Raw genomic sequence first — 922,746 nt, forward strand, 5'->3', positions numbered from 1 at the left:
TCTGCCGTGAATCTGCCAGGACCACCTGGTAAGCCTAAATACTTCCTGGTGACCGATAGCGGACGAGTACCGTGAGGGAATGGTGAAAAGTACCCCGGGAGGGGAGTGAAATAGTACCTGAAACCGTTCGCCTACAATCCGTCGGAGCCTTGCGGGGTGACGGCGTGCCTTTTGAAGAATGAGCCTGCGAGTTAGTGGCATGTGGCGAGGTTAACCCGTGTGGGGGAGCCGTAGCGAAAGCGAGTCTGAAGAGGGCGTTTGAGTCGCATGTTCTAGACCCGAAGCGGAGTGATCTAGCCATGGGCAGGCTGAAGCGCGGGTAAGACCGCGTGGAGGGCCGAACCCACCAACGTTGAAAAGTTGGGGGATGATCTGTGGTTAGGGGTGAAAGGCCAATCAAACTCCGTGATAGCTGGTTCTCCCCGAAATGCATTTAGGTGCAGCGTCGTGTGTTTCTTGCCGGAGGTAGAGCACTGGATGGTCTAGGGGGCCTACAAGCTTACCGAAATCAGCCAAACTCCGAATGCCGGTAAGTGAGAGCGCGGCAGTGAGACTGCGGGGGATAAGCTTCGTAGTCGAGAGGGAAACAGCCCAGATCACCAGCTAAGGCCCCTAAGCGTGTGCTAAGTGGAAAAGGATGTGGGGTCGCATAGACAACCAGGAGGTTGGCTTAGAAGCAGCCACCCTTTAAAGAGTGCGTAATAGCTCACTGGTCAAGTGGTTCCGCGCCGACAATGTAGCGGGGCTCAAGCACACCGCCGAAGCTGTGGCATTCACATTTTAACTTCGCGTGCCCTTGATGGTGCGTGCAGGTGTGTGGATGGGTAGGGGAGCGTCGTGCCGGGGGTGAAGCAGCGGGGTGACCTAGTTGTGGACGCGGCACGAGTGAGAATGCAGGCATGAGTAGCGAAAGAAGGGTGAGAAACCCTTCCGCCGGATGACCAAGGGTTCCAGGGCCAGGCTAATCCGCCCTGGGTGAGTCGGGACCTAAGGCGAGGCCGAGAGGCGTAGTCGATGGACAACGGGTTGATATTCCCGTACCCGCGAAGGAGCGCCCGTGATGAACCTCGTTGTGCTAACCACCCGAGCTGGCTGATGTCTTCGGACGGATGTTGGGGAGCGTGGGAACCTGGCGGGTAGTAGTCAAGCGATGGGGTGACGCAGGAAGGTAGCTGATCCCGGCCGGTGGTTGTGCCGGGGTAAGCGTGTAGGCCGTGCCGTAGGCAAATCCGCGGTACACAGGGCTGAGACGTGATGCCGAGCCGATTCAGGTGAAGTCAGTGATCCTATGCTGCCGAGAAAAGCCTCTAGCGAGTTTCGAGCGGCCCGTACCCCAAACCGACACAGGTGGTCAGGTAGAGAATACCGAGGCGATCGGGCGAACTGTGGTTAAGGAACTCGGCAAATTGCCCCCGTAACTTAGGGAGAAGGGGGGCCGGAGACGTGAAGCCCCGTGCGGGTGGAGCGTTGTATGGCCGCAGAGAGCAGGGGGAAGCGACTGTTTACTAAAAACACAGGTCCATGCGAAGAAGTAATTCGATGTATATGGACTGACGCCTGCCCGGTGCTGGAACGTTAAGGGGACCTGTTAGCTCTTCGGGGCGAAGCGGAGAACTTAAGCGCCAGTAAACGGCGGTGGTAACTATAACCATCCTAAGGTAGCGAAATTCCTTGTCGGGTAAGTTCCGACCTGCACGAATGGCGTAACGACTTCCCCACTGTCTCAACCACAGGCCCGGCGAAATTGCAGTACGAGTAAAGATGCTCGTTACGCGCGGCAGGACGGAAAGACCCCGGGACCTTTACTATAGCTTGACATTGGTATCTGAATGGACTTGTGTAGGATAGGTGGGAGCCGGTGAAACCTGTACGCCAGTATGGGTGGAGGCAATCTTGAAATACCACTCTGGTTGATTTGGGTATCTAACTTCGGACCGTTATCCGGTTCAGGGACAGTGTCTGGTGGGTAGTTTAACTGGGGCGGTTGCCTCCTAAAGGGTAACGGAGGCGCCCAAAGGTTCCCTCAGCCTGGTTGGCAATCAGGTGTTGAGTGCAAGTGCACAAGGGAGCTTGACTGTGAGACTGACAGGTCGAGCAGGGACGAAAGTCGGGACTAGTGATCCGGCACTTGCGTGTGGAAGCGGTGTCGCTCAACGGATAAAAGGTACCCCGGGGATAACAGGCTGATCTTCCCCAAGAGTCCATATCGACGGGATGGTTTGGCACCTCGATGTCGGCTCGTCGCATCCTGGGGCTGTAGCAGGTCCCAAGGGTTGGGCTGTTCGCCCATTAAAGCGGTACGCGAGCTGGGTTTAGAACGTCGTGAGACAGTTCGGTCCCTATCCGCCGTGCGCGTAGGATACTTGAGAAGGGCTGTCCCTAGTACGAGAGGACCGGGACGGACGAACCTCTGGTGTGCCAGTTGTCCCGCCAGGGGCACGGCTGGTTAGCTACGTTCGGAAGGGATAACCGCTGAAAGCATCTAAGCGGGAAGCCTGCTTCAAGATGAGGTATCCCACCCCACTTTGTGGGGGTAAGGCCCCCAGCTAGACGACTGGGTTGATAGGCCGGAAATGTAAGCTCGGTAACGGGTTGAGTTGACCGGTACTAATAGGCCGAGGACTTGATAACAAGGCTGCTACGCGTCCACTGTGTAACTCTGAACAAACATCGAACAACCCCCCGGTGTGAGCCTGGGTGTGTGTGTTGTTTGATATGTTCATAGTGTTACGGCGGTCATGGCGGAGGGGAAACGCCCGGCAACATTCCGAACCCGGAAGCTAAGCCCTCCAGCGCCGATGGTACTGCACTCGGGAGGGTGTGGGAGAGTAGGACACCGCCGGACAACCTTTCAGTTGAGGCCAACCCCATCGGGGTTGGCCTCAACTGCATTCCACACCGTTTCTTCCCGGAACCCGGTCCCCGTCACCACCCAGAACACACCCCCCCCGGGGGGTGTTCGCCCGACCCCACGGCCCACCAGAGGCCTCCGAAGGTCGGGGCTGGTGGGCGGGAGAAGCGGTGATCCCGGCACGGAACACCCCTACATCCCCGAAGTCGGGGTAATCGACGGCGTCGCGGCAACCGCCACCTTCCCCGGCGACATCGAAGCGACCCGGTCCCGCCCGTGTCGGGGGAGGGCAGCCCGCTTCGACGGACACGAGTCGCTCGGGTGGCGACGTTGCGGTGATGCTCTGCCGGGAAGGCGCAACGTCGCCGACATGGCACGGTCAGCCCCGCACTGGGGACCGGCGGCGGTCAGTCCCGGGTCTGAATGCCTTCGCGGAGCTGGCGGAAGAGGCCGGCCGAGTCGTCGACGGAACGGTTGGCGAACATGCCCATCGCCACGCTGCCGTGGTCGGCCCATCCGCAGATCGCGAAGTCGCCGCCGTCGCCGCTGGTCCGGCCACACTTCATCACGCCGCCGTACTTCCCGGCAGGCACCGTACGCACGTCGGTCACCCGGCCGGTCTCGTCGGCCATCAACCGGAACAGGCTGTCCAGGTCACGTTCCGGCTGCCAGAGCAACGTGGTCCCACCGAAGAACAGCACCGTCCGCTTCTCGTCGGCGGGGTCGCGGTAGACCGTACCGATGCTGCGGTCCAGGTCGATGTCGGCGGCGAATCCGGCGCGCAGGTAGTCGGCGGTGCTGCGGGCCCGGTCGGAGTCGTCGCGGTTGAGACCGGCGAGGTGGCCGGGCGGGTCCAGCCGGACGTCCTTCTGCTGGGCGATGCGCCAGCCTGCGGTACCGAGCGCGGCGGCGCCGACCAGGCCGACCACGAGCGCGACGGTCAGGGCGATCCGTCGGCGTCGGGACACCGGGCCCCGCCCCTGCGGGCTCCGCTCCGGGTCGTGGGTGCTCAACCGGATCGGCTCGTCGGTCAGCTCGACCGGTTCGGGACCCTCGATGAGCTGACGCTCGGTGAGATGTGCGTCGGACATGTTCGCCACCGTACGCGAATGACCGGTGGCGCACGTCGGGTCCGCCGAAGCGCTCCGTAGACTTTCACAGGTGACCGAGAGACTGGATGCCCGACGCCCCGACGCCCCGACCCTTGCCGGCCAGTACCAGCCCGGCGAGGTAGAGCAGCGACGGTACGAGCAGTGGGTAGCCGCCGGCCACTTCCGGGCGTCGGCGCAGAGTGACAAGCCCCCGTTCACCATCGTGATCCCCCCGCCGAACGTGACCGGCGTGCTGCACATGGGCCATGCCCTGGACCACACCGTCCAGGACTCGCTGGTGCGCCGCAAGCGGATGCAGGGGTACGAGGCGCTCTGGCTGCCCGGCACGGACCACGCCGGCATCGCCACCCAGAACGTCGTGGAGCGGCAACTCGCGGGTGAGGGGCTGTCCCGGCACGACCTCGGTCGGGACAAGTTCGTCGAGCGGGTCTGGCAGTGGAAGGCCGAGTCCGGCGGGGCGATCCTCGGCCAGATGCGCCGGCTCGGCGACTCGGTCGACTGGGACCGGGAACGCTTCACCATGGACGAGGGCCTGTCCCGGGCCGTGCAGACCATGTTCAAGAAGCTCTACGACGAGGGTCTGATCTACCGGGCCAACCGGATCATCAACTGGTGCCCGCGCTGCCTGACCGCCCTGTCGGACATCGAGGTGGAGCACACCGACGACGAGGGTGAGCTGGTCTCGATCCGGTACAGCGACGACGTGGTGGTCGCCACCACCCGGGCCGAGACCATGCTCGGGGACACCGCCGTGGCCGTGCACCCCGACGACGAGCGTTACCGGCACCTGGTCGGCACCGAGGTCGAGGTGCCGTTGACCGGTCGGCGGATCCCGATCGTCGCCGACGAGCACGTCGACCCGGCGTTCGGCACCGGCATGGTCAAGGTCACCCCGGCACACGACCCCAACGACTTCGAGATCGGCCAGCGGCACGACCTGCCCGCCCTGACGATCATGGACGAGCGGGGCGTCATCACCGCCCCCGGCCCGTTCGAGGGCCTGGACCGGTACGAGGCCCGCCCGGCGATCGTGGCGGCGCTGCGTGAGCAGGGTCGGATCGTGGCCGAGAAGCGGCCCTACGTGCATGCGGTGGGGCACTGCTCGCGGTGTCGTACCACGGTCGAGCCCCGGCTGTCGTTGCAGTGGTTCGTCAACACCACCCCGCTGGCGAAGGCGGCCGGCGACGCGGTGCGCGACGGCCGGGTGAAGATCGAGCCGGCCGAGCTGGCCAAGCGCTACTTCGCCTGGGTCGACAACATGCACGACTGGTGCATCTCCCGGCAGCTGTGGTGGGGGCACCGCATCCCGGTCTGGTACGGCCCGGCGGGCGAGATCGTCTGCGTCGGCCCGGACGAGACGCCCCCCACCGGCGAGGGCTGGGTCCAGGACGAGGACGTCCTGGACACCTGGTTCTCCAGCGGCCTGTGGCCGTTTTCCACCCTCGGCTGGCCGGAGCGCACCCCGGACCTGGCCAAGTTCTACCCGACCAGCGTGCTGGTCACCGGCTACGACATCCTCTTCTTCTGGGTCGCCCGGATGATGATGTTCGGCCTGTACGCGATGGACGGCCGGCAGCCGTTCGACACGGTCGCCCTGCACGGCATGGTCCGCGACCAGTACGGCAAGAAGATGTCGAAGTCGTTCGGCAACGTGGTCGACCCGCTGGACTGGGTCGACCGGTACGGGGCCGACGCGACCCGGTTCACCCTGGCCCGGGGCGCGAACCCGGGCGGGGACGTGCCGGTCAGCGAGGAGTGGTGCCAGGGCTCCCGCAACTTCTGCAACAAGCTGTGGAACGCCACCCGGTTCGCGCTGCTCAACGGCGCGCACACCGGGGGCCCGCTGCCGGCCGCCGACCAGCTCTCGACCGTCGACAGGTGGATCCTGTCCCGGCTGGCGCACGTCACCGCCGAGGTGGACGAGCAGTTCGAGGCGTACGAGTTCGCGAAGGTGTGCGACCTGCTCTACCACTTCGCCTGGGACGACGTCTGCGACTGGTACGTGGAGCTGGCCAAGCCGGTGCTCGCCGCCGGTGGGCCGGCCGCCGACGCCACCCGCCGGGTGCTCGGGCACGTGCTGGACCAACTGCTACGGCTGCTGCACCCGGTGATCCCGTTCGTCACCGAGGAGCTGTGGACGGCGCTGACCGGGGGCGAGACGGTGATGACGGCGGCCTGGCCGGTCGCCGACCGTACGCTGGTGGACGACGCCGCGGAGCGCGAGGTCGGCACCGTCCAGCGGGTGGTGACCGAGATCCGGCGGTTCCGCTCCGACCAGGGGCTGCGGCCGACCCAGCGGGTGGCCGCCCGCCTCGACGGGCTGGCCGGGGTCCAGATCGCGGCGCACGAGCCGTTGATCCGTTCGCTGGCCCGGCTGGACGCCCCGGCCGACGACTTCCAGGCCAGTGCCACCCTCGCCATGCCCGGCGAGGTCAGCGTCGCGCTGGACACCCGGGGGTCGATCGACGTGGCCGCCGAGCGGGCCCGGCTCACCAAGGACCGGGCGGCCGCCGAGAAGGAGGTCGCGCAGGCCCGCGCGAAGCTCGACAACCCGGCGTTCGTCGGGAAGGCGCCCGAGCCGGTGGTCGCCAAGATCCGTGACCGGCTGGCGGTCGCCGAGGCCGATCTGGTCCGCATCGACGCCGCTCTGGAGGCGCTTCCGTCGTGACCGACCGTACCGATAAGCCCGACCGGACCGGCGTGGGGCGCGATGAGTTCGCCGCCGTCGACGCGGAGTTGACGGCGCGCGGGTTCACCCGCATGCACTTCTCGCTGGACCGCATCGAGTCGCTGCTCGACCTGCTGGGGAGCCCGCAGCGGGCGTACCCGTCGATCCACCTGACCGGGACGAACGGCAAGACGTCCACGGCCCGGATGATCGATTCGCTGTTGCGGGCCTTCGGCCTGCACACCGGCCGCTACACCAGCCCGCACCTGGAGACCGTCCGGGAGCGGATCAGCCTGGACGGGGAGCCGGTCGACGAGGCCCGCTTCGTCGCTACGTACCGCGAGGTGAAGCCGCTGGCCGACCTGGTCGACCAGCGGTCCGCCGAGCCGCTCACCTACTTCGACCTGACCACCGCGCTGGCGTTCGCCACGTTCGCCGACGCGCCTGTCGACGTGGCCGTGGTGGAGGTGGGCCTGGGCGGTGCCGAGGACGCCACCAACGTGCTCCAGGCCGGGGTGGCCGTGCTCACCCCGATCGGGCTGGACCACACCGAGTGGCTCGGCGACACCCTGGAGGACATCGCCCTGCACAAGGCCGGCATCATCCACTCCGGCGCGACGGTCATCGCCGCCGCGCAGGAGGAGGAGGCGGCCCGGCCGATCCTGGAACGGTGCGCCGAGGTCGGTGCCACGGTCGCCCGGGAGGGCGCGGAGTTCGGGGTGCTGCGCCGGGCGGTCGCCGTCGGCGGCCAGGTGCTGACCCTCCAGGGGCTCGGCGGGGTGTACGACGAGGTGTTCCTCCCGCTGCACGGCGCGCACCAGGCGCAGAACGCGGCGGTGGCGCTGGCCGCCGTCGAGGCGTTCCTCGGGGCCGGGGCGAAGCGGCAGCTCGACGTCGAGGCCGTCCGGGAGGGTTTCGCCGCGACCAGCTCCCCGGGCCGGCTGGAGAAGGTGCGCAACGCCCCGACGGTGCTGCTGGACGGGGCGCACAACCCGCACGGGATGGCCGCCACGGTCACCGCGCTCCAGGAGGAGTTCGCGTTCAGCAAGCTGGTCGGGGTGCTCGCCGTACTCGGCGACAAGGACGCCGCCGGGCTGCTGGAGCTGCTGGAACCGGTGCTCGACTCGCTCGTCGTCACCCGTAACTCCTCGCCCCGGGCGATGCCCGCCGACGAGTTGGCCGAACTGGCCCGGGAGGTCTTCGGACCGGACCGGGTGCAGGTGGCCGCCGCGATGCCGGACGCCATCGAGGCGGCCGTCGCCGAGGCCGAGTACGACGTGCCCGGTGAGTTGGCCGGGGTGGGGGTGCTGGTCACCGGCTCGGTGGTGACGGTGGCCGACGCCCGACGGCTGCTGAAGCGATGACCGGCCCGACCCCGGACCGGCCGGACGCAGACCACCGCCCTGCCGACCACCCGGAGCCGGCTGCGGGCAGTGGCCCGGCCGGGCGGCGTTCGGGGCTGCGCAATCCCGAGGCGGCCGTCCGGGGGCTCGGGGCCGGGACGCTCGGCCTGGAGGCGCTGGTGCTGCTGCTGGCGATCCAGCCGATCCGGCTGGTCGGTGGGCACTTCGGCGGGGCGGCGATCGCGGCCATCGTGGCGCTGGCCGTGGCGGCGGTGCTGCTGGCCGGCCTGATGCGCCGCCCGTGGGCCTGGTCGGCGGGCACCGTGTTGCAGGGGTTGCTGCTGCTCGCCGGCCTGCTGCACTGGTCGCTGTTCGGACTCGGGGTGATCTTCGCCCTGGTCTGGGCGTACGCGTTGCACGTGCGGCGGGTCATCCTCGGCTGAGCCGGGTCACGCCTCGGCGCGTTCCCGCCACTGGGTCAGCGCGATGCCGTGCCCGTCCGGGTCCCGGAAGGCGGCGGCCCACACCTCCAGTCTGGTGCCCCGGTTGACCACCCGGGGTGCGTAGGTGAACCGGACGCCGGTGTCCTTGAGCCGCCGGTACGCCGCCTCGATGTCGTCGACCTCCAGGTTGACGTGGACCAACCGCCGGCTGATCGGGGCGGCCCCGGTCACCTCGCGCAGCACCAGCCGGGTCTGCCCGGAGGCGAGCACCGCGTTGCCGACGCCCCGGTCGAACTCCTCGAAGCCGAGGTCCCGGTAGAAGTCCAGCGAGCGGGACAGGTCGGTGACCAGCAGGGTCAGCCCGACGCCGCTGATCGGGCCGGCCGCATCGTCGCCCCCGGCGGTCGCGGCGCCCGGGTCGTACCCGAAGATCGCCTCGTCCAGGTCGGGGTCGAGCCGGCCGTCACCGGTGGTGGGCGCGTCAAGCGGGACGTCGACCGGGTCGAGGATCGGCGCGTCGAACCGCTCCTCGGCGGGCGACCGGGGGGCCGGCGCGGCCGTGGATGCAGCGGCGGCCGGGCCGGCGGCACCGGTGTGGGCGGTGCCGGCGGGGCTGGTGGCGGCGGTGGACGCGGCGGCGGCCGAAGCGGGGGCGGCCGAAGCGGGGGCGGTGGCGCGGCGGGGGAGTTGGCCGGTCGCCGGCTGCTCGACCAGGGTGCCTTCCAGCACCACCGGGCCGCCCGGCCGCTGGTGCATCACCACCGGCTCCCGCTCGTCGGTCAGCACCTCCACGTCGTCGCGCAGCGGCTCGGCCCGGACCGGGTCCGGGTGCGGCGGCTCCGCGCGCAGCGGGTCGGGCCGGGTCGGGTCGGCGGGCGGCGGGTCACGCAGGTCGTCCCGGAACTCGTCGTGGAAGTCGTCGTCGGCCGTGCGGCCCGCCCACGGCGGGGCCTCCTGCTGGATCAGCATGTCGTCGAGCGGCTCGGCGTCGGCGTACTCCGGGGGCAGGTCGGTCACGCCCGCGGCGGCCTCGGTGTGGGTCGGTACCTCGTCCCACAGGACGCGGACGTGCCGCTGGTCGTCCAGGGCCACCCGGATCGGCAGGGTCTGCCCCAGCGACGGCCACTTCGCCACCGGCACCCGGGGCTCGATGATCTTCTTGGACCGGGGCGGCAGGCCCGGCGCGTCGATCACCAACTGGAGCTCGCACCGGCCGAAGGAGTACTGGGTGGGGGGTTCGGAAGCGCTGTGCACGTGCCCGACGCCGACCACCCAGGTGCGTCCGCCGCCGCGTACGGTGCCCAGGGCGACGGCGAGCACGACCAGGGCCACGCCCAGCGCGACGATGGCCCAGCTGGTCATGCCCAGCCCGAACAGGACGACGAAGACCGCCACGGTGCCGAGCACCGCGGCGATCAGCTTGCGTACCGGCGCGATGGTGCGGTTCCCGCCATTCGCCACAGTGGACCTCCCAGGGGTCAGAGCCAGGCTAGGCCGCGCGGCGACCGAGGGAAAGAGCAGCCGCCGCGCCGGTGCCGGTACCGGGTCGCTAGGCTGACCGTACCCAGCCGAACCGCCTTGTGCGCACAGGAGGAACCCAGCGTGTCCAGCAGCAGCCCGGATGAGCGCACCCTCGTACTGATCAAGCCCGACGCGGTGCGCCGTGGCCTGGTCGGCGAGATCATCTCCCGCTTCGAGCGCAAGGGCCTGCGGATCGACGCGTTGGAGATCCGGACGCTGGACGGCGGGTTCGCCGACCAGCACTACGCCGAGCACGTGGACAAGCCGTTCTACCCGCCGCTGAAGACGTTCATGACCAGCGGGCCGCTGGTGTCGCTGGTGCTCTCCGGTGACCAGGTGATCGAGGTGGTCCGGGCGATGATCGGCAGCACCGACGGGCGTAAGGCCGCCGCCGGCACGATCCGGGGTGACCTGTCGCTGTCCAACCGGGAGAACCTGGTGCACGCCTCGGACTCCACCGACAGCGCCAAGCGCGAGATCGCGCTCTGGTTCCCGGCCCTGGGCTGACCCGGGTCACCCCGGCCGCCCAGGGACGCGTCAGGGGACCGGCCGGTCGCGGAACGGGCGACCCCGGCCGAGCGCGTCGGCGTACCCCCAGCGGCCCCTGATGTCGAGCAGCTCGATCTGGCCCAGCTCCTCCGGGACGGCGGCGTCGACGGCGAGGTGGTCCTCGTACGGTTCCAGCCCGAGCAGCGCGCGCAGCAGCATCAGGGGCGCTCCGGCCGACGGCGCGTACGGGCTGTCGGTGAACCCGTGCGGGACGGGGACGTGGGTGGTGGCCCGGTCGTAGCCGGTGAGGTACGCCGGCAGCCGGCCCTGGAAGTGCCGGGCGGCGTCGAGCAGCCCGGTGGCGACCCGGGCGGCCTGCGCCCGGAACCCGGCCCGGCGCAGCCCCCAGGCGATCAGCGAGTTCTCCCAGGGCCAGACGGCGCCGGTGTGGTGGCCCAGCGGGTTGTAGTCGGCCGCCGTGCTGGCCAGGGTGCGGATGCCCCAGCCGGAGTACATCGCCGGGGACATCAGGTGCGCCACCAGCTGCTCGGCGCGGTGCGGGGCGACGATGCCGGTGCACAGCAGCTGCCCCATGTTGGACGTGAGGGAGTCCAGCGGGACGCCGTCGAGCTGCACGGCCACCGCGTAGTGGCCCCGGTCGGGCAGCCAGAAGTCCCGGTCGAACCGTTCCCGCAGCCGGGCGGCGTCGCGTTCGAGCCGGTCGGCCCAGCCGGGGTCGTCCCAGAACCGGCGGGCCATCCGGGCGGCCCGGCGGCGGGCCTCGAAGGCGTACCCCTGGATCTCGCAGATGGCCAGCGGGTAGGTGGGCGGGTGGCCGTCGGCGAAGCAGATCGCGTCGGCGGAGTTGCGCCAGCTCTCGTTCTGCGGCCCGGTGCGGGTCGGGCGTCGGGTGGACCAGACGTAGCCGGTGCCGTCCCGGTCCGCGTCGTGGTCGAGCCAGCCGATGGCGGCCCGGACCTCGAACTCGAACCGGCGTACCAGTTCCGCGTCGCCGGTCCAGCGTTCGTACTCGTCGAGCAGGATGACGAAGGCGGCGGTGGTGTCGGCGGCGCTGAAGCTGGCCGACTCCGGGGTGTCGTTGAACGCGCCGGAGTCGCCGTACCGGCTCTCCTGGAGGATCTTGCCGGGTTGCTCGCCGCGGAACGGGTCGTGCCGGACGCCCTGGCTCAGCGCCAGGATGCGCAGCGTGTTGACCGCCCGTTCGGGCATGAACGGCAGCGCCTGGAAGCTGCTGACCAGGCTCTCCCGGCCGAGCAGCGCCATCGACCAGGGCAGCCCGGTGGCGGGCAGCGCGGTCGGGAAGTTCAGCCCGGGGTAGTGCAGCGCGGCCAGGTCCCGCACGCCGTACTCGTACGCCCGCTGGAGCGCCTTGTGGTCGGCGCGCAGCCGGGGCACCCCGGCGGTGCGTTCGGTGATGTCCCGGCCCCGCTGGTGCTGGCTGCGCCCCACCGAACTGGTGAGCCGTTCCCGCAGGTCACGGCGGTGCAGGTCGCGCAGGAGGGCGAGCACCCGCAGCCGGGTGGACCAGGTGCCGTGGGGGTCGACGGTGAACGTCCAGGTCAGACCGTGCTCGTCGATCCTGGCCGGCGTGCTGGAGGTGATCACGGTCTCCCGGTGCAGGCCGGCCCGCTTGTAGTGCAGCCGTAGCGCGTCGTCGGCGATGGTGACGGTCACCGGCCGGGCCCGGCGGAAGCCGTCGCGGACCTCCAGCACCTCGGCGAAGTCCGCACCCACGTCGAGCCGGACGACGTAGCGCACCGGTTCCGGCGCGTAGTTGAACAGGGTGATCTCCTCCTCGTACTCCGGACCGACCCAGCGGTGCCGCAGCACGGAGGTGGTGGCGTTGACGTAGTGGGTGGGTTCGCCGGGGACCAGCCCGAACTTCGCCTCGTAGGTGGCGACGTCGTCGACGGAGAGCACCGAGAGGGACTCGGTGTCGATGGTCAGCGCCCAGGTGGACAGGAACCGGGTGTCGAAGGAGAAGAGCCCGAGCGGGGAGGTCGGCGTGGCCCGCACGTCCCCGTTCTTCCCGCTGATCATGAACATGTTGCCGGCGAAGACGCTGGTGACCTCGTGCAGCCCGATGACACCGGAGGCGGTGTGGGGGACCAGTTCGGCGGCGGGTTCGGTGCCCACGCTGTCGGCGGCGACCGGGAGCAGCCGCCGGAAGGTGAACAGCAGCGCCAGGTCGCCGGCGACCGAGGCGTCGCCGCGCAGCAGCATCGACACCATGTTGTCCCGGCCGGCAAGCAGCCGGACGAACGCCTCGGGTCGGACCTCGACCGTGCAGTCGGGGTGTTCGCCGGTGCGCGCGACCCGGATCTGTGCGCCGTCGAGCCGGACGAACCAGGTGGCGGTCTCGCCGCCCTCGGCGACGATGTCGAAGCGGAGCAGTCCGCTGGGGGCGACGGGCAACCGGCCCCGGCCGTCGGCGGCCAGGGCGGCGAAGAACTCGTCGATCCGCCCGTCCACGGCCCGCTCCCGTCCCACCGCTGCGCCACCCGAAAAGGTCCAGGTGTGCCAAAAGGAACAATACGCCGTGCCCTGTCCGACCGGGCGCGCTTAAGTGGAAGGACGCCACTACCTGCGAAAACACCGGGGAGGGTTCGACGATGGACGGGCAGACTGCCGCCGGGATGCGGTACTGGACGTACGGGCACGGCAGGCGGAGCACCTTCCTGCTGGTGCACGGCTGGTGCTGCGACCACGACTTCATGGCACCCCTGGCCCGGCACCTGGCCACCCGCCAGGACCGGGTGATCGCCGTCGACATGCCGGGCCACGGGGCCAGCCCGCCCCCGGCCGACGGCTACGCGGTCACCGCGATGGCCGGTCACCTGCGGGCCTTCGCCGACGCACTCGACCTGCGCCGGGTCTTCGTGATCGGGCACAGCCTGGGCGGGGTCTGGTCGCTTCAGGCCGCCGCCGGGGACCGGGACCGGTTCACCGCGCTGGGGCTGCTCGACTCCGCGGTGGCCGGGGCACCCGGTTCCGCCGCCGCGATCGCCCAGGTGGCGGCGTCGCTGCGGGAGGACACCTCGGGCGCGGTGCGGGAGTCGATCGTCCGGGCGTACTTCCCGCCGTACTCCGACCCGCGCCTGGTGGAGCGGGTGGTGGCGGCCACCGCCCGCCCGTCGACCGAGGTGGCGTACGCGCCGATCGCCGGGCTGGCCGACTGGATCGCCGCCGAGCAGGACGTGGCCGCCCTGCGCCGCTGGGACCGCCCGCTGCTCTTCGTGGGCAGCAACGCCCCGTTCGCCGACTACGCCCGGCTGGCCGAACTCGCCCCGCAGGCGTTCATCGGGCAGACCGTGGGTTCCGGGCACTTCGTGCAGCTCCAGGTGCCGGCGCAGGTCGACGCGATGGTCGACCGCTACCTGGAGGTCACCGACTGAGCCGGGCCGCCACTCACAGGGTGTCCAGCGTGGCGCGGCGACGGGACTCCGCCTCGAAGACCGTCAGCAGCCCGGCCGCCAGCACGGCGTAGCCGACCCCGACGGCCAGTTCGAGGCCGATCGCCGGCAGGACGTCGCCCAGCGGGGCGCCGCCGGCCAGTCGCCGGGCCGCGTCGGCGGCGTGGGTGATCGGCAGCACCGCGCCCACCGCGCGGATGCCCGCCGGCAGGCTGTCGGCCGGCACGTTCACCCCGGTGAACAACAGCAGCAGCGCCACCGCCACGTTCGAGATCAGGAAGACGTCCCGGAAGCGCAACCCCAGCGCTCCCAGGGTCAGCCCGAAGAAACCGCAGGCCAGCGAGGCCGAGGCCAGCGCCAGCAGCAGGCCGGGCAGGGCGGTGGCCGGGATCCGCAGGCCGAGCAGGAGCGCGGCCACGGTGAGCGTGCTCGCCGCGATCAGCAGGCCGTTGCCGGCGTACGGCAGCACCCGGCCGAGGAAGATGGCGGTGCGGCTGCGCGGGGAGAGCAGCACGTGCCCCAGGGTGCCGAAACGCCGCTCGTTGGCCACCGCCATGGTGCCGCCGTAGACGCAGGCCAGCGCGGCGGTGAGCACCGCGTTGCCGACGATGTAGAACCGGTCGTCGGCGACCCCGAACTCCCGCCCCAGGTAGGCGAAGAAGAAGAGCTGGAACAGCGGGCCCACCAGCAGGGTGCCCACGAAGATCGACGGGGTGGTCCAGTTGAACAGGGCCCGGTAGGCGATGACCCCGCCCACCCCGACCAGCCGCAGCAGCGCGCCCACCGGTGCCTCCTCAGGCCAGGGCCAGGGTCGCGGTGACCCGGGCCCGGTGCTCGACGTACGTCATCAGGGCCCAGCCGGCGGCCAGGCAGGCCAGGCTGATCGCCAGGCAGACGGCCAGCGCCGGCCAGACCGGCCCGCCGGACGCGGCCTCGTGCACCGCGCGGGCACCCCAGGTGGTCGGCAGCACCGCGGCGACCGGACCGGTCCAGCCGGGCAGCGCGGTGACCGGCACGAGCATCCCGGAGACCAGCCAGATCGGGTACTCCAGCATGTTGGCCAGCGCGTTGGCGTGCCGCAGCAGCACGAAGCCGGACGCCAGCAGCAGCCCGAACATGCCCAGCCCGGCGATGCAGCCGGCGACGGCCACCGGGAAGGCCACCGGGTGGGCGAAGTCGAGCGGGATGCCGTACAGCAGCCGGCCCCAGGCCAGCGTGGCGAGCATCGCGTAGGTGCCGGTGATGCCGGTGGCCAGGGTGACCGGCAGCAGCACCAGCGCGGGCGACCGGGGCGCCAACATGATCATCTCCAGGGTGCCCTGCCAGCGCTGGTTCTGGATCGCCCCGCCGGAGCCGAACAGCACCGTCGACCAGACCCCCATCAGGCCCGCGCCGACCGCCGCCTCCAGCAGCCGGTCCGGCTCACCGCCGGCCCGGAACAGGTAGACCGCCAGGGTCGCCTGCACCACCGGGACGAACAACGCGATGGCGATCTCGAACGGGGACCGGCTGAGCTGCTTGACGTGCAGCAGCGCGCCGACCGCGATCATCCGCAGGGTGCTCACGCCGGCACCGGCCCGGCCACCGGCGTCGGCTCCGCCGCCCGGTTGACGATCGCCACGTACGCGTCCTCCAGGGTGGGCTGCCGGGCGGTCACCCGGCCCAGCCGTACCCCGCCCAGCTCCCGCAGCACGTCGGCCTGCACGTCCACCCCCGCGTCGGACTGCACCCCGAGGACCTGCGCCGCCCCGTGCACCGCCAGGCTCACCTCGCGGACGCCAGGCCGGGCCCGGATGGCGGCCAGCTGCCCGTCGGTCACCCCGTACGCCTCCACCTCCAGCACCCGCCGGCCGTCGGCGTGGTGACGCAGCTCGGCGGGGGTGCCCAGGGCCTGGATCCGGCCGCCCGCGATCACCGCGATCCGACCGCACAACTCGTCGGCCTCGGCCATGTAGTGCGTGGTCAGTAGCACGGTGGTGCCGGTGGCGGCGAGGTCGGCGACGGTCTGCCGCAGCTCCCGGGCGGCCACCGGGTCGACCCCGATCGACGGCTCGTCGAGGAACAGCACCCGGGGCCGGTGCAGCAGCCCCCGGGCGATGTGCAGCCGCTGGCGCATCCCCCGCGAGTAGCCCTCGACCCGGTCGTCCTCCCGGCCGGTCAACCGGACCAGCTCGAACAGTTCGGCGATCCGGCGCTTCTGCTCCCGGCCCGGCACGCCGTACAGCTCGGCGAAGTAGCGCAGGTTGTCCCTTGCGGAGAGCCGGTCGTAGAGGCCCCGGTCGCCGCCGAAGACGTACCCGATGCGTCGGCGCACCTCCCGGGTCTGCCGGACCACGTCGAAGCCGCAGATCCTCGCCGCGCCCGCCGTCGGGACCAGCAGGGTGTTGAGCAGCTTGATGGTGGTGGTCTTGCCGGCGCCGTTCGGGCCGAGCAGGCCGAACAGCTCACCGTGGCCCACCGCGAGGTCGACCCCGGCGACGGCGTGCACCTCCCGGCGCTGCGGTCGTAGCCAGCCGGTCCGGCTGCGGTAGCTGCGGTGCAGCCCCACCGCCTCGATCGCGTGCTCACCCATGGCCGCGAATCTATGGGTCGGCCCGGCCGCCCGCACCCCCGTTACTCGGCGGCGGTGACCCGGACAGGTCGAGTATCCTTGCCGGTACAGGCGACGACCCGGCCATCACCGGTGAGCCTCCGGAAGAAAGGGCCCGCAGGGCCCGACTAGAACCGGACGGGGCGGCCCGTCACAGCCGGCCAACGAGCGGGCGGTCGATCCTGACCGTCAAGCGGGGTGGTACCGCGGGCCCGGCCCGGGGCGTCGACCACGGCGCACCGGCGCAGGCTCGTCCTCGCAGACCACGAGACCAGTGAGCTGCCAGAGGAGACCGACCCCCGATGGGCTATCCGCTGCACGACCCGACCGCCGCCGGCGTCCCGGCGAGCCCGGACCTGCCCGACGTCGAGCGCCGCGTCCTGGAGCACTGGCGCACCGACCAGACCTTCGAGGCGTCCGTGACGGCCCGCCCGGCCGGCGACGACGGCAAGAACGAGTACGTCTTCTACGACGGCCCGCCGTTCGCCAACGGCCTGCCGCACTACGGCCACCTGTTCACCGGGTACGTCAAGGACGTGGTGCCGCGCTACCAGACCATGCGCGGCCGGCACGTCGAGCGGCGCTTCGGCTGGGACTGTCACGGCCTGCCCGCCGAGGTGGTGGCCGAGAAGCAGCTCGGCATCACCAGCAAGGCGGAGATCCTCGACCTGGGGGTGGCCCGGTTCAACGAGGCGTGCCGGTCCTCGGTGCTGGAGTTCACCCAGGACTGGGAGCGGTACGTCACCCGGCAGGCCCGCTGGGTCGACTTCGCCAACGACTACAAGACCCTCGACCTGGACTACATGGAAAGCGTCATGTGGGCCTTCAGGACCCTGCACGACAAGGGCCTGGTCTACGAGGGCTTCCGGGTGCTGGCGTACTGCTGGCGGTGCGAGACGCCGCTGTCGAACACCGAGACCCGGATGGACGACGTCTACCGCGACCGGCACGACCCGACGCTTACCGTGTGGTTCGAGCTGACCCCGGACGAGCGGGCCCCGGAGCTGGTCCGGGGGCCGGTCAGGCTGGGCGTCTGGACCACCACCCCGTGGACCCTGCCGTCCAACCTCGCGCTCGCCGTCGGCCCGGACATCAGGTACGCGGTGCTGGAGCGCGACGGCCAGCGGTACGTGGTCGGGGAGTCCCGGCTCGGGGCGTACGCCAAGGAGTTGGAGGGGTACGAGCAGGTCGGCTGGGTGACCGGAAAGGCCCTGGTCGGACGCCGTTACACCCCGCTCTACGACTTCCTCGTCGAGCAGGCCGGCCCGAACGCCTACCAGGTGCTCGGCGCGGAGTTCGTCACCACCGAGGACGGCACCGGGATCGTGCACCTCGCCCCGGCGTTCGGCGAGGACGACCAGAACGTCTGCAACGCCGCCGGCATCCCCACCGTCGTCACCGTCGACGACCACACCCGGTTCACCGCGCTGGTCCCGCCATACCAGGGCGAGCAGGTCTTCGACGTCAACAAGCCGGTGATCCGGGAGCTCAAGGAGCGGGGGGTGGTGCTGCGGCAGGACACCTACACCCACTCGTACCCGCACTGCTGGCGCTGCGACACCCCGCTGGTCTACAAGGCGGTGTCGTCGTGGTTCGTCGCGGTGACGCAGTTCCGGGACCGGATGGTCGAGCTGAACCAGCAGATCAACTGGACGCCGGGTCACATCAAGGACGGCTCGTTCGGCAAGTGGCTGGCCAACGCCCGCGACTGGTCGATCAGCCGCAACCGGTTCTGGGGCTCGCCGATCCCGGTGTGGAAGTCCGACGACCCGACCTACCCCCGGGTCGACGTCTACGGTTCGCTGGCCGACATCGAGCGGGACTTCGGCGTACGCCTGACCGACCTGCACCGGCCGGCGGTGGACGACCTGACCCGCCCCAACCCGGACGACCCGACGGGCCGCTCGACGATGCGCCGGGTTCCGGAGGTGCTGGACTGCTGGTTCGAGTCCGGGTCGATGCCGTTCGCCCAGGTGCACTACCCGTTCGAGAACGCGGACTGGTTCGAGCACCACTACCCGGGTGACTTCATCGTCGAGTACATCGGGCAGACCCGGGGCTGGTTCTACACCATGCACGTGCTGGCCACCGCGCTGTTCGACAGGCCGGCGTTCCGCAACTGCCTCAGCCACGGCATCCTGCTCGGCTCCGACGGGCGCAAGATGTCCAAGAGCCTGCGCAACTACCCGGACGTCTACCACGTCTTCGACGCGTACGGCTCGGACGCGATGCGCTGGATGCTGATGTCCTCGCCGGTGCTGCGCGGCGGCGACATGGCGGTCACCGAACCGGCGATCCGCGACGCCGTCCGGCAGGTGCTGCTGCCGCTGTGGAACGTCTGGTACTTCTTCTCGCTCTACGCCAACGCCGACGGGCACACCGCCCGGCGGCGGGTGGACAGCACGCACCTGCTCGACCGGTACGTGCTGGCCAAGACCCGGGAACTGGTGGAGACCGTCGGCGCGCAGATGGACGCGTACGACATCTCCGGGGCGTGCGGCACCGTCCGGTCCTACCTGGACGCGCTGACCAACTGGTACGTGCGTCGCTCCCGGGACCGGTTCTGGTCGGGTGACGCCGACGCGTTCGACACGCTGTGGACCGTGCTGGAGACGCTCTGCCGGGTGGTGGCGCCGCTGGCCCCACTGACCGCCGAGGAGATCTGGCGTGGGCTGACCGGTGGGCGGTCGGTGCACCTGACCGACTGGCCGTCGGCGCAGGACCTGCCCGCCGACCACGACCTGGTCGCGGCGATGGACGCCACCCGGGACGTCTGCTCGGCGGCGCTGTCGCTGCGCAAGGCCAAGGGGCTGCGGGTCCGGCTGCCGCTGCCGAAGCTGACCGTGGCCTCCCCGGTCGCCGACCAGCTCCGGCCGTTCGCCGACCTGGTCGCCGACGAGGTCAACGTCAAGGAGGTGGCGTTCTCGGCGGAGGTCGCCAGCTACTGCCAGCAGGTGCTGACGGTGGTGCCCCGGGCGCTCGGCCCCCGGGTCGGCAAGCAGGTGCAGCAGGTGATCAGGGCGGTCAAGGCGGGGGAGTGGGAGCTGCGCGACGGCGCCCCCGTCGCCGCCGGGGTCACCCTCGCCGAGGGCGAGTACGAGCTGCGGCTGGTCGCCGCCGACGCCGAGCACTCCGCACCGCTACCCGGTGGTGAGGGCGTGGTGGTGCTCGACACCGAGGTGACCCCGGAACTGGCCGCCGAAGGGCTGGCCCGGGACGTGGTCCGGGTGGTGCAGCAGGCCCGCCGGGACGCCGACCTGGACATCTCCGACCGGATCGTGGTGTCGGTGGCGGCCTCCGAGCAGGTCCGGGCGGCGGTGTCGGCGTACACCGGGTTCGTGGCCCGGGAGGTGCTCGCCGACACGGTGGACTTCGCCGACGGCCTCGACGGCTTCACCGGTGAGGTCGGCGACGGCGAACGGGTGACGGTCACCGTCCGCAAGGTGTGAGGTCGTAGCGGGGTCCCGGCCCGTCGGGTCGGGACCCCGCGACCACCCGCGCCATCCAGCAGGCGGACGCACGTGCACCCGTTGGGTCGTACGGGCGTCCGTCCGCTACCGTGACACCGCCTGTTTCACCGTACGACCGCCGGAGGACCCGTGCCGCTGCTCTACACCATCGGCAAGCTCACCGTGGGACCCGCGATGCGGCTGGCGTTCCGTCCGGTCGTGGAGGGGCTGGAGCACATTCCGGCGAGCGGCGGCGCGATCTTCGCGGGCAACCACCTCTCCGTCGCCGACGAGCTGCTGCTCGGCACCGTCGTTCCCCGGCACCTCGCCTTCTGGGCCAAGTCGGAGTACTTCACCGGCACCGGCCCGAAGGGTGCGCTGTCCAAGTTCGTGCTCACCGGCCTGGGTGCCATCCCGGTCGAGCGGGCCGGTGGCCGGGCCGCACTGTCCGCGTTCGACGCGGCCATCCCCGCGCTGCGCGGCGGTGACCTGGTCGCCGTCTATCCCGAGGGGACCCGGTCGCCCGACGGCCGGCTCTACCGGGGACGGACCGGCACCGCCCGGCTGGCGGTGGCGGCCGGGGTGCCGGTGATCCCGGTCGGGGTGCTCGGCACCGACAAGGTCCAGCCGATCGGCACCCGCATTCCCCGCCCCGGCAAGGCGAAGATCATCATCCGGTTCGGCAAGCCGCTGGACTTCACCGGCCGCTCCGACGACCGCACCTCGCTGCGGGAGATGACCGACGAGCTGATGGCCGAGATCCAGAAGCTCACCGGCCAGGAGTACGTCCCCCGGTACGCCCCCCGCCGCGCCGAACCCACCTCGGGCGGTACGCCCACCGCCGGCAGCGCACCGGCCTGACCGCCGCGCCCGCGCCGACCGGCGCGGGCGCGCGTGACCGGCACCGCCCGACCCGCCCGGCCGCTCGGGCACCGGCGGCGTGACCGTGGGACAGGCCCGGCCGCCCCCCCGCGGTTGGGCCGGGCGGCGGCCGGCTCAGCCCTGCTTCGGAGTGACGATCTGGGCGCGCATGGTGGCGAGCAGTCGGGCGCTGTCGTCCACCGAGAGCCGGGTGAACACACCCGTGGTGCTGCTGCCGTGGTCCACCGAGGTGCAGACCACCACGTCGGTGCCGTCGGACGAGCCGGTGGCGCAGCGTTCGTACCGGCCCCGGACGCCGCTGTCGACGGGTTGGGGGGTACCCAGCTTGAAGGTGTCGGTCAGCCGCACCATCGCGTCGTCCGCGTCGGACTCCGGCCGGAGCCGGAAGCCGGTGTCCCCGAAGACGGTCACCCGTTTGCCGTCGGAGGTGCTGTATACCCCGGCGTAGACGTCCTCGGCGAGCAGGTTCGCCTTGCGTACCTCGGTCTTGAGCCTGTCGACCTCCCTGCCGGAGTCCGACCGCAGGGTCAGGTCGGCCACCTGGGTGGGCAGGGCGGCGTCGGCCGGGTACTGCTGCCAGGCCGGCCTGCCGAACCAGGCGGGGCAGCCGCAGCAGCAGGCCAGGCTGAGCAGCAGCACCCAGGGCCAGCGTCGCCGCTTGCGGCGGACGTACCCCTTGGGCGGCCGGTTCGGCGGTGGCTGTGGCGGCGGGGCGGGCGGCTGCGGGCGGACCCGCCGCTGCTTCGGCGGGCGGGGCGACGCGGGCGGTGGCGGCGGCGGTGACACCGGACGGGCCGGTGGTGGCGACACCGGGCGGGCCGGCGGCAGGGGCGCCGGCCGCGCGGCGGGCACCGGCGTGACCGGGTACGGCCGGGTCGGCGAGGGCGTGACCGGACCGGCCGGTGCCGGCGACGGGTACGACGCCGCCGGGTTGTGCCGGCCGGGCGGCGTCGGCGTGTGCTGGTGCGGCGGGGTGGGGGTGTGCTGGTCGGGTGGGACCGCCGCGGTGGCGGGTGGCTGGTCGACGGCTGCCGGGTAGGGGCGGGTCGGCGGTGGCGCGTACGGCAGCGGCGCCGGCTCCGGATGGTGCACGTCCCAGCCACCCGTGTCGACACCCGCCCACGGGTCGACCGGGGTGCGGTGTTCGGGCAGCTCCGGCGGGGGTGGCGGGGGTGGCGGAAGCGGCACGAACTGGACCGACTCACCCCACGCGGGGCGACGCGGTGGCGGTGGGGGCACGGCGGCGGAACCGCTCCACCGGGGTACCGCCGGCTCCTCCAGCGTCGGGTCGGGACGCTGCCCGCCCGGGTGCTGCTCCACCCGGGTGGCGTCCGGCCGCTGCGGTGCGCCTGGCGGGGGGATCCGGCCCGGAACGGCGGCCGACCCCCGGGCCGGGGTGACCGGGCCGGGTGCGACCCCCCGCGCCGGCCCCGCCGACTCCACCGGGTCGGCGGGCGCGGCCGGCGGCACGGGCGCGGCCGGGCTGACCTGCCCCGCTGTGCTGGCCGGCTCCGGTGGGCTGGCCGGCTCCGGCAGACCGGATCGAGCGGTAGGGCCGGTGAGTGCTGGCGGGTCGCCCTGCGTCGCCGGGTCGTCCTGCGCGGTGGGGTCGTCGTCGGTGACCGGGTCGTCCTGCGCGGTCGGGTCGTCCTGCGGGACCGGGTCGTGCCGGTCGGGCGGGGCCTCCGATGCGGTCGGGGTGCGCTCCCCGGCCTGCTCGGCCGGGTCGATCTGCTGAGCCGAGGCGGTGGCGTCAGCAGCCGGACCGGCGGGGTCGGCCGGCGGAACCGGAGCGGGCTCGGTGGCCGGCGTCGCCGGGTCGACGGGGCCGCTGGGCGGCGGTACGGGGAGGCCGGCCGGACCGGTGTCGACCACCGGATCCTGCTGCCGACCCGGGACGGGGTCGTCCCCGTCGGCCGGCCGGTCTGCTCCCGGCTGCGGCTCCGGCATCGCGGCAATCTCCTCTCGCACCGGTTGCGAGGTTAGTACCGGGCCGCCACCTCGACCAATCGGCCGCCCCCCGGCCCCCGCCGACCGGGAAGCCTCGCACAGCCGACGCGGGGCCCGCCGGTGCGGTCCCCACCGCCCGGCCGACCGGCGACGGTGGGCAGGGGTGACGGGAGCGGGCAGGCCGGCGGTGCGGCGAGCCGTCCGCCGGTGGACGCGTACCCTTGGGCTCCATGAGCGCTCCGTCCACGACCCCGCGCCCCGCCGCGGCCCCGACCGACGACGCTGCCGTCGCGCCGCCGCACCACGACGCCACGTTGTCGGTGTGGCCCCGGCTGGAGGCGTTGCTGCCCCAGGTGACCAAGCCCATCCAGTACGTCGGTGGCGAGCTGGGCGCGGTGGTCAAGGACTGGGACGCGGCGACCGTACGGTGGGCGCTGATGTACCCCGACGCGTACGAGGTGGGCCTGCCCAACCAGGGCGTGCAGATCCTCTACGAGGTGCTCAACGAGCTGCCCGACGTGCTGGCCGAGCGGACGTACGCGGTCTGGCCGGACCTGGAGCGGCTGATGCGCGAGCACGGCGTGCCGCAGTTCACCGTCGACGCGCACCGCTCGGTGCGCCGGTTCGACGTGTTCGGGGTCTCCTTCTCCACCGAGCTGGGCTACACCAACCTGCTCACCGCGATCGACCTGGCCGGCATCCCGATGCTGGCGGCCGACCGCACCGACGCCGACCCGGTGATCGTGGCCGGTGGGCACGCCGCGTTCAACCCGGAGCCGATCGCCGACTTCATCGACGCCGCGGTGCTCGGCGACGGTGAGGAGGCGGTCCTGGAGATCACCACGATCGTCCGGGAGTGGAAGGCGGAGGGCTCCCCGGGCGGCCGGGACGAACTGCTGCTGCGGCTGGCCCGCACCGAGAGCGTCTACGTGCCGCGCTTCTACGACGTGGACTACCTGCCCGACGGCCGGATCCAGCGGGTCGTGCCGAACCGCCCGGACGTGCCGTTCCGGGTGCACAAGCGCACGACGATGGACCTGGACGCCTGGCCGTACCCGAAGAAGCCGCTGGTGCCGCTGGCCGAGACGGTGCACGAGCGGTACGCGGTGGAGATCTTCCGGGGCTGCACCCGGGGCTGCCGGTTCTGCCAGGCCGGCATGATCACCCGCCCGGTGCGGGAGCGGTCGATCACCACGGTGGGGCAGATGGTGCAGCAGGGGCTGGAGTTCTCCGGCTTCCACGAGGTGGGGCTGCTGTCGCTGTCGTCGGCCGACCACTCCGAGATCGGCGACATGTGCTCCGGCCTGGCCGAGCAGTACGCCGGCACCAACGTGTCGCTGTCGCTGCCGTCGACCCGGGTGGACGCGTTCAACATCGACCTGGCGCAGGAGTTGTCCCGCAACGGCCGGCGCACCGGGCTGACCTTCGCCCCGGAGGGCGGGTCGGAGCGGATCCGCAAGGTCATCAACAAGATGGTGTCGAAGGACGACCTGATCCGTACGGTGGTCACCGCGTACACCAACGGCTGGCGGCAGGTGAAGCTGTACTTCATGTGCGGCCTGCCCACCGAGACCGACGCCGACGTCCTGGAGATCGCCGACATGGCGCACGAGGTGATCCGGGCCGGGCGGGCGGCCACCGGCTCCAAGGACATCCGCTGCACCGTCTCGATCGGCGGGTTCGTGCCGAAGCCGCACACCCCGTTCCAGTGGGCGTCGATGGAGCGGCCCGAGGTCATCGACGGCCGGCTCAAGCTGCTCAAGCAGGCCATCAACAGCGACCGCTCGCTGGGCCGGGCGATCGGTTTCCGCTACCACGACGGGGAGCCGTCGCTGATCGAGGGCCTGCTGTCCCGGGGTGACCGTCGGGTGGGCGCGGTGATCCACGAGGTGTGGCGCAACGGTGGCCGGTTCGACGGCTGGAGCGAGCACTTCTCGTACCAGCGCTGGGTGGACGCCGCCGCGGCGGTGCTGCCGGGCTTCGGTGTCGACCTGGACTGGTACACCACCCGCGAGCGCGACGAGCTGGAGGTGCTCCCCTGGGACCACCTCGACTCGGGCCTGGACAAGGACTGGCTCTGGCAGGACTGGCAGGACGCGCTGGGCGAGTACGAGCAGGACGACTGCCGGTGGACGCCGTGCTTCGACTGCGGTGTCTGCCCGTCGATGGACACCGAGATCCAGATCGGCCCGACCGGCCGTAAGCTCCTGCCGCTCACCCCGGTGACCGCGTTGAAGGTGCCCACCGGCGCCCAGCAGTGACCGTCGACGGGACGGGCCCGGCGCGCCACGGCGGGCCGGCCGTCCCGTTGCGGCGGGTGTGCGGCTATCGTCACCGGCAGCCCGCGCCACGGGTCCGGTGACCAGACCGAGGAGTACGACGATCAGCAGGAAACCACAGCCGGAGGGCGGGCAGGCGCCGGTCGTCCAGCGTGTCCGCATCCGGTACGCCAAGCGCGGGCCGTTGCGGTTCACCTCCCACCGGGACTTCGCCCGCGCCTTCGAGCGCGCCCTGCGCCGGGCCGCCGTGCCGGTGGCCTTCTCCCAGGGCTTCACCCCGCACCCGAAGATCTCCTACGCCAGCGCCGCCCCCACCGGCGTGGCCAGCGAGGCGGAGTACCTGGAGGTCGGCCTCCAGGCGGAGGTGGACCCGGAGCAGCTACGGGTGGCCCTCGACGCGGCGCTCTCGCCCGGCCTCGACGTGCTGGACGTGGTGGTCGCGACCGGGGGCAGCCTGGCGGAGCGGATCGAGGCGTCGTACTGGCGCATCGAGCTGCCCGGGGTCGGGCACGCGGTGGCGCAGCGGGCGGTTGCCGCCTTCGTGGCCGCCGACGAGGTGCAGGTCGAGCGGATGACCAAGCAGGGCCGACGGACGTTCGACGCGCGGAACGCAGTGGAGCGTATCGATGTGCTGCCCCCGGTGCAGACGCCTTCCGGGGCAGCGGAGCCGTCATGTGCGATACTCGAACTGGTCGTACGGCAGGTCACCCCGTCCGTACGACCCGATGACGTCCTTTCCGGCCTCCGCGTGGTGGCCGCCCTGGAGCCGCCGGTCTCCCCGAGGGTGATCCGGCTGGCGCAGGGCGTGTTGACCGCGCAGGGCGCGATCGTGGATCCGTTGGACGCGGACCGCGACGGGGCAGCCATCGGAGAACGCTGACCGTCGGTCGGCGTTCTGGCAGGCAGACTTCGGCGGTCGCGCACGTCGCGCGCCCGGCGGAAACACTTTTGCGGCGATCCTGCGTGGCAGCGCTCACCCGCGCCCGGGGCCGCCAGAACTGGAGAACGTCCATGCTCGAGAACGAGCCCGAGGGCGGCGAACGGACCGGTTCCCAGCCGGCCGGCGACACCGCCGACAGCACCATCGACGCCGGCGCGGGAGCCGCCGCGACACCACCGGAGGGCGCTGCGGCGTCCACGGAGGGTGTGGCGGCACCGACCAGGCGGCGGGCCACCAGGCGGCGGGCCGCGCCGCTGAGCCAGCCGGAGCTGACCGGGGGAGCGCCCGCCGAGGCGTCCGGCACCGCCCCGTCGGCCACCGACGAGTCACAGCAGGCCGAGGTGATCGTCCCGGTCGCCGGTGAGCTGGACTCCGCGCCGAAGACCACCCGCCGCCGGCGCAAGGCCACCCCGGCCAAGGCCGCCGAGGAACCGGTGGTCGTCGCCGGGGTCGAGGAGGGCAGCGCGGAACTCGTCCCGCCGGTGAAGGTGACCCGCACCCGGCGCAAGAAGGCCGTCGCCCCGGCGGCGACCGAGCCGCCCGCCGAGGCCCCGGCGGCGACCGAGCCGGCCGCCGAGGCCCCGACGCTGCCGCCGGCCGCTGAGGTGGGGTCCGGCCAGGCGTCGGTGGGTGCGGTTTCCGCAGCCCAGGGCGATGCCGCCGAGGAGGAGCCCGCCGTGGAGGCGGCTGCCCCGGCCGAGCCGACCGTCGCCGAGGAACCTGCGGCCGACCAGGCCGTCGTCGCGGAGCCCGTGGCGCAGGCGCCCGGGACCGACCTGCCGGCCCCCGGGTCGACCTCGCCGGCCGCCGGCAACCGGACCGGGGAGGTGTCGCCCGGCGTCGCCGTGCCGGCCGGCGACGAGCCGGCGGAGCCGGCCGAGCCGCAGCCGCGTACCCGTCGGCGGCGGGCCGCGATCGCCGCGCCGACGGTCCTGTTCATGGCCCCACAGCCGGAGGAGCCACCCACCTTCCGGGTGGTCGAGCCCGGCCCGGTCGCCGAGGAGCCCGTCGAGGAACCGGTCGAGACCGGGCGGCGGCGTCGCCGTGGCCGCCGTGAGGCCGAACCGGTCGAGGTCGTCGAGGTCGTCGAGGAGGAGCCGACCGCCGAGGTCGGGGACACCGGCGAGGACGAGAGCGACGAGGAGGACGACGACGAGTCGGCCGCCGCGCGCCGTCGTCGCCGCCGGGGTCGCCGGGGCCGGGGCCGGGGCAAGGGCGGCGCGGACGAGGCCGACGAGGACGAGACCGAGGAACCGGCTCAGGCCGAGGCCGAGGGTGAGGGCGACGACGCCGAGGACGAGGGCGACGGGGACGGGCTGACCCGTCGTCGTCGACGGCGTCGGCGTCGGGGTGCCGGTGACGTCGAGGGCGGCGCCGACGACGGCGTGCCCACGGTGGTCAAGATCCGGGAGCCCCGCAAGGCCGTCGACGAGGTGCAGGGCGTCTCCGGTTCGACCCGGTTGGAGGCCAAGCGCCAGCGCCGCCGGGACGGCCGGGAGCAGCGCCGGACCCGCCCGCCGATCCTGAGCGAGTCGGAGTTCCTGGCCCGCCGGGAGGCGGTCGACCGGGTGATGGCGGTGCGCCAGCGGGGCGACCGTACCCAGATCGCGGTCCTGGAGGACGGCGTGCTGGTCGAGCACTACGTCACCCGTAACTCGTCGGGCACCATGGCCGGCAACGTCTACCTGGGCAAGGTGCAGAACGTCCTGCCCAGCATGGAGGCGGCCTTCGTCGACGTCGGGCGGGGACGCAACGCCGTCCTGTACGCCGGTGAGGTCAACTGGGACAGCACCGGCCTGGAGGGGCGCTCCCGCTCGATCGAGCAGGCGCTGCGCTCTGGCGACTCGGTGCTGGTCCAGGTCACCAAGGACCCGATCGGTCACAAGGGTGCCCGGCTGACCAGCCATGTCGCGCTCTCCGGCCGGCACCTGGTCTACGTGCCCAACGGCAACGCCTCCGGGATCAGCCGCAAGCTGCCCGACACCGAGCGCAAGCGGCTGCGGGACGTGCTCAAGAAGCTGGTCCCCGACGGTGCGGGCGTGATCGTGCGGACCGCCGCCGAGGGGGCCAGCGAGGACGAACTGGCCCGGGACGTCAAGCGCCTCCAGGCCCAGTGGGAGGACATCCAGGCCAAGGCGACCGCAGGCGGCGCCCCGGTGCTGCTCTACGAGGAGCCCGACCTGGTGATCCGGGTGGTCCGGGACCTGTTCAACGAGGACTTCCGCGAGCTGGTCATCGAGGGCGAGCAGTCGTACGGCATGGTCGAGTCGTACCTGTCGCACGTCTCACCGGACCTGGTCGACCGGGTGCGCCGGTACGTCGGCACCGCTGACGTGTTCGCCGAGTACCGCATCGACGAGCAGATCATCAAGGGGTTGGACCGGAAGGTCTTCCTGCCCTCGGGCGGCTCGCTGGTGATCGACCGCACCGAGGCGATGACCGTCATCGACGTCAACACCGGCAAGTACACCGGCTCCGGGGGCAACCTGGAGGAGACGGTCACCCGCAACAACCTGGAGGCGGCCGAGGAGATCGTCCGTCAGCTGCGGCTGCGCGACATCGGCGGCATCGTGGTGATCGACTTCATCGACATGGTGCTGGAGTCCAACCGGGAGCTGGTGCTGCGCCGGCTCACCGAGTGCCTGGGCCGGGACCGCACCAAGCACCAGGTGACCGAGATCACCTCGCTCGGCCTGGTGCAGATGACCCGTAAGCGGATCGGGGCCGGTCTGCTGGAGGCGTTCAGCGAGCCCTGCGAGTGCTGCAAGGGCCGGGGCCTGGTGATCCACACCGAGCCGGTGCCGGAGAAGCCGCGTACCGGTGGCGGCGCGGGGGAACGGGTCAAGGCCGTCGCCTCGGCGGTGACCACCCCGGCGGCCGAGGCGCCGGCCACCGCCACCCCCTCCGCGCGGCGGCGCGCCCGCAAGGCGGCGACGGTGGAGCGGGCCGTGGTGGAGACCACCGAGACCCCGGAGGTCGAGGTCGCCGCCCCGGCGGCCGACAACGGCTACCACGACACCATGGGCTACGACCTGTCCCGGTACGAGACGCAGACCCCGGCGGCCCCGGCCGCGGCCGACGCCCAGACCGGCGAGTCGGCCCGGCTCGCCGGGGCGGACGACCCGGACGCGCTCGGTGACTCCGACGGCGACGACGACGGGGAGGCCGGCACGGGCCGGCGGCGCTCCCGCCGGGGCGGCACCCGTCGCCGTACCCGGCCCTGACCGGTTGAGCCGTACCCGGCCGTGACCCGTTGAGCCGTACCCGACGGCAGTGGACCCCTTCCCCGGCGTACCGCCGGTGGGAGGGGTCCTGCCGTGCCGTGGGTGCGGCGATACCATCGGTCACCCCCGGCTAGGAGAAGACCATGCGCCGCCTGCCCGCCGCCCTCGTGGTGACCGTCGTCCTGCTGGCCGGCGTCGGCTGTTCCGGTGACCGGGCCGACGCGCCCACTGCCTCCGGCCGGCCGTCCGGTGCCGCCACCCCCGCCTCCGTGGTCCCGTCGGCCGCGGTGAGCGGCTCCCCGGCCGGCGGCAACGGGCCGCAGGTCTGTGCCGACGCCGAGGCGGCGTCGACCAGGGCGGTACGCACCTACGTCGAGGAACTGGGCAAGATGATCGCGGCGGTCGGCGCGAACGACAGCGCGGCGGCGGACACCGCCCGCAAGCGGGCGGAGACGGCGCTGACCACCTGGCGGACGGCGCTGCGGCAGCAGTCCGGCCGGGCCACCGATCCGCAGTTGAAGACCCTGCTCACCGATCTGGCCACCGAGATCGGCCGGCTCGGCACCGACGTCGACTCGATCGACGAGACCGAGCTGGACCGGCTCCAGCAGCGGCTGGACCAGCTCTGCGCCCGCTGACCGCGCGCCCGGCCGGCGGGGGGTCGGTTTGGGCGGCGGGCGGGTGATGGCGTACTCTTTCCTGCGGCGCACTTTGGTGTGCCGAGTTCCCGCGTGCCCGCGCTGCCGGTGTCACAGCTACCCGGCGAGTTGCCATGGGAACGACCGCCAGCAGCCTCAACGACAGGGAGTCCGCCTCCGATGTACGCGATCGTCAAGACCGGCGGCAAGCAGTACAAGGTCGCCGAGGGCGACGTGATCGAGGTCGAGAAGCTCACCGGTGCCCCCGGTGACGCGGTGAAGCTCACCGCGGTGCTCCTCGTCGACGGTGACGACCTGGTGACCGACGCGGCGAAGCTTGCCAAGGTCGCGGTGTCCGGCGAGATCGCCGCGCACACCAAGGGCCCGAAGATCCGGATCCACAAGTTCAAGAACAAGACCGGCTACCACAAGCGCCAGGGTCACCGCCAGCCGCTGACCCAGGTCAAGGTGACCGGCATCTCCAGCGGGAAGTAGGTCGTCGGACAATGGCTCACAAAAAGGGTGCGTCCAGCTCGCGTAACGGTCGTGACTCCGCGGCCCAGCGGCTCGGCGTGAAGCGCTTCGGTGGTCAGGTGGTCAGCGCGGGTGAGATCCTCATCCGTCAGCGTGGCACCAAGTTCCACCCCGGTGACCTGGTCGGCCGCGGTGGCGACGACACGCTCTTCGCGCTGGCCGCCGGCTCGGTCCTGTTCGGCACCAAGCGGGGTCGCAAGACCGTCAGCATCGTGCCGCAGTAACACGCAGGCGAAGCGGGCCGCGGACCTGGGGGTCCCGGCCCGCTTCGCCGTTTCAGGTGGGGGATGCTCCCACCGCCGGGTGCCCGCCGCCGTCGCGGCGGGGGCCCGGGGGGTGCTTTTCAGGTGCGGGGGCCGACCCCGCTGGAAGGATTGGCGTCGTGACGACGTTCGTTGACCGGGTCGTCCTGCACATGCAGGCCGGCGACGGCGGGCACGGCTGTGTCTCCATCCACCGGGAGAAGTTCAAGCCCTTCGGTGGCCCGGACGGGGGTAACGGCGGGCACGGCGGCAGCGTGTCGCTGGTGGTCGACCCGCAGGTCACCACCCTGCTCGACTTCCACTTCCGCCCGCACCTCAAGGCCGAGAACGGCAAGGGCGGCGCCGGCTCGAACCGGGACGGCGCCAACGGCCGGGACCTGCTCATCAAGGTGCCCAACGGCACTGTCGTGCAGGCCCTCGACGGCACCGTGCTGGCCGACCTGGTCGGCGCGGGCACCACCTTCGAGGCGGCCCGGGGCGGGCGCGGTGGCCGGGGCAACGCCTCGCTGGCCAACGCGCGGCGCAAGGCCCCCGGCTTCGCCGAGCTGGGCGAGCCCGGCGACCGGCTCGACGTGGTGCTGGAACTCAAGAGCGTCGCCGACGTCGGCCTGGTGGGCTTCCCGTCGGCGGGCAAGTCGTCGCTGATCTCGGTGATCTCCGCCGCCAAGCCGAAGATCGCCGACTACCCGTTCACCACCCTGGTGCCCAACCTGGGCGTGGTCCGGGTGGACAACCACACCTTCACCGTCGCCGACGTGCCGGGGCTGATCCCCGGGGCGGCCACCGGCAAGGGGCTGGGCCTGGAGTTCCTGCGCCACGTCGAGCGGTGCGCCGTGCTCGTGCACGTGGTCGACACGGCGACCCTGGAACCGGGGCGTGACCCGCTGGCCGACATCGACACCATCGAGGCGGAGCTGGCCGAGTACGGCGGGCTGGCCGACCGGCCCCGACTCGTGGCGCTCAACAAGGTGGACGTGCCGGACGGGCAGGACCTCGCCGACATCGTCCGCCCCGACCTGCAGGCGCGCGGGTTCCGGGTGTTCGACGTCTCCGCGGCGACCCGGGAGGGGCTCAAGGAGCTCACGTACGCGATGGCGGAGCTGGTGGACCAGGCCCGCCGTGCCGCCCCGCCGGCCGAGCCGACCCGGATCGTGATCCGGCCGAAGGCCGTCGACGACGCCGGGTTCACCATCGAGGCGCAGGCCGACGGCTCGTTCACCGTGCGGGGCGTCCGACCGGAACGCTGGGTCCGGCAGACGAACTTCGACAACGACGAGGCGGTCGGATTCCTCGCCGACCGGCTGGCCCGGCTGGGTGTGGAGGAGAAGCTGGCCAAGGCCGGCGCCAACCCCGGTGACCTGGTCCGCATCGGTGAGCGGGAGTTCGACTGGCAGCCGACCCTGTACGCGGGTGTCGACTTCATCCCCGGCAACCGGGGCACCGACGTCCGGCTGGAGGAGAAGTCGACGCGTCCCGCGGCGGCGGAGCGGTTGGCCGCCCGCAAGGCGCGTCGGCAGCGCCCGGAGGACGAACTGGACCCGGCCCCGGAGCCGGCGGACGACGACGGGGACGACGAGGAATAGCCCGGTACCGGTCGGGTCCGGGTCGTTTCCTGGAAACCTTCGTGAAACGGACCCGTCCTACGGTTGGCCGATGCTGATCGAGTCCCGTCCCGCCACCGACCCGGAGGTCGACGCGCTGGTCGCCGCCCAGCAGCGGGAGCTGCGCGAGGCCGACGGCGGGCTGGACGGGCAGGCCACCGTGGTGCACGACGACGTCCGCTACCTGGTGGTGGTCGACGGCGGCCGGGTGGTCGCCTGCGGTGGCCTGCAGTCCCTGGACGCGGACACCGGCGAGCTGAAGCGGATGTACGTCCGGCCGGCGTACCGGGGGCGGGGGATCGCCCGGCAGTTGCTCTGCGCGCTGGAGGAGCTGGCGTTCCAGCAGGGCCACTCGGTGCTCTGCCTGGAGACGGGCAGTTACCTGCCGGCCGCGATCGGCCTCTACACCTCCTGCGGCTACCAGCCGATCCCGGTCTACGGCGAGTACGTCCACAACCCGTACAGCGTGTGTTTCGCCAAGCGGCTGCCGGTGGCTGCCTGACCGGGCCGCGGGTCAGCCCCGGTCTACGGGGACGTCCAGCCGGCCGCCGGTGCCGGCGTCGTTGGACAGCAGCAGGCCGACGGCGAGCATGCCGAGGCCGAGTCCCAGGTGCAGCCAGCTGTCCGCGCCGTTGACCGGGACGACGTTGGCCGCGGCGTCCCGGGAGACGGCGAAGCCGTACAGCCAGAGCGCCAGGTAGACCGCCCCGCCGACGGTGAGGTAGAGCCGGGCGCCACCGAGCCGGCGGGCCAGCACCAGGCCGACCAGCCCGAAGACCAGGTGCAGCAGGTTGTGCAGGACGGGCACCTGGAACACCCCGAGCAGCTTCGCCCCGGAGTGGTGCCCGGCGAAGGCCAGCTCGTCGTAGCCGGTGGTGACGCCGGGAACGAAGCCGAGGACGCCGAGCAGCAGGAAGACGACCGCGACGGCGGCAGCGACCGTCTGGACCCGGGGCTTCGGGGCGGCCGGGGCGGGCCGTCGTACGGCGTGGGCCATCGCTGTCACCTCCACGGAAACCAACTGCGCGGCACAGTCGGACGACCCTCACATTCTGGGCCGGCCGGCGACCCCCGGCGGGGAAAACGCGAATTGTGCGGTGATCCCGGCCGCCAGGTGCCCGACCGACCGGATCCGCGCCAGCCCACAACCGGCCGCGACGAGCGTCGGGGTCGTGGATCGTCCGGTCAGCGGCCCCGGGCGGCCGGGTCGGCCCGGACCCACCGGGTCAGCTCGCCCGGCTGGACCGGGGCCATCCGGCGTCGTAGCGTCCGCACCGAGTGGGCCGGGCGGCGTATCCGCCGGCCGGCGTGGCGCACCCCACCACGGCCCACCCGACGGGCCACCGCGAGCCACCCGCAGAGGCCGCGTTCGAGCAGCCAGAGCGGCGCGGCCAGGGCGCTGCCCGGAGGGAACACCGCCGTTCCGCCGGCCCGCCGCCGGCCGATCTCCGCCAGCGCCACCACACCGGCCGCCCCGCCGGCCAGCAGCCCCGGCCGGCGGGTCACCGACCCGGCCACCACCGCCGGCAGCACCGCCAGCGCCACCAGCGACCGCACCGGTCGGGCCAGGTCGTCGTACGCCTGACGGACCCGCTGGCCCCGGAAGTGCGCCGCGGTCGGCGGCAACCGACGCACGTACAGCCAGGCGGGGCTGGCCTCGGTGCCGCCGTACGCGCGCACCGTGCGGACCAGTTCCAGGTTGCCGAAGAGCACGTCCGGGTCGTAGCCGCCCATCGCCCGGAAGGTGCTGCGCCGCACCGCCAGGGTGCCCGGCCGGTCGACGCCGAACGCCCGGTTGAGCAGGGTCCGTCCGGTGTCCCACCAGGCGTGCCAGGGCAGCGGGTCGAAGTAGTTCTGCGGGCGGACCAGGTCGACGGTGTCCAGCAGCCGGTGCACCACCCGCAGCTCCGCCTCGGCGTACCGGACGTCGTCGTCGGCGATCACCACGTGCTCGTGCCGGGCCGCCGCCACCCCGGTCAACACCCCGCATGCCCTGCCGTTGAGCCCCTGCACCGCCGGATCGGGGGGCAGGTGCCGCAGCAGGCCGTGCCATCGGGCGGCGTGCCGGGCGAACACCGGCGACGGTGAGCCGTCGACCACTGTCACGTCGACCAGCCGGCACAGGGTACGCAGGTAGCCGGTCAGCTCGTCCAGGCCGTCGTCGTCGGTGCGGTGCAGCGGCAGGACGTACTCGACGGGGAGCCGGGGTGGGCGTGGCGGGCCGCCCGACGCGACGGCCGGGCGGGACCCGACCGGGGCCGGACGGGCCGACCCGGCGGGGGCGCTCACCCGCGAGCCCCGTGCCGCCGGGCGGCCAGCCTGCTGCGGACGTCGGCGAGCACCAGGCCGCTGGGCGGCAGGGTCGGTACCTTGGACAGGTCCAGGGCCAGGTCCTGCGGCGGGAGCCGGTAGTCCATCGCCCCGGTCAGCAGGCCGACCGCCTGCTTCATCAGCTCGATGGTGATCCACTCCCCGGCGCAGCGGTGGCCGCCCAGGTGGCTGCCCCCGCCCTGCGGCACGAAACCGTACGGGTCGTCCCGCCAGCCGGCGAACCGCTCCGGGCGGAACCGCTCCGGCTCGGACCAGATCCCGGGGTGGTGGTTGGTGCCGTACAGGTCGAGCAGCACCCGTCGGTCGGCCGGAAAATGGTGCCCCCGCCATTCGAAGGGGTGCCGCACCCGGGCGAAGGCGACCGGGAAGAACGGGTAGTAGCGGCGGACCTCCTGGACGAACCACTCGGTGGGCTCGTCGCCGGCGCGCACCCGGTCCAGCCAGTCCGGGTGGTCGTGCAGGGCCAGGGCGGCGAACAGGACGTACCGGTCGACGGCGACGGTGGGACGCAGCACGTTGAGCAGTTCCACGGCGGCGACCCGGCGGGGGAGCAGCCGCCCCTCGGCGTCGCGGTGCTCGGCGATCACCGCGAGCGCGCTGCCCTCGGGCGCGGCCACGGTGCCGACCCGTACCCGTTCCACCAGGTCGGCGATCCAGCGTTCGGCCCGTAGGCGGCCGATCAACCCGCGCCAGTGCCGGGGGCCGAGCGCGGCCGGTCCGTCGATCATGGCCTGCATCTGGGCGTTGCGCCGGCCGACCTCGCTCTCCGGCAGCGGTACGCCCGCCCAGGCGCAGACCGCCCGCAGCAGCATCGGCCCCACCTCGTGGCGGAGCACCACGCGACCGCCGTCACCCCAGGCCGCCAGCCGGATCCGCCACTCGTCGGCGAAGAGCCGGCCGATCCGCTCGACCGCCGAGGGCGTCATGATCGACATGAACATGGCCTTGCGGTCGGCGTGGGCCGGACCGTCCAACCCCTGCACCCCACCCTGCCCGGTCAGCGTCCGCTGGCCCCGCTTGGGTGCCGCACCGGCGCGCCGGAACCGCTCCGGGTCGTAGAACAGTTCCGCCGCGGCCCGCCCACGCAGGAAGATCGTCGGCTCCAGGAGAAGCCGGGCGGTGAAGATGTCCGTGTCGTAGCGCTCACACCTGTTGCTGATGAACCGGTAGCCCTCCCGAAAGAACGCCAGCGTGCTCTCCGGGCTGCGGTCGGCCGGTGTGGTGGCCATCGGGCTCTCCTGACGCGGTGACGGTGGGGCGGACCCGGCTGGTCGGCCGCGGGTCGTCTACCCGGGTTCGGGGCCCTGAATCCCGTCGTGCCGCCGGACGGTGACCGGGTGCCCGCTGGCCCCTCCCGGGCCGCCGTGAACCTGGTTGGCTCGACACCGGCCACCACGGGCGGCCGTGGGGCGTCGACGACGGGGAGGACCGGATGCGGGAGAACACGCCGCCGTACTGGCGTCAGCGACAGGCGGTAGACATGCTCGGCCGGGCCGGCGGGGAGCACCCACCGGGTCGGCCGCTGCTCGCCAGGCCGCGCCGGCCGTCCCGGCGGTTCACCGTGCACCTCGGGTTCACCGCCGACGGGCCGGAGCATGCCCGGGAGTTGGCGGTGGCGTACGCGGAGGCGCTGAGCCTGCTACGCCCGGAGCTGGTGCTGGCCTCGGCCGCGCTGTCCCCGGCCGATGCCTGGCGGGACGCGGAACGGCTGTTCTGTTCCGCCGTCGGCCCGGACGGCGACCGCTGCGCCGACGTCGCCGGCCACCCCGGATTCCACCACGCCCCAGGCCCGGGCGGGCTGGGCTGGGGCGAGGGGGACGGGTGAGCCGTCGTCCGGGCACCGCCGCGCCGGCCCGCGTCGGCGCGGGGCGACGGTCGCCGGACGGGCCGGTGCCCCCGGGCGCGGGGCGGGTCGCCGCGTACCGCCCGGGGGCCGCCGTCCGGCAGTCAGTCCAGGTCGAACTCGCCGTCCTGGGCACCGGCGACGAACGCGTCCCACTCGGCCTGGGTGAACACCAGCACCGGGCCGTCCGGCTCGGCCGAGTTGCGCATCCCGATCAGGTCGTCCACGAAGGCCACCTCGACCGCGCTGTCGGAGGTGTCGCCCTCGGCTCGCTGCCAGACCGCCCGGGACAGGTCGAAGTCGCCCTTGGGGTGCTGACCCATTGTTGATCCTCCATTGCCGCGCGTACCGGGGAGCCCGGCCGGCTCCCCGTCGGGCAGGATAAGCGGATGCCGAGCCTGACCCGTGTAGAGGCGACCGCGCGTCGCGCACTGATCGATGTCGAGTCCTATCAGGTGGACCTCGATCTCACCGGTGGCGACGAGCGGTTCCGCTCGACGACCATCATCCGGTTCCGTGCCGCCACCCCCGATGCCGAGACGTTCGTCGAGGTCAAGCCCGCTGTGCTTGAGGCGGTCCGGCTCAACGACCGGGAGCTGGACCCGGCGGCCCTCGCCGACGGCCGGTTCCCGCTCACCGGGCTGGCGGCGGAGAACACCCTCACGGTCACCGCCGAGATGGCCTACACCAACACCGGCGAGGGGATGCACCGCTTCGTCGACCCGGCCGACGGCGCGACGTACCTCTACGCGATGTCCTTCCTGGACGAGGCGCCACGCATCTTCGCCGCCTTCGACCAGCCTGACCTCAAGGCCCCGGTGACCCTCACGGTGACCGCTCCGCCGCAGTGGACGGTCGCGGCCAACGGCCCGCTCGCCGCCAACCCGGCTCCGGGACGCTGGGAGTTCGCCCCCACCGCACCCCTGGCCAGCTACTTCGTCACGCTGATCGCCGGCCCCTGGCACGTCCGGCGCGACCGCCACGGTGACATCCCGCTGGGCGTCTACTGCCGGCAGTCGTTGGCCGCGCACCTCGACGCCGACCTCGACGAGATCCTCACCGTCACCAAGCAGTGCCTGGACCGGTTCCACCAGCTCTTCGCCGAGCCGTACCCGTTCGTCAAGTACGACCAGGCGTTCGTGCCGGAGTTCAACGCCGGGGCGATGGAGAACCCGGGCCTGGTCACCATCCGCGACGACGACGTGTTCCGCTCGGCGGTCACCGACAGCGAGCGGGAGCAGCGGGCCACCACCATCGCCCACGAGATGGCCCACATGTGGTTCGGTGACCTGGTCACCATGCGCTGGTGGGACGACCTGTGGCTCAACGAGTCCTTCGCCGAGTACCTGGGCACCCGGGTCACCGCCGAGGTGACCCGGTTCGACCGGGCCTGGACGACCTTCGCGATCCGCCGCAAGGCCTGGGGGTACGCCGCAGACCAGCGCCCGTCCACCCATCCGGTCGCCCCGCAGGAGGTCGCCGACGCCGCCCAGGCCCTGCTCAACTTCGACGGCATCTCGTACGCCAAGGGCGCCAGCGTGCTCCGCCAGCTCGTCGCCTGGCTCGGCGACGACGCCTTCCTGGCCGGGCTCAACCAGCACTTCGCCGCCCACCGGTTCGGCAACGCCACCCTGGCCGACCTGCTGGCCAGCCTCAGCGCCGCCAGCGGGCGGGACCTCACCGACTGGGCCGACCGCTGGCTGCGGCAACCGCAGGTCAACACGCTGCGGACGGAGACCTCGGTGGACGCCGACGGCCGGTGGTCCGCGGTGGCGGTGGTGCAGACCGCGCCGCCGGAGCACCCGGTGCTGCGCCCGCACCGCATCGCGGTCGGCCGGTACGCCGCCGACGGCACGGTGGACCGGGTCGAGGTCGATCTCGATCCGGCCGCCGACGGCGGGCGCACCGCGCTTCCCGCGCTGACCGGGCGGGCCGCCGGGCTGCTCCTGCCCAACGACGGTGACCTCACCTTCGCCAAGATCCGGCTCGATCCGGCGTCGGTGGACGCGGTCGGCACGGTGCTGCCCACGCTCACCGACCCGCTGGCCCGCGCCCTGCTCTGGGAGGAGACGCTGGACGCCGCCACCGACGGCGAACGACCGGTGTCGGCGGTGGTGGCGCTGCTGACGGCGGCCCTGCCCAACGAGACCGAGGTGGCCGTCGCGGAGAGCGTGCTCGCCCGCAGCCGCAACCTGGTCGACCGCTACCTCGACCCGCTCGCCCGGGACGCCGCGCTGCTGCGGACGGCCGACGCCTGCGCCACGCTGCTCGCCACCGCCCCGGCCGGCGGGTCGCTGCAACTGGCCGCCGTGCGGGGGCTGCTCTCCGCCACCGCCGACGCCGACCTGCTCGCCGGGTGGCTGGTCGGCCGGGGCGTGCCCGACGGGCTGGCCGTCGACGCCGAGCTGCGCTGGGCACTGCTGCACCGGCTGGTGGTGCTGGGCGCGGCCGGCGAGACCGAGATCGCGGCCGAGGCGGCGACCGACCGCAGCGCCACCGGCGCGGAACGGGCGGCCCGGTGCCGGGCGGCCCTGCCGGAGGTGGCCGCGAAGGAGGCCGCCTGGGAGATCGTCACCCGCGACACCACCCGCTCCAACCGGCTCGTCGAGGCGGCGGCCGAGGGGTTCTGGCAGCCGGACCAGGCCGAGCTGACCGGCACGTACGTCGACCGGTACTTCACCGAGATGCCGGCCGCGGCGCGGCGGCGTACCCCGTGGGTGGCCGAACGGGTCGCCCGGCTGGCCTTCCCCCGCTACGCCGTGGCGCAGCCCACGCTGGATTCGGCCGCGGCCCTGCTCAGCCGGGACGACCTGACCCCCGGGTTGCGCCGCAGCGTCGTCGACGCCGCCGACGACCTGCGCCGGGCCCTGGTCGCCCGCACGGCGGTCGCGGCGGCCGCCGCCTGACGATCGGTCCGCGCCGGGCCCCGGCGGGCCCGGCGCGCGGCGGCCTACGATCATGGGGTGGAGGACGACATCCGACGGATCGGCATCATGGGTGGCACCTTCGACCCGATCCATCACGGTCACCTGGTGGCGGCCAGCGAGGTGGCCGACCGGTTCGGCCTGGACGAGGTGGTCTTCGTGCCGACGGGGCAGCCGTGGCAGAAGGCGGACACCCCGGTCAGCCCGGCCGAGGACCGCTACCTGATGACGGTGATCGCCACCGCCTCCAACCCCCGGTTCCAGGTCAGCCGGGTCGACATCGACCGCGGTGGCCCCACCTACACCGTCGACACGCTGCGGGACCTGCACCACGAGTACGGCCCGAAGGCGCAACTGCACTTCATCACCGGTGCCGACGCGCTGGAGCGGATCCTGTCCTGGAAGGAGCTGGACGAGATCTTCGCGCTGGCCCACTTCATCGGGGTGACCCGGCCCGGCTTCGAGCTGACCGACAAGCACCTGCCGGCCGACACCGTCAGCCTGGTGCAGGTGCCCGCGATGGCGATCTCCTCGACCGACTGCCGGGAGCGGGTCGGCCGGGGGGAACCGGTCTGGTACCTGGTGCCCGACGGTGTGGTGCAGTACATCGCGAAACGGCGGCTCTACCAGCGGTGATTACGCCCGGTTACTCCCACTTCGTCCCGGTAAGCGGCCAGAACTGACAAGTCGTCTCCGCGCCGGGTGTGAGACGCTTGACGGGTCGCACTGTTGATCGAAGGAGAACGGTGACAGTTTCCGAACGCGCTCACGAGCTGGCGATGGCCGCCGCCCAGGCCGCGGCCGACAAGAAGGCGCAGGACATCGTCATCATCGACGTGGGCGACCAGCTCGCCATCACCGACGCGTTCCTGGTGGCCTCGGCGCCCAACGAGCGTCAGGTGATGGCCATCGTCGACGCCGTCGAGGAGCGTCTGCTGGAGCTGCCCGAGAAGGCCAAGCCGGTTCGCCGCGAGGGTGAGCGGGGTGGCCGCTGGGTGCTGCTCGACTACGTCGACATCGTGGTCCACGTCCAGCACACCGAGGAACGCGAGTTCTACGCCCTCGACCGGCTCTGGAAGGACTGCCCCCAGCTCCCGTTCGTCGACCGCGACCTGGTCGAGGCCGACGCCGCGGGTGCCGCCGCCGAATGACCCGCCTGATCATCTGGCGGCACGGCAACACCGACTGGAACGCCGCCGGTCGGGTGCAGGGGCAGATCGACGTACCCCTCAACGACCTCGGCCGGCAGCAGGCCGCCGCCGCCGCCCCGCTGCTCGCGGCGCTGCGCCCGGCCGTCGTCGTCGCCTCCGACCTGTGCCGCGCCGCCGACACCGCCGCCGCGCTCACCCGGCTCACCGGCCAGCCGGTACGCCCTGACGCCCGGCTGCGGGAACGGCACTTCGGCCAGTGGCAGGGTATCGCCCTCACCGACGCCGCCGCCCGGTTCCCCACCGAGCACGCCCGGTGGCGGGCCGGCGACCCGGACCCGGGAGCGGGCATCGAACCTCTCGACGACCTCGGCAAGCGGGTCGGCGAGGCGTTGCTCGCCGCCGTCGAACTGGCCGACGGGGGCACCGTCGTGGTCGCCACCCACGGTGGCGCGGCCCGGCAGGGCGTCGGTCAGCTCCTCGGCTGGGACCACACCGTGCTGCGCAGCATCGGCTCGCTGGCCAACTGCCACTGGACCGAACTACGCCACAACGACCTGCGGGGCTGGCACCTGCGCGCGCACAACGTCGGCCCGATCACCCCGCCGACACCGGCCGAGCCGGTCTGAACCGACCGGTCCGCACCGCCCCGGGCCGACCGGTCCGGGCGGGCGGTCCCGGTATCGGCTAGCGTGCCGGGCATGTCCGTCGCGGTCGTCACCGACTCCACCGCCTACCTTCCACCCGGGCCGGTGCGGGCGCACCGGTTGACCGTGGTGCCGCTGACCGTCGTGCTCAACGGCGCGGAAGGGTTGGAGGGGGTGGAGACCCTCCCCGCCGACGCCACCCGGGCCCTCGGTGGCCGGCGGGTCTCGGTGAGCACGTCCCGGCCGTCCCCGGAGCAGTTCGTCGCCACGTACCGGCGGCTGCTGGCCGACGGCGCGGACGGCGTGCTGTCGGTGCACCTGTCGGCCGACCTGTCCGGCACGGTCGACGCGGCCCGGCTCGCCGCCGCCGAGGTCGGCGACCGCGTCGAGGTGGTCGACAGCCGGTCCACCGGCATGGGGCTGGGCTTCCCGGCGCTGGCCGCCGCCACCGCCGCCGGGGCGGGCGTCGACCTACCCGGGGTACGCGCGGCGGCGCTGGCCGCCGTCGACCGGACCACCATCTTCTTCTACGTCGACACGCTGGAGTTCCTGCGCCGGGGCGGCCGGATCAACGCGGCGGAGGCGCTGCTCGGCACCGCCCTGTCGGTCAAGCCGATCATGCACATGCCGGACGGCGCGATCGTGGTACGCGACAAGGTGCGAACCGCCAGCCGGGGGGTGGCCCGCCTGATCGACCTGGCGGTCGAGGCCGCCGCCGACGCCGAGGTGGACCTCGGGGTGCACCACCTCGCCGCCCCGCACCGGGCCGAGCACCTCGTCGAGGCGCTCACCGCCCGCCTCGGTGACCGCCTGCACGACACGTACGTCTCCGAGGTCGGCGCGGTGGTCGCCGCCCACGCCGGGCCGGGCCTGGCCGGCGTCGTGATCCACCGCCGGCAGGCCTGAACCGGTCGGCCGCAGTGCCCGCCGGTCGGGCTCGGCATAGCAGATCCGGCCATGATCAGGCGGTTGTCCACAGCCACCGTCGTCGTCCACAACCGGCCTCCGCCGGACTGAACGGGTGCCGTCCACCGGCCTAACCTCGCGCCGTGTCGGAGGACGAGGAAAGCAGGGTGCGGGGCCGGCTGTACCGGCTGACCGCCGGGGTGTCGGCGGTGGCACGGACGGCGGACCCGCCGCAGCCGCCAGCCCGCCCGTACGGGCCGGTGCCGTTGCGCGTACCACCTGCGGCGGGTGGGGCGTCATCGCCGGGGGCGGGCACGGCCGGGACGTCGGCCCGCCGCCGTCCCCGGCCGGCCGTCGACGCCGGAGCCCGCGACGCCGGCTCCCTCGACCTCGGCGACTACCTCGACGGTGCTCCACCCGGTCCCGGGCCGCATGACGACGGCCCTTCCGACGCCGCTCCACGTCGACCTGACGATGGCTATCCCGACGCCGGTCCACGTCGCCACGACGACGGTCCTCCCGACGCCGGTGCACGTCGTCGTGCGGGGGACGATCCGGCCGTGTTCCGCCCCGGGGACCCGGACCACCGGCATCCCGCCGACGGTGACGACCCGGCCCCGCCCGCCCGGTTGCCCGGCCCCGGTGTCTTCGATCCCGGCCGGCGTGGGGTCCGGGCGCTGGCGGTCGTGGCGGTGGCCGTGGTGCTCGGCGCGGGATTCTGGGCCTGGCGGTCCCGCCCGCAGCCGGAACCGGTGCGCCCGGCGACGACCCTGGCCGAGCCGGAGTCCCCGGGCGGGCCCACGTCCGGGGACTCCGGCCCGGCCGTCGCGCCGACCGGCGAACTGGTGGTGGCGGTGGCCGGGCGGGTCCGCCGCCCCGGTCTGGTCCGGGTGCCGGCCGGGGCACGGGTCGCCGACGCGGTCGAGGCGGCCGGCGGGGCCCTGCCCGGCACCGACGTGGCACTGCTCAACCCGGCCCGGAAGGTGGCCGACGGGGAGCTGATCCTGGTCGGTGTCACCGCCCCACCCGGCGCGGCGGGCTCCGGTGCGGCCCCGGCCGGGCCGGCGGCGGCACCCGGCGGGGCGACGCCGGGTGGCCGGGTCAACCTCAACACCGCCACGGTGGCCCAGCTCGACGCGTTGCCCGGGGTCGGCCCGGTGCTCGCCCAACGCATCCTCACCCACCGCGACCAGCACGGCGGCTTCCGCAGCGTGGGCGACCTGCGCCAGGTCGACGGCATCGGCGACGCCCGGTACGAACAGCTCAAGGACCTGGTGACGGTGTGACCGCCGACCGGGCACCCGACCTACGGCTGGCCGGGCTGGCGGTGGCGGCCTGGTTGGCGGCGCTGGCCTGCCTGCATCTCACCACCCGCACGGCGGTCCTGCTCGCCGCGACCGCCGCCGTTCTCGCCGCCCTGCTCACCGCGCACCTGCTCGCGGTACTGGGCACCCCGGCCGCCCCGGTCCGCCGGTACGGTTGGATCGCCGTCGCGTTGCTGCTCGGCGTGGTCTGCGGCGGCACCGCCACCGCGGCCCGGCTGCACGTGCGGGACGCCGCACCGCTGCGCCCGCTGGTCGACGACCGGGCCCGGGTCACCGTCGACCTGGTGCTCCGCGACGATCCCCGGCCGGTACGCGGGGCCCCCGGCCGCCCGGCGACCCTGCTCGTCACCGCGCAGTCGAGCAGCCTCACCGACCCGCAGGGCCACCGCCTGCGGGTTCCGGTACGGCTGCTCGTGCTCGCCACCGACCCGGCCTGGCGGGGTCTGCTGCCCGGGCAGCGGCTGACCGTCGAGGGCAGGCTCGCCGCGCCCCGGGGCGGTGACCTGACCGCCGCCGTGCTGACCGTGTCCGGTCCACCGGTCCGGGACGGGCCGCCGCCGTGGTTCCAGCGCGCCGCCGGCACCCTGCGGGCCGGCCTGCACCGGGCCTGCGCGTCGCTCCCGCCCGAGCAGGGTGGCCTGCTGCCCGGCCTGGTCGTCGGGGACACCAGCCGGTTGCCGGCCACGGTGGAGGAGGACTTCCGGGCGACCGGGATGACCCACCTCAACGCGGTGTCCGGGTCCAACGTGGCGATCGTGGTCGGCGCGGTGCTGCTGGTGGCACGGTGGGCCCGCGCGGGCCCCCGGCTGGCGACGGTCCTCTGCGGGCTCGCCCTGATCGGCTTCGTCGTCCTGGTGCGTCCCTCGCCCAGCGTGGTACGGGCGGCCACCATGGGGGCGATCGGGCTGGCCGCGTTGGCGGTCGGGCGGCCCCGGGCCACACTGCCGGCGTTGGCCGCGGCGGTGACCGTGCTGGTGCTGGTCGATCCGGAGCTGGCCGGGGACGCCGGCTTCGCGCTGTCGGTCCTGGCGACCGGTGGCCTGCTGCTGCTCGCCCCGGGCTGGCGCGACGGGCTGCGGCGTCGGGGCGTACCGGCGGGGTTGGCGGAGGCGCTCGCCGTCCCGGCGGCGGCCCAGCTCGCCTGCGGGCCGGTGGTGGCCGGCATCTCCGGCACGGTGAGCCTGGTGGCGGTGCCGGCCAACCTGCTCGTGGTGCCGGCGATCGCCCCGGCCACGGTGCTGGGGGTGACGGCGGCGGTCGTCTCGCCGGTGTGGCCGGCCGGGGCGGAGTTCGCCGCCTGGCTGGCGAGCTGGCCGGCCTGGTGGCTGGTCACCGTGGCCCGGGTGGGGGCCCGGCTGCCCGCCGGCACCCTGCCCTGGCCGGGTGGGCTGCCGGGCGCGTTGCTGCTGGCCGGGCTGACCCTGGGGCTGCTGCTGGCCGTCCGCCGGCCGCTGGTGCGTCGACTGGTGGCGGTCGGCGCGGCGGCGGTGGTGCTGGGCACCCTGCCGGTCCGGCTGCTGGCGAGCGGGTGGCCGCCGGACGGTTGGGTGGTGGTGGCGTGCGCGGTCGGGCAGGGGGACGCCGTCGTGCTGCCGGTGGCGGACGGCCGGGCGGTGGTGGTGGACGCCGGTCCGGAACCGTCGGCGGTGGACGGCTGCCTGCGGCGGCTCGGGGTACGCGAGGTCTCCCTGCTGGTGGTGAGTCACTTCCACGCCGACCATGTCGGAGGCGTGGCCGGGCTGACCCGGGGGCGGCGGGTGGCCATGGTGCTCATCCCGACCCTGGCCGAGCCGGTGACGGGGCGGGAACTCGTGACGGCCGCCGTCGGGCCGGCGCGCCAGGTGGTGCCGGCGGCCGGTTGGTCGTACCGGGCGGGAGGGGTGGAGGTGGTCGCACTCGGGCCGCCCTACCCGCTGCGGGGCACCCGGTCCGACCCGAACAACAACTCGCTGGTGCTCCGGGCCACGGTGGCCGGCGTACGCGTCGTGCTGCCCGGGGACGCGGAGACCGAGGAGCAGCGGGCACTGCTGGACCGGGTGCCACCGCACGCGTTGCGGGCCGAGGTGCTCAAGGTGGCCCACCACGGCAGCGCGTACCAGGACCCGGCCTTCCTCGACGCGGTCCGGCCGGCGGTGGCGCTGGTGCCGGTGGGGGCCGACAACGACTACGGGCATCCGAGCCCGGTGATCCTCGACCGGCTCGCCCGCTCCGGTGTGCGGGTGCTGCGGACCGACACCGACGGGGACGTGGCGGTGGTGGTGCGTTCGGGCCGGCTCGCGGTGGTCAACCGGGGCCTGCCGCCGGGCCGCCGATGATCCGCCGGACCGGTGGGCCGGGTGGACAGGCGTCCCAGCGATCTGCCGGCCCGGCGTGCGAGGGGAACAGGAGTGAGAGAAATTCCGGACTGGATGGGATATTGCGTGCACTAGCCGGCAATCGAGGTAAATGTCTATATTTGCGCTGAATGCGGGGTGGGCCGTCGCAGCCGTCGATGAGCAGGCGCGATCCTCCGTCGAGCCGTGCCAAGATGAGCGACGTGACCGGCGTCGACCTTGCTCCTATTCTGCTCGTCCTCGGCGACGAGGAGCTGCTCGCCACGCGCGCGGTGAGCGAAGCCGTGGCGAAAGCCCGCAGCGTCGACCCGCAGGTCGACGTCCGGGAGTACCAGGCCGGGGCGTTGGCCGTCGGTGAGATCGCCGAGATGCTCAGCCCCTCGTTGTTCGGTGGGCGACGGGTGCTGGTGCTCCGCTCCGCTCAGGACGCCCGCAAGGACCTGGTCACCGCGCTGCTCGACTACGCCCGCAATCCCGACCCGGACGTCCAGCTGGTGGCCCTGCACCTGGGTGGCGGCAAGGGCAAGGCGTTCGCCGACGGGCTGCGGGCCGCCGGCGCGACGGTCGTCCCGGCCGCGAAGCTCAAGGGACACCGCGAGCGGGTCGCGTTCGTCCGCGACGAGATCCGTCGGGGCGGTGGCAGGTGCACCGACGACGCGGCCGAGGCGCTGATCGCCGCCGTCGGCACCGACCTGCGGGAGCTGGCCGCCGCCTGCTCCCAGCTGATCGCCGACACCGACGGGCGGATCGGCGCGGACACGGTGGCCCGCTACTACCGGGGTCGGGTCGAGGTGAGCGGCTTCACCGTCGCCGACGCCACCATGATCGGCGACGTGCCGGCCGCCCTGGAGGCGTTGCGCTGGGCCCTGCACGTCGGGGTCGATCCGGTCCCGATCGCCGACGCCCTCGCCGACGGGGTCCGCACGGTGGCCCGGGTCGCCGCCGCCGGCCGGGGCGACCCCTACCAGCTGGCGAGCACCCTCGGCATGCCGGCCTGGAAGATCAAGAATGCCCAGCAGCGGGCCCGGGGCTGGACCCCGGAGGGCCTGGTCGAGGCGATGCGGGCGGCGGCCGAGTGCAACGCGGCGGTCAAGGGCGGCGCCGATGACCGGGGGTACGCCCTGGAGAAGGCGGTCTTCTCGGTCGCCGCCGCCCGGCGGGGCAACGCCCGGTGACCGGCCCCTCCCGCCCGGTGGTAGGGCACGGTGGGCGGGTGACCGGCCCTCCCCGCCCGCTGGCGGGGCGCGGCGGACCGGGATGGTCGGTCGTACCGGCGGACGACCGCCGCTACCGGCCGCTCTATGCCCGGCTCCTCGGCCTGCGCATCATCAACCCCGGTGGGGTGCTCTGTTTCCTCTTCTTCGAGGGGGCGGTGGCGTTCGCGGTGCTCCTCGCCCTGGCCGAGTTGGTGAGCTGGTGGGCGGTGGCGGTGCTGCCGGTGGCGGTGGCGATCATGGTCAAACTCAATGACGAGGTCGCCGGGCGGGTGGTCCACTCGGCGGCACTGGTGCCGGAGCAGGAACGCGACCGGTTCCGGCGGGAACTCGAACCAGTCGTCGGTCGGGCCCCGGTGCAGTACCCGCTGCCCGGCACGGTGGTCGTCGATGCGCCCGCACCGGGGGAGCCGACCGGGCGGCCGCCGCGCTCCCGGCGCCATCCCGGCTAGCCCGACCACGAATCATCGTGCGACCAGGGGAAAGGCCGTCGTCGCCGCACCCCGCCGCCCGGGCTGTGCAGCGCACCCCGCCCGGGACACCGGGACGCACCCCCGCCCGGGCTACGCGGTGCTCCGCCGGTGGAGACACACGGCCGAGAGCCCCGGGGTGGTGCCCCGGGGCTCTCGGTCAGGTGTGGGTTACTCGGTCAGGCCGAGAACGAGTCGACGCGCTTCGCGATGGCCGACTTCCGGTTGGCCGCCTGGTTGGCGTGGATGACGCCCTTGCTGGCGGCCTTGTCGAGCTTACGGGCGGCGTCACGCATCAGGGTGGTGGCCTTCTCGGTGTCACCAGCCTCCGCAGCCTCGTGGAACTTCCGGATGGCGGTCTTCAGCGACGACTTGACCGACTTGTTACGCAGCCGGCGCTTCTCGTTCTGCCGGTTGCGCTTGATCTGGGACTTGATGTTCGCCACGCGACAGCCTCGTCTTGATAGCTCGGTTTGGTCTGCAATCCGCGTGCGACGAGCATGCGTCATCGCCACGCGAAAAGCCAGGCTACCAGGTCGGCCGGGACGAGCCAAAACGCCCCGCCCCGAGCACACCGGGCCGGCCCGCCGCGGGTGGACGACCTGGCCGGGCCGGTCGGTGTCAGTACCAGCCCTGCCGGGCGGCGAGCCAGCGGAGCGCCTGCTCCCCGCTGAACCGCCGGTGCGCCCCGAGCAGCGCGGACGTGCCCGAGGGGTTCTCCCCGGCCGTCCCGGCGTCCGGCTCGGCCGCCCCCACGTCCGACGCGGGGGCGGCCGTCGCCGGTGGGCCGGTGGCGGTGAGGTAGTAGCCGGCGAGCGCGGCCAGGGTCACGTCCAAGGCGTCGGGCGGGGCGTCGACCGCTGCCGGGTGCGCGGCGAAGACCTCGTCCAGCCCGGCCCCGTCGGCGTACCCGGTGATCAACAGGCCGGCCAGATCGAACCAGGCGGGGCCGTGGCACAGCCAGTTCCAGTCGCAGAACCAGGCCCGGCCGGCGGGGTCCAGCAGCACGTTGTCCACCCGCAGGTCGCCGTGGGCCAGGCCGGGCGCCGCCGCCGCGTACCCGGGCAGGCGGGACTCCAGGGCGACGAGTTCGGGCAGCCGGTCGCGGGCCGGCGGGATCAGCGCGGGCACCGGCTCCCGCCCGGCGGCCACCTCCTCCCACCACAGGATGTCGGAGCGGGCCAGGTCGGCCAGCCGGGGCAGGCCGAGCGCGGTCAGGCCGGCGGGTGGGTCGGCCAGCGCGGCGGCGACCCCGGTGTACCCGGTGAGCACGGCGTCCAGCTCGGCCGGGTCCCAGGGCAGGCGGGGGGTCCGCCCGTCGACGGCGTCCAGGCCGACCGCGTACCAGCCGGCCGCGTCGAGCGCCCAGTGTGGGCGGGGCACCGGCAGGCCGGCCGGCAACCGGGCGAGGACGGCCAGCTCCCGGGCGTACCAGTCGGCGAGGTGACGCTGGCGGGCCAGGTCGGCGGCCTTGACGAAGACCCGCGCGCCGGTGGCCGTGGTGAGCACGGCGGCGAAGCCGCCGGTGAAGCCCGCGGTCGCGGTCCGGGCCGCGACCACCGGTGCGCCGAGCCGGCCGCTGACCGCCTCGCGCAGGCCGTCGGGCAGGTCCCGCCAGTCGGGTCGTACGGCGGTCTCGTGGTACGGCGGGGGCGTCGCGGACACCCCACCATCGTGCCCGGCACGGTGACCGGCCGCGCGCCGGGTGGGGCCGGGGGCCGGCGCGGGTCTGGGAGACTCCCAGACCATGAGGACCGACGACTTCTGGCAGTTGATCGACCAGGCCCGCACCGGGGCCGGGGGAGAGGCCGACGCGGTCGCCGCGCGGGCGGTCGCGCTGCTCGCCGGGCGCACCCCGGAGGACATCGTCGGGTACGCGCACCACCAGCAGCGGGTGCTGGCCGCCTCGTACCGGGTCGACCTGTGGGGTGCGGCGTACCTGATCAACGGAGGTGCCTCCGACGACGGGTTCGAGTATTTCCGGGGCTGGCTGATGACCCAGGGCCGGGCGGTCTTCGCCGCCGCGGTGGCCGACCCGGACTCGCTGGCGGGGCTGCCCCGGGTGCGCTCGGCGGCGCTCAGCGGCGAGGAGTTCGAGTGCGAGGACATGCTGGCGGTGCCGTGGGACGCGTACCGCAGGGCGACCGCGGCTGAGCTGCCGGCGCAGCGGGACCCGGTGCGGATGCCGGACCTGAACGACTTCTGGGACTTCGACGACGAGGCGGAGGCCCGCCGCCGGCTGCCGAAGCTCGCTGCCCTCTTCGTCGAGCCGCCCGAGGAGTGAGCCCGGGGGTGGGCGACCGGTGGGCCGCCCGCCGGGTACCCCAGGAGTGATCGGACCGGGTTCGGAGCGACGTGGGAGCATAGAGGGGGCCGGCGGCGTGTCGGCCCGCTCACGTCAGCCGACCAGAACGGACCGCTGTGCCACCGACGCTCGATCCCGGCGCGAACGCTCCTGGTGCCACCGACCCGGCGCGCATCCGGAACTTCTGCATCATCGCCCACATCGACCACGGGAAGTCGACTCTGGCCGACCGGATGTTGCAGCTCACCGGCGTGGTCGATCCCCGGCAGATGCGCGCGCAGTACCTCGACCGGATGGACATCGAACGCGAGCGCGGCATCACCATCAAGAGTCAGGCCGTCCGGATGCCGTGGACCATCCGCGAGGGTGAGCGGGCCGGTGAGCAGGCCGTCCTGAACATGATCGACACCCCGGGCCACGTGGACTTCACCTACGAGGTGTCCCGGTCGCTGGCTGCCTGCGAGGGGGCGCTGCTACTGGTCGACGCCGCCCAGGGCATCGAGGCGCAGACGCTGGCGAACCTCTACCTGGCGCTGGAGAACGATCTCAAGATCATTCCGGTGCTCAACAAGATCGATCTGCCGGCCGCCCAGCCCGAGAAGTACGCCGAGGAGCTGGCCCATCTGATCGGCGGCGACCCGGCCGACTGCATCCGGGTCTCCGGCAAGACCGGCGACGGGGTACCTTACCTGCTCGACGAGATCGTCAGGCAGTTCGTCCCGCCGGTCGGCGACGCCGACGCGCCCGCCCGCGCGATGATCTTCGACTCGGTGTACGACGTCTACCGGGGCGTGGTCACCTACGTCCGGGTCATCGACGGCCGGATCAGCGCCCGGGACCGGATCAAGATGATGTCCACCGCCGCCGTGCACGAGCTGCTGGAGATCGGCGTCATCTCACCCGAGATGGTCAAGGCCGACGCGCTCGGCGTCGGCGAGGTGGGCTACCTGATCACCGGGGTGAAGGACGTCCGCCAGTCCCGGGTCGGTGACACCGTCACCATCAACGCCCGGCCGGCCACCGAGGCGCTCGGCGGCTACAAGGACCCGAAGCCGATGGTCTACTCCGGCCTCTACCCGATCGACGGCTCGGACTACCCCAACCTGCGCGAGGCGCTGGACAAGCTCAAGCTCAACGACGCCGCGCTCGACTACGAGCCGGAGACGTCGGGCGCGCTCGGCTTCGGCTTCCGCTGCGGCTTCCTCGGCCTGCTGCACCTGGAGATCATCCGGGAGCGGCTGGAGCGGGAGTACAACCTCGACCTGATCTCCACCGCGCCGAACGTGGTCTACCGGGCCATCACCGACGACGGCCAGGAGATCGTGGTGACCAACCCGAGCGAGTACCCCACCGGCAAGATCGCCGAGGTGTACGAGCCGGTGGTGCGGGCGACCGTGCTCACCCCGAACGACTACGTGGGCGCGGTGATGGAGCTGTGCCAGGGGCGGCGGGGCAGCCTGCTCGGCATGGACTACCTCTCCGCCGACCGGGTGGAACTGCGCTACACCCTCCCCCTCGCCGAGATCATCTTCGACTTCTTCGACCAGCTCAAGAGCCGTACCAAGGGGTACGCCTCGCTGGACTACGAGCCCTCCGGCGAGCAGGCGTCCGACCTGGTCAAGGTGGACATCCTGCTACACGGCGAGCCGGTGGACGCGTTCAGCGCGATCGTGCACAAGGACAAGGCGTACAACTACGGCACGACGATCGCGGCGAAGCTGCGCAACCTGATCCCGCGCCAGCAGTTCGAGGTGCCGATCCAGGCGGCCATCGGCAGCCGGGTGATCGCCCGGGAGACCATCCGCGCCATCCGCAAGGACGTCCTCGCGAAGTGCTACGGCGGTGACATCAGCCGCAAGCGCAAGCTGCTGGAGAAGCAGAAGGAGGGCAAGAAGCGGATGAAGATGGTGGGCCGGGTCGAGGTCCCCCAGGAGGCCTTCATCGCCGCGCTCTCCTCGGACTCCGCCGACGCCAAGCCGGCCGGCAAGAAGTAGCCGTCCGCAGCGGGCGTGGAGGGCCGGCCCGGTCGGGCCGGCCGCGCTCCGTACGGCACGGCCGGTCCCGGTACCCCACGACGGCCGGCGGCCCCGGTGTTCCGACCGGGCCGCCGGCCGTCGGCATGCGCGCCCCCGGTGCCGTACGGAAGATTTTCTTCCGCTCCCCGTGTCGCTGCGGACGGCCGCCGCGAGTGTCCTGAGCTGCGCGGACATCGACGGCCGGCGAATCGACGCAACGGCATCGGATCGATGTGCGGCGACCTGTGTGGTGGTGAGTCGGTTTGGTTTTCCGGCGGGTCGGGAACCTAGCTGTCACGACAGGAACCACACATACCGTGTGACTCAATCTTCAGGAGGAGGGCGACCGTGGAGTTCACCGTCTGGGGCATCATCACCGCGCTCGTTGTTGGTCTCATCGTCGGCGCTCTGGGCCGTCTGGTCGTGCCGGGCCGCCAGAACATGCCGATCTGGCTGCACATGCTGATCGGCGTGGGCGCCGCGCTGCTGGGCACCGTGCTGGCCCGCGCGATGGGCATCGCCACGCAGACCGCCGGCATCGACTGGACGGAGCTGCTGGTGCAGGTCGTCCTCGCCGCCATCGCCGTGGCCCTGGTGGCCGGTGTGGGTCGCCGCCGCAGCGTCACCCACCGGTAAGTCAAGCGGCACCGCCGAGCGGGCGCCCGACCCCCCACGGGGTCGGGCGCCCGCTCGCGTGTGCGGGTCGGAGCCGTCACCGGTGGCGGGCGTTCTAGACCTGATCGTTACCGGAGTCGGTTTGGAGATTCTCCACTTCGGGAATCTACCGATCACCACAGCAACAAACACTCACCAACGACATATCTACTGAAGGAGGACGGCCGTGGAGTTCACCGTCTGGGGCATCATCACCGCGCTCGTCGTCGGTCTCATCGTCGGCGCTCTGGGTCGCCTGGTCGTGCCGGGCCGCCAGAACATGCCGATCTGGCTGCACATGCTGATCGGTGTCGGCGCGGCCCTGCTGGGCACCGTGCTGGCCCGGGCGATGGGCATCGCCACGCAGACCGCCGGCATCGACTGGGCCGAGCTGCTGGTGCAGGTCGTCCTCGCCGCCATCGCCGTGGCCCTGGTGGCCGGCGTGGGCCGGCGTCGGGGTGTCACCCACCGGTGACCCCACCCGCCGGTCGGTGACCGACCGGCACGGACAACCTCAGCGGATGCCCGCCCCCGGTTCGGGGGCGGGCATCCGCTCGTCCGGATGGCGACCGTCGATCCCGTCGGGTCGTCGCGGGGCCTGCCTGAGGGGTCCCCGCCTGCGATACGGTCGCCTCGCCGAACGCCCCGCCGTGCGCCGCCGCACCGTCGACGGTCCGCCCGCGCGGGGCGGCACGCACCCCCTGTCGTAAAGGAAATTTTCCTACTAGGGTGCGGCTGAGAAGGTTAGTGCCGGACGGCGCGAGGGAGATGTGGCGTGAACAGGTGGAAGCGGCTGGCCCCGGTCACCGCCGTCGTGGCCTCGGCTGCGATGGTGCTCGCCGGTTGCGGCGGTTCCGGCGACGACGAAGCTGCCGACGACAGCAAGCTGACGGTCTGGATGATGGGCGAGGGGAGCGACGCCCAGACGGCGTTCCTCGACGGCGTCGAGACCGAGTTCCGGCAGCGGCACCCCGACACTGACGTGGTGGTCCAGTACATACCCTGGCTGGAGGCGCCGAAGAAGTTCCAGGCGGCGCTCGCCGGCGGCGAGGGTCCGGACGTCACCGAGCTGGGCAACACCGAGACCCAGGGCTGGGCGGCCCAGGAGGCGCTCGCCGACATCTCCGGCCGCTTCGGCGGCTGGGCCGACGGCAAGGACGTCCTGCCCGACCTGGTGCGCAACGCCCAACTCGACGGCAAGCAGTACGGCGTCCCCTGGTACGCCGGGGTCCGCGCCGTCTACTACCGCACCGACTGGTTCGCCGAGGCCGGCGTGCAGCCGCCGAAGACCTGGGACGAGCTGGTCTCGGTCGCCAAGGCGGTGCAGGCCAGGAAGCCCGGCAGCTACGGCATCGCCCTGCCGGGCAACTCCGAGCTGCCGTTCTACTCCTTCCTCTGGGGTGCCGGCGGCGAGATCGCCACCGACCAGGGCGGCACCTGGAAGTCCGGTTACACCAGCCCGCAGGCCCAGCGGGCGGTGAAGTTCTGGACCGACCTGGTGACCGTGCACAAGGTCGCCCCGCCCGCCGCCGCCGGCTGGAACGAGATCGACGCCCGTACCCAGTTCGCCACGGGTAAGGCGGCGATGGCCTTCGCCGGCAGTTGGCAGGCCGGCGCGATCAAGAAGGACAACCCCGACATCGAGAAGGTCTGGGGGACCTTCCCGATCCCCGGCCCGGACGGCGGCCCGGCCCCCGCCTTCGCCGGTGGCTCGGACATCGCCCTCTGGCAGGACAGCAAGCGGCAGGACCTGGCCTGGGACTACCTGACCGTGCTCCTGAGCAAGAAGAACGCGAAGACCTTCGCCGGCAGCCTCGGCTTCTTCCCGGTCTACTCCGACCTGGTGCAGGGTGGCGACTACGCCGACGACAAGCTGATGGCGGCGTTCGCCAGCACCATGCAGCGCACCCGGGTCACCCCGCTGACCCCGAAGTGGGTGGAGGTCAGCCGGACCAAGACGGTCACCCAGGCGATGAACAGCTCGGTCATCAAGGGCCAGAAGTCGGTGCAGCAGGCCACCGCCGACGCCGCCGCCGAGATGGAAAGCATCCTCAACGCCAAGTGAGCACCCTGACCGAGCACACCCCGACGGCCGCCGCCCGGGAGACCCCCACCCGGCGGCGGCCCCGGGTGGACCGCCTGCCGTACCTGCTCCTGCTGCCCTGCCTGGTCGTGATCGGGGTGCTGCTGCTCTGGCCGCTGGGCCAGGTGGTGGCGATGTCGTTCTTCCGGCTCAACAGCGTCCGGCAGCTGCGCGGGGACCGGGAGTGGCCGTTCGTCGGGCTGGCCAACTACACCCAGATCCTCGGCGACTCGTTCTTCCGTACGGTGCTGCGCAACACCGTGCTCTTCGCGGCGGCGAACGTGCTGCTGACGATGGTGCTGGGCACCCTGGTCGGGTTGCTGCTGCACCGGCTCGGCCGGAAGATGGCCACCTTCGTGGCCAGTTGCGTGATGCTGGCCTGGGCCACCCCGGCGCTGACCGGCACGATCGTCTGGAAGTGGATCTTCGATGACACCTCCGGGCTGGTCACCTGGGCGTTCAACGCCCTGCCGGACGGACTGTCGCAGGCGCTCTTCGGCCGCACCGACTGGTCGGGTTACGGCTGGTTCAACTCGCCGCTGCTGTTCTTCGCGATCCTGACCCTGGTGGTGGTCTGGCACTCGTTCCCGTTCATCGCGGTCAGCGTGCTCGCCGGGCTCAAGAGCGTGCCGAGCGAGCTGCACGAGGCGGCCCGGGTCGACGGGGCCGGCCCGTGGACGGTGTTCTGGAAGATCACCTTCCCGCTGCTGCGGCCGGTCTTCGGGATCCTGGTGGTGCTCTCCACCATCTGGGACTTCAAGGTCTTCACCCAGCAGTTCGTGCTGGCCGGCGGCACCCAGGACCGACCGACGTTCATGCTGTCGATCTACTCGTACGCCGAGGCGTTCTCCCCGCCGCCCAAGTACGGCGTGGGCTCGGCCATCGCGGTCATCCTCACGCTGATCCTGCTGGTGGTGACCGGCCTGTACGTCCGGATGGTGCTCAGGCAGGAGGACGCGTCGTGAAGAAGGTCGCCCTCAACGGCGCGGGCCTGCTGGTGGCGCTCTTCGCCGCCTTCCCGGTCTACTGGATGATCGCCACCTCGCTGAAGCCGAACCGGGAGATCTTCTCGGCCACGCCCCGGCCGGTCCCGGCCCACCCCACCCTGGAGCACTACCGGGAGATCCTCACCGGCAACCTGATCCCGGGCGTGACCTTCGGCGACTTCCTGCTCAACAGCGTGCTCGTGGCCGTCAGCACGGTCGTGCTCAGCGGACTGGTGGCGCTGCTGGCCGCGACGGCGGTGGCCCGGTTCCGGTTCCGGCTGCGGACCACCTTCCTGATCATGCTGCTGGTGGTGCAGATGATCCCGCTGGAGGCGCTGGTCATCCCGCTGTTCCTGATGATCCAGCGGCTCGGCCTATACAACACCCTGCCCAGCCTCATCCTCACCTACCTGGGCTTCTCGCTGCCGTTCGCGGTGTGGATGCTGCGCGGCTTCGTCGCGGCCGTGCCCAGGGAACTGGAGGAGGCCGCCGCCATCGACGGCGCCAGCCGCGCCCAGACCTTCCGCAGGGTGCTCTTTCCGCTGGTCGCGCCCGGCCTGGTGGCCACCAGCATCTTCTCCTTCATCACCGCCTGGAACGAGCTGATCTTCGCGTTGACCTTCGTCAACGACCAGAGCCGCTACACCCTGCCGGTGGCGATGACCTTCTTCTTCGGCCGCGACGACACCGCCTGGGGGTCGGTGATGGCCGCCTCCACGCTGTTCACCCTGCCCGTGATCGTCTTCTTCCTGCTGGTGCAGCGCCGGATGGTCTCCGGTCTGGTGGCGGGCGCCGTCAAGGGCTGAGCCGGGACGGCGACCACCCGTGCCCGGCCGTACCCTGGGGCCATGACGGGCAGGGTGGCGGCGGTGAACCTCGGCGTGGTGACGCAGGCGCAGTGGGCGGGTGACGCGAGCGGGCGCAGCGGCATCGACAAGCGGCCGGTCGACGGCCCGGTGCTGCTGCGCACCGACGGGGTGGCCGGCGACTTCATCGGCGAGCGGCCCCAACACGGCGGCCCCGACCAGGCGGTCTACGCCTACGCGCAGGAGGACGCCGGCTGGTGGTCGGCCGAACTGGGCCGCGACATCAGCCCCGGCGGGTTCGGCGAGAACCTGACCACCTGGGCGGTGGACGTGACCGGCGCGGTGATCGGCGAACGCTGGGCGGTCGGCTCGGCGCTGCTCCAGGTCACCAAGCCGCGCACCCCGTGCACGACCTTCGCCGGCTTCTGGGGGGTGCCCGACCTGATCAAACGGTTCACCGTCCGGGCCGCCCCCGGGGCCTACCTGCGGGTGCTGCGCGACGGCGAGGTGAGCGCGGGCGACCCGGTGGAGGTGGTGGACCGGCCGGCGCACGGCGTCACCATCGGCGAGGTGTTCCGGGCCACCAGCCTGGAGCCGGAGCTGCTGCCCCGGCTGCTCGACGTCCCCGAGCTGCCCGCCTCGACCAGGGAGAAGGTGCTCCGCCGGTTGAACGTCGCCGGCTGACCGGCCTCTCCGGCCGGCCGGGCGGACTGCCCGCCGGCCGTCAGGCGGGGTCGGCGAAGACCTCGGCCAGCACCCGGGGCCCGGTCGCCCGACCGTCGGCGACCTTCGCCCACCGGCCGTTGTCGGCATTCCACTCCAGCCCGTCGAAGCGCACCCGCTTCACCCCGTGGTCGGGGGCGTGCGAGACCAGCCAGTGCGCGTACCGCCAGCCGTCCCGGGCGTCCGAGGCGGGCACCGTCACGTCGGTCAGCTCGGCCACCGCACCGGCGTCGGGCAACCCCCAGTCGAGGGTCAGGCCGCGGGTCAGCTCGGCCGCCGCGGCCTGCCCGCGCATCACCGGGGTACGCCCCACCGTGCAGGCCACCGCGCCGGTCGCCTCGCCGAGCAGGGCCCGCGCCAGCACCTGGGACTCGTCGGCCCACTTCTGGTACGCCTTCGGGTACGCCGACCGCTGCACCGCCTGGGCCGCGTCGGTGACCTCCATCCGCTCCCAGCCGCGTACCTTCTTCAGCGCCTTGTAGAACCGGTTCGCCGCGTACCGCTGGTCGCGGATCTGCTCCGGGGTGCCCCAACCCTGGCTGGGGCGCTGCTGGAACAGGCCGAGCGAGTCGCGGTCGCCGTGGGCGAGGTTGCGCAGCCCCGACTCCTGGTACGCGGTGGCCAGGGCGACCACCACGGCCTGCTCGGGCATCTGCCGCTGCATGCCGATCGCGGCGATGGTGGCCGCGTTGGCCATCTGGTCGGCGTCGAGCTTCACGGTGCCGTCGGCCTGCACGGTGCAGCTACGGCCGGCGACGGGAAGCCGGAACTCCCCGTCGAGTTGACGGACTCCCCAGCCCCCGACGATGGCGAACAACGCCACCACGACCCCGGCTGCCACGAATGTCCGCGTCCGCACCCGCACCTCCCGTTTCAATGTTCGCCAAGCGTACGTCGCCAACCGGCGGCCCCGGGTCGGTCGACCGGTTCACGTTCCCGCAGTAAATAGGAGCAAACCAGGTCAATCCCGGGGCACCCAGGCCGCGTCCCGCTTCTCCCGGAAGGCGGCCACGCCCTCGCGGCCCTCGGCCGAGAGGAAGTAGCCGGTGGACCGGGTGGACAGGTCGGCGATCTCCGCGCGCAGGTCCGTGGCGGCCGGGCGGCGCAGCAGCTCCTTCGTCCCGGCCAGCGCCCCCGGTGCCCCCCGGACCAGCGACGCGCAGTACCGGGCCACCGCCGCGTCCAGCTCGCCGGCCGGCACGGCGGCGGTCACCAGCCCCACCTCGGCGGCCCGGAGGCCGTCGAAGGTGTCGCCGGTCAGGTACAGCTCGGCGGCGGCCCGGGGGTGCAGCCGGGGCAGCACGGTCGCCGAGATCACCGCCGGGATCACCCCGATCCGTACCTCGGTGAAGGCGAACGTCGCCTCGGACGCGCAGACCGCCAGGTCGGCCGCCGCGATCAGGCCCAACCCGCCGGCCCGCGCCGGCCCGGCCACCCGCGCCAGCACCGGCTTCGGGCACTCCCGTACCGCCACCAGCACGTCGCCGAGCATCCCGGCCGGCACCGACCCGCTGGCGTACGCCGCCGCCGTCTCCTTCAGGTCGGCCCCGGAGCAGAACACCGGGCCGGTGTGGTCCAGCACGACCACCCGGACCGCGTCGTCGGCGACCGCTGCGGCGATCCCGGCCAGCAGCTCGGTCATCAGCGGGGTGGACAGCGCGTTGCGGTTGTGCGGGCTGTCCAGGGTGAGGGTGGTCACCCCACGGGCCGTGGCGACCCGCACGAGTCGGTCGGGAGAGGTCATGCCGGGCACACTAGTGGCCATGCCCGGCCTCCTTCCAGATGGTGAGACCGTTCCCGTCGACGGTGCGCTGCCCGGCACCGCCCTGCGCGGGGTCGGCTCGCGCGGGTTCGGCGTCTACCTGCACGTGCCGTTCTGCGCCAGCCGCTGCGGCTACTGCGACTTCAACACCTACACCGCCGCCGAGCTGGGCGGGGGCGTCGGCCGGGAGTCGTACGCCGACACCGTGCTGGCCGAGTTGACGCTCGCCGCCCGGGTGCTCGGCGACGCGCCACCGCCCCGGGTCGACACGGTCTTCGTCGGCGGCGGCACCCCGACCCTGCTGCCCGCCGACGACCTGGCCCGGCTGCTCGACGGCATCGACCGCACCTGGGGGCTGGCCGCCGACGCCGAGGTGACCACCGAGGCCAACCCCGAGTCGGTGACCCCCGCGTCGCTGAAGACCCTGCGCGCCGCCGGCTACACCCGGATCTCGCTGGGCATGCAGTCCGCCGCGCCCGGGGTGCTGGCGGTCCTCGACCGCACCCACCGCCCGGGACGCGCCGTCGAGGCCGCCCGGGAGGCCCGCGACGCCGGGTTCGACCACGTCAACCTCGACCTGATCTACGGCACCCCGGGGGAGCGCCCCGAGGACTTCGCCGCGTCGTTGGACCAGGTGGTCGCCGCCGGGGTCGACCACGTCAGCGCGTACGCCCTGATCGTGGAGGACGGCACCCGGCTGGCCGCGCGGATGCGGCGCGGCGAGCTGCCGTACCCCTCCGACGACGTGGCGGCGGACCGCTACCTGGCCGCCGAGGCCGCCCTCGACGCGGCCGGTTTCTCCTGGTACGAGGTCTCCAACTGGGCCCGCGGCGGGGCGGCCCGGTGCCGGCACAACCTGCTCTACTGGACCGGCGGCGACTGGTGGGGCCTCGGCCCGGGGGCGCACAGCCACGTCGGCGGGGTGCGCTGGTGGAACGTCAAGCACCCCACGACGTACGCGCAGCGGCTCGCCGCCGGGCACTCACCCGGCCTGGCCCGGGAGATCCTCACCCCGGCCGAGGCGCACACGGAGGACGTGATGCTGCGCCTGCGGCTCGCCTCCGGGCTGCCGCTGGACATGCTGGACGACGCGGGCCGGGCCGCCGCCGCCCGCGCGCTCGCCGACGGGCTGCTGGACCCGGTGGCCTATCCGCAGGGACGGGCGGTGCTCACCCTGCGGGGCCGGCTGCTGGCCGACGCGGTGGTCCGCGACCTGCTGCCCTGAGCGCGGTTCCGCCGGCCCGTCGCGCAGCGGGGTGCGCCGGGGCCGGCGGTGGTGCCCGACCGGCCGGGGGAGCGGCCGGTCGGGGCTCACTTGATGAAGCTGGTGGACATCGGGTAGCGGTAGGCCTGACCCTCGTTGGCCTTCATGCCGGCGATGATCCCGAACAGGATCTGGATCACCACGACCGCGATGCTGGGCAGGAAGAGCAGGCACCAGCTCACGAAGAGCAGCACGAACGCGATGATCGACCAGAGGATCTGGAAGTTCAGCGCGGCCAGGGCCTGCGCCCGGACAGCCGGCGACTGCTGTCCGCGCACCAGGTAGGCGATCAGCGGGGCGACGAAGCCGAGCGGGCCGAAGCTGATCAGCGCGCCGGCGGCCCCGCCGAAGTGCGCGACCAGCGCCCAGGTCTTGTCCTCGCTGTTGGCGTAGCCGCCGCTCGGCGCGCCGTAGGCGCCGCCGGTCGGATATCCGCCACCGGGCGGAGGGTAGCCACCCGGCGGGGGGTAACCGCCTGCGGGCGGCTGGTCACCGGTGGGCGGCGGATACCCGCCGGGCGGGGGATACCCGCCTGCGCCCGGCGCGCCGGACAGTGGTGCGGTGGGCGGATCGTATGGCGAGCCCTGGGGCGCGGTCGGGTCCGGCGGGTAACCGTCGCCCGCGCCGGGAGGGCGAGGTGGTTCAGTCATGCCCGCCACGGTAGGGGCTGCCGGCAAGGGTGCACCAGAGCGACACTGGTGAGGTTGGCCTCGACCCTGCGTCAGCGCCCCCGCCGTCATGGTCCGTCTCGATCATATCGGCGGCGGTACTGCCGACGTAGACTGGCACTCGCTACAGTCGAGTGCCAGAGCGCTCGCCCGGGTGCGGCGGCGCCCGCAACGACGTGCGTCAGGAGGTGGGAGATGGGTCTCGACGACCGTAAACTCGCCGTGCTGCGGGCGATCGTCGAGGACTACGTCGCCACGCAGGAGCCCGTCGGCAGCAAGACGCTCGTCGAGCGGCACCAGCTCGGGGTCTCCCCGGCGACCGTCCGCAACGACATGGCGGTGCTGGAGGAGGAGGGCTACATCCGGCAGCCGCACACCAGCGCCGGCCGGGTCCCCACCGACCGGGGCTACCGCCTCTTCGTCGACCGGCTCTCCCGGGTCAAGCCGCTCAGCCCGGCCGAACGCCGGGCCATCGAGCGCTTCCTGGTCGGCGCGGTCGACCTCGACGACGTGGTGCACCGCACCGTACGCCTGCTGGCGCAGCTCACCCGGCAGGTCGCCGTGGTGCAGTACCCGTCGCTGGCCCGCTCGTCGGTACGCCACCTGGAACTGGTGCCGATCTCCACCACCCGGCTGATGCTGGTCATGATCGCCGACACCGGGCGGGTCGAGCAGCGGCTGGTCGAGCTGGCCGCGCCGGTCCCCGCCGACGACGTCCTCGACCTGCGCCGGCTGGTCAACGAGAAACTGGTCGGGAGTCGGTTGTCCGACACTCCGCCGCTGGTGCAGGCGCTGGTCGACGAGAGCGCGCCGCACCTGCGCGGTGCGATGACCACCCTGTCCACCGTGCTGTTGGAAACCCTGGTGGAGCGCACCGAGGAGCGGCTCGCGCTGGCCGGCACCGCCAACCTCACCCGGGGTGGCCTGCTCGACTTCCAGGGCTCGCTGCGACCCATCCTGGAGGCGCTCGAAGAGGAGGTCGTGCTGCTCAAGCTGATCGGCGAGGCGGAGCCGAGCACCACCCGGGTGCTGATCGGCGACGAGAACGAGGTCGACAATCTCCGCGCCGCCTCGGTGGTCAGCACCGGGTACGGCCCGGGCAGCACCATCGTCGGCGGACTGGGCGTGCTCGGCCCGACCCGGATGGACTACCCCGGCACCATCGCCACGGTGCGGGCCGTGGCACGCTACGTGGGCGAGCTGCTGGCCCAGAACTGACCAGTCAGGGCCGGCGGCCGGCTCCGGCCGCCGACCGGCGCAAACGCGAGACGAACATGAGGACACGGAACGCAGTGGCCAGGGACTACTACGGCATTCTCGGCGTGAGCCGGGAAGCCTCCGACGACGAGATCAAGCGCGCCTACCGCAAGCTGGCGCGGCAGTTCCACCCGGACGTCAATCCGGACCCGGAGGCACAGGAGAAGTTCAAGGACATCAACGCCGCGTACGAGGTCCTCTCGGACGACCGGAAGCGGCAGATCGTCGACCTGGGCGGCGACCCGCTCGCCCCGGGCGGCGGGGGCGCCGGTGGCCCGGGTGGCCCCGGCGGGGCCGGTCCGTTCGTCGGCTTCCAGGACATCATGGACGCCTTCTTCGGCGGCGCGGCCGGTGGCACCCGTGGCCCGCGGCCGCGGACCCGGCCCGGGGCCGACGCGATCCTGCGGCTGGAACTAGACCTGCACGAGACCGCCTTCGGCGTCGAGGCCCCGATCACGGTCGACACCGCCGTGCTCTGCACCACCTGCTCCGGGGCGGGCACCGCGGCTGGCACCCACCTGGCGACCTGCGAGGCGTGCGGCGGCCGGGGCGAGGTGCAGTCGGTGCAGCGCACCTTCCTCGGCCAGGTCGTCTCGGCCCGGCCGTGCACCGTCTGCCAGGGCTACGGCACCACCATCCCGCACCCCTGCCCGACCTGCGCCGGCGACGGCCGGGTGCGGACCCGCCGCTCGCTGACCGTCAAGATCCCGGCGGGGGTCGAGGACGGCATGCGTATCCGGCTCGCCCAGCAGGGCGAGGTCGGCCCGGGTGGCGGCACCGCCGGTGACCTCTACGTCGAGATCCACGAGCGGCCGCACGACGTCTACTCCCGCAAGGGCGACGACCTGCACTGCCGGGTCACCGTGCCGATGACCGCCGCCGCGCTGGGCACCCGGCTCACCATCAAGACGCTGGACAGCGACGAGAACGTCGACGTCAAGGCCGGCACCCAGCCGGGCAGCACGCTGCGGTTGCGTGCCCGGGGCGTACCGCACCTGCGCGGCACCGGTCGGGGCGACCTCTACGTCCACCTCGACGTGCGTACCCCCACCAAGCTCGACGCCGACCAGGAGAAGATGCTGCGGGACTTCGCCAAGACCCGGGGTGAGGAGGTCGCCGAGCTGAGCAAGCAGGGCGGCTTCTTCTCCCGGATGCGCGACGCCTTCAACGGCCACGCCTGACCGGTCGGGCCGCCCCGACCGGTCTCGTGCCGGGTCGGTCTCGTGCCGGGTCGGTCTTGTGCCGGTCGGGCCGGCGTCCCGGGTGGCTCCCCGGCCGGCCCGGCCGGTTAGCCTGATCGGCGTGTCCGCGCCGCTGTTCCTGGTCGAGTCGCTGCCCCCTGCCGACCATTTCACCCTGGACGGTCCCGAGGGGCACCACGCCGCCACCGTGCAACGGCTGCGCGTCGGCGAGGAACTGCTGCTCGCCGACGGGCGGGGCGGCACCGCCACCGCCGTGGTCACCGCCGTCGGCCGGGGTGCCCTCGACCTCACCGTCACCTCCCGGGGGTACGTCGACGCGGACGTCCCCCGGCTGGTCGTGGTACAGGGCATCGCCAAGGGTGACCGGGGTGAGCTGGCCGTACAGGCGATGACCGAGGTCGGGGTGGACGAGATCGTGCCCTGGGCGGCGTCCCGCTCGGTGGCGCAGTGGCGCGGTGACCGGGGCGTACGGGCCCGGGAGAAGTGGGTGGCGACGGCGCGGGAGGCGGCCAAACAGGCCCGCCGGGCGTGGCTGCCGGTGGTGGCCGGCGCGCCGGACGAGTCCACCACCTCGGTGGCCCGCCGGATCGCCGGGGCGGGCACGGCGTTCGTCCTGCACGAGGAGGCCGACGACCGGCTCACCACTGTCGACCTGCCGACCACCGGCGAGATCGTCCTGGTTGTCGGGCCCGAGGGCGGGATCGCCCCGACCGAGCTGACCACCTTCACCGACGCGGGCGCCCGCGCGGTACGCCTGGGCCCCTCGGTCCTACGCACCTCCACCGCCGGCCCGGCCGCCCTGGCCGTCCTCGCCACCCGCCTCTCCCGCTGGTAACCCACCCCACCCCGATCTGCCCGCTCCCGGCCCACCCCGCCCCCTGCCCCGCCCCGCCCCTGCCCCGCCCCCGCCCCGGTGATCAAGAGCTTTGCGTCATCCCCAGCCCGATCCCCGCCCCAAACTTCTTGGTCACCGCTCCTCCGGTGCCCCTCCCCGCGGTGCCCCCGGTGATCAAGAAGTTTGCGTCGTCTCCCAGCCCCATTCCCGCCCCAAACCTCTTGATCACCGCCCCTCAATGCCGTCGCTTACCAAGTCCCCCGGCGGCGTGGCCGGTGATCAAGAGGTTGGCGTCATCGTCGGGGCTGGAATTGACGTAAAGCTCTTGATCACCGGGGGCAGTCGGGGGAGAAGGCGAGGGGCAGGGCGGGAGAGAGCGGGGAGGGGCGGGCGGGGGAGTGGGGGAGGGGTGGTCCTTAGAGTGGGGGGATGGGAGCCGACTGTCTGTTCTGCCGCATCGTCGCCGGGGAGATTCCGGCCACCATCGTCAAGGAGACCGCTACCACCCTGGCCTTCCGTGACATCGGTCCGAAGGCGCCGGTGCACGTGCTGATCATCCCCAAGGAGCACTACGCCGACGTGGCGACGCTCGGCCAGGGTGACCCCGCGCTGGCCGGCGAGGTGCTGGCCACGGCGGCGGCGGTGGCCGAGGACGAGGGGCTGACCGGTGACGGCTTCCGGCTGATGTTCAACACCGGTCCGTACGGTGGCCAGGAGGTCTTCCACGTGCACGCCCACCTGCTCGGCGGCGCACCCCTGGGCCCGATGCTGGCGCGGGACCTGGCGTGACGTCGACGGTCGATCCGCAACCCGAGCCGGCCGGCGACAGGGCATCCGCCAGGCGTCGGCTGGAACGGATGGTCCGCGCGACCCAGGCACAGGCACGGGTGCCCGCCCTGGCGGTGGCGCTGCACCGGGCCGACAGTCCGCTCTGGAGTTTCCAGGTCGGTGGCACCGGCAACGACACCGTCCTCGGCCCGGCGAGCCGGTTCCGGATCGGCTCGGTCACCAAGACCTTCACCGCCGTGCTGGTGTTGCAGTGCCGCGACGACGGGCTGCTCGACCTGGACGACCCGTTGGGCCGGCACCTCGACCTGCCCGCACACGGCGACCTGACCGTACGCCGGCTGCTGTCGCACACCGCCGGGCTGCAACGCGAGCCGTACGGCGACGTGTGGGACACGCTGCGCGCGCCGCAGGTGGACGAACTCGTGGCCGACCTGGTCCGGGCCGAGCGGGTGCTGCCCAACGGCCGCCGTTACCACTACTCCAACCTGGGCATGGCGCTGCTCGGCCGGCTGGTCGGCGGGTTGCGCGGCGGCACCTGGGCCGAGGTGCTCGCCGACCGGGTGCTCACCCCGCTGGCGCTGGCGGACACCTCGGTCGACCCGGGGCCGCAGGCGGTGACCGGGTTCCTGGTCGACGCGTACTCCGACGAGGTGCATCCGGAGCCGCCGACCGACTTCGGGGCGGTCGGGCCGGCCGGACAGCTGTGGAGCACCGCGACGGACATGGCCCGGTGGGCGGCGTTCCTGGCCGATCCGGCCGCGCTGGACCCGACCGGTGCGGTGCTCGCCGCGACGACGCTGGACGAGATGCGCTGGCCGGTGACCACCACCGACGAGACGGTCTGGAAGGCCGGCTTCGGGCTCGGTCTGATCCTGGTCCCGTTCGCGGACCGGGTGGTGCACGTGGGGCACGACGGCGCGATGCCGGGGTTCCTGGCCGGGGTCTACGGCCGGCGCGGCGGGGACGGCACGGCGGGCGCGATGGGCTGCGCGGTGCTCGCCTCCAGCGGTACCGCCGCCGAGGTGCTGGAGCTGCCGCACCGGCTGCTCGCCGCCTCGGCCGGGAACGACCCGGCGGAGGTCGTGCCGTGGCGGCCGGGCCCGGGGGCGCCCGGCCCGCTGCGCGGGGTGCTGGGCCGCTGGTGGGGCGAGGGGTTCGAGTACGTCTTCTCCTGGCACGACGGGGCGTTGCGGGCCCGGGGCGCGGACGATCCGGCGGGGCGGCCCCCGGCGGTGTTCGCGCCGACGTCGCAGTCGCCGGACGTGTTCCGGACGGTCTCCGGGCGGGAGGCCGGGGAGTTGCTGCGGCTCACCCGCGACGGCGACGGGACGGTGGTCGCGATGCACTGGGCCACCTACCGCTTCACCCGCCGCCAGGAGACCTTCGACCGGTACGACTTCCGGGCCTGACCGGGCGGGCCCCGGCCCGAGACCGGCCGCCGACCCGGGTCCGGCAGGTGGGTACGACCGCCCGGTCCCGTCGGCCGGGCGAAAGTGACGCGGTGCCGCCGGGACCGAGCGGATACGATGGGGGTATCGTCCGCACGCCGCGCCAGCAGGGCACGGCGCGAGATGGAAGCAGGTGGCGCAGGGCCCCACGGCCCGATCTATGACCGGCACCCCACCTCCCGGCCCGCCCCGGGTGCAGACCAGGATCACGGTTCCCGATGCCAAGATCATGGTAAACCTGCTCGGCGCGGGCGACGAGATCCTGCGACTCGTCGAACGTTCGGTCACCAGCGACGTGCACGTTCGCGGCAACGAGATCACCATCACCGGCGCGCCCGCGGACAACGCTCTCGCCGAGCGCCTCTTCAGCGAGCTGCTCGAACTGATCGAGAAAGGCGAGACCCTGACCACTGACGCTGTCCGGCGTACCGTCGGCATGCTCGAACAGGGCGGCACCGAGCGACCCGCCGAGGTGCTCACCCTCAACATCCTCTCCCGGCGCGGGCGCACCATCCGTCCCAAGACGCTGGGCCAGAAGACGTACGTCGACTCGATCGACGCGAACACGATCGTGTTCGGCATCGGCCCGGCCGGCACCGGCAAGACCTACCTGGCGATGGCGAAGGCCGTCCAGGCGCTCCAGGCCAAGCAGGTCAACCGGATCATCCTGACCCGTCCGGCGGTCGAGGCGGGCGAGCGGCTGGGCTTCCTGCCGGGCACCCTGAACGAGAAGATCGACCCGTACCTGCGCCCGCTCTACGACGCGCTGCACGACATGCTCGACCCGGAGTCCATCCCGAAGCTGATGGCCGCCGGCACCATCGAGGTGGCGCCGCTGGCGTACATGCGGGGTAGGACGTTGAATGACGCGTTCATCATCCTGGACGAGGCGCAGAACACCACGCCCGAGCAGATGAAGATGTTCCTCACCCGACTGGGCTTCGGTTCCAAGATCGTGGTGACCGGTGACGTCACCCAGGTGGACCTTCCCGGCGGGACGGCCAGCGGGCTGCGGGTGGTCCGGGAGATCCTGGGCCATGTCGAGGACGTGCACTTCGCGCAGCTCTCCAGCGCGGATGTGGTCCGGCACCGGCTGGTCGGTGAGATCGTCGACGCGTACGCCCGCTGGGACGAGCGGGAGAACCAGCAGGCGCAGGGCGTGCACGCCGTGCCGGGGCGGACCGCCCAGGGCGGCCGGGCCGGCCGACGCCGCTAACCGACGGGCCGGCCGGCGCCCCAACCAACCAGAGGAAGACAGTTGTCCATCGAGATCGCCAACGAGTCCGGTGCCGAGGTAGACACCGACGCGGTGCTCGCCGTGGCCCGGCACGCCCTCGACGAGATGGGGGTCAACCCGCTCGCCGAGCTGTCCGTGCTGCTTGTCGACATCGGCTACATGACCGAGCTGAACCATCGCTGGATGGGCGGCGACGGCCCCACCGACGTGCTCGCCTTCCCCATGGACGAGGGCAGCGTCGACCACGGCCCGGGGGAGAGCGCCCCGGCCGGCGGTGAACCGGCCCTGCTCGGCGACATCGTGCTCTGCCCGGAGGTGGCGGCCAAGCAGGCGGCCACCGCCGGGCACAGCGCCGCCGACGAGCTGCACCTGCTCACCGTGCACGGGGTGCTGCACCTGCTCGGCTACGACCACGCCGAGCCGGAGGAGGAGCGGGAGATGTTCGCCCTCCAGGCCCGGCTGCTGGCCAGCTGGCGGTCGACCCGGTCCCGGTGATGGACATAGTCGCGGCCGGTCCGACCGCCGGCCTTCCCGATCTTCAGCTGATCTTCTTCGCGGCCGGGCTGGTGGTGCTCGCCGGCCTGATCGCGATGACCGAGGCCGCGTTGGCTGCGGTATCCCCGGCCCGTGCCGCGGAGCTGGCCCGCGACGGGGCGCGCGGCGCGCGTACCCTCCAGGCCGTCGCCGGTGACGTGGTCCGCCACCTCAACCTGCTGCTGCTGCTGCGGCTGCTCGCCGAGCTGACCGCCACCACCCTGGTCGCCCTGGTGGCGGTGGACAGCTTCGGCGCGGGCTGGCGGGCGGCACTGGTGACGGCCGGGGCGATGACCGTGGTCAGTTTCGTGGTGGTGGGGGTGGCCCCGCGCACCCTGGGCCGGCAGCACGCGTACGCGGTGGGCCGGGCGGTGGCGCCGCTGGTGCGGTGGCTGGGCCGGGCGCTGAACCCGCTGGCCTCGCTGCTGATCCTGATCGGCAACGCGGTCACCCCGGGACGCGGTTTCCGGGAGGGGCCGTTCGCCACCCAGGTCGAGCTGCGGGAGCTGGTCGACCTGGCCGAGCAGCGGGGGGTGGTGGAGCACGGCGAACGCCAGATGATCCACTCGGTCTTCGCGCTCGGCGACACCATCGCCCGGGAGGTGATGGTGCCGCGCACCGAGATGGTGTGGATCGAGGAGGGCAAGACCCTCTCCCAGGCGCTGGCGCTGTTCCTGCGCTCCGGGTTCTCCCGCATCCCGGTGATCGGCGAGAGCGTCGACGACGTGCTCGGCGTGCTCTACCTCAAGGACCTCATCCGGCGTACCCGGGGCGGCGACCTGCGGGCCCACCAGACGCCGGTGGCCGAGCTGATGCGGCCGGCGACGTTCGTGCCGGAGTCCAAGCCGGTAGACGACCTGCTGTCGGAGATGCAGGCCGCCCGCAACCACCTGGTCATCGTCGTCGACGAGTACGGCGGCACCGGCGGCCTGGTCACCATCGAGGACATCCTGGAGGAGATCGTCGGCGAGATCACCGACGAGTACGATGTCGAGCGCCCGCCGGTGGAGCACCTGGCCGACGGCGCGGTGCGGGTCACCGCCCGGCTGCCGGTGGAGAACCTGGGCGAGCTGTTCGACACCGAACTGCCCACCGACGAGGTGGAGACGGTCGGTGGCCTGTTGGCGCAGGCCTTGGGGCGGGTGCCGATCCCGGGTGCCGACGCCGAGGTGGCCGGCCTCAAACTGGTCGCCGAGGGCACCACCGGCCGACGTAACCGGATAGACAGCGTGCTGGTCAGCCGGGTGCCGTCGGACGGACCCGATTCCCCTGACAGTCAGCACAGCACCGAGGAGAGGCAACCCGCCGATGCCTGAGACACCCGTCGAGCCGGCCGCCCGGCCCACCCCGTCCGATCCGGCCGAGTTGAGTGCCGAGGACGGCAAGCTGGTCGTGCTGGCCCGTGGTGCCCGTGCCCGGGTGTCCGCCGTGGAGGGCGCGGCGGTCCGCGACCAGGACGGCCGGACGTACGCGGCGGCGAGTGTCACGCTGCCCTCGTTGACGGTCACGGCGTTGCAGCTCGCGGTCGCGTCGGCGGCGGCGGCCGGGGCGAGCCGGCTGGAGGCGGCGGTGGTGGTGACCGAGGCGTCGACGTTGGACGGGGCGGGTCACGCCGCGGTACGGGACCTGTCCGCCGACGCGCCGATCCACGTGGCCGCGCCGGACGGGACGGTCCTCGGCACGGTGATCGAGTGACCGGCGTGGAGCAGCGGCCGTACCGTGCGGGTTTCGGGTGTTTCGTCGGGCGGCCGAACGCCGGCAAGTCGACCCTGACCAACGCGATCGTCGGCACCAAGATCGCGATCACCTCCAACAAGCCGCAGACCACCAGGCACGTCATCCGGGCCGTGCTGCACCGGCCGGATTCGCAGCTGGTGCTGGTGGACACGCCGGGCCTGCACCGGCCGCGGACCCTGCTCGGCGAGCGCCTCAACGACCTGGTGCGCACCACCTGGACGGAGGTCGACGTGATCGGCCTCTGCATTCCGGCCGACGAGCCGGTGGGCCGGGGTGACCGGTTCATCAGCGGCGAGCTGAGCGAGTTGAAGGCCACCGTCATCGCCGTGGTCACCAAGACCGACCTGGTCGACAAGCGGCGGCTGGCCGAGCAGTTGCTCGCGGTCAGCGAGCTGGGTGACTTCGCCGCCGTGGTGCCGGTCAGCGCGGTCTCCGGACACCAGGTGGACATCCTGGTCGACGTTATGACAGGTCACCTGCCGCCGTCGCCGCAGCTCTACCCGGACGACATGCTCACCGACGAGCCGGAGCAGGTGCTGGTCGCCGAGCTGATCCGGGAGGCGGCGCTGGAGGGGGTCCGCGACGAGTTGCCGCACTCGATCGCCGTGGTGGTGGAGGAGATGATCCCCGAGGGTCAGCTCATGAAGATCTACGCCGACGTCTACGTCGAGCGGCCCAGCCAGAAGGCGATCGTGCTCGGCCACCGGGCCAGCCGGCTCAAGGAGGTCGGCACCACCGCCCGTAGGCAGATCGAGGAACTGCTCGGCACCCGGGTCTACCTGGATCTGCACGTCCGGGTCGCCAAGGAGTGGCAGCGCGATCCGAAGCAGTTGCGCAAGCTGGGTTTCTGATCCCGTACGCCGGGTGGAATTCGGACACTGATATGGGAAGTTTCACGTCAGGCACCGATTAGCAGCGGTTTCACAGGTCGGGTGCGCAGGGTAGGGGACGTCCATCCCGCCCCCCACATAGATGCAGCCTGATGCGTAACCGATATCTGGATCTGCTCCGGTTCCTGGCCGTCGTCCGGGTCGTGGTCTACCACGTCACCGGGCTGGCCTCGCTGACGCTGGTCTTCCCGGCCATGTCGGTCATGTTCGCCCTGGCCGGGTCGCTGATGGCGGCGTCACTGGACCGGTCCGGCGTGCCCGCCGTCGGGCGTCGACTGCGTCGGCTGCTGCCCTCGCTGTGGGTGGTGGCGGTGGTCTTCGTCCCGGCGATGCTGCTCAACGGGCTGGCGTTCACCCCCCGGGTGGTGCTCTGGCTGTTCCCCGTCACCGACCCACCGGCCAACTACTGGGGTGCGCTCGCGCTCAGCCCGATCTGGTACCTGCGGGACTACCTGTGGTTCGTGCTCGCCTCCCCGGTGGCGCTGTGGCTGTTCCGTCGGGCCCCGCTGCCCACCCTGGCCGCCCCCTACCTGCTGTTGATCGCGGTCGAGGCGGGCCTGCTGACCACCACCTCGGCGGTGCTGCGCGACTTCGGCCTGTACTTCGGCGCCTGGCTGCTCGGCTTCGCCCACCACGACGGGCTGCTGCGCCGGCTGGCCGGCCGGGTGCTGGTGCCCATGGCGTTGCTGCTGGCCGGGGCCGGCGCCGGCTGGATCCTCGCCCACCCCGGGCCACGCGGCTACGACCTCAACGACATCCCGCTGGGCAACGCCCTGTGGTCGGCGGCGTTCATCCTGGTCGTCATCGGCCGGGCCCCGACCACGGCCGCCTGGGTGGACCGCAACCGGATCGTCGGCCGGCTGGTGACGATCGTGAACCGGCGCGCGTTGACCATCTACCTGTGGCACATGCCCTTCGTGGTGGCGCTCACCCCGCTGGTCGGGCTGGTCGGCTGGTCGACCCGCGACCCGTGGGGGCTGGCGATCCGGGTGGTGCTGGTCTTCCTCCTGGTCGGCGTGGTGACCCTGCTGGTCGGCTGGGTCGAGGACGTGGCGGCCCGCCGCCGCCCCGAGCTGGTCCCCGGCCGGCGGCCGGCCCGACCGGTGCCGGCGACGCCCGTCGTCCCGGCCCCCCGGGCGGCCGGGGCCGACACCGCCGGGACCAGGGCCCGGTGAGGTACGCCGGGACGCCTCACCGCTGCACGACCGTCACGTTCCCGCTGCCGGCCTCGAGGTCGAGCACCAGCGACGCCGTCGGATCGTTGGTCACCCCGATCTCGGCCTCCCCCGAGTCGACGTTCGACTTCACCCGGTAGCGACCCGCCGGCACCGTCAGCTCGACGTCCCCGCTGCCGGCGTGGGCCCGCGCCGAGGCCGCGGTGCTCAGCAGGAGCGTGATGTTGCCGGAGTCGGTCTCGGCGAAGACGTCGCCACCGAGCCGGGTGCCGGTGACGTCACCGGAGGACGCCCGCAGGTCGACCGGTCCGGTGACGTTGAGCACCTCGATGTTGCCCGAGCGGGTCTCGGCCCGCACCGGGCCGCTGGCGTCGGCGATCCGCAGGTTGCCCGAGCCCAGGGAGAAGTCGACCGAGCCGATCTTGGCCAGCTCGACGTCGCCGGAGCCGGTCTCGCCCTGCACCCGCACTCCGGGCGGGGCGGTCACCTCGTACGACACCGAGCAGCGGGGGCCGCAGCCGGTGTCCAGCACCAGTTCGTCGCCGGTGATCTGGTACGTGGTGTCGGGCTGGTCACCCTGGTAGCGGAGCACCCGCTTGACGCGTACCCCGGTGGCCGGGCCGGTGGCCCGCACCACGACGTCCCCGGAACCGGGCCGGACGGTGATCCGGGCGATCTTCGCCGCCTCGGTGGTGTCGAAGTCCAGCCGCCGGAACGCGAGTGTGTCGCACCCGGTGGCGAGGATGAGGGCGGCGGTCGCGCCGAGGGCGACCGCGCTGCGGGGAAGTGCCATGACCAGCAACCTACGACCGCCGCACCCCGGCGCACATCCGGGGCGCAGCGCCCACCCACCCCGATCCGACCCTGATTTCCCACCCCGAGAGAGAATGACCCGATGGCCGGGTACCGCCGACAGCTCTACCGCGACGACGCGGTGGTGCTGCGTGTGCAGAAGCTGGGCGAGTCCGACCGGATCATCACGCTGCTGACCCGCCGGCACGGCCGGCTGCGCGCGGTGGCCCGGGGGGTACGCCGCACCACCAGCAAGTTCGGTGCCCGGCTGGAACCGTTCGGGCACGTCGACCTCCAGCTCGCCGGGGACCCGAAGGGCAACACCGGCAGTTCGCTGCACAGCGTCAGCCAGGTCGAGGGCATCGACCTGTACGGCCGGCGCTTCCTCGGGGACTACCCCCGGTACACGGCGGCGAGCGCGATCGCGGAGACGGCCGAACGTCTCACCCCCGTCGAGCGGGAACCGTCGCTGCGGCTCTTCCAGCTCACCCTCGGCGCGCTCAAGGCGCTGTCCCTGGGCGAGCATGCCACCACGCTGGTGCTCGACGCCTACCTGCTGCGCGGGATGAGCCTCGCCGGGTGGGCGCCGGCCCTGACCGCCTGCGCGGTCTGCGGCACCCCGGGGCGGCACCGGGCGTTCTCCGTACCGGCGGGCGGGGCGGTCTGCCCGGACTGCCGGCCGCCCGGCGCGGCCCACCCCGCGCCGGCCACCATCGACCTGATGACCGCCCTCACCAGCGGCGACTGGCAGGTCGCCGACGCCACCGCCACCGGGGTACGCCGGGAGTGCAGCGGCCTGGTCGCGGCGCACCTGCAGTGGCACCTGGAACGCGCGCTACGCTCGCTGCCGCTGGTCGACCGGGGTGGCCCGCCGACCGGTGTGCCGGACACCGGCCCGGTGGGCGGCGGGCCGGCCGGGGACGCCGGTGGTGCGCCGGGTGGTCGGGTGCTGCCGCCCCGGGTGGGTGTGGAGGGTGTGGACAGGGAGATGACCGAGTGATCCGATCGTTGAGGTCCGGCCGGCGGGAGCCGGTGCCGCCGACCCCGCACCCGTCGGGGGCCCGTCCACCGGCGCTGCCCGCCGAGGCGCTGCCGAAGCACGTCGCGGTGGTGATGGACGGCAACGGCCGCTGGGCCAAGGAGCGCGGCCTGCCCCGCACCAAGGGTCACGAGCAGGGCGAGTTCAGCCTCTTCGACACCGTCGAGGGGGCGATCGAGCTGGGCGTGCCCTACCTGTCGGCGTACGCCTTCTCCACCGAGAACTGGCGGCGTTCACCGGACGAGGTCCGTTTCCTGATGGGCTTCAACCGGGACGTCATCCGCCGCCGCCGCGACCAGCTCGTCGACCTGGGCGTACGGGTGGTGTGGTCGGGGCGGGCGGGCCGGCTGTGGAAGAGCGTCATCGCCGAGTTGCAGACCGCCGAGGAGATGTCCCGGGGCAACTCGACGCTGACCCTGCAGTTCTGCGTCAACTACGGCGGCCAGGCCGAGATCGCCGACGCCGCCGCCGCGATCGCCCGGGAGGTGGCCGCCGGTCGGCTCGACCCGGACAGGATCACCGAGAAGACCGTGGCGAAGTACCTCTACCACCCGGAGGTCCCCGAGGTCGATCTCTTCCTGCGCCCCTCCGGCGAGGAACGGATCTCCAACTTCATGCTCTGGCAGTCGGCGTACGCGGAGCTGGTGTTCCTGGACACCCTCTGGCCGGACTTCGACCGCCGCCACCTGTGGTACGCGTGCGAGCTGTACGCCCAGCGGGACCGCCGGTTCGGCGGCGCGCTGCCCAACCCGGTCGCCCCGCCGCGCTGACCGGCCACGGTTGGTGATCTCACCGTCGGGGTATCCCCTGGTGAGCAGCCAATCGCGGAGGGGTGAGCACTCATGATTCAGAAGCGGATCGCACAGTGGGCGGTCATGGCGGTCGCCGTGCCGCTGGCCGCGGCGGGCGCCCGCCGGCTGAGCCACACCCTGGAGGCCCGTCGCGGCCCCAGCAGGGTGAGCCGGATGCTGACCCGGGGCGCCGACGTGCTGCGCCCGCAGAAGGCCCGCCGTCGCCGGTTCTGGTGACGGCCGGCCGTCCGGACGGCACCGACCGGCCGCCCGCAGGTGCGCCGGTCGGGCCGGCGTCCCGCTGACCGTCCCGGCAACCGGCCCGGCGGAAGCTCCGGCCCCGCCGGCCACCGGTCAGCCGGACCGCCGTGGACCGGTATCCGGGCCCATGTCGTGAGAACGCCCCGCCGAACCGGTTCGTCGTGTCCTCACGGCCCCGGGCGGACACGCCGCCCCGGGGCCGGTGCGGTGCGGACACCGCACCGGCGTCGGGCGGGTGCGGTCAGCCGGCCACTTCGGAGCGGTCGGCGGTCGCCCACAGGGTGTGGAACGCGCCCTCCCGGTCGATCCGGTGGTAGGTGTGCGCGCCGAAGTTGTCCCGCAGGCCCTGGATCAGGGCCGCCGGCAGCCGCTCCGCGCGCAGCGCGTCGAAGTAGGCGAGCGACGAGGAGAAGGCCGGGGTGGGCACGCCGGCCCGCGCCGCGTCCGCCACCACCCGACGCCAACTCGGCACGCCGTCGCTCACCGCGTCGGCGAAGTACGGGGCGACCAGCAGCGTCGGCAGCTCCGGCTGCGAGTCGTAGGCCTCGCGGATGCGGTCGAGGAAGCGCGCCCGGATGATGCAGCCACCCCGCCAGATGGTGGCGGTGCCGCCCAGGTCGATGTCCCAGTGGTACTCGCGGCTGCCGGCCCGGATCTGGTCGAAGCCCTGCGCGTACGCGACGATCTTGCTGGCCAGCAGTGCCCGACGGACGTCCTCGACGAACGCGTCCCGGTCCTCGACCTGCCACTTCTCGCCCGCGTCGCCGAAGGTGCGGCGGGCCGCCTCGCGCTGGCCGGCGTGCCCGGACAGCGACCGGGCGAAGGTCGCCTCGGCGATGCCGGTGATCGGGATGCCCAGGTCGAGGGCGATCTGCACCGTCCAGCGGCCGGTGCCCTTCTGCTCGGCCTGGTCGAGCACCACGTCGACGAACGCCTTGCCGGTGGCGGCGTCGGTGTGCGCCAGCACGTCGGCGGTGATCTCGATGAGGAACGACTCCAACTCGCCGGTGTTCCACTCCCGGAAGATCTCCGCGATCTCCGCCGGGGTCGCCCCCAGCCCGGCCCGCAGCAGGTCGTACGCCTCGGCGATGAGCTGCATGTCGGCGTACTCGATGCCGTTGTGGACCATCTTGACGAAGTGGCCGGCGCCGTCGGGGCCGACGTGCTGGCAGCACGCGACGCCGTCCACCTGCGCGGCGATCTTCTCGAACATCGGCCCGAGCTTCTGGTAGGACTCCGCCGAGCCGCCCGGCATGATGCTCGGCCCGAGCAGCGCGCCCTCCTCGCCACCGGAGACGCCGGTGCCGACGAAGTGCAGCCCGTGCTCGCGCAGCGTCTCCTCCCGGCGGCGGGTGTCGGCGAAGTGGGCGTTGCCGGCGTCGACGACGATGTCGCCCTCCTCCAGCAGCGGCACCAGCTCGTCGATGACGGCGTCGGTGGGGGCACCCGCCTTGACCATGACGATCACCGCGCGGGGCCGCTCCAGCGAGCCGACGAAGTCGGCCAGCGACTCCGACGGCACGAAGGTGCCCTCGTCGCCGTGCTCGGCGACCAGGCTGCGGGTGCGCTCCGGGGAACGGTTGTGCACCGCCACGGTGAACCCGTTGCGGGCCAGGTTCCGGGCCAGGTTGCGACCCATCACCGCCAGCCCGGTCACGCCGATCTGCGCCGTCGCCTGTTGCGTCATGTCGTACCCGCCACCTCTCACGTCACCTGTGTGCTGCGACCGTATCGCGCGCCCGCGAGGGCCGGCTGGTCGCCGTCCACCCAGTGTCACAGGGTGGTCTCGTGTGCCCGACGGGGGCCGCCGCCGTCGGCCGTGACCGTCGTCGGGGAAAAGCGGGTGCGTCGGGTGCGGGGGTCGGCTAGCGTGACGGCATGCGCATCTGACGCCCTTCTCTCCAGAGCCGACCCGCCGCCGAGGCCGCGGGTCCGCGTGCTCGGGCGTCCGCGTCTCCCACTTCTCCCCGCAGGGGATGACCCGTGGCCGGCCGTCCGGAGCAGATCCCGTCCGTCGACCGCCCGCCCTCCGCCCGTGTGGCAGGGCGGCCCTCCGCACCTCGTCAGGAGGCAGCGTATGCCCGCCAAGCGCAGTCCGAAGAAGTCCCGTCGTTCCGTACCGTCCCCGGTGGAGGTGGACGCGTCGGCGCTCGCGGCACTGACCGTGACGCCCGCGCGCCCGGTTCCCCTCGCCGTCGCGTCGTCCCACCCGGACGCCGCCGCCCGGCCGACGCCGCCCCCACCGCCGTCGCGGTCGGGCCGGTCGGTCCGGGCCGGCTCCACCACCGCCCAGGGCCAGAACCGCCGGTACGCCTTCCGCCGCAGCTGACCCGCCTCGGTCGGGGCCCGTCCGGGCCGGCGGCCCGTTACCCAGTGAGCCGAAACAGCGGTGTCCGAGCGTTCGGATACCGCTGTTTCGGCTCCATTGCATCGGCGGCCTGCCGTTCGGCGGGCCGTGCGGGCGGATCAGCCGATCAGGGGGCGGAAGGTGCCCAGGGCGACGCTGACCGCGAGGGCGCCGCCGGCCAGGACGGCTGCTCCGGCGACGAGCAGCCAGTCGGCCGGGCGGAACACCTGGCGGCGGGCCACCGTACGCGGGGTGCCGGCGTCGAAGCCGCGGGCGTCCATCGCGACCGCCAGCCGGGTGCCGCGCCGGATCGCCCCCACCAGCAGGGCGAACGCCGTGGCGGCGAAGAGCCGCAGCCGGGCCGCCGGGTTACGGCCGGCGTCCACCCCCCGGGCCCGGCGCGCCATGGTCAACATCTGCCACTCCTGACCGAGCAGTGGCACCAGCCGGAACGCGGCCAGTGCGCCGATGGCGAAGCGGGCCGGGGCCTTCGCGTTCTGCACCAGCGCGTCGGCCAGGTCGGTCGGGTCGGTGGTGGCGAAGACGATCACCCCGGGCAGGGCGACCGCGAGCATCCGCAACACCAGTCCCAGTGCGGTGACCAGGACTCCCGAGGTGACCAGCAGCGGTCCGGCCGCCCAGAGCACCCGGCCGGAACGGTCGGCGGCGAACAGCACCAGGGTGACCAGGATGCCGACGGCACCGGCGAGCAGCGGCCACGCCCGCCGGGCCAGTACCCGGTAGCGGATGCCGAACAGTGGCAGCAGCGCCAGTTCGATGGCGATCGCCACCGCCGGCGCGACCGGGTCGAGGCTGGCCACCAGCAGGAACGAGAAGACCAGCCCGGCCGCGAGCTTCGCCACCGGGTTACGCCGGGCCAGCGGCGCACCGGGCGTCGCGACGGGTTCCAGCCCGATCATGCCCACCCCCACGCGAGGGCGTCCGGGGCGGTGTGGGGGAGCGGGGCGGGGGCGGTCACGGCTGCTCCCGGGCGGCGCGCAGGGTGACCGTCCGGTCGGCGAGCGCGGCGACGAAGTCCCCGTCGTGGGTGACGGTGACCACGCCGTGTCCGGCGTCGCGCAGGTCGGCGAAGAGGTCGACCAGCTCACCCCAGGTGCGGCGGTCCTGGCCGAAGGTGGGTTCGTCGCAGATCAGCAGCCGGGGCGCGGTGGCCAGGGCGGTCGCGACGCTGAGCCGCCGGGCCTCCCCACCCGAGAGGGTGTACGGGTTGGCCCCGGCGAGGCGGGTCAGCCGCAGCCGCTCCAGCAGAGCGTCCACGGTGGCCCGGACGGCCGGTTCGGGGCGACCCGTGCGGCGCGGACCGAGGGCCAGTTCGTCGTGGACGGTGCGGGTGACGAACTGGTGCTCCGGGTCCTGGAAGACCGAACCGATCCGGCCGGCCAGGGCGGGTGCCCGCCACCGGTGCGGGGGCGTACGGGTGTCCCCGTCGGCCAGTGCGGCGGTGGCGGTCAGCCGGCCGGCCCCGGGGCGGAGCAGCCCGCCGAGCAGCAGCGCGAGGGTGGACTTGCCGGCCCCGTTCGGGCCGACGACGGCGAGCGCCTCGCCGGCGCGTACGGCCAGGTCGGTGGGGGCCAGCCGGGGCGGCAGGCCGAGCCGGTCGGCGGTGAGCAACGACCCGCCGGGCGGTCCGGCGGCCGGCCGGGTCACGGTGGGGTGGCCGGGCACCCACACCCCCTCGGCGGCGAGCGCGGCACCGTGCGCGGCGAAGACCGTCTCCGGTGTCCCGTCGGCCCGCACCCCGCCGCCGGGGGTGAGCACCACCACCCGGTCGACCAGGGGCAGGGCGTCGGCGACCCGGTGTTCGACCAGGACCAGGGTGGTGTCGGGGTCCAACGCGCCGGCCACCGCCGTGCGGACCAGGTCCGCGCCGGCCGGGTCGAGGTTGGCCGTCGGCTCGTCGAGCAGCAGCAGCCCCGGCCGCAGCGCCAGCACGCCGGCCAGGGCGAGCCGCTGCTGCTCGCCGCCGGACAGCGCCGCGGTGGGCCGGTCCCGGTGGTACGGGAAACCGACCCGACGCAGCGCCTCGTCCACCCGGGGCCAGATCTCGTCGCCGGGTACCCCCCGGTTCTCCAGGCCGAACGCGACGTCGTCGCCGCAGCGGGCCATCACGAGCTGGGACTGCGGGTCCTGGAAGACGGTGCCGACCCGCTCGCGGGCCTTGGCCGGGTCGAGGCCGTCGATCTCGACGGTGCCCTCCTGCTCGCCGGAGTCCGCCGGCAGCAGCCCGGCCAGCGCGGCGAGCAGGGTGCTCTTGCCGGCCCCGGACGGCCCCAGCAGCAGCACCCGTTCCCCGTGGTCGATGCGCAGGTCGACCCCGCGTACCGCCCAGGCCCGCCGCCCGGCGTGCCGCCAGCCGAAGCCGCCCAGCCTCACCCCGGCCACGCCGCCGACCCTTCCGCGCCCGCCACGGCAGCCTCAGACGAGCGTGCGGTCGCGGGCGGCGGGGAACCGGTCGAGCACCCCGGTCTCGGCGAGCGCCCGGGTCAGGTACCAGCCGCCGACGCCGGCGACGACGGCGGCGCTGAGCACGGTCAGCGCCGCGTACGGCAGACGGTAGCTGACCAGTGCGTACTCGGAGTTCCAGACGAAGAAGTCGAACAGGGCGGCGCTCAGCCCGGTCAGCGCCCCGGCGAGCACCGCCACCGGCAGCCGGTACGCCCGGTAGCGGAACGCGGCGAAGGCCAGTTCCGCGCCGAGACCCTGGATCAGGCCCTGGACGATGGTGATGCCGCCCCACTCCGCACCGAGCAGCGCGGAGACGGTGGCGGCGACGGCCTCGCAGAACAGGGCCGCCCCCGGCTTGCGGATCACCAGGCCGCCGAGCACGGCCGGGACGAGCCACACCCCGTACATCACGGCCTGGCTGGCCGGTGCGGCGGCGAAGACCGGATCGGCGGCCTTCCAGACCAGGCCCCAGGCCCAGAAGATGACCCCGAAGGCCACGGCGATCACGGCGGCGACCACGATGTCGATCGTGCGCCACCGGTTGGTGGTGGTGTGCTGCATGTCGGTGCTCCCAGTCCAGCGATCGAACCAGGAGAAGACGCACGCCGCGCCCGGCGGTAGCCGGACGGCGGCGCGGCTGGAGGTCGACCGAACTCCCTGCGCTGGCATTACCCAGATCAGGTTCGAGGGTCTGCGGGCGGTGCCCGCACTCTCAGCGCTGTGCGCTCCCCTGTCGGATGTGAAGTTGTCTCGGCAGACGCTAGCACCGACCTGCGGCAACGGCCCAGCAGGTCATGGTTCCCGGCATTGCACGCCCGGGAGGGGGTCCGGGTCACTGGGTAGTCTGACGATCATGCGGGTAGCGGCGCGGGGACTGACGTTCGACGTACGGGCCGGTGGCCCCGAGGGCGGCGACGTGGTGCTGCTGCTGCACGGCTTCCCCCAGCACGGTGGGGAGTGGGACGCGGTGACGCCCGCCCTGCACGCCGCCGGGCTGCGCACGTACGCACCCGACCAGCGGGGTTACTCGCCCGGGGCCCGTCCCGCCGAGGTGGCTGCCTACCGGCTGCCGGAGCTGGTCGCCGACGCGGTGGCGGTGCTGGACGCGTTGGGCGTCGACACCGCGCACGTGGTGGGGCACGACTGGGGCGCGGTCGTCGCCTGGGCGCTGGCCGCGGGGCATCCGCAGCGGGTGCGTACCCTCACCGCGGTCTCGGTGCCGCACCCGGCCGCCTTCGGGTACGCGCTGGCCACCGACCGCCGGCAGCGGGCGCGCTCGGCGTACATGGCGTTGTTCCGCCGGGCGGGCCTGGCGGAGCGGGTGCTGCTGGCCGGGCGGGGGGTGGTGCTGCGCCGGCTGCTGTCCGGCGTCGGCGACCCGGCCCGGGTGGCCGGGTACGCCGGGCCGCTGCGGACGCCCGGCGCGTTGACCGGGGCTCTGAACTGGTACCGGGCGATGTCGGGGCGGGACATGAAGGCGGTCGGTCCGGTGGGTGTGCCGACCAGCTACGTGTGGAGTGACCGGGACGTGGCGATCGGGCGGGCCGCCGCGCAGGCGTGCGTCCGGCACGTGTCGGGGGACTACCGGTTCGTGGTGCTCTCCGGGGTGACCCACTGGATTCCCGACGAGGCGCCGGGCCCGTTGGCCGAGGTGATCCTGGCCCGCGTGCACGGCTCGGCCTGAGGATCCGCCCACGCGGGCCGATCGGGGTTCGTGAATCGGTTTCGGGCGATCGCGGATCGGGCACAGGCGTTGCTGCCGACGGGGGGTGCCCCCCGTCGGTCGTACCGTCTGAACCGGAGGTAGCGCGTGTCGAAGGAATCCGAGAAGCAGCGATGGCAACGCAACTTCGCCGATCTGCTCCAGGAACTGCGGGTCGCCCAGACCGGCGTGCAGATCCTCTTCGCCTTCCTGCTGACCCTGCCGTTCAGTAACGGGTTCACCCGGACCAGCGAGTTCCAGCGGGACGTCTACATCCTCGCCCTGCTGTCCGCCGCCGCGGCCACCGCGATGATCATCTCGCCGGTCGCCTTCCACCGGGCGCTGTTCCGCCAGGGCCGCAAGCCGGAACTGGTCCGCTTCGCGCACCGGATGGCCTCCGGCGGGCTGGCCTTCATGCTGGTCGCGATGGTGAGCGCGGTCCTGCTGATCGCCGACTTCGTGCTCGACACCGGCATCGCCGTGGTGCTCACCGTGATCACCGGCCTGTGGTTCCTGACCTTCTGGGTGATCCTGCCGTTCGCCCGGCGCAACTGGGGCGAGGACGACATCGACGACGACGATGACGACCCGGTGGTGCTCAACGGCGACTGATCCCGCCGCGGGTGGTGGTGGATGCGGTGGGCCGGGGGCCCGTCCTGGCCGACGGCGGCCGGGGCGGGCCCCCGGCCCGTCCACCGGCCGGTGGGTCAGCGGGCGATGGCCCAGGCCAGCACGGCCGCCAGGATGAGCCCGTTGAGCAGCGCCAGCACCAGGTACGCCTGCGGCGGGATCCTGCGGCCGCGCCGGACGAAGCTGACCAGCACAGCGGCGTACGCCAGCAGCAGCACGGCGATCACGATCAGGAAGTAGAGCACCGCACCACCCTAGACGAGCCGGTGGTGGTGCCCGACGACCGAGCTCGACCGGCCACGGCCGGGTGCGGCGTCGCCCGGTGCGCCGGTCCGACCGGGCGGAGGTGGGAGAGCGTATTGATATCGAGTAACATCGATTTCTGCCTCCTCCCGTCCCGGGTGCGGCCATCGTCGCGGGGCTCGGGCGGCCGTCCAGATGGGGGCGGGCGACGCCGGCCCGGCACCGGCGACTAGGAGCACACCATGAGAGCAGCGCGACGACGGATCGCCGGACTCGGCGCGATCACCCTGGCGGTCCTCGCGGGCGGCGTGGCGGTCGCGGCGGGCAACGCCACCGCGGCGGCCACCGGCTGCCGGGTCGACTACAAGGTCACCAGCGAGTGGCAGGGCGGCTTCGGCGCGGACGTCACCATCACCAACCTCGGTGACCCGGTCACCGGCTGGACGCTCACCTGGGCGTTCGCCAGCGGGCAGCGGGTCAGCCAGGCGTGGAACGCCACCGTCACCCAGACCGGGACGGCGGTCAGCGCGAAGGACGTCGGCTACAACGCCGCCATCGGGACCGGGGCCGGCGTCAGCTTCGGCTTCAACGGCGCGTGGACCACCGCGAACCCGGTGCCCACCGGGTTCGCGCTCAACGGGGTCTCCTGCACCGGCGCGACCCCGACCGTCACCCCCTGCCCGCCGCCGCCCACCCCGACCCCGACGCCCACCCTCACCCCCACGCCGCCCCCGACCCGGACGCCGACCCCCACCCCGACGCCCTCGACGCAGCCGCCGGTCACCGTGTGGCTGGCGGGGGACTCCACGGTCGCCAACCCGTCGTCCAGCGGGGCCTGCCCGGTGGGCTGGGGCAACCAGTTCGGCCAGTACCTCAACGCCAACGCCACCGTGGTCAACAGCGCGGTCGGCGGACGCAGCATCCAGACCTGGCTGTACGACCCGAACGTCACCACCACGATGAACGCGGCCGGCGAGTGCGTCATCAACCCGCAGACCTACTCGACCCGCTGGCAGGCGATGCTGAACGCCAACGGCGGGATGAAGGCCGGCGACTACCTGTTCATCCAGTTCGGCATCAACGACGGCAGCGCCACCTGCAACCGGCACGTCGGCTCGGCCCGCTACAAGGAACTGCTCGGCGTGATGGCCCGCGCGGCCCAGCAGCGTGGCGCGTACCCGGTCTTCCTCACCCCGGCCGCCGCGATCACCTGCTCGGGCGGCACCGCCGTGGGCAACCGGGGCTTCCTCACCGAGACCTTCGACGCGGGGCGGGCCAACAACGTCCCCGTCATCGACCTGCACAAGCTGAGCTACACGCTCTACAACACGCTCAAGCTCTGCCCGAACAACGGCGACTACAACTCGGGCGCGGTGGGCGCGTTCTTCTGCGCCGACCACACCCACTTCGAGACGGCCGGGGCCCGGCAGATCGCCGGTGTGGTGGCCACCGCCCTGCGTAACCAGCAGCTCGGCCTCGCGGCCTACCTGCGCTGACGGTGTGCGGTCGGGCGGCCCCGGTCCGGGGCCGCCCGACCGCGGTCAGGACAGCGTGCAGGCGGTGCCGTTGAGGGTGAAGCCGGCGGGCCGGTTGTTCGCACCGGTGACGTCGGCCAGGAAGCCGAAGCTGGTCGTCGCGCCGGGGGCGATCGTGCCGTTCCAGCCGGCGTTGGTCGCCCGGACGGTGCCGCCGCTCTGCGTGTAGCCCGCGTTCCAGGCCTGGCTGATCCGCTGGCCGTCGGCGAAGCTCCACTGCAGCGTCCAGCCGTCGACGGGGGCGGTGCCGGTGTTGCGGATCGTCACCTCACCCTGGAAGCCACCCTGCCACTGCCCGGTGACCGCGTACCCGACGGCGCACCCGGTCGCGCCGGCCGGCGGCGTGGTCACCGGCGGCGCGGTGGTGGCCGGCGGCGTGGTCGGGGGTGCGGTGGTCGGGGGTGCGGTGGTGGGCGGTGCCGTGGTGGGGGTGGGCGTCGGCGTGGTGGACAGCTTCGCCGCGACGACCGGGGCGAGCCGGGCCGCGATCGCCCGGTGCCCGGCGTCGTTCGGGTGCACCGAGTCGCTCAACCCGTCGGCCGGCAGCCAGCCGGTGGTGTCCACGTAGAACACGTTGCGGTCGCCGCCGCCGGTGACCGTGCTGACGGCGGCGGCGGTCTCCGCGGCGTACCGGCCGCTGAAGGTGCGCAGCGCGAAGATCGCCGCGCGCGGGTACCTACCCCGCACGGTACGGATGAACGTGGCGTACTGGTTCTGGAAGTCCGCGCCACCCACCCCGTGACTGCGGTCGTTGGTGCCCAGGTTGATCACCACGGCGTCGGCCTGGTAGCGGCTGAAGTCCCAGGCCGGACTGTTCGCCGCGTACCCGGTGCGGAGGAACTGGCTGGCGACGCTGACGCAGCCGTCGGCGGTGGCGACCAGGCAGCCTCCGCCGTAGCCGAGCTGGGTGTGTTCGGTGCCGAGCTGCTCGCCGGTCAGCCAGCCGTACGCGGTCAGCGCCGTGCGGGACGAGGTGGTGCCGAGGGTGATGGAGTCGCCGACGAACTCGATCAGCCGGGGCCGCACCACCGCCGGCAGGGTCCGCGCGCCCGGGTCGAGGGTGAGCCCCTGGAACACCGCGTCCCCGGTGTACGAGCCGGCGACCACCCGGTACGACACCACCAGCGTGTGGTTGCCGGCGCGCAGCGGGGTCGGGGTGAGGTCGACCGTGCCGCTGACGTTGGTCAGGTAGCGGAAGTCGGCCCCGTCGATGCTGTAGTAGAGGTCGATGGTCCGGCGTTGCCGCAGCTTGACCGTGGTGCCGGTGAACCCGGTCTTCAGATAGGCGCCCGCCCAGTTCGGCACGTACGCGCTGCTGTTGCTGCGGTCCCAGCGGCCGACGAAGGCGATGTTCGCGTCGGTGGGGGAGCCGTCACCGGTGGCGGCTCGGGCCGGGGGCAGGCCGACGAGCGTGGCGGCCAGCACCGCCACCACCCCGGCTGCCCCGGCCGCGATGATCGACCTGATACGGGACACGGGCATGGGACGCCCCCTCTCCAGGCCGTGCGTGCCGACGGCCACCAGGCGTAAGACATTCACCATCATCTAAGCCTGCGGGCCGGGGGGACACAACAGGGGACGGTGCCTAGCGGCCACCGCGCAGGCCGAGTCGGCGCAGCTCCAGGGCGGCGAGCGCGTCGACGGTGGCGTCGTCGCCGCGCCGCCACGCCTGCGCCACGTCCGGGTCGATCCGGGTCAGCCGGCGCAGCGGCTGACTGGTCAGCGCGCGCAGCGCCAGCAGGTCCCGGCCGGCCGGCCCGGCAGCGAGGGCCTTCGCCGACGCGGCCCGGCGCATCCACCGCAGCCGCAGCGGCAGCCAACCGAACAGCACCAGCCCGAGCGGGAAGACCAGCACCGCGATGCTCAACGCCAACGCGAGCTGACCCACCAGGTCCTGCTGGTCGCGGCCGGCCTCGGCCACCGCACGGGCGGCGTCGGCGGCCTTGGTGAACGGGCCGGTCAGCTCGTCGCCGACCAGCGGCACCCGGCCCACCTTGCCGCCGGCCTCGGCCAGGTTGTCGGCGAGGCCGCCGCCGGCCCCCTCCAGCTTCCGCCCCGGTACGGCGAGCTTCTCCACCAGGTCGTACAGCCACATCGCGAAGCGGATCGCCGCGTAGACCCAGGCGACGACGAGGAGATCGGTGAGGAACTGACGGAGGGCGACCGGAAAACGGTCAGCGTAGATCTTCACGGCCGACAGCGTGCCACGACGCGGGCCGCCCGGCACCCCCCGCGCGCCCGGTCGCCTGCTCGCCGGGGGACGACGGCCCCTCCCCGGCATGGCTGACCGCGTCGGCGACGATGTGTGCGACGTGCTCGTCGACCAGGGCGTAGGCGATCTCCCGGCCGCGCCGGGAACCCCGCACCACCCCCGCGCCGCGCAGCACCCGCAGGTGCTGGGAGACCAGCGGCTGGGGTGCGCCGAGCTGCTCGACCAGCTCGTGCACGCACCGCTCACCCTGGGCCAGCTCGCTCACGATCGCCAGCCGGATCGGCGCGGACAGCGCCCGGAGCAGCTCGCCCGCGCCCTCGAAGGCGTCGTAGCCGTGGGTGCCGGTCACCCCGTAACGGTAACCAACACCGGTGACGGTACGCCGGTCGGCGTCACCGGAGCACCACCTCGTGCGGCTCCGGCGCGCTGACCACGGCGGGGGTGACCCGGCGCCGCAGCACCCGCCGGGCTGCCGCGGCAAGCGCCACCACGAGGAACGACGCGATCGCCAGCAGCACCACCGAGGCACCGGGGGCGGTGTCGGCGGTGGCCGCCACCCACACCCCCGCCCCGGCGGCGAACAGGCCGAGCGCCATGGCCGCCGTCATGGTGCTGCGGAAGCCCCGGGTCACCTGCTGCGCGGTGGCCACCGGCACCACCATCAGCGCGCTGATCAGCAGGACGCCGACGGCCCGCATGGCGATGGTGACGGTGACCGCGGTGGCGACCGCCAGCAGCATGTTCAACGCCCGCACGGGCAGCCCGGCGACCCGGGCGTACTCCTCGTCGTGGCAGACCGCGAACAGCGCCGGGCGCAGCGCCAGCATGAGCACCGCGATGCTCGCGCCGAGCACCGCGATGGTGGCCAGGTCGGCGGGGGAGGTGGTGGTGAGCGAGCCGAACAGGTAGGCGTTGAGGTTGGCGCTGCTGGCGTCGGAGAGGCCGACCAGCATCACCCCACCGGCGATGCCGCCGTAGAACAGCAGCGCCAGCGCCAGGTCGCCGGAGGTCCGGCCCCGGGCCCGGACCAGCTCGATGGTGACCGCGCCGAGGATCGCGGCGACCACCGCCACCAGCACCGGGGACCGGTTGAGCAGCAGGCCCGCCCCGACGCCGGTGAGCGCGACGTGGCCGATGCCGTCACCGATCAGGGCCAGCCGCCGCTGCACCAGGTAGATGCCGAGGGCGGGGGCGGCCAGCCCGATCACCAGGGCGCCGACCAGCGCCCGCTGCATGAAGTCGTACTGGAAGAGGTCCATCGTTCAGCTGCTCCACAGCCCGGCGGGCTCCTCGGGACCGTGCGGGTGCACGTGGTCGTGGTCGGGCTCGGCGTGGTGGCCGGCCGGTTCGGGCACCGGGCCGTCGTGGCAGACGCCGCCCTGGTGCACCACCACCGCCCGGCTGATCAGCGGGCGCAGCGGACCCAGCTCGTGGGCGACCAGCAGCACGGTGCCCCCGGTGCCGAGGAAGTCGTGCAGCGCACCGGCGAACGCCTCCTGGCTGGCCGCGTCGACCCCGGCGGTCGGCTCGTCGAGCACCAGCAGCTCCGGCCCGCCGGCCAGGGCGCGGGCGATCAGGGTGCGCTGCTGCTGGCCGCCGGAGAGGGTGGCCACCGGGTCGCCGGCCCGGTCGGCGAGGCCCACCGCGCGCAGCGCCGCGTCCACCGCGGCCCGGTCGGCCCGGCCCGGCGGGCGCAGCACGCCCCGGCGGGCCAGCCGTCCCGAGGCCACCACCTCACGGACGGTGGCGGGTACGCCGCTGCCGGCCCCGAGCCGCTGCGGGACGTACCCGATCCGGTGCCACTGCCGGAACCGGCGCTGCGGGACGCCGAACAGCTCGACCGTGCCGGTGCCCAGTGGGACCAGCCCGAGCACCGCCCGGATCAGGGTGGACTTGCCGGAGCCGTTGGCCCCGAGCACGGCCACCACCTCGCCGGCGGTGACGGTCAGCGAGACGTCCCGCAGCACCGGGCGGCCGTCGTAGCCGGCGGTGGCGTGCGCGACCTGGATGACGGGAGCGGTCACGAGCACCCCAGGGCGGTACGGATCGTGGTCAGGTTGGTGCGCATCACCGAAAGGTAGTCCCCACCCCCGTCAGCGGAGAGCCCTTCGATCGGGTCGAGCACCGCGGTCTTCGCGCCGACCTCGGCGGCGATGGTCTCGGCGACCTTCGGGCTGACCAGCGTCTCGAAGAAGATCGTGGTGGCGCGGTGCTCGCGGGCCTCGCGGGCGACCTCGGCCAGCCGCTGCGGGGCGGGCTCGGTGTCCGGGGTGAGCCCGGTGAGGCCGATCTGCTCCAGTTGGTAGCGCTCGGCGAGGTAGCCGAAGGCGGCGTGGCTGACCACGATCTCCCGGCGCTGGCAGGTCTTCAGGCCGGCGGCGTACTCGGTGTCGAGTTTCTCCAGCTCGCCGCGCAGCGTCCGGGCCCGGGTCGTGTAGTCGGCGGCCCGGTCCGGGTCGACGGTGCCGAGCCGCTCGGCCAGCCTGTCGGCGACGGTGGCCAGCCGGGTCGGGTCGAGCCAGAGGTGCGGGTCCTTGCCGCCGCTCTCCTCCTCGTGACCGTCCTCACCCTCGTGCTCGTGTCCGCCGGCTGTCGCGTCGCGCAGCGGTGCGACGGTCGTCACGTCGAGGGCCCGGTCAGCGGCGTTCTGCGCGACGGCCTCGTCCACCGCCGGCTGGAAGCCCTTGAGGTAGAAGACCAGCTCGGCCTCGCTGACCTGGCCGACCTGGCGCGGGTTGAGTTCCAGGTCGTGCGGCTCCGCGCCCGGCTTGGCGAGGTTGGTGACGGTGACGGCGTCCCCGCCGACGCGCTCGGCGACGAACTGGAGGGGGTAGAAGGCGGCGACCACGTCCACCCGGTCCGGGTCGGCCCCGGCGCCCCCGGTCGAGCAGGCGGTGAGACCGGTCAGGGCGAGCAGGGCGGTGGCGGCGGTCAGGGCGCGCAAGCGGGTGCGGGTGGTCATGTCGGCAACTGTCCGTGAAAACGAGAATGATTGTCAAAAACGCATGGGTGCATGTCAGAAGAGTTTGACCAGGGCCACCGCCACCAGCAGCGTCAGCATCACCAGCCGGATCAGCCGGGTCTGCGGCGCCTGCACCGGCCAGGTGACCGTCAGCAGCCAGCCCAGCCCGGCGGCCAGCGCCAGCAGGAGCAGCCCACCGACCGGGCCGGGTGCGAAGAGCGCCACCAGCACCAGCGCCAGGGTGGCGAGGAACACCGACGTCGGGTTCGCCCGGGCCAGCAGGGGACGCTGCGTAGGCTGCATCCCACAGACTCTACGAGGAGGAACCCGGTGCTGGTCACCAACCGGTTCGTGGTCGCCGTCGAGGCGGCGGACGACTTCACCGCCCGGGCGCACGCCGCGCTGGCCGCGCTCGCCGCCCGCCCCGGCTACCGGCGCGGTGAGCTGCTGCGCGCTCTCGACGACCCCCGGCACTGGTGCCTGCTCACCGAGTGGGAGTCGGTCGGGACGTACCGGCGGGCGCTGGGGGGGTTCGACGTCAAGATCACCGCCGTGCCGCTGCTCGCCGAGTCGGTCGACGAACCCTCGGCGTACGAGACGCTGGCCGGCGCGGCCCCCGACGGCGAGGTGGTCGTGGTCGACAGCGACCGGGCCGCGAGTCCGCACCGCTGAACCTGATCCGGCTGCGTGTCCGCAGCAGCGGGTCCGATCGGGCCGCGCGTCCGCCCCGCTGAGCCGAACCGGGCCGCGTGTCCGCAGCGTCGGGCCCGGGGGCACTACCCTGCTCCTATGACCGCTCCCGGCCCGGCAGCCCCACCGCCGTACCCCGCGACACCCGGCCCGGACGGCGCACCGCCGCCCACCGCCCCGGGTGGCCCGGGAACCCCCACCCCGCCGGGCGCGCCCACCCCGCCGTCGGACCCGGGGGTCCCCCCGCCGCCCCCGGGGCCCGGGGTCGCCCCGCCGTTCGCCGCCCCGCCCACCGAGGGCAGCCGCAAGCGACTCTGGCTGGGCCTCGGCGTCGGCGCGCTGGCCCTGCTGATCTGCTGCGGCGGCGGTGGCGCGGCAGCCGTCGGGCTGGTGGTCAGCAACGTGCAGGCCATCGAGGAACAGGGCCAGGCGGTCACCGAGGACTACTACCGCGCCCTGGTCGCCAAGGAGTACGGCAAGGCCTACGACACACTCTGCGAGGACGCACGGCGGCGGGAGTCGCGGGGCGAGTTCACCCGCCGGGTCGCCGAGGAGCCGGCGGTCGCCAGCTACCGGGTGGGTGACGTCGACCCGCAGACCCTGACCGTGCCGGTCGACGTGACCTTCAGCGGCGGCGGGCGCGACACCCAGCAGGTCACCCTCGCCGCCGACCAGCAGAGCGGCGGCATGGAGGTCTGCGGGGTGAGCTGAGCCGTCCCCGGTATTCTGCTGGGCCCGGGGCGCTGCTGGTCGTACCGTTGTCCCGGGCCGTCCGGTCCCACCCGTCTTCATGGCCACGCCGACCGCCAGCCGGCGTAGGAGGAAACATGCCAGCCGACCGTATCGACGCCGTCGTCAGCCTCGCCAAGCGCCGAGGCTTCGTCTTCCCCTCCAGCGAGATCTACGGAGGCACCCGGTCGGCGTGGGACTACGGTCCGCTCGGCGTGGAGTTGAAGGAGAACGTCCGCCGGCAGTGGTGGAAGGCGATGGTCCAGCAGCGCGACGACGTCGTCGGCCTCGACTCGGCGGTCATCCTCGCCCGCAAGGTCTGGGAGGCCAGCGGCCACCTCGCCGAGTTCGTCGATCCGCTGACCGAGTGCCAGTCCTGCCACAAGCGGTTCCGCGCCGACCATCTGGAGGAGGCGTACGCCGAGAAGCACGGCAAGCCGCTGACCTCGTTGCAGGAGCTGAACTGCCCCAACTGCGGCAACAAGGGCACCTTCACCGAGCCGAAGATGTTCAACGGCCTGATGAAGACCTACCTCGGCCCGGTGGAGAGCGACGAGGGCCTGCACTACCTGCGCCCGGAGACCGCCCAGGGCATCTTCGTCAACTACAACAACGTGGCGACCGCCGCCCGCAAGAAGCCGCCGTTCGGCATCGCGCAGACCGGCAAGTCGTTCCGCAACGAGATCACCCCGGGCAACTTCATCTTCCGCACCCGCGAGTTCGAGCAGATGGAGATGGAGTTCTTCGTCGAGCCCGGCTCCGACGAGCAGTGGCACGAGTACTGGCTCCAGGAGCGCTGGAACTGGTACCTCGACCTCGGCCTGTCCGAGGAGAACCTGCGCTTCTACGAGCACCCCAAGGAGAAGCTCTCCCACTACTCGAAGCGCACCGTCGACATCGAGTACCGGTTCCGGTTCGGCGGCACCGAGTTCGCCGAGCTGGAGGGCGTGGCCAACCGCACCGACTTCGACCTGTCGACGCACAGCAAGCACTCCGGCGTGGACCTGTCGTACTTCGACCAGACCCGCAACGAGCGCTGGGTGCCGTACGTCATCGAGCCGGCCGCCGGTCTCACCCGCGCGGTGCTGGCGTTCCTGCTGGAGGCGTACGACGAGGACGAGGCCCCGAACACCAAGGGCGGCGTCGACAAGCGCACCGTGATGCGGTTCGACCCCCGGCTGGCCCCGGTCAAGGTGGCGGTGCTGCCGCTGTCGCGCAACGAGGCGCTCTCGCCGAAGGCCAAGGGGCTTGCGGCCCAGCTCCGCAAGCGCTGGGTGGTCGAGTTCGACGACTCGCAGGCGATCGGCCGCCGCTACCGCCGGCAGGACGAGATCGGCACCCCGTTCTGCGTCACCGTCGACTTCGACACCCTCGACGACGACGCGGTGACCGTGCGGAACCGGGACACCATGGCCCAGGAGCGGGTCGCCCTGGACCAGGTCGAGCGCTACCTGATCGAGCGCCTGCCCGGCTGCTGACCGGCGGGCACCGCCGGACCGGCCCCGCTCCCGACCGGGGGCGGGGCCGGTCCGTTCTCCGGTACGGGTGCAGAGCGCTGCCGTCCGGTCCTTGAGCCGGAGGGTGGGTCGTGCCAGCATTCCCCGTGCTGAATGTCGACACGGGGGTGGGAATGACGCACGAGCCGCAACCCGACCATGATCATGTTCCGGAGCGCCGCCGCCTGCTGCGCCGGGCCGCCGCGGTCGCCGCGACCACGGCCGGCGCGGGTGTCGCCGCCACCGTCGGCCTGCCCGGCACCGCCCGCGCCGCCCCGGGCGACCACCTCACCATGGGTACGACCAACGACGCCGGGCCGGCGACCACCACGCTCAGCCTCGGCTACGCCGGGCTCACCCTGAGGAACACCGCGGGTGCGCCGCTGCGACTGGTGCCCGGCGAGCAGGTCTACCCGCAGGTGCTGGACGCGCCGACCGGCACCATCGCGGTTGACCCGCTCGGCGACGTGTTCGTACAGGTCGGCTGGCCCGGCGACGAGGTCAACAGTTGGCTGTGGACGAGCGAGTGGGCGACCACCTCGGTCCCGGTGCGGCCGACCCGGGTGCTGGACAGCCGGGACCCGGACCTGCGCCGCACCATCGTCGCGGGCGCCTCGACGCTCGACCCGACGGGCCGGCTCACCCCCGGTAACCCCATCGTGTTGAGCCTGGACCACCTGGTCCGCGACGGCTACGCCCTCAAGGGCAACGTGACAGTGGTCGGTATGACCGGTCCGGGCTTCCTGACGGCCTGGGGCAGCGGCGCCCGGCCGACCGTGTCGACGGTGAACTGGTCGGCCGGCGGTCAGATCCTGTCGAATTTCCTCTTCGCCGAGCTGGGCACCCTCGGCGGATACCGCAGCGTGCTGACGGTGCAGGTCTCCGCGCCGACCCACGTGATCGTCGATCTGACCAGCCTGCTGGTCGGCCACCCGAGCCAGGTCGTCACGGTCGGCGGCGGTGCTGACCCCGGGCGCGCCGCCGACCCGGCCGAGCCCCCGGTGGACCCGGCCCCGGCGGCGGCCGCCCCCGGTGAGCCGGTCGTCCTCGGTCAGCGGAACAGTCCCGGCGTCACCACCGTGACCAGCGCCGCCCCGGACGGGGCCGCCACCCTGGCGCTGCGGAACCCGAGCGGGGCGACACTGGAGCTGACCCACAGCGACCTGCACATGGCGAGCGATCTCGCCGTGGGCACCCTCGGTGTCGACGCGGTCGCGCTGACCGTAGGCAACGGCACCTCCGTGGGACCGGTCTCGGACATGGCGTTCAGCACGTCGAACGCGACCATGCTGGTGCCTGTCGCACCGACCCGGCTCCTCGACACCCGCAGCGCCGCCGGCCGGGCCCGGCTGCTCGAGGGTGCCGGCCGGATCGACGCCCGGGGTCGGGTGCTGGCCGAGACACTGCTGATCGTGCACCTGCGTGACATCGTCGAGTACGGCGACGGGATGTTGGGCAACATCACCGTGGCCGACACCACCCAGGGCGGCTTCGCCACGGTGTGGGGCACCGGCAGCCTGCCCACCGCCTCCACCATCAACTGGTGGACCGCCGGCCAACTGCTCTCCAACGGCGTGATCACGCAGCTCGGCGGTTACGAGACGGTCAGCGGCGACCACTACCCGGACGTGGTCGGCATCTACCTGCAGAAAAGCGCGGCGGCGGTGATCCTGGACGCGACCGGCCTGCTGGTGCGCCACCCGGATTCCGCAGTCGTCGACACCCCGACGTCGAGCCGTACCGCCGCCGGCTCCGCCGGCCGTCGGGCCCGGGCGCGGGCGATCAGGCGGGCCGCCGAGCGCGGCGACCGGGCGGTGCGGGCCGATGCGTGACCACGGAACCGGGAAGAGGGACATGAACACCGACGAGACCCCGTCCACCACCCGCCGTACGGTCATCCGGGCCGGGGTGGCCGTCGGCGTCGGTGTCGGCGCGACGGCGCTGGCCGGCACGCCGGCCGACGCCGCGCCCGGTGCACCGGTGATCGGCGGCCAGCTCAACGACGCGGGCGGGGCCGAGACGGTGCTGGTCGGTGGCTCGTCGGCGAACCCGACGCTGGCGCTGGCCGGTACCGACCCGATGCTGCGGCTGTTCCCGACGCCGGACGACGCCATCCCGGCGGAGCTGCCGACCGGTTCGCTCGCCGTCACCCCCACCGCCGAGCTGGTGGTCGGCGGTCGGGACGGTCGTCGGGCGTACGTCAACACGTCGCGCTGGGCCAACCGCATCGTCGCCGTCCCGCCGGTGCGGCTGCTGGACACCCGGGCGCTGGCCAGCTACTCCGCCAACGTCCTCGCCGGTGCCGACGGGGTGGTGTCGGGCCGGCTGCAGGCGGGCCGGACGCTGTACCTGACCGTGGGTGTCGTGCCGGCGTCCCGCTACGGGCCGGTCGGTGCCTACCTCAACATCACGGTGGCGAACACGGTCTCCGGCGGAGTGCTCACCGCCTTTGCGGCCGGGGCCGCCAGGCCGGACACCTCCTCGGTGAACTGGTGGGGGCCGAACCAGATCCTGTCCAACCTGGTGGAGGTGCCGTTGGGTTCCTACGAGCGCGACGCGGCCGATCCCGACACCGCCGCGTTCGCCCTGCACGTACGCGCGGCCGCCACGGTGGTGGTGGACGTCTCGGCCCTGATCCTGACCCGTCGTTAGGGTCAGGGCCACCGGCCGTGGGCGGTTCGCCGCCGGCATGGGATTCTTGGGTACGTGACCAGTCCCGCCCCCGTCCTGCGCCCGCTCACCATCGGCCCCCACCAGGTGTGGCCGCCGGTGGTGCTCGCGCCGATGGCCGGCATCACCAACGTCGGCTTCCGGCAGCTCTGCCGGGAGCAGGGTGGCGGCATCTACGTCTGCGAGATGATCACCACGGTCGCGCTGGTGCAGCGGAACCCGAAGACCCTGCGCATGATCGCCTTCGGTGCCGACGAGCGGCCGCGCAGCCTCCAGCTCTACGGCACCGACCCGGAGACCACCGCCCAGGCGGTGCGGATCGTGGTGGAACGGGACCTGGCCGACCACATCGACCTGAACTTCGGCTGCCCGGTGCCCAAGGTGACCCGGCGGGGCGGCGGGTCGGCCCTGCCCTGGCGGCGGCGGCTGTTCGCCCGGCTGGTGCGGGCCGCGGTGGACGCCGCGTCACCGGCCGGGGTGCCGGTCACCGTCAAGATGCGCAAGGGCATCGACGACGACCACCTGACGTACGTCGAGGCGGGGCTGGCCGCCCAGGACGCCGGGGTGGCCGCGGTGGCCCTGCACGGGCGTACGGCCGCGCAGCGGTACTCCGGCACCGCCGACTGGGACGCCATCGCCACCCTCAAGCAGGCGCTCGACGTGCCGGTGCTCGGCAACGGCGACATCTGGGAGGCCGACGACGCGCTGCGGATGGTGGCCCACACCGGGGTGGACGGGGTGGTGGTCGGTCGTGGCTGCCTGGGGCGGCCGTGGCTCTTCGCCGACCTGCAGGCCGCGTTCGAGGGCCGGCCGGAGCGTCGGCTGCCGACCCTCGGCGAGGTGGCGGTGACCATGCGGCGGCACGCCGAACTGCTGGTGGACCAGTTCACCGCCGGCTCGCGTACCCCGGCCCGGGGCGAGCGGGACGGCTGCACCGACTTCCGCAAGCACGTCGCCTGGTATCTGAAGGGCTTCCCGGTCGGCAGCGGACTGCGCCGGGAACTCGCCATGATCGAGAGCCTGGCCCAGCTCGACGACCTGCTCGGCAAGCTCGACGCGGGCGAACCGTTCCCGGTGGCCGCCCTCGGTCAGCCGCGCGGCCGGACGAACTCGCCCGGCAAGGTCTTCCTGCCGGAGGGCTGGCTGGACAGCCGGGACGACGACACCGTCCCCGAGGGTGCCGAGCTGGACGACTCGGGCGGCTGAGGCGCCGACCGCCCCGGCCGGCGGTGCAGACGGCGACAGGGCCGACCCCCTCGGGGGTCGGCCCTGCGCGTGACCGGTGGGACGGGTCAGGAGGCGTAGCCGCGGCTGGCGATCCAGTGGGCCAGCTCACCGACGTCCATCCGGTAGGAGGCGGTGTCCGGGTCGGCGGAGTCCGCGATCGTGACGACCCGCCCGCCGTCGCGGTAGCCGACGACGCTGATGTAGTGCCCACCCTCGAAGGAGTGGGTGTTGCCGTCGGTGTCGGTGGCGGTGCCGGCGATGTTGGCGACCACGGCGCGGCCGTCGTCCACCGCCCGGACGATGTCCGCGCGCAGCTTGTCGATCCGCTTGCCGTCGACCTTGCCGGCCGGGATCTCGGTGCTGCGGTACGCGTCCTTGCGGCCGGTCTCCTTGTTCAGGACCGGGGTGATGTCGTTGATGCTGTCGGTGCCGTCCTCGGTGGTGCCCATCTCCCGCGCCATGGCGTCCACGTCGATGTTCTTGCCCTGCACGCTCAGCGCGTTGCGGGCGGCGGCCGGGCCGCAGTAGTAGAAGTTGGGCTGCGCGGCGTAGTCGACCTTCAGTTCGCGCTCGCCGGCCGGCTTGCGGTCGGTCTGCACGACGGCGGCGGGCCGGCTGGTCTCGGCGGCCTGTGCGGCCAGCGCGGGGCCGGCGATGCCACCGGCGGTGACGGCCAGGCCGGCGGCGGTCAGCACGGTCCTACGCAGGATGTCGGTACGCATGATGGGGTGCTCCTCTGCATCGCGGGGGTGCCACGGCGCGTCCCGCAGGGGGTGCGGTGACGCGGTGGTGCCGTATCGGCAGGTGAAGAGGAAGTCGTGACCCCGGCCGGGTGACGTGCGTTCCGGCAATTCCGCCCTGCTGGGCGGGGCCGGGCCGGCGACTGGCCGGGGCGATCGCGGATACCAGGTGTAACGACCCCGGCGGGCCGACGATTCCGCCCGGCGGGTGGCCCCCGTCACCCGCCGCCGGGCCGATCCGTCAGCGCCTCGTCGCCACCGACGACACCCGTCGGCAAACCCACCGTCCGGTCACTGAAAGTCATAATCCGCCCACCGACCCACACACCCCTCCGCACGCTTTGCTCTGCTGCCCTCCCCGCGACAGTCACCCTTTGTGCCTGGCGCGTATGTAGCAGCAGAGCAAAGCGTGCGAGAGAGGTATGTGGTGGTTGCTGGCGGGGGATGAAAATGCGCAGCTCAGGGTGGGTTGGTGGTGGAGGAGGTGCCGGGGCCTGCCGATCATCGCCGGAGACGGTCACTCTGCGTGATGCGGGTGGCTCTCCCGGGGCAGATGTGACTGACTGTGATCGGAGAGGTGATGGGCGGAGGTCCGCCGGGTCGGGGCGCCCGCTGTGCGGGGAGGCCGGGAGGTCGAACGGCGGGTCCGGGGCGACGGTGGTCACCGCACGTCGGGTGTGGTGGCGGTGTCTCGGGCCGGTGAGGGCTGCCCGGGGGCGGGATTCCGGTGCGTTTCCGCGGCGTCGGGAAGGTGCCGCCCGGCCGGTGCGGCGGGCCAGGGGATCTCCGGGGACGGGTGGAAGGCGATGCCGGCAGCGTGCCAGCGCGGGCCGTGGCCGGCCAGCCGTTTCCGCAGGCCGGCCCAGCTCCGGGCGGCCGGCGTGGACCAGGCCACCTCGGCGAGGGCGGGCAGGCGCGGGAAGACCATGAACTCGATCTCGGCCAGCGAGGTCACCGACTCCGTCCAGAGCGGGGCCTCCACGCCCAGCACCGACTCGGCGGGGACGCCGGTCAGGTGGGTCGCCGGATCCCAGTGGTACGCCCGGTGCACGTCGATCAGGCCGGCCCAGTCGTGCCCGATGGGGGTGTCCGGGGCGTACTTCATGTCCAGGTAGGCGTGGTTGCCGGGGGAGAGGATCACCCGGGCGCCCCGGCGTACCGCCTCGGCCACCGTGGGGTCGTCGCCGTCGGTGCCCCACCACTGGAGCACCCGGCCGTCGACGTGCCCGGCGGGGGCGATCTGGTGCCATCCGACCACGGTGCGGCCCAGCCCGGCGACGATCCGCTGGGTCCGCTCCACGAAACCGGTGTACGCCGACCCCTTGACCTTGTACGCCTCGTCCCCGCCGATGTGCAGCCACGGCCCGGGGGTCAGCGCGGCCACCTCGCCGAGCACGTCGGCGACGAAGTCGTACGTGCGCTCGTCGGTGGGGTCGACGTAGCTGAAGCCGACCTCGGTGCCGGTGTACGGCGGCGGCGCGACCTTGTCCGGGGCCAGCCCGGGGTACGCGACCAGGGCCGCGTTGGTGTGGCCGGGCAGGTCGACCTCGGGGACGACGGTGACGTGCCGCCGGGCGGCGTAGGCGACGATGCGCCGGTAGTCGGCGGCGGTGTACCAGCCGCCGGGGCCGCCGCCGACCGCGGTGCGCCCGCCGACGGTCGCCAGCCGGGGCCAGGAGTCGACGGCGATCCGCCAGCCCTGGTCGTCGGTGAGGTGCAGATGCAGGTGGTTGAGCTTGTACCGGGCCAGGTGGTCGATCACCCGGCAGACGTCCTCGACGCCGAAGAAGTGCCGGGCCACGTCGAGCATCATCCCCCGGTAGGGGAAGCGGGGCCGGTCGACGATCGTGCCGCCCGGCACCACCCAGTGCTGCGCCACCGGGGTCCGGCTCTCCACGGCCACCGGCAGCAGTTGCCGCAGCGTCTGCACGCCGTGGAACAGGCCGGTGGCGGTGCCGGCGGTGATCCTTACCGCGTCGGGGTCGACGTCGAGCCGGTAGCCCTCGGCGTCGTCGGACACCGTCGCCGCCGGGCCGCGTGGTGCGGCGGTGGAGAGGGTGAGCTGGAGCGGGCCCGGGGTGGGCGGCAGGTCGGCGACCGGGAGCGGGTAGCCGGTGGCGGGGCGGAGCAGTTCGGCGAGGTGGTTGGCGACCTCCCTGGCGGCCGGGTCGGCGCTGACCCGTACCGCCGCGTCGGCGGCCAGGACGAAGTCGGCGGCCGGTCGCGGCCGGACCGACGCGGGCGCCGGCACCACGTCACCCAGGCCGACGGCCGGCCGGGTGAGCCGTCGCCCGGCGGCCTGCGCGGCGCTGCGCGCCAGCGTGCCCGCGGTCGGCGTGACCGAGGGCGGCGTGACCGTGGGCGGGGCGGCCGGGGCCGGGTCGGTCGGGGTCGGACCGGCGTCGGGGCGCGACTGCTGCCCGGGGACGGGGGCGACGCCGGTACGTGGGGTGCGCGACACGGGGCGGCTCCGAGGGGTGTATTCGCGAGGGATATGGCAAAGGTCAGGTTTGGCGTGACGGGTGACGTCAAGGGTACGAGGAGGAACCGAAATTGCGTGATCGTGCTCGTGGAAGCGTTCCCAGAAACCGGCGTGAACGCGGATAGTCGTGACGGCTGTGCCTATTGTCACCGAACGGTCCCAGGCTGCCCGATGTTCGCTTAACCTTCGCCCACCGAACGCTGACCAGGCCGGATAGCCGGTGGTCGGCCCCGGGGTAAGTCAGAACTGAACCTTCGTTAAGTGTCAATTCCGGCGCGCGTGGGAGGCTTCTGGTGACAACGCACGAGACGGACAAGTACGTCTACGACTTCGCCGAGGGCAACAAGGATCTCAAGGACCTGCTCGGTGGAAAGGGTGCCAATCTCGCCGAGATGACCAATCTCGGCCTGCCGGTGCCCCCGGGCTTCACCATCACCACCGGGGCGTGCCGGGCGTACCTGGCGACCGGACGGGAGCCGGACGGGCTGGCCGGTCAGATCGAGGCCCACCTGGAGGCGCTGGAACGCGCGATGGGCCGACGCCTCGGCGATCCGCAGGACCCGCTGCTGGTCTCGGTACGCTCCGGCGCCCGGTTCTCGATGCCCGGCATGATGGAGACCGTCCTGAATGTCGGCCTCAACGACCGCAGCGTCGTCGGACTCGCCCGCCAGGCGGGCGGCAGCGCGGACCCGACCGCCCCCGGCGGCAACGACAGGTTCGCCTGGGACTCCTACCGCCGGCTGATCCAGATGTTCGGCAAGACCGTCTGCGAGGTGCCGGGCGAGGAGTTCGAACACGCCCTCGACGAGGCCAAACGTGCCAAGGGCACCCACGACGACCTCGACCTCGACGCCGACGACCTGCGCGGGCTGGTGGAGACGTACAAGAAGATCTTCGCCAAGCACACCGGGCGGGAGTTCCCGCAGGAGCCGCGCGAACAGCTCGACCTGGCCATCCGGGCGGTCTTCGAGTCGTGGAACGCCGAGCGGGCGATCCTCTACCGCCGCCAGGAGCGCATCCCCGCCGACCTGGGCACCGCCGTCAACGTGGTGGCGATGGTCTTCGGCAACCTCGGCCCCGACTCGGGCACCGGGGTCGCCTTCACCCGCGACCCGGGCAGCGGCGCGCAGGGCATCTACGGCGACTACCTGGCCAACGCCCAGGGCGAGGACGTCGTCGCCGGCATCCGCAACACCGTGCCGTTGCAGGACCTGGAACGGCTCGACAAGACCTCCTACGACCAGCTGCTCGACATCATGGCCCGGCTGGAGGGGCACTACCAGGACCTCTGCGACATCGAGTTCACCATCGAGCGGGGCAAGCTCTGGATGCTCCAGACCCGGGTGGGCAAACGCACCGCCGCCGCCGCGTTCGTCATCGCCGGTCAGCTCGTCGACGAGGGCCTGATCGACCTCGACGAGGCGCTGCACCGGGTCAACGGCGCGCAGCTCGCCCAGCTCATGTTCCCCCGCTTCCAGCTCGACCACGAGTTCGAGGCGGTCGCCCGGGGCATCGGGGCGTCCCCGGGGGCCGCCTCCGGCGCGGTGGTCTTCACCTCCGCCCGCGCGGTCGAGCTGGCCGCCGAGGGGAAGTCGGTGATCCTGGTCCGCCGGGAGACCAATCCCGACGACCTCAACGGCATGATCGCCGCCCAGGGCATCCTCACCTCGCGCGGTGGCAAGACCAGCCACGCCGCCGTGGTGGCCCGGGGAATGGGCAAGACCTGCGTCTCCGGTGCCGACGCGATCGAGGTCGACGTGCCGGCCAAGCGCTTCACCGTCGGCGGGCACACCGTCTCCGAGGGTGACGTCGTCTCCATCGACGGCACCACCGGCAAGGTCTACCTGGGTGAGGTGCCGGTCACGCCGTCGGAGGTGGTGCAGTACTTCGAGGGCACCCTGGACCCGGAACGGACCGACGACGCGCTGGTCCGGGCCGTACACCGGATCATGACGCACGCCGACGCGCGGCGGCGGCTGGCCGTGCGGACGAACGCCGACACCGGGGCGGACGCGGCCCGCGCCCGGCGCTTCGGCGCCGAGGGCATCGGCCTGTGCCGCACCGAGCACATGTTCCTCGGCGACCGGCGGGAGCTGGTCGAACGCCTGATCCTCGCCGCCACCGACGCCGAGCGCACCGACGCGCTCGCCGCTCTGCTGCCCCTGCAGCGCCAGGACTTCGTGGAGATCTTCCGCGAGATGGCCGGCCTGCCCGTCACCGTCCGGCTGATCGACCCGCCGCTGCACGAGTTCCTGCCCCCGCTGGAGCAGCTCGCGGTCAACGTCGCCGTCGCCCAGGAGCGCGGCGAGGACGTCGCCAAGGAGGAGGCGCTGCTCGCCGCCGTCCGCCGGATGCACGAGGAGAACCCGATGCTCGGCCTGCGCGGCGTACGCCTCGGCCTGGTCATCCCCGGCCTGTTCGCGATGCAGGTCCGGGCGATCGCCGAGGCCGCCGTCGCGGTCACCCGCGACGGCGGCACGGCCTGCCCGGAGATCATGGTCCCGCTGGTCGGCGCGGTCCAGGAGTTGGAGACGGTACGTGCCGAAGCCGAGAAGATCATCGCCGAGGTGGTCGGGGACAGCGGGGTCGAGGTGCTGATCGGCACCATGATCGAGGTTCCCCGGGCGGCGCTGACCGCCGGCCAGATCGCCGAGGCGGCGCAGTTCTTCTCCTTCGGCACCAACGACCTCACCCAGATGGGCTGGGGCTTCTCCCGCGACGACGTCGAGGGCGCGTTCTTCTGGCGCTACCTGGAACTGGGCATCTTCGGCATCTCCCCGTTCGAGTCGATCGACCGCGACGGGGTCGGCCGGCTGATCCGGATCGCCGCCGAGGAGGGCCGGGCCGCCCGCCCCGGGCTGAAACTCGGCGTCTGCGGCGAACACGGCGGTGACCCCGACTCGGTGCACTTCTTCCACGAGGTCGGGCTGGACTACGTCTCCTGCTCGCCGTTCCGGGTGCCGGTCGCCCGGCTGGAGGCCGGCCGGGCCGCCATCGAGACCACCGGCTCCGACAGCCGCTGACCGCCCGCGACGCCCACCGGCCCGCCGCCGGTGGGCGTCGCGCGGCGTAACCTGGGCTCCCGCGACCATGGGTACGACGTGAAGGGGAGGCCGGATGGTGGAACCGCCCGCCGGACCACCCACCGTCGACGGTGACCCGGCCGACGCGCAACGGTGGGTCGAGGAGACGCCCAAGGACACCGGCCACGGCCGGTCCCCGTACGAGCGGGACCGGGCCCGGGTGCTGCACTCGGCGGCGTTCCGCCGGCTCGCCGCGAAGACCCAGGTGCACGTCGCCGGCACCGACGACTTCCTGCGTACCCGGCTGACCCACTCGCTTGAGGTCGCCCAGATCGCCCGGGAGATGGGGGCCAGGCTGGGCTGCGACCCGGATCTGGTGGACACCGCCGGGCTGGCCCACGACCTCGGACACCCGCCGTTCGGGCACAACGGCGAGGACACCCTCGACGGACTCGCCGCGTCCTGCGGCGGCTTCGAGGGCAACGCGCAGACCCTGCGGGTGCTCACCCGGCTGGAGGCGAAGGTGCTCGCCCCGGACGGCAGCCCGGCCGGGCTCAACCTCACCCGGGCCGCGCTCGACGCGGTGAGCAAGTACCCCTGGCCCCGCCGACCCGGCCTGCGCAAGTTCGGCGTGTACGGCGACGACCGCCCGGTCTTCGACTGGCTGCGCGCCGGCAGCCCGCAGGGGGAGCGGCGCTGCCTGGAGGCGCAGGTGATGGACTGGGCCGACGACGTGGCCTACTCGGTGCACGACGTCGAGGACGGCATCCACGGCGGCTACGTCTCGCTGCGCCCACTCCTGCACGACCCGGACGAACGCGCCGCACTCTGCGTCGACGTGGCCGCCGTCTACTCCGGGGAGTCCCCGGACGACCTCGGCGGGGTGCTCGTCGAGTTGCTCGCCGACCCGGTGCTCACCCCGCTGGCCGGGTACGACGGCAGCCACCGGGCGCAGGTCGCCCTGAAGGCCACCACCAGCGTGCTCACCGGCCGGTTCGTGGCGACCGTGGTCGGGGCGACCCGGGACCGCTTCGGCCCCGGCCCACACCGCCGCTACGCCGCCGACCTGGTCGTGCCGCGCCGGATCAGGGCGCAGTGTGCCCTGCTCAAGGGCATCGCCTGGCGGTACGTGATGTGCCGTCCGGACGCCCGCACCCGTTACGACCGGCAGCGGGAGGTGCTCACCGAACTGGTCACCGTGCTCGCCGACCGAGCCCCGGACGCCCTCGACCCGGTCTTCGCCCCGCTGTGGCGGCAGGCCGGAGACGACCCCGCCCGGCTGCGCGTGATCATCGACCAGGTCGCCTCCCTCACCGACCCCGCCGCCCTGACCTGGCACACCCACCTCACCTGAAGCCAGGCCCCACCCCCCTCCGCCCCCGTCCCTCGCTCCCGCCCCGTCCCTGGCTCCCGCCCCGTCCCTGGCTCCCGCCCCGTCCCTGGCTCCCGCCCCGTCCCTCGCTCCGGTGATCAAGAGGTTTGCGTCAGTTGATCAAGAGGTTTGCGTCAAAGTTGATCTCTGGATTGACGCGAACCTCTTGATCGCCGGGGAGGGTGACGCAAACCTCTTGATCACCGCGGAGCGGAGGGGCGGGAGTGGGAGCGGGGGTGGGGGAGGGAGGGGGTTGGGGAGTTAGGGTAGCCTTAGTTTTATGGCGGAGCGCTCCAAGATGGTTACTGCGGCGCGGGTGGTGCGGACCGGACGGCCCACCCCGCACCTCGTCCGGCTCGTCCTCGGTGGGGAGGAGCTGACCGGCCTGCCGGTGGGGGAGTTCACCGACCACTACGTCAAGCTGGTCTTCCCGCCCGACGGGGTGGACCTGCCGAGGCCGCTGGACCTGACGGCGATCAAGCGGGAGCTGCCCCGGGAGCAGTGGCCCCGGCTGCGCGCGTACACCGTGCGGGCCTGGGACGCGGCGGCCGGCGAGCTGACCATCGACGTGGTGCACCACGGCGACGAGGGGTTGGCCGGCCCGTGGGCGGCCCGGCTGCGGCCCGGCGACGAGGTGCTGTTCACCGGCCCCGGCGGGGCGTACGCGCCGGACCCGACGGCGGACTGGCACCTGCTGGTGGGCGACGAGAGCGCCCTGCCGGCGATCGGTGCCGCGCTGGAGCGGCTGCCCGAGGGCGCCCCGGCGGTCGTCCTGGTCGAGATCGCCGACCCGGCCGACGAGCAGGTGTTGCCCAGCCCCGGCGCGGTGGCGTTGACCTGGCTGCACCGGGGCGACCGGCCGGTCGGCGCGGCGCTGGTCGAGGCGGTGCGGGCGCTGGAGTTCCCACCCGGCCGGGTGCACGCCTTCGTGCACGGCGAGGCCACCTTCGTCAAGGAGTTGCGGCGGCTGCTGCGGGTCGAGCGGTCGGTGCCCCGGGAGGCGCTGTCGATCTCCGGCTACTGGCGGCAGGGCATGGACGACGAGGGTTGGCGCTCCACCAAGCCGGACTGGAACCGGCAGGTCGAGGCCGAGGAGGCCGCCGCCGTCGGCTGAGCGGGGTGACCCGGATCCGTCGTCGCCGCGTGCGGCACGTAACGACGACACCCGGGGCGTGCGGCTAACGACCTCGGCCCTCCACGGGACGTGGAAATGGACGGAAACCGCCTGCTGCCGGGGTCGCCGGCCGGGACGATGTGACCATGGCTGAGCGGGCGGGGGACATCGGTTCGCGGGCGGGTGGCAGGCCCGACCCGGTGGTGCTCGCCCTGGGCGTCGGCGGGATGCTGGCGGTCGTGCTCTGGGGGGTGTCCGCGCGCGGTTCGCTGGCCAGCTTCGGCGAGTCCGGGCTGGCCTGGGTGATCGGCACCTTCGGCTGGTTCTTCGTCGTCGCGGCGGACGCCTTCCTGGTGCTCGCGGTGGTCGTCGCCGCTTCCCGGTACGGACGGATCCGGCTGGGCGCCGACGACGAGCAGCCGGAATTCAGCACGCTGGCCTGGGTCGCCATGATGTTCAGCGCGGGGATGGGCATCGGTCTGGTCTTCTTCGCGGTGGCCGAACCCATCCAGCACTACGCCACGCCGCCGCCGGCCACCGGCTTCGGGGCACAGACCCCGGCCGCCGGGGCGGCGGCCATGCAGTACACGCTCTTCCACTGGACGCTGCACCCGTGGGGCATCTACGCCGTCACCGCGCTGGCGCTGGCGTACTCGACCTTCCGGCGGGGGCGGGACAACCGGATCTCGGCCGCGTTCCGCCCGCTGCTCGGCGCGCGGGCCGACGGGGCGGCCGGTCGGGCCGTCGACCTGCTCGCCGTCTTCGCCACGGTCTTCGGTTCGGCCACCAGCCTCGGGCTCGGCGCGCTCCAGGTGGCCGCCGGTCTGGACCTGGTGGCCGGCGTACCGGACACCCGGGCGGTGGAGCTGACCGTGATCGGCGCGCTCACCCTTGCCTTCGTCGTCTCGGCCTTCTCCGGCCTGCACCGGGGGGTCAAGTGGCTGTCCACCACCAACGTCCTGCTGGCCGTCCTGCTGATGGTCTTCGTGTTCGTGGTGGGGCCGACGATCTACACGCTGGAGGTGCTGCCCGCGTCGGTCGGTGACTACCTCAGCAGCCTGGTGTTCATGTCCACCCGTACCGGGGCGTTCTCCGACCCGGCGTGGCTCGGGTCCTGGACGATCTTCTACTGGGCCTGGTGGATCTCCTGGGCACCGTTCGTCGGCACCTTCATCGCGCGCATCTCGCGCGGGCGGACCGTACGTCAGTTCCTGGTCGGGGTCCTGCTGGTGCCCAGCGGGGCCAGCGCGATCTGGTTCGCGATCATGGGCGGCAGCGCCCTGCGTACCCAGGCCAGCGGCACCCGCGACCTGGTGGCGGACGTCGGGGCGGGCAGTGAGCAGGCGCTGTTCGGGCTGCTGGACGCGCTCCCGCTGGGGACGGTCACCAGCGTGCTGGCCATGGTGCTCATCGCGCTCTACTTCGTGACCAGCGCCGACTCGGCGTCGCTGGTGCTGGGGTCGCTCAGCTCGGGCGGCGCGCTGCGCCCGCACCGCGTACTCGTGGTGCTCTGGGGGGTGCTGATCGGGGCGGTCGCCGCCGCGTTGCTGCTCGCCGGGGGCCTGGCCGCCCTGCAACAGGCGACCATCATGGTGGCGCTGCCGTTCGTGGTGGTGATGCTCGGACTCGCCGTGGCGCTGCTGCGCGACATGGCCCGGGACCCGGAGGTCGACCCGCACCCGGACCGGGGCCGCCGGTCCGGCCTGGCCGCCGCCGTGCGGGCCGCCCGGTCGTACGACGAGGAGGACGCACCACCGGTCACCCGCTGGCTGCACCGTCCTTCCCGCTGAGCCGGGCGTTCGCCACCCCCCGTCCCCCGCCCGACGGATCGTCGGCCCGGCAGGGCAGGATGGAGGGCCGAGGGGGGTGGCACCGCATGGCTGGGCGGATCAGGGACGAGGACATCGCGTTGGTCCGCGAGCGCACCTCCATCGCCGAGGTGATCTCGGACACGGTGACCCTCAAGTCGGCCGGCGGCGGCAACCTCAAGGGCCTGTGCCCGTTCCACGACGAGAAGAGCCCGTCGTTCAACGTCTCGCCGGCCCGCAACGTCTTCTACTGCTTCGGGTGCGGCGTCGGCGGCGACGCGATCAAGTTCCTGATGGACGCCGAGCATCTCACCTTCGTCGAGTCCGTCGAGCGGCTCGCCGACCGCGCCGGCATCCAGCTCCGTTACGTCGAGAACGACCAGTCCACCCCCCGGGCCCGCCCGCAGCAGGGGCAGAAGCAGCGGCTGGTGGCCGCGCACGCCGCCGCCATGGAGTTCTACCAGGCGCAGCTCACCACGGCCGGCGCGCGTCCGGCCCGGGAGTTCCTGGCCCGGCGCGGTTTCGACCGGGCTGCCGCCCAGCGGTACGGCTGCGGCTTCGCCCCGGACGCCTGGGACCTGCTCACCAAGCACCTGCGCCAGCAGGGGTTCAGCCACGACGAGCTGGTCACCGGCGGGTTGTCCCGGCCGTCGCGCTCGGGCACCCTGATCGACCGGTTCCGCCGCCGGCTGATGTGGCCGATCCGGGACATCGCCGGTGACGTGATCGGCTTCGGCGCCCGCAAGCTCTTCGACGAGGACGACGGCCCGAAGTACCTGAACACCCCCGAGACGCCGATCTACAAGAAGTCGCACGTCCTCTACGGCATCGACCTGGCCAAACGGGAGATCGCCAAGCAGGGCCGGGTGGTCGTGGTCGAGGGCTACACCGACGTGATGGCCTGCCACCTGGCCGGGGTGCCGACCGCCGTGGCGACCTGCGGCACGGCCTTCGGCGCCGACCACATCGGCGTGCTGCGCAGGCTGCTGCTCGACACCGACGCGGTGGCCGGTGAGGTGATCTTCACGTTCGACGGGGACGCCGCCGGGCAGAAGGCCGCACTGCGCGCCTTCGAGGACGACCAGCGCTTCGTCGGGCGTACCTTCATCGCGGTCAGCCCGGACAACATGGACCCGTGCGACCTGCGGTTGGCAAAGGGCGACCTGGCGATCCGCGACCTGGTGGCCCGCCGCGAGCCGCTCGTCGACTTCGCCCTGCGGCACGTCATCAACCGCTACGACCTGGACACGGTCGACGGCCGGGTGGAGGCGATGCGCCGGGCCGCGCCCCTGGTTGCCAAGATCAAGGACCTGGAGAAGCGCCCCGAGTACGTCCGCAAGCTCGCCGGTGACCTCGGCATGGAGATCGAGCCGGTGCAGCGGGCGGTGCTGGCCGCCGCCCACGCTCCCGGCGAGCGGGAGGCCGCCGCCCCGCCCCGGGGTCGGACCCGTCCGGCCGTGCCCGCCGTGGACAGTCCGGAGTCGATGGTCGAGCGGGAGGCGTTGAAGCTCGCCCTCCAGGAGCCGGTCCTCGCCGGCCCGATGTTCGACGCCGTCGAGGCCGCCGAGTACCGGCACCCGGTGCACGTCGCGGTGCGTACCGCGATCGCGGCGGCCGGCGGGGTGGCCGTCGCGACCGGCGGCGCGGTGTGGATCGAGGCGGTCCGGGACGCCTGCGCCGACCTGGCGGCCCAGGCGCTGGTCGGCGAGCTGGCCGTGGAACCGCTGCGGCTCGACGGCGAGCCCGACCCGAGGTACGTCTCGATCACCATGGCGCGGTTGCAGTGGGGCTCGGTGACCGCCCGGATCAGGGACCTCAAGTCCAAGATCCAGCGGATCAACCCGGTCACCCAGAAGGACGAGTACTTCGCCCTGTTCGGGGAACTGCTCTCGCTGGAACAGCACGCGCGGGCCCTGCGCGAACAGGCCGCGGGAGGACTCTGATGGGACTGTTCGGCCGCAAGCGCAAGCCGCCGTCCGCCGTCCGCCCGCCCCTGGCCGCCGGTGAACGCGTCCTGGCCTGGGCCGCCCCCGGCAACGGCGCGCCGCCCGCTGAGGGCGTGTCTGCCGCTGACGTGGGGTCCGTCGCTGACGGCACGTCGGTCGTCGCCGGGGCGTCGGCTGTCGGCGGGGCGTCGGCCGGTGGCGATGCTGCCGGTGGCGGGGTGCTGGTGGCCACCAACCTCGGGCTCTGGCTGCCGGGCCGCAGGGAGCGGTTGGGCTGGCACGACATCCTCAAAGCCGTCTGGTCCGGGCGGGAACTGACGGTCACCCCGGCCGCGACGGCTGCCGAGCGGGACGGCTACCTGGTGGTCGCCGACGGTCCCGCCGAGACCTACCTGCTGCTCGATCCGGGTGACCTGCCGCACCAGGTGCGGGCCCGGGTGACCCGCTCGGTGGCGTACACCCAGCAGCACCCGGTGCCCGGCGGCTCGGGGCGGATCGCGGCCCGGCGGGTGGCCGGGGCGGACGGTCTGACCTGGACGGTCCGCTACGACCCCGGCACCCCGGTCGACGCCGACGAGGTACGTGCCGAGACCGACCAGCTCGTCGCCGCCGCCCGCGCGGCGACGGCCCCCGCCGACCTCTGAGGATCGTCGGGCGGGGGGATCGATCGCAACATCGGCGATACAGCGGTATCGCCGCGACCTAATGCCGCTGCATCGACCCAACTGAGTCGATCATGACCTGACGCGGCGGGATCGTGGAAGCTCCCCGCGAACCGTGCGTCGCCGGTCGGCGGGCGAGCTGTGCCGGGATGGTCGGGTCAGCGGGACCGTGCCCAGGTGACGATGCGGTCGGTGAGGCCGGGTGGCGCGACGCCGTCGTGCAGGCTGGCGAGGTCGTCCATGGCTTCACCCAACAGCAGGCCCAGGTAGACCAGCAGGGCGGTGCGATCCTCGCGGTACTCGCCGAGCAGCGCCAGCCGGGCCGGCGAGCACGGCCAGGCCGCCCCGCACACCCGGCAACGCCAGGAGGGGCGGGCGGCCACGTGGGGGCGGTACCGGGGCATCAGCGCCGCCCCGGCCGCACCGGGCGGACGCTCCCACCCGGCCCGGCCCCGACCCGGTCGGAGTACACGCCGCCCGACCTGCCCCGGCCGGGATCACCGTAGGCCGGGCGGCCGCGCCCCGGCCCGTCGTGGCCCGGCTCGGGCCGATCCGGTCGACCGGAACGGGGGCCGGGGTGCCCCGAGAATCCGCAGCGCGATCCGAGAACCTGACGCATGGTCGAGCCTCCGTCGATGGTGGAGGGGAGCGTCCGCCGACGACACGGACGGACGCTCCCGGCCTGGTTCCGCCCACCGTCCGATCCCGGGAGCGGTCCCGCTGGGTGACAGTCTGTTGATGACCCGGCTACGGTGGGAGGTCCGCCGTGCCGACGACGCAGGCGTGGACCGGTCGAGCCCGAGCGGTACGACAATGTACGGAGGCTGTCTGGTGGAACGCTCGTCGATGCTGGACCACTTCGCGGAGGAACTTCGGCTCACCCGGGCCGCCCACGGCATGTCCCAGGCGGCGCTGGCCGAGGCGCTGAGCTATTCGGGTGCCCTGGTCGCCAAGGTGGAGACCTGCGAACGCCGGCCGAGCCTGGACTTCGCCCGCCGCTGCGACACGGTGTTCACCACCGACGGCCGCTTCGAACGAATCCAACGCCGGATCAGCCGGGAAACCGTGGTGCCGTGGTTTCGTGACTGGGCCGGCATCGAGCAGGAAGCGACGGCGCTGCGGACGTTCGAACCGCTCTGTGTGCCGGGCCTGTTGCAGACCGAGGCTTATGCCCATGCACTGCTGTCCGGTGGCGGATTGTTCGCACCTGACGAGATCGAACAGCAGGTGACGACCCGCCTCGATCGCCAAACGATACTCATCCGGGACCGGCCGCCACTGCTCACCGCCGTCATCGATGAGTGCGTGCTGCGCCGCCAGATCGGTGGGCCGGAGGTGATGCGCGAGCAATTGCTGCACCTGGTGAAGGTTGGCTCGACATTGCCGCGAGTCCGGATACAGGTGGTGCCAATGACCGTCGGGGCATACGTCGGGCTCGGTGGACCTTTCGTGCTTGCCTCTTCACCGCACTCGGAGGACCTTGTCTACCTCGCCGGACAGCGCCACGGGCAGGTTATCGACCGAGCCGACTACGTGCGGCAGATGGTCGAGGTGTGGGAATCGATCCGTGGTGAGGCACTATCGCAACAGCAATCCCTCGAACTGATGGCGGAAGTGGCGGAGACATGGACCTGAGCGACGCCCGGTGGCGCAAGAGCACCCGTAGCGGCCCCGATGGAGGCAATTGCGTCGAGGTGGCCGACAACCTGTCCGGCGTGGTGGCCGTGCGTGATTCCAAGGACCCGGAGGGGCCGGTGCTCGCCTTTGGCCCCGACACGTGGCGGGAGTTCGTGGCGGGACTCGTGAGACACCATTGCAGCAGCAGTGGCTTGAGCTGATGGCGGAAGTGGCGGAGACATGGACCTGAGCGACGTCCGGTGGCGCAAGAGCACCCGTAGTAACGGTCAGGGAGGAAACTGCGTCGAGGTGGCGGAGAACCTTTCCGGCGTGGTGATGGTGCGGGATTCCAAGGACCCGGGCGGGCCGGTGCTGGCCTTTGACCCGTATGCCTGGCGGGCATTCGTCGCCGCAACGGCAAGAAAGGCTTAACGGGCCTGCGGGGACCGGCGGCCCGATCCCGGGGCGTTGCCCGCACGCCCGGCGGCGGGGGAGTGCCCGTCGTCACCTCTGCCGCTGCCCGGTGGTTAGGCGGCGGCTGCTGCGGGGCATGTCGGAGGGCGACATCCGCAGATCCCCGAGGAGGGGCGATGGCCTCCGACGAGACCCACGCCGACCGCGACGACGCGGCCACCGTGACCGCAGCCCGGCACGACCGGGGCCGGTCGGGTGACCGGCGGTCCGGTGACCGCCCGTCGGGTGAGCCCGGGTCCGGTGACCGGCTGCGGGGCGGCCGGCGGGAGGCCGACGCGCGTACCCGGCCGGTGGGTCCCGGCGACGGCCCGGACAGCCCCACCGACCTGCACCGGGCGGACTGGAGGGCGGCGCTCAAGCGCACCGGGCGGGAGTTCCAGGAGGACAGCCTGACCGACTGGGCCGCCGCGCTGACCTACTACGGGGTGCTGTCGATCTTCCCCGGGATGCTGGTGCTGATCTCGATTCTCGGTCTGCTCGGGGAGCGCGCCACCAGCGGGGTCCGGGACACGGTCGGGCAGGTGGTGCCGGAGGAGAACATCCGCACCATCATCGAGACCGCGATCGACCAGGCCGGCCAGTCGGGTGGGCTGGCCAGCGTCGCCGCGGTCATCGGTCTGGTCGCCGCGTTCTGGTCGGCCTCCGGCTACGTGGGCGCGTTCATGCGCGCCTCGAACAGCATCTACGACGTGCCGGAGGGGCGGCCGGTGTGGAAGACGCTGCCCATCCGGCTCGGGGTGACCGCCCTGGTGGGGGTGCTGCTGCTCGCCGCCGCGGTGATCGTGGTCTTCACCGGCGGCTTGGCCGAGCAGGCCGGCAACGCGATCGGGCTCGGCTCGACGGCGTTGACGGTGTGGAACATCGCCAAGTGGCCGGTGCTGCTGGTGCTGGTCAGCCTGATGTTCGCCATCCTCTACTGGGCGTCGCCGAACGCCCGGCACGGCGGGTTCCGCTGGGTCAGCCCGGGTGGCGTGCTGGCGGTGCTGCTCTGGCTGCTGGTCTCGGGCCTGTTCGCCCTGTACGTCAGCAACTTCGGGTCCTACAACAAGACCTACGGGGCGCTGGCCGGCGTGATCATCTTCCTGGTCTGGCTCTGGCTGAGCAACATCGCGATCCTGCTCGGTGCCGAGTTCGACGCCGAGTTGGAGCGGGGCCGGGCCATCTCCGCCGGCCACGACCCGGACGAGGAGCCGTACGTCGAGTTGCGCGACGACCGCAAGCTGCGCAAGAAGCGCAACGCCGCCCCCGGCCGCTGACCCGCGTCACCCCGGGCCGCCCTCGGACCAACGACCCCGTCCCGCCGCGTCGACCGCGGTGGGGCGGGGTCTTGTCATGTCCGGGGTGATCGGGTAGTGCTTCGCCCGCGCGTTCCGGGCCTGCCCGGCGGCGCTCACCGGGTCCCGGTAGCAGGTCGTTGCGGAGATTTCTCGGTCTGTCAACCTTTTCTTGATCCACTAGTAGCTTTTGTTCGTTCGGACAAAAGTTGCCGGAGGAACGACCGAAGCTATGGACACGTGCCACGGAAGTCTCCTACTGTGTCGACCACAACACAACGGCGTGACGTCAATGTGAACCCTGAGGCGGAGGTGAGTCCCGTGCGGACGGCAGATCCCCTGCACGTGCAGCTGTTACGGCTGCTCCGTGACGAGGGGCCAGCGTCCCGGGCCGAGCTGGGCGACCGGTTGCAGATGCCCCGGCCCCGGCTCCTCGCCGAGTTGGAACGGCTGGTCGGGCTGGGCCTGGTGGCCGAGGCCGGGCTGGCCGCCTCCCGGGGTGGCCGCCGGTCCACCCTGGTGGAGCTGAACCCGGACCTGCGGTTCGCCGGCATCGACATGGGCGCCAGTTCGATCGACGTCGAGGTGGTCAACGGGCGGCTCGAACCGGTCGCCGCGTACGCCGAGCCGGCCGACATCCGCTCCGGCCCGAAGGCCATCCTGCACCGGGTCAACGACCTGCTGCACAAGGCCCGGGTGGACGGGGCGTACGAGCGGCTCAACGGCGTCGGGATCGGCGTGCCCGGCCCGGTCAGCTTCCGCGACGGAGTGCCGGTCTCGCCGCCGATCATGCCGGGCTGGGACCGCTACCCGGTACGCGAGCTGATCAGCCGCGAGCACGGCTGCCCGGCCGTGGTCGACAACGACGTGAACATCATGGCGATCGGCGAGCGGCACGGCGGGGTGGCCCACTCGGTCGACGACTTCCTCTTCGTCAAGATCGGCACCGGAATAGGGTGTGGGATCTACCTCAGCGGCGAGGTCTACCGGGGCACCGACGGCTGCGCCGGCGACATCGGCCACATCCAGGCCGAGGCCGGCGGCCCCGCCTGCACCTGCGGAAACGCCGGTTGCCTGGAGGCCGTGTTCAGCGGGGCGGCGCTGGCCCGGGAAGCCTCCATCGCGGCGCGCACCGGCACCTCCCCGGCGCTGGCCGAGCGGCTCGCCGCCCGGGGTGCGGTCTCCGCCCGCGACGTCGCCGAGGCGGCGGTCGAGGGCGACGTCACCTGCATCCAGCTCATCCGCGACGGGGGCCGCCGGGTCGGGCAGGTGCTGGCCGGGCTGGTCAGCTTCACCAACCCGTCGATGATCGTCATCGGTGGCGGGCTGGCCCACCTCGGGCACATCCTGCTCGCCGAGATCCGCAGCGTGGTCTACCGCCGTTCGCTGCCGCTGGCCACCGGCAACCTGCCGGTCGTCCTGTCCGAGCTGGGACCGCGCGCCGGAGTGGCCGGCGCGGCCGTCCTCGCCAGCGACGTCGCCTTCGGGGAGGCATCATGAGCAAGCAACCGACCTCCCCCACCGGGGACAAGGCCGCCGCCGGGGACAAGGCCCCGCTGGTCGAGGCGCCCGCCGACACCGTCGCCGGTGAGGTGGTGCTCCGGCTGACCGACGTGGTCAAGACGTTCCCCGGCGTCCGCGCCCTCGACGGGGTGCAGCTGGAGGTGCGGGCCGGCGAGGTGCACTGCCTGCTCGGGCAGAACGGCGCCGGCAAGTCCACCCTGATCAAGGTGCTCGCCGGGGTGCACCGGCCCGACTCCGGCCAGGTGGAATGGCGCGGCGAACCGGCACACTTCGCCAACCCGCAGGCCGCCATGCGCGCCGGCATCGCCACCATCTACCAGGAACTCGACCTGGTCGAGGACCTGTCGGTCGCCGAGAACGCCTTCCTCGGGCACGAGCCGAAGGTCGCCGGGTTCGTCAGGCGTGGGCTGATGGCCCGGCGTACCCGGGAGATCCTCACCCGGCTCGGCCACGGCGAGATCCCACCCGGCCGGATGGTGCGCGCGCTGCCGGCCGCCGGCAAGCAGGTGGTCAGCATGGCCCGGGCGCTGTCCCACGAGGCCCGGCTGATCATCATGGACGAGCCGAGCGCGGTGCTGGCGCACGACGAGGTGGACAACCTGTTCCGGATCATCCGGGAACTCACCGCCCAGGGCATCGCGGTCATCTACATCTCGCACCGGATGGAGGAGATCCGCGAGATCGGCGACCGGGTCACCGTACTCAAGGACGGCCGGACCACCGCGGCGAACCTGCCGGCCCGCGACACCCCCACCCGCGACCTGGTCGCCCGGATGACCGGCCGGACCATCGAGTACGTCTTCCCGGACCGCCCGACCGCGCCGGCCACCGGCGAGGAACTGTTGCGGGTCGACGGGCTGAGCCGCACCGGCGAGTTCGCCGACGTCTCGCTCAGCGTCCGCCCCGGCGAGATCGTCGGCATCGCCGGGCTGGTCGGCTCCGGCCGCTCGGAACTGCTGGAGACGATCTACGGCGCCCGGCGCGCCGAGTCCGGCACCATCCGGATGGGCGGCCGGACCCTGCGTCCGGGCAGCGTCGGCGCGGCGGTCCGGGCCGGCATGGGCATGGCCCCCGAGGAACGCAAGAGCCAGGCGTTGCTGCTCGGCGAGCCGATCCACCGCAACGTCACCCTGGCGACCTTCACCCGGTACGCCCGCCTCGGCTTCACCAACGCCGGGCGGGAGCGGGCCGAGGCGGAACGGATCGCCGACGACCTCCAGCTCCGGCCCAACGACGTGCGCCGGGCGGTACGCACCCTCTCCGGCGGCAACCAGCAGAAGGTGGTGGTCGGGCGCTGGCTGCTCGGCGACACGCGGTTGCTGCTGCTCGACGAGCCGACCCGGGGGGTGGACGTGGGGGCCCGTGCCGAGCTGTACCGGGTGATCCGCGGCCTGGCCGCCCAGGGGGTCGGCGTGCTGCTGGTCTCCAGCGAGGTGCCCGAGGTGCTCGGCCTGGCCGATCGGGTGCTGGTGATGCGGGAGGGCCGGATGGTGCGCGAGGCGCCCGCCGGCGAACTGGACGAGAACACCGTGCTCGACCTCGTCATGGCGGGGTCTCTGATGGAAGGCGCGCCGGCATGAGCGAGCGCAGTGGACATAACGAGGTGACGGCATGAGTGAGTCGACCGGGACCGCGACGCCGGACCGCCCGGCGGACCTGCCGGCGCAGTCTCCGCCGGTGGACCCGGCGGTGACGGCGTCGCTCAAGGAGAAGCCGAGGACGGGCGGGTTGTCCTTCTGGAGCGGCGACGGGGGCGAGGGCGCGAAGCGTAACCTCGGCCTGATCGGCGTACTGGTGGTGCTGGTCGTGATCGGCGCCGCGACCCGCTGGGATCTCTACTCCAACCCGGACTGGGTGTGGGGCAACACGCTGACCATCCTCAAGCTCGCCTCGGTGGTCGGGGTGGTCACCGTCGGGATGACCTTCGTGATCATCGGCGGCGGCATCGACCTGTCGGTCGGCGCGATCGTCGCCCTCGCCGGGGTGTGGGCGACCACGGTCGCCACCCAGAGCTACGGCGCGGGCGGCATGATCTTCACGGCGGTCGTGGTCGGTGTCGCGGTCGGCCTGGTCAACGGGATTCTCATCTCGTACGGGCGGCTGGTGGCGTTCATCGCCACGCTGGCCATGATGGTCGCCGCCCGGGGTCTGGCCGCCCAGATCTCCGGCAAGCAGACCCAGGTGTCGAACAACTCCTTCATCAACGGCATCGCCAGCACCGACCTGCTCGGCATCCCGCTGCTGGTCTACATCCTCGCCGCCGTGGTCGCCGCCGGGTGGGTGCTGCTCAACCGCACCACCTTCGGCCGGCGTACGGTCGCCGTCGGCGGCAACCCGGAGGCGGCCCGGCTCGCCGGGATCAACGTCCGGCGGCACACCCTGCTGCTCTACGCGCTGTCCGGGCTGTGCTGCGGCATCGCCGCGATCATGCTGACCGCGCAGGCCAACTCCGCCCAGGCGGCCATGGCCAACCTCTACGAGCTGGACGCGATCGCCGCGGCCATCATCGGCGGCACGCTGCTCAGCGGTGGCCGGGGCACCATCGTCGGGTCCCTGCTCGGGGTGCTGATCTTCTCCACCATCACCAACCTCTTCGCCATCAACGGCCTGTCCACCGAGGCCCAGAACATGGTCAAGGGCGGCATCATCGTCGGCGCCGTCCTGATCCAGCAGGTGCAGTTCCGCAGCATCACCCAGTTCCTCAGCCGCAACAAGCTGACCACCCCCGCCTGACCCGGACGCGTCGCCCCACCGGGCGCGTCCCGACCCTCCGCACCATCGCATTCCGGCGGCCACCGACGGTGGCCGGGATCAGCACAACCTTTTTCACCCCCACCATCCGTCATTTCCTGGAGGTCGTCATGACCCAGCCCCGTGACCTGTCCCGTCGCCGGTTGCTCTTCGGCGGCGCGGCGGTCGGCGCCGGTGTGCTCCTCGCCGGTTGCACCAGCAACGAGTCCACACCGACCGCGGCGCAGACCAAGGCGGCCGACAACGCCGACGGCGGCAACGCCGCCCCCGGCAAGAAGGTCACCATCGGCTTCTCCGCCCCCGCCGCCGACCACGGCTGGATCGCCGCCATCACCAACAACGCCAAGGCGCAGGCCGGCGCGTACTCGGACGTGGACTTCAAGACCGTCGAGGCCGGCGCGGACGCGGCGGCCCAGCGGGCGGCGCTGTCCACCCTGGTCGCGCAGAAGCCGGACGTCATCGTGGTGCTGCCGCACGACGGCAAGGAGCTCAACGCCTTCGGCCTGGAGTCGATGAAGGCCGGCATCCCGGTGGTGAACCTGGACCGGGCCTTCCCCGACGCGCTGGCCTACCGGCTGCAGATCATGGGCGACAACTACGGCATGGGCGTGGCCGCCGCGAACTTCATCGTGGAGCAGCTCAAGGCCAAGGGCGTCAGCAACCCGATCATCGGTGAGATCCCCGGCATCGACTCGCTGGAGCTGACCCAGCAGCGGTCCAAGGGCTTCGCCGACACCCTGGCCACGGCCGGGTTCAAGGTGGCCAACCGGCGGCCGGCGGAGTTCACCGCCGACTCCGGCCAGCAGGCGGCCACCGGCCTGTTCCAGGCCCTGCCGAAGATCGACGCGGTCTGGAACCACGACGACGACCAGGGCATCGGTGTCCTGGCCGCGGTCAACCAGGCCAACCGCAAGGAGTTCTTCATGGTCGGTGGCGCCGGCTCGAAGAAGGCCATGGAGGACATCCAGGCCGACAACACGGTGCTCAAGGCGACCGTGACCTACAGCCCGTCGATGGCCTCCTCGGCCATCTCCCTGGCCCGCCTCATCGCCCAGGGCAAGGGCATGTCCGACCTGGTGGAACTCCAGGTGCCCAAGGAGATCGTGCTCGCCTCGGAGACGATCACCAAGGAGAACGCGAGCAACTACCTCAAGCTCGGGTTCTGATACACGGGGGGAGACCCACCTTGTCCACTCACGACAGCGAACTCCGGATCGGCATGATCGGGTACTCGTTCATGGGCGCCGCGCACTCACAGGCGTGGCGCACCGTGAACCGGGTGTACGACCTGCCCGCCCGGGTTCGGATGGCGAAGATCTGCGGCCGGGACGCCGCGAAGGTCGCCGAGGCAGCCGACCGGCTGGGCTGGGACGCGCACACCACCGACTGGCGTGCCCTGGTCACCTCGGACGACATCGACGTGGTCGACATCTGCACACCAGGTGACAGCCACGCCGAGATCGCCCTCGCCGCGCTCGCCGCCGGCAAGCACGTGATCTGCGAGAAACCGCTGGCCAACACGGTGGACGAGGCGCGGGCGATGACCGCCGCCGCGGCCACCGCGGCAGCCGCCGGGGTCCGGTCCATGTGCGGGTTCAACTACCGCCGGGTACCCGCCGTCGCCCTGATGCGACAGCTCGTCGCCGAAGGGCGGCTGGGGACGATCCGGCACGTCCGCGCGACGTACCTGCAGGACTGGATCGTCGATCCGCAGTTCCCCCTGGTCTGGAGGCTGGAGAAGGACAAGGCGGGCTCCGGTGCCCTCGGCGACATCGGCGCGCACATCATCGACCTGACCCAGTACGTGACCGGGCAACGGATCACCGGGGTCAGCGCCGTGACCGAGACGTTCGTCAAGGAGCGTCCGCTGCCGGGCGCGTCCAGCGGCCTGGCCGCCGAGGTCGACGGCACCGCGACGGCGACCGGCACGGTCACCGTCGACGACGCGGCGATCTTCCTGGCCCGGCTGGACGACGGGGCGCTGGCCACGTACGAGGCGACCCGGTTCGCCACCGGCCGCAAGAACGCCCTGCGGGTGGAGATCAACGGTTCGCTCGGTTCGGTGGTGTTCGACCTGGAACGCCTCAACGAACTGGAGTTCTACGACGCCACCCGGCCGACGGCCGAGCAGGGGTTCGCCCGCATCCTGGTCACCGAGGCCGAGCACCCGTACATGGCGGCCTGGTGGCCGCCGGGTCACATCATCGGCTACGAGCACTCCTTCACGCACGAGATGCGCGACTTCGTCGAGGCGGTCGCCACCGGCGTCGACCCGACCCCGTCGTTCGCCGACGCGTTGCAGGTCCAGCTCGTGCTGGACGCGGTGACCCGGTCGGCGGAATCCGGTTCCCAGTGGACCGACGTCGAGCCGGCCCTGGCCGCGCTCGCCGTCTGACCAGCCACCTCCGCCGCCGACCGGCGAGGGACCGGCCGCGGTTGCGCCCCGCGGCCGGGCCGGGGTCGGTGTCGGAGGGCGTGCGCCGGGCCGTCGGCCCGGGGCGCGCGCACGTCGGCCGTCCGGTGCGGCCGGACCGGGATTCCCCGGTCGCACCGGAGGGCCACCTGTTAGAACATAGATGAGCGTGATTCGATTACCGGATCACCAACCACAGTCGTCCGGCCGGAGGCGCGCCGCCGCCGTCGGCCGGATGCGGGGAGGCAGGGCCGAGACGCCGAACCGGCCCTGCCTGCCAGCCCCGTCCGCACGCCGTACGGGAACCGGATGTGGTGACGATGCCGCCGACGTCGTCGCCGCGCCCGGTGCCATCCCGCACGACGGGCGGGCGGGGCAACCCCGCGCCCCGCCGTACCACTCGACCGACGCGACGTTTCCACCCGACGGAAGGAGCACCATGAGAACGGGTGTCTGGCTGGTGGGAGCGCGCGGTTCCGTCGCGACCACCGCCATCGTCGGGGGCCTCGCCCTGCGGGCCGGTCTCACCGGCCCCACCGGCTGCGTCACCGAACTTCCCGACCTGCGCGGGCCCGCCCTGCCCCCCTTCGCCGACCTGGTCTTCGGCGGTCACGACGTGGCCACCACCCCGCTGACCAAGCGGGCCGAGGCGCTCGCCGCCGCCGGGGTGCTGCCCGGCCGGCTGGCCACCGCGCTCGCCGCCGACCTGGCCGCCGTCGAGGACGACCTGCGGCCCGCACCCACCGGCGGCAGCCAGGCCGACCGGGCCGCCGCCGTCGCCGCCGAGCTGACCGCGTTCCGCGACCGGCACCGGCTGGACCGGGTGGTGGTGGTCAACGTCTCCGCCACCGAACCCGCCCCCGCCACGCACCCCGGCCACGCCGACCCGGACGCCCTGCGGGACGCCCTCGCCGGCCCCGACGAGGTACTGCCGCCCAGCTCGCTCTACGCGTACGCGGCCGTCGAGGCGGGCTGCCCGTACGTCGACTTCACCCCGTCCACCGGGCTGCGCCTGCCGGCGCTCGCGGCGCTGGCCGCCCAGCGCGGCCTGCCGTACGCCGGGCACGACGGCAAGACCGGGGAGACCCTGGTCAAGTCGGTGCTCGCCCCGATGTTCGCGATGCGGAACCTCGCGGTGCGCTCCTGGTCCGGGGTCAACCTGCTCGGCGGCGGCGACGGGGCGACCCTGGCCGAGCCGGGCGCCAACGCCGCCAAGGTGGACAGCAAGCAGCGGGTCCTCGGCGAGACCCTCGGCTACGTGCCGCAGGGTGGCACCCGGATCGACTACGTCGAGGACCTCGGCGACTTCAAGACCGCCTGGGATCTGATCACCTTCGCCGGTTTCCTCGGCACCGGGATGCGGATGGAGTTCACCTGGCACGGCTGCGACTCCGCGCTGGCCGCCCCGCTGGTGCTCGACCTGGCCCGGCTCACCGCCGCCGCGCACGCCGCCGGCCGGGTCGGCCCCCTGCCCGAGCTGGCGTTCTTCTTCAAGGACCCGATCGACTCGCCCACCCACTCGCTGAGCGAGCAGTGGCAGCGGCTCGTCGACTTCACCCGGGAGCTGCACGCCGGCGGTGCCGGGTGACCAGCCTGGCCGACCTGGCCGAGCTGGTCCGGGCGCCGGCCGCGCTGTCCGTACCGGGGGACCTGGTGGCCGGGGCGGCGGCGGCCGGGGTGCTCGGCCCGCGTACCGCCGGGCTGGCCGGCGCGTCGGTGCTGCTCTACTGGGCCGGGATGGCCGCCAACGACTGGGCCGACCGGGAGCTGGACGCCGAGGAACGCCCGGAACGGCCCATCCCGAGCGGCCGGATCACCCCGGCCGCCGCCGCCGGGGTCGCCGCCGGGCTCACCGCCGCCGGCCTGGGCCTGGCCGCCGCCGTGGGTGGTCGCCGGGCCGCCGCCGTCGCGCTCCCGCTCGCCGCCACCATCTGGGGGTACGACCTCGCGGCGAAGCACACCGCCGCCGGTCCCGCCGTGATGGCCGCCTGCCGGGGGCTGGACGTGCTGCTCGGCGCGTCACCCGGGCGGCCGGTGCGGGCGTTGCCGGCGGCGCTCACCGTCGCCGCGCACACCTGGACGGTCACCGCCCTGTCCCGGCGCGAGGTCACCGGCACCGACGCGGCGCTGCCCCGGCGTACCCTCGCCGGCACCGCCCTGATCGCGCTGGCCGCCACCACCCTGCCCCGGCGCACCGCCGCGTCCCCGCGCCCCGGGGCGACCGCACCGTCCCCGCGTCCCCTGGCCGCCGCACCGTCCCCGCGTCCCCTGGCCGGGATGGTCGCCGCCGCGCTGCCGGTCGGTCTGGCCGGCTGGTACGTCGCCCGGTACGGCGGCGCGCAGGCCCGGGTCGCCGCCGAGCCCACCGCCGGCCGGGTCCGGGCCGCCGTCGGAGCCGGCATCACCGGACTGCCCTCGTTGCAGGGTGCGCTCACCGCGCGGGCCGGCGCCGGGCTGGTCGGCGCGCTGGTCGCGCTCGCCGCGCCGCTGGGCGGCCGGTTGGCCCGGAAGCTCTCCCCGACATGACCACCCCACCGCCCACCACCCCCGCCGACCCGCCCGCCGTGGACCGGCTGCGGTTCGGCTACGGCACCAACGGGTTCGCCAACCACCGGCTCGACGACGCCCTGACGGTGCTGGCCGACCTCGGCTACGAGGGGGTCGCGCTGACCCTCGACCACGACCACCTCGACCCGTACGCGCCGGGGCTGGCCCGTCGGGTCGACGCGGTGGCGCACCGGCTGGCCGCGCTGGGCCTCGGCGTGGTGGTCGAGACCGGCGCCCGCTACCTGCTCGACCCGTGGCGCAAGCACGCCCCGACGCTGCTGCACGACGACCCGGCCGGCCGGATCGACTTCCTGCAACGGGCGGTGCGGGTCGGCGCGGACCTCGGCGCGGAGGCGGTCTCGTTCTGGGCCGGGGTCCGGCCCGGTCACGTCCCCGAGCAGGTGGCCCGGGACCGGCTGGTCGCCGGCTGCGCCACGGTGGTGGCCGCCGCCGACCGGGCCGGGGTGACCCTGGGCTTCGAACCGGAGCCGGGGATGCTGGTCGAGGACATCGCCGGCTGGCGGTGGCTGCACCGGGCCCTCGGCGGGCCGGCGTGCTTCGGCATCACCCTCGACATCGGACACTGCCGCTGCCTGGAGTCGGCGACCGTGCCGGACTGCGTCCGCCAGGTGGCCGACCACCTGGTCAACGTGCAGATCGACGACATGCGCCGGGGCGTGCACGAACACCTGGAGTTCGGCACCGGCGAGATCGACTTCCCGCCGGTGCTGCGGGCCCTGGCCGACGGCGGCTACCGGGGGCTCGTCGCCGTGGAGCTGCCCCGGCATTCGCACGCCGCGCCCACCGTGGCCGCCCGGTCGCTGGACTTCCTGCGTACCGCCGCCCGGCAGGCCGGTCTCGCGGTGGGCGTGCCACCCGTGCCCGCCGGCACCGCCGGGGCGGACTGACCACCGCCGACCGTACGCACCTGGGGAGGGGAGACGGATGACACCGGATCGACTGCGGGCCGCGCTGGAGGGCGCACCCGATCCCGACTGGCTGGACACCGCGCTGCGGCACGTCGCGGCCGAGCCCGACACGGTCGCGCGGTACTTCCCGGCCGCCGCCCGCCGGTGCGGCCGGCACGAGCTGCCCGGCGCACCCGGCTGGAGCGCCGACGAGGCGGCCCGCGCGCTGCTGCTGGCCGCCCTGCCCGCCGACCGGGCCGCCGGGCAGGTCGAGCAGGTCTACCGGTACGGCGACGCCGCCGAGAAGCGGGCCGTGCTCAAGGCCCTGCCGCTGCTGCCGGTCGGCGACGCCGGGGTGCCGCTGCTGCACGACGCGATCCGCACCAACGACACCCGGCTGGTCGCCGCCGCACTCGGCCCGTACGCCCGGCACCTGGCCGCCGACGCCTGGCGGCAGGCGGTGCTCAAGTGCGTCTTCATCGGGGTGCCGCTGGCCGTCGTCGCCGACCTGGACGACCGCGCCGACGGGGAACTGGCCACCATGCTCGCCGCGCTCGCCGCGGAACGGCACGCCGCCGGTCGGCAGCTCCCCGCCGACGCCACCGCACTGCTCGACCGGCTCACCATCAGGGAGGCGTGAATGCGCATCTTCGACCCCCACATCCACATGACGTCGCGGACCACCGACGACTACGAGCGGATGGCCGCCGCCGGGGTCCGCGCCGTGGTCGAGCCGGCCTTCTGGCTGGGGCAGCCGCGCACCAGCGCCGCCTCCTTCGCCGACTACTTCGACTCGCTGATCGGCTGGGAACCGTTCCGGGCCGGCCAGTTCGGCGTCCGGCACCACGCCACCGTGGCGCTGAACCCGAAGGAGGCCAACGACCCCCGCTGCCGGCCGGTGCTCGACCTGCTGCCCCGCTACCTGGAGAAGGACGCCGTGGTCGCGGTCGGCGAGATCGGCTACGACGACATGACCCCGGCCGAGGACGAGGCGTTCGCCACCCAGCTCGCGCTGGCCGTCGACCACGACCTGCCGGCCCTGGTGCACACCCCGCACCGGGACAAGGCGCGCGGTGTCGAACGCAGCCTGGCGGTGGTCGCCGAGAGCGGCATCGCGCCGGGCCGGGTGGCGCTGGACCACCTCAACGAGGTGACCGTGAAGCTGGCCCGGGACAGCGGCTGCTGGCTGGGTTTCTCCATCTACCCCGACACCAAGATGTCGCCGCCGCGGATGGTGGAGCTGCTGCGGACGTACGGCACCGAGCGGATGCTGGTCAACTCGGCCGCCGACTGGGGCCGCTCCGACCCGCTGCTCACCCGGGCCACCGGGGAGGCGATGCTGGCCGCCGGGTTCACCGACGACGACGTCGACCGGGTGCTCTGGCGCAACCCGGTGGAGTTCTACGGGCAGTCCGGCCGGCTCGACCTGACCGACCTGGACACCCCGACCAGCGGCACCTTCGAGGGCAACTCCATCCTGCGTGGCGGCGACTGATGCGGCTACGGCACACCGACGGCAGCACCGTCCACCTCGGCTACTGCACCAACGTGCACCCGGCCGAGGACGCCGCCGGCATCCTCGCCCAACTCGACACGTACGCCCTGCCGGTGCGGGAGGCGCTCGGCGTCGACCTGCTCGGCCTGGGGTTGTGGTTGGCCGCCCCGGTCGCCGCCGAGCTGGCCGCCGACCCGGCCGCCCGCCGCCGGCTGCGCGCCGAGCTGACCCACCGGGGCCTGGAGGTGGTCACCCTCAACGGCTTCCCGTACGCGGCCTTCCAGGCACCGGTCGTCAAGGGCGCGGTGTACCACCCGGACTGGACCACCGGGCAGCGGCTGCGCTACACCCTCGACCTGGCCCGGGTGCTGGCCGACCTGCTCCCCGACGACGCGGCCCGGGGCTCCATCTCCACCCTGCCGCTGGCCTGGCGGCAACCCTGGGACGCGACCCACGCCGGGGCCGCCCGCCGCCGGCTCGACGCGCTCGCCGCCGGCCTGGCCGAGGTGGAACGCGACACCGGCCGGGTGGTGCGGGTGGCCTTCGAACCCGAACCGGGCTGCGTGGTGGAGAGCAGCGGGCAGGCCGCCACGCTCCTGGCCGACCTGGATCCGGAGCGGCTCGGGATCTGTCTCGACCTGGCCCACCTCGCCTGCGCCTGGGAGGAACCGGTCGCGGCGCTGGGCCGGCTGCGCGCCGCCGGCCTGCCGGTGGTCAAGGTGCAGGTCTCCGCCGCGCTGGAGTCGACCGACCCGGTCGCCGACGCCGAGGCGCTCGGCCGCTGGGTGGAGCCGAGGTTCCTGCACCAGACCCGGTCGGCCGGCTGCGCCCACGCCGCCGACCCGGCCGACCCGGCGTACGCGGCCGACGACCTGGACGCGGCGCTGGCCGCGCGGCTGCCCGGGGCCTGGCGGGTGCACTACCACGTGCCGCTGCACGCCCCGCCCGAACCGCCGCTGACCTCCACCGTGCCGGTGCTGCGCGCCGCGTTGGCCGCGCTGCTCGCCGGCCCCACCGCCGGCTGCGACCACCTGGACGTCGAGACGTACACGTGGGGGGTGCTGCCGGCGGCGCGGCGACCGCGCACCGACGCGGAGCTGGCTGCGGGCATCGCCGCCGAACTGGCCTTCGCCCGCGACGAACTGGTCACCCTCGGCCTCACCCCGGCCGGGCGAGCCGTCCCGACGACCCTGGGAGTACGACGATGAGCGAGCGTCACCGACCCGGCACGACGAGGTGCCACCGCCGCGCCGGACGCAGCGGGGTGTCGGCATGAGCCGCCGGCTGGTGGTGCTGGACGTGGTCGGCCTGACCCCCCGGCTGCTGGCCCACATGCCCCGGCTGCGCGCCGTCGCCGAGCAGGGGTTCTCGGCCGGGCTGGGCACCGTGCTGCCGGCGGTCACCTGCTCGGCGCAGGCCACCCTGCTGACCGGTGAGCAGCCGTCCGGGCACGGCATCGTCGGCAACGGCTGGTACTTCCGCGACCTGGGTGAGGTGCTGCTGTGGCGGCAGCACCACGCGCTGGTCGGCGGGGAGAAGGTGTGGCAGGCGGCCCGCCGGGTCGAGCCCGGCTACACGGTGGCCAACGTCTGCTGGTGGTACGCGATGGGCGCGGACGTCGACTGGACCGTCACGCCCCGACCCATCTACTACGCCGACGGGCGCAAGGAACCGGACTGCTGGACCGACCCGCCGGAGCTGCACGACACGCTCACCGACGCGCTGGGCACCTTCCCGCTGTTCACCTACTGGGGGCCGGGGGCCGGGCTGCCGTCGTCCCGGTGGATCTGCCGGGCGGCCGAGCGCATCCTCGCCGACCATGCCCCCGACCTGACCCTGGTCTACGTCCCGCACCTGGACTACGACCTGCAACGCTTCGGCCCGTCCTCGCCCCGGGCCGCCGCCGCGGCGGCGGAGCTGGACGCGGTGCTCGCCCCGCTGCTGGACGCCGCGCGGGCCGCCGACGCGACGGTGGTGGCGCTGTCCGAGTACGGCATCACCGACGTCTCCCGCCCGGTGGACGTCAACCGGCTGCTGCGCGCCGAGGGGCTGCTGCGGGTCTACACCCAGGACGGCATGGAGTACCTGGACCCGTGGACGTCGCGGGCGTTCGCCGTGGCCGACCACCAGGTCGCCCACGTCTACGTGAAGGACCCGGCGGACGTGGCGGCGGTGGCGAAGCTCTGCGCCGGGCTGTCCGGGGTGGCCGAGGTGCTCGACGCCGAGGGCAAGGCGGCGGCCGGGCTGGACCACGAGCGGGCCGGTGAGCTGGTGCTGGTGGCCGAGCCGGACTCCTGGTTCACCTACTACTACTGGCTCGACGACGCCCGCGCCCCGGACTTCGCCCGCAACGTGGAGATCCACCGCAAGCCCGGGTACGACCCGGCGGAGCTGTTCTTCGACCCGGCCGCGCCGGGTGCGGCGAAGCGGCGGGCGGGGGTGGCGCTGGCCCGCAAGAAGCTCGGCATGCGTTACCTGATGAGCGTGGTGGGTCTGGACGCGGGGGCGCGGGCGGTGCGCGGTTCGCACGGCCGGTTGCCGGCCGACCCGGCGGACGGGCCGGTGCTGCTCTGCTCCGACCCGTCGCCGGCCCGGGACACCTTCGCCGCGACCGAGGTCAAGGCGTTGCTGCTGGAGCTGGCCGGGCTGGGTGCCGGTGCCGACGGGGCGGCCTCGGCCCCGACCGGCCCGCCGGGCGCGGAGGAGCGGCGGTGACGCTCACCGCCGCCCCGACCGATGCCAGTGAGCTGCGTACCCGTTTCGATGCCGAGCTGGTGGCGTTCCTCGACCGGCAGGGCCCGGACTGGCCGGACGGTGCCCCGCGCGGCATCTTCTCCGCCCTGCACCGGTTCGTGCTGGCCGGCGGGAAGCGGCTGCGGCCGCTGTTCTGCTACTGGGGTTGGCGGGGGGCCGGGGGAGTGGACGACCGCCCGATCGTGGTGGCGGCGGCGGCGTTGGAGCTGTTCCACGCGTTCGCGCTGATCCACGACGACATCCTCGACGGCAGCGACCACCGCCGGGGCGCGCCGTCGGTGCACCGGGTGTTCGCCGAGCTGCACACCCGCTCGGCGTGGCGGGGCGACCCGGAGACGTACGGCCGCAACACCGCGCTGCTCTGCGGGGACCTCTGCGCGGCCTGGTCGGACCAGATGTTCCACGAGTGCGGGATGACCTCCGCGCAGATCTGGCAGGGGTACCGGGTCTTCGCCCGGATGCGCACCGAGGTGATCGCGGGGGAGTACCTGGATCTGGTGTCCGGGGTCGGGGACGGCTCGGTGGCCAGCGCGCTGACGGTGATCCGGATGAAGGCGGCCCGGTACACGGTGACCCGGCCGTTGCAGATCGGTGCGGCGTTGGCCGGGGCCCCGGCGGAGCTGATCGCCGCGCTCGTCGACTTCGGCGATCCGTTGGGTGACGCGTTCCAGCTCCGCGACGACGTGCTGGGGGTCTTCGGTGACCCGGCGGTGACCGGGAAGTCGATCCTGGACGACCTGCGGGAGGGCAAGCCGACGGTGATGATGGCGATGGCCCGCGACGCCGCCGACCGGGCCCAGGCCGCCCGGCTGCGGGACCTGTTCGGCAATCCCGAGCTGGATGCGGCGGGCGCCGCCGAGCTGCGGACGATCATCGAGGCGACGGGGGCGCGGGAGAAGATCGAGCGGTTGATCCGGGTCCGGGCCGACGCCGCCCGGGTGGCGCTCGCCCAGGTGCCGCTGGCGGAGCCGGCCCGTAGTGCGCTGGCCGACCTGGCCGACCAGGCCGTGCACCGGCAGCACTGAGCCGTCGCCGCCCCGGCCGGCTGCGGCGGCCGCGGCGCGTGGTCCGGGGTGATGTGTCGCCCGGGAGTAATCCGGTATTTCATCAGATGAATGTTGCCCGCCTCCCGGCGGGCCGTTCCGGTGTCGCCCGCCGCCGTGGGGCGCGGAGCCGGGGAGGGTGGCCGGGGCGCGGGCTTCATCTGATGAAAACCCACAACGGTGGGCAGAGGGTATGGACATTGATATAGGTCACCATTAATGTTTGTGGCATCACGGGCATGTTTCGTCAAGGTGAACCGGCGGCGCGGTAACCCCTCGGCGAGCGACCTTCCGCCGGGTGCTTCGCGCCCCGGCCGAGGGTTCTGACCGGTCGACCGGGACGTCCCCGGCCGTCCGGCCTGTCCTGCCACACCCCACCACCCCACCACCCCGGCATCCGGCGCGGCGGCACGCGTCCCGCCCTGGCCGTGATCCGTCAGGAAGGGACAGCCCTCCAATGTCCACAAAGGACTCAAACGGCCACCGTCGCCGACGGTGGCTACCCTCCGCCGCCGCGCTGCTGCTGGCCGTCACCGCCGGCGCGGTCGCCGCCACCACCGGCCCGACCGCCCCGGCCGCGGCCCACACCATCAACGCCAGCGACTTCCAGCAGGTCGAGCTGGCCCGGGGCGTCAACGAGATGGGCGAGCCCATGTCGTTGGCCGTGCTGCCGGACCGGTCCGTGCTGCACACCGCCCGCAACGGCACGGTGCGACGCACCGACGCCGCCGGCACCACCCGGACCATCGGCACGATCCCCGTCTACACCCACGACGAGGACGGGATGCAGAGCCTCGGGGTCGACCCGAACTTCGCCACCAACCGGTTCATCTACCTCTACTACGCACCGCCGCTGTCCACCCCCGGTGGCGACGCGCCCGCCACCGGCAGCAACTGGTCGGCCTGGCAGGGCGTGAACCGGCTGTCCCGGTTCACCCTGAACGCCGACTTCACCATCAACATGTCCAGCAAGGTCGACATCCTCGACATCGGCACCGACCGGGGCATCTGCTGCCACGTCGGCAGCGACATGGACTTCGACGCCGCCGGCAACCTCTACCTGTCCACCGGCGACGACAGCAACCCGTTCGACTCCGCCGGCTACTCGCCGCTGGACGAGCGCACCAACCGCAACCCGGCGTACGACTCCCAGCGCAGCGCCGGCAACACCAACGACCTGCGGGGCAAGCTCCTGCGGATCAAGGTGAACGCCGACGGGACGTACTCGATCCCGAGCGGGAACCTGTTCCCCCCGGGCACCGCGAAGACCCGCCCCGAGATCTACGCGATGGGTTTCCGCAACCCGTTCCGGATCAGCGTCGACAAGGCCACCGGCGTCGTCTACGTCGGCGACTACGGGCCGGACGCCGGCAGCACCAACGCCAACCGGGGCCCCTCCGGCCAGGTCGAGTTCAACCGGGTCACCGGCCCCGGCAACTACGGCTGGCCGTACTGCACCGGCACCAACACCACGTCCGAGACGTACAACGAGTGGAACTTCGCCACCAACTCGACAGGCCCGAAGTTCAACTGCACCGGCGGGCCGACCAACAACTCGTTCCGCAACACCGGTCTGACCACCCTCCCGCCGGCCAAGCCCTCCTGGATCAAGTACGGCGGCGACTCCGGCAGCCCGCCCGCGTTCGGTGGCGGCTCCGAGTCGCCGGCCGCCGGCCCGGTCTACCGGTACGACCCGAACAACCCCTCGGCGACGAAGTTCCCGCAGAGCTTCGACGGGCTGTTCTTCGCCACCGAGTTCGGCCGGGGCTGGGTCAAGCCGATCCACGTCAACGCCGACGGGTCGCCCGGCACCATCGACAGCTTCCCCTGGGTGGGCAAGCAGGTGATGGACTCCGCGTTCGGCCCCGACGGGGCGTACTACCTGCTCGACTACGGCACCGGCTACTACAACGGTGACGCCAACTCCGCCCTGTACCGCTTCGACTACGTCGGCGTCGGCAACCGGGCGCCGGCCGCCCGGGCGAGTGCCGACCGGACCTCCGGACCCGCGCCGTTGACCGTGAACTTCTCCTCGGCCGGCTCCGCCGACCCCGAGGGCGGCGCGCTGACCTACTCGTGGGCGTTCGGCGACGGCACCACCTCCACGGCGGCCAACCCGACGAAGACGTACACCACGGACGGCTCGTACACCGCGACGCTCACCGTGCGGGACCCGCAGGGGGCGACCGGCACGAACAGCGTGACGGTCAACGTCGGCAACACCGCCCCGACGGTCACCATCACCGGCCCGGTCGACGGCTCGCTGTTCGCCTTCGGTGACACGGTGCCGTTCAGCATCACCGTCACCGACCCCGAGGACGGCACGGTCGACTGCACCAAGGTCAGGATGACCTACGTGCTCGGCCACGACCAGCACGGCCACCAGATCTCCTCGGTCAACGGCTGCTCCGGCACGATCACCATCCCGGTCGACGGCGAGCACGACGACGCGGCGAACATCTTCGCCATCTTCGACGCCGAGTACACCGACGCCGGTGGGCTCACCACGCACACCCAGCACACCCTCCAGCCCCGGCACCGGCAGGCCGAGCACTTCAAGACCTCGTCCGGCGTCGCCACCTTCGACAAGACCCCCGCCGAGGGCGGCAAGACCGTCGGCAACATCGAGAACGGGGACTGGATCGGGTTCTCCCCGTACCAGCTCGGCACCGTCACCTCGTTCACCGCCCGGGTCTCCTCGGCCGGTGCCGGCGGCACCCTCCAGATCCGCGCCGGCTCGGCCACCGGCACCGTGCTCGGGCAGGCCACCGTGCCGGTCACCGGCGGCTGGGACACCTTCACCACGGTCACCGGCACGGTGTCCGGCGCGCCCACCGGCACCACCACGCTCTACCTGACCTTCGCCGGTGGCAGCGGGCTGCTCTACGACCTGGACGCGTTCACCCTGAACACCGGCACCGTCCCACCGCCGACCAACGGCACCGGGCCGATCAAGGGCCTGGGCGGCAAGTGCCTGGACGTGCGTAACGCGGCCACCGCCGACGGCACCCAGGTGCAGATCTACACCTGCAACGGTGGGGCGGGGCAGACCTGGACGGTCACCCCGAACGGCCCGATCAAGGCGCTGGGCAAGTGCCTGGACGTCAACGGCGGCGGCACCGCCAACGGCACCAAGATCCAGCTCTGGACCTGCACCGGTGGCAGCCCGCAGGTCTGGTCGGCGCAGACCGACGGGACGCTGCGCAACCCCGCCTCGGGCAAGTGCCTTGACGTCTCCGGCAACAACTCGGCCGACGGCACCGTGGTCCTCCTGTGGACCTGTAGCTCGTCCGCGGCCAACCAGAAGTGGACCCTGCCCTGACCTGACGGGCGCGGGACCGGCGACGTCCGGTCCCGCGCCCCCGGCGTACTGGAGCACGACATGAGACTTCTCCGACCGATTCTCGGCGCGGCCACCGCCGTCCTCGCCGCCCTCGCCTGCACCGCCCCGGCCACCTCGGCGTCCGCCGCCGACGCCGCCTACGACGTACTGGTCTTCTCCAAGACCGCCGGATTCCGGCACGACTCCATCGCGGTCGGCACCCAGGCCATCCGCGACCTGGGGGCGGCGAACAACTTCACCGTCACCGCCACCGAGGACGGCGGCCAGTTCACCACCGCCAACCTCGCCCGGTTCGAGGCGGTGGTCTTCCTCAACACCACGGGTGACGTGCTCAACGCCAGCCAGCAGAGCGCCTTCGAGTCCTACATCGCCGCCGGTGGCGGGTACGTCGGCGTGCACTCCGCCGCCGACACCGAGTACGACTGGCCGTTCTACGGCAACCTGGTCGGGGCGTGGTTCGCCTCCCACCCGGCCATCCAGCAGGCCACCGTACGGGTGGAGGACCGCGCGCACGCGGCCACCGCCCACCTCGGCCCGACCTGGCAGCGCACCGACGAGTGGTACAACTACCGCACCAACGCCCGCTCCACCGCGCACGTGCTGGCCAACCTCGACGAGTCGTCGTACTCGGGGGGTGGGATGGGGGCCGACCACCCGCACGTGTGGTGCAAGACGTACAACGGCGGCCGGTCGTTCTACACCGGCGGCGGGCACAACCAGTCGGCGTACTCCGAGCCCGCCTTCCGGGCCCACCTGCTCGGCGGCATCCGGTACGCGGCCGGCCGGACGAAGGCCGACTGCCGGCCGGAGACCGGCTACACCGCGCTCTACAACGGCTCCACCAACGGCTGGTCGCAGGCCGGTCCGGGGAGCTTCACCAACTCCAACGCCACCCTCAGCTCGGTCGGCGGGCTGGGGATGCTCTGGTACAGCGCGAAGCAGTTCACCAACTACTCGCTGAAGCTGGACTGGAAGGTCGACGGGGACGACAACTCCGGCGTCCTGATCGGCTTCCCGCCGTCGAGCGACCCGAACTCGGCGATGGACAACGGCTACGAGGTGCAGATCGACGCCACCGACACCGTCGACCGGACCACCGGCTCGGTCTACTCCTTCCAGGCCGCCGACCAGGCCGCCCGGGACGCGGCGCTGAACCCGCCGGGGGAGTGGAACACCTACGAGCTGCTGGTCGAGGGGGAACGGTTGCAGGTCTTCCTCAACGGGACGAAGATCAACGACTTCACCAACACCAACCCGGTCCGTTCGCTCGCCGGCCACATCGGCATCCAGAACCACGGCACCGGTGACGACGCCTCGTTCCGCAACATCCGGATCAAGGAGCTGGGTGGCACTCCGCCGCCGACCAACGGCACCGGCCCGATCAGGGGTCTGGCCGGCAAGTGCCTGGACGTGCGCAACGGCGCCACCGCCGACGGCACCCAGATCCAGATCTTCACCTGCAACGGCAGCGCCCGCCAGACCTGGACGGTCACCCCGAACGGTCCGATCAAGGCGCTGGGCAAGTGCCTGGACGTCTCGGGTGGCGGCACCGCCAACGGCACCAAGATCCAGCTCTGGACCTGCACCGGTGGCAGCCCGCAGGTCTGGTCGGCGCAGACCGACGGCACCCTGCGCAACCCCGCGTCGGGCAAGTGCCTGGACGTCTCCGGCAACAACTCGGCCGACGGCACCGTGGTCCTGCTCTGGACGTGCAGCTCCTCGGCCCCCAACCAGAAGTGGACCCTCCCCCAGTAACCCACCTCCCGCCCCGGCCGCCGGCCGGCCGGGCTGAGCATCGGTGATCAAGAGGTTTGCGTCACGACCGGGCGACCTGCGTGACGCAAACCTCTTGATCGTTGTGGACGGGCGGGCGGGCTGACGGGGAGTGGGCGGGCGGGGCAGTGGCGGGCGGGTGGGGGAGAGGGGTTTCGTGGGGGGTGGGGTGGGCCTAGAGTGGTGGGCGGCGACCCGTGGGTGGCCGGTGACCCGACGGGAGGCGCAACCCGTTGGGCCCAGGTGCGTGTGCACCCACCGGTGACCCGGCACGGCCGTCGACGTACCGGCCCGGCCCGGTCACCCTCGCCCCGGTCAGCTCAGGAATCCCCACCACAACAGGGGAGACAGACGATGGCGCGACCGATCACGCTCTTCACCGGCCAGTGGGCCGACCTGCCGTTCGACGAGGTCTGTCGACTCGCCTCCGAATGGGGCTACGACGGGCTGGAGATCGCCTGCTGGGGCGACCACTTCGAGGTCGACAAGGCGCTCGCCGACGACTCGTACGTCGAGCGCAAGAAGGAGACGCTGGCCAAGCACAACCTGAAGGTCTTCACGATCTCCAACCACCTGGTGGGCCAGGCCGTCTGCGACCACCCGATCGACGAGCGGCACCGGGACATCCTGCCCGCCCGGATCTGGGGCGACGGCGAAGCCGAGGGGGTACGCCGACGGGCCGCCGAGGAGATCAAGGACACCGCCCGTGCGGCGGCGAAGCTCGGCGTGGACACGGTGGTCGGCTTCACCGGGTCGTCGATCTGGCACACGCTGGCGATGTTCCCGCCGGTCCCGCCGGCGATGATCGAGCGCGGCTACCAGGACTTCGCCGACCGGTGGAACCCGATCCTCGACGTCTTCGACGAGGTGGGGGTGCGGTTCGCCCACGAGGTGCACCCCAGTGAGATCGCGTACGACTACTACACCACCAAGCGGACGCTGGAGGCGATCGACCACCGGCCCGCGTTCGGGCTCAACTGGGACCCGTCGCACTTCGTGTGGCAGGAGCTGGACCCGGTGAACTTCATCTTCGACTTCGCCGACCGGATCTACCACGTCGACTGCAAGGACGCGAAGGTGCGCACCGGGGACGGTCGGCGTGGCCGGCTCGCCTCCCACCTGCCCTGGGCCGACCTGCGGCGCGGCTGGGACTTCGTCTCCACCGGCCACGGTGACGTGCCCTGGGAGGACTGCTTCCGGGCGTTGAACGCCATCGGGTACACCGGCCCGATCTCGGTGGAGTGGGAGGACGCCGGAATGGACCGGCTGGTCGGCGCGCCGGAGGCGCTGGAGTTCGTCCGCCGGCTGGCGTTCGACGCCCCGACGGCGGCGTTCGACGCGGCGTTCAGCAGCGGCAAGGACTGAGACACCCGTCGGGCCGGTCGCCACGTGGCGACCGGCCCGACGACGTACGGACGATCAGAGGGTGCTGCCGTTGGTGCCGGTGCCCGGCGCCTTGGGCTTCGGGGTGGTGGTGGTCGAGCTGGTCGGGCTGACGCCCGCCTTGGCGCCGACGGTGGCCGGGGTGCCGGCGAAGGCGTCGTCGGCCGGGGTCAACTCCGGCTTGCCGGTGTTGCCGGTGTGCAGCTTCTCGCCGAGCCTGGACTGGCCGAGCTTGTCCTTGCCCTCGCTGTACAGGCGGGTGGCCTGGGCCTGGGCGACCCCGGCGGCCTCCTGGACGGTCGGGTGGTCGAGCACCTTGCGGCCCCGCACGACCAGCTCCTCGTACTTCTCCCGGCCGGCACGGGCGCCCAGGACGAAGCCCGCAGCCAGCCCGCCAAGAAACATGATCTTTCCGCGCATGGCGGCTCCTTCCGTACCTGACGCTCCCGTCGCTCCCGCCGGTGGTGCCCGGTCGGGACCGACCATCGTCGCGCCCCACAGTTTTCTCGGTCGACAGCTAACTACCCATCCTGCTCCGCAGTCATACCTGGTTGTGCCGGGATGACGAATTGTCCGCATTGTCAGCGTAGATCGTTCCGGGTGGTGGCGCGGTGGTCGAATGCGGTAACCCCCTGGACCGAACCCCCCCGAAGTCCTGTACTCTTGTGCCGTCGCCGAGCGCCGGAGAGATCCGGTACGACGCGGCGAAGCAGTCCCCCGTAGCTCAATTGGCAGAGCAGCCGGCTGTTAACCGGCAGGTTTTTGGTTCGAGTCCAAACGGGGGAGCCCAGTATTCCACGTCCGCCCGTCGGCCCCCGCCGACGGGCTTTTCCGTATCCCGGCCCCGCTGTCGATGCCCCGCGCCGCCGTGAAGAGGGCCCGATGGGTGGTTTCCGCCCCGGACGACGTACCCGGGCGGCAGGATGGCGGATGTCGACCTGGACTCCCGCCGCGTCGACCGCCGCGTCGACTAAAGGGGTGGACCGGGATGGCCGGTGGACGGGGCCGGGGCACGGCCACGCTGATCGCCGTGGCTGTCGTCCTGGCCTGGCTGGTCGTCGGCGGCGTCGCCGGCCCGTACGCCGGCAAGTTGAGCGACGTCGCCACCAACGACAACGCCGCCTTCCTGCCCGCCGACGCCGAGGCGACCCGGGCCCAGGACCTCGCCGCCGGCTTCGTCGCCCGACCGACCACCCCCGCCCTGGTGGTGTACGCGCGCAGCACCGGCATCACCGGTGCCGACAAGCAACGGGCGGTCGCCGACAGCACCCGGTTCGCCCGGGTCGCCGGGGTGGTCGGGCCGCTGCCCCCACCGGTCCCCAGCCAGGACGGGCAGGCCCTGCAGGTGGTGGTGCCGATCGACGACGCCGAGGGCGAACAGATCGGCCGGGTGGTCGACGAGCTACGGAGCATCGCCGGGGGCGACCGGGACGGGCTCACCGTGGACGTCGCCGGCCCGGCCGGCCTGCTCGCCGACCTGATCGAGGTCTTCTCGGCCATCGACGGGCCCCTGCTGCTGGTCACCCTGGTCGTGGTGCTGATCATCCTGCTGGTCGTCTACCGCAGCCCGGTGCTGTGGATCTTCCCGCTGCTGGCGGCGGGGATGTCGTACGCGCTGGCGTCGGTCTTCGTCCACCAACTCGCGAAGCACGACGTGATCAAGCTGAACGGGCAGGCGCAGGGCATCCTCACCGTGCTCGTCTTCGGCGCCGGCACCGACTACGCGCTGCTGCTGATCGCCCGCTACCGGGAGGAACTGCACCGGCACGAGCGACCCTGGGACGCGATGCGTACCGCCTGGCGGGGTGCCGCCCCGGCCATCGCCGCCTCCGGGGCCACCGTCATCGTGAGCCTGCTCTGCCTGCTGCTGTCCAGTCTCAACTCCAACCGGGCGCTCGGCCCGGTGGCCGCCATCGGCATCGCCGCCACCCTGCTGGTGATGCTGACGTTCCTGCCCGCGCTGCTGGTGCTCGGCGGCCGGTGGGCGTTCTGGCCGCGTACCCCCGGGGTGGACCGGGCCGACCCGCAGGCCGAACACGGGGTGTGGGCCCGCATCGCCCGCTTCGTCGCCCGCCGGGCCCGGGTGGTGTGGCTGACCACCGCCGTGGTGCTGGCGCTGCTCACCCTCGGCCTCACCCAGCTCGGGGCCACCACCCTCGGCCAGTCCGAACTGTTCGCCGACCGCACCGACTCCGTCGCCGGGCAGGAGGTGATCGCCCGGCACTACCCGGGCGGCACCGGCAGCCCGGCGACCATCTTCACCCGGCAGCAGGCCGCCGGGCAGGTCGCCCAGGTCGCGCAGGGCGTGCCCGGGGTGGCCGCCGTACGCCCGGTGACCCGGCGGGACCAGAGCGGCCCGCCCGACCCGGACGCCCCACCCCTGGTGGTCGACGGACGGGTGGAGCTGGAGGCGACCCTGACCGACCCGCCGGACAGCGACGCCGCCGCCCGGACCATCCGCAACCTGCGCGAGGCGGTGCACCGGGTGCCGGCCGCCGACGCCGTGGTCGGCGGGTTCACCGCCATCGACGTGGACACCTCCGACGCGTCCACCCGGGACCGCAACGTCATCATCCCCGTCGTCCTCGTGGTGATCACGGTGATCCTGGCGCTGCTGCTGCGCTCGCTGCTCGCGCCGGTGCTGCTGATCGCGACGGTGGTGCTGTCCTTCCTGGCCACCCTCGGGCTCTGCGCGTTGATCTTCACGTACCTGCTGGACTTCCCCGGCGTGGACGCGTCGTTCCCGCTGTTCGCCTTCGTCTTCCTGGTCGCGCTGGGCATCGACTACAACATCTTCCTGATGAGCCGGGTCCGCGAGGAGTCCGCCCGCCGGGGCACCCGGGCCGGGGTGCTGGCCGGGCTCACCGTCACCGGCGGGGTGATCACCTCGGCCGGTATCGTGCTCGCCGCCACCTTCTCGGCGCTGGCCGTGCTCCCGTTGGTGGTGCTTGTCGAGTTGGGTGTGGCGGTCGCCGTCGGGGTACTGCTGGACACCATCGTGGTCCGCTCGCTGCTGGTGCCCGCCCTGTCGTACGACATCGGGCCCACGGTGTGGTGGCCGAGCCGACTGTCCCGGTCGGCGCGCGACGACGCGGAGGTGGCACATGGTCGCTGAGACGGACGTGGTTATCGTCGGCGGTGGACTCGCCGGGCTGGCGGTCGCCCGCCGGCTGCACCGGGCCGGGGTGCCCTGGCGGCTGCTGGAGGCCGGCGACCGGATCGGCGGCCGGGTCGCCACCGACACCGTCGACGGCTACCTGCTCGACCGGGGCTTCCAGGTGCTCAACACCGCCTACCCGAGGCTCGGCACCCTGCTCGACCTGGGCACCCTCGACCTGGGCTGGTTCACCTCCGGGGTGCTGGTCCGCCGCGGCGACCGGCTCGACCGGCTGGTCCATCCGGTACGCGAACCCGGCGGCACACCCGCCACCGTGCTCGCCGGCGTCGGCTCGCTGGCCGACCGGCTACGCTTCGCCGCCCTCGCCACCGGCTGCGCCACCCTCCCGGCACACCGGTTGCTGACCGCACCGGAGACCACCAGCGAGACCGCCCTGCGCCGGGCCGGGCTGTCCGACACCATCATCGAGGAGCTGATCCGGCCGTTCCTGTCCGGCGTGCTCATCGACCGGGAGCTGGAGACCTCCAGCCACGTGCTGGCGATGATCCTGCGGTCCTTCGTCCGGGGCCGGATCGGCCTGCCCGCCCGGGGGATGGCCGCACTGCCGCAGGCCGTCGCCGCCCCGCTGCCCGCCGACCTGATCACCTGCGACACCCCGGTCACCTCGGTCGCCCCCGGCCGGGTCCGCACCCCGGCCGGTGAGATCGCCTGCCGCGCCGTCGTGGTCGCCGCCGACCCGACGGCGGCGACCACGCTGCTGCCCGCCCTGCCCCGGGTACGCACCCACAGCTACACCACCTACTACCACAGCGCCCCCGAGCCGCCGCTCGACGAACCGATCCTGCTCGTCGACGGCGACCGGCGGGAACTCGTCGCCAACACGGTGGTGGTCAGCCGGGCCGCACCGTCGTACGCCCCGCCCGGCCGGCACCTCGTGGCGACCTCCGTGGTCGGCCCCACCGCACCGCCCGAGCCGACGATCCGCGCCGAACTGGACCGGCTCTACGGATGCTCCACAGCGGACTGGGACCACCTGACGACGGTGTCGGTCCCCGAGGCGCTGCCGGCCGCGCCACCCCCGCAGGGGCGGCTGCGCAAGCCGGTGGCGCTCGGCGGAGGGATCTTCGTGGCCGGCGACCACCGGGACAGTCCATCCATCCAGGGGGCGCTGGCCAGCGGCTGGCGTACGGCCGGCGCGGTGCTCGCGCAACTGCGCGCGGCGGGCTGATTCGGGTGCCACCGCAGCCGCTGCTGACTGTTATCCTCGCGTAGCCCATCGTGCCGAGCGGTGCCGACGGGTGGCGCCGCTGCGGCGGTGGCCGGTGGTTCGTCGGGCGGGTTACGATCCGGCGCGGTACGGGGGCGGTAGCTCAGCCGGTTAGAGCAGGGGACTCATAATCCCTCGGTCGCGGGTTCGAACCCCGCCCGCCCCACCAGCGCAAACACTGCTCAGTCGATCTTTCCGTGGTGCTGCTCGCGGCGACAGTGAATCTGCGGCCCGTCCCCGTGGGGACAAGGTTCGAAGGCGGTTCGCGGCCCGGATGGGCTGGCGGCGCAACCCAGGGACGCTCCTCACCGTCGATCAGCCGCCGTCATCAATCCCTCTATGCCGATCCGTCGATCCCGTGAGAACCTGAATCATCGTGTGATCACACGACTACCTACGGCTATCCATGCTGGAGGCGCGCGTGGCGCAGATGTCACTCTTCGGTCCCGGCGAGGCTGGACCCGACCCGAAGCCGGTCGACGACCGCACCGTTCGGCTACAGCTGCTCATCACTGTGAAGGCGGCACCGAACCCGTCAGAGAAGTACGGAGAGACCGTCTGCGTGGCGGGGCTGCGAACGGACGTGTTGCAGCCGACGTGGATTCGCCTCTACCCGATCAACTTCCGGTATCTGGACAGCGACGAGGCGTTCAGGAAGTACGACATCATCTCCGTCGACGCCAAGCCGGCACGGCAGGATCAGCGGCGCGAAAGTTGGAAGCCGATCATGGAGCGGATATCCAGGGAGCGCCATCTCGACGGCTGGCGGTCTCGACAGCCGTTGCTTGATCCGGCTGTCGAGGATTCGATGTGTCGTCTCAACCGTGCTGCTCAGGAGCGCGCTGACGCGCAATCGCTGGCCCTCGTGCGCCCCAGGGAAGTTCGCGGACTCAGGGTCACGCCGCACCCCGGTTGGGACGAGGACGAGCAACGCAAGATCGAGGCGTACGCGAGTCAGCCGGACCTGTTCAGCGGCCGGAGCAGATCCCCGCTACAGGCACCCCGCTTCAAGGCGGCGTACCACTACCGCTGCTACGAGCCCGGGTGCAAGGGGCACAGGCAGCACGTCATCGACTGGGAGTTGGTAGCGCTACAACGCCGGCTCTCCGGCTACTCGGACGCCGCGCTGCAGGAAGCTCTGGAGGCCAAGTTTCTGGGAGAGATGTGCGCGCCGAACCGTGCCGTCGCCTTCTACGTCGGCAACCAGGCCAAGCGCGCACACGTCTTCAGCGTGCTGGGCGTGTACTGGCCGAAACGATAGGCATCCGGTCTTCGAGTGCGCGCATCACGACCTGGCGGTGACACCGGCTCTCATCCGCCTCGAAACAGAGCAGCGCCACCAGCTCACGTTGTGCCGTCTCGGCGAGCGCGTCGAGCGCCGCCAGCGACTCGGCGTGGTGTAGCCGAGAGGCGTACACCGCCCGTGCGGCTCGCAACTCTTCGGGGTTGCCACCGAACCCGGGGCGGTTCTCCTTCGGGTTGCCAAGCTCCCGGCGATGCTCGTAAACGATGCCCTGTGCCGCGAGCGCCTGGCTGAGGGCCGACTTGCTGAATCCACGCTTGCGGGAGATCGGCGTCATCCGGACATCGACCAGGCGCGTGACGCCCATGTCGGCGAGGCCGGTCACGAACTCATCGATGGAGTGGCCCTCGTAACCGACACCCAGGATGCCGATCCGGTGACTCACGGTTGAGGTGACGCTCATCGGGACACCCTTTCACGACTCGTCCGCCAAGACCATCCGGACGACCGAGAAGTGTGCCGCCCTGACCACGATCGCTGCCGTCACGCTGCTTCCCCTCGACCCGGCAGCCGGGGCGAAGTGCACGCCGGGGCCGACGACTCGGCGACCACCACGGCGACCGCATCGGCTGTCGGCCCCGGCCGGTGGCATCATCTCGTTGCGGTTCTCGATGCCCGACAACGGCAGGTGCGGCTGTACGTCGACGGGGTGTCGCCGGGCGGTAGGCTGCACCCCGCCTGGCAGCCCGGACAGGCGACGGTTCGCTGCTGGTCGGCCGCTCCCCAACCCCCGGGCTGAGGAGCGGTCGGCTGCCAACCCACCGGGGCGGATCCCCGGCCGGCGGGCGCAGGGCCGTAGAAGGACAGTCAGTCCTGGCCGCCGCGGTACTCGTACAGGCCGTCGATCATCCTGCGCTTGAGCGCCGGCACCCGGTCGACCACGCGCAGGTAGCCGCGCATGCCGGCCAGCGCGACGCGACCCAGCACCGGCTTGTGGACCAGGGCGTCGGCGGTCATCTGCTCCCGGGAGTCCCGGACGGCCTGGAAGCCGTACTCGATCATCCTGGTCTCGTAGTCGTGGACGGCCTCGACCAGCCCTTTGCGCCCGTCGCGGACGAGGGTCAGTTCGTCGGTCAGTAGCTGTGCGTCGCGTAGCGCGGTGTTGGCGCCGACGCCGCGGCCCGGCGTCATGGTGTGGATGGCGTCGCCGAGCAGGGTGACGTTCGTGCTGGGCCAGGCCGGGATCGGCACCGAGGTACGGATGGTGATGGCGAACGCGGTGCTCGGGTCGCCGAGGGTGAACAGCTCACGAAGCCGGGGACTCCACGTCGGGGTCGTCCGCAGGACCAGGCGGATGAGGTCGTCGCCGCCGTACGTCATGATGTCGGCCGGGAACTTGTCGGCCGCCGCCGCGATGCCCCAGTTGAGGTAGTCGCGGGTGTTGTCGAACAGCAGTCCGGGCCAGCGCGCCAGCAGTTCGTCGTCGTTCCTCGGCCGGCCCTGCCGGTCCCAGGGGAACTCCATCCAGTGCAGGATGCAGGATTTGCCGCCGGGTGCGAGGACCATGCCGATGCCGGGGAAGAACCGCGTCGGCAGCAGCGCCGTGGTCCGGGGTGTCATCGGCACCTTGGCGGTGATCGCGATGATGCCGGTGTCCTCGGTGCGGGCGTGCGGGAGGTACTGCCGGCGTACCGCCGAGTTGACGCCGTCCGCCGCCACCAGCAGGTCGCCGGTGGCGGTGGTCCCGTCGGCGAAGTGGGCGGTGACGCGACCGTCGGTCCGGTGCTCGTAGCGGACGAAGGTCCTGTCGAAGTGGATGACGTCCTGCATGCCGGTGAAGAGCACCTGGCGCAGGGTCATCCGGCTCACCGACCGCTCGCTGTCGACGTCGTCGGTGGCCGGGCGCAGGGGCAGCGCGAGCGTCGGCCGGAGCTGCTCGTCGAAGAACACGAAGTGTTCCGGCGCGCGGGCGCAGGTCGCCATGAACGTGCGGTAGAGCTGGTCGGGCAGGCACGCCTTGAGTGCCCGGCTGCCGTGCGGGTCGATGCCGACCCGGTAGCCGTGCAGGCCGTCGCTGCGGGTGCGGTCCCGCTCGTAGACGGCGACGTTGATGCCGGCTTGCCGTAGGCCGTGTGCCAGGCACATCCCGCCGGTCCCGGCACCGATCACGAGTACGTCCATGTCCCCACTCCTCTAGAAACTCTGATTACTAGATTTTCTAGATACTGTACGACGGTTGGCTAGAATTTCCCACCATGGGTCTGGCGGAGCAGCTCGGTGAGGCGATGCAGGCGTACCAGCGTGCGGTCGACGCACTCGACCAGCGCGCCGCCGACCTGCTCGGCCTGAACCGCACGGACATGCGCTGCCTCGAACTGCTGTACGCGCCGGAACCGCCGAGCCCCGGCGAGCTGGCAGCCGCGGCCGGGATGACGACCGGGGGCGTCACCACCGCGATCGACCGGCTGGAACGCGCCGGGTACGCGACCCGGGAACGCGACACCGCCGACCGCCGCCGGGTGACCGTCCGCCCCACCGAGGCGGCCAACCGGAAGATCGCCGCGATCTACGGGCCGATCGTGACCGACGGGCAGGCATTCCTGCGGCGGTACGACGACGAGACGCTGGCGCACATCCTCGAATTCATCACGCACGCCACGCGGAGCTGTCACGAGCACGCCGAGCGGCTGGGCCGGTAGCCGGCCTCGCCGGGGCGCGCGGCGTCGCGGACGGGGGCTCTGCGGGGGCGACAGCAAAGGCAGGGGGTCCGAGCCTCCCTGCCACTTCTAACGTATATCGCACCCCGGGCCTTGCCGCAAGACCCCGGTGCCGGTGCAGAATCTCCAGTCGACGCCAGAACCTGGCGAAATCCGAGCTTCGCGAAGCATGCGCTGGTTTCGACGCATCAGGCGACGCGAGCAGTCGAACGGGGAATCCATGATCGACGTGACCATCGTGGGCGGTGGGCCGACCGGCCTGATGCTGGCCACCGAGCTACGGCTGCACGACGTGCGGGTGGTGGTGCTGGAGCGCGACGCCGAGCCGACCAGCGTGGTGCGCTCGCTCGGCATGCACGTGCGCAGCATCGAACTGCTGGACCAGCGGGGCCTGCTGGAGCGGTTCCTCGCGCACGGTAGACAGTTCCGGATCGGCGGCTACTTCGCCGGGATCGCCAAGGACTGGCCGTCGGGGATGGACACCGCGCACGACTACATCCTCGGCATCCCGCAGCCGGTCACCGAGCGGCTGCTGGCCGAGCACGCCACCGCGGTCGGCGTCGAGATCCGGCGGGGTACGGAACTGGTCGGGCTGAGCCAGGACGAGGACGCGGTGACCGCCGAGCTGGCCGACGGCACCCGCCTGCGTACCCGCTATCTCGTCGGCTGCGACGGCGGCCGCAGCACGGTGCGCAAGCTGCTGGGTGTCGGGTTCCCCGGTGAGCCCACCAGGAACGAGACGCTGCTGGGCGTGATGGAGCTGACCGCGCCGACCGACGAGGTCGTCGCGGTGATGACCCGGGTACGTCGGACGCAGCTACGGTTCGGGGTCGGCCCGGTCGGGGACGGCGAGGGGTTGTACCGCGTCGTCGTACCGGCCGCCGGGGTGAGTGAGGACCGGGCGGTCCCACCGACCATCGAGGACTTCCGGCAGCAGCTGCGGGCGACCGCCGGCACGGACTTCGGGGTGCACTCGCCCCGCTGGCTGTCCCGCTTCGGCGACGCCACCCGGCTGGCCGAGCGGTACCGGGTGGGCCGGGTGCTGCTGGCCGGCGACGCGGCGCACGTACACCCGCCGCTGGGTGGACAGGGGCTCAACCTCGGTCTCCAGGACGCGTTCAACCTGGGCTGGAAGCTGGCCGCGCAGGTCGCCGGGTGGGCGCCGGCGGACCTGCTGGACACCTACCAGGTGGAGCGCCGGCCGGTGGCGGCGGACGTGCTGGACAACACCCGCGCGCAGACGGAGCTGATGTCGCTGGAAGCGGGTCCGCAGGCGGTGCGTCGGTTGCTGACCGAGCTGATGGACTTCGAGCAGGTGAACCGGTACCTGATCGAGAAGATCACCGCGGTCTCGGTCCGCTACGACCTCGGTGCCGACCACGACCTGGTCGGCCGGCGGCTGCGGGACGTGGAGCTGAAGCGGGGACGCCTCTACGGGCTGATGCACCGGGGCCGGGGGCTGCTGCTGGACCAGACCGGGGAACTGTCGGTGGCGGGCTGGACCGACCGGGTCGACCGCGTCGTCGACGTCAGCGGGGAACTGGAGGTGCCCGCGCTGCTGCTGCGGCCCGACGGGCACGTGGCCTGGGTCGGTGACGACCAGCGGGAGCTGCGCGACCGGCTGTCCCGGTGGTTCGGTGTCGCCACCGCGGCCCGGGAACCGTCCGGATTCAGCCGGTAGGGCCGGCGTCGGGGTGCGTCGTGCCGGGCCGGGTCGTGCCGTCGCCGCCCTGCTGGGCGGCCCGCAGGGCGGCGTGCATCTCCCAGGGCGCCTGGGGCAGCGCGCGGCCGGTTTCGAGCAGTGACTTCAGGTTGGCCATGACCGCGGGCCAGCCGGCGGAGACCGCGTCGAAGTCCTCGTCGGACGGCAGGTTCACGTGCGTGACGGTCAGCCGGACGATGTCCCGGTGCGGTTCGATGAGGAAGGTGACCGTGGAGGCGTCCGGACCGGCCTCGGCGTCGACGTCGCCGAAGGTCATGACCAGTCGGGTCGGCGGGGTCGCTTCGAGGACCGTGCCGCCGCCGTCGGCGATGCCCGAGCCGTCGGTGCGCCGGTGTTCCCACCGGGAGCCGGGTCGCCAGTCGGAGACGTTGTGGTGACCCCAGTAGGTGCCGGTCAGGTCGGCGTCGGTCAACGCCTCCCAGACCCGTTCCGGGGTGGCGTGGATGTAGGTCACGTACACGAAGGTGGGTCTGGTGACGGTCATCTGCGGCTCCTCTGCCTGTCGGCGGATCGCGTCGAGCACCCGTAGCCGGGGTTCCTCGAACGCGGCGATCCAACGCCGGGGCAACTCGTGGATGGGGACCGGGTTGAGGTAGTGCCACCTCTCCCGGCCGCGTCGGACGGCGGTGACCAGGTTGGCCTCCTGCAGCACGCCGAGGTGTTGCGTCACCGACTGCCGGGTGATGGCCAGTTGGGCACAGAGTTGGCCCAGGGTCTGACCGTCCTGGCGGCGGAGGCTGTCGAGCAACCGGCGACGTGTCGGGTCGGCGAGCGCCTTGAACACCTTGTCCATGTCACCGGCCATGACCAGCATTATGCAGTCATCTGACTGCCTAATGTCAAGCGTTGCGCCGCCGACGGCGAGGGAGCCGGACGTGGAAAGCTCCCCCGCCCGTCACCGGGCGGGGGAGCGGACCATCCGCCTACGGGCCACGCGGCCCGTAGGCGGATGGCGGTCGCACCCGGAGGTGGACCGGGTCGGTCAGGCGACCGTGCAGGCCGCGCCGTTGAGGGTGAACGAGGAGGGCTTGGCGGTGTTGCCGGTGTGGTTGGCCTGGAAGCCGATGTCGATCGAGCCGCCGGCCGGGATGGTGCCGTTGTAGCTGGCGTTACGGGCCGTCACCTGCCCCGACGAGGGGGAGTAGGTGGCGTTCCAGCCGGAGGTGATGCTCTGCCCGCCGGGCAGCGTGAACACCAGGGACCAGCCGGTCACGGCGCTGGAGCCGGTGTTGGTGATGGTGAGGTTCTCGGTCAGGCCGCTGTTCCAGGCGTTGACGCTGGCGGTGACCCGGCAGGCCCCGGAGCTGGGCGGCGGGGTGGTGGTGGGCGGCGGGGTGGTCGGCGGGGGCGTGGTCGGCGGGGGAGTGGTGGGCGGCGGGGTGGTCGGCGGGGGCGTGGTCGGCGGCGGGGTGGTGGGCGGCGGCGTGGTCGGGGTCGGGTTGGTCAGGCCGAAGAACTGGAGGGCGACGGCCGCCATCCCGCCGGAGGGCAGGCTGTGCCCCGCCCCCTGGACGCTGTACGCCTCGACGAGCACGTTGCCGCTGGCGTCGGCGTAGCGGCGGCGGTTCCAGTTGGCCTGGGGGGTGTCGGTGGAGGTGGGCGTCTGGCTGAGCCCGAACACGTTCGTCCACTGCTCGATGGTCTCCTGGAGCAGCGAGTATGGCACCAGGGTGTCGGCGGTGCCGTGCCACAGCTGCACCTTCGGCCGGGGGCCGGTGTACCCGGGGTACGCCTGCTGACGGACCGCGTCGCCCCACTGCTGCGGGGTGCGGTTCATGTTCCCGCCGGTGCACTGGCTGGCGCCGGGCGGGTAATCGGCCGCGTTGGCGAAGCAGTTGTAGGGCACCCCCATGAAGGCGGCCCCGGCGGCGAACACGTCGGGGTAGACCGCCAGCATGTGGTTGGTCATCATGCCGCCGGACGAGCTGCCGGTGGCGAACACCCGGCGGGGGTCGCCGCCGTACTGCCGCTGGGTGTAGTTGATCATCGAGACGATCGACACGGGGTCGCTACCGCCGCCCCGGCGCTTCGCGGCGTCCGACCAGGTGTCGAAGCAGTTGCCGAAGCCGGCCTGCTGGGTCGCCGACGGGTAGATCACGATGTAGCCGTACCGGTCGGCGAGCGAGGCGAACTCGCTGCTGGAGTAGAAGCCGGGGCCGGTGCCGCCGCAGCCGTGCATGGCCACCACGATCGCCGGGTTGGTCGGGCGGGTGTTCGGCACGTAGATGTGCATCCGCATCCGACCGGGGTTGTCGCCGAAGTTGGTCACCTCGACCAGCGACGCGGCGTACGCCGGCTGGAGCGTCGGGACCACCAGGGCGGCTGCCGCCACGGTGGCGACCAGCGGCGCCGCCAGGGCGAGCAGCAGTCTCCGTCTGATTCTCATGGGCGTGACTCCCTCACAGGTTGAGATCGGCCGCGCGACCGTGCGGCACGGGTACGCCCGGATGCCCGTGCCGTCCGCGCTGACCCACTACGTCCGGCATGCCCTGCCCCGGCCCTAGGGCATTGCATGGCACTTAGTGTTCTCCTAGGTCTCACAAGTGTCAATCGAATGCCCTCGATACACTTGACGGTCACCGGTTCCGCGCCCGGGTCCACCCCGGACCGCGTTCGGTAGGCGGGCACCGGTGCGCCGTCTACAGTCGGTGCCACCGCCGCCCAGCCGAGCCCGGAGCGTCCCCAGTGCCACACCCGTTCGACATCGAGGAGATCTTCCCCGACGACGGGGACCACCCGGTGCGGCTGCCGCGTCGGCAGGCCGGCAACTCGCCCCAGGGCGTCGCGGTGACCCTGCTGGCCGACTACACGCTGCGTACCCGGGCGTGGCTGCCGTCCGCCGCCATCGTCGCGCTGCTCGCCGAGTCCGACGTCAGCCTCGCCGGCGCGCGGACCGTGATCAGCCGGCTGGCCCGTCGGGGCGTCCTGGAGGGCAGCCGGCAGGGCCGGCGCAGCTCGTACCGGCTCAGCCGGTCCGCCGCCGTCAGCCTCTCCGTCGGCGGCAGTTGGGTGATGGCCGCGACCACCACCACCCAACCGTGGGACGAGTGCTGGACCCTCGTCGCGTTCTCCCTGCCCCAGGAGCGCAGCGCGCAACGACGTGCCCTGCGCGGCCAGCTCCGGTGGCTGGGCTACGCGCCCCTGTACGACGGACTGTGGATCTCGCCGCACGAACTGACCCCGAAGGCGCGTGCCCAGCTCACCCAGCTCCACCTCGGCGCGGTCACCGTGTTCCGGGGCCGCCGGGTCGACCTCGACGCGGTCGCCGGCCGTGACCCGCTCGACGCCTGGGACGTCGCGGCGGTCGCCGAACAGTACGAGAGCTTCCTGCGGCGCTGGCGACCCCTGCTGCCACGGATCGCCGCCGGCCGGGTCGACGGCGCCGAGGCGGTCCGGGCCCGCACGGAGGTGATGGACACCTTCCGGCGGTTCCCCACCCTCGATCCGCAGCTACCGCTGCGGCTGCTGCCCGCCGGCTGGCTGCGCGGCCCCGCCCGGGAGACCTTCGCCGCCGTGTACGACGGGCTCGCCGACACCGCCGAGCGGCACGTCCGGGCCGTCGTCGCCCGGTTCGCCGACGGTACGCAGGCCGACGTGCGGGCGCACACCACCGCCGACCTGCTGGCCGGGGTTTGTGCCACCGGAACCCGGCACGCCACCCCACCCGGCCTGGCGCAGCCGTCCCCCGCGCACTGACCCGTCAATCAGGCCGACTCAGAGCTTCAACCCCTCGACGGTGCCCAGGTCGTACCAGGTGAGGGAGAAGGGGCTGTCGCCGGACGGCACGACCGGGAAGACGCCCCAGCTCTCCAGGACCGCACCGGGCCGCAGGGTGAAATCCGTGCCGGGCCGCTGCGACGCGCAGTACGTGTCGACCGGGAAGACCTGCCGCCCGTCGTCAAGCGTCAGATGCGACGACCGGAGATCCGCCGTCCGGTCCGGGCAGCTGAGCACCCAGCCGCCGGGGGACCGGGTCGTGTAGCGCAGCTGCACCCGCACCGTACCCGCCGTCACCTCCAGACCCGTGACGGTCGCCGTGTTCTGCCCGTCGTCGTAGAGGAGGCGATCCATCCGCCGTGGGCCGGCCTCCGGCGGGGCCGAAGCGGCCGTGCCGGGCGCGGCGGTCGACGGGGCGGGACTGCCGGACGGCGATTGCGTTGCCCCGGAGGTGGTTGCCCCGGCCGGTGCCGCCGCGTCCGGACCCGGCCCGGTCGGCTCCGGCTTGTTGAGCGTGATCCAGACCACGGCGGCGGCACCCATCGCCACGATGAGGACGACGCCGACGACCAACCCGACCAGATGCTTGCGCAACATCGATGATCCTTACTGCCGGTGAACAGGCTCCTTCCACGCTAGATTCCGGTGGCAAGATCCGCAGGCTGGCGGGGTCGTCGAGCTCACCGACGGCGGGCCCGGTCCAGCACCTCCTCGGCGGTCAGCGGACTACGCGGATGGTGGCTGAGCGACAGCGGGGTGCGGATCTTCACCGGTGCGGCACCCTCGGCGGCGAGATAGAACTCGCCGGTGCCGAGCCGGGCGACGTCGACGATGTCGCCCCCCTTCGCCTTCGCCATCTCCCGGGCGGCCTCGATCTGGATCGGGCTGTTCAGCCGGCCATAGAGCTGGGTCGCCGCGTTGCCCGGGATCCGGTTGTGCAACCCCTTGGGCGCCTGGGTGGCGAAGACCAGGCCCAGGCCGTACTTGCGGGCCTGCGCCGCCAGCGCCAGCGTGCTCTGGGTGCACGGTGTCATCGCGCCGGACGGGGCGAACGTCTGTGCCTCGTCCATCACCAGCAGTCCGAGCAGCGGACGGTCGTTCGCCGGGTGTTTCCTGATCCAGGCGAACAGCGCCATCTGCAACTGGTTGACGAAGCCCTGCCGGGCCTCGTCGGACTGCAGCCCGACGAGGCTGACGACGGAGATCCGGGCCCGCGCGCCGGGGGCGGGGGTGAGCAGCAGCCCCGGGTCCACCGGGCTGCCCTCCCCGCCGAAGAGCGGGTCGTTGACCATCGCCGCGGCCAGCGACTGCGCGATCCCCACGCCGATCTTGTCGGCCCCGTCGATGTCCAGCAGCCCGTCCGGCAGGTCGGCCAGGGTGTCGATCAGGCCCTGCACCCGGCTGCCGCCCCGCCGGCCGTAGTGCTCGACGGCCTTGCGCAGCACGGCGAGACCCAGGTGGACCTTGTTGGTGCGACCGGTCAGCTGGGCGCGGGGCGCGAGCGACGCGACAGCCGCCTCCACGGCCTCGTGGAACTCGTCGGGATCGTCGCGCACACCGCGGAAGTCCGGCAGCGGCTGGAAGCTCAGCGGGCGACCCGACGACCGGCGTGGCGTCCACACCAGCACGTCGGTCCCGGCGAGGTAGTCCCGGGCCTTCCCGGCGTCCCCGGCGCGCCACTGCGGCGGCGGCTCCGGCCACCCGTCACCGAGCCGGGCCAGGTCGTTGTTGGGGTCGAGGACGATGGCGGAGACCCCGGCGAGGGCGCACTCCTCCAGGACACGGCGGATCAGCACGGTCTTGCCGGACCCCGAGCCGGCGAAGATGGTGGTGTGCTTGCGCAGGGCTTCGAGCGGGAGGGACACGGGTTCGTCGGTGCGGTGGTCGTACCCCACGGTCAGCCGCGGAACGGAGCCCACCGCGTCGACTGGCTGCGGGTCGACCCGTCCGGTGCGCTGCGGCCGTTCCGTCGGATCCGGCCCGCGTTCGCCGGGAGTGACGGGGAGCCAGTCGGCGACGGAGGCGAGGGCCTGCTGCAATACGGAGAGGTCCCGTGTCGGTTGGCGGGTGGTCAACCAGCCCTGGATGTCGGCGGGGGACTCCGCGAGCATGACCCGCAGCGCCCCGAGGATGCGGAGATCCTCGTGGTCCAGCGGCAGGATCGTCCCGCCGGCCTGAGTGAAGGCCGTGACCGCCTGCCGGGTCTTGGCCCCGCTCGACCAGGCCCCGTTGCGGAGCAGGAAGAGCTTGCGGCGGGCCACCCGGGCGTCGAGCCCCGCCACCGTGCACGCCTTACGGAGCCGGGCCAGCGCGGCGATGGCGTGGTGCTCCTCGCTGACCGCCCGGAAACACCAGTGGACCTGGTCCTCGGTGGCCTCGTCGAGGGTGAGCCGGAGCCGGGCGTGCAGCGGCGGCTGGGCGCTCGGGGGCGGGTCCACGCTGAAGGCTGCACCGCCCTCGCCGCGTTCCATGACCCACGCGGTGAGACCCGCCGCCAGCAGGGCGGGGACCAGACTGTCCTCACCGTCGCGGGTCAGCGGGCCGGACACGTCGGCCTCTTTCCTGAGCTGGGCGAACCTCGTGTCGAACGGTTCCAGGTCGGTGACCGCAGCGGGGTCCGGGTCGCGCGGCCGCGGCTGCGTCGGATCACCGAGCCGGGTCAGCTCCCGCACCTCGCCGCTGGTGACGCAGCCCCGGACGTGCCGGTCGATGTCGATCAGCAGTTCCCGGGGCGTCATCTGCTCGGCCTGCGCGAAGGCTTCGGGCCGCACCGGCCACGACGGATACGGGGGTACGAACCCGCGTTCGGCGAACCGGACGGCGAACCGCCGCTCGACGATCTGCCGGGCCAGGGCGGCGTCGTGGATGGTGGTGAGCCGGGGTGCCACCCGGAACCGGTCGCTCACCGTGTCCACCGTCCGGCTCCGGATGATCGTCCACGAGTTCGGCAGGCAGGCGACCAGGGTGAGGGTGCGGCGGGTGAGCTGGCGCAGCGACATCAGGCCGTCGGCTATCCGGGCGTGCACCGCGGCCTGCTCCGGGTCGTCCTGCGTGCCGGGTCGGGCGTGCAGGACGTCCCCGGCGGCCACGGACTGCGCGATGAGGGTGTCGATCTGGTCGACGGCGATCACGGACGGCCCGGTCAGGGCCAGCAGCCAGGAGATCTCCTGGACGATGCGCTGCGCGTCGCGCGGTGCCCGCCGCATGCCCCAGGCGCCGCGCTCGCCCGGCTCCCCCTCCTCGCCGGAGGTGAAGTAGTTCTCCGCGACGTCCCGGTGGGCGACGTCCTCCGAGGCGCTCAGCGCGAGCGCCCGCGCCGTCTCCCCGCAGACGCGGGCCACGTGCGGCGCGTGCCCGGCGAGCCCTTCGACGAACGCGTCCAGGGCCGCCCGGGTCAGTTCGGTGTCGCCCATCACCGCGCGGCGGGCCGAGCGGGGTGCCCCGACCAGCGAGGAGAGCCGGCGCAGCAGCAGCCGGAGCTGGCTTTCGCTGCCGGGCACCGGCCGGGACAGCCCGTCGAGCATGGCGGCGAGCACGCTGTCCCAGAAGCCGCGCGCGTCGAGCAGCCCGACCAGGAAGAAGTAGCCGTCCTGTTGCTGCACCTGTTGCCGGACCCAGCCCAGCAGGTGGGTCTTGCCCGAGCCGCGCTGCCCCTGCAGCACCAACCCGATCGGGCTGCTGTCGGCGCTGTTCCTGGCATCGGCCACCCCGTCGAGGACGTCGCGGACCACGGCGGTGTGCAGACCCTCCACGTGGAACGGCGAGGGCCGCCAGACGTCGTCGGGCACCGGCGCCCAGTCGAGCCTGAGTGCCGCCAGGGCGGCGTGCTCCGCCCCGGTCATCCCACCCCGATCGCCAGCAGGTGCTTGTCCTGGCCGCCGAGCCGCAGGGCCGCCGCCACGTCGGCCGGGGTGAGTGCCTTCTGGTTGGATTCCGGGACGATGTCCACGTCCGGCTCGCGCTCCAGCTCCCGCAGCGCCTCGTCGAGGTCGGCGGGGTCGACGTCGGCGAAGAAGGGCCGCAACCGGGTCAGGCTGACCCAGGCCCCCGGCTCGGCGGTCAACGCCGCGTACGCGTACCGGACGCGCACCCCGAGGGCACGCCGCAGGTCCGGTCGGGGCGTACCGGCGCGTACGTCGGTGAGCGCGAACATCTCGCCGAAGGTGCGGTAGTCGCTGCGGGCCATGACCCGGTCCCGCAGGTTCACCTGCAACGCCGTCAGCGCCCCGCCGAGGATCCGGCCCTGCGCCGACTGGAAGTTCAGGTCCTCCTGCACCCGCACCCAGCCCCGGTCGGCGAGCTGGTGCAGGAAGGTGTTGCCCTCGCGGCGGCTGTCCAGGTAGCCGAGGCGGTTGAGCTTGTCCCGGTACGACTTGCGGATGTCGACGCCGTAGCGCTTGCGCAACTCGGTGTTGGGCACCTCCCGGGCCTCGGCCATCAACACGACCAGGATCGCGCTCTCGGAGGGGGTGAGGTCATCGCCGGGCATGGAACGTTCCTTCCGCCATGTCGCGCCGCCGGGCCCGGATGACGGTGCCGATCTGGTGCACCACCGCGCCGACGTCGTGGTTGATTCGGGCATTGGTGAAGCGCAGGACGGCGTAACCGTCCATTTGCAGCCGCACGTCGCGCTGCCGGTCCGCCTCGAACCGGTCCGGCCGGCAGTGTTCCGGGCCGTCGATCTCGACGACACACCGTTCCGTGGGCCAGAGCAGGTCGAGGCAGACCGGGGGCGCGAGGGGATGCGACTGGTGGTAGCGGTTCCAGACCCGGCCCGCCGCCCAACCCTCGGCGGCCAGGGCGGCCTCCAGGGCCGCCTCGGTGCTGCTGCCGGGATGGGGACGCCCCAGCACCGTCGGTACCGTCGCCGGGGCCGGCGGGGGCGGCGTGACCGCCGCCGGGGTGAGCGCGACACTGACCACCCGGTCCTCGTGCCGTAACGGCGTCCCGGTCAGCCACACGGCGACCCGGCCGTGGTGACACAGCCACTCCGCGCCCGCCACGACGGCCCGTTCCCCGGCCGGGTCGAGTCCGGCCGGCACCTCGACCAGCAGGCTCACCCGGGGCCGGTCGAAGCCGTCCGCCACCACCCGGGTCAACCCCGGACAGCGGATCTCCGCAGGGAACGGGTCGGTCGGTGGACGCCGCCCGGTCACCGCCACGCCGGCGAGGTACACCAGGAACGGCGCGAAGTGCGCGGAGTCCCGCGCCCGCCGGCCGGCGGCGGCCCGGACGGCGGCCAGGCCGAACGGGTCGGCGCGGGGGACGTCCGCGGCCCCGGGGAGCCAGCCGGGCAGCAGCGCCACCGCCACCCGTTCGAGGTCGTCCAGGACGGCACGGACGAAGGAACCGGGGGTACGGGTAGGGCCGGGGCGCAGCACGACGGCGACCGGGCCGACCGTCTCCCCGGTGGTGGCCGCCGCGACCGTGTCGGTGGGTACGCCGACGAGCTGTACGACACGACCCGTCGGCAGCCCCGCGAGCTGCTGGACGAGACTCATGGCGGGTCACCGGCATGGACCGCGACCGCCGTTTCCCGGGGCAGGTCGGATCGGGCGGAACTCAGCGGTCTTCATCCTCCCGTGCGGCCATCGGACGAACCCGAACACCCTACGAAGCTGTTCGCCGCGAGCGCCAGCGCCGTACCCGGTCAGTCGTGCTTCGGACAGCCGGACGTACGGGCTACCGGGACCTGCCGGGTTTTCCGTCGGCGAGGGACTGCGCCCGGCGGCTCAGCGACTCGACGTGGGTGGTCAGCTCCCGTACCGCCGGCTCGTCGGCGTCGTCCAGGGTCGACAGCCGGTCGAGCAGGGCGGCGTGGTCGGCGGTCAACTGCCGGTAGCGTCGGACGAAGCTGCTGTCGTCGCCGTCGGGCCGGCTGCTCAGCAGGGCGTACTTCGGGTCGAGGTCGATGATCTGCTGGGCCAGGCCGGCGGTGGCGGCGCTGAGTACGCTGCGGCTGTCGGTGCGCTCGTCGCGGCGGACCCGCCGGGCCGCCGCCAGCCGCCCGGCCCGCCGGCCGCCGAGGTAGAGCAGCGACGCTCCGGCGATGACCCCGGTCACCGCCGCGGCGGCGAGCAGGAACCGGGGCAGCGACGGGCTGATCGTCCGCGCGCCGTCGGGCACGGTGCCGGCCTTGACCAGCCGGTCGTAGTTGACGGCGACGACCTTCACGGCCTCCAGCGGACGGTCGACGAACGTGTCGATGCCCCGACCGATGATCATTTCTGCGGCGGCGGCCTTGCCCAGGTTCTTCTTCTCGTAGCCGGGCACCAGGGCGCAGCCGTAGGTGTCGTAGTCGTCGCCGTCGCGGCTGAGCACCAGCACGACGGTCCCGTCGGCGGCCCGGTGCACCCGTTTGCAGGTGTCCCGCAGGTCGGCCCCGGGGGAGCGCAGGATCACCACCAGCCGGCGGTTGCCGATGATCCGTTCCGCCTCGGCCCGGTCCACGTCGAGCCCGGGGTCGGCGTAGAACGACGTGGTGCGCACGTGCCTGGCGATCGGGCCGTCCAGCGCCCCGCCGCTCCACACCGCCCAGCCGGCCAGCACCAGGCAGCCCAGCACGGCCAGGCCGAACGGGGTGCCGAGCAGGCCGGCGACGCGTCCGGGCCCCGGACGGGCGGTGGCGGTCCGCGGGGATCGGGAACGTGTCATGACAGCCTGCCCCGCAGGTAGTTGTCCGGTCGGTAACTGGCGATGCCGACCTGGCGCGCGGTGTCGTCCAGTTCGGCCGCCGCCTCGTCGAGCAGGGTGCGGACGTGCCGGGCGGGCAGCTTCTCCTCCCACGCCGACCGGGCGGCCTGGAGTTTGACGATGCCCCGGGTCAGCGCCGGGTTGCTGCGGGCGTCGGTCAGCAGGGACACCTCGACGGCCAGCGCGGTCAACCCGGCCAGCCGGGTCGGCGCGGTGTCCCGCCGGCTGCCCAACCCGCGGTCGGGTCGGCGCAGCGACCGGGCCGACAGCACCATGAACGCCGCCACGCAGCCCGCGAAGAGCCACGGCAGCGCCGGCAGCGCCACCCGTAGCGGGTCGGCCGGCCGGTACGGCAGGGGCCGCTCGAACAGGCCCGCGTAGCGGATGTCGGTGACCCGGTTGAGGTAGACGCCCAGCACATTGCGCTGCGGGTAGTCGGTGCGGCTGAGCAGGTTGGCGAACTGGCCGTAGAAGCTCGCCCCGGCCAGCTCCGCGAAGTCCGCCGCGCCGGGTCCGTGGTATTCGATCCAGAGCCCGTACATCACCACGATCGGCTGGTCGGGGAAGCGGGCACTCAGGGCGGGGCCGTACCGGGGCAGGGGTTCGCCGTAGCGCTGCACGGGCAGCGCTACGTACCAGGCACCGTCGGGGAAGGCGTTGCGGGCGGCGGTCTCGGGTACGTCGGTGAGGGTCGCGCCGGGCGCGATGTGCCGGCCGGTCGCCCGCAGGTCGGTCAGGACGGTGCCCAGCTCCGGCCCGCTCGGCTCGCGCCAGCGCAACTCGTCCCGGTCGGCCGGGGTGGTCTCCTTGCGCAGTGTGGTGATCAGGGCGATCAGCAGGTCGGTCACGTCCCCGGTGGCGAACTGCGCCCGCCAGGCGGGCAGCCGGTCGGAGCTGGCCTGGTAGAAGCCGCCGCTGACCTCGGTGCCGATCACCCGGATCGTGGCGTTCTCCACGTCCCGGACCCGCTCCCGTTCGTCTTTGTCCAGGCCGGGCGGGGCGACCAGGATCCGGGTGTCGCCGGCCACCTCCCGCACCCGCTGCTCGTTCCAGTACGCCACCGAGCCCGGCAGGCGGACCACCGGCGCGGCGGCCACCAGCGCGGTCATCTCGTCCACCGACGGCACGGTGGCCCGGTCGGAGGTGCCGGCGCTGTCCGTGTCGACCCCGGCCGTCGACGCCGGTGACCGGCCGTAGCTGACGTCGATGCCCTGCTGCCGCTGGGCGAGCAGGAAGACCACCAGGACGAGCACGGCGATCCCGAGCAGCGTCCAGCGCACCGGCTCGGCCAGGCGGCGGTACCTGTCGGCGGTCACCGGTGCTCCCGCCACAGCCGGTCGGCCTGCCGGGCGTGCTCGGCCGCCGCCCGCGCCGCGTCGACCCCGCCGCGCCGGCCCGCGAGCGACTCGGCGCGGGTCAGCAGCCGTTCCGCCTCGGGCACCCGGTCGCCGGTGGCGTCCCGGCTGACGGCCGCGCTGTCGATCGCCGCCCGTGCGGCCGACCAGGCGGTCCGTCGCTGCTCGGCGTGGGCCCGTCGGTGGGGCAGCAGGCTGGTCGCCACGCCTGCGGTCACCAGCAGCGCCGCGCCGGCCAGCCAGAACAGGGAGGGGTCTGCCATGGGCTCCAACCGTTCGCCGGGGTCCGGGGGACGGCCCCCGGGGGTGGTCCGACCGAGTCTCGCCGATCGGGTCAACCCGCGCCACACGGGGCCTGACCAGGGCGGTTGTCGCTGCGAAGGGTGGTGTGACGGTGATCGTGAGTACGGGTGCTCATCCGGTGGCCGGCCCCGCCGACGATGATCGGGGCGTGCAGATGACGCGTACCCGTACCCTCCTCGGTGGTGTGTTCCTCGCGGCCGCGACGATCGGCACCTGGGCGGTCTGGCTGGGGTGGGAGAGCGGCTGGTCGACGGACCCCCGCACCGGCGCGACCACCGGCCCGTACGCGGTGTGGCAGGTGGCCGGCGCGGTGCTCACCCTGGTCGTGGTCGCCGCCGTCGCCGGCTGGCTGCTGAGCCCGGTGCTCGTGGCGCCGGTGATGACGGTGGCGTTCACGGCCGCCTGGTCGGGGCACGCGGCGGCGACCGACGACTCCGGGCTGTGGGCGGTGGGGGCGGTGCTGGTGCTCCTCGGCACCGGCCTCGGCAGCACCCTGGTCAGCCTCGGCACCCACCTGCTCCGCCGACGCCGCACCCGGTGACCGCACCGCCGGCCCGGCTGGCGGATTGCCGACAGGACGCCCGGGGCTGGCAGGGGGCACTGTTGATGCAGGTGGATGGGGGTGTGGCCGGGGAGGCGCGGCGCACCCGCCCGGCCGGCCGGCGGTGACCGTGCCCGGTCGCCACCGCCCGGTCCGGACAACGACGTCACCATCTCCGGCCGGCGGGCGTCGCGCCCGTCGACCGGGACAGCAAGGAAGGAGGGGCCGGGATGGCCGCTCCCACCGTGACCGCCAGCCTCGACGCCTCGACCTACTCCCCGGGTGAGCCGATGACGCTCACCGTCGGCTACGCCGACCCGGACACCCGCCCGGTGACCGTCACCATCGTGCTGACCGACCCGGACGGCAACAGCAGCGCCCCGGTGCGGGTCACCGCGGTCATCGACCCGCTCGGCGTCGAGGTCGCCGACGACTCCGGCCGGGCCTGGACGGTGGTCTCGGACACCGGGACGACCGCCGTGTACCGGGCGGTGGCCTGATGCCCCGGGTCACCGTGACCGTTCGTGACCAGGGCGGACGCACCGCCAGCGCGGCGGCCGACTACGCCCTCGCGCCCCCGGTGTGGGGTGGCTACTACCTGGCCGGCAACGCCGACCCGACGGCGGACCTGGTGGGCGGGAACTTCCGTTCGCTGACCCAGTACCGCAGCCTCGCCGACGCCTACGTCTTCCCCGGCTACGGCATGTCCTGGCTGCCTGATCTCGCTCGGGCCGGGGTCGCGCCGAACATGGTGCTGGAGTTGAAGCACTACGGCGCCGGCAGCCCCGGCGCGCAGACGTTCACCGTCGACGGGGTGACCTGGACCGTTCCCGCGCCGGCGATGACCATCCAGCAGCGTCCGGGCACCACCTGGCCCCGGGCGTACGGGTACGGGCAGGTGCTCGCCGGTCAGTGCGACGGGCTGCTCGCCCGCGCCCTGTCGCAGTACCGGACGTTGGGGTTCCCGGTGAACCTGCAACTCGCCTCGGAGTTGGACACCGACCACGAGTTCGGCACCACCGAGTCGGGGGTGTCGTTCACCTGGGCCGAGTCGGACGCCCGCGCGGTGCAGGCGCTGACCTACGTGGTGAACTGGTTGCGGGCCCGGGGTCTGCCCGCCGGCACCACCTTCTCGGTCGGCTCGGGCGGCTTCGACCGGGCCGCCTTCCGGCGTACCCATCCGGAGGCGTTGATGTCCCGGGTGGATTTCCTCCAGTGGAACGTCTACGCGACCGACCCGGCCCACACCGCGCTGGGCCGGTTCCGCCGGACGAGGGACTGGGCGGTGGCCGACCTCGGGCCGGTGGCGCTCTCCCGACCGGTGATCATCGCCGAGTGGGGGGTGCAGGTGTCCGCCTTCCCCGACCAGGCGGCCTGGATCGCCACCGTGCCAGCGGCCCTGGCCCGGCTCAACGCGGAGCGGGGGCCCCGGATCGTGCGGGCGAACTACTTCAACTCCGGCTGGGGCACCCTGACCCCGAAGCAGGCGGGCCTGGCCGCCCTGCGCGCCGCGTACGCGACCAGGCCGTTCGGCTGACTGCCGGCCGGCGGGGCCGCCGGGTCAGCGTCGGCGGGTCCTGCGCGGGTGCCCGCCCGGCTCCCTATGCTCGGGGCATGGAACTGCGGATCTTCACCGAGCCCCAGCAGGGCGCCACCTACGACCAACTGCTCACGGTGGCCCGCGCCGCCGAGGACGCCGGCTACGGTGCGTTCTTCCGCTCCGACCACTACGTGGCGATGGGGTCGTCCACCGGCGAACCCGGCCCCACCGACGCGTGGACCACCCTGGCCGGGCTGGCCCGGGACACCACCCGGATCCGGCTCGGCACGCTGGTCACGGCGGCCACCTTCCGGCTGCCCGGTCCGCTGGCGATCACCGTCGCCCAGGTCGACCAGATGAGCGGCGGCCGGGTCGAGCTGGGCATCGGGGCCGGCTGGTTCGCCGAGGAGCACACCGCCTACGGCATCCCGTTCCCGTCGGTGGGGGAGCGCTTCGACCGGCTGGAGGAGCAGCTCGCCGTCATCACCGGCCTGTGGGAGACCCCGGCCGGCGGGCGCTTCGACCACGCCGGGAAGTTCTACCCGGTCAGCAACTCCCCGGCGCTGCCCAAGCCGGTGCAGCAGCCCCGCCCGCCGATCCTGCTCGGCGGCAAGGGCCCCAAACGCACCCCGCGACTGGCCGCCCGCTACGCCGACGAGTTCAACCTGCCCTTCGTCTCGGTCGAGGAGACGGTCGCCCAGTTCGGCCGGGTCCGCGAAGCCTGTGCCGAGGCGGGCCGCGACCCGGGCACCCTGCGCTGGTCCAACGCGCTGGTGCTCTGCTGCGGTCGGGACGACGCCGAGGTGGCCCGCCGGGCCGCCGTCATCGGTCGGGAGCCGGCCGAGCTGCGGCGCAACGGCGTCGCCGGCACCCCCGCCGAGGTGGTCGACACGATCGGCCGGTACGCCGAGGCCGGCAGCGAGCGGATCTACCTCCAGGTGCTCGACCTGGCCGACCTGGACCAGCTGGAACTGGTCGCCGCCGAGGTGATGCCCCAGCTGTGAGGCCGGCGGCCACCTACCGGGCGGCCGGGCGGTCAGCGGTGCCGGACGCCCGGCTCGCGCAGCACCGTGTCCAACCGGCCGTCCCGGTCGCTGTCCAGGTAGGTGATGTCCGGTACGCCGTCGCCGTCCAGGTCGAACTGGACCACGTCGGCGATCCCGTCCCCGTCCAGGTCGGTCACCACCTGCGTCGAACCGTCCAGGTGGTGGGTGACGATCGAGTGCGCCCCGCCCGGCGTCACGTGGGGCGTCGGCGCGGTCGTCGGTCCCGTCCGGTCCGGGTACGCCGACGGCGGGGCGCTCGCCGGCTCCAGGCCGACCCCGGTCGGGTCGATCTCCTCCTCGGACGGGTAGACGTCGCCGTGCAGGATCGGGTCGCGGTAGCTGCTCATCGCGCCATGGTTCCCCGTGGACGCCGCCGACAACCGTGCCGGATGATGCACCGGACCGCGCTCATCGACGGGGAGACGACGTGGAGCTGCACCGGGAACGGGGCCGGCAGGTGCTGCCGGCGGTGTGCGTACTGGCCGGGACGGTGCTGCTGGCCACCGGCGGCGGGCCGCTGCGGACGGCCACCGCGCTCGGCGGCGTCGCGCTGGGCGGGGTGGGGCTGGCCAACACCCTGCGACCGTTCCGGTTCGTCATCGACGCCGACGGGCTGACCGTCCGCCGACGGGGGCTGCGGCGTCGGCTGCGCTGGGCCGAGCTGGCCCTGGTCGTGCTGGACCGTCCGGCACCCGGCGGCGGCGGGGTGCGGCTGCTCGGCGTACCCGTCGAGGGTGTCGGGTTGCCGCCCGACGCCCGGGTCGACGGCCGGCCGGCGACCGAACTGCTCGACCTGGGCCAGGTGCGGGAGAACCCCGACGAGATCGCGACGGCCCTGGCCCGGTACGCCGGCCACCGGTTCCGCGACGACCGGGGAGCGGCGGTCCGTTCCGCCACCGACTTCGCCGTCGCACTGCGCGGGTACAGTTCCGACGTGGTCGACACACTGGTGGGACACGCCCGCGCGGCACTGGACTCGGACGACCCGGCGCGCCGCCGGGCGGCCCGCGACGAGCTGGCCGCCGCCAGGGCGCAGGGCCTGCCGGTCGGCCTGCGCGGCTACGACGTACGGCAGGTCGACGCGGCGTTGGACGACCTGTACGCGGCGCTGACCGAGGGCGGCGACGCGTGAGCGGGGCACCCTGGCACAACTGGGCCGGCAACGTGCACTACGCCGCCCGTGCCTTCCACCGGCCGACCACCCTCGACGAGCTGCGCCGGCTGGTCGCCGGCAGCGACCGGGTGCGGGCGGTCGGCAGCGGCCACTCGTTCAACCGGATCGGCGACACCACCGGCGACCTGGTCTCGCTGGCCGGGTTGCCGCCCACCGTCGAGGTCGACCGGGAGCGCGGCACCGTCACCGTCGCCGCCGGGCTGCGCTACGGGGACGTGGCGACCCGGCTGCACGAGCAGGGGCTGGCCCTGGCCAACCTCGCCTCGCTGCCGCACATCTCGGTGGCCGGCGCGGTAGCCACCGGCACCCACGGTTCCGGCGACGGCAACCGCAACCTGGCCGCCGCCGTGGCCGGTCTGGAACTGGTCACCGCCGACGGGGACGTGCTCACCGTGGACCGGTCCGCCGGTGACCGGTTCGCCGGCATGGTGGTGTCGCTCGGCGCGCTGGGCGTGGTCACCCGGGTCACCCTGAACGTGCTGCCCACCTTCACCGTCCGCCAGTACGTCCGCGAGGGCCTGCCCGTCGGCGCGCTGGACGCGGCGCTCGCCTCGGCGTACAGCGTCAGCGGGTTCACCACCTGGCGCTCGACGGACATCGACCAGGTCTGGCGCAAGCAGCTCGCCGACGCCCCGCCGCCGGAGCCGGACTGGCTCGGCACCACCCCGGCCGACCGGCCGGCGCACCCGGTGCCCGGGATGGACCCGGTGAGCTGCACCCCGCAGTTCGGCGAGCCCGGCCCGTGGCACGAGCGGCTGCCGCACTTCCGGCTCGGCTTCCTGCCGAGCAGCGGCGACGAACTCCAGTCCGAGTACCACCTGCCCCGGTCGGCCGGGGCCGGGGCGCTCGCCGCGCTGGCCGGGATGCGGGAGCGGATCGCGCCCGTGTTGCAGATCTGCGAGCTGCGTACCGTCGCCGCCGACGAGCTGTGGCTCAGCCCCAACCAGGGGCGCGACACGCTGGCCGTGCACTTCACCTGGGTCGACGACGCGGCGGCGGTGCAGCCGGTGCTGGCCGAGATCGAGTCCCGGCTCGCCCCGTTCGACCCCCGGCCGCACTGGGGGAAGGTCTTCACCCTCGCCCCGGCCGTCGTCGCCGCGACCTTCCCCCGGTACGCCGACTTCGCCGCCCTGCTCACCGAGCTGGACCCGGACGGGGTGTTCCGCACCGACCTGCTCGACCACTACTTCCCCCGCGCCTGACCACCCGACCGCAGCGGGCACCGGAAGTCGGGTCCGGCCGCTTCCGGCTGCCTGGCGTCGATCACGCAAGCGGAAGGAGATCAGGTGCTGGACCGGCTGAACGAGGCGCTGGCGTACGTGGAACGGCACCTCGACGCACCGATCGAGGTGGCCGACCTGGCGCGGATCACCCTCACTTCGGAGTACCACTTCCGGCGGATGTTCTCGGCGCTGGCCGGGATGCCGCTGTCGGAGTACGTCCGCAGGCGGCGGCTCACCGTCGCGGCGGCCGAGGTGCTGGCGGGCGAGCGGACGCTGCTCGACGTCGCGGTCCGCCACGGGTACGGCTCGACCGAGGCGTTCACCCGGGCGTTCCGGGCGATGCACGGCATCGGGCCGGGTGAGGCACGGCGCACGGGGGCCGTGCTGCACTCCCAGCAGCGGTTGTCCTTCCGGCTCGTGGTCGAAGGAAGCGGCAGCATGCGGTACCGGGTGGTGGAGAAACCGGCGTTCCGGCTGGTGGGCCGGCGGGCCCGGGTGCCACTGGTGCACGAGGGGATGAACCCCGCGATCGTGGCCTTCCTCAGGGGTATCCCGGCGGAGACGACGGCCCGGATCGCGGCGTTGTCCGACCAGGAGCCGGCGGGCATCGTCAACGTCAGCGACCTGCCCGGCGAGGACCGGTCCGAGGGCGTCGAGCTGGACTACTGGTACGGGGCGGTGACCGGCGCGGACGTGCCGGACGACCTGGAGGCGCTCGACGTGCCGGCGGGGACCTGGGCGGTCTTCGCGGCCTCCGGGGAGTTCCCGGCGGCCGTGCAGCACCTGTGGCGGGACGTGTTCACCCAGTGGTTCCCGTCGAACCCCTACCGCAGCCGGCCGGGCCCGGAGATCTCCCGGGTCCGTATCGCGGCAGGTGGCAGCCACGCCGACGCCGAACTGTGGATCCCGGTGGAGCGGGCCGGCACCGCCTGATCGACTCCTCGGCGGCGATGTTGCGGCATCAACGTGCCGTGGATGCCGCAACATCGCCGCAATTGCGGCACACGCGGCGCGCGGCCCCGCCGCCGGTCACCCGGCGGGGTGGGGGCGCAGGGTGCTGCGTTGGACGGCGCGGCTGATGTCGCTGGGGGAGACGATGCCGACGAGCTGGTCGCCCGTCACCACCAGGGCGCGGCCGTCGGAGCACTCGCCGAGCCGGGGGAGCAGATCGTTGAGCTGTTCCTCCGGCCGGGCCAGCACGAGGTCGTCGGCCCGGCAGGCGACCTCGGCCAGGGTGGTGGCGGCCCGCCGGTCGGGCGGGACGCCGCGTACCCGGTCCAGGGTGACCAGGCCGACGGGCCGGCCGTCCTCGGTCAACGGCAGCGCCGTGTGCCGGTAGGCGAACAGGTAGTGGTCGACGAAGTCGGCGACGGTCATCTCCGCCGACGCGGTCTGCGGCTGCGGGGTCATCACCTCACCGACCCGCACGCCGGTCAGCGCGCTGCCCAGCCGGGCCTGGCGCTCCTCCGTCCCGGCCGCGCCGATCAGGAACCAGCCGATCAACGCCAGCCAGAGCCCACCTACCCCGTACCCGGCCAGGAACTGCCAGATGCCCAGGCCGATCAGCAGCACGCCGAGCACCCAGCCGGCGCGGGCGGCCACCACCGAAGCCCGGGCCCTGTCGCCGGTGGCCTTCCACACGGCGGCGCGCAGCAGCCGGCCCCCGTCGAGCGGGGCGGCCGGCAGGACGTTGAACACCGCCAGCAGCACGTTGATCCCGGCCAGCCAGGACACCGAGCCGAGCAGCAGCCCCTCCTGCCCGGCCAGCGCCAGCAGCACCGCGATCGCCCCGAAGAACACCCCGAGGACCAGGCTGACCAGCGGGCCGACCCCGGAGATGCGCAGCTCCGCGCCCGGGTCGGCGGGCTCGCCACGCAGCTCGGCCACGCCGCCGAACAGCCACAGCGTGATCCCCTCCACCTGGAGGCCGTTGCGTTTCGCCACCACCGCGTGCGACACCTCGTGGGCCAACAGGCCGACGAAGAAGACCACCGCCGCCGCCAGCCCGGCCAGCAGGTACGCCCAGCCGGGCCGGTCGGGGTACGAGCGGGGGAACTGGTTGGCCGACAGCAACCACGCGATCAGCACGAAGATGACCAGGACGCTCCAGTTGACCCCGACGGGTACCCCCGCGATCCGGCCAAGCCGGAAACTCGCCCTCATGCCCCGCTCATACCCGGCGCCGCCGCGCCCATGCCGGGCCGTCGCGACGGGTCCCGGCGTCCGGGCCCGGTCAGGGTCAGGGGCGTCCGTCTGGTTGACCGGTCGGGAATACTGGACGGGGTGACGCTGATCGATGAGGGTGACGACCCGTACCGCTGGTTGGAGGAGCTGGACGCGGAGCCGGCCGCCGCCTGGGTCCGCGAGCGCAACGCGGCGACCGTCGCGGCGCTGACCGGCGACGACGCGTTCGTCGCGATGCAGGCCGAGATCCGGCAGGTGCTCGACGCCGACGACCGCATCCCGTACCCGGGCTGGCGCGGCGACGGGTACTACTACGACTACTGGCGGGACGCGGCGCACCCCCGGGGGCTGTGGCGGCGTACCACGCTGGCGGAGTACCGGCGGCCCGAGCCGGCCTGGGACGTGCTGCTCGACCTGGACGCGCTGGCCGCCGCCGAGGAGGAGAACTGGGTCTGGGACGGGGTGACGGTGCTGCGGCCCGGCCACCGCCGCTGCCTGGTCAGCCTGTCCCGGGGTGGCAAGGACGCGGTGGTGGTCCGCGAGTACGACCTCGACACCCGCGCCTTCGTGCCCGACGGGTTCACCCTCGCCGAGGCCAAGAGCGACGTCACCTGGATCGACGCCGACCGGATCTACGTCGGCACCGACCTCGGCCCCGGGTCGCTGACCGTTTCCGGCTATCCGAGGGTGATCCGCCGGTGGCGGCGGGGCACCCCGTTGAACGAGGCCGAGATCGTCTACGAGGGGCAGGCCGAGGACGTCTCCGCGTACGCCTCGCACGACCCGACACCCGGGTACGAACGGGACTTCGTCGGCCGTAGCCTGGACTTCTACCGCACCCGCAGTTTCCTGCTGACCCCCGACGGCGACAAGGTCCCGGTCCCGGTGCCCGAGGACGCCCAGTGGGACGTGCACCGGCAGTGGCTGGTGATCCGGTTGCGTACCCCGTGGGAGGTCGCCGGGGTCACCCATCCGGCGGGGGCGCTGCTGGCGACCAGGTTCGACGACTTCCTCGCCGGGGGCCGCGACCTCACCGTGCTGTTCGAGCCCGACGGGCGGACCGCGCTGAGCTACCACGTCTGGACCCGTAACCACCTGATCCTGGCCACCCTGGTCGACGTACGGCGGCGGTTGTCGGTGCTGACCCCCGACGGCGCGTCGGGCTGGCGGCGGACGCCGCTGGCCGGGGTGTCGGCCGACGACGACACCTGGATCGTGGACACCGACCCGGACCTCGGCGACGACTACCTGATCGCCTCCACCGGCTACCTGCGGCCGGCGACGCTGCGGCTGGGCCGTGTCGGCGGGCCGGTCGAGACCCTCAAGCGGGAGCCGGCGTTCTTCGACGCCACCGGGCTGACCGTGCGCCAGTTCTTCGCCACCTCCGCCGACGGCACCCGGGTGCCGTACTCGGTGGTCGGCGACCCGGCGGCGTCCGCCCGGCCCACCCTGCTCACCGGGTACGGCGGGTTCGAGATCTCGCTGACGCCGCACTACGACGGGGTGCTCGGCCGGGGCTGGCTGGCCCGGGGCGGCACCTACGTGGTGGCGAACATCCGGGGCGGCGGAGAGTACGGGCCGCGCTGGCACCGGGCGGCGCTGCGCGAGAACCGCCCCCGGGCGTACGAGGACTTCGCCGCCGTCGCCGCCGACCTGGTGACCCGGGGGATCACCACCCCGGGACAGCTCGGCATCGAGGGCGGCAGCAACGGGGGGCTGCTGATGGGGGCCATGCTGACCCGCTACCCGACGCTGGTCGGCGCGGTGGTGGCGAACGTGCCGCTGCTGGACATGCGCCGCTACCACCTGCTGCTCGCCGGGGCCTCCTGGACGGCCGAGTACGGCGACCCGGACGACCCGGCCGACTGGGCGTTCCTGCGGGGGTACTCGCCGTACCACAACGTGCGGCCCGGGGTGACGTACCCGCCGGTCCTGCTCGTCACCTCGACCCGCGACGACCGGGTGCACCCGGGGCACGCCCGGAAGATGGCCGCCCTGCTGGGCGCGCACGGCCAGGACGTGTCGTACTACGAGAACGTCGAGGGCGGGCACGGCGCGGCGAGCAACAACGAGCAGCGGGCGTTCCTGTCGGCGTTGACGTTACGTTTTCTGTGGCGGCGCCTGGGCGATCGGTGACGGTACGCCGGTCGGGGCGCATCCCGGCGTATCCCGGGAATGGTGGTTCCTGACATCGGCGGAAACGAGAATTCCACAGTGGATGTGAATATGTCGCCGAGGGAACTCGCTTTTTGTCAGTGAGGTGACTCGGCGCTGAATGTCCTTGAAGTCGGCGTACACGAATGACTACTATCTGTAGTTGTCGACTTCGGGGAGGGACCATGAAACTGCGCTTTCTCACCACATCCAGCAACTCCGGCTCGTGCCCGAGCCTGTACGAGACCGACAATGGCGACATCGTGGTGCAGGGCTACCGGTTGACCGACCCGGAGGCGCTCGCCCAGTTGCGCGACGTACTGCCCGACGAGACGTTCGTCGTGGTGCCCCGCCGACTGATGTCCTGGTTCGAGCAGAAGGACTGACATGGGGTCGCTCGTCACCGACCCCGCCGCTTTCCAACGCCTCTTCGCCGACTTCCACCACGCCGCCTTCAAGTTGGAGGTCCGCCGGTCGTACGGCGTGCCCGCCGAGGACGAGCCGTTCCAGGTCTTTCTCGCCGGGGGTGACCCGGGCGTCGACTGGCTGCGGCCGTGGCTCGACCTGATGCGGGCCGAGACGGCGAAGGGCAAGCGGGTGGAGCGGGTCCGGGTCGTCGACGAGCCACCGAGCGACTACCTGCGGTTCGAGATGTCGGTGACGCCCCACAACCTCGCGGCGGGCGAGGACATCCGCTACCTCGACCGCCGCCGGGCGACCGAGCTGACCCTGCCGCGGTACGACTTCTGGTTGTTCGACTCGCAACTCGTCGCGTTCCTGCACTTCACCGACGACGACCGGTTCGTGGGCTTCAGCACCACCGAGGACCCGGCGGAGGTGTTGAAGCACTGCCAGTGCCGTGACCGGGCCTGGACGAGGGCCACCCCGTTCCCGACGCCGCCCGGCACCGTCGCGGCAGCGGCCTGATCGGCACCGCGATGTCGCCGGGTCGGCACGGACTGTCGGACGTCAATGCGTCAGGCATCCTTCCGGCCCGCCGACAGGTGGGCGGCCGGTGTCATGGGTGACGACCGGCGCCGGGTGGAAAACGATTTCTCCGGCCGCAGCGGGGCGGTGGTCCAGGCCGGGCTCATTCAGGGCGACGTGAACCTGCGCACGATCACGGAAACGCCACTGCCGTCACCGCGGCAGTTGCCTCCCGCGACCAAGGGGTTCATCGACCGCGAGGTGCACATTCAGCAACTCGACTCGCTGCTCGACGAGGTCGAACTGATCACCGACAAGGCGCAACTGCCCGTCGTCACCATCTCCACCATCTCGGGCAGCGCCGGAGTGGGGAAGACGGCGCTGGCCGTGCACTGGGCGCACCGGGTGCGGCAACGCTTTCCCGACGGGGACCTCTACATCAACCTGCGTGGATACGATGCCGTTCCGCCACTGACCCCCCACGAGGCCCTCGACGGCTTCCTCCGGGCGATGGACGTGCCCGCCGACAAGGTGCCCCGGGACCTGCACGACCGCACCGCGCTCTACCGGTCGTTGACCACCGGCCGGCGGATGCTGATCCTGCTCGACAATGCCGCCACCGCCGAGCAGGTGCGGCCGCTGCTCCCCGCCGCACCGAGTTGCATGGTGATCATCACGAGTCGCAGCCGGCTCTCCGGGCTGACCGTGCGCGACGGTGCCATCCGGGCGGTGTTGGACGTGTTGTCGCGCCACGATGCGACCCGGCTGCTCAGGGTCACCATCGGTGCTGAGCGGGTCGACGGGCAACCCGAGGCGGTGGCCCGGCTGATCGCGCTCTGCTCGCACCTGCCACTCGCCCTGCGGATCGTCGCCGACCGCGCCCGGCTCGACGAGGAACGGCCGCTCGCGGAGCTGGTGGAGGAGCTGGCCGCCGAGGAGAGCCGCCTCGACGCCCTGGCCGTCGAGGACGACGACCTGTCGGCCGTACGGACGGTCTTCTCCTGGTCGTACCAGGCATTGGGGGCCGAGACGGCGCGGGTGTTCCGGCTGGTCGGCCTGCACCCCGGAGCCGACATCGCGGTCGACGCGGCGGCCCGGCTCACCGGGATCGCCCCCTCGGTCGCGCGCCGCCACCTCGATTCGCTTGTCGGACTGCACCTGCTCACCCGCAGCGGACCGCACCGGTTCCGCCTGCACGATCTGCTGAGGCTGTACGCGATGGAACGAGCGACCCTCGACGAGAGCCCGGGGGCCGTCCACGCCGCCCGGGAGCGACTGCTGCGGTGGTACCTGCACCACGCCTACGCGGCCTACCGGGCGATCCTTCCGCAGGGCCGGCCCCTGCCCGACGTCGACGTCCCACCCGACACGACGCTCGACGACGCCCTGAAGTGGTGCGAGCACGAACGGCTCAACCTGCTCGACGTGGTCCGCGCCGCGCCCGGGTGGGGCCACCACCGGCTCGGCTGGCAGATCGCGCTCGCCAGCATGGCCTTCTTCGAGCGCCGGTCCTACTGGCAGGCGTGGATCGACAGCCACCTCGCGGGCCTGGACTGCGCCCGTCACCTGGGTGACCGCCGTGCCGAAGGGTGGCTGCTGCTCAGCCTCGGCGACGCCTGGTGGGACCGGGGGGACCTCGCCGAGGCCGGGCGCTGCTACGCCGGCTCACTGGACGCGGCACGGGAGGTCGCCGACGCGTGGACCACCGGGTACGCCCTGCGCGGGTGCGGCCTCGTTGACGAGGACCGGGGTGACTTCGCCGAGGCGACCCGCTACGCCCGGGAGGCGCTGCGGACCTTCCGGCAGCTGGGCGAGGAACGCGGCATCGGCCTGGCCCTGATGAGCCTCGGCAACGCGCTACGCGGCGCGGGCCGCTACGCCGAGGCCCTCGTCTCGTATGACGACGCGACGACGGTGTTCGAGCGGCTGCGGAACCGGTGGAGTCAGGGGCTCGTCGCTCTCCACCGGGGGCAGACGCTGCTGCACGCCGGTGAGCCTGCCCCGGCCCTGGCGGCGGTGACCTCGGCCGCCGCGCTGTTCCGCGAACTCGGCGACCGTCGGCACGCGGCCCTGGCCCGCTCGTACGAGGGCGACGCCCACCTCCGGCTCGACCAGCCGCACGCCGCCCGCGAAGCCCTGGCCGACGCGCTGCTGACGCTGCTGGAACTCGACGATCCTCTCGCGGCGGACGTACGACGACGCCTGGCCGCCCTCGACCACCACGACGCCGCGCCGCAGCAGCAGGGGGAACAGGATGGATGACCCGATTCTCACGGCGGTCGCCGTGGCACTGTCGACCCGCGCCGTCGAGGGCCTCAGCGGCGCGGCGCGGGAAGCCCTCGCGTCGGTGATGCGTCTCGTCCGCCGGAAGGCGGCAGAGCACCGCGCGCTGCGGGCCGCGCTCGCCGCCGAGCCCGCGTCCGGCGGGGGCGACGACCGGGCCGTCGCGGTGCGAAGGGCACTGGCCGACGCCGCCGTCCATGATCCGGACTTCGACCAGGAGCTACGCCGCCGCTGGGCGAGCTTCCACCAGACGACCGTACGGGCGGACGCGGTGACCAACACGGTGTCGGGTCAGGTCACCGGCCCGGTGGTACAGGCGCGCGACATCTCCGGCGGGGTGCACGTGGGGTTGCCCACACAGCAGCACCGCCGGCGGTGACGGCGCGTCGTGACGTGATGGCCGATCGTCAGTATGCAGCGGCTATGCTGAGAGTATGACTCGCCGTATCACGATCAGTTTGCCCGACGACGTGGCCGCCTACGTCGAACGCACCCAGGGCAACACGTCCGGTTTCATCGCGGGAGTCCTCCGTCGGAAGATGCGGGCGGACGGCCTCCGGGCCCGCTGGGCGCAGCTCGGTTACGTCGTCACCGATGACGACGTCGAGTCCACGAGGAGTCGTCTGGCAGCTCTTACCCCGATCAGTGACGAGCAGCATGCCCGGAATCTCGATTGGCTTCGCCAGTTCGACGAGGACGGCAGCGCCGCCGCGTGAACGGCCTGGTCCTCGACACCTCTGCGCTGCTCGCTTACGCCTCGGGAACCAGTGTCGAGCCGGGTGCCATGATCACTCTCGCCGAGGAGGACCCGGAGCAGCAGCTGTGGGTGCCCGCGCTCTGCCTAGGTCAGGCGCAGCTCGAACTGGCGGGTACCGCCTCCGCCGCCCTGCTCGACCTGCTGCTCACCGAGGACCGTGACATTCAGGTGGCCGTCTACGACGCCGCCACGAGCCGGCGGGTGGCGCGGCTGGCGGCGCGCACACAGGTGTCGTTGGATGCCGCGCACGCCGTCACCACCGCTGTGCTCTACCGCTGCTATCTGGTCACCCGGGATCCGAAGGCCCTGACGCCGGCGCTGCCCCCGGGAATGGAGATCCTCGACATCAGCGAGACCTGGGACTGAGGTTCCCGGAAAAGTGCTCGCTGCGCCGGCCCGACCACGACAGCGAACGGGTGCCGGTGGTGACGGTGCGTGCCGGCCTGCCCGGCGGGTAGGCCGACACGGTCGAACGATCAGTCAGGCTTGCCTGCGCAGGCGCAGCCGGGCTGCCCGGTCTTTGTCAGCCCCGGGGCGGCTGCTGCTTGAGGCTCGCCAGGAAACGCGTCCATGCCCGGGGTGCGAAGGCGAGGGTGGGCCCGGACGGGTCCTTGCTGTCGCGCAGCCCGACGACGCCGGGAAGGTTGTCGGCGACCTCGACGCAGTCGCCGCCGTTGTTGCTGCGGGTGGACTTGCGCCAGATGGCACCGGTCAGGTCAGGCACGGATGTACTCCTCTGCGATCTGCTGGATCAGCAACTTGGACTGGGATTCGTTCAGCGCCCGGTCTGTCATGTCGGCCCAGATGCTGTTGTAGGCAGAGATCTCGTGTGGCTTGTCGAGATAGATGGCCCCGGTTGCAGCCTCAAGGTAGGTCACCGGTGGCTCCACCTCCTTGCCGCGTTCGTCGAGGGGAAAGTCCATGATCGAGAATGCGCCGGTCATCGCCCCGGCATGCAGTCCCGCAGAAAATTCCAGCACATGAACGGTAACGTTCGGTAGCTCCGTAGCCTTCAGGATCTGGTGTAGCTGCTCAACCATGATCGTGGGGCCGCCGACCGGACGCCGCAAAACTGCCTCGTTCATGATTACGCTGAGTTGCGGTGCGGCGAAGCGGGTGAGCAGCCCTTGTCGTTCCACTCGTAGTTGGATGGCGCGCTGCTGCTCGTCGTGGTCCTCGGCGTCGATCGAGCCTCCAGGCATCCGGAAAACCTGTTCCGCGTAGGCACGCGTCTGGAGCAGGCCGGGTACCAGCTCGGGCTGGTACTTGCGGATTCTGGATGCGGCGGCCTCCAGGCCGATGTAGAGCTGGAACCAGCGGGGTAGGCCGGAGCCGACGTAGTCGTGCCACCAGTTCTTGTTCTCCCGGGTGGCCGCCGTCATGGCCAGGAGTAACTCGCTGTCCTCGGTGGAGGCCCCGTAGAGGCCGAGCATCTGCTGCACGTCGGCCTGCCGGTAGCGGACGTGCTCGGCACCGTTCTCGATCCGGTGCAGGGTGGCCCGTGCCCGGTCCAACTGCTCGGCGGCCTGCTCCGCCCCGACCACGACGGCGAGTGCTCCCGGCGGCGCGCGTGGCGGTGAGGGTACGCCGCTGAGCCGGGGCGGCCCCGGCTCAGCGGCGGGACGGGCCGCCCGCCGTCGCCGGCGCCTGTGCCATCCGTAACGCCCAGTCCAGGGCGTAGTCGGCGACCGCCTCCCAGCCCGGCTCACCCACCGTGAAGTGTGAGCGGTCGGGGAACTCGTGGTACGCGGTGACCGCGCGGGACTTCTGGTAGAGCCCGGCGTTCGCCTTGACCAGCGACGGCGGGGCCACGTGGTCCTGGCCACCGGCGATCAGCAGCAGCGGCGGCCGGTCGTCGCGGCCGGTGTCGACGGCCGCGGCGGAGTGCGGGTCGAGGTTGGCGAACGCCCCCTCGAACAGTACGTGCCCGGCGGCGGGGACGGCGTAGCGTCGCCAGGCCCGGTCGGAGTCGTCCGGCTGGAGGGTGTTGCCGAAGGCGTACCGGAACTCGTCCGGGCTGATCTGCACCCCCCGGTGCCGGTTGACCGGGCTGCGCAGCACCGGGTACGACGCCCGCAGCGTGCTGATCGGCAGCCGGAGCACCCCCTTGACCGGCGCGGACGCGACCGCCACGACGGCCGCGCCGAGCCCCCGGTCGGCCAGCACCTGCGCGACCAGCCCGCCGAACGAGTGGCCGATCACGATCGGTGCGCCGGGCAGCTCGCGGATCACCGCCGCGTAGTGGTCGATGATCTGCCGCAGGGTGGTGCCGGCGATCGTCCCCGGGTCGGCGCGCAGCGCGGTCACCTCCCGGTCGAAGCCCGGCCAGGCGGGGGCGAGCACCCGGAACCCGCGTGCGGCGTACCGCTCGGCCCAGCCCTCCCAACTGCGTGGTGTCATCCACAGCCCGTGCACGAGCACCACCGTGTCGACCTGCCCGTTCGACGCGTTCCGCATGCGGTCCTCCCCGACCTCACCCACCCGACCCCGGCCGCATACCCACCATCGACCCCCCGATGCCCCGCCCCACCCACGGCCAGCCGAGAACCACCGTCACCCCTGTGGAGGTGCGTGGTGGTCAAGAGGTTTACGTCAGGATCCGGCCCGGCGGACGACGCAAATCTCTTGATCACCGGGCACAGCGGGTGCGGTGGCGCGGCGGCACAGCGGGTGCGGCGGGTGCGGCGGGGCGGGGTGGCCGGCTCAGGACGTGGTCAGGGCGTCGACGACGACGAGTTCGGTGCCGGGGCGCACCTCGTCGAGGAGGGTCCGCTGGGCGGTGCGGGTCAGCCGGATGCAGCCGTTGGTGACGTCCTCGCCGAGGGTGTCGTCGTCCTGCCAGCTGTGCAGGCCGATGTGCGCGCCCCGCAGCCCGGTGGGCACCGCCTCCGGGTCGTCGGGGACGGCGCCGAGGGCGAAGACGTCCACCCCGCCGTAGACCGGTTCGGGCGGCGGCGTGGTGCCGAGGATGAAGGTGCGGCCGAGGGGGGTCTCCTGGCCGGGCTGGCCGAGGCTGACCGACCAGGTGTGCACCGGTCGGCCGTGCCGGTACCAGGTGAGCTGGTGGGTGCGCCGCTGCACCACGATCTGGTCGCGCAGGACGACCGGACTCCAGCCCCCCTCGGGTAGCCAGGCCAGTCGACGGTTCGCCGAGGGCAGCAGGACCGCCGTCCAGCCGGTGCGCCGCTGCACCACCGGCATGGTCAGCTCCACCCCGCTGATGGTGGGGGCGAGCAGGGCGCGGGGGCGTCCGCCCGGTGCGTCGTACGCGGCGATGTTCCGGGTCGGGGTGACGCCCTCGGTCAACGGGGTGACGTCGAGCGGGTGCGGATCGGCCGGGAAACCGGCGGGGGCCGGGTCGTAGTCGATCACGGGCAGGCCGGGCGGGGCCGGCGCGGCGGGCGGCACGGTCTCGTCCTCGTGCGGGACGGCCACGGGCGGTGGTGGAGCCGCCGCCCGCCGGGTCGGGGCGGGTGCGTCCGAGCGCAGCGCCACCCCGACGAGCAGGGCCAGCACCAGCAGGGCCGCTACGCCGACGACGGCGACGAGCGGCCCCCGGCCCCACCGTTCGATCATCCGGTCAAAAGCCACGAAACCACTCTAAGGGGCAGGTAGCTCCACCCGGCGCGAATCGTCCCGACGGGCCCCCGATCCCCGGCCGCCCACGCGCCGGGACGCCGTACGCCGAGCCTTACACGCGTCCCGGACCGGGGTGGTTCGACGATCCGCCGAGAATTTTCGGCGGCGGCACTGATCCGTACGCGCCGGAGGTCCGTACTGGAGGTGGGAGCAGGGTCGGCCGGTGGTGGCGCCGCCGTTAGACGATCGAGGAGCAGATGGCCCGGGCACAGCAGAACGAGAAGGCGGCGACGGTCCGGACCTCCACCAGCAGCCGTGGTGTCCGGACAGTGTCGAAGGGCACGATGGCGCTGATGGTGGCGTCCGCGCTGGGGTTGCTCTGGGCCGGCGTCGAGATGACCGGCAACGGCGCGGCGATGTACGCGTACGGCTTCTTCTTCACCGAGTTCTTCGCCGGGGTGGTCGCCCTGGTGTCGCTCAGCCTCACCGTGATGATGGGCCTGCTCGCCACCGACCGGCTGGTCCTCATGATCCGGCACCGGGTGCTCCTGCAGTCCGCGCACCGGGCCACCGGCATCCTCGGCGTCGTCGGCCTGGTCTTCCACGTCATCACCAAGATCGCCATCGGTCGGGCCGGGCCCACCGACGCCGTGGTGCCGTTCATCGGTGGCAGCGGACTCTACGTCGGGCTCGGCACGGTGGCCGCCTTCCTCATGGTGAGCGTGCTGTGGACCGGCATCGTCCGGGTCCGCTTCGCCGGGGTCGGGCCCAAGTGGTTCTGGCGCAGCCTGCACTCCCTGGCGTACCTGTCCTGGCCGTTCGCCCTGTTCCACGGCCTCAACGCCGGTCGGGCCGCCAAGTCCTGGGTGGTGCTCAGCTACCTGGCCTGCGTCCTGCTGGTGGTGGTGGCGCTGATGGTGCGGCTGTCGGTCTACCTCGGCAAGCGCAGCCGCGAACAGCAGCAGGCCGCCGCGCTGAACAAGGCCATGACGGGCAAGGGCGTCGACGAGGGCAAGGGCCGGACGCTGCTCACCGGGCTCGGCCGCAGGAAGGAGGAGGAGAAGGAGAGCCGGAGCAGTTGGGCCGAGGCCGCCCTCGCCCCGTCCTGGAACGCGCCGACCGGCAGCGCCCGGCGTCGCGACCCCGAGCGGTTCACCGTCCCGGTCGTCCCCGAACCGGGCACCCTGCGCGAACCCGTCCGGGGTGGCCGGGGCCGTACCACCCAGGAGACCGCGCCGGCCCCCCGCCGCGAGCGCGACCTGGAACCGGCCGCGCGCCGCCGGACCGTCGAACGGGACGACCGCGACGAGCGGCCCCGCCGCCGCGACGAGGACGTCGCCCCGGTGTCCGGCGGTCGCCGGTCCCGTTACGAGGAGGACGTCGCCCCCGTCTCCGGTGGTCGCCGGTCCCGCTACGAGGAGGACGTGGCCCCCGTCTCCGGTGGCCGCCGGTCCCGCTACGACGAGGACGTCGCGCCGGTCTCCGGCAGCCGCCGTCGCGACCGCGACGAGGACGTCGCCCCCGTCTCCGGTGGTCGGCGTACCCGCTACGAGGAGGACGTGGCCCCGGTGTCGGGCGGTCGCCGCTCGCGGTACGAGGAGGACGCGGCCCCCGTCTCCGGCGGTCGGCGGTCCCGCTACGAGGAGGACATCGCCCCCGTCTCCACCGGTCGCCGGGCCCGGCGCGACGACGACGTGGCCGCCCGCTACTCGGCCCCGCCCCGGCGGCGCAGCGAGGAGCCGGAGGAGCCGTGGGACAGCCCGCGCCGCTGGGAGGACACCGGCCGGCCCGTCTCGGCCGAGCCGATCTCCGCCGCCCCGCGCAGCGGTTCCGGCCGGCACAGCGTCGAGGCGGACGTCCCGGAGGAGCCGGACTACTGGCGTCCGCCGGCCCGCTACGTCGCCGACGACATCCCCGTCGACGACACCCCGACCCTGGTCGACCTGGCCTCCCGGCGGGCCCGCAAGGCCACCGGCGACAGCCGCAGCCGGCGCAAGGGCAAGGCCAACGCGGACGCCGTCGACGGGGCGTACTGGGCCGGGCTGCGCGGTGAGGCCAAGTGATGCGCACGAAGGTCCCGCCGGTCGCCTGCATCGGCGAGCCCCGGCTCACCGCCGGCTTCGCCGAGTTCGGCCGGCTCGACCTGATGGCCCACGAGATGGAGCACGGGCCGATCGGCCCGATGGAACCGGCCAACCTGCTCCGGCTGGCCGAGGCCATCCAGCTCAAGGGCAAGGGCGGGGCGGGCTTCCCGTTCTACCGCAAGTTCAAGGCGGTACTGGAGTCCTGCGAACGGCAGGACCTGCCCGCCGTGGTGGTGGTCAACGCCACCGAGGGGGAGCCGGCGAGCTGGAAGGACAAGGTACTGCTCACCCGGGCCCCGCACCTCATCCTCGACGGCGCCGCCCTGGCCGCGTACGCGCTGGACGCCGAGGAGATCGTGCTCTGTGTCGCCGACGACCTGATCGGCCGGGACTCGCTCACCGACGCCCTCGCCGAACGCCGGATGCCGGTACCCACCACCATCGTCACCGTGCCGCACCGGTTCATCTCCGGCGAGGGCGGCGCGCTGGTCAACGGGATCAACGGACTGCCGCACATCCCGCCGGGCACCAAGAAACGGTCCAGCGACTCGGGCGTCCGCAACCTGCCCACCCTGCTGTCCAACGCCGAGACGTACGCCCAGGTGGCGATCGCCGCCCGGCTCGGCCCGTACGAGTACGCCGCGCTCGGCACCGACGACGAGCCCGGCACCGTGCTGCTCACCGTGACCGGCCAGGCCAAGCGCGCCGCCGTGGTGGAGTGCGCCGCCGGCACCCCGCTGCGGGACATCCTCGACCTGTGCGAGGTGCCGGAGGGGCCGGGCATCCTGATGGGCGGCTACCACGGCCGCTGGATCACCTGGGAGGCGGCGCAGCGGGCCGAGATCACCCGCAAGAGCCTCACCAGCGTCGGCGGCACCCTGGGCGCCGGCATCATCATCCCGCTCGGCCGGGACACCTGCCCGCTCGGCGAGGCCGCCCAGGTGGTCCGCTACCTCGCCGGGGAGTCCGCCGGCCAGTGCGGGCCGTGCAAGCGTGGCCTGCCCGACCTGGCCCGCGCCGTCGACCTGGCGGTCTCCGGCAGCGCGCCGGTGGAGGTGGTCCGGGCCGCGGCCGGTGACGTGAAGGGCCGGGGCGCGTGCAGCCACCCCGACGGCACCTCCCGCTTCGCCCTCTCCGCGATGGAGGTGTTCGCCGACGACCTGCGGCAGCACACCACCGGTGAGGGGTGCGGCAAGCGGGTAAAGGGCGTGATGGGGCTGCCCGGAGCGCCCGACGCCAACCCCCGCAAGCTCACCCTGGACTGGTCCCGCTGTGACGGGCACGGGCTGTGCGCCCACGTCGTACCGGACTTCATCCGGCTCGACGGCAACGGTTACCCCGCCTTCCCGTCCACCCCTGTGCCGACCTGGCTGAAGGAAGGTGCGATGAAGGCGGTCAAGGTCTGTCCCGAACTCGCGCTGCGGCTGGTCGAGGCCGAGTAGCACCACCGAGAGGAGCACCGGATGCGGTCGTCGTCGTCACCCAGCAACGGGCCGGAGGGTCGACCGGCCGCCCGGCTCGCCCTCGCCGCCACCCTGGCCGGCACCCTGCTGGCCGCCTCGGCCTGCGCCGTCGGGCCGACGGCGGCGCAGCCGGCCGCCGAGGTCGCCGTCCCGGTCGCCGTGCCGTCGTCCGCAGCGCCGTCGTCCGCCGCGCCCACCCCGACCGGGGCACCGGCCGTGGTGCCCGACGCGCTGCGTTTCACCGCCAGGACCCTCGACGGTACGGCGTTCTCCGCCGCCGCCCTGGCCGGCCGCCCGGTGGTGCTGTGGTTCTGGGCACCGTGGTGCGCCACCTGCGCCAGCCAGGCGTGGACGGTCGCCGAGATCGCCCCGAAGTACCGGGACACGGTGCCGATCGTCGGGGTCGCCGGCCTCGGCGAGCAGAAGGCGATGCGCAGCTTCGTCACCGAGTTCGAACTCGGCGGCACCACCCAGATCGACGACCGGGCCGGCGCGCTGTGGCGGCGCTTCGAGATCGTCGAACAGAGCACCTTCCTGATCATCGACCGGGAGGGGAAGGTCGTCCACCAGGGCTTCCTCGACGGCGAGGACCTCACCCGCCGGGTCGCCGCGCTGGCCGGCTGATGACCGGCCCGCTGCTGCTCGCGCTGACCGCCGGGATGCTCGGCGCGGTCAACCCGTGCGGTTTCGCGATGCTGCCGGCGTACCTGTCCCTGCTGGTCGCCGGGCCGGCGGACGGTCGCGGAACGGTCGGCCGGGCACTCACCGCGGCGGCCGGCCTGACCTTCGGGTACGTCGTGGTGTTCGGGGCCTTCGGGATGGCCGTCGCGCCGCTGGCCGACTGGCTGCGCCCCCGGCTGCCCTGGCTGACCGTGACCCTCGGGCTGGGCCTGCTGGCGCTGGGCTGCTGGCTGCTCGCCGGCCGCCGGCTGCCCACCCCGCGCCCGTCGGCCCGCGCCCCCCGGCTGACCCGTTCGCTGCCGTCCATGGCGCTGTTCGGCATGGCGTACGCCCTGGCGTCGCTGAGCTGCTCCATCGCCCCGTTCCTGGCGATCGTGGTGACCAGCCTCCAGGCCGGGTCGACCCTGCGCGGGCTGGCCCTGTTCGTCGCGTACGCGATCGGGATGGGCCTGGTGGTGACGGTGGCGGCGCTCGGCGTGGCGCTCCTGCGCGGCCGGGTGGTCCGTGGGCTGCGCGGCGTCGGCGCGTGGGTGCCCCGGCTCAGCGGTGTGGTGCTGCTCGTCGCCGGCAGCTACGTCGCCTGGTACGGCTGGTACGAGGTCCGCCTCGCCCAGGGTCGGCACGACGCCTTCGGTGACCCGGTGGTGGTCGGCGCGGCCCGGATGCAACGGATGCTGGTGACGGCGCTGGACACGGCCGGCCCGGCGGTGCTCGCCGGGCTGCTGGTCGTGCTGCTCGCGGTGGCGGCCCTGCGGCACCGTGGCCGAACCCGCACCGCAGACGCCGAACGGACGTGAGGACGGTGGGCGGCGGGTGCCCGCAGGACCCCGCCGCCTACCGGACGCCTCAGCGCAGCGGGGTGAGCCGGTCGGTGCCGAGCCGGTCGCGGAGCACCTCGGGCACCAGCACCGAACCGTCGGGCTGCTGGAACTGCTCCAGGATGGCCGGGAAGAGCCGGCTGGTGGCCAGCGCCGAACCGTTGAGCGTGTGCACGAACCGGGTCTGCTTGCCGCCCGGCTCGCGGTAGCGGATGGCGGCCCGACGGGCCTGGTAGTCACCGGCCCAGGAGACCGACGACACCTCCTTGTACTTGCCGGTGCTCGGCATCCACACCTCGATGTCGAGGGTCTTCCTCATCGAGGCGCTGGCGTCACCGGCGGACAACAGGCTGCGCTGGTAGTGCAGGCCCAGCTTCTCGACCAGGCTCTCCGCGTGGGCGAGCATCTCCTCCAGCGCCGCGTCGGCCTGCTCGGGCAACGTGAACTGGAAGATCTCCACCTTGTTGAACTGGTGCCCGCGTACGGTGCCGCGCTCGTCGGAGTGTGAACCGGCCGCCTCCCGCCGGTAGCAGGGGGTGTACGCGAACGCCTTGAGCGGCAGCTTGGAGGTCTCCAGGATCTCGTCCTGGTAGGCGCCGAGGATAGCCGTCTCCGAGGTGGGCAGCAGGAACTGCCCGCGCGGGGCGGACTCCCGGTCCAGGTGGTAGACGTCGTCGTAGAACTTGGGGAACTGCCCGGCGGCGAAACCGGCGGTGTCGAGCAGCAGGTGCGGCGGGAGCAGGAACTCGTAGCCGGCCCGCACGTGCTCGTCGATGAACCAGTTGATCAGCGCCCACTCCAGCCGGGCGCCCAGGCCGGTGTACATCCAGAAGCCCGAACCGCCGAGCTTGACGCCCCGCTCGTGGTCGACCAGGCCGAGTGCCCGGCTCAGCTCCACGTGGTCGCGGATCTTCTCGATGACCGGTGGCGCACCGAAGGTCTTCACCACCCGGTTGGCCTCCTTGCCGCCGGGCACCACGTCGTCGGCGGGTAGGTTGGGCAGCTCGCTCATCGTGCCGCGCAGCCGGGACTGCACCTCGTCGAGCTGGGACTCCAGCTCGGCGAGCTGCTTGCGCTCGACCTCCGGCGCGACGGACTCCGGCGTGGTGCCGGCCCGCTTCGCCTGCGCGTACGCCCGGGCCTCGGCCTTGCGGCGCTGCCGCTCGGCGTCGATCTCCGTGATCAGGGCGCGGCGTTCCTGGTCGAGTCGCTGGATGTCGTCCAGGACCCGGTTGACCTCGGCGGGATCCAGTCGCTTCGCGAGCGCGGTCGCCACCGCCTCGCGATCCTTCCGGATCAACTCCATGTCGAGCATGCTGCTGCGTACGCTCCGTCCAGGCGGTCAGGGTGGGACCCTCCGATGCTACCGTCGCGCCCGCCGTCCCCCGGCCCCGGTGCTGACGCCCGCCGCCCTGGGCCCCTCGGGCGGAGGTCCCGCACCGGTGCCACCCGCACCCGCCGCTGGCGACGGACACGCGCCTGCCTTGGCCATCCGGCCCTCTGCCTCGTGCCCGGTCCGGCCTGACGGCAGGCGACTCGACCGATCACCGAAGGTCACGGTGCTGGGTTGATCTCATAATTCACTCTCGGTGATCACTGTCGGTGCCGCTTTCGTGCCCGCCGCAGTCTGCTGACCCAAGCATCGCCGTTGATCAGGGATTTCTGTCTGAGGTGCCGGGACCCTCCACTACCCCCACTCGCACGCTTTGCTCTGCTGCTCCCGAAGCGACGGTTACCTGACGTGGTCGTCGCGTCCATGGCAGCAGAGCAAAGCGTGCGGAGGTGGCAGGGCAGGCCGCGGAGGTTGTCACCTTGCGTAATCGCTCGTCGGGTGGTGGCGTCCACCGGCGGCCCTGGCCAGCACTGGTCAGCCCCGGCCGGTGGGTGCGCGTGCGGGGCCGCAGGGCGGTGGCGCGAGGCGCGGGGTGCCCGCCCGGCGCGGGGGCGTCAGAGCCGGATCGGCATCAGGATCGAGAAGGTGTCCTCGTCGTCGGGGCGGCGCACGGCCAGCGGGGCGATCGGGCCGTCGAGTTCCAGCACCAGCTGCGGGCCACCGGCGGCGTCCAGCGCGTCGAGCAGGAAGTCCCCGTTCACCCCGACCAGCAGGTCGCCCGCGTCCGGCCCGGCCAGTTCGGCGGCGTCGACCAGGCGCAGCCCGTCGCGGTCGTCCACCCCCAGCACCGTCACCGGCAGCGCCACCCCCTCGTGCTCCCGGGTCACCGTGGGGGTGGCCGACCGTAGCGCGCTGCGCAGGCTCGCCACGTCGACCGGGACCCGCCGGGCCGACGTGTCCGCCGGCCGGTGCAGCAGCCGCCGGTAGTCGGTGAACTCGTACGGCAGCACCGCCGAGCGGGCCTCGACCCCGGCGACGGCGACCGTGACCTCCCCGTCGGCGACGGTCAGCCGCACCTGTTCGCCGGTGCCCAGCAGCGCCCGGAACTCGTCAACGGCCGCCGCCGGCAGCAGCGCCCGCACCGGCGGGCCGTCCACCCGGCCGTCGGCCCGGGCCAGCGCCATCCGGTACCGGTCGGTCGCCACCAGCCGGACACCGTCGGACTCCACGTCCAGCAGCACACCACCGAGCACCGGCAGGTCGGGGTCGGTGCCGACGGCGAACCGGACGGCGTCGACGGCGGCGGCCAGGGCGGCGGGGGACAGGGTGATTCGGGTGGTCATCCAAGACTCCTCGGGATCGATCAGGGCACGGACCCGGGAGAGTTCGCGGCGGGCGTCGGCGAGACCGTCCTCCAACCGGCGCAGGTGCGCGTCGAGCAGCAGCCCGACCCGCGCCGGATCGTCGCGCAGCCGCAACGCGGCGGTGATCCCGGCCAGCGGCATGCCGACCCGGCGCAGGCCGGCCACCAGCCGGGCCGGTGTCACCTGCCCGGCGGTGTACCAGCGGTACCCGTTCAGCGGGTCGACGAGCGTCGGGGTCAGCACCCCGCACCGGTCGTAGAACCGCAGCGCGCTGACCGTCAGGCCACTGGCCCGGGCCAGCTCGCCGATGCTCAGCAGCTCGCTCTCCACGCCCATGATGCTGTCGTCTCAACCAGGTCGAGGGTCAAGCCCGCACCGGCCGCCGCCGGCTACGGAAGCACCCGGAACGTGATCCCCGCCCGCACCAGCCGCTCCAGCAGCGCGTCCCCCATCGCCGCCACCGGGGTGAGCTGCCCGGACGTGGCGGGCAGCTCGTCGTACGCCAGGCAGAGGGCCGACTCGGCGAGCATCTTGGCGGTCTCGTCGTAGCCGGGATCGCCGCCGGCCACCTCGGTGCGGACGGTCCGGCCGCCGCCCTCACCGACGAACCGCACCCGGAACCACGACCGGGCCCGCTGCTCCGCGCTCGGCCCCTGCCCGGAGGCGACCCGGCCGAGCAGCCAGCGCCGGGTCGGCGGCAGCTTCACCAGCCCGACCAGTCCCACCATCCCCACCCCGGCCAGCAGGACCGTCGGCAGCCGCTTGACGGCGGCGAAGTGCCGGTAGCGGAAGTCCGGTCCGTACTCCGGACGGGCGGCGGCGGACCGGCGCACCACCTGCGGGTCGATGGTGGGCAGCGGCACCGCCCACATGCCGACCGCCGCCGACCGGCCCAGCTTCCCGGCCACCGCCCGGACCCGGCGTCCGTCCGGCCGGGGCTCGACCGCCCGCCGGGCCCGCGCCGCCCGCTGCGCCTGCGCGGTACGCGAGAACGCGGTGAGCGCCGAATGGTACGTCCCGGCGGAGAACCTGCCCCCGGCCCGGACGAACCCGTCGACGCTGACCGGCCCCTCCACCGCCAACTGCCGGACGGTGTACCAGACACCCAGGTCGTGCGGCACCGAGTCGAAACCGCAGGCGTGCACCAGCCGGGCCCCCGTGCGCACCGCCTCGGCGTGGTGCCGCACGTACATCAGGTCCACGAACTCCGGCTCGCCGGTGATGTCGAGATAGTCGGTGCCGGCGGCGGCACACGCGGCGACCAGCGGCTCCCCGTGGTGCACGTACGGCCCGACGGTGGTGGCGAGCACCCGGGTGCCCGCCACCACCGCACGCAGCGACCCGGCGTCGGTGACGTCGGCGGTCAGCAGCGGCAGGGTGGCCAGGGCCGGGTCGATGGTGGCGAGCCGGTCCCGTACGGCCGACAGCTTCGCCGGGTTGCGGCCGGCCAGCGCCCAGCGCAGCCCCGCCGGGGCGTGCCGGGCCAGGTACTCGGCGGTCAGCCCGCCGGTGAAGCCGGTCGCGCCGAACAGGACGAGGTCGTACGGGCGGTCGGGGCGCATCCGCCGAGTGTGCCACCCGGGCCCGACCCGCACACCGGCTGGGCGGGCCACCGGGCGGCTCAGCCGTGCGGGGTGAACACCACCCGGACGCAGCCGTCGGCGCGGTCCCGGAACAGTGCGTACCCGGTCGGGGCCTGGTCGAGGTCGAACCGGTGCGTCGCCAGGTGCTCGGTACGCAGCTCGTCGCGGGCCATCCGGTCCAGCAACATCGGAATCCACCGTTGGCCGTGCTGCCGGGCGCCGCGCAGGGTGAGCCCCTTGTGCATCACCGCGCCCAGCGGGAAGGAGTCCACGAAACCGGTGAAGGTGCCCGAGACGAAGACCGTGCCGCCCTTACGGCAGGCGTGCACCGCCTCCCGTAGCGCCAACGGGTCCTCGACCGGGCCGCCCCGGCCGGTGAACCGGTCGGCCAGCGACGGCGGACGGCCACCGCCGTCGGCCGCCCCGACCGCCTCCACGCACACGTCGGGACCCCGGCCCCCACTGCGTTCCCGCAGCTCGGCGGGGACGTCGGTGTGCTCGTAGTGCAGCGTCTCGGCACCGGTGTGGCGTTCGGCCATCCGCAGCCGCTCCGGGTGCCGGTCGATCACGATCACCCGGTCCGCGCCGAGTACCGTCGCCGCCTGCGCGGTGAGCTGACCCACCGCACCCGCCCCCCACACCGCGACCACGTCACCGGGGCGGACCGCACCCAGCTCGGCGCCCATCCACCCGGCGGGGGCGGCGTCCGAGGCGAACACCGCCCGGTCGTCGCTGACCGGGTCGGGCACGGTGAACGCCCCCACGTCGGCGTACGGCACCCGGACGTACTCGGCGTGGCTACCGGCGAACCCACCCGCGGTACGGGGATGGCCGTAGCAGCCGCCGGTGGGCTGCCCCCAGGCCGCCTCGGTGACCGTCGCGCCGGCCGCGCCGTTGTCGCAGCAGGAGTACAGCCCCTGCCGGCAGTACCAGCAGTTCCCGCACGCCACGGCGGCGCAGACCACCACCCGGTCGCCGACGCGGTGCCGGCGTACCGCCGGGCCGACCTCGGCCACCTCGCCCAGGAACTCGTGCCCGAGCACGTCACCGACGGCCAGGCCCGGCACCCGACCGGCGAGCAACGGCAGGTCGGTTCCGCAGGTGGCGCTGCGCCGTACCCGCACGATCATGTCGTGGGCGTTGCGCAGCTCCGGGTCGGGCACCTGGCGTACCACGAGCCGGTCGACGCCCTCCCAGCACAGCGCCCTCATCCGGGCACCACCGGCCGGTCGGGTGCGGGCCGCTCGCCGGCCGGCCGGTCGGCGCGCAGTACCTCACCGGTCTCGACGACCTGCCGCACCGCGCGCAACACCTGCCGCAGGTAGCCGTCGGGGTCGTCGCCGACCAGGTGGGCGGCCATCCCGGGCAGGGCGGCGAGCCCACCGAGCGGCCGGACGGCCAGTTCGGTGCCGCGTCCGCCGGGGGCCGGCCGCAGATCCAGCTCCACCGCACCGGCCAGCGGTCGCAGCGGCTCGGGCCACCGCCCGTCGGGCAGCAGTTCCGCCGCCGGGACGCCGACCGTCACCACCTGCCAACGCCCCGACCCGACCGCCGTCCGCCGGGGTACGCGTCCCGACCGCCCACGTCCGGTCCGGGTCAGCCGTCCCATCCGTACCACCCGCCTCTCCTGCCGGGGACCTGCCAGGGGCTCTCCGGCGCGCCCATCGTCGGCGCGTCCCGGGTGAACCGGGCTCGTCCCGAAGGGGTGAACCGGGCCGCGCCGGGTAACCGCCGCCGACCGGGGGAGGAACGCGCCGAGTGGGGGTGGGGTGCCAAATGCCGCAGCAGCCCGTACGGACGGTCGATCCGACACCCCACCCCGGCGACGCCGCGACCACCCCGGCGTCCGTCGAGCCGCCGCTGCTGGCCTCCCGGCTCACCCCGCCCGCCCCGCCCGAGCCGATGCTGCTGCGGCCCCGGCTGCTGGCCCGCCTCGACGACGGGGTCGCCGGCATCCTCACCGTGGTCCGCGCGCCCGCCGGCTGGGGCAAGACGACACTGCTCGCCGCCGGGGCGCAGGCCGCGACGTCGACCGGGAACCCGGTGGCCTGGATGCAGGTCGAGGCGGGCGACAGCGGACCGCGCCTGTGGGCGTACCTCACCCGGGCCCTGCACGGTGCGCTCCGGACCGAACCGGACGAGCCGCCACCCGCCCCCGCCGGTCGGTGGCGGCCCGCCGGGCTGGAGGCGCTGGCCGCCGCACTGGCCGCCCGGGAACATCCCGTCCGGCTGGTCCTCGACGACCTGCACCGGGTGACCGATGCGGAGGTACTCACCGGGCTGGAGTTCCTGCTCCGGCACGCCGACGGACGGTTGCGCCTCGTCGCCGCCGGTCGGACCGGCCTGCCACCGGCCCTGCACCGGCTGCGGTTGGCCGGGGAGCCGACCGAGATCGGCCCCGACGACCTGGCCTTCACCACCGACGAGGTGGCCGACCTGCTGGTGGCGCACGGGGTGCCGCTACCGGCGGCGGTGGTCGACCGGCTCCGGGAACGCACCGGCGGCTGGCCGGCGGGCCTGCGCTTCGCCGCGCTGGCCGCCCGGGGCCAGGCCGACCCGCAGCGCTGGCTACGACGGTTCGGCGGCGACCACCCGGACGTCGCCGCCTACCTGCGCGCCGAACTGCTCACCCCGTTGCCGGAGCCGGCCCGGGAGGTGCTGCGCCGTTGCGCCGTCGGCGAGGCGGTCCGCGCCGACCTGGCCGACGCGTTGACCGGACGTCCCGACGCCGGTCAGGTCCTGGCCGGCCTGGCCCGCGACGGTGGGTTCCTGCACCGCGACGACAGCGACCCACCCTGGTACCGGCCGCACCCCATGCTGGCCGACCTGCTGCGCGAGGAACTCGCCGGCCTCGACGGGCGGGAACGCGACGAACTGCACCGGCGGGCCGCCGACTGGTACGCCGACCACGACCGGCCGGCCGACGCGCTGCACCACGCCCTGACCGCCGGGCAGTGGGACCGCGCCACCGAACTGCTGCTGGCCCACTGGCCGGAACTGGTCCCGTACGAGCGCGAGCCGCCGCACCTGCCGCCGCCCCCGCCGCCGGCCGGGGCGGTACGCCGCGACCCGGAGCTGGCGCTGGCCGCGGGCACCGAGCGGGCGTACGCCGGGGACGTGGCGGCGGCGACGGCCCGGCTGCGGGACGCCGTACAGGCCGCCCACACGCTGCCGGTGCCGCACCGGGACCGGTTCCGGCGGCTCGCCGCGGCGTTGGAACTCACCCTGGCCCGGTTGTCCGGCGACCCCGCGACGGTACGCACGGCCGCCGCCCGCCTGCTCGCCACCGCTTCGGCGGTGCCTGCGGATTCGGCGCTGCCGGCCGGTGCCGACCTGGCAGCCGGCGATGGTGCGGTGACCGGCGATGATCCCCGGACGGGGAGGGACGACGCGGACGTCCGGGCGGTGGCCGGCACCGCGCTCGGCCTGGCCGAGCTGGCCGAGGGGGGACTGGGACGGGCCGGAGCGTGGTTCCGGGCCGCGCTGGCGGCGGCCCGGCGGGCCGGCCGCCCCCGGACCGAGCTGGTCGGCGCGAGCCGGGCAGCCCTGCTGCTCGCCCTCGCCGGTGAGCTGACGCCGGCCGAGGAGACCGCGCGGGCGGCCCTGGCCATGCCCTCCTGCCAGGGGTGGTCGGGGCGGGTCGACTGCGGCTACGCACACCTGGCGCTGGCGCTGGTGGCGGTGCACCGGGACCAGCCCGCCGAGGCGACCGCCGAGCTGGCGGCGGCCGGCGCGGTCACCGGTACGGCCGTGGCCGGGGCGGTGGCGGCGCTGTGCCGGGCCGCCCTGCTCCGGGACGCGGGTGAGCCGGCGGCGGCGATGGCGGCGGTGCTGAGCGCCCGCGACGAGCTGACCGCCGGCAGGTCGACGTCCCCCGACGACCCGGTACCGCCTGGCTTTGCGGATGCGCCCGATGGTGCGGATACGCCCGGTGGTGCGGACATGGACGATGGTGCCGGTGGTGCCGGAGCGGCCGGTGGTGCGGATACGCCCGGTGGTGCGGGGGCGGCCGGTGGTGCGGGGGCGGCCGGTGGTGCCGGGGAGTTGGCTGACCGGTTGCTGGCCCTGGAGGCCGACCTGCGCGGCGAGCAGGGTGACGTGGACACGGCCCGGCGGCTGCTCGGTGAGCGGGCCCTCGGGCCGGAGCCGGTGCCGGTGCTGGCGTTGGCGTTGGCCCGGGTGGAGTTGCGGGCCGGTGACCTGCGGGCCGCCCGGCACGCCCTGCCCGACTGGGACGCCCCGGGCGCGGCCGACTGGCCGTTGCCGGTACGGCTCGCCGCCGGGGTCCTGGACGCGCTGCTGACCCGACGGGCCGGTGACGAGCGTCGGGCCGGGCGGCTGCTGGAACGGGTGCTGGACCTGGCCGGGCGGCACGGCCACCGACGGGTGTTCACCCGGGCCGAACCGGAGGTCCGGGAACTGCTCGCGGCCCACCTGGACTCCGGTACGGCGTACTGGCCGCAGGTCAGCGACCTGGTGCGGGACGCCACGCCGCCGCCCGGCCAGGGTGCGTGCGGCACCCGGGGCGGGCCGGCCGGTCCCCGGCAGGGCGACCCGGAGCGCCCCCTGGACGAGCCGCTCACCGAGCGGGAGTTGACCATCCTGCGGTACCTGCAGAGCATCCTGTCGAACGTGGAGATCGCCAGCGAACTGTCCCTGTCGGTCAACACCGTCAAGACCCACGTCCGCAACATCTACCGCAAGCTCGACGCCACCCGCCGCCGCGAAGCCGTCCGCCGAGCCCGCGACCTCCACCTCCTCTGACACCCCCTGCCTCACCCACCCCACCCCACCCCACCCCACCCCACCCCACCCCGCTCTGCCCCACCCCGCTCTGCCCCACCCCACCCCACCCCACCCCGCTCTGCCCCACCCCGCTCTGCCCCACCCCGCTCTGCCCCACCCCGCTCTGCCCCGCTGCGGTGATCAAGAAGTTTGCGTCGAAGTCGATCTTCAAATTGACTCAAACCTCTTGATCAACTGACGCAAACCTCTTGATCACCGGGGCAGCGCCGGGCAGCACCGGGTGGGCAGCAGCGCAGGGCGGGGTGAGGTGGGGCCGCGCGGCCGGGCGGCCAGGGTCAGGTGGTGGCGGCGTCCACGGTGGCGAGGAGGGTGGCCAGGTCGAGTGGGCCGTCGTGGCGGTCATCGCCGACGAAGAGCGTCGGTGTGCCGTTGACGCCGCTGCGGATACCGCCGGTGAAGTCGTGCCGTACCCGGTCGGCGTGCACGTGCCGGTCGACCTCGGCGTCGATCTCGTCCGGCGGGATCCCCACCTGCGCCATGCCGAGCGACAGGTGCACCGGGTCCAGTTGGTCCTGGTGTTCGTAGAGCCAGTCGTGCATCTCCCAGAACCGGTCCCGGTGGGCGGCCGCCTCGGCCACCTCGGCGGCCCGTTCGGCGTACGGGTGCAGGTTGGTGATCGGAAAGTGCCGGTAGACCAGCCGGACGGTGTCCCGCCGCTGCCGCAGCACCTCGGTCAGGTTCGGGTACGCCGCCCCGCAGTACGGGCACTGGAAGTCGCCGTACTGCACGAGGGTGACCGGGGCGTCGAGCGGCCCACGGACATGGTCGGTATCGGTCACCGGCACCCGGAGCCGGGCGGTGACCTGCAACGGGCTGCTCATCGGGTCATCACCTGCCGTTCGGTGCCGAGCTGCTCCAACGCGTCGAGGATGCCGTCGGCGCCCGGGTTGACCTCGGCGGGGGACAGGTAGCTCCAGGCCACCGTCCCGGCCGGGTCGAGCACCACCAGGGCCCGGCCGGCCTGGCCCTGCGGCGTGTACGCCCCGTAGCCCCGGGCCACCTCGCCCTTGGGTTCGAAGTCGGACAGCAGCGGGAACCGGACGCCCCTGGCCTCGGCAAAGGCGCGGTGCGACCAGAGGCTGTCCACCGAGATGCCCAGCACCGTCGCGTCGTACCGCTCGAACTCCGGCATCGCGGCCTGGTAGAGCGCCATCTGGTCACCGCAGACCGGGGACCAGTCGGCGGGGTAGAAGGCGAGCACCACCGGCCGGCCGCGGAACTGCGCGGGTCCGGTCCGTCGCCCGTCCGGGGTGGCCGGCAGGGTGAATTCGGGGGCCGGTGTCCCGGGTCGGATCAGCCCGTCGGATCCAGTCATGCCGCCCACCGTCCCACCGGGTCGGGTGAGGGCGGCTCACCCGACCCGGGTGGTCCTGCCCCACCCACGCCACCACGTCCTGCCCCACCCCCGCCACCACGTCCTGCCCGCCGCGTCGTCAGATCGGATTCGGACCGTAGGAAGGGGAGGCGGTGGCGAAATTCGGGCGCTCGCGGTGTCGACAACCGGATCGGACTCGGGCAGTCTGACGGACGGCGAAGGACGGGGTGGAGAGATGGACGTCGATCAGGTGCGGATCTTCGGTCGCCGGCTGGCGGGCGTGTCGTGGCGGATTGCCCGGCACGAGTGGACCCTGGCGGCGCTCGCCGCGCTGCTGCTGGCCGTGGTGCTGACCTGGCCGACCCTGCGCGATCCGGCGAGCACCATCCCGCAGGACACCGGCGACCCGACGTTGCAGGCGTGGCAGGTGGCCTGGGGCGGGCACGCCCTGCTCACCAACCCGTTGCAGGTCTGGCACTCCAACACGTTCTATCCCGAGCCGTACACCTACGCCTACTCCGACACCCTGCTCGGGTACGCCCCGTTCGGCATGATCGGGGACGGTCCGGTGGCCGCCGTGATCCGCTACAACCTGCTCTACCTGCTGACCCACGCCCTCGCCCTGTTCGGGGCGTACGCGTTGGCCCGGCAGGTGGGGGCCGGGCGGGCCGGGTCGGCGGTGGCCGGGGTGGCCTTCGCGTACGCCCCGTGGAAGCTCGCCCAGGCAGGGCACCTGCACGTGCTCAGCATCGGCGGGATCGCCCTCGCGCTGGCCATGCTGGCCCGGGGGCACGGCTGGTCGCTGCGGCACGGCCACCGCCCCGACCGGGTCCGTCCGGGGTGGGTGGTCGCCGGGTGGGCGGTCGCCGCCTGGCAGGTCACCCTCGGCTTCGGCATCGGCCTGCCCTTCGCGTACGTGCTGGGTCTGCTCTGCCTCGGTGCGGTGGTCACGTACGGCGTGGTGTGGCTGCGGCGGCGGACCCGGCCGGTGGTGCCGCGCCGCCTGCTCCTGGCCGACCTGGCCGGCGGGATCGGGTTCGCCGGGGTGACCCTGGCGATGGCCGCGCCGTACTTCGAGGTGGTGGCCCGTAACCCGTCCGGCCGGCGGACGGTGGCCCAGATCGAGATGTTCTCCCCGCCGTGGCGGGGGTTCGTCACCGCGCCGCCGGAGTCCTGGCTGTGGGGGGAGCGGCACGAGGCCGCCCGCGCCACGCTCGGCTTCCCGGGCGAGATGACCCTGCTGCCCGGGGTGGTGCTGCTGTCGCTGGCGGTGGCGGGGCTGTTCTTCTCCGCGTGGCGGCTGCGGCACCGGCTGATGCTGGCCGGCGCGGCGCTGGTCAGCGTGGCGCTCGCGGCGGGCACCACGTTCGGTGGCGACGGCGACCCCGGCTACGTGACGCTGGTCGAGCACGCCCCGGGCTGGGACGGGGTGCGTACCCCGGGCCGGCTGGTGCTGTGGACGACCCTGCTGCTCGGCCTGCTCGCCGCCGGGGCGTTGACGGTGCGCGGGCCGGCGCCGGAGACCGCCCCCGGCGCGGATCCGGAGCGGGGGACCGACCCCGGCACGGAGCCGGCCGGGGATCAGTCGCCGGGGTCGGACGCGGAGCAGGGGACAGTGCCGGTGGGGGAGCAGCGACCGGGGCCGGCCGGGGACCAGCCGCCGGGGCCGGACACGGAACCCGGGTCGGAGCCGGCCGTGCCGGTGCTGCGACCGGCGGGAGCGCCCGTGCTGGTGGAGGCGTCCGCACCGGCGGAGGTGGCCGGACCACGGCCGGCGCTGCGGTCGGCGGCGTGGTCCGGGTCGGCGGCCGAGCAGGCGGCCCCCCGGGAGTCGGCCCCGGAGCGGCCCGCCCGGCAGTGGCGGCTGGCCCGGTTGGCGCTGCTGGTGCCGCTGCTGCTGGTGCTGCTGGAGGGGGTCAACCGCACCCCGCACGTGCCCGCGCCGGAGCAGCCGGCCGTGCTGCGCGGGCTGACCGGCCCGGCGCTGGTGCTACCCAGCGACGGCATCCGGGAACTGCACGTGATGCTCTGGTCGACCGACGGGTTCCCCAAGGTGGTCAACGGGCTCGCCTCGTTCACCCCGCAGTCCCAGGAGCGGATCAGGGCGGCGAGCATGACCTTCCCGGACGCCACCTCGGTGGCGTACCTGCGGCAGGTCGGGGTGCGCACGGTGGTGCTGCTGCCCGGCTGGGCGGCCGGCACGCCGTGGGCGGACGTGGCCGTCCGACCGGTGGACGGGTTGGGCATCAGTCGCGAGGTCGTCGGCGAGGACGTCATCTACCGGCTCTGATGGCCGAGTTAGTTGGGAGCGCTTCCTAATTCGGCGGCGTACCGGTTACTGTTGGGTTCTTCTTCGGCAGCGGGAGCCAAGCGTGCCGGCGGGGAGCCAGGGCAGCTCTTCGCACCCGTCGACGTCCCCACGGGCACGTCGCACCCTGACCCTGGCATCCCGAGAGGAACCGCAGATGCGGAGAAGTCTCGTCGGCGCGGTCACCACCGTGCTGGCCGCCGCGACGGCTGTCGTGGCCGTACAGTTCACCGTCGCACCGTCCACACCGGCCGCCGCGGCGGCGGCCGAGGCGTACAGCTGGAAGAACGTCCGGATCGACGGCGGTGGCTTCGTCCCCGGCATCATCTTCAACCAGACCGAGAAGAACCTGATCTACGCGCGCACCGACATCGGTGGCGCGTACCGCTGGGAGCAGGCCAGCCAGTCCTGGACGCCGCTGCTCGACTGGGTCGGCGCGGACAAGTGGGGCTACAACGGCGTGGTCAGCCTGGCCACCGACCCGGTGCAGACCAACCGGGTGTACGCGGCAGTCGGCATGTACACCAACGACTGGGACCCGAACAACGGCGCGATCCTGCGCTCGTCGGACAAGGGCGCCACCTGGCAGGCCACCGCGCTGCCGTTCAAGAACGGCGGCAACATGCCCGGCCGGGGCATGGGGGAGCGGCTCGCCGTCGACCCCAACAAGAACAGCATCCTCTACTACGGCGCCGAGGGCGGCAACGGCCTGTGGCGCAGCACCGACTACGGGGTCACCTGGGCCAAGGTGGCGAACTTCCCCAACGTCGGCAACTACCGGGCCGACCCCAACGACACCACCGGCTACCAGAGCCAGAACCAGGGTCTGACCTGGGTCACCTTCGACAAGAGCACCGGTACGGCGGGCACCGCCACGCAGACCATCTACGTCGGCGTGGCGGACAAGGCCAACCCGGTGTACCGCTCGACGAACGGTGGCACGAGCTGGGAGCGGATCGCCGGTCAGCCCACCGGTTACCTGGCCCACAAGGGCGTGGTGGACCCGGTCGGCGGCTTCCTCTACATCGCCACCAGCGACACCGGCGGCCCGTACGACGGCGGCAAGGGTGACGTGTGGAAGTTCAACCGGGCCACCGGCGCGTGGACGCAGATCAGCCCCATCCCGTCGTCCAGCACCGACGCCTACTTCGGCTACTCGGGGCTGACCATCGACCGGCAGAAGCCGAACACCCTGATGGTCGCCACCCAGATCTCCTGGTGGCCGGACGCGATCTTCTTCCGCAGCACCGACGGTGGCGCGACCTGGAGCCGGATCTGGGAGTTCGGCAGCTACCCGGAGCGCACCAAGAAGTTCACGATGGACATCAGCTCGGTGCCGTGGCTGACCTTCGGGGCCAACCCGGCCCCGCCGGAGGAGACCCCGAAGCTGGGCTGGATGAACGAGTCGGTGGAGATCGACCCGTTCGACTCGAACCGCTTCATGTACGGCACCGGCGCGACCATCTACGGCAGCACCGACCTCACCAAGTGGGACACCGGCGGCAAGCTCACCATCAAGCCGATGGTCAAGGGCCTGGAGGAGACCGCCGTGCAGGACCTGATCAGCCCGCCCACCGGGGCGCCGCTGATCAGCGGGCTCGGTGACATCGGCGGGTTCCGGCACACCGACCTCGACGCGGTGCCGCCGATGCTGTTCACACAGCCGGTCTTCACCACCACCACGAGCCTCGACTACGCCGAGGCGAACCCGGCGACGATGGTCCGGGCGGGCAACTTCACCGACGCCGACCGCCCCAACGACAGCCACGTCGCGTTCTCCACCGACGGCGGGGCGAACTGGTTCCAGGGCAGCGAGCCGGGCGGGATCAACAACGGCGGCACGGTCGCCGCCGCCGCCGACGGCAGCCAGTTCGTCTGGGCCCCGGGCGACGCCGGGCAGCAGGTGATCCGTTCGGTCGGCTTCGGCAACTCGTGGACCGCCGCCACCGGCATCCCGGCCAACGCCGTGGTCGAGTCCGACCGGGTCAACAAGAACAAGTTCTACGGCTTCAGCGCCGGCAGGTTCTACGTCAGCACCAACGGTGGGGCCAGCTTCACCGCGTCCGCCGCCACCGGCCTGCCGACCACCGGGAACGTCAAGTTCAAGGCGGTCCCGGGCAAGGAGGGCGACATCTGGTTGGCCGGTGAGGGCGGGCTGTGGCGCTCCACCGACTCCGGGGCCAGCTTCACCAAGCTGGCCGGGGTGTCGTCGGCGGTGAACGTCGGCTTCGGCAAGGCCGCCCCCGGGCAGACGTACCCGGCGGTGTTCACCTTCGGCACCGTCGACGGCAAGCACGGTGTCTACCGCTCCGACAACACCGGCGCGGCCTGGGTGCGGATCAACGACGACCAGCATCAGTACGGCAACGCGGGCGAGGCGCTGACCGGCGACCCCCGGGTCTACGGCCGGGTCTACCTGGGCACCAACGGCCGGGGCATCCTGGTCGCCGACCGGCTCGGCGGCACCCCCACCCCGACGCCGACCACCCCCGGCCCGACCACGCCGCCGCCGACGACGCCGCCCCCCACCACGCCTCCGCCGACCACCCCGCCTCCCACGACGCCCCCGCCCACCACGCCCCCGCCGACGACTCCGCCGCCCACCGGCGGGTGCGCGGCGACGTACAAGGTGACCGGATCGTGGCCCGGTGGCTTCCAGGGTGAGGTGACGGTCCGCAACGCCGGCACCAGCGCGATCGCCGGCTGGACGGTGAGCTGGACGTTCGGCAACGGTCAGACGGTCAACTCGCTCTGGGGCGGCACCTTCACCCAGACCGGGGCGAACGTCTCGGTGCGCGACGCCGGGTGGAACGGTGCGCTCGGCGCTGGCGCGAGCACCAGCATCGGCTTCACGGCCAACGTCACCGGCACCAACGCCGTCCCGGCGGTGACCTGCGCCAGCCGCTGACACCTATCAACTATCCGACACTGGCCGGCTCCCCCGATCCTGTCGGGGGAGCCGGCGCGTGTCCGGTCCGGGATCTGCCCGGTCCAGGGGTGGTCGACTCGGTCGGGGAATCGACTCAGTGCGGCGAAGTTGTGGCATCAACCCGGGTCTTTGCCGCAACATCGCCCCAATGGGGGTGGATCGAAGACGACGTGGGCCCCGGTCGACGCTGAGGAGCGTCGACCGGGGCCTGTGTGTGTCGTGGAACGTTTGCGTGCCGTGGAGCGGTCAGTCGTCCAGTCCGACGGGGGAGTTCGGCCGGTCCACGTCGACGAACTCGATGTCGTCGACGGCCCGGTCACCCCGGCTGCCGGCGGCCCGCGCGGCGGTGCCGGCGGCCCAGCCGATCGCCGCGCCGACCAGCGCCGCGCCGATCAGCAGGGTCCAGGGCAGGGCCGGACGCCGGCCGGCGAGCGCGTCGAAGGCGAGCGTCGCCCGACGGCGGGCCTCGTCGGCGGTCGAGCCGACCAGGTCACCGGCGTCGGCCAGCCCGGAGTCCCGGACGGACCGGGCGGCGTCCCGGACGCTGTCACCGGCGGAGTCCACCGCCGAGAGCAGATGGTGCCAGGCCTGGTCGGCGATCCGCTCGGGCTTGCTGCGGCGCTCCAGAAGGTTGCTGCCGATCATCGTCTTACCTCCTCGAATGCCGAAGTCTGCGGCCACTTCGGATGTCGTCTGCGTGCCGCGGGACGGTTCTCGCGCCGACCGGACACCCGGTCGGTGTCCGAGCAGTGCCCCGCCCGGCCGGGTCGCAAACCCGCTGCGTGCGGGTGACCGTCACCGCTCAGCGCACCGAGACCACCGAGGTGGCGCGGGCGAAATCGTCCCCGTCGTCGTCATCGTCGTCGTCCCCGCCGCCGAAGCCGCAGGCCAGGACGAGAGCGAGCAGCGCGCCGACCCCGGCCAGGCCGAGTAGTTTCCTGAGCATCGATCCGTCTCCTCGATCGTGGTGACCCATCTCTCGCCCACGGTAGGCACCCGGCACAAGCTGCACCGGGGGAGTCGGCGGGACGCGTCGGGGAGCCGGCGGGGCTCGCCCGGCGCACCGCGTCCGGGTGTCGGTGGACCGGGACCGCTACTCTGGGACGGTTGGAACGGCCGAGCTGGGCCGTTCGTCGGAAGAGAACAGGACCAGCAACGGTGCGGAGAGGGACGGTCCGGTCCGTCCGGATCCGCGAATTGCTCATCCCGAGGGGTGGCGACCGAGGCCATCGGAGGAATACTCTCGGTCGCGGCCCGCGTACTGATGAGGCGCCCGGGGACGGGCGAGTGGAGGTGCTCGCGTGAGCCTGTCGATCGTGAAGTCGGTCCTGCCGGCCGGTGTCATCGAGATCGCCCCCCGTGGTGAGATCGACGTCGACACCGCCTACGAGGTACGTGAGGCGATCGCCGAGGTGCTGGCCAAGGGCCGGCCCGCGCGGATCGAGCTGAACATGCGACTCGTCACCTTCATCGACTCCGTCGGGATCAGCGCCATGGTCGCCGGCTTCCAGACCGCCGAGGTCAGCGGCGTCAAGCTGATCGTCACCGAGCCGAGCCGGTTCGTGCACCGGCAGCTCTGGGTCACCGGCCTGCTCGGGCTCTTCGGCGCCCCGGAGCCGTACTTCGCCGGTGCCGCCACCCCCGAGGTCCTGCCCGGCGCCTGACCGGGCCACCGGTCGGCGTCAGGGCCACTGACCAGGGACGTTGCCAGTCCGTCTCCGGTACGGCACGATCGTGCGACCGACGATGGTCAGGAGGCCCGGTGGTCCGGCGGGAGAGCTTCAGCTACACGGTGCAGGCGCGCTGCTCACCGGCGGAGGCGATGGAGCTGCTGAGCGACCTGTCCCGGCAGGAGGAGCTGCATCCCCTGATCGTCCGGGTGCGCCGGCTGGCCGCCCGGCCGGGCGCCCTGGCCAGCTACGCGATCACCGACCGGCTGGAGCTGGGGCCGCTGCGGTTCCCCGTCACCTACCAGGCCGACGTGCTGCTCGCCGGCGACGACGAGATCGTGACGGTGGCCCGCCAGCAGCCCGGCACCACCGTACGCAACCACACCCGGCTGCGGATGGAGGGTGACCTGCTGCGGATCGACGTGGAGATCACCCTCGCCGCACCGGCGCCGTTGTTCGGCTACGCCTTCCGGCAGGCCCGCGCGGCCCACCTGGGGCTGGCCAGCCGCCTCGGTGCCGTTCTGGACTCCCGGGCCGGCGACCCGCCTCCGGTGGGCTGACCACCGCCGGCACCCCGGGCTGCCCGACCCGGTCGCGGCGCGGCGGCACCTGACCTGACCTGCCGTTGCGGCCGGCCGTGGTCCGGTGGCCCGCCCGGGCCGGACGGGCCACCGGGTCGGCTCAGATCATCGACAGGTGCACGTGGTTGGTGTGGTCGCTGGACGGGTCCCCGTTGCCCCCGCTGTACGCCTTCCACCCGCTGCTCGGCAGCCAGATCCGCTTGAACCAGATCACGTACAGCACACCGAGCCGGTCGGCGTTGCGGATGAAGTACGCGGCGAGGTTGTTGCCGTACGTCCGGTCGCCACCACTGGCCACCCCGCCGAAGCCGTTCCGCTGGGCGGCGAAGTCGCACGCCCGGCCCTTGGGGTGCTCGCCGGAGCCGCTGGGCCGGTAGCAGGAGACGTACCTGGTGAAACCGGCCGCCTTGGCCTGGTTCAGGGCGTTGAGCGTACGCGGGGTGATACAGCCGTTGGCCGGCGTCGGGTCGTTGACGCTGCACGACTCGGACGGCCAGGAGCCGTCGGAGTTGCGGGGCGCCCCCTTGGCGTTGCTGGTGGACGTGCCGTCCGAGCTGCCGGAGTCACGGGAGGTGGGGGCCGGCTTGTCGGCGGCGGCCACCGCCAACGCCCGTTCGGCCTGCTCCTTGCGCTTGCCCATGGTGGCGACCTGCTTGCGCTGTTCGGTGATCTCCCGGCTGACCGCGGCCCGGGTCCGGACGGCCTGGTCCCGGGTCTCGATCATCGTGCGCAGTTCCTGGTCCTCCCGGGTGGCGACCGTCTCCAGCGCGGCCGCGCGGTCCAGGAAACCGCTCGGGGTGTTGCTGTTGAGCAGGGCGGACATCGGCCCGAGCCGGCCGGTGCGGTAGGCCGCGCCGGCGATTTCGCCGACCTTGGCGGTCTGCGTGACCAGTTGCCCCTCGATGGTCTTGAGCTGCCCGTCGAGTTCCTGCTGGCGCTTGGTGGAGCGTTCCAGGGCGGCCTTGGCCTCCAGCCAGCCCTTGCTGGCCGCGTCGAGCTGGTCGCGCAGCGCCGGGGTGCCGCCCTCGTCGTCGTCGCCGGGGGCGGCGAGCCGGGTGGCGGGCGCGGCGGCGGCCGGGGTGAACGGCGCGGCCGACACGCCCAGGGCCAGCGCCGTGACGACTGCGGCCAGTAGCCGCGTGGTGGTGCGTACGTGCATGCGGATGTCCTTCCGTCAGCCGCCGACCGGGTTAGCTGACGGGTTCGGGACGGAAGATCCCTACCGCTTGCGCGGATGCACCCCAGGAACGTGGTTCCCCGGTTCGCCCGGGCGGGCGATTAGGCGGCGGCCTCTGCCTGGCGGAGACCGGGGCCGAGCCTACCGGTACGCGTGTGACGCCTGCCTACCTCGTGACTGAGGGTACGAGAGTGAATACCCTTAAAAGGGTCAAACAACGCAAATTTTCGCGATCTCTGTGCGTGCGTACCCGGCGGGGCTGACCTTCCGGCCCGGGGTGGGGTCACCAGTGGGCGGGGCCGCACGCGCCGGGGGTCGCTCCCGGCTCGACCTGGAGGGTGGCGTGCTCGATGTGGAAGTCCTCCCGCAGGGCACCCCGGGCGGCCGCCAGCACCGTGCCGACCTCGGCGTCACCGGCCAGGGTGAGGTGGGCCGAGGCGACGTCCATGCCGGAGGTGAGCGTCCAGACGTGCAGGTCGTGCACCTCGGCGACCCCGGGCACGGCGGTCAGCCGGTCGTGTACGGCGGTCACCGGCAGGTGCTCCGGGGCGGCCTGCACCAGGATGCGCACCGCCGCCCGGCCGAGCCGCCAGGTGCGGGGCAGGATGAACACGCCGATCGCCACGGCGACCAGCGGGTCGGCCCACCACCAGCCGGTGCCGGCGATCAGCAGCGCCGCCACGATCACCCCGACCGAGCCGAGCAGGTCGCCGAGCACCTCCAGGTACGCCCCGCGCAGGTTGATGCTCTCCCTGGCGCCCTCCCGCAGCAGGCCGAACGCGACGATGTTGGCGAGCAGGCCGAGCACCGCCACCACCAGCATCGGGCCGGCCAGCACCTCGGGTGGCTCGCCGAGCCGGCGGACCGCCTCGATCAGCACGTAGACCGCGACCCCGCTGAGCAGGACGGCGTTGGCCAGAGCGGCGAGCACCTCCAGCCGGTAGAGGCCGAAGGTGCGCTGCGGGTCCCGTGCGGCCCGCCGGGTGGCGGTGATGGCGGCCAGCGCCATCCCGATGCCGAGCACGTCGGTGAACATGTGCCCCGCGTCGGAGAGCAGGGCCAGCGAGCCGGTGCCGAAGGCGGCCGCCGCCTCGACCACCATGAGCACGGCGAGCAACCCGAAGGCCGCCCAGAGCCGGCCCCGGTGCCGGTGTGCGGCATTGCTCACCGTCGCGCTGTGGTCATGACCTGCGCCCACGTCCACACCCTCCGTCCCCGCTGCGGACCGGCTCCAATCTATGCTCACATCGCTATGTATGCAAGTGACGGTCGGACGTCCGGCCAGGTGGGCCCGGTGCCGGTCGGTCAGCCGGTCGGCTCGACGGTGGTCAGGCGCTGGGTCGCCCTGGACAACGCCACGTAGAGCGTCCGCACCCCGGAGCCCGGATCGGCCCGGATCTCGCCGGGGCAGACCAGCACCACCCCGTCGTACTCCATGCCCTTGGCCTGGAGGCTGGTCACCACCTGCAGGCGCGCCCCGCCCCGGTCGCCCAACCAGCCGGCGACCTCGTCCCGGCGGGGCACCGGGGTGATCACGCCGACCGTCCCCGCCACCTCGGCCAGCAGCGCGTCCACCGCGTCGGCCGTCGCCCGGGCCAACTCCGCCGCCGGCACGTGCAGCGCCACCGGGTCCACCCCGGTGGAGCGCACCGCACTCGGCAACTCCAGGTCCGGATAGAGCCGGCGGATCTCCGCCGCCGCCACCGCGAAGATCTCCGCCGAGTTGCGGTAGTTGGTGGACAGCGTGAACCGGTGCCGACGCCGCCGGCCCAGCGCCTGGTCCCGGGCCCGGTCCAGCTCCGCCTGGTCACCCGTCCAGGCGGTCTGCGCCGGATCACCCACCACCGTCCAGGAGGCGAGCCGGCCGCGCCGGCCGATCATCCGCCACTGCATCGGCGAGACGTCCTGCGACTCGTCGACCACCACGTGCGCGTAGTCCCGGTAGTCCTCGGGCCGCTCCCGGGCCGCAGCCCGCGCGGCACGCTGCCGCTCCCCGAAGGTGCTCAGCTCCCGGACGCCGCCGGCGAGCTGGAACGGGTCCCGGCGGGCCTTCCTCGGACGGACCGGCTGACCCAGCAGCGCGTCCAACTCGTCGAGCAGGGCGATGTCGGCCACCGTCAGCCCTTCGGTGTCCAGCGACCGGTACGCCTGCACCAGCAACCCGACCTCCGCCCGGGACAGGACGCCGGCCGCGTACCGGTGCAGCCGCTCCGGGCGGGCCAGCCAGCCCAGCACGTGCCGGGGATGCAGCCGGGGCCACCACGCCTTGCAGAACTCCCGGAACTCCGGCCGCTCGATGATCTCGTCCTCGAAGGCGGGCTGCTCGGGCAGGCCGGCGACCGCCAGCCGGCGGGCCTGCGCGTACAACGCGGCGAGCACCCCGTCGAAGCCGACCCGGCGGACCTCGTTGCGGCGGGCGCCCCGGTGCAGCGCCCGGTCCCGGATGCCGTCCAGCTCGCGCCCCTCCAGGCGCAGCAGCGTCCCCCGGTAGAGCAGCCGCAGCTCACGCGGGCCGTCCGGCACCGCGTCCCGGGCCGCCCGCTCCAGCACCCGACGCATCCGCAGCGAACCCTTCACCGCCGCCACCTCGGGCCCGTCCGTGCGGGTCGCCGACAGGCCGGGGAACAGTGAACCCAGCGAGTGCAGGGTGGCGGTCTCCTCACCCAGCGACGGCAGCACCGAGGCGATGTACTCCACGAAGACCGCCGACGGGCCGACCACCAGGATGCCGCCGCCGGCGTACCGGCGGCGGTCGGCATAGAGCAGGTACGCCGCCCGGTGCAGGGCCACCGCCGTCTTCCCGGTGCCCGGCCCGCCGGAGACGATCGTGACCCCCGAACCGGGGGACCGGATCGCGTCGTCCTGCTCCCGCTGGATGGTGGCGATGATGTCCCGCATCCCCCGGCCGGTCGCCCGGGACAGGGTCGCCAGCAGCGCGCCGTCTCCCACCACCGGCATGTCCGGCGGGGCGGCCTCCGGGTCGAGCAGGTCGTCCTCGATCCGGGTGACCTTCTCGTCCGACGAACTGATCGTGCGCCGCCGCACCACCCCCAGCGGCTCCGCCGGGGTGGCCCGGTAGAAGGCGGCGGCGGCCGGGGCCCGCCAGTCGACCACCAGCGTCTCGGCGTCCTCGCCCCGCACGCCGAGCCGGCCGACGTGCAGCACCTGCCGGTCGCGCAGGTCCAGCCGGCCGAAGACCAGCCCCTCGTGCTCGGCGTCGAGCAGGTGCCGGCGCTGGGCGGCGTGGAAGACCATCGCGTCGCGCTCCACCAGCGCGCCGAAGTTGCCGACCCCGGCCAGCCGGTAGCCGTCCCGCTCGGCACGGGCGGCCGACCGGCGCAGTTCGGCGAGCCGGGCGTACACCCGGTCGAGATGCCGTTGCTCGGCGGCGATCTCCTGCTCCAGGGTGGTCTGGTCGGTCAACGTACCGGCTCCTGTGCGACGGCGACGCCGGGCGCGGGTGCACGCCAGGCGGAATGAGGGTACGGGCAGCCGCCCACCCCCCGGCGGGCCGATACCCGTAGCGCGACCTCCACCACCGCCGCGAGGGGCGTCGGCGGGTCGGCTCAGCGTGGCGTCCGCCCGGCGGACGCCGGGTCGCCCGGGACGCCGACTGGTGCCCGGCCGGCCCGGGCCCCGGTGGGACGACGGGGTCCCGGTGCCGTGGCCCGGGCGGCGGACAGCACCCGGTCGAGCACCCCGGCGACGGCGGCGTTCACCTCGTCCGGGCGCTCCATCATCAGCATGTGCCCGGCACCGGGGCAGACGGTCAGCTCGGTGGCCGGCAGGGCCGCCGCGATCGACTCCGCGCACGGCGGCGGGGTCAGCCGGTCCCGGTCCCCGACCAGCGCCGCCGCCGGCAGGTGCGCCAACGCGGCGAGCGTCGCCAGCCGGTGCTGGGCGCCGATCGAGGCGCGGAAACCACCGATCGAGCGCAGCGACGCGCGGGCCACCGCCGAGGTGACCAGCCGGATGTCGGCACCGGAGCAGCGGTCGCCGAAGAGCATCCACCTGATGCTCGGGGCCAGGGCGCGCAGCAACGGACGGGGTGGCCGCCAGGAACCGCACCGGGCCAGCACCCCGGCCCCGGTGGTCTCGGCGAGCCGGATCAGCCGGGCGATCCGCGGCGACAGGCCGTACACCGTGTGGGTGTGCCCCTCGGCGGTGGTGGAGACGAAGACCAGCCCGGCCGTACGGGCGGCGAAGTGGGACGGATGCCGGTGCGCGTACTCCATCACGGTCATTCCGCCCATCGAGTGCCCGACCAGCAGCACCGGCCCGGCCGGGGCGACCTCGTCCAGCACCGCCGCGAGGTCGTCGCCGAGCTGGGCCAGGGTCGCCGTGCGCAGCGCCATGCAACTGGACCGGCCGTGCCCCCGGGCGTCGTAGGTGACCACCCGGACCCGGTCGCCGAAGCGGCTGCCCAGGTCGGCGAGCTGCCGGTGCCAGGCCCGGCCGTCGAGCGTCCAGCCGTGCAGCAGGACCACGGTCACCTCGGCCCCGACCGGGCCGGTCACCTCGACGTGCAGGCGTACCCCGTCGGGCAGCCGCAACTCCCGTTGATCCGGCATCGCCACCTCCCAGGCACCCGGGACACATTCACCGGCGTAACCCGGCGGTAACACCGGCTACCCGACATCAGACCACGCCAACCGTGTCGGTGAGAAGATTCCCGACCCGCCCGCACGAGGTCGGTCCGGCGGTCAGTCTGGAGCCATGCCGAGATCACCCACCGCGGCCGCCCGGCCCCCCGAGCGGCCGTCCGTCGCCGCCGGGCCGCCCCGGGCCGCGCGCACCCCCCGGGCGGCGTTGGCCGAGCTGCTCACCGGCAACCGGCGCTTCGTCAGCGGCCGGCCGGTGCACGGGCACGACGTGACCGCCGCCGCGGCCGTGGCCTCCGGCGACCAGCAGCCGTACGCGGTGCTGCTCGGCTGCATCGACTCACGGGTGCCACTGGAGGCGATCTTCGACCAGACCTTCGGGTCGATCTGCGTGATCCGGACCGGGGGACACGTGCTCGACCGGGCCGTGCGGGGCTCGATCGAGTACGTGGTGGCGCAGCTCGGGGTGACCCTGGTGATGGTGCTGGGGCACGAACGGTGCGGCGCGGTCGCCGCGACGGTGGACAGCGTGCGGACGGGCCGGCGTCCGGACGGTGACCTGGGCTACCTGGTCGAGCGGATCACTCCGGCGGTGACCGAGGCGGGGCCGCACGACCCGGCCGTGCACCTGCTGGCCGTACGCCGGCACGTGCGCCGTACGGTGCGGGCGCTACGCGCCGACGACATGCTGGCCGGTCCGGTCGCGGCGGGTGGGGTGGACGTCGTCGGCGCCCTGTACGACCTGGACACCGGCGAGGTCACCCTGCTCGACGACGGGACCTGACCCGGCGGGCGCAGACGCGGAACAGCCCGCCGGGGTGACCCCGGCGGGCTGTTCCGGTCGTGCTGGGGGGAGGGCTCAGCCCTCGAAGACGCCGGCCTCGACGAGACGCTTCTCGGTCTTGTCCCACCCGTGGTCGGGGTGGGTGGCGGCGAGGTTGCTGATCTCGGCGCGGATCTTGGCGGCGTGACCGGCGGTGGCCAGCGTCCGGATCTCCTCGACGAAGGCGTCCGAGTCGGTACGCAGGTGCGCGGTCTTGCCGTTGGTCAGGTTCCGCACGTAGGCGTGCTTGCCGCCGTTGAGCGGGATGAGGTACTTGAACTCGCCCAGCACGCTGAGGGCGCCACCCTGGCCAGCCTGGCCGGCCCGGACTGACGCGCGCGCGGTCTTCGAGGTGTTGCTCGCCACGGAGATGCTCCTTGCAAGACGTACGGGAGGACGGGGACCGTCCGGGGGCTGTAGCGGGTGACGCCCGGTGGTCGTCTGACGCTCGGTGGTCATCTGACGGCCGGGTGGGTCGTCGGCCCGCGAAGTGGTGCGACGGCACAGAACCGCCCAGAGAAATATACACGACCACGGTGCCTGGCAGCTCACCGTGCCCGTCGGAGTGCACAACCCCGGTCACCGGTCCGGGTATTTCCCGGCGGCGAATTTTCCGATTCCCTGGCGCACCATCCGTCACAGCAGTCATCATGTGTGGCAACAGCCACTCGGGTGTCGAGGTCGTAGGGGAAGACGCACCTCGCCCTCCGGGAGGTCACCGTGCCAACGCGTGGCGTCGTATACGTCCACTCGACCCCGCTCGCCGTGTGCTCGCACGTCGAGTGGGCGATCGCGCGCGTCCTTGCCGCGCCGGTCAACCTGCACTGGACGGCTCAGCCCGTCGATCCCGGCGCCCGCCGGGCCGAGTGCGGATGGACCGGTCGGCCGGGGACGGGTGCCGAGCTGGCTGCTGCCCTGAGGCAGTGGCCCATGATCCGTTTCGAGGTGACCGAGGAACCCAGCACCGGCGCGGACGGCGAACGTTTCATGCACGTGCCCGGCCGGGGCCTGTTCCGGGCCGCGGTGGGCGCGGCCGGCGACATCCAGCTCGGCGAGGACCGGCTGCGCAGCATCATGGCGTCGGTACGCCCCGAGGCCCTGGCACACGCCCTGGACAAGGCGATGGGCACCGCCTGGGACGCCGAGCTGGAGCCCTACCGCTACGCCGGGGACGGTGCGCCGGTGACCCTGCTGACCCGGGTCGGCTGACCGTCACCCGCCCGCTGTCCCGTTCCCATGCGGTCGCCCGACGCCACCGGTCCGTCTCCCCGGACGCCGGTCGGCGCGCTTCTCCGCGTGCCGGCACCTGTCGGCCTGGCTCCGCACGCCCCCGTGCCCGCCGGTCTCACCTCCCGGCACCCGTGCCGATGACAACCGGCTGACCGCGCCAACGACGATCTTCATGCCGGCTGCGCCGCCCGCAGCGATGTCGCCGCGGAGAGCACTATGCCTGTGGGTCATAAATATGACCCACAGGCATAGTGCTCTTCAGGAGGTCGTCCCCGCATCGAGCGGCCCAGTGACCGTGTCCGGTCTGGGAGGGACGTCCGCCGACCGAGCGGCCGGTCCGGGTGAATCCGCTCACCCGGACCGGCCGCGTTCCGCCCGGGACCCGCCGGGTAGCCGGACACCCGGTCGGGGACGGGCACGCCGCACCCGCTGCCTGACCTGGCCGGGTTGCCGCTGATCTCCGGCGCGGGTTGGATGGGCCGGGTGCCGATCTCCCCGCGACGTGCCGGCGTCGCCGTCACCGCCCTGACCGCGCTGCTCGCCTCCGGATGTGCGGGGGAGGGACAGGCTCCCGCGCCGGTCCGCCCCGAAGCCACCCCGACGGCCACCGCGACCGTCGCCGCGTCCGCCGCCGCCGACGACCCGGCCGGCCGGGCCGCCGCGCTGGCCGGCACGCTCGGCGACGAGGACCTGGTGGGCCAGGTGCTGATGCCGTACGCCTACGGCAGTTCGGCGACGACGGTGACCCCCGGTTCGGCCGCCGGCAACCAGGCCCTCGCCGGGGTCGACACCCCCGCCGAGATGATCGCGAAGTACCGGCTCGGCGGGCTGATCCTGGTCGGGTTCAGCGCCGACGACCCCACCTCGGGCAACCAGTCCACCACCAACGTCGACAGCCCGGCCCAGGTGAAGAAGCTGACCGCCGGGCTGCGCGAGGCCGCCGGGAAGCTGGCCGCCGGTCCGGCGCCGTTCCTGGTCGGCACCGACCAGGAGTACGGCGTGGTCACCCGGATCACCGACGGGGTGACCACGCTGCCCAGCGCGCTGGCCGCCGGTGCGGCCGACGACCCGGCCCGGACCGAGGCCGCCTGGAAGGCCGCCGGCACCGAGCTGGCCGCGATGGGGGTGAACCTGGACTTCGCCCCGGTCGCCGACGTCCTGGCCACCCGCAGCACGGTGATCGGCTCGCGGTCCTTCGGCGCGGACCCGAAACGGGCCGCCGCGCAGGTCGCGGGCGCGGTCCAGGGGTTGCAGAGCGCCGGGGTGGCGGCCAGCGTCAAGCACTTTCCCGGGCACGGGCTCAGCGCCGCCGACTCGCACCGGGAGGTCCCGGTGGTCGGCCAGCCCCGGGCCGAGCTGGACGCCACCGCCTTCCCGCCGTTCCGGGCCGGCATCGACGCCGGGGCGATGGCGGTGATGTCGGCCCACCTCGACGTCACCGCCGTGGACCCGGGCACCCCGGCCACCTTCTCCCGCAAGCTGCTCACCGACGTGCTGCGGGGCGAACTGGGCTTCCAGGGGGTGGTGATCACCGACGGGATGAACATGCCGCCGGCCAAGCGCTACCCGCCGGGCGAGGCGGCGGTGAAGGCCCTGCTCGCCGGCAACGACCTGATCCTGATGACCCCGAACGTCGGTCAGGCGTACGACGGGCTGCTGGCCGCGCTGCGCGACGGCTCGCTGCCCCGGGACCGGCTGGTGGCGGCGGTCACCCGGGTGTTGACCATGAAGTTCCGGCTCGCCGACCGGCCGACGCCGGCGATGTCCACGCTCGACAGCGCCCCGCACCGGGCCGCCGCCACCGCGCTGGCCGCCGCGGCGGTCACCCAGCTACGCGGCAAGTGCGGCGTGGCGGTGTCCGGCCCGGTCACCGTCACCACCTCCGACGGGCGGGAGAAGACCCGGGCGGCGCTGGCCGCGGCGTTGACCGACGCGGGCGTGCGGGTGGTTCCCAAGGGCGGCACCCGGGTGCACCTGGTCGGTTACGGCGACAGCCCGAAGGATCTCGCCGCCGACGCGGCGGTCACCGTGGCGATGGACACCCCGTACGTGCTGGAGAAGGCGACCTCGCCGACCCTGCTGGCGACCTATTCGTCCAGCCGGGCCTCGATGACGGCGCTCGCCGGGGTGCTGGCCGGCAAGGCCCGCCCGACCGGCCGTTCCCCGGTGCCGCTGACCGGGCTGCCCGCCACGAGCTGCCCGGGCTGACCCCGGACACCGACGTGGCCGGCCACCGACGGAAGTCGACGACCGGCCACGGATACCGCGGTGGTGGTTCAGTTCAGCGGGACCTGCTGGGCCACTGCCGCGCCACCGGACTCGAAGGCGGCCAGCAGCGACGTCGGGGTGCCCCCGCTGACCGGGACCGTCACGGTGACCCGGTCACCGGCGGCCAGTCGTACGGTGTGCTCGCCCCGGGCCGTGTCGCCGTCCCAGGCGTACAGGTAGGCGGTGCCGGCCCGGTCGGCACGCAGGGTGACCTGCACGCCGTCGGTGACCCGCTGGGCCGAGGTCAGCCGCAGCGCCGAGTTCTTCAGCCTCGGCACGGCGGCCGGGGCCACCCCGTCGACGGCCGACTGGGCGATGGTCTGCGGGCTGTGCACGCTGCGCGCCGAGGTGTCCGGGAACACCGGCGCGCTGGGCTGCCGGGCCGCCGGCTGGTAGCCGGGCAGGGTGGCCAGACCGTAGCGGTACGGGTCGGCCCGGACGCCGGTGAAGGTGGACCAGCCCAGCCGGGACTGCGAGCTGAGGTCCTGGGTGTCCGAGTCGTAGACCAGCACGTTGAAGCCCATCCGGGCCGGGTCCACCGCGTCGGGCAGCACCGCGAACGGGATCATCGTCTCGATGGTGTACCCGGTGTACGGGGAGCTGACCTTGCTGACCACGGTCATCCCGGGTGCGGTGGTCGCCCCCGGGCCCTGCCGGTTGTCGGCGTCGCGCTGCCAGCAGGGCGGGTCGCCGTTGGCCGGGTCGTCGGTGGTCGGGAAGATGCCGGCCTTGAACACGGTGGAGGTGTCCGTCGAGTTCCCCTTCGGGTCGACGATGATCTCCACGCTGTCGGTGCGGCGCTGCCGCTTGCAGTCCTGCGGCACCACCTTTTTGCCCAGCACGTCGTCGGTGACCTGGACGATCACCTTCAGCCCGTCGGCGGTCCAGGCGATCCGACCGGTCGCCGAGGCGTCCTGCGGGGTCGTGGCCTGGCCCTCCCAGATGCGGGAGAAGTCCAGCTCCGGGCCGGGGTACTCGCCGGGCGAGGCGACCCCGTCGACGGTGCCGTCACCGGCGCGCGGGACCTCGGTGGTGGGCACGATCTCCAGCGCGCCGGTCTCCACGGTGCTGCCGGCGGCGCTGGTGGTGGTGATGGTGATGCCGTAGTCCCCGTCGGTGCCGCCCTCGTTGGCGGTCGGCAGGGTGGCGTCGGTGTTGGTGACGGTGAAGGTGACCGCGCCGGTCGCGCCGGGGGCCAGCGCGGGATAGCTCTTGGTGACCGCGTCGGCGGTGAAGCCGGCCGGCAGGCCGAGGGTGACGGTGCCGTCGCGGCTGACCCGGCCGTGGTTGCGCAGGTCGATCCGGACCGACCGCTGCTTGCCGGAGCCGATGGTGAGCACCGGCTTGATGAGGGTGTCCAGCTGCGGGTATCCGCCCTCACCGGCCCAGGTGCGGAACGTGCCCACCTCGGGCAGCGGCTCCAGGGTGCCGCGTACGTCGGCGACCACCCGGACGGCCCGGTCGGTGCGCCCGACGCCCTGGCGGGTGGTCAGGGTGGCCCCGATGAGCTGCTGCTGGTTGGTGGCGGCGTCGGCCGGAACGGTGACGGTGAACTTCCGGGTCCGCTCCTTGCCCGACGGCACGTCGTTGGCGAGTACGCCGGAGCCCTTGGCCTTCCAGCCCGCCGGCAGCCGCAGGTCGATCCGGGGCTTGACCAGGGCGCGGTTGTGCGGGGCGCGCAGGTGCGCGGTGACCTCGACGGTCGCGCCGGGGGCCAGGTCGAACCGGTCGGTGGTGAGGTACAGCTCGGTGCCCTTGGGCAGGCCACCGGTCACCGGCGGCAGCACCGAGCCGCGCAGGATCGCCTCCGGGGAGGTGTCCGCCGGGTCGTACGGGACGCGGCTGTCGATCAGCGTGTAGAAGTCGCACCGGATCTTCGTCGGGTCGGTGGGGGCGGCGGCGGTGCCGGCCCAGCCCTGGGTGACGTACTCCCGACGTGCGTCGACCTCGATCTCGGCCCAGGTCTTCCCGCTGGCGCTGGGAGTGCCCTCCCAGACGCCGAAGACCTGGTCGGTCGGGACGGTCGGGGTGAAGCTGGTGGCGCACTGCGGGCCGGCGGCGGAGCTGCCGGTGCCGCCGCTGCGCAGGAACTTCGCGGCCCGGAACGGGGCGAGGCCCTCGTTGCTGAGCTGCTCGGGGAAGGCGTTCGGGTCGGCGGCGGCGGCGAACGCCTCGGCGGCGAACCGGGCGGCCTGCTGGTGGTTGCCGTGGTTGCCCGGGGTCGGCGACGGGTTCATCGTCATGATGATCTCGGGTCGGGTGGTCCGGATGACCCGGACGATCTGGCCCAGGGTGTCGTCGTGGCCCCAGATCTGCTCCGACAGCGGGGCGGACGCGGTGTACCAGAAGTCGACCCGGTCGAGGTTGTAGAGGTTCTCCACGCCGGCCTTGCCGATCGCGGTGCGTTCCTCGCGTTCCCGGATGATGCCCAGCGGCGGCCCCTCCTCCAGACCGACGGCGTTGCCGCCGCCCTCACCCCGGGTGATGGTGACGACGCCGGCCTTGGCGCCGTACTTCTCCTTCCACTGGCCGAGGGTGGCGAGGCTGCCGGCCTCGTCGTCGGGGTGGGCGCTGACGAAGAGCACGTCGAGGTCGACGGCCTTGGCGGGGCGCACGTCGGCCGGGGCGGCGACGGCGGTGGCGGGCGCCCCGGCCACGGCCAGGGCGAGTGCGGTGGGTAGCAGGAAACCCTTGATGCGCATGCGGATCCTTCCGGGACCACGGTGTCCGGGCAGCGACCGTCCTCGTCGGACGCGGGGCGTCCGACGAGCGGTCGTCGGTGGACGGTGAGGCGGCGGGAACGGGAACGGTGGGCGTCGTCGGACGCGGTGCACCGGGTACGGCAGCGGTACGGGTTCCGTACACACTGGAAGGCCTTCGCCCGGTGACGCTAGGGACCAGCGCAGTGACACGTCAATGCTTTGGAAGGTATTTCTTTCTTTGCAGAAGAAATAAAGAGGGCGATGTCCGGGATGTCCTGCGCCGCGCCGGAACGGTGCCCCGAACCCGCCCATCGCTTACCATTGCGGACGTTTTTGCTGCTCCGGTGGTTCATGGCAGGCCGGCCGAGACGGACTCGTTACTTGACTCTTTAATTCGTTCGCCGTAGGAAGGAAATGTGACAGACGTGGTGACGCCACCAACGAGCCCGGTGAGCCGGGAGCGGTCGAAGGAGATCAAGCGGCTTTCCGTGATCTCCACCGCCCGCCAGGTCCGGGTGCTCTCCCGGGCCGAGCTGACCGAGCTCACCGGCCTGAGCCCTGCCACGCTCACCCCGCTGGTGCGGGACCTGATCGCCGAGGGATACCTGATCGAACGCGGTCCGGGCACCTCCCGCGCCGGTCGGCCCCGGGCGATGCTGGAGTTCAACCCCCGCGCCGAACTGGTCGCCGCCGTCTCGCTGGAGCCGTCCCGGATCAGTTGCGAGATCGCCGACAGCGACGGCGCGGTGGTCGCCCACCGCACGGTCCGGCTGACCGGCGACATCGTCGACACCATCTGCCGGTCGGTGCCCGAACTGGCCGGCGACGGGCTGCCGGCGCTGCGCGGGGTGGCCATCGCCGCGCCCGGCGTCATCTCCGGCGGCGCGGTCCGGCTCGCCCCCTCGGTCGGCCTGATCGAGGGCCGTCCGATAGGGGAGTCGGTCCAGCGGACGCTCGGCGTACCCGTGGTGGTGGACAACGACGTCAACCTGATGGCGGCCGGCGAACACGCCGCCGGTGCCGGCACCGACGTCGCCGACCTGCTGCTGCTGCACGTCGCCGACGGCATCGGCGCGGGCCTGGTGCTCGACGGCCAGGTCCGGCGGGGGGCCCGGGGCGCGGCCGGCGAGGTCGGTTTCCTGCCGCTGGACCCGGCGGGCCGGGGACACGACGGGATCGGCCCGTTCGAGGCCCGCTGGTCGGAGAACGCGATCGCCGAACGGGTGGTCGCGCTGGCCCCCGGCCGCCGCCCCGACTCGCCGGTACGCGCGTTGGTCGAGCTGGCCGCCGACGACCCGCGCGCCGCCGGCTACCTCGACGAACTGCTGAACGCCTGGTCCCGGCTGATCGTCTCCTGCGTCTGCGTGATCGACCCGGGGCGGGTGCTGCTCAGCGGTGCCGCCGCCGACCTCGACGACGCCGCCGTCGGCCGGCTCCAGGACCTGGTCGCCGCCGCCGCACCGAGCACCACCGAGGTACGCCGGGCCGTGCTCGGCGACCGGGCGGTGCTGCACGGTGCGGTCAGTTACGCCCTCTCGGCCGCCGCCGCCGGGCTGCCCACCCTGTTACCGGCCCCCTGACCTGCCCTGCCTCAGTTCTTCCCAACCCCTCGGAGGTACCCCATGAGACGTCGACTTCTGCTCGCCGGAGCGCTCGCCACCGTCCTCGCCGCCGGCACCGCCTGCGGCGGCGGCTCGGACGACAGCGCCGCCGGTGAGACGGAGAAGCTGACGATCTACACCGCCCGCGACAAGAAGGTCTCCACCTTCGTCGTGGACAAGTTCACCGCCAAGTACCCCGAGTACAAGGGCAAGGTGGAGATCCTCAACCTGGGCGCCCAGGAGATCCTGGAGCGGGTCCGGGCCGAGAAGGCCAACCCGCAGGCCGACGTCTGGTGGGGCGGCACCCAGCAGGGGCTGGCCGCCGGTGCCGGTGAGGACCTGCTCGCCGCCTGGCAGCCCGCGTTCGCCGGCAAGATGGACGCCAAGTACAAGGACGCCGAGGGCCGCTGGTTCGGGGAGATCCTGCTGCCCGAGGTCATCATGTACAACAACAAGGCGCTCACCCCGGAGCAGGCCCCGAAGGACTGGGACGACCTGCTGAAGCCGGAGTGGAAGGACAAGATCGTCATCCGCGACGTGGCCGCCTCGGGCACCATGCGGTCGATCTACGCCGCGATGATCATGCGGCAGTCGCCGGACGGCAGCAACCCGCAGCCCGGCTACGACTGGCTCAAGAAGCTCGACGCCAACACCGGCGCGTACGCGGCCAACCCGGCCGACCTCTACCTCAAGCTCTCCCGCCAGCAGGGCACCCTGAGCGCCTGGAACCTGCAGGACATCCTGCTCCAGGCCAACCAGTCGAACATGCCGTTCGGCTACGTGATGCCGGCCTCCGGCGCCCCGGTGCTGGTCGACGGGCTGGCTGCGGTCAAGGGCGGCAACAGCGCCGGCGCGCAGAAGTTCATCGAGTTCCTCTTCGACGACACGCTCCGCGCCGACCTGGCCAAGGACTACTACCAGATCCCGGCCGTGGAGATCGCCCAGCAGCCGGAGTGGCTGGCCCAGCTCAACCTCAAGCCGCTCGACGTCAACTGGGACGTCATCGGCAAGAACGAGACCGAGTGGATCAACCACTGGAACAGCCAGATCAAGAACAAGGGCTGACCCGTACGGGTGCCGGGGGTCGTCCCGCCCCCGGCACCGCCCGTCCCGCCACCCCGCCCGGCCAGGTCCGGTACCGCATGAAGGAGAAGACATCATGATCGATGTCACGCTGGAGTCGGTGAGCAAGCGCTTCGCGCGTGCCGGCGACACCGCTGCCGTCGACGACGTCGACATCAGCATCGCCGCCGGGGAGTTCTTCACCCTGCTCGGGCCGAGCGGCTGCGGCAAGACCACCACCCTGCGGATGGTGGCCGGGTTCTACTTCCCCACCTCGGGGAAGATCCGGTTCGGCACGGAGGACGTCACCCACCGGCCACCGAACAAGCGCGACACCGGCATGGTGTTCCAGAACTACGCCCTCTTCCCGCACATGTCCGTCGCGCAGAACGTCGCGTACGGGCTGAAGATCCGCAAGGTGGGGCGGGCCGAGTCCGCCCGGCGGATCACCGAGGCGCTCGGTCAGGTCCACCTCGCCGGCTACGGCGACCGCCGGATCGACCAGCTCTCCGGCGGCCAGCAGCAGCGGGTGGCGCTGGCCCGCGCGCTGGTCATCCGGCCGCGTACCCTGCTGCTCGACGAGCCGCTGTCCAACCTCGACGCCAAGCTGCGCGAGGAGACCCGGGTGGAGATCCGGCGCATCCAGCAGGAGGCCGGCACCACCGCCATCTACGTCACCCACGACCAGTCCGAGGCGATGGCGATGTCCGACCGGATCGCCGTGATGGAGTCCGGCCGGGTCCGCCAGATCGGCGCCCCGCAGGAGATCTACCACCGGCCGGCGACCGCCTTCGTGGCCCGGTTCATCGGCCGCAGCAACGTGCTCAGCCTGCCGGTGGTCACCGCCGCGGCCGAGACGGTCACCGTGGGCCTGCCCGACGGCAGCGAGACCGCCGTCGCCGCCCCCGCCGACCACGGCCTGCGTGCCGGGGACACCGCCCTGGTCTCGGTACGCCCCGAGCACCTCGGGCTCACCTCGACGACCGAGACCGGCGCGCTGCCCGGCCGGGTGACCGAGGTGGAGTTCACCGGGATGGCCACCAACCTCGTGGTCGAGGTGGCCGGCGAGTCGGTGCAGGTCGCCGCGATCGACGTCCCGGACGGCGTCACCGTCGGCGACCAGGTCGGCCTGCGGCTCAACCGGAACCGCATGTGGGTGGTGCGCCCATGAGTACCATTCCTGCCACGCCGAGCCCGGCCACCGTGCCGCCGGTGACCCAGGACCCCACCCCGCCGCCGGCCGCCCGGCCCCGGCGCGGCCTCAACGCCAACTCGCCGTGGTTCCCGTACCTGCTGGTGTTCCCGCTGGTGCTGATCCTCTTCGGCTACGTGGTGCAGCCGATGTTCGCCACCTTCGCCGAGAGCGTCGGGGTGGACGGGGTGGCCAACTACACCGAGTTCGTCACCGGCACCGGGGTCGCCCGGTCGGCGCTGCTCACCTCGCTGGGGATCTCGGCGGCCAGCGTGCTGCTCTGCGGGATCGTCGGGGTGGCGATGGCCTTCCTGCTCAAGCGGTTCTCGTTTCCCGGCCGGCGGCTGATCGAGGCGATCATCCTGGTGCCGGCGGCGCTGCCGCCGCTGATCGGGGCGATCTCGTTCCAGCTGCTCTACAGCGAGACCGGCATCCTGCCGCGCGGTCTGCAACAGCTCTTCGGCACCGAGAACCCGGTGCTGCCGTTCACCGGCATCGCCGGGGTGCTGGTGGTGCACACCTTCACCATGTACCCGTTCTTCTACCTCGCCGCCTCGGCCGCCCTGGTGGGGATGGACCCGTCGGTGGAGGAGGCGGCCTACAACCTGGGCGCGGGCCGGGTCCGGGTGTGGCGCACCGTGCTGCTGCCGATGCTCACCCCGGCGTTGGTCTCGGCGTCGCTGCTGGTCTTCATGACGTCACTGGCGTCGTACACCGCGCCGTTGCTGTTCGGGGTGGACCGCACGATGACCATGCAGATCTACATCAACCGCACCAACGGCGACCTGCCGATGGCCTCGACCTACGCGTCGGTGCTGGCGGTGGCGTCGGTGCTGTTCCTGCTCGGGATGCGCTGGTACGAGGGACGGCGCAGCTACCGTTCCCAGTCCAAGGGCGTCGCCTCGCACCGTCGGGAGATCACCAACCCGTTCGGCAAGTGGCTGGCGTTGCTGGCCTCGGTACTGGCCACCATGGTGCTGCTCGCCCCGGTGGCGACGATCGCCCTGGTCGCCTTCTCCCGGGACGGCTCGTGGACCACCGAGGTGATCCCGTCGGAGTACACCACCGAGAACTTCGTGACGATCTTCTCGGACCCGGGGGCGTACCGGCCGATCCTCAACTCGTTGCAGATGAGCCTGCTCGCCACGGTCGGCTGTGTGGTGGTCGGGGTGCTGATCGCGTACGCGGTGCGCCGGCTCGACTTCCGGGGCCGGGGGCTGCTCGACGTGGCGGTCATGCTGGCCTGGGCGCTGCCCGGCACGGTGGTGGCGATCAACCTGATCTCGGCGTTCAGCACGGGCAACGCGTTCAGCTTCGGGCAGGTGCTGATCGGCACCTTCTGGATCATGCCGCTGGCGTACTTCGTGCGGTTCCTGCCGCTGGTGTTCCGGTCGAGTTCGGCGACGCTGGCCCAGATCGACCCGTCGCTGGAGGAGGCCGCCCGCAACCTCGGCGCGCCCTGGTGGCGGGCGTTCGGCACGGTCACCCTGCGGCTGATGCTGCCCGGTGTGCTGGCCGGCGCACTGCTCGCGTTCGTCAACGGGGTGGGTGAGTTCGTCGCCTCGGTGCTGATCTACACCTCGGAGACGGCACCCATCTCGGTCGAGATCAACAACCGGATGTACTCGTTCGAGGTCGGCACCGCCGCCGCGTACGGCATGCTCCAGGTGGTGTTGATCTTCGTGGTGATGGTGTTCTCCGGCCGCCTGCAGAACGGCGGCCGGGCCACCCGGGAGGCGGCGAAGTGGACGGCGTGACCTGGCCGGCCGGGGGCGGGCTGCTGCCCGCCACCCGGATTCCCGGCGGTGAGCTGGCCGCCGTCGCGGCGGCGGCCGACTACGCGGTGCTGCCCGTCGGCGCCGTCGAGTGGCACGGCCCGCACCTCCCGCTCGGCACCGACCTGATCCTCGCCGAGGGCTTCGCCGCCGAGGCCGGCGGCATTGCCGGCCCGGTCGCCGAGGCCGGCGGCGCAGGTGGCCCGGCCGCCGAGGCCGGCGGGGCTGCCGGCCCGGCCGCCGAGGCCGGCGGCGCTGCCGGGCCGCGCGGGGTGCTCTTCCCGGCGGTGCCGTACGCGGCCTGCCCGGGGCAGACCCGGCCCTGGCCGGGGACGGTGTCGATCCGGCCGGAGATCGCCGTCGGCTACCTCGCCGACGTGATCGAGGGGATCGTCGCCGCCGGTTTCCCCCGGCTGCTGATCGTCAACGGCCACGACGCCAACATGTCCACCGTGCGGGCCGCGATGGAGTGGGTCTCCGGCCGGCGTACCGCCAGCCTGCTGCTGGTCAACTGGTTCCAGCTGGTCACCCCGGCGGAGACCACCGACTTGTACGGGCCGCTGACCGCCCGGGGGCACGGGGGCGCGTACGAGACCTCCGGGGTGCTCGGGTTCGATCCCGGCGCGGTCCGGCTCGACGCCGTGACCGACCTGCCGCCGAAGCCGAAGCTGCCGGTGGGCCACCCGTACGTGCTGGTCGAGTCCCGGCCCGACCCCTGGCAGGGCTGGTCGGGGCACATCTCGCTGGCCTCCGAGGCGGCCGGCCGGCAGGTGCGGGCCACGGCCGGTGCGCGGCTGCGGGAGATCGTCGCCGCCTGGGTGGCCGCCCCACCGCCCGCCCCACCCACCGCCGACCCGCTGCCGACGCCCGACGGCCCGGCCCCGACGCCCGACGGCCCGACGGCCGGACCGGCCCCGACGGGGGCGGACGGGGCGACCGGGGGAGACCGATGAGCGTGGACCGGGGACTCGACATCGTCGACTTCCACCTGCACTTCCGGATCGGCACCGACGAGACGGTCCACGCCTGCGAGGACGCCGCCGGGATGCACCCCGGCGGGGAGCACGAGCGGGCCGTCCGGGCCGCCGGCTCCGCCCCGTACGCGAAGGCGTGGCGGCAGGCGTGGAGCTTCCCCGACCCGGAGCCGCCCGCGCCGCGCTGGCAGGACGAGGCCGACCGGTGGGCCGACGAGCTGCGGGCGGTGCGGGTACGCCGGGCGGTCTTCGTCACCGGCGGCGGCAACGACACCGTCGCCGACGTGGTCGACCGGCACCCGGACCTGCTGCTCGGCTTCGCCCACCACGACCCGTACGCGCCGGGGGCCGCCGCCGAGCTGGAGCGGGCGGTGACCGGACGGGGCCTGCGCGGGCTGAAGCTGTTCGCCCCGCTGCTGCGCGGCCCGCTGGACCACGCCGACCTGGACCCGCTCTGGTCCACCGCCCAGCGCCTCGGGGTGCCGGTGCTGATCCACATCGGCCACTACGGCAGCGCCGGTGGCCTGTCCTTCGGCCGGTACGGCGGCCCCGACGAACTGGCCCGGATGGCCCGCCGGTTCCCCGAACTGAACGTGGTGGTGCCGCACTTCGGCGTCCAGCACGTGCAGGACCTCCTCTTCGCCGCCTGGGGCTGCCCCAACATCCACGTCGACACGTCCGGCTCCAACCAGTGGGTGCGCTGGATGCCGTACAGGCTGACGCTGGAGGACCTGTTCCGCCGCTGCTACGAGACGATCGGCCCGCAGCGCATCGTGTACGGCAGCGACTCGTCGTGGTTCCCGCGCGGCTACGTCACCCGCTACCTCGACGACCAGCTGCGGGTCTGCCGCGAGCTGGGGATGCCCGACGACCACCTCCGCGCGATCTTCGCCGGTAACGCCGAACGGCTGCTGGGCCTGACCGACCGACCAGCCGAGAACCCGGGACCCGGCCCCCACGCCGCGTCCCGGCCCGGAAGGAAGTAAGGAACCGCCATGAGCGAGCTGACCACCTACCAGCGGCACCACCTGGCCCCGACCTACGAGCACCACGTCGGCCACCTGTACCCGGCGATGGTGCGCGCCAGCCAGGCACACGTGGTGATGCTGACCGAGCAGGGCCTCATCCCGGCTGAGCGGGGGGCCCGGCTGCTGCGCGGGCTGGCCACGCTGCGCGCCGACGGCAGCCCCGCCCCGGCGTTCGACGGCAGCTTCGAGGACACCTACTACCTGCTGGAGAAGACCCTCGCGCAGGCGTGCGGCCTGCCCGCGTCCGAACTGGACGTGCAGATGGCGCGCAGCCGCAACGACCTGGACGCCGGGGTGTTCCGGATGCTCCTGCGCGACCAGCTGCTCGACGTGCTGGACCGGGTGCTGAGCACCGGCGTGACCGCGCTGGACGCCGCCGACCGGTACGCCGACGTGGTGATCACCGGTTACACCCACCGCCGGCCGGCCCAGCCCACCACCATCGGGCACGCGCTGGCCGGTTACGCCGAGGCGCTGGCCGGTGAGGCCGCCGCGTACGCCGACGTGATCGACCAGCTCAACGTCTCGCCGCTGGGCTCCTGCGCATTCGCCGGCACCGACCTGGACATCGCCCCGGCCCGGGTGGCCGAGCTGCTCGGCTTCGACGGCCTGGTGACCAACTCCTACGAGGCGGTCGCCGGGGCCGACCACCTGGTCCGGGTGGGCACCCTCAACGCTCAGGCCCTGGCCACCGGCGCCCGGCTGGCCCGCACCCTGATGGACTGGCTGACCTGGCAGTGGGTGGCCACCCCCGGCGACTTCACCCAGGGCAGCAGCATCATGCCGCAGAAGCGCAACCCGGTGGTGCTGGAGCACCTGGTGTCGATGGCCGGCGCGAGCGCCGCCGACGCCGCGTCGGTGCTCAACAACGTCGGGGCGGCCTGGTGGGAGGACTCCAACAACGCCACCACCGACGTCCAGGTCCGGCTCTGGGACAGCAACGACCGGGCGCAACGGTTCTTCGCCCTGGTCGGCGGCTTCCTCGCCGAGCTGGAGCCGCTGCACCCGCCGACCCGGGAGGAGATCGTCGCGTCCGGGGCGACCACCACCGCGGCGGCCGACGCGTTGACCCGGCACGGGGTGCCGTTCCGGGCCGCCCACTCGGTCGTCGGCCGGCTGGTCAGCGCCGGCGCGCCGGACAGCTGGACCGCCGAGGGGGTCCGGACCGCCGCCGCCGGGTTGGCCGACGGGCTCACCGACGAGGCGGTGGCCGATCTGATCGCCGCCGCCGTCGACCCCGAGCTGGTGCTCGACCGGGCGCAGGTGGACGGGCCGGGTGCCGCCGCCGTCCGCACCCAGGTCGGCATCCTGCGGGGCGCGTTCGGCGGCGTCGCCGACCGGCTCGCCGCGACCCGGGACCGGCTGGCCCGCGCCGACGAGGCGCTGGACACGGTCGCCGCCGAGGTGGCCGGCCGGTGAGCGCGCCGATCCGACGACCGGGTTCCGGTCCGGCCCGGCTGCCCGGCGGGGCACCGTCGCGACCGCGGTCGACGGTGGTGACCGGGCGGTGGACCAGGTGAGCATGCGACTGGCCGGCCGGGCCGCCGCCGGCACCCGCACCGACGAACTGCTTCTGGGCATCGACTTCGGCGGAACGAAGATGGCCGTCGGGGTGGCCGACGGCACCGGCCGGTTGCTGGCCCACCGGCGGATCGCCACGCACGCCGAGCGGGGGGCCCCGCAGGCGCTGGACCGGGCGCTGGAGCTGGCGGCCGCGCTGGTCGCCGAGGTCGGCGGGCCGCTGGTGGCGGCCGGGGTGGCCTCGCCCGGGGTGGTCCGCCCCGACGGCATCGACCTGGCCCCGAACGTGCCCGGCTGGGAACGGTTGCGGCTGGCCGACGCCGTCTCCGAGGCCCTCGGGGTGACCCGGGTGGCGGTGGACAACGACCTGAACGCCGCCGCCCTGGCGGAGCTGCGGCTCGGTGCGCTGCGCGACGCCGACCCCGGCCTGGTGGTGGGGATCGGCACCGGCGTGGCGGCGGCGGTCACCGTCGGCGGCCGGGTCCTCGCCGGGCACCGGGGCGCGGCCGGCGAGATCGGGTACGCGGTGGCCGGCGGCCCGTGGCCCGGCACCATGCTGGAACTGGACTTCTCCGGCCGGGCGCTGGACCGGTTGGCTGACGAGCTGGGGGTGGCCGGGCACGCGGCCGGGCTGTCCGCCGCCGCCGAGCTGCCCGGTGCGGCCCGCGACGCGCTCACCGCCCGGGTCGACGAGCTGGCCCGGCACCTGGTCACCTGCTGCCTGCTGCTCGATCCGCAGCGGGTGGTGCTGGTGGGCGGGGTGGCCGGCAGCGCGCTGATCCGGGGACTGCTGGTCGACCGGCTGGCCGAGGTGCTCCCGCACCGTCCCGACGTGGTGCTGTCCCGGTTCGCCGACGACGCGGCGCTGCTGGGCGCGGTCACCCTCGCCCGGGAAGCGGTGCCGGCACCCCGCTGACCTGACGATCCGTGCGTCCGGGCCGTGAGGGGCGGACCGGTCGGACCGGGTGCCCGGCCCGCGAAGGGGGCGGGCCGGACACCCGGTGCGTCACTCCGGCAGGTTGGCGCTCGACTTCGCCAGTTGGTACGCCGGCAGCATCGCCTCGAACTCCTCGGTGTCCAGCCCGTCCAGGGTGATCATCAATTTGCCGTACAGGGTGGACACCAGGATCGCCCGGTTACGCTCGCCGTCCTCGGTCCAGGTGGCCTCGAAGGCGTCCAGCGGGCCGGCCTTGGTCCGCCGGTACTGCTGCTCCTTCGCGCCGTCGCCGAACGCGGCGAGATACTTGTCCACCGTGTCCTGCGGGTTCAGCGGCGTGGCCCCGGTGATCTGCCAGACCCGCAGGAAACCGATGTGCCCGGCGGGCTTCGCGTCGATCTCGCACAGCGGCACGGCCGGGCCGAGGGTGAAATCGGCCCCACCCTTCACCGCCTTGGCCTTCCACTTCGCCGGCACCGAGAAGGTCATCGACAGCGTGCAGGCGCTGCCCTTCGGGCCGACCGTGGTGGCGGCGGCGGCCGGGGCGACGTCGTCGTACCACGGTGGGCCGGCGGCGACCGGCGAGGCGGTGGGGCTGGTCGACGGCGCGGGCGTCGTCGCCCGCTCCGTGGTGTCACCGGCGCAGCCGGCGGTGAGGGTGAGGGTGAGCGCGGCCAGTGCGGTCGTACGTCGGATCATCGGTCCGTTTCCCCGTTGGAGTTCCCGCCGTCGGTTGCGGCGGCCGACGGATGCTAGCCGACGGGTGGCCGGCCCTGCTGACCGTTTGCGGCGACCAAGCCCATGATCTCTGCGGTTCCGCCCGCTGCTCGCAGTCCGACCATGCTGGACGCCGACGGCCCGGCACCCCGAGGGGGCCGGGCCGTCAGGCTGCTGGTGCCGTCAGGGGCGGGTGAAGACCAGGGCGACGTTGTGACCGCCGAAGCCGAACGAGTTGTTCAGCGCGGCGGGCACGTCCAGGTGGCGGACCTTGTTCGCGGCCACGTCCATGTCGAGACCGTCGTCCGGGTCGTCCAGGTTGATCGTCGGCGGGATGACGCCGTCGCGGATGGTCAGGATGGTGGCGATCGACTCCAACGCGCCGGCCGCGCCGAGCAGGTGCCCGGTCATCGACTTGGTGGCGGTCAGCACCGGGTGGTCGCCGAGCGCCCGGTGCAGCGCCTTGATCTCGGCGAGGTCACCCACCGGGGTCGAGGTGGCGTGCGCGTTGACGTGCACGATGTCGGCCTTGGCCACGTCGGCGTCGGCGATCGCCTTGGCGATGGCCCGGATCGCACCGGCCCCCTCGGGGTGCGGCTGCACGATGTCGTACCCGTCGGAGGTGATGCCGGCGCCGGCGAGCCGGGCGTAGACGTGCGCACCCCGGGCGGCGGCGTGGTCGGCCCGCTCCAGCACCAGGATGCCGGCGCCCTCGCCGAGGACGAAGCCGTCGCGGCCCTTGTCCCACGGGCGGGAGGCCTGCTCCGGCTCGTCGTTGCGGGTCGACATGGCCCGCATGGAGCTGAACCCGGCGATCGGCAGCGGGTGGATGACCGCCTCGGTGCCGCCGGCCACCACCACGTCGGCCCGCCCGGACCGGATCATGTCCAGGCCGAGTGCGATCGCCTCCGCGCCGGTGGCACAGGCGCTCGCCACCGAGTGCACCCCGGCCTGCGCGCCCAGCTCCAGCCCCACCCAGGCGGCGGGACCGTTGGGCATCAGCATCGGGATGGTGTGCGGGGAGACCCGGCGCGGGCCGGACGCCTCCAGGATGTCGTCCTGCGCGAGCAGGGTCAGGGCGCCGCCGATGCCGGAGCCGACGCTGGCACCCAGCCGCTCCGGGTCCAGCCCGGAGTCGGCGAGCCCCGAGTCCGCCCAGGCCTGCTGGGCCGCGATCAGCGCGATCGCCTCGGAACGGTCCAGCCGGCGTAGCTTGACCCGGTCCAGCACCTCGCTCGGTTCGACCGCGAGCTGGGCGGCGATCCGGACCGGGAGCTGGCCGGCCCACTCCTGGGTGAGCGGACCCACCCCGGAGTGGCCGGCGAGCATGGCGTCCCAGGTCGACGCGACGTCCCCGCCCAGCGGGGTGGTCGCGCCGAGCCCGGTGACGACGACGTCGACGTGACTCATCTCAGGACTGCGCCTCGATGAAGCTGACAGCGTCCCCGACGGTCTTCAGGTTCTGCACCTCGTTGTCCGGGATCTTGACGCCGAACTTCTCCTCGGCGGCGACCACGACCTCCACCATGGAGAGCGAGTCGACGTCGAGGTCGTCGGTGAAGGACTTCCCCTCGGCCACGTCGTCCGGGTTCACCCCGGCAACCTCTTCGAGGATCTCGGCGAGGCCGGAGGTGATCTCGTCACGGGTCATTACGGTGGGTTCCTCTCATCGGGGTTGGTTCTCCGCCGGATGGCGGCGCGCCGCGGTCGCCGACCGCGTCGGGTCTTCAGGGACAGCGGACGACCTGACCGGCGTAGGTCAGCCCGCCGCCGAAGCCGAACAGCAGCACCGGCGCGCCCGAGGGCACCTCCCGGCGCTCGACCAGCTTGGACAGGGCCAGCGGCACGCTCGCCGCCGAGGTGTTGCCGGATTCGACGATGTCCTTGGCGATGATCGCCTGCGGGATGTTCAGCCGCTTGGCGATGCCGTCGATGATCCGCGAGTTGGCCTGGTGCGGCACGAACGCGGCCAGCTCGGACGGGTCGACACCGGCCTTCTCGCACGCCTGCAGCGCCAGCGGGGCCAGCGCGGTGGTGGCCCAGCGGAACACCGACTGCCCCTCCTGCGCGATGTACGGCCGCCAGCCCTCGATGCGTACCGCGTCGCTCTTGTCCGGCGCGGAGCCCCACACCACCGGGCCGATCCCGGTCGGCTCGTCGCCGGTGGTGGCGGTGACCACCGCCGCGCCCGCGCCGTCGGCGAAGATGATGCAGGTCGAACGGTCGGTCCAGTCGGTGAAGTCGGAGAGCTTTTCGGCGCCGATGACCAGCGCGTTGCGGGACGCGCCGGCCCGGATGGCATGGTCGACGGTGCCCAGCGCGTACGCGAAGCCGGAGCAGGCGGTGTTCAGGTCGAACGCGCCCGGGGCGGTGATGCCCAGCTTGGCGGCGACCCGGCAGGCCACGTTCGGGCTGCGGTCGATCGAGGTGCAGGTGGCCACGACGACCAGGTCGATGTCGGCGGCGGTGAGGCCGGAGTTGGCCAGCGCCTTGTCGGCGGCGGCGGTGGCCATGTCGGCGACCGACTCGCCGTCGGCGATGCGCCGGCTGGCGATGCCGACCCGGTCCCTGATCCACTCGTCGTTGGTGTCGACGAACTGGGCGATGTCGTTGTTGGTCACCACCCGGGAGGGTTGGTAGTGCCCGAGGGCGACGATCCGACTGCCGCTCATGCCTGGCCTCCGATGCGGGCGATGGGTCGGCCCGGCGCGACCGGGTCGGCGGGGTGGGCGAGCCACTCGGTGAGCGGGCCGCTGTCGTGGGCGGTGACCTCGACCGTCCCCTGTCGGGTGGTCACCTCGCCGAGCACCTGGCCGGCGCTCAGTTCGGCGCCCTCGACGAGGCCCTCGGCGGGGGCGAAGGTGCCGACGGCGGGGGCGACGACCACCCGGGCGCGGGGGGTCGGGCGGTGACCGGGCGGGCCGCTGTGCCGGGCGATGAGGTCGCGGGCGGCGGGCAGGTCGGTGGGGGTGTTCAGGGTGACGATCTCCGGCACGCCGGTGGCCTTGAGTTCCCGCTTGACCAGCCCGGCGAGGGTGCCGGCCGGGGGGAGTTCGAGCACGCCGGTGACCCCCAGCTCGACGAGCGTCCGCATGCACAGGTCCCAGCGCACCGGGGCGGTGACCTGCCGGACCAGCCGGTGCACCAGCTCCCGGCCGTGTGCCACCGCGGCGCCGTCGAGGTCGGAGAGCAGGATCCGGGCCGGGGCGGCCGGGGTGATCCCGGCGGCGACGGCGGCCAGCGCCTGCTCGGCGGGGCCCATGTACGGGGTGTGGAACGCCCCGGCGACCTGGAGCCGGACGATCCGCGCCCTGGCCGGCGGCGCGGCGGCCAGGGCGTCCAGGGCGTCGAGCGTGCCGGCGGCGACCACCTGACCGCCGCCGTTGCGGTTGGCCGGGTGCAGTCCGTTGGCCTCCAGCGCGGCGAGCACCTCGTCCGGGTCGCCGCCGAGCACGGCGGCCATCCCGGTGGGGGTGAGGGCGCAGGCGGCGGCCATCTCCCGGCCGCGTAGCCCGGCGAAGGTGATCGCGGTCTCGGCGGAGAACACCCCGGCCAGCGCGGCGGCGGCCAGCTCGCCGACGCTGTGCCCGGCGACCAGGTTCACGTCGTGCAGGGGGAGCTGCTCGGCCGCGATCAGGGCCGAGGCCACCAGCAGGGGCTGGGTGCGGGCCGTGTCCCTGATCTCGTCGGCGTCGGCCTCGGTGCCGAGCCGGACCAGGTCGACCCCGGCGGGCACGGACCACCAGCGCAGCCGTGACTCGACGCCGGGCAGGGCGAGCCAGGGTGTCAGGAAGCCGGGCTTCTGGGAACCCTGGCCTGGAGAGAGGACGGCGAGCACGCCTATGACTCTTCCCGATACCCCGGGGTAAGCGCTGTGCGGGCTGACACCAAACCGCACTAGAACTCTTGGAGGGTTCCTACAAACATCGGCGATGATCGTCGCCTAGCGGCCCTGCTCACCGGTCACCCGGTGTCATTTCTGGCTCGGACCGGGCGCACCCGCCGGGACGATCGGGTCCAGCCGGCCGACCGTCAGCGCGACCTGGAGCGCGAACGCGTCACGGGGGGTCAGTGGGGAGAAACCGGTCACCTCGGCGATCCGACGCAGTCGGTAACGCACCGTGTTGGGGTGGACGAACAGGGCGCGGGCGGCACTCTCCAGCGTCCCGCCGGCGGCGAAGAAGGCGTCCAACGTCTCCAGCAGCTCCCCGCCCGCGCGGACCAGGGCGGCGTACACGTCGTGGCGCAGCCGGCGGCGGGCCTCGGCGTCACCGGCGAGGGCCCGCTCGGGCAGCAGGTCGGCCGCCGGCACCGGCCGGGGCGCGGTCGGCCAGGCCGGCGCCGCCCGGTAGCCGGCCAGCGCCGCCCGCGCCGAGTCCGTCGCCTCGTCCAGACTGGGTACGGCGGGACCGACCACCACCGGACCGTCGCCGAACCCGGGGAGCAGCTTCTCGGTGGCGGCCATCGGGTCGGCCGCGCCGCCGAGCACGATGACCAGCCGGTCGCCGTGCACGCCCCCGATCACCTCCACCCCGATCCGGCGGGCGTACCGGTAGACGGTGTGCAACACGGCGGACACCTCGCCGCCGGGGGAGCGGCCCACCGCCACCGCCACCGGTGGGGCGTCCGCCCAGCCCAGCGCGGCGGCCCGGCTGGCCAGCACGTCGGGGGAGTCCCCGCGTAGCAGGGCGTCGACCAGCAGCGCCTGCAACCGGGCGTCCCAGGAACCCCGGGACTCGGCGGCGCGGGCGTACACCCGGGCGGCGGCGAAGGCGATCTCGCGGGAGAACCGCAGCACCGCCTCGCGGAGTTGCTGCTCCTCACCGGGTGCGGCCAGGTGCGACACCTGCTCCTCGACCACGTCGATGGTCACCTTGATCAGCGCCACCGTCTGCTGGAGGCTGATCGACCGGGCCAGGGCCAGCGGCGCGGTGGCGAAGACCTCGTCGGACACCTCCTGGGTGCTGTCGGTGGTGCCACCGCCCGAACCCAGCCACTCGACCAGCGACCGGGCCCCGGCCTGCGCCACCAGCATCACCCAGGAGCGCTGCTCGGCCGGCAGCTCACGGAACCAGGGCAGGCTCTCGTCCATCCGGACCACGCTGGCCGTGGCCAGCGCTCCCGCCGCCCGTTCGATCCGGCGCAGGGTGGCCGTCAGTTCCCTCCCGTCCGGTTCGCTCACCGCTCCAGCGTGACATGCCCTGAGCAGGGGCTCGACGCCGGCACCCGACGGCCCGCCAGGGGCAGGCCGTCGGGTGCCGGGGGCAGGTCGGCGGGTGTGCCGGTCAGTTGGTGACGGTGACGTGCACCACCCAGCGCACCTGGGGGGACGGGCAGGGGGTCGGCGCGTGCCGGCAGAGGTTGTCGGTGATGGTGGAGACGTCGACCCGGCCGGGTGCGGTCGCCACGTACCGGGCGACGAGCGGCTGGCCGCTCGGGTAGCCGCCGGTCACCTCGGCCGGCACCACGACCCCGGCGGGGGAGAGCGTCGGGGGCACGTAGTTGCTGGCCAGGCTTACCACGAGCGTGTCACCCACGCGCAGCGTGAGGTCACGCTGGTTGTCGGGCGCGGAGACGACGACGGTCTGCCCGCCGTCGGTCGGCGGCAGCTCGATGACCGCGACCTGCACCCTCCACAGCACGGTCGGCAGGGCGCACGGCGGGGTGGCGTGCTGGCAGGCGTGGTCGGTACGGGTGGTCAGCTCGGCGGTGCCCGGGGCCACGGCCCGCAGCGTCGCCACGAGCGGTTGCCCGGTCGGGTAGCCGCCGCTTGTCGACACGGGGGTCAGCGCGTTGCCGGTGGTGGTGACCGGCAGGTAGTCGGCCGCCAGGGTCACGCCCAGCGTCTGTCCGACGTACAGGGTCACGGTGCGCTGGTTGTCGGCCTCGCGGACGGTGACGTCGGCCCCGGTCGGCGGGCTGGCGGTGGTCGGCGGGGCGGCGTCGTTGGTGCAGCTCGGCGTGGGTGCGGTGGTGGGGCCGGCGAGCTGGACGCCGAAGGTGGTCGACCCGCCCGGCGTCAGCACCCCGTTGTACGGCGCGTTGGTCGCGGTCACGGTGCCACCCGCCGCGCCGACCGAGGCGTTCCAGGACGACACGATCCGTTGGCCGTCGGTGAGCGGCCAGGTGACCGTCCACCGGGTGGCGGTCGCCGACGCGGTGTTTGCGACGGTGAAGGTGACGATCTGGCCGCCGCTCGCGCCGCTGCCCCAGCGGGAGTCGACCCGGACCGTGGCGGTGCACCCACCGGCCGGGGTGGCGGTGGCGGGTGCGCCACCGGCGACCGTGGTCATGCCGAGGGCGGCGACGGTGGTGGCGGCGAGGATGCCGCCGGCCGTCAGGACGGACCGCCTGGACGCGATCATGACGATTCCTCCGATCCCCGTCGGAGCTCCGGTCGGGGGCGGCGTCGGGCCGGCCGCCGGCCTGAAAGCCCATGGTTCCGCCTGCACCCTACGACCGCGCAGCAGTCGCGGTCAATATAGACATAAATCTATTTCACGGTGGTGGCGTGGGCAGCGCCAACTCCTGTGCCAGGATCGCCGCCTGCACCCGGCTGCGCAGCGCCAACTTCGCCAGCACCCGGCTCACGTGGGTCTTCGCGGTGCTCTCCGCCACCGCCAGCCGGTCGGCGATCTCCCGGTTGGACAGGCCCACCCCCAGGCAGGCCAGCACGTCACGCTCCCGGGGGGTCAGCGCGGCCACGGCGGCGCGGTCCGCCGCGTCGACGCCCGGCGCGGTCGCCGCGAACGCCGCGATCAGCCGCCGGGTCAACGTCGGGGCGATCACCCCCTCGCCCCGGGCCACCGTCCGCACCGCCGCCACCAGACCGGCCGCGTCGGTGTCCTTGAGCAGGAAACCGGCCGCCCCGGCACGCAGCGCGCCGAACACGTACTCGTCGAGGTCGAAGGTGGTCAGCACCAGCACGTCGGCGGTGCCGGCGGCGACGATCTCCCGGGTCGCCGACACCCCGTCCAGCCGGGGCATCCGGATGTCCAGCACCGCCACGTCGGGCCGCAGCTCCCGGCACAGCCGTACCGCCGTCTCCCCGTCGGCAGCCTCGCCCACCACCTCGATCTCCGGCGCACCGGCCAGGATCAGCACCAGACCGGCCCGGACCGCCGCCTGGTCGTCGGCCAGCACGACCCGGACCGGGGCGGTCACGTCCGCTCCCCGGTCGGCAGCGTCGCCCGCACCCGCCAGCAGCCGTCCCCGGGGCCGGCGGTGAACCCGCCGTCGAGCAGGGCCACCCGCTCCCGCATCCCGATCAGGCCCGCACCCCCGGCCGGCAGCGCCGCGCCGTCGGCCGGACCGCCGGAGCGGACCGGATTCTCCACCGTCACCGCCACCTCCGTCGGCAGGTACGCCACGGTCAGCTCCGCCGTGCCCGTGCCGTGGCGCAACGCGTTGGTCAACGACTCCTGCACGATCCGGTACGCCGCCAGGTCGACCCCCACCGGCAGCTCCCGGGGCGACCCCCGGACCGTCGTGCGGACCCGCAGGCCGGCGCCGGCCATCCGGGCCAGCAGCCGGTCCAGCTCGTCCAGCCGGACCCGGGTGGCCTCCTGCACCGGATCCACGGACGGCTCCCGCAGCAGCCCGACGAGCTGCCGCATCTCGGCCATGCCCTGCACGCTGCTCTCCCGGATCACCCGAAGTGCCGCGTCGACGCGGGGCCGGTCCAGCGCGGGGGCGGCGAGCAGGGCGGTGGCGTGCAGGGCCACCGCGCTGAGCTGGTTGGCCACCACGTCGTGCAGCTCCCGGGCCATCCGGGCCCGCTCGGCCAGCACCGCCTGCCGCCGGTCCAGCTCGACCAGCCGGGCGGTCTGCTCGGCGCGGGCCCGTTCGGTCGCCGCCTGGTCCCGGTACTGCCGCACGCTGATCCCGGTGACCACCGGCAGCACCCCGAGCAGCGCGAACGGCATCCCTACGGCGGCGCCCCGCCAGCCCCAGCAGAGCAGGCCCACCACCGTGCCACCGACGCTGAGCCCGACCGTGACCCGCAGCAGCCAGCGCCACCACCGGGGCGGGCCGTACACGCAGGTGTCGTACAACACCTGGGTGTAGCTCACCGTGCTGCCCACCGACACGCCGAGCGCGGCGTCGGCGAGCACCGCCACCGTGCCCACCGCCAGGCCGGTGCGGGTGGCCACCCGGCGCAGCCCGACCGCCACGCTCACCGCCAGCAGCGGCACCAGGAAGGACACCCGCGGCACGTCCGGCGCCCAGTCGAACTGGGGTTGCAGGCCGACGCCGTAGGCCGCCAGGCCGCCGACCAGGGACACTCCGGCCAGGACCAGGTCACGTCCCGGCCGGCCGGAGCCGACCCAGCCCGGCATCCGCATGGTCCCGATCCCACCACACCCCGGGCCGGTGCCCCTCCCACCTGCGGAGGAGGCCGCCCGGTCGGCCGTCCGCCGAAGGGGGTACGCGACGCCGCGGCTCCGCCGAAGGAGGGACCCGGAACTCGTCCCCGCCGGTGAGGTGACCCCCGGCCCACCCCGGCACGCTGGACCGGAACGGGGAGGTGGACATGCTGCTGGCGGTCATCGTCGGATGCGAGATCGGATTCTGGGTGCTGCTCGTGGCCGGGCTGGTCGCCCGGTACCCGCTGCGCCGGCCCCGGCTGGGGGCGGCGCTGCTGGTCTGCGTACCCCTGGTCGACCTGGTGCTGCTGGGCGCGGCGGCGATGGACCTGCGCCGGGGCGCCACCGCGGACGCCACCCACGGGCTGGCCGCCGTCTACCTCGGGTTCTCGGTGGCGTTCGGGCACTCCATGATCCGCTGGGCCGACCAGCGCTTCGCGCACCGTTTCGCGGGCGGCCCGCCGCCGGTGAAACCACCCCGGTACGGCTGGGCGCGGGCCCGCCACGAGTGGCGGGAGTGGGGTAAGGCACTGCTCGGCTGGGCGGTCGCCTGCGCCCTGCTGGCCGCCGCGATCGTCGTGGTCGGTGACGCCGAGCGCACCCGGGAGTTGGCGAACTGGATCCGCAACCTCACCGTCGGACTGCTGATCTGGCTGGTCGCGTTCCCGGTCTGGGAGACGATCTTCCCGCGTCGACCGAGGTCCTGACCCCGGGGGTACGCGCTGCACGGCGCGTCGGTGCCGGCCAGTACGGTGGCACTGCCGCGCCGGGGTGTCGTCCCGGCGGGGGACGCGAGTGTGAGGAGACCGGGATGGCGCACGGGGAGGCCGACCACGGCTGCGCCCAGGGCGAGCCCTGCCGGCCGGGCCACCACGACCAGCCCGGGGCGGCCCGACCGCACCGCCGGCTGGCGACGGAGCAGGTCTGTCGGGCGGCCGAACGGGCCGACGACGAGCTGGCGCTGCCCCGCCAACGCGGCGTCGAGGCAGTCGACGGCGCGGCCTCCCGACCGGCGGCGGTGGAACCCGGCCCGACCGGCCAGCCGGACCCGCCGACCCGGGCCTGCCGCAGCGACCTGGCCGGCTGGGCGGGCGCCCACCGGCACGGCCCGGTCCGCCCCGGACGGCGTCGGCAGCGTGTCCAACGCCCGCCACACCGGTGGTGCTGATCACCTGACGGCCCGCCGGCCGTTAGCGTGGGTCGGGTGCAGGCGATCGCGATCGACGGGTGGGGTACGGCCGACCGGCTGACCCTGCGGGAACTGCCCGACCCCCCGGTGGGGCCGGACACGGTGCTGGTGCGGGTCCGCGCCGCCGGGGTGAACCCGGTCGACGCGAAGATCCGCGAAGGGCTGCTGGCCGACGCGATCCCCGCGCACTTCCCCCTGGTGCCCGGTTGGGACGCGGCCGGGGTGGTGGTGGCGGCCGGACCGGCGGTGACCGGCTTCGCCGTCGGTGACGAGGTGATCGGGTACGTCCGCCGCGACCACCTCCAGTACGGCAGCTACGCCGAACTCGTCCCCGCCCCGCAACGCTGCCTGGCGATCCGGCCGTCCCGGGCGTCCTGGGTCGAGGCGGCCGGCCTGCCGCTGGCCGGGTTGACCGCCTACCAGGCGTTGCGGCGGGCCGGCACCGGCGCGGGCGACACCGTGCTGGTGCACGGGGCGTCGGGCGGGGTGGGGCACCTGGCGGTGCAGGTGGCGCGGGCGCTGGGGGCGACCCGGGTGATCGGTACGGCGGGACCGGCCAACCACGACTTCGTCCGGTCGTTGGGTGCCGAACCGGTCGCCCACGGCGACGGCCTGGCCGACCGGCTCCGTGTGCTCGCGCCCGACGGGGTGGACGTGGTGCTCGACCTGTTCGGCGGGGCGGCGCTGGACGTCTCGGCGGCGCTGCTGTCCCGGCCGTCCCGGTTGGTCTCCGTCGCCGATCCGGAGCACGTCACCCGGCTCGGCGGCAGCTACCTGTTCGTGCAGCCGTCCACGGCGGACCTGGGGCTGCTGGCCGCGCTGGTCGACGCGGGCCGGCTCACCGTCCACATCGAGCGGGTGCTCCCGCTGGCCCAGGCCGCGGACGCGCACCGGCTGGTCGAGGCCGGGCACGTCCGGGGCAAGGTGGTGCTGGCGGTGTGGTCGGCGGCGGGTACGGCGGCCGACCGGGCACCGGTCTGACCGGGTGCCGGTCGGCCCGGCACCGGGGCGCGGTGCCCCGGGCCGGACCGGCGGGGCGGAGGCCGGTGCCGGTGGCCGGCCAGTGGTCAGCGGGTGCGGCGGCGGACCAGCAGGGCGATGCCCGCCAGGCCGAGCGTGATCACCAACATCACGCCCACGTTGAGCAGCAGCAACCGCTGGAGTTCGGCGAGCGCGTCGTCGATGTCCCGACCCGGGTTGAGGGCGTCGTCGGCGAGGGCCCGCTCCTCGCCGCCACCCACGCCGCCGCTGACCGTGTCGAGTTGCCGCTCCAGCGGCACCCCGGCGGCGCGCAGCGTCTCGGACATGGTGAGCCGGCCGAGGAACCAGCCAGCCGTGGTCTTGCGCGCGTCGGGCTGCTTGGCCGGCCGGAAGGCCCGGGGGCCGCCCTTGGCCAACGGGTAGAGGTCGAACGTCTGCGTGGGGGCGTCCCCGGCGAGGACCACGATGGTGTACTTCGGACCGAGGTCGGCGGCCTTGGGGCCCTTGGCCTGACCGGTGCGGCCGAACCAACTGACCTGGTCGATGACCGCGACCACGAGGGTCGGGGCGGTGTCGCTGCGCAGGCGCAGCGGTTCGGTCAGTCCCACCCCGGTGATGTCCACCCCGGCGGGTGGCGTCTTCGGTGCGGCCCGGTGCGCCCCGGCCGCCTGCGCCGCCGGCCCGGTGCCGAGCACCACCGCCGCCGCCACGCCCACCGCGACCGCTGCCAGCAGCCGCCTCACCCTGTCGACCATCGCCGCCTCCTCGCCCCGTTCGATGGATGGCTGTGCTGCGGGTCACGCGCGGGTCGGTCGGTATCGGTGCGTGACCGGGCAGCGCCGGCCCCACCGCACAGACTTCCTGGAACATCGCTCGGATGCAGCTCTGGGAACAATATGTGGAACTATCTGCGATCCTGGAACGACCAATTTCTCAGCCGCGTGATCAGCGGGCGGATCGTACCTTTGCGGAGGGCTTCATGGGGGGCAGGGTCCCACGGCTGGTGCGGGCGGTGCCAGTGCTGGTCGGCGTGGCGCTCGGCGTGGCGTTGTTGCCGGCCTCGCCGGCGCTGGCACACAACTCGCTGACCGGGAGCAATCCGGCCGACGGGGCCAAGGTCGCCACCGCGCCGGCCGCGGTCGAGCTGCGTTTCCTTTCCAAACTCGATCCGGGCAGGACGAAGATCACAGTTACCGGGCCGGACAACATCCCGGCCGCCGGTGGCGAGCCGACCTTCTCCGGCAGCCGGGTCAGGGTGCCGTTCGCTCCGGGCGCGGCCGGTCTCTACATCGTCGACTATCAATTGCCGTCCAGTGACGGCCACCCCGTCAAGGGGGAGGTGCGGTTCACCCTCACCACCGGCACCGCCGCCGCGCCCCCGTCGGTCACCCCGTCGGCCAGCCCCACCCCGTCGCCCACGCCGACAAGCGCGGCACCCGAATCCCCGTCGACCACCCCGGTCGCCGCCGCCGGCACCGACGACGCCGGCCGGGGCTGGCTCTGGGCGGTGGCCGGTGGCCTGGTGCTGCTCGCCGCGCTCGCCGCCGGCCTGTTCCTGCGCCGCCGCTCCACCCGGACCTGACCGGACACCGACGCGGGGCCCGCCGGTGACCGGCGGGCCCCGCGTCGATGACGTGGTCGCTAGACCAGGCGGAGTCGGGCGGCGCGCAGCCGGGTCAGGGTGCGCTCCCGACCGAGCACCTCCAACGACTCGAACAGCGGCAGGCCGACCGTGCGGCCGGTGACCGCCACCCGGACCGGGGCCTGCGCCTTGCCCAGCTTGAGGCCCCGCTCCGCGCCGACCGCCTCCAGTGTCGACTTCAGCGACTCCGCGTCCCAGGACTCCAGCGCCGTGTAGCCGGCGACGGCCGCGTCGAGCAGGTCGGCGGCCCCCTCCTTCATCGCCTTGGCCCAGGCCGCCTCGTCGATCGACGGCTCGGCGAGGAAGAGGAAGTCGACGTTGGGCACGATCTCGCTGAGCACCGCGATCCGGGTCTGCGCCAGCGGCGCCACCGCGGCGAACGCGTCGGCGTCGAACTCCTCCGGCAGCCACGGCGGCGGTGCGATGGTGCCGGTGCCGGTCAGCCACGGCTGGCAGGCGGCCACGAACTCGTCGACCGGCAGCGCCCGGATGTACTCGCCGTTGAATGCGCGCAGCTTCTTCTCGTCGAAGAAGGCGGGGGAGGGGTTGACCTCGGTCAACCGGAACTCCTCCTCGATCACCGACCAGGGCACGATCTCCCGGTCGCCCGACGGCGCCCAGCCGAGCAGCATCAGGTAGTTGCGCATCGCGGCGGCGAGGTAACCCTCGTCCCGGTACGCCTCCAGGGCCACCTTGTCGCGGCGCTTGGAGAGCTTCTGCCGCTTCTCGTTGACCACCACCGGCACGTGCGCCCAGACCGGCGGCTTGACCCCCAGGGCGTCCCAGAGGAGCTGCTGCTTCGGGGTGTTCGGCAGGTGCTCCTCGGCCCTGATCACGTGGGTGATCCCCATCGTCATGTCGTCCACGACGTTGGCGAGCAGGAACACCGGGGAGCCGTCGCCGCGGGCGATGACGAAGTCCTCGATCAGCTTGTTCTCGAAGGTCGGCTCGCCCCGGATCAGGTCGACCACCACGGTCGCGCCCTCGTCGGGGGTGCGGAAGCGCAGCGCCCGCCCCTCGCCCGCTGGCAGGCCCCGGTCCCGGCAGAAGCCGTCGTAGCCCTGGTACTGCGAGCCGGTACGGGCCTGCACCGCCTCCCGGGTGCAGTCGCAGTAGTAGGCCCGGCCGGCGTCGTGCAGCCGCCCGGCGGCGGCCCGGTGCTCACCGGCGTACGCCGACTGGAAGTAGGGGCCCTCGTAGGTGTCGCGGGCGATACCGATCCAGTCCAGCGCGGACAGGATGCCCTCGGTCCACTCGGGCTTGTTACGGGCGGCGTCGGTGTCCTCGACGCGCAGCACGAACACCCCACCCTGCTGCTTGGCGAAGATCCAGTTCTGCAGCGCCGAGCGGGCACCGCCGACGTGGAACATACCGGTCGGGGAGGGGGCGAAGCGCACACGTACCGTCACGCCGTCCAGCCTACGGCCGGCCGCGACCGGGTTTCGCCAGGGGGCCGGGACGCCGCCGCCGGGCGTTGTCGACCCTTGAACGGCGACGGCGACGGCGGCGGCGGCGGCGACGGCGGCGGCGGCGGCGACCCGGACCGGACCGGACCGGCCGGGTCGCCGCCGGGGGTCAGCGCACTCCCCGGATCTTGAGGACCAGGGCGCTGCCGAGCAGGGTCACCACGGCGGTCACCGCGTACAGCGTGGGGTAGCCGCCCAGGTGGACCACGATCGGGGCGGACAGCGCCGGGCCGAGCACCTGGGGTGCCGAGTTCGCGATGTTGATCACGCCGAGGTCCTTGGCCCGGTCGGTGGCGCGCGGCAGCACCTCGGTGATCAGCGCCGCGTCGACCGACAGGTAGACGCCGTAGCCGGCACCGAGCAGCACGGCCGCGACCAGCGCCATCGGCCAGGTCGGCGCGACCGCCAGCAGCAGCGCGGCCACCGCCATCACCACCCCGGAGACGATCACGTAGACCTTGCGCCGGCCGGACCGGTCGGACAGCATCCCGGCGACCACGGCGGTGAGCATCATGCCGAGGGTGTAGAGCAGGATCAGCACCAGCAGGCCGCCCTCGGGGTCGGGGTAGCGCACCCCGTCGGTGAGGAAGTACAGCAGGTAGAGAGTGCCCAGGGCGTTGCCGATCTGCACCAGGAACCGGGTGATCCAGGCCCAGGCGAAGTCCGGGTGCCGACGTGGGTCGATCCACATCGAGGCGACCAGCGCGCGCAGCCGCAGCGGCGGGCGGTGCTGCCGGGGCAGCGGGTCGTCGGGGGTGAGGAACGCGAACGGCAGCGACAGCAGCAGCACCGCCAACGCCATCGCGGTGTAGCCGGGCACGGTGCCGCTGACCAGGGCGGTGACCAGCACCGCGCCGAGCACCAGGCCCAGCGCCTGCGGGATGCCCACCCAGCCGGAGACGCCACCGCGCTGGGCGACCGGCACCCGGTCGGGGATGCCGGCGGTGAGGCTGGCCAGCATCGCGTTGAAGCAGACCTGGGCGGCGACCCAGCCCAGCGCGACCCCGGCGATGGTCTGCTGCCGGGCCAGCAGCACCAGCGCGAGCGCGCCGAGCACCGCCCCACCGGCGGTCCAGACGTGCCGACGGCCGAACTCCCGTCCGCCGACGCGCAGGCAGGTACGGTCCGACAGCGCCCCGGCGAGCGGGTTGGCCAGCACCGCCGCGAGCGCGCCCAGCCCGGTGACGACGGCCAGCATCGCCTCCTTGTCGGCCGGGGCGATCCGCTCCACCTGCTGGGGCAGCAGCACCTGGATCGGGGTGAAGAAGGCCATCCACACGCCGAGGTTGGCCGCGAAGATCAACGCGATCCAGCTGCGCCGGACCGGGACGACCGGGTCGGCGAGCGCCGCCGGCAGCGAGGCCGGCGTCGGGTCGACGGTGGTCACCCCCGGCCGACCTGGGACCGGTACCAGGCGTACGAGGACTTGGGCGTGCGGGTGCCGGTGGCGAAGTCGACGTGCACCAGGCCGAAGCGCTTGGTGAAGCCCTCGGCCCACTCCCAGTTGTCCAGCAGCGACCAGACGAAGTACCCGGTCACGTCGACGCCCTCGTCGATGGCGGCCCGCAGGGCGCGCAGGTGCCCGTCGAGGTAGGCGATCCGGTCCGGGTCGGGCACCAGGCCGTCGGCGTCCGGGACGTCGTCGTAGGCGCAGCCGCCCTCGGTGATCTGGATCGGCGGCAGCGCGTCGCCGTACCTGTCGCGCAGGCCGACGAGCAGGGTACGCAGCCCGTCCGGGACCACCGGCCAGTCGAACGCGGTCAGCGGGTAGCCCTCCAGCGGGACCAGCTCGAACGGCAGCGGGGAGCCCTCCTCGGGGGCGCGTACCCCGGTCGGGTTGTAGTAGTTGACGCCGAGCACGTCCAGCGGCGCGGCGATCACCGTGAGGTCGCCGTCGCGGACCACGCCCGGGTCGAAACCGTCGGGGTAGCCCCGGCCCAGCAGCGGGTCGGTGAACAGGTGGTTGTGCAGGGCGTCGTACGCCGCCGCGGCGGCATGGTCGGCGTCGGTGTCACCGTGGCGGACGACGGGCGAGTAGTTGTTGGCGATGGCCACCGGGGAGCTGCTGCGGGCGCGCAGCGCGGCGACCGCGAGCCCGTGCCCGAGCAGTTGGTGGTGGGCGGCGGGGAAGGAGTCGAAGAGCAGCGTCTGGCCGGGGGCGTGTTCCCCGGTGCCGTGGCCGAGGCTCAGGTGGATGAACGGCTCGTTGAGGGTGATCCAGAGCTTCACCCGGTCGCCGAGTCGTTCGGCGGTCACGTCGGCGTACTCGGCGAAGTGGGCGGCGGTGTCCCGGTTCAGCCAGCCGCCGGCGTCCTGCAGCGGCTGCGGCAGGTCCCAGTGGTACAGGGTGGCGACCGGGTCGATGCCGGCGGCCAGCAGGTCGTCGACGAGCCGGTCGTAGAAGTCCAGGCCGGCGGCGTTGACCGGGCCGGTGCCGCCGGGGCGCACCCGGGGCCAGGCGATCGAGAACCGGTACGCCGACACCCCGAGCCCGGCCAGCAGGGCGACGTCCTCCCGGTGCCGGTGGTAGTGGTCGCAGGCCACGTCGCCGGTGCTGCCGTCGATGATCCGGCCGGGGGTGTGCGCGAAGGTGTCCCAGATGGACGGTCCCCGGCCGTCGGCGGTGGCGCCCCCCTCGATCTGGTACGCCGAGGTGGACACCCCCCAACGGAAACCGGCGGGGAAACCGGGGATCGGTGCGGTCGTCATCCACCCTCCCAGAACGCGAAACGTGTTCGCACTCTAGGGCGCGGAGTCCGTGAGCGCCATAGGTGCGGGGCAATGCGGGCGCAAGGGTTATCGGCGTGTCTTTTTCCAAACACGTCCCAGTAAGTCCGATTTAGCGCATAGAGTGCGGAATATCGCGGATGTCCTCAGTGGGGGAAGAACAGAATGATCCTCGTCGAACGCAGTGCGCACGTGACGGCGCCGGTGGAAGCGGTCTGGGAAGTCGTACAGCGGGCCGAACAGTTGCCCGCCTGGTTGGCCGGGGTCCGGGCCGCCGAGGTCCTCTCGGGGGAGGGCTTCGGCCGACGACAACTCGTCCAGGCCGGGCGCGGCTCGGCGCACGAGGCCGAGGTGATCGCCTACCAGGAACCCACCCTGATCGGCTGGCGGGAACGCGCCCGGGGCGCCGGGGCCCGCGCCGAGGCGCGCACCGAGATCTACGTGCAGCTCACCGCCGACGAGGAGGAGGGCGGCACCATCGTCCGGCTGATCGTGGTCCGCTGGCCGGCCGGCCCGGTCAAGGGCGCACTGCTGCGTCTCGGTCTGCGCCGGGTCGGTGCCGACCTGGAGGAGTCGCTGGCCCGGCTCACCGACCTGGCCGCCGTCGGCTGACCCGACCCGGCGACGCGAAAGGGCCCGGCGCACCGCGCCGGGCCCTGCGTCGTACCTCGGGGACTAGCTGTCCCCGCCGGTCTCGCCGACCGGGGCGGCGTTGACGTCGTCGATCGCGTACTTCTTGGCGGCCTCGGCCGGGACGCCGGCCGGCACCGTGCCGCGCATGGCGAGCTGCCGCAGCGTCGCCACCGCCACCGACTCGGCGTCGACGTGGAAGTGCCGCCGCAGCGCGTGCCGGGTGTCCGACATGCCGAAGCCGTCGGTGCCGAGCGAGGTGTAGTCGCCGGGTACCCAGCGGGCGATCAGGTCCGGTACCGCGCGCATCCAGTCGCTGACCGCGACCTTCGGCCCGTCGGCGTCGGCCAGCTTCTGCGCGATGTACGGCACCCGCTGCTCCGCGCCCGGGTTGAGCAGGTTGTGCTCCTCGCAGAGCACCGCGTCGCGGCGCAGCTCCGTCCAGGAGGTCACCGACCAGACGTCGGCGGCCACCCCCCAGTCCTGGGCGAGGAGCTGCTGCGCCTTGAGCGCCCACTGCATGCCGGTGCCGGAGGCCAGGATGTTCGCCTTCGGGCCGTCGACCTTGGGGGCCGGCGCGTAGCGGTAGATGCCCTTGAGCAGCCCGTCGACGTCCACGTCGGCCGGCTCCACCGGCTGGTGGATCGGCTCGTTGTAGATGGTGAGGTAGTAGAAGATGTTCTCCTGCTCCTCGCCGTACATCCGGTGCAGGCCGTTCTCCACGATGTGCGCCAGCTCGAAGGCGAACGCCGCGTCGTAGGCGACCACCGCCGGGTTGGTGGCGGCCAGCAGCAGCGAGTGGCCGTCCTCGTGCTGGAGGCCCTCACCGTTGAGCGTGGTCCGCCCGGCGGTCGCGCCGAGGACGAAGCCCCGGGCCATCTGGTCGGCCGCCGCCCAGAAGCCGTCACCGGTGCGCTGGAACCCGAACATCGAGTAGAAGATGTACATCGGGATCATCGGTTCGTCGTGGGTCGCGTACGACGTGCCGGCGGCGGTGAACGAGGCGACCGAACCGGCCTCGTTGATCCCCTCGTGCAGGATCTGCCCGGTCGTCGACTCCTTGTAGGACAGGAACAGGTCCCGGTCGACCGAGGTGTACCGCTGGCCGTGCGGCGAGTAGATCTTCGCGGTCGGGAAGATCGAGTCGAGGCCGAAGGTGCGCGCCTCGTCCGGGATGATCGGCACCCAGCGCTTGCCGAACTCCTTGTCCTTCATGATGTCCTTGAGCAGGCGGACGAAGGCCATCGTGGTGGCCACCTTCTGCTTGCCCGAGCCGCGCTTGACGTCGGCGAACCGCTCCGGCCCCGGGATCGCCAGCTTCTTGTGGCTGGTCCGCCGGGACGGCAGGTAACCGCCGAGCTGCTCGCGCCGCTCCCGCAGGTACGCCAGCTCGTCGGAGGACCCACCCGGGGTGTAGTACGGCGGCAGGTAGGGGTTGTCCTCCAGCGCCTTGTCCGGGATGTCCAGGTAGAGGCGGTCGCGGAACAGCTTGAGGTCGTCGAGCGTCAGCTTCTTCATCTGGTGCGTGGCGTTGCGGCCCTCGAAGTGCGAGCCCAGCGTCCAGCCCTTGATGGTCTTGGCCAGGATGACGGTCGGCTGCCCGGTGTGCTCGGTGGCCGCCTTGTAGGCCGCGTAGAGCTTGCGGTAGTCGTGCCCGCCCCGCTTGAGGTTCCAGATCTCGTCGTCCGACAGGTGCTCGACCATCTTGCGGGTCCGCTGGTCACGGCCGAAGAAGTGCTCCCGCACGTACGCCCCGGACTCCGCCTTGTAGGTCTGGTAGTCGCCGTCGGGGGTGGTGTTCATCAGGTTGACCAGCGCGCCGTCGGTGTCCGCGGCGAGCAGCGGGTCCCACTCCCGGCCCCAGACCACCTTGATCACGTTCCAGCCGGCGCCCCGGAAGAACGCCTCCAGCTCCTGCATCACCTTGCCGTTGCCCCGGACCGGACCGTCCAGCCGCTGGAGGTTGCAGTTGATCACGAAGGTGAGGTTGTCCAGCTCCTCGCGGGCGGCCACGCCGATCGCGCCGAGCGACTCGACCTCGTCCATCTCACCGTCGCCGAGGAACGCCCAGACGTGCTGCTGGGAGGTGTCCTTGATGCCCCGGTGGTGCAGGTAGCGGTTGAACCGGGCCTGGTAGATCGCGTTCAGCGGACCCAGACCCATCGAGACCGTGGGGAACTCCCAGAAGTCCGGCATCAGCCGCGGGTGCGGGTACGACGGCAGTCCGCCACCCGGGTGCGACAGCTCCTGCCGGAACCCGTCGAGCTGGTCCTCGCTGAGCCGGCCCTCCAGGAACGCCCGCGCGTACATGCCGGGGGAGGCGTGGCCCTGGTAGAAGATGTGGTCGCCGCCACCCGGGTGGTTCTTGCCCCGGAAGAAGTGGTTGAAGCCCACCTCGTAGAGGGAGGCGGAGCTGGCGAAGGTCGAGATGTGCCCGCCGACGCCGATCTCCGGCCGCTGCGCCCGGTGCACGAGCATCGCCGCGTTCCACCGGACGTACGCCCGGATCCGCCGCTCGATGTGCTCGTCGCCAGGGAACCAGGGTTCCTGCTCCGGGGCGATGGTGTTGATGTAGTCGGTGGTGGTCAGGGACGGAACCCCGACCTGCCGCTCGCGGGCCCGCTCCAGCAGGCTCAGCATGACGTACCGGGCGCGCTTGGTTCCGCGCTCGTCGATGACACCGTCGAGCGACTCGACCCATTCGCCGGTCTCTTCAGGGTCGATGTCCGGAAGCTGGCTCGGCAGACCAGCGGTGATCACCGGGCGCTTGCGTTCCGTAGCCACAGGCGTTCCCTCGGTTGTGTGTGGGATAGGTCTCTAGCGCCATCCTGCCCTCTGGTGGCACCCGTCGTCACCTCTTGCTCCCCCAGACGCGACGCTGAACACAGGTACCCGTCGGTAACTTTGCGTGGGCGCCCGCCCCGGCCGCCCGCCGGCCCGCCCCGGACGCGGCACCGCCCGGCGGCCCCGGCACCCCGAACCGGCCCTCCCACCCGGCCGGCGGTGGTGGCGCGACGGATGCGGCAGAATGCGCCGTATGCGCAGCGAGGTGATCACCGTCCGGACCGGTTCCCGTCCCACCGTCGCCGACATCACGGCCGAGGCGGAACGGTTCGTCGCCGGGCAGGGTGACGGCCTGCTGCACGTCTTCGTCCCGCACGCCACCGCCGGGGTGGCGGTCATCGAGACCGGCGCCGGCTCCGACGACGACCTGCTGCGGGCCCTCGACGACCTGCTGCCCACCGACGACCGTTGGCGGCACCGGCACGGCTCACCAGGCCACGGCCGCGACCACGTGCTGCCCGCCCTCGTCCCCCCGTACGCGACGCTGCCGGTGCTCGGCGGCCGGCTCCAGCTCGGCACCTGGCAGTCGGTCTGCCTGGTCGACCCCAACGGCGACAACCCGTCGCGACAGGTCCGCTTCTCCTTCCTCCCCGGCTGACCCGGGGCCGGACGCCCCGACCCGACCGCTCAGCGCAACCCGGTCTCCGTCTCGACCGTGTACCGGTCCCGGTCCACCGGCCGGGCGCGGCTGGTGGTCGGCGGCCGGTCGTACGTCTGGTGCAGGCCGGGCACCCGGTCCTCGACCACGAACGACGCCCGGGGGTACGCCGGTGCGCCCGCCCGGCTCACGTACGGCAGCACCATGAAGTCCGCGCTGAGCTGAGCCGGGGTGATCGTGGTCCGGACGAAACCGCGCAGGTCGTTCTGGAACCGCAGGTGCGGGTTGGTGCGCAGCCAGGGGTGCGAGCCGCTGGCCGAGTCGAAGCCGTCCCCGCCCGAGGTGACCGAGGAACAGACCAGCTCGGTGCCGACCGTCCGCGCCGCCGGGTCGAGGTAGTCCAGCTTCAGGTCGGCCGCCCAGTGCGCGTGCACGTCGCCGGTGAGCACCACCGGGTTGCGGACCCCGGCGGCCACCCAGCCCCGGGTGATCCGGTCCCGGGAGGCCAGGTAGCCGTCCCAGGCGTCCATGCTGGTCAGCCGGGTCGGCCCGGGGTCACGGTCGCGGGCGGCGAAGAACACCTGCTGGGCGAGCAGGTCCCAGCGGGTGTCGGAGCGGCGGAACCCGTCCAGCAGCCACTGCTCCTGCGCCGTCCCGGTGATGGTGCGGCCCGGGTCGGCCGCCGCCGGGCAGTCCCGGTAGCCGTCCCCGCACGCCTGGTCGTCGCGGAACTGCCGGGTGTCGAGCAGGTGGAAGGTGGCCAGCCGACCCCAGCGCAACCGCCGGTACAGCGCGATGTCCGGACCGTGCGGCACCGACGCCCGCCGCAACGGCATGTTCTCGTGGTACGCCTGGAAGGCGGCGGCCCGCCGGGCCAGGAAGTCCGGGTCCGGCTCCTCCGGCACCGCGCCGGCCCAGTTGTTCTCCACCTCGTGGTCGTCGAACACCACCGCCCAGGGGGCCACCGCGTGCGCCGCCTGCAGGTCCGGGTCGGTCTTGTACTGGGCGTGCCGCTGCCGGTAGTTGGCAAGCGTCCGGGTCTCCGGCCCCTCGTGCCCGCGCGGCCGGTCCGGGCCGTACTCCCGGGCGTACTCGTACTGGTAGTCGCCGAGGTGCAGGATCAGCTCCGGCGCGCTCTCGGCCAGCCGCCGGTACGCGGTGAAGTACCCCTGCTCGTAGTGGGAGCAGGAGACGAAACCCATCGCCAACGCGGCGGGCAGGGACGCCGGGTCGGGCGCGGTCCGGGTGCGCGCGGTGGGGGAGAGGTGTCCCTCGGCCCGGAACCGGTAGAAGTACTCCCGTCCCGGCAGCAGCCCGGTCAGCTCGACGTGCACGCTGTGCGCCGACTCGGGCCGGGCGGTCTGCGTACCCCGCTGGACGACGTGCCGGAACAGTTCGTCGGCGGCCACCTCCCACTGCACCTCGACCGTCCGGCCGGGCATCCCGCCCAGGCCGTCCCCGGCCAGCGGCTGCGGCGCCAGCCGGGTCCACAGCACCACCCCCTGATGGTCGGGGTCGCCGGAGGCCACCCCGAGGGTGAACGGCCAGACCAGCGGCCGGTGCCGGGCGGGGGTCGCCGGGCGGGCGGGACGGCCGTCGGCGGCGTCGGCGGGCGTGGACCGGCCGGCGGTCGCGCCCGCCGCGCCGAGCGCCGCGCCGGAGAGCAGGACGGTACGTCGGGACAGTGCCATGGGAGCCTCCGCGGGGTCCGGTGCGTTCCTGACCCCGGCAGCGTCGCGACCCACGGTGGCCGTCAGGTGACGCCCGGAGACCGCCGCCGCCTCCGGCAGCCGAACAGCACCCGGCGAACGGGTGCCCGGCAGCCGCCGCCGCGGGAACGGGGCGGGTCGGTGTCCTGCGGGGACCGTCCGCGGTGGGGTGTGGCGCACCGTCGTACCCCGGTCGGGTCGTGTCTGAGTGGGCGACCGTGGCCTCCGTCGGTAATGCTGATCGCGTGACCACCCCGCAAGATCTCGACGACCGGTTCCGGGAGACCCTGGGCGCGTTGCCCGAGCCCGAGCGGCGGCGTGACCCCGGGCTACCCGTCCGGCCCGGTGCCGCGCTGACCGGGCGGCAGCTGCTCGCCCTGTTCGACGCGCAGGTGACCAGCCGCCAGCTCGACCTGGCCGCGCGCTGGCTGCGTAGCTTCGACGAGGGCTTCTACACGATCGGCTCGGCCGGGCACGAGGCCAACGCGGCGGTGGCCGCCGCACTGCGCCCCACCGACCCGGCCCTGCTGCACTACCGCTCCGGCGCCTTCTACTGCCTGCGCGCCGCCCAGGCGGCCGGCGACCTCCCCGGCGGCGACGTCGGGGCCGGCGGGGAAATCACGGCGGCGACCGGATACCCGGACGCCGACGGGGACGACCACCGGCCGGTCGACGGCCCCGACGGCATCCGTGCACCGGATGACGCCCCCGACGCCGGGCACCCGGCGGTCGAGGACGTCCCCGTGCCCGCCGGAGCGCGCCACACCGGCCCGCCCACCGCAGGGCCGCACGCCGGCTCCCCGGCCGGTGCCCCGGACGCCGCGACCGCGCCGACCGGAACCCCGGGAACCGGCGGCCTGCCGGACGGAACCGTGGAGGCCGGGTCGGACGTCGGTGCCGGGTGGGGCGGGGAGACCGGCCCCGGCTCGCCGGCCCACGATGCGCACCCCGCGTCGGTGCGCCCGGCGGACGCGGTCGACGGCGTCGCCGTGCCACCGCCCCCGGCCGGACCGGTCGCCTACCGGGTGGGTTCCGACGGCACCGCCGAGCCGGTGCCCCGTCACCAGCCCACCGCCCCCGCCGGCACCTTCCCCGGTCCGGCCGTCACGTCGGCCGACTCCGCCGTCGCCGGTGAGCACGGCCCGGCGGGAGATCCGGCCGACGCCGACCTGGACGGGTGGCAGGAGGCGTACGCGGAGGCGGCCCGGGACGTGCTGCGGGGCATCGTCGCCTCGACCCGGGACCCCATCGCCGGGGGCCGGCACAAGGTTTTCGGCCGCGCCGACCTGGCCGTGGTGCCGACCACCTCCACCATCGCCTCGCACCTGCCCCGGGCGGTCGGGTTGGGGCTGGCCGTGGAGCGGCTGCGCCGGATGGACACCGCCGGCCGGCGCGACGACCCGGACGGGCCACCGCGCTCGCCGTGGCCCCGGGACGCCATCGTGGTCTGCTCGTTCGGCGACGCCTCGGTCAACCACGCCAGCGCCACCGCCGCGTTCAACACCGCCGGCTGGTACGACCACACCGGCCTGCGGATCCCGGTGCTCTTCGTCTGCGAGGACAACGGCCTGGGGATCAGCGTCCGCTCGCCTGCGGGTTGGGTGGAGCGCACCCTGCGGGCCCGGCCGGGGGTGCGGTACTTCACCGCCGACGGCACCGATCCGGTGGCCGTGCACGCGGTGACCGCCGAGGCCGCCGGCTGGGTGCGCCGGCACCGCCGCCCGGCGGTGCTGCACCTGCGTACCGTGCGGTTGCTCGGTCACGCCGGCGCCGACGCCGAGCAGGCGTACCGCAGTACCGCCGAGATCGCCGCCGACGAGGCACGCGACCCGGTGCTGGCCACCGCCCGGCTGCTCGTCGAGGCCGGGGTGGCCACCGGGGAGGAGTTGCTGGCCCGCTATGACGAGCGGGGCTGGCAGGTGCGGCGGACCGCCGAGGAGGTGCTCGACGAGCCGAAGCTGGCCGCCGTGGCCGAGGTGGTGGCCCCGCTGTCGCCCCGCCGGCCGGCGCGGGTCGCCGCCGCCGTGGCGCAGGCCGCCCAGCGGGCCGCCGGCCCGGATGCGGCCGGCCGGGCGGAGGCGTTCGGCGGCAAGCCGCCGGAGCTGGCCGGCCCGCTGACCCTCGCGCAGAGCATCAACGCGGCGCTCGCCGACGGGATGCTCAGCCACCCGCAGTTGGCCGTGTTCGGCGAGGACGTCGCCGCCAAGGGCGGCGTGTACGGGGTGACCAAGGGGCTGCGGGAGCGGTTCGGGGCGGCCCGGGTCTTCGACACCCTGCTGGACGAGACGTCGGTGCTGGGGCTGGGGCTGGGCGCGGGGCTGGCCGGGATGCTGCCGGTGCCGGAGATCCAGTACCTGGCGTACCTGCACAACGCCGAGGACCAGTTGCGGGGGGAGGCGGCCACCCTGCAGTTCTTCTCGCAGGGGGCGTTCCGCAACCCGATGGTGGTGCGGGTGCCGGGGCTGGCGTACCAGGAGGGGTTCGGGGGGCACTTCCACAACGACAACTCGGTGGCCGTACTGCGGGACGTGCCCGGTCTGGTGGTCGCGGTGCCGGCGCGGCCGGACGACGCCGGCCCGCTGCTGCGGACCTGCCTGGCCGCCGCGGTGGTGGACGGCACGGTCTCGGTCTTCCTGGAGCCGATCGCGCTTTACCACACCCGGGACCTGTACGAACCTGGTGACGGCGAGTGGTTGGGTGCCTACGCCGAGCCGTCCGCCTGGGCCGCCGGCCACGCGCCGATCGGTCGGGCCCGGGTGTACGGCGTCGGCTCCGCCGAGGACGTCACCATCGTCACGTTCGGTAACGGGGTGCGGATGTCGCTGCGGGCGGCGTCGACCCTGGCCGACGAGGGGATCGGCTGCCGGGTGGTGGACCTGCGGTGGCTGGCCCCGCTGCCGGTGGCGGACCTGATCCGGGAGGCGTCGGCGACCGGGCGGGTGCTGGTGGTCGACGAGACGCGGCGCTCCGGCGGGGTGGGCGAGGGGATTCTCGCGGCGCTGGTCGACGCCGGATACGTGGGGGCGGCGCGGCGGGTGGCGGCAGTTGACTCGTTTGTACCATTAGGTCCGGCTGCCCGTCAGGTCCTGGTCTCCGAGGATGCCATTACCCAGGGTGCCCGTACGCTGCTGGCACGGTAAATTCCGTTCCACCCGGTGCGCCACTTGCGCGACGGACCACAACTGTGTGGACTCTGCCTGACGGCGTCACCGCGACGCCGACGGGCAGGGACGAGATGAGGAGGCACGCGACAGTGAGCGCGACCGCTGGTCAGGCCGCCGACGGGGTACGTCTCCTGGCGGACCGGTTCGGGATCGAACCGGGCATGGTCGTCATGGAGATGGGGTACGACGAGGACGTCGACCAGGATCTCCGGGACGCCCTGACCGACCGCTGTGGAGAACTGGTCGACGAGGACACCGACGAGGTGGTCGACGCGGTGCTCGTCTGGTACCGCGACGGTGACGGCGACCTCTTCGAGCTCCTCGTCGACGCCCTCGGTCCGCTGGCCGACGCCGGAGTCGTGTGGCTGTTGACCCCGAAGGCCGGCCGGGACGGGCACGTCGAGCCGAGCGAGGTCGCCGAGTCGGCGCAGACCGCCGGGCTCCAGCAGACCTCGACCCTCAACGCCGGCAAGGACTGGAGCGGCGCCCGGCTGGTGCTGCGCCGCGGGTCCAAGGGCCGTAAGTAGGCCGTACCCAACTGAGCAATCCCGCACCCGGGGCGTCGCCCCCGGGTGTGGCAGGCTGGACCCACCTCAGACTCGACCCAAGGAGTTCGCATGCCGATCGAGGTTGGTGCCGAGGCACCCGACTTCCTGCTGAAGGACCAGAACAACCAGGAGGTACGGCTCTCGGACTACCGGGGCAACCGCACCGTGCTGCTGGTCTTCTACCCGCTCGCCTTCACCGGCATCTGCCAGGGTGAGCTGTGCGAGGTGCGGGACAACCTCAACGACTACGTCAACGACGACGTGCAGGTGCTCACCGTCAGCGTCGACTCGGTCTACGCCCACAAGATCTGGGCCGAGAAGGAGGGCTACCAGTTCCCGCTGCTGTCCGACTTCTGGCCGCACGGGGCGGTCGCCCAGGCGTACGGCGTCTTCAACGACCTGGCCGGCATCGCCAACCGGGGCACCTTCGTCATCGACAAGGCCGGCATCGTCCGGTTCGCCGAGATGAACATGCCGGGTGAGGCGCGCGACCAGCAGGGCTGGCGCAAGGCCCTGGCCGACACGGTCGCCGCCTGACCGGTCACCGGGCACACCGTTGCGACGGGCCGGCGGCCGGCAGGTAAGCTTGCCAGCCACCGGCCCGCTCGCACGGGCGTTCCGGGCGCGTAGCTCAGTGGGAGAGCACTCGCCTTACAAGCGAGGGGTCGCAGGTTCGAAACCTGCCGCGCCCACACTCCGACCAGCAACGACAACGGCCGTCGATCATCGGCGGCCGGATCGTTGAGCCGATGGGACGCCGCCGGCAGGTCTGCCGGAGGCGTCGCCGTGGCGGCTCCCGGCGGCCCGTGGTCCGGTCCCCGGGGAGCATCCCGACGCCGGTCGGAGGTGACATCGTGAGCTACGCGGACGTCAACGGGCTGCGGCTCTGGTACGAGGAACACGGCGACGGGCCGCCGCTGGTGCTGCTGCACGGCGGCTACGGCGCGACGGAGATGTTCGCCCCGATCCTGCCGGTGCTGGCCCGCCGCCGCCGGGTGATCGCAGTCGACCTCCAGGGCCACGGTCGCACCGCCGACGTGGCTCGTCCACTGCGCTACGAGTCGATGGCCGACGACGTCGCCGCGTTGCTGCGGCACCTCGACCTGCCCGGGGCGCAGCTGCTGGGGTACTCCCTCGGCGGCGGGGTGGCGCTGCGGACCGCCATCCAGCATCCGGACCTGGTACGCCGGCTGGTGCTGGTCTCCACCCCGTTCCGACGGCAGGGTTGGTATCCCGAGGTGCTGGCCGCCATGTCCAGCCAGGACGAGCGGGCCGGCGAGCGGATGCGCGGCACGCCCCCGCACCAGCTCTACACGCGGATCGCCCCCCGACCGCAGGACTGGCCGCTGCTGTGGGCCAAGACCGGTGACCTGCTCCGCCGCGAGTACGACTGGACGCCGCAGGTGGCGGCGTTGGCCGTACCGACCCTGCTGGTCTTCGCCGACGCGGACGCGATCCCGGTCGCCCACATGGCCGAGTTCTACGGGCTGCTCGGCGGCGGCCACCGGGACCCGGGCGGCGACGGCACCGCCCGTCCGACCTCCCGCCTCGCGGTCCTGCCCGGCCTCACCCATCAGGACGTCCCCACCACCCCCCTGTTACCCCAGCTGGCCCTCCCCTTCCTCACCCACCAACTCCACTGACCCTGCCCCGCCTCCCGCCCGCCCCGCCCCGCCGCCCCGCGTGATCAAGAGGTTCGCGTCACGGAATCCGCTGCCGGTGACGCGAACCTCTTGGTCAACCAGCGGTTCGCGGGTGGGTGAGGCGGTGGCGCAGCCAGGGCAGCAGAGCGTCGGCCTGGGCCTGCTGGAAGGCGCGGACGGTGGGAATGTTGGGCGGTGGCGGGCGGCGCGCGCTGTCGGTGAAGAAGCCGGCCAGCCCGGCGTAGAAGCCGGTCAGGGCGGCCGGGTCGGCCCCGGCGGTGAGGGGCAGCCGGCGCAGCAGCGCCTCGGTGTCGTGCCCCCCGTGCAGCCGTACGTTGACCAGCAGCAGCGCCGTGTCCAGCCAGGCGGGACCCCGGCAGGCCCACGGCCAGTCCACCACGGTGACCGTGCCGTCCGGACCGATCAGCAGATTGTCGGCCCGCACGTCCAGGTGGCACAGGGTGTCCCCGGTCAGCCCGGCCAGCCCCCGGTCGGCCGCCGCGCACAGCTCGTCCAGGTGCCCGGCGACCCACGGGTCGAGCCGGGGCGGCGGGTCGGCGGCGATCCGCCGCCAGCCGCCGAAATCGTGGGCCAACCGTTGGGCCGCGGTCGGCGTGCCCGGCACCGGGTTCGGCGTGAGCGTCCCGGCCAGGGCTTCCAACGTACGCAGCGTCGCGTCGAGTTCGGCGTCCCGCCATGGGGTGGACGGGTGCCGTCCGTCGACATCGGTCAGCACGAGCGCCACCCATTCGCCGTCGTCGTGGCAGCCGAGCAGCCGGGGCGTCGGCGCCGACGGGGGCAGGGCTGCGGTGTGCCGGGCCTCGGCGCGGTGCATCCGGGGAGTGTCCGGGTTCTGCGCCGGGCTGACCGCCTTGACGAACGCCCGTCGACCACCGGCGGTCCGCACCCGGTCGGCGGTGCCCGGGGAATACCCGCCGGGCTGGGAGACCGCCTCGACCACCCGGTCCGAGATGATCCGCTCCACCGCCCGCCGGACATGCCCCGGCAGTTCGTCCCACCCGATCCTGCCCGTGCCCGCGCGCACACCCGCCATCCCCCCACCCTGGCGAGCCCCCCGAACCCCAGGCAACCCGATTACCCCACCCACCCCAGACCACCCCGCCCCCAGCGCACCCCCCAGCCCCGCCCCGACCCAGCCCAGCCCCGCCCCGGTGATCAAGAGGTTGGCGTCAGCAAGACCCCGGCGGGGTGACGCGAACCTCTTGATCACCGGGGACAGCGGTGGGGCAGGGGCATGGGTGGGGTGGGAGGGGGAATGCGCGCCGGGACGGTCCTGGGGAGGAGTGACGGATGAGGGGTCCCACCGGATTGACCATCGGTGTGCTCGGCTCGTACGGCGGTCGCAACCTGGGGGACGAGGCGATCCTCACCGGTCTGCTGGCCGACCTGCGGGAGCAGGAGCCGAACGCGCGGATCATCGTGTTCTCCCGTAACCCGGCGCACACCGCGCTGGCCCATCCCGACGTCGAGGCGGTGCCCTGGGAAGGCGTCAGCCGGGTCGACTCGGCCGAGGTGCTCGGCCAGCTCGACCTGCTCATCCTCGGCGGCGGCGGCATCCTGTACGACAAGGAGGCCCGCCGCTACCTGCGGGTCGTCCGGGTCGCCCAGGAGCGCGGTCTGCCCCTGCTGACGTACGCGGTGGGGGTCGGCCCGCTCAACGACGGGGTGGACACCGGCATGGTCCGGGAGACGCTTGCCGGAGCGACCGAGGTGACCGTCCGTGACCAGGAGTCCCGGATGGTGCTGGAGGAGGCCGGGCTGCTCAACCCGATCACCGTCACCGCCGATCCGGCGTTCCTGCTGGAGCCGGAGGACTTCCCGGCGCGGCTGCTACGCGAGGAGGGGGTGCCCGCCGGCAAGCGCCTGGTCGGGCTGAGTGTCCGGGAGCCGGGGCGGGCGGCCGAACGGCTCGACGTCGACGGGTACCACCGGTTGCTCGCCCAGATCGGCGACTTCCTGGTGCAGCGGATCGACGCGCACGTGCTGTTCGTGCCGATGGAACGCGACGACATCCGGCACTCGCACGGGGTGCTGTCCCACATGATCGCCGCCGATCGGGGGCGCATCCTGCACGGCGACTACTCGCCCCGGCAGGTGCTCGGCCTGATGAAGCACTTCGACCTGGCGGTCGGCATGCGGCTGCACTTCCTGATCTTCGCGGCGATGGTCGGCACCCCGTTCCTGCCCCTGCCGTACGCGGGGAAGGTCTTCGACCTGGCCCAGCGGCTCGGAGTGCCGGCGCTGCGTGGCGTGGAACGCGAGGTGGAGGGCCCGCTGCTGGCGGAGGTCGACCGGCTCTGGGACGAACGGGATTCCCGCCGCGAGGCCACCGCCCGCCGGGTCGCCGAGGTGTGCGACCAGGCCCGGGGCACCTCCCAGGTAACCCGTGCGGTGCTGGACGGCCTGCGCTCGCGCACCCTGGCCCGGATGGCCGCCTGACCGGCGGCCTGACTCGGAGCCGGTGACTGCCGGGGCCGCCACACCACCGGCCCGAGGCCGGGGCTGCCACGGGCACCACCGGCCCCGGCCCGAAGGCGGGGGCCGGGCCGTCGCCACGACACCCGCCGGACCGGCCCGACCGCCACGGCACCGGCGGCCGGCATGCCGGGAGCCGGTACGACCGGAAGCGGTCGTACCGGCCGGGTCAGACGGCCGGGCCGCGCCAGCGGTAGCGCCACTGGTCGCCAGCGGACTCCAGCTCGTAGATCTGGGCATCGACCAGGCCCTGCGGGCCGAGGTGGTGGTGGGTCAGCGGGGGACGATCGTTGCTGTCCAGCTCGACGTCGACCGCCTCGCCGTCAGCCGGGCCGTCCGCCAGGGGAATCCGTACCGTCGCAGCCATGCGCCCATCCTGCCAAGCCAGCCGCCGGAGCGCAGGGTTTGCCGGCGACGTCGACGTCCACGGGCGACCCTGACTGCGTGCGCAAGGCACGAGGGCCCGACCGACGTCGAGTTCTGGTCGGGGGCCGGACCCTCGACCGACGGCGACACCGGCAGGGTCTGAGCGGCAGGGGCCGGCCCCGCCGCCTATCCTGACCCCCGGGCGTCGACGAGGGGGAACGAGTGCTGGTCGTCCACGGGGTGTGGCTGGTCGGGGCCGGTCTGGCGGTGTGGGCGGAGGATTCGACCCGGCCGACGCAGGTGCCGCGCCGCCCCGGTCGGGCTCCCCGCGAACGCCCCCACCCCTTCGCCGCCGACCCGGACATCCTGGCGGCGTTGCTCGGTGACCGCCCGGCCGGCACCGTGCCGCTCACCCTCCCCACCCGGGCGGGCGCGCCGCTGCACTCGCCGGAGCTGGTCCCGGCCACCGTCGCGGAACCGGCCCGTGGCCCGGTCACCCTCGCGGCCTGGCGCACCCCCGTCCTCCGGTACGCCCCGGACGACGCGTTCGAACTGCTGCGTACCCTCGACGGGCTCGACGCCGTGGTGGGGGCCGGCCTGCGGCACCTCGCCGAGCTGGCGGGTTTCGCGGTCGACCTGGTGGCCCGGGGCCGGCTGCTGCCCGGCGTGGCCGACCACCCGCCCGGGGGCGGGCCGGGGGACCGGAGGACGGAAGGGGGCGGGCCGGGGGCCCGGCGGGCAGGCGGCCGGTCGACGGGGAATGCGGCCGGGTGGGCGGTGTGGCGGCCCCTGCTCACCGGTGCGGACGCCGCCTGGGCCCGGTCGCTGGCCCTCGCCCTGCCCCCGACGGTCCGGGCCGCCGTCGACCCCGCGCCGTCCCCTGCCCGCCCGCGTCCCGGTGCCAGCCGGACGGCCCGTGAGCGGACCGGCACCGAGGGGGCGGCCGCGTCGGCGCGGCGCGGGGGAGACGCACCGCCCGCCGGTGCCACCGGCGTCAACGGGGTCGGCGGGCTGGTCGCGGACGTGCTGGACGTGCTCACCGATGCCGCCGCCCGCCGGGCGCTGACCGACGCCGACCTGCTCCGGGGCGGTCGCCGCGACGGGGTGACCGCCGGGTGGCTGGCGGCGTTGACCGGCCCGCAGCGGCGGTTCACCGCCGAACCGGATGCGCTGGCCATCCTCCGTGCCGAGCTGGACGCCTGGCAGCGCGACGCCGTCGGCGGCCCGGTCCGGGCGAGTTTCCGGCTGGTGGAGCCGGCCGACGACGAGATCGTCGACGCCCTGACCGTGGTGCCGGCCGACCCGTCGACCGTGATCGGGCAGGGGGGCCGGTGGCGCGTCGAGTTCGGTCTCCAGGCCGCCGACGAGCCGGGCCTGCACGTCGCCGCCGGTGACGTCTGGCGGCACCCGGAGCGGCTACCGGCGCTCGCCGGCCGCTGCGGCGACCCGCAGGAGACCCTGCTGGCCGAGCTGGGCCGGGCCGGGCGGCTCTGGCCGGAGCTGGACGGCGCGTTACGCACTCCCGCACCGGAGCAGTTGGAGCTGGACGTCGAGGGGGCGCACCGGTTCCTGCGCGAGGGCGCGCCGGTGCTGCACGCCGCCGGGTTCGGGGTGCTGCTGCCGTCCTGGTGGCGGCGTCCGGCGGCGCGGCTCGGCGCCCGGTTGCAGGCCCGCAGCCGGACCGCCCCGGGCACGGTCGCCGCGACCGGGGCGCTCGGGCTGGACGCGCTCGTCGACTACCGCTGGGAGGTGGCGCTCGGCGACGAGACGGTCGACGCCGACGAGTTGGCCGCCCTGGCCGCTTTGAAGACCCCGCTGGTGCGGCTGCGCGGCCGGTGGGTGGAGCTGGACCCGAAACGGTTGGCCGCCGGCCTGCGGCTGCTGCGCGACTCCGGCGAGCTGACCGTCGCCGACCTGCTGCGGATGGGGTTGGCCGGGGCGGAGACGCCGGACGCCCTGCCGGTGCTTGCGGTGAGCGCCGACGGCCCGCTCGGTGACCTGCTCGCCGGGCAGGCCGAACGGCGGCTCGTCCCGCTGGACCCGCCGCCGGCCTTCAAGGGCACCCTGCGGCCCTACCAGCGACGCGGCCTGGCCTGGCTGGTGTTCCTCCAGTCGCTCGGGCTCGGCGGGGTGCTCGCCGACGACATGGGGTTGGGCAAGACCGTGCAGTTGCTGGCCCTGCTCGCCGGGGACCCGCCGGACGCCGGGCCGACCCTGCTGGTCTGTCCGATGTCGCTGGTCGGCAACTGGCAGCGGGAGGCGGCCCGGTTCACCCCCGGGCTGCGGGTGCACGTGCACCACGGCGCGGACCGGGCCCGGGACGACACGTTCGACCAGGTCGTGCACGCGGCCGACCTGGTGCTCACCACGTACGCGGTGGCCGCGCGGGACGCGGTCGCGCTGGCGTCGGTCGGCTGGCACCGGGTGGTGGTCGACGAGGCCCAGGCGATCAAGAACGCGGCCACCCGGCAGGCCGAGGCGGTCCGGGCGCTGCCCGCCCGGCACCGGATCGCCGTCACCGGTACGCCTGTGGAGAACCGGCTGGCTGACCTCTGGTCGATCATGCAGTTCGCCAACCCCGGCCTGCTCGGCCCGGCCAGCAGCTTCCGGCAGTCGTACGCGGTGCCGATCGAGCGGCACGGCGACACCGAGGCGGCGGCCCGGCTGCGCCGGGTCACCGGCCCGTTCGTGCTGCGGCGGCTCAAGACCGACTCCTCGATCATCAGCGACCTGCCCGAGAAGCTGGAGATGGAGGTGGTCTGCAACCTCACCGCCGAGCAGGCGTCGCTCTACCGGGCGATCGTCGACGAGATGCTGGCGAGGATCGAGTCGAGCGACGGGATGGAACGCCGTGGCTTGGTGCTGGCCACGATGACCCGGCTCAAGCAGGTCTGCAACCACCCCGCCCAACTGCTGCACGACTCCTCGCCGCTGGCCGGCCGCTCCGGCAAGCTGCAACGACTGGAGGAGATCCTCGACGAGGTGCTCGCGGCCGGCGAGAAGGCCCTGCTGTTCACCCAGTACGCCGAGTTCGGCGCGCTGCTGCGCGGGCACCTGTCGGCGCGCTTCGGCCGGGAGGTGCTCTACCTGCACGGCGGCGTCGGCAAGGCCGACCGGGACGACCTGGTCACCCGGTTCCAGTCCCCGGACGGCCCGGCCCTGTTCGTGCTCTCCCTCAAGGCCGGCGGCACCGGGCTGACCCTGACCGCCGCCAACCACGTGGTGCACGTCGACAGATGGTGGAACCCGGCGGTGGAGGACCAGGCCACCGACCGGGCGTTCCGGATCGGCCAGCGGCGGCGGGTGCAGGTCCGCAAGTTCGTCTGCGCCGGCACCGTCGAGGAGAAGGTGGCCGCCATGATCGCCGACAAGCGCGGGCTGGCCGCGTCCGTGGTGGGCAGCGGCGAGCAGTGGATCACCGAGCTGTCCACCGGGCAACTGCGGGAGCTGTTCTCCCTGGAAGCAGGGGCGGTGGTCGAGTGAGCCCCCGGGACGCCGGGGCGGAGGGCCCGTTCGCCGGGTTCGGGCCGCCGCGCCGGGTCGACGGCGGGCTGAAGGCGCGCAGTACCCGGGGCGCGATCGGGGTCTCCTGGTGGTCCCGGCGCTTCCTGGAGGTGCTGGAGTCGTTCGCGTTGGGCACCCGGCTCACCCGGGGCCGGGCGTACGCGCGCCGTGGTCAGGTGCTCCGGCTCGACGTGTCACCCGGGCGGGTCGAGGCGAGCGTGCAGGGGTCCCGGCCCCGGCCCTACCCGGTGACCATCACCCTGCCGCCGTTTCCGGACGCGCTCTGGGGCCGGGTCGAACGGGAGCTGGCCGGGCAGGCGTTCTTCAGCGCCCGGCTGCTCGCCGGTGACCTGCCGGCCGAGCTGGAGGAACTGTTCGCCGCCGCGGGCGCGCCGCTGTTCCCCCGGTCGGTGGGGGAGCTGACCCAGCGCTGCGGCTGCCCCGACGTCGCGGTGCCGTGCAAGCACCTCGCGGCGACGTTCTACCTGCTCGCCGAGGCGTTCGACGCCGACCCGTTCCAGTTGCTGCACTGGCGGGGCCGCAGCCGCGACGCGTTACTGGGCCGGCTGCGCACCCTCCGCGCCGACGCTGTCGGGTCGGCCCACGACGACCGAACGCCGGCCGGCGGACCCTCCGCCGTCGGGCCGGTCACCGGGCCACCCTCCGCCGCCGGTCAGGTCGCCGGGCCGTCCGACCCGCCACCGGCCCACGTACCGTCGGTCGTGGACGGTGTGCGGGCCGCCGCAGGGGCGGCCCGGGTGCTCGCCGACCTGCCCGACGTGCCGCTCACCGGGGCGGTGGACCGGTTCTGGGTGTCGCCGGTACCGCTGCCGGACCGGCCGACCGTCCTGGCCACCGGCCCGGAGCTGCTGCTGCGGCAGCTCGGCTCACCCGCGGCGGTAATCGGCGGCCCCGGCCTGCTGGAACGCCTACGTCGGGCCTACCGGGCGTTCGACCCGGGCTGACCCGGCGCGCGGGTCATGATCGACACCAGTGGGGCGATGTCGGGGTGTCCCGTCGCTGCGGTGCCGCACCATCGCGCCCCTGGTGTCGATCATGGCCGTGCGGTCAGCGCCAGCGGTGCCGGAAGTGCCACATCAGGCCGGTGTTGGCCGCCAGGACGACGACGCACGCCGCGCCCGCCGTCCGTCCGGCCAGGACGGTCATCGCGGGCAGCGACGCCCACAGGATGACGGTCAGCAGCATCAGCCAGCGCCCGCGTCGGGCCCGGATCCGATGGTCGAGTCGCGCGAAGAACTTCGGGTCGCTCTCCCGGAGCTGCCGGGTGATCTGTTCGAACCTGCGCTGATCCTCTTTGCTGAGCATGGCGGTGCCTTCCCCTCAGGCTTCAGCGGTTCGGCGGCTTACCCGCTGCGGCGGCCGGTCACGCCCTGCTCCTGCTGCTACTTTCGGCCCCGGGCGCCGCCTGCGGGGCGGGGCCGGGAGCAACCGGGGACGGGCCGCCCGGAACCGGGCCGGGCGGGCGCGGAGCACCTCAGCACCGGCTTACCGGGGGCTTAAGTTTCGCTGTGCCGGTGAACGCCCCGCGCCGGGACACGTACCGCCAAAACGTCACGGCCGGGGCGCGGCCGGACACGTCCTCCCTGCTGGGGACGGTGCGGCCCGGCCGGGGCGGAACCACCCGTCCGGTGACGTCGCACAGCGGCACCTTAAGTGCCCCCGCCGACGGCCGTGACCTGCCTTGTCGGCAGCTCAGCCCTTGGCTACCTTCCCGTGGCAACTCCTCCGGCAGCCGCCGCCGCACCCTCCGCCCCGCCCCCGGTCGCAGCGGTACGGCGCATCGAAAGAAAACGGGACCGGTACATGGCCGACCAGAACGTGCCACCGCATCGACCGCACACCCCGGCGTACGAGGTCCCGGCCGTGCCGTACGGGCCGCCGCCGGTGTCCCGGGGTCCACAGTGGGTGGGGCCCGAGGGACTGGGTCGGCAGGCGTTACACCAGCCGGCCGGCACCGGACTGCCCCACCTGGACGACGACGGCGACGACCGTGACCGGGTCGGCCGACGGCGCGCCCTGGTCGCGCTGGGCGGCACCGCCGCGGTGGTGGCCGGCGGCGCGGCGCTGGCGATGAGCCCCCAGGTGCGCGGCCTGTTCGGCGACGACGCGGCCGGGGACGCCACCGGCGCGACCACCACCGACGGCACGCCGGCCCGGCCCAGCGGTCAGCAGCCCAGCACGGTACGCACCTACACCGAGCAGAACGAGAGCTACATGGGCTCCCGGGCCGGTGCGGCGCTGAAGAAGAACTCGCCCAGCGGCGGGCGTACCTTCTCCGGCCCGGCCGACGCGGCGGCGCATACCCCGGTGACGGTCAAGACGGTGCTGGCCAAGGACCCCGTCCGGCACCTGGCCAGCCGGGCCACCTTCGGCGCCACCCCGAAGGTGCTCGCCGACATCAGGCGGATGGGTATCGACGCCTGGGTACGCCAGCAGCTCGACCCGGAGAAGATCGCACCGAGCGCCGCCGAGCTGAAGCTCGCCGAGCTGCCCAGCCTCGCCCTCACCTCCCAGCAGGTACGCGACCAGCGGGAGCAGCTCAACGAGCGGGGCGCACAGCCGGAGAAGGAGATGGTCGACGCCACGCTGGCCCGGCAGATCTGGTCGCAGCGGCAGCTCTACGAGGTGATGGTCGACTTCTGGAACGACTTCCTGCACGTCGCGGCGGACTTCGACGGCGGTGAGGCGTACCGGAACTCGTTCGACCGGGACGTGGTCCGCAAGCACGCCATGGGCAGCTACCCGGACATGCTGGTGGCGGCGAACAAGCACCCGGCGCTGCTGCTCTACCTCAACCAGAACGACTCCCGGGCCGACGCGGTCAACGAGAACCTGGCCCGGGAGAACCTGGAGCTGTACTCGGTCGGGGTCGACGGCGGCTACACCGAGAAGGACGTCCGGCAGGCCGCCCTGCTCCAGACCGGCCGGGGCGTCGACGACGGGAGGTACGTCTTCCGCCACGACCGGCACTACCGGGGCAAGGTGAAGATCCTCGGCTTCAGCCACCCCAACGACTCGACCGACCCGAAGAAGGCCGACCAGGTCATCGACGCGTACCTCACCTACCTCGCGCTGCACCCGTCGACCGCCAGGTACGTGGCCCGCAGCCTGGCCACCCGGTTCGTCTCGGACACCCCGCCGAAGTCCCTGGTGGACCGGCTCACCCAGATCTACATCGTCAACAAGGGCTCGGTGAAGCCGCTGCTGATGTCGCTGTTCAGCTCCTCGGAGTTCTGGGCGGCGGTCGGGCAGAAGGTGCGCCGGCCGATGGAGTACCTGGTCGCCACCTACCGGACGCTGGGCGTCGGGCCGCAGGCCGGGCCGGGTTTCCGGCAGGGCGACAGCAAACGCACCGCGTTCGCCCAGGGGCTGCGCCAGATCCACGACAAGCTGCGCGAGTTGGGCCAGTACCCGATGGGCCAGCCCACCCCCGACGGCTACCCCGACGTCTACGTCGCCTGGATGTCGGCCGGGACGATGGTCAACGGCTGGAACGAGGCCGCCGACCTGATCGCCGGCAACCGCAGCCAGTTCACCTACACCCGGCCGGAGAAGCTGGTGGCCGAGCCGCCGACCACCGCCGGGGCATACGTGGACGCGTTGGCCAAGCGGCTGGTGCACCAGAAGCTGTCGACGCGGGAGCGGAACCTGATCCTCGGCGTGGCCGGGGTGTCCGCCACCGCCCGGGTCGACGCCACGTTCAACGGGGCGATCGCCGCCGTCGCGCGGGCGATCCTCGCCTCCCCCCAGCACCACCTGCGGTGAGGCAGACGATGGAGAAGCCGGTGACGCACCCGATGGAGAAGACCGTGCCCGCGTTCCCCCTGCACCCCGAGTGCCCCGACCTGCGCCGGCTCGCCGACGACCCGGCGCAGGCACTGCTGCGCGCCGAAGCCGACATGGTCGCCGCCGAGAACGCCGCCGAGGCCGACCGGTACCGCCGGCTGGAGAACCTGGAGGAGGCCCAGCAGGACGGGCGCGGGGTGACCCGGCGGACGTTCGTCGCCGGTGCCGCCGCCACCGCCACCGCCCTGGCCACCGCCCAGTTCGTCACCACCTCGGCGTCGTTCGCGGCGACGAAGACCGGCACCCTGATCCACGTCTTCCTCTACGGCGGGCTGGACGGGCTGAGCCTGGTCGCCCCCGCCGACGACCCGGTGCTCGCCAAGGCCCGCCCCGACCTGCTGCTCGACGGCGACTCGCTGGCCCTGGGCCGGGGCTTCAAGCTGACCAGCGCGTTCGCCCCGCTGGAGAAGTGGCTGAAGGCGGGCCAGCTCGGTTTCGTCCCGGCAGTCTCCGACGAGCGGCTGTCCCGCAGCCACTTCCAGGCCGCCGACGCCTGCAACCTCGGTGGCCTGCCCAGCGAGACCGGCGGCCGGGGCTGGCTGGACAGCCTCGTCGACGCCCTCGGCAAGGGCACCGCGTTCCGCAGCGTCGGCATCGGCAGCACCCTGCCCCGCTCGCTGGTCGGCACCAACGGCGCGTTGTCGCTCAACAGCGTCGGCTCGCTGCGGCTCAACGGCGACGACCGCTACCGGGCGGCCACCGAGAAGGCGATCCGGGGCCTGTTCACCGGCATCAACCACCCGGTCGAGGAGGCGGTGATCGAGGGGATGGGCGCGCTGTCCACCGCCCAGCAGCTCGCCGCCAAGCCGTACCAGCCGGCGCTGGGCGTGACGTACGAGGGCGTCGGGTACGCCTTCGGGCAGCTCGCCCAGCTGATCAAGGGTGGGGCGAACGTCCGGGTCGCCACGGTCGGGATGGGTGGCTACGACACCCACGAGAACCAGGGCACCCGCTCCGGCGGCCAGCTCCACCGCCGGCTCGGTGAGCTGGCGAAGGCGATGGCGGCCTTCTTCACCGACCTCGGCGAGCGGGCCGCCGACGTCACCATCATGGTGTCCAGTGAGTTCGGCCGCCGGGTCGCCTCCAACGGCGGCGGCACCGACCACGGCCACGGCGGGGTGGTCACCATCCTGTCCGGCCGTAAGCTCGCCGGCTCGCTGCTGGGCCGCTGGGACGGCCTGAGTGACCTGGACTCGGGCGACGTACCCGAGTACAACAACATGTTCGACGTGTACGGCGCGGTGGCGCAGGGCCGGTTCGGGCTGACCACCGCCCAGGTCGACAAGATCTTCCCGCGCCGGAAGTACACCCCGATGAAGCTCTACGCGTGACCTATCAGGACCTGCCCGCCGCCGGCCGCCGTACCCGGGGAACGTCCGGGTACGGCGGCCGGCCGGCTGCGTCCGTACCCCCGCCGCCGGCCCGGCCCCGGCGCGGGTCCGCCGGCCGGCGGGTGCTGTCCGCGCTGTTCTGGGCCGGACTGGTGGCCGCGGTGCTGCCGTGGTGGCTCGACACCCCGGCCGGTTCGCTGACCGGCACCGCCGACGTGCTCACCGCCGCCGGCCGGGTCACCGGCCTGGTCGCCGGCTACCTGCTGCTGGTGCAGGTGCTGATGATGAGCCGCCTCGGCGTGCTGGAACGCGGGGTCGGCGGCGAGCGGCTGTCCCGGGTGCACCGGGACCTCGGCGCGACCCTGCTGGTGGCGGTGCTGGCGCACCTGTCGCTGCTGGTGGTCGGCTACGCGCGCACCGGGGGCAACCGGGTCACCGCCCAGGTGGGGATGCTGCTGCGCGACTTCGACGACATGGTGTCCGCGTTCGCCGCGGCCGGCATCCTGGTGCTCGTCGGCGGCACCGGCATCCGGGCGGTCCGCCGGGCGATGCCCTACGAACTCTGGTACCACCTGCACCTGACCAGCTACCTGGCACTGCTGCTCGGCTTCGGCCACCAGTTCAGCAACGGCGCGCAGCTCTTCCCGTCCGGCCCGGTCCGCACCGGCTGGACCGCCGGCTACCTGCTGGTCGCCGCCGCCCTGGTGTGGGGTCGGCTGGTCGCGCCGGTGCTGCTCAACCGGCGGCACCGGCTGCGGGTGGCCGACGTGGTGGCGGAGAGCCCGGACACCGTGTCGATCTACCTCACCGGCCGCCGGCTGCACCAGCTCGACCCGCTCGGCGGACAGTACCTGCGCTGGCGGTTCCTGGCCCGGGGCTGCTGGTGGCAGTCGCACCCGTTCTCGCTCTCCGCCGCCGCGAACGGCCGCTGGCTGCGGCTGACCGTGAAGGTGGTCGGCGGGCACACCCGGGACCTGCGTGACCTCGACCCGGGCACCCGGGTCTGGGTGGAGGGACCGTCCGGCACGTTCACCGCCGCGCACCGCACCCGGGAGCGTGCCCTGCTGATCGCCGGTGGCAGTGGCATCGGTCCGCTGCGGGCGATGCTGGAGGAACTGCCCGCCGGCGCGGCCCTGATCTACCGGGCCCGCACCCCGGCCGACGTGCTGTTGCAGCACGAGCTGGACTGGCTGGCCCAGGCCCGGCAGACCTCCGTCTGGTACGTCATCGGCTCCCGCGACGACGCCGGCCCCCGCCAGGTGATGAGCCCGGACGGGCTGCGCCGGCTGGTGCCCGACCTGACCCGCCGCGACGTCTACCTGTGCGGCCCGCAGGGGCTGGTCGACTCCTCGGTGCGGGTGCTCCGGCAGGCCGGCGTGCCCCGCCGGCAGATCCACCTCGCCCCGTTCGAGCTGTAGGAGGGCACCTGACATGCGTCGCGCGTTGCTCGCGATCACCGGGCTGGCCGCCGGCACCACCGCCCTGGTGGTGCTCAAGGGCGCACCGCAGGACCGCCAGGTCGCCCGGGAACTGCCGGCCGGCGTACCAGTCGGCACGCCGGACCGTACCGAACCCGCCACCCCCGGCGCGACGCCGCAGCGGACCACCGCGACGCCCCGGCCGACCGGACGCCCCGACCCCACCGCCGGCCGCACCCCGGCCGCCCGGCGGAGCACCCCCGGCGGGGACACCGGCACCCGCCGCACCCCGGCAGCCGGCCGGACCACGGCGCCGAAGTCCACCACCCGCACGGTCACCGGCCCGGTGGTCTCCACCGAGTTCGGCAACGTGCAGGTGCGGATCACCGTGTCCGGAACGCGGATCGTCGACGCGGTGGCCGTGGAACTGCCCCAGGGCGGCCAGTCCGACCTGCGCAGCGACCGGGTCGACGCCGCCTACAGCGGCACCGCCGGCGACGTGGTGCGCCAGCAGGGCGCGAACCTGGACACGGTCTCCCAGGCGACCGCCACCAGCGACGGCTACCGGCGGTCGTTGCAGGCCGCCCTAGACCAGGCACGCTAGGTGGACGCGGCGTCGACCCGGCCCGGCCTGCGCCGGGTCGAACAGGTCATGGGTACGGCGATCAGCCTGGACCTCGCCACCGACCTGCCCGCCGCCACCCTGCGGGAGTTGGCCGACGACACGTTCCGCTGGCTGCGCGAGGTCGACGCCCGGTTCACCACCTACCGCGAGGACAGCGAGGTGCGCCGCCTCGACCGGGGGGACCTGCCGCCGGCCGGTGCATCGGCGGACCTGCGCGCCGTGCTGGCCCGCTGCGCCGACCTGTGGGCCGACACCGACGGCTTCTTCGACGCGTACGCCACCGGCCGGCTGGACCCGTCCGGCTACGTGAAGGGCTGGGCCGCCCAGGTCGCCTCGGACCGGCTGGTGGCCGCCGGGGCGGTCGACCACTGCCTCAACGCCGGCGGCGACGTCCGGGTACGCGGGCACTCGTCGTCGGGGCGGCCGTGGCGGATCGGTGTGCGGCACCCGTGGGACGCGGACGCCACCTGCCTGGTGCTCACCGGCACGGACCTGGCCGTGGCCACCTCGGGCGTCTACGAACGGGGGCACCACGTGCTCGATCCGCGTCGGGGCGTACCGGCCCGGGGGTTGCGTTCGGTCACCGTGGTCGGCCCGGACCTGGGTGTCGCCGACGCGTACGCCACGGCGGCGGTGGCGATGGGCGTGGCCGGCGTCGGCTGGCTGGACCGGCTCCCCGGTCACCTGCACGCGGTGGTCACCGACGACGGTCGGCTGCTGCGTTCGGTCGCCCTGCCGCTGGCCGGCTGAGGCGTCGACATGGCGGGGTCACCTGCCGGTGGGGGTGTTCACCGGGCCGTGCGGTGGGTGCCGGCCGGGCGGGAGCCGGTCGGCCGGGGGCGACCGGGGCGGGAGCCGGCCGGTCGGGTGTCCGACCAGCGGCGGGGCCGCCGCCGGTACGGCGGTTCGGTGCCGCCGGTGTGCCGCATCTCGTCCCTGGCCATGTCGTACCCCCGCTCCGGTGGCGCGTGCGCGCCGTCGTGGTGTGCAACGAGTCCGGCGTCGGCGGGGACGCTGGCGGGAACCCGACCCGGCCGCGTCCCGCCCCGCCGCTGCCGGCCGCTCGGTGACCGACTGTCCGGTGACCGGCCGGTCAGTGGCCGCGGCGGGGCAGCGGAAGCTGGCCGGGCAGCAGTTCCGGGGTCAGCGTCACCCCGTCGGCCCGCAACGTCTCGATCAGGGTGTTCTGCAGCAGGTACGAGTCGGGCAGCCGCCAGCGGGCCTGCTCCGGGGCGACCGCCCAGCGCACCGGGCCCTCGGGCAGCCGGGTGGGGGGTGCCGGGATCCACGAGCCGGTGCCGTGCCGCACGACGTGGAAGCAGTGTTCCAGCTCGGGGCGCAGCGGGTCGCCGGGGCGGACCAGGAACATCCAGCGTCCGGTCGGGGTCACCACCACCGGGCCCCGGACACCCGGACCGGCGGGGTGCCCGGGTACGGCGTCGAGCAGTCGCCGGCCCAGGTGCGCCGACACCTCCAGCACGTCGAAGGCGCGGCCGGTGGGCAGCAGCACCCCGTGCGGGCGGCTGCGCCACCAGGTGGCGACCCGGGCCGGGTCGGTGCTCGCCCCCCGCTCCCAGTTCTCCAGCGCGGGATGGCAGCCGACGGTGGGACAACCGGCCCGGCCGCAGACGAACCGGCTGCGCGCCAGGCAGGCGCCGGGGGTCACCTCCCAGCCGTGCACCGCGTACCGCACGGCGATCCGGCGCAGCCGGACCCGTTCGATCGGGGCCAGCTGGGCGACCCGTGGCCCGACGTTCCCCCACATGTCCCGTGCTCTCCTCTGGCCTCGACCGGTCACCGCCACCCCTCACGTCGAGCGCCGTCACTGTCGTGATCCGGGATCGTTGACCTGACGAACGGCTCGTGCAACTTGCACGAAGGTATGAGAACTGGCTGTACGTGTGACGTACACGCTGTGCGACCAGCGGCGACCTGGGCGGACGGATCGAAGGCGCCCGGTGCGGGTCGGCCGGAGCCCGGCCGGCCGACCCGGCAGGGGGAGGAACAGGAGAAGATGGACGAGCTTCCGATCGGGCGACGGGTGGCCTACTGGCGCGGGCGACGGAAGATGTCCCAGCAGGTCTTCGCCGACCGACTCGGCAAGTCCAAGAGCTGGGTCGACAAGGTCGAGCGCGGGGTCCGTCGGCTGGACAAGTTCTCCGTGCTGTACGAGATCGCCGTGATCCTGCGGATCGACGTGCAACTGCTGCTCGGCAAGGACCCGGAACGGCGTACCGACGCGTTGAGCTGCATCGACCAGTTCGAGGTGCAGGAGATCCGGGCCGCCCTGGAGCAGTACTCGTCGATGACCGCGTACTTCGACGGGGTGTCGTACCCGCCGCCCCTGGCCGACCTGCGCAAGGCCGTCAGCCACGCCTGGCTCACCTACCAGTACGGCCGCTACGCGATGCTCACCCGGGCGCTGCCGAAACTGCTGCGCGACGCCCAGGCCGCCGACGCCGGCTACGGCGGCGAGCCGGGCCGGGAGGCCGCCCACCTGCTCGGGCAGGTCTACCAGATCGCCTCCTCGGTGCTGCGCAAGCTGGGCGAGTGCGAGCTGGCCTGGCTGGCCGCCGACCGGTCGATGGCGGTCGCCCAGCGCGCCGACGACCAGCTCCTGGCCGGTGTCGCCACGGCCCGGGTCTGCAACGCGCTGGTGGCGATGGGTCGGGCCCGACCCGCCCTGGAGCTGAACCTCAGCATCGCCAACCAGCTCGCCCCCGGCGGCCTGAACGACAGCGCACCGGACCGGCTCTCCGTCTACGGCATGCTGCTGTTGCAGGGCGCGATGGCCGCCGCCCGGTTCGGCGACTCCGACGCCGTCGAGGACCTGCTGTACGGGGCGGGCGAGGCGGCGCTGATGCTCGGCAGCGACCAGAACCACTACTGGACCTCGTTCGGCCCGACCAACCTGGAGCTGCACCGGGCCGCCGCCGCCGTGGAGCTGGGCGACGGCGGGCGGGCGGTGGAGATCCACCAGCGCATCCCCGAGCCGAGCTTCAACGGGCTGCTGCCCGAGCGGCGGGCCCACCACCTGCTCGACCTGGCCCGGGGCTACAGCCAGCTCGGTGACGTCGCGATGGCGGGGGAGATGCTGCTGCGCGGGGACCGGCTGGCCCCGTCCGAGATCCGCTGCCGACCCATCGCCCACGAAGTGATGACCGACGTGCTGCGTCGCACACGGGGTGCGTTGCCCGCGCCGATTGCGGAGTTGGCTGAGCAGATGGGAGTCGGAGTATGAACACGGCGGCGGCCGGATGAGCGGCAGCCCCCACCAGAGCAGTGAGCACCGCGGAGTGCTCTACGTCATCGCCTGCGGCTCGCCGCTGGCCCGTCACCTCGATCGACTCGTCGGCCTGGCCCAGGACGACGGCTGGGAGGTCTGCGTCGTCACCACGCCCGACGGGGCGAAGTTCGTCGACCGGGCCGCGCTGGCCCGGCAGACCGGGCACCCGGTGCGTACCCACTACAAGAACCCGGGCGACCCGGACCTGCTGCCCCCCGCCGACGCGATGCTGGTCTGCCCGGCCACCGTCAACACGGTCAACAAGTGGGCGGCCGGGATCACCGACACCCTGGCGCTGGGCCTGCTCGTCGAGGGGCAGGGCCGGGGAGTGCCGGTGGTGGTGGTGCCGTTCACCAACGTGGCGATGGCCGCGCACCCGGCCTTCCAGACCGGCCTGCGGCGGCTGGCCGAGTGGGGTGCCACGGTGCTGTTCGGTGACGACGTCTACCCGCTGCACCCACCCGGTACGGGGGAACGGCACCTGCACGCCTTCCCCTGGGAGGCGGCGGTCGCGGCCCTGCCGGGTCGCTCCCGGGCCACCTCGGCCGCCTGACCCCGTCGACGGGCGTGGGCGTGGCCGCCACCGTGCGCCGGTAAGCTGACCGGCCGTGAGCACAACCGCGTCCCCGCCGTCCGTCGCCGATGTGGTTGCCGAGCTGGATCGGTGTTACCCGCCCGCCTGGGCCGAGGAGTGGGACCGGGTCGGTCTGGTGCTCGGTGAGCCCACCGACCCGGTCCGCCGCGTCTACGGCACGGTCGACGTCGTCCCCGAGACGGTCGCCGAGGCGCTCGCCGCCGGTGCCGACCTGATCGTCGCGCACCACCCGCTGCTGCTGCGCGGCGTCTCCTCGGTCGCCCCGACCACCTGGAAGGGGCGGATCGTGCACGACCTGATCCGCGCCGGGGTGGCCCTGTACGTGGCGCACACCAACGCCGACATCGCCGCGCCGGGCGTCTCCGACGCGCTGGCCGCCCGGTTCGGGTTGACCGGCCTGCGCCCGCTGCAACCCTCCGCGCCGGGGTCGGCGGCGGCCGGCGGTGGCCGGGGCATCGGCCGGGTCGGTGAGCTGCCCGCCCCGTTGACGCTCGCCGAGTTGACCGAGCGTGCCGCCGCCGTCCTGCCCGCCACCGTCTGGGGGGTTCGCGCCGGGGGCGATCCCGCGCGTATCGTGCGTACCCTCGCGGTCAGCGGCGGCTCCGGCGACGGCTTCCTGGCCGCGGCGGCCGCCGCCGGTGCGGACGCGTTCCTCACCTCCGACCTGCGGCACCATCCCGCCGGTGAGCACCTCGCCGCCGGTGGGCCCGCCCTGCTGGACGCCGCACACTGGGCGACCGAACGACCCTGGCTGGACGACGTGGCCGCCCACCTGCGGGCCGGCTTCGGCGTCGAGACCGTGGTGTCCGACCTGGACACCGACCCGTGGACCGTGCACGCCGCCGCACCCGCGATGGACGACAAGGAGCCCCGACCGTGAAGGCTGAACCCCAGGTCCAGCGCCGCCTGCTCGACCTCCAGGCGATCGACACCACCCTCGCCCAGCTCGCCCACCGCCGCCGGTCGCTGCCCGAGCGGGCCGAGCTGGAGGGCCTGGCCCGGGAGCTGTCCGCCCTGGAGGACGAGCGGGTCCGCGCCCAGGTCGCCGTGGACGACCTGGACCGGGACATCGCCCGGCTGGAGAAGGACATCGACCAGGTCCGGGCCCGCAAGAGCAAGGACGAGGCCCGGCTGGCCAGCGGCAGCGGGCCGGCCCGGGAGCTGGAGGCGCTCCAGCACGAGCTGGTCTCGCTCAACCGCCGCCAGGGTGACCTGGAGGACGCCGAGCTGGAACTGATGGAGCAGCGGGAGACGGCACAGGCCACCCTCGACGGGATCGAGGCCCGCATCGCCGAGGCCCGGGACCGGCGGGCCGCCGTCGAGCAGCGCCGCGACGAGAGCCTGGCCGCGATCGCCAAGGAGGAGGAGTTCAAGCAGGGGGCGCGCAAGCCGCTCGCCGCCGACCTCCCCGCCGACCTGGTCACCCTCTACGACAAGATCCGCGAGGACACCGGTCTCGGCGCGGCGCTGCTCACCGCGGGCCGCTGCGGCGGCTGCCGGTTGGAGCTGTCCGGCGCGGACCTGGCCCGGATCCGCCGCTCGGACCCGGACGAGGTGGTCCGCTGCGAGGACTGCCGCCGGATCATGGTGCGTACCAACGAGTCGGGGCTGTAGCCCGGTGGCGGTGCGCGCGGTCGTCATCGAGGCCGACGGCGGGTCCCGGGGCAACCCGGGGCCGGCCGGTTACGGTGCAGTGGTCCGGGACCCGGTCACCGGCGAGGTGCTGGCCGAACGGGCCGAGTCGATCGGGACGGCCACCAACAACGTCGCCGAGTACCGGGGGCTGATCGCCGGGCTGGAGGCCGCCGCCGAGCTGGGCGCGGCCGAGGTCGACGCCCGGATGGACTCGAAGCTGGTGGTCGAGCAGATGTGCGGCCGGTGGCAGATCAAGCACCCCGGGCTGCGTCCACTCGCCGCGCAGGCCGCCGCGCTGGTCGACCGCTTCGAGTCGGTCCGGTTCAGTTGGATCCCCCGGGAACGCAACCGGCACGCCGACGCCCTGGCGAACGCCGCGATGGACACCGCCGCCGGCAGGCCCGGCCGGGCGCAGGACCGCGAGGTGGCCGCCCGTGCCGCCACCCCGTCCACCGGCACCGACCCGGCGACCACCAAGGCGTCCTGGGAGCCGAGGCCGAGCTTCACCGCCACCCGGCTGATCCTGGTCCGGCACGGGGAGACCGAGTGGACCGTGCAGCACCGCTACGCCGGCCGCGCCGACGTGCCGCTGTCCGAGTCCGGTCAGGCCCAGGCACGGGCCACCGCCACCCGGGTGGCGGCGCTGGCCCCGTCCGTCGCGGCCGTGCTCAGCTCCCCGCTGTCCCGGTGTACGGCCACCGCCGGGGCGATCGCCGCCGCGCTCGGTGGTCTGCCGGTACGCCCGCAGGACGACTGGATCGAGTGCGACTTCGGCGACTGGGACGGGCACACCTTCGCCGAGGTCCGCGACCGGTGGCCCGGCGAACTGGACGCCTGGCTCGCCTCGACCCGGGTCGCCCCGCCGGGCGGTGAGTCGTTCACCGAGGTCGGGCAGCGGGTCGATCGGGCGATGGTGGCGCTGCGGGAGGCGTACCCCGGGGAGACCGTCGTGGTCGTCTCGCACGTCTCGCCGATCAAGCTGGCCCTGCGCGACGCCCTCGCGGCCGGCGACGCCTTCCTGCACCGGCTCTACCTGGACGCGGCCGGCATCTCGGTGCTCGACATGTGGCCCGACGGGGGCGTCGCGGTCCGTTCCGTCAACGACACCGCCCACCTACCGGTCCGCTGATTGCGGATCGTCCCCCGAACCGGCCCGGGAATCCCGGGCCGGTTCGTCGTCGGTCGATGCGTCGTGCCGTTCGGCGCAGCCGGGCCGCCGTTGGGCGCATCGTCGTGCGCCGATTGATCGTGACCGGCTGCACCGGGTCGTAGCGTCCGGCCGTTACTGGCCGGAACGACTACCGGAGGTAGGTCTGATGACCGCTGCCGAACCGGAGACGCCGCGCACGGCGTCGTCCAGGGCGAAGGACCGCAGCCCCTGGAACTGGTTGCTCTTCGTACCGATCGTGGTGCCGCTGATCCCGGCGCTGTTCAACGCGGACTCGCCCCGGATCTTCGGCTTCCCGCGCTTCTACTGGCTGCAACTGGTCTGGATCCTGCTGGGGGTGGCCACCACCACGCTGGTCTACCAGATGACCAAGAAGCGGGGAAACCACTGATGTGGCGTGATCATCTTACCGAGATCATCGTATTCTCGGCCCTCTTCCTGCTGGTCAGCGCGATGGGTTTCGTGGCGGCCCGGTGGCGGGCGCCGAAGGACATGGCGCACCTCGACGAGTGGGGGCTCGGCGGGCGTAGCTTCGGCGGCTGGATCACCTGGTTCCTGGTCGGCGGTGACCTCTACACGGCGTACACGTTCGTGGCGGTGCCGGCGCTGATGTTCGGGGCGGGCGCGGCCGGGTTCTTCGCCGTGCCGTACACGATCGTCATCTACCCGCTGGTGTTCCTGGTGCTCTGCCGGCTCTGGTCGGTGTCGCACCGGCACGGGTTCGTCACCCCGGCCGACTTCGTCCGCCGCCGGTTCGACTCGCCGGTGCTGGCCCTGCTGATCGCGATCACCGGCATCGTCGCGACCATGCCGTACATCGCGTTGCAGCTGGTGGGCATCGAGGCGGTGCTCAAGACGATGGGGGTCACCGGGGACAGCGCGCTGGCGCGGCACCTGCCGATCATCATCGCCTTCGCGATCCTGGCCGCCTACACCTACCAGTCCGGGTTGCGCGCCCCGGCGCTGATCGCGTTCGTCAAGGACAGCCTGATCTACATCGTGATCCTGGTGGCGGTGCTCTACCTGCCGTACAAGCTGGGGGGTTGGGGTTCGATCTTCGACGCGGCGGACGCGAAGTTCGCCGCCTCGCCGAACCCGAACGACGGCATCCTGCTCAACGCCAACAACCAGCTCCAGTACGTCACCCTGGCGTTCGGGTCGGCGCTGGCGCTGTTCCTCTACCCGCACAGCATCACCGGCGTGCTGGCCAGCCGGAACCGGGACGTGATCAAGCGGAACATGTCGGCGCTGCCGGCGTACAGCCTGCTGCTCGGCCTGATCGCGCTGCTCGGCTTCATGGCCATCGCGGCCGGGGTGAAGCCGCTGCCCGGGGCCAAGGAGGGCACCGTCGACAGCAACACGGTGGTGCCGGTCCTGTTCGACCAGCAGTTCCCGGACTGGTTCGCCGGGGTGGCGTACGCGGCGATCGGCATCGGCGCGCTGGTGCCGGCGGCCATCATGTCGATCGCGGCGGCGAACCTGTTCACCCGCAACATCTACAAGGAGTACCTGAAGCGGGACGCCAGCCCGGCGCAGGAGGCGAACGTCTCGAAGATCACCTCGCTGGTGGTCAAGGTCGGCGCGGTGGCCTGCATCGTCTTCCTCGACCCGCAGTTCTCCATCGACCTCCAGCTCATCGGCGGCGTGATCATCCTCCAGACGCTGCCGGCGGTGGCGCTGGGCCTCTACACCCGCTGGTTCCACCGGGGCGCGCTGATCGCCGGCTGGGCGGCCGGCATGGGGCTGGGCATGTGGATGCTCTACCAGATCCCCAACCCCGCAGCGAAGAAGGCGCACTTCGGTGGCTCGGCGTTCCCGCTGTCCGACTTCGGCTTCGACACCAAGAAGACGATCTACGTGGGCATCGTCGCCGTGCTGGTCAACCTGGTGGTGGCGGCGCTGGTGACGCTGGTGCTGCGGGCGGCGAAGGTGGCCGAGGGCGTGGACGGCACCACCCCCGACGACTACTTCGCCGACGAGGGCGACCCCCGCGTCACCCCCGGCCCCGACCGCGACGCCGACTCGGCCCGCGAACCGGTCGCCTGACTCTCCCGCCCCCGCCCCCGCCCCCGCCCCCGCCCCTCCCGCTCCGCTCTCCCGCCGTGCTCTCCCGCCCGCCCCGCTCCGGTGATCAAGAGCTTCGCGTCAACATTCCGCTGGAAACTGACGCGAACCTCTTGATCACGCGACCGACCCGGCCGTCAGGCCACCCGTCGGCCCGGTGGGTATCGGTGATCAAGAGGTTTGCGTCAACCATCGGTCTGGAGGTGACGTAAACCTCTTGATCACCGGAGCGGGCGGGAGGGTGCCGGGGCGGAGGGGAGGGGAACGGGCGGGAGGGGAACGGGCGGACGGGAGGGGTCAGCGGCGGCGGGTGCGGGTGTCTAGGGCCTGGTTGAGCCGGCCCAGCAGGGTGGCCAGGGTGTCCCGGTCGGTGGGGGACCAGTCGGCGAGGATGTCGCCGTAGAGCCGGGTCCGTGCGGTCCGGACGGCGGCCATCCGGTGCAGGCCGGCGGGGGTGGGGGAGATCACCGTGCCCCGGCCGTCGGTCGGGTCGGGGGCGCGGGCGATCAGGCCGTCTCGTTGCAGCGCCGACACCTGCCGGGTGACCGTGGAGCCGTCCAGGTTGAGCCGGGCGGCCAGCGCCGAGACGTTCTGCGGGCCGGTGGCGTCCAGGTGACGCAGGATCACGTACGCCGCCCGGTCGAGGACCCGGTGCTCGGCGCTGCCGGTGGCCCGGCGGGTGGCCTCGCCCAGCCGCATCAACAGGGCGACCTCGGTTTCGATCCGGCCGAGGGTGGCCTCGTCCGACTCCGTTCGCTTCGCCTGGTCGTCACTCATAGCTGTATGATACAAAAGAATTACCTGTACGATACAGCTATATGCGGCTTCGGCCCGACAGGAGGCGGAGTGGACCGGCGAACCGAGCCCCACCGCAGTGCCATCTACGCCACCACGCTGGTGGCCTTCCTCGCCATCGCCGGCATCGCCGTGGTGGACCCCATCCTGCCCGCCATCGGCACCGCCATCGGCGTCACCGCCTGGCAGGTCGAACTGCTCTTCACCGCGTACATCGCGGTGATGGCCGTCGGGATGATCCCGGCGACCCTGGCCAGCGGACGCTTCGGCTTCAAGCCGGTGCTCGTCACCGGCGTCTCCGTGGTCGGGCTGGCCGCCATCGCCGCCTCGTTCAGCAACGACATCGTGCAACTGTCGGTGCTGCGCGGCGTGTGGGGGCTGGGCAACGCGATGTTCTTCGCCACCGCCATGGTGGTCCTGGTCAACCTCGCCAACGACCGGGAATGGGTGGTCGGCCTCTTCGAGACCGCACTCGGCCTCGGCTTCGCCGTCGGCCCGCTGATCGGTGGCCTGCTCGGCGAGATCAGCTGGCGACTGCCGTTCTTCGTCTGCGGCGTGTTCATGGTGTTCGCCCTGCTGGTCGCCGCCCGCAAACTCCGCGAGCCGACCCACCGGCAGCCGCCCGTACGGCTGGGGCAGATCTTCGCCACCTACCGCCGGCCGGCGTTCCTCACCCTCTGCGTGGTCACCGCCGCCTACAACTTCGTCTTCTTCGTGGTGCTCGGCTACACGCCGCTCTTCCTCGGCCTCGACGTCATCCCCCTCGGCCTCGCGTTCACCGGCTGGGGCCTCGGCCTGGCCGCCGGCATCCTGCTCATCGGCCACCGGCTCGCCCACCGCATCGGCGCGGTGCAGACCGTCGGGGTGGCGCTGCTCGGCCTGCTGGCCTGCATGGTCCTCTTCGCCACCTCGGCCGGCACCGTCGAGTCGCTGGTGGTGCTCGTCGTAGCCGGCCTGTGCATGGGAATGGCCAACGCCAACCTCACCGACCTGGCCCTCGGCCTCGGCTCCGCCGACCGGCGGGTCGCCACGGGCGCGTTCAACCTGGTCCGCTGGGGTGCCGCCGCACCCGCCCCGATCCTCGCCGGCAAACTTGCCGAACACAGTCTCGCGCTGCCGTTCTGGGTCGGCGCCGGGGTACTCGCCGTCGGCCTGCTGGTCTACCTGACCTGCGCGCACCTGATGGCCGTTGGCTACGGCGAACGGCTGCTCTGGTCCCGCTGGAACCGGGCCGCCCGGCAGGCCGAGCACGAACCCGTCGGGGAGGCGTACTGAGCGGCCCCGGGGCTGCTCAGCCCAACGCCCGCCAGAGCAGGTAGAGGCCGATCGCCGTACCGAAGCAGACGATCAGCGTCCGGAGCACCACCGGCGGCAGGCGGCGGGTCACCCGCGCCCCCACGTACCCGCCGAGCATCGTGGCCGGCGCGACCACCGCGACCGCCGCCCAGTTGACCGGCCCGAACAGGGCGAACACCACAAGCGTGGTCAGCCCCACCACGGCCGAGAGCAGGTTCTTCACCGCCGACACCCGGGCCAGCGTCGCGTCCAGCACCAGGGCCAGGCCGGCCACCAGCATCACCCCGAGCGCAGCGCCGAAGTAGCCGCCGTACACCGTGCCGACCGCGACCATCGCCTGCACCGTGAGGGCACGGCGGCGTGGGCCCAGGTCGGCCGGATGCCCGACCAGCCGGCGCAGCGGCCCCTGGAACGCCAGCACCGCCGTCGCCCCGAGCACCAGGAACGGCACCACCAGGTCGAACGCCCGCGCCGGGGTGGCCAGCAGGAGCAGGCAGCCGACCCCCGTGCCGAGCACCGCCGTCGGCAGCAACGGCCACAGCGTACGGCGGGGCGGCAGGTCCATCCGGCTGCCCACCACACTCGCCGCATAACCCGGGAAGACCGACACCGAGTTGCTGACGTTCGCCGCCACGGGCGGGATGCCCACCGCGATCATCGCCGGAAAAGTGATCAACGAACCACCGCCGGCCGCCGCGTTCACCGTGCCCGCGGCGAGACCGGCGATGATCAGCAGTACGGCATCGGAGATCCCCATGGGGCCCAGAGGCTAGTACGCCCTGATCAGAGCCCCTCCACCGCGTTGGCCGCGTACCATTTCCGGGTGTGTCGCGGCCCGGCCCGGGGTGAGATCGGTGCGGGAGGCCGCGCCGTTAGGATGGAGACGCGACGGACGAGTCGACCGGGCGGTCGCGTCGGCGGGCTGCGGCCCGCCGCCGAGGAACGTCCGGACTCCACAGGGCAGGGTGGTTGCTAACGGCAACCCGGGGCGACCCGCGGGACAGTGCCACAGAAAACAGACCGCCGACCCCACCCGGGGACGGTAAGGGTGAAACGGTGGGGTAAGAGCCCACCAGCACCCCGGGTGACCGGGGTGGCTCGGTAAACCCCACCCGGAGCAAGGCCAAGCAAGGGCCGTCACCGCAAGCTGACGACCCGGCGCAGACGCTCGAGGGCTGCCCGCCCGATGTCTGCGGGTAGGCCGCAGGAGCCTGTCGGCGACGGCAGGCCGAGATGGATGGCCGCCGCCGGTGCGGATCCCGCGAGGGGTACGCGCCGCGCACAGAATCCGGCGTACAGGTCGACTCGTCCGTCGCCCACCAGCTCAGAGACCTGATCAAGGCTCTGAGCTGGTTCTATGTTCGGGCGTCGATGGCCGTTGTTGGTCATCGTTAGGTGGCATTCGACGGCCCGGTGACGGCCCAGACGGCCCAGAGACGGCCCAGGATTCCTTGACTTTCGGATCAGTTGGACCCGTCCGCGGTAGCTTGCCGGGGCTCGGTGGCGGCCTGGTCCTCGTCGACGGCGGACTCCCTGCGGGATGGGGCCGGGTACGTCCTGGCGGTCGAGCTGCTGGCGTGACCCGGCTACCCGGTGGCAAGCCAGTCCCGGGGTTGGACTGGTGCGGCAGCCGGAAGCCCCGACCACGCGACCAGGCCGACCCGCCGGCTTCCGTACCGCCGTGCGGCGGCACAGTCAGCGCAGGTAGGCCCGTTCATCGATGCTCTGGTGTGGTTCGGTCAGGAAGACATCGACGGGTACGGGGCCGTGGGCGATGTTCAGCGTGTCGAGGCGGTAGAGCCAATCTCCGGTGCAGTGGTGGGTGAAGCGGTAGTTGATCTGCCAGCGCAGCCATTGGCCTCGGGGGAGGCGGACGGCTGGCGGGCGGCGGTGTCGGCGGGGCATGCCCCAAGCCGTCGGGATCAGCTCAACGCGGACCTGGTCCTCGGTGTGGCTGAGTTGGACGGCGTCGCAGGAAGGTGTGCCGTGGTGCAGGGAGATGACTGGTTGGAAGCCGTCGTGCTCGTGCATCGTGACCTCGTGGGTGAGGGGTGCATGGTGCTGCGGCAGCGTGAACGCCGTGGGTAGGGCGTTGCGGCGGGCGGCGTGGTGGCCTCCGCGTGACTGCTTGGTCCAGGAGACGCGGACCCACTGAGCGACGATGTCCACCCGGTGGATGGTTCAGGCTTCCTGGTCACCCGGCAATCCGATACCGAGCCTCCTGGGGCGGTGTCCCGGCGGCTGTCGGCGGCTCACCGCCCCGGTGCCGTAGGCGGCCGGGGCGGCTTGCCGCCGGCCGGGCTTGCCGCCCCGCACCGCGCGGAGCGCGGTGCCTTGATCTACTACAGAACGATTCAGCAACCACCGCATCTAGACGCGGGCATCTTGACGTGGGGCCTTGACAGCATCTGCAATCTTGAACAAGGCCGATCATGCGTAGGAGCCGTTGCGTGTTGTGGATACTGAGTGGACTTTACCTGAGTCTCGTTGCTCCATATATTGCGATTCGATTGTCGTTCTACTTCATGATGAAACTTCGGGTGTCGGTGCCTGCAAAGGTATCTCCTCGACTTCCGTTTCTCACGTCAAAACCTTACTACCTAAACCCCTTTCGTCCTGCGGTCCGAAGCTGTGCCACGTATCTTTTGGCGAAGATCAACTCGCGGCGCAAGGGGTGTCGGCCAGTAGAGTATTGCAAGAAGGCTCTTATCCGAAAGCTGAGCTTCTGGCGAGAATCCAGCTCGGGCCCTTCTGCGGCTGCGGTCTGGCTCAACCTCAGCCGTTTCCTACGGCTCGGTTCAATCGGCGCATTCTTTGCAGCCGCTGCCCTTGGTGTTCCATATGCAATTGGTTTTGGCTTCCTGCGCCTGGCTGCTGGAGCGGATCAGCAGGGCTATGTTCGGGACATGGCGGTTAGTCTAATTGCGGCAACGGCAATTGTGGCAGCGATATTTGGGTTCTCGCTCGCTATTTCTGGTGCCAGCAAGATCGCCACATCCCCGTACTCACGTGAGCTAAGAAGAATTTCTAAGTCTAGCGGAAGGATTAGCAGTGAGTCGTTTTTGGAGTCTTCAATATCAATCTACTCATATTCTTTGCTCGGCTCGTCTCCGATATATTTTACTTATATATTTTTTACATCGCTTGTGAGTATTATTTCTACTAACGGCGAGAGTCTGAAAAAGACCAACGATGATCTGTTCGGCGGCTCTCCTCTGTTGGCTTCTGGGTGTATCGTTGGGGCCGGTGTTGTTGCCTACTTCCTCGTTATTTTGGCGAAGGTCCGAGACGTGAAGCGTCAGATGGAGCCGACGCGGGCCTTGATGGCGTTGCTTGATGAGACCTCTCGGAGGGGTGAGGGTAGGGGGCCGTACGGCAAGTACTCGCCAATACCTGATCCGCTGGGAGACTCGCGCTATGGCCTGGCCGCGCTTGCCCAGCAAATGCACTCCTCCGCAGTTGCGGTTGCCCCAGAATTGCGTCAGATGTCAGCGCCGCATCCGCTGTCGCGCGTGTTGGACGGGCTTGGGACCGCTATTCGTCGGATTCTGGTTAAGCCTGATCCGCCTGATTCCGCTCGTGTAAAGGAGATGCGCGGGGTCTTGGAACTTGTAGCCATTTGCCTCGCTGAACCGAGAGATCCAGGACTTTTGAGCGCGGCGGGTATGGCGGTAGGTGAGCTTGCTCGAGAATCAGCTGAGGAAGACCCGCCTGCCCCAAGCAGGAAGAGTTGGTCGATAACTCGACTTGTGGCCGTTCTGGACTTGGTTGATGGGCCTACTAAAGCAGTGAATGCGGTTGCTGCAATGGGCGCTGTGGCTTTGGCCTTCTATGCCGCCGTCAATGGTGGGGACTTTTCAGGCTTGACGAAATTACTTTTCAAGTAGCGTACCGCCTGGCCTCTGCGGCACTCTTTGCCTTGTTTGCTGGCGATCCACCATCCTGGGAGCGATGGCCGGCTTGCTCGCCAAGTTCAAGCGGACTTTGGCGAACTGTCGTTCGGATTTCCCGGTCGGGTTACAGCCGCGGTGCAGTCTCGGTCTGACGCAATGGAGAGAGCTGTAATGCGGGCCTAGGTGGCGGCGCGCGTGCGGTCTGTCAAGGGCCTGATGGGGGTGGGGATGTGGACGAGCTGCAATCGAACTCTCCTTGACTCGCCCGAAGTAGCCGATAGGTTCTGACGACCTTCTCGACGGCTCCATTCGCTCGGGTGACGCGTTCTTGTTCGATGAGCATCGTCCCCACCTCAACATCAAAAAGGGAGGCGAGTTCCGGATCGGCGGCGACTTGGCGAAGCCTCGCTTTTGGCTCAGATTGCTTATTCGGCCCAGCTTCGTTCCTGAGGAGCCTTGCGTAGGTGCCTCGGCCGTGTTCGGTGGTCACGAAGCCTGCCTCGCGTAGTGCGGCTATGGCCTGACGAATCGTACCGCGGGCTACCCGGAATTCGGCGGTAAGCGTGCTCTCAGCGGGCAAGAGGGTTCCCGGCGGAATGACGCCCCTCTCAATGCGCTCTTTCAACTCGTCGGCGATGGTGCGGTAGCGGGGTTGTCCGTAGTGCGGGGTGGGCACCTGTTCACCGTACCTGGCACTTGTTGTACCAAGTGCCAAGCAAGCGACGTGTTTCGACGTCTAGACAACTCGTCCACTTGTAGATACGTTTCCTGGTGTGCGGCCGGGGTGACGGCTCGTGTCAGGGGTGGTCGCGGTGTCGGCCCTGGCCGCACCTATGCGCGGCGTCCTGAGGGACCGGTTGCGGTAGCCGCGTAGACAAGTTGGCTCGGCGATACCCGACCCGTCCGGCGTCGGACGGTGCGCCGTGCCTTCATCCGGGCCGGCGGTCGGCCACAACCAAGCTCGTGGTCGGCCGCCGGTTCCTCGTCTACCTGTGGAGGTGCGATGTCCGGCTCTCATCGTCGACGCGGCTGGTTGTCGTCCTGGTGGCCCCGCCGACGTACACCGGTCCCGACCACCAGCAGCAACATGCCGTCGGCGTCGTCCGGCGGATCGGCCGGCCCTGCGCCCTGGTGGTCGGTCGACGTCACGCGGGAACTTCCCACGCTGCGGTATGCGCCGTTGATGACGGTGGCTCAGGCGCACCGGGGGCGCGGCGGGCGGTGGACACGATGACCCGCCCGAGCAAGCCGGCCCCGGTCACGAGTCACCCGGACTGGTGCACGCCGGAGCGATGCGGCTACCTGGTGCCGCCGGTAATGGCGCACATGGCCCGTCGTCATCGCGGCCACATGCTCCGGGTCGGTGAGAAGCGGGCGAGTGGGCTCGTCGTCACGTACCTGATCAGTGCGGAGACCCCGGGCGCTCCGCTGGTGTGCGTGCACGCGTCGTGCCGGGCGGGGAACGCCTGGGCGGAGTTGTCGCTGCCGGAGGCGGCCGAACTGGTGGAGCAGTTGCGCGGGTTGCTGGCACAGGCCGGCGGGCAGCGGGCCGACGATGAGTGACGGCTTTCCGATGATGAACCGGCGATTCCCGGCGTCGCCTCGGCCGGTGGTGTGTCCGCCGTGGTGCCGGGGTTGTGGGCCGAACGATCCGATGCACCGGGGGTACCTGGCCACGATTGGGCGGGAGGGGACCGGGTGGGTGAGTCTGCAACTGCTCATCGACCGGTTCACCCGCCGCGACCCGGCGATCAAGCTCGACGCGACCCACTACGGCACCACGCAAACCGTGCTCCTGACCTTGTCCCACGTCGACCGGCTCATCGAGGAACTGACCCACGCCCGCCAGGCGATGCAGGCACAGGCCGGGCGACACGGGCGGACGGAAGAAGCACGGTGAATACCAACGGCCGGCGGGGCGCTGTTGCGCGTGGTCCTGGTGGGCGTCGTGGGCAGGCTCCGCGAGCAGGGGCGGTGGTGGTGCCGGCGGTGCCGGAGCGGCCGGCTGGGGGGACCACCTGGCAGACGTTGGAACGTCTAGGGGGTACGGTGACCGGTGTGCATGGCCGGGACTGGCGCCCTCGCTACCTGCAACTCGCGGAAGAGTTGCGGGTAAAGATCATGAGCGGGGAGCTTGCCCCCGGCACGCTGATGCCCAGCGAAACCGAGCTGGCCGAGTCGTCCGGGCTGTCCCGCACGAGCGTCCGCAACGCCATCCGCCAGCTCCGCGAATGGGGCCTGGTCCGCGCGGAGCAGGGGCGCGGCACCTACGTACGGGCACCCCGCCAACGGGTACGCCGCCGCAACACCGAGCGGTACCAGTGGGAGAAGGACCGGGTCCTGCTCGACGAGGACGAACGGTTGAAGACCGGCGCGACCGAACACGACACCGGCCTGACCGTCGATGACCTCAAGTTCCACGCCGAGTACACCCCCGTGGACGCCGATGACGAGATGGCGGCGGCCCTCCAGGTCGAGCCGGGTACGCCGCTGTTGCGCCGGGTCTACTGGACATCCTCGCGGCACGAGAACGCGCCGCTGACCGTGTCGTACTCCTACCTGCCCTACGACCTGGTCGCCGCGAACCCGGACCTGCTCGACGCCAGTAAGGAACCCTGGCCCGGCGGCACGCAGCACCAGCTGTACACCCTCGGCATCGAGTTGGACCGCATCGACGACGAGATCCGCGCCCGGCCCCCGTCGCCGGATGAGGCCGAGCTGTTGGACATCGACCCGGGCGTCTCCGTGCTCACCGTGCGCAAGACCTCCGTCGACACCACCGGCCGGGTCGTCGAAGTGGCCGACGTGGTGATGCCGGGGGACCGGACCGAGTTGGTCTACTCCCACAAACTCCAGCGGTGGAAAACTTGACGCAGCTCGTCTCGGTCATCACCCCGGTCCACGCGCCCAGCATCGAGTACCTGGCTGGCGCGTACGCGTCGCTGGCCAAGCAGGAGATGCCGCCGGGGTGGGACTGGCAATGGCTCGTCCAGGAAGACGGACAGACCGGAGCCTTGGCCGACGTACTGCCCGACGACCCACGGATCAGCCTCGGCACCGGCCGACCTGGCGGGCCTGGTGTCGCCCGAACCCTTGCGCTGTCCCGCGTTGACGGTGACCTCATCAAGGTTCTCGATGCTGACGACCAGTTGACCCCGGGTGCACTCGGGCGGGACATCGCCGCGTTCGACGCGCATCCGCAGATCGGGTGGACCACCTCGCGGGTGCTCGACCTGCTGCCCGACGGGTCGACCGCCGGGTGGAACAAAGATCCGGCGGGCGGTGTCATCGACCGGGGCGCGGTTCTGGCTTTCTGGCAGGCCAACGACTACCGCGCATCCGTCCACCCGGCGACCCTGTGCCTACGGCGGGATCTCGTTTTTGCCCTCGGCGGCTGGATGGCCCTCCCCGCCTCCGAAGACACCGGCCTCCTCCTGGCCGCCAACGCCGTCACCGCCGGCTACTTCACCCGGGAGTACGGCCTGCTGTACCGGAAGTGGCCCGGCCAGGTGACCAGCCAAGCCGCACACCGTGAACCCGCCGAGTACCAGGCACGGATGAGAATCATTGAGGCCAGAGCGCACGCCCTGACCTCGATGATCCCGAACGGCTTCGGCGGCGACTCTGCGGCGTAGCCTCGTCTCCGGCATCTCGTGTCTGCGCTACCAATCCTTCATCTCCGTTTCGTAGATATGCCGCCGAACACCAGGCAGTCATGCAAGAGGCCACGCGTGTCTCTTCGAGGGCGACGTAGATCATTCGCGAAACGATGGATGAGGAATCGAGTGGGTTGCGTAGTTCAGTTGAACACCATTGGGAATTACAGCCCAGGGCAAAGGCCAGCGCCGCGAATGCGCTCGACGTAGGAATGCCCGTAGCTTGGCTGGTTCGAGATTAGCTGCTCGCAAGCTAGAGAGCCGGGGGTGAAGAAGGTGCGCAGGGTATTGCCCCAAGCGATGAAGCTCTCATCATCCTTCGGTGCATTAAGCGTCGGGTATTGGTCAATCGGATAGCCGGATAGAATGTAGTCGTAAAAATCGATGAAATAGTTCGCTAGCTGGTAGGCTTTGTGAGCTTCCATCGACTCGGGATCGCTCGCAATCATCGCCCGCAGCTTGACTGCTTCTGGATCGTTGGCTGGCGCTTTGATTTGCCGCCACAGTAGCGGGTTGTCCAAGATGAGTTGATTGGCGTCTAACGTACTGCCAAACACTTCCTGCCGCGCGGATTGGTCCAGGTCTTGCCTAAGAGCTTCGGTCTGCTGGGTCATTTGATTTGTCTGCAGTACAAGCAAGAATACGCCCACGACGGCCGCTATGAGGCTGGCAGCCTCAAGCGCAGGCTTGATGCGCGTGATTGACGTTAGCATCCGTTCCAAAATCGGTTTGACGTGTACATCAACTTCATTCGCCATGATTGCAGCTTAGAAGCGCGCGGCAATTTCTGGTTCATGCTGCCAGTTATCCGACTGTTGGCTGTTTTGCTCATGGCTTGCCGCACGGTCGACATTCCATCCCCCTGGCCGGACTCGGGCTTGGCGTCTATCTCTGGCAAGTTGTTGACTTGTCTGCCAAGTGGCGTCTACCTCGGAGTCTCCACTTGGCAGACATGCCAACAACTTGGAGGTTGAGCGATGGCTCTGCGTGGCGGTACGAGGTTCGCCGTGCGTTGTGAGGACGTGTTCCCGGCGGGGTGCGCCCTGGTCCCCGAGTCCCTGGGTGAGGTCGAGGACTACGACGAGAAGACCGGGCGGCGTAGCCCGGCGAAGGACAAGCTGACCGGTCAGCGGGTGTGGCAGGTGCGGGTGATGGACCTGGACCCGGAGCTTGGCAAGCGTTCCCGGGAGACGACGGTCAAGATCTCCGCTGACTACCAGCCGGTGCCGCCGACGGGTGCGCCGTTCGAGGCGGTGGAGTTCGAGGGCATGACGGTCACGCCGTACGTGACCAACAACAACCGGATGGCGTACTCGCTGCGGGCGACCGGGATGCGTGCTCCGGCGGGTGTGGCGAAGAAGGCGGCGGCGTAGCCGCTGAAGGTTGGGGGCGGGGCTGTCTGGTCTTGGCGGACGGCAGCCCCGCCCCCTTGGTGTCTCTTTCCCCTGCTCTGTCGAGAGAGGTAGTGACGTGTCCAAGCGTAGGCGTTCGGCTGCCCCGGCTTCGCCTCGGTGCGAGGTGTGTCAGTCCCGGTTCGACCCGGCCACCGATGCCGACGGTCGGTGTGCCGGGTGTGTGGGTCAGCTCGTTCTTCCGTTTCCTCCGGTCCGGGATGCGTCGGGCCGGTTCGTGTCGCTGCGCGGTGGTGGGCGATGATGCGCCGGCCTCGTGGCGGGGTGGTGATGGTGACCGCCGGGGATCTGATGGTGGTCCGGCCGAAGCGGTTCGTTCTGCCGATGTGGCTGGTCGTGCTCGGCCTGGTGCTGCGCTGGGCTGCCCGGTTCTGCTGGTGGTGCCTGCGTCACCCGGTCACGGTGGGCCTGGCCGTGGCCGCCGTCGTCCTCTACGCCGACCACGGCTGGCCGGGCCTGGTCGTGCCGCTGGTGCTGGCGTCGGCGGCGTCGGCCTTGTGGCGCTGGCGTGATGAATCGTCCTGGTGGCGATGGTGTGCGGGGCCGTTGCTTGGCCGGTTCCGTCAGGTCGTCGTCTACCGGCGGGCCTGGCCCGAGGCGATGACCCTGTGCGGCCTGGCCGCGACGTATGACCACCTGCCGGTCTTGCCGCAGTTGTTGCGGGTGCGCTCGGATCAGGCCCTGGACGTGCTGACCGTGCGGATGGTCCGGGGGCAGACCCCGGCCGACTTCCAACAGGTCACCGCGAACCTTGCGTACGCCTTCGGCCGGCGGCACGCCCGGGTCTACTCCGAGCGGCCCGACACCCCGCCGACCCGTACCGGCTACTGGGCTCTGCCGCTCGGCTGGGTGGACCGGCTGCGGTTCCGGGACCGGCCCACGCTGGTCTACCTGGTCCTCGTCCGTACCGATGCGCTGCGGCCGGTGGTGCCGCCGTTCGACACCCCGGCCGTCCCCGACTTCACCGCGTTGCCGTTGGCGCGGCGGGAGGACCTGGGGACCTGGTCGCTGCACCTGCTCGCCACCCATGTGCTGATCGGTGGGGCCACCCGCTCCGGGAAGGGCTCGGTGCTGTGGTCGCTGGTCCGCGCGCTGGCCGGTGGCATCACGTCGGGCCTGGTGCGGCTGTGGGTGATCGACCCCAAGGGCGGGATGGAATTCGCCATGGGCCGGCCGCTGTTCGCCCGGTTCGCCTGCAAGTCGTTCGAGGCCATGGCCGATCTCCTCGACGAGGCCGTGACCGTGATGCGGGAGCGTCAGACCCGGCTCGCCGGCACCGTGCGGGTGCACACGCCTACTGAGGCTGACCCCCTGGTCGTGGTCGTCATCGACGAGATGGCCGCACTGACGGCGTACCTGCAAGACGTCGACCTGCGTAAGCGCATCGCGGGCTCGCTGGGGTTGCTGCTGTCGCAGGGTGCCGGGGTCGGCGTGCTGGTGGTGGCGGCGTTGCAGGACCCGCGCAAGGAGGTGTTGCCGTTCCGGGACCTGTTCCCGACCCGCATCGCCCTCGGCCTGACCGAAGCCGCTCAGGTTGATCTCGTGTTGGGTGACGGTGCCCGCAACCGGGGCGCTTTCGCGGATCAGATGCCCCGATGGGCCAAGGGCGTGGGGTACGTGATTCTGGACGGCACCCCGGAACCGATGCGGGTCCGGTTCTCCTACGTCAGCGACGACGACATCCGCGACCTGGCCCACCGGTACCCGGCTCCGGCCGACGCGGCGGACATCCTCGCCCAGGTCGGCCGCGAGTCCACCCCGGAACCGGTCCGGCCGGCGCTGTCCCGGCCCCGACGCGGGCCACTGCTCCCGGATGCGCTGCGCACCATCCTCGACGCCGACCAGGGCGAACCCCGATGACCGGCCCGACCGGCGGCCGGCGCTTCTACCGGCTGCGGACCCCCGAACCGGTCACCGCCGTGTCCGTCCGGGTCGACCCCGAGCGGCCCGACGCGTACCCGGTCTATCTGGCGGTCGGTTCCGGCCGGCGGCGGATGTCCCTGACCCCCGACGAGGCGTGGGCGCTGTGGCGCTGCCTCTCCGAAGCCGTCGCCACCCTCGGCACCCCACCCGACTACATCCGCACCGACATCCGACCGGCCCGGAGGTAACCGCCATGACCACCCTCACCCGCGTCATCAACCGGCTCCGGCGTCCACTGCGCATCCGGCTCGTCGGCCCCGCCGACCAGACCGCCGCCGCCCTGCACGGCCTCGCGCACATGGTCAACCGCCGCCCCGACATGGCCGATCGCCGCATCCGCATCGACCTCACCATCCGCGAGAAGCCGATGCAGGAGTGGCGATGACCGCACGCACCGAAACCGCCGTACGCCTGGTGATCCTGCTCGCCATCGGCACCATGGCCGGCGCTGCCGCCTTCACCCACGTCCACGACCTGTCCGTTGCCCACGGCCAACCCGACTGGATCGGCTGGGCCAACGCCGTAGCGGTCGAACTTATGGCGATCTACCTCGGCCTGGAACTGCGCGCCCGACGTCGCGCCGGTCGACCCATCGGCCTGGTCGGCTCGCTCCTGGTCGCGTTCGCCCTGCTGTCCCTCGCCGCCCAGGTGGCGGAGGCTGAACCGTCGGTGTGGGGCTGGACTGTGGCGGCCGTGCCGTCCCTGGCGTTCCTCGCCCTGGTCAAGGTCGTCCTGTCCAACGCCCCCGCTGTGCCGCCGGCTCCCGTACCAGACCAACGCCCGGGTGATTGGTACGGCGTGCCCGAGCAGACCACCACCGAACCCGAGCGTCCGGCTGACCCCGTGCCGCCGGCTGTCCCGGCTCCGGCTGCCATCCCTGCCCCGGCGGCCGTGCTGCCTCCGCGTGTCGTCCCCTCGAACCGGCCGCACGTCGTCGGGATCATCCGATGACCGCCCCCACCCTGCCGGGCCTCGAACCCGCCGCCCCGACCCCGGCTGCGCCTCCTCGGCCGGGGTCGCGGGCGGCCCGCATGGCGCTACCCCGCTCGGTTGACGTGCTCAAGGAGATCGCCGCCGAGTACGGCGTCTGCGTGCGTCCCCTCGCGATGCGCCGCACCGACCTCGACACCGGTCTGACCGAGGTCATCGACCTGCCCTGTGGGGCCACCCGGGAAGACAAGTGCGCCTCGTGCGCGAAGAAGAACCGCCGGCTTCGGCAGGCCCAGATCCGGGAGGGCTGGCACCGCGACGACGAGCCTTTGCCGCCGCCGGAACCGGCGACCGAGGAACAGAAGGCGCTGATCCTGCTGCGGGGGCATCTGGAGTTCTCCCGTGACGAGGCATCGCGGGCGTGCCAGTGGGACCAGGTCGAAGACCTCGACGAGGCTATCCGCGAGGTAGAAGAGGCGATTGCGGCCGAAGGGCTCCGGGGTCGGGTCGCCCCGCCGCACGCGACCGGTGACGACGACCAGGGCGACGACGACACCGGCCCGCGTCGCAAGCGATCGACCCGGCGTCGGCAGGATGCCCCGGAGCTGCCACGCCGGAAGGTCGAGCGGCGCACGGTCGGCAGGACGTACACCGCTGCGGACGGCACCACCTACCGGCCGTCGATGTGGCTGACCCTCACCCTCGACTCCTACGGCCCGGTCCGCCCCGACGGCACCCCGGTCAACCCCGACCGGTACGACTACCGTCGCGCGGCCTGGGACGCCGTGCACTTCCCCCGCCTGCTGGACCGGTTCTGGCAGAACCTGCGCCGGTGTGAGGGCTGGAACGTCCAGTACGCCGGCTGCGTCGAGCCGCAACGCCGACTCGCCCCACACGCCCACTTCGCCATCCGGGGCACCATCCCCCGCGACACCCTGCGCACCGTCGCCGCCGCGACCTATCACCAGGTGTGGTGGCCAACGGTCGACGTCCAGCGGTACACCGCCGACCGACCCCCGGTATGGGAGGAGCAGGCGGCGGCGTGGGTCGACCCGGACACCAAGGAGCCGTTGACCACCTGGACGGAAGCCCTCGACGCCATCGACGACGACCCGGAAGCGGAACCGGTGCACGTCGTGCGCTTCGGCAGCCAGGTCGACGCGCGGGGCGTCATGCCCGGCACCACCGACGCCGAACGGACCATCCGGTACGTCACGAAGTACATCACCAAACACACCGGCGACGTCCACAAGGCCACCACCGACCGGCAACGCAAACACCTCGACCGGCTCTGGCGGGAACTGCGCGTCACGCCCTGCACCGACCGGTGCGCCAACTGGCTGCTCTACGGCGTCCAACCCAAGAAGGCGAACGCCAAGCTCAAGCCGGGCCGCTGCAAGGGCAAGGTCCACCAACGGGACACCCTCGGCATCGGCGGCCGGCGCATCCTCATCTCGCGGGACTGGTCCGGCAAGACGCTGAGCGATCACAAGCACGATGTCCGGGCCTGGGTGCGGTCGCTGCTCGGTGTCACGGTCGGCCTGGATGGGGTCGACGACCAGGGCGCCACCGTCGAACCGGTCCGGCACGCCTGGGAACTCGCCCGACCCGATGACCCCGACGTGCCGGCCATGGCTCATCGGCTGCTGCGGTCGATCAGCGAACGTGCCCGCTGGCGCTCCGAACTGCTCGCCGCCAAGGACCGGGCCGCGCAGCTCCCCGACGACGGATCAGCAACGGGAACGGGCGACACAACGGGGGAGGGGCTGTGACGGTGGTGAACGATGGGCTCTGGACGGTGCGGGAGGTGTCGGCCTACCTCCGGGTACCGCAGGAAACGCTGTACCGCTGGCGCAAGGTCAAGTACGGTCCGCCGGCGGCCCGGGTCGGCCGACACCTGCGGTACGAACCGGAATCGGTCCGGGCCTGGGTACGCGCACAGGCGGCGGCCTGATGGGGCACGTGGAGGATCGCTGGTACAAGGTGATCCGGCACCCCGGCGGCCGGAAGGAGCGGATCAAGTCGAATCTGTTCGGCAAGGGGATGCGCTACCGAGTGCGGTACATCGGCCCGGACGGGCGGGAACGTAGCCTGTCCTTCCCGGACCGGGCCAAGCGCGACGCTGACGCCTTCCTCGTCTCCACCGAGACGGACAAACTCCGGGGCTCCTACGTCGACCCGTCCGCCGGTCGGATCACCTTCGCTGAGTACGCGGAGAACTGGTTGCGGACCCGTGCCTTCGACGAGTCGACCCGGGAGAGCACCGAGTTCCGGGTACGCAAGCACCTGGTGCCCTTCTTCGGCTCTCGGCAACTGGCCACGATCAAGCCGGGTCATATCCGGGAGTGGGACGCCGGGATGGTCGGCAAGCTGGCCCCGGCGACCCGGGCTGTGGTCTTCGCCCACCTGCGGACCATCCTCGGCGCGGCGGTCGACGACGAGCGGATCGCCAAGAATCCTTGCTCGGCGGCCTCGGTCAAACCGCCTCGACCGGTGCAACGTCGCGTCGTTCCCTGGCGGGCCGACGAGGTTTCGGCAATCCGCGGTGGCCTCGCTGAGCGGTACCGCCCGATGGTCGACCTGGGGGCCGGCTGCGGGATGCGGCAGGGCGAGATCTTCGGCCTGGGCGTTGATGACGTCGACCTCGCCTCGGGCTGGGTGCACATCGTCCGGCAGGTCAAGGTGGTCCGCTCCCGGCTGGTCTTCGGCCTGCCCAAGAACGACCGGGACCGCCGCGTGCCGCTGCCCGACTCGGTGGCCCAGTCACTCAAGGCCCATGCCAAGAAGTACGACCCACTTTCGATCACTCTGCCGTGGGAGGACCCGTTCAGTGATGAGCGGGTGACGGTGCCGCTGATCTTCACCACCACCCGCCGGGGTGCGATCAAGCGGGCAACCTTCGACGGCAAGAGTTGGCGTCCAGCGGTGGCGGCGGCCGGCATCGTCCCGACCCGGGCGACCGGGATGCATGCGCTGCGGCACTTCTACGCCTCGGCGCTGCTCGACGCGGGGGAGAGCATCAAGGCTCTCGCCTCGTACCTCGGGCACTCCGACCCCGGTTTCACCCTCCGGGTCTACACCCACCTGATGCCGGCCAGCGAGGAACGCACCCGCAATGCGATCGACGATCTGTTCGGGCACCCTGCTGGGGCTCTGGGGCCGCGCCCGTGACACGGCCACGCCCTAGAGGCCAAACTCGGGTGGCGTAGCTGCTTGGTCCGGTGTCGTTCTCACAACAGGTGGCCCCGCCTACTCAGGGCGTCGAAGACCGACCGGCCACCGAGAAGGAGAAGGTTGATGCCCAATCTGCCCGACGGGTGGGTCCAGGTGTGGTTCCTCATGCCGCCCGGCAGCAATGCGACGAGCCTGGGGATGGGTGCAGAACGGGTGGCACCGGATCGGGTGCGGTTGCCGTGGGCAGCCTGGGGCGCGTTCGACGCTGCGAAGCATGACGTTTTCCGTGTGGAGCGCGACGGCGACGGCCAGTGGTGGGTGAAAGAAAAGATCGCGGCCTCGGGCTACTGCGCGATCCGCGTCTGGGCACCTGACGACGATCATCCTGAACACTTCCAGGATGCTGTGCTGGCTGACTTCGCCCGGCTGAACGTGAGCGGGGTGGGCATGTTCGGACTCGTCGTCCTCGATGTTCCACCGACTGCTGATCTACCGTCGGTGCGGCGGCTTCTACGCGACGGTGAGCACGCTGGCCGCTGGACCGTCGACGACCTGTGCGTCACGGCAGCGTGGCGGGCTGCCGTTCCGTAATCACATGTTCGTCTCGGGCCGGCTCCGTATCAGTGACCAGGAGGCCCAATGTCACCAATGGCGTAGGGCCTCGTCGGGCTGGCCTACGACTCCCTGACGGCCTGGCGACGGCCTACAACGGCTGTCGCCGGGCTCCGCCCCTGGTCAGCGGGTCTATCGTGATCTTAATCCGGCGTACAGGTCGACTCGTCCGTCGCCCACCAGCTCAGCGCCTCGATCCAGGCGCTGAGCCACCTGCTTCGCGAGTTGTCGTGATGGGGTGCGACGACACGACCCGCACTCCTTCCTTCAGGACGTACAACTCCCGGCGGGCCACCGCATTGCCCTCCTCGTCCAGTCGATAGCCGTCAAGCCACGTCCAGCCGTGGTAGGCGCAAGGTTCTGTGTGGATCTTGATAAGGCGGACGAAGACCGGCCGGACGAACTGGGGGCCTGCTGTGCGGGTCAGATGCAGCACGTCACCGGGCTTCACGTCGGTGCTCCCTGTCCCGCCAGGCGCGTAGCGTCCTGCCTGCCGTGGCCAGTCGCGGGCACCCTTTGTCGGAGCACTTGGTGCAGGTGGAGCGGTGGTGGAAGTCGACGACGTAACCGGCCGTCAGTACGGAGAACGGAGGCTCGGCCGGCCTCTGTGGCATGGGCACGGCTCACCTCCGACTGGAGCGCATGACGATCCTGGCCCAACGCCGGACTCCGGCGTTGGCCATCGTCCGCAGTTCTGCGGCCGGGGCGGTGGACCGGTCGGTCCGTCGCCGCGCATCCGGACCACTCGGGGTGGCGGCGGGCTCGACCGTGACGACGTCCACCGGTCGGTGGGGGCGCTGGAACCATTTGACTCTAGTCATTAGTAAAGAGTAAAGGACTAGAGCGAGTATGAACTAGCTCTCCGTCAAGTTGATACGTGCCTAGTCGACGGATGCCTAGCGTCAGCGTCATGGGGAAGAAGCTGCGGTTGGTGGGTTCGGGGGAGATCCGGACCATGCTCGGCGGCGTCTCCCGGCAGCGCGTCTACCAGATCACCAACCGCAGGGACTTCCCCGAGCCGGTGGCCAGCCTCCAGATGGGCAACGTCTGGCTCGCCGAAGACGTCGAGGCGTGGATCGCCACCCGGCGCGGGGACCTGGACTGACTGTGAGCCGGCCTCCGCAGGGTCGCCGTCGCCTGCCGGGTTGACTCCACCCGCTGCCGACAGGCCGGCCGTAGCGTCCGTGTCAGTCGTGGTCGCGGCAGCCGACCCGGTCGCCGATCTCCTTCGGGATCCCGTACGGGCTGCACTCCAGCGCGCTGCCCTCACCGATCTTCTTCCACCCGCTCGTCGAGTGCTCGAACAGCAGCACCCCGTCCCCCTGCTGCGACGGGTCGACGGCGAGCACCCCGGCGGTCGCCCACTGCCGGGCGCACCTGATGCGGTCGGGGTCGATCCGGTGCGTCTTCCTGTCCAGCCCCGACACCTGCTGGAGGATCGCGGCACCGACCGGGCAGGCAGCCGGGGTGGCGGACGCCGCGCCGCGCGTCGGCGACGGGTTGCCGGCGGAGGACGGCGCGGCCGTGCCACCGGGCGGGGGCGACGCGGCGTCCGAACCGGTCACCGGGCCGGGGGAGCCGGCCGCCGGACCGGCCGGCGCGGGGTCGCAGGCGGCCAGTGCCGCCAGCAGTGCCAGGGGTACGAGGGCGCGCAGGGCGGTCAGGGGCATCGTTCCTCCAGATCGGACGTGGCCGGGACTCTGTGGAGTACACCCCTGGGCGGTGGGGCAGGTTTTCCACTGTCGGGCATCCGATCGGGGATGAGGTGGTGCAACGGCAGGAGTGTCCGGGCGTCGACGACGCCCGGACCACCCGTCTGTTCAGCTCAGGCGGTGCAGACGCGACCCCCGTCGGCGGCCAGGCTGGCCAGGGAGCACACCTTCAGCAGCGGATAGTGCGGCCCCATCACGGTGGCGGCAGTCTCCGCCGTGCTGTCCACCGGAACGTTCTGGGTGGCGTGCGGGAATCCGGCCACCGGCAGCAGGTTCCGCAGCAGCACCATGTGCGGCGCCACCGGGTACGAGACGGAGAACGGCAGGAAGGTCGCGTCGGGCACCGCCTCGATGGCCGTCCGCTGCTGCTCCCGGCCGAGCACGTACGTGTAGTAGCCGCGCCGGTCGAGGCGGGTGTCGTCGTCGTAGCGGCAGCCGAGACTGGGCGGCGCGTCGGTGAACCGGTTGATCACGACCGGCTTGACCTGGCCGCCCAGGTTGGTGCACATCGAGAAGTAGCGCAGGTCGGCGTGCCGGCGCGGCCAGATACCCGGATGGTTGCCGGTGACCGCCCGTGGCGCCCGGCCCCGGATCACCAGCACCTGGTCCGCCGCGGGCGGGGTGACCCAGGTACCGAGGTAGGCGTTGTCCGGGTTGGGGGCGAGGTTCTCCACCTCCGACGTCCGGGTGAAGAGCTTCTGCCCGGTCTCCTCCGGATGCCCAGGCCCGCCCGGATGCCCAGGCCCACCGGGCCCACCGGGTCCGCCTGGCCCACCGGGCCCGCCGGGTCCGCCCGGTCCACCGGGTCCGCCCGGTCCACCGGGATGACCGGGGCCGCCGGGGCCAGGGCCGCCGGGATGGCCGGGCCCGCCCTGTCCGCCGGGATGTCCCGGCCCGTCACCGGGACCGCCTGCGCCGGCCAGCCCTGCCTCCCGGGCGTTCGGATTTGCCGGGGTGGTGGGGGTGGGGGTGGGGGTGCCGCCGCCTCCCGGGGGGCAGGGCGGCAGGGTCTGCGATACCCCGTCGAGGGTGAGGGTCATGGTGGGCAGGACGACGGTCGCGTCGCCGCCGGCCGGCAGGTAGACCCGGAAGATGACCGACGCCTTCGCGCCGGGCAGGGCGTCCTCCCGGGCCAGCGGCATCCGGTTGGTCTGGCCGATGGTCACGTCGTGGGTGATGGTGAGGGTGAACCGACCACCCGGCGCGGCACGGGTCTGCCACGGATTCCTGCTGCCCGGGTCCGGCGTGATGAGGTAATCGGGCATGCTGGAACTGACGCCATTGCGGGTGAAGTAGGTGGGCTTGTCGTCGTACACGTTGAATGATGCGTACCTGGCGTCGGGAAAGACCCCGGACAGGGTGATTTCCAGACCCGGCGTGACCGGATAGATGGTGGACCAGTAGGTGGCGGCGGTGTCCGGCCAGTAGGCGTTCAGGCTCGTCGCCCCGTACTTCGACGACCAGGCGCAGGTGGGCATGGTGATGCCGGAGCCGGCGGCACGCTCCGCCTCGGCGGGGGCGGCTACCAGGGGGGCGGTCAGCGCGAGCAGCCCTGACAGCAACAGAAAATGCCGACGCGTGGCCCGCGTCGCAGGTGCGGATACGGAGAGTGGCATGCGTCGACTTGATCAGAAACTTGTGTCGCCGTAGTTACTTTCGCGGTCAATTATCGTTGCTGGGTCGCGCGTTTTCGGCCTATCTGTGATTACTATTTCCCGGCAGTGGAGATTATTTCGGAAAAGCCAGTTCCAGGGGGTCTGGTCGGCTGGTGCGGTGGAGTGTGGACAGAGGTCGGGATTCACCCGTTACAGCCTGCCGGGCGGAGGCGCGGCGTGCCCGGCCGCGCCCCCGCCGTACGGGATCAGGCCTCCGTCGGGACCGGGGTCAGCAGCGCCGCGATCCGGCCGGCCACCCCCGGGGCGTGCAGGTGCAGCCGGGCGACGTTGACGGTGTCCGTGCCGATCACGGCGAGCAGGGCCTGCTCGCTGACCGCGTAGACGCTCAGGTAGCCGCCCTGGTTGCGTACCGTCGACTGCTGGAAATCGCCCTGGCCGAGCCGCATGCCGACCTGCCGGCCGAGGCCGAAGGTGGTCGCGGCGAGCGCGGCCAGGTCGTTCGGGTCCACCGCGTTCTGCAGGTTGTGCGTGATCAGCAGGCCGTCGACGCCCCCCAGCACGCAGCCGTGCACCCCGGGGATCTCGTGCCGCAACTCCGCCAGCTCACGACTGATCGCCGGGTACGGCAACGAGCGGTCCCCGGCCAGCGACGGCGGGAGCGTCCGGGCGGCGGGCGGGGCGGCGGCGCGTGCGGCGCGGGCCGAGCGGCGGGGCAGGGCGGTCTCGGTCTTGTCTGCGGTCACAGTTCCAGGCTCTCCTCGATGGTGCGCAGCTGGTGCCGGGCCATCGCCAGGTTGGCCCGGCTCTTGCTCACCATCAGGTAGAGGAAGAGGCCCTTGCCGGTGCGGCCGGTCAGCGGGCGGATCAGGTGGTACTGGCTGCCGAGCGTGATCAGGATGTCCTCGATCTCGTCGTCGATCTTGAGCATCTCCAGGGTGCGCATCTTGGCGCGGACGACGTCGGTGTTGCCGGCGGCGGCGACGGTCAGGTCGATCTCGCCGGTGCCGCCGGCCACGCCGAGGGTCATGCCGCTGCTGTAGTCGACGAGCGCGACCCCGATCGCTCCGTCGATACTCATCGCGTTCTTCAGGGCGACGTCCAGGCTAGCCACGGTGGTGTTCTCCCGGTTCGGCAGGGCGGCGCCGTCGACATCGTCGTCGTCCCGCCCAGGTGGCGGGAGGTGGCAGCGCCGCAAGAGGTCTGACGAGGCTCGCACACACCCCGGGTCGGGCGCACCCGGGGCCGTCGCATCGGGACTGTCCGGCCGACCCGGGCCGACCGGCGGTCCCGTCGAGGGGACCGGGTGAGGGATGGTCCGTATCGGGGGTGACCTGATATCAAGTACCTGGTCCGGATGGTAGGGCCGGAAGTCCCGACCCGGTCTGGCAGCGCGTGCCACGGCCCGGCGGCTGTCCCGGCCGTGGACATCGCGGACGACGGCTCAGCCGGACCAGGCGACGGTCCGGGCCGTCCGGTCGAAGTGCCGGCCCAACTCCGCGTCCAGACGCTCCATCCGACTGTCGTCCAGCGTCACCGTCGGCTCCTGCGGGCTGCGGGCGGTGAGCATCCGGTGGCGCAATCCGGCCGGCGGGTGCGAGGCGAACAGCGACGCCTCGTCGCGGACCGACAGTTGACGGAGCAGCGGCATGTGCCCGGTCGCCGCCGTCCGGGCCCGTGCCACCCCCGACCGCCACGCCGCCGGTCCATCCCCGGCCCGGGACGCCTGCCGCACCACCCTGGCCACCGCGTCCCCGCTGAGCAGGACGTCGAGCAGGTCGCGTACGCCGTCGGTGCCCGCAACCCGGGCGGCCAACTCGTCGGCCAGGTACTCGGCCCGCTGGCTGTCGCGCGACGCCGTCCAGACCAGCAACAGGTGGACGCCGAAGAGCAACCGGGACAGCACCCACGACATCGCCCGGCCCACCGCTTCGCCGAGCAGCTCCAGCAACCCGACGTCCCGGCGGGCCGGGGACGGCCGGAACAGGTCGGCGGCGTCACCGAGCATCGTCAGCGCGGGCTGGGTGACCAGCAGCCGGCGTACGTCACCGTTGACGAAGTGCGCCAGTTCGTGACCGATCAACGCGACCCGCTGCGCCCCGTCGAGGGCACCCCACAGCGGCAGACCGAGACAGAGCACCCGCTGCCGCCGCAACCCCACGGACGTCGAGTACGCGTTGAAGCTGCCGTCCACCCCGACCACCTGCGGCACAGGTGCGGCGATCGCCGCCGCGACCTCAGCGACCAGCGCGTGCAACTCAGGTGCCTGCGAGCGGTCGAGCACCTCCAGATCGGCGTCGAGCCGCCCCAGCCGGGGCCGCAGCACCACCGCCAGTCCGATCAGCGCCGCCCCGAGGAGGACCGCGACATTCGGAAAGGGGTACGCGACGAGCAGCCAGCAGCCGAGCCCGGCCAGCGCCAGCACCCCGACCGTCAACAGCAGCGAGACGGTCGCCGTGACCACTCCCGCCGTCCCCGGCCCGGTCGCCGCCAACGGGCGGTCGACGAGCACGGCGTACTGCCGACGGTTCAGCCGGGCGGCGATCCGGTGGGTACGCCGGTCGACCCCTGCCCAGCCGAACTCGGGTGCCCGCCGCCCCGGGTCGTAGCCGTCCAGGTTCCACTCGCAGTCCGGGCACCAGGGCATCGCCGTACGGATGGACACCGTCGCCGTGGCACAGCGCGGACAGCTCCCCGTCATGATCACGGTGTTCGATTCTGCCGGCGGCTTCCGCTGTCGTACCACCGGCTTTTCGGCCCACTCCGCGCGGTGTCGCCGCGGCTGCGGAACCCGGCCGACGCGGTGTCGCGGGGGCCGGTTCCGACGGCGTCTGGGCAGGTCGGGACGGATTTCGCGGTTTCGCCTCCGGGGCCGCCGAGCACGTCTACTGTGGATGTGGTCGCGACCAATTGCGGCGATCCGGTGGCGGTCGGGCTGCGCCCGGTGCACAGTGATCTCATGAACGACAGCGGAAGTGGTGGGCACTACTACTGGTGCACCCGACACCACCGGGTCGAGACCGATGCCGACGTGTGCCCTGCCAAGCACGTTCTCGGACCGTATCCCTCGGCTGCCGACGCGGAGAACGCCCTGCAGAAGGTGCAGGAGCGCAACGAGGCGTGGGAGGCCGAAGACGCCCGCTGGGCCGGGGAGGGCAACTGAACGGCGCGGGACGGCCCGCGTCGAGGACTCCGTGCCTCCGTGGGGAGGCACGCGGGAGCATGTCCCCAAGGAGGGAACCGAGATGGCCGAAGCAGCACAGGCCACCACCCGCCCGGCCGCGACGAAGACCGCCGCCGCGCAACGGACCGCAGGCGCGACCCGGAGCACCGCGGCCCGCCGCTCGACCACGACCACGGCTGCGGCCCGCAAGGCGTCGGCCGGCCGGGCCACGGCGAGCGCGGCGGGCGCCGGCTCGGGCCGGACCCCGTCCACCGGCACCGCCAGGAAGACGGCCGGCACGGCGACGAAGGCCCCGACTACCAGGAGCACCGCCCCGAAGTCGACGGCCAGGAAGGCCCCGGCGGCCCGGAGCACCGCGTCGAAGGCCCCCGCCTCGAAGTCGACGGCGAAGAAGGCACCGGCGAAGAAGGCCGCCGGCAAGACCACCACCACCGCCCGGAAGACCGCCGGAGCGGCGACGAAGACCACGGCCGCCGCCCGGAGCAGCGCGGCGAAGAAGACCACCGCGGCGAAGCGGACGACCGCGGCCGCGGCGAAGAAGACCACCGCGACCGCCCGGACCGCGGCCAAGAAGGCCACGGCCGGGAAGAAGACGGCGCCCGCCAGGAAGACGGCACCCGCCGCGAAGAGCACGGCCGCCAGCAGAGCCACGGCCGTGAAGAAGGCGTCACCTGTCAAGAAGACGACGCCCGCGAAGACGACGGCGGCCCGCAAGACCACGCCCGCGAAGAAGACCGCGGCGACGAAGAAGACCACGGCCGCGAAGAGGACCACGCCCGCGAAGAAGACCGCTGCGGCCACGAAAGCCCCGGCCCGCAAGTCGACCGCCGGGACCGCGCCCGCGTCGAAGTCCACCGCGAAGGCGGCGCCGGCCCGCAAGACGAGCGCGTCGGCCACCCGCAAGGCGGCGGCGAAGAAGACCACGGCCACCACCGCCCGCAAGGCCACCGCCCGCAAGGCGCCCGCGCGGACGACGGCGGCCCGGGCCACCGCACCGGCGCGCGCCCGCAGGACCACCGGCTGACCGTACGGAGCCTACGGCCCGATTGCCGACGAGCGGATCACGCGGCACGCTGCCAGGATTGACCCGTGGTCATCCGACGTGTGCTCGCGCCCCGCATCGACTTCGGCGCGCTGCGCCGTGAGCTGGGACTGCCTGACGGCTTCCCGGCCGCGGCGCAGCGCGAGGCCGACGAGGCGGCCGACGCCCCACCGCCCGCCGTGGCCGACCGCACCGACGTCCCGTTCGTCACGGTCGACCCCGCCACCTCCCGCGACCTGGACCAGGCGCTGCACCTCAGTCGTCGGCCCGGCGGCTACCGGGTGCGGTACGCCATCGCCGACGTCGCCACCCACGTACGCCCCGGCGGGCCGCTGGAGGAGGAGACCTGGCGGCGTGGGCAGACCGTCTACCTGCCCGACGGCAACGTGCCGCTGCACCCGCACACCCTCAGCGAGGGTGCCGCCAGTCTGCTGCCCGATGTCGACCGGGCGGCCGTGCTGTGGACCATCGACCTCGACGCCGACGGGGCCACCGTCGCCGTCGGGCTGGAACGCGCCCTGGTACGCAGCCGCGCCAAGCTGGACTATCCGGGCGTGCAGGTGGCCGCCGACGCCGGCCGGCTGCCCGACCCGATCGCGTTACTGCCCGAGATCGGTGCCCTGCTCACCGCCCGTGGCCTGCGCCGGGGCGCGGTCAACCTGCCCCTGCCCGAGCAGGACGTCGAGCCCGACGGGGACGGGTGGCGGCTGGTGCTGCGCGGTCCCGGCCCGATGGAGGACCACAACGCCCAGATCTCCCTGCTCACCGGGATGGCGGCGGCGGACATCATGCTGGCCGGCCGGATCGGGTTGCTGCGCACCATGCCGGCCCCGAAACCGGAGGCGGTGGCCCGGCTGCGCGCGGCGGCGGCCCCGTTGGGCGTGCACTGGCCCGACGGGGTACGGGTCGGCGAGGTGCTGGCCGGGTTGGACGCCTCCCGGCCCCGGGCCGCCGCCTTCGTCGACCAGGCGGCCGAGCTGATGCGTGGCGCGGCGTACACGGCGTTCGACGGCGAACTGCCGGAGCAGCCGGAACACGGCGGGGTGGCCGCCGCGTACGCCCACGTCACCGCCCCGCTGCGCCGGTTGGCCGACCGGTACGCCACCGAGGTGTGCCTGGCCCTGCACGAGGGGCGCGAGGTGCCGCAGTGGGCCCGGTCGGCGCTGCCCCGGCTGCCGGAGGTGATGGCCTCGACCGACCGGACGGCGGGGGCGGCCACCCGGGGCGCGATCGAGCTGGCCGAGGCGGTGCTGCTGGAGCACCGGGTGGGGGAGACGTTCTCGGCGGCGGTGCTGGACACCGACGCGCCCCCGAACGGCCCGGCGAAGCCCGGCCGGGTCCCCGGCGGGACGGTGGCGTTGGACGATCCGCCGGTACGGGCCCGCTGCACCGGGGAGCTGCCGCTGGGTGAGCGGGTCACCGTACGCCTGGTCACCGCCGACCCGGTCGGCCGCAAGGTGCTCTTCGAGCGGGCCTGAAACCCGGTCCGGGCGGCGCGGCGGGCGGTGCCGCGCGGCGGGCGGTCAGCGTCACAGTGCCTTGCGCTGCTGGTGGCGTGGCGGTTTGCGAGGATGACGCCATGGCATACGACGCGAGCACCCTCCCCGACGTGTCCGGGCTGACCGTCGGCATCATCGGCGGCACCGGCGACCAGGGACGGGGACTGGCCTACCGGTTCGCCCGCGCCGGCCAGCGGGTGCTGATCGGGTCCCGTTCCGCCGACCGGGCGGCCGAGGCGGCGGCGGAGATCGCCGCGCTGCCCCGGCTGCCCGCCGGGGTCGACGTGACCGGCGCGGACAACGACGAGGTGGCCCGCCGCAGCGACGTGGTGGTCGTCGCAGTGCCGTGGGACGGGCACGCGGCCACCGTCGGCGCGCTGGCCGGACCCCTGGCCGGCAAGATCGTCGTGGACTGCGTGAACCCGCTCGGCTTCGACAGGCAGGGCCCGTACGCGCTGCCGGTCGCCGAGGGCAGCGCGGTGCAGCAGGCGGCGGCCCTGCTGCCCGACTCCCGGGTCTGCGCGGCGTTCAACCACGTCAGCGCGCCGCTGCTGGCCGACCCGGAGATCGACCGGATCGACCTCGACGTGCTGATCTGCACCGAGGACCGGGAACTGGTCGACATCGTCGGCGCGTTGGCCGCCCGGATCCCCGGCATGCGCGGCATCTACGCCGGCCGGCTGCGCAACGCCCACCAGATCGAGGCGTTCACCGCCAACCTGATCGCCATCAACAAGCGCTACAAGGCCCACGCCGGCATCCGGGTCACCGACCTCTGATCCCCAACCCTCCGCCCGCCGCGACCGTGGAGGGTGAGTGCCCGCAGGGGGCCGGTTCCCTCCAGGATCGCGGCGGGTGGGGGCGGTGCTCAGAAGTTGGTGTCGACGCCGGCCTTGCTACAGGCGGCGTTCGCCATCGCGCTGGTCTTCTGGAACTCGGGGGCGTCGGCGGCGGTGTCCAGGTTCGCCGCGGTCGCCACCCGACCGGACGCGACCCCGAACGCGGCCAGTGCGGTGACCGCCTCGCTGGCGGGGGCACCGGCGGTGGCCTTCGCCAACTCCTGCGCCATCTCCGTGTAGGCCTTGCGGATGGTCGGCGTGGGGTCGCCACCGGACGTCGCGGCCTTCACCACGTCGGCCTTCGTCGTGTCGGCGATCTTCTTGGCCGCCGCGCAGATCTTCTTGTCGACCGCCGGGTCGGCGGCGGCGGTCGGGCCGCCGGTGCCCGGGTCGGTGGTGCCCGGGTCGGTGGTGGCAGACGGTGCGGCAGCGGTGGCCGACGCGCTGGCGGGCGTCGACGGTGCGGCAGTGGTCGACGGTTCCGCCTCGCTGCACGCCGCGAGGGCCAGCACGGAGACACAGGTCAGGACGACTGTTGACAAGCGAACATGATCCACGGCCGGAACCCTAGCCGCTCCCGCCGCACCAGGGGACCCCGGCCCGCGGTGGCTCGTTGCGCGACGGTGGGGCGGGGGCACCGCCCCACCGTCCGTACTCAGAAGGTGTGCTCGGTGGCGGGGAACTCGCCGCCGCGTACCTCGTCGGCGAAGCGCCGGGTCGCCTCGGTCAGCGTCCCGGCCAGGTCGGCGTAGCGCTTGACGAACCGGGGGGCCTTCCCGGTGCGCAGCCCGGCCATGTCCTGCCAGACCAGCACCTGGGCGTCGGTGTCGGGGCCCGCGCCGATGCCGACGGTGGGGATCGCCAGTTCGGCGGTGACCCGCTTGGCGACCTCGCCCGGCACCATCTCCAGCACCACCGCGAACGCGCCCGCCCCGGCCACCGCCCGCGCGTCGGCGAGCACCTCCTCGGCGGTGTCGCCGCGCCCCTGCACCCGGTAGCCGCCCAGGGTGTGTTCGCTCTGCGGGGTGAAACCGATGTGCGCCATCACCGGGATGCCCGCCCCGGTGATCGCCGCGATCTGGTCGGCGCAGCGCCGACCGCCCTCCAGCTTCACCGCGTGGCAGCCGCCCTCCTTCATGAACCGCACCGCCGTGCGCAACGCCTGCGTCGGCCCCTCCTCGTACGAGCCGAAGGGCAGGTCGCCGACGACCAGGGTGTGCCGGGTGGCCCGGACCACGGCGCGCACCAGCGGCAACAGCTCGTCGACCGTCACCGGCAGGGTGGTCTCGTAGCCGAACACGTTGTTCGCCGCCGAGTCGCCGACCAGCAGCGCCGGAATCCCCGCCTGGTCGAAGATCCCGGCGGTGTACTGGTCGTACGAGGTGAGCATCGCCCACCGGTCGCCGCGTTCCTTGGCGGCGATCAGGTCGCGGGTGCGGACCCGGCGGGTCGCCGGCCCGCCGTACAGGGCGGTCACCTCGGTCGGGGTGGACTCCACCATGACTGTCTCCTTTCCTCGAGGCCGCTGTCGCGGTCCCCGGGTTCCGTCGCGATCGTCGCACCGCACGACCGGTCGACGGCAGGGAACAGTGCAGGATTTCACTCCGCCGGGGCGGCACCCACCACCGTCAGCCGTCCTCACGCCAGCGGTTGGTGATCGGCAGCCGACGGTCGCGGCCGAACGCCTTCATCGAGATCTTCGTGCCCGGCGCGGACTGTCGACGCTTGTACTCGGCGGTGTCCACCAGCCGCAGCACCTTGTCCACCACCGCCGGGTCGTGGCCGGACTCGACCAGGCCGGCCCGGCCCAGGTCGCCGTCGACGTAGCCGATCAGGATCGGGTCCAGCACGTCGTAGTCGGGCAGGCTGTCGCTGTCGAGCTGGCCGGGGCTCAGCTCGGCCGACGGGGGCTTGCCGATGGAGTTCTCCGGGATCGGCGGGGTCTCGCCCCGGCGGGCCGCGTCGGCGTTGCGCCACTTCGCCAGCCGCCAGATCAGCGTCTTCCAGACGTCCTTGACCGGGTTGAACCCGCCGACCGAGTCGCCGTAGAGGGTCGAGTAGCCGACCGCCAGCTCGCTCTTGTTGCCGGTGGTGAGGACCAGGTGGCCCTCCTGGTTCGACAGTGCCATCAGGATCACCCCGCGTACCCGGGCCTGGAGGTTCTCCACCGCCACCCCGGACAGCGAGATGTTCGCCAGGAAGGTGTCCACCATCGGCTGGATCGGCTCGACCCGGTAGTCCAGGCCGGTGCGCTTGGCGAGGTCCTCCGCGTCGGCCCGGGAGTGCTCCGAGGAGTGCTGGCTGGGCAACGACACGCCGACCACCCGCTGCGGCCCGAGCGCATCGACGGCGAGCGCGGCCACCACCGCCGAGTCGATGCCGCCGGACAGGCCCAGCACCACCGAGGGGAACCGGTTCTTGTTGACGTAGTCGCGCAGGCCCAGCACCAGCGCCTGCCACACCTCGGCCTCGTCGGCCACCGGGGCCATCAGGCCGCCGTCGGCCGCCGGCCCGGTCGGGGCCGCCGGCACCCCCTCGACGGTACGGCGTACCACCCGCATCCCGTCGGCGAGATCCTCGGTGTCGGCGGCGTGCGGGCCCGCCCCGGCCAGCTCCACGTCGTGCACGAGCAGGTGCTCGACGAACTGCGGCGCACGGGTGAGCAGGTCGCCGTCGGGGGTGACGATCATCGAGTCGCCCTCGAAGACCAGCTCGTCCTGGCCGCCGACCATGTTGACGTACGCGATAGGTGCACCGGCCTCGGCGGCCCGGCGGCGCACCAGCGGCAGCCGGACGTCGTCCTTGTTCAGCTCGTACGGCGAGCCGTTGATGTTCACCACCAGACCGACGCCGGCCTGCCGGGCCACCGCGAACGGGCCGCCGGCCTGCCACAGGTCCTCGCAGATGGTCAGCGCCACGTCCACCCCGCCCACCCGGACCACGGTCAGGGTGTCGCCGGGCACGAAGTAACGGTCCTCGTCGAAGACCCCGTAGTTGGGCAGGTGGTGCTTGAAGTAGGTCGCGACCACCCCGCCCCGGTGCAGCAGCGCGGCGGCGTTGCGGGCCCCACGCCCCGGCTGGGCGTCCCCGCTGACCTGCGGCGGCCCGTCGGCGTCCAGGTAGCCGACCACGACCGGCAGGTCGCCGAGACCGTCGGCGGCCAGGTCGGCGGCGAGCCGGCGCAGCGCGGCCTGCGAGGCGGCGACGAAGGAACGACGGAAGACCAGGTCCTCCACCGGGTAGCCGGTGAGCACCATCTCCGGGAAGGCGGCCAGTTGGGCGCCGGCGTCGGCGGCCCGACGGGTCCAGGCACGGATCAGCTCGGCGTTGCCGGCCGTGTCGCCGACGGTCGGGTTGACCTGGCACAGGGCCAGACGCAGGGTGGGCATGCCCTCATCTTGCCCCAGCCGCAGCCGGTCGACCCGGCGGCTGCGGCGAGACGCCGGCCACCCTTTCCGGGCCTGCGGCCGCCCCGGCGCCGGTGACCGGGCCGTCCGGTGATCCGGCCGTCGGGACACCGCAGGACGGGCGGCGGCAGGTCGCGTAACGTCTGCTTAACCAGGCCGGTGAAGACTGGGCGGTCAGGACGGACCGGCCGACCGGTGCCGGACGTACGTGGCGAGGGGTTGGGGAAGTGGACCGTCAGCAGGAGTTCGTCCTCCGTACGCTGGAAGAGCGGGACATCCGGTTCGTCCGGCTGTGGTTCACCGATGTGCTGGGCACGCTCAAGAGCGTCTCAGTCGCCCCGGCGGAGCTGGAGGCGGCCTTCGAGGAGGGCATCGGGTTCGACGGCTCGGCCATCGAGGGCTTCGCCCGGGTCTTCGAGTCCGACATGGTCGCCATGCCGGACCCGACGACCTTCCAGGTGTTCCCGTTCGAGGGCGGGGTCAGCGGCGAGAGCGCCAGGATGTTCTGCGACATCCTGCTGCCCGACGGCGGCCCGTCCTGGGCCGACCCGCGGCACGTGCTGCGCCGGATGCTGTCCAAGGCGGCCGAGAAGGGCTTCACCTTCTACACCCACCCGGAGATCGAGTTCTTCCTGCTGGAGAACGGCCCGCAGGACGGCTCGGTGCCCACCGCCGTGGACACCGGCGGCTACTTCGAGCACACCACGCACGCCGTGGCGCGGGACTTCCGCCGCCAGGCCGTGCTGGCGCTGGAGCGGATCGGCATCTCGGTGGAGTTCAGCCACCACGAGGTCGCCCCCGGCCAGCAGGAGATCGACCTGCGCTACGCCGACGCGCTGACCACCGCCGACAACATCATGACCTTCCGGCACGTGGTCAAGGAGGTGGCGCTCTCCACCGGCGTGCAGGCCAGCTTCATGCCGAAGCCGTTCACCGACCAGCCGGGCAGTGGCATGCACACCCACCTGTCGCTGTTCGAGGGGGAACGCAACGCGTTCCACGACTCCGGCGACCCGATGAAGCTGTCGAAGGTGGCGAAGTCGTTCATCGCCGGCCTGCTGATGCACGCCCGCGAGTACACCGCCGTCACCAACCAGTGGGTCAACTCGTACAAGCGGCTGTTCCCGCAGGCGTTGCCGGACCGGATCACCGAGAGCCCGGCGTACGTCTGCTGGGGGCACCTGAACCGGTCCGCGCTGGTGCGGGTGCCGGCGTACGGCAAGCCGAACTCGGCCCGGGTGGAGGTCCGGTCGCTGGACTCGGCGACCAACCCGTACCTGGCGTTCGCCGTCATGCTCGGCGCCGGTCTCAAGGGCATCGAGGAGGGCTACGAGCTGCCGCCCGGCGCCGAGGACGACGTCTGGTCGCTGAGCAGCGCCGAACGGCGGGCGATGGGCTACGAGGCGCTGCCGGAGAACCTGTCCGAGGCGATCGACGTGATGGCCGGCTCCGAACTGGTCGCCGAGGTGCTCGGCGAGCATGTCTTCGACTTCTTCCTGCGCAACAAGCGGGCCGAGTGGGAGCAGTACCGCCGCGAGGTCACCCCGTACGAGCGGCAGCGCTACCTGTCGCTGTAGCGCGGAGCGCCGCCGGCCTGGTCGTCCGTACCGGGCCGGCGGCGGGACGGCCGGCTGCTGCGCCGGTCCGGGGGGTGTCGGGGGTTGCCCGGGGCCGCTATCGTCTCGATCACCGTGCCGGCACCTCCGCCGGACGCAGGAGGTCGGGAGGCTGTCGGTGCTGGAAGATCTGCTCACCGGAGCATGGCAGAGCGTCGTGTTCGGTGTCGTCGGGGTGGCGCTGATGGCGGCCGGCTTCGTGCTGGTCGACGTGCTCACCCCGGGCAAGCTGCGCGAGCTGATCTGGGTGCAGCGCAACGGCAACGCGGGGCTGCTGCTGGCCGCCAACCAGCTCGGTGTCGCCGGCATCGTCTTCACCGCCATCGTCACCAGTTACGACGACTTCGCCAAGGGGCTCGCCTCGACGGTGCTCTTCGGGCTGATCGGGCTGGCCGTCATGGCGCTCGCCTTCGGTGTGCTGGACATGCTCACCCCGGGCAAGCTCGGCGAGGTCATCTGCTCGGACCAGCCGCACCCGGCAGCCCGGGTCAGCGCCGCCACCCACTTCGGCGCGGCCCTGATCGTCTGCGCCTGTATCGCCTGAACCGGGGACCCTACCGGCCCTCGTCCGCCCCTGCCGGGGTCGGGTGTCGTACCCCCGTCGTAGCGTGCGGGGGTGAACCGGACGGATCGTCTCTATGCCCTGGTGGAGGAGCTGCGGGCGGTGTCGCCCCGGCCGCGCAGTGCCCGTTGGCTGGCCGACCGGTTCGAGGTGAGCACCCGTACCGTCGAACGCGACATCGTCGCCCTCCAGGGTTCCGGTGTGCCGATCTGGGCCGAGCCCGGCCGCACCGGCGGTTACGTGGTCGACCGGTCGCACACCCTGCCGCCGGTCAACCTGACCGCCACCGAGGCGGTGGCGATGGCGGTGGCCCTGCACCGGCTCGCCGGCACTCCGTTCGCCGTGGCCGGTGGCACGGCGCTGCGCAAACTGCTCGCGGTGCTGCCGGCCGCGGACGCCGCCGCCGCACGCCTGCTCGCCGGGCGGGTGCTGCTGGTCGGCTCCGGGCCGGCCACGTCCGTCCCGGCCGTCGTCGCCGACGCGGTCGCCGCCCGCCGGGTGCTGCTCCTGCGGTACGCCGACCGTTGCGACGTGCCCTCGTCACGCGAGGTCGAGCCGCTTGGCTACCTCGGCAACGACCGGCACTGGTACCTGCTCGCCTGGTGCCGGCTGCGCGCCGGGCTGCGCTGCTTCCGTACCGACCGGATCGTCGGGGTCGAGGCGTTGCCGGAGCGGGTGACCCGGGAGTTCTCCCCGGCCGATCTGGACGTCCCGGCCGGGCGGGTGCGTCGGTTGACCCTGGTCTGACCCGGCATGCCGGCTGCCCGGGTCGGCCGGCGCGTGAGCCGCCCAGGCCGGCCGCGTTGGCCGCCCAGGCCGGTCGGTGCGGGGCTGTCCGGAGGGATCGGTGCGGGGGCTGTCCGGAGGGATCGGTGTGCGTGGCCGGGTGGACCGGGCGGTAAACACCGACAGGACGGTGTCGCGGACACCCGGGAGGCTGGCTGCGAGCCCGCCGGCCGCCCGGTCGGCGGGGGAACAGGAGGCAACGCGTGACCAGCACACCCGTCACCTGGTTCGAGATCGGCACCGACCGGCCGGACGAGGCGCAGAGCTTCTACGCGGAGTTGTTCGGCTGGACCTTCACCGAGGAGGGCACCGCCGAGGGCGGTTCCTACCGGACGACCACGGCGGGGGAGCCGACCGGCATCGGCGGCGGCATCCGGGCTCTCGCCGAGGGCGCACCCGGCTACGCGATCCTCTACGCCGAAGTGGCCGACGTGGCGCAGACCTGCGGGCGGGCCGAGGCGGCGGGTGGCACGGTGCTGACCCCGCCCCGGACCACGCCGAGCGGCCTGACCCTCGCCCTGCTGCGCGACCCGGTGGGCACCCACCTCGGTCTCTTCTCCTCGGGTGGCAGCGCCTGACGCCAGAGGGCCGACGTTGCGGTGTCCCAGTGCGTCGGACACCGCAACGTCGGCCCTACCGTGTCGATCTTCGGCTCTGGCGTGTCGCTCGTCGGCCCGCCGGGTCGGGCGGGCCGCAGCGGGTCACTTGCCGGGCGTACCCTCCGGGCCGCCGTGGTGGCCGCGACCGGCCGGGCCCGGGAAGACCCCGGCCTCGACGGCCTTGGTGATCGCGTCGGCCTGCTCCTGGGTGAGCTTGCCGTCCTTGACCGCCTGGGCCAGCCGCTCGGCCAGCTTCTCCTGCCGGTCCTGCGGCGACGGGCGCTCCGGCCGGTCACCCGTGGGCCGGTGCTGCTCGCGCACCTTCTCCAGGGCGGCGGTGACCTTGTCGGTGTCCACCCCCAGCTCCTTGGCGAGCGCCTCGGCGAACTCGTTCTGCCGGTCGGCGCGCTGCTGCTGCCGGTCGGTGCCCTGGTCGGCTTCGCTGCTGACGCCGGCGGTCGGGGTTGCCGACTCCTCGGCGAAGGCCACCGTCGGAGCGGCGATCCCCACCCCGAGCACGCCGGCGGCAGCGAGGCCGACCAGCAGCTGCTTCTTCGACATCGTGCGGGACATCAGTCCTCCATGGGTCGGCGGTGCTGTTGACGTCACCGACAGTGACCACCGAACCTGGAAAACCCCCGTCCCCACCCTGTCCGCCAGCTGAAAGTTCCACCCCCTGACCCCGGTGATCAAGAGGTTTCGGTCAGGAACGCGCTTTCCTCTGACGCAAACCTCTTGATCACCGGGGCGGAGCGGGGCGGAGCGGGGCGGGGCAGGGCGGGAGGGGCCGGACCGGGTGGGGCGGGTTACCGGACGGCGGGGGTGACGGTGAGGGTGCCGGCGGTGGCGTCGAGGGTGGCGCCGGTGCCCACGGGGACGGAGAGCTGGCCGGGGCCGTGGCCGATCGGCAGGCCGCCGAGGACCGGCACGCCGAGGTCGCCCAGCCGGTCGGTGAGCACGTCCACGACGGTGGTGTCCCAGCCGTCCGCGCAGTCGGTGAACTGGCCCACCGCCACCCCGGCCAGACCGTCGAGCACCCCCGCGCGGCGCAGGTGGGTGAGCATCCGGTCGACCTTGTACGGCGGCTCCTGCACCTCCTCGACCAGCAGCACCGCCCCGGTCAGGTCCGGCATGTCCGGGGTGCCGAGGGTGGCGGTGATCAGGCAGAGGTTCCCGCCGAGCAGCCGGCCCACCGCCCGGCCGGGGACCCGGACCGGATACGTCTCCTCCCCGGGTACCGCCTCGACGGTGACCGGCGCGGTGGTCATCAGCGCGGTGTGCAGCGACTCGGCGGACAGCAGCGGGGTCCGCTCGTCCACCCAGGCCGCCCCGGGGCCGTGCACCCCGGCCAGCCGGGCACCCCGCCACAGCGCGAACTGCAGGGCGGTGATGTCGGAGAACCCGGCCACCACCTTCGGGTCCCGCCGCACGGCGGCCATGTCGATCAGGTCCACCACCCGCTGCGCGCCGTACCCGCCCCGGGTACAGATCACCCCGCGCACCCGCGGGTCGGCGAAGGCGGCGTTCAGGTCCGCGGCGCGCAGCGCGTCGTCACCGGCGAGGTAACCCCGCCTGGCGTACGCGTTCGGCGCGACCTGCGGGCGCAGCCCCCAGCCGGTCAGCAGCTCGATGCCCCGGGCCACCCGCTCCGGCCGGGTCGGCCCGGACGGCGAGACCAGCAGCACCGTGTCCCCCTCCCGCAGCACGGGCGGGCGCAGGACGGACGGGTCGTCGGCGGTCACAGCGGCCGAGCATAGTCGCCCCGCCGGGCGGACCGAGGCGTTCCCGGTGGCGGTCGACGCACCCGCTAGCCTCGACGGCGTGGGAACCGCACTGGTGATCGAGAACGACCCGACCGACGACCCCCGACGGCTGGGAGAGTGGCTGGTGGAGGGGGGCCTTGAGCTGCGGGTGCTGCGTCCGCACGCCGGTGACGAGCTCCCCGACGACCTCGACGGCTACGTCGCGTTGGTGGTGCTCGGCGGTGACCAGCACGCCTACCCGGCCCCCGACGGCACCCCCGGCGCACCCTGGTTCCCGAAGCTCGAAGGCTTGCTGCGCAAGGCCGTCCGGCACCGGGTGCCGACCCTCGGCGTCTGCCTCGGCGCGCAACTGCTCGCCACCGCGCACGCCGGCCTGGTCGAGCGCAGCCCGTCCGGCCCCGAAGTGGGCCCGGGGGTGGTCGGCCGGCGCGACGCCGCCGAGAGCGACCTGCTGTTCCGGTACGTGCCGCTGATCCCGGACGTGCTCCAGTGGCACTCCGACGAGATCACCGAGCTGCCCCGGGCCGCCACCCTGCTGGCCGCCTCGACCCGCTACCCGCACCAGGCGTTCCGGCTCGGTGACCGGGCCTGGGGCCTGCAGTTCCACATCGAGTGCGACACCGCGATGATCGCCGAGTGGGCGCGCGGCTCCGCACTGCTCGCCGAGCTGGGCTACGACGAGGACCTGGTGGTGGCCGCCTGCGACCGGGTGATGGCCGACGTCGAGGAGGTGTGGCAGCCGTTCGCCGTCCGGTTCGCCGCCCTCGCCCTCGGCGAGCTGGACGACGACACCCGCCGCAGCCTGCCCCTGCTCGGGCACTGAGATGAGCAGACCGACCAGGGGACGGTTGGCCCGCTACGGGTTCGCCGAGGGCGAGGGTGGCGTCCGCGCCGCCGACCTGCTCGGCGCCGACGGGCTGGGGCTGTGGCAGGCCGACGAGCAGGAACCCACCGACAGGTCGGCAGCCGACCTGCTGGCTGCGCTCTCCCGGGCCGCCGACCCGGATCTGGCGCTGCGCCAACTGCACCGGATGGTGGAGACCGAACGCCGCACCGCCGACGACGCGACCGGGTCGGAGCTGCTGGCCGCCCTCGCCGCCGACCCGGGGCTGCGCCGCCGGCTGGTCGCCGTGCTCGGGGCGTCCGCCGCCCTGGGCGACCACCTGGTCGCCAACCCCGGGCAGTGGACGGTGCTCCGCACCGCCCCGGACGGGCTGGCGCCCACCGCCGACGGGCGGCTCGACCTGGCCCTCGCCGGCCGGCTGACCACCGCCACCGCGCCGGTGGCGGTGCTGCGGCAGGCGTACCGGCTGGCGTTACTGCGGATCGCGGCGGCCGACCTGACCGGCGGACGCGGCCTGGAGCAGGTGATGGCGGCGCTGTCCGCGCTGGCCGACGCCACCCTCGCGGCGGCGTACGAGATCGCGGTGGGGGAACTGCCGGCGGGTACGCCCCGGCCCCGGCTGGCCGTGGTGGCGATGGGCAAGTGCGGCGGCGACGAGCTGAACTACGTCTCCGACGTCGACGTGATCTTCGTGGCCGCGACGGACGAGGACCTGCCCGCCGCGACCACCGTCGCCGCCCGGCTGATCCACGTCTGCGGGCTGGTCGCCTGGCCGGTGGACGCCGCGCTGCGCCCCGAGGGCAACCGGGGGCCGCTGGTGCGCACCCTCGCCAGTCACCTCGCCTACTACCAGCGGTGGGCCCGCACCTGGGAGTTCCAGGCGCTGCTCAAGGCCCGCCCGGCCGCCGGTGACCTGGCGTTGGCCGGCGAGTGGATCGACGCGCTCGCCCCGCTGGTCTGGCGGGCGTCCGAGCGTCCCGAGGCGGTCTCCGACGTACGCGCCATGCGCCGCCGGATCATCGACAACATCCCGCCGAAGGAACTGGAGCGCGAGATCAAACGCGGTCCGGGCGGGCTGCGGGACATCGAGTTCGCCGTCCAACTGCTGCAACTGGTGCACGGCCGGGGTGACGAGTCGCTGCGGGTGCCGGGCACCGTGCCGGCGCTGCGCGCGCTGGTGGCCGGCGGCTACGTCGGGCGGGCCGACGGCGAGGCGTTGCTGCGCGGGTACCGCTTTCTGCGCGGTGTCGAACACCGGCTCCAGCTCCAGGCGCTGCGGCGGACCCACACCGTGCCGACCGAGCCGGCCGCGTTGCGCTGGCTGGCCGCCGCGCTCGGCTACGCCGCCATCCCCGGCCGCAGCGCCGTGGAGAGCTTCCGCGCCGACTGGGTCGCCCACGCCACCGAGGTACGCCGGCTGCACGCCAAGCTGCTCTACCGGCCGCTGCTGGAGTCGGTGGCCCGGGTGCCCGCCGACGGCCTGCGGCTCACCCCGGAGGCGGCCCGGCACCGGCTGGAGGTCCTCGGCTTCGCCGACCCGGCCGGGGCGCTGCGGCACCTCCAGGCCCTCACCGGCGGGGTGAGCCGGACGGCGGCCATCCAGCGCACCCTGCTGCCGGTGCTGCTCAGCGAGTTCGCCGACGCGCCCGAACCGGACCGGGGGCTGCTCAACTACCGCCAGGTTTCCGACAAGCTCGGCAGCACCCCGTGGTACCTGCGGCTGCTGCGCGACTCCGGCCCGGTGGCCCGCCGGCTGGCCCGGGTGCTGTCCTCGTCCCGGTACGCGGCCGACCTGTTGGCCCGGGAACCGGAGGCGCTGCGGCTGCTGGCCGAGGAGAACGAACTGACCCCACGGCCCCGGGAGGTGCTCTGCGACGGGTTCGCCGCCGCCGCGGCCCGGCACGCCGACCCGGTCGAGGCGACCCGGGCGGTGCGTGCGCTGCGCCGCCGGGAACTCGTCCGGATCGCCTGCGCCGACGTGCTCAGCCGGGCCGGCGGGCTGGCCCCGCGACCCGAACGCGGCGCACCGGCCGGCCCGCTGGCCGACGTCACCCGGGTCGGCACCGGCCTGTCGTACGTCACCGACGCCACCCTGTCCGCCGCGCTGCGCGCCGTCCGGGCCGCCCAGCCGGAGCTGCCCGGCCTGCGGTTCGCGGTGATCGGCCTCGGTCGCCTCGGCGGGTACGAGTCGAACTACCTGTCCGACGCCGACGTGCTCTTCGTCTACGACCCGCCGGCCGGTACGGCGGAGAGCACGGCCAGCGCCGCCGCGCACGCGATCGCCGAGGAGCTGCGCCGGCTGCTCGGCGCGCCCGCCCCCGACCCGGCGCTCGGCGTCGACGCCGACCTGCGCCCCGAGGGACGGCAGGGGCCGCTGGTGCGCAGCCTCGCCGCGTACGCCCAGTACTACGCCCGCTGGTCGCGGGTGTGGGAGGCGCAGGCGCTGCTGCGGGCCCGGTTCGTCTGCGGCGACGCCGACCTGGGCACCGAGTTCGAGCAGATGGTCGACCCGGTCCGCTACCCGGCCGACGGGTTGACCCGGGAACAGGTGGTCGAGATCCGGCGGATCAAGGCCCGGGTGGAGAACGAACGGCTGCCCCGGGGTGCCGACCCGGCCACCCACACCAAGCTCGGCCGGGGTGGCCTCGCCGACGTCGAGTGGGCCGTGCAGCTGCTCCAGCTCCGGTACGCCGGGGCGTACCCGCAGCTGCGCGGCACGCGTACCCTCGACGCGCTCGCGGCGGCCCGGGACGCCAAGCTGGTCGACCCGGCGGACGCCGTCGCGATGACCGCCGGGTGGACGCTCGCCGCGCAGGTCCGCAACGCGTTGATGCTGGTCCGGGGACGCGCCGGTGACCAGCTGCCCCGGCACGGGGTGGAGCTGGCCGGTGTGGTGCGGCTGCTCGGCGCGGACGACCCGGGTGAGTTCCTCGACGACTACCTGCGCACCGCCAGGCGGTCCCGGGCGGCGATGCAACGCGTCCTCGACGCCGGGGGCTGAGACCCGCCCGCCCTAACGGCGGCGAACCAGCACCAGATGGTCGACCAGGGTGCCGGTCTGGCCGTCGGGGCCGGTCGCCTGCCGCTGCGGGGCATCCAGCCGTTCGACGTCCCAGCCGTCCGGGTCGAGGTCGAGGTCGGCCAGGGTCTCCTGCGGGGTGGGGAACCGGATGTGGTGGTGCGCGGCGTTGCCCCACGGCGGCACCGCCCCGTGCTCGACCACGAGCAGCCGGCCGCCCGGGGCGACCGCCCGCGCCGCCGCCCGCAGCACCTCGGCCCGGGGGAACTCCAGCGGCGACTGGAGGAACTGCGCGGAGACCAGGTCGAACACGCCGGCCGGGAAGGTCCGGGCCAGGTCGTGCCGCTGGAAGTCGACCAGGGCCGCCACCCCGGCGGTGGTCACGGCGGCGGCCGACCGTTCCAGGGCGGCGGTGGAGACGTCGACGGCGGTCACCCGCCAGCCCTGCCGGGCCAGCCACACCGCGTCGCCCCCCTCGCCGCACCCCAGGTCCAACGCGGTGCCCGGCGACAGCGCCCCGACCACGTCCACCAGGTGCGGATTGGGCCGCCCGCTCCAGTACCGCTCCCGACCCCGGTACAGCTCGTCCCAGTGCCGGGCGGTCGCCTCGTCCACCACGTCGGCCCGCCCGCCGTCCGTCCCGGCCTGCTCGTGCCCGGCCTGCTCGACCACGATCCCGGTCCGCTCGTGCCCGGCCCCGGCCCGGTCGTCCACCGCTCCGGTCCGCTCGTGCCCGGCCCCGGCCCGGTCGTCCACCGCTCCGGTCCGCTCGTGCCCGGCCCCGGCCCGGTCGTCCACCGCTCCGGTCCGCTCGTGGCCGGTCCCGGTCCGCCCGGGTGCGGTCGTGCGTCGTGCGGCGACGGCCCGGTCGGTGTCCTCGGCGATCAGGTCGGCGTTCAGGGCCGCGGCGGCCTTCAGGCCCGCCGCCGCGGCGGCGATGACGGTGGCCTGCGGATCGGTGACGTTGCCGGCCACCCAGACCCCGGGCACCCCGGTCGCGCCGGCGGCGTCGGCGGCGATCCGGTCACCGAAGGCGTGCCCGCCGACGACGAAGTCCTCCGGGGTCAACCCGAGCCCGGCGAGGAAGGCGGCGCGTGCGGCGAAGCGGGGTGCGACCACCAGCGCCTCCCGGGGGACCACCCGCCCGGACCGCAGCCGTACGCCGGTGAGCCGGTCGGCGGTGACCTCCAGCTCCGCCACCTCGCCGTCGACCACGGTGACGCCCCGGGCGGCCAACCGCTCCGCCTCGTCGGCGGGCAACGGTCCGGCGGTGTGGGTGAAGACCACCACGTCGTCGGTGAGCTGCCGGAACAGCAGCGCCTGGTGGGCGGCCATCGGGCCGGTGGCGAGCACCCCGACCGCCTGGTCGCGCACCTCCCACCCGTGGCAGTACGGGCAGTGCAGCACGTCGCGGCCCCACCGCCCGGCCAGCCCCGGCACGTCGGTCAGTTCGTCGACCAGGCCGGTGGTCACCAGCAACCGCCGGGCGTGCAGCACCCGGCCGTCGGCGAGCGTCACCGCGAACCGCGCCGGCCCTGAGCTGCCGGCCGGGCGGGTGCGCTCGGGGGCGCTGTCGATCGGGTCCGCGCCGGTGGTCGCGGGTCCGCCGTCGAGCGGGTGGGCGGCGGTGACGGTGGCGTCGAGCAGGGTCACGCCGTACCGGGCCACCTCGGCCCGGCCCGTCGCGTACAGGCTGGCGGGTGGGACACCCTCGTTGGTCAGGAAGTTGTGCACGTGGCCGGCCGGGGCGTTGCGCGGGGCACCGCCGTCGACCACCACCACGTCGCGGCGGAACCGGCCCAGCGCGAGCGCGCTGCTGAGCCCGGCCGCGCCACCACCGACCACCACCACGTCGTGCACCACCGGGTACGTCATGACCACTGCCTCCCTTCGCGCGGGTCCGTCCCGCCGATGCTCCGGATCGTCCGCCCGGATCGCCGTACTGCCAAACTTCGTTGCCGGAATGGCAAACTGGTGCGGTGACCGACGAACCCAGCGACATCACCTCGGACGAGGTGCTCACCACCGTCGGGCCGCGGCTGCGGGCGTTACGGCAGCAGCGCGGCGTGACGCTGAGTCAGCTCGGCGCGGCGACCGGGATCTCGGTCAGCACGCTGTCCCGGCTGGAGTCGGGCGGCCGGCGGCCCACCCTGGAACTCCTGCTCGCCCTGGCCCGCTTCCACCGGGTGCCGCTGGACGACCTGGTCGGCACGCCGACGATCGGGGACCCGCGAGTCCACCGCCGGCCGGTCGTGCGGCACGGCGTCACCATCGTGCCACTGACCCGCCGCCCGGGTGGCGTCCAGGCGTACAAGATGATGTATCCGCCGCACGTGCCGGCGGGAGAGGCGACCCCGCAGGTGCACGAGGGGTACGAGTGGCTCTACGTGCTCTCCGGCCGGATCCGGCTGCTGCTCGGCGGGCACGACCTCACCCTCGACGCCGGTGAGGTCGCCGAGTTCGACACCCGCACCCCGCACTGGTTCGGCAACCCGTTCGACGTGCCGGCCGAGATCCTCAGCCTCTTCGGCCCCCAGGGCGAGCGCCTGCACGTCCGCGCCCGCCCCGCCCGCCCTACCGCCCCCGCCCGACCAAGTTGATCAAGAGGTTCGCGTCACCCGCCCGCGAATCCGTGACGCCAACCTCTTGATCACGGGGCAACGGCGTGGTGATCAAGAGGTTGGTGTCGAGAATCCGGGCGGGGATGACGCAAACCTCTTGATCGCCCGGTCCGGACGGGGGTGGTCTGCGGTGATCAAGAGGTTTATGTCAGCCTGGTCGCCGTTCCTGACGTAAACCTCTTGATCAACACGAGCGGGCGCGAGCAGACGCGGGGCGGGCGGGGTGGGGGTGGAGGCCGGCGGGTCAGGTGTGGAGGGTCCAGGTGCCGGCGTGGGGGACGGTGACCAGGGTCCAGGGGCCGTCGGAGGTGACGGTGGCGTCGGGGGAGACGGTCAGCCAGGGGGAGTGGCGGACCCGGACCGGGACCCGACCGGCGGCGGTGGTCCGGAACGTCAGCGTGGCGGCGTCCTGCCGGACCAGCGTCCCGGGTGCGGCGACCAGGGGCGTCGGGTCGGTCACCGCGTACAACCGCCAGTGCCGGTCCGACCAGACCTCGGTCAGGTACGGCAATCCCGCCCCGACCAGTTCCGCCTCGGCCCGGCCCACCCAGGACAGGGGTGCGTCGGCGACGGCGACGTACTGCACGGCGTACTCGTCAAGCCAGGCCCGGTAGCTGTCGGCGGTCAACGGCACGCCGGTGCCGTCGGCCCCCGGGACGGTGGTGAAGAACAGCGGGTTACGCCCGATGTCGACCTGGCGCAGCCAACCCCGAGCCAGCGGCACCTCGCCGAGCTGCGCGGCCTCCCAGTAGTTGCGGGTCGGCGGCACCTCCACCCGCCCGGTGAGCCCACGCCGGCCCAACTCGGCGGCGAGCGGGGCGAAGTAGCCCCGGTCGGCGGTCGGATCGTCGGCGCTGCGGACGTCGGCGGCGACCACCGGCGGCAGCCACCAGCACACCGCCGCCAGCAGCACGGCCAACGCCACCGCGCCGGTCCCGGCGGACAGACCGACAGGCGGGACCGGTCGGGTGGCCCCGCCGGACCCCGCGGCGGCCCGGCGGCGGGGCAGCCGGGCGGGTGGCCGGGCGGCGGCGGCCAGCACCGGCAGCGCGAACATCGTCACCAGCCGGGTCGCGTTCAGCCCGACCGGGGTGTGCACCAGCGCCGCCGCCAGCACCCCGCCCGCCGACAGCAACGCCCCGACCCGCACCGGCCGGTACGCCACCAGCGTCGCCACCAGCAGGCTGACCGTGACCGACCGTAGGGTGTCGGAGCCGCTGATGTTCATCCAGCCGCCCTCACCGAACAACAGCCCGGTGACCCCCAGCGGCACCGCCGCCGCGACCCCGAGCAGCAGGCCGTCGGCCCATCGGCGGGTGACCAGCAGCGCCACTCCGACCAGGCCGACGAACAGACCCGCCACCGGGCTGCTCGCCGACGCCAGCGCCGCACCGGCCACCGCCAGGACCGGCCGGCCCCAGCCCCCGCCCCGTGTCCAGCGCCCGCCCCGGCGGTCCGCCCCGGCCGCGCCGCCCCGCCCGTCCGCCCCGCCCGCGCTGCCCCGGCGGTCCGCCCAGCCTTGGGTGCCTGGCGCGAAACCCGGTCCGTCGGGGCCGTGCCGGTCGGCAGGCAGGGTCAGGGCGAGCAGGGCGGCCAGCCCGAACGCCACCCCGAGGGCGTAGGTGACCCGGCCGGAGACCAGGTTGCCGGTGATCGTCAGCACCCCGACCAGGCTGCCGAGCAGCGGCCGGGGCACCCGGGTACGCACCAGCAGGGCGGCGAACGCGGCCGCCGAGACGACCAACGCCAGTGCCCCCGTGGGACGTACCCCGAGGGTCGCCATCAGCGGCGGTGAGACCAGGCTGTAGCCGAGCGGCCCGATGCCGGCGTACCAGCGCAGGTCGACCAGGGCCCAGCCGTGCGCGGCGAAGAAGTCGGCTCGGGCCACCTGGGCCGACAGGTCCGACCCGAGCGGGGGCGACGCCAGCCACACCCCGGCGAGCACGACGGCGACCACGGTGGCCGACCCCACCACCCTGCTGCCCCGCATGCCCACCTCCGGTCCGCGCCCACGCTACTGGCAGCATGACGGACGTGCCTCACCACCTGTCCCGCTGGCTCGGCCTGTCCGGTTCGGTGCTACTCGCCGTCGCCGCGTACCTCGGGGGTGCGCTGCCCGGGTCGGAGTTGCGGCCCACCCCGGTCAGCATCTGGCAGAGCCGGCACGGGCCGCTGATCATCGTGCTCTGGCTGGTCGGCACCGGGCTGCTGGCCTGGGCGTGGTGGACGCTGCGCGACCGGGTGCCGTCGGCGCGGTGGGCGCTGGTCACCGCCGGGCTGTGGGTGCTGCCGCTGCTGGTCGCGCCACCGCTGGCCAGCCGCGACGTGTACGCGTACTCCTGCCAGGGCGCGAGTTACGCGGCCGGGATCAACCCGTACGAGCAGGGGGTGTCGGCGCTGCCCTGCCCGTGGATCGACACCATCTCCTACATCTGGCGGGACACCCCCGCCCCGTACGGGCCGCTGTTCGTGATGATCGCCGGGGCGGTGGTACGGCTCACCGGTGGCCTGGACCCGGACACCGCGCTGACCGTCAACATCGCCCTGTTCCGGCTGCTCGCCGTGGCCGGGGTGGCGCTGACCGCCGCCTGCCTGCCGACGCTGGCCCGGCGCTGCGGCGTACCGGTGCCCCGGGCGCTGTGGCTGGCGCTGGCCTCGCCGCTGGTCGGCGTACACCTGGTCTCGGGGGCGCACAACGACGCGCTGATGATCGGGCTGCTGGTCGCCGGCCTGGCCGTGGTGGCGGCCAACCCGGGCCGGCGTTGGCCGCTGCTGGCCGGCGGGGTGCTGCTCGGGCTGGCCGGCGCGGTGAAGGTGACCGCGCTGGTGGTGGTGCCGTTCGCGGTGCTGGCCGCGCTGGTCGGGCCGTACCGGATCAGGGCGCTGCTGCGCGACGGCCTGCCGGTCGCCGGCGGCGCGCTGGTCGCGGTGGCCGGCGCGACCCTCGCTGCGGGCCTGGACTTCGGGTGGATCGCCGGCCTGGAACAGGGCGGCCTGGTGATCGCCTGGACGTCGCCGCCGACCGCCGTCGGGCAGACCGCCGGCTACGTGGCGGCCCTGTTCGGCGCGGACGTCGACGCGCTGCCGGTGACCCGCACGATCGGCATGCTGGTGCTGGCGGTGCTGCTGGTCTGGTTGTGGTGGCGGGCCCGCACCCGCGACCCGCTGTGGCACGCCGGCCTGGCGCTGGCCGCGACGGTGGCCCTCGCGCCGCTGTTCCACCCCTGGTACTGGCTGTGGCCGATGGCCGTGCTGGCCGCGACGACCCACCGGTCGACCCGGTGGTTCGCGCTGGTGGCGTTGATCTCGTCGTTCCTGGTGCTGCCGGACGGCACCGGGCTGCCCCGGTTCACCAAGATGCCCGGCGCCCCGCTGATGACGCTGTTGGTGATCGTGGTGGCCGTGCGGTTGGTACGGTCGGCTCGGGCGGGACGGCGACCCGCCACCGTGGATTCGCCCGCCGACTGAGGAGAGGTGGCCGGTGACCGAGGCCGGCGCACCGACCGGGCGGGCCCGCGTGGTGCGCTACCTCGGGCTGACCGGGGCGGTGCTGCTCGCCGTGGCCGGCTGGCTGGGCGGGGTGCTGCCCGAGGTGCCGCCGACCGGCCCGTGGCGCGCGCCGCACGGCCCGGCCGTGGTGAGCTGCTGGCTGGCCGGCACGGCGCTGATGGTGGGGGCCTGGTGGGCGTTGCGCGCCGGTGCGCCGTCGACCGGGTGGGCGTACCGCACCGCCGGGCTGTGGTCGCTGCCGCTGCTGCTCACCCCGCCCCTGGCCAGTCGGGACGTCTACTCGTACGCCTGCCAGGGCTGGTCGTACGCGGCCGGGCACGACCCGTACCGGGTGGGGGTGGCGGCGGCCGGCTGCCCCTGGGTGGACGCGGTCGCGCCGATCTGGCGGGACACCCCGGCCCCGTACGGCCCGGTCTTCGTGCTGCTGGCCGCCCTGGCTGCCGAGGCCGGCGGTTCCCTGCCCGGCACCCTGCTGGTGCTGCGGCTGTACGCGGTGGCCGGGGTGCTGCTGGCGGCGCTCTGCCTGCCCGGCCTGGCCCGCGCCGCCGGGGTGCCCACCCGCCGGGCGGCCTGGCTGGGGCTGGCCTCGCCGCTGGTCGGGGTGCACCTGGTGGCCGGCGCGCACAACGACGCGGTGCTGCTCGGCCTGCTCCTGCTGGGCCTGCTGGTGCTGGTGCGCGCGCCCGGCCGGACCCGGGGGCTGCTCGTCGCCGGGGTGCTGCTCGGGCTGGCGGTGGCGGTGAAGGCGACCGCGCTGGTGGTGCTGCCGTTCGCGGCGTTGACGGCGGTGCACGGCCGCTACACCCTGCGGGCCCTGCTGCGCGACGGCGGCCGGCTCGCCGGGGCGGTCCTGGCCACCCTGGCGGCGGTCTCGGCGCTGTCCGGCCTGGGGTTGGGCTGGGTGGCCGGGCTGGTCCGCAGCGGGGACTCGCAGCAGTGGACGTCACCGCCGACGGCGGTCGGCTTCGTCGTCGACTACGTCGGTGAGCTGGCGGGTCGGCGGCCGGACGCGGTGCCGGTGACGAGGGCGGTGGGCCTGCTGGTGCTGGTGGTGCTGCTCGCGGTGCTGTGGTGGCGGGCGTGGACGGTGCTGCGCCGGCTCAACGACGTCCGGCAGCGGGTGCACCGGCTGGCGGCGGCCCGACCCCGGGTCACCCTGGGCGCGGCGGGTGTGGCGTTGGCCGCGACGGTGCTGCTCGCCCCGGTCCTGCACCCGTGGTACGTGACCGGGCCGCTGCTGCTGCTCGCGGTGTCGGCGACCCGGACCACCTGGTTCGTGGTGCCGGCGGCGGTGGCGGCCTTCCTCACCCTGCCCGACGGCACCACCGTCGCCCGCTACTCCAAGGCGCCCGGCGCGATCGTGCTGACCGGGCTGCTGGTGGTGCTGCTGGTCGGGGCGCTGCACGGCCGGCGGCGGAACGGAACGGGCCGGCCCCGCGAACGCGGAGCCGGCCCGGCCGGTGAAACGTGACCGTCGAGGGGGAACCTCAGCAGTCGAAGTACATCGCGAACTCGTGCGGGGTCGGGCGCAGACGCACCGGGTCGACCTCGTTGGCCCGCTTCCACCCGATCCAGGTGGAGATCAGGTCGGGGGTGAACACGCCACCGTCGAGCAGGTAGTCGTGGTCGGCCTCCAGGGCGTCGAGCACCTCCGGCAGCGAGCCCGGCACCTGCTTGACGTCGCCCCACTCCTCCGGCGGGAGGTCGTAGAGGTCCTTGTCGATCGGGGCCGGCGGCTCCATCTTGCTCTTGATGCCGTCCAGGCCGGCCATCATCATCGCCGAGAAGGCGAGGTACGGGTTGCTGGACGGGTCCGGCACCCGGAACTCGACCCGCTTGGCCTTGGCGTTGCTGCCGGTGACCGGGATGCGGGTGCAGGCGGAGCGGTTGCGCTGCGAGTAGACCAGGTTGACCGGGGCCTCGTAGCCGGGCACCAGCCGACGGTAGGAGTTGACCGTCGGGTTGGTGAACGCCAGCAGCGACGGGGCGTGGTGCAGCAGGCCACCGATGTACCAGCGGGCGGTGTCCGACAGGCCGGCGTAGCCGGTCTCGTCGTAGAACAGCGGCTCGCCGTTGAGCCAGAGGCTCTGGTGGGTGTGCATGCCGGAGCCGTTGTCGCCGAAGAGTGGCTTGGGCATGAAGGTGGCCGTCTTGCCGTTGGCCCAGGCCTCGTTCTTCACGATGTACTTGAAGAGCTGGAGCTGGTCGCCGGCGTGCAGCAGGGTGGAGAACTTGTAGTTGATCTCCGACTGGCCGGCGGTGCCGACCTCGTGGTGCGAACGCTCCACGGTGAAACCGCCGTCGACCAGCCGACGCACGATCGAGTCGCGCAGGTCGGCGTAGTGGTCCACCGGCGGCACCGGGAAGTAGCCGCCCTTGTACGCGGTCTTGTAGCCGCGGTTGCCGCCGGCCTCCTCACGCCCCGTGTTCCACGCGCCCTCGACCGAGTCGATGTAGTAGAACGACTGGTGCGCCGAGGTCTCGTGGCGGATCGAGTCGAAGATGTAGAACTCCGCCTCGGCGCCGAAGTAGGCGGTGTCGGCGATGCCGCTGGCGGCGAGGTAGGCCTCGGCCTTCTTGGCTACGTTGCGCGGGTCCCGGGAGTAGGCCTCGCGGGTGAACGGGTCGTGGATGAAGAAGTTGAGCGCGAGGGTCTTCTGCGCGCGGAACGGGTCGATGAAGGCGGTCGCGACGTCCGGGAGCAGGAGCATGTCCGACTCGTGGATCGCCTGGAAACCGCGGATCGACGAACCGTCGAACGCGAGACCGTCGGTGAAGACGCTGTCGTCGAAGGACTCCACCGGCAGGTTGAAGTGCTGCATCACGCCGGGCAGGTCACAAAAACGTACGTCGACGAACTTTACGTCCTCGTTCTTGAGGTATCGCAGGAGTTCCTCGGGATTGGCAAACACACGTCCTCCTGGCACGTCCACTCCGGTGGCTGGGCTCTGGCGACGCTATGACCGCGGGGTTGCTCGCCCGTGTCTCCAATGTTTCTGCCGTGTTACGCCGCTAGCGGAGCGTCATCTGCGCCGCTCAGTACCCGCCGGGTTGTCCGTTCGGACGATACCGGCTGAAGCACTGTATCGCTTTTCAGGGTGATAAGACCGAATTTGCACAGACTGCGGGAACGCCCCCGGAGTCCACCTGCTGGTCCGCCCCGGGCCCGGCGGTGGGCTGCGGGGCGGCCCCGGGACCGTGCTGACTACCCTGGACCACCGTGACGAGTCCGCCCGCCGCGGCACCGGTGCCGCCCGCCACCGACCCCACCTTCGACCCGCCGGGCCTCGGCCGACGGTTCGGTGCCCTGGTGATCGACTGGGTGCTCTGCCTGCTGGTGTCGAACTTCTTCGCCGACCCGGTCCGCGACGGCTGGGCCCCGGTGGTGGTGCTCATCGTCGAGTACGGCTTCTTCCTCGGCCTCTTCGCCCAGACCCCCGGCATGTGGATCACCAGGCTGCGCTGCCTCGACTGGTCCGACGGCGGGCGGCTCGGGATACCCCGGGCGCTCCTGCGCGGCCTCCTCCTGGCCCTGGTGGTACCGCCCCTGATCATGGACGCTCAGCGGCGTGGCCTGCACGACCGGCTCACCGGAGCGGTCGTCGCCGACGCCCCCCGTCCCGCCCGCTGACCCCGGTTCGCCCTGACCCCCGGCCTCGGCTACCCGCTGACCCCGGACCCGATGCGAGCCGGGCCCGACGGGCCCGGCTCGCGGAGACGTACCAGATGGGGGTTCAGCGGCCCCGGGTCTGGCGGAACGCGCGGCCCGGCGGCCGCATGTTCTTGGGAATCGCGCCCTTGGGCATCTGTGGGCGGGCGGTGAGCGCCTTGAGCCGCTTGTCGAGGGAGTTGACGTCCTTGCCGTTGAGGGTGCGCGGCAGCCGCATCAGGGTCATCCGCAGCTTGCGGATCGGCAGCTCACCCTCGCCCTGGCCGATCACGTAGTCGTGCAGCGGCGCCGAGCCGATCACCTTGGCCAGCCGGCGCTTCTCCTGGCCCAGCAGGCCCCGGACCCGCTGCGGGTGCCCCTCGGCCAGCAGGATCACCCCGGGCCGGCCGATCACCAGGTGCACCATGTCCATCTGGGTGGTGGAGCTGACCGCCGGGGTGACCCGCCAGTCACCACGCATGCTCTCCATGATCTGCGCCGCCGCGCCGGGCTGCCCCTCGGCCGCGTTCATCATCGCCTTGTTGGACCGCAGGTTGAGCACGACCAGCAGCGCGAGCAGGGCGAACAGGATGCCGATCGGCAACCAGAGCCAGCCCCAGAGGATCACCGCGACCACGGTCAGCGCGAGCGGGATCAGCACCGCCCCGGCGGCCAGCGGCGCGAACCACCTGTCCTGCTTGGCGGTGAACCGGAACACCATCCCGATCTGCTTCAGCCGTTGGCCGAACGACACCTTCTCCTGGGGCTTTGCCATGCCGCCGAGTCTAGTGGTCGCCGCCAGGACGGATGATCCCCGGCCGGTGCTCGGCCGGGGCCCGACCGTGCCGGCGGTCAGCCGGCGGGCGAACGGTCCCCGACCGGCGCGGTACGGGGCCGGGGCACCACCGGCGCGGCGCGGCCGGTGCCGCCCTCGCCACGAGCGGCGTCGGCGCTGCCGCCGCCCTCCTCGTGGTAGTCCTCCTCGACGTTGACCGCCCAGACGTCGTGGTCGGTGCCGTCCAGGATGTTCTCGGCGGCCAGCATCGCGGTGAGCATGGAGTGGTCCTGGTTGTTGTACCGGTGCATGCCGTTGCGCCCCACCGGGTGCACGTTCGGCACCGCCTCGGCCAGCCAGCGGCGGATCACCTCGACGGCCTCGGCGTAGCCCTCGTCGTAGACCGGGTAGGCCTTCGGCATCCGCACCACGTACCCCGTGGTGACCGAGCCGGGGCGGACCAGGCCGAGCCGCTCCAGCTCGGCGGTGCCGAAGGCGACCAGCTCCGGGTCGGGCATCGACCACAGCTCGTCGCCCTCGTTGACGAAGTACTCCAGGCCCAGGCAGGTGCCGCCGGCGCGGACCATCTCCGGCGACCAGGCGCCGTAGTTCTGGATCCGCCCGACCTGCACCCCGGGGGTGTGCACGTAGATCCAGTTGTCGGGGAAACCGGCCTCGGCCGGCACCACCAGCGCCACGGTCAGGAAGTCCCGGTGCCGCAGCGCGTCGGCGGCCTCGCGTACCTCGGCCGGGGCGGGCGGGTCCATCGCCCGGACCAGGGCCGAGATCGGCATGCTGGAGACCACGTGGTCGGCGGCGATCCGCCGCTCACCGGCCGGGCCGTCGACGGTCACCGCGACCGCCCTGCCGTCCTCGCGGTGCACGGTGCGCACCGCCGTCTCCAGCTCGACCGTCCCGCCGCCCTTGACCACCAGCTCGGCGCAGCGTTCCCACATCATCCCCGGGCCGAGCCGGGGGTAGCGGAACTCCTCGATCAGGCTGGTCACCTCGGTGCCGCCGCGCTGGGGCAGCAACGCGCCCCGGATCGCCGCGCCGAGGGAGAGGTTGCGGATGCGCTGGGCCGCCCAGTCCGCCTGCAACTCCGTCGCGGGGATTCCCCAGACCTTCTCGGTGTACGTCTTGAAGAACATCCGGTACAGCCGGGCCCCGAACCTGGCCGACACCCAGCCCTCGAAGTGGCTCTGGTCGGCCGGCGGACGCACCCGCGCCCACAGGTACGACCCGACGCACCGGCACGCCTCCCACACGCCGAGGTTGCGCAGCGCGTTGCCGGCCCGCAGCGGGTAGTCGAAGAGCCGGCCCTGGTAGTGGATGCGGCTCATCCGGGGGCGCAACAGGAAGTCGTCGTCGGAGAGCAGCTCGTGCCAGAACGCCTCGACCCGGGACACCTTGGTGAAGAACCGGTGCCCGCCGATGTCGAACCGCCAGCCCTCCCGCTCGACGGTGCGGCTGATCCCGCCCACCACGTCGTCGGCCTCCACCACGTCGACCGGGGCGTGCCGCCGGGTCAACTCGTACGCGGCTGTGAGGCCGGCAGGGCCGGCGCCGATGACAACCGTGTGCGGCTGCGCCATCAAAGACACCACCATCGATGAGTTGCGGGTCAGGGCTGGCGGAATCTAACACGATCCCGCCCTGCCCGGACACCGTCGCCGAATCGACGCCGAGCTGCGGCCGGACACCTCTTGCGGGTGCCGCCGAGGTCTGGAAAGATCGACATGCTCGAATGCCCGGCGGCCGTCGCCGTTCCTGGTGGTCCTCCGCAGGCGTGCCCGGTGGTCTTCTGCGCGCGTGGCCCGGCGGCGTCCCGGGTCAGCCGACGGTGACCGAGGCGTCCCGGCGGGCCGTCAACGCCTGCTGGTAGAGCCGCCCCGCCCGGTAGGACGAGCGCACCAGCGGCCCGCTCATCACCCCGGCGAAGCCGATCTCCTCGGCCTCCTCGCGCAGCTCGACGAACTCCTCCGGCTTGACCCAGCGGGTCACCGGGTGGTGCCGGGGGGTGGGCCGCAGGTACTGGGTGATGGTGATCAACTCGCAGCCGGCGGAGTGCAGGTCGCGCAGCGCCTGGGAGACCTCGGCCCGCTCCTCGCCCATGCCCAGGATCAGGTTGCTCTTGGTGACCAGCCCGGCGGCGCGGGCCTGCCGGATCACGTCGAGCGAACGCTCGTAGCGGAACGCCGGACGGATCCGCTTGAAGATCCGCGGCACCGTCTCGACGTTGTGCGCCAGCACCTCGGGCCGGGCGCCGAACACCTCGGCGAGCTGCTCGGGAACGGCGTTGAAGTCGGGGATCAACAGCTCGACGCCGCAGCCGGAGCGCAGCGCGTGGATCTGCCGGACCGTCTCGGCGTAGAGCCAGGCGCCGCCGTCGGGCAGGTCGTCGCGGGCCACCCCGGTGATGGTGGCGTAACGCAGGCCCATCGTGGCCACCGACTCGGCGACCCGACGCGGCTCGTCGGCGTCGAACTCGGCCGGCTTGCCGGTGTCGATCTGGCAGAAGTCGCAGCGCCTGGTGCACTGGTCGCCACCGATGAGGAAGGTGGCCTCGCGGTCCTCCCAGCACTCGTAGATGTTGGGGCAGCCGGCCTCCTGACAGACGGTGTGCAACCCCTCGCGGGAGACCAGCCCGCGCAGCTCGGTGTACTCCGGCCCCATCTTAGCCTTGACCTTGATCCACGGCGGTTTGCGCTCGATCGGCGTCTCGGCGTTGCGCGCCTCGATCCGCAGCATCCGTCGCCCCTCGGGGGCGACCGTCGCGGAGCGCGCTGCCTGCTGGGTCGTCGGCGCGGAGTGCTCGATCGTCACAAAACCGAGCCTACGCCCGACGGCGGCGATCGATGCACGTCGGGCGACCGGCGTCACGTCACCGGTCTTGTGACACCGGCCACCCGGCGGCCGGAAAAGCCCGTTACAGCCCGGTGGGACGGGTGCTAGCGTGCCGGCAGAGCTGTGACGGAGCCGAGTAACGCCCCGATCCGCCAGTGCAGAGAGCCGCCGGTTGCTGGAAGGCGGTCTGACGCCGGGGCGCGAAGACCCTCCCGAGCCGCGGGAAGAACGGCGCGTCCGCGCGCCCAGTAGACCCCGCCCGGCTGGCCCCGGTGAAAAGGCGACGAATGAGGCTCCCGCCACGGCGGGGGCGAAGGTGTGGTGGCACCGCGAGGTTCCCGCTCGCCCACACCTCCCGGGGATCGCGTTGCGATTGATCGAGGAGGTAACCGCCATGCAACGCATCCTTTCCGCCCACCTGCCCACCCGCACCGGCACGACCGTGCGGATCGCCGGCTGGGTGCACCGCCGCCGACTGCTCAAGTCGGTGGCCTTCCTGATCGTCCGGGACGCCACCGGACTGACCCAGGTGGTGGTCACCGACCCGGCCGTGCGGGCCGCCGTGACGGCGCTGCCCGAGGAGACGGTGGTCGAGGTGGTCGGCACGGTCACCGCCAACGGCACCGCGCCCGCCGGGGTCGAGCTGACCCACCCGACCGTACGACCGCTCGGCCCACCCGCCGTGCCACCACCGTTCGACCTCTACCGGCCGGCGCTCACCGCGACCCTGCCCACCCAGCTCGACCACGCGCCGGTGGCGCTGCGGCACCCGACCCGCGCGGCGGCCCTGCGGATCGCGGCGGCGGCGGTGGCCGGCTTCCGGGCCACCCTGGACACCCGTGACTTCGTGGAGGTGCACACCCCGAAGGTGGTCGCCACGTCCACCGAGAGCGGGGCGAACCTCTTCGCCCTCGACTGGTTCGGTCGACCGGCCTACCTGGCCCAGTCGCCGCAGTTCTACAAGCAGCTCATGGTGGGCGTCTTCGAGCGGGTCTACGAGGTCGGGCCGGTGTTCCGGGCCGAACCGCACGACACCGTCCGGCACCTGGCCCAGTACACCTCGCTCGACGCCGAGCTGGGCTTCGTCGACGACCACCGCGACGTGATGTCGGTGCTGCGGGACACCCTCGCCGGGATGCTCGCCGAGGTGGCCCGGCGGGCCGGCGGCGCGGTGGCGACCCTGGGCCTGACCCTGCCCGGGGTGCCGGCCGAGATCCCCGCCGTGCACTTCACCGAGGCGCTGCGGATCGCCGGCGCACCCCCCGACGAACCCGACCTGGCCCCCGCCCACGAACGGGCGTTGGGAGAGTGGGCCCGCGCCACCCACGGGTCGGACTTCCTCTACGTCACCGGGTACCCGATGGCGAAGCGGCCCTTCTACACCCACCCCGACCCGACCCGGCCGGCGTACTCGAACGGTTTCGACCTGCTCTTCAGAGGGTTGGAGCTGGTCACCGGCGGGCAGCGGCTGCACCGCCACGCCGACTACCTGGCGGCGCTCGCGGCGCGCGGCGAGCCGGTCGAGCCGTACGCCGGGTACGTCGACGCGTTCCGGCACGGGATGCCGCCGCACGGGGGCTTCGCGATCGGCCTGGAGCGGTTCGTGGCCCGGCTGGTCGGCGCGGCCAACGTCCGGGAGGTGACCGCCTTCCCGCGTGACCTGCACCGGCTGACCCCCTGAACCGGCGGGTGTCCGCGCGAACGAGCTGGGCCGGCCTGGAGGCTGGTGGGGCGGACCGGGCCGGGCGGCCGTGCCGACGATGCCTGCCTGCGGCGGCCGCCTGGTCTGCCCGGCCGTCCGTGGTCGCCCACCGGGCTTGCACTCTGGGTAGCGGCCTCACCGGTGTCGCCGTTGATTGCCCTCCGTGATCGGTGCGGGGGGGTAAGTGAAGCCCGTTCTTGTCACGTCTCAGCCCCGCACCTCGCTGATCAGGGGTTTCGTCGCTACCTTTCCCTACCCCGCCTACCTGCCTATCCGCGCTTTGCTCTGCTGCCATCGACGCGACGGTCACTTTCCGGATGCGGTGCCTCCAGGGCAGCAGAGCAAAGCGGGGGAGAGGGGTAGGTGCTACCCGGTAGCTTTTCTTACGCTGCGTAGCGGCCTGAGCGGCCTGAGCGGCCTGAGCGGGGTTGCGGCGGACGGCGCTGGGCGGCAGCGTGGCGGATCCGGTGCCGGTGGATCTGCGGCGGCCCGACGGGTGCAGCGGGGTCAGGCCGGGCCGAGCAGGTCCCAGCGGTTGCCGGCGATGTCCCGGAACACGGCCACCCGACCGTACGGTTCGGTGCGTGGCGGCGTCACGAACTCCACGCCGGCGTCGACCATCCGCCGGTGGACGGCGTCGAAGTCGTCGACCCGCAGGAAGAAGCCGACCCGGCCGGCGACCTGGTCACCGACCGCCGCGTCCTGCCGCTCGCCGTCGGCGCGGGCCAGCAGGATGCCGGTCTGCGCGCCGGGCGGACGGACCACCACCCAGCGCTTCGGGTGGCCGTCGTTGGTCAGCGAGGGCGCATCCTCGACCAGCTCGAAGCCGAGAATACCGGTGAAGAACGCGATGGCCGGGTCGTAGTCGGCGACGACGAGCGTGACGAGGTCGATCCGCACCGGCTCAGCCGAGCAGGGTGGGCAGGTGCCGTTCCACCACGGGCAGCACCTCGGCCACCGTCACCGGGCGGCCCAGCTCGGCGGTGAGCGAGGTGGTGCCGGCGTCGGCGATGCCGCACGGCACGATCCGGTCGTAGTACGACAGGTCGCAGTCGCAGTTGATCGAGAAGCCGTGCTGGGTGACGCCCCGGGCGACCCGGATGCCGATGGCGGCCACCTTGCGGGCCGGACCCCGGTCGTCGTCGGGTACCCAGACGCCGCTGCGTCCCTCGACCCGGCCGGCGGTCAGCCCGAACTCGGCGCAGACGTCGATCAGCAGCTGCTCGGTACGGCGGACGTAGGCGACCACGTCGACCGGGTCGGGCAGCCGGACGATCGGGTAGCCGACGAGCTGCCCGGGGCCGTGCCAGGTGATCTTGCCGCCCCGGTCGACGTCGACGACGGGGGTGCCGTCCATCGGCCGGTCCCAGGGCTCGGTGCGCTTGCCGGCGGTGTAGACGCTCGGGTGCTCCAGCAGCAGCACGGTGTCGCCGCGCCCGCCGGCCACCACCGCCTCGTGCAGCCGCCGCTGCTCGTCCCACGCGGCCGAGTAGTCGACCACACCCGCCCGGACGGCGGTCAACCCGGAAGTCGTCACGCTCACCCCGCCACCCTAGCCCCGACCACCTCCGCCGCGCCCCGTGAGCCTCGTCGCGCCACCCTGCGTGACCCGCGCAGGCGGCGGACCGGGTCGGGCGGCGGACCGGTCAGGCGGCGGGGACCGTCCAGAGCCACACGTCGTCCACCCGGCGGGGCTCGCCGAGCAGGGCGGTGGCGGTGCGGCGCAGGGCGTCCTCGTCGAGGTCGTACTTGGCCCCGTGCACCTCGTCGGGCAGGACGACCGCCTCGACCCCCCAGTACCGCAGGTCCGCCCGGGACAGGCGGATGCTGCCCTCGGTGACGATCGGCACCAGCCCGGTCCGCCCGGCCTGGTCCATCAGCGTGTCGAAGGTGCGCGGCGGCGGCCCGATCCGACCCCGACCGTCCGGGCCGCCCGGGCCGAGGAAGAAACCGGCGGGCAACCGGAACTCGCCCTGCCGGTGGGCCAGGGCGTACGCCTGCCAGCGCTGCCCGTCGGGGGTCACGTCCAGGGTCAGCGGGACCGGGGTGAGCACCCCGCCCGGTGAGACGTACTCCCGCCAGGTGCCGGCGGTGACGAACTGCGGCACCGGCGGGCGGACGCTGGTCAGCAGCGGGGTCGGCAGCAGCGGCAGCAGCGCCGCCACGAACCCCACCCCCCACGCCCAGGCCGCCGCGCGACCCGGCGGCGTCGCCCGCAGCCGGTCGACGGTGTACGCCAGCAGCACCCCGATCACCGGCGCCACCACCAGGGCCAGCCGGGACGGCAGGGCGGCGTTGACCACCGGCAGGTCGTCCAGCACCCCGAAGGGCAGCAGTTGGCCGGTACGGCTCCCGTTCCACTTCGCCAGCGGCCCCCAGGACAGCACCGTGAAGACCACGGCGGTCACCCCGAGCGCGGTCAGCGTGGCCCGGCGTCCGGCGCTGGCCCGACGCCACAGCCACCCGAAGCAGGCCACGGTGAGCAGCAACAGCGGTAGCCCGAAGAAGCTGTTCTCCTCGGTCGGATTGGGCGCCAGCGAGGTGTCCCAGCCCAGCGCGCCGGCCACCGACCGGCTCGGGTACGCCCCGAACGCGGCGATGTCCTCCGCGTGGATGACCGGGTCGAAGCCGGTGCCGTGGAACCGCTGCGGCCCGGCGAAGTGCAACCACAGCGGGTACGCCAGCAGCACCCCGGCGACCAGCGCGGTCACCGCCAACCCGCGCAGGAAGTCCGGCAGCGCGGCGCGGGCCTGCGCCCGGCGGGCCGGGTGCAGCGCCCAGACGGCGAGGAAGACGGCGACCGCCAGCGCGGTGAAGAACAACCCCTCGGCGGCGATCGAGAAGGCCACCGCGACCAGCACGCCGAGCACCAGCCCGCCCCGCCACCAGCGCCCCGGCCGACGCAACGCGAACACCGCCGACACCAGCAGCGGCACCAACCAGCCGGCGGTCCAGTTCAGGTGGGCGTTGGCGTGCGCGACCATGCCGGGGGAGAAGGCGACGAACAACGCCCCGACGCCCGCCGCGAGCCGACTGGCGACCAGGTGCCTGGAGAACAGCCAGTACCAGGCCAGCGCGGTGGCGGCGAGGTTGAGGGTGAGGATCACCAGGAACGTCGCCGGTGGCCCGATCAGGTACGTCAGCGGCGCGAAGACCACCGCGTACACGGTGATCGAGGTGTTGACGGCGAGGTTCACCCCGTCCGGCACGTTGAGCAGGTGGGTGAAGAGCGGGTTCTCCCCGTGCGTGACCGCGTGCCCGCCGAAGGCCAGCAGCCACTCGAAGAGCGCCTGGTCGCTGGAGTTCACGGTGATCGCCCGCTGGTTCGGGTCGCGCCACAGCCCGCTGGTCACCCAGACCGCCAACGCCACCGCGACGACCAGCACGGTCAGGTCGGCCCGCCGACCCCGGGCGGCGGCGTCCGGGGCGGCGGTGGGCGGCGGGTCGGCGGCCAGGATCGGGGAAGTCGGCACGGAGCGGACGTTACCAACCGGAACTGGACCGACCGGTCGGACCCGCGACCCCGACCCCGGCGGGTCAGTCGTCGTGCAGGGCGGCGTGCAGCGCGGCGGGCAGCCCCGGGTGGGTCCAGGTGAAACCGGCCCGGGTGAGCACGGCGGGCAGGACCCGGGTGCTGGTCAGTGCCTCCTGGGCGAAGCCGCCCAGGGCGACCTTCAGGGCGACCGCGGGGATCGGGACGATCGCCGGCCGGTGCAGTTGGCGGGCGAACTCCCGGGTGAACTCGGCGTTGGTGACCGGGTTCGGGCCGACCACGTTGACCGCGCCGGCGACCTCCCCGGCGGTCAACAGGAACACCGTCGCGTCCAGCCAGTCCCGCAGCGAGATCCACGGTAACCACTGCCGCCCGCTGCCGAGCCGGCCGGCGATGCCCAGCTTGAAGGGCAGCAGCTGCGGTTTGAGCAGCCCGCCGTCGCGGTGCAACGGCAGGCCCGTCCGCAGCCGTACCACCCGGACCCCGGCGTCCTCGGCGGGCCGCGTCGCCGCCTCCCAGACCCGGCACACGTCGGCGAGGAACCCCTCACCCGCCGGGGCGTCCTCCTCGACCACCCGGTCACCGGTGTTGCCGTACCAGCCGACCGCCGAGGAGTTGAGCAGCACCGGGGGCCGGTCCGCCGCCGGCATCCCGGCGATCGTGACGGCCAGCGTGGTGGTGGTGTCCACCCGGCTGGACCGGATCACCCGGCGGTAGTCGTCCGTCCACCGCTTGTCGCCCACCCCGGCCCCGGCCAGGTTGACCACCGCGTCGGCCCCGGCCACCACGGCCGGGTCGAGCTGCCCGGCGGTCGGGTCCCACCGCTGCTCGTCGGGGGTACGCGGCGACCGCCGGACCAGCCGGGTGACCTGGTGCCCGTCGCCGGTGAGGCGGTCGAACAGCCGGGTGCCGAGGAAGCCGGACACGCCGGCCATCAGGATCCGCATACCCCTATCTTCGGGCACGGCCCCCCGATCGGATGCGCCGACCACCAACCCCCGCCCGCCCCAACCCCCCGACGTCCACCCCCGGCCGACTCGTCCCGGTGATCAAGAGGTTCGCGTCAAGTTGAAGATCAATCTTGACGCGAACCTCTTGATCAACTGACGCGAATCTCTTGATCACCGGGGGCGGGGCGGCGACCCGCCGAGGCGGGGCGGGGGAGTCGGGGGCGAGTGGTTGGGCGGGAGGCGATGGCGGATGCGTGAGCGTTACGAGTCACTCGATTGTCGCGGCGGTGGACTTGGTCTGTGCTACTCGAGACTCACTTCCGGTGTGGCTCCCACTGTGTGGCTATCTCGTTGATGTCCTCAAGTAGCCGCTTCCAGCTGTCGAGCCGAGCAACCGGCCCCGATGGATCGAGTAGCTGAAGTAGTTGGCGCCGATGCTGGCTGAATCGCTTACGGACCGCCTCCCTGCGGCGGCCGGTCTCTCCCGCAGCAGCCAGGAGGCAGGTCTGGAGAAACCCCTTTGGATCGGATAGTGCCTCCACCTCGTGTCTTTTTGGCAAAGCGAGGTTCATGCGTCCCATCGGGTTGCCGGCCACCAGCCGGATGGTCGCCTCATCGAGCAGCAGCCACGCCTCCGTCATGCGCACTGGAATCACTGGAATGAGTAGACTGTCCAGATGGAGTGAGTCGATCGCACGGGTGATCTCTCTCAAGCGGGCGCTGCGCCCGGCATTGTCTGCGTCCCGGTGTACCACAATCAGATCGACGGGTGCTCCGACCAGCCTCAGGCCGGCAGTTACCCGGGACCGCACGTCCTTGTGGACCTTTCCGAGCAACGAGAAGTCCGGTTGACTCAGCCGGACCTCGATGCCTCGCTCGAGAAACAGGGACTCGATGAGTTCCGCAAGGGGTGCATCGGAACTGCCCTCCGCCACGAACAAGCCGGAGTAGGAACGTTGCCTCATCCCACCATGTCCAACGGCAGTCGCAGTTGAGCCCCGGGAGGCGCGGCGAGATAGGCCACGACATCCGCCTCGGAGAAGCTCGGCTGTCCTGGCAGGGCCCGCCACGAGTCACGGTAGGGCAACAGGGCCAATGCCCTGGTGACCGTTCCGTCCGGTGCCAGTTTGGGTCTGATGTCGGCCAACAGGAGATCAGGCGGGGCGCAGAGTGCCATCACTCCGGGTGAATGCGTGTTAACGATGACCTGTCGGAACGGGTTGGTGTCCGCAGGGGCGACGGTGGGGTCAACAGCAAGGTCTTGAACGAGTTGTACCATCGCGGGCAGGTTTGCGGGGTGGATGCCGTTTTCCGGCTCCTCCATGCAGATGAGCCCGGTGAATCCTGGATCCTCCAGCAGGACGCAGAGTGCCAGGAATCGGAGAGTGCCTTCCGAAAGAGCGCGAGCGGGCAGTCGAAGGTTGCTCTTCTCCTGTAAAAAGAGTGTGAAGACCTCCCGAACCTGGTCCAACTCTACAGTGATTCCCCTGACGCCGAGCCCGATGAGGTCGGACAGGCGACCGGCAACGCGGGCATAGAGGGCGGCTGGATCGGCTTCGGGCTCTTCCCCGGCGGGTTCGTTGGCAATCCGGTACAGCGCTGCGGCCAGGTGACGGCCGTCGGGCGCGAGTGAGCGCGGATCGGCGAAACCATCAGGGGCGCGCAGTGCGGAGGGCTCAAGAGCCAATCTGCGCCAACTCTGCATCTCTCGTCGGGCCGCCAGAATCGTCGGGTAGTCGTTGGTGGTGACCGTGCTGAGCACAGTGCGACCGGCCCGAGCCGCTGCTCGCGGTTGGGGCTTGCCTCTGCTTCCGCCGTCGCCGTGGACGTTGATAACCGTGCCGGTGTCCCGCTGCTCAGTGGAGAGGAACGGGCCGCCCCGTCGCTCACCGCGTACTACGCCATTGCGGAAACGTGCGACGTTGTGACGAAACTTGAGGTGTTGCCCCGCTTCGCCCCGCCGGATGTGCCGTAGTTCTTCACCGAGCAGGCTCAGCCGGCCAATACTGCCTTCTCGTGTAGGTGTCTCGAAGCCGAGCGTCACTTCGTAGCGTAGGAAGGTGGTGGTGGCGTCGGCGGTCGTCCCAAGATCGTCCTCCACCTCGGCCGGAACGATCATTTCGGCGGCGAGCTTGATTCGATGTTCATGGTTCCGATAGCCGTCCCAGAACAGGTCTCGAGGATCGCCACCCCGCATACCAGATGAGCCGCGGACGCGTTGCGAAGCCTCGACAAGGCTGTCACTGGCAAGGTAGGACATGAACTCGATGGCGTCGAAGATGTTCGACTTTCCGACCCCGTTGGCACCGGCGATGCAGGTGAAGGGGCCAAAGTCTACCGCGATATCGAGCAGGTTCTTGAAACCCTGCACCTCGAGCCGCGTCAGCATGGCACTAGCCTAGTCGTTGATAGGCTACCCATCCGTACCCCCTCTGCTGCCGGCGCGGCGGCGGCCGGTCGGGCAAGCTCTGCGGTCGAACCCTGAACGGGTGGAAGGTGAACGAGACCTGCCTGGCTCGGCATCGGCAAGCGGCACGACAACGGTGCGGTCAGGCTTTCGGCAGAACCGACCGCAGGTCGGCGAGGAGCCGCTCCACCTCGGCGAACGCGTCCGCCGGGAGCGGGCCGAGGGTGAGGGCGGCGAAGTTCTCCCGGGCCTGCGCCACCGTCCGGCACCCGGGGATCGGCAGCGTACGAGGGCTGCGCGCCAACAGCCAGCCCAGCGCTCCCTGGGCGAGGGTTCGGCCGTCCGCGGTCAACGCCGTCCGGATCGCCGCCACCCGGGCCGACCACTCGGGGGTGGGCCGGCCGTCGCGGAACCACACCAGCCACTCCGGGGCCCGGCCCCGCACGTCGTCCGCGCCCGGCGTGCGGGTGGCCCCGGTGAGCAGACCCATCGCCAGCGGCCCCCGGTTGAGGCTGGCCAGGTCGAAGGCGTCGCAGACGGCGAGCATCTCCGGATTGTCGCTCAGCACCGACTCGTCGTGTTCGACGGCGATGCAGTGCGGCCCCGCCCCGGCGAACACCCGCGCCGAGTCCGGGTTGTCGGTGCTCCAGCCGTACCCCCGGATCTTGCCCTGGGTGACCAGGCCCTCCAGGGTGTCGACCAGGTCGAGCGCGGCGGAAGCCGGCAGATCGTTGAGGTGCAGCAGGTAGAGGTCGACGTGGTCGGTGCCGAGCCGGCGCAGCGATCCCTCCAGGCTGGCCACCGCGTACGCCGGGCTGGCGTCCACGCCCAGCGCCAGCCGGGTCGCCTCGTCGCTGCGGTTGCCGAACTTGGTGACGATCACCGCCTCGTCCCGCCGGCCGGCGAGCGCCCGGCCGAGCACCCGCTCGCTGTGCCCGGCCCCGTAGTTGCTGGCCGTGTCGAAGAGGTTGACGCCCAGGTCGAGGGCCTGGTGGATGGTGGCGACCGACTCGTCGTCGTCCACCTCACCCCAGCCGTACGGCTGACCGTCGTCGCCCCACAGCGGGCCACCGATCGCCCAGCACCCCATGCCGATCGCGCCGACCTCGATTCCACTGCGGCCCAGAGTCCGTGTCGTCGTCATGCCGACCAGTGTTCAACCTGGAGCGCGCTCCAGGTCAAGCGATAACATCCGGCCCATGTACCCGCCTTCGGAGGCCGCCCGGCGCAGTGGGTTCAGCCTCGACACCCTCCGCTACTACGAGAAGATCGGCCTGCTCAGCGGCGTCGGCCGCACCTCCGGTGGCCGTCGGTTCTTCACCGACGACGACCTGAGCTGGCTGGTGATCTTCCGCTGCCTGCGCGACACCGGGATGCCGATCGCCGAGATGTGCCGCTACGCCGAGCTGTCCCGCGAAGGCGAGCACACCGTCGCCGCCCGGCAGGAACTGCTGGAACAGCACGCCGCCCGGGTCGAGGAACAGTTGACCCTGCTCCAGCGCCAGTACGCCCACCTGCGCGAGAAGATCCGCTTCTACCAGGGCCTCACCGGGGCGACCCCCGCCCCCTGAGCGCCGCACGCTCGGGTGGACCCCGACCCGTCCGGGGCCGGTGGGGCACCGGATAGCCGGGCCAGCACCGGGACGAGCGGTTCGAGGGCGTCCCGGCGTACCACGAAGCGGGTGACACCCCAGCGACGCCGGTGGGCCGCGACCGCCGCGACGATCTCGTCCACCGTGCCGATCAGCACGAACGGGGTGGCCAGCAGCTCGGCGACGGTCAGTCCGATCCGTTCGGCCTGCCCGGCGGCGGCGGCCCCGGCATCGTCGGTGACCACGACCGTCTGCACCAGCGCCTCCAGCGCGGGCGGGGTACCCCGGCCGGCCGCACCGGCGGCCACGTGCGCGAGCTGCGCCTCGATCTGGTCGACCCGCCAACGCGCCTCGTGCCGGTGGCCGTCGGCGAGGGTACGCCCGAAACCGGTCAACCCGACCACGTCGGCGTGCGCGCCGGCCCAGCGCAGCAGCGTCGAGTTGGCGGTGCCCATGGTCAACGGGATGCGATCCTGCACCGGGCGGGGTGAGGTCAGCCGGGCCTCCCGCGCCACCAGGTCGGGGGAGTCGACCGTCACCGGGGAGCCGTCGAGCAGGGCGCGGACCGCCTCGGCGACGGCCACGCAGCGGCGTACCCGACCGGCCACGTCGGGGCGTACCCGGCCGACGGCGGCCCACTCGGCGGGGGTGTGCCCGGCACCGACACCGAGCCGGGCCCGTCCGCCGGAGACCAGGTCGAGGGTGGCCACGTCGGCGGCGAGCAGGATCGGTTCCCGTACCCCCAGGTTCGACACGTACGAGCCGAGACCGATCGTGGTGGTCACCGACGCGGCGGCGGCGAGCGCGACGAACGGGGACGTCACGGCACCCGGGTGGTCGGCGGCGAGCAGGGCGTCGAAGCCGACCGACTCCGCCCGGCGGGCGAGGTCGACCCAGCCCGCCGCGTCGGTCGGCGTGGCCTGGAGCGAGAAGACGGTCACCGGCCCAGCTTCGCCGTCGCGGGTCGTCCCGGCCATCCCGCAGGCCCGGATTCTGCCAACCGGAGAATCGCCCGCCCCCGCCCCGGCTCTGCCGGGGCCGACGTGGAACCGTCGGCGCGGGAGGCGCGGAACCCGGCGGCCCGGCTCACCAGTCCGGTGGTGGGGTCACCCCGAGCAGTTCAGTGGTGTCGCCGGACCGGTCGCCGAGCGCGTCGAGGGCGGCGGTGAGGGTGCGTTCCTCGTAGCGGAAGTGCGAGGCGAGGATCGCGGACAGGCCCTCCAGTTCGACGCGTACCCGGTCGACGGCCGCCGGGTCGTCCGTCGGTGGATCGGCGACCAGCGCCTCGATCCGGTGCACGATCCAGTCGACCATGCGGTGGTCCCGGCTGAGCTTGTCGAGTACCGGCCGCAGCTCGGGTGCCTCGTCGGCGAGCACCCGGAACGCACCGGCGTCCTCGCCGGTGTGGTGCCGGGTGAGCGCCGAGCAGAAGCTGAGGCAGTGGGTACGCAGACTGCGCAACCGTTCCACGTCGGGCGACCCGCCGGGACCGGCGGCGAGGCCGGCCCGGAGCTGGTCGAGCTCGTCGAGCAGCCAGAGATGGATCTCTACCAGTTGGTGGCCGAGCGCGGTCAGGCGGTCGGCGGAGGTGGAATCGGGGTGCACAGGTGTCCCTGCTGTCCGGCGCCTCCGTGCCCTCGGCGGTCTCTGTGCCGGGTACACCGCGACGCTGACGACGATCATACGACCCCCTCGGCGGCGTGGCAGCCACACCCGGCGGGCCGGCGCGGCCCGCCGTCAGTGTCGGCGCAGCCCTGCCATGAGCAGGTCGAGCAGGCGGCCGGCGAGGTCCCGTTGCTCCGGCCCCTGCGCCGCCAGCGACATCCCGCCCAGCCCGGCCAGCACGTCCCCCGGGTCGACGTCCGGGCGGATCGTGCCGGCGGCGACACCGGCCGAAAGCAGCCGGGTCAGCGCGGCGACCAGCAGGTCCCGGCTCTGCGCGTACGGGTTGGTGCCGGCGGCGATCACCAGGCGCAGGGCGTCGGCCATGCCCTGCTTGGTGGCGAGGTAGTCGACGAAGCGGTCCATCCAGGCCCGGGTCGCCTCGGCGGGCGGCAGGCGGGTCAGCAGCTCGTCGGCGGCGGCGCAGAGTTTGGCCAGCTCGTTGCGGTAGGCGGCCTCCACCAGCGCCTCCCGGGTGGGGAAGTGCCGGTAGAGGGTGCCGATGCCGACCCCGGCCTCCCGGGCGATCGACTCCAGGGTCACCTCCGGCCCCTGCCGGGAGAACGCCAGGACGGCGGTGTCGAGCAGTCGCTGACGGTTGCGCAGCGCGTCGGCGCGCAGCGGCCGGGGGCTGGCCTGCGGCGTGCCGCCGCTCGGGCCGGTCCGTCCCGGGTCGTGGCTCGGCCGGGTCTGCCGCGTGTCGCGGTCCGGGCCGGCGGGCGGCACGTCGCCTCCTGGGCTGGTGGGCGGCACGTCGCCTCCTGATGTCCGGTGCGGTGGCGTCACCGCACGGGTGCGTGTGGGGGCCCCGACGGGCCGGTCGTGGGGTGACGACGGCCACCCGGACCGGCCCGGCCCGCCGGCCGGTTGGCAAACGGAGGAACCTCCGGTTAGTCTCGGAGATCGTAACGGAGGGCCCTCCACTTCTCATCGTACCGGCCGGGCCGCCCGGCCCACGCCGCACCGACAAGGACGGATCATGACCACCGACACACCGGTCCACACCCCCTTCGACGCCCGCACCACCGCCCTGGAGGTGGTCCGCGACGTCGACCTCACCGGTCGACGCGCCGTGGTCACCGGCGGCGCCTCCGGCATCGGCGTGGAGACCGCCCGTGCCCTCGCCGCCGCCGGAGCCGAGGTCACCCTGGCCGTACGCGACCTCGACGCCGGTCGGCGCGCCGCGACGGACATCACCGGCAGCACCGGCAACGACCGGCTGCTGGTCGCCCCGCTCGACCTCGCCGACCAGGCGTCGGTGGCCGCCTTCGTCGCCACCTGGGACGGGCCGCTGCACATGCTGGTGAACAACGCCGGCATCATGGCCTCGCCCGAACGGCGTACCCCCGAAGGCTGGGAGTTGCAGTTCGCCACCAACCACCTCGGGCACTTCGCCCTCGCCACCGGGCTGCACCGCGCCCTCGCCGCCGCCGACGGGGCCCGCATCGTCGCGGTCAGCTCCGCGGCGCACCTACGCTCCCCGGTGGTCTTCGACGACATCCACTTCCGGCAGCGCCCGTACGACCCGTGGGAGGCGTACGGGCAGTCGAAGACCGCCAACGTGCTGTTCGCCGTCGAGGCGACCAGGCGCTGGGCCGACGACGGCATCGTCAGCAACGCGCTGATGCCCGGCGCGATCCAGACCAACCTCCAGCGGTACGTCAGCGCCGAGGAACTGGAGCGGATGCGGGCCGCCAGCGGGGGCGGCGCGGCCACCTGGAAGACCGTCGAGCAGGGTGCCGCCACCTCGGTGCTGGTCGCCGCCTCGCCGCTGCTCGACGGGATCGGCGGCCGGTACTTCGAGGACTGCCGGCAGGCAGCCCCGCACCAGCCCGGCACCCGCACCGGCGTCGCCGCGTACGCCCTCGACCCGGCCGCCGCCGAGCGGCTCTGGACGGTCTCCGAGCAGACCCTGCGCGGCTGAGCCGCCGGTCCGCCGGGAGGTGCCGTGCCGGCGTGCCCGGCGGCCCCGTGACGACGAAGGGCGCCCCGGTCGACCGACCGGGGCGCCCTCGCGTAGGCGGGGTGTTACAGGCCCAGTTCGGCCTCGAAGTTGCCGCCCTCCAGCCGCTCCTTGACCGCGACCAGGAACCGGGCCGCGTCGGCGCCGTCGATCAGCCGGTGGTCGTAGGACAGGGCCAGGTAGACCATCGACCGGACCGCGACGACCTCGCCCAGGTCCGGGTCGTTGACCACGACGGGACGCTTCACCACGGCACCCGTGCCGAGCATCGCCGACTGGGGCGACGGCACGATGGGGGTGTCGAACAGCGCGCCCCGGCTGCCGGTGTTGGTCAGCGTGAAGGTCGCCCCGGCGATCTCGTCCGGGCTGATCTTGTTGGTCCGGGTGCGCTCGGCCAGGTCGGCGACGCGCTTGGCGATGCCGCCCAGGTTGAGGTCACCGGCGTTGTGGATGACCGGCGTCAGCAGGCCCCGCTCGGTGTCCACCGCGATGCCGAGGTTCTCGGCGTCGGGGTAGGTGATGGTGCCCGCGTCGAGGTCCATCCGGGCGTTCACGATCGGGTACGTCTGCAGAGCCTCGATGGCGGCCAGCGCGAAGAACGGCAGGAACGACAGCTTTACGCCGTGCCGCTGCTGGAACGAGTCCTTCGCCTGTGCCCGCAGCTTGGCGATCCGGGTGACGTCCACCTCGATCACCGTGGTGAGCTGCGCCATCTCGTGCAGCGACTCCTGCAGGCGGTTGGCGATGGCCTTGCGGATGCGGGTCAGCTTCTCGGTGGTGCCCCGCTTGCCGCTCGGCTGCGGCTTCGCCGCCGGTACGGCCGGGGTCGCCGCGGCGGCCGGCTGCGCGGCGGGGGCCGGAGCCGCCTTGGCCGCCTTCGCCTTCTCCGCCGCCTCCAGCACGTCCTGCTTGCGGATCCGGCCACCCACGCCGGTGCCGTTGACCGAGGCCAGGTCGACACCGTGCTCGCCGGCCAGCTTGCGGACCAGCGGGGTCACGTAACCGGGGGCGTCGCCGCCACCCTGGGCGGGCGCGGCCGGTGCCGCCGGGGCGGCCGGCTGGGCGGCCCGCTCGGCCTGCACCGGCTGGGCCGCCGACTCGGTCTCGGCGGCCGGCTCGCCGTAGCCCGCGCCCGGCGTCGGCTCGGTGACCTGCGGCTCCGGCTTCGCCTCGGCCTTGGGCTGCTCCGCTTTGGGCTGCTCCGCCTTGGGGGCCGGCTCCGGCTCCGGCTTCGTCTCGGCCGGGGCCGCGCCCGCCGCACCGATGATCGCCAGGTCCGCGCCGACGGCGGCGGTCTCGTCCTCGGGGACCTTGATCTCCAGGACGGTGCCGGCGACGGGCGACGGGATCTCGGTGTCGACCTTGTCGGTGGAGACCTCCAGCAGCGGCTCGTCGACCTCGACGGTCTCGCCGACCTGCTTGAGCCAGCGGGTGACCGTACCCTCGGTGACGCTCTCGCCCAGGGCCGGCATCTTCACCGGGGTGCCCTCGCCCGACGACGCCGGGGCGGCCTGCGCCGCCGGCTGCTCCCGGGCCGGCTCGTCCTGCTCCGGCTCCGGGCCGGTGCCCTCGGCGGCGGCCGTCGGCTCGGGGGCCGGCGCGGCCTGCTCCGGCTCGTCGGCCTCGCCGCCGGCCTGCGGGGCGTCCCCGCCGGCCGACTCGCCCTCACCCGAGATGACGGCCAGCTCGCTGCCCACCTCGGCGGTCTCGTCCTCGCCGACCACGATCCGGCTCAGCACCCCCGCGGCGGGGGAGGGGATCTCGGTGTCGACCTTGTCGGTGGAGACCTCCAGCAGCGGCTCGTCGACCTCGACGGTCTCGCCCTCCTGCTTGAGCCAGCGGGTGACGGTGCCCTCGGTGACGCTCTCGCCGAGCCGAGGCATGGTGACCGATACCGGCATGTTCTGAAACTCCTTCGTGGCCTGGTGCGATCCTCGCCCGCTTGCCGCCGGCGTCGCGGAATGAGTGTGGGTCAGGCGTGCGCGTGCAGCGGCTTGCCGGCCAGGGCCAGGTGCGCCTCGCCCAGCGCCTCGTTCTGGGTCGGGTGGGCGTGCACGAGCTGCGCCACCTCCGCCGGGTAGGCCTCCCAGTTGTAGATGAGCTGCGCCTCGCCGATCAGCTCACCGACCCGGGCACCGACCATGTGGACGCCGACCACCGGGCCGTCCTCGACCCGGACCAGCTTCACGAAACCGGCGGTCTTGAGGATCTGGCTCTTGCCGTTGCCGCCGAGGTTGTAGTTGTAGACCTTGACCTTGTCGCCGTACTGCTCCTTGGCCTTCGCCTCGGTCAGGCCCACCGACGCAAGCTCCGGGTCGGAGTAGGTGACGCGCGGGATGCCGGCCTCGTCGATCACGGCCGGGTTCAGGCCGGCGATCTCCTCGGCGACGAAGATGCCCTGGGCGAAGCCCCGGTGGGCGAGCTGGAGGCCGGGCACGATGTCACCGACCGCGTAGACGTTCGGCACGCCGGTGCGCAGCCGCTCGTCGGTCAGCACGTACCCCCGGTCGAGCTTGACGCCCTGCTCGGCGTAGCCGAGATCGGCGGTGTTCGGGCCCCGGCCGACGGCGACCAGCAGCAGCTCGGCCTCGACGGTCTCGCCGCCGGCGATGGTCAGCTTGACGCCGTTCTCGGTCTTCTCGACCTTCTCGAACGGCTTGCCGACCTTGAAGTTGATCTTCCGCTTGCGGAACGCCCGCTCCAGCGCCTTCGACGACTCCTCGTCCTCGGCGGCCACCAGCCGGGGCAGCGCCTCGACGATGGTCACGTCCACCCCGAAGGACTTCCACACGCTGGCGAACTCGACGCCGATCACGCCGCCACCCAGCACGATCACCGACGCCGGCACCCGGTCCAGGGTCAGCGCGTGGTCGCTGGTGATGATCCGCTCGCCGTCGACCTCCAGGCCGGGCAGGCTCTTCGCGTAGGAGCCGGAGGCCAGGATCACGTTGCGGCCGGTGTACCGCTTGCCGTCCACCTCGACGACGTTCGGGCCGACCAGCTTGCCGGCGCCCGCCACGAAGGTGATGTTCTTGTTGCCGCCGACCAGCCCCTGCAGGCCCTTGTAGAGGCGGGAGATCACCCCGTCCTTGTACGAGTTGACCCCGGCCATGTCGATGCCGACCAGCTCGGCCTTGACCCCGAACTGCGCCGACTCGCGGGTCTGGTCGGCGATCTCCGCCGCGTGCAGCAGCGCCTTGGTCGGGATGCAGCCGTTGTGCAGGCAGGTGCCGCCGAGCTTGCCCTTCTCGATCAGCGCGACGGAGAGATCAAGCTGGGCGGCACGCAGCGCCGCCGCGTAGCCGCCGCTGCCACCTCCGAGAATGACGATGTCGAAGGTTGCGTCGTTCGGCTCGCTCACGTCCAACTCCCTGGTCGCTTCGCTGCATCGGGGGGTCACGGCGGGGCGCCACGGGCAGACCCCACCTCGGTCATCTTGTCACTAGCGCGTCCGCAGCGCGTACCGAGGTGCCCAACGACACGTCCCCGACACGTACTCTTGGCACCGTTCCCGACGACGGGCGGGGGAGAGGAGTGGCCCGGTGGCGCTGTTCCGGCGACGCAAACCGCCGACCCCGGCCAACCGTGACCGGCCGGCCGACCGGGCCGACCTGGATCACCTGGCCAACTTCGCCCGCACCCGCCGGGGGGTCGAGGCGTACCTCGAACCCCGCACCACGATGACCGAGACCACCGTCATCATGATCGCCGACGACGGCGAGTGGACCCGACGGCGCATCGACGGCCCGGACGGCGCCCGCCGCTTCGCGCACGCCCTCGGCATCCCGATCTACGACGTCCGGCTGATGGGCTACCCGCAGCGGATGCGCGACTACAACGAACGCCGCAAGCGCCGCCCCGAGCGGTACTGACGGCCACCCCGGCCGGCGACCCGGGAAACGCGGACGGGACGCCCGCAGGCGTCCCGTCGTTCTGTCGCGGATCCGTCAGCCGTTGGCGGCGACGTCCTCGACCAGCTGCACCAGGGTACGCACCGGCACCCCGGTGCCGCCCTTGGTCCAGTAGCCGGTCGGCTCACCCGAGTGGTAGCCGGGACCGGCGATGTCGATGTGCGCCCAGGCCACGTCGTCGGTGACGAACTCGCGCAGGAACACCCCGCCCTGCAGCATGTGGCCGGCCCGGTCCATGCCCGCGTTGACCTGCGAGATGTCCGCGACGTCGGAGTCCATGCCCTTGCGGACGTCGTCCGGCAGCGGCATCGGCCAGGCCGGCTCGCCGACCGTGTCACCGGCCACCTTCACCCGCTCGCACAGCTCGGGGGTGCCCATCACCCCGGAGATCCGCTTGCCCAGCGCGATCACCTGCCCGCCGGTGAGGGTGGACGTCTCGAACAGGTAGTCGGTGCCGTCGGCGCAGGCGCGGGCCATCGCGTCGCCGAGGATCATCCGGCCCTCGGCGTCGGTGTTGAGCACCTCGACCCGCTTGCCGTTGAACATGGTGACCACGTCACCCGGCCGGTAGCTGGTGCCCGACGGCATGTTCTCCGCCATCGGCAGGTAACCGGTCACCGCCACGGCCGGCTTGAGCGCCGCGATCGCCAGCATCGCCGCGCCCACCGCCGCCGCGCCGGCCATGTCGGACTTCATCTCCCACATGCCCTGGGCCGGCTTGATCGAGATGCCGCCGGTGTCGAAGGTGATGCCCTTGCCGACCAGCGCGACCCGCTTGCCGTTCGTCCCGCCCTGCGGGGTCCAGGTCAGCTTGACCAGCCGCGGCGGGGCCTCCGAGCCCTGCCCGACGGCGGTGATCCCGCCGTACCCGCCGGCCCGCAGCTGCTCCTCGTCGAGCACCTCGACGTCCAGCCCGGCGGCCCGGGCGGCGGTGGCGACGGCCTCGGCGAAAGCCGGCGGGCGCAGCTCGTTCGGCGCGGTGTTGACCCAGTCGCGGCTGGTGCGCACCGCGCCGGCCACGGCGGTGGCCCGGTCGACCTCGGCCCGGGCGGTCGCGTCGGCGGCGTCCGGCACGGCGATCAGCACCTCGGCCACCGGCTCCCGCCGGGTCGGCTGCGGCTTGGTCTTGTAACCGGCGAACCGGTAGCCGCCGAGCAGCGCCCCCTCGGCGACCGCGCGCAGCGCGGCCGGAGCGTCGGCGTCGTCGGGCAGCGGCAGGCTCAACGCCACCCGGGGTGCCCCGGCCAGCGCCCGGACCGCCGCGCCGGCGGCCCGACGCAGGGTCTCCGGGGCGGGGGCGGCACCGGTCGGCTCCGGACCCAACCCGACCGCCACGACCAGCGGGGCGGTGACGGTGCCCAGCGTGGCCAGCTTGATCACCTCACCGGGGCCACCGGTCGCGCCGAGCAGGGCCAGCGTCGCGGTCAGCTTGCCGTCGAAGGCGGCGGCGATGCTCTCCGCGCCGTCGGCGAGCAGCAGGGTGCCGGCGGGACCGCTCGTGGCGTCCGGACCGGTGGTCTGGCTGTGCACGCCGATCACGATCGCGTCGACCGCGAGCTCGGCGGGGTCGGTGTCGACCAGGCTGAGGGTGGTGCTGGACGATGTCACTGAAGCTACTCCGGGCGGGCCGGGCCGGCCGCGGCGTCGCGTACCGGCGGTGATGGTCTCCGGCGGCAACCTACCCGCCGGAGCGCGGGTGCGTCCCGCCGAAGTGCCGACGGGTCCCGCCGATGCTAACCAGCGGGACACCCGGCGGTAAGTTGCCACCCATGACGGACGTGACCTCCGACGCCGCCGCGACCCGGCTGCGCCGTTCCCCGCTGCACGCGCGACACACCGCGCTCGGTGCCAAGTTCGCCCCCTTCGGGGGGTGGGAGATGCCCCTGGAGTACGCCGGTGGCGGCGTGCTCAGGGAACATGCGGCGGTCCGCACTGCGGTCGGCGTCTTCGACGTCTCGCACCTCGGCAAGGCGCGGGTCACCGGCCCCGGCGCCGCCCGGTTCGTCAACTCCTGCCTGACCAACGACCTGGACCGGATCGGGGCGGGCAAGGCGCAGTACACGCTGTGCTGCGACGACGCCACCGGCGGCGTGGTCGACGACATCATCGCCTACCGGTACGCCGACGACCACGTCTTCCTCATCCCCAACGCGGCGAACACCGCCGAGGTGGTCCGCCGGCTGCGCGCCGCCGCCCCGGCCGACGTCGAGGTCACCGACGAGCACGAGCGGTACGCCGTACTGGCCGTGCAGGGCCCCCGCTCGGCCGAACTGCTCGACACCCTCGACCTGCCCACCGGGCACGACTACATGAGCTTCTCCCCGGCGACGCTGGCCGGTGCCGAGCTGACCGTCTGCCGCACCGGCTACACCGGTGAGCTGGGCTACGAGCTGGTGGTGCCCGCCGCGGACGCCGTCGCCGTCTGGGACGCGCTGTTCGCCGCCGGGGCGGCCTTCGACCTGCGGGCCTGCGGGCTGGGCGCCCGGGACACCCTGCGCACCGAGATGGGCTACCCGCTGCACGGACAGGACCTGTCCCTGGACATCACCCCCGTGCAGGGGCGGTCCGGCTGGGCCGTGGGCTGGGACAAGCCGGCCTTCTGGGGCCGCGACGCGCTGCGCGCCGAGAAGGCCGCCGGCCCCCGCCGTACGCTGCGCGGCCTGGAGGCCGTCGACCGGGCCATCCCGCGCGCCGGGATGACCGTGTACGCCGGTGACGCCCCGGTCGGCACGGTCACCAGCGGCACCTTCAGCCCCACCCGCAAGCAGGGCATCGCCCTCGCCCTGCTGGACACCGACCCGAAACTCGCCGACGGCGACCTCGTCGAGGTCGACATCCGGGGCCGCCGCGCCCAGATGCGGGTCACCCGACCCCCCTTCGTCACCCCCTCCGTCCGCTGACCCCACCCGGCTTCGCCCCGGGCCCGGTTCGTCCCGGCTCCGGTTCGTCCCGGCTCCGGTTCGCCCCGGTGATCAAGAGGTTTGCGTCATCTCGGAGCGGATTTCTGACGCGAACCTCTTGATCACCGAGGCGAACCGGGGCGGGGAGGGCGAGCCGAGCGCGGGAGCGAGCGCAGGGGAGTGCTGGGGGTGGGTGAGGGGCCGGGTCAGTGGGTGGGGTGGGGGCGTTCGCCGGCGTCGAGGACGGCCTGGGTCCAGCCGCCCTCGATGACGCCCGTGCCGTCCAGGACCGCCCAGTCGACGACCTCGGTGACCGCCACCACGACCGGGGAGCCGATCCGCACGGTGGGATCGGTGTTGGCGTCGCTGGCGCTGGCCCCGACGATCCGCTCCGGGGCGTCCCACGAGCTGACCCCGGCCCACACGTACTCGGGGCCGTCGTCGCCGGGCAGGCCGTACTTGACCACCAGTTGCGCCTCCGGCGGGAGCCCGTCGGCGAGGAACCGGGCCCGGATGTCGTCCAGTCCGGCGCGGGCGGTGGCGACGGCCCGGCTCATCGCGTCGCCGGAGCGGGCGTACCGGACGTCCGGCTCGATGCCGGAGAAGAGGGTCGCGCAGGCCGCCGCGTAGTAGCGGCCGTCCGGGCCGGGGTGACCGGGCGGCGGGCGCAGGCTCAGGAACGAGTCGGCGTCCGGGTCGGTCGCCGGGTCCAGTTCCAGCCGGAGCAGCACCGGTGCCGTCGCGCCGTGCTGCTCCGGATTGCCGTACGCCACCGCGATGTCGTGCCCGGTCACCGTGGCCAACACCGGTAGCTGCACGAACGCCGGCACCTCCTCGCCGGCCAGCCCGTCGGTCCAGTCCCGCAGCAGCCGGCGGGCGGCACCGGTGAGCACCGCGCCCCAGGCCCGGGTGAGATGGTCGGGCACCCCCTGGGTCTGCAACTCCAGCAGCCCGAAGCGGCGCAGCCCCTTGGTGGTGAACCACAGCCCCTCGGTGTCCGAGGAGTACGGCACGAGCACCCAGTCGACCAGCCGGATGCGGCCCTGCGCGTCCGGCAGCGACTTCAACGCCGTCGCCGGGTCGAGGAACTGCAACCCGAACACGTCCACCACGTCACCGCCGACGGACTCGGCCACCGCGGCGGCCACCGCGCGGGCCGCCCACTCGTGCGCCGGTGGCCAGCCCGGCCGGTACTCGGCCTGCACCACCACCAGGTGACTGGCGGCGGCGAGCCGGCCCAACTGGGCCTCGGTCGCGCCGAACGCGGTGAGCAGGTCCGGCGGCAGCTGCGGGAACTCGTCGATCGACCGGGTGTCCACCGACATCAGCGGACTGTCCAGCATCTGCGTGGCCAGGCCGTACACCGGGTCGGCGAGGCGGCCGGCGAGACCCCGTACCGCCGTCTTCGGGCTCACCGGTGGCAACCCCGCCACCGGTACCAGGTAGGTCGCGCTGAGCGACTCCGGGACCGGTACGGGCAGGAAGTCGTCCGTGATGAGCAAGTCGTCCCCCGGAAGGCCGTGCCGGTGCTGTCGGGGCAAACGCTACCCGGCGCGGCGCGTCGTCCTCAGCCGGACAGCACCAAGCCCAGGTAGACCAGCGTGGTCACCACCTCCACGACGGCCCCCAGCACGTCGCCGGTGATGCCGCCGAGCCGGCGTACCAGATGGCGCAGCAGGCCGGTGGCGACGGCGAGTGCGGCGAGCACGGCCAGCGGCCCCTGCCACGGCCGGCCCGGCACGGCCGGCACCGCCACCAGTGCGACGGCGACCGTGCCGACGACCGGCGCGAGCGGCCCGACCGTCCCGGCGACCAGCGCGCCCAGCCCGTCGGGGCGGGCGGCCGGCACCCCCCGGCGGCAGGCCAGGGTCACCCCGAGCCGGCCGGCGGCGGTGCCGGCCAACACCGCCGCGAGCGCCGCCGGCCAGGACCGCCCGGCCAACTCGGCCAGCGTCGCCGTCTGGACCAGCAGCACGACCACCAGCGCGACCACGCCGAACGGGCCGACGTCCGGCTTTTTCATGATCTCCAGTGCCGCCGTGCCCCGCCGGTAGGAGCCCAGCGCGTCCACGGTGTCGGCCAGCCCGTCCAGGTGCAGCCCCCGCGTGAGCAGGGCCGCCGCCGCGACGGTCACCCCGGCGGCGACCAGGGGCGGGGCGAGCGCGGCCAGGCCGAGCAGCAGCGCGCCCAGCACCGCCCCGAGCAGCAGCCCGACCAGGGGCGCGAGCGCCATCGCGGTGCCCGCCGTCGCCCGGTCGATCCGCCCGGCCCGGACCGGGACGGTGGTGAGGGTGGTCAGCGCCAGCCGGAACCCGTCGCCGCGCCCCGACTCAGCCGGCACGCCGGCCGGACGGGTCGGGCTCCGGCCCGGCGTCGGCGGGGGCGGTGGTGGTCGGCCCCGGGCCGGCCGGCGTCGGCTCGGCGAACTCCGGGGTGACGTCGGGCTGCCCCGCCTCGCCCACGGCGGCCACCGGCGCGGCGGGCTCCCCCTCGTGGTCGAGGGTGGTCGCGGCGGCACCGGTGGCCTCGTCGTCGGGGCCGCCGTGGTGCGGGTGCACCGGCAGCGACCCGGCCAGCGCCAGCACCGAGCGCAGCAGCGGCAGCGCGGCCAGCGCGTTCGCCCCCTCGCCCAGGTCGAGCCGCAGGTCCAGCAGCGGGGTCAGGCCGAGCACGTCGGCGGCGAGCCGGACCGCCGGGTGACCGCCGTGGTCGACCAGCAGGCACCAGTGCCGGGCCTGACCGGCCAGATCCCGGGCGACCATGCCGGCGGCCAGCCCGACCGGCCCGTCGAGCAGCACCGGCACCCGGCGGGCGGTCGCCCCGAGCAGCACGCCGCAGGCCACCGCCACGTCACCGCCGCCCAGTTCGGCCAGGATGTCCTTGGCGTCGCGGGGGGAGCGGCGGGTGCGGTGCAGCGCGTCGCGGACCGTCGCGCACCGCACCATCCAGGCCGCGTCGTCGATCTCGCCGTCGGCGGTGTGCACCCGGCCGAGCACCGTCGGGGCCTCCGCGCCGGCCGTCGCGACCAGCACCGCCGCGGCGGCGGCCTCCGCGCCCGCGCCGCACGCCCCCAGCACCAGCAGCCGTACGCCCGCCTCGGCGGCCTCCTCGGCCAACCGCCAGCCGTAGCGCAGCGCCGACTCGACGGTGTCGGCGTCCAGCGCCGGCCCGTGCTCGATCGGCGCGGCCGGCGGGGCGTCCACCACCTGCAGGCCGGCCCCGTTCTCGGCGGCCAGCCGGGCCAGCGCCCCCCGGCCGGCGCGGGCCTGCCGGGCCAGCCGGGTCGACTCCCCGACCGGTGCCCCGGCCGCCACGCCACCGGCGTGGTCGCCGTGCAGCAGCAGCACCCGGACGTCCGTCCACGGCGTCGGGGTGGGGGTGCCCTGGGTGGCGGCGGCGAACTCGACCACCCGTTCCAGCACGCCCAGCCCGGCCCCCGGCAGGTCGAGGGTGCCGAGCCGCTGCACCGCCTGCGGGCCGGCGTACTCGTCGGGCATCGGCAGTTCCATGCCGGGCTGGATGACCAGGCCGGTGGCGACCACCGGCAGCGCCATGGTCGGCGTGGTCCAGGTCTCGCCGGCCGGGGTCTGCGGTGCCGGCGGCACGGCGGGGGTGAGCACCTCCGGCAGCGGCCCGTCGGCCGGGACCGTGGCGACGGTGGCCGGGGTGCCGCCGTCCCGCTCGTCGACCGGGGCGGCTGCCCGGGTGGGTACGCCGACCGGCGGGACCGGTGCCGACGGCTTCAGCCAGACCGGCTGGCCGGCGACCACCAGCGCGACCGCGTCGCAGGCGTCCGCGACGGCCCGGTTCGCGGCACCCAGCGCGTCGGCGAACGCCCGCCCCAGCGGGGTGGTCGGCACCAGCGACAGCCCCACCTCCGGGCTGACCAGGACGATCCGTGCCTCGCTGGCGCGTACCGCGTCGGCCAGTTCGGTGATGGTGGCGACGTCGTCGGCCGGCTGGTGGGCCGGGTCGAGCAGCACGGTCACCCAACCGCCCAGGTCATCCACCAGCAGCGTCTCGTTCGGGCCGGCTGAGGCGAGCACGTCGGCCAGCCGGCGCGGGTCCTCGGCGGTCTCCTCGGTGGTCCAGTTCCCCGGCCGGCGGGCCCGGTGGGCGGCGAGCCGGGTGGCCCACTCGGTGTCGTCCGGGTCGGCGGCGGCCGAGGTCGCCACGTAGCGCACCGTGGGCGCGTCGGCCACCAGGGACTCGGCGAACTCCGACTTGCCCGAACGGATACCGCCGAGCACCAGGACCGTGTTCCACCCCTCAACCGACATGCCCGTACCTTAAAGCCGCCCGACCCGGCCCCGCCCGCCGGCCCGGACCCGGCACGCTGGGCGGAACCCGGGTGCGGGGGCGTGCGTGCGGTGCGCGGCGCTGCCGGCCGACTACGCTTGCGGGGATCCGTCCCCCGGGGACGGTTGAGCGGCGAGGGGAGACGCGGCATGGCGTGGAGCTGGCGGTACGAGGGCACGGACGGCGCAGCGGTCGACGGGCCGGCGGAGACGTTCAGCAGCCAGGCGGACGCCGAGTCCTGGATCGGCCAGACCTGGCGGGAGCTCGCGTCGTCCGGCGTCACCGCGGTCACGCTCGTCGAGGACGACCGGGTCGACTACCGGATGAGCCTGCTGCCGACGGCGGAGTGATGGCGGGCGACCGCCCGGGGGGCGAGCCGCTGGTGCTCGGCGTGCCCCGGGCGGCGTTCCGGCCCAGCCCGGTCTTCCTGGCCCTGGTCGCGCTGTTCGTCACCAGCGGCGTGCTCGCCTGGAACGGGGTGGGCAACGTCCGGTTCGACGTGTTCCTCTTCGTCGTCTCCGGCTGGCTGGTCTCGCTGTGCCTGCACGAGTACGCGCACGCCGTGGTCGCCTACCGGGCCGGCGACCGGGACATCGCCCACCGGGGCTACCTGACGTTGAACCCGCTGAAGTACACCCACCCGCTGCTGTCGATCGTGCTGCCGGTGGTGGTGGTGCTGCTCGGCGGCATCGGCCTGCCCGGCGGGGCGGTCTGGGTGGACCGGCACGCCATCCCGGGCCGGCTGCGGCACACCCTGGTCAGCCTCGCCGGCCCGGCCACCAACGTGCTGTTCACCCTGCTGCTGGTGGTGGTGCTGCGGGTGGGCATCGGCGCGGGCGGCCCGGTCGAGTTCTGGGCCGGGGTGGCGCTGCTGGGGTTCCTCCAGCTCACCGCGAGCGTGTTGAACCTGCTGCCGGTGCCCGGCCTGGACGGCGGCAACATGATCCAGCCGTGGCTCGGCCCGCAGTACCGCCGGATGTACGACCTCTTCGCGCCGTTCGGGTTCATCCTGCTGTTCGCGCTGCTGTGGAACCCGCGCATCGGCGGCTGGTTCTTCAGCGCCGTGTTCTGGCTCAGCGACCTGCTGGGGCTGCCGCCGTGGCTCTACGGCACCGGGCTGTCCCTGATCCGCTTCTGGCAGAGCTGACCGCACCCCACCCCGCGACGATCCGGGGTGGGGTGCGGCCGGTGCCGGTCAGGGCCGCCTGGCCGGGCTCTCCGTCTTGCCCGGGTCGCGCTCGGTGACCGGGGCGACGATGTCGTCGATGGCCTTGAGCAGGTCGGCCTCCAGGGTCACCCCGGCGGCCTTGACGTTGTCGTGCACCTGGTCCGGGCGGGACGCGCCGATGATCGCCGAGGCGACGTTGGGGTTCTGCAACACCCAGGCGACGGCGAGCTGCGGCATGGTCAGCCCGGCCTGCTCGGCGAGCGGCTTGAGCTGCTGCACCCGGGTCAACACCTCGTCATTGAGCCACTGCGCGATGAAGTTCGCGCCGGACTTCTCGTCGGTGGCCCGGGAACCGGCCGGCGGCGGCTGGCCCGGCAGGTACTTGCCGGACAGCACCCCCTGCGCCATCGGCGACCAGACGATCTGCGAGATGCCCAGTTCCTCGCTGGCCGGCACGACCTCGGCCTCGATGACCCGCCACAGCATCGAGTACTGCGGCTGGTTGGACACCAGCGGGACGCGCAGCTCCCGGGCGAGGGCGTGCGCCTCGCGCAGCTGCGACGCCTTCCACTCCGAGACGCCGATGTAGTGCGCCTTGCCGGCGTGCACGACGTCGGCGAACGCCTCCATCGTCTCCTCCAGCGGCGTGCTGTAGTCGTACCGGTGGGCCTGGTAGAGGTCCACGTAGTCGGTCTGGAGGCGACGCAGCGAGCCGTTGATCGACTCCATGATGTGCTTGCGGGACAGGCCCCGGTCGTTGCGGCCGGGACCGGTCGGCCAGTAGACCTTCGTGAAGATCTCCAGCCCTTCCCGGCGCTCCCCGGCCAGCGCCTTGCCGAGCACCGTCTCGGCCCGCGTACCGGCATAGACGTCGGCGGTGTCGAAGGTGGTGATGCCGGTGTCCAGGGCGGCCCGGACACACGCCAGCGCCGCCTCCTCCTCGACCTGCGAACCGTGGGTGATCCAGTTGCCGTACGAGATCTCACTGACCATGAGGCCCGAGCGGCCAAGGTGTCGGAATTCCATGCTCCGACCCTAGCCCCGTCCGGTGCCGGGCACCCGGCGGCGCGACCGGCGTCAGAGCACGGGGTGGGCGTCGGTGAGCAACCGGTCGATCTCCGCCACCACCGTGTCCCAGTCGGGGTGCACCGGGGGGATCAGCGGTTCGCCCCGCCGGTCCAGCGCTCCCCAGTGGTTCATCCCGTCGCCGACCAGGAACGCCACCGGGTGCACCACCAGCGCCGGGTGCACCGGCCGGACCAGCACGGCGCCGGTGCGGTCGAGCACCCCACGCCGGCCGGCCAGCTCCACCACGGCCAGCCCCTCGTCGGTGAACCCGTCGAGCCGGCGGCCGTCGGACAGCGTCGTGTCGATCCCGTGGTAGCGCGGCGGGACGACCAGCCGGCCGTGCCGGTCCACCGCCCCCCAGCCGCCCCGACGTACCGCCGCCACCCCGGCCCGGAACGGCCTGACCTCCTCGAAGCCCGCCGGCACCACCACCGTCCCGTCCGGCTCGATCGCCGACCAGTCCGCGTCGCCGCCCTGCGACACCCAGGCCAGGCCGTCGGAGAAGGCCAGTACCCGGGCGTACGCGGGACCGAGCAGGGTGCCGCCGGTCTCGTCGATCAGCTCCCACCCGGCCTGGTCGGGGCGGCGTACCCAGGCCATCCGCTCGTGGAACGGCTGCGCCTCGACGTACCGGTAGTCGACGACGAGCTCACCGTCGGTGTCGGCGTACCCCCAGCGACCCTGGCCGTCGTGCGTGGGGCGCGGGGACCGGCGGCCGTGCCGCACCTCGTCCCGGCTTCGCGGGTACGGCCCGAAGCCGCCCCGGGCCGCCGCGCGGGCGTGCACCGCGTCCAGACACACCGCGATCCGGTCGGTCAGCTCCCTGTCCTCGGCCCGGTGCAGGTCCAGGGCCCGTTCGAAGTGTCCACACGCCTCGATCAACCGGCCCTGGTCGTAGCAGGACCGGCCGGCGTGCTCGTGCAGCGCCGAGCGCAGCCGGTCCGGCAGTTCCGTCGAGTTGGCCTCGGTGAACAGCCGGTCGGCCTCGGTGAACTCACCCTTCCACCGCAGCGCCTCGGCCAGCCGTGCCCGGGCCAGCGCGGTACGCCGCAGCTCACCTGTCGCCTCCGCGTAGGTCAACGCGAGCCGGCCGTCGGCCACCGCGTCGTCCAGGTCGTCGACCAGCCGGGACAGCACCGCCCGCAGGCTGAGCAGCCGGGCGCGGGCCCGGTTGTCCAGTGCCGAGGCGAGCTTCTCGGTCAACCGGCGGCGGATGCCGCGTAGCTCCGCCGGGTCGTCGACCACCTCGCGCAGGGTCTCCGGGTCCAGCCGCCACCGGTAGCCGGCGAGCACCTGCTCCGGGTCGGCCGGCCGGGCCGCCGCCGCGGCGTTCCCGGTCGCGGCCGGGGTGCCCGCGGTGGTGGACCGGTCCCCGGTGGCCTCCTGCGGTGTGCTGGTCCGGCTTCCGGTCGCCACCGGGTCGGTGGCGGTGGGCCGGTCCGCAGTCCCGGCCGGGCGGTCGGCTGGTCCGGTGACGCCGTCGACTGCTCCGGCAACGTCCGCGACCGGTTCCGTCATGCCGTCCGCCGCCACCGCACCGGCCGTGCCGTCAGCGGGGGCAGCGGCCGCCGGACCGGCACCGCCGGTGCCGACGGTCACGGTGCTGTCCGGCCCGGTGCCGACGGTCACGGTGCTGTCCGGCCCGGTGCCGACCGGACCGGTGCCGGTGCCGCCGGTGACGGGTGCGGGGGACACCGGGACGGTGCGGTCGGGAACGACCACCGGGACGGCGTGGTCGCCGGCCGGGTCGCGCCCGGTGGTGGCGGCCGGGGTGGACTCCCGGGTCGGGCCGGCGTCGACGTCCACCGTGCCGGACCGGTTCTCCGGGCCGTCCCCGCCCGGCACGTCCAGCGGCGTGGCCGGGTCCGGCGTCGCGGAAGGACCGCTCCCGGCGGTTCGGCGGGTCCCGACGACCGGACCGGGGGCGTCGGGGGTCGCCGGGACGGGCTGCCCGGCGGCGGGCTGCCGGACGGCGGCTCCGACGTCGGCCGGGCCGTCCACGGGCTGCACCCCGGTTGCCGCGGAGGCCCGGATGCCGGGGTCGGCGGGGCCGTCGGGCGGGGTGGTGGACCGGCCCGGGTCGCCGGTCGTCGGGGGGACCGGGCCCGGGTCGGTGGAATCCGACGGGGAGGCCGGCGAACGGGGCACGGGTACGTCCGTGCCGCCGGTCGGTGCCCCGTCGGGCGTGGCCGGGCGTCCGGTCGTGGCCACGTCGGGCGCGGCACCGCCCGTCGGTCGGTCGGCCGTCGTCGTGCCGTCGGGCGGGGTGGCCGGCGTGGGGGTGGACCGGCCGGGCCGGAACCAGGCCGCCGAGCCGCCCGGCGTGGTGGGGGTGCTGACGGGACGGCCGGTGCCGCCGGACTCCGGTGCCGGCGGAACGTACCGGCGGGGCCGGTCGGGGGTGATCTCCAGGGCGGGCCGGTCGGAGGGGGGTGCCGCCGGCGGGCGTCCGGCGGCACCCGGGTCGGTGGGTCGGTCGGTCCCGGGTGCGGTCGGGGAGTGTCCGGTGGGCCGGTCGACCGGTGGCGCGTTCTCCGGCGGCCGGCGGAACTCGACGTGCAACCGGGTGGCCGGTGGCGCGGAGACCGGGGCGGCGTGGTCCGGGGCGGGGACGGGCGGCCGGCTGGCCGCGTGACGCCTGCGGGTGGGCAGCTCGGTGGGGGACGCGGGGGCGTCCGGTGGTAGGGCGGTCGGCCGGCTGGCCGGCGGGGCCGGTGCGGCGGAGCCCTCCGGCCGGCTGCCGGTGGGCGGTGGGGGAGGACCGGGCCGGGGACCCCACGGACCGGTGGCGGGCCGGCCCGCCGTGGTCGTGCCGGGTGGCGACGACACGGGGGCCGACGACACGGGGGCCGACGACACCGGGGCCGGTGACACCGGCGACCCGGAGACCGGTGCCCCGGACACCGGACGGGCGGGCGGTGGGTCGAGGGGCGGAATGCTGCCGCCGGCACGACCGTCGCCGGGCTGCCCCGGCGCGGTCCGGGCCGCCGGACGGTCCTCGTGGCGGGTGGGCGGATCGTGCCGGGCGGGGTACGCCGGCCGCCCGTCGCGGCCGTGGTCCGGTTCCCGGGTCGGGCGGGGCCCGGCGTCGCTACGACCCCACGGCTCGCGGTACGGCTCGTCCTGCGGACGCAGGTCGGGGTACGCCACGTGGCGGGCCGCCGGCTCGTACGGCTGGGCCGGCCGGCGCTCGTCGTGGCCGCGCGGATGCTGCCACCGCTCCTCGGGGATGGCCGGCGTCGCGCCCCGGCCGTCGTGGCGCGGTGGGCGGCCGGGCGGGGTGTCGTCGCGCGGGCGGGCCGGCGGGGTGTCGTGCGGCGGGCGCTGCCACCGGTCCGCGTGCCCGTGGGCGGCGGGCCGTCGGTCGGCGTCCCGACGGGGCGGGTCGTCGTCCCGGAACCGGGTCGGCAGGTCACCGCCCCGCGCGGGTCCGGCCGGGTGCGGGTCGTACCGGTCGGCGGCGCGGCGGAGCGGCTCGTCGTCGACCCGGTGACCGGGTGCGGCGGTGGGGCGTTCGCTGGTGGTGCGCCGCCGGGGCGGGCCCTCGTCGGGTTCGCGCCGCCGGTCCGGCTCGGTGAACCGGTCGGGGCGGTCGCGGGGCGGCTCGTGGCGGGGCGCGGGGGACACGGGCGGCTGGCCGGGGGAGACCGGGGTGATCCCGGGGGCGCTGCGCTCCTGCCGGGGCGGGCTGTCGTACCGGTCGGTGTCGGCCCGGTCGCGGTGCCAACCGGTCGGTGCCGGTTCGGCGCCGCCCCGCCGGCGGTCCGACCAGCTGACCCGGTCGGTCCGCCGGTCGACGTCGGATCGGTCGTCGGGCCGCCCGGACGCGGGCTGCCGGCGTTCCCGCTGCCAGACCGGCTCGTCCGACGGCCGCCGGTACGCCTCGTCGGCGGGCCCCCGGTACGTCTCGTCGGCCAGCCGGCGGTACGGGTCGTGGGCGTGCCGCTCGTCCCGGGCGTCGTCCCGGCGGGACGACCCGTCGTCCAGGTCGGACCAGGACCGGCCGAGGTACGTGCCGTCGGGGCGGGTCGGGGCGAGCGGGGGCACCTCGGCGCGGCCGGAGGCGGTGACCCGTCCCCGGGGGTCGGCGTACTGGGAGCCGAGGTCGCCGGGATAACGCTGGCCGGGGAACTGCGGGTGCCATTCGCTGGTCGGCTCGATCACCCAGGACGGTTCCGCGGGGGCGTCCCAACGGTCGGACCAGCCCGTCACCGGAGGGCTCCGGGTCCACGCGTGCGGCGCGGCCCGATGCCCGGCTCGCGTCGCTCGCTCACGGCGGTGTCACCTCGTTGCAAATTGTCGTGCAGGGCGCCCCGGGATGCCGGTAGAGTCCCCCGTCCGGCACGGCGGGGCTGCGGAAGGAGGGTAACGGCGTGGGCTCGGTCACCGCCACTGCGGCTCCGTCCACGAGCGCAAACGTTACCCGATGGTTCCGGACATTCGGGGCTTTATCCCGGGCCGGCTTCCGTCGCTACTCCACCTACCGGCAGGCCGCCGTGGCCGGTGCCGTGACCAACACCGTGTTCGGCTTCCTGCACTGCGCGGTGCTGCTGGCCGCGGCCGGTTCCGGGACCGTCGGCGGGTACGACCGGCCGCAGCTCGCCACCTTCGTCTGGATGGGTCAGGGGCTGCTCGCCGTGGTGCTGCTCTGGGGCTGGAGCGACCTGGCCGACCGGATCCGTACCGGCGACGTGGCCGCCGACCTGCTCCGCCCGGTGCACCCGGTGACCAGCTACCTCGCCACCGATCTGGGGCGGGCCGGGTACGCGGCACTGGCCCGGCTGCTGCCGCCGGTCCTGGTGGGTCCGCTGTTCTTCGACGTGTACCTGCCGTCCCGGTGGCCCACCGTCGGGCTCTTCGTGGTCTCCGTGGTGACCGCCGTGGTGCTCTGCTTCGGTTGCCGGTTCCTGGTCAACGCCGCCGCCTACTGGTGGCAGGACGCGCGGGGTCCGCTGCTGCTGTGGACCCTCGGCTCGGGGGTGCTGGCCGGGCTCTACTTTCCGCTGCGGTTCCTGCCCGACTGGCTGCAACTGGTGCTGTGGTGCGGCACCCCGTTCCCGAGCCTGATGCAGACCCCGCTCGACGTGCTGGTGGAGCGGGACCCACCGGCGGTCCAGGTCGGCCTGGTCGCGCTCCAGCTCGGCTGGGCGGTGCTGGTGCTGGCCGCCTGCCGGCTGGTGCAGCGGCGGGCCGAACGTCGGCTGGTGGTGCAGGGTGGTTGAGCACCGGGCGGCGGTGACTGCGGTGGACCGTCCGGCTCGGCCGGGTGGGACGTTCGGGGCGTACCGGGCGTTGCTCGGGGCACAGGCCCGTGCGCAGACCACCTACCGGGCCTCGTTCCTGCTCGACCTGGTGGGCAACGTGGGGGCCACCGTGTTCGACGTGGTCACCGTCCTGGTGATCTACGGGGTGACCCGGGAGCTGGGCGGGTTCACGCTGCGCGAGACGCTGGTGATGGTGGGGCTGTCGTCCAGCGCCTTCGCCGTGGCGGACCTGCTGGTCGGCAACATCGAGCGGCTGCCCACCCACGTGCGGACCGGCCTGTTCGACGCGGTGCTGCTGCGCCCGCTCGGCGCGCTGCCCCAACTGCTGCTGATGAACCTGCCACTGCGCAAGGTGTCCCGGGGCCTGTTCGGGGTGGGCGTGCTGGTGGTGGCGCTGACTTCGGCCGGGATCGACTGGACGCCGGCCCGGGTGGCGTTGGCGGTGGTCGCCCCGCTGGCCGGGGTGGTGTTCTTCGGGTCGCTCTTCGTGGCCACCGCCACCGTGTCGTTCTGGTGGGTCGACTCCGGCGAGTTGGCCAACTCGGTCACCTACGGCGGGCGGGACTTCACCACGTACCCGGTGACCGTCTTCGACGGGTGGTTCCGGGCCGCCTTCGCGTACGGCCTGGGGTTCGCCTTCGTCAGTTACCAGCCGGCGCTGGCGCTGCTGGGCCGCGCCGACCCGCTCGGCCTGCCGTCGTGGGCCGGCTGGGCCGCGCCGGGGGTGGCGCTGGTCGCCGTCGCGGTCGCGGCGGCGGCCTGGCGCACCGGCATCCGCCACTACCGGAGTACGGGGTCATGAGCGTCATCGAGCTGGACGGGCTGCGCAAGGAGTTCACGGTACGGGTGAAGACGGGCCGGCTGCGCCGGGAGAAGCGGACCGTCACCGCCGTGGACGGCATCGCCCTGCGGGTGGAGCACGGCGAGATGCTCGGCTACATCGGCCCGAACGGGGCGGGCAAGTCGACCACCCTGAAGATGCTCACCGGGGTGCTGACCCCGTCGGCGGGTCGGGCCCGGGTGTGCGGGCTGCGCCCGGTCGCCGACCGGACCCGGCTGGCGCTGCGCATCGGGGTGGTCTTCGGCCAGCGTTCCCAGCTCTGGTGGGACCTGCCGCTGGCCGACTCGTTCGACCTGCTGCGGCACCTCTACCGGGTACCGGCCGCCGCGCACGCCGCCCGGCTGCGCCGCTGCCGCGACCTGCTCGACCTGGACGACTTCCTGGCCACCCCGGTCCGCCAGCTCTCGCTGGGGCAGCGGATGCGCGGCGAGTTGACCGCCGCGCTGCTGCACGACCCGCAGGTGCTCTTCCTCGACGAACCGACCATCGGGCTGGACGTGGTGAGCAAGCAGGCCGTCCGGGGGTTCCTCGCCGAGCTGGGCCGTACCGGCGACACCACCCTGGTGCTCACCACCCACGACCTGGCCGACATCGAGCGGCTCTGCGCCCGGCTGGTGGTGGTCGACCACGGCCGGGTGGTGCACGACGGGACGATCGCCGCCCTGCACGCCCGGTACGGCTCCCGCCGGCTCGTCGTCGCCGACCTGGACGCCCCGCTGGCGGTCCCGCCGCAGCCGGCGGGGGCGGCGTTGCACCGGGTCGAGGCGGACGGCCACCGGCTGGTCTACGCGTTGGAGTCGGCGGGGGTGGCGGGGGTGGTCGCCGCGCTGGCCGGGTTGGTCGCGCTGCGTGACCTCTCGATCGTCGAACCGGACATCGAGGACGTGGTGGCCCGGCTCTACCGCAACCCGGCCCCCGACCCGCGCGGCCCGTCCTGACCGCCGGTCAGATCGGGTCGCCGATGTTCACCCGGGGGGCCGGGGCGCGCATCCGGCGGAAGGTGATCGACCGCATGATCGCGTAGAGGTAGAGCGACCCCATCCGCTCGCCGCTGTTGGGGTGTCGTTCCCGCACCAGCTTCTTGATCCGCCGGGAGATCAGCACCGAGTCGATCACCACGCCGAGCGCGAGCGCACCCCACACCACGTTGGAGGCGAGCCGGATCGCCGACGGCATCGCCGCGTTCGACCCGATCAGCACGATCAACGCGCCGCCGAAGAACCAGGTGCCGATGGTCCGCCGGGAGTCGACCACGTTGCGGGCCAGCAGCCGTTCCGGCCCCCGGTCCCGGGGGCCGCCCTCGCGGCGGAACTCGGCGGCGGCCTCGGTGCGCGCCTTGCGGCGCTGCTCCCGGGCCTCCTCCTTGGTCAGCGGCCGGGTCGGGCCGGCCGGCCGGCGGCCGGCGACCGGCCGCTTCGGGGTCTCGACGCCCAGTTCCTTCTTGCTCGGGGTGTAGCCCCGGGGGCGCGCGGCGGGTGGCTCCTCGGTCACCACCGGGGCGGTGGCGGAGGAGTCGGAGTCGGCGGACTTGCGGCGAAACAGCGACGGCACGAGGTGAAGGGTAGCCATACGACGGCGCCCGGTGCACATCACGGGTGCACCGGGCGCTCGGTGGAACGGGTCGGACGGGCCGACGGCAGGGGTCGGGGCCGGCCGGGGGACGCGGCTGGTTACGGCCGCTCGACGTGCGCGCCGAGGCTGGCCAGCTTCGCCTCGAAGTCCTCGTAGCCCCGGTTGATCAGGTCGACGCCGTACACCCGGGAGGTGCCCTCGGCGGCGAGCGCCGCGATCAGGTGGCTGAACCCGGCCCGCAGGTCCGGGATGACCAGGTCGGCGGCGTGCAGCTTGCTCGGCCCGGCGATCACCGCGGAGTGCTTGAAGTTGCGCCGGCCGAACCGGCACGGGGTGCCGCCGAGGCAGTCCCGGTAGACCTGGATGTTGGCACCCATGGTGTTCAGCGCCTCGGTGTAGCCCAGCCGCTGCTCGTAGACCGTCTCGTGGACGATCGACAGCCCCCGGGCCTGGGTCAGCGCCACCACCAGCGGCTGCTGCCAGTCGGTCATGAAACCGGGGTGCACGTCGGTCTCCAGCGCCACCGCGTTCAGTTCGCCGCCCGGGTGCCAGAACCGGATGCCGCCCTCCTGGCCCGGGTCGCCGAGCTTCGGCGGGCGGGCGTCGGTGACCTCGTACTCGCCGCCGACGGAGCGGAAGACGTTCAGGAAGGTCATCATGTCGGCCTGCTGCGCGCCGAGCACCTCGACGTGCCCCCGGGTGGCCAGCGCCGCCGCCGCCCAGCTCGCCGCCTCGATCCGGTCGGGGATCGGCCGGTGGGTGTAGCCGTGCAGCTTCCTGACGCCCTGGATCTCGATCACCCGGTCGGTGTGCACCTTGATGATCGCGCCCATCTTCTGCAGGATGCAGATCAGGTCGATGATCTCAGGCTCGACGGCGGCGTTGCGCAGCTCGGTGACGCCCTCGGCCATCACCGCGGTCAGCAGCACCTGTTCGGTCGCGCCGACGCTCGGGTACGGCAGGGCGAACTTGGTGCCGTGCAGCCCGTTCGGCGCGGACAGGTGCAGACCCTCGGGGGTCTTGTCGACCGTCGCGCCGAACTCGCGCAGCGCCTGCAGGTGGAAGTCGATCGGGCGCGGGCCGATGTGGCAGCCGCCCAGGTCGGGGATGAAGGCGTGGCCGAGGCGGTGCAGCAGCGGGCCGCAGAACAGGATCGGGATCCGGCTGGAACCGGCATGCACGTTGATCTGGTCGGTGCTGGCGCTCTCGACGTTGGACGGGTCGAAGACCAGCTCACCGTCCTCGGTGCCGTCGGTCACCTTCACGCCGTGCAGGCCGAGCAGCCCGCGGACCACCTCGACGTCACGGATCTTGGGGACGTCGAACAGCCGGCTGGGCGAGTCGCCCAGCAGTGCCGCGACCATCGCCTTGGAGACCAGGTTCTTCGCGCCGCGCACGCGGATCCGCCCTTCGAGCGGGGTACCTCCGTGTACGACCAGGACGTCGTCCGTCAACGCAAACCTCCAGCGCGCGTCGGGTGGTGCGGGGTGAGTCGATGATGGGGCATGCCGTCCAGCTGTCCGGTACGAGCTGTCCAGCTACCCGGAGCGGGGCCGGCCCAAAACGGTCCCCGCGGTACGTCGCCCCGGCAGCATAGCCCTCCGTGACGAAATGGGAATCGGTCACCGCACCGGGACGGGAACGAACCGGGGAATCCGGTACGTTTCCGTACCTCGGTGGTGACGTCGGGTGATCAGGTGGTGGCGGGCGGCGGGGTGTCGGCGCCCGGCAGTGCGAGCATCTGGTCCAGCGCCACCCGGGCGTGGTGCGCGGTGTCCGAGTCGACGGTGATCTGGTTGACCACCCGGCCGGCGACCAGCTCCTCCAGGGCCCAGACCAGGTGCGGCAGGTCGATCCGGTTCATCGTGGAGCAGTAGCAGACGGCCTTGTCCAGGAACATGATCTGCTTGTCCGGGTGGGCCAGCGCCAGCCGGCGGACCAGGTTCAACTCGGTGCCGACCGCCCACGCCGAGCCGGCCGGGGCCGCCTCGATCGCCTTGATGATGTATTCCGTCGAACCCACCTGGTCGGCGGCGGTGACCACCTCGTGCCGGCACTCCGGGTGCACCAGCACGGTGACGCCGGGCACCCGGGCCCGGACGTCCTGCACGCTGTCCAGGGTGAACCGGCCGTGCACCGAGCAGTGCCCCCGCCACAGGATCATCTTCGCGTCGCGGACCTGCTCGGCGGTGAGCCCACCGTTCGGCTTGTGCGGGTCGTAGAGCACGCAGTCGTCGAGCGAGTAGCCCAGCTCCAGCACGGCGGTGTTGCGGCCGAGGTGCTGGTCGGGCAGGAACAGCACCTTCGAACCCTGCGCGTACGCCCAGTCCAGCGCCCGCCTGGCGTTCGACGAGGTGCAGACCACGCCGCCGTTGCGGCCGACGAAACCCTTGATGTCGGCCGAGGAGTTCATGTACGTCACCGGAACGGTGTCCGCCGCGACACCCAGGTCGGTCAGCACCTCCCAGGCCCGCTCGACCTGCGACAGCACCGCCATGTCGGCCATCGAACAGCCGGCCGCCAGGTCGGGCAGGATGACCCGCTGCGCGTCGCTGGTGAGGATGTCGGCACTCTCGGCCATGAAGTGCACGCCGCAGAAGACGATGTACTCCGCGTCGGGCCGGGCCGCGGCCTCCCGGGCCAGCTTGAACGAGTCGCCGGTGACGTCGGCGAACTGGATCACCTCGTCGCGCTGGTAGTGGTGGCCGAGGACGAACACCTTCGTGCCCAGCGCGGCCTTCGCCGCCGTCGCCCGGGCCACCAGGTCCGGGTCGCTCGGCGCCGGCAGGTCTCCCGGACACTCCACGCCACGCTCGGTGGCGGGGTCGCTGCCACGGCCGAGGAGCAGCAGCGCGGTCGCCGTGTTGGAGGGTTCCACCCAGGTCGAAGTCACGTCCTCATGGTCCCACAACGGGCCGTTCGCACGACCGCTGCCGGTGTGGGCTGCCACACTGCCCCGCGCCGATGTGTCCTGCCACACTCGGGGCATGCGCGTGCTGCTCTGCCCGGACAAGTTCGCCGGGACCCTGGAGGCCCCGGAGGTGGCCGCCGCCGTCGCCGCCGGCTGGCGCGAGGTCGACGACGCCGGCGAGCTGCTCATCCGTCCCCTCGCCGACGGCGGGCCGGGCTTCGTCACGGTGCTCGCGGGCGCGCTCGACGGCCGCCGGGTGACCGTGCCGACGGTCGACCCGCTGGGCCGGCCCGTCACCGGTGAGATCCTGCTCACCGCCGACGGCACCGGCTACCTGGAGAGCGCCCAGGCGTGCGGGCTGCACCTGCTGGCCGCCGCCGAACGGGATCCGAAGGCCACCACCTCGTACGGCCTCGGCGCGCTGGTCGCCGCCGCCGTCGAGCACGGTGCCCGGACGGTGGTGGTCGGGCTGGGCGGCTCCAGCACCAACGACGGCGGGGCCGGCCTGTTCGCCGCGCTCGGCGCGACCCCGCTCGACGACGCCGGCCGGGCCCTGCCGTACGGCGGTGCGGCGCTGGCCGCCGTCGCCGCCCTCGACGGGACGCCCCGGCTGCGCGACGCCACCCTGGTCGCCGCCACCGACGTGGACAACCCGCTGCTCGGCCTGCACGGCGCGAGCAACGTCTACGGCCCGCAGAAGGGCGCCGACCGGGCCGACGTGCTGCTGCTCGACGCCGCGTTGGAGCGCTGGGCGGCGGTGCTGGAGAAGGACCTGCCCGGCTGCCCGCCCGGCCTCGGCGGGCTGCCCGGCGGGGGCGCGGCCGGCGGCCTCGGCGCGGCGATCCTGGCCCTCGGTGGGCGCTGCGAATCCGGCATCGGCCTGGTCAGCCGGGCGATCGGGCTGGACGCCGCGCTGGACGACTGCGACCTGGTGATCACCGGGGAGGGCTCGTTCGACCACCAGTCGCTGCGCGGCAAGGTGGTCGCCGGGGTGGCCGGCGCGGCCCGCGACCGGGGGGTGCCCTGCGTGGTGTTGGCGGGGCGGGTGAGCACCGGCCGGCGGGAGGCCGCCTCCGCCGGGGTGACCGAGGCGTACAGCCTGGTGGAGCACTTCGGCGGCGAGGAACGCGGCGGGCTGGCGGCGGCGATGGGCCGGCCCGCCGAGGGGCTGCGGGCGCTCGGCGCGCGGCTGGCCCGGCAGTGGAGCCGCTGAGCCGCCGTGGCCACTCCGCCGGTGGCCCGGTGGTCGGGCCACCGGGGGCGGGCCGCGGCGGCGATCGCGCCGGCCGGGTGGCCTCCGCCGGGGCGGCGTACCATCGGAGATGGACCACACCGGGAATCACTGGCCGCGACGTGCTGTTGGCCAGGATGTCCGGACCCATACCGCGCAGGGAGATTTCCACGTGACCACGCCAGCGCAGACCGACCCGACCGAGGCCCAGGCCCCCACTTCCGTCGTCCTCACCGACGTCGCGGCGCAGAAGGTCAAGGCCCTGATCGAGCAGGAGGGCCGCGACGACCTGCGGCTGCGGGTCGCGGTGCAGCCGGGTGGCTGCTCCGGCCTGCGGTACCAGCTCTTCTTCGACGAGCGTTCGCTCGACGGTGACGTCGTCACCGACTTCGACGGGGTCGAGGTCGTCGTCGACCGGATGAGCGCCCCCTACCTGGCCGGGGCGACCATCGACTTCGCCGACCGGATCGACGCCCAGGGCTTCACCATCGACAACCCGAACGCGGGCAGCTCCTGCGCCTGCGGCGACTCGTTCAGCTGAGTCCCGGTCCGTCCGAGGGGGCCGTCCCGCGCCGGGACGGCCCCCTCGTCGTCCCGCCCGGACCGGTAGGCTGACCCGCGCCCTGCTCCCGACCCCGAGGGTTGACATGAAGATCGCCGTGACCGGCTCGATCGCGACCGACCACCTGATGAGCTTCCCGGGTCGCTTCGCCGACCAGCTCATCGCCGACCAGCTGCACAAGGTGTCGCTCTCCTTCCTGGTGGACGACCTGGTGCTGCGCCGGGGCGGGGTGGCCGCCAACATCGCCTTCGGCATGGGGCAGCTCGGGCTGCGTCCGGTCCTGCTCGGCGCGGTCGGTGCCGACTTCGCCGACTACCGCTCCTGGCTGGAGCGGCACGGCGTCGACTGCGATTCGGTGCACGTCAGTGAGGTGGCGCACACCGCCCGCTTCGTCTGCACCACCGACACCGACATGTGCCAGATCGCCTCGTTCTACGCGGGCGCGATGAGTGAGGCCCGCAACATCGAGCTGGGCCCCGTCGCGGACCGGCTCGGTGGCCTCGACCTGGTCCTGGTCAGCGCCAACGACCCGGAGGCGATGATCCGGCACTCGGCCGAGTGTCGGGACCGGGGCTACGCCTTCGTCGCCGATCCGTCCCAGCAGCTCGCCCGGATGGACGGCGCGGACGTGGTGTCCCTGATCGACGGCGCCGAGTACCTGATGACCAACGACTACGAGAAGTCGCTGCTGCAGAGCAAGGCCGGCCTGACCGACGCCCAGCTCCTGGAACGGGTGAAGGTCCGGGTCACCACCCTCGGCAAGGACGGCGTCGAGATCGCCACCCGGGACGCGGAGCCGTTGCGGGTACCGATCGCCCGGGAGATCCGGGCCATCGACCCGACCGGGGTCGGCGACGGTTTCCGGGCCGGCTTCTTCGCCGCCCTGTCCTGGGGTCTCGGCCTGGAGCGCGCCGCCCAGGTCGGCTCGCTGCTGGCCACCCTGGTGCTGGAGACGGTCGGCACCCAGGAGTACGACGTACGCCGCGACCTGTTCGTCAAGCGGCTGGCCGAGTCGTACGGTGACGCCGCCGCCGAGGACGTTCGGCCGCACCTGGTGCCATGACGCAGCTCCTGGTCGTGTTCGCCGGCCTGCCGGGGATGGGTAAGAGCACCCTCGCCGGGCAGGTCGGTGCGGCGCTGGGCGCGGCGGTGCTGGCGGTCGACCCGATCGAGCGGGCGCTGGCCCGGCACGGGCTGACCGGCCCCGGGGTGGGCCCGGCCGGTTACGAGGCGCTGGCCGGGCTGGCCGAGGTGCAGTTGGGGCTGGGCACCAGCGTGGTGGTCGACGCGGCCAACCCGGCGGCCGGCACGCGGGGGCTCTGGTTCGAGCTGGCCGAACGCGCCGGGGTGCCGCTGCGGCTGATCGAGGTGTACTGCGGCGACGAGGCGGAACTGCGCCGCCGGGTCGAGGCCCGGCACGCCGCCGACCCGCTCGCCCCGACCTGGGAGCAGACCCGCCAGCGCGGCACGGGGTACGAACCGCTGATCGGCCCCCGGCTGGTGGTCGACACCACCATCCCGATCGACCCGCTCCCGGCGATCCTGCGCTACCTCACCTGATCCCGGCCCGACTCGCTGTCCCGGTCCGGGCACCTGGCGTGCGGCCGGTTCCGGGGAAGGCGGCCCGCGTCGGGCGGGTCAGCCGGCGTGACCGGGGGAGCGGGCCGGGGCGGCGGCGACGAACGCCGCCCACTGACGGGCGGGGAAGATCAGCACCGGGCCGGACCGGTCCTTGCTGTCCCGCACCGCCACCCCGTCGGGCAGGACGGCACACTCGACGCAGTCGCCGTTGTTGGTGCTGCGGCTGCTGGTGTACCAGCGGGCGGTGGTGAGGTCGGGGGTGCGCACGGTGGCCTCCGGGGGGCGCTAGGCCGCGCCGGCCAACTCCCTGATCAACGCGCGCGACTCGGCGGGCGAGAGGGCGACCTGGCGCAGGTTGTCTGCCACCATGCTATAGGTGCGGACCCCGTCCGGGTCCTGCACGTACATCGCCCCGTCCAGCACCTCGGTGTAGGCGATCGGGCGCACGTTGGCGAAGTCCAGCAGGACGAATTTGCCGATCGCGCCGGCGGCGTGCGGGCCGTCCTCGGGGCGGAGCACCTGCACGGTGACGTTCGGCAGCTCGGACATGGTGGCCAGGTGGGCGAGCTGGGCCCGCCGGGTCTCGTCGCCGTTGACCCGTAGCCGCAGCGCCGCCTCGCCGATCACCGCGTGCAGGGTGAGCGGGTCGTCGTCGGTGAGCCGCCGGGCCCGGGTCTGCCGGAACGACACGAAACGCTCGGCGTGGTCGGGGCGGACGAATCCGGTGCCCAGGGTCAGCGCCTGGGCGTACTCCTCGGTCTGGAGCAGACCGGGGATGACCATCGACTCGAACACGAACGCCCCGTCGGCCAGCCCTTCCAGCCCGACGTACGTCTTGAACCAGTCCGGCATCACCGCGGCCCAGGGTGCCCACCAGGTCCTGGCGTCGGAGCGGCCGGCCAGCGTGAGGTGCTCATGCCTGACCCCGCGCCGCTCGGCACGCCCGAGGAGTTCCACCTGATGCTCGTCGACCTCGCGAACGATTTCGCCCCACGCCGGTTCGCGCTCTGCGAGGAGTACGGCGACCGCCTCGACGGCGCGGTCTTCGCCTGGGGCCTGGCCTTCCCCGACAGCGCCCTGCTGCGCCACGACGGGAGAACGTCGACCGGGCACTTCGCCACCGCCGAGAGTGCGTTGCGCCTCTTCACCCGCACCGGTCGCCGCCTCCACCTGATCTGGATCGACACCCCCACCCCTGTCGGAGCGGAGCAGGTTGGGGTGGGTCAGTGGGTGCGGCGTACTTCGTAGGCCGGGCCGTCGGGGAGGGCGGTGACGAACTCCTGGGCGCGCATCCGGCACCAGGCGGGGATGTCGACGGCGGCGGCCGGGTCGTCGGCGAGGACCCGCAGGACCGTGCCGACGGGCAGCTCGGGCAGCCGGCGGGCCAGCGCGATCACCGGCAGCGGGCAGCGCTGCCCCCGACAGTCCAGCACCTCCACCGGGCCGGCCCCGTCGCCGCCCGGTCCCGCCTCGCCGCCGCCCGGCCCGGTCGGGAGGCCGTCCGCGCCGGTCCGGCGGCCGTCCGGCCCGGGCGGGGTGGTCACAGGCCCACCACGCCGGCGTCGGCGCGCAGCTCGGCGACGATCCCGGGCAGCTCGGCGAGGAACCGCCGTACGTCCGCCTCGGTGGTCTCCCGGTGCAGCGACACCCGGACGTTGCCGTGCGACAGCACCCCCATCGCCTCCAGCACGTGCGACGGACGCAGCGTGGACGAGGTGCAGGAGGAGCCGGAGGAGACGGCGAAGCCGCGCCGGTCCAGCGCGTGCAGCAGCACCTCGCCGTCGACGTACAGGCAGGAGAACGTCACCAGGTGGGGGAGGCGGTCGACCGGGTCACCGACCACCTCCACGTCCGGCACGTCGGCGGCGACCCGGGACCGGATCAGGTCCACCAGGGGCGTCAGCCGGGCCGCCTCGGCCGCCGCGTCGGCCGCCGCCGCGCGCAGGCTCGCCGCCGCCGCCACCACCGCCGGCAGGTTCACCACCCCGGGGGTACGCCCGAACTCCCGCTCGTCGGCCGGCCACGGCGACTCCCACCGGGTGCCCTTGCGGACCACCAGCAGCCCGACGCCGGGCGGACCGCCCCACTTGTGCGCGCTGGCGGTCAGCACCGACCAGCCGGCGGGCACCGGCATCCGGCCGACGAGCTGGGCCGCGTCGACGTACAGCGGCACCCCGACAGCGGCGCAGGCGTCGGCCGCCCCGGTGACCGGCTGCACGGTGCCCACCTCGTGACTGGCCCCGATCAACGTCGCCAGCGCCACCCCGGGGGAGCGCACCGCCGCCGACCAGGCGTCCAGGTCGAGCCGGCCGAGCCGGTCCACCGGTACGGAGGTGGCGGCCCCACCGGCCGCGACGTGCCGCTGTGCGGCGTGCAGCACCGCGGAGTGCTCGATCGCCGAGTGCACCAGCGTCGCCCCGGCCCGCTGCCGGCCGACCAGGCCACCGAGCACGGCGGAGTGCGCGGCGTGCGTACCGCTGGGGGTGAAGGAGACCTCGTCGGGGCGGACACCGAGGGTGGCGGCGGTGGCCTCGCGGGCGGCGTCGAGGAGCTGCCCGGCGCGGCGGGCCCGGGTGTATAGGCGGGCGGGGTCGGCCCAGCCGTCGTCGAGGGCGGCCAGCAGCGCCTGCCGGGCGACCGGGTGCAGCGGCGCGGCGGTGGCCGCGTCCAGGTAGACCGGGTGGGCACTCACGGCGCAGACGCTATCGCGTCGGGAACGGACGGCACCCCCCGATGGGGGCGGACACTGACCCCAAGACCGTCGAGCCCGCCATGGTCGAGTAATCTGCGACCGTCGGTGACGCCTTTGCCGTCGGTGCTGATGGAATACCCCACCGCGGCGCGCTAGGGAGGCAGGACCAGGTGGTCGCAAGGAGTTCGGAGGTACGGCCGTCGGCCGTACGGCACGGTGCTTCCCCCGGAGCCGGTGTGCGTCGGCGGCGTGGTGCTGGCCGGCTCGCCGGGCTCGGTCTCGGCGGAGCTGCGCTGCTGGTTCTGCTCACCGGGTGTGACGTCGGCCGTTCGGTCGACGGCTTCGGCTGGCCGCAGGGCGGCATCACCCCCGAGTCGCACCGGATGTACGACCTGTGGATCGCCTCCTGCATCGCCGCCCTGGCGGTCGGTGTCTTCGTCTGGGGCCTGATCTTCTGGTGCGTCGTGCGCTACCGCAAGCGCGGCAACGAGCTGCCGGTGCAGACCCGCTACAACCTGCCGATGGAGTTCCTCTACACCATCGCGCCGATCCTGATCGTCTCCGTGCTCTTCTACTACACGGCGGTGGTCCAGACCGACGTGGTGCGCACGACGAAGAACCCCGACGTCACCGTCGAGGTCGTCGCCTTCAAGTGGAACTGGCAGTTCAACTACCGCGACGGCCAGGGCACCGAGGCCAACACCGTGGCGTCGGTGCTGGGCACCAGCGAGGTCATCCCGGTGCTGGTGCTGCCGACCAACCGGTCCATCCGGTTCGAGGAGACCAGCCGCGACGTCATCCACTCCTTCTGGGTGCCGGAGCTGCTGTTCAAGCGCGACGTGATGCCCGGCAAGATCCGTAACGTGTTCGAGGTCTCCAAGCTGGAGTCCGAGGGTGCGTACGTGGGCCGCTGCGCCGAGCTGTGCGGCAGCTACCACGCCTTCATGAACTTCGAGCTGCGGGTGGTCTCCCCGGAGGCGTACGACCAGTTCCTCGCGGCCAAGCGGGACGGCAAGTCGACGCAGGAGGCGCTGACCGCGATCGGTCAGGATCCGTACGCGAAGACCACCCAGCCGTTCGACACCCGTCGTACGAAGGACAACTTCAACCCGGACGACGCGTCCGCGAGCGCGGGAAACTGAGGTATCCGGCATGAAGACCGAGTGGCGTATCTTCCTGATCATCGCCGTGTTCCTGCTCGGCGCGACGGCCCTCTACGGCGCGTGGACCTACGGCGACTCCGGCGGCCAGGTCGAGTGGGTCGGCACGGTGGCCCTGCTGCTGTCCTTCCTGCTCTGCGCGATGTGCGGCGGCTTCTTCTGGTTCGTCTCCCGCCGCATCGACCTGCGCCCGGAGGACCGGCCGGACGGTGAGATCGCCGACGGCGCGGGCGAGATCGGCTTCTTCAGCCCCGGCAGCTACTGGCCGTTCGGGCTGGCGCTGGCCGCCGCGGTCGCCGGTCTCGGCCTGGTGTTCTGGCAGTTCTGGCTGCTCGGCCTGGGCCTGGTGATGGTCATCTTCGCCGCCTGCGGCCTGCTCTTCGAGTACTACTCCGGCACCCGGCGCACCGCCGAGCACTGATCCGACGACGACGGGCCCGCCTCTCCCTACCCGGGAGGCGGGCCCGTCGTCGTCGGGTGATCGACTCCAGCGGGCCGAAGTAGCGGTATCGCCGTGATCTGATGCCGCTGTTCCGGCTCAATTGTGGATCTCGTGGGCCGGGGGATCAGGCAGGCTCGGGCCAGACGGGTCCCTGGTCGGTCCAGGTGACACCCCGGTTGCGGCAGAGGCAGAAGGGGTGGCCGACGGGGTCGGTGTAGACCCGCCATCCGTAGCCTTCGGGGCCGACGAAGTCCTGCTTCAGGGTCGCGCCGAGGGCCAGGACGCGGCGCTGTTCGGCCTCGATGTCGTCGACTTCGAAGTCGAGGTGGAACTGCTTGGGGTGCCCGCCGTCGGGCCACCGCGGGGCGCGGTAATCCGCCACCCTGATGAAGGCCAACTCGATGTCGCCGAACCGGATGCCGGCCCACTCCTCGTCACTGCCCTGCTTGACCGGACGACCCGTCACCTCGGCGTAGAAGGCCGCCAGCCGCATCGTGTCCGGGCAGTCGATGATGAAGTCCGTGAGTCGGAGCATCAGGTGATCCTGTCATGCCGCTCAGCAGACCGGAGCCCGCGACGGACCTCGGGCCCGGTGGTGCCGCAGGGGGGGCGGGCCATGCGGCTCACCAGGCTGGAGCCCGCGACGGGACCAGGGCCCGGCGGTGCCGCCGCAGGGGCGGCTGCGGCTCACCGGGCTGGGGCCGGGAGCCGGCTGTGCCCCACTGTCAGGCGGCGTGACGACCGGGAGACGGGCGGCGGCGGTCGGCCAGGCGGGCGGGCTGGAAGGCGAAGGTGGCGATCAGCACGGCCGCGCCGCAGCCGGTGCAGAGCAGCTCGGGGCAGTCGACGCCGTGGCCGTCGGCGCACGGCGGCGCCTCGAACGGCTGAACGCCCTCGCAGGTGTCGCAGTAGAGCTCGCGGTCCGACACGGGCGTCTCCTCTCGCTCCGGAACCCGCCGATGGACATCGCCGCCATCGCCGGAAACGGAAGAACTACTCCCGTGTAGTTTCCCACGCCCCTCCGACACAGCCCCGCCAGCCCCGGGCGCGGCACGCCAGTCCCGCCAGCGCAGGGCGCGGCACGCCAGCCCCGCAGCCAGGGCCCGGCACCGCCCGCCCCGGGGGAGCGGGGCGGGCGGTGCCGGGCGGAACGGCGGATCAGAGGGAGCGGGCGACGTCGACCCAGCGGTCCAGGACGGCCGCCGCCGCCCCCGAGTCGATCGACTCGGCGGCCCGGGCCATGCCGGCGCGCACCGCCTCGGTGAGGTCGCCGTCCAGCGGGGTCTGGGTGGCCAGCGCGACGGCCGCGTTGACCAGGACGGCGTCGCGGACCGGACCGGTCTCGCCGGCCAGCAGCCGCCGGGCCACGGCGGCGTTGTGGGCCGCGTCGCCGCCCCGCAGGTCGGCCAGGGTGGACCGGGGTACCCCGAGGTCGGCCGCGTCCAGCAGCGCCTCCCGTACGGTGCCCTGCTGGGCCACCCAGACCCGGGTCGGCGCGGCGGTGGTGAACTCGTCCAGGCCGTCCTCGCCGCGCATCACGATCACCGAGTCGCCCCGGCGGGCGAAGACCTCGGCCATCACCGGGGCCATCCGGGCGTCGAAGCAACCGACCGCGCCGGCGTGCGGCCGGGCCGGGTTGGTCAGCGGGCCGAGGAAGTTGAACGCGGTCGGCACGCCGATCTCCCGCCGGACCGGGCCGGCGTGGCGCATCCCGGGGTGGAACCGGGCCGCGAAGCAGAAGGCGATCCCCGCCTCGGCCACGCACCGGGCCACCTGATCGGGACCCAGGTCCAGTGGTACGCCGAAGAACTCCAGCAGGTCGGCGGTGCCGCACAGGGACGAGGCGGCCCGGTTGCCGTGCTTGACCACCCGGACCCCGGCACCGGCCACCACCAGCGCGGTCATCGTGGAGATGTTGACCGTGTGGGCGAGGTCACCGCCGGTGCCCACCACGTCGACCGAGGTGCGCCGCAACTCCTCCGGCAGCGTCACCGGCACCGCGTTGCCGAGCATCGCCTCGACCAGGCCGGCCAGTTCGGCAGGGGTCTCGCCCTTCGCCCGTAGCGCGATCGCGAAGCCGGCGATCTGCGCCGGTACGGCGGCACCCGCCATGATCTCGTTCATCGCCCAGGCGGTGTCGGCGGTGGACAGCTCGTCGCCGCGCAGCAGCGCGTTGAGCAGGTGCGGCCAGGTCCGTTCGCCCATGGTGGGCCTCCCGAGCGGGCGTGGGGTGCGGGTGGACGGGTGCGCCCGTCACCCCGGGCGCCTGGGCGCCGCCGAGTGTCTGGGACTCAGGCGGCGGCGTGCGTACGCAGCAGCTCGGCGACCGTGGTGCCGGTGGTCACCGGGTCGAGCGGGTGCATCAGCACGCCGTCGACCTGCGCGTACGAGGCGAGCCACCGGTCGGCGGCCCGGGCGATGACCACGCACGTCGGCGGGGCGTCGTCCCGGTCGTCCTTGATCTGGCGGGCGATGCCGAGGCCGCCGCCGGGGCTGGCCTCGCCGTCGAGCAGCATCAGGTCGATCTCGTAGTCGTCGACCAGCCGGACGCAGCCGGCGTAGTCGGACGCCTCGACGAACTCGATCTGGATGCCGGGCGCGGGACGGGTGCCGACGGCCAGCCGCATCCGGTCCCGGACCTGCTGGTCGTCGCTGTAGAGCAGGACGGTGCAGAGACGTTCGCTCATGCCGGCACTCCGCTTCGCTCCGTGCCGTGATGAGGCACCGTCGCACTGAGCCTGACTCGCTCGCTGCGCTCACTCATGGGCTGTACTCCTCGTTGCTGCCCGCTGATCGTACCGGGCGGTGTGGCGTACCCGACATCCTGCCCGCCGGCCCCCGGCGGACCGGGTGTCGCGGCAGCTCAGGAAGGGGTTCCGGGGGCCGCGGCGGGGGTGGGAGGCGGATCTGCGGGGGCGGTGGTCGCGGCGTCGGAGGTGGCGGTGGCCACGGCGGGGACAGCGGCGGCCCCGGCGGCGCGGTCGCGGGCCTCCTGCCGGTCCAGCTCGCGGTCGACCCGGCGGGCCTCCCGCTCGGACTGCTTGATCCACTGGACCACCAGCACCGCGATCATCGTCACGCTGACGAACTCGCCACCGGCCCACAGGATGCCGCCGGCGACCACCTGGTCGTTCCACGGGTCGGACCAGGCCAGGTTGAGCGAGGGGTACCAGTCGCCGCCGAACAGCGTGGTGCTCTGCATGACGGTGAGCCCGAGCACGGTGTGGAACGGCACCGACAGCAGCATCAGCAGCGCCCGCGCCGGGTACGGCCAGCGGCCGGGCAGCGGGTCGAGTCCGAGCAGCGGCCAGAAGAACACGCAGCCGGTCATGATGAAGTGCGCGTGCACCAGCTCGTGCGCCCAGGCGTGTTCGAGGGTGTACCGGTACAGGTCGGTGAAGTAGAGCGCGAACGGGTTGACCACGAAGATGGCGAACGCCACCAGCGGGAAGCTGTAGACCCGGGCGATCCGGCTGTGCACGACCGCCAGCAGCCGCTTGCGCGGGCCGACCGGCAGGGTGCGCAGCGCCAGGGTGACCGGCGCGCCCAGGGCCAGGAAGATCGGGGAGATCATCGACAGCACCATGTGCTGCACCATGTGCACCGAGAGCAGGGCGGTGTCGTAGGCGTGCAGGCCGCTGACCGTGACCGCGGCGATGCCGCCCAGGCCCGGTCCGAGGAAGCAGACGGTACGGATCACCGGCCAGCTGTCGCCGCGCAGCCGCAGCCGGTGGACCCCGTAGAGGTAGAGGCCGGCGGCGAGGACCAGGCCCAGGGCGAGCCAGCTGTCCAGCCGGGTCTCGGTGAAGACCCGGGTGATGTCGAACGGCGGCGGTACCTCGACGCCGCCGGCCGCGAGGCGGGTGGGCGGGGTCGCCGAGGTGGCGGCGAAGATCGAATCGACGTGCAGCACGCTTTTCAGGCTAGGCCAGGCGAACCGGACCGCCACGATCGGGCCATCCCCGCCCCGGGTTTGGCCCCCCGCTGATCGCCCGCCCCGGTCAAGGGCAATAATGACCGCGTGACTGCGGCCCCAGCCATTGACAAGAGCCGGATCCACTCTCTGACGCGGCCCAACATGGTCAGCGTCGGGACGATCGTGTGGCTCTCCAGCGAACTCATGTTCTTCGCGGCGCTGTTCGCGATGTACTTCTCGATCCGCGCGGCGGCGCCGGAGCAGTGGGAGAAGCACACCGAGGTCCTCAACATCCCCTATGCGACCACCTTCACGGTGATCCTGGTGCTGTCCTCGGTGACCTGCCAGCTCGGTGTGTTCGCGGCCGAGAAGGGTGACGTCCACGCCCTGCGGCGCTGGTTCACGATCACCTTCGTGATGGGCCTGATCTTCGTGCTCGGCCAGGCGAACGAGTACCTGACCCTGGTGCACGAGGGCGTGAAGATCAACGAAGACGGGTACGGGTCGATGTTCTACCTGACCACCGGCTTCCACGGCCTGCACGTGACCGGCGGTCTCATCGCCTTCATCATCTTCATGATCCGCACCACCATGGGCCGGTTCACCCCGGCCCAGGCCACGTCGGCGATCGTCGTGTCGTACTACTGGCACTTCGTCGACGTCGTGTGGATCGGGCTGTACGGCATGATCTACTGGCTTCAGTGATCTTGGCGTGTCAGGTTCCGCGCCGCTGCTCCGTCCCCTGAGACAAGGTCCAACCGGTTAAGGACACAGGTCATGACTTCTGACAACGACCGCCGACGCGGTCTGCTCGCGCGCCTGCGCGGGCGGCCCGCGGCGCGCAGCAGGGGCCGCCGCCGGCTGGGCGCGGCGTTCCGGCTGATCGCCGCGTTGACGCTGGCCGGCGGCGCCTACACCGTCTTCGCCCCCGGCGTGCAGGCGCAGGAAAACCCGCCGCTCACCGGCGCCGCGGCCGAGGGCAAGGCGCTGTTCGACGTGAGCTGCGTGACCTGCCACGGCCGCAACGCCCAGGGTGTCGAGGGTCGTGGCCCGAGCCTGATCGGGGTGGGCTCCGCGTCGGTCGAGTTCCAGGTCGGCAGCGGTCGGATGCCGATGGCCCGGCAGGAGGCGCAGGCCATGCGCAAGCCGCCGGTCTTCACCGACGAGCAGGTACGCCAGCTCGGCCAGTACATCCAGGAGCTCGGCGGGGGCCCGCAGGTCCCGCAGGGCAACCTCCGCGAGGGTGCCAACCTGGCCACCGGTGGCGAGCTGTTCCGGATCAACTGCTCGCAGTGCCACGCCTTCGGCGGTGGCGGCGGTGCGCTCTCCTCCGGCAAGTACGCCCCGAGCCTGAACCCGGCCAGCGACGCGCAGATCTACGCCGCGATGCTCAGCGGCCCGCAGAACATGCCGGTGTTCGGCGACAACCAGATCACCCCGGAGCAGAAGGCGGACATCATCGCCTACATCCAGGAGACCCTGAAGGCCGACCAGGACCAGGGTGGCTTCAACCTCGGCCGGTACGGACCGTCCACCGAGGGCCTGGCGATCTTCCTGGTGGGCATCGTCGCGCTGGTCTTCGCGAGCCTGTGGATTGCAGGCAAGTCGTGACCGGGCGGATCGTCAACACCATTGCCGTGGTGCCGTGCGCCGGCACCGCCCGTAGCGAGGTGACGGCATGAGCACCAAGACCGAGCAGCACGCCCCGCAGGACCGGGAGCCGCTCGACGTCCACGACCCCCGGCTGTCCCGGTTCGACATCGTCACCGAGGGCGCCCGCCGGGACGACATCGAGATCGTTCACTACGAGGAGCAGGTCGTCCCGGGTAGCAAGGCCGAGCGCCGGCTGACCCGTACGGTCGCGGCGATGTTCCTGCTCACCGGCCTGGCCGCCACCGCGTTCCTGGTCGTCTACATCTGGTGGCCCTGGGAGTACGAGCCGGGTCGCGGCGGCGACAAGTGGTACACCCCGTTGCTCGGCCTCACCCTGGGCATCGCCCTGCTCGGCATCGGTTTCGGCATCCTCACCTGGGGCAAGAAGCTGCTGCCCAAGGAGGTCTCGATCCAGGACCGGCACGACGGTCCCGGCTCGCCGGAGGACCGGAAGATCACCGGCGAGACCATGCTCTACCTCGCCGACGAGATGGGGGTACGGCGTCGTCCGCTGCTCGGCGTCTCGCTGGTCGCCGGACTGCTACCGGTCGGCGCGGTCGCCGCGGCCCCGCTGGTCGGCGGGCTGATCTCCGACCCGCACAAGAACAACCAGATGTTCACCACCGGCTTCGCCCCGCAGGACGGGAAGAAGATCCGGCTGGTCCGCGAGGACGGCCGGCCGATCCGCCCGGCCGACGTGAGCGCCGGTGGCCAGCTCACCGTGTTCCCGGGCATCGAGCACGGGGTGAGCAACAAGCACGCCGACTCGCCGACCCTGCTGATCCACCTGCGGGAGGCCGACGCGGAGAAGTCCCGGCAGGCCAACTCGCGGGTCGGCCACGGTGACTACATGTGGGGCAACTACGCGGCGTACTCCAAGATCTGCACCCACGCCGGCTGCCCGGCGAGCCTCTACGAGCAGCAGACCAACCGGCTGCTCTGCCCGTGTCACCAGAGCCAGTTCCTGATCACCGACAACGCCCGGCCGGTCTTCGGCCCGGCGAGCCGGCGGCTTCCCCAGCTGCCGATCGAGGTGGACGAGGACGGCTTCTTCGTGGCGAAGTCCGACTACACCGAAACCGTCGGCCCCGACTTCTGGGAGCGGCCATGAAGCGCCGAAAGTTTGACGTAGCAGCGGTGCCGGGCAAGGCCGCCGGGGGAGTGGACGACCGCTTCCAGGTCGCCACCCCGCTGCGCAAGCTGCTCAACAAGGTCTTCCCGGACCACTGGTCGTTCCTGCTCGGCGAGATCGCGCTCTTCTCGTTCGTCGTGCTGCTGCTCACCGGGGTCTTCCTGACCTTCTTCTACGAGCCGGCGATGACCGAGGTGGTCTACAACGGCAGCTACGCCCCGCTGCGGGGCACCCCGATGTCCGCCGCGTACGCCTCCAGCCTGGACATCTCGTTCGATGTCCGGGGCGGCCTGATCATGCGGCAGATGCACCACTGGTCCGCGCTGCTGTTCATGGCCGCGATCGTGGTGCACATGATGCGGGTCTTCTTCACCGGCGCGTTCCGCAAGCCGCGGGAGACCAACTGGATCATCGGCTCGCTGCTGTTCTGGGTGGGCTTCCTGGCCGGCTTCACCGGCTACTCGCTGCCGGACGACGGCCTGTCCGGCACCGGTCTGCGGATCGCCTCCGGCATCATGCTGTCGATCCCGGTGATCGGCTCCTGGGTCACCTCGTCGATCTTCGGTGGCGAGTTCCCCGGCGAGATCATCATCAGCCGGTTCTTCATCGCCCACGTGCTGCTGATCCCGGGCCTGCTGGTCGCGCTGATCAGCGCCCACCTGGGCCTGGTGTTCAAGCAGAAGCACACCCAGTGGCCCGGCCCCGGCCGGACCAACTCCAACGTGGTCGGCGAGCGGATGTTCCCGCGCTACGCGCTCAAGCAGGGCGGCTTCTTCATGGTCGTCTTCGGCGTGATCGCGCTGATGGGTGGCCTGTTCCAGATCAACCCGATCTGGTACTTCGGCCCGTACGAGGCGTGGGTGGTCTCGGCGGCCAGCCAGCCCGACTGGTACGTCATGTTCCTCGACGGCTCGACCCGCCTGATGCCCGCCTGGGAGATCAACATCCCGATCGGCGACGGGTACGTCATCCCGCCGCTGTTCTGGCCGACGGTCGTGCTGCCGGGCATCCTGGTCGGCCTCTCCACGCTCTACCCGTTCGTGGAGGCCCGGCAGCTCAAGGACTACCGGCACCACAACCTGCTGCAGCGCCCCCGGGACGTCCCGGCCCGGACCGCGGTGGGCGCGATGGCCGTCGCCTTCTACATCGTGCTGACCCTCTCCGGCGCCAACGACGTGATCGCCGACAAGTTCCACATCAGCCTGAACGCGATGACCTGGGCGGGCCGGATCGGTCTGCTGTTCATCCCGCCGCTGGCGTACTACGTCGCGTACCGGATCTGCCTGGGTCTTCAGCAGCACGACCGGGAGGTGCTGGCCCACGGGGTGGAGACCGGCATCATCAGGCGGCTGCCCGACGGCCGGTTCGAGGAGGTCCACCAGCCGCTCAGCGCCGGTGACGGCCACGGGCACGGTGAACTGGACTACGTCGGCTGGGTGGTGCCGAAGAAGATGAACCGGCTCGGGGCGCTCGGCCCGGCGATCCGGGGCTTCTTCTACCCGATCGAGAAGCCGGTCGAGGCGCCGGTCTCGCCGGGGCACCCGCCGGTGGAACCCCGCCCCGAGCGGGAGGAGATCGGCAGCGGGGATTCCCGCCGCTGACCTGCCCGTACCACTCTGCACCGAAGCGCCCGCCGGAGTCCTCCGGCGGGCGCTTCGTCCGTTCCGGTGGCCGACCCGCGCGGCGGGCGGTGGTTGCCGTGACCGGCCACCAACGGGTGGAAAGCGCAGGAATAACCCGCGCCAGCCGGGTATCCGTGCGGTCCAACGAAAACGGGGAGGGAACATGTTGGGTATCAAACGCCTGGGACTGCTGGCCACGCTGGTGGTGGTCGGCCTGGCCCCCGCGGCTGCCGCGCAGGCCGCCGCGCAGCCGTCGGCGCAGGACACCCAGTACCTGCAGGCGGTGCACCAGGTCAACCTGGCCGAGATCGTCACCGGGAACCTGGCCCAGAAGAAGGGGCAGAACGAGCAGGTCAAGCAGTTGGGGCAGCAGTTCGTCACCGATCACACCCAGCTCGACCAGACGGTGAAGAGCACCGCCCAGCAGCTGAACGTGACCCTGCCGAACGCGCCGACGGCCGACCAGCAGAAGGTGATCGACAAGCTCAACGGCCTCAACGGCGCCGCGTTCGACAAGGCGTGGGTGACCGCTGAGCTGGCCGGTCACGTGCAGGCCATCCAGGCCACCCAGACCGAGATCTCGCAGGGCTCCGAGCAGTCGGTGGTCCAGCTCGCGCAGGACGCGCTGCCGGTGTTGCAGGCGCACTACGACGCGCTGGTCGCCCTGGCCCAGGAGCTGGGCGTCCCGGTCCCGCAGACCAGCGCCAGCGGCACCGCGAGCCCTGGTGGCAGCGGTACGCCGGCTCCGGGTGGCACGACCGAGTCCCCGGCCCCGGGCGGCACCACGGAGTCACCGGAACCGGGTGGCACCACCGAGACGCCGGCTCCGGGTAACAGCTGACGTCCCGTACCACCTGACGGTGGCCGGTCCCCGACGGGGCCGGCCACCGTCGCCTGTCCGGCGCGGCGGTCAGTCGGCGCTGGCCAGCCCGATCGCGAACGCCTCCTCCAGGTCGTGCTGGGAGTAGGCGCGGAAGGCGATGTGCGACTCGGTGTTGAGCACGCCGGGGACCTTGGAGATGCTGCCGGCGATGACCTTGGCGATCTGCTCGAACTCCCGGACCCGGACGATGGCGATCAGGTCGACGTGCCCGGCCACCGAGTAGACCTCGCTGACCCCGGGCAGGTTGGCCAGGTTCTCGGCCACCTCGGGGATCGAGTCGGTGGCGCAGTCGATCAGGACGATCGCGGTGATCACTGACGATTCTCCGTTCGTCGTGCCGGGCGCGACGCCGGCCTGGCGTCGCTGACCATGCTAGTGCCGCTTCTGTCCGCCCCCGGGCCGCCGGGGTGGGGCTGTCGCAATGTCGCTGATTCAGCGGTGTCCGGCCGGGCGGAGGCCGCAACATCGGCGATGTCGCGGTGACCAGGACCGACCGGCGGCACGGGTCAGAGCAGCATGGTGCGGGGGTCGGCGGCCATGGCGCGCAGCCAGGCGGCCGCCTCCGGGGCCCCCGGGCAGCGGGCGGTGTCCAGCGCGGCGGCCAGGGCGTACATCTCGGGCGGCGGGATGAGCAGGCTCTCCTTGCTGCGCAGCCCCAACTTGACCGTGCCGGTGTCGGTGGTGACGGTGAGCACCGGGGTACGGGTGACCGCGCCGGTGGCGACCACCGAGCCGTCGCTGGCGACGCCGGTGTGCGCGACGGCCGTCGCCTGCAACGTCACCGACCGGGCGGCCCGCAGGTCGACGCTCTTCGTGGTGAGCCGGACCACGGTGAGCCGGGAGCCCTCCAACCAGGCGTTCGTCCGCACGACGCTGGTGACCAGCAGGCCGACGAGGACGGCGACCAGCCCGGCCGACAGGAGGGCGACGAGCGCCGGCACCGCCCCGCTGCCCGAGGTGCCCGCACCGACCGACGCGTTCAGGACGGTCCCGAGGACGGCACCGACACAGCCGCAGGTCACCGTGAGCAGGACACCCAGCACCACCAACGAGACGACCCGACCGGTACGGCTCGACCGGTAGCCGATCGACAGGGGGATCCGGGGCGCGGAGGGCTGCATGCCGGTGATTCTGACACCGGTGATCAACCTTCGCCCGGCGGGGCGGCCACGGTGAGCCCGTCGGCCGCCCGGATCACGTCGCGGAGCCGTTCGTGACGGCCGACCGTCGCGCCGGGCCACACCACCACGCGCTCCACGTCGCCGCGTACCACCGCACCCGCGCCGACCACCGCGTGCCGGACCCGGCCGGTGACGGTGGCGTCCGGAGCGACCAGGGCGTCGTCGCCGGCGGCGTGCAGGTTGGCCGCCAGGTAGTCGGCGGGCGTGCCGGTGTCGAAGAACGTGCCCGGGTACGGCACCACGGTCAGCTCGCCGGCCGCCTCCGCCGGCCGCCACACCGTGCGGACCAGGTCACCGAAGCTCGCCGGCAGCTCCCGCACCCGGTGCCAGGGCAGCAGCGAGAAGCCGGTGAACACGTGCCCGTCGAAGGTGCCGGGGGCGCGCGGGTCGGGCGCCGGCCGGCCCAGCAGGCGTACGGACCGGAAGTCCCACCCGGCCAGCAGCGCCGCGATGTCCGGGCCGGGGGCGGCACCGGGATCGGCCAGGTACGCGTCGGCGTTGCCGACCAGCACCCCCCGCCCGCCGATCCACTCCCGCAGGTTGCCCAGGCCGCCGGCGGTGCCCAACGGGTCACCCGGCTCCACCGACAGGTGCGCCCGGTCACCGACGTGCGTCACCACCTGGTCGGCCAGATAGCAGGCGTTCACCGCCACCCGCTGCGGCCCGTGCAGGCCCAGCCCGGCCAGCCGGTGCAGGGCCCGGTCCAGCAGCGGCACGTTGCCGACCGGGCAGAGCGCCTTGGGTACCCGGGCGGTCAGCGGGCGCAGCCGGGTGCCCTCACCGGCGGCGAGCACCACCGCGCACAGGCCGTCCGGGGCGGTCATGTCGTCGGCTGGCCGGCCTGCGGCCCGATGCCGTAGTGGCCCAGCAGGTTGGCGGTGGCCCGGCTCAACCGGGGCAGGTCGTCCAGCGGGTGCCAGGCCGCCTCGAAGACCTCCGCGCCGTCCACCTTCAGGGTCGTGGTGGCGGCGGGCACCTCCGCCTCGAAGACCATGTCCACCCAGCCCCGGGTGTGCACCACCGCGTTCGGCACGGCCGGGCGGAGCTGTTCCGGGGCGAGCCGGACGCCGGACTCCTCGTACAGCTCGCGGGCCGCGCCGACGACCGGGGCCTCCCCGCGCTGGAGCAGGCCGGCGGGCAGCGTCCAGCTGTGCCCCGGGGGCTGGCGCAGCAGCAGGAGCCGGCCGGCCCCGGCGGCCCCGCTGTCCCGGACCAGGGTCACCGCGCCGACGACGTACTTCGGCCCGGCGAGCCGGACCAGGCGACGACGCACCGAGACCGGCAGCCGGTAGAAGACCTTGTACGCGACGGCCCGGCCGGTGGCGCGGGAACGGAGGATCATGGTCTCCAGGCTAGGCCGTCGGTGCGCTGCCGTGCGGTGCGGGGCGACCGGTCACCCGGCCAGGGCCTCACTGCCGATGGTCGACCAGGTCGATGAGCTGGCGGACCACGGTGTCCGGTTCGACGGCCCGGTCGAAGACCGCGACCAGCAGGGTCTCCAGGTCGGGATAGCCGAGTTCCTCCGACAGCCGCAGCAGCGGCAGGTCGCTGGCCAGGCCCCGGTCGTGCTTGCGCAGCGCCAGGCCGATGGTGGCCCGCCCGAGGCGGACCTTGTCGGCGATGGAGATGCCGGGCTCGGTGTGCTCGGTGAACCAGCGGCTGATCTGCATCTGCGCGTGCGGCGACTTGACGAAGTCGAGCCACTCGCGGCGGGGCCCGCGGGGGGCGACGTCCGCCTCGAAGCCGCTCTCCGCGTCGCTCTCGGTGTAGATCTCCACCACGTCGCCCTCGTCCAGTTCGGACGCGAGCGGCGCGAGCCGGCCGTTGATCCGCGCCGCGAGGCAGTGGTCGCCCAGCTCGGTGCCCAGTTCGTAGGCGAGGTCCACCGGGGTGGCCCCGGCCGGGAGCACCACCTGCCGGCCGTCGGCGACCACCTGGATCTGCGCCTCGGCCAGGTCACACCGCAACGACTGGAGGAACTGGGCCGGGTCGGGGGCCTCCTGCTCCCAGTCGAGCACCCGGCGCAGCCAGGAGAGCTGGTCGGTGTTGCTGGCCCCGGTGGCGGCCCGGGGGAAACGGAAGTCGGCGGCCACGCCGTACTCGGCGCAGCGGTGCATCTCCCGGGTGCGGATCAGCACCTCGACCGTGCGCTCCTGCGGGCCGCAGACGCTGGTGTGCAGGGAACGGTAGAGGTTGTTCTTGGGGGAGGCGATGAAGTCCTTGAACCGGCCGGGGACCGGCCGCCAACGGCCGTGCACCGCGCCGAGGGCGGCGTAACAGTCGGTGGCCGGGCCGTCCACCACGATCACGATCCGGGGCAGGTCGTACGGCACGGCGTGCCCGCCGGCCACGGTGTCCTTCCAGATCGAGTAGAGGTGCCGGGGGCGGACGCTCACCTCGGCGTCGACCCGGCTGCGGCGCAGCGCCACCTTCGCCTGGGCCACCACGTCGTCGAGGTAGGCGTCCCAGCCGGGCCGGTCGTGCACGTGCCGGGCCAGCCGGGCGTGCTCGTCGGGCTCCAGGTGCAGCAGCACCACGTCGTCCAGGTCACGCTTGAGGGTCTGGATGCCGAGCCGGTCGCAGAGCGGGACCAGCACCTCCTGGGTCTTGCGGGCGATCCGCTCCCGGGAGGCGGCCGAGCGGACCCCGAGGGTGCGCATGTTGTGCAGCCGGTCGGCCAGCTTGATGATCAGCACCCGGACGTCCTTGCCGGCCGCGATGATCATCTTGCGGATCGTCTCCGCCTCGGCGGCCTTGCCGTAGAACGCCTTGTCGAACTTCGTCACCCCGTCGACCAGGTGCGCCACCTCGGGCCCGAAGTCCTCGCTGAGCGCCTGGAGGGTGTAGCGGGTGTCCTCCACCGTGTCGTGCAGCAGCGCCGCGACCAGGGTGGTGGTGTCCATCCCGAGGTCGGCGCAGATCTGGGCGACCGCCAGCGGGTGGGTGATGTACGGCTCGCCGCTCTTGCGGAACTGGCCGCGGTGCATGTTCTCGGCGATCGTGTACGCCCGACGCAGCACCGAGGCGTCCGCGCTCGAATGGATACCGCGGTGGGTGCGGACCAACTGGGTCACCGGGTCGGCGTCGTTGGCCGGCCAGCTCAACAGGGACCGGAGCCGCCGGGTCAGGGGCAACTCGCCCGGCTGGGCCGGGAGCGCACCCCCCAGGGCGGCGCCGTGTCCGGCGTCGACGTCCACGAGGGACACCTCCTCACCCCGGCTCCACGGTCACCGTCGCCGGCAACCGGAAGCAGGCCCACGAAACGGGCAGGACTGCACTCCCTTAACAGACTAAGCGAGGCGGGGTCGTCCGATCGGACACTTGCTCATGAGCGTTCGGTCGAGAGTTGGTGGGACCCGCCGCCCTCGGCCTTCGCCAGCAGGTCACGGAAGCGTCCTGCGCCGGCCACCGGGGACGACCAAACGGAGGTCATCTCCACCAGCCGGGTCTCCGGTCGTTCCAACCAGGACAGGATGCGTTCGGTCTCCTCGGCGGTGGCCCGGGGCACCGGCCCGTGCCCGCCCGGCTCCACCGTCTCGGCGGTGGCCCGGATCGCGGTGATCGTCGGTCGGGGGTGGACGCCCGGCGGGGACACCCCGGCCCCGGCGAGCCGCCCGTACCGGACCAGCGCCAGCTCCCAGCCGCCCCCCGGGGCGGGCCGGGCGGCGGCCAGCTCGGCGATCCGGGTCAGCCCGGCCAGCCGCTGCATCCGGACGGTGGCCCGCAGCACCGCCGCCAGCCGGGAGCGCACCACCGCCGCCTCCTCGTAGCGCTGCGCGGACGCCAACGCCTCGATCCGGGCCAGCAGGGCGTCCACCACCACCTGCGGGTCACTGGTGGTGGCGGTGCGGAACGGGGCGACCGCGCGGTCGTCGTACTCCTGCGGGGTGATCCGGTGCTCGCAGGGCGCCGGGCAGCGGCCCAGCTCGGCCAGCGCGCAGGCCGGCGTGACCGTGCGCAGCGACAGCCGGTGGGTGCACTGGCGCAGCGGCACCGCGTCGTGGAACCCGGCGGCGGCCAGCTCGGCGGCCCGGGTGGAGCGGAACGGGCCGAGGTAGGCGGTGTCGCCGGGGGCCAGGCCGCGCACCACCGACAACCGGGGGTACGGCCCGCCGGTGAGCTTGAGCCACACCATCCGTTCCGGATACTTCGACCGCCTGTTGTACGGCGGCGCGTGCGCGGCGATCAGCCGCAGCTCGCGGACCTCCGCCTCCAGCGGGTGGGCGCACGGGACCGCCTCCACCCGCTCGGCGGCGGCCAGCATCTCCGACATCCGGGCCCGCTTCTCGGCGGCGGTGAAGTAGCTGCGGACCCGGGTGGCGATGTCGCCCGACGTACCGACGTAGAGCGGTCGGTCGTCGGCGGCCCGGAAGATGTAGACCCCGGGCCCCTTGGGCAGACCGTCGGCGAGGTGCCGCTTGCGCCGCTGGGTGGGGCTGACCGCGCGGGTGAACTCGATCGCCTCGCCGACGGTGTCGACCCGGTGCCCACCGAGCCGGGCGATCAGCCCGTGCAGCACGTCCACGGTGGCCTTGGCGTCGTCGAGCGCGCGGTGGGTGGGCTGGGTGGCGGTGCGGAAGTAGGCGGCCAGGGTGCCCAGCTTGCGGTTGGGCACCTCGTCGCGGCTGAGCACCCGCCGGGCCAGCGCCGCTGTGTCCAGCACCCGGGGGTTGGGCCAGCGGTAACCGTGCTTGGCGCAGGCGGCCTTGAGGAACCCCACATCGTACGGCGCGTTGTGGGCCACCAGCACGGCGTCGGCGACGAACTCCAGGAAGCTCGGCAGCACCTGCTCGATCGGCGGCGCGGGCAGCAGCATGGCCTGGGTGATGCCGGTCAGCACGGTGATGAACGGCGGGACCGGCACCCCCGGGTTGACCAGGGTGGCGAGCACCCCCAGCTCTTCACCGCCGCGCACCTTGACCGCGCCGATCTCGGTGATGCCCCCGCCGTCGGGTGAGCCGCCGGTGGTCTCCAGGTCGACCACCACGAACGTCGTCGCGTACAGCGGCAGGGCGGGATCGACGCCGCCGGCCGACCGGTCCAGACCGGCCAGGGTCTGCTGGACGTACTCCCCAGGTGCCACGGGCGGCAGGTTAACCGTTCGGTCCGACACTCCCGTCACCGCAGCCCCAGGGGCCCCTGGCGGCGTAGGATGAGAGATCGGCTCACTCATCCGGCGGTGGGCCCGGTCGCGGTGGGAGACTTGCCCCATGCCCCTCACCGACCCGCACGACGACCACCTCCCGCTGGAGGGGTCGTCCACCGCCGCGCCCGGTGCCGGCGGGGACCCGGGTGCGGGGGCGCCCGAGGCCGAGGCCACCCCTCCCATGCCCGAGGAATCCGACGCCGGTGGGCCGGTGGACGGGCTGCCGGAACCGGAGCCCGTCCTGCCCGAGCCGGTCCGGCAGCGGATCGTGGCGCTCACCGCGGCGGTCCTGCCCGTCCTGCCCGCCGACGAGGTGCCGGTGCCGCTGCGCCGGGTGGCGAAGTTCGCCCCCAACCGCCGGGCCCGGCTCGGCGGCTCGGTGATCGCCGCCCAGCTCACCGCCGACCCGCTGTTCCGGCAGCGGGTCACCGCCCGGGTCCTGGCCGACGCCGGTGACCTCGGTACGGCCGTGGTCGAGGGCACCGCACCGGCCGCCGCCGACCCGGTCGAGGTGGCCGCGCTGGCCTACCTGGTCCGGCCCCGGGGCTGGCGGGAACTGATCGACGCCAGCGGCGCGGCGGTCCGCGCCGAGGCGGACAGCGCGGTCGTCGCCGAACTGGTCCGTGAGGCCGAGCAGCGGGCCACCCGCGCCGAGCACGACCGGGCGGTGGCCCGGGTCGAGGCGGACAAGCTCCGCGACGAGCTGGCCCGGGTCCGTGAGGAGTTGGGCCAGCTCCGGGAGGAGAACCGCCAACTCCAGCGTGGCCTGCGGGAGACCCAGGCCCGGGAACGCCGGGCCAACGAGCTGCTCGCCACCGAACGCGGCCGGGCCGCCCGCGCCGCCGCCGACAGCGACGCCGAGCTGCGCCGGGCGCGGGCCCGGCTGGCCGAGGCCGAGGCGGCGGCGGGCGTGGCCAAGGCCAGCGCCAAGGAGGCCCGCTCGGTCGACGACGCCCGGCTGTGGCTGCTGCTGGAGACGATCGGCCAGGCCGCCGTCGGACTGCGCCGCGAACTGGCCCTGGACCCGGTGGACAAACTCCCCGCCGACTTCGTGGCCGACGCCTTCACCGACGCCCCGGCCGCCACCCCGGGCGGGCCGGCCGCCCGCGCCCGGGACACCGACGACCCGGCCCGGCTGGACCAGCTGCTCGCCCTGCCCCGCGCCCACCTGGTCGTCGACGGCTACAACGTCACCAAGCGCGGGTTCGGCGAGATGTCCCTCGAACAGCAGCGCAAGCGGCTGATCACCGGGCTCGGCGGGATCGCCGCGCAGACCGGCGACGAGGTGACAGTGGTCTTCGACGGCGCGGAGCGGATGCACGGCCTGCCGCCCACCCCGCGCGGGGTGCGGGTGCTCTTCTCCCGCAAGGGCGAGACCGCCGACGAGCTGATCCGCCGGCTGGTCCGGGCCGAGCCGCCCGGCCGTCCGGTGGTGGTGGTCTCCTCCGACCGGGAGGTCGCCGACGGGGTGCGCCGGCACGGGGCGTACCCGCTGGGGGCCGACTCGCTGCTGCGCCGGCTGGCCCGCTCCTGAGTTGGGCGGCGCGCGGCGGTGGTCAGGTCGTCGGGGACGGGCTGAGCACCGCGCAGGCGGCCAACGCCTCGCGGGTCTTCGGGTCGCTGTCGACGAGCCGGTCCGGATCCTGGCCCCGGTCGGTGAGGCAGGTGCGGTAGGCGGTGGACCGCCCGTCGTCCGAGCCACCCGGACGTGCGCCCGGTGCGCCGGATGCGCCGGGGCCGCCCGGCCGGCCGCTGGGCTGCACCGACGCACACGCCTGCTGCGCCTTCTGCCAGGTCTGTTCGTCGACCCCCTCGGGACGGCCGCCGCCCGGGAAGCCGCGCCCCGCGCCCCGCGACGGGTCGGCGCTGCCGGTCGGGAAGCCCGACGGTCGGGCGGTCGGGCGGTCGGTCGGGAAGCCCGACGGCAGGCCGGACGGGCGTGCGCCGCCGGGGCCGCGTGACGGGTCCATCGTCGGCAGCGCCACGCCGTTGTTCCGCAGGCACTCCTGGTAGGCCGCGAAGGAGTTCCCGGCCCCACCCGCGTCACCCGGCCCGTCGTCGTCGGACCCACCACCGCAGGCGGCCAGCAGCAACGTGGCCGAGGCGGCGGCGGTCATCACGGTCGCCAACCGACGGAACCTCTTGGTCAACGGCACGGGCCCTCCTCAGGCTTCATCCGGTAGCTGCTCAGCGAACCCGTCGTACCTCGTCGGCGGCTCGGACCCGGCTCGGAGTTCCCTCGGAGCGCGACCCGGGGCACCTGCCGCACCGGTCTGCTGCTCTGCGGCCGGGCGGGCAGTCGGGCCGGGGTCCGGTTCCGAGCGAACTCTGAGGTGCGGTCGAGCCGACCGCGAGGCGGGCTGCGCAGACTGCCCGACCATGGGGATCGGTCTGAGACGACGCTGGCGTACCCGGCGGACCCGGTGGTGGGCGGCCGGTGCCGCCGGTCTGCTGCTGCTCGGCGCGGCCGGCGTACGCGTCTGGACGGCGGACACCCCGCACGCGTCGACCCGACCGGTGACGGTGGCCGTCGACCGGGGGCCGGTCGTCGTCGAGGTGGCCACCACGGGCACCGTCCAGCCGGCCACCACCCGCGGCCTCAGCTTCACCGTCGCCGGCACGGTGCAGACGGTCGGCGTGCGGCCGGGCAGCGTGGTCACGGTCGGCCAGCAGCTCGCCACGCTCGCCGAGGCCGACACGGCCGACGCGGCGGACACCGTCCAGGACGCCAGGACCGAGCTGGCCGAGGCGCGGGACGCGCTGACCACGGCATGGGACGCGGCCGACGACCCGGCACCGGACTGCGCCACCGGCACCGGGTCCGGCGCCGGGGCACGACCGGTGCTCTGGCACTCGCCGGAGCCCACCGGCACGACCGGGGCGACACCGACCACCGGCACGCCCACCACCGGCGGCAGCCCCACGTCCCGACCCACCGCGAGCTCGGCCTCGCCGAGCCGTACGCCAGGTGGCCCCGTGCCGACCGCCACCGGTGGACCGGGCGCGGCCCCGGCCCCGGCAGGCCCCGGGAGCGGTGGCGCGGACTGCGGCGCGGACGCCGGGGACGCTGCCCGGGGCACCGACCCGATCCTGGCCGCCCAACGCCGGGTCAACCGGGCCGAGGCCGCCCTCGCACAGGCGCAGGAGGCCCTCGACGGTGCCACCATCAGCGCGCCGATGGCCGGCACCGTGCTCTCCGTGGCCGGGCCGGTGGGCAGCCGGGTGAACCGGGACAGCACCTTCATCACCCTGGCCGACACGTACGCCATGCAGGTGGTGGCGACGTTCCCGGAGGCCGACGCCGGGGCGCTCGCGGTCGGGCAGAGCGCCACACTGGCCCTGGCCGGCCGGCCCGGGCAGCCGTTCGAGGCGAGCGTGGTGCAGGTCGATCCGGTCGGCACCACCGACGGCACGATGGTCCGCTACGGCGTCGTGTTGTCCTTCACCACCGCCCCGGAGGACCTGCTGGTCGGGCAGAGCGCCGCCGTGACGGTGCAGACCGGTGCGGTGCGGGACGCGGTGCGCGTGCCGTCCACCGCCGTACACGAGGGGCCGGACCGTACCGGCAGCGTGCTGCCGGCGGACGGCGGTCCGGCCCGCACCGTCACCGTCGGGCTGCGCGGTGGCCAGTACACCGAGATCACCTCCGGGGTCGACGCCGGTGAAGTGGTGCGGCGCTCCTGGTGACAGCCGGCGCACAGGTCCGGCACAGCAGGCGTGAAGGCTCGTCCGGTACGCAGTTCGGGTGCACACCGACATCCTCCGGCCGCCCACGGCCGGCCCCACCCCGAGCGTCGGGGGCGAACCCGCCGGTGCCCGCCTGCTGGTGGTCGACGACGAGCCGAACATCTGCACCCTGCTGGCCGCCACCCTGCGGCTGGTCGCGTACGACGTGCGGGCGGCGGGGTCGGGGCGGGCCGCGCTGGCCGGTGTGGAGGAGTTCGCTCCGGACCTGGTGATCCTCGACGTGATGCTGCCCGACCTGGACGGCTTCGAGGTGGCCCGGCGGCTGCGCGCCGCCGGCCGGCCGGTGCCGGTGCTCTTCCTGACCGCCCGGGACACCGTCGAGGACCGGGTCGCCGGGTTGCTGGCCGGTGCGGACGACTACGTGGCCAAGCCCTTCAGCCTGGAGGAGGTGGTGCTGCGGATCCAGGCGATCCTGCGGCGCTCCCGGGCGGAGCTGCCGCCGGCCCCGGGCAGCCGGCTGCTGCGCTACGCCGACCTGGAGCTGGACGACGACGCCCACGAGGTACGCCGGGCCGGGCGGCCGGTCGACCTGTCGCCCACCGAGTTCCGGCTGCTGCGCTACCTGCTGATCAACGCCGGTCGGGTGGTGAGCAAGGCGCAGATCCTGGAGCAGGTCTGGGGCTACGACTTCGGGGGCGACGGGCGGATCGTCGAGTCGTACGTCTACTACCTGCGGCGCAAGGTCGACCGCGCTGATCCCCCGTTGATCCACACGGTGCGCGGCGTGGGCTACACGCTGCGGCTGCCGCGCGGCAACGAGTGAGGCGGCTGGCCCGGGTGCGCCCCTGGTCGCACTGGACGCTGCGGTCCCGACTGGTCCTGGTCGTCGGGGCGCTCGCCACGCTGGCCCTGCTCGGGGCGAACACCGCCGGCCTGCTGCTGCTGCGAAGCTACCTGGTGGACCGGGTCGACGAGCGACTCGCCGGACAGGTCCGCCCGTTCACCGGCGAGCCCCGCCTACCCAGCGGGTCGGCGGCCAGCGGGTCACCGGGTGTGCTGGCCGGACGGCTCGCCCGGCTCGGGCCGGACCAACTCGTGCTGTTCTACCGCGCCGACGGCACCCGCGACGCCGCGCACAGCAGCACCCCCAGCGCGACGGCACCGGACCCGGGCACGCTGGCCGAGGTGACCGCCCGGGCCGGTACCGGCCGGCCGTACACCGTTGCGGGTGCTCACGGCGAAGCCGACTGGCGGCTGTTCGCGGTGCCGGCGGACGGCACCGGCGCGGTCGTGGTGGTCGGTGCCTCGCTGGCCGAGGTGAACCGGACCGCCGACCGGCTGCTGCTCATCGACGTCGCGGTCACCGGCGGGGTGCTGCTCGGCCTCGGGCTGCTGGCCGCTTCGGTGGTGCGGCTCGGGCTGCGCCCGTTGACCCGGATGGAGCGGGTCGTCGCCGGCATCACCGGCGGCGACCTGACCCACCGGGTGGACGACACCGACCCGCACACCGAGCCCGGTCGGCTGGGTACCGCGGTCAACCTGATGCTGGACCGGATCGGCACCGAGATGAGCGCCCGCGCCGCCTCCGAACGCCGGCTGCGGCAGTTCGTCGCGGACGCGTCGCACGAGCTGCGGACGCCGCTGACCTCGATCCGCGGCTTCGCCGAGCTGTACCGGCGCGGGGGCGCCCCACCCGGTGCCGTGCTGGACGAGACGATGGGCCGGATCGAGAGCGAGGCGGCCCGGATGGGTGTGCTGGTGGAGGACCTGCTCCTGCTCGCCCGACTGGACCGGCAGCGCACCCCCGCGCGGCGGCCGGTGGATCTGCTGGGGATCGCCGCCGACACCATCCGCGACGCGCACGCCCGGACGCCGGGCCGGCCCGTGCGGCTGAGCACCCTCGTCGAGCACGACCCGACCTTCGAGACACCGACCGTGCTCGGCGACGAGCACCGGCTGCGCCAGGTCGCCGCGAACCTGGTCGACAACGCGGTGCAGCACACCGGGCCGACGGTCCGGGTGACCGTCCGCGTCGGTCGGCTCGCCGCCCCGCCGGCCGGGCCGGTCGTCCGCTCGGGGCCGGTGCCCGCGTCGGACGCGGACGGATACGCCGTGCTGGAGGTGCACGACGACGGGCCGGGCATCCCCGCCGGGCACGCCGGTCGGGTCTTCGAGCGGCTGTACCGGGCCGACCCGAGCCGGGGCCGGGCCGGCGGGGGCGGCTCCGGCCTGGGACTGTCCATCGCCGCGTCGATCGTGCACGCGCACGGCGGCTGGATCGAGCTGGACACCGGTCCGGGTGCGGGGACGACCTTCCGGGTGCTGCTGCCCGCCGTACCGTCGCCGCCGACCTCGTCGCGCGGCGACCCGGCGGCGTCGATTCCGAGCCAGCTCTGAGCTTGCGCCGAAGCTTCTCCCAGCCGTGCCGGCGAAGCTGACCGCCATGCGAGTGCGCCTGCCGGCCGTCCTGCGCCGGCCTCCCGTCGCGGTCAACGCCGCCCTGGTGCTGCTGTTGGCCGGCGGCGGCTGCTGGGCGTGGCTGGCGGTGCGCGGCGACGCGGCGGCGGACGCCCGGCCCACCGGCACCCGGACCGTCAGTGTGTCCCGGGGCACGGTGACCGCCACCGTCACCGCCGACGGCTCGGTGCGCAGCGCCTCGACGGCCAGTGCCAGCTTCGCCACCGCCGGCACCGTCACCGCCGTCCGGGTGCGGGTGGGCGACCGGGTGAAGAAGGGCCAACTGCTGGCCACCGTCGACCCGGCCGCCGCGCAACGCGACCTCGACGTGGCGACGGCGGACCTGACCGCCGCGCGGGACGCCCTGGACCGCGCCGAGGACGCCGGTTCGGACACCTCGTCGGCGCAGACCTCGGTCACCCAGGCCGAGTTGGCCGTGTCCGAGGCCGAGGCCGCGGTGACCGGCACCCGGCTGACCGCGCCGATGGCCGGTACGGTCGTCGCGGTCAACGGCACCGTGGGCAGTTCCTCCGGCGGGTCGGCCACCGGCGGCGGCTCGACCGGGCAGCAGGGTGGCAGCGGTTCGACGGGTGCCAGCGGCTCCGGGTCCACCTCCGCCAGCGGGTTCGTCGAGCTGGCCGACCTGACGAAGCTCCAGGTCAGCGCCGGTTTCGCCGAGGCGGACGCGACCCGGCTCAAGGACGGTCAGGCGGCCACCGTCACGTGGAACGCGTTGCCGGGGGCCCAGGCCGGCGGGCAGGTCGTCGCGATCGACCCGCAGGCCACCACCACCAACAACGTGGTCACCTACGGCGTCACGGTCAGCGTCGACGAGCTGCCCGCCGAGGCCAGGCCGGGGCAGACCGTACGGGTCTCGGTGGTCACCGGCACCGCCGCGGACGTCCTGACGGTCAGCTCGGCGGCGATCAGCGGCACCGGCGACCGGCGCACCGCCACCGTGCTCACCGAGACGGGGCAGGAGAGCCGGCGGGTCACCGTGGGTCTCGCCGGCGACCAGGCGTACGAGGTCACCTCGGGGCTGACCGAGGGGGAGCGGGTGGTGCTGCCGCAGAGCACCGGCACGGGCAGCACCGGCGGCGGAACCCCCGGCGGAGGCGGTCTGCCCGGCGGGGGTGGCTTCCCGGGCGGTGGCCTGCCCGGCGGGGGCGCCGGCCCCGGCGGCGGCGTCCGGGGCGGGAACGGAACCCGCTGATGACCCCGGCACCCGCCCGCCGGCCGGTCCTGGACGTCCGGATGCTGACCAAGGTGTACGGCGAGGGCCCGGCCGCCGTGCACGCCCTGCGCGGTGTCTCGCTGACCGTCGCCGCCGGTGACTACGTGGCCATCATGGGCTCCTCCGGTTCGGGCAAGTCCACCCTGATGAACATCCTCGGCTGCCTCGACGTGCCCTCCGGCGGGCAGTACCTGCTGGACGGGGTGGACGTGGGCAGCCTCGCCGACCGTCAGCTCGCCCTGGTCCGCAACCGCCTGATCGGCTTCGTCTTCCAGGCGTTCAATCTGATCCCCCGGACCAGTGCGCTGGCCAACGTCGAGCTGCCGCTGGCGTACGCCGGGGTGCGGGCCGGCCGGCGGCGGCAGCGGGCGCTCGCCGCGCTGGACGCGGTGGGGCTGGCCGATCGCGCCGACCACCAGCCCAACCAGCTCTCCGGTGGTCAGCAGCAGCGGGTCGCGGTGGCCCGGGCGCTGGTCACCGAGCCGGCCCTGGTGCTCGCCGACGAGCCGACCGGGAACCTCGACAGTACGTCCACCGAGGACATCCTGGCTGTCTTCGACCAGCTCAACGCGGCCGGGCGGACGATCGTGCTGATCACCCACGAACCGGAGGTGGGTGCCCGGGCCGGGCGGCTGATCCGGCTGCTCGACGGGCAGGTCCGCTCGGACGTCCGCCAGGGCGGGCGGCACGCGGTGCCAGGGACGGGCCGATGAGCCTCACCGAGACCGTCCGGTTCGCGCTGCGTGGCGTGGCCGCCAACAAGCTGCGCTCGGCGTTGACCATGCTCGGCATCCTGATCGGTGTCGCCGCGGTGATCCTGCTGGTCGCGGTCGGCAACGGCTCGGCCCAGGCGGTCAACGACCGGATCGAGGCGCTGGGCACCAACACGCTGACCGTCACCGGCACCAACCGGGGCGGCAGCGGCGGCGGGCTGACCCTTGAGGTCGCCGACGCGCTCGCCGACCCGGTGCTCGCGCCCGACGTATGGTCGGTCTCGCCGCTGGCCACCACGAGCACCACCCTGACCTTCGAGGGGGCCGACCACGAGGTGCCGCAGTTCGTGGGCACCCGGCCGAGCTGGTTCGCCGCATCGAACTCGCCGCTGGCCGCCGGCACGGCGTTCAGCGCCGACGACGAGGCGCAGGGCCGCCGGGTGGTGGTCCTCGGTCGGACCGTGGCCGACGAGCTGTTCGCCGGGGTGGACCCGGTGGGCCGGCAGGTGACCGCGGGCGGCGCGCTGTTCACCGTGGTCGGGGTGTTGGCGGCGAAGTCCTCGACCGGCTTCCAGGACGCCAACGACACCGCGATCGCGCCACTGCGGGCGGTACGCGAGGTGCTCACCGGGTACGGGTCGCTGAGCTCGATCCTGGTGGAGGCGGGCGATCCGGACCGCGTGTCGGCGGCGCAGGGGCAGATCGCCACCGTGCTCGCCCAGCGCCTGCCGACGTCGGCCTCGGGCAGCACCCCGTACCGGATCCAGAACGCCGCGCAGCTGTTGCAGACCCAGTCCCAGACGGCCGACACGTTCACCGTACTGCTGGGCGCGGTGGCCGCGATCAGCCTGCTGGTCGGCGGCATCGGCATCACCAACATCATGTTGGTGACGGTGACCGAACGGACCCGGGAGATCGGCATCCGCAAGGCGCTGGGCGCCCGTCGGCGTACGGTGCTGACCCAGTTCCTGGTGGAGGCGACCCTGCTGAGCCTGCTCGGTGGGGCGCTCGGGGTGGCGGCGGCCCTGATCGGCGCCCGGTTCACCATCGTCGGGGTCCACCCGGTGATCGTGCCTGGTTCGGTGTGGCTGGCCCTCGGGGTCTCGGTCGCGATCGGCCTGTTCTTCGGCGGCCTTCCGGCGGCCCGGGCGGCCCGGCTGCGCCCCATCGACGCCCTGCGATACGAGTAGGCCGACATGCGAGGAACCGACATGGACAGCAGCGACACCGTCGTCTTCGACCGGGTCGACGACCCGCCACCGGCCCCGGCGGGTGCTCCGGACCGCGAGCTGACGGCCGCGCTCGCCGCAGCGGCACCGCGCCGCTGGTGGAACCGGACCACCCTGGCGCTCGGTGTGCTGGTGCTGGTGCTGGCCGGCTTCCTGGGCGGGGTTCACGTGCAGCAGCGCTGGGGTGGTGAGGAGTCGATCACCGCCGGGTCGGGGCGGGCCGGGTTCCCCGGTGGTGTGCCCACCGCCTTCCCCGGTGCCGGCGGGCGTGGCCAGAGCGGCGCCGGGCCGGGCGGCGTAGGTCAGCCCGGCGGCGCGACCGCACCGGAGACGACCACCGGCACGGTGAAGTTGGTCGACGGCGGAACGCTCTACCTGGAAACCGCCGACGGCACCGTGATCACCGTGCGTACCACCGACTCCACCGCGGTCCGCACCGCCAGGGCCAGCAAGTTGAGCGCGCTCAAGGCCGGACAGAGCGTCACCGTGCAGGGCGACCCGGCGACCGACGGCACGGTCACCGCCACGGCGGTCACCGCCGGGGGCTGACCGCGTCGAGCCCCGCCGAGCTCGGTCGGCCACCCGGTGCGCCAGGGTGACGCCCTGCACGCTTCAACGCCGCTCTCCACCGGTTCGGCTCTGGTTGATCACCGGTTGTCCGGTTGTGTCGTACCCGATGGCTAGTGTCCGACCTGACCGACGGTGCTCGGGTGGTGACGATGGTCGTCCACCCGACGCCGCACAGCGTCAGGAGGCACGATGCTCATCGACTGCGACGGTTGCCGGGTCCGGGGCGCGGGTTGCGCCGGCTGCCTGGTGACGGCCCTGCTCGACACCGACTCGCCCGCCGCCGGCCTGGGTGCCGCCGAGCACCGGGCGATCGAGGTGCTCACCCGCTCCGGCTTCGAGGTGGAGGTGCTGGCCCACGAGACCCGTCCGGCCCGGGCGACCCGCCGCCGGGTCGCCTGACCCCGCCCCCGTCCCGCTCCGGCGGGGCCCCGGGGCGGACACCACGGCGGGGCGACGTCGGCGGGCCATAGGATGGGCGCTCACGGCGGGAGGAGCGGCGGCATGACACGGGTACGACGCCACGCCCGCAGACCCGTCCCCGGGGCGTCCCGGTGACCCCGCGCGGCTGGGCGGTGCTGACCCTGGCGGCGCTGGTGCTGGCCCTGGTCGTGGTCGGAGCCCTGCTGGTTCCGTGGAGCCGCCCCCCGGCCCCCCGCGCCGACCAGCTCGCCGCGCTGCGTGACCTGCCCGCCGACCAGGTGGCCCGGGGGCGTGCGTTGCAGGCGGCCCTGCGCCCCGGCCGCTACACCGGGCTGGCCGTCGGCCTGCTGGTGGCCCTGCTGCTCGGGCTGACCCCGCTCGGCGCGCGGCTGGTCGAGCTGGCCGGCCGGCCGTTCGGCGACCACTGGATCGCCCGCGCGGTGCTCGGCGGGATCGCCGTGGTGCTCGTCGCCGATCTGCTCACCCTCCCGTTCGCCGCCTGGCGGCAGTCGGTGCTGACCCGGTACGGGCTCGCCACCCAGGGCTGGGGCGGCTGGACGGTCGACCTGCTCAAGTCGTACGCGCTCAGCGCGGTGCTCGCCGCGACCGTGCTGCTCGGCTTCTACACCGTCACCCGGCTCGCCCCGCGCTGGTGGTGGGCGTTCGGGGCGGCCGGCGCGGCCGGGCTGGTGGTGCTGCTGTCCTTCGTGCTGCCGGTGCTGGTGGAGCCGGTGTTCAACCGGTTCACCCCGATGGAGCAGGGGCCGCTGCGCACCGAGCTGACCGCCCTGGCCGCGCGGGACGGCGTACCGGTGCGGGACGTGCTGGTCGCCGACGCCTCCCGCCGTACCCGGGCGGTCAACGCGTACGTCTCCGGTCTGGGGCCGACCCGGCGGGTGGTGGTCTACGACACCCTGCTGCGCGAGGCCACCCCGGCCGAGGTGACCAGCGTGGTGGCGCACGAGCTGGGCCACGCCAGGGACCGCGACGTCTGGACCGGCACGCTGACCGGTGCGCTCGGGGCCGCCGCCGCGGTCGTCGCGCTCTACCTGGTCGGGTCCTGGACGCCGCTGCTGCGCCGGGCCGGTGTCGACTCGATCGCCGAGCCCCGGGCGTTCGCGCTGCTGATCGCCCTGGTGACGGTCGTCGGGCTGGTCGCCGGCCCGGTGCAGGCGCTGGTGTCGCGCCGGATCGAGGCACGGGCCGACGCGCACGCCCTGGCGCTCACCGGTGACCCGGCCACCTTCGAGGCGATGCAACGCCGGCTCGCCGGGGTCAACCTGGCCGATCCCGACCCGCCCCGGGCGGAGTACCTCTGGTTCGCCTCGCACCCGTCCACGGTGGAGCGGATGGCCGCCGCCCGCGCCTACGCCCGGGAGGCCGGCCGGTGACCCGGACCCTGTTGATCACCAACGACTTCCCGCCCCGCCCCGGCGGCATCCAGTCGTTCGTGCACCACCTGGCGGTCCGCCAGCCGCCCGGCTCGGTGGTGGTCTACGCCTCCAGTTGGCGCGACACCGCCGGGTTCGACGCCGCCCAGCCCTTCCCGGTGGTCCGGGACGCCACCCGGGTGCTGCTGCCCACCCCGCGGGTCGCCCGCCGGGCCGCCCGGCTGGCCCGGGAGCACGGCTGCGACACGGTGTGGTTCGGTGCCGCCGCCCCGCTGGGCCTGCTCGCCGGTGGGCTGCGCCGCCGGGCCGGCATCCGCCGCGCGGTGGCGCTGACCCACGGACACGAGGCCGGCTGGGCGACCCTGCCGGGCGCGCGCGCCGCGCTGCGCCGGATCGGCCGGGACACCGACGTGGTCACGTACCTCGGCGACTACACCCGGGTACGGCTGGAACGTGCCCTGCGCGGCGTCACCGATCTGCACCGGCTCGCCCCCGGGGTCGACGTGGACACCTACCACCCGGGGGTGGACGGCGCACCGGTGCGGGCCCGGCTCGGGCTGGCCGACCGGCCGGTGGTGGTCTGCGTCTCCCGGCTGGTCCCGCGCAAGGGCCAGGACATGCTGATCCGGGCCCTGCCGGCGATCCGCCGCCGGGTGCCCGACGCGGCGCTGCTGGTGGTCGGGGGCGGACCCTACCGGGCGACGCTGGAGAAGCTGGCCCGGTCCACCGGCGTGGAACGTGACGTGGTGTTCACCGGCTCGGTGCCGTGGGAGGCGCTGCCCGCCCACTACGCGGCCGGTGACGTCTACGCGATGCCCTGCCGTACCCGTAACCGGGGGTTGGACGTCGAGGGGCTCGGCATCGTCTACCTGGAGGCGTCGGCGACCGGGCTGCCGGTGGTGGCCGGTGACTCCGGCGGGGCACCGGACGCGGTCCGCGAGGGCGAGACCGGGTACGTCGTGCCGGGGCGTGACGTCGCCGTGCTCGCCGACCGGGTGGCCACCCTGCTCGCCGACCGGGACCTCTCCCGGCAGCTCGGCGCGGCCGGCCGGGCCTGGGTGGAGAAGGAGTGGCGCTGGGAGACCCAGGCCCGCCGCCTGACGGACCTGCTCACCGGCACCACCGCCCCCGGCTGAACCGTCGATCACCCCGCGTGACAGGTCAGCGGATCTGTTCGAGGATACGGGCGGCGGGGGCGGGCTTGCCGAAGTGCCAGCCCTGGCCGGTGTCGCAGCCGATGGCGCGCAGCAGGTCGGCCTGGTCGGCGGTCTCCACCCCCTCGGCGGTGACGGTCAGGTCCAGCGCGTGGGCCAGCGACACCAGCGAGGCCAGGATCTGCTCGTCGTTGCGGCTGGCCGGGTCGACCTGCGGGCTGCGCAGCCTGGTCACGAACTCGCCGGCCACCTTCAGCTCGGTGACCGGCAGGTCGCGCAGGTAGACCAGGTTGCTGTAGCCGGTGCCGAAGTCGTCGATGGCGATCCGGACCCCCAGGTCGTTGAGCATCCGCAGGGCCCGGACCGGGTCCTCCCCGCCGGTGCTCATCATGGTGCTCTCGGTGATCTCCAACTGGAGCCGGTGCGGCGGCAGGCCGGTCTGCGCCAGCAGCCCGCGCACCTCCTGCACCAGGCCGGGGCGGTGGACCTGCCGGACGGCGAGGTTGACGCTGACGAACGGGGTCGGCCCGCCGCCGGCCGCCCAGCTCTCCGCCTCCCGGCACGCCTCGGCGAGCACCCAACCGCCGAGCCGGACGATCAGTCCGGTCTCCTCGGCCAGGCCGATGAAGCTGTCCGGGCCCAGCACCCCCAGCTCGGGGTGCCGCCAGCGGACCAGCGCCTCCACCCCGACCACGGTGCCGTCCCGTAGTGACGTCAGCGGCTGGTAGTCCAGGAAGAACTCGCCCCGGTCCAGGGCGGCGGGGATGGCCGCCGACAGGGCGTACCGGGCCAGCTCGGTGCGGTGCCGGGCCGGGTCGAACAGCGCCCAGCGGGCGCCGCCGGCCGCCTTGGCCCAGTGCAGGGTGCTGTCGGCGGCCCGCATCAGCTCACCCGGGCTGGTGCCGGCCACCGGCCGTTCCACGATGCCGGCGCTGGCGGTGACGGTCAGCTCGTGCCCCTCGACCAGGGCCGGCTCGGCGACCGCGGCGAGCGCCGCCTCCGCCACCTTCACCACGTCGTCGGTGCCGTCGGTGCGCTCGACGAGGATGACGAACTCGTCGCCGCCGAGGCGGGCCACCAGGTGCTCGCCGAGGGCCCGGCTCAACCGCTGCGCCACCTGCACCAGCAGGGCGTCGCCGAGCTGGTGACCGAGGGAGTCGTTGACCACCTTGAACCGGTCGAGGTCGAGAAAACACACCCCCACCCGGGCGGAACCCCGCCCCGGGGCGGTCAGGGCGGTGGCGAGCCGCTCGGTGAACAGGGTGCGGTTGGGCAGGTCGGTGAGCGGGTCGTGGGTGGCCTGGTGGCGGAAGCGGGACTCGCTGTCGCGCAGCGCCCGCTCGGCCCGGGCGCGGGCCACCATCGCCGCCCGTCGGATGGACTCCTGCTCGTCGAGGGTCCGGTCGCGCAGCGCGCGGGCGTACCCGGTGGTGATGGTGGCGAGCAGCCGGGCCAGCCGGTCGGAGATGTCGTCGCCGACCAGGCCGAGGTCGCGCAGCAGGCGGAGCTGGACGACCTCGACGGTCCGCCCCAGCCCCTCCGCCGAGGCGATGTGCGCGGCCACCAGTTCCGCGCCCACCTGGTGACCGACCCGCGGGTCGAACGGCTCGGCCCGCAGCGCGGCGGCCAGTCGTACGGTGAGCCGTTGCAGCAGTTCCTCCAGCTGGGCCTGGGTCATCGGCAGGTAGCTGGTGCCGGAGACCGCCTTGGCCCAGGCGCGGGCGAACGTACCCGGGCAGGACGCCCGGGGGCCCGCCGGCTCACCCATCGAGACGCCCGACGCCGCCGAGGAAGACGGCCTGCTCGGCGTTCTCGGCGCTCTCCGGCGTCTCGGGCCGCCACTGCGGCACCCAGACCACCCCGGGGTCGACGATCGTGAAGCCGTCGAAGAACGCGGTCAGCTCGGCCCGGCTGCGGATGCACAGCGGGCTGTCGGTACGCCGGTAGACCCGTTCCGCCTCGGCCCGCTCGGCCCCGCCCCGGGTGTCGTCGCTGGCCTGCGAGAGGACCAGGTAGCTGCCCGGGGCGAGCGCCGTACGCAACGTCCGCAGGATGTCCTCGGGATGGTCTGCGTGCGGGATGAAGTGCAGCACCGCCACGATCATCACGGCCACCGGCTGGGAAAAGTCGATCAGCCGGGTCACCTCGGGGTGCGCCAGGATCGCCTCGGGCCGGCGCAGGTCCTCCTGTACGACGGTGGCGGCGGGGTTGCCGGCGAGGATCTCCTGGCTGTGCGCGACGGCGACCGGGTCGACGTCGACGTAGACCACCCGGGCCCGCGGGTCGGCCCGCTGGGCGATCTCGTGCACGTTGCCGACGGTGGGGATGCCGGAGCCGATGTCGAGGAACTGGCGGATGCCGGAGTCGACCAGGTGCTGCACCACCCGGCGCAGGAAGGCCCGGTTGGCCTGGGCCATCAGCGGCGCGTCGGGCACCGCCTCCACCATCGCGCGGGCGGCCACCCGGTCGGCGGCGAAGTTGTGCGAGCCGCCGAGGTAGTAGTCGTACATGCGGGCGACACTGGGGCGTTCGATGTCGATGTCGTCGGGTGCCCAGTTCGGTCGCTGCATCCCCAACCCCTTTGTCGAGTACCACCGCGAACATGGCCGACCGTGCGGTTCACCCGGGTATTCTGCCCGCCCACCGCCCAGGTGCAAAGACCGCGATCAGTGCGCGACCGGTCGCTCACCGGGCGCAGTCGGACCGGTGGTGTGCCGACGGCAGGCCCGGGTCCGGGGTGGACCCGGGCCTGCCGGCCCGGCGGGGTGGACCCGCCTCAGAACTTCGGGGCGTCCGGCGCCTCGAGCAGACCCAGCCGCAGGGCGGTCATCAGCGCCTGCGCCCGGTTGGCCGCGCCCAGCTTCTCGTAGAGCTTCGAGATGTGGGTCTTGGCGGTGGACTCGCTGACGAACAGCTGCTTGGCGATGCCGGCCACGCTCATGCCGTCGGCGAGCAGCCGCAGCACCTGCCCCTCGCGGGGGGACAGCTGCGGGCCGGACGGGGCCAGCCGGCGCTTCATCGCCTCGGCCAGGTCGGCGGCGGTGAACGCGCTGGGCGAGGAGGCGGCGTGCCGGGCGGCGGCCACCACCTCGTCGGCCGGCGCGGTCTTCGGCACGAAGGCGCTCGCCCCCGCCTCCAACGCGCCGAAGAGCTGGTCGTCACCGGCATACATGGTGAGCACCACGATGCCCATCGACGCGCTGGACTTGCGCAGCGCCCGGGTGGCCTCCAGGCCGCTGCCGTCGGGAAGCCGCAGGTCCATGATCACGACGTCCGGTTGCAGCGCGCCGGCCTGGCGCACGCCCTCCGCCGCCGTGGCGGCCTCGCCGACGACCTCGAACTGACGGTCCCGCTCGAAGGCGTGCCGCAGCCCCTTGCGGATCAGATCGTGATCGTCGACAAGGAGGACCTTGGTACGGGTGGCCGGTGTCGGGCTTGTGGTCATCCTGGAATTACTCCACTTCTGCTGCTGCGCTGCCACGCACGTTATCGCGCCGGGGCGACGAACCCACCACCACCGCCACGGTCGTACCACTGGGTTGCCGAGGACTGATCTCCAACCGGCCCCGGATACGTTCCGCCCTCTCCGCCATGATCGCAAGGCCGTAGTGACCGTCGGTGCGCTGGTCACCGATGCCGTGACCGTCATCCGACACTTCAATTTGCGCGTACGGGGGGTCCACCTCGCAGGTGACCCAGAGATTCGACGCCCCGGCGTGCTTGCGGGCGTTGGTCACCGCCTCCTGGGCGATGCGCAGCAACTCGGCCTCGGTGGCGGCCGGCAGCCGGGCGGTCGACTCGTCCAGCGACAGGTGCACCCGCAGGCCCCCCGACGCGCCGACGGTGCGGGCGTACTCCGCGATCGCCGCCGCCAGACCGCCGTGCCGGTCGACCTCGCTGCGCAGCTCGAACAGGCTCAGCCGCAGCTCGGTGATCACCCGGGTCACCTCGGCGCGCAGGGTGCGCAGCGCCTCGGCGGTCTCCTTCGGGTCCTCGTCGACGTAGGCCAGCGCGTTGTCGATGCCGTAGCCGACCATCACCAGTTCCTGCGCCACCCCGTCGTGGATCTCCCGGGCCAGCCGCTGCCGCTCCTCGTTGGTGGCCAGCGACCGCACCTCGTCGAAGAGCAGCGCCGCCTCCAGGCGCAGCGCCGCCGGGCCGGTCAGCGCGGTCACCCGGGACACCACCGGCGGTGGGTAGGCGTGCGCCGCGTCCGCCTCCAGCACCACCAGGCCGACCGTACGGACCCCGGCGACCAGCGGCACGATCAGCGCCGAGACGTCCCCGCCGGAGTGCGAGCGGGCCTGCGAACGGGCCGAGGTCTGCGGCTGCTGGCTGGCCCAGGCGTCGGCGATCGCCGAGTCGGCGTCCAGCGTCGTCTCCCAGTCGACCCGGTCGACGCCGACCTGGGCGAGCACCACCAGCCGCCCGCCGCCGCTGGCCGACAGCACCGCGCCCCGGTTGCCGGGGGCGACGGTACGCAGCTCCTCCAGCAGGTGTTCGGAGATGCCGCCCGGGTCGAGGGTGGCCCCGGGCAGCTGCCGGGCGACCGTACGCAGCTGGGTCAGCAGCCGGGTCGCCTCGGCGTACGGCTGGGGCTTGCCCTCGGCCCGGACCCGCATCACCTGGTGCAGCGTGCCGGCGGCGTAGAGACCGAGCCCGGCGAGGATCAGCCACTGCGCGCAGACCGCAAGGTAACCGGCCTGGCCGAGCTGCCGCCCACCGTCGACCTCGGTGAAGGCGCCCGCCACCAGCAGGGTGGCCGCGGTGACCCCGAGCAGCACCGCGCCCTCGCGGAACTGCCGGCGCAGCGCGGTGACGGTCACCGGGACCGCCAGGTAGGGCAGCACCGCCGAGGCGCCCAGCCCGCCGACCGACGAGCCGAGGGCGGAGGAGACGGCGACCTGGCTGGCGGCCAGCCCGATCACCACCGCCTCGGCGAGCCGGCTCAGCGGGCCGATCAGCCGGTGCCCGGGGGCGAGCAGGGCGGGTGCTCCGGCGACCGCCAGCAGGGCGATCCACCAGAGCTGGGCGGGATCGCGGGTGGCGACCAGGGTCAGTACGCCGACCAGCGCGAGCATCACCGCTCGCGCGGCGGCGGCGACGGGACGCGTCTGGGGGCGGGCGGCTGTGGAGGCGGACACGTGACGGATCGTAGTCAGCCTTGGTAGATCTCCGCGATCTCGGCCGCGTACGTCTTGTGGACGACCTGCCGCTTGACCTTGAGCGAGGGGGTCAACTCACCGGTCGCCTCGGTGAAGTCGCGGGGCAGGATGCGGAACACCTTGATCGCCTCGGCCTTGGAGACGGCCAGGTTGGCGGTGTCCACCGCGCCCTGGATCTCGGCCCGCAGCGCGTCGTGCCCCACGAGCTGCGCGACCGGGGTGTCCTCGGGCAGGCCCTGCGCGGCCAGCCACTTCGGCAGCGCCTCCTCGTCGACGGTGACCAGGGCGGCGATGAACGGCTGCCGGTCGCCGACCACCAGGCACTGGCTGACCAGCGGATGCGCCCGGACCTGGTCCTCCAGCACCGCCGGGGCGACGTTCTTGCCGGCGGCCGTCACGATGATCTCCTTCTTGCGGCCGGTGATGCTCAGGAAGCCGTCGTCGTCGAGGTGCCCCAGGTCGCCGGTGCGGAACCAGCCGTCGGCGAGCGCCTCGGCGGTGGCCGCCTCGTTCTTCCAGTAGCCCTGGAAGATCAGGTCGCCGGCGATCAGGATCTCGCCGTCGTCGGCGATCCGGATCGTCACGCCGGGCAGCGGCCGGCCGACCGTGCCGATCTTCGTGCCGGTGGGCAGGTTGGCCGCGGCGGCGGGGGAGGTCTCGGTGAGGCCGTACCCCTCGCAGATGGTCACCCCGATGCCCCGGAAGAAGTGCCCGAGCCGGGCGCCGAGCGGGGCACCACCGGAGATCGCGTCCCGGCAGCGGCCGCCGAGGGCGGCCCGCAGCTTGCGGTAGACCAGCCGGTCGAAGACCGCGTGCTGGGCGCGCAGCGCGAACCCGGGACCGCCGGGGGTCTCCTGCGCCTCGCTCCAGGCGATGGCGACCTTCTCCGCCCGGTCGAAGATCGCGCCCTTGCCGTCGGCCTCGGCCTTCTGCCGGGCGCCGTTGTAGACCTTCTCGAAGACCCGCGGCACCGAGAGCACGAACGTCGGCCGGAACTCCTGGAGTTGGGCGACCAGGTCCCGGGTGTCGGCGCAGTGCGCCATCGTGGCCCGCGCCTGCACCACCCCGATCTGGATCAGCCGGGCGAAGGCGTGCGCCAGCGGCAGGAAGAGCAGGGTCGAGGCGCCCGGCCGGAACAGGTTCGGCAGCACCGGCACCGCGTTGGCGATGTCGGCGTACATGTTGCGGTGGGTCAGCACGCAGCCTTTGGGGCGGCCGGTGGTGCCGCTGGTGTAGATGATCGTGGCGACGTCGGCGGCGCGGACCGAGGTGCGGCGGCGCTCGATCTCCTCCGGGTCGACCGAGGTGCCGGCGGCGACGATCTCGTCGACCCCGCCCAGCTCGATCTGCCAGACGTCGCGCAGCTCGGGCAGCCGGTCGCGGACCCCGGCGACCAGGGTGGCGTGGCTGTTGGTCTCCACCACCACCGCGACCGCGCCGGAGTCGGCGAGGATCCAGGCGGCCTGCTCGGCGCTGGAGGTCTCGTAGATCGGTACGGTGACCGCGCCGGCGGCCCAGATGGCGTAGTCGAGCAGGGTCCACTCGTAGCGGGTGCGGCTCATCAGGGCGACCCGGTCACCGGGGGAGACCCCCGCGCCGGCCAGTCCCCGGGCCACCGCGACCACCTCGTCGCGGAACTGCCGGCAGGTGACGTCGGCCCCCGCGCGGCCCTCGACGGCGGGCCGGACGAACTGCACCGCGTCCGGCGCGGCCTCGGCGTTGTCCCAGACCGGGTCGGTCAGGTTTGCCGCGTCGCCGATGGTGACGATCGGCGGGACGGAGAACTCGCGCACCTGCACTCCCTCGTGCTCGCACTGGCCGGGCCGACCCCGGGTCGGCATGGTCGAAACCTACCCGGCCGGCCGGGCGGACGCCCCAGCCAGGTTGCCCGGCCACCGGCCCGGCCCCTGCCCGGGGGGTGGAGCGGGGCATCCGTCGGACGCGCCGGGTAGCCTCCCCCCATGGCGGACTCCTCCACCCAGTCGATCGTCATCGGCGCGTCACCGGACCGGGTCGCGGCGGTCGTGTGCGACTTCGCGCGCTACCCCGAGTGGACCGAGGCGGTGCGCCGGGCCGAGGTCGTCGAGGAGTACGAGGACGGCTACGCCAGCCAGGTCAGGTTCACCATCGACGCCGGGGTGATGGCCGACGAGTACGTGCTGGCCTACGAGTACGCCGAGGACCTGTCCCGCATCGAATGGCACCTGGTTTCGCCCTCGACGATGCAGAAGTCCCAGCGTGGCTCGTACGACCTGGTCGGCAACCCGGACGGCACCTGCACGGTGACCTACACGCTGGAGGTCGAGTTGTCGGTGGGCATGCTCGGCATGTTTCGCCGCAAGGCCGAGAAAATGATCATGGATACGGCGTTGAAGCAGCTCAAGCGCCGGGTAGAAGCAACCGGTGCGGCGTAGCGACGCGACGGCCGGCGACACGACGGAGGAGCCGACCATGGGCGCAGCGGAACCGGGCTCGGCCCGGGAGGAAGCGGAACGGCTGGTCGCCACGCTGCTCGCGACGGCCCGGCTGGCCTCCGCCGGCACCGGGTCGGCGTCGGGGCCGTGGGGTCCGCTCGGTGGGATCGTCTCGGGTGTCCTCGGTCACAGTGCCGGCCCGTCCCGTTCCGCCGGCGGCAGCCACCGCGCGGAGGGTTTCGCCACCGGATCGGCCGAGTGCTGCGTCTGTCCGATCTGCCGGGCGGTCGCCGCCCTGCGTGATCCCAGTCCCGAATTCGCCGAGCGGCTCGCCACCGGCGCGGGGGATCTGGCGGCCGGCGTCGCCAGCCTGATGCGCGCGTTCGCCCCGCCCGGAGCCGGGGAAGCACCCCCCGGGGACGGCGGTGACGCCGCCGCGCCGACCGGCCCGTCCGATTCCGGAGCCGATCATGTGTGGCGCGAGGCCACCCGCACCGGGCATGATTCTGCGTCGGCGCCGGAGCGGGACGTCTGGTCCGCCGCCACCCGGGCGGAGGACGCGGTCGAACCGGCCGCCGCCGCACCGCCCGTCGACGACGCCGGGCCGGCCGCGCCGGCCCAGCAGGTCCGGCCCGCGGCCGACGGTCCCGTGGTGCCCGCCTCGCGCGCGCCGGCCGGCGCGGACGGGGACGCACCAGGCGACGGGACCTGACCACCGGACATCCCGGCAGCGTACGGCCGGTTTCGGCCGATGTCGGGCAGCACAGCAGAGGGGAGTGGCCGCGGTGACGCTGACCATCGGAGTCGACGTCGGTGGCACGAAGGTGGCCGGCGGTGTCGTGGACGACACCGGCAGGGTGCTCGTGCAGGCCCGGCGGGACACCCCCGCGGACGACGTCGGCAAGACCCGCGACGTCATCATCGAACTGGTCACCCAGCTCGCCACCGGCCACCAGGTCGACGCGGTGGGGATCGGCGCGGCCGGCTGGATCGACGCGTCCCGCTCCACCGTGCTGTTCGCCCCCAACCTGGCCTGGCGCGACGAACCGCTGCGCGACTACGTCAGCGCCGCCACCGGCCTCCCGGTGATCGTCGAGAACGACGGCAACGTGGCGGCCTGGGCCGAGTTCCGGCACGGCGCGGCCCGCGACGCCGACGACTCCATGGTCATGTTCACCATCGGCACCGGTGTCGGCGGCGGCATCGTCCTCGGCGGCGAGCTGGTCCGCGGCGCCCACGGCATCGCCGCCGAGCTGGGGCACATGCTCACCGTCCCCGACGGCCACCAGTGCGGCTGCGGCCGGCTCGGCTGCATCGAGCAGTACGCCAGCGGCAGCGCCCTGGTCCGGTTCGCCCGCGCCGGGGCCCGGCAGGAACCGCAGCGCGCCACCGCCCTGCTGGAGCTGGCCGGCGGTGAGGCCGAGGCGATCACCGGCCCGATGGTCACCACCGCCGCCCAGGCCGGCGACCCGATCTCGGCCGAGGCGTTCGCCCAGATCGGCCGCTGGCTCGGCACCAGCCTCGCCGACATGGCGCAGATCCTCGACCCGCAGGTGCTGGTGGTCGGCGGCGGCGTGGTCGACGCCGGTGACCTGCTGCTCGGCCCGACCCGGCGGTCCTTCGCCGACGCCCTGGCCCAGCGCAGCCGGCTCCCGGTGGCCGAGGTTCGCCCCGCCGAGCTGGGCAACAGCGCCGGTGTCATCGGCGCCGCCGACCTGGCCCGCCGCCGATGAGCGCCGCGCCGACGCCTCCGCGCCCGGACGCCCCCGCGCCCGCCGACACCGGCGCCGCCCGCGCCGACACCGATGCCGGGACCGCCGCCGCGCCGCCGGCACCGGCCCCGACGGGACCGGCCGGGACCGGCCCGGCCGCCGCCGGCCGGGTGCCGCTGCGGGTGGTGTCGTACAACATCCACAGCCAGCGCGACGACACGGCGGCACTGGCCAGCGTGGTCCGCGAGGCCGCCCCCGACGTGGTGATCGTGCAGGAGGCGCCGCGCCGGTTCCGGTGGCGGCAGAAGTCCGCCGCGCTGGCCGACTCGTTCGGCCTGGTGGTGGCCGCCGGTGGGCTGCCGTCGCTGGGCAACCTGCTGCTGACCAGCCTGCGGGTCCGGGTGACCGGGACGCACTGCCAGCGGTTCCCGCTGACCCCGGGCCGGCACCTGCGCGGCGCGGCGTACGCCCGCTGCCAGGTCGGCGGGGCCCGGTTCCTGCTGGCCGGCTCGCACCTGTCCACCGATCCGGCCGAGCGGCCCGGCCAGGCGGCGCTGCTGCGGCGGGAGCTGTCCGCGAGCGACCTGCCGGTGGTCTTCGGGGCCGACCTCAACGAGGGCCCGGACGGCCCGGCCTGGGGCACCGTGGCGGCCGGCCTGACCGACGCCGCGATCGCCGCCGACGCGGCCGACCGGCACACCTACTCGTGCACCAACCCGCGCAGCCGCATCGACGCCCTCTTCGTCGACCCCCGGGTCGAGGTGGTCGGCTACGACGTGGTGGACACCCCGACCACCCGCCGGGCCAGCGACCACTTCCCGGTGCTGGTCGACCTGCTGCTGCCGGTCACCGGCTGACCGGGCGGCAGCGTCCCCGGGCCGGCCGTCGCGGCCGCCCGGGGACCGTCCCGCGACGCGTCGCGACACCTTCGCGAGCCGGGCTGGACAACGGGTCGGGGGCCCGGAAGGATGCCGGTCGAACCGGCGTACCTGGCCGCACATAAGGAGATTCCCGGTGTCCCCCTCCACCGAGCACGGCCGGCCCGAACCGGAGCCCACGACGCTCCCTGCGAACCGGGACGGCCGCCCGGTCTCCGACCGCGGCGACACGGTCTGCGTGATCGGGGCCGGGGCCAGCGGCCTCACCGCCGTCAAGAACCTCACCGAGCACGGCTTCGGCGTCGACTGCTACGAACGCGAGACCGGCGTCGGCGGCGGCTGGAACTGGCGGCACGACCGCAGCCCGGTGTACGCCAGCACCCACCTCATCTCGTCGCGGCCGTTCACCCAGTTCCCCGACTTCCCGATGCCGGACTCCTGGCCGGACTACCCGCACCACAGCCAGCTGCTGTCCTACTTCGAGCGGTACGCCGACCACTTCGACCTGCGCCGGCACATCTGGTTCGGCACCGAGGTGGTACGGGTGGAACCCGTCGACGGCGACCGGTGGGACGTCACCACCCGCAGCACCGGTGGGTACGGCCCGGAACGCACCTCCCGGTACGCCGCCGTGCTGGTCGCCAACGGGCACAACTGGTCGCCGAAGCTGCCCCGCTACGAGGGGCTGGAGGAGTTCCGGGGCGAGGTCATGCACGCCTCGTCCTACAAGGACCCCGCCCAGCTGCGCGGCAAGCGGGTGCTGGTGGTCGGGGCCGGCAACACCGGCTGCGACCTGGCCGTCGAGGCGGCCCAGCAGGCGTCCCGCTGCTGGCACTCCACCCGCCGCGGCTACTGGTACGCCCCGAAGTACGTCCTCGGCCGCCCCGCCGACCAGGTCAACGACGCGCTGCTGGCGCTGCGGGTGCCGCTGCGGCTGCGGCAGTGGCTCTACCACTGGACGCTGCGGTTGACCGTCGGCGACCTGACCCGGTTCGGGCTGCCGAAACCGGACCACCGGGTCTACGAGACGCACCCGATCGCCAACAGCCAACTGGTCTACTACGTCGGCCACGGCGAGATCACCCCCGTGCCGGAGCTGGCCCGGTTCCATCCCGGCGGGGTGACCCTCACCGACGGCCGGGAGATCGACCCGGAGCTGGTCGTCTTCGCCACCGGCTACCTGCCCCGCTTCGAGTTCCTCGACCCGGGTGTCCTCGGCGACGCCGACGGCTCGGGCCGTCCCCGGCTGTGGCTGCACGCGTTCCCGCCGGGCCACCCGACGCTGGCGGTGGCCGGGCTGTTGCAGCCCGACTCGGGGCTGTTCACCCTGGCGCACTGGCAGAGCGTGCTCTTCGCCAGGTCGCTGCTGTTGCGCCGGGAGCAGCCGCAGCGCGCCGCCGCGTTCGCCTCCCGGGCGGTGTCCGGCGCGGGGGAGCGGTACGCGGGGAAGGTCAAGGACAGCAGCCGGCACTGGTTCGAGGTGGGCCACGTCGACTACCTGCGCGCGGTGCAGCGCGCCCTCGACGAGCTGGAGGGCAAGTGACCGGCACGACCGATCAACGGGTCCGGATCATGCGGGGCCGGGAGTGGGCCCACCCGGTCCGTCCGGCCCGCCGCGAGGTGCTCGGCGTCGACCCGGAGCTGGAGGAGGGACGTCCGCCGCTGCTGTTCGTCCCCGGGTTCGGGCACGGGGCGTGGGCGTTCGCCGAACACTGGCTGGAGCACGCCGCGTCGCGCGGTTTCCCCGCGTACGCGATGAGCCTGCGCGGGCACGGCGGCAGCGAACCGGCGCCGGGGGCGACGCTGCGGGCGTACACCCACGACGTGGTCCAGGTGGCGGCGGGGCTGCCCCGGCAGGCGGTGCTGGTGGGGCACGGCGCGGGCGCCCTGGTGGTGACGCACGCGTTGGCGCGGTACCCGGCCCGGGCGGCGGTGCTGGTCGCACCGGTGCTCGGCGGCGTGGCCACGGCCGGCACGGCGTTGCGGGCCAACCCGCTCGGCACGCTGCCGGCCCTGTTCGGTGGCGCGCTGCGGCTGCACCGCCGGCAACTGTTCAGCCGGGAGCTGCCCGAGGCGGACGCGCGCCGGCACCTGGCCCGGCTGGGTCGGGCCGGTTGGCGGGCGCAGTGGCAGCTGCTCGCCGGCCGGCCGGCGGAGCCGGCGGTGGGTAGCCCGCCGGTGCTGGTGCTGGGCAGCCCGGACGACCGGGTCGTCCCGCCGGCCGCGCTGACCCGGGCGGCCCGCCGCTACGGCGCGGCTCCGCTGCTCTTCCCCGGCATGGGGCACGACCTGATGCTCGACACCCGCTGGCAGGAGCCGCTGGACGCGCTCCTGGACTGGCTGGTCAAGGAGCCGGGCCGCAGCTGACCGCCTGTCGCACGGGCCGGGCGGACGTCGGCCTGTGCGACAGGCGACGTCCGCCCTGGCCCGGCTGTCGGCCCGGGGACCGGGTGCGGTCAGCCGCTGCTGCTGAGCCGGGTGAGCAACGAGCCGGTGTCGTCCAGGGCGCTGAGGTAGGAGCGCGCCCAGGCCCGGATGTCGTGCCGGTGCAGGTGGTGGCGCATCGCCCGCATCCGGTCGCCGAGCTCGGTGGGCCCGGCCCGCAGCGCCGACAACAGCCCCTGCTTGAGCCCCTCCAGGTCGTGCGGATTCACCAGGTACGCCCGGTCCAGCTCGGCAGCCGCCCCGGCGAACTCGCTGAGCAGCAACGCGCCGGTGTCGTCGACCCGGGCGGCCACGTACTCCTTGGCGACCAGGTTCATCCCGTCGCGCAGCGGGGTGACCGCCATGACGTCGGCGACCCGGTAGAGCGCCGCGAGTTCGGCCCGGTCGAAGGGCTGGGTGAGGTAGTGGATGGCCGGTTCGCCGACCCGGCCGAACTCGCCGTTGATCCGGCCCACCTCGCGTTCGATCCGCTCACGCAGGATCTGGTACTGGCCGACGCGTTCCCGGCTCGGCATGGCGACCTGCACCAGCACGGTGTCCCGGACCTTGACGTCACCGCTGGCCAGCAGCTCGCTGTAGGCCTTCAGCCGCTGCTCGATGCCCTTGGTGTAGTCCATCCGGTCCAGGCTGAGGACGACCCGCTCCGGGTCGCCCAGGTCGTGCCGGAGCCGGCGGGCCCGCGCGGTGACGTCCGGCCGGGCGGCCAGCGCCGCCATCTCGGCGGTGTCGATCGAGACGGGGTACGCCCCGATCCGCACCACCCGGTCCTGCACGCCGATCCGCCGGTCGGTGGCCGGCAGACCGAGGACCTTGGTGGCGAGCTGGGCGAAGTTGTGCGCCGCCTGGGCCCGCTGGAACCCGATCAGGTCGGCGCCGAGCATTCCGCGCAGCAGTTCGGCCCGGCGGGGAAGCTGCATGAACAGCTCCGGCGGCGGGAACGGCACGTGCAGGAAGAAGCCGATCCGCAGGTCGGGTCGCAGCTCGCGGAGCAGGCCGGGGACCAGTTGCAGGTGGTAGTCCTGCACCCAGACCACCGCGCCCGGTTCGGCCACCTCGGCGGTCGCCTCGGCGAACCGCTGGTTGACCCGCTGGTACGCCTCCCACCAGCGGCGGTGGTACTCGGGCTGCTCCACCGCGTCGTGGTAGAGCGGCCAGAGCGTCGCGTTGGCGAAGCCCTCGTAGTGGTCGCGCAGGTCGTCGGCGCTGAGCGGGACGGTCCGCATGTGCACGCCGTCCACGTCGGGCAGCACGGGCGCGGGGCCGGTGCCACCGGCCCAGCCGACCCAGGTGGCCGGGGTCTGCCGGAGCAGGGGGTGCAGGGCGCTGACCAGCCCGCCGGGGCTGCGCCGCCACTCACAGGCGCCGTCGGGCGCCACGCTGTCGTCGATGGGGAGCCGGTTGGCCACCACCACCAGTGAACTCTGTCGCATCTCGGGCATTCCGATCGGCAGGGGACCGACCACGCGAGCAAGGAACAACCGGGCAGTCGGCGGGGGAAGTGACCTACAGCGGTATTCCTACTGACCGTAAGTTACACCACTGTTACGCCTGGCGTGAGGGCTGCGGTGTCCCGGGATGCGGGCGGGTGGACGGATGGTGTCGCAGGGTCAGACGACCGCGCCGTCGTCGGGGTCGTGATCGTCCTCGTCGCCGGGACGCAGCCGCCAGATCAGCGTGATGAACCCGGCGAGGATGCCGGTGAAGCCGAGCAGGGTGACCACCGAGGCGTCCACCGGCAGTAACGACGGGTTGAGGAAGAGCACGAAACCGAGCACGATCCCCAGCACCCCGACCACCGCGTACTTCGAGATCCGGGGCAGCGGTGGAGGCGGCGGCGGGGTGTAGCCCTCCTCCGGGTCGTCCGGCAGGTCGGCCCCGAAGGTGTCCAGGCCGTCCAGCAGCGACGGCTCGTCCTGCTGCCGGCCCCGGGGGGTCACCGAGATGCCGGAGATGTCGGCCGCGTACGGCAACCGGCGTACGTCGGTGGCGGTCGGCCCCGTCGGCTCGTCCGCCCTGGTCGGCGGGCCACCGGCGCGGGCGGGATCGGCCCCGTCGTCGTCGATGTCCTCGGAGGCCGGCCAGGGATGGCTACCGGCGGCGGGCGCGGTGTGGAAGGCGGCGACGAGACGTTCCCACTCGGCGTCAACGTCCGGCTCGGCGCGGGCCGGCTCCGGCGTCGCCTCGTCGGCGAGCTGGGTGAGATAGTCGCGGGCGGTGGTCAGGTGCGAACGGTCCACGTAGAGCCGGTCGACCGGCCGGGACGGCACGGTGGTGGTCCGGGTGATCGGGTTCAGGTCGGCGGAGGGCTGGAGGTAGGCGGCGATCCCGCCTGCGGCGAGCACGTCGAGCAGGTGCTCACCGACGCGCGGGTCGACGTCGCCCGCGACGGCGTACTCGCTCGCGTCGAGCCCGTTGTCCCGCCGTCCCCGGCGGGCGCCACCCGCTGACACCGGACATCCTCCTCCGCGCACCTGCCGGTGCGGTCGTGTCGGCGCCCCGTACGCCGTGCCCTGAATCGTGACACGTCGGCACCCGGTTCCGGGAGTGCGTTGTGGCGCGCCGCTCGTGGTTCGTCGGCTCCGCCGTCGGCGGGCGGGCCCGACGGCAGCCCTCCGGGTGGCCTGCCCACCGCCCCCGCGACCTGCCCGGACGGCCCTGGCCCGGGGTCGCCGGCGGTGGGCGGGACGGGTATCCGGTGCCGTACCGGCTGGTAGTGCCGCTGATCGGCGGTCCGTCGCATCCGGCGGGCGTACCGGCTCCGGTGCGCGGGGCGCCGGAGCTGCCCGCCGAGGGGCCGGTGCCCCGGGGTGGCGGCCGGCCCGGTCGCCACCGCCCGCCGCGTACCCGCCCCTCACGCGCAAGAAGTCACATTCCATACAAAACCGGAATACCTCCCCCGAACCCCGCCCGGCCGGACGCCCCGCCCGGCCGGGCGACCTGTCGCGGCCGTGACCGCTCCGGGGCCGTCGATCGTGGGTGATCGACTCTTGTGGGCCTGAACAGCGCTTTCGGGCCGCCCGGACACCGCATCGTCGGCCCAGGTGAGTCGATCATCGACCCCGGTCAGCTCCGGTCGAGCGTCGCCCGGGTGGCCAGCCGGAGCAGACCGGGCATCCCGTTGCGGTCGGCGAATTCGCGGACCCGGTCGAGGGTGGCCGCTGCCTGCGCGGGATCGGCCACGGTCAGGGCCGGCACCGACAGCACCGTGGTGAGCATCTGGTCGGTGGTGTCGGGCATCCGGGCGTAGCGCTCCGCAGCCGCCGCGAACAGCCGGGCGGCCCGCCGGGCGTCCCCGTCGCCGAGGGCCAGGGTGGCGTCGACGGCCTGCCCGGCCGCCTCCACCCAGGGGGTCGTCCGGGGCGACCGTGCGAGCATGTCGTGCACCAGCCGGGCGGCGTCCGGGCCGAGCACCGCGGCGACGTGTCCCACCACCGGCACCCACTCGGCGAACGGGATCACCCGGGTCCGGCTCCAGTCCTCGTCCAGCTCCACCAGCAGCCGCATCGCCTCCTCCCGGCGGCCCCGGACCGCCCGGCAGAGCGCCGCATGCGCCAGCGTCGACTGCAACACCCGGTGGAAACCACTGCGCCGCGCGGCGACCAGCGCCTGGGCCACCAGATCGTGACCCGCCGCGCCGTCGGCGGCACCCGCGCCGTCGGCGGCACCCGCGCCGTCGGCGGCACCCGCGCCGTCGGCGGCACCCGCGCCGTCGGCGGCACCCGCGCCGTCGGCGGCACCCGCGCCGTCGGCGGCACCCGCGCCGTCGGCGGCACCCGCGCCGTCGGCGGCACCCGCGCCGGTCGCGCCCGGGTCCGTCACGCCCGGTGCCGTGGTGCCCGGTGCGGTTACGCCTGGGTCCGACCTGTCCGGCGGCGGCTCGCCCGGGTCCGGCCCGTCCGGCGGCGGCTCGCCCGGGTCCGGCCCGTCCGGCGGCGGCTCGCCCGGGTCCGACCTGTCCGGCGGCGGGGCGGAGTGGGCGCGCAGGGCCCGCATCCAGCCGGAGACCGCCACGATGTGCAGGTCCCACTCGGCGGTCGGCAGCCGGGTCGACTCGGTGCCCAGCTCCAGCGCCGCCACCCAGTCGCCGGCGTAGTACGCCCGCGCCCACTTGTCGGCGAAGCTGGTCGCCAGGCTGTGCCCGCCACCCGGGTCGAGCGAACGTCCCTCGTCGACCAGCCGGGCCGACCGGGCCAGGTCACCCTCCTCCTGCGCCGCCCAGGCGAGGTTGTGCACCGCCCGGCGTCGGCTGACCAGCCGGTCCACCCGGCACTGCTCGGCCACCTCGGTCAGTTCCGCGTACGCCTGCTCCTCGCCGGCCATGTAGCGGGCCACCGCCAGGGTGATCCGGGCGTTGGCCCGTACCTCGGGCAGCCGCAGCCGCTCGGCCAGCTCGGCCGCCGCGGAGGCCGCCACGCAGGCCGGCTCGGTCTCGGCGTTGAGCATCCGGACCCGGGCCAGTTCCAGCAGCGCCTCCGCCTTCTCCTCGGACTCCGGTAGTTCGGCGTAGATCGCGTTGGCCCGGTGCAGGCAGCGCAGCGTCTCGGACCGGTCGGCCCGGCTCCAGGCGGCGGTGGCGAGCAGGGTCCAGGCGCGGGCCGCGCCGGACCGGTCCCCGACGGCGGCCAGCCGTTCGGTGAGCCCGGTCAACGCCTCGGTGCCCCCGTCGACCAGGAACGCATCCCCGTCCCGGAACAGGGCCAGTTGGGCGGCGAACAGTTCCAGCCCCGGGTCGGGGGCCCCGCCGACCTGCAGCGCCCGGCCGACCAGCGTGGCCGCGTTGTCCAGCGCGTGCAGCTCGTACGCCCGCCGGGCGGCCCGGTGCAGCGCGGTGCGGGCCGCCACCGCGTGCGGCATGGTGTCGAGCCCGATCGTCCGGGCGATCTCGTGGGCGGTCCAGCGGTGGTTGGCCAGCACCTCGGCCAGGTCCTGCTGCCCGGCCTGGGTGAGCTGGGCCAGCCAGTCGGCGGTGCGCTGGTGGCGCAGCACCCGTTCGGCCCGGGGCAGCCGCTGGTAGCACACGTCGCGGACCAGGATGTGCCGGAAACGGTACTCCGGCTGACCGGCCATCGTGGAGGTGGGCAGCTCGAAGACCATGTCCCGGCGCTGCAACCGGTCCAGCGCCCGCTCCACCCACTCGACCGTCCGGCCGAGGGCGGCGGCCACGGGCGCGGGCCAGAACTGGACCCCGACCACGGCGGCGGCCTGGAGCACCGCCCGGTCGGCCGGGTCGAGCAGGTCGAGCCGGTTGGCGATGACCGCCTGGACGGTACGCGGCATGTCGGTGGTGCCGGCCGGACCGAAGGCGGCACTGGGCTCCAGCAGCCCGCCGTCCATCAGCATCCGGGCGTACTCCTGGGCGTAGAGCGGGTTGCCGTCGGCGAACTCGATCAGCGGCGCCCGCGACGTGGCCGGCAGGGTGGCCTGGCCGAGCAGCAGGGAGTAGAGGGTGTCGATGTCGGCGTCGTGCATCGGCGGCACCGAGATGGACATCGCGCCGCTGATCGTGCCCGTCCAGGCCGGCTGCCGCTCCCGCAGCTCGGGCCGCGCGGTCGCCACCACCAGCAGCGGTACGCCCCGGGCCGCCGCCCCGAGCTGCTCGACGAAGGTGAGCATCGCCTGGTCGGCCCAGTGCATGTCCTCGAAGACCAGCACCGTCGGGCCCCGCCCGGCGAGGGTGAGCAGGAACCGTCGCCAGGCGGCCTCGGTCTCACCCGGGTTGAGTCGTTCACCGGTCATCCCCAGCAGCGGCCCGAGCGCGCCGGCCAACCGCATCGCGTGCGGGTCGTCGAGCTGACGCAACCGGTCGCGGAGCCGGTCCCGCAGCGGTTCCGGGTCGTCGGTGTCCGGCGCGCCCAACCACCCCTTGACGATGTCCGCCAGCGCGGCGTAGGTGACGTTCTCGCCGAACGGCGGGCACTGCCCGACCAGCCAGGTGACCCGGTGGCCGGGCAGGTTGGCGGCGTGCCGGGACAGTTCCCGCAGCAGCCGGCTCTTGCCCACCCCGGCCGGCCCGAAGACGGTCACCAACTGCGAGGTGCGTTCGGTGACCGTCCGGTGCAGGGCGCTGACCAGCAGGCCGCGTTCGTGTTCCCGGTCGACCATCGGGGTCAGCTCGGCGGCCTGCGGGTCGGTGCGGGGCCGGGCCCGTACGGCGAGCCAGATCCGGCTCACCGTGGAACGTCCGCGCAGGGTGACCGGCGGCCGGTCGACGTACTCCAGCTCGTGTCGGGTGGCCGACCAGGTGCTCTCGTCGACGACCACCCCGCCGGTGGGGGCCAGCGCCTGCAACCGGGAGGCGGTGTTCACCACGTCGCCGGTGACGAACGCCTGACCGCCGTCGCGGGTGGCGGAGAGGTCGACCAGCGCCTCACCGGTGGCCACACCGACCCGGAAACCCAGCGGCGGGTGCGGGCCGGCGGCCTGCCGGGCCAGGTTCCGTTGCAGCTCCAACCCGGCCCGTACGCAACGCAGCGCGTCGTTGTCCGTGGCGACCGGGGCGCCGAACAGCGCCATCACCGCGTCGCCGATGTACTTCTCCACCACCCCGCCGTACTGGTGGACCAGCTTGCGGACGGTGGCGAAGTACGCCTGCTGGAGGCTGCGCGCCTGCTCCGGATCGGCCCGTTCGGCGTACGTGGTGAAGTCGACGATGTCGATGAACAGCACGCTGACCTGGCGGCGGTCCTCCTGCACGGTGACCGCGTGGTCGCGCAGCGGCTGCCCGCAGCTGGTACAGAAGTTGGCCTCGGGGCTGTTGCCGTGCCCGCAGGAGGCACAGTTGAGCGTCAGCGCCTGTCCGCAGCCGCCGCAGAAGCGGTCGTCCGGTCCCGCCGCCCGTGAGCAGTGTCCACACTTGAGGTCGATGACGAACTCCGTACGTGAGGAGATCCCATTATCGCGCCGCGGAGGGCCAGTCGGGTACCCGACGTGCGGGCGGACCCTGCGGCTGGTCGGCCGCCACTAGTGTTCCTCACGAGGAAAACTCACTGTCAGGAGAGTGCCGTGCAGGTGCGATTGTCCGCCTACTGGACCGACCCGGACGGTACCGTCCGGTCCCCCGGGGAGACGGTCGACGTCGACGCGGTCACTCTCGCCAGAATGGAGGAGCAGGGCATGGTGGAGAATCCCGACAGCAAGACGACTTCGGACTCCGGCACCACCACGACCACGACGCCGAAGCCACAGAAGATCGGGCCGGGGCCGGGTACACCGCCGGACCAGATCGGGCCGGGACCGGGCGCCCCGCCGGCCGACGACAGCGGCAAGTGAACGACCGGCGCGGCCGGCGGACCTCGGTCCGTCGGCCGCGCCGCTGTGGCGTTCCCGATCACCCGCCGGGGCATCACCGCCCGGGAAAACCGCTGGTCAGCGGTCGCTCATGCCGGCGCGTCGGCGCAGCGCCGCCACGTCGGTCACCACGATCCGACGACCTTCGGTACGCAGCCAGCCGCGGTTGGCGAAGGAACCGATCGCCTGGTTGACGCTCTGCCGGGAGCCACCTGCCATCTCGGCGAGCTGGCTCTGGTTCAGCTCGATGGTGATCATCGGGGCCTGGCTCTCACCGGCCAGCCGGACCAGCGTCTTGGCCACCCGACCGGGCAGGTCGAGGAAGACGTGGTCGGCGTTCTGCTCGGTGAGCCGCCGGATCAGGCCGCCCAGCGAGCGCATCACCGCGTCCAGGATGCGCGGGTTGGAGTGCACCAGCTCCATGAAGGCCGGCCGGGACAGGGCGAGCGCCGCACAATCCTCGATCGCCTCGGCCGAGGCGGAACGGGTGGAGGCGTCCAGCAGGGACACCTCGCCCAGCACGTCCGGTGGTCGGATGACCGACAGCACCGCGCGCTCCCCGGTCGGTGCGGTGCGGAACACCGCCACCGCCCCCCGGCGGAGCACGATCAGCGACTCGCCGGGATCGTTCTCGACGAAAAGCAACTGACCTTTGCGATAGGTGCGCGGCACCGCCGCGGCGATCACCCGCTGGCGCACCTCCGGCTCCAGCCCGGCGAACATCTCCACCCCCGTGAGGGCGTCACCCGGCTCCGGCAGGCGCATTTCCACGGCCCCACCCCTCCCCGGTCACGGACCACAATTTTCGCTCACCGGGTGAACCCTGACGGCCCCGCAAGAGGTGAACTGACACCGCTTCGGCGTCCGGTAGCGGTACACATCAGATCATGACGGCCCAGTCGCTTGCTGTACACCCCTGTAAACCTTTCCGTGACCCTGCGCCAGCTGCGGCGGACCACCGAACCGGGGGCCGGCGGGGTTCCGGGCGGGTGGGCGACGCCGCCGGTGCCCGCCCCGCCCGCCGACGGTCACCGGCGGTGGGCGAGGATGGGCGGCGATGGTCTACCGCTACTTCTACGACTGCGAATTCATCGAGGACGGCCGGCTGGTCGACCTCGTGTCGATCGGTGTCGTCGACGAGTACGGCCGCGAGTTCTACGCGGTCTCCACCGAGTTCGACGACTCCCGTGCCGTGCCCTGGGTCCGCCGCAACGTGCTGGACAAGCTCCCCTCGCCGGCCGACCGGGCCTGGCGTTCCCGGGCCCGTATCCGCGACGACCTGTACGAGTTCCTGCTGGAGCCGATCCGGGACCGGCCGGGCGAGCAGCTGGAGCTGTGGGCCTGGTACGCCGCGTACGACCACGTGGTGCTGGCCCAGCTCTGGGGGGCGATGCCGGCGCTGCCCCGGGAGATCCCCCGGTTCACCAAGGAGCTGCGGCAGCTCTGGGACGACCTCGGTCGGCCCCGGCTGCCCGAGGCGGCGGCCGACCGGCACGACGCGCTGGTCGACGCCCGGCACAACCTGGCCCGCTGGCAGGCGATGACGGCCCGACCGGGCTGATCCCGGCCCCGGCGGACCGTCCGGCCCCGGCGGCGGGGTGCCGGCGGGGTCCGGGCCGTCGAAGATGACAGCCCGTGACGATCGGCAGGTTTGACCGGTGCCGTCCGGGGCACCGGATCCGGGCGAGCCGATCCGAGGGAGTGCGCCATGGCCGACGACGCGACCACCATCACCGACGCCCGGCGGCGGGTGACCGAGCTGATCCGGGACGCCCGGATCTGCATGTTGACCACCATCGGGGTGGACGGCCGGATGCTCAGCCGGCCGATGGGGCTGCAGGCGGCCGAGTTCGACGGGGACCTGTGGTTCTTCGCCTACGCCGACTCGGCCAAGATGCGTCAGGTCCGGGTCAACCCGGAGGTCAACGTCGCCTTCTCCGACCAGCGTCACCACGCCTGGGTGTCGATCTCCGGCACCGCCCAGGAGGCGTACGACCGGGCGCGGGCCGAGCAGCTGTGGAACCCGGTGCTCAAGGCGTGGTTCCCGGACGGGCTGGACACCCCCGGGCTGACCCTGCTGAAGGTGCACGCCAGCTCGGCCGAGTACTGGGACTCCCCGGGCGGCACCGTGGTCAACCTGCTCGGGTTGGCCAAGGCGGCGGTGACCGGGACGCCGCCGAAGCTGGGCGAGAACCACGAGGTCGCCTACTGACCGGTAGCTGCCCGGGTGGGCGGGACCGGCCGGGGCGCGGTGTCGGCGTACACCTGAGCCGACTACAGTGCGCACTGACGGCCCGCCCCGGGCCGGCAACGACGCCGATGGTCTGAGCGGACACATATCCTGGGGCTTATCCGGGCTTCACCTGACGTTCCAGGAGGATGAGCAGATCATGCGTATCGGCGTGCTCACCGGCGGCGGCGACTGCCCAGGTCTCAACGCGGTCATTCGGGCGGTGGTCCGTAAGGGCGTCGCTACTTACGGTCACGAGTTCGTGGGTTTCCGGGACGGCTGGAAGGGCCCGCTGGAGGGCCTGTCCAAGCCGCTCGGCATCCCCGAGGTGCGGGGCATCCTCCCGCGCGGCGGCACCATCCTCGGCTCGTCCCGCACCAACCCGTTCAAGATCGAGAACGGCGTGGAGCGGATCAAGGAGAACCTCGCCGCGCAGGGCGTGGACGCGCTGATCGCGATCGGCGGCGAGGACACCCTGGGCGTCGCCACCAAGCTGCACGAGCTGGGCGTCAACGTGGTCGGCGTGCCGAAGACGATCGACAACGACCTGGGCGCCACCGACTACACGTTCGGCTTCGACACCGCCGTCAACATCGCCATGGAGGCGATCGACCGGCTGCACACCACCGCGGAGAGCCACCACCGCACCCTGGTCGTCGAGGTGATGGGCCGGCACGCCGGCTGGATCGCCCTGCACGCCGGCCTCGCCGGCGGCGCCAACGTGATCCTGCTGCCCGAGCGCAAGTTCGACGTCGACCAGGTCGCCGGCTACGTCGAGAAGCGCTTCCAGCACCAGTACGCCCCGATCGTCGTGGTCGCCGAGGGCGCCCAGCCGCTGGACGGCCAGATGGTCCTGCACAACCAGGAGCTGGACGCCTTCGGGCACGTCCGGCTCGGCGGCATCGGCCAGTGGCTGGCCGAGCAGTTGGAGGCGAAGACCGGCAAGGAGGCCCGCACGGTCGTGCTCGGGCACATCCAGCGCGGTGGCACGCCGACCGCGTTCGACCGGGTGCTCGCCACCCGGCTCGGCCTCCAGGCCATCGACGCCGCCCACGAGGGCGACTGGGGCAAGATGGTCGCGATGCAGAGCACGGACATCGTCCGGGTCCCGCTGGCCGAGGCCACCCGCGAGCTGAAGACCGTCCCGATCGAGCGCTACGACGAGGCCGAGGTCTTCTTCGGCAGCTGATCGCAGCCCACCCCCTTCCCCTCCGCGACGCCGGAGGGGAAGGGGCACGGGACCGGACGAGCGGGACGGGAGGGTGACATGGGGTCGGCGAGGCACACCGTCGCGGTGATCGGGGCGGGAAAGATCGGCGAGCTGGTGCTCTCCGGGCTGTTGCGGTCCGGCTGGCCGGCACAGCGGCTGCTGGCGACCGCCCGCCGACCCGTCCGGGCCGAGGAACTGGCCACCCGGTACGGCGTACGGGTGGTCGACAACCTGACCGCCGTCGACGAGGCGGCCGTGCTGGCGATCGCGGTGAAACCACAGGACGCGGGCGTCCTGCTCGACGAGATCGGCCCCAAGGTGCCGGCCGACAAGCTGGTCGTCTCGCTCTGCGCCGGGCTGCCCACCAGCTTCTTCAGCCGCCGGCTGCCCGAGGGCACCCCGGTGGTCCGGGTGATGACCAACACCCCGGCCCTGGTCGACCAGGCGATGAGCGCGATCTCGGCCGGCGCGCACGCCACCGGCGAGCACCTGGCCCTGGCCGAGGAGATGTTCGCCCCGCTCGGGGCGACCCTGCGGGTGCCCGAGTCGCAGCAGGACGCGGTGACCGCCCTCTCCGGCTCCGGCCCGGCCTACTTCTACCTGCTGGTCGAGGCCATGATCGATGCCGGCATCCTGCTCGGCCTGCCCCGGCAGGTGGCGCACGAGCTGATCGTGCAGACCGCGATCGGCTCGGCCGTGATGCTGCGCGACTCCGGCGAACACCCGGTCAAGCTCCGCGAGGCCGTCACCTCCCCGGCCGGCACCACCATCTCCGCCGTCCGCGAGCTGGAGAAGCACGGGGTACGCGCGGCGCTGCTGGCGGCGCTGGAAGCCGCCCGCGACCGCGCCCGCGAACTCGCCGCCCAGGCCGACTGACCCGCCGTACGCCGGCTGGGTGGCGGGGGCCGACGGGCCGGTGTGAGCGGGCTTGTCGGGTTTCCGATCGCGTGTCTGGCGATTGGACGCTTGACCTGTGCCCGGATGGGCCTGAATGGCCCACCGCTCGGGTCACGTCGAGGTCCGAGGCGCACCGGGGACGCGTAATCGGGGTGTGGGAATGGTTGAATCACCCCTGCAATGGTGGGGGCCTGAGGAGTACAAATGGATGTCTTCGATGTGCGTGATCGACTCATCGGGGACTACCGGGAGTTCACATCGAGCTTCGTCGACCCTCGGGATCCGGAGATCAGGAAGCATGTCGAACGGCTCGCCGCCTCCGGTTACCAGTGGCCCGCGCCCTACCTGTCACTGAATCCGAATTTCGCCTCCGGTGGCACCGTCGACGCTCTCGTCACGGCGGGCCTGCTGCATCCGGACAACGAGCGGATCTTCCGCCGCAAGGATCACCCGGGTGACCCGGGTGGTCAGCCGTTGCGGCTGCACCAGCACCAACGGGAGGCCATCGCGACGGCCCGTGCCGGGCACAGCTACGTCCTGACCACCGGCACCGGCTCGGGCAAGAGCCTGTCCTACATCGTGCCGATCGTCGACCGGGTGTTGCGCGCCAAGGCGGACGGCAGCTATCGGCCCGGGGTGAAGGCGATCATCGTCTATCCGATGAACGCGTTGGCCAACAGTCAACTGCACGAGTTGGAGAAATTCCTCCGGTGGGGTTTCCCGGACGGGACTCCGCTGGTCACGTTCGACCGTTACACCGGCCAGGAGAACCAGGAGGCCCGGCGTCGGATCCTCCAGGACCCCCCGGACATCCTGCTCACCAACTACGTGATGCTGGAACTGGTGCTGACCCGACGTCGGGAACGGGACCGCCTGATCAGAGCCGCCAGCGGGCTGTGGTTCCTCGTTCTCGACGAACTGCACACCTACCGGGGCAGGCAGGGTGCCGACGTCGCGTTCCTCGTCCGCCGGACGCGGGAGGCATGTCAGGCACCGGATCTCCAGTGCATCGGCACCTCGGCGACCATGACCACCGAGGGCGACGCCGCCTACCAGCGGGAGGCGGTGGCGGACGTGGCGACCCGGCTGTTCGGTCAGCCGGTTTCACCGGAGCACATCATCGGTGAAACGCTCCATCGCGCCACGACGGGTTTTCAAGCGGGTGCCGACGGGCTCGCGCAGCGCGTGCGGCGCTGGTGCCGGGGCGATCATGAGCCCGGTGTCGACGAGTTCCGTGCCGACCCGTTGGCCCACTGGGTGGAGAGCACGTTCGGCCTCGAGCCGGAGGAGGGGACCGGGCGGCCGGTGCGCCGACGTGTCCCGCGTACCGTCCCCGAGGCCGCGGAGAACCTGACCGAGCTGACGCGGGAACCGGCCACCGACTGTCAGGCGGCCATCCAGGCCGTGCTCCAGGCCGGTGCCCGGATCAGGCACCCGGAGACGGGCCGTCCGGTCTTCGCGTTCCGGCTTCACCAGTTCCTCTCCAAGGGCGACAACATCTACGTCACCGTCGAGTCGCCGGCCCGGCGGCACATCACGAGTCGTTACCAGACCGTCTCACCGGACAGCGGCCCCACCGAGCGGAAGATCCTCGTGCCGTTGGCCTTCTGCCGGGAGTGCGGCCAGGAGTACCTGACGGTTCGCCGGACGGTGAACGGCTTCGAGGCGCGACAGGACTCGGACACCAGCGAGGACGGTGGCTACCTCTACCTCAGCGACGACCAGCCCTGGCCCGCCAGCCTGGAGATCGCGGTGCAGGACGGGCGGCTGCCGTACTCGTGGACGGTGCTCGCCGACGACGGCAGCACCGTACCGGCCGAGGACAAGCGGAAGTTCCTCCCCGAGGTGGTGCACGTCGACGCCGGAGGCTTCGAGGTCGAGCCGGGGAAGGGGATCGCCGCAGCATGGGTCGCCGCGCCGTTCCGCTTCTGCCTGCGCTGCCGGGTCTCGTACGAGCGTCAGCGGGGCAAGGACTTCGCCCAGTTGGCCAAGCTCTCCACCGAGGGACGCAGCTCGGCGCTCTCGGTGGTCGGCGCCAGCATCGTGCGGGCGCTGCGCGCCGACCCGACGCTCGACAAGCCGGCGCGCAAACTGCTGTCGTTCGTCGACAACCGTCAGGACGCCTCGCTCCAGGCCGGCCACTTCAACGACTTCGTCCAGGTGGTGCAGCTACGGGGCGCCCTGTACCGGGCGACGGAGAAGGAACCCGACGGTCTCACCCACGAGCTGGTGGCCCAGCGGGTCACCGAGGCGCTCGGGCTGCAACTGACCGAGTTCGCCCGCCGGCCGGAGGTCCGCTACGGCAGGGAGGAGATCTGGCGGGCCCTGCGCGAGGTGGTCAACTACCGGCTCTACCTCGACCTGGAGCGGGGCTGGCGGGTGACCATGCCGAACCTTGAGCAGACCGGCCTGCTGCGGGTCGGCTACCGCTATCTGGACGAGGTCGCAAAGGACCAGGATATCTGGGAGCGCAGCCACCATCTCCTGCGCGACGACAGCCCGGAGCACCGCTACGAGATCGCCGCGACGCTGCTCGACGAGATGCGCCGCAACCTGGCGATCGACGTGCGGTGCCTCACCGAGGAGGGCTTCGACGAGGTCCGCCGGCTGTCGGCCCAGCACCTGGCCGAGCCGTGGGCGCTCGGGTTGCGGGAGAGGCCCACGGTCGCCGCGATCGCCTTCCCCAAGCCCAGCGGCAAGGGCGGCCCCCGTACCCACCTGCACCTGTCGGGTCGCGGTGCGCTGGGCCGCTACCTCAAGCGGCAGTATGAAAAGCGCAGGCAGCTGTGCAGCGTCGCCGACGCCCAGGACATCATCCGTGACCTGCTGTCGGTGCTCACCGAGGCGGGGCTGGTGATCCAGGCCGAGCCTGCTGAGGGCGACGACCTGATCGGCGGCTACCAGCTCCGTTCGCACGCGCTGCGGTGGCAGGCCGGCGACGGCAGGGCGGGTGCCGAGGACCGGGTCCGCAAGCAGCTCTCCGGTGAGGTCGGCGCCCGGGTCAACACCTTCTTCCGGGATCTCTACCGGGACACCTCGCACCTGCTGGCCGGCCTCCAGGCCAAGGAACACACCGCCCAGGTGACTCCGGACGTGCGGCAGGAGCGGGAGCGGGAGTTCCGCGAGGGCGACCTGCCGCTGCTGTTCTGTTCGCCGACGATGGAGCTCGGCGTCGACATCAACGCCCTCAACGCGGTGGCGTTGCGCAACGTGCCGCCGACGCCGGCCAACTACGCCCAACGCGCCGGTCGGGCCGGTCGCTCCGGTCAACCCGCCCTGGTGGTCACCTACTGCTCGACCGGGAGCGCGCACGATCAGTACTACTTCAAGCGGCCCACGCTGATGGTCGGTGGCGCGGTGCAGCCGCCCCGCCTCGACCTGGCCAACGAGGATCTGGTCCGTTCGCACCTCCAGGCCATCTGGCTGGCCGAGACCGGGGAGGAGCTGCCCAGCTCGCTCGCCGCCGTGATGGAGACCGGCGGGGAGAGCCCGTCGCTGGAGCTGCTGCCGAAGCTGAAGAGGTCGGTCGAGGACCCGGAGGCCCGCCGTCGGGCGCTGGCCAGGGCCGAGGCGACGCTCGCCGCTGATGTGGCCGGGTTGGCGGAGGCGCCCTGGTGGCGTCCCACCTGGCCGGCGGAGATGATCGACCAGGCGCCCCGCACCTTCGAGGACGCCCTGGGCCGGTGGCGCAAGCTCTACCGCGCCGCGTTGCGGGAGTACGAGGTGCAGGGCCGCCGGGCGGTCGACACGAACGTCTCGCACAAGGCCCGTGAGGAGGCACGCCGCCGGGCCAACGACGCCCGGGTGCAGCTCGACCTGCTGCGTAACGAGGACTCCGACGAGCCGCAGACCGACTTCTACACCTACCGCTACCTCGCCTCCGAGGGTTTCCTGCCGGGCTACTCGTTTCCCCGGCTGCCGCTGGCCGCGTACATTCCGGGGCTCAACGGGCAGCGGCAGGGCGACTACATCCACCGGCCCCGGTTCATCGGCATCAGCGAGTTCGGTCCGCAGTCGTTGATCTACCACGAGGGTGCCCGCTACATGGTGCGCGGGGTGCAGTTGCAGCAGGCGGCGGAGCCGGGCAGGGACAACCTGCTCACCACGTCCGCCCGACGCTGCCGTGCCTGCGGGCACCTGCACGACGATGTCGCGGGCGTCGACGTCTGCGAGAGCTGTGGCGAGCAGCTCGGCGCGATCGACGACAACCTGCTGCGGCTCTACACGGTGCGGACCCAGCGCCGGGAGCGGATCTCCTCCGACGAGGAGGAGCGGCGGCGGGCCGGTTTCGAGATCGAGACGTCGTACCGTTTCCACCATCACGGCGGGCGGCCGGGCAAGCTCACCGCCACGGTCGCGCCGCAGGACGCGCCGGCCGTGGCGACCCTGGTCTACGGCGACGCCGCCACGGTGCGCCGGGCCAACCTGGGGCTCGTCCGGCGCAAGGACAGCAGGAAGCGCGGCTTCTTCCTGGACACGACCAGCGGGGAGTGGCTTTCGGAGTCCAGGGCGGGCGAGAAGACGAGTGACGAGGAGGATGTCGGGGCCGCCGACGACGTCAAGCGCAAGCAGCGGGTGATCCCCTACGTCGAGGACCGGCGCAACATCCTGGTGTTGCGGCTGACCCGTAAGGCCACCCGGGAGGAGGCCGTCTCGCTGCTGTTCGCCGTCGAGCGGGGCATCGAGGCGACCTTCCAGGTGGAGGACTCGGAACTCACCGGGGAGCTGCTGCCCGATTCCGACGACCAGGGGCGGATGCTGTTCATCGAGAGCGCCGAGGGCGGTGCCGGCGTGCTCCGTCGGCTCATCGAGGAACCCGACAAGGTCAGCCTGGTCGCGGCGAAGGCGTTGGAGATCGCGCACTTCGACCCGGAAACCGGCGACGACATGCCGCAGGACGTCGGGGACGACGGCGACCGCTGTGTCCAGGGCTGTTACGACTGCCTGCTGTCGTACTCCAACCAGCCGTTCCACAAGCTGGTCGACAGGCATCTCGTCGTCGACGTGCTGCTGGACCTGGCCGCGTCCACGACGACCAACACCAGCGCCGGCCGACCCGCCGCCGGGTTGCACCTGACCGGCCCGGCAGCGGACTTCGTGGCCTGGTTGACGCAGGCCGGCTACCGGACGCCGGAGGGCGGGCGCGAACCGGTCGCCGGGGCGACGCCCGACCTGGTCTACCGGGAGCAGCGGGCGGCGGTGTTCGTCGACGTGCCCGGCGAACCCTACGGTGAGGGCCGCGACGACGACGCCGAGGAGAACCTCATCGACGCGGGGTGGACGCCGATCCGGGTGCCGGTGGGCGGGTGGCAGCAGGCGGTGGACCGGTATCCGAGCGTGTTCGGGCAGCACAGGACGGGGAGCAACTGATGACGGTGACCGCAGCGCGGTACGAGCCGGGCACGCTGGTCAGGGCGCGGGGCCGGGAGTGGGTGGTGCTCCCCGAGTCGGAGCCGGAGCTGCTGGTGCTGCGGCCCCTCGGTGGCTCGGACGACGAGCGCGCCGCCGTCCTGCCCGACCTGGAGGACGTCGCGTCGGCGACGTTCGCCTACCCGGATCCGTCGGACGCCGGCAACGCCAGCCGTGCCGCGCTGCTGCGTACCGCGCTGCGGATCGGTTTCCGCTCCACGGGCGGGCCGTTCCGGTCCCTCGGTGGGCTGGCCGTCGAGCCCCGGCCCTACCAGCTGGTGCCGCTGCTGATGGCGCTGCGGCAGGACACCGTCCGGCTGCTGATCGCCGACGACGTGGGCATCGGCAAGACCGTCGAGTCCGGGCTGATCGCGGCCGAGCTGCTGGCCCAGGGCGACGCGAACGGGCTGGCGGTGCTGTGCAGCCCGGCGCTGGCCGAGCAGTGGCAGCGGGAGCTGGCCGAGAAGTTCGGCATCGCCGCCGCGCTGGTGCTGCCCGGCACCGTACGCCGGCTGGAGCGGGACCTGGTCGGCGCGCAGTCCATCTTCGACAGGTACCGGCACGTGGTGGTCTCCACCGACTACATCAAGCGGCCCGAGCTGCGCGACCAGTTCCTGCGCGGCGCCCCCGACCTGGTGATCGTCGACGAGGCGCACTCGTGTGTGCTCGACGACAGCAATTCCGGCGGCCGGTCGCGGATGCTGCGCCACGAGCTGGTCCGCCGGCTGGCCGCCCGCGCCGACCGGCACCTGATCCTGGTCACCGCCACCCCGCACAGCGGCAAGGACGCCGGCTTCCGCAACCTCGTCGGCCTGCTCGATCCGCGCCTGGAAACCGTCGACCTGGACCGGGTCGAGGGCCGGGAGCTGCTGGCCCGGCACTTCGTGCAGCGCCGCCGGGTGGACATCCGCCGTTTCCTGGAGGACACCCCGTTCCCGGAGGACCGGGAGTCGACCGAGCGTGCCTACCGGCTGACCGGCGACTACCGCAGCCTCTTCGACGACGTGGTCGCCTACGCCCGGCAGACCGTGCGGGACCCGATCGGCGGCCAGGTGCGGCAGCGGGTGCGGTACTGGTCGGCGCTGGCGCTGCTGCGGGCGTTGGCCTCGTCGCCGCAGGCCGCCGCCGCGACGCTGCGCACGCGGGCGGCGAACGCCGACGCCACCGACGCCGCAGAGGCCGACGCCCTGGGCCGGGCGGCCGTGCTGGACCTGCCGGACGACGAAACCCAGGAGTCGGTGGACCTGGTGCCCGGTGCCGACATCGAGGACTCGGGCGGCCCGGAGCGACGCCGGCTGCTCGCCTTCGCCCGCCGCGCCGAGGCGCTCGCCGCCAAGGGCGACGCGAAGCTGGACCTGCTGGTGAAGGAGGTCAAGGCGCTGCTCGGCGACGGCTTCAACCCGGTCGTCTTCTGCCGCTACATCGACACTGCGGAGTATGTCGCGGACCGGCTGACCGCCGCGCTCGGCAGGGCGTTCACGGTCGGCTGCGTGACCGGCGCGCTGCCGCCGGAGGAGCGCATGGAACGGATCGGGGAGCTGACCGGCGACCCGAAGCGCCGACCGGTGCTGGTGGCCACCGACTGCCTCTCCGAGGGCGTCAACCTCCAGGAGCACTTCCAGGCGGTGGTGCACTACGACCTGGCGTGGAACCCGACCCGGCACGAGCAGCGGGAGGGCCGCGTCGACCGGTTCGGCCAGCGTGCGCCGAAGGTCCGCGCCGTGATGATCTACGGTACGGACAACCGGATCGACGAGATCGTGCTCCGGGTGCTGCTGCGCAAGCACGAGCAGATCCGCAGGGCGCTCGGCGTCTCGGTGCCGGTGCCGGACCGCAGCGACGACGTGTTGCAGACCATCGCGCAGGAGCTGCTGCTCGCCCCGGACACGCCGGAGCAGCTCACCATCGAGGGCCTGGGCGTGGCGCACCGCGAGGAGCTGCACCGGGAGTGGGACAGCGCCGCACAGCGGGAGAAGGAGTCCCGCACCAAGTACGCCCAGCGCGGCATCCAGCCGGCGGAGGTGGCCGCCGAGCTGGCCGAGATCCGCGCCAGCCTGGGCTCGCCGGACGAGGTGGCCGAGTTCGCCCGTGCCGGCTTCGCCGCGCTCGGCGCGGACGTCGTGCCCAGCGGCGACGGCTTCGACGCGACCACGGGCACGCTGCCGTTGCCGCTGCGGGACGCCTTCCCGGCCGGCTACCCGGCCACCCTCGCCCTGCGCCGGGAACTGCCCACCCCGGCCCGCGCCGCCCACCTGGACCGCACCGACCCGTACGTCGCGGCGCTGGCCCGCTATCTGCTGGAGAGCGCGCTGGACCGGACGGTCCCGGCCGACCAGCGGCCCGCCCGCCGGGCCGGGGTGATGCGCACGTCGGCGGTGGCCAAGCGGACCACCCTGCTGCTGGTGCGGTTCCGGCTGCACCTGACCCTGCCCACCCGGTCCGCCGACGCCGAGCCCCGCCGGATGGTCGCCGAGGAGGCCCGGCTGCTGGCGTTCCGGGGTGCGCCGACCGCCGCCGAGTGGCTGCCCGACGGGGAGGTGGCCGCGCTGCTGAGGGCCACCCCGAGCGGCAACGTGCTGCCCGAGGCCGCCACCCCGCTGCTGGAGCGGGTGATCGGCAGGCTCGACGCGGTGGTGCCGCATCTCGACGCGACGGCCGACGGTCTCGCCGAGGCGCTGCGCGGCGCGCACATCCGGGTGCGGGAGGCGGCCGGCCAGCGGGTCCGCCGCCAGGTCACCGTCACCGCCCAGAAGCCCGCCGACGTGCTCGGCGTCTACGTCTACCTCCCGGAGGCCAACTGATGAGCGCGGTCACCTACCCCGCCGTACGGGTCGAGGGCGGGCTGCTCCCCGCCGGCCTGGTGCAGCGGATCGGCGACGGCGCCGCCGAGCTGCCCGGCGCGGACCCGGCCAGCTACGGCCTCCAGTCCGGCGAGTCGGTGCGCCGATACGCCAACCGCTCCTACGCCTACCTCCAGGAGGTGTGGCGGGACTTCACGCGGCAGCGGGAGCGGGCCGGCGACAACCCGCCGGCCCGGCTGACCCGGGAACGCTGGCTGCTGATCCTGCTGCGCGAGCTGGGCTACGACGGCATCGAGTCGCTGCCCGGCGGCATCACGGCGGACGAGAAGCCGTTCCCGGTCAGCCACCGTCTCGGGGCCGTACCCGTGCATCTGCTCGGCTGGGGCACGGACCTGGACCGGCGGACCCCGGGGATGCGCGGCGCGGCGGCCGCCGCCCCGCACTCGCTGATGCAGCAGCTGCTCAACCGCGCAGACCAGCACCTGTGGGGGATCGTCGCCAACGGTCAGCGGCTGCGGCTGCTGCGCGACTCGACCAGCCTGGTCGGCACCGCGTACCTCGAATTCGACCTGGAGGCGATCTTCGAGGGTGACCTGTTCCCCGACTTCGTGCTGCTCTACCGGGTGGCGCACGCCTCCCGGCTCGCCGTCCGCGACGCGGCGGCCGGGCCGTCGTCGTGCCTGCTGGAAGCCTGGCGTACGGAGGGAGCCAAGCAGGGCGAGCGGGCCCTGGCGCAGCTCCGCGACGGGGTGGAGGCGGCGCTGGAGATCCTCGGCACCGGTTTCCTCGACCACCCGGACAACGCGGTCCTGCGGGAGCGCATCGAGGTCACCCTGTCGCTTGAGGACTACAAGCGTTCCCTGCTGCGGCTGGTCTACCGGCTGCTGTTCTGGTTCGTCGCCGAGGACCGCACCGCCCTGCTCGACCCGGAGGCCGCCCCGCAGGCCCGGCAGCGTTACGACGCGTTCTTCTCGGCCCGTCGGCTGCGCGAGCTGGCGTTGCGCCGCCGGCACTCCGGCCACGGCGACCTGTGGGAGGCGGTGCGGCTGGTCTTCCGGTTCCTCGGCGAGGAGGCCGGCAACGCGACCCTGGGCCTGCCCGGCATCGGCGGCCTCTACGAGCCCGGCCCGCTGGACCGGCCGATCGCCGAGGCCAGCCTGAGCAACACCGCGCTGCTGCGCGCCGTCGAGGCCCTGGCCGTGCTGCCCGCGCGCCGGGGCACCGGCCGGCAGCGGGTCGACTTCCAGCACCTGGGCGCGGAGGAGCTGGGCAGCGTCTACGAGTCGCTGCTGGAGCTGCGCCCCCGCTGGGACGCCCCGGCCCGCCGCTTCCACACCGAACGGCTCGCCGGCAACGAACGCAAGACCACCGGCTCCTACTACACCCCGTCGTCGCTGGTGGAGTGCCTGCTCGACTCGGCGCTCGATCCGCTGCTGGACGAGGCCACGGCGCTGCCCACCCCCGAGGAGCGGGTCACGGCGCTGCTCGACCTGACCGTCTGCGACCCGGCCTGTGGGTCGGGGCATTTCCTCATCGCGGCGGCCCGCCGGATCGCCAAGCGGGTGGCCGCCGAGGAAACCGACGAGCTGGAGCCCACCCCGGACGCGGTCCGTTCGGCGATGCGCCGGGTCGTGGCCCGCTGCATCTACGGCGTGGACGTCAACGAGATGGCCGCCGAGTTGGCGAAGGTGTCGCTCTGGCTGGAGGCGATGGAGCCGGGCCGCCCGCTCGGCTATCTCGACGCCAACATCCGGGTCGGCAACTCCCTGCTCGGCGTCACCCCGAAGCTGCTCAAGCAGGGCATCCCCGACGCCGCCTTCACCGCCCTCACCGGCGACGACCGCGCGGTGGTGAATGCTCTCAAGCGGCAGAACGCCAAGGAGAACACGGGCCAGGGCGACCTGTTCGGGGCGGCGGGCATCGAGGTCGGTAACAGCGCGCTCGCCGCCGAGGTCAAAGAGATCGTGTACGCGGAGCTGCCGCGCCGGCTCGCCGACGTGCACGTGCAGGCCAAGCGGGCGCAGGCGCTGGACGCCGACCGCCGGCACGCGAAGACGGTGGCCGACGCCTGGTGCGCCGCCTTCGTCCAGGCGAAGACCGAGGAAACCCGGGAGAGCGCCATCACCCAGGCGGTGCTGGAACGCCTGGACAAGGGCGAAGCCTCGCTGGACATGCACCGGGTCGAGTCGCTGGTGGAGGAGCTGACCCGGCAGTACCGCTTCTTCCACTGGCACATCGAGTTCCCGCACATCTTCCGGGTGCCCGAGTACGGCCCGGCGGACGAGGCGACCGGCTGGGAAGGCGGCTTCTCCTGCGTCCTGGGCAACCCGCCGTGGGAGCGGGTGAAGCTCCAGGAGCAGGAGTTCTTCGCCTCCCGCGACCCGGAGATCGCCGGGGCGAAGAACGCCGCCGCCCGCAAGAAGGCCATCGCCGCACTGGCCGACAGCGACGAGCCGGCCCAGAAGATGCTGTACGCGGAGTGGATCGCTGCCCTGCACGAGGCGGACGGGTTCAGCCACCTGCTCCGGTCGTCGGGGCGGTATCCGCTGACGGGCAAGGGCGACATCAACACGTACTCGGTGTTCACCGAGACGGCGCGGGTGGTGCTGCATCCGCGCGGCCAACTCGGCATCATCGTCCCTACGGGCATCGCCACAGATGCCACCACTCAGGACTTCTTCAAGGACCTGGTGGTCACCAAAACCCTGGTGTCGCTGTACGACTTCGAGAACGAGGACAAGGTATTTCCGGGCGTCGATCACCGCGTTCGCTTCGCCCTGCTGTCTGCCAGCGGCCAAAAGCGGGGTACCGAGCGGGTGTCGCTGGTATTTCGGGTGCGCCAGGCGAACCAGATCGCTACACGGTCCTACTCGCTAACACCCGAAGAGATCACCCTGCTCAACCCGAACACCGGCACCTGCCCGGTCTTCCTCTCCCGCCGGGAAGCCGAGATCACGCTCGGGATCTACCGCCGTGTGCCTGTGCTCTGGCGTGAGATTGGGGCCGATGGCAATCCCTGGGGTATGTCCTTTATGGCCATGTTCCATATGGCAAATGACTCTAATCTATTTTATGGCCTTGGCGAACTGTCTGATCAGGGTTGGCAACTCGACGGCAATGTCTTCATCAGGGGTGATGAGCAGATGCTGCCGCTGTATGAGGCAAAGATGGTTCATTACTTTGACCATAGGCTAGGTAGCTACGAGGGGCAGACCGAGGCTCAAGCGAGTATGGGAACCCTTCCCCGATTCGATGATACCGCGCACGCTGATCCGAGGAAATTGCCGATCCCGCGATACTGGGTGGCCAGCGAGGAGGTGAAAGAGCGGCTCGCTGGCAAGTCATGGCAGCGAAATTGGATCCTTGGGTGGCGTGATATCTGTCGCAGCACCGACGAGCGGACTCTGATCTCCACTGTCATCCCGCGAGCAGCGGTGGGAGACACATACCTGCTGGCACTTCCGGCGATCGTCTCTGCGGGGCTTCAGGCGAATCTCAGCGCTTTTGTGCTTGACTTCGTGGTCAGGCAGAAAGCATCAGGCACCCACTTGAAGTACTACGTACTCAAGCAGCTTCCAATTCTGCCGCCAGTGCGCTACGGCGACATAGTGCCGTGGAGTCGAAATGGCGGGACGCTTGCCGACTGGATCGCGGAGCGGGTAGTGGAGCTAACTTATACTGCCGATGATCTTGCTCCTTATGCTCGCGATCTAGGCTATGACGGTCCACCGTTTCGCTGGGATGCAGCTAGACGTGATCTTGTTCGTGCTGAGCTGAATGCGGCGTACTTCCATCTCTATGGCGTCGACCGCGATGACGTGGACTACATCATGGACACCTTCAAGGTCGTCCGTCAGAAGGACGAAGCCACCCACGGCGAATACCGCACCAAGCGCCTCATCCTCGACCGCTACGACGCTATGACTCTAGCTTCTGGCGGTGGGCAGGCATACGAGACGCCGTTGGATCCCCCTCCAGGTAGTCGAGGGTAGGGATAAAGATGCGGCGGCATCATGTTCGAGGCCACTACGTTCGTGGTCATTATCGTAATGGATTCTGGGTAGAAGGTCATTGGCGAGGTGATCATTCGAGGCTGTCGGCCGGGCGTGGCTGGCTGCCTTCCCCTCCTCCGTCGTTGTATGCTCCCCGGTCGAGTTACCGGCCCTATTTCCCGCCCGTTCAACCAAAGCGATTGGGAAAGGTTGGGCGTATTGTCGCGTTCATGGTGATGGCCTTCTTGGTGGGAAATTTCGTGAGTTGGTTAGGATCCCCTGCCGAGGACGATTCTTTTGCCAAAGAGGAGCAGAGGAGGCGTGCCCTTGCGATCCTCGATGAACAGGCGCGGCCCTCGCGGCCCTCGCCGTCCTCGTCGCCATGGCCCATTGTTGGATGGGCTGATTCATCGCCCAGCGCTTCCGTCAGCAACTCCTGCCGAGCGGAGAGGGAAGCCTATGACGCCTGGCGCCAGGGCCTCGGGCCGATAACGAGTGGGTTGACGTCACCCGCTCGTGACGAACTGCGAAGGCTGAAGCGCGACGCCGAGGAGTACATCCTTGCTGTTGCTCCCTTGACGACCCCGACGGCCAAAAGGCTGATTCTCGCGCTCTCGTCTTACAAGGCGATAGTGGTTTCAGAGATGGTCGAATCGCATGGCATTGACGGATTGCAGAAGTTGGTGACTGCCGGTCTTGTCATAAATGGGGAACATCTCTTATATCAGGCCGGTTGTGGCGGATAATTCACCCATGAAGTGGCCTGCCGGGCTGCGATCTTTGACGGCGTCATCCTGCACGTTGTTGACGGTTTAGGATGTCAGGAGTGCGCCCACCTGCCTCATCCAGACGCCGCTGATGCCTTGAGGACTGGAATGGCGTCGATCTTCTGCGCGCTGAGGCTGTCCCAGTAGATGCCGGTCGGACGTTGTCGTCGCCGACACTCGATCACCTCGTCCGGAGTGATGATCAGATCGAGGCCGAAGTCGTGTGACGACTCGGGGAGTGGCCCGTCAACGATCTGCAACGGATGGACCGTTGTCGCGAGGATGGTGGACGGGCCGACCAAGCCGGCCTCGGTGAGCAGCCCGACTTCGATGTCCGAATAGCCCGCGCCCTTCCCGATCCGCACGCCGTCACGGTTGACCGCGACGCTGCCGCACACCACCAGATCCACCGGTCGCATCTCGCTGATGCCGACCTTCGGCGCGTGGTCCGCCGCGCCGCTGCCGGTCGCGATGTCGGCGGGAGCCGCGTTCAGACCGGCAGGGTCGAGCAGATAGAAGGGCCGGATGTCGGCGATCTTCGGCACCGCCATGTAGAGGAGTTTGCCGTCGGCAAGCGCCCGTAGCCTCACCGGCAGTTGGGCCTGGTCCGGGTTGGACTTGACGACGCTGGCGCTACGCCACGCGGCATGTCGGGCAAGCCGCTCGGCGGCCAACTCGGCTCCGACGAAGTTGGGGATGCGCCCGTGAGCGCCGGGGGAAAGCGCCTGGCCGGCCTGCTCCAGCCGTGACCAAACCGCTTCGCGCACCTCGCGTTTTGCCCCGTCGATATCCAAGCGGACTCCTACGACGGATCGATTTGGCTGCCAACCCGCCCGCGGGCATCCACGTTCACCTCGCTGGCGTTGATGAGCTGCCCTGCTCCGATGAAGCGGCGGGCAACCAGCAGGCCGGCGTCGTGGGCGACTGGACCGCCATGGCTTGCCGAGGCGTCCGTGACGAGCCATGGGGTGAGATCACGCTCGAAGGCATCCACCGCTGACTTCAGCACGCAGCTTTCGGTGGCGACACCGCAGAACACGAGGTCGGTCCAGCCCTCCCGGGCAACGATGTCCGCTCCCTCGCTGGTGAAGTACGAGTAGATGCGTTTGTCGATCACCGCACGCGCCCGATCGGCGTGTGGTTGTAGCTCGGGAACGATGTCCGTCTCCGGGGCGTGCTGCACCTTCGACCAGTGGATCAGCCGTTCGAAGGGGCTGCCCGGGTAGTTGTGGTAGCGGGTGAAGACGACCGGCCGTCCCGTGGCCTCCCACCGCTCGACCAGCTCCACGACCTTGGGGATGACGTGCCGGCTCTGGTCGTTGATGAAGCCGTTCTGCATGTCGATGACGACCAACGCCGCCCGCGTGCTGCTCATGCGCTGACTCCGACTCTCATCGTCTCAGCCTCGCGAAGCGCCGCCTGGGCCTGTGCCAGGCGGTCCGGTAGGCCGCTCGTCGTCACGGCTGCCTCACGCATCAGGCAGTGCTGTGCCGTTTCCTGGACTCGTGCAGTGGTGAGTCGCGAGTGGGCGGCCCTCAGGAAGCGCCAGCCGAACCGCTGCGGCATCACGGGGTCTCGACCCTCCTCCACTGCCTGTTGGATGTGCCGGCAGTAGGCCCAGAACATCTGCACGTCGATCTCCAGCGAGAGTAGTTCATCAGCGGTGAGGGCACGGTCCGGCGAGATCGCGTGGTAGGCCAACCCTGACCAGGCGGCGAAGCCGACGGACACGCCAGCGATGCCGAATGGCTCGGCGGGGAGTTGGTCGACTCCCTCGGTCAACAGCCCTCGCTCCACCTGCTCCGGAACGGGCTGTGGTCGAGGCGTAGCGTGGCGGTCGACCAGGACAGCTGGCAGGCTCAGCAACCGAATGGCGTTGTCCAGGTCCTCGCGGCGGCATCCCGGCTCGTGCAGGAGATACATCGACATCACATACTCCGGCACCGCCGCCCGGCACTCCGTCTGATCCGACAGGAGCTGTCCAACCTCACGGGCGGCCCATGGCAGGTCTTCTTCGTAACTGGCGTACCGCCAGGCGGCGAGTTCGGCAAGGTGCGTGGGGGCGAGTTCCTGTTCGAGGTGGAACACCACCACGCCGCAGGCGAAGACGTGAGCCGTGCACCGACCGTTCGGGTGCGGGACCCTCGTCGCCGACACCTGTAGCCATTCGTGTGGACGCGGATTCACCTGCGGCAGTCCGGCCAGGATCTTCGCTGCCTCCGCTCCGATGAACGCGGGGATGAACTTGTGGGACTGGATGCGGTATCCGCCAGCGGCAGCAGGAACGGCACTCTCACCCGCCATTGCGCTGAACCGGCTCACCGCCTCCTCGCTGGCCCTCCGCAGGGCGGTGTCGAGAGCGGCCTGCATCTCGGGTCGGGGCTGCACCGTCTCCCGGCCGGCCTCCCACTTGGACACCGTGCGATCGCTGACGCCGAGGTGCGCGGCGAAGTCGCGGATGCTCATCCGCAGGGCGTGGCGCAGCGCCCGGGTTTCCCGGCCGGTCCACCTCTGCACGGTCGTCATCCATCCGCCCCCGATCGCTTCGAGACCGGCCGCCCAACAGTTCAGCGACTCGACTTCAGAACTGGTACAGCGTAGGTGCAGAGCGTAGTCGTACCGAAGGAGTGCCCTTCTGGCCAGGGTGGACGCATGGCCCGGGGCGGGTGCTGGGTTTCCGGCGGGGCGCGGCCCCCATCGCGTCTGCGTCGCCCCCGCCCGCCCCGGTGCCGTTCCACTTCGTGATCTCGACGGAAGGGCGTGACATGGCGGCGATTCTGGACACCTGGCGGCGGGCGTGACCGGGCTCGGGCCGTACCCCCTGGAAGCGCTCGGGTCGGCGGGGGTGCGCGACGCGGTGGCCCGGTGGCTGCGGCTGGTGGCGGCGGACGCCGAGCTGGCGCCGTACCTCATCGGGGTTGATCGGGTCCGGCTCGCCGGGCACCTGGCGCTGATCCTCACGGTGGCGCTCGGCGGGCCGGCGGGCGACATCGCCCGGCCGGCGGCCGGGGCGTGGCGTGGCCTGGGCCTGACCGAGGAGCAGCACCGCCGGGTGGTCGATTATCTGGCCGGGGTGCTGTGGGCGCTGGACGTGCCGGCCGGCGCGGTGGACGCGGCCCGGCGGGCCTTCGCCGACGAGGCCGGCGCGTGACCGCCGCCCTGGCCACCTCGTGGTCCACCACCCTGCGGTACGCCCGCGCGGCGGCCGACGACTTCTGGTGCGCGGTCGAGGACCGCTGCCCGGGGCGGCTGCCGGAGCGGGCGGCGGCCGTGTTCCTCGCCGCGCTGGGGCGGCTTGCCAGCGGCGGCGACGACCCGGCCGGGCGGGCGGCGCTGCTGGCCGTGCTCGGCCACGCCTACCGCCGCTACCGCCTGCTGCCGCACCAGGTGGCCGTCGAGGCCGCGCTCACCGCCACCGTCGCCCGGCACGTGCCCGGGACGCCGGAGCTGGCGGCGGCCTGGGCGGTGGCCGCCCGGCGGGCGTCGACGGCGGTGACCCCCGCCGTCGCGCGGGCCGGCGGTGGCCCGGCCTGGTGGCCGGCCGAGGTGATCGACCACGACCGGCCCGCCGACGGCGTCGCCATCCTGACCGTACGCCCGTGGCGACGCCTGCCGTTCCGCCCCGGCCAGGCGGTGCCGGTCTGCACCGGGCGCTGGCCCGGCCGGTGGCGCTGGTACTCGCCGGCCAACGCCCCGCGCCCCGACGGCACCGTCGAACTGCACGTCCGGGCGGTCGCCGCCGTCTCCCGCGCGCTGGTCCACGCGGTACGCCCCGGCGACCCGCTCTGGTTCGGCCCGCCGCACGACGTCGGGCTGGGTCTCGACCCTTCCTCGCGGGCGGACCTGCTGCTGGTGGCCGGGGGCACCGGCCTCGCGCCGCTGCGCGCCCTCGTCGAGCAGGTCGCCGCAGCACCGGCCGGGCGGCGGGTGACCCTGGTCGTCGGCGCGCGCGCCTTCGCCGACCTCTACGACGCGATCAGCCTCGACAAGCTCCAGTGCGCCCACGACTGGCTGACCCTGGTGCCGGCGTTCTCGCACGATCCGCTGGCCGGGGCGGGGGAGCGGGGCGACGCGTTGACCGTCGCGCTGGACCATTACCAGCCCGGCCAGGAGGTCCACCTGTGCGGGCCGCCGCCGATGCTGGCCGGGTCGCGGCTGCGGCTGCTCGCCGCCGGGGTGCCGGCCGACCGCATCCACCTGCCGACCGACCCTGTTGCCTAACTCTATCGTTTTTTTCGTTTTGGCGGGTATCGTGGTGGCGGGATCGACGATGTCGGAGGGTCTTGTGACGGTGGTACCAGCAGGCGGATCGGCGCCCAACGGTGACGAGTTGCAGCGCTTCGCCCGGCGGTCGCTGCGGGGGCGGCGGCTGCAACTGATCGTCGACGGCGGAGAACCGGTCGACGTGCCGCCCGTGGTGGGCGAGGCACTCGCCGAAGTCGTGTCGATCCTCGGTCGCGGGCGGCCGGTGCGGGTGATGGCGGAGAACGTCGAGCTGTCGACCGGGGAGGCCGCCGCGATCCTGGGCGTGACCCGCCCGACGGTGGTCAAGCTGATGAACGACGGGGTGCTGCCCTACACCCGCCCCAACTCCAGCCGCCGCGTCGCGTTGCACGACGTGCTGGCCTACAAGGAACGCCGGTCGAGAGCGCGCCGTGAGGCCCTGGACGAGTTGACGGCGGACGCAATCGACATGGGCGTCTATGACGAAGCTATCCGGCGCGGTCGCCAGCAGTCAGCCGACCAGCCGGACGAGTGACCGACCGCTGATGATCGTCGCCGTGCTGGACGCCTGCGTCCTCGTGCCCAGCGTCCTCGCCGACACTCTGCTGCGCTGCGCCGAGCAGGACCTGTACCGCCCGCTCTGGACGCGGGCAATCCTCGACGAGGTTCGCCGGAACCTGCCGCCGTCGGTGCCCGGTGCCAAGGCCGAACGCAGGGTCGAGGTCATGCGGGAACACTTCCCAACCGCGATGGTCGCGGGCTATGAGCACCTCGTCGCCGAAATGACCAACGATCCCGAGGACCGCCATGTGCTCGCCGCCGCCGTGGCCGCCGACGCGGAGGTGATCGTCACCGCCAACCTTCGCGACTTCCCGGACCACGCGCTCGCACCGTACGCCATCGAGGCGCTGCACCTGGCCGAAGGTCGTTGGCCCTGACCTGTTTCGATTCGGTGCGGACTGGCGGCTGGGAAGGGGTGGCCTATCGGCGTCGCCTGGTTTCCAGGGGCCATTCCAGGCTGACCCGCTCGTCGCGGCCCTGTCGGTCGAAGTACGCCTGGAGCTTGCGCTTCTGCGCGGCGTACCAGGTGACCTGCGCCCGGTGGAGGTCGTCGGGGAACATCCGGGCGATGCGCTCGTGCCGGGCCGCGATCGACAGCGCCATCCCGACGGCGGCGCGGGCGTCGCTCGTGGCGTCGTGGGCGGAGCTGAGCTGCACCTCGTAGTACCTGCACAGGTCACCGAGCTTCTGGCTGCCGTACCAGCGGGGTTCGACCTCCTGGTGCAGGATCGAGGGGTCGATGATGACGGCGCGGTCCCAGTCCAGCGACGGCAGGGCGTGCCGGGCCAGCTCGGCGTGCAACGTCGTGACGTCGTAGTGGGCGCAGAAGGCGACGAGCGGCGTGCCGTCGGCGATCACCTTCCCGACGGCCGCGCCCAGCTCGGCCAGCGCCTCCCCGGCCGGCCGGCCGTCGCTACGCACCATCTCGTCGGTGATTCCGTGGATCTCGGTGGTGCGGGGCGGGATCGGCACGCCCGGATTGATGAGCCACCGTGCGGTCGTGCCGTCGGAGTACACCAGTGCGGCGGAGACGATCCGGGCGTCCAACGGCTCGTTGTCGGTGGTTTCGATGTCGAAGCCCACCACCGGCAGCTCGTGCCACCCGTGGTGGGTGCCCGGCGGCGGGGCGGTCACGACCGGCGCGCAGCCGTCATGGTAGGTGGTCCAGCCGGCCCCGCTCCTGATCAGCTGCCCGGCCCCGGCCTCCACCCGCCGTCGGCACGTGCCGCAGTTACCGGGGTATTTGTTGATCACGTTGTGGACTCCTGGTTCGGTCGAGCGGATGCACCCGCACGTGCGGGCGTCGGGGACGAGGCGCGGAAGGCCGCGCGCCCCAAGATCCTGGATCATGGTGCGCGTTGCCGGCACCCACCACGCGGGGCGATCCGAAGACCAATGTGGACTGTCGCCGGCGGCCCTTCGTCGGTTCCCGTCTGGCGGGCGGCCCCGTTGGGCAGCGACGCGGTCAGCTCCGGTGACGACAAGGCGACAACCGGTTGTCCCCTGCGGCCTTGTAGGCATGCAGGTGGATCTATAGGCTCGGTTCGACACCTCTGGTGATCGTTTCGTTGCCGGGTGTCAGCTCTGGGTTCTGCCGACCTGGGGAGGGCGGACATGGCGCTGTCGTATCCCGCCGTGCAGGTGGTCGGGGGTCTGCTGCCCGGCGGCGTGGTGCAGCGCATCGGCGAGGGCGATCCGGACGTCCCCGGCATCGACCCGGCCTCCTACGACCTGGCCGCCAGCGAATCCGTGCGGCGGCTGGCCAACGCCAAATACCTCTACCTGCGCGACACCTACCTCGACTTCACGAAACGGCGGACGCGGCGTTCGGCGTCGGTCGCGCGACTGACCCGGGACGAGTGGCTCCGTCCGTTGCTGCGTGAGCTGCACTACGGCGACTACGAGCCGCTGGCCGGCGGCATCCCCGTCGAGGAACGGTCGTTCCCGGTCAGCCACTGGTGGCGGCGCACCGTGCCGATGCACCTGCTGCCGTGGCACGCCGAGCTCGACCGGCGGACCGGTCGGGCCGGCGGCCCGGCGGGCGCGGCACCGCACGCCATGGTCCAGCAACTGCTGAACCAGAGCGACCAACACCTGTGGGCGGTGCTGTCCAACGGCCAACGGCTGCGCCTGCTACGCGACTCGACCAGCCTCGTCGGGTCGTCGTACATCGAGTTCGACCTCCAGTCGATCTTCGAGGGTGAGCTGTTCCCCGACTTCGTGCTGCTCTTCCGGATGGCGCACGCCAGCCGGCTCAAGGTCCGCGACGAGGAGGTCGGTCCGCCGTCCTGCCTGCTGGAACAGTGGCGGGCGTACGGGGCGAAGCAGGGCGAGCGCGCCCTCACCCGGCTGCGCGGCGGAGTCGAGGCCGCGCTGGAACTCCTCGGCACGGGCTTCCTCGACCACCCGGCCAACCAGCACCTGCGCGACGTCATCGGCACGGAACTGTCGCTTGGCGACTTCAAGCGCTCGCTGCTCCGGCTGGTCTACAAACTGCTCTTCTGGATGGTCGTCGAGGACCGCGACCTGCTGCTCGACCCGGCGGCCGACCAGGCCGCGCACCGGCGCTACGACACCTACCTGTCGTCGCAGCGGCTGCGCCGGCTCGCGATGGTCCGCCGCTACTCCCGCCACGGCGACCTGTGGCAGAGCGTCAAACTCGTGTTCCGCATCCTCGGCTCGGAAACCGGCTCCCGCACCGTCGGCCTGCCCGGCATCGGCGGGATCTTCGAGCACAGCGTCCTGGACGACCCGCTCTGCGGCGCGGAACTGACCAACGCCGCGCTGCTCCAGGCGGTCGAGGCGCTGAGCGTGCTGGCCAGGCGCCGTGGCGGCCGGCAACTCGTCGACTTCCGGCACCTCGGGGCCGAAGAGCTGGGCAGCGTCTACGAGGCCCTGCTCGAACTGCACCCGCACTGGGACGCGACCCGGAAGCGGTTCCACTTCTCCCGGCTCAACGGCAGCGACCGCAAGCGCAGCGGCAGCTACTACACCCCGGCCGCCCTGGTCGACAGCCTGCTCGACAGCACGCTGGAGCCGCTGCTCGACGAGGCGTGCGACAAGCCGACCCGGGCCGAGCGGGAGGCGGCCCTGCTCGCCATCACCATCTGCGACCCGGCGGTCGGGTCCGGACACTTCCTCATCGCCGCCGCGAGGCGGCTCGCCAAGCGACTGGCGGCCGAGCAGACCGACGAGCCGGAACCCGGCGTCGACGCCGTCCGGGCCGCGCTGCGCACCGTCGTCAGCCGGTGCTGCTACGGGGTCGACCTCAACGAGATGGCGGCGGAACTGGCCAAGGTGTCACTCTGGCTGGAAGCGGTCGAGCCCGGAAAGCCCCTCGGCTATCTCGACGCCAACATCCGCGTCGGCAACTCGCTGCTCGGCGCGACGCCGGCCATGCTGCGCGGGGGCATTCCGGATTCGGCCTTCGTCGCCCTCGACGGCGACGACCGCGCGGTGGCCAACGCGCTACGCAAGCAGAACGCCGCCGAGCGGCGCGGCGAACGGCCCCTCGGTGACGCCGGGGGCGTCAACCTCGACCTCGCCGAGGAGGCGCGGGCGATCGCCCACCTCGCGCCCTGCGAGTCGCTGGCCGACGTGCACGTCCAGGCCAAACGCGCCGAGTCGCTGGACGAGGAACGCGCGCACAAGCGGCTGCTCGCCGACGCCTGGTGCGCGGCGTTCGTCGGGCCGAAGACCGAACGCACCCGCCCGTACGCGCTCACCGAGGGGATGCGGGAACGGCTGGCCGAGGGAGAGCAGGGCGGCGCGGTCGACGCGGCCCGCCAGATCGTCCGGACGATGAGCCGGCAGTACCGCTTCTTCCACTGGCACATCGAGTTCCCACACATCTTCCCCGTCCCACCCGACGGTGTCGGCGTCGACCCGGCGACCGGCTGGACCGGCGGCTTCTCCTGCATCCTCACCAACCCGCCCTGGGAGAAGATCGAACTCAAGCAGGAGGAGTTCTTCGCCGGCCGCGACCAGGGGATCGCCGGGGCGCGGCACGCCGCCGCCCGCCGCGAACTCGTCAGAGCCCTGCGGACGACCGGGCAGGACCTCTACGGCGAACTGCTCACCGCACAACGCGAGGTGAGCGGGGTGAGTCATCTGGTCCGCGCCTCGGGGAGATACCCGCTCACCGGTGCCGGCCGGCTCAACACGTACGCCGTGTTCGCCGAAGCCGCGCGGGCCGTCGCCGCGCCGAACAGCCTGCTCGGGATGATCCTGCCCACCGGGATCGCGACCGACGCGACCACCCAGGCATTCTTCAAGGACGTGGTGAGCGGCGGGAGTCTCGTGTCGCTCCACGACTTCGAGAACGAGGAGAGGCTCTTCTCGGGGGTGGACCATCGGGTCCGCTTCGCGCTGCTGACGCTGGGCGGTGCCGAGCGGCGCAGTTCGGAGATCTCACTCGCCTTCCGGGCCCGGAAGGTCGCGGACCTCGCGTCCCGGGCCTACCGGCTGACGCCCGACGAGATCGAACTGCTCAACCCCAACACCGGCACGTGCCCGGTCTTCCTGTCCCGTCGGGACGCCGAGATCACCCTCGACATCTACCGTCGCGTGCCCGTGCTCTGGCGGGAGGACGACCCCGCCGGCAACCGGTGGGGGCTCTGGCTGCGTCAGGGCCTGTTCAACATGGCCACCGACTCGGGCCTGTTCCACACCTTCGACCGGCTCGTCCAGACAGGGTGGCGGCTCCACCGCAACGTCTTCCTCCGGGGCGGAGAACGGATGCTGCCCCTGTACGAGGCGAAGATGGTGCACCACTTCGACCACCGGCTCGGCACGTACGAGGGTGCCACGCAAGCCCAGCTCAACGTCGGCACGCTGCCCAGGCTCGACGACGACACCCACCGGGACCCGGCGGCGACCGCGCTCCCGCGCTACTGGGTCGCCGAACAGGAGGTCGCGGACCGGCTCGGGCAGCGGTGGCCGCGCGGCTGGCTGCTCGGCTGGCGGGACATCTGCCGCAGCACCGACGAGCGCTCACTGATTCCGACGGTGCTTCCGAGAGCAGGCGCCGGCCACAAGTTCCCCCTGATGTTCCCCGCCGCGTCCGCCGCCTACCTGCACGCCAACCTGAGCGCGATGGTGGCCGACTACGTGACACGACAGAAGCTCTCCGGCACTTCGCTGGCGTACTTCGTCCTCAAGCAGTTGCCGGTGTTGCCGCCGGAGAGCTACGAACGACCGGTGCCGTGGGATCCGGCCGCGCCGAGCCTCGCGGCGTGGATCACCGCCCGGGTGCTGGAGCTGACCTACACCGCCGACGACCTCGCGCCGTACGCCCGCGACCTGGGCGACCACGGACCACCGTTCGTCTGGGACCCGCAGCGACGGGAGCTGATCCGCGCGGAGCTGGACGCGGCCTACTTCCAGCTCTACGGCCTTGCCCGCGACGAGGTCGACCACGTTCTGGACACCTTCACCGTCTTGCGGCAGCGGCAGGAACGGACCCATGGCGAGTATCGGATGAAACGCCTGATCCTCGACCGGTACGACGGCATGACCCGCAGCATCCGATCGGCCCAGCCCCTCGCGCCCTCGCTGGCACCCGCTCCCGGGCACGGACCGCGTCATCCGGTGGCCGGTGTCGCCTGACGGGTTCACCTGCCCGCCGAGGCCACCACCGCGCGATGCCGGACACCCGTAGCTCCCTCGCGTCCACGGACCGTAGGGTGTCATGATCGCCGATCGCCGCCCTCCGAAAGGTCAGCGTGATGTCAGAGATGATCCGGAACGGGCTGCTGCTGCGCACCTGTCTGGAGGTGCTGCGCGACAACGGTGGTCGGATGCATGGCCGGGAGGTGCTCGACGAGGTCGCCAAACGGATCGACCTGACCGACGTCGAACGGAAACCGCACAAGAACGGCGTGCCCGCCTGGAACGTGGCGGCCAGGTTCCACACCGGGGACGCCGCGACGGCCGGCTGGCTGGTGAAACGCGACGGCCTGTGGTGGATCACCGAGGCCGGCCGCAAGGCCCTCGACTCCTACCCGGGTACCGACGACCTCTACGCCGAGATCGGTCGCCGGTACCGCGAGGTGTATCGGAACCGCAAGCTGGCCCGCAAGAAGTACGAGAGCAGACTGCACACCCTCGCCAGCGCACTCGAACTCGTCCCACCCGGCTCCTGGACCGCGTACGACGACCTTGCGGACCTCGTCGACGGCTCGGCCGACGACATCGCCCACCTGCTCGCCGAGACGTACGTCGAGAACTCGCACCGGGTCCTCCAGGCCGACGGCCAGGTGCCGTTGGCGATGCACCAACACGTCAAGCACCGGGGCAACGACCTCCGCGTCCAGTTGGCCGGGGAAGGGGTCGAATTCGAGGGCCGGCACGCCAACACGGAGCAGCGGATCACCGCCGACTTCCTGCGGGAACGGATGGCGGAGGCCGAGGCGGTGGGACCGGAGAGCGCAGCCCGCCGGGCCTGGCTGGTACGGGGCTCGAACGTCGACGGGGTGGACCTCGTCCCGGACTGGTTGGCGCAGGGCTGGGTGTCGCTCGCCGCCTCACAGCTGCCGGAGCTGGACGACGAGGTGGACTCGCAGCGCCTCCAGCAGGTCGTCGAGGAGGAGTACCGGCACAAGAGCTACTCGGTGCGGGAGAAGCTGCTCGGCTACTTCAGCGCGTTCCTGCGCAGGATGCGGCCCGGGGACTACCTGATGACGATGCACCGCGGCGAGGTCTATCTCGGCCAGGTCGACGGCCTTGCCTACTTCGTCGAGTCGCCGGACCGGCGATCCAACCTGCGTCGCCCGGCCCGGTGGCTCAACGTGGGATCGCCCCGCGACCTCACCGACCTGACCGGGCCACTGCCCACCCTGACGCAGAGCCAGGACGACCTGATCGACCTGACCGACGCCCTCGATGCGCTGGACCGGCTCTTCGCCGACCTGGTACCGGAGCAGCCGGTGGTCGAACCGGCCCCGGAAGCACGGTTGGCCGACGTGACCCCGCAGATCTCCGAGGAGGTGCTGACTGACATCCGGTGGCTGACCGAGCTACGCGACCTGCTCGCCGAGCGTCGGCAGGTGATCCTCTACGGGCCGCCCGGCACCGGCAAGACCTTCCTGGCCAAGAACCTGGCCGCCAAACTGACCGAGTCGCATGCGGTGAAGCTGATTCAGTTCCATCCCTCGTACACCTACGAGGACTTCTTCGAGGGCTTCCGTCCGGCGAGTGGCGACGACGGGACACTGCGGTTCAAGCTCACCTCCGGCCCGCTGCGCCAGCTCGCCGACGATGCTCGGGAGAACCCCTCCATCGCGTACATCCTGATCATCGACGAGATCAACCGGGGCAACCTGGCGAAGATCTTCGGCGAGCTGTACTTCCTGCTTGAGTATCGCGACCAGGGCATCCGATTGCAGTATTCGACCGGGGAGTTCACCCTTCCGCCGAACCTCTATCTCATCGGCACCATGAACACCGCCGACCGGTCCATCGCCCTGGTCGACGCGGCGATGCGGCGTCGATTCGCCTTCGTCGAACTGCATCCGACGAAGCCCCCGGTCGCCGGCCTGCTTCGCCGCTGGCTGGACCGCGAGGGTCTGGACTCGGACGCACCGGAGCTGCTCGATGCGCTCAACGGCCGGCTCGAAGACGCCGACTACGCGGTCGGCCCGTCCCACTTCATGCGGGAGTCGGTGCACACCAGGCCCGACGGGCTGGACCGCGTCTGGCGTCACGACATCCTGCCACTGCTCGTCGAGCACCACTACGCCGACGACGTCGACGTCGAGCAGCGGTACGGCCTCGACGCATTGCGCGAGTCGCTGCCGCCCCGGTCATGACGCTGATCCAGCTCCGCGAGGCCGGCCCTGCCGTGCACGTACGCCTCCACGCCGACGAAGCCCGTCGGCTGGCCGTGGCCGGTGTGGTCGACGTGCGACCCGGACCGGCCGTCGGGATGTGGGCCGTGCGCGCCGGCAGGAAGGTCGGTGCGGCCCGGATCGGCAACGTCGAGCTGCACATCGAGCCGAAGGTGCCGATCGAACGACTGCTGTTCCTCGTCGGCTACGCCCGTAACCCGACGGGTTGGCGCGATGAGACCGTTCCGTTGGCCGACCACGCGGGGCTGGTGCCGGCGCTGGCGGCTGCCCTGTGGCGACAGACGGACCGGGCGCTGCGTCAGGGTCTGCTCCAGGGTTACCGGACCGTAGACGACACCTCGCCGGTGCTTCGCGGTCGCCTCCGCGAGACCGCGCAACTGGGGCGGCGACCGGGCCTGCCCCTGCCGCTGGAGATCCGCCACGACGAGTACACGGTTGACATCCCGGAGAACCGGATCCTCGCCACCGCGATCGACCGAATGTTGCGGGTGCCGGGGATCGACGTCGTCTCCCGGCGGATGCTCCGACATCTCGCCGCGCGGCTGGCCGGCGTTCCCCGGCTGCGGCCCGGGGAACCCGCGCCGCACTGGCATCGGACGCGGCTCAACGAACGGCTGGTCATCGCACTTCGGCTCGCCGAACTGGTGCTCGCCGACGCCTCCATCGAGGCCGGCCGGGGTGGCATCCTGTCCAATGCCTTCCTGCTCGACATGTGGCGGGTGTACGAGGACTTCCTCTCGGTCGCCCTCCGTGCGGCGATCGTGCCGAAACACGGCGGCGCGGTCACCTTCCAGGCGCGTCACCATCTGGACGAGCAGGGTCGCCTGGACCTGCGGCCGGACATCGTGTGGCGGCGGAGGCGGGCCGAGGTGGGCGCTGTGGTGGACGCCAAGTACAAGGCGGACACCGCCCGTGAGGACGTCTACCAGATGCTTGCCTACTGCGTCGCCTACCGGTTGCCCCGGGGGCACCTGGTCTATGCCCTCGGCGAGCACCCGCCCATCAGGCACGTCGTCCGCAACTCCGGGATCGAGATCGTCTGCCACACACTCGACCTGGCTGCCGACCCCTCGGCGCTCCTGGCTCGCGTCGGGCTCCTGGCTGACGAAGTCGCCCGGGAAAGCTCCGGGCCGGTACCGGCCGCGCAGGCCGACTGAGCCGGCGGACGGGTCGGTACGGATCACGCGGATGCCCCATACTGGCCCCGTGTTCACTCTCGCCCAGGCGCGGTACCTGGTCGCCACCCTGCACCCCCGCATCGACGAGCTGATCGGCATCCGGGCCGACCTGGCCGAGCTGCGGGCCGACCTGGCCGACGGAGGGATGTCGGCGTTGGGCGGTCGGGCCGAGGTCAAGGCCCTGGAGGCCCGGCTGCACGGCGTGCTGGAGGAGCTGAACTCGCACGACATCCAGGTCAAGGGGATCGCCCCGGTGCTGCTCGACTTCCCCGGCGAACACGAGGGCCGGGCGGTGCTGTGGTGCTGGCTGGAGGGCGACCCCGATGTGCGCTGGTACCACCGCGTCGAGTGCGGCTTCGCCGGCCGCCGCCCCATCCGCTGACCGGCCCGGCCCGTCCAACCGGGGCGGTGGCGCTCAGGCCAGGGTGGTGAGCGTGGTGGGGGAGACGTTGCCGCCGCTGAGGACCAGGATCGTCCGGGTGCCGGGGGCGGCGGTCACCCGACCGGTGCGCAGCGCGGCGAGGGTGACCGCCGCCGCCGGTTCGAGCAGCAGCCTGGTGGCGGCCATCAGGTCCCACCAGGCGGCCCGGATGTCCGCCTCGGTGACCTCCACCAGGTCGTCCACCAGCTCCCGGACGTGGGCCAGGGTGAGCCGGCCGGCGAACGGGGCGGCCAACCCGTCGGCCATCGAGACCGGGCGGGTCGCCGGGGCGTCGCCGCCGGTACGCAGCGCGTGGCCGACGACGTTGGCGGTGGCCGGCTCGACGCCGACGATCCGGGCGGTCGGCACGGCCCGGCGGACGGCGGCGGCCACCCCGCTGATCAGCCCACCGCCACCGACCGGGACCAGCACCAGGCCCGGCGGTGGGCCGTCGGCAAGCAGTTCCCGTCCCAGGGTGGCCTGGCCGGCGATGACGTCCGGGTCGTCGAACGGCGGCAGCAGGTGGTAGCCGCGTTCGGCGGTGATCTCCTCGCAGGTGGCGAGCAGGTCGTCGGTGAGCACGACCTCCCCACCCCACCGGCGGACCGCTTCGATCTTGGTGGGTACCGCGTGCGGGGGCATGCAGACGACGGCGGGCAGGCCGAAGGCGCGCCCGGCGAAGGCCACCGCCATGGCGTGGTTGCCGGCGGAGAAGGCGGTCAGCCCGGTGGGCGTCGCCTGCCGTTCGGCCAGGGCGAGCAGCGCGTTCAATGCTCCCCGGACCTTGAAGCTGCCGGTGTGCTGGAGGTTCTCCGCCTTGACCGCGACGTCGAGCGCGAACTCGTCGCCGAGTTGCGGGCAGGGCAGGAGCGGGGTCCGGACGATCCGCCCGGCGAGCCGGCGTTCGGCGGCCAGGACGTCGTCCACGCTGGTCAGTCGCACCGCCGGAGCCTAGCGGGCGGGGTGTGCGGGGCCGTGCCGGTGGGCGGGTCAGCCGGCCGCCGAGCGGGGAAGTGGGTCGACCGGCGGGTCGGCGACGGCGAAGACCACCACGTTGTCCCGGTAGTGGCCGACACGCCTGTCGAAGTCGCCCCCGCAGGTGATCAGCCGCAGCTCCGGGCCGGGGGTCGGGCCGTACACGGTGGCGGTGGGGAAGGCGTCCTTGGGTGTGCGCAGCGTGCCGGTGACCCGGAACGTCACCCGGCGCTCGCCCCGCCACACCTCGACCCGGTCGCCGGGGCGCACCTCGCCGAGGCGGGCGAAGACGGCCGGGCCGCGCCGCGAGTCCAGGTGACCGGCGATCACCGCCGGCCCCGGGTCGCCCGGTGCCGGGCCGCCGCCGTACCAGCCGGCCCGGGTGAAGTCCGCCGGGGGGACCAGGATGCCGGCCCGGTCCAGCCCGAGCGTGGTGAGCGGGGAGTCGACGCCGATCCGCGCGACGCGTACCCGGGTGGGGGATGCCGGGGTGGCGCGGGGGGTGCCGGCCCCGGTGGCGCAACCGGTCACGCAGCCGGGCTGCCACGCCCCGGCCACCGCGACCGGTCGGGGTGCCGCGCCCGGCCGGCCGAGGCCGGTGCCGGCGGCCAGCACGACGCCGGTGCCGGCGGCGAGGCAGCACGCTGCGCCGGCCGCGACCAGGACGGCGGCCGGCGCGGGCCGGGCGCGGTGCCGGCGGATCGCGAAGCCGGGCCGGGTCACCAGACCGGTCGCCGCCGACGCCGCACCAGCACCGTCGTGCCCACCACCACGGCCCCCGCGAGCACCCCGCCGGCCATCACCGGGTACGCCCCGAGCCCGCCCGTGGCCAGCCCGCCGGCTCCCGCCGGCACCCCGCCCGCCGGTGCGGTCCCGCCACCCCGGGCGTCCTCGCGCAGCTCGACGGTCAACCCGCCCCGCTTGCCGTCGAGCACCAGCAGCGAGTAGACCCGTCCCGCGGTGAGGGTCACCTCGGCGTCGGTGCCCGGCCCGCCGCCGCCACCGAGGCGCAGCCGCCAGCGTCCCGGCTCGACCTGCCGGTAGTCGGTGGTGGTGGCGAAGCGGACGGCGTCGGCGATGGCCGGTCCGTCGTCGGCGGCCACGTCGACCACCGGGGCGCGTACGGACGCCTGGACGACCCGCACCTTCGCCCGGCCGGCCGTCGGGGCGCTGAGGTCGTCGGCGAGCACCCGCAGGCCGAGGTCGGCGTACCGGCCCACCCCGGCCACCGTGTACGCCTCGCCCGCGCGCAGTGCCACCTCGGTGGTGAGCACCGGTGGCTCGCTGGCCGGGGCGCCGGCCTGCCGCATCGCCACCGCGTACCGGCCGACGGCCAGCGGCAGGTAACGGGAGACGACGCCGTAGCCGACGGCGGGGAAGACCTGCGGGGCCGCCGCGCCCGGGGCGGAGAGGTAGACGTCCACGGCCGGGGTGTCGGGGGAGAGGTGGGCGAGCCGGACGTAGCCGACGTCACCGGCCGCCGCCCCGGCCGGGCCGGTGCCGCCGACGGTGGCCAGTGCGGTGCCGAGCAGGAGCGTGCCGGCGGCGGCGAGCAGCCGGCGCGGCGCGGTACGGAGCTGGGGCATCTCGCCTCCGGAGGTGGTGTCGGTGCCGACCCCCAGCGTCCCGTGGACGGGACCCGACCGCAAGTTGGTCGATCGTCGTGTCCCCGTCGTTTCCGATCACCGTGGTGCGGTCCGGAGGCCGCTGCCCGCCATCCGGTACCGTCCGTTCGTGATCAACGTTCGACGGGCCGTGGTCGCCGACGCCGGTGAGATCGTTCGCCTGCGTGGGGTGATGCTGGCCGACATCGACCAGATGGCCCCCGCGCCGGGGCCCTGGCAGCAGGCGGCCCGGGAGGTGCTGCACCGGCGGCTGGCCGAGCCGGCCGACCTGATGGCGGTCTTCGTCGTCGACGACCCCGGCCGCCCCGGTGTCCTGGCGGCCTGCGCGACCGGGACCATCGAGCAGCGTCTCGGCGGCCCCGGCAACCCCGACGGCCTGACCGGGTACGTGTTCAACGTGGTCACCGAGCCGGTGCACCGTCGGCGCGGCTACTCCCGGGCCTGCCTGGAGGCGCTGCTCGACTGGTACCGGCAGCGCGGGGTCGGCAAGATCGACCTACGGGCCTCGCCCCAGGGGGAACCGCTCTACCGCTCGCTGGGGTTCGTGCCCACCGTGGGGCCGACGCTGCGGCTCAGCCTGCCCGTCGCGTCCGGGAGGCACTGACCGGTGTTCGCGCTGCCGTTGACCGACACCGCCGAGCTGCGTCCGCTCTCACCGTGGCAGGCTGAGGAGTTCCTGGCCCACCTGGACCGGGCCCGGGAACACATCGCCCCGTGGGTGGGGGCGTCCTTCGTGGCCACCGACCTGGAGTCGGCCCGCCGGGTGCTGCGTCGTTCCGCCGACAAGTGGGCCGACGACGCCGGGGGCATCTGGGGGATCTGGCTCGACGGCACCCTGGTCGGCGGGGTGCTGTTCGTGTCGTTCAGCACCGCGACCGGGGTGGCCGAGGCCGGCTGCTGGCTGGAACCGGCAGCCGAGGGCCGGGGACTGGTCACCCGGGCGGCGACCCGGATCGTGGACTGGGCCATCCGGGAACGCGGCATCCACCGGGTCGAGTGGCGGACCAGCGTCGGCAACGTCCGCAGCATCGCGGTGGCCCGGCGGCTCGGCATGCGGCACGAGGGCACCCTGCGTCAGGTCGCCTGGGGGCCGGCCGGCCGGGTCGACATGGAGGTGTGGGCGGTGCTGGCCGACGAGTGGCGGGCTCCCCACTGACCACGACGGGTCGACCGCCGGCCGTGCGGGCGGGACGGGCCTCGCGGCTGCCGTCCCGCCCGGCGCGGTGGGGCGGCGGTCAGGCGTCGGCGTAGCGGCGGGCGGCGGCCAGGGCGTCCCGCAGCCGCTGCGCGTCGGTCGGCAGGCCCGGCTGCTCGTAGCCCGCCGCCGGGTCGGCCGTGTAGAAGACGCCGTACGCGGCGGTGTCCCGCTGGAACCGCCAGCCCTCGGCCAGCGGTCCAACGTCGACCGTGTCGTACCCGACGGAGTCGATGAACGCGGTGACCTCGGCCTTGGCCGCGTCGTCGTCCCCGGCGACCGGCAGCGAGGTGCGGTCGGCGGCCCCCGAGGGGCGGGCCAGGGCGAGCAGGTGCTTGAAGTAGATGTTGTTGAAGGCCTTGACCACCCGCGACTCCGGCAGGTGCCGCTGGAGCAGCTCGCTGGTGGTGGTCGACTCGTCGTCCAGCTCCGGGATACTGCCGTCGCGCTCCGGGTAGTAGTTGTTGGTGTCGATGACGGTCTTGCCGGCGAGCGGCGCGGCGGGCACGTCCCGGTAGGCCCGCAGCGGGATGGTGACCACCACCAGGTCACCCGCTGCCGCCGCCTCGTCCGGGGTGGCTGCGCGGGCCCGTATGCCCAGCTCGTCGACCAGGTCCTTGAGCGTCTCCGGACCGCGCGAGTTGCTGAGCACCACGTCGTGGCCGGCGGTGACCGCCAGCCGGGCCAGGGTGCTGCCGATGTTGCCGCTGCCGATGAGTCCAACGGTTGTCATGCCGGTGACCAACCGGCCCGGTCGGGTGCGTATTCCCGACCTGATCGACGTGTTATGCGGTGCATGACGACCCCTAGTCACCCCTGTTACCCATCGATGACCTTCCGTAAACACATGATTGAGTGATATCTATCTCCCACCACCACTTCCCCACCCCCAGGAGTGCGACGTGCGGAGATCCCGACTCGTGACCCTCGCCGTGAGTCTCGCGGCGTCCATCGGCGTGACCCTCGGCGCGGCGGTGCCCGTCCAGGCCGCCCCCACCGACCGGTACGTGGCCCTCGGCGACTCGTACGCCTCCGGTGTCGGCGCCGGCAGCTACACCTCCGAGAGCGGCTCCTGTCAGCGCAGCACCAACGCGTATCCGGCGCTGTACAACACCAACATCAAGCCGGCCTCGTACAAGTCGGTGGCCTGCTCCGGCGCGACCACCACCGACGTGGTCAACAACCAGCTCTCCGCGCTGACCTCGACCACCACCCTGGTCAGCATCACCATCGGCGGCAACGACGTCGGGTTCACCACGATCATGTCGACCTGCGTGCTCCAGGGGGAGACCCAGTGCGTCGCGGCCGTGCAGGCCGCCGAGAACAAGGCCCGCGCGGAACTGCCCGCCAAGCTCGCCACCGTCTACAACGGGATCAGGTCGCGTGCGCCGTCGGCCCGGGTGGTGGTCGTCGGCTACCCGGTCTTCTACCAGCTCGGCACGGTCTGCGTGGGGCTCAGCGCGAACTCCCGCGCGAAGATCAACGAAGGCATCAACCTGATCGACGACATCATCCGCACCGCCGCCACCTCGGCCGGCTTCACGTTCGCCGACGTACGGTCCATCTTCGTCGGTCACCAGCTGTGCAGCTACGGCGAGAAGTGGCTGCACGCGTTGAACTTCGCCAACCTCGGCGTCTCGTACCACCCGACGGCGGCCGGCCAGTCCGGCGGCTACTACCCGGTCTTCCGGTCCGCCGCCGGCTGACCCGCTGGTCTACGCCGGCTGGACCCCGTATCCCGCGTTGACCTGATCCGCGTCCCGCCGGCTCCACCGTGACCGCGTCGCCCTGTTCGGGGGTCACCCCGCCCGGGGTCGGCGCGGTCACGGCCGTTCTCCCGACCCGGACCGGTGGTTGCGGCCCGGCCTGATCGGGTCGCCCGGTCGGGTGCCGGACGCCGACCCACCCACCGATGTCGGTGCGGACGCTGTCGAGCTGATGACGGTGGCGACTCACCGTTCGGTCCCCGTTCCCCGACGGTCCGTCCCGGTGACTCGATGGTGTCGTCAGCTCGAAAGGGTGTGAAGGAGCCTTCGTGGCGACGGGACGGTCCGCGTCGTGGGGCAGGGCGCGGTGGGTGGGGGCGGGCCCGGTCCGGGCGGGGACGACCCGTCAGGCGGGGAGAACCTTCTCGATGGCCGCGCGCAGCTCGGCCGAGTCCGGCGTGACCGTCGGGGCGAACCGGGCGGCGACCGTACCGTCCGGGGCGACCAGGAACTTCTCGAAGTTCCACCGGACGTCCCCGGTGTGCCCCTCGGTGTCGGGAGTGTCGACCAGCGCCGCGTAGAGCGGGTGGCGGGCCGGGCCGTTGACGTCGACCTTCTCGGTCATCGGAAAGGTGACGCGATAGTTGACCTGGCAGAACTCGCCGATCTCGGCGGCCGTGCCGGGTTCCTGCCCGGCGAACTGGTTGCACGGTACGCCGAGCACCACCAGGCCCCGGTCGGCGTACCCGGTGGCCAACGCCTGGAGGGCGGCGTACTGCGGGGTGAGGCCGCAGCGGGAGGCCACGTTGACCACCAGCAGCGCCCGACCCCGGTAGTCGGCCAGGTCGGCCGGGCCGCCGGCCAGGGCGTCGATCTCGATGTCGAAGACGGTCATCCCCTGAGGCTACGCGTGGTGCACGTCGCCCCAGCCGCCCCCGCCTCGCCCCCGGCGGCCCGCACCTCGGAAACCTGCCGTGGAGCTTCAAGATCACATTGCGATGTGAAGCACTCTCTCCAGCGTGTCGTCTACATTTCGGCAATTTGATCATGGGCTGGGGTGGGTGGTGGGTGGGGGTGTAGGCGGTCGAGCCGTCCCTCCCGGTCCGGGGCGTTGATGAATCGACGGATGCGCATCTTGACGAAGTGATGACGGTGTGAGTAGCGTCTCCCCATCGATTTGGAAAGTTTCCTAACTGTTTGAGGAGGCGCCTCATGAAGAGATCGCTCCGCCGCGCCCTCTGGGCCGGTGCCGTCATGGCGCTGACCGTGGCGGCGGTACCGGTGACCTCGGCGTTCGGCGCCGGAAGCGTCACCGCGACATTCGCCTCGGCCCAGGACTGGGGCACCGGGCACGAGGGGCGGGTCACCGTCACCAACGGCTCCAGCGCCAGCGTCAGCACCTGGCGTATCGAGTTCGACCTGCCGTCCGGCACCACCATCAGCAGCTTCTGGGACGCCGACGTCACCAGCAGCGGCAACCACTACGTGGCGGTGAAGAAGAGCTGGGCCGGGCCGCTCGCCCCGGGGGCCAGCTTCAGCTGGGGCTACAACGGCACCGGGCCGTACCGGGCGCCGCTGAACTGCACGATCAACGGCGTGTCGTGCGGCGGGGGCACCCCGCCCACCACCACGAAGCCGCCGACGACCCCGCCACCCACCACGGCCCCACCCACCACCGCCCCGCCGACGACCCCGCCGCCCACCACCCCACCGCCCAGCGGGGACAGGAAGGTCGTCGGCTACTTCGCCGAGTGGGGCGTCTACGGGCGCAACTACCACGTCAAGAACATCGCCACGAGCGGCTCCGCCGCCAAGCTCACCCACATCCTGTACGCCTTCGGCAACACCACCGGCGGGCGGTGCACGATCGGGGACAGCTACGCCGACTACGACAAGGCGTACACCGCGGCCGACAGCGTGGACGGCGTCGCCGACACCTGGGACCAGCCGCTGCGCGGCAGCTTCAACCAGTTGCGCAAGCTCAAGAAGATGTACCCGCACCTCAAGGTGATCTGGTCCTTCGGCGGCTGGACCTGGTCGGGGGGCTTCACCCAGGCCGCGCAGAACCCGGCCGCGTTCGCCGAGAGCTGCTACAACCTGGTCGAGGACCCGCGCTGGGCGGACGTCTTCGACGGCATCGACGTCGACTGGGAGTACCCCAACGCCTGCGGTCTGAGCTGTGACAGCAGCGGCCCGAACGCGTTCAAGAACGTGATCTCCGCACTGCGGGCCAGGTTCGGCTCGTCGGCCCTGGTCACCGCCGCGATCACCGCCGACGGCAGCAACGGCGGCAAGATCGACGCCACCGACTACGCCGGTGCGGTGGGCAACCTCAACTGGCTGATGCCGATGACGTACGACTACTTCGGCGCGTTCAACGCCCAGGGTCCCACCGCCCCGCACTCGCCGCTCACCTCGTACACCGGGATTCCGCAGCAGGGCTTCAACTCCGACGCGGCGATCCAGAAGCTCAAGTCCAAGGGCGTGCCGGCCGGCAAGCTGCTGCTCGGCATCGGCTTCTACGGCCGCGGCTGGACCGGGGTGACCCAGGCCGCCCCGGGCGGTACCGCCACCGGCGCTGCCCCCGGCACCTACGAGGCGGGCATCGAGGACTACAAGGTGCTGAAGAACACCTGCCCGGCCACCGGCACGATCGCCGGTACGGCGTACGCCAAGTGCGGCAGCAACTGGTGGAGCTACGACACGCCGGCCACCATCGGCGGCAAGATGACCTACGCCAAGAACCAGGGCCTCGGCGGCGCGTTCTTCTGGGAACTCTCCGGCGACACGAGCAACGGCGAGCTGATCGGCGCCATCAAGGGCGGCCTCGGCTGAGCCGAGCGCCCGGCGCACCACCCGCGCGGGGAGGGACCGGCCACCGGTCCCTCCCCGCCCGGCTGTCCGGCCCGGTCGACGGCGGTTCCGCCCGGCGAAACGCCGACCGGCCGGGCCGGCGCGGCCGTGACGGGTTGCCACCGTACGGGTGCGGTGTGGCAGACTCGCCGCTCGGCATCCGTACCGTCGACATCCGCACCCCGGGAGGACGCATGGGTCGCAGGCTCCGCACCGCCGGCGTCGTACCGCTGGCCCTGCTGCCGTTCGCCCTGCTCGGCTGCGGCCAGAACGGCGACGGCGAGGCCGACGGCGGGCCCAGCCGGGTGCCCGCCCAGGAGGCGTCGGCCAAGGCCCGGGAGCGGGTCCAGGCGTACCTCGACGCGATGGCCGCCAAGGACCCGGCGGCCGGCCGCAACCAGCTCTGCGCGACGATGCAGGCGGGGTTCGACGCCGCCGCGACCGGGCCGAACGGTGATTTCGCCGACCATTTCGAGGTGCCCGCCGCGACCATCACCGACATCCGCACCGGTGACCGGGGACAGGAGGTCAGCACCTCGGTGACCGTTTCGGTGGGGTCGAAGAAGGTCACCCGGCCGCTGCTGTTCACCGTCACCCGGGACGGCGCGGACTGGTGCATCGCGGGCGAGGAACCCGGCGGGCACAGCCCCGCGCCGTCGCCGACCCCCTGACTCCCAACCTCCGGAACCCCGCCCCTCGGAGGCGCGGCGTCCGGACCGTCGCCGTACGCTTTTCCCCATGCGCCATGAGTGGCATCAGCTGAGCTACCCCGCCGTGAGCAGCCCCGGGCTGCAGACCAGTCGCCCCACCGTCGACTCGGCCGAGGACGCCGCCCTCGGTCTCGACCGGTGGCGTGACCTGCCCCGTCAGCAGATCCCGCCGTGGTCCGACCCGGCCCAGGTCGCCGAGGTGTGCAAGGTTCTCGACACCGTGCCGTCGGTGGTCGCCCCCTACGAGGTCGACCAGCTCCGTCGCAAGCTGGCGCTGGTCTGCGAGGGCAAGGCGTTCCTGCTCCAGGGCGGCGACTGCGCCGAGACCTTCGCCGACAACACCGAGAGCCACCTGCTGGCCAACGCCCGCACCCTGCTCCAGATGGCGATCGTGCTCACCTACGGCGCGTCCCTGCCGGTGGTGAAGGTGGCCCGGGTCGCCGGCCAGTACACCAAGCCCCGGTCGCTGCCGACCGACGCCCGGGGGCTGCCCGCCTACCGCGGCGACATGATCAACTCGCTGGAGGCCGACCCGGCCGCCCGGGTCGCCGACCCGCAGCGCATGATCCGGGCGTACGCGAACTCGGCCGCCGCGATGAACATGCTGCGCGCCTACCTGGCGGGCGGCCTGGCCGACCTGCACGCGGTGCACGACTGGAACAAGGGCTTCGTCAAGAACTCCCCGGCGGGGGAGCGCTACGAGGCGATCGCCCGGGAGATCGACCGGGCCATCGCGTTCATCCGGGCCTGCGGGATGACCGAGGACGAGGCGCTGCGTACCGTCACCCTCTACTGCTCCCACGAGGCGCTCGCCCTGGAGTACGACCGGGCGCTGACCCGGGTCTCCGACCGCCGGGCGTACGGGCTGTCCGGGCACTTCCTCTGGGTCGGCGAGCGGACCCGGCAGCTCGACGGCGCGCACATCGACTTCATCTCCCGCATCGCCAACCCGATCGGTGTGAAGCTCGGCCCGACCACCCGGCCCGACGAGGCGATCGAGCTGTGCGAGAAGCTCAACCCGGACAACATCCCCGGCCGGCTGACCCTGATCAGCCGGATGGGCAACCACAAGGTCCGCGACGCGTTGCCGCCGATCGTGGCCAAGGTCACCGCCGCCGGGGCCAAGGTGGTGTGGCAGTGCGACCCGATGCACGGCAACACCCACGAGTCCTCCAACGGCTACAAGACCCGGCACTTCGACCGGATCGTCGACGAGGTGCTCGGCTACTTCGAGGTGCACCGGGGGCTGGACACCCACCCGGGCGGCATCCACGTCGAGCTGACCGGTGAGGACGTCACCGAGTGCCTCGGCGGCGCCCAGGGCATCGAGGACCTCGACCTGCCCGGCCGGTACGAGACCGCCTGCGACCCCCGGCTGAACACCCAGCAGTCGCTGGAACTGGCCTTCCTGGTGGCCGAGATGCTCCGTGGCTGACCTCACGGCGGGTGTCGGTCCGGTGGCCGACCTGCGTTCCGACACGGTGACCCGACCGACCGCCGGGATGCGGGAGGCGATGGCCGCCGCCGAGGTCGGCGATGACGTCTACGCCGAGGACCCGACGGTCAACGCGCTGGAGGCCGAGGTCGCCGCGCTGTTCGGGCACGAGGCGGCGCTCTTCGCCCCGACCGGGACGATGGCCAACCAGATCGCCCTGCAACTGGTCGTCCCGCCCGGTGACGAGCTGCTCTGCGACGCCGACGCGCACGTGGTGACGTACGAGGTCGGGGCGGCGGCGGCGTACGGTGCGATCTCCACGCGGACCTGGCCGCCCCTCGGCGCGGGACTGGACCCGGGCGTGGTGGAGGCGATGATCCGACCGGACGGCTACTTCGCGGTGCCGACCCGCGCGATCGCCGTGGAGCAGACCTACAACCGGGGCGGTGGCGGGGTGATCCCGCTGACGACCCTGCGGGAGCTGCGTCGGGTCGCCGACGCCGCCGGCCTCGCCCTGCACTGCGACGGCGCCCGGATCTGGCACGCGCACGTCGCCGACGGGGTGCCGCTGCACGAGTACGGCGCGCTCTTCGACACCCTGTCGGTCTGCCTCTCCAAGGGTCTCGGCGCGCCGGTCGGCTCGCTGGTCGTGGGCAGTGCCGCGCGGATCGAGCGGGCCCGGTTCCTGCGCAAGCGGATGGGCGGCGGAATGCGGCAGGTCGGGGTGCTCGCCGCCGCCGGCCGGTACGCCCTGGCCCACCACCTCGACCGGCTCGCCGACGACCACGCCCGGGCCGCCCGGCTCGCCGAGGCGCTCGCCCCGTGCGGGGTGCTCGCCGGCCCGGTGCGCACCAACATCGTGCCACTGGACCTGACCGGGCACCGGCTCGACGCGCGGGCCCTGGCCACCGCCGCCCGGGCCGAGGGGGTGCTGCTGTCGGTGCTCGGCCCCCGTACCGCCCGACTGGTCACCCACCTCGACGCCGACGACGCCGCCATCGACCACGCCGCCAAGATCCTTTCCCACCTCCTCGCCCCCTGACCCCCCACCGGAGCGGCCCGCGCCTCCGGACCCTCCGGGCCTCCGGGGCCTTCGGGCCCTCCGGGCCCTCCGGGGCCTTCGGGTGTCGATCAAGAGGTTTGCGTCAGCCTGGAGATCAAACGTGACGCAAACCTCTTGATCACCGCGCAAACCTCTTGATCACCGGGGGCACCGAGCCGGGGGCACCGAGCCAGCCGTGTCGAGCCGGGGGCGTCGAGTGGGGGGATGGGGTGCGGGGGAGCGGGCGGCCGTCAGGGGTGGAGGCGGGTGAGGGTGGCTATGTCGGTGGCGTGGCCCTCATGTTGCTCGGTGGGGGTTTCCACGACGACGGGGATGCCGGCGGTCGCCGGGTGGGCCATCAACTCGGCGAAGGCCGGCTCGCCGATGTTGCCCTTGCCGATGTTCTCGTGCCGGTCCCGGGTCGAGCCGCACAGGTCCTTGGAGTCGTTGGCGTGGATCAGCTTGAGCCGGTCCGCCCCGACCGTGGCGACCAGGGTGTCCAGGGTCGCCGTCATGCCTCCCGGCACGGCCAGGTCGTGCCCGGCCGCCCAGGCGTGGCAGGTGTCGAAGCAGACGCCCAGCCCCGGATGCCGGTCGACCGCGTCCAGGTAGGGGCCGAGGTGCTCCACCCGGGAGGCCAGTGACCGGCCGCCACCGGCGCTCGGCTCCACCAGCAGCAACGGACCGCCGCTGGCGGTGGTCTCGTCGAGCAGCGGCAGCAGCGCCTCGCGTACCTGCCGTAGGGCGGTCTCGGCGTAGCCGGCGTCGACCGCGCTGCCGGCGTGGAACACCACGCCCCGCGCCCCGATCGCCCGCCCCCGGCGCAGCGCGTGCGCCAGCGTCTGCGCCGACTTCTCCACCGTCGCCGCCGTGGGCGAACCGAGGTTGACCAGCAACGACGCGTGGATGTAGACCGGTACGCCCCGGGCGGCGCAGCCCTCGGCGAACAGCGCGTCCTGGGCCGGGTCGCCGGGCGGCAGCGCCCAGCCCCGCGAGTTGGAGACGTAGACCTGCACCACCCGGGAGCCGGTCGCGTCCACGTACGGCAGGGCCGCCCTGGCCAGCCCACCCGAGGTGGGGGTGTGCGAGCCGACCGGCCGGTGGGCGCTCACAGGCAGCCCAGGGTGACCGGCGTGCCCGGCGGCACCTGCGAGTTCTCGCCCGGGTTCTGGAACCGGACGATGCCGTTGGGGTTGAACTGGACGTTCACCGTGAACCCGGCGCCCTCCAACTGCTGCTTGGCCTGCTGGCAGGGCAGGTCGACCACCCGGGGGACGGTCACCTGCGGCGGGCCCTTGCTGACGTCCAGCTTGACCTTGGTGCCCTTCTCCACGCCCGCGCCGTCGGCCGGGCTCTGCCCGAGGACCTCGTCGCGTGGCTTGTCGGATTCCTTGTACGTCTCGACCGGCTCCAGGCCGAGCCGGGACAGGGTGGCGCGGGCGTCGTTGAGACTCTTGCCGACCAGGTCGGGCACCGTGATCGGGGCACGGCCCCGGCTGAGGATGACGGTCACCTTGGTGCCCGGTTTCACCTCGGTGCCCACCTTCGGGTTGGTGTCCACCACCACCCCGGCCGGCAGGTTGTCGTCGTAGCGGGGGGTGCCCTTGGCGACCACCAGCTTCGCGCTGGTCAGGTCGGCCTCGGCCAGGTCGAACTCCTTGCCGACGACGTCCGGCAGCGGGAACCGCTCCGGGCCCAGGGAGAGGGTCAGCGTGATGGTGCCACCCTTGAGGATCTTGGCAGCCGAGCCCGGGTCCTGGGCGATCACCCCGTCGCGGGGGATCTTCTCGTCGTAGCGTGGCTCGGCGAAGGCGACCCGGAAGCCCGCCCGGTCCGCCTGCGCCTGCGCGTCGGCCCGGCTCAGGTTCACCAGCTGCGGCGCGACCGTGTACCGGCCCACCCCCACCCACCAGCCGCCCATCGCGGCGAGCAGGCCGACCACCACCACGGCCGCCGCGACCGACAGCCGCCCGCGCGGGGTGCCCATCACCCGGGTACGCAGCTCCGCCAGCCGGGACCCCAGGCCGGTGTCCTCGGTGGCCCGCCGCCGGTGCGGGCGCTGCGGGACGGCCGGCTCGGGCAACCGGGCCCAGGTCGGCCGGGTCACCGGGCTGACCGCCGCGACCACCATCGTCGGCTCGGCCACCGCGGGCAGCTCCCCGGCCACCCGGCCCAGCACGGCGGTGTGCGCGTTCGGGTTGCCCAGGTCGTCCCGGGCCACCTGCACCTCGGCCAGCAGGGCGCCCGCGTCGGCCGGCCGGGCGCCCGGGTCCCGCCGGGTCGCCCGCGCGACCAGCTCGTCGAGCACCCGGGGCAGGCCGGGCACCAGGACCGACGGGGCCGGGACGTCCTTGTCGACGTGCTGCCAGGCCACGTCGACCGGGCGGTCCCCGTCGTACGGCACCCGGCCGGTGAGCATCTCGAACAGCACGATGCCCGCCGAGTAGACGTCGGTACGCGGGTCGGCGCGCCCGTCGGTGACCAGCTCCGGCGCCACGTACGCGACGGTCGCCATCAGCTGGTTGCCGTCGCCCTCCTCGGCGCTGGCCTCCACCGCGCGGGCCAGGCCGAAGTCGGCGACCTTGACCACGCTGTCGACCAGGTTGGCCACCCCGCCGGTGGGCGCCTCGGCCACCAGCACGTTCTCCGGCTTGACGTCGCGGTGGACCAGCCCGGCCCGGTGTGCGGCGGCGATCGCGGCGAGCATCTGCTCCAGGATCGCCAGTGCCTCGTCGGGGTTGAGCCGGCGGCGTTCGGCCAGCACCTCGCGCAGGGTGCGGCCCCGGACATACTCCATCACGAGGTAGGGCAGCCCCTGGTGGGTGCCCTGGTCGTAGACGGCGACCACGTTCGGGTGGGTCAGCCGGGCGATGGCCTTGGCCTCGTCGGTGAACCGGTCCGGGAAGCCCGCCATCCGGGACCGCGCGTCGGCGGCCTGGGACGGGTGGATGATCTTCACCGCGACGGTACGCTCCAGGCGCTCGTCGGTGGCGGTGTACACGGTCGCCATGCCGCCACGGGCCACGCGACCGCGAATGCGGTAGCGCCCGTCGAGCAGCGAGCCCAGCAACGTGTCGGCGACCTGTATGTCCATCGGCAGGGAGTCTATGTGTCCTGAGGGTGAAGGTTGAACAGGATGCTACAGCCGGGGTCGGTGCCGGCCGGTCCCGCCGCGCTCACCCCGGCCCGACGGGGTGCCGCTGCACGGGCGGCCGGGCGACGTGGCAGGGTGGTCCGGTGACCGAACCCGTACCCGCCGACCAGTCCGCCGGCAGCGACCTCGGCGGCCCCAGTGACCCGGCCGCGTGGCTCACCCTCCCGGACGTCGCCGAGCGGCTCGACCTGTCCATCAGCAAGGTCCACCAGATGATCCGGGACCGCGAACTGCTCGCCGTCCGCCGCGACGGGGTGCGCCGGATTCCCGCCGACCTGGTCGCCAACAAGACGGTGCTCAAGCACCTGCCCGGCGTGCTGACCCTGCTCGCCGACGCCGGCTACGACGACGAGGCCGCCCTGCGCTGGCTCTACGAGCCCGACGACACCCTCTCCGGTGGCACGGGCGCGGCGACCCTCGGTGGCGACCACGCCCGCGAGGTCAAACGCCGCGCCCAGGCCCTCGGCTTCTGACCCGCCCCGCCTGAGGGGTCAGTCGGCGCGGCGGGTGGCGGCGATGGCGAGGTCCACCAGGGCCTGCCGGGCCTCGGTGTCGAGGTCGACGCCGGCCAGGGCGGCCAGCGCGGCGTCGGTCAGGGTGACGATGCGCTGTTCGGTACGGGCCAGTGCGCCGGTGCCGGAGATGAGCTCACGCAGCCGGGTCACCCCGTCCTCGTCCAGCTCCGGATCGCCGAGCCGGCCGAGCAGCAGCTCCCGGCCGGCCTCGTCGGCGGCCTGGACCGCCGCCGCGACCAGGTAGGTGCGCTTGCCCTCACGCAGGTCGTCCCCGGCCGGCTTGCCGGTCTGCGCCGGGTCGCCGAACACCCCGAGCACGTCGTCGCGGAGCTGGAACGCCTCACCGAGCGGCAACCCGTACGCCGAGTAGGCGGTGCGCACGTCGGCGGACGCGTCGGCGAGCGCGGCACCGAGCAGCAACGGCCGCTCGACGGTGTACTTGGCTGACTTGTACCGGGCCACCTTGCCCGCCCGGTCCAGCGAGACCTCCCCGGTGGCCTGGGTCAGCACGTCCAGGTACTGCCCGACGGTGACCTCGCCGCGCATCTCGTCGAAGACCGGCCGGGCCCGCGCCACCGTGTGCGGGTCCAGCCCGGCGGAGTGCAGCAGCTCGTCGGACCAGACCAGGCAGAGGTCACCGAGCAGGATCGCCGCCGCGTCGCCGAAGGCGTCCGGGTCGCCGCCCCACCCGTGGGTGCGGTGCCGGGTGGCGAACCGCCGGTGCACGGCGGGCTCGCCGCGCCGGGTGTCCGAGCGGTCCATCAGGTCGTCGTGGATCAGGGCGCTGGCCTGGAAGAACTCCAGCGCCGCCAGGGCGGTCACCACCTGGTCGGCGTCCACCCCGCCGGCCCCCCGGAACCCCCAGTACGCGAACGCCGGGCGCAGCCGCTTGCCGCCGCCGAGCACGAACCCCTCGATGGTCTCGGCGATCGGCGTCAGGGCGTCGTCGATGCCGGCCATCCAGCTACGCCGGCCGGCCAGGAACTCGGTCAGCGCCTTGTCGACCCGCTGCCGTAGGCCGGCACGGTCGACGGGGGAGACGGGAGCAGCGTGGGTCACGCCACGACGCTAGCCGGTCCCCACCGCCACCGCCTCACCAGCGCCTCGGCGCGTCACCCCGGTCTGCGCCCCGGCCAGGGCCGGCCGGACGGCGGGGCGGCCGGCCGGACGGGACGCCGGCGGTGCCCGACACCGGGCCGGCCCACCGTCGCTCCGGTGGCGGACCGGCCCCTGCGGACGCCGTCCGGCTCGTCCGCGGGCCGCTCGGCCCGTCGGCCCCGGTGCGGCTTTCCCGGCCCGGCGCGCCGGACGCGGGGCGGCCCGGCGGGCCGGCGGCCCGATCGGGGCGTCGAGCACGACGGCGAGCTGCCGCCGCCAGCGGTCGCCCGGGACGCGCACCGAGCGTTCCCAGCGGGACACCTCGTGCCGGGTCAGGGTGGCCGTGCCGGCGGCGGCGCAGAGTTCGTCGGCGAGCCGCCGCTGGCTCCAGCCCCGGGCCAGCCGGAGGTGCGTGATCAGCGGCCCGAGCGGGCGGGGGTCGGACGGGGTCATCGGTCCTCCGGCGGATGTGGGCGCGGCCCGTCCGCCCGGCAGGGCGGCCGACGGCCACGGTCGGGTGCTGCCGACCCCCGCGCGTGACCCCGGGCGTCGGCCCCCACCGACGCCACCCGCGCCCCCTCGTTTTACCCCCGGGGTACGACGTCGTCCGCCGCTGCGGCCGAGGCCGGGTTTCGGCGGGTGTCGATGCTCCGGTGGGAAGTGTGTGAGGGCGGGCGGTGACGCCCGCTAGAGTCGTCACGTGGCGCTCGGTCTTCCCTCCGTCCTTCCCAATCCCCAGCCGGCGATCGGGGAGCTGATCCGCGACCGCCAGCCGACGTTCTCCTTCGAGTTCTTCCCACCCAAGACGGCGCAGGGGGAGCGGCTGCTCTGGCAGGCGATCCGGGAGCTGGAGCCGCTGCGCCCGTCGTTCGTGTCGATCACCTACGGGGCCGGCGGCTCGACCCGGGACACCACGGTCGCGGTGACCGAACGGATCGCCACCGAGACCACCCTGCTGCCGATGGCCCACCTGACCGCCGTCAACCACTCCGTCGCCGAGCTGCGCAACGTGATCGGGCGGCTGGCCGGCGTGGGGGTGCGCAACGTGCTCGCCGTCCGGGGCGACCCGCCCGGCGATCCGGGCGGCGAGTGGGTCCGCCACCCCGAGGGCGTCGACTACGCCGAGGACCTGGTCCGGCTGGTCCGCGGGGCCGGCGACTTCAGCGTCGGGGTGGCCGCCTTCCCCTACAAGCACCCCCGCTCGGCCGACGTGGCCAGCGACACCGCGCACTTCGTCCGCAAGTGCCGGGCGGGCGCGGAGTTCGCCATCACCCAGATGTTCTTCGACGCCGACGACTACCTGCGGCTGCGCGACCGGGTGGCGGCGGCCGGCTGCGACACCCCGATCCTGGCCGGGGTGATGCCGGTGACCCAGATCGGCACCATCGAACGCTCCGTGCAGCTGTCCGGCGCGCCGTTCCCGCCCGCGCTGGCCGCGCGGTTCGAGCGGGTCGCCGACGACCCGGAGGCGGTCCGCCGGCTCGGCATCGAACAGGCCAGCGAGATGTGCGCCCGGCTGCTCGACGAGGGGGTGCCCGGCATCCACTTCATCACCCTCAACCGTTCCCCCGCGACCCGGGAGGTGTGGCGCAGCCTGCGGGCCGACGCCCGGGTGTGAACGCGCCGGCCCCGACACCTCGACCGCGCTGCGACGGTTGACCGATGGTGGGCACACAGCTGAAGTGGGACGAGTACGCGACCGCGTGGGCGCGGTTGCACGGCGGCTTCGACCCCCGGGTCGCCGCGCCGGTGGTCCGTGCCTGGCTGCGTTTCGCGTACCACGTCGGTTACGTGCTGGGTCGGCTGCGGGTGACCCCGACCGCGGTGACCGTCGGCGGGGTGCTGCTGTGCCTGTGCGTGCCGTTGTTCAGCGCCCGGTCGGCCCACGGGCCGATCGTCGGCGCGCTGTTCGTGCTGCTCGCCTCGGTCGCCGACAGCGTCGACGGGGCGGTGGCGGTCGCCACCGGCCGGACCACCCGGCTCGGCTACGTCTACGACTCGGTTGCCGACCGGCTCGGGGAGATCGCCTGGCTGGCGGCGTTCTGGCTGGTCGGAGCGCCGGGTGCGCTGGTGGTCGCGGCCGGCGCGCTGTCCTGGCTGCACGAGTACGTGCGGGCCCGCGCGGTGGCCGCCGGGATGCGGGAGATCGGCGCGGTCACCGTGGGGGAGCGGCCCACCCGGGTCTGCGTCGCCCTGGTCGGGCTGCTGCTGGCCGGGCTGACCGGGCTGGTCGACCCCGACCTGGCCGCCGGCACCATCACCATGGCCACCGCCGTCTGGGTGCTGCTGGCCGGCTTCGGCCTGGGTCAGCTGCTGTCCACGGTCCGCCGCGCCCTGCTCGACGCCGGCTGACCGCCCCCGCCGGTCACCGCGACCCGCTCCCCGCCCCGGGATCCCCCCGGCCACACACTCCCTGCCGCCTGGTCGGCGGCGCGGCCGGGCGATGATCGACTCAATGTCGGCGAGACAGCGGCTTCCGAGACGTGGGACACCGCTGTTTAGCCTCAACAGCGACTACCCGCCCGCCCGGCGGCCCGGGCAGGGGCGGGGGCCTACCAGGCGGGGCCGATCTCGTCGGCGACGATCTGCGCCGACAGGGTGACCATGGGCAGGCCGCCGCCGGGGTGGGTGGAGCCGCCGACCAGCCACAACCCGTGCGCCGGGCCCCGGTTGGCCGGGCGGAGCAGCCCACCGGCCGTGCCGTAGATCGACCCGCCGGGCGCGGCGGTCGCGGCGTCCAGGTCGGCGGGGGTACGGATCTCGCGGAACACCAGCCGGTCCCGGACGTCGACCCCGCGCGCGGCGAGCACGTCGAGGATCCGGTCGGCGTACGCGTCGGCGAGCCCCGGCCGACGCCAGTCCACGGAGTCCGGGGCGGTGCCGTGGCGGGCGGCGTTGACCAGCACGAACCACGCCTCGTGCCCGGCCGGGCGGACCATCGGGTCGTCGGCCACGGTGACGAAGACCGTCGGGTCGGTCGCCGGCCGGGCCCGCACCCCACGCCCGGGTGCGCCGAACACGGCGTCGAACTCGGCGTCGTAGTCGGTGGGGAAGAAGACGTTGTGGTGGGCCAGCCCGGAGTCCCCGCGTACCCCGAGCAGCAGCACGAAGCCGGCCAGGCTGCGGTCGGTGAGCGCGGCCAGCCGGCCCGGGTGCGGCAGCAGGTCCCGGTAGACGGTGAGCGCGTCGGCGTTGGCGACGACCACGTCGGCGGGGACGGGTGCGTGCACCCCGGCGAGGCGTACCCCGTGCACCCGGCCCCCGGCGGCGTCGATCCGGGTGACCGTCTCCCCGGTGCGGACCGTCACGCCCAGGTCCAGGCAGCGCGACAGCAGCGCGTCGGCCAGGGTGCCCAGCCCGCCGCGCAGGTACCAGCCGCCGAAGGCCAGCTCGGCGTACGGGACGGCGACCAGCGCGGCCGGGGCCCGGCGCGGGTCCGCGCCGGTGTAGGTGGCGTACCGGTCGAGCAGCATCCGCAGCCGGGGGTCGGACAGGTGGCTGCGGCCCAGCCCGCGCAGGGTGCGGCCGGGACCGATGGCGGCCAGGTCACCCAACCGCCAGGCCAGCGCCGCCAGGTCGCGCGGCGAGTCGACGGTCCGCCGCAGGATGTCCCGGTGCGACGCCTCCCAGACCCGGGCGGCCCGCCGCCACAGCCGCCGCCAGTCGGCGGCGGCCCGGTCACCGAGGGCGGCGCCGATGCGGGCGGCGAACTCGTCCGGGTCGGCGCACGAGTCGAGGGCCGGCCCGCCGCCGGGGAAGACGTGCCGCACGATCGGGTCCAGCGGGGTCAGGTCGAGGTACTCGTCGAGTTTCGCGCCGGTGGCCTCGAACAGGTCGTGGAAGACCTGCGGCAGGGTGAGCAGGCTCGGCCCGGTGTCGAAGTGGAAGCTGCCCGCCGGGGTGTCGTGGACGTACCGGCCGAGCTTGCCGCCGACGGTGTCGGACCGTTCGAAGACGGTCACCTCGTGCCCGCTGACGGCCAGCCGGGCGGCGGTGGCCAGCCCGCCCACGCCGGCGCCGATGACCACGATCCGCGCCATGCCGCGCCTCCTAGCTGACCGGGCGGCCACGCCAGGACAGGCGACGCCGCTTCCGCAGATGGTACGACCGCAGCGTCAGCCAGCCGAGCACCACGACCGAGCCGGGGTGGGCCAGCGCGTCGGGCCAGGCCCGGCCGCCGGTGGCGCGGGCGCTGACCACCCGCCCGGCGACTCCCGCGGCGTACCCGGTCAGGGCCAGCCCGGCGGCCGGCGGCGAACCCGCCACCAGCGCCGCCACCGCCAGCAGCGGCGGCGCGGTGTAGAGCAGGAGCAGCGCGGTGACCACGGCCACGGCGGCGCCGGGGTGGCCGAAGGTGGCCCAGAGCGACTTGGTGTAGCCGTCGCGCAGCTGCGGCCAGGTCTCGTACATCCGGCAGGCGGCCAGCCGGGAGCCGTCGGCCAGCGCGATCCGGCCGCCTGCGCGTTTCACCGCGCGCGCCAGCTCGATGTCCTCAAGCACCCGGTCGGCGACGGCGGCGTGCCCGCCGGCCCGCTCGTAGCCGGCCCGGTCCACCAGCAGGAACTGACCACCGGCGGCGGCCAGCGACGGCCGCGCCGAGCGTTCCATCGCACGCAGCGGCAGGAAGGTCAGCCACAACCACTGCAACAGCGGCTGCACCAGCCGGTCACCCACCGTCCGCACCAGAATTTTCGGGTACGCCGACAGCAGCGTCGCCCGCGCCGCGCGCAGCTCACCCACCGCCGCCGCCACCGCGTACGGGGTGAGCACCACGTCCGCGTCGACGAAGGCGTACACGGTGGCGGCCGGCCCGGCGTGCCCGGCGAGCTGGTGGCAGGCGTACGGCTTGCCCAGCCAGCCCGGCGGCGGGGTGACCCCGGTGCGCAGGGTGACCCGGGGGTCGTCGCCGACGACCGCGCGGACCACCTCGGCGGTGCCGTCGGTCGAACCGTCGTCGAGCACCACGATCCGCAGCCCCGGCACCCCCTGCTGGGCGAGCAGCGCGCGCAGGCACGGGGTGACCCGGTCGGCCTCGTCGCGCAGCGGCAGCAGCACCGCCACGGTCTCGTCGACCCCGACCGGGCCGTCGACGGGCCGGCGCAGGAAGTACCGGGCGTTGACCCAGGTGTGCGCGGTCAGCGCGGTCACCGCGACGGCCAGCACGAGCGCGACGACGGTCACCGACCCGGAGGGGCTCATGCCGGGGCGTCGACGCCGGTGCGGGCCGGTGCCGGCCGGTCGGCGGGCCGGCGGCGGGCGCGCAGCAGGGTCACCGCCAGCGGCACCGCCACCACCGCCATGCCGGCCGCGCCCCAGAGCGCCGAGGCGGGCAACCGGAGGAACACCGCGTGCGCCAGCACGCTGGACAGGTACGTCCACAGGTAGAGGGCGAACATCGGGGCGTCGCGGGAGCCGGTGACCGCGACGGCCGGCCCGGCCAGCGGGCGCAGCGCGCTCATCAGCAGCACCGCGAACAGCAGCCAGCCCAGGTAGTTGCTGACCGGGATGCCGGGCAGGCCGGGCAGCGCCGGGGTGGCGTCGCGCCACACCCAGTAGCCCTCGGCCACCATCTGCGGGTCGAGGAAGAGGTCCCAGCCGGCCAGCCCGACGGTGGCCAACGCCACCCGCCCGACGTGCGTCCGCCCGGTCGTCCTCGGGCCGGCCGGCCCGGCGCCGGGGGCCCGGCCGGCGGGCGTGGTCAGCCGGACGGCGGCCAGCCAGGCGGGCCAGGCCATCCAGGTCCAGGCCAGCGGGATGATCAACGGCACCCCGGCCAGCTTCGGCCCCAGCTCGCCCGAGTAGTCGTAGCTGCCGAACGGGAAGCCCGTCGCCACCCCCAGCGCCTCGATGGCGAACCCGCCGCCGGTGGCCACCGCGACCAGCGCCGCCGCCGTGCGGGGGCCCCGGGTGAGCAGCGCGTGCCCCACCGCGAGCAGGTAGCCCAGCACGACCGTGGCGACGGTGAGCCGGGCCCGGGTGACCCCGCCGGTGAGCGGGTAGCAGATCTGGATCAGCACCAGCAGGGCCAGCAGCAGCCAGGGGACGTGCCGGCGGGTCACGACGCGGCCGGCCCGGACGTGTCGGGGCGGGGCAGTGGCAGGTCCCGGCCGAGCACCCCGAAGGGCCGCTCGTCGCCGGGGAAGCGGAAGTGCCGCAGCACGTCGACGAAGCCGAACCGCCGGTAGAGCCGCCAGGCGCGCGACGTCCGCTCGTCGGCCTCCGGGGTGGACAGCAGGGTGGTGCCACCCTCGGCGAGGCTGAGCAGGGCGGTGAGCTGCCGGGCACCCAGGCCGTGCCCCTGCGCGGGCGGTCGGACGTGCAGCTCGACCACCTCGAAGCAGTGGGTCAGCCAGCGCTGCCGGGCGTCCGGGGGAAGCGCCCGGTAGACCTGGTCGTGCCACCACTGTCCACCCGCGCCGAGGTAGCCGTACCCGAAGCCGGCCAGGTGGCCCTCGGTGGTGAGGCTGGCGACGGCGCGGAACCCGGGCCGGCGGGCGTGGGTGGCGATGTAGCCGCGTCGGGCCTCCAGCAGGTCGCTGCGGTAGCCCATCGCCTCCCCGTACACCGCGACCACGTCGTCGAGCCGCCGGACGAGATCCTCCGGCGTCCACCGCACCAACCTCATGCGCGTCCTCTCACGGTTGCCGATCACCGTCGGCGACCCAGCCCAGCACCGACCGGTCACCGACCACTGCGCGTACCTCGAAGCGCGCGAACAACTCCTCCGCGTACCACCCCTCGGTGGGGGTGCGGGTGATCGCCGCGCGGTGCTCCGGGTGACGGTACGCGAACGCCACGAGGTCCGTCGGGTCGCGCCACACGGTGACCGTGCCCTGCCAACCCAGCGGCGCCTCGCCGACACCGAACCGGGCGAGCAGCCCCGGCGCGGCGTGCAGCGCGGCGGCGACCGGCGGGACCGCCTTCCAGAAGGTGAGCGCGCGGCGGGGGCGCAGCCGGGCCCGGGTCAGCGCCAGCACCGGCCCGTCGACCCGGCCGCCCGCCGGCTCGCCGAACGGCCGCCGGCCCGACCACTCGCCCCGGCTGGTCACCGGGCGCAGCTCCAGCCGGGCCGACGCGTGGGCGATCCGGGCCCAGGAACGGCCGACCGGGGAGGCGTCGAACCCGGCCGCCGCGGCGGGGGAGTCCCACACCACCAGCGCCGCCCACCGGGTCAGGTCGGCGTCCCCCGGCCCGAAGCCGGTGCCGGTCCCGGTGCCGAGCAGCTTGCCGAACCGTACGCCGGGGGTACGCCGCAGTTGCCACGGATGCCGGGCCATCCGGGCCAACGCCCGGCCCAGGGCGGCCCGGGGCACCCGCCACACGTGCAGGGTGACCAGCTCCGGGGTGGTGTTCACGCCACCTCGGCGGGGGTGCCGCCGGTGATCCGCAGCAGCTCCGGGTAGGTGGTGGGGAAGACCGCCTGCGGTACGCCACCGGCGGCCCACACCTGCGGGTGCCCGGCCAGGGCGGTGTCGACCAGGGTGCGCAGCGGGCCGGGGTGGCCGACCGGGGCGACCCCGCCGATCACCTGGCCGGTGTGCGTGCGGACGAAGTCGGGGGTGGCCCGGCGCAGGTGGGTCACCCCGAGCGAGGCGGCCAGGCCGGCGGTGTCCACCCGGTGCGCGCCGGAGGTGAGCACCAGCAGCGGCGTGCCGTCGGCGTCGAAGACCAGCGAGTTGGCGATGGCGCCGACGGTGACGCCGAGCGCGTCGGCCGCCGCGACGGCGGTGTGCGCCGCCTCGGGTAGCAGACGGACCCGGCTGGCCGCACCGGAACCGTCCCGCGCGCCCGCGTCGTCGAGCGCCCGCTGCACCGCCTGCACGTTCGGGTGTGACTGCATGCGGCCCATTCTCCCCGGTACGCCCCGACGCCCCGCACCCGGCGTCCGTCGGAGCGGGTCAGCGGGCGGGCGGCTACCCGGGACGGGCACCGGGCCAGTGCGAGGTGGCCCGGATCCGGCCGTCGGCGGTCACCAGCAGCGCCTCGTGGTCGGCCAGGCCGGTCAGCCAGGTCAGCGCGTCGTCGGCGTCCCGGGTCATCGCCGCGGTGGCGTACACGTCGGCCCAGAGCAGTTCCGGCCCGACCACGGTGACCGACCGCAGCGCGGTCGCCGGTCGGCCGGTACGCGGGTCCACGATGTGCGCGCCGCGCCGGGCGGTGCCCGAGGTGGCGACCGCGCCGTCGCGCCGGTCCAGCACGTCCAGCAGGTGGCCGGGGCGGTCCGGGTCCTCGATGCCGACCCGCCAGGCCGGCCGGTCCGCCCCGGTGCGCAGCATCACGTCCCCACCGGCGTTGAGACAGAGGTCGTGCCCGGCCAGATCGGCCAGCCATCCGGCCGCGCGCTGCACCGCCCAGCCCTTGACCAACCCGGACGGGTCGTAGCCGGCACCGCCGGTGGGCAGTGGCAGCCGCCGGGCGTCGAACCGGCCGCCGGTGCGCGTGCGGGCCAGCTCGCACAGCTCCGCCACCTCCCGTACCAGCGGGCTCGCGGTGGCCGGATCGGGTTCCCGCCCGGCCAGCCGTCCGATCTCGCTCTCCGGCCGGTAGACGCTGAACGTCTTGTCGATCGCGCCCAGCCAGGCGAAGAACCGCTCCACCCGGGCGGCGACCGCGTCGTCGTGCACGTCCGGGCCGCGCAGGTGCACGCTGACCGGCAGCCCCATCACCTGCACCACCCAGGCCCGCCGGTCCAGCTCCGCCGTCCGGCCCGTCGGCGTGCTCATCTCAGGTGCGCCGCGTCGATGGCGGCCTGGAGGGACTCGCGGTAACCGTCGCTGGTGACGGTCGCCCCGGACACGGTGTCGATCCGGGCGCTCTGCACGGTGAGCGCCGCCTGCCGCAGGATCGGTACCGCGTAGTCGTTGATCTGCTGGTCCCGGAAGTTGCCGTCGGGCACCTGGAGGGCCGTGACGTCGGTGATCCGCCCGCCCGCCACGGTGATCCGGACCTGCACCGGCCCCCACCGGGTCTGCGCCACCGACCCGTCGTACCTTCCGTCGCCGCTGTCGCCGCTGTCGCCGGTGCTTCCGGTGTCGCCGGTACTGCCGGTGTCGCCGGTGGGCGGTTCGGTGGACGTGTCCCCGGAGCCGGGGGTGGTGCCGCCGCGGTCGACGGCGACGGCGCTGGTCCCCCCGCCGACGCCCATGGTGCTGGTCCGGTAGCTGAACAGCAGCACCAGGGCGGTCACCGTGGAGAGCAGCCAGATGGTGATCCGTCGCACGGGTCCCCCTTCCCGCCCGTCACCAGGCGAAGCGTTCGTGATGGACGTGCCGCTCGGGCACCCCGGCGGCCCGGGTCGCGGCCTGCGCCGCGGCGACCCAGCCGTCCGGGCCGCACAGGTAGACGTCGTGGTCGGCGATGTCGGGGGAGAGCCGGCGCAGCGCCTCGGCGTCCGGCAGCCCGGCCGCGTAGCCGGGCAGCCAGGCGGGCTGCCGGCCGCGCGGACCGACCAGGTAGTGGACCGACACCCCGCGTTCGACCGCGAGCCGTTCCAGCTCCGTCCGGAAGGCCAGCTCCTGCGGGGTACGCACGCGGTAGAGCAGCACCGCCTGCCCGGGTGCGTACGGCAGTTCCCAGAGCAGGGCCAGCAGCGGGGTGACGCCGATCCCGCAGGCGAGCAGGGTGATCCCGCCGCCGCGCCAGTGCTGTCCGGTCAGTCGCCCGTACGGGCCCTCCAGCAGTACCCGGGTGCCCGGTCGCAGGGCGGCCACCCGGGAGCTGTCGTCGCCGAGGTCCTTGACGGTGATCCGCATCAGGTCGCCCGTCGGCGGGGCGGACAGCGAGTACGGGTGCGCCCGGGACCAGCCGGGGCCGGTCAGGAAGCGCCAGCCGAAGAACTGCCCGGCCCGGACCGGCAACCGGTCCAGGTCCCGCCCGCGCAACCAGACCGAGGTGACGCCGGGGGCCTCGGGGACCACCGCGGCCACCTCGACCCGGTGTCGCAGCGAGCGGTACGCCGGCAGCCCGAGCCGGAACACCAGCACGCTGCCCAGCGCCCCCAGGTACACCGTCCACCAGTACGCCCGCGCGGCGGCCGAGGAGACGAAGTCCGCGCCGGTCCACAACTGGTGCGGCAGCGCCAACCCGATCCCCAGGTACGCGTACAGGTGCAGCAGGTGCCAGGACTCGTAGCGCAGCCGACGCCGGGCCGCCCGGACCGAGGTGACCACCACCAGCACCAGCAGGGCCAGCGCGGCGGTGGCCAGCAGCATCCCCGGGTATCCGGTGACCAGCAGCCAGAGCTGTGTCACGGGGTTCTCCCGGGCCGTGCCGGCGTACCCCAGGGTGGTCAGCAGCACGTGGGCCAGCAGCAGGTGGAAGGAGGTGAAGCCGGCCAGCCGGTGCCAGCGGGCGATCCGGTCCTGGCCGAAGCGCCGTTCCACGAGTGGCACCCGGGCCATCAGCACCACCTGGACGAGCATCAGGTCGGCGCTGAGCAGGCCGGTGAGGCGGCCGGCGGAGGTGAGGCCGGTGGCCACCCCGGAGAGCAGTTCCTGCACCCCCCGGTCGGCGGTCCAGAGCGCGACGACGACCAGCAGGCTGAGCACCGCCGCGCTGCCGGCCAGGTCGGCCCACCAGCCGGGGGCGGTGGGCAACGGCCGGCGCGGGGTATCCCGGCCCAGGACGGTGGTGCTCATCAGCGGGTGGTTCCGGCGGGTCCTTCACTCATGCGTTCCACCCTGCGGCGGCGACCTCGGGCCGGGCTTTGCCGTCACTGTGCGCGGGCTGGGAATCGTCGCTGGCACGCCGTACGCCAGACGTTGCGTTTTCGTCGGGGGCAGGGTGTACTGTCAGAGCAGTTAGAACGAGTGTTCGATTCACTCGCACACCCGTTCCAACGCCCCCGGGGCGGTGTTTCGCGGCGTCGGCCCGGGCAGGTGCGGTTTCGCGGACCGCACCGGGTTCCGGGCAGTCGCGAGCCCGGTCCCGTCAAGGCAGGTCGTCGCCCGCCGCCCTCGACCCCCGGGCGGCGGGCGACGAACCCGCCGGTTCGCCGGCCGGGTGTGGTGTGGGGAAGCATCCGCACCCGGCCGGCCCCCAACGGTGCGTCTTCCTCCGCACCACCCGCCCCGGGCGTCCCGCCCGAACCGGTCACGCGGAGGAGACAGTCATGCCGACCAACCCGGCCCAGGCGCCGACGGTGCCCGCGCACGTGCTGCCGCACCGCACCCCGACCCAACTCCTCACGGTGGCCCGACACGGGCTGGCCGAGGCCGCCCGGACCCGCCCCGACGGGCTGCGCTACGCCGCCGCCCACCTGGCCGCGCTCCGCGCCGCCGCCGCCCTGCTGGCCGCCCGGGCCCGGCCCGCGCCCGCCCGCCGCCGCCGGATCACCAGCGTCTGGGTGCTGCTCGCCGGGGTCGCCCCCGAACTGGACGAGTGGTCCCGCTACTTCGCCGCCGCCGCCGGCAAGCGGGCCGCCGCCGAGGCCGGCATACCCCGGGTGGTGAGCGCCCGGGAGGCCGACGACCTGCTCCGGGCCGCCGAACAGTTCGTGGCGGTGGTGGAGCAGGCGCTCGGCGTGACCCACCAACCCGCCCTCGACGGTCTCGCCGCCTGACCCGGCCGTGCCCGGGTCCCCACCGGGCACCTGATCCACGCAACGACACGACGGGGGGTTGGTCCGATGGCGGGCCGCATGGTGGTCGGTTCCGCCGCACTGGCCGATCTGGTCCGCCCGGCGAGTGCCCCCGATCCGGCCGGCAGCCACCGGGTGCTCCCGGTGGCACCGGAGCTGACCGGCCTGCTGCCGCACCGGGGGCTGCGCCGGGGCAGCACCGTCGCCGTCACCGTCGGCCAACCCCGGCGCAGCGGCGGCACCTCCCTGGTGCTGGCGTTGCTCGCCGAGGCGTCCCGGGCCGGGTCGTGGTGCGCGGTGGTCGGGGTGCCCACCTTCGGGGCCGGCGCCGCCGCCGAGGCCGGCATCGCCCTGGACCGGCTGGCCCTCGTCCCGCATCCGGGTCCGGACTGGCCGACCGTGGTCGCCGCCCTGATCGACGGGGTCGACGTGGTGGTGACCGCGGTACCGCACACCGTCTCCGCCCCGGTGGCCGACCGGCTGGCCGCCCGGGCCCGGCAACGCGGCTGCGTGCTCGTCCCGTACGGCCGGTGGACCGGTGCGGACGTGACGCTCCAGGTGGTCCGGGGGGTCTGGGAGGGGCTCGGGGCGGGGCGGGGCCGGCTGCGCCGACGCGAGGTCACCGTGTCGGCACGCGGACGCGGCGCGGCGGCCCGTCCGAAGGAGATCACGATGTGGCTGCCCGGCGACGGGCTCACCCGGGTCGTGCCCCCCGCCGCGCCGGCCGTCCCCGCCGCATCCGTCGCGCCCCGGCCGGGCGGGTTCACCGTGGTCGGGTCCGGGTGACCGGCGCGCCCGTCCGCACCCTGCTGCTCTGGTGCCCGGACTGGCCGGTGCTCGCCGCCGAGATCGTCGACGGGGTGCCCGCCACCGGCCCGGTGGCCGTGCTGCACGCCAACCGGGTGGTGGCCTGCTCGACACCGGCCCGCGCCGCCGGGGTACGCCGGGGCCTGCGCCGCCGGGAGGCGCAGGGGCGCTGCCCAGCGCTGACCGTCGTCGACCACGACCCCGGCCGGGACGCCCGAGCCTTCGAACCGGTCGTCGCCGCCGTGGAGGAGGTCGCCGCCGGGGTCGAGGTGGTCCGCCCCGGCGTCTGCGCGCTCGCCGCCCGGGGGCCCGCCCGCTACCTCGGCGGTGAGGAGGCCGCCGCCGAGCGGATCATCGAACAGGTCGCCGAGTCGTGCGCGGTGGAGAGCCAGGTCGGGATCGCCGACGGGGTCTTCGCCGCCGGTCTCGCCGCGCGTACCGGTCAGGTGGTGCCGCCCGGTGGGACACCGGGGTTCCTGGCCGGGCTGCCCGTCGAGGCGATCGGCCGGCCGGCCCTGGCCGACCTGCTGCGCCGGCTCGGCGTACGCACGCTGGGCGAATTCGCGGCGCTGCCCGCCGGTGACGTGCTGGCCCGGTTCGGCTTCGACGCCGCCCTCGCCCACCGGCTCGCCGCCGGGCACGACCACCGGCCGCTCGCCGTCCGGCAGCCCCCGGTGGACCTGACCGTCACCGCCCACCACGACGAGCCCCTCGACCGGGTCGACGCGGCGGCCTTCGCCGCCCGGATGCTCGCCGAACGGCTGCACGACCGGTTGGCCGGGCACGGGCTGGCCTGCACCCGGCTCGGCATCGAGGCGGTCACCGCGCACGGCCAGGAACTGCACCGGGTGTGGCGGCACGACGGGTTGCTCACCGCCGCCGCCATCGCCGACCGGGTGCGCTGGCAGCTCGACGGCTGGCTCTCCGGCAGCACCGGTCGGGCCGGTGCCCGGCCGGCCCGACCGACCGCCGGGATCGTCCGGCTGCGGCTGGTGCCCGACGGGCTGCTGGCCCGGGGCGGGCTGCAACCCGGCCTGTGGGGGGAGGCCGGCGAGGAGCGGGACCGGGCGCACCGGGCGTTGAGCCGGGTGCAGGGCATCCTCGGTCCGGAGGCGGTGGTCACCGCCGTGCTGGGCGGCGGTCGGTCCCCGGCCGACCAGACCCGCCTGGTCCCCTGGGGCGACGAACGCCTCCCCGCCCGCCCCGGCCCGCCACCGCTGCCGGGAGCACCGGCCAAGCCACCGCTGCCGGGCGCATCCGTCACGCCGCCGGTGGACGGGTCGTCGGGTGTCGTGCCGCCGCCGTCGGCCGGGGCGGGTCGGGGCGGTGCCGCGCGGGCCGGACGGCGGGGGAGTCCCGTACCGCCCTGGCCGGGGCGACTGCCACCACCCGCGCCGGCGGTGGTGCTGCCCGTCCCGCTCACCGCGACCGTGCACGACGCGGCCGGGGAACCGGTGCTGGTCAGCGCCCGGTTGGCGGTCAGCGCCGCCCCCGCCCGGCTGGCCGTCGGCGGCACCGCCCCGGCGGAGATCGTCGGCTGGACCGGCCCGTGGCCGGTGGACGAGCGGTGGTGGGCCCCCGCCGAGGCCCGCCGCCGGGCCCGGTTCCAGGTCTGCCTGGCCGACGGTGCCGCCCTGCTGCTGGCCGTCGAGGCGGGCCGGTGGCTGGTGGAGGCGATCTATGACTGACCGGTGGCCCGTGCTGGTCCGGTCGGTGGCGCTTCCGCTGCCGGCCGGTGCGGAGTTCCGTCCGGGGCCGGCCCGCGTCCCGACGATGTTTCCGGGTGAGCGGTATGCCGCTGCGGCATGAATATGACTCAGCGGCATACCGCTCACCGGGAGAACCGTCCCCGTCCGCGACGACCCCGCCCCACCCCGCAGCCGGCCGCAGGAAGACAGCCGGATGAGCTTCCACAATCCGAAGTTGCCCTGGTCGGAGCTGGAGCGGGTGCTGTCCGGCCGGCCCACCACCGACGGTGCAGGCCCCGGCGGGCCCCGGGGTGACGAGGGGCGCGGCGACGGGCGGCGGCGCGGGGAACGGCACCTGCACGTGGTGGACCCGCTCGCCGAGGCCGACGGCGGCGACTCACCGGCCTGGACCCGGCACCGCGAGCGGTACGCACCACCGGAGCTGACCCGCCCGGACGACCCGGTGCCCTACGCCGAGCTGCACGCGCACACCAACTTCAGTTTCCTCGACGGGGCGAGCCACCCGGAGGAACTGGCCGAGGAGGCCGCCCGGCTGGGGCTGACCGCGCTCGCCGTGACCGACCACGACGGGTTCTACGGGGTGGTCCGGTTCGCCGAGGCGGCCCGTACGCTGCACCTGCCCACGGTCTTCGGAGCGGAACTGTCGATGGGGCTGCCCGGCCCGCAACAGGGCGAACCCGACCCGCTGGGCCGGCACCTGCTGGTGCTCGCCCACGGCCACGAGGGGTACGCCCGGCTCGCGTCGGTCATCTCCCGGGCCCAGCTACGTGGCGGTGAGAAGGGCCGGCCGGTCTACGGCGAGCTGGAGGAGGTCGCCGCCGAGCTGCGCGACCACGTGCTGGTGCTGACCGGCTGCCGCAAGGGACACGTGCCGGCGGCGCTGCTCACCGAGGGGGTCGACGCGGCGGCCCGGGAGCTGGACCGGCTCACCGCGCTGTTCGGCGCGGAGACGGTGGCGGTGGAGCTGACCGACCACGGGCACCCTGTCGACGCCGACCGCAACGACGCGCTCGCCGAGCTGGCCGCCGCCGCCGGGCTGCCCACCGTGGCCAGCAACAACGTGCACTACGCCAACCCGGGGCGACGGCGGCTGGCGACCACCCTGGCCGCCGTACGGGCCCGACGCAGCCTGGACGAGATCGACGGCTGGCTGCCCGCCGCCGCCACCGCCCACCTGCGCAGCGGCGCGGAGATGGCGGCCCGGTTCGCCGCGTACCCGGGCGCGGTGTCCCGGGCCGCCGAGTTCGGCGCGGAACTCGCCTTCGACCTGCACCTGGTCGCGCCCCGGCTGCCGGCGTACCCGGTGCCGGCGGGGCACACCGAGATGAGCTGGCTGCGCCACCTGACGCTGGCCGGGGCGCACGAGCGCTACGGGCCGCCCGGGGCGCACCCGGAGGCGTACGCGCAGCTGGAACACGAGCTGCGGATGATCGACGAGCTGGGCTTCCCCGGCTACTTCCTGGTGGTCTACGACATCGTGGCGTTCTGCCGCGCACAGGACATCTACTGCCAGGGCCGGGGTTCGGCGGCCAACTCGGCGGTCTGCTACGCGCTGCGGATCACCAACGTGGACGCGGTACGGCACCGGCTGCTGTTCGAGCGGTTCCTCGCCCCGGAACGCGACGGCCCGCCCGACATCGACGTGGACATCGAGTCCGACCGGCGGGAGGAGGTGATCCAGCACGTCTACGCCCGCTACGGCCGGGAGCACACCGCCCAGGTCGCCAACGTCATCTCCTACCGGCCCCGGTCGGCGGTGCGGGACGTGGCGAAGGCGTTCGGCTACTCACCCGGCCAGCAGGACGCCTGGAGCAAGCAGATCGACCGCTGGGGTTCCGTCGCGGCGATCGACGTCGAGGGCATCCCCGAGCAGGTGGTGGCGTACGCCGACGAGTTGCAGACGTTCCCCCGGCACCTGGGCATCCACTCCGGCGGGATGGTGATCTGCGACCGGCCGGTGATCGAGGTGTGCCCGGTGGAGTGGGGGCGGATGCCCGGCCGCAGCGTGCTCCAGTGGGACAAGGACGACTGCGCGGCCGTCGGGCTGGTCAAGTTCGACCTGCTCGGCCTGGGCATGCTGTCGGCCCTGCACTACGGCTACGACCTGATCGGCCAGTCCCTCGACCTGGGTGACATGACGTTGGACGACCCCGAGGTCTACGACATGCTCTGCCGGGCCGACTCGGTAGGGGTGTTCCAGGTGGAGAGCCGCGCCCAGATGGCCACCCTGCCCCGGCTGAAACCCCGCGAGTTCTACGACCTGGTGGTGGAGGTGGCGCTGATCCGTCCCGGCCCGATCCAGGGCGGCTCGGTGCACCCGTACATCCGGCGCAAGAACGGCCAGGAGCCGGTGACGTACCCGCACCCGCTGATGCGCAACGCGCTGGAGAAGACCCTCGGCGTGCCGCTGTTCCAGGAGCAGCTCATGCAGCTCGCCATCGACCTGGCCGGGTTCGACGCCGCCGGGGCCGACCAGTTGCGCCGGGCGATGGGGGCGAAACGGTCGGTGCAGCGGATGGCGCAGCTCGCCGACCGGCTCTACGCCGGGATGGCCGAGCGGGGCATCACCGGCGAGCTGGCCGACGACGTCTACCGCAAGCTCACCGCGTTCGCCAGCTACGGCTTCCCGGAGAGCCACGCGATGAGCTTCGCCTACCTGGTGTACGCCAGTTCCTGGCTCAAGCGCCACCACCCGGCGGCGTTCCTGGCCGCCCTGCTCAACGCCCAACCGATGGGGTTCTACGCGCCGCAGACCCTGGTCGACGACGCCCGGCGGCACGGGGTCGAGGTCCGCCGGCCCGACGTCAACGCCAGCGGGGCCGGTGCGGTGCTGGAGTCCACCCCGCACACCCGCTGGGGGAGCGTGCCGGGGGAACCACCGCACGCCTGGGGGCTGGGCGGTCCGGCGGTCCGGCTCGGGCTGGGCGGCGTCCGTACCCTCGGCGAGGACCTGGCGAGGCGGATCGTGGCGGAGCGGACGGCGCACGGGGCGTACCGGGACATGCCGGATCTGGCCCGGCGGGTCGGTCTCACCGCGGGTCAGCTGGAGGCGCTGGCCACCGCGGACGCCTTCGCCTGTTTCGGGCTGACCCGGCGGGAGGCGCTCTGGGCGGCCGGGGCGGCGGCCCAGGACCGGCCCGGCCGGCTGCCCGGCACGGTGACCGGCGCGGCGGCCCCCACCCTGCCGGGGATGGAGGCGGTGGACCGGCTCGTCGCCGACGTCTGGGCCACCGGGCTGTCCCCGGAGACCCACCCGGCCCGGTTCGTCCGGGACCGGCTCGACGCGCTGGGTGCGGTGCCGATCGCCCGGCTGGGGCGGGTGGAGCCGGGTCGGCGGGTCCGGGTCGGCGGGATCGTCACCCACCGGCAACGGCCGGCGACGGCCGGCGGGGTCACCTTCCTCAACCTGGAGGACGAGACCGGGATGCTGAATGTCACTTGCTCCCCGGGGCTGTGGCAGCGCTACCGTCGGATCGCCCGCACCAGCAGCGCCCTCGTGGTCCGTGGTCGGTTGCAGCGGCACGAGGGGGTCACCAACCTCACCGCCGACCGGCTGGACCCGATCACGCCGCCGGTGGAACCCGCCTCCCGCGACTTCCGGTGAAGTGATCCACATTACGGTTTTCCGGGCCGGGAGACAGGAGAATTCCGGCACGCGCGGGCAGAGCGGCCCGCGCGCGGCAAGGGGGATGACCAGTGACGATGGACAGCACGTACACCGGTGGACTGGCGAACGCCCGGCGCACCCGGCTGGGTGCCGGTTGGACGCCCGCCCAGGACGCCGAGCCGCGGGAGTACCAGGTGACCGAGGGGCCGGTGGCGAACACCCGCCGGTCCCGCGCCGAGGAGGACCCGGCCGGCGGCGGGGAGATCTGAGCCGGCGACGGCACCGCCGACGGGGGGTCGGGTGGCGTGGGTGACTAGGCTCGACCGGGTGGAACAGAGCACCCGCAGCCGGTTCGCCGAGCCACCGTTGACCCCCCGTACCGCCGTCATCTGGTCGGTGCTCGCCGCCGAGTTGCGGCGGCGGGCGCACGACACGCTGACCGTGCTCGACGTGGGCGGCGGCACCGGCGGGTTCGCCGTGCCGCTCGCCCAGGCCGGCCACCGGGTGACCGTGGTCGACGCCAGCCCCGACGCGCTCGCCGCCCTGACCCGCCGGGCCGCCGAGGCCGGGGTCGCCGACCGGGTGCGCGCCGTGCAGGGCGACGGCGACGCGTTGACCGGGCTGGTCGAACCGGCCACCGTCGACCTGGTGCTGTGCCACGCGGTGCTGGAGGTGGTCGACGACCCGGCGCCGGTGGTGACCGCGCTGGCCGCCGCGCTGCGTCCCGGCGGCGCGGCGAGCGTGCTGGTCGCCGGCCGGGCCGCCGCCGTGCTGGGGCGGGCCGTGAACGGCCACCTGGACGTCGCCGCCGCGCTGGCCGCCGCCCCCGACGGGGCCGCCGGCCCCCGGGACACCCTGCGCCGCCGCTTCGACGCCGAGGAGGCCGCCGCCCTGTTGCGCGCCGCCGGCCTCACCGTCGAGGAGATCCACGGGGTACGCGTGCTGGCCGACCTGCTGCCCGCCACCGTCGCCGACGGCCAGCCGGGTGCCCTGGTGGAGCTGGAGAAGGCGTTGGCCGGTCGTCCGCCCTACCGGGACCTCGCCGCCCAACTGCACCTGTTCGCCCGCCGCCCGGCATGACCGACCTGCCCCCGCCCGGGACGACCGTGCCCCCGGCCGCCGTGCCGGTGGACCGGGCGGCGGGCCCCGTGCCTCCGGCGGACCCGCTCGCGGTGCTGCCGCCGCGCTACGGCGGGGGCAGCCTGGCCGACGTGCTGCCCAGCGCGCTGGCCGTGCTCGGCGTGCCGGGCGCGGTCGACCTGCTCGGGCTCGTCCCCGCCCTGGCCGGGGTACGCCGGGTGGCCGTGCTGCTCGTCGACGGCCTCGGCTGGTACCAGCTGCCCACCGCCGCCCGGTACGCCCCGACCCTGACCGGGCTGGCCGCGACGGTGGGCCGCCCGTTGACCTCAGGCTTCCCGTCCACCACCCCGACCAGTCTGGTGACCCTGGGGGCGGGGGCGGCCCCCGGCGCGCACGGCGTGCTCGGCTTCACCGTCCGGGTGCCGGGCACCGACCGGGTGCTCAACCACATCGACTGGCGCGGCGACCCGGACCCGCTGCACTGGCAGCCGGTACGCACCCAGTGGCAGCGGGCCCGGGCCGCCGGGGTCGCGGTGAGCGTGGTGAGCCGCCCGGAGTACGCCGGCAGCGGGCTCACCCTGGCGGCCAACCGGGGCGGTGACTACCGGGGTGCCGGCGGGGTGGACGCGCTGGCCCGGACGGTGCTGGCGGCGCTGTCCGCCGGGTCCGGACCCACCCTGGTCTCCGGTTACCACCCCGACCTGGACCGGCACGGTCACCTCAGCGGGGTCGACTCGGCCCCGTGGCGGATCGCCGCCGCCGAGGTGGACGCCCTGCTCGCCCGTCTCGTCGACGGGCTGCCGGCCGACGCCGCGCTGCTGGTCACCGCCGACCACGGCCAGCTCGACGTGCCGGCGGGGCACCGGTTCGACCTGGACACCGACCCGCGGCTGCGCGCCGGCATCCGGGTGGTCGCCGGTGAGCCCCGGGTGCGGTACCTGCACGTCGACCGGGGGGCGGTGGACGACGTGGTGGCCGCCTGGTCGGCGGTGCTCGGGCCGGCGGCCCGGGTGTGCACCCGGGAGGAGATGGTGGCCGAGGGGTGGTTCGGTCCGGTCGCCGAGGAGCACCTGTCCCGGGTCGGCGACGTCGTGGTGACCTGCCGCGACACGTACGCGGTGCTGGCCACCCGGTCGGAGCCACCGGCGGTGTCCCGGCTGGTGGCGTACCACGGGGCGGACACCGCGGCGGAGATGACCGTGCCGCTGCTGGTGGTCCGGGGCTGACCGGGCCCGTCGCCCGTGGGGCGGGCGGGCCGGTTGTCGTACCGGGCGGTTAGCCTGCCGGAATGGGTCGGAGCCAGTCGTTGCCGCGCGGTGGTGACCCGCGTTTCGGGCCTGACGCCGACGACTCGGCCAGCCCGATCCTGCACGTCGACATGGACGCCTTCTTCGCCTCGGTCGAGGTGCGCCACCGGCCCGAGCTGCGGGGCCTTCCGGTGGTGGTCGGCGGGGTCGGTCCGCGCGGTGTGGTCAGCTCCGCCAGTTACGAGGCCCGCCGCTTCGGCGTGCGCAGCGCCATGCCCACCGCGCGGGCCCGCGCGCTCTGCCCCGGCGCGGTCTACCTGCCCCCCGACTTCGCCCGCTACCGGGCGGCCTCCGACGCGGTGATGCGGATCTTCCGGGACGTCACCCCGCTGGTCGAGCCGCTCTCCCTCGACGAGGCGTTTCTCGACGTGGCGGGTGCCCGCCGGCTGTTCGGCCCGCCTGCGGCCATCGCCCGGCGGATCCGGGAGCGGGTGACGGCCGAACAGGGGCTGACCTGTTCGGTCGGGGTGGGCCCGAGCAAGTTCGTGGCCAAGCTCGGCTCCACCCGGGCCAAGCCGGACGGCCTGCTCGTGGTGCCGGCCGACCGGGTGCTGGAGTTCCTTCACCCGCTGCCGGTCGACGCGTTGTGGGGGGTGGGGGAGCGTTCCGCCGAGACGCTGCGCCGGCTCGGCCTGCGGACCATCGGCGACCTGGCCGAGGCACCGGTCGGGATGCTGCGCAAGGCGCTCGGCGCGGCGTCCGCGACCCACCTGCACGAGCTGGCCCGGGGGCGGGACCCGCGCCCGGTCAGCCCGGAGCACGTGGAGAAGTCGATCGGGGCCGAGGTGACCTTCGACGTCGACGTCGTCGACGCGCAGCAGATCCGGCGGGCGTTGCTGGCCCTCAGCGAGAAGGTGGGCAGCCGGCTGCGCGGGGCCGGTCAGGTGGGCCGGACGGTCTCGCTGAAGGTGCGACTGTCCGATTTCCGTACCGTCAACCGGTCCCGGACGCTCGGCGTGGCCACCGACGTGGCCCGGGAGATCTTCGACACGTCCTGGGGTCTGTGGACCGCTCTCGACCCGGGTGAGCCGGTCCGGCTGGTCGGTGTGCGGGTGGAAAGTCTGGCCGGAACGGTCGACACGCCCCGACAGCTCACCCTCGGCGCACCCGAGCGGGGTTGGCGGGAGGCGGAAACCGCCGCCGACGCCGCGGCTGCCCGTTTCGGGCGGTCCGTCATAGGTCCGGCCAGTCTGCTCGGCAGGCGTGATGCCGGCCCCGGCGAAAATAGCAGTCGGCCATAGGTCGTCCCGCTTTCCGACGCGCGACACCCCTCGTAGACTTGGCGGCAAGCAGCCGGTTGGCTGCCACGGTCTGTCGGCCCGCCCGGGCCGACCAACGTGACCGGGGAGGAGTGCCGTGCCGCTCTCGGAGCACGAGCAGCGGCTGTTCGAGCAGATCGAGCGGTCGCTTGCCGAGGACCCCAAATTCGCCTCGGCCGTGCGCGCCAGCGACCCGCGTTTCCATACGCGGCGTCGCCTGCTCGTCGCTGCCGGCGTGGTGATCGTCGGCCTGGCCCTGTTGGTATACGGCGCGGTGATCAAGACGCCGCCGCTGGCAGTGGCGGGCTTCGTCGTCATGCTGGCCGCGCTGGGCTATGCGGTGCAGTCGCACCGGCGGGGGCAGTCACCTGACCTGCACGTGGTGGGCGGCACGACGAGTCGTCGTCGCCCGCGTGGCCGCGGCGGCCGGCGGCCGTCGCTGCTGGACCGCATGGAGGACCGGTGGCGTCAGCGCCCGGAGGGACATCGTTGAACCCCGCCCACCCCTGAGGTGGACGGGCGACACCGACGACGGTAGGTGCCGGACATAGTCCGGCCACCTCCGTCGCATCTCCATGTCCGGGGGACAGTCCTCCCAGGAGTGCGCGGTTCCCACGCATGTGGGGCGAGGTAGCGGTATCAGTCGGTTCGGATACCGCTACCTCGCCCCATGAGCGTCCCGCCGCGCCTGACCCCGCCGGCCTCGGCCGGCGGGGTCAGGCGCGGCGGGTGGCCAGCAGGCGGCGGGGGTTCCAGCGCAGCAGCAGGCGACGCAGCCGCCCCGAGGCCGTCACCAGCCGCGCCGAGCTGTCGCCCAGCGAGGCACGCCAGCGCAGCAGCACCGACGGCGGCAGCACGGCGGCCAGCAGCCGGGTACGCCGGTCGGCCCGCGCGGCGAGGGTGTCACGTACCGTCCGCAGCGCCGGGTGCAGGGGCTCGCCGGTCAGCGGGTCCCGGGCGTACCGGGCGCGTTCCTCGGCCCGGCCGAGCAGCCGTACCGCCGTGGCGGAACCGGCGTCCTCGCCGACCGCCTCCCGGGCCAGGCGTTCGGCGGTCGCCCGGGGCGTCTCCGTCCGGTCGACCCGGACCCGGTAGTCGACCAGGGTGTCCAGCAACTCGTCCCAGACGGCGTGGGCATCCGCGCGGGCCCGCTCGGCGTCCGCGCCCAGCACGGTCATCGGGATGCTCGCGCCCGCCCCGTCGTCGGGGGCGGCGCCGGCCGCCACCGGAACGGGCCGGCGGTGCCGCTGCCGCCGCAGCGCGCGCCGCCGCAGCGCCGGCAGCGCCAGCAGCGCCGCCAACGCCAGCAGCGCGCCCAGCGTCCACCAGGGCCAGGTCGGGGCCTGCTCGACGGGGGCGCCGGTGGTCGGATCGAACCCGGCGTCGGTGTCCTTGTCGAGGGCCTCGTCACGCTGCGGCCCGGTCGTGGCGCCCGGGTCCTCCGGCGCGGCGGGCGCGGCCGTGTCCGACGGCTCCGGGTCCGGGGCGTCGGAGTCCGGCGCCCACGCCGACCGGGTCGACCCCTGGACGCCGTACGCCGGGGTGGCGTCGAACGGCACCCAGCCGAACCGGTCGAAGTAGACCTCCGTCCAGGCGTGCAGGTTGCGGTTGGTCAGCACGGCGGTGTCCCCGTCGACGCTGCTGCCGTTGGTGAAGCCGAACGCCACCCGGGCGGGGATGCCGGCCTCGCGCACCAGCCAGGCCAGCGCCGCCGCGTACTGCTGGCAGTAGCCGACCTTGTTGGTGAGGAAGTCGACGATCTCCTGGCCGCTGGTGCCACCCTTGGTGCTCAGCGAGTAGCTGAACCCGTTCTCCCGGGAGAAGTAGTCGTAGAGCGCCCGGACCCGGTCGTAGTCGTTGGACTTCCCCTCCACCAGCCGGTTGACCAGCACGCCGACCTCGCGCACCTCAGGGGTGCGGGTCTGCTGCAGCCGGATCGGGTGCTCGGCCGGCAGCGGGCGGGCCCGGCGCAGCGCCGCCGGGGTGTACGTCGAGCGCACATACTCGAAGGAGTAGCGCTTGCCCCGGGAGTTGTCCCGGTTGGAGAAGACCACCCCGAGGTTCTGGTCGTACGACCAGTTGCCGTTGAGCCCGTCGAAGCTGACCGGGTCGGTGTAGACCGGTACGAAGGGCATGTTCAGCGACCGGTTCACCTCGACGGTCGCCCGGTAGGTCTGCTGCTCCACCCCCGCCTGGGCCCGGTCGGCCGGGTCGGGCAGGTCCCGGTTCACCGGCCGGCCGTTGGGCGGGCGCACCCGGAAACCGTCCGGACGCAGCTCGTCGGCGACGCCGAAGCGCAGGTAGAACGGGTTCTCCTCGGTGGTGGTGACGGTGACCATGTCGGCCACCTCGGACTGGTTGAGCTGCCCGCTGAGGGCGGCGAACAGGTCGATCCGGCCAGGGCCGCCGCCCTGCCCGAGGCGTCCGTTGCCGGTGCCGTTGCCGGCGGTGTTGAACTGGTCCAGCAGCCCGCCGGACATCCCCGGCACGGCCAGCGGCAGCAGCACGGCCAGCACCACCCCGACCACCGCCAGCCGGCGACCGGCGGCGGCCAGCGGGGAGGACTCCCAGACGTCCACGTCGCGGCCCTCGCCGGTGAACCGGCGGCCGAACCGGCGGACCCGGTCGACGTTGTCGGTCACCAGCAGCCAGAGATAGCCGGCGGCGCCGACCACGAACGGCAGCGCGGGGACGCTGTCGACGTAGACCGCCACCGGCACCGAGTAGATGGCCAGCATGGGCAGCCCGGCCAGGGCCGGCCGACGCAACCCGACGGCGAGCACGTCGACCACGATCGCCACCGAGCCCACCCCGAGCACGCTGATGAACAGCAGCGGGGTGGTGTCGGGCACCTTCACGCCGTAGGAGCGCATGTCCTGCAACGAGCCCTGCGCCAGCTCACCGAAGTGGGCCAGCGTCGCCGGGGTGGGCAGGAAGGCGACCAGCTCGCCACCGCCCGGGAAGAGCCAGGTCAGGGCGAGCAGCAGACCGGCCAGCATGCCCAGCACCTGGCCCCACAGCGGGGCCCGGACCAGCCGGGTGAGCGCCGCCGCGCCGGCCACCACGGCGACCGCGATGGTCGACTGGATCAGCCAGGTCCACTGTTGGAAGATCGACGACAGCGGGGCGGCGGCGAGCAGGGTCGCCGTGGCGGCCACGAAGCCGATGTTCCGGGACGCGTTCACGACGTCACCCTCTCTGTCGTCGGGCGTCGGTGGCGGTACGCGCGTCGGCGGGACGACGCCGGTGGGGTCGACGGCTCACCGGACGGCCCCGGCGACCGTCTCGGCGAGCGCCGCACGCAGCGCGAAGCCCTGCGAACCGCGGCCGGCCTGCGGCCAGAGCGCCGGGAGCTGGCCGTCGTGGTCGACCCCGATGACCCGCCAGCCGCCCTGCAACAGCGACAGCGCGGCGGCGGCGTGGGCCTGCTCGGACTCGAACCGGGCCCGCTCGGGCAGGCTGAGCCAGGTGGAGCTGTGCAGCACGAAACCGACGCAGGTCGCCCCGTTGCCGCGCAGCCCGCCGAGCAGTTCCGCCTCACTGGTGGTCAGCGAGCCGAACAACGCGATGATCAGGCCACCGTCGGCGCGCTGGCGGACCCGCTGCACCAGCGTCGCCACGTCGCCACGCTGGTCGAGCCGCACGTCGGCGAGGTGGTCGAGGAGCAGGCCGTCCCCGGTGGCCTCGTTGGCGTCGACGTCGACCCCGTCCCCGGTGACCAGGCGCAGCTTGTACCCGGCCTGGCGCAGGTGCACGGCGATGCTGGCGGCGGCGGAGACCGCCCACTCGAAACTGGCCGTCGGGCCGTCGCCCCGGTGCCCGTGCGCCCGGGTGTCCAGCACCACCGTGGCGCGGCTCTCCCAGGGCTGCTCCTCGCGGCGCACCATCAGCTCACCGGTGCGGGCGGTCGACTTCCAGTGCACCCGGCGCAGGTCGTCGCCCCTGCGGTACTCCCGGGTGGCGGCGTCGTCCTCGCCGTGCACCGCCACCGACCGGGCCCGGCTGTCGCCGCTGCCGGCGTACTCGCCGGGCAGCCGCACCGAGGGCAGCGGGGTGACCTGCGGGATCACGGTGAGCTGCTCGGTGCTGGGGAACGCCCGGCTCAGCTCGCACAACCCGAACGGGTCGGTCATCCGGATCACCAGCGGACCCACCTCGTACCGGCCGCGCACGTCGGCGCGCACGGTGTACGCCACCGAGCTGGCCTGGTGCGCGCCGAGCCGTTCCAGCACCACCCGGGGCCGGCTGCCCAGCGCGTACGGCAGCCGGTCCTCCAGCAACAGGGTGCCGGTGGGCAGCCGGGACATGTTCTGCAACCGCAGCACCACCCGGGAGCTGGCCCCGACCGGCACCCGGTGCGGGTCCAGCGAGCGGTTGCAGGCCAGCTTGTAGCGGGTCCGGCCGACGTAGAGCGCGGCGAGCAGCGGCAGGACGGCGAGCAGCACCGCCACCCGGAGCAGGTCCCGTTCGCCGAGGATGCCGGCCGAGATCGCGGCGGCGATGGCCGCCGCCAGGAACGAACGGCCCCGGGTGGTCAGACCACGCAGCCCGTCCCGCACGTCACGGCCTCCGCGGCTCGAACGGCGGGCGGCCGTTGCCGGCGGCGGGGCGGGGCGTGTCGTACCCGGTGGGGCGCTTGCGGTCCGGCGGCAGGGCCAGCCGGTGCACCAGCTCGGCGACGATCGCGTCGGTGGTGCGGCGGGCGAGCTGGGCGTCGGCCGTGGGGATGATCCGGTGGGCCAGCACCGGCACCGCGAGCGCCTGGAGGTCGTCGGGGAGCACGTAGTCGCGGCCCTCCAGGGCGGCCACCGCGCGGGCGGTGCGCAGCAACTGGAGGGTGGCCCGGGGGGACGCACCCAACCGCAGGTCGGGGGCCTCCCGGGTGGCGGTGACCAGGTCCACGGCGTACTGCTTGACGGCGTCGGCGACGTGTACGTTGCGGACGGTGGCGATCAGGCGGCGTACCGTGTCGGCGTCGGAGACCGGGCGCAGCTCCTGGAGCGGGTCGGCGGCGCCGTGCCCGTCCAGCATGGCCAGTTCGGCGTCCGGGCCGGGGTAGCCCATCGCGATCCGGGCGGTGAACCGGTCGCGCTGCGCCTCCGGCAGGGGGTACGTCCCCTCCATCTCGATCGGGTTCTGGGTGGCGATGACCATGAACGGGGTCTGTAGCTGGTAGGTGACGCCGTCGACGGTGACCTGCCGTTCCTCCATGCACTCCAGCAGCGCGGACTGCGTCTTGGGCGAGGCCCGGTTGATCTCGTCGCCGACCACCAGGTTGGCGAAGACCGCACCGGGGCGGAACTCGAAGTCGTGCGTCTCCTGGTTGTAGACGCTGACCCCGGTGACGTCGCTGGGCAACAGGTCGGGGGTGAACTGGATGCGCCGCACCGAACAGTCGATGGACCGGGCGAGCGCCTTGGCCAGTTTGGTCTTGCCGACGCCCGGGACGTCCTCGATCAGCAGGTGCCCCTCGGCCAGCAGGACGGCCAGGGCGAGCCGTACGGTCGCTGTCTTGCCCTCGATGACCTGCTCGATGTTGGCCACGATGGCCTCGCTGGCGGCGCGGAACTCGTCGTGCGGCAGCACGCCGCCCACCTCGTCCCAGGTCTGTTGTGTCACGGGCCTTCTCCTCGTCGCGACGGCAGCTCGGTAAAGAGCACCTGGACCCGTCGTTCGGTTCGCAACGGGAAGCCTCGTCTGCCGCAGGAATCGCACTGGTCTCTCAGGCTAACCATGTTTACGGTGAACGCCGAACCCTGCCGGAAGTCGGCCGGTCACGCAGCGGATATTCGTCAGGTCGGGGGACCGGACGCGGCCGGGCGACCACGGAAGGTGACGGCTGCGGGGTGGATGTGCCGGGCGGTCGACCGACGCCACGGGGTACACTGCCGAACGTGACCGGAGTCTTCCTGCTTCTTACCGGGCCGTGCTGATGCGCTGACGCGCGACAGCACGGCGGCCCCTCCTGTGCGAGGGGCTTTTTCGTGCCCGCGGCGGGGTCCTGCGGGCCGGACGCTCCCCAGACCCGACACGACCGCGCCAAGGAGCCAAGGAGAAGGCATGAGCGAGGCAGCCGCACCGGCGGGCGACATCCCCCCGTACCGCTACACCGCGGCCATGGCCGACGAGATCGAGCGTCGGTGGCAGGACACCTGGGAGCGGGAGGGCACCTTCCACGCGCCGAACCCGACCGGTCCGCTGGCCGACCCGGGCCACCCCCGGGCGGGCGCGGAGAAGCTGTACGTGCTGGACATGTTCCCGTACCCGTCCGGGGCGGGGCTGCACGTCGGGCACCCGCTGGGCTACATCGGCACCGACTGCTTCGCCCGCTACCAGCGGATGGCCGGGCGAAACGTGCTGCACGCGATGGGCTTCGACGCCTTCGGCCTGCCCGCCGAGCAGTACGCGGTGCAGACCGGCACCCACCCCCGCACGACCACGGTGGCCAACATCGAGCGGTACAAGGCGCAGCTGCGCCGGCTGGGGCTGGCCCACGACGAGCGACGCTCGGTGGCCACCATCGACACCGACTTCTACCGGTGGACCCAGTGGATCTTCCTGCAGGTCTACAACTCCTGGTACGACCCGCAGGCGCGGCGGGCCCGCCCGGTCGCCGAGCTGACCGCCGAGTTCGCCGCCGGTGACCGGCCCACCCCCGACGGTCGGGCCTGGGCCGAGCTGAGCCTGGCCGAGCAGCGGCGGATCGTCGACGACCACCGGCTGGCGTACGTCTCGGAGGCGCCGGTGAACTGGTGCCCGGGGCTGGGCACCGTGCTGGCCAACGAGGAGGTCACCCCGGACGGCCGCTCCGACCGGGGCAACTTCCCGGTGTTCAAGCGCAACCTGAAGCAGTGGATGATGCGGATCACCGCGTACGGTGACCGGTTGCTGGACGACCTGGACACCCTGGACTGGCCCGAGTCGATCAAGCTGCAGCAGCGCAACTGGATCGGCCGTTCGACAGGTGCGCACATCGACTTCCCGACCGGGACCACTGATTCCGGTGTCGCGGGCGGAGCCCGCATCAGAGTCTTCACCACCCGGCCGGACACCATCTTCGGGGCCACCTACCTGGTGCTGGCACCCGAGCACGAGCTGGTCGACGCGCTGACCCCGGACGCCTGGCCGGCCGGCACGCGGGACGCCTGGACCGGTGGGCACGCCGGCCCCCGGGAGGCCGTCGAGGCGTACCGGAAGGCGGCGGCGGCCAAGACCGACGTGGAGCGGCAGGCCGACACGAAGGAGAAGACAGGCGTCTTCGTCGGCGCGTACGCCACCCACCCGGTCACCGGCGGGCAGATCCCGATCTTCATCGCCGACTACGTGCTGGCCGGCTACGGCACCGGTGCGATCATGGCGGTGCCCGCCCAGGACGAGCGGGACTGGGCCTTCGCCGAGGTGTTCGACCTGCCGATCGTGCGGACCGTACAGCCGGCCGACGGGTTCGACGGGAAGGCGTGGACCGGGGACGGGCCGGCGATCAACAGCGCCGCGCCCGAGCGCGGGCTGGACCTGAACGGGCTGGGGGTGGCCGACGCCAAGGCGGCGACCATCGCCTGGCTGGAGGCCAACGGCCACGGCGTCGGCGCGGTCACCTGGCGGCTGCGGGACTGGCTGTTCTCCCGGCAGCGCTACTGGGGCGAGCCGTTCCCGATCGTCTACGACTCCACCGGCGCGGCGGTCGCGCTGCCCGAGGAGATGCTGCCTGTCGAACTGCCCGAGGTGGACGACTTCTCCCCGAAGACGTTCGACCCCGACGACGCCGACAGCAACCCGGAGACCCCGCTGTCGCGGCGGCGCGACTGGGTCGAGGTGGAGCTGGACCTGGGTGACGGGCCCAAGCGGTACACCCGGGAGACCAACGTGATGCCGCAGTGGGCCGGCTCCTGCTGGTACGAGCTGCGCTACCTGGACCCGACCAACTCCGGGCGGTTCGTCGACCCGGAGAACGAGGCGTACTGGATGGGTCCGCGCGCCGAGGGCGACTGCGGGGGCACCGACCTGTACGTCGGCGGTGCCGAGCACGCCGTGCTGCACCTGCTGTACGCCCGGTTCTGGCACAAGGTGCTGTACGACCTGGGGCACGTGTCGTCGTTCGAGCCGTTCCGCAAGCTGTTCAACCAGGGCATGATCCAGGCGTACGCGTTCCGCGACTCCCGGGGCACGCCGGTGCCGGCCGAGGAGGTCGTCGAGGTCGACGGCCGCTGGTTCCACGGCGAGCACGAGGTGACCCGCGAGTACGGCAAGATGGGCAAGTCGCTGCGCAACGTGGTCACCCCCGACGACATGTGCGCCGCCTACGGCGCGGACACCTTCCGGGTGTACGAGATGTCGATGGGCCCGCTGGAGGTGTCCCGCCCCTGGGAGACCCGGGCGGTGGTCGGGTCGTACCGGTTCCTGCAACGGGTCTGGCGGGCCGTGGTCGACGAGCAGACCGGCGCGCTGCGGGTCACCGACGCGCCGGCCGACGAGGCCACCCGACGGCTGCTGCACCGGGTGATCGACGGGGTCCGGACCGACATGGAGGGCATCCGGTTCAACACCGCGATCGCCAAGCTGATCGAGCTGACCAACGCGGTGACCCGGCTGGAGCAGACCCCGCGCGAGGTGGCCGAGCCGCTGGTGCTGATGCTGGCCCCGTTCGCCCCGCACGTGGCCGAGGAGCTGTGGCGGATGCTGGGCCACGACACCTCGCTGGCGTACGCCGACTTCCCGGCCGCCGACCCGGCCCTGCTGGTCGCCGACACGGTCACCTACCCGGTGCAGGTCAACGGCAAGGTCCGGGGCCGGATCGACGTGCCGGCCGACGCGGCGCAGGAGACCGTCCAAGCGGCGGCCCTGGAGGCGGTCGCGTCCGCGCTGGCCGGCAAGGAGCCGCGCAAGGTCATCGTGGTGCCGGGCCGGCTGGTCTCGGTCGTCGCCTGACGGTGCCGTCCGCCCGGTGGCGGGGTCGCCCCGTACGGCGGGCCGGGCAACTGTCGACGTGGAGCGGTATGCCTGAGCGTCATCTTTATGACGCTCAGGCATACCGCTCACCCGGCCCGACCATTCCGGCGGGACCGTCCCGGGCTGCCGCCCGCCGGCTGACCCGCCGCCCGCCGCCGGGCCGCCGCGCACCGGCAGGCCGGTGCCGTCCGGTCAGGGGCGCGGGTCGGCGACTGCGGACCGGCGGGCGCGCTCCGCCCGCCACCACTGGTACGCCAGCACCGCGCTGGCGATCAGCCCGAGACTGGCCGGGGCGGCGGCGTACCAGTTGATGCTGCCGGGGGAGCTGGCCGCCGCGCCGATGGCGGCGTAGCCGAAGGCGGTCGGGGCGGAGGCCAGCACGCTGCCGACCAGGAACGGCAGCACCCGCGCCCCGGTGGTGCCGTAGCCGTAGCTGACCAGCCCGAACCCGGCGATCGGCAGCATCCGTACGGTGATCACGCCGAGCACGCTCTGCCGGGCGAACCAGCCGTCGAGCCGGGCCAGCCGGCCGCGTACCCGCTCGGCGACGAACTCCCGGCCCAGCACCCGGCCGACGGCGAAGCCGAGCGCGGCGGCCAGCAGCGCCGCGCCGAGCGCGTACGCCGCGCCCTCCAGCGGGCCGAACACCGCCCCCGCCGCCAGCGTGACGAAGGTCCGCGGGACCAGGGCCACCAGCAGCAGCGCCCCGACCACCACGCCCAGCACCGGGGCGTACCCGCCGAGCGGGTCGGCCAGCCGGGGCAGTTCGGCGACGTCCGGGTGCGGTGTCACCAGCAGCAGCACCAGGAAGCCCGCGAGCATGACCAGCAGCAGGCCGAACCGACGTGCCGACGGCTGGCGAAGCAGCCGCCGGACGGCGGAGGTCACGGGCGGGCGGCGGGTGTCACGGGCGGGCGGCGGCGGCCACGGCGGCGCGGCGTTCGGTGCGCAGCCGCTCGGCCCAGGTGTCGTCCAGCGGCGGAAGCTGGTGCGCGCCGGTGGCCCAGCGCAGCAGCAGGTCGGCCAGGGCCGGGTTGCGGGCCAGCGCCGGCCCGTGCGAATACGTGCCCAGCAGCTTGCCCCGCCACGCGCCCTCGGTGACGCCGTCGTTGCCGACCCCGGCACTGACCCGGGCCAGTGGCGACACGCCGGGGCCGAGGTGGGTCCGACCGCCGTGGTTCTCGAACCCGGACAGCGGCGGCACGCCCAGCCGGGGGTCGATCTCGCCGGCCAGCTCGCCGACCGCCCGGGTGGGACCCCGGTCGGAGGAGAGGTCGAGCAGCTCCAGCCCGGCGCACCGGGTGCCCTTGGCGAAGAAGGAGGTGCCGAGGAGCTGGTAGCCGGCGCAGACGCCGAAGACCACCGAGCCCTGGGCGACGGCCCGGTGCAGGCCGCCGTCGGCGAGCAGCCGCTGCGCGCCGAGCGCCTGCGGGCCGTCCTCGCCGCCGCCGAGCAGGTAGATGTCGGCGGTGGCGGGCAGCCGCTGGTCGGAGCGGACCTCCATGACCTCGACCGGCATCCCGCGCTGCTGTGCCCGGCGGGCCAGGATCAGCAGGTTGCCCCGGTCGCCGTAGGTGGAGAGCAGGTCGGGGTAGATCCAGACGATGCGCAGGCTCTCAGTTGACACGGTCCAACTCCGCTCGGATGTCCTGGAAGGCGGTGTAGTTCGCGATGACCTCCAGCCGGCCCGGCGGGACCGCCCGGACCGCCTCGCCGAACGCCCGGACGTGCTGGAACGGCACCCCGTTGACGTCGAGCCGGACCGCCAGGTCGTACGCGCGGTCGCCGGTGATCAGCACCTGCCGGCCGCGCAGCGGGGCGAAGTCGACGTCGAACAGCCAGGAGGTGTCCAGCCCGTCGGGGTCACGGGCGTTGATGGACAGCAGGGTGGGCGCCTCGTCGGCCATGTCGAACGCCTCCAGCCAGCTGGCCGGGTTCTTGGCCAGCAGCAGCCGGATGTTGCGCCCGTCCCGGTCGACCTGGGCGTACCGGCCGGCGACCGAGGTGACCGTGTGCAGCCGGGAGACGGCGTCGACGGGGCGTACCCCGAACTCGGCGGCGACGGCCAGCGCGGTGGCGGCGTTGCCGAGGTTGACCTTGCCGGGGAGCTGGAGGGTCACCTTGTGCCAGGCCCCGGTGGGGTCGAGCACGCCGTCGTCCTCCACCGTCCACTGGGCGTCCGGGCGGCGCAGCGGGCAACCGGTGCACCACCACTGCTCGCCGGAGCGCTGGATGGTGGAGCCGCACTCGGGGCAGACCCAGGAGTCGTCGTGCCAGCGCTGGCCGGCGCTGAACCAGGTGACGTGCGGCGGTCGGATGCCCTGCGCGGGGTCGGCGGGTGGGGTGGCCGCCCAGACCACCATCGGGTCGTCGGCGTTGGCCACCACCCGCACGTCGGTGTGCCGGACCAGCGCCGCGCGCCAGAGCTGCGCCATCATGGCGACCTCCTTGGCCCGGTCGAGCTGGTCGCGGGAGAGGTTGAGCAGGGCCACCACGTGCGGCTCGGTGGCCTCCAGCACCTGCGCGAGGTAGTGCTCGTCGACCTCCAGCACCGCGTACGGGGTGCTGCCGGCCTTGGCCAGCGCCGAGGTGTGCCCGGTGGGCATGTTGGCACCGAACGAGTTGGTCGCCACCCGGCCGAGCACGCCGACGGCGGCGGCGCAGAGCCGGGTGGTGGTGGTCTTGCCGTTGGTGCCGGAGACCAGCGCGATGGCGCGTCCGGCCGAGAGGTGGGCCAGCAGGTCCGGGTCGATCTTCAGCCCGATCCATCCGCCGATCACCGAGCCGTCGCCCCGGCCGGCGGCGCGCGACAGCGCCGCGGCGGTCCTCGACACGGAGCTGGCCACCTTCGCCCGCAGGGGCATCTTCGCGTCCGTCACGCGAGCGAGGTTACCGGACCTCCGCGCCCGCCAGATCGCCGCCGACGGCGAACCGTTCGGTCGGGGCGGGCCGGGCATCCGGTCGGCGGACGTTCCACCGGATGGAGTCGATCTATGTCGGGTAGCGGACGTGGCTGTGGCCCGGCGCGCCCCTCCACTCCGCTCCACCGGCTCTGACGTGCGGTTTTAGCCACGAAGGCGACGCGCCGGGGCGGCGATTCTGGTTGCAGGTGGAGGGAAGTGGAGTAGAGTGGGGCGCAATGGTGAGGCCGGGAGGGCCCACCGGCCCAGGGGGTCAGCGGCGCCGCGAACGCCGCTCAGGGCAAGGGGGTTGGGCCGATGTTCCTCGGCACCCACACTCCGCGCCTGGACGAAAAGGGCCGTTTGATCCTTCCGGCCAAATTCCGGGACGAGCTGGCGGGGGGTGTCGTGATCACCAAAGGGCAGGATCGCTGCCTCTACGTCTTCCCCACGCCCGAGTTCCAACGGATCGCCGACCAGTTGCGCGCGCAACCGATGACGAACAAGGCGGCCCGGGCCTACAGCCGGGTCTTCTTCGCCAGCGCGCACGACGAGGTCCCCGACAAGCAGGGCCGGGTCACCATCCCGTCCCACCTGCGGTCCTATGCCGCGCTCGACCGGGACCTGGTGGTGATCGGGGCGTCCACCCGGGTGGAGATCTGGGACCGGACGGCCTGGGACACCTACCTCGCCGACAGCGAAGACGACTTCGCCGACATCGAGGAGGGGGTGCTGCCCGGCGGTCTGTAGGGCGCGGCGACGCCCGACGTACTGCGAGATCTCCAGCCGCTTTCGAGTTCCTGGCGCCCCTTCCCCGGTGCCAGGGGCACGATCTCCACTCCGGGCGTCGGCCCGGGGCCGGGGCGGGAGCGGATGGGGATCTGGCGGTACGACGGCACGGCGTCGTCCGACGAGCAGAGCGCGACACGACGAGACATATTCCACAGTGGGGGTCGACATGGGGGAGCTTCGCGGCACGCACGTGCCGGTGCTGCTTGAGCGGTGTCTCGAGCTGCTGGCCCCCGCGCTGGACCGGGGCGGCCGTACGGTCCACGTCGACGCCACGCTGGGGTTGGCCGGTCACGCCGAGGCGGTGCTGCAACGGCACCCGAACACGGTGCTGATCGGCCTGGACCGGGACACCGAGGCCCTGGCGCACGCCCGGGTCCGGCTGGCCCGGTTCGCCGACCGGATCCACCTGGAGCACGCCGTCTACGACGAGCTGCCCGAGGTGGTGGCCCGGCTGGGCTACCCGGGGGTCGACGGGGTGCTGTTCGACCTGGGCGTCTCGTCGTTGCAACTCGACGCGCCCGACCGCGGGTTCGCCTACGCCCAGGACGCGCCGCTGGACATGCGGATGGACCAGACCCGGGGGGTGACCGCCGAAGAGGTGGTCAACAGCTACTCCCACCCGGACCTGGCCCGGGTGCTGCGGGTCTACGGCGAGGAGAAGTTCGCCGGCCGGATCGCCTCGGCGATCCTGCGGGAGCGGGAGCGGGGTCGGATCACCTCCTCGGCCCGGCTGGCGGAGCTGGTCAGGGAGAGCATTCCGGCACCAGCACGACGAACCGGGGGACACCCGGCCAAGAGAACGTTTCAGGCTTTACGCATCGAGGTAAACAGGGAACTGGCGGTGCTGGAGACGGCGCTGCCGGCTGCCCTCGACAAGCTCCACGTGGGCGGTCGCCTGGTGGTCCTGTCCTACCACTCGCTGGAGGACCGGCTCACCAAGCAGGCGCTCGCCGACCGGGTCCGCAGTAAGGGCCCGGTCGACCTTCCGGTGGAACTCCCCGGGTCGGGTCCGACGTTCCGGCTGCTCAGCCGGGGTGCCGAACTCGCCGGGGAGGCCGAGGTCGCCGCGAACCCGCGGGCCGCATCCGTGCGGCTGCGGGCGGCGGAGCGACTCGACCCGGCCACCGGGCAGCAGGGGCGGACCGACCGCGAACGGTCCGGCCGACGGGTCAGGGCGATGCACCAACCGGGCACGGGGTCGACACGGGGTTCCACAGTGGACCCGGGGTCGACCCCGGGGGACGGCAGGACGGACGAACAGGGGGAGGGGACATGAACGTCAACAAGCGTGACGGCCGCGACGCGGTCGTCGGGCAGCGCGCACCGCGGTCGGGGGGCCGGACCACGGCGCAGCGCACGGCCCGTACCACGACGCCGGCGGACCTCACCGGTCGAGCGGGGGAGGCGCGCCGGGGGGCGCGCGAGTTCCCCACCCAGGGCAGTGCCGCGTTGCGGCCGGCGGAGCAGCCGGCCACCCGTACCGCCACCACGGCCGCCGGGTCGCCCCGGCTGCGGGTGGCGCCGCCGCCGCCGGTCCGGGTGCCCCGGGCGCCGTTCGCGGCACTGATCGTGGTGCTGGTGGTCGGCGGGGTGCTGGGCATCCTCGCGGTCAACACCAAGATCAATGAGAACGCGTTCAAGCTCCAGCAGCTCCAGCAGCAGCAGGCCCGCCTCGACGTCGACCAGCAGCAGCTGGAGAAGGAGATCGAGGAGGCCAAGGAGCCGGGCAACCTGACCGCCGAGGCACGCAAGCTGGGCCTGGTCGAGGCGGGCGAACCGGCGTACATCCGGCTGCCGGACGGCCGGCTGATCGGCGTGCCGCAGCCGGCCGACGGGCAGCCGGCGATCACCAGCCAGCAGGGCAACGGGGGGTAACGCCCGTGCCACCGAGATCCGACGATCCGCGCCGGGACCCCACGGGCTCCCGGCGCGGACCGGTTCGTGGCGGGGTCGCCCGGGGCGGCGGACCGCGTACCCCGGAACCACGCACGCCCGAGCCACGTACGCCCGAGCCGCGCAGCGGGGAACCCCCGGCCGGCGGACCCCGCCCCGGTGAGCCCCGGGGCCACGGCCGCGCCGGTGAACCCCGCAGCGGGCAGCCCCGGACCGGGGACGTCGGGGGGATCTCCGACGCGCGGGCGTACACCCCCCGGGGTCGGACCATCCGGGAGAGCAGCGAGGACCGGGGCGGACAACGGCGCACCCCCCGGGCCGGCCGCTCCGGCGACCCGTTCCGCCCCGCGTTGCAGGTGCTCGACGGCGGCCGGGCGGTCGCCAACCGGGCCGGCCGGCGGGAGGCCGCCCCGACCGGGCGCACCGGGGTCGTCCGGACCGTGCCGCCGCGCGCCGTCCCCGACGACGACGAGTTCGCCGAGCTGCCCACGCCCCGCCGCCGCCCCGGCCGCCGCACCGACACCCCCGGCCGGGGCGCCCCGCGCCGGACCGAGGCCCCCCGGCGCACCGACCGGCCCGCCGGGCGACGGCCGGTGCGCAAGCCGCGCCGCCCGCCGAAGCTCGCCGATCCGCGTCGCCGGCTGCGGCTGGGCACCATGCTGGTGCTCGCGGTCTTCGCCGTGATCGGCATCCGGCTGGTCGTCCTGCAGGCCGTGGACTCCCCGGCGTACGCCGACGGCGGCGTCGACAACCGGCTCGCCCGCATCGACCTGCCCGCCCCGCGCGGCTCGATCCAGGACCGCACCGGCGCCCCGCTGGCCCGCAGCGTCGAGGCCCGGTACGTCTTCGCCGACCCCACCATGATCAAGGACCGCACGGAGACCGCGAAGCTGCTCTCCCCGCTGCTCGGCGTCCCGGTCTCCGAACTGGCCGAGAAGATGAAGCGCAAGGGCAAGCTCCAGTTCCGCTACCTGGCCCGGGGCGTCGACATCGCCCGGGCCAAGCAGATCGAGGCGCTTGACCTGGCCGGCATCGGCACCCACCGTGACGAACGTCGCGAGGTGCCCGGTGGTGACCTGGCCGCCAACCTGGTCGGCTTCACCAGCCAGGACATGGACGGCCTGGAGGGCCTGGAGGGCCGCTACGACGACGTGCTGCGCGGGCAGGACGGCCGCCGGGTGTACGAGGCCGGCCTCGGCGACCTCAACGCGCCCATCCCCGGCGGCTACAGCCAGACCACCGAACCCAAGCCGGGCAGTTCGCTGGTGCTCACCATCGACCGGGACCTCCAGTTCCAGGTGCAGCAGATCCTCAGCCGGCAGATGGCGCAGACCCGGGGCGCGATCGGTGCGGCGGTGGTGCTCGACGTCAAGACCGGTGACGTGCTGGCCCAGGCCAGCAACCCGACCTACAACGCGGCCACCCCGGAGCAGAGTCGACCCACCGACCGGGAGGACGCGGCCACCAGCTTCGTGGTCGACCCGGGCTCGGTGCACAAGGCGATCACCTACGGCGCGGCCCTGCAGGAGGGCATCATCACCCCGGACAGCGCCTGGCCGGTCGCGAACACCATCACCCGGGGCGGGGTGACCTTCCGCGACACCCACCCGGCCGACGGCAAGAAGCTCAGCGTGGCCGGGATGCTGGCCTACTCGTCCAACGTCGGCACGATCGAGATCGGCGACCGGCTCGGCCCCGACCGGCTGATCGACTACCAGAAGCGATTCGGGCTGGGGCAGCCCACCGGCGAGGGGATGCCCGGCGAGGCGTCCGGGCGGCTGCTCCCGGCCGACCAGTGGAGCGGTTCGTCGTACGGGTCGGTGCCGATCGGGCACAGCGTGGACGCCACCCCGTTGCAGATGGCCGCCGCGTACGCCGCCATCGCCAACGACGGCACCTACGTCCAGCCCCACCTGATCAAGGAGGTGGTCGGGGCGGACGGGACACGCACCCCGTCCGCCGCCCCGGTCACCCGTTCGGTGCTCAGCCCGGGCAACGCAGCCGCGCTGCGTACCCTGCTGGAAGCGGTGACCACCGTCGACGGCGCGACCGGCCTGGCCGCCGCGGTGCCCGGCTACCGGGTCGCCGGCAAGACCGGCACCGGGCTGCGCTACGTCGACGGCAGGCAGCAACCCGGCGAGGTCGGCTCGTTCATCGGGATGGCGCCCGCCGAGGCGCCCCGGTACGTGGTGGCGGTCTTCGTGTGGAACCCCGAGGGCGGTGGCGGCGCGGTCGTCGCCCCGGCGTTCCGCGAGATGATGGGCTTCACGCTGCGTCACTACCGGGTCCCGCCGTCGCGCGGGAAATCCCCCAACTTCGAGGTCTTTCCGCGCTGACCGGGAACGGCGGGACATCATCGGTGAGTGCCGACGAACCACCGGGGCGGCTGTGCGGCCGGAACCGGACGACCGGGTAGGGTCTGACGCCGTGCCCGGCAATCCACGCCCCCGTACCGTGCCCGGAGTCCGGCTCGGCGACCTCGCCGACCGGCTCGCCGTGACGCCGCCGGCCGACGCCGCCGCGCTGGTCGTGACCGGGGTGACCCACGCCAGCCAGGAGGTCCGCCCCGGCGACCTGTACGCCGCGCTGCCCGGCGCCCGGCGGCACGGCGCCCAGTTCGCCGCCGCCGCGGCCTCGGCCGGCGCGGTGGCCGTGCTGACCGACCCGGCCGGCGCCGTGGCGGCCGGCGCGACCGGGCTGCCCGTGCTGGTGACCGCCGACCCCCGGGCGGTGCTGGGCGAGCTGGCCGCCGCCGTCTACGGCGACCCGACCGACGGGCTGACCGTGATCGGGGTGACCGGCACCGCCGGCAAGACCTCGACGGCCTACCTGATCGAGTCCGGGTTGCGCGCCGCCGGCCACGTCACCGGCCTGATCGGCACCGTGGAGACCCGGCTGGGCGACCTGGTCACCGACAGCGTCCGGACCACCCCGGAGGCCACCGACCTGCACGCCCTGCTCGCCGCCGCGCGGGAACGCGGGGTGACCGCGGTGGTCATGGAGGTGTCCAGCCACGCCCTGGCGATGGGACGGGTCGGCGGGGTCCGGTTCACCGTCGGCGGCTACACCAACTTCGGCTCCGACCACCTCGACTTCCACGCCGACTCGGCCGACTACTTCGCGGCGAAGGCGAAGCTGTTCGACGGGCGCTGCCGGGTCGAGGTGCTCAACCACGACGACCCGGCGTTGCGCCCGCTGTACCGGCCGGCCACGGTCAGCTACTCGGCGGCCGGCGACCCGACCGCCACCTGGTGGGCCGACCGGGTCGGCGGCGAGGGTTTTGCCCAGCGGTTCACCGCGCACGGCCCGGACGACCTGGTCCTGTCCGCCGGGGTGGCGCTGCCCGGCCGGCACAACGTGGCCAACGCGCTGCTCGCGATCGCCTGCCTGGTCGCCGCCGGGGTCGACCCGACGACGGCCGCCGCCGGGGTGGCCGCCTGCGGCGGGGTGCCCGGCCGGCTGGAACTGGTCAGCGGGGACGCCCCGGTGCGCGGCGTGGTCGACTACGCGCACAAGACCGACGCCGTGGTGGCCGCCCTGGCCGCGTTGCGTGACTCGGGCACCGGCCGGCTGATCTGCGTCATCGGCGCGGGGGGCGACCGGGACCGGGGCAAGCGCCCGGCGATGGGTGCCGCCGCCGCCCGGGGTGCGGACGTGGTGCTGGTGACCGACGACAACCCGCGTACCGAGGACCCGGCGACGATCCGGGCCGAGGTGCTGGCCGGGGCGTACGCCGCCGACGCGGCCGCCCGGATCGTCGAGGTGCCGGGCCGGCGGGAGGCGATCGCCGCGGCGGTCCGGCTGGCCGGGCCGGGTGACGTGGTGGCGCTGCTCGGCAAGGGACACGAACGCGGTCAGGAGATCGCCGGCGTGGTGCTCCCGTTCGACGACCGGACCGAGCTGGCGGAGGCGTTGCGCGTCCGCTTCGGCGACCTGGCGGGTCGACGGTGATCCCGCTGAGCCTGGCCGAGGTGGCCTCGGCGGTCGGCGGCCGGCTGCACGCCGCCGACCCGGACACCCGGGTCACCGGCCCGGTCGAGTTCGACTCCCGCAAGGTCGCCGCCGGGGCGCTGTTCGTGGCCTTCCCCGGCGAACGGGTCGACGGGCACGACTACGCCGCCGGTGCCGTCGCCGCCGGTGCGGTGGCGGTGCTCGGCACCCGGGAGCTGCCCGGGGTGCCGATGGTGCTGGTGGACGACGCGCTGGCCGCGCTGGGCCGGCTGGCCCGCGCCGTGGTGGACCGGCTGCCCGGGCTCACCGTGATCGGGTTGACCGGGTCGTCGGGCAAGACCACCACCAAGGACCTGATCGCGCAGCTCGCCGTCCGGCTCGGCCCGACGGTCGCCCCGCCCGGATCGTTCAACAACGAGCTGGGCCACCCGTACACCGCGTTGCAGGCCACCGCGCAGACCCGGTACCTGGTGATGGAGAAGGGCGCCCGGGGCGTGGGGCACGTCCGCTACCTCTGCGACGTGGTGCCGCCCCGGATCTCGGTGGTGCTCAACGTCGGGGTGGCGCACCTGGGCGAGTTCGGCTCGGTGGAGAACATCGCCCTGGCCAAGGGGGAGCTGGTGGAGGCGCTGCCGGCCGACGGGCTGGCGGTGCTCAACGCCGACGACCCGCTGGTCGCCGCGATGGCGTCGCGCACCGCCGCCCGGGTGGTGCGCTACGGCGAGTCGGCCGACGCCGATGTCCGCGCGGTGGACGTCACCCTGGACGGGCGGGGCCGGCCGGCGTACACGCTGGTCACCCCGGAGGGGACGGCCCCGGTGCGGCTCGGCCTGACCGGCCGGCACCAGGTCTCCAACTCGCTCGCCGCGGCGGCGGTGGCCCGCGAGCTGGGCATGCCGCTGGCCGAGCTGGCGGCGGCCCTGGGCGACCTGGGGCTGGTCTCCACCCGCCGGATGGACGTCTTCACCCGTCCCGACGGGGTGACCGTGATCGACGACTCGTACAACGCCAACCCGGCCTCGACGGCGGTGGCGCTGCGCGCGCTGGCCGGGATGCACCGGGGTGGGCGGACGTTCGCCGCGCTGGGCTACATGGCCGAGCTGGGCGCGTACGAGGACGAGGGGCACCGGGAGGTCGGCCGGCTCGCGGCCGAACTCGGTGTCGACCGGCTGCTCGTGGTGGGTGAGCCGGCCGCGCCGATCCACGAGGGCGCGACAGCGGTAAGTGACTGGGGAGGAGAGTCGGTGCTGCTCACCGATCAGGCGGCGGCCGTCGAGGTGCTGCGCAGCGAGCTACGACCGGGCGACGTCGTCCTGGTGAAGGGCTCCCGGTACCGCACCTGGGAGGTGGCCGACGCGCTGCGGGCCGACGCCCAGGCTGACGGGGCCGGCGCGGGGGGTGCCGCGTGAGGGCGGTCATCGTCGCCATCGGCGTGGCGTTCCTGGTGTCGCTGCTGGCGACCCCGCTGGCGATCAGGGTGTTCGCCCGGCTCAAGGCCGGCCAGCCGATCCGGTCGAACCTCGGGCTGGCCAGCAACGAGGGCAAGAAGGGCACGCCGACGATGGGCGGCGTGGTGTTCATCCTGGCCACGGTCATCGCGTACGTCGCCGGCCACCTCGCCCTGACCACCCTGCCGGACGCGCAGATCGCCCAGGTCGAGCCGACCATCACCGCCCTGGTGCTGCTGGGGCTGATGGTCTTCTCCGGCGCGGTCGGCTTCATCGACGACTTCCTCAAGGTGCGCAAGCGGCACAGCGGCGGGCTCAACAAGCGCGGCAAGCTGTTCGGGCAGATCCTGGTCGGCGCGGTCTTCGGGGTGGTCGCGCTGTACTTCCCGAGCAGCATGACCGACGCCAGCGGCGCGACGACCAACACCGAGACCGTGGGCAGCACCACGCTGAGCTTCATCCGGGACATCCCGGCGTTGGAGATCGGCAAGGTCGCCTCGGTCATCGTGATCATCATGGTGGTGATGGCGGCGACCAACGGGGTCAACCTCACCGACGGCCTGGACGGGCTGGCCACCGGCGCCTCGGTGATGGTGCTGGCCGCGTACGCGCTGATCGCGTTCTGGCAGTACCGGCACTGGTGCGCCGACCCGACGTACACCGCCAACCCGAACAACTACTGCTACGCCGTCCGGGACCCGCTGGAGATCGCGCTGATCGCCGGGGCGGCGGCCGGGGCCTGCGTGGGCTTCCTGTGGTGGAACACCTCGCCGGCCCGGATCTTCATGGGCGACACCGGCGCGCTGGGCCTCGGCGGCCTGATCGCCGGGATGGCGATGTCCACCCGGACGGTGCTGCTGCTGCCGATCCTCGGCGGCCTCTTCGTGATCATCACGATGTCCGTGGTGATCCAGATCATCTCGTTCCGGACCACCGGCAAGCGGGTGTTCCGGATGTCCCCGCTCCAGCACCACTTCGAGCTGGCCGGCTGGAGCGAGGTCAACATCGTGGTCCGGTTCTGGATCATCGCGGGTATCGGGGTGGCCATCGCGCTCGGCCTGTTCTACAGCGACTTCCTGGCCAGCATGGGCTGACCGGCCGGGCGTACCGGACGGGGGTCCCTCCTACCGGAGGGGCCCCCGTTTCGTATTTCGACACGCCGACCGGGGGGAACGGCCGGAACGGGCCGCCCGCAGCGGCGATGATGGTCGGGTGGGGGAGGACCGAGGCACGGACACCGCGACGACGACGCAGACCCAGCCGCGGCGGGCCGCGGGGACGGCACGTACCGCCGACCCGCCCGGCGGGCTGTCCGGGCTGGGCCCGGCCGGCGGCCTGGCGGCGCTGCGCGGCCTGCTGGCCCGCCCGCTGACCTCCTACTACCTGCTGCTGTCCAGCGCCGGCCTGCTGCTGCTGATCGGCCTGACCATGGTCTTCTCGGCCACCAGCGTGCGCGACTACGCCGAGGCCGGCGACGCCGCCGCCTCGGTGACCAAGCAGGCCATCTTCGCGGTGATCGGCATCGTCGCGTTCTGGGCCTGCCAGCGGCTGCCGGCCACCACCTTCCGTTCGCTGGGCCGGCCGCTGCTCGGCGGGGCCGTGGTGCTGCTGCTGGTGCTCAACCTGCTGGTCGCCCTGAACGCCCTGTTCGGCCTGGAGTCGCTCGGCCCGCTGCGGGCCAACCTGCTCTGGCTCTACCTCGGGCCGATCCAGGTGCAGCCCGCCGAGCTGGCCAAGCTCGCGCTGGTGCTCTGGGGCGCGCACGTGATCGCCCGCAAGGGCGCCGCGCTGGGCTGGTGGAAGGAACTGGCCACCCCGCTGTTCCCGGTGGTCGGCCTGCTGTTCGTGCTGGTCGGCTACAACGACCTGGGCAGCATGCTCTGCCTGCTGGCCATCGTCGTCGGGCTGCTGTGGGCGGCCGGGGTGCGGCTGCGGGTCTTCGCCGCCCTGTCCGCGGTCGGCCTGGTCGGGGTCGGCCTGCTGGTCGCGGTGGCCTCCCTCGGGGCCGGCTCCGGGGCACGCGGGCAGGAGAACTACCGGCTGGCCCGGCTCACCTCGTTCCTCGACACGCCCGACCCCAAGGTCTGCGCCGAGCAGGCGCTGGAGGGCTGCTGGCAGATGGTGCAGGCGCGCAACGCCATCGAGCACGGCGGCTGGTTCGGCGTCGGGCTGGGCAAGAGCAGCATCAAGTTCGGCTGGCTGCCGGCCGCCCACAACGACTTCATCTTCGCCGTCATCGCCGAGGAACTGGGCGTGGTCGGCTGCACCGTCATCCTGGTGCTGTTCGCCGTGCTGGCCTACACCGGGCTGCGGATCGCCCGCCGGGTCGCCGACCCGTTCCGCCGGCTCGCCGCCACCGCCGTCACCGCCTGGCTGGTCGGCCAGGCCGTGATCAACATCGGTGGGGTGACCAAGCTGCTGCCGCTGACCGGCGTACCGCTGCCGTTCATCTCCGACGGGGGCAGCGCCCTGGTCGTCACCCTGGCCGCGGTGGGCATGCTCGCCTCCTTCGCCCGCGCCGAGCCCGACGCGGCCCGAGCCCTGCACGCCCGTCCGCCCGCCCGATGGGTCCGACTAGTCTGGGCCCCGTTGCCGCCGCTTCCCGGTGCGCGGAGCCGACCGGCGTCGCCACCGGCTGCCCCGGGGTCCGTACCCCGGGCGCGCGGGCGGCGACCCGACGATCAGGCCGTACCGCGCGGCGTCCGGCAGGACCGGACCCGGGGCGGGCCGGCGAGCGAGAGGAGACGCTGATGGGTCCGCTGCGTTCGGTGGTGCTCTGTGGAGGGGGCACCGGTGGGCACATCTACCCGCTGCTCGCCTTCGCCGACTGCCTGCGCCGACACGACCCGGGCGTCCGGATCACCTGCCTCGGCACCCCCAAGGGCCTGGAGAACGAGCTGATCCCGCCGGCCGGCTACGACCTGCGGCAGATCCCCGCCTACCAGCTGCCCCGCTCGGTCAACATGGGCCTGGTCCGCACCCCGGACCGGATGTGGAAGGCGGCCCGCGCCGCCGGCAAGGTGATCGACGAGGTCGCCGCCGACGTGGTCGTCGGCTTCGGCGGGTACGTCTCCGTCCCCGGCTACCTGGCCGCCTGGCGTCGCGAGATGCCGATCGTCATCCACGAGGTGAACGTCCCCCCGGGGGTGGCCAACCGGCTCGGGATGAAGTTCACCAGGAACATCGCCGTCGGTTTCCCGCACCAGCCCGCCCAGGCCGAGGCGCTGCGCGACGCCCGGGTGGTCGGGGTGCCGCTGCGCCGGGGCATCGCCGGGCTGGACCGCAACGCGATGCGGGCCGCCGCCCGCGCCCACTTCGGACTCCGGCCCGACCTGCCGGTGCTCTTCGTCGCCGGTGGCTCGCAGGGTGCCCGGTCGATCAACCTGGCGGTCTCCGGCGCGGCCAAGGAACTGGCCCGCAACGGCGTGCAGGTGCTGCACGTGATGGGCGCCCGCAACGAGCCGGTGCCGGTCCCCACCGACCTGCCGGTGCCGTACGTGGCGCTGCCCTACCTGTCCGAGATGGAACTGGGCTACGCCGCCGCCGACCTGATGCTGGCCCGGGGCGGGGCGATGACCTGCGCCGAGGTGGCCGCCATCGGGCTGCCCACCATCTACGTGCCGTACCCGCACTCCAACCAGGAGCAGAAGCGCAACGCGCTGCCCGTGGTGGAGGCCGGCGGCGGGCTGCTCGTCGACGACGCCGAGCTGACCCCGGCCTGGCTGGAGCGCACCGTGCTGCCCCTGCTGCGCGACCCGCAGCGGCTGTACGCGATGGGTGCCGCCGCCGCCGCGTACGGGCGACGCGACGGCGACGTGGCCCTGCTCAACTTCGTCTACGAGGCGGTGGCCCGGTGAGCCGGTCCAGCGCGACGGGAAGGTACCTGGCATGAACACCGCGCAGTTCACCCCGGCCGGCACGCTCACCGCGGAGGACCTGGGCCGGATCCACCTGATCGGGGTGGGCGGGGTCGGCATGAGCGGCCTGGCCCGGCTCTTCCTCACCCGGGGCCTGCCGGTCTCCGGCAGCGAGCTGCGCGAGTGGCCGTCGCTGGCCGGGATGCGGGCGCTGGGCGGCACCATCCACATGAGCCACGAGGCGGCCAACCTCGACGGGGTGGACACGGTGGTCTACTCCTCGGCCATTCCGCAGGACCATCTGGAGATGGTGGAGGCGCGGCGGCGCGGGCTGCGGGTGCTGCACCGCTCCGAGGCGCTGGCGGCGGCGATGACCGGCCGGCGGACGGTGGCGGTGGCCGGCACCCACGGCAAGACCACCACCACCTCGATGGTGACGATGGTGCTCCAGCAGGCCGGGGTCGACCCGTCCTTCGTCATCGGCGGGGAGATCTCCGAGGTGGGCTCCGGGGCGCACCACGGCACCGGCGAGCACTTCGTGGTCGAGGCGGACGAGAGCGACAGGTCGTTCCTGATCTACCGCCCGTTCGTCTCGATCATCACCAACATCGAGGCCGACCACCTGAACACCTACGGCGACCTGGCCACCCTGGAGGCGACCTTCGCCGAGTTCGCCCGGCTCACCGACCCGGCCGGGTACGTCATCACCTGCGCCGACGACCCGGGCGGGCGGCGGCTGGCCGAGACGCTGCGCGCCGAGGGCCGGCGGGTCTGGACGTACGGCGAGGCGGCCGACGCCGACCTGCGGCTGTCCGAGATGGCCTCGTCGGCCCAGGGGGTGCGGTACCTGGCGGCGCTGGACGGCCGGTCGCTCGGTGAGATCCGGCTGCCGGTGCCGGGGCGGCACATGGGGCTCAACAGTGCCTCGGCGGTGCTCGCCGCCCACCTGCTCGGCCTGCCGGTGGCGGCGGCCGAGGCGGCGCTGGCCGCGTTCCCCGGGGTACGCCGCCGCTTCGAGCGCAAGGGCGTCGCCGACGGGGTGCTGGTCTACGACGAGTACGCCTACCACCCGACCTCGATGACGCTGGCCCTGCAGACGCTGCGCGAGGTGGCCGGCGACGGCCGGCTGATCGTGGTGTTCCAGCCGTACCGGCTCTACCGCACCCGCGACCTCCAGGCGGAGATCGCCGCCGCCCTGGGCATCGCCGACGAGCTGGTGCTGCTGGAGGTCTTCGGCCCCGGTGAGCTGCGCCAGCCGGGCGAGGGGTCGGCGGCGCTGCTGGCGGCGGTGCCGCTGGACGCGGCGCACAAGGTCTTCGTGGACTCGTTCGACGACGCGCCGGTGGAGGTGGCCCGCCGGGCCCGCCCCGGTGACGTGGTGGTGACCATGGGCGCTCCGCCGATCTCGCTGCTGGGTGACCAGCTGCTCGACGCGCTGACCGCGCGGGTGACCGGGCCGGCGACCGCGTCGGGCCGGGACGGCACGGCCTTCACCACCGGATGAGTCCGGGCCCGGCCCGGGGCCGGACCGGCCGTGCCCCGGGCGCGGACGGCGGCCCCCGACGTGGCCCGGCGCGGCGCTGGCAGCTCGTGCGGGCCGGCAGCGACGCCGTTCCACCGTCCACCCGGCGGTTCATGGCGCGGGCCCGGCAGCGGCGGATGCGGGCCGCTCTGCCCTGGGCGGTGCTGGCCGGGGTGCTGGTTCTCGTCGCCCTGGTGGCCTGGACGGTGCTCGGCTCCGGCCTGTTCGGGGTGCGGGAGGTCCGGGTGGAGGGGGCCCGGCTGGTCACCCCGGTCGAGGTGCGCGACGCGGCGGCGGTGCCGGACGGGGTGCCGCTGGCCCGGGTGGATCTGGCGGCGACGGCCCGGCGGATCGGCGCGCTACCCCCGGTGGAGCGGGCCACGGTCCGCCGCGACTGGCCGGGCACCCTGGTGGTGACGGTGGTGGAGCGCACCGGGGTGGCGGTGGTGCCGCGCGACGACCGGTTCGTGGTGCTCGACGCCGGCGGGGTGGTGTTCCAGGAGCTGCCCCGCGCCCCGCAGGGACTGCCGCTGGTGCGGTTGGCCACGCCGGGGCCGGACGACCCGGGCACCCGGGCGGCGTTGCAGGTGCTGGCCGCCCTGACCCCGCAGCTGCGGGCCGTGCTGGTCGAGGTGGGCGTCGAGGGGCTGGCCCGGATCGGGTTGAGGCTGCGGGACGGGCGGACGGTGGTGTGGGGCGACGCGACCCGTAGCGGGGACAAGGCGCGGGTGGCGACGGCGTTGCTCGGTCGGAAGGCCGACACGATCGACGTCAGCGCTCCTGACGTGGTGACCTTCCGGTGAGGTCCGCAGCGAACGTGAGTCGTTACGCTCCCGGCGGCGACACGCCGGTGGGGTCCTTGGCTCTCGGCGTGGGGGCGCTTACGTTGCCCCGAAGAGGATCAGTGGTTGACATAACTGTAAGCCTCTAGTAGAGGGTTAGGGTTCACCACTGATCCTCGCTGGTGACAGCTCGTCGACCACCGGTCTGGGCCACGCCGTACCGGGGCGCTGCGAGCCAATCTCGAAGGGAAAGGACCGGAGATGACACCTCCGCACAACTACCTGGCGGTCATCAAGGTCGTCGGCATCGGCGGCGGCGGCGTCAACGCCGTCAACCGCATGATCGAGGTTGGGCTCAAGGGCGTCGAGTTCATCGCGATCAACACCGACGCGCAGGCGCTGTTGATGAGTGACGCCGACGTCAAGCTCGACGTCGGCCGGGAGCTGACCCGGGGGCTCGGCGCGGGCGCCAACCCCGACGTCGGCAAGAACGCCGCCGAGGACCACCGCGACGAGATCGAGGAGGTGCTCAAGGGCGCCGACATGGTCTTCGTCACCTGCGGCGAGGGCGGCGGCACGGGCACCGGCGGCGCGCCGGTGGTCGCCAACATCGCCCGCAAGCTCGGCGCGCTGACCATCGGCGTGGTGACCCGGCCGTTCTCCTTCGAGGGCAAGCGCCGCCAGGTGCAGGCCGAGGCGGGGATAGACGAGCTGCGCAACCAGTGCGACACGCTGATCGTCATCCCGAACGACCGGCTGCTCGCGCTGGGCGACCGGGGGATCAGCATGATGGACGCCTTCCGCACCGCCGACCAGGTGCTGCTCTCCGGTGTCCAGGGCATCACCGACCTGATCACCACGCCCGGTCTGATCAACCTCGACTTCGCCGACGTCAAGAGCGTGATGAGCGGGGCGGGCAGCGCGCTGATGGGCATCGGCAGCGCCCGGGGCGAGAACCGGGCGGTGGAGGCGGCCGAAGCGGCCATCTCCAGCCCGCTGCTGGAGCAGAGCATGGACGGCGCGCGGGGGGTGCTGCTGTCCATCGCCGGCGGCTCCGACCTGGGCCTGTTCGAGATCAACGACGCCGCGCAGCTGGTCACCGACGCGGCCCACCCGGACGCGAACATCATCTTCGGCGCGGTCATCGACGACGCGCTCGGCGACGAGGTGCGGGTCACCGTGATCGCCGCCGGCTTCGACGGGGGCACGCCCGCGTACAAGGCGTCCGAGTCGCCGCGCAAGAGCAACCAGAACCAGCCCACGCCGCAGGCCCCGGTGGTCACCGCGCCGGCCGTCATGCCGCCGCCGCAGCAGTCGCCGCGCCGGGTGCTCTTCGACGACGTGGACGTGCCCGACTTCCTCAAGAACGGTTCCTGATCCCGCCGATGACGGACAACCACGCCGGCGACCACGCCACCCCGCTCCCGGCGGGCACGTCCCCGGTGGGTCGCGCCACCGGCTCGCCGACCGGGCGGGCCGACCGGTGACCGCTGCGCCGGATCCCGTGGGTGCCGACCGTCGCGCCGCGCTCGCGGCCGGGCTGGCCGCGGTGCGGGCCCGGATCGCCGACGCCTGCGCCGCCGCCGGCCGGGACCCGTCCGGGGTGACGATGATCGCGGTGACCAAGACGTACCCGGCCGGCGACGCGGTCGCGCTGGCCGGGCTCGGGGTCACCGACCTGGGGGAGAACCGGGACCAGGAGGCGGCGCCGAAGGCGGCCGCGGTGGCGGCGGCCGGTACGGCTGTCCGCTGGCACTTCATCGGCCAGTTGCAACGCAACAAGGCCCGCTCGGTGGTGCGCTACGCCGACGTGGTGCACTCGGTGGACAGTGTGCGGCTGGCCCGTGCGCTGGGCACCGCCGCCGAGTCCGGACGGGACCGTCCGTTGCAGACGTTGGTGCAGGTCAGCCTGGACGGTGACCCGGCGCGTGGCGGTGCCCTGCCGGACGTGGCCGACCCCGACCGGGGGCTCGGCCCGGTGGCCGAGGCGCTGGCCGGCGCGCCGGCGCTGCGGCTGGCCGGGCTGATGGCGGTGGCGCCGCTGGGCTGGGAACCGGACCGGGCGTTCGCCCGGCTGGCCGAGGTGGCGGCGGCGTTCCGGGTCGGGTATCCGACGGCCACCGTGCTGTCCGCCGGGATGAGCGGCGACCTGGAAACGGCCATCGGGTACGGCGCGACACATGTCCGCGTCGGCAGCGCGTTGCTCGGAATGCGTTCCACGCTGCGGTAGCCTGACCGCGGTAGAAGCAAATTACATCAGTGTTGTTCAGGGGTGGCGCCCCCGGTCGGGGGCCACGACGGGCGAGCCGCGAATCGCACGTCGGGGATTGCCGCTCTGATCCGGTGGGCATCGAGTCCACTCGCGATCATGGCGACACGGCACGGGGGTGCGTGCCGCACGGCGGACGGAAGGGCGCGGGATGGGTGCACTGCGCAAGGCGGGGGTCTGGCTCGGTCTCGTCGAGGAGGACGACGAGCGGGGCTACGACGAGGGCTACGACAAGCCCGGCTACCGCGAGTCGCGGTACCGGTCGAGCCGGTACGCCGAGGAGTTCGCCGACGACGACGAGGACGACGCGGAGGAGCCGCCGGCACCGCGTCCGCGCCTCGGTGACCGGGGCCGGCTGACCGAGCGGTCGAGCCGGCTGGCCGAGGCCGACCGGGCCGACGACGAGCGTCCGGAGCGCGCCGAGCGCCCGGAGCGGGCCAGCGTCCGGTCGATCACCCGGTCCGGGGGTGCGGACACCTCGGGCGCGTTGAGCTACCACACCCGGGACAATCTGGCGCTGGCGCCGCAGGCGTCGCCCCGGGAGCGGCCGGTGGTGGCCGAGGAGGAGCAGCGCTACCAGATCACCACCCTGCACCCGACGACCTACCGCGAGGCGCGGACCATCGGCGAACACTTCCGCGACGGCGTCCCGGTGATCATCAACCTCACCGAGATGGACGAGGCCGACGCCCGCCGGCTGGTGGACTTCGCCGCCGGACTGGCGTTCGGGCTGCGGGGTACGATCGAGCGCGTGACCAACCGGGTGTTCCTGCTCTCACCGGCCAACGTCCAGGTCACCGCGGAGGACAAAGCCAAGATCGCTGAGGGCGGCTTTTTCTCCCTGAGCTAAGTCCACCCGACCGAGGGACGTCGCTGCCGTGTTGTCGATCATGTTCCAGCTGCTCTACCTGATCTTGTACGTCTTCCTTATCGTGCTGCTGGCCCGATTCGTTCTCGGTGCCGTCCTCCAGTACGGTCGTCGGTGGCAACCGGGGCGTGGCGCGTCCGCCGGACTCGAGTCCGTGTGGAGCGTCACTGATCCGCCTCTCAAGGCGTTGAGGCGGGTGATCCCCCCACTGCGAATTGGTACCGTGAGCATCGACCTGGCCTCCCTTGTGCTCCTGGTTATCCTGTTCGTGCTGATGAGGTTTGTGTTAGATCCGCTGATCAGGAACTTCTCCTGACCAGCGCGCGCTTTCGCGGCCGCAACTGACCCGAGGAGTTTCGATGCCGCTGACACCGGCCGACGTGCACAACGTCGCCTTCAAAAAGCCGCCGATCGGCAAGCGGGGGTACGACGAGGAGGAGGTCGACGCCTTCCTGGACGAGGTCGAGCGTGAGCTTGCCCGTCTGATCGAGGAGAACAACGAGCTGCGCGCCCAGGTGGAGCGCGGCGGTCGTGGCGGGGCCCCTGCCGGCCCCGGTGGCGATGCCCGGCTGGCGGCGGAGCTCAACGACGTCAAGGCCCAGCTCGACCGGGTGCAGCGCGACAAGGCCGCCGCCGAGCAGGCCGCCCGCGCCATGCAGGCCGAGCTGGAGCAGGTCCGCACCACCGGTGGCCCGGCCGTCGGCGGCGACGGCGAGCAGCAGGCGCTGCGGGTGCTGATGATGGCCCAGCGCACCGCCGACGACCATGTCTCCGACGCCCGTCGGGAGGCCGACCAGCTGCTCTCCGAGGCGCGCTCCAAGGCCGAGGAGGTCACCCGCGAGGCGCGGGCCAAGGCCGACGCGCTGGAGCGTGACGCCCGTCAGCGGCACCAGGAGGCCATGGGCGGTCTGGACGCCAAGCGGACCGCGCTGCAGAAGCACATCGAGGAACTCAAGCAGTTCGAGCGCGAGTACCGCACCCGGCTCAAGGCGTACCTGGAGAGCCAGCTGCGGGACCTCGACGGTCGGGGCCAGGGCCTCGAGGCCGAGATGACCCGCGCCGAGGGCACCCGTGCCGTCGGCGGCAACGGCCTCGCCGCAGCCGGCCTCGCCGGCTCGTACGGCGGCGGTCGCTCCGGCGCCCTCGAAGCAGGTCGCTGATCCACGGTCGGCGGCCGTCCCCCGACGGTCGCCGACCCAGCCGACGACCCACGACGCGGCGGGGGTGAGCTGTGCTAGTCGCCAGTCTGCTGCTCATCCTCGTCGCGGTCGCCCTGCTGGCGTTCGGTCTCGTCGACGGCTCCAGCACGTTGTTGACCAGTTCCATCGCGGCCAGTCTGCTGGCCGCCGTCGCGTTGGTGGCCGGTGCCCGCCAGGCAGCCGTCACCCGGGCGAGGGCGGCGGACCAGGCGCGGGGTCGGGGCGCGACGGAGTCCCGCCCGACCACCCCGCCGGCCGCGACCACGCCGTCGGACGAACCGACGACGTACCCTGCGACGACGTTCGGCACCGGCGACGCCGGGTGGCGGCAACCACCCGGCGCGCCGGTGGCCGGTGACCCCGTCGACGTTTCCACCCGCCCCGACGCCGGTGCCTGGGAGCCCGACGCGGAGGCCCCCTGGGAGCCCGTCGTCGTGTCCGCCACGCCGGACCGGACCACCTCGGGTCGCGCCGACCCGGCGACAAACCGCGCCCCCGACCCCGACCTGCCCGACCCGGACGACCCCCGGTGGGACCCGGTCACCGACGCCGACCGCCCCGCCCCCGACCGCCTTGACCCGGACGACCCGGCCTGGGCGGCCGGGGACGATCTCACGCCGCCCTGGGAGCACTCGGACGACGCCGCGTCGCCGTGGGACCCACCGGCCCAGCGGGTCCCGCCCGCCGACGCCGCCCGGGTCGCCCGGCTCGACGCCGAGGTGCGGGTGGTCGACGGGCACCCCCGCTACCACCTGCTCTCCTGCGCCCACCTGATCGAACGGGACCACGAGCCGCTGCCGGTGCACGAGGCGGTCTCCCTCGGGTTCACCCCGTGCGGCCTGTGCAACCCGGACACCGCCCTGCTCGCCGACACCTACCCCCGTTGAGACCGGTGTCGATGCCCACGGACGACACGGTGACCGTCGCGGTGCGGGTCAGGCCGGGCGCGTCCCGACCCCGGGTCGGCGGCTGCTTCCCCGGTCCGCACGGGCCCGCCCTGGTGGTCGCCGTGACCGCGCCGGCCGTGGACGGCCGGGCCACCGAGGCGGCCCGCCGGGCGTTGGCCGATGCCCTGGGCGTCCGCCCGTCGGCGGTGGCGCTGCGCACGGGCGCGGCCAGCCGGGACAAGCTCTTCCTGGTGGACGGGGCGACGCCGGAGGTCACCGCGCTGCTGCGGCGGCTGCGCGACGGATCGGCCGGGTGAGGACGCCCCGGGTGGGGCGCCCGTGACGCCGGGACTGGATCTGGCCCTGCTCCTCGGGGCGGCCGTGCTGCTGGTGGCGATCGGCGCGGTGCGGTTCTCCACCCGGCTGGGCGTGCCGAGTCTGCTGGTCTATCTCGCGCTCGGGGTGGCGATCGGCGAGGCCGGGCTGGGCATCCGGTTCGACGACGCCGAGCTGACCCGGGTGCTGGGGTTCTGCGCGCTGATCGTGATCATCGCCGAGGGCGGGCTCACCGCCCGGTGGAGCACCCTGCGCCCGGTGCTCGGGCTGGCCGGCGCGCTGTCCACCGTCGGGGTGCTGGTCAGCATCGTCGTCGTCGGTCTGGTGGTGCACCTGCTGCTCGGGCTGGACTGGCGGTTGGCGCTGCTCTACGGCGCGGTGCTCTCCTCCACCGACGCGGCGGCGGTGTTCGCCACGCTGCGCCGGTTGCGGCTGCCGCCCCGGCTGGTGGCCGCCCTGGAGGCCGAGTCGGGCATGAACGACGCCCCGGTGGTGATCCTGGTGGTGCTGCTGTCGCGCACCGGGCCGGTGGAACACCCGTGGTGGTTCGAGGTGCTCCTGGTCGGCTACGAGCTGGGGGTGGGCGCGGCGGTGGGGGTGGCCGCCGGGCTGGCCGGTCGGTTCGCGCTGCGCCGGGCGGCGCTGCCGTCGTCCGGGCTGTACCCGATCGCCGCCGTCGGGTTCACCGTGCTGGCGTACGCCGCCGGTGCGGTGCTGCACGCCTCCGGGTTCCTCGCCGTCTACGTGGCCGGGGTGCTGCTCGGCAACGCCCGGTTGCCGCACCGGCAGGCCATCCTGGGGTTCGCCGACGGGCTGGCCTGGCTGGCCCAGATCGGGTTGTTCGTGCTGCTCGGGCTGTTGGCCACGCCGCAGCGGCTGCACACCGCGCTGGTGCCGGCGGTGGTCACCGGGCTGGCCCTGCTGCTGCTGGCCCGGCCGCTGTCGGTGCTGGTGTCGGCGTTGCCGTTCCGGGTGGGCCTGCGCGAGCAGCTCTTCCTGTCCTGGGCGGGGCTGCGCGGCGCGGTGCCGATCGTGCTGGCCACCATCCCGCTGTCGGCCCGGGTGCCCGGGGCGGACCGGCTGTTCGACGCGGTGTTCGTGCTGGTGGTGATCTTCACGGTGCTCCAGGCGGGCACGCTCGCGCCGGCCGCCCGCCGGTTGCGGGTGACCGCTCCCGCCGAGCCGGCCGAGATCCGGGTGGAGACCGCTCCGCTGGAGCGGATGCGGGCGGACCTGCTCCAGTTGGAGGTGCCGGCGGGGTCCCGGCTGGCCGGGGTGCACGTGGACGAGCTGCGGTTGCCCGTGGGCGCGTCGGTGACCCTGGTGCTGCGCGACGGGGTGGGGTTCGTGCCGGGCGCGGACACCCGGCTCAAGACCGGCGACAGCATGTTGATCGTGGCGACCGCCGGGGTGCGGGACGAGGCGGAGCGGCGGCTGCGGGCGATCAGCCGGCGGGGTCGCCTGGCCCGGTGGTTCGGCGAGTACGGCGAGGACCGGGACGGCTGATCTGCTAGTCTTCGTTTTGCCCCAATTAGCGGTTATTAGGGGCTGAATAGCGGTACGACAGTGCGGCACGTTGTCGGACGCCTGTACGTTCCGTATTCTTGCCAACCTCCGGAGTGCGCGGCCACCGTTGCCGTGCGCCCGTTTTGTTACCCGGGGACGCCACGTCGGCGGACCCTGTCCGGGCACCGCCGAGCGCCGCGTCCCGCGGCTGAGGGAGCTGACGATGGCGAAGCCAGCCGACACCAGGACCGCCGGTCGTAAACCCGCGGCGAAGGCCACCGCGCAGGCCACCCGCAGCACGGCGGAGACCGAGAAGATCCGGGCGGCCCTGGCGGCCCGACGCGACGAGCTGCGCGCCGAGTACGATCAGACGCTGAGCGAGATCACCGAGCTGCAGCGCGACCGGCTGACCGACTCGGCCGGGGACGACCAGGCCGACACCGGCACCAAGACGTTCGAGCGCGAGCAGGAGATCTCCCTCGCCAACAGCATCCGGGAACGGATCACCCAGGTCGAGCGTGCCCTGGAGCGGCTCGACGAGGGCGGCTACGGATGGTGCGAGCGGTGCGGGAACCCGATCCCGGTGGAGCGGCTCGCCGCCTTCCCGTCGGCGACCCTCTGCGTGACCTGCAAGCAGCTGGAGGAGCGGCGCTGACGTCCGCTCCCCGGTGACCTCGCGAGACGGCGGACCCGCGCCGTCGGGACAGTCGATGGGGAGTCGATGACCACAGCACCGACCGCCGGACCCGGCACCACCGAGCCGGCCGGCCGTACGCCCCGCCGCAGGGCGGTCGTGCTCCTCGTCGGCATCGCGCTGCTCGCGCTGTTGACGGACCTGCTCACCAAGCACCTCGCCCTGCAACAGCTCGACGACCGCCCGCCGGTCCGCCTGCTCGGCGGGGCGGTCTATCTCACCCTGACCCGCAACAGCGGCGCGGCGTGGAGCATCGGCGCCGACCACACCTGGGTGTTCCCGCTGATCACCATCGGGGTGGTCGGCTGGATCACCTGGATGGCGCTGCGGCTGCGTTCGCTGCCCTGGGCGGTCTCCCTGGGGCTGGTGCTGGGCGGGGCGCTGGGCAACCTCGCCGACCGGATCTTCCGCGCGCCCGGTCACTTCGTCGGGCACGTGGTGGACATGGTCAGCCTCTTCGACCCGTACGGCCAGGTCTGGCCGGTGTTCAACCTGGCCGACAGCTGCCTGGTCGCCGGGGTGCTGCTGGCCGTGCTGCTGGAACTGACCGGCCGGCAGCGCGACGGGCGACGGATCGGGGGCAAGGGCGACACCGCCCCGGAGGCGGCCGGACCGTCCACCGGGCCGGCGCCCGCCGACACCACGCCCGCCGACACCACGCCCACCGACGCCGAACCCCGGGAGCGGGCATGACCTCCACCGCCACCGGTGGCGACCACCGGTCCCTGCCCGTCCCGGACGGCCTCGACGGCATGCGCCTCGACCAGGCGGTGTCCCGGCTGTTCGGGCTCTCCCGCACCGCCGCCGCCGCACTCGTCGACGCCGGGGACGCGCTGGTCGACGGCGCGGCCCGGCAGAACTCGCACAAGGTCAGGGCCGGCTCCTGGCTGGAGGTGACGCTGCCCGCCCCGGTCGCCCCGCCGACCGTGGTCCCGCAGGCGGTCCCCGGGCTGACCGTGGTCTACGCCGACGACGACATCGTCGTGGTGGACAAGCCGGTCGGGGTGGCCGCCCACCCCAGCCCCGGCTGGACCGGCCCGACCGTCATCGGTGGCCTGGCCGCGATCGGGCACCGGATCTCCACCAGCGGGGCCGCCGAGCGGCAGGGCGTGGTGCACCGCCTCGACGTGGGCACCACCGGGATCATGGCGGTGGCCAAGAGCGAGCAGGCGTACACCGCGCTCAAGCGGGCGTTCAAGTACCGCGAGGTGGAGAAGCGCTACCACGCGGTGGTCCAGGGGCACCCCGACCCGTCGCGCGGCACCATCGACGCCCCGATCGACAGGCATCCGCACCACGACTACCGCTGGGCGGTGGTCTCCGACGGCAAGCCGAGTGTCACCCACTACGACACCATCGAGGCGTTCCCGGCGGCCAGCCTGCTCGACGTCCGGCTGGAGACGGGGCGTACCCACCAGATCCGGGTGCACTTCTCGACCCTGCGGCACCCGTGCGTCGGCGACCTCACCTACGGCGCCGACCCGACCCTGTCGGCCCGGCTCGAACTGCGCCGGCAGTGGCTGCACGCCAGGTCGTTGACCTTCGCCCACCCGCGCACCGGCGACGACGTGACCTTCGTCAGCGAGTACCCGGACGACCTGGCCCGCGCGCTGACGATCCTGCGCGACTGACCGTGCGGCCCGACCCGTCGGCCGGCCCGGGACCGGACGGCGACGACACCCCGGCGACCGGCGACCCGGCCGGCGGGACGTCCCGGCCGGCCCGGTGGCTGGTCACCACGGCGGTGTTCGCCGTCGGTGCGGTGCTGCTCGCCGCCGGCTGGTCGGCCCGACGGCCGGCACCCGTCGGTGACCGTACGGTCGGGCAGGTGACCCGGGTCGGGGTGCTGCCCGGGGACTCGCTGCCCGGCTACGCCACCGCCAGCCGGGCCGAACTCGCCGCGCTGACCGCCGGGGCGTACGCGCTGGTGAGTTTCGACAGGTACGCCGCGCCGGACGAACTGCCGGCGCTGCTGGCCGGCGTCGAGGTCACGGCGGTGGTGGTCCGGGTGCCGCTGCCCGACCGGCAGACCGAGGTGGTCCGGCTGCCGGCGCAGCGGCTGCCGCAGGACGTGACCGCCGGCATGGCCGGCCTCGCCGACCGTAAGGACCGGGAGGCCGCCGACCAGCGCACCCGGGCCGCTGCCGGCACCGACCCGACGACCCGGCGGGGGTACGAGACCGGGGCGCAGGTCGCCGCGCGGGAGGCGGCCGGTTACCGGTCGGCGTGCGCCTGCGTCTACGCGGCGGTGGTCCGGGCCGACCCGCCCGCCCTGCGCGCCACGGCCGGGCGGGACGGGGTCCGCGCGGTCGACCCGGCCCCGGAGGTGACCCGGCTGGACCGGACGGTGTTCCTGCCGCCGCTGCCGGAGCAGCGGGACGTGGCCCGGCCCCCCGCCGACACCGCCACCCCACCCGCCTGACCCGCTCCCGACCGCCCGGCCCGGTCACCGGGCCGTCTGTCCGATCTGCCCGGCCAGCCCGCGTCGGGACGGTCGGCGGACCGGTCCGGGACGTCCCGCCGCAGCGGATGGATGTCCCGTCGGGCGGCCAGGACGTCCGGTGGCGGGTTCCGGCGGAGCGCAGGGATGGGCGATTCGTCGGAAGGGGCACCCGCTGTGATCGGTCCGGCACCGTCGCCGACCGGGACGGGTGGGGCCGGCGGGCCCCGCCCCCCGCCCCACCTCCCCGGACGCCCGTCGCGGTGCGTCGTGCGCCCGATCGCGGTAAGTATTGTCCCCGGCAGATGTGTGCAGACCGGTGTGGTCCGAATAGGGTTTCGTTCGTAGCCTGTCAGGCGGAGATCGACGGCGCGGGAGGGCGAGCCTTGGACGGCACCGAGACCGGCTGGGGCCGGTCGGCCGAACCGGCACCGCGATGGCGGACGCTCTTCGAGCGTGCCCGCCTCGGCGGGCGCGCCGCCGAACCGGCGGAGCCGGACCGCCGAGGCGAGGACGTGCCCCGGGAGCCGCTACCCGGCCGGGTGCCCGGCGGCGGCTGGTCCGGCCGGGGATCGGCCGCCGTGCCGCCACCGCCCGACCCGGGCTACGGCCCCGGTCCCGGCTACGGCACCGACCCGGGCTACCGTGCCGGTGCCGGCTACCGGGCGGACCAGGGCCACCGCGCCGACCCGGGCTATCCGGTCGACCAGGGTTACCGGGCCGAACCGGGCTATCCGGCCGATCCCGGCTACCACGCCCCCGGCGGCTACCCGGCCGACCCCGGATACCTGCCGGAGCCGGCCCGGCCGCCGGAGCCGCCGGTCGTCCCGTCCCGCTACGCGCTGCTCGACAACGGCTACCGGGCCGAACCGCCACCCCCCGAATCCCGGTACGCGCTGCTCGACAACGGCTACCGCACCCCCGGCTACGCGCCCCCGGAGCCGGCGTACCAGCCGCCGCAGCCCGCCTACCCCGAGCCGGTGGCGTACCCCGAGCCCGGCTACCCGGCGACGCCGACATACCAGCCGGAGCCGGTCTACCAGCCCGAGCCGACGTACCAACCGGAGCCGGTGGCGTACCCGCCGGCGGTGACCGCCGACCGGGGCTACCCGGCCCGGATCGAGCCGGCCCGCATCGAGTGGCGTCAGCAGGGCCCCCAGGACGAGCAGGAACGGGCCGCCGGCATCCTCCGCCGCGACCTCGGCACCCCCCGGGTGCTCGCGTTCGCCAACCCCAAGGGCGGGGTGCACAAGACCACCGCCACGGTGCTCGCCGCCGCCACCGTCGGCAGCGTCCGGGGCCGGGGGGTGCTCGCCTGGGACGACAACGAGCTGCGCGGCACCCTCGGCCTGCGCGCCGGCAGCGCCCGGCACGCCCGGACGATCCGGCACCTGATCAGCGACCTGGCGCACATCGAGATCCGCGACGGCGCGGAGCTGCTGGAATCCCTCGACGACTACCTGCGGCACGCCTCCGACGGCTCGTACGACGTGCTGGCCGGGGAGGAGAGCCCCCGGTTCGCGCAGCGGCTCGACCAGTTCACCGTCAAGCGGGTACTGGAGCTGTTGCGCCGCACCCACGACGTGGTCTGCGTGGACACCGGCAACAACGTGGAGAGCCCCAACTGGCGGACGGTCATGCACGCCGCCGACCAGCTCGTGGTGACCACCGTGCCCCGCGAGGACGCCGCGTTCAGCGCCGACTGGATGCTCGACCTGCTGCACGAGGAGGGCATGGGCGAGCTGGCCGACAACGCGGTCACCCTGATCTCCTGCCCCACTCCCGGCCGGTCGACGCTCCAGGACGACCTGGAGCGGCACTTCGCCACCCGTACCCGGGCCGTCGCCGTCGTGCCGTACGACCCGGTGCTGGAGACCGGCTCGTCGATCGAGTACCACCAGCTCCAGGCGGAGACCCGGGCCGCGTGGCTGCGGGCGGCCTCGGTGATGCTGGAACCGTTCGCCCGGTGAGGGGTGGTACAGGCTCCGCCGCCCCGCCGTACCGCCCGGCCTGAGAGGATCACCGGGTGAGCCCGGACACCCCCGATCCGCACCGCCCCGCCGACACCCCGGCGGGTGCCGCGCCCACCCCGCACGCCGTCCCCGCCGGGGCACCGACCGCCGGGCCGCCCGCCGACCCGTCTGCCGTCGGGCCGTCCGCCGAACCGTCCGCCGTCGCAGCACCGGCCGCGCCCGGCCACGACCCGGCCGGGTCGTACCTGCCGTGGCCGCCGCCGTCCGGCTGGCCGGCGCAGCCGGACCAGCAGCGGCCCCGGCACACCCGGGCGGTGGCGGCCGGCCTCGTGCTGGGCCTGACCGCGCTGGGGGTTCCGCTGGGACTGCTCTGGGCGGCGCTGGCCCCGGACACCCCCGTGCTCAAGACCGCCGAGGGCGCCGTCTACGCCCAGCCCCAACCGGAGCAGCCGATCGCCGCCGACGGCTGGTTCAGCCTGCTCGGGCTCGGTTTCGGGGTGCTCGCCGCGATCGCGGTGTGGACGCTGCTGCGCCGCCGCCGGGGCCCGGTGAACCTGGTCGCGCTGACCGTCGGCGCACTCGGCAGCGCCCTGGTCGCCTGGCAGGTGGGCCGCCGGGTCGGCCTGGACGGCTACCAGCGGCTGCTCGACACCGCCCCCGCCGGCACGCCGTTCGACAAGCCGGCCGACCTGCGGGCCGGGGGCATCGACCGGCTCTTCGGGGTGCTGCCCGTGCCGTACGGCAACCTGCTGCTGGCCGCGTTCGCCGCCGCCGTCACGTACACCCTGCTGGCCGGCTGGTCGCGGTGGCCGTCGTTGCGCCCGGAGCCGGAGCCCGGCGGGCCCGGCTGGCCGCACCCGCCGGGGGCGGTCGGACCGCCGGACGGGGTCGGACCGCCGGGTGCGGTCGGTCCGGCCGGCGGGGTCAGTTGGGGGCCGGCGGGGACGCCAGCTCAGACAGCGGCACCGGAACCGCCCGCACCTGGCGCAGCAGGGCCGACTCGCGGTTGAGCAGCCGCAGCTCGGCGCGCAGCCGGGCGGCGGTGTCGTCGATGGCGAGCAGCCGTTGCCGATCGGCCAGGGTCAGCACGGCGGTGGCCGCCACCAGGTGCGACAGCACCGTCGGGTCCTCCGGGAGCTGCTCGGACAGCTCCTGCGGGTCGTCCCGGACCAGGCCCAGGTACTGCCGGAACACCGCGATCACCCGGGCCGCCAGCAGCTCGGCGGCCTCGTCGGGGCCGGCCGGCTCGGGCAGCCACTCGACGTCGGCGGTCAGGTAGGGGGTGGCCTCCCGGTCGACCCCGGCGACCCGGAACCGCCGCCGGCCCACGGTGACGATGTCGAAGCCACCGTCGTCCAGCTCGGTGACCTGCCGCAGCTCGGCCGTGCAGCCCACCTCGTGCAGGGTCACCTCGCCGCCGCCCGGGGTGGCCCGGCCCGCGCCCGGGGCGACCTCCCAGCCGGAGCGGATGGCCACCACACCGAACTCGCGGGGCACCCCCTCGGGCCGCCCGACCAGGTCCCGTACCAGGTGGCGGTACCGCTCCTCGAAGATGTGCAACGGCAGCACCAGACCCGGGAAGAGCACCGTTGCGAGGGGAAACACCGGCAGCCGTGCGGTCACGCGTCCGAGCGTAGCCCGATCCGGCGCGGTCGGCGTGTCCCGGCTCACCGTCCCGCGGTGCGGGCGGCTCGGGTCGCCCTCCGGGCCGCCGCCTAGACTCGGGGGCGTGTTGAAACGGATCGACCTGCGCGGCGGGGTTTCCGACCCGCGTCGCCTGCTGCCCCGTGCCCAGCTCGACGTCTCCGTGGCGGTCGAGCGGATCCGCCCGCTCGTCGAGGCGGTCCGGGACCATGGGTACCCGGCGATCCGGGAGGCCAGCGAACGGTTCGACGGCGTCTGCCCGCCGGTGCTGCGGGTCCCGACCGAGGCGATCACCGCGGCCGAGGGGGTGCTCGACCCCGACGTGCGGGCCGCGCTGCTCGAGTCGATCGCCCGCGCCCGTCGGGTGCACGACGACCAACGGCGCACCGACCACACCACCCAGGTCGTGCCGGGCGGCACGGTCACCGAGCGCTGGGTGCCGGTCGACCGGGTCGGCCTCTACGTCCCCGGCGGGCTGGCGATGTACCCGTCGACCGTGGTGATGAACGTGGTGCCGGCCCAGGCGGCCGGGGTCCGCTCGCTGGTGGTGGTCAGCCCGCCGCAGCAGGACAACGGCGGCCTGCCGGACGCCCGGGTCCTGGCCGCCTGCGCGCTGCTCGGCGTCGACGAGGTGTACGCCGTCGGCGGCGCCCAGGCGGTCGCCATGCTGGCGTACGGGTCGACCGTCGACGCCGCGGGCACCGGGCGCTGCGCTCCGGTCGACATGATCACCGGGCCGGGCAACATCTGGGTGACCGCCGCCAAGCGGCTGCTGCGCGGCGTGGTCGGCATCGACGCCGAGGCCGGGCCTACCGAGATCGCCGTGCTGGCCGACGACACCGCCGACCCGGCGCACGTCGCCGCCGACCTGATCAGCCAGGCCGAGCACGACCCGTTGGCGGCCAGCGTGCTGGTCACCCCGTCGGTCGAGCTGGCCGACGCGGTCGACCGGGAGCTGGCCCGGCAGGTGCCGGCGACCAAGCACGCCGAGCGGGTCGGCACCGCGCTCGGCGGGGAGCAGAGCGGCGTCGTGCTGGTCGACGACCTGGCCGACGGGCTGCGGGTGGTCGACGCGTACGCCGCCGAGCACCTGGAGATCCAGACCCGGGACGCCCGCGACTGGGCGCTGCGGGTCCGTAACGCCGGGGCGATCTTCATCGGGCCGTGGGCGCCGGTGTCGCTCGGCGACTACTGCGCCGGCTCCAACCACGTGCTGCCCACCGGGGGCTGCGCCCGGCACTCGTCGGGGCTGTCCGTGCAGTCCTTCCTGCGCGGGATGCACCTGGTGGAGTACACCCGCGAGGCGCTGCGCGACGTCGCGCCGCACGTGGTGACCCTGGCCACCGTGGAGGACCTGCCGGCGCACGGGCAGGCGGTCGCGGTGCGGTTCGCCGGGGAGGCGTCGTGACCACCCTGGACGACCTGCCGATCCGCGACGACCTGCGGGGCCGCTCGCCGTACGGGGCGCCGCAGCTCGACGTGGCGGTCCGGTTGAACACCAACGAGAACTCCTACGCCGTGCCCGAACCGGTGGTGGCGGCGATCGGCAAGGCGCTCGCCGCCGAGCTGCGCGACCTCAACCGCTACCCGGACCGCGAGGCGGTGGCGCTGCGCGCCGACCTCGCCGGGTACCTCGGGCACGGGATCACCGCCGAGCAGGTCTGGGCGGCCAACGGCTCCAACGAGATCCAGCAGCAGCTGCTCCAGGCGTTCGGCGGGCCGGGGCGCAGCGCGTTGGGCTTCGTGCCGGCGTACTCGATGCACCCGCTGCTGTCCCTGGGCACCGGCACCCGGTGGGTGCCGGCGCAGCGGGGGGTGGACTTCGGGCTGACCGCCGACGAGGCGGTCGCGCAGGTCCGGGCGCACCGCCCCGACGTGGTCTTCCTCTGCTCGCCGAACAACCCGACCGGCACCGCGCTCGACCCGGCGGTGGTCGCCGCCGTGCTCGACGTCGCCCCCGGCATGGTGGTCCTCGACGAGGCGTACGCCGAGTTCGCCCGGCCCGGCACGGCCAGCGCCCTGACCCTGCTCCCCGGGCACCCGCGGCTGGTGGTGACCCGGACGATGAGCAAGGCGTTCGGGTTCGCCGGTGGTCGGCTGGGCTACCTGGTCGCCGACCCGGCGGTGGTGGCGGCGGTGCAGCTCGTCCGGCTGCCCTACCACCTCTCGGCGCTCACCCAGGCCGCCGCCCGCGCAGCGCTGGCCCACCGCGACGTCCTGCTGGGCACCGTCGACGCGATCAAGGAGCAGCGGGACCGGATCGTGACCACCCTGCGGGCCAGGGGGCACCGGGTGGCCGACAGCGACGCCAACTTCGTGCTGTTCGCCGTCGGCGACGACCAGTCGGCGGCCTGGCGGACCCTGCTCGACGCCGGGGTGCTGGTCCGCGACGTGGGCCTGCCCGGCTGGCTGCGGGTCACCGCCGGCACCCCCGCCGAGACCGACGCCTTCCTCACCGCGATGGAGAAACTGTCATGAGTCGCACCGCCCGGGTGGAGCGGATCACCAAGGAGACCGAGGTCCTCGTCGAGATCGACCTCGACGGCACCGGCCGGGCCGAGATCAGCACCGGGGTCGGCTTCTACGACCACATGCTCCACCAGATCGCCCGGCACGGCGGCTTCGACCTGACCGTGCGTACCGTCGGCGACCTGGAGATCGACGCCCACCACACGATGGAGGACACCGCGTTGGCCCTCGGCGCCGCGTTCGACCAGGCGCTGGGGGACAAGGCCGGCATCCGGCGGTACGGCTCGGCCACCGTCCCGATGGACGAGGTGCTCGTCCGGGCCGCCGTCGACCTGTCCGGCCGCCCGTACGTGGTGCACGACGAGCCGGCGCTGTCGCCGTACATCGGGCCGGTCTACCCGACCAGCATGACCCGGCACATCTGGGAGTCCTTCGGTCAGGCGGCCCGGGTCACCCTGCACGTGGACGTGCTGCGCTCGGCCCGGCCGGGTGGCCACCCGGACGCCCACCACGTGGTGGAGGCCCAGTTCAAGGCGGTCTCCCGGGCGCTGCGGGAGGCCACCGCGCTCGACCCGCGCAGCGCCGGTGTGGTGCCCAGCACCAAGGGCGCGCTGTGAGCGGCCCGGTCCGGGTCGGAGGGCGGCGCTGATGGGCCCGGTGCTGCCGACCCTGCTGCTGATCCTCGCCGGCATCCTGGTCGGTGGGGCCTGGTCGTTGTACCGGCAGGACGCGCCGCGTGGTGCGATCGTGGTCACCGGGCTGCTCGCCGTGCTGGCCACCGTCGGCGGGGTGCTCTGGCTGCTACCCGGGGAGGGCTGATGGGCGCGCGGGGCAACGGCAAGCGGATCGTGGTGCTCGACTACGGCTCGGGCAACCTGCGTTCGGCGGAGCGGGCGCTGGCCCACGCCGGAGCGGACGTGACGGTCACCGCCGACCTGTCCGCCGCCGCCGGGGCCGACGGCCTGGTGGTGCCGGGCGTCGGCGCGTACGCGGCCTGCATGGCCGGGATCGAGGCGCTGGGTGCCGGCCCGGTGATCGCCGAACGGGTCGCCGCCGGCCGCCCGGTGCTCGGCATCTGCGTCGGCATGCAGGTGCTCTTCGCGCACGGCGACGAGCACGGCGTGGTGACCAAGGGGCTGGGGCTGCTGCCGGCCGGGGTGACCCGGCTGCCCGCCGACCGGCTGCCGCACATGGGCTGGAACACCGTGACCCCGCCGGACGGATCGGTGCTCTTCGCCGGGCTGCCCGCCGACAGCCGGTTCTATTTCGTGCACTCCTACGGGGTGCTCGACCAGGCGTCGTTGCGCGAGGCGGGCGTCAAGGTCACCACCGCCCACCACGGCTCGGAGTTCGTTGCGGCGGTGGAGTGGGGAGCGCTGTCGGCGGCCCAGTTCCACCCGGAGAAGTCGGCCGAGACGGGTGCGATGGTGCTGCGCAACTGGCTGGCCACGGTTGACTGAGCGCCGGGGCGGGGCCGGCCGGCGCGGGCCGGGTGCGCGGTGAGCAAGGAGCGGGCCCGGCGCCGGGCCGCCCGGGAGGCGCAGGCCGCCCGCGAGCGGGTCGTACGACAGCGCAAGCTGGCCCGTCGGCAGCGCCGCCGCGCCCTGGTCCGCCGGGTCACCCCGCAGTGGCGGCGGGGCCGGACGGGCCGGCTGGCCCGGCGCACCCGGGGCGAGCGGGCCGCCATCATCGGGTTGACCGCGGCGGCGCTGGCGCTGATCTGGGTGTTCGTCGACGATCTCGCGCTGCGGGTGGCGCTGGTCGTGCTGTTGCTTCTGGTCCTGCCGGCGATCGTGGTGATCGCCCTGGACCGTCGGATCTGAACGAGGAGTAGGAAACGTGACCCTGACCCTGTTGCCCGCCGTGGACGTCGCCGACGGCCAGGCCGTCCGGCTGGTGCAGGGCGCCGCCGGCAGCGAGACCGCCTACGGCGACCCGCTCGACGCGGCGTTGGCCTGGCAGAACGACGGCGCGGAGTGGATCCACCTGGTCGACCTGGACGCCGCGTTCGGTCGGGGTTCCAACGCCGCGCTGCTGGCCGAGGTGGTCGGCAAGCTGGACGTGCGGGTGGAACTCTCCGGTGGCATCCGCGACGACGCGTCGCTGCGCGCCGCGCTGGGCACAGGGGCGGCCCGGGTGAACATCGGCACCGCCGCCCTGGAGGACCCGCAGTGGTGCGACCGGATCTGTGCCGAGTACGGCGACCGGGTGGCGATCGGTCTGGACGTGCGGGGTCGTACCCTCTCGGCGCGGGGCTGGACCCGCGACGGCGGTGACCTGTGGGAGGTGCTGGCCCGGCTGGACGCCGCCGGCGCGTCCCGGTACGTGGTGACCGACATCACCAAGGACGGCACGATGCGCGGGCCGAACCTGGACCTGCTGCGTGAGGTCTGTGACCGTACCGACGCCCCGGTGATCGCCTCGGGTGGCGTGTCGACCCTGGAGGACCTGCGGGCCCTGGCGACCCTGGAGGAGGCCGGCGTGGAGGGTGTGATCGCCGGCAAGGCGCTGTACGCGGGCGCGTTCACGGTGGCCGAGGCGTTGGCGACGCTGCGGGCCGCGGGGTGACCGACGCGGCGGACCCGGACGACGGGACCGTTACCCGGCTCGGCTCGGGCGGCCCGTGGGAGGCCCGGTACGGCTACTCCCGGGTGGTCCGGGCGGGCCGCTCGGCCTGGACGTCGGGCTGCACGTCGACTGTCGACGGGGTGGTGACGCACATCGGTGACGCGGCGGCGCAGACCGCCCAGGCGCTGCGGATCGGCCTGGCCGCGCTGGCCGAGGTGGGTGCGGGACCGACCGACGTGGTGCGGACCCGGATGTACGTGACCAACCGGCTCTTCGTCGACGAGGTGGGCCGGGCGCACCAGGCGGTCTTCGGTGCGGTCCGGCCGGTCGCCACGATGGTCGTCGTTGTCGGCCTGCTCGATCCGGACCATCTGGTCGAGATCGAGTTGGAGGCGCACCTCCCGCCGTCCTGACCGCCCCGATCCCGGCCAGGCTCGGTCGGGATCGGGAGACGGCTGTCACTCCCGGCCCAGATGAGTTGTGCACAATTGAATTGCGGGCTACCTTTGCCGGGTGAGTGACCATCTGGTGTTGCGCGACCAGGTCTGCTTCGCGCTCTACGCTGCCTCCCGGGCGCTCACCGACGTGTACCGGCCCCTCCTCGACGAGTTCGGGCTCACCTACCCGCAGTACCTGGTGCTGCTGGTGCTCTGGGAGCGCGGCGACGACCCGCCGACGGTCTCCGAGCTGGGGGCCGCGCTCCGGCTCGACTCCGGAACCCTCTCCCCGCTGCTCAAGCGGCTGGCGGCGGCGGGCCTGGTGGTCCGCACCCGCTCCGCGCTCGACGAGCGGCGGGTGGAGGTGGGGCTGACCGCCGAGGGCGCGGCCCTGCGCCAGCGGATGGCCGACGTGCCGCTGCGGGTGGCCTGTTCCACCGGCCTTGACGAGACCGAGCTGGTCGCGTTGCGCGACACCCTCACCCGGGTCACCGAGACGATCCACCGACAGAAGGAGCAGTGATCCCCATGCAGGTGCTCTACACCGCCTCCGCGACGGCCACCGGCGACGGGCGCGACGGCCACGTCCGCACCTCCGACGCCACCCTCGACCTCGACCTGGCCGTGCCGAAGGAGATGGGCGGTGTCGGTGGCGCGGCCAACCCCGAGCAGCTCTTTGCCGCCGGCTACGCGGCCTGCTTCCACTCCGCGCTGCGCGTGGTCGCCCGCCGGGCCAAGGCCGACGTCACCGGCTCGGTCGTCGAGGCCGAGGTCGGTATCGGCGCGAACGGCAGCGGCGGCTTCGGCCTGGCCGTCACCCTGGTGGTGGACCTGCCTGCCGTCGAGCGCACCGCCGCCCAGCAGCTCGTCGAGGCCGCCCACGAGGTCTGCCCCTACTCCAACGCCACCCGGGGCAACATCGAGGTGACCCTCACCGTGCGCGAGGCCGCTGCGGCCTGACCGCCGCACCAGGGCCACCACCATCGCGTACGAGAGGACGACACCGGATGACCAGCAACCGTGAGATCCACCTGGCCTCCCGCCCGCAGGGCTGGCCGACCGCCGACAACTTCCGCCTCGTCGAAACCGGGGTGCCCACCCCCGGGCCGGGGCAGATCGTGGTCCGCAACCAGTTCATCTCGGTCGACCCGTACATGCGGGGCCGGATGAACGACGTGAAGTCCTACGTGCCGCCGTTCGCCCTCGACGCGCCGCTCGACGGGGGCGCGGTCGGCGAGGTGGTGGCCGGCGGCGGCGACGGGATCAGCGTCGGCGACACCGTGCTGCACGGGCTCGGCTGGCGGGAGTACGCGCTGCTCGACGCCGGCTCCGCCCGCCGCGTCGACCCCGACCTCGCCCCGGTCACCGCCTACCTGAGCGTGCTCGGGATGACCGGGCTGACCGCGTACGCCGGGCTGCTCGACGTGGCGGCGATGCGGCCGGGGGAGACGGTGTTCGTCTCCGGCGCGGCCGGTGCGGTGGGCAGCATGGTCGGCCAGATCGCCAAGTTGAAGGGTGCCGGCCGGGTGGTCGGCAGCGCCGGCTCGCCGGCCAAGGTGGCCCGGTTGACGGAGCTCGGCTTCGACGCCGCGTTCGACTACCACGACGGTCCGGTCCGCGACGCGCTGAAGGCCGCCGCCCCGGACGGGATCGACGTCTACTTCGACAACGTGGGTGGCGAGCACCTGGAGGCGGCGATCGGCGCGATGAACCTGCACGGCCGGGCCGCCATCTGCGGGATGATCGCGCAGTACAACTCGGCCGAGCCGCCGGCCGCGCCGCGCAACCTGGCGCTGGTCATCGGCAAGCGGCTGACCCTGCGCGGCTTCCTGGTCGGCGACCACGGCGGCCTGCGCGAGCAGTTCGTCACCGAGGTCGCCGGCTGGCTGCGCGCGGGGAAGATCTCCTACGACGAGACGATCGTCGACGGCATCGAGAACGCCCCCGAGGCGTTCCTGGGCCTGCTACGCGGCGAGAACCTGGGCAAGATGCTCGTCCGCCTCTGACCCCCCGCCGCCTTCGTCCCCCGCCCCCGCCCCCGCCCCCCTCGCCGACAGCGGTGATCAAGAGGTTTGCGTCACCCTTCGAGATCGAACTGACGCAAACCTCTTGATCACCGGGGGCAGGGCCGGGCGGCGTGGGGCCGGCGGGGCAGGGGCCGGCGGGGTGGGGGCGGCGGGTGGACGGGCGGTGGTCGGGGTGGGGGCGTTGGATAGGCTCGGGGCATGACGGTGGCGGTGCGGGTGATCCCGTGTCTGGACGTGGACGCCGGTCGGGTGGTCAAGGGGGTCAACTTCCTCGACCTGCGCGACGCCGGTGATCCGGTGGAGCTGGCGGCCGTGTACGACCGGGCCGGCGCGGACGAGTTGACCTTCCTGGACGTCACCGCCTCCGTAAGCGACCGGGGCACCATGCTCGACGTGGTACGCCGCACCGCCGAGTCGGTGTTCATCCCGCTCACCGTCGGCGGCGGGGTACGCCAGGTCGCCGACGTGGACACCCTGCTGCGCGCCGGGGCCGACAAGGTGGGGGTGAACACCGCCGCCATCGCCCGTCCCGAGCTGATCGCCGAGATCGCCGACCGGTTCGGCCGGCAGGTGCTGGTGCTCTCGCTGGACGTCCGGCGGGCACCCGCCGGCACCACCCCCAGCGGTTTCGAGGTCACCACCCACGGCGGCCGCCGGGGCACCAGGCTCGACGCGGTCGAGTGGGCGGCGCGCGGGGCCGAGCTGGGCGCGGGGGAGATCCTGCTCAACTCGATGGACGCCGACGGCACCAAGGCCGGCTTCGACCTGACCCTGATCGAGGCGGTCCGGGCGGTGGTCGACGTGCCGGTGATCGCCAGCGGCGGCGCCGGCCGGGTGGCGCACTTCCCGCCCGCGATCGGCGCGGGTGCCGACGCGGTGCTGGCCGCCAGCGTCTTCCACTTCGGCGAGCTGACCGTCGGCGAGGTCAAGGACGCCCTGCGCGACGCGGGTCACCCCGTCCGCTGACCCACCCCCGGGCGGGGCCATCCCGGTGGAGGGCGACCCGCGCCCGGGTTGACTCGGTACCGGTGCAGGCCGGCTCAGCGCCCGCTCTGCCCCTCGGGCGAGCGGCGGGGGGCCGGGATCGACCGCACCACGTACTCCTGGACGGCGGCGGCGTGCTCCTCCTCGGCCAGGTGCCAGTCCGCGCTGCCCGGGGCGTGCCGCCGGACGAGCACCCCCTGCATGCTGTCGACCGTGCCGCCCACCCCGGCCCGGGGCCGGGTACGCCAGAGCTGCTCACCGTCCGGGGTGATCCGGAACCAGCCGTCGGAGACGGTGACCAGCCCCGCGCCGACCAGTCGCCGGACCGCTGTCTCCACGTCCTGCCGTTCGGGTATCGCCTGGTTGAGGTGGTCGGCGGTGGACAGCACGTCGGTGAGTCGTACCCCTTCCGGGCGGCGGGAATCCGCCGCCCGCCGGTGCCGTCCGGCCCCGCTGGCGATCACCAGTGACACGAAGATCCAGGCGTCCGTCCAGCGCCACGCATTCTCCCCCATGCACGAATGATGCCCGTAGGTGTCCGTTGAGGAAACACCTACTTTCCCCCTGTCCTGTCAGCGCAGCTCAGCGTGCCCACTTCCGGACGCAGTGCCGCACGGCGGGGTGGCAGCCGGTGCCGGTGAGCCGGTCCGCGGGGCGGTGGGGGCCGTCGCCGGTGGGTCGGGGAGAGCGAAGCGGGGGATGAAGAACTGGGCCAACGGGCCGATGCCGAGCGCGTACGCGACGGTGCCCACGCCGACCGTGCCGCCGAGCAGCCAGCCCAGGGCCAGCACGGTGACCTCGATCACGGTGCGGACGAGCCGGACCGAGCGGCCCGGCCGGCGGGCGACGTACCCGGTCATCAGGCCGTCGCGGGGGCCGGGGCCGAGCCGCGCGCCGAGATAGAGGCCGGTGGCGGCGCCGTTGGCGACGATGCCGCCGAGCAGCAGGGCGATCCGGGCGGGCAGTGGCCACCCGGCCGGCAGCAGGGCCACCGTGGCGTCGACCACCAGCCCGATCACCATCACGTTGCTCACCGTGCCGAGCCCGGGGCGTTGCCGCAGCGGGATCCAGAGCAGCAGCACCACCGCGCCGACCGCGATGGTCACGGTGCCGAACGACAGGCCGGTCTGCCGGGACAACCCCTGGTGGAAGACGTCCCACGGGTCCAGCCCGAGCCCGGAACGGATCATCATGGCCATGCTGACCCCGTAGAGGACCAGGCCGGCATAGAGCTGGGTGAGCCGGCGGCCGGGCCGGTGCCGGAGATTGCCAATCGGAGCCATGCATGCCACCCTAGGGTCCAATATCGCCCACTGAAGAGCCAATTCCGAGGGGGTGGCCGTGACCAGCCAGGTGCGAGGGGTCCAATTGGCGCGGTTGCTGGGGCAGTGGCACGCACTGCCCGGTCGCCGCCGCAGCCCCGACTACGCCGCGCTCGCCGCCGCCGTCCGGGGCCTGCTCGCCGACGGCCGGCTCCCCCTGGGGGTACGCCTGCCGGCCGAACGGGAGCTGGCCGAGGCGCTGCGGATCAGCCGTACCACGGTCACCGCCGCGTACCGGCAGTTGCGCGAGACCGGCCACCTGGCCAGCCGGCGCGGCGCGGGGAGCTGGACCATGCTGCCCGGCACCCACCGGGTCGCCAGCACCGGCCTGTGGACCCCGCTGGACGACCGCGACATGATCGACCTCGGGGTGGCCGCGCTGGCCGCCCCGCCCGAACTGGTCCCGGCCGCCCGGGCCGCCGTGGAGGACCTGCCCCGGTACCTGTCCGGTGCGGGCTACCACCCGACCGGCATCATCGAGCTGCGCGAGGCGGTCGCCCGGGCGTACACCGAGCGGGGGCTGCCCACCAGCGCCGAGCAGATCATGGTGACCAGCGGCACCCAGCACGCGTTGGACCTGGTGCTGCGGCTGGCCCTGGTGCCCGGCGGGAACGTCCTGGTCGAATCGCCCACCTATCCGAACGCGCTCGCCGCGCTGGCCGCCCGGCGGGCCCGGATCACCACCCACGGCCTCGCCGTCGACGGGATCGGGTGGGACGCCGACCTGCTGCTGGGCAGCGTCCGGCAGACCCGGCCGAAACTGGCCTACCTGATCCCCGAGTTCCACAACCCGACCGGGCACCTGATGGCCGCCGAGCTGCGGGAGCGGCTGGTCGCCACCGCCCACGCCGCCGGCACCGACCTGGTCGTCGACGAGTCCTTCGTGGACCTGCCGCTGGACGGCACGCCGCTGCCCCCGCCGATGGCCGTGTTCGACAGGCACTCCCGGGTGATCTCCATCGGTGGGATGAGCAAGCCCTACTGGGGCGGCCTGCGGATCGGCTGGGTCCGCGCCTCCGCCCCGCAGGTGCAGCGGCTCGCCGCCGCCCGGGTCGGGGTGGACATGGCCAGCCCGGTGCTCGACCAGCTGGTGGCGGTGCACCTGCTCGCCCAGGCCCCGGCCATCGTCGCGGCCCGCCGGGCGCAACTGGTCACCCAGCGCGACGCGCTGCTCGCCGTGCTCGCCGAACGGCTGCCGGACTGGCGCTTCGACGTGCCCCGGGGCGGCGTCACGCTCTGGGTCGAGCTGGACGGCCCGATCTCCAGCGCGCTGGCCCGCGCGGCCGAGGAGGTCGGCGTACGGCTGGCGCCCGGTCCCCGGTTCGGCCTGGACGGCACCCTGGAGCGGTTCCTGCGACTGCCGTTCACGCTGCCCGTCGCCGACCTGGTGGAGGCGGTCGGCCGGCTGGCCGCGATCCGCTACGACCTCGACCGGGGCGCGGGTCGGCCGCGCTGGCGGGAACCCGCCGTCATCGCCTGACCCGGACGCCCGCGACGGTCCCCGGCCGGCCCGCGACGGTCCCCGGCCGGGCCGCGACGGTCCCGCCCCGGGCGGGCGGACCCCGCAGCGCCGGGCGACCCGTCGCCGTCGGCCGCGTCGCCGGTCGGGGCGAACCGGCCTGACCGGGCGGCCCCGGCTGGGAGACTGCCGGTGTGGGTGGCCCGGAACGGTGGCACGGGATCCGGCCCGGTGCGCCCGGCTCCCGGACCACCCGGCTGGAACTCTTCTACGACCTGGTCTTCGTCTTCGCCTTCTTCACCGTCACCGCGCTGACCTCGCAGGAGCCCACCGGGGCCAACCTGCTGCGCTGCCTGCTGGTGCTGGGCCTGCTGTGGTGGTGCTGGACCGGCTTCGCGGGCCTGGGCAACGCCGTGCGCGCCGACCAGGGGCCGCTGCCGCTGCTCGGCTTCCTCACCGTCACCGCCACCTTCCTGCTGGCGCTGAGCATGCCCGGGGCGTTCGTCGACGAGCCGGGCGGGCTGAACGGCCCACTGGTCTTCGCCGGCTGCTACTTCCTCGTCCGGGCCTGCCAGCTGGGGGTCTTCGGCGTGCTGGCCCGGGGCGACCCGGCCCGGTGGCGGCAGTGGACCCGGCTCGCGCTGCTGCCGGTGGCCGCCACGGCGCTGTTGGTCGCCTCCGCGCTGCTGCCCCACCGGGTCGCCGCCGACGGCACCGCGACCGTCCTGCAACTCACCCTCTGGACGCTGGCCCTGCTGCTGGAGTACGTCGCCGGGGTCCGCCTCGGTGGGACCTACTGGGCGGTGCTCTCCGCCGGGCACTGGGCCGAACGGCACGCCCTGATGGTGCTGATCGCGCTCGGCGAGTCGATCATCGCGCTCGGCGTCGGCCCGAAGTTCGTCACCGGCCTGCCACTGACCTGGCCGGTGGTGATCGCCGCGGTGCTCGGCATCGCCGTCGCGTCGGTGCTGTGGTGGGCCTACTTCGACACCCTGGCGCTCGCCCTGGAGCAGGCGCTGCACCGCAGCCGCGACCCGGTGTGCCGGGCCCGGTTGGCCCGCGACGCCTACACCTACCTGCACCTGCCGATCATCGCCGGGGTGATCTTCTTCGCCCTCGGCCTCAAGGACCTGCTGGCCGAGGTGGCCGACCCGGACACCCCGACCTGGGGGGTGCCGCTGGGCGGCTTCTGGGTGCTGGTGCTCTACGGCGGGGTGGGCCTCTACCTGCTCAGCCTCGTGGCCTGCGAGCTGCGGGCGACCCGGGTGCTGCGCCGGCCGCCGGTGCTGGCGGTGCTGGCCCTGGCGGTGCTCGCCCCGGCCGGGGCCCGGGTGCCCGAGGTGGGGGCGTTGGCCCTGCTCGCGCTGGTCTGCGTGGCGCTGGCCGCGGTGCAGACCGGCAGCCAGGGCAGCCGGCGGCGGGTGCGCCGGCTGGCCCTGGCGCAGGAGGAGGCCGTCGAGGAGGCGCAGAGCCGGTGGCGTCACGAGCACCTGTGACCGGCCGGCGGCCGTGTCCCGGGACGGGGGGACACGGACACCGGCCGGTCGGCGGGGCTCAGATCTCGGCCAGGCTGCCCTCGTACATCCGGTCGATCTCGGCGGCGAAGTTGCTCTCCACACCGCGCCGCTTGATCTTCAGCGAGGGGGTCATCTCGCCGTCCTCGATGGTCAGGTCGCGAGGCAGGACGGTCACCTTCTTGATCGTCTCCCAGCGGTTGAGCCTGGTGTTGAGTTGGGCGACGTGCTCCTCGACCATCGCGCGGGCCTCCGGCGAGGCGACGATCTCGGCGTAGTCGCGCCCCTCCAGGGGGCCGCCCGCCGCCCAGCCCCGGATCGCTTCCGGGTCCAGGCTGACCAGCATGGTGCAGTAGTTGCGGGCCTGGCCGATGACGATCGCCTGCGAGGTGTACGGGCAGATCGCCTTGAACATGCCCTCGATGTGTGACGGCGCGACGTACTTGCCGCCGGAGGTCTTGACCAGGTCCTTCTTGCGGTCGGTGATGCGCAGGTAGCCGTCGTCGTCGAGGCTGCCGATGTCACCGGTACGGAAGAAGCCGTCCTCGGTGAACGCGGCGGCCGTCTCCTCGGGCAGGTTGTGGTAGCCGCGCATGACCGGCCGGCCGCGCACCAGGATCTCCCCGTCGGTGTCGATCCGGCACTCCAGGTCGCCCATTGCCCGGCCGACCGTGCCGATCCGCAGCCCGTCGGGCGGGTTGACGAAGTTGCCGGCGCTGGTCTCGGTCAGGCCGTACCCCTCGGAGATCGGCAGGTTGGCCGCGGCGAAGAAGGTGGCGATCTCGGCGCTCAGCGGAGCCGCGCCCGAGACGAGCACCCGGATCCGGCCGCCGAGGCGGGCCTGGAGCTTGCTGAACACCAGCTTCTCGGCCACCGCGTACTTCGCCTTCAGCATGGCCGGCACCGGCCGGCCGGCCTGCTCCAGGGCGACCTTCTGCTTGCCGACCTCGACCCCCCAGGCGAAGATCTTCGCCTTGGCGCCCCCGGCGTCCTGCGCGGTGGTGACCGCCTTGTTGTAGACCTTCTCGTAGACCCGGGGCGCCCCGCACATCAGCGTCGGCCGGATCACCCCGAGCAGGTCGACGAGCTTGTCCACCCGGCCGTCGACGTAGGTGGGCAGGCCGACGTGGGTCGAGCCGCACAGCAGCGTCTTGCCGAACGAGTGCGACAGCGGCAACCAGAGATACTGCACGTCGTCGTCGCGCAGCAGGCCCGTCTCGGCCTGCACCACCCCCTCCCAGCACCAGCCACCGTGCAGCAGCTCGACCCCCTTCGGCCGGCCGGTGGTGCCCGAGGTGTAGATCAGCGTGGCCAGGTGCTCGGGGCCGACCGGGGCGATCAGCCGGTCCACCAGGCCCGGGTCGGCGGCCAGCGCCCGCGCGCCCTGCTCCTCGAGCTCGGCCAGGGTGAGCTGGGGCACGGCGGCGGTCGGGTCGGGGGTGCCGTCGAAGAGCACCACGTGGGTCAGCGCGGGCAGCTGCGCGCCGGACACCTTCGCCGCCTGGGCCGGGTTCTCGGCGAACAGCACCCGGGAGCCGGAGTCGGCGATGATGTACGTCGCGTCCTGCGGCTCGGTGGTGGGGTAGACGGTGGTGGTCGCGCCGCCCGCGCACATGATGCCGAAGTCGGCGATGATCCAGTCCAGCCGGGTGTTGGCCAGGATCGCCACCGGGTCCTCCAGCCCGACCCCGAGCCCGTGCAGGCCGGCGGCGACCGCGTCGGCCCGCCGGCCGACCTGCGCCCAGGTCAGCCAGACCGGCCCGGAGTCGTCCGCCGCCGGGTGGGCGAAGGCGCGCCGGTCGGGGGTGGCGGCCACCCGCTTGCGGAACATGTCGGGGATGGAACGGTATGGGACATCGAGAGCCATCGAGGTTGCCGCCTTCGGGGGTGGGTGACGTGACGGGGGTCACGTCGCTCTGCGGTTACCGAAGGGTATTGCCTGCACCCGGGCATCGGCTAGCCCTCGAACCTGTGAGGCGGCTGAGTCCCGCCGGGCGTGCCGGCCGGCCCGGCGTACCGGTCCGCCCGCATCGACCAGTCGTAGGTGGCGCGCAGCCAGGCTCGGCGGGCCGCCAGGTAGGGCGTTACCGCCGGCCCGGCGTGCGCGGCCAGGGTCGCCTCCCGCACCAGGTAGCCGGCCAGCCCGTCGTTGAACCATCCGGCGGCCAGTTGGAACGCCGCCGCCTCGTCCCGCCCGTGCTGCGCGGCGAGGACGGTGACCAGGTTGTGCGGATCGGCCACCGCGTCCCGTTCCTTGCGGTAGGAGAACAGGTCGTTGCACCAGCAGACCAGGTCGACGGTGAGGTCGTCCAGGGCGAGCAGCGCCGGATCGACCCGCCGGGCCGGGGCGGGCGGGCGGCCGTACGCCAGGTCGGTGAGGGTGAGGCTGGGGCGTACGCCACCGGTGTGCCGGCGCATCTGGCGGTACTCGGCCAGCCCCGGGACCCGGCGGCGCTCCCGGTTGGCGGCCTCCCACAGCAGTGCCAGCAGGTACTCCCGCAGCTGGCTCACCAGGCGCAGCAGCAGCGTGGGCCGGCGCTGGTCGACCACCCGCCGGCACAGGTCGGCCAGCGCGACGCCGAGTGCCCCGGCCGTCGTGTCCCGGTCGGCCGGGCGGACGTCGTCGCCGACCGGCCAGCGCCACGCGGTCGACGTCCCGGCTGGTCCGCCCGGGTCGGCCCATGCCCCGGCTGGTCCGCCCGGGTCGGCCCATGCCCCGGAGTCGGTCGGCCCGCCGTGCCGGTCGAGCACCTCCAGCAGCGCGGCGACCATCGGCGCGAGGGTGGCCGGTGCGCTGCCCAGGCCGTCGTCGTCGCAGATGTCGTCCATCACGAACAACCAGGAGAACAGGTCGGTGAGCAGTCGTAGCCGGGTGACCGGGGCCTGCGGGCAGGCGCGTCCGGCCAGTTCGGCCGCACCGGCCCGGTGCAGCCGGGAGGCCGACGGTCCGGCCCCGACCAGGCCCTGCCGGCGGGCCCACTCCAGGCTCTCCGTCGCCACCCGGTCGGTGGCGACGTGCCGGCGGCTGACGAACGGTGGCTCGTACAGCGCCGAGACGTCGAAGCTTCGCATGGTGTCCCCAGTCGGCCGCACCCCACGAGCGGCGTCGCCGGAGAGTACGGCAAAGGGATCGACGCCGGTCGCTGTCGGAGTGATCGGGGTGACTGATTGCACCCCTGCCGCAAACAGCGACGCGCTTCACTGCGCCAGGTGATCGACCGGCCGCACAGGGTGTCCATCGCGGTGGCCCGGCGCGAGGTGGTGCCGGCGGCCGGGGCTCACAACCCCAGCGCGGCCGTCCGCAGCCGTTCGGTCAGCGCCGGTGGACCGTCGAGCTGGACCCGCGCCACCCGCTGCCGGCCGGACAGGAACAGCACCAGCTCACCGGGGGGACCGACCAGCCGTACCCGGTCACCGCCCCGGCCGGCGGTCAGCTCGCCATGGCCGGGGGCCTGCACCAGCAGGTGCGCCGGGAAGCGTCGGGCCCGGGTGCGGGTCAGCAGGGACACCGGCTTCCACAGCTTGGCGGCCAGCCCCGCCGGGATGTCCCGGGGGTGCCAACCCGGGCGGGCCCGCCGGACGTCCTCGTGGTGGATGAAGAACTCCATCGTGTTGGCCAGCTCGTCGGTCAGCGGATTGCTGACCGGGCTCCACACCGGGGGCCGGCGCACCTGGTCGACCAGTTCCGGCCAGGGGCGGGCGGCGACCCGCAGCCGCACCCGCTCGGCGTACCCGTGCAGGGGCGGCAGCAGGATGCCGCCGGCGGCGTCGGGGCGGCGCTCGCGCACCACCAGGTGGGCGGCGAGGTCCCGGGCGGTCCACCCCTCGTTGATCGTGGGGGCGTCCGGGCCCACTTCCAGCATCAGGTCGGCGAGCGCCTCGCGCTCCGCTCGGGCGTACCGCGGCATGCAGCGATCGTAGGTCGGCGGGCCGCCATCGGCGCGCCGGAGACCCGCCGCGACGGGCGCGGGCGGGACGTGACGGTGGACATACGTCGCCGGGCGGCGGCGGTGGCCGGGACCGGTAAGGATAAGGGAGATAATTGCGGCTTACGGCGGGGGAGAGCGTGGCGAGCGGGACGAGTCGGGACGTGATCCGCCGGGGGTTGTGGGTCCTCGGCCGGGCGATCCGGGAACAACCGCGCATCTTCGCGGTGGCGGTCGCCGGCAGCGTGCTCTTCGGCGGGTTGGTGATCGCCAGCGCGTACGTGGTCGGCGCGGTCGTCGGCGACGTCGTGGTGCCCGCGGTCGAGGCCGGCGAGGTCGGCACCGGCACGGTGGCCCTGGCCGCCGTGGCGCTGTTCGGGATCAGTGTGCTGCGGGTGGTCGGCATCTTCGGCCGGCGGCTCGGGGCCGGCTACATGCAGTTCCGCCTCCAGGCCGCCTACCGTCGCCGGGTCACCCGCCGATACCTGGACCTGCCGCTGGCCTGGCACCACCGCAACGCCACCGGCACGTTGCTGTCCAACGCCAACTCCGACGTCGAGGCGGCCTGGTACCCGATCGCGCCGCTACCGTTCGCGGTCGGCACGCTGGTGATGCTGGTCGGCGCGGTCGGCTCGCTGTTCGTCACCGACTGGGCGCTCGCCCTGGTCGGGCTGGCCGTGTTCCCCGCCCTGTTCGCGCTCAACGTGGTCTACTCCCGCCGGATGGCCCCCCGCCAGGCCCGCGCCCAGCGGCTGCGGGCCGAGGTCAGCGGCATCGCCCACGAGAGCTTCGACGGCGCGCTGGTGGTCAAGACCATGGGCCGCGAGGCCCAGGAGACCGCCCGGTTCGCCGGCCGGGCCCGGGAACTGCGGGATTCGCTGATCGCGGTCGGCCGGCTGCGCGGCGTCTTCGACCCGTTGCTGGAGACGCTGCCCAGCCTCGGCACCCTGGCCGTGCTGGTGGTCGGCACCGTCCGGCTGCGCCAGGGCGCGATCACCGTCACCGAACTGGTCAGCGTCGCCTTCCTGTTCACCGTGCTGGCGTTCCCGGTGCGGGCGATCGGCTGGGTGCTCGCCGAGCTGCCGCGCAGCGTCGCCGGGTGGGACCGGGTCAGCCGGGTGCTCGACGCCACCGGCGAGATGCCCTACGGCGAGGTCACCCTCGACGACGCCGCCGGCCCGGCGACCCTCGCCTTCGACGGCGTCCACTTCGGCTACGAGCCCGCCGAGGCGCACCTGCCCGGGGCGCAGGTGCTCGGCGAGGTCGCCTTCACCGTGCCCGCCGGACGGACGGTGGCGCTGGTCGGGCCGACCGGCGCCGGCAAGTCCACCATCGCCTCACTGGCGGTCAGGCTGGTCGACCCGGATGCCGGCACGGTCACCCTCGACGGGGTGGACGTGCGCCGGCTCACCGCCGCGTCGCTCGCCTCGACCGCCGCCCTGGTCGCCCAGGTGCCGTTCGTCTTCGACGACACTGTCCGGGCCAACATCAGCCTGGACCGGCCGGGCATCGACGACGAGGACGTCTGGGCGGCGCTGCGGCTGGCCGAGGCGGACGGTTTCGTCGCCGCCCTCCCCGACGGGCTGGACACCATGGTCGGTGAGCGGGGCACCTCGCTCTCCGGCGGGCAGCGGCAGCGGCTCACCCTGGCCCGCGCCCTGGCCGGCCGGCCCCGACTGCTGGTGCTCGACGACGCCACCAGCGCGGTCGACCCCCGGGTCGAGGCCGCCATCCTGGCCGGGCTGCGTGCCCCGGCACCCGGGCAGCCGGCCGCCGCGTCGATCCTGGTGGTGGCGTACCGGCGGGCCACCATCGCACTCGCCGACGAGGTGATCTATCTGGAGCAGGGCCGGGTGCTGGCCCGGGGCACCCACACCGAGCTGCTGGCCACCGTGCCCGGCTACGTCGACCTGGTCACCGCCTACGAGCAGGCCGAACAGGAACGCGAACAGGACCGGACGTACGACGAGGTCGCCCCGCTGCCGACGGGCCTGGAGATCGAGGTGGACCGGTGAGCGCGAGGAGTGCAGCGCAGCGGGGTCGTGGGGTCGGGAACGGAAGGTCGACGTCGGTGGGCGAGGGTGGCGGGGACGGGCCGGTCGAGCGGACCGAGGGGACCTGGCAGACGTTGCGGCGGGGGTTGGCGCTCTCGCCGGAGCTGCGTACCGGGTTGGCCGGCACGTTGGCGCTGGCGCTTGTCTACATGGTCGGCCGGGTGGCCGTGCCGGTGGCGGTGCAGCGCGGCATCGACCAGGGGATCGCCGTCCCCGACGGGCCGGATCTCGGGGTGATCGTCACGGTGGTCACCGCCACGGCGGCGGTGCTGGTGCTCACCACCGTCTGCGGTTACCTGATGATGCGGCGGCTGTTCACCGTCAGCGAGACCGCGCTGGCCAACGTCCGGACGAGGGCGTTCCGGCACGTGCACGACCTGTCGATGCTGCACCAGCAGTCGGAGCGGCGCGGGTCGCTGGTCTCCCGGGTGACCAGCGACGTCGACCAGATCACCCAGTTTCTCCAGTGGGGCGGGGTCATCCTCCTCGTCAACCTGGGTCAGCTCGCGGTCACCACGGCGGTGATGCTGGCGTACTCCTGGCAGTTGACGCTGGTGGTGCTGGTCGCCTTCGCGCCGGCGGTGCTGATCATCCGGTTGTTGCAGCGCCGGCTGGCCGGGGCGTACGGGGTGGTCCGGCAGCGGACGGGCACGCTGCTCGGCACGATCGCCGAGAGCGTGGTGGGCGCGCCGGTGATCCGGGCGTACGGCGTCTCGGGGCGCACGGCCCGGCGGCTGGACGCGGCGATCGAGGGGCAGCGGTTGGCCCAGCAGCGGGCCATCCGGATCAGCATCATGGGCAGCTCGGTGGGGGAGTTGGCGGCCGGGGTGGCGCTGGCCGGGGTGGTGGTGGTCGGGGTGTCGCTGGGGGTGGACCGGACTCTGTCGGTCGGCCAGCTCACCGCGTTCCTGTTCCTGGTCACCCTGTTCATCCAGCCGGTGCAGATCGCCACCGAGGTGCTCAACGAGGCGCAGAACGCCATCGCCGGCTGGCGGCGGGTGCTCGACGTGCTGGACATCGCGCCGGACGTGGCCGATCCGGGGGAGCAGGGCCGGGACCTGCCGGCCGGCCCGCTGGACATCCGCTTCGCCGACGTGACGTTCGCCTATCCGGGAGGGCCGCCGGTGCTGCACGGCGTCACCCTGGACATCGCGGCGAAGAGCCGGGTGGCGGTGGTCGGTGAGACCGGCAGCGGCAAGACCACCTTCGCCAAGCTGCTCACCCGGCTGATGGACCCGACGCAGGGGCGGGTGCTGTTGTCCGGGGTGCCGCTTGATGAGGTGCGGTTCGACTCGCTGCGCGCCCGGGTGGTGATGGTGCCGCAGGACGGGTTCCTGTTCGACGCCACGGTCGGGGAGAACGTCCGTTTCGCCCGTCCCGAGCTGACCGACGCGGAGCTGACGGCCGCCTTCACCGAGCTGGGCCTGGCCGACTGGCTGGACGGACTGCCGGCCGGACTGGCCACCCCGGTGGGGGAGCGGGGGGAGGCGTTGAGCGTCGGGGAGCGGCAGCTGGTGGCGCTGGCCCGCGCGTACGTGGCCGATCCGGACCTGCTGGTGCTGGACGAGGCGACCAGCGCCGTCGACCCGGCCACCGAGGTGCGCCTGCAACGCACCCTGGACGCGGTGACCCGGGGGCGTACGACGCTGGCCATCGCGCACCGGTTGTCCACCGCGCAGGCCGCCGACGAGGTGGTGGTGGTGGACCGGGGCCGGATCGTCCAGCGGGGTCCGCACGAGGAACTGCTACGTGATCCGGACTCGGTGTACGCCCTGCTCTACGCGTCGTGGTTGGAGCAGACCCGCTGATCCACGAACTGCCCACCGATGGGAATGGCGTCCGGTGGACGTGGTCGCCGCGGTGCTCTACTCTGCGGGTTAGGTAAGGCTAACCTTTTTCGGAGGTGCCCGTGGCTCCGACCCCTGCTGAGCTGATCCGTACCCTGGTGGCCGGTCGGTTACCCGGCCTGGTGCACCTCGCCCACCGCCCCGGTCCGTTCCACGTCCGGCACGCCACCGACGTGGAGGGGCGGGTGCTGCTGCTCGTCCCGGTCTTCAGCGACCTCGCCGCCGAACTGGACCCGGCCGCCGCGCGGGACGTGGCCGTGGTACTCGACGTGCTCGACCTGCCCCCGGCCGCCGGCGCGCCGTCGACCGGCCGGGCCTGGGTGTCCGGTTGGGCGGTGCCGCTGACCGGCGATCCGGCCCGCCGGGCGGCCGTCGAGTTCGCCGCCGTGGACCCGACCGCCGACCTGCTCGACGTCGGGAGCCGCTTCCGGCTGCACCGCTTCGAGGTGGTCGAGGCCCGACTGGAGACCGCCGGTGCGGTGCACCGGGTCGATCCGGGCGACTACGCCGCCGCCGAACCGGACCCGCTGCACGCCGACGAGGCCGCCCTGCTGGCCGACCTCGCCGACCACCACGGGCCGCAGGTGACGGCGTACCTGCGCAGCCGGCTCGGCCTGACCGGCGGTGAGCCCCGGGTGGTCCGTATCGACCGCTACGGACTGGTCGTGGCCCTCGGCGGACCCGGCGACAGGCGTCGCGCCCGGTTGCCGTTCCCGCAGCCGGTGACCGACCTGTCGGAGCTGTCCCGGGCGCTGCACCCGCTGCTGTGCACCCGTTCCGTCGCGCACCCCCGTACCCCCCGCCACCCCGCCAACACCCGAACCGACCGCGACTAGCCTTGCCGCAGCCCGTGGCCGCCCCCAGTCACGGGCTGTTGCGTGCCCGGCCCCCTCGGGCACCCGGCCCGGTCCCGTCCCACCCCGGTGATCAAGAGGTTCGGGTCAGGGCGGGCGACCGGCATGACGCGAACCTCTTGATCACCGGGCCGGAGCGGCAGGCGGCGGAGCGGCGGGCGGTGCAGCGGCGGACGGGGGGAGGGGGGCGGTGAGGTAGCGGTGGAGGGTGGGGCCGACAGTGGCGGCCAGGGTGTCGGCGGTGGCGGAGGCGATCGGCTCCAGCCGGATGACGTAGCGCATCATGGCCAGTCCGATCATCTGGGTGGCGACCAGCCCACCGCGCAGCGGCAGCTCCGCCGGGTCCACGTCGAGACGGTCGAGCACCCGGCGCAGCACCTGGGTGGTCAGGAACTCGCGCATCAGCCGGGCCGTCCACTCGCTGTTGGTCGCCGAACGCAGCAGCGCCACCGCCGCCCCACCGGCCGGCGAGTCCCACACCCCGAGGAACGTGCGGACGAGCCGTTCCCCGATCCCGTCCGGATCGCCGGCCAGCACGGCGGGCAGCAGCGCGGCCGGGTCGACCGGGATGTCGACGGTGGCCCGGAACAGCTCCTCCTTGCTGCCGAAGTAGTGGTGCACCAGGGCCGGGTCGACCCCGGCGGCGGTGGCGATCTGCCGGATCGAGGCCGCGTCGAAGCCGCGCTCGGCGAACGCCGACCGGGCGGCGGCGAGGATCGCCTCCCGGGTGTCCTGGTTACCGGGGCGGCGGCCGGTGCGTCGGGCCACCGGGCTCACCCGCTGCGCCGGCGCAGGGTCGCCGCCGCCAGCACCAGGGCCAGCACCGCCGCGCCGGCCACGATCGACACGTCCCGCCACATCAGGCCGGTCGGTGCGGAGTGCGCGCCGACCTCCTGGAGCGCCTCCACCGCGTACGACAGGGGCAGCGCGTCGCTGATCGCCTGGAGCCAGCCGGCCATCTGGTCGCGCGGCACGAACAGCCCGCACAGCAGCAGTTGCGGGGCGACCACGACCGGCATGAACTGCACCGCCTGGAACTCGGTGCGGGCGAAGGCGCTGCAGAACAGCCCCAGCGCGACGGCCAGCACCGCGTTGACCGCGGCGATCAGCACGACCAGCCCGGCGGACCCGGCGGTGGTCAACCCGAGCAGCCGGTACGCCGCCACGGCGGCGACGGTCGACTGCGCCACCCCGGCCAGCCCGAACGCGATGCCGTAGCCGAACAGCAGGTCGAGCTTGCCCAGCGGGGTGGTGAGCAGCCGTTCCAGCGTCCCGCTGGTGCGTTCCCGCAGCATCGCGATGCTCGTCACCAGGAACATGATGATGAACGGGAAGAAGCCCAGCATCACCAGGGCCACCCGGTCGAAGGGGGACGGCGCACCGGGCGGGGCCGGCTGGTCGGCGTACATGTAGTAGACCAGGGTGAGCAGCACCGTCGGCACCACCACCAGCAGCGCCACCGTACGTCGGTCGTGCCGTAGCTGACGCAGGATGCGGCCGGTGGTGGCGGCCAGAATCGTCGGGTTCACGCCGCCTCCCCGGTGCCCGTCGGGTCCGCCCCGGTGGCGCGGATCAGCCGCAGGAACGCCTCCTCGAGGTCGTCGACCCCGGTGGCGGCGCGGACCGCGTCCGGGGTGTCGTCGGCGATCAGCCGGCCGTGGCGGATCAGCAGCAGCCGGTCGCAGCGGGCGGCCTCGTCCATCACGTGGCTGGACACCAGCAGGGTGGTGCCGGCGGCGGCCAGGGCGTGGAACCGGGCCCACAGGTCGGCCCGCAGCACCGGGTCCTGCCCGACGGTGGGCTCGTCGAGGACGACGAGTTCCGGCTCGCCGACCAGCGCGCAGGCCAGCGAGGCCCGGCTGCGTTGCCCGCCGGAGAGGGTGCCGACCAGTTGGCCGGCGGCGTCGGCCAGGCCGACGTCGGTGACCGCCGCGTCGGCGTCGGCGGCGCTGCGCCCCTGGAGGGTGGCGAAGTAGCGGGCGTTCTCCCGGACGGTCAGGTCGGCGTAGACGCTGGGCGCCTGGGTCAGGTAGCCGACCCGGTGGCGCAGCCCGGCCGCGCCGGCCGGGTGGCCGAGCACGGTGACCGTGCCGGAGCTGATCGTCTGCACCCCGACGACGGCCCGCATCAGGGTGGTCTTGCCGCTGCCGCTCGGGCCGAGCAGCCCGGTGACCGTGCCGCGCGGCACCGTGCAACCGATGCCGTCGAGCACCCGTCGTCGACCCCGGTCGACGACGAGGTCGCGGACGGCGATGGCGTCGTCCATCGCACCTCCTCAAAACTCATCAACTGTTGAAATCAACGCTAGATGAATTACCCGCCGGTGCGCAACGGTTGACTTCGAGTGCGCTCGAACTGAAAGCCTGGACGGCGTGGACATCAGCACACGGGAGCGGGGCCTGTCGGTCGGCGAGGCGGCGGCCCGGGTCGGCCTGACCACCTACACACTGCGCTGGTACGAACAGGAGGGGCTGGTCGCTCCGGTCGGCCGGGACTCGGCGGGCCGCCGTCGCTACACCGAGGTCGACCTGAACTGGCTGGTGCTGCTCACCCGGCTGCGCCGCACCGGGATGCCGGTGCGCGACATGCGCCGGTACGCCGAACTGGCCCGCCAGGGCGACCGGACGCGGGCCGCCCGACGGGCGCTGCTGGAGGCCCACCGGGTCCGGGTGCTGACCCGGATGGCCGAACTGGAGGAGGACCTCACGGTGCTCAACTACAAGATCGAAACCTACCGCTGCACGGAGGAGGGACGATGATCCGTCGACGGATCGGGGCGGGTGGTCCGGAGGTCTCCGCCATCGGACTGGGCTGCATGGGCATGAGCTTCGCCTACGGCGGGCAGGACGACGCCGAGTCGACGCGTACCCTGCACCGCGCCCTCGACCTGGGCGTGAACCATCTCGACACCGCCGACATGTACGGCTTCGGCGCCAACGAGCGGCTGCTCGCCCCGGTGGTACGGGCCCGCCGCGACGAGGTCTTCCTGGCCACCAAGTTCGGCAACCGGCCCCACGCCGACGGCTCCGGGGCGTACGTCGACAGCAGCGCCGCCTGGGCCCGCGAGGCCTGCGACGCCTCCCTGCGCCGGCTGGGCGTGGACACCGTCGACCTGTACTACCTGCACCGCCGCGACCCGGGCACCCCGATTGAGGAGACCGTCGCGGCGATGGCCGACCTGGTCGCGGCGGGCAAGGTACGCCTGCTCGGCCTGTCCGAGGTCAGCCCGGCGACACTGCGTGCGGCCCACGCCGTGCACCCGATCGCGGCCGTGCAGATGGAGTACTCCCTGTTCACCCGGGACGTCGAGGGGGAGATGCTGGACACCTGCCGGGAGCTTCAGGTGGCCCTGGTGGCGTACTCGCCGGTCGGGCGGGGGCTGCTCACCGGGGCGATCACCGGCCGGGACCAGCTCACCGAGGGTGACTGGCGGGCGGCGGCACCCCGCTTCGCGGCGGACAGTCTCGACGCCAACCTGCGGCTGGTGGCCGCCGTCCGGGCGGTGGCCGAGGAGATCGGCTGTACCCCGGCCCAAGCCGCCCTGGCCTGGCTGCTCGCCCAGGGCGAGGACGTGCTGCCGATCCCCGGCACCAAGCGGGTCCGCTACCTGGAGGAGAACGCCGCCTCCGCCGACCTGCGGCTCACCGCCGACCAGCAGGCCCGGCTGCGGGAGGCGGTCCCCGTCGACGCGGTGGCCGGCGAGCGGTATCCGGCGGCCGGGATGCGGACGGTCGGGCACTAGCCCATCGATCGACATCTTCGGACACTTGGCTTCGGACCGGGCGTCAGCCTTCGGACCGGACAGGAAGTCCGCCTTCGGGCATTGCGCCCCGATCGGGCCTACGGCACGATGGCGCGGTGGATCACGCTCCGTTGCCGGAGGCCGCCTTCCTGGCCGACTGGACCGACCGGCTGCGCGCGTCCGCCGAGCGCCCGGTGGTCGGGATCCTGCTGCGGGGCAGCCACGCCCGGCGGGCCGCCACCGCGTACAGCGACGTCGACCTCGACGTCCTGGTGAGCCCGACCGGGCCCACCCCGGCCACGCCGTCGGGCGGGCCCGGTCCGGGCTGCCCGGCGGCCCCGGCTGTGGCATCCGGGCCGCCCCGGGCGGCGGGCCGGTCCGCGCCGGTGGGGCCGTCGGGCCGGGTGGGCGGCACGCGGCGCGGCGCGACGACCGGCCCGGTCGACCCGCCGGGCGGGTCCACCCGCGGCCGGTGGCCGACCGGGACGCCGTACGACGCCCGCCGGGCCTACCTCGCCGAGGTCGACGGGCGGATCGTGCACGTGTCGGTGGCCGCCCGGGACGTCCGCACCTGGGTCGACCGGCTCGGCGAACCCGCCGACTGGGCGTTCGGGCTGCCGGTGACCACCCCCACCCGGCTGCTCTGGGCCGACCCGACCTGGCGTCGCCGGATCGACCTGCCGGTGCTCTGCCAGCCCGCCGACCAGCCCCGCCTGGAGGAACTGGTGGCCACCCTCGGCAAGGTGGCCGGGGCGCTCGCCGCCGACGACCCGCCCGGCGTCCGGCTGGCCGCCGCCGACCTGGCCCGGCTCTGCCCGTCCGTGCTGCGCCCGGCCAACCCGGGGGTGCGGGTGGCGTCCCGCCGGGCCGCCTTCGCTGCCGCCCTGGACCTGCCGGTCGCGCCGCCCGGCTACCGCGACGACATGCTGCTCTGCCTGGGGGTACGCCCCGGCGGCACCGTCGCGGTCGGGATGGCCGCGGCCCGCCTGGTCAGCGGGGTGCTCCCGCTGGTGCGCCCGTACGCCGACCGGGTCGCCGAGACCGCCGGCCCGGACCTCGCCCGCGCCCTGTGCGACGGACGGCTGGAGCGCTACGTCGCCCAACTGTCCCGGGCGGTCGGGGACGGCCCGCAGGTGCCCGCGCCGCGTGCGGGACAATCGGTAACTGTGCCCGTACCTGACTCTTCCCCCCGCGACGGCGGACCCGGTGGCGCGGTCCGCCCCTCCCGTCTCGACCCGGCCGTCGCCGCCCGGCTGCGCCGCACCCCGGACGGCCTGGTCGCCGCGGTCGTGCGCCAGCACGACACCGGCGAGGTGCTGATGGTCGCCTGGATGGACGACGAGGCGCTGCACCGCACCCTCACCACCGGCCGGGCCACCTACTGGTCGCGTAGCCGGCAGGAGTACTGGGTCAAGGGCGCCACCTCCGGCCACCACCAGTACGTCCGCTCGGTGGCGCTGGACTGCGACGGTGACGCGCTGCTGGTCGGCGTGGACCAGGTCGGCGCGGCCTGCCACACCGGCGAGCGCACCTGCTTCTTCACCGAACTGCCGGTCACCTCCCCGCAGGGAGCGTCCTGATGACCGACGGCGCGCTCAGCCCCGACCTGGCGGGCTTCGTCGAGGCGGCGGCCCGGTGGCGGGTGGTGCCGGTGACCCGGCGGCTGCTGGCCGACGCGGAAACCCCGGTGGGGGTCTACCGCAAGCTGGCCGGCGGGCCGGGCACCTTCCTGCTGGAGTCCGCCGAGCAGGGCGTCGGCTCGGCCGGCATGGCCTGGTCGCGCTACTCGTTCATCGGGGTGCGCAGCAGCGCCACCCTGGTCGAACGGGACGGCGTCGCGCAGTGGACCGGCACCCCGCCGGCCGGTGTGCCGGTCTCCGGCGACCCGGTGCACGTGCTGCGGGAAACCGTCGCGGCGCTCGCCGGTGGGACGCCCGACCCGGCCGCCGGCCTGCCCCCGCTGACCGGCGGCATGGTGGGCTACCTGGGGTACGACCTGATCCGTCGGTTCGAGCGGCTGCCCGAGCTGACCGAGGACGACCTCGGCCTGCCGGAGCTGGGCATGATGCTCGCCACCGACCTGGTGGTGCTGGACCACTACGACGGGTCGGCGATCCTGGTCGCCAACGCGGTGCTGCCGCCGCTGGATGACCCGGACCGGGCCGAGCGGGTCACCGCCGCCTACCACCACGCGGTGGGACGGCTCGACGCGATGACCACCGCGTTGTCCCGACCGATTCCGCCCATGATCTCGACAGTGGGCCGGCCACCGGCCGGTGACGTGGTCAGCCGGACCCCCGACGGCGGCTACCCGAAGGCGGTCGAGGCGGCGAAGGAGGCGATCCGGGCCGGCGAGTGCTTCCAGATCGTGCTGGCCCAGCGGTTCGAGCGGGCCACCGACGCCGACCCGCTGGACGTCTACCGGGTGCTGCGCACGACCAACCCGAGCCCCTACATGTACCTGCTCCGCTTCGACGGGTTCGACATCGTCGGTTCGTCCCCGGAGGCGCACCTCAAGGTCAACGCCGGCACCGACGGGCAGCGCCGGGCGATGCTGCACCCGATCGCCGGCACCCGGCCGCGCGGGGCGACCCCGGCCGCCGACGCCCGGCTCGCCACCGAGCTGCTTGCCGACCCGAAGGAACGCGCCGAGCACGTGATGCTGGTCGACCTGGGCCGCAACGACCTGGGTCGGGTGTGCCGGCCGGGCACCGTGCAGGTGCCGGAGTTCGCCACCATCGAGCGGTACAGCCACGTGATGCACATCGTCTCCACGGTCGTGGGCACCCTGCGCGAGGACCGGACGGCGTTCGACGCGCTGGCCGCGACCTTCCCCGCCGGCACCCTGTCCGGGGCGCCGAAGGTGCGGGCCATGGAGATCATCGAAGGGCTGGAGCCGGTGCGCCGGGGCCTCTACGGCGGCACCGTGGGCTACTTCGGGTTCGGCGGCGACCTTGACATGGCGATCGCGATCCGGACCGCCCTGATCCGCGACGGCCGGGCGTACGTGCAGGCCGGGGCGGGGGTGGTGGCCGATTCCGATCCGGCCGCCGAGGACCAGGAGACCCGGAACAAGGCCGCCGCGGTGCTGGCCGCCATCGCCGCCGCCGAGACCCTGCGACCGGCGCGGTGAGCGACGTCGGGGCCACCGCGCCGACGGCGGCCGACGGCCCGTCGACCGGCCGGCGCGAGCTGACGTACGCGGTGCTGCTCTGCCTGGCCGGCGCGGGCCTGGCCGCCTGGGCGGCGACCCGGACCTGGTCGGTGGAGGTGCTCGCCCGGGGGACGCTGCCGCCGAGCCGGCAGGAGCGGTCCGGGGCGGACCTGCTGCCGTGGCTGTCGGCGTTGGCGCTCGTCGCGTTGGCCGGCGGCGGCGCGGTGCTGGCCACCCGGGGACGGGTCCGGCGGCTGCTGGGTGGCCTGGTCGCCCTGCTCGGCCTGGCGGTGGCGGCCGGTGGCGGTTACGGGCTGGTCGCCGCCGGCGGCGTCGAGGTGCACCGGCAGTGGCCCGCGCTCTGCCTGCTCGGCGGGCTGGTGGCGGCCGGTGGAGGGCTGCTCACCGCGCGGCGCGGTGCGGCCTGGCCGGCGATGGGCGCGCGTTACGAGCGGACGGTCCGGGCCGACGGCCCGGACCGTCGGGCTGCCGGGGGGAGCAACCGGGAGGCGTGGGACGCGCTCGACCGGGGTGAGGACCCGACGGTCAGCTGACCGGCTGCGGCGCGCGGGCGGCCTGCCGGTCCCGGGTCGCGGCCCGGCTGGTGGCCAGCTCGGCGACCAGGCGGTCCAGGGCGGCGCGCTGGTCGGCGCGGGCCCGGTCGGCGCAGACCGCCTCCCAGGCGTTGCCCCGCGCGGTACGCACCCGACCCTCGCCCACCACGACGCGTTCGACGGTGTGCACCACCTCGACGGCCAGCGCGGCGACGGTCCGGGAGATGGTGGTGAGTCCGATGCCGGCGTTCGGCCCCGCAGTGCTCATAGGTCACCCCGCACGATGAGATCCGATGGTGGGCAGGCGCATCGTCGAGTCTGCCCGACACCGATGCTGCCGGGCTCACGTTTCGCCCGGGTGACGGCCCGGTCAACGGCCCCCACCTGCGCGGCAGGGCCCTCCTTGAGCTTGGTCACAGCAGCCGGGCCGGACCGGTCGAGCTGCGCGCCAGGCCGGGACGTGATCTCATAGCGTATGGGCATCGATCGATGGTCCGGGCTGGCCCGGACGACGGGTGTCGATGACACCCGCCGACGGGCCCGGTGGCGCTGCGTGACATTCCGTTCACCGGAGGTCCGGCATCATGCCACAGCCCATCTCGTGAGGAGCGCCATACCCCCGGCGTCTGTCGCCAGGTGGCGCCCCCTAGCATCGGCCCATGACACCCGGAGAGGGGAGTCCGTTGGTGACTGCTGAGCATGCGCACGCAGAGGGGGACGGGGCCGGTTCGGCGGCGTCCGGAAGCGTGCTCGACGAGATCCTGGCCGGCGTCCGCGAGGACGTGGCCCGGCGGCAGGAGCAGCTTCCGCTGGAGCGGCTGCGCGAACTGGCCGCCGCCGCGCCGCCACCGCTGGACGCGTACGCGGCCCTGCGCAAGCCCGGCGTGGCCGTGATCGCCGAGGTGAAGCGTTCCTCGCCGAGCCGGGGCCGGCTGGCCGAGATCGCCGACCCGGCCGAGCTGGCCGGCGAGTACGCCTCCGGCGGCGCGCGGGCGATCAGTGTGCTGACCGAGGGGCGCTGGTTCGGCGGTTCCCTCGACGACCTGGCCGCCGTGCGGGCCGCCGTACAGGTGCCGGTCCTGCGTAAGGACTTCGTCGTCTCCAGCTACCAGGTGCACGAGGCGCGGGCGCACGGTGCCGACCTGGTGCTGCTGATCGTCGCCGCGCTGGAGCAGAACGCCCTGGTCGGGCTGCTGGAGCGGATCGAGTCGCTCGGTATGTGCGCGCTGGTCGAGGTGCACACCGAGGAGGAGGCCGACCGGGCGCTGGAGGCCGGTGCGCAGGTGATCGGGGTCAACGCCCGTGACCTGCGTACCCTGGAGGTCGACCGGTCGGTGTTCGAGCGCATCGCCCCCGGCCTGCCCAGCAGCGTCGTCAAGATCGCCGAGTCGGGGGTGCGGGGCCCGCACGACCTGATCCGGTACGCCTCGGCCGGCGCCGACGCCGTGCTGGTGGGCGAGGGGCTGGTCACCCAGAAGAGCCCCCGCGAGGCGGTCGCCGAGCTGGTCAACGCCGGGAACCACCCGGCCACGCCCCGCCCGGCGCGCTGACCCCGACGGGCAGATCCGCGCAGCGAGAGGACATCGCGATGAGCGAGCGATTCGGCACCGGCGACGCGACGGTGCGTCGGCGCGCGACCGGCCGGGGAGCGACGGCATGAGCGCCGGTGAGGCGACCGAGCGGTTCCCCGACTCCGCCGGTCACTTCGGCCGCTTCGGTGGCCGGTTCGTCCCCGAGGCGCTGGTCGCGGCGCTCGACGAGCTGGACGCCGCGTACCGCAAGGCGATGACCGACGAGGAGTTCCGCGCCGAGTTCGACGCCCTGCTGCGCGACTACGCCGGCACCCCCTCGCTGCTCTACCCCGCCGAGCGGTTCTCCGCCAAGGTCGGCGCCCGGGTGCTGCTCAAGCGGGAGGACCTCAACCACACCGGCGCGCACAAGGTGCGTAACGTGCTGGGCCAGGCGCTGCTCACCCGGCGGATGGGCAAGCGCCGGGTGATCGCCGAGACCGGCGCCGGCCAGCACGGGGTGGCCACCGCCACCGCCGCCGCCCTGTTCGACCTCGAGTGCGTGGTCTACATGGGCGAGGTGGACACCGAGCGGCAGGCGCTGAACGTGGCCCGGATGCGGATGCTCGGGGCCACCGTGGTCCCGGTGACCACCGGCTCGCGCACCCTCAAGGACGCGATGAACGAGGCGATGCGGGACTGGGTCGCCAACGTCGACGACACCCACTACCTGATCGGCACCGCCGCCGGCCCGCACCCGTTCCCCGAGCTGGTCCGGGACTTCGTGCGCGGCATCGGCGACGAGGCCCGTCAACAGTGCCTCGACCTGACCGGCGCGCTGCCCGACGCGGTGCTGGCCTGCGTCGGCGGCGGCTCCAACGCGCTGGGCATCTTCCACGCGTTCGTCCCCGACACCGGGGTGCGGCTGTACGGCTTCGAGGCCGGCGGCGAGGGTGTGGAGACCGGCCGGCACGCGGCCAGCATCACCGGCGGCACCTCCGGGGTACTGCACGGCACCCGCACCTACGTGCTCCAGAACGCCGACGGCCAGACCATCGAGTCGCACTCCATCTCCGCCGGCCTGGACTACCCCGGGGTCGGCCCGGAGCACGCGTGGCTGCACGACACCGGCCGGGCCCGCTACCAGCCGGTGACCGACGCCGAGGCGATGGCCGCGTTCGAGCTGCTCTGCCGTACCGAGGGGATCATCCCGGCGATCGAGAGCGCGCACGCCCTGGCCGGCGCGGTGCAGGTCGCCCCGCAGCTCGCCGCCGAACTGGGCCGGGAACCGGTCCTGGTGGTCAACCTCTCCGGCCGGGGCGACAAGGACGTGCACACCGCCGGTGAGTACTTCGGCATCCTCGACAAGGAGCAGTGAGACCGTGAGCCGGATCGGGGTGGCCTTCGACAAGGCCCGCGCCGACGGGCGGGCCGTCCTGGTCGGCTGCATGCCGGCCGGGTTCCCCACCGTCGACGGCAGCATCGCCGCGATGACCGCGATGGTCGAGGCCGGGGTGGACGTCATCGAGGTGGAGATCCCCTACTCCGATCCGGTGATGGACGGCCCGGTGATCCAGAAGGCCAGCGACATCGCCCTGGCCGGTGGCGTCCGGACCGCCGACGCGCTGCGGATCGTCGAGGCGGTCGCGGCCACCGGCGCCCCGGTGGTCACCATGACCTACTGGAACCCGATCGAGCAGTACGGGGTGGACGCGTTCGCCCGGGACCTGGCCGCCGCCGGGGGCACCGGCCTGATCACCCCGGACCTGATCCCCGAGGAGGCCGGCGAGTGGCTGGCCGCCTCGGACGCGTACGGCCTGGACCGGACGTTCCTGGTCTCCCCGTCGTCCACCGACGCCCGGCTGCGGATGACCGTCGGGCACTGCCGGGGCTTCGTCTACGCCACCGCCATCATGGGGGTCACCGGAGCCCGGTCGCAGACCTCCGACGCCGCGCCGGTGCTGGTCTCCCGGGTGCGGGAGGCCAGCGAACTGCCAGTCGGGGTGGGGCTCGGGGTCGGCACGGGCGCGCAGGCGGCCACCGTCGCCGGGTACGCCGACGGGGTGATCGTGGGCAGCGCGCTGATCCGCCGGCTGCTGGACGCGCCGGACCTCGACGCGGGGCTGGCCGCCCTGCGTACCCTCTCCGCCGAACTCGCCGAGGGCGTCCGCAACCCGGCCCGCTGACCCGCCCGCCCGACGCCGGGCGATCGCAGCGTCGTGCCGATCGTCAGACCGGTCTCCCGACGGCCACGCACCGGCGTGCCGCCGGCCGGGACGACGCGTGCGGATCACCGGGCCGGACCGTGGCGCGGCCGGTCGTCCGGGGTACGACCGGACCGGGGTGCCACGGCGGGCGTCCGCAGCGGTAGCCTGTGCACCCGTGACCCTCGTCTCGATGACGCCCCTGGCGGCGCTGCCCAGCCCGACCACCGCCGTCTGGCAGCTCGGGCCGGTCCCGCTGCGGGCGTACGCCCTGTGCATCGTCGCCGGCATCGTGATCGCCTGCCTGGTGACCGAGCACCGGCTGCGCCAGCGGGGCGTCGCCCCCGGCGCCGTGCTCGACATCGCGGTGTGGGCGGTCCCGACCGGCATCATCGGCGCCCGGATCTACCACGTCGTCACCTCACCCGAGAAGTACTTCGGCACCGGCGGCGACCCGTGGAAGGCGTTCGCCATCTGGGAGGGCGGTCTCGGCATCTGGGGGGCGGTGGCCGGCGGCGCGCTCGGCGCGTGGATCGCCGCCCGGCAGCTCGGCATCCCGCTGACGGTGGTGGCCGACTCCCTGGCCCCGGGCCTGCCGCTGGCCCAGGCGGTGGGCCGGCTCGGCAACTGGTTCAACAACGAGCTGTACGGCGGGCGGACCACCCTGCCGTGGGGCCTGGAGATCCACCGGATGGACCCGGACAATCCCGGGCACGCGCTGCGCGACGACGCCAACCAGCCCATCCTGGAACCCGGCCTCTACCATCCGACGTTCGCCTACGAGGCGCTGTGGAACCTCGGCGTCGCCGGACTGGTGTTCGCCCTGGACCGGCGGTTCCGGTTCGGGCGTGGCCGGGCCTTCGCGCTCTACGTGATGGGTTACACCGCCGGCCGGTTCTGGATCGAGCTGATGCGCACCGACGAGGCGAACCGCATCCTCGGCCTGCGGCTCAACGTGTGGACCGCCGGCCTGGTCTTCCTCGGCGCGTTGATCTACTTCCTGCGGGTGCGGGGCCCCCGCGAATACCTGATCCCGGTCCCCACCGCCGCCCCCGCCTCCGGACCCGCCGGGGACGGTGGCGACGTCTCCCAGGTCGACCTCTCCGCCACCGGCAAGGGGGCCCCGACGGCCGCCCCGGCCGGGTACCGGGTGGTCGACGAGGAACAGTTCACCGCGTACCGGGACAGCGGCGTGCTGCCCGACGCGGCGGACGACCAGGTCACCCCGCCGGGTGCCGGTGACCCCCCTGCCGACCCCGACGACCGGTCCACCGGGGCCGACAGCGGCGACGAGCCCGCCGGAGCCGACCGGTCCGCCGGTGGCCGGTCCACCGACCGGGACAGCTGAGCGGGCGCGGCGTGCGCAGCGCGGTGGTGGTCGGTGCCGGCCTCGGTGGTCTGGCGGTGGCCGGCGCGCTGGCCCGCTCCGGATGGCGGGTCACCCTGCTGGAACGGGCCGACCGGGTGCGCCCCGAACCCACCGCCGTGGTGCTGTGGCCCAACGGGGTACGCGCGTTGCAGGTGCTCGGCGTCGGTGCGGGTCTGGACGCCATCGCGACCCCGCTGCCCGACGGCGGTATCCGCCGCCCCGACGGTCACTGGCTGGTGCAGCCCCGGCCCACCCCGGCCGACCGGATGCCGGTGGTGGTGCACCGGGAGGACCTGCACGACGCCCTGATCGCCGGCCTCGGTGACCGGGTCGAACTGCGGACCGGGGTCACCGTGGACCACGTCCGGGCCGATGCCGCCGAGCGGCCCGGGGTGGGGTGGAACGGCCAGTTCGTCGAGGCGGACCTGGTGGTCGCCGCCGACGGCACGGACAGCGTGCTGCGCCGCCAGCTCGCCCCCGAGGCCGCCGTGGTCAGCTCCGGCTGTGCCGCCTGGCGGGCGGTGATCCCCTGGTACCGGGCACCCCTGCCGGCAGGCCAGCCGGTCGGGGGCGAGGTGCTGGGCGCCGGCTACCGGTTCGTGGCCGCCTCGCTGGGGGAGCGTGGCTCCTCCGGGGCGTCCCGCCGGGGTGGCGTCTACTGGGTGGCCACCGCAGCCGGTGCGCCCCGGCCGGAGCCCCCGCAGACCCAGCTCGCCCTGCTGCAACGCTGGTACGCCGGCTGGCCCGCGCCGATCGGTGAGCTGCTGGCGGCCACCGAACCCGCCGACCTGGTGCAGCAGGAGATCCGGGAGCTGCGCCCGCTGCCCCGGGCGTACGGCTTCCGGGCCGGGCCGGGCGGGGTGGTGCTGCTCGGTGACGCCGCCCACGCCATGCCGCCGCACCTCGGGCAGGGCGCCTGCCTGGCGTTCGAGGACGCCGCGACCCTGTCGTCGTTGCTGCGCGAGTCCCGGCTGCCCGACGCGGTGCTGGCGTACGACCGGGTCCGGCGGCCCCGTGCGGCCACCGTGGTCCGGCAGACCCGGCGGATGTCGGCGGTGCTGCAGACCCGGGGTCGGCTGGCTTTGCGCGCCCGTGACGCGGCCCTGGGCACGATCACCCCCCGCCTGCTCTCCGGTGCCGCCGCCACCGCCGCCACCTGGCGTCCCCCCACCCCCTGACCCGCTCCCTCCCGCGCCCGCCCCGCCGCCTTCGGGCGGTGGCCGCCTTCGGGCGGTGATCAAGAGGTTTGCGTCGTGGTGAGCGCGCGAGGTGACGCAAACCTCTTGATCAACCCGCAAACCTCTTGATCACCGGAGGCAGCACCGGGCGGGGCAGCGCCGGGCGGGGCAGTGCCGGGTCGGGGGTCAGATGAGGGCGGTGGGTTCGGCTATGCAGGCGGTGCCGATGCGGCGGAAGCCGACGCGCAGGTAGATCCGGGCGACGTCCTCGCTGCCGGCGGAGAGGAAGACCAGATCGGTGCCGGCCGCGCGCAGGGTGCCGGCGAGGGTGGCGGTGACCGCGGCGGCGAGCCCCCGGCGGCGGGCGGCCGGCAGGGTGGCCACCCCGGCGATCTCGGCGACGTCGTCGACCCGCATCGCCATCCCGCTGGCCAGTGCGCCGTCCTGCGGCGTCCAGGCGACCGCCGACAGCCGGCGGCCGGCGGCGATCGCGGCCCGCTCCTCGTCCAGCGCGGCGACGTCCAGTTCGGTCATCGCGGCGTCCCGTTCGGCCGGGCCGGCGTCGCCGGGCACGGTGCCGGCGGCGGAGAACCCGACCGCGGCGACCGCGCGCCGGGCCGCCACGTCGAGCGCGAAGCCGGGCGCGTCCGGGTCCAGCACCCGCACCGGTACGTCGGTGAGCGTCGCCGGGTCGGGCGGGCCGGCCTGCGGGTCGAGCACCATCAGCGGGGCCTCCAGCACGCTCAGGCCGGCGGCCCGGGCGGTGGCGAGCAGGTCCGGGGTGGTCTCGTGCACCCACTCGAAGGCCTCGGGCAGGCCCAGCTCACGCTGCCGTTCCCGGACGGTGTGCAGGTCGGCCAGCGACGGCGGCGTGTCGGCGTCGAGGCGGGGGCGGGCATAGAACGGCCAACCGGCCCCCTCCCGGGCGAACAGCACCAGACCGCCGTGTTCCTCGGCGCGGGCGGCGTCCCGGGGCACCGCGTCGTAGAAGCGTTCCAACCGGTCGAACAGGTCGCGGTGTGCAGGATCCACCGCGCGAGACTACACGTCCCAGAGTCTGGAAGGTGTGATCAATCCGCACTGGCCCTGCCCGGGTCGCCCTAACGTAGACTCAACAGACCGCCCAGGGCCGACGTCGTCCCGACCATGAAACAACCTGAGTGACGACAGGAGACCCGGTGGCCCTTCCGTACCCGCACAGCCCGCAGCCGGTCCCTTCCGCGACCGGTCTGTACGACCCGGCGCACGAGCACGACGCGTGCGGGGTGGCCTTCGTGGCCGACCTCTACGGGCGGCGCTCCCACGCGGTGGTGGCGAACGGCCTCGGCGCGCTCTGCCGGCTCGACCATCGCGGCGCCCGGGGCGCCGAGCAGAACACCGGCGACGGCGCGGGCATCATGATCCAGGTGCCGGACGCGTTCCTGCGCGCGGTGGTGGACTTCCCGCTGCCCCCGGCCGGCCAGTACGCCACCGGCCTGGTCTTCCTGCCCGACGACGACGGCGGCGAGGCCCGCGCCCGTCAGGTGGTGGAGAAGTACGCCCTCGTCGAGGGGGCCGAGGTGCTCGGCTGGCGCGACGTGCCGACCGACCCGAGTGGCCTGGGCGAGACCGCGCTGGCGGCGATGCCCCGCATCCGGCAGCTCTTCCTGGCCGCGCACCGGCTCACCGACACCCCGGCCGGCCCGGCCGGCTCCCCGCTGTCCGGCATCGACCTGGACCGGGTGGCGTTCTGCGTGCGCAAGCAGGCCGAGCGGGAGACCGCCGAGCGGGGGGTGACCGCCTACTTCCCGTCGCTGTCGGCGCGGACGATGACCTGGAAGGGCATGCTCACCCCCGACCAGCTGCCGGAGTACTTCCCGGAGCTGACCGACGAGCGGGTCGACAGCGCGATCGCGCTGGTGCACTCCCGGTTCTCCACCAACACCTTCCCGTCCTGGCCGCTGGCCCACCCGTACCGGTTCATCGCGCACAACGGTGAGATCAACACGATCCGCGGCAACCGGAACTGGATGCAGGCCCGCGAGGCACTGCTGCGCAGCCCGCACCTGCCCGGCAACATCCGCCGGGTGTTCCCGGTCTGCACCCCGGCCGCCTCCGATTCGGCCAACTTCGACGAGGTGCTGGAACTGCTGCACCTGGCCGGCCGGAGCCTGCCGCACGCGGTGCTGATGATGATCCCGGAGGCCTGGGAGAACGACCCGGCGATGCGCCCGGACAAGCGCGCGTTCTACCGGTTCCACGCCAGCCTGATGGAGCCGTGGGACGGGCCGGCGTCGGTCGCGTTCACCGACGGTGAGATCGTCGGCGCGGTGCTGGACCGCAACGGCCTGCGGCCGGGCCGCTGGTGGCGGACCGCCGACGGCCTGGTGGTGCTGGGCAGCGAGGCGGGCGTGCTCGACCTCGACCCGGCCACGGTGGTCGCCAAGGGCCGCCTCCAGCCGGGCCGGATGTTCCTGGTCGACACGGTCAACGGCCGGATCGTCTCGGACGACGAGATCAAGACCGAGCTGGCCGCCGCGCAGCCGTACGACGAGTGGCTGCACGCCGGCCTGATCGACCTCGGTGACCTGCCCGCCCGGGAGCACGTGGTCTACACCCACGACTCGGTGCGCCGCCGGCAGCAGACCTTCGGCTACACCGAGGAGGAGCTGAAGATCCTGCTCGCCCCGATGGCCCGTACCGGGGCGGAGCCGCTCGGCTCGATGGGCACCGACACCCCGATCGCGCCGCTGTCGACCCGGCCCCGGCTGCTCTACGACTACTTCCACCAGCTTTTCGCCCAGGTCACCAACCCGCCGCTGGACGCGATCCGGGAGGAGTTGGTGACCAGCCTGGTGTCGACCATCGGCCCGGAGGGCAACCTGCTGGACCCGGGTGCGGCGAGCTGCCGGCAGATCGTGCTGCCCTACCCGGTGATCGACAACGACGAGCTGGCGAAGATCCTCTCCGTCGACGAGGACGGCGACCTGCCCGGCTTCAAGGCGGTCCGGGTCTCCGGGCTCTACCGCCTCCGCGACGGCGGGGCCGGCATCAGGGCCCGGCTGACCGAGATCTGCCGGCACGTCTCCGAGGCGATCGAGGACGGCGTACGCATCCTGGTGCTGTCCGACCGGGACTCCAACGCGGACCTGGCGCCGATCCCGTCGCTGCTGCTGACCGCGGCGGTGCACCAGCACCTGGTGCGGGAGCAGACCCGGACCCAGGTCGCGCTGGTCGTGGAGTCCGGTGACTGCCGCGAGGTGCACCACGCGGCGGTGCTCATCGGGTACGGCGCGGCGGCGGTCAACCCCTACCTGGCCTTCGAGTCGGTGGAGGACATGATCGCCACCGGGGCGCTGGTCGGGGTGGAGCCGGGCAAGGCGGTCCGCAACTACGTCAAGGCGCTCGGCAAGGGCGTCCTCAAGATCATGTCCAAGATGGGCATCTCGACGGTTTCGTCGTACTGCGGCGCGCAGGTCTTCGAGGCCGTCGGCCTGGACACCCGCCTGGTCGACAGGTACTTCCGGGGCACCCCCAGCACCATCGGCGGGATCGGGCTGGCCGAGATCCACACCGAGGTCGCCGCCCGGCACGGGCAGGCGTGGCCGACGCCCGGCACCACCGGCTCGGCCCGGCTGGAGGTGGGCGGCGAGTACCAGTGGCGGCGCGAGGGTGAGCTGCACCTGTTCAACCCGGAGACGGTCTTCCTGCTCCAGCACGCCACCCGCAGCCGCCAGTACGACGTGTTCCGCCAGTACACCGCCAAGGTCGACGAGCTGGCCGCGCGGGCCGGTTCGCTGCGCGGGCTGTTCACCCTGCGTACCGGGCTGCGCCCGGCGGTGCCGATCGAGGAGGTCGAGCCGGCCACCGAGATCGTCAAGCGGTTCGCCACCGGCGCCATGTCGTACGGGTCGATCTCGGCGGAGGCGCACGAGACCCTCGCCATCGCGATGAACCGTCTCGGCGGCAAGTCCAACACCGGCGAGGGCGGCGAGGACGTCGACCGGCTGCACGACCCGGCCCGCCGCTCGGCGGTCAAGCAGATCGCCAGCGGACGCTTCGGGGTGACCAGCGAATACCTGGTCAACGCCGACGACCTCCAGATCAAGATGGCGCAGGGCGCGAAGCCCGGCGAGGGCGGCCAGCTGCCCGGCAACAAGGTGTGGCCGTGGATCGCCCGCACCCGGCACGCCACCCCCGGTGTCGGCCTGATCTCCCCGCCGCCGCACCACGACATCTACTCCATCGAGGACCTCGCCCAGCTCGTGCACGACCTCAAGTGCGTCAACCCGGCCGCCCGGGTGCACGTCAAGCTGGTCAGCGAGGTCGGCGTGGGCACGGTCGCGGCCGGGGTCGCCAAGCTCAAGGCCGACGTCATCCTGATCTCCGGGCACGACGGCGGCACCGGCGCGTCCCCGCTCAACTCGCTCAAGCACGCCGGCACCCCCTGGGAGCTGGGGCTGGCCGAGGCGCAGCAGACGCTGCTGCTCAACAAGCTGCGCGACCGGGTCACCGTGCAGGTCGACGGCCAGCTCAAGACCGGCCGGGACGTGCTGGTCGCGGCGCTGCTCGGCGCGGAGGAGTTCGGCTTCGCCACCGCCCCGCTGATCGTCGAGGGCTGCGTGATGATGCGGGTCTGCCACCTCGACACCTGCCCGGTCGGCATCGCCACCCAGAACCCGGTGCTGCGGGAACGCTTCACCGGCCGGCCGGAGTTCGTGGAGAACTTCTTCCTCTTCCTCGCCGAGGAGGTCCGTGGCTACCTGGCCGAGTTGGGCTTCCGCAGCATCGAAGAGGCGATCGGGCAGACCGAGGTGCTCGACGTCGTACCGGCGATCGACCACTGGAAGGGCCACGGCCTCGACCTGACCCGGGTGCTGCACACCCCGCAGCTGCCGGAGGGCGCGGCCCGGCGCGGGGTCCGCGCCCAGGACCACGGCCTGGAGCAGGCTCTGGACAACGAGCTGATCGCGCTGGCCGAGCCGGCGTTGCGCGACGGCAGCCCGGTGCGGGTGGAGGTGGCGGTGCGCAACGAGCACCGCAGCGTCGGCGCGATGCTCGGCGGCGAGGTGACCCGCCGGCACGGCGGCGCGGGCCTGCCCGACGACACCGTCGAGTTCGTGCTGCGCGGCACCGCCGGGCAGTCCTTCGGCGCGTTCCTGCCGCGCGGGGTGACCCTGCGGCTGCACGGCGACGCCAACGACTACGTCGGCAAGGGGCTCTCCGGCGGCCGGATCGTGGTCCGCCCGGACGTTGCCGCGCCGTTCGTCGACCCCGAGGCCGCCACCGGGCAGCGCGCCGAGGACCAGATCATCGCCGGCAACACCATTCTCTACGGTGCCACCGGTGGCGAGCTGTTCCTGCGCGGCCGGGTGGGGGAGCGGTTCGCGGTCCGCAACTCCGGCGCGGTGGCCGTCGTCGAGGGCGTCGGCGACCACGGCTGCGAGTACATGACCGGTGGCACGGTGGTGGTGCTCGGCGAGACCGGCCGCAACTTCGCCGCCGGCATGTCCGGCGGTACGGCGTACGTGCACCGGCTCGACACCGGGCGGGTCAACACGGAGCTGGTCGACCTGTCCCCGCTGCGTGACGCCGAGCGGGAGCTGCTGCACGACCTGGTGCAGCGGCACGTCGCCGAGACCGACTCGGCGGTCGGCGCGGAGCTGCTCAAGCGCTGGCCGGAGGCGGTCGGGGAGTTCACGGCCGTGGTCCCGAGGGACTACCGCCGGGTTATGGAGATCATGAAGGCCGCCGAAGCCGCCGGCCGCGACGTCGACGACGCGGTCATGTCTGCGCTGACCGCGTCGGTGCCGCCCGTTTCGCGGGTGGTCGCCCAGGAGGTGGCTCGTGCCTGACCCGAACGGTTTCCTGCGCTACGAGCGGCGGTTGCCGGCCCGTCGACCGGTGGCGGTGCGGATCACCGACTGGCGGGAGGTCTATCCGCCCGCCGGGGAGGAGCTGATCCGCGAGCAGGCCACCCGGTGCATGGACTGCGGCATCCCGTTCTGCCACGACGGCTGTCCGTTGGGTAACCGCATCCCGGACTGGAACGACCTGGTCCGCACCGGCAGTTGGGACGCGGCGGTCGAGTCGCTGCACGCCACCAACAACTTCCCCGAGTTCACCGGCCGGCTCTGCCCGGCCCCGTGCGAGGCGGCCTGCGTGCTGGGCCTGGGCGGGCAGCAGCCGGTCACCATCAAGCAGGTCGAGGTGGAGATCGCCGACGCGGCGGTGGCCCGGGGCGGGCTGAATCCCCGCCCGGTGCCGGCGTCGACCGGCCGGTCGGTCGCCGTGGTCGGCTCCGGGCCCGCCGGGCTCGCCGCCGCCCAGCAGCTCGCCCGCGCCGGTCACGCCGTCACCGTGTACGAGCGGGACGACGCGATCGGTGGTCTGCTCCGCTACGGCATTCCCGACTTCAAGCTGGAGAAGCAGCACATCGACAGGCGGCTGGCCCAGCTCGCCGCCGAGGGCGTGCAGTTCCGTACCGGGGTGAACGTCGGCGTCGACGTGACCGCCGAGGAGTTGCGGGCCCGGCACGACGCGGTGCTGCTGGCGTGTGGCGCGCTCCAGGGGCGGGACACCCCGGAGACGCCCGGTCGGCCGCTGCGCGGCGTCCACCAGGCGATGACCCACCTGGTCGCGGCGAACCGGGTGGTGGCGGCGGCCGGGGACGGCCGGCCCGCTCCGGCGGTGCTGCCCGACGGCACGCCGATCGACGCGGCCGGTAGGCACGTGGTGATCATCGGTGGCGGCGACACCGCCGCCGACTGCCTGGGCGTGGCCCACCGGCAGGGCGCGGCCGGCGTCCACCAGCTCGACCTCTACCCCGAGCCGCCGCACGGCCGCGACGCCGAGCGGGACCCGTGGCCGACCTGGCCGTGGGTGCTGCGCAACTACCCGGCGCACGAGGAGGGCGGGGAGCGGGTCTTCGCGGTCGCCGTGCAGGAGTTCGTGGACGACGGCACCGGCCAGGTCAGGGGCGTCCGGATCGCCGAGGTGACGGTGGAGCGGCGCGACGGTCGACGGATCGTCACCGCGCTGCCCGGCTCCGAGCGGGAACTCCCGGCCGACCTGGTGCTGCTGGCCATCGGCTTCGAGGGCACCGAGGAGCAGCCGCTGCTGGCCCAGTTCGGGGTGACCCGCAACGCCCGGGGTGCGGTCGACGCCCGCCCCGACTGGCAGACCGACGCCGACGGGGTCTTCGTCGCCGGGGACATGCACCGGGGGGCGTCGCTCATCGTGTGGGCGATCGCCGAGGGGCGGGCCGCCGCTGCCGCGATCCACTCCTACCTGGGTGGGGTGGGTGACCTGCCGGCCCCGGTCGACCCGGCCCGCCAACCCCTCGCCGCCCGCTGACCTACGCCCGCCCGCCTGCCGGCCCACCGTGTCGGGCAGTTCGATCGGTGGCCGTCAGCCGACCCGGAGACCGGGTCGGCTGACGGCCCGACCGTGTGGCCCGGCCACCGTCTCGCCCGCTGCGCCCTGTCGGCGCACAGCCGCTTCTGCGGCACCACCTGTCCCGGCCCTGCTGTTGTGGCGTCCCGAGGCGTCGGCGCCGGCCCGCCGAGAGTGCGTATCACCACGGAGAGCGGTATGCCTGACAGGCATAGTTATGACTGTCAGGCATACCGCTCTCCGGAACCATTGTTGCGGCCCGGCCCGACGCCGCCCCGATCGTCACCGACCAGAGCCGGCTCGACCGACCCGGCCCCCACCAGCCCAGAGTCGGCCCCGGACCCGGCCAGGCCGCGAGCAGCCCAGACCCGACCTCGGGCCGGAACCGCGCCGCGCCGGGTCCGGCCGGGGCACCGGAAGATCACGGTCCGGGCCGGTCCGGGCTGCCCGCGCCGGTGCCGGGGGCGGGCAGCCCGAACCGGGGTCGGTCAGCGCGCCAGGAGCTGGTGCGCCGCCCGGATCTGGGTCCACGACTTCGGCTGGGCCGGTGCGGTCGTGGTGCGGGTGGCGGCGGCCGGAGCGGGCCGGCCGGGAGTGAACAGCCAGGTGGTGAAGACCGGGTCCAGGTCGAGGCCGGAGATCTGCTCGGCGAGGGCCTGGAACCCGGCGATGGTGCCGTTGCCGTACCGGTGGGCGGCGGTCCAGGCGGGCAGGATGCGGAAGAACGCGTCGTCACCGACGGCCAGCCGGAGCTGGTGCAGCGCCATCGCGCCCCGGTCGTAGACCGCGCCGTCGAACACCGCGCCGGCACCCGGGTCGCCCGGCAGTACCTGCCAGAACGGATCGTCGGCCGGGTAGTCGGCGTAGGTGAAGTCGAACAGCTCCTGCGCGGTCCCCTCACCCTGCGCCTCCGACCAGAGCCACTCGGCGTACGAGGCGAAGCCCTCGTTGAGCCAGATGTTGCTCCAGTTCGCCACCGAGACCGAGTCGCCGAACCACTGGTGGGCGTTCTCGTGCACCACCACGTACGGGTTGCTGCCGCGTCGCCAGAAGCCGGGCCCGTACACCGGGCGGGTCTGGGTCTCCAGGGCGAAGCCGAGGCTGTCGAGCGGTGCGGCCACACCTCCCTGCGCCTCGAACGGGTACGGCCCGAAGATGCCGCTGGCCCAGTCGACGACCTCGGCGGTGCGTTCGATGCTGGCCCGGGCGGCCGGCTTCCGGTCGCCCAGGGTGGTGCTGTAGGCGTTGATCACCGGCTGCCCGTTCGGGGCGGTGTCGGTGACGATGTCGTACTGGCCGATCGCCAGGAACGCCAGGTAGGTGGCGCCGGGCCTGGTGCTGCGCCAGCCCCACCGCATCCGGTTGCCGGCCTCGGCCAGCGGGGGCCGGGGCTGCACGCCGTTGCTGATCACCTCGACGCCGTCGGGCACCGACACCGAGATGTCCCAGGTGGCCTTGTCCAGCGGGTGGTCGTTGGAGGGGAACCACCACCAGGCCGACTCGGGCTCGTTGACGGCGAGCGCGCCGTCGACGGTGCGGGTCCACCCGGAGTAGCCGTTCACCAGGGTCTCCGACGGCACACCGGCGTAGGTGACCACGACGGTCATCGCCTGACCGGTGGTGAGGCCGCGCGGTGCGGTCACCACCAGCTCGTGGTCGCCCTCCCGGGCGAACCGGGCGGTCCATCCGTTGACCCGTACCGACTCCACGTCGAGCAGGAAGTCGAGGTTGAACCGGGAGAGGTCCTGGGTGGCGGTGGCCAGGATGGTGGTGGTGCCGCTGAGCCGGTCGGTGGCCGGCTCGTAGCGCAGCCGGACGTCGTAGTGGTCGACGTCGTAGCCGCCGTTGCCGTAGTCGGGGAAGTAGGGGTCGCCGAGGCCGGGGCTGCCGGGTTTCGGGGCGGCCGAGACCGCGACCGACCGGCTCTTGCCCGGTCGGGCGTCGGCCTGGCCGGGGGCACCGGTCACCAGGGTGCCGGCGGTGGTGACGGTCAGGGCGGCGATGGCCGCCGTGAAAACACGTCGCACGGGGTGGACTCCCTCCATCGGGGTGTTCGCACCGACAACCTAATCGACGGCGGTGGAAACGTGCGCCCCGGATGGCGGGGATCGACTGTTCTCATCCTGTCGATGTTTCGCTAGCATTACCGACTAGTAACAACGCCTCACCCCCTGGCCACGCGCGCGGTCCAGAGGCTTCCCCCGTTGCTGCCCCTGGAGGATCCGTCATGCCCCACCGCGCCCTGCCCCGCCGCGCCCTGGCCCGGGCCGTCACCGCCCTGGCCGCCGTCCTCGCCACCGTCACCGGTGTCCTGCTCGTCCCGAACGCCGCCCAGGCCGCCACCGTCCACTACGTGGCGTTGGGCGACTCGTACTCCTCCGGTGTCGGCGCCGGCCCGTACGACCTGTCCACCTGCCTGCGCAGCCAGAAGTCGTACGCCCCGCTGTGGGCCGCCGCCAACGCGGTGACCAGCTTCGCCTTCCCCGCCTGCGGCGGCGCGGTCACCGCCGACGTGATCAGCAAGCAGGTCGGCTCGCTGAGCGCCACCACCACCCTGGTCACCATCACCATCGGCGGCAACGACGCAGGCTTCGCCGACGTCATCACCAGCTGCCGGTTCGGCAGCACGGCGACCTGCACCGCCGCGGTCGACAAGGCCAAGAGCTTCGCCACCTCGACGCTGCCCGGCCGGCTCGACGCCACCTACGCCGCGATCCGCGACCGGGCCCCGAACGCCCGGCTGGTGGTGCTCGGCTACCCCCGGCTCTTCGAAACGGGCTCCTGCGGCGTGCTCGCGATGAGCAGCTACAAGCGGACCATCCTCAACGAGGCCGCCGACGTACTCGCCACGGTCACCGCCGCCCGGGCCGCCGCGGCCGGGGCCACCTTCGCCGACGCCCGCCCGTTCTTCACCGGGCACGGCGTCTGCGCCGCCGCCCCGTGGATCCGCGACGTCAGCGGCGTCATCGAGGCGTACCACCCGAACGCCGACGGCTACCGGTACGGCTACCTGCCGACGCTCACCGCCGCGCTGGGCTGACGGGCCGGCCGGGTGACCGGCAGCAGTCCACCGGACACCGTCGGTTGCCTCCGTCGTCGACAATGGGAGCCCTTCCTGGTTCCTGTCGGCGGCGGAGGTGCCCGTATGCGTGAACCGGTGACCCCGCCGCTGCCCCGGCCACCCACCGTGGACGGTCCCCCGGTCGGCGGCACCGAACTGCTCGCCCTGCTCACCCGGCTGCTGCGCCGGCCGCGTCGGGGCGACCGCCGGCTGCCGGTGCTCTGGCTGGTCAGGGCCGCCACCGGCGGCGACCCGGGGGCCCTGCTGCGTCGCTTCGTCGGGCGGGGCGCGGGGCGCCGGGTCCCGCACGCCGTGCTCGACCTGGCCGCCCGTCCGGACCTCGCCGACGTTCCGGCGGTGCTGCGGGAACTGCACCGGCAGTTGTCGCTGGAGGCGTTCGGGACGGCCCGGCTGCGGTTCCGCCACCACCCGCTGGCCGACTGGCTGATGCAGCAGACCCTCGACGTGGGCGTCGACGCCGCCGACAGCGGCCGGGCCACCCTGGTCCGCCGGCTGCGCGACTGGCGGGGCCGGCGTCCCGTCGAGGAGCCGCAGGTCAGTGGGGAGTCGGGAGTCGGCACGGCGCTCCAGGTGCTGCTCTGGCTGCTGCGCCGGGCGGTGCCCAGCGCGGTGTTCCGGATCGCCGTATCCGGCCGGGTGCCGGGCGTCGGCGGCCACTACCGGTGGTTCATGCGGCAGCAGTACCTGGCCCCCCGCCAGTCGGTGACCTTCCTCGGGTTCGCCGAACGGCTCACCGCCGGGTGGCGCGACGGCGAACAACCCGCCCAGGTGGACAAGCTGCTGCTGCACGCGTTCCTGGAGGACCTGCGGCAGGCGTACCGGCGACGGGTGTGGCGGCCCGGGGACTGGCGGCGCACGGCGTACCCGGTGCTGCTGCTCGACGGCGTGCACGTCGACGGCGTCGGACACACCCTGGTCCGGCTGCTCACCGACGTGCGCAACGAGACCGGTCGCAACGACCCGCTGCTGGTGGTGGCCCTGGCCACCGCGCCGCCGCCGGAACTGCCCGGCACCCGGCCGCTGCGCGAGGCCGACGACGCCTACGACGAGTGGGCCGAGGCGCTGCCCGAGACGCGGCGGCTGCGGCGCTCCGCCGCCTGGCTGGTGGCGCTGCGCCCCGACGACGAGGACGCCACCCCGCCACCGGGGGTCGTCCCGCCCGCGCTGGTCGCCCCCGACCCGCCGTGGTGGGCACGGCGGTTCCTGCCGGCGGCGGTGGCCGTGGTCCTGCTGGCCGGGACGGTCGTGTGGGCGGACAGCCGGTGGACGCTGGACTGCCATCCGACGCCGACCGGCCAGGTGCGGGTGCAGGTGCTCGCCGGGGAGTGCGTCGGCTACAGCGACACCGCCGCGCAGGTGTTCAACAGCGAACCCGGCCAGGAGCGGCTGCGCGCGGTGCAGCGGCGGATCTTCGCGCAGAACCGGGCCGCCGAGGAGGTGTGGCGGCGCAGCGACCAGCGTCGGCCCTACCTCACCCTGGTCTACCTGGGCACCCTCACCGGCAACCGGACCCGGGCCGACGAGGAGTCCTACGTCTCCGAACGCGAGGAGTTGGAGGGTCTGGCCACCGCCCAGTACGCCCTGCTCAAGGAGTCCGCGGCGGCCGACGGCGCGGCCCTGCTGCACGTGGTGGTCGCCAACGGGGGCCGGCAGATGCGCCACGCCGGGCCGGCGGTGGCCATGCTGGAACGGCTGGCCCACGACGACCCGACCGTGCTCGGGGTGGTCGGGCTGGTGGAGAGCCGCACCAGCACCGCCGCGGCGTTGCGGGAACTCAACCGGGTCGGCCTGCCGGTGCTCGCCCCCACCCTGTCGGCCGACCGGATGGACCAGAACTCCAGCCTCTACCTGCAGATCTCCGCGCCCAACTCGGCGCAGGCCGCGATGATCGAGACGTACGCCCGGCAGGTGCTGCGGGTGACCGAGGCGCACGCCTACTACACCACCGGCGAGGGCAGCTCGCTCACCGAGGACCTCTACGTCGGCACCCTCGTCGACGGGTTGCGCCAGCGGTTCGGCAGCCGGCTCACCCGGCTCGACGAGTGGCGTACCGGGCGTCGGTTGACCGCCGAGTGCGGCTTCCGGGGGGTGCTGGTGTTCGCCGGGCGCTGGTCGGAGTTCGACGGGTTCCTGCGGGCGTTGAAGGAGTGCGGCAACGATCCGCCCCGGCACCTCGTCGCCGACGACTCGGTCAACCGCTACATGGCCAACCCGGGGCTGCGGGCCAGCGCCCCGGGCAACCTGCCGGTGACGTACGTGTCGAAGGCGGCGCTGGCCACCTGTGCCGCGCTGCGGGCCGCGCAGGCCGCCCGGGACGACGTCCGGGGCAGCTTCCTGACCTGGGTCGGCGCCGACGATCTGCTCGACCCGCCGCGCTGCCGCGACGGTGCCGGTGCACCCGTCGGTGAGCGGGTCAGCCTCGCCTACGACGCGGCGATGATGATGGTGCGGGCGCTGGAGAGCCTCGCCGCCCGGCTGCGGCACGCCGACACCGGCCGGGGCTGGGAGCCCCGCTCGGTCAACCCGGTCGGCGTGCACGCCGAGGTGCTGCGGCAGAACGCCGCCGCCGGCTACCCGGGGGTCGCCGGGGTGATCCGGTACGCCCCCGACTCGGGCGAGCCGGTCGCCAAGCGGCTGGCGTTGCTGCGGGTCGCGCGGGTGCCGGACGTGGCCGCCGAGCCGGTCGAGGTGTTCCACTGTGGGGTGGCCGACAGCGGACCGGACCCGGGCTGCCGACCCGTCTGACCCGTGGGCGGGTCGTGCGTCCGGGCCCGCCGGGGCGCTAGGGTTCCCTCGATTCGTCCGCACGTGGGTGGGGAGCAGTGGGTGGGCAGGCTCGCATCGGCGTACGGGCAGGCGGTCGCCGCGCACCGGCAGGCCCGGCAGCGGTGGACGGCGGCCCGTGCCCTGCTGGACCAACTGGCCGGGCAGCCCGTCCCGGAGCGCACCGCCGACCTGGTCGCCCGGCTGGCCCGGCTGGCCGACATGCTGGCCGCCCCGCCGCCGGGCAGCACCGACCGGGCCGACCCGACCGCGCCCGCCGTCCCGGCACCCGGCCCCGTCGCCGGGACGCCCGGTGGCCCGCCGCCGGGGCACGTCGTCGTGTCGCCGGGCGGTCCGGCCCGTGGTCACCGTGCAGCGTCCCCGGGCGACGGGCCGGCAGCGGTGCGCATCGGCGAGGCGTCCACGGCGGACGGCCGGTTCCCGCTGCTGCTGCCGCTGGGCGCCGGCCGGCACCTGGCGGTCGACGGCGACGCCCGTGATCCCCGGGTGGCGGTGCTGCTGCGGGTGCTGGTGCTGCGGTTGTTGACCACGGCCGCCCCGGGCAGCGTGCGGGTGGTCGGCATCGACCCGGCCGCCTGGGGGGCCACCTTCATCCCGTTGCGTCCGCTGCGCGACGCCGGGGTGCTCGGCACGGTCGCCACCACCGAGGCCGAGATCGGTGCGCTGCTGGACGCCGCCGAGGCACACGCCCGCGCGGGGGAGGCCGAACTGCTGCTGGTGGTGGCCGCGTCCGCGCCCGGCCCGCGCGAGCTTGCCCGGCTCGCCGCGCTCACCCACGCCGGGCCGTCCGCCGGGGTGTGCGTGCTGTTCGCCGGGCGCGCGGTGACCACGCCCGGCCAGGCCCCACCCGTGCTGGGCGGCACCACCGAGGTACGTCTCGACGAACGGTACGCCCGGGTAGGCGACCCGCCGGGGTACCCGTTCAGCGCCGACGGCACCGGCCTGCCCGTGCCGGTGCTGCTCGACGGTGACCCGCCCGCCGCCGCCGTCCAGACGCTGGCCGACCGGCTCGGCGCGCAGGTACGCCGGGACACCGCCCTGCACCTGGCCGACCTGCTGCCCGAGCACCGCTGGACCGACTCCGCCCGGGGCGGCCTGACGACGGTGGTCGGCCGCAGCGGGCGTACCCCGGTCAGTCTGGCCTTCGACGACGCGACGCCGCACTGGCTGGTCGGTGGCCGCACCGGCGCGGGCAAGACGGTCTTCCTGCTCGACGTGCTGTACGGCCTGGCGGCCCGCTACTCCCCGGCCGAGTTGCACCTGTGGCTGCTCGACTTCAAGGAGGGGGTGAGCTTCACCGAGTTCGTCCCCACCGACCGGGACCCGTCGTTCCTGCCGCACGCGCGGGCCGTCGGCGTCGAGTCCGACCGGGAGTACGGCCTGGCCGTGCTCCGCGAACTGCGCCGGGAGCTGGGCCGGCGGGCCGGGCTGTTCAAGCGGCACGGGGTGACCAAGCTCGCCGACCTGCCGGACACCGAACCGGTGCCCCGCACGGTCGCCGTGATCGACGAGTTCCACGTGCTGTTCGCCGGCAACGACCGGCTGGCCCGGGAGGCCGTCGACCTGCTGGAGGAGCTGGCCCGCAAGGGCCGCTCGTACGGCGTGCACCTGGTGCTGGCCAGCCAGAGCACCAGCGGCGTGGAAGCCCTCTACGGCCGGGCCGAGTCGCTGTTCGGGCAGTTCGCGCTGCGGGTGGCGCTGCCCGGCGGCGAGGCGGTGCTCGGCCCCCGGGCGACCGTCGCCGGCCCGACCCGGATCGGCACGGCGCTGGTCAACACCGCCGCCGGGACGGCCGGCGCGGACATCCTGCTGCGGTTCCCCGACGCGCACGCCGACGCCCGCCAGCTCGCCCGGCTGCGTTACGAGCTGTGGGACGCCCGCCCCGACGACACCGGCCCGCCCGAGGTCTTCCGGGGGTACGCCACCGCCCACCTGGAGGACGAGCCGTCCCCCGCCGCCACCCGCCGCCCGGCGGTGCTGGTGGGCCGGACGGTCGACGTGGCCGGCAGCACCGCCCGGTTCGACCTGGACGCCTCCCCGGGCCGGCACCTGGCCGTGGTGGGCACCTCGGTCACCGGCGCGCACGTGCTGCGGGCCGCCGCGCTGAGCCTGGCCGGGCAGCACCGGCCCGGGGAGGCCGAGTTCGTGCTGGCCGCGCTGGTGGCCTCAGCCGACGAACTGGCCGACGACACGGCGGCCGGGCTGAAGGCCGCCGGGCACCCGGTGACCCAGGTCGACGCGGCCGGGCTGCGGGCCCGCATCGCCGGGCTGGCCGCAGGCGGCGGGGAGCGCGGCCGGACCTACCTGGTGGTCTTCGGGGTGGACGCGGCCCACGCGGTGCTCGCCGCCGCCGACCCCGACACCTACCGCACCGGCCACGACGACCTGCGAACGCTGCTGCGGGCGGGGCCGGGGCACGGGGTGCACCTGCTCGGCTGGTGGCGGGGCCTGCGCCGGCTCGCCGACGACCTCGGCGGCAGCCAGAACCGCGACGACGTGGCCTGCCTGGTGGCGCTGAACGTGCCCGCCGACGACCTCGGGCTGCACCTCGGGGTGACCGACCTGGTGTGGACCACCCGCCCCAACCGGGCCCTGCTCGTCGACCGGCACGCGCCGCGCACCGCGCTGATCGTGCCGTTCGTCCGCCCCGGGTACCACCCCGACGAGGAGCACTGAGTGGCCGGCTACGACGAGTACGCGGCGGCCGTCCGGCAGCTCTCCGCCCGGATCAGGGAGGGGGAGCGCGGTGCCGTCGCCGAGGCGGAACGTCGTCGTACCCTGCACGCCGGGGTGACCCGGCTCGGTCAGCGGCTGGCCGCCCAGGAGGAGCGTCTCGCCCAGCTCGCCGCAGCCGCCGGCCTGCCCGCCGTGGCCGACCCGGCTCCCGGGCCGGGGTCGGTCCCCGGGGCGGGCACGGGTCCCGACGGGTCCGGGGTGGACGGCGATCCGGCGGTGGTGCTGGCGGAGACCGGGCGGCTGGTCGACGAGGTCGACCGGCTGGGCCAGCAGGCCGAGGCGCTGGCCCAGCGGCCCGCTCTGCTGCCCACCTGGTCACCGACCGCCCGCGCGGTCGCCGTCTACGCCGGCTGCGCCGCCGCCGGGGCGTTGGTCATGCTGGTGCTGGTGGTCGCCAACGGCATCGGCGTGGTCAACGGCGTCACCCTGGGCGCGCTGACCTGCGCCGGGCTGCCGCTGATCTCCTTCGTGGCCGGTTGGCTGGTCCTCGGCCGGTGGGGGCGACCGGCCCTGGCCACCACCGACCCGCCCCGGTACGCCCCGCTGGGCTTCTTCATCTGCGCCCTGGCGGTGCCGCTGGCGTACTGCGTCACCCTGCTGGTGTTCCGCCTCGTCCGCTGACGCGTGACCGACCTGTCCGCGTGACCGACCCGTTCGCATGATCGACTCAATTGGGCCGATGTTGCGGGGCCCGGCCCGTTCCGATGCAGCTACATCGGCCCACATGAGGCGGACGCGGGGTGGCTGCGTCCGGTGGTCGCCCGTAGGCTCGCGGTGACCGTGGGAGGGCGACAGGGGCGGGGGAGTGCGGGTGAGTGCGGCGGAGATGATCGCCAAGCTGGCCGTGGCCGCGCAGAAGCTGGACGAGGCGCGGGCCAAGACTGCGTCGGCCGCCCAGGACGCCGCCGAGGCGCGGGCCCTGGTCGCCGGGGTGTTGCAGGGCATCGCCGCCGGCCCGCTGATCGGCATGATCGACAACTACCGGCAGGCGCTCGACCAGGCCGTCCAGGGTGGCCAGCCGGCCCGGCAGCAGGTCGAGGAGACGATCGCCAAGGTACGCACGCTGGGCACCTGAGCTGCGGAGTGACGATGCGGCTCCATCAGGCGGAATCGTGGTCACGGCCCCTTCGCGTGCCGACCCTTTCCGATGCGGACGGTCTGATGCACAAGCGGGAATCGACGATCGAGATGATGGGGTGATGGCGGTGGGCGGGCGCGACGGCGGCGAGCTGAACGGGTTCCATGTCGGGCGGGTGCCGGAGGAGGCCGGGGAACTGGTGTCGGACTTCGCCTCCGAGTGGGAGGACGTCAGCTTCGCCACCCGGGTCTGGGAACGGGCCGTCGACGACGGCTACCGGGTGGACCTGCGGGTGCACGTGTTGCGTGGCGACCGGTTGACCGGTCCTGCGGAGCTGCGCGAATTCCTGACCGAATACCATGAGCGTGATCCCGAGGGTTGGTCCCTGACGGGGTTCGACCATGGCGAAGGTGCCGGGTTCGTCGGTGAGGGCGAGGCATTCTGGCTGGTCCAGCCAGGCATCGCCGTCGACGTGCTGGTCGACGTGGAGCGGTTCGGTGGTGAACTCCTCCCGATCGCAGAATCGATCATCACTGTCCGCTAGTTTACGATGACGTGGGGTGGAGATTTGGTCGTCGCGTCGATAGCATGAGGGCGTCCAGCAGGCTCGATTCGTGCTTGGGAGGCCCCGGTGACCACCGCCCCGACGCAGATGCCCGGCCCTGTCGTCGTCGAGCTCAGTCAGGCGGAATGGCAGGCAGCGGTGAGTCGGGCGCTGGACAAGCTGCATCTCACCTATCAGCAACTCGCAGAGATGGCCCGCACTAGGGATTTCAGCTCCCTTGAGGCGCAGAAGCTGTGGATGTCCATCGGTGACTCGCAGCCGTAACGGCCTTACGCCCCAGGCCAGGCAATTCGCGGACACTTTGCAGGCGTTGCTCAACAGGACGGTCTGTGACCATGCGCGGATCGGGGCCAAGATCACGCCTGAGCAGGCGGTAGTCGGCACCCGGTTGGAGGCGTTGACGTCCACGCCGGTGCGGATGCGCTCGGCCGGCGACACGAACATCTGGATCGATGTGCAGTGCTATCTGTCCTTGGATGGCGACGAGGGCAGGTTTCTCACTGTTCAAGGGTCCGTCTGTGGCCTCTATCTCGGTGACGATCCGCCGGATCTGCTACTGCATTACGACTTCGAGCGCGAGAAGGACCGCTACACCGAAGCCCATATCCAGGTGTGCGCCGCGCATCCGACGCTCGAACGCCTCCTAGCTGAGCTGGGGCGCAAGCCCACGAACGGGCTTCAAAAGATCCATCTACCGGTGGGCGGCCGACGTTTCCGCCCCGCGCTCGAAGACCTGCTCGAATGCCTGATCGTCGAAGGCCTGGTCAGGCCCAAGCCTGGCTGGCAGGAGGTGCTCGACAGGACCCGCATCGACTACCGGCGCAAACAGATTGCTGCCGTGGTGCGGCGGAACACCGGCACTGCCCAGGCCGAGTTGGAGCGGCTCGGCTACCAGGTCGTTCCGCCCGACGACCAACGCCTCAGGGCGCAGATCGCCCGCCTGATCGCGCGTAAGCCCCGCCGCGATGACAACTGACGTCCGTCCGGCGTTGTCGGATACCCGATAACGATTCGGGTTCCGAAGATGTACACCCGTTCATATCCTGACGTGTTCACCGTCGGCTATGGACGTGGAGAGTCGTGGATCATCGACAGGTACGCCGCCTCGCGGAGCAGTCTGCCAACTTCGGGTTCCTGGTGGAGCATCCGTTGCTGGTCTGGTACGGCGCGGGGGCGGAGCTGCTCGTCTACGTGGACGCCCAGGCGGCCATGTTCAAGGCCCGCGCGTTCGGCGACGTGCTCGCCCGGGACCTGGTCCGGCGCACCCAGGTCACCCCGGCGAAGGACACGTTCTTCCACCAGGTGCAGGCGCTGCACGCCTCCGGTGCCGTCACCGCCAAGGTCTACGCCGCCTTCGACCGCCTGCGGGACACCGGCAACCGGGCCGTCCACGACCACCTCGGTGAGGTCCGCGCGGCGCTGGATCTGCTGCGGACCTGCTTCGAGCTGGGAGTCTGGTATCACCGGGCGTTGACCGACGACCGGTCGCCGATCGGGTTCGTGCCGCCCACCCCGCCACCGGCCCAGGTGCCGGCGTCGATCGCCGAGGGGCTGCGGGCCGAGATCGAACGGTACAAGCAGGAGCTTGCCGAGACGAAGCTGCTGCTGGACGGGCAACCCTCGCTGGCGGTGGCCCAGGCCGCCGCGACCGTCGCCGCCGAGCAGGCTGTGCGGGACGCCGACGCCCGACGTCCGCAGGCCGCCGCGTTGGTCGCCAGTCTCGAACCAGCGGCGGAGGCGGCGCAGCAGGCGTTCGACAGTGCACAGCCGGTGAAGGTGTCCGCCGCGAAGCGCGAGGACTTCATCGCCCGCGCCCGCCGTGCCTCCCACGAGCCCCTGAACGAGGTGCAGACCCGGGTCGAGATCGACCGTCAGCTCACCGCCGCCGGGTGGCAGGTGCAGGACCAGAACCAGCTCAACCTCTTCGCGGGCAGCGGCGTCGCGGTGCGCGAGGTGACCCTGGCGACGGGTCGGGCCGACTACCTGCTCTACGTCGACCAGCGCCTCGTCGGGGTGATCGAGGCCAAGCGGGAGGGCACCGCCCCGCGTGGGGTGGAGGCGCAGCTCGACCGCTACCTCAACGGGTTGACCGCCGAGCAGCGGCTCAGCGCCTGGCGGCGGGAGGCGGCGCTGCCGTTCGGGTACGTCGCCACCGGCACCGAAACCGCGTTCGTCAACCAACTCGACCCGTTTCCGCGTACCCGGGAGGTGTTCGCGTTCCATCGGCCGGAGACGCTCGCCCGGTGGATGCGGGAGGCCGACGACGAGCCGGCCGCGCCGACGTTACGGGCCCGGCTGCGTCGGATGCCGGCGCTGGACCGGCTGGGCCTGCGTCCGGCGCAGATCGACGCGGTCGAGGGCCTGGAACGCTCGCTGGCCGACGCCCGGCCCCGGGCGTTGATCCAGATGGCAACCGGGGCGGGCAAGACGTTCACGGCGGTCACCGCCAGCTACCGGCTGCTCAAGTACGCCCGAGCCCGGCGCATCCTGTTCCTGGTCGACCGGAACAACCTCGGCAAGCAGACCCTACGGGAGTACGCCGGCTACCAGACCCCCGACGACGGGCGGAAGTTCACCGAGCTGTACACGGTGGACCGGCTCTCCGGTGCCGGCCTGCTCGACTCGTCGACCGTGGTGATCTCGACGATCCAGCGCCTCTACGGGGCGTTGCGCGGCGACGAGCTGCCCGACGTCGACCTGGACGACCAGGCGTACGACAGCTACGACCTGGGCTCCCCGGCCGAGGTGGGCTACAACCCGCAGTTGCCGCCGGAGACGTTCGACCTGATCGTGGTCGACGAGTGCCACCGGTCGATCTACGGCAAGTGGCGGGCGGTCATCGAGTACTTCGACGCCTTCGTGGTGGGGCTGACCGCGACGCCGGTGAAGCAGACCCTCGGCTTCTTCCAGCAGAACCTCGTCTCGGAATACACCTACGAGCAGGCCGTCGCCGACGGGGTGAACGTCAACTTCGACGTCTACCGGATCAGGACCGAGATCACCGAGGGCGGGCAGAGGATCGAGGCCGGCACCGTCGTGCCGCTGCGCGACCGCCGCACCCGCGCCGAGCGCTACCAGGAGCTGGAGGACGACTTCACGTACGCGGGCCGCCAGGTAGGCCGGTCGGTGATCTCCAAGGGGCAGTTGCGGCTGGTGCTGGAGACGTTCCGCGAGCGGCTGTTCACCGAGATCTTCCCCGGCCGCTCCACGGTGCCCAAGACGCTGATCTTCGCGTGCGACGACAACCACGCCGAGGAGATCGTCGCCATGGTCCGGCTGGTGTTCGGGCGCGGCAACGAGTTCGCCCGGAAGATCACCTATTCCTCCCGGCGGGACGGCGACAACCCCGACACCCTCATCCAGGCGTTCCGCAACAGCCCGGAGATGCGCGTCGCGGTCACCGTCGACATGATCGCCACCGGCACCGACGTACGGCCGCTGGAGTGTGTGTTCTTCCTCCGGCCGGTGCGCAGTGCCACCTACTTCGAGCAGATGAAGGGGCGTGGGGCGCGCACCATCGATCCGGCCGACTTCCAGTCCGTCACCCCCGACGCCCAGGTGAAGGACCGGTTCGTCATCGTCGACGCGGTCGGCGTCACCGAGGCCGACCTCGACGAGGCGGTGCCGCTGCAACGGCACAGCGAACAGCAGATCTCGCTGCGTGACCTGCTGCGCAAGGCCGGCACGCTGACCGCCGACGCCAACGAGGTGGCCACCCTCGCGTCCCGGCTGTCCCGCCTCGACCGGCAACTCACCGACGACGAGCGCGCCGAGCTGGCCAAGCTGGGCGGGCAGCCGCTCACCGGCATCGTCCGGGGCCTGGTCGATGCCGTCGCCCCCGAACAGCTCAACCCGGCCACCCAGGCCGGGCCGGAGGCCGTCCGCGACCTGCTGGCCGGGGCACTGCGTCCGCTGGCCGCGAACCCGCAGCTCCGCGACCGTATCCTGGAGATCCGCCGCGCCCACGACATCACCATCGACGAGGTCAACGTCGACACACTGCTGTCGGCGGCCGGGGTGCCCGCCGCCGAACGCGCCCAGGTGACCGTGCGGAGCTGGCACGACTACCTGGACCAGCACCGCGACGAGATCACCGCGTTGCAGGTGTTCTACGAGGGCAAGGGCCGGATCAGCTACGACCAGCTCAAGGAGCTGGCGGCGCGGATCGCCCGGCCCCCGCAGGCGTGGACGCCGGATTCGCTGTGGCAGGCGTACGTGCAGCTCGGCCGCACCGTCGAGCAGGCCGGGCCGCGCGGGGTGACCGACCTGGTCGCCCTGATCCGCTACGAACTGGGCCACGACCAGGAACTACGTCCATTTCGTACGGCCACAGAGGAGCGTTTCCGTGGGTGGCTGCTGCGGCAACAGCAGGCGGGCGCTACCTTCACTGCCGATCAGGTGTGGTGGCTGGAGAGGATCAGGGACGTGATAGCGGTCAGTGTGGAGATCACCCCCGACGACCTGGAAGGGGCACCCTTCACCGAACGCGGTGGCATCGACGGGTACGCGGGCGCCTTCGGCAACCGCGCCGAACCCCTCCTCACCGAACTCAACCAGGAGCTGACCGCGTGACCGACCTGCCACCGGGTTGGACTCAAATAGCTCTTGGGGATATTGCCGAATCCGTGAAGAACGGGATTTTTGTCTCCCGGCCGGGCATTGAGCCGAACGGGGTTCCGATCCTCCGGATCAGTTCGGTGCGGCCGGGGGTGCTGAATCTGCGCGATATTCGCTACAGCGCCAAGGATGTGCGTGAGCTGAGCGACTCCGATTCGCTGCTACTGCCCGGAGATCTGCTATTTACCCGTTACAACGGGAACATCGATTATGTCGGTGCTTGTGCGATGGTCCCTGAACGGATTGGTGACTTAACCTATCCGGACAAGTTGATCAGGGTGAGGGTGAATTCAGACTTCGCCGAGCCCTCCTATGTCCAGTATGTCTTCGAGGCTCCGCAGGTGCGGTCGCGCGTGCGATCCGTCGCGCGCACGACGGCCGGACAGGCAGGTGTCTCGGGTGCGAGCCTGAAATCAGTTGTCCTGCCGCTCCCGCCGCTCGCCGAGCAACGTCGCATCGTCGCAGCGCTGGTGGATGCTCTTGATCATCGTCGTCGCGGATCTGCTGCCCTTGAGGTTGCAAGTTCTCGAAGCGACCTCCTTTGGCGCTCTCAGTTGCGCCATCTCAGGCAAGAAGCATTGGCGTCTGGAGGTGTTGTCCGCAGGCTCGGAGACGTGGCGGAGACGTCCCTCGGGAAGATGCTTGATGCAGGGAAAAGTCTCGGGGTGGCGACGCCGTACCTTCGCAACGTAAATGTCCGTTGGCGCAAAGTGGATCTTTCTGAGGTGAGTGCCGTCCCGCTGAATGACGAGGAGCGTAGGAAGTTCGCGCTTCGCCCGGGTGACCTTCTCGTCTGTGAAGGTGGAGAGCCGGGAAGATGTGCGATCTGGCGTGGCCCGGACGGCATGACTTTTCAGAAGGCGTTGCATCGCGTTCGTGTTCGGCCCGGGTTGCTCGTGGAGTGGCTGGCCTTGATGATTGAAGAGGCTGTGCGTAACAAGCGGACGATGCATCTACAGACCGGTTCCACCATCAAGCACATTTCGCAGGAAAAAATTCGGCAGCTTGAGGTGGTAGTACCTGACATTGAGACGCAGCTTAAGCTTGTGCGGCAGTGGGACGTTTTTGAATCTTCGGTCAGCGCGTTGAACCAGGTGAAGGGGAGGGTTGTTCGGCAGGGCGAGGCATTGCAGAACAGCCTGTTGGCGGAGGCGTTCGCGGGGCGGCTCGTGCCGCAGGACCCGAACGACGAGCCGGCGTCGGAACTGCTCGCCCGGATCAGGGACGAGCGGGCGGCCACCATCCCGAAGCAGCGGACGCGCTCCCGGCGTACCCCCAAGGAGTTGGCGGCGCCGGCGACCAGGGTGACCGGCGACGACTACCAGCAGGAGACTTTGCCACTGTGAGCACTGTGGATTCGCGCCGCCTGGTGCAGAAGCTCTGGAACTACTGCGACGTGCTGCGCGACGACGGCGTGTCGACCATCGACTACGTCGAACAGTTGACCTATCTGCTGTTCCTCAAGATGGCCGACGAGCGGGCCAGGCGGACGTTCCGGCCGGAGCAGATCGTGCCCGACGAGCTGAGCTGGCAGACCCTGCTGGACGCCGAGGGCGACGACCTGGAGGTGCAGTACCGGCACATCCTCACCGGGCTGGCCCGGGAGGGCGGCACCCTCGGCACCATCTTCCGCAAGGCGCAGAACAAGATCCAGGACCCGGCGAAGCTCAAACGGCTGATCGTCGACCTGATCGACAAGCAGGAGTGGTCGGGCACCGGGGTCGACGTCAAGGGCGACGCCTACGAGGAACTGCTGGCCAAGGGCGCGGAGGACGCGAAGTCCGGCGCGGGGCAGTACTTCACCCCGCGTGCGTTGACCGTCGCGATGGTCGACTGCATGCTGCCCACCCCCGACGACACGATCACCGACCCGGCCTGCGGCACCGGCGGTTTCCTGCTCGCCGCCTACGACCACATCCAGCGCCACCACGGCAGCTCCCTCACCCCCGACCAGCGGCGACGCCTAGCCCACGGCGCAATCACCGGCACCGAGCTGGTCGACGGCACGGCCCGGCTGGCGGCGATGAACATGCTGCTGCACGGCATCGGCACCCCCAACGGCCCGTCGCTGATCACCGTGCGGGACGCCCTCAGCCGGGAGCCTGACCAGCGGGTCAGCCTGGTGCTGGCCAACCCGCCGTTCGGGCGCAGCTCGTCGATCCGGATGGTGGGGGAGGACGGCCGTTCCTCCCGCGAGGAACGCGAGATCGAACGCAACGACTTCTGGGCCACCACCGCCAACAAGCAGCTCAACTTCGTCCAGCACATCGCCGCGCTGCTGGAGATCGACGGCCGGGCGGCCGTCGTCCTGCCCGACAACGTGCTGTTCGAGGGCGGCGCGGGGGAAACCATCCGCCGCCGGCTGCTCAAGCAGTACGACCTGCACACCATGCTGCGGCTGCCCACCGGCATCTTCTACGCCGGTGGCGTCAAGGCCAACGTGCTGTTCTTCGAGCGCAAGCGTGCCCGCGAGGAACCCTGGACCCAGAACCTCTGGGTGTACGACTTCCGCACCAACCAGCACTTCACCCTCAAACAGAACCCGCTGCGCCGCGAACACCTCCAGGACTTCGTCGACTGCTACCTACCCGGCAGGGACCGCTCCGAGCGAAAGCCGACCGAACGCTTCCGCGCGTTCTCCTACGACGAGCTGATCGCCCGCGACAAGGTGAACCTGGACATCACCTGGCTCAAGGACGCCTCCCTGGAGGACGCCGACGCGCTGCTGCCACCCGAGGTGATCGCCAAGGAGATCGTCGAGGACCTCCAGGCGGCCCTACGCGAGTTCGCCGCCATCGCCGAAGCCCTCGGCGCGACAGGCTCCCGGGTCGACACCGACTGACCGTGTATAGCATCAACTACGTGCGATGGAACGACATTCGTGCCGAGCATGTGGAACGGGCCGGGGGCGAAGAAGTTGTCGAGGCCGGCAAGCGGGAGTTGCTCGCCGAGGTGGTCGGGCACCGCCTCGCCGAGGTGCGTCGTGCCCGCAGCCTGACTCAACAGCAGGTTGCCGACCGCATGGGTGTCACCAAGGGGCGGGTGTCGCAGATCGAGCAGGGCAAGATCTCCGGACAGGACGTCCTCGCCCGCTATGCCGCTGCACTCGGCGGACGCCTCCATCAGGCGATCTACTTCGACGACGGGGACATTGCCGCCATCGCGTAGCCCTTACCACTCAGCCGGAGCCGGAGGTCCCCACCATGGCCGAAAAGACCTATCAGGTCATCGTACGCGGCAAGTTCGCGCCGCTCGGTGACGCGCAGCGGGCCGCGCTGCTCGCCAGGGCGGACGAGCACGATGTGTTCCAGGCGAAGTTCACCGAAGAAGGCACCGTGACCTATGAGCGTTCCCTGCTCGGGTTCACCTTCCGCTGCCTGGTCCCGGCCACCCGGGAGGAGGCGGAAGCGGTGGTTATCGGTAGGGCGGAAGCGCTGGCCGCCACCGCCGTCGCGGAACTCGGTGCCGGCCACCGGGACCTCACGTCGGTCTCCACCGACCTCGACGACATCAAGATCCGCCACCGCGCACGGTCGTAACGGCCGGCCAGCCCTCAACGGCGTCGCCACGCGGCGAGCTGTTGTCTCCTTCGTGGAGAGTTGTTGTCGCCCTGGGCGCAACAAGTCTCCACAAACCTGGGCTGGTTGTCGGTGTGGGCTCCGGCGACCCCACCCAGGAGCAGATTGCCGACCGCCGGGGGTGGCAGAGGTGCGCGTCTCGTACGTCGGGCGTGGCAAACTCACCACATTCATGATCCGCGCTACGGTTTCGGCCGGCACGGTCGGCGCGTGTCGTCGTGACGTCCTCGCCCGCTACGCCGCCGCGTTCGTGGTGCGCAGGTCTGTGGACCGGTTCGGGGCCTGGCGGCGCTCCAGCAGAGCGGCCGGTTACTCCGGGGTGTCGTCCTCGGTGGGACGCGGCGGCCGGTGCTTCGTGATCCACTCTTCGACGTCCACGGCCAGCCACACCTTCATGCCGCGCAGCTCCTGGTAGGGGCGCGGGAAGGTGGGATGCCGGGTGAGCTGCTGGAACCGCTGCCGCGAGACACCCATCCGCTGGGCGATCTCGTAGGGACCCATCAGGCTCCCAGGGCCACGATCCATGACCCGAACGTATGGTGGTAGTTTCTAGGCAACAGGATATTGCCAGTTGACTAACCAGCTGGCTGAACGGCATCGTGTTCGTATGCGACGAACCGTGTCATATCAGGAGTATCTGCTCGCCACGGCGATGACCTTGGCGCGGCGGCACCGCCCGGCGTGGTCGTGGCGGCGGTGGCGGTTCGTCTGCCGGTGCGGCAACGAGCTGCCCTGCCGCTACCGGCACCGCATCCCGATCAACCAGCTCCACTGGCCGAGCCAGGACGGGCCGCGATGATCGAGCTACGGGCCGGGGTGCTGGTCCAGGTGACGCGGAAGGCGAGCCCGCAGTTCGTCAGGCCGATCCTGTTCCGCCTGATCCGGGTCCGCACCGAGTGGATCACGTACGACGGGTGGGCCTGGCTCGACGGCTACCAGATCGACGCCAAGGGTGACGCAGTGGCCCGCCGCTCGATCTACGTCCAACCGGCCGGACTCCTGCCATCCGAGCCCACCCCCGCCCGCCAGCCCGTCCCCGCTTCTCGCGCCCCCACCTCCCGGCGCGTTCCTTCGACCCGACCGCACGCCCGCGCCATCCAGGGGGACAAGGTCGTCGACGAACTGCCGTGATCATCCCTCCGTATCGGGGAGAGGTTGGTTCACATCGGGTTCGGCAGCCGCACGGTGCAACTCGTCAAGGGTGCGTCTGGCTGATTGACGGCGTTCCTCGAACGTCGCCGGTTCCGCAGCCGCAAGCTCGTCGAAGTAACGGACACCTTCGGCGGTCAAGGCAATGATCTCTTCGGTCACGGTGCCAGCCATGAGCCCGACGAATCCAACGATCCACAGTGATGTCGCGAGGTCGGGGAGGTGGGCATCGCGGTTGGTGGTGGTGAGTTCGCGTCGGAGGTTGAGGGCTTCGTGGCTGGTGGTGAGTGCGTCGGTGTGTCGTCCGGCGTGGGCGAGTCGGATCGCGTGGTTGTTGAGTGACATGGCGAGGTCGGGGAGGTGGGCGTCGCGGTTGGTGGAGGCGAGTTCTTGGAAGAGGTTGACGGCTTCGTGGCTGGTGGTGAGTGCGTCGGTGTGTTGTCCGGCTTCGGCGAGTCGGCTCGCGTGGTTGCCGAGCGACATGGCGAGGTCGGGGAGGTAGGCGTCGCGGTTGGTGGTGGTGAGTTCGTGGTAGAGGTTGACGGCTTCGTGGCTGGTGGTGAGTGCGTCGGTGTGTTGTCCGGCTTCGGCGAGTCGGACCGCGTGGTTGTTGAGGGACGCGGCGAGGTCGGGGAGGTGGGTGTGGCGGTTGGTGGTGGTGAGTTCGTGGTAGAGGTTGACGGCTTCCTGGCCGGTGGTGAGGGCCTCGGTTCGTCGTCCGACTTCGGTTAGCCGTATTGCGTGCTCGTCCATCCATAACGCCTGTACATCGGGCGGGGTGTCCGGGGTGAAGCCGGCGACGATGCGGCTCGTCAGCGCCACCGCCAGCCTCCCCAACTCCATCGACGGGTACGGCACCCGCTCGGCGATCCGCCGTGCCCACCCGAGATCGATCTTCGCGTCCGCCACCAGTCGCACCGCACCCGGCGTGAACACCCCCGGGAACTGCACTCCGACCTGGATCACCGCCTCGACCATCCGGGGCACGTCCACCCCCAACGCCACCTCGATCAGCGCCGCCGCGTCGGCCTGGTGGGTGCGAGCCCGCCCGAGCACGGTCAGCGCCAGCACCGCCTGCGCCACCGTCAGGCCGGCGAACACCCGCGCCCGGTCGGCCGCCGGGTAGTCCGCCAGCACCCGCACGGCGAGCGTCTCCGCCAGCAGGTCGGGCTGCACCACGCCGAGCCCCGCGCCGTCGGTGGCCGGATAGAGGTCGGCCAGCCATGCCGCGTACCGGTCCACCCGCTCCGGCTCGGCGGCCACCAGCGCGGGGACCCGCCGGACCAGGCCGGCGACCTCGTCCGGGCCGTCCGCGCCGAGCAGCGCCGCCACGCCGACGACCTGCCGCAGGAGTGCGTCCGACGCCGGGTCGTCGGCGGTCAGCAGCCCCGCCCGTCGGGCCGCGAACCGCCAGTAGCGGGCCTCGTGCCCCAGCACCTCGGTCAGCACGTCGTACCGGCCGTGCCGGGGTTGCCCGTCCAGGACGGTCAGCAGCGCCTCGGCGTGCAGGCGCAGCACCGGCGTGTCCGCCGGGCGCTCCCTCGCCTCGATCGCCGGCACCGGTCGGCCCAGGTGGGTGGCGAAGTCCCGCGCCGCGAGGGCGACGATCTCGTCGGGTTCGCTCTCCTCGATCCGGGCCGGCAGCTCCACCACCTGCGACCGGCCGGTCACCGCGTCGAGTAGTTGCGCCTGCTGCGGGTACGCCGCCGACAGCGTCTCCCACCACAGCCCGGCACCCCGGGCGATGAGCAGCACCCGTACCCGTACCCCGGTGGCCCGCTGCGCCGCGCAGACCAGCGCCGCCACCCCGGCCCGGTCCCGCGTCTCGGCGTAGTCGACCACCACGAGCAACCGCGACGGTACGCCGCCCGAGGCGATCAGGGCGGCCGTCTGCTCCTCGGCCCCGGCGTGGATCCACTCGCACCGCCAACCGGGCAGCCGGCCGGCGAACTCCCGGGCCAGCCGGGTCTTGCCCACCCCACCCGCGCCGGTCAGCAGGCGTACCGCCACCGCGTCGGGGTCGGTCGCCCAGGATTCCAGCTGGCGCAGCACCCAGCCGCGACCGAGGAAGTCGACCACCTCCCGGCTCGGGTGCAGCAGCCAGGCCACCGACGCGGGCAGCTCGGCCGACGTCACGCCGCGCAGCGCGTCCTCGCCGTGCCGCCTGGCCTCCCGCCTTGCCGCCAGCCGGTCGGCCACCGTCGGCCCGAAGCCGCCGACCACCCCGGCGGCGGCAGCGGAGACGACGGTCCATCCGGTCTTGTCGTCGGCGACGGCCGCCCACGCGCCGAATCCGGCGACCACGCCCGGGATGCCCACCCACCACGCATGCCGACGCCAGGCACCCCGGTCCATGCGCGACACCCTACCGAGGGTCACCAACAGGACACGAAACGATCTTCGCGGTGTCGGGGCGGGGCCGCCGCCGGGTCAATATCGGGAATCGAGAAACATCGATTGACAGAAGTTTGTCCGATCGGGACACTCGATGAAACATAACTGTGCGTGCAAGGCGTGACACTGCCGCTCCGGGAGGACCAGATGAGGCTCGTACACCGGCGGCCCCTGCTCGCGGGAGCGCTCGCCGCCGCCACCCTGGTCGGCGTGGTGGGGGTCGCCACGGCGGCCTCCGCCGCCACCGGCTGCCGGGTGACCTACACGGTCACCAGCCAGTGGAGCGGCGGCTTCGGGGCCAACGTCGCCGTCACCAACCTCGGCGACCCGGTCAACGGCTGGCAGCTCACCTGGTCGTTCACCGCCGGGCAGCAGATCACCCAGTACTGGAACGGCACCGCCAGCCAGAACGGCGGCCGGGTCACCGTCGGCAACACCACCTGGAACGCCGCGCTCGGCACCGGGGCGGGCACCTCGTTCGGCTTCAACGGCTCGTGGAACAACGTCAGCAACCCGGCACCCACCGACTTCGCGCTCAACGGCACCCCCTGCACCGGCAGCACCACCCCCACGACGCCGACCCCGCCCACCCCGGGCACCCCGCCCCCCACCCCGACCACCCCACCGCCGACCACCCCGCCCCCGACCACCCCACCGCCCCCCACCCCGAGCACCACCCCGAGCGGCGCGGAGGCGACCATCGTGCCCGACCCGTCCTGGACCTGCGGCCGGTCCGCCGGCCTCGTGCCCCCGACCCGTGGCCGCCTGGTCTTCCGGGCCGCCGCCCAGCTCGGCGCGATCCGCGACGTCGGCGTCACCCAGTACGGCCACCGCCGCATCCTCGACATCCGGGGCGGCACCATCACCGGGGACCGGATCAACGGCACCATCCTCACCGGCGGCCTCGACCTCGAACTCACCCTCGGCACCGGCGCGACCGAGTTGGAACAGGTCGCCATCCTGCGCACCTCCGACGGCACCCCGATCTACCTGCGCACCTGCGGGGTCGCGCCGGCCGGCGACGCCACCGTGCGGATCGTGCCCGACTTCGAGGCCCCGAACTCCAGCGCGTACGCCTGGTTGAACACCGGCACCTACGTCGGCACCCGGACCGTCGACGCCGCGACGAACACCCTGCACCTGGCCGTGTACGACGTCGCAGGGGTGTCCCCGGCCGACCCGCGCGTGCAACTGCGCGACCCGGCCGGGACGGCCAACCAGCCGTGGGACTGCCTGACCGGCAGCGGCACCCGGGGCCCGGCGGTGTTCACCGAAACCGTCACCCTCGGAGCCAGCGTCTCGGTCGGGGCCAGCAAGCGCGGCACCCGCAACATCATCCCCATCACCGGCGGCACCGTGACCGGCCGGGTGACCGGGGCCGTCCTGCCCGGCGGGGCGGACTACCAGCTCATCGGCGCGACCAGCACGCTGGATGCCCGGTACGTGCTGTCCACCAGCGACCGGGAGCTGATCCTGGTCCGCAACTGCGGGGCGTTCGGCCGGCTGGTGCCCACGTTCGAGGCCCGCGCCGCCGGCCCGTACGCCTTCCTCAACGCCAACACCTGGCTCAGTTCCGACCCGGGTTCCGCCCCGGGCGGCGTGAGCATCACCTTCTACGAACGCCGCTGACGCGGCGGAGGGTGCCCGCCCCTCCGCCCCGGCACCCGGCCCCGCCCACGGTCCCGGTGGGTCGGGGCCGGGGCACGTCCGGGCCCGGCCGGTCAGCCGTCCAGCGCCAGCCCGGCCACCTCGTCGGCGCAGCCCCAGGACAGCGTCACCCCGGCGCCCCCGTGGCCGTACGCGTGCACCAGCCGTCGCCCCGGGGCCGGCCCGGCCTGCACCGCGACCCTCGGCCCGCCGTGCCGGGCCGGCCGCAGCCCGACCCGCGCCCCGAGTACGGGGGCGTCGGCCAGCGCCGGCACCAGCGCCACGCACCGGGCCCGGATCGCCGCCGCCGTGGCCGGGTCGGGCCCGGTGTCCCACGCGTCCGGTTCGGCGGTGCCGCCGAGCACCACGTCGTGCCGGCGCGGGTGCACGTAGGTGATGCCGGCCGGGTTCTCCTCGTCGCGTACCGAGGTGGTCAGGCCCGGGTTCGCCACCAGCACCAGCCGCCCGCGTACCGGGTGCACCGCCGGGTCGTCGGCGAGCCGCCCGGCGGCCAGTCCGGTGGCGTTGACCACCGTCGGGGCGAGCGTGAAGCCGTCGTCGAGCCGCGCCAGCCGGCCGGTCACGACCCGCCCGCCGGCCGCCGTGAACCGGTCGGCCAGCCAGTCCAGGTACGGCGACATCTCCACCGTCGGCGCGGTGAACCGCAACTCGGTGGCGTACGGCCCGGAGCCGGGGTGGGCGACCAGGTCACCGGCCGCCGCCGCCCACCACGGCGGGCCGGTGAACGGGCGGCGCAGCAGCATCCGGGTCGGCCGGGCCACCACCTCGGGCACCCCGGCGTCGGCCTGCCGGGTCAGTTCCGCGTACGTCCCGGCGGCCCAGCGCAGCACCCGGGGGTCGGCGTCGGTGTGGCTGGGGTACCAGACGGCGGCGGCGACCGCCGACACCGTGTCGCCGGGCGGGTCGGCGGTCAGCAGGGTCACCCGCGCGCCACGCTCCCGCAGCCGCACCGCCGCCGTCAGCCCGATGATCCCGCCCCCGACCACCAGCACGTCCGTGTCCATCGTCGATCTCCCTGTTCAGCGCCGCCCGCAGGCACGGACGGCCGGACCCGGATCGTCTCCCCGGGCCGGCTGCCGGGTCCAAGACAGAACCGGCGTGCGGCGATAAGCCGCACCTATGCTCACCGGATGGGACAGTCGGAGGCGACCGACGGTCCGGCCCGGCCGGACGTCGGGCGCGACGACCTGCGCCGGTGGCGGTACTTCGTGGTGCTCGCCGACGAGCTGCACTTCACCCGCGCCGCCGCCCGGCTGCGGATCGCCCAACCGGCGCTCAGCCAGCAGATCCGCGCCCTCGAACGACAGCTCGGGGTGACTCTGCTGCACCGCGACAGCCACGGCTGCACGCTGACCGGGCTCGGTGCGCAGGTGGCCGGCGAGGCCCGTCGGCTGCTCGCCGAGGTGGACGCCGCCAACGCCCGCATCCGGGACCTGGTCGGCGGGCGCTGTGGCCGGCTGCGGTTGGCGTACACCCGGTCGGCCCGGGGTGGGCGGGTGGACGCGCTGGTGGCCCGGTTCCGGGCGGCGCACCCCGAGGTGGAGGTGGTGCCCGAGACCGGGTGGACGGCACCGAACGTGACCGGGCTGCTCACCGGCCGGCTCGACGTCGCCTTCGTCCGCCCACCGCTGCCGGAGGCGGGGCTGACCTGCCGTACCGTCGACCGCGAGGAACTGCTGCTGGCGGTGCCGGCGGGACATCCGCTGGCGGCCGGCCGGACGCGGGTGCGCCGGGCCGAGGTGGTCGGTCTGCCCGCGGTGATGTGGCCCCGCGAGAACGGCCCCGGCATGTTCGACCGCACCATCGCCCAGGTCTGGCCCGACGGCGGTTTCCACCTGGTCCGTCAGGAACCCGACGACGAGCAGTTGCTGCGCGCGGTGGCCGGCGGCGACGTGGTCGCGGCCGTACCCGCTGGCCGGGCCCGCGCCCTGAAGGTCCCGGGGGTACGCCTGCGCCGCTTCGCCGCCCCGGTGCCGACCGTCGACGTCGCCCTGGCCTGGCGGCGGGGCACCACCAACCCGGCGGTACGGCACCTCGCCGCCCTGCTCACCGCCGACTGACCCGACCCACCGGAAATGCCGCCACGAAACCGTCGACGGACAGATATCCGACACTGTTTCGAAAAGCCGATCTCCCCGCAGAAATGGGATCGCGGACGGCATTCGTCATAGGTAATGTCCAGCCGCGTCGAATTCCGCCGCTGCGGAGTCGGCCGACAGCATCTGTGTGTCATTGTCGCCGGCGGCGATCGGCCGCCGACCCGTTCGGACCGCCGACCCGTTCGGTCAGCCGACCGGCCGGTTCGCGGCCCTCGGTGCGCCGGCGGTCCGGTCCACCGGGCCCGCCGTCCCGCCCGGCGACATCCGTAGTCGAGGAGCCTCCCGTGCCCGACCTGGACCCCCAGTCGCAGCCCGACCCCCACGCGGCCCAGCCCGGCCCGACCTACGATGACCGATCCACCCCGACGGGCGGAACACCCCTGCGACCGGAGAGCGACACCGCACCGGCCGGTGGCACCGCGCCCACCGACAGCCCACCACCGCCCGGTGGACCGGTGCCCGCCGGTGCGACGGCGTCGTTCGGGGCGACGGCGTCGGGCGGTGCCGCTCAGGCGCAGGAGTCCCCGGCCGCCGGGGACCGGTTCGCCCACCGCCCGCCCGGCTACCCGAGCGCCCTGGTCTGGCTGCGTGCCGGCATCGTGCGGGACTGGCGGGGCGTGCTCGGCGCCTTCCTCGCCACCTGGTTCTACGTGCCGTTGGCGCTGGTCGCGGCGGTCTGGGGCGGCCTCGCTCTCGGCCTGTACGGGCTGGTCGCCGGGGGCACCCAGTCCGAGGAGGCGGTGCCGGCGCTGCTGCGGGACGCGCCGCTGGTCGGGCCCCTGCTGGAGGCCTTCGTGGCGCGCTCCGGCGGGGTGGTCGGCGGGTTCGCCGGGTTCGCGCTCGGCGCGCTGGTCGGCTTCCTGGCCATCCTCGTGCTGCCCTGGCGCAACGCGTTCGACGAACCGGCGAACCTGTTCACCGGCCTGGCCGGGATGGTGGTCGCCGCCGGCCTGGTCGGGCTGCTCTACACCGTCGGGCGGGTGCTGCTGGAACCGTGGCTGCTGGGCGTCTCGGGGGCGCGGCAGCTCAGCCGGCGGGAGGCCGAACGGCTGCGCCCACTGCTGAGCGACTGCGCGGCCCGGCTCGGCCTGCCCGGGGAACCCCGGCTGCTGATCGAGGACGACCCGGTGCTCGCCAACGCCCGCGCCTACGCCCGGCACGTCGTGGTGAGCACCGCCGTGCTCGACTGCACCGACGAGGAGATCGCCGCGCTGCTCAGCCACGAACTGGTGCACTGGCGCACCGGCGACGAGGTGACCAGCGCGTTCATCCGGGGTGTCGGCCTGCCGCTGGTGCTGGTGCACGCCCTGCCGGCCTGGCTGATGCGCCGTTTCCCGCACCCGGCCACCGACTTCGTGGTGTTCCTGTTCTTCTGGCCCGTGCTGCTCACCATGCGGTACGTGGTCCTGCCCTGCCACCGCCGGGACGTCCGGGCCGCCGAGTACCGGGCCGACGCCGGTGCGGTACTCGCCGGACACCGGGAGGGGATGCGGTCCATGCTGGAGCGGCGACGCTCCTTCGAGACCGGGCGCAGCGGCTGGGACGAGGCGGTCTGCGCCACCCATCCCCCGTCCGAGCTGCGCCTGGACCGGCTGGACCGGCCCGTCCCCGACCCGATGACCGAGCGCGCGGCCACCGCGCGCGGCCTCGACGAGCTGTTCGGCGGTACGACGACGACCGCGGTCGGCTCCCGTCGCGCCCTGCTGGTGGTCGGCGCGCTGGTGCTGGTGAGCTGCCTGGGTGGCGGGCTGACCGCGGCCCAGTGGGCGTTCTTCCGCCCGCAGGCGGCCGTCGGTGACTACTTCGCGGCCCTGGCCGACCACGACGGCCCGGAGGCGCTCGAACAGCTCACCCCCGGCGTGCGGGCGGCGCTCGGCGACAGCGGGCAGCTCGCCCGGATGGTGGCGGCGAAGGACTACCGCCCGCCCACCGACGTGTCCGTGACGGGGGTGGAACGCGACGGCGACGAGGCGGTCGCCACGGTCGCCTACACCCTCGCCGGGCAGGAGCTGACCGCCGAGCTGCCGTTGCGCCGCGACGACTCCGCCGTACTCGGGCTGTTCCACCGCTGGCACATCGACGCCGCCCCGGCGACCCTGACCCTGCCCGGCGGCCCGGCCCCGCTGACCGTCAACGGGGTGCCCACGCCCACCGGCGAGGACGGGGTGGGGGTGGCGGTGACGCTGCTGCCCGGCTCCTACACGGTGGCGGGGGAGAGCAACGCGCTCAGCGAGACGGCGCCCCGGGTGGTCCACGTCGTACCCGGGCAGCAGAGCGTGAGCGGCGCGGAGGTGACGCCCACCCTGCGGCCCGACGCTCAGGCGGCGGCGGAACGCAGCGTGCGGTCCTACCTGGACGGCTGCGCGGCGCAGGCGGTGGCCGCCCCGCAGGGGTGCCCGTTCCGCTACTACACCGGCGGCTCGACGGTGAAGAAGATCTCCTGGAAGATCACCCGGTACCCGACCATCGAACTGACCCTGACCGGCCCGACCACCGCCCGGGTCTCCACGTCGTACGAGGCGCAGGGGTCGGCGCAGGCCACCGGCAGCACCGTCGGCTACTTCGGGACCACCCCGTTCACCGAGAACGAGACGTTCGGGGTCAGCGGCGTGCTGTCGGTGGTCGACGGCACGCTGACCTTCCAACCCGGTGACGACTGAGCCACCGGCCGGCCGGACCGCATGACTGAGAGGCAGACCGAGATGACCGCGCCCCGCTCCACCGCACCGGCCCGGCTGGTGCTGGCCCCCCGTGCCGCCGGCCCGCAGCGGACGACGCTGCTGGCCTGGCTGCACCGCGACCCGCGCTACCGGGCCCTGGTCCGCGACGCCGGGCCGGGGGGCGGGGCCGGTGGCCGGGCCGGCTTCAGTGACGCGGTGATCATCGCGGTGGTCGCCCAGGGGCTGCTGCCCGGCCTGTTCAACCTGGTGCAGAGCTGGGTGGACCAGCAGCGGACCGAGGTGAGCATCCGGCTGCAGGTCGGCGACTCCGAGGTGGAGATCCAGGTCAACGGCCGCACCGACGCGGCGAAGCTGTTCGACGAGGCCCAGCGGGCCCTACGCCCGACCGACCCCGGCAACGAGATCACCCCCGAGGGCTGACCCACCTCCGTCGGCCCCGTGCCCGCTGGGCGGCGCTCGGTTCGGGGGTGCTCAGGTCCGTCGGCGCTCGGCAACGGGGGTGATGTAGCGGTATCCGTGGCTCGGGATGGCGCTACATCGCCCCCGTTGCGTGCCGGGCGCCCGGGTGTCCGGGGTGGCGGGCGTCCGGGGTCCCGGGGCGGCGTGGCCGCCGGCGGGGTGGGCCGGTCAGGCTGCCTTGGCCAGGGCGTCGTACTCCTCGTCGGTGAGCTGCACCTCGGCGGCGGCCACGTTCTCCTCCAGGTGGCCGACCGAGGACGTGCCCGGGATGGGCAGCATGACCGGCGAGCGGCGCAACAGCCAGGCGAGCGCGAGCTGGGCGGGCGTCGCGTCGTGCCCGGTGGAGATGGCGTCCAGCGGGCCGCCCGGCTTGGCCAGGTTGCCGGTGGCGATCGGGAACCACGGGATGAACGCCAGGTCGTTGCGCTCGCAGTACTCCAGGACGTCCTCGGCGCTGCGGTCCGCCAGATTGTACAGGTTCTGCACCGACACGATCGGAGTGATCTTCCGGGCCGCCTCGATCTGCTCGACGGTCACCTCGGACAGCCCGATGTGCCGGATCTTGCCCTCCTGCTTGAGCAGGGCCAGCTCGCCGAGCTGATCCTCCAGCGGCACCTTCGCGTCGATCCGGTGCAGCTGGTAGAGGCCGATGGACTCCAGGCCCAGGTGCCGCAGGCTCAGCTCGCACTGCTGGCGCAGGTACTCCGGCCGCCCCACCGGCCGCCAGTCACCCGGCCCGGAGCGGGTCAGGCCGGCCTTCGTCGCGATGACCAGGTCGTCGGCGTACGGGTGCAGCGCCTCCCTGATCAGCAGCTCCGAGACGAACGGCCCGTACGAGTCGGCGGTGTCGATGAACGTGACGCCCAGCTCGTACGCCCGGCGCAGCACCCGGACCGCCTCTGCCGGGTCCTTCGGGTCGCCCCACACCCCCGGCCCGGTGATCTGCATGGCCCCGTAACCGAGCCGGTCGACCTGCAGGTCGCCGCCGATCCGGTAGGTGCCTGACGCCTTCGCGGGCTGACTGCTGGACCCCATGTGCCGTACCCCGATCCTCTCGTTGTCGTCGGTGGCAAATCTAGCCACCCACCCCGACGCCTTTCCCGAAGATCGCGGTCGGCAACACCTCCGGGCCGAATGTGGGCACCGACACTCAACCGGCGTGCCGGATGATCACCAGCGCCTGGTCGTCGTCGGAGCCGGAGAGCTTGGTCAACAGGGTGTCCGCGATGACCTCCACGGGCTGGTCCCGCACCGGCACGAGCACCTCGTGCAGGGCCGTCACCCCGGCGTCGTACGCCTGGTCGCGCCGCTCCACCAGCCCGTCGGTGTACGCCACCAGCAGGTCACCCGGGCCGAACGCCACGGTGGTCACCGGCACCGGGTCGCGGACCAGCCCGAGCGGCAGCGAATGCCCCGTCCAGACCGTCTGCGGCGGCCGACCCGGCCGCAGCAGCACCGGATGCGGATGCCCCACCCGGGCCACCTGCGCCTGCCCGGCCACCGGGTCGACCACCATCGCCAGGCAGGTGCCGAGGAACCCGACCCCGAGCAGCCCGGTCAGCCGGGGGAACACCTCGGCCAGCGGCACCCCGGAGCGGATCAGCGTGTTCACCACCGTCCGCAGTTGCGCCATGTCGGCGGCCGCCTCGACCTGGTGGCCCACCACGTCCCCGACGACCACGGCCAGCCGGCCGTCGTCCAGGTCGACCAGGTCGTACCAGTCGCCGCCCAGGTGCAGGCCGCTCATCGCCGGTTGGTAGCGGGTCGCCAGCTCCAGGCCGGGTGGCCCGATCGTCGCCGAGGTGCGCAGCCGGCCCGCCAACCGGGTCACCAGGTTGTGTTCGGCGGCGGCCAGCCGGACCCGCTCCAGGGTCTGCTCGCACAGGTCGGCGACGGTGTCCAGCAGAGCCAGGTCGTCGTCGTGCAGTGCCCGTTCCCGGGGCCAGCCGAAACCCAGCGCGGCGATGGGCCGCCGGGAGGCGTCCAACAGCGGGAGCACGACGGTGGTCACCATCCCGTACTCGCCCGCCGGGTCCGGCAGGCCGGGATGCCGGGCGGCGAACTCGGCCCGGTTGCGCAGGATGATCCGTTCCCCGGTGCGCAGCGCGTGGGCGATCGGCCGGGGGTCGTCGATGGTCAGGTCGTCGAAGGTGGCGACCAGCCCACTGGGCAGCTCCGCGTGCCACAGCCGGACCCGCCGGCCCTCGTCGCGCATCGCCAGGCCGGGCAGCGCCGCGCCGAGCGCCATCGGGGCGGCGTCCAGGATCACGTCGATCGCCTCACCGGTGGAGCGGGTGACGCTGAGCCGGGCGGCGAACTCCGCCATCGCCCGCGCGGACGCGGTCAGCTCGGCCCGCCGCAACGCCTGACTGCACAACCCCGCCACCGCGTCGAGCAGGATACGGCGGGCCTCCTCGTCGGCGGCCGGCGTGTCCCAGCGCACCTCCAGGGCCCCGAGCACGGCGCCGGTGCCGTCGCGCAGCGGCAGGCAGAGCCCGTCCGGCAGCGGCACGGTGGTCTCCTCGCATACCGCACGGGCCAGCGGCTCGTCGTCGGTGACCCGCACTTCGCCGGTGCCGGCGTCGCCGGTCACCGTCAGCTCCCAGGCACCCGCCGTGGCCGCCGCGACCCGGACCCCGTCCGCGCCGACCAGCCCGGGGGTGAAGGCCCGGACCACGTCCATCACCGCCTCCCGGCTGCCGGCGGCGCTGAGCGCCCCGGCGAGCCGGGCCAACCCCTCGGCCTGCCGCAACGCACGCCGCCGCTCCCCGTCGGCGACGACCGGGCCGTCGGGCGCGGCGGCGTCGGCGGTTCCGCCGGGCGCGGCGGTGACGGCGGTGAGCACGCCCTGCGGATGGCCGGCGGCGTCGACCACCGGGCCCGACGAGAAGACCGGCCCGGCTCCGTCGTCGCCGTGCCGGACGACCCGGGCGGCGGTGAGCACCCCGGTCAGCGTGGGCACCGCGTCGGGCCAGACCGCCGGGGCGGGCCGGCCCAGCGCCCGGGTGCCGGCCGGGCCCAGCAGGGCCAGGTAGCCGTCGTTGGCGAGCAGCACCAGCTCCGGCCCCCACCACAGCGCGGCCGGCGTCGGGCTGTGCAGGCAGACGACCAGGGCGGTACGCAGGCTGGGCGACCAGTCCGCCAGCGGGCCGAGCGCGGTGCCGGTCCAGTCGTGGTCGACGATCCACCGGCCGGCCCGGCCGGCGTGGGAGAGCAGTTCGCGCCAGCGGGAGTCGTCCGGCGGCCGGGGGGCGTCGGCGGAGCGAGCCATGTCGGGACCTCCGCTCTGCGGATCGAGCGCCTTCCCCATCAGTCGGACCGTACCAGCGTCGGCTGACCGGCACGTCTGCCGATCTGTCGGCGTGGACCGGCCGAAAGGCCGCCGGTGCCACCCGCCGCACCCGGTGTCCGCCCCGGGACGGCCCCCGTCCGGCCCGGAGTTGTCCCGACCGGCGGTCACGGGCGTCCCCACCGTGGGACGCTGGCCGGGTCCGGGGACACCACCGGCGCGGTGTGGCGCCGACGCGGGGGAGGGGACGCGATGACGGGTACGCCGCAGCTGGACTTCGCACTCGACACGTACGAGTGCATCGTGCTCTATCCGGGCCCGGCCGGGCGGGTGCTGCCGAAGGAGACCGTGCAGCGACTCCAGGCCGAGCACACGGCGCACATGCTGGCCCTGCAACGGCGGGGCCTGGTGCTGGTGGCCGGCTCGATCGACGGCCCGGCCCGGGAGCCCGCCCCGCCGATCGGCATCGGTCTGGCCCGCACCGGATCGGTCGAGGACGTACGCAGCGTGATGGAGGCGGATCCGGCGGTGCAGGCCGGCCTCTACATGGTCGACGTGCTGACCTTCCTCTGCCCGGCGGGCTCGCTGGAGTTTCCGCTGGTCAAGACCGACAGCTGACCGTCGGGGCGGCGGGCGTGGCGTGACGGTGACCGACGGTGGCGGCGTCGGCGCACGAGAGCACGGGAGCGCGCAGACGGCGATTGTCGTCGGGCGGTACGATTCCCGGCGCGCGGTCGCCGATGCCCGCCACTGTCCGACGTGCCCCCGGCGTGGCCCGCGTCCCGCCGGCCTCGCGCCCACCCCGCGCGTCGTCGGACCCTGTTCCTCAGTCCGCAAGGGGTCGGCCCGTAGGCCGACCCGGAGGAGAGACTAGCCTGATGGGCGTGAACCGCCGCGCGAAGATCGTCTGCACTCTTGGCCCCGCCACCTCGTCCCCGGAGCGGATCCGGGGGCTCGTCGAGGCGGGCATGAACGTGGCCAGGCTGAACTTCAGCCACGGCAGTCACGCCGACCACGAGTCGGTGTACCGCCTGGTCCGCGAGGCCTCGGAGGCGGTCGGTATCCCGGTCGCCGTCCTGGCCGACCTCCAGGGCCCCAAGATCCGGCTCGGCCGGTTCGCCGACGGGCCGCACGAGTGGCGTACCGGCGACTCGGTGGTGATCACCGGGGACGACATCCTCGGCACCAAGGACCGGGTCTCCTGCACCTACCGCAAGCTGCCGCAGGAGGTGAAGCCGGGTGACCGGCTGCTGATCGACGACGGCCGGGTCGCCGTCGAGGTCAGCGACGTCACCGGCAACGACATCCGGTGCCTGGTCACCGAGGGTGGTCCGGTCTCCAACAACAAGGGCGTCTCGCTGCCGAACGTGGCGGTCAGCGTCCCGGCCCTGTCGGACAAGGACGCCGAGGACCTGCGCTTCGCCCTCAGCCTGGGCGTCGACATGATCGCGTTGTCCTTCGTCCGCTCGGCCGAGGACATCAAGCTCGTCCACTCGATCATGGACGAGGAGGGCGTCCGCCGCCCGGTGCTGGCCAAGGTCGAGAAGCCCGAGGCGGTCGACCACCTGGAGGCGATCGTGCTCGCCTTCGACGGCGTCATGGTGGCCCGGGGCGACCTCGGCGTGGAGCTGCCGCTCGACCAGGTGCCGCTGGTGCAGAAGCGGGCCGTGCAGCTGTGCCGGGAGAACGCCAAGCCGGTCATCGTGGCCACCCAGATGCTCGACTCCATGATCGAGAACTCCCGGCCGACCCGCGCCGAGGCCTCCGACGTGGCCAACGCGGTGCTCGACGGCGCGGACGCGGTGATGCTCTCCGGCGAGACCAGCGTCGGCAAGTACCCGGTGCTCACCGTCAGCACCATGGCGAAGATCATCACCACCACCGAGGCCGGTTCGATCGGGGTGCCCCGGCTCCAGCACGACCCGCGTACCCACGGCGGCGCGCTGACCGTGGCCGCGTCGTCGATCGCCCGCGCCATCGGGGCGAAGGCCCTGGTCGCCTTCTCGCAGACCGGTGACACCGTCAAGCGGCTCAGCCGGCTGCACTGCGACCTGCCGCTGCTGGCGTTCACCCCGGTCCCCGAGGTGCGCAGCCAACTCGCGCTGTGCTGGGGAGTGGAGACCTTCCTGATGCCGTTCGTGCAGCACACCGACGACATGTTCCGCCAGGTCGACCAGGCGTTGCTGGGCCTCAACCAGGCCACCCCCGGCGACTACGTGGTGATCGTCGCGGGCAGCCCGCCCGGCACCCCCGGCTCCACCAACACCCTGCGCGTGCACCAGCTCGGCTCCCTGGTCGACGCCGCCTCCGCCCGGGCGTTGCAGTGAGCACAGGCACAGCTCTGGTGAGCGCGAGGAGTGCGCCGGGTTTGCGCGCCCCGCAGTCGCGAACAGAGCAATCCCGGTGACCGGGCGCCCGGCGGCGACCGGCCAGGCCGCGGTCGACCAGCTCCTCGAGGTCCTCGACCTCGACCACACCGGCGCGACGACCTTCCGTGGGGTGAGCCCCTCGGTCGGTCCGCAGCGGGTGTTCGGGGGGCAGGTCGCCGGGCAGGCCCTGGTCGCCGCCGGGCGCACCGTCGACCCGGAGCGGTTCGTGCACTCGCTGCACGGCTACTTCGTCCGGCCCGGTGACCCGGCCGAGCCGATCGACTACCAGGTGGAGAACGTCCGGGACGGGCGCTCCTTCTCGGTCCGCCGCTCGGTGGCGTTGCAGCACGACAAGCCGATCTTCTTCATGTCGGCGTCCTTCCAGCGGCAGGAACAGGCCCTGGAACACCAGGCGCCGACCCCGCCGGACGTGCCCGGCCCGGACGACGTCCCGACGATGTCCGACCGGCTGGCCCGCTATCCGGAGCGGCTCGGCATCTGGGGCCAGATCCCCCGGCCGATCGACGTCCGCTACGTCGGCGAGCCCGGCTGGGTACGCCCCGGCGACCGCCCCGCCGACCCGTACCAGCGGGTCTGGATGCGCATCGACGGCAAGCTGCCCGACGATCCGCTGCTGCACGCCTGCGCGCTGACGTACGCCTCCGACCTGACCCTGCTGGATTCGGTCCTGTCGGTACACGGCGAGGTCTGGGGGCCGGGCGGCCTGGTCGGGGCGAGCCTGGACCACGCGCTGTGGTTCCACAGGTCGTTCCGGGCCGACGAGTGGTTCCTCTACGACTGCTGGAGCCCGTCGGCCTCCGGCGCGCGGGGCCTGGCCACCGGCCGGATGTTCACCCTCGACGGCCGGCACATCGCCAGCGCCGTCCAGGAGGGACTGCTGCGCCGCGTCGGGGACTGAACACCCCGCCGCAGCGTGCGGCGGGGCCGGCCGGGCTCAGAAGCTGCTGACCACCTTCACCAACGCCTCGTCGATGGTGGTCGGGTTCTTGGCGTCGAACGCCTTACCGGCCGACGCCTTGGCGATCCGGTCCAGCGCGGCCAGGTCGGAGTCCTGGTCGAAGGCCACGCAGAAGACCTTCACCGGCTTGTTCGGGTCCAGCGCGATGTCGCGCAGCAGCCGGTCGAGGTCGCTGTCCTTCTGGTACTCGTTCTTGCCGTCGGTGAGCACCACCACCGCGTTGATCCGGTTCGGGTCGTACCTGTCGAGCAGGGTGCGGTGTGCCGCGCGGACGGTGGCGTACAGCGCGGTGTTGCCGCCGATGCGCAGCCCGGCGAGCTTCCGGTTGAACGCGTCCCGGTTCAGCGGCGCGAGCCGCACCTCCTCGCTGTACGGCCGCTTCGGCCGTTGCGGGGTCTCGCTGGAGAACGACCAGAGCGCCACCTGGTCGGCGGCGTTGAGCAGCCCGATCGCCTTGCTGGCGGCGTCGGTGGCCACCTGGAACCGGGTCCGGTCGCCGACGCCGGCCTGCATCGAGCCGGAGGTGTCCACGGCGAGCAGGATGTTGGCCTTCTTGCGCAGGGTGTCCCAGCTGCCGAGGATCGCGCCGACCACCTCCGGGGTGGGCGGGTCGAAGTAGGTGAGCCTGTCGCCGCCCGGCCCGGCGACCGTGGCCAGCAGCGTCTCGGCGGGTCGGCGTTCGTCGTCGCGGAAGCCGAGGGCGGCGAAGCTGCGCTGCTGCGGGCCGTCGCGGAGGAAGGCGAGGAAGTCCTCGGCGGCCTCGCGTTGCGCCGGGTCGGCCGACGGCAGCACCACGTACGGGTGGTCGAGGTTGAAGGTGCCCTCCCTGGGGTGCACCGCCACCAGCGGGACCCGGGGCTTGCTGCCGGTGGGGCTGAGCTGGCCCTGGTTGTAGAGGTAGACCAGCTCCTCCTGGAGGACGATCGCGCTCATGTCGGTCGCCGGGGCGTCCCCGGTGGCGGCGGCGTCGGCCTCGGCGAGACCGCGCAGCAGGTCCACCGAGTCGTCGCTGTAGTGCGAGACGTTGGCCTCGATCCGCCTGACGAACTGGGTCACCGCCGGCTGGGCGAGGTCCTCGCTGGTCAGGTCGCTGGCCCGGTTGACCGCCGCGTAGTAGGTGGCGATGGTGGCGGCCAGGCCGGAGGTGGACAGGTGCGGGTTGTCCTTGCCGAAGGTGAACCGGCCCCACTCGGGCTTGCCGAACGCCGCCCAGCCGGTGTCGCCGGAGAGGCCGAGCACGTCGGCCCAGCCGAGCGGGCCGCGCTGCTGCACCAGCTCGCCCCGGTCCCTGGGCATGGCGATGACCAGGGGGCTGTTGGCGATCGACGGGTACTGCCCGGGGGTCTGCGCGGGCCGGCCCGCCGCGGAGTCGAGCAGGCGTAGCTGCCCGGTCCACAGGGACGAGGTGGGTAGCCACACCTGGGGTTCGGCGACCTTGGGCTGGGTGAGCGTCCACCCGCCGGCCAGCGCCTCCATCGCCTCGCCCGAGTTGAGGCCGTGCACGCTCACCTGCGCGCACCGCCCGCCGAAGCGCCGGTCGGCGGCGTTGTACCGGTCGGCGAGCTGGGCGACCAGTGTGCTCTTCTCGGTGGAGGAGCTGACCTCCAGCGGTACGCAGTCCGCCCGGTCCGTGCCGGGTGCCGGCCGGACGTACAGGTACGCCCCGGCGATCACCGCGAGCCCCGCGACGACGGCCACCGCGTGCGGCAGCCACGGTCGGGCGGGACGCTGACCGGCGGCCATCGGCTCCTCCAGGGGTTCGTCGGGTGGGTCAGGCGTCGGTGCGGGGTGCCGGCACGGGCCGGGAGCCGGGCTTGTCGATCGAGCCGTCCGGCGGGCCGGGCGGGGTGAGCGCGGCGGCGACGAGCAGACGGACACCGTAGACCACGACGAGGGCGAGCAGACCGACGGCGGCTGCGGTGCCCACGTCGGTGCTGGCGACGTACCCGGTGGCGAATCCGACCGCGCCGAGGAGGAACGCGAGGGACATCCCCCACGGGTCGGTCCACTGTCGACGCAGCCGCCGGCCGAAGCCGTCCCGGGCCGCTGCTGTCGGGGTGGCCGGCCGGTCCGTGGCGGCGGACGGGGTGAGGGCCGCCGGGGCGGACCAGGCCGTCGCCGGTGGGGCGGTCGGCGGCGGCGTGGGGTGGGCGGTCGACGTGGCGGGCCACGGCGTCGGCTCGCCGGTCACCTGCCCGGCGGTCGGCGTGCCCGGCGGGGCCGGCGCCACCCCGGCGGTCGGCCAGGGGTCCACGGCCGCCGCCGTCGTCGGCCACGGATCGGCCGCCGCGCCGACGGGTGCGGCCGGCGGGGTGGCGGCCACGGTACGCGGGACGTGCCGGGTGGCCGCGGCGTCGGTGCCGGCCCGCAGCACCGTCTGCAACGGCACCTCGCCGCTCGGGTGGGCGTCGCGCCCGAGCAGCCGCAGCAGCACCTCCTGGGCGGTGGGCCGGACCCGGTGGTCCTTGTCCAGGCACTGCCCGATCAGGGTGGCCAGCGGACCGGTGAGCCCGGTCAGGTCCGGCGGGTCGTGCAGCACCCGGTGCATCACGGCGGCGACCGGGCCGGTGCCGAACGGCGGCTGCCCGCCCGCCGCGAAGGCGATCGTCCCGGCCCAGGCGAACACGTCGCTGGCCGGCCCGACCTCGTCGTCGCGGAACCGTTCCGGGGCCATGTAGGTGGCGGTGCCCATGATCCGGCTGGTCATCGTCTCGGTGACGTCCAGCGCCCGGGCGATGCCGAAGTCGATCACCCGGGGGCCGTCCGCCGCGAGGATCACGTTGTCCGGCTTGAGGTCGCAGTGCACCACGTCGGACTGGTGGATCGCGGCGAGCGCGGTGGCGGTGCCGACGGCCAGCCGGTGCAGTGCGTTGCCGGCGACCGGCCCCTGCTCGCGGACGTGCCGTTGCAGGGTGACGCCCTCGATGAACTCGCTGACCACGTAGGGCAGCTCACCGTCCACGTCGGCGAAGAGGATCTGGGCGGTGCAGAACGGCGCGACCCGGCGGGCGGCGGCGATCTCCTTGACGAACTGGGCCTTCGCCCGGGGATGCTGGTGCAGGTCCACGTTGATGACTTTGACCGCGACCCACCGGCCCTGCTCGTCGCGGCCCAGGTAGACCACACCCTGACCGCCCGCGCCGAGCCGACCGATCAGCTCGTACGGCCCGGCCTGGCGCGGGTCCCGCGGGTTCAGCGGCGTCACGTCCGGCATCGCTGTCGCTGCCCCTATCGGCCTGTGCTCCGGTGCGCTGGTGTCCGTCACCGGCGACCCTGCCGGCGACACGGGTATGGTGCCATGCCCACGCCACCGGGACAGCCCACCCTGGCCGTTCGGTGGAGGGCGGCGGTCCGGCCGGCGGGGCCGGCGACTAACCTGGCGGCCATGCGCCTCTCCGCCCGGGTCGACTACGCACTGCGTGCGGCGGCCGAACTCGCGTCGGTCGCCGACGGCGCGGACGCCGGCCGGTCCCGTCCGGTCACCGCCGAGCAGATCGCCCGGTCGCAGGACATCCCGCCGAAGTTCCTGGAGAGCATCCTGCTCCAGCTGCGCCGGGGCGGCATCGTGCACGCCCAGCGGGGCCCGGAGGGCGGCTACTGGTTGGCCCGGCCGGCGGCGGAGATCTCCCTCGCCGAGGTGATCCGGGTGATCGACGGTCCGTTGGCCCACGTGCGGGGGCAGCGTCCCGAGCAGCTCGGCTACCACGGCGCGGCCCGCGCGTTGCAGGAGGTCTGGATCGCGCTGCGGGCCAGCGAGCGGGAGATCCTGGAGCAGGTCACCATCGCCGACGTGGCGGCCGGGGTGCTGCCGGGCCGGATCACCGAGCTGGCCGCCGACCCGCGCGCCTGGAGCTGACACCTCCGGGCCGGGTCGGCCCGCCACACCCCGCGTGAGCTGGCCCGCGAGTTTCCGACCGGCGCGTCCCGCTCCGGCGGGCGCGTCCCACCCACCGATCTGGGGGTTGACCCGGGAGCGTCCCGTGCCGCATTCTCGACCAAGTCGATAGGAGATGCCGAAAAGTTCGGAGGGCTCGTGCGCAAGCTTCTGATCCTCGCTCTGGTCGGGTTGGCCGCACAGCTCGTCGACGGCGCGCTCGGCATGGCGTACGGGCTGACCTCGTCGACCCTGCTGCTGTTCGTCGGGGTCGCCCCGGCCGCCGCCTCGGCGTCGGTGCACCTCGCCGAGATCGGCACCACGCTCGCCGCGGGTGTCGCCCACTGGCGGTTCGGCAACGTCGACTGGCGGGTGGTGACCCGGATCGCCCTGCCCGGCGCGGTCGGCGCGTTCGTCGGGGCCACCTTCCTCAGCTCCATCTCCACCGAGAACGCCGCTCCCTGGATGGCCGGCATCCTGTTCACCCTCGGCGCGTACCTGCTGGTGCGCTTCTCCCGGCCGCTGCGTCAGCGCTCCGGAGCCGGGCGGCTGCGCGGCCGCTTCCTCGGCCCGCTGGGTCTGGTCGCCGGGTTCGTCGACGCCACCGGTGGCGGGGGATGGGGTCCGGTGGCCACTCCGGCGCTGCTGGTCTCCGGCCGGATGGAGCCCCGCAAGGTGATCGGTTCGGTGGACACCGCCGAGTTCGTGGTGGCCGGGGCGGCCAGCATCGGCTTCCTGATCGGCCTGGGCAGCGAGGGCTTCCTGCTGCCCACCGTCGCGGCGCTGCTGATCGGCGGCCTGATCGCCGCGCCGGTGGCCGCCTGGCTGGTGCGGATCGTCCCCGCCCAACTGCTGGGCGCGACCATCGGCGGGGTGATCGTGCTGACCAACGCCCGCATCCTGCTCAAGGCCGGTGACGCCGGCCCGACCGTCCGCCCGGTGGTCTACGTGCTGCTCGCGGTGGGCTGGGTGGTCGCCCTGACGTTCGCCGTCCGGGCGCTGCGCCGCACCCGCCGGGCCCGCGCCATCGTCGACGCCGCCACCGCCACCACTGCCGGCGACGCCGCCACCGCCGACACGCCCGCCGCCGCCACGCCGGTGCCGGACACCGCGGCTGCCGTCGTCGGGGCCGGGTCCGTGCCGGCCGGGGCCGACGACGACCGGCTGGCCGTCGTCGAGCGCTGAACCACGGCACGGGTACGCCGCCAGCCACGCTGACCGTCGCACGCCGCCGGGTGACCGGCACCGACGGCGGCGACGGTCACCCGGCGGGTGTGCCGCCCGGGGCGGGGCCGGTCGGGGCCGGGCCGGTCGGGGACGGGTGCCCGGCGAGCAGGTCGGTCGCCGCCGCCGACAGCAGCGCCCAGGCCCGGTCCACGTGTTCCGGCCCGGTCTGCGGCGAGCCGACGGCCAGCCGCAGGGTGTAACGGCCGTTGACCCGGGTGTGGGTCAGGTAGACCTGTCCGGTTCCATTGACCCGGGCCAGCAGCGCCGCGCCGGCCTCGTCGCCGGCCCGCAGCCGGAACGTGACCAGGGAGAACGGGTGCGGGGCGGCGAGGGCGAAGCGGTCGTCGGCGCGGACCAGGCCGGCGAACCGGTCGGCCAGGGCGATCCCCACGCGCAGGTGCGCGCGCAGCCCCTCGACGCCGTACCAGCGCAGCACGAACCACAGTTTCAGCGCCCGGAAGCGGCGGCCCAACGGCACCTGCCAGTCCCGGTAGTCGATCACCGCACCGGATTCGCTCGCCGCGTTACGCAGGAACTCCGGCATGACGGTCAGCGCCTCGATCAGCTCGCCCCGGTCGGCCACCCAGAAGGCGTCGCAGTCGAAGCCGGTGAGCAGCCACTTGTGCGGGTCGAAGCAGTACGAGTCGGCGTGCTCCATTCCGGCGTGCGTCCAGCGCAGTTCGGGGCAGACCGCCGCCGCCCCGGCGTACGCGGCGTCGACGTGCAGCCACACACCGTACCGGGCGCAGATCGCGCCGATCTCCGGAAGCGGGTCGACGGCGGTGGTGGAGGTGGTCCCGATGGTCGCCACCACGATGGCGGGCACCACGCCTTCGGCCAGGTCCGCCTCGATCGCCGCGCGCAGCGCCGCCGGACGCATCGCCTGGGTCGTCGGGTCCACCTCGATGGTCCGGACGCCCGCCTCGCCGAGGCCGGCGATGCGGGCCGCCTTCTCGATCGAGGAGTGCCCGTGCGCCGAGGTGTACGCCCGGTAGCGGCGGTCGACGCCGACGTCGCGCCAGCGGCCGCCGCTGGCCCGGTGCAGGGCGGCCAGGGTGGCGACCAGGGTCGCCGAGGAGGCCGAGTCCTGGATGACGCCGCCGCCGGTGCCGGTGGAGCGGAACCGCGCGGGCAGGTCCATCAGGTCGGCCAGCCAGTCCAGCACGACCGTCTCCAGTTCGGTGCCGGCCGGGTTGGTGGCCCAGAGCATGCCCTGGCTACCGAGGCCCGAGCTGACCAGGTCGGCCAGCACGCTGGGGCCGCTGGTGTTGGCCGGGAAGTAGCCGAAGAAGCCGGGGTGCTGCCAGTGGGTGACCCGGGGCGCGATGATCGCGTCCAGGTCGGCCAGCATCGCCGCGACCGGCTCGCCGTGCGTGGGCGGGCCGGCCGGCAGGGCGGCGGTGACGGTGCCGGGCGGGTCCTGCGGGGTGACCGGGCGTCGCTCCAGCGTCCGCCAGTAGTCGGCGACCCAGTCGACCACCGCGTACCCGGCGCGGCGGAACTCCTCGGGGTCCATGTGCTCAGCCATCCGCCGAGTCGATCAGGTGGGCCGCCCGGGAGCAAGAGTGGGTAGCGCTTGTGCGGGCGGAAAGCGTTGTCCTACGATCCGACTGCGCGGAGTCGAACTATGGATGTCGATGCAAAGGCGTCCGTCACCACCGTCAGCGCGGCGTCATCCCGCCGGTCCGGGCAGGCCGGCGTCGCCACCGTGCGCTGACCTCCGCGAAAGGCGTTTCCGTGCACCTGAGCCCCACCCGTCGTCGCGCCGCGCTGCTCGCCGCCGCCGCGGCCACCACCCTCGCCGCCGGCACCCTCACCGCCGTGACGGCCTCGGCCGCCGCCGCAGGATGCCGGGTCGACTACAAGATCAGTAGCCAGTGGGGCGGCGGCTTCGGCGCCGACGTCCTCGTCACCAACCTCGGCGACCCGATCAACGGCTGGACCCTGACCTGGGCCTACACCGCCGGCCAGCAGGTCACCCAGGCGTGGAACGCCACGGTCACCCAGTCCGGGGCGCAGGTCAGCGCCAAGGACGCCGGTTACAACGCGGCGCTGGGCACCAACGGCACCGCGAACTTCGGCTTCAACGCGTCGTGGAACAACGCCAGCAACCCGCCGCCGGACAGCTTCGCCCTCAACGGCACGACCTGCACCGGTGGCACCGCGCCGACCACCGCGCCCCCGACGACCGCGCCGCCGACCACGCCCCCACCCACCACGCCCCCACCCACCACGCCGCCGACCACCCCGCCACCGACGACACCGCCACCGACCACGCCCCCGCCGACCGACCCGCCCGCCGGGGCGAAGCAGATGGAGGATCTCGACCGGGGGCTGATCAGCGTCCGCTCCGGCAACGGCAACCTGGTGTCCTGGCGGCTGCTGGGCACCGAGACCTCCGGGGTGTCGTTCAACCTCTACCGGGGCTCCACCAGGGTCAACGCCACGCCGATCACCGGCGCCACCAACTACCTGGACAGCGGGGCGGCGGCCGGCTCGGCGTACACCGTGCGGGCCGTGGTGGGCGGTGCCGAGCAGGCGGCGTCCGCGCCCGCCCTCCAGTTCGCCAACGGCTACCTGGACGTGCCGATCCAGCCGCCGGCCGGCGGCACCACCCCGGCCGGGGAGGCGTACAGCTACTCCGCGAACGACGCCAGCGTCGGTGACCTCGACGGCGACGGCGACTACGAGATCGTGCTCAAGTGGGACCCGTCCAACGCCAAGGACAACAGCCAGTCCGGCTACACCGGCAACGTCTACGTCGACGCGTACACCCTGACCGGCAGCCGGTTGTGGCGCATCGACCTGGGCCGCAACATCCGTGCCGGGGCCCACTACACCCAGTTCCAGGTGTACGACTACGACGGCGACGGCAGGGCCGAGGTGGCCATGAAGACCGCCGACGGCACCCGCTCCGGCACCGGTCAGCTGATCGGCTCGTCGTCGGCGGACTACCGCAACTCCAGCGGCTACGTGCTGTCCGGCCCGGAGTACCTGACCATGTTCAACGGGCAGACCGGCGCGATCGCCTCCACCGTCAACTACGACCCGCCGCGCGGCACCGTCTCCTCGTGGGGCGACTCGTACGGCAACCGGGTCGACCGGTTCCTCGCCGGCACCGCCTACCTGGACGGTCAGCGGCCGTCGCTGATCATGGCGCGCGGCTACTACACCCGGGCGGTCGTCGCCGCCTGGGACTTCCGCAACGGCGCGCTGACCAGGCGGTGGACGTTCGATTCCAACGCCTCCGGCAACTCCGCCGCCGCCGGCCAGGGCAACCACCAGCTCTCGGTGGCCGACGTGGACGCCGACGGCCGCCAGGAGATCGTGTACGGCGCGGCCACCATCGACGACAACGGCCGGCTGCTCTACTCGACCGGCAACGGTCACGGCGACGCCCTGCACGTCGGTGACCTGGACCCGGGCCGCTCCGGCCTGGAGGTCTTCAAGGTCGACGAGGACGCCAGCAAGCCCAGCTCGTACTTCGCCGACGCGCGCACCGGTCAGATCATCTGGCGGACCGCGGCCAGCGGCGACAACGGCCGGGGTGTCTCGGCGGACATCTGGGCCGGCAGCCCCGGTGCCGAGTCGTGGTCGGCGGCGGTCGACGGGCTGGCCAACACCCGGGGACAGAACGTCGGCCGCAAGCCGTCGTCGACGAACTTCCTCGCCTGGTGGGACGGTGACCCGGTGCGTGAGCTGCTCGACGCCACCAGGATCGACAAGTACGGCACCGGCGGCGAGACCCGGCTGCTCACCGGCAGCGACGTGGCCTCCAACAACGGCACCAAGTCGACCCCGGCGCTGTCCGGCGACATTCTCGGCGACTGGCGCGAGGAAGTGATCTGGCGCACCAGCGACAGCCGGGCGCTGCGGATCTACAGCACGCCCACGCCGACCAGCACCCGGATCTACACGCTGATGCACGACGCCCAGTACCGCGCGGCGATCGCCTGGCAGAACACCGCCTACAACCAGCCGCCGCACCCGGGCTTCTTCATCGGTGACGGCATGTCCACCCCGCCCACGCCCACCATCTACCTGTGCTGACGGTGCGGGCCCGGCGCTGTGGCCGGGCCCCACAAAAGCAGGCACCGGGTCGCCAGCCGCGGAATCCGCTCAGCTGGCGACCCGGTGCACCACACCGCAGCACCCCCGACCCGTCCCGACCGGGAGTGCCGTACCACCACCGGTAATGAAGTTAGAGGTCGTCCGCAACGGTGGGGTGACGTGGCTATGAAGAGCGTGTTTCAGACGCCCCGGGACAGCCCGCCGGCCACCTTCTCCGCCACCAGCTCGAACGAGCGCACCCGGTCGGTCACGTCGTACACCATGGTGGTGAGCATCAGCTCGTTCGCGCCGGTTCGGGCCAGCAGCTCGGTGAGCTGCCGGCGGACCGTCTCCGGCGAACCCATCGCCTGACCGTCGCGGCGCTGCCGCACGAACTCCCGCTCCAGCTCGGTGTACGGATACGCGGCCGCGTCCTCGGGGCTGGCCAGCGGCTCCGGCCGCCCCGAGCGCAGCTTGAGGAACGACAGCCCGGCCGGCCCGGACAGCCACTCGGCCCGCTCGTCGGTGTCGGCGCAGACCACGTTCACCGCCACCATCGCGTACGGCTCGCTCAGCCAGCGCGACGGGCGGAAACTCTGCCGGTAGAGCTGGAGCGCGGGCAGCGTGTGCTGGGAGCTGAAGTGGTGGGCGAACGAGAACGGCAACCCGAGCAGCCCGGCGAGCTGGGCGCTGAACCCGCTGGAGCCGAGCAGCCAGACGGCGGGGGACTGGCCCAGCCCCGGGCTGGCGGTGATCGCGCCCGGGTCGTCGCCGCTGAAGTAGTTCATCAGGTCGGCCAGCTCCCGGGGGAAGCCCTCCGCCGACAGCCCCTCCATGGTCCGCCGCAGGGCCAGCGCGGTCCGCTGGTCGGTGCCGGGGGCCCGGCCGATGCCCAGGTCGATGCGGCCCGGGTGCAGCGCCTCCAGGGTGCCGAACTGTTCGGCGACCACCAGCGGTGCGTGGTTGGGCAGCATCACCCCGCCCGAGCCCAGCCGGATCGTGGTGGTGTGCGCCGCCAGGTGGGCGAGCAGCACCGCCGGTGCGGAGCTGGCGATCGCCGGCATGTTGTGGTGCTCGGCCACCCAGAACCGGCGGTAGCCCAGTTCCTCGGTCCGGCGGGCCAGCTCGGTGGTGTGCCCGAGCGCCTCGGAGGCGGTGGCCCCGGCGGCGACCGGAGCAAGATCAAGAACAGACAGCGGTACGTCGATCACACCTGTGCCCAACCCGCCCCGGCCCGGACTTGTTCCCTGGTCGGGGCCGGGCCGGGCCCGACCAGGGTCCGGGGTGGTGAACACCGCGACATCAGCGATGTGGCGGCATCCGGCTCTGCGGATACCGCAACACCGCTGCCATTGAGTCGATCTTGGCGCCGGGTGGGCGGACAGGCGGGCGGGCGAGCGGACAGGTGGGCGAGTGGGCGGGCGGTGGCCGGCGGGTCAGCCCCGGCCGCGGGCCTGCTCGAAGATCAGGCTGGTCTGGGTGTGCTGCACCGCCGGGTCCACCGCCAACTGGTCCAGGACGAAGTCGCGCAGCGCGTCACCCGACGCCGCCCGGACGTGCAGCACGTAGTCCTCCGCGCCCGCCACGTGGAACACCGACACCACCCCGGGCAGCCGTACCGAACGGGCCCGGAAGGCGTCCACCGCGGCCCGCTCGTGCGCGGTCAGCCGGACCGACACCAGTGCCTGCAACGGCAACCCCACCGCCGCCGGGTCCACCTCGGCGTGGAAGCCCCGGATCGCCCCGCAGTCCCGCAGCGCCCGGGTCCGGGTCAGGCAGGTCGACGGGGCCACCCCCACCCGTTCGGCGAGGGCGTTGTTCGGCAGCCGGCCGTCGGCGGCCAGCTCGGTCAGGATCGCGCGGTCGACGTCGTCCAGGGTGACGAAGGGCCGTACATCGTTCGGTGCGGAGGGCATCCCGGCATCCTCCCGCGAATCCGAGCGTAGGAAAAGCCGTACCGCCAGAATATCGTTCGAAGGTATTGCCTGCCATCATGCTGATGTTCGAGGCTTCCGGCATGACGGCGGCTACGGCACCCCCTACCCCCAGCGTCGGGACGACCCTCGACGATACGTCGGTGGACACCCGGGCCGTGCACGCCGGCCGGGAGGACCTCGCCGCCCTCGGGGTGCACGTACCGCCTATCGACCTGTCCACCACCAACCCGCTGCCGTCGGTCGAGGCCGGCGGCGCGGCCTACGAACTGCTCGCCACCGGCGGCACCCTCCCGCCCGGCGACAGCGCCGTCTACCAGCGCCTGTGGAATCCCACCGTGGCCCGCTTCGAGACCGCGCTGGCTGCCCTCGAAGGCACCCCGGCGGCGGTCGCCTTCGCCAGCGGCATGGCCGCGCTCACCGCGGCCCTGCTCGCGGCCACCCGGGACGGTCGCCGGCACGTCGTCGCCGTCCGTCCCCTCTACGGGGGCACCGACCACGTGCTCGCCACCGGCCTGCTCGGCACCGAGGTCAGCTGGGCCCGTCCCGACGAGGTCGCCGACGCTTTACGGACCGACACCGGCCTGGTCGTCGTGGAGACCCCGGCCAACCCCACCCTCGACCTCGTCGACATCGCCGCCCTGGCCGCCGCCGTCGGCGACGTCCCGCTGCTGGTCGACAACACCGTCGCCACCCCCGTGCTCCAACAGCCGGCCCGGCACGGCGCCACGCTCGTCCTGCACAGCGCCACCAAGAGCATCGGCGGGCACGGCGACGTGCTCGCCGGGGTGGTGGCCTGCGACGCCGGCTGGGCCGCCCGGTTGCGCCAGGTGCGCGCGGTCACCGGCGCGGTGCTGCACCCGCTCGGCGCGTACCTGCTGCACCGGGGCCTGCAGACGTTGCCGCTGCGGGTCCGCGCCCAGCAGGCCGGCGCGGAGAAGCTCGCGCTGCGGCTCGCCGGGCACCCGGCCGTCGCGCGGGTCCACCACCCCTCGGTGCACGACCCGGCCGGGCTGGTCGGCCGGCAACTCGCCGGCACCGGCAGCCTGCTCGCCTTCGACGTACGCGGCGGCGCGCCGGCCGCCGCCCGGGTCGCCGGGGCCTGCCGGCTGATCACCCACGCGGTGTCGCTGGGCGGGGTGGACACCCTGATCCAGCATCCCGCGTCGCTGACCCACCGGCCGGTGACCGGGGAGGCGAAGCCGGGCGACGGGCTGCTGCGGATCTCGGTCGGCCTGGAGGACCCCGAGGACCTGTGGACCGACCTGGCCCGCGCGCTCGCGGCGGGGTGAGCGTCCGGTGGGGTGGTCGGCCCTGCTGACGGGTCAGTGCTTGGGGCCGACGTGGCCGTCCAGGGTGGCGACCGCCGCCCGCCGCGCCACCGACAGGCAGTTGCGGCGGTTCATCGTCCAGGCGACACCGAGCATGTCGAGTGCCCACTGGCAGAGGCCCATGATGTGGGTGGACTCGTTGCTGAAGTGGTAGCGCGGGTAGACGTACGGTCGGCCCCGCACGGTCACCCGGTTGTCCACCCGGCAGCCGTCGGAGTGGAACAGACCCCGCAGGAAGTCGCCCGGCCGGCGCTGGACGATCTCGCGTTGCCAGTCGGCCAGGCCGATCCGGCGTTCGTGCTTGCGGCCCGGCCCGTGCTGGGGAAACAGGCACGGCCAGTGCCGGCCGTAGCTCTGCACGCCGACGCAGCCCTGCTTGCGCACCCGCTGCACCGTCGTGGCGAGCACGGCCCGCATGGCCAGGTCGCACGCGTCGACCAGCCCCGGCCAGGCGGCGGCACAGTAGATCCGCAGCACCGGCACCCGGGCCGTCGTCACCAGGTGGCCGTCGCCGAGGTACAGGCCGAGGAGATACGCGTACGCCGCCGGGTCGGCCGGACCGTCGAGCCCGTCCCGGCACCGGAAGCACCGCAGCTCGGTGCCCCGCTGCCGCGCCTCGGGACGGTCGTTGCACCAGTGCCAGACGGTGCGGTAGGGAAGGCCGACGGCACGTGCCGCGTCGGCGACCGAACCGCCGGCGCGGTGCACCTGCCGGGCGCGGGCCCGGATCTCTGGTGGATGCACCGGGGCATCATCGAACAGGTGTGTGACAAGGTGCCGGGAGCGGGACTCGAACCCGCACGCCTGTTAAGGCAAATGCTTTTGAGGCATTCATGTCTGCCGATTCCATCATCCCGGCGTCACCCCGAGGGGCGCGTGGCTCACTGTACCCGACTAGGCTCATGCGGGAGCATGGGTGGTAGCCGGTGTGGGATCGATGGTGGGGGTAGGGCTGGTGGCCGAGACGCAGACGGATGCCGAGCGCAGGCGGGTGCTGATCGCCGAGGACGAGGCGCTCATCCGACTGGACCTGGCCGAGATGCTGGTCGAGGAGGGTTACGAGGTCGTCGGCGAGGCCGGTGACGGCGAGACCGCCGTCCGGTTGGCCGAGGAGCTCAAGCCCGACCTCGTCATCCTCGACATCAAGATGCCGATCATGGACGGCCTCGCCGCCGCCGAGCGGATCGCCGGCGCCCGGATCGCCCCGGTGATCATCCTGACCGCGTTCAGCCAGCGTGACCTGGTGGAACGGGCGCGGGCCGCCGGTGCGATGGCCTACCTGGTCAAGCCGTTCCAGAAGAGCGACCTGGTGCCGGCGGTGGAGATCGCGCTGTCCCGCTACTCCGAGATCGCCGCCCTGGAATCCGAGGTGGCCGGCCTCACCGACCGGCTGGAGATCCGCAAGACGGTCGAACGCGCCAAGGGCGCGCTGATGACGACGTACGGGATGACCGAGCCGCAGGCGTTCAAGTGGATCCAGCGCACCGCGATGGACCACCGGATGACCATGAAGGAGGTCGCCGAGCGGATCCTCGCCGAGACCGCCGGTGGCGAGATCGCCGAGCAGCCCACCTCCTGACCTGTCGGCGTACCGCTCACCGATCGGTCCGTCTTTCCTCCCCGCCCGGCGACCCACCCCGTCCGGTCGGCGCGGCGGCCAGCTCCGAACCGGCGGACGAATCCGCCCCGACGGCCGTCCGGTTCCGGATCGGTCGGGCGGGCCGCCGGTCGGGCGGTCCGACCCGCCCCCCACGGCGGGGTTCCGCTGCCTAGCATCGACGCATGTCTGCCCGGCGCGTGCTCGTGGTGTGCGCTCTGCTTGTCCTGGTGGTCGCCGGCTGCGACCGGGCCGGAAGCGGAAACGGCGAGGCAGGCCCGGGTGACGGCCGGTCGGCGTCGGTCGAGCCGGCCTGGCGGGAGGCGACCCTGCCGGTGCCGCCCGGTCCGGCCGGCCGGCTGGTGCTGCGCGACGCGGTCTCCTGCGCCGGGGTCTGGTTCCTGGTCGGCGGGGTCGTCGATGCCGCCGGTGGGAGCCGCCCGGCGGCCTGGTCCAGCGCGGACGGGGCCACCTGGCTGTCGGTGCCGGTCGCGGCCAGCACGTTCTACGGTCGGCAGCACGTGCTCTACGCGGCGGCCTGCGCGCCCGCCGGTACGGGCGGGGGCCGGGTGGCGGCGCTGGGCGCCAAGAACGGTGGGGTGCACGGCAATCCGCGTACCGGGACCTGGGTCCGCGACGGCGACGGCCCGTTGCGGGAGGTGCCGGCGGCGTTCGAGCTGTTCGGCGGCCCCCGCGCGGTCAGCGTGGCCCGGTTGGCGGCCGGTGCGCAGGGCTGGTTGATCGCGGGCGCCCGGGCCGACGGCGCGGCGGTCTGGACGTCGCCGGACGCGGGCGGGTTCACCCTGGCCGAGGGGTTGCCCGAGCTGGCCGGGGACGCCCGGGGGCGGACGGCGGCGTACGACGCGGTGGCGCTGCCGGCGGGCTGGCTGGTGGTCGGCTCGCTGCTGCCGGCGGGTGGGGCGGCGCTGCGGCCGGTGGCCTGGAACTCGGCCGACGGGCGCTCCTGGCGGCGGGCGGAGTTGCCGGTGCCCGACGGTCGGGGGCGGGCGGAGCGGGTGGTGCTGCGCGACGGAGTGCCGGTGGTGGTGGGGGCGGTTTCCGACGGTTTCGCCGTGTGGCGGACCGACGACGGGGCTCGCTGGCGGCGGGTCGGCGGGTTCGGGGCGGTCGGGCCGGGCGTGCTGTCGGTGGTGGGGCTGACCGTGGTGGGTGGGGCGCTGGTGGTGGTGACCGGGGACGGTGCCGGTCGCGCGGTGTGGATGTCGACGGACGGTGGGGTGTCGTGGCGCTCCGTCCGGGTGCCGCTGGCGGTGGGTGATGGTGGCGACACCGCCCTGGCGGTGGCCGGCGGTGATGATCGACTGCTCCTGCTGGCCGATGACGGCAGAACCTCCCACGCCTGGTGGGGGCGGGTTTGAGTGGCTATAGGCGGGGGCGGTGGGCGGTGGCGTCCCGCGCCGTCGAATAGAAAGTGAAAATCTCTCAGAACCGACGGTTCTTACAGCGATCGTTTCGAATCCGCCACGGCGTGTAACGGTTCGGTCAACCCCGCTTGCTGGGGCTTACGTCGCAGCTTCCCGGTGGGATAACGTCCCGGCCCAGACCGGCGACGACGGTCTGGTTCGTCCGCCCCCGCAAGGGCCAATAGGCAGCGGGTGGTTCGGACCATGCGACGGAGGAGGGTTCCGGCCTTGAGGCAGAAGCTCGCACGCGTGATCGGTGGAGTCGCCATGCTGGCGCTCGTCGCCGGCGGCACCGCTTGCTCCAGCGGCAGCGACGACGAGGCGTCCGGTGGGGACGGCTGCGGTAGCAAGATCGCGTTCTTCGGCGCGCTGACCGGCAGCTCGGCGGCGCTGGGCATCAACGAGAAGAACGGCGTCAAGCTCGCCGTCGAGAAGTACAACAAGGAAAACGCCGACTGCAAGGTCGAGCTGGCCGAGCTGGACTCGCAGGGCAGCCCGGACCAGGCCCCCGGTCTGGCCCAGAAGGCCATCGACGACGCCAAGCTCCTGGGCATCGTCGGCCCGGCCTACTCGGGCGAGTCCGAGGCCGCCGGCCCGCTGTTCAACGAGGCCGGCCTGGTCACCATCACCCCCTCCGCCACCCGCCCCAGCCTCGCCCAGCAGGGCTGGAAGACCTTCTTCCGGGCGGTCGGCAACGACCTGAGCCAGGGTCCGGCGGCCGGCACCTACATCAAGAACGTGATGAAGGCCGACAAGGTCTACGTCATCGACGACCAGTCCGCCTACGGCGCGGGCCTGGCCGACGAGGTCAAGAAGGTCCTCGGCAGCGCGGTCGTCGGCTCGGACAAGGTCCAGGGCGAGGGCAAGCAGACCGAGTTCTCCGGCGTGGTGACCAAGGTCAAGGCGGCCGGCGTCAAGGCCGTCTTCTTCGGTGGCTACTACCAGGAGGCCGGCCTGATCCGCAAGCAGCTCACCGCTGCCGGCGTCACCGCCCCGATGGTCGTCGGTGACGGCTCCAACGACCCGGCGTACATCACCACCGCCGGTGCCGCCGCCGCCGAGGGCACCATCCTCACCTGCCCGTGCGCGCCGGCCGCCGAGGCCCGGGGCACCTTCGTCGAGGAGTTCAAGGCCCTCAACGGCGCCGACCCGGGCACCTACAGCGACACCGCCTACGACGCCGCGAACATCCTGCTCGCCGGCATCAAGGCCAAGAAGACCACCCGCGCCGACCTGCTGGAGTTCGTGAAGAACTACAGCGGCGAGGGCGTCGCGTCGAGCTACAAGTTCGTCGAGGGTGGCGAGCTGGACCCGGCGCAGGTCAAGGTCTGGGCGTTCAAGGTCCAGGGCGGCAAGGTCGTCCCCGACCAGGAGATCCCGAAGGCCTGACCACGGTCGCTGCGAGCGATTGACGACAGATCGCGGGTGCGGCCGGGAGCTCGCTCCCGGCCGCACCACCTGTTTCTCCACACCTGACGGAGCGGCCCTCCCGTGAACTTCGACGGACTGTTCTCCAACTTCGGGGAACTCACCACGACCGGCCTGACACAGGGTGCGATCTACGCCCTGGTCGCGCTCGGCTACACGCTGGTCTACGGCGTACTCAGACTCATCAACTTCGCCCACTCCGAGGTCTTCATCGCCGGCGCGTTCGCCGCCATCTGGACCTGGAACGGCTTCGGACTCGACCAGGACTCCCAGGTCAGCGGGGTCGGCTCGATCCTGTTCTACCTGCTCGTCGCGATGATCGTCGCGGCCATCGCGTCGGCCGGCACGGCGACCGTGATCGAGCGGGTGGCGTACCGGCCGTTGCGTAAGCGCAACGCGCCGCCGCTGGCCTTCCTGATCACCGCGATCGGCGCGTCGATCGCGATCTCGGAGGCGTTCGGCATCTGGACCCGTCGGCGGCCCGAGGGCGCACCGATCCTGATCAGCCAGAAGCCGCTGTTCCACCTCTTCGGGGTGCCGATCGACGGGGTGCAGTTGCTCACCCTCGGCGCCGCGCTGGTGATGATGGTCGCGCTGGACCAGTTCATCAACCGCAGCCGGGTCGGCCGGGGTATCCGGGCGGTCGCCCAGGACGCCAACACCGCCGCGCTGATGGGCGTGAACAAGGACCGGATCATCCTGATGGTCTTCATCGCCGGTGGCACCATGGCCGGCGTCGCCGGCCTGCTCTACGACGTACGGATCCAGAGCCTGACCTACAGCGTCGGCTTCCTGCTCGGCCTGAAGGCGTTCACCGCCGCGGTGCTCGGCGGCATCGGCAACCTGCGGGGCGCCCTGGTCGGCGGCCTGCTGCTGGGTGTGGTGGAGAACTACGCCTCGGGGCTGTTCGGCAGCGAGTGGAAGGACTTCGCCGCCTTCGCCGTGCTGGTGGTGCTGCTGATGTTCCGGCCGACCGGTCTGCTGGGCGAATCGCTGGGAAGGGCACGGGCATGACAACGACGGTTAATCCGCCGACCCCCGAGCAGCAGCAGGGGATCGGGACACGGCTGCGGCACGGCCGCGAGGCCATCGCGCAGCGCTGGCACGACGCCCCGCGCTGGGTGCGCTGGGTGGCGCTGGCGGCGCTGATCGCGTTCTTCTACGCGCTGCCCAACAAGGAGTTCTACCAGTACCTGGGGCCGATCCCGACCACGGGCTCCAACTTCACCCAGGTGCTCTTCACCGTCTCGATCTACGTGCTGCTCGCCGTCGGGTTGAACATCGTGGTCGGCTTCGCCGGCCTGCTCGACCTCGGCTACTTCGGCTTCTTCGCCGTCGGCGCGTACACGGTGGCGGTGCTGACCTCGCCGAGCAGCGACCTCAAGACGCTGTGGCCGTGGCTGCTGGTGGTGCCGATCGCGATCGCCCTCACCATGGTCTCCGGCGTCATGCTCGGCACCCCGACCCTGCGGCTGCGCGGTGACTACCTGGCGCTGGTGACACTAGGCTTCGCCGAGATGATCCGGATCGCGGCGGTCAGCTCCGAGTTCCTCAAGGGCCAGCGGGGCTTCAACCAGATCCCGCACCCGCCCGGCAAGTACGCCGACGGCAAGCCGTTCTTCGGGGTGCTCGACGCCCGCCCGTACTACTGGCTGGTGCTCACGCTGATCATCCTGGTGGTGATCGGGGTGCGGAACCTGACCCACAGCCGGGTCGGCCGGGCCTGGATCTCGATCCGGGAGGACGAGGACGCCGCCCAGCTGATGGGCGTGCCGACGTTCAAGTTCAAGCTCTGGGCGTTCGCCTCGGGCGCGGCGATCGCCGGCCTGGCCGGTGCGCTCTTCGCCGGCAAGCAGAACTTCGTCAACTCGCAGAACTTCGAGCTGCTCAACTCGATCATCATCCTGGCCGCGGTCATCCTGGGCGGCTCGGGCAACATCGTCGGCGCGATCGTCGGCGGCGGCCTGGTGGCGTACATGATCGAGCGGTTCCGCGGCATCGAGCTGTTCGGCGTGGAGCTGTACGAGTACCGGTTCCTCTTCTTCGGCCTGGTGCTCGTGGTGATGATGATCTTCCGGCCACAGGGCCTCATCCCGAACCGGCGACGGGCGGCGGAGTTCAAGGACCGCCGCAAGGAGGTGATCGTCGGTGAGTGACACCGAACAGACCCCGGCCGTTCCGGCCCAGGCGGGCGCGCCCGCCGTCGAGACCGTCCCCGGGCGGGAACCGCTGCTGGAGGTCGACCACGTCACGCTGCGCTTCGGCGGCGTGGTGGCGCTCAACGACGTCGACTTCACCCTCTACAAGGGGGAGATCCTCGGGCTGATCGGCCCGAACGGCGCCGGCAAGACCACCTGCTTCAACGCGATGACCGGCATCTACCAGCCCAGCGAGGGGCAGATCCGGTTCCGCGGCGAGAAGATCAGCGGCAAGAAGCGGCACCAGATCACCCAGATGGGCATGGCGCGGACGTTCCAGAACATCCGCCTCTTCCCGGAGATGACCGCGCTGGAGAACGTGCAGGTCGGTGCCGACGCGCACCACAAGACCAGTGTGGTCTCGGCGCTGTTCCGGCTGCCCCGGCACTGGCGCGAGGAGCGCGAGGGCCGGGAGAAGGCCGAACGGCTGCTGGAGTTCGTCGGCATCCGGCCCCGGATGCACGAGTTCGCCCGCAACCTGTCCTACGGCGAGCAGCGCCGGCTGGAGATCGCCCGGGCCCTGGCCACCGACCCGGTGCTGCTCTGCCTGGACGAGCCGGCCGCCGGCTTCAACCCGGCGGAGAAGGAGGAGCTGCTCCAGCTCATCCGGCAGATCCGCGACACCGGCGTGACCGTGCTGCTGATCGAGCACGACATGCGCCTGGTCATGGGCGTCACCGACCGGATCGTGGTGCTGGAGTTCGGGAAGAAGATCGCCGAGGGGCTGCCCGCCGAGGTGCGGGACAACCCGAAGGTGGTCGCGGCGTACCTGGGGGTACCGGACGATGCTGCTTGAGATTGACGACGTCAGCCTGCTGTACGGGCGCATCCAGGCGCTGCACGGGATCAGCCTGACCGTGGGGGAGGGCGAGATCGTCGCCCTGATCGGCGCGAACGGCGCCGGTAAGTCCACCACCATGCGGGCGATCTCCGGTATCCGGCCGATCGCCTCCGGAGCGATCCGCTTCGAGGGCGAGGACATCTCCAAGCTCCGGGCGGACCTTCGGGTCCGGCGGGGGCTGTGCCAGGCCCCGGAGGGTCGCGGCATCTTCCCCGGCATGACCGTGCTGGAGAACCTCGACATGGGCGCCTACACCCGCCGGGACCGGGCGGGCATCGCCCAGGACCTCAACCGGGTGCTGGAGCTGTTCCCCCGGCTGGCCGAGCGGCGCAAGCAGGCCGGCGGCACCCTCTCCGGCGGCGAGCAGCAGATGCTGGCCGTCGGCCGGGCGCTGATGAGCCGACCCAAGCTGCTGCTGCTCGACGAGCCGTCGATGGGTCTGGCCCCGATGCTGATCCAGCAGATCTTCTCCATCATCACCGAGATCAACGAGCAGGGCACCACGATCCTGCTGGTGGAGCAGAACGCGCAGCAGGCGCTCGCCCGGGCCCACCGGGCGTACGTGCTGGAGACCGGCCGCATCGTCAAGAGCGGTACCGGCGCGGAGCTGCTGCACGACCCGTCGGTCAAAGAGGCCTACCTCGGCGTGGCCTGACCGTCGCCCCCTCGCAAAGGAGTACTGCCATGTTCCACCTCACCCCTGGTCGGCGGGCGGCGTTCGGCGTCGCCGGCGCGACCGCTCTGCTGCTCTCCCTCGCCGCCTGTGGCGAGGAGGAGAGCACCGAGCAGCCCGGCGGCGGCCCGTCGGTCAGCGCGTCGGCGGACACCTCGCTGGCCGACAAGGTCCCCGCGGCCATCAAGGCCGACGGCAAGATCGTCGTGGGCACCGACTCGACGTACGCCCCGGCGGAGTTCCTCGACAACGACGGCAAGACGGTCATCGGCTTCGACGTCGAGCTGTTCACCGCCGTGGCGGCCAAGCTCGGCCTCAAGGCGGAGTTCGTCTCCGCGCCGTTCGGCGACATCATCTCCGGCGTGGGCACCGGCAAGTACGAGGTCGGCGTCTCGTCGTTCACCATCAACGACGAGCGCAAGCAGCAGGCCAACATGGTCAGCTACTTCCAGGTCGGCACCCAGTGGGTGACCAAGAAGGGCAACCCGGCCGGCGTCAAGATCGACGACGCCTGCGGCAAGAAGATCGCCGTGCAGAAGGACACCGTCCAGGTCGAGGACATCCAGAAGCGCTCCAAGACCTGCACCGACGCCGGCAAGCCGGCGATCACCGTCGAGCAGTTCCCCGGTCAGGACGCCGCCACCGCCGCGGTGGTCTCCGGCAAGGACGACGCGATGCTCGCCGACTACCCGGTCGGGGTGTTCGCGGTGACCCAGTCCAACGACGCCCTCGAACTGCTCGACAAGCAGTACGAGGCGGCCCCGTACGGCTACGTGGTCGGCAAGGACCAGGCGGCGTTCGCCGAGGCGGTGCGGGACGCGACCAAGGCGCTGATCGCCGACGGGTCGTACAAGTCGGTGCTGGACAAGTGGAAGGTGGCGGACGGCGCGATCACGGACCCCGCGATCAACCCGTAACAGGTCATGGAATCCCACGACACTTCCACCGTACGGGCGCGGCCGGAGCCTCTCCGCGCCGTGCCCGTACGGCACCCGGGGCGCTGGGTCGCGGTCGCCGTGCTGGCCGTGCTGGTCGCCATGTTCGTCCACCTGCTGGTCACCAACGACGCCTTCAACTGGTCGTTCATGGTGGACAAGATGTTCCGTCCGCCGATCATCGAGGGGCTGCTGCGCGGCACGGTGCTGATGACGGTGAGCGCGATGCTCATCGGCGTCACGCTGGGCGTGGTGGTGGCGGTGATGCGGCTGTCGGACAATCCGATCCTGCGCGGGGTCGCCTGGCTCTACACCTGGTTCTTCCGGGCGGTGCCCCGGCTGGTGCTGCTGGCGGTCTTCGGCAACATCGGCATCCTGTGGAGCCGGATCGAGTTCGGGGTGCCGTTCGACACCCAGCTCGGTCAGCTCTTCGGCATCGACAACCTGCAACTGCGGCTGTTCGGTTTCTCCTCCCGGGACATCCTCACCGGCTTCATGGCCGGCCTGCTGGGGTTGGCGCTGTCCGAGGCGGCCTACATGGCCGAGATCGTCCGGGCCGGCATCCAGTCGGTCGACGAGGGGCAGACCGAGGCGGCCCAGGCGTTGGGCATGAGCCGGGGTCAGCTGCTGCGCCGGGTGGTGCTGCCGCAGGCGATGCGGGTGATCATCCCGCCGACCGGCAACGAGACCATCGCGATGCTCAAGGACACCTCGCTGCTGCTCTACGTGCCGGTGAGCGTGGAGCTGTTCTTCCAGCTCGACGCGGTCGGTAAGCGGACCTTCCAGATCTTCCCGATGTACGTGGCCGCCTGCCTGTGGTACCTCTTCCTGACCAGCATCCTGCTGGTCGGGCAGTACTTCCTGGAGCGGCACTTCGGCAAGGGCTACGGCCCGGCCGGCCGGGCCCGGCTGCGGTTGCGCGGGATGGCGGCGGAGACCGGTGGCGGCGGCAATTCGGGGACGGTGGGTCAGGCATGAGTGAGCTGATTCCCGGCCAGCCGGGCGCGCCCGCCGCCGAGTCGGGCCGGGCCGGTGCGTCGGCCGACGGGTCCGGGCTGATGGTGCGGGCCGAGCAGGTGCACAAGTCGTTCGGGTCGCTGGAGGTGCTCAAGGGCATCGACCTGGAGGTCCGTGCCGGCGAGGTGTGCTGCCTGCTGGGGCCGTCGGGCTCCGGCAAGTCGACCTTCCTGCGCTGCATCAACCACCTGGAGAAGATCAACGCCGGCTCGATCCGGGTCGACGGCGAGCTGATCGGCTACCGGGAGCGCGGTGGCCGGCTGCACGAGATGCGGGAGAAGGAGGTGGCCGCGCAGCGCCGTTCGATCGGCATGGTGTTCCAGCGGTTCAACCTCTTCCCGCACATGACGGTGCTGGGCAACGTGACCGAGGCCCCGGTGCTGCTGGGCCGGGAGAAGAAGGCGGCGGCCCGGGAGCGGGCCGCGCAGCTGCTGGAGCGGGTGGGGCTGGGCGACAAGCTCGGCGCGTACCCGGGCCAGCTCTCCGGTGGGCAGCAGCAGCGGGTGGCGATCGCCCGCGCGTTGGCGATGCGGCCGAAGCTGATGCTCTTCGACGAGCCGACCAGCGCGCTCGACCCGGAACTGGTCGGCGAGGTCCTGGACGTGATGAAGGACCTGGCCCGGGACGGGATGACCATGATCGTGGTGACCCACGAGATCGGCTTCGCCCGGGAGGTCGGCGACACGCTGGTCTTCATGGACGGCGGCGTGGTCGTCGAGTCCGGCGACCCGCGCGAGGTGATCGCCAATCCGCAACACGAGCGGACCAGGACGTTCCTCGCCAAGGTGCTCTGAGTTCCGGGCCACCCCCGGCGTCGGCCGTGCCGCCGCCGGGGGTTGTCGGGGGTACGGACTAGAGTCGCTGCCGTGACAGCTACGACGCCGCGCCTGCTCCTCGTCGACGGACACTCCCTGGCATACCGGGCGTTCTTCGCCCTGCCGGTGGAGAACTTCTCCACCACGACCGGGCAGCCGACCAACGCGGTCTACGGCTTCACCTCGATGCTGATCAACGTGCTCCGCGACGAGCAGCCGACCCACATCGTGGTCGCCTTCGACGTCTCCCGCCGCTCCTTCCGCACCGAGAAGTACGCGGAGTACAAGGCCGGCCGCAGCGAGACCCCGGCCGACTTCAAGGGCCAGGTCAGCCTGGTCAAGGAGGTCCTCGACGCGCTGCGCATCCCGGTCGTCGAGCGGGAGGGCTACGAGGCCGACGACGTCATCGCCACCCTCGCCTGCCAGGCCCGCGACCAGGGCATGCAGGTGCTGATCAGCACCGGCGACCGGGACGCCTTCCAGCTCGTCGGCGACGACGTCACCGTGCTCTACCCGCGCAAGGGCGTCTCCGACCTGGCCCGGATGGACCCGGCGGCGATCGAGGCGAAGTACGGCGTCGGCCCGCAGCGCTACCGTGACCTGGCCGCCCTGGTCGGCGAGACCAGCGACAACCTGCCCGGCATCCCCGGCGTCGGCCCGAAGACGGCCGCCAAGTGGATCAACACCTACGGCGGGGTCGAGGGCGTGATCGCCCACGCCGACGAGATCAAGGGCAAGGCCGGCGACAGCCTGCGCGAGCGGCTCGCCGACGTGATCCGCAACTACGAGATCAACTGCCTGGTCTCCGACCTGGAGCTGCCGGTCCGCCCCGAGGACGCCCGCTGGCAGGGCTGGGACCGCGAGGCCGTGCACCAGGTCTTCGACACCCTCCAGTTCCGCATCCTGCGCGACCGGCTCTACCAGTACCTGGAGGCGGTGGAGCCGGAGGCCGAGGCCGGCTTCGACCTGGCCGGCGAACGGCTCACCGCGCCCGGCGCGCTGGTCGACTGGCTGGCCGAGCACGTCCCCACCGGCACCCAGGTCGGCGTGGCGGTGAAGACCCCGGCCAAGCCGACGAGCCCCCGCGAGCGTTACGAGCCGCAGCTCGAAGCGCTGGCCCTCGCGCTGGCCAGCGGCCCGGCGGCGTGGCTCGACCCGACCACCCTGGCCGAGGCCGACGAACGTGCCCTGGCCGACTGGCTGGCCGATCCCCGCCAGCCCAAGGTGCTGCACGACAGCAAGCACGCCCGGCTGGCGTTCGCCGCGCGGGGCTGGACCCTGGCCGGCGTCACCCGGGACACCGAGCTGGCCGCCTACCTGGCCCGCCCCGACCAGCGCTCCTACGACCTGACCGATCTGGCGCTGCGCTACCTGCACCGCGAGCTGCGGGTAGACGCGCCCGAGACCGGCCAGCTCACCTTCGACGGTCTCGGCGACGACGGCGAGGCCGAGCAGAATCTGATGCTCCAGGCCCGCGCCACCCTCGACCTGGCCGACGCGATCGACGCCGAGCTGTCCCGCGACGGCGAGCAGTCCGCCCGGCTGATGGCCGAGGTGGAGCTGCCCCTGTCCGAGGTGCTGGCCGGGATGCAGCGCGTGGGCATCGGCGCCGACCTGGACTACCTCCAGGAGCTTGAGGCGCACTTCGCGGGCGAGGTGAAGGCCGCCGCCCAGGGCGCGTACGCCGCGGTGGGGCGGGAGTTCAACCTCGGCTCGCCCAAGCAGCTCCAGGAGTTGCTCTTCGGGGAGCTGGGGCTGCCCAAGACCAAGAAGATCAAGACCGGCTACACCACCGACGCCGACGCGCTCCAGTGGCTCTACGCCCAGAACCCGCACCCGGTGCTGGAGCACCTGCTACGCCACCGGGACGTGGCGAAGCTCAAGACCACCGTCGACGGCCTGCTCAAGTCGGTCGCCGACGACGGGCGGATCCACACCACGTTCAAGCAGACCGTGGCGGCCACCGGCCGGCTCTCCTCCACCGACCCCAACCTCCAGAACATCCCGATCCGCACCGAGGAGGGCCGGCGCATCCGCCGGGCCTTCGTGGTGGGCGACGGCTACCAGACGCTGCTCACCGCCGACTACAGCCAGATCGAGATGCGGATCATGGCGCACCTGTCGTTGGACGAGGCGCTGATCGAGGCGTTCAACTCCGGCCACGACTTCCACGCCGCCACCGCGTCGTCGGTCTTCACCGTCGGAGTCGGCGAGGTCACCGCCGACCAGCGCCGCAAGATCAAGGCCATGAACTACGGCCTGGCGTACGGGCTGAGCGCCTTCGGCCTGTCCCAGCAGCTCGGCATCACCGCCGACGAGGCCCGGGGGCTGATGGACAACTATTTCGCCGGATTCGGCGGGGTGCGCGACTACCTGCACGAGGTGGTGGCCCGCGCCCGCCAGGACGGCTACACCTCCACCGTCCTGGGTCGCCGCCGCTACCTGCCCGACCTGGTCAGCGACAACCGGCAGCGCCGGGACATGGCCGAGCGGATGGCGCTCAACGCCCCCATCCAGGGCTCGGCGGCCGACATCATCAAGGTCGCCATGTTGCGCATCGACACCGCGCTGCGCGACGCCGGGCTGCGGTCGAGGATGCTGCTCCAGGTGCACGACGAGCTGGTCTTCGAGGTCGCCCCCGACGAGCGGGAGGCGTTGGAGACGCTGGTCCGCCAGGAGATGGGGGCGGCGTACCCGCTGTCGGTGCCGCTGGAGGTCTCCGTCGGCGTGGGCCGGGACTGGAACAGCGCCGACCACTAGCCCTCGCACTCCACCGCGCCGGCCCGACCAGGGGAGAGATGAGCACACTCACCGATCGCCCGCACACCGCACTGCTCGTCGTCGACGTGCAGTGCGGGGTCGTCGCCGGGGCGTACCGGCGGGACGACGTGGTCGCCAACGTGGCCGCCCTGGTGCGGCGGGCCCGCCAGGAGGGGGTGCCCGTCGTCTGGGTGCGGCACTCCGACGCCCGGCTCGTCCCGGGCGGGGACGACTGGCGGATCGTCCCCGAGCTGGTCCCGGTCGACGCCGAACCGCTCGTCGAGAAGCTCTACGGCGACTCCTTCGAGGACACCGCGCTGGAGTCGGTGCTGGCCGGGCTGCGCGTCGGGCGGCTCGTGGTGGTCGGTGCGCAGACCGACGCGTGCGTCCGGTCGACCCTGCACGGTGCGTTCGTGCGGGGCTACGACACCACGCTGGTCGCCGACGCCCACACCACGCAGGACCGCACGCGGTGGGGCGCGCCGCCGCCCGAGCAGGTCGTCGCGCACACCAACCTCTACTGGTCGTACCAGAAAGCCCCGGGGCGCACGGCGGGCACGGTCGCGACGAAGGACGTCGACTTCGCCACCACGGCCTGACCCCACTCCGCACGTCAGCGCAGCGGGTCGTGACCCCAGTTCATCAGCGACCAGCGCCACTTCGTGTCCCGGACGTCGCCGGCCGGTCGCTGCGCCAGGTGCCGGTGCACGTAGCCGATCACCGTGCGCATGTGCCGGTAGTCGGCGGCGGACAACTCGGCCCGCTTACGGCGTAGCAGGTCGACGATCCGGCGACCCGACGAGTGCCCCACCGACTCGCCGCCACCGGACCGGCCACCCTTGTGCCAGCCGACCTGTTTGGACTCGGGCGTCTGCAACCAGGACGACAGCTCCCCGGGTTTCATGTTCACCGCCTCGGTGAACTCCCGGTAGGTCTGCTGCGGGTCGTCAGCGCGGCTCACGGCGCAACACCTCCGGCCCGGGGAACGCGACCGCTGTGACCGGCCCGGGAGGCGTGGTCACCCTGTCGAAACCGCTGCTCGGCCATGGCCGCCGGGTACCCGGCGACGCTCCCCGGAAACGGGCGCTGCCCGGAAACACCGGCCCGACGACCACCTGGCCGGGCTACGGGGTGATCTCGGCGATCGGCAGCTTGATGTCGAACGGTTCGGTCAGCTCGATCAGCTCGGCGCTGTCGGCGACCAACTCGTACTGCCGCTCCCCGCCGGGGCCGACCCGGTCGCCGATCCGGTACGCGTAGAGGTGCACCGGGTCCTGCTCGACGCGCCAGTAGAACGGGATGCCGGCGGCGGCGTACTCACCGGGTTTGGCGAACCGGTCCACCCGTCGGGTGCCGGGCGAGACGATCTCCACCGCGAGCACGACGTCGGAAGGGCGCAGGCGGAACCGGTCGGCCGGCACCTCGGCCCGGTAGAGCAGCACGTCCGGCTGACGGCTGGTGTTGGGGCTCAACCCGACCCCGACCGCCTGGGCGACCCGCAGACGGGATGGGCTCGGCGCTCATGGCGGCAGCGTACCGCCGGGAACGGGGCGTCAGGGCGCACCGGCGGTGCGACGGTGGCCGTTCGGTGCAGTGGAACGCCGGCCGGTCAGGTGGTGGTCGGTCGGGTGGTGGCCGGCTTCTCGGTGACGAAGATGGCGGTGCCGGGGAAGAGCCGCCCGCGCAGCGGGCTCCACTGCCCCCAGGTCTCCCGGTGGCCGGCCGGCCACTCGGGTTCCACCAGGTCGAGCAGGCGGAAGCCGGCACCGACCAGTTCGCGGATCCGGTCGCCGAGGGTCCGGTGCTGCTCCACGTAGCTGGCCACCCCCCGCTCGTCCTGCTCGACGTAGGGGGAGCGGTCGAAGTAGGAGTGCACGGCGGTCAGCCCGTCCTCGCCGGGGTCGTCGAGGAAGACCCAGCGCATCGGGTGGGTCACCGAGAAGACCCAGCGCCCGCCGGGGCGCAGCACCCGGTGCACCTCGGCCATCAGGGCGGCCGAGTCGGCGACGAACGGGATCGCCCCGAACGCCGTGCAGGCGATGTCGAACGACGCCCCGGCGAACGGCAGTGCCAGCGCGTCGGCCTGCACCAGCGGTACGCGCACCCCGCTGGTGCCGGCGGCGCGGGCGGCGTGCCGCAGCATGCCGGCGGAGAGGTCGAAGGCGACCGGCTCGGCCCCCTGGGTGGCCAGCCAGCGGGCGCAGGACGCCGCGCCGCAGCCGACCTCCAGCACCCGCCGCCCGGCCAGTTCGCCGAGCAGCCGCGCCTCGGATTCGCGCAGCCCCTCCGGGCACCAGCGGAAGTCCACCTCGCCCAGGAAGGCGCCGTGCTCGGCCTGGTAGTCGTCGGCATCGGCGTCCCACCAGCCGCGGTTGGCCCGTCGTGCCTCGGTGTCGCCCACCCGGCGTCGGATCACCCGCTCGTCGTCGTCCACCCGTTCACGCTAGGCCCTGCGGTGGCGTCGTCCGCCGGACCCCGGCGTGCGCGGCGCGGCGGACGGTCGTACGCTGTCGGTCCCGTGGGGTGGATGTGACGGATGAGACAGCGGAGGTGCTTTCCCACCGAAATCTCCGCTTTCGCAGCAGACGAGGTCGTGAGGACCCGGGAGGGCTTGCACGCTGTGGTAATGCAGCGGGTAGGCTAGACGATGCGCTCGTGGATCGTGTACCTCGGCAGGGAGCAGGTGCGCGGTCACCGGAGCACCGATGATCCTCTTCTGGCGATCGTCAGGTGGGGTCGGTGGCGGATCCGCTGGCGCGAACGGGTCACTGCGACACCACGCCTGCTGTGACAACCCATCCGACCGGAGCAACCGCCCACATGACGAGCAGCATCGAGGCCCCCTCGAGCGCCACCCGGGTCACCCACGACGATCTCGGTTCCGAGGAGGCTTTCCTCGCCGCGATCGACGAGACCATCAAGTACTTCAACGACGGCGACATTGTCGAAGGCACCGTCGTCAAGGTCGATCGGGACGAGGTCCTGCTCGACATCGGCTACAAGACCGAGGGTGTCATCCCCTCGCGGGAGTTGTCGATCAAGCACGACGTGGACCCCGCCGAGGTCGTCTCGGTCGGTGACCACATCGAGGCCCTGGTCCTCCAGAAGGAGGACAAGGAGGGGCGGCTGATCCTCTCCAAGAAGCGGGCGCAGTACGAGCGGGCCTGGGGCACGATCGAGAAGATCAAGGACGAGGACGGTGTCGTCCGCGGCTCGGTCATCGAGGTCGTCAAGGGTGGTCTCATCCTCGACATCGGCCTGCGCGGCTTCCTGCCCGCGTCGCTGGTCGAGATGCGGCGGGTGCGTGACCTGCAGCCGTACGTCGGCCGCGAGCTCGAAGCCAAGATCATCGAGCTGGACAAGAACCGCAACAACGTGGTCCTGTCCCGCCGGGCCTGGCTGGAGCAGACGCAGTCCGAGGTGCGCACCGAGTTCCTCAACAAGCTCCAGAAGGGGCAGGTCCGCAAGGGCGTCGTCTCCTCGATCGTCAACTTCGGCGCGTTCGTCGACCTGGGCGGCGTGGACGGCCTGGTGCACGTCTCCGAGCTGTCCTGGAAGCACATCGACCACCCGTCCGAGGTCGTCGAGGTGGGCCAGGAGGTCGAGGTCGAGGTCCTGGACGTCGACCTGGACCGCGAGCGGGTCTCGCTGTCGCTGAAGGCGACCCAGGAGGACCCGTGGCGGCAGTTCGCCCGTACCCACGCGATCCAGCAGATCGTGCCGGGTAAGGTCACCAAGCTGGTGCCGTTCGGCGCGTTCGTCCGGGTCGACGACGGCATCGAGGGCCTGGTCCACATCTCCGAGCTGGCCGAGCGCCACGTGGAGATCCCGGAGCAGGTCGTCCAGGTCGGCTCCGAGGTCATGGTCAAGGTCATCGACATCGACCTGGAGCGTCGCCGGATCTCGCTGTCGCTCAAGCAGGCCAACGAGGGCTTCGTCGAGGGCGAGGAGCACTTCGACCCGACCCTCTACGGCATGGCCGCGACGTACGACAACGAGGGCAACTACATCTACCCGGAGGGCTTCGACCCGGAGACGGGCGAGTGGCTCGAGGGGTACGACAAGCAGCGCGAGACCTGGGAGAACCAGTACGCCGAGGCGCGTCAGCGCTGGGAGGCCCACACCAAGCAGGTGCAGACCTCCCGGGCCGCCGACGCCGAGGCCGCTGCGAACCCGGCCCCGCCGGTCGCCACCGGCGGCACCACCACCTCGACCAGCTCGTCGGCCCCGAGCCGGCAGGCCGAGGAGCCGGCCGGCACCCTGGCCACCGACGAGGCGCTCGCCGCGCTGCGGGAGAAGCTCGCCGGCGGCAAGTGAGCCGGAGGCTGGCCCCCACCGGGTACGACGTCTGACGTCGCACCCGGGTCCGGGTAGCCGCTGACACAGGAGCCCCGCCCCCGATCCGCCACGCGGACCGGGGGCGGGGCTCTGTGCCGTCCCGGGTGCTCCGCTCCCGTCGTCAGCGTGGATACCGCTACATCGCCAACACTGCGGGCTTGCCGGCGTCGGATGCCGCAATATCGGCGACGTTGTGCGGCGACGCGGGTGGGGCGACCCGGCGCGGCGACCCGGGTGCGGGGACCGAGTCGGCCGGGGCGGTGTGGTGGGGTGGGAGGCGATCCGGTTGACTGGGTCGGTGCTGAGGGTGGGTTTGACCGGTGGCATCGGGTCCGGCAAGAGCGCCGTGGCGGCCCGGCTGGCCGAGCGGGGCGCGGTGATCGTCGACTCCGACCGGATAGCCCGGGAGGTGGTGGCACCGGGCACCGAAGGGCTGGCCGCGATCGTCGCCGCCTTCTCCGACCGGGTGCTCACCGCCGACGGGACCCTGGACCGGGCGGCGCTGGGCGCGTTGGTCTTCGCCGACGCGACCGCCCGTCGCCGGCTGGAGGAGATCACCCACCCCCGGGTGCGCGCCCGGTCCGCCGAGGTGTTCGCCGCGGCACCCGCCGACGCGGTGGTGGTCAACGACGTACCGCTGCTGGTGGAGGTGGGGCTCGCGCCGACGTACCACCTGGTGGTGGTGGTGCGCACGGCCGTGGCCACCCGGCTGGAGCGGTTGGTGCGGACCCGGGGGATGAGCCGTGCGGAGGCCGAGCGGCGGATCGCCGCGCAGGCCGACGACGCCCGTCGTGGCGCGGCGGCCGACGTGGTGCTCGACAACGACGGTGGCCTCGACGAACTGCACGCCGCCGTGGACGCCCTCTGGTCGGCACGCCTGGTGCCCTACGAGCGCAACGTGCGGGAGCAGCGGGTGGCCTCGGGCGGTCCGGCGGTGCCGACCGCGTCCGACCCGACCTGGCCGCAGCAGTACGCCCGGCTCGCCGCCCGGATCCGGCACGCGCTGGCCCCCGACGACCTGCGGATCGACCATGTCGGCCCCACCGCCGTCCCCGGGCTGGCCGGGCCGGACGTCATCGACGTGCAGGTGAGCGTGCCGTCGATGGCGCAGGCGGACGGTCCGGTGGCGCGCCGGCTCGCTGACGCCGGCTTCCCGAGGGTGCCCGGCGTCCCGGGGGACCGCCCCCGGTCCGTGGGTCGCGAGGCCGGGACGGGTGGTGGCGGTGACGGGGGCTGGGAGCAGCGGCTGCACGGCAGCGCGGACCCGGGCCGGCCGGTCGCCGTGCACCTGCGGGTGGCGGGCTCGGCCGGCTGGCGGCACGCCCTGCTGATGCGTGACCACCTGCGTGCCGACCCCGATCGCCGGGCGGCGTACCTGGTGGTGAAGCGGGAGCTGGCGGCGGCGGCGCCGGACGGCGGAGGGTCCGGCACCGCCGACGACCCGTGGTTCGCCGAGGAGTACCTGCGGGCGCAGGACTGGGCGGCGCAGACCGGCTGGCGGCCCTGACCGGCTGGCGGCACTGAACGCGTCCTGCCGGGTCAACGGGGCCGGGTCAACGGGGCCGGGTGGGCGGGGGCGGTTTCCGGTGGGCGGGGACGATCCCCGCCGGCAGCGGTCCGGGGGTCAGCTCCAGTTGTGCCCACAGCCCGCCGGTGGTGCGCAGCTCCAACCGGTGCAGGAAGCCGGAGCGGTCCAGCCAGTACCGCAGCCGTTGGCCCTGGCGGCGTACCTCGAACACGTCCACCGGGCGGCCGGCCCGCCGGTCGCTGCGGACGTGGACCGTGGTGGTGGCGTCCGGGGCCGGCCCGGCGGCCCGTAGCGCCGCGTCGAGCAGCACGTCCAACTCGTCGACCGGCTGGCCCACGAGCCGCCAGCCGGCCCCGGTCGGCAGCGGCAGCGGCGGCGTCGCTGACGGGCCGGTGGCCGCGGTGTGCGGTCCGACCGGTACGTCCGCCCGGGCGAAGCCGGCCCGGTCCCGACGCCGCAGCGTCCGGCGGCCGAGGGTGTCCAGTTCGGCGACGGACAGGTAGGCGACGCCGGCCGACCAGCTCAGCCAGCCGCCGCCGCGAAGGTTGGCGGCGCTGCCGAGGGGCGCGGTCACGGTGACGGTCGCGCTCCCGGTCCCGGTCCGCAGCCGGGTGGCGAGCCGGCCCAGCCGGGCGGTCTCCTCGTCGGTGGCGGCGCGGGGCAGTCCGGGCCGTCCGCCGAGCGCGTCGACGGGCCAGGGTGTGGGCCGGTCAACCCGGTCCAGGTCCACCGTGATCGGGGTGCCGTCGGCGAGCCGACCCGACCAGCGGCGCAGCCGCGCGTCGCGGTCCACCCACCAGCGCGGGTCGGCGTCGTCGGCCGCCCGCCCGCCGGCCGTGGTGTCGACGGACGACGGGGCGGCGGATGTGGTGGTAACGGGTGCGGGGGGCGGCCACAGCGCGGCCTGGAGGATGTCGACCGGGTCGCCGCCGAGGGTCTCCCGGCCGAGCCACCGGCCACCACCGGCACGTAGCGGTGCGGCGGGCGCCGGCCGGTCCGCGGCGAGCGCGAAGAGCACGGTGAGCGCCCCGGCCAGCCCCCGCCCGGGTGGCGGGTTCCGCCGCCGCCAGCGGTCACCGGGCGGCACCAGGGGAGGCCGGGCCGGGGTCACGATCGCGGCGGGGTCGGGGCGCTGCACCACCGCCGACGGGGTGGCCTGCACCAGGCCCCGGTCCTGCCCGGCCCCCGGGCCGCCGACGTCGAGGTAGGCCAGCGGGCGGGACCAGTCGACCCAGCCGACCAGGTCGGTGCGGCCGGCCCCGGTGCCGACGGCCACCCGTACCCCGGCCCGGACGTCCCGGTAGGTGCCGACCCGGACGGCGGCGAGCCGCTCGGCCTCCTCGTCGGTGAGCGCCCGCGTCGTGGCGGTCGGGGCGGAGGTGCCGGCGAGCAGGCCGGCCACGAGGGTGGCGGCGGCGGTGACGGCGACCACGACCAGGGCGACCAGGGTGATCCGCCGCCGGCCCGACGGGCCCTCCGCCGGGGCGTGGCGGTGGTGGCGGCCGGCGCGGCGGACGCCCGGACCGCCCCCCGGTGGGCGTGGTTGCTGGTCGGGCGAGGTGTCCACGTGTGGTTGAACGGGCCGGCCGGGGCGGAGTGACGCCACCGGGGCGGGCGGGGCGGCCCCGGGTGCCGGTGGGTGGCGCCGGGTGCCGGTGGCGGCCCTCGGGGGGCGGTGGGAGCCACGTGCAGGGGCGCTCGCGGCGGCCGGTCTGCGCCAGGGGCGCGACCACGCGGGATGCGCACGCCGGTGATGTCCGGGTGCTGCGACCCCAGGTGCCGGGCGGTGGGAGCCTGTCGAGGGCCCGGCCACCGTCGCGGTCGGCCGCCGCGAGCGGCCTACGGTGTCCAGGCTAGCCCGCTGGGATGTGGGCCACAATGGCAATATCGAAGCTGATCACCGGGCTGTCCGGCGATCGCGGGGAAGTGTCGGACCCGCGGCGTACCGTGGGGACCATGGCGCTCGACATTCCCCGGCTCGACGGTCGCTTTCAGGTCGTCAGCGAGTTCCAGCCGGCCGGCGACCAACCGGCAGCCATCGATGATCTTGAGCGTCGGGTGCGGCGCGGTGATCGTAACACCGTGCTGCTCGGCGCCACCGGCACCGGCAAGAGCGCCACCACGGCGTGGCTGGTCGAGCGGCTGCAACGGCCGACCCTGGTGCTCGCCCCCAACAAGACCCTCGCCGCCCAGCTCGCCAAGGAGTTCAGCGAGCTGCTCCCGCACAACTCGGTGGAATATTTCGTCTCCTACTACGACTACTACCAGCCCGAGGCGTACATCCCGCAGACCGACACCTACATCGAGAAGGACTCCTCGATCAACGAGGAGGTCGAGCGGCTGCGGCACAAGGCGACCATGTCGCTGCTCACCCGGCGGGACACGATCGTGGTGGCGACCGTCTCGGCCATCTACGGCCTGGGCACCCCGGAGGAGTACCTCGACCGGGCCGTGCGGGTCGTCGTCGGGCAGGAACTCGACCGCGACCAGTTGCTGCGCCGCCTGGTCGACATCCAGTACACCCGCAACGACATGGCCTTCCAGCGGGGCACGTTCCGGGTCCGGGGCGACACGCTGGAGATCATCCCGGCGTACGAGGAGCTGGCCGTCCGGATCGAGCTGTTCGGCGACGAGGTGGAGAAGCTCTACTACCTCAACCCGCTCACCGGCGACGTGGTCAGGGAGGTCGACAATCTGTTGATCTTCCCGGCCACCCACTACGCGGCCGGCCCGCAGCGGATGGAACGGGCCACCCGGGACATCGAGGTCGAGCTGGCCGAGCGGCTGGCCGAGCTGGAACGGCAGGGCAAGCTGCTGGAGGCGCAGCGGCTGCGGATGCGCACCACCTACGACCTGGAGATGATGCGGCAGGTCGGCTTCTGCTCCGGCATCGAGAACTACTCGATGCACATCGACGGCCGGCTGCCCGGCAGCCCGCCGCACTGCCTGCTCGACTACTTCCCCGACGACTTCCTCACCGTGGTCGACGAGTCGCACGTCACCATCCCGCAGATCGGCGGCATGTTCGAGGGCGACGCCTCGCGCAAGCGGATGCTCATCGACCACGGGTTCCGGCTGCCCAGCGCCGCCGACAACCGGCCGCTGCGCTTCGACGAGTTCCTGGAGCGGGTCGGGCAGATGGTCTTCCTCTCCGCCACCCCCGGTCCCTGGGAGCTGGAGCAGGCCCAGGGCGAGTTCGTCGAGCAGGTCATCCGCCCCACCGGCCTGATCGACCCGGAGGTCGTGATCAAGCCGACCAGGGGGCAGATCGACGACCTGATGCACGAGATCAAGCTGCGCACCGAGCGCGACGAGCGGGTGCTGGTCACCACGCTGACCAAGAAGATGGCCGAGGACCTGTCCGACTACCTGCTGGAGAACGGCATCCGGGTGCGTTACCTGCACTCCGAGGTCGACACCCTGCGCCGGGTGGAGCTGCTGCGTGAGTTGCGCAAGGGCGACTACGACGTGCTGGTCGGCATCAACCTGCTGCGGGAGGGTCTCGACCTGCCCGAGGTCTCCCTGGTGGCGATCCTCGACGCCGACAAGGAGGGCTTCCTGCGCAGCGGCCGGTCGCTGATCCAGACCATCGGCCGGGCCGCCCGTAACGTCTCGGGTCAGGTCCACATGTACGCCGACAAGATCACCCCCTCGATGGCGTCGGCGATCGACGAGACCAACCGCCGCCGGGCCAAGCAGATCGCGCACAACGAGGCACACGGGATCAGCCCCGAGCCGCTGCGCAAGAAGATCCACGACATCCTCGACGACATCTACCGGGAGGCGGAGGACACCGAGAACGCCCGGGTCGGCGGGGCTGCCCGGCAACTGTCCCGGGGTAAGGCCCCAGTCAAGGAGACCCGCAGTCGCGGTCGGGCCACCGCCGGCACGCCGTCGCGGGAGGGGATGGCCCGCGCCGACCTGGCACAGCTCATCCAGGAGCTCAACGACCAGATGCTCGCCGCCGCCCGGGAGTTGCAGTTCGAGCTGGCCGCGCGGATCCGCGACGAGGTCGCCGACCTCAAGAAGGAACTGCGGGGGATGGACGCCGCCGGGGTGAAGTGACGGGCGGACCGGTGCTGGACGAGGTGTGTGTCGGCCTGCCGGCAGCCCGGCTACGTCCCGTCGTGGGTCGGTACCTGGGCTACCGGGAGGGTGTTCCGGTCGGCGTGGCGTCCGGGCGGGGCGCGCCGCCACTGGTCCGGCATGAGGCGGCCGGCGCGTTCGTGGTCCTCATCCTCGGCTGGGGTGCCCCGCTCGACGTGCTGAACCCGCGCTCGGCGGCACACAGCGCGTACCGGGTGGACTCGTTCGTGGCCGGGCCGTACGACGGCTACTGCACGACCTCGACGGCCGGTGCCGGTGCGGGGGTGCAGTTGACGCTCACCCCGCCGGCGGCCCGCCGGGTGCTCGGGGTGCCGCTGGGGGAGTTGGCCAACCGGGCGGTGGCGGTCGACGGGCTGCCCGACCCGTGGCTCGACCGGCTGCGGGTCCGGCTGGCCGGGGCACCGGACTGGCCCCACCGGTTCGCCCTGCTCGACGCGGCGCTCGACGCCCGGCTGGCGGACGCCGACCCGGTCGATCCGCACCTCGGCCGGGCCTGGGAACTGCTCGCCGGCTCGGCCGGCCACCTCGGCATCGGCGCGTTGGCCGGCGAACTCGGGTGGAGCCGCCGGCACCTGGCCGCGCGGTTCCGCCGGGAGCTGGGGCTGGGCCCGAAGACGACCGCCCGGCTGCTGCGTTTCCAGCGGGCGTACGCGATGCTGGGCCGGCAGGACGCGGTGTCCGCCCCGCCGGACCCCGCCGGGCCGGCGGACCGCCGGACAGGGCCAGCGGACGGCTGGGCCGAACTGGCGGCGCGCTGGGGGTACTACGACCAGTCGCACCTGATCCGGGAGTTCCGGGAGTTCACCGGGATGACCCCGGCGGCACTGGGTCGGCCGGGTTCCCATTCGTCCAATCCGGGCTGAGCGCCGGCCGGCACACTCGACGCATGACGAGCATCTACCCCACCTTCCGGTACCCCGACGCACGGGCGGCGATCGACTGGCTCTGCGCCGCGTTCGGGTTCCGGGTCCATGCGGTGCACGACGGTCCGGACGGCACGGTGGCACACGCCGAACTGGCGCTCGGCGACGGCATCGTCATGCTCGGCACCGGCCGGGGTCGACCGGACCGGCCGGCCGACGACGACTACGCCGTCTATGTGGCGGTCGACGACCCGGACGCCCACCACGATCGCGCGCGGGCGGCCGGGGCGGAGATCATCCGGGCGCCGTTCGACACCGACTACGGTTCCCGGGACTACGCGGCCCGGGACCTCGCCGGCAACGTCTGGTCGTTCGGCACCTACCGGCCCTGACCGGGGTGCCCCGAACGGCCGCCGTGGAGACGGGGGGCTGCCGTTCGGGGCCGTCCGGCGGCGGCGTGACCTGAGAGCTACTCAGATAGGCATTGCGGTGTGCAAGCAAACTGTTGCCCTGGGTGATGATCCTGCGTACCCTCCCTCGTGGGGAGGCCGGGATGCCATTGTCATCGAGTCCTGTCATTCGACGCGCGAGGCTCGGCGCCGAACTGCGCCAGTTGCGCAGGCGGGAGGCGCTGACCCTGGAACAGGTCTGCGCCCGGTTGGGCTGGGCCTCCACCTCCAAGCTGTCCCGCATCGAGCTGGGACAGAGCCGGCCCGACCTCGCCGACGTGCTCGACCTGCTCGACATCTACGAGGTCCCGTCGCCGCAGCGGGAGGCGCTGATCGTCATCGCCCGCGACGCGGCGACCGGGCGCGGCTGGTGGAAGGCGCTCGGCGAGATGAGCGAGCGGCAGCGCACCTACGCCGAGCTGGAGGCGGGCGCGGCGACCATCGTGGAATACCAGCCGGCGGTGCTGCCCGGCCTGCTCCAGGCACCCGGCTACGCCCGGCTGCGGATCACGGCCGGCCGGCTGCTGCACCCGGACGTCGACGTCGAGGCCGACCTGCGGGCCCGGCTCACCCGGCAGGGGCTGCTGCGCCGCCCCGACCCGCCGCACTACACGGCCCTGCTCGACGAGCGGGTCTGCGATCCCGCCGGCCTGCCCGCCGACATGTGGCACGAGCAGTTGGAGCACCTGCTGGCCCTGGCCGAGCTGCCGCACGTGACGATCCGGGTGGTGCCCGGGACGGCGGCCCCGCGTGGTGGGGCGTACCCGTTGACCGCCTTCTCGTGTTACTCGTTCCCCGACCCGGCCGACCCGCGCACGGTGATGCTGGAGGCGTTGACCACCGACGTGCGGCTGGCCTCCGAGGTCGACGTCGGGCGCTACGACAGGATGACCGGCTGGCTGTCCGCCGCCGCGCTCAGCGCGGCGGAGACGGCGGAGCTGCTCCGCCGCCGGGTCGCCGCCCTCGCCGCCGGTACGGCCGGTCCGGCGGCGGACGACCTGGCCGGGTGGGACGCTCGGGAGAGCGCCGATGTGCCGTCCCCCACCCCGGAGGGCGCCGGTCGGGCGGACTCACCGGTAACGGTTGAAGCCACCCTCGGAGTCGATGACCTGGCCGGTGATCCAGTCCGCCTCCCGTGAGCAGAGGAAACGCACCAGCCGGGCGGCCTCCTGCGGGGTGCCCCAGCGGCCGGACGGGAAGAGTGCCGCCACCGCGGCGTGCGCCTCGGGTGGGGCGTAGCCGGTGTCGGTCGGCCCGGGGTTGAGGCAGTTGACGGTGATCCCGCGGGGCATCAGCACCGGGGCGAGTTGCGCGGCGAGGTTCTCCACCCCGGCCTTGCTGGCCGCGTAGGCCAACTCGTCGGGCATCGGGCCGAGGCGCTGGCCGCTGGAGAAGAGCACCAGCCGGCCGCCCGACCCGGCGGTGAAGGCGGTGGCGAACGCGTCGGCCAGCAGCAGCGTGGCCCGGACGTTCACCAGCAGGTGCCTGTCGATTTCTGTGGCGTCCAATCCGCCCAGGCTGGTGGGGGTGGAGTAGGCGTGGGTCGCCACCACGCCGTCGAGCCGGCCGTGCCGGCGTACCGCCTCGGCGACCAGCGCGGCCGGGGCAGCCGGGTCGAGCAGGTCGGCCGCAGTGTAAGCGGTGACCCCGCCCAGCTCGGCCAGCAGCGCCGGTACGCCCTGCGGGTCGCCGCCGTAGGGCTGCGCCTCGTCGTAGCCGGGCAGCCCGGTCAGCAGCAGCCGGTGCCCGTCGGCGGCGAGGATGCGGGCGACCGCCGCGCCGATGCCGATCCGGCGGCTCACCCCGGTCACCAGGAACACCCGTGCGGTCATCCGGGCAGTCAACCGGCCCGCCGTGGCGGACGCCACGGATTAACCCCGCACGACGCCCACCGCCGGTGCGTCGACGGGCTGCCGAGGCCGCCCCGGTGGCGAGGGTGGGCCGAGGCTGCGGGTGGCGACGGTGCGCCGGGGCGGTCGGTGGCGGCGGTGACGGCGGGGCCGGCCGGTCACCGGGGTCGACCCGGCGGCCGGCGGCCACGACGGCTCACCGCGCGAGCACCGGACCCGGCACCCCCGAACGTGTCGGGACCGGTCGCCGCGCGTGCGCCGCACGGTATCCCAGGGGTACGACAGATTCGGATCGACCGGAGTAAATTTTTCAGGAAGTTGTCGGAGGCCGTCGGGACGCCGGCCGGACCGCGGTGCCGACCCGGCTCAGGCCGGTACGTCGACGAAGTGCTCGACCCGGGGTGGACCGGCGAAGTGCGGGCCGATCAGCGCCCGCCACCTGCCGAACGCCTCGGTGGCCCGGAAGTTGTCCTCGTGTGCCTGCACCGAGTCCCACTCGACCAGCAGCACGAATCGGGAGGGGGACTCGATGCCCCGGGTCATCCGGACCGAGCGGCATCCCTCGGCGGCGACGATGATGGCGTGCGCCTGCGCGTAGGCGGCGGCGAAATCGTCCTCGTGTCCGGGCAGTACGTCGATGAGCGCGACCTCAAGCACCATGCCGACAGCCTGCCACGCCGCACCCCGCCCGTGGTGCGCCGGGGCGACTCCACCCCCGATCCCGCAGAACGCCACCAATCAGGCGTTTCCCGCTACACCTAGCCTCCTAGGATGCCCAGGCGGTGTGGTCCGGAGGGGAGCGGACGGCCAGGTCGGGTGAGGTCGGAACGTGATGCTGCCGGCAATGCACGCCGCAGGAGATGCGCCCGCAGCCCTCGATGGTGAACAATGGCGGCCGAGGAGGGGAGTATTCCCCCGCGACGGAGTCGTCAGCACGGTCGAGCGTCACCCGACAGCTCGACCCGGCTCCGCCGGTCAGCGCCCCGCCAGCGGGTCGCTGGCGGAAGAGACCTCCGACAGTCACCAGTGTGTGCGTCGTCGCCCACCTCGCCGTCACGCGGCGTACGGTGTGCCCGACGCCGCGTGTCTGCCGGAGGAATGGATTGAACGTGTCCGGAATGGTGTGGGCGGGAACCCTCGTCGCACTGACGGCGGTGCTGCTCGCCGACCTCTTCATCATCGGCCGCCGGCCGCACGAGCCCAGCGTCCGTGAGTCGAGCCTCTGGGTCAGCTTCTACGTCGGCCTGGCGCTGCTGTTCGGGGCCGGGCTGTGGGTCACCGCCGGTGGCGACGTGGCCGGCCAGTTCTACACCGGGTGGCTCACCGAGTACAGCCTCTCGGTGGACAACCTCTTCGTCTTCGTGATCATCATGGCCCGGTTCCGGGTGCCCCGGAAGTACCAGCAGAAGGTGCTGCTCATCGGCATCGTGCTGGCCCTGGTCATGCGCGGTGGTTTCATCGCCGCCGGTGCGGCGCTGATCTCCCAGTTCTCCTGGGTGTTCTACATCTTCGGCGCGTTCCTCATCTACACGGCGATCAACCTGGCCCGCCAGGGCGAGCCGGAGGAGGACGAGTTCAAGGAGAACGTCCTGATCCGGTGGAGCCGCAAGGCGCTGCCGCTGTCGCGGGACTACGACGGCGCGAAGCTCACCACCCACGAGGCCGGCCGGCGGCTGTTCACCCCGATGCTGGTGGTGATGATCGCGATCGGCACCACCGACCTGATCTTCGCGCTGGACTCGATCCCGGCGATCTTCGGGATCACCAAGGAGCCGTACCTGGTCTTCACCGCGAACGTCTTCGCGCTGATGGGCCTGCGGCAGCTCTACTTCCTGGTCGGCGGGCTGCTCGACCGGCTGGTCTACCTCAGCTACGGCCTGGCGGTGGTGCTCGGCTTCATCGGCGTCAAGCTGGTGCTGGAGGCGCTGGCCGACAACAAGCTGCCGTTCCTCAACGGTGGTGAGCCCATCGGCTGGGCCCCGCACATCCCGATCTGGCTGTCGTTGTCGGTCATCATCGGCTGTCTCGCCGTCGCGACGGTGGCCAGCCTGGTCAAGTCGTCCCGGGACCGGCGGCGTGAGCTGGTCGAGGCGCGTCGCTGACCGTAGTGCCACCGACGGGCGTCACCGCACTGCGGTGGCGCCCGTTCCCGGTCGGACCCGGTGCGCGCCGACCAGGGTGGCGACCCGGTCGGGCGGCAGCGGCTCGGTCAGCACCCGCCGCTGCCGGTAGCAGGCGTGCAGCATCCGTGGCCCCCGCCCGGCGGTCACCAGGCCGACGTGGTGGATGCCCCGCCCCGGCCGGGCGAAGAAGTACAGGTCGCCGGGGCGTTCCTCACCGGCCGGTACGGGCGTGGTGGCCGCCGCCTGGTCGTCGGCGTCGCGGGGCAGTGTCACGCCGAGCCGTCGCCACACCAGGTGGACCAGGCCGGAACAGTCGATCCCGTGCCCGGACAGCCCACCCCAGACGTACGCGACGTCGCGCAGCCGGGTGGCGACGGCGAGCACGTCGTCGGCCGTCGGCGGGGTGTCCGGCAGGTCGGTGACGTCGGCCTCGGGGACCCACAGCGGACCGGGCCGCCCGGGTGCCCGGACCGGCCGCCACCCGTCGACGGCGGGACCGGCCGGGTGCAGCCGGGTGCCGAGGACGACCCCGGGCAGGGCGACCGGGCCGGCGGGGGTGACCCGCAGGCCGGTGCTGACCGCGTCGACGACGAGCGGATCGGCCGGGCCGCCGCCGGGGGTGGCCGGGGTGAGCTGGGCGGCGGGCAGCCAGCCGGGGTAGCCGCGCGTATCGAGGCGGGGTGCTGCCTGCTGCACCGCGACCACCCGGGCCCAGCCGTCGGGGTGCAGCGCGGTCACCAGCACCCGTTCGCCGAGCAGCAGCTGACTGAGCACACAGTCGCCGACCCGTTGGTCGGCGTCCATCCCGGTGATCCAGCCGTCGGTGTCCGAGGGCACCGCCAGGGCGGGCCGGTCGACCGGGCGGGTCGCCGCGGGGTCGGTCCAGAGGGTGGCGACGGCCACCCGGACGACGGCCTCCCGGCCCGGCTCCAACTCCACGTCGACCTCCGGCTCACGCGTCGGTGCCCCACCCGGACCATAGGAAGAAAAGCTGCGATCATCAACCTCGGTGCTGAATCTTTGTTTCGGTCACGGCGGTGATGCCGAGCCCTGGCGCGTCCGGCAGCACCACCGTCGCACCCTCGTAACGCAGCCCTCCGCGCACCGGTGACCAGGCCAGCCACCAGGCGGCGTCCAGGTCGGACACGGCGCTGGTCCGGTAGGCGGCGGCCAGGCTGGCCGCCGCGCCGACCCCGACCTGACTTTCCATCATGGACCCGACCAGGGTGCCCATACCGTGTTCCCGGGCCAACTCCAGCAGGGTCCGCGCCGGGCGCAGGCCACCGCACTTGGCGAGCTTGACGTTGACCAGGTCGGCCGCCCGGCGCCGGATCACCGCGACCAGGTCCCGCACCCCGAACACCGCCTCGTCGGCGAGGATGGGCACGTCCACCCGGTCGGCGACCCAGGCCATGCCGTCCAGGTCCCACCGGGCCACCGGCTGTTCGACCAGCTCCACGTCGAGCCCGGCGTCCTCGACACCCCGGATCACCCGGACCGCCTCCCGGGGCGTCCACCCCTGGTTGGCGTCCAACCGCAGCCGCACCTGCGGGCCGACGGCCGCCCGGACGGCGCGGACCCGTTCCAGGTCGCCCGCCGGGTCGGTGCCGACCTTCAGCTTCAGCACGTCGAAGCCCTCGTCGCACCGCTGCCGGGCGGCCACCGCCAGGTCCGCGCCGGCCCCGGCGGCCAGCGTGACGTCCGTCGGCACCCGCAGCGCCGTCCCACCGAGCAACCGCACCAGGGGTACGCCGAGCCGCCGTGCCGCCAGATCGTGCAGCGCCACGTCCAGCGCGGCCCGGGCCGCCTCGTTGCCGGCCACCGCCGCCGCGACCTCGGCGCAGCGGGCCAGCACGTCGTCGGCGTCCCGACCGACCACCGCCGGGGCGAGCACGTCCCGGACGCAGGACTCCGCGCCGGCCACCGACGCCCCGGTGACCTGCCACACCTGCGGGGCCTCGCCGAAGCCGGACCGCCCGTCGGTGTCGGTCACCTCCACCACCAGGGTCTCCACGGTGGTGGTGCGCCGCAGCGCGGTGACGAACGGGGTGTGCAGCGGCGCGGACAGCCGGTGGGTGCGTACCACGGCGATCGTCATGTGCGGCACCCTATACGCACGTCGTCACCGAAGGAGCGCGCCGATGACCGTGGGAAGCTGGACGCTGGCGGGTGCGCCGAACGCCCGTGACCTGGGCGGACTGCCCACCCGTGACGGCCGGCGGGTACGCCCCGGCCGACTGATCCGCACCCCGGCGCTGGGCCGGTTGACCGAGGCCGACCTGACGGTGCTGGGCCGGCTCGCCCCGGCCTGCGTGGTGGATCTGCGCGACGACACCGAGACGGCGTCCGCCCCGCCGAACCGGCTGGTCGGTGACCCCCACCTGGTGCGGCTGCCGGTGCTCGACCCGGCGCACCCCGGGTTCGGCTACCTGTCGGCGGTGCTGCTCGGTCACGACCTCACCGGCCACGACGAGGCGGCCCGGCGGGGTGCGGCGGCGGCGATGGAGGAGCTCTACCGGTGGTTCGTCAGCGGCTCGGTGGCCCGGGAGGGGTTCGCCCGCGCGGTGCGGCTGGCGGCCGACCCGGTCAACCTGCCGCTGCTGTTCCACTGTTCGGCGGGCAAGGACCGCACCGGGTGGCTGGCGGTGGTGCTGCTCACCGCCCTCGGCGTCGACGAGGAGACGGTCCGGGCCGACTATCTGCGGCACAACGCGTTGACGGTGGAGCTGCGCGGCGAGGCGTCCGCGGCGATGCTGCGGCGGCGGCCGGAGCTGGACCCGGAGACGGTCCGGGCGGTGCTGGAGGTGCGCCCGGAGTACCTGGACGCCGGCTTCGACGAGGTGCGCCGCCGGCACGGGTCGTTCGACGCGTACCTGGCCGACGGGTTGGGGGTGACCCCACGGCTCCGGGACGCCCTGCGGACCCATCTGCTGGACTGATGCGCGGGTCAGCCGGTGAGGTCGTGCCGGGCGGCCCAGGCGGTCGCCGAGACCTCCGCCAGCAGCCGGCAGGCGTCGAGGTCGTCGGGCGCGGTGGCGGGGTCGGTGGTGAAGCAGACGGCGATCACGTACGCCGGGGCGTCGTCGGGCAGGACCACGCCGGCGCTGTGCCGCACGCCGCGTACCCAGCCGTTCTTGTGGGCGATCCGGGTGCCGGCGGGCAGTCCGGCGGCGAGGTCGTCGCGGTGGCGCTGGTCGAGCAGCACGTCGACCATGGCGGTGCAGGCCGCCGGGGAGGCTAGCGGGCCGGGCCGGTGCGCGCCGAGGGCCAGCCCGCCGAGCAGGGCCGCCAGGTCGGCGGCGGTGACCAGGTTGGTGATGCCGGACTCCCGGGCGGCGGCGTCCTCGATGCCCCGGCCGGTGACGCTGTGCCGGGCCCCGGCGAGCCGCCACGCCTCGGCGACGGCGGGCAGGCCGAGGAGTTCGATGATCAGGTTGGTGGCGAGGTTGCCGGACCGGGTGATCATCCGGTCGGCGAGCCAGCGCGGGGTGACCCGCCCGCCGAGCCGTTGCCAGACGGCGTCGTCGTTGTCGTAGGCCCGGGCGCAGGCGAACCGGGGTGCGCCCGGCCGGGCCGAGGTGAAGTCGTTGACCACCGGCACCGGGGTGTCCAGGTCGAGCGTGCCGGCCTCGGCGGCCCGGTACAGGGCCAGCAGCACCGCGACCTTCATGGTGCTGGCCGCGTAGTGGGTGGCGTCGGGGGTGCGGGTCCAGGTGGGTGGGGCGTCGGGTCGGCCCAGGTACGCCGAGACGGTGCCGGGCACCCGGTCCAGCCGGGCGTCGAGGTCATCCCAGGTCATGCCCGTGACGCTAGCCGAATCCGGCCCACCGGGACGGCCCGGCGGCTTCCGGGAGGGTGCCGGGACGTGCCGGCGGTGTCGTCGCGCCGCCGTGACCCGCTGCCCCCTACTTTCCTGGTGTCACCAGACCGCACTCGTAGGCGCACACGACGAGTTGTGCCCGGTCGCGGGCCGACAGTTTGAACAGCAGCCGGCTCACGTGGGTCTTCACCGTGTTGAGGCTGACGGTGAGGTCGTCGGCGATCTCCGCGTTCGACTTTCCGGCCGCGACCTGGACGAGCACCTCACGTTCCCGCTCGGTCAGGTCGGTAAGCCCGTCCGGGCGGGTCACCGGGGTGCTCCGGACGGAGGTGTTGCGCACGAACTCGGCGACCAGCCGCGTGGTCACCCGTGGGGTCAGCAGCGCCTCGCCACCGGCGACGATGCGGATGGCGGCGAGCAGATCCTCCGGGGGTGTGTCCTTGAGGACGAACCCGCTCGCTCCGGCGCGCAACGCGGCGAAGACGTGTTCGTCCTCCCCGAACGTCGTGACGATCAGTACGCGGGCGTCGATGCTGTCGTCGTCGGCGATGTGGCGGGTGGCTTCCAGGCCGTCCATGACCGGCATGCGGATGTCCATGAGCAGGACGTCCGGCTTCAGCGCGCGGCACTGGCGGACCGCGGCGGCACCGTCGGCCGCCTCGCCGACCACCGTGAGCCCCGGTGAGGCCTCCAGGAGGACGCGGAACCCGGCGCGGACCAACGCCTCGTCGTCCACGACCAGCACCCGGACCGGTGCCGTCGAGCCGCCGGTGCCGGCGTCGAGGTCACCCACGGCTGTCCGCCCCGTCCCGGTCGACGTCTCCGGACCGGTTCACCGGCCCTGACGGGAAACGGACGAGCACCGCGAAACCACCGTCGCGACGCGGTCCCGCCGTGACCGTGCCGTCGTACAGGGCGACCCGGTCGCGCATCCCGGCCAGGCCGTGTCCGGAACCGTGGCCGGCCCCGGACGTGCCCGCGACCGGGGCGGAGTTGGACACCGCGATGCTCAGCCCGTGCGGGTCCTGCCCGACCTCGACGGATGTCGCCACCCGGCCGGCGTGGCGTACCACGTTCGTCAGAGCCTCCTGCACGACGCGATAGGCCGACTCCTCGACCGGTGGCGATGCGGCGGCGTCCGTGGCCAACGTGAGGGTGATCGGATAGCCGTCGTCACGCAGGTTGCCGACGAGCGAACGGAGGTGGGCGAGCGTCGGCCGCTCGGCGGCCGGGCCGACGTTCAGTGCGCCGCCGGTGCGCCGTGGGTCGCCCGGAACGTCGCGCAACGAGTGCAGCACCGTGCGCAACTCGTCCAGCGCGCTGCGGCTGGCTGTCTCGATCGCCGACAGCGCGACCAGTGCCTCGTCCGGCCGCTGTTCGAGCACCATCCGCGCCACCCCCGACCGTACCGCGATCATGCTCAGCGTGTGCGACACGATGTCGTGGACGTCCGCCGACACCCGCACCCGTTCCTCCGCGCGGACCCGACGCTCGGCCTCCCGCGCCCGCTCCTGCTCCTCCGCGCGCAACCGTCGTTCCGCCTGCCGGCGGGCACCGAACGCGTACCCGAGCAACCACGCCGGGATCGCGAGCACCAGCTGGATCGCGTTCTGCCCGGTGCCCGGATGTATCTGCATGGCGGTCACCTCCGCCACGGTGACCAGCCCGACCGCGGCCACGCTCGCCCGCAGCGACCGGGCGGGCGGCAGCCGGTCGGCCACCGTCAGCACCGCGATGCCCAGCGCCGGGCCCGCGTTGCTGTGGAACACGGTGAACCCGACATCGGCCACCGCCGCCACGACGAGGACCAGCGACACCGTGACCAGCACCAGCACCGGGGCCGACCGGCGCACCACCAGCGGCACGGTCGCGGCGGCGCCCAACACGGCGATCGCCGCCGTCGGGGCGTGTCCGGAGCCACGGAGCAGCACGGGAAGGGTGAACAGCCCGAACGACCCGACCGCGAGGGCGACATCGAGCAGGTCGAACGGTGGGAGACCGGGGCGGCGCAGTCGCATGTGGATCACGTTAACCAGGGCTCACGGGTACGGGCGTCATGCTGCAGGATGACGGGGCGACCCCGGAGGGACGCTGCGGATCATGCTGGAGAGCGACGCGCGGATCGGGCGGTGTGGCCGAGCGTAGGGGCATGACAAACCACCGGCTGCACCTGTCCCGCCCCGCCGTCATCACCGCCACCGTTGCCACCGTCGCAGGACTGGCCAGCGGCGTGGTGACCTACCTCAACCGCTCGCCCCAGCTCGAACCGCAGATCCCGGGGACCGAGGCGTGGCTTCCCCACCTCGTCGTCCTCGCCGTGGTCACCGTCTGGTACGTGGTGGCAGCCCGCCGCAGCCCGCTCGGCTGGAAGGTGGTCTTCACGCCGCTCGGACGTCCGATCGCCGCCCGGATCGGGGCGACGTTCCGCTCCGGCCTCGGCGTGGTCGGTGTGCTGCGGGGCCTGGCCGTCGCCTTCCTCGTGCTGCTGGAGGTGTACATGGCCTGGCGCATCGGCAAGCAGGTCTTCGCCGGACTGGACCCGAACTTTCCCCGCAACGCGTGGGGCGGCCCGTCGTACCTCGGTGCCATGTTCTGCCACTATCTGGACGGGGCTCTGCTGTACCCGATCTGCCATGTCCTGCTGCGGAAGGTCACCGTCCCCGCGAGGCCGGCAGCCGCCGCACCCGACCGGATGACCGGACAGGGCCCGCGAATCCGTGAGCGCGCTCTTCTCGGCGGTTGAGCACGGCCGCCGGACCGGCGCAGCGACACCCGACCGCCATGACGAACGCCCCGGCGTGATCTCTGTGATCATGCCGGGGCGGGCGTCTGTTCCGGAAACCGCCGACCGGGTCCGGGTGACGGACCGGGGGCTGCGGGTGGGTCAGCCGGCGTGCTTGCGGCGGGCGGCCATCCGGCCGCGCTGGGTCTGGTCCAGCACCACCTTGCGGATGCGTACGGCGACCGGGGTCACCTCGACGCACTCGTCCTCGCGGCAGAACTCCAGCGCCTGCTCCAGGGAGAGCTTGCGCGGGGGGATCAGCTTCTCGGTCTCGTCGGAGGTCGAGGCCCGCATGTTGGTGAGCTTCTTCTCCTTGGTGATGTTGACGTCCATGTCGTCGGAGCGGGAGTTCTCCCCGACGATCATGCCCTCGTACACCTCGGTGGTGGGCTCGACGAAGAGCTGGCCGCGCTCCTGGAGGTTGATCATCGCGAACGGGGTGACCACGCCGGAGCGGTCGGCCACCAGCGACCCGTTGTTGCGGGTACGCAGCTCACCGAACCACGGCTCGTAGGACTCGAAGACGTGGTGCAGGATGCCGGTGCCCCGGGTGTCGGTGAGGAATTCGGTACGGAAGCCGATCAGGCCGCGCGCCGGCACCAGCCACTCCATCCGGATCCAGCCGGTGCCGTGGTTGACCAGCTGCTCCATCCGGCCCTTGCGGGTGGCCAGGAGCTGGGTGATCGCGCCCAGGTACTCCTCGGGGGCGTCGATGGTCAGCCGCTCGACGGGCTCGCAGGTCTTGCCGTCGATCTCCTTGGTGACCACCTGCGGCTTGCCGACGGTCAGCTCGTAGGACTCGCGGCGCATCTGCTCGACCAGGATGGCCAGGGCCAGCTCACCACGGCCCTGCACCTCCCAGGCGTCCGGCCGCTCGGTGGGCAGCACCCGCAGCGACACGTTGCCGATCAGCTCCTTGTCGAGCCGGTCCTTGACCATCCGGGCGGTGACCTTGGCGCCCTTGACCCGGCCGACCAGCGGCGAGGTGTTGGTGCCGATGGTCATCGAGATGGCCGGCTCGTCCACGGTGATCATCGGCAGCGGGACCGGGTTCTCCGCGTCGGCCAGGGTCTCCCCGATCATGATCTCGGGGATGCCGGCGACGGCGATGATGTCGCCCGGCCCGGCCGAGTCGGCCGGCTTGCGCTCCAGCCCCTCGGTCATCAGCAGTTCGGAGATGCGTACCCGCTGGGTGCTGCCGTCGGTGCGGCACCAGGCCACCGTCTGGCCCTTGGCGATGGTGCCCTGGCGCACCCGGCACAGTGCCAGCCGGCCGAGGAACGGCGAGGCGTCCAGGTTGGTGACGTGCGCCTGGAGCGGAGCGCCCTCGTCGTAGGAGGGCGGCGGGATGGTGTCGAGCAGGGTCCGGAACAGCGGCTCCAGGCTGGTGCTGTCGTCGGGCACCGAGCCGTCGGCGGGCTGGGTCAGCGAGGCGATGCCGTCGCGGGCGCAGGCGTAGACGATCGGGAAGTCGATCTGCTCCTCGTCGGCGTCCAGGTCGAGGAAGAGTTCGTAGGTGTCGTCCACGACCTCCTTGATCCGGGCGTCGGGCCGGTCCACCTTGTTGATCACCAGGATGATCGGCATCCGCGCCTTGAGCGCCTTGCGGAGCACGAACCGGGTCTGCGGCAGCGGGCCCTCGCTGGCGTCGACCAGCAGCACCACCCCGTCGACCATGGTCAGGCCCCGTTCGACCTCGCCGCCGAAGTCGGCGTGGCCGGGGGTGTCGATGATGTTGATGGTGACCGGGTCGGAGCCGTCGGCCGGGAGGTAGCGCACGCCGGTGTTCTTGGCCAGGATGGTGATGCCCTTTTCCCGTTCGAGATCCATCGAGTCCATGACGCGCTCGGTGTTCTCACCACGGGCCCCGTAGGCGCCGGCCTGCCGCAACATGGCGTCGACCAGGGTCGTCTTGCCGTGGTCTACGTGGGCGATGATGGCGACATTGCGGAGGTCGGTGCGAAGCTGCATACCCTCCATACTCCTGTCTGCGGTTGCCGGGGCAGGTGTCGGGGTCGTCCCGTCACCGCCCGGATCTGTGCCGGAACTGCTGTTCCGGCCGTGCCAGCGGCGGGTCTGCCGAGCCCACCGGCGGGCCGACCGGCCCACCGGCCGGCCGGGCACCTGGTCGTCGCGACGGCCACCGCGGCGAGGCCGCGGTGATCTTCGGTCTGTCGGTGCCGGGGGAGTCGACCCTGCTGGTCGGTCTCCTAGCGTACGCGGGCCCGTGCCGGCCCGTCCGGGCACTGCTCCCGGTGACCGGAGCGGCCGTGACGGGCGACACATCCACCGGGGTGCGCCGCCGGCCGGGGTCCCCACTGGTGCAGGTGGGGACCCCGGCCGGGGCGGGTCGGGTGGGCGGGTCAGTCCCGGGCGGCGACGGCCGGCGCGGGCGTGGCCGCCCCGGCGTCGTCGTCGGCCTCCCGGTCGATCCGGCCGGGCCACCAGAACCGGTCGCCGAGCAGGAACGCCAGCGCCGGCACCAGCACGGTGCGCACCAGCAGCGTGTCGAGCAGCACGCCGATGCACACGATGATGCCGATCTGGGTGAGCAGGATCAGCGGCAGCACGCCGAGGACGGCGAAGACCGCGGCGAGCAGGATGCCGGCGCTGGTGATCACCCCGCCGGTGACCCGCAGGGCGGAGAGCATGCCGTCGCGGGTGCCGGCCCGGCGGGCGTCCTCCCGGGCCCGGGTGACCAGGAAGATGTTGTAGTCCACGCCGAGCGCGACGAGGAACACGAAGGCCAGCAGGAGCACCCCGCTGTCCAGCGCGGGGAAGTCCAGCACGTGGTCGAAGAGCAGCCACGCCGCGCCGAGGCTGGCGAAGAAGGACGCGATCACGGTGAGCACCAGCAGCAGCGGGGCGAGCAGGCCGCGCAGCAGCGCCACCAGCACGGCGAAGACGAGCACCAGGATGATCGGCAGGATCAGCCGCAGGTCCCGGGTGTTGGCCTCGTCGGAGTCGTAGGTGGCCGCGACGGTACCGCCGACGAGCGCGCCCTCGGCCGGGTCGGCACCGGCGACGGTCGGCGGCGCGGAGCCGGGCACGGCGGCGACCGCATCGCGCAGCGCCGCGATGGCACGGTCGGAGGCCGGGCTGCCCGGTTCGTCGGTGAGCACCACGTCGACCTGGGCGACGGCCGCGCCGGCCACGCCGGGCCGGGCGGAGGCGACCCCGGGCACGGCGGCGGCGGTGCGGGTGACCTCGGCGGCGGCGCCCGGGTTGGTGAGCACCGCCACCGGCTGGGTGGTGCCGGCGGGGAAGGCGCGGGCCAGCGTCTCGGCGCCGGCGACCGCCTCGGGCTTGACCCGGAACTGTTCGGTCTCGGACAGCCCGGTGCGCAGGGTGAGCCCGCCGAGGGCGAGGCCGGCGAGCAGCAGGGTGGACAGCACGGCGACCGGCAGCGGGCGGCGGACCACGGCGACGCCGAGCCGGCCCCACAGCCTGCCCTCCCGGGCGGGGCCGCCGACCCTGGGCACGAACGGCCAGAACAGTCCCCGGCCGAAGATGACCAGCACGGCGGGCAGCACGAACAGCGCGGAGAGCATGGCGAACACGACGCCGGTGGCGCAGGCCACGGCGAGCGCCCGGTTGGTCTCCTGCTCGGACAGCAGCAGGGTGAGCACGCCGAGCACGACGGTGCCGCCGCTGGCGAGGATCGGTTCGGCGGTCCGGCGGACGGCGGCGCGCATGGCGGCGAACCGGTCCTCGTCGCGGCGCAACTCCTCCCGGTAGCGGGCGATGAGCAGCAGGGCGTAGTCGGTGGCGGCGCCGAAGACCAGCACGCTGGCGATGCCGGTGACCGCGCCCTCCTGGAGGTTGATGCCGACGGCCGGAACGATGGTGTCGACGGCCCGCAGGGTGAGCTGTTCGGTGGCGGCGACGACGATCAGCGGCACGATCCACAGGAACGGGCTGCGGTAGGTGACCAGCAGCAGCAGGGCGACCACACCGGCGGTGACGGCGAGCAGGGTGATGTCGGCACCCTCGAAGACCTTGGTCAGGTCGGCGGTGAACGCGGGTGCGCCGGTGACCGCGGCGGTGAGCCCGTCGGGCAGGCCGGTGAGGCTGTCGCGGACCTTCGCCACCTCGTCGGCGACGGCCTGCTGGCCGCCGGCGGTGTCCAGCGGGACGGCGAGCAGCGCGACGGTGCCGTCGGGGGAGACCTGGGGTGGGCTGACCTGGCCGCCGACGGCGAGCCGGCCCAGCGCGCCTGCGCGGTCGGTGACGGCGGCCCGGTCGGCGTCGGTCAGCGGGCTGCCGTCGTCCCGGCTGACCACGATGATCGCCGGTTGGACGTCGCTGTCGGGTAGTTGGTCCTGGAGGCGTTCCACCTGGGTCGACTGCCACTGCACGGACAGGCCGGTGGCCGAGACGGGGGCGGGGTTGTCGGGCCTGGGGAGCCCGAAGACGACCGCGCCGACGACGATCGCGGCGGCCACGGTGAGCCAGGCGGCGAGCCGGCTGCGGGCGACGCGGGTGAACAGAGACATCGGAGGCCCTCGTGGTCTGTCGGTGGGAACCTGGACGGGAAGATAACCCGTCCTTCGAGTATCTTGATAGGCGAGATTATCGGCAGCTGTTCTATGCTGCAACCGGACACGGCGACAGGGGGCAACGGCGGGCGTGGCAACGCACGGGATGTATCGGCGGCGGGACGACCCGCGCGGGCGGATGGTGGCCGACATCACCAACGACCTGCGGCGGTACTCGGTCGACGCGCAGCACATCGGGCACGCGTTCGCCAACCTGCACGGGCTCAACCCGACCGACCTGCACGCCCTGATCGCCGTCATGGACGCCGAACTGCTCGGCGACCCGATCACCCCCGGCCGGCTGGGCGAACAGCTCAACCTCTCCTCCGGGTCGGTGACCGCGCTGGTCGACCGGTTGGAACGCGCCGGGCACATCCGGCGCGACCGCGACACCGCCGACCGGCGCAAGGTGTTCCTGCACTACGCCGACCAGGGGGCCGCACTGGCGATGAGCTTCTTCGGCCCGCTCGGCCGGCGTACCGACGAGGTGATGGCCCGGTTCACCGACGACGAGCTGGCGGTCGTGCACCGGTTCCTGGCCACCATGGTCGCCTCGATGCGGGAGCACCGCGACGTGATGCGGGCCGCCCGCGCCGAGCCGTCCCGCCGGCCGGCGGACTGAGCGCCGTGCCGGACCTGTCGCTCGCCCGCCTCGCGGCCGCCGTGCTGCGCCTGCCGACCGCCGCCACCCACCGGGTCGACGTCACCCGGGGCGTCACGGTCCGGGCCCGCGACGGGGCGCGGCTGCGCACCGACCACTACGCCCCCCGGCTGCCCGGCGCGCCGACCGTGCTGATCCGCACCCCGTACGGGCGGGGCGGGCCGATGCGGCTGCTCGGCCGGCTCGTCGCCGGTCGCGGCTTCCACCTGGTGATCCAGTCCTGCCGGGGCACCGACGGCTCCGACGGGGTGTTCGACCCGCTGGTGCACGAGCGCGACGACGGCCTGGACACGGTCGACTGGCTGCGCCGGCAACCCTGGTACACCGGCCGGTTCGGCATGTTCGGGGCCAGCTACCAGGGTTTCGTCCAGTGGGCGCTGGCCGCCGACGCGGGCGACGAGCTGGCCGCGATGGTCGCGGTGGTCACCGCCTCGACCACCCGCGACTCGACGTACGCGGGGGAGTCCTTCGCCCTGGACACGGTGCTCACCTGGGCCGAACTGCTCCAGGCGCAGACCGTGCCGTGGCTGGCCCGGCAGTGGGAACTCAAGCGCGGGCAGCCCCGGCTGGCCGCCGCCCTGGCCCACCTGCCGCTGGCCGAGGCCGACCGGGTGGCGACCGGGGTGACCGTGCCGTTCTTCCAGGAGTGGCTGCGCCACCACACCCCGGACGCCGACTACTGGCGGACCCGGGTCTTCGACGCGCGGATCGCCGAGGTGCGCGCCCCGGTGACGATGGTCAGCGGCTGGCAGGACATCTTCCTCCCCGCCCAGCTCGCCGACCACGCCGCGCTGCGGGCGGCGGGCGTGCCCACCCGGCTCACCGTCGGCCCGTGGACGCACGGCAGCCCCGGCCTGCTGGCCGAGGCGCTGCGGGAAGGGCTGGGCTGGCTCGACGCCCACCTGCACGGCCGGCCGCCGTCGCCGCGCGCCCCGGTGCGGGTGCACGTCGGCGGGGACGGCGGTGGCTGGCGGGACCTGCCCGAGTGGCCCCCGCCGGCCACCGGCACCCCCTGGCACCTGCACGCCGGGGGCCGGCTCGACCCGCAGCCGCCGGCCGCGTCGCCCCCCGACACCATCCGGTACGACCCGGCCGACCCCACCCCGTCGCTGGGCGGCCCGCTGCTGGTGGCCCAGCGTGCCGGTTCGGTCGACAACCGTCGGGTCGAGGCCCGGCCCGACGTGCTGGTCTACACCGGCGCGGTGCTGACCGGGCCGGTCGAGGTGGTCGGCCCGGTGCACGCCGAGATCCACGTCCGCAGCGAACTGTCGTACCTGGACGTCTTCGTGCGGTTGTGCGACGTGGACCGGCGCGGCCGGTCCTGGAACGTCTGCGACGGCCTGGTCCGGGTCGCCCCCGGCCGGTTCCCGGTCGACCCGGACGGGGTGACCCGGGTGCCGGTGCCGCTGTGGCCGGTGGCGCACCGGTTCGCGGTCGGTCACCGGCTGCGGGTGCAGGTGTCCGGGGGTGCCCATCCCCGCTACGCGCGCAACCCCGGCACCGGGGAACCGCTCGGTGCGGCGATCACGCTCCGCGCTGGAACCCGGCAGATCCTGCATGATCCATCGCATCCGTCGCGGCTCGTGCTGCCGGTGGTCCCAGCCGGCTCCCAGCTTGTACCTATCTGTAGACAACCCGTCTGAGCTGGGACTTTTTTGGCAACCAGGGCTATCGTCTTTCGCAACGCTCGATGACGTGCACCAGCGGTCGGGCCCCGTTCTCCCCGCAGACACCGCCTACGTGGAGTGACGACGGTTCCCGACCCTGGCCTGATGCCGAAGCAGCCGGCACCGTTGGGCCGGCCGCGGAGAGGGGACGTCATGACGACGGCTCCGGCCAACCTGCTGGCGGTCCGCCGGCTCCTGCTCGACACCATCAAGAGCCTCGACCCCGCCGCGGTGGGGATCGTCGGTGACCCGGCCCACCGGGGTGGCTACCACTGCGGCTCCGACCGGGTGGTCACCAACGACTACTCGGTGGTGGAGTCGCCCCGGGATTCCGGCGGCCTCACCCTCTACGCCTCCGGGCTGGACGTGGGCACGTTCACCGTGCGCTCCGGGGGCGCCACGCACAACCTCCAGACGTTTTCCACCTGGTGCGTAGCCCAGTGCCGGGCGAACACGCCGGACAGCCGCGACCTGCGGGAGATCATCTACAGCCCGGACGGCAAGGTCGTCAGGCGGTGGGACCGGCTGGGCAAGCGCAGCTCCGGGGACGACTCGCACCTGTGGCACACCCACTTCAGCTTCTTCCGCGACTCGACCAAGGCCGGACGGGACCAGACCCCGCTGTTCCGGCGCTACCTGACCGGCATCGGACTACTGGAGGACACCGACATGACACCCGAAGAGCACGCCTGGCTGGAGACCGTCCACAAGAACCTGACCGTCCTCGACGGCCGCAATCCGGTGGGTCAGATCTACACCCGGATGGCGATGGGGGAGGACCACACCAACCCGGACTTCGTCGTCCCGCACCCGAGCCTGAAGTCGCTCGGCGCGCAGCTGGCCTCGTTGCAGACCGCGCTGACCGTACTGGCCAACAAGGACTTCACCGACGAGCAGGCGATCGTGGCCGGCGTCCTGGCCGGGCTCACCCCGGAGAAGATCGCCGCGGCCATCCCGCCCACCATCGCCAAGCAGGTCGCCGACGAGTTGGCCAAGCGCCTGGTGGCCTGACGGCACCGTGCACGCCGGCCTGGCCCGCGGCGGCCGAGGACCCCGTGGGCACCCCTTCCGCCCCGCCTCCTGCGGAAGGGGTGCCCACGGCTGCCGGCGGTCGTCCCCGGCCGGGCCCTGGTCCGGGCCGGTCATCCCCGGGCCCTGGCCCAGGTGAGGAAGCGGTCGGTCAGCTCCGGGCGTCGCCCGGGGTGGAGCTGGCCGAGCTGGTGATCGGCCTCGGTCATCAGGGCGGCGAGATAGACCAGCAGGGCGGTCCGGTCGTCCCGGTACTCGACCAGCAGGCCCAGCCGGGCCGGCTGGCAGGGCCACTCCGCGCCGCAGTTGCGGCAGCGCCAGAGGGGACGCATGGCAACGTGCGGGATCATTCGCCGGGCCGTCGGCGGGGGCACGCCGCGACGCCGGGGCACACCGTCGTCGACACCGGTCACCGGTGACCCCCTCTCGGCCGGCGGGTGCTGTGCGTCCTGGCGGGCCACGGGCTACCTCCTCGGGTCTGGAGGGGCCGCCCCCAGGGGGGCGGGGGCGGCCCGGCGGAGTCGGCCCGAGCCCTGTCCGGCGTCGGGCAGGTCCGCCACAGGTGACAGTCTGGTGAGGATGCCGTTACCGTCGGAAGGCATTCGCGCTGCACCACGGCGGGCGTGCAGCACCGTCGTCCTTCACGTACAGGAGTTGTGCAGATGGAGCCTGCGCCCATGCTGGAGTTGTTCGCCGGGGAGTTGCGTCGGCTGCGGACGCGGGCGGGGCTGTCCCAGGAGGGGCTGGGCGAGCTGGTCAACTACTCGGCCTCGCTGGTCGCCGCCGTCGAGCAGTGCCGCCGGCCGCCGCGCAGGGAGTTCGCCGAGCGCTGCGACACCGTCCTGGCGAGCGACGGCCTGTTGGCCCGGATCAGGGACGCCCAGGTGCGCGAGAGCCTGATGCCCTGGTTCCGCGAGTGGGTCACCATCGAGCAGCAGGCGACCGCGCTGTGCTCGTTCCAGCCGTTGGTGGTGCCCGGCCTGTTCCAGACCGAGGACTACGCCCGCGCGTTGCACGAGGGGGCGAGTCAACTCATCGGCGACGAGATGGAGCAGCAGGTCGCGGCGCGGCTGGCCCGGCAGGAGATCCTGCACCGGGTGTCCCCGCCGCTGTTCGTGGCGGTGCTCGACCACACCGTGCTGGAACGCCCGGTCGGCGGGCCGAAGGTGATGCGGGAACAGTTGCTGCACCTGCGGGAGATCGCCGACCGGCCGCGGGTGCACCTGCACCTGGTGCCGAGGGATACCGGGGCCTACCCCGGGCTCAACGGCGCCTTCGTGATCGCCACGCCGCCGGAGGGCGACGACGTCGCCTACCTCGACAACCAGCTACAGGGAACGCTCGTCGAACGGACGGCGGACGTACAATCGCTGCGGCGATGCTGGGAGTCGGTGCGTGCGGAGGCGCTGTCCCACGGGGCCACCATCAAGCTGATCTCGGAGGCGGCAGACTCATGGACCTGACCGGCGCGATCTGGCGCAAGAGCACCCGCAGCAGCGGCAACTCCGGCGACTGCGTGGAGGTGGCCGCCAACCTGCCCGGCGTCGTCGGCGTCCGCGACAGCAAGGACCGGTCCGGGCCGGTGCTCACCTTCGCCCCGACCGCCTGGCGGTCGTTCCTGCGCCACGCCAAGCGGAGCTGACCGGGGCGGCCGCGCGCCGACCGGCGACGCGGCACCCACCGCAGCGCGGCGGCCTGCCGGTCGACGAAAGGTAGCCCGGACCGGGAACACCCGGCCGGGCTTCAGTGGACCCGGCAGCGGAGTCGACGGCTACCGGAAGCGCTCGGTGGCGGCGGCCCCGGGCCGCCGCCACCGGCACGGAGACTTACAGCGGGCGGACGTTCTCCGCCTGCGGACCCTTCTGCCCCTGGGTCACATCGAACTCGACCTTCTGGGCCTCCTGCAGTTCCCGGTAGCCGCTGGTGGCGATCGCCGAGTAGTGAACGAAGACGTCGGGGCCTCCGCCGTCCTGCTCGATGAAGCCGAAGCCCTTTTCCGAGTTGAACCACTTGACCGTGCCGGTTGCCATGCATCTCTCCCTGTTTACAACGGGTGACCCCGCCGCTGCGGCGGATGATCGCCCTGTACTGCCCCGACAGTAGCCGGCCGATCCGGTTTTTGCCGGCTGAAAAGCCGCAGGATGCGGACGGAAACTCGCAGGTGGGCGGAATGTCGCCCCGGAAGGGGGCCGCTGCGGCACACTCGACCGGTGAACCGACCGCGCGGCGACGCGTTGACCGAGCTGCAACGCGAGATCGACGCGCCGGGCGACGGGCTGGACCGGCTGCGGTTGGTACCCACCCCCTTCGTGCCCGAGGTACGGCTGCACCTCGCCGAGGACGCGATCGTCTGGTGGGCCCGGATGGAGGCCAACGCCGGGCACGCCCTGCCCCCGCCGTTCTGGGCGTCGGCCTGGGCCGGCGGCCAGGCCCTCGCCCGCCACCTGCTCGACCATCCCGAACTGGCCGCCGGCCGGCGGGTGCTCGACCTGGCCGCCGGCTCCGGACTCGTCGCCATCGCCGCCGCGCTGGCCGGCGCCACCCAGGTCGTCGCCAACGACGTCGACCCGTACGCGGTGGCGGCGGTCACCGTCAACGCGCGGGCCAACCGGGTCCACGTGCAGGCCAGCCACCAGGACCTGCTCGACGACGACGGCACCCGGGCCGACCTGCTGCTCGCCGGGGACGTCCTCTACGACCGGGAGCTGGCTGGACGGGTGCTGCCGTACCTGCGGCGGGCCGCCGACGGCGGGGCGCAGGTGCTGGTCGGCGACCCGGACCGGGGACACCTGCCGCCGGACGTGCTGGAGGTGGTGGCCAGCTACCCGGTGCCCACCACCGAACCCTCCGTCGACTCCCCGGTCCGCCGGGTCCAGGTGCTCCGCCCCTGCTGACTGAACCCGCCGGCACGCCCCGGGCCACGCCGTTGCGCCGCCCCCGGGGGGAACCCGCAGGAAAACTCGGGGAGTGATCAGGGTCGCGACCCGATGCGCCGGGACGCCCGGTAGCCGTAGCGTCATCTCGTGCTCGACGAATTGGCCCAGCTCGGAGACCTACCGACCGCCCTGTTGATGGCGGCGCTCGGGCTGGTGATGCTCGCCGACGCCGTACCGCTGCTCGGGGTGCTCGTCCCCGGCGACGTGGCGATCCTCGCGGCGGTGGGGGTGGGTCGGCCGGTCGCCGGGGTGGCGACCGTCGTCGCCGTGGTCGCCGGCTGCCTCACCGGCTGGTCGCTGAGCTTCCTCGCCGGGCGGATCTTCGGCGAGCGGCTGCGGCACAGCCGGGTCGGCGACTGGATCGGCGAGGGCCGCTGGTCGGCCGCCGAGCAACTGCTGCGCTCCGGCGGCGGGCGGATGGTGCTCGTCGCGCCCTTCCTGCCGGTGTTCAACACGCTGCTGCCGCTGGCGGCCGGGAGCCTGCGGATGTCGTACCGCCGGTTCGTCGTCTGCGCCGCGTTCGGCGCGGCGGCGTGGGCCGGCCTCTACCTGGCCCTCGGCGCGGCGTCGCGGGCTCTGGCCGGGCTGCTGCCCGGCAACCCGCTGCTGGTCACCATGGCCGTCGGCCTGCTGCTGGCCGGCCTGGTGCTGCTGGGCACCCGGCGTCGGCTGCGCGCGGTGACCGGCGTCGGCCAGCCGGGCTGACCGACGCCGGGCGGTCACCGCCGGACCGTCACCGGATCACCAGCCGCGCGCCCGCCACTGCGGCAGCGACGCCCGTTCCGCGCCGAGCGTGCTGTCCGCGCCGTGTCCCGGGTAGAACCAGGTGTCGTCGGGCAGCCGGTCGAACAGCTTGTGCTCGACGTCGTCGATGAGCTGGCCGAACCGCTCCGGGTCCCGGTCGGTGTTGCCGACGCCACCGGGAAAGAGTGAGTCGCCGGTAAAGAGATGGGGGGTGCCGGCCGGATCGCGGTAGAGCAGCGCGATCGACCCCGGGGTGTGCCCCTTGACGTGGATCACCTCCAGCGTCTGGTCACCCACCGCGACGGTGTCGCCGTCGGTCAGGGGCTGCGCCGCGATCGGCAGCCCCTCGGCGTCGTCGGCGTGCACCAGGGCCGACGCGCCGGTCGTGGCCACCACCTCCTCCAGGGCGACCCAGTGGTCCATGTGCCGGTGGGTGGTGACCACCGAGGTCAGCCCGGCGTCGCCGATCAGGTCGAGCAGCCGGGGCGCCTCGTTCGCGGCGTCGACGAGCACCTGCGCGCCGGTGTCGCGGCAGCGCAGCAGGTAGGCGTTGTTGTCCATCGGGCCGACCGACACCTTGGTGACGGTGAGCCGGTCCAGTTCCCGCACGGCGGGCGGGCCGCCGGGGGTGACGTCTCCGGTGTAGCTCATGTGCGGTCTATATCCATTCCGGTGGGTTCGGCAGGGTACCGTCCGGGGTGACGGTCAGCCCGTCGCCGCTGCTGCGGCCGATCAACCAGGCGGCCAGCGCGGCGCAACTGCCGGCGACCTGCGGGGCGTCCTGTGTGTCGCGCACCACCAGCTCCGGCCGGTTGCCGTCGGTGGGCCGCAGCACCAGCGCGGGCGCGTCGGGCCGCTCGGCGAGCCCGCCGGCCACCTCGTGCAGCAGGTGCTGGGCGAACGCGGCCGGCCAGTCCGCCGGCCGGTAGCCGGTGGCCAGGTCGACGTGGTGCACCTCCAGCTCGCGCCACCGGGCCCAGGGCACCAGGGCGGCCGGCCACGGGCCGCGTCGGGCCTGCACGGTGGCGCTCCACGCCGACGCCGGCATCGCGGCCACCGCCTCGGCGAACCGGTCGGTACTGCGGCGCAGGTCGGCCAGCAGCTCGGCGGGTGGGCGGCCGGCGCCGGCGGCGATGTCGGCGTCGCGGGCGGCGACGCTTTCGTACATCGGGATGTCCTCGCCGGTGCGGGCGGCGGTGAGCAGGTTGACGAGCCCGTCGGCGTTGCGCGCCAGGTGGGTCAGCACGTGGCCCCGGGTCCAGCCGGGCAGCAGGCTGGGGGCGGCGACGGCCGCCGCGTCGAGCTCGGCGGCGGTTTCCAGCAGGCGGGCGGCCGAATCGGCCACCTCGCCGGTCAACAGCAGTGGGTCCGTCGTCACGCCACGACCCTAACGGTCCGGACAGCGTTGCGCCGCCGGGGAATTCGCTTTCGGCGCGTCGGTCGGCGGCCTACCGTCGGCCTGACACGGTACCGGGACGACGGACGGGGGTGGTGGTCATGCCGGTCGCAGTACGCGTGTTGCGCCACGACCAGTTCCGACCCCGGTGAGGATGACATGAGCATCGATCTGACCGCCCTCGGCCTCGACGCCGAACGGGCGGCGTACGCGCGGCGGCGTCCGGACCGCCGGCCCGGCCGGGTGGCCCGGGTCGACCGGGGGGTGTGCACCGTGCTCGGCGCGGACGGACCGGTCCGGGCCAGCCTGGGCCCGGCGGTGCTGGCCGCCGCCGCCCGTGACCTGACCGCCCTGCCGTGCGCCGGTGACTGGGTGCTGCTGGCCCGCTGGCCGGACGGCCCGGTGACCGTCGACGCGGTGCTGCCCCGGCGGACCGCGCTGGTCCGCCGTACCGCCGGCAAGGACGCCAGCGGCCGGGTGCTCGCCGCCAACCTCGACACCGCCGCGGTGATCGAGCCGGTGCACCCGGAGCCGGACGCCGCCCGGATCGAACGGCTGCTCGCCCTGGCCCACGAGTCCGGGGCCACCCCGCTGGTGGTGCTCACCAAGGCCGACCTGGCCGCCGACCCGCAGGCGGTGGCCCGGCAGCTCGCCGCCCTCGCCCCCGGGGTGCCGGTGCTGCCGGTCAGCGCCGAGCGGGGCACCGGCCTGGCCCCGCTGCGTCCGCTGGTCGCGGCGGGGCGCACGCTGGCCCTGCTCGGCCCGTCCGGTGCGGGCAAGTCGAGCCTGGTCAACGCCCTGGTCGGGGCGGAGGTCATGCCGACCCAGGCGATCCGGCGGGTCGACGGCAAGGGCCGGCACACCACCACCTGGCGGGCGCTGGTCCCGGTGCCCGGCGGCGGCGCGGTGCTGGACACCCCCGGGGTCCGGGCGGTGGGCCTGCTCGACGGGCACACCGGGCTGGACCGGGCGTTCACCGACATCGCCGAGCTGGCCACCGGCTGCCGGTACGCCGACTGCGGGCACACCGCCGAGCCGGCCTGCGCGGTGCGCGAGGCGGTGGAGACCGGGGAGCTGCCGGGCCGGCGCTTCGAGAGCTGGCGTCGGCTCCAGCGGGAGCTGGCGTACGAGAGCGGTCGCCGGCAGAGCCGGCTGGCGGCCGAGCGGCGGGGCGGCTGGCGGGGTGGCCGTCGTCGGCCGGCCCGGCCGACGACGCCGCCCCTGCCGGGCGGGTTCTGACCGCCCCGGTCCGGCCGGTCACGACCGGCCGGACCGGGGCGCGGGCCGCGCACGGGGGGTCGGCCGACCGGTGTGAGCTGGGGGAATGTTGGCGTGCGGGAAGTTGTCGTACCCCGGGGCTAGAGTTGCGCAGGCGTTCCTTCTGCGCCCCGTAAAACCGCTCAGATCCCACTCGGAGCGGACAGATCCGCCTCATATTCTTCTTCCGGGAGCACCCGCACCGTGGCCGACCGTCTGATCATCCGTGGCGCGCGCGAGCACAACCTGCGTGACGTCAGTCTCGACCTGCCCCGGGACGCCCTCATCGTCTTCACCGGGCTCTCCGGCTCCGGCAAGTCGAGCCTGGCCTTCGACACCATCTTCGCCGAGGGGCAGCGCCGCTACGTCGAGTCGCTGTCGTCGTACGCGCGGCAGTTCCTCGGCCAGATGGACAAGCCCGACGTCGACTTCATCGAGGGCCTGAGCCCCGCCGTCTCCATCGACCAGAAGTCCACCTCGCGCAACCCGCGGTCCACCGTCGGCACCATCACCGAGGTCTACGACTACCTGCGGCTGCTCTTCGCCCGCATCGGCGAGCCGCACTGCCCGGTCTGCGGCGAGCGGATCTCCCGGCAGAGCCCGCAGCAGATCGTCGACCGGGTCCTCGCGATGGCCGAGGGCACCCGGTTCATGGTGCTCGCGCCGGTGGTCCGGGGCCGCAAGGGCGAGTACGTCGACCTCTTCGCCGAACTCCAGGCCAAGGGCTACGCCCGCGCCCGGGTCGATGGGGTGGTGCACCCGCTGACCGAGCCGCCGAAGCTCAAGAAGCAGGAGAAGCACACCATCGAGGTGGTGATCGACCGGCTCAGCGTCAAGCCGGGCGCCAAGCAGCGGCTGACCGACTCGGTCGAGGCCGCGCTCGGTCTCTCCGACGGTCTGGTGCTGCTCGACTTCGTCGACCTGCCCGAGAACGACCCGGCCCGGGAGCGCCGCTACTCCGAGCACCTGGCCTGCCCCAACGACCACCCGTTGGCGATCGAGGACCTGGAACCCCGGGTGTTCTCGTTCAACGCGCCCTACGGGGCCTGCCCGGAGTGCACCGGCCTGGGCACCAAGAAGGAGGTCGACCCGGAGCTGGTCGTCCCCGACCCGGAGCGCACCCTGCGCGAGGGCGCGCTGCAACCCTGGGCCACCGGGCACAACCTGGAATACTTCCTGCGCCTGCTGGAGGCGCTGGGCGAGAGCCAGCACTTCGACGTCGACACCCCGTGGCGGGCGCTGCCGGCGCGGGCCCAGAAGATCATCCTGCACGGCTCCGACGACCAGGTGCACGTGCGCTACCGCAACAAGTACAGCCGCGAGCGCTCCTACTACACCGGCTTCGAGGGCGTGGTGCAGTGGATCGAGCGCCGGCACACCGACACCGAGAGCGAGTGGTCGCGCGACAAGTACGAGGGCTACATGCGCGACGTGCCCTGTGCGGCCTGCGGCGGCACCCGGCTCAAGCCCGAGGTGCTGGCGGTCACCATCGCCGGCAAGAGCATCGCCGAGGTGTGCAACCTGTCGGTGGGCGAGGCGGCCGAGCTGCTCGCCGGGATCGCGCTGACCGACCGGCAGAAGATGATCGCCGAGCGGGTGCTCAAGGAGATCAACGCCCGGCTGCGGTTCCTGCTCGACGTCGGCCTGGACTACCTCTCCCTGGACCGGCCGGCGGGCACCCTGTCCGGTGGCGAGGCGCAGCGCATCCGGCTGGCCACCCAGATCGGCTCCGGCCTGGTCGGCGTGCTCTACGTGCTCGACGAGCCGTCGATCGGCCTGCACCAGCGGGACAACCACCGGCTGATCGAGACCCTGCTGCGGCTGCGCGGCCTGGGCAACACCCTGATCGTCGTCGAGCACGACGAGGACACCATCCGGGTCGCCGACTGGATCGTCGACATCGGCCCCGGCGCGGGCGAGCACGGCGGGCGGATCGTGCACAGCGGTTCGGTGCCGGCGCTGCTGGACAATCCCGAGTCGGTGACCGGGGCGTACCTGTCGGGCCGGCGGGAGATCCCCACGCCGCAGCAGCGCCGGCCGCAGACGCCGGGGCGGGAGCTGGTGGTGCACGGGGCGCGCGAGCACAACCTGCGCAACCTCACCGTGCCGTTCCCGCTGGGTCAGCTCATCGCGGTCACCGGGGTCTCCGGCTCGGGCAAGTCGACGCTGGTCAACGACATCCTGTACGCGGTGCTGGCCAACCAGATCAACGGCGCGCGGCTGGTGCCCGGCCGGCACACCCGGGTCTCCGGGCTGGAGCACGTCGACAAGGTGGTCGGTGTCGACCAGTCGCCGATCGGCCGTACCCCGCGCTCCAACCCGGCCACCTACACCGGGGTCTGGGACCACGTCCGCAAGCTGTTCGCCGAGACCACCGAGGCCAAGGTCCGGGGGTACGGGCCGGGCCGGTTCTCGTTCAACGTCAAGGGTGGCCGGTGCGAGGCGTGCTCCGGCGACGGCACCATCAAGATCGAGATGAACTTCCTGCCGGACGTCTACGTCCCGTGCGAGGTGTGCAAGGGCGCCCGGTACAACCGGGAGACCCTGGAGGTGCACTACAAGGGCAAGACCGTCTCCGACGTGCTGGAGATGCCGATCGAGGAGGCGGCCGAGTTCTTCTCCGCCATCCCGGCCATCCACCGGCACCTGCGTACGCTCAACGACGTGGGCCTGGGTTACGTCCGGCTGGGCCAGCCCGCGCCGACGCTGTCCGGCGGTGAGGCGCAGCGGGTCAAGCTGGCCTCCGAGTTGCAGAAGCGCTCCACCGGCCGCACGGTCTACGTGCTCGACGAGCCCACCACCGGCCTGCACTTCGAGGACATCCGCAAGCTGCTGATGGTGCTGGAGGGGCTGGTCGACAAGGGCAACACGGTGATCACCATCGAGCACAACCTCGACGTGATCAAGACGGCCGACTGGCTGATCGACATGGGCCCCGAGGGCGGTCACCGAGGCGGCACCGTGCTCGCCACCGGCACCCCGGAAGAGGTCGCCGAGGTCGCCGAGAGCCACACCGGCCAGTTCCTGCGTTCGGTGCTCAAGCTCGACGGGCAGGCCCGGGGCGCGAAGGCGGCGGTGACCCGGGCGGCCCGGGCCAACGGCACGACGCCGAAGGCGCGTACCCGTAAGGTGCCGGCCGGGGCCCGCTGACCCGGCGGGTCGCCGCCCGGCCGGCACGCCCACGCCGCCCGGCCTGTCCATGCCGGGCGGCGGCGCGCGGTGACCCGGTCGGTGGCGCGTCGGCCGGCTGCGCAGGGTGTTTCCGGGCGGCCGGGGTGAACCGTCGGGCACAGTGGTGCGTGTGCTCCAGTGAGCCGCGCAGGTCGACGACCGGCGGCAGCAGTCGAGAGAAAGGCCGGAGATGACAGACGACCAGGTGCCGACCGGGCCCGGTACGCAGACCCGACGTGCCCTGCTGGCCGGGGCCGGCGCGGTGGGGGCGGCGGTCCTCCTGACCGCCTGCGGCGACGACTCCGGTGACGAGCCGGCCACCCCGGCCACCGGCGGGCCGGCCGCGACCACCGGCGGGTCGGGCACCGCCGCGATCGCCAAGACGGGTGACATCCCGGTCGGCGGCGGCCAGGTCTACGCCGCGCAGGGCGTCGTGATCACCCAGCCGACGGCGGGGGAGTTCAAGGGGTTCGACCCGATCTGCACCCACCAGGGCTGCCCGGTGTCGAACGTCGACGGCGGGACGATCAACTGCACCTGCCACAACAGCAAGTTCGCCATCACCGACGGCGCGGTCAAGCAGGGGCCGGCGACCAAACCGCTCGCCGCCAAGGAACTCAAGATCGACGGCGACCAGATCACGCTGGCCTGACCGGCACACCGGCCGGCCCGCAGGACGTCCTGCGGGCCGGCCGGTCGGGTTCACTGCGCGTACACCGCCAGCTCCCAGATCGAGTAGCCGTACGTGGTGGCCCGGGTCACCCCGTGCATCCGCACGTACCTGGCGGTCGTGGTGGGGAAGGCCGCCACGTCGGTGCCGCCGTCGCCGGCCGTGGTCGACCACACCGTCCGCCAGGTCGACCCGTCGTTCGACACCTCGATCCGGTACGACCGGGCGTACGCCGACTCCCAGGCCACCGTCACCCGGCCCACCTGGCGGGCCGACCCGAGGTCGACGCTGAGCCACTGGTCGTCGGCCCAGCTGCTCGCCCAGCGGGTGCCCAGGTCCGAGTCGACGGCCTTGGCCGGCCCGAAGAACAGCTCGCTGCCTGACGCGGTCGCCGTCCGGCCGGCGGCCAGGTTGGTCAGGTCGTCGCCCCGCCGGGCCGGGAACGACACCACCTGCTGGAAGGTCGGCCGGTTCTGCCAGGCGGTGGTGGCGTGCTTGATCCCACCGAGCGGCGACTGGATGATCGCGTCGGCGCACCACTGGTCACCGGCGGCGCAGCTCGCGTCCCCGGGGTACACCTGCTCAGCCGGGGTGGCCGCCGCCGTCCGCAACGTGTCCAGCAGCACCTGCCGGCAGCCGGCCAGGTTCCCGGCGCCGCAGTAGCCCCGGCCCAGCCCGCCGCGCACCGGGTCGCCGAGTACCGCGCGCAGGTCCTTGTCGACGTAGCCCCACCAGCCGTACTGGAAGGACGAGCCCTTGTGCGCCTGGGCCTCGTTGGCCGAGGTCGGCAGGTTGGACTTGTCGCCCTGCTGGTGCCCGGAGGGGGACTCGTTGATCTGGATCGCGTTGATCAGCGACTGGTAGAGGTCCGGGCCGAGCTGGTCGCGGAACATCCCCCGGACCAGCAGCGGCCACCAGGCGTCGAAGGTGCGGATCGCGTCGGCGTGCCGGTAGACCTTCGACCCCTTCGCCGTCTCCACCCGCAGCGCGCCGTCCTGCCGCCACGCCTTGAGCCGGCTGATCTCGGTGGCCAGCGCGGCGTCGGCGACGGGCTGGCTCTCCAGCACCCGGATCAGCTCGTCGAGCACCTCGGCCCCGCGCAGGTCGGTCACGCCGGCCTGCTCGACCAGCGCGGTCAGCGAGCCCCGGTCGTACTTCCGGCCGGCGGCCAGGCCCGCCTTGAGCGGGCGGTCCAGCAGGTCGGCCCGGTGCACCGCGCCGAAGCTGTAGTTGCCGTCCGCGCCGCCGAAGTCCTTGGCCTGCTTGTTGTTCCAACTGACGTAGTAGTCCTGGTCGACCGACCGGGGGTGGGCGGCCAGCGGGGCGTAGCTTGCGGTGTTCGTCGCCGGGTCGAAACCCTGCCACTCGTAGGCCGGCTCGGCCTTCATCGGCAGGTTCGGGTTGGACCCGGCGGCCCGCACCGGGTTCAGGCCGGAGTTGAAGTACGCCGACTCGGTGGAGTTGACGTAGAACCAGTTGAACGCGTACTCGACGTTGTTGGCCGAGGCGACGAAGGCGTCCGCCGAGCCCATCTGCGTCGGGTCGTTGAACATCTGGAAGCCGATCGCCGAGTCGGCCTCGTGCCGGTAGGTGGAGCGCAGCTGGGTGAAGGCGTGCGGTTTGCCGCCCACCGTGCCCCGCCACGACACCAGGCCGAGCTTCGTCCGCCAGGCCACCAGCTTGTACGACCCCTTGGCGGTGCCGTCGGCGAGGGTCGGGCTCCACTTGTTGACGTGCGCGAGCTGCTCCATCGCCACGCACTGCCCCCGGTAGAGGTAGTGGTCGGCGGCGAGGGTGGGGGCGCTGCCGTCGGTGGTGCACAGCGGCACCGCGTAGGTGTCGGTGATGTCGTGGATCGACGAGGTGGCACTCCACGCGTAGTCCTGGCCCCGGCCGAGCAGCACGTAGAGGTTGAGCCCGGCGAACGCCGCGCCCCGGGCGCTGATCCCCGGGCCCTGCAACTCCTGGACCATCAGCAGCTGCGGGGAGAAGTAGCCGGTCTGCGGGCCGAAGACCGCGACCGGGTGCCCGGTGGCCGAGTTCGCGGCCGAGACCACCGCCGCGTTGGACATGCCCCGGTGCGCCGGGCTGATGGTCAGCCCGGACAGCGCGGCGGCCAGCTCACCGGACGCGCTGTTGCCGGTGGTCCGGGCCGGGGCGGCGGTGCTGCCGGCGGAGCCGGTCGGGTCGGTGAAGATCGGCTCGACCCGGGCCGAGCCGGCGTCGGGCAGCGCCACGCTCGCCGCGTCCGGGGAGGCGTCGCCGTACGGGAAGCTCTGCCCGTCGTGCAGGGTCAGCACGGTCTCCGGATCGTTCTGGTTGCGGAACGCCGTCCACACCTTGTCGCCCTCGGTGACGCCGTACCTGGCGCGGGCGGCGATGCGGACCAGCGCGGACTGCATCTCGGTGCCGCCCCCGCCGCCGAACAGCCCGCCCACCACGCCGGCGATGGCGATCAGGTCGGTGAGCTGGAACGGCTCCGGGCCACCGGCGTTGGTGACGGCGTCGAGGTGGCCGGTGAGCACGTACTCGCCGGGGCAGTTGCGGTTGGCCATGCAGACGCCGATGTAGGCGTTGATGCCGGCGATGTACTCCTGCACGTCGGCGTAGAGCTGCTGGCCGCGCGGCCCCTTCGTGCGCAGCGCCTCGACCTGCGCCTGGAGGTCCGCCTCGGTGTACGGCGAGTTGCGCCAGACGCTCTGCTCCAGGGCCCGGTTGCCGGGTGCGCCCCCGGCGAACGAGGTGAGGGTGCCCCGGCCGACGTGCCGCAGCAGGTCCATGGTGAACAGCCGGTCCTCGGCCCCGGCGTAGCCGGCGCCGTACATGGTGCCGCCCCGGGTGGTGCCGGTGACGTGCGGGACGCCGGTCGCCTTGTCCCGCAGGATGCGCACGTCGGAGCGGGGGGAGTAGTCGCGTTCGACCTGCCCCTGCGGGACGCCGAAGGAGGCGTCGTTGAAGAACGAGCCGATCTGTTCCTCGCGCAGCCCGGCGTAGCCGTAGACCAGGTCGGCGTAGCGGCCGAGCTGGTCGGCGGAGTGCCGGGGCAGGGTGCCGAGGGTCTGGTTGCCGAGCACCTCGACCAGTGTGGCGTTGCCGTTCTGGCCGGGCGGCAGGATGTCGCCGCACTCGCCGAGGCAGTAGTCCTCGGGGGTGAAGGCGGCACGTGGCGCGGCAGCCTCGGCGGGTGCGGCGGGGGTCGTGGTGAGCAGGGCGGCGACGCTGATGCCGGCGGTCAGGCCGGCGAGCAGGCGACGGACGGTGGGGGGACGGGGCATGGCGATCCTCCGATGAGGATGGGATCTTTACGTGAATAACATTCGGTTACCGGATGGTAATCTCCGTCCGTCGATATCGGAAGACGTCCATCGACCGGCGTCCGCCGGTCCTTCCGCTCCAGATTGGATCGTCGATGAAGGTCGTCCGTCTGCTCGCGTCCGCGACGCTGCTCGCGGTCGCGCTCACCCCGTCCGGGCCGGCCGCCGCCTCGGCCGCCCCCGCCCCTGCCCCCGCCGGGGTCGCCGCCCCTACCTCGGGGGCGTTCTCCGTGCTCACCTACAACGTCGCCGGGCTGCCCGACATCATCTCCAGCGGCGACCCGGCGACGAACACCCGGCCGATCGGCGAACGGCTCGGCGGGTACGACATCGTGCACGTCCAGGAGGACTTCAACTACCACGCCGACCTGTACGCCACCGACCAGCACCCGTACCGGACGCCCACCAGTGGAGGCGTGCCGTTCGGCAGCGGCCTCAACACGCTGTCGAACTACCCCTACAGCGACTTCGCCCGGGTGAAGTGGAACTCCTGCAACGGCACCGACTGCCTCACCCCGAAGGGCTTCACCGCCAGCCGCATCCGGCTCGCCGAGGGCGTCTACGTCGACTTCTACAACGCCCACCCCAACGCCGGCACCACCGACGCCGACCTGGCCGCCCGGCGGTCCAACATCAGCCAGCTCTCCGCGTACGTCGCCGCCAACTCGGCAGGCAACGCGGTGGTGCTGATGGGGGACCTGAACGTGCGCTACACCCGTACCGGAGACAACATCCGCGACCTGGTGGCGGCCAACGGCCTCACCGACGTCTGGGTGCAGCAGGAGCGGGGCGGCCAGCCGCCGGCCGCCGGTGATCCGGCGCTGGTCTGCGACGAGGCCAACGTGACCGACGCCTGCGAGGTGGTCGACAAGATCCTCTACCGGGGCAACAGGCTGGTCAACCTCACCCTGAACCGCTACCACAACGAGCACGCCCGGTTCCTCACCCCGACCGGCGGGCCGCTGTCCGACCACTACCCGCACGCCGCCTGGTTCGACTGGACCCTCGACCCCACGCTGCGGGCCAGCGACAGCTGGGGCGGCCCGCACGGCACCCCGTTCACCGACGCCGACCGGGTCGGCCCGGCGCTGACCCGGGTCACCCTGCGCGGCGGCTCCCGGCTCGACGCCGTCGGGGTCGACCTCGCCGACGGCGGCCAACTGCGCCACGGCGGCACCGGTGGGACGGAGAGCAGCCTCACCCTGGCCCCCGGCGAGCGGATCACCCAGGTCACCCTCACCCAGGGGCAGAAGGACGGCCGGACCCGGATCTTCTCGGCCCGGCTCGACACCGACCAGGGCCGCACCCTCACCGCCGGTACGCCCACCTCGGCGGCGGTCACCTTCACCGCGCCCCCGGGCGGTCGGCTGGCCGGCTTCTTCGGCCGCAGCGGCACCGAGGTCGACCAGCTCGGCGTGATCTGGAGTGTCGGGGGCAACGGATAGTCTCGGTGCCGTGGCTGATCCCTCGACCTACCGCCCCGCGACCGGCACGATCCCCGAGTCCCCCGGGGTCTACCGGTTCCGCGACGGCACCGGCCGGGTGATCTACGTCGGCAAGGCCAAGAGCCTGCGCAGCAGGCTCAACTCCTACTTCGCCGACCCGTGGGGCCTGCACGACCGCACCCGCCAGATGGTCACCACCGCCGAGTCGGTCGACTGGGTCACCGTCGGCACCGAGGTCGAGGCGCTCCAGCTCGAATACACCTGGATCAAGCAGTACGACCCCCGGTTCAACGTCAGGTACCGCGACGACAAGTCGTACCCGTACCTGGCGGTGACCCTCGACGAGGAATACCCGCGGTTGCAGGTCATGCGGGGCGCGAAGCGTAAGGGCGTGCGGTACTTCGGGCCGTACTCGCACGCCTGGGCGATCCGCGAGACGCTCGACCTGCTGCTGCGGGTCTTCCCCGCCCGCACCTGCTCCGCCGGGGTGTTCAAGCGGGCCGGGCAGGTCGGCCGGCCCTGCCTGCTCGGCTACATCGGCAAGTGCTCCGCGCCCTGCGTGGGCACCGTCTCCGCCGAGGAACACCGGGCGATCGTCGACAACTTCTGCGAGTTCATGGCCGGCCGCACCGACACCATGGTGCGCCGCCTCGAACGTGAGATGACCGAGGCCAGCGAGCAGTTGGAGTTCGAGCGGGCGGCCCGGCTGCGCGACGACGTGGCCGCCCTGCGCCGGGCCATGGAGAAGCAGACCGTGGTGCTCGGCGACGGCACCGACGCCGACGTGGTCGCCTTCGCCGACGACCCCCTCGAAGCCGCCGTGCAGGTCTTCCACGTCCGCGACGGCCGGGTACGCGGCCAGCGCGGCTGGGTGGTGGAGAAGACCGAGGAGCTGACCACCGGTGACCTGGTGCACCACTTCTGCACCCAGGTCTACGGCGGCGAGCAGGGCGAGGCCGACGTCCCCCGGGAACTGCTCGTCCCCGAGCTGCCCGCCGACGCCGAGGCGCTCGCCGACTGGCTCAGCGCCCGTCGGGGCAGCCGGGTGTCGCTACGGGTGCCCCAGCGCGGCGACAAGAAGACCCTGCTGGAGACGGTGGGACGGAACGCCAAGGACGCGCTGGCCCGGCACAAGCTCAAGCGGGCCGGCGACCTGACCACCCGCAGCAAGGCGCTCGACGAGATCAGCGAGGCGCTCGGCATGCGTACCGCGCCGCTGCGCATCGAGTGCTTCGACGTCTCCCAGATCCAGGGCACCGACGTGGTGGCCAGCATGGTCGTCTTCGAGGACGGGCTGCCCCGCAAGAGCGAATACCGACGGTTCATCGTCCGGGGGGCCACCGACGACCTCTCGGCGATGTCCGAGGTGCTGCGTCGCCGCTTCGCCCGCTACCTCGACGCCCGCGCCGAGACCGGCGAGCTGGGCGAGGAGACCGCGTCCGATCCCGACCGCCCCGGCATCGACCCGACCACCGGCCGGCCCCGTAAGTTCGCCTACCCGCCGCAGCTCGTGATCGTCGACGGTGGCGCCCCGCAGGTGGCGGCGGCGGCCCAGGCGCTGGCCGAGCTGGGCATCGACGACGTGGCGCTGTGCGGGCTGGCCAAGCGGCTGGAGGAGGTCTGGCTCCCCGACGACGACTACCCGGTCATCCTGCCGCGCACCTCCGAGGGGCTCTACCTGCTGCAACGCGCCCGGGACGAGGCGCACCGGTTCGCCATCACCTTCCACCGGCAGCGGCGCTCCAAGCGGATGACCGAGTCGGCCCTGGACACCGTCCCCGGGCTGGGCGAGGTACGCCGCAAGGCGCTGCTGCAACACTTCGGCTCGCTCAAGCGGCTCTCCGCCGCGAGTGTGGAGGAGATCGTCGAGGTGCCCGGGGTGGGTCGGCGCACCGCCGAGGCGATCCTCGCCGCCCTCGACGGCGACACCACCCCCACCCCGACCGACTGACCCCCTCGGTCCCTCGGTCCCTCGGTCCCGGCCCTCGGTCTTGGTCCCGGCCCCCGTCCGGCAGCGCCTGACCGGGCCCGTTGAGTTTGGCGTGATCAACTCGACTGGGGCGAAGTTGCGGTATCCGGGGGTGGGGATGGTCCAACATCGGCCCAGGTGAGTCGATCAATGGGGTGGGGCCGCGAGCGGGTCGGTCAGAGGTGGCCGGGGGTGACGTTGCGGTATCCGAGGGCGGGGATAGCCCAACATCGGCCCACTCGAGTGGATCAACGGCGGTAGGGCCGCGAGTGGACCGGTCAGGGGTCGGACGGGGGGGGCGATGTTGCGGTATCCGGGGACGGGGACAGCGCAACATCGGCCCACGGGAGTGGACCAAGGAGGGAGTCAGGGCTGGTCGGCGAGGACCGCGAGGATGGACTCGCCGTACTTGGCGAGCTTGTTCTCGCCGACACCGCTGATCCCCGACAACTCGGCCAGCGAGGTGGGGGCGTCGGTGGCGATCTGCCGCAGCGTCGCGTCGTGGAAGATCACGTACGCCGGCACGCCCTGTTCCTTGGCGGTGGCCCCCCGCCAGGCCCGCAACCGCTCGAACAGCGACCCGGCCGCCGGGGACAGCTCGGCGACCACGGTGGCCGCGCCGCGCGGCTTGGCCGACCGGGCCGGGGCCACCTTCTCCGGCTCCCGGCGCATGGTCACCGTGCGGCGGCGACCCAGCACCTCCGCGCTGGCCTCGGTGAGCGCCAGCGTGCCGTAGTCGCCCTCGACCGCCAACAGCCCCTCGGCGAGCAGCTGCCGGACCACCCCGCGCCACTCCGCCTCGCGTAGCTCGGTGCCGATGCCGAAGGTGCTCAGCGCGTCGTGGCCGTACTGGCTGATCTTGTCGTTCTGCTTGCCGAGCAGGATGTCGACGCAGTGCCCGGCGCCGAAGCGCTGGTTGCGTTCCCGGTCGAGCCGGTAGACGGTGGACAGCAGCTTCTGCGCGGCCACCGTGCCGTCCCAGGTCTCCGGCGGGGTCAGGCAGGTGTCGCAGTTGCCGCAGTCGGCGGTGCCGGGCTGACCGAAGTATTCGAGCAGTTGCACCCGGCGGCAGCGGACCGTCTCGCAGAGCGCCAGCATGGCATCCAGGTGGGTGGCGAGGTTACGCCGGTGGGCCAGGTCGCCGTCCGACGTCTCGATCATCTTGCGCTGCTGCACCACGTCCTGGAGGCCGTAGGCGAGCCACGCCGTCGACGGCAGCCCGTCCCGGCCGGCCCGGCCGGTCTCCTGGTAGTAGCCCTCCACCGACTTGGGCAGGTCGAGGTGGGCCACGAACCGGACGTCCGGCTTGTCGATGCCCATCCCGAAGGCGATCGTGGCGACCATGACCAGGCCGTCCTCGCGCAGAAACCGCTGCTGGTTGGCGGCGCGGGTGCCCGCGTCCAGGCCGGCGTGGTAGGGCAGCGCGGCGATCCCGTTGGCGACCAGGAACTCGGCGGTCTTGTCCACCGAGGCCCGGGACAGGCAGTAGACGATGCCGGCGTCGCCCGGGTGTTCGTCGCGCAGCAGGGCCAGCAACTGCTTGCGCGGCTCCTTCTTGGGCACGATTCGGTACTGGATGTTGGGCCGGTCGAAGCTCGCCACGAAGTGCTTCGCCTCGGTGAGCCGGAGCCGGGTGGCGATCTCGGCCCGGGTGGCGCTGGTGGCGGTCGCGGTCAACGCGATCCGGGGCACCGCCGGCCACCGTTCGTGCAGCATTGACAGGGCCAGGTAGTCGGGGCGGAAGTCGTGCCCCCACTGGGACACGCAGTGCGCCTCGTCGATGGCGAACAGGCCGATCCGGCCCCGGTCGAGCAGTTGCTGCACGCCCCGGGTGCCCAGCGCCTCCGGGGCGAGGTAGAGCAGGTCCAGGTCACCGCCGACGAATGCCTGCTCGACCGCGCGCCGGGCGGCGTAGTCCTGGGTGGAGTTGAGGAACCCCGCGCGGACGCCGACCGCCGTCAGCGCGTCGACCTGGTCCTGCATGAGGGCGATCAGCGGGGAGACGACCACCGCGACGCCGTCGCGGACCAGGGCCGGGACCTGGTAGCACAGCGACTTGCCGCCACCGGTGGGCATCAGCACCAGCGCGTCCCCACCGGCCACCACGTGGTCGATGACCTCCTGCTGGAAGCCCCGGAAGGCGTCGTAGCCGAAGACCCGGCGGAGCACGTCGAGGGCGTCGGAGGCACGCAGCTCGGTGGGGGAGACCATCCGGGGAGTCTACGGACCCGCCCTGACACCGCCGTCCACGACGCCCCCCGTCGCCGAGCCTTCCCCGTCCTTCCCCGGACGGCGGCAGGCACCGCCCTGACGTCACCGGCGTCGATCCGCTGCGGTTGGATGGCCCGATGGCGGTACGCATCGACATCGACGCGCTCCGGGACGCGGCCGGGGCCGACGTCTGCGCAGCGGCGGACGAACTGACGGTCGCCGGCCAGCCGGCGGAGATCGACCCGGTCGGCGGCGGGGTGGCCGGGGTGATCCGCGCGACGGGACAGCCGCCGTACGAGGTCTGGGTGGGGGTCACGGCGGACGGCTTCACCGCCGAGTGCGACTGCGCCGCCGACACCGACCTGTGCGCGCACGCGGTGGCCCTGACCGCCGCCGCCCTGGCTGACGGCTTCGCGTGGTCCTCGACGGCCACCCCGCAGTCGACCTTGGCGGTCGACCCCCGGGTCGCGGAGCTGACCGTGCTCGCGCGTGCTCTGCCCGCGCGCCGGCTGGCGGCGCTGGTTGCCGAGTGGGCGGCCACGGACCCGGTGTGGGAGAGCACGCTGCGGGCGCAAGCCGGCCATTCCACCTCCCGCGCCACCGCCGAACACGACGGCAGCTAGGCGACCGGTCCGTCGCCGCCGGGGCATGGAGGTGGCGACATGCGTCTGCCGTTCGGCGGTATGCCTGTCCGTCATGTTTATGACGGACAGGCATACCGTTGTGCGCCAGGTAGTGCTCCGGATGCTGGTCGGATGCCGGGCCGGACCCACCGGGCGACCCGCCGCCGGGCGTGCCGGGATCGACGCCGCCCGCCGGGATAGAGTCGTCGACTGACCCTGTGCGGTACGGGGCCCTGAGGGGCCCGCCGCCACGAAGCGGGAGTGGTGGGATGGTCGAGGCGCGGACAACCGGCGGGTACGTCGAGGGCGGCACGGCGGAGTCGGACACCACGCTGGTGGTGGTCACCGGTCTGTCCGGCGGTGGCCGCAGCACCGTCGCCCGCGCCCTGGAGAACGTCGGCTACTACGTGGTGGACAACCTGCCGCAGGCGCTGATGCTGGACATGGCCGAGCTGGCGATGAAGGCCGGCGGGGCGGCCCGGCGTACCGCGATGGTGCTGGACGTCCGGTCGAGGGCCTTCTCCACCGACCTGGCCGGGGCGATCCGGGAGCTCAAGGAACGCGGCTTCTCGCCCCGGGTGGTCTTCGTCGACGCCGACGACGAGGTGCTGATCCGGCGCTTCGAGAGCGTGCGCCGCTCGCACCCGTTGCAGGGTGAGGGGCGGCTGGCCGACGGGATCGCCGTCGAGCGGGCGCTGCTGGAGGAGGCCCGGGACCAGGCCGATGTGATCATCGACACCAGCCACCTCAACGTCAACCAGCTCCGCCGCCGGGTCGAGGAGCTGTTCGGCGGGGAGGACGCTCGCCGGCTGCGGCTGACCGTGCTCTCCTTCGGCTTCAAGTACGGGCTGCCGCCGGACGCCGATTTCGTGCTCGACGCCCGGTTCCTGCCGAATCCGTACTGGGTGCCCGAGCTGCGGGAACACACCGGTCGGGAGGCGGCGGTCAGCGCGTACGTGCTCGGCCAGGAGGGCGCGGACGCCTTCGTCGCCTCGTACGCCGAGCTGGTCAACGCCACCACCGCCGGGTTCGAGCGGGAGGGCAAGCGGTACCTGACGGTCGCCGTCGGCTGCACCGGTGGCAAGCACCGCAGCGTGGCGATCGCCGAGGAGTTGGCCGAGCGGCTGCGCCAGTCGGGGCTGGCAGCCAACGCGCAACACCGGGACCTGGGGCGGGAATGACGGCGATGTCGGTGGTCGCCTTCGGCGGGGGACACGGCCTGTCCGCCTCGCTTCGGGCGCTGCGGCACTGCGCCGGGGAACTCGAACTGGACATCACCGCCGTGGTCACCGTCGGCGACGACGGCGGCTCCAGCGGCCGGCTGCGCGCCGAACGCGGCGGCCTGCCCCCGGGTGACCTGCGGCAGGCCCTGGTGGCGCTGGCCGGGGACCATCCGGCCACCCGCCGCAGCGCCGGGCTGTTCCAGCACCGGTTCGCCGGCGACCCCCGCGACGGGCTGGCCGGTCACGCGGTGGGCAACCTGGTGCTCTGCGGCCTGATGGAGCAGCTCGGCGACCCGGTGGCCGCGCTCGCGCACGCCGGGGCGATGCTCGGCGCGGTCGGCCGGGTGCTGCCGATGTCGGCCCAGCCGGTGGACATCGAGGCCCGGGTCCGCGGGGTGGACCCGGCCCGCCCCGACGAGGTACGCACCGTGCGCGGCCAGCGCCACGTGGCGGTGACCACCGGCACGGTGGAGGCGCTGCGGATCACCCCGGACGCCCCGGTGGCCTGCGCGGAGGCGGTGGCCGCGGTCGGCGCGGCGGACTGGCTGATCTTCGGGCCGGGGAGCTGGTACACCAGCGTCCTGCCGCACCTGCTGGTGCCGGGGCTGGCCGAGGCGATCGTGACCAGCCCGGCCCGGCGGCTGGTCACTCTCAACCTGGCCGCCGAGCAGGAGACCCTGGGGCTCTCGGTGGCCGACCACCTGGCCGCCCTGCGCTGGTACCTTCCGCAGCTCACCGTGGACTACGTGGTCGCCGACTCCAAGGCGGTGGGTGATCCCGAACCGGTCGGGCGTGCGGCAGAATCGCTTGGTGCCCGGTTGGTCCTCGCCCCGGTCGCCGTCGACGACGGCACACCCCGTCACGATCCGGCCGCCCTGGCCGCGGCACTGGTGCCTGTCCTGGGCGCCGATCGTTAAGCACGTACGTAATCACCGGCGACACGCCGGTACCGGTCCGTGAGGGGGCGCACAATGGCGATGACGGCTGCGGTCAAGGACGAGCTGAGCCGGGTCGACGTGCCCAAGCCCTGCTGCCGGCGGGCGGAGATGGCCGCGCTGCTGCGGTTCGCCGGTGGGCTGCACATCGTCTCCGGTCGGGTGGTGGTGGAGGCCGAGCTGGACACCGGGGCGGTGGCCCGGCGGCTGCGCCGGGAGATCGCCGAGGTCTACGGCTATCCCAGCGAGATCCACGTGCTCGCCTCCGGCGGGCTGCGCAAGGGCAGCCACTTCATCGTCCGGGTGGTCAAGGACGGCGAGGCGCTGGCCCGGCAGACCGGCCTGCTCGACGTCCGGGGCCGCCCGGTACGCGGCCTGCCGCCGCACGTGGTGGCGGCGAACGTCTGCTGCGCGGTGTCGGCCTGGCGGGGCGCGTTCATGGCGCACGGCTCGCTGACCGAGCCGGGCCGCTCCAGCGCGCTGGAGATCACCTGCCCGGGTCCGGAATCGGCGCTGGCCCTGGTCGGCGCGGCCCGTCGGATCGGCATCACCGCCAAGAACCGCGAGGTGCGCGGGGTGGACCGGGTGGTGGTCAAGGACGGTGACGCGATCGCCGCGCTGCTCACCCGGATCGGCGCCCACTCCAGCGTGCTGGCCTGGGAGGAGCGTCGGGTCCGCCGCGAGGTGCGGGCCACCGCCAACCGGCTGGCGAACTTCGACGACGCCAACCTGCGCCGCTCGGCGCGGGCCGCGGTGGCCGCCGCCGCCCGGGTCACCCGGGCGCTGGAGATCCTCGCCGACGACGCCCCGAACCACCTCACCTCGGCCGGTCAGCTCCGGCTGGAGCACCGGCAGGCGTCGCTGGAGGAACTGGGCGCGCTGGCCGACCCGCCGTTGACCAAGGACGCGATCGCCGGCCGGATCCGCCGGCTGCTGGCGCTGGCCGACAAGCGGGCCCGTGACCTGGGCATCCCGGATACCGAAGCGGCAGTCACGCCGGACATGCTCGTGGTCTGATAGGACGGTGGGCCGCCATCCCGCGGGCGCGTGCGAGGCACGGGCCGGCGGGCGTGACGTGCCCCGGGTCGGGTGGGTGGGGCGTGCCGTGCCGTCGACCCGACGGGGTCACCACCCGCCGCATGGCGGCGGGGCACGCTCGGATAGGGTCGATGGGTACGGCAAGGGGGCCGGCACAGGCACTCCTCGCCGTGCACGCCGCCTCGGGCGGTCAGGTCCTCCCAGACCGTGGCGGGGTGGCCGAGACGAATCGTCAACGGCCGGCTCACCGGCCGGCGCACACACCTCCGCCGGCCCGTTCTGACGTCGGCGGACCAGAACGCGAGGAGATGGGACCTGTGACCATCCGGGTTGGCATCAACGGCTTCGGCCGCATCGGCCGTAACTTCTTCCGGGCCGTGCTGGCGTCCGGCGCCGACATCGAGGTCGTCGCCGTGAACGACCTGACCGACAACGCGACGCTCGCCCACCTGCTCAAGTACGACAGCATCCTCGGTCGCCTGCCGCACGAGGTCAAGGCCACCGCCGACGAGATCACCGTCGGTGGCAAGACCATCAAGGCGTTCGCCGAGAAGGACCCGGCGAAGCTGGCGTGGGGCGACGCCGGCGCGGACGTCGTCATCGAGTCCACCGGTTTCTTCACCGACGGCACCAAGGCCAAGGCGCACATCGACGGTGGGGCCAAGAAGGTCATCATCTCCGCCCCGGCGAAGAACGAGGACGTCACGGTCGTCATGGGCGTGAACCACGACCAGTACGACCCGGCCAAGCACACGATCATCTCGAACGCGTCGTGCACCACGAACTGCCTGGCCCCGATGGCGAAGGTCCTGCAGGACACCTTCGGCATCGAGAAGGGCCTGATGACCACGATCCACGCGTACACCCAGGACCAGAACCTCCAGGACGCGCCGCACAAGGACCTGCGTCGCGCCCGCGCCGCCGCGCTGAACATCGTCCCCACCTCGACCGGTGCCGCCAAGGCGATCGGCCTGGTGCTGCCGGTGCTCAAGGGCAAGCTGGACGGTTACGCGCTGCGGGTGCCGATCCCGACCGGCTCGGCCACCGACCTGACCGTCGAGGTCGGCCGGGAGACCACCGTGGACGAGGTCAACGCCGCGATCAAGGCCGCTGCGGACGGCCCGCTCAAGGGCATCCTGGTCTACAACGAGGACCCGATCGTCTCCGCCGACATCGTCACCGACCCGGCGTCGTGCATCTTCGACGCGCCGTTGACCAAGGTCATCGGCAACCAGGTCAAGGTCGTCGGCTGGTACGACAACGAGTGGGGCTACTCCAACCGGCTCGTCGACCTGGTCAAGCTGGTGGGTTCCTCGCTGTGAGCATCCGCAACCTCGACGACCTGCTCGCCGAGGGGGTGTCGGGTCGGCGCGTGCTGGTGCGCGCCGACCTGAACGTCCCGCTCGACAAGCAGACCGGGGAGATCACCGACGACGGCCGGATCCGGGCCGTGCTGCCCACCCTGGGCGCGCTCGTTCAGGCCGGGGCGAAGGTCGTGGTCTGCTCGCACCTGGGCCGCCCGAAGGGCGCCCCGGACCCGCAGTACAGCCTCCGCCCGGTCGCCGGGCGGCTCGGTGAGCTGCTCGACGCGCCGGTGCACTTCGCCACCGACACCGTCGGCGAGTCCGCCCGCGCCACCGTGGACGCGCTGGCCGACGGCCAGGTCGCCCTGCTGGAGAACCTCCGCTTCAACAAGGGGGAGACCAGCAAGGACGACACCGAGCGGGGGGCCTTCGCCGACCAGCTCGCCGCGTTCGGCGAGGCGTACGTGGACGACGCGTTCGGCGCGGTGCACCGCAAGCACGCCAGTGTCCACGACGTACCGGCCCGGCTGCCGCACGTGGCGGGCCGGCTGGTGCTGCGTGAGGTGGAGGTGCTGTCCCGGTTGACCGGCGAGCCGGAGCGCCCGTACGTGGTGGTGCTCGGCGGTTCCAAGGTCTCCGACAAGCTGGCGGTCATCGAGGCGCTGCTGCCGAAGGTCGACCGGCTGCTCATCGGCGGCGGGATGTGCTTCACCTTCCTCAAGGCCCAGGGCCACGAGGTGGGCACCTCGCTGCTGGAGGAGGAGATGGTCGAGACCTGCGGCAACCTCCTGTCCCGCGCCGAGGGCAAGATCCTGCTCCCGGTCGACGTGGTGGCGGCCGACGCCTTCGCCCCGGACGCCGCGCACGACACGGTGCCCGCCGACGGCATCCCCAGCCACCGGCTCGGCCTGGACATCGGCCCGGAGACGGTGGCCGGCTTCACCGCCGCGCTGTCGCAGGCGAAGACGGTCTTCTGGAACGGCCCGATGGGCGTGTTCGAGATGCCGGCGTTCGCGAACGGCACCCGGGGTGTCGCCGAGGCGATCACCAAGACCGACGCGTTCACCGTGGTCGGTGGCGGTGACTCGGCGGCGGCCGTGCGGGCCCTCGGGTTGGACGAGTCGTCGTTCGGGCACATCTCGACCGGTGGCGGCGCCTCCCTGGAGTACCTGGAGGGCAAGACCCTCCCCGGCATCGCGGCCCTGGAGAACTGATGGCGAGCGTCACCCGCCGGCCGCTGATGGCCGGCAACTGGAAGATGAACCTCAACCACCTCGAGGCCAACCTGCTGGTGCAGAAGCTGGCCGCGAGCCTCACCGAGCAGCAGCTCACCGCCGTCGAGACGGTGGTCCTGCCGCCCTTCACCGACCTGCGCACCGTGCAGACCGCGGTGGACGGCGACAAGCTGCTCATCGGCTACGGCGGGCAGGACCTCTCGCCGTACCAGTCCGGCGCGTACACCGGGGACATCTCCGGGGCGATGCTGGCCAAGCTGGGCTGCACCTACGTGGCGGTCGGGCACTCGGAGCGGCGGCAGTACCACTACGAGGACGACGCGATCGTCAACGCGAAGGTGGCCGCCGCGCTGGCCAACGGGCTCACCCCGATCCTCTGCATCGGTGAGGGCCTGGAGATCCGCGAGCAGCTCCGGCACGTGCCGCACTGCTGCGACCAGCTCGACGGGGCCCTGAAGGGGCTCACCGCCGAGCAGGTCACCAAGGTCGTGGTGGCGTACGAGCCGGTCTGGGCGATCGGCACCGGCAAGACGGCCACCCCCGAGGACGCCCAGGAGGTCTGTGGGGAGGTCCGCAAGCGGCTGGTCGAGACCTACGACCAGGGCACCGCCGACCAGGTCCGGATCCTCTACGGCGGCTCGGTGAAGTCGTCCAACGTCGCGTCGATCATGTCCCAGCCGGACGTGGACGGGGCGCTGGTGGGCGGGGCCAGCCTCGACGCCGAGGAGTTCGCGAAGATCTGCCGCTTCCCGGAGCACACGGTCGCCTGATCGCTCGCTATTCTTGACTCCGCCCGTCCACCGGTCGGTGCCGCCGTGCCCGATCTGTCCGGGCGAGGATCGTAACGAGAGGACTGACCCCAGCCATGCCGATCTGGTTCGCATACACGTTGATCGTGTTGCTGGTCATCACGAGCGTTCTGCTCACCATGCTCATTCTGCTGCACCGGGGTAAGGGCGGCGGGCTGTCGAGCATGTTCGGCGGCGGGGTCAGCTCCAGCCTGGCCGGCTCGTCGGTGGCCGAGAAGAACCTGGACCGCTACACCGTCCTGGTGAGCATCGTCTGGTTCGCCTGCATCGTCGGGCTCGGCCTCTGGCTCCGGCTCCAGCTCAACAGCGGGTCCTGAGCGACACGATCAGGTCGTACAATCTGCGCGCGGTCCGTCACGGACCGCGCGCAGTTTTTTTCTCCGCCACCGTCGCCCACCGCCCGCCTCAGGCGGTGGTTCCCCTCCGACGACAGGAGCGAGTGTGCCCAGTGGCAACGTCATCCGCGGTTCCCGGATCGGATCGGGGCCGGAACGCCCCACCGAACGGTACGAGCCGGCCCCCCGCCGCGCGGTCACCTACTGGTGCCGCAACGACCACGTCACCGAGATCCGGTTGGCGTTGGACGCCGAGGAGCCGGCCGTCTGGGACTGTCCGCGCTGCGGCCTGCCCGCCGGCCAGGACGCCCAGAACCCGCCCGGACGTACCCGTCCCGAGCCCTACAAGACCCACCTGGCGTACGTGAAGGAACGACGTACGCCGGAGGAGGGGGAGGCGCTGCTGGCCGAGGCGCTGGCCGCGCTGCGCCGCCGACGCGGCCGGGAGTGACCGCCCCGACGGCGTGAGCCGACCGGCGGGCGGGGGACCGCCCCGGGCTCAGCGCAGGCTGCGCAGCCGGGCCGGCACGTCGGCCGCCGCCGCCCGGTCGAGCAGCCACAGGGTCCGCGAGACGCCCTGCACCCCGGCCGCCGGGAGCTGCTTCGGGCCGGCCCCGGCCAGCGCCATCCCCACCGCCCGCGCCTTGTCGGCCCCGCTGGCGACCAGCCAGACCTCCTCGGCGGTGTTGATCGCCGGCAGGGTGAGGGTGGTCCGCACCGGCGGCGGCTTCGGGCTGCCCCGCACCGCGCTGACCGGCCGGGTGTCGTGGTGCACCGGGTGCTCGGGGAAGACCGACGCCACGTGCCCGTCCTCACCGACGCCCAGCATCAGCACGTCGAAGTGGGGCAGCGCGGCATGGCCGGGCCGGGCGGCCCGCGCCAACTCCTCGGCGTACGCGGCGGCACCGGCCTCCGGGTCGTCGCCGGTCGGGCCGTCGGTGGCCGGCATCGGGTGCACCCGGGCCGGGTCCAGCGGCATCGCGTCCAGCAGCGCGGCGCGGGCCTGCGTCTCGTTGCGCTCCGGGTCACCGGCCGGCAGGAACCGCTCGTCGCCCCACCAGACGTCCACCCGGGACCAGTCGACGGCGTCGCGGGCGGGCAGCGCGCCCACCGCCCGGTAGACCGCGGCGGCGATCCGCCCGCCGGTCAGCACGATCGACGCCGCACCCCGCTCCGCCTGCGCGTCGAGCAGCTTCACCACCAGCCGGGCCGCCACCGCCTGCGCCAGCAGGTCGGCGTCGGCGTGCACGGCGACACTCGCCTCACTCATGTTGGCCTTTCCTGACCGCGCGACGCGGTCCTGCTCGTCGTGGCGGAAACCGGTCGGTCCGCCGGGTGCCGGTGGGGATCTCGTCGTGCCGGGCCGCCCGTCGTGGGCGGGCGGGCACCGTACGCCGGTGGGCGGCCCCGCAGGACCGCCCACCGCGTACGGGTCAGGATGCCGCGCTGGTGCCGGCGTGCGTGCTGACGCCCGCCTCCGCCCGGCGCGCGGTGGCCGGGTCCTTCCAGACGTGCACCCGCTGCGCCGGACGCTGCTCCAGGCCGGACAGCCCGGCCGCCGCACCCAACGCCTCGGCGTACACCTGGTCGGTGTCGAGCCGGCGCAGCTCCTCGGCCAGCTCGTCACCGAGCGGTCGCCGCACCAGCGGCAGCACCCGGTCGTCCTGGCCGGTACGCCGGAAGGTCGCCAGGCTGTCGTCCCGGGTCAGCGTCAGCTCGTCGCCGTTGGCGCAGCGCAGCTGCACCTGACGCATCCTCGGGTGCTCGTCGGTGTGCTGCCACTGCGGGTCGATGCCGAGCCGGGCGGCCAGCCAACCCCGCATCAGCGCCGCCGTCGGGTCGGTCCGCGGAGCCACCACCGTCGCCTCGGTGACCCGCGCCTCGGTGGTGTCGAACGCGCCGGCGACCAGGGTGCGCCACGGCGTGATCCGGGTCCACGCCAGGTCGGTGTCCCCGGGGGCGTAGTCCCGGGCCCGCTCCCGCAGCGCCTCGATCGGGTCGACGGCCTGCGCGCAGTCGGTGATCCGCCGGTCGGCGACCACCCCGAGGAAGTCGGTGGCGATCTCCGCCGGTGGTTCGCCGTGCCACCAGGTGACCACCGGCACGTCCGGCACCAGCAGCGGCATCACCACCGACTCGGCGTGCAGGGCGAGCCGGCCGTACATCCGGGTCACCACCGCCTCGCACGGGCCCAGCCGGCCGCCGACGACGATCTCCGCGTCCAACCGGTTGCGTTCCCGCTCGACGTCGGCGCGGACGACGACGAGCAGCCGGCACGGGTGCGCGGCGGCGGCGATGGTGGCCGCCGCCTCCGCGTCCCGGACCCGCTTCTCGTCGACCACGACGATCAGGGTGAGCGCCATCCCGCTGGCCACCCCGCCCGCGCTGCGCCGCTCGGCGGCGAGCGCCTTGACCACCTCGTTGCCGGTGGTGTCCCACAGCCCGATCACTGGTGCCTCCCGGTCCGCCCGCTGTGCCTGCTACCTACCTGCCCGTTCACGCCCGCCGCCAGGCGCGGCCCTCGCGGGCCAGCATCTCGTCGGCGGCCCGGGGACCCCACTCGCCGGACCGGTACGGCTCCGGCCTGGTGCCCTCCCAGGCGTGCTCCAGCGGGTCCACCACCGCCCAGCTCTGCTCCACCTCGGCGGCGTCCGGGAAGAGCGTCCGGTCGCCGATCAGCACGTCCAGCACCAGCCGCTCGTACGCCTCGGGGCTGGACTCGGTGAACGCCTCGCCGTACTGGAAGTCCATCGCGATGTCGCGGACCTCCATCGTGGTGCCCGGCACCTTGGAACCGAACTTGAGCACCACGCCCTCGTCCGGCTGCACCCGGATGACGAGCTGGTTGGGGCCGAGGGACTCCATGTCGGCGGCGTTGAACGGCAGGTGCGGCGCCTTCTTGAACATGATGGCCACCTCGGTGACCCGCCGGGGCAGCCGCTTGCCGGCCCGGATGTAGAACGGCACCCCGGCCCAGCGTCGGTTCTGGATGCCCAGCTCGACCGCGACGTACGTCTCGGTGGTCGAGTCGGCGGGGACGCCCTCCTCGTCGAGGTAGCCGACGGCCCGCTGGCCGCCCACCCAGCCGGGCAGGTACTGGCCGCGTACGGTGTCGCGGGCGACGTCCTTCGGCAGGGTGATTGCCTTGAGCACCTTCAGCTTCTCGGCCCGGATCTCGTCGGCGTCGAAGCTGGTGGGCTCCTCCATGGCGACCAGGGCGAGCAGTTGGAGCAGATGGTTCTGGAGTACGTCCCGGGCGGTGCCGACCGAGTCGTAGAAGCCGGCCCGGGTGCCGATGCCGACGTCCTCGGCCATGGTGATCTGCACCGAGTCGACGTACTTGGAGTTCCACAGCGGCTCGAACAGGTTGTTGGCGAACCGCAGGGCGAGGATGTTCTGGACCGTCTCCTTGCCGAGGTAGTGGTCGATCCGGAAGACGTCCTGACTGGTGAACACGTCGTCGACCAGGTCGTTGAGTTCCTTCGCCGAGGGCAGGTCGTTGCCGAACGGCTTCTCCACCACCACCCGCCGCCAGCCGCCGCACTTCTCGTTGTCGGCCATTCCGGTGCGGGCCAGTTGCTTGAGGACCACCGGGAAGGCCGTCGGGGGGATGGAGAAGTAGAACGCGGCGTTGCCGTGGATGCCGTGGCTGTCGCGTAGCTGGTTCAGCGTCGCGGCGAGCCTGTCGAAGGCGGCGTCGTCGTCGAACGAGCCACCGACGAACTTGATGTTGCCGGCCAGCCGGCCCCACACCTCCTCACGCCACGGTGTCCGGGCGTGCTGCTTGGCCGACTCGTGGGCCAACGCCTCGAAGTCGCCGTCGCCCCAGTCGCGGCGGGCGAAGCCCAGCACCACGAAACCGGGGGGTAGCAGGCCCCGGTTGGCCAGGTCGTAAACCGCCGGCAGCAGCTTCTTGCGCGCCAGGTCACCGGTCACCCCGAAGATCACCAGGGCGCACGGCTCCGGGATCCGGGGGAGTCGTCGGTCCTGCGCGTCGCGCAGCGGATTCACGCCGCCTCCTCGCTCCGTGTGGTCCATGTCGTCCATCGTCACGCCCGCCATCGTCCGATCGCATCCAGCAGCCGGGCCGGCCCGGCCGGCCTGTCGGTCAGGTACGGCGGTGGCACCGGCCCGGGTCGGTCGGCCGGTGCCACCGGGCCGCCCCGCGTGCGCGGGGCGGCCCGTACGGCGGCGGGCGCGGTCGATGCGACCGCGTCCGCCCCGTGCACCGCGAGACCGGCGGCGGCATCGGCCGGGCCGGTCAACAGGTCACTCACATCGCCACCCCGACGGGGTGGCGGCGGCGTGCGGTGTCGCGGGGACCGGCCCCGCGACGCGTCCGACGCCGTCCTCTCACGCGTTCCCCCCGGCCCGCTGGGCCGCCTCGGCGTTGCCACTGGCGGCATCGTTCGGATCGCCGGCACCCTGCGCGGCGGCGGCCAGCGACTTACGGACGCCGTCGAGCAGCTCGCTCCAGCTCGCCTCGAACTTCTCCACGCCCTCCCGTTCCAGGGTGGCGATCACGTCGTCCATGTCGACGCCGACGGCGGCCAGGTCGGCGAAGACCTGCCGGGCCGCGTCGTACGCGCCGGTGATGGTGTCGCCCCGGGTCTCCCCGTGCTCGGCGTACGCCGTCACGACCGACTCCGGCATGGTGTTGACGGTGCCCGGCGCGATCAGCTCCTCGACGTAGATCACGTCGCGGTAGTCCGGGTTCTTGGTCGAGGTCGACGCCCACAGCGGGCGCTGCGGGTGGGCGCCGGCGTCGGCCAGGGCCTGCCACCGGTCGGAGGAGAAGACCTCGGTGTAGCGCTCGTAGGCGAGCTGGGCGTTGGCCACGGCGGCCTTGCCGCGCAGCGCCTTGGCCTCCTCGGAGCCGATCTTGTCCAGCCGCTTGTCGATCTCGGAGTCGACCCGGGAGACGAAGAACGAGGCCACCGAGCCGATGGTGGACAGGTCGTGGCCGTTGGCCTTGGCCTGCTCCAGGCCGGCGAGGAACGCCTCCATCACCGCCGAGTAGCGGTCCAGCCCGAAGATCAGGGTCACGTTGACGCTGATCCCCTCGGCCAGGGTCGCGGTGATCGCCGCCAGCCCCTCCTCGGTCGCCGGGATCTTGATGAACAGGTTCGGCCGGTCCACCAGCCACCACAGCGCCTTGGCCTCGGCGACCGTCTTGTCGGTGTCGTGGGCGACCCGGGGGTCGACCTCGATGGAGACCCGGCCGTCGACACCGGCGCTGCCGTCGTACGACGGGCGCATCACGTCGCACGCCCAGCGCACGTCGTAGGTGGTGAGCATCCGGACGGCCTCTTCGACCTCGATGCCCCGGGTGGCGAGGTCCTTGAGCTGCCAGTTGTACTCGTCGGCGTCGCTGAGCGCCTTGGCGAAGATGGTCGGGTTGGTGGTCACCCCGGCCACGTGCTGCTCGCGGCGGAGCCGGTCCAGCCCGCCGGAGCTCAGTCGTACCCGGGAAAGGTCGTCGAGCCAGACCGCCACTCCGGCGGCGGTGAGGTCACCCAGTCTGTCCGTCATGTCGTCCACGCTCCCCTCAGTTGCCGGTCGTGAAACCGGTGATGTCGCCCACCCGGGTCAGCGCCGCGTGCGCGGCGGCGACGATCCGGTCGGGGGTGAAGCCGAACTGCTCGAACAGCACGGTGTGCGGGGCGCTGGCCCCGTAGTGCTCCAGGCTGACGCTCTCGCCCAGGTCACCGACGATGCCCCGCCAGGACATCCCGATTCCGGCCTCGACGCTCACCCGGGCCTTGACCCCGCGCGGCAGCACCGACTCGCGGTACGCCTCGTCCTGCTCGTAGAACCATTCCTGGCAGGGCATCGAGACGACCCGGGTGGGGGTGCCGTCGGCCTCCAGCCGATCCCGGGCGGTGAGGCAGAGCTGCACCTCGGAACCGGTGCCCACGATGATCACCTGCGGCTTGCCGTTCGACGCCTCGGCCAGCACGTACCCGCCCCTGGCGGTGCCCTCGGCGCCGGCGTACTGCTCCCGGTCCAGGGTGGGCAGCGGCTGCCGGCTCAGCGCCAGCGCGGTCGGCCGGTCGGTGTGCTCCAGCGCCTGCCGCCACGCCCAGGCGGTCTCGTTGGCGTCGGCGGGCCGGACCACGTCCAGGCCGGGGATGGCGCGCAGCGCGGTCAGGTGCTCCACCGGCTGGTGGGTCGGGCCGTCCTCGCCGAGACCGATCGAGTCGTGCGTCCAGACGTACGTCACCGGCAGCTTCATCAGGGCGGCGAGCCGCACCGAGGGGCGCATGTAGTCGCTGAACACCAGGAAGGTGCCGCCGTACGGGCGGGTGCCGCCGTGCAGGGCGATGCCGTTGAGGATCGCGCCCATCGCGTGCTCACGGATGCCGAAGTGCAGCGTGCGGCCGTACTCGTGGCCGGGGAAGTCCTTGGTGGCGTGGGCGGCCGGGATGAACGACGGCTCGCCCTTCATGGTGGTGTTGTTGCTCTCGGCCAGGTCGGCCGAGCCGCCCCACAGCTCCGGCAGCACCGGGGCGAGGGCCTCCAGCACCTTGCCGGAGGCGGCCCGGGTGGCCACGCCCTTGGCGTCGGCGGGGAAGACCGGCAGCGCCTCCGTCCAGCCCTGCGGCAGCACCCGGCCGGCGATCCGGTCGTAGAGCGCCTTGCGCTCCGGGTTGGCCTGCGCCCAGCCGTCGAACTCGCCGGTCCACGCCTGCTCCGCCTCGCCGCCGCGGGTCAGCACCTCCCGGGCGTGCGCGAGCACCTCCTCGTCGACCTGGAAGCTCTGCTGCGGGTCGAAGCCGAGGATCTCCTTGGTGGCCTTCACCTCGTCGGCGCCGAGCGCCGAACCGTGGATCTTGCCGGTGTTCTTCTTGTTGGGCGCGGGCCAGCCGATGATGGTGCGCAGCGCGATGAACGAGGGGCGACCGGTCTCGGCCTTCGCCGCCAGCAGCGCCTGGTAGAGCGCCTCGACGTCCTCGTGGTAGTCGCCCTGGTCGGCGTCGCCGGCCCGCCAGTCGACGGTCTGCACGTGCCAGCCGTACGCCGCGTAGCGGGCCGCCACGTCCTCGCTCTTGGCGATGCGGGTGTCGTCCTCGATGGAGATCTCGTTGTCGTCGTAGATCAGCGTGAGGTTGCCCAGCTGCTGGTGCCCGGCCAGCGCGCTCGCCTCGTGGCTGATGCCCTCCTCGATGTCGCCGTCGGAGGCGATGCACCAGATCTGGTGGTCGAAGACCGACGTCCCCGGCTCGCTCTCGGGGTCGAACAGGCCCCGCTCGCGGCGGGCGGCCATCGCCATGCCCACCGCGTTGCCCAGGCCCTGCCCGAGCGGGCCGGTGGTGGTCTCGACCCCGGGGGTGTGGCCGTGCTCCGGGTGGCCCGGGGTGAGCGAGCCCCACTGCCGCAGCGACTTCAGGTCGTCCAGGCTCAGCGGGTAGCCGGAGAGGAAGAGCTGGATGTAGAGCGTGAGGCTGGAGTGCCCGGCGGACAGCACGAACCGGTCCCGGCCGGGCCAGTTCGGGTCGGCCGGATTGTGTCGCATCACCCGGTTGAACAGCAGGTACGCCGCGGGCGCGAGGCTCATCGCGGTGCCGGGGTGGCCGTTGCCGGATTTCTCCACGGCATCCATGGCCAGGACGCGGACGGTGTCGACGGCCCGGCGGTCGAGGTCGGTCCAGTTGAGTGCGGGTCGGTTGGCAGCCACTATGGTTGTGCTCCTCGGCAGATGGGCGGAACCCTCACTGGTGACCCTATCGAGCGGGTCTAAACGTCCGCCCGGGGATCTCAGCAGGCAGTTACGTACGGGCCGGCCGGATCGTTCGGTCACCCGTCAGGTGTGACGGCCCGCACCGTTGTCGGGTCGCCCGGGCAGCGAAAACGACGACGCGTAGTGTGTGGTGCGGTGTGTGGACCCCGACGGGGTCCCGCCGAACCGACTTCCCCTGCCGACGCCGGAAGGTGGCAATCCGTGAGCATGATCACCGAGCGCCCCGTCAGCAACCCTGCCGGGCAGCCGCCGGTGCGCACGGTGGACGGGCGGCCGACTGCCCGTCGGCGGGACGTCCGGGCGGTGGTGTCGGCGTACGTGACCCTCACCAAGCCGCGCATCGTGGAGCTGCTGCTGGTGACCACGGTGCCGGCGATGATGCTCGCCGACGGCGGCCTGCCGTCGCTGTGGCTGATGGCCGTGGTGCTGGTCGGCGGCTCGCTGGCCGCCGGGGCGGCGAGCGTACTCAACTGCTACATCGACCGGGACATCGACCAGTTGATGCGGCGCACCAAGCGGCGTCCGCTGCCGGCGCACACCGTGTCGCCCCGCAGCGCGCTGGTCTTCGGGCTGGTGCTGGCGGCGGTGTCGCTCGCGCTGATGGCGACGTTCACCAACCTGCTGGCCACCGCGCTGACGCTGGCCGCGATCGTCTACTACGACCTGGTCTACACGCTCTGGCTCAAGCGCACCACGACGGCGAACACCTTCTGGGGTGGGGCCTGCGGGGCGGCACCGGTGCTGATCGGCTGGGCGGCGGTGACCGGGTCGCTGGCCCCGGCGGCCTGGGTGCTGTTCGCGGTGGTCTTCTTCTGGCAGATGCCGCACTTCTACCCGTTGGCGATGAAATACAAGGACGACTATGCCCGCGCCGGCATCCCGATGCTGCCGGTCGTGGCCTCGCCCCGCAGGGTCAACGCCGAGATCCTGATCTTCGCCTGGCTGACGGTGGCGACCTCGCTGGCGCTGTGGCCGCTGGGCATGAGCGCGGTCTACGGGGTGCCGACCGCCGTGGTGGGCGCCGTGTTCCTGGTCGAGGCGCACCGGCTCTGCCGGCGGGTGACCCGGGGTGAGCCGGTGAAGCCGATGCGGCTGTTCCACTGGTCGACTACCTACCTGACCATCGTGTTCGTCGCGGTGGCCCTCGACGCCCTGCTCTGACCGCTGCCGCGCGCATCCTGCCGTCGGTGGGCCGACCGGCCGACGACGCCGGCCGGGTGGCTGGAATCGTGTCCGGATGGTGAGATTTTCTCCGGGTATCGCAAACCATCATGAGTTGGACAGGTCGGGGCGATATGCGCGGGGCGTTGTGTCTACATTTATCCGACTCGGCCGGACAATCCGCCCTGGCTTTCCGATAAACCCTCGGGTAATTGGTATCACAAATAGTTCATGATTCTCGCGCGTCGGGGTGGAAGTCTGCTTAGGCTTCGCGTCATGGCAGAAGGTTCCGATACGACGCTGACGGCCGAGCAGACCGCCGCAGCGGCCCCCGCCGGGCTGGTCGCGGGCATCAGGTCCTTCGCCGCCGCCCACGGCGGCGCGAAGGCGGTCATCGAGTACGTCGGCAAGCGTGGTGCCCGGATCGTCCTGGTCGGCACCGACGGTGCGTGGGGCGACCAGTTCGCCGAGGACACCGTCACCGCCCGGGAGGCGTGCTCCCAGGCGGGAGTCGCCGTCGAGAACGCCTGGGAGCGCGAGCTGATGGACCAGATGCGGCCGAGCAACGACCTGTGGCGGTCGATGGCCCGGCGCACCATGTCCCGTTGACCCACCACCCGACCCACCACCAGTCGACCCGGGGGGAACCCCGGGTCGCTCTCGTCACCTGCTCCCGTTTCGCCGACCTCTACCCCGACGACCGGCTCGTGCTCGCCCCGCTGGCGGCCCGGGGCGTCACCGTCGAGGCGGCCGTCTGGGACGACCCCCGGGTCGACTGGGCCGGCTACGACCTGGTGGTGCTGCGTTCCCCCTGGGACTACGCCCCGCGCCGCGACGAGTTCGTCGCCTGGGCCGCCACGGTGCCCACCCTGGTCAACCCCGCCGACGTGGTGCGGTGGAACACCGACAAGCGCTACCTCGGCGAGCTCGCCGCCGCCGGGGTTCCCACCGTGCCGACCTCCTGGGTCGCGCCGGGCGACGACTGGGTCCCGCCGTCGACCACCGGCCGGTACGTGGTCAAACCGACGGTCAGCGCCGGCAGCCTCGACACCGGCCGGTACGACCCCGCCGACCCGACCCACCGGGACCTGGCCGTGGCGCACGTACGCCGGCTGACGGCCGCCGGCCGGACCGCCATGGTCCAGCCGTACCTGGACGCGGTGGACACCGCCGGGGAGACCGCGCTGCTCTTCGTGGCCGGCCCGGACGGCCTGACGTTCAGCCACGCCATCCGCAAGGGCGCCATGCTCGACGGCCCGGACCTGGGCGTCGAGGGCCTGTACCGGCCGGAGCGGATCGACCCGCGCACCCCCACCGGGGAGCAGTCGGCCGTCGCCGAGCGGGTGCTGGCCGAGGTCCCCGGCGGGCCGCAGCGGCTGCTCTACGCCCGGGTGGACCTGATCCCCGGCCCGGACGGCACACCCGTGCTGATCGAGTTGGAGCTGACCGAGCCGTCGCTGTTCCTCGGCCACGCCGACGGTGCCGCCGAGCGGCTCGCCGACGCGGTGCTGGTGCACCTCGCCCGCCGCTGACCCGGCCGGACCGCGCCCGGCCGGTCGCCGCCCCGGGGCCGGCACGCGACCGGTGCCGGTCGGCCCGGTGACGCTCAGACGGTGGCCGGCACCCGCTGCCCGGCCGGCGGCGACGCCGGGTCGGCGGCGACCGGCCGGCGCTCCCGGGTCGACCAGAGCATCGCCAGGGTGGCCAGCAGCACCAGGCAGGAACCGAGCATGTGCGCGGCGACCAGCACGCCCGGCAGGTGGGTGAAGTACTGCACGAAACCGATCAGGCCCTGCCCCAGCTCCACCGCCACCAGCACGAGCGCGGCGCGGGCCGGGCCGGTCGCGCCGACCGCCCGCAACGCCAGGACCAGCGCGACGGAGAGGCCGATCAGCAGGAACACCCCGTCGGCGTGCACCTGGGAGATCGTCTCCGGGTCCAGCCCGTTGCGGGCGGCACCGTGGTCGCCGGCGTGCGGGCCGCTGCCGGTCACCCAGGTGCCGACCACCAGCACGGCGACGCTGACGGCGGTGGTGAGCCGGGCGAGGGTGCGCAGCGGCCCGGGCACCACCGCCACCACCGGCCCGTCCGGGTCGACGATCCGCCGCCAGAGGGCGTACGCGGCGGCGATGACCGCCATCGAGGCGAGGAAGTGCAGCCCGACCACCCACGGGTTGAGGTTGGTCAGCACGGTGATCCCGCCGATCACGGCCTGCGCGGGGATGCCGAGGAACACCGCCACGGCCAGCCCGGTCAGCCCGGGGCGGCGGGGCCGGTGGGCCAGCACGGCCAGCAGGGTGGCCAGCGCGATCGCCCCGACGGCGAAGGTGAGCAGCCGGTTGCCGAACTCGATCACCCCGTGCACGCCCATCTCGGCGGTGGTGGTGTACGACGCGTCGGTGCACCGGGGCCAGGTCGGGCAGCCGAGCCCCGACGCGGTGAGCCGGACGGCCCCGCCGGTCACCACGATGGCCACGTTGGCGACGATCGAGGCGTACGCGAGGCGGCGCAGCAGGGTGGTCGGGACCGGGAACCGGACGGATCGCTTCACGGAGCGAATCCTACGCACCGTAGTTGATCCCGATCGGGTGACTCCGCGGCCCGGTGGGCCGGATCACCGGGGTCGGGTTTGCGGGCCCCCGGCGAATTACGTAACGTTGGCGTTGTGAAAAACGCGGCGGCGCTCTCCGGGCACCCGCCGACGGCCGCCCCGGCCGTCGGCGTGGGCGCGCGGTCCCGCCGTGCCGTGCGGCGCGGACCCGACACCCCGCACCGCAGCACGCCCGCCCCGACGCCGGCCGCCACCGACCTGTCGACCCGTGACCGGGTGACCCGGCTCCTGCTGGAGCAGGGGGCGGCCACCGCCGGTGAACTCGGCTCGGCGCTCGGCCTCAGCCCGGCCGCGATCCGCCGGCACCTCGACGCGATGCTCGCCGACGGTGACGTGGTCGCCCGGGAGCAGACCGTGCGGGGCAGCCGGGGGCGGGGCCGACCGGCGAAGGTCTTCCTGCTCACCGACGCGGCCCGGGGGCGCTGCGGCACCCACCACTACGACAACATGGCCACCGCCGCGCTGCGCTGGATCGCCCGCAACGGCGGCCCGGACGCGGTCGAGGCGTTCGCCGCCGACCAGGTCGCCACGCTGGAGGCCCGCTGCCGGGCCGCCATGGAGGACGCCGGCGACGATCCGCTGGCCCGGTCCGAGGCACTCGCCGGTGCGCTCACCGCCGAGGGCTACGCTGCCAACGCGTCCACGATCGCCTCGGGCGGGCAGCTCTGCCAGCACCACTGCCCGGTGGCGCACGTGGCCGCCGAGTTCCCCCAGCTGTGCGAGGCCGAGACGGCGGTCATCTCCCGTCTGGTCGGCACCCACGTGCAACGTCTGGCCACCATCGCGCACGGCGACGGGGTGTGCACCACGCACATTCCGGCCCAGCCGCGCGCCCAGTCCGGTAACACCGTCACCACTGTGAGGACAGATAGATGACCGAGCAGATCGTCCAGCCCCTGACCCAGGAAGAGCAGCTCGCCGCGCTCGGTCGCTACGAGTACGGCTGGGCCGACCCCGACGTCGCCGGGGCGACCGCCCAGCGCGGTCTCAACGAGGCGGTGGTGCGGGACATCTCGGCCAAGAAGAACGAGCCGGCCTGGATGCTCGACCTGCGCCTCAAGGGTCTGCGGCTGTTCGGCCGCAAGCCGATGCCGTCCTGGGGCGCCGACCTCACCGGGATCGACTTCGACAACATCAAGTACTTCGTGCGTTCCACCGAGAAACAGGCCACCAGCTGGGAGGACCTGCCGGAGGACATCAAGAACACCTACGACCGGCTGGGCATCCCGGAGGCCGAGAAGCAGCGGCTGGTCGCCGGGGTCGCGGCGCAGTACGAGTCCGAGGTGGTCTACCACAAGATCCGCGAGGACCTGGAGGAGCAGGGTGTCCTCTTCCTGGACACCGACACCGCCCTCAAGGAGCACGAGGACGTCTTCAAGGAGTACTTCGGCACGGTGATCCCGGTCGGCGACAACAAGTTCGCCGCACTGAACACCTCCGTGTGGTCCGGTGGCTCGTTCATCTACGTGCCGAAGGGCGTGCACGTGGAGATCCCGCTCCAGGCGTACTTCCGGATCAACACCGAGAACATGGGCCAGTTCGAGCGGACGCTGATCATCGTCGACGAGGGCGCGTACGTGCACTACGTCGAGGGCTGCACCGCGCCGCTCTACTCCTCCGACTCGCTGCACAGCGCGGTCGTCGAGATCATCGTCAAGAAGAACGCGCGCTGCCGCTACACGACCATCCAGAACTGGTCGAACAATGTCTACAACCTGGTCACCAAGCGGGCCGTCTGCCACGAGGGCGCCACCATGGAGTGGGTCGACGGCAACATCGGTTCCAAGGTGACCATGAAGTACCCGGCGGTCTACATGACCGGCGAGCACGCCAAGGGCGAGGTGCTCTCGGTGGCGATGGCCGGTGAGGGCCAGCACCAGGACGCCGGGGCCAAGATGGTGCACGCCGCGCCGCACACCAGCAGCACCATCGTGTCGAAGTCGATCGCCCGGGGTGGCGGCCGTACCTCGTACCGGGGGCTGGTGCAGGTGCTGGAGGGCTCGCACCACAGCCGCAGCACGGTCAAGTGCGACGCGCTGCTGGTCGACACCGTCTCCCGCTCGGACACCTACCCGTACGTCGACATCCGCGAGGACGACGTGTCGATGGGGCACGAGGCGACCGTCTCCAAGATCAGCGACGACCAGCTCTTCTACCTGATGAGCCGGGGGCTGAGCGAGGACGAGGCGATGGCGATGATCGTGCGCGGCTTCATCGAGCCGATCGCCAAGGAACTCCCGATGGAGTACGCCCTGGAGCTCAACCGCCTGATCGAACTCCAGATGGAGGGCGCGGTCGGCTGACGCCGCCCCACCGCCCCACGACACCGTCGTCCCGGACAGACAGACCAAGGAAGAGATGACTACCCAGGCTTCCGCGCCGCCCAGCACCAAGTCGCAGGCGCTCCGCTCGTACGACGTCGCCGACTTCCCGGCCCTGACCGGCCTGGAGGAGGAGTGGCGCTTCACCCCGCTCAAGCGGCTCCGTGGGCTGACCGACGGGGCGCAGGCCGCCACCGGCGCGGTCCGCCACGAGTACGCCGACCTGCCGGCCGGCGTCACCGTCGGGCGGATCGGCCGGGACGACCCCCGGGTGGGCAGTGTGCTCACCCCGGTCGACCGGGTCAGCGCGCTGGCCTACGGCGGCGCCGGTGAGGCGCTGCTGGTCGAGGTCGCCGCGGAGGCCGTGGTCGACGCGCCGGTGAGCCTGCGGGTGGTCGGGGACGACGCCGCCGGGCTGGCCTTCGGGCACACGTTCGTCGACGTGGGCCGGTTCGCCGAGGTGGTGCTGGTGCTGGAACACGTCGGCGCGGCGACGCTCGCCGACAACGTCGAGGTGGCGGTGGCCGACGGGGCGAAGCTGACCCTGGTCACGGTGGCCGACTGGGCCGCCGACGCGGTGCAGGCCCAGCACCTGAAGGTGCGCCTCGGCCGCGACGCCAAGGTCTCGCACGTCCAGGTCAGCCTGGGCGGGGACCTGGTCCGCCAGTCCACCACTGTCGAGTACACCGGCCGGGGCGGCGAGGCCGAGCTGTACGGCGTCTACTTCGCCGACGGCGGCCAGCACCTGGAGCACCGCCAGCTCGTCGACCACAACGTGCCGGACTGCCGTTCCCACGTCGGCTACCGGGGCGCGTTGCAGGGCGACGAGGCGCACACCGTTTGGGTGGGCGACGTGCTGATCCGGGCCGAGGCGACCGGCACCGACACGTACGAGATCAACCGGAACCTGCTGCTCTCCGACGGTGCGCGGGCGGACTCCGTACCCAATCTGGAGATCGAGACCGGCGAGATCGCCGGCGCCGGTCACGCCAGCGCGACCGGCCGGTTCGACGACGAGCAGCTGTTCTACCTGATGGCCCGGGGCATCCCGGCGGACGAGGCGCGTCGCCTGGTGGTCCGGGGCTTCTTCGCCGAGGTGATCAACAAGATCCCGGTCGAGTCGCTGCGCGAGCGGCTCGGCGACGCGATCGAGGCCCGGCTCTCGAAGGCCGGGGCCTGACATGATCCGGATCTGCGCGACGGAGGACGTGCCGAAGGGCACCGTGATCAGCGCCGACGTGGACGGCCTCCCGATCGCCGTCGTGCACGGCACCGACGGCGGGTTCTACGCGGTGCACGACGAGTGCTCGCACGCCTCGGTGGCCCTCTCCGAGGGTGAGGTCGAGGGCTGCACGCTGGAGTGCTGGCTGCACGGTTCCCGGTTCGACCTGCGCACGGGTGAGCCCAGCGGGCTGCCCGCCACCGAACCCGTTCCCGTCTACGCCGTCGAGGTCCGCGACGGCGACATCTACCTTCCCGTGGGCGCCGACGGCCGCCCGACGCCGAGCAATGGAGTGACCCGATAATGAGCACCCTGGAGATCCGCGACCTGAAGGTGTCGGTCAAGCTGCCCGAGGGTGAGCTCAAGCCGATCCTGTCCGGTGTCGACCTGACCGTGCGGTCGGGGGAGACCCACGCGATCATGGGCCCGAACGGTTCCGGCAAGTCGACCCTGGCGTACTCGATCGCCGGTCACCCCAAGTACGAGATCACCGGCGGCTCGGTGACCCTCGACGGGGTCGACGTGCTGGAGATGACCGTCGACGAGCGGGCCCGCGCCGGCCTCTTCCTGGCCATGCAGTACCCGGTCGAGGTGCCCGGCGTCTCGGTGGCGAACTTCCTGCGGACCGCCAAGACCGCCATCGACGGCGCGGCCCCGAAGCTGCGCACCTGGGGCGGCGAGCTGCGCGGCGCGATGGAGAAGCTCCAGATGGACCCGGCGTTCGCCCAGCGCAACGTCAACGAGGGCTTCTCCGGTGGTGAGAAGAAGCGGCACGAGATCGTGCAGCTCGAGCTGCTCAAGCCCAAGATCGCCATCCTCGACGAGACCGACTCCGGCCTCGACGTGGACGCGCTGCGGGTGGTCAGCGAGGGGGTCAACCGGGTCCGGGACACCGGCGACACCGGCCTGCTGCTGATCACCCACTACACCCGCATCCTGCGCTACATCAAGCCCGACTTCGTGCACGTCTTCGTGGCCGGCCGGATCGTCGAGCAGGGCGGCCCGGAGCTGGCCGACAAGCTCGAGGACGAGGGCTACGAGCGGTACGTCGCCGGGGCCGGCGCGGCGCGGGCCTGAGCACACACGGACGGGGACCGCTGAGATGACCACCATCGCCATCCCGGACGGGATGCCGCAGTACGACGACGTGCCGCGCTTCGACGTGGCCGCGGTGCGGGCCGACTTCCCGATCCTCGACCGGGAGGTCAACGGGCACCGGCTGGTCTACCTCGACAGCGCCAACACCTCACACAAGCCCCGGCAGGTGCTCGACGTGCTCGCCGGGCACTACGCGATGCACAATGCCAACGTGTCGCGCTCGGTGCACACCCTGGGCACCGAGGCGACCGAGGCGTACGAGGGGGCACGGGCGAAGATCGCCGCGTTCGTCAACGCGCCGAGCGTCGACGAGGTGGTGTTCACCAAGAACTCCACCGAGGCGATCAACGTGGTGGCGTACGCGTTCTCCAACGCCTCGCTGCGCGCCGACGCCGACGAGCGGTTCCGGCTCGGCCCCGGCGACGAGATCGTGATCTCCGAAATGGAGCACCACTCGAACATCGTCCCGTGGCAGCTGCTGGCCGAGCGGACCGGCGCGACGCTGCGCTGGTTCCCGGTCACCGACACCGGCCGGCTGGACGAGTCGGGGCTGGCGGACCTGGTTACCGAGCGGACGAAGATCGTCGCGCTGGTGCACACCTCCAACATCCTCGGCACGGTCAACGCCACCGCGCGGATCACCGAACGGGTCCGCCAGGTGGGCGCGCTGCTGCTCCTCGACTGCTCGCAGTCGGTGCCGCACCAGCCGATCGACGTGGTCGACCTGGACGCCGACTTCATCGTGTTCACCGGGCACAAGATGTGCGGGCCGACCGGCATCGGCGTGCTGTGGGGGCGGGGCGAGCTGCTCGCCGCGATGCCCCCGGTCATGGGCGGCGGCTCGATGATCGAGACGGTGTCGATGGCCCGGTCCACGTTCGCCGCGCCGCCGGCCCGGTTCGAGGCGGGCACCCCGCCGATCGCCGAGGCCGTCGCGCTCGGCGCGGCGGTCGACTACCTCACCGGCGTCGGGATGCGGGCCATCCAGTGGCACGAGAAGGAGCTGACCGCGTACGCGTTGGACGCCCTCGCCACCGTGCCGGGCCTGCGGATCTTCGGCCCGACGGTGCCGGTGGGCCGGGGCGGCACCATCTCGTTCGCGCTCGGTGACGTGCACCCGCACGACGTCGGGCAGGTCCTCGACTCCCTCGGCGTGCAGGTGCGGGTGGGTCACCACTGCGCCAAGCCGGTCTGCACCCGGTTCGGGGTGCCGGCGATGACCCGGGCGTCGTTCTACCTGTACACCACCACGGAGGAGATCGACGCCCTGGTGGCGGGTCTCGAACAGGTGCGGAGGATCTTCGACTGATGCAGCTCGACCAGCTCTACCAGGAGATCATCCTGGACCACTACAAGCGTCCGCAGGGGCGCGGGCTGCGCGACGCCGAGGACCCCGACGCCGAGGTGGGCGAGGCGCACCACGTCAACCCGACCTGCGGCGACGAGATCACCGTACGGGTGGCCGCCGTCGACGACATCGTGGTGGACATCTCGTACGACGGGGCCGGTTGTTCGATCAGCCAGGCGTCGGCGAGCGTGCTGTACGACCGGCTCTCCGGCAGGTGCGCGGAGGAGATCGCCGCCGTGCACGCGGGATTCGTGGCGTTGATGTCCGGCCGTGGCCAGGTCACGCCGGACGAGGAACTACTCGGTGACGGGGTGGCTTTCGCGGGTGTCGCCCGCTACCCGGCCCGGGTCAAGTGCGCGCTGCTGCCGTGGATGGCGTTCAAGGACGCCGCGGCACGCGCGGGGGTGGGTGTGAGCCCGACGGAGGTGGAGGCATGAGCGAGAACACCGCTACCGCGGCGACGCCGGAGACCGGCGACGCCAGCACGACGACCGACGCGGTGACGCCGCCGGCCACCGACGGTGCCGCCGGCCCGGCGGACGCCGCCGCGACCCCGGCCGCCGAGGGCGTCACCGGGGCTCCGGCCACCGACGGTGCCGCCGGCTCCCCGGCCGCCGACGGTCCGGCGGAGGCCGCCGCGTCGACCGGGAACCGGGCGGCCCTCGCCGACATCGAGGAGGCGATGAAGGACGTCGTCGACCCCGAACTCGGCATCAACGTGGTCGACCTCGGCCTGGTCTACGGCGTGCACGTGGACGACCAGAACGTCGCCACCCTGGACATGACGTTGACCTCGGCGGCCTGCCCGCTCACCGACGTGATCGAGGACCAGGCCCGGCAGGCGTTGACCACCGGCCCCGGCGGGGGACTGGTCGACGACATCCGGATCAACTGGGTCTGGCTGCCGCCGTGGGGGCCGGACAAGATCACCGACGAGGGGCGGGACCAGCTCCGCTCCCTCGGATTCAACGTCTGACCTCCGGTCCGACCGCACGGGCGCGGCACCCCCACCGGGTGCCGCGCCCGCAGTCGTCCACCCGCCCTGTCCCGCCGGCCCTGCCCTGCCCCCGCCCGGGTCCGGTCCGGGTCCGGGCCGGGTCTGGGTGGGGGCGGGGTGATCGACCCAACGGGGGCGACACCGGGGTGTCCGGGCCCGCCGATACCGCTGGTTCGTCCCCGTTGAGTCGATCACCCCCGGCGGCGGCGGACAATCCGGTGGCGGGGCGTCGCTTCCGGGACCGATGATGGGTCCCGTGATCGAGACGTACCCGGTGCAGGGACCTGTCCGCGCGAGCACCACCGCGCGCCGACAGCAGGCCCGTCCGGGGCGCGGCTCGACCCGCCACCGCTCGTCGTGACCGCCGCTTTCCTGGCCGGCCTGGTGGCAGGCTACGGGGTCGCCGTCCCGGTCGGGGCGATCGCGGTGCTCATCCTCGGGCTCAGCGCCCGTACCTCGTTGCGGGTCGGTGCGGCCGCCGCGTTCGGTGTCGCCACCGCCGACGGGCTCTACGCCGCCGTGGCGGTACTCGGCGGCGCGGCGGTGGCCGCCGTAATCGCCCCGGTCGCCGGGCCGCTGCGGGTGGTGGCGGCGGTGGTGCTGCTGGCGCTCGCCGTCCACGGCGGCTGGCGGACCTGGCGTTCCCGCCCACCGTCGGGCGGATCAGGGTCGGGCGGTCCGGAGTCCGGGCAGCCGGATCGGGGCGGTCCCGGGCCGGGGCCGGGTAGGTCGGAGTCGGGTCGTCCGGGGTCGGGCGGGGCGGAGCCGGGTCGGGGCATGGACACGCCGGGGCGCGCGTTTGTCGGGGTGTTGGCGTTGACGCTGCTCAACCCTGCCACCGTGGTCTACTTCGCGGCGCTGGTCCTCGGCCGTGCCGAAGTGGCGCGGGCGGCACCGGCCGCCGCCGCGCTGTTCGTCCTCGGGGCCTTCGTCGCGTCGGCGAGCTGGCAGCTGCTGATCGCCGCGAGCGGCACCCTGGTCGGCCGGGCACTGGCCGGCCCGCGTGGTCGACTGGTGACCGGCCTGCTGTCCAGCCTGATCATCGCCGCTCTCGCCGTCGCCATGCTGGTCGTGCGGTGAGCGGCCCCGCGCCGGCCGGATCGTCCCCGCCGGCCCGCCGCGTCGTTCCCGGTTGCCCCGGCGTCTGTCCGCCGCCCGCCGTCGTGCGGTGAGCCGCCCGCCGTGCCGTACGGTCGGGTGATGAGCAGCCGACCCGCGGCCGGTGGCGGCCGGTGGACCGAGGTCGACCCGACCCGCGTCGCCCGCTGGGTGGCGGGTTTCGCCGACCGGCACGGCCCGCCCGTCGTCTCCCCGCAGGGGTACGGCCTGCTGCTCACCGCCGCCGACGGCGCGACCGCGGAACTGCACCTCCCGCCGGGCAGCGGTACCGGGGCGGCGGCCCGGCAGGTCGACGACGTGCCGGGGTTCGTCGAGGTGGCCGTCGCACCCCGCCGGCTCGGGCTGCTGCTCGCCCGCAAGGGCGCGGTGGCGGTCGGGGTGGCGTTCGGGGTCGAGCTGCTGGTCTCCAAGGTGGACACCCGGTACGTGCAGGGCCGTACCGCCGCCGGTGGCTGGTCGCAGCAGCGGTTCGCCAGGCGGCGGGACAACCAGGCCAGGGCGGCCCTGGGCGATGCGGCGGAGTTGGCCGTACGGCTGCTGCTGCCGGAGGCGGCGACGCTGGCGGCGCTGGTCTGCGGCGGTGACCGGCGGGCCGTCGACACGGTCCTGGCCGACCGGCGGTTGGCCCCGCTCGCCGAGCTGCGGGCCGAGCGGCTGCTCGACGTGCCCGAACCCCGGCACGCGGTGCTGGTCGGCGCGATCACCGCTGCCCGCGCGGTTCACATCCTGGTCCGCGACCCGGCCTGATCCCGGCCCCCGGCCCCCCGCCCCCGCGCCGGCGCACGCCCCCGCGCCGGCCACACCCCGGCCCACCCTCGCCCGGGAACGACGACGGCGGCCGGGGGGCGTCTAGCCCCGCCGACCGCCGTGACCTGCCGACCGGCGCCGGTCAGAGGCTGCCGCCGAAGGTGTCGCAGGACTTCGGGTCACCCGTGGTGTAGCCCTTGGTGAACCATTGCTTGCGCTGCTCGGAGGAGCCGTGGGTGAACTCCTCCGGGTTGACCGGGCGGTTGGCCCGCTTGGAGATGGCGTCGTCGCCGATCTTCTCGGCGGTGTCGATCGCCTGCGCGATGTCCTGCTCGGTGATGCTCTTGAAGATCTTCTGACCCTGCTCGTCGGCGGTGCCGGTGGCGTTCTTGGCCCACGCGCCGGCATAGCAGTCGGCCTGGAGTTCCAGCTTGACCGAGAGCGCGTTGGCGCTGCCCGGGTCGCGCTGCTGCTGGCGGCGCATCTGTGCCTCGGTGCCGAGCAGGTCCTGCACGTGGTGGCCGTACTCGTGGGCCAGCACGTACGGCTGGGCGAACTCACCCTCCGCGCCGAGCTGGTCGGCGAGGGTCTGGTAGAAGGTCAGGTCGATGTAGACCAGGTCGTCGGCGGGGCAGTAGAACGGCCCGACGCCGGAGTCGGCCTGGCCGCAGCCGGTGTTGACGCCCTGGCTGAAGAAGACCGTCTTGGACGGCTGGTACTGCTGGCCGAACCGCTCGGGCAGGGCGGTGCGCCAGTACGCCTGGATCGAGTTGACGTAGAGGGTGTTGCGGCAGTCCAGTTGCTTGAGCGCGTCGTCGGCGGAGCACTTCTGCTCCAGGGCCGTGTTGTCGCCCGCCTCGGACCCGCCGCCGGTCATGGCGTTCAGCCCGAAGCCGCCGCCCACCAGGGCCACCAGCACGGCGATGATCAGCCCGACGATGCCGCCGCGCCCGCCGCCGCCCGGGATCGGGATCGGGATGCCCCCGCCACCCCCGCCGGACCCTCGCCGGTCGTCCACCTGGCCGGTGTCGATCCGCGCGTTCTCGTTCAGCTCCATGTTGACCCCGATCACCGATTCGTCACGTCTGAGGGTTGCGGTACCGGACCGGGTCCGGACGGCGTTTTCGGTACCCGATGATCTTGTACGGTAATCCGGGCGGTGCGCGTCGGGCCGCCCGGTACACTTGTCGGGTGCTGCGCTGCGAAGGCTGAACCGCCCCGCGCCGACGGGAACCACTGACCCGCCGGCGCTTTCGCGTGCCCTGAGTCAGCCCTTCCAGACCCCCGAGAGCGAGTACCGGAAATGATCAGTGTCACCGGCCTGGAACTACGCGCCGGCTCCCGGATCCTCCTGTCCGACACCACCCTGCGGGTGCAGCCCGGTGACCGGATCGGACTGGTCGGTCGCAACGGGGCCGGCAAGACCACCACCCTCAAGGTCCTGGCCGGTGAGGGGCAGCCGTACGCCGGGCAGATCGACAGGCGCAGCGCCATCGGCTACCTGCCGCAGGACCCGCGCACCGGCGACCTGGAGGTCACCGGCCGGGACCGGGTGCTCTCCGCCCGGGGGCTGGACGTGCTCATGGCCCAGATGAAGGAGATCGAGCAGAAACTCGCCGACGGCGTTGACGACAAGCTGGTCCGTCGCTACGGCGCGCTGGAGGACCAGTTCGCCTCGCTGGGCGGGTACGCCGCCGAGGCCGAGGCCGCCCGGATCTGCGCCAACCTGGGGCTGCCCGACCGGGCGCTGGCCCAGACCATCGGCACCCTCTCCGGCGGTCAGCGGCGCCGCATCGAACTGGCCCGCATCCTGTTCCGCGACGCGGGGGAGAACGGCGGCGGCATCCTGCTGCTCGACGAGCCCACCAACCACCTCGACGCCGACTCGATCACCTGGCTGCGCGGCTTCCTCGCCAACCACAAGGGTGGGCTGATCGTGATCTCCCACGACGGTTCGCTGCTGGAGTCGGTGGTCAACAAGGTCTGGTTCCTCGACGCCACCCGCTCCGTGGTCGACGTCTACAACCTGGGCTGGAAGGCGTACCTGGCGGCACGGGAGACCGACGAGCGTCGCCGCCGTCGGGAGCGGGCCAACGCCGAGAAGAAGGCCGGCGCGCTCATGGCGCAGGCGGACAAGATGCGGGCCAAGGCCACCAAGACCGTCGCCGCGCAGAACATGGCCCGCCGGGCCGAGAAGCTGATCTCCGGGCTGGAGGAGGTACGGGTCTCCGACAAGGTGGCGAAGGTCCGGTTCCCCAACCCCGCGCCGTGCGGCAAGACCCCGCTGACCGCGACCGGCCTGTCCAAGTCGTACGGCTCGCTGGAGATCTTCACCGACGTGAACGTCGCGGTGGACCGTGGCTCCCGGGTGGCCATCCTCGGGCTCAACGGTGCCGGCAAGACCACGCTGCTGCGGATGCTCGGCGGGCTGCTCCCGCCGGACACCGGCGAGGTGCACGCCGGGCACGGCCTGCGGCTTGGCTACTACGCCCAGGAGCACGAGACGCTCGACGTGGAACGCACGGTGCTGGAGAACATGCGGGCGGCGGCGATCGAGCAGTCCGACACCGACCTCCGCAAGATCCTCGGTGCCTTCCTGTTCTCCGGCGAGGACGTGAACAAGCCCGCCGGGGTGCTCTCCGGTGGCGAGAAGACCCGGCTCGCCCTGTCGACCCTGGTCTGCTCCGGCGCCAACGTGCTGCTGCTGGACGAGCCGACGAACAACCTCGACCCGGTCAGCCGTGAGCAGGTGCTCGACGCCATCGCCAACTACCCGGGCGCGATCGTGCTGGTCACCCACGACCCGGGCGCGGTGCTCGCGCTCAAGCCGGACCGGGCCATCCTGCTCCCCGACGGCGACGAGGACGCCTGGAGCGACGATCTCCTGGAACTGGTCGAGCTGGCCTGATCCGGCCCCGGCCCAGCCGGCGACGGCCGGCGGGGTCGGCTGCGGCCGGTGGTCGACAGTCCGGCCGGTGGTCAGCGGGGGAGCGTCGTCGGCACCGTTGGCGACCGTCACCCCGGCGACCCACGGCCGGCGGGGTGACGTCGTCGGTACGGTCCAGCAGTGCCCGGACCCCGAGCGCGACTGCCCGGTGACGATCTGCCACGGGCGGGGTCGTCCCGTACCGCGGGCGGCCACGGAGAGTACGGTCAGTACCACGATGTCGTCGAGGTCGGTGGCGGCGAAGACGGCCGCCGCGCCGCTCACGTCGCCCAGCGGGTAGGTCACGACCGGCAGGCTACGGGCCGTCGACCAGGGACGCTACGGCGTGCTACCAGCCGCCGACGGAGTGCAGGGTCACTCTATCGGGTTGACGACACTGCATAGCGTGTCGGTTGGCGAAGAGTTGATATCTGGCGCATGATCGTTCGAGACGGTCTAATAGGTGGGACCGTATCGAACCGCACAGTCTGGGACGTGAGGAATCAGCATGGCAGCCACTGGCACAGCCACCAGCACTGAGAAGGGTCGCCGGATCGTCGGAGCCGAGCGTCAGACGCTCGCCAAGGACCTGGTAAAGCGGTACACCGGCGGGGAGAGCATCCGCGCGCTCGCCGCCTCGACCGGGCGATCCTACGGGTTCATCCACCGTGTGCTCACCGAATCCGGTGTGCAGCTGCGGCAGCGCGGCGGCGCCCGGCGTCGCAAGAAGGCGTGACCCGCCCACCAGCGTCGTCCGTCAGCACGCCCCGGGCGGTCCGGTGACCGCCGAGACGACCGGGGTGCTACTGCACTGCGACGGGCCGGTCGCGACGGTCACGTTGTGCCGGCCCGACGTGCTCAACGCCCAGACTCCGGCGATGTGGCGCGCGATGAGCGACTTCTCCCGGGACCTGCCCGGCGACGTGCGCGTCGTGGTGGTACGCGGCCAGGGGCGGTCGTTCTCCGCCGGCCTCGACCTGTCGGTGGCCGGTGCCCAGGGTCCGGGTTCCTTCGCCGAGCTGTCCACCCTGCCCGAGCAGGAGTGCGCCGACCGGATCGCCGGTTACCAGCAGGGCTTCACCTGGCTGCACCGTCCCGACGTGATCTCGGTGGCGGCCGTGCAGGGTCACGCCATCGGCGCGGGCTTCCAACTCGCGCTCGCCTGCGACCTGCGGGTCCTCGCCGAGGACGCCATGCTGTCGATGGCCGAGGTCACCCTCGGTCTGGTCCCCGACCTGGCCGGCACGAAGCGGCTGGTCGAGCTGGTCGGCTACGCCCGCGCCCTGGAGTTGTGCGCCACCGGCCGGCGGATGGACGCCGCGGAGGCCGACCGGATCGGCCTGGCCAACCTGGTGGTGCCGAACGCCGAGCTGGACGCGGCGGTCGGTGACCTCACCGCCGGCCTGCTCGCCGGCAACCGGGACGCGGTGGTGGAGATCAAGGCGCTGGTCGCCGGTGCCGCCGGCCGCTCCCACCGCGAGCAGCAGCGGGCCGAGCGTGAGGCGCAGACCCGCCGGCTGCGTGACCTGGCCGGCCGGGGCGAGTAGCCGGCCGGCGATCGGTAAGGACTGCCCGGGAAGAGCCGGGTTACCACCGAGGTTGTCGTAGGCGTGGGGAGAATCGACCCCGACGGTGCGTGCCGCCACGACACGGAGGTGACCGATGTCCAACCCGATGACGGGCGGCAACATGGCCGGCTGGAGCATGCTCCGGTCGATCCGCCACGGCGACGAGCTTTCCGCCCACCGGCTCAAGCGCGGCACCGCCAAGCGGATCATGGCGTTCGCCGGGCCCTACCGGCGGGACATCGTCGTCTTCCTGGTGACCGTGGTGATCGCCGCCGTGATCGGGGTGGCCACCCCGGTGCTCGCCGGGCACGTGATCAACGCGATCAGCCGCGGCGGGCCGGAGGCCGGTGCCACCGTCGTGCGGTTCGCCCTGGTCATCGGCGGGTTGGCCGTCGCCGACGCGGTCTTCTCCCTGGTCCAACGGTGGTACTCGGCCCGCATCGGCGAGGGCATCATCCTCGACCTGCGCACCAGGGTCTACGACCACGTGCAGCGGATGCCGTTGCAGTTCTTCACCCGCACCCAGACCGGTGCCCTGGTCAGCCGGCTCAACAACGACGTGATGGGTGCCCAGCGGGCGTTCACCTCCACCCTGTCCGGGGTGGTCAGCAACGTCATCCAGCTGGTGCTCACCGCCGGGGTGATGTTCACCCTCTCCTGGCAGATCACCACGCTCTCGCTGATCCTGCTGCCGATCTTCGTGATCCCCGCCCGGCGGGTGGGCCGGCGGCTGGCCGAGATCACCCGGGAGTCGTACAACCTCGACGCCAAGATGAACGCCACCATGACCGAGCGGTTCGGGGTGGCCGGGGCGCTGCTGGTCAAGCTGTTCGGCTCGCCCGGCGTGGAGGCGGCCCGGTTCGCCGCGCGGGCCGAGCGGGTCCGCGACATCGGCATCCAGTCGGCGATGTACTCCCGCACCTTCTTCGTGGCGATGCTGCTGGTCGCCTCGCTGGCCCAGGCGCTCACCTACGGGCTCGGCGGCTGGCTGGCGGTCAACGGCGCGGTCAGCGCGGGCACCGTGGTCACCCTCGCCCTGCTGCTCACCCGCCTCTACGGTCCGCTGACCGCGCTGTCCAACGTCCGGGTCGACGTGATGAGCGCGCTGGTCTCGTTCGACCGGGTCTTCGAGGTGCTCGACCTGCGCCCCGGCATCGAGGAGAAGCCCGACGCGGTGCCGGTGCCGGCCGGTGCCGGGCGGGTCGAGTTCCGCGACGTCCGGTTCCGCTACCCGGCCGCCGCCGACGTCTCGCTGGCGTCGCTGGAGGAGGTCGCCACCCTCGACCGTACGGCAGGCGAGCCGGTGCTCAAGGGGGTGTCCTTCCGGGTCGAGCCGGGGCAGATGGTGGCCCTGGTCGGTCCGTCGGGGGCCGGCAAGTCGACCCTGTCCATGCTGATCTCCCGGATCTACGACGTCACCGACGGCGAGGTGCTGGTCGGCGGGGTCGACGTCCGGGACGCCACCCTCGCCTCGCTGCGCGACGAGATCGGCGTGGTCACCCAGGACTCCCACCTGTTCCACGAGACGATCGCCGAGAACCTGCGGTACGCCAAGCCGGACGCCACCGACGACGAGATCTGGGCGGCACTGGCCGGTGCACAGGTGGCCGATCTGGTGCGCGCCCTGCCCGACGGGTTGGAGACGACCGTCGGTGAGCGCGGCTACCGCTTCTCCGGTGGGGAGAAACAACGCATCGCCATCGCCCGACTGCTGCTCAAGGCCCCGTCGATCGTGATCCTCGACGAGGCCACCGCCCACCTCGACTCGGAGAGCGAGGCGGCGGTGCAGCGGGCGCTGGCCGTGGCGCTGACCGGGCGGACGGCGCTGGTGATCGCGCACCGGCTCTCCACGGTCCGCGACGCCGACCAGATCCTCGTCCTCGACGACGGCCGGATCGTCGAGCGGGGCCGGCACGACGAGCTGGTCGCGGTGGGTGGGCTCTACGCCGAGCTGTACCGCACCCAGTTCGCGGTCGCCGACTCGCCCACGCCGTACCCGGATGCCGCCGAACCGGCCGAGGCGATCGTCACCACCGTGCCGATGGGCACCTACGTCGCCCAGGAGGCGCGGCCCCCGGCCGTGGCCAACTGACGTCCCCGGTCAGGGGCGGCCGGCGGTGTCCGTGCGGACCGTCGGGTGGCGGGTGCGCCGGGCGGCGGCGTGCTGCCGGCGGCGGTACGGGACCGGGCCGAGGGGGAGCGGCCCCGACCCGGTCCCTATTTTGACGCAATTCCCACGCCGGGTACCGGAGTGCGGTTCACCGGCTGGCTGAGCCGGTGGTCGTCAATTCGGTGCCCGTTTCGTCATGTCGCGTGTGCAACTCAGAAGTAGATCGTGCGGGACTTCGTGTACGTCGTGTACTGGCTGCCCGGGTAGAAGGTGGAACCGGACACCGTGACCTCGATGTTGGTAAATCCGTAGGCGGAGACGAGGTCGCCGGTGAAGGTCTCGCAGTTCTGGTAGTAGACGGTGTGGTTCGCGCTGGCGGTGCCGCCCTTGATGGTCACCTGGGAACTCGGGTAGGTGCTCTGCCCGCACAGCGTCACCGAGTAGGTCGCCTGGTTGCTGCCCGTCGTCCCGCTGATGGTTCCGGTGGCGGTGCCGAGGGACTGGCTGTTGTTGTAGCCGCCCTTGACCGAGACGGTGAACGGTGCGGTACCCGCCTGGGCGCTGACCGCGGGCAACATGGCCACTGCGGCGGCCCCGGCGGCGCCTGCGGCCAGCAGGCGGACGAAGCGGGAAGAACGGACTTGTGGCATAACTGCTCCCGACGTGATGGGAAATGCGTTGACGGCGTGTGGCCGATTGCGGTTCCAATGTTAGTCCAGGGTGAACTCGAAAGCACGCACGAAATAAATCTACGTCAATTGCATTGGGACCCGTCGTGCGCAATTTATTGCCTTGATTTCGGCATTTACACGACACATCGTGAACGCGCGACGCGACGTACCGTGAGCGCTGCGGCGGCGGTCAGCCGGTGGGGGAGGGCGGGTGGCCGGTCACCGCGGCGCGCAGCTCGCCGAAGGCGTCCCCCAGGGTCTGCGGAGTGAAGTGGGCGTTCAGGCCGCTCGGGTTGGGCAGCACCCACAACCGCGCGCCGGCCAGCGGTTCCGGCTGCGGGCCGAACCCGGCCCGGGGCCGGGCGAACCCGATCCGGTACGCGGTCACCCCGACCACGGCCACCCAGGCCGGCCGGTGGCGGGTCACCTTGTCGACCAGCGTCCGCGCGCCCGCCACCAGCTCCGCCGGCGTCAGCTCGTCGGCCCGGGCACTGGCCCGCGCCACCATGTTGGTGATGCCCAGGCCGTAGCCGGGCAGCGCGTCCTGCTCAGCGGGGTGCAGTTGGCGCGGAGTGAAGCCACCCCGGTGCAGGGCCGGCCAGAAGCGGTTGCCCGGCCGGGCGAAGTGCCAACCGGTGGCCGCCGACCACAGGCCCGGGTTGATCCCGACGAAGAGCACCGTCAGCCCGGGACCGATCACGTCCGGGATGGTGCGGTCCGCCGCCGCGGCCAGCTCCGCCCGGTCCGGCCGCCGGATCTGGGGCGTGCCCGGCCGGGTCGGGCCGGCGGCGGGGCTGGGCGGTGCTGGTCTTCCTCCCTGACCACCGGCCGCCCCCGCTGAGCGGCGGCGCGGGGTCACAGGCTGCGCAGCGCGCCGCCGTCGACCGGCACGCTGACCCCGGTGACGTAGCCGGCGGCGGGGGAGAGCAGGAACGCGGCGACCCGCCCGAACTCGGCCGGATCGCCGATGCGGCGCAGCGGGATGCCGGCCTCCGCGGCGGCGCGGGCCGTCTCGTCGTCGCCGAGTAGTTCCCGGTTGCGGTCGGTCAGGAAGCGTCCGGGCAGCAGGCCCAGCACCCGTACGCCACGCGGACCGTGCTCGTCGGCGAGGTCCTTGGCCACCCCGGCGAGGCCGGGCCGCAGGCCGTTGGAGATGCCGAGGCCGGTGATCGGGGTACGGGCCGAGGTGGACAGCACCAACCCGATCGCGCCCCCTTCGGTGAGCGCGGCGGCCACCGTCCTGGCCGTCCGCACGGTGCCCAGGAAGACGGTCTCGAAGGACTCCCGCCACTGCGCGTCGCTGACCTGGGCGGCGGTGCCGGCGGGCGGCCCACCCACCGAGACGAGCGCCCCGTCGAGCCGGCCGAAGTGTTCCCGGGCGGCGATCACCAGTCGCTCGGGCAGGCTCGGGTCGGCCAGGTCGGCGACGAGGCCGATGGCGTGCCCGGGCCCACCCAGCAGCTCGACCGCCCCGGCGACCCGCTCCGGGGTCCGGGCCGACAGGACCACCCGCGCCCCGTCGGCGACCAGGCACCGTGCGGTCGCGAAGCCGAGCCCCCGGGACGCGCCGGTCAACACGTACACCCGATCGGTGAGTCCGAGATCCATGCCACCGATCCTGCCGTATCCGGCGGTGGCCGGCGCGGTGGCCCGGTGGTCAGCGACGGGTGGAGCGCAGCAGGCGTACCCGGCCGGCGAGCTGGACGGCGACGGCGTCGCCGCTGCGGGCCACGGCCGGCAACCGGCGGCGGCGGGGCGGGTGCCGGCCGTCGTAGCGGTGGGCGGCCTCGCGGGCGGCCAGCTCCTGCGCGCCGAGTGGGGGGAGGGTGCCCTGGTCGCGCAGCGTGCGGGCGAGGTCCCAGCCGTCGCGCAGCGATCCGGCGGTGGGCCGGCCGGCCGCCCAGCCGGCGAAGGCTACCGGCCAGGCGTCGCCGAGGCCGGCGGCGAGCAGCGGCCAGTGGCGGGCGACCTCCCCGGCCCGCTTGCGCAGCAGCGCCCGCCGGGCGGCGTCGACCCGGTCGGTGGCGAAGCCGGCCGGCAGCGGGGCCCCCGCGACCAGGGCGGCGACCAGCGCGGCCTGCCGGGCGGCCAGCCCCACCGGGCCGGTGGCACCGGGCGGCGGGGCCGACCCGGCGGGGTGCGTCGGGCTCATGTGACGACCGGGTGGCCGGCGGTGGTGGCGAGCGCGTCCAGCTCGGCGCGCAGCACGTCGGCGGGCGGGTAGTGGCCGTCGCGTTCGAGCAGCAGGGCCGGTGGCCGGTGGCCGGCGGCCAGCGCGCCGACCAGCTCCAGCACCCCGGTGGGCACCGGGTCGGTGTGCGTGTCGTGGTAGAGCCCGCCGTGCTCGGCCCCGCCGGCCACGTGCACGTAGGCGATCCGTTCCAGCGGCAGCCGGTCCAGCAGGGCCTGCGGGTCCTGGCCCCGGTTGCGGGCGTTGGCGTAGACGTTGGCCACGTCGAGCAGCAGCTCCGCGTCGGTGGCGTCGAGGATCTCGGTGAGGAAGTCCGCCTCGTCCAGCTCGTCGTCGGGCCAGTCGAACAGCGCCGCGATCGGCTCCAACGCCAGCGGCACCGGCAGTTCCTGCTGCGTCCGCCGCACGTTCGCGGTCACCGCCGCCACCGCCTCCCGGGTCCGGGGCAGCGGCAGCAGGTGCCCGGCCTCCAGCCCACCGGCCCGGACGAACGCGATGTGCTCGCTGACCAGTGGCGCGTCGACCAGCTCGGCCACCCGGGCCAGGTGCGTCACCCGGGCCGGGTCGACCGGCTCCGCGCCGCCGAGGGAGAGCCGCACCCCGTGCGGTACGACGGTGACGTCGCGTTCCCGCAGCGCGGCCAGCCCCGGCGGGAGGGGACCGTCGGGGGCGAGCGACTCCGCCACCACCTCGACGAAACGCAGGCCGGGCAGCTCGGCGACGAAACCGGCGATCTCCGGCCGCCAGCCGATGCCCACCCCCTGCGGCCGGGTCATCCGCCGCACCCGCCACCGCCGCCGCAGGAGCTGCCGCCACCGCACGACGAGCCGCTGCTGCAGGACGAGGTGCTGCCGCCGCACGTGACACCCGTGGAACCGGTGTAGCCGCTGCCGCTGCCGGCGTTCAACGCCTGCCGCTGGATCTCCGCCTGCGCGGCGAAGCCGGGGTCGAGCGCGTAGAGGGAGACGGTGCCGAACAGGGCCACCCCCATCGCCGCGCCGGCCGGACCGTAGGTCGCGTAGGCCGGGGACGCGTCGGGGGCGAGATGGTGGTTGCTGCTGCGCAGGCGGCCCATCATCACGTTCGCCGTCCTGGTCCGTCGGGGCGTACGGGCCACCAGGGCGAACGCCACCACGAGTCCGGCCAGGGCGAGCAGCAGCCAGCCGACCGGCCGGCCGTTGACCAGGCCGGCGACCAGCCGCACCACACCCAGGGCCAGCAGCACCAGCAGCAGGTTCCGTCCGCGCCGCAGGGCCCGTACGCCGTCGGCGTCGATCAGCAGGCCGCGCTGTTCCAACCCCTGCCGCAGCTCCTCCAGGGCGCGGGTCACCCCGGCGTTGCGGCGCAGCTCGCGGGCGGCGACCGACCGGCGGGCGGCGTGCCGGATCGCGTGGTCGAGCGGGGTGAGCCCGCCGGGTGTCGACTCGACGGCGATCAACCGGCCGTTCGATTTGACGTCGATCGCGCCGGCGCCGCGCAGCCCACCCAGCGCCGCCCAGATGGCGAGCTGGTCGCCGCCGTTGAGGTAGGCGACCTGCTGCGGGCCGAGCTGTTCGGCGTCGACCGCGTCGGGTCCGGCGGTCGTGCGCCGCCGGTGCACCAGCACGCCGACCACGGCGACGACGGCCACCAGGAGGTACAGCTTCAGGAAGAGCGGGCCGGGGATGCCCCAGGTGTCGCCCGCTGCGGCAAGGGTGTTCATGGGCTGCTCCTGTCGCGCGAGGGGGATCGCGGCCCCATTGTGGGACAGCCCCGCCACGCCGGCACGGCGGCGGTGGGCGAGTTACCGGGCCGAGACCTGCCGACCCCACGGCTGCCGCGCCGGGGGTGGGGTCAGCGGCGGCGGACGGCCTCCTCGACCAGGTCCAGCACCGGCCCGAGATCGCCGGCGGGTCGGCCCATCGCCAGGTGCAGCACCAGCCCGTCGTAGGCCAGCTCCAGGAACTGGGCCAGCACGTCGATGTCGATGTCCTCGCGGAGCACCCCGGCCTCGCGTTGCCGGACGAGCCGGTCCCGGGTCGCCTCGGCGATGGCGGCCGACCGTTGCGCCCACCGGCTGGCGAACGCCGGGTCGGTGCGCAGCCGGCGGGACACCTCCAGCTGGCTGCCCAGCCAGCCGGTGGTGTCCGGGGAGACCGCGCGGGCGAGCAGGTCCCGCATCACCTGGACGAGGCCGTTGCGGGCCACCGTGGAGACCATCACGGCGGCGTCGTCCTCGGCGACGGCGAGGAAGAGCGAGTCCTTGTCGCGGAAGTGGTGGAAGATGGCGCCCCGGGACAGCCCGGTGGCCTCCTCCAGCCGGCGCACGGTGGCTCCCTCGTAGCCGTGCCGGGCGAAACAGGCCCGGGCCGCGCCGAGGATCTCCTGGCGGCGCGCGTCGAGCTGGTCCTGACTTACTCTGGGCACGGGTCGATCGTCGCAGGTGACCCAGCGCAAGGCAAACCGTACGTACGGCTTGCTATTGGCCCGTCGCCTCGGGATGCCGGACGCGCGTCCGGTTAGGATCGGCAGGTGGCGACAGCCCCGGTCACCTCCCCCCACCCCTGCCCCGCCCGCCCCCGGCCGCCCGACGGTCGACGACGGGTGGTTCGACCCTGTCGGCGGCGGTCCCCTCTCCCGTAAGGTGCCTCAGTGCCGTTGCTCCTGCTCGACCTGGACAACACCCTGCTCGACCGGGCCGGGCCGTTCCGCGCCTGGGCCGAGGGTTTCCTGGCCGAGATCGGCGCGCCGGCCACCGACATCGACTGGCTGCTGTCCATCGACGCCGACGGCCTGACCGACCGGTGGGACATCGCCGACGCCATCCGGGACCGGTACGCGCTGCGCATCCCCTCCATCGACCTGGTCGAGGAACTGCACGACGGGGTGGTCGGCTACACCCGGCTGGATCCGCTGGTGGCCTGCGCGCTGCGGATCGCCGACGACGCCGGGTGGCTGCCGGTGGTGGTCACCAACGGTTCGGTCCGGCTGGAGGACGCCAAGATCCGGCAGACCGGCCTGGACCGCTACGTCGCCGACTGGGTGATCTCCGAGGAGGCCGGCGTCAGCAAGCCCAACCCCCGGATCTTCGCGCTGGCCGCCCAGCGGGCCCGGCTGCCGCTGCGCGGGGCGTGGGTGGTGGGGGACAGCCCGGAGGCGGACATCGGCGGGGCCGCCGCGGTCGGCCTGCCCAGCGTCTGGCTGCACCGGGGCCGGAGCTGGACCGACACCCGGTTCGCCCCCACCCGTACCGTCGACTCGTTGATCGCGGCCGTCTCGGTGGTGCTCGCCGGCGGGTAAATCGGTTGTGTCCCGCGCGGGTCGTCGGCCAGCATGGGCCGGCGCGCACGCGCAGCCGGGCGGGGCCCGGTCGAGGAAGGGGGGTCGGTCATGACCGTCTTCGCAGGGTCGTACCACCTGCCTCCATCAGCCTCGATCAAGGGATCACCAGCACCGTGCGCGAACACGACCTCCCGGCGCCGCAGCGCCGTGGCCGCGGCAAGAGCCGCTTCGACGACGACGAGACACCCCTTCTGACGTACGGCCGGCAGCCGGCCCGTACCGCACCCGAGGACGAACCCGACCCCGAGCCGGAGGACCACTGGTCCTCCTGGGACCGGGCCGTGCACGGGCCCGAACCGCACCCGCGGTGGCTGGTCACCGAGCTGGCCGCCCGGGACACCGACCTCGGCGTGCTCAAGACCGGCAAGGAGGCGGACGTCCACCTCGTCCGCCGGGCGGTGCCCGACACCGACCGGTCCTGCCTGCTGGCGGTCAAGCGCTACCGCGACGCCCAGCACCGGCTCTTCCACCGTGACGCCGGCTACCTGGAGGGACGCCGGGTCCGCCGGTCCCGGGAGAACCGGGCGATGGTCGGCCGGACGGCGTTCGGCCGGCAGATGATCGCCGGTCAGTGGGCGGCGGCCGAGTTCGCCGCGCTGTCCCGGCTCTGGGAGGTCGGGGCGGAGTCCGGGCGGATCGCCGTGCCGTACCCGGTGCAACTGCTCGGCACCGAGCTGATGCTGGAGTTCGTCGGCGACCCCGCCGAGGGGACCGCCGCACCCCGGCTGGCCCAGGTGCGCCCCGACCCGGCCGAGCTGCGCTCCCTCTGGGAGCAACTGGTGGACGCCCTGATGGTGCTGGCCCGGGCCGGCTACGCCCACGGCGACCTGTCGCCGTACAACCTGCTGGTGCACGCGGGGCGGCTCGTCATGATCGACCTGCCGCAGGTGGTCGACGTGGTGGCCAACCCGCAGGGGCCGGAGTTCCTGGCCCGCGACGTGCGGGTGGTGGCCACCTGGTTCACCGCCCGGGGTCTGCCCGCCGCGGACACCGACCCGGCCGCCCTCACCGGGCTGCTACTGCGGGAGGCGGGGATGCGCTGACGCGGCGCCGCCCCGGACGGCCGCCGGCCGTCCGGGGCGGCGGGCGTTCACTGGAGGTAACGCTCGACCTCCGACACCGGCCGGGCCCCCTGTGCCTCGGGGTCGCCGTGCGCCTCCCGGGCCGCCCGGCGGCGGCGCAGCAGGTCCCAGCACTGGTCCAGGGACTCCTCCAGCGCGCGCAGTTGTTCCTTGGCCTCGTCGTCGGTGCCGGATTCGTGGGCCTGGGCCGCCGAGCGGAGCCGGTGCTCCTCGTCGACCAGTTCCGAGATCCGGTGCAGGATGCTCTTGTCGTCCATGCCCCTGAGCCTGGCACAGCGGGGTCGGCCGCGCCCGCGATCGGGGGCGGCCGACCCGGCGACGGGCCCGTCCGACCCGCCGTCGGCCCGGCACCGCCGTCGGGCCGGTACCATCCATGGTGGTCACCATCGCCTCCGACCTGCGGTACCGGCCCCGCCTCCATGATCAGCATGGCTTGAGCGATGGTGCTGCCGACTGCTAGCGTGCGCCGGGTTCAGGTGTGTCGTGACGCGTCGGGCGTCCGGCGGCCACGGTCCGGCCCGGGGGCGGTGTGATGGGTTCCGGCAGCACACGTCTGCGTACCAAAATCGTCGCCCTGCTCACCTCGCTCGTCGCACTCTGGTCCTTCGCGGCCTGGGTGACCGTCCGTGACGGCTTCACCCTGCTGTTCGTGCAGACGCTCAACAGCCGGGTGGCCGACCCGGGTCAGGCGCTGTTCACCGCCCTGCAGGACGAGCGTCGGCTCGCCAACGCCTACCTGGGCGAACGCGGCCAGTCGCAACTCGACGCGTTGACCGCCCAGTGGCAGCGCACCGACCTGGTGTCGGACGACTTCGGTACGTCGGTGGGCAGCTGGCAGGCCGAACTGGCCACCGGGGAGGACACCCGTCGCCGGGTGGACGAGGTGCTGACCGGGCTCAGTGGTCTCACCGGCGTCCGGGAGTCGGTGCGCGACGCGGGGGTGAACCGGGCCGAGGCGTCGGCGGCGTACACCGCCATCCTCGCCGCGGTGCTGCGGATGTACGGCTCGCTCGGCCAGCTCGACGACCCCCGGATCGCCGCCGAGAGCGAGACCCTGGTCGACCTGTACCAGGTGCGGGAGCTGATCTCCCAGCAGGACGCCCTGATCACCGGGGTGCTCGCGGCGGGCCGGATGACCGGCGACGAGTACGCCCGCTTCGCCCAACTGGTCGGCGCCCAGCGCTACCAGACCGCGGAGGCGGCCGGTGAGCTGTCCCCGGCCGACCGGGTCCGCTACGACCAGCTCGCCGGCTCCGACGCGGTGGCCCGGTTCCGGGTCCTGGAGGACCGGGTGATCCAGCAGTCCCGGTCGGGGGCCACCCTGCCGTTGACCGCGCAGGAGTGGCAGTCGACCGTCGGGCCGGCGATGCAGGCCCAGGTGGACTTCGGGGTGACCATCGGCGACGCGCTGATCGACCGGGCCACCCCGGTCGCGGTGGGCGTCATCGTCCGGCTGGTGCTCGCCGCCGGTCTCGGCCTGATCGCCGTGGTCGCCTCCATCGTGGTGTCGGTCAGCACCGCCCGGCACCTGGTCCGCCAGTTGGCCCGGCTGCGGGACGCCGCGCTGCTGCTGGCCCACGAGCGGCTGCCCGGTGTGGTGGACCGGCTCGGCCGGGGCGAGGACGTCGACGTGGCCCGCGAGGCCCCACCCCTGGACTTCGGCGACGACGAGATCGGCCAGCTCGGGCGGGCGTTCAACGCCGTGCAGGAGACCGCCGTCCGCACGGCGGTGGAGCAGGCCGAGCTGCGTCGCAACGTGCGCGGGGTGTTCCTCAGCCTGGCGAGGCGGACCCAGGCGCTGGTGCACCGCCAGCTCACCCTGCTCGATGCGATGGAACGGCGCGAACACGACGCCGAGGAGCTGGAGGACCTGTTCCGGGTGGACCATCTGGCCACCCGGATGCGGCGCAACGCGGAGAACCTGATCGTGCTCTCCGGAGCCACCCCGGGCCGGGCCTGGCGACGCAACGTACCCATGGTGGACGTGGTGCGCGGCGCGGTCGCCGAGGTCGAGGACTACACCCGGGTGGACGTGCTGCCGCTGGGGCCGGTCGCGCTCGCCGGCCGGGCGGTCGGTGACGTGATCCACCTGCTCGCCGAGCTGATCGAGAACGGACTGTCCTTCTCCCCGCCGACCACCACCGTGGAGGTGCGGGGTCGACTCGTGACCGCCGGGTACGCCATCGAGATCGAGGACCGTGGCCTGGGGCTGACCGGGGAGGAACTGGCCGCGGCGAACCGCCGGATCGGCGACCGCTCCGAGTTGAACCTGGCCGACGCCGCCCGCCTCGGCCTGTACGTGGTGAGCCGGCTGACCGAGCGGCACGGGGTGAAGGTGCAGCTCAAGGAGTCCGCCTACGGGGGCACGACCGCCGTGGTGCTGATCCCGTCGGAGCTGGTCGTGCCCGGTGACCCGAGCCCGTCCGGTGCCCAGCCGGTCCTCGCCGCCGGCCCGCCCACCGCCGCCGCGCCGCCGACCCTTGCGGCTCCGCCGGCCACCGTGCCGCCGGTCCCGGCCACCACGCCGCCGACCACCGCGACAGCGCCGTCGGCCACCCCGTCGCCAGCCGGTACGACCGCCCCGTCGGGGGCACCGTGGGCCGTCCCGCCGTCGGGCGCGGTGACCCCGGCCGGGCTGCCCGCCCGATCCCGCAAGCGTCCCCCGCGCCAGCCGGGCCCGGCCGCCGCCCCGCCACCGGTCAGTGACGCGTTGCAGGGGCCGACCGTACCGACCGGCCTGCCGGTCACCGGTGTCCGACCGTCCACCCCGGAGCCCGCGACCATCGACCCACCCGGCCCCGGCGAGCGGTGGCCGGCCACGTCGTCCGATCGGGGACCCGCCCCGGCGACCGCCGGCCCGGTCGACACCGGACCGGACACGGGCCGCCCGGACGGCCCCGACCCGGCCGACCGGGTGACCGGGGACGGGCGGACGGCGGACGACGGCGTCGACCCGCCGTCGCCTACTGTGGAAGGGCCGGTGACCGACGCGGGCCTGCCGGTGCGGGTGCGCCAGGCGAACCTGGCACCCGAGCTGCGGGCCTCCCCGGGCACCGGGGAGCCGGCGGCCGCAGGCTCCCCGCGGCGTGCCCCCGAGCAGGTACGCCAACTGATGAGCGCCTACCAGTCGGGCACCCGACGCGGTCGCAGCGACGCGGCCCGGCTGCTGGAGGGCACCCGCGCCGGCGAGCGGCCGGACGACGCGGACGACCCGGCGGGCTGACGGCGTCGCGACGGATGCGACGCCGCGACGGACGGTAACGAGCACGGCGCACGCGCCGGGGAAGAGGACGACGAGTGGGGCAGACGACGGCATCCGGTGCCGACCTGACGTGGTTGCTCGACGATCTGGTCAGCCGGGTCAAGCAGGCCGAGCATGCCGTCGCGCTCTCCACGGACGGCCTGCTGATGGCCGCGTCCGGGGGGATGGGACGGGACGACGGCGAACACCTCGCCGCGATGGCCGCCGGCATCCAGAGCCTGGCCCGGGGCGCCGGGAAACGGTTCGGCGGCGGGCAGGTCCAGCAGACCATCATCGAGATGGAGTCCTCGTTCCTGTTCGTCACCGCGGCCGGGCCCAACGCGTGCCTGGCGGTGCTGGCCGGCACGGACGCCGACGTCGGCCTGATCGCGTACGAGATGGCGATGCTGGTCGCCCGGGTGGGCAAGTACGTGGCGTCCCCGGCCCGGGGCGTCGACCAGCCGTCCGGCGGGAACTGACCGCGATGGCCGGTGACGGCGACCCCACGGACGAACAGTGGGTCGACGAGCACGCGGGCCCGGTGGTCCGCCCGTACGCGGTCACCCGGGGTCGGGCCCGCCCGGTGACCGGCTCGTTCGACCTGATCTCGCTGGTGACGGCGACCCGGACGAACGCGGTCGAGGAGGCCGGGCTGGGGCCGGAGCACGTCGCGATCGTGGCGCTGACCCAGCACATGCAGTCGGTGGCCGAGATCGCCGCCCGACTGGACCTGCCGGTGGGCACCGTACGGGTGCTCCTCGGTGACCTGGTGGCGCGGGACCTGGTCCGGGTACAGGAACCCCGGGAGCCGGCCGGTGTCAACGACGAGAGCATCTACGAGGCGGTGATCAATGGACTACGGGCACTCTGAACGTCCGGCGGGGGCGCGGGTGCTGCCCACCGCGCTCAAGGTTCTGGTGGCGGGCGGTTTCGGGGCCGGCAAGACGACCCTGGTCGGGGCGGTCAGCGAGAGTCGTCCACTGCGGACCGAGGAGGTGCTGACCGAGACCGGCATCGGCGTCGACGACCTGTCCGGTGTGGAACGCAAGAGCACCACCACGGTGGCGATGGACTTCGGCCGGATCACCATCAGCGACGACCTGGTGCTCTACGTCTTCGGCACCCCCGGGCAGGACCGGTTCTGGTTCCTGTGGGACGAGTTGGCGGTGGGGGCGCTCGGCGCGGTGGTGCTGGCCGACACCCGGAGGTTGGCCGACTGCTTCCCGTCGATCGACTACTTCGAGGGGCGGGGCACCCCGTTCGTGGTGGCGGTGAACTGCTTCGAGGGTGCCCGCCGGTTCGGCGTCGACGAGATCCGCGCGGCGCTCGACCTGGACCCGGAGGTGCCGTTGCTGCTGTGCGACGCCCGGCAGCGGGAGTCCGGCCGCAACGTGCTGATCACCCTGCTGGAGCATGCGATGAAGACCCGCGAGGCCCGCCGCCGGGCGGCCGGCGGCTGAGAACGACCGCACCGCGCGCCGACGCGACGGGCCCCCTCCGAAAGCGGAGGGGGCCCGTTCCGTGCACGGGGTACGTCAGCTCGCGATCATGCGGCGCAGCACGTACTGGAGGATGCCGCCGTGGCGGTAGTAGTCCGCCTCGCCCGGGGTGTCGATCCGGACCACCGCGTCGAACTCCACGCCGGTGTCGGTGCTGACCCGCACCGTACGCGGGGTGTCGCCGTCGTTGAGCGCGGTCACCCCGGTGATGGAGAAGGTCTCCGCGCCGGTGAGGCCGAGCGACTCGGCGGTGGTGTCCACCGGGAACTGCAACGGCAGCACGCCCATCCCGATCAGGTTGGACCGGTGGATGCGCTCGTAGGACTCGGCGATGACCGCCCGGACGCCGAGCAGCATGGTGCCCTTGGCCGCCCAGTCCCGCGACGAGCCGGAGCCGTACTCCTTGCCGGCCAGGATGACCAGCGGCACGCCGGCCTCCTGGTAGGCGGTGGAGGCGTCGTAGATGGTGGTCTGCTCGCCGGTGAGGTGGTTGACGGTGAAGCCGCCCTCCACACCCGGGACGAGCTGGTTACGCAGCCGGATGTTGGCGAAGGTGCCCCGGATCATCACCTCGTGGTTGCCCCGGCGGGAGCCGTACGAGTTGAACTCGTGGCGCGGCACGCCGTGCTCGGCGAGGTACCGGCCGGCGGGGGAGTCGGCCTTGATCGCGCCGGCCGGGGAGATGTGGTCGGTGGTGACCGAGTCACCCAGCTTGGCCAGCACCCGGGCTCCGGTGATGTCGACGACCGGGCTCGGCTCCTGCTGCATCCCCTCGAAGTACGGGGGCTTGCGCACGTAGGTGGAGTCGTCGGCCCAGGCGAAGGTGTCGCCGGTCGGGGTGGGCAGCGACTGCCAGCGCTCGTCACCGGCGAACACGTCGGCGTACGCGGCGCTGAACCCGGTCGCGCCGATCGCGGCGGCGATGACGTCCTGGATCTCGGCGGTGTTGGGCCAGATGTCGCGCAGGAACACCGGGTTGCCCTCGGTGTCCTCGCCGAGCGGCTCGTTGGCCAGGTCGATGTCCATCGTGCCGGCCAGCGCGTACGCCACCACCAGCGGCGGGGACGCCAGGTAGTTCATCTTGACGTCCGGGTTGATCCGGCCCTCGAAGTTCCGGTTGCCGGACAGCACCGACACGACGGCCAGGTCGCCGGAGTTGACGGCGGCGGAGACCTCCTCCGGCAGCGGGCCGGAGTTGCCGATGCAGGTGGTGCAGCCGTAGCCGACCAGGTTGAAGCCGAGCTTGTCGAGGTACGGCGTGAGGCCGGCCCGCTCGTAGTAGTCCATGACGACCTTGGAGCCGGGCGCCAGGGTGGTCTTGACCCACGGCTTGCGGCTCAGGCCCTTGTCGACGGCGTTGCGGGCCAGCAGGGCGGCCCCGATCATCACCTGCGGGTTGGACGTGTTGGTGCAGGAGGTGATCGCGGCGATCACCACCGCGCCGTGGTCCAGCTCGTACTCCACGCCGTCGCTGCCGGTGACCCGGACCGGGTTGCTGGCCCGGCCCCCGGCGCCGACGGCGGCGGTCTCCAGGTCGCGCGGCTCGTCGGCGGGGTCGCTGAAGTCGTTGGCGGGCGGGTCGCTGGCCGGGAACGACTCGGCGCTGGCCTCGTCGGCCGGGCCGTTCGCGCCCCGGGGGAGCTGCTCGCGGGCGACACCGGGCTTGAGGTCGCGCTCACCGGCGGAGTCGTCGGCGACGTAGTCGGTCAGCGCCGAGCGGAACAGCGTCTTGGCGGCCCCGAGCGGCACCCGGTCCTGCGGGCGCTTCGGCCCGGCCAGGGACGGCTCGATGGTGCCCAGGTCCAGCTCCAGGCGCTCGGAGTACGCCGGCTCACGCTCCGGGTCGTGCCAGAGGCCCTGCTCCTTGGCGTACGCCTCGACCAGCGCCACCTGGGCGGCGTCGCGGCCGGTCAGCTCCAGGTAGCGGACGGTCTCGGCGTCGATCGGGAAGATCGCGACGGTGGAGCCGTACTCGGGGGACATGTTGCCGATGGTGGCCCGGTTGGCCAGCGGCACGGCGCTGACGCCGGGGCCGTAGAACTCGACGAACTTGCCGACCACGCCGTGCTTGCGCAGCATCTCGGTGATGGTGAGCACCAGGTCGGTGGCGGTGGTGCCGGCCGGCATCTCACCGGAGAGCTTGAAGCCGACCACGCGGGGGATGAGCATGCTGACCGGCTGGCCGAGCATCGCGGCCTCGGCCTCGATGCCGCCGACGCCCCAGCCCAGCACGCCCAGGCCGTTGACCATGGTGGTGTGCGAGTCGGTGCCGACGACGGTGTCCGGGTACGCTGTCTGGCTCCCGTCGGGTCCCTTTCGCGCCATGATCGTGCGGGCCAGGTACTCGATGTTGACCTGGTGCACGATGCCGGTGCCGGGCGGGACGACCTTGAACTCGTTGAACGCGGTCTGGCCCCAGCGCAGGAATTGGTAGCGCTCCCTGTTGCGCTCGTACTCCAGCTCGACGTTGCGGGCGAAGGCGTCCTCGCGGCCGAACAGGTCGGCGATGACCGAGTGGTCGATGACCAGCTCGGCCGGTGCGAGGGGGTTGACCTTGGTGGCGTCGCCGCCGAGGTCCCGGACCGCCTCGCGCATGGTGGCCAGGTCGACCACGCAGGGTACGCCGGTGAAGTCCTGCATCAGCACCCGCGCCGGGGTGAACTGGATCTCCACGCTCGGGTCGGCCGTGGGGTCCCACGAGCCGAGCTGGGAGATGTGGTCGGCGGTGATGTTCGCGCCGTCCTCGGTCCGCAGCAGGTTCTCCAGCAGGATCTTCAAGCTGTAGGGCAGTCTGTCGTGCCCCGGCACCTGGCTGATCCTGAAAATCTCGTAGCTCGCGTCTCCGACGCGTAGCTGGGTCTTCGCACCGAAGGTGTCGAGGCTCGCCACGTCGTACTCCTTCACACCAGCGACCGTGAGTAGTCCTGAGCAGTCTGTCGCACCGGGCGGAACGTCGCCCAGGTTAGGTAACACTTACTGCCGATTCGTCGTCTTCCAACAAAACCGTACGTCCGTCTTGCTATTCACGCAACCTCCTGCCAGGGTTCGGGACGAGGAGGTGCCACCATGATCCATCATGTGCTGCTCGCCTGCCCGCCCGGTGCCGAGGAGGCATCCCGGGCCTTCTACGTGGGCATCCTCGGCCTGACCGAGAAACCCAAACCCCCGACCCTCGCCGCCCGTGGCGGCTGCTGGTTCACCGGGTACGACGCCGAACTGCACCTCGGCGTCGAGGCCGACTTCCGGCCCGCCCGCAAGGCGCACCCCGCCCTGCTGCGCCCCGACCTCGACGCCCTCGCCGACCGGCTGGCCCACGCCGGCCACCCGGTCACCTGGGGTGACGACGACGAACTACCCGGGATGCGCCGCTTCCACACCGCCGACCCGCACGGCAACCGGCTGGAGTTCGTCGCCCCGCTGCCCGACCGGACGACCCGGCAGGCCGCCCCCGGTCGCTGAGCGCCACCGTGTCGGACCCCGCCGCTACGGTGTGCCGATGGCGTCGGTCAAGCAGGTTCAGATCACCTTCGACTGCGCGGAGCCCGAACGGGTCGCCCGCTTCTGGTGCGCGATGCTCGGTTACGTCGTCCCGCCACCGCCACCGGGGTTCGCCGACTGGGGCGCGTTCGACAGCGCCCTGCCGCCCGAGCGGCAGGGCTCCGCGTTCGCCTGCGTCGACCCCACCGGCACGGGCCCGCGCCTGTTCTTCCAGCGCGTGCCTGAGGGCAAGGTGGTCAAGAACCGGGTACACCTCGACGTGCGGGTCGGCACCGGCCTGGTCGGCGAGGAGCGGGTGGCCGCGCTGGAGGCCGAGTGCGCCCGGCTGGTCGCCCTCGGCGCGACCCGGGTACGCCTGCTGACCGCCGACGGGCACAACGAGTCGTGCCTGGTGATGCAGGACGTCGAGGGCAACGAGTTCTGCCTCGACTGAGCCACCGCCGCCGCGCCGCACTATCGTTTCCGCCGTGCACATCCGTTTCGACGTCCCCGCCGACCCCGCCTACCCGGGTCGGGTGGCCGCCGCGCTCAGCAGCGTCCGGCTGCGCCGGTTCACCCTCATCGGCGCGGCGCTGACGGCGGCCGGGGCGGCCGGTCTGCTGGCCTCCTGGGGTGGCCGGCTCTCGTCGCTGTGGCTGGTGCTGCTCGTGGGCGGGCTGCTGTCGATGCTCTACGCGCCCTGGGTGCGCTGGCGGGCCCGACGCCGCTCCGACGACTACGCGGTCGAGGGCGGCTACGACATCACCGACGACAACATCATGATGCGCAGCGGCTCGGAGTCCGGCGGCATCGCCTGGGACGGGGTGGCCCAGGTGCGGGAGACCGGCGACTTCTGGATCGTGTACGTCGGCCGGATGCCGGCGACGGTGATCCCCCGCTGGTTGATGTCCGCCGAGGACGCCGGCACGTTGCATTCCTTCATGGCCGCGCGCGGTCTGCTCCAGCCCCGGTGAACGGCCCCGCCGGACAGGTCGTCGCTCCCCGGCCGACCGGGGAGCCGAGGTGACGGGCAGCCGGTCGCTGCTGCCGACCTTCGTCGAGGGCCTGGCCGTGCACCTGGCCGGGCACGGGTTCACCCGCGAGGGCGGCACCCGGATCTTCCGCCGCTACGGTCCGACCGGGGACGCTCTGATCATGGAGGTGCAGTCCTCGGACCACTCCACCAGGACGACGAAAGCCTTCTACCTCAACGTGGCACTGGTGCTGGCCCCGGCATGGGAGAGCTGGCGTCGCCGGACCGGGCTGCCGGATTCCGCGTTGCCGAGCAGTAGCCACGGGATCTGGCGGAGCCGGATCGGGCACCCCGGGCTGTCCGGGGGTGACCAGTGGCGCATCCGCAGCACGACGGCCGCGACGGTGGCGCGGGAGGTGTGGCGACGTGTCGACGAAACGGTGCCGCAGCTCCTGCCGATGCTGGAGCGCGACCAGCTCTTCGTCGACGCTGCCCGGATCTTCGCTGCCCGCTCCTGGCAGGTGCGCGCCTGGCTGTTGGCGGTGCACGGGCCCTCGGCGGAACTCGACCGGATGTTGGCCCGGTGTTCACCGAAAGAGGCCAGGATGATCCGTGACCACCTGGCCGACTCCAGGGACGGATCGTCCGGAGAGCCACCGCGTGGTCGGCCACGGCCGGACGCCGGTCGGGACGACCGCGCCCGGCCCGCCGCCGACGCGGCACCGGCCGTGCGGGGTTGGACCGCCGAGGAGGACCTCGTCCCCCTGCTGCGACGGATCAGCGGATACATCGCCTACCCGTACGACGACCTTGACGAGGCGGCGCTCACCGGCGCGCTGGACGACCAGCCGGCCGACGGCGGGTTCTGCTACCCGCTCATGGGCATCCCCCCACTGACGGTGCGGTTGGCCCGCCCGCCCGGCGGCACCCGGATCAGCGTCGAGGTGGACGGACCCCTCGATCCGGTCCTGACCGACCGGATCGGCACTCTGCTGACGGAGCGGTAGCGCGACCCCACCGCGTGGGGGTGGCCCGCAGCCGGAGTCCGCCCGGGGGCCGGACGGCCGGCCCCCGAGCGCCCCACCCGGTCCGTCCGGCGCGGGTAGGGTTCGAGGTCGGGTCGGAAGGGGTGCCGTGGTGGTCGACGTTCAGCACTGGCTCGTGGCACTTCCCCCGGGGGTGGTCTACCTGATCGTCGCCGGGGTGATCGGCGTCGAGAGCATGGGTGTCCCGTTGCCGGGCGAGATCGTGCTGGTCAGCTCCGCCCTGCTGGCCGCGACCGGGGTGGTCGAGCCGCACTGGGTCGCCACCGCCGCGGCGTTCGGCGCGATCGTCGGCGACTCCGTCGGCTACGCGGTGGGCCGCCGGGGCGGCCGTCCACTGCTGGCCCGGCTGGGCCGGCGCTTCCCGAAACACCTGGGGCCCGCACAGATCGCCCGCGCCGAGCAGAGCTTCGCCCGGCACGGCGTCTGGGCGGTGTTCTTCGGCCGGTTCGTCGCCCTGCTGCGCATCCTGGCCGGGCCGCTGGCCGGCGCGCTGCACGTGCCGTACCGGCGGTTCCTGGTGGCCAACGCGGCCGGCGGCCTGGTCTGGGCCTTCGGCACGACCTACCTGCTCTACACCCTGGGCCGGGCGGCCGAGCACTGGCTCAAGGACATCTCCTGGGCCGGCCTGGTCCTGGCCGTGCTCGGCGGGGTGGCCAGCACCTGGTGGCTGCGCCGCCGCGCCCGCCGGCTGGAGTCGACGACGACCACCGACGAGGCCGAACCGGTGGCAGCCGGCACCGACCGCTGAGCCGCCAGCGCTGCGGCCCCCGGGCACGGGGGCGCGCCGGCCGTACCGACGACGAGCGGGCCGCCCCCGCGTGGGGGCGGCCCGCTCGGTGTCCAGGTCAGGACGAGTAGCCGCGGGTGGCGATCCAGTCGGCGAGGTTGTCCACGCTCATCCGGTAGGTCGCGGTGTCCGGGTCGGCCGAGTCGGCGATGGTCACGGTCTTCCCACCGTCGCGGTAGCCGATGACGCTGATGTAGTGGCCACCCTCGAACGAGTGGGCGTTGCCGTCGGTGTCCACCGCGGTGCCGGCGATGTTGGCCACCACGGCCCGGCCGTCGTCGACGGTACGCACGATGTCGGCGCGCAGCTCGTCGGTCTGCTTGTCGTCGGCCTTGGCGCTGCGGATCTCGGTGCTCTCGTACGCCTTGCGGCCGGTCTCCTTGTTCAGCACGGGGGTGATGTCGTTGATGCTGTCGGTGCCGGCCTCGGTGGTGCGCATCTCCTTGGCCATGGCGTCGACGTCGATGTTCTTGCCCTGGACGGACAGGGCGTTACGGGTCGCGGCGGGGCCGCAGTAGAAGAAGTTCGGCTGCGCCTGGTAGTCGACCTTCAGCTCACGCTCGCCGGCCGGGCGGCGCTCGGCCTGAGCGGAGGCGGGTGCACCGGTACGGGCCTCGACGGCGTAGGCGGCGGTCAGCGGGCCGGCGATGGCGCCGGTGGTGAAGGCGAGGCCGGCAGCGGTCAGGGCGGTCTTGCGGATCAGATCGGTACGCATGGTCGCGTGCTCCTCTGCATCGGGGGTGTGGCGCACGCCCACAGGGGGGTGGGGCGTGGCCGGAAGTTCAGGGGGATCGCCCGGCGATCGGGGGGACCTGCTCGGGCGTCCGGGGAGATGTAACCGACCCGGTGGCGACCGCATTCCACGGTCGGGGTTCCGGGGCCGTCCCCCGGTGGCGGGGGAGTGGCGGTGGTATGCCAGGTACAACGCCCCGCCCCCGGCGGCGATTCCGCCGTGCGGGTGGCCCCGGCCACGGGACGCCCGGGCACGAACCGACACGTCCGGTGCCGGATTTCCGCGGCGAACCGGACATCCGGCCCGACACCGGACCCGGTGCGGTGGACGGTGGACCCGGCTCAGTCGGCGCGGATCAGGTCGACCACCGCGTCCCGGGCGGCCCGGACGGCGTCGCGGGACTGCGCGGTGTGGTCCAGGATGTCGAAGGCGTGCTGGCCGTCCGGCACCTCCACCAGGCGCACCGGTCGACCCGTCCGCGCAGCGGCGTCCAGGAACGCCGCGATGCCGGCCAGCAGCCCGGGGAGTTTGTCCCGGCCGGCCCGGGTCAGCACCACCGGTGTCGTCGAGCCCGTGCCGAGGGCGTCGACCGGCAGGAACCGGGGCGGCACCTCCCAGCCGGGCAGCGGGACGAGCAGCGGATAGGTCAACGCGATCCCGCGCACCCAGGCCGGCGCGGCGCGCAGCCAGTCGGCCGAGAACAGGCACCCGCCGGAGAAGAACCAGAGCACCACCCGCTGCGCGTCCACCCGGGGGTCGGCCCGGACGGCCTCGACCAGACCCGCGATCTCGTCGGCGGTGGCGGGCAGCCCGGCCAGGTCGGTCACCCGGTAGCTGACGACGGCGGCGACGAGGCCCTGCTCGGCCAGGAGCGCCCCGTAGCCCCGGTAGAGCAGCCAGTCCCGGGGGTCCGGCGCGCCCGGCGGAAGTGGGGCACCGTGCACGATCACCACGACGGGGTGCGGGCCGTCACCGGTCGGCAGGTGCAGGTCGACCTGGCCGTGCCGCTCCACCGGTGCGGCGGGCGGTGCCAACACGAAGGGTTTCCGCTCGACCTGATCGTCCATGCCGGGAGCCTAGCCGTCCACGGCCCGTCGGACCGCCCGTCGGGACCACCGTGGACACCGCCGCGGCCGACCGGCGGCGGACGGCCAGGGGCCGGTCAGGCCGGGTCGTCGGCGGGCTTCGCGGCCTGGGCGTGCCGCTCCCGCAGCCGGTCCCGGATCTCCTCCGGGGTGTACGCACGACGCCGCCGCTCGGCGCGGGCGACGACCACCCCGGTCGCGGCGACCCCCGCGAGACCCGCCAACCCGAGGACCTTCCACCACTGCATCCGTTGCCGCATCGGCCTAGGGTAGACGCCCATGAGCATCAGCCTGGACGAGGCCGTCGACCTGACCCGCACCGGTGACGTCTGGGTGTTCCGGGGGCGCAGCGTGCCGGACCGGGCCATCCAGTTCACCACCAACAGTCCCGTCAACCACGTCGGCATGGCGGTGGTGCTGGACGACATGCCCCCGCTGATGTGGCACGCCGAGCTGGGCCGGTCGCTGCGGGACATGTGGACCGGCACCCACCAGCGGGGTGTGCAGCTGCACGACCTGCGCGACGCGGTCTGCGTCTGGGCCAACCGGTACGGCCAGCGGGCCTGGCTGCGTCAGCTCGAACCGTCGGCGGATCCGACGATGGAGCAGGCGGTGCTGCGGACGGTGGCCCGGCTCGACGGCACCCCGTTCCCGTCCACCGCCCAGTTGGCCTGGCGGTGGGCCCGGGGGCGGGTGCCGCAGCTGCGCCTGCCGCTGCCGGGCCGGCGGGACCGGGAAGGCGAGCGGGCCGACCTGCCGGCTGGTGACAGCGCGCTGGAGACCGCGTACTGCGCCGAGGTGGTGGCGGTGACCTACGAGGCGATGGGGCTGTTGCCGTCCGGCCGGCGGCCCAACTGGTACGACCCGGGCCGGTTCTGGAGCGGCGACGACCTGGACCTGGCCGGCGACGCGCGGCTCGGCGCGGAGATCGAGGTGCGTATCCCGCCCCGGTGAGGTTTGCCGGTGGTCGGGGACGGCAATTGGTGACGCCGTGAGAGCTTCCACCGACCTCGACACGTTGAGCGACTTCTTCGACCGGTACGGGGTGGCGCTCACCACCGGCGACGTGCCCACCATCGCCGGCTGCTACGCCCTGCCCGGGCTGGTGGTCGCCGACACCTACAGCTTCTCGTTCAGCACGATGGCGGCGGTCGCGCTCTCCTTCGTCGGTGCCGCGCCCGACTACCGGGAACGGGAACTGGTCGCGGCGCACGCGCTGATCGAGGAGGTGGAGCCGGTGTCCGCCCTGCTGACCATGGTGTCGGTGCGCTGGGAGTTCCTGGACAGCCAGGGCCGGGCGGTGCCCGGGGAACGCTACCGCTACCTGCTGCGCGGCACCGAGGACGGCCCGGCGATCTGCACCGTCATCCGGACCGGCTGACCGCCGGGTCGCCCCTGGCGCGCCCCCGGTGATCATCCCTACCGGACGGTCGCTAATCTCTGCGTACAGGGTCGACCGAGGAGGGCCATGCCGGGCACCCGTGGGACGCGGTGGACGTCCCGACTGCCCCAGGCGGTCGCCGCGACCCCCTGGCTGCTCGCCTCGATCGGGGTGATCGTGCTGCTCCTTCTGCTGGTCAAGGCGCTGGTGGCGGTGCTGGGTCACGATCGGTACGCCGAGCACGGCGCCGGGTCACGCAGCGAGGCCGTGATGGTGCCCGGGGTGCCGGTGACGACCGGGCCGGCGTCGGCGTCGCCGTCCCCCACCCCCACCCGCACCCGGCGGGCCACCAGCGGCGGCGGGACCGGCGTGGTCCCACCGGCGGCCGGTCGGACGCCCACCGCGTCCCGGTCGGCCAGCCCGTCGGCGTCGGTGTCGCCGCCGGCCGTGGCCCCGACGCCGCCGCCGGTCACGCTGCTCAACGACGACGCCCCGGGCATCACCTACCGGGGGCGGTGGGCGGTCTCCCGGAACCGGCCGTACGGCGACCACCGCGACGACGTGCACTACACCGTCCACGACGGGGACTCGTTCAGCTTCACCTTCACCGGCACCGGCCTGGACTACATCACCTCGCGGGACCCGGATTACGGTGACGCTGACGTGTGGGTCGTCGACGCCGCCGGGCGACCGGTGAAGCAGGAGCGGGTGAGCGCGCGGGCGCACCGTTACCAGCCGCAGCAGACCGTGTTCAGCGTGCAGGGGCTGCCGGTCGGGAAGTACACCATCTGGGCGGTCAAACGCGGCGGGTTCTACTTCCAGGTGGACGCGCTACGGGTGCGCGGCTGACGGGACGAACGAACTGTCCGGTTAGGACAAAGTCCGGACGTTGGGTACTTTCCGACAATCGCCTGAATCGTTACTCTTCTCGGACGGGGCCGACCAGGGAGGGTCATGTCCGGCATGCGTCGCGCGCAACCGCGGGCACACGGAGCGGGTGCGTTGGCGTCGTCGCCATGGGTCGTGGTCGCCACCGGCGTGCTGGTGATGGTGGTGCTCCTGATCGTCGCGTTGGCGTCGTACCGCAGCCGGGGGCCCGCGTTCGAGGCCCGGCCGGCCGATCCGCTGCCGACGTACTCGCTGCCGGAATCGGGGGTGACCAACCCGGCCCGGGTGGCGGCGAACCTGCCCGAGCCGGTCGTCCCCGGGCTGACGCCCCGTCGCACCGACACGCCTCCGGCCGAGGTGCCCGTGGTGGTCGTACCGGGCGGGCCGTCGGGCGGGGACGAGTTGCCCACCCCGTCGGCCGGCGGGGTCGTGCCACCGCCGGTCGACCCGGGTGGTGAGCAGCCCCGGCCGACCACGCCCGTGCCGCCGCCACCGCCCGCCGCGCCGCCGTCGTCGCCGGTCACCGGCCGGTTCAGCGTGCGGGACAGTTGGAACAACGAGGCGTTCATCGGTGAGGTGCTGCTCTACAACCGCGACCGGGTGTCCCGGCCGTGGACGGTCCGGTTGGTGCCGCCGTCGGGCAGCCGGCTGGTCACCTCGTGGGTCGAGGGTGCCCCGCAGGGCACTCCCCGGATGTCCGGCGGGGTGTTCACGTACACCAGCGGGGTGAACGTCGGGCCCGGCGCCTCGGTGCCGTTGCGGTTCCACTTCGAGAACACCGGCGGCAGCATCCGGCCGTCACGGTGCACGGTCGACGGGGTGCCCTGCTCCGGCCTCTGACCCGCCGGCTGCCGGTCCGCCGCGCCGACCACGCCGCCGTCCGGCCGTGGGCCCCGCCTCACCACGGTCCGGCCGGGTGCGCTGCCGCCGTCGGTGATCCGCGTTCTGCAAGGTTGCTGCCGTATTGCCGCAGTGTTTGCAAGGTATTGCAGAATTTTTCGGCAAGGGCTAGCGTGCGGGCGAATCAGCGACCATAGGAAGGCCGTCGATGACACCCCCGCTGCCGCGCAAGGCGCTGCTCGCTCTGGTCTCCACCCTCACCCTCGCTCTCGTCGGCGTCCCGGTCGCCGTCCGGCAACTCGGCGCCGACGCCACCGACCGGCCGTCCACCATCGACGCCCTCGCCGCGGCCGGTGCCGCCCAGTGGGACGCCGAACCCGCCGCCGACGCGCTGCTCGCCGCCGGCACCGTTAAGGGACGTAACGAACAGTTCTACTTCGTCCTACCGGACCGGTTCGCCAACGGCGACCGACGCAACGACACCGGCGGCCTCACCGGGGACCGGCTGCGTACCGGCCTCGACCCGACCGACAAGGGCTTCTACCACGGCGGCGACCTCAAGGGCGTCATCGACAAGCTCGACTACATCCAGGGGCTCGGCACCACCGCCATCTGGCTCGCACCGGTGTTCAGGAACCGGCCCGTGCAGGGTAGCGGCGCGGACGTCTCCGCCGGCTACCACGGCTACTGGATCACCGACTTCACCCAGGTCGACCCGCACTTCGGCACCAACGAGGAGATGCGGCGGCTGGTGAAGCTGGCCCACCAGCGCGGCATCAGGGTCTACCTCGACGTCATCGTCAACCACACCGCCGACGTCATCAAATACGCCGAGGACCGGTACGCCTACGTCGACAAGAAGACCGCGCCGTACACCGACGCGCAGGGACGCGAGTTCGAGGACCGCAACTACGCCGACGGCACCCGGGCCTTCCCGACGGTGGACCGGGACTCCGGGGCGTACACGCCGACCTTCGCCACCGCAGCCGACGCGAAGGTCAAGGTGCCGGCCTGGCTGAACGACCCGACGATGTACCACAACCGGGGCGACTCCACCTTCTCCGGTGAGAACAGCGAGTACGGCGACTTCTACGGCCTCGACGACCTGTGGACCGAGCGGCCCGAGGTGGTCAAGGGCCTGACCAAGGCGTACGGCGACTGGATCGCCAGCACCGACGTCGACGGATTCCGGCTGGACACCGTCAAGCACGTCAACCTCGACTTCTGGCCGCAGTTCAGCCAGGGCATCAAGCGCGCCGCCGACAAGGCGGGGAAGAAGGACTTCTTCATGTTCGGCGAGGTCTACAGCGCCGACCAGGAGGTCACCTCCACCTACGTACGGCGCGGCGGGCTGCCGGCCACCCTGGACTTCTCCTTCCAGGAGGCGGCGCGCGGTTATGTCGCCGCCGACGGACCGGCGAAGGCGCTGGCCGACGTCTACGCCAGGGACCCGCTGTACGCCGCCCGGGACACCGACGCCCGTCGGCTGACCACGTTCCTCGGCAACCACGACATGGGTCGGATCGGCTCGTTCATCGCCGCCGCCGGGGGTGACGACGCCCGCCAGCTCGACCGGGACCGGCTCGCCCACCAGTTGATGTTCCTCACCCGGGGGCAGCCGGTCGTCTACTCCGGCGACGAACAGGGCTTCACCGGGCCGGGCGGGGACAAGGACGCCCGGCAGGACATGTTCGCCACCCGCACGGCGGACTACCTCGACGACGACCTGATCGGCACCACCCGCACCCACGCCAGCGACCGGTACGACACCACCCACCCGCTCTACCGCACCATCGCCGAGCTGGGCCGGCTGCGGGCCGCGCACCCCGCGCTGCGCGACGGCGTGCAGGTCACCCGGTACGCCGCCGACGGGCCCGGAGTCTTCGCCTTCTCCCGGATCTCCCCGGCCGACCGCACCGAGTACCTCGCCGCGGTCAACAACGCCGGCACCCCGCAGACTGTCACCGTGCAGACCTGGTCCCCCGGCACCACGTTCACCGGCATCTACGGCGGCACGGCCACCCCGACCGCCGGGGCCGACGGAAAGCTGAGCCTGACCGTGCCCGCCGGGTCGGCCGTGGTGCTCCGGGCCGGCCGGCCCGTGCCGCAGGCCACCGCGAAGCCGGCCGTCACCCTGACCGAGCCGGGCACCGACCCGGTCGCCACCCGGGCCGCCGTCACCGCGCAGGTGACCGGTGACCCGCTGGCCACCGTCACCGTCGCCGCCCGGGTCGCGGGTGGGAAGTGGACGCTGCTGGGCAGCGCGCACACCGCGCCGTACACCGTGCACCACGACCTGACCGGGCTCGCCGGCGGCACCCGGGTGGAGTACAAGGCGGTCGTGCGCGACGGGAAGGGACGCACCACCGCCACCCGGTCGACCGGCGTGGTCGGCACCCCGGCGCAGGGCGCGTCCCGGGACTGGCTGGTGGTGCACTACCAGCGCCCCGCCGGGGACTACGCCGACTGGGGGCTGTACGCCTGGGGTGACATCGATCCGGCGTACGTCACGCAGTGGCCGGCCGGGCAGCCGTTCGCCGGGGAGGACCCGTACGGCCGGTTCGCCTGGGTGAAACTCAAGCCCGGGGCGAAGTCCGTCGGGTTCCTCGTGGTCGACAAGGCGGGCACCAAGGACGTCGCCGACGACCGCACCGTCGACGTGACGGCCACCGGTGAGGTCTGGGTCAAGCAGGGCGACCCGGCGCTCTATCCCACCCGGCAGGCCGCCACCGGCGAACCCGACCCGCCCGTCGACCCGAACACGGCGATCATCCACTGGCGCAAGGCCGACAACGACTACGCCGGCTGGGGCCTGCACCTGTGGGACGGGGCGGCCACCCCGACCGACTGGGCCAGCCCGCTCCTGCCCGAGAAGGTCGACTCGTTCGGCGCGCTGTTCCGGGTGCCGCTGGCGGCCGGCGCGACCGGGTTGAACTACATCATCCACCGGGGCGACACCAAGGACCAGCCCGACGACCAGCGACTCGACCTGACCGGGGTCGGCCACGAGGTCTGGCTGCTGGGCGGGGTGCCCGGCCGGCTGCTCCCCGCCTCTTCCGCAGGCCCCGCGAAGGACGTGGACATCACGAAACAGCAGGCGCAGTGGATCGACCGGTCCACCCTCACCTGGGCCGTCGGCCCGACCGACGGCAGGGCGTACGCCCTGGTGGCGGCACCGGCGGGCGGGCTGAGCGTGGTCGACGGCGAGCTGTCCGGGACGTACACCCCGCTGCCGTTGCGGGCGCAGCGCAACGGGCTCACCGAGGCCCAGCGGGCGGCCTTCCCGCACCTGTGGGCCCACCAGGCGTTCCGTCTCGACCGGGCCGACCTGGCGAAGGTGCCGGCGGCGCTGCGCGGGCAGCTCGTGGTCACCGAGCGGGACGCCCGGGGGGCGCTGCTACGCGCGACCGGGGTGCAGATCCCCGGGGTGCTCGACGACGTCTACCGGGCCGCCACCGACGCGACGCTCGGGGTCAGCTTCGCCGGTAAGGTGCCCACCCTCGCGGTCTGGGCGCCCACCGCCCGCACGGTCACCCTCGAACTGTCCGACACGCCGTCGGCGCAGCCGCGCACGGTGGCGATGCGCCGCGACGACCGCACCGGCGTCTGGTCGGTGCGCGGCAGCCGCGACTGGACCGGCCGGTACTACCGCTACCGGGTGCAGGCCTGGCAGCCGGCCGCCCAGAAGATCGTCACCGCCTCGGTCACCGACCCCTACTCGGTGGCGCTCGCGGCGGACTCCACGCACAGCCAGATCGTCGACCTGACCGATCCGGCGCTCGCCCCGCCCGGCTGGTCCGGGTTGCGCAAACCGGCCGCGCCGCCCGCGTCGCGGGCGCAGATCTCCGAGCTGTCGGTACGCGACTTCTCCATCGCCGACACCACCGTGCCGGCCGACCGGCGGGGCACCTACCTGGCCTTCACCGGCCCGGACACGGCCGGCATGAAACACCTGAAGGCGCTCGGCGACGCCGGGGTCAACTACCTGCACCTGCTGCCGGTGTTCGACTTCGCCACCATCCCCGAGAAGCGGGCCGACCAGCGGCAGCCCGACTGCGACCTGGCCGCGCTGCCGCCGGACTCCGACCGGCAGCAGGCGTGCGTCGCGGCGGTCGCCGACATCGACGGCTACAACTGGGGGTACGACCCGCTGCACTACACCGTCCCCGAGGGCGGCTACGCCGTCGACCCGGACGGCGCGAAGCGGACCGCCGAGTTCCGCCGGATGGTCGCCGGGATCAACGGCGCCGGCCTGCGGGTGGTCATGGACGTGGTCTACAACCACACCTCCGCCGCCGGCACCGACGCGAAGTCGGTGCTGGACCAGGTGGTGCCCGGCTACTACCACCGGCTGCTCGACGACGGCACCGTCGCCAACTCGACCTGCTGCGCCAACACCGCCCCCGAGCACGCCATGATGGGCAAGCTGGTGGTCGACTCGCTGGTCACCTGGGCGAAGCAGTACAAGGTGGACGGATTCCGGTTCGACCTGATGGGCCACCACCCGAAGGCGAACATCCTGGCCGTCCGGGCCGCGCTGGACAAGCTGACCCTCGCCCGCGACGGCGTCGACGGGAAGAAGATCCTGCTCTACGGCGAGGGCTGGAACTTCGGCGAGGTCGCCGACGACGCCCGGTTCGTGCAGGCCACCCAGGCCAACATGGCCGGCACCGGCATCGGCACCTTCAACGACCGGCTCCGCGACGCGGTACGCGGCGGCGGCCCGTTCGACGCCAACCCGCGCGTGCAGGGCTTCGCCTCCGGCCTGTACACCGACCCCAACGGCGACGACGTCAACGGCACCGCCGCCGAGCAGAAGGCCCGGCTGCTGCGCCAGCAGGACCTGATCAAGGTGGGGTTGACCGGCAACCTGCGCGACTACCGGTTCACCGACTCCGCCGGCCGGCAGGTCACCGGGGCACAGGTGGACTACAACGGCTCCCCGGCCGGCTACACCGCCGCCCCCGGCGAGGCGGTCACCTACGTCGACGCGCACGACAACGAGATCCTGTACGACGCGCTGGCGTACAAGCTGCCGACCGGCACCTCGGCGACGGACCGGGCCCGGATGCAGGTGCTGGCCCTGGCCACCACCGCCCTCGGGCAGGGCACCGGGTTCGTGGCGACCGGTTCGGAGCGGCTGCGCTCGAAGTCGCTGGACCGCAACTCCTACAACTCCGGTGACTGGTTCAACCAGATCCGCTGGGACTGCGCCCGGGGCAACGGGTTCGGCGCCGGGCTGCCCCCGGCCGCCGACAACCAGGACAAGTGGCCGTACGCCAGACCGCTGCTGGCCGACCCGGCCCTGGTGCCGGGCTGCGCCGCGGTCGACCTGGCCGACGCCCGCTACGCGGAGCTGCTGCGGATCCGGCGGTCCTCGCCGGTGTTCGGGCTGACCACCGCCGGGCAGGTGCAGCAGCGGGTCGCGTTCCCGCTGTCCGGGGCGAAGGAGACCCCGGGGGTGCTCACCATGACGCTTGACGCCCGGGGGCTCGGTGGCCGGTGGACGTCGGTGACCGTGGTCTTCAACGCCACCCCGGAGACGGCGGAGCAGACGGTGGCCGGGCTGCGGGGCACCGACACCACCCTGCACCCGGTGCTGGCCGGCTCGGCCGACCCGGTGCTGCGGACCGCGTCGTTCGACCGGGCGGCGGGCACCTTCACCGTGCCGGCGCGCAGCGTGGCGGTCTTCGTGCAACGCTGACGCGGACGACGACCGGCCCCCCTGCGCGTGCTGCGCAGGGGGGCCGGTGCGTGTCCTGCCCGGTGTGCCGCCGTCACCGGCCGCACGTCACCCGAGGGTGGCTCAGCCGAAGCAGTTCGGGATGGTGTCGCCCGGGATCGCCAGGCAGTTGGTCGGACGGTTCGCGACGATCGCGGACTTGTCGTCCACGTTCACCACGCCCTCGAAGGTGAACACACCGCCGGGGGCGAGGGTCGCGAAGTTGTTGGCGACCTTCGTCCGGCTGAGGTTGACCTCGCCGAAGATGTTGAAGATGCCGCCGCCGACGCCGATCGGACCGAGGGCCCGGTTGGCGACGACCTCGGACTCGCGCACCGTGGTGACGCTGTCCGCGTTGAACAGTCCGCCGCCGAAGAAGCCGGCGGTGTTCTCCTTCAGGTGGCTCTTCTCGATGGTGACCGCGCTGTCGAACGCGACGGCCACGCCACCGCCGACACCGGCGGTGCTGTTCTTGGCCACCGTCGAGTGGTGCACGTTGACCTGGGCGTCCGCCACCGCGAGGCCGCCACCGGCGAGCACCGCGGTGTTCGACAGCAGTTCGGTGTAGCGCACGGTGGTGTTGCCGCCGATGTCGAGCACGCCACCGCCGAAGCCGAGCGTCTCGTTGTCGGTGACCTTGGACTTCTCGATCAGGACGGTGCCGCCGTCGACGTCCTCGGTGAAGATCTCCGCGGCGCCGTTGGAGATGCCGCCGCCACCGACGATGGCGGTGTTGTCGGTGACCGTGGACTCGTCGACCTGGAGCAGGCCGGCGTTGAAGATGCCCCCGCCGAAGAAGAAGGCGGTGTTGTGGGCGACCTCGGTGTGCCGCAGCGACGTGGTGCCGAAGTTGGCCAGCCCGCCGCCGTTGCCGCCGGACTGGTTCAGCACGATTGAGGTGTCGAACAGGTTGGCGGTGCCGCCCGGCTGTACCAGGATTCCGGCGCCGTCGTTGACGCCCGGCTCCTCGACCAGCGTGGTGGCCTTCCCCGGCTTCGCCTTCGGTGCGGCCTTCACCGCAGCCTTGCGGGCGGCCTTCGGCGCGGCCTTCAGGCCGGCCTTCGGGTTCGCCTTGCGGGCGGCGAGCGCCTGGGCCAGCGGAGTGCCGGCCTTGACCTGGGCGGCGATCGCCTGGGAGTCCGAGTAGGCCCCCCACACCGCTGCCGGGGAGACCGGCTGCAACGCCTCGATGGTCTGCCCACCCTTGATGGTCAGGCCCTTGAGGTTCAGGTGACCGCCCGGACCCACGTTGAGGATCCGGAAGTAGTCGGCGGTGGCGTCCCGGGTGATCGTGGTGTGCTCACCCCGCAGGGTGATGTCCTGGGTGATCACCGGCAGGCCGTTGCCGTCCTGGTTGCGGGTCAGGTTGTAGGTGCAGCCCTTGGCCAGGTCCAGCACACCGCCGTCGCGGCTGTTGGCGAAGACGATGGCCTGGATGAGCCGGTCGGTGTCGCAGGGCACCTCCTTCCCACGTTCGTGGTCCCTGCCGCCGCGGTCGTCCTTGCCGCCACGGTCCGGGCCCTCGTCGCCGCGATCCTTGTCGCCGCGACCCTGGTCGCCGTCCTTGGTGACCTGCTGAGTGGTGTTCCACGTCAGTCCGCTCACCCCGACCGCCCCGGCGCTGCCGGCGACGCCCACCGCGGCGAGACTGACCACACCTGTCAACCCGGCGACGCCACTGGCGAGCCAGAGCTTGCGACGGCTCCTGCTCCCCGTCGCCCGCGCGGAGGCTTCGTTGTTCGTTAGGTAGTTGGACATCGGAGCTCTCTGCCCTCTCCTCGTACCAGACAGGGTCGCCGCGCCTGAGCGGACGTCCCCTGCTACAAATCGGTTGTAGCTCCCGAAACCCACGGTATGAGAAGGTTCCTCGCTATGAGGTCAAAAACGAAGAAAGCCCGCTTTGGGGACGCGGCCCCTCGGTCAGGTGCTTTCCCGGACGGCCGGGCGTCGCATGCCACCGCCACCCACCACCGCAGGATCGTGCTGAAAGCACGAAGTAGTGGCCTCCGTAGTTCCGGAGGCCACTACTTCGTGGTTCGAGCGTGATCGTGAAAGGGTTCGCCCGACGGGACGACGCGGGGCGACCTGGAGGTGATCAGCTCGTGATCATGTGCGCGCGGGTGACTCTCGACTACTGGTAGCACGCGATGATCGTGGGCCGCTCACGCAGGCGTCGGCGCGCACCCGCCGTCGTGGCCGGCCCGGCGGCCGCAGCGACCGGCCGGGTTTGGGCGGAGGTCGGGGCCGTCGAGTGGGGTGTCGCACCAGATCCGGGTACGCGCGAACTGCCGGTCCTCCGCGGAGAGCGTCGTCTCGCCGACGTCGCGGAGCTGCTGGCCGGCGGCGGTGACCCGGGCCGGGAGCTGCCGGATCCGGTCGGCCGCCGTACTCCACCGGGCTGCCCACGCTGTCCAGGTGTTTTGTTACCCACCACAACTCCATGATCGGCGAGGCAGCGCTGGCGGGCGAACAGCCGTCCCAGCTGACGCAACGGTGTTGTCCACGATGTAGTCGGCCCCGCCGCCGGTGCGCGTCACCCGATCGGGGAACGCCTCCGGCGACGGGGCCGTCGCGGTGGGTGCGGAAGATCAGCCGGGCAGGCGGGGACCCGCCGCACGCTGCTCGGCCAGCCAGGTCTCCACCTCGTCGGAGCGGCGGGGCAGACCCGCCGACAGGTTCACCGAGCCGGTCGCGGTGACCAGGATGTCGTCCTCGATCCGCACGCCGATGCCGCGCAGTTCCTCGGGGACCAGCTCGTCCTCCGGCTGGAAGTACAGCCCCGGCTCGACGGTGAGCACGTACCCCTCACCCAGCGCACCGTCGCGGTACTTCTCCTTGCGGGCATTCGAGCAGTCGTGCACGTCGATGCCGAGCATGTGGCTGGTGCCGTGCAGGGTCCACCGCCGGTAGACCGTGGAGGCCGGGTCCATCGCCTCGTCGACGCTCACCGGGAGCAGACCGAGATCCTTCAACGCCTCGGCGAGCACCCGCATCGAGGTCAGATGCACGTCCCGGAACGCGACCCCCGGGCGGATCGCGTCGATACCGGCCTGCTGGGCGGCGTACACCGCGTCGTAGACCTGGCGTTGCAGCGGGGTGAACCGGCCGTCGACCGGCAGCACCCGGGTCACGTCGGCGGTGTAGAGGTTGCGGTTCTCCACGCCCATGTCCATCAGCAGCAGCTCACCCGGGCGGGTCGTGCCGTGGTTGTGCACCCAGTGCAGGATCGTCGCGTGTTCGCCCGCGCCGACGATCGAGCCGTAGCCGACGTCGTTGCCGTCGTGCCGGGCCCGCAGCGCGAAGATCCCCTCCAACAGCCGCTCGGAGACACCCCGGTCGGCCGGCAGCGCGCGGGCCACGTCCTCGAAGCCGCGTACGGTGGCGTCGACCGCCTCCTGGAGCTGGGCGACCTCCCACTCGTCCTTGACCAACTTCAGCTCGGCGATCGCGATCGCCAGCTCCCGGTCCCGGCCCGGCTGCCCCTCCTCGCGGGGGCCGTCCCACGGGCGCACCGCCGCGTCGACCCGCTGGTCGAAGCCGCGCAGCACCCGGGTCCGCCCCGGTGCCATCCGGGCCAGCGCCCCGTCCAGCGCGGACAGGTCCTCGGTGGCCAGGCCCAGCTCGGTGGACTTCTCGGCCAGGGTGTGCCGGCGGCCCACCCACAGCTCGCCGTGCCGGCTGCGGAAGAACTCGTCGGTCTCCCGCGAGGACCGGGGGCGCATGAACAGCGTCGCGTCGTGCCCCGAACCGTTGGGCCGCAGCACCAGGACGCTGTCCGGTTCGTGGTCGCCGGTCAGGTAGGCGAAGTCGCTGCCCGGCCGGAACGGGTGGTCGGTGTCGTTGGCGCGTACCTTCTCGGTGCCGGTGGGGATGACCAGCGTCTCACCCGGGAAGGCCGCGGACAGGGCCTCCCGCCGCTTGGCGTGGTGCGGGACCTCCGGCCGGGGACCGACCGGCAGGCTGGTGTCCCGCCAGCCCTGCCGCATGAAGGACAGGAACGCCTCCGGAAAGTCCGGATCGTGCGATTCGGTGCCGTCCGCCGGCTTGCCGTCCGTCCGTTCCTCGGCCATGTCGGCTCCCTTCGCCTCGTCGCTCGTCCAGACGGTACTCCGGCTGCGCCGGGACGGGGTGCCTGCGGTCCCGCACCCGACGCCCCGCCCGGCGCGACGCCGTACGCCCGGCGCTAGGGTCCCGGGCCGGGGCGCCGCGGATCGTGCCGTGGGGAGGGGGACAGAGCCTGCGGTGCCGCGCGGGCGGGTTGCGCCGCGTGGAAAGATGTCGGCCATGTGCGGACTCCTGGCCTTCTTCAGCGCGAACGGCAACGCCGCCGCCCACCGCGACAACATCGCGGGGGCGTTGGAATGCCTGCACCACCGCGGACCGGACGAGACAGGGGTCGAGGTGGTCGGCGACGCCACCGGCCACTACGCGGACGGGGTGTTCGCCCACAAGCGGCTGGCCATCATCGACGTGGCGTCCAGTCACGAGCCGCTGCCCTACGCCAATGGTCGCTACCTGCTGACCTTCAACGGCGAGATCTACAACTACATCGAGCTGCGTGAGGAGTTGGCCCGCAGCTTCGGTGCCCAGTTCGCCACCGCCGGGGACGGCGAGGTGATCGTCGCCGGTTACCACTACTGGGGCGAGCAGGTGCTCACCCGGCTGCGCGGCATGTTCGCCTTCGTCATCTGGGACCGGCAGGAGCGCCGGGCGTTCGGCGCGCGGGACTACTTCGGCATCAAGCCGCTGCACTACCTGGAGACCGCCGACGGGCTCTACCTCGCCTCCGAGAAGAAGGCGCTGCTGCCCTTCGCGCACTCCTACTACCAGGGTGACGCCGGCATCGACACCGCCAACCTCAGCCACTACCTGACCCTCCAGTACGTCCCCGAGCCCGGCACCCTGCACCAGGGGATCAGCCGGATCGGCTCCGGGGAGTACCTCACCTGGTCGCCGGGGGGCCGGCTGGACGTACGGCGCTGGTACCGGCCGGTGTTCCGGCCCGCCCCGGTCGCCGACGAGCAGCGGCTCTACCACGAGATCCGGGAGACGCTGCGGGAGAGCGTCCGGATGCACATGCGCTCCGACGTGCCGGTCGGCTCGTTCCTGTCCAGCGGCATCGACTCCACGGCCGTGGTGGCCCTGGCCCGCGAGTTCAACCCCAACATCCTCACCTTCACCGTGGGCTACGACGTGCCCGGCTACTCCGAGATCGACGTGGCCCAGGACTCGGCCCGGCACCTCGACGTGACCACCATCGCCACCAAGATCGGTCCGCAGGACATGATCGAGGCGCTGCCCAAGATCGTCTGGCACCTGGACGACCCGGTGGCCGACCCGGCGCTGGTCCCGCTGTACTTCGTGGCCAAGAAGGCCGCCGAGCACGTCACGGTGGTGCTCTCCGGCGAGGGCGCCGACGAGTTCTTCGGCGGCTACACCATCTACCGCGAGCCGCTCTCCCTGGGCACCGTCAACGGCCTGCCCGGCGGGGTGCAGAAGGGCCTGCGGGCGGTCTCGAAGGCCATTCCGCAGGGGGTCAAGGGCAAGAGCTTCCTGGAGCGCGGCACCACCCCGATCGAGCAGCGCTACTACGGCAACGCCCGGATGTTCACCGAGGAGGAGAAGCGGCACCTGCTGCGCCGCTACGACCCCTCGGTGCGCTACACCGACGTCACCGCCCCGATCTACGCCGAGTGCACCGAACTCGACGACGTCACCAAGATGCAGTACGTCGACCTGTACACCTGGCTGCGCGGCGACATCCTGGTCAAGGCGGACCGGATCTCCATGTCGCACTCCCTGGAGGTCCGGGTGCCGTTCCTGGACCGGATGGTCTTCGACGTGGCGTCCACCATCCCGGTCGACCTGAAGCTGCCGCCCCGCTCCGACGCCACCAAGTACGCCATGCGCCAGGCGTTGCAGGGCGTCGTGCCGCCGGCCATCGTCAACCGCAGGAAGCTGGGCTTTCCCACCCCGACCCGGGTCTGGCTGCGCGGCGAGATGTACGAGTGGGCCCGGCACGTGCTGGCCACCTCCGCCGCCGGCGACCTGATCGACCTGTCGTACGCGATGCGGCTGCTGGAGGAGCACAAGCGCGAGGAGGCGGACAACTCCCGCAAGGTGTGGACGGTGCTGATCTTCTGCATCTGGCACGCCATCTTCGTGGCCAAGACCCTCGACCCGGGCATCCAGCGCAACCAGTCGGCGCTGCTCACCAAGCCGGTGGTCGGCAGCATGGTCCGCTGACCCGCTCCCGGTCCCGTCGGCACCGTCGCGACGGCACACCGGGCCCGGACGGACCGGAGGCCCCCACCCGACGGGTGGGGGCCTCCGGTGTGTGCGTTCAGCGTCGGGTCACCGGCCGGAGCAGGTGACCGTCGGCAGCCCGTTGGTGCCGGTGCTGCTCGCCGTGAAGCCGAACGTGGTCGTCCGCTCCGGTGCGATCGAGCCGTTGTACGCGGCGTTGGTGACGGTCACCGTCGACCCGCTGGTGCTCAGCGTGCCGTTCCAGACCTGCGAGATCACCTGACCGTTGGGCCAGGTCCAGCTCGCCGTCCAGCCTCCGTAGGTGCGGGTGCTGTGGTTCATGATGGTGACCTCGCCCTGGAACCCACCGTTCCAGGCGCTGACCACCTTGTAGACCGCCATGCAGTCGCTGTTGCCCGGCGGCGGGGTCGTGGTCGGCGGCGGCGTGGTGGGCGGCGGAGTGGTCGGCGGGGGCGTGGTGGGCGGGGGCGTGGTCGGGGGCGGGGTGGTGGGCGGCGGCGTGGTCGGGTTGTTGCCGCTGCCGACCCCGGTCACCTGACCGTTGCCACCGTCGAAGGTGACGTCCGAGCAGCCGAAGAAGTTCTCCTGGCTGTCCGAGCGCACCCAGCGGGAGTAGATGATGTGCCGGCCGGACTTGCCCGACGGCAGGTTCCCGCTGAAGTAGTAGTGCCCGTCGTTGGTGCCCGACGCGCCCCGCTGGGGCGGGTTGGTCACCGTGAGGAACGGCTCCTCCAGGTCACTCCAGGCCAGCGGCCGGGTCGGGCTCCAGCTGTCCTTCGTCACGTAGAAGTAGAAGGTGCCCGGGTGGTGCGCCCAGTTGCTGTACTTGAAGTCCAGCCGCGCGCCGGCCGTCAGGTGGGTCAGCGGCCAGTCGGTGCGGGCCAGGTCGTACCCGGCGAAACCGGTGTTGCCGCCGCTGCACAGCTTGCCGTCGGGGATGAAGCCGACGGTGCGGCCCCCGGCGTCCGAGCGGAGCACACTGAACCAGTTGTAGAGGGAGTTGGTGCCGCTCTGGGCGACGGCGGCGGAGCAGGCCGGGTTGTTCGGCCTGATCTCGCCGGTGGTGGTCAGGCCGTCCTGCCAGCACAGGTAGGTCCGGCTGCCCGGCACGATCGGCGTGCCGTGGGCGGCAGCCGGTTCGGCCTGCACCGTCAGGGCCACGGCCCCGAAGGCGAGGGTGGCGGCCGCGGTGAACAACGCGGCCGTACGGGAACGGAGCACGAGCTTCTCCTGATCCGCGGGGTGGCGCGAGCGCCCGCCCCGCACAAGGGTGGGGATGCGTCGGTCGCGGCTCTGGCCGGCGGCCCGACAGGGGCCGACGGGCGCGTGCCGTCGGCGGTCCGTGCCCACGGACCGGTGCCTCTCGCGTCAGACCCCAGCTGATCGCCGAGCGGGTGCGGCAGCCCTCCGCGCCGGCCCGGCACTCCAATACCATCACGCCCGGACGAACCACGCAATAGTCGTTGCTCGATGGGTGGGATCTGGTTGCCCGGCCGGCCCCGATCGGCGTGGACCGTTGTGCCAGCCTGGTAGCCGGAAGACGACGCGCTGGGAGGCGACGTGGGGTACGCGGTGGTGCTCGGTGAGGCGCTGATCGACCTGTTGGACACCGAGTCCGATGGGCAGCCGGTGTTCCGGCAGGCGATCGGGGGTGGCCCGCTCAACGTAGCCGTCGGCGTGGCCCGGCTCGGCGGCACCGCCGAGTTCGTCGGCTCCCTCGGTGACGACGTGCTCGCCGGCCGGATCCGCGCCTTCCTGGCCGACGCCGGGGTCGGGCTGACCGGCGCGGTCACCGTGCCGGCACCCACCACGCTGGCGGTCACCACCCACACCGGGGCCGAGCCGGACTTCCGCTTCTACGGCGAGCCGCCGTCGTACGGCCTGCTCACCGCCGACGACCTGGACGTGGCGCTGGTCGAGGGCGCGGACGTGCTCTACTGCGGTTCGATCGTGCTGCTCAGTCCACCGACGCTCGCCGCCGCCCGGCGGGCCTGGTCACTCGCGCCCGGCCTGCGGGTCTTCGACCCCAACGTCCGGCCCCGGCTGCTGTCCGGCCCGGCGGAACTGGCCGGCCTGCGCCAGGTGGTGGTGGAGTTCGCCGCCTCGGCGCACCTGGTGAAGCTCAGCAGCGCCGACGCGGCCCTGCTGTGGCCCGGCGAGCCGGTCGAGGGGGTCGCCGCGTACCTGCGGGAGCTGGGCGCGGGCACGGTGGTGGTGACCCTCGGCGCGGACGGCGCGCTGGTCGCCGCCGGCCCCGACCCGGTCCGGGTGCCCGCCCCGACGGTGCACGCGGTGGACGCCACCGGTGCGGGCGACTCGGTGATGGCCGCGCTCGTCGCCGAACTCCTGGCCGACGGCGAGCCGGGCACCCCGGCCGACTGGCAGGGGCGGGTGGCGTTCGCGCTGCGGGTCGCCGGCCTGGTCTGCGAGTCACCCGGCGGCGCGGTCGCCATGCCCACCCGGGACGCGGTCCGCCGCCGCTTCGCCGACTGAGCGTCACCCGGTCACCGGGCCGCCCGGCCGTGCGCGGCAGGGTGCCAGCCCGCCTGCGACGGCCGGCGGCTCAGGGCGTGCCGTCGAGTTCCCGGTAGCCCCGGCGGGCGGCGACGAGACCGGGACGCGCGCCGAACGGGGAGTCGGCGGCCACCCGCTCCGGCGGGGCCCCACCGGTGTGCGCGGCCCGGATCAGCCAGGCCAGCTCGACCAACCGGGCGTGCTGGGCGCGGACGAACCCCACGTCCACCGGCGTGCCGTGGCCCGGCACCACCACCGTGTCGGGCGTGGTCATCCGCAGCAGGTCGGCCACCGCGTCCGGCCACTGCAACGGGTACGACTCCTCGAAGGCCGGCGGCCCGGACTGCTCCACCAGATCCCCGGCGACCAGCACATCGGCGTCCGGCACGTGCACCACCAGATCCGCGTCGGTGTGCCCGTGCCCCGGGTGCCGCAGCACCACCCGCCGGCCACCGACGTCCAGCACCGTCTCGGTGTGCACGGTGTGCGTCGGGGCCAGCAGAGGCGTTTCGGCCAGCTCGGCGGCCAGCTCCGGCTGGGCCGCCCGCATCTCCTCGTACGCCGCCCGGCGCAGCCCGTCCGGCCGGTCGCGCAGGGCGGCGGCGGCCACCTCGTGGGCGTACACCGGGCGGGGCGGGTCGGCGGCGAGCGTCGCGTTGCCGAAGCAGTGGTCGAAGTGGTGGTGGGTGTTGACCAGCGTCCACGGGTACGGGGTGACCGCCCGCGCCGCGTCGGCCAGCGCGGCGGCCTGCCCGGCGGTGGACAGGGTGTCCACCAGCAGTGCCGCGCCGTCACCGACCACCAGCGTGACGTTGACGTCGAGCAGCGGCTCGCGCAGCACGTGGACCCCGTCGGCGACCGCCGTGAACCGGAACGTCACGACGCCCGCACCGCCCGTGCCACGAAGCGCTGCCGGTCGACGAGCGCCCGTTCCACCCGGCCCGAGGCCACGGTGGTGTCACCGTCGGTCACCGTCACCGCGAACAGCAGCCGCCGGCCGTCGGCCTCGACCAGCCGGGCGTGCGCCACCACCGTCCGCCCGACGGGGGTGGCGGCCAGGTGCGCAAGCTCCACCCGGACCCCGACCGTGGTGCTCCCGGCGGGCATCCCGGGGGCCGTCGCGGCCACCGTGGCCGCCTCGGCGAGGGCGAGCGCCCGGGGGGTGGCCAGCACCGGCACGTCACCGGAGCCGACGGCCGCCGCGGTGTCGGCCTCGGTGACGGTCAGCTCGACCCGGGCGGTCAACCCCGGCGGGAACGCAGCGTCCGGTTGTTCCTGCATCCGCTCAGCCTAGTGGGGGACCACCGGGGCCGACCGGACGACGGGCCGGCCGGGACACCCGCCCGTCGGCGTACCGGTGGTCGGCGGTGGTCGATGCGTCGCCCACCGTTAACCTTGACCGCGATGGCCGTTGTGACTGAGCCCCCGCCCCCCGTCCCGACCGACACCACCGACGCGTCCGTCGGTGGGCGACGGCGGGTGACAGCGATGTCCGTCTGGGCCGTCGCCTTCGTCGTGACCTGGCTGGCCATCGGCCTGCCGACCGACCCGGCGTACGCCTTCCTGTGGATCTGGGCGGGCACCGTCGCCTGGAACTGGGGCCGGCCGTGGCGCACTCACCTGCGCTTCGCCCGGGACTGGATCCCGGTGGTGCTGCTGCTGGCCGTCTACAACCTGTCCCGGGGCTTCGCCGACAACGGCCGCACCCCGCACGCCTACGAGTTGATCGTCGCCGACCGGGTGATGTTCGGCTGGGCCACCGGGGGCGAGGTGCCGACGGTCTGGCTCCAGCAGCACCTCTACCGGCCCGACGTGCGCTGGTGGGACGTGCTGGTGAGCTGGGTCTACTTCTCCCACTTCGTGGTGACGCTGGCCGCCGCCGCCGTGCTCTGGCTGCGCAGCCGCGGGCGCTGGGCGGCGTACATGCGGCGCTGGGGTTTCCTGTGCGCGGCGGGCCTGGTCACCTACTTCGTCTACCCCGCCGCGCCGCCGTGGTGGGCGGCGCAGAACGGCCTGCTGAGCGAGGTCGCCCGGATCTCCACCCGGGGGTGGAAGGAGTTCGGCATGCACGGCGCGGGCAACCTGCTCAACGCCGGGCAGATCGCCTCCAACCCGGTCGCCGCGATGCCGTCGCTGCACACCGCCTGGGCGCTGTTCGTGGTGCTGTTCTTCCTGCGCTCGACCCGTCGCCGCTGGTGGCCGCTGCTGCTGGCCTATCCGCTGGCGATGACCTTCACGCTGGTCTACAGCGGCGAGCACTACGTCATCGACGTCCTGGTCGGTTGGGCGTACGTGGGGATGACGTTCCTGGTCGTCGGGCTTGCCGAGCGGGCCTGGCGGGCCCGCCGCGCCCGGCGCGGTGCCCCCGACGACGATCCGCCGGCCGACGCCCCCACCCCGGTCGCCGTCACGCCGGAGGGCGGCGCCGGACGCTGATCAGCGGACCCGACGGGCGGCGTGCGCCCGCGCGGTCAGCTCAGCGGCGAGCGCCCACGCCTGCGCCAGGTCACGGTCGTGCGCGGCGGCCCCCGACCCGCCGGCCGTGTCGACGTGCACGGTGGCCAGCCGCAACCGACGCTGTGCCGGCCCCTGCACCACCCGCACGCTCTGCATCCGGGCGTACGGCACCAGCGTCAACTGCCGGGTCAGCAGGCCGCAGCGGACGGCGAAGACCCGCTCGTGCAGGCCCGCGCCGAGCACCCGGGCGCTGAGCGGGCGCAGCCAGCGGGCCCGGCCCGGCGGGGGCGTCAGCGGCAGCGCGGTCAGCGCCACCCCGGGCAGCACCTCGTCGACGATCGCCGCCCCGACGGTCAGGTCACCGACGGGCAGCAGCCGGTCGGGCCGGTTGCGGTCGTCGGCCTCGCCGCCGGAGTAGCCGGCGACCTCCAGCCGTAGCCGCAGCCACCCCTTCATCCGCCAGAGCAGCGGCCAGGTCACCCCGACGGTCTGCACCCGCTCCAGCGGCACGGTCTGCACCCGGGTCTCCAGCAGGCCGTTGTGGATGCGCAGCCGGTCGGCCTCGCGGGCCAGCCGGAAGTTCCAGTCGTCGAGGACCCGCCGGACCGGTTGCAGCAGCACGCCGGCCATCGCGGTCAGGGTGCTGGCCACCGCGATGAACGACCAGGAACCCTCGGAGAGGAACTGCGCCACCACGAAGGCCACCCCGACCGGCAGCAGGAACGCCTGCGGGGTGAGCAGTTGGCTGACCAGCAGGTCGGAGTTCGTCACCGCGTGCAGCGGCCGGGCGGCCGGCTCCCGGTCGACCGGCGCGGCGGCGTCCCCACCCGGCGGCACGACGTCTGTCGACCGCGGGCCGGGGTCGGTGGTCGCCCCGTCGGGCAGGCCGGCGGCCACGGCGAGCAGCCGTTGCCGCAGCCGGGCCGCGTCGGCGACCGACAGGTACGCCAGCGGCGCCTCGGTCTTGCCGCCGCCGACCACCTCCAGGCGCAGCTCGGCCAGGCCGGTGAGCTGCGCCAGCAGGGGGCGGACCACCTCCACGGCCTGCAACCGCTCCAGCGGGATCGCCCGGGTCCGCCGCCACAGCAGCCCCTCGTACACCCGCAGTTCCCGCCCGACGATGTGGTAGCCGGTGTTGTACCAGCTCACCACCGCCAGCACCGTCGCGCCCAGGGCGAGCACCGCCACCAGCACCGCGAACCAGCCGAAGCCGACCCGGGACAGCGTCGACCAGGAGAGCCCGGCGATGACCACGACCAGGGACTTCGCCCCCTGCAACACCGGGCTCAGCGGATGCAGCCGCTGTCGTGGCTCGGCACCGGCCGGCCCGTCCGTCCCCACCGTCGGGGCAGCCGGAGCCGTCGGGACGTCCGGAGCCGGGAGGTCGGGAGCCGCCGGGGCCTGCGGGGGCGTCGGGTGGGGTGCGCCGGGGCCGGGGGAACCGTCGGTCACAGCCCCTCCGCCCGGTCCTCACCGAGGGCGGTGAGCCGGTCGCGGAGCCGGGCCGCCTCCGCCGGTCGCAGGCCGGGCACCCGGGCGTCGGTGGCCGCGGCGGCGGTGTGCAGCTGCACGGTGGCGAGGTCGAAGGCGCGTTCCAGCGGGCCCGCGCTGACGTCGACGAACTGCATCCGCGAGTACGGCACGATGGACAACCGGCGGACCAGCAGGCCGTGTCGGACCAGCAGGTCGTCGGCGCGTTCGGCGTACCCCCAGGCGCGGACGGCGCGGACGATCGTCACCACCCGCCAGGCGCCGCCGAGCAGCACCACGGCGCAGCCGGCACCGAACAGCCAGTGCCCGGTGAACGCCCAGCCCAGCGCCAGCCCGACCAGCAGCACCGCCAGGCCCATCGCCAGGCGGAGCAGTTCGACCCAGATCAGGTCGGTCGAGATGGGCTGCCAGTGGACCGTGTCCGGCCAGGGTTCCAGGGCGCTCACCGGGGACTGGGGTGGCTCGGCAGCGTTCACGCTTCGAGGGTATGCGATCCGGGGAGCGCGGTGACCTCACGGAGGAAGCCGCGGGCGTCGAGGAAGTCGCCGAGGCTGCCCCGGTGGGCCGGGCAGGCGAGCCAGGTCTTGCGCCGCTGCGGGTCGTGCAACCGGGGATTGTTCCAGCGCAGTGCCCAGACGGCGGGCGCGCGGCAGCCCCGGGACGAACAGACGGGTGCCCCGCCTGCGGCGGTGGGATCGGTCACCAGGGGAGTGTAGGCGCGAGCCGGAGCCGGAGAACGCGCGCCGGGGCCGGATAAGAGATGAGCGCCGGGCGGCCACGGGGGGAGCCGCCCGGCGACGGGGTGAATCGTACACGTGGCAGACCCCTCTGTGTCCAGCCTCGTTCAGCGATTCGGTGATCCGGACGGCGTACCCGAAATCGGGTTCTCCCCACCTCGGCTCTCAGCCGGGCATGCGAGTCTTGTTACCGCACCACGCCACGACGACCGATCATGCTGTGGAGGACCGGTGGCCCAGCCGACCACGCCCGACGCCCCGACCCCGAACGGGACGGCCCCCGAGACACCCGCGACGGTGACCACCCCCGCCCAGGACGCCACCCTGCTGGAACGGGCCCTGTTCGAGATCAAACGGGTGATCGTCGGTCAGGACCGGATGGTGGAGCGGATGTTCGTGGCGCTCCTGGCCCGGGGGCACTGCCTGCTGGAGGGGGTGCCCGGGGTGGCGAAGACCCTCGCGGTGGAGACGATGGCCCGGGTGGTGGGTGGGCAGTTCGCCCGGGTGCAGTTCACCCCGGACCTGGTGCCGGCCGACATCATGGGCACCCGGATCTACCGGCAGTCGAGTGAGAAGTTCGACGTCGAGCTGGGCCCGGTCTTCGTGAACTTCCTGCTCGCCGACGAGATCAACCGGGCCCCGGCCAAGGTGCAGTCGGCGCTGCTGGAGGTGATGAGCGAGCGGCAGGTGTCGATCGGCGGCCAGAGCCACCGGGTACCCGACCCGTTCCTGGTGATGGCCACCCAGAACCCGATCGAGCAGGAGGGTGTCTATCCGCTGCCGGAGGCGCAGCGGGACCGTTTCCTGATGAAGATCGTCGTCGGGTATCCGACGGACGCCGAGGAGCGGGAGATCGTCTACCGGATGGGGGTCGCCGCGCCCGAGCCGGCGCAGGTGTTCGACACCGACGACCTGCTCGCCCTGCAACGCAAGGCCGACCAGGTATTCGTGCACAACGCCCTGGTCGACTACGCGGTACGGCTGGTGCTGGCCACCCGAAGCCCCGCCGAGCACGGCATGCCCGACGTTGCCCGGCTGATCCAGTACGGGGCCAGCCCGCGCGCCTCGCTCGGCCTGATCCGGGCCACCCGGGCGCTGGCCCTGCTGCGCGGCCGGGACTACGCGCTGCCTCAGGACGTCCAGGACATCGCACCGGACATCCTGCGGCACCGGTTGGTGCTCAGCTACGACGCGCTCGCCGACGACGTGCCCGCCGACCACGTGGTGCACCGGGTGATGTCGACCATCCCGCCGCCCTCGGTCGCACCCCGGCAGCAGGCGTCCGGGCCGCCGCCGGTCAGCGGCCCGCCGGCCGCCGGCTGGCCCGGGCAGCACCCGTGACCGCACCGGTACGCCCGGCCGACGCCGGTGGCCAGCGGACCGAGGCGGTGCTGTCCCGCCTGCAACTGCTGGTGACCCGCAAACTCGACGGGCTGCTCCAGGGCGACTACGCGGGGCTGCTGCCCGGTCCGGGCAGCGAGGCGGGGGAGTCGCGCGAGTACCGTCCCGGCGACGACGTACGCCGGATGGACTGGCCGGTGACCGCCCGCACCACCACCCCGCACGTGCGGCGTACGGTGGCCGACCGGGAGTTGGAGACCTGGCTGGCGGTGGACCTGTCGGCGAGCCTGGACTTCGGCACCGGCCGGTGGCTCAAGCGGGACGTGGTGGTCGCCGCGACGGCCGCGTTGACCCACCTGACGGTGCGCGGCGGTAACCGGATCGGCGCGGTGATCGGCACCGGTTCCCCGCCGCCGGCCGCGCCCGCCCGCCGGTGGCGCTCCGCCCCGCCCCCGGAGCCGACCGGCCCGGGGGTGCTGACCCGGGTGCCGGCCCGCTCCGGCCGGCGGGAGGCGCAGGCGCTGCTGCGCGCGGTGGCGCACACCCCGCCGCGCCCCGGGCGCGGTGACCTCGGCGCGCTGGTGGACCTGCTCAACCGGCCGCCGCGCCGCCGGGGCCTGGCGGTGGTGATCTCGGACTTCCTCGCGCCGCCCGCGCAGTGGGGCCGGCCGCTGCGTAAGCTGCGGGTCCGGCACGACGTGCTGGCCATCGAGGTGGTCGACCCGCGCGAGCTGGAGTTGCCCGACGTGGGGGTGCTGCCGGTGGTGGACCCGGAGACCGGGGAGCTGCACGAGGTGCAGACCGCCGATCCACGGCTGCGCCGCCGTTACGCCGAGGCGGCGGCCGCCCAGCGTGGCGCGATCGCCGCCGAGCTGCGGGCCGCCGGCGCCGGGCACCTGATGCTGCGTACCGACCGAGACTGGCTGCTGGACATGGTGCGATTCGTGGCCGCCCAGCGGCACGCCCGCACCCGGGGGACGACGCGATGATCCGTTTCATGCAACCGTGGTGGCTGCTGGCCCTGGTGCCGGTGCTGGCCCTGGCCGCGGCCTACGTCTGGCGGCAGCGCCACCGACGGGCGTACGCGATGCGGTTCACCAACGTGGACCTGCTGCGTACCCTCGCGCCGAAGGGGTTGGGGTGGCGGCGGCACGCGGCGGCGACCGCGCTGCTGCTGGCGATGGTGGCGCTGGCCACCGGGATGGCCCGCCCGGCGGTCGACACCCAGGAGCCGCTGGAGCGGGCCACCGTGATGCTCGCCATCGACGTGTCGTTGTCGATGCAGGCCGACGACGTGTCGCCGAACCGGTTGGAGGCGGCGCAGGAGGCGGCGAAGCAGTTCGTCGGCGAGCTGCCGGCCAGCTACAACCTGGGGCTGGTCTCCTTCGCCAAGGCGGCGAACGTGCTGGTGGCACCCACCAAGGACCGGGCCGCGGTGACGGCGGCGATCGACGGGCTGACGCTGGCCGAGGCGACCGCCACCGGCGAGGCGGTCTTCACCTGCCTGGAGGCGATCCGGTCGGTGCCGGCCGACGGCGCGGCCGGGATACCGCCGGCCCGGATCGTGCTGCTCTCCGACGGGTTCCGCACCTCGGGCCGGTCGGTGGAGGAGGCCGCGGCGGCGGCACAGGCGGCGAACGTGCCGGTGTCGACCATCGCGTTCGGCACCGACTCGGGGCAGGTCGACATCGGTGGTCAGTTGCAGCGGGTGCCGGTGGACCGGCTGGCGCTGGCCCAGCTCGCCGAGACCACCGAGGGCTTCTTCTACGAGGCAGCCTCGGTGGCCGAGCTGAAGCAGGTCTACCAGGACATGGGTTCGTCGATCGGGTTCCGCACCGAGCCCCGCGAGATCACCCAGTGGTACGCGGGGGTTGCGCTGCTGCTGGCGCTCTGCGCGGGCGGGCTGAGCCTGCTCTGGACGTCCCGGATGCTCTGAGGCCGGCCGGGACGTCCCGGGTGCGGTGGGCCGGGTGGCCCGGCGGCCGGTGGCGGTCTCAGTGACCGCCGCCGGCCAGGACGAACACGACGGCCACCCAGACGGCGGCGAGGGTGAAGCCCAACGGGGCGACGTAGCGGCTCATGAACGGCTCCGGTGGCGACTGGACGGTCCGCGGGGCGGGCGGGACCGCAGGGGTTGATCAGGGCGCGCACACGAAGTCGTGACCGGGCTGCTCCACCGGGGCGTCCCGGCGCGGGACGGCACCACCGACCGGTCTGTCGGCCGGGGCCGCAGGCGGGCGGTGACGGGGGAGCGGAAGCTGGGTCAGCTCGACCGACTGAGTCGTGGCTCAGCGGGGCTGACGGACGGCCCGGCCACGACTGGGAGGATCGCTATCTCGCACAGCGATCACCTCCTGCGGTCGGCGGGGCCAGAAACGCGAGTCGCATTCGGCTCGCGGACACCGATCATCGTACAACGGGGACACCCGCGACGCGTATTCGGCCGGCCCGGCCGCGGACGGTGGCCGCCCGCTGCCGGAGGGTGGTCACACCGCCGTCCCGGGCGGGACGTCCTGGTCGCCGCGCCGGGGCCGGTGGCGCACCGTTAGCGGTTACCTGCCGGTAACGCCTAGGCTCCGACCGGAATGATCAGCGGAACCGAAGGGGGACCCGTGGCCCGCACCGTGCTGGTGACCGGCGGCAACCGGGGAATCGGACTGGCCATCGCCCAGGCGTTCGCCAAGCAGGGCGACCGGGTCGCGGTCACGCACCGCAGCGGCGACGCGCCGGAGGGAGTGTTCGGCGTCCGGTGCGACGTCACCGACACCACCTCGGTCGACGCCGCGTTCACCGCCGTCGAGGCCGAACTGGGCCCGGTCGAGGTGCTGGTCGCCAACGCCGGCATCACCGACGACACGCTGCTGATGCGGATGACCGAGGAACAGTTCACCGGGGTGCTCGACACCAACCTCACCGGCGCGTTCCGCTGCGCCAAGCGGGCCTCGTCCAAGATGCTCCGGGCCAAGTTCGGTCGGATGATCTTCATCTCGTCGGTGATCGGGCTCTACGGCGGCGCCGGCCAGGTCAACTACGCGGCCAGCAAGGCCGGCCTGGTGGGGGTGGCCCGGTCGATCACCCGGGAGCTGGGCAGCCGCAACATCACCGCGAACGTGGTCGCCCCGGGCTTCATCGACACCGAGATGACCGCCGCGCTGCCCGAGGAGCGCCGCACCGAGTACCGCAAGGTCATCCCCGCCGGGCGGTTCGCCGCGCCGGACGAGGTCGCCGGGGTGGTCACCTGGCTCGCCTCGGACGCCGCCGGCTACATCTCCGGTGCCGTCATCCCGGTCGACGGCGGCCTCGGCATGGGTCACTGAGAACGTACGGAGGAAGCCAACACATGTCAGGACTGCTCGCCGGTAAGCGGCTGCTCGTCACCGGCGTCATCACCGACGCCTCGATCGCCTTCTCGGTGGCGAAGCTCGCCCAGGACAACGGCGCCCAGGTCGTGCTCACCGGCTACGGCCGGCTGTCACTGGTCGAGCGGATCGCCCGGCGGCTGCCCCAGCCGGCGCCGATCATCGAGCTGGACGTGACCAGCCCGGAGCAGCTCGCCGGCCTGGCCGACAAGGTGCGTGAGCACGTACCCGGCCTCGACGGGGTGGTCCACTCGATCGGCTTCGCCCCGCAGAGCTGCCTCGGCGGCGGCTTCCTCGACGCCTCCTGGGAGGACGTGGCGACCGCGCTGCACGTCTCCACGTACTCGTACAAGTCGCTGGCCATGGCGGCGCTGCCGCTGATGTCGCCGGGCGGCTCGGTGGTCGGGCTCACCTTCGACGCCACCAAGGCGTGGCCGGTCTACGACTGGATGGGGGTGGCCAAGGCCGGGCTGGAGTCCGCCTCCCGCTACCTCGCGCTGCACCTGGGCAAGCAGGGCATCCGCAGCAACCTGGTCGCCGCCGGGCCGCTGCGCACGATGGCCGCGAAGTCCATCCCCGGCTTCGAGCAGTTCGAGCAGGCGTGGACCGAGCGGGCCCCGCTCGGCTGGAGCCTCACCGACCAGGAGCCGGCCGCCCGTGCCTGCCTGGCCCTGATGTCGGACTGGTTCCCGGCCACCACCGGCGAGATCGTCCACGTCGACGGCGGTTACCACGCCCTGGGCGCCTGATCCGCGCGCGGGGGCCCCCGGCGCGGGGCCCCCGCGTAACCCGCACGACCAGGGGCCGTCGTCAGGCCGTCGCCGACCGCGGGGGAGAATGACCCCATGTCGTACGACGCATTGGTGCTGGTCTCCTTCGGTGGCCCGGAGCGGCCCGAGGACGTGCTGCCCTTCCTGGAGAACGTGACCCGGGGGCGGGGGGTGCCGCCCGAGCGGCTGGCCGAGGTCGCCGAGCACTACCTGCACTTCGGCGGGGTCTCCCCGATCAACCAGCAGTGCCGCGAGCTGCTCGCCGCGATCCGGGCGGACCTCGCCGCCCACGGGGTCGACCTGCCCGTCTACTGGGGCAACCGGAACTGGGACCCGATGCTCGCCGACACCGTGGCGCAGATGCGCGACGACGGGATCACCCGGGCGCTGGCGTTCGTCACCAGCGCGTACGGCGGCTACTCGTCGTGCCGGCAGTACCAGGAGGACATCGCCGCCGCGCGGGCCGCCGTCGGCCCGGACGCCCCGGTGATCGACAAGCTGCGCCAGTTCTGGGACCACCCGGGCTTCGTCGAGCCGCACGCCGACGCGGTGCGCTCGGCGCTGGCCCAGCTCGACCCGGCCCGGCGGGACACCACCCGGCTGGTCTTCACCGCGCACTCCATCCCCACCTCGGCGGCGGCCACCGCCGGACCGCACGGCGGCCGGTACACCACGCAGATGGCGGAGACCGCCCGCCTGGTGCACGCGGCCGCCGCGCCCGACCTGCCCTACGACCTGGTCTGGCAGAGCCGCTCCGGCCCGCCGCAGGTGCCGTGGCTGGAGCCGGACGTCAACGACCACCTGACCGCCCTCGCCGGGCAGGGGGTGACCGGGGTGGTGGTCAGCCCGATCGGGTTCGTCTCGGACCACCTGGAGGTGGTCTGGGATCTCGACACCGAGGCGTCCGAGACGGCCAAGCAGCTCGGCCTGGACTTCGTCCGGGCCGGCACCCCCGGCACCGACCCGAGGTTCGTGGCGATGGTGCGCGAACTGGTGGCCGAACGCACCACGCCCGACGGGGCGGCGAACCGCCGCCGCCTCGGTGAGCTGCCGATGTGGGACACCTGCCCGACCCCGTGCTGCGTACCGGCCGCCCGCCGCCCCTGATGCCGACGACCCGCCCTCCCCGACACCCCCTTGGGACGACAGATGCTTGACCGCAAGCCGGTGCAGAGCTGGCTCACCGACATGGACGGCGTGCTGGTGCACGAGGGCCAGCCGGTGCCCGGCGCGCCGGAGTTCGTCAACCGGCTCCGGTCCTCCGGCAAGCCCTTCCTCGTGCTCACCAACAACTCCATCTACACCCCGCGCGACCTGCAGGCCCGGCTGACCCGGATGGGTTTCGAGGTGCCCGAGGAGGCGATCTGGACGGCGGCGCTGGCCACCGCCCAGTTCCTCGCCGACCAGCGGCCGGGCGGCACCGCGTACGTGATCGGGGAGGCGGGACTGACCACGGCGCTGCACGCCGTCGGTTACGTGCTGACCGACTTCGCCCCGGACTACGTGGTGCTGGGGGAGACCCGCACCTACAGCTTCGAGGCGATCACCAAGGCGGTCCGGCTGATCAACGACGGGGCGCGGTTCATCTGCACCAACCCGGACGTCACCGGCCCGTCGGTGGAGGGCGCGCTGCCCGCCGCCGGGTCGGTCGCCGCGATGATCTCGAAGGCGACCGGGGTGGAGCCGTACTTCGTCGGCAAGCCGAACCCGATGATGATGCGCTCGGCGCTGAACACCATCAACGCCCACTCGGAGAGCACCGCGATGATCGGCGACCGGATGGACACCGACATCCTGTGCGGCCTGGAGGCGGGGCTGGAGACGATCCTGGTGCTCACCGGGATCAGCACCCGGGCCGAGACGGAACGCTACCCGTACCGGCCGTCGCGCATCGTCGACTCGGTGCTCGACCTGATCGACGAGATCTGACCCGTACCGGCCCGACGGCCCGGTGCGGTGGCGCGCCGGTCAGGGGCGCAGCGGGGCGTTGCAGGCGGCGACCAGCGCCTGCCGGCAGGCGGTGGTGAGCGGGCGCAGCGCCGCGTCGCGCTGCTGCGCCTCGTGGTTGTTGATCGCTCCGCCGGGCGCGCTCTCCCCGGCCAGGGCGAGCACCCGGTCGAGCACGGCGGCGCGGGCGAACAGCCGCCGGGAACGCGGGTCGAACCCGGGCGGCAGGTCGGTCGCGCCGTCCGGGCGACGCAGCGCGGCGAGCGCCCCGGCGAGCTCGGGCCGCCACTGGGCCACGTCGAGCCTGGTCAGCGCGGCGGTGGACTCGGCCAGCGCGGTGGCGAGTTCCGCCTCCGCCTCGGCGGCCCCCGGTGCGGTCAGCGACGCCTGGACCGCGTCGGCCGGCAGCGGGTATACCCGCCACAGCACCGTCTCCCAGGTCATCCCGGAGCCGGAGGTGTGGCTGCGTACCTCGGGGATCAGCCCGAGCGTGCCGGCCACCACGGCCTCCCCGGCCAGCAGCGCCGCCCCGGCGAAGTCACCCGGACCGGGCAGGCCCCGGGGGTCGCCCGGCGCGGGCAGCACCAACCGGATCTCGTCGGGCGAGAGCTTGGCCAGCGCCGGCAGGGCCTCGCGCAGCGGCACGTCCCGCCAGGTGCCCGGCGCGTCGGCGACCAGGTGCTCCTCGTCGCCGGCGACCGACTCGGCGACCTCGTCGAAGGGCACGAGGCCGGCCCGCCAGGCACGTACCCAGGCCACGAAACGGCTCGACCGGCGCGCGGCCAGGGTGGCCGCGCCCGTTGCGGGGGAGGACATGCCGAAAAGGGTACGTGCTCCCCGCCGCCCCTGTCTCGACTGCCGGATCGTCGGCTGTCCGGTCCGCGTACCGCCGCAGGTGGCGGGCCATGCGGGCACGGCCCGCCGCCGGGCCGGCCGGACCCGGGCGGCCCGGCGTGTCGGGTCGGCGGGCGCGTCGGAAGGTGCCGGGGCGCGACGGGGGCTAGCGTGATCGACATGGCGGGGCGATACGGCGAGGACGTGCTGGCGGGCGACTGGCGGCGACGGAAGGTCACCCCCGAGGTCGACGCCGAACCGGACCTGGTGGTGGAGGACGCGGACTCGGGGTTCTGCGGCGCGGTGGTCGGGTTCGAGGCGTCGGCGGTGGTGCTGGAGGACCGGCACGGCCGGCGGCGGGTCTTCCCGCTGCTGCCCGCCGCGTTCCTGCTCGACGGGGAACCGGTGACGCTGCGTCGGCCGGCCCGTGCCCCGGTGCCCGCCGCCCGCCGCCGGACCGCCTCCGGGTCGATCGCCGTGGCCGACGTGCGGGCACAGGTGGCCAAGGCCAGCCGGATCTGGGTGGAAGGCGTGCACGACGCCGCCCTGGTGGAGCGGATCTGGGGCGACGACCTGCGGATCGAGGGCGTGGTGGTGGAGCCGCTGGACGGCGTCGACGCCCTCGACGCCGAGGTGCGCGGGTTCGCTCCCGGCCCCGGCCGCCGGCTCGGGGTGCTCGTCGACCACCTGGTGCCCGGCTCCAAGGAGAGCCGGATCGTGGCCCGGGTGGACTCCCCGCACGTGCTGGTGACCGGTCACCCGTACGTGGACGTGTGGCAGGCGGTCAAGCCGGCCGCGGTGGGCATCCGGGCCTGGCCGGTGGTGCCGCCGGGCCGGCCGTGGAAGGAGGGTGTCTGCGCGGCCCTCGGGGTGGCCGAGCCGGCCGAGATGTGGCGGCGCATCCTGTCCCGGGTGGACAGCTTCGCCGACGTGGAGACCCCGCTGATCAACGCGATGGAACGCCTGATCGACTTCGTCACCGAACCCGACTGACACCACCGCCGGCCGGCCCGGTCAGGGCTCCTGGTCGGGGGTGCGGGTGAAGACGAAGGTGCCGATGTCCAGGCCCACCGCCCGCCCGTCCGGGTCGCGCAGCACGGCGAGGACCTCGCTGTCCTGTTCGCCGGAGCGGCCCCGCCAGCGGTCCGGTCCGGTCCGGGTGAACCGCAGCGTCGGGTTGCCGGGCCGGCCGGCCCACAACTCGCCGGCCGGGTCGGCCCGGACCTCGTACTCGATGCCCATCCACCACCAGCGGCCGGTCAGCTCGGCCAGTTCCGCCGGGGGCGGGGCGGCGGCCGGACGCCAGGGCACGACCGGGGTCGGCTCGGCGTCCAGGACCAGGGTGAGCAGTTGCCGGGCCAGCCCACCGATGTGCCCGGTGCGCAGGCCGTACGAGTTGGCGAAGCCGACCACGGCGGTCCGGCTGGGCCGGTGCACGGTGAGGGCGGCCACGTAGCCGGGCATCGAGCCGCCGTGACCCACGTACACCCGGTCGCCGTCGCGGTACAGCTCCAGCCCCAGCCCGTGCCCGCCGCGCCAGGAGTCCAGGTCGTTGATCATCACCGGGGTGCACATCTCGGTGAGGGTGTCGGCGGCCAGCACCTCGTCGGCGGGGTCGGCCAGGAACGCCGCCCAGCGGGCGAGGTCGGTCAGTGTCGACCAGAGCTGCCCGGCGGGGGCCATCGCCCCGGTGTCGGTACGCGGCTCCTCCCGCAGCGTGTCGTGCCACGGATGCACCACGTAGCCCCGGGCGTACGGCTCGGTGGCCCGGTAGGTGGTGCGGCGCAGCCCCAGCGGGTCGAGGATCCGGGTGGTCAGCAGCTCCGCCCAGGGTGTGCCGGTGACCCGCTCCAGGACCCCGCCGAGCAGCCCGTACGCCAGGTTGGAGTAGTGGTAGCCGCGCCAGGCGGGGTAGCCGACCTTGTCCGTGCTCACGCCGGCGACCAGGGTGGCCAGGTCGGTGCCCTCGGTGCGTTCCCACCAGGGGCCGTCGGGCTCGCGGTGCAGGCCGCTGGCGTGGCCGAGGAGCTGGCGCAGGGTGAGCCCGCCGACGGCGGTGCCCGGCAGGTGCCGTTCCAGCGGGTCGTCCAGGGTGAGCCGGCCGGCGTCGCGTTCCCGCATGACCAGCGTGGCGGTCATGGTCTTGGTGATCGAGCCGAGCCGGTACTGGAGGTCGGCGTGGGGGCGCGGGTGGTCGCCGGCGGTGGCCAGGTGCACCAGCGCGCCGTCCCGGACGATCCCGAGCGCGAGCGAGGGGGCGCGTCCGGCGGCCTGGGCCTGCGCCACGAGGGTGTCGATCCGGCGGGCGGTCTCGGCGGGCAGGGTCACCAGCAGCTCCTTCGCGGGTGTCGGAACGGGCCTGAACCGAGCTTACTGATCATCAGAAGTGGGTGGATTCGCGTGGACGTGTCACGATCGGGGGGTGGACGCCGTGGTGTGGATCGTGCTGGGTGTGCTGTTGGCCGTCGCCGAGATCTTCACGACGACGCTGTTTCTGATCATGTTCGCGGTCGGCGCGTTCGCCGCCGCCGGGGCCGCCGCGCTGGGTGCGCCCGTCGCCGTGCAGGCGGTGGTCTTCGCCGTGGTGTCGGCGCTGACGGTGGCGCTCGCCCGGCCGACCATCCGCCGGCACATGCGGCCCTCGGTGGACAGCGGCGAGCAGCCGTTCGGGGTGCAGGCGCTGGAGGGCGCCACCGCCCTGGTGATCGAGCGGGTCGACGCCGGACAGGGCATGGTGAAGATCGACGGCGAGTTGTGGACGGCACGTCCGTACGACGCGACGCAGACCTTCGCGCCCGGCGCGCGGGTGCAGGTGATAAAGGTCCAGGGCGCGACCGCCCTGGTGTGGCAGGACGACATTTCCTCCCCCGGCGAGCTGCCGGAAGCGAAAAGGTGACGGTATGGAATTCATCGCGGTCCTGTTGGTGGCCGTAGCGTTGATCATAGTGGTGACGCTGGCGAAGGCGGTGCGGATCGTGCCGCAGCAGCGTCAGGACGTGGTGGAGCGGCTCGGCAAGTACAAGAGCACCCTGAACCCGGGCCTGAACCTGCTGGTCCCGTTCGTCGACGCGGTGCGTACCAAGGTCGACATGCGGGAGCAGGTGGTCAGTTTCCCGCCGCAGCCGGTGATCACCTCCGACAACCTGGTGGTGTCGATCGACACCGTCCTCTACTACAAGGTGGTCGACTCGGTCCGGGCGACCTACGAGATCGCCAATTTCATCCAGGCGATCGAGCAGCTGACCGTCACGACGCTGCGTAACGTGATCGGTTCGCTCGACCTGGAGCGGGCGCTGACCAGTCGGGAGGAGATCAACCGACACCTCTCCGGCGTGCTCGACGAGACCACCGGCCGGTGGGGTATCAAGGTCACCCGGGTGGAGATCAAGGCGATCGAGCCGCCGCCGAGCATCCGCGACTCGATGGAGAAGCAGATGCGCGCCGAGCGGGACCGCCGGGCCGCCATCCTCAACGCCGAGGGGCACAAGCAGTCGCAGATCCTCACCGCCGAGGGTGAGAAGCAGGCGGCGGTGCTGCGCGCCGACGGTGACCGGCAGGCCCGCATCCTCCAGGCCGAGGGCCAGGCGAAGGCGATCCGCACGGTCTTCGACGCGATCCACACCGCGAACCCGAGCCAGAAGGTGCTGGCCTACCAGTACCTCCAGGCGCTGCCGCAGATCGCCAACGGCACGGCCAACAAGGTCTGGATCGTCCCGGCCGAGCTGACCAAGGCGCTGGAGGGCATGGGCGGTGCGCTGGGCGGGCTGAGCAAGATGGTCGGCGACGAGCCGGCCCCCGAGGCGAAGCGCACCGCCAGCGAGGTCGAGCGGGAGGCCGCCGAGGCGGCCGAGGCGGCGGCCAGCGCCGCCCAGCAGATCCACGACGAGGTCCGCGTCGCCGAGGCGCAGGCCACCGGTGGCAACGTGCCCAAGGGGCTGCCGGCGCCCGAGCCGGTCTCCCCGGCCAGCCTGGTCAGCGACCCGGCCGACCAGCGCGAACGGGCCTGACCCCGGCGCCGCCCACCCCGGGCGGCAAATGTGAGAAACGCTCATTCGGCGCCCCGGCGCCTGCCACGATCGGTCCTGAGGGACGGGTGGTGGTCAGGCCCGGGGCGTCGACGCGTTCCGTGCCACCCGTCGCGGGCAGGGACGGGTGGGTCGACCACCCGGCAGGTAGCCGGCGTCGCCCGGCGGAGCGGACGAGGTGAGGCATGAAGGACCCGGCGCAGCGGCTGTTCTCCCGTACCCCCGTTCCCGGCGCACACGACCCGGCCGGGCCGCTGGGCACCCGGCGCACCGGCGGCGGCTTCGGGGTGCTGCCCTTCGTCGGCGAACCCGGACCGGCCGCGCCGGCCACCGACGCCAGTTGGGCCTGGTCGCTGCGCCGGCTGGCCCGCGCCGCGGTCTGGCTGCTGCCCGCCTACGCGGTGCTCACCGGCACGGTGGCGATGGCCAGCGACGGCGGGGTCGGCAACGACCCCTACCCGGCGGACGGCCAGCCGCTCTACCTGCTCGGCTGGGTGGCGGCGATCTGGCTGGGCCTGCTCGCCCTGCTCGCGCTCACCGGCCTGCTCGCGGCCACCCGCAGCCGGCGGGGCGCGGTGGCCGGGCTGCTGACCAGCATCGGCGGTACGGTCCTGATGCTGCCCTTCGCCGGCCTGGCCGCGTCTACCCCCGTCTTCGGCACCACCGCCCGGACGCTGGTGCTGCTCGGTGCCACCTGTTACACCGTGGGCTGGCTGCTCATCGGCTGGGCGGTGGCCCGGTCCGGGGCGTTCGCGATCGGCGACGGGGCGATGCTGATGATCGCCGCGCCCCTGCTCGGCCTCGGCGGCGCGCTGTTCGGCCCGCTACAGACCTTCGGGGCGATCTTCGTGCTGGTCGCCGGCATCGGCATCGGCTACCGGTCCGGCCGGCTCGTCCCGGCCACCGTCGCCCGCGACGCCGCCACCGCCAGCGTCACCACCCCCTGACCCCGTCCCGCCCGGTCGCGCCGCGCCCCGCCCGTCCCGCCCGGTCGCGCCGCGCCCCGCCCGTCCCGCCCCGGTGATCAAGAGCTTTCGGTCAGGAATCCGGACGGGACGCGCCCAAACCTCTTGATCACCGAGCCGGGGGGAGAGACGGGATGGACCGGACGGACGGGGACGACAGGGCATCCGGACGGGGAAGTCGCTGGCAGGTCACGGTGAGTTACCTGACAATCGGGTGCCGGAGTGGGCTGCCGGCCCGCGCGGTGGCAATGCTTACCCGCATGTCCTCACCCCGGACGCCGCTGACGCGGCTGCTCACCGTGCTGCTCGCCGGCCTGCTGGCCGGCCTGGTCCTCGCGGTCGCCGCGCTGCCGGGCAACCTGCTCGCGGGACTCGCCACCAGGGCGGTGCTCGGGGCGTTCGACGACCTGCCGGCGGCGCTGCGCACCCCGGCCACCCCGCAGCGCTCCTACCTCTACGCCAACGACGGTAAGACGCTGCTCACCACGTTCTACGACGTCAACCGCACCGACGTGCCGCTGGCCGAGATCGCCCCGACACTGCGGCAGGCCATCGTCGCCGCCGAGGACCGCCGCTTCTACTCCCACGGCGGGGCCGACCTGCGCGGCATGGCGCGGGCCCTGGTCGCCAACGTCACCGGCGGCGGCACCGCCCAGGGTGGCTCCACGCTGACCATGCAGTACGTGCGCAACGTGCTCAAGAGCGACCCCAGCCGGACCGCCGAGGAACGGGAGGCGGCCACCGAGCAGACCGTCGGGCGCAAGCTCCAGGAGATCCGGTACGCCACCGAACTGGAGAAGACGCTCAGCAAGGACGAGATCCTCAACCGCTACCTCAACATCGCCTACTTCGGCTCCGGCGCGTACGGGGTCGCCGCCGCCAGCCAGCGCTACTTCGGCAAGTCGCCGGCCGACCTGACGCTCGCCGAGTCGGCGCTGCTCGCCGGCCTGGTCCAGTCGCCCGACGAGTACAGCCCGATCGACGGGGACCGGGAGGCGGCCCTGGAGCGGCGCGGGTACGTGCTCGACTCGATGGTCGCCACCGGCGCGGTCACCGCCGCCGAGGCCGACCGGGCCCGCGCCGAGCAGTTGACCCTGCACCCCACCGCCCAGCCCAACGGCTGCACCGCCACGGTCACCGCCGACGCCGGTTTCTTCTGCGACTACCTGCGCCGCTGGTGGCTGGAGCAGCCCGCCTTCGGGGCGACCGAGCAGGAGCGGGAGCAGGCGCTGCGCCGGGGCGGCTACCGGGTGGTCACCTCCCTCGACCCGGACGTCCAGGCCACCGCCGCCGCCGAGGCCCGCAAGGTCTACCCCGCCGACGACGCCCGCGCGCTGCCGATCGCCGCCGTCGAGCCCGGCACCGGCCGGGTGCTCGCCCTGGCCGTCAACCGTGAGTACGGGGTGGGCGACGGGCAGACCGTCAACCCGCTGGTCTCCGGTGGTGGCAGCATCACCGGCTACCAGGCCGGTTCGACGTTCAAGCTGTTCACCATGCTGGCCGCGCTGGAGAACGGCCGCACCCTGTCCACCGGGTTCGACTCGCCGAGCCGGCTGACCACCCGGTTCCCCGCCGAGGGGGAGGCTTCCTGCGGTGGCAGATGGTGCCCGGCGAACGCCAACCCGGCGCGGATGGACGGCTACCGGATGATGTGGGACGGCTTCGGCCGCTCGGTGAACACCTACTTCGTCTGGCTGGAGGAGCAGGTCGGCCCGGCCAAGGTGGTGGAGATGGCCCAGCGCCTCGGGATCACCTTCCGGGCCCGGACCGACGCCGACCTCGCCGCGCACGACGCCGACAACTGGGGGGCGTTCACCCTCGGGGTGTCCGCGACCACCCCGCTCGACCTGGCCAACGCCTACGCGACGGTGGCCGCCGAGGGGACGTACTGCGCGCCGACGCCGGTGGTGTCGGTGACCGGCCCGGACGGCGCGACCGTGCCGGTCGGCCAGCCGTCCTGCCGGCAGGTGCTGTCGGCGGACGTGGCGCGGGCGGCCACCGACGCGGCCCGCTGCCCGGTCGGCCAGCAGTCGGCGTACGGGCAGTGCAACGGCAGCACCGCCGGTGGGGTCGACCGGATCGTGGGCCGCCCGGTGGCCGGCAAGACCGGCAGCTCGGAGAAGAACGCCACCGAGACCTTCGTCGGGTTCACCCCGCAGGTGGCGGTCGCCGGCATCGCCGCCAATCCGGACGACCCGAGCGACGTGGTCGGCGCGGCCGTGCAGGGTGAGGTGATCACCGCGGTCGCCCGGACCATCCGTACCGCGGTCGACGGCCTGCCGGTGCGGGACTTCACCGCCCCGAGCCGGGAACTCGCCGGCAACCCGCAGCGCCCCACGCCCCGCCCGTCGCCCCGGGCCCCGGAGCAGGAGGACCAGAACTTCCCGTCCGACCTGCTCCGCTGGCTCCAGAACCGCCGGGGCTGACCCGCTGCCGCCCGGCCCCGCCGGGGCTGACCCGCTGCCGCCCGGCCCCGCCGGGGCTGCGATCGACGCACCGTCGCCGCAACAGCGGTGTCCGTCCCACTGGACACCGCTGTTGCGCGCCACCGCCGGCCGGGCCCGCCTACCGTCGGACGGTGCCTACCGTCGGGCGGTGACGGTGGCGACCGCCCGGTCCAGGGCGGCGGCCACCGTCGTCGGATCGGCGTCGCCGTCGATCACGGTGAAGTCGGCGAACCCGGCCAGCGCACGGTAGCCGGCGTCCAGCGCGGTCAGGTGCGCCAACTCCTCGGTGTCGATGCCCCGGGCCAGCACCCGCCGTCGGGCCAGTTCCGGGGTGACCGCCAGGAAGCAGACCAGGTCGGGCTCCGGGAAGACGGCGTACGCGGCGCGGACCAGACGGACACCCCTGTCATCCCGGGCCCGCATGATCACGTACTGGCACCAGGTCCAGCGGTCCATCACCCCGACCCGCCCGGTCAGCCGGGTGACCGCCACCGCGCGGGCCAGCGCCAGCCAGCGCACCGTCGCCTCCAGTAGCGGATAGCAGCGCCGGCCGAACAGGTGCACGCCGTCGCGGCGGCCGACCGCCTGCGCCAGCCGGTTCCACAGTGGCCGGCCGCCGGCGTTCTCCAGGTAGACCGCCGGCACGCCCGCCGAGGTCAGCCGCCGGGCCAGCGCCCTGGCCTGGGTCGACTTGCCGGAACCGTCCACGCCCACGAGCGCCACCATCGTCGATCGTCGCACCCCGGGCACACTAGCCACCCCGGACAACGGACCCCTGTCGCCCGGCCCGACTCGGCACTCCACGATCAACTCAGTGTCGCCGCAACAGGGGTGTCCCTGCCGCTTGATACCGCTGTTCGGGCGACATTGCGGGCAGCGCCCGGGCAGCTCCCGGCAGCGCCCGGCCAGCGGGCCGGCCCGGGTGGGGGTCAGCGGCGGCGGGGGCGGTAGGTGGCGAGGGTGGCGGGGATGCCCCGGCGGACGATGCCGGCCCGGTCGGTGTCGCCGCGCAGCAGGGCCGCCGCCGTCTTGCGGGCCTGGTCGAGGGTGAAGTGCGGGGGCAGCATCAACTCCGCCGGGTCGACCACCGCGTTCACCACCACCGGGCGGTCGGCGGTCAACACCCGTCGCCACAGGCCGTCGACCTGGTCGGGGTGCTCGACCAGCACACCGTCGAGACCCAACACCTCGGCCCACCTGTGGTACGCCACGTCCGGCAGGTCCTGGCTGGCCGGATAGCGCGGGGTGCCCTCGGTGGAGCGCTGTTCCCAACTGACGAACGCCAGATCCCGGTTGTTGAGCACCAGCACCACGAAACGCGGGTCGGCCCACTGCCGCCAGTTCTTCGCCACGGTGATCAACTCGTTGACCCCGTTCATCTGCATCGCCCCGTCGCCGATCAAGGCCACCACCGGACGGTCCGGGTGGGCGAACTTCGCCGCCAGGGCGTACGGCATGGCCCCGCCCATCGACAGCAGGGTGCCGGAGAGGCTCGCCAACATACCGGGGCGGACCTGGAGGTGGCGGGCGTACCAGGCGGTGGCGGTGCCGCAGTCCACCGCGATCATCGCGTCGTCGGGCAGCGCGTCGTTGAGGGTGTGGAACAACAGTTGCGGGTTCACCGGGTGCGCCGGCTGCCCGGCCAGCTCTGCCTGGGCCTGCCGCCATCCCGAGGTGGCGTCGGCGACCGTCGCCCGCCAGGCCGTCGGCGCCGGCCCGTCACCCAGCTCCCGCAGCAGCGCCCGCAGGGTCGGCCCGGCGTCGCCGGTCAGGTTGACCTCCGTCGGGTAACGCAGCCCCATCCGGGTACCGTCCAGGTCGATCTGCACCGCCCGGGCCTGCCCCTGCGGCGGATAGAAATCCGAGTACGGCATGTTGCTGCCCACGATCAGCAGCCGGTCGCACTCCTGCATGAGCTGCCAGCTCGGCCGGGTGCCGAGCAGCCCGATCGCCCCGGTCACCCACGGCTCGCGGTGGTCGACGGCGGTGAAGCCGAGCAGGGCGGTGGCCACCCCGGCACCCAGCCGGTCGGCGATCAGGCGTACCTCCGCCTCGGCGCCGAGCGCACCCTGCCCGACCAGCATCGCCACCTTCTCGCCGCCGCGCAGCACCTCGGCGGCGTGGCGCAGCTCCGCCTCCGGCGGCACGGTCGGCGTGCTGCTCGGGACCGAACTGGTGTGGTAGTAGCCGTGCGCGTGCGGCGGGTCCGGCACCGCCGGCTCGTCCTGCACGTCCAGCGGGAGCACCAGCGCGGTCACCGTCCGGCGGGACAGCGCGGTACGGCAGGCCCGGTCCACCAGGTGCCGCACCTGGGACGGGTCGTCGAGCTGGGCCAGGAAGTCCCCGGCCACGTCCTTGTAGAGGGCGAGCAGGTCCACCTCCTGGTAGTAGCCGCCGCCCTCGGCGGTGAGCGCGGTGTTGCCGACCAGGGCCACCACCGGCTGGTGGTCGAGCTTGGCGTCGTAGAGGCCGTTGAGCAGGTGGATCGCGCCGGGGCCGCTGGTCGCCAGGGCGCAGCCGAGCGGGCCGCCGCCGTACTTGACGTGCGCGCCGGCGGCGAAACCGGCGGTCTCCTCGTGGCGTACCTGGACGAACTCCACCCGGTCACCGGCCCGTTGCAGGGCGGAGGTCATCCCGTTGATCCCGTCACCCGGGTAGCCGAAGTAGCGGTGCACCCCCCACTCGGCGAGCCGGGCCACGATGTGGTCGGCGACCGTGGCGTTCCTCGGCAACCGGCCGTCGGTGGTGCCCGCTGCGCTCATCGTGGTGGTCCCTCCGGTCGCGTCCCTTTCCCGCCCCCTTCCCGCGCCACGCCCGGGGAAACCCGGTCACCCCGGGAAACCCGGCCGGGTCCGGGAGCCCGCCCGCCCACCGACCGGTTCGGGCCGGCGCGCACCGTGGGGACCGCCCCGCAGGCGCGCACCGTCGGGACAGGCAGAATCGGGCGGTGCCCGTACACGAGATCACCGACCCCGACGACGCCCGGATCGCCGACTACCGGGCGTTGACCGACGTCGAGCTGCGTACCCGTTGGGAGCCCCCGCACGGGTTGTTCATCGCCGAGGGGGAACTGGTGCTGCGCCGGGCGTTGCGGGCCGGCTACCCGGCCCGGTCGTACCTGGTCGACGCCAAGCGGGTCGACCAGCTCGCCGACCTGGACACCGGGGACGCCCCGGTCTACGCGGCCACCCCGGACGTGCTGGAGAAGGCGACCGGCTTCCACGTCCACCGGGGGGTGCTCGCCTCGTTCCACCGCAAGCCCCTGCCCACGGCCGCCGAGGTGCTGGCCGCCGCCCGCCGGGTGGTGGTCCTGGAGGACATCAACAACCACACCAACCTCGGCGCGATCTTCCGGGGGGCCGCCGCGCTCGGCATCGACGCGGTGCTGCTCTCGCCGTCCTGTGCCGATCCGCTGTACCGGCGCAGCGTGCGGGTCAGCATGGGGGAGGTGTTCGCGGTGCCGTACGCGAAGCTGGACCGCTGGCCGGTCGGCCTGGACGAGGTACGCGCGGCGGGGTTCACGGTGCTCGCGATGACGCCGGCGGCGGACGCCGTACCGGTGCAGCGGCTGACCCCGGCGCAGCGGGCGCGGGCGGCGCTGCTGCTGGGGGCGGAGGGCCCCGGCCTGACCGGGGCGGCGCAGGCGGCCAGCGACGTGCGGGTGGTGATCCCGATGCGGCGCGGCGTGGACTCGTTGAACGTGGCCGCGGCGGCGGCGGTGGCGTTCTGGGAGCTGGGCCGCGACGACCCGGCCGACGGGTAGCCGCCACGACCCCCGGCTATTTGCATGAGAATGCGGGCAGGTGCATAATCTTCCTTGTGTCCAAGGTTCTCACCTCCCTGCCCATCGGCGAACGTGTCGGCATCGCCTTCTCCGGCGGCCTCGACACCTCGGTCGCGGTCGCGTGGATGCGCGACAAGGGCGCCGTCCCGTGCGCCTACACCGCCGACATCGGCCAGTACGACGAGCCCGACATCGACTCGGTGCCCGGCCGTGCGCTCAGCTACGGCGCCGAGGTCGCCCGCCTGGTCGACTGCCGTGCCGCCCTGGTCGAGGAGGGCCTCGCCGCGCTGACCTGCGGCGCCTTCCACATCCGCTCCGGCGGCCGGGCCTACTTCAACACCACCCCGCTGGGCCGGGCGGTGACCGGCACCCTGCTGGTCCGGGCGATGATCTCCGACGACGTGCAGATCTGGGGCGACGGCTCGACCTTCAAGGGCAACGACATCGAGCGGTTCTACCGCTACGGCCTGCTGGCCAACCCGCAGCTGCGGATCTACAAGCCCTGGCTGGACACCGACTTCGTCACCGAGCTGGGTGGGCGCAAGGAGATGTCGGAGTGGCTGCTGGAACGCGGCCTGCCCTACCGGGACAGCACCGAGAAGGCGTACTCGACCGACGCCAACATCTGGGGCGCCACCCACGAGGCGAAGACCCTGGAGCACCTCGACACCGGCATCGAGACCGTCAGCCCGATCATGGGGGTCCGGTTCTGGGACCCGTCCGTGGAGATCCCCACCGAGGACGTCACGATCGGCTTCGACCAGGGCCGGCCGGTGACGATCAACGGCAAGGAGTTCGGCAGCCCCGTCGACCTGGTGCTGGAGGCCAACGCCATCGGCGGCCGGCACGGCCTGGGCATGTCCGACCAGATCGAGAACCGGATCATCGAGGCCAAGAGCCGGGGCATCTACGAGGCTCCCGGCATGGCGCTGCTGCACGCCGCGTACGAGCGGCTGGTCAACGCCATCCACAACGAGGACACCCTGGCGAACTACCACCACGAGGGCCGCCGCCTCGGCCGCCTGATGTACGAGGGTCGCTGGCTCGACCCGCAGGCGCTGATGCTGCGCGAGTCGTTGCAGCGCTGGGTGGGCACCGCCGTCACCGGCGAGGTGACCCTGCGGCTGCGCCGGGGCGAGGACTACTCGATCCTGGACACCACCGGCCCCGCGTTCAGCTACCACCCGGACAAGCTGTCGATGGAGCGTACCGAGGACTCGGCCTTCGGACCGTCCGACCGGATCGGCCAGCTCACCATGCGTAACCTCGACATCGCCGACTCGCGGGCCAAGCTGGAGCAGTACGCCACCCTCGGCCTGGTCGGCGGGGCGGCCCCGCAGCGGGCGGTCGGCGCGGCGCAGGCCGCCTCCACCGGGCTGATCGGGGCGATGCCGCAGGGCGGCGCGGAGGCCATCGCCTCCCGGGGCGTCGCCACCGCCGAGGACGAGGCCCTCGACCGGGCCGCGATGGAGTTCGGCGTCGACTGACCGGCGCGCCACCGGCCGGGACGGGTCACCGCCCCGGCCGGGCAGGCAGCCCTGGTCGTCGGGCCGGCGGCGGCCGGTGGCTGGCGGGCCCCGGGGTCACGGAGGGTAGCGTGTCGCCCGTGTTCCCTACCGTCCGTGAGGTGCTCGCGCTGGACCCGGTCCGTCACGGCGCGCCCCGGCTGGTCGCCGGGGAGGCGGGCCTGGACCGGCCGGTGCGCTGGGTGCACGTGGCGGAGGTGCCCGACATCGCCACCCTGCTCGGCGGGGGTGAACTCGTCCTCACCACCGGCATCGGGCTGCCCCCCGACGACGCCGGACTGCGGGCCTTCATCGGCGACCTCGCGGCGGTGGGCGTCTCCGGGCTCGTGGTCGAACTGGGCCGCCGCTACCCGACCGAGGTGCCCCGGGTGATGGCCGTGGCCGCCGGGCGACGCGGGCTGCCCCTGGTCGAGCTGCGCCGGGCCACCCCGTTCGTGCGGATCACCGAGGCGGTGCACGCCCTGATCGTCGACGCCCAACTGCACGAGCTGCGGGCCGCCGAGGAGATCCACCAACGCTTCACCGAACTGTCCGTCGAGGGCGCCGGGGCCGCCGAGGTGGTCCGGCAGGCCGCCGCGCTGGCCGGCTGCCCGGTGGTGCTGGAGAACCTGTCCCGGCAGGTGCTCGCCTACGACCCGGCCGGGGAGAACGCCGAACTGCTGCTGGCCGGCTGGGAGCAGCACTCCCGGCGGCTGCGCCCCGCCGGCCGCACCGCGTACGACAGCGACAGCGGCTGGCTGGTCACGACCGTCGGCGCGCGCGGACAGGACTGGGGTCGGCTGCTGCTGCGCTGGCCGGCACGGGCGGGCCTCGGCGACGGCCGGCCCGTCGGCACGCCACCCACCCGGCTGACCATCCTGGTGGAACGGGCCGCCTCGACCCTGGCGCTGGGCCGGCTGATCCGCCGCGACGCCGAAGGACTGGAACGGCAACTGCACCACACCCTGCTCACCGGCCTGCTCGACCACTCCCGCCCGGTGGACGAGATCGCGTTGCGGGCGCGGGCACTGGGGGTGCCCCTGGAACGTCGGCACCTGATCGGTGTCATGGTCCGGCTCCGCCGCGACACCCCGGCCGAACCCGCCGGACCGGGCGAGGGCGGCCCGGCCGACGCCGCCGAGGCCGGCCCGGCCCGGCTCCGTGACCTCGCCGAGGCGGTCGGCCAGGCGCTACGGGAGGCGAAACTGGCCGGGCTGACCAGCCCCGTCGACGACCAGGCGGTGGGGGTGCTGCTCGCCCTGCCGGACGCCGCCGCCGAGGACCGCGCGCTGGCCGCGTTCGCCGCCGCGCTGCGCCGCCGCCACCCCGAGCAGCCGGCGCGCGTGCTCGTCGCCGCCGGGTCCGGGGTGGCGAGCCTGCGGGAGGTACGCCGCTCGCTGGTCGAGGCCCGCCAGGTCGCCGAGGCCGCTCGCCGGGACAGCCGTGACCTGCCGGTCTTCCGGCTGCCGCACGTCGGGCTGGCCGGCCTGCTGCACCTGTTACGCGACGAGCCCCGGTTGCAGACGTTCGTCGAACGGGAACTCGGCGCGCTGCTGGCCCACGACGCCCAGCACCCCCGGGAGCAACTGCTCGGCACCCTGCGCGCCTACCTGGAGCAGGGCCGCAACAAGTCGGCCGGGGCGGTCGCCGCGCACCTGTCCCGACCGGCCTTCTACGAACGGCTGGCCCGGATCGGCCGGATCCTCGGCGTCGACCTCGACTCGGTCGAAGCCTGCCTCTCCCTGCACGTCGCCCTGCTGGCCCTCGACGCCATCCGCACCCCCTGACGCGTTCCCCGCCCCGCCACCCTTCCGCCCCGCCGCCCGCCCGCCCCGCCGCCCGCCCGGTCTCCGGTGATCAAGAGAAATACGTCAGATTCCGTCGGCGGGGTGACGCGAACCTCTTGATCACCGCCCGCGCGGCCTGCCCGTCGACCGCGATCAAGAGGTTCGCGTCAGATTTCGCTGGCCGGGTGACGCATTCCTCTTGATCACCGACCGTCCGGCCGGCAGGTTCGCCGTGATCAAGAGGAATACGTCAGAATTCGCCGCCCCGGTGACGTGAACCTCTTGATCACCGGGGCGATGGGGGCCGGGTGAGGTGGGCGGGCGCGGGGGAGCGGGTCAGGTCAGGGTGTCCAGGGTCTTGGCGTAGGCGGCGGGGACGTGGTGGGGGCCGGCGGGGGTGAAGACGTCGGAGGTGGCCGCCGTCGACCAGGCGGCGGCCGGGACCGCGTCGACCAGGGCGCGGACCACCGGGGCGTCACGCCACTGGTCCTGGGCGGCCAGCAGGCTCAACGCCACCACCGACTCCTCCACCTCGCCGACGCACTCGAACGGCTTGTGCCCGTCCACCCCGAGCAGTTCCCGGTAGCCGGGGATCTGCGTCTCGTCGGCCAGCAGGTCACCGCCGAAGATGCCGACCACCCGCTCCCGGGGCATGAACGGGGCCATGGCGAGGAAGACGAACCGGCACTTCGGGCAGTTGCGGCACCAGCGGGCGCTGGCGTCACGCAGCTTGAACGCGGCGTTGCAACTGGTCACCACCGCGTCGTACCGGTCGATGGTGGCGAACAGCCGGGCGATGTGCAGCTCCGACAACGGACGCAGCAACGAGAAGTACGGCTCGGTGAGCCCCGCGTGCCCGGCCAGCGCCGCCCGCAGCAGCCCCTCGGCCTCGACCCCCTTGGACCACTGGTGGTTGATCTCGTGACCGTTCCAGATCAGGTTCGGGTCGGACGCGGACCGCTCGTTGGACATCACCACCGGCCCCAGCCCGTGCAGCACGGCGGTGGCGACCGCGATCAGCGAGTTGATCGCGGTGACCGGGATGTGGCCGTTGCGTGCCCCGGCGGCGTTCAGGTCGAACAGCACCGGGTCGAGCCGTCGCCGGGCGGCCAGCGCCGGCAGCCCGGACGCCTCGTTCACCGCGACGATCACGTGGTTGGGGTTGACCGAGAACGGCACCGGGTCGAAGCCGCCCCGACGCAGCGCCTCCAGGCTGACGATGGAGTCCTTGCCCCCGCCGACGGCCGACAGCGGACGCCGGTCGGAGTCGTCGTACACCCGGGGTGGCGGGACCTCACCGGCCGGCACCTCGGGGCGCAGCTCCAGCACGTGCGGGAGCCGGTTGCGGTAGGCGTACTCGGCGAGGCCCTTGGTGTAGACGGCGGTGACCAGCGCGACGGCGGCCCCGCCCAGCGGCGTCGGCAGCACCAGGCGCGGCGGGGCGGCGGCCTTGTAGTAGCTGACCCCGGCCACCACGTGCAGCAGTTCCAGCACCCGGCCCAGGGTGGCCTGCGTCTGCGCCGACGGTGGCGTGGCCGGCACCGGCAGCGTGATCACCTCGGTGAACCGCTGCTCGCCGTCGGGACCGGTGAGGAGGTAGTCGAACGACGCCGCGCCGGTGGCGGGATCGAACGAGTACGACGGGAAGGTGAAGGCGTCCATCCGCCGGAGCTGCTCGTTGGGCACACGCCATACTAGGCCCTGGTTCGTCCGGCCGGGTCCGCTGTGCCGGGAGCGGACCCGGACCCACCGTCCACACCCCGAGGGAGAGTTCGTGCGCCTGTCCGATCTGCGCGGCCGTACCGTCGCCGTCTGGGGGGCCGGCCGGGAGGGCCGCGCCGCCGTGACCGCCATCGCCGCGCACGGCCCGGCCGACCTGGTCGCCGTCGACGACAGCGCCAACTTCCTCACCGTGGCCTGGGAGGGCCCGCTCGCCGAGGCCGCGCCGCTGGTCACCGGCGAGGAGGGGTTCGCCCGGCTGGCCGCCGCCGAGATCGTCGTCCGCTCACCGGGGGTGCCCAACACCCACCCGTGGCTGGTCGAGCTGCGGGCGCGGGGGGCGACCGTGACCCAGGGCACCGCCCTGTGGATGGCCGACCACGCCGACCGGACGATCGGGGTCACCGGCAGCAAGGGCAAGTCGACCACGTCCAGTCTGATCAGCCACCTGCTCGCGGCCGTGGACCGGCCCAACGTGCTGGGCGGCAACATCGGCGTGCCCACCCTCGACCTGCCCGAGGCCGAGCTGTACGTGCTGGAGCTGTCCAGCTACCAGTGCAGCGACCTGGCCGACTCGCCCCGGGTGGCGGTGGTCACCGCGCTGTTCCCGGAACACCTGGACGCGCACGGCGGTGAGGCCGAGTACTACCGCGACAAGCTGAACCTGATCGCGTACGGCCCGCGCACGGTGGTGGTCAACGGCAACGACCCGCGCCTCGCCCTGGAACTGGGCGACCGGGCGGCGGTGCGCGCCGGCCTGCCCGACACCGCGCACGTCGCCACCGGCCCGGACGGCACCGACTGGTTCCACCTCGGCGACCGGCCGCTGTTCGCCCGGGGGGTGCTGCCGCTGGTCGGCCGGCACAACGCGGGCAACCTCTGCGTGGCGCTCGCCGTGCTCGACGCGGTCGGTGTGGACGTCGTCGCCCACAAGGACACCCTGGCGGTGGCGGTCGCCGGGTTCCACGGGCTGGCCCACCGGCTCACCGAGATCGTCGACCCGTCCGGGCTGACCTTCGTCGACGACACCCTCGCCACCAGCCCGTACGCGGCGATGCACGCGATCGACGCGTACGACGGGCGGCCGTTGACGGTGATCGTCGGGGGCACCGACCGGGGGTTGGACTACACCCCGCTGGCCGAGCACCTGGCCGAGCGGGAGCTGACCGTGATCGGGATCCCGGACAGCGGCCCCCGGATCGTGGCGGCGCTGGCCGGGCTGCCGAAGGTGCGTACCGAGATGGTGGACGACCTGGCGGACGCGGTCCGGTTGTCGCGGGCGGTGACCCCGCCCGACGGGGTGGTGCTGTTGTCCCCGGCGGCGCCCAGCTACGGCCGGTTCCGCAACTTCGAGCACCGTTCCGAGGTCTTCGCCGAGGCGATCCGGGCCACCGCCGCCGGCTGAGCCCGCCCCCGGGGCCGGGTGACGCGGTGTCAGGCGGGGGCGGCGGTCGGGCGACACAGTGGCAGTTGTCGGCGGCCGGCCGGGGTGGCAGCGTGCGGGGCACGCGAACCCCGCTGCGGAAGGGTGTGCCGATGACCGCCGACGACCTGCTGGCCCGACACCGGGCCGTGCTCCCGTCCTGGATGCCGCTCTACTACGCCGAGCCGATCGAGCTGGTCGCCGGGTCCGGCCGCCGGGTCACCGACGCCCAGGGGCGCAGCTACCTGGACTTCTTCGGCGGCGTGCTGACCAACATGATCGGCTACGACATCCCGGAGATCCGCGAGGCGGTGCAGCGCCAGCTGGACACCGGGCTGGTGCACACCTCCACCCTCTACCTGATCCGGCAGCAGGTGGAACTGGCCGAGAAGATCGTGCAGGTCGCCGGCATCCCGGATGCCCGCGTCTTCTTCACCAACTCCGGCACCGAGGCGAACGAGGCGGCGCTGCTGGCCGCCACCAGCTACCGCCGCTCGCACCAGATCCTCGCCGTGCGCAACAGCTACCACGGCCGGTCGTACGCGACGATGGGGATCACCGGCAACCGGGGCTGGACGGCCAGCGCGCACAACCCGCTCCAGGTGGCCTGGCTGCACTCCGGGGAGCGGCTGCGCGGGATGCTCGCCCGGTTGCCCGCCGACGACCGGATCGACGCCGCCGTGGAGGACCTGCGCGAGGTGCTCGCCACCCAGACCAGCGGCGACGTGGCCTGCCTGATCGCCGAGCCGGTCCAGGGGGTCGGCGGTTTCGTCGCCCCGCCCGACGGGTTGTTCGCCGGCTGGCGCAAGGTGCTCGACGAGCACGGCATCCTGCTCATCTCCGACGAGGTGCAGACCGGCTGGGGGCGCACCGGCGCGCACTTCTGGGGCTACCAGGCACACGGGGTCACCCCGGACCTGCTCACCTTCGCCAAGGGCATCGGCAACGGGTTCGCGCTGGCCGGGGTGGTCGGCCGGGCCGAGATCATGGAGTCGGTGCCGGCGATCAGCTTCTCCACCTTCGGCGGCAACCCGCTCTGCACGGCCGCCGGCAACGCGGTCCTGGACTACCTGCGCGACCACGACCTCCAGGCCAACGCCGCCCGGGTCGGCGCGATCCTCGTCGACGGCCTGCGTGCCGCGGTCGCCGACCTCGACGGCGTAGCCGAGATCCGGGGCCGCGGGCTGATGCTCGCCGTGGAGTTCGTCCAGCCGGGCGGCCCGGAACCCGATCCGGCGCTGACCGCCCGGGTCGTCGAGGCGTGCCGGGCCGGCGGCCTGCTGGTCGGCAAGGGCGGCCTGTACGGCAACGTGGTGCGGATGGGTCCGCCGTTGACCCTCACCGAGGACGAGGCCCGCGAGGGGCTGGCGATCCTGGTCGAGGCGATCCGGTCGACGGTGGCGGCGGAGGCGGCGCGGTGACCGGGGCGACCCGGCAGACCTCACCCGGCCCGCAGGCCGCACCGACGGTGGAGGTCACCCGGATCGGGCACTTCGTCGACGGCGAGCGGGTCGACGGGACGTCCGGCCGGTTCGCCGACGTCTTCGACCCGGCGACCGGTCGGCGTACCGGCCTCGTGGCGCTGGCCGACGCGGCGGACGTCGCGGTGGCGGTCGGGGCCGCCGGGCGGGCCGCCCGGAGCTGGCGGGACGCCTCGCTGGCCCGGCGCACGGCGGTGCTGTTCGCCTTCCGGGAGTTGGTCCACGCCCGCCGGGACCGGCTCGCCGAGGTGATCACCGCCGAGCACGGCAAGGTGCTCGCCGACGCCGCCGGCGAGGTGCAGCGCGGCCTCGAGGTGATCGAGTACGCCTGCGGCATCGCCTCGGCACTGCGCGGACGGTTCAGCGAGAACGTCTCCACCGGGGTCGACTCGTACAGCCTGCGGCAGCCGTTGGGGGTGGTGGCGGTGATCTCGCCGTTCAACTTCCCGGTGATGGTGCCGCTGTGGTTCGTGCCGGTCGCGGTGGCCTGCGGCAACGCGGTGGTGCTCAAGCCGAGCGAGAAGGACCCGAGCGCGGCGCTGCTGCTGGCCGGGTGGTTCGTCGAGGCGGGCCTGCCGGCCGGGGTGTTCACCGTGGTCAACGGCGACGCCGAGGCGGTCGACGCGCTGCTGGACCACCCCGACGTGCGGGCGGTGTCGTTCGTCGGTTCCACCCCGGTCGCCCGGCACGTGCACCGGCGCGCGACGCTGGCCGGCAAGCGGGTGCAGGCCCTCGGCGGGGCGAAGAACCACCTGGTGGTGCTCCCGGACGCCGATCTGGACCTGGCCGCCGACGCGGCGGTCAACGCCGGCTTCGGCTCGGCGGGCGAGCGGTGCATGGCGATCTCCGCGCTGGTGGCCGTGGAGCCGGTCGCCGACGCCCTGGTGGCGCGGATCGCGGCGCGGATGGCCGGGCTGCGTACCGGCGACGGGCGGCGCGGCTGCGACATGGGGCCGTTGGTGACCGCCGCGCACGCCGCCCGGGTACGCGGGTACGTCGAGGCCGGGGTGGCCGCCGGGGCGGTGCCGGTGGTCGACGGCCGGGACGTGGTGCCGGACGGGGACCCGAACGGGTTCTGGCTGGGCCCGACGTTGTTCGACCGGGTCACCCCGGACATGTCGGTCTACACCGACGAGATCTTCGGCCCGGTGCTCGGTGTCGTCCGGGTCGACTCGTACGACGCGGCGGTGGCCCTGGTCAACGCCAACCCGTACGGCAACGGCACGGCGGTCTTCACCAACGACGGCGGGGCGGCCCGGCGGTTCCAGCACGAGGTGGAGGTGGGCATGGTGGGGATCAACGTGCCGGTCCCGGTGCCGATGGCGTACTACTCGTTCGGCGGGTGGAAGGCGTCGCTCTTCGGTGACCTGCACGCCCACGGCGAGGACGGGGTGCGGTTCTTCACCCGGGGCAAGGTGGTCACCAGCCGCTGGCCCGACCCGCGCCACGGCGGGGTGAACCTCGGCTTCCCCACCCAGACCTGACCCGGCCGGGGCACGCTGCCTGACCGACAACGATCAGGGGTCAGTCGGCCGGGGGGACCAGTAGCGCGTGCAGGGCCACCGGGTCGGTGACCTCGGGCAGGCTGCGGGCGCCTAGCCAGGCGGCGGCGGCCGCGCCGTCCCCGGCCGGGTGGACCGGGGCGTGCGGCCAGCGGCGGCCGGCCTCGGCGCGGACCGCCGCGCCGAGTGGCATGTGGCCGGTGAGTAGCCCACCGCCGAGCACCAGCGGCGTCGCCGCGTCGGCCGGGCGGACCCGGGCGGCGCTGTCGACCAGGTGCGTGGCGGCCCGGTGGAGCAGTCCGGCCGCCACCGGGTCACCGGCGTCGGCGGCGTCGACGACCAGCGGGGCGAACCGGGCCAGTTCCACAGGTGGTCGACGGGTGACCGCCTGGACCACCGCGTCGACGGTGTCCCGGGGGCGGGCGGCCACCCCGGTGGTGCCGGTCAGTTCGCCGAGCAGCCGCCGGCCGAACGGGCCGGGCGCGGTGCCGGCGTCCAGGTCGGCCAGGAGTGCCCGGACCGCCTCCCGGCCCAGCCAGAAGCCGGAGCCGGCGTCGCCGAGCAGCCAGCCGTGCCCGTCGGCGACCCGGTCCAGTCGCCACCGGCACACCTGGGCGGCGATCGCCCCGGTCCCGGCGATCAGGATCGTGCCGTCGGCTGCGGCGGTGCCGGAGGCGTACCCGACGAGGGCGTCGCTGTGCACCGTGTACGGGCAGCGTAGGCCGGCCCCGGACCAGGCCCGGTCGAAGGCGGCCCGGCCGTCCGGGTCGGCGCGTAGCCGGCCGGCCCCGGCGAGCCCGATCGCCCCGGCGCGGACCCGGGCCGGGTCGACGCCGTGCAGCGCGCCGCGCAGCGCCGTCAGCAGTTCCGCGGCGGCCTGTTCCGCGCCGTGGCTGGTGGGGTTGCCGCCGCCGGCCCGGCCGGTGCCGAGGCGTTCGCCGGTGAGGGCCAGGGCGGTGGCCCGGGTGGACGTACCCCCGACGTCGAGGCCGACCACGACGGTGCCGGACATCCGCGCGGGCCTCCCGGGGTGCGCTGGTGTGGGGGTGTCCATGCTGGTCGGTGCGGTGCCGCAGGGCAAGACCGGGGGGCCGGCGGTGGGCCGTGCGGCAGGTAACAGTTTGAAAACTTCGCCCATGGTCTTGACAGGAAGGGGGCTTCAGTAAGAACTTTTACCACTAACAGTTAACACTCTTTTCCGAAAGGCGTGTCGATGGCCGAGCTCGAGACGGACACCACCGCGGCGACCGCGGTGGTCGATGCCGAGCCCGTCGACCGGCGCGGCGCGGACGGGGTGCTGGCCAGGGTCCGGGCCGGCGCGGGAGAGTTGACGGGAGCGTTGCGCCGGGTCGCCGAGCAGGTGCTCGCCGACCCGGAGGCAGCGGCCCGCGCCACCATCGTCGAGCTGGCCGAACGCAGCGGCACCTCGCCGGCCACCATCACCCGGTTCTGCCGGGCGATGGGTTTCGACGGCTACGCCGACCTGCGCCTGGGCATCGCCTCCGAGACCGGCCGGGCCCGCTCGGCCGGCTGGACCGTCGACATCGGCCGGGAGATCCAGCCCGGCGACCCGCTGGAGCGGGTGCTCGACCAGATCATGGCCGCCGACACCCGGGCCATGCACGACACCGCCACCCTGCTCGACCTGGCCGAGGTCGAACGGGCCGCCGTCGCCATCGCCGGCGCCGCCCGGGTCAACATCTTCGGGGCCAGCGGCAGCGCCCTGGTCGGCGAGGAGATGCAGTTCAGCCTGCACCGTATCGGGGTCGCCGCGTGGGCCTGGAGCGACGTGCACGAAGGGCTGGCCAGCGCCGCGCTGCTCAGCCCCGGCGACGTGGCGCTGGGCATCTCGCACACCGGGCAGACCCGGGAGACCATCGAGATGCTGGCCGAGGCGGGCAGCCGGGGGGCCACCACCGTGGCGCTGACCGGGTTCCCGCGCTCCCCGCTCGCCGAACTGGCCGACATCGTCCTGCTCACCGCCAGTCAGGCCACCACCTTCCGGCCGGACGCGCTGTCCGCCCGGCACCCCCAACTCGTCGTGCTCGACCTGCTCTACATCGCCGTGGCGCAGCGCACCCACGACCGCGCCCACGCGGCCTTCCGGCGTACCGCCCAGGCCGTGCAGGGGCACAAGGCCGCGAAGGGGACCACCTCATGATCAGTGCACAGGGGTACGCGCGGGCCGTCCGGCCCGTCCTCGACCGGCTGCTCGACACCCAGGCCGAGGCGGTCGGCCGGGCCGCCGACCTGATCGCGGCCAGCCTGCGGGCCGGCGGGGTGCTCCAGGCGTTCGGCGCCGGCCACTCCGAGGCGTTCGCCGCCGAACTGGTGGCCCGCGCCGGCGGCCTGGTACCCACCAACCGGATCGGCCTGCACGACCTGGTGCTGCACGGCGACGCCCCGCGCGACGTGCTCACCGACCCCAAACTGGAACGAGACCCGGCCGTGGCCCACCAGCTCTACCCGCTGGCCCGGCCGCAGCCGGCCGACGTCTTCCTGATCGCCTCGCAGTCCGGCATCAACGGCTCGGTGGTCGAGCTGGCGACGCTGGTCACCGGGCACGGCCATCCGCTCATCGCGGTCACCTCGGTCGCGCACACCGCACGGGTCGCACCCCGCCACCCGTCCGGGCGTCGACTCGCCGAACTCGCCGACGTCGTGCTGGACAACGGCGCGCCGTACGGCGACGCACTGCTGCCGCTGGAGGGCGGCGGCGCGGTCTGTGCGGTCTCCTCGGTCACCTCCGCGCTGCTGGCGCAACTGGTGACCGCGGAGGTCGTCCGACGGTTCCACCAGGCCGGAGAGGTACCCCCTATCTACCTCTCCGCCAACGTCCCCGGTGGGGACGCGCACAACCTCGCCCTCGAGTCGCGGTACGCCGGGCGTCTCCGGCGCACCGCCTGACCGGACACCCAAGGAGAGACGACGATGTCGAATACCCCCGAGACCCCCGCCGCGCTGAGCCGGCGCACCCTGCTGGGCCGCACCGCCGCGGCGGGCCTGCTCGCCACACCGGTGGTCAGCCTGCTGGGCGCCTGCGCCACCAGCGGCTCCGACGAGACCCCCACCAAGGCCGAGGAGGGCACCAAGAGCGCCGCCAACCCGCTGGGTGTCGCCGAGGACGCCCCGCTGGAGGTGGTCATCTTCAACGGCGGCTACGGCGAGAAGTACGCCACCGACGTGCACGAGCCGCTGTACAAGAAGGCGTTCCCCAAGGCGGAGATCAAGCACCAGTCCACCCAGGCGGTCTCCACCGTGCTCCAGCCCCGGTTCGCCTCGGGCAACCCGCCGGAGTTCGTCAACAACTCCGGCGAGAAGCTGATCGACTTCGGCTCGCTGGTGGCCGACGGGCAGCTGATGGACCTCACCGAGCTGTGGGACGCCCCGTCGGTCGACGACCCGAACAAGAAGGTCCGCGACACCGTCGTGCCCGGCACGGTCGAGGCGGGCTCGTTCAACGGCAAGCCGTACGTGCTGTACTACGTCTCCACGGTCTTCGGCATCTGGTACTCGGGCAAGCTGTTCAAGGAGAACGGTTGGGCGCCGGCGAAGACCTGGTCGGAGTTCACCGCACTGCTCGACGGGATCAAGTCCAAGGGCATCACCCCGTACGGCTACGCCGGGGCGAACGCGGCCTACTACCAGTGGAACGTGATCCTGACCCACGCCGCGAAGATCGGCGGCACCGACGTGCTCAAGAACATCGACAACCTGGAGGACGGCGCCTGGCAGCAGGACGCGGTCAAGCAGGCGGCGCAGGCGTGGGAGGAGATCGGCGCCAAGTACGTCGACAAGAGCTTCGAGGGGCTCAAGCACACCGACGTGCAGCTGCGGCAGAACCAGTACAAGCTGGCCCTCTACCCCAGCGGCGACTGGCTGGAGGGCGAGCAGAAGAAGGACACCCCGGCCGGCTTCGAGTACCAGCTCATGCCGGTGCCGAGCCTGTCCGGTTCGGACAAGCTGCCGGCGACCGCGGTGCGCGCCACCGCCGGTGAGGGCTACTTCGTCTCGGCCAAGAGCAAGAACCCGCGCGGTGGCCTGGAGTACATGCGCCAGATGCTCTCCGTCGCCGGGGCGAAGGGCTTCACCGAGGTGGTCAAGGCCCCGACCGTGGTCACCGCCGGCAGCGCCGGCTTCGCCTTTCCGCCCGGCGTGGCCAGTTCCCAGGCCGCCCTCGCCGCCGCCGGCAAGGACGTGTTCAACCTGTACTTCGACGGCTGGTACAAGGAGCTGGACACCGAGGCGCGGACCGCCACCAACGAGCTGATGTTCGGCCGGATCAAGGCCGATGCCTTCGTGGAGCGGATCCAGAAGCGGGCCGACGCCATCAAGAAGGACAGCTCCGTCGCCAAGTTCACGCGCTGACCGAGCGGAGAAGCGGGATCATGCGGCACGGCAAGTATCCGTTCGTGATCGGGTTCCTGTTCGCCCCGGTCACGCTGTACGTGGTCTTCGTCATCGCGCCGTACGCGCAGGCGTTCCAGATTTCGATGACCAACTGGCGGGGGTTGTCCGCCCCGCAGTGGGTGGGCTTCGACAACTACCGGCGGCTGCTCGACGACGGGCGCTTCTGGCAGGCGGTCCAGCACCACGGCGTACTGCTGATTGCCCTGCCGCTGATCACGATCGCCATCGCGTTGTTCTTCGCCTTCCTGCTCAACGTGGGCGGGCGTAGCGTGGGTGGCCAGCGGCAGGGGGTCCGGGGGTCGAAGTTCTACCGGGTGGTGTTCTTCTTCCCCCAGGTCCTGGCGGTGGCCATCATCGCGGTGCTGTTCCAGATGGTGTACCGACCCAACGAGTCCGGCCTGATCAACGGCGTGCTGATGAAGCTCGGGCTGGACCCGGTGCTGTTCCTGGTCCGGCCGAACCTGGCCCTCTGGTCGATCATCGCGGTGCTGGTCTGGCAGGCCGTCGGCTTCTACGTGGTGCTCTTCTCGGCCGGGATGGCCTCCATCCCGGGTGAGATCTACGAGGCGGCCGAGATGGACGGGGCGAGCAAGGTGATGCTGTTCTTCCGGGTCACCCTGCCACTGCTCTGGGACACCCTCCAGGTGGCCTGGGTCTATCTCGGCATCGCCGCGTTTGACGCGTTCGCCATCGTCGCGGTGCTCTCGGTGGACAGCGGCGGCCCGGACGGCGCGACGACGGTGCTGGCGGTGGAGATCTACCGCAACGCCTTCGTCTACTCGAAGTACGGCTACGCCTCGGCGATGGGTGTGGCGCTGTTCTTCCTCACCCTCACGTTCGCGGCGCTGACGCTGCGGTTGACCAAGCGGGAAAGCGTGGAGTACTGAGATGGCCGCACAGACGACGCTGCCGCCGGCCGCGGCGGACACCCCGCCCGGCCGGCCCGCCGCCCGCACCCGCAGGGGCCGGGGCGAGCACCACGAGGTACGACTGTTCAGCGGGCTCGGTCAGGTGGCGCTCGCCGTCTGGGCGGTGATCGTCATCGTGCCGATCCTCTGGACGTTCCTGGCCGCGTTCAAGAACACCGGCGAGATCTTCAGCAGCCCGTGGACGCTGCCGGCGGAGTTGCGCTGGGAGAACTTCGGCCGGGCCTGGACCAAGGCGCACGTCGGCCGCTACTTCCTCAACAGCGTCTTCGTGGTGTCGTGCAGCACCTTCGGCACCATGCTGTTCGGTTCGATGGCCGCGTACGTGCTGGCCCGGTACAAGTTCCGGGGCAACCGGGCGATCTACTACCTGTTCGTCTCCGGGTTGGCCTTCCCGGTCTTCCTGGCGCTGGTGCCGCTGTTCTTCGTGGTCCGCAACCTGGGCCTGCTGGACACCCACACCGGGGTGATCCTGGTCTACATCGCCTACTCGCTGCCGTTCACCATCTTCTTCCTGGCCGCGTTCTTCCGGACGCTGCCGAACTCGGTGGCCGAGGCCGGCATGATCGACGGCTGCTCGCACACCAGGTTGTTCTTCCAGGTGATGCTGCCGATGGCGAAGCCGGGACTGATCAGCGTGGCGATCTTCAACATCATCGGGCAGTGGGCGCAGTACCAGTTGCCCCTGGTGCTGCTCTCCAACGCCAAGGACAAGTGGGTGCTCACCCAGGGCATCGCGGACATCTCGGTCAACGCCGGCTACGAGGCCGACTGGTCCGGCCTGTTCGCCGCCCTGACCATCGCCATCCTCCCGATGATCATCGTGTACGCGATCTTCCAGCGGCAGATCCAGTCCGGCCTGACCTCCGGCGCGGTGAAGTAACCGGTCGGGGTGGCGGGGCCCCCTCACCCCACCACCCCGACCGGGTGATCCGGGTCGGGGTGTCACAGGGGCGGGGCACAATCGGGCCGTGGCGGTGCTGGCGGTGGCGGCGGGGGAGCGGGGCGGCGGTGCCCTCCAGCCGCTGGACGCCGCCGGTAACCCGGCCGGGCCCGTCGAGCCGGTCGACGACCTGCCCGCCGCCGTGGCCGCCCACGAGGCGGCCGAGCACCCCCGCTGGGTCTGGGCGTCCGGTGCGACGCTCTACCCCGCGTTGCTGCGCGCCGGGGTGCGGGTCGAGCGCTGCCACGACATCGAGCTGACCGAGGGGCTGCTGCTGGGCCACGCCGGGCGCTGGGGTGAGCCCCGCTCGCTGGCCGCCGCGTACGCCCGGCTCACCGGGGCCGCCGTCCCACCCGACCCGCCGCCCCGGCCGGCCGCGCCGCCGGGGCACGGGCAGGCCGCGCTCTTCGAGGCCGTCGCCGGCCCGCCGGCCCCCGGCATCGACGCCCTGACCCGGGTGTACGCCGACCAGCTCGCCCGGATCGCCGCCACCGCCCATCCCGGCCGGTTCCGGCTGCTGGTGGCCGCCGAGTCGGCAGGCGCGCTGATCGCGGTGGAGATGGCCGCCGTCGGGCTGCCCTGGCGGGCCGACGTGCACGACGAGATCCTCGCCGAGCTGCTGGGTGAGGCGTCTCCGGTGGGTGGGCCGCCCCGGCGGCTGGCCGAGCTGGCCGCCCGGATCGCCGAGGCGCTCGGCGTCCGGCAGGTCCACGCCGATTCCCCGGCGGAGCTGCTGCGCGCCTTCGCCCGGGTCGGTGTGCAGCTGCCCAACACCCGGGCCTGGGTGCTGCGCGGCGTCGACCATCCGGCCGTCCCGCTGGTGCTCGAATACAAGGAGCTGTACCGGATCTGGACGGCGCACGGCTGGGCCTGGCGGGACGCGTGGGTCCGCGACGGCCGGTTCCGCCCGGAGTACGTCCCGGCCGGGGTGGTCTCCGGCCGGTGGGCCACCCGGGGCGGCGGCGCGTTGCAGATCCCCAAGGTGATCAGGCGGGCGGTGGTGGCCGATCCGGGCTGGCGGCTGGTGGTGGCCGACGCCGGTCAGTTGGAGCCCCGGGTGCTCGCCGCGGTCTCCGGTGACGCCCGGCTGGCCTCCGCCGGAGCGGCCGGGGACCTCTACGCGGCGCTGGCCCAGGACTCCTTCGGCGGTGACCGGGCCCGCGCCAAGCTCGCCCTGCTCGGCGCGATGTACGGGCAGACCGGGGGTGGGGCGCTGCCGGCGCTGGCCGTGCTCAAACGCAGCTATCCGACCGCCTTCGGCTACCTGGAGGCGGCGGCGCGTACCGGGGAGTCCGGTGGCCTGGTCCGGTCCTGGCTGGGCCGGACCTGCCCGCCGGGCGGGGTCGGCTCCGGTGACGCCGACGACGCCCCGGTGGACCCGGACGCCGGGGCGGACCCGCGCTCGCCCCGGGCGCGGGCGGCCCGCTCCCGGGGTCGGTTCACCCGTAACTTCGTCATCCAGGCCACCGCCGCCGAGTGGGCCTCGACGCTGCTCGCCTCGCTGCGGGCAGAGCTGGCCGGGGTCGGTGGGGAGCTGGTCTTCTTCCAGCACGACGAGGTGATCGTGCACTGCCCGGTTGAGCTGGCCGACCCGGTGGCCGAGGCGGTCCGTCGCGCCGGAGCGCGCGCCTCGGCGCTGCTGTTCGGCCCCACCCCCGTGCGCTTCCCGCTCGACCTCTCCACCGTGACCACCTACGCCCAAGCCTGACCCCACCCCGCCCCTCCTCCCCTGCCTGCCCTGCCTGCCCTGCCCGGGCCCGCCCCGCCCTGCCCCGGCGCGTCCCGCTCGGTGCGAGCCCTCGGTGATCAAGAGGTTTGCGTCACGCGATCAAGAGGTTCGCGTCACCGCACGCGGCGAATCTGACGCAAACCTCTTGATCACCGGGGCGGGTCGGGCGCGGGTGGGTCGAGCGCGGGTGGGGTGGGGTGGGCGTGGGCGGGAGGGGGGCGGCTGGTTGAGCGTATACGCGTGAAATATCCGTTTCGTGCCGACACTCATCCCCCGGGGGGCTCGTTGCACCCGGTGTGCGTATCGCAGGAATGATCATCGCGGCGGGTGGGGGGCGTCGGCTCGGCAGCCCCGAGGCGTTGCTGTGCCGGGGGGACCGGCTGCTGGTCAGCTGCATGATCGACACGATGGTCGCGGCCGGCTGTGAGCAACTGGTGGTGGTGCTCGGGTCGGCGGCCGACGAGGTGCGGGCGGCGGCCGACCTGAGCCCGGCCACGGTGGTGGTCAACCGGGCCTCCGGGGCCGGGGTCGGCTCGTCCATCCGGGCCGGCCTGGCCGCGTTGGCCGACGAACGGGTCGAGGCGGTGGTGGTGGTGCCTGTCGACATGCCCGGTCTCACCCCGGAGGCGGTCCGCCGGGTGGCCGCGCTGCCGTACCCGGACGTGCTGGCCTGTGCCACCTACGACGGGCTGCGCGGGTACCCGATGCTGTTCGGCCGTCGGCACTGGGCCGGCATCGCGACCCTGGCCGGTGCCGACATCGGCGCCCGACCGTACCTGCTGGCGCACAAGGACCAGATCGTCGACATCGCCTGCGACTCGGTGGCCGACGGCAACCGGGTGGACACCCCGGAGCTGATGGCGCTCTACGGCCTCACCGTGCCACCCCAGCGGGTCGGCGTCTGAGCGCGCTCAGCTTTCGGGTGGGCGGCAGATGTCGACGGTGTGCCGGGGGCGCAGCCGCCCGTCGAAGGCGACGGTGACCGCCGGCCGGTCGACCAGCGAGATCCGGACCGTCCGTTCGCCGACGAACTCGGCGTCGATCCGCTCCCGGGGGCGCTCGTGGCGGCAGGTGACCAGTTCCCGGTCGGCGTCGTGGCTGAGCAGCCCGGCACGGGCGCGTACCCGCAGCTCGGTGTGCGGCAGGTCCTTCCAGTCGCGGGTGTCCAGCCGGACCACCGCGTACCGGCCGTCGGCGGAGACGGCCAGCGTGGAGTCCCGCTCGACGGTCGAGGCGAAACCGGTGCGGTACATGCCCCACGCGCCGGTGCCCACGCCGAGCAGCACCGCGCAGCCGAGCGCGGCCGACCGTAGTGCCGTCGTGGCCGGCGGTTGCCGGGCGGCCAGCCAGCCGGCGAGCACCAGCGTCAGGGCGGCCAGCGTGGCGAGCCCGAGCACGGGCAGCGGCCGGTGCAGGAAGCGGGCCGCTGGATAGAGCCGGGCGTACCCGGCGTCCCACAGCACGCCCGCGAAGAGGACCAACGACAGCAGCGTCAGCAGGCCGGCGAGGAGCCGCCCGCGACCGGAGCCGGCGAGGGGGCGGGTCCCAGGGCCGGCCGACATGCTACGCATCGTAGGCGTGCGGAGCGCTCCCGGGCCGTCCCACGTTCGGCTGGTCCCGGCGCCGTCCCCGGTGGGACGCGCCCGTCAGACCTCGATGTTGAACCGTTGCAGCACCGAGGGGGCGACCAGGCCGACGGCCGCGAGCACGGAGAGCACCGTCAACGCGGTCCGCAACACGACCACCTCGGCCTTGCTGCCGGTACGCAACGCGATGCTGTTCGGTAGCCCGATCATCGTCCACATCCGGCGCTTGATCGGGATCGGCCAGAGGATGGGCACCCCCGCCTTGGTGATCATGTCGCCGAGGATGTGCACGAAACAGCCCACCCCGACGGCCAGCCCGATCATCGGATAGCCACGGTCACCGGGCAGGTTGGCGAAGGTGAACCAGGCGGCGGCGGCCGAGACGAGGGTGACGATCACCCAGCCGGCCCGCTCGGCCCACTCGTCGAACAGCCCGCGCAGCGCGAGCCCGATCATGAAGAACAGGATGCCCACCACCGCCCACTTGCCGTACGCGGTGCACAGCGCGGTGGTGCCCCAGCCGACCAGCACGGTGAACGGGATGGTGTGGGTCAGGGTGCGGTGCCCGTTGTTGCGGCGCGGGTCCCGGCTGAGCTTGGTGGCGTAGTAGACGCCGAGCGAGATCTTCTCCATCACCTCGGCGACGAACAGCGAGAACACCCCGAAGGTGCGGGCCACCGTCGCGCCGCCCTGGTTGCGGGTGACCTTGCCGGAGAGGTCGAGGTCGGGAAAGAGCGCCCCACCGGCGCAGACGGCGGTGCCGACGGCCAGGGCGAGCGGTGACTGGTGGTAGTCGGCGAAGTGGTCCAGCGCCCACGACCCGGTCAGCCACACCGCAGCGCCCGACAGCGCGTGGGACGGTCCCATCATGTCGCCTCGCCCCTCCCCGTTTTTCTTGATCGACAACGCTACGCCACTGTGTCAGAACCGTCGCCGACAGGGCAACAACCCGGTCGGTCCACAGGGGAGGGGTGTCACGCGGCAGGCCGGAAACTCTGCCGGATCATCAGGAAGTATGTCGCGTTGACCTGCCAGTCGAACTGGTCTGTCAGCCATGAGACGGTGTAGGCCCGCTGCGGGGCGACCCGGACCAGCAGCCGGGCGGTGTGCAGCCGGGCCCCGGTCGGGCCGGTCCACTCGCACTCCCACAGCGCGCCGCCACGGAACATGTCCAGCGCGGAGATGTCCACCCGCCGGTAACCGGTGAGCCGACCGTCGTCGGTGAGCCGGCGTTCCTCGGCCCGCCAGTGGGCGACCGGATCGGCCGGGGCGACGCCGGGGGCGATGCTGAGCACCCGGGGGCCACCGGGCTCGCGCAGGCAGGTCGCCGTGCCGTCGGTGTAGCGCAGCCAGCCGACCGGCGCGGCGATCCGGAAGCCGTCCGGGTCGGCGTACCAGGTCCAGCCCGCGACCAGGCCGAACCGCTCACCCTGCGGCGGCGGTGCGGACCGGACCGGGGTGGCGTCGGCCGGCGCGGGCGCGGCACACGGGAAGGCCGCCGGTCGGGCCGCCCCGGTGCCGGCGTCACGGCCCGGCACGGGCGTCGGGCCGGTGCCGTCGCGCAGCGCGACCGTCGTCCCGACCCCGGCCAGCAACGCGCCCGCGACGGCCACCGCGACCAGGGCGGTCCGCGGCCACCGCCGGCGCGGCCCACCGGCCGGCAGCGGCGGGGTGTCCCCGCCGGCCGGCGCCACCCTGGGAGGTGCCGGGACCGGGGCGGACGCCTGCGGCGTGGGCGGGTCGGACGCCTGCGGCGTGGCGGGCGTCGCCGCGTCCAACCGCGGCTGCGCCTCGGCGGGCGTCGCCGCGAGCGCCGCGCTCAGCCGGGTCTGCGTCTCGTCGGCGGTGAGCCGTCGCTCCGGTTCACGGCGCAGCAGGCCCGCCAGCACCGGGCCCAGCGCCCCGGCCCGACGCGCCGGGTCGGGCGGCTCGGTGGCCAGCGCGCTCAACGTCGCCATCGCGCTGCCCCGCGCGTACGGCGACTGCCCCTCCACCGCCGCGTAGAGGGTGGCCCCCAGCGACCACAGGTCGGTACCCGGGTTGGACACCCCGTCACGGGCGCGCTCGGGGGCGACGAACTGCGGTGAGCCGAGCACCATCCCCGGCCCGGTCATCGCCCCGTCACCGCCGTCGAAGGTGGCCAGTCCGAAGTCGGTGAGCACCACCCGCCCGTCGTCGGCGACCAGGACGTTGTGCGGCTTGACGTCGCGGTGCAGCACTCCGGCGGCGTGGGCGGCGCGCAGGGCAGCCAGCACCGCCAGCCCGATCCGGGCGACCCGGTGCGGGGCCAGCGGCCCCTCCTCGGCGAGCAGTTGTTGCAGCGAGCGGGACGGGACGTACTCCATCACGATCCAGGGGTTGTCCCCGTCGTGCACCACGTCGTAGATCCGGACCACGTTGGGGTGGTTGAGCCGGGCCGCGGTGCGGGCCTCGCGTAACGTGCGCAGCCGTAGCTCCTCGCGTTCATGGGCGGCGAGCCAGTGCGGCGGGACGACCTCCTTGACCGCGACGTCCCGGTGCAGCATCTCGTCGCGGGCCAACCAGACCCGGCCCATCCCGCCGGTGCCGACCAGAACGAGTAGCCGGTACCGCCCGGCGACCCGCTGCTCGTGCACGACGTTTTCCCCTCGCTGCCCCGTCACCAGGATATCCACGGTGGCCGGGGTGTTCTCGGCGACGGATCCGGTGGGCGCGACGCGGGCGGTCGGCCCGCGGGAAGCCGGCCGTCGGCGGGGCTGCGGGCCGGGGTGGGTCAGGTCGGCGAGGTCACCTCCGTCGACCGGCCCCGGAAGCTCTCCCGGACCACCGCGAGCTCGTCGGTCGCGTCGTCCCAGTCCTCGTCCGCCGACGACCAGCTCAGGATGTACCCGGACAGGTCCCGGCCGGGGATCAGCCGGACCCCGTGCTCCCGGCCGCCGAACGGGGTGTCCCAGCGGCACTCCCACTGGGCGCCGTCGCCGTCGAACGCCGCCAGCCTGATCTTGTCGTACCCGGGCAGGGCGCCGAAGCCGAGCTGGGTGCGTTCCTCGGCCAGGAGCCGTTCCAACGCCCCGCCGCCACCACCGGTCAGCGGTTCCACGCTCAGCGTCCGCCGGCTGCCCGGGTCGCGGAAGCAGGCCACCTGCCCCTCCTGGGTACGCAGCCAACCGATCGGGACGGCGATCCGGTAGCCGGCACCGTCGTACCAGGTCCAGCCGGACGGGGGACGGAAACCGTCGTCCACGGTCGCCGGTCGGCCGGTGACCTGCGTGCCGACCGGGTCGGGACGCAGGCACGGCAGCGGTGGCGGGGCGAGGTCCTGGGCGCCGGGTGGTGGACCCGGCCGGCCCGGACCACCGGCCGGCGGACCGTACGGGCGGGTCGAGGGGGTGCTGCTGGCCGGCACGTCGGTCTGCCCCGGTGCGGCCCGGTGCTCGTCCTCGTTGATCGCCATGGTGGTGCCGATGCCGGCCGTCGCCCCCACCGCGATGGTCACCCCGGCGAGGATCCAGCCCCGGGCACTCCTGGGTAGCCGGGTGAGCATCCCGACCGGCCCACCCGTGCCGGCCGCCCGCCGTGACCCCGCGCCCGCGCCGGTGCGCCCCGGCCCGCGCCCACCCGGGGTGGTCGCCCCCGGGCCGGGACCGGCCACCTGACCTCCGGCCGGCTTCGCGCCGGAGCTGGTCGGGTCACCGGCCGGTGTGCCGCCGCGACCGTCGGTGCCGCCCGGCCCCGGCGGGTAGCCTCCCGGGTCATCCGACCCGGCCAGGGCCCGACCGGGCGGGGTCGCCCCGGCCGGCTCCCGGCCGGGCCCGACGACCGCGGGAGCGCCCGCCACCTGCGGGTGGCCGGTCGGGTCGGGGCCGGGTGCACCGGAGGACGTGGGGGAGACGGGCCGTTCGGCCGCGTCGGCGGCGACCCGGCGGCCGGGTGGTCCCCAGTCCCGCTCGGCATCGAGGTCCGCGCGGGTTCGCGGGGGTGCCGGTGGGTCTTCCGTGCCGGGTGGCGGGTTCGGTCGGGCCACCCCCATCGGACGGGGGACGGGCAGCACCACCGTGGGCGGCTCCGGCCGGGGCGTCACCCGGGTCACCTCCTCCAGGCGACGGGCGGCCTCGTCGTGGCGGATGCGGTGCCGGGGGTCGCGGACCAGCAGCCCGTCGAGCACCGGACGCAGTGGTCCGGCGTGCGGGGCCGGGTCCGGCGGGGAGGTGGCAAGGGCGGCCAGGGTGGCCATCGCGGTGCTGCGGGCGTACGGGGAACGGCCCTCGACGGCGGCGTGCAGGGTGGCACCGAGCGACCACAGGTCGGCCTCCACGCTGGACACCCCGTCGGCGGCGCGTTCGGGAGCGACGAACTGCGGGGAGCCGAGCACCATCCCGGGGCGGGTCATCAGCCCGTCACCGCCGTCGAAGGTGGCCAGCCCGAAGTCGGTGAGCATCACCCGCCCGTCGTCGGCGACCAGGACGTTCTGCGGTTTCACGTCGCGGTGCAGCACACCGGCGGAGTGCGCGGCGCGCAACGCGGACAGCAGCGCCAGCCCGATCTCGGCGGCGCGGACCGGGTCGACCGGGCCGGTGGTGTCCAGCACCGTCTGCAACGACCGGGACAGGACGTACTCCATCACGATCCACGGCCGTTCCTCGATCTGCACCACGTCGTAGACCCGGACCACGTTGGGGTGGTTGAGCCGGGCCGCGGTGCGGGCCTCGCGCAGCGTCCGCAGCCGCACCTCGTCGCGTTCGTCGTCGGCCAGCCAGGCGGGGGGCACCACCTCCTTGATCGCCACCTCACGGTGCAACACCTCGTCGCGGGCCAACCAGACCCGGCCCATGCCACCCCGGCCCACCAACTTCAACAGGCGGTACCGGCCGGCGATCACTACCTGCTGCACCGTTCTCCTCACCATCGGCCGAGGTACACCGTAGCCAATGGATCGGGGCGGACCTACCGGTTGTCAGGTCTCGATCCGGTCAGCAGGCCGCGCCGTCCCATTGCAGCAGGTTGCCCTCGGGGATCGTGATCCGTTGCCGACCGCCGGCCAGCAGGCCCGCCGCCCGCCGGGCCTGGAAACCGTCGTGGTCGCGGCGGGCGGTGGCGTAGCTGCCGGCGGTACGCGCGGCGATGGCGGCCCAGCCGTACCGCTCGCCGACCATGGTGCGGGCCCGCCGGGCCACCCGCCGGGCGAAGACCTCGTCGCCGACGAGCCGGTCGACCGCCCCGGCCAGCGCACCCGGGTCGCTGTGCGGGAAGGTCACCCCGGTGACCCCGGGTTCGACGATCTCGGCCAGCCCGCCGGTGCTCGCCACGGCCAGCGGCGCGCCGGCCGCCGCCGCCTCCAGGGCGATCATGCCGAACGGCTCGTAGAGGCTCGGTACGACTGTCGCGTCGGTGGCGGCGAGCAGCGCCGGGAGTTGCCCGGCGTCGAGGAAGCCGGTGAACCGGACGCTGTCGCCGACGTGCAGCCGGCGTACCTGGTCGACCAGCTCGTCCTTGTACGGGCCGTCCCCGGCGATCACCACCCGCAGCCCCGGGTGCCGGTCACGCAGGTGGGGTACGGCGTCGACGAGGTGCTGCACGCCCTTCTCGTAGACCAGCCGACCGGCGTAGCCGACCAGCGGGCCGTCCCCGGCGAACCGGGCGCGGGCCGAGGCGACCGCCCGGGGTCGGGCCCGGAACGCCCGGTCGTCGACCCCGTTGGGCACCACGTCGACCCGCCCGGCGGGTACGTCGAACAGCCGGCTGACCTGGGCTCGCATGTAGCCGGAGCAGGCGATCACCCGGGCCGAGGCGTTGCTGAGCCAGTGTTCGACGCCGTGGATGGTGCGGTTGAGCTCCCCGGGTAGCCAGCCCTGGTGCCGGCCGGCCTCGGTGGCGTGGATGGTGGTGACCAACGGCAGGTCGAGGTGTTCGGCCAGGGTGACGGCGGTGTGCCCGACCAGCCAGTCGTGGGCGTGGACGACGTCGTAGCCGGCGGTGTCGGCGGCCCGCAGGGCGGTCCGGGTCAGGGTGTGGTTGAACGCCATCGTCCAGGCCAGCAGGGAGCCGGTGGCCAGCGGGAAGGTCACCGGGTCCTCGGGGGCGCGCAGGACGCGTACGCCGTCGGCGTACTCCTCCAGCGGCGCCCCCTCGGCGTGCCGGGTGACCACGGTGACCTCGTGCCCGGCGGCGGCCAGGGCGGTGGCCAGGGCGTGCACGTGCCGACCGAGGCCGCCGACCAGCACCGGCGGGTACTCCCAGGACAGCATGAGCACCCGCTGGTGCCGGGCGGGGTGGATGTCGATCACGTCGGCGTCCGGTGACATACGGCCCCCTTCGGGTGGTGTCCTGGGCGCGCGCCGGTAGGACACCACGATGGTGTCCGTGCGCGGCCCGGGGTCGGGGCCCATCCTGCCCACTGCCCGATAACCAGCGGAGACGCCACCGTTGCCGGTGTGTAACGGGTGCCTATCGGGCGCGTCGGACACGCAGCAGCTCGGCCACCGACCACGCCTGGAACGGGCATCCGGTGGCGGCGTGCGGGGCGGTGGCGTCCGCCGTCTCGCTCACCGAGCCCAGGCCGAATTCCCCCAGATGTCCGACCAGACCGACCAGCAGGTCGTCGGTGGGTAGCCCGGCCCTGCGGTACGCCTCGACGAACGGCCCGACCAGCCACGGCCAGACCGTGCCCTGGTGGTAGGCGCCGTCCCGCTCCGCCGGGCCACCCCGGTGCCGGGGCGCGAACTCCGGCGCGTCGGGGGCGAGGCTGCGCGGCCCCAGCGGGGTGAACAGCCCGGCCGCCACCCGACGCAGCGCCACCGGGTCCGGCTCCAACGGCGCGTACGGCAGCGACCAGGCGAGCAGCTGGTTGGGGCGCAGCAGGTCGTCGTCGTGGTGCGCCGCCCCACCCAGCGGGTACGCCGGGGCGGGCGCGTCCACCACGTCGTGCAGCCAGCCCGCCGGGGTGGGGAACCGCTTGCCGAACGCCTCCCGGGCCCGGTCGTGCAGCCGCCACAGCTCGTCCGGGTCCTGCCCGGCCAGCTCGGTCAGCTCCGCCAACCCGGCCAACCCGTTGATCCACAACGCGTTCACCTCGACCGGCTTGCCGACCCGGGGGGTCACCGGCACCCCGTACACCCGGGCGTCCATCCAGGTCAGCGCGGTGCCCGGGGTGCCGCCCTGGGTGATCAGCCCGTCGGCGGGGTCGACGGCGATGCCGTACCGGGTACCGGCCAGGTGTGCCCGCACCACCCCGTGCAGCGCCGGCAGCAGCTCGTCGCCCAGGTCGGTGTCGCCGGTGACGGTGACGTGCCGGCCGACCGCGTGCAGGAACCACAGCGTCGCGTCGACCGTGTTGTACTCCACCCGACCGGTGTCGGCGGTGTTCGCCAGCATCCCCTCCGACAGCGTCGCCGCGTACGCCCGCAGCAGTTCCCGCCCCTCGTCGGCCCGCCCGGTGCACAGGAACAACCCCTCGTACGAGGTCATCGTGTCCCGCGACCAGGCGCCGAACCAGGGGTACCCGGCGACCACGTCCGGCCCGGCGGGGGTGCGCACCACGAACGCGTCGGCGGCCAGCGCCAGGGTCGCGTCCACCGCGTCGGCCGGCTTCGCCGCCGCCACCACCGCCCGGTGCCGCTGCCGGGCCGCCGCCACCACCTGCGTCGCCGGGGGCGGCTCCTCGGCCAGGTCACCGGCCCAGGCCAGCACCGACACGGTGTCCCCGGGCTGCTCAAGTGCGCCGGAGAACCGCCCGGCGCACCACAGGTCCTCGTCGGGGTGCAGCCCCCGGGCGGCCTCCTCGCGGTGGTGCACGCCCAGCCACCACTGCCCCTCGGGCGTCCAGTCCGGGCCGACGAGGCGGAACGCGCCCTCGACCACCGCGCCGCCGTCGGCCGGTTCCACCCGGGGCGTCGGGCCGTCGGCCCGCCGTTCGCCGTGCGCGTCGCGCCAGGTGCAGGCGGCCGAGAGGTCGAGCCGGACCGGGCCGCCGGCCACCAGCCGGTGCACCACCGCCACCGCGGACCGGCCGTGCGTCATGGCCAGCTCCCGCTCGATCACCACGTCGCCGACCCGCCACCGCCAGCGCGGCAGCCCGTCGACCAGATCGAAGCGTTCCAGGTACTCGTAGCCGCGCGGGTCGACCACCCCGGAGTTCCACTCGTGCGCGCCGAGCCGGACCCGGGCCCCGGACGGCAGGACCACCGCCGGGTCCAGGCTGACCAGACCCACCCGGCGGGCCGCCGGGGTCTCCCCGGCCACCACCAGCAGACCGTGGTAGCGGCGGGTCCGCAGCCCGCTCACCGTGCCCATGGCGTACCCGCCGAGACCGTCGGTGACCAGCCATTCCCGGGTCGCCCCGGCGGCCAGTTCACCGCAGACCCCCGGCCCGAAACCGAACTCGATCAACTTCTTTCCTCCTGTGGCGGCGAGGTGTAACACGCCACGACGACAATGGTCGCTGTGGTCAAGTACTCCGCCGGCGTCGAAAATGTGCAGGTGTTCACCGACAGATCGCCCTCCGACGTCCCGTCCCCCGACGCCGAGCGGATCCGGCTCGCCCAGGCCGACGCCGGGGAGCAGGACTGGCGCGCATGGGGTCCCTATCTGTCCGAGCGGGCGTGGGGGACGGTACGGGAGGACTACAGCGAGCACGGCACGGCGTGGGACTACTTCCCCCACGACCACGCGCGGTCCAGAGCCTACCGGTGGAACGAGGACGGCATGGCGGGCGTCTGCGACGACCGGCAGACGTTCTGCTTCGCGCTGGCGCTGTGGAACGGGGTCGACCCGATCCTCAAGGAGCGGATGTTCGGCCTCGGCGGCGACGGCGGCAACCACGGTGAGGACGCCAAGGAATACTGGTGGTACCTCGACAGCACCCCCACCCACTCGTGGATGCGCTGGCGCTACCACTACCCGCAGGCCGCCTTCCCGTACGACGAACTGGTCGCCGTCAACGCCCTGCGTGGCCGGGACGAGAACGAGTACGAGCTGGTCGACACCGGCATCTTCGACGACGACCGGTACTGGGCGGTCACCGTCGACTACGCCAAGGCGTCCCCGACCGACCTGTGCATCCTGATCACCGTCGCCAACCGGGCCGACGAGGCGGCAAGCCTGCACGTGCTGCCCACGCTGTGGTTCCGCAACACCTGGGCCTGGGGTCCGCCCGGCGCGGACCGGGTGCCCCGGCTGACCGGCGAGGACGGCCGGCTGGTCGGCGAGCACTGGGTGCTGGGGCAGCTCCTGCTGGAGGGCGACGGCGAGCCGGTCCCGCTGCTGTGCGACAACGACACCAACGCCGAGCGGCTGTGGGGGCTGGCCGGCCGGTCGCCGTACCCGAAGGACGGGATCAACGACCACGTGGTGGCCGGCGCCGCCACCGTCAACCCCGACCGGGAGGGCACCAAGGGCGCCCTGCACTACGTGCTCGACGTGCCGGCCGGTGGGCAGCGGCAGATCCGGCTGCGGCTGACCCGCACCGCGCCGCCGCCCGGGGCCGCCGCGCCACCCCCGGCGGACCTGGGGGCCGGCTTCGACGCGGTGGTGTGGGCCCGGCGGGCCGAGGCGAACCGCTTCTTCGCCGGGGTGATCCCGGCGGCGGCCAGCCCCGACGAGGCGCTGGTCGCCCGGCAGGCGATCGCCGGGCTGATGTGGGGAAAGCAGTTCTACCACTTCGACGTCAAGCGGTGGTTGGAGGGCGACCCGGGCTCGACGCCGCCGGCCGGCCGCCGGCACGGGCGCAACAGCGCCTGGTGGCACATGACCAGCTTCGACGTGATCTCCATGCCGGACCCGTGGGAATATCCCTGGTACGCCGCCTGGGACCTGGCCTTCCACTGCGTCACCATCGCCCGGGTCGACCCGGGCTTCGCCAAGGAGCAGGTGCTGCTCCTGCTGCGCGAGTGGTACCTGCACCCCAACGGCCAGATCCCGGCGTACGAGTGGGCGTTCGGTGACGTGAACCCACCGGTGCACGCCTGGGCGGCACTGAAGGTGTTCGAGATCGACGGCGGGCGCGACCACGAGTTCCTCGCCCGGGTGATGCACAAGCTGCTGCTCAACTTCACCTGGTGGGTCAACCGCAAGGACACCGGCGGCAACAACCTGTTCGAGGGCGGTTTCCTGGGGCTGGACAACGTCGGTCCGTTCGACCGGTCGGCGGCGTTGCCGGTGGCCGGGGTGCTGGAGCAGTCCGACGGCACCGGCTGGATGGCGATGTACGCGCTCAACCTGCTGGACATGGCGATCGTGTTGGCCGAGCACGACCGGGCGTACGTGGACACCGCGACGAAGTTCTTCGAGCACTTCGCCTACATCGCCGCCGCCGGCTACTCGCAGGGCCTGTGGGACGCCGAGGACGCGTTCTTCTACGACGTGCTGCGCCTCGCCGACGGCACCCAGGTGCCGCTGAAGGTCCGTTCGGTGGTGGGGCTGCTGCCGCTGGCGGCCACCACCCGGCTGTCCGCGCGGACCCTGCAACGCCTGCCGGAGCTGGGGGCCCGGCTGCGCTGGTTCCTCAGCCAGCGCCCCGAGTACGCCGACGTGATCGGTGCCCGCCGGCTCGGCCCGGACGGCCGCCAGCAGCGGCTGCTGTCCATGGTCGGCCCGGAGCAGGTGGTCCGGCTGCTGGCCCGGATGCTCGACCCCGAGGAGTTCCTCTCCGACTACGGCCTGCGCACGCTGAGCCGGGCGCACCTGGACAAGCCGTTCGCGGTCGACCTGGGCGGGCAGGAGTTCTGCGTCGGCTACGAGCCGGCCGAGTCGACGAGCGGGTTGTTCGGCGGCAACTCCAACTGGCGCGGCCCGATCTGGATGCCGACGAACTTCCTGCTGATCAGCGCGTTGCGCGACTACGCGGCGTTCTTCGGCGACGACCTCCAGGTGGAGTACCCGACCCGGTCGGGACGTAAGTGCACCCTGGACGAGATCGCCGATGACCTGTCGGCCCGGCTGATCTCCCTGTTCACCCGGGACGGCTGGGGCCGCCGGCCGATCTACGGTGCGTGTCAGCTCTTCCAGACCCATCCCGACTGGCGGGACCTGATCGCGTTTCCGGAGTACTTCCACGGCGACAACGGCGCGGGCCTCGGGGCCTGGCACCAGACCGGGTGGACGGCGCTGGTGGCCGACCTGATCCTGACCCTGCGCCGGGATAACCCGGATGTGCCGGGCGGGCCGGACCGCTAGCGTGTCCGTCGGCCGCCGCCGCCCGGGCGGGGCGATCCTGCGGGAGGGGACCGGATGAGTACGGGTGGGACCGGATCGGCCCCGGGGGCGGGCGCGACGACGTTGATCTTCGACGCCGACGACACGCTCTGGGAGAACAACGTCGTGTTCGAGCGGGTGATCGACGACTTCCTGGACTGGCTCGACCACCCCACGCTCGACCGGGCCCAGATCCGCACCGTGCTCGACGACATCGAGCGGGCCAACGCGGTGGCCCACGGGTACGGCAGCAAGGTGTTCCTGCGCAGCCTCGGCGAGTGCCTGGAGCGGTTGCGGGAGCGACCGGCCACCGACCGGGAACGCGCGGACATCGACCGGCTGGCCGCTGCGCTGGTCAACCACGAGGTCGAGCTGATGCCCGGGGTCGCCGACACCCTCGACGCCCTGGCCACCCGCTACGACCTGCTGCTGCTGACCAAGGGGGACCGCCAGGAGCAGCAGCGCAAACTGGACGCCTGCGGCCTGCTGCACCACTTCGGCGCGGCGCACATCGTGCCCGAGAAGAACGCCGGCACCTACCGGTGGCTGGCCCGGGAGCACGGCTTCGCCCCGGCCGACGCCTGGATGATCGGCAACTCCCCGAAGTCGGACATCCTGCCGGCACGGGCGGCGGGGATGCGGGCGGTGTTCATCCCCAACGAGAACACCTGGGTGCTGGAGGACGACGACCTCGACCCGGCCGACACCGGGGTGATCCGGCTGGCCGCCTTCCCCGATCTGCTCGCCCACTTCTGAGAGCCAACAGCGTCCGGCCGGCTGACCGTGTCACGTCGGGATGCCGCAATTGCGCCCCGGCGGCAATCACCTCCCCGACCCCGTCGACCTGCTTGCCCGGCCATCCGGCGGCTGCCTAACCTGGGCCGGCGTTCACGACCGATCGGGGTGGTCGGGAACGCGCCGAAGTCCGGCACCGGGGCACCGGGGAGCTGAGTGCCGACGGGCCTGGTCCGCGTGTCGGGCCCGACGGTACCGGCCTGACCCGCCCGTCGCGCCCGCACCGGCGTGAACCGCCGCCGGGCCGGACGGCTGGCGGTCAGGGTCGGGGAGTTGCGGACCCGACCCTGACCCACCCACCGGGCGCGACGCGCCCCACCCGCCCGGGGCGGCGGGGCGTCGCAGAACCGCCGGCGGTGCGATCATGTGCGGAATGCGGACCTCATCCGGGACGGACGGGCGCGACACGGACCCGGCGGCGGGCCGGGGGCGCCCGGTCCCACCACCGAACCGGGCCTCCCGGTTGACCACCCTGCCCGCCGCGACCCGGCAGGTCGTCATCGTCACCGGCAGCGGCTATACGACCACCCACGCCACCCTGGAGACGTTCCACCGGGCGGGCGGCCACTGGGTGCCGGTCTCCGCCCCGCTGCCCGCCCGGGTGGGCGCGAAGGGCTTCAGCGACCACCACACCGAGGGTGTGGCGACCACCCCGACCGGGGTGTACTCGTTCGGCCCCACCATGTACGGCGTCGCCGCCGACCCGGGCGTACGGTTCCCGTACCACCGGGTGGTCACGAACGACTGGTGGAACGAGAACCCCGACTCGCCGGCCTACAACACCTTCCAGCACAGCAGCACGAACCCGGGCGGCTACAGCGAGGCGCTGTGGCGGGAGGTGCCGGCGTACACCCACTTCGCCGTGATCACCTACAACATGCCGCCGAACGTGCCGAAGCCGGTGCCGGACGCGGGCAGCGGCATCTTCCTGCACGAGTTCAGCACCCCTGCCGGCGGCCCGACCGCCGGCTGCGTCAGCCTGTCCCACACCGACCTGGTGTCGGTGCTGCGCTGGCTGGATCCGAAGCACTCACCGCGCATCGTGATCTGCCCGGCGGCCAACCTCGGCCGCTACTGACCGACCGGGCTTCAGCTCCGGCCGGGATCGACGCCCGGGTGGGGCCGGCGGACGCCGACCCCGCCAGGGTTCAGGAGATCTCGTTGCGGACGATCGCCACCGCGACCCGGCAGAACTCGTCCATGTCGGGGCGGAAGCCGGCGGCGATGTCCGGGTGCAGCCCGGAGCGGGTCTCGTCGAGCAGCCGTTGGCAGACCTGCTCGACCGGTTCCCCCGCGTAGCTGGCGCGGACCCGGTCGGTGGCGGCCTGCAGCGCCGAGGTCAGCTGATCCTCCAGCGGGCCGCGCAGCTTCTGCTGCACCGGGTCGAGCCCGCGCGGGTCGAGCGTGACATGTGGCTCCGACATCGGTGCTCCCTTCGTCGGCGTCCGCGGTACCCCACCGCGGACGTCGGTCAAACCACGGTGGGCGCGGCGGCCACCCGGACCTGGTACGAGAGGTTCTCCGCCGGTTCCTCCCGGTACGACAACCGGCGGATCTGCCGGTCGTCGGCGTAGAGCGCGACGTCGACCAGGACCCCGAGGTGGGCCAACCCGATGTTCGCCACCCGCTTCTTGTCCTGGAGCACCGCGCACACCCCGCCCAGCAGGGTGCTGGCGTCGGAGGTGCGGTGCCCGGGTGGGCACCGCAGGATCAGGTCGACCTCGACCGGCCCGGCCAACGGCGTCCAGCCGGTCTGCTGGGCCGCGGCACAGGCCGCCTCGAGCAGGGCGCGTACCCTCGTCGCCTGCCGATGGCCGGCGGCGAAGATGGACAGCGCCTCAGTTTTCACCGGTGGCAGGCCGCTCACCTCGAACGTCAGGGCGAGAGCGCGGGTGTCCTGCACCACGGGGCACCTCCTCGTTGAGGACGATCCTGCCCGGACCGGTGGGCGCGCAGTGGGAGTTCGCGGGAGAACCCTCCGAACGGGCAGGCTGATGTCGGCCGGAGGCGTATCGACTACGACGGCGACGCGCTGGCTTGGTGGAGTGAGTGCGTCAACGCTAGTGCACGCGGCATGCCCCGGGACAGCCCACCGCGCCCGCCATCCGGACAGTCGTCGACAAGCCGACGGGACGCGCGATGCCGGTCGGGACGCGCGATGCCCGGTCGGGACGCGGGCGGCGCGGTTGATCGACTCCTTGGGGGCGATGTTGCGGTGTCCGCCGCACCTCGATACCGCTGTACCGCCCCAACTGAGTCGATCTTGCCGGCCGGGGCGGGCGACCAGGATCGGGGCGAGCCGGGGCCGACCAGGCTCCCGGCGGTGCGGGGGAGCCCGGTCGGCCGGCCGGGTCAGTGCCGCTTGGCGTAGCCGACGAACGCGGTCCAGGCCGTACGGTCGAAGTGGAGGGTGCCGCCCTCGCGGTCCTTGGTGTCGCGCACCAGCACCCGGTCGGGCAGATTGTCGGCGACCTCGACGCACGATCCGCCGTTGCCGCCGGACCTGGTCGACTTCCGCCACTGCGGGGTCATCATGTCCATGACTTCGCCACTTCCTCGATCAGCTCGATTGACTGCCGGCGGGGGAGCGCCTCGTTCCGCACGATCTCCCACGTTCTGGCCAGCGTAGCGACATCGGTAGGCGTATCGACGATCTGCGCGGTGAGCTGGTTGTCCGCATGGGCGACCCGCTCGCCGTCGGGCATCTCGGCGATGATGAACTGCCCGGCCAGCCCCAGGTACATGCCGGCGTCGGTCGGCACGATGTGCACCTGGATGTGCTCCTCGGCGGTCAACCGGGCCAGGTGCTCGCACTGCTCGATCATCAGCCCCGGCTGGTCGAGCACCGGCCGGCGCAGCACCGTCTCGTCGATCACGCAGATGAGCTGTGGTGGGCGTTCCCGCCGCAGGATCGCCTGCCGTTCGAGCCGGGACGCCACGATCCGGTCGACGTCGTCCGGGGCGAACCGGCCGCCGGCCAGCGTCGCGCGGGCGTACCGCTCGGTCTGCAACAGGCCCGGCACGTACGCCACCTCGAACCAGCGCAGCGTGGTCGCCTCCCGTTCGAACTCGATCCACTCCCGCAGCCAGGCGGGCTCGGCGTCGAGCCGGCCCAACCGGTCCAGCATCCGCAGGAAACGCCCGCCGGTGTCGTGGTGGCCGTCGACGGCCTTCATGAACTCCTTCGTGGGCGCCCGGCCGCCGGTCTCCACCGAGCTGACGTGCGACCCCGAGTAGCCGATGCCCTTACCGAAATCCTCCTGGCTGAGTGCGAGTGACGCCCGGAACAGGCGCAACTCCTCCAACACGTAGTCGGTAGCCGTCCCCATCACACCCCCGGTTCCTGCCCACCGTGGACCGGCGGGTCGCTCGTGGTCGCTCACCCACCCTGCTGAGCTGCGCAGATGGCGTGAGCGTGTATCGACAGTAGTGGTCCGGTCAGCAGACTGTCACCGGTGGCGGGCCCGCTGGCAGCCGGGGAGGGCGGCAGCGGGCCCTGCCCGGGGCCGCTCCCGACACCCCCCGTGCGGGAGCGGCCCCTTCCAGTCCCAGGTCGATGCGGTCGGCCCCGGGCCGCGACGGCCGGGGCCGACCGCGCCCACGATTCGAGGAGGTGGCGGTGATGGTGGTCCGACCGCCGGTCCCGCACGTCGCGATGCGCCCGCTGTGGCGGTGCCGCAACTGTGGCCGGGAGTGGCCCTGCCAGCCGGCCAAGCTCGCCCTGCTCACCGAGTACCGCCGGGACCGCACCGGGCTGCTGGTCTACCTCGGCACCCTGATGCACGAGGCGACCAACCAGCTCGCCCAACTGCACCCCGGGCACCCGCCGGCCCGGATGACCGAACGTTTCCTGTCCTGGGCCAGGGTCCGGCGCTGAAACCGCCCGCACGGGCATGACCCGGACGCCGGTGACACGCCTGCGTCGGGCCCGGCCACACCCGGCCCGACTCCGGTTACCGACAGGTTTCACGACTTCGCAGGTCGGGCAGTGTAGGCCCACGGAACGGCCCGGGGCGGCGTGTTTCCGCACTTCACCGGCCCGGTAGCGGCTTGCCGTGCACCGGGGCACGGGTGACCTCCCCGGTTTTCGCCGAAGAGAGGGGAGGGGCGATGACGGATCCCGGAACGGCCCGACACCGGCGTCGGCCGGCGCTCCGGGCCGGGGCGGCCGCCGCCGCGCTGGCGCTGGTCGCGCCGCTGGCCGCGTGCGGCGCCGACGACGGTGGCGGTGGTACGCCCACGATCAACCTGTACTACCCGCCCGAGCAGAACCTGCAGAAGGTCGTCGACGACTGCAACACCCGCGCCGAGGGGCGCTACAAGATCGCCTACCGGGTGCTGCCCCGGCAGGCCGACGACCAGCGGGTGCAGCTCGTGCGCCGGCTGGCCGCCGAGGACAGCGGGATGGACGTGCTCGGCCTCGACGTCACCTGGACCCAGGAGTTCGCCAGCGCCAAATGGATCCGCGAGTGGACCGGGCAGGACAAGAGCGAGGTCGAACAGGGCACCCTCGCCGGCCCGCTGGACACCGCCCGCTACGAGGACAAGCTCTACGGCGCGCCGAAGAACACCAACGTGCAACTGCTCTGGTACCGCAGTGACCTGGTTCCCGAAGCCCCGAAGAGCTGGGACGACATGATCACCGTCGCCAAGGACCTCAAGGGGCAGGGCAAGCCGTACCAGGTGCTCACCATGGGTGCGCAGTACGAGGGCCTGGTGGTGCTCTACAACACCCTGGCCGAGAGCGCCGGCGGCAAGATCCTCAGCGACGACGGCAAGAAGGCCGTGATGGACGAGGGCACGGTGAAGGCCCTCGACCAGCTCCAGCGGTTCGCCACGTCGGGCGTGACGTCGCCGTCGTTCAGCAACTCCACCGAGGATCCGGTCCGGCTGGACTTCCAGTCGGGCAACGGCGCGTTCCAGGTCAACTGGCCGTTCGTCTACCCGGCGTTGCAGGAGGCCGACCCGGAGCTGGCCAAGAAGGTCAAGTGGGCCCGGGTGCCCGGCGTCGACGCGAACACCCCCAGCAAGGTCACCATCGGCGGGGTCAACATGGCGGTCAGCGCCTACTCCAAGCACCCGACGGAGTCCTTCGAGGCGGCGAAGTGCCTCCGGGACGCCAAGAACCAGAAGTTCTCCGCGATCAACGACGGGGTGCCCCCGACCATCGAGGCGGTCTACGACGACCCGGAGATGGACGAGGCGTACCCGATGAAGGAGACCATCCTGGAGGAGTTGAAGGAGCCGGCGGTCCGGCCGCTGACCCCCGCGTACCAGAGCATCTCCACGGTGATGTCGGCGATCCTGTCGCCGCCGTCGGCGATCCGGCCGGAACAGACGGCCAAGGAACTGCGTAAGGCGATCTCCGACGCGCTCCAGTCCAAGGGGGTCCTGCCGTGAGTCGGCGTGCCCCGCTGAGCGAGAACAAGAAGGCCGAACGGAAGCTGGGCTGGCTGCTCTGCGCCCCGGCCGCGCTGGTCATGGTGCTGGTCACCGCGTACCCGATCATCTATTCGGTCTGGCTGTCGTTGCAGCGCTTCGACCTGCGCTTTCCCGACCAGCGCGAGTTCATCGGGCTGGAGAACTACGTCACCGTGCTGACCAACGAGTTCTGGTGGACCGCGTTCGGGGTGACCATGCTGATCACGGTGGTCACCGTCGCGGTGGAGTTGGTGCTCGGCATGGGGCTGGCCCTGGTCATGCACCGCACCCTGGTCGGCCGGGGCATCGTGCGGACCGCCGCGCTGATCCCGTACGGCATCGTCACGGTCGTCGCCGCGTTCTCCTGGCGGTACGCCTGGACGCCCGGCACCGGCTACCTGGCCAACCTGTTCGACGGCAGCGCCCCGCTGACCGAGCGGGCCAGCTCGCTGGCGATCATCATGCTGGCCGAGATCTGGAAGACCACCCCGTTCATGGCCCTGCTGCTGATGGCCGGGCTGGCGCTGGTCCCCGAAGACCTGCTCAAGGCGGCCTCCACCGACGGGGCGACGGCGTGGCAGCGGTTCACCAAGGTGATGCTGCCGGTGATGAAGCCGGCCATCCTCGTCGCGCTGCTGTTCCGCACCCTGGACGCGTTCCGGGTCTTCGACAACATCTTCGTGCTCACCAACGGCGGCAACGAGACCTCGTCGGTGTCGATGCTCGCCTACAACAACCTGATCCGGGGGCTCAACCTCGGCATCGGCTCCACGATGTCCGTGCTGATCTTCATCACGGTGGCGATCATCGCGTTCGTCTTCGTGAAGCTGTTCGGCACCGCTGCCCCGGGCAGCGACGACGGGGAGAGGCGCTGACATGGCCGACACCACCACCCGGGCGAAGCTGCGCTGGGGCCTGATCGACGTCATCGTCGTCGTGTTCGCCCTGGTCCCGGTGCTCTGGATCGCCTCCCTGTCGTTCAAGACCCCGGCCACCCTCACCGACGGCAAGTTCTGGCCCCGGGAGTGGACGCTGGACAACTACCGGAGCATCTTCGACACCGACCAGTTCGTCCGCGCCCTGATCAACTCGATCGGCATCGCCCTGATCGCCACGCTCATCGCGGTGGTGCTCGGCGCGATGGCCGCGTACGCGATCAGCCGGCTGGACTTCCCCGGCAAGCGCCTGCTGGTCGGGGTGTCCCTGCTGATCGCGATGTTCCCGCAGGTGTCGCTGGTGTCGCCGCTGTTCGAGATCGAACGGCAACTCGGCCTCTTCGACACCTGGCCGGGGCTGATCCTGCCGTACATCACCTTCGCGCTGCCGCTGGCGATCTACACGCTGTCGGCGTTCTTCAAGCAGATCCCGTGGGACCTGGAGAAGGCGGCGAAGATGGACGGCGCGACCCAGGGCCAGGCGTTCCGCCGGGTGATCGCCCCGCTGGCCGCCCCGGGGCTGTTCACCACGGCGATCCTGGTCTTCATCTTCTGCTGGAACGACTTCCTGTTCGCCATCACGCTCACCTCCACCGAGCGGGCCCGGACGGTGCCGGTGGCGCTGTCGTTCTTCACCGGCGAGTCGCAGTTCGAGGACCCCACCGGGGCGATCTGCGCCGCCGCCGTGGTGATCACCATTCCGATCATCCTGTTCGTGCTCTTCTTCCAGCGCCGCATCGTCTCCGGTCTGACCTCCGGCGCCGTCAAGGGATAGGTGACAACAATGGCTGACATCGTGCTGGACAAGGTGAGCAAGAGCTTCCCCGACGGCACCGTCGCGGTGCAGGACGTCGACCTGGAGATCGCCGACGGCGAGTTCGTCATCCTGGTCGGCCCGTCCGGCTGCGGGAAGTCCACCACCCTCAACATGATCGCCGGGCTGGAGGACATCAGCTCCGGGGAGCTGCGCATCGGCGGGGAACGGGTCAACGACAAGGCGCCCCGCGACCGGGACATCGCGATGGTGTTCCAGTCGTACGCGCTCTACCCGAACATGACCGTCCGGGAGAACATGGCCTTCCCGCTGCGGCTGGCCAAGCTCGACAAGGAGACCATCACCGCCAAGGTCGGGGAGGCGGCGAAGGTGCTGGAGCTGACCCCGCTGCTGGACCGCAAGCCGGCCAACCTCTCCGGCGGGCAGCGGCAGCGGGTGGCGATGGGCCGGGCCATCGTGCGGCAACCCAAGGCGTTCCTGATGGACGAGCCGTTGTCCAACCTGGACGCCAAGCTCCGGGTGCAGATGCGCACGGTGGTGTCCCGGCTGCAGAAGAAGCTCGGCACCACCACCGTCTACGTGACCCACGACCAGACCGAGGCGATGACCCTCGGCGACCGCGTGGTCATCATGCGGGGTGGCGCGATCCAGCAGGTCGGCCCGCCCCAGGAGCTGTACGACCACCCCCGCAACCTGTTCGTCGCCGGGTTCATCGGCTCACCGTCGATGAACTTCCTGCACGCCGCCGTGGAGGAGGGGAAGCTGCGTACCGCCCTGGGTGACGTGCCGATCGGCGACCGGATCCGCCGCGAGCTGGAGGGGGCCGACGCGCCCCGGGAGCTGATCCTGGGCATCCGCCCCGAGCACTTCGAGGACGCCGAGCTGATCGACGACGAGGCGCGGGCCCGGGGCATGGAGTTCACCGCTCCCGCCGAGATCGTCGAGTCGATGGGCTCCGACAAGTACGTCTACTTCACCGTCGAGGGGCAGCGGGCCAGCGCCGCCGAGCTGGAGGAGTTGGCCGCCGACGCCGGGGCCGACTTCAGCGGCGGTGGCGGCAACCTGGTGACCCGGCTGTCGGCCGAGTCGCCGGTGCAGGAGGGCGAGGACCGGCGGATCTGGTTCAACCTGGAGAAGATCCACCTGTTCGACCCGTCGACCGGCCGGAACCTGACCCTGCACGAGGGCCGCTCGGCCGGCGCGCTCGGCGACTGATCCACCCCCTCACCCCGGATCGGTGGCCGCACGCTCGGCCGGCCCCCGGCGGCGTGCGCCCACCGATCCCCCGGACCCTGCTCTGCGGACCTACTGCTCTGCTGCCCAGGTGGCCCGCTGCTCCGCTGCTCCGCGCTGCCCTGCTGCTCCGCTGCTCCGCGCCGCCCGCTGCCCCGGTGCCTCTCAGCTGTCCGGCCTCCCGCCCGTGCCACGGGACCCGGCCCACCCTCGTGTCTCGTCGCCCGCCCGTCAGCCCGTTACCCACCCGTGCCCATCGACACGGACAGTGACGTGACGCCCGGGCGCACCACATCACCTCCAGACGCTTTGCTCTGCTGCCCTCGACGCGACAGCTACTTGTCGTGAGTGTCGCGTCGAGGGCAGCAGAGCAAAGTCTCCGCGAGGGGTTGGTGGCGGTCGGCGAGGTGTTGCGACAAAATCCCAGCTCAAAGGTCTAGTTCGCATGTTCCGTGGGGTGCTGGGCCGGACGGCGGCGGATGACCGACGGTCACTCTCGGTCATAGAGCCGCTGCTGGCGCATGGTGCCCGCCTGTGACCCACCGTCACCCGCCCCGGGGGGTGGCGTGCAGCCGGATGCGGGCACCGCCGTCTGCGGCAGGCCGTTCAGGATGTCGGGACCGGGGGACCAGCGACGCGCCGGGCCGGCAGCGCCGCCGGGCCGGCAGCGCCGGTGGCCCGGGGAGCGGGCGGTGCGGACCTACCAGGTGAGGTGCAGCGGCAGGCCGAGGAAGCGGGCGTAAGCCTCCAGCGCCGCCCCGACCCGTTGCCGGGTCGGCGCATCCAGCGGGACCAGCGGCTGCACCGTCACGGTGACCCTGGTCCGCGAGAGGCGGCGCTTCCAGATGCCCACCACCCGGCCGCCGCGCACCACCGTGGACTGGAAGACGCCGTTGCCACCGGGGATCACCGCCTTCAGGTGCGCGGGATCGACCATCAGTGCGCGGTCCTTGAAGCCGAGCAGGTACTCGTCGAAGCCGGGCAGCACGTGCACGTCGTCCACCGGCAGCCGGGGCGCGTCCAGCAGCGCCGGGTCGAGATGCGCCTCCACCCCGTCGACCCGGACGGTGGTGAGCGTCCCGGCGTCGGTGGCGACCGCGACGGCCCGTTTCGTGTCGGCGGCGGTCAGCCCCGTCCACCCGGTGAAGTCGCGCCGGGTCGTCGGCCCGTGGCTGCGGAAGTACCGCCCGGCCAGGATGCCCAGCGCCTCGTCCCGTTCGGGTCGGTGCGGGTCGGGCACCCACTCGTCGAGCAGCGCGAAGGTCTGCTCGGTGCCCACGTGCGGGGCGATGCAGGTGACGCCCCGCTGGCTGGCATACCAGAGCAGGTGGTAGCCGCGTTGGCCGGAGACGTCGACCCCGGCGGCGGCGAGGGTGGCCAGGCACTGCGCGCGGGTCAGCCGACCGCCGCCGGCCAGCGCCGCGCCGAGCACGTCGGTGGCCCGGTCGGCCTCGGCCTCCGTCAGTCCGAGCGTGGCCCGCCGGGCCGCTGCCCCGGCCAGCGCCCGTACGCCGGTGAGGTCGAGCATCCAGCGGGCGTCCCGACCGGGCACGAGGTGCACGGTGCCGCGCATCGGCCAGGTGCGCAGCGCCTCGCGGCGTTCCAGGGCGGCCCGCATGTCGGCCTCCGAGCGGCCGGGCAGCCGCAGCCCCAGTGACCACAGGCCGCTCGCCGCGTCCTGGGCCTGCATCGCCCCGAACCACTCCACCACACCGGCGACCCCCGACGGGCGGCCGGCCGGATGCTCCCGCAGGGCAAGTGCGGTCATCCGCAACGTCAACGCCTCGTCGCCGGTCAGCTCCACCACGCCGGTCAGCATAGGAGCAGGTACCGACACCGGGCGGACACCCTGACCGCGCTACGCCGGTCGCCGAACCGGCGGAGCGCGATCCCCCGTGCAGGTCCCCCCGGGCCACCGGTGGTGGCCCGCTACCCCCCCCCGGCATCCGTGCCCACCAGCATCCGCCTCCCGGTCCCCGTGGGAGCATTCTCAGCTGGAACTTGCGCAAATCTTGAGCCGCGGGGACCCCTCGGTCACCCGGCGGGGCGGGCCGACCCTCCTGGTCGGTGTCGCGGTGCGCAGCCGCATGTCCGGATCATGCCGCGGGTGGACGTTTGACCCGGCAAGCACCGGGTAGTCGCCGGAGCTGACCCGAACCGAGGAGGACACAGACGATGGACGGCCAGGTCAAGGTAGCGGTCATCTACTACAGCGCGACCGGGATCACCTACCAGATGGCGCAGGCGGCGGTCGAGGCCGCCGGCGAGGCGGGGGCCGAGGTGCGCCTGCGCAAGGTACGGGAGCTGGCGCCCGACGAGGCGATCCGCTCCAACGCGGGCTGGCAGGCGCACCGCCTGGAGACCCAGGACGTGATGGAGGCCGAGATCGACGACCTGGCCTGGGCCGACGTGGTCATCTTCGGTTCCCCCACCCGGTACGGCATGATCGCCGCCCAGCTCAAGCAGTTCATCGACACCACCGGGCCGCTGTGGGCCAACGGCGCGCTGGCCGACAAGGTCTACAGCGGCTTCACCTCCACCGCCACCGCGCACGGCGGCCAGGAGGCGACCCTGCTGTCGCTGTTCACGGTCTTCTACCACTGGGGTGGCGTGGTGGTCACCCCCGGCTACACCGATCCGAGCCAGTTCGTCGCCGGCAACCCGTACGGCGCCTCGCACACCAGCAACAACGGCGAGGTCGCCCCGGACCACGTGGCGCTCGCGGCCACCGCGCTGACCGCCAAGCGGGCGGTCCGTATCGGCGCCGCCGTCAAGCGCGGCCTCGCCGGCTGAGTCGCCCGGTGGGCCGGGTGGGCGGGAGCCCACCCGGCCCACCGGTGGCCCGCCGCTACCCGCCCACCGGCCCGCCACCGGCCGTCAGCGCCGGTCGGGCCAGCAACTGCCCCAGCAGCTCGGCCAGCACCGCCAGACCGTCCCGGCTGAGCACCGACTCCGGGTGGAACTGCACCCCGGCGAAGGCCGCCCCGCGCAGCGCGTGCACCGACCCGTCGGCCGGGTCCCGGGCCAGCTCCACCGGCCCGTACGGCGACCCGATCCGATCGGTGTCCGCCCGCGCCGTGAAGGTCGAGTAGAAGCCCACCCGGCGCGGCACCCCGAACAGCGACACCTCCCGTTGCAGGCCCTGGTAGGGCGCGGCGCGGCGGTGCAGTGGCAACCCCAGCAGCCCGCTGAGCAGCTGATGCCCCAGGCACACCGCCAGGGTGGGCGCCCCGGCGTCGAGCCGCCCGGTCAGCAGCGTGCGCAGGGCGGCCATCTTCGGGTCGTCGACCGCGCCCGGGTCGCCCGGTCCGGGGCCGACCACCACCAGGTCGTACCCGGCGTCGCAGCCGGGGGCGTGCCAGGGCCGCACGTCCACCGTCAGGCCCAGGGCACGCAGCTGGTGGGCGAGCATCCCGGTGAAGGTGTCCTCGCCGTCGACCACCAGCGCCCGCCGGCCGGCCGCCCCGGGCAGCACCGTCGCGCCGGGTGCGCGCTGGTCGAGCCAGAACCGGGCCAGCGGGGCGTTGCGGGCGGCGAGCACCGCCCGTACCTCGGGGTCGTCGGCCCACCGCACCGGCGGGTACGGCCCTCCGGTCGACGCCTGCGGGCCCAGCCCCAGCGCGGCGAGCACCCCGGCGGCCTTGGCGTGCGTCTCGGCGACCTCGCCGGCGGCGGTGGAGTGCCGGACCAGGGTGGCCCCGACGGGCACCCGCAGCCGTCCGGTGGGGGAGATCTCGGCGGTCCGGATCAGGATGGGCGCGTCCAACGTCTGCCGGCCCTCGGCGTCGCGGCCCAGCAGCGCCAGCACCCCCGAGTAGTAGCGCCGGCCGGTCCGTTCGTGCCGGGCGATCACCCGGCAAGCGTTCTGCATCGGGCTGCCGGTAACCGTGGGGGCGAACATGGTCTCCCGCAGCACCTCCCGGACGTCGCGGGTGCCCCGGCCGGCCAGCAGGTACTCGGTGTGCGCCAGGTGCGCCATCTCCTTGAGGTACGGCCCGACGACCTGCCCACCGTGCTCGGCGACGCCGGCCATCATCTTCAGCTCCTCGTCGAGGACCATGTACAGCTCCTCTACCTCCTTCGGGTCGTGCAGGAACCGCAGCAGCGCGTCCCGCCCGGCGGTGGCCCCGGTGTGCCGGAAGGTGCCGCTGATCGGGTTCATCATGACCAGCCCGTCGTCGACGCTGACGTGCCGTTCCGGGCTCGCGCCGACAAGCGTCCGGGTGCCGGTGTGCACCAGGAACGTCCAGTACGCGCCCCGCTCGTCGCGCAGCAACCGGCCCAGCGCCGCCAGCGCGGCACCCAACGGGGCACCCTGCACGGTGGCGTGCAGGGTGCGGTGGATGACGAAGTTCGCCCCCGCCCCCCGACCGATCTCCTCGGCGAGCACCCGGTCGACGATCCGGGCGTACCCGTCGTCGTCGACGTCGAATGCGGCGTCGGCGCAGACCACCGGCCCGGCCGGCAGGGCGGCGAGCAGGTCGGCCAGGGGCAGCGTGGCGTGCCCGGTGACGGTCAGGTACTCCATCGGGACGCCGTCGTCCACGCAGGCGAAGCCCCGTTCGGCGATCTGCCGGTACGGCACCAGCGCCAGCGTGCGGGGGCCGGCAGCGCCCTCGGGCAGCGGCAGGTCGGCGAGCCGGTCGGCGACGTCGACCGGACCGGTGAACAGGTCGACGTGGTCGACGCCGTCGCGGCGCAGCAGGGCGAACGGGCCCGGGTCGACGCCGTCGGCGACGGCGGCGAGCAGGTCGTAGAGGTGGTTCATCGGGTTTCTCCTCCGGGTCGGGTCGCCTCGTCGTCGGGCGGCCCCGGGTGCCGGGGGAGGACCGGCGGCCGCCTCGTGGGCGGCCGCGTGATAGCTACGCGCGGGGGATGGCCGCCGGGTCGGCGGGCCACCAGCAGGTCAGGTGCGCGGGCATACCGACACCCTAGGCGGCGGACGGGCGGCAGGGAAGGGCGTTCCCGTCCGCGCCGCCGGGTAGCGTGACCCGCGATGAACATTCTCGCTCTCGACCTGGGCACCTCCTCGGTCCGCGGCCTGGTGCTCGACGCCGACGCCGATCCGCTGCCGGGAGCGTTGGCCCGCCGCCGGGTGCAGCTGACCGTCGCCGGGGACGGCACCGGCACCCTGGACCCCGACGGCTACCTCGCCGGCCTCACCGAGTGTCTCGACGAGCTGGCCGCCGCCGGTCACCTGCGCGACGTCGGCCTGGTCGCGGTCTGCGCGCAGTGGCACTCGGTGCTGCCCCTGGACCGCTCCGGTGACCCGCTCGGCCCGGTGCTGACCTGGTTGGACACCCGGGCCGCGCCGCCGCCGGGGGTGTCCGGCCCGGCCGACCCGGAGGACTTCCACGCGCGGACCGGGGCGTGGTGGCACCGCTGCTACTGGTCGGTGCGGCTGCCCTGGCTGCGGGATGCCACGGCCGGGGTGACCCGGTTCGCCGGCCTGGTCGAGTACGTCCTCGGCCGGCTGCTCGACGACGCGCCCATGTCGGTGTCCATGGCCTCCGGCACCGGCCTGCTCGACCTGAGCCGGCTGGCCTGGGACGACGAGGCCGTCGCGGTGGCCGGGGTCCGGCCGGGTGAGCTGCCGCAGCTGGCCCCGATGGACTGGCAGGGCCGGCTGCGGGCCGAGCACGCCCGTCGGTGGCCGCAGCTCGCCGGGGCGCGCTGGGCCGCCCCGGTCGGCGACGGGGCCGCCTCCAACGTCGGCTCGGGCTGCGTCGACCCCCGCCGGGCGGCGGTCACGGTCGGCACCTCGGCCGCGGTACGCCTGGTCCAGCGGGTTCCGGCCGGGTCGTCGTTGCCACCCCTGCCGGCCTCCCTGTGGCGGTACCGGGTGGACCACGAGTACGTGGTGACCGGGGCGGCCTACTCCTGCGGCGGGAACCTGTTCGCCTGGGCCGACCGGGAGCTGCGGCTGCCGCAGGGGCCGGATCTCGACGCCGCGCTGGCCCGGATCGCACCGGACGGCGTGCTGCCGGCCAACCCCCGCCTCGGCGGGGACCGGCCCCCCGGCCTGGCCCCGGCCGGCTCGGGTGAGCTGCGCGGGCTCAGCTTCTCCAGCACCGGGGTGGACATCCTCGCCGGGCTGATGACCGGGCTGTGCCGGATGGTCGCCGACGACCTCGCCGTGCTGGAGTCCGGTGTCGACGCACCCGTCGAGGTGGTGCTCGGCGGGGGAGCGGTGACCGCCTCCGCGTGGTGGCGTACGGCGTTCGCCGCCGCGCTCGCGCCGCGGCCGGTCCGGCACCGCGCCGAGCGGGAGATCGGGGCCACCGGGGCCGCGCTGGTCGCGCTGGGTCGGGTGCCCGACGCGGACCGGCTCGCCGGCACCGGCCGTACGGAGGAGGACCCCTCGCCGACCTCGGCCGCCGCGGCAGGCACCTCCGCCCGGTCGGATGCGCCGTCGAGGCGTTGACATGGGCGTCTGGCCTGGTTGGATGGACCCGGCCCCCCGTCGTGGGGACGGGGACCGAGGAGGCGAGACGTGGACGCAGGTCCCGACCCGACACCGAGCGCGGAGTCGCCGGGTCGGAACCGGTTCGACGAGCGGGTCGTACCGCACCGGCGGCGCTCGCCGTTGCGGCTGCGGGACTGGCGGATGCGCACCAAACTCGCCACCGTCCTGGTCATCCCGTCGGTGGCGTTCCTGGTGCTGGCCGGGGTGCAGACCGCGGGGCTGGTGGGACGCACCACGGCGCTCAACGACTTCGCCCGGCAGGTCGGCATCGGGCAGCAGATCACCACGGCCGTCGACCGGCTCCAGCAGGAACGCGACCGTACCGCCGGTGAGCTGGCCGCGCTGAGACGGGCGGGCAGCGCCGCCGACCGCGACGCGGCGCTCGTCGCGCTCCGGCCGCTGCACGCGGCCACCGACACGGCCTTCGGGGCGTTACGCGAGGCGGCCGGGCCGCTGGCCGACTCCGACGCCGCCTGGCAGGTCGCCTACGCCGAGGCGGTGGAGGCGTACGACCAGGTGGTCTACATCCGCTCGGCGGTGCCGCCGGCGGTGCTGGGCAGCGACACCATCCTGGGCAACTACCACCGGGCGGTGGAGGCGTTGCTCGGCCTGCTCGCCGAGCCGAACCCGGGGCCGGACCGTCCGGAGTTGACCGACGCGGTGCTGCGCTACGTGCAGCTGGCCCGGGTCAAGGAGCTGTCCGCCCGGATCAGGGGCCAGTTGTACGCCGCCTCCCGGGCCGGCCGGTACGGCCTGGAGGACCAGGTCAACCTCGCCGACCTGCGGGCGCAGCAGCTCGCCGCGCTGGGCGCGTTCCGGGTGGCCGCGACGACCGACCAGATCCAGGCGTACGACCGGATCTCGCGGACGCCGGCGTTCGTGGACGCCACCCGGCTGGAGGAGAGGAGCATCAGCACCGGCGGCACCGCCCTGCCCGCGGTACTGCCCGCCAACCAGTGGTGGACGGCCAGCGAGCAGCGGCAGGAGCTGCTGCGGCAGCTGGAGGACCGGGTGCTCGACGACGCGGTGGCCCGGGCCGACGAGGTCAGCGGCGCCCAGCTGCGCACCACCCTGCTGGTGCTGGGCGGCATCGTGGTGGTGCTGGCCCTGGCGGTGCTGCTGGCCGTCCTGGTCGGCCGGTCGATCGCGAACTCGATGCAGCGGCTGCGGGACCAGGCGTTGCGGATCGCCCAGGTGGAGTTGCCGGACGCCCTGAAACGGCTGCGCGCGGTCGACGGCGGGGTGCCGGCGATCGACGTGCCGCCGGCCGTGGTCCGCTCGCTGGACGAGATCGGCGAGCTGGCCGAGGCGTTCGTGGCGGTGCACCGCAGCGCGGTCAGCGTCGCGGTGGAGCAGGCGGAGACCCGCCGGACGGTCAACGCGATGTTCGTCAACCTGGCCCGGCGCAGCCAGGTGCTGGTGGAACGGCAACTGGAGCTGCTGGACGACCTGGAACGGGAGGAGGCCGACCCGGACCAGTTGGAGAACCTGTTCAAGCTGGACCACCTGGCTGCCCGGATGCGCCGTAACGACGAGAGCCTGTTGGTGCTCGCCGGCACCGAGTCGACCCGCCGGTGGAACAAGCCGGTGCGGTTGGGTGCGGTGCTGCTCGCGGCCAGCGCCGAGATCGAGCAGTACCAGCGGGTCCGCCACGAGTCGGTGGCCGACCTGTACGTGGTGGGGCACGCCGTCGGGGAGCTGGTGCACCTGGTGGCGGAGCTGCTGGAGAACGCGACCGCCTTCTCCCGGCCGGACACCGTGGTCCGGGTGACCGCGCGGGCCGAGGACGGTGGTGCGGTGGTGGACATCGCCGACGCCGGCCTCGGCATGAGCCCGACCGCGTTGGCGCAGGCCAACGCGGTGTTGGCGGAGCCGCCGGTGGCCGACGTGGCAGCAATCGAGCGGATGGGTCACTTCGTGGTCAGCCACCTGGCCGCCCGGCACGGCGTCGGCGTGCGGCTGGCCGCGCAGGGGCAGGGGCTGGTGGCCAGGTTGACGCTGCCGGCGGCCCTGCTCGCCCCGGCGCCGGAGCTGGACGGGTCAGCGCCGAACGCGTCCGCCGGGTCGAGGGCGTTGGCCCCGGTCGCCCCCGCCGGCCTGCCGGCCCGTCCGGCCGTGGGGTCGCCGTCCGGTCCGGTCGGGCCACCCTCGCGTCCGGCGCAGTGGCCCGGCCCCGGCGGGGTCGCCCCGGCGGAGCTGCCGGTGGCGGGCCGTCGCCCGGTTCCGTCGCCGCCGGACCAGCTCCCGGCCCGGGTCGCGGACGTGCGGACGCCGACCCCCGCGGCCGACGGCGGCTGGTGGTCGCGGCAGGGTCCGGCCCCGTCGTCGCCGGCCACCCTGGGCGGGGGTACCCCGGCGCCGCCGCTGGTGCCGGTCACCGGCGGCACCAACGAAAGGGGGTTGCCGGTGCGGGTGCCGATGGCCCAGCTGACCTCGGTGACCGAGCCGGCCCGGCCGCCGTCGGCCCGGGTCCGCGAGGACCCGGACCCGGAGGCGGTGGGCGGGATGCTGTCCCGGCTCTACAGCGGCGTGCGCCGTGCCGAGGCTGAGGAGACCACCGAGTTAATCTTGCCGCCGGGTGCGCGCAGCGAAGGAGGACGACAGTGATGACACTGAGCCAGGAGGCGCGTGACCTGAACTGGTTGGTCAACGCGTTCGCCGAGCGGGTGCCCGGGGTGGCGCACGCGGTGGTGGTCTCCTCGGACGGTCTGCTGGTGGCGATCTCGGCGCAGTTGCCCCGCGACCACGCGGACAAGCTGGCCGCCGTGACGTCGGGGCTGATGAGCATCACCGCGGGCGCGGCCCAGATGTTCGACGGGGACGTGGTCAAGCAGACCGTGGTCGAGATGGGCCGGGGCTACTTCCTGGTGATGCAGATCCGGGACGGGTCGATCCTGGCCACCCTGGCCGGTGCGGACGCGGACATCGGCGTGGTGGGCTACGAGATGGCGCGGCTGGCCAAGCAGGCCGGCGAGATGCTGACCCCGGCGCTGCGTGCGGAACTCCAGCAGGCGTTGCCCCGCTGACGGGCCTCAGGCCGGCTGCCGGGCCGGACCGCCCCCACGCGGTCCGGCCGTGCCGGTGCTGCTCCGGTCCCTGCGTCGGCCTACAGGCCGTTGTCCCGGATGACCTGGCGGTACCAGTGGGCGCTGCGCTTCGGGATGCGCCGCTGGGTCGGGTAGTCCACGTAGACCAGTCCCCAGCGCTGGTCGTAGCCCTCGGCCCACTCGAAGTTGTCGAGCAGCGACCAGACGTGGTAGCTCTCCAGCGGCACGCCGTCGGCGATGGCCCGGTGGGCGGCGGTGAGGTGGTCGCGCAGGAAGGCGATCCGGCCGGCGTCGTCGACGGTGCCGTCCGGGCCGAGCGTGTCCGGGCAGGGCAGACCGTTCTCGGTGACGGTGATCGGGACCGGCCCGTAGTCGCGGGTGACCCGGGTCAGGATGTCGTACATGCCCTGGGGGTAGATCTGCTGCCAGTCCGCCTCGCTGGTGGGCCAGCGGGTGACGGTGTTGCCGTTGCCGGTCAGGTAGAGCGGGGTGTAGTACTGCACGGCGAGCAGGTCGACCGGGCTGGCGATGGTCGCCAGGTCGCCGTCGCGGACGCCCTTGGCCATCCGGCTGTCCGGGCCGAGGTCGGCCAGCACGTCGGCCGGGTAGGCGCCGGTGAGGATGGAGTCCAGGTAGAGCCGGTTCTCGTACCCGTCGTGCAGCTTCGCGGCCGCGGCGGCGGCCGGGCTGTCGTCGGCCGGGTAGCACGGGTGCAGGTTCAGCGCCGGGCCGATCCGGGTGTCGAAGCCGGTGGCCCGCAGGGCGCGCACGGCGAGGCCGTGGGCGAGCTGGAGGTGGTGGGCGACGAGGTAGGCGGCGTCGGCGTCCTGCCGGCCGGGGGCGTGGTGGCCCCAGAGGTAGCCGTTCTGCACCACGGTCTTCGGCTCGTTGATGGTCAACCACACCGGCACCTGGTCGCCGATGCCCCGGAAGACCGCGTCGGCGTAGTCGGCGAACCGGTGGGCGGTGTCCCGGTTCTCCCAGCCGCCGTCGTCCTGCAACGCCTGCGGCAGGTCCCAGTGGAACAGGGTGACCATCGGGGCGATGCCGCGTTCGTGCAGGCCGCCGATGATCCGCTTGTAGAAGTCGAGCCCGCGCTGGTTGGGCTTGCCGGTGCCGTCGGCCTGGATCCGGGGCCAGGAGATGGAGAACCGGTAGCTGCGCAGCCCGAGGTCGCGCATGAGATCGAGGTCGTCGGCCCAGCGGTGGTAGTGGTCGGCGGCCACGTCCCCGGTGTCGCCGTTGCGGGTGCGGCCGGGGGTGTGGCTGAAGGTGTCCCAGACCGATTCGCCCCGGCCGTCCTCCTTGGCGGCGCCCTCGATCTGGTACGCCGAGGTGGCGGCGCCCCAGCCGAAGTCGTGGGGGAAACGCACCCGTTCCGCGGTGGGGTCGGCGGTCGGGTCGCCACCCTTCGGCGCGTCGCAGCCGGCGGCCAGCACGCCGGTGGCCGCGGCCAGGCCGGTGCCGGCGGCGGCGGAGAGCCCGGCGCCGGCGGTGGCGGTGGCGGAGAGCGCGGCGCGGCGCAGCAGGCGTCGCCGGGTGAGTATCGACATGGATGTTTCTCCTCAGGGTGCGGGCCACCCCGACGGCCGGGAGCGCTCCCAGCGCGGGCGTACGACGGCCCGGCCGCCTCGGGGCGGACCGCCAGCCTAGAGGGCCGCGCGTGGGCGGCCGGGATGGGGAATGGCGAGTGTGACGGGCGCCGTCGAGGGACGGTCGGCCGATCTGTCGAGGGGCAGATAGCGATCGAGGCCGGCCGGGCGGCGCGCACGCCTGACCCGTCGGCCTCTTTTCCCGTCGAGTACGGGGGTTTAGTGTGGGGACGGGGGAGGGCAACCCCCGTCCCCACCTGTGTTGCACACACGCACGCTCGAATTGGCGTCCGGCCGTGCGTGTCGCGCGGGAGCCGGGCCACGCGAGTGGCTCTGGTTCCACCTCCCTCCGTGATGGTGGGGTGTGGCTGGCGACGGTGTCCGGGCTGGCCCGTCGTCAGCCGTTCGGGCTGAACCCCGTGGTCGGGCGACCACGGTTGTGACCTTCACTTGTTGCATCTCCGTCGATGGAAGCGCTCCCATCGGCGATGCTGCGACTGTAACGCCCGTCACGGCTTTGTGAAAGCCCCTAAACGAGATCGAAACATCGACCTGCGTTTCGACAGAGGTAGTTGTCGTGGGAGCGCTTCCATGGCACACTGTCGAATCAACGCAGCGGAGCCAGACACGCGCGAGTGATGGGTCGCCGAGGGCATCCGGGTCTCCCGGACGGCACCCGAAGGAACGGCACGACGGCCTGAGCCGTACCCCGTCCCTGCCCCGGCCCACCGGCCGGACCGACCACCATCCCGGCACCTCCGTCCCCCCGCGCACCCCTGTAGCAGCGCGTGGAGGTGCCCCCCGCCGGGGCCCGCAGCCCCGGCCCGGTCCGAGGAGACACCGCGCACATGAGACTCATGGCAAGACGTCGCCGCACGGCGATGCTCGCCGCCACCGCACTCGCCATCGGCGGGGTGGGCCTGCCGGCCAGCGCGGCCCAGGCCGCGCCGGCCTGCGACGTGGTCTACGCCACCAACGACTGGGGCAGCGGCTTCACCGCGAACGTCACCATCAAGAACCTGGGCGACGCGCTCAGCAGCTGGTCGCTCAAGTGGACCTTCCCGAACAGCAGCCAGCGGGTCACCCAGGGCTGGTCGGCGAAGTGGAGCCAGAGCGGCAGCGAGGTCACCGCGACCAACGAGTCCTACAACGGCAACATCGGGACCGGGGGCTCCACCACCATCGGGTTCAACGGCTCCTACTCGGGCAGCAACCCGAAGCCGACGTCGTTCACCCTCAACGGCACCCCGTGCAACGGCACCCCGGCCAACCAGCCGCCGACGGTCACCCTCGGCGTGCCCACCGGTCCGTTCACGGCCCCGGCCGACGTGCCGCTGACCGCCACCGCCAGCGACCCGGACGGGACGATCAGCAAGGTCGAGTTCTACCGCAACGGCCTGCTGGTCAACACCGACACCTCCGCGCCGTACGCGTACACGCTGACCTCGCTGCCGGCCGGCAGCTACACGGTCCAGGCCAAGGCGTACGACAACGCCAACGGCATCGGCGTGTCGGAGAAGTCGTTCACCGTCAGCCCCGCCACCGGCCCGGCGCTGGTCGCCACGCCCTCCGCGGTGAGCGTCAACGAGGGTGGCAGCAGCACCTTCAACCTCAAGCTCAGCGCCGCGCCCTCGGGCAACGTGCCGGTCACCATCACCCGTGCCGGTGACACCGACATCACGGTCTCGCCGGCCACCGTCACGCTGACCCCGAGCAACTGGAGCACCGGGGCCACCGTCACGGTCGCCGCGGCGGAGGACGCCGACACCGCCGGTGGCACCGCCACCATCACCGCGGCCGGCACCGGGGTCTCCTCGGTGGTGGTCACCGCCACCGAGATCGACAACGACACTCCCGGTGGCGACAACGCCTACGTGGCGAAGTTCCTCGACCAGTACGGCAAGATCAAGAACTCGGGCTACTTCAGCCCCGAGGGTGTGCCGTACCACTCGATCGAGACGCTGATCGTCGAGGCCCCCGACCACGGCCACGAGACCACCTCCGAGGCGTTCAGCTACTGGCTGTGGCTGGAGGCCTACTACGGCCGGGTGACCCAGAACTGGGCGCCGTTCAACAACGCCTGGACGGTGATGGAGAAGTACATCATCCCGTCGCACGCCGACCAGCCCACCGCGGGCGTCGCCGGCACCCCGCAGTACGCCGCCGAGTACAACCTGCCCAGCCAGTACCCGTCGGCGCTGAACGCCAGCGTCCCGGTCGGCCAGGACCCGCTGCGCTCGGAGCTGCAGTCCACCTACGGCACCGGCGACATCTACGGCATGCACTGGCTGATGGACGTCGACAACACCTACGGCTTCGGCCGCTGCGGTGACGGCACCACCAAGCCGGCGTACATCAACACCTTCCAGCGCGGCACGCAGGAGTCGGTGTGGGAGACCATCCCGCAGCCGTCCTGCGACACCTTCAAGCACGGCGGCCAGTACGGCTACCTCGACCTGTTCGTCAAGGACTCGGGTGCCCCGGCCAAGCAGTGGAAGTACACCAACGCCCCGGACGCCGACGCCCGCGCCGTGCAGGCCGCGTACTGGGCGCTGACCTGGGCCAAGGCGCAGGGCAAGCAGGCCGACGTCGCCGCCACCGTGGCCAAGGCCGCCAAGATGGGCGACTACCTGCGGTACGCGATGTACGACAAGTACTTCAAGAAGATCGGCAACTGCGTCGGGGCCAGCACCTGCCCCGCCGGCACCGGCAAGGACTCGGCGCACTACCTGCTGTCCTGGTACTACGCCTGGGGTGGCGCGTACGACGCCAGCGCCGGCTGGTCCTGGCGGATCGGTTCCAGCCACAGCCACTTCGGCTACCAGAACCCGTTCGCGGCCTGGGCGATGACCAACATCAACGAGCTCAAGCCGAAGTCCCCGACCGCGGTCGCGGACTGGCAGAAGAGCCTCGACCGGCAGCTGGAGTTCTACACCTGGCTCCAGTCCGCCGAGGGCGGCATCGCCGGTGGCGCCACCAACAGCTGGGACGGTAGCTACGCCCAGCCGCCGGCCGGCACCGCCACCTTCTACGGCATGTACTACGACGTCGACCCGGTCTACAACGACCCGCCGTCGAACCAGTGGTTCGGTATGCAGGTCTGGTCGATGCAGCGCATCGCCGAGCTGTACCTGGAGACCGGCAACACCAAGGCCAAGGCGCTGCTCGACAAGTGGGTGCCGTGGGCGATCGCCAACACCAAGCTGGGCACCAACTGGGCGGTTCCGTCCGAGCTGAAGTGGACGGGCCAGCCCGCCAACTGGAACCCGAGCAGCCCGGCGTCCAACACCGGCCTGCACGTCGAGGTCAGCTCCACGGGCCAGGACGTCGGCGTCACCGGCTCCCTCGCCCGGACCCTGATCGCGTACGCGGCCAAGTCCGGCAACACGCAGGCGAAGACCACCGCCAAGGGTCTGCTGGACGCGCTCTCGGCGGCCAGCGACAGCAAGGGTGTGTCGACGACCGAGACCCGCGGCGACTACAAGCGGTTCGACGACGTCTACAACGCCGCCGACGGCCAGGGCCTCTACGTGCCGCCGGGCTGGACCGGGAAGATGCCCAACGGTGACACCATCGCCGCCGGCAAGAGCTTCCTGGACATCCGGTCGTTCTACAAGAACGACCCGGACTGGCCGAAGGTCGACGCGTACCTCAAGGGCGGCCCCGAGCCGACCTTCAACTACCACCGGTTCTGGGCCCAGTCCGACATCGCCATGGCGTACGCGGACTACGGGATGCTCTTCCCGAACGGGTGAGTTGACCCTGCCGGGTGGGTGGCGCGGCGCCACCCACCCGGAGGCCGACCGGGCCCGGGGGAGCGGACAGCCCGGTCGGCGGGCGGCCTGATTCCCACGGTCAGGCCGGGGGTGGGTCGACCGTCCGGCCGACGCAGCGGAGCGGCCGGCCCACCCCGCCATACCCCCTTCCCGCCCCGGCGGGAAAGCGGTGAAAAAAGAGCGCGCGCGGGATAACGCGACGCCCTATGACGGAGTACCGTGTTGATCGGAGAGGCCGCTCCCCCCGTGGCGGCCTCTCCTTCAACGTCTGTGCCCCCGGCGCCCCGCGCCCCACGTCGGCAACGGGCGGTCCCGGCTCACCCGGGTTGCACCGGGTGCCGCAGCCCCGGATGACCGGCCGGCAGCGACCGGCGGATCACCACCCAGCTCACCGTCAGCGCCGCCGCCACCAGCGGCCAGGTCAACGCCACCCGGGCCACGGTCAACGCGACCACCTGCCCGCCCAGCCACAGCGGCAGGAACACCGCCACCCGCAGCACGTAGGTGGCCGCCCACACCCAACTGCCCCGCCCGTACGCCCGCAACAGCGCCGGGTCGCGCCGCCACCGCCCCCGCTGCCGCAGCGCCGCCCCGACGACCACGCCGAGCAGCGGCCGGCGTACCACGATGCTCACCATCCAGACCAGCGCGCTGGCGAGGTTCGAGAAGACCTGTACCGCGAAGAAGTCGGCCGCCCGGCCGGTGCGCAGCGCCACCACGGCGGCCAGGCACACGGCCAGCAGCCCGATCAGCACCGCCCGGGGGCGGTCCCCGCGCCGCCACCGCCACAGCGCCACCGCCGTGCCGGCCAGCACCGCCACCGCCACCCCGCCGACGACCGACCGTCCGGTCACCAGCCAGCCGACGGTGAACGCCACCGGCGGCAGGGTCGCGTCGATCGCGCCACCGCGCCCACCGAGCAGACCGGCCAACGACTCCACCTGCTCCGGCGTCCCCGCCGGCCCCTGCCCTGCCGTCGGCCCCGGCCCCACGGGCGGCGCGTCGGCCGGTTGCCCGGCCGGCGGCACGGCGTCGGCCGGCTGCGCGTCTGCCTGCGGCAGGGCAGGGGCCGGTGGCGGGGCGTCGGCCGGTCGCCCGGCCGGTGGCTGCGGGGCCGGCCCGTGGGGTGTCGGCGGGTTCCCCGCCGGCGGTCGTCCGTGTCCTGGTGTGCCGGTCACCGTCACCTCCCGTGGTCCCGTGTCAAGGTATCCGGACCGTCCCGGTGGGCCCACGCGCGACGTGCCGCGCGTGCCGCTACGGTGTGCGGGTGCGTGCGACGGCAAGGGGTTGGACCGCGGTCTGGTTGGTCGTGCTGGCGTTGGCCCAGACGGCGGCCTTCCTGCTGGTGTGGAAGTTCGCCGTGCACACCGGGACCGGGCAGTGGCTCGACACCGTCGCGTTGACCGGCAACCGGATCGGCCAGGACCGCATCGACGGTCTGGTCAACCGGATCCTCAACGCCATGTCGGTGGTCTCCCTGCTGGCGGCCATGGTGGTGATCTTCTTCATCGCCCTGATCCGGGGCCGCAAGGCGCTCGCCATCTCGGCCACCCTGCTGATCGCCGGGGCGAACGTCACCACCCAGGTGCTCAAGTACGTCATCGACCGGCCCGCGCTCGGCATCGACCCGCAACGCGACGCGGTCGGCAACAGCCTGCCCAGTGGACACACCACCATCGCCGCCTCGGTGGCGCTGGCGCTGATCCTGGTGCTGCCCGCCAAGGTGCGCGTGCTCGGGGCGTTCCTCGGCACCGCGTACGCCGCCGTCGCCGGGGTGGCCACCCTCTCCGCCGGCTGGCACCGGCCCAGCGACGCGGTCGCCGCCTTCCTGGTCGTCGGGGTCTGGGCGGCGCTGGCCGGCCTGCTGCTGCTGGTGTTCCAGCACGAGCAGGCGCAGGTCGCCCCCGATGACGCCCACAAGGTGGCCGCCAGTGTGCTCGGTATCGGTGGCCTGCTGGCCGTCCTCGGCTGCGGGCTGGCCCTGTCCGGCCTGCTCGACCAGCAGCAGACGCCGGTGGACGAGCTGACCCGTCGCACCCTGTTCATCGGGTACGCCGGCAGCGCCGCCGGGATCGCCGGCACCATGGGGGTGGTGGCGGCGCTGGTGCTGCTGTCCGTGCACCGCCTGGTGCCCCGCTGGAAGGGCTGAGGACCTCCCGACCGTGACGTCGCTGGCCGGTACGGCGTTCCGAGTCGAGTGTGCCCGGCTGGCCGTGGTCCTGGCCACGCTGACCGACGCGGACCTGGACCGGCCCACCCCGTGCCCGCCCTGGGCGGTCCGGGACCTCGTCGCCCACGTCCGCACGGGTGCCGGACGCCTGGTCGACATGCTCGCCGCGCCCGCGCCACCGCGCGCCGAGGTGGACGCCGCCGGCTACTTCGGCCCGGCGAAGTTCACCCCGCAGGTCGACGCCGACCGGATCGCCGACGCCCGGCGGGCGGCCCGCGGTCCCACCACCCCGACCGGGTCCACGGAAGCGGTGGCGACCGCGGCGGCCTTCACCGCCGCCTGGCGGGCGACCGACGAGGCGGTGCGGACGAAGCCCGCCGACCGGGTCGTCCGCACCCGCCACGGTGACCCGATGACGGTGCACGAGTTCCTGGTGACCCGCGTGGTGGAGGTCGGCGTGCACGGGCTGGACCTGGCGGTGGCGCTGGACCGCGGGCCGTGGCTCACCCCCGCCGCCGCGCGGGTGATCGCCGACCTGGTCACCGGGGGACGACCGGTGCCGGACGGGCTCGGCTGGGACCGTCTCACCCTGGTCCGTAAGACCACCGGCCGGGCCCCGCTCACCGCCGCCGAACAGCGGATCGTCACGGCGCAACCCTGGCCCCACCTGTCCCTCACCACCCCCACCTGACCCACCCCCGCGCTGCTGTGCCCCGCGCTGCTGTGCCTCCGTGACTGTGCCCCGGTGATCAAGAGGTTCGCGTCAGTTCCGATCATCAACGTGACGCAAACTTCTTGATCACCGGGGCCAGACCGCTGGGCGGGTGGGGGTGGGTGGGGTGGGTGGTTACAGGGGTGGGGCGGGGGGTTCCGGGGGGCGGCCCCGGGCCCGGCGGGCGTCGGCCGCCGCGACCCCGCCGAGCACCAGCGCGGCCACCGTGGCGGAGACCAGCGGCACCACGTGCAGCAGCAGCGGGAAGAGCACGACCAGCAGCACCGCCGCGAGCCACCGCGACGGCGACACCCGGCCGAAGACCTCGTACTCGAAGCGGGCGCGGGCGAGCAGGAAGAGCACCGGGCTGCCCACCACCAGCACCACCCACGCCGCCTCGGGGGAGGTGAGCGGGTGCTCGATGGTCAGCTCGTACCCGATCGCCGTACCGACCAGCCCCACCACCATCGCCAGGTGGGTGTCCGCCGCCGAGCGGCCGGTGTCCGACGGGTGCCGGGACCGCACCACCGCCTGGGCGAGCACCTGCCCGGCCCGCTGCACGTAGATCCGCCACAGCAGCACCGAGGTCACCAGCGCCACCGCGAACGCCCCGGTCCGGGCCGGGTCGAACGGACCCGTGCTGTACGCCAGCCCGCCCACCAGGATCGTCTCGCCCAACGCGATCAGGAAGAACTGCTGGTACCGCTCGGCCAGGTGCTCCCCGGCCACGTCCCAGCGGCTCGCCCTCGACCGGCCCAGCCCCGGCACCGGCCACCCGAACCTGGCGGCCAGGTACTCCACCACCAGCGCCACCGCCCAGAGCACCACCCGGGCGTTGGTGGGCAGCAGCGCGCCGGTCAGCCAGAGCACCCCGGTCGCCGCGAAGATGATCAGCATGCGCAGCTTGAGCCGCCGGTACTCGTGGCTGCCGAGGGCCAGCAGCAGCAGACCCGGGCGGGACACCTGTGCCGCCACGTACGCCACCGCGAAGGCCAGCCCGGTGGAGGTGAACGCCCGGGGGATCGCGACCCCCATCACCATGCTGCACACCAGGGCGGTGATCACGACGAACTGGAGCCAGCTGTGGTGCGGGTCGTACCGGCTGGTCGTCCAGGCGGTGCCCTGCCACACCGCCCAGAGCGCGAAGATCAACAGCAGGGTCTTGCCGCCCCCGGTGACCGGTGACCACCCGGTGGCGCCCCCCGGCTCCAGGGCCAGGTCCTCGAAGGCGCGGAACGAGATGCGGGTGAGCGCGAAGACGTACACCAGGTCGAAGAAGAGTTCCAGGAACGTCGCCCGCTGGGCCTCACCGGTACGCCGCAGCGGAGCGACCTGGTCGCCGCTCGTCATGATCGCCGGCAACTGCCGTCGGCCCAGCCCACCAGGGGTTCGTAACACCCCGGACGGGCCCGGCGGCGAGCATTGCCGAATCCGCCCTTGTTCCGGCGCAGGCGAGCGGGCACGATCGACCGGATGACGAACCGATGGGGCTTCACGGTGCCACTGACCGGTGTCCCGCTCGCCGAGCACGCGGCCGGCTACGCGGCCCTGGCAGAGGCGGGTTTCACCGACCTGTGGTCGTCGGAGGTCAACGGCACCGACGCGTTCACCCCGCTGGCGCTGGCCGCCGCCTGGCAACCCGGGCTGCGGCTGGGCACCGCGATCACCCCCGCCTTCACCCGGGGGCCGGGCCTGCTGGCGATGAGCGCGGCGGCGCTGGCCGAGGCCGCCCCGGGCCGGTTCGCCCTAGGCATCGGCGCGTCCTCCCCGGTGGTGGTGGGGGACTGGAACGGGGTGTCGTACACCGAGCCGTTCCGGCGTACCCGTGACCTGCTGCGGTTCCTGCGGCCGGCGCTGCGGGGCGAGACGGTCGACGGGGCGTTCGACACGTTCCGGGTGCGCCGGTTCACCCTGGAACGCCCGCCGGCCAGCCCACCGCCGGTGCTGCTGGCCGCCCTGCGCCCGGGGATGCTGCGACTGGCCGCCGCCGAGGCAGACGGGGTGATCCTCAACTGGCTGGCTGCCGACGACGTCGCGCAGGCCCTCGCCGAGCTGACCGGGCGCGGCCCCGGCTTCGAGGTGGTCGCCCGGATCTTCGTCTGCCCCACCGAGGACGCCGGCTACGCCCGCACCCTCGGCCGGCGGCTGATCACCAGCTACCTCACCGTTCCCGCGTACGCGGAGTTCCACCGGTGGCTGGGGCGGGAGGACGTGCTCGGCCCGGTCTGGGCGGCCTGGGCGGCAGGTGACCGGCGGGCCGCCGCCGCGGCCGTGCCCGACGAGGTGGTCGACGCGCTGATCCTGCACGGCCCGCCCGAGCACTGCCGCGACCAGGTCCGCCGCTACGCCGACGCGGGCGTGGACGTGCCGGTGCTGGCCCTGCTGCCCACCCCGGAGGTGACCGCCGGTGGGGCCGCCGCCCTGGGCGAGCTGATCACCCGGCTGGGCCCGCCGTCGACGGTGGACGCCGGGCGGCCGGCGGAACGGGGCTGAGATGAACCTGACCGACCGGGTGGTGGTGATCACGGGGGGAGCGGGGGGCATCGGCGCGGCGCTGGCCCGTCGCTTCGCCGCCGAGGGGGCCGCCGCCGTCGTCCTGGCCGATCTCGACGCCGGAGCGACCGCCGCCGTCGCCGAGGCGGTCGGCCCGGTCGCCCGGGGGGTCGCCGTCGACGCCGCCGACGAGGGCCAGGTCCGCGACCTGGTTACCGACACCGAGCGACGGTACGGCCGGATCGACCTGTTCTGCGCCAACGCGGGCGTGGCCACCGGCGTCGGCATCGACGCCCCCGACGCCGACTGGGACCGCGCCTGGCGGGTCAACGTGCTCGCCCACGTGTACGCCGCCCGCGCCGTCCTGCCCGGCATGCTGGCCCGGGGCGGCGGCCACCTGATGCACACCTGCTCGGCGGCCGGGGTGCTGACCGCCGTCGGCGACGCCCCGTACACCGCCACCAAGCATGCGGCGGTCGGGTTGGCCGAGTGGCTGGCGGTCACCTACCGGGACCAGGGCATCCGGGTCAGCGCGCTGTGCCCGCAGGGGGTGGACACCCCGATGCTCGCCGACGGGCTGGCCACCGGCCACCTGGCCGCCCGGGTGATCGCCGCCTCCGGCCCGGTGCTCACCCCCGACCAGGTCGCCGACGCCGCGGTCGCCGGGCTCGCCGAGGAACGCTTCCTCATCCTGCCCCACCCGGAGGTCGCCGGGTACGCGGTGCGCCGCGCCGAGGACCCGGACGGCTGGCAGGCCGGCCTGCGCAAACTGGTCCGCCGGCTGCGCGCCGCCGACCCGCCCCCGGCGTAGCCGTACCAGGCTGCCGCCGCAGGGGGCGCGGCCGACACCGGACCTGACTACCGGGCGACCAGCTACCGGGTGGTGCGGTGGGGCGCTCCCGGCGAGCGTGGCGGCCGGTCGACCGCGCGGGCAGGGTGCCGGGTCGGGGGCGTCAGCGGGTCCAGCGCAGCGGGCCGGGGTGTACCGACCAGAGCAGCCGCCGCCAGCCGGGGCGGGCCGCCCGCAACGCCGTCGCGTAGGCGACGGCGATGTTCCCGGCCCGGTCGGCCTGGGCGTCGGTCAGCGTGCCGGGGGCGAAGGCCGCCTGGTTGAGCAGCCCGGCCAACTCGGTCAGCCCCAGGTCCCCGGCGGGGGCGGTGTCCGGGACGGGTGGGGAACCCCCGGCGCGTGCGGTGTCCGGGACGGGTGGGGAACCCCCGGCGCGTGCGGTGTCCGGGACGGGTGGGGAACCCCCGGCGCGTGCGGTGTCCTCGGCGAGGGCGCGGCGGGCCCGGTCGGCGACCTCGGTGGCGGAGAGGTCCCCGCCGACCGGCCGTCCCGACAGCCGCAGCGCGTCGGTGGTGTGCCGCCACGCGCCGCCCACCCGGGTCCCCGGGTCGCCCCGGCCCAACCGGGCCCGGGTCTGCGCCCGGCGGCACCCGACCAGCCCGGCGAGGACCAGCCCCGCCAGCAGCAACCCACCGGCGCCGAACCCCAGCAGCAGCGGCGTCGGCCCGCCGCGCTCCCCGGTGCTCCGGCCCGGCGCGGCCACCGCCGGCGGGGTGGCCGACGGAGTGCCGGTCGGCTCGGGCACCTCCGACGGCGGCGGGCTCGGCGGGGCCGGCCGGAAGTCGTCCTCCACCGGCCGGGGCGCGGTGTCCGGGCGGGGCCGGGGGTCGAACGGCACCCACCCCACCCCGGCGAAGAGCACCTCCGGCCAGGCGTACGCGTCGGCGGCCCGCACCGGCCCGTCGCCCCGGGCGGTGAACCCGACCACCACCCGGGTGGGCAGGCCGGTCAACCGGCCCAGCACCGCGAAGGCGGCGGCGAACTGCTCCGAGGTGCCCCGCTGGCCGCCGCCACCGCGCGGCCCGAACAGGAAGAACTCCAGATTCGGGTACGCGTGCCCGCTCGGCGCGTCCGCCACCAGCCGGTAGTGCTCGGCGAGGAACTGCTCCACCGCCGCCGCCCGCGCGTACGGGGCGCCGTTCTCCTCGGCCAGGTGGGTGGCGAGCCGGCGCAACCGTTCCGGCGTCCCGTCGGGCACCCGCAGCACCCGGGCCACCTGCGCCCCGGCCGGTACGTCGGCGGTGGCGAGCAGGTTCACGTCCGGCCGCTCCCGCACCGAGGTGACCGTGTACGTCAACCCCGGGGTCAGCCCCTCCGGCCGGATCAACGTGCCGCTCTGCGGGTCGTACGCCACCCGGGCCCCGTCGACGGTGCGGGGGGTGGCCACCGCGGGCAGCAGCCGGCCGGTCAACCCGGCCACGGTGATCTCCTGCCGGACGGTGTCCGCCGCCTGGGGGTCACCGCCGGGCAGGACCCGACCGGCGGTGCGGTAGGTCGCCCCGACCCGCCAGGTCACCCCGTCGTAGTCGCTGAGCACGGCCAGCCGGATCGTGGTCGGCCCGTCGCCCGGGGCCCGGGTCGACACGTCCAGCAGCTCCTGCTGCGGCTCCAACGCCCAGCCGGAGATCCGGATCAGCGGGTTCTCGTCCAGCGACTCCACCCGGGGTGGTGGCACGTAGCGGCGCGGGTCCACCGGCCGGTCGTCGATCCGGCCGGCGAGGGCCGGCCCGAGCAGCGCCGCCGACCCGACCACCACCGCCACCCCGGCGGCGGAGACCACCGTCGCCCGGACCCGCACCGGGCCGCGTACGGCCGGTGGCAGCCCGGCGGCCGGGTCGCCTCCCGGCGTGCGGCCGGCGGCCAGGGCGAGCGCGACCAGCCCGGCGAGCACCACCGACGACCCGACCGCCGGTTCCGCGTTCGGGCCGACGACGTAGACGGCTCCGGCGTACAGCGCCGTGGCCGGCAGGAATCCGAGCAGCACCCGACCGGCCCGCAGCGCCACCTCGGCACCGGCCAGCCCGGCCAGCCAGGCGGCGACCACCGGCACCAGCACCGTGTCCGGGGCCGGTTCGACCGGGATCATCGCGGTGAGCAGCCGGGGCACCGCGTTGCCGGCGGCGTCGGCGGTCACGTCGAGGAATCCGCCCGGCAGGTCGGCGTGCGCGGCGGCGAGCCGCACCGAGCAGGCCGTCGCGCCGAGCATGGCCGCCACCGACAGCGGCGCCACCTGCCACGACGGCAACCGGCGGGCGGCCACGCTGACCAGCACCGCCGCCAGGGCCGCGCCGCCCACCAGCCGGGTCAACAGGTCACCGGCGTACACCCGGTCGAGCACCACGCCGGCCAGGGCGACGGCGGCGACGAGCGTCGCCGGCACCACGGCCGCCCGCAGTACCCGGGCGACGGCCCGGCCCGGCCCACCGCCGGCCGGGCCGTCCGTCCGTGCCCGGGCCGGGTGGGTGGCGTCGGGCCGGTCGGTCACCGTCACCATCGGCCGGTCGCGTCCCACGCGGCGGCGAACGCCGCGCCGTCGACCGCGTCGAGCACCACCGGCCCGGCCGCGCCCGGCGTCGGCCCGGCCGCCCCCAACACCCCCACCACCACCGACGGGTACGCCCCGCGCAGCGCGCCCACCCGGCCGACGTCGTCGCGGCCACCGGGGCCGGTGAGGAAGACCAGCGTGTCACCGGGCCGGTCGGCGCGCAGCCGGGTCAACGTCGCGTCCAGCGCCGCACCGTCGCGGTCACCCGTCGTCGCGCCGTCGGGCCGCCGGCCCGGCAGGTCGGTCAGGGTCACCGCGGCGAGCCGGTCCAGCGGCGGGTCGGCCGTCGCGTCGTCGGCCGGACACACCAGCAGCAGCACCACCGGCAGGTCCTGCCGGAACGCGGCCACCACCAGCGACGCCGCCGCCTCGCAGGCCGCCTCGAACGACGCGGCCACCCCGCCGGAACGGTCCGGGTGGGCGGCGGCCCGGTTGTCCAGCAGCACCACCAGCCGGGGCAGGCTGGTGTCCACGTTCTCCCGCACCATCAGCTCACCCACCCGGGCACTGGTGCGCCAGTGCACCCGACGCAGCTCGTCACCGACCACGTACTCCCGCAACGAGTCGAAGGTGATCGACCCGTGCGGCACCCCGTCCACCCGCCCGTCCAGGCTGCGTCCCGCCCCGGTCGGCACCGCCGTCAACGGGTGCACCCGGGGATGCACCCGGACCACCGCCGTCGGCCCGTACGCGCGGGTCGCGGCGTACAGGCCCAGCGGGTCGCGGCGGGTCACCCGCAGCGGCCCCACCGGCAGCACCCCACGCCGACGGGTCGGCACGTCGTACCCGACGTCGGTGTCCCGGCCGGCCCGCAGCCGCAGCGCCGGCACCGGCACCGGCCGGCCCGCGCACCGGTCCTCGGCCAGCAGGCCGCCCACCCGCAGCCGCCCGGCGTTGCGGACCCTCAGCGCCATCCGGGCCGGCTCGCCCACCGCCACCCGGTCCGGGTCGGCGGTGCGGGACACCACCAGCCGGGGTGTGCGGGCCGCCGACAGCACCGCCTGCCCGACCGCCACCGCGCCCGCCGCCCCCAGCACGGCCAGCTCCGGGTACGCGAACCGCAGCCCCGCGCCGAGCAACGCGGTCGCGGCGACGAGCAGCCCGGTACCCCGGGCGGTGAGCCCCACGCCGGCCCGGTCAGCCGTGCGTCGGGGTCGACTGGCCCGACGGCAGCGGCACCGGCACCGACGCCACCGCCTGCCGCAGCACGTCGGCGGCGGTCACCCCGCGCACCTGCGCGTCGGCGGTGAGCAGCAGCCGATGGGCGAAGACCGGTTCGACGAGCGCTTTCAGGTCCTCCGGCATGATCCAGCCCCGGCCGTCGATCAGCGCGTACGCGCACGCCGCCCGGGTCAACGCGATCACCCCACGGGGGCTGACCCCCACCCGTACCTGCGGATGCTGCCGGGTGGCCGTGGCCAGCCGGACGGCGTACCCGTAGAGGGGTTCGGCGATGTGCACCCGGCGGGCCATCCGGACCATCTCCCCGACGGTGGCCGTGTCGGTGACCGGTTGCAGCGAGTCGGGGGAGCGGACCGTCGCCCCGCGCAGCACCTCCACCTCGACCGCCTCGTCCGGGTACCCCACCGACAGCTTCACCAGGAACCGGTCCAGCTGCGCCTCGGGCAGCCGGTAGGTGCCGTCCATCTCCACCGGGTTCTGGGTGGCGACCACCAGGAACGGCTGCGGCACCGGATGCCGGACCCCGTCCACGGTGACCGTCCGCTCCTCCATCACCTCCAGCAGCGCCGACTGGGTCTTCGGCGAGGCCCGGTTGATCTCGTCGGCGATGACGATGTTGGCGAACACCGGCCCCGGGTGAAACTCGAAGCCCCGGCTGGCCTGGTTGAAGATCGTCACCCCGGAGACGTCGGAGGGGAGCAGGTCGGGGGTGAACTGGATGCGCCGCCACTGGCCCTGCACCGTCGCCGCCACCGCCCGCGCCAGGGTCGTCTTGCCCACCCCCGGCACGTCCTCCAGCAGCACGTGCCCCTGGGCGAACAGGGCGGTCAACGCCAACCGCACCACCTCCGGCTTGCCCAGCACGACCGCGTTGACGTTCCCGGCCAGCCGGGCGGCCAGGGCGGCGAAACCCTGGACCTCCGGCTGGCTCAGCGGTGCGGGGGTGTCGTTCACGGCGGCGGGACGCTCCTCGGCTGCGGCGGCGCTGGTCAGCAGGTGGGCAGCACGGCGATGTCGTCACCGCCGGCCAGGTTGAGCCAGGCCCAGGGGATGTAGTTGCGCCCCTTGTAGTCGACGCGGACCCACCAGGTGGACTGCTTCTGGTTGTTGTAGATCCAGGAGTCGACGTTCTCGCCCTGCCGCCGACAGTACGCCCGCAGCCGGGTGCCCGGCTTCGCCCAACCGACCTGTCTGTCGTTGTCCTGCCGGGGCACCGAGAACACCTCGTTGCCGTTGCGACCGTCCACATCGGCGTCACAGTAGGTGCGCTGGTCACCGTCCGGGCCGTTGACGCAGGTCGCCACCCCGTACAGCGGGTCGGTGCCCTGCGCCCGGGTGGCGGTGCCCCGGCCGGCGGCGTTGGCGGCCGTCACCGTCACCGTGTAGGCGGTGCCCGGGGTCAGGCCGGTCACCCGCAGGCTGGCACAGCTGCCCGTGGCGTTCTTCCCGCCGGTGGCGGCGGTGCAGGTCGACTCCCCGCCCCCGGCGTCCACGGTGAACGTCACCGTCACCGACGTCGCGTCCGCCGACGACCCGGTCACCGTCACCCGGGGCGCGGCCACCGTCCGGGCGGTGACGCTCGCCTGCGGCCCCGGCCCGGCCTCGTTGACCGCCCGCACCCGCACCAGCACGTTCTGCCCGTCGCCCAGCCCGGTGACCGTCGTGTCGGTGCCGGTCACCTCGCTGGTCCGCCCGCCCACGTCCACCTGGTAGCGGATCACCGGGCGGCCGTTCGCCGCCGCCGCCGACCACTGCACCGCGACCGTGCCCGCCCGGTCGGCCACCGTCGCCGCCCGCAGGCCCGCCGGCTGCCCGGGGGCGGCGAACGGCACCACCGGCTCACTCAGCGGGGAGGCCACCGAGGCGGCACCCCGGTCGCTGACCGCGACCACCGTGAACGCGTACTGGGTGCCGTAGGTCAGCTCACCGGCCGGCACCACCAGTTCGGTGCGGCGCGACTCGCCGACCGGGGCGTTCGCGCCGGCCGAGGTGGCGGTCACCGCGTACCGGGCGATCCGGTTGCCCTGGCCGTCGGCGGCCGGCCAGCGCACCAGCACCGTGCCGTCGGGGCGGGCCTGCGCGCTGACCCCGGCCGGTGGGGCCGGCACCGCCGAGGTCGGGGTCACCGGGTTGCTGCGCCGGGCCGGGCCGTCGCCCCTGCCGTTCACCGCGTACACCGTGAACGTGTACGTCGACCCGTTGGTCAGGCCGGTGACCTCCAGCGACCGCTGGTTCGCCCCCACCTCGTGCCGACGCCCGGCGCCCTGCACCACGTACCGCAGCACGGCCGAGCCGTTCGCGGCGGCGGGCCGCCAGGCGACCCGGGCCCGCGCGTCCCCGGCGGTGGCGGTGACCTGACCCGGCGCGCCCGGCCTACCCACCCGGGGCTTCGGCGGCGGAGGCGGCGGGGGCGGGTCCGGCGGCGGGTCCCCGCCCAGCACGTCGTTGGCGTACTTGTCGACGGTGCGCACCCGGTGCGCGTCGTCGACCACCTGGGCGGTGGCCGAACCCGGGGCGTTGATGAACAGGTGGTTCTCCCGCACCTCCAGCTCCAGCGGGCCTCTCGTGCGGCCCGGCCGGATCGTCTCCACCAGTTGCCCGACCCCGTCGAACGCGTAGACCGTGCCGGTGACCCCGTCGGCGCAGTAGAACCGCCCCGCCCAGGCCACGGCCGGCCCCACCCGGTCACCGCTGCCCGGCACGACGAACCGGGTGACCACCCGGCCGTCGCCGACGGCGAGCACCCGCCGTTCCCCGCCGACCGTCACCGGCACCACCGGGCCGTTGGTCCGTGCCGGCACCGCGCCGCCAGCGGCGTCCGCCAGCACCGTACGCCGGGTCTGCCCGTCCCGGACCGTCACCAGCGTGCCCGTGGTGCGGTCCAGCACCGCCACCCCGTCGTCCAGGGTGGACAACGTCAACTCGTGACTCGGTTCGGCCACCGGATGCGTCTGCACCCGCCGGGGACCCCGGTTCTCCGCCGCCTCCGACGCCGGTCCGGACGGCAGTGCGGCGGCGGTGACCGCCGCGACGGTGCCCTCCGACGGCACCGCGATCCACAACCGGCCCCGACCGTCGAACGCGCCGGCCGTGATGCCCGGCGGAAACAGCACCGGGTCACCCACCGGCACCAGCGAACGGGGATCGAGCTGACGCACCACGCCGCGCACCGCGTCCACCACGAAGGCGGCATCCTCGTGCAACACCACGTTGACCCCGAGACCGGGCGTGGTCGGGGTGGTCGCGGTGATCTGGAGGGTCGCCAGGTCCAGCGCGCTCACCTGGCCGGTCTCCAGGTCGCGCAGGACGAGCAGCCGGTCGGTCTGGGTGACCTGCACCGGATGCTGCCGGGCCCCGGGAACCTCCTTGCGGGTGTCCACCCTGGCGGTTATCCCGTTCACCCGGGCCAACTCGCCCCGGGTGCTGCTCCACAGCCAACTGCTGGCGTCGAAGCTGGCCAACGCCTCCTCGGCGGCACCCCGACCCAGCAGGGTGAGGCCCAACGCCGCCACCAGCGCGGTCACCGTACCGACCGTGACCAGCCCGCCCCGCAACCGGGACCGTCGGCGGGACGCGCCACCTGCGGCGCTCACGGCATCGTCGATGCTGGCCACAGCGGTCGCCCTCCGTCCGGTGGCCTCAGGCGGCGTGCCGGGTGCCGGACGCCCTCGCCTGAACCGTGGGCCATCATAGGGGTCGATCCGGGACGGGGAAACCCGGACCGTTCCGCCGTGGCCACCCAGCGTGCCGGTCCGGTCGGGCGTCCCGCCGTCGCGGCGCAGGCCGGAGCCGCCGGTCAGCCACCCCGCCCGGACGCCCTGACCAGCCGTCCGCTCAGCTGCTCGGCGACGGCCGGACCCGGTCGGTGCAGACCTGGCCGGAGGTGGCGAACGAGTCCGTCGAGTAGACCGCCAGCACGGTGAAGCAGTAGTCCACCTCGGCGTTGAGCCCGTTGACCGTGAAACTCGTCTGTCCCGGGTCGACGGTCGCCATCACCCCGAGGGCCCGCCCCGTGCGTCCACCCGCGACCATGAACGGCACCGAGCCGCCGCTCGGGTCGGACCAGGTGACCGTGATGGTGGCCTCGTCGTCCCGCAACTTCAGGTCGGCCGGGGGCGGACCGGCCGTCTGCCGGGGAGCGGTGCCGGTCGACCGCTGCGGCCCCTCCGCATCCCGGCCCAGGGTCAACGCCCCGACCGTGCCCCCGGCGACCAGCACCAGGACCACCCCCGCCACCACGGCCACCGTCCGGCCCCGGCGGCGCGCCCGCCCGTCGGGCACCGGGTACGACGGCACAAGCTCCGGGTATCCCGCCCCCTCCACCACCGGCGGTACGCCCCGGTCGGTGCCACGCTCCACGCCTCCTGGGCCGGCTGCCCCGGGGACCGGTCCGGGCTCCACCGCTGCCTGTGGCGCGGACTCCGTGGCCGCCCGCAGCGCGGGATCGTCGGCGGTGGCGGGTGCCCTGAATTCGTGCGTGCTGTCCGGTGCCGGTGATCCGAAGCCCGTTCCCGGTGCCGGCGGATCGGCCATCGGTACCAGCGGCATGATGATCGACCGCCCCGATGCGACGTCGCTCCACGTCGGGTGGTCGGCGGGAGCCCCGTCGTCCCCGACCGCGTCGCCGACCGTCCCGGTGGGGCCGGCGGTCCACGCCGGGACTGTCGTGCCCCCGGCATCCCGGCCAGGTGGGGTGTCGAGCGGTGCGGTCGGCACCGCCGGATGCCCGGTCCGCAGGTCGACGTCTCCGGTGGCTACGGGGGCCGGCGGGAGATCCGCGGGTACGGCCCTGACAGACGGGGCGGATTCGACGGCGGACGCGGGACCGGCGGTGTCCCCGGACGTTGTGGTGGGCAGCGGACCGGCCGTACCGCCGGGTGCTGTGGTGGGTGCCGGGTCGGTGGCGGTGTCGCCGGGCGGCGCGTCGGCGGATGACGCTGCGGGTGCCGCCGGGGTTCGGGCGGGGGCGGGGTGCTGGTCCTCCAGCAGGGGGCCGATCTGCTGGACCCGTACCGTCGGCCGGTCCCAGCCCGGTACGGGCGGGGTTGCGGGAATCGCGGCCGGACCGGGCGTGGCCGGTGGTGCGGGAGTCGGCGCGTCGGTGGGTGCGGTGCCCGGTGCGGCACGGTCGCCGGTCGCGGTCGCGGTGGGGAGGGGGTGCACCGGACCGGCCTCACCCGGCGCGGGTGCGAGGGCGGTCGGCTGCCCGTGCCGCACGGGCGCGCCGTCCGCCGGCCCACTCGGCTGGCCGGGGGTGGCGGGCGGCACGGTGGGGATCGGGACCGGACGCCCGTGCTGGGCCGGCGGACCGGACGGCACCCCGGCCGACGGTCCGGAGTGCGGTACGGCCGGAGGGACAGCCGACCGGTCGGGTTCTCCCGGCGGGACGGCATCGTCCGTCGGGACCGGCGACGCAGGGGAGGGCTGCTGGAGGTGGGGCGGAGCCCAGGGCGAGGTGGGTGGTGCGCCACCGGAGACCGGAGCGGGTGACGCCGGGTGCCGCTGCGCCGGGGCTGCCCCCGCTGCCGGTGCAGTGGTGGGCGGTGGGCCCGGCGGTGACGCCGACGGCCCGGACTGCGGTGCGGTGGAGGCCGGACGGGGCCGGGACGCACCGGGCCGCTGGGTGGGCTGGACGCCGTACATCTGCCGGGGCAGTGGCACCCGGGGCTCGGCGTCCGGAGCCGGGTCGGCCGGTGCGGGGCGGGCCGGTGCGGGGCCCGGTCGTGGTGCCGGCGGGCGTACCGGACGGTCCGGAGGGGGCGCGTGGCCGGTCGGCACCGGTGGGCCGGGTGCGGCGGGGACGGGAGGCGCGGAAACCGGGTGGGGCGACGGTGGCACCGACCCGGGTCGGGGTGTCGGAAGGGGCCGGTATCCCTGGTGGGAGGCCGTCGGGGCGTGGTCGGGAGGGATCTGCGGGGGAGTCGGCAACAGGGGCGCAGTCGCGGCACCGGGAGACGGCGGCGGTGGCTGGCCGTCGGGGATTCCGAGGTACTGGCGGGCGGCGCGTACGGCGGGATGCTGCTCGCCGAGCGCGGCGGGCCCGGCGGTGGCCACCCGGGTGTAGTTGCGGCGGGCCTCGTGCCGGTTGCCCAGTTCCTCGGCGACCCCGGCCAGGTCGAAGGCCAGGGCCAGCATCAGGGGGTCGGCCGGGTTCCATCGTCGTTCGCCGGCCGCGTACGCCTCCTCCAGCACCCGCCGGGCGGCGGCCGGATCGTCCGCCTCCCGGTGCAACCTCGCGAGCAGGTGCGCGGTGCCCATGATCTCCGGGTGGTCCTCACCGTACGCGGGACGGGCCGAAGCGATCGTGTCGGTGAGCAGCCGGCGGGCCGCCGACAGGTCACCGGCGGAACGCAGGGCGAGAGCCCGGTGCTGGACTGCGGCGAGGGGTGAGGGTACGGACACGCAAGCAATGCTGCCGCCTGAGCGGGTCCGGACGCTACCCGCCCGCTCCAGCCGCATCCTGACCTGCGGCGATCCGACTCCCGCCGGTGGGTCGGGCGGCGATGTGCATGATCCATACGGGCCGTGTACAGTAATGCCCCGTGCGGCCCACCAGGGCGGCTGACCGGGGTGAAAGCCACCGGAGCCGACACGGTAGGCTGGACGGGCAGGTCCGGGTGGCGGAATGGCAGACGCGCTAGCTTGAGGTGCTAGTGCCCGTATAGGGCGTGGGGGTTCAAGTCCCCCCTCGGACACTTACAGTTACCCCACAGTAATCAGCGTCAGGCTGTACTCCAGCCGGGGATCGTGATCACGGATCGATGAGGACTTGTCGGGCGTAGTGGCTGTTCATGGCTCTGGTTGGTGGCGGCGTCGGCGGATTGACCAGAGTAGCGGGTCGCCATGTCGGCGGGTGGGTTCGATGATCAGGACGTGGAACAGGTGGCGTAGCTCGTTGACGGTCAGGGGGATCAGGCCGACCGGCGGGTAGTGGTGGCGGTGCTCGGCGGTCGCGGCGGCGAGGAACGCATGGGCGAGGATCGCCAAGGTGCTCCAGCGGTGCCAGGAGGTCCAGCGGCGGTGTTGGTGCTGGTCGAAGCCGAGGCCGGTCTTCGCGGCCTGGAACGATTCCTCGATTTTCCAGCGCCGGCCGGCGACCGCGACGAGAGTGCCGAGCGCGGCGACCTCGGGTGCCCAGCAGCGGTAGAAGGCCAGCTCACCGGTGCGGCGGCTGCGGCGGATCAGCAGCCAGTGGTGCCCGCCCTGGCCGTCGGTGGCGTGGGGCAGGGCGACGAAGGACCAGTCGTAGTAGCGGTGGTCCTTCGCGCCCCGGCCGGCGGACATTCGCTGCCAGGCGGTGGTGGGAAGCTCGGTGGCGAGGGCGTCGACGCGGTAGACACCGACGCCGGTGATCACCTGATATGAGTAGGCCACGGCCAGGACATAGCCCAGTCGCAGCTGACGCAGCCGGGCGGCCAGGCGCGGATCGCTGCCGTAGGCCTCGTCGCCGGTCGCCCACCGGCAGGGCAGCCCGGCGGTGACCGCGGCGGCGATCATGCGGGGTCGCCAGCTGCGGTTTCGTCGCGAAGCGCACCTGCTCAGGGACACCGGCCTCGACGCGGCGATCGGGGTCGTCGCACCATGACTTCGGCAGGTAGAGGGCCGTGTCGAGCATCGCGTGCCCAGCCTCGGCGGCATAGACCAGGTGCACGGCGAGCTGACAGTTCTCGATCTTCCCGGCCGTGCCCGGGTACTGCCGCTGCACCCCGGCGGTGTGCCGGCCCTTCTTCAGATCACCCGTCTCGTCGATGACCAGCACCGCCTCGACATCACCGAGATGCTCACCGACGAACTCGCGGACATCGGCACGAACCTCGGCGTCGTCTCACGTCACCCGGGTCAGCAAGTCCTGCATCCCGTCCGGGCCAGCATCCCCGGCGTGCTCAGCGATCGTCCAACAGTTCTTCCACGGTAGCGGCGCCAACAGCCCACGGACGAAGTCACGCACCCGGCGACGCGGCTCGGGCCTGCGGAAACGCCGCCCGACCGTCAACGTCAGCTCGTCGAACAACACCCGCCACTCTGGGCGTCTACCCTGTATCCGGCAGCCACCGCTGCGTCATGGTCAGTCCACACAACCGTCCATGATCGACGGTGACTGCCCTCGTTCCCGCACCGTGTCGAACCGCAGCTCAGCCGAGGTCAACACCCCCGGCTGGAGTACTAGAGTGTCGATGTGACGACTGCCCGACCGCTCGACAGTGAGGAACTCGCGAGCACGGCTCCGGAGCGAGAGGTTCTGGAAGCCTTCATCGACGCGTACCGCGATGTAATCATCGGCAAGCTCCGGGGGCTGCCGGAGGATGACGCCCGTCTGAGCCTGGTGCCCTCGCTCACCACGCTCATCGGCCTCGTCAAACACGTCACCGCTGTCGAACGGAATTGGTTCCAGCACTGTCTGGCACAGCAGCCACGTGAACAGATCACTGGCAACTCGTTCGGTGACGACGCCAGTTGGCAGGTCGGCTCGGACGAGACGGTCGCAGGCGTCATCACGGAGTACGCCACGGCCTGTGATCGATCGAGGCAGATCGCGGCCGGCTTCGGCCTCGACGACACTGTTCCTCATCCCCGCCTGGGCAGGGTGTCACTGCGCTACATCTACGTGCACATGATCCGTGAGTTGGCGCGGCACTGCGGCCACGCCGACATCCTCCGGGAGCAGATCGACGGCCTCACCGGGGACTAACTGGGCGTCCGGTGCGACGACGAGGAGGAGGCAGCCGTCTTCCTCTGGAGGTCGGCCCCGACGGGCGTCGCCTGCGGGAGGTGGAGGTGTCGCCCGAGGGTGCGTTCCGCCTGGCCGAGGACCTGCTCAACCCACCGCGGGACCTCCGGGACCCCCGATACGTGCGGATGGAGATCAGCCGTGACGAGTTCGAAGCGGCGTGGGAGCGGTCCGTGCCCTACCCCGAGGACGAGGAGTCGGCCCTCGGTGTTAGCGGGGAAACCGAGTGGACCGATCGTTAAGCACGCGATCCTCGCAGCGATCCTCCGGCCCGACCACGCGCCGACGGTCTGTAGGTGCAGACCTGGTAGGGGTCGTTGATGCTGCCGGTGTTCCGGCTCGCCGAGGCCCGCACCGACCGTGGCGCGATCCGTCTCGATCGGGAGGTCTCGGTCGTCATGCGGCGTCTCTGCCTTGATCGGTTTGTCAGCCGTTATTTGTACAGTCCCGCCGGTCCGGTGGCGCTGGCGAGCATCGGCGCCTTCGGGATCCAGGCATGCCCGGCCTGAGCGCCGTATTAATGATCGTCTCAGATTCGCTCGGTACGAAATACGCGTCAGACAGGTGATGTGACGCGTATGTAGGAGGCCATTGAATGGCAGTCAACGCAGCGCCCCACGGGGAAGCACCGCCCAGCCGTTTGGCGGGCCGGTGTGTGCCGTGGTTGGTGATCGGTTTGTGGATGGCACTGGCGGCGGTGATGGTGCCGCTGAGCGGGAAGTTGAGTTCGGTCACCACCGACCGAGCGGCAGACACCCTGCCGGCCGGTGCCGAGTCCACCAAGGTGGCGGTGCTGGAGGACAGTCTCCCCGGCGGCGAGGACAACACGTACGTCTTCGTATACAAGCGCGCCGACGGCCTGACCGACGCCGACCGCGCAACGGTCGAGCGCCACCACGACACTCTGGCCAGGCGGTACCCACCGAAGGTGGCGGCTCCGGCCGGCGAAGACGACGATGGCTCAGCGACGAGGCGCTCCACCGACGGCAAAGCGATGATGTTCACCCTCGACGTGAGCACCACCTACGGCGCACCGGAGGCCATCGTCGGCCCGTTGCGTGACGCCGCGAAGGACCGCCCCGCCGGCCTGGAACTCGACGTGACCGGCCCCGCCGCGATCGACGGCGACATGGACGCCGTCTTCGATGGCATCGACCTGCAGGTCTTCCTCACCACCGTCATCGTCGTCACGGTCCTGCTCGTCCTCACCTACCGCAGTCCGGTGCTGTGGTTCATCCCGCTCGTGGCGGTGGGCGCGGCCGCACTGACGGCGATGGCAAGCGTCTACCTGCTCGTCAAGGGCTTCGGCATCGTGGTCAACGACCAGAACTCGGCGCTACTGACCATCCTGGTGTTCGGCGTCGGCACGGACTACGCGCTGCTGCTCATCGCTCGATACCGGGAGACACTGCACCACCACGAGAACGTCCGGGTCGCGATGGTCCACGCGCTGCGCGGTGCTGCGCCGGCCATCGTCGCGTCCGCGGCCACCGTGGTCGCCGGCCTGCTCTGCCTGCTCGCCGCGGACCTGAACAGCACCAGCGGGCTCGGCCCGATCGGCGCGGCCGGCATCCTGTGCGCGCTGGTGGCCATGCTGACGCTGTTCCCGGCGATGCTGGTGGTGCTCGGCAGGCGGATCTTCTGGCCGGCCATCCCACGGTTCGACACCACTGTGCAGAAGAAGCCGGGTCTGTGGGGACGGCTCGGCACCGCCATCAGCCGCCGCCGGTGGGTGGCGACGCTCGGTTCGTTCGGAATCCTCGGCCTGCTCACCGTCGGGCTGACCGGAAACACCGCAGCCCTGCAGGAGCAGGACCAGTTCCTGAACGCGCCGGAGTCGGTCACCGGCTTCACGGTCCTGCGTCAGCACTTCCCGGAACTCGGCGGCCAGCCGATGACGATCTTCACGCGGCCGGCGTACCAGGAGCAGGTTCTCGACATCGCCAGGCGCACCCCCGGCGTGGCCCAGGCCATCCCGGGCCGGACCAGTGGAGGCTGGACCGACATCTCGGTGTTCCCGACCGACGCGCCGGACACCCCCGCGGAGTACGACACGATCAGGCGGGTACGCACCGCCGTGCACACGGTGAGCGGAGCCGAGGCGATCGTCGGCGGGCCGAGTGCGGAGAACCTCGACACCGAGGTGACCACCAGGCGCGACGAGAAGCTGGTGATCCCGCTGGTGCTCGCCGTCGTTCTGATCGTCCTGGCGCTGCTGCTGCGCGCGATCGTCGCCCCGCTGGTCCTGATGGCGACCGTGGTCGTCTCATTCGCTGCGGCCTTCGGCGGCAGCGTGTTCATCTTCGACACGATCCTCGGATTCAAGGGCATCGACTATTCGGTGCCGCTGCTGGCGTTCCTGTTCCTGGTGGCACTCGGCGTCGACTACAACATCTTCCTGGCCAGCCGGGCCCGCGAGGAGACCGTACGTCTGGGCACCAGAGACGGCATGCTCAAGGCTCTCTCCGCCACCGGCGGCGTCATCACCTCGGCAGGCCTGGTCCTGGCGGCCACGTTCGCGGTCCTCGTCACGCTTCCGCTGGTGATGCTGGTCGAGGTCGGGTTCCTGGTCGCCTTCGGCGTGCTGCTGGACGCCCTGCTGGTGCGGTCGGTACTGGTGCCTGCCCTCACCCTGCTGATCGGTCGGCGGATCTGGTGGCCGAGCCGGCTGTCGCGACCTGTGGAACTGCCGGACCGTCGGCGGACGCTCGTCGACGACGAGGAGCCCGCCCTGCAACGGTGAGCGCGCAGACACGTACGAGATCCGGGACGGGCACCCAGGGGCCCGCCCCGGATCTCGTCGTCGGTCCGAGTGGCGGTCGCGGTATCGCGCAGTCTCAGCCAATACGGGTTCGCGCTGGTGACGCGCGTGGCGGTGCGGTGCCGTAGCGAGACGTGCCTGGCGGGTATCGGTCTTTGAGAATCGATCCTCACGCGTTTCCGCGGGAAGCCTTGGACGGCACGCTTGCCGGCTGCTGGCCGGAGTCCTGGCCGAGTCGGAGCCGCCGGCGATGTCGTCTGGCATCACGTACACCAACCCGGAACGGGTCGACCAGCAGCACTCCCGTCGTGCGCCGTGCGGCCGGAGCCGAGTGCCCGTGGTCCTACCCTGGGGTGAGCCGCGCGCAGCCATGCTTGATGGCTGCTGCCTCCTATGGTGTGTCGCGCTGCGGGGTGGGTCAGCGTACTGCGGTGCCCTCCGTGGCAGCGAACGGAGCGGGCGGGGCCGCGGCCGGAAGGTCGACCCGCAGCAGCGCGCCACCGCGTGCGGAGCGGACGACGGTGACCCGGCCACCATGGGCGTGGACGACCCGCTTCACGATCGAGAGGCCCAGACCGGATCCCGGTAGCGCCCGCGCGCCCTCGGCCCGGTAGAACCGGTCGAACACCCGTGGTACGTCGGCATCGTCGATGCCCGGCCCGGCGTCGTCGACCTCGAGCACCGCCGACGTGTCCTCGGCCCGGAGCCGGATCTGGACCACCTGGTCAGAGGGGGACCACTTGCCGGCGTTGTCGATGAGGTTGAGCACTGCCCGTCGCAGAGCAGCGGGACGTCCGCCGACCCACACGGAGGTCACGTCGAGCGCGACCTCGATGTCGGGCATCCGGGAACGGGCCTGGGTCGTAGCGGCCACCACCACGTCGGCGAGATCGAGCAGCTCGGTGCTCTCGTCGCTGACGTCACCGCGTGCCAGGTCGGTCAGCTCGGCGGCGAGGGTGCTCAGTTCGGCGACCTGGGCACCGAGATCGTTGAGCAGCCGGGTGCGGCTTTCCGCCGGGAGGGCGGTGCCGAGGGTACCGCGCCGATCGAGGCGGATCAGCAACTCGATGTTGAGGCGCAGGCTGGTGAGCGGGGTCTTGAGTTCGTGGGCGGCGTCCTCGGCGAGTAGCCGCTGGGCCTGTCGGGAGTCCCGCAGCGCGGCCAGCATGTCGTTGATCGCCTGGATCAGTCGCCGGATCTCCCCGCCGCCCTCGTTCGGGATGTCGGCGTCGAGATCCTGGGTGTGCGCGACACGTACCGCGGCGGCGGTCAGCCGGTCGATCGGGGCCAGCCCGGTCCGCGCCACGGTCCGCCCGACGAGGGCGCCGCCGACCACGCAGAACAACCCGATCAGCAGCATGCCGAACCCGAACTGGTTGATCGGGCCGTCGTCGGCGAGGTCGACCACCTGGACCGCGCCGTCAACCGCCCGCAGCGTGTAGATGCGGTAACCGTCGTTCCAGTCGGTCGACTCCAGCAGATCGGACGACGCCCCCTGCGCCACACGCCCGGCGCCCTCACTGACGGCGGGCAGCGCGGGTTGGCCGGCCGGTGTCCGGGTCGAGCCGTCGGGCAGGATGAGCCGCACCAGCCGACCGGACCCGGAGTACGGCGGTAGCTGGACCTGCGTCAGACCGGAGCGCTGTGCGCTCGTCGCCAGCACGCGGGCGTCGGCGCGTAGCTGGGTCTCGGCCGTGTGCCGCAGCTTCTGGTCCATCAGCTCGCTGGCCACCTGGAAAGCCACGAACACGCTGACCGCGATGGCTGTCGCCGCGATCACCGTCAGTCTGCTCCGTAGCGACTGCCGACGCCACCACCGGCTCAGCCGGCGCTGCGCGCGGCCGACGAGCCCGCTCACGGAGGGCTCTCCCGCAACGTGTACCCCAGACCGCGCAGCGTGTAGATCAGTCGGGGTTCACCCTCGGCCTCCAGCTTGCGGCGCAGGTAACTCACGTACACCTGCAGGTTGTTGGCGGTGGTGGTCATGTCGAAGCCCCAGATCGCCTCGAACAGCGCGTCGCGGGTCAACACCCGGGTCGCGTTGCGCATGAGGACCTGCAACAGGGAGAACTCGGTCCGGGTCAGGCGTAGCGGTCGCACACCCCGCCACGCCTCGAACCTGTCGGGATCGAGGCGGACGTCGGCGAACGACAGGATCGGCGACTCTGCGTCGCCCGAGCTGCGGCGGCGCAGCAGGGCACGCACCCTGGCCAGTAACTCCTCAGTGGCGAACGGCTTGGGCAGATAGTCGTCGGCGCCCGCGTCCAGCCCGGCGACGCGGTCGGAGACCTGATCACGGGCGGTCAGCATCAACACGGGCAGATCCCGACCGGCGGCCCGCAGCCGTCGGCAGGTTTCCAACCCACCGAGGCGAGGCATCATCACGTCGAGGATCAGCAGATCCAGCGCGTCACCGTCCGGCCCGTGGATCCCGTCGAGCACGGCGAGACCGTTGGCGGCGGTGCTGATGTCGTATCCCTCCACCTGGAGCACCCGCTCCAGTGACTCACGGATGGCCTTCTCGTCATCCGCGATCATGATCCGCACGCCGGCCCGCCCCTTCCCATCGACGCGTTTGCCGATCATCCTCCCCGACCTACCTGAGGACAGTATTAGAGCCACCGCCGCGAGCCGGGCTCATACGGACCCCTAAGCTCAGGGCCGAGAGCTGGCCGGACGATCTCCCGCCGCTGCACCTGTCGGTGGGCCGAGGATGGCCGACGAACCGAGCAGGGCCGGCCTCGCCTCGCATCGGCACCGCCCGGGTGACGAGGACGACGGCGAACGCGTTGGTATGGTCCGCACTCGACACCGGCCTCGCTGGGCCGGTGTCCGCGGCGACCGCAGCAAAGCCGGATCGGCCGGTGGTCCGGGCGTCCGGCGTCGGTCAGGTGCGCAGCTTCGCCCGGAAGTCACGGATCAGCTGGGCGACCTCGTCGACCGCGGTCTCCAGCAGGAAATGGCCGCCCGGTAGCAGGTGGACCTCGGCGTCGGGCAGGTCGTCGGCGAACGCATGGACACCGGCCGGCCCGAAGATCTCGTCGCCCTCGCCCCAGACGGCCAGCAGCGGCGGCTGGTGCTCGCGGAAGTATGCGTGCAGTCGCTGGTAGAGCGGGACGTTGCTGGCGTAGTCGGCGAACAGCGCGAGCTGCACGGCGTCGTTGCCCGGCCGATTGACCAGCGCGAAGTCGTGCCACCAGACGGTCGGGTCGACAAGCGTCGGGTCCTTTACGCCGGTGAGGTACTGCCAGCGGATCGCCTCCAGGGTCAGCGCCTGCCGCATCGCGTTCTCGGTGGCCTCGGTGCGCTCGCGGTGGTAGGCCCACACCGGTTCCCAGAAGGAGGGGATGAAGCCGGCCTCGTACGCGTTGCCGTTCTGGGAGATGATGCCGTTGATCGCCGACGGGTCGCTCAGCGCCAGCCGCCAGCCGATCGGGGCGCCGTAGTCCTGCACGTAGATCGTGTACCGCTGGATCCCGAGGTCGGCCAGCAGTTTCGCGGTGATCCGGCTGAGCGCGTCGAAGCTGTAGGTGAACGTGTCCGCGGGCGGGGCGTCGGACAGCCCGAAGCCGAGGTGGTCCGGCGCGATCACGTGGAAGTCACCGGCGAGCTCGGGGATCAGTTCGCGGAACATGAACGAGCTGGTCGGGTATCCGTGCAGCAGGACGATGGTGGGCTGAGCGGGATCACCGGCCTCCCGGTAGAAGACGCGGTGTCCGTCGACGGTCGTGTACCGATGATGCACCATGACTAACCTCCTTGAGGATTGGAGATGGTTAGATCCTGCGTCGTGTGGGGTAACCTGTCAAGCGGACCGTGGGGGTTAGATTGAGTGAAGAGCTGCTATTGACACTGCTCAACAGCACGCCGGTGATCGACGGCACACCGACCGACACCCTGTCCCTGGACGTCGACGACCCGGCGGCGCTGCGGGCCGGCCGGGACGTGCTTCAGGCGGTCGTCCGGGGCGACCAGCCGCCGTCGGCGCTGACGGCGCTGCTGGAGGGTGTGTCGTCGCGGCCGTCGATCACCGGTGACGGCCGACTGACCTGGACGATCCAGGCCACGCCGACGCGAACCGTGCTGGCCGAGGCGATCATGGCCTGGGACGAGCTGGAGCGCACCCGACCCGGCCGGCTGCGCGCCTGCGCGAACGACGAGTGCGCCCTGTTCCTCCTCGACCGCAGCCGGTCGAACACCGGCCGGTGGTGCTCGATGGCCGCCTGCGGCAACCGGCTCAAGGCCCGCCGGCACTACGGGCGCACCCGGCACGACTGACCGGTCGACCTCACCGACGGGACGACCGGTCCATGGCGACGTTCACGTCATACCGACTCCGTCGCGGTCGCGCGTGGGTGGGCGTACGCCGGATAGGTGAGGTAGCCGTCGTCGCCGCCGACGTAGTAGGTGCCCTGGTCGGCGACCGCCAGCGGCAGATCCGCCCGGAACCGTTCGACCAGGTCGGGGTTGGCGAGGTACGCGCGGCCGAGCGAGATCAGATCCGCCCCGTGGGCCAGCCACCGCTCGGCGTCGTCCCGGGTCGCCGCCACGGCACTGTTCGCCGCCGAGGGGTTGACGATGAGCGTGCCGGGCCAGGCGCGGCGCAGTCCGAGCAGCAGCTGCTCGTCGGTGCCGGCCAGGTGCACGTACGCCGGCCCGAGCGGGACGAGTTCGGCGAGCAGCGCGCCGTACACCTCTGCGGTGTCGGTGTCGATGGCGTCGGCGATGCCGGCGCCGGGCGACAACCGCAACCCGACGCGGTGCGCGCCCACCGCGTCGATCGTGGCGGCGACCGCCTCCACGGCGAAGCGGATGCGCCCGGTGACGGAACCGCCGTAGCGGTCGGTGCGGAGGTTGGCGTTGCCGGAGAGGAACTGTCCGATCAGGTACCCGTTCGCGCCGTGCAGCTCCACGCCGTCGAAGCCGGCCCGGACCGCGTTGGCCGCCGCCGCCGCGATGGACTCCACCTCACCCGGCACCTCCGCTGTCGACAGCGCGCGTGGCGTCGGCACGAGCTGCGGTCCGGTGGGGGTGAACACGTAGGTCCCGCGGGCGGCGACCGCGGAGGGTGCGACCGGCTGGTGGCCGGTCGTGTCCGGGTGGCTGATCCGACCCGCGTGCATGATCTGCGCGAAGATCCTGCCCCCGTTGGTGTGCACGGCGGAGGTGACCTGCCGCCAGGAGTCGACCTGCGCCGGGGTGTGCAGCCCCGGCGTGAGCGGGTTGGACTGTCCGACCGGGCTGGGGTGCACGCCCTCGGTGATGATCAGACCGGCGCTGGCCCGTTGGGCGTAGTACGTCGCCATCGACGCGGTCGCGAGCCCCTCACGGTTGGAGCGCACCCTGCTCATCGGGGCCATCACCAGCCGGTTGGGAAGCCGGAGGCGGCCGAGGGGGACATTGTCGAAGAGTGATGCCATGCCGTCACCGTAGAATCTGACATTGATGTCAGATGCAAGCCCTGCGGTCGAGACGTGGCGGACGACACCGGGACGGCGGAGATCAGTCTGCACTACATGTGGATCGCGACGGCTCACGTGTCGGTGGGTTCCGGGCGGTGCGCGCGGTTGGCGGCGATCAGCTCGTCCAGCGCCGCACGGGTCCCGATCAGATCCTCGATGTGCCGTTCGAGCCGGACCCGCTCCTGGTTCATGCGTTCCAGAGCCGCCTCGGAGGCGTCCGCGTTCGGAGAATCGACGCAGGGCAGCAGGTCGACGATCGTCCGACTGCTCAGGCCGGCGGAGAACAGCCGCTGGATGAACAGGATCCGTTCGACCTGGCCCTCGACGTAGCGGCGGTGCCCGCTCGCGCTGCGCTCGCTGGTGAGTAGGCCCTGCTCCTCGTAGTAGCGCAGGGAGCGCACGCTGACCCCGGTGCGGGCGGCGAGTTCACCGATCCGGATGGTGGCGGTCATGACTACCCCCTGTCCTTACCTCACATCCGTGTGAGATTCAGTGTATGGCAAGCGTCCGGTCAGTGACGGGCGGCAGCTGCGGGCCTCGGCCACGTCGTCGCGCCGCTCCACCACCATGGCGTCGCCGTGCTGCCCGTTGACGACCGGTACGCACGACGACCGCTCCGCGGCGTACTGGACATGGGCCGCTGGGGCCCAGCCGGGCCGTCCGGTCGGTGTGGGCCGCCGGCTTCCTCTCAGAGCTGGTAGATCTCCCCGATCACCTGCGGGACCAGTTGGCCGCGACTGGACACGCCGAACTTGGCGAACAGCGATTTCAGGTGGTTCTGTACGGTGTTCGCCGTGATCTGGAGCTCGGCGGCGATCGTGGCGGTGGGCGTGCCTGCGATCACGCACTGCAGCACCTGCTGCTCCCGCGAGGTCAGCGCGTGCGCGAGCGCGAGCACGCGGACGGTGTCGGACGTCGGCGTGGGCTGGATGACGACGGACACGCCGCCGTTGTTCACCGTCGAACCGTAGAGCGAGAGCCATCGACCTGTCCTCGATCGGAACCGGACATACGTCGAGCCTCGGCCCGCACGGGTGGCCGCACACACCTCGTGCAGCGCGACCCGGTGCGGTGAGAGCTCCTCCAGCCAGCGCTGGGCGGCCTCGTTGGCGATCGTCAACGTGTCGCTGTGGTCGAAAAGCAGAACGCCGGGACCTGATGGTTCCGCGAGGTCGTCCGGCGAGGTGCCGGGCCGGCAGGCGGCGCGGCGCAACGCGGCCGCGATGGGGCGCGCCGCCGCCCGGGCCAAGGCCGCCTCGTGCGGGGTGAATCCGGCCCGGTCGTGACCGCGGAACAGGGAGATCGCCCCCCAGCAGTGTTGGCCGGCGAGGAAGACGATCCGCATCTCGTCCCTGGCCTCCATCATGGGCAGCACGGTGCGAAACCGGTGGCTGCGTCCCGGCTCGCCGCCGGTGCTGAGGCCGAGGACGCCCACCGTCTGCCGGGATCGGGCCAGGTCGGCGAACTTGTCGACGTCGTCCACCAGGTATTCGTTGTACGCGGCGATCGACTCACCTCCGGCGGGGATGTTGTGGGACACCTCGTCGGCGAGTAGGAGGGTGTGCGGGTCGGCGGCGGCGAAGCAGTAGGCGTCGTGTGCGATCACCCGGCTGAGCCGGGTCGCGATCTCGGCCCGGAGAGCTCGAGGCTCCGAGTCGGCCCGGCAGGCGCGCTCGACGCCTTGCAGGGCATCGCGTTCCGCTACTGATAGACGTGCCATAGAACTAACCATCGTACGACGTTTGATGGTTAGGATCAATCCCCGTTTTCCGGTCTGCTGACGTCCCGGCTCCGCTGCCTAGCGTGGCACGTGGCAGTACACGCACGACGAGTCGGACGGACTGATCCATGACATTCCCCTACGTAGCGCAAGCTTCCCAACACCAGCAGCTGGAGTGGCTCAACGGCGGAACCATGCAGGTTCTGCTGGCCGGCGAGCACACCGGCGGGCAGCTGGCGATGTTCCGGTCCTTCGCCCCGGCGGGGGCGGCTTCCCCGGCCCACGTGCACTCCCGCGAAGACGAAATCGTCATGATGCTGAGCGGAAGCGCCACCTTCTGGTCCGGCACACACCGCTTCGAGGTCGAGGAGGGTGGGGTCGCGTTCCTGCCGCGTGAGGTCCCGCACGCCTACCGGATCACCTCCGACGCCGAGATGCTCGCCTTGAGCACGCCGTCCGGGCTCGAAGGCTTCTTCCGCGGAGCCGGTCACGACCGTGCCGAGCCGAAGCCCGAGGGATGGAGCATCACACCGGAGACCATGGGCAAGGCAGCTGCGGCGAACGGCCAGACGATTCTCGGCCCGCCTCTGGGCCCGGACGGCACCCTGCCCGTGGTCTCCACCGGCACGCAGGCCGTCGGAACGCCGTATGCGGCCCAGCCGGACGAGCAGGAGGCGGTCGAATGGATCGGCGGACGGCTCATCCGGATCCCGCTCAGCGGGGAGCACACGGGCGGTCAGTTGACCCTGTTCCGATCCAGCGCCAGAGCCGGTTCGGCGTCGCCGGTCCACGTCCACAGCCGTGAGGACGAGATCATGCTGCTGCTCAGCGGCAGCGGTGTCTTCTGGGTCGGCGGGCACCGGTACGAGCTGGCGGCCGGTGGCCTCTGCGTCGTGCCCCGCGGTGTGCCGATGGCCTACCGGCTCACCTCCGATGCCGAGATCGTCACGGTCACGACTCCGGCGGGCCTGGAGAGCTTCTTCCGGCGCGCCGGCCGTGACGTGCGACAGCCGCGTCCGGACGGCTGGGAGCTGACGTCCGACGCGATCGCTGCGGCGTCCGAGGCCACCGGCCAGACTATCCTGGGGCCGCCGCTGAACCTCGAGGACCAGACGATCCCGGCCGAACTGCTCAAGGGCTGACGCTCCGAGGCGGCGCCGCGGCGACCAGCCGCCTGCCCGCCGCCGCTTCACCGACGAGCGTCCCTCAGCGATCGACGACCGGGAGGAACCCTGATGTCCCACCACTTCGACACCCCGACCTCGATGGAGGACCCGCGTCTCAACCTGTGCGACTTCTACCTGTTCAGCGGACGCTCCGGGTTCACCACCATGGCCATGACGGTCAACCCCGAGGCCGCTGCGGGCAGGAGCGGGCTGTTCCGGAACGAGGGTGTCTACACCTTCCGATTCGACACCGACGGTGACGGGGTCGAAGACGTGTCGTTCAAGGTCCGGTTCGGTGAGGCCACCCACGCCGAGAACGGTGACCACGAGCAGGCGTTCACCGTTCACCGAGCAGAAGGGACCGCCTCGCGCAGCGGAGTCGACGGCGACGAGGTCCTCAGGGGACGTACCTCGCACGTGGCCGACAACGGTGTCGCCAGAGCCTTCACCGGGCAGGCCCGCGATGCCTTCGCAGGGAACGCCGCCGGCCAGGAGGCGTTCGCCGCAGCACTCGCGCAGGGCAGGTACGAGCCCGAGGCGTTCGACAGCCGCGAGAACTTCTTCGCTGCCCGCCAGGTCGCCGTCATCGTGCTCGAGGTGCCCCAGAGCACCATCGGATCCGGCCATGTGCACGCCTGGGCCACCATCTCCCTCCACGGTCATGCACCGGAACAGCAGGTGTCCCGATGGGGCCTCCCGCTCCTGACCCACCTGTACCTGGCCGCCGAAGAGCAGCGTGAGGCCTACAACCGGACCTCCTCCGACGGGGACGACAGCCCGTTCACCGCACAGATCGGTGCCGCGATCCGGGACATCACGACCCTGGCCGGCACCGTCGGCGACCCCGCGGCCTACGCGGAGCAGGTGCTCGCCAGGTTCGGAGCATTGAACCTGCCCTACGAACTCGGGACGCCGGCGGCGTTCACCTTTGCCACGTTCAACGGTCGGGCGCTGCGTGACAACGTCATGGACGTCATGCTCTCGCTGACGACGAACTCGCCGCTCGCCAACGGCTTCAGCCCGGACCCGGACCGGATCTCGGACACCTTCCCCTATTTCGACGTCGTCACTCCCACCGACCGACGCACCGTCTGACCGGCCTGTCAGGCCGGCGACGGGTCGGAAGGGGGCGGCCGGCGACATATGATCACGGCGAAGGCGAAGCGTCAGACCGAGACTCCGACGCAACGCGGAACTGCGTACGGGGGCCCTCGCGCTCGGTGTTATGCCGTGGACGATCCTGGGACTCCGGTGATCAGCCTGCGCGGCGGTAGTGCACGGCCACTACACCGTTGCGCATCGGCTCCGCCGAGATCAGTTCGAGTCGGCGGGTGGCGGGCAGCCCGCCCTGGTACAGGGTCGGGCCGTGACCGGCGATCCGGGGTTGAACGAGCATCCGGTACTCGTCGATCAGGTCGAGGCGGTCCAGCTCGGTCGCGAGGTTGCCGCTACCGAGCAGGACCCCGTCCGGGGTCGCGTCCTTGAGCTTCTGCACGCCCTCGCGCAGGTCGCCGGCGATGTGGTGGCTGTTGGTCCACGGGAAGTCCGTGCGCGTCGACGACACCACGTACTTGGGTTTGGCCTCCAACTTGGCCGCCCACTCCTGCATCGCCGGTGGCGCCTCCTGGTCGCCGCGGGCGACGGCCGGCCAGGCGCTCTCCATCATCTCGTAGGTGACCCGACCCCACAGCATCGCCCCGGCCTCGTCCATCAGCCGGGTGAAGAAGGCGTGTGTCTCGTCGTCGGCGATCCCCTCCTGGTGGTCGGCGCAACCGTCCAGGGTGATGTTCAAACTGAAGGTGAGCAGGCCCATGGCCGGCGAGTCTAACGCCGGGGACGCCACGGCCCGGGCGCGACATGCAGTTCGCGGTCAGCGCCCACGGTCATGCCAAGGAATCACGACCTGTCGCCCGGGGCACGCCGGACGACGCCGGTCCGCCCCGACCGGTCCCGGCCGGGGGATCGTCCCGTACGCGGCCGATCAGCGCTCCTTGCCGACCAGCACTTCGATGGTGTCCGCCAGGTCGGAAACCCGCCGACGTCCGTCGAGTTCGACGGTGGCTCCACGTCGGAGCAGCGGCTCGACGGTATGGATGTAATGGGCGATCTCCGCCCGCTGTTCGGGAGTCCTTCCACAGGGGTTCGTTCCGTGCCGGACACGACCAGATCGCGGTACCGGTCGAGCAACCCGCTCATCCGCGGCTCGTCCCAGGTCCCGTCGGGCAGTTCCCAGCCGCCGTAGTCCGTGTCGACCGTGCGGAAACCCCGCCGGCGAAGCTCGTCGAGGACCGTCGTCTTTCCCGCGCCCGACATGCCGGTCACCAGTACCCGCGCCACGTCCGTACGGTAGCGGGAGACGAGACACAGGCCGGCCGGTGACAGGGCCTCCGGGCGGTCGTCCCGGCGGTGACGCGGATCGAGGCGGTACTGATGACGGGGTACCCGGGGACGCCGTCCACCGGGCGCGTTGCCCCCTCGTCCGGTCGTCGGTGACACCCGCATGAGCCTGGTGTCGGCGTTCGTGCCGATCTGGATTCTCACCGTCGTCGGCTACGCGGCCCACCGGTGGGGTCTGCTGGGTGAGGCGGGGGCCGCGGTGCTCGGCCGGTTCGTGTTCCAGTTGGCGATGCCGGCCGCCCTGTTCCTGGCGCTGTCCGGGATGCCGCTGTCCGGGTTCGCCGGCCGCCCGCTGCTCGCCTTCGCGGTGAGCACGACGGCCGTCGTCGGGCTCGGGTGGTTCGGGGTGAGCCGGCTGTTCGGCCGCGAGCCCGGCGAGCGGCCGATCTGGGGCATGGCCGCCGGGTACGTCAACTCGGCGAACCTCGGCATCCCCATCGCCACCCAGGTCCTCGGCGACGTCGCGTTCCTGGCGCAGGTGGTGCTGCTACAGGTACTGGTGGTGGCACCCGTGATCCTGGTCGCCCTGGACCGGCACCGCGACCCCGACGGGAGGGTACGGGTCCGCCGGGTCGCCTCCCTGCCGGTACGCAACCCGGTGATCCTGGCATCCCTGCTCGGTGTCGCCTGCTCGGCTGCCGGCCTGCCGTTGCCGGCGGCGGCCGACGCGACACTCACCCTGCTGTCGGGCGCCGCTACTCCGGCCGCCCTGGTCGCGCTCGGCGCGTCGCTGCACCACCCGACGCCGTCGCGCGACGACCGGGCCGAGCCGGCTGGTCGGGCCGCGCCGGCCGAGCTGGCCGTGATCACCGCGCTGAAGCTCGTCGCGCAGCCGGCCGTCGCGTACGCGGCAGGACTGGCCCTGCACCTGCCCGCGCCGCAGCTGCTCGCCGTGGTGGTGTGCGCGGGCCTGCCGACAGCGCAGAACACCTTCATCTTCGGCCAGGAGTACGGCGTCGGCGAGGCGGTGACCAGCCGCGCGGTGCTGCTGACCACGACACTGTCGCTGGCCACCCTGGCCGCGGCAGCGGTCCCGCTCAGGTAGGTCCGTCGACGGAGACGTCCGGTAACCATGCTGAGCGACACCGACCGTGGCGCCGGCGGCCGGACCTGCCGGGCGTCGCCCGGCGAGCTGGTCCGGAGAATCTGGCCGGGGGAGCCTAGCCCAGGATCGCCTCGATCAGCCGCATGGTGCCGTCCCGCTCCCAGGTCGACTGGTACTTGGTGAGGGTCCGGGCGGGTGGATAGTGCCCCGGCATGTTCACCCAGGCGCAGCCGGTGCGTTTGCGGTGGTGGATCGCTTCCACGATCAGCCGGAGGTCGTACCGCCGGCTGCGCTGCGGGTTTCCGCCGGGCAGGATCGCCGCGACCTGCCGCCACTGCTCGTCGGTGATGCCGCCCAGCGGCGACCGTCCGTGCTGCTCGTCCCGTTCGGGCCGGCGGGATGGTGGTCGCGGTGCCTCGACGGCTCTCGGCGCTTCGACCGGTTCGGGCGGTTCCGCACCGTCCTGCCGGTTCTCCCTGGCCGACAGTCGGGCCCGTGCCGCCGCCGCGATCTGTTCCCGGACCGGCATCGGCTGGGCCGGCGGATATCCGGTGAAGCCGGGTTCGAGGGCGGCGGTGAGGTGCCCGCACGCCTGGCGGAGCTGCTCCCACTCCGGGGCGAGGGCCAGCAGGTTGGCGGTCGCCGGATCGTCGGGCTGCCCCTGCCACCCGCCGAACGCCTGGAGGCGACCCAGGACCACCGGTTGACGGTGGGCGTACCAGGCCAGGACGCGGGCGATGGCATCGTGCACCGACGACCGGTACTCCTCCTGGTACGGCCCGGCGAGGTTGAACGCGTACGTCTGCGTGTTGTAGTCGGCGATGTCGGTGGCGAGGTCCGGGCAGTCCGCCAGCACCTGCGGGAACCGGGCGGGTTCCAGGTAGTCCAGCCACCGGGGCGCCGGCTGGTCGCCGCCGTCAGGTGCCGGGTCGCCGGGCTGACCGGTCAGGTCCGGTTGCGCGTCGGTGGCGGTCAGATACCACTGCCGCAGGTGCTCGTCGCAGGCCGCGGCGAAGTACGGCAGGTACGCCCCGGCGACCTCGCCGGCGAGGGCCTCGGCGGCGACCGACCAGAGGGCGAACGTGAACCCGGTGTCCACCTCGAACACCTGCGCCAACCGGGCGACCAGGGCGTACATGTCGTCGATCTGTGCGAACTCCGCGACGAGCGCCGGATCGACCTCCCCGAACGCCACCGCCAGGGGGTGGTCGACCCACGGCGGCCGGACGGTGTCCACCAGCGCGACGACGAGGTGGTCCCGGTCCAGTTGCCCACCGGCGTGCTGCTGGAGCAGTGTGATCGTGGCCAGGCTACGGCGCAGCTGGTCGACGCCGGTGTGGGCGGCCTGCTCGTCGGCCCAGGCATGGAACATCGCCAGGCAGGTGCCGTTCTGCTGGGTCTCGGCCCAGGTGAGGCGCTGGAAGTACGCCGGCTCGTGTTCGGCGAGCCAGGCGAAGGTCGGGGCGAACGTGTGTTGCCATGGCGCCGGCTGGACGTCCTGATGCGGATGCACGCCTGTCTCCCGGTCGGTGGGCGGGTCCGCACCAGCGTGCGCCGGATCTGCCGGCCCCTTCCCCGGTCGCCGGCCGGTCCTGCGGGCAGTCCGGGTTGCCCCTACGGGCAGCGCGGCACCGGCCGGTGCGGGCGCGGCGACGTCGGGACGCGGTGCCCACCGCGGGCCGGCTGGACAGATCCCGGGCTAGAGCGGAATGTTGCCGTGCTTCGCGGTCCGTTCTGCCAGCGGCCTCCGGCTGAGCAGGCGCAGGGCGGCCGCTATCTGCCTGCGGGAGTCCGCCGGCGGGATGACGGCGTCGATGAAGCCGCGTTCGGCGGCCAGGTACGGCGAGCCGTACTTCGCCTGGTAGTCCTCCATCAGCTTGGCCCGGGCCTGTTCCGGCTCAGCCGCGGTGGCGAGTTCCGCGCGGTGCAGGATGTCAACTGCGGCAGGGGCACCCATTACGGCGATCTCCGCGGTGGGCCAGGCGAAGTTCATGTCGGCACCGAGATGTTCGGAGCCCATGACACCGTAGCCGCCGCCGTACGCTTTGCGCAGCACCAGGGTGATGCGCGGGACGGTGGCCTCGGCGAACGCGTACGCCAGTTTCGCCCCGCGTCGGATCATCCCGGCATGCTCTCGATCATCGGGGGCCGGCCGCGCTGACGAGGGAAGAGCGCGCGGTGAAGGACCGCCCGGCGGTTCGGCGCGCGACCGGACGGCGGCGACCACACCGCAGCCGGCCACCGCGACCGGTCACTGTGGGGCGTGCGACAAGGGATCGTCCGTCAGCTCCTGGACCACCGCCCACATGTGGGCGGCGCTGGAGAACAACGCGGGGTCGAGCACCTCGTCGCCGAAGTCGACACCGAACTCCTGCTCCAGCTCCGCCAGCAGCGCCGTCGCCCGCAACGAGTCCAGGCCCAGGTCGACGAGCGGCTCCGCCGGGATGTCCTCGTCCACGCGGAGCGCCGCCAGGTAACGGCGCAGGATCGCCTCGAACGACGCCGGCCAGGTGGTGGGTGACGACATCTAGGTCTCCGTTCCGGGCGGGGCCGCGTCGGCCTGGTCGAGGAACCGTCGGGTCAGCGCCGGATAGTCGACCTTGCCGTTGCCGTTCGTGTCGATCGCCTCCACCGCCAGCCAGCGCGTCGGCAACATGTACGGGGGTAACGTCCGGGCCAGTTCGGACCGTACCGCCGCGTGGTCGGGTGGCCGGCCGCCGGAGGCCACGTAGGCGAGGCCGATCTCGCGCCCGGCGGCCTCGGGGGAGTCCACCGCCACGACCGCCACGTCGGCGAACTCCGGCAGCTGCCGTGCCACCCGGGCGATCTCGTCGAGTTCGATGCGGTACCCGCGGGACTTGATCTGCCGGTCGCCGCGACCGTGGAAGTGGGCGAGCCCCTGCTCGTCGATGCTGGCCCGGTCCCCGGTGCGGTACCAGCGGGTGGCGTCGTCCCCCTCGACGGTGCCGAACGCCGCCGCCGTCTCCGCCGGGCTCCGCCAGTATCCCGGGCTGAGCCCGACCCCGGCGATGTGCAGGTCACCGACCACGCCGGTCGGCACCGGCCGCCGGTGTTCGTCGAACACCCCCAGGCGTTCACCGGGCAGCGGGGTGCCGATCGGCACGTCGGCGCCCGGCGCCGGCGTCGACCCGACGTCGTGGTAGCTGCTCGCGACGGTTGTCTCGGTGGGCCCGTAGAGGTTGGTGAACCGGACGTGTGGCAGGTTCGCCATCCAGTGGCGCAGCCCGTCGACCGGAAAGACGTCCCCGCACCAGACCACCCGGCGCAGTTCCGGCATGTCCCGCACCACGCCACGGCCGGCCATCGCCATCAGGACCGACGGCACGGACGACCACTGGGTCAGCCGCGACTCACGGATGAACCGCGCCAGCAGGTCGGGTACGAGGTTGTAGTGCGCCGGGACCAGGTGCAGCGACGCGCCGGCCGCCACCGCCGAGTAGACGTCGAGCACGGAGAAGTCGAACGACAGCGCCGAGTGGCAGGAGAGCCGGTCCGCGCTGGTCAGTCGGAAGTGCTCCCGCGCCCAGGAGGCGAGACTCAGCACGCTGTCATGCGTGATCGGCACCCCCTTCGGCGTCCCTGTCGAACCCGAGGTGAAGAGCAGGTACGCGAGGTCGGTGGGGGCCGGTTCGGCGGCCGGTGGCGTGGCCGGTGCGGCGGAAACCTCGGCCGGCAGGACGTCCGCCGGTCGCCGCGCGTCCGGCGGTGGGTCGGTGAGCCAGACCGTCACGGCCGACGGACCGTCCCAGCACCGCCGGAGCAGACGGTGGGTGCCGGCGTCCCCGATCATCAACCGGGGCTCGGCCGCGACGATCCGGGGCCGCAGCCGGGCCGGTGGGCTGGCGGTGTCCAGCGGGACGTAGACGCCACGGCACTTCAACACCGCGAAGATGGCGCAGATCGCTGCGGCGGACCGGGGGAGCAGCAGGACGACCCGGTCGCCCGGCCGCAGCCCACGGGACGCCAGGACGTGAGCCAGGCGGCTGCTCTCCCGATCGAGGTCGCCGTAGGTCAGCACGCCGCTGTCGTCGACCACCGCCACGCCCGACGCGTCACGGTGGGCCTGTTCGCGGACGAGATCGACGAGGCTCGCCCGTGCCACGGCGCGTACCCCCATGTCGGGCTTCCCCTCCGCAACCTCGTAGTCGGCGCCGCCGACGAAAATTCCTGCCTTTCTACCACACGCCCGTTGCCGGAAGAGGACGCGGAGTTTCACGGTCGGGGCACCGGGAAGTCGCCACCGCGCTCCTGTTCGGACAGTGCCGCAGAGCCCTGCTTGACACCCGGCATCCGCTCGCCGATTCTCTAGGTGATCACTGGTCGGTGCCGTTCCTCCGGTCGATCCCACCGCCGGTTGCCACCGGTGCGGCCCGTGACGCAGGGCCGCCACGGGAAAGGAGTCCCACGGTGACGGCCGTCCTCGACGAACAGCTCATCGACGACCGGGAGACCACCCCCGAGAGCCTGTACCTGCGCTGGGAGCGGCAGAACTGGTCCACCCAGGACCTGCCGATGGCCGCCGACCGCCCGGCGTGGCAGGCGCTGCGACCCTTCCTCTACCAGGAACTCAAGGCCGCCCTCGTCGAACTCGCCGTCGGCGAGGTCGCCGTCGCCCGACTGCTGACCCCCCTGGTGTACGCGGCCCCCACCCAGGCCGCCCAGTTCTACCTCTCCAGCCAGCTCGTGGACGAGAGCCGGCACAGCATCTTCTTCCTGGGCTACCTCCGGGCGGTGGAAGGGGCCACCGAGCCACCCGACGCGTACGCGCGACGGTGCCGCGCGGAGGCCTCCGCCGCCACGGTGGAACTGTTCGACGCCTACCTGCTGGAACAGACCGAACACGTACGGCGTGACCCGGACGACCGCGACGCCTGGTACGCCGCGGTGACCACCTACCACGTGGTGGCCGAGGGGGCGCTCGCGCTGGTCGTGCTGCGCTCGGTGGCCGAAGCGGTCCGCCGCTGCGGGCAACTGCCCGTGCTGGCCGAGGGACTGCGCAACGTGATCCGCGACGAGTCCCGGCACGTCGGCTTCGGCGTCTGGGCGATGCGCCACGCGGTGGACAACGGCCGCCGGCAGCTCGTCGGCGACCGGGTCCTCGACGCCGTCCCGTACGTGGTGCACGTGCTGGTCGGACCGGAGCGGCGCAACCCGTCGGCGCTGCCGATGGTGGTCCGGGCCCGGGGCCGGCAACTGCGCGACCAGTGGGACACCGCCCGGGACGCGCTGCTGCGCCGCGTGCGCGCCGCCGGTCTCGACGACGTCGACGCACAGGTCACCGAGGTGTGGCGGGCCGCCGAGGAGCGGGCCGTCGCCGACTACGAGAACCGGCACGGCGTGCCACATCCGATCCGGAGCCTGAACTGAGGAAACCGGAGCCTGAGCTGAGGAAACCGGAGCCTGAACTGAGGAAGAAGGAGAAAGTCCGATGGCAGAGCCCGTCGAGGTGACGGTCCGCCAACTGGTGGCCAGCATGGCACCCCAGCCGGCCGGGGACGTCACCGACGGCCAGCGACTCGTCGAGGACCTGCACTTCGACTCGCTCACGCTCATCGAACTGGCCGTCGCGTTGGAGCGGCGGTTCGACCTGCCCCCGATCTCCGACGACGAGGCGATGGACGTCGTCACGGTCGCCGACGTGGTGGCGCTGGTCAGTCAGGCAGCCGGATGACGACGCCATGAGCCTGACCGGCTGGCTCACCGAGCCGCGTACCGGCCACGGAATACGGGTGGCCACCGACGACGCCGGTTGGGCCCGGCACGACTTCCCCGCGCTCGCCGCCGCCGCACTGGACGTGGCCGGACTGCTGCGCGGCACGGGACTGCGCCGGGGTGAGGTGGTTTCGCTCCTGCTGGTGTCACCGGAGACGTTCCTGGCCGGTTTCTTCGGAGTGCTGGCGGCCGGCGGGGTGGTCAACCCGGTGCCGCCGCCCGCCGGGCTCGGCGCGGGTGCGGCGTACCCGGGGCAGCTGACCCACCTGATGCGGGTGGCCGGCACCCGCACCGTGCTGGTCGACCCGCACCTGGCCGGGACCGCCCGCGGCGCCGCAGCCGCCGCCGGTCTGGCGGTGACCGTGCTGACCGTTCCCGGCGACCCGGGCACCGACCGGCCGGGCCGTCCCGGCGCGACCGCCGCCGACCACCCGACGCCACCGGCCGGGGACGAGGTGGCGCTGGTCCAGTTCACCTCCGGATCGTCAGGCCACCCCCGGGCGGTCGCGATCCGCGCCGACAACCTCCTGGCCAACATCACCGCGATCCGCCGCTGGCTCGACATGGGTGCCGCGGACGTGACCGCCACCTGGCTGCCCACCTACCACGACATGGGGCTGATCGGCTGCACGTTGGCCCCGGTGCTCAACCAGAGCGACATCCTCGCCATGCGACCTGACCAGTTCATCCGCTCGCCCCGACGCTGGCTGTCCTGCTTCGGCGAGCAGGGCGCGACGCTGACCGCCGCACCCACCTTCGGCTACGCCTACGCCGCCCGGCGGATCGGCCCGGACGAGCTGGCCGGGATGGACTTCAGCGGCTGGCGGGCCGCGATCGTCGGCGCCGAACGGGTCAGCCGGGGCACCCTGGAGTCGTTCTCGGCGCTGCTCGGCCCGTACGGGTTCCGCACCCGCGCCTTCCTGCCCGCGTACGGGCTGGCCGAGAACACCCTCGTGGCGACCGGCCTGCACCTGGCCCCACCACCGGTGGCGCTGCGGGTCGCCGGCGAGCTGCGCCCCGGCGAGCCGGTCGAGGTGACCGCCGTCGAGGAGGTCGGAACCGACCCGTCGGCCGACGACGACTGGTTGGTCGGCTGCGGCGGTGCCCGCGACGGCGTCGCGGTGAGCGTCGTCGACGACGAGGGCAGGCCGCTGCCGCCCGACGTCGTCGGGGAGATCGCGCTGACCGGCCGGTCAGTGGCCGCCGGATACCACGGGCCCGACGCACCTGACGCCACCTTCGCCGGAGGCCGGCTGCGCACCGGCGACCACGGCTTCCTCCACGACGGCCAACTGTTCGTCCTCGGTCGGGCCGGCGACAGCCTCAAGGTACGCGGACGCAACCTCTACGCGGAGGACCTGGAGGCCCGCCTCGCCGGCGTCGACGGCCTCTCCCCGGAACGGGTCGTGGTGCTGGCCGGCTCCGCCGGCCACACACCCGTACTGCACGCGCTGATCCGGCAGCGGCCGGGTCCGTGGGCCGCGGAGGTCGCGCGGATACTCGGCCGGGAGGGCGGCCCCGGCGTACGGATCCGGGTGCTCAGCGTGCCCGCGCCCGCCGTGGCGCGTACCACCAGCGGCAAACCACGACGGCGGCCCATGTTCCGGGCCGCCACGGACGGCTCCCTCCCCGGCGAGGTGCTCTACGACTCCGCCGAGCCGGCAGCGGGGCCGCGGTGAGCACCGTCACCACGGCGCAGACCGACAGGTGGCTCGCCGCGCTGCGCCGGATCACCCTCGTCCCGCCGGCCCACCGCGAGGCCACCATCGACCGGGCGGGCGCGCTGGGGCTGCTGCGTTGCCCCGCCGAGACACTGGAACTGCTGGTCGAGGCCGGTCTGCCGGTCACCGGCGAGGGCGACGAACGGCGGTTCTGCCACTACGACCTCATCAACCTCGGTCTCTACTCGGGCAGCGGGAACAGCCTGCCGGAGATCGGCTGGGAGTTCGCCTTCCGGTTCTCCCTCAAGCCCGCCGCCACCTGGACCGAACCGAGGTCGTGGCGGATGACCGCGACCCTGAGGTGCCCGGACGGCGGATGCGGCACGGACCCCGGCTGGCTGCTGCACCGACCGGTTCCGGAGCTGACCGGTGGCGCGGCCTCCGGCTGGGCCAGCGCCGCCGGGCCGGTGACCCTGACCGACGACGAGGTACGGCTCCCGCCCGTACCCGACCAGGTCGCCGTCGAACTGGACCTGGTCATCGCGGGCCGGGCGGACCGGATCGTCTCCCCCCGGCTGGCCCGGCTCTTCGCCGACATCCGGCACGGCGGGCCCCGTTTCCAGATGCTGCCGGCGGGTTGGCAGGTCGACCCGGACGACACGCTCGCCAACGGGGTGGTCAACTGCGTCTCCGCCAGCCTGTACCTCGAACGGGAGTGCCGGGCGATGGGGTACGAGGCGTACGCCCGGGGGGGTTGGCTGATCGGCATGATGGACCTCGACCATGCCTGGCTGGAGGTACGCGACGACGACGGCCGGATCAAGGCGGTGGATCCGGTGATGGCGCTGCTGGCCCGCCTGCTCCCCGGCGACCGGACCGCCTTCGAGGAGTTCTGCATCGGCTCCAGCCTCAACCGGGTGTTGCCCTGCGCCTGCCGGGCGGAGGGTCCGATGGCGGTACACCACTGCGGGGGCCGGACCCGGCCGCCCACGGTGGGCACCACCATCAAACCGCTGCGGCCCGGCCGACCCCGGGCGCAGGGACCGCTGCCGTGACCGTCGGGTCCAGGGTGTACCGCGCGGGCACCGAGGCGCGCTATCCGGCCATCACCCAGCGCGGCACCCTGAAACCGACCCACCTGGTGCACCTCCTCGACGAGGTCTCCGCCGGCTGGTGGCAGGAGATGGCCGGCCTCGACCGCTGGTCCTACTTCGAGCGGCACCGGGTCCGCGCCGTGGTGCGGTACGTGCAGGCGTACACCCCGCCGGTGCGGGTGCTTCCCGGAGCGCCGCTCGACGCCGAACTGGCCGTCACCCTCGGCCCCGACCGGCGTGGCTGGTACGGCGGGCACGACGAGCTGACCCTGCGCGCCGCCGACGGGACCGTGGTGGCGGTGTGGACCAGCCGGTGGACCTGGCTGGACGCCGGCACCGGGGCACGACCCACCCCGCGCACCGAGGCGCCCCCGGGCTTCGGCGGCGGGTCGCCTCTCCTGCCGGAGCTGCCGCGCCGACCTCGCAGCGGCGGAACCGAGACGGCGGGTTTCACCTTCAGCGACCGCGAGACGGACCTGAACGACCACGTCTTCTTCGCGTGCTACCTGGAGCGCGGCGAGAACGCGCTGGCCGACGTGGGGGTGCCACCCGGCCGCACCGACACGATCCGGTGCTGGTACCTGCGACCGGCCCGGGCCGGTCAGTCGATCACACCGGCGGTCACCGAGACCACCCACGGGCACGTCGTCGAGCTGCGCTTCGGCGCGGGCGGCTTTCCGGCGGCGGTCTGCGAGTACGCCAGCATCGGACGGTGACCGACCCGGGCCGCGGCACCCGTCACCGCAGCCGGGATCGTCGTCCCGCAGCGTCGCTGTCGGTCGGGCCGGGCCGTGGCCGGCCGGTGTCGGTGGTGCGGGTTAGCATCGGCGGCGGCACGATCGTGCGAGGTGCCCCGCGCAAGCGGGGAGAATCGGGAAGCCGGTGTGAATCCGGCACGGGCCCGCCGCGGTGACCGGGGAGCGACCGTCCAGGCGCGAGGAGCGCAGCCACTGGCCGTACGGCTGGGAAGGCGGACGGGTAGGCGTCGATCCGGGAGTCCGAAGACCGGCCTCGCGTCGAGCGCCCACCCGTCGGGGGTGGGCTGAGCGCAGCGGGAGCCTGCCTGTGGAACTCTACGACGCCATCCACCGCCGCCGGGACGTCCGGGCCGAGTTCACCGGGGAGCCGGTGCCGGCCGACACCCTGCACCGGGTGCTCGACGCCGCGCACGCCGCGCCCAGCGTCGGCAACTCCCAGCCGTGGGACTTCATCCTGGTGCGGGACCCGGCTGTCCGTCGCCGGTTCCACCGGCACGTGCAGGCCGAGCGGGCGACGTTCGCCGCCACCCTGGACGGTGCGGCGGCCGAACGGTTCGCTCGCATCAAGATCGACGGGGTGCTGGAGTCGACGCTGTCGGTCGTCGTCACGTACGACCCGCAGCGCGGCGGCCCGGCGGTGCTCGGGCGGCACGCCATCGCCGACGCCGGCCTCTACTCGGTCTGCCTGGCCATCCAGAACCTGTGGCTCGCCGCCACCGTCGAGGGGCTGGGCGTCGGGTGGGTCTCCTTCTACCGGGAGTCGTTCCTGGCCGACCTGCTGGGTGTGCCGGCCGGTATCCGGCCGGTGGCCTGGCTCTGCGTCGGGCCGGTCACCCACCTGGAGGCCGTGCCCGACCTGGAACGGCACGGGTGGCGGCGACGTCGGCCCCTCGCCGAGGCGGTGCACCACGACCGCTGGCCGCCCCGGGTGGCCGACCAACCGAACGGCTAATTCGACTACGTCGATGCGACGGTTAGGCTGGCATAGCGCTGAGTCACCGCTCGGTTACCTTGAGAGGAGTTCCATGCGTACCACCGTCAAGGTCCTGGCCGCGTCCGCCCTTGCCGCCCTGAGCTTCGCGGCGGTCGGTGCCACGCCGGCCCTCGCCGCCGCCCCGGCACCCTTCTGCGAGTCCGGCGCGTCGCAGTTCTACTGCGACGGCAGCAGCACCGGCACGACGACCTGGAGCATCACCTGGTACTCCGGCAGCGTCGGCACCTTCACCACCGCCGGGCCGACCCTCTTCGCCGCCTGCCCGGCCAGCAACCTCGGCCGCACCGTACGCGCCAGCTACAGCTATGTCGACGGCGGTACCACCCAGTACAGCGGCACCACCCAGTTCATCTGCCGCAGCGGCCCCTGGCAGTAGAGCCGTCCGGCGTCCGCGTCACCCGCGCGGACGCCGGACCGGGGCACGCGCCCCGGCCGCGCCTACCCGGTCGGTCACCAGTCGGTGACCGGGCCGGTCGGGTGCTGGCGGGAAGACTCGGGGAACACGGCTGGCGTGCCCGTCACCGGATCGGGCACGATCCGGCACCGCAAACCGAACACGTCGGCGACGAGGTCCGGGGTGAGCACCTCCGACGGACGACCGGTCGTGGTGACCCGGCCGTCGCGCAGCACCACCAGGTCGGTGGCGTAGCGGGCCGCCTGGTTGAGGTCGTGCAGGACGGCGACCACGGTCCGGCCGTCGGCGTGCAGGTCGGCGAGCAGGTCGAGGACCTCGTACTGGTGGGCGATGTCGAGGTAGGTGGTCGGTTCGTCGAGCAGCAGGATCGGGGTGTCCTGCGCCAGCAGCATGGCCAACCAGGCCCGTTGCCGTTGGCCGCCGGAGAGTTCCGCCAGCACCCGGTCACCGAGGTCGGTGGTCCCGGTGACGGCCAACGCGGCGGTGACCGCCCGTTCGTCCTGCGCCGTCCAGCGGCCCAGCGCCGACCGGTGCGGATGCCGTCCGCGCAGCACCAGGTCGGTGACGGTCATCCCGGCCGGTGCCTCGATGCCCTGGGGGAGCAGCCCCACGGTGCGGGCGTACTGTCGTCGGCGGTAGCCGCGCACGTCGCGGCCGGCCACGGCCACCCGGCCCGCGCTGGGCCGCAACACCCGGGCGATGGTGCGCAGCAGGGTCGACTTGCCGCACCCGTTGGGTCCGATGAAGACGGTGAAGCTGCCCTCGGTGATCCGCAGGGAGACGTCCCGGCAGACGGTCCGCCGGTCGTAGCCGACGGTGACCGAGTCCAGTTCGATGGTGGGCGGGGCGGTCATGGTTGCCTCCGGGGTGGCGGTGCGGTGCGGGACGGGCGGTGGCTCACCCGGGCCTGCCTCGCCAGGTCCAGGCCAGGACGAGAGCGAGGTAGCCGCCGCCGACGACGCCGGTCACCGCGCCGACGGGCAGTTGCTGCCCGGGGACGAGCCGCTGGGCGAGCTGGTCGGCGGCGAGCAGCAGCACGGCGCCGAACACCGCGCTCGTGGTCACCAGGGGAGCGGCGACGCGGGTGAGCCGGCGGGCCAGGTGGGGGGCGGCCAGGGCGACGAAGCCGACCGGTCCGGCACCGGCGACCCCGACGGCGGTCAGCGCGACCGCCAGCGCCGTCGCGGTGAGGCGTTGCCGGCGTACGGGTACGCCGAGGCTGAGCGCCTTGTCCCCGCCGTTCTCGATGAGCCGCAGCCCCCGGGCCGCCAGGACGGCGGGCGGCAGCAGCGCGGCGAGCGCGCCGAGCAGCAGCGGCAGGTGCGTACCGCTGCCGTTGAGGCTGCCGACGAGCCACACCGCGGCGTTCTGCGCGTCGGTCACCTCGGCTCGGGTCAGCAGGTACGCGTTGACGGAGGTGAGCAGGGCGGACAGGCCGATCCCGACGAGGATGAGGCGTTGCCCGGTCCCGCCGAGCAGCAGGGCCGCCCCGGCGACGGCGGCGCCGCCGAGCACCGCGCCCACGGCGGGGGTGAGCCGGGTGTCGTGCAGGACCAGCAGGACGACGAGTGCCCCGGTGGCGGCACCGACGGTGAAGCCGACGATGTCGGGGCTGCCGAGGGGGTTGCGGCTGGCGCTCTGGAAGAGGGCGCCGGCCGCGCCGAGGGCGGCCCCGACGGCGAGCGCGGTGCCGATCCGGGGCAGCCGCAGCTCGAACAGGACGAACCGCAGACCGGGGTCGCCGCCCCCGGTCAGCACCCGCCACAGGTCGTGCGGCGGGGTGGCGTACCGGCCGCTGGCCAGGGCGACGACGGCCAGCCCGGTGCCGAGGGTCAGCGCGACGAGGCAGGCCAGGGTGGCGTGGCGGGTGTGCCGGCGGCGGGTGCGGCGGCCCGGAGCGCCGGTCGCTGTGGTGGTCATGGGCGGGGAATCCTCCGGGCGCGGACCAGGGCGATGAACACGGGCGCGCCGATCGCGCCCATGACGATCGCGACCTCGATCTCGCCGGGTCGGGCCAGGAGCCGGCCGATCACGTCGGCGGTGATCAGCAGGATCGGGCCGAGCAGGCAGGCGTAGGCGACGATCCACCCGAGCCGGGGGCCGCAGATCGCGCGGGCGGCGTGCGGGACGGCGAGCCCGAGGAAGCCGATGGGGCCGGCCACGGCGGTCGCGCCGCCGCAGAGCAGGGTGGTGGCGACCAGCGCGAGCAGCCGGGTGCGGCCGGGGCTGACCCCCAGCGCGGTGCCGCCCTCGTCGCCGAAGCGCAGCACGTCCAGCGGCCGGATCACGCCGACGGTGACGAGCAGGCCGGCGAGCAGCGCCGGTGCCGCCGTGAGCAGGGCGGACAGCGGCTGGTCGGCGAGGCTGCCGACGGCCCAGAAGCGGTACCTGTCGAATGCGGTCTGGTCGATCAGGGTGACACCGGCGACGGCTCCGGTCAGGCAGGCGCCGACGGCCGCGCCGGCCAGGACCAGCCGGCCGTCCTCGGCCCGGCCCGGGCCCCGGGTGCCGCCGATGGCGGTGACCAGGCCGGCGGCGAGGCCCGCGCCGAGCAGGGCGAGCAGCAGGTGTCCGCGCTGGCTGCTCACCCCGGCGAGGATGCCGGCGACCACGGCTGCGGCGGCTCCGGCGTTGACGCCCAGCAGCCCGGGGTCGGCGAGGGGGTTGCGGGTGAGGGCCTGCATCAGGGTGCCGGCCAGGGCCAGGGCCGCGCCGACGCAGACCGCGATCGCCGTACGGGGCAGTCGGACCTCCCGGACGATCAGGCCGGCCTCGCTGTCGCCGTGGGCGACGAGTTCCCGTAGCACGGTGCCGGTCGTCAGGGGCAGTGCGCCGACGGCGAGGCTGGCGGTGATCGCGGCCAGTAGGGCGAGCGCGCAGGCGAGCAGCCCGGCGGCGAGCAGGCGGGGGCGGCGTAAGCCGGCGGGGGTGGCGACCGACACTGTGACTCACTTCATGGTGGAACGTTCCATCACTGGCTAAGGTAAACCTACCCTAAGCCACTGGGAACGTCGTTCTCGCTGCCCCTCCTGAGGATCGAATGCCATGTCACACACCCGCCCACGCCGGCTGAGCACTGTCCTGACCGCCGCCATGCTGGTGCTCGCCGTGCTGGTGGCCGGCGGTTGCGCCGCCGACGGGGCGAAGCCCGCCGACCCCGCGTCCGGATCGTCCGACGCCGCGTTCCCCACCACCCTCACCCACGCCTTCGGCGCGACCACCCTCACCGCCAAGCCCGAACGGATCGTCGTGGTGGGCCTCAAGGAGCAGGACTACTTCCTCGCCCTCGGCGAGGTGCCGGTGGCGATCCGCGACTGGTACGGCAACATGCCGAACGCGACCTGGCCGTGGGCCCGGGAACGACTCGGCACCGCCAAACCGGAGGTGCTGGCCCGCGCCGAACTCGACTACGAACAGATCGCCGCGCTACGCCCCGACGTCATCGTCGGCCTCTCCTCCGGCATGTCCCGCCAGGAGTACGACCTGCTCACCAAGATCGCCCCCACCGTCGCCCAGCCGGCCGGCGACGGCAGTTGGGCGGTGACCTGGCAGCAGATGACCCGGGCCGCCGGTCAGATCACCGGCCGCAGCGCCGAGGCCGAGAAACTCGTCACCGACCTGGAACAGCGGATCGCCTCGGTCGCCGCCGCGCATCCCCGCCTCAAGGGCGCCCGCACCGTGTTCGCCTCCACCTACGAAGGCCAGTACTACCTGTTCAGCCCCGAGACCACCGCCTCGAAGGTGCTGCTCGACCTGGGGCTGACCATGACGCCCGAGGTCACCACCCTCACCGCGAACGCCAACCAGTCCGCCACCATCAGCCGCGAACGGTTCGACCTGGTGGACGTGGACGTCGCCGTCTGGTCCGAAGCGGCCACCGACCCCGGCGTGACCACCCTGCTCGGCGACCCGCTCTACACCCGGCTGGACGTCCGCACCCAACGCCGGGACGTCTTCCTCGGCACCGAGGCCAACGGCGCGCTGGCGTTCGCCTCCGTGCTGAGCCTGCCCTACGTCCTGGACAAGATCGTCCCCGCGCTCGCCACCGCGGTCGACGGCGACCCGGCCACCGACTCGGAGTTCAGTGCGAAATGACCGACACACTCACCCGTCCCGGCTTCTGGACCGCCACCGTGCACGAGGTACGGCGGCTGACCCCGCACCTGCAACGGGTCGTCCTCGGCGGCCCCGACCTCGTCCGCTTCCCCGCCCTGGGCCTGCCGGACGAGTCGGTGACGCTCTACTTCCCCCGTCCCGGCGAGTCGGCCCCGCCGCCGATGACCCTGCGCGGCGAGGTGTGGGGCTACCACGACGAGCAGCACCCGCCCATCGGCCGCAACTACTCCGTCCGCGCCGTCGACCCCGTCGGAGCGCGGCTGACCATCGACTTCGCCCTGCACGACCACGGCCCCGCCACGTCCTGGGCGCGGCAGGCCGAGACCGGCGCGGGTCTGCTGCTGTGGCGCTGCCGCGCCTGGTTCCGCCCTCCCGCCGACACCCGCTGGCTGGTGCTCGCCGCCGACCTGTCCGGGCTGCCCGCCGCGACCCGTGCCGTCGCGGAACGTACCCCCGGCCTCCCGGTACGGGTGCTGGTGGACCTGCCGGACCTGGCCGACGCCCGGGACCTGCTCGCCGCCGCCGGCGACGACCCCACCGTGCACGTCGACGTACGGGTCGGGGTCGGTAACGGCCGGGGCCCGGGCAGCCTCGTCGACCGGCTGCGGGAGACCACGCTGCCCGACGGCCCCGGCTACGTGTGGGTCGCGGGCGAGGCGGGGGAGTGCCGCCAGGCCCGGTCCGTGCTGCGTACCGTGCACCGGCTGCCCCGCGACCGCGCCGTCTGCGTGGGCTACTGGCGCACCGACGCCGCTGACTGGGAACGCCGCTACGCCCGCTTCCGCCCCCTGCTCGACCAGGTCTACCAGGACGGTCTCGCGGCCGGGCTCAACCCGGTGGAAGCGGGCGACCGGATGGAGGAGGCCCTGGAACGGATGACCCGGTGACCGGTCCCCGGGTCGACTCCCGCCACCACAGGTGGACCGGATGCTCGTAGACCCCGCCCGGGCCGCCGCCGATCAGGTCGTCGAGCAGGTCGGCGCAGCGGCGGCCGGCGTCCAACGGCGACAGGTCGAGCGCGGTGACCGGCGGCTGGCCCAGCCGCAGCGCGCTCGACTCGGTGGCACTGGCCAGCAGGACGTCCCGCCCGACCCGGCGGCCGAGCCGGCGCAGCACCTGCACGGCCGTCGGCGCGGTGTCCACCGAGGCGCACACCAGGGCGTCCACCCCCGGCGCGGCGAGCACCTGCTCGACCGCCCGGGACACCTCCGCCGGCGACGGCACCCACGGATGGTGCGCCACCACGGGGGCGACGCCGTGCCGGGCGCACCACTCCCGGTACGCCGCCGCCAACTGGGCCGCCCAGTCGCCCGTCTCCGGTGGCACCACCAGGGCGGGACGCCGGGCCCCGGCCCCGGCCGTCCGGTCCAGCAGCCCGGTGAGCGCCCGGTGGTGGTCCGCCCAGAGCACGACGTCCGCGCGCATCCCGGCCGGGGGCCGTTCGAAACACACGACCGGCATGCCACCCTGCATCAGGACCGGCACGAACGCGTCGTCCCGGTGCGGATCGGCCACGATCACCCCGTCGAGCGCGCGGGGCGACCGGCGTTCCGAGGCGGTCAGGATCGAGACGTCCCGGTCGCGGGCGGCCGCGCGTTCCAGGACGCCGAAGACGAACCGCATGTAGAACTCCGACGTGGACGGCACGCCCGGAACGTAGACGCCGACGACGCCGGTGCGCCCGCCCCGCAACTGCCGGGCCGCCCGGTTCGGGACGTACCCCAGTTCCTCCATCGCCGCGCGGACCCGTTCCCGGGTCGCCTCGGAGACCCGGCCGGAACACGACAGCACATTGGAAACGGTGGACTTGCCGACACCCGCCCGGCGCGCGACATCGTGCAGCGTGACGGGACGGGCCATCAACCCAGTCTAGGGAACCGGACCCCGGTCGGGACACGCCACCACCACACCCCCCACGGAAGACGGTGATCCTCATGTCCGGGCACCATCCCGCCCCGCCGCGTACGACGGCACCCGTCGGCAACGACCACCGGCGACGACCCGCCGTGCTCGGCGCGGCGGGCGACGGGTGGGTCGACTTCGACCTGCCCGGCGTGGCGATCGGCACCGCCGAGTATCCCGACGGCCCGACCGGCGTCACCGTGCTCAGCATCCCCGGCGGCGCGCGTACCGCCGTCGACAAGCGGGGCGGGGCCGTCGGGGTCAGCGGCGGCTTCCCGTACCACCACGCGTTGTGTTTCGCCGGCGGGTCGAGCTTCGGGCTCGCCGCGGCGTCAGGTGTCTACGACGAACTGCTCCGCCGCACCGGCTACGCGACCGACTTCGGCAGCCTGCCGGTGGTCTCCGGGGCCGTCGTCTACGACTTCACGCCCCGCGACAACGCCATCTACCCCGACGCCCGGCTCGGCGCCGACGGGCTGCGCGCGGTACGCGCCGACCGGGTGGCCGTCGGGAGGGTCGGCGCGGGTGTCGGCGCGACCGTCGGCAAGGTCGACAACGCCCGCGCCGAGTGGGGCGGGCAGGGTGCCGCCTTCGCCCGCGTCGGCGCGGCCCGGCTGCTGGTGCTGACCGTGGTCAACGCGATGGGTGTGATCGTCGACCGTGACGGCGGGATCGTGCGGGGCAACCTCGACCCGGCGACCGGCCGGCGTCGCCACCCGGCCGAGGACTACGCCGAGCTGGTCGCGACGGCCACCCCGGACCTCGCGCCCACCGGCGGGAACACCACCCTGACCGCCGTGGTCACCAACGTCCGGATGACCGACACCGAACTCGCCCAGTTCGCCACCCAGGTGCACAGCTCCATGCACCGGGCGATCCAGCCGTTCCACACCATCGCCGACGGCGACACCCTGTTCGCCCTGACCACCGACGAGGTGACGGTGCCCGCCCCGTCGCTGCGGCTGGGCACGGTCGCCGCCGAACTGGCCTGGGACGCCGTCCTCTCCAGCGTCGACGCCGCCTGACGACGACCCCGCCCACGCCGCCCGGGCGATCAGACCGGGTTCAGTCGATTCCGTCGACCCCGCTGACGCTCTTGATCCAGCCGGCCAGGAAACCGGTGGGAACGGACAGTCCACCCAGGGCGTCGTCGGAGTGGGTGAACACGGCCTGGACGCGGTTGTTCTGCCAGACCGCCGCCCCGGAGTCACCGTCCAGGGGAACCCCGTTGATTCCCTCCAACTCCAGCTCCGAGGCGATGGATCGCTCGACCCGCAGGCTGCACACCCGCAGGGTCGACGCCGGAGGCCCGTTCTCCTCGGTCTGCCCCCAGCCGCGGATGGCTACGGTGACCCCGGTCTTGAGCAGAGCCGTGTCTCTGCTGTAGGGAACGACGAGATTGCTCTGGGTGACGTTCGACGCCAGATGCAGGACCGCCATGTCGTAGCCCTTCGGCGCCGCCGCCGTGCCGTCGACGATGATGCGCTGACCGCTGCCGAGACGCTTGTCGCCCGCCTTGACCACGAGGCGGCTGCTGTGGAGGCAGTGTGCCGCGGTGAGCACGTAGTGCACATGGATGAGCGAGCCGGTACAGCGGAAGTCGGCCCCTCCGTTGTTCCAGATCTGCACCTGCCCGTGCAGCGACGACGTGGTGGTGCCGCCGGCGATCGCCGATGCGGGGGTCTGCGGGCCGACCACCAGCACGGCAACGCACAGCACGGCGAGAATAGCTCTACAGAACGGTTTCACCGGCGCTCCTCCGCTCTGCACCCCGATGAGCCGAACGGCCCGGCCGCGCGTTGTCAGCATGCCCGATCCGGACACCGTCCACAATCACCACTGCCACCCGACGCGCGACACGACTGCTCCCGAGGCGGGAACCAGGCCGAGTGCGCCCGGTTCAGGCGGACACTCGGCCGCCGGAGCGGCGTCACGGGACGAAGCTGGCGTGGTACGACGCCGCCATGTCCTCGTCGCCGTGACCCTGCGCGGCGGCGCGCCGGAACCGCTCCGCACCGGCGGCCAGGACATCGAGGCGTACCCCGTGATCTTCGCCGGCCGCGACGATCAGCCGGGCGTCCTTCTCGGCGGTCTCCACCGCGAAGCTCGCCGGCGACAGCCGGCCCTGCCGTACCAGGTCGGTCTTGGCGTGCAGGTAGCCCATGTCCAGCGGACCGCCCTCGATCACCGCGAAGAACCGGTCCGGGTCGACGCCGAGTGCCCCGGCCAACGCCAGCATCTCCACCGCGCCGTGCGTCACCGTCAGGACCCAACTGTTCGCCACCAGCTTCAACCGGGTGCCGTCGCCCCGCGCGCCGTCCTCACCCAGCCACACCACCCGGGCCGCGATCGCGTCGAACACCGCGGTGAGCCTCTCCCGGCCGGTCTGCGGCCCGGCGGCGAGCACGGTCAACTGGCCGGCCTCGGCGGGCTGCCGGGTGCCGAGCACCGGCGCGTCGTAGAACGCCACCCGGTGCTCTGCGGCGACCTCGGCGAGCCCGGCGGTGTCGGCGAGGCCCACGGTGGTCGTCTGCAACCAGGCCGCGCCCGGCCTGAGCGCCGGTGCGGCCCGCCCGATCACGTCGCGGACGGTCGCCCCGTCGTACAGCATCGTGATGATCACGTCGGCGTCGCGGACGGCGTCGGCCGGGGTGTCCGCCACGGTCGCGCCGGTCGCTGCCGCCTTGTCCGGGGACCGGTTCCACACGCGGACGGCGTGCCCCGCCCGGACGAGATTGCCGGCCATGGCGGCACCCATGATGCCCGCGCCCAGCACCCCTACGGTCAACTCGTCGGTCATGGGTCCATCCTCGCCCACGACCGGCCGCCGCACCGTGCGGTCGGGGCGGTGTCCTCCCCGCCGACCTGGCAGCCCCGTCCGAGCCCCTGGGTGAGGTGTCGCCTGCGGTGGAGGGCGGTGCGTGGCGGCCGGCCTCCTACTGCCGGTAGGTGGACAGGAAAGTGCGGATGCGGCCGATGGCGTCGTCGAGGACGTCGGTGGGGGCCAGGAACACCATGCGCAGGTGGTCCGGGGTGTCGATGTTGAAGCCGCTGCCGTGCGAGATCAGCAGGTGCTGCTGCTCCAGCAGGTCGATCACGAGCTTCTCGTCGTCGTGGATCTTGTGGACGGCCGGGTCGAGGCGGGCGAACAGGTAGAGCGCGCCGTCCGGCTTGACGCAGTCGACGCCGGGGATCGCGACGACCTCACGCCAGGCGTGGTCGCGCTGTTCCAGCAGCCGCCCGCCGGGCCGGATCAGCTCGTCGATGCTCTGGTAGCCGCCGAGCGCGGTCTGGATGGCGTGCTGGGCCGGCACGTTCGGGCAGACCCGGAGGTTGGCCAGCAGTTGCAGCCCGTTCAGGTAGTCCGTGTCGGTGCCGGTGAAGCCGCTGGTGGCGAGCCAGCCGGAGCGGAATCCGGCGGCCCGGTAGACCTTCGACAGGCCGCCCATGCTGACCACCGGCACGTCCGGGGCGAGCGCTGCGAGCGTGTGGTGGGTGGCGCCGTCGTAGACGATCCGGTCGTAGATCTCGTCGGCGAAGATCATCAGGCCGTGCCGGCGGGCCAGTTCGATCATGCCGAGCAGGGTCTGCTCCGAGTACACCGCGCCGGTCGGGTTGTTCGGGTTGATCACCACGAGGGCGCGGGTGCGTTCGGTGATCCGCGAGGCCAGGTGCTCCAGGTCGGGCTGCCAGCCGGCGCTCTCGTCGCAGCGGTAGTGCACGGCCTGACCGCCGCACAGATTCACCGCGGCGGTCCAGAGCGGGTAGTCCGGGCTGGGCACCAGCACCTCGTCGCCGGAGTCGAGCAGTGCCTGCAACACCATCATGATCAGCTCGGAGACCCCGTTGCCGAGCAGCACGTCGTCCGGCTGGACGCCGGTCACGCCCAGGTTCTGGTACCGCTGGGCGACGGCGACCCGCGCCGAGTAGATGCCCCGGGCGTCGCTGTAGCCCTGCGCCTCGACGAGGTTCTGCACCACGTCGGCGACGATCGGATCGGGCGTGGCCAGCCCCCAGGGTGCGGGGTTGCCCAGGTTCAGCTTGAGGATCCGGTGGCCGGCGGCCTCCATCTCCTGGGCCCGCCGCAGCACCGGGCCCCGGATGTCGTACCGGACACTCTTGAGCCGTTTGGCCTGCCGCATCGGACCCCCTCGACCGCCTGGACACTTTGCCCCGGAAAGCACCCTAGTACGGCCACCGGAAGGGCTGCTGCTCCGGCCCACCGCCACAGCCCGCCCGGTGACGGAGCGTAGCGGTGAGCGCACCGATATTCATGTACGATCGTCTATCTCATTCGTGCGAGGATGGGGATGCTTGTGCTGCTTCGTTCGTCATCGGATCCGACCCGTGCGGCGCGCGACCGCCGGTACGGGACCAACGGCACACGCTTGCCGGCCCGACCATGACCGGCACCACCCCCTGATTCCTGCTGCGGCCCCGGTGGCCGCCGTGGAAACGCGCGTCGTCGTGCACCATCCCTGCGTGGCTACGGCCGGAACGGCAAGGTGGCAGAGACATGAAGGTCCTCGTGATAGGTGGTGGCCCGGCCGGGAGCACCGCGGCAACGGCGATGGCCCAGGCCGGCCTCGACGTGCGACTCGTCGAGAGCGCCCACTTCCCGCGGTACCACGTGGGCGAGTCGCTCACCCCGTCGTGCCGGGTGGTGCTGGACGCCATCGGCATGTCGAAGACCCTCGACGACCACGGCTTCGTGAAGAAGAACGGAGGCGTCATCCACTGGGACGACGACCAGTGGGCGTTCGACTGGCAGGCGCAGTCCGGGGTGCAGTCGTGGCAGGTCGACCGCAGCGAGTTCGACGCGCTGCTGCTGGAGCACGCCCGCCGCAACGGGGTAGCCGTCACCACCGGTGTCACCGGTCGGTCGGTGCGCTTCGCCGACGGCCGGCCGGTGGCCGTCGAGTGTGCCCCGGACGACGGTGAGCCGTTCACCATCGACGACTTTGACTTCCTGATCGACGCCACCGGGCGCAACGGGCTGCTCAGCGCCCGGCACTTCGGCAACCGCGAGCCGCTGAACAACCTGCGCAACGTCGGCATCTGGGGCTACTGGACCGGCGCCACGCTGCTGCCCGAGACGCCGTCCGGTGGGATCAACATCATCTCCTCGCCGGAGGGCTGGTACTGGGTCATCCCGATGGCCGGCGGGCGGATGAGCATCGGGTACGTCACCACCAAGGACGCCTTCGCGCGTGACCGTCACCAGCACCCGTCGTCGGACGACCTGTACCGGCACCTCATCGCGGCCTCGCCGACCATCGCGGGCCTGACCGCGGGGGCGGAGTTCCTCGGCGTGACGAGGGTCGAGACCGACTACTCGTACATCGCGGACCAGTTCTGCGGGCCGGGTTACGCGATCGTGGGCGACGCGGCGTGCTTCCTGGACCCGCTGCTGTCCACCGGCGTGCACCTCGCGCTCTACAGCGCGTTGACCGCCGCCGCGTGCGTCGCCTCGGTGGACCGGGGCGAGGTCGACGAGGCGGAGGCCCTGCGGTTCTTCGAGTTCGCCTACCGGCGCGCGTACATGCGGCTGTTCGCGCTGGTGACCATCATGTACGAGCGCTACCTGGGCAAGGACGGCTTCTTCCGCACCTCCGACCGGTTGATCGGCGACGAGCCGTCCGGGCAGCCGGACGCCGACGTCTCCTCCCGCTCCTTCGCCGAGATCATCGGTGGCCTGTCCGACCTGCGGGAGGCGGCCGACTCGTCCACCCGCGTCATCACCGACCGCCTGCGGGAGGAGGCGGTGCGGGCGCAACTGCAGGTGGTGCACGCACCCGACTCCGACGGACCCGACTTCACCCCGGTGCGGGGCAACCCCCTGTCCGACGCGGAGTCGGCCGACTACCGTCTCGTCACCAGTCCGCGACTCGGCCTCGAACGGGTCCGTGCGACGCACCCCTGAACCCGGTCCGGGTCGCGGAGACGACGTGGGGTGCCCCGGCCGTCCGGCCGGGGCACCACCGGGAGAGAGCGCCGGCCTATCCGTCCAGCTCGCCGGTGGCGACCAGCCGGCGGTACCAGTGGGCGCTGTCCTTCCAGCGGCGTTCCTGCGTGTCGTAGTCGACGTGGATGATGCCGAACCGGCGGTCGTAGCCGTAACCCCACTCGAAGTTGTCCAGCAGCGACCAGACGAAGTAGCCCCGCACGTCCACGCCCTGCGCCCGGGCGTCGGCCACCGCGCCGATGTGCCGGCGCAGGTAGTCGATCCGCCGGTCGTCGTGGATCCGCCCGTCGGCCGACACCACGTCGTCGAAGGCCGCGCCGTTCTCGGTGATCATCAAGGGCTGGCCCGGGTGGTCGTCACGTAGCCGCAGCAGCAGCTCGGTGAAGGCCGGCGGGTCGATGTTCCACCCCATCGCCGTGTACGGGCCGGGCTGCGGCAGGAAGTCGACGTCCTCGGCACCCACCCACGGCGAGTGCGCCGACGCCCCGTGCCCGTCGGCGGCGGAGCGGGCCGAGTGCCCGTCCCAGGCGCGGACCAGGGTGCTGGAGTAGTAGTTGACCCCGAGCACGTCCAGCGGCACCGCGATCGTCTTCTCGTCACCGGGGCGCACGAACGACCAGTCGGTGACGGCGGCGGTGTCGGCCAGCAGGTCCGCCGGGTACGCCCCGTCCAGCATCGGGCCGAGGAACGCCCGGTTCGCCAACGCGTCGATCCGCCGGACCGCGTCGGCGTCGGCGGCCGAGTCGGAGGCGCCCCGCACGACGTGCAGGTTCAACGTCACCGACAGTTCCGCGCCCGGCGTCAGCTCCCGCACCACCCGACCGGCCAGGCCGTGCGCCAGGTTCAGGTGGTGCACCGCCGCCAACGCCGCCGCCGGTTCGGTACGACCGGGCGCGTGCACACCGGAGCCGTACCCCAGGTACGCCGAGCACCACGGTTCGTTGAGCGTCGTCCAGGTGTGCACCCGGTCGCCGAGCGCGCCGACGATCCCCGCCGCGTACTCCTCGAAACGCAGCGCCGTCTCCCGCGCCGGCCACCCGCCGGCGTCCTCCAGCTCCTGCGGCAGGTCCCAGTGGTACATGGTCGCCACCGGTCGGATGCCGCGCTCCAGCAGTCCGTCGACCAGCCGCGCGTAGAAGTCCAGGCCGGCGGGGTTGAACCGGCCGGAACCGCCCGGCTGCACCCGGGGCCAGGAGATCGAGAAACGGTACGCGCCCAGCCCCAGCCCGGCGATGTGGTCCAGGTCCTGCGGCCACCGGTGGTAGTGGTCGGCGGCCACGTCACCGGTGTCGCCGTTCAACGTCCGCCCCGGGGTGTGGCTGTAGGTGTCCCAGATGGACGGACCCCGGCCGTCCTCGGTGGCCGCGCCCTCGATCTGGTACGCCGCCGTCGCCGACCCCCAGAGGAAGCTCTCCGGGAAGTTGCGTGCCGTCATCGTCCCGCCCTCTCCGCGCCGACCACCACGCAGTGGTACGCCGACGACTCACCCGCCACCAGCTCGGCGGTCGCCACCCCGCCCCGGAACCCCACCTCGAACTGCGTGCCCGGCCCCCCGTCGGGCGACGGGATGCGCACCCGCTGCCGTTGCCCCTCCGCCGGAGCGTAGAGCCGCAGCTCCACCCCGTCGGCCCAGGCGTAGTCGGGCCGGTCGCTGCGCGCCCCGAACCCGATGACCGCGCCGGGCCGGGCGAGCACCGGCAGGCTGTCGTACCCGTGCTTCTCGGTCACCCACGCCGGGCCGGTGAGCTGCGCCCCGGTGACCAGGTGGGTCCAGGTGCCGGCGGGCACGTAGAAGGTGACCTGCCCGTCGGCACTGAGCACCGGCGCGACCAGCACGTCCGGGCCGAGCATGTACTGCCGGTCGAGGTGTGCCACGGCCGGGTCGTCCGGGAACTCCACGATCATCGGTCGCATCATCGGGACGCCGTCGCGGTGCGCCTCCTCGGCGGTCGCCGCCAGGTAGGGCATCAGGGCGAGCTTGAGCCGGGTGAAGTGGCGCAGCACGTCCACGGCCTGCTCGTCGTACGCCCACGGCACCCGGTACGAGCCGGAACCGTGCAGCCGCGAGTGCGACGACAGCAGGCCGAACGCGATCCACCGCTTGAACACCGCCGGGTCGGGGGTGCCCTCGAAGCCGCCGATGTCGTGACTCCAGTAGCCGAAGCCGGACGACGCCAGGGACAGCCCGCCGCGCAGCGACTCGGCCATCGCGACGAACGTCGACTCGCAGTCGCCACCCCAGTGCACCGGGAACTGCTGGCCGCCGGCGGTGGCCGAGCGGGCGAACAGCACCGCCTCGCCCTCGCCCCGCTCGGCCTCCAGCAGCTCGAAGACCGCCTTGTTGTAGAGGTAGGAGTAGTAGTTGTGCATCCGCTGCGGGTCCGACCCGTCGTGCCACACCACGTCGGTCGGGATGCGCTCCCCGAAGTCGGTCTTGAAACAGTCGACGCCCATGTCCAGCAGCGCCCGGAGCTTGCCGGTGAACCAGGCCACCGCGTCGGGGTTGGTGAAGTCGACGAGCGCCATGCCGGCCTGCCACTTGTCCCACTGCCACACCGACCCGTCCGGGTTGCGCACCAGGTAGCCGGCCTGGCGGCCCTCCTCGAACAGGTATGACCGCTGCGCGATGTACGGGTTGATCCACACGCACACCTTCAGGCCCCGCTCGTGCAGCCGGTGCAGCATGCCCTGCGGGTCGGGGAAGGTCGCCGGGTCCCAGACGAAGTCGACCCAGTGGAACTGGCGCATCCAGAAGCAGTCGAAGTGGAACACCGACAGCGGCAGGTCCCGCTCGGCCATCCCGTCGACGAACTCGGTCACCGTCTTCTCGTCGTACGACGTGGTGAACGACGTGGACAGCCACAGCCCGTACGACCAGGCGGGCACCCGGGCCGGCCGGCCGGTCAGCGCGGTGTAGCGGCGCAGCACGTCCTTCGGGGTGGGCCCGTCGACGACGTGGTAGGTCAGCGACTGCCCCTCGACGCTGAACTGGGTCTGCGCCACCACCTCCGAGCCGACCTCGAACGACACGTGCTCCGGGTGGTCCACGAACACCCCGTAGCCGGCGCTGCTCAGATAGAACGGCACGTTCTTGTACGCCTGCTCGCTGGCGGTGCCGCCGTCGGCGTTCCAGATGTCGACGGTCTGCCCGTTCTTGACGAACGGGCCGAACCGCTCGCCCAGCCCGTACACCGTCTCGCCGACGCCGAGGGCGAGCCGTTCGTGCACGTACCGGCGGCCCTCGCCGTCGGTGACGATGCCGACGCTACGCCCGGTGGACGCGGTGACCAGCCGGTCGCCGTGCCGGAACTCGACCCGCCAGCCGTCGACCAGCGCGACCCGCACGGTCAGCTCGCCGGTGGTCAGCGACGCGCTGATCCCGGTGATGTCCACGGTGACCGGGTGGGTGTCGTCGGTGGCCAGCCCGAAGCGGGGTTCGCGGGGCAGCCCGCCGCTGTGGTGGCCGATGGTCACCCCGACCACGCCGGGCGCGGGGGAGAAGAACCGGACGGTGACGACCGGCCGGTTGAGCGTGTCGCCCCGGCCGTTGATCTGACCGGCCGGGGCGAAGACGGTGAAACCGCGGTCGTCCGGTTCGACCGATTCGACCGTACCGGGGCGCAGCACGCTGACCCCCGGGCGCAGTTGCCAGTACCCGTCGGTGAACTTCACTTCTCGGCTCCTGCCGTGATGCCGCGCGCCAGGGTGCGCTGGAAGATGAGGAAGAACAGGATGGCCGGCACCAGGCTGATCAGGGCGCCGGCGTTGGTGGTGGGGGCGTCCATCAGCCGGTCACCCTGCAACGACGCGAGGGCGACCGGGATGGTCTGGGTCTGGTTGTCGATCAGCATGACCAGCGGGATGAGAAACTCGTTCCAGGTCCAGATGAAGAAGAAGATGAGCAGCATGGCGAGGGTGGGCCGCAGGTTGGGGAAGACCACCCGCCACAGCACCGTCCACTTCCCGGCGCCGTCGAGTGCGGCGGCCTCCAGCAGCGCGCGCGGGAACGTGCCCAGCACCGAGGCCAGCAGGTAGGTGCCGAACGCGCTCTGGATGACGGTGAAGATGATGATCACCGACAGTCGGGTGTTGTAGAGGCCGATCTCCTTGGCGACGTAGTACAGCGGATAGATCAACGCCTCCTGCGGCAGCATGTTCGCCAGCAGGAACACCCCGACGATCCACAGCCGGCCGCGGACCCGGCCGATGCCCAGCGCGTACGCGTTGAGCAGTGACACGACGACGCCGAGCACCGCCACCGACCCGGCGATGAGCGCCGAGTTCCACAGCTTGAGCGGGAAGTTCACCTCCGACCAGTACGTCCGCAGGCCGGTGGTGTAGAACTCCGACGGCCAGCTCAGCGGGCCGCCCGACGAGTAGTCCCCGGGCGACTTGAACGCGTTGAGCAGCATGAACGCGAACGGCACCAGCATGACCAGCGCGCCCACGGTGACCCCGGCGAGCACCACCCAGCGGCTGACGCCCCGGTGGTGGCGGTCGCGCACCTTCTTCCGGCGGACCGGGACCTTGGCGATCGTCACGGTCATCTCAGCGCCCCCGTTCCCGGCGCTCGCTGCGGGCCTGCACGACGATGAACACCACGGCCACCACCACGATGATCGCCGTCAGCACCGTGGAGATCGCCGAGCCGTAGCCGACCTGGAGCTTCTTGAAGAACGTGTAGTACGCGAAGTAGGACGGCACGTTGGTGGCGTTCTCCGGGCCGCCCCGGGTCAGCGCGAAGATCGGCCCGAACACCTTCAACGCGGCGATCGTGCAGGTCAGGGCCACCACGAAGGTCTCCGGCCGGATCTGCGGCAGGGTGATCGCCCGGAACCGGTGCAGCCAGTTCGCCCCGTCGACCTCGGCCGCCTCGTACAGCTCCGGGTCGACCCGCTGCAACGCCGCCATGAACACGACCACCGGGTAGCCGATCTGCACCCAGATCATGACCGCCATCACCGCCGGCAGCGCGGTGTCCGGGTCGCCCAGCCAGTCGTGGCGCAGCGCGCCGAGACCGACCGCGTCGAGCACGCTGTTGAACGCGCCGTCGGGGCGCAGGATCCAGCCCCACACGATGCCGGCCACCACCACGGGCAGCACCTGCGGCAGGTAGTACGCGGCCCGCAGGGCCGCCGCCGTCCGGGGCCGGAACCGCCGCCCGACGACGTCGAAGAGCACCGAGGCGAGCAGCAGCCCGAGCAGCGTCGGCACCACCACCATCGCGACGATCATCGCCACCGTGTTGCGGAACGACGCCCAGAACACGTCGTCGTCCAGCAACCGCCGGTAGTTGTCCCACCCGACGAAGGTGGGGTCACCGACGCCCGACCAGCGGGTCAGCGACAGGTAGCCGGTGCCGACCAGCGGTACACCGATCACCAGGACGAACAGCACCGCCCCGGGGAGCAGGTAGAGCCAGTACGCCGCGTCGCGGCCGTCGCGTCGGCGGCGGGGCGCGGGTGTGGGGGAGGGGATGGGGGTCGCCGCCGGCGGGGTGCCGGCGACGGTGTCGGGGACTGTCATCCAGGATCCTTCCCGGCGGGGGTGGGCGGGCGCGCCGGTCGTGCCGGTCGCGCCCGCCGCTCGCCGTGTCACTTGCCGGTGATCTCCTTGACGCCGTCGGCGTACGGCTTGGCGATCGTGTCGAGCACCTGGTCGGGGGACTTGGACCCGTTGATCAGCGCCTGGAAGCCGCCGACCAGCACGTCGTAGTAGCCGGGCACCGGCCAGTCCGGGTAGAAGGCCAGACCGTCCTGCTTGCTGACGGTGTTGAAGTCCTCGATCAGCTTGCGGTCCTTCGGATCGGTGATCTTCGCGGGGTCACCGGCCACCGGGATGCCACCGTTGTTGCCGATCAGGTCCTGGATCTCCGGGCGCAGGGTGATGTCGATGAAGTCGTACGCCAGGCTCTTGGCCTTGCTGTTGGCCGGGACGACCCACAGGTTGCCGGACGAGCCGGCGTTGAGGGTGTTGCCCGGGAACAGGAAGGTGTCCCAGTTGGCCTTCATCTCGGCCTTGAACCGGCCGTACCACCAGCTCCCCGAGACGATCATCGGGGTCTTGCCCGCGATGAACGCGGTGCCCATGTCCTCGGCCTTGAGGCTCGCCGAGTCCTTGGCCACGTAGCCCTTGCGCACCCAGTCGGCGAAGGTGTCCGCGCCGTACTTCAGCGGGTCGGCGCGGAAGTCGACCGGGTTCTTGTAGAGCTGGTAGTCGTCGACGAACTGCCGGTCGGCCTTCGACAGGGCCAGCTGGTAGAACAGCTGCCCGGCCGGGTACTCCGCACCGGCCATGCCCAGCGGAGTGATGCCCTTGCCGACGAAGGTGTCCATCGCGGCGGTCAGCTCCGCCATGCTGGTGGGCACCGTGACGCCGTTGCGGTCGAACAGGTCCTTGTTGTAGTAGACCGTGACGTACTCGCCGTAGTTCGGCACCCCGAACCAGTTGCCCGACCCCATCACGCCCTTGTCGCTGTACCGGGCGGTGGTCTGCAGGCTGGGGCTGAGCTTGCCGGCCCAGCCGCGCTTGTCCGCCTCGCCGCTGAGGTCGGTGAGCAGGCCCTGGGACGACAGCAGGCCGGCCGTCGCGTTGCCCTTGTTGTACTCCATGATGTCCGGGCCCTCGGACGAGTTGATGATCATGCCGGCGTTCTGCTGGATCTGCTCGAACGCCTTGCGCTCGAAGCGCACCTCGACGCCCGGGTGCTCGGTCTTGAAGATCTCGATGGCCTTGGCCCAGCCGACCCCCATCGCGCTGTTCTCACCCTCGTAGTGCCAGAGCTTGAGGGTCTTGGCCCCACTGTCGTCACCGCTGTCGTCGCCGCCGCACGCGGCCACGGTGGTCGTCGCGGTGGCCGCCAGGGCGATCGCGGCGACGATCCGGCGGAATCGCTGCATTGCTATCCTCCTCGTTGAGTATCGAGCCCGGTACTTCACTGGGTCCGTCGTCGCGTTGCCGCGCGGCGACGGGCCGTTTTACCTGGTCAACCCCCATCGGGGTGACGGCTTCGGGGTGCTGCGGTCGATCCCCGGATCTCCAGCGCGCACGGCAGCAACTGCTGGTGGCGCTCGTTGCCGGCCCCGTCCAGGTGGCGCACCAGCGCCTCGATCGCGATCCGGCCCATCGCCGAGCCGGGGGACGTCATCGCGGTCAACGCCGGGGTGGCCAGCTCGGCGACCTGCGGCGAGGTGACCATCGAGACCACCGACACGTCGTCGGGCACGCTCAGCCCCCGCGCGGTCAACTCGCCGAGGATGCCGAAGATCGCCGTCTCGTTCATGGCCAGCACGGCCGTCAGGCCCGGCGCGCGCGCCATGGCGGCGGCCAGCGCGGCCCGCCCACCGGCGGCGCTGTCCTGCGCCGGGATCATGACCGGTTCCAGGCCGTGGCCGGTCATCGCCGTGACGAACGCGTCCCGGGTCCGCAGCGCCGGCCCGTAACCGCTGGCCAGGGTCTCGGCCGAGTGGTTGACGTAGACGATCTGCCGGTGTCCCAGATCCACCAGGTGCGCCACCGCCTCCCGCACCGTCTGCTCGAAGTCGATGTCGACGTAGGAGAGGCCGGCGGTGTCCCCGGTCCGCCCGATCAGCACCAGCGGCACCCCGGCCTGGCCGAGGGCGTCGACCCGCTCGTCGGCGAGCTGCACCTCCATCAGCACGACGCCGTCGAACATCCGCTGGCTGGCCAACCGGCGTAGCTCGTCGAGGTCGCCGCCGCCACCGACCGGCGACAGCACCAGGTGGTAGCCGACGGCGCTGGCCGCCGCGGCGGCCCCGGTGACGAACGCCGCCTCGGTCGCGCCGAGCCCACGCTCGTCCATCGGCAGCAGCAGGCCCAGGATCCGGCTGCGCCGGCTGGCCAGGCCCCGGGCCATCGCGTTGGGCTGGTAGTCGAGCTGCGTCATGGCGGCGAGCACCTTGGCCCGGGTCGCCTGGGAGATCGGCCGGGCGCCGGTGAGGACGTAGGACACGGTGCTGACCGAGACCTGCGCCAGGCGGGCGACGTCGTGCATGGTGGCCATCGCGCACCTCCTGCGGCCAGGCGGGGAACCGCACCTGAGTGATCGTCGAAGCGGTTCGACGAAGCGGTTCGACAGACGCTAAGCCCCTTGTTACGGCGACGTCAATAGCCGATGTCGAACGGTGGCCACCGCCCGCGCGGCGCCGGAGTTCTACCGGTCCGTCCTCGGCCAGGCCAACGCCGTGGTCCGGGGCCGCCTGGTTCGGCGGCCCCGGACCACGGGTGGTGACGCCAGTCGCGCCGGTGGGCCCCTACTCGGAACCCAGCGCGGCGAAGCGGAAACCGACGCCCCGCACCGTGACGATCCAGTCGTCGTGGCCGAGTTTGCGCCGGAGGCTGCCGACGTGCGTGTCGACCGTGCGGCTGCGCCGGTTCCACGGGTCGGCCCAGACCCGGGCCATGATCTCGTCGCGGCCGACGACCGTGCCGGACCGGGCGACCAGAAGTTGCAGCAGGTCGAATTCCTTGCCGGTCAGGCCCAGGTCGCGGTCGCCGACGCGTGCCAGCCGGGTCACCGGGTCGAGACGCAGCCGCTGATCGGCCACGGTGAGCGGGGCCGGTTCGGCCGCGCCGACGGTGGCCCGGCGGACGATGGCCTCCACCCGGGCGACCAGCTCACGGAACCCGTACGGCTTGTCGATGCAGTCGTCGGCGCCCGCGCGCAGCGCTCCGACGCGGGTGGCCTCGGTGCGGTCGCCGCTGAGCGCGAGCACGGGCACGTCGCTGGTGGCCCGGATGTCCGCGCACAGCCGCAGGCCGTCCCGGTCCGGCAGGTCGAGGTCGAGTACGACGACGTCGGCCCGGCGTGAATCCCGTACGGTGTCGGTGCCGGTCGTGACGCGGTGTACGTCATAACCCTGCCGACGCAGGCCCTGAACCGTGCCGGCAACCTCGGCCCGCTCAGCGAGAAGCACCCGCATGCTCGCCCCCTTGTCTCATCGTGCGGTTTCGTCTCGGCGCAATATTGACACCGGGCCATGGGAGCAAAACCTACTTTGCAAAGGCCTGACACAAATTTGGACGATGCGGCGTCGTCTTGACGGCATGCCCGAAGGTGCGCACCATAGGTGATACCGCGAACCCTTTCCGACGCAATCATGCGCGCTTCGGCTGCGCCCTCCAACCGGTCGAACAAAGGCGCGGATCCCCCCGAGAAAGGATGCTGCCGATGTTGCGTAAGATTCTTGTCGCGAATCGCGGCGAGATCGCCGTCCGGGTGCTACGGGCCTGCCGGGACACCGGCCGTACGGGCGTCGCCGTCTACGCCGACCCCGACCGCGACGCGGTCCACGTGCGCTGCGCCGACGAGGCGTACGCACTGCGCGGTGCCGTCCCCGCCACCACCTACCTGGACGCCGACAAGATCCTCGCGGTGGCACGCGAGTGTGCCGCCGACGCCGTCCACCCCGGATACGGGTTCCTGTCCGAGAACGCCGACTTCGCCCAGGCCGTGGTGGACGCCGGGTTGACCTGGATCGGCCCGCCGCCGGAGGCGATCCGCCGGCTGGGCGACAAGGTGACCGCGCGGCAGGTCGCGCAGCAGGTCGGGGCCCCGCTGGTGGTGGGCACCCCCGGTCCGGTGACCGGCGTCGCCGACGTGCTGCGGTTCGCCACCGAGCACGGACTGCCGATCGCGGTGAAGGCGGCCTTCGGCGGCGGTGGTCGGGGCCTCAAGGTGGCGCACACGCTGGACGAGATTCCCGAGTTGTATGAATCGGCGGTGCGCGAGGCCGTCGCGGCGTTCGGACGCGGGGAGTGCTTCGTGGAGCGTTACCTGCCCCGACCCCGGCACGTCGAGACCCAGTGCCTGGCCGACCGGTACGGCGGTGTGGTCGTGGTGTCCACCCGCGACTGCTCGCTGCAGCGCCGCCACCAGAAGCTGGTCGAGGAGGCGCCGGCGCCGTTCCTGTCCGACGAGCAGGTCACGCGACTGCGCGAGTCGTCGAAGGCGATCCTGCGTGAGGCGGGCTACGTCGGCGCGGGCACCGTGGAGTTCCTCGTCGGCGCTGACGGCGCCGTGTCGTTCCTCGAGGTCAACACGCGGTTGCAGGTGGAGCATCCGGTCACGGAGGAGGTGACGGGCATCGACCTGGTCCGCGAGCAGTTGCGGATCGCCGAGGGGGAACCGCTCGGCTACGACGACCCGGTGCCGCACGGGCACGCGGTGGAGTTCCGGATCAACGGCGAGGACCCGGGCCGCAACTTCCTGCCCGCGCCGGGCACGATCACCCGTTTCGCCCCGCCTTCCGGTCCCGGCGTGCGCCTGGACAGCGGGGTGGAGACCGGCACCGTGATCGGGCCGGCCTGGGACTCGCTGCTGGCCAAACTGGTCGTCACCGGGCGCACCCGGGCCGAGGCGTTGCAGCGGGCGGCGCGGGCGCTCGCCGAGTTCGAGGTGACGGGCCTACCCACGGTCATCCCGTTCCATCGTCGGGTCGTCACCGACCCGGCGTTCGCCCCCGAGCTGACCGGTTGCGACCAGCCGTTCACCGTGCACACCAGGTGGATCGAGACCGACTTCGCCAACGACATCCCACCGTACCCGGGCGGTGTCGAGGCGGCCGAGCCGCCGGCCGTCGAGACGATGGTGGTCGAGGTGGCGGGTAAGCGGCTGGAGGTCACCCTGCCGGCGGCGTCGGCCAGCGCCGCGGCCCCGGTCGCGGTCCCGGCGGCCCGGCCCCGGCGGGGACCGGAGCGTCCCGCGGGCCCGAGGGCGCCCGGTGACACGGTGACCGCTCCCATGCAGGGCACGGTCGTCAAGGTCGCGGTGGCCGACGGCGAGGCCGTCGCGGCGGGGGAGGTGCTGGTCGTCCTTGAGGCGATGAAGATGGAACAGCCGGTTACCGCGCACCGGGCCGGGGTCGTACGCGATCTTCGGGCCACCGTGGGGGACACGCTCGCCACCGGTGCCGAGATCTGCCGCGTGGCGGACTGAGCTGTCCTGCGCAGTTTGCATTCGCCGACGCGGCCTTGCACTTATCTGCACATGTTCCTGTTGACCGACGAGGTCTTCCTGGTGACGATGAAATGGCGCCGGAAATAATCGCGCCGACCATTGTTTCCGATATTCCCCAAGCGATGAGGGGGCATGTATGGATCCCGAAGTGATTGTCGTGGGAGCCGGTCCCGCAGGTCTGATGCTGGCCGGGGAACTGCGGCTGGCCGGGGTTTCGGTGACCGTCCTGGAACGGCTCGCGGCACGTACCGGGGAGTCGCGGGGGCTCGGATTCACCGCCCGCACGATGGAGGTGTTCGACCAGCGCGGCCTGCTGAGCCGCTTCGGCGAGGTCGAGATCAGCAACCAGGGCCACTTCGGCGGCCTCCCGGTCGACTTCGGGCTGCTCGACGGTGCGCACCAGGCCGCCAAGACCGTGCCGCAGTCGCACACCGAGACCGTGCTCGAGGAGTGGGCGGCCGGTCTCGGGGCGGACATCCGCCGGGGCCAGGAGGTCACCGCGGTCACCGACGAGGGCGACGCGGTCACGGTCGCGGTCCGCGGCTCCGGAGCGGAGCAGCGGCTGACGGCGCGCTACCTGGTCGGCTGCGACGGTGGCCGCAGCACGGTCCGCAAGGCGGCCGGATTCGACTTCCCCGGCACGCCGGCGACGATGGAGATGTTCCTGGCCGACGTCAAGGGCCTCGACCTGGCCCCGCGCATGATCGGCGAGACACTCCCGGGCGGGATGGTGATGGTCGGCCCACTGCCCGGTGGCATCACCCGGCTGATCGTCTGCGAGCGGGGCACGCCTCCGCAGCGACGTACCGCCCCGCCCGAGTACGACGAGGTCGCCTCGGCCTGGAAACGGCTGACCGGCGACGACATCTCGCACGGCGAACCGGTGTGGGTCAGCGCGTTCGGCGACGCCACCCGGCAGGTCACGCAGTACCGCAAGGGGCGGGTCCTGCTGGCCGGCGACGCCGCGCACATCCACCTGCCGGCCGGCGGCCAGGGGATGAACGTCAGCATTCAGGACGCGGTGAACCTGGGCTGGAAGCTGGCTGCCGTGGTGCGTGGCCGCGCGCCCGAACGCCTGCTGGACACCTACCACGACGAGCGGCACCCGGTGGGCCGGCGGCTGCTGATGAACACCCGGGCACAGGGACTGCTGTTCCTCACCGGTCCCGAGCTCCAACCGTTGCGCGACGTCATCACCGAACTCATCCGCTACCCGCAGGTCAGCCGGCACCTGGCCGGGATGGTCAGTGGCCTCGAGATCCGCTACGACGTCGGGGGCGGCACCAACGCGCTGCTCGGGAGCCGGATGCCGCACGTGGCCCTCACCGGTGACGTGCCCAGCAGCACCGCGGCGCTGCACGCCGGCCGGGGCGTGCTGCTGGACACCGAGGACAACGCCGCGCTGCGTCGGCGCGCCGCGGGCTGGCGGGACCGGGTCGACATCGTCACCGCGGCACCCGCCGCGGCGGCGGACCTGCGGCGGCTGGCCGGCAGTGCGGCGGTGCTGGTCCGGCCGGACGGCTACGTCGCCTGGGCCGCACCCGGCAGCCACAGTGACCTGCCGACGGCCCTGGAGCGTTGGTTCGGCCCGTCGCGCTGACCCGCCGCGGCACCACCCGGCAGTGATCAGGAACAGCCAGGAGGAGACATGCACAGCACGCTCATCGTCGCCCGGATGGACCCGGGCAGCGCCGACGCCGTCGCCAAGGCGTTCGACGCGTTCGACCGGACCGAGATGCCACACCTGATGGGCACCCGGCGACGGCAGCTGTTCACCTACCGCGGGCTCTACTTCCACCTCCAGGACTTCGCGTCCGACGAAGGCGACCGGCGGATCGAGGACGCCAAGACGGACCCCCGGTTCGTCGCCATCAGCGACGACCTCAAGCCCTACATCCAGGCCTACGACCCGGCCACCTGGCGATCGCCGGCCGACGCGATGGCCACGCGTTTCTACCGATGGGAGGCCGCGTCATGAGCCAGCGGCGTGTAGTGATCACCGGCATCGGCGTGCTCGCGCCCGGCGGCCTCGGCACGAAGAACTTCTGGAGCCTGCTCAGCGAGGGCCGCACGGCCACCCGCAGCATCACGTTCTTCGACCCGTCGCAGTTCCGCTCCCGGGTCGCCGCCGAGATCGATTTCGACCCGGAGGCGCACGGTCTGAGCCCGCAGCAGGTCCGCCGCATGGACCGGGCCGCCCAACTGGCCGTGGTGGCCACACGGGAGGCCGTCGAGGACAGCGGACTGGAGCTCTCCGAACTCGACCCGCACCGGATCGGCGTCACCGTGGGCAGCGCGGTCGGGGCCACCATGGGACTCGACAACGAGTACCGGGTGGTCAGCGACGGCGGACGGCTGGACCTCGTCGAGCACGAGTACGCCGTGCCGCACCTCTACAACTACTTCGTGCCCAGCTCGTTCGCCGCCGAGGTGGCCTGGTCGGTGGGCGCCGAGGGACCGGGCACCGTGGTGTCCACCGGTTGCACGTCCGGGCTGGACTCGGTCGCCTACGCGGCCGAGTTGATCCGGGAGGGCTCCGCCGACGTCATGATCGCGGGGGCGACCGACGCGCCGATCTCACCGATCACGCTGGCCTGCTTCGACGCGATCAAGGCCACCACGCCGCGCAACGACGATCCGGAGCACGCCTCCCGACCGTTCGACGGCACCCGCAACGGCTTCGTGCTCGGCGAGGGTTCGGCGATCTTCGTACTGGAGGAGCTGAACAGTGCCCGACGGCGACGGGCGCACCTCTACGCCGAGATCGCCGGCTACGCCTCGCGGTGCAACGCGTTCCACATGACCGGTCTGCGTCCCGACGGCGCCGAGATGGCCGAGGCGATCCGGGTGGCGCTCGACGAGGCGCGGCTGGACCCCACCGCCGTCGACTACGTCAACGCCCACGGCTCCGGCACCAAACAGAACGACAGGCACGAGACCGCCGCCTTCAAGCGCAGTCTGGGCGGGCACGCCTACCGGACGCCGGTCAGCTCCATCAAGTCGATGGTCGGTCACTCCCTGGGCGCCATCGGCTCGATCGAGATCGCCGCGTCGGCTCTGGCCATGGAGCACGGCGTCGTCCCACCGACGGCCAACCTGCGGACCCCGGACCCGGAGTGCGATCTCGACTACGTGCCGCTGACCGCCCGCGATCAGCGGGTCGACACCGTCCTGACCGTCGGCAGCGGCTTCGGCGGCTTCCAGACCGCGATGGTGCTCACCAAGCCGGACAGGAGGCGGTCATGAGTGCGACCGCGGTCATCACCGGGCTCGGCGTCGCCGCGCCCACCGGGCTGGGCGTCGAGCGGCACTGGGCCGCCACGCTACGGGGCGAGAACGCCATCGGCACCATGACCCGGTTCGACGTACGCCGCTACCCGGCCCGGCTCGCCGGTCAGATCACCGGCTACACCGCCGAGGAGCACCTACCCGGCCGACTGCTGCCGCAGACCGACCGGATGACCCGGATCGCCCTGACCGCCGCGGACTGGGCGCTCGCGGACGCCGGCGTACGGCCTGAGGAACTCGACGACTACGACATGGGTGTGGTGACGGCGAGCTCGGCCGGCGGCTTCGAGTTCGGTCAGAACGAACTGCAGAAGCTGTGGAGCAAGGGCAGCCAGCACGTCAGCGCGTACCAGTCCTTCGCCTGGTTCTATGCCGTCAACAGCGGTCAGATCTCGATCCGCAACGGCATGAAGGGCCCCAGCGGCGTGGTCGTCAGCGACCAGGCCGGCGGGCTGGACGCGGTGGCGCACGCCCGCCGGCAGATCCGCCGCGGCACCGCGCTCCTGGTCACCGGCAGCATCGACGCCTCGCTGTGCCCGTGGGGGTGGGTGGCCCAGATCGCCGGTGGTCGGTTGAGCGTCGAGGCCGATCCCGCCCGTGCCTACCGGCCGTTCGACCCGGCCGCGTGCGGGCAGGTGCCCGGCGAGGGTGGCGCCGTGCTGATCCTCGAGGACCTCGCCGCCGCCCGGCGGCGCGGTGCCCGGATCTACGGCGAGGTCGCCGGGTACGGAGCCGCACTCGATCCCCCGCCGGGCAGTGGTCGCGAGCCGAACCTGCGTCACGCGATCCACCTGGCCCTGGCCGACGCCGGGGTCACCCCCGGGGACATCGACGTCGTGTTCGCCGACGCCTCCGGGCTGCCGGCCGAGGACCGCGCCGAGGCGGACGCGATCACCGCCGTCTTCGGCCCCCGGGGGGTCCCGGTCACCGCCCCCAAGACCATGACCGGGCGGCTCAACTCCGGCGCGGCGCCGCTCGATCTCGCGACCGCCGTCCTGGCCATCACCGAGGGCCGCATTCCGCCCACGATCAACGTCGCGCCGGCCGCGGAGTACCAGCTCGACCTGGTCACCGGGGAACCGCGCCCCGCGCCGGTGCGTGCCGCGCTGGTGCTCGCCCGCGGCCACGGCGGCTTCAACGCCGCCATGGTCGTCCGGGCCGTCGCTTCCTGAATTTCCTTCCCGTTCAGAGCCGGCCGCCGGGCCGGCTGACGCACCACGGAGGACACACCATGCAGATCAGTCTCGACGACCTGCGGCGCATCCTGCGCGAGGCGGCCGGTGCCGACGCGAGCACCGACCTGGACACGGAGATCCTCGACCGCACCTTCGACGAACTCGGTTACGACTCGCTCGCGCTGCTGGAGACGGCCGGGCGCATCGAGCGCGAATACCACGTCGCCCTCAGCGACGCGGTGGTGACCGAGGCCGAGACCCCCCGGGCGCTGCTCGACGTCGTCAACGCCCAGCTCGCCTGACCTGCTGACCTTCCCGACCGCGCGAAAGGAACCACCATGTCGCAGCAGCAACGCGTCGTGCTCGTCTCGGGCGCGACGAGTGGAATCGGCCTCGCGATCGTGCAGACCCTGGCCGCGCAGGGGCACCGGATCTACCTCGGCGCCCGCAACACGGAGAACGTCGCCACGACGGTCAAGCAGCTGACCGAGCAGGGCCACACCGTCGCCGGCAGCACGCTGGACGTGCGCTCCGGGGAATCGGTGGCGGCGTTCGTCCGGGCCGCCGTCGCCTGCTTCGGCCCGGTCGACGTGCTCGTCAACAACGCCGGTCGCAGCGGTGGCGGCGTGACCGCCGACATCACCGACGAGCTGTGGGAGGACGTCATGGAGACGAACCTCACCAGCGTCTTCCGGATGACCCGGGAGGTGCTCACCACCGGGGGACTGCGCGACCGGTCGTGGGGCCGCATCATCAACATCGCCTCGACCGCCGGCAAGCAGGGCGTGGTGCTCGGCGCCCCGTACTCGGCGTCCAAGCACGGCGTGGTCGGCTTCACCAAGGCGCTGGGCAACGAGCTGGCACCCACCGGCATCACGGTCAACGCGGTCTGCCCCGGCTACGTGGAGACGCCGATGGCCCAGCGGGTGCGCCAGGGCTACGCGGCCGCCTACGACACCACCGAGGACGCGATTCTCAGCAGGTTCGAGGCGAAGATCCCCCTCGGGCGCTACTCCACCCCCGAGGAGGTCGCCGGACTGGTCGCCTACCTGGTCTCGGACACCGCTTCCTCGATCACCTCCCAGGCACTCAACGTCTGCGGCGGCCTGGGCAACTTCTGAGCTACGGAGGACGACGACATCATGACCACCCGTCAGGTAGAGCACGAGATCGTCGCCGAGGCGCCGGCTGCCACGGTCTACGACCTGATCGCCCAGGTCGGGAACTGGCCGCAGATCTTCCCGCCGACGATCTACGCCGAGCAGGTGGAAGCCGGGGACGGTGAGGAGCGGATCCGGATCTGGGCGACCGCCAACGGCACGGCCAAGAGCTGGACGTCGCGGCGCACCCTGGACCCGCGACAGTTTACGATCACGTTCCGCCAGGAGGTCTCGGCACCGCCGGTGGCCGCCATGGGCGGCACCTGGAAGATCGAGCCACTGTCGGCCACCCGCTGCCGCATCCGGCTGCTGCACGACTACCGCGCGATCGACGACGACCCGGACGCGCTGCGCTGGATCGACGAGGCCGTGGACCGCAACTCGCGCTCCGAACTGGCCGCCCTGCGGGCCAACGTCGAGGCGGTGGTCGCCGACGACGGGCTCTCGTTCTCGTTCGAGGACACGGTCCGGGTCGACGGCTCGGCCAAGGACGTCTACGACTTCATCAACGAGGCCGGCGCGTGGGAGCAGCGGCTGCCGCATGTCGCCCGGGTCACGCTCACCGAGGCCACGCCCGGACTGCAGGAACTGGAGATGGAGACCCGGGCGCGGGACGGTTCCACCCACACCACCAGGTCGTACCGGGTCACGCTGCCGTACCACCGCATCGCGTACAAGCAGGTGACGCTGCCCGCGCTGATGACGCTGCACACCGGCATGTGGACGTTCACCGACGACGAGCACGGGGTGACCGCCACGTCGCAGCACACGGTCGTGCTCAATCCGGACGCCGTCGCCCGGGTGCTCGGCGACGACGCGACGATCGACGACGCCCGCACGTACGTCCATGGGGCGCTGAGCGCGAACAGCCGGGCGACCCTGGGGCACGCCAAGGACTACGCCGAGAAGAAGCGCTGACCATGGTCACCTCCGGACGGGAGTGCGAGGTGCTCGTCGTCGGCGCCGGCCCGGTCGGGCTCATGCTGGCCGGCGAACTGCGGCTCGCCGGTGTGGAGGTGATGGTCGTCGACCGGCTGTCCGGGCCGACCAGCGAGTCGCGGGCCTCGACGCTGCACGCCCGCACGATGGAACTGCTGGACAACCGGGGCCTGCTGGACCGCTTCGGCGCGTTGCCCAACGACGTCATGGGCCATCTCAGCGGCATACCGCTGAGCCTGGACCTGGACACGCCCTACCCGGGGCAGTGGAAGGTGCCGCAGAGCCGTACCGAGGCGATCCTCGGGGCGTGGGCCGGTGATCTCGGGGCGCACGTGCAACGGGGCTGCGAGCTCGTCGGGCTGACCGAGCGGGCCGGTGTGGTGGAGGCCGCCGTCACCGGTCCCGCCGGCACCGCGACCGTCCGCGCCGGCTACGTCGTCGGCTGCGACGGTGAGGACAGCACCGTACGCCGGCTCGCCGGGATCGACTTTCCCGGTCACGGCACCAGGCGGCGGATGATCCGGGCCGACGTGACAGGCATCGACATTCCGAACCGCCGGTTCCAGCGGCTCCCCGCCGGACTGGCGATCGCGGCCCGTTCCGCCGACGGGGTGACCCGGGTGATGGTGCACGTCTTCGGCCGCAGCGACACCGGCCGGGAGGAGCCGCCCGGCTTCGCCGACGTCTGCGCCGACTGGCACGCGGTGACCGGCGAGGACATCAGCGGCGGCACACCGGTGTGGGTGAACGCCTTCGGTGACGCGTGCCGGCTGGCGGCCCGGTACCGCAAGGGCCGGGTGCTGCTCGCCGGGGACGCCGCCCACCGACAGATGCCGGTCGGCGGGCAGGCGTTGAACCTGGGTCTGCACGACGCCGTCAACCTCGGCTGGAAACTGGCCGCGGTGGTGCGGGGCCGGGCCCCGGAGCACCTGCTGCAGACGTATCACGACGAGCGGCACGCGGTCGGCGTCCGGGTGCTCACCGGCATCGACGCGCAGGCGACGCTGCTGCTCGGCGGTCCCGAGGTGGAACCCCTGCGGGAGGTGCTCGCCGAGCTGTCCGCCTACGAGCCGGCCCGGCGGCACCTGGCGGCGACCATCTCCGGGCTGGACGTGCGCTACGGCACCGCGGGCGACGACCAGTCGTTGCTCGGCGCCCGCCTGCCCCCTGTCACCCTGCGGACCGCAGCCGGCCCCACCACCTCGGCCCAGCTGCTGCGCGACGGTCGGGGACTGCTGCTGATCCCCGGGTCCGAACCCGACCGGCTGGCCCGGCTGCGCCGGGCCGCCCGTGCCTGGCGGACCTGCGTCCGGGTGGTCGTCGCCGAGGCCACCCCGGCACTGCCGGACCCGGTGCTCGTCCGGCCGGACGGCCATGTCGCCTGGACCGCGCCGGAGGGCACCACGGGCCTGACCGACGCCCTCGAACGCTGGTTCGGTCCCCCCTCATCCGATCACCTCACGAAAGGAACCACCATGAACCGACTGGCCGGCAAGACGGCTCTGGTCACCGGCGCGAGCCGGGGAATCGGTCGCGCGATCGCGGTGCGCCTCGCCGCGGAGGGGGCCCTGGTCGCGGTGCACTACAGCACCCGGGCCGAGGCCGCCGGGGAGGTCGTCGAGACCATCGAGAAGGACGGCGGCCGGGCGTTCGCCGTCCGCGCCGAACTCGGGGTCCCCGGCGACGTCCACGAACTGTTCCTCGCCCTGGAGGAGGGCCTCAAGGAGCGCACCGGCGAGACCCGGCTCGACATCCTGGTCAACAACGCCGGCCAGATGGGCGGGGTGGCACCCGAGGAGACGACGTCCGAGCAGTTCGACCGGCTGGTCGCGGTCAACGCCAAGGCGCCGTTCTTCATCATCCAGCGCGCTGCGCGCAACCTCGTCGCCGGAGGCCGCATCATCAACATCTCCTCCGGGCTGACCCGGTTCGCCAATCCCTCGGAGATCGCGTACGCGATGACCAAGGGCGCCGTCGAGCAGCTCAGCCTGCACTTCGCGAAGCACCTGGCCCCGCGCGGCATCACCGTGAACAGTGTCGCGCCGGGCATCACCCGCAACGGCAACCCGGTCTTCGACATCCCGGAGGCGGTCGAGCAGATGGCGCAGCTGTCGGCGTTCCAGCGGGTCGGGGAGCCGGAGGACGTGGCGGACGTGGTGGCCTTCCTGGCCTCGCCGGACAGCCGCTGGGTGACCGGTGCCTTCCTCGACGCGACCGGGGGCACGCTGCTCGGCTGAACCGCCCCTCCGCCCTCCGTTCCGGGAGCCTCCGATGCGAACCTCCGCCCGCTGGGCCCTGCTGCTGGTGCTGGCCGGCACCATGCTCCTCGACTCGATCGAGGTGTCGATGATGGTCGTGGCGCTGCCCTCGGCCGGCCGCTCCCTGGACCTGACGGTGACCCAGGCACAGGCGCTGGTCACCGGCTTCGCGCTCGGTTTCGGTGCGCTGGTGCCGTTCGGTGGCCGGGCCGTGTCCCGGTTCGGCCGGCGGCGGGTGTACCTCGGCGCGCTGCTGCTGTTCGCCGTCGCCTCGGTGCTCGGCGCGGTGTCGGCCAGTTTCCCGCTCATCGTGGCCACCCGCGTGGTGAAGGGGTGCTGCGCGGCGCTGACCGCACCGGCCGGGCTCACCATCATCGCCACGGCCTTCCCGGCCGGTCGGGAGCGCGACCGGGCGATCTCGGTCTACACCACGGTGGCCGCCACCGGCTTCACCGGCGGGCTGCTGCTGGCCGGGGCGCTGGCCACGACGGACTGGCGCTGGACGCTGATCGCACCGGCGCCGGCGGCGCTCCTGCTGTTCCTGCTCGGGCTGGCCGTCCTGCCCGACCTCGCGGAGCCCCCACCCGCACGCCTCGGCCCGGGTACGCCACCGGGACTGCTGCGCGCGATGGCCGGTGCGGCCACGCTCAACGGCTCGTACCTGGGCCTGCTGCTCCTGGCCACGGTGTGGTTGCAGACCAGGGCGGGCTGGCCCCCGCTGCGGACGGCACTGGCGTTTCTGCCCGTCAGCGTGCCGCTCGCCCTGGGTGCACCGTTCTCCGGCCGGGTGGTCAGCAAGTTCGGCACCAGGTGGCCGATCATGGCCGGTGCGGTCACCGTATGCCTGGGCTACCTGCTGTTCGGGCAGGTGCTGCGGCCCGGACCCGTCGATCCCTCCGACGTGCTGCCCCCACTGCTGCTCGTGGGCGTCGGTTTCGCCCTGAGCTTCACCGCCCTCAATGTCCAGGCGGCCACGGCGGTGCCGGTCGGACAGCGCGCTGCGGCCACCGGCCGGTACCAGACCGCCGTGCAGTTGGCGGCGGTGGTGGTGCCGCTGGCGGTGGCCGTCCTGCTGAGCTGGTCGGCCGAGGGGGCGCTGTGGCTGGTGACCGCCCTCGGTGTGCTCGGTGTGGCGGTGGCCGTCCGGGGCCAGCCGCGACCGGACGGGGCCGCCGAACCCGTCGTGCCTACCCCCAACCGTACCGATCACAGGAGTTGGTCAGATGACTTCCACCATCGATCCGGTCCGTCCGGGCGTTGACGAGCTCAATCGGATCAAGGACCAGATCCGCCGGGGCCCGGACCCGGCGGCCACCCGCCGTCAGCACGCCAAGGGGAAGCTGACGGCGTACGAACGGATCGACCTGCTGCTCGACCCCGGATCGTTTCACGAGGTGGAGTCGTTGCGCCGGCACCGGGCCACCGGTTTCGGTCTGGAGGACAAACGCCCGCACACCGACGGTGTGGTGACCGGCTGGGGCACCGTGCACGGGCGTACGGTCTTCGTCTACGCGCACGACTTCCGCATCTTCGGCGGGGCGCTGGGCGAGGCGCACGCCGCCAAGATCCACAAGATCATGGACATGGCGCTGGCTGCCGGTGCCCCGCTGGTGTCACTCAACGACGGCGCGGGCGCCCGGATCCAGGAAGGGGTCACGGCGCTGGCCGGGTACGGTGGCATCTTCGAGCGCAACACCCGTGCCTCAGGCGTCATCCCGCAGCTCAGCGTCATACTGGGACCGTGCGCGGGGGGAGCGGCGTACTCGCCGGCGCTCACCGACTTCGTGCTCATGGTGCGCGGCACCGCGCAGATGTTCCTCACCGGGCCCGACGTCGTGCAGGCGGTCACCGGAGAGGTCATCACCTACGACGGCCTCGGCGGTGCCGACGTGCACGCCGGGTCGTCGGGCGTGGCCCACCTGGCCTACGACGACGAGCGCGCCTGCCTGGCCGACACCCGCTACCTGTTGTCGCTGCTGCCGTCCAACAACCGCATGCTGCCACCGTCGGTGCCGTGCACCGATCCCGAGGACCGTCCCGGTGAGGCCCTCCTCGACCTGGTACCCGACGATCCCAGCCGCGGTTACGACATCCGCTGCGTCATCGAGGAGATCGCGGACGACGGCGAGTACTTCGAGGTGCATCCCGACTTCGCCGGCAACGTCGTCTGCGCCCTGACGCGGTTCGGTGGTGAGGTCGCCGGGGTCGTCGCCAACCAACCGGCCGTGCTCGCCGGGGTGCTCGACATCCACGCCAGCGAGAAGGCGGCCCGGTTCGTGCAGTTCTGCGACGCGTTCAACATCCCGCTGGTCACGCTGGTCGACGTGCCAGGCTTCCTGCCCGGGGTGGACCAGGAGCACGGCGGCATCATCCGGCACGGGGCGAAGTTGTTGTACGCCTACTGCAACGCCACCGTGCCGCGCATCTCGATCGTGCTGCGCAAGGCCTACGGCGGCGCGTACATCGTCATGGACTCGCGCTCGCTCGGCGCGGACCTGGCCTTCGCCTGGCCCGGCAACGAGATCGCGGTGATGGGTGCCGAGGGGGCTGCCAGCGTCATCTTCCGACGGGAGATCCAGGCCGCCGACGACCCGGAGGCGGTACGTCAGCAGAAGGTCAAGGAGTACCGGGCGCAACTCGTGCACCCCTACTACGCCGCCGAACGCGGGCTGGTCGACGACGTGATCGACCCGCGCCGGACCCGGCAGACCGTCGTGCGGGCGTTGGCCATGCTGCGCGACAAGCATCGCGACCGGCCGTCGCGCAAGCACGGCAACCCGCCGCAGTGAGCGGCGAGCAGCCCCGTCTCCGCGTGCTGCGGGGGCGGCCGAGCGCCGAGGAACTCGCCGCCGTGGTCGCGATCCTGCTGAGGCGTCGCGTCGCGGCCCCGGTTCCGGCACCCCGCAGCCGGGCCGCGGGCTGGCACCGGCGCGGGCCGAGCGTGGAGCAGTACTGCCCGCGTAGCTGGCGCACCGCCACGCGGGACCCGGACCGACAAGGAGAAGTGCGATGAACGAGCAACGTACCGTCCTGGTGACGGGGGCGACCGGCAACGTCGGCCCGCACGCCGTCGCCGAACTGCTGGCGGCCGGCGCCCAGGTGCGGGCGCTGGTGCTCGCCGATGATCCGAACCTGGACCGCCTGCCCGCCGGCGTGCAACTGTGCACGGGCGATCTGGCCGATCCGGACAGCCTCGACGCGGCGCTCGACGGGGTGGACGGCGTCTTCTGGATGTGGCCGTTCTTCTCCCTCAGCACCGCCACCGCCCCGGCGGTGCTGGAGAAGATGGAGCAGCGGGTGCGCCGGGTCGCGCTGGTGTCCTCGGTCGGCGTCCACATCGGACTTGAACCGGTCGACAACAACTGCCACGCCTACCTGGAGCACCTCCTCGAACGGAGCACGCTGGCCTGGACCTTCCTGCGTACGACCGGATTCATGGCCAACGCGCTGGGCTTCGCGGCACAGGTCCGCGACGGCGGCGCGGTGGTCCGCTTCCCGTACGGGGACGCCGCCCGTACCTCGGTGCACGAGGCCGACCTGGCCGCGGTCGGCGTGCGGGCGCTGCTCGAGGACGGGCACGAGTACCGGAGTTATCTGGTGTCCGGCCCGGAGCTGCTCACCCAGCGTGAGCAGGTCCACATCATCGGCGAGGTCATCGGCCGCCCGATCGGGTGGCAGGACGTGCACGCCGAGGAGGCCCGGCGGCAGATGGTGGCGACCGGCTGGCCCCCGTCGTACGCCGACGGCGCCCTCGACTACTTCGCCACCCTGACCAAGGAACCGGAGGTCGGGTCGACAGTGGTGGCCGAGGTGACCGGGCGGCCCGCCCGTACCTTCCGCCAGTGGGCGCACGAGCACGCAGCGGCATTCCGCTGAGTGGGTGGCCATGGGATACTTCGCCGCCTTCGACATCTGCCGCCTCACCGGGCCGGCCACCGCCGGGCGCATCGTCGCCGCTCTGGCCTCCGCCGTGGACGCCCGCGCCCGTACCGCCCCCGGATTCCTGCTCTCCCGGGTGCATCTGACCCTCGACGGCGCGACACTGGTGCACCACACCAGGTGGAGCGACGAGCGCGACTACCGCCGCTGGCGTTCCGACGACGACGCAGCCGGGCGACCGGAGCACCCGCACCGGGATCCGGCGGTGGGTGGTGTCGTCACCGTGACCGGCGCGGCGGCCGGCGGGATCCAGGGTCCGGCCGTCGGGCAGCGGCCGCGGGTGGTGGCGGTCGCGATCCGGCACTTCACCGGCCCCGAACCGGCAGCCGCGGTACTCAACCTGCTGCACCGTTCGGGGAGGTGGAAAAGCGATCATCCCGGCTTCATCGCGGCCGACGTCTGCCTCAGCGCCGACGGCCGGACGTTCGTCAACTATCCCGCGTGGACCGGGCGTCGGGCGTACGAGGCGTGGATGGCGGATCCCCGCATCGGCGCGGGACAGGCCGAGGTCGCCCAGTTCGAGTCGGCACCCCCGCAGTACCTCGTCTGCACGGTGGAGCACGACGTGGCGGGGGAGCACCGCAAGGAACGCTGAGGTGGTCGACCGCCGGCCGGTCCGGACCTGCCCGCCCGCACCGGCATGGTGCGGGCGGCACCCGGCGACCTGCCAGGGGGCCTCACTCGATCTGCAGACGGCGCGGTCCGGCGCCCTGCCGGCCCAGCACGTCGTACGGGTTGACCAGGACGCACCTCTCCAGGGTCAGGCAGCCGCAGCCGATGCAGTCGATCAACTCGTCGCGCAGTTTGAGCAGCTGGGTGATTCGCCGGTCGAGGTCCGCCCGCCAGTTCTGCGACAACTGCACCCACTGCTCCTGGCTCGGTGCCCGGTCCGTCGGCAGGATGCTCAATGCCTCGGCGATCTCGGTGAGCGGGATGCCGACCCGTTGGGACACCCGGATGAACGCCACCCGGCGCAGGGTGTCGCGCGAGTAGCGACGCTGGTTACCGGGGGTACGCCGGCTGCGGATCAACCCTTCGCGCTCGTAGAAGCGCAGCGCCGAGGTGGAGACGCCACTGCGTCGGGCCAGCTCGCCGACCGTCAGCTCCTTGGCGATGGGGGACATGTGCGTCATGCCGCCAGCGTATGCCCTGTCGTTTCTTTGCATTTCTTGACGTAGCCCTGGCGCCGGTGCCGTTGCTGGGACGGGTACCGGCAACCAGACTCGGTCCGAATGGTCTCGGAGGGACGGAAGAAAATGGATACCTTGCCTACGCCGCTGTTCAGCGCGACGTATTTCCAGGACCCGTATCCGACGTTCGCCTGGCTGCGCGACCGGTCACCGGTGCACGAATTCGCGTTCCCGGTCGGCGGCGTCCGAACGTGGATGGTGACCCGCTTCGACGACGTGCGGGCACTGCTGGCCGACCAGCGCTTCAGCTCCGAGGGCGGCACCTGGGGCAGCCCGGAGTTCCAGGAGGCGGGCCTGGTCAGCGGGGCCGGCAGCGTCCTGGAGAAGGCGGTCACGGTGGTGGACCCGCCGGCGCACACCCGCCTGCGGCGGCTGGTGATGAGCGCGTTCACGCCGAGCCGGATCGCCCAGTGGCAGACCGCGGTCGAGAAGGCCGTGGTGGCGACGCTCGACCGCTGCGAGGAGCGCGGCTCGTTCGACGTGATGGAGCACTACGCCGGACCCGTCTCGTCCACGGTGATGGGGGAGATCCTGGGCCTGCGCATCGACCGCCACGAGCAACTCGTGCAGGCGCTCGCCCAGGCCTTCCCGTCCGACGACGCACAGATGCCCCAGGTCGCCGAGGGCTTCGCCCGGATCTGCGACTACGCCGCCGAGCTGGTCGCGGAGAAGCGTCGGCGGCCCGACGACGATCTGACCACGGCGCTGCTGCAGGCCCGCGACGACGGCGACCGGCTGTCCGAGGAGGAACTCGTCGCCAACGTCGCGGCCATGATCCTCGCCGGCAGCGACACCATCCGGGCGTTCGTCGGCAACGCGGTACTCGCCCTGTTCGACCATCCGGACCAGCGCGACCTGCTGGTCGGACGGCCCGACATCGAGGAATCGGCGGTCGAGGAACTGCTGCGGTACGAGGGCGCGCTCAGCACCGCCCTGTTCCGGGTCACGACCGAGGAGCTGACGTTCGGCGGCACGGTGCTGCCGGCCGGCGCCCCGGTGATCGCCGCCCTGATCTCGGCCAACCGCGACCCACGCCAGTTCGACGAGCCGGACCGCCTCGATCTGACCCGGCCCCGGCTGCGGCACGTCGGGTTGGGTCACGGCCTGCACAACTGCCTCGGCGCGGCACTGGCCCGGCTCGAGGGGCGGATCGCGATCCCGGCGCTGTTCCGCCGGTTCCCCCGGCTGGAGCTCGCGGTCGCCCGGCAGGATCTGCGCTACATCGAGAACTGGGCGATGCGCCGCCTGGTCGCGCTGCCCACCCGGACGACGGGGACGCCGCGGTGATCTCCGGCGACCGCGAGACCGAGGTGACCGTACGTGTCGACCCGCGGCTGTGCCGCGGTACCGGACTGTGCCAGGCGATGTCGCCTGCGCTTTTCCGGCTGACGATGATCGGGCACGCCGAGGCCGTCGAGGCCCGGCTGACCAGCCCGGAAGCACTCGAAACCGCCCGCTCCGTCGCGGACTGCTGCCCCATGGGAGCCATCGAGCTCACCGCCGGGCCGTCCACCGGCGGGCCGGACCGACCGGAGAGGTGAGCCATGACGTTGACCCAGCCGACGGCGCAGCAGGCCGAGGCCATCCTCGCGGCGTTGTGGGAGCGTAACTACGACCCCCTGACGACCGAGCTGATCAGCCGGTTGCCGCTCGGGGCCGGTAGCCGCTGCCTCGACATCGGTGCCGGTGCCGGCTCGATGTCGCGGTGGCTCGCCGGGCGGGTGCCGCAGGGGTCGGTGCTCGCCGTCGATGTCAGCACCGATCTCCTCGACGGTGTGCACGCCCCGGGGCTGACCGTGCGGCAGGGCGACATCGAGGCCGAGCGGTTCGCGCCCGGATCGTTCGACTTCATCCTGGCCCGCGGCGTGTTCTCGGTGCTCAAGAACCCCGACGAGATGCTCACCCGGGCCGTGCAGTGGCTGGCACCCGGTGGCTGGATCCTGGTCGAGGACTTCTACTTCATGCCGGCCGACGACGCGGCCACCCCGGTCGGCCGTCGGGTCGTCGAGGCCTACCTCCGCGTGTTCCAGGCGCACGGCGCCGACATGCGCTTCGCGCGCCGGGTGCCGGCCCGGTTGGCCGCCGAAGGGCTCACCGGGGTCGACTTCCACCTCCGGCCGCTCGGCCCCGGTCAGGGGGAGTACGAGAACGAGCTGATGCGACGCCGGCTGGAACTGCAGGGTCAGCCGCTGGTCGACAACGGCTGGGTCAGCGCGCAGGACCTCGCGGAATTCGTCGCCACCATTGAGGAGCCGGCATCCCGGGACGTCACGACGCTGCTGTTCTCGGTGTGGGGGCAGCGGTCGTCGGCGTGACGGCTTGACTTCATCCTTGGTTCAACTTTTACGGTGTGAATGTCCGCGATCGCAGTACGAAACCGAGGAAAGGAGCGTGGCGTGCACCCTTCCGACAGCACCGGCCGGACGACAGGGCCGCCCCTGGGCGGTCAGGCCACCGTTCTGGTCCTCGCGGGCATGCTGACCATCATGGCGGGAGCGGTCGTATCGCCGGCCATTCCCGGCATCCGGGCAGCGTTCGCCGACACGGCTGACGCTGACCTGCTGTCCCGCATGATCACCAGCACCCACGCGCTGGCGATCGTGGTGTTCGCCCCGTTCGCCGGCGCGTTGTCCGAGCGCATCGGGCGAAAACGCGCGCTGGTCATCGGCATGCTCGCGTTCGCCGTGGGCGGCAGTTCCGGCTTCTACCTGCCCGACCTCTACAGCATTCTGGCCGGCCGGATCGTGCTCGGCCTCGGGGTCGCCCTGGTGATGACCACCAGCGTGGCCATGGTGGCCGACCTCTACGAGGGATCCGATCGACAGCGGCTGCTCGGCCGGCAGACCTCCGCCGGGGCCTTCGGTGGCGTGCTCCTGCTGGTCGGCGGTGGCGCACTGGCCGGGCTGGGCTGGCGGTCGGTCTTCCTGGTCTACCTGCTCGGCGCGGTGCTCGCCGTCGCCGCGCTGCGCTACCTGCCCGGCGGTGACCGCCCGCACGGCCCGGTCGACGGGGACACCGGCTCCGGCGTCTCCCCCCGGCGCTGGTGGCCGGTGGGCATCACCGCGGCACTCGCCGCGATGTTGCTCGGTCAGGTCGCGTTCTACTCGGTGCCGATCCAGGTTCCCTTCCTGGTCGAGAACGACTTCCACGCCACCTCGATCGCCTCCGGGGCGGTCATCGCGGTGCAGACCCTGACCACCGGCCTGGTGTCACTGCGCTTCGCCGCGATCCGGCGACTGGCCGGTGAGTACGTGCTCGTCGCCGTGGCCTTCGCCGCGGTCGGGGCGGGTTATCTGGTGCTGTTCGCCGCCCCGCACGTCGTCGTGCTGGGCGTGGGCACCCTGGTCATGGGGGTCGGCCTGGGCATCCTGATGCCGACGTTGAACAACTGGGTGGTCAACGCGGCCCCGGAGGACTCCCGCGGCCGATACGCTGGCTTCCTGACCACGGCCCTGTTCCTGGGTCAGTTCCTGGCACCGATCGTGACCCAGCCGGCGGTGAGCCGCCTCGGCATCCAGCCGCTGTTCCTGATCATCGCGGCAGGCGCGCTGGTCATCGCCGTCAGCTACCTCGCCGCGTCCCGGCGCCATGCCCGTGTGGAGGCCGAACCCGGCGCCGACCGGCCCGGTACGCCCGCGTCCCGACTCGACCAAGGATCTCCCCATGTCCGCTGACACCGACCGACCCGTGCGGGTCGAGTTCGTCCTCGACCTCATCTGCGTGCACTCGTACCTCGCCTTCACCCGCTTCGAGAAGGCGGCGGCGCGCCGGCGCGCGGACGGCGGGATGATCGAGGTGACGTTCCAGCCGTTCCAGATCGATGCGCAGGCCCCCGAGGAGGGCGAACCGCTGACCGAGCGCCACCGCCGGGACTTCGGCGCCGATGCGGAGGAGATGTCGCACCGGATGACAGGCATCGCCGCCCGCGACGGCCTCAGCCTCGACTTCGGGCGGGCCATCTTCGTCAACACCTTCCGGGCCCACCAGCTCCTGGCGACGGGGCAGCGGCAGGGGCGGGCCGAGGCGATCACCGAACGGCTGTTCCGGGCCTACTTCAGCGAGGGCCGCAACATCGGGGACCCGGGCACGCTCGACGAACTCGCGGCCGACGCCGGGGTCGTCCCCGTCGCGGCCGGCGGGGACGGCCCCGGACCGGACGAGCTCGCCGCCGCGCTGGCCGTGGTACGGCAGCGGGGCATCACCTCCGTGCCGTTGGTCCGGGTGGACAACGGCCCGGAGTTGTCAGGCGCCCGCTCGGAACAGGACTACCTGGACGCCCTCGCCGCGACCAGTTGACGCACGTACCACCACCAGTCACGACACCACATGAGAGGAACATCCGTCATCATGGCTTCCCTGCGGCTCGCAGTGATCTGCGGCAGCGTCCGCGACGGTCGGTTCGGTCCCACGGTCGCCCGGTGGATCGCCGACCAGGCCGGCCAGCGCGACGATCTCGAGGTCGACTACATCGACCTGGCCGACCATCCCCTGCCGGTGGCGCTGACCCAGTCGCCGGCCCCGGAGGTCGCCGAGACGCTCTCCCGGATCGGGTCCCGGCTGGCCGAGGCGGACGCGTTCGTCGTGGTGACGCCGGAGTACAACCACAGCTATCCCGCGTCGCTCAAGTCCGTCATCGACTGGCACTACACCCAGTGGCAGGCCAAGCCGGTCGCCCTGGTCTCCTACGGTGGGATGGCCGGTGGCCTGCGCGCCGCCGAGCACCTGCGGCTGGTCTTCGCGGAACTGCACGCGATGACGATCCGCGAGCAGGTCAGCTTCCACATGGCGTGGGAGAAGTTCGGCCCGGACGGCACCCCGGTGGATGCGGACGCGGTCGGTGCGGCCGTCAAGGCGATGTTCGACCAGCTGGTGTGGTGGGGCGATGCGCTGCGCGCGGCGCGCGAGCGGCATCCGTACGGGAAGTAGCGCTCAGGTCGCAGCGCTGATACCGCGACCGAGCTGGAAACCGACGCCCCGCACGGTGACGATCCACCTGGTGTCGCCCAGCTTGGCTCGCAGGCTGTTGACGTGCGTGTCGATGGTCCGGCCGGTGGTCGTGGTGCTGTCACGCCACACCCGGGCCCGCAGTTCCCGGCGGCTGAACACGACCCCGGGACGCGCGGCCAACAGGCTGAGCAGGTCGAACTCCTTACGGGTCAGGGCGAGCGCCCGGTTGTCGAGCCGGGCCTCGCGCCGGGCCACGTCGATGTGCAGTGGCCCGTGCGTGATGGTGTTGGCGTCCGGTGCCGGGCGCAGCCGTCTCAGCACGGCATCGATCCGGGCCAGCAGTTCGTCGGCGCCGAACGGCTTGTCGAGGCAGTCGTCGCAGCCGGCCCAGAACGCCAGCACGCGGTCGACCTCGGTGCCGGGTCCGGTGAGCGCGATGATCGGCGTGTCCGACTCCCGGCGGATCTCGGCGCAGACCCGCAGGCCGTCGATGTCGGGCACGTCCATGTCGAGCACCACCAGATCCACCCGGTGGTGCTGTTGCAGGGCCGACTTGCCGGTGCCGGTACCCCATGCCTGATATCCGTGCTGTTCCAGCCGGTATACGAGGTGACGGCGGCCGGCGAGATCGTCCTGTACGACGAGGACGCGCATGGTGAAACACCCCCGATAACAATATGAGTCGATGAGTTGACCCTGAGTATGCCTGAATCGAAGAGGTCGGCACAGCAATGTGATCTGGTATCGGTGCGCACATTCGTTTACGCGCTCAATGCAAAATGGGCGTCAACTAACTGCAAAGTTCACCAATTCGACTTGATTGGTGAACATGACGCTCGTAGCGTTTCCCGTGGGCCGCTCGGTCGCGTTTTCGGCGTGAACCGTTGTGACGGGGAGATGATCATGTTGAGTGTGCGGGACACACTGGACCGGATGACGCAGGTCGTGCCGCCGGGGCGGACGCCCGTCGGGGAGGACCTGGACCGGCTCCGTCGGCTGACCGGGCAGTTGCTGGCGGCGCAGGTCGACAGCCCCGCCGAACTTGCCCGCTACCTGTCGGTCCAGGAGCGCGGCATCCCCGTTCCCGAGCAGCAGGTACGGACCGCGATCCGCGGCCGGCGGGTGCTCGTGACCGGTGGTAGCGGGTGCATCGGCACCGAGCTGCTACGCGCTCTGGTGCCGCTGCAGCCGGCGGTGCTCATGAGCGCTGCCAACACACCGCCGTCCCACAGTGTCGCCGGCGTCCGCTACCTGCACCTCGACCTCGGCGACCGCCAGCGGACCGAGGACTGCCTGCGGGAGGTGCGGCCGGACGTGGTGTTCCACCTGGCCGCCCAGCGTGACCCCGGCCGGGCCGAGCTGGAGGCCGCCCTGACCGTCCGGACGAACGTGCTGGGCACGCGCAACATCGCCGAGGCCGCCGAGCGTGCCGGTGTCCGCGACCTGGTCTACGCCTCCACGGGCAAGGCTCTGCGGCCGTGGACCAACGACGTCTACGCCGAGTCGAAGCGGATGGGTGAGTACCTTCTGTGCCGGACGGCTGCGCGCGGTCGGATGCGCTGCACGGGGGTCCGCTTCACGCACGTGGTGGACAACTCGATCGTGCTGAACCGCTTCCGCAGCGCCTGTCATCTCGGGCTGCCGCTGCGGCTGCACTCAGCCGAGACCGTGTTCTACGTCCAGTCGGCCAAGGAATCGGCCCAGCTGATGCTGGTCGCCCTTGCCGAGTCGACGCACCGGCCGGCCAGGGAGATGCGGATGTTCATGATCCGTGACCTCGGCTGGCCGGTGAGCCTGCTCGACCTGGCCCTCGGCATCATCCAGGAGTCGGGCAGCGACTCACCGCTGTACGTCGCCGGCTACGACCCCGGCTACGAGCAGGCGCCCTACCCGGGGCTCTACGATCCGGCGGTCGCCGGCGACGTCAGTCCGCTGATCAACGCGATCGAGGCCCACGAGGCCGGGGAGAGCCTGTCGCCGGCGGTCGACGTGATCCCGGTACGCGCCGCCGAGAGCCCGGCCTTCGACTCCTTCCTCGCCGAGGCGGAACGCCGGTGTGCCCCGCCCGACGACCACGCGGTGCGCGAGGTCTTCCAGTCGGCGGCGTGGGCGCTGCTGGAGGCGACCGCGCAGACGACCTCCCCGGCGGTCCTGCACCGCATCACCGGGCTGACCGCCGCACACCGACCGACGATGAACCCCGATCACCGCAGGATGGACGACATGCTCCGGCGCTTCGCAGGGTGGACCCAGCGGGTGCACTCCTCGTGACCGTCGACACCCGACAGCCCTCCCGTACCACGACACCGGTTCTGCTCTACGCGGCGCAGGCGGTGGCCGCGGTCGGCATGGCCGCAGGCGGCTCGGCCGGCGGGATACTCGCCACCGACCTCACCGGCTCGACCGCGGCGGCCACCCTGCCGCTGGGAGCCATCGCGCTGGGTGCCACGGTGGCGGTGCTGCCGGTCGGCGCGGCCATGCGCTGGCGCAGCCGCAAGGCCGGACTCCTGCTCGGGCTGCTGACGGCGGTCGTCGGTGCGGTCACCGTGGTGGGCGGCGCCCGGTTGGCCGACCTGCCCCTAGTCCTGGCCGGCAACGCGCTGCTCGGCGCCGGCAACACGGCCGTCATGTTCGGTCGCTACGCCGCCGCCGACCTGGTCCCGGCCGGGGCACGGACCCGCGCGGTGGCCGCGGCGCTCACCGCGGCCTCGGTCGGCGCGGTGCTCGGCCCCAACCTGCTCGGCCCTGCCGGCGGCCTCGCCTCGGCGGCCGGGCTACCCGCCTCGGCGGGCCTCTACCTGCTGGCCGTGCCCGCCTTCGGTATCGCCGCCCTGCTCGTCGCCCGCCTGCCGACGCCCACGACGCCGCCGGCGGAAGCCGGCCCCCGGACGGCCCCCGCCGCCCGCATCGGGCTGCCACCCGTGCCGGTGCTGGTGCTCGGCGGCGCGAACGCGACGATGGTGACGATGATGGCGGTCGCCCCACCGGCCATGCACCACCACGGCTGGGACCTGGGCACCGTGGGCGCGGTGGTCAGTCTGCACGTGGCGGCCATGTTCGGTTTCTCCCCGGTCACCGCCCGGCTCTGCGAGGCCTTCCGGGCCGTCCCGGTGGCCGTGGCCGGCGCGGTCCTGTCCGCCGGGAGCGCGCTCGGTGCCGGTCTGACCGCCGCCCGGCCGCAGCTCGGCGTACCGGCGGCCGGGTTCCTGCTCGTACTCGGGCTGGCGTGGAACATGCAGCTGGTCAGCGGTACGGTGCTGCTGCTGGCCCGCACCCCGCAGGGGGCGCGGCGGTGGGCCGAGGACCTCGGTGAGATCATCATGGGGACCGCCGCCGTTCTCGGCACGTTCCTCGCCGCGCCCCTGCTCGACGTCGCCGGCCTGACCGGCGTGGCGGTCGCGGCGTTCGCCCTCAACGCCGGCACCGCCCTGGCGGTCTCCCGCTCCCGGGACAACCGGCCGTGACCACCGACACCGTGCTGTTCGACTTCTCCGGCACACTGTTCGACCCACTGCGGGTCGTCGACGGTCCGGCCTTCGCCGCCAGCGCCGCTCGGCGCGGGTGCCGGCTCGCGGTGTCCCGGGCGGACGTGCTGGGACGCCGGATCCTCGCGTACGCCGAGAGCCCGGCCGGCCTGCGGACGCGGGCGCGGTGCGACCTGTCCACGACCGGGCACCGCGCCGGCTGGGTGGCGACCGCCGTCGCGGTGCCGGGCGTCGGCCCGGCCCTGGCCGAGGCGTTCCACGACTGCATCACCGACCCGGCGCGCTGGCGGCCCTACCACGACACCGGACCGGTCCTGCGGACGCTGCGCGACCACGGCGTACGGATCGGTGTGGTCAGCAACTGCGGCTGGGACCTGCGCCCGGCGTTCCGTCATGCCGGCCTCGCCGATCTCGTCGACGCCTACGCACTGTCCTGCGAGCACGGGTGCGTCAAGCCCGGCCCCGAGCTGTTCCGCATCGCGCTGGACGCGCTGGCCGCCGACCCCGCCCGTACGGTGATGGTCGGCGACGACCCGCACACCGATGCGGGAGCGCTGTCGGCGGGCATCGCCGTACGCCTGCTGCCCGCCGCCCCGCCGCATCCGTCCCCCCGTGGCCTGAGCCAGGTCCTGTCAACCGTGCCGCTCCCGAGGAGATGACAAACCCATGCCACACGCACTCGTCGTCGCCTCCAACCGGGGCCCGGTCGACTTCCGCGCCGACCCGGACGGGACCGTCAGCTACCACCGTGGCGAGGGCGGACTGATCGCCGTGCTCACCCCGGTGCTCGCCGGCGGTGAGGGCGTCTGGATCGCCGGTGCGCGTACCGACGGCGACCGGATCGTGGCCCGCCGCGCGGCGTCGACCGCGCAACCGACCGCGGTCGACCTGCCGGACGGGGTGGTGGCCGTCCGATACCTCGACCTCGACCCCGGGGCCTATGCCGCCTACTACGGCACGATCGGCACCGAGACTCTCTGGTTCCTGCACCACCACCTGCCCGTTGCCGGACCCGACCCCGCCTGGGAGGCCGCCTGGCGGGACTACGAGCGGGTCAACGACGAATTCGCCGCCGCCTGTGCCCGCGCCGCCGCGCCGGGTGCCGCCGTGCTTCTGCAGGACTACCACCTGGCGCTGGCACCGTCGCAGCTGCGGCGGCGGCGCCCGGACGTGCGGACCGCCCACTTCACCATGTGTCCGTGGGCCGACCTCGCCCACTTCCGGCAACTGCCGGAGCACGCCGCCCGGTCGCTGATCCACGGCATGCTCGGCGCCGACCTGCTCGCCTTCCTGACGCCGCGCTGGGCCCGGGCGTTCCTCGACTCCTGCGCCGACCTCGGGTACGCCGTCGACCCGGCGCGCAACGAGGTGCACCTACCCGGGCGTACGGTGTCGGTGCGCGTCTATCCGGTCGGGGTCGACGTCTCGCTGCTGCGGGAACGCGCCGCGGGAGGTCCCGCCCGTGCCGAGGCGGCACGACTCGACGAGGTCGTCGCCGGCCGTACGCTGGTGGCCCGGGTCGAGCGGATGGAACCGGCCAAGAACGCGGTGCGTGGCATCGAAGCGTTCGGCGAGTTGCTGCGGGCCCGCCCGGAGCTGGTCGACCGGGTGGTCCACTATGTCCTCGCGTACGAGTCACGCAGCTCGCTTCCGGCCTACCGCGAATACGCCGCCGACGTCGCCGCGGCGGTGAGCGCGGTCAACGGGCGCCATCTGACTGCGGCCCGGCCACCGGTCGTCCTCGACCCGCGCAACAACCTCGACCGCGGGTTGGCGGTGCTGGCCCGCGCGGACGTCCTGGTGGTCAACTCCTGGCGGGACGGGATGAATCTCGTGGCGAAGGAGGGTGCCGCGGTCAACGCCCGCGACGGAGTGCTGATCCTCTCCCGGGATGCCGGCGCCGCCGACGAGTTGTCGCCGTACGCGCTGACCGTCGACCCCGGCGACGTGGGGCAACTGACCCGGGCACTCGGCACCGCGCTGGACCTGCCGTCGTCGCGTCGCCGGGAGTGGCTGCACGGCCTGCGTGAGGCGTCAGGTGCCATGCCGCCCCGGGGATGGCTCGACGCCGTGCTCACCGACCTGGCCGCGCTGCCCGGTCGGTCGCGCACGGGCGGCGCGGACTATGCCGGCGCGTCGGCGGGGCCGCCGTACGGGCCGTGACACGGCATCATCCGCCGGCGATGCTCCCGCAACGTCCGCTGCGCCGTACCCGGTGGCATCCCGACCGGTGACGTCGGGCACCGGGCCCGGCCCGACGCCCGCTCAGGCCGCCAGGTTCACCGACCGGCGGACGAGCCGGTCGTCACGCGTCGCCGCCAGCATGGCGGCGGCAAGGTCCGCGCGGCGCAGCGTCCAGGCACGGGGCAGCGGGGCGTCGACGGCGAAGCGCCAGGTGCCGGTGGCCGGGCCGTTGCGCAGATAGGGCGGACGGAACACCGTCCAGTCGCTGTCGCTGTCCAGCAGAACGGCCTCCATCCGGCGCATGTCCTCGTAGGCGCCGCCGAAGAACCGGTGCAGGAGCGGGTGGACCAGCCGGCGGTGCAGCAGGTCCTGCCCGGCGGCGGGGGCGATCGGCAGGGCCGTGACGGCCACCAGCCGTCGGATGCCGACCTCCCGCATCGCCGTCAGGATCGCGGTGGCCCCCGCCGAGTACACCCGCGTGGGACGACGGGCCTGCGCGGAGCCGAGAGCGGAGAGCACCACGTCCGTTCCGGCGAGGGCAGGCGGTAGTGACCCCGGGTCGAGCGCGTCCGCGACAGCCACCCGCAGCCGCCGGTGGCGCGGACCGGTCCAGTCCCGTCGGACGACCGCGGTCACCGAGTGCCCCTCGGCCAGCGCCTGCTCGACCACCAGGGTTCCGGTTCCTCCGGTCGCACCCAACACGGCCAGCTGCATGTCTCACTCCCTGCGTGAAGGGTCAGGTACGGGGGCGCGCGGCGAGGTCCGGATACCACTGCGACGCCCGGGCGAGGTCGTCCGGGAAGGCCGCGCCGGGGCTGCAGCCGGTCGTGGCCCACACCCGGTCCGAGGCGTACCAGTGGTCCATGGAGATCAGGTCGAGGTGCCGTCGTCGCAGGCCCGGCGGGAGCGCCAGGTTCGCGAGTTCGGCCGCCGACACGTCACCGGTGGGCAGTCGGGTCCCGAGGTGCCGGGCCAGCGCCTCACCGGCGGCGTGGACGGTGACCGGCTCGGGATGGTTGGCATGGTAGACCCGGGCGGGCGGGGCGGGTGTGGCGACCAACGCGACGACCAACCGTGCCAGGTCGTGCACGCCGATCATCGACAGCCGGGGCCGGCCCCCTGCTATCCAACCGGGCAGCCAGCCCAGCAGGGTCACGAGCGTGGGAACGACCCACCGGTCGCCGGGGCCGTAGACGAGGTGGGGGCGTAGCACGCTTCCCCCGTGGGCGAGAACCGCCGTCTCGGCGGCGGCCCGGCTGGCGCTGGTGGGGGAGACCGGGGCCGGGGCGAGGACCCCCTCGGCCGGACCCTGGTGCGGGCCGGTGCCGTAGACGGCCGCCGTGCTGACGTAGAGGACGTGTCGGACGTCGGCCCGTGCCGCCTCGGCGAGCAGATGGCAGGTACCCAGGTGGTTGACCTCCCGGTTGCGTCGCGGATCCGCGCCGGTGTAGGAGGCGGCGTGGACGATCACCTCGACGCCGT

General features: G+C 73.1%; 797 protein-coding genes, 5 tRNA genes, 2 rRNA genes, 1 other RNA gene, 9 pseudogenes and 3 riboswitches (2 of these 817 only partly in view). Of the genes and pseudogenes, 505 read left to right on the forward strand and 309 right to left on the reverse strand.

The annotated features are described in order from the left end of the window. A 23S ribosomal RNA gene (locus ACN260_RS05560) occupies positions 1-2,631 on the forward strand (it extends 478 nt beyond the left edge of the window). Between the two features lie 97 nt (positions 2,632-2,728). Continuing rightward, positions 2,729-2,845 (forward strand): 5S ribosomal RNA (rrf, locus tag ACN260_RS05565). Positions 2,846-3,258: 413 nt separating this feature from the next. Here rrf and ACN260_RS05570 read toward each other — a convergent pair. Further along, a complete protein-coding gene (locus ACN260_RS05570) occupies positions 3,259-3,942 on the reverse strand; it encodes a hypothetical protein (RefSeq protein WP_422754987.1) in 684 nt (227 codons plus the stop codon). Between the two features lie 70 nt (positions 3,943-4,012). On the opposite strand from ACN260_RS05570, the gene ACN260_RS05575 reads away from it, so the two are divergent. From ACN260_RS05575 to ACN260_RS05585, 3 genes are all read left to right on the forward strand, one after another. Further along, positions 4,013-6,631, forward strand: coding sequence for a valine--tRNA ligase (locus ACN260_RS05575; RefSeq protein WP_422754988.1), 2,619 nt, complete (start codon positions 4,013-4,015; stop codon positions 6,629-6,631). 92 nt (positions 6,632-6,723) lie between these two features. Further along, positions 6,724-7,995, forward strand: coding sequence for a bifunctional folylpolyglutamate synthase/dihydrofolate synthase (locus tag ACN260_RS05580; RefSeq protein ID WP_422756629.1), 1,272 nt, complete (start codon positions 6,724-6,726; stop codon positions 7,993-7,995). Further along, positions 7,992-8,417 carry a DUF4233 domain-containing protein gene (locus tag ACN260_RS05585; protein WP_422754989.1) on the forward strand — a complete coding sequence of 142 codons (426 nt, stop codon included), beginning with the start codon at positions 7,992-7,994 and terminating at the stop codon, positions 8,415-8,417. Before ACN260_RS05580 ends, ACN260_RS05585 begins: the two co-directional genes overlap by 4 nt. Positions 8,418-8,423: 6 nt before the next feature. On the opposite strand, the gene ACN260_RS05590 is transcribed toward ACN260_RS05585, so the two are convergent. Then, a complete protein-coding gene (locus ACN260_RS05590; protein WP_422754990.1) occupies positions 8,424-9,878 on the reverse strand; it encodes a VOC family protein in 1,455 nt (484 codons plus the stop codon). Between the two features lie 141 nt (positions 9,879-10,019). On the opposite strand from ACN260_RS05590, the gene ndk reads away from it, so the two are divergent. After that, a complete protein-coding gene (gene ndk, locus ACN260_RS05595) occupies positions 10,020-10,445 on the forward strand; it encodes a nucleoside-diphosphate kinase (RefSeq protein WP_204926261.1) in 426 nt (141 codons plus the stop codon). Positions 10,446-10,475: 30 nt separating this feature from the next. Here the strand turns inward: ndk and ACN260_RS05600 are convergent, their stop codons facing one another. Beyond that, the gene (locus ACN260_RS05600) at positions 10,476-12,920 is read right to left on the reverse strand and encodes a glycogen debranching N-terminal domain-containing protein (protein WP_422754991.1); all 2,445 of its coding nucleotides are present in this window, start codon (positions 12,918-12,920) and stop codon (positions 10,476-10,478) included. A gap of 140 nt (positions 12,921-13,060) precedes the next feature. Here ACN260_RS05600 and ACN260_RS05605 point away from each other — a divergent pair, with 140 nt between their 5' ends. Beyond that, positions 13,061-13,843, forward strand: a complete 783-nt coding sequence (locus tag ACN260_RS05605; protein WP_422754992.1) for an alpha/beta fold hydrolase — start codon at positions 13,061-13,063, stop codon at positions 13,841-13,843. 13 nt (positions 13,844-13,856) lie between these two features. Here ACN260_RS05605 and ACN260_RS05610 read toward each other — a convergent pair whose 3' ends face one another. The 3 genes from ACN260_RS05610 to ACN260_RS05620 are packed head-to-tail and all read right to left on the reverse strand — an operon-like array spanning position 13,857 to position 16,433. Then, a complete protein-coding gene (locus tag ACN260_RS05610) occupies positions 13,857-14,645 on the reverse strand; it encodes an ABC transporter permease (RefSeq protein WP_422754993.1) in 789 nt (262 codons plus the stop codon). A gap of 10 nt (positions 14,646-14,655) precedes the next feature. After that, positions 14,656-15,426, reverse strand: a complete 771-nt coding sequence (locus ACN260_RS05615; protein ID WP_422754994.1) for an ABC transporter permease — start codon at positions 15,424-15,426, stop codon at positions 14,656-14,658. Next, positions 15,423-16,433 carry an ABC transporter ATP-binding protein gene (locus ACN260_RS05620; protein ID WP_421483749.1) on the reverse strand — a complete coding sequence of 337 codons (1,011 nt, stop codon included), beginning with the start codon at positions 16,431-16,433 and terminating at the stop codon, positions 15,423-15,425. Before ACN260_RS05620 ends, ACN260_RS05615 begins: the two co-directional genes overlap by 4 nt. A gap of 320 nt (positions 16,434-16,753) precedes the next feature. Between ACN260_RS05620 and ileS the strand changes: the two genes are divergently transcribed. Together ileS and ACN260_RS05630 are read left to right on the forward strand one after the other, a co-directional pair. Next, on the forward strand, positions 16,754-19,900 hold the full coding sequence (ileS, locus tag ACN260_RS05625; protein WP_422754995.1) for an isoleucine--tRNA ligase: 3,147 nt from the start codon (positions 16,754-16,756) through the stop codon (positions 19,898-19,900). 150 nt (positions 19,901-20,050) lie between these two features. Next, positions 20,051-20,761, forward strand: coding sequence for a lysophospholipid acyltransferase family protein (locus ACN260_RS05630; RefSeq protein ID WP_422754996.1), 711 nt, complete (start codon positions 20,051-20,053; stop codon positions 20,759-20,761). A gap of 135 nt (positions 20,762-20,896) precedes the next feature. Here ACN260_RS05630 and ACN260_RS05635 read toward each other — a convergent pair whose 3' ends face one another. Then, on the reverse strand, positions 20,897-22,753 hold the full coding sequence (locus tag ACN260_RS05635; protein WP_422754997.1) for a hypothetical protein: 1,857 nt from the start codon (positions 22,751-22,753) through the stop codon (positions 20,897-20,899). A gap of 209 nt (positions 22,754-22,962) precedes the next feature. Here ACN260_RS05635 and ACN260_RS05640 point away from each other — a divergent pair, with 209 nt between their 5' ends. The 8 genes from ACN260_RS05640 (at position 22,963) to ACN260_RS05675 (ending at position 32,713) form a co-directional block, all read left to right on the forward strand. Continuing rightward, complete coding sequence (locus ACN260_RS05640; protein ID WP_422754998.1) at positions 22,963-24,993, forward strand: TIGR03960 family B12-binding radical SAM protein; 2,031 nt, start codon at positions 22,963-22,965, stop codon at positions 24,991-24,993. A gap of 178 nt (positions 24,994-25,171) precedes the next feature. Then, positions 25,172-25,891 (forward strand): TIGR03936 family radical SAM-associated protein, encoded by a 720-nt coding sequence (locus ACN260_RS05645; protein WP_422756630.1) that lies wholly within the window; start codon positions 25,172-25,174, stop codon positions 25,889-25,891. Positions 25,892-26,022: 131 nt separating this feature from the next. Continuing rightward, on the forward strand, positions 26,023-29,175 hold the full coding sequence (locus tag ACN260_RS05650; protein ID WP_422754999.1) for an Rne/Rng family ribonuclease: 3,153 nt from the start codon (positions 26,023-26,025) through the stop codon (positions 29,173-29,175). Between the two features lie 143 nt (positions 29,176-29,318). After that, on the forward strand, positions 29,319-29,813 hold the full coding sequence (locus tag ACN260_RS05655; protein ID WP_422755000.1) for a hypothetical protein: 495 nt from the start codon (positions 29,319-29,321) through the stop codon (positions 29,811-29,813). Positions 29,814-29,993: 180 nt separating this feature from the next. Then, positions 29,994-30,308, forward strand: coding sequence for a 50S ribosomal protein L21 (gene rplU / locus ACN260_RS05660; protein WP_067312477.1), 315 nt, complete (start codon positions 29,994-29,996; stop codon positions 30,306-30,308). A gap of 11 nt (positions 30,309-30,319) precedes the next feature. Next, positions 30,320-30,571, forward strand: a complete 252-nt coding sequence (gene rpmA, locus ACN260_RS05665) for a 50S ribosomal protein L27 (protein ID WP_088647594.1) — start codon at positions 30,320-30,322, stop codon at positions 30,569-30,571. Between the two features lie 158 nt (positions 30,572-30,729). Next, the gene (gene obgE / locus ACN260_RS05670) at positions 30,730-32,193 is read left to right on the forward strand and encodes a GTPase ObgE (RefSeq protein WP_422755001.1); all 1,464 of its coding nucleotides are present in this window, start codon (positions 30,730-30,732) and stop codon (positions 32,191-32,193) included. Positions 32,194-32,263: 70 nt separating this feature from the next. After that, on the forward strand, positions 32,264-32,713 hold the full coding sequence (locus ACN260_RS05675; RefSeq protein WP_422755002.1) for a GNAT family N-acetyltransferase: 450 nt from the start codon (positions 32,264-32,266) through the stop codon (positions 32,711-32,713). 12 nt (positions 32,714-32,725) lie between these two features. Here the strand turns inward: ACN260_RS05675 and ACN260_RS05680 are convergent, their stop codons facing one another. From ACN260_RS05680 to ACN260_RS05690, 3 genes are all read right to left on the reverse strand, one after another. Continuing rightward, positions 32,726-33,208 carry a DUF4383 domain-containing protein gene (locus tag ACN260_RS05680; protein ID WP_422755003.1) on the reverse strand — a complete coding sequence of 161 codons (483 nt, stop codon included), beginning with the start codon at positions 33,206-33,208 and terminating at the stop codon, positions 32,726-32,728. A gap of 188 nt (positions 33,209-33,396) precedes the next feature. Continuing rightward, positions 33,397-34,500, reverse strand: a complete 1,104-nt coding sequence (locus ACN260_RS05685) for a glycosyltransferase (RefSeq protein WP_422755004.1) — start codon at positions 34,498-34,500, stop codon at positions 33,397-33,399. Further along, positions 34,497-35,771, reverse strand: coding sequence for a cytochrome P450 (locus tag ACN260_RS05690; protein WP_422755005.1), 1,275 nt, complete (start codon positions 35,769-35,771; stop codon positions 34,497-34,499). Before ACN260_RS05690 ends, ACN260_RS05685 begins: the two co-directional genes overlap by 4 nt. Before the next feature lie 203 nt (positions 35,772-35,974). On the opposite strand from ACN260_RS05690, the gene ACN260_RS05695 reads away from it, so the two are divergent. Beyond that, positions 35,975-36,367, forward strand: coding sequence for a hypothetical protein (locus ACN260_RS05695; protein WP_422755006.1), 393 nt, complete (start codon positions 35,975-35,977; stop codon positions 36,365-36,367). Between the two features lie 122 nt (positions 36,368-36,489). Here ACN260_RS05695 and ACN260_RS05700 read toward each other — a convergent pair whose 3' ends face one another. Continuing rightward, positions 36,490-36,708 (reverse strand): DUF397 domain-containing protein, encoded by a 219-nt coding sequence (locus tag ACN260_RS05700; RefSeq protein ID WP_067312494.1) that lies wholly within the window; start codon positions 36,706-36,708, stop codon positions 36,490-36,492. A gap of 66 nt (positions 36,709-36,774) precedes the next feature. On the opposite strand from ACN260_RS05700, the gene pepN reads away from it, so the two are divergent. The 9 genes and pseudogenes from pepN to ACN260_RS05745 all read left to right on the forward strand — a co-directional run bounded on the left by pepN (position 36,775) and on the right by ACN260_RS05745 (position 47,334). Further along, positions 36,775-39,291: an aminopeptidase N gene (pepN, locus tag ACN260_RS05705; RefSeq protein WP_422755007.1), complete on the forward strand. Its 2,517-nt coding sequence runs from the start codon at positions 36,775-36,777 to the stop codon at positions 39,289-39,291. A 57-nt stretch (positions 39,292-39,348) separates the two neighbouring features. Then, complete coding sequence (gene nadD, locus ACN260_RS05710; protein WP_422755008.1) at positions 39,349-39,945, forward strand: nicotinate-nucleotide adenylyltransferase; 597 nt, start codon at positions 39,349-39,351, stop codon at positions 39,943-39,945. Positions 39,946-40,055: 110 nt separating this feature from the next. Continuing rightward, on the forward strand, positions 40,056-40,460 hold the full coding sequence (gene rsfS / locus ACN260_RS05715; protein ID WP_088644366.1) for a ribosome silencing factor: 405 nt from the start codon (positions 40,056-40,058) through the stop codon (positions 40,458-40,460). Continuing rightward, positions 40,457-41,086, forward strand: coding sequence for a histidine phosphatase family protein (locus tag ACN260_RS05720; protein ID WP_422755009.1), 630 nt, complete (start codon positions 40,457-40,459; stop codon positions 41,084-41,086). Before rsfS ends, ACN260_RS05720 begins: the two co-directional genes overlap by 4 nt. A 72-nt stretch (positions 41,087-41,158) precedes the next feature. Then, positions 41,159-42,010, forward strand: coding sequence for a DegV family protein (locus ACN260_RS05725; protein WP_422755010.1), 852 nt, complete (start codon positions 41,159-41,161; stop codon positions 42,008-42,010). A gap of 590 nt (positions 42,011-42,600) precedes the next feature. Further along, a pseudogene (locus tag ACN260_RS05730) lies at positions 42,601-43,296 on the forward strand (helix-hairpin-helix domain-containing protein); the annotation flags it as partial. Then, positions 43,293-45,650 carry a ComEC/Rec2 family competence protein gene (locus ACN260_RS05735; protein ID WP_422755011.1) on the forward strand — a complete coding sequence of 786 codons (2,358 nt, stop codon included), beginning with the start codon at positions 43,293-43,295 and terminating at the stop codon, positions 45,648-45,650. The pseudogene ACN260_RS05730 and the gene ACN260_RS05735, both read left to right, overlap by 4 nt. A 212-nt stretch (positions 45,651-45,862) precedes the next feature. Beyond that, on the forward strand, positions 45,863-46,843 hold the full coding sequence (holA, locus tag ACN260_RS05740; protein ID WP_422755012.1) for a DNA polymerase III subunit delta: 981 nt from the start codon (positions 45,863-45,865) through the stop codon (positions 46,841-46,843). Between the two features lie 38 nt (positions 46,844-46,881). Beyond that, positions 46,882-47,334, forward strand: a complete 453-nt coding sequence (locus ACN260_RS05745) for a hypothetical protein (RefSeq protein WP_422755013.1) — start codon at positions 46,882-46,884, stop codon at positions 47,332-47,334. Positions 47,335-47,531: 197 nt separating this feature from the next. Here the strand turns inward: ACN260_RS05745 and rpsT are convergent, their stop codons facing one another. Both rpsT and ACN260_RS05755 read right to left on the reverse strand, forming a co-directional pair. Next, a complete protein-coding gene (rpsT, locus tag ACN260_RS05750) occupies positions 47,532-47,798 on the reverse strand; it encodes a 30S ribosomal protein S20 (RefSeq protein ID WP_088644372.1) in 267 nt (88 codons plus the stop codon). Between the two features lie 175 nt (positions 47,799-47,973). After that, positions 47,974-49,017: a phosphotransferase family protein gene (locus ACN260_RS05755; protein WP_422755014.1), complete on the reverse strand. Its 1,044-nt coding sequence runs from the start codon at positions 49,015-49,017 to the stop codon at positions 47,974-47,976. A gap of 82 nt (positions 49,018-49,099) precedes the next feature. On the opposite strand from ACN260_RS05755, the gene ACN260_RS05760 reads away from it, so the two are divergent. The 8 genes from ACN260_RS05760 (at position 49,100) to ACN260_RS05795 (ending at position 56,885) form a co-directional block, all read left to right on the forward strand. Continuing rightward, positions 49,100-49,636 (forward strand): DUF4240 domain-containing protein, encoded by a 537-nt coding sequence (locus ACN260_RS05760; RefSeq protein ID WP_422755015.1) that lies wholly within the window; start codon positions 49,100-49,102, stop codon positions 49,634-49,636. 137 nt (positions 49,637-49,773) lie between these two features. Continuing rightward, positions 49,774-51,651 (forward strand): translation elongation factor 4, encoded by a 1,878-nt coding sequence (gene lepA, locus ACN260_RS05765; RefSeq protein WP_364310513.1) that lies wholly within the window; start codon positions 49,774-49,776, stop codon positions 51,649-51,651. A gap of 369 nt (positions 51,652-52,020) precedes the next feature. Next, complete coding sequence (locus tag ACN260_RS05770) at positions 52,021-52,308, forward strand: GlsB/YeaQ/YmgE family stress response membrane protein (protein ID WP_422755016.1); 288 nt, start codon at positions 52,021-52,023, stop codon at positions 52,306-52,308. A 205-nt stretch (positions 52,309-52,513) separates the two neighbouring features. After that, entirely contained in the window at positions 52,514-52,801 is a 288-nt protein-coding gene (locus ACN260_RS05775) for a GlsB/YeaQ/YmgE family stress response membrane protein (RefSeq protein ID WP_088644376.1), read from the forward strand. A gap of 300 nt (positions 52,802-53,101) precedes the next feature. Continuing rightward, entirely contained in the window at positions 53,102-54,391 is a 1,290-nt protein-coding gene (locus ACN260_RS05780) for a sugar ABC transporter substrate-binding protein (protein WP_422755017.1), read from the forward strand. After that, positions 54,388-55,374 carry a carbohydrate ABC transporter permease gene (locus ACN260_RS05785; RefSeq protein ID WP_422755018.1) on the forward strand — a complete coding sequence of 329 codons (987 nt, stop codon included), beginning with the start codon at positions 54,388-54,390 and terminating at the stop codon, positions 55,372-55,374. The genes ACN260_RS05780 and ACN260_RS05785 overlap by 4 nt, the downstream gene beginning before the upstream one ends. Next, positions 55,371-56,201: a carbohydrate ABC transporter permease gene (locus tag ACN260_RS05790; protein WP_422755019.1), complete on the forward strand. Its 831-nt coding sequence runs from the start codon at positions 55,371-55,373 to the stop codon at positions 56,199-56,201. Before ACN260_RS05785 ends, ACN260_RS05790 begins: the two co-directional genes overlap by 4 nt. A gap of 42 nt (positions 56,202-56,243) precedes the next feature. Continuing rightward, positions 56,244-56,885, forward strand: a complete 642-nt coding sequence (locus tag ACN260_RS05795; protein WP_422755020.1) for an MOSC domain-containing protein — start codon at positions 56,244-56,246, stop codon at positions 56,883-56,885. Between the two features lie 40 nt (positions 56,886-56,925). Here the strand turns inward: ACN260_RS05795 and ACN260_RS05800 are convergent, their stop codons facing one another. Together ACN260_RS05800 and ACN260_RS05805 are read right to left on the reverse strand one after the other, a co-directional pair. Beyond that, on the reverse strand, positions 56,926-57,789 hold the full coding sequence (locus tag ACN260_RS05800) for a hypothetical protein (RefSeq protein WP_363651571.1): 864 nt from the start codon (positions 57,787-57,789) through the stop codon (positions 56,926-56,928). Between the two features lie 96 nt (positions 57,790-57,885). Further along, on the reverse strand, positions 57,886-58,668 hold the full coding sequence (locus tag ACN260_RS05805; protein WP_422755021.1) for an enoyl-CoA hydratase-related protein: 783 nt from the start codon (positions 58,666-58,668) through the stop codon (positions 57,886-57,888). Positions 58,669-58,687: 19 nt separating this feature from the next. Here ACN260_RS05805 and hemW point away from each other — a divergent pair, with 19 nt between their 5' ends. Continuing rightward, a complete protein-coding gene (gene hemW / locus ACN260_RS05810; RefSeq protein WP_422756631.1) occupies positions 58,688-59,911 on the forward strand; it encodes a radical SAM family heme chaperone HemW in 1,224 nt (407 codons plus the stop codon). Between the two features lie 86 nt (positions 59,912-59,997). On the opposite strand, the gene ACN260_RS05815 is transcribed toward hemW, so the two are convergent. After that, entirely contained in the window at positions 59,998-60,600 is a 603-nt protein-coding gene (locus tag ACN260_RS05815) for a DUF4870 domain-containing protein (protein ID WP_422755022.1), read from the reverse strand. A gap of 213 nt (positions 60,601-60,813) precedes the next feature. Here ACN260_RS05815 and hrcA point away from each other — a divergent pair, with 213 nt between their 5' ends. The 11 genes from hrcA to ACN260_RS05870 all read left to right on the forward strand — a co-directional run bounded on the left by hrcA (position 60,814) and on the right by ACN260_RS05870 (position 71,722). Beyond that, a complete protein-coding gene (hrcA, locus tag ACN260_RS05820; RefSeq protein WP_204926294.1) occupies positions 60,814-61,836 on the forward strand; it encodes a heat-inducible transcriptional repressor HrcA in 1,023 nt (340 codons plus the stop codon). A 74-nt stretch (positions 61,837-61,910) separates the two neighbouring features. Beyond that, a complete protein-coding gene (gene dnaJ / locus ACN260_RS05825; RefSeq protein WP_194821761.1) occupies positions 61,911-63,056 on the forward strand; it encodes a molecular chaperone DnaJ in 1,146 nt (381 codons plus the stop codon). A gap of 121 nt (positions 63,057-63,177) precedes the next feature. Next, on the forward strand, positions 63,178-63,912 hold the full coding sequence (locus ACN260_RS05830) for a 16S rRNA (uracil(1498)-N(3))-methyltransferase (protein ID WP_422755023.1): 735 nt from the start codon (positions 63,178-63,180) through the stop codon (positions 63,910-63,912). 429 nt (positions 63,913-64,341) lie between these two features. After that, positions 64,342-64,701: a histidine triad nucleotide-binding protein gene (locus ACN260_RS05835; protein ID WP_422755024.1), complete on the forward strand. Its 360-nt coding sequence runs from the start codon at positions 64,342-64,344 to the stop codon at positions 64,699-64,701. A gap of 68 nt (positions 64,702-64,769) precedes the next feature. Continuing rightward, a complete protein-coding gene (locus ACN260_RS05840) occupies positions 64,770-66,110 on the forward strand; it encodes a serine hydrolase domain-containing protein (RefSeq protein WP_422755025.1) in 1,341 nt (446 codons plus the stop codon). A 199-nt stretch (positions 66,111-66,309) separates the two neighbouring features. Continuing rightward, complete coding sequence (locus tag ACN260_RS05845; protein ID WP_363651185.1) at positions 66,310-67,365, forward strand: PhoH family protein; 1,056 nt, start codon at positions 66,310-66,312, stop codon at positions 67,363-67,365. A 42-nt stretch (positions 67,366-67,407) separates the two neighbouring features. After that, on the forward strand, positions 67,408-67,881 hold the full coding sequence (ybeY, locus tag ACN260_RS05850) for an rRNA maturation RNase YbeY (protein ID WP_088644390.1): 474 nt from the start codon (positions 67,408-67,410) through the stop codon (positions 67,879-67,881). Further along, positions 67,857-69,236, forward strand: a complete 1,380-nt coding sequence (locus tag ACN260_RS05855) for a hemolysin family protein (protein WP_204926477.1) — start codon at positions 67,857-67,859, stop codon at positions 69,234-69,236. Before ybeY ends, ACN260_RS05855 begins: the two co-directional genes overlap by 25 nt. Further along, the gene (locus tag ACN260_RS05860) at positions 69,229-69,615 is read left to right on the forward strand and encodes a cytidine deaminase (RefSeq protein WP_422755026.1); all 387 of its coding nucleotides are present in this window, start codon (positions 69,229-69,231) and stop codon (positions 69,613-69,615) included. Before ACN260_RS05855 ends, ACN260_RS05860 begins: the two co-directional genes overlap by 8 nt. After that, on the forward strand, positions 69,612-70,508 hold the full coding sequence (gene era / locus ACN260_RS05865; RefSeq protein ID WP_422755027.1) for a GTPase Era: 897 nt from the start codon (positions 69,612-69,614) through the stop codon (positions 70,506-70,508). Before ACN260_RS05860 ends, era begins: the two co-directional genes overlap by 4 nt. Before the next feature lie 131 nt (positions 70,509-70,639). After that, positions 70,640-71,722, forward strand: coding sequence for an acyltransferase family protein (locus tag ACN260_RS05870; protein ID WP_422755028.1), 1,083 nt, complete (start codon positions 70,640-70,642; stop codon positions 71,720-71,722). A gap of 16 nt (positions 71,723-71,738) precedes the next feature. Here ACN260_RS05870 and ACN260_RS05875 read toward each other — a convergent pair whose 3' ends face one another. Continuing rightward, positions 71,739-72,515 carry a DUF4097 family beta strand repeat-containing protein gene (locus ACN260_RS05875; protein WP_422755029.1) on the reverse strand — a complete coding sequence of 259 codons (777 nt, stop codon included), beginning with the start codon at positions 72,513-72,515 and terminating at the stop codon, positions 71,739-71,741. 102 nt (positions 72,516-72,617) lie between these two features. Between ACN260_RS05875 and recO the strand changes: the two genes are divergently transcribed. From recO to ACN260_RS05890, 3 genes are all read left to right on the forward strand, one after another. After that, complete coding sequence (gene recO / locus ACN260_RS05880) at positions 72,618-73,514, forward strand: DNA repair protein RecO (RefSeq protein ID WP_422755030.1); 897 nt, start codon at positions 72,618-72,620, stop codon at positions 73,512-73,514. 32 nt (positions 73,515-73,546) lie between these two features. Continuing rightward, entirely contained in the window at positions 73,547-74,323 is a 777-nt protein-coding gene (locus tag ACN260_RS05885; protein WP_421486895.1) for an isoprenyl transferase, read from the forward strand. Between the two features lie 72 nt (positions 74,324-74,395). Then, positions 74,396-74,581 (forward strand): hypothetical protein, encoded by a 186-nt coding sequence (locus ACN260_RS05890; protein ID WP_422755031.1) that lies wholly within the window; start codon positions 74,396-74,398, stop codon positions 74,579-74,581. Positions 74,582-74,846: 265 nt separating this feature from the next. Here the strand turns inward: ACN260_RS05890 and gndA are convergent, their stop codons facing one another. Next, entirely contained in the window at positions 74,847-76,292 is a 1,446-nt protein-coding gene (gndA, locus tag ACN260_RS05895) for an NADP-dependent phosphogluconate dehydrogenase (RefSeq protein ID WP_422755032.1), read from the reverse strand. 390 nt (positions 76,293-76,682) lie between these two features. Between gndA and ACN260_RS05900 the strand changes: the two genes are divergently transcribed. Beyond that, positions 76,683-76,934, forward strand: coding sequence for a hypothetical protein (locus tag ACN260_RS05900; RefSeq protein WP_422755033.1), 252 nt, complete (start codon positions 76,683-76,685; stop codon positions 76,932-76,934). Positions 76,935-77,071: 137 nt separating this feature from the next. Here the strand turns inward: ACN260_RS05900 and ACN260_RS05905 are convergent, their stop codons facing one another. The 3 genes from ACN260_RS05905 to ACN260_RS05915 are packed head-to-tail and all read right to left on the reverse strand — an operon-like array spanning position 77,072 to position 79,979. Further along, positions 77,072-77,872, reverse strand: a complete 801-nt coding sequence (locus ACN260_RS05905; RefSeq protein ID WP_422755034.1) for an energy-coupling factor transporter transmembrane component T family protein — start codon at positions 77,870-77,872, stop codon at positions 77,072-77,074. Positions 77,873-77,927: 55 nt separating this feature from the next. Next, the gene (locus ACN260_RS05910) at positions 77,928-79,355 is read right to left on the reverse strand and encodes an ABC transporter ATP-binding protein (RefSeq protein ID WP_422755035.1); all 1,428 of its coding nucleotides are present in this window, start codon (positions 79,353-79,355) and stop codon (positions 77,928-77,930) included. 33 nt (positions 79,356-79,388) lie between these two features. Beyond that, positions 79,389-79,979 (reverse strand): ECF transporter S component, encoded by a 591-nt coding sequence (locus tag ACN260_RS05915; protein ID WP_422755036.1) that lies wholly within the window; start codon positions 79,977-79,979, stop codon positions 79,389-79,391. Positions 79,980-80,054: 75 nt separating this feature from the next. Then, positions 80,055-80,160: riboswitch (TPP riboswitch) on the reverse strand. A 111-nt stretch (positions 80,161-80,271) separates the two neighbouring features. On the opposite strand from ACN260_RS05915, the gene ACN260_RS05920 reads away from it, so the two are divergent. After that, entirely contained in the window at positions 80,272-81,102 is an 831-nt protein-coding gene (locus tag ACN260_RS05920; protein ID WP_422755037.1) for an alpha/beta fold hydrolase, read from the forward strand. 126 nt (positions 81,103-81,228) lie between these two features. Further along, positions 81,229-81,732: a DUF6328 family protein gene (locus tag ACN260_RS05925; protein WP_422755038.1), complete on the forward strand. Its 504-nt coding sequence runs from the start codon at positions 81,229-81,231 to the stop codon at positions 81,730-81,732. Between the two features lie 95 nt (positions 81,733-81,827). Here the strand turns inward: ACN260_RS05925 and ACN260_RS05930 are convergent, their stop codons facing one another. Next, positions 81,828-81,995: a hypothetical protein gene (locus tag ACN260_RS05930; protein ID WP_422755039.1), complete on the reverse strand. Its 168-nt coding sequence runs from the start codon at positions 81,993-81,995 to the stop codon at positions 81,828-81,830. A gap of 240 nt (positions 81,996-82,235) precedes the next feature. Here ACN260_RS05930 and ACN260_RS05935 point away from each other — a divergent pair, with 240 nt between their 5' ends. Beyond that, complete coding sequence (locus ACN260_RS05935) at positions 82,236-83,489, forward strand: cellulose binding domain-containing protein (RefSeq protein ID WP_422755040.1); 1,254 nt, start codon at positions 82,236-82,238, stop codon at positions 83,487-83,489. 45 nt (positions 83,490-83,534) lie between these two features. On the opposite strand, the gene ACN260_RS05940 is transcribed toward ACN260_RS05935, so the two are convergent. The 7 genes and pseudogenes from ACN260_RS05940 to ACN260_RS05970 all read right to left on the reverse strand — a co-directional run bounded on the left by ACN260_RS05940 (position 83,535) and on the right by ACN260_RS05970 (position 89,005). Further along, a complete protein-coding gene (locus ACN260_RS05940) occupies positions 83,535-85,010 on the reverse strand; it encodes a cellulose binding domain-containing protein (protein WP_422755041.1) in 1,476 nt (491 codons plus the stop codon). A gap of 103 nt (positions 85,011-85,113) precedes the next feature. Then, complete coding sequence (locus ACN260_RS05945) at positions 85,114-85,719, reverse strand: hypothetical protein (protein WP_422755042.1); 606 nt, start codon at positions 85,717-85,719, stop codon at positions 85,114-85,116. Between the two features lie 67 nt (positions 85,720-85,786). After that, a pseudogene (locus ACN260_RS05950) lies at positions 85,787-86,089 on the reverse strand (ArsR/SmtB family transcription factor); the annotation flags it as partial. Between the two features lie 43 nt (positions 86,090-86,132). Beyond that, positions 86,133-86,999, reverse strand: a complete 867-nt coding sequence (locus ACN260_RS05955) for a metal ABC transporter permease (protein ID WP_422755043.1) — start codon at positions 86,997-86,999, stop codon at positions 86,133-86,135. Positions 87,000-87,002: 3 nt separating this feature from the next. Continuing rightward, a complete protein-coding gene (locus ACN260_RS05960; RefSeq protein WP_422755044.1) occupies positions 87,003-87,764 on the reverse strand; it encodes a metal ABC transporter ATP-binding protein in 762 nt (253 codons plus the stop codon). After that, the gene (locus tag ACN260_RS05965; protein WP_422755045.1) at positions 87,761-88,702 is read right to left on the reverse strand and encodes a metal ABC transporter substrate-binding protein; all 942 of its coding nucleotides are present in this window, start codon (positions 88,700-88,702) and stop codon (positions 87,761-87,763) included. The genes ACN260_RS05960 and ACN260_RS05965 overlap by 4 nt, the downstream gene beginning before the upstream one ends. Before the next feature lie 54 nt (positions 88,703-88,756). Beyond that, complete coding sequence (locus ACN260_RS05970; protein ID WP_422755046.1) at positions 88,757-89,005, reverse strand: DUF6703 family protein; 249 nt, start codon at positions 89,003-89,005, stop codon at positions 88,757-88,759. 27 nt (positions 89,006-89,032) lie between these two features. On the opposite strand from ACN260_RS05970, the gene ACN260_RS05975 reads away from it, so the two are divergent. The 6 genes from ACN260_RS05975 (at position 89,033) to dusB (ending at position 95,493) form a co-directional block, all read left to right on the forward strand. Next, complete coding sequence (locus ACN260_RS05975; RefSeq protein WP_204959541.1) at positions 89,033-89,374, forward strand: antibiotic biosynthesis monooxygenase family protein; 342 nt, start codon at positions 89,033-89,035, stop codon at positions 89,372-89,374. A gap of 336 nt (positions 89,375-89,710) precedes the next feature. Continuing rightward, the gene (locus ACN260_RS05980; RefSeq protein WP_422756632.1) at positions 89,711-90,103 is read left to right on the forward strand and encodes a hypothetical protein; all 393 of its coding nucleotides are present in this window, start codon (positions 89,711-89,713) and stop codon (positions 90,101-90,103) included. Positions 90,104-90,219: 116 nt separating this feature from the next. After that, positions 90,220-91,599, forward strand: coding sequence for a glycine--tRNA ligase (locus ACN260_RS05985; protein ID WP_145921257.1), 1,380 nt, complete (start codon positions 90,220-90,222; stop codon positions 91,597-91,599). 152 nt (positions 91,600-91,751) lie between these two features. Continuing rightward, positions 91,752-93,449 (forward strand): hypothetical protein, encoded by a 1,698-nt coding sequence (locus tag ACN260_RS05990; protein WP_422755047.1) that lies wholly within the window; start codon positions 91,752-91,754, stop codon positions 93,447-93,449. A 22-nt stretch (positions 93,450-93,471) separates the two neighbouring features. Continuing rightward, a complete protein-coding gene (locus ACN260_RS05995; RefSeq protein ID WP_422755048.1) occupies positions 93,472-94,269 on the forward strand; it encodes a hypothetical protein in 798 nt (265 codons plus the stop codon). A gap of 54 nt (positions 94,270-94,323) precedes the next feature. Further along, positions 94,324-95,493 (forward strand): tRNA dihydrouridine synthase DusB, encoded by a 1,170-nt coding sequence (gene dusB / locus ACN260_RS06000; protein ID WP_422755049.1) that lies wholly within the window; start codon positions 94,324-94,326, stop codon positions 95,491-95,493. 86 nt (positions 95,494-95,579) lie between these two features. Here dusB and ACN260_RS06005 read toward each other — a convergent pair whose 3' ends face one another. Continuing rightward, the gene (locus ACN260_RS06005) at positions 95,580-96,236 is read right to left on the reverse strand and encodes a C39 family peptidase (RefSeq protein ID WP_422755050.1); all 657 of its coding nucleotides are present in this window, start codon (positions 96,234-96,236) and stop codon (positions 95,580-95,582) included. 679 nt (positions 96,237-96,915) lie between these two features. After that, positions 96,916-98,715, reverse strand: coding sequence for a beta-N-acetylhexosaminidase (locus ACN260_RS06010; protein WP_422755051.1), 1,800 nt, complete (start codon positions 98,713-98,715; stop codon positions 96,916-96,918). Positions 98,716-99,026: 311 nt separating this feature from the next. On the opposite strand from ACN260_RS06010, the gene ppdK reads away from it, so the two are divergent. From ppdK to ACN260_RS06040, 6 genes and pseudogenes are all read left to right on the forward strand, one after another. Then, the gene (gene ppdK / locus ACN260_RS06015) at positions 99,027-101,759 is read left to right on the forward strand and encodes a pyruvate, phosphate dikinase (RefSeq protein ID WP_422756633.1); all 2,733 of its coding nucleotides are present in this window, start codon (positions 99,027-99,029) and stop codon (positions 101,757-101,759) included. A gap of 94 nt (positions 101,760-101,853) precedes the next feature. Further along, positions 101,854-103,113, forward strand: a complete 1,260-nt coding sequence (locus ACN260_RS06020; RefSeq protein ID WP_422755052.1) for a deoxyguanosinetriphosphate triphosphohydrolase — start codon at positions 101,854-101,856, stop codon at positions 103,111-103,113. Positions 103,114-103,411: 298 nt separating this feature from the next. Further along, positions 103,412-104,245 carry a siderophore-interacting protein gene (locus tag ACN260_RS06025; protein ID WP_422755053.1) on the forward strand — a complete coding sequence of 278 codons (834 nt, stop codon included), beginning with the start codon at positions 103,412-103,414 and terminating at the stop codon, positions 104,243-104,245. A gap of 146 nt (positions 104,246-104,391) precedes the next feature. After that, positions 104,392-106,035 carry a BCCT family transporter gene (locus ACN260_RS06030; protein ID WP_422755054.1) on the forward strand — a complete coding sequence of 548 codons (1,644 nt, stop codon included), beginning with the start codon at positions 104,392-104,394 and terminating at the stop codon, positions 106,033-106,035. An 86-nt stretch (positions 106,036-106,121) separates the two neighbouring features. Next, positions 106,122-107,996 (forward strand): DNA primase, encoded by a 1,875-nt coding sequence (gene dnaG / locus ACN260_RS06035; RefSeq protein WP_422755055.1) that lies wholly within the window; start codon positions 106,122-106,124, stop codon positions 107,994-107,996. Between the two features lie 209 nt (positions 107,997-108,205). Further along, a pseudogene (locus ACN260_RS06040) lies at positions 108,206-108,643 on the forward strand (hypothetical protein); the annotation flags it as partial. Between the two features lie 176 nt (positions 108,644-108,819). On the opposite strand, the gene ACN260_RS06045 reads toward ACN260_RS06040, so the two are convergent. Next, positions 108,820-109,044, reverse strand: coding sequence for a flavin reductase (locus ACN260_RS06045; RefSeq protein WP_422755056.1), 225 nt, complete (start codon positions 109,042-109,044; stop codon positions 108,820-108,822). A 448-nt stretch (positions 109,045-109,492) separates the two neighbouring features. On the opposite strand from ACN260_RS06045, the gene ACN260_RS06050 reads away from it, so the two are divergent. The 20 genes from ACN260_RS06050 to ACN260_RS06145 all read left to right on the forward strand — a co-directional run bounded on the left by ACN260_RS06050 (position 109,493) and on the right by ACN260_RS06145 (position 133,942). Continuing rightward, positions 109,493-110,296, forward strand: coding sequence for a helix-turn-helix domain-containing protein (locus ACN260_RS06050; RefSeq protein ID WP_422755057.1), 804 nt, complete (start codon positions 109,493-109,495; stop codon positions 110,294-110,296). Beyond that, positions 110,287-110,499 (forward strand): DUF397 domain-containing protein, encoded by a 213-nt coding sequence (locus tag ACN260_RS06055; protein WP_422755058.1) that lies wholly within the window; start codon positions 110,287-110,289, stop codon positions 110,497-110,499. Before ACN260_RS06050 ends, ACN260_RS06055 begins: the two co-directional genes overlap by 10 nt. Positions 110,500-110,518: 19 nt before the next feature. Then, on the forward strand, positions 110,519-110,710 hold the full coding sequence (locus ACN260_RS06060) for a DUF397 domain-containing protein (RefSeq protein ID WP_422755059.1): 192 nt from the start codon (positions 110,519-110,521) through the stop codon (positions 110,708-110,710). Between the two features lie 158 nt (positions 110,711-110,868). Then, positions 110,869-112,008: a YihY/virulence factor BrkB family protein gene (locus tag ACN260_RS06065; RefSeq protein WP_422755060.1), complete on the forward strand. Its 1,140-nt coding sequence runs from the start codon at positions 110,869-110,871 to the stop codon at positions 112,006-112,008. Positions 112,009-112,347: 339 nt separating this feature from the next. Continuing rightward, positions 112,348-113,526, forward strand: a complete 1,179-nt coding sequence (locus ACN260_RS06070) for an ROK family transcriptional regulator (RefSeq protein ID WP_422755061.1) — start codon at positions 112,348-112,350, stop codon at positions 113,524-113,526. Then, the gene (locus tag ACN260_RS06075; protein WP_422755062.1) at positions 113,523-115,130 is read left to right on the forward strand and encodes a sugar ABC transporter ATP-binding protein; all 1,608 of its coding nucleotides are present in this window, start codon (positions 113,523-113,525) and stop codon (positions 115,128-115,130) included. Before ACN260_RS06070 ends, ACN260_RS06075 begins: the two co-directional genes overlap by 4 nt. Before the next feature lie 31 nt (positions 115,131-115,161). Further along, positions 115,162-116,283 carry an ABC transporter permease gene (locus ACN260_RS06080; protein WP_422755063.1) on the forward strand — a complete coding sequence of 374 codons (1,122 nt, stop codon included), beginning with the start codon at positions 115,162-115,164 and terminating at the stop codon, positions 116,281-116,283. 128 nt (positions 116,284-116,411) lie between these two features. After that, a complete protein-coding gene (locus tag ACN260_RS06085; RefSeq protein ID WP_422755064.1) occupies positions 116,412-117,467 on the forward strand; it encodes a substrate-binding domain-containing protein in 1,056 nt (351 codons plus the stop codon). A gap of 20 nt (positions 117,468-117,487) precedes the next feature. Next, positions 117,488-118,696: a Gfo/Idh/MocA family protein gene (locus tag ACN260_RS06090; protein WP_422755065.1), complete on the forward strand. Its 1,209-nt coding sequence runs from the start codon at positions 117,488-117,490 to the stop codon at positions 118,694-118,696. Positions 118,697-119,153: 457 nt separating this feature from the next. Beyond that, a complete protein-coding gene (locus tag ACN260_RS06095; RefSeq protein ID WP_422755066.1) occupies positions 119,154-120,302 on the forward strand; it encodes an inositol-3-phosphate synthase in 1,149 nt (382 codons plus the stop codon). Further along, positions 120,299-121,240: an SCO3242 family prenyltransferase gene (locus ACN260_RS06100; protein ID WP_422755067.1), complete on the forward strand. Its 942-nt coding sequence runs from the start codon at positions 120,299-120,301 to the stop codon at positions 121,238-121,240. The genes ACN260_RS06095 and ACN260_RS06100 overlap by 4 nt, the downstream gene beginning before the upstream one ends. Beyond that, positions 121,237-122,169: a sugar phosphate isomerase/epimerase family protein gene (locus tag ACN260_RS06105; RefSeq protein WP_422755068.1), complete on the forward strand. Its 933-nt coding sequence runs from the start codon at positions 121,237-121,239 to the stop codon at positions 122,167-122,169. The genes ACN260_RS06100 and ACN260_RS06105 overlap by 4 nt, the downstream gene beginning before the upstream one ends. 37 nt (positions 122,170-122,206) lie before the next feature. Next, on the forward strand, positions 122,207-122,809 hold the full coding sequence (locus ACN260_RS06110) for an EboA domain-containing protein (RefSeq protein WP_422755069.1): 603 nt from the start codon (positions 122,207-122,209) through the stop codon (positions 122,807-122,809). Then, positions 122,810-123,664 (forward strand): TatD family hydrolase, encoded by an 855-nt coding sequence (locus ACN260_RS06115; RefSeq protein WP_145921233.1) that lies wholly within the window; start codon positions 122,810-122,812, stop codon positions 123,662-123,664. Further along, complete coding sequence (gene eboE / locus ACN260_RS06120; protein WP_422755070.1) at positions 123,664-124,872, forward strand: metabolite traffic protein EboE; 1,209 nt, start codon at positions 123,664-123,666, stop codon at positions 124,870-124,872. The genes ACN260_RS06115 and eboE overlap by 1 nt, the downstream gene beginning before the upstream one ends. 64 nt (positions 124,873-124,936) lie before the next feature. Beyond that, complete coding sequence (locus ACN260_RS06125) at positions 124,937-126,379, forward strand: alkaline phosphatase family protein (protein WP_422755071.1); 1,443 nt, start codon at positions 124,937-124,939, stop codon at positions 126,377-126,379. Then, the gene (locus tag ACN260_RS06130; RefSeq protein WP_422755072.1) at positions 126,376-127,443 is read left to right on the forward strand and encodes a polyprenyl synthetase family protein; all 1,068 of its coding nucleotides are present in this window, start codon (positions 126,376-126,378) and stop codon (positions 127,441-127,443) included. The genes ACN260_RS06125 and ACN260_RS06130 overlap by 4 nt, the downstream gene beginning before the upstream one ends. A gap of 475 nt (positions 127,444-127,918) precedes the next feature. Continuing rightward, complete coding sequence (locus ACN260_RS06135) at positions 127,919-130,783, forward strand: carbohydrate-binding protein (RefSeq protein WP_422755073.1); 2,865 nt, start codon at positions 127,919-127,921, stop codon at positions 130,781-130,783. Positions 130,784-130,843: 60 nt separating this feature from the next. Continuing rightward, positions 130,844-132,559 carry a ThuA domain-containing protein gene (locus ACN260_RS06140; RefSeq protein ID WP_422755074.1) on the forward strand — a complete coding sequence of 572 codons (1,716 nt, stop codon included), beginning with the start codon at positions 130,844-130,846 and terminating at the stop codon, positions 132,557-132,559. Positions 132,560-132,931: 372 nt separating this feature from the next. After that, positions 132,932-133,942 (forward strand): sugar phosphate isomerase/epimerase family protein, encoded by a 1,011-nt coding sequence (locus tag ACN260_RS06145; RefSeq protein WP_422755075.1) that lies wholly within the window; start codon positions 132,932-132,934, stop codon positions 133,940-133,942. 54 nt (positions 133,943-133,996) lie between these two features. Here ACN260_RS06145 and ACN260_RS06150 read toward each other — a convergent pair whose 3' ends face one another. Continuing rightward, a complete protein-coding gene (locus ACN260_RS06150; RefSeq protein ID WP_422755076.1) occupies positions 133,997-134,380 on the reverse strand; it encodes a hypothetical protein in 384 nt (127 codons plus the stop codon). Positions 134,381-134,673: 293 nt separating this feature from the next. Here ACN260_RS06150 and ACN260_RS06155 point away from each other — a divergent pair. From ACN260_RS06155 to ACN260_RS06175, 5 genes are all read left to right on the forward strand, one after another. Beyond that, a tRNA-Asn gene (locus tag ACN260_RS06155) sits at positions 134,674-134,746 on the forward strand. Positions 134,747-134,948: 202 nt separating this feature from the next. After that, on the forward strand, positions 134,949-137,075 hold the full coding sequence (locus tag ACN260_RS06160; RefSeq protein WP_422755077.1) for an MMPL family transporter: 2,127 nt from the start codon (positions 134,949-134,951) through the stop codon (positions 137,073-137,075). Then, on the forward strand, positions 137,065-138,306 hold the full coding sequence (locus ACN260_RS06165) for an NAD(P)/FAD-dependent oxidoreductase (RefSeq protein ID WP_422755078.1): 1,242 nt from the start codon (positions 137,065-137,067) through the stop codon (positions 138,304-138,306). The genes ACN260_RS06160 and ACN260_RS06165 overlap by 11 nt, the downstream gene beginning before the upstream one ends. Positions 138,307-138,437: 131 nt before the next feature. After that, positions 138,438-138,514 (forward strand) — tRNA-Ile (locus ACN260_RS06170). A gap of 237 nt (positions 138,515-138,751) precedes the next feature. Continuing rightward, entirely contained in the window at positions 138,752-139,606 is an 855-nt protein-coding gene (locus ACN260_RS06175) for a hypothetical protein (protein ID WP_422755079.1), read from the forward strand. Here ACN260_RS06175 and ACN260_RS06180 read toward each other — a convergent pair. After that, positions 139,572-140,051, reverse strand: a complete 480-nt coding sequence (locus ACN260_RS06180) for a DUF488 family protein (RefSeq protein ID WP_422755080.1) — start codon at positions 140,049-140,051, stop codon at positions 139,572-139,574. The genes ACN260_RS06175 and ACN260_RS06180 overlap by 35 nt on opposite strands. Before the next feature lie 117 nt (positions 140,052-140,168). Between ACN260_RS06180 and ACN260_RS06185 the strand changes: the two genes are divergently transcribed. Further along, entirely contained in the window at positions 140,169-140,387 is a 219-nt protein-coding gene (locus ACN260_RS06185; RefSeq protein ID WP_422755081.1) for a LamG-like jellyroll fold domain-containing protein, read from the forward strand. Between the two features lie 68 nt (positions 140,388-140,455). Here the strand turns inward: ACN260_RS06185 and ACN260_RS06190 are convergent, their stop codons facing one another. Further along, positions 140,456-141,769 (reverse strand): FAD-dependent oxidoreductase, encoded by a 1,314-nt coding sequence (locus tag ACN260_RS06190; RefSeq protein ID WP_422755082.1) that lies wholly within the window; start codon positions 141,767-141,769, stop codon positions 140,456-140,458. A 74-nt stretch (positions 141,770-141,843) separates the two neighbouring features. Between ACN260_RS06190 and ACN260_RS06195 the strand changes: the two genes are divergently transcribed. Further along, positions 141,844-142,287 (forward strand): MarR family winged helix-turn-helix transcriptional regulator, encoded by a 444-nt coding sequence (locus ACN260_RS06195; RefSeq protein ID WP_422755083.1) that lies wholly within the window; start codon positions 141,844-141,846, stop codon positions 142,285-142,287. 238 nt (positions 142,288-142,525) lie between these two features. Next, complete coding sequence (rox, locus tag ACN260_RS06200) at positions 142,526-143,986, forward strand: rifampin monooxygenase (RefSeq protein WP_422755084.1); 1,461 nt, start codon at positions 142,526-142,528, stop codon at positions 143,984-143,986. Here rox and ACN260_RS06205 read toward each other — a convergent pair. After that, entirely contained in the window at positions 143,976-144,833 is an 858-nt protein-coding gene (locus ACN260_RS06205; protein WP_422755085.1) for an ArsR/SmtB family transcription factor, read from the reverse strand. The two genes, rox and ACN260_RS06205, sit on opposite strands and share 11 nt — an antisense overlap. 177 nt (positions 144,834-145,010) lie before the next feature. Beyond that, on the reverse strand, positions 145,011-146,414 hold the full coding sequence (locus ACN260_RS06210) for a PHB depolymerase family esterase (RefSeq protein WP_422755086.1): 1,404 nt from the start codon (positions 146,412-146,414) through the stop codon (positions 145,011-145,013). A gap of 299 nt (positions 146,415-146,713) precedes the next feature. On the opposite strand from ACN260_RS06210, the gene ACN260_RS06215 reads away from it, so the two are divergent. Beyond that, entirely contained in the window at positions 146,714-147,724 is a 1,011-nt protein-coding gene (locus ACN260_RS06215) for a PaaX family transcriptional regulator C-terminal domain-containing protein (RefSeq protein WP_422755087.1), read from the forward strand. A gap of 18 nt (positions 147,725-147,742) precedes the next feature. Here ACN260_RS06215 and ACN260_RS06220 read toward each other — a convergent pair whose 3' ends face one another. The 7 genes from ACN260_RS06220 to ACN260_RS06250 all read right to left on the reverse strand — a co-directional run bounded on the left by ACN260_RS06220 (position 147,743) and on the right by ACN260_RS06250 (position 156,056). Further along, positions 147,743-148,342, reverse strand: coding sequence for a hypothetical protein (locus tag ACN260_RS06220; protein ID WP_422755088.1), 600 nt, complete (start codon positions 148,340-148,342; stop codon positions 147,743-147,745). A gap of 83 nt (positions 148,343-148,425) precedes the next feature. Beyond that, complete coding sequence (locus tag ACN260_RS06225) at positions 148,426-151,587, reverse strand: ATP-binding protein (RefSeq protein WP_422755089.1); 3,162 nt, start codon at positions 151,585-151,587, stop codon at positions 148,426-148,428. Beyond that, positions 151,584-152,234, reverse strand: coding sequence for a hypothetical protein (locus ACN260_RS06230; protein ID WP_422755090.1), 651 nt, complete (start codon positions 152,232-152,234; stop codon positions 151,584-151,586). The genes ACN260_RS06225 and ACN260_RS06230 overlap by 4 nt, the downstream gene beginning before the upstream one ends. Beyond that, positions 152,221-153,246 (reverse strand): endonuclease domain-containing protein, encoded by a 1,026-nt coding sequence (locus ACN260_RS06235; RefSeq protein ID WP_422755091.1) that lies wholly within the window; start codon positions 153,244-153,246, stop codon positions 152,221-152,223. The genes ACN260_RS06230 and ACN260_RS06235 overlap by 14 nt, the downstream gene beginning before the upstream one ends. A 181-nt stretch (positions 153,247-153,427) precedes the next feature. Beyond that, the gene (locus tag ACN260_RS06240; protein WP_422755092.1) at positions 153,428-154,399 is read right to left on the reverse strand and encodes a hypothetical protein; all 972 of its coding nucleotides are present in this window, start codon (positions 154,397-154,399) and stop codon (positions 153,428-153,430) included. Then, the gene (locus ACN260_RS06245; RefSeq protein WP_422755093.1) at positions 154,396-155,754 is read right to left on the reverse strand and encodes a hypothetical protein; all 1,359 of its coding nucleotides are present in this window, start codon (positions 155,752-155,754) and stop codon (positions 154,396-154,398) included. The genes ACN260_RS06240 and ACN260_RS06245 overlap by 4 nt, the downstream gene beginning before the upstream one ends. Then, complete coding sequence (locus ACN260_RS06250) at positions 155,751-156,056, reverse strand: DUF6403 family protein (protein ID WP_422755094.1); 306 nt, start codon at positions 156,054-156,056, stop codon at positions 155,751-155,753. Before ACN260_RS06250 ends, ACN260_RS06245 begins: the two co-directional genes overlap by 4 nt. A 131-nt stretch (positions 156,057-156,187) precedes the next feature. On the opposite strand from ACN260_RS06250, the gene ACN260_RS06255 reads away from it, so the two are divergent. The 4 genes from ACN260_RS06255 to ACN260_RS06270 all read left to right on the forward strand — a co-directional run bounded on the left by ACN260_RS06255 (position 156,188) and on the right by ACN260_RS06270 (position 159,181). Continuing rightward, positions 156,188-156,637, forward strand: coding sequence for a hypothetical protein (locus ACN260_RS06255; protein ID WP_422755095.1), 450 nt, complete (start codon positions 156,188-156,190; stop codon positions 156,635-156,637). A gap of 230 nt (positions 156,638-156,867) precedes the next feature. After that, the gene (locus ACN260_RS06260; protein ID WP_422755096.1) at positions 156,868-157,137 is read left to right on the forward strand and encodes a hypothetical protein; all 270 of its coding nucleotides are present in this window, start codon (positions 156,868-156,870) and stop codon (positions 157,135-157,137) included. Beyond that, positions 157,137-158,174, forward strand: a complete 1,038-nt coding sequence (locus ACN260_RS06265) for a hypothetical protein (protein ID WP_422755097.1) — start codon at positions 157,137-157,139, stop codon at positions 158,172-158,174. Before ACN260_RS06260 ends, ACN260_RS06265 begins: the two co-directional genes overlap by 1 nt. 77 nt (positions 158,175-158,251) lie before the next feature. Further along, complete coding sequence (locus ACN260_RS06270; RefSeq protein WP_422755098.1) at positions 158,252-159,181, forward strand: LLM class F420-dependent oxidoreductase; 930 nt, start codon at positions 158,252-158,254, stop codon at positions 159,179-159,181. Between the two features lie 32 nt (positions 159,182-159,213). On the opposite strand, the gene ACN260_RS06275 is transcribed toward ACN260_RS06270, so the two are convergent. Next, on the reverse strand, positions 159,214-159,570 hold the full coding sequence (locus tag ACN260_RS06275; protein ID WP_422755099.1) for a thrombospondin type 3 repeat-containing protein: 357 nt from the start codon (positions 159,568-159,570) through the stop codon (positions 159,214-159,216). 80 nt (positions 159,571-159,650) lie between these two features. Here ACN260_RS06275 and ACN260_RS06280 point away from each other — a divergent pair, with 80 nt between their 5' ends. The 3 genes from ACN260_RS06280 (at position 159,651) to ACN260_RS06290 (ending at position 162,553) form a co-directional block, all read left to right on the forward strand. Next, entirely contained in the window at positions 159,651-160,355 is a 705-nt protein-coding gene (locus tag ACN260_RS06280) for a hypothetical protein (RefSeq protein ID WP_422755100.1), read from the forward strand. Beyond that, positions 160,352-161,599, forward strand: a complete 1,248-nt coding sequence (locus ACN260_RS06285) for an FAD-binding protein (protein WP_422755101.1) — start codon at positions 160,352-160,354, stop codon at positions 161,597-161,599. Before ACN260_RS06280 ends, ACN260_RS06285 begins: the two co-directional genes overlap by 4 nt. 84 nt (positions 161,600-161,683) lie before the next feature. Then, positions 161,684-162,553: an AraC family transcriptional regulator gene (locus ACN260_RS06290; protein ID WP_422755102.1), complete on the forward strand. Its 870-nt coding sequence runs from the start codon at positions 161,684-161,686 to the stop codon at positions 162,551-162,553. A 96-nt stretch (positions 162,554-162,649) separates the two neighbouring features. On the opposite strand, the gene ACN260_RS06295 is transcribed toward ACN260_RS06290, so the two are convergent. Then, positions 162,650-163,783: a site-2 protease family protein gene (locus ACN260_RS06295; RefSeq protein ID WP_422755103.1), complete on the reverse strand. Its 1,134-nt coding sequence runs from the start codon at positions 163,781-163,783 to the stop codon at positions 162,650-162,652. Positions 163,784-163,903: 120 nt separating this feature from the next. Here ACN260_RS06295 and ACN260_RS06300 point away from each other — a divergent pair, with 120 nt between their 5' ends. The 7 genes from ACN260_RS06300 (at position 163,904) to ACN260_RS06330 (ending at position 170,291) form a co-directional block, all read left to right on the forward strand. Continuing rightward, complete coding sequence (locus tag ACN260_RS06300; protein ID WP_422755104.1) at positions 163,904-165,940, forward strand: prolyl oligopeptidase family serine peptidase; 2,037 nt, start codon at positions 163,904-163,906, stop codon at positions 165,938-165,940. 203 nt (positions 165,941-166,143) lie between these two features. Then, complete coding sequence (locus tag ACN260_RS06305; protein ID WP_357759335.1) at positions 166,144-166,344, forward strand: hypothetical protein; 201 nt, start codon at positions 166,144-166,146, stop codon at positions 166,342-166,344. Between the two features lies 1 nt (position 166,345). After that, a complete protein-coding gene (locus ACN260_RS06310) occupies positions 166,346-166,885 on the forward strand; it encodes a DUF6879 family protein (protein ID WP_422755105.1) in 540 nt (179 codons plus the stop codon). 93 nt (positions 166,886-166,978) lie between these two features. Continuing rightward, the gene (locus ACN260_RS06315) at positions 166,979-169,147 is read left to right on the forward strand and encodes an ATP-binding protein (RefSeq protein WP_422755106.1); all 2,169 of its coding nucleotides are present in this window, start codon (positions 166,979-166,981) and stop codon (positions 169,145-169,147) included. Continuing rightward, complete coding sequence (locus ACN260_RS06320; protein WP_422755107.1) at positions 169,140-169,547, forward strand: hypothetical protein; 408 nt, start codon at positions 169,140-169,142, stop codon at positions 169,545-169,547. Before ACN260_RS06315 ends, ACN260_RS06320 begins: the two co-directional genes overlap by 8 nt. Before the next feature lie 55 nt (positions 169,548-169,602). Next, a complete protein-coding gene (locus tag ACN260_RS06325; RefSeq protein WP_422755108.1) occupies positions 169,603-169,884 on the forward strand; it encodes a hypothetical protein in 282 nt (93 codons plus the stop codon). Next, positions 169,881-170,291: a hypothetical protein gene (locus ACN260_RS06330; RefSeq protein WP_422755109.1), complete on the forward strand. Its 411-nt coding sequence runs from the start codon at positions 169,881-169,883 to the stop codon at positions 170,289-170,291. Before ACN260_RS06325 ends, ACN260_RS06330 begins: the two co-directional genes overlap by 4 nt. A gap of 157 nt (positions 170,292-170,448) precedes the next feature. On the opposite strand, the gene ACN260_RS06335 is transcribed toward ACN260_RS06330, so the two are convergent. From ACN260_RS06335 to ACN260_RS06350, 4 genes are all read right to left on the reverse strand, one after another. Next, positions 170,449-170,649, reverse strand: coding sequence for a DUF397 domain-containing protein (locus ACN260_RS06335; RefSeq protein ID WP_422755110.1), 201 nt, complete (start codon positions 170,647-170,649; stop codon positions 170,449-170,451). Further along, complete coding sequence (locus ACN260_RS06340; RefSeq protein ID WP_422755111.1) at positions 170,642-171,469, reverse strand: helix-turn-helix domain-containing protein; 828 nt, start codon at positions 171,467-171,469, stop codon at positions 170,642-170,644. Before ACN260_RS06340 ends, ACN260_RS06335 begins: the two co-directional genes overlap by 8 nt. Positions 171,470-171,536: 67 nt before the next feature. After that, the gene (locus ACN260_RS06345; RefSeq protein WP_422755112.1) at positions 171,537-172,382 is read right to left on the reverse strand and encodes an alpha/beta hydrolase; all 846 of its coding nucleotides are present in this window, start codon (positions 172,380-172,382) and stop codon (positions 171,537-171,539) included. A gap of 246 nt (positions 172,383-172,628) precedes the next feature. Beyond that, positions 172,629-173,516 (reverse strand): L,D-transpeptidase, encoded by an 888-nt coding sequence (locus ACN260_RS06350; RefSeq protein ID WP_422755113.1) that lies wholly within the window; start codon positions 173,514-173,516, stop codon positions 172,629-172,631. A gap of 245 nt (positions 173,517-173,761) precedes the next feature. On the opposite strand from ACN260_RS06350, the gene ACN260_RS06355 reads away from it, so the two are divergent. From ACN260_RS06355 to ACN260_RS06370, 4 genes are read left to right on the forward strand one after another with little or no spacing between them, the layout of a single operon-like run. Next, complete coding sequence (locus tag ACN260_RS06355) at positions 173,762-175,567, forward strand: hypothetical protein (RefSeq protein WP_422755114.1); 1,806 nt, start codon at positions 173,762-173,764, stop codon at positions 175,565-175,567. Beyond that, positions 175,564-177,030 (forward strand): NADH-ubiquinone oxidoreductase-F iron-sulfur binding region domain-containing protein, encoded by a 1,467-nt coding sequence (locus ACN260_RS06360; protein ID WP_421483639.1) that lies wholly within the window; start codon positions 175,564-175,566, stop codon positions 177,028-177,030. Before ACN260_RS06355 ends, ACN260_RS06360 begins: the two co-directional genes overlap by 4 nt. Positions 177,031-177,051: 21 nt before the next feature. Then, a complete protein-coding gene (locus tag ACN260_RS06365) occupies positions 177,052-177,675 on the forward strand; it encodes a TlpA family protein disulfide reductase (RefSeq protein ID WP_422755115.1) in 624 nt (207 codons plus the stop codon). Continuing rightward, positions 177,675-178,529: a cytochrome c biogenesis CcdA family protein gene (locus ACN260_RS06370; RefSeq protein WP_422755116.1), complete on the forward strand. Its 855-nt coding sequence runs from the start codon at positions 177,675-177,677 to the stop codon at positions 178,527-178,529. The genes ACN260_RS06365 and ACN260_RS06370 overlap by 1 nt, the downstream gene beginning before the upstream one ends. 49 nt (positions 178,530-178,578) lie before the next feature. On the opposite strand, the gene serS is transcribed toward ACN260_RS06370, so the two are convergent. The 5 genes from serS to ACN260_RS06395 form a co-directional block, all read right to left on the reverse strand. Beyond that, positions 178,579-179,865: a serine--tRNA ligase gene (serS, locus tag ACN260_RS06375; RefSeq protein ID WP_422755117.1), complete on the reverse strand. Its 1,287-nt coding sequence runs from the start codon at positions 179,863-179,865 to the stop codon at positions 178,579-178,581. Between the two features lie 632 nt (positions 179,866-180,497). After that, a complete protein-coding gene (locus ACN260_RS06380) occupies positions 180,498-181,583 on the reverse strand; it encodes a MerR family transcriptional regulator (RefSeq protein WP_422755118.1) in 1,086 nt (361 codons plus the stop codon). Positions 181,584-181,636: 53 nt separating this feature from the next. Further along, a complete protein-coding gene (locus ACN260_RS06385) occupies positions 181,637-182,809 on the reverse strand; it encodes a saccharopine dehydrogenase family protein (protein WP_422755119.1) in 1,173 nt (390 codons plus the stop codon). A 59-nt stretch (positions 182,810-182,868) separates the two neighbouring features. After that, on the reverse strand, positions 182,869-184,041 hold the full coding sequence (locus tag ACN260_RS06390) for a zinc-dependent alcohol dehydrogenase (protein ID WP_422755120.1): 1,173 nt from the start codon (positions 184,039-184,041) through the stop codon (positions 182,869-182,871). Further along, positions 184,038-184,439, reverse strand: a complete 402-nt coding sequence (locus ACN260_RS06395) for a hypothetical protein (RefSeq protein WP_422755121.1) — start codon at positions 184,437-184,439, stop codon at positions 184,038-184,040. The genes ACN260_RS06390 and ACN260_RS06395 overlap by 4 nt, the downstream gene beginning before the upstream one ends. Before the next feature lie 167 nt (positions 184,440-184,606). Here ACN260_RS06395 and ACN260_RS06400 point away from each other — a divergent pair, with 167 nt between their 5' ends. Then, positions 184,607-187,594 carry a LuxR C-terminal-related transcriptional regulator gene (locus ACN260_RS06400; RefSeq protein WP_422755122.1) on the forward strand — a complete coding sequence of 996 codons (2,988 nt, stop codon included), beginning with the start codon at positions 184,607-184,609 and terminating at the stop codon, positions 187,592-187,594. Between the two features lie 317 nt (positions 187,595-187,911). Here ACN260_RS06400 and ACN260_RS06405 read toward each other — a convergent pair whose 3' ends face one another. Next, positions 187,912-188,457 (reverse strand): DsbA family protein, encoded by a 546-nt coding sequence (locus ACN260_RS06405; protein WP_422755123.1) that lies wholly within the window; start codon positions 188,455-188,457, stop codon positions 187,912-187,914. Then, positions 188,454-188,951, reverse strand: a complete 498-nt coding sequence (locus tag ACN260_RS06410; protein WP_422755124.1) for a redoxin domain-containing protein — start codon at positions 188,949-188,951, stop codon at positions 188,454-188,456. The genes ACN260_RS06405 and ACN260_RS06410 overlap by 4 nt, the downstream gene beginning before the upstream one ends. Positions 188,952-189,186: 235 nt before the next feature. Here ACN260_RS06410 and ACN260_RS06415 point away from each other — a divergent pair, with 235 nt between their 5' ends. Together ACN260_RS06415 and ACN260_RS06420 are read left to right on the forward strand one after the other, a co-directional pair. Further along, positions 189,187-191,241 (forward strand): hypothetical protein, encoded by a 2,055-nt coding sequence (locus tag ACN260_RS06415; protein WP_422755125.1) that lies wholly within the window; start codon positions 189,187-189,189, stop codon positions 191,239-191,241. A gap of 175 nt (positions 191,242-191,416) precedes the next feature. Beyond that, the gene (locus tag ACN260_RS06420; RefSeq protein WP_422755126.1) at positions 191,417-194,167 is read left to right on the forward strand and encodes a cellulose binding domain-containing protein; all 2,751 of its coding nucleotides are present in this window, start codon (positions 191,417-191,419) and stop codon (positions 194,165-194,167) included. Positions 194,168-194,434: 267 nt separating this feature from the next. On the opposite strand, the gene ACN260_RS06425 is transcribed toward ACN260_RS06420, so the two are convergent. Beyond that, positions 194,435-194,833, reverse strand: a complete 399-nt coding sequence (locus tag ACN260_RS06425) for a hypothetical protein (RefSeq protein ID WP_088647175.1) — start codon at positions 194,831-194,833, stop codon at positions 194,435-194,437. A 157-nt stretch (positions 194,834-194,990) separates the two neighbouring features. Continuing rightward, a complete protein-coding gene (locus ACN260_RS06430; protein WP_422755127.1) occupies positions 194,991-195,134 on the reverse strand; it encodes a hypothetical protein in 144 nt (47 codons plus the stop codon). Positions 195,135-195,489: 355 nt separating this feature from the next. Here ACN260_RS06430 and ACN260_RS06435 point away from each other — a divergent pair, with 355 nt between their 5' ends. Next, the gene (locus ACN260_RS06435) at positions 195,490-195,852 is read left to right on the forward strand and encodes an STAS domain-containing protein (protein WP_067309377.1); all 363 of its coding nucleotides are present in this window, start codon (positions 195,490-195,492) and stop codon (positions 195,850-195,852) included. A 98-nt stretch (positions 195,853-195,950) separates the two neighbouring features. Then, entirely contained in the window at positions 195,951-196,418 is a 468-nt protein-coding gene (locus tag ACN260_RS06440) for an SRPBCC family protein (protein ID WP_422755128.1), read from the forward strand. 121 nt (positions 196,419-196,539) lie between these two features. On the opposite strand, the gene ACN260_RS06445 is transcribed toward ACN260_RS06440, so the two are convergent. From ACN260_RS06445 to ACN260_RS06460, 4 genes are all read right to left on the reverse strand, one after another. Beyond that, on the reverse strand, positions 196,540-197,598 hold the full coding sequence (locus tag ACN260_RS06445) for a coiled-coil domain-containing protein (RefSeq protein ID WP_422755129.1): 1,059 nt from the start codon (positions 197,596-197,598) through the stop codon (positions 196,540-196,542). 4 nt (positions 197,599-197,602) lie between these two features. After that, positions 197,603-197,734, reverse strand: a riboswitch (cyclic di-AMP (ydaO/yuaA leader). Positions 197,735-197,899: 165 nt separating this feature from the next. Continuing rightward, positions 197,900-198,814 (reverse strand): cation diffusion facilitator family transporter, encoded by a 915-nt coding sequence (locus ACN260_RS06450; protein WP_422755130.1) that lies wholly within the window; start codon positions 198,812-198,814, stop codon positions 197,900-197,902. 107 nt (positions 198,815-198,921) lie between these two features. Beyond that, positions 198,922-201,039: a HelD family protein gene (locus ACN260_RS06455; protein WP_422755131.1), complete on the reverse strand. Its 2,118-nt coding sequence runs from the start codon at positions 201,037-201,039 to the stop codon at positions 198,922-198,924. Positions 201,040-201,182: 143 nt separating this feature from the next. Next, complete coding sequence (locus ACN260_RS06460; RefSeq protein WP_422755132.1) at positions 201,183-202,187, reverse strand: alpha/beta fold hydrolase; 1,005 nt, start codon at positions 202,185-202,187, stop codon at positions 201,183-201,185. Positions 202,188-202,332: 145 nt separating this feature from the next. On the opposite strand from ACN260_RS06460, the gene ACN260_RS06465 reads away from it, so the two are divergent. Next, a complete protein-coding gene (locus tag ACN260_RS06465; RefSeq protein WP_422755133.1) occupies positions 202,333-203,001 on the forward strand; it encodes a carbonic anhydrase in 669 nt (222 codons plus the stop codon). Positions 203,002-203,076: 75 nt separating this feature from the next. Here ACN260_RS06465 and ACN260_RS06470 read toward each other — a convergent pair whose 3' ends face one another. Next, the gene (locus ACN260_RS06470) at positions 203,077-203,406 is read right to left on the reverse strand and encodes a hypothetical protein (protein WP_088647745.1); all 330 of its coding nucleotides are present in this window, start codon (positions 203,404-203,406) and stop codon (positions 203,077-203,079) included. A gap of 354 nt (positions 203,407-203,760) precedes the next feature. On the opposite strand from ACN260_RS06470, the gene ACN260_RS06475 reads away from it, so the two are divergent. Further along, positions 203,761-204,249, forward strand: a complete 489-nt coding sequence (locus ACN260_RS06475) for a DUF3145 domain-containing protein (RefSeq protein WP_088647746.1) — start codon at positions 203,761-203,763, stop codon at positions 204,247-204,249. A gap of 504 nt (positions 204,250-204,753) precedes the next feature. Next, positions 204,754-206,478: a glycoside hydrolase family 3 protein gene (locus ACN260_RS06480; RefSeq protein WP_422756634.1), complete on the forward strand. Its 1,725-nt coding sequence runs from the start codon at positions 204,754-204,756 to the stop codon at positions 206,476-206,478. A 68-nt stretch (positions 206,479-206,546) separates the two neighbouring features. Here ACN260_RS06480 and ACN260_RS06485 read toward each other — a convergent pair whose 3' ends face one another. Further along, positions 206,547-209,240 carry a sugar-binding protein gene (locus ACN260_RS06485; protein ID WP_422755134.1) on the reverse strand — a complete coding sequence of 898 codons (2,694 nt, stop codon included), beginning with the start codon at positions 209,238-209,240 and terminating at the stop codon, positions 206,547-206,549. A 449-nt stretch (positions 209,241-209,689) separates the two neighbouring features. Here ACN260_RS06485 and ACN260_RS06490 point away from each other — a divergent pair, with 449 nt between their 5' ends. The 8 genes from ACN260_RS06490 (at position 209,690) to ACN260_RS06525 (ending at position 219,309) form a co-directional block, all read left to right on the forward strand. Further along, positions 209,690-210,820, forward strand: coding sequence for an ROK family protein (locus ACN260_RS06490; protein WP_422755135.1), 1,131 nt, complete (start codon positions 209,690-209,692; stop codon positions 210,818-210,820). A 42-nt stretch (positions 210,821-210,862) separates the two neighbouring features. Beyond that, positions 210,863-211,906, forward strand: a complete 1,044-nt coding sequence (locus tag ACN260_RS06495; RefSeq protein ID WP_422755136.1) for an extracellular solute-binding protein — start codon at positions 210,863-210,865, stop codon at positions 211,904-211,906. Positions 211,907-212,000: 94 nt separating this feature from the next. Further along, positions 212,001-213,074 (forward strand): ABC transporter ATP-binding protein, encoded by a 1,074-nt coding sequence (locus tag ACN260_RS06500; protein WP_422755137.1) that lies wholly within the window; start codon positions 212,001-212,003, stop codon positions 213,072-213,074. Beyond that, positions 213,071-214,852 carry an ABC transporter permease gene (locus ACN260_RS06505; RefSeq protein WP_422755138.1) on the forward strand — a complete coding sequence of 594 codons (1,782 nt, stop codon included), beginning with the start codon at positions 213,071-213,073 and terminating at the stop codon, positions 214,850-214,852. Before ACN260_RS06500 ends, ACN260_RS06505 begins: the two co-directional genes overlap by 4 nt. After that, positions 214,840-215,823, forward strand: a complete 984-nt coding sequence (locus tag ACN260_RS06510) for a creatininase family protein (RefSeq protein WP_422755139.1) — start codon at positions 214,840-214,842, stop codon at positions 215,821-215,823. The genes ACN260_RS06505 and ACN260_RS06510 overlap by 13 nt, the downstream gene beginning before the upstream one ends. Next, positions 215,820-216,830, forward strand: a complete 1,011-nt coding sequence (locus ACN260_RS06515) for an amidohydrolase family protein (RefSeq protein ID WP_422755140.1) — start codon at positions 215,820-215,822, stop codon at positions 216,828-216,830. The genes ACN260_RS06510 and ACN260_RS06515 overlap by 4 nt, the downstream gene beginning before the upstream one ends. 9 nt (positions 216,831-216,839) lie before the next feature. Further along, entirely contained in the window at positions 216,840-218,291 is a 1,452-nt protein-coding gene (locus ACN260_RS06520) for a lyase family protein (protein ID WP_422755141.1), read from the forward strand. Positions 218,292-218,394: 103 nt separating this feature from the next. Beyond that, entirely contained in the window at positions 218,395-219,309 is a 915-nt protein-coding gene (locus ACN260_RS06525) for an ROK family protein (protein WP_422756635.1), read from the forward strand. Between the two features lie 90 nt (positions 219,310-219,399). On the opposite strand, the gene ACN260_RS06530 is transcribed toward ACN260_RS06525, so the two are convergent. The 9 genes from ACN260_RS06530 to ACN260_RS06570 form a co-directional block, all read right to left on the reverse strand. Next, positions 219,400-220,029 (reverse strand): lipoprotein, encoded by a 630-nt coding sequence (locus tag ACN260_RS06530; protein WP_422755142.1) that lies wholly within the window; start codon positions 220,027-220,029, stop codon positions 219,400-219,402. 201 nt (positions 220,030-220,230) lie between these two features. Beyond that, positions 220,231-221,457, reverse strand: a complete 1,227-nt coding sequence (fabF, locus tag ACN260_RS06535; RefSeq protein ID WP_204926395.1) for a beta-ketoacyl-ACP synthase II — start codon at positions 221,455-221,457, stop codon at positions 220,231-220,233. 1 nt (position 221,458) lies between these two features. Next, positions 221,459-221,698 carry an acyl carrier protein gene (locus tag ACN260_RS06540; RefSeq protein WP_067313076.1) on the reverse strand — a complete coding sequence of 80 codons (240 nt, stop codon included), beginning with the start codon at positions 221,696-221,698 and terminating at the stop codon, positions 221,459-221,461. A gap of 76 nt (positions 221,699-221,774) precedes the next feature. Next, on the reverse strand, positions 221,775-222,719 hold the full coding sequence (locus tag ACN260_RS06545) for a beta-ketoacyl-ACP synthase III (RefSeq protein ID WP_422755143.1): 945 nt from the start codon (positions 222,717-222,719) through the stop codon (positions 221,775-221,777). Then, the gene (locus ACN260_RS06550; RefSeq protein ID WP_422755144.1) at positions 222,716-223,885 is read right to left on the reverse strand and encodes an acyltransferase domain-containing protein; all 1,170 of its coding nucleotides are present in this window, start codon (positions 223,883-223,885) and stop codon (positions 222,716-222,718) included. Before ACN260_RS06550 ends, ACN260_RS06545 begins: the two co-directional genes overlap by 4 nt. A 135-nt stretch (positions 223,886-224,020) precedes the next feature. After that, positions 224,021-225,256, reverse strand: coding sequence for a PucR family transcriptional regulator (locus ACN260_RS06555; protein ID WP_420117395.1), 1,236 nt, complete (start codon positions 225,254-225,256; stop codon positions 224,021-224,023). 76 nt (positions 225,257-225,332) lie between these two features. Then, complete coding sequence (locus ACN260_RS06560) at positions 225,333-226,412, reverse strand: cellulose binding domain-containing protein (RefSeq protein ID WP_422755145.1); 1,080 nt, start codon at positions 226,410-226,412, stop codon at positions 225,333-225,335. 133 nt (positions 226,413-226,545) lie between these two features. Beyond that, positions 226,546-227,211 (reverse strand): response regulator, encoded by a 666-nt coding sequence (locus ACN260_RS06565; protein ID WP_422755146.1) that lies wholly within the window; start codon positions 227,209-227,211, stop codon positions 226,546-226,548. Beyond that, positions 227,208-228,392: a sensor histidine kinase gene (locus tag ACN260_RS06570; protein WP_422755147.1), complete on the reverse strand. Its 1,185-nt coding sequence runs from the start codon at positions 228,390-228,392 to the stop codon at positions 227,208-227,210. Before ACN260_RS06570 ends, ACN260_RS06565 begins: the two co-directional genes overlap by 4 nt. 188 nt (positions 228,393-228,580) lie before the next feature. On the opposite strand from ACN260_RS06570, the gene ACN260_RS06575 reads away from it, so the two are divergent. The 3 genes from ACN260_RS06575 (at position 228,581) to ACN260_RS06585 (ending at position 230,583) form a co-directional block, all read left to right on the forward strand. Beyond that, the gene (locus ACN260_RS06575) at positions 228,581-229,120 is read left to right on the forward strand and encodes a hypothetical protein (protein ID WP_422755148.1); all 540 of its coding nucleotides are present in this window, start codon (positions 228,581-228,583) and stop codon (positions 229,118-229,120) included. Between the two features lie 104 nt (positions 229,121-229,224). Beyond that, entirely contained in the window at positions 229,225-229,581 is a 357-nt protein-coding gene (locus ACN260_RS06580) for a hypothetical protein (protein WP_422755149.1), read from the forward strand. A gap of 36 nt (positions 229,582-229,617) precedes the next feature. Then, entirely contained in the window at positions 229,618-230,583 is a 966-nt protein-coding gene (locus tag ACN260_RS06585) for an NADP-dependent oxidoreductase (RefSeq protein ID WP_422755150.1), read from the forward strand. An 86-nt stretch (positions 230,584-230,669) separates the two neighbouring features. Here the strand turns inward: ACN260_RS06585 and ACN260_RS06590 are convergent, their stop codons facing one another. Further along, positions 230,670-231,338, reverse strand: a complete 669-nt coding sequence (locus tag ACN260_RS06590) for a hypothetical protein (protein WP_422755151.1) — start codon at positions 231,336-231,338, stop codon at positions 230,670-230,672. A 224-nt stretch (positions 231,339-231,562) separates the two neighbouring features. On the opposite strand from ACN260_RS06590, the gene ACN260_RS06595 reads away from it, so the two are divergent. Further along, a complete protein-coding gene (locus tag ACN260_RS06595) occupies positions 231,563-232,165 on the forward strand; it encodes a copper resistance CopC family protein (RefSeq protein WP_422755152.1) in 603 nt (200 codons plus the stop codon). A 59-nt stretch (positions 232,166-232,224) separates the two neighbouring features. On the opposite strand, the gene gltX is transcribed toward ACN260_RS06595, so the two are convergent. From gltX to ACN260_RS06610, 3 genes are all read right to left on the reverse strand, one after another. Further along, on the reverse strand, positions 232,225-233,634 hold the full coding sequence (gene gltX, locus ACN260_RS06600; RefSeq protein ID WP_422755153.1) for a glutamate--tRNA ligase: 1,410 nt from the start codon (positions 233,632-233,634) through the stop codon (positions 232,225-232,227). 166 nt (positions 233,635-233,800) lie between these two features. Beyond that, positions 233,801-235,078 (reverse strand): MFS transporter, encoded by a 1,278-nt coding sequence (locus ACN260_RS06605; protein ID WP_422755154.1) that lies wholly within the window; start codon positions 235,076-235,078, stop codon positions 233,801-233,803. Beyond that, positions 235,075-236,400, reverse strand: a complete 1,326-nt coding sequence (locus ACN260_RS06610; protein WP_422755155.1) for a GH1 family beta-glucosidase — start codon at positions 236,398-236,400, stop codon at positions 235,075-235,077. The genes ACN260_RS06605 and ACN260_RS06610 overlap by 4 nt, the downstream gene beginning before the upstream one ends. Before the next feature lie 183 nt (positions 236,401-236,583). Between ACN260_RS06610 and ACN260_RS06615 the strand changes: the two genes are divergently transcribed. Then, a complete protein-coding gene (locus ACN260_RS06615; protein ID WP_088644846.1) occupies positions 236,584-237,030 on the forward strand; it encodes an SRPBCC family protein in 447 nt (148 codons plus the stop codon). A gap of 63 nt (positions 237,031-237,093) precedes the next feature. On the opposite strand, the gene aceE is transcribed toward ACN260_RS06615, so the two are convergent. Continuing rightward, entirely contained in the window at positions 237,094-239,832 is a 2,739-nt protein-coding gene (gene aceE, locus ACN260_RS06620) for a pyruvate dehydrogenase (acetyl-transferring), homodimeric type (RefSeq protein WP_422755156.1), read from the reverse strand. Between the two features lie 253 nt (positions 239,833-240,085). Here aceE and ACN260_RS06625 point away from each other — a divergent pair, with 253 nt between their 5' ends. Then, entirely contained in the window at positions 240,086-240,490 is a 405-nt protein-coding gene (locus ACN260_RS06625) for a YjbQ family protein (protein ID WP_422755157.1), read from the forward strand. Positions 240,491-240,519: 29 nt separating this feature from the next. Here ACN260_RS06625 and ACN260_RS06630 read toward each other — a convergent pair whose 3' ends face one another. Continuing rightward, positions 240,520-242,181, reverse strand: a complete 1,662-nt coding sequence (locus ACN260_RS06630; protein ID WP_422755158.1) for an alkaline phosphatase D family protein — start codon at positions 242,179-242,181, stop codon at positions 240,520-240,522. A gap of 263 nt (positions 242,182-242,444) precedes the next feature. Between ACN260_RS06630 and ACN260_RS06635 the strand changes: the two genes are divergently transcribed. From ACN260_RS06635 to ACN260_RS06655, 5 genes are all read left to right on the forward strand, one after another. After that, positions 242,445-245,339 (forward strand): thiamine pyrophosphate-dependent enzyme, encoded by a 2,895-nt coding sequence (locus ACN260_RS06635; protein WP_422755159.1) that lies wholly within the window; start codon positions 242,445-242,447, stop codon positions 245,337-245,339. A gap of 113 nt (positions 245,340-245,452) precedes the next feature. Beyond that, positions 245,453-245,890 (forward strand): DUF3052 domain-containing protein, encoded by a 438-nt coding sequence (locus ACN260_RS06640; RefSeq protein WP_067315614.1) that lies wholly within the window; start codon positions 245,453-245,455, stop codon positions 245,888-245,890. A gap of 90 nt (positions 245,891-245,980) precedes the next feature. Beyond that, positions 245,981-246,448, forward strand: a complete 468-nt coding sequence (locus ACN260_RS06645) for a peroxiredoxin (RefSeq protein WP_204926412.1) — start codon at positions 245,981-245,983, stop codon at positions 246,446-246,448. Positions 246,449-246,531: 83 nt separating this feature from the next. After that, a tRNA-Val gene (locus tag ACN260_RS06650) sits at positions 246,532-246,603 on the forward strand. Between the two features lie 162 nt (positions 246,604-246,765). Beyond that, positions 246,766-247,554, forward strand: coding sequence for an alpha/beta fold hydrolase (locus tag ACN260_RS06655; protein WP_422755160.1), 789 nt, complete (start codon positions 246,766-246,768; stop codon positions 247,552-247,554). 94 nt (positions 247,555-247,648) lie between these two features. Here ACN260_RS06655 and ACN260_RS06660 read toward each other — a convergent pair whose 3' ends face one another. After that, positions 247,649-248,608 (reverse strand): phosphotransferase family protein, encoded by a 960-nt coding sequence (locus tag ACN260_RS06660; protein WP_422755161.1) that lies wholly within the window; start codon positions 248,606-248,608, stop codon positions 247,649-247,651. A 257-nt stretch (positions 248,609-248,865) separates the two neighbouring features. On the opposite strand from ACN260_RS06660, the gene ACN260_RS06665 reads away from it, so the two are divergent. Next, positions 248,866-250,014, forward strand: coding sequence for a polysaccharide pyruvyl transferase family protein (locus ACN260_RS06665; RefSeq protein WP_422755162.1), 1,149 nt, complete (start codon positions 248,866-248,868; stop codon positions 250,012-250,014). Positions 250,015-250,219: 205 nt separating this feature from the next. On the opposite strand, the gene ACN260_RS06670 is transcribed toward ACN260_RS06665, so the two are convergent. After that, positions 250,220-250,417, reverse strand: coding sequence for a hypothetical protein (locus ACN260_RS06670; RefSeq protein ID WP_422755163.1), 198 nt, complete (start codon positions 250,415-250,417; stop codon positions 250,220-250,222). Between the two features lie 221 nt (positions 250,418-250,638). On the opposite strand from ACN260_RS06670, the gene ACN260_RS06675 reads away from it, so the two are divergent. Together ACN260_RS06675 and ACN260_RS06680 are read left to right on the forward strand one after the other, a co-directional pair. Next, a complete protein-coding gene (locus ACN260_RS06675) occupies positions 250,639-253,899 on the forward strand; it encodes an SNF2-related protein (RefSeq protein ID WP_422755164.1) in 3,261 nt (1,086 codons plus the stop codon). Next, positions 253,896-254,885, forward strand: coding sequence for a hypothetical protein (locus ACN260_RS06680; protein ID WP_422755165.1), 990 nt, complete (start codon positions 253,896-253,898; stop codon positions 254,883-254,885). Before ACN260_RS06675 ends, ACN260_RS06680 begins: the two co-directional genes overlap by 4 nt. Before the next feature lie 103 nt (positions 254,886-254,988). On the opposite strand, the gene ACN260_RS06685 is transcribed toward ACN260_RS06680, so the two are convergent. Continuing rightward, positions 254,989-255,246 carry a DUF3040 domain-containing protein gene (locus ACN260_RS06685; RefSeq protein WP_088644833.1) on the reverse strand — a complete coding sequence of 86 codons (258 nt, stop codon included), beginning with the start codon at positions 255,244-255,246 and terminating at the stop codon, positions 254,989-254,991. Positions 255,247-255,744: 498 nt separating this feature from the next. Here ACN260_RS06685 and ACN260_RS06690 point away from each other — a divergent pair, with 498 nt between their 5' ends. The 5 genes from ACN260_RS06690 to ACN260_RS06710 are packed head-to-tail and all read left to right on the forward strand — an operon-like array spanning position 255,745 to position 261,911. After that, on the forward strand, positions 255,745-257,706 hold the full coding sequence (locus tag ACN260_RS06690; protein WP_422755166.1) for a DUF1800 domain-containing protein: 1,962 nt from the start codon (positions 255,745-255,747) through the stop codon (positions 257,704-257,706). Positions 257,707-257,726: 20 nt separating this feature from the next. Continuing rightward, entirely contained in the window at positions 257,727-259,118 is a 1,392-nt protein-coding gene (locus ACN260_RS06695; RefSeq protein WP_422755167.1) for a DUF1501 domain-containing protein, read from the forward strand. After that, positions 259,115-260,536 (forward strand): ferredoxin reductase family protein, encoded by a 1,422-nt coding sequence (locus ACN260_RS06700; RefSeq protein WP_422755168.1) that lies wholly within the window; start codon positions 259,115-259,117, stop codon positions 260,534-260,536. The genes ACN260_RS06695 and ACN260_RS06700 overlap by 4 nt, the downstream gene beginning before the upstream one ends. 13 nt (positions 260,537-260,549) lie before the next feature. Further along, positions 260,550-261,140: an FMN-binding protein gene (locus ACN260_RS06705; RefSeq protein WP_422755169.1), complete on the forward strand. Its 591-nt coding sequence runs from the start codon at positions 260,550-260,552 to the stop codon at positions 261,138-261,140. A 48-nt stretch (positions 261,141-261,188) separates the two neighbouring features. Then, complete coding sequence (locus ACN260_RS06710; protein WP_422756636.1) at positions 261,189-261,911, forward strand: FAD:protein FMN transferase; 723 nt, start codon at positions 261,189-261,191, stop codon at positions 261,909-261,911. A gap of 38 nt (positions 261,912-261,949) precedes the next feature. Here ACN260_RS06710 and ACN260_RS06715 read toward each other — a convergent pair whose 3' ends face one another. Both ACN260_RS06715 and ACN260_RS06720 read right to left on the reverse strand, forming a co-directional pair. Continuing rightward, complete coding sequence (locus ACN260_RS06715) at positions 261,950-262,105, reverse strand: hypothetical protein (RefSeq protein WP_422755170.1); 156 nt, start codon at positions 262,103-262,105, stop codon at positions 261,950-261,952. Between the two features lie 149 nt (positions 262,106-262,254). Beyond that, complete coding sequence (locus ACN260_RS06720; protein WP_357935456.1) at positions 262,255-262,926, reverse strand: bifunctional DNA primase/polymerase; 672 nt, start codon at positions 262,924-262,926, stop codon at positions 262,255-262,257. A 249-nt stretch (positions 262,927-263,175) separates the two neighbouring features. On the opposite strand from ACN260_RS06720, the gene ACN260_RS06725 reads away from it, so the two are divergent. The 7 genes from ACN260_RS06725 (at position 263,176) to mctP (ending at position 269,891) form a co-directional block, all read left to right on the forward strand. After that, complete coding sequence (locus tag ACN260_RS06725) at positions 263,176-264,402, forward strand: helix-turn-helix domain-containing protein (RefSeq protein WP_422755171.1); 1,227 nt, start codon at positions 263,176-263,178, stop codon at positions 264,400-264,402. A gap of 16 nt (positions 264,403-264,418) precedes the next feature. Then, positions 264,419-265,000: a flavoprotein gene (locus ACN260_RS06730; protein ID WP_422755172.1), complete on the forward strand. Its 582-nt coding sequence runs from the start codon at positions 264,419-264,421 to the stop codon at positions 264,998-265,000. A 91-nt stretch (positions 265,001-265,091) separates the two neighbouring features. Further along, positions 265,092-265,922: a Nif3-like dinuclear metal center hexameric protein gene (locus ACN260_RS06735; RefSeq protein ID WP_422756637.1), complete on the forward strand. Its 831-nt coding sequence runs from the start codon at positions 265,092-265,094 to the stop codon at positions 265,920-265,922. Beyond that, a complete protein-coding gene (locus ACN260_RS06740) occupies positions 265,919-266,656 on the forward strand; it encodes a zinc ribbon domain-containing protein (RefSeq protein ID WP_088644826.1) in 738 nt (245 codons plus the stop codon). The genes ACN260_RS06735 and ACN260_RS06740 overlap by 4 nt, the downstream gene beginning before the upstream one ends. Before the next feature lie 4 nt (positions 266,657-266,660). Then, the gene (locus ACN260_RS06745; RefSeq protein ID WP_422755173.1) at positions 266,661-267,806 is read left to right on the forward strand and encodes a bifunctional RNase H/acid phosphatase; all 1,146 of its coding nucleotides are present in this window, start codon (positions 266,661-266,663) and stop codon (positions 267,804-267,806) included. Positions 267,807-267,993: 187 nt separating this feature from the next. Beyond that, a complete protein-coding gene (locus tag ACN260_RS06750; RefSeq protein WP_422755174.1) occupies positions 267,994-268,236 on the forward strand; it encodes a DUF3311 domain-containing protein in 243 nt (80 codons plus the stop codon). Next, the gene (gene mctP / locus ACN260_RS06755; protein WP_422755175.1) at positions 268,236-269,891 is read left to right on the forward strand and encodes a monocarboxylate uptake permease MctP; all 1,656 of its coding nucleotides are present in this window, start codon (positions 268,236-268,238) and stop codon (positions 269,889-269,891) included. Before ACN260_RS06750 ends, mctP begins: the two co-directional genes overlap by 1 nt. Before the next feature lie 315 nt (positions 269,892-270,206). Here the strand turns inward: mctP and ACN260_RS06760 are convergent, their stop codons facing one another. After that, positions 270,207-270,686: a MarR family winged helix-turn-helix transcriptional regulator gene (locus ACN260_RS06760; RefSeq protein WP_422755176.1), complete on the reverse strand. Its 480-nt coding sequence runs from the start codon at positions 270,684-270,686 to the stop codon at positions 270,207-270,209. 69 nt (positions 270,687-270,755) lie between these two features. Here ACN260_RS06760 and ACN260_RS06765 point away from each other — a divergent pair, with 69 nt between their 5' ends. Beyond that, positions 270,756-271,979, forward strand: coding sequence for an MFS transporter (locus ACN260_RS06765; protein WP_422755177.1), 1,224 nt, complete (start codon positions 270,756-270,758; stop codon positions 271,977-271,979). Between the two features lie 16 nt (positions 271,980-271,995). Here the strand turns inward: ACN260_RS06765 and ACN260_RS06770 are convergent, their stop codons facing one another. Continuing rightward, a complete protein-coding gene (locus ACN260_RS06770; protein ID WP_422755178.1) occupies positions 271,996-272,757 on the reverse strand; it encodes a sulfite exporter TauE/SafE family protein in 762 nt (253 codons plus the stop codon). A gap of 136 nt (positions 272,758-272,893) precedes the next feature. Here ACN260_RS06770 and rnpB point away from each other — a divergent pair. After that, positions 272,894-273,312, forward strand: an RNA gene (rnpB, locus tag ACN260_RS06775) — RNase P RNA component class A. Between the two features lie 383 nt (positions 273,313-273,695). Here the strand turns inward: rnpB and ACN260_RS06780 are convergent. Further along, positions 273,696-274,169 (reverse strand): hypothetical protein, encoded by a 474-nt coding sequence (locus ACN260_RS06780; protein ID WP_422755179.1) that lies wholly within the window; start codon positions 274,167-274,169, stop codon positions 273,696-273,698. A gap of 341 nt (positions 274,170-274,510) precedes the next feature. Here ACN260_RS06780 and ACN260_RS06785 point away from each other — a divergent pair, with 341 nt between their 5' ends. After that, positions 274,511-275,887, forward strand: a complete 1,377-nt coding sequence (locus ACN260_RS06785; protein ID WP_422755180.1) for a hypothetical protein — start codon at positions 274,511-274,513, stop codon at positions 275,885-275,887. Between the two features lie 211 nt (positions 275,888-276,098). On the opposite strand, the gene ACN260_RS06790 is transcribed toward ACN260_RS06785, so the two are convergent. Next, a complete protein-coding gene (locus tag ACN260_RS06790) occupies positions 276,099-276,569 on the reverse strand; it encodes a GntR family transcriptional regulator (RefSeq protein ID WP_422755181.1) in 471 nt (156 codons plus the stop codon). Positions 276,570-276,907: 338 nt separating this feature from the next. Then, positions 276,908-277,042 (reverse strand): hypothetical protein, encoded by a 135-nt coding sequence (locus ACN260_RS06795; RefSeq protein ID WP_422755182.1) that lies wholly within the window; start codon positions 277,040-277,042, stop codon positions 276,908-276,910. A 201-nt stretch (positions 277,043-277,243) separates the two neighbouring features. On the opposite strand from ACN260_RS06795, the gene ACN260_RS06800 reads away from it, so the two are divergent. The 4 genes from ACN260_RS06800 to ACN260_RS06815 all read left to right on the forward strand — a co-directional run bounded on the left by ACN260_RS06800 (position 277,244) and on the right by ACN260_RS06815 (position 279,528). Then, entirely contained in the window at positions 277,244-277,456 is a 213-nt protein-coding gene (locus ACN260_RS06800) for a hypothetical protein (protein WP_422755183.1), read from the forward strand. A 139-nt stretch (positions 277,457-277,595) separates the two neighbouring features. Then, positions 277,596-277,793: a precorrin-4 C11-methyltransferase gene (locus tag ACN260_RS06805; RefSeq protein WP_422755184.1), complete on the forward strand. Its 198-nt coding sequence runs from the start codon at positions 277,596-277,598 to the stop codon at positions 277,791-277,793. A gap of 158 nt (positions 277,794-277,951) precedes the next feature. Then, on the forward strand, positions 277,952-278,764 hold the full coding sequence (locus tag ACN260_RS06810; RefSeq protein WP_422756638.1) for a GntR family transcriptional regulator: 813 nt from the start codon (positions 277,952-277,954) through the stop codon (positions 278,762-278,764). Then, the gene (locus tag ACN260_RS06815; RefSeq protein WP_422755185.1) at positions 278,752-279,528 is read left to right on the forward strand and encodes a glycosyltransferase family 2 protein; all 777 of its coding nucleotides are present in this window, start codon (positions 278,752-278,754) and stop codon (positions 279,526-279,528) included. The genes ACN260_RS06810 and ACN260_RS06815 overlap by 13 nt, the downstream gene beginning before the upstream one ends. Before the next feature lie 185 nt (positions 279,529-279,713). Here ACN260_RS06815 and ACN260_RS06820 read toward each other — a convergent pair whose 3' ends face one another. Further along, entirely contained in the window at positions 279,714-280,307 is a 594-nt protein-coding gene (locus ACN260_RS06820) for a hypothetical protein (protein ID WP_422755186.1), read from the reverse strand. Positions 280,308-280,526: 219 nt separating this feature from the next. Between ACN260_RS06820 and ACN260_RS06825 the strand changes: the two genes are divergently transcribed. From ACN260_RS06825 to ACN260_RS06870, 10 genes are all read left to right on the forward strand, one after another. Further along, entirely contained in the window at positions 280,527-280,922 is a 396-nt protein-coding gene (locus ACN260_RS06825; protein WP_104113758.1) for a transcriptional regulator, read from the forward strand. A gap of 309 nt (positions 280,923-281,231) precedes the next feature. Then, positions 281,232-282,821, forward strand: a complete 1,590-nt coding sequence (locus ACN260_RS06830; RefSeq protein WP_422756639.1) for an FtsK/SpoIIIE domain-containing protein — start codon at positions 281,232-281,234, stop codon at positions 282,819-282,821. Further along, positions 282,818-283,072, forward strand: a complete 255-nt coding sequence (locus ACN260_RS06835) for a hypothetical protein (RefSeq protein WP_422755187.1) — start codon at positions 282,818-282,820, stop codon at positions 283,070-283,072. Before ACN260_RS06830 ends, ACN260_RS06835 begins: the two co-directional genes overlap by 4 nt. Before the next feature lie 5 nt (positions 283,073-283,077). Beyond that, entirely contained in the window at positions 283,078-283,269 is a 192-nt protein-coding gene (locus ACN260_RS06840) for a hypothetical protein (RefSeq protein WP_329012698.1), read from the forward strand. Further along, the gene (locus ACN260_RS06845) at positions 283,266-283,835 is read left to right on the forward strand and encodes a DUF2637 domain-containing protein (RefSeq protein WP_422755188.1); all 570 of its coding nucleotides are present in this window, start codon (positions 283,266-283,268) and stop codon (positions 283,833-283,835) included. Before ACN260_RS06840 ends, ACN260_RS06845 begins: the two co-directional genes overlap by 4 nt. After that, the gene (locus ACN260_RS06850) at positions 283,832-285,586 is read left to right on the forward strand and encodes a replication initiator (protein ID WP_422755189.1); all 1,755 of its coding nucleotides are present in this window, start codon (positions 283,832-283,834) and stop codon (positions 285,584-285,586) included. Before ACN260_RS06845 ends, ACN260_RS06850 begins: the two co-directional genes overlap by 4 nt. Before the next feature lie 2 nt (positions 285,587-285,588). Next, positions 285,589-285,768 (forward strand): helix-turn-helix domain-containing protein, encoded by a 180-nt coding sequence (locus ACN260_RS06855; RefSeq protein ID WP_422755190.1) that lies wholly within the window; start codon positions 285,589-285,591, stop codon positions 285,766-285,768. Then, on the forward strand, positions 285,768-286,985 hold the full coding sequence (locus tag ACN260_RS06860) for a tyrosine-type recombinase/integrase (RefSeq protein ID WP_422755191.1): 1,218 nt from the start codon (positions 285,768-285,770) through the stop codon (positions 286,983-286,985). Before ACN260_RS06855 ends, ACN260_RS06860 begins: the two co-directional genes overlap by 1 nt. 126 nt (positions 286,986-287,111) lie before the next feature. Further along, complete coding sequence (locus tag ACN260_RS06865; RefSeq protein WP_422755192.1) at positions 287,112-287,579, forward strand: DUF4265 domain-containing protein; 468 nt, start codon at positions 287,112-287,114, stop codon at positions 287,577-287,579. 931 nt (positions 287,580-288,510) lie between these two features. Beyond that, the gene (locus ACN260_RS06870) at positions 288,511-288,705 is read left to right on the forward strand and encodes a helix-turn-helix transcriptional regulator (protein WP_228543537.1); all 195 of its coding nucleotides are present in this window, start codon (positions 288,511-288,513) and stop codon (positions 288,703-288,705) included. An 82-nt stretch (positions 288,706-288,787) separates the two neighbouring features. Here ACN260_RS06870 and ACN260_RS06875 read toward each other — a convergent pair whose 3' ends face one another. The 5 genes from ACN260_RS06875 to ACN260_RS06895 form a co-directional block, all read right to left on the reverse strand. After that, positions 288,788-289,270, reverse strand: coding sequence for a hypothetical protein (locus tag ACN260_RS06875; protein ID WP_422755193.1), 483 nt, complete (start codon positions 289,268-289,270; stop codon positions 288,788-288,790). Between the two features lie 155 nt (positions 289,271-289,425). Beyond that, on the reverse strand, positions 289,426-290,874 hold the full coding sequence (locus ACN260_RS06880; RefSeq protein ID WP_422755194.1) for a hypothetical protein: 1,449 nt from the start codon (positions 290,872-290,874) through the stop codon (positions 289,426-289,428). A 299-nt stretch (positions 290,875-291,173) separates the two neighbouring features. Further along, positions 291,174-291,671 (reverse strand): roadblock/LC7 domain-containing protein, encoded by a 498-nt coding sequence (locus ACN260_RS06885; RefSeq protein WP_422755195.1) that lies wholly within the window; start codon positions 291,669-291,671, stop codon positions 291,174-291,176. After that, positions 291,668-292,039 (reverse strand): hypothetical protein, encoded by a 372-nt coding sequence (locus ACN260_RS06890; protein WP_422755196.1) that lies wholly within the window; start codon positions 292,037-292,039, stop codon positions 291,668-291,670. Before ACN260_RS06890 ends, ACN260_RS06885 begins: the two co-directional genes overlap by 4 nt. A gap of 330 nt (positions 292,040-292,369) precedes the next feature. Then, positions 292,370-293,590 (reverse strand): M48 family metallopeptidase, encoded by a 1,221-nt coding sequence (locus ACN260_RS06895; RefSeq protein ID WP_422755197.1) that lies wholly within the window; start codon positions 293,588-293,590, stop codon positions 292,370-292,372. A gap of 231 nt (positions 293,591-293,821) precedes the next feature. On the opposite strand from ACN260_RS06895, the gene ACN260_RS06900 reads away from it, so the two are divergent. The 4 genes from ACN260_RS06900 (at position 293,822) to npdG (ending at position 297,429) form a co-directional block, all read left to right on the forward strand. Further along, positions 293,822-294,088, forward strand: coding sequence for a hypothetical protein (locus ACN260_RS06900; protein ID WP_422755198.1), 267 nt, complete (start codon positions 293,822-293,824; stop codon positions 294,086-294,088). Positions 294,089-294,170: 82 nt separating this feature from the next. Then, positions 294,171-295,133, forward strand: a complete 963-nt coding sequence (locus ACN260_RS06905; protein WP_422755199.1) for a hypothetical protein — start codon at positions 294,171-294,173, stop codon at positions 295,131-295,133. Positions 295,134-295,198: 65 nt separating this feature from the next. Continuing rightward, positions 295,199-296,629, forward strand: coding sequence for an RNB domain-containing ribonuclease (locus ACN260_RS06910; protein WP_422755200.1), 1,431 nt, complete (start codon positions 295,199-295,201; stop codon positions 296,627-296,629). Between the two features lie 101 nt (positions 296,630-296,730). Beyond that, positions 296,731-297,429, forward strand: a complete 699-nt coding sequence (gene npdG / locus ACN260_RS06915) for an NADPH-dependent F420 reductase (RefSeq protein WP_422755201.1) — start codon at positions 296,731-296,733, stop codon at positions 297,427-297,429. A gap of 89 nt (positions 297,430-297,518) precedes the next feature. On the opposite strand, the gene ACN260_RS06920 is transcribed toward npdG, so the two are convergent. The 3 genes from ACN260_RS06920 to ACN260_RS06930 form a co-directional block, all read right to left on the reverse strand. Further along, entirely contained in the window at positions 297,519-298,031 is a 513-nt protein-coding gene (locus ACN260_RS06920) for a hypothetical protein (protein WP_422755202.1), read from the reverse strand. Between the two features lie 113 nt (positions 298,032-298,144). Then, the gene (gene panB / locus ACN260_RS06925) at positions 298,145-298,990 is read right to left on the reverse strand and encodes a 3-methyl-2-oxobutanoate hydroxymethyltransferase (RefSeq protein WP_422755203.1); all 846 of its coding nucleotides are present in this window, start codon (positions 298,988-298,990) and stop codon (positions 298,145-298,147) included. Between the two features lie 127 nt (positions 298,991-299,117). Next, positions 299,118-300,878, reverse strand: coding sequence for an NAD+ synthase (locus ACN260_RS06930; protein ID WP_422755204.1), 1,761 nt, complete (start codon positions 300,876-300,878; stop codon positions 299,118-299,120). A gap of 245 nt (positions 300,879-301,123) precedes the next feature. On the opposite strand from ACN260_RS06930, the gene glnA (ACN260_RS06935) reads away from it, so the two are divergent. The 4 genes from glnA (ACN260_RS06935) (at position 301,124) to ACN260_RS06950 (ending at position 304,438) form a co-directional block, all read left to right on the forward strand. After that, the gene (gene glnA / locus ACN260_RS06935; protein WP_088644813.1) at positions 301,124-302,473 is read left to right on the forward strand and encodes a type I glutamate--ammonia ligase; all 1,350 of its coding nucleotides are present in this window, start codon (positions 301,124-301,126) and stop codon (positions 302,471-302,473) included. A 157-nt stretch (positions 302,474-302,630) separates the two neighbouring features. After that, the gene (locus ACN260_RS06940) at positions 302,631-303,056 is read left to right on the forward strand and encodes a DUF350 domain-containing protein (protein ID WP_281895348.1); all 426 of its coding nucleotides are present in this window, start codon (positions 302,631-302,633) and stop codon (positions 303,054-303,056) included. Positions 303,057-303,128: 72 nt separating this feature from the next. Continuing rightward, the gene (locus tag ACN260_RS06945) at positions 303,129-303,821 is read left to right on the forward strand and encodes a helix-turn-helix transcriptional regulator (RefSeq protein ID WP_422755205.1); all 693 of its coding nucleotides are present in this window, start codon (positions 303,129-303,131) and stop codon (positions 303,819-303,821) included. A 242-nt stretch (positions 303,822-304,063) separates the two neighbouring features. Continuing rightward, positions 304,064-304,438: a VOC family protein gene (locus tag ACN260_RS06950; RefSeq protein ID WP_422755206.1), complete on the forward strand. Its 375-nt coding sequence runs from the start codon at positions 304,064-304,066 to the stop codon at positions 304,436-304,438. Between the two features lie 123 nt (positions 304,439-304,561). Here ACN260_RS06950 and ACN260_RS06955 read toward each other — a convergent pair whose 3' ends face one another. Then, entirely contained in the window at positions 304,562-305,032 is a 471-nt protein-coding gene (locus ACN260_RS06955) for a hypothetical protein (RefSeq protein ID WP_422755207.1), read from the reverse strand. Between the two features lie 233 nt (positions 305,033-305,265). Next, a complete protein-coding gene (locus tag ACN260_RS06960) occupies positions 305,266-306,201 on the reverse strand; it encodes a S66 peptidase family protein (RefSeq protein ID WP_422755208.1) in 936 nt (311 codons plus the stop codon). Between the two features lie 79 nt (positions 306,202-306,280). On the opposite strand from ACN260_RS06960, the gene ACN260_RS06965 reads away from it, so the two are divergent. Both ACN260_RS06965 and ACN260_RS06970 read left to right on the forward strand, forming a co-directional pair. Then, positions 306,281-307,045: a type 1 glutamine amidotransferase gene (locus tag ACN260_RS06965; RefSeq protein WP_422755209.1), complete on the forward strand. Its 765-nt coding sequence runs from the start codon at positions 306,281-306,283 to the stop codon at positions 307,043-307,045. A 1-nt stretch (position 307,046) separates the two neighbouring features. Then, positions 307,047-310,067 carry a bifunctional [glutamine synthetase] adenylyltransferase/[glutamine synthetase]-adenylyl-L-tyrosine phosphorylase gene (locus tag ACN260_RS06970; protein ID WP_422755210.1) on the forward strand — a complete coding sequence of 1,007 codons (3,021 nt, stop codon included), beginning with the start codon at positions 307,047-307,049 and terminating at the stop codon, positions 310,065-310,067. A 12-nt stretch (positions 310,068-310,079) separates the two neighbouring features. Here ACN260_RS06970 and ACN260_RS06975 read toward each other — a convergent pair whose 3' ends face one another. Next, the gene (locus ACN260_RS06975; protein ID WP_422756640.1) at positions 310,080-310,883 is read right to left on the reverse strand and encodes a class I SAM-dependent methyltransferase; all 804 of its coding nucleotides are present in this window, start codon (positions 310,881-310,883) and stop codon (positions 310,080-310,082) included. Then, positions 310,863-311,960: pseudogene (locus ACN260_RS06980) on the reverse strand (NAD(P)/FAD-dependent oxidoreductase); the annotation flags it as partial. The pseudogene ACN260_RS06980 and the gene ACN260_RS06975, both read right to left, overlap by 21 nt. Positions 311,961-312,064: 104 nt before the next feature. Between ACN260_RS06980 and ACN260_RS06985 the strand changes: the two are divergent. Next, positions 312,065-312,685, forward strand: a complete 621-nt coding sequence (locus ACN260_RS06985; protein ID WP_422755211.1) for a helix-turn-helix domain-containing protein — start codon at positions 312,065-312,067, stop codon at positions 312,683-312,685. A 265-nt stretch (positions 312,686-312,950) separates the two neighbouring features. Here ACN260_RS06985 and ACN260_RS06990 read toward each other — a convergent pair whose 3' ends face one another. After that, positions 312,951-314,696: a hypothetical protein gene (locus ACN260_RS06990; RefSeq protein WP_422755212.1), complete on the reverse strand. Its 1,746-nt coding sequence runs from the start codon at positions 314,694-314,696 to the stop codon at positions 312,951-312,953. A 44-nt stretch (positions 314,697-314,740) separates the two neighbouring features. Here ACN260_RS06990 and mptB (ACN260_RS06995) point away from each other — a divergent pair, with 44 nt between their 5' ends. Next, positions 314,741-316,174: a polyprenol phosphomannose-dependent alpha 1,6 mannosyltransferase MptB gene (gene mptB, locus ACN260_RS06995; RefSeq protein ID WP_422756641.1), complete on the forward strand. Its 1,434-nt coding sequence runs from the start codon at positions 314,741-314,743 to the stop codon at positions 316,172-316,174. Between the two features lie 13 nt (positions 316,175-316,187). After that, a complete protein-coding gene (mptB, locus tag ACN260_RS07000) occupies positions 316,188-317,687 on the forward strand; it encodes a polyprenol phosphomannose-dependent alpha 1,6 mannosyltransferase MptB (protein WP_422755213.1) in 1,500 nt (499 codons plus the stop codon). Between the two features lie 16 nt (positions 317,688-317,703). Here mptB (ACN260_RS07000) and glnA (ACN260_RS07005) read toward each other — a convergent pair whose 3' ends face one another. Continuing rightward, entirely contained in the window at positions 317,704-319,128 is a 1,425-nt protein-coding gene (gene glnA / locus ACN260_RS07005; protein ID WP_088644628.1) for a type I glutamate--ammonia ligase, read from the reverse strand. A gap of 308 nt (positions 319,129-319,436) precedes the next feature. Here glnA (ACN260_RS07005) and ACN260_RS07010 point away from each other — a divergent pair, with 308 nt between their 5' ends. After that, positions 319,437-319,847, forward strand: coding sequence for an RDD family protein (locus ACN260_RS07010; RefSeq protein WP_204927878.1), 411 nt, complete (start codon positions 319,437-319,439; stop codon positions 319,845-319,847). 103 nt (positions 319,848-319,950) lie between these two features. Here the strand turns inward: ACN260_RS07010 and ACN260_RS07015 are convergent, their stop codons facing one another. From ACN260_RS07015 to lipA, 3 genes are all read right to left on the reverse strand, one after another. Next, complete coding sequence (locus ACN260_RS07015) at positions 319,951-320,640, reverse strand: DUF4191 domain-containing protein (RefSeq protein ID WP_204959385.1); 690 nt, start codon at positions 320,638-320,640, stop codon at positions 319,951-319,953. Positions 320,641-320,717: 77 nt separating this feature from the next. Then, on the reverse strand, positions 320,718-322,235 hold the full coding sequence (locus ACN260_RS07020) for an NAD(P)/FAD-dependent oxidoreductase (protein WP_422755214.1): 1,518 nt from the start codon (positions 322,233-322,235) through the stop codon (positions 320,718-320,720). 238 nt (positions 322,236-322,473) lie between these two features. Beyond that, positions 322,474-323,523, reverse strand: a complete 1,050-nt coding sequence (lipA, locus tag ACN260_RS07025) for a lipoyl synthase (protein WP_088644632.1) — start codon at positions 323,521-323,523, stop codon at positions 322,474-322,476. Positions 323,524-323,881: 358 nt separating this feature from the next. Between lipA and aspS the strand changes: the two genes are divergently transcribed. Continuing rightward, positions 323,882-325,168, forward strand: coding sequence for an aspartate--tRNA(Asn) ligase (aspS, locus tag ACN260_RS07030; RefSeq protein WP_422755215.1), 1,287 nt, complete (start codon positions 323,882-323,884; stop codon positions 325,166-325,168). A 528-nt stretch (positions 325,169-325,696) separates the two neighbouring features. Here aspS and ACN260_RS07035 read toward each other — a convergent pair. From ACN260_RS07035 to ACN260_RS07065, 7 genes are all read right to left on the reverse strand, one after another. Then, positions 325,697-326,089, reverse strand: coding sequence for a VOC family protein (locus ACN260_RS07035; RefSeq protein ID WP_422755216.1), 393 nt, complete (start codon positions 326,087-326,089; stop codon positions 325,697-325,699). 4 nt (positions 326,090-326,093) lie between these two features. After that, on the reverse strand, positions 326,094-326,732 hold the full coding sequence (gene lipB, locus ACN260_RS07040; RefSeq protein ID WP_422755217.1) for a lipoyl(octanoyl) transferase LipB: 639 nt from the start codon (positions 326,730-326,732) through the stop codon (positions 326,094-326,096). A gap of 103 nt (positions 326,733-326,835) precedes the next feature. Then, complete coding sequence (locus tag ACN260_RS07045) at positions 326,836-328,662, reverse strand: DUF2079 domain-containing protein (protein WP_422755218.1); 1,827 nt, start codon at positions 328,660-328,662, stop codon at positions 326,836-326,838. Positions 328,663-328,726: 64 nt separating this feature from the next. Next, positions 328,727-329,629 carry a TIGR01777 family oxidoreductase gene (locus ACN260_RS07050; protein ID WP_422755219.1) on the reverse strand — a complete coding sequence of 301 codons (903 nt, stop codon included), beginning with the start codon at positions 329,627-329,629 and terminating at the stop codon, positions 328,727-328,729. Positions 329,630-329,946: 317 nt separating this feature from the next. Further along, on the reverse strand, positions 329,947-330,597 hold the full coding sequence (locus ACN260_RS07055; RefSeq protein ID WP_422755220.1) for a hypothetical protein: 651 nt from the start codon (positions 330,595-330,597) through the stop codon (positions 329,947-329,949). Further along, the gene (locus tag ACN260_RS07060; RefSeq protein WP_422755221.1) at positions 330,594-332,021 is read right to left on the reverse strand and encodes an AAA family ATPase; all 1,428 of its coding nucleotides are present in this window, start codon (positions 332,019-332,021) and stop codon (positions 330,594-330,596) included. The genes ACN260_RS07055 and ACN260_RS07060 overlap by 4 nt, the downstream gene beginning before the upstream one ends. 160 nt (positions 332,022-332,181) lie before the next feature. Next, positions 332,182-333,183: an aldo/keto reductase gene (locus ACN260_RS07065; protein WP_422755222.1), complete on the reverse strand. Its 1,002-nt coding sequence runs from the start codon at positions 333,181-333,183 to the stop codon at positions 332,182-332,184. A gap of 55 nt (positions 333,184-333,238) precedes the next feature. Here ACN260_RS07065 and ACN260_RS07070 point away from each other — a divergent pair, with 55 nt between their 5' ends. Beyond that, on the forward strand, positions 333,239-333,610 hold the full coding sequence (locus ACN260_RS07070) for a MerR family transcriptional regulator (RefSeq protein ID WP_422755223.1): 372 nt from the start codon (positions 333,239-333,241) through the stop codon (positions 333,608-333,610). Here ACN260_RS07070 and ACN260_RS07075 read toward each other — a convergent pair. The 3 genes from ACN260_RS07075 to ACN260_RS07085 form a co-directional block, all read right to left on the reverse strand. Next, a complete protein-coding gene (locus tag ACN260_RS07075; RefSeq protein WP_422755224.1) occupies positions 333,574-334,572 on the reverse strand; it encodes an LLM class flavin-dependent oxidoreductase in 999 nt (332 codons plus the stop codon). The two genes, ACN260_RS07070 and ACN260_RS07075, sit on opposite strands and share 37 nt — an antisense overlap. A 145-nt stretch (positions 334,573-334,717) precedes the next feature. Next, the gene (locus ACN260_RS07080) at positions 334,718-335,236 is read right to left on the reverse strand and encodes a hemerythrin domain-containing protein (RefSeq protein WP_422755225.1); all 519 of its coding nucleotides are present in this window, start codon (positions 335,234-335,236) and stop codon (positions 334,718-334,720) included. A 132-nt stretch (positions 335,237-335,368) separates the two neighbouring features. After that, the gene (locus ACN260_RS07085) at positions 335,369-336,046 is read right to left on the reverse strand and encodes a TetR/AcrR family transcriptional regulator (RefSeq protein ID WP_422755226.1); all 678 of its coding nucleotides are present in this window, start codon (positions 336,044-336,046) and stop codon (positions 335,369-335,371) included. 226 nt (positions 336,047-336,272) lie between these two features. Between ACN260_RS07085 and ACN260_RS07090 the strand changes: the two genes are divergently transcribed. Then, positions 336,273-337,217, forward strand: coding sequence for an SDR family NAD(P)-dependent oxidoreductase (locus tag ACN260_RS07090; RefSeq protein WP_422755227.1), 945 nt, complete (start codon positions 336,273-336,275; stop codon positions 337,215-337,217). 104 nt (positions 337,218-337,321) lie between these two features. On the opposite strand, the gene sucB is transcribed toward ACN260_RS07090, so the two are convergent. Both sucB and lpdA read right to left on the reverse strand, forming a co-directional pair. Then, positions 337,322-339,157: a 2-oxoglutarate dehydrogenase, E2 component, dihydrolipoamide succinyltransferase gene (gene sucB / locus ACN260_RS07095; RefSeq protein WP_422755228.1), complete on the reverse strand. Its 1,836-nt coding sequence runs from the start codon at positions 339,155-339,157 to the stop codon at positions 337,322-337,324. A gap of 71 nt (positions 339,158-339,228) precedes the next feature. After that, on the reverse strand, positions 339,229-340,656 hold the full coding sequence (lpdA, locus tag ACN260_RS07100) for a dihydrolipoyl dehydrogenase (protein ID WP_422755229.1): 1,428 nt from the start codon (positions 340,654-340,656) through the stop codon (positions 339,229-339,231). A 142-nt stretch (positions 340,657-340,798) separates the two neighbouring features. On the opposite strand from lpdA, the gene ACN260_RS07105 reads away from it, so the two are divergent. Then, on the forward strand, positions 340,799-341,128 hold the full coding sequence (locus tag ACN260_RS07105; RefSeq protein ID WP_145921071.1) for a hypothetical protein: 330 nt from the start codon (positions 340,799-340,801) through the stop codon (positions 341,126-341,128). A 75-nt stretch (positions 341,129-341,203) separates the two neighbouring features. Here the strand turns inward: ACN260_RS07105 and ACN260_RS07110 are convergent, their stop codons facing one another. Further along, complete coding sequence (locus ACN260_RS07110) at positions 341,204-342,775, reverse strand: leucyl aminopeptidase (protein ID WP_422755230.1); 1,572 nt, start codon at positions 342,773-342,775, stop codon at positions 341,204-341,206. A 161-nt stretch (positions 342,776-342,936) separates the two neighbouring features. Between ACN260_RS07110 and gcvT the strand changes: the two genes are divergently transcribed. After that, positions 342,937-344,067: a glycine cleavage system aminomethyltransferase GcvT gene (gene gcvT / locus ACN260_RS07115; RefSeq protein WP_422755231.1), complete on the forward strand. Its 1,131-nt coding sequence runs from the start codon at positions 342,937-342,939 to the stop codon at positions 344,065-344,067. 206 nt (positions 344,068-344,273) lie between these two features. Here the strand turns inward: gcvT and ACN260_RS07120 are convergent, their stop codons facing one another. The 3 genes and pseudogenes from ACN260_RS07120 to ACN260_RS07130 form a co-directional block, all read right to left on the reverse strand. Next, on the reverse strand, positions 344,274-345,569 hold the full coding sequence (locus ACN260_RS07120) for a DUF2314 domain-containing protein (protein WP_422755232.1): 1,296 nt from the start codon (positions 345,567-345,569) through the stop codon (positions 344,274-344,276). Between the two features lie 65 nt (positions 345,570-345,634). Beyond that, entirely contained in the window at positions 345,635-346,408 is a 774-nt protein-coding gene (gene cobS, locus ACN260_RS07125) for an adenosylcobinamide-GDP ribazoletransferase (protein WP_422755233.1), read from the reverse strand. Positions 346,409-346,616: 208 nt separating this feature from the next. Further along, positions 346,617-348,347: pseudogene (locus ACN260_RS07130) on the reverse strand (bifunctional adenosylcobinamide kinase/adenosylcobinamide-phosphate guanylyltransferase); the annotation flags it as partial. 168 nt (positions 348,348-348,515) lie between these two features. Between ACN260_RS07130 and ACN260_RS07135 the strand changes: the two are divergent. Both ACN260_RS07135 and ACN260_RS07140 read left to right on the forward strand, forming a co-directional pair. Continuing rightward, positions 348,516-348,716 carry a hypothetical protein gene (locus ACN260_RS07135; protein WP_088644650.1) on the forward strand — a complete coding sequence of 67 codons (201 nt, stop codon included), beginning with the start codon at positions 348,516-348,518 and terminating at the stop codon, positions 348,714-348,716. Beyond that, positions 348,716-349,513 (forward strand): site-2 protease family protein, encoded by a 798-nt coding sequence (locus tag ACN260_RS07140; RefSeq protein ID WP_422755234.1) that lies wholly within the window; start codon positions 348,716-348,718, stop codon positions 349,511-349,513. The genes ACN260_RS07135 and ACN260_RS07140 overlap by 1 nt, the downstream gene beginning before the upstream one ends. Before the next feature lie 48 nt (positions 349,514-349,561). Here the strand turns inward: ACN260_RS07140 and ACN260_RS07145 are convergent, their stop codons facing one another. Continuing rightward, complete coding sequence (locus ACN260_RS07145) at positions 349,562-350,560, reverse strand: aldo/keto reductase family protein (RefSeq protein WP_422755235.1); 999 nt, start codon at positions 350,558-350,560, stop codon at positions 349,562-349,564. Positions 350,561-350,611: 51 nt separating this feature from the next. Further along, entirely contained in the window at positions 350,612-354,814 is a 4,203-nt protein-coding gene (locus tag ACN260_RS07150) for a WG repeat-containing protein (protein WP_422755236.1), read from the reverse strand. 161 nt (positions 354,815-354,975) lie between these two features. Between ACN260_RS07150 and ACN260_RS07155 the strand changes: the two genes are divergently transcribed. From ACN260_RS07155 to ACN260_RS07165, 3 genes are read left to right on the forward strand one after another with little or no spacing between them, the layout of a single operon-like run. After that, on the forward strand, positions 354,976-355,824 hold the full coding sequence (locus tag ACN260_RS07155) for an ABC transporter permease (protein WP_422755237.1): 849 nt from the start codon (positions 354,976-354,978) through the stop codon (positions 355,822-355,824). Between the two features lie 22 nt (positions 355,825-355,846). After that, positions 355,847-356,668, forward strand: a complete 822-nt coding sequence (locus tag ACN260_RS07160; protein ID WP_422755238.1) for an ABC transporter permease — start codon at positions 355,847-355,849, stop codon at positions 356,666-356,668. Further along, the gene (locus ACN260_RS07165) at positions 356,665-357,645 is read left to right on the forward strand and encodes an ABC transporter ATP-binding protein (protein WP_422755239.1); all 981 of its coding nucleotides are present in this window, start codon (positions 356,665-356,667) and stop codon (positions 357,643-357,645) included. The genes ACN260_RS07160 and ACN260_RS07165 overlap by 4 nt, the downstream gene beginning before the upstream one ends. Positions 357,646-357,652: 7 nt before the next feature. Here ACN260_RS07165 and ACN260_RS07170 read toward each other — a convergent pair whose 3' ends face one another. The 3 genes from ACN260_RS07170 to nadA form a co-directional block, all read right to left on the reverse strand. After that, entirely contained in the window at positions 357,653-358,258 is a 606-nt protein-coding gene (locus ACN260_RS07170) for a DUF3043 domain-containing protein (protein ID WP_422755240.1), read from the reverse strand. A 119-nt stretch (positions 358,259-358,377) separates the two neighbouring features. Beyond that, positions 358,378-359,733: a UDP-N-acetylglucosamine 1-carboxyvinyltransferase gene (murA, locus tag ACN260_RS07175; protein WP_422755241.1), complete on the reverse strand. Its 1,356-nt coding sequence runs from the start codon at positions 359,731-359,733 to the stop codon at positions 358,378-358,380. Positions 359,734-359,972: 239 nt separating this feature from the next. Beyond that, positions 359,973-361,172: a quinolinate synthase NadA gene (nadA, locus tag ACN260_RS07180; RefSeq protein ID WP_422755242.1), complete on the reverse strand. Its 1,200-nt coding sequence runs from the start codon at positions 361,170-361,172 to the stop codon at positions 359,973-359,975. Between the two features lie 94 nt (positions 361,173-361,266). Here nadA and ACN260_RS07185 point away from each other — a divergent pair, with 94 nt between their 5' ends. The 4 genes from ACN260_RS07185 to ACN260_RS07200 all read left to right on the forward strand — a co-directional run bounded on the left by ACN260_RS07185 (position 361,267) and on the right by ACN260_RS07200 (position 364,543). Further along, complete coding sequence (locus ACN260_RS07185) at positions 361,267-362,403, forward strand: glycerate kinase (RefSeq protein WP_422755243.1); 1,137 nt, start codon at positions 361,267-361,269, stop codon at positions 362,401-362,403. Positions 362,404-362,593: 190 nt separating this feature from the next. After that, positions 362,594-362,962: an iron-sulfur cluster insertion protein ErpA gene (gene erpA / locus ACN260_RS07190; protein WP_204959360.1), complete on the forward strand. Its 369-nt coding sequence runs from the start codon at positions 362,594-362,596 to the stop codon at positions 362,960-362,962. Positions 362,963-363,068: 106 nt separating this feature from the next. Then, positions 363,069-364,046, forward strand: a complete 978-nt coding sequence (locus tag ACN260_RS07195; RefSeq protein WP_422755244.1) for a carbohydrate kinase family protein — start codon at positions 363,069-363,071, stop codon at positions 364,044-364,046. Beyond that, positions 364,043-364,543, forward strand: a complete 501-nt coding sequence (locus tag ACN260_RS07200; protein WP_422755245.1) for an AAA family ATPase — start codon at positions 364,043-364,045, stop codon at positions 364,541-364,543. The genes ACN260_RS07195 and ACN260_RS07200 overlap by 4 nt, the downstream gene beginning before the upstream one ends. A 78-nt stretch (positions 364,544-364,621) precedes the next feature. On the opposite strand, the gene ACN260_RS07205 is transcribed toward ACN260_RS07200, so the two are convergent. Together ACN260_RS07205 and ACN260_RS07210 are read right to left on the reverse strand one after the other, a co-directional pair. Next, positions 364,622-364,831: a DUF397 domain-containing protein gene (locus tag ACN260_RS07205; RefSeq protein ID WP_422755246.1), complete on the reverse strand. Its 210-nt coding sequence runs from the start codon at positions 364,829-364,831 to the stop codon at positions 364,622-364,624. Between the two features lie 18 nt (positions 364,832-364,849). After that, positions 364,850-365,416: a DUF5753 domain-containing protein gene (locus ACN260_RS07210; RefSeq protein ID WP_422756642.1), complete on the reverse strand. Its 567-nt coding sequence runs from the start codon at positions 365,414-365,416 to the stop codon at positions 364,850-364,852. 63 nt (positions 365,417-365,479) lie between these two features. Between ACN260_RS07210 and ACN260_RS07215 the strand changes: the two genes are divergently transcribed. Further along, positions 365,480-365,812, forward strand: a complete 333-nt coding sequence (locus tag ACN260_RS07215; protein WP_422755247.1) for a hypothetical protein — start codon at positions 365,480-365,482, stop codon at positions 365,810-365,812. Here the strand turns inward: ACN260_RS07215 and ACN260_RS07220 are convergent. Then, positions 365,788-366,003 (reverse strand): sulfurtransferase TusA family protein, encoded by a 216-nt coding sequence (locus ACN260_RS07220; protein ID WP_422756643.1) that lies wholly within the window; start codon positions 366,001-366,003, stop codon positions 365,788-365,790. The two genes, ACN260_RS07215 and ACN260_RS07220, sit on opposite strands and share 25 nt — an antisense overlap. 101 nt (positions 366,004-366,104) lie before the next feature. Further along, on the reverse strand, positions 366,105-367,256 hold the full coding sequence (locus tag ACN260_RS07225) for a cysteine desulfurase family protein (RefSeq protein ID WP_422755248.1): 1,152 nt from the start codon (positions 367,254-367,256) through the stop codon (positions 366,105-366,107). Between the two features lie 170 nt (positions 367,257-367,426). On the opposite strand from ACN260_RS07225, the gene coxB reads away from it, so the two are divergent. Further along, positions 367,427-368,398 carry a cytochrome c oxidase subunit II gene (gene coxB, locus ACN260_RS07230; RefSeq protein WP_088644664.1) on the forward strand — a complete coding sequence of 324 codons (972 nt, stop codon included), beginning with the start codon at positions 367,427-367,429 and terminating at the stop codon, positions 368,396-368,398. Positions 368,399-368,408: 10 nt separating this feature from the next. Further along, complete coding sequence (locus ACN260_RS07235) at positions 368,409-368,837, forward strand: cytochrome c oxidase subunit 4 (RefSeq protein WP_420118887.1); 429 nt, start codon at positions 368,409-368,411, stop codon at positions 368,835-368,837. 145 nt (positions 368,838-368,982) lie between these two features. Here ACN260_RS07235 and ACN260_RS07240 read toward each other — a convergent pair whose 3' ends face one another. From ACN260_RS07240 to ACN260_RS07260, 5 genes are all read right to left on the reverse strand, one after another. After that, positions 368,983-369,393: a VOC family protein gene (locus tag ACN260_RS07240; protein WP_422755249.1), complete on the reverse strand. Its 411-nt coding sequence runs from the start codon at positions 369,391-369,393 to the stop codon at positions 368,983-368,985. 190 nt (positions 369,394-369,583) lie between these two features. After that, entirely contained in the window at positions 369,584-369,787 is a 204-nt protein-coding gene (locus ACN260_RS07245; protein ID WP_422755250.1) for a hypothetical protein, read from the reverse strand. 229 nt (positions 369,788-370,016) lie between these two features. Further along, positions 370,017-371,063, reverse strand: coding sequence for an anthranilate phosphoribosyltransferase (gene trpD, locus ACN260_RS07250; RefSeq protein WP_422755251.1), 1,047 nt, complete (start codon positions 371,061-371,063; stop codon positions 370,017-370,019). An 86-nt stretch (positions 371,064-371,149) separates the two neighbouring features. After that, entirely contained in the window at positions 371,150-371,545 is a 396-nt protein-coding gene (locus ACN260_RS07255) for a hypothetical protein (RefSeq protein WP_088644669.1), read from the reverse strand. Positions 371,546-371,721: 176 nt separating this feature from the next. Continuing rightward, positions 371,722-372,771, reverse strand: a complete 1,050-nt coding sequence (locus tag ACN260_RS07260; protein WP_422755252.1) for a cytochrome c oxidase assembly protein — start codon at positions 372,769-372,771, stop codon at positions 371,722-371,724. A 108-nt stretch (positions 372,772-372,879) separates the two neighbouring features. On the opposite strand from ACN260_RS07260, the gene ACN260_RS07265 reads away from it, so the two are divergent. The 5 genes from ACN260_RS07265 to ACN260_RS07285 all read left to right on the forward strand — a co-directional run bounded on the left by ACN260_RS07265 (position 372,880) and on the right by ACN260_RS07285 (position 378,022). Further along, positions 372,880-373,479 (forward strand): cytochrome c oxidase subunit 3, encoded by a 600-nt coding sequence (locus tag ACN260_RS07265; protein ID WP_088644671.1) that lies wholly within the window; start codon positions 372,880-372,882, stop codon positions 373,477-373,479. A 72-nt stretch (positions 373,480-373,551) separates the two neighbouring features. Then, the gene (locus ACN260_RS07270) at positions 373,552-374,385 is read left to right on the forward strand and encodes a cytochrome c (protein WP_204927835.1); all 834 of its coding nucleotides are present in this window, start codon (positions 373,552-373,554) and stop codon (positions 374,383-374,385) included. 67 nt (positions 374,386-374,452) lie between these two features. After that, positions 374,453-375,538: a ubiquinol-cytochrome c reductase iron-sulfur subunit gene (locus ACN260_RS07275; RefSeq protein WP_422755253.1), complete on the forward strand. Its 1,086-nt coding sequence runs from the start codon at positions 374,453-374,455 to the stop codon at positions 375,536-375,538. Beyond that, the gene (locus ACN260_RS07280) at positions 375,535-377,160 is read left to right on the forward strand and encodes a cytochrome b (protein ID WP_422755254.1); all 1,626 of its coding nucleotides are present in this window, start codon (positions 375,535-375,537) and stop codon (positions 377,158-377,160) included. Before ACN260_RS07275 ends, ACN260_RS07280 begins: the two co-directional genes overlap by 4 nt. A 184-nt stretch (positions 377,161-377,344) precedes the next feature. Then, the gene (locus ACN260_RS07285) at positions 377,345-378,022 is read left to right on the forward strand and encodes a DUF4142 domain-containing protein (protein WP_088644675.1); all 678 of its coding nucleotides are present in this window, start codon (positions 377,345-377,347) and stop codon (positions 378,020-378,022) included. Positions 378,023-378,091: 69 nt separating this feature from the next. Here the strand turns inward: ACN260_RS07285 and ACN260_RS07290 are convergent, their stop codons facing one another. The 6 genes from ACN260_RS07290 to ACN260_RS07315 form a co-directional block, all read right to left on the reverse strand. Next, positions 378,092-378,379, reverse strand: coding sequence for an Lrp/AsnC family transcriptional regulator (locus ACN260_RS07290; RefSeq protein WP_088644676.1), 288 nt, complete (start codon positions 378,377-378,379; stop codon positions 378,092-378,094). Between the two features lie 191 nt (positions 378,380-378,570). Next, positions 378,571-379,185 (reverse strand): hypothetical protein, encoded by a 615-nt coding sequence (locus tag ACN260_RS07295; RefSeq protein ID WP_422755255.1) that lies wholly within the window; start codon positions 379,183-379,185, stop codon positions 378,571-378,573. Between the two features lie 23 nt (positions 379,186-379,208). Beyond that, positions 379,209-380,069, reverse strand: a complete 861-nt coding sequence (locus ACN260_RS07300) for a sugar phosphate nucleotidyltransferase (protein WP_422755256.1) — start codon at positions 380,067-380,069, stop codon at positions 379,209-379,211. Next, a complete protein-coding gene (locus tag ACN260_RS07305) occupies positions 380,066-380,587 on the reverse strand; it encodes an NUDIX hydrolase (protein ID WP_422755257.1) in 522 nt (173 codons plus the stop codon). The genes ACN260_RS07300 and ACN260_RS07305 overlap by 4 nt, the downstream gene beginning before the upstream one ends. A 67-nt stretch (positions 380,588-380,654) precedes the next feature. Then, the gene (locus ACN260_RS07310; RefSeq protein ID WP_422756644.1) at positions 380,655-382,442 is read right to left on the reverse strand and encodes a RelA/SpoT family protein; all 1,788 of its coding nucleotides are present in this window, start codon (positions 382,440-382,442) and stop codon (positions 380,655-380,657) included. 128 nt (positions 382,443-382,570) lie between these two features. Beyond that, positions 382,571-384,328 (reverse strand): DEDD exonuclease domain-containing protein, encoded by a 1,758-nt coding sequence (locus tag ACN260_RS07315; RefSeq protein ID WP_422755258.1) that lies wholly within the window; start codon positions 384,326-384,328, stop codon positions 382,571-382,573. A gap of 127 nt (positions 384,329-384,455) precedes the next feature. On the opposite strand from ACN260_RS07315, the gene ACN260_RS07320 reads away from it, so the two are divergent. Beyond that, positions 384,456-385,925 carry an NYN domain-containing protein gene (locus tag ACN260_RS07320; RefSeq protein ID WP_422755259.1) on the forward strand — a complete coding sequence of 490 codons (1,470 nt, stop codon included), beginning with the start codon at positions 384,456-384,458 and terminating at the stop codon, positions 385,923-385,925. 22 nt (positions 385,926-385,947) lie between these two features. Here the strand turns inward: ACN260_RS07320 and ACN260_RS07325 are convergent, their stop codons facing one another. After that, complete coding sequence (locus ACN260_RS07325; RefSeq protein ID WP_422755260.1) at positions 385,948-386,547, reverse strand: hypothetical protein; 600 nt, start codon at positions 386,545-386,547, stop codon at positions 385,948-385,950. A 223-nt stretch (positions 386,548-386,770) separates the two neighbouring features. Here ACN260_RS07325 and ACN260_RS07330 point away from each other — a divergent pair, with 223 nt between their 5' ends. From ACN260_RS07330 to ACN260_RS07375, 10 genes are all read left to right on the forward strand, one after another. Beyond that, positions 386,771-388,078 (forward strand): efflux RND transporter periplasmic adaptor subunit, encoded by a 1,308-nt coding sequence (locus tag ACN260_RS07330; RefSeq protein WP_422755261.1) that lies wholly within the window; start codon positions 386,771-386,773, stop codon positions 388,076-388,078. 133 nt (positions 388,079-388,211) lie between these two features. Next, on the forward strand, positions 388,212-388,901 hold the full coding sequence (locus ACN260_RS07335; protein WP_422756645.1) for a response regulator transcription factor: 690 nt from the start codon (positions 388,212-388,214) through the stop codon (positions 388,899-388,901). 14 nt (positions 388,902-388,915) lie between these two features. Next, positions 388,916-390,475 carry a sensor histidine kinase gene (locus tag ACN260_RS07340; RefSeq protein WP_422755262.1) on the forward strand — a complete coding sequence of 520 codons (1,560 nt, stop codon included), beginning with the start codon at positions 388,916-388,918 and terminating at the stop codon, positions 390,473-390,475. A 46-nt stretch (positions 390,476-390,521) separates the two neighbouring features. Then, positions 390,522-391,748: an efflux RND transporter periplasmic adaptor subunit gene (locus ACN260_RS07345; RefSeq protein WP_422755263.1), complete on the forward strand. Its 1,227-nt coding sequence runs from the start codon at positions 390,522-390,524 to the stop codon at positions 391,746-391,748. Next, a complete protein-coding gene (locus ACN260_RS07350) occupies positions 391,748-392,482 on the forward strand; it encodes an ABC transporter ATP-binding protein (RefSeq protein ID WP_422755264.1) in 735 nt (244 codons plus the stop codon). Before ACN260_RS07345 ends, ACN260_RS07350 begins: the two co-directional genes overlap by 1 nt. Further along, positions 392,479-393,672 (forward strand): ABC transporter permease, encoded by a 1,194-nt coding sequence (locus tag ACN260_RS07355; protein ID WP_422755265.1) that lies wholly within the window; start codon positions 392,479-392,481, stop codon positions 393,670-393,672. Before ACN260_RS07350 ends, ACN260_RS07355 begins: the two co-directional genes overlap by 4 nt. Before the next feature lie 21 nt (positions 393,673-393,693). Further along, entirely contained in the window at positions 393,694-394,260 is a 567-nt protein-coding gene (locus ACN260_RS07360) for a hypothetical protein (protein WP_422755266.1), read from the forward strand. A gap of 210 nt (positions 394,261-394,470) precedes the next feature. After that, positions 394,471-394,680: a hypothetical protein gene (locus tag ACN260_RS07365; protein ID WP_422755267.1), complete on the forward strand. Its 210-nt coding sequence runs from the start codon at positions 394,471-394,473 to the stop codon at positions 394,678-394,680. 152 nt (positions 394,681-394,832) lie between these two features. Further along, positions 394,833-396,092 (forward strand): M48 family metallopeptidase, encoded by a 1,260-nt coding sequence (locus ACN260_RS07370; RefSeq protein ID WP_357759692.1) that lies wholly within the window; start codon positions 394,833-394,835, stop codon positions 396,090-396,092. Continuing rightward, positions 396,089-397,228, forward strand: a complete 1,140-nt coding sequence (locus tag ACN260_RS07375; RefSeq protein ID WP_422755268.1) for a glycosyltransferase family 4 protein — start codon at positions 396,089-396,091, stop codon at positions 397,226-397,228. Before ACN260_RS07370 ends, ACN260_RS07375 begins: the two co-directional genes overlap by 4 nt. Positions 397,229-397,253: 25 nt before the next feature. On the opposite strand, the gene ACN260_RS07380 is transcribed toward ACN260_RS07375, so the two are convergent. The 5 genes from ACN260_RS07380 to ACN260_RS07400 all read right to left on the reverse strand — a co-directional run bounded on the left by ACN260_RS07380 (position 397,254) and on the right by ACN260_RS07400 (position 404,204). Then, entirely contained in the window at positions 397,254-399,014 is a 1,761-nt protein-coding gene (locus tag ACN260_RS07380; protein ID WP_422755269.1) for a putative bifunctional diguanylate cyclase/phosphodiesterase, read from the reverse strand. Beyond that, a complete protein-coding gene (locus tag ACN260_RS07385; RefSeq protein ID WP_422755270.1) occupies positions 399,007-399,816 on the reverse strand; it encodes an SAM-dependent methyltransferase in 810 nt (269 codons plus the stop codon). Before ACN260_RS07385 ends, ACN260_RS07380 begins: the two co-directional genes overlap by 8 nt. Positions 399,817-400,022: 206 nt before the next feature. Then, the gene (locus ACN260_RS07390) at positions 400,023-400,691 is read right to left on the reverse strand and encodes a response regulator transcription factor (protein WP_007072219.1); all 669 of its coding nucleotides are present in this window, start codon (positions 400,689-400,691) and stop codon (positions 400,023-400,025) included. A gap of 7 nt (positions 400,692-400,698) precedes the next feature. Then, on the reverse strand, positions 400,699-402,390 hold the full coding sequence (locus ACN260_RS07395) for a GAF domain-containing sensor histidine kinase (RefSeq protein WP_422755271.1): 1,692 nt from the start codon (positions 402,388-402,390) through the stop codon (positions 400,699-400,701). 14 nt (positions 402,391-402,404) lie between these two features. Then, entirely contained in the window at positions 402,405-404,204 is a 1,800-nt protein-coding gene (locus ACN260_RS07400; protein WP_422755272.1) for an AMP-dependent synthetase/ligase, read from the reverse strand. 168 nt (positions 404,205-404,372) lie between these two features. On the opposite strand from ACN260_RS07400, the gene ACN260_RS07405 reads away from it, so the two are divergent. The 6 genes from ACN260_RS07405 (at position 404,373) to ACN260_RS07430 (ending at position 409,782) form a co-directional block, all read left to right on the forward strand. Then, entirely contained in the window at positions 404,373-404,825 is a 453-nt protein-coding gene (locus ACN260_RS07405; protein WP_422755273.1) for an SRPBCC family protein, read from the forward strand. 37 nt (positions 404,826-404,862) lie between these two features. Beyond that, the gene (locus ACN260_RS07410) at positions 404,863-405,537 is read left to right on the forward strand and encodes a hypothetical protein (protein WP_422755274.1); all 675 of its coding nucleotides are present in this window, start codon (positions 404,863-404,865) and stop codon (positions 405,535-405,537) included. Between the two features lie 73 nt (positions 405,538-405,610). Then, positions 405,611-406,558, forward strand: a complete 948-nt coding sequence (locus ACN260_RS07415) for an ROK family glucokinase (protein WP_204927818.1) — start codon at positions 405,611-405,613, stop codon at positions 406,556-406,558. 149 nt (positions 406,559-406,707) lie between these two features. Further along, positions 406,708-407,394, forward strand: a complete 687-nt coding sequence (locus ACN260_RS07420; RefSeq protein WP_422756646.1) for an endonuclease/exonuclease/phosphatase family protein — start codon at positions 406,708-406,710, stop codon at positions 407,392-407,394. Between the two features lie 157 nt (positions 407,395-407,551). Further along, positions 407,552-408,958, forward strand: a complete 1,407-nt coding sequence (locus ACN260_RS07425) for a flavin-containing monooxygenase (protein WP_422755275.1) — start codon at positions 407,552-407,554, stop codon at positions 408,956-408,958. 29 nt (positions 408,959-408,987) lie between these two features. Next, positions 408,988-409,782, forward strand: coding sequence for an alpha/beta hydrolase (locus ACN260_RS07430; protein WP_422756647.1), 795 nt, complete (start codon positions 408,988-408,990; stop codon positions 409,780-409,782). An 89-nt stretch (positions 409,783-409,871) separates the two neighbouring features. Here the strand turns inward: ACN260_RS07430 and ACN260_RS07435 are convergent, their stop codons facing one another. The 3 genes from ACN260_RS07435 to ACN260_RS07445 form a co-directional block, all read right to left on the reverse strand. Further along, complete coding sequence (locus ACN260_RS07435) at positions 409,872-411,290, reverse strand: alpha,alpha-trehalose-phosphate synthase (UDP-forming) (RefSeq protein WP_422755276.1); 1,419 nt, start codon at positions 411,288-411,290, stop codon at positions 409,872-409,874. Positions 411,291-411,467: 177 nt separating this feature from the next. Then, entirely contained in the window at positions 411,468-412,310 is an 843-nt protein-coding gene (locus ACN260_RS07440; RefSeq protein WP_422755277.1) for a DUF308 domain-containing protein, read from the reverse strand. Positions 412,311-412,923: 613 nt separating this feature from the next. Beyond that, positions 412,924-416,748 (reverse strand): AAA family ATPase, encoded by a 3,825-nt coding sequence (locus tag ACN260_RS07445; protein WP_422756648.1) that lies wholly within the window; start codon positions 416,746-416,748, stop codon positions 412,924-412,926. 114 nt (positions 416,749-416,862) lie between these two features. Between ACN260_RS07445 and ACN260_RS07450 the strand changes: the two genes are divergently transcribed. Continuing rightward, positions 416,863-417,129: a hypothetical protein gene (locus ACN260_RS07450; protein ID WP_422755278.1), complete on the forward strand. Its 267-nt coding sequence runs from the start codon at positions 416,863-416,865 to the stop codon at positions 417,127-417,129. A gap of 96 nt (positions 417,130-417,225) precedes the next feature. Here ACN260_RS07450 and ACN260_RS07455 read toward each other — a convergent pair whose 3' ends face one another. Beyond that, positions 417,226-417,918 carry a Crp/Fnr family transcriptional regulator gene (locus ACN260_RS07455; protein WP_421483491.1) on the reverse strand — a complete coding sequence of 231 codons (693 nt, stop codon included), beginning with the start codon at positions 417,916-417,918 and terminating at the stop codon, positions 417,226-417,228. A 286-nt stretch (positions 417,919-418,204) separates the two neighbouring features. Between ACN260_RS07455 and ACN260_RS07460 the strand changes: the two genes are divergently transcribed. The 7 genes from ACN260_RS07460 (at position 418,205) to ACN260_RS07490 (ending at position 433,686) form a co-directional block, all read left to right on the forward strand. Next, a complete protein-coding gene (locus ACN260_RS07460; protein WP_363651561.1) occupies positions 418,205-418,708 on the forward strand; it encodes a polyadenylate-specific 3'-exoribonuclease AS in 504 nt (167 codons plus the stop codon). Positions 418,709-418,855: 147 nt separating this feature from the next. After that, positions 418,856-419,359 (forward strand): pyridoxamine 5'-phosphate oxidase family protein, encoded by a 504-nt coding sequence (locus ACN260_RS07465; protein WP_422755279.1) that lies wholly within the window; start codon positions 418,856-418,858, stop codon positions 419,357-419,359. Positions 419,360-419,537: 178 nt separating this feature from the next. Further along, positions 419,538-420,566 (forward strand): 6-phosphofructokinase, encoded by a 1,029-nt coding sequence (locus ACN260_RS07470; protein ID WP_088644698.1) that lies wholly within the window; start codon positions 419,538-419,540, stop codon positions 420,564-420,566. A 78-nt stretch (positions 420,567-420,644) separates the two neighbouring features. Beyond that, positions 420,645-421,463 (forward strand): pyrroline-5-carboxylate reductase, encoded by an 819-nt coding sequence (proC, locus tag ACN260_RS07475; RefSeq protein WP_088644699.1) that lies wholly within the window; start codon positions 420,645-420,647, stop codon positions 421,461-421,463. A 225-nt stretch (positions 421,464-421,688) separates the two neighbouring features. Next, positions 421,689-426,854 carry a DEAD/DEAH box helicase gene (locus ACN260_RS07480; protein WP_422755280.1) on the forward strand — a complete coding sequence of 1,722 codons (5,166 nt, stop codon included), beginning with the start codon at positions 421,689-421,691 and terminating at the stop codon, positions 426,852-426,854. Next, complete coding sequence (locus tag ACN260_RS07485; protein ID WP_422755281.1) at positions 426,854-429,694, forward strand: helicase-related protein; 2,841 nt, start codon at positions 426,854-426,856, stop codon at positions 429,692-429,694. Before ACN260_RS07480 ends, ACN260_RS07485 begins: the two co-directional genes overlap by 1 nt. Further along, positions 429,694-433,686 (forward strand): Eco57I restriction-modification methylase domain-containing protein, encoded by a 3,993-nt coding sequence (locus tag ACN260_RS07490; RefSeq protein WP_422755282.1) that lies wholly within the window; start codon positions 429,694-429,696, stop codon positions 433,684-433,686. Before ACN260_RS07485 ends, ACN260_RS07490 begins: the two co-directional genes overlap by 1 nt. An 841-nt stretch (positions 433,687-434,527) precedes the next feature. On the opposite strand, the gene ACN260_RS07495 is transcribed toward ACN260_RS07490, so the two are convergent. From ACN260_RS07495 to ACN260_RS07505, 3 genes are read right to left on the reverse strand one after another with little or no spacing between them, the layout of a single operon-like run. Continuing rightward, on the reverse strand, positions 434,528-435,247 hold the full coding sequence (locus tag ACN260_RS07495) for a 5-formyltetrahydrofolate cyclo-ligase (protein ID WP_422755283.1): 720 nt from the start codon (positions 435,245-435,247) through the stop codon (positions 434,528-434,530). Positions 435,248-435,255: 8 nt separating this feature from the next. After that, entirely contained in the window at positions 435,256-435,828 is a 573-nt protein-coding gene (locus ACN260_RS07500) for an isochorismatase family cysteine hydrolase (RefSeq protein WP_422755284.1), read from the reverse strand. Beyond that, positions 435,825-436,979, reverse strand: coding sequence for a helix-turn-helix domain-containing protein (locus tag ACN260_RS07505; RefSeq protein ID WP_422755285.1), 1,155 nt, complete (start codon positions 436,977-436,979; stop codon positions 435,825-435,827). Before ACN260_RS07505 ends, ACN260_RS07500 begins: the two co-directional genes overlap by 4 nt. A 271-nt stretch (positions 436,980-437,250) precedes the next feature. On the opposite strand from ACN260_RS07505, the gene ACN260_RS07510 reads away from it, so the two are divergent. From ACN260_RS07510 to ACN260_RS07525, 4 genes are all read left to right on the forward strand, one after another. Then, the gene (locus ACN260_RS07510) at positions 437,251-437,604 is read left to right on the forward strand and encodes a globin (RefSeq protein WP_422755286.1); all 354 of its coding nucleotides are present in this window, start codon (positions 437,251-437,253) and stop codon (positions 437,602-437,604) included. After that, positions 437,601-438,674 (forward strand): oxidoreductase, encoded by a 1,074-nt coding sequence (locus ACN260_RS07515; protein ID WP_422755287.1) that lies wholly within the window; start codon positions 437,601-437,603, stop codon positions 438,672-438,674. Before ACN260_RS07510 ends, ACN260_RS07515 begins: the two co-directional genes overlap by 4 nt. A gap of 109 nt (positions 438,675-438,783) precedes the next feature. Next, the gene (locus tag ACN260_RS07520; protein WP_422755288.1) at positions 438,784-439,212 is read left to right on the forward strand and encodes a helix-turn-helix domain-containing protein; all 429 of its coding nucleotides are present in this window, start codon (positions 438,784-438,786) and stop codon (positions 439,210-439,212) included. A gap of 10 nt (positions 439,213-439,222) precedes the next feature. Further along, entirely contained in the window at positions 439,223-439,615 is a 393-nt protein-coding gene (locus ACN260_RS07525; RefSeq protein WP_422755289.1) for a PIN domain-containing protein, read from the forward strand. A gap of 43 nt (positions 439,616-439,658) precedes the next feature. Here ACN260_RS07525 and ACN260_RS07530 read toward each other — a convergent pair whose 3' ends face one another. After that, positions 439,659-440,492, reverse strand: coding sequence for an exonuclease domain-containing protein (locus ACN260_RS07530; protein WP_422755290.1), 834 nt, complete (start codon positions 440,490-440,492; stop codon positions 439,659-439,661). A gap of 360 nt (positions 440,493-440,852) precedes the next feature. Between ACN260_RS07530 and ACN260_RS07535 the strand changes: the two genes are divergently transcribed. The 4 genes from ACN260_RS07535 (at position 440,853) to ACN260_RS07550 (ending at position 448,645) form a co-directional block, all read left to right on the forward strand. After that, positions 440,853-444,845 carry an Eco57I restriction-modification methylase domain-containing protein gene (locus tag ACN260_RS07535; RefSeq protein ID WP_422755291.1) on the forward strand — a complete coding sequence of 1,331 codons (3,993 nt, stop codon included), beginning with the start codon at positions 440,853-440,855 and terminating at the stop codon, positions 444,843-444,845. 119 nt (positions 444,846-444,964) lie between these two features. Beyond that, a complete protein-coding gene (locus tag ACN260_RS07540; protein WP_422755292.1) occupies positions 444,965-447,046 on the forward strand; it encodes an AAA family ATPase in 2,082 nt (693 codons plus the stop codon). Next, a complete protein-coding gene (locus tag ACN260_RS07545; protein ID WP_422755293.1) occupies positions 447,043-448,242 on the forward strand; it encodes an McrC family protein in 1,200 nt (399 codons plus the stop codon). The genes ACN260_RS07540 and ACN260_RS07545 overlap by 4 nt, the downstream gene beginning before the upstream one ends. 49 nt (positions 448,243-448,291) lie before the next feature. Then, positions 448,292-448,645, forward strand: a complete 354-nt coding sequence (locus tag ACN260_RS07550) for a DUF2203 domain-containing protein (protein ID WP_422755294.1) — start codon at positions 448,292-448,294, stop codon at positions 448,643-448,645. A gap of 33 nt (positions 448,646-448,678) precedes the next feature. On the opposite strand, the gene ACN260_RS07555 is transcribed toward ACN260_RS07550, so the two are convergent. Genes ACN260_RS07555 through ACN260_RS07565 form a run of 3 tightly spaced genes read right to left on the reverse strand, consistent with a single transcriptional unit; the run spans position 448,679 to position 451,245 of the window. Further along, positions 448,679-449,626, reverse strand: coding sequence for a threonine ammonia-lyase (locus tag ACN260_RS07555; RefSeq protein WP_422755295.1), 948 nt, complete (start codon positions 449,624-449,626; stop codon positions 448,679-448,681). Between the two features lie 48 nt (positions 449,627-449,674). After that, the gene (locus ACN260_RS07560) at positions 449,675-450,382 is read right to left on the reverse strand and encodes a class F sortase (protein WP_422755296.1); all 708 of its coding nucleotides are present in this window, start codon (positions 450,380-450,382) and stop codon (positions 449,675-449,677) included. Further along, positions 450,379-451,245 carry a DUF4397 domain-containing protein gene (locus tag ACN260_RS07565; protein WP_422755297.1) on the reverse strand — a complete coding sequence of 289 codons (867 nt, stop codon included), beginning with the start codon at positions 451,243-451,245 and terminating at the stop codon, positions 450,379-450,381. The genes ACN260_RS07560 and ACN260_RS07565 overlap by 4 nt, the downstream gene beginning before the upstream one ends. A 148-nt stretch (positions 451,246-451,393) precedes the next feature. Between ACN260_RS07565 and ACN260_RS07570 the strand changes: the two genes are divergently transcribed. Continuing rightward, positions 451,394-451,888, forward strand: a complete 495-nt coding sequence (locus ACN260_RS07570) for a GNAT family N-acetyltransferase (protein WP_422755298.1) — start codon at positions 451,394-451,396, stop codon at positions 451,886-451,888. 3 nt (positions 451,889-451,891) lie between these two features. After that, positions 451,892-452,440 carry a GNAT family N-acetyltransferase gene (locus ACN260_RS07575; protein WP_422755299.1) on the forward strand — a complete coding sequence of 183 codons (549 nt, stop codon included), beginning with the start codon at positions 451,892-451,894 and terminating at the stop codon, positions 452,438-452,440. A 79-nt stretch (positions 452,441-452,519) separates the two neighbouring features. Here the strand turns inward: ACN260_RS07575 and ACN260_RS07580 are convergent, their stop codons facing one another. After that, positions 452,520-453,224, reverse strand: coding sequence for an NADPH-dependent F420 reductase (locus ACN260_RS07580; protein ID WP_422755300.1), 705 nt, complete (start codon positions 453,222-453,224; stop codon positions 452,520-452,522). A gap of 157 nt (positions 453,225-453,381) precedes the next feature. Between ACN260_RS07580 and ACN260_RS07585 the strand changes: the two genes are divergently transcribed. After that, entirely contained in the window at positions 453,382-454,185 is an 804-nt protein-coding gene (locus tag ACN260_RS07585; protein WP_422755301.1) for an SGNH/GDSL hydrolase family protein, read from the forward strand. Positions 454,186-454,591: 406 nt separating this feature from the next. On the opposite strand, the gene ACN260_RS07590 is transcribed toward ACN260_RS07585, so the two are convergent. Beyond that, positions 454,592-455,080, reverse strand: a complete 489-nt coding sequence (locus ACN260_RS07590) for a glutathione peroxidase (protein WP_422755302.1) — start codon at positions 455,078-455,080, stop codon at positions 454,592-454,594. 317 nt (positions 455,081-455,397) lie between these two features. On the opposite strand from ACN260_RS07590, the gene ACN260_RS07595 reads away from it, so the two are divergent. From ACN260_RS07595 to ACN260_RS07610, 4 genes are all read left to right on the forward strand, one after another. Beyond that, on the forward strand, positions 455,398-457,020 hold the full coding sequence (locus ACN260_RS07595; protein ID WP_422755303.1) for a glycosyl hydrolase family 18 protein: 1,623 nt from the start codon (positions 455,398-455,400) through the stop codon (positions 457,018-457,020). A 212-nt stretch (positions 457,021-457,232) separates the two neighbouring features. After that, the gene (locus tag ACN260_RS07600; protein WP_422755304.1) at positions 457,233-457,709 is read left to right on the forward strand and encodes a hypothetical protein; all 477 of its coding nucleotides are present in this window, start codon (positions 457,233-457,235) and stop codon (positions 457,707-457,709) included. Between the two features lie 67 nt (positions 457,710-457,776). Continuing rightward, complete coding sequence (locus ACN260_RS07605) at positions 457,777-459,183, forward strand: class II 3-deoxy-7-phosphoheptulonate synthase (protein WP_145921014.1); 1,407 nt, start codon at positions 457,777-457,779, stop codon at positions 459,181-459,183. Positions 459,184-459,205: 22 nt separating this feature from the next. After that, a complete protein-coding gene (locus ACN260_RS07610) occupies positions 459,206-460,225 on the forward strand; it encodes a threonine aldolase family protein (protein WP_422756649.1) in 1,020 nt (339 codons plus the stop codon). Between the two features lie 251 nt (positions 460,226-460,476). On the opposite strand, the gene ACN260_RS07615 is transcribed toward ACN260_RS07610, so the two are convergent. After that, positions 460,477-461,337 carry a deoxyribonuclease IV gene (locus ACN260_RS07615; protein ID WP_422755305.1) on the reverse strand — a complete coding sequence of 287 codons (861 nt, stop codon included), beginning with the start codon at positions 461,335-461,337 and terminating at the stop codon, positions 460,477-460,479. Continuing rightward, complete coding sequence (pknB, locus tag ACN260_RS07620) at positions 461,334-463,319, reverse strand: Stk1 family PASTA domain-containing Ser/Thr kinase (protein ID WP_422755306.1); 1,986 nt, start codon at positions 463,317-463,319, stop codon at positions 461,334-461,336. The genes ACN260_RS07615 and pknB overlap by 4 nt, the downstream gene beginning before the upstream one ends. Before the next feature lie 143 nt (positions 463,320-463,462). Here pknB and ACN260_RS07625 point away from each other — a divergent pair, with 143 nt between their 5' ends. Beyond that, complete coding sequence (locus tag ACN260_RS07625; RefSeq protein ID WP_088643009.1) at positions 463,463-463,852, forward strand: Rv2175c family DNA-binding protein; 390 nt, start codon at positions 463,463-463,465, stop codon at positions 463,850-463,852. Positions 463,853-463,870: 18 nt separating this feature from the next. Here ACN260_RS07625 and ACN260_RS07630 read toward each other — a convergent pair whose 3' ends face one another. Together ACN260_RS07630 and ACN260_RS07635 are read right to left on the reverse strand one after the other, a co-directional pair. Beyond that, entirely contained in the window at positions 463,871-464,953 is a 1,083-nt protein-coding gene (locus ACN260_RS07630) for a polyprenyl synthetase family protein (protein ID WP_422755307.1), read from the reverse strand. Between the two features lie 9 nt (positions 464,954-464,962). Beyond that, positions 464,963-465,445 carry a helix-turn-helix domain-containing protein gene (locus ACN260_RS07635; protein ID WP_422755308.1) on the reverse strand — a complete coding sequence of 161 codons (483 nt, stop codon included), beginning with the start codon at positions 465,443-465,445 and terminating at the stop codon, positions 464,963-464,965. A gap of 247 nt (positions 465,446-465,692) precedes the next feature. Here ACN260_RS07635 and metF point away from each other — a divergent pair, with 247 nt between their 5' ends. After that, a complete protein-coding gene (gene metF, locus ACN260_RS07640; RefSeq protein ID WP_422755309.1) occupies positions 465,693-466,610 on the forward strand; it encodes a methylenetetrahydrofolate reductase [NAD(P)H] in 918 nt (305 codons plus the stop codon). 44 nt (positions 466,611-466,654) lie between these two features. Further along, positions 466,655-467,344: a CDP-alcohol phosphatidyltransferase family protein gene (locus ACN260_RS07645; protein ID WP_422755310.1), complete on the forward strand. Its 690-nt coding sequence runs from the start codon at positions 466,655-466,657 to the stop codon at positions 467,342-467,344. A gap of 200 nt (positions 467,345-467,544) precedes the next feature. Here ACN260_RS07645 and ACN260_RS07650 read toward each other — a convergent pair whose 3' ends face one another. The 9 genes from ACN260_RS07650 to ACN260_RS07690 form a co-directional block, all read right to left on the reverse strand. Continuing rightward, positions 467,545-469,032 carry a phytoene desaturase family protein gene (locus ACN260_RS07650; RefSeq protein WP_422755311.1) on the reverse strand — a complete coding sequence of 496 codons (1,488 nt, stop codon included), beginning with the start codon at positions 469,030-469,032 and terminating at the stop codon, positions 467,545-467,547. A gap of 10 nt (positions 469,033-469,042) precedes the next feature. Beyond that, the gene (locus tag ACN260_RS07655; protein WP_422755312.1) at positions 469,043-470,191 is read right to left on the reverse strand and encodes a glycosyltransferase; all 1,149 of its coding nucleotides are present in this window, start codon (positions 470,189-470,191) and stop codon (positions 469,043-469,045) included. Next, positions 470,188-471,051 (reverse strand): carotenoid biosynthesis protein, encoded by an 864-nt coding sequence (locus ACN260_RS07660; protein ID WP_422755313.1) that lies wholly within the window; start codon positions 471,049-471,051, stop codon positions 470,188-470,190. The genes ACN260_RS07655 and ACN260_RS07660 overlap by 4 nt, the downstream gene beginning before the upstream one ends. Beyond that, positions 471,048-471,617, reverse strand: a complete 570-nt coding sequence (locus tag ACN260_RS07665; RefSeq protein ID WP_422755314.1) for a GNAT family N-acetyltransferase — start codon at positions 471,615-471,617, stop codon at positions 471,048-471,050. Before ACN260_RS07665 ends, ACN260_RS07660 begins: the two co-directional genes overlap by 4 nt. A 10-nt stretch (positions 471,618-471,627) precedes the next feature. Next, positions 471,628-472,347, reverse strand: a complete 720-nt coding sequence (locus ACN260_RS07670) for a monooxygenase (protein ID WP_422755315.1) — start codon at positions 472,345-472,347, stop codon at positions 471,628-471,630. Then, the gene (locus ACN260_RS07675) at positions 472,344-472,832 is read right to left on the reverse strand and encodes a YbaK/EbsC family protein (RefSeq protein WP_422755316.1); all 489 of its coding nucleotides are present in this window, start codon (positions 472,830-472,832) and stop codon (positions 472,344-472,346) included. Before ACN260_RS07675 ends, ACN260_RS07670 begins: the two co-directional genes overlap by 4 nt. A 73-nt stretch (positions 472,833-472,905) precedes the next feature. Continuing rightward, positions 472,906-473,715, reverse strand: a complete 810-nt coding sequence (locus ACN260_RS07680; RefSeq protein ID WP_422755317.1) for an FAD:protein FMN transferase — start codon at positions 473,713-473,715, stop codon at positions 472,906-472,908. After that, positions 473,712-474,212: an FMN-binding protein gene (locus tag ACN260_RS07685; RefSeq protein WP_422755318.1), complete on the reverse strand. Its 501-nt coding sequence runs from the start codon at positions 474,210-474,212 to the stop codon at positions 473,712-473,714. The genes ACN260_RS07680 and ACN260_RS07685 overlap by 4 nt, the downstream gene beginning before the upstream one ends. A gap of 19 nt (positions 474,213-474,231) precedes the next feature. Next, positions 474,232-475,629, reverse strand: coding sequence for a ferredoxin reductase family protein (locus ACN260_RS07690; RefSeq protein ID WP_422755319.1), 1,398 nt, complete (start codon positions 475,627-475,629; stop codon positions 474,232-474,234). Positions 475,630-476,102: 473 nt separating this feature from the next. Here ACN260_RS07690 and ACN260_RS07695 point away from each other — a divergent pair, with 473 nt between their 5' ends. The 9 genes from ACN260_RS07695 to ACN260_RS07735 all read left to right on the forward strand — a co-directional run bounded on the left by ACN260_RS07695 (position 476,103) and on the right by ACN260_RS07735 (position 486,832). Next, entirely contained in the window at positions 476,103-476,552 is a 450-nt protein-coding gene (locus tag ACN260_RS07695; RefSeq protein ID WP_422755320.1) for an SAV_6107 family HEPN domain-containing protein, read from the forward strand. 66 nt (positions 476,553-476,618) lie between these two features. Next, positions 476,619-477,356 carry a hypothetical protein gene (locus ACN260_RS07700; RefSeq protein ID WP_422755321.1) on the forward strand — a complete coding sequence of 246 codons (738 nt, stop codon included), beginning with the start codon at positions 476,619-476,621 and terminating at the stop codon, positions 477,354-477,356. Then, on the forward strand, positions 477,353-479,065 hold the full coding sequence (locus ACN260_RS07705) for a DNA polymerase Y family protein (protein ID WP_422755322.1): 1,713 nt from the start codon (positions 477,353-477,355) through the stop codon (positions 479,063-479,065). The genes ACN260_RS07700 and ACN260_RS07705 overlap by 4 nt, the downstream gene beginning before the upstream one ends. 214 nt (positions 479,066-479,279) lie before the next feature. Next, a complete protein-coding gene (locus ACN260_RS07710; RefSeq protein WP_422755323.1) occupies positions 479,280-482,690 on the forward strand; it encodes an error-prone DNA polymerase in 3,411 nt (1,136 codons plus the stop codon). Positions 482,691-482,788: 98 nt separating this feature from the next. Further along, positions 482,789-482,962, forward strand: a complete 174-nt coding sequence (locus ACN260_RS07715) for a hypothetical protein (RefSeq protein WP_232378670.1) — start codon at positions 482,789-482,791, stop codon at positions 482,960-482,962. A gap of 40 nt (positions 482,963-483,002) precedes the next feature. Then, a complete protein-coding gene (locus ACN260_RS07720; RefSeq protein ID WP_422755324.1) occupies positions 483,003-483,773 on the forward strand; it encodes a methyltransferase domain-containing protein in 771 nt (256 codons plus the stop codon). Beyond that, positions 483,770-484,999: an alkaline phosphatase family protein gene (locus ACN260_RS07725; protein WP_422755325.1), complete on the forward strand. Its 1,230-nt coding sequence runs from the start codon at positions 483,770-483,772 to the stop codon at positions 484,997-484,999. Before ACN260_RS07720 ends, ACN260_RS07725 begins: the two co-directional genes overlap by 4 nt. Before the next feature lie 62 nt (positions 485,000-485,061). After that, positions 485,062-486,321, forward strand: coding sequence for a DNA polymerase IV (locus ACN260_RS07730; RefSeq protein ID WP_422755326.1), 1,260 nt, complete (start codon positions 485,062-485,064; stop codon positions 486,319-486,321). 115 nt (positions 486,322-486,436) lie between these two features. Then, on the forward strand, positions 486,437-486,832 hold the full coding sequence (locus ACN260_RS07735) for a DUF3040 domain-containing protein (RefSeq protein WP_422755327.1): 396 nt from the start codon (positions 486,437-486,439) through the stop codon (positions 486,830-486,832). Between the two features lie 223 nt (positions 486,833-487,055). On the opposite strand, the gene ACN260_RS07740 is transcribed toward ACN260_RS07735, so the two are convergent. From ACN260_RS07740 to ACN260_RS07750, 3 genes are all read right to left on the reverse strand, one after another. Continuing rightward, entirely contained in the window at positions 487,056-489,524 is a 2,469-nt protein-coding gene (locus ACN260_RS07740; RefSeq protein WP_422755328.1) for a transglutaminase TgpA family protein, read from the reverse strand. 75 nt (positions 489,525-489,599) lie between these two features. Further along, on the reverse strand, positions 489,600-490,898 hold the full coding sequence (locus ACN260_RS07745) for a DUF58 domain-containing protein (RefSeq protein WP_363794748.1): 1,299 nt from the start codon (positions 490,896-490,898) through the stop codon (positions 489,600-489,602). 1 nt (position 490,899) lies between these two features. Then, a complete protein-coding gene (locus ACN260_RS07750; protein ID WP_088643029.1) occupies positions 490,900-491,958 on the reverse strand; it encodes an AAA family ATPase in 1,059 nt (352 codons plus the stop codon). 441 nt (positions 491,959-492,399) lie between these two features. On the opposite strand from ACN260_RS07750, the gene leuS reads away from it, so the two are divergent. Continuing rightward, positions 492,400-495,264 (forward strand): leucine--tRNA ligase, encoded by a 2,865-nt coding sequence (gene leuS, locus ACN260_RS07755; RefSeq protein WP_422755329.1) that lies wholly within the window; start codon positions 492,400-492,402, stop codon positions 495,262-495,264. Positions 495,265-495,477: 213 nt separating this feature from the next. Here leuS and ACN260_RS07760 read toward each other — a convergent pair whose 3' ends face one another. Genes ACN260_RS07760 through ACN260_RS07770 form a run of 3 tightly spaced genes read right to left on the reverse strand, consistent with a single transcriptional unit; the run spans position 495,478 to position 498,149 of the window. Beyond that, complete coding sequence (locus tag ACN260_RS07760; protein WP_422755330.1) at positions 495,478-496,173, reverse strand: TVP38/TMEM64 family protein; 696 nt, start codon at positions 496,171-496,173, stop codon at positions 495,478-495,480. Positions 496,174-496,189: 16 nt separating this feature from the next. Beyond that, positions 496,190-496,912, reverse strand: a complete 723-nt coding sequence (locus tag ACN260_RS07765; protein WP_422755331.1) for a type 1 glutamine amidotransferase — start codon at positions 496,910-496,912, stop codon at positions 496,190-496,192. Further along, complete coding sequence (locus tag ACN260_RS07770) at positions 496,902-498,149, reverse strand: MurT ligase domain-containing protein (protein WP_422756650.1); 1,248 nt, start codon at positions 498,147-498,149, stop codon at positions 496,902-496,904. The genes ACN260_RS07765 and ACN260_RS07770 overlap by 11 nt, the downstream gene beginning before the upstream one ends. Positions 498,150-498,503: 354 nt before the next feature. On the opposite strand from ACN260_RS07770, the gene mraZ reads away from it, so the two are divergent. From mraZ to ACN260_RS07895, 25 genes are all read left to right on the forward strand, one after another. After that, the gene (gene mraZ / locus ACN260_RS07775) at positions 498,504-498,935 is read left to right on the forward strand and encodes a division/cell wall cluster transcriptional repressor MraZ (RefSeq protein WP_422755332.1); all 432 of its coding nucleotides are present in this window, start codon (positions 498,504-498,506) and stop codon (positions 498,933-498,935) included. Positions 498,936-499,143: 208 nt separating this feature from the next. Then, the gene (gene rsmH, locus ACN260_RS07780) at positions 499,144-500,253 is read left to right on the forward strand and encodes a 16S rRNA (cytosine(1402)-N(4))-methyltransferase RsmH (RefSeq protein ID WP_422755333.1); all 1,110 of its coding nucleotides are present in this window, start codon (positions 499,144-499,146) and stop codon (positions 500,251-500,253) included. Further along, entirely contained in the window at positions 500,250-500,852 is a 603-nt protein-coding gene (locus ACN260_RS07785) for a hypothetical protein (RefSeq protein WP_422755334.1), read from the forward strand. The genes rsmH and ACN260_RS07785 overlap by 4 nt, the downstream gene beginning before the upstream one ends. A 374-nt stretch (positions 500,853-501,226) precedes the next feature. Continuing rightward, the gene (locus ACN260_RS07790; RefSeq protein WP_422756651.1) at positions 501,227-503,206 is read left to right on the forward strand and encodes a peptidoglycan D,D-transpeptidase FtsI family protein; all 1,980 of its coding nucleotides are present in this window, start codon (positions 501,227-501,229) and stop codon (positions 503,204-503,206) included. A 52-nt stretch (positions 503,207-503,258) separates the two neighbouring features. Beyond that, positions 503,259-504,821 carry a UDP-N-acetylmuramoyl-L-alanyl-D-glutamate--2,6-diaminopimelate ligase gene (locus tag ACN260_RS07795; RefSeq protein WP_422755335.1) on the forward strand — a complete coding sequence of 521 codons (1,563 nt, stop codon included), beginning with the start codon at positions 503,259-503,261 and terminating at the stop codon, positions 504,819-504,821. Further along, the gene (locus ACN260_RS07800; protein ID WP_422755336.1) at positions 504,818-506,230 is read left to right on the forward strand and encodes a UDP-N-acetylmuramoyl-tripeptide--D-alanyl-D-alanine ligase; all 1,413 of its coding nucleotides are present in this window, start codon (positions 504,818-504,820) and stop codon (positions 506,228-506,230) included. The genes ACN260_RS07795 and ACN260_RS07800 overlap by 4 nt, the downstream gene beginning before the upstream one ends. Then, a complete protein-coding gene (gene mraY / locus ACN260_RS07805) occupies positions 506,227-507,363 on the forward strand; it encodes a phospho-N-acetylmuramoyl-pentapeptide-transferase (RefSeq protein WP_088643039.1) in 1,137 nt (378 codons plus the stop codon). Before ACN260_RS07800 ends, mraY begins: the two co-directional genes overlap by 4 nt. A gap of 241 nt (positions 507,364-507,604) precedes the next feature. Beyond that, positions 507,605-509,020 (forward strand): FtsW/RodA/SpoVE family cell cycle protein, encoded by a 1,416-nt coding sequence (locus tag ACN260_RS07810; RefSeq protein ID WP_422756652.1) that lies wholly within the window; start codon positions 507,605-507,607, stop codon positions 509,018-509,020. Further along, positions 509,020-510,126, forward strand: coding sequence for an undecaprenyldiphospho-muramoylpentapeptide beta-N-acetylglucosaminyltransferase (murG, locus tag ACN260_RS07815; RefSeq protein WP_422755337.1), 1,107 nt, complete (start codon positions 509,020-509,022; stop codon positions 510,124-510,126). Before ACN260_RS07810 ends, murG begins: the two co-directional genes overlap by 1 nt. 31 nt (positions 510,127-510,157) lie before the next feature. After that, the gene (gene murC, locus ACN260_RS07820) at positions 510,158-511,630 is read left to right on the forward strand and encodes a UDP-N-acetylmuramate--L-alanine ligase (protein WP_422755338.1); all 1,473 of its coding nucleotides are present in this window, start codon (positions 510,158-510,160) and stop codon (positions 511,628-511,630) included. Further along, complete coding sequence (locus tag ACN260_RS07825) at positions 511,627-512,451, forward strand: cell division protein FtsQ/DivIB (RefSeq protein WP_422755339.1); 825 nt, start codon at positions 511,627-511,629, stop codon at positions 512,449-512,451. The genes murC and ACN260_RS07825 overlap by 4 nt, the downstream gene beginning before the upstream one ends. Before the next feature lie 240 nt (positions 512,452-512,691). Next, positions 512,692-513,807, forward strand: coding sequence for a cell division protein FtsZ (ftsZ, locus tag ACN260_RS07830; RefSeq protein WP_422755340.1), 1,116 nt, complete (start codon positions 512,692-512,694; stop codon positions 513,805-513,807). Between the two features lie 127 nt (positions 513,808-513,934). Next, the gene (locus ACN260_RS07835) at positions 513,935-514,660 is read left to right on the forward strand and encodes a YggS family pyridoxal phosphate-dependent enzyme (RefSeq protein WP_422755341.1); all 726 of its coding nucleotides are present in this window, start codon (positions 513,935-513,937) and stop codon (positions 514,658-514,660) included. A 190-nt stretch (positions 514,661-514,850) separates the two neighbouring features. Further along, entirely contained in the window at positions 514,851-515,549 is a 699-nt protein-coding gene (locus ACN260_RS07840) for a cell division protein SepF (RefSeq protein WP_422755342.1), read from the forward strand. 28 nt (positions 515,550-515,577) lie between these two features. Beyond that, positions 515,578-515,883 (forward strand): YggT family protein, encoded by a 306-nt coding sequence (locus tag ACN260_RS07845; RefSeq protein ID WP_088643046.1) that lies wholly within the window; start codon positions 515,578-515,580, stop codon positions 515,881-515,883. Positions 515,884-515,926: 43 nt separating this feature from the next. Further along, positions 515,927-516,727, forward strand: a complete 801-nt coding sequence (locus ACN260_RS07850) for a DivIVA domain-containing protein (protein ID WP_088643047.1) — start codon at positions 515,927-515,929, stop codon at positions 516,725-516,727. 71 nt (positions 516,728-516,798) lie between these two features. Then, positions 516,799-517,653: a hypothetical protein gene (locus ACN260_RS07855; RefSeq protein ID WP_422756891.1), complete on the forward strand. Its 855-nt coding sequence runs from the start codon at positions 516,799-516,801 to the stop codon at positions 517,651-517,653. Positions 517,654-517,664: 11 nt separating this feature from the next. Next, positions 517,665-517,970, forward strand: coding sequence for a DUF167 domain-containing protein (locus ACN260_RS07860; protein ID WP_422755343.1), 306 nt, complete (start codon positions 517,665-517,667; stop codon positions 517,968-517,970). Between the two features lie 22 nt (positions 517,971-517,992). Beyond that, positions 517,993-519,495 carry a potassium/proton antiporter gene (locus ACN260_RS07865; RefSeq protein WP_422755344.1) on the forward strand — a complete coding sequence of 501 codons (1,503 nt, stop codon included), beginning with the start codon at positions 517,993-517,995 and terminating at the stop codon, positions 519,493-519,495. A gap of 223 nt (positions 519,496-519,718) precedes the next feature. Beyond that, positions 519,719-520,150: a TraR/DksA family transcriptional regulator gene (locus ACN260_RS07870; RefSeq protein ID WP_204927750.1), complete on the forward strand. Its 432-nt coding sequence runs from the start codon at positions 519,719-519,721 to the stop codon at positions 520,148-520,150. 66 nt (positions 520,151-520,216) lie between these two features. Beyond that, a complete protein-coding gene (gene lspA, locus ACN260_RS07875) occupies positions 520,217-520,882 on the forward strand; it encodes a signal peptidase II (RefSeq protein WP_422755345.1) in 666 nt (221 codons plus the stop codon). Then, positions 520,879-521,820, forward strand: coding sequence for an RluA family pseudouridine synthase (locus tag ACN260_RS07880; RefSeq protein WP_088643052.1), 942 nt, complete (start codon positions 520,879-520,881; stop codon positions 521,818-521,820). Before lspA ends, ACN260_RS07880 begins: the two co-directional genes overlap by 4 nt. Positions 521,821-521,822: 2 nt before the next feature. Next, positions 521,823-522,611: a hypothetical protein gene (locus ACN260_RS07885; RefSeq protein WP_422755346.1), complete on the forward strand. Its 789-nt coding sequence runs from the start codon at positions 521,823-521,825 to the stop codon at positions 522,609-522,611. Positions 522,612-523,015: 404 nt separating this feature from the next. Next, positions 523,016-524,599 carry an AAA family ATPase gene (locus ACN260_RS07890; RefSeq protein WP_422755347.1) on the forward strand — a complete coding sequence of 528 codons (1,584 nt, stop codon included), beginning with the start codon at positions 523,016-523,018 and terminating at the stop codon, positions 524,597-524,599. A 56-nt stretch (positions 524,600-524,655) separates the two neighbouring features. Next, positions 524,656-525,612, forward strand: a complete 957-nt coding sequence (locus ACN260_RS07895; RefSeq protein ID WP_422755348.1) for a DUF2567 domain-containing protein — start codon at positions 524,656-524,658, stop codon at positions 525,610-525,612. Here ACN260_RS07895 and ACN260_RS07900 read toward each other — a convergent pair. Next, complete coding sequence (locus ACN260_RS07900; protein ID WP_422755349.1) at positions 525,527-526,225, reverse strand: LON peptidase substrate-binding domain-containing protein; 699 nt, start codon at positions 526,223-526,225, stop codon at positions 525,527-525,529. The two genes, ACN260_RS07895 and ACN260_RS07900, sit on opposite strands and share 86 nt — an antisense overlap. Before the next feature lie 106 nt (positions 526,226-526,331). Here ACN260_RS07900 and hisD point away from each other — a divergent pair, with 106 nt between their 5' ends. The 12 genes from hisD (at position 526,332) to hisF (ending at position 534,713) form a co-directional block, all read left to right on the forward strand. Further along, entirely contained in the window at positions 526,332-527,654 is a 1,323-nt protein-coding gene (gene hisD / locus ACN260_RS07905; RefSeq protein ID WP_422755350.1) for a histidinol dehydrogenase, read from the forward strand. After that, positions 527,651-528,724 carry a histidinol-phosphate transaminase gene (locus tag ACN260_RS07910; protein ID WP_422755351.1) on the forward strand — a complete coding sequence of 358 codons (1,074 nt, stop codon included), beginning with the start codon at positions 527,651-527,653 and terminating at the stop codon, positions 528,722-528,724. Before hisD ends, ACN260_RS07910 begins: the two co-directional genes overlap by 4 nt. Further along, positions 528,721-529,332, forward strand: coding sequence for an imidazoleglycerol-phosphate dehydratase HisB (hisB, locus tag ACN260_RS07915; RefSeq protein WP_422755352.1), 612 nt, complete (start codon positions 528,721-528,723; stop codon positions 529,330-529,332). The genes ACN260_RS07910 and hisB overlap by 4 nt, the downstream gene beginning before the upstream one ends. A gap of 31 nt (positions 529,333-529,363) precedes the next feature. Beyond that, a complete protein-coding gene (locus ACN260_RS07920) occupies positions 529,364-529,534 on the forward strand; it encodes a hypothetical protein (protein WP_168222542.1) in 171 nt (56 codons plus the stop codon). Further along, on the forward strand, positions 529,534-530,175 hold the full coding sequence (hisH, locus tag ACN260_RS07925; protein WP_422755353.1) for an imidazole glycerol phosphate synthase subunit HisH: 642 nt from the start codon (positions 529,534-529,536) through the stop codon (positions 530,173-530,175). The genes ACN260_RS07920 and hisH overlap by 1 nt, the downstream gene beginning before the upstream one ends. Positions 530,176-530,214: 39 nt before the next feature. Beyond that, complete coding sequence (locus tag ACN260_RS07930) at positions 530,215-530,538, forward strand: hypothetical protein (protein ID WP_422755354.1); 324 nt, start codon at positions 530,215-530,217, stop codon at positions 530,536-530,538. 16 nt (positions 530,539-530,554) lie between these two features. After that, positions 530,555-531,283, forward strand: a complete 729-nt coding sequence (gene priA / locus ACN260_RS07935) for a bifunctional 1-(5-phosphoribosyl)-5-((5-phosphoribosylamino)methylideneamino)imidazole-4-carboxamide isomerase/phosphoribosylanthranilate isomerase PriA (RefSeq protein WP_422755355.1) — start codon at positions 530,555-530,557, stop codon at positions 531,281-531,283. After that, on the forward strand, positions 531,280-531,696 hold the full coding sequence (locus ACN260_RS07940; RefSeq protein ID WP_422755356.1) for a RidA family protein: 417 nt from the start codon (positions 531,280-531,282) through the stop codon (positions 531,694-531,696). The genes priA and ACN260_RS07940 overlap by 4 nt, the downstream gene beginning before the upstream one ends. A gap of 100 nt (positions 531,697-531,796) precedes the next feature. Continuing rightward, positions 531,797-532,243 (forward strand): MarR family winged helix-turn-helix transcriptional regulator, encoded by a 447-nt coding sequence (locus ACN260_RS07945; protein ID WP_281895617.1) that lies wholly within the window; start codon positions 531,797-531,799, stop codon positions 532,241-532,243. A gap of 5 nt (positions 532,244-532,248) precedes the next feature. Further along, positions 532,249-532,680, forward strand: coding sequence for an organic hydroperoxide resistance protein (locus ACN260_RS07950; protein WP_422756653.1), 432 nt, complete (start codon positions 532,249-532,251; stop codon positions 532,678-532,680). A 47-nt stretch (positions 532,681-532,727) separates the two neighbouring features. After that, a complete protein-coding gene (locus ACN260_RS07955) occupies positions 532,728-533,726 on the forward strand; it encodes an NADP-dependent oxidoreductase (RefSeq protein ID WP_422755357.1) in 999 nt (332 codons plus the stop codon). A gap of 219 nt (positions 533,727-533,945) precedes the next feature. Then, entirely contained in the window at positions 533,946-534,713 is a 768-nt protein-coding gene (hisF, locus tag ACN260_RS07960; protein ID WP_422755358.1) for an imidazole glycerol phosphate synthase subunit HisF, read from the forward strand. A gap of 74 nt (positions 534,714-534,787) precedes the next feature. Here the strand turns inward: hisF and ACN260_RS07965 are convergent, their stop codons facing one another. Next, positions 534,788-535,246, reverse strand: a complete 459-nt coding sequence (locus ACN260_RS07965) for a hypothetical protein (protein WP_204959245.1) — start codon at positions 535,244-535,246, stop codon at positions 534,788-534,790. Positions 535,247-535,303: 57 nt separating this feature from the next. After that, a complete protein-coding gene (locus ACN260_RS07970) occupies positions 535,304-536,014 on the reverse strand; it encodes a YczE/YyaS/YitT family protein (protein ID WP_422755359.1) in 711 nt (236 codons plus the stop codon). Between the two features lie 58 nt (positions 536,015-536,072). Here ACN260_RS07970 and ACN260_RS07975 point away from each other — a divergent pair, with 58 nt between their 5' ends. Together ACN260_RS07975 and ACN260_RS07980 are read left to right on the forward strand one after the other, a co-directional pair. Next, positions 536,073-537,533: a PLP-dependent aminotransferase family protein gene (locus ACN260_RS07975; protein WP_088643138.1), complete on the forward strand. Its 1,461-nt coding sequence runs from the start codon at positions 536,073-536,075 to the stop codon at positions 537,531-537,533. Between the two features lie 173 nt (positions 537,534-537,706). Continuing rightward, the gene (locus tag ACN260_RS07980) at positions 537,707-539,008 is read left to right on the forward strand and encodes a low temperature requirement protein A (protein ID WP_422755360.1); all 1,302 of its coding nucleotides are present in this window, start codon (positions 537,707-537,709) and stop codon (positions 539,006-539,008) included. A gap of 58 nt (positions 539,009-539,066) precedes the next feature. Here ACN260_RS07980 and ACN260_RS07985 read toward each other — a convergent pair whose 3' ends face one another. The 3 genes from ACN260_RS07985 to ACN260_RS07995 all read right to left on the reverse strand — a co-directional run bounded on the left by ACN260_RS07985 (position 539,067) and on the right by ACN260_RS07995 (position 542,934). Beyond that, entirely contained in the window at positions 539,067-540,893 is a 1,827-nt protein-coding gene (locus ACN260_RS07985; protein ID WP_422755361.1) for an AMP-dependent synthetase/ligase, read from the reverse strand. An 89-nt stretch (positions 540,894-540,982) separates the two neighbouring features. After that, complete coding sequence (locus ACN260_RS07990) at positions 540,983-542,098, reverse strand: terpene synthase family protein (protein WP_422755362.1); 1,116 nt, start codon at positions 542,096-542,098, stop codon at positions 540,983-540,985. 206 nt (positions 542,099-542,304) lie between these two features. Continuing rightward, positions 542,305-542,934, reverse strand: a complete 630-nt coding sequence (locus tag ACN260_RS07995) for a TIGR03085 family metal-binding protein (protein ID WP_422755363.1) — start codon at positions 542,932-542,934, stop codon at positions 542,305-542,307. Between the two features lie 158 nt (positions 542,935-543,092). Here ACN260_RS07995 and ACN260_RS08000 point away from each other — a divergent pair, with 158 nt between their 5' ends. From ACN260_RS08000 to ACN260_RS08010, 3 genes are all read left to right on the forward strand, one after another. Next, the gene (locus tag ACN260_RS08000; RefSeq protein WP_422755364.1) at positions 543,093-544,967 is read left to right on the forward strand and encodes an ABC transporter ATP-binding protein; all 1,875 of its coding nucleotides are present in this window, start codon (positions 543,093-543,095) and stop codon (positions 544,965-544,967) included. 56 nt (positions 544,968-545,023) lie between these two features. Continuing rightward, a complete protein-coding gene (locus ACN260_RS08005) occupies positions 545,024-546,814 on the forward strand; it encodes an ABC transporter ATP-binding protein (protein ID WP_422755365.1) in 1,791 nt (596 codons plus the stop codon). Positions 546,815-546,915: 101 nt separating this feature from the next. Next, positions 546,916-547,689: a DUF2470 domain-containing protein gene (locus tag ACN260_RS08010; RefSeq protein ID WP_422756654.1), complete on the forward strand. Its 774-nt coding sequence runs from the start codon at positions 546,916-546,918 to the stop codon at positions 547,687-547,689. 141 nt (positions 547,690-547,830) lie between these two features. On the opposite strand, the gene ACN260_RS08015 is transcribed toward ACN260_RS08010, so the two are convergent. From ACN260_RS08015 to ACN260_RS08025, 3 genes are read right to left on the reverse strand one after another with little or no spacing between them, the layout of a single operon-like run. Further along, positions 547,831-548,475 (reverse strand): TetR family transcriptional regulator, encoded by a 645-nt coding sequence (locus ACN260_RS08015; RefSeq protein ID WP_422755366.1) that lies wholly within the window; start codon positions 548,473-548,475, stop codon positions 547,831-547,833. Positions 548,476-548,480: 5 nt separating this feature from the next. Further along, complete coding sequence (locus ACN260_RS08020; RefSeq protein ID WP_422755367.1) at positions 548,481-549,236, reverse strand: ABC transporter permease; 756 nt, start codon at positions 549,234-549,236, stop codon at positions 548,481-548,483. Continuing rightward, the gene (locus ACN260_RS08025; RefSeq protein WP_422755368.1) at positions 549,233-549,973 is read right to left on the reverse strand and encodes an ABC transporter ATP-binding protein; all 741 of its coding nucleotides are present in this window, start codon (positions 549,971-549,973) and stop codon (positions 549,233-549,235) included. The genes ACN260_RS08020 and ACN260_RS08025 overlap by 4 nt, the downstream gene beginning before the upstream one ends. 106 nt (positions 549,974-550,079) lie before the next feature. Here ACN260_RS08025 and ACN260_RS08030 point away from each other — a divergent pair, with 106 nt between their 5' ends. From ACN260_RS08030 to ACN260_RS08055, 6 genes and pseudogenes are all read left to right on the forward strand, one after another. Beyond that, positions 550,080-550,466 carry a MerR family transcriptional regulator gene (locus tag ACN260_RS08030; protein ID WP_422755369.1) on the forward strand — a complete coding sequence of 129 codons (387 nt, stop codon included), beginning with the start codon at positions 550,080-550,082 and terminating at the stop codon, positions 550,464-550,466. Beyond that, on the forward strand, positions 550,463-551,449 hold the full coding sequence (locus ACN260_RS08035; protein WP_422755370.1) for an aldo/keto reductase: 987 nt from the start codon (positions 550,463-550,465) through the stop codon (positions 551,447-551,449). Before ACN260_RS08030 ends, ACN260_RS08035 begins: the two co-directional genes overlap by 4 nt. A gap of 683 nt (positions 551,450-552,132) precedes the next feature. Then, positions 552,133-552,456, forward strand: a pseudogene (locus tag ACN260_RS08040) (phosphoribosyl-AMP cyclohydrolase); the annotation flags it as partial. Positions 552,457-552,582: 126 nt separating this feature from the next. Then, positions 552,583-553,029, forward strand: a complete 447-nt coding sequence (hisI, locus tag ACN260_RS08045) for a phosphoribosyl-AMP cyclohydrolase (RefSeq protein WP_422756655.1) — start codon at positions 552,583-552,585, stop codon at positions 553,027-553,029. Next, a complete protein-coding gene (locus tag ACN260_RS08050) occupies positions 553,029-554,582 on the forward strand; it encodes an anthranilate synthase component I (protein WP_422755371.1) in 1,554 nt (517 codons plus the stop codon). The genes hisI and ACN260_RS08050 overlap by 1 nt, the downstream gene beginning before the upstream one ends. Next, the gene (locus tag ACN260_RS08055; RefSeq protein WP_422755372.1) at positions 554,579-555,157 is read left to right on the forward strand and encodes a Trp biosynthesis-associated membrane protein; all 579 of its coding nucleotides are present in this window, start codon (positions 554,579-554,581) and stop codon (positions 555,155-555,157) included. Before ACN260_RS08050 ends, ACN260_RS08055 begins: the two co-directional genes overlap by 4 nt. On the opposite strand, the gene ACN260_RS08060 is transcribed toward ACN260_RS08055, so the two are convergent. Further along, the gene (locus ACN260_RS08060) at positions 555,150-555,425 is read right to left on the reverse strand and encodes a hypothetical protein (protein WP_422755373.1); all 276 of its coding nucleotides are present in this window, start codon (positions 555,423-555,425) and stop codon (positions 555,150-555,152) included. The genes ACN260_RS08055 and ACN260_RS08060 overlap by 8 nt on opposite strands. Before the next feature lie 478 nt (positions 555,426-555,903). Here ACN260_RS08060 and trpC point away from each other — a divergent pair, with 478 nt between their 5' ends. The 5 genes from trpC (at position 555,904) to ACN260_RS08085 (ending at position 561,416) form a co-directional block, all read left to right on the forward strand. After that, positions 555,904-556,707 carry an indole-3-glycerol phosphate synthase TrpC gene (gene trpC, locus ACN260_RS08065; protein WP_176738808.1) on the forward strand — a complete coding sequence of 268 codons (804 nt, stop codon included), beginning with the start codon at positions 555,904-555,906 and terminating at the stop codon, positions 556,705-556,707. 106 nt (positions 556,708-556,813) lie between these two features. After that, on the forward strand, positions 556,814-558,043 hold the full coding sequence (trpB, locus tag ACN260_RS08070; protein WP_422755374.1) for a tryptophan synthase subunit beta: 1,230 nt from the start codon (positions 556,814-556,816) through the stop codon (positions 558,041-558,043). 4 nt (positions 558,044-558,047) lie between these two features. Further along, complete coding sequence (gene trpA / locus ACN260_RS08075) at positions 558,048-558,851, forward strand: tryptophan synthase subunit alpha (protein ID WP_422755375.1); 804 nt, start codon at positions 558,048-558,050, stop codon at positions 558,849-558,851. 196 nt (positions 558,852-559,047) lie between these two features. Continuing rightward, positions 559,048-560,217 (forward strand): prolipoprotein diacylglyceryl transferase, encoded by a 1,170-nt coding sequence (gene lgt, locus ACN260_RS08080; protein WP_422755376.1) that lies wholly within the window; start codon positions 559,048-559,050, stop codon positions 560,215-560,217. A gap of 11 nt (positions 560,218-560,228) precedes the next feature. After that, on the forward strand, positions 560,229-561,416 hold the full coding sequence (locus ACN260_RS08085; RefSeq protein WP_422755377.1) for an FAD-dependent oxidoreductase: 1,188 nt from the start codon (positions 560,229-560,231) through the stop codon (positions 561,414-561,416). Positions 561,417-561,602: 186 nt separating this feature from the next. Here the strand turns inward: ACN260_RS08085 and ACN260_RS08090 are convergent, their stop codons facing one another. Continuing rightward, complete coding sequence (locus ACN260_RS08090; RefSeq protein WP_422755378.1) at positions 561,603-562,448, reverse strand: GNAT family N-acetyltransferase; 846 nt, start codon at positions 562,446-562,448, stop codon at positions 561,603-561,605. Between the two features lie 146 nt (positions 562,449-562,594). On the opposite strand from ACN260_RS08090, the gene gltB reads away from it, so the two are divergent. Beyond that, positions 562,595-567,250, forward strand: coding sequence for a glutamate synthase large subunit (gltB, locus tag ACN260_RS08095; protein WP_422755379.1), 4,656 nt, complete (start codon positions 562,595-562,597; stop codon positions 567,248-567,250). Then, positions 567,243-568,751: a glutamate synthase subunit beta gene (locus tag ACN260_RS08100; RefSeq protein WP_422755380.1), complete on the forward strand. Its 1,509-nt coding sequence runs from the start codon at positions 567,243-567,245 to the stop codon at positions 568,749-568,751. The genes gltB and ACN260_RS08100 overlap by 8 nt, the downstream gene beginning before the upstream one ends. A gap of 527 nt (positions 568,752-569,278) precedes the next feature. On the opposite strand, the gene ACN260_RS08105 is transcribed toward ACN260_RS08100, so the two are convergent. Further along, positions 569,279-570,817, reverse strand: coding sequence for a M1 family metallopeptidase (locus ACN260_RS08105; RefSeq protein ID WP_422755381.1), 1,539 nt, complete (start codon positions 570,815-570,817; stop codon positions 569,279-569,281). A 215-nt stretch (positions 570,818-571,032) separates the two neighbouring features. On the opposite strand from ACN260_RS08105, the gene ACN260_RS08110 reads away from it, so the two are divergent. The 13 genes from ACN260_RS08110 to ACN260_RS08170 all read left to right on the forward strand — a co-directional run bounded on the left by ACN260_RS08110 (position 571,033) and on the right by ACN260_RS08170 (position 587,191). Continuing rightward, positions 571,033-571,830: an SGNH/GDSL hydrolase family protein gene (locus ACN260_RS08110; RefSeq protein ID WP_422756656.1), complete on the forward strand. Its 798-nt coding sequence runs from the start codon at positions 571,033-571,035 to the stop codon at positions 571,828-571,830. 105 nt (positions 571,831-571,935) lie between these two features. Then, positions 571,936-574,617, forward strand: a complete 2,682-nt coding sequence (locus tag ACN260_RS08115) for a hypothetical protein (protein ID WP_422755382.1) — start codon at positions 571,936-571,938, stop codon at positions 574,615-574,617. 81 nt (positions 574,618-574,698) lie between these two features. Continuing rightward, a complete protein-coding gene (locus ACN260_RS08120; RefSeq protein WP_422755383.1) occupies positions 574,699-577,332 on the forward strand; it encodes an FtsK/SpoIIIE domain-containing protein in 2,634 nt (877 codons plus the stop codon). Further along, complete coding sequence (locus tag ACN260_RS08125) at positions 577,333-578,013, forward strand: hypothetical protein (RefSeq protein WP_422755384.1); 681 nt, start codon at positions 577,333-577,335, stop codon at positions 578,011-578,013. It abuts the gene before it with no gap. Between the two features lie 190 nt (positions 578,014-578,203). Then, positions 578,204-578,467, forward strand: a complete 264-nt coding sequence (locus ACN260_RS08130; RefSeq protein ID WP_422755385.1) for a DUF6244 family protein — start codon at positions 578,204-578,206, stop codon at positions 578,465-578,467. A 130-nt stretch (positions 578,468-578,597) separates the two neighbouring features. Continuing rightward, positions 578,598-579,014, forward strand: a complete 417-nt coding sequence (locus ACN260_RS08135; RefSeq protein WP_422755386.1) for a hypothetical protein — start codon at positions 578,598-578,600, stop codon at positions 579,012-579,014. An 87-nt stretch (positions 579,015-579,101) separates the two neighbouring features. Continuing rightward, the gene (locus tag ACN260_RS08140) at positions 579,102-579,299 is read left to right on the forward strand and encodes a hypothetical protein (RefSeq protein WP_204926019.1); all 198 of its coding nucleotides are present in this window, start codon (positions 579,102-579,104) and stop codon (positions 579,297-579,299) included. Next, entirely contained in the window at positions 579,283-580,011 is a 729-nt protein-coding gene (locus ACN260_RS08145; protein ID WP_204926020.1) for a hypothetical protein, read from the forward strand. Before ACN260_RS08140 ends, ACN260_RS08145 begins: the two co-directional genes overlap by 17 nt. A gap of 104 nt (positions 580,012-580,115) precedes the next feature. Continuing rightward, the gene (locus tag ACN260_RS08150; protein WP_422755387.1) at positions 580,116-583,607 is read left to right on the forward strand and encodes a DEAD/DEAH box helicase family protein; all 3,492 of its coding nucleotides are present in this window, start codon (positions 580,116-580,118) and stop codon (positions 583,605-583,607) included. Then, on the forward strand, positions 583,604-584,998 hold the full coding sequence (locus ACN260_RS08155) for a restriction endonuclease subunit S (protein WP_422755388.1): 1,395 nt from the start codon (positions 583,604-583,606) through the stop codon (positions 584,996-584,998). Before ACN260_RS08150 ends, ACN260_RS08155 begins: the two co-directional genes overlap by 4 nt. Continuing rightward, positions 584,995-586,494 carry a type I restriction-modification system subunit M gene (locus ACN260_RS08160; RefSeq protein WP_422755389.1) on the forward strand — a complete coding sequence of 500 codons (1,500 nt, stop codon included), beginning with the start codon at positions 584,995-584,997 and terminating at the stop codon, positions 586,492-586,494. The genes ACN260_RS08155 and ACN260_RS08160 overlap by 4 nt, the downstream gene beginning before the upstream one ends. A gap of 11 nt (positions 586,495-586,505) precedes the next feature. Next, on the forward strand, positions 586,506-586,820 hold the full coding sequence (locus tag ACN260_RS08165) for a helix-turn-helix domain-containing protein (RefSeq protein WP_422756657.1): 315 nt from the start codon (positions 586,506-586,508) through the stop codon (positions 586,818-586,820). A 35-nt stretch (positions 586,821-586,855) separates the two neighbouring features. After that, complete coding sequence (locus ACN260_RS08170) at positions 586,856-587,191, forward strand: DUF6204 family protein (protein ID WP_422755390.1); 336 nt, start codon at positions 586,856-586,858, stop codon at positions 587,189-587,191. A 348-nt stretch (positions 587,192-587,539) separates the two neighbouring features. Here the strand turns inward: ACN260_RS08170 and ACN260_RS08175 are convergent, their stop codons facing one another. Next, positions 587,540-587,755, reverse strand: a complete 216-nt coding sequence (locus ACN260_RS08175; RefSeq protein ID WP_402894756.1) for a helix-turn-helix transcriptional regulator — start codon at positions 587,753-587,755, stop codon at positions 587,540-587,542. 82 nt (positions 587,756-587,837) lie between these two features. On the opposite strand from ACN260_RS08175, the gene ACN260_RS08180 reads away from it, so the two are divergent. Continuing rightward, positions 587,838-588,029: a hypothetical protein gene (locus ACN260_RS08180; protein ID WP_422755391.1), complete on the forward strand. Its 192-nt coding sequence runs from the start codon at positions 587,838-587,840 to the stop codon at positions 588,027-588,029. Beyond that, positions 588,026-588,361: a hypothetical protein gene (locus tag ACN260_RS08185; RefSeq protein ID WP_422755392.1), complete on the forward strand. Its 336-nt coding sequence runs from the start codon at positions 588,026-588,028 to the stop codon at positions 588,359-588,361. Before ACN260_RS08180 ends, ACN260_RS08185 begins: the two co-directional genes overlap by 4 nt. Here the strand turns inward: ACN260_RS08185 and ACN260_RS08190 are convergent, their stop codons facing one another. Next, positions 588,362-590,734: a hypothetical protein gene (locus ACN260_RS08190; RefSeq protein WP_422755393.1), complete on the reverse strand. Its 2,373-nt coding sequence runs from the start codon at positions 590,732-590,734 to the stop codon at positions 588,362-588,364. 186 nt (positions 590,735-590,920) lie between these two features. Here ACN260_RS08190 and ACN260_RS08195 point away from each other — a divergent pair, with 186 nt between their 5' ends. Then, complete coding sequence (locus tag ACN260_RS08195; protein ID WP_422755394.1) at positions 590,921-592,402, forward strand: DUF3237 family protein; 1,482 nt, start codon at positions 590,921-590,923, stop codon at positions 592,400-592,402. Between the two features lie 92 nt (positions 592,403-592,494). Here ACN260_RS08195 and ACN260_RS08200 read toward each other — a convergent pair whose 3' ends face one another. Continuing rightward, the gene (locus ACN260_RS08200) at positions 592,495-593,445 is read right to left on the reverse strand and encodes an FAD-dependent oxidoreductase (protein ID WP_422755395.1); all 951 of its coding nucleotides are present in this window, start codon (positions 593,443-593,445) and stop codon (positions 592,495-592,497) included. Positions 593,446-593,571: 126 nt separating this feature from the next. Between ACN260_RS08200 and ACN260_RS08205 the strand changes: the two genes are divergently transcribed. The 3 genes from ACN260_RS08205 to ACN260_RS08215 all read left to right on the forward strand — a co-directional run bounded on the left by ACN260_RS08205 (position 593,572) and on the right by ACN260_RS08215 (position 597,641). After that, the gene (locus ACN260_RS08205) at positions 593,572-594,501 is read left to right on the forward strand and encodes a LysR family transcriptional regulator (RefSeq protein ID WP_422755396.1); all 930 of its coding nucleotides are present in this window, start codon (positions 593,572-593,574) and stop codon (positions 594,499-594,501) included. A gap of 323 nt (positions 594,502-594,824) precedes the next feature. Then, positions 594,825-597,200 carry a M48 family metalloprotease gene (locus ACN260_RS08210; RefSeq protein WP_422755397.1) on the forward strand — a complete coding sequence of 792 codons (2,376 nt, stop codon included), beginning with the start codon at positions 594,825-594,827 and terminating at the stop codon, positions 597,198-597,200. 21 nt (positions 597,201-597,221) lie between these two features. After that, positions 597,222-597,641, forward strand: coding sequence for an effector-associated constant component EACC1 (locus ACN260_RS08215; protein ID WP_422755398.1), 420 nt, complete (start codon positions 597,222-597,224; stop codon positions 597,639-597,641). 207 nt (positions 597,642-597,848) lie between these two features. Here the strand turns inward: ACN260_RS08215 and ACN260_RS08220 are convergent, their stop codons facing one another. Further along, positions 597,849-598,715, reverse strand: coding sequence for an aldo/keto reductase (locus ACN260_RS08220; protein ID WP_422755399.1), 867 nt, complete (start codon positions 598,713-598,715; stop codon positions 597,849-597,851). A gap of 115 nt (positions 598,716-598,830) precedes the next feature. Then, a complete protein-coding gene (locus ACN260_RS08225; RefSeq protein ID WP_422755400.1) occupies positions 598,831-600,951 on the reverse strand; it encodes a PP2C family protein-serine/threonine phosphatase in 2,121 nt (706 codons plus the stop codon). A gap of 270 nt (positions 600,952-601,221) precedes the next feature. Between ACN260_RS08225 and ACN260_RS08230 the strand changes: the two genes are divergently transcribed. The 3 genes from ACN260_RS08230 to ACN260_RS08240 all read left to right on the forward strand — a co-directional run bounded on the left by ACN260_RS08230 (position 601,222) and on the right by ACN260_RS08240 (position 604,257). Continuing rightward, a complete protein-coding gene (locus ACN260_RS08230) occupies positions 601,222-601,587 on the forward strand; it encodes a YciI family protein (RefSeq protein WP_422755401.1) in 366 nt (121 codons plus the stop codon). A 260-nt stretch (positions 601,588-601,847) separates the two neighbouring features. After that, on the forward strand, positions 601,848-603,296 hold the full coding sequence (pyk, locus tag ACN260_RS08235; protein ID WP_422755402.1) for a pyruvate kinase: 1,449 nt from the start codon (positions 601,848-601,850) through the stop codon (positions 603,294-603,296). A gap of 76 nt (positions 603,297-603,372) precedes the next feature. Next, a complete protein-coding gene (locus ACN260_RS08240) occupies positions 603,373-604,257 on the forward strand; it encodes an acyl-CoA thioesterase (protein ID WP_088643101.1) in 885 nt (294 codons plus the stop codon). 36 nt (positions 604,258-604,293) lie between these two features. Here the strand turns inward: ACN260_RS08240 and ACN260_RS08245 are convergent, their stop codons facing one another. Beyond that, positions 604,294-606,060 carry an extracellular solute-binding protein gene (locus ACN260_RS08245; RefSeq protein ID WP_422755403.1) on the reverse strand — a complete coding sequence of 589 codons (1,767 nt, stop codon included), beginning with the start codon at positions 606,058-606,060 and terminating at the stop codon, positions 604,294-604,296. Between the two features lie 28 nt (positions 606,061-606,088). After that, the gene (locus ACN260_RS08250) at positions 606,089-607,531 is read right to left on the reverse strand and encodes a serine/threonine protein kinase (RefSeq protein WP_422755404.1); all 1,443 of its coding nucleotides are present in this window, start codon (positions 607,529-607,531) and stop codon (positions 606,089-606,091) included. 171 nt (positions 607,532-607,702) lie between these two features. Between ACN260_RS08250 and ACN260_RS08255 the strand changes: the two genes are divergently transcribed. After that, positions 607,703-608,173 carry an RrF2 family transcriptional regulator gene (locus ACN260_RS08255; protein WP_422755405.1) on the forward strand — a complete coding sequence of 157 codons (471 nt, stop codon included), beginning with the start codon at positions 607,703-607,705 and terminating at the stop codon, positions 608,171-608,173. Between the two features lie 177 nt (positions 608,174-608,350). Then, positions 608,351-609,376, forward strand: a complete 1,026-nt coding sequence (locus tag ACN260_RS08260) for a sulfite exporter TauE/SafE family protein (RefSeq protein ID WP_422755406.1) — start codon at positions 608,351-608,353, stop codon at positions 609,374-609,376. A gap of 76 nt (positions 609,377-609,452) precedes the next feature. On the opposite strand, the gene ACN260_RS08265 is transcribed toward ACN260_RS08260, so the two are convergent. Next, positions 609,453-610,946, reverse strand: coding sequence for a pyridoxal-dependent decarboxylase (locus ACN260_RS08265; protein ID WP_422755407.1), 1,494 nt, complete (start codon positions 610,944-610,946; stop codon positions 609,453-609,455). 209 nt (positions 610,947-611,155) lie between these two features. Between ACN260_RS08265 and ACN260_RS08270 the strand changes: the two genes are divergently transcribed. Then, positions 611,156-613,468 (forward strand): cellulose binding domain-containing protein, encoded by a 2,313-nt coding sequence (locus ACN260_RS08270; protein ID WP_422755408.1) that lies wholly within the window; start codon positions 611,156-611,158, stop codon positions 613,466-613,468. Between the two features lie 200 nt (positions 613,469-613,668). Here the strand turns inward: ACN260_RS08270 and ACN260_RS08275 are convergent, their stop codons facing one another. Next, complete coding sequence (locus tag ACN260_RS08275; RefSeq protein ID WP_422755409.1) at positions 613,669-614,679, reverse strand: LLM class flavin-dependent oxidoreductase; 1,011 nt, start codon at positions 614,677-614,679, stop codon at positions 613,669-613,671. A gap of 225 nt (positions 614,680-614,904) precedes the next feature. Then, positions 614,905-615,384, reverse strand: a complete 480-nt coding sequence (locus tag ACN260_RS08280) for an Lrp/AsnC family transcriptional regulator (protein WP_422755410.1) — start codon at positions 615,382-615,384, stop codon at positions 614,905-614,907. A gap of 101 nt (positions 615,385-615,485) precedes the next feature. On the opposite strand from ACN260_RS08280, the gene ACN260_RS08285 reads away from it, so the two are divergent. Then, the gene (locus ACN260_RS08285; protein ID WP_422756658.1) at positions 615,486-616,694 is read left to right on the forward strand and encodes a trans-sulfuration enzyme family protein; all 1,209 of its coding nucleotides are present in this window, start codon (positions 615,486-615,488) and stop codon (positions 616,692-616,694) included. A gap of 33 nt (positions 616,695-616,727) precedes the next feature. On the opposite strand, the gene ACN260_RS08290 is transcribed toward ACN260_RS08285, so the two are convergent. Both ACN260_RS08290 and ACN260_RS08295 read right to left on the reverse strand, forming a co-directional pair. Then, positions 616,728-617,477 (reverse strand): transcriptional regulator, encoded by a 750-nt coding sequence (locus ACN260_RS08290; protein ID WP_422755411.1) that lies wholly within the window; start codon positions 617,475-617,477, stop codon positions 616,728-616,730. A gap of 31 nt (positions 617,478-617,508) precedes the next feature. Further along, positions 617,509-617,592: transfer RNA gene (locus ACN260_RS08295), tRNA-Leu, on the reverse strand. Positions 617,593-617,688: 96 nt separating this feature from the next. On the opposite strand from ACN260_RS08295, the gene ACN260_RS08300 reads away from it, so the two are divergent. From ACN260_RS08300 to ACN260_RS08355, 12 genes are all read left to right on the forward strand, one after another. Further along, a complete protein-coding gene (locus ACN260_RS08300; RefSeq protein ID WP_088643111.1) occupies positions 617,689-618,312 on the forward strand; it encodes an ANTAR domain-containing response regulator in 624 nt (207 codons plus the stop codon). 203 nt (positions 618,313-618,515) lie between these two features. After that, the gene (locus ACN260_RS08305) at positions 618,516-619,709 is read left to right on the forward strand and encodes a hypothetical protein (protein WP_422755412.1); all 1,194 of its coding nucleotides are present in this window, start codon (positions 618,516-618,518) and stop codon (positions 619,707-619,709) included. A 273-nt stretch (positions 619,710-619,982) separates the two neighbouring features. After that, entirely contained in the window at positions 619,983-621,143 is a 1,161-nt protein-coding gene (locus ACN260_RS08310; RefSeq protein ID WP_422755413.1) for a branched-chain amino acid ABC transporter substrate-binding protein, read from the forward strand. A gap of 102 nt (positions 621,144-621,245) precedes the next feature. Further along, positions 621,246-622,196, forward strand: a complete 951-nt coding sequence (locus ACN260_RS08315) for a branched-chain amino acid ABC transporter permease (RefSeq protein ID WP_088643114.1) — start codon at positions 621,246-621,248, stop codon at positions 622,194-622,196. Next, positions 622,193-623,338, forward strand: coding sequence for a branched-chain amino acid ABC transporter permease (locus ACN260_RS08320; RefSeq protein WP_422755414.1), 1,146 nt, complete (start codon positions 622,193-622,195; stop codon positions 623,336-623,338). Before ACN260_RS08315 ends, ACN260_RS08320 begins: the two co-directional genes overlap by 4 nt. Then, positions 623,331-624,176 (forward strand): ABC transporter ATP-binding protein, encoded by an 846-nt coding sequence (locus ACN260_RS08325; RefSeq protein WP_422755415.1) that lies wholly within the window; start codon positions 623,331-623,333, stop codon positions 624,174-624,176. The genes ACN260_RS08320 and ACN260_RS08325 overlap by 8 nt, the downstream gene beginning before the upstream one ends. Then, positions 624,166-624,876, forward strand: coding sequence for an ABC transporter ATP-binding protein (locus tag ACN260_RS08330; RefSeq protein ID WP_088643117.1), 711 nt, complete (start codon positions 624,166-624,168; stop codon positions 624,874-624,876). The genes ACN260_RS08325 and ACN260_RS08330 overlap by 11 nt, the downstream gene beginning before the upstream one ends. A 29-nt stretch (positions 624,877-624,905) precedes the next feature. Then, positions 624,906-625,811 carry an ABC transporter substrate-binding protein gene (locus ACN260_RS08335; protein ID WP_364311808.1) on the forward strand — a complete coding sequence of 302 codons (906 nt, stop codon included), beginning with the start codon at positions 624,906-624,908 and terminating at the stop codon, positions 625,809-625,811. A gap of 6 nt (positions 625,812-625,817) precedes the next feature. Beyond that, positions 625,818-626,807: an amino acid ABC transporter permease gene (locus ACN260_RS08340; protein WP_422755416.1), complete on the forward strand. Its 990-nt coding sequence runs from the start codon at positions 625,818-625,820 to the stop codon at positions 626,805-626,807. A gap of 80 nt (positions 626,808-626,887) precedes the next feature. Further along, the gene (locus ACN260_RS08345; RefSeq protein ID WP_422756659.1) at positions 626,888-627,640 is read left to right on the forward strand and encodes an amino acid ABC transporter ATP-binding protein; all 753 of its coding nucleotides are present in this window, start codon (positions 626,888-626,890) and stop codon (positions 627,638-627,640) included. A gap of 72 nt (positions 627,641-627,712) precedes the next feature. After that, positions 627,713-630,421, forward strand: coding sequence for a DNA polymerase I (polA, locus tag ACN260_RS08350; protein ID WP_422755417.1), 2,709 nt, complete (start codon positions 627,713-627,715; stop codon positions 630,419-630,421). 38 nt (positions 630,422-630,459) lie between these two features. Beyond that, positions 630,460-631,020: an isochorismatase family protein gene (locus ACN260_RS08355; RefSeq protein WP_422755418.1), complete on the forward strand. Its 561-nt coding sequence runs from the start codon at positions 630,460-630,462 to the stop codon at positions 631,018-631,020. Positions 631,021-631,037: 17 nt separating this feature from the next. Here the strand turns inward: ACN260_RS08355 and ACN260_RS08360 are convergent. From ACN260_RS08360 to ACN260_RS08370, 3 genes and pseudogenes are all read right to left on the reverse strand, one after another. Next, a pseudogene (locus tag ACN260_RS08360) lies at positions 631,038-631,382 on the reverse strand (DUF3140 domain-containing protein); the annotation flags it as partial. A gap of 163 nt (positions 631,383-631,545) precedes the next feature. After that, a complete protein-coding gene (locus tag ACN260_RS08365; RefSeq protein ID WP_422756660.1) occupies positions 631,546-631,923 on the reverse strand; it encodes a Uma2 family endonuclease in 378 nt (125 codons plus the stop codon). Between the two features lie 107 nt (positions 631,924-632,030). Next, positions 632,031-632,855, reverse strand: a complete 825-nt coding sequence (locus ACN260_RS08370) for a class I SAM-dependent methyltransferase (protein WP_422755419.1) — start codon at positions 632,853-632,855, stop codon at positions 632,031-632,033. 386 nt (positions 632,856-633,241) lie between these two features. On the opposite strand from ACN260_RS08370, the gene rpsA reads away from it, so the two are divergent. Together rpsA and coaE are read left to right on the forward strand one after the other, a co-directional pair. Then, the gene (rpsA, locus tag ACN260_RS08375; RefSeq protein ID WP_088643126.1) at positions 633,242-634,738 is read left to right on the forward strand and encodes a 30S ribosomal protein S1; all 1,497 of its coding nucleotides are present in this window, start codon (positions 633,242-633,244) and stop codon (positions 634,736-634,738) included. 319 nt (positions 634,739-635,057) lie between these two features. Then, the gene (gene coaE, locus ACN260_RS08380) at positions 635,058-636,266 is read left to right on the forward strand and encodes a dephospho-CoA kinase (protein ID WP_422755420.1); all 1,209 of its coding nucleotides are present in this window, start codon (positions 635,058-635,060) and stop codon (positions 636,264-636,266) included. Positions 636,267-636,312: 46 nt separating this feature from the next. On the opposite strand, the gene ACN260_RS08385 is transcribed toward coaE, so the two are convergent. After that, positions 636,313-637,854: a hypothetical protein gene (locus tag ACN260_RS08385; protein WP_422755421.1), complete on the reverse strand. Its 1,542-nt coding sequence runs from the start codon at positions 637,852-637,854 to the stop codon at positions 636,313-636,315. A gap of 389 nt (positions 637,855-638,243) precedes the next feature. Here ACN260_RS08385 and uvrB point away from each other — a divergent pair, with 389 nt between their 5' ends. The 4 genes and pseudogenes from uvrB to ACN260_RS08405 all read left to right on the forward strand — a co-directional run. Next, entirely contained in the window at positions 638,244-640,352 is a 2,109-nt protein-coding gene (gene uvrB / locus ACN260_RS08390; RefSeq protein ID WP_422755422.1) for an excinuclease ABC subunit UvrB, read from the forward strand. Next, positions 640,349-641,257: a helix-turn-helix domain-containing protein gene (locus ACN260_RS08395; RefSeq protein WP_422755423.1), complete on the forward strand. Its 909-nt coding sequence runs from the start codon at positions 640,349-640,351 to the stop codon at positions 641,255-641,257. The genes uvrB and ACN260_RS08395 overlap by 4 nt, the downstream gene beginning before the upstream one ends. 23 nt (positions 641,258-641,280) lie before the next feature. Next, the gene (locus ACN260_RS08400) at positions 641,281-641,649 is read left to right on the forward strand and encodes a VOC family protein (protein WP_422755424.1); all 369 of its coding nucleotides are present in this window, start codon (positions 641,281-641,283) and stop codon (positions 641,647-641,649) included. A 161-nt stretch (positions 641,650-641,810) separates the two neighbouring features. Further along, a pseudogene (locus tag ACN260_RS08405) lies at positions 641,811-642,668 on the forward strand (helix-turn-helix domain-containing protein); the annotation flags it as partial. A gap of 108 nt (positions 642,669-642,776) precedes the next feature. Here the strand turns inward: ACN260_RS08405 and ACN260_RS08410 are convergent. Both ACN260_RS08410 and ACN260_RS08415 read right to left on the reverse strand, forming a co-directional pair. Continuing rightward, complete coding sequence (locus tag ACN260_RS08410) at positions 642,777-643,538, reverse strand: SDR family oxidoreductase (protein WP_422755425.1); 762 nt, start codon at positions 643,536-643,538, stop codon at positions 642,777-642,779. 384 nt (positions 643,539-643,922) lie between these two features. Continuing rightward, positions 643,923-644,216: an antibiotic biosynthesis monooxygenase family protein gene (locus ACN260_RS08415; RefSeq protein WP_302746431.1), complete on the reverse strand. Its 294-nt coding sequence runs from the start codon at positions 644,214-644,216 to the stop codon at positions 643,923-643,925. 443 nt (positions 644,217-644,659) lie between these two features. Between ACN260_RS08415 and ACN260_RS08420 the strand changes: the two genes are divergently transcribed. After that, complete coding sequence (locus tag ACN260_RS08420; protein WP_422755426.1) at positions 644,660-645,658, forward strand: TerC family protein; 999 nt, start codon at positions 644,660-644,662, stop codon at positions 645,656-645,658. A gap of 21 nt (positions 645,659-645,679) precedes the next feature. Here the strand turns inward: ACN260_RS08420 and ACN260_RS08425 are convergent, their stop codons facing one another. Together ACN260_RS08425 and ACN260_RS08430 are read right to left on the reverse strand one after the other, a co-directional pair. After that, positions 645,680-646,618 carry an NlpC/P60 family protein gene (locus ACN260_RS08425; RefSeq protein ID WP_422755427.1) on the reverse strand — a complete coding sequence of 313 codons (939 nt, stop codon included), beginning with the start codon at positions 646,616-646,618 and terminating at the stop codon, positions 645,680-645,682. Between the two features lie 61 nt (positions 646,619-646,679). Further along, positions 646,680-647,777 (reverse strand): mandelate racemase/muconate lactonizing enzyme family protein, encoded by a 1,098-nt coding sequence (locus tag ACN260_RS08430; protein ID WP_422755428.1) that lies wholly within the window; start codon positions 647,775-647,777, stop codon positions 646,680-646,682. Between the two features lie 43 nt (positions 647,778-647,820). Between ACN260_RS08430 and ACN260_RS08435 the strand changes: the two genes are divergently transcribed. Further along, entirely contained in the window at positions 647,821-648,618 is a 798-nt protein-coding gene (locus tag ACN260_RS08435; protein WP_422755429.1) for a tyrosine-protein phosphatase, read from the forward strand. Between the two features lie 8 nt (positions 648,619-648,626). Here ACN260_RS08435 and ACN260_RS08440 read toward each other — a convergent pair whose 3' ends face one another. The 3 genes from ACN260_RS08440 to ACN260_RS08450 all read right to left on the reverse strand — a co-directional run bounded on the left by ACN260_RS08440 (position 648,627) and on the right by ACN260_RS08450 (position 651,517). Next, on the reverse strand, positions 648,627-649,478 hold the full coding sequence (locus ACN260_RS08440; RefSeq protein ID WP_422755430.1) for a serine hydrolase: 852 nt from the start codon (positions 649,476-649,478) through the stop codon (positions 648,627-648,629). 106 nt (positions 649,479-649,584) lie between these two features. Further along, a complete protein-coding gene (locus ACN260_RS08445) occupies positions 649,585-650,292 on the reverse strand; it encodes a response regulator (protein WP_422755431.1) in 708 nt (235 codons plus the stop codon). Further along, the gene (locus tag ACN260_RS08450; RefSeq protein WP_422755432.1) at positions 650,285-651,517 is read right to left on the reverse strand and encodes a sensor histidine kinase; all 1,233 of its coding nucleotides are present in this window, start codon (positions 651,515-651,517) and stop codon (positions 650,285-650,287) included. Before ACN260_RS08450 ends, ACN260_RS08445 begins: the two co-directional genes overlap by 8 nt. A 131-nt stretch (positions 651,518-651,648) precedes the next feature. On the opposite strand from ACN260_RS08450, the gene ACN260_RS08455 reads away from it, so the two are divergent. After that, entirely contained in the window at positions 651,649-652,242 is a 594-nt protein-coding gene (locus ACN260_RS08455; RefSeq protein ID WP_421483356.1) for a hypothetical protein, read from the forward strand. Positions 652,243-652,383: 141 nt separating this feature from the next. On the opposite strand, the gene typA is transcribed toward ACN260_RS08455, so the two are convergent. Then, on the reverse strand, positions 652,384-654,252 hold the full coding sequence (gene typA, locus ACN260_RS08460) for a translational GTPase TypA (protein WP_422755433.1): 1,869 nt from the start codon (positions 654,250-654,252) through the stop codon (positions 652,384-652,386). A gap of 392 nt (positions 654,253-654,644) precedes the next feature. Continuing rightward, on the reverse strand, positions 654,645-656,777 hold the full coding sequence (locus tag ACN260_RS08465) for an MMPL family transporter (protein ID WP_422755434.1): 2,133 nt from the start codon (positions 656,775-656,777) through the stop codon (positions 654,645-654,647). 148 nt (positions 656,778-656,925) lie between these two features. On the opposite strand from ACN260_RS08465, the gene ACN260_RS08470 reads away from it, so the two are divergent. From ACN260_RS08470 to ACN260_RS08480, 3 genes are all read left to right on the forward strand, one after another. Continuing rightward, entirely contained in the window at positions 656,926-657,441 is a 516-nt protein-coding gene (locus ACN260_RS08470; protein WP_422756661.1) for a MarR family winged helix-turn-helix transcriptional regulator, read from the forward strand. Between the two features lie 5 nt (positions 657,442-657,446). Further along, on the forward strand, positions 657,447-659,123 hold the full coding sequence (locus tag ACN260_RS08475; RefSeq protein WP_422755435.1) for a CocE/NonD family hydrolase: 1,677 nt from the start codon (positions 657,447-657,449) through the stop codon (positions 659,121-659,123). Between the two features lie 177 nt (positions 659,124-659,300). Further along, positions 659,301-660,158 carry a hypothetical protein gene (locus ACN260_RS08480; RefSeq protein WP_363793312.1) on the forward strand — a complete coding sequence of 286 codons (858 nt, stop codon included), beginning with the start codon at positions 659,301-659,303 and terminating at the stop codon, positions 660,156-660,158. 131 nt (positions 660,159-660,289) lie between these two features. On the opposite strand, the gene ACN260_RS08485 is transcribed toward ACN260_RS08480, so the two are convergent. After that, entirely contained in the window at positions 660,290-660,508 is a 219-nt protein-coding gene (locus tag ACN260_RS08485) for a flavin reductase (RefSeq protein ID WP_422755436.1), read from the reverse strand. A gap of 330 nt (positions 660,509-660,838) precedes the next feature. On the opposite strand from ACN260_RS08485, the gene ACN260_RS08490 reads away from it, so the two are divergent. Then, positions 660,839-661,639, forward strand: coding sequence for a helix-turn-helix domain-containing protein (locus tag ACN260_RS08490; RefSeq protein ID WP_422755437.1), 801 nt, complete (start codon positions 660,839-660,841; stop codon positions 661,637-661,639). Continuing rightward, complete coding sequence (locus ACN260_RS08495) at positions 661,630-661,818, forward strand: DUF397 domain-containing protein (protein ID WP_422755438.1); 189 nt, start codon at positions 661,630-661,632, stop codon at positions 661,816-661,818. Before ACN260_RS08490 ends, ACN260_RS08495 begins: the two co-directional genes overlap by 10 nt. Before the next feature lie 184 nt (positions 661,819-662,002). Here ACN260_RS08495 and ACN260_RS08500 read toward each other — a convergent pair whose 3' ends face one another. After that, positions 662,003-662,206 (reverse strand): cold-shock protein, encoded by a 204-nt coding sequence (locus ACN260_RS08500; protein WP_067314937.1) that lies wholly within the window; start codon positions 662,204-662,206, stop codon positions 662,003-662,005. 180 nt (positions 662,207-662,386) lie between these two features. On the opposite strand from ACN260_RS08500, the gene ACN260_RS08505 reads away from it, so the two are divergent. Continuing rightward, positions 662,387-663,070: a class I SAM-dependent methyltransferase gene (locus ACN260_RS08505; protein WP_422755439.1), complete on the forward strand. Its 684-nt coding sequence runs from the start codon at positions 662,387-662,389 to the stop codon at positions 663,068-663,070. 129 nt (positions 663,071-663,199) lie between these two features. After that, positions 663,200-663,817, forward strand: a complete 618-nt coding sequence (locus ACN260_RS08510; protein WP_204926073.1) for a DedA family protein — start codon at positions 663,200-663,202, stop codon at positions 663,815-663,817. 36 nt (positions 663,818-663,853) lie between these two features. Here the strand turns inward: ACN260_RS08510 and ACN260_RS08515 are convergent, their stop codons facing one another. Both ACN260_RS08515 and ACN260_RS08520 read right to left on the reverse strand, forming a co-directional pair. Continuing rightward, on the reverse strand, positions 663,854-664,507 hold the full coding sequence (locus ACN260_RS08515; RefSeq protein WP_281895762.1) for an MBL fold metallo-hydrolase: 654 nt from the start codon (positions 664,505-664,507) through the stop codon (positions 663,854-663,856). Between the two features lie 7 nt (positions 664,508-664,514). Beyond that, positions 664,515-665,234 carry a maleylpyruvate isomerase family mycothiol-dependent enzyme gene (locus ACN260_RS08520; RefSeq protein ID WP_422755440.1) on the reverse strand — a complete coding sequence of 240 codons (720 nt, stop codon included), beginning with the start codon at positions 665,232-665,234 and terminating at the stop codon, positions 664,515-664,517. A gap of 177 nt (positions 665,235-665,411) precedes the next feature. Between ACN260_RS08520 and rsgA the strand changes: the two genes are divergently transcribed. From rsgA to ACN260_RS08535, 3 genes are all read left to right on the forward strand, one after another. Next, on the forward strand, positions 665,412-666,491 hold the full coding sequence (gene rsgA, locus ACN260_RS08525; protein ID WP_422755441.1) for a ribosome small subunit-dependent GTPase A: 1,080 nt from the start codon (positions 665,412-665,414) through the stop codon (positions 666,489-666,491). A 222-nt stretch (positions 666,492-666,713) separates the two neighbouring features. Then, positions 666,714-669,659, forward strand: a complete 2,946-nt coding sequence (gene uvrA / locus ACN260_RS08530) for an excinuclease ABC subunit UvrA (RefSeq protein WP_422755442.1) — start codon at positions 666,714-666,716, stop codon at positions 669,657-669,659. Between the two features lie 211 nt (positions 669,660-669,870). Beyond that, complete coding sequence (locus ACN260_RS08535; protein WP_422755443.1) at positions 669,871-670,332, forward strand: Rieske (2Fe-2S) protein; 462 nt, start codon at positions 669,871-669,873, stop codon at positions 670,330-670,332. 50 nt (positions 670,333-670,382) lie between these two features. On the opposite strand, the gene ACN260_RS08540 is transcribed toward ACN260_RS08535, so the two are convergent. After that, positions 670,383-673,625, reverse strand: a complete 3,243-nt coding sequence (locus ACN260_RS08540; RefSeq protein ID WP_422755444.1) for a penicillin acylase family protein — start codon at positions 673,623-673,625, stop codon at positions 670,383-670,385. Positions 673,626-673,759: 134 nt separating this feature from the next. Between ACN260_RS08540 and ACN260_RS08545 the strand changes: the two genes are divergently transcribed. Next, on the forward strand, positions 673,760-675,109 hold the full coding sequence (locus tag ACN260_RS08545; protein ID WP_422755445.1) for a jacalin-like lectin: 1,350 nt from the start codon (positions 673,760-673,762) through the stop codon (positions 675,107-675,109). 10 nt (positions 675,110-675,119) lie between these two features. Beyond that, positions 675,120-677,060, forward strand: a complete 1,941-nt coding sequence (gene uvrC, locus ACN260_RS08550) for an excinuclease ABC subunit UvrC (protein ID WP_422755446.1) — start codon at positions 675,120-675,122, stop codon at positions 677,058-677,060. A 384-nt stretch (positions 677,061-677,444) separates the two neighbouring features. Here uvrC and recQ read toward each other — a convergent pair whose 3' ends face one another. Continuing rightward, positions 677,445-679,289, reverse strand: a complete 1,845-nt coding sequence (recQ, locus tag ACN260_RS08555; RefSeq protein WP_422755447.1) for a DNA helicase RecQ — start codon at positions 679,287-679,289, stop codon at positions 677,445-677,447. A gap of 137 nt (positions 679,290-679,426) precedes the next feature. Here recQ and ACN260_RS08560 point away from each other — a divergent pair, with 137 nt between their 5' ends. From ACN260_RS08560 to ACN260_RS08600, 9 genes are all read left to right on the forward strand, one after another. Further along, the gene (locus ACN260_RS08560) at positions 679,427-679,912 is read left to right on the forward strand and encodes a hypothetical protein (protein WP_145920872.1); all 486 of its coding nucleotides are present in this window, start codon (positions 679,427-679,429) and stop codon (positions 679,910-679,912) included. Positions 679,913-680,181: 269 nt separating this feature from the next. After that, entirely contained in the window at positions 680,182-681,093 is a 912-nt protein-coding gene (gene rapZ, locus ACN260_RS08565; protein ID WP_302745040.1) for an RNase adapter RapZ, read from the forward strand. Continuing rightward, on the forward strand, positions 681,090-682,052 hold the full coding sequence (locus ACN260_RS08570; protein ID WP_422755448.1) for a gluconeogenesis factor YvcK family protein: 963 nt from the start codon (positions 681,090-681,092) through the stop codon (positions 682,050-682,052). Before rapZ ends, ACN260_RS08570 begins: the two co-directional genes overlap by 4 nt. Positions 682,053-682,106: 54 nt before the next feature. After that, positions 682,107-683,087 carry a DNA-binding protein WhiA gene (gene whiA, locus ACN260_RS08575; protein ID WP_067304387.1) on the forward strand — a complete coding sequence of 327 codons (981 nt, stop codon included), beginning with the start codon at positions 682,107-682,109 and terminating at the stop codon, positions 683,085-683,087. 338 nt (positions 683,088-683,425) lie between these two features. After that, positions 683,426-684,430, forward strand: coding sequence for a type I glyceraldehyde-3-phosphate dehydrogenase (gene gap / locus ACN260_RS08580; protein ID WP_363651825.1), 1,005 nt, complete (start codon positions 683,426-683,428; stop codon positions 684,428-684,430). Further along, positions 684,427-685,626: a phosphoglycerate kinase gene (locus tag ACN260_RS08585; RefSeq protein WP_422755449.1), complete on the forward strand. Its 1,200-nt coding sequence runs from the start codon at positions 684,427-684,429 to the stop codon at positions 685,624-685,626. Before gap ends, ACN260_RS08585 begins: the two co-directional genes overlap by 4 nt. Beyond that, positions 685,626-686,417 (forward strand): triose-phosphate isomerase, encoded by a 792-nt coding sequence (gene tpiA / locus ACN260_RS08590; protein ID WP_088645053.1) that lies wholly within the window; start codon positions 685,626-685,628, stop codon positions 686,415-686,417. Before ACN260_RS08585 ends, tpiA begins: the two co-directional genes overlap by 1 nt. A gap of 95 nt (positions 686,418-686,512) precedes the next feature. Next, positions 686,513-686,773 carry a preprotein translocase subunit SecG gene (gene secG / locus ACN260_RS08595; RefSeq protein WP_088645052.1) on the forward strand — a complete coding sequence of 87 codons (261 nt, stop codon included), beginning with the start codon at positions 686,513-686,515 and terminating at the stop codon, positions 686,771-686,773. A gap of 124 nt (positions 686,774-686,897) precedes the next feature. After that, on the forward strand, positions 686,898-687,242 hold the full coding sequence (locus ACN260_RS08600; RefSeq protein ID WP_088645051.1) for an RNA polymerase-binding protein RbpA: 345 nt from the start codon (positions 686,898-686,900) through the stop codon (positions 687,240-687,242). Between the two features lie 48 nt (positions 687,243-687,290). Here the strand turns inward: ACN260_RS08600 and pgl are convergent, their stop codons facing one another. The 6 genes from pgl to tkt all read right to left on the reverse strand — a co-directional run bounded on the left by pgl (position 687,291) and on the right by tkt (position 694,469). Further along, the gene (gene pgl / locus ACN260_RS08605) at positions 687,291-688,061 is read right to left on the reverse strand and encodes a 6-phosphogluconolactonase (protein WP_422755450.1); all 771 of its coding nucleotides are present in this window, start codon (positions 688,059-688,061) and stop codon (positions 687,291-687,293) included. 163 nt (positions 688,062-688,224) lie between these two features. Continuing rightward, positions 688,225-689,241, reverse strand: coding sequence for a glucose-6-phosphate dehydrogenase assembly protein OpcA (locus ACN260_RS08610; protein WP_422755451.1), 1,017 nt, complete (start codon positions 689,239-689,241; stop codon positions 688,225-688,227). A gap of 46 nt (positions 689,242-689,287) precedes the next feature. Beyond that, a complete protein-coding gene (gene zwf, locus ACN260_RS08615) occupies positions 689,288-690,829 on the reverse strand; it encodes a glucose-6-phosphate dehydrogenase (RefSeq protein ID WP_422756662.1) in 1,542 nt (513 codons plus the stop codon). An 11-nt stretch (positions 690,830-690,840) separates the two neighbouring features. After that, positions 690,841-691,068 (reverse strand): hypothetical protein, encoded by a 228-nt coding sequence (locus tag ACN260_RS08620; protein ID WP_422755452.1) that lies wholly within the window; start codon positions 691,066-691,068, stop codon positions 690,841-690,843. Positions 691,069-691,144: 76 nt separating this feature from the next. Continuing rightward, complete coding sequence (gene tal, locus ACN260_RS08625) at positions 691,145-692,323, reverse strand: transaldolase (protein WP_422755453.1); 1,179 nt, start codon at positions 692,321-692,323, stop codon at positions 691,145-691,147. Positions 692,324-692,339: 16 nt separating this feature from the next. Continuing rightward, positions 692,340-694,469 (reverse strand): transketolase, encoded by a 2,130-nt coding sequence (tkt, locus tag ACN260_RS08630; RefSeq protein ID WP_422755454.1) that lies wholly within the window; start codon positions 694,467-694,469, stop codon positions 692,340-692,342. Positions 694,470-694,733: 264 nt separating this feature from the next. Between tkt and ACN260_RS08635 the strand changes: the two genes are divergently transcribed. From ACN260_RS08635 to ACN260_RS08645, 3 genes are all read left to right on the forward strand, one after another. Beyond that, a complete protein-coding gene (locus tag ACN260_RS08635) occupies positions 694,734-695,693 on the forward strand; it encodes a heme o synthase (protein ID WP_422755455.1) in 960 nt (319 codons plus the stop codon). A 276-nt stretch (positions 695,694-695,969) separates the two neighbouring features. Beyond that, positions 695,970-696,302, forward strand: coding sequence for a hypothetical protein (locus ACN260_RS08640; RefSeq protein ID WP_422755456.1), 333 nt, complete (start codon positions 695,970-695,972; stop codon positions 696,300-696,302). Beyond that, positions 696,299-697,225: an ATP-grasp domain-containing protein gene (locus ACN260_RS08645; RefSeq protein WP_422755457.1), complete on the forward strand. Its 927-nt coding sequence runs from the start codon at positions 696,299-696,301 to the stop codon at positions 697,223-697,225. The genes ACN260_RS08640 and ACN260_RS08645 overlap by 4 nt, the downstream gene beginning before the upstream one ends. Before the next feature lie 74 nt (positions 697,226-697,299). On the opposite strand, the gene ACN260_RS08650 is transcribed toward ACN260_RS08645, so the two are convergent. After that, positions 697,300-698,262: a COX15/CtaA family protein gene (locus ACN260_RS08650; protein WP_422755458.1), complete on the reverse strand. Its 963-nt coding sequence runs from the start codon at positions 698,260-698,262 to the stop codon at positions 697,300-697,302. Between the two features lie 96 nt (positions 698,263-698,358). On the opposite strand from ACN260_RS08650, the gene ACN260_RS08655 reads away from it, so the two are divergent. The 10 genes from ACN260_RS08655 to ACN260_RS08700 all read left to right on the forward strand — a co-directional run bounded on the left by ACN260_RS08655 (position 698,359) and on the right by ACN260_RS08700 (position 707,156). Next, positions 698,359-699,180, forward strand: coding sequence for a helix-turn-helix transcriptional regulator (locus ACN260_RS08655; protein WP_422755459.1), 822 nt, complete (start codon positions 698,359-698,361; stop codon positions 699,178-699,180). Next, complete coding sequence (gene sufB, locus ACN260_RS08660) at positions 699,177-700,607, forward strand: Fe-S cluster assembly protein SufB (protein ID WP_422755460.1); 1,431 nt, start codon at positions 699,177-699,179, stop codon at positions 700,605-700,607. The genes ACN260_RS08655 and sufB overlap by 4 nt, the downstream gene beginning before the upstream one ends. 55 nt (positions 700,608-700,662) lie before the next feature. Then, positions 700,663-701,805: a Fe-S cluster assembly protein SufD gene (sufD, locus tag ACN260_RS08665; RefSeq protein ID WP_422755461.1), complete on the forward strand. Its 1,143-nt coding sequence runs from the start codon at positions 700,663-700,665 to the stop codon at positions 701,803-701,805. A 1-nt stretch (position 701,806) separates the two neighbouring features. After that, on the forward strand, positions 701,807-702,151 hold the full coding sequence (locus ACN260_RS08670) for a non-heme iron oxygenase ferredoxin subunit (RefSeq protein WP_088645042.1): 345 nt from the start codon (positions 701,807-701,809) through the stop codon (positions 702,149-702,151). Then, on the forward strand, positions 702,151-702,924 hold the full coding sequence (sufC, locus tag ACN260_RS08675; RefSeq protein ID WP_088645041.1) for a Fe-S cluster assembly ATPase SufC: 774 nt from the start codon (positions 702,151-702,153) through the stop codon (positions 702,922-702,924). Before ACN260_RS08670 ends, sufC begins: the two co-directional genes overlap by 1 nt. Before the next feature lie 25 nt (positions 702,925-702,949). Then, positions 702,950-704,254 (forward strand): cysteine desulfurase, encoded by a 1,305-nt coding sequence (locus tag ACN260_RS08680; RefSeq protein ID WP_088645040.1) that lies wholly within the window; start codon positions 702,950-702,952, stop codon positions 704,252-704,254. Next, positions 704,254-704,730, forward strand: coding sequence for a Fe-S cluster assembly sulfur transfer protein SufU (gene sufU, locus ACN260_RS08685; RefSeq protein ID WP_422755462.1), 477 nt, complete (start codon positions 704,254-704,256; stop codon positions 704,728-704,730). Before ACN260_RS08680 ends, sufU begins: the two co-directional genes overlap by 1 nt. Further along, positions 704,727-705,269 (forward strand): metal-sulfur cluster assembly factor, encoded by a 543-nt coding sequence (locus ACN260_RS08690; protein ID WP_422755463.1) that lies wholly within the window; start codon positions 704,727-704,729, stop codon positions 705,267-705,269. The genes sufU and ACN260_RS08690 overlap by 4 nt, the downstream gene beginning before the upstream one ends. Positions 705,270-705,647: 378 nt before the next feature. Continuing rightward, positions 705,648-706,370: a LysE family transporter gene (locus ACN260_RS08695; protein ID WP_422755464.1), complete on the forward strand. Its 723-nt coding sequence runs from the start codon at positions 705,648-705,650 to the stop codon at positions 706,368-706,370. A gap of 120 nt (positions 706,371-706,490) precedes the next feature. After that, entirely contained in the window at positions 706,491-707,156 is a 666-nt protein-coding gene (locus ACN260_RS08700) for an acVLRF1 family peptidyl-tRNA hydrolase (protein WP_422755465.1), read from the forward strand. Between the two features lie 142 nt (positions 707,157-707,298). Here the strand turns inward: ACN260_RS08700 and ypfJ are convergent, their stop codons facing one another. Continuing rightward, entirely contained in the window at positions 707,299-708,213 is a 915-nt protein-coding gene (gene ypfJ, locus ACN260_RS08705) for a KPN_02809 family neutral zinc metallopeptidase (protein WP_422755466.1), read from the reverse strand. Between the two features lie 246 nt (positions 708,214-708,459). Between ypfJ and ACN260_RS08710 the strand changes: the two genes are divergently transcribed. The 4 genes from ACN260_RS08710 to ACN260_RS08725 all read left to right on the forward strand — a co-directional run bounded on the left by ACN260_RS08710 (position 708,460) and on the right by ACN260_RS08725 (position 713,742). After that, entirely contained in the window at positions 708,460-710,064 is a 1,605-nt protein-coding gene (locus ACN260_RS08710) for an ABC-F family ATP-binding cassette domain-containing protein (protein WP_422755467.1), read from the forward strand. Positions 710,065-710,590: 526 nt separating this feature from the next. Next, the gene (locus ACN260_RS08715; RefSeq protein ID WP_007072022.1) at positions 710,591-710,818 is read left to right on the forward strand and encodes a helix-turn-helix domain-containing protein; all 228 of its coding nucleotides are present in this window, start codon (positions 710,591-710,593) and stop codon (positions 710,816-710,818) included. 43 nt (positions 710,819-710,861) lie between these two features. Further along, positions 710,862-711,629: an enoyl-CoA hydratase/isomerase family protein gene (locus ACN260_RS08720; RefSeq protein ID WP_422755468.1), complete on the forward strand. Its 768-nt coding sequence runs from the start codon at positions 710,862-710,864 to the stop codon at positions 711,627-711,629. Between the two features lie 127 nt (positions 711,630-711,756). Beyond that, positions 711,757-713,742, forward strand: a complete 1,986-nt coding sequence (locus ACN260_RS08725; protein ID WP_422756663.1) for an ABC transporter ATP-binding protein — start codon at positions 711,757-711,759, stop codon at positions 713,740-713,742. Positions 713,743-713,972: 230 nt separating this feature from the next. Here the strand turns inward: ACN260_RS08725 and ACN260_RS08730 are convergent, their stop codons facing one another. From ACN260_RS08730 to ACN260_RS08760, 7 genes are all read right to left on the reverse strand, one after another. Continuing rightward, entirely contained in the window at positions 713,973-714,410 is a 438-nt protein-coding gene (locus ACN260_RS08730; RefSeq protein WP_422755469.1) for a hypothetical protein, read from the reverse strand. A 211-nt stretch (positions 714,411-714,621) separates the two neighbouring features. After that, on the reverse strand, positions 714,622-715,188 hold the full coding sequence (mug, locus tag ACN260_RS08735; RefSeq protein WP_422756664.1) for a G/U mismatch-specific DNA glycosylase: 567 nt from the start codon (positions 715,186-715,188) through the stop codon (positions 714,622-714,624). 98 nt (positions 715,189-715,286) lie between these two features. Beyond that, positions 715,287-716,039 (reverse strand): SDR family oxidoreductase, encoded by a 753-nt coding sequence (locus ACN260_RS08740; RefSeq protein WP_422755470.1) that lies wholly within the window; start codon positions 716,037-716,039, stop codon positions 715,287-715,289. Between the two features lie 49 nt (positions 716,040-716,088). After that, on the reverse strand, positions 716,089-716,583 hold the full coding sequence (locus ACN260_RS08745; protein WP_422755471.1) for a hypothetical protein: 495 nt from the start codon (positions 716,581-716,583) through the stop codon (positions 716,089-716,091). Beyond that, complete coding sequence (locus ACN260_RS08750) at positions 716,580-717,398, reverse strand: DUF692 domain-containing protein (RefSeq protein ID WP_422755472.1); 819 nt, start codon at positions 717,396-717,398, stop codon at positions 716,580-716,582. Before ACN260_RS08750 ends, ACN260_RS08745 begins: the two co-directional genes overlap by 4 nt. Beyond that, positions 717,395-718,324, reverse strand: a complete 930-nt coding sequence (locus ACN260_RS08755) for a TIGR04222 domain-containing membrane protein (RefSeq protein WP_422755473.1) — start codon at positions 718,322-718,324, stop codon at positions 717,395-717,397. Before ACN260_RS08755 ends, ACN260_RS08750 begins: the two co-directional genes overlap by 4 nt. 131 nt (positions 718,325-718,455) lie before the next feature. Beyond that, positions 718,456-719,028, reverse strand: coding sequence for a TetR/AcrR family transcriptional regulator (locus tag ACN260_RS08760; protein ID WP_204959124.1), 573 nt, complete (start codon positions 719,026-719,028; stop codon positions 718,456-718,458). A 225-nt stretch (positions 719,029-719,253) separates the two neighbouring features. Here ACN260_RS08760 and ACN260_RS08765 point away from each other — a divergent pair, with 225 nt between their 5' ends. Further along, positions 719,254-719,901 carry an HAD family hydrolase gene (locus tag ACN260_RS08765; protein WP_204926116.1) on the forward strand — a complete coding sequence of 216 codons (648 nt, stop codon included), beginning with the start codon at positions 719,254-719,256 and terminating at the stop codon, positions 719,899-719,901. A gap of 155 nt (positions 719,902-720,056) precedes the next feature. After that, on the forward strand, positions 720,057-720,986 hold the full coding sequence (locus ACN260_RS08770) for a serine protein kinase RIO (RefSeq protein WP_422755474.1): 930 nt from the start codon (positions 720,057-720,059) through the stop codon (positions 720,984-720,986). 47 nt (positions 720,987-721,033) lie between these two features. Here ACN260_RS08770 and ACN260_RS08775 read toward each other — a convergent pair whose 3' ends face one another. Beyond that, the gene (locus tag ACN260_RS08775) at positions 721,034-721,282 is read right to left on the reverse strand and encodes a DUF2630 family protein (protein ID WP_088645025.1); all 249 of its coding nucleotides are present in this window, start codon (positions 721,280-721,282) and stop codon (positions 721,034-721,036) included. A 275-nt stretch (positions 721,283-721,557) separates the two neighbouring features. Here ACN260_RS08775 and ACN260_RS08780 point away from each other — a divergent pair, with 275 nt between their 5' ends. The 4 genes from ACN260_RS08780 (at position 721,558) to ACN260_RS08795 (ending at position 725,726) form a co-directional block, all read left to right on the forward strand. Beyond that, a complete protein-coding gene (locus tag ACN260_RS08780; RefSeq protein WP_422755475.1) occupies positions 721,558-724,248 on the forward strand; it encodes a nitrate- and nitrite sensing domain-containing protein in 2,691 nt (896 codons plus the stop codon). A 74-nt stretch (positions 724,249-724,322) separates the two neighbouring features. Continuing rightward, positions 724,323-724,745 carry a roadblock/LC7 domain-containing protein gene (locus ACN260_RS08785; RefSeq protein WP_204926119.1) on the forward strand — a complete coding sequence of 141 codons (423 nt, stop codon included), beginning with the start codon at positions 724,323-724,325 and terminating at the stop codon, positions 724,743-724,745. Positions 724,746-724,750: 5 nt separating this feature from the next. Continuing rightward, positions 724,751-725,137, forward strand: a complete 387-nt coding sequence (locus tag ACN260_RS08790; protein ID WP_422755476.1) for a DUF742 domain-containing protein — start codon at positions 724,751-724,753, stop codon at positions 725,135-725,137. Next, positions 725,118-725,726 carry a GTP-binding protein gene (locus tag ACN260_RS08795; RefSeq protein ID WP_422755477.1) on the forward strand — a complete coding sequence of 203 codons (609 nt, stop codon included), beginning with the start codon at positions 725,118-725,120 and terminating at the stop codon, positions 725,724-725,726. The genes ACN260_RS08790 and ACN260_RS08795 overlap by 20 nt, the downstream gene beginning before the upstream one ends. A 75-nt stretch (positions 725,727-725,801) precedes the next feature. On the opposite strand, the gene ACN260_RS08800 is transcribed toward ACN260_RS08795, so the two are convergent. Continuing rightward, positions 725,802-728,669, reverse strand: a complete 2,868-nt coding sequence (locus ACN260_RS08800; RefSeq protein WP_422755478.1) for an aconitate hydratase — start codon at positions 728,667-728,669, stop codon at positions 725,802-725,804. 162 nt (positions 728,670-728,831) lie between these two features. On the opposite strand from ACN260_RS08800, the gene ACN260_RS08805 reads away from it, so the two are divergent. The 5 genes from ACN260_RS08805 (at position 728,832) to ACN260_RS08825 (ending at position 732,009) form a co-directional block, all read left to right on the forward strand. Further along, complete coding sequence (locus ACN260_RS08805; RefSeq protein WP_422755479.1) at positions 728,832-729,224, forward strand: VOC family protein; 393 nt, start codon at positions 728,832-728,834, stop codon at positions 729,222-729,224. Positions 729,225-729,261: 37 nt separating this feature from the next. Beyond that, the gene (locus ACN260_RS08810) at positions 729,262-729,696 is read left to right on the forward strand and encodes a VOC family protein (RefSeq protein WP_422755480.1); all 435 of its coding nucleotides are present in this window, start codon (positions 729,262-729,264) and stop codon (positions 729,694-729,696) included. Positions 729,697-729,730: 34 nt separating this feature from the next. After that, positions 729,731-730,216 (forward strand): YcxB family protein, encoded by a 486-nt coding sequence (locus ACN260_RS08815; protein ID WP_422755481.1) that lies wholly within the window; start codon positions 729,731-729,733, stop codon positions 730,214-730,216. Between the two features lie 49 nt (positions 730,217-730,265). Then, a complete protein-coding gene (locus ACN260_RS08820; protein WP_422755482.1) occupies positions 730,266-731,222 on the forward strand; it encodes a hypothetical protein in 957 nt (318 codons plus the stop codon). A gap of 130 nt (positions 731,223-731,352) precedes the next feature. Continuing rightward, complete coding sequence (locus tag ACN260_RS08825; protein ID WP_422755483.1) at positions 731,353-732,009, forward strand: DedA family protein; 657 nt, start codon at positions 731,353-731,355, stop codon at positions 732,007-732,009. Between the two features lie 97 nt (positions 732,010-732,106). Here ACN260_RS08825 and ACN260_RS08830 read toward each other — a convergent pair whose 3' ends face one another. The 3 genes from ACN260_RS08830 to ACN260_RS08840 form a co-directional block, all read right to left on the reverse strand. Continuing rightward, a complete protein-coding gene (locus tag ACN260_RS08830; RefSeq protein ID WP_422755484.1) occupies positions 732,107-732,763 on the reverse strand; it encodes a C39 family peptidase in 657 nt (218 codons plus the stop codon). Positions 732,764-733,122: 359 nt separating this feature from the next. Next, positions 733,123-733,848, reverse strand: coding sequence for an alpha/beta hydrolase (locus ACN260_RS08835; RefSeq protein ID WP_422755485.1), 726 nt, complete (start codon positions 733,846-733,848; stop codon positions 733,123-733,125). 95 nt (positions 733,849-733,943) lie between these two features. Further along, complete coding sequence (locus tag ACN260_RS08840) at positions 733,944-734,126, reverse strand: hypothetical protein (protein WP_145920827.1); 183 nt, start codon at positions 734,124-734,126, stop codon at positions 733,944-733,946. Positions 734,127-734,145: 19 nt separating this feature from the next. Between ACN260_RS08840 and ACN260_RS08845 the strand changes: the two genes are divergently transcribed. The 5 genes from ACN260_RS08845 to pulA all read left to right on the forward strand — a co-directional run bounded on the left by ACN260_RS08845 (position 734,146) and on the right by pulA (position 742,679). Next, positions 734,146-734,820 (forward strand): hypothetical protein, encoded by a 675-nt coding sequence (locus tag ACN260_RS08845; protein ID WP_422755486.1) that lies wholly within the window; start codon positions 734,146-734,148, stop codon positions 734,818-734,820. A gap of 37 nt (positions 734,821-734,857) precedes the next feature. After that, positions 734,858-735,247, forward strand: a complete 390-nt coding sequence (locus ACN260_RS08850) for a hypothetical protein (RefSeq protein ID WP_204926130.1) — start codon at positions 734,858-734,860, stop codon at positions 735,245-735,247. An 87-nt stretch (positions 735,248-735,334) separates the two neighbouring features. Continuing rightward, positions 735,335-736,096, forward strand: coding sequence for a hypothetical protein (locus tag ACN260_RS08855; RefSeq protein ID WP_422755487.1), 762 nt, complete (start codon positions 735,335-735,337; stop codon positions 736,094-736,096). Between the two features lie 153 nt (positions 736,097-736,249). Next, a complete protein-coding gene (locus tag ACN260_RS08860) occupies positions 736,250-736,975 on the forward strand; it encodes a cellulose binding domain-containing protein (RefSeq protein WP_422755488.1) in 726 nt (241 codons plus the stop codon). 208 nt (positions 736,976-737,183) lie between these two features. Then, positions 737,184-742,679 (forward strand): pullulanase-type alpha-1,6-glucosidase, encoded by a 5,496-nt coding sequence (gene pulA / locus ACN260_RS08865; RefSeq protein ID WP_422755489.1) that lies wholly within the window; start codon positions 737,184-737,186, stop codon positions 742,677-742,679. A 102-nt stretch (positions 742,680-742,781) separates the two neighbouring features. On the opposite strand, the gene ACN260_RS08870 is transcribed toward pulA, so the two are convergent. Continuing rightward, positions 742,782-744,455 (reverse strand): hypothetical protein, encoded by a 1,674-nt coding sequence (locus ACN260_RS08870; RefSeq protein ID WP_422755490.1) that lies wholly within the window; start codon positions 744,453-744,455, stop codon positions 742,782-742,784. A gap of 830 nt (positions 744,456-745,285) precedes the next feature. Further along, entirely contained in the window at positions 745,286-746,767 is a 1,482-nt protein-coding gene (locus ACN260_RS08875; protein WP_422755491.1) for an aminopeptidase P family protein, read from the reverse strand. A 214-nt stretch (positions 746,768-746,981) separates the two neighbouring features. On the opposite strand from ACN260_RS08875, the gene asnB reads away from it, so the two are divergent. Continuing rightward, entirely contained in the window at positions 746,982-748,943 is a 1,962-nt protein-coding gene (asnB, locus tag ACN260_RS08880) for an asparagine synthase (glutamine-hydrolyzing) (protein WP_422755492.1), read from the forward strand. 108 nt (positions 748,944-749,051) lie between these two features. Here the strand turns inward: asnB and ACN260_RS08885 are convergent, their stop codons facing one another. Next, positions 749,052-750,185, reverse strand: a complete 1,134-nt coding sequence (locus ACN260_RS08885; protein WP_422755493.1) for a lytic polysaccharide monooxygenase auxiliary activity family 9 protein — start codon at positions 750,183-750,185, stop codon at positions 749,052-749,054. A 339-nt stretch (positions 750,186-750,524) separates the two neighbouring features. Here ACN260_RS08885 and ACN260_RS08890 point away from each other — a divergent pair, with 339 nt between their 5' ends. After that, positions 750,525-751,457 carry a carbohydrate kinase family protein gene (locus tag ACN260_RS08890; protein ID WP_422755494.1) on the forward strand — a complete coding sequence of 311 codons (933 nt, stop codon included), beginning with the start codon at positions 750,525-750,527 and terminating at the stop codon, positions 751,455-751,457. A gap of 70 nt (positions 751,458-751,527) precedes the next feature. Here the strand turns inward: ACN260_RS08890 and ACN260_RS08895 are convergent, their stop codons facing one another. After that, positions 751,528-752,358, reverse strand: coding sequence for an MBL fold metallo-hydrolase (locus ACN260_RS08895; protein WP_422755495.1), 831 nt, complete (start codon positions 752,356-752,358; stop codon positions 751,528-751,530). Then, positions 752,355-752,759, reverse strand: a complete 405-nt coding sequence (locus ACN260_RS08900; protein ID WP_422755496.1) for a thioesterase family protein — start codon at positions 752,757-752,759, stop codon at positions 752,355-752,357. Before ACN260_RS08900 ends, ACN260_RS08895 begins: the two co-directional genes overlap by 4 nt. A 123-nt stretch (positions 752,760-752,882) precedes the next feature. Between ACN260_RS08900 and ACN260_RS08905 the strand changes: the two genes are divergently transcribed. Then, positions 752,883-753,914, forward strand: coding sequence for a phosphatase PAP2 family protein (locus ACN260_RS08905; protein WP_422755497.1), 1,032 nt, complete (start codon positions 752,883-752,885; stop codon positions 753,912-753,914). On the opposite strand, the gene ACN260_RS08910 is transcribed toward ACN260_RS08905, so the two are convergent. Genes ACN260_RS08910 through ACN260_RS08920 form a run of 3 tightly spaced genes read right to left on the reverse strand, consistent with a single transcriptional unit; the run spans position 753,915 to position 756,129 of the window. Continuing rightward, positions 753,915-755,387, reverse strand: a complete 1,473-nt coding sequence (locus ACN260_RS08910; RefSeq protein WP_422755498.1) for a PH domain-containing protein — start codon at positions 755,385-755,387, stop codon at positions 753,915-753,917. After that, positions 755,384-755,902: a PH domain-containing protein gene (locus ACN260_RS08915; protein WP_307826231.1), complete on the reverse strand. Its 519-nt coding sequence runs from the start codon at positions 755,900-755,902 to the stop codon at positions 755,384-755,386. Before ACN260_RS08915 ends, ACN260_RS08910 begins: the two co-directional genes overlap by 4 nt. After that, complete coding sequence (locus tag ACN260_RS08920) at positions 755,899-756,129, reverse strand: hypothetical protein (RefSeq protein ID WP_422755499.1); 231 nt, start codon at positions 756,127-756,129, stop codon at positions 755,899-755,901. The genes ACN260_RS08915 and ACN260_RS08920 overlap by 4 nt, the downstream gene beginning before the upstream one ends. 265 nt (positions 756,130-756,394) lie before the next feature. On the opposite strand from ACN260_RS08920, the gene ACN260_RS08925 reads away from it, so the two are divergent. The 7 genes from ACN260_RS08925 (at position 756,395) to ACN260_RS08955 (ending at position 763,562) form a co-directional block, all read left to right on the forward strand. Beyond that, a complete protein-coding gene (locus ACN260_RS08925) occupies positions 756,395-757,504 on the forward strand; it encodes an AAA family ATPase (RefSeq protein WP_422755500.1) in 1,110 nt (369 codons plus the stop codon). Continuing rightward, positions 757,483-758,493, forward strand: a complete 1,011-nt coding sequence (locus ACN260_RS08930; protein WP_422756665.1) for a DUF58 domain-containing protein — start codon at positions 757,483-757,485, stop codon at positions 758,491-758,493. Before ACN260_RS08925 ends, ACN260_RS08930 begins: the two co-directional genes overlap by 22 nt. Then, complete coding sequence (locus ACN260_RS08935; RefSeq protein ID WP_422755501.1) at positions 758,490-759,440, forward strand: VWA domain-containing protein; 951 nt, start codon at positions 758,490-758,492, stop codon at positions 759,438-759,440. The genes ACN260_RS08930 and ACN260_RS08935 overlap by 4 nt, the downstream gene beginning before the upstream one ends. A 676-nt stretch (positions 759,441-760,116) precedes the next feature. Then, positions 760,117-760,821 (forward strand): 3-oxoacyl-ACP reductase FabG, encoded by a 705-nt coding sequence (gene fabG, locus ACN260_RS08940; protein WP_422755502.1) that lies wholly within the window; start codon positions 760,117-760,119, stop codon positions 760,819-760,821. A 23-nt stretch (positions 760,822-760,844) separates the two neighbouring features. Then, the gene (fabI, locus tag ACN260_RS08945) at positions 760,845-761,612 is read left to right on the forward strand and encodes an enoyl-ACP reductase FabI (protein ID WP_422755503.1); all 768 of its coding nucleotides are present in this window, start codon (positions 760,845-760,847) and stop codon (positions 761,610-761,612) included. A 96-nt stretch (positions 761,613-761,708) separates the two neighbouring features. Then, on the forward strand, positions 761,709-762,740 hold the full coding sequence (locus tag ACN260_RS08950) for a ferrochelatase (RefSeq protein ID WP_422755504.1): 1,032 nt from the start codon (positions 761,709-761,711) through the stop codon (positions 762,738-762,740). A gap of 42 nt (positions 762,741-762,782) precedes the next feature. Beyond that, positions 762,783-763,562 carry an HAD-IIA family hydrolase gene (locus tag ACN260_RS08955; RefSeq protein WP_088645665.1) on the forward strand — a complete coding sequence of 260 codons (780 nt, stop codon included), beginning with the start codon at positions 762,783-762,785 and terminating at the stop codon, positions 763,560-763,562. 39 nt (positions 763,563-763,601) lie between these two features. Here ACN260_RS08955 and ACN260_RS08960 read toward each other — a convergent pair whose 3' ends face one another. Beyond that, positions 763,602-764,396 (reverse strand): hypothetical protein, encoded by a 795-nt coding sequence (locus tag ACN260_RS08960; protein WP_422755505.1) that lies wholly within the window; start codon positions 764,394-764,396, stop codon positions 763,602-763,604. Positions 764,397-764,594: 198 nt separating this feature from the next. Between ACN260_RS08960 and ACN260_RS08965 the strand changes: the two genes are divergently transcribed. After that, the gene (locus ACN260_RS08965; RefSeq protein ID WP_422755506.1) at positions 764,595-765,407 is read left to right on the forward strand and encodes a DUF3097 domain-containing protein; all 813 of its coding nucleotides are present in this window, start codon (positions 764,595-764,597) and stop codon (positions 765,405-765,407) included. 21 nt (positions 765,408-765,428) lie between these two features. Here the strand turns inward: ACN260_RS08965 and ACN260_RS08970 are convergent, their stop codons facing one another. Continuing rightward, on the reverse strand, positions 765,429-766,742 hold the full coding sequence (locus ACN260_RS08970; RefSeq protein WP_422755507.1) for a serine hydrolase domain-containing protein: 1,314 nt from the start codon (positions 766,740-766,742) through the stop codon (positions 765,429-765,431). 94 nt (positions 766,743-766,836) lie between these two features. Here ACN260_RS08970 and ACN260_RS08975 point away from each other — a divergent pair, with 94 nt between their 5' ends. The 4 genes from ACN260_RS08975 to ACN260_RS08990 all read left to right on the forward strand — a co-directional run bounded on the left by ACN260_RS08975 (position 766,837) and on the right by ACN260_RS08990 (position 771,830). Beyond that, positions 766,837-767,310 (forward strand): NfeD family protein, encoded by a 474-nt coding sequence (locus tag ACN260_RS08975; RefSeq protein ID WP_422755508.1) that lies wholly within the window; start codon positions 766,837-766,839, stop codon positions 767,308-767,310. A gap of 4 nt (positions 767,311-767,314) precedes the next feature. Continuing rightward, positions 767,315-768,421, forward strand: a complete 1,107-nt coding sequence (locus tag ACN260_RS08980) for an SPFH domain-containing protein (RefSeq protein ID WP_422755509.1) — start codon at positions 767,315-767,317, stop codon at positions 768,419-768,421. Between the two features lie 203 nt (positions 768,422-768,624). Next, positions 768,625-769,386 carry a hypothetical protein gene (locus tag ACN260_RS08985; protein WP_422755510.1) on the forward strand — a complete coding sequence of 254 codons (762 nt, stop codon included), beginning with the start codon at positions 768,625-768,627 and terminating at the stop codon, positions 769,384-769,386. A 212-nt stretch (positions 769,387-769,598) separates the two neighbouring features. Next, positions 769,599-771,830 (forward strand): transglycosylase domain-containing protein, encoded by a 2,232-nt coding sequence (locus ACN260_RS08990; RefSeq protein ID WP_422755511.1) that lies wholly within the window; start codon positions 769,599-769,601, stop codon positions 771,828-771,830. A 156-nt stretch (positions 771,831-771,986) separates the two neighbouring features. On the opposite strand, the gene ACN260_RS08995 is transcribed toward ACN260_RS08990, so the two are convergent. Beyond that, a complete protein-coding gene (locus ACN260_RS08995; protein ID WP_422755512.1) occupies positions 771,987-772,592 on the reverse strand; it encodes a dTMP kinase in 606 nt (201 codons plus the stop codon). 188 nt (positions 772,593-772,780) lie between these two features. Then, the gene (locus tag ACN260_RS09000) at positions 772,781-774,613 is read right to left on the reverse strand and encodes a thiamine pyrophosphate-requiring protein (protein ID WP_422755513.1); all 1,833 of its coding nucleotides are present in this window, start codon (positions 774,611-774,613) and stop codon (positions 772,781-772,783) included. Between the two features lie 185 nt (positions 774,614-774,798). Between ACN260_RS09000 and ACN260_RS09005 the strand changes: the two genes are divergently transcribed. From ACN260_RS09005 to ACN260_RS09015, 3 genes are all read left to right on the forward strand, one after another. Further along, positions 774,799-775,614: a TrmH family RNA methyltransferase gene (locus ACN260_RS09005; protein WP_422755514.1), complete on the forward strand. Its 816-nt coding sequence runs from the start codon at positions 774,799-774,801 to the stop codon at positions 775,612-775,614. Between the two features lie 56 nt (positions 775,615-775,670). After that, complete coding sequence (gene argG / locus ACN260_RS09010; protein ID WP_357766283.1) at positions 775,671-777,122, forward strand: argininosuccinate synthase; 1,452 nt, start codon at positions 775,671-775,673, stop codon at positions 777,120-777,122. 119 nt (positions 777,123-777,241) lie between these two features. Further along, positions 777,242-778,927, forward strand: coding sequence for a PucR family transcriptional regulator (locus ACN260_RS09015; protein ID WP_422755515.1), 1,686 nt, complete (start codon positions 777,242-777,244; stop codon positions 778,925-778,927). A 336-nt stretch (positions 778,928-779,263) separates the two neighbouring features. On the opposite strand, the gene ACN260_RS09020 is transcribed toward ACN260_RS09015, so the two are convergent. After that, positions 779,264-780,613 (reverse strand): hypothetical protein, encoded by a 1,350-nt coding sequence (locus ACN260_RS09020; protein ID WP_422755516.1) that lies wholly within the window; start codon positions 780,611-780,613, stop codon positions 779,264-779,266. Positions 780,614-780,701: 88 nt separating this feature from the next. On the opposite strand from ACN260_RS09020, the gene murD reads away from it, so the two are divergent. From murD to ACN260_RS09035, 3 genes are all read left to right on the forward strand, one after another. Then, positions 780,702-782,051: a UDP-N-acetylmuramoyl-L-alanine--D-glutamate ligase gene (gene murD / locus ACN260_RS09025; RefSeq protein WP_422755517.1), complete on the forward strand. Its 1,350-nt coding sequence runs from the start codon at positions 780,702-780,704 to the stop codon at positions 782,049-782,051. A 131-nt stretch (positions 782,052-782,182) separates the two neighbouring features. Further along, entirely contained in the window at positions 782,183-783,490 is a 1,308-nt protein-coding gene (locus tag ACN260_RS09030; RefSeq protein ID WP_422755518.1) for an aspartate aminotransferase family protein, read from the forward strand. 62 nt (positions 783,491-783,552) lie between these two features. After that, positions 783,553-785,034, forward strand: a complete 1,482-nt coding sequence (locus ACN260_RS09035; protein WP_422756666.1) for a CoA-acylating methylmalonate-semialdehyde dehydrogenase — start codon at positions 783,553-783,555, stop codon at positions 785,032-785,034. Between the two features lie 40 nt (positions 785,035-785,074). Here ACN260_RS09035 and ACN260_RS09040 read toward each other — a convergent pair whose 3' ends face one another. Then, entirely contained in the window at positions 785,075-786,064 is a 990-nt protein-coding gene (locus ACN260_RS09040) for an N-acetylglucosamine kinase (protein ID WP_422755519.1), read from the reverse strand. Positions 786,065-786,265: 201 nt separating this feature from the next. Between ACN260_RS09040 and ACN260_RS09045 the strand changes: the two genes are divergently transcribed. The 7 genes from ACN260_RS09045 (at position 786,266) to ACN260_RS09075 (ending at position 793,965) form a co-directional block, all read left to right on the forward strand. Further along, positions 786,266-787,213, forward strand: coding sequence for a MurR/RpiR family transcriptional regulator (locus tag ACN260_RS09045; RefSeq protein WP_422755520.1), 948 nt, complete (start codon positions 786,266-786,268; stop codon positions 787,211-787,213). Further along, the gene (locus tag ACN260_RS09050) at positions 787,210-787,959 is read left to right on the forward strand and encodes a sugar isomerase domain-containing protein (protein WP_422755521.1); all 750 of its coding nucleotides are present in this window, start codon (positions 787,210-787,212) and stop codon (positions 787,957-787,959) included. Before ACN260_RS09045 ends, ACN260_RS09050 begins: the two co-directional genes overlap by 4 nt. Before the next feature lie 24 nt (positions 787,960-787,983). After that, positions 787,984-789,420, forward strand: coding sequence for an N-acetylglucosamine/diacetylchitobiose ABC transporter substrate-binding protein (gene ngcE, locus ACN260_RS09055; RefSeq protein WP_422755522.1), 1,437 nt, complete (start codon positions 787,984-787,986; stop codon positions 789,418-789,420). Between the two features lie 20 nt (positions 789,421-789,440). Beyond that, positions 789,441-790,349 (forward strand): carbohydrate ABC transporter permease, encoded by a 909-nt coding sequence (locus tag ACN260_RS09060; protein WP_422755523.1) that lies wholly within the window; start codon positions 789,441-789,443, stop codon positions 790,347-790,349. A gap of 1 nt (position 790,350) precedes the next feature. After that, positions 790,351-791,271: a carbohydrate ABC transporter permease gene (locus ACN260_RS09065; protein WP_422755524.1), complete on the forward strand. Its 921-nt coding sequence runs from the start codon at positions 790,351-790,353 to the stop codon at positions 791,269-791,271. An 88-nt stretch (positions 791,272-791,359) separates the two neighbouring features. Further along, positions 791,360-793,039, forward strand: a complete 1,680-nt coding sequence (locus ACN260_RS09070; RefSeq protein WP_422755525.1) for a bifunctional 3'-5' exonuclease/DNA polymerase — start codon at positions 791,360-791,362, stop codon at positions 793,037-793,039. A gap of 332 nt (positions 793,040-793,371) precedes the next feature. Continuing rightward, on the forward strand, positions 793,372-793,965 hold the full coding sequence (locus ACN260_RS09075) for a nucleotidyltransferase family protein (RefSeq protein ID WP_422756667.1): 594 nt from the start codon (positions 793,372-793,374) through the stop codon (positions 793,963-793,965). Positions 793,966-793,971: 6 nt separating this feature from the next. Here the strand turns inward: ACN260_RS09075 and ACN260_RS09080 are convergent, their stop codons facing one another. The 6 genes from ACN260_RS09080 to ACN260_RS09105 form a co-directional block, all read right to left on the reverse strand. Next, on the reverse strand, positions 793,972-794,622 hold the full coding sequence (locus ACN260_RS09080) for a hypothetical protein (protein ID WP_422755526.1): 651 nt from the start codon (positions 794,620-794,622) through the stop codon (positions 793,972-793,974). Between the two features lie 84 nt (positions 794,623-794,706). After that, positions 794,707-795,516: a metal-dependent hydrolase gene (locus ACN260_RS09085; RefSeq protein WP_422755527.1), complete on the reverse strand. Its 810-nt coding sequence runs from the start codon at positions 795,514-795,516 to the stop codon at positions 794,707-794,709. A gap of 104 nt (positions 795,517-795,620) precedes the next feature. After that, positions 795,621-797,201 (reverse strand): serine/threonine-protein kinase, encoded by a 1,581-nt coding sequence (locus tag ACN260_RS09090; protein ID WP_422756668.1) that lies wholly within the window; start codon positions 797,199-797,201, stop codon positions 795,621-795,623. A 197-nt stretch (positions 797,202-797,398) separates the two neighbouring features. Then, on the reverse strand, positions 797,399-799,456 hold the full coding sequence (locus tag ACN260_RS09095) for a protein kinase domain-containing protein (RefSeq protein WP_422756669.1): 2,058 nt from the start codon (positions 799,454-799,456) through the stop codon (positions 797,399-797,401). Positions 799,457-799,595: 139 nt separating this feature from the next. After that, the gene (locus ACN260_RS09100) at positions 799,596-800,927 is read right to left on the reverse strand and encodes a glycosyltransferase family 4 protein (protein ID WP_422755528.1); all 1,332 of its coding nucleotides are present in this window, start codon (positions 800,925-800,927) and stop codon (positions 799,596-799,598) included. A 142-nt stretch (positions 800,928-801,069) separates the two neighbouring features. Then, entirely contained in the window at positions 801,070-803,010 is a 1,941-nt protein-coding gene (locus ACN260_RS09105; RefSeq protein WP_422755529.1) for an amylo-alpha-1,6-glucosidase, read from the reverse strand. Positions 803,011-803,055: 45 nt separating this feature from the next. On the opposite strand from ACN260_RS09105, the gene ACN260_RS09110 reads away from it, so the two are divergent. The 3 genes from ACN260_RS09110 (at position 803,056) to ACN260_RS09120 (ending at position 807,685) form a co-directional block, all read left to right on the forward strand. After that, a complete protein-coding gene (locus tag ACN260_RS09110) occupies positions 803,056-805,794 on the forward strand; it encodes an MGH1-like glycoside hydrolase domain-containing protein (RefSeq protein ID WP_422755530.1) in 2,739 nt (912 codons plus the stop codon). Between the two features lie 54 nt (positions 805,795-805,848). After that, positions 805,849-806,568 (forward strand): HAD family hydrolase, encoded by a 720-nt coding sequence (locus ACN260_RS09115; RefSeq protein ID WP_422755531.1) that lies wholly within the window; start codon positions 805,849-805,851, stop codon positions 806,566-806,568. 412 nt (positions 806,569-806,980) lie between these two features. Next, positions 806,981-807,685 carry a L,D-transpeptidase family protein gene (locus tag ACN260_RS09120; RefSeq protein WP_422755532.1) on the forward strand — a complete coding sequence of 235 codons (705 nt, stop codon included), beginning with the start codon at positions 806,981-806,983 and terminating at the stop codon, positions 807,683-807,685. Between the two features lie 70 nt (positions 807,686-807,755). On the opposite strand, the gene ACN260_RS09125 is transcribed toward ACN260_RS09120, so the two are convergent. The 4 genes from ACN260_RS09125 to ACN260_RS09140 all read right to left on the reverse strand — a co-directional run bounded on the left by ACN260_RS09125 (position 807,756) and on the right by ACN260_RS09140 (position 809,936). Beyond that, complete coding sequence (locus ACN260_RS09125) at positions 807,756-808,031, reverse strand: hypothetical protein (protein WP_088647566.1); 276 nt, start codon at positions 808,029-808,031, stop codon at positions 807,756-807,758. 47 nt (positions 808,032-808,078) lie between these two features. After that, positions 808,079-808,510, reverse strand: coding sequence for a hypothetical protein (locus ACN260_RS09130; protein WP_204926243.1), 432 nt, complete (start codon positions 808,508-808,510; stop codon positions 808,079-808,081). Between the two features lie 449 nt (positions 808,511-808,959). Then, a complete protein-coding gene (locus tag ACN260_RS09135; protein ID WP_204926244.1) occupies positions 808,960-809,142 on the reverse strand; it encodes a DUF397 domain-containing protein in 183 nt (60 codons plus the stop codon). Then, positions 809,139-809,936, reverse strand: a complete 798-nt coding sequence (locus ACN260_RS09140; protein WP_422755533.1) for a helix-turn-helix domain-containing protein — start codon at positions 809,934-809,936, stop codon at positions 809,139-809,141. The genes ACN260_RS09135 and ACN260_RS09140 overlap by 4 nt, the downstream gene beginning before the upstream one ends. 293 nt (positions 809,937-810,229) lie before the next feature. Here ACN260_RS09140 and ACN260_RS09145 point away from each other — a divergent pair, with 293 nt between their 5' ends. The 5 genes from ACN260_RS09145 (at position 810,230) to ACN260_RS09165 (ending at position 814,953) form a co-directional block, all read left to right on the forward strand. Beyond that, positions 810,230-810,484 (forward strand): flavin reductase, encoded by a 255-nt coding sequence (locus ACN260_RS09145; RefSeq protein ID WP_204926186.1) that lies wholly within the window; start codon positions 810,230-810,232, stop codon positions 810,482-810,484. A gap of 233 nt (positions 810,485-810,717) precedes the next feature. Beyond that, on the forward strand, positions 810,718-812,007 hold the full coding sequence (locus ACN260_RS09150; RefSeq protein ID WP_204926187.1) for an ABC transporter substrate-binding protein: 1,290 nt from the start codon (positions 810,718-810,720) through the stop codon (positions 812,005-812,007). Next, positions 812,004-812,903 (forward strand): carbohydrate ABC transporter permease, encoded by a 900-nt coding sequence (locus tag ACN260_RS09155; protein ID WP_088647563.1) that lies wholly within the window; start codon positions 812,004-812,006, stop codon positions 812,901-812,903. Before ACN260_RS09150 ends, ACN260_RS09155 begins: the two co-directional genes overlap by 4 nt. Before the next feature lies 1 nt (position 812,904). Next, complete coding sequence (locus ACN260_RS09160) at positions 812,905-813,738, forward strand: carbohydrate ABC transporter permease (protein WP_420117168.1); 834 nt, start codon at positions 812,905-812,907, stop codon at positions 813,736-813,738. A gap of 9 nt (positions 813,739-813,747) precedes the next feature. Further along, positions 813,748-814,953: an ABC transporter ATP-binding protein gene (locus ACN260_RS09165; RefSeq protein WP_422755534.1), complete on the forward strand. Its 1,206-nt coding sequence runs from the start codon at positions 813,748-813,750 to the stop codon at positions 814,951-814,953. A 718-nt stretch (positions 814,954-815,671) separates the two neighbouring features. Here the strand turns inward: ACN260_RS09165 and ACN260_RS09170 are convergent. Next, entirely contained in the window at positions 815,672-816,790 is a 1,119-nt protein-coding gene (locus ACN260_RS09170; protein WP_422755535.1) for a winged helix DNA-binding domain-containing protein, read from the reverse strand. 356 nt (positions 816,791-817,146) lie between these two features. On the opposite strand from ACN260_RS09170, the gene wrbA reads away from it, so the two are divergent. Continuing rightward, positions 817,147-817,764, forward strand: a complete 618-nt coding sequence (wrbA, locus tag ACN260_RS09175; RefSeq protein WP_422755536.1) for an NAD(P)H:quinone oxidoreductase — start codon at positions 817,147-817,149, stop codon at positions 817,762-817,764. 55 nt (positions 817,765-817,819) lie between these two features. On the opposite strand, the gene ACN260_RS09180 is transcribed toward wrbA, so the two are convergent. After that, the gene (locus tag ACN260_RS09180; RefSeq protein ID WP_422755537.1) at positions 817,820-819,739 is read right to left on the reverse strand and encodes an anthranilate synthase family protein; all 1,920 of its coding nucleotides are present in this window, start codon (positions 819,737-819,739) and stop codon (positions 817,820-817,822) included. 228 nt (positions 819,740-819,967) lie between these two features. Here ACN260_RS09180 and ACN260_RS09185 point away from each other — a divergent pair, with 228 nt between their 5' ends. The 3 genes from ACN260_RS09185 (at position 819,968) to ACN260_RS09195 (ending at position 824,463) form a co-directional block, all read left to right on the forward strand. Continuing rightward, positions 819,968-821,395: an FGGY family carbohydrate kinase gene (locus tag ACN260_RS09185; RefSeq protein ID WP_422755538.1), complete on the forward strand. Its 1,428-nt coding sequence runs from the start codon at positions 819,968-819,970 to the stop codon at positions 821,393-821,395. A 69-nt stretch (positions 821,396-821,464) separates the two neighbouring features. Further along, positions 821,465-824,044 (forward strand): nitrate- and nitrite sensing domain-containing protein, encoded by a 2,580-nt coding sequence (locus ACN260_RS09190; protein WP_422755539.1) that lies wholly within the window; start codon positions 821,465-821,467, stop codon positions 824,042-824,044. Between the two features lie 5 nt (positions 824,045-824,049). Then, entirely contained in the window at positions 824,050-824,463 is a 414-nt protein-coding gene (locus ACN260_RS09195) for a roadblock/LC7 domain-containing protein (protein WP_204926246.1), read from the forward strand. An 80-nt stretch (positions 824,464-824,543) separates the two neighbouring features. On the opposite strand, the gene ACN260_RS09200 is transcribed toward ACN260_RS09195, so the two are convergent. Then, positions 824,544-826,037 carry a GH1 family beta-glucosidase gene (locus tag ACN260_RS09200; RefSeq protein ID WP_422755540.1) on the reverse strand — a complete coding sequence of 498 codons (1,494 nt, stop codon included), beginning with the start codon at positions 826,035-826,037 and terminating at the stop codon, positions 824,544-824,546. An 896-nt stretch (positions 826,038-826,933) separates the two neighbouring features. On the opposite strand from ACN260_RS09200, the gene ACN260_RS09205 reads away from it, so the two are divergent. Next, the gene (locus tag ACN260_RS09205; protein WP_422756670.1) at positions 826,934-829,831 is read left to right on the forward strand and encodes a glycoside hydrolase family 48 protein; all 2,898 of its coding nucleotides are present in this window, start codon (positions 826,934-826,936) and stop codon (positions 829,829-829,831) included. Positions 829,832-830,169: 338 nt separating this feature from the next. Here ACN260_RS09205 and ACN260_RS09210 read toward each other — a convergent pair whose 3' ends face one another. Next, positions 830,170-830,793 carry a DUF3159 domain-containing protein gene (locus ACN260_RS09210; RefSeq protein ID WP_422756671.1) on the reverse strand — a complete coding sequence of 208 codons (624 nt, stop codon included), beginning with the start codon at positions 830,791-830,793 and terminating at the stop codon, positions 830,170-830,172. A gap of 320 nt (positions 830,794-831,113) precedes the next feature. Between ACN260_RS09210 and ACN260_RS09215 the strand changes: the two genes are divergently transcribed. Further along, positions 831,114-832,001 carry a phosphatase PAP2 family protein gene (locus tag ACN260_RS09215; RefSeq protein WP_422755541.1) on the forward strand — a complete coding sequence of 296 codons (888 nt, stop codon included), beginning with the start codon at positions 831,114-831,116 and terminating at the stop codon, positions 831,999-832,001. Between the two features lie 13 nt (positions 832,002-832,014). After that, positions 832,015-832,713 carry a maleylpyruvate isomerase N-terminal domain-containing protein gene (locus ACN260_RS09220; protein WP_422755542.1) on the forward strand — a complete coding sequence of 233 codons (699 nt, stop codon included), beginning with the start codon at positions 832,015-832,017 and terminating at the stop codon, positions 832,711-832,713. Positions 832,714-832,869: 156 nt separating this feature from the next. Here the strand turns inward: ACN260_RS09220 and ACN260_RS09225 are convergent, their stop codons facing one another. Continuing rightward, complete coding sequence (locus ACN260_RS09225) at positions 832,870-834,084, reverse strand: low temperature requirement protein A (protein WP_422755543.1); 1,215 nt, start codon at positions 834,082-834,084, stop codon at positions 832,870-832,872. A gap of 123 nt (positions 834,085-834,207) precedes the next feature. Between ACN260_RS09225 and ACN260_RS09230 the strand changes: the two genes are divergently transcribed. Together ACN260_RS09230 and ACN260_RS09235 are read left to right on the forward strand one after the other, a co-directional pair. Beyond that, complete coding sequence (locus ACN260_RS09230; RefSeq protein WP_422755544.1) at positions 834,208-835,227, forward strand: LLM class F420-dependent oxidoreductase; 1,020 nt, start codon at positions 834,208-834,210, stop codon at positions 835,225-835,227. A 1-nt stretch (position 835,228) separates the two neighbouring features. After that, positions 835,229-836,038 (forward strand): SDR family oxidoreductase, encoded by an 810-nt coding sequence (locus tag ACN260_RS09235; protein ID WP_422755545.1) that lies wholly within the window; start codon positions 835,229-835,231, stop codon positions 836,036-836,038. 142 nt (positions 836,039-836,180) lie between these two features. Here the strand turns inward: ACN260_RS09235 and ACN260_RS09240 are convergent, their stop codons facing one another. The 5 genes from ACN260_RS09240 to ACN260_RS09260 form a co-directional block, all read right to left on the reverse strand. Then, on the reverse strand, positions 836,181-838,589 hold the full coding sequence (locus ACN260_RS09240) for a DUF3488 and transglutaminase-like domain-containing protein (protein WP_422755546.1): 2,409 nt from the start codon (positions 838,587-838,589) through the stop codon (positions 836,181-836,183). Further along, complete coding sequence (locus ACN260_RS09245; RefSeq protein WP_422755547.1) at positions 838,565-839,749, reverse strand: DUF58 domain-containing protein; 1,185 nt, start codon at positions 839,747-839,749, stop codon at positions 838,565-838,567. Before ACN260_RS09245 ends, ACN260_RS09240 begins: the two co-directional genes overlap by 25 nt. Before the next feature lie 10 nt (positions 839,750-839,759). Next, entirely contained in the window at positions 839,760-840,758 is a 999-nt protein-coding gene (locus tag ACN260_RS09250) for an AAA family ATPase (protein WP_422755548.1), read from the reverse strand. Positions 840,759-840,793: 35 nt separating this feature from the next. After that, on the reverse strand, positions 840,794-843,418 hold the full coding sequence (locus ACN260_RS09255; RefSeq protein ID WP_422755549.1) for a fibronectin type III domain-containing protein: 2,625 nt from the start codon (positions 843,416-843,418) through the stop codon (positions 840,794-840,796). A gap of 220 nt (positions 843,419-843,638) precedes the next feature. Next, the gene (locus ACN260_RS09260) at positions 843,639-846,206 is read right to left on the reverse strand and encodes a tetratricopeptide repeat protein (RefSeq protein WP_422755550.1); all 2,568 of its coding nucleotides are present in this window, start codon (positions 846,204-846,206) and stop codon (positions 843,639-843,641) included. A gap of 209 nt (positions 846,207-846,415) precedes the next feature. Between ACN260_RS09260 and ACN260_RS09265 the strand changes: the two genes are divergently transcribed. Next, a tRNA-Leu gene (locus ACN260_RS09265) sits at positions 846,416-846,499 on the forward strand. Positions 846,500-846,555: 56 nt separating this feature from the next. On the opposite strand, the pseudogene ACN260_RS09270 reads toward ACN260_RS09265, so the two are convergent. After that, positions 846,556-847,856 (reverse strand): annotated as a pseudogene (locus ACN260_RS09270) (IS701 family transposase). 124 nt (positions 847,857-847,980) lie between these two features. On the opposite strand from ACN260_RS09270, the gene ACN260_RS09275 reads away from it, so the two are divergent. From ACN260_RS09275 to ACN260_RS09285, 3 genes are all read left to right on the forward strand, one after another. After that, entirely contained in the window at positions 847,981-848,493 is a 513-nt protein-coding gene (locus tag ACN260_RS09275; protein WP_422755551.1) for a DinB family protein, read from the forward strand. A 359-nt stretch (positions 848,494-848,852) separates the two neighbouring features. Continuing rightward, the gene (locus ACN260_RS09280) at positions 848,853-849,041 is read left to right on the forward strand and encodes a hypothetical protein (protein WP_422755552.1); all 189 of its coding nucleotides are present in this window, start codon (positions 848,853-848,855) and stop codon (positions 849,039-849,041) included. A 173-nt stretch (positions 849,042-849,214) separates the two neighbouring features. Then, a complete protein-coding gene (locus ACN260_RS09285; protein ID WP_422755553.1) occupies positions 849,215-851,275 on the forward strand; it encodes an MMPL family transporter in 2,061 nt (686 codons plus the stop codon). Positions 851,276-851,711: 436 nt separating this feature from the next. Here ACN260_RS09285 and ACN260_RS09290 read toward each other — a convergent pair whose 3' ends face one another. The 3 genes from ACN260_RS09290 to ACN260_RS09300 all read right to left on the reverse strand — a co-directional run bounded on the left by ACN260_RS09290 (position 851,712) and on the right by ACN260_RS09300 (position 855,041). Beyond that, positions 851,712-853,151, reverse strand: a complete 1,440-nt coding sequence (locus ACN260_RS09290) for a HAMP domain-containing sensor histidine kinase (protein ID WP_422755554.1) — start codon at positions 853,149-853,151, stop codon at positions 851,712-851,714. Continuing rightward, complete coding sequence (locus ACN260_RS09295) at positions 853,148-853,840, reverse strand: response regulator transcription factor (protein WP_422756672.1); 693 nt, start codon at positions 853,838-853,840, stop codon at positions 853,148-853,150. The genes ACN260_RS09290 and ACN260_RS09295 overlap by 4 nt, the downstream gene beginning before the upstream one ends. Before the next feature lie 340 nt (positions 853,841-854,180). Then, positions 854,181-855,041, reverse strand: coding sequence for an alpha/beta fold hydrolase (locus tag ACN260_RS09300; RefSeq protein WP_422755555.1), 861 nt, complete (start codon positions 855,039-855,041; stop codon positions 854,181-854,183). A gap of 80 nt (positions 855,042-855,121) precedes the next feature. On the opposite strand from ACN260_RS09300, the gene ACN260_RS09305 reads away from it, so the two are divergent. After that, positions 855,122-855,571, forward strand: coding sequence for a CGNR zinc finger domain-containing protein (locus tag ACN260_RS09305; protein WP_422755556.1), 450 nt, complete (start codon positions 855,122-855,124; stop codon positions 855,569-855,571). 47 nt (positions 855,572-855,618) lie between these two features. Here ACN260_RS09305 and ACN260_RS09310 read toward each other — a convergent pair whose 3' ends face one another. The 3 genes from ACN260_RS09310 to ACN260_RS09320 all read right to left on the reverse strand — a co-directional run bounded on the left by ACN260_RS09310 (position 855,619) and on the right by ACN260_RS09320 (position 858,361). Beyond that, positions 855,619-856,713 (reverse strand): alkene reductase, encoded by a 1,095-nt coding sequence (locus tag ACN260_RS09310; RefSeq protein ID WP_422755557.1) that lies wholly within the window; start codon positions 856,711-856,713, stop codon positions 855,619-855,621. A gap of 113 nt (positions 856,714-856,826) precedes the next feature. Beyond that, the gene (locus tag ACN260_RS09315; RefSeq protein WP_422756673.1) at positions 856,827-857,195 is read right to left on the reverse strand and encodes a MerR family transcriptional regulator; all 369 of its coding nucleotides are present in this window, start codon (positions 857,193-857,195) and stop codon (positions 856,827-856,829) included. A 248-nt stretch (positions 857,196-857,443) separates the two neighbouring features. Then, a complete protein-coding gene (locus tag ACN260_RS09320; RefSeq protein WP_422755558.1) occupies positions 857,444-858,361 on the reverse strand; it encodes a LuxR C-terminal-related transcriptional regulator in 918 nt (305 codons plus the stop codon). Between the two features lie 242 nt (positions 858,362-858,603). Between ACN260_RS09320 and ACN260_RS09325 the strand changes: the two genes are divergently transcribed. Both ACN260_RS09325 and ACN260_RS09330 read left to right on the forward strand, forming a co-directional pair. Continuing rightward, positions 858,604-859,617, forward strand: a complete 1,014-nt coding sequence (locus ACN260_RS09325; protein WP_422755559.1) for a cupin domain-containing protein — start codon at positions 858,604-858,606, stop codon at positions 859,615-859,617. 93 nt (positions 859,618-859,710) lie between these two features. Next, entirely contained in the window at positions 859,711-860,736 is a 1,026-nt protein-coding gene (locus ACN260_RS09330) for a DUF4331 family protein (protein ID WP_422755560.1), read from the forward strand. A gap of 160 nt (positions 860,737-860,896) precedes the next feature. Here ACN260_RS09330 and ACN260_RS09335 read toward each other — a convergent pair whose 3' ends face one another. Next, positions 860,897-861,454 (reverse strand): dihydrofolate reductase family protein, encoded by a 558-nt coding sequence (locus tag ACN260_RS09335; RefSeq protein ID WP_422755561.1) that lies wholly within the window; start codon positions 861,452-861,454, stop codon positions 860,897-860,899. 687 nt (positions 861,455-862,141) lie between these two features. Between ACN260_RS09335 and ACN260_RS09340 the strand changes: the two genes are divergently transcribed. Continuing rightward, a complete protein-coding gene (locus ACN260_RS09340; RefSeq protein ID WP_422755562.1) occupies positions 862,142-863,083 on the forward strand; it encodes an AEC family transporter in 942 nt (313 codons plus the stop codon). Positions 863,084-863,198: 115 nt separating this feature from the next. On the opposite strand, the gene ACN260_RS09345 is transcribed toward ACN260_RS09340, so the two are convergent. The 4 genes from ACN260_RS09345 to ACN260_RS09360 all read right to left on the reverse strand — a co-directional run bounded on the left by ACN260_RS09345 (position 863,199) and on the right by ACN260_RS09360 (position 867,221). Next, positions 863,199-864,596, reverse strand: a complete 1,398-nt coding sequence (locus ACN260_RS09345; RefSeq protein WP_422755563.1) for a transposase — start codon at positions 864,594-864,596, stop codon at positions 863,199-863,201. Between the two features lie 186 nt (positions 864,597-864,782). After that, positions 864,783-865,325, reverse strand: a complete 543-nt coding sequence (locus tag ACN260_RS09350) for a carboxyl transferase domain-containing protein (RefSeq protein WP_422755564.1) — start codon at positions 865,323-865,325, stop codon at positions 864,783-864,785. A gap of 9 nt (positions 865,326-865,334) precedes the next feature. Continuing rightward, positions 865,335-865,610 carry an acyl carrier protein gene (locus ACN260_RS09355; RefSeq protein WP_422755565.1) on the reverse strand — a complete coding sequence of 92 codons (276 nt, stop codon included), beginning with the start codon at positions 865,608-865,610 and terminating at the stop codon, positions 865,335-865,337. Then, a complete protein-coding gene (locus tag ACN260_RS09360) occupies positions 865,611-867,221 on the reverse strand; it encodes an amino acid adenylation domain-containing protein (RefSeq protein ID WP_422755566.1) in 1,611 nt (536 codons plus the stop codon). It abuts the gene before it with no gap. A gap of 290 nt (positions 867,222-867,511) precedes the next feature. Between ACN260_RS09360 and ACN260_RS09365 the strand changes: the two genes are divergently transcribed. The 7 genes from ACN260_RS09365 (at position 867,512) to ACN260_RS09395 (ending at position 873,699) form a co-directional block, all read left to right on the forward strand. Beyond that, positions 867,512-868,471 carry a hypothetical protein gene (locus tag ACN260_RS09365; RefSeq protein WP_422755567.1) on the forward strand — a complete coding sequence of 320 codons (960 nt, stop codon included), beginning with the start codon at positions 867,512-867,514 and terminating at the stop codon, positions 868,469-868,471. 61 nt (positions 868,472-868,532) lie between these two features. Then, positions 868,533-868,775: an acyl carrier protein gene (locus ACN260_RS09370; RefSeq protein ID WP_422755568.1), complete on the forward strand. Its 243-nt coding sequence runs from the start codon at positions 868,533-868,535 to the stop codon at positions 868,773-868,775. A 7-nt stretch (positions 868,776-868,782) separates the two neighbouring features. Continuing rightward, positions 868,783-870,495 carry an AMP-binding protein gene (locus ACN260_RS09375; RefSeq protein WP_422755569.1) on the forward strand — a complete coding sequence of 571 codons (1,713 nt, stop codon included), beginning with the start codon at positions 868,783-868,785 and terminating at the stop codon, positions 870,493-870,495. After that, complete coding sequence (locus ACN260_RS09380) at positions 870,492-871,532, forward strand: hypothetical protein (RefSeq protein WP_422755570.1); 1,041 nt, start codon at positions 870,492-870,494, stop codon at positions 871,530-871,532. Before ACN260_RS09375 ends, ACN260_RS09380 begins: the two co-directional genes overlap by 4 nt. Next, positions 871,529-872,287 (forward strand): hypothetical protein, encoded by a 759-nt coding sequence (locus ACN260_RS09385; RefSeq protein WP_422755571.1) that lies wholly within the window; start codon positions 871,529-871,531, stop codon positions 872,285-872,287. The genes ACN260_RS09380 and ACN260_RS09385 overlap by 4 nt, the downstream gene beginning before the upstream one ends. Positions 872,288-872,405: 118 nt before the next feature. Beyond that, a riboswitch (cobalamin riboswitch) is annotated at positions 872,406-872,599 on the forward strand. A 37-nt stretch (positions 872,600-872,636) separates the two neighbouring features. After that, positions 872,637-873,281 (forward strand): 5,6-dimethylbenzimidazole synthase, encoded by a 645-nt coding sequence (bluB, locus tag ACN260_RS09390; RefSeq protein ID WP_422755572.1) that lies wholly within the window; start codon positions 872,637-872,639, stop codon positions 873,279-873,281. Positions 873,282-873,354: 73 nt separating this feature from the next. Next, positions 873,355-873,699 (forward strand): hypothetical protein, encoded by a 345-nt coding sequence (locus ACN260_RS09395; protein WP_422755573.1) that lies wholly within the window; start codon positions 873,355-873,357, stop codon positions 873,697-873,699. Positions 873,700-873,773: 74 nt separating this feature from the next. On the opposite strand, the gene ACN260_RS09400 is transcribed toward ACN260_RS09395, so the two are convergent. From ACN260_RS09400 to ACN260_RS09410, 3 genes are read right to left on the reverse strand one after another with little or no spacing between them, the layout of a single operon-like run. Further along, positions 873,774-874,592 (reverse strand): ABC transporter ATP-binding protein, encoded by an 819-nt coding sequence (locus ACN260_RS09400; protein ID WP_422755574.1) that lies wholly within the window; start codon positions 874,590-874,592, stop codon positions 873,774-873,776. A gap of 43 nt (positions 874,593-874,635) precedes the next feature. Further along, the gene (locus tag ACN260_RS09405; RefSeq protein WP_422755575.1) at positions 874,636-875,658 is read right to left on the reverse strand and encodes a FecCD family ABC transporter permease; all 1,023 of its coding nucleotides are present in this window, start codon (positions 875,656-875,658) and stop codon (positions 874,636-874,638) included. Next, complete coding sequence (locus ACN260_RS09410) at positions 875,655-876,680, reverse strand: FecCD family ABC transporter permease (protein WP_422755576.1); 1,026 nt, start codon at positions 876,678-876,680, stop codon at positions 875,655-875,657. Before ACN260_RS09410 ends, ACN260_RS09405 begins: the two co-directional genes overlap by 4 nt. A 103-nt stretch (positions 876,681-876,783) precedes the next feature. On the opposite strand from ACN260_RS09410, the gene ACN260_RS09415 reads away from it, so the two are divergent. Next, complete coding sequence (locus ACN260_RS09415) at positions 876,784-877,833, forward strand: ABC transporter substrate-binding protein (RefSeq protein ID WP_422755577.1); 1,050 nt, start codon at positions 876,784-876,786, stop codon at positions 877,831-877,833. After that, positions 877,830-878,741 carry a siderophore-interacting protein gene (locus ACN260_RS09420; RefSeq protein WP_422755578.1) on the forward strand — a complete coding sequence of 304 codons (912 nt, stop codon included), beginning with the start codon at positions 877,830-877,832 and terminating at the stop codon, positions 878,739-878,741. The genes ACN260_RS09415 and ACN260_RS09420 overlap by 4 nt, the downstream gene beginning before the upstream one ends. Here ACN260_RS09420 and ACN260_RS09425 read toward each other — a convergent pair. Then, entirely contained in the window at positions 878,683-879,714 is a 1,032-nt protein-coding gene (locus ACN260_RS09425; RefSeq protein WP_422755579.1) for a LacI family DNA-binding transcriptional regulator, read from the reverse strand. The genes ACN260_RS09420 and ACN260_RS09425 overlap by 59 nt on opposite strands. A gap of 74 nt (positions 879,715-879,788) precedes the next feature. Between ACN260_RS09425 and ACN260_RS09430 the strand changes: the two genes are divergently transcribed. Next, entirely contained in the window at positions 879,789-880,781 is a 993-nt protein-coding gene (locus tag ACN260_RS09430) for a P1 family peptidase (protein WP_422755580.1), read from the forward strand. Positions 880,782-880,821: 40 nt separating this feature from the next. On the opposite strand, the gene ACN260_RS09435 is transcribed toward ACN260_RS09430, so the two are convergent. The 3 genes from ACN260_RS09435 to ACN260_RS09445 form a co-directional block, all read right to left on the reverse strand. Continuing rightward, complete coding sequence (locus ACN260_RS09435; protein WP_422755581.1) at positions 880,822-881,505, reverse strand: trypsin-like serine protease; 684 nt, start codon at positions 881,503-881,505, stop codon at positions 880,822-880,824. A 181-nt stretch (positions 881,506-881,686) separates the two neighbouring features. After that, entirely contained in the window at positions 881,687-882,556 is an 870-nt protein-coding gene (locus ACN260_RS09440; RefSeq protein WP_422755582.1) for an NAD(P)-dependent oxidoreductase, read from the reverse strand. 136 nt (positions 882,557-882,692) lie between these two features. Beyond that, complete coding sequence (locus ACN260_RS09445; protein WP_422755583.1) at positions 882,693-883,898, reverse strand: pyridoxal phosphate-dependent aminotransferase; 1,206 nt, start codon at positions 883,896-883,898, stop codon at positions 882,693-882,695. Between the two features lie 374 nt (positions 883,899-884,272). On the opposite strand from ACN260_RS09445, the gene ACN260_RS09450 reads away from it, so the two are divergent. Then, complete coding sequence (locus tag ACN260_RS09450) at positions 884,273-885,679, forward strand: NAD(P)/FAD-dependent oxidoreductase (RefSeq protein ID WP_422755584.1); 1,407 nt, start codon at positions 884,273-884,275, stop codon at positions 885,677-885,679. Between the two features lie 76 nt (positions 885,680-885,755). Here ACN260_RS09450 and ACN260_RS09455 read toward each other — a convergent pair whose 3' ends face one another. The 7 genes from ACN260_RS09455 to ACN260_RS09485 form a co-directional block, all read right to left on the reverse strand. Beyond that, the gene (locus ACN260_RS09455; protein WP_422755585.1) at positions 885,756-887,156 is read right to left on the reverse strand and encodes a GH1 family beta-glucosidase; all 1,401 of its coding nucleotides are present in this window, start codon (positions 887,154-887,156) and stop codon (positions 885,756-885,758) included. Beyond that, positions 887,153-889,393, reverse strand: coding sequence for an alpha-xylosidase (gene yicI, locus ACN260_RS09460; RefSeq protein ID WP_422755586.1), 2,241 nt, complete (start codon positions 889,391-889,393; stop codon positions 887,153-887,155). Before yicI ends, ACN260_RS09455 begins: the two co-directional genes overlap by 4 nt. Next, positions 889,390-890,268, reverse strand: a complete 879-nt coding sequence (locus ACN260_RS09465) for a carbohydrate ABC transporter permease (RefSeq protein WP_422755587.1) — start codon at positions 890,266-890,268, stop codon at positions 889,390-889,392. Before ACN260_RS09465 ends, yicI begins: the two co-directional genes overlap by 4 nt. Before the next feature lies 1 nt (position 890,269). Then, a complete protein-coding gene (locus ACN260_RS09470; protein ID WP_422755588.1) occupies positions 890,270-891,247 on the reverse strand; it encodes a carbohydrate ABC transporter permease in 978 nt (325 codons plus the stop codon). A gap of 68 nt (positions 891,248-891,315) precedes the next feature. Then, positions 891,316-892,620, reverse strand: coding sequence for an ABC transporter substrate-binding protein (locus ACN260_RS09475; RefSeq protein WP_422755589.1), 1,305 nt, complete (start codon positions 892,618-892,620; stop codon positions 891,316-891,318). Positions 892,621-892,706: 86 nt separating this feature from the next. After that, positions 892,707-893,744: a LacI family DNA-binding transcriptional regulator gene (locus tag ACN260_RS09480; RefSeq protein WP_422755590.1), complete on the reverse strand. Its 1,038-nt coding sequence runs from the start codon at positions 893,742-893,744 to the stop codon at positions 892,707-892,709. A gap of 250 nt (positions 893,745-893,994) precedes the next feature. After that, a complete protein-coding gene (locus tag ACN260_RS09485; RefSeq protein WP_422755591.1) occupies positions 893,995-894,663 on the reverse strand; it encodes a response regulator transcription factor in 669 nt (222 codons plus the stop codon). 251 nt (positions 894,664-894,914) lie between these two features. Here ACN260_RS09485 and ACN260_RS09490 point away from each other — a divergent pair, with 251 nt between their 5' ends. From ACN260_RS09490 to ACN260_RS09555, 14 genes are all read left to right on the forward strand, one after another. Continuing rightward, complete coding sequence (locus ACN260_RS09490) at positions 894,915-896,678, forward strand: acetyl/propionyl/methylcrotonyl-CoA carboxylase subunit alpha (RefSeq protein ID WP_422756674.1); 1,764 nt, start codon at positions 894,915-894,917, stop codon at positions 896,676-896,678. Positions 896,679-896,835: 157 nt separating this feature from the next. After that, positions 896,836-898,299 carry an FAD-dependent monooxygenase gene (locus tag ACN260_RS09495; protein WP_422755592.1) on the forward strand — a complete coding sequence of 488 codons (1,464 nt, stop codon included), beginning with the start codon at positions 896,836-896,838 and terminating at the stop codon, positions 898,297-898,299. A gap of 48 nt (positions 898,300-898,347) precedes the next feature. After that, the gene (locus ACN260_RS09500) at positions 898,348-898,677 is read left to right on the forward strand and encodes a TcmI family type II polyketide cyclase (protein WP_421406929.1); all 330 of its coding nucleotides are present in this window, start codon (positions 898,348-898,350) and stop codon (positions 898,675-898,677) included. Next, positions 898,674-899,945 (forward strand): beta-ketoacyl-[acyl-carrier-protein] synthase family protein, encoded by a 1,272-nt coding sequence (locus ACN260_RS09505; RefSeq protein ID WP_422755593.1) that lies wholly within the window; start codon positions 898,674-898,676, stop codon positions 899,943-899,945. The genes ACN260_RS09500 and ACN260_RS09505 overlap by 4 nt, the downstream gene beginning before the upstream one ends. Further along, positions 899,942-901,159 carry a ketosynthase chain-length factor gene (locus ACN260_RS09510; protein WP_422755594.1) on the forward strand — a complete coding sequence of 406 codons (1,218 nt, stop codon included), beginning with the start codon at positions 899,942-899,944 and terminating at the stop codon, positions 901,157-901,159. Before ACN260_RS09505 ends, ACN260_RS09510 begins: the two co-directional genes overlap by 4 nt. Before the next feature lie 59 nt (positions 901,160-901,218). Continuing rightward, entirely contained in the window at positions 901,219-901,464 is a 246-nt protein-coding gene (locus tag ACN260_RS09515; RefSeq protein ID WP_422755595.1) for an acyl carrier protein, read from the forward strand. A gap of 36 nt (positions 901,465-901,500) precedes the next feature. Then, positions 901,501-902,283 carry an SDR family NAD(P)-dependent oxidoreductase gene (locus ACN260_RS09520; protein ID WP_422755596.1) on the forward strand — a complete coding sequence of 261 codons (783 nt, stop codon included), beginning with the start codon at positions 901,501-901,503 and terminating at the stop codon, positions 902,281-902,283. Positions 902,284-902,304: 21 nt separating this feature from the next. Continuing rightward, positions 902,305-903,240: an aromatase/cyclase gene (locus ACN260_RS09525; RefSeq protein WP_422755597.1), complete on the forward strand. Its 936-nt coding sequence runs from the start codon at positions 902,305-902,307 to the stop codon at positions 903,238-903,240. A gap of 2 nt (positions 903,241-903,242) precedes the next feature. After that, positions 903,243-905,498 carry an SDR family oxidoreductase gene (locus tag ACN260_RS09530; RefSeq protein WP_422755598.1) on the forward strand — a complete coding sequence of 752 codons (2,256 nt, stop codon included), beginning with the start codon at positions 903,243-903,245 and terminating at the stop codon, positions 905,496-905,498. A 34-nt stretch (positions 905,499-905,532) separates the two neighbouring features. Continuing rightward, positions 905,533-906,780 carry an MFS transporter gene (locus ACN260_RS09535; protein WP_422755599.1) on the forward strand — a complete coding sequence of 416 codons (1,248 nt, stop codon included), beginning with the start codon at positions 905,533-905,535 and terminating at the stop codon, positions 906,778-906,780. Beyond that, entirely contained in the window at positions 906,743-908,308 is a 1,566-nt protein-coding gene (locus tag ACN260_RS09540; RefSeq protein WP_422755600.1) for an acyl-CoA carboxylase subunit beta, read from the forward strand. The genes ACN260_RS09535 and ACN260_RS09540 overlap by 38 nt, the downstream gene beginning before the upstream one ends. 23 nt (positions 908,309-908,331) lie before the next feature. Beyond that, positions 908,332-908,532: an acyl-CoA carboxylase epsilon subunit gene (locus ACN260_RS09545; protein WP_422755601.1), complete on the forward strand. Its 201-nt coding sequence runs from the start codon at positions 908,332-908,334 to the stop codon at positions 908,530-908,532. Then, the gene (locus tag ACN260_RS09550) at positions 908,529-909,395 is read left to right on the forward strand and encodes an NAD(P)H-binding protein (protein WP_422755602.1); all 867 of its coding nucleotides are present in this window, start codon (positions 908,529-908,531) and stop codon (positions 909,393-909,395) included. The genes ACN260_RS09545 and ACN260_RS09550 overlap by 4 nt, the downstream gene beginning before the upstream one ends. A 10-nt stretch (positions 909,396-909,405) precedes the next feature. Beyond that, positions 909,406-910,053, forward strand: coding sequence for an antibiotic biosynthesis monooxygenase (locus tag ACN260_RS09555; RefSeq protein WP_422756675.1), 648 nt, complete (start codon positions 909,406-909,408; stop codon positions 910,051-910,053). A gap of 82 nt (positions 910,054-910,135) precedes the next feature. Here the strand turns inward: ACN260_RS09555 and soxR are convergent, their stop codons facing one another. Then, complete coding sequence (gene soxR, locus ACN260_RS09560) at positions 910,136-910,582, reverse strand: redox-sensitive transcriptional activator SoxR (RefSeq protein ID WP_422756676.1); 447 nt, start codon at positions 910,580-910,582, stop codon at positions 910,136-910,138. Between the two features lie 132 nt (positions 910,583-910,714). Between soxR and ACN260_RS09565 the strand changes: the two genes are divergently transcribed. From ACN260_RS09565 to ACN260_RS09590, 6 genes are all read left to right on the forward strand, one after another. After that, positions 910,715-911,935, forward strand: coding sequence for a cytochrome P450 family protein (locus ACN260_RS09565; RefSeq protein WP_422755603.1), 1,221 nt, complete (start codon positions 910,715-910,717; stop codon positions 911,933-911,935). Then, positions 911,932-912,189, forward strand: a complete 258-nt coding sequence (locus ACN260_RS09570) for a ferredoxin (protein WP_422755604.1) — start codon at positions 911,932-911,934, stop codon at positions 912,187-912,189. The genes ACN260_RS09565 and ACN260_RS09570 overlap by 4 nt, the downstream gene beginning before the upstream one ends. A 3-nt stretch (positions 912,190-912,192) precedes the next feature. Then, a complete protein-coding gene (locus tag ACN260_RS09575) occupies positions 912,193-912,963 on the forward strand; it encodes a class I SAM-dependent methyltransferase (protein ID WP_422755605.1) in 771 nt (256 codons plus the stop codon). A gap of 81 nt (positions 912,964-913,044) precedes the next feature. Next, the gene (locus ACN260_RS09580) at positions 913,045-914,322 is read left to right on the forward strand and encodes an MFS transporter (protein WP_422755606.1); all 1,278 of its coding nucleotides are present in this window, start codon (positions 913,045-913,047) and stop codon (positions 914,320-914,322) included. Further along, on the forward strand, positions 914,312-914,944 hold the full coding sequence (locus tag ACN260_RS09585) for a DsbA family oxidoreductase (RefSeq protein WP_422755607.1): 633 nt from the start codon (positions 914,312-914,314) through the stop codon (positions 914,942-914,944). The genes ACN260_RS09580 and ACN260_RS09585 overlap by 11 nt, the downstream gene beginning before the upstream one ends. 51 nt (positions 914,945-914,995) lie before the next feature. Next, entirely contained in the window at positions 914,996-915,574 is a 579-nt protein-coding gene (locus tag ACN260_RS09590) for an NADPH-dependent FMN reductase (protein WP_422755608.1), read from the forward strand. Positions 915,575-915,577: 3 nt separating this feature from the next. On the opposite strand, the gene ACN260_RS09595 is transcribed toward ACN260_RS09590, so the two are convergent. Beyond that, on the reverse strand, positions 915,578-916,249 hold the full coding sequence (locus ACN260_RS09595; protein ID WP_422755609.1) for a response regulator transcription factor: 672 nt from the start codon (positions 916,247-916,249) through the stop codon (positions 915,578-915,580). Positions 916,250-916,528: 279 nt separating this feature from the next. Here ACN260_RS09595 and ACN260_RS09600 point away from each other — a divergent pair, with 279 nt between their 5' ends. From ACN260_RS09600 to ACN260_RS09615, 4 genes are read left to right on the forward strand one after another with little or no spacing between them, the layout of a single operon-like run. After that, positions 916,529-917,866 carry an NAD-dependent epimerase/dehydratase family protein gene (locus ACN260_RS09600; protein WP_422755610.1) on the forward strand — a complete coding sequence of 446 codons (1,338 nt, stop codon included), beginning with the start codon at positions 916,529-916,531 and terminating at the stop codon, positions 917,864-917,866. Next, positions 917,863-919,059, forward strand: a complete 1,197-nt coding sequence (locus ACN260_RS09605) for an MFS transporter (protein WP_422755611.1) — start codon at positions 917,863-917,865, stop codon at positions 919,057-919,059. Before ACN260_RS09600 ends, ACN260_RS09605 begins: the two co-directional genes overlap by 4 nt. Then, positions 919,056-919,739 (forward strand): HAD family hydrolase, encoded by a 684-nt coding sequence (locus ACN260_RS09610; protein WP_422755612.1) that lies wholly within the window; start codon positions 919,056-919,058, stop codon positions 919,737-919,739. Before ACN260_RS09605 ends, ACN260_RS09610 begins: the two co-directional genes overlap by 4 nt. A gap of 7 nt (positions 919,740-919,746) precedes the next feature. Then, positions 919,747-921,243, forward strand: a complete 1,497-nt coding sequence (locus ACN260_RS09615) for an alpha,alpha-trehalose-phosphate synthase (UDP-forming) (RefSeq protein ID WP_422755613.1) — start codon at positions 919,747-919,749, stop codon at positions 921,241-921,243. A gap of 102 nt (positions 921,244-921,345) precedes the next feature. On the opposite strand, the gene ACN260_RS09620 is transcribed toward ACN260_RS09615, so the two are convergent. After that, a complete protein-coding gene (locus ACN260_RS09620) occupies positions 921,346-921,978 on the reverse strand; it encodes an NAD(P)-dependent oxidoreductase (RefSeq protein ID WP_422755614.1) in 633 nt (210 codons plus the stop codon). Positions 921,979-922,000: 22 nt separating this feature from the next. Then, positions 922,001-922,746, reverse strand: partial view of an NAD-dependent epimerase/dehydratase family protein gene (locus tag ACN260_RS09625; RefSeq protein ID WP_422755615.1) — the 3' portion only. The gene runs 202 nt beyond the window's last position; 746 of the gene's 948 nt are visible here — the last part of the coding sequence; the start codon falls outside the window, past its right edge; its stop codon occupies positions 922,001-922,003.

The organism is Micromonospora sp. WMMD708 (assembly GCF_049315245.1).
Classification (GTDB): domain Bacteria; phylum Actinomycetota; class Actinomycetes; order Mycobacteriales; family Micromonosporaceae; genus Micromonospora; species Micromonospora wenchangensis.

What these genes read in the sequence shown, in the direction of transcription:
- ACN260_RS08470 (WP_422756661.1), top strand. Translation starts at nt 656,926, where the DNA reads ATGTATCGGCGGCGGGACGACCCGCGCGGGCGGATGGTGGCCGACATC.
- ACN260_RS06990 (WP_422755212.1), bottom strand. Translation starts at nt 314,696, where the DNA reads ATGCGGGGCAGCAGGGTGGTGGGGTCGGCCACCGTGGTCGCCGTCGTG.
- ACN260_RS06075 (WP_422755062.1), top strand. Translation starts at nt 113,523, where the DNA reads ATGAGCAAGCAACCGACCTCCCCCACCGGGGACAAGGCCGCCGCCGGG.
- rox (WP_422755084.1), top strand. Translation starts at nt 142,526, where the DNA reads ATGATCGACGTGACCATCGTGGGCGGTGGGCCGACCGGCCTGATGCTG.
- ACN260_RS05935 (WP_422755040.1), top strand. Translation starts at nt 82,236, where the DNA reads ATGAGAGCAGCGCGACGACGGATCGCCGGACTCGGCGCGATCACCCTG.
- ACN260_RS09230 (WP_422755544.1), top strand. Translation starts at nt 834,208, where the DNA reads ATGACGAACCGATGGGGCTTCACGGTGCCACTGACCGGTGTCCCGCTC.
- ACN260_RS08985 (WP_422755510.1), top strand. Translation starts at nt 768,625, where the DNA reads ATGAAGGACCCGGCGCAGCGGCTGTTCTCCCGTACCCCCGTTCCCGGC.
- ACN260_RS06320 (WP_422755107.1), top strand. Translation starts at nt 169,140, where the DNA reads ATGGATGACCCGATTCTCACGGCGGTCGCCGTGGCACTGTCGACCCGC.
- ACN260_RS08355 (WP_422755418.1), top strand. Translation starts at nt 630,460, where the DNA reads ATGAGCACACTCACCGATCGCCCGCACACCGCACTGCTCGTCGTCGAC.
- fabF (WP_204926395.1), bottom strand. Translation starts at nt 221,457, where the DNA reads ATGAGTCACGTCGACGTCGTCGTCACCGGGCTCGGCGCGACCACCCCG.
- ACN260_RS09110 (WP_422755530.1), top strand. Translation starts at nt 803,056, where the DNA reads ATGGTCGCTGTGGTCAAGTACTCCGCCGGCGTCGAAAATGTGCAGGTG.
- ACN260_RS09600 (WP_422755610.1), top strand. Translation starts at nt 916,529, where the DNA reads ATGACGCAGGTCGTGCCGCCGGGGCGGACGCCCGTCGGGGAGGACCTG.
- ACN260_RS06590 (WP_422755151.1), bottom strand. Translation starts at nt 231,338, where the DNA reads ATGGTCGACAGGGTGAGGCGGCTGCTGGCAGCGGTCGCGGTGGGCGTG.
- ACN260_RS07485 (WP_422755281.1), top strand. Translation starts at nt 426,854, where the DNA reads ATGACGGTGACCGCAGCGCGGTACGAGCCGGGCACGCTGGTCAGGGCG.
- ACN260_RS06265 (WP_422755097.1), top strand. Translation starts at nt 157,137, where the DNA reads ATGCCCCGGGTCACCGTGACCGTTCGTGACCAGGGCGGACGCACCGCC.
- ACN260_RS08200 (WP_422755395.1), bottom strand. Translation starts at nt 593,445, where the DNA reads ATGGACACGGACGTGCTGGTGGTCGGGGGCGGGATCATCGGGCTGACG.
- ACN260_RS09615 (WP_422755613.1), top strand. Translation starts at nt 919,747, where the DNA reads ATGCCACACGCACTCGTCGTCGCCTCCAACCGGGGCCCGGTCGACTTC.
- ACN260_RS06400 (WP_422755122.1), top strand. Translation starts at nt 184,607, where the DNA reads ATGCCGCAGCAGCCCGTACGGACGGTCGATCCGACACCCCACCCCGGC.
- recO (WP_422755030.1), top strand. Translation starts at nt 72,618, where the DNA reads ATGGCCGGGTACCGCCGACAGCTCTACCGCGACGACGCGGTGGTGCTG.
- ACN260_RS06190 (WP_422755082.1), bottom strand. Translation starts at nt 141,769, where the DNA reads ATGGACGTACTCGTGATCGGTGCCGGGACCGGCGGGATGTGCCTGGCA.
- ACN260_RS09370 (WP_422755568.1), top strand. Translation starts at nt 868,533, where the DNA reads ATGGCAGAGCCCGTCGAGGTGACGGTCCGCCAACTGGTGGCCAGCATG.
- ACN260_RS06415 (WP_422755125.1), top strand. Translation starts at nt 189,187, where the DNA reads ATGGACGTCGATCAGGTGCGGATCTTCGGTCGCCGGCTGGCGGGCGTG.
- ACN260_RS06135 (WP_422755073.1), top strand. Translation starts at nt 127,919, where the DNA reads ATGTCCACAAAGGACTCAAACGGCCACCGTCGCCGACGGTGGCTACCC.
- ACN260_RS06870 (WP_228543537.1), top strand. Translation starts at nt 288,511, where the DNA reads ATGGGGAAGAAGCTGCGGTTGGTGGGTTCGGGGGAGATCCGGACCATG.
- ACN260_RS05835 (WP_422755024.1), top strand. Translation starts at nt 64,342, where the DNA reads ATGGGAGCCGACTGTCTGTTCTGCCGCATCGTCGCCGGGGAGATTCCG.
- ACN260_RS07065 (WP_422755222.1), bottom strand. Translation starts at nt 333,183, where the DNA reads ATGACGACGACACGGACTCTGGGCCGCAGTGGAATCGAGGTCGGCGCG.
- ACN260_RS06595 (WP_422755152.1), top strand. Translation starts at nt 231,563, where the DNA reads ATGGGGGGCAGGGTCCCACGGCTGGTGCGGGCGGTGCCAGTGCTGGTC.
- ACN260_RS07090 (WP_422755227.1), top strand. Translation starts at nt 336,273, where the DNA reads ATGACCACCGACACACCGGTCCACACCCCCTTCGACGCCCGCACCACC.
- ACN260_RS08485 (WP_422755436.1), bottom strand. Translation starts at nt 660,508, where the DNA reads ATGCGTCCCCTCTGGCGCTGCCGCAACTGCGGCGCGGAGTGGCCCTGC.
- ACN260_RS07355 (WP_422755265.1), top strand. Translation starts at nt 392,479, where the DNA reads ATGAGCCTCACCGAGACCGTCCGGTTCGCGCTGCGTGGCGTGGCCGCC.
- ACN260_RS07600 (WP_422755304.1), top strand. Translation starts at nt 457,233, where the DNA reads ATGGGTCGCAGGCTCCGCACCGCCGGCGTCGTACCGCTGGCCCTGCTG.
- ACN260_RS07145 (WP_422755235.1), bottom strand. Translation starts at nt 350,560, where the DNA reads ATGGAATTCCGACACCTTGGCCGCTCGGGCCTCATGGTCAGTGAGATC.
- ACN260_RS09340 (WP_422755562.1), top strand. Translation starts at nt 862,142, where the DNA reads ATGAGCCTGGTGTCGGCGTTCGTGCCGATCTGGATTCTCACCGTCGTC.
- ACN260_RS09480 (WP_422755590.1), bottom strand. Translation starts at nt 893,744, where the DNA reads ATGGCCACCATGCACGACGTCGCCCGCCTGGCGCAGGTCTCGGTCAGC.
- ACN260_RS06365 (WP_422755115.1), top strand. Translation starts at nt 177,052, where the DNA reads ATGCGGTCGTCGTCGTCACCCAGCAACGGGCCGGAGGGTCGACCGGCC.
- ACN260_RS06110 (WP_422755069.1), top strand. Translation starts at nt 122,207, where the DNA reads ATGACACCGGATCGACTGCGGGCCGCGCTGGAGGGCGCACCCGATCCC.
- ACN260_RS09495 (WP_422755592.1), top strand. Translation starts at nt 896,836, where the DNA reads ATGGATCCCGAAGTGATTGTCGTGGGAGCCGGTCCCGCAGGTCTGATG.
- ACN260_RS06175 (WP_422755079.1), top strand. Translation starts at nt 138,752, where the DNA reads ATGCTGGAGGCGCGCGTGGCGCAGATGTCACTCTTCGGTCCCGGCGAG.
- ACN260_RS09300 (WP_422755555.1), bottom strand. Translation starts at nt 855,041, where the DNA reads ATGGTGCATCATCGGTACACGACCGTCGACGGACACCGCGTCTTCTAC.
- ACN260_RS08950 (WP_422755504.1), top strand. Translation starts at nt 761,709, where the DNA reads ATGTCGTACGACGCATTGGTGCTGGTCTCCTTCGGTGGCCCGGAGCGG.
- whiA (WP_067304387.1), top strand. Translation starts at nt 682,107, where the DNA reads ATGGCGATGACGGCTGCGGTCAAGGACGAGCTGAGCCGGGTCGACGTG.
- ACN260_RS08805 (WP_422755479.1), top strand. Translation starts at nt 728,832, where the DNA reads ATGATCCATCATGTGCTGCTCGCCTGCCCGCCCGGTGCCGAGGAGGCA.
- ACN260_RS06020 (WP_422755052.1), top strand. Translation starts at nt 101,854, where the DNA reads ATGGTGGAACCGCCCGCCGGACCACCCACCGTCGACGGTGACCCGGCC.
- trpB (WP_422755374.1), top strand. Translation starts at nt 556,814, where the DNA reads ATGAGCGCCGGTGAGGCGACCGAGCGGTTCCCCGACTCCGCCGGTCAC.
- ACN260_RS08440 (WP_422755430.1), bottom strand. Translation starts at nt 649,478, where the DNA reads ATGACCTGGGATGACCTCGACGCCCGGCTGGACCGGGTGCCCGGCACC.
- trpD (WP_422755251.1), bottom strand. Translation starts at nt 371,063, where the DNA reads ATGGGCGAACGGACCTGGCCGCACCTGCTCAACGCGCTGCTGCGCGGC.
- aspS (WP_422755215.1), top strand. Translation starts at nt 323,882, where the DNA reads ATGCAACGCATCCTTTCCGCCCACCTGCCCACCCGCACCGGCACGACC.
- ACN260_RS06820 (WP_422755186.1), bottom strand. Translation starts at nt 280,307, where the DNA reads ATGGCGAATGAAGTTGATGTACACGTCAAACCGATTTTGGAACGGATG.
- ACN260_RS05700 (WP_067312494.1), bottom strand. Translation starts at nt 36,708, where the DNA reads ATGGGTCAGCACCCCAAGGGCGACTTCGACCTGTCCCGGGCGGTCTGG.
- ACN260_RS06770 (WP_422755178.1), bottom strand. Translation starts at nt 272,757, where the DNA reads ATGGGGATCTCCGATGCCGTACTGCTGATCATCGCCGGTCTCGCCGCG.
- rsmH (WP_422755333.1), top strand. Translation starts at nt 499,144, where the DNA reads ATGGGGGAGCTTCGCGGCACGCACGTGCCGGTGCTGCTTGAGCGGTGT.
- pepN (WP_422755007.1), top strand. Translation starts at nt 36,775, where the DNA reads ATGCCGAGCCTGACCCGTGTAGAGGCGACCGCGCGTCGCGCACTGATC.
- ACN260_RS06460 (WP_422755132.1), bottom strand. Translation starts at nt 202,187, where the DNA reads ATGCCGGATCAACGGGAGTTGCGGCTGCCCGACGGGGTACGCCTGCAC.
- ACN260_RS08335 (WP_364311808.1), top strand. Translation starts at nt 624,906, where the DNA reads ATGTTCCACCTCACCCCTGGTCGGCGGGCGGCGTTCGGCGTCGCCGGC.
- ACN260_RS08035 (WP_422755370.1), top strand. Translation starts at nt 550,463, where the DNA reads ATGATCCGTCGACGGATCGGGGCGGGTGGTCCGGAGGTCTCCGCCATC.
- ACN260_RS05920 (WP_422755037.1), top strand. Translation starts at nt 80,272, where the DNA reads ATGCGGGTAGCGGCGCGGGGACTGACGTTCGACGTACGGGCCGGTGGC.
- ACN260_RS05690 (WP_422755005.1), bottom strand. Translation starts at nt 35,771, where the DNA reads ATGGCCACCACACCGGCCGACCGCAGCCCGGAGAGCACGCTGGCGTTC.
- ACN260_RS07545 (WP_422755293.1), top strand. Translation starts at nt 447,043, where the DNA reads ATGACGCTGATCCAGCTCCGCGAGGCCGGCCCTGCCGTGCACGTACGC.
- ACN260_RS08115 (WP_422755382.1), top strand. Translation starts at nt 571,936, where the DNA reads ATGCGTGAACCGGTGACCCCGCCGCTGCCCCGGCCACCCACCGTGGAC.
- ACN260_RS07825 (WP_422755339.1), top strand. Translation starts at nt 511,627, where the DNA reads ATGAGTCCGGGCCCGGCCCGGGGCCGGACCGGCCGTGCCCCGGGCGCG.
- ACN260_RS07015 (WP_204959385.1), bottom strand. Translation starts at nt 320,640, where the DNA reads ATGGCAAAGCCCCAGGAGAAGGTGTCGTTCGGCCAACGGCTGAAGCAG.
- ngcE (WP_422755522.1), top strand. Translation starts at nt 787,984, where the DNA reads ATGTCGAATACCCCCGAGACCCCCGCCGCGCTGAGCCGGCGCACCCTG.
- ACN260_RS06500 (WP_422755137.1), top strand. Translation starts at nt 212,001, where the DNA reads ATGATCGATGTCACGCTGGAGTCGGTGAGCAAGCGCTTCGCGCGTGCC.
- ACN260_RS07490 (WP_422755282.1), top strand. Translation starts at nt 429,694, where the DNA reads ATGAGCGCGGTCACCTACCCCGCCGTACGGGTCGAGGGCGGGCTGCTC.
- pyk (WP_422755402.1), top strand. Translation starts at nt 601,848, where the DNA reads ATGGGCGTGAACCGCCGCGCGAAGATCGTCTGCACTCTTGGCCCCGCC.
- ACN260_RS06430 (WP_422755127.1), bottom strand. Translation starts at nt 195,134, where the DNA reads ATGCTCAGGAAACTACTCGGCCTGGCCGGGGTCGGCGCGCTGCTCGCT.
- ACN260_RS08215 (WP_422755398.1), top strand. Translation starts at nt 597,222, where the DNA reads ATGACTGAGAGGCAGACCGAGATGACCGCGCCCCGCTCCACCGCACCG.
- ACN260_RS05840 (WP_422755025.1), top strand. Translation starts at nt 64,770, where the DNA reads ATGGTCCGCGCGACCCAGGCACAGGCACGGGTGCCCGCCCTGGCGGTG.
- ACN260_RS06540 (WP_067313076.1), bottom strand. Translation starts at nt 221,698, where the DNA reads ATGACCCGTGACGAGATCACCTCCGGCCTCGCCGAGATCCTCGAAGAG.
- ACN260_RS09145 (WP_204926186.1), top strand. Translation starts at nt 810,230, where the DNA reads ATGGTGGTCCGACCGCCGGTCCCGCACGTCGCGATGCGCCCGCTGTGG.
- ACN260_RS08175 (WP_402894756.1), bottom strand. Translation starts at nt 587,755, where the DNA reads ATGGATCGTGGCCCTGGGAGCCTGATGGGTCCCTACGAGATCGCCCAG.
- ACN260_RS09535 (WP_422755599.1), top strand. Translation starts at nt 905,533, where the DNA reads ATGCGAACCTCCGCCCGCTGGGCCCTGCTGCTGGTGCTGGCCGGCACC.
- rapZ (WP_302745040.1), top strand. Translation starts at nt 680,182, where the DNA reads ATGGTCGAGGCGCGGACAACCGGCGGGTACGTCGAGGGCGGCACGGCG.
- ACN260_RS07465 (WP_422755279.1), top strand. Translation starts at nt 418,856, where the DNA reads ATGGCCGACGACGCGACCACCATCACCGACGCCCGGCGGCGGGTGACC.
- ACN260_RS07255 (WP_088644669.1), bottom strand. Translation starts at nt 371,545, where the DNA reads ATGAGCGAACGTCTCTGCACCGTCCTGCTCTACAGCGACGACCAGCAG.
- ACN260_RS09440 (WP_422755582.1), bottom strand. Translation starts at nt 882,556, where the DNA reads ATGACCGACGAGTTGACCGTAGGGGTGCTGGGCGCGGGCATCATGGGT.
- ACN260_RS08025 (WP_422755368.1), bottom strand. Translation starts at nt 549,973, where the DNA reads ATGGACGACGCCATCGCCGTCCGCGACCTCGTCGTCGACCGGGGTCGA.
- ACN260_RS06065 (WP_422755060.1), top strand. Translation starts at nt 110,869, where the DNA reads ATGGCCTCCGACGAGACCCACGCCGACCGCGACGACGCGGCCACCGTG.
- rplU (WP_067312477.1), top strand. Translation starts at nt 29,994, where the DNA reads ATGTACGCGATCGTCAAGACCGGCGGCAAGCAGTACAAGGTCGCCGAG.
- ACN260_RS08205 (WP_422755396.1), top strand. Translation starts at nt 593,572, where the DNA reads ATGGGACAGTCGGAGGCGACCGACGGTCCGGCCCGGCCGGACGTCGGG.
- ACN260_RS07240 (WP_422755249.1), bottom strand. Translation starts at nt 369,393, where the DNA reads ATGCTCCGACTCACGGACTTCATCATCGACTGCCCGGACACGATGCGG.
- ACN260_RS07565 (WP_422755297.1), bottom strand. Translation starts at nt 451,245, where the DNA reads ATGCCCCAGCTCCGTACCGCGCCGCGCCGGCTGCTCGCCGCCGCCGGC.
- ACN260_RS07500 (WP_422755284.1), bottom strand. Translation starts at nt 435,828, where the DNA reads ATGAGCAGCACGCGGGCGGCGTTGGTCGTCATCGACATGCAGAACGGC.
- ACN260_RS09170 (WP_422755535.1), bottom strand. Translation starts at nt 816,790, where the DNA reads ATGCTGACCGGCGTGGTGGAGCTGACCGGCGACGAGGCGTTGACGTTG.
- ACN260_RS06830 (WP_422756639.1), top strand. Translation starts at nt 281,232, where the DNA reads ATGGTGACCGCCGGGGATCTGATGGTGGTCCGGCCGAAGCGGTTCGTT.
- zwf (WP_422756662.1), bottom strand. Translation starts at nt 690,829, where the DNA reads ATGGACCACACGGAGCGAGGAGGCGGCGTGAATCCGCTGCGCGACGCG.
- ACN260_RS05585 (WP_422754989.1), top strand. Translation starts at nt 7,992, where the DNA reads ATGACCGGCCCGACCCCGGACCGGCCGGACGCAGACCACCGCCCTGCC.
- ACN260_RS09330 (WP_422755560.1), top strand. Translation starts at nt 859,711, where the DNA reads ATGTCCCACCACTTCGACACCCCGACCTCGATGGAGGACCCGCGTCTC.
- ACN260_RS08540 (WP_422755444.1), bottom strand. Translation starts at nt 673,625, where the DNA reads ATGCCCCGTCCCCCCACCGTCCGTCGCCTGCTCGCCGGCCTGACCGCC.
- ACN260_RS09335 (WP_422755561.1), bottom strand. Translation starts at nt 861,454, where the DNA reads ATGGGCCTGCTCACCTTCAGTTTGAACATCACCCTGGACGGTTGCGCC.
- ACN260_RS06125 (WP_422755071.1), top strand. Translation starts at nt 124,937, where the DNA reads ATGAGCCGCCGGCTGGTGGTGCTGGACGTGGTCGGCCTGACCCCCCGG.
- ACN260_RS08855 (WP_422755487.1), top strand. Translation starts at nt 735,335, where the DNA reads ATGCCGGGCACCCGTGGGACGCGGTGGACGTCCCGACTGCCCCAGGCG.
- ACN260_RS06425 (WP_088647175.1), bottom strand. Translation starts at nt 194,833, where the DNA reads ATGATCGGCAGCAACCTTCTGGAGCGCCGCAGCAAGCCCGAGCGGATC.
- ACN260_RS06085 (WP_422755064.1), top strand. Translation starts at nt 116,412, where the DNA reads ATGACCCAGCCCCGTGACCTGTCCCGTCGCCGGTTGCTCTTCGGCGGC.
- ACN260_RS09050 (WP_422755521.1), top strand. Translation starts at nt 787,210, where the DNA reads ATGATCAGTGCACAGGGGTACGCGCGGGCCGTCCGGCCCGTCCTCGAC.
- ACN260_RS08330 (WP_088643117.1), top strand. Translation starts at nt 624,166, where the DNA reads ATGCTGCTTGAGATTGACGACGTCAGCCTGCTGTACGGGCGCATCCAG.
- ACN260_RS09075 (WP_422756667.1), top strand. Translation starts at nt 793,372, where the DNA reads ATGATCATCGCGGCGGGTGGGGGGCGTCGGCTCGGCAGCCCCGAGGCG.
- ACN260_RS07840 (WP_422755342.1), top strand. Translation starts at nt 514,851, where the DNA reads ATGGGTGCACTGCGCAAGGCGGGGGTCTGGCTCGGTCTCGTCGAGGAG.
- ACN260_RS08980 (WP_422755509.1), top strand. Translation starts at nt 767,315, where the DNA reads ATGGAATTCATCGCGGTCCTGTTGGTGGCCGTAGCGTTGATCATAGTG.
- ACN260_RS07050 (WP_422755219.1), bottom strand. Translation starts at nt 329,629, where the DNA reads ATGCGGATCCTGATGGCCGGCGTGTCCGGCTTCCTCGGCACCCGGCTG.
- ACN260_RS08680 (WP_088645040.1), top strand. Translation starts at nt 702,950, where the DNA reads ATGACCACCATCGCCATCCCGGACGGGATGCCGCAGTACGACGACGTG.
- ACN260_RS05605 (WP_422754992.1), top strand. Translation starts at nt 13,061, where the DNA reads ATGGACGGGCAGACTGCCGCCGGGATGCGGTACTGGACGTACGGGCAC.
- ACN260_RS05655 (WP_422755000.1), top strand. Translation starts at nt 29,319, where the DNA reads ATGCGCCGCCTGCCCGCCGCCCTCGTGGTGACCGTCGTCCTGCTGGCC.
- ACN260_RS07055 (WP_422755220.1), bottom strand. Translation starts at nt 330,597, where the DNA reads ATGAGGCAACGTTCCTACTCCGGCTTGTTCGTGGCGGAGGGCAGTTCC.
- ACN260_RS07690 (WP_422755319.1), bottom strand. Translation starts at nt 475,629, where the DNA reads ATGAGCACCACCGTCCTGGGCCGGGATACCCCGCGCCGGCCGTTGCCC.
- ACN260_RS09415 (WP_422755577.1), top strand. Translation starts at nt 876,784, where the DNA reads ATGTCACACACCCGCCCACGCCGGCTGAGCACTGTCCTGACCGCCGCC.
- ACN260_RS07295 (WP_422755255.1), bottom strand. Translation starts at nt 379,185, where the DNA reads ATGCAGCCCTCCGCGCCCCGGATCCCCCTGTCGATCGGCTACCGGTCG.
- ACN260_RS08435 (WP_422755429.1), top strand. Translation starts at nt 647,821, where the DNA reads ATGACCGTGGGAAGCTGGACGCTGGCGGGTGCGCCGAACGCCCGTGAC.
- ACN260_RS09160 (WP_420117168.1), top strand. Translation starts at nt 812,905, where the DNA reads ATGGCCGACACCACCACCCGGGCGAAGCTGCGCTGGGGCCTGATCGAC.
- ACN260_RS07285 (WP_088644675.1), top strand. Translation starts at nt 377,345, where the DNA reads ATGTTGGGTATCAAACGCCTGGGACTGCTGGCCACGCTGGTGGTGGTC.
- tpiA (WP_088645053.1), top strand. Translation starts at nt 685,626, where the DNA reads ATGGCGAGCGTCACCCGCCGGCCGCTGATGGCCGGCAACTGGAAGATG.
- ACN260_RS05640 (WP_422754998.1), top strand. Translation starts at nt 22,963, where the DNA reads ATGAGCGCTCCGTCCACGACCCCGCGCCCCGCCGCGGCCCCGACCGAC.
- ACN260_RS08965 (WP_422755506.1), top strand. Translation starts at nt 764,595, where the DNA reads ATGGCGGGGCGATACGGCGAGGACGTGCTGGCGGGCGACTGGCGGCGA.
- hisH (WP_422755353.1), top strand. Translation starts at nt 529,534, where the DNA reads ATGGGCGCGCGGGGCAACGGCAAGCGGATCGTGGTGCTCGACTACGGC.
- tal (WP_422755453.1), bottom strand. Translation starts at nt 692,323, where the DNA reads ATGACGGACAGACTGGGTGACCTCACCGCCGCCGGAGTGGCGGTCTGG.
- ACN260_RS09530 (WP_422755598.1), top strand. Translation starts at nt 903,243, where the DNA reads ATGGTCACCTCCGGACGGGAGTGCGAGGTGCTCGTCGTCGGCGCCGGC.
- ACN260_RS06165 (WP_422755078.1), top strand. Translation starts at nt 137,065, where the DNA reads ATGGTCGCTGAGACGGACGTGGTTATCGTCGGCGGTGGACTCGCCGGG.
- ACN260_RS06465 (WP_422755133.1), top strand. Translation starts at nt 202,333, where the DNA reads ATGCCGAGATCACCCACCGCGGCCGCCCGGCCCCCCGAGCGGCCGTCC.
- ACN260_RS06825 (WP_104113758.1), top strand. Translation starts at nt 280,527, where the DNA reads ATGGCTCTGCGTGGCGGTACGAGGTTCGCCGTGCGTTGTGAGGACGTG.
- ACN260_RS06260 (WP_422755096.1), top strand. Translation starts at nt 156,868, where the DNA reads ATGGCCGCTCCCACCGTGACCGCCAGCCTCGACGCCTCGACCTACTCC.
- ACN260_RS06725 (WP_422755171.1), top strand. Translation starts at nt 263,176, where the DNA reads ATGGACGAGCTTCCGATCGGGCGACGGGTGGCCTACTGGCGCGGGCGA.
- ACN260_RS06315 (WP_422755106.1), top strand. Translation starts at nt 166,979, where the DNA reads ATGGGTGACGACCGGCGCCGGGTGGAAAACGATTTCTCCGGCCGCAGC.
- ACN260_RS07725 (WP_422755325.1), top strand. Translation starts at nt 483,770, where the DNA reads ATGACCGACCTGCCCCCGCCCGGGACGACCGTGCCCCCGGCCGCCGTG.
- ACN260_RS07955 (WP_422755357.1), top strand. Translation starts at nt 532,728, where the DNA reads ATGACCAGCAACCGTGAGATCCACCTGGCCTCCCGCCCGCAGGGCTGG.
- gcvT (WP_422755231.1), top strand. Translation starts at nt 342,937, where the DNA reads ATGACGGACGTGACCTCCGACGCCGCCGCGACCCGGCTGCGCCGTTCC.
- ACN260_RS06385 (WP_422755119.1), bottom strand. Translation starts at nt 182,809, where the DNA reads ATGCGCCCCGACCGCCCGTACGACCTCGTCCTGTTCGGCGCGACCGGC.
- ACN260_RS06715 (WP_422755170.1), bottom strand. Translation starts at nt 262,105, where the DNA reads ATGGCCAGGGACGAGATGCGGCACACCGGCGGCACCGAACCGCCGTAC.
- ACN260_RS05905 (WP_422755034.1), bottom strand. Translation starts at nt 77,872, where the DNA reads ATGATCGGGCTGGAACCCGTCGCGACGCCCGGTGCGCCGCTGGCCCGG.
- ACN260_RS07200 (WP_422755245.1), top strand. Translation starts at nt 364,043, where the DNA reads ATGACGCAGCTCCTGGTCGTGTTCGCCGGCCTGCCGGGGATGGGTAAG.
- ACN260_RS07390 (WP_007072219.1), bottom strand. Translation starts at nt 400,691, where the DNA reads ATGACCACAAGCCCGACACCGGCCACCCGTACCAAGGTCCTCCTTGTC.
- asnB (WP_422755492.1), top strand. Translation starts at nt 746,982, where the DNA reads ATGTGCGGACTCCTGGCCTTCTTCAGCGCGAACGGCAACGCCGCCGCC.
- ACN260_RS07680 (WP_422755317.1), bottom strand. Translation starts at nt 473,715, where the DNA reads ATGAGCACGCCGACGGGCCGGACGGCGGAGCTGGACCGGCGGGCCTGG.
- fabI (WP_422755503.1), top strand. Translation starts at nt 760,845, where the DNA reads ATGTCAGGACTGCTCGCCGGTAAGCGGCTGCTCGTCACCGGCGTCATC.
- hisF (WP_422755358.1), top strand. Translation starts at nt 533,946, where the DNA reads ATGACGGTGGCGGTGCGGGTGATCCCGTGTCTGGACGTGGACGCCGGT.
- ACN260_RS07675 (WP_422755316.1), bottom strand. Translation starts at nt 472,832, where the DNA reads ATGCAGTCACACCCGAACGTGCAGGCGGTGCAGCGGGCGCTCGACGAC.
- ACN260_RS08960 (WP_422755505.1), bottom strand. Translation starts at nt 764,396, where the DNA reads ATGTCCTCCCCCGCAACGGGCGCGGCCACCCTGGCCGCGCGCCGGTCG.
- ACN260_RS05845 (WP_363651185.1), top strand. Translation starts at nt 66,310, where the DNA reads ATGACCGGCACCCCACCTCCCGGCCCGCCCCGGGTGCAGACCAGGATC.
- recQ (WP_422755447.1), bottom strand. Translation starts at nt 679,289, where the DNA reads ATGGTCTCCCCCACCGAGCTGCGTGCCTCCGACGCCCTCGACGTGCTC.
- ACN260_RS05890 (WP_422755031.1), top strand. Translation starts at nt 74,396, where the DNA reads ATGATTCAGAAGCGGATCGCACAGTGGGCGGTCATGGCGGTCGCCGTG.
- ACN260_RS06720 (WP_357935456.1), bottom strand. Translation starts at nt 262,926, where the DNA reads ATGTGGGGGAACGTCGGGCCACGGGTCGCCCAGCTGGCCCCGATCGAA.
- ACN260_RS07645 (WP_422755310.1), top strand. Translation starts at nt 466,655, where the DNA reads ATGGTGGGCACACAGCTGAAGTGGGACGAGTACGCGACCGCGTGGGCG.
- ACN260_RS07665 (WP_422755314.1), bottom strand. Translation starts at nt 471,617, where the DNA reads ATGAGGTTGGTGCGGTGGACGCCGGAGGATCTCGTCCGGCGGCTCGAC.
- ACN260_RS05940 (WP_422755041.1), bottom strand. Translation starts at nt 85,010, where the DNA reads ATGCCCGTGTCCCGTATCAGGTCGATCATCGCGGCCGGGGCAGCCGGG.
- ACN260_RS07970 (WP_422755359.1), bottom strand. Translation starts at nt 536,014, where the DNA reads ATGGCTCCGATTGGCAATCTCCGGCACCGGCCCGGCCGCCGGCTCACC.
- ACN260_RS06115 (WP_145921233.1), top strand. Translation starts at nt 122,810, where the DNA reads ATGCGCATCTTCGACCCCCACATCCACATGACGTCGCGGACCACCGAC.
- dnaG (WP_422755055.1), top strand. Translation starts at nt 106,122, where the DNA reads ATGGCTGGGCGGATCAGGGACGAGGACATCGCGTTGGTCCGCGAGCGC.
- ACN260_RS07480 (WP_422755280.1), top strand. Translation starts at nt 421,689, where the DNA reads ATGGATGTCTTCGATGTGCGTGATCGACTCATCGGGGACTACCGGGAG.
- ACN260_RS08810 (WP_422755480.1), top strand. Translation starts at nt 729,262, where the DNA reads ATGGCGTCGGTCAAGCAGGTTCAGATCACCTTCGACTGCGCGGAGCCC.
- ACN260_RS07525 (WP_422755289.1), top strand. Translation starts at nt 439,223, where the DNA reads ATGATCGTCGCCGTGCTGGACGCCTGCGTCCTCGTGCCCAGCGTCCTC.
- ACN260_RS07650 (WP_422755311.1), bottom strand. Translation starts at nt 469,032, where the DNA reads ATGGCGCGGATCGTGGTCATCGGCGCCGGCGTGGGCGGGCTGGCCACC.
- ACN260_RS05875 (WP_422755029.1), bottom strand. Translation starts at nt 72,515, where the DNA reads ATGGCACTTCCCCGCAGCGCGGTCGCCCTCGGCGCGACCGCCGCCCTC.
- ACN260_RS06670 (WP_422755163.1), bottom strand. Translation starts at nt 250,417, where the DNA reads ATGGCTGCGACGGTACGGATTCCCCTGGCGGACGGCCCGGCTGACGGC.
- ACN260_RS05805 (WP_422755021.1), bottom strand. Translation starts at nt 58,668, where the DNA reads ATGACCTCTCCCGACCGACTCGTGCGGGTCGCCACGGCCCGTGGGGTG.
- ACN260_RS06800 (WP_422755183.1), top strand. Translation starts at nt 277,244, where the DNA reads ATGCTCCGGGTCGGTGAGAAGCGGGCGAGTGGGCTCGTCGTCACGTAC.
- ACN260_RS08345 (WP_422756659.1), top strand. Translation starts at nt 626,888, where the DNA reads ATGGTGCGGGCCGAGCAGGTGCACAAGTCGTTCGGGTCGCTGGAGGTG.
- ACN260_RS09420 (WP_422755578.1), top strand. Translation starts at nt 877,830, where the DNA reads ATGACCGACACACTCACCCGTCCCGGCTTCTGGACCGCCACCGTGCAC.
- ACN260_RS08670 (WP_088645042.1), top strand. Translation starts at nt 701,807, where the DNA reads ATGATCCGGATCTGCGCGACGGAGGACGTGCCGAAGGGCACCGTGATC.
- ACN260_RS07700 (WP_422755321.1), top strand. Translation starts at nt 476,619, where the DNA reads ATGGCGGGCCGCATGGTGGTCGGTTCCGCCGCACTGGCCGATCTGGTC.
- ACN260_RS08795 (WP_422755477.1), top strand. Translation starts at nt 725,118, where the DNA reads ATGGACTACGGGCACTCTGAACGTCCGGCGGGGGCGCGGGTGCTGCCC.
- ACN260_RS06030 (WP_422755054.1), top strand. Translation starts at nt 104,392, where the DNA reads ATGGCTGAGCGGGCGGGGGACATCGGTTCGCGGGCGGGTGGCAGGCCC.
- ACN260_RS06660 (WP_422755161.1), bottom strand. Translation starts at nt 248,608, where the DNA reads ATGGCGGGTGTGCGCGCGGGCACGGGCAGGATCGGGTGGGACGAACTG.
- ACN260_RS09505 (WP_422755593.1), top strand. Translation starts at nt 898,674, where the DNA reads ATGAGCCAGCGGCGTGTAGTGATCACCGGCATCGGCGTGCTCGCGCCC.
- ACN260_RS09595 (WP_422755609.1), bottom strand. Translation starts at nt 916,249, where the DNA reads ATGCGCGTCCTCGTCGTACAGGACGATCTCGCCGGCCGCCGTCACCTC.
- ACN260_RS08400 (WP_422755424.1), top strand. Translation starts at nt 641,281, where the DNA reads ATGACGAGCATCTACCCCACCTTCCGGTACCCCGACGCACGGGCGGCG.
- ACN260_RS08640 (WP_422755456.1), top strand. Translation starts at nt 695,970, where the DNA reads ATGGCAGAAGGTTCCGATACGACGCTGACGGCCGAGCAGACCGCCGCA.
- ACN260_RS06445 (WP_422755129.1), bottom strand. Translation starts at nt 197,598, where the DNA reads ATGCACGTACGCACCACCACGCGGCTACTGGCCGCAGTCGTCACGGCG.
- ACN260_RS07605 (WP_145921014.1), top strand. Translation starts at nt 457,777, where the DNA reads ATGCGCCATGAGTGGCATCAGCTGAGCTACCCCGCCGTGAGCAGCCCC.
- ACN260_RS05965 (WP_422755045.1), bottom strand. Translation starts at nt 88,702, where the DNA reads ATGACCACCCGCACCCGCTTGCGCGCCCTGACCGCCGCCACCGCCCTG.
- ACN260_RS08515 (WP_281895762.1), bottom strand. Translation starts at nt 664,507, where the DNA reads ATGAGCTACACCGGAGACGTCACCCCCGGCGGCCCGCCCGCCGTGCGG.
- ACN260_RS09150 (WP_204926187.1), top strand. Translation starts at nt 810,718, where the DNA reads ATGACGGATCCCGGAACGGCCCGACACCGGCGTCGGCCGGCGCTCCGG.
- ACN260_RS07430 (WP_422756647.1), top strand. Translation starts at nt 408,988, where the DNA reads ATGCGGGGCCGGGAGTGGGCCCACCCGGTCCGTCCGGCCCGCCGCGAG.
- ACN260_RS08230 (WP_422755401.1), top strand. Translation starts at nt 601,222, where the DNA reads ATGACGGGTACGCCGCAGCTGGACTTCGCACTCGACACGTACGAGTGC.
- ACN260_RS07320 (WP_422755259.1), top strand. Translation starts at nt 384,456, where the DNA reads ATGCCCCTCACCGACCCGCACGACGACCACCTCCCGCTGGAGGGGTCG.
- ACN260_RS09135 (WP_204926244.1), bottom strand. Translation starts at nt 809,142, where the DNA reads ATGATGACCCCGCAGTGGCGGAAGTCGACCAGGTCCGGCGGCAACGGC.
- ACN260_RS06905 (WP_422755199.1), top strand. Translation starts at nt 294,171, where the DNA reads ATGGCCGAAGCAGCACAGGCCACCACCCGCCCGGCCGCGACGAAGACC.
- ACN260_RS06325 (WP_422755108.1), top strand. Translation starts at nt 169,603, where the DNA reads ATGACTCGCCGTATCACGATCAGTTTGCCCGACGACGTGGCCGCCTAC.
- ACN260_RS07350 (WP_422755264.1), top strand. Translation starts at nt 391,748, where the DNA reads ATGACCCCGGCACCCGCCCGCCGGCCGGTCCTGGACGTCCGGATGCTG.
- hisB (WP_422755352.1), top strand. Translation starts at nt 528,721, where the DNA reads ATGAGTCGCACCGCCCGGGTGGAGCGGATCACCAAGGAGACCGAGGTC.
- ACN260_RS09325 (WP_422755559.1), top strand. Translation starts at nt 858,604, where the DNA reads ATGACATTCCCCTACGTAGCGCAAGCTTCCCAACACCAGCAGCTGGAG.
- ACN260_RS07770 (WP_422756650.1), bottom strand. Translation starts at nt 498,149, where the DNA reads ATGCCCCTGCGGGCGAAGGTGGCCAGCTCCGTGTCGAGGACCGCCGCG.
- ACN260_RS06380 (WP_422755118.1), bottom strand. Translation starts at nt 181,583, where the DNA reads ATGGGCGTGGAGAGCGAGCTGCTGAGCATCGGCGAGCTGGCCCGGGCC.
- ACN260_RS07990 (WP_422755362.1), bottom strand. Translation starts at nt 542,098, where the DNA reads ATGCGAAGCTTCGACGTCTCGGCGCTGTACGAGCCACCGTTCGTCAGC.
- ACN260_RS06875 (WP_422755193.1), bottom strand. Translation starts at nt 289,270, where the DNA reads ATGCCCCTGACCGCCCTGCGCGCCCTCGTACCCCTGGCACTGCTGGCG.
- ACN260_RS07380 (WP_422755269.1), bottom strand. Translation starts at nt 399,014, where the DNA reads ATGGGTGAGCCGGCGGGCCCCCGGGCGTCCTGCCCGGGTACGTTCGCC.
- secG (WP_088645052.1), top strand. Translation starts at nt 686,513, where the DNA reads ATGCCGATCTGGTTCGCATACACGTTGATCGTGTTGCTGGTCATCACG.
- ACN260_RS06575 (WP_422755148.1), top strand. Translation starts at nt 228,581, where the DNA reads ATGCTGCTGGCGGTCATCGTCGGATGCGAGATCGGATTCTGGGTGCTG.
- panB (WP_422755203.1), bottom strand. Translation starts at nt 298,990, where the DNA reads ATGGTGGAGTCCACCCCGACCGAGGTGACCGCCCTGTACGGCGGGCCG.
- ACN260_RS06205 (WP_422755085.1), bottom strand. Translation starts at nt 144,833, where the DNA reads ATGGCCGGTGACATGGACAAGGTGTTCAAGGCGCTCGCCGACCCGACA.
- ACN260_RS09540 (WP_422755600.1), top strand. Translation starts at nt 906,743, where the DNA reads ATGACTTCCACCATCGATCCGGTCCGTCCGGGCGTTGACGAGCTCAAT.
- typA (WP_422755433.1), bottom strand. Translation starts at nt 654,252, where the DNA reads ATGCAGCTTCGCACCGACCTCCGCAATGTCGCCATCATCGCCCACGTA.
- ACN260_RS05955 (WP_422755043.1), bottom strand. Translation starts at nt 86,999, where the DNA reads ATGGACCTCTTCCAGTACGACTTCATGCAGCGGGCGCTGGTCGGCGCC.
- mraZ (WP_422755332.1), top strand. Translation starts at nt 498,504, where the DNA reads ATGTTCCTCGGCACCCACACTCCGCGCCTGGACGAAAAGGGCCGTTTG.
- ACN260_RS07505 (WP_422755285.1), bottom strand. Translation starts at nt 436,979, where the DNA reads ATGACGACCGTGCAGAGGTGGACCGGCCGGGAAACCCGGGCGCTGCGC.
- ACN260_RS05995 (WP_422755048.1), top strand. Translation starts at nt 93,472, where the DNA reads ATGAACACCGACGAGACCCCGTCCACCACCCGCCGTACGGTCATCCGG.
- ACN260_RS09475 (WP_422755589.1), bottom strand. Translation starts at nt 892,620, where the DNA reads ATGCAGCGATTCCGCCGGATCGTCGCCGCGATCGCCCTGGCGGCCACC.
- ACN260_RS09080 (WP_422755526.1), bottom strand. Translation starts at nt 794,622, where the DNA reads ATGTCGGCCGGCCCTGGGACCCGCCCCCTCGCCGGCTCCGGTCGCGGG.
- ACN260_RS09405 (WP_422755575.1), bottom strand. Translation starts at nt 875,658, where the DNA reads ATGACCACCACAGCGACCGGCGCTCCGGGCCGCCGCACCCGCCGCCGG.
- ACN260_RS06835 (WP_422755187.1), top strand. Translation starts at nt 282,818, where the DNA reads ATGACCGGCCCGACCGGCGGCCGGCGCTTCTACCGGCTGCGGACCCCC.
- ACN260_RS09125 (WP_088647566.1), bottom strand. Translation starts at nt 808,031, where the DNA reads ATGTCGGAGCCACATGTCACGCTCGACCCGCGCGGGCTCGACCCGGTG.
- ACN260_RS06840 (WP_329012698.1), top strand. Translation starts at nt 283,078, where the DNA reads ATGACCACCCTCACCCGCGTCATCAACCGGCTCCGGCGTCCACTGCGC.
- ACN260_RS05915 (WP_422755036.1), bottom strand. Translation starts at nt 79,979, where the DNA reads ATGCAGCACACCACCACCAACCGGTGGCGCACGATCGACATCGTGGTC.
- gndA (WP_422755032.1), bottom strand. Translation starts at nt 76,292, where the DNA reads ATGACGCAACAGGCGACGGCGCAGATCGGCGTGACCGGGCTGGCGGTG.
- ACN260_RS09065 (WP_422755524.1), top strand. Translation starts at nt 790,351, where the DNA reads ATGGCCGCACAGACGACGCTGCCGCCGGCCGCGGCGGACACCCCGCCC.
- ACN260_RS09555 (WP_422756675.1), top strand. Translation starts at nt 909,406, where the DNA reads ATGGGATACTTCGCCGCCTTCGACATCTGCCGCCTCACCGGGCCGGCC.
- ACN260_RS09200 (WP_422755540.1), bottom strand. Translation starts at nt 826,037, where the DNA reads ATGTCGATACTCACCCGGCGACGCCTGCTGCGCCGCGCCGCGCTCTCC.
- ACN260_RS08455 (WP_421483356.1), top strand. Translation starts at nt 651,649, where the DNA reads ATGACAAACCACCGGCTGCACCTGTCCCGCCCCGCCGTCATCACCGCC.
- ACN260_RS09225 (WP_422755543.1), bottom strand. Translation starts at nt 834,084, where the DNA reads ATGACGAGCGGCGACCAGGTCGCTCCGCTGCGGCGTACCGGTGAGGCC.
- ACN260_RS05680 (WP_422755003.1), bottom strand. Translation starts at nt 33,208, where the DNA reads ATGGCCCACGCCGTACGACGGCCCGCCCCGGCCGCCCCGAAGCCCCGG.
- ACN260_RS08220 (WP_422755399.1), bottom strand. Translation starts at nt 598,715, where the DNA reads ATGGGGTCCAGCAGTCAGCCCGCGAAGGCGTCAGGCACCTACCGGATC.
- ACN260_RS09485 (WP_422755591.1), bottom strand. Translation starts at nt 894,663, where the DNA reads ATGCGGGTGCTTCTCGCTGAGCGGGCCGAGGTTGCCGGCACGGTTCAG.
- hemW (WP_422756631.1), top strand. Translation starts at nt 58,688, where the DNA reads ATGCCCGGCCTCCTTCCAGATGGTGAGACCGTTCCCGTCGACGGTGCG.
- ACN260_RS09400 (WP_422755574.1), bottom strand. Translation starts at nt 874,592, where the DNA reads ATGACCGCCCCGCCCACCATCGAACTGGACTCGGTCACCGTCGGCTAC.
- ACN260_RS06610 (WP_422755155.1), bottom strand. Translation starts at nt 236,400, where the DNA reads ATGACGACCGCACCGATCCCCGGTTTCCCCGCCGGTTTCCGTTGGGGG.
- ACN260_RS06630 (WP_422755158.1), bottom strand. Translation starts at nt 242,181, where the DNA reads ATGGCACTGTCCCGACGTACCGTCCTGCTCTCCGGCGCGGCGCTCGGC.
- ACN260_RS09395 (WP_422755573.1), top strand. Translation starts at nt 873,355, where the DNA reads ATGCGTACCACCGTCAAGGTCCTGGCCGCGTCCGCCCTTGCCGCCCTG.
- ACN260_RS08955 (WP_088645665.1), top strand. Translation starts at nt 762,783, where the DNA reads ATGCTTGACCGCAAGCCGGTGCAGAGCTGGCTCACCGACATGGACGGC.
- ACN260_RS06060 (WP_422755059.1), top strand. Translation starts at nt 110,519, where the DNA reads ATGGACCTGAGCGACGTCCGGTGGCGCAAGAGCACCCGTAGTAACGGT.
- ACN260_RS05620 (WP_421483749.1), bottom strand. Translation starts at nt 16,433, where the DNA reads ATGGGTGAGCACGCGATCGAGGCGGTGGGGCTGCACCGCAGCTACCGC.
- ACN260_RS06220 (WP_422755088.1), bottom strand. Translation starts at nt 148,342, where the DNA reads ATGTTGCGCAAGCATCTGGTCGGGTTGGTCGTCGGCGTCGTCCTCATC.
- ACN260_RS09620 (WP_422755614.1), bottom strand. Translation starts at nt 921,978, where the DNA reads ATGCAGCTGGCCGTGTTGGGTGCGACCGGAGGAACCGGAACCCTGGTG.
- ACN260_RS06420 (WP_422755126.1), top strand. Translation starts at nt 191,417, where the DNA reads ATGCGGAGAAGTCTCGTCGGCGCGGTCACCACCGTGCTGGCCGCCGCG.
- ACN260_RS06520 (WP_422755141.1), top strand. Translation starts at nt 216,840, where the DNA reads ATGAGCGAGCTGACCACCTACCAGCGGCACCACCTGGCCCCGACCTAC.
- ACN260_RS07330 (WP_422755261.1), top strand. Translation starts at nt 386,771, where the DNA reads ATGGGGATCGGTCTGAGACGACGCTGGCGTACCCGGCGGACCCGGTGG.
- ACN260_RS05570 (WP_422754987.1), bottom strand. Translation starts at nt 3,942, where the DNA reads ATGTCCGACGCACATCTCACCGAGCGTCAGCTCATCGAGGGTCCCGAA.
- ACN260_RS07235 (WP_420118887.1), top strand. Translation starts at nt 368,409, where the DNA reads ATGAAGACCGAGTGGCGTATCTTCCTGATCATCGCCGTGTTCCTGCTC.
- ACN260_RS09180 (WP_422755537.1), bottom strand. Translation starts at nt 819,739, where the DNA reads ATGAACCACCTCTACGACCTGCTCGCCGCCGTCGCCGACGGCGTCGAC.
- ACN260_RS09085 (WP_422755527.1), bottom strand. Translation starts at nt 795,516, where the DNA reads ATGATGGGACCGTCCCACGCGCTGTCGGGCGCTGCGGTGTGGCTGACC.
- ACN260_RS07275 (WP_422755253.1), top strand. Translation starts at nt 374,453, where the DNA reads ATGAGCACCAAGACCGAGCAGCACGCCCCGCAGGACCGGGAGCCGCTC.
- ACN260_RS06095 (WP_422755066.1), top strand. Translation starts at nt 119,154, where the DNA reads ATGAGAACGGGTGTCTGGCTGGTGGGAGCGCGCGGTTCCGTCGCGACC.
- ACN260_RS08570 (WP_422755448.1), top strand. Translation starts at nt 681,090, where the DNA reads ATGACGGCGATGTCGGTGGTCGCCTTCGGCGGGGGACACGGCCTGTCC.
- ACN260_RS08750 (WP_422755472.1), bottom strand. Translation starts at nt 717,398, where the DNA reads ATGACCCGGCCGCAGGGGGTGGGCATCGGCTGGCGGCCGGAGATCGCC.
- ACN260_RS08710 (WP_422755467.1), top strand. Translation starts at nt 708,460, where the DNA reads ATGATCAGTGTCACCGGCCTGGAACTACGCGCCGGCTCCCGGATCCTC.
- ACN260_RS08690 (WP_422755463.1), top strand. Translation starts at nt 704,727, where the DNA reads ATGAGCGAGAACACCGCTACCGCGGCGACGCCGGAGACCGGCGACGCC.
- ACN260_RS08190 (WP_422755393.1), bottom strand. Translation starts at nt 590,734, where the DNA reads ATGGACCGGGGTGCCTGGCGTCGGCATGCGTGGTGGGTGGGCATCCCG.
- ACN260_RS08495 (WP_422755438.1), top strand. Translation starts at nt 661,630, where the DNA reads ATGGACCTGACCGGCGCGATCTGGCGCAAGAGCACCCGCAGCAGCGGC.
- ACN260_RS06055 (WP_422755058.1), top strand. Translation starts at nt 110,287, where the DNA reads ATGGACCTGAGCGACGCCCGGTGGCGCAAGAGCACCCGTAGCGGCCCC.
- ACN260_RS06305 (WP_357759335.1), top strand. Translation starts at nt 166,144, where the DNA reads ATGAAACTGCGCTTTCTCACCACATCCAGCAACTCCGGCTCGTGCCCG.
- ACN260_RS06210 (WP_422755086.1), bottom strand. Translation starts at nt 146,414, where the DNA reads ATGAGAATCAGACGGAGACTGCTGCTCGCCCTGGCGGCGCCGCTGGTC.
- ACN260_RS08280 (WP_422755410.1), bottom strand. Translation starts at nt 615,384, where the DNA reads ATGCCCTCCGCACCGAACGATGTACGGCCCTTCGTCACCCTGGACGAC.
- ACN260_RS07345 (WP_422755263.1), top strand. Translation starts at nt 390,522, where the DNA reads ATGCGAGTGCGCCTGCCGGCCGTCCTGCGCCGGCCTCCCGTCGCGGTC.
- ACN260_RS09445 (WP_422755583.1), bottom strand. Translation starts at nt 883,898, where the DNA reads ATGCGGCAGGCCAAACGGCTCAAGAGTGTCCGGTACGACATCCGGGGC.
- ACN260_RS07540 (WP_422755292.1), top strand. Translation starts at nt 444,965, where the DNA reads ATGTCAGAGATGATCCGGAACGGGCTGCTGCTGCGCACCTGTCTGGAG.
- ACN260_RS08195 (WP_422755394.1), top strand. Translation starts at nt 590,921, where the DNA reads ATGAGGCTCGTACACCGGCGGCCCCTGCTCGCGGGAGCGCTCGCCGCC.
- ACN260_RS06690 (WP_422755166.1), top strand. Translation starts at nt 255,745, where the DNA reads ATGGCCGACCAGAACGTGCCACCGCATCGACCGCACACCCCGGCGTAC.
- ACN260_RS07655 (WP_422755312.1), bottom strand. Translation starts at nt 470,191, where the DNA reads ATGAGCCCCTCCGGGTCGGTGACCGTCGTCGCGCTCGTGCTGGCCGTC.
- ACN260_RS06850 (WP_422755189.1), top strand. Translation starts at nt 283,832, where the DNA reads ATGACCGCCCCCACCCTGCCGGGCCTCGAACCCGCCGCCCCGACCCCG.
- ACN260_RS07385 (WP_422755270.1), bottom strand. Translation starts at nt 399,816, where the DNA reads ATGCAGCGACCGAACTGGGCACCCGACGACATCGACATCGAACGCCCC.
- ACN260_RS09515 (WP_422755595.1), top strand. Translation starts at nt 901,219, where the DNA reads ATGCAGATCAGTCTCGACGACCTGCGGCGCATCCTGCGCGAGGCGGCC.
- ACN260_RS06410 (WP_422755124.1), bottom strand. Translation starts at nt 188,951, where the DNA reads ATGACTGGATCCGACGGGCTGATCCGACCCGGGACACCGGCCCCCGAA.
- ACN260_RS06140 (WP_422755074.1), top strand. Translation starts at nt 130,844, where the DNA reads ATGAGACTTCTCCGACCGATTCTCGGCGCGGCCACCGCCGTCCTCGCC.
- ACN260_RS07860 (WP_422755343.1), top strand. Translation starts at nt 517,665, where the DNA reads ATGCCCACGGACGACACGGTGACCGTCGCGGTGCGGGTCAGGCCGGGC.
- ypfJ (WP_422755466.1), bottom strand. Translation starts at nt 708,213, where the DNA reads ATGGAGCTGAACGAGAACGCGCGGATCGACACCGGCCAGGTGGACGAC.
- npdG (WP_422755201.1), top strand. Translation starts at nt 296,731, where the DNA reads ATGGCATACGACGCGAGCACCCTCCCCGACGTGTCCGGGCTGACCGTC.
- proC (WP_088644699.1), top strand. Translation starts at nt 420,645, where the DNA reads ATGGGGTCGGCGAGGCACACCGTCGCGGTGATCGGGGCGGGAAAGATC.
- ACN260_RS07965 (WP_204959245.1), bottom strand. Translation starts at nt 535,246, where the DNA reads ATGGGGGAGAATGCGTGGCGCTGGACGGACGCCTGGATCTTCGTGTCA.
- ACN260_RS06860 (WP_422755191.1), top strand. Translation starts at nt 285,768, where the DNA reads ATGGGGCACGTGGAGGATCGCTGGTACAAGGTGATCCGGCACCCCGGC.
- ACN260_RS08265 (WP_422755407.1), bottom strand. Translation starts at nt 610,946, where the DNA reads ATGGCTGAGCACATGGACCCCGAGGAGTTCCGCCGCGCCGGGTACGCG.
- ACN260_RS08780 (WP_422755475.1), top strand. Translation starts at nt 721,558, where the DNA reads ATGGGTTCCGGCAGCACACGTCTGCGTACCAAAATCGTCGCCCTGCTC.
- ACN260_RS06485 (WP_422755134.1), bottom strand. Translation starts at nt 209,240, where the DNA reads ATGCGCATCAAGGGTTTCCTGCTACCCACCGCACTCGCCCTGGCCGTG.
- ACN260_RS09590 (WP_422755608.1), top strand. Translation starts at nt 914,996, where the DNA reads ATGGCTTCCCTGCGGCTCGCAGTGATCTGCGGCAGCGTCCGCGACGGT.
- ACN260_RS09000 (WP_422755513.1), bottom strand. Translation starts at nt 774,613, where the DNA reads ATGAGCGCAGCGGGCACCACCGACGGCCGGTTGCCGAGGAACGCCACG.
- ACN260_RS08700 (WP_422755465.1), top strand. Translation starts at nt 706,491, where the DNA reads ATGAGCAGCCGACCCGCGGCCGGTGGCGGCCGGTGGACCGAGGTCGAC.
- rsgA (WP_422755441.1), top strand. Translation starts at nt 665,412, where the DNA reads ATGAGCATCGATCTGACCGCCCTCGGCCTCGACGCCGAACGGGCGGCG.
- ACN260_RS08410 (WP_422755425.1), bottom strand. Translation starts at nt 643,538, where the DNA reads ATGACCGCACGGGTGTTCCTGGTGACCGGGGTGAGCCGCCGGATCGGC.
- ACN260_RS08285 (WP_422756658.1), top strand. Translation starts at nt 615,486, where the DNA reads ATGACGGCGGCTACGGCACCCCCTACCCCCAGCGTCGGGACGACCCTC.
- ACN260_RS06505 (WP_422755138.1), top strand. Translation starts at nt 213,071, where the DNA reads ATGAGTACCATTCCTGCCACGCCGAGCCCGGCCACCGTGCCGCCGGTG.
- ftsZ (WP_422755340.1), top strand. Translation starts at nt 512,692, where the DNA reads ATGACACCTCCGCACAACTACCTGGCGGTCATCAAGGTCGTCGGCATC.
- ACN260_RS06240 (WP_422755092.1), bottom strand. Translation starts at nt 154,399, where the DNA reads ATGACACGTTCCCGATCCCCGCGGACCGCCACCGCCCGTCCGGGGCCC.
- ACN260_RS06955 (WP_422755207.1), bottom strand. Translation starts at nt 305,032, where the DNA reads ATGTCCCGCACGATGTCGAAGAAGCAGCTGCTGGTCGGCCTCGCTGCC.
- ACN260_RS06270 (WP_422755098.1), top strand. Translation starts at nt 158,252, where the DNA reads ATGGAACTGCGGATCTTCACCGAGCCCCAGCAGGGCGCCACCTACGAC.
- ACN260_RS08900 (WP_422755496.1), bottom strand. Translation starts at nt 752,759, where the DNA reads ATGCAGGAACAACCGGACGCTGCGTTCCCGCCGGGGTTGACCGCCCGG.
- ACN260_RS06355 (WP_422755114.1), top strand. Translation starts at nt 173,762, where the DNA reads ATGGCCCGGGCACAGCAGAACGAGAAGGCGGCGACGGTCCGGACCTCC.
- ACN260_RS09060 (WP_422755523.1), top strand. Translation starts at nt 789,441, where the DNA reads ATGCGGCACGGCAAGTATCCGTTCGTGATCGGGTTCCTGTTCGCCCCG.
- ACN260_RS08170 (WP_422755390.1), top strand. Translation starts at nt 586,856, where the DNA reads ATGGCCGAAAAGACCTATCAGGTCATCGTACGCGGCAAGTTCGCGCCG.
- ACN260_RS09100 (WP_422755528.1), bottom strand. Translation starts at nt 800,927, where the DNA reads ATGTCACCGGACGCCGACGTGATCGACATCCACCCCGCCCGGCACCAG.
- ACN260_RS06760 (WP_422755176.1), bottom strand. Translation starts at nt 270,686, where the DNA reads ATGAGTGACGACCAGGCGAAGCGAACGGAGTCGGACGAGGCCACCCTC.
- rpsA (WP_088643126.1), top strand. Translation starts at nt 633,242, where the DNA reads ATGACGAGCAGCATCGAGGCCCCCTCGAGCGCCACCCGGGTCACCCAC.
- ACN260_RS07360 (WP_422755266.1), top strand. Translation starts at nt 393,694, where the DNA reads ATGGACAGCAGCGACACCGTCGTCTTCGACCGGGTCGACGACCCGCCA.
- ACN260_RS05650 (WP_422754999.1), top strand. Translation starts at nt 26,023, where the DNA reads ATGCTCGAGAACGAGCCCGAGGGCGGCGAACGGACCGGTTCCCAGCCG.
- ACN260_RS07185 (WP_422755243.1), top strand. Translation starts at nt 361,267, where the DNA reads ATGCGCGTGCTGCTCTGCCCGGACAAGTTCGCCGGGACCCTGGAGGCC.
- ACN260_RS09470 (WP_422755588.1), bottom strand. Translation starts at nt 891,247, where the DNA reads ATGACAGTCCCCGACACCGTCGCCGGCACCCCGCCGGCGGCGACCCCC.
- ACN260_RS06570 (WP_422755147.1), bottom strand. Translation starts at nt 228,392, where the DNA reads ATGCGGATGCCGGGCTGGGTCGGCTCCGGCCGGCCGGGACGTGACCTG.
- ACN260_RS07595 (WP_422755303.1), top strand. Translation starts at nt 455,398, where the DNA reads ATGAAGAGATCGCTCCGCCGCGCCCTCTGGGCCGGTGCCGTCATGGCG.
- ACN260_RS06930 (WP_422755204.1), bottom strand. Translation starts at nt 300,878, where the DNA reads ATGCCCACCCTGCGTCTGGCCCTGTGCCAGGTCAACCCGACCGTCGGC.
- ACN260_RS07985 (WP_422755361.1), bottom strand. Translation starts at nt 540,893, where the DNA reads ATGGCTCTCGATGTCCCATACCGTTCCATCCCCGACATGTTCCGCAAG.
- hrcA (WP_204926294.1), top strand. Translation starts at nt 60,814, where the DNA reads ATGGGTCTCGACGACCGTAAACTCGCCGTGCTGCGGGCGATCGTCGAG.
- ACN260_RS09525 (WP_422755597.1), top strand. Translation starts at nt 902,305, where the DNA reads ATGACCACCCGTCAGGTAGAGCACGAGATCGTCGCCGAGGCGCCGGCT.
- ACN260_RS06970 (WP_422755210.1), top strand. Translation starts at nt 307,047, where the DNA reads ATGAGCAGACCGACCAGGGGACGGTTGGCCCGCTACGGGTTCGCCGAG.
- ACN260_RS07195 (WP_422755244.1), top strand. Translation starts at nt 363,069, where the DNA reads ATGAAGATCGCCGTGACCGGCTCGATCGCGACCGACCACCTGATGAGC.
- holA (WP_422755012.1), top strand. Translation starts at nt 45,863, where the DNA reads ATGAGCGACGTGACCGGCGTCGACCTTGCTCCTATTCTGCTCGTCCTC.
- rpmA (WP_088647594.1), top strand. Translation starts at nt 30,320, where the DNA reads ATGGCTCACAAAAAGGGTGCGTCCAGCTCGCGTAACGGTCGTGACTCC.
- wrbA (WP_422755536.1), top strand. Translation starts at nt 817,147, where the DNA reads ATGGACGGCCAGGTCAAGGTAGCGGTCATCTACTACAGCGCGACCGGG.
- ACN260_RS05675 (WP_422755002.1), top strand. Translation starts at nt 32,264, where the DNA reads ATGCTGATCGAGTCCCGTCCCGCCACCGACCCGGAGGTCGACGCGCTG.
- ACN260_RS06545 (WP_422755143.1), bottom strand. Translation starts at nt 222,719, where the DNA reads ATGAGCGGCAGTCGGATCGTCGCCCTCGGGCACTACCAACCCTCCCGG.
- ACN260_RS06235 (WP_422755091.1), bottom strand. Translation starts at nt 153,246, where the DNA reads ATGAGTCTCGTCCAGCAGCTCGCGGGGCTGCCGACGGGTCGTGTCGTA.
- ACN260_RS05870 (WP_422755028.1), top strand. Translation starts at nt 70,640, where the DNA reads ATGCGTAACCGATATCTGGATCTGCTCCGGTTCCTGGCCGTCGTCCGG.
- ACN260_RS08875 (WP_422755491.1), bottom strand. Translation starts at nt 746,767, where the DNA reads ATGGCCGAGGAACGGACGGACGGCAAGCCGGCGGACGGCACCGAATCG.
- ACN260_RS07270 (WP_204927835.1), top strand. Translation starts at nt 373,552, where the DNA reads ATGACTTCTGACAACGACCGCCGACGCGGTCTGCTCGCGCGCCTGCGC.
- sufD (WP_422755461.1), top strand. Translation starts at nt 700,663, where the DNA reads ATGACTACCCAGGCTTCCGCGCCGCCCAGCACCAAGTCGCAGGCGCTC.
- ACN260_RS08225 (WP_422755400.1), bottom strand. Translation starts at nt 600,951, where the DNA reads ATGGCTCGCTCCGCCGACGCCCCCCGGCCGCCGGACGACTCCCGCTGG.
- ACN260_RS06230 (WP_422755090.1), bottom strand. Translation starts at nt 152,234, where the DNA reads ATGCCCGGCGATGACCTCACCCCCTCCGAGAGCGCGATCCTGGTCGTG.
- ACN260_RS07135 (WP_088644650.1), top strand. Translation starts at nt 348,516, where the DNA reads ATGGCGTGGAGCTGGCGGTACGAGGGCACGGACGGCGCAGCGGTCGAC.
- ACN260_RS06560 (WP_422755145.1), bottom strand. Translation starts at nt 226,412, where the DNA reads ATGATCGCGTCCAGGCGGTCCGTCCTGACGGCCGGCGGCATCCTCGCC.
- ACN260_RS06145 (WP_422755075.1), top strand. Translation starts at nt 132,932, where the DNA reads ATGGCGCGACCGATCACGCTCTTCACCGGCCAGTGGGCCGACCTGCCG.
- ACN260_RS09510 (WP_422755594.1), top strand. Translation starts at nt 899,942, where the DNA reads ATGAGTGCGACCGCGGTCATCACCGGGCTCGGCGTCGCCGCGCCCACC.
- ACN260_RS05720 (WP_422755009.1), top strand. Translation starts at nt 40,457, where the DNA reads ATGACCCGCCTGATCATCTGGCGGCACGGCAACACCGACTGGAACGCC.
- ACN260_RS07210 (WP_422756642.1), bottom strand. Translation starts at nt 365,416, where the DNA reads ATGCCGGACTGGTTCAAGACGTACGTCGGGCTGGAAGGGCTGGCCGAC.
- ACN260_RS06370 (WP_422755116.1), top strand. Translation starts at nt 177,675, where the DNA reads ATGACCGGCCCGCTGCTGCTCGCGCTGACCGCCGGGATGCTCGGCGCG.
- ACN260_RS08255 (WP_422755405.1), top strand. Translation starts at nt 607,703, where the DNA reads ATGCGCCTCTCCGCCCGGGTCGACTACGCACTGCGTGCGGCGGCCGAA.
- ACN260_RS07405 (WP_422755273.1), top strand. Translation starts at nt 404,373, where the DNA reads ATGGCGGACTCCTCCACCCAGTCGATCGTCATCGGCGCGTCACCGGAC.
- ACN260_RS08320 (WP_422755414.1), top strand. Translation starts at nt 622,193, where the DNA reads ATGACAACGACGGTTAATCCGCCGACCCCCGAGCAGCAGCAGGGGATC.
- uvrB (WP_422755422.1), top strand. Translation starts at nt 638,244, where the DNA reads ATGGCGCTCGACATTCCCCGGCTCGACGGTCGCTTTCAGGTCGTCAGC.
- soxR (WP_422756676.1), bottom strand. Translation starts at nt 910,582, where the DNA reads ATGTCCCCCATCGCCAAGGAGCTGACGGTCGGCGAGCTGGCCCGACGC.
- sufC (WP_088645041.1), top strand. Translation starts at nt 702,151, where the DNA reads ATGAGCACCCTGGAGATCCGCGACCTGAAGGTGTCGGTCAAGCTGCCC.
- ACN260_RS08250 (WP_422755404.1), bottom strand. Translation starts at nt 607,531, where the DNA reads ATGCCGGACGTGACGCCGCTGAACCCGCGGGACCCGCGCCAGGCCGGG.
- ACN260_RS07950 (WP_422756653.1), top strand. Translation starts at nt 532,249, where the DNA reads ATGCAGGTGCTCTACACCGCCTCCGCGACGGCCACCGGCGACGGGCGC.
- ACN260_RS08745 (WP_422755471.1), bottom strand. Translation starts at nt 716,583, where the DNA reads ATGAGCCCGACGCACCCCGCCGGGTCGGCCCCGCCGCCCGGTGCCACC.
- ACN260_RS09165 (WP_422755534.1), top strand. Translation starts at nt 813,748, where the DNA reads ATGGCTGACATCGTGCTGGACAAGGTGAGCAAGAGCTTCCCCGACGGC.
- ACN260_RS06495 (WP_422755136.1), top strand. Translation starts at nt 210,863, where the DNA reads ATGAGACGTCGACTTCTGCTCGCCGGAGCGCTCGCCACCGTCCTCGCC.
- ACN260_RS06515 (WP_422755140.1), top strand. Translation starts at nt 215,820, where the DNA reads ATGAGCGTGGACCGGGGACTCGACATCGTCGACTTCCACCTGCACTTC.
- serS (WP_422755117.1), bottom strand. Translation starts at nt 179,865, where the DNA reads ATGCTCGACATGGAGTTGATCCGGAAGGATCGCGAGGCGGTGGCGACC.
- ACN260_RS06750 (WP_422755174.1), top strand. Translation starts at nt 267,994, where the DNA reads ATGACCGCTGCCGAACCGGAGACGCCGCGCACGGCGTCGTCCAGGGCG.
- ACN260_RS06160 (WP_422755077.1), top strand. Translation starts at nt 134,949, where the DNA reads ATGGCCGGTGGACGGGGCCGGGGCACGGCCACGCTGATCGCCGTGGCT.
- ACN260_RS06395 (WP_422755121.1), bottom strand. Translation starts at nt 184,439, where the DNA reads ATGGGACGGCTGACCCGGACCGGACGTGGGCGGTCGGGACGCGTACCC.
- pulA (WP_422755489.1), top strand. Translation starts at nt 737,184, where the DNA reads ATGACACCCCCGCTGCCGCGCAAGGCGCTGCTCGCTCTGGTCTCCACC.
- ACN260_RS08845 (WP_422755486.1), top strand. Translation starts at nt 734,146, where the DNA reads ATGAGCATCAGCCTGGACGAGGCCGTCGACCTGACCCGCACCGGTGAC.
- ACN260_RS05695 (WP_422755006.1), top strand. Translation starts at nt 35,975, where the DNA reads ATGCGGGAGAACACGCCGCCGTACTGGCGTCAGCGACAGGCGGTAGAC.
- ACN260_RS08835 (WP_422755485.1), bottom strand. Translation starts at nt 733,848, where the DNA reads ATGGACGATCAGGTCGAGCGGAAACCCTTCGTGTTGGCACCGCCCGCC.
- ACN260_RS07060 (WP_422755221.1), bottom strand. Translation starts at nt 332,021, where the DNA reads ATGCTGACGCGGCTCGAGGTGCAGGGTTTCAAGAACCTGCTCGATATC.
- ACN260_RS07365 (WP_422755267.1), top strand. Translation starts at nt 394,471, where the DNA reads ATGCTCATCGACTGCGACGGTTGCCGGGTCCGGGGCGCGGGTTGCGCC.
- ACN260_RS08905 (WP_422755497.1), top strand. Translation starts at nt 752,883, where the DNA reads ATGGCCGTTGTGACTGAGCCCCCGCCCCCCGTCCCGACCGACACCACC.
- ACN260_RS07920 (WP_168222542.1), top strand. Translation starts at nt 529,364, where the DNA reads ATGGGCCCGGTGCTGCCGACCCTGCTGCTGATCCTCGCCGGCATCCTG.
- ACN260_RS07870 (WP_204927750.1), top strand. Translation starts at nt 519,719, where the DNA reads ATGGCGAAGCCAGCCGACACCAGGACCGCCGGTCGTAAACCCGCGGCG.
- ACN260_RS05860 (WP_422755026.1), top strand. Translation starts at nt 69,229, where the DNA reads ATGCCTGAGACACCCGTCGAGCCGGCCGCCCGGCCCACCCCGTCCGAT.
- ACN260_RS06180 (WP_422755080.1), bottom strand. Translation starts at nt 140,051, where the DNA reads ATGAGCGTCACCTCAACCGTGAGTCACCGGATCGGCATCCTGGGTGTC.
- ACN260_RS09115 (WP_422755531.1), top strand. Translation starts at nt 805,849, where the DNA reads ATGAGTACGGGTGGGACCGGATCGGCCCCGGGGGCGGGCGCGACGACG.
- ACN260_RS08415 (WP_302746431.1), bottom strand. Translation starts at nt 644,216, where the DNA reads ATGGTGCTTGAGGTCGCGCTCATCGACGTACTGCCCGGACACGAGGAC.
- ileS (WP_422754995.1), top strand. Translation starts at nt 16,754, where the DNA reads ATGGGCTATCCGCTGCACGACCCGACCGCCGCCGGCGTCCCGGCGAGC.
- ACN260_RS06405 (WP_422755123.1), bottom strand. Translation starts at nt 188,457, where the DNA reads ATGAGCAGCCCGTTGCAGGTCACCGCCCGGCTCCGGGTGCCGGTGACC.
- ACN260_RS08730 (WP_422755469.1), bottom strand. Translation starts at nt 714,410, where the DNA reads ATGCCACAAGTCCGTTCTTCCCGCTTCGTCCGCCTGCTGGCCGCAGGC.
- ACN260_RS09585 (WP_422755607.1), top strand. Translation starts at nt 914,312, where the DNA reads ATGTCCGCTGACACCGACCGACCCGTGCGGGTCGAGTTCGTCCTCGAC.
- ACN260_RS09550 (WP_422755602.1), top strand. Translation starts at nt 908,529, where the DNA reads ATGAACGAGCAACGTACCGTCCTGGTGACGGGGGCGACCGGCAACGTC.
- ACN260_RS09040 (WP_422755519.1), bottom strand. Translation starts at nt 786,064, where the DNA reads ATGTCCGGCACCGTCGTGGTCGGCCTCGACGTCGGGGGTACGTCCACC.
- ACN260_RS09235 (WP_422755545.1), top strand. Translation starts at nt 835,229, where the DNA reads ATGAACCTGACCGACCGGGTGGTGGTGATCACGGGGGGAGCGGGGGGC.
- ACN260_RS07995 (WP_422755363.1), bottom strand. Translation starts at nt 542,934, where the DNA reads ATGCCGCGGTACGCCCGAGCGGAGCGCGAGGCGCTCGCCGACCTGATG.
- ACN260_RS06730 (WP_422755172.1), top strand. Translation starts at nt 264,419, where the DNA reads ATGAGCGGCAGCCCCCACCAGAGCAGTGAGCACCGCGGAGTGCTCTAC.
- eboE (WP_422755070.1), top strand. Translation starts at nt 123,664, where the DNA reads ATGCGGCTACGGCACACCGACGGCAGCACCGTCCACCTCGGCTACTGC.
- ACN260_RS08450 (WP_422755432.1), bottom strand. Translation starts at nt 651,517, where the DNA reads ATGCGACTGCGCCGCCCCGGTCTCCCACCGTTCGACCTGCTCGATGTC.
- ACN260_RS09375 (WP_422755569.1), top strand. Translation starts at nt 868,783, where the DNA reads ATGAGCCTGACCGGCTGGCTCACCGAGCCGCGTACCGGCCACGGAATA.
- ACN260_RS09090 (WP_422756668.1), bottom strand. Translation starts at nt 797,201, where the DNA reads ATGGGCCGGGTCTGGTTGGCCCGCGACGAGATGCTGCACCGGGACGTC.
- ACN260_RS09310 (WP_422755557.1), bottom strand. Translation starts at nt 856,713, where the DNA reads ATGGCATCACTCTTCGACAATGTCCCCCTCGGCCGCCTCCGGCTTCCC.
- ACN260_RS06845 (WP_422755188.1), top strand. Translation starts at nt 283,266, where the DNA reads ATGACCGCACGCACCGAAACCGCCGTACGCCTGGTGATCCTGCTCGCC.
- ACN260_RS06345 (WP_422755112.1), bottom strand. Translation starts at nt 172,382, where the DNA reads ATGCGGAACGCGTCGAACGGGCAGGTCGACACGGTGGTGCTCGTGCAC.
- ACN260_RS07850 (WP_088643047.1), top strand. Translation starts at nt 515,927, where the DNA reads ATGCCGCTGACACCGGCCGACGTGCACAACGTCGCCTTCAAAAAGCCG.
- ACN260_RS08465 (WP_422755434.1), bottom strand. Translation starts at nt 656,777, where the DNA reads ATGTCTCTGTTCACCCGCGTCGCCCGCAGCCGGCTCGCCGCCTGGCTC.
- ACN260_RS06225 (WP_422755089.1), bottom strand. Translation starts at nt 151,587, where the DNA reads ATGACCGGGGCGGAGCACGCCGCCCTGGCGGCACTCAGGCTCGACTGG.
- ACN260_RS08245 (WP_422755403.1), bottom strand. Translation starts at nt 606,060, where the DNA reads ATGGCCGCCGGTCAGCGTCCCGCCCGACCGTGGCTGCCGCACGCGGTG.
- ACN260_RS08430 (WP_422755428.1), bottom strand. Translation starts at nt 647,777, where the DNA reads ATGACGATCGCCGTGGTACGCACCCACCGGCTGTCCGCGCCGCTGCAC.
- ACN260_RS06530 (WP_422755142.1), bottom strand. Translation starts at nt 220,029, where the DNA reads ATGATCCGACGTACGACCGCACTGGCCGCGCTCACCCTCACCCTCACC.
- ACN260_RS06295 (WP_422755103.1), bottom strand. Translation starts at nt 163,783, where the DNA reads ATGAGGGCGAGTTTCCGGCTTGGCCGGATCGCGGGGGTACCCGTCGGG.
- ACN260_RS06705 (WP_422755169.1), top strand. Translation starts at nt 260,550, where the DNA reads ATGCGTCGCGCGTTGCTCGCGATCACCGGGCTGGCCGCCGGCACCACC.
- ACN260_RS06865 (WP_422755192.1), top strand. Translation starts at nt 287,112, where the DNA reads ATGCCCAATCTGCCCGACGGGTGGGTCCAGGTGTGGTTCCTCATGCCG.
- ACN260_RS09095 (WP_422756669.1), bottom strand. Translation starts at nt 799,456, where the DNA reads ATGGGCCGGGTCTGGTTGGCCCGCGACGAGGTGTTGCACCGTGAGGTG.
- ACN260_RS08830 (WP_422755484.1), bottom strand. Translation starts at nt 732,763, where the DNA reads ATGCGTACCGATCTGATCCGCAAGACCGCCCTGACCGCTGCCGGCCTC.
- ACN260_RS08790 (WP_422755476.1), top strand. Translation starts at nt 724,751, where the DNA reads ATGGCCGGTGACGGCGACCCCACGGACGAACAGTGGGTCGACGAGCAC.
- sufU (WP_422755462.1), top strand. Translation starts at nt 704,254, where the DNA reads ATGCAGCTCGACCAGCTCTACCAGGAGATCATCCTGGACCACTACAAG.
- murG (WP_422755337.1), top strand. Translation starts at nt 509,020, where the DNA reads ATGGGTCCGCTGCGTTCGGTGGTGCTCTGTGGAGGGGGCACCGGTGGG.
- ACN260_RS07305 (WP_422755257.1), bottom strand. Translation starts at nt 380,587, where the DNA reads ATGATCCTCCGTTCCCGCGCCACCGGCCGGGCCGTCGCGTACAAGGTC.
- ACN260_RS06625 (WP_422755157.1), top strand. Translation starts at nt 240,086, where the DNA reads ATGCGCAGCGAGGTGATCACCGTCCGGACCGGTTCCCGTCCCACCGTC.
- ACN260_RS09120 (WP_422755532.1), top strand. Translation starts at nt 806,981, where the DNA reads ATGCGGACCTCATCCGGGACGGACGGGCGCGACACGGACCCGGCGGCG.
- ACN260_RS05815 (WP_422755022.1), bottom strand. Translation starts at nt 60,600, where the DNA reads ATGACTGAACCACCTCGCCCTCCCGGCGCGGGCGACGGTTACCCGCCG.
- ACN260_RS07140 (WP_422755234.1), top strand. Translation starts at nt 348,716, where the DNA reads ATGGCGGGCGACCGCCCGGGGGGCGAGCCGCTGGTGCTCGGCGTGCCC.
- ACN260_RS09140 (WP_422755533.1), bottom strand. Translation starts at nt 809,936, where the DNA reads ATGGGGACGGCTACCGACTACGTGTTGGAGGAGTTGCGCCTGTTCCGG.
- ACN260_RS08715 (WP_007072022.1), top strand. Translation starts at nt 710,591, where the DNA reads ATGGCAGCCACTGGCACAGCCACCAGCACTGAGAAGGGTCGCCGGATC.
- ACN260_RS08185 (WP_422755392.1), top strand. Translation starts at nt 588,026, where the DNA reads ATGATCGAGCTACGGGCCGGGGTGCTGGTCCAGGTGACGCGGAAGGCG.
- ACN260_RS08490 (WP_422755437.1), top strand. Translation starts at nt 660,839, where the DNA reads ATGGAGCCTGCGCCCATGCTGGAGTTGTTCGCCGGGGAGTTGCGTCGG.
- ACN260_RS08305 (WP_422755412.1), top strand. Translation starts at nt 618,516, where the DNA reads ATGTCTGCCCGGCGCGTGCTCGTGGTGTGCGCTCTGCTTGTCCTGGTG.
- ACN260_RS07300 (WP_422755256.1), bottom strand. Translation starts at nt 380,069, where the DNA reads ATGACCGCCCCGGACGGCCTGTGCGCGGTGGTGCTCGCCGCCGGTGAG.
- mctP (WP_422755175.1), top strand. Translation starts at nt 268,236, where the DNA reads ATGTGGCGTGATCATCTTACCGAGATCATCGTATTCTCGGCCCTCTTC.
- ACN260_RS09280 (WP_422755552.1), top strand. Translation starts at nt 848,853, where the DNA reads ATGCTGCCGGTGTTCCGGCTCGCCGAGGCCCGCACCGACCGTGGCGCG.
- ACN260_RS09185 (WP_422755538.1), top strand. Translation starts at nt 819,968, where the DNA reads ATGAACATTCTCGCTCTCGACCTGGGCACCTCCTCGGTCCGCGGCCTG.
- leuS (WP_422755329.1), top strand. Translation starts at nt 492,400, where the DNA reads ATGAGCGAGGCAGCCGCACCGGCGGGCGACATCCCCCCGTACCGCTAC.
- ACN260_RS07470 (WP_088644698.1), top strand. Translation starts at nt 419,538, where the DNA reads ATGCGTATCGGCGTGCTCACCGGCGGCGGCGACTGCCCAGGTCTCAAC.
- ACN260_RS08060 (WP_422755373.1), bottom strand. Translation starts at nt 555,425, where the DNA reads ATGAGCACTGCGGGGCCGAACGCCGGCATCGGACTCACCACCATCTCC.
- ACN260_RS07730 (WP_422755326.1), top strand. Translation starts at nt 485,062, where the DNA reads ATGGGTCGGAGCCAGTCGTTGCCGCGCGGTGGTGACCCGCGTTTCGGG.
- ACN260_RS07020 (WP_422755214.1), bottom strand. Translation starts at nt 322,235, where the DNA reads ATGGCGCAGCCGCACACGGTTGTCATCGGCGCCGGCCCTGCCGGCCTC.
- ACN260_RS05970 (WP_422755046.1), bottom strand. Translation starts at nt 89,005, where the DNA reads ATGCAGCCTACGCAGCGTCCCCTGCTGGCCCGGGCGAACCCGACGTCG.
- ACN260_RS06195 (WP_422755083.1), top strand. Translation starts at nt 141,844, where the DNA reads ATGGGTCTGGCGGAGCAGCTCGGTGAGGCGATGCAGGCGTACCAGCGT.
- ACN260_RS07880 (WP_088643052.1), top strand. Translation starts at nt 520,879, where the DNA reads ATGACCTCCACCGCCACCGGTGGCGACCACCGGTCCCTGCCCGTCCCG.
- ACN260_RS08935 (WP_422755501.1), top strand. Translation starts at nt 758,490, where the DNA reads ATGATCCGTTTCATGCAACCGTGGTGGCTGCTGGCCCTGGTGCCGGTG.
- ACN260_RS06025 (WP_422755053.1), top strand. Translation starts at nt 103,412, where the DNA reads ATGGCGGAGCGCTCCAAGATGGTTACTGCGGCGCGGGTGGTGCGGACC.
- ACN260_RS05985 (WP_145921257.1), top strand. Translation starts at nt 90,220, where the DNA reads ATGCCAGCCGACCGTATCGACGCCGTCGTCAGCCTCGCCAAGCGCCGA.
- ACN260_RS06645 (WP_204926412.1), top strand. Translation starts at nt 245,981, where the DNA reads ATGCCGATCGAGGTTGGTGCCGAGGCACCCGACTTCCTGCTGAAGGAC.
- ACN260_RS07710 (WP_422755323.1), top strand. Translation starts at nt 479,280, where the DNA reads ATGAGCTTCCACAATCCGAAGTTGCCCTGGTCGGAGCTGGAGCGGGTG.
- ACN260_RS05725 (WP_422755010.1), top strand. Translation starts at nt 41,159, where the DNA reads ATGTCCGTCGCGGTCGTCACCGACTCCACCGCCTACCTTCCACCCGGG.
- ACN260_RS08500 (WP_067314937.1), bottom strand. Translation starts at nt 662,206, where the DNA reads ATGGCAACCGGCACGGTCAAGTGGTTCAACTCGGAAAAGGGCTTCGGC.
- ACN260_RS05580 (WP_422756629.1), top strand. Translation starts at nt 6,724, where the DNA reads ATGCACTTCTCGCTGGACCGCATCGAGTCGCTGCTCGACCTGCTGGGG.
- ACN260_RS06105 (WP_422755068.1), top strand. Translation starts at nt 121,237, where the DNA reads ATGACCACCCCACCGCCCACCACCCCCGCCGACCCGCCCGCCGTGGAC.
- ACN260_RS07410 (WP_422755274.1), top strand. Translation starts at nt 404,863, where the DNA reads ATGGGCGCAGCGGAACCGGGCTCGGCCCGGGAGGAAGCGGAACGGCTG.
- ACN260_RS08755 (WP_422755473.1), bottom strand. Translation starts at nt 718,324, where the DNA reads ATGAACACCCTTGCCGCAGCGGGCGACACCTGGGGCATCCCCGGCCCG.
- pgl (WP_422755450.1), bottom strand. Translation starts at nt 688,061, where the DNA reads ATGAGTGAGGCGAGTGTCGCCGTGCACGCCGACGCCGACCTGCTGGCG.
- ACN260_RS05760 (WP_422755015.1), top strand. Translation starts at nt 49,100, where the DNA reads ATGAGGACCGACGACTTCTGGCAGTTGATCGACCAGGCCCGCACCGGG.
- ACN260_RS08560 (WP_145920872.1), top strand. Translation starts at nt 679,427, where the DNA reads ATGGCGGTACGCATCGACATCGACGCGCTCCGGGACGCGGCCGGGGCC.
- ACN260_RS09465 (WP_422755587.1), bottom strand. Translation starts at nt 890,268, where the DNA reads ATGACCGTGACGATCGCCAAGGTCCCGGTCCGCCGGAAGAAGGTGCGC.
- ACN260_RS08725 (WP_422756663.1), top strand. Translation starts at nt 711,757, where the DNA reads ATGACGGGCGGCAACATGGCCGGCTGGAGCATGCTCCGGTCGATCCGC.
- pknB (WP_422755306.1), bottom strand. Translation starts at nt 463,319, where the DNA reads ATGGACATACAGGTCGCCGACACGTTGCTGGGCTCGCTGCTCGACGGG.
- ACN260_RS09430 (WP_422755580.1), top strand. Translation starts at nt 879,789, where the DNA reads ATGTCCGGGCACCATCCCGCCCCGCCGCGTACGACGGCACCCGTCGGC.
- ACN260_RS07215 (WP_422755247.1), top strand. Translation starts at nt 365,480, where the DNA reads ATGCCTGACCCCGCGCCGCTCGGCACGCCCGAGGAGTTCCACCTGATG.
- ACN260_RS07535 (WP_422755291.1), top strand. Translation starts at nt 440,853, where the DNA reads ATGGCGCTGTCGTATCCCGCCGTGCAGGTGGTCGGGGGTCTGCTGCCC.
- ACN260_RS09360 (WP_422755566.1), bottom strand. Translation starts at nt 867,221, where the DNA reads ATGGGGGTACGCGCCGTGGCACGGGCGAGCCTCGTCGATCTCGTCCGC.
- ACN260_RS06310 (WP_422755105.1), top strand. Translation starts at nt 166,346, where the DNA reads ATGGGGTCGCTCGTCACCGACCCCGCCGCTTTCCAACGCCTCTTCGCC.
- ACN260_RS09030 (WP_422755518.1), top strand. Translation starts at nt 782,183, where the DNA reads ATGACCGCCGACGACCTGCTGGCCCGACACCGGGCCGTGCTCCCGTCC.
- ACN260_RS08775 (WP_088645025.1), bottom strand. Translation starts at nt 721,282, where the DNA reads ATGGACGACAAGAGCATCCTGCACCGGATCTCGGAACTGGTCGACGAG.
- ACN260_RS07070 (WP_422755223.1), top strand. Translation starts at nt 333,239, where the DNA reads ATGTACCCGCCTTCGGAGGCCGCCCGGCGCAGTGGGTTCAGCCTCGAC.
- murC (WP_422755338.1), top strand. Translation starts at nt 510,158, where the DNA reads ATGAACACCGCGCAGTTCACCCCGGCCGGCACGCTCACCGCGGAGGAC.
- ACN260_RS09425 (WP_422755579.1), bottom strand. Translation starts at nt 879,714, where the DNA reads ATGGCCCGTCCCGTCACGCTGCACGATGTCGCGCGCCGGGCGGGTGTC.
- ACN260_RS08740 (WP_422755470.1), bottom strand. Translation starts at nt 716,039, where the DNA reads ATGGATCTCGGACTCACCGATCGGGTGTACGTGTTGACCGGCGCGTCC.
- ACN260_RS09500 (WP_421406929.1), top strand. Translation starts at nt 898,348, where the DNA reads ATGCACAGCACGCTCATCGTCGCCCGGATGGACCCGGGCAGCGCCGAC.
- ACN260_RS08545 (WP_422755445.1), top strand. Translation starts at nt 673,760, where the DNA reads ATGAAGGTCGTCCGTCTGCTCGCGTCCGCGACGCTGCTCGCGGTCGCG.
- ACN260_RS09450 (WP_422755584.1), top strand. Translation starts at nt 884,273, where the DNA reads ATGAAGGTCCTCGTGATAGGTGGTGGCCCGGCCGGGAGCACCGCGGCA.
- ACN260_RS07435 (WP_422755276.1), bottom strand. Translation starts at nt 411,290, where the DNA reads ATGCGACAGAGTTCACTGGTGGTGGTGGCCAACCGGCTCCCCATCGAC.
- ACN260_RS08050 (WP_422755371.1), top strand. Translation starts at nt 553,029, where the DNA reads ATGACCGACGGCGCGCTCAGCCCCGACCTGGCGGGCTTCGTCGAGGCG.
- ACN260_RS06005 (WP_422755050.1), bottom strand. Translation starts at nt 96,236, where the DNA reads ATGCGTACCGACATCCTGCGTAGGACCGTGCTGACCGCCGCCGGCCTG.
- lspA (WP_422755345.1), top strand. Translation starts at nt 520,217, where the DNA reads ATGACCACAGCACCGACCGCCGGACCCGGCACCACCGAGCCGGCCGGC.
- ACN260_RS09045 (WP_422755520.1), top strand. Translation starts at nt 786,266, where the DNA reads ATGGCCGAGCTCGAGACGGACACCACCGCGGCGACCGCGGTGGTCGAT.
- ACN260_RS07280 (WP_422755254.1), top strand. Translation starts at nt 375,535, where the DNA reads ATGAAGCGCCGAAAGTTTGACGTAGCAGCGGTGCCGGGCAAGGCCGCC.
- ACN260_RS07590 (WP_422755302.1), bottom strand. Translation starts at nt 455,080, where the DNA reads ATGACCGTCTTCGACATCGAGATCGACGCCCTGGCCGGCGGCCCGGCC.
- ACN260_RS05795 (WP_422755020.1), top strand. Translation starts at nt 56,244, where the DNA reads ATGACGGGCAGGGTGGCGGCGGTGAACCTCGGCGTGGTGACGCAGGCG.
- sufB (WP_422755460.1), top strand. Translation starts at nt 699,177, where the DNA reads ATGACCGAGCAGATCGTCCAGCCCCTGACCCAGGAAGAGCAGCTCGCC.
- ACN260_RS07635 (WP_422755308.1), bottom strand. Translation starts at nt 465,445, where the DNA reads ATGACCCCGTCCGACCCCCGCCCGCTCGGGCCGCTGATCACGCACCTC.
- ACN260_RS06390 (WP_422755120.1), bottom strand. Translation starts at nt 184,041, where the DNA reads ATGAGGGCGCTGTGCTGGGAGGGCGTCGACCGGCTCGTGGTACGCCAG.
- ACN260_RS06275 (WP_422755099.1), bottom strand. Translation starts at nt 159,570, where the DNA reads ATGAGCAGCTACCGCGACCCGATCCTGCACGGCGACGTCTACCCGTCC.
- ACN260_RS06150 (WP_422755076.1), bottom strand. Translation starts at nt 134,380, where the DNA reads ATGCGCGGAAAGATCATGTTTCTTGGCGGGCTGGCTGCGGGCTTCGTC.
- ACN260_RS06525 (WP_422756635.1), top strand. Translation starts at nt 218,395, where the DNA reads ATGCGACTGGCCGGCCGGGCCGCCGCCGGCACCCGCACCGACGAACTG.
- ACN260_RS08340 (WP_422755416.1), top strand. Translation starts at nt 625,818, where the DNA reads ATGGAATCCCACGACACTTCCACCGTACGGGCGCGGCCGGAGCCTCTC.
- ACN260_RS07165 (WP_422755239.1), top strand. Translation starts at nt 356,665, where the DNA reads ATGAGCGTCATCGAGCTGGACGGGCTGCGCAAGGAGTTCACGGTACGG.
- ACN260_RS09205 (WP_422756670.1), top strand. Translation starts at nt 826,934, where the DNA reads ATGGCAAGACGTCGCCGCACGGCGATGCTCGCCGCCACCGCACTCGCC.
- ACN260_RS06080 (WP_422755063.1), top strand. Translation starts at nt 115,162, where the DNA reads ATGAGTGAGTCGACCGGGACCGCGACGCCGGACCGCCCGGCGGACCTG.
- ACN260_RS07715 (WP_232378670.1), top strand. Translation starts at nt 482,789, where the DNA reads ATGGACAGCACGTACACCGGTGGACTGGCGAACGCCCGGCGCACCCGG.
- ACN260_RS07785 (WP_422755334.1), top strand. Translation starts at nt 500,250, where the DNA reads ATGAACGTCAACAAGCGTGACGGCCGCGACGCGGTCGTCGGGCAGCGC.
- ACN260_RS09565 (WP_422755603.1), top strand. Translation starts at nt 910,715, where the DNA reads ATGGATACCTTGCCTACGCCGCTGTTCAGCGCGACGTATTTCCAGGAC.
- ACN260_RS09575 (WP_422755605.1), top strand. Translation starts at nt 912,193, where the DNA reads ATGACGTTGACCCAGCCGACGGCGCAGCAGGCCGAGGCCATCCTCGCG.
- ACN260_RS06250 (WP_422755094.1), bottom strand. Translation starts at nt 156,056, where the DNA reads ATGGCAGACCCCTCCCTGTTCTGGCTGGCCGGCGCGGCGCTGCTGGTG.
- sucB (WP_422755228.1), bottom strand. Translation starts at nt 339,157, where the DNA reads ATGCCGGTATCGGTCACCATGCCTCGGCTCGGCGAGAGCGTCACCGAG.
- ACN260_RS09285 (WP_422755553.1), top strand. Translation starts at nt 849,215, where the DNA reads ATGGCACTGGCGGCGGTGATGGTGCCGCTGAGCGGGAAGTTGAGTTCG.
- ACN260_RS06710 (WP_422756636.1), top strand. Translation starts at nt 261,189, where the DNA reads ATGGGTACGGCGATCAGCCTGGACCTCGCCACCGACCTGCCCGCCGCC.
- ACN260_RS09355 (WP_422755565.1), bottom strand. Translation starts at nt 865,610, where the DNA reads ATGTCGTCACCCACCACCTGGCCGGCGTCGTTCGAGGCGATCCTGCGC.
- ACN260_RS06665 (WP_422755162.1), top strand. Translation starts at nt 248,866, where the DNA reads ATGAGGGGTCCCACCGGATTGACCATCGGTGTGCTCGGCTCGTACGGC.
- ACN260_RS08480 (WP_363793312.1), top strand. Translation starts at nt 659,301, where the DNA reads ATGACGACGGCTCCGGCCAACCTGCTGGCGGTCCGCCGGCTCCTGCTC.
- ACN260_RS06685 (WP_088644833.1), bottom strand. Translation starts at nt 255,246, where the DNA reads ATGCTCAGCAAAGAGGATCAGCGCAGGTTCGAACAGATCACCCGGCAG.
- ACN260_RS06580 (WP_422755149.1), top strand. Translation starts at nt 229,225, where the DNA reads ATGGCGCACGGGGAGGCCGACCACGGCTGCGCCCAGGGCGAGCCCTGC.
- ACN260_RS07460 (WP_363651561.1), top strand. Translation starts at nt 418,205, where the DNA reads ATGGTCTACCGCTACTTCTACGACTGCGAATTCATCGAGGACGGCCGG.
- ACN260_RS05990 (WP_422755047.1), top strand. Translation starts at nt 91,752, where the DNA reads ATGACGCACGAGCCGCAACCCGACCATGATCATGTTCCGGAGCGCCGC.
- ACN260_RS08840 (WP_145920827.1), bottom strand. Translation starts at nt 734,126, where the DNA reads ATGCGGCAACGGATGCAGTGGTGGAAGGTCCTCGGGTTGGCGGGTCTC.
- ACN260_RS06615 (WP_088644846.1), top strand. Translation starts at nt 236,584, where the DNA reads ATGATCCTCGTCGAACGCAGTGCGCACGTGACGGCGCCGGTGGAAGCG.
- ACN260_RS09455 (WP_422755585.1), bottom strand. Translation starts at nt 887,156, where the DNA reads ATGACGGCACGCAACTTCCCGGAGAGCTTCCTCTGGGGGTCGGCGACG.
- ACN260_RS08180 (WP_422755391.1), top strand. Translation starts at nt 587,838, where the DNA reads ATGCGACGAACCGTGTCATATCAGGAGTATCTGCTCGCCACGGCGATG.
- ACN260_RS07695 (WP_422755320.1), top strand. Translation starts at nt 476,103, where the DNA reads ATGCCGACCAACCCGGCCCAGGCGCCGACGGTGCCCGCGCACGTGCTG.
- ACN260_RS09520 (WP_422755596.1), top strand. Translation starts at nt 901,501, where the DNA reads ATGTCGCAGCAGCAACGCGTCGTGCTCGTCTCGGGCGCGACGAGTGGA.
- ACN260_RS08535 (WP_422755443.1), top strand. Translation starts at nt 669,871, where the DNA reads ATGACAGACGACCAGGTGCCGACCGGGCCCGGTACGCAGACCCGACGT.
- ACN260_RS08870 (WP_422755490.1), bottom strand. Translation starts at nt 744,455, where the DNA reads ATGTCCAACTACCTAACGAACAACGAAGCCTCCGCGCGGGCGACGGGG.
- ACN260_RS05900 (WP_422755033.1), top strand. Translation starts at nt 76,683, where the DNA reads ATGCCCGCCAAGCGCAGTCCGAAGAAGTCCCGTCGTTCCGTACCGTCC.